The sequence below is a fragment of the Serratia sp. CY81684 genome, assembly GCF_052166595.1.
GTDB classification, from domain to species: domain Bacteria; phylum Pseudomonadota; class Gammaproteobacteria; order Enterobacterales; family Enterobacteriaceae; genus Serratia; species Serratia nematodiphila.
Window position 1 is genome coordinate 616,388 of the sequence record NZ_JBJNOO010000001.1, and the last position, 899,311, is coordinate 1,515,698.

The window sequence follows — 899,311 nt, forward strand, 5'->3', positions numbered from 1 at the left end:
CGGCTGGATCTGGGCATCGCCTTTGAGATGGCGCAGTCGGCGGAGGTGGAAGCGACGCCGTTGTTCAGTGAGACGCTGGAGCTGATGGTCGGCGCCGATCATCCCCTGGTGGCGCGGCGTCGGCCGCTGACGCTGGCGGAGTGGCGACATCTGCCGCTGGCCTTGCTGAGCGGCGACTTCGCCACGCGTCAGTTTATCGATCGCTACTGCACACAGTTGGGGTTTCGGCCGCTGGTGGCGGTGGAGGCCAATGCGCTGGGCGCTATCGTCGAGATCGTGCGGCGGGGGCAGCTCGCCACGCTGTTGCCGGCCGCCATTGCGCGCGAGAACCGGCAGTTGAAAAAAGTGGCGCTGGCCAACGCCATGCCGGCCCGGCAGGCGGTGTTGCTGCAGCGCCAAGGCGCTTACCGCAGCGCCGCCGCGCAGGCGTTTATCGCCGTATTGCAGCAACAGGGCGTTACGCCAACGCCCCCCAGCGCTGCGTCATCCCCAGCAGATGCACCAGCCCGAAGCCGAGGCAAATCAGCGAGCTGACGATGATAAAGCGTTGGCTGCGACCGGTGTCGCGCAGGGCGAAAGGGCCGGCGACGCCGCGCAGCAGGTAGATAAAGGTGATGATAAACAGCGCGGGCCGCAGCAGCGGCAGCGGCGCGATCAGCCCGGCGCCGGACAGTGCGTACAGCGCCCAAATAAACAGCACCAGCGCGATACCGGCGGTGACGACGGCAGGGAACTTTTTACCCGCTTCCGCCGCCTTAATGAAGCGATCGCCGGCGCCGCACAGCCGATAGCCGCGCGGCCCGGCGGCGATCACCCAAATATGCAGCAGGGCGGCGATGGCGCTCAGCGCAGCGCCGATCAGCAGCGCGGGGTTATAGAGGTGTGGCATGGTTCAGCATCCTTGTCCTAAATCAGTCTGGCATCAAGCTTAGACCAGAATGGGTAAGTCAGGCCCGGGGGAGCTCAACGGCCGACATTTGCAGCGTGTCTTCAGGCACCACGCGGGCCTGCGCATCGATAAATGCCAGCTGCACCGGCAGCCCGCTGTGTTTATCCACCAGTTGAACGTGGGGGGTGTCATGCAGAATATGCCGGTGGCCCCATGCCATCAGCGCAACCAGGATGGGCCCCAGGCTGCGTCCCTTGTCCGTCAAGACATATTCATGTCGCTCACGCTCGCCCGGCTCCCGGTAAGCGCGTTTGGCCAACAGTTCTTGTTCTACCATGGCATTCAGACGGTTGCTCAACGCCTGGCGCGAAGCGCCGATATTCTCGCGCAGCTCTTCAAAACGGCGAACGCCGTAGAATGATTCGCGCAGGATCAGCAACGTCCAGCGATCGCCAAGCAGGTCCGCGGCCTGCGCCAGCCCGCACAGGGCAAGAGAAACGGTAGGGAGATCGGGAGATTTTGACATGGGCATTTTCCTTCGCTAGTCTAAGTCTTGTTTTTAGACCTATCTATATTCAAGGAGAGTATAATGCCATTTGTTAATGTGCAAACGGTGAAAGGCATGCTGGATGAACGGCAAAAAAGCGAATTGCTGTCCCGCATTACCGATCTGTTGGTGGAGATAGAAGGGCGAGGCGATCCGGCGTTCAGACAGTCGGTTTGGGTCAGAATCGATGAACATGCGCCCGAACAATGGAGCCTGGGCGGTGTGCAGCCGACGGCGGCGATGATTGCCGCGAAGTTCCCGCCGCGTTAATTCAACTATGCCGCCTGCGAAAAGGATAGGATGCCGCAGGCGCTCAAAATGTCACCGAAACTTCCCGCGATCTCTGTACCCCGTTGTGGCATAATGCGCGCCAAATCACATTCCCTATGTATAAAGAGCGAGCGCTGTGTTAAGCACTAACAACATCACCATGCAGTTCGGCAGCAAGCCGTTGTTTGAAAACATCTCTGTCAAATTCGGCGGCGGCAACCGTTACGGCCTGATCGGCGCTAACGGCTGCGGCAAGTCCACCTTTATGAAAATCCTCGGCGGCGATCTGGCGCCGAGCGGCGGCAACGTGTTCCTCGATCCGAACGAGCGCCTGGGTAAACTGCGTCAGGATCAGTTCGCCTTCGAGCAGTACAGCGTGCTGGACACCGTGATCATGGGCCACACCGAACTGTGGGCGGTGAAGGAAGAGCGCGACCGCATCTACGCCATGGCGGAGATGAGCGAAGAAGACGGCTATAAAGTGGCCGATCTGGAAGTGGCCTACGGCGAAATGGACGGCTACAGCGCCGAAGCGCGCGCCGGCGAACTGTTGCTCGGCGTGGGTATTCCGGTGGAGCAGCACTACGGCCCGATGAGCGAAATCGCGCCGGGCTGGAAGCTGCGCGTGTTGCTGGCGCAGGCGCTGTTCTCCGATCCGGAAATCCTGCTGCTCGACGAACCGACCAACAACCTGGACATCGACACCATTCGCTGGCTGGAAAACGTGCTCAACGAGCGCAACAGCACCATGATCATCATTTCGCACGACCGTCACTTCCTGAACATGGTCTGCACCCACATGGCGGATCTGGACTACGGCGAACTGCGCGTTTATCCGGGCAACTACGACGAATACATGACCGCCGCCACCCAGGCGCGCGAGCGTCTGCTGGCGGACAACGCCAAGAAGAAGGCGCAGATCAGCGAGCTGCAATCGTTCGTCAGCCGCTTCAGCGCCAACGCCTCCAAATCCAAGCAGGCCACTTCCCGCGCCCGCCAGATCGACAAGATCCAACTGGAAGAGGTGAAAGCCTCCAGCCGCCAGAACCCGTTCATCCGCTTCGAGCAGGACAAGAAGCTGTTCCGTAACGCGCTGGAAGTGGAAGCGCTCACCAAGGGCTTCGACGAAGGCCCGCTGTTCAGCAAGCTGAACCTGATGGTGGAAGTGGGCGAGAAGGTCGCGGTGCTGGGCGCCAACGGCATCGGTAAAACCACCCTGCTGAAAACGCTGGTGGGCGACGCGCAGCCGGACAGCGGCACCGTCAAGTGGTCAGAAAACGCCCGTATCGGTTACTACGCGCAGGATCACGAATACGAGTTCGACGACACCCTGAGCGTGTTCGACTGGATGAGCCAGTGGAAGCAGGAAAAAGACGACGAGCAGGCGGTGCGCAGCGTGCTGGGCCGTCTGCTGTTCAGCCAGGACGACATCAAGAAGAAAGTGAAGGTGCTGTCCGGTGGTGAGAAGGGCCGCATGCTGTTCGGCAAGCTGATGATGCAGCGCCCGAATATTCTGGTGATGGACGAACCGACCAACCACCTGGATATGGAATCCATCGAATCGCTGAACATGGCGCTGGAGATGTACGAAGGCACGCTGATCTTCGTCTCCCACGACCGTGAGTTCGTCAGCTCGCTGGCGACGCGCATTCTGGAAATCACCCCGAACAAGGTGATCGACTTTACCGGCAACTACGAAGACTATCTGCGCAGCCAGGGTATCGTGTAACCCTCGCGGCAACGCATCAGGGCGGGAATTATCCCGCCCTTTTTTTATCCGTCATTCCCCTCCGCACACCTCGCAGTGCGGATCCTTCGGCAGCTTCATCTCGCGGAACTGCATGCTCATTGCATCGAACATCAACAGCTTGCCGCGCAGCGGCTGACCGTAGTCGGCCAGCAGCTTGATGGCTTCCATCGCCTGCAGAGTGCCGATGGTGCCGACCAGCGGCGCCATCACGCCCGCTTCGACGCAGGTGAGGGCGCTGTCGCCGAACAGCCGGCTCAGGCAGCGGTAGCAGGGCTCGCCCGGCTGATAGGTGAACACGCTGAGCTGGCCTTCCATGCGGATCGCCGCGCCGGAAACCAGCGGTTTGCGCTGCGCGTGGCACAGGCGGTTCAGCGCGTCGCGCGCCGCCACGTTGTCGGTGCAGTCCAGCACCAGATCGCAGGCGGCGATCTCTGCCGCGACCGCGTCATCTTCCAGACGGCCGTCGATGGCATCGATGCGGATATGCGGATTGATGGCGCTCAGCTCCTGCCTGGCGGAGCTGACTTTGCTCTGGCCGATGCGATCGTCGCGGTGCAGGATCTGGCGCTGCAGATTGGAGAGCGAGACGGTGTCGAAATCCACCAGCACCAGATGGCCGACGCCGGCCGCCGCCAGATAAGGCGCGGCGGCGCAGCCCAGCCCGCCCAGCCCGGCGATCAGCACGCGGGCGGCCTTCAGCTTCTCCTGGCCGTCGAAGTCAAAGCCGCGCAGCACGATCTGACGGTTGTAGCGCAGCGCTTCGGCGTCGGTCAATTCCGGCAGCATGCTCAGCTCCTCAGCAGGGCGTTGAACGGCTCGATCTCCACCGTTTCGCCTACCGCCACCGAACCGCGTTCGCGCTCCAGCACGATGAAACAGTTGCCCTGGCTGTAGGAGCTGAAGACGTGCGAGCCCTGGTGGCCGGTGGTGCTGACTTCCAGTTCGCCCGCTGCGTTGCTGCTGAACACGCCGCGCTGAAAATCGAGGCGGCCCGGCGATTTCTTCAGCGGCGTCAGCGCCCGCGCGCGCAGGCGCGGCGGCAGGCGCCAGTCGCTGTGGCCGGCCAGCTTCGCCAGCAGCGGTTGCACCAGCTGGTAGAAGGTCAGGGCGGCGGAAACCGGGTTGCCCGGCAGGCCGCAGAACCAGGCGTGGCCCAGTTTGCCGAAGGCGAACGGTTTGCCGGGTTTGATCGCCAGCTTCCAGAAGCTGACCTGCCCCAGTTCGTCGAGCATCTGTTTGGTGTAGTCGGCTTCGCCGACCGAGACGCCGCCGCTGCTGATCACCACGTCGGCCTGGCTGTCCGCTTGTTCGAAGGCGGCGCGCAGCGCATTGCGATCGTCGCGGATAATGCCGAGATCGAGCACTTCACAGCCCAGCTGCTCCAGCATCAGGCGCACTGCGAAACGATTGGTGTCGTAGATCTGGCCTGCCTGCAGCGGCTGGCCGACCGGCTGCAGTTCGTCGCCGGTGGAGAACACCGCCACCTTCAGCTTACGCATCACCTGCACTTCGGCGACCCCGAGCGAAGCCAGCAGCGGCAGCTGCGCGGCGCCCAGCCTCACGCCGGCCGGCAACACGCTGGCGCCTTGGCGAATGTCTTCACCCGCCAGACGGATATTCTGGCCGGCTTCTACCGGGGCGGTAAAACGCACGCCCTGGTCGCTCACTTCGGCCTGCTCCTGCATAACAACCGCTTCCGCCCCGGCCGGGATCGGCGCGCCGGTCATGATGCGCACGCAGCTGTTGGCCGGCCATTGGCCGTCGAACGGCGCGCCGGCGAAGGCTTTCCCGGCGACCGGCAATGGCGCCTTGGCCGCCAGATCGGCGAGGCGTACCGCATAGCCGTCCATCGCCGAGTTGGCGAACGGCGGCACGTCGAGCGGTGAGACCACCGGCGCGGCGGTGATGCGGCCGGCGGCGGCGGTCAGCGCGACGGATTCGGTTTGTTGCAGCGGTGCGATCTGCCCGAGCATTTTTTCCAGCGCTTGCTCCAGGGAGATGAGATCGGAAGTATGGCAATGATCCATAAGGGGAACTCCGTAATCAGGGTGCGCAATGATAGCGACAAAGTGCGGCTATTATGGCAGAGAACGCCGGGGGGGAGAACGGGTTATGCCCGCCATCTTTCGCACTGCGCCGGAAGCGCGAACGGGTATAAACTGCCTAAAACACAGGAGGATCATGATGCATAAACAGGTTATCGAGTTCTGGTTCGACGAGATCGAACCGGTGATGTGGTTCAAAAAGGACGATGATTTCGATCGTCTGCTGCATAGCCGCTTCGGCGAAATCTGGCGGGCGGCGGCGGCGGGGGAACTGGCGCACTGGCGCGACACCATCGAAGGGCGCCTGGCGGAGGTGATCGTGCTCGATCAGTTCAGCCGCAACCTGTTTCGCGGCACGCCGCAGTCGTTCGCCTGCGACGGCATGGCGCTGGTCCTGGCGCAGGAGGCGATCCGCAGCGGCGAGTGCGAACGGCTGAGCCGTGAGCAGCGCGGCTTCCTTTATCTGCCGTTCATGCATTCGGAATCGCCGCTGATCCACCAGCAGGCGCTGGTGTTATATACCGAGCTTAATAACGGCGACCAGCTGGAGTTCGAGCTACGGCATAAGGCGATCATCGATCGTTTCGGCCGCTACCCGCATCGCAACGCAATATTGGGGCGCATCAGCACGCCGGAAGAAGAGGCCTTTTTACGGCAGCCCGGCTCGGGTTTTTAATCGTCGGATCATCTGCGCCCGGCCGGGGAAAAAACAGCAGGCCGGGCGCCACAATAAGCGTGACTCAGCGCGAACGTTTATTTCATTACGCCATGCCGCTATTTCCTCTCGCGAAATTACCAATAATCCCAGCCGCACTGTCAGCGGTTTGCCGCTTTTTATAACCTGCTGTTTTTATTCCAATAAGCTATTTCAAGGTGCGAAATGGTCTAAGCGCGCTACGCTAAAAGCGGGACGTGGACGTTATGCTGTACTTCCACTGTAGGACTAAATAGAGTCGAAAAAGACTGAATAATAATGATACCGCGCTCAGCTTATTCGCTGCGCAACGGCGGGATTAACACAGGGTGTCAGGCAAATGAGCAAACCAGTGATTGCCATTCATGGCGGCGCGGGCGCAATTACCCGGGCGGCGCTGAGTGCGGAAAAAGAACGGCAGTATATCCAGGCGCTGTCCGAGATCGTGGCCGCCGGGCAGGCGGTACTGGCGCAGGGCGGCAGCGCGCTGGACGCGGTGACCGAAGCGGTGCGGCTGCTGGAGGAATGCCCGCTGTTCAACGCCGGCAAAGGCTCGGTGTTTACCCATCAGGGCACCCACGAACTGGACGCCTGCGTGATGGACGGCCGCACCTGCGACGCCGGCGCTGTCGCCGGCGTCAGCCATATCCGCAACCCGGTGCTGGCGGCGCGCGCGGTGCTGGAAAACAGTGAGCACGTGCTGTTTGCCGCCGAAGGCGCCGAGAAGTTTGCCGCCGCCCACGGCCTGGAAATGGTTACTCCCGACTTCTTCTTTACCCAGGAACGCTTTGATCAGTTGCACCGTGCCCAGGCGGAGCAGGGGCGGGTCTTGCTCGATCACGACGGCGCGGCGCAGGCCGGCGAACCGCTCGATCCCGATCGCAAATTCGGCACCGTCGGCGCGGTGGCACTGGATGCGCTGGGCAACCTTGCCGCCGCCACTTCCACCGGTGGCATGACCAACAAGCAGGCCGGGCGGGTAGGCGACACGCCGATCATCGGCGCCGGTTGCTATGCCAACAACGCCACGGTGGCGGTCTCCAGCACCGGCACCGGCGAAATCTTCATGCGCGGCGTGGCGGCCTATGACGTCTCCGCCCTGATCGAATACGGCGGCCTCAGCCTGCAAGAGGCCAGCGATCGGGTGGTGATGGAGAAGCTGCCGGCGCTGGGCGGCAGCGGCGGCATGATCGCCGTCGATCGCCACGGCAATATCGCGCTGCCGTTCAACAGCGAGGGGATGTACCGCGGTTTTGGCTATGTCGGCGATGCGCCGTCCGTCGGGATTTATCGCTAAGCGTTCACCGGGAGGGTGTATGACCGACGTTTCATTCCGGCCCGCCGGCGACGGGTTGTCATTGCCGCCGCAGCGTGTGCTGTCGGTGCGCGATCTGAGCATCAGTTTTCCTCAATCGGAAGGTGCCGTGGAAGCGGTGCGCAACCTGTCGTTCGAGCTCGATCGCGGCGAGACGCTGGCGATCGTCGGTGAGTCCGGCTCCGGCAAATCGGTGACTTCACTAGGGCTGATGCGGCTGGTGGAGCAGGGCGGCGGGCGCATCGTCGGCGGCGCCATGACGCTGCGCCGGCGCGACGGCGCGCTGCTCGATCTGGCGCGCGCCTCGCAGAGCACGCTGCGCACGGTGCGCGGCGCCGACATGGCGATGATCTTCCAGGAGCCGATGACCTCGCTCAACCCGGTGTTTCCGGTCGGCGAGCAGATCGCCGAATCGCTGCGTTTGCATCAGGGCATGGATCACCGCAGCGCGCGCCAGGAGGCGCTGCGCATGCTCGATCTGGTGCGTATTCCGGAGGCTAAAGAGGTGTTGGGGCGCTACCCGCACCAGCTTTCCGGCGGCATGCGCCAGCGGGTGATGATCGCCATGGCGCTCTCCTGCAAGCCGGCGCTGTTGATCGCCGATGAGCCCACCACCGCCCTCGACGTCACCATTCAGGCGCAGATCCTGCAGCTGATCCGCGTGCTGCAACAGGAGATGCAGATGGGGGTGATCTTCATCACTCACGACATGGGCGTGGTGGCGGAGATCGCTGACCGGGTGCTGGTGATGCGCCGCGGTGAGCAGGTGGAACAAAATCGGGTGCGAGAGCTGTTTGCCACGCCGCAGCAGGCCTATACCCGGGCGCTGTTGGCGGCGGTGCCGAAGCTGGGGGCGATGGCCGATCGGCCGCTGCCGGCAAAGTTTCCACTGCCGGGTGACGAGGGCGATGAAGCGCCGCAGGATACCGTGCCGCCAGGCGCCGCGCCGATCCTGCGGGTGGAGCATCTGGTCACGCGTTTTGATCTGCGCGGCGGGCTGTTCAATCGGGTCACTCGCCGGGTGCACGCGGTGGAAAACGTCAGTTTCGATCTTTACCCCGGCGAGACGCTGGGGCTGGTGGGCGAGTCCGGCTGCGGCAAGTCCACCACCGGGCGCTCTTTGCTGAAGCTGGTGGACAGCCAAAGCGGCACCATTACCTTCGCCGGGCGGCGAATCGATCGGTTGAAGGGATCGGCGCTGCAGCACCTGCGGCGCGATATTCAGTTCATTTTTCAAGATCCTTACGCCTCGCTCGATCCGCGCCTGACGGTCGGTTTCTCCATCATGGAGCCGCTGCTGGTGCACAACGTGATGCGCGGCCGCGAGGCGGAACGGCGGGTGGCCTGGCTGCTGGAACGCGTCGGCCTGTTGCCGGAACATGCGCGCTGCTACCCGCACGAATTTTCCGGCGGCCAGCGCCAGCGCATCTGTATCGCGCGCGCGCTGGCGCTGAACCCGAAAGTGGTGATCGCCGACGAGGCGGTCTCGGCGCTGGACGTGTCGATTCAGGCGCAGATCGTCAATCTGTTGCTCGATCTGCAGCGCGAATTCGGCATCGCTTTTTTGTTCATTTCGCACGACATGGCGGTGGTGGAGCGCATCAGCCACCGGGTGGCGGTGATGTATCTCGGGCAGATCGTCGAGATCGGCCCGCGGCAGGCGGTGTTCGACAATCCGCAGCATCCCTACACCCGCAAGCTGATGGCGGCGGTGCCGGTGGCCGATCCCGCTCATGCCCACAAACGGCAGCCGCTGCCGGCCGATGAGATCCCCAGCCCGGTGCGCGCGCTGGGCGATGAACCCGTTACCGCACCGCTGGTGCAGGTTGGCGCCGGGCACTTTGTCGCCCGCCACCCGATCGCCGGTGCTTTTTAAAGACCTCAGGAGAGACAAGCGACATGAAGCACACATTCAAACGCAATGCGCTGTTGGCCGCCGTACTGCTGGCGGCGGGAACCGGCCCGGTCTGGGCGGCGAAGGACGCGGTGATCGCCGTGGCCTCCAACTTCACCACCCTCGATCCTTACGACGCCAACGACACGCTGTCGCAGGCGGTGGCCAAGTCTTTCTATCAGGGGCTGTTCGGCTTTGATAAGGACATGAAGCTGGTGAACGTACTGGCGGACAGCTATGAGGTCAGCAAAGACGGCCTGACCTATACCGTCAAACTGCGCCAGGGCATTAAATTCCACGACGGCACCGCGTTCAACGCCGAGGCGGTGAAGGTCAACCTCGATCGCGCCAGCAACCCGGACAGCCACCTCAAGCGCTACAACCTGTTCAAGATGATCGACAAAACCGAGGCGGTGGACGCCAATACGGTGAAAATCGTGCTGAAGGCGCCGTTCTCGGCGTTCGTCAACAATCTGGCGCACCCGGCTGCGGCGATCATCTCGCCGGCGGCGCTGAAGCAATACGGCAAGGAGATCGGTTTCCATCCGGTCGGCACCGGGCCGTATCAGTTCGTGACCTGGAACCAGACTGATTTCGTCAAGGTGAAGAAGTTCGATGGCTACTGGCAACCGGGGCTGCCGAAGCTCGACAGCATCACCTGGCGCCCGGTGGTGGATAACAACACCCGCGCGGCGATGTTGCAGACCGGCGAGGCGACCTTCGCCTTCCCGATCCCTTACGAGCAGGCCAAGGTGCTGGAAGGCAACGCCAAGCTGGACGTGGTGGCCGCGCCGTCGATCCTGCAGCGTTACATCAGCATGAACGTCACCCAAAAGCCGTTCGATAACCCGAAGGTGCGTCAGGCGCTGAACTACGCCATCAACAAGGACGCGCTGATCAAGGTAGCGTTCGCCGGCTACGCGGTGCCGGCGGAAGGGCCGGTGCCGCCGGCGATCGACTTCGCCGCCCGCTATAAGCCGTGGCCGTACGATCCGGCCAAGGCGCGCGAGCTGCTGAAAGAGGCCGGCTACCCGAACGGCTTCACCACCACGCTGTGGTCGTCCCACAACCACAGCACCGCGCAGAAAGTGCTGCAGTTCACCCAACAGCAGCTGGCGCAGGTGGGGGTGAAAGTGACGGTGACGGCGATGGATGCCGGGCAGCGCGCGGCGCAGGTGGAGAGCGTCGGGGTGAAAGACACCGGCGTGCGGCTGTTCTACACCGGCTGGTCGGCCTCGACCGGGGAAGCCGACTGGGCGCTGTCGCCGCTGTTCTCCACCCAGGCGGCGCCGCCGAAGCAGTTCAACACCGCGTTCTACAGCAACCCGCAGGTGGACAAGGATCTGACCGACGCGCTGGCGACCACCGATCGCGCCGAGAAGCAGAAATTGTATCAGGACGCGCAGGATCGCATCTGGGCCGACGCGCCCTGGATCTTCCTGGCGACCGAACGTCTGTTGTCGGCCAACAGCAAACAGCTGAGCGGCTTCTACGTGATGCCGGATACCTCGTTCAACTTTGATAACGCCGATCTGAAATAAGGCGCCCATCCCCGCCCGTGGCCACGCGGCTGCGGGCGGGGGAAGGAATGAGATGCTCAATTATTTTCTGAAACGACTGCTGGGCCTGATCCCGACGCTGCTGATCGTGGCGGTGCTGGTGTTCCTGTTCGTCCACCTGCTGCCGGGCGATCCGGCGCGGCTGGCGGCGGGGCCGGAGGCCGACGAGGCGGTGGTGCAGCTGGTGCGCAAGGATTTGGGGCTGGATAAGCCGCTGCCGCAGCAGTTCGCGCACTTTTTCGTCAACGCGCTGCGGGGCGACTTCGGCATCTCGATGGTGTCCAAGCGCCCGGTGAGCGAAGAGATCGCCTCGCGCTTTCTGCCGACCTTCTGGCTGACCGTCACCAGCATGCTGTGGGCGGTGGCGTTCGGTCTGGCGATCGGCGTGGTGTCGGCGGTGTGGCGTAACCGTTGGCCGGATCATCTCGGCATGACGCTGGCGGTATCGGGGATCTCGTTCCCGGCCTTTGCGCTCGGCATGCTGCTGATGCAGGTGTTCTCGGTCGAGCTGGGGTGGCTGCCGACGGTGGGCGCCGACAGCTGGCGGCACTACATTCTGCCTTCGGTAACCCTGGGGGCGGCGGTGGCGGCGGTGATGGCGCGCTTCACCCGCGCTTCGTTCGTCGAGGTGCTGCAGGAGGACTACATGCGCACCGCCCGCGCCAAGGGCGTGCGGGAAAGCGTGGTGGTGATGAAACACGGCCTGCGCAACGCGATGATCCCGGTGGTGACCATGATGGGGCTGCAGTTCGGCTTCCTGCTCGGCGGTTCGATCGTGGTGGAGAAGGTGTTCAACTGGCCGGGGCTGGGGCGCTTGCTGGTGGACTCGGTGGAGATGCGCGATTACCCGGTGATCCAGGCCGAGGTGCTGCTGTTCTCGCTGGAGTTCATCCTGATCAACCTGCTGGTGGATATGCTGTACGCGGCGATCAACCCGGCGATTCGTTACCAATGAGGATGCGGCATGATTAAGCATTGGCGGCGTAACGCTGCACTGAAGGCGATGCCGCTTATCGACCCTGACGCGGTACGCACGCCGTGGGGCGAGTTTTGGCGGCGTTTTCGCCGCCAGCGGGCGGCGCTGGTCGCCGGTCTGTTGGTGCTGCTGCTGATCGCGGCGGCGCTGCTGGCGCCTTATCTGGCACCGTTCGATGCGGAAAACTATTTCGATTACGACCGGCTGAACGAAGGGCCTTCGCTGATGCACTGGCTGGGTGTCGATTCCCTCGGGCGCGATATCTTCAGCCGCATCCTCATGGGCACGCGCATTTCGCTGGCGGCCGGGGTGTTCTCAGTGCTGGCGGGCGGGGCGATCGGCACCTTGCTGGGGCTGCTGGCCGGCTACTATGAGGGCTGGTGGGATCGCCTTACCATGCGCGTCTGCGACGTGCTGTTCGCGTTTCCCGGCATTCTGCTGGCGATCGGCGTGGTGGCGATCATGGGCAGCGGCATGGCCAACGTGATCGTCGCGGTGGCGATCTTCAGCATTCCGGCCTTTGCTCGCCTGGTGCGCGGCAACACGCTGGTGCTGAAGCACCTGACCTATATCGAGTCGGCGCGCAGCATCGGCGCCTCGGACTGGACCATCATCCTGCGGCACATTCTGCCGGGTACGTTGTCGTCGATCGTAGTCTATTTCACCCTGCGCATCGGCACCTCGATCATCACCGCCGCCAGCCTGTCGTTTCTGGGCCTGGGCGCCCAGCCGCCGACGCCGGAGTGGGGGGCGATGCTCAACGAGGCGCGCGCCGATATGGTGATCGCGCCGCACGTGGCGATTTTCCCCAGCCTGGCGATATTCATCACCGTGCTGGCGTTCAACCTGTTGGGCGACGGATTGCGCGACGCGCTCGATCCGAAGCTGAAGGGGTGAGGGTATCGCTGAATTGGCATACCCCTGTTTCACGAGTACAATTGATGAAAATTTGAGCCGTGTATATTACAGGGATGAGGAATGGATATGGCAAATAACAATGTGACGAAAAAGACAGTCAACGTAACCATCGATCGCGATCTTTTCCAGCGCGCAAAATCCCTGGGCGTCAATGAGTCATCCGTATTGACAGACGCATTGAGCGTTCGTGTCAGGGACATTGAGATTCAACAGTGGCGCGAGCAAAATCGCGCGGCGTTAGAAGAACTTAATCGTATCACTGAAGAAAATGGTTTGTTGTCTGATGAATATCGGACATTTTGAATATGCAGTTTACCGTATATGACAATACGTATCCGGCATCAGCCTATCCCTACTTACTGGACGTTCAAAGCGATCTTATTGATGTCCTCTCGACCCGGTTAATGATCCCTCTTTATGCTTTATGCTTTGGATAACGTCAGGGTTAAAATTTCTGCACGTTTATGCCCGGAGATTGAGGTAAACGGCGAAAAGTTTCTCGTTATGACGCATGAGATGGCTGCCGTACGTATTTCACAGCTCGGGAAGGCCGTTGGTAATGCCAATGAGCACAGGAATCAAATTAAAGCTGCCATCGATTTTTTGATTGATGGCTTTTGAAGAAATCCGGGCGGTTTAACCGCCCGGATTTTTTTATCAGCGGAACAGGTGCTCGGCGTGGAAGCGCAGGTGATCTTCCACGAAGGTGGCGATGGTGAAGTAGCTGTGATCGTACCCCGGCTGAATGCGCAGCGTCAGCGGCCAGTCGCGCTGGCGCGCCAGTTCGGCCAGCCGCGCCGGCTGCAGCTGATCGGCCAGGAACTGGTCGTCGTCGCCCTGATCGATAAGGACCGGCATTTTCTCCGCGCCGCTGGCCAGCAGATGGCAGCTGTCGTACTGCAGCCACTGGCTCTCGTCGCTGCCCAGATAGGCGGTGAAGGCCTTGCGGCCCCACGGCACCTGGCACGGGTTGACGATCGGCGCGAAGGCCGATACCGAACGGAAGCGCTGCGGATTGCGAAACGCCATCATCAGCGCGCCGTGGCCGCCCATCGAGTGGCCGAAGATCGACTGACGATCGCTGACGCTGAAGTGCTGTTCGATCAGCGCCGGCAGTTCGGCGCTGATGTAGTCGTACATGCGGAAGTGACGATCCCACGGCGCCTGGGTGGCGTTCAGGTAGAACCCGGCGCCCTGGCCCAGATCGTAGCCTTCATCGTTCGGCACCTCGTCGCCGCGCGGGCTGGTGTCCGGCATCACCAGCACCAGGCCCAGCTCGGCGGCGATGCGCTGCGCGCCGGCTTTCAACGTGAAGTTCTCGTCGTTGCAGGTCAGCCCCGACAGCCAGTACAGCACCGGCGGCGGGTTATCATCGCGCGGCGGCGGCAGGTAGATGCTGAATGTCATGTTGCAATTCAGGCTCTGCGCCGCGTGGCGATAACGCTGTTGCCAGCCGCCGAACATGCGGTGCTCTTCGAGAAGTTCCAATGACAACGTCATCTCTGCCTCCTGGCTTATTGGTCGAAGTGGATAACGGTGCGGATCGATTTGCCTTCGTGCATCAAATCGAACGCTTCGTTGATCTGCTCCAGCCCCATGGTGTGGGTGATAAAGTCGTTCAGCGCGAACTCGCCGTTCAGATAACGCTCGACGATGCCCGGCAGCTGTGAACGGCCCTTGACGCCGCCGAACGCCGAACCGCGCCAGACGCGGCCGGTGACCAGCTGGAACGGACGGGTGGAGATCTCTTCACCGGCGCCCGCGACGCCGATGATCACCGACTCGCCCCAGCCCTTGTGGCAGCATTCCAGCGCGGAGCGCATCACGTTGACGTTGCCGATGCACTCGAAGGAGAAATCGACGCCGCCGTCGGTCAGCTCGACGATCACCTCCTGAATCGGTTTGTCATAGTCTTTCGGGTTGATCAGATCGGTGGCCCCCAGCTTGCGCGCCAGATCGAACTTGCTGGTGTTGATGTCGATGCCGATGATGCGGCCCGCGCCGGCCATCTGCGCGCCGATGATCGCCGACAGGCCGATGCCGCCCAGGCCGAAGATCGCCACGGTATCGCCCGGCTGCACCTTGGCGGTGTTGATCACCGCGCCCATGCCGGTGGTGACGCCGCAGCCCAGCAGGCACACCTCTTCCAGCGGCGCTTCCTTGTTGATTTTCGCCAGTGAAATCTCCGGCACCACGGTGTATTCGGAGAAGGTGGACGTGCCCATGTAGTGGAAGATCGGCTTGCCGTCCTTGAAGAAGCGGGTGGTGCCGTCCGGCATCAGCCCTTTACCCTGAGTGGCGCGGATCGCCTGGCACAGGTTGGTCTTGCCGGATTTACAGAATTTGCACTCGCCGCACTCCGGGGTGTAGAGCGGGATCACGTGGTCGCCGACCGCCACGCTGGTGACGCCTTCACCGACCGCTTCCACCACGCCGCCGCCCTCATGGCCGAGGATCGCCGGGAACACACCTTCCGGATCTTTGCCGGACAGGGTGTAGGCGTCGGTGTGACAAACGCCGGTGGCGACGATCCGCACCAGCACTTCGCCTTTTTGTGGTGGCATCAGATCGACTTCCTCAATCTTCAGCGGCTGGTTCGGGCCCCAGGCAACGGCGGCGCGGGTTTTGATCATCTCCATCATAGTCTCCTCAGTGGTTTTCTTTTAAATCAGGCGATATCGCTAACGTCTGATAAATCGTTGGGGGTGCTTTCATCAACAGCGGCGGTTTCCGTCTGTTCAATAATCAATTCTTTCAGCGCGCGCACGTTCGGCCCGAACGCGTCGCGGCGCCACAGCAGCCAGGTGGCGGTGTCGGCCACGTCCGGCGGCAGGGTGTGAACCCGGACCCGCTCATGGCCCGGCAGCAGGCTGAGCACCGAATGTGGGATCATCGCCAGCCCGGCGCCGCTGGCGACGCAGGCCAGCATGGCGTGATAGGACTGGATCTCCATGATCTGCCCCGGCCGCGCGCCTTCGCGCTTGAACCAGGCCTCCAGCCGCAGGCGGTAGGAGCAGCTGGCGCGAAAGGCGAACAGCGTCTCGCCGTTGGCGTCTTTGGCGCTGTGGATCGGCGCGTGATCGAGACAGGAGATCACCACCATATGTTCAGGATAGGCGATGCAGCCGTTCAGCTCGTCATAGGGCACCGGGCCGTCGACCAGCGCCGCCGCCAGCGTGCCGGCGCGCACCCGATCGGCGATTTCGCCGGAGGTGCCGGTGGTCAGCGACAGTGAAACCTGCGAGAAGCGCTGGTGATAAGCCGCCAGCAGCGAGGGCAGGCGGGTGGCGGCAGTGCTCTCCATCGAGCCGAGAGCGAAGTTGCCCGCCGGTTCGCCGGCATGGGTGATGCTCATCGCCTCGTCGCTCAGCGCCAGGATGCGATTGGCGTAGCACAGAAAGTTATGGCCCATCGGCGACAGGCGCAGGCGCTGTTTTTCGCGGATAAACAGATCGGCGCCCAGCTCCTGCTCGAGCTGGCGCAGCCGGGTGGTCAGATTCGACGGCACGCGGTGCAGCTGCTCGGCGGCGCGGGCGACCGAGCCGGTTTCCGCTACGCAGCAGAACATGCGAAGCTGGGTCAGATCCATAATGTTCTCGTTTCGTGATGAACTTGATTAGTATTATTCAGTTTTTGTGAGTTTAATACTGCGGCATGATACTGGCAACTTTCTTTTAACCTTTTGGATGCCGATATGGCTTTACGTATTGCCTTGAGCGGGTTTGCCGCGCTGATCGTGGCGATGGGCATCGGCCGCTTCGCTTTCACCCCTCAGGTGCCGCTGATGATCGCGGAACATCAGTTCAGCCTGACCGGTGCCGGGCTGGTGGCGGCGATCAACTATTTGGGCTACCTGTGCGGCGCCTACGACGCGATGCGCGCTACGCGCCACGTCGAGCGGCGCCTGTGGCTGGGCGTATGGGGCGCGATGGCGCTGACGCTGCTGTCGGCGTTGGCGCAGGATGAATGGACCCACGGCGCGCTGCGCTTCGTCATCGGCTGGGCCAGCGGCTGGGCGATGGTGCTGGTGGCGGCCTGGACCAACGAGCGGTTGGCGCACTACGGCCGGTCGGCGCTGAGCGCGGCGGTGTTCGCCGGGCCGGGCGCCGGCATCTTCCTCAGCGGCATGCTGGCGGTGGGCATCAACGCGCTGGGGCTGACGGCGGCGCAGGCCTGGCTGGTGTATGGCGGGCTGGCGCTGGTGCTGGTCGGGGGGATTAGCGCCTTTCTGCCGCGCAGCGGCGAGCTGCATCGCCCGGACGTGGCTCCGGAGCCGCTGCTGCTGACGCCGGCGCTCAAACGCCTGGTGTGGAGCTACAGCCTGGCCGGCTTCGGCTATATCCTGCCGGCGACCTTTTTGTCGCAGATGGCGGCGGCGCGTTTTCCCGACAGCCTGTTCGCACAGTTCGTCTGGCCGGTGTTCGGCGGTGCGGCGGTGCTGGGGATTGTCATCGGCATTCTGACCCGCCATCGGCTGACCACCCAGACCCGGCTGGCGATCACGCTGTGGATACAGGCGCTCGGCGTACTGAGCGCCGAAGTGGTGCCGGGCGTGGCCGGCCTGGCGCTCGGGGCGTTGCTGACCGGCGGCGGTTTCCTCTGCGTGGTGCAGCTTGCTCTTCAGCACGGGCGTGAGCTGGCGCCGCGTCATGCGCGTTACATGGCCGGATTGCTGACCACCGGTTATGCGATCGGCCAACTGGTCGGGCCGATGCTGTCGGCGCTGTCGACCGCCTTGACCCATCGGCTGGAGCCGGCGCTGTATGTGGCGGTGGCGGCGCTGTTGGCGGCCGGAGGGCTGGTGGTGAATACCCCGGCGCGGCGGTTGGCGCAAAAAACGGCGACTCGGTGATTAAAATCCATACAAAACGCATGGAAACCCGCAGCCGGCCTGATTGTGCTAAATGCGAATATTTCACCTGCGGATGAAGCACTATCGCTGGATAATCGCCGCGCTCTCATCTACAGTGGGGGCAAAATCTTGACCGGGTTCACGTTATCCACCACGAAAACTCTGCCGTCACGAGAGCAAGCAATTCGCCGGCCGCACGCCCTATCGGGCCGCCGGCGGGTTCCGTCCGCAGGAGAACAAATACATGACATCATTAAGTAAAGAAGCCGCGCTGGTGCATGCGGCACTGGAAGAGCGTGGTCTGGAGACACCGCTGCGCGGGGAAGTGCTGGATCGCGAAACGCGCAAGCGTCGCATCAAAGAGCACATGACCGAAATCATGCAGCTGCTGAATCTCGATCTGTCCGATGACAGCCTGGCGGAAACGCCGCATCGCATCGCCAAAATGTATGTCGACGAGATCTTCTCCGGGCTGGACTACGCCAACTTCCCGAAAATCACCGTCATCGAGAACAAGATGAAGGTGGATGAGATGGTGACGGTGCGCGATATCACGCTGACCAGCACCTGTGAACACCACTTCGTGACCATCGACGGCAAGGCTACCGTGGCCTATATCCCGAAAGACTCGGTGATCGGCCTGTCGAAGATCAACCGCATCGTGCAGTTCTTCTCCCAGCGTCCGCAGGTGCAAGAGCGCCTGACCCAGCAGATCTTGGTGGCGCTGCAGACCCTGCTCGGTACCAATAACGTGGCGGTATCGATCGATGCGGTCCATTATTGTGTCAAGGCGCGCGGTATCCGCGACGCGACCAGCGCCACCACCACTACCTCGCTGGGGGGGCTGTTCAAGTCCAGCCAGAATACCCGCCAGGAGTTCCTGCGTGCGGTGCGTCATCACCAGGGGTGATGGCGTTGCGGGGCGACCCGCAAGACGACAACAGGCGCCTGCGGGCGCCTTTTTCATGAGCGGAAGACAGCGATAAAAAATGAACAGTCATCCTCTGCCGCGCATTGCCACGCTGGACTGCGTGCGCGGCATCGCCATCCTCGGCATTTTATTGCTGAACATCAGCGCCTTCGGCTTGCCGAAGGCCGCCTACCTCAATCCGGCCTATCTGGGGATGCCGTCATCGCGCGATGCCTGGACCTGGGCGCTGCTGGATCTCTTCGCCCAGGCCAAGTTCCTGGCGATGTTCGCGCTGCTGTTCGGCGCCGGGCTGCAAATGCTGCTGCGGCGCGGCAAAAGCTGGATCCGCGCGCGGCTGTCGTGGCTGGTGCTGTTCGGCCTCGCGCACGCCATCTTCCTGTGGGACGGCGACATTCTGCTGGCCTACGGGCTGATCGGCCTGGTGTGCTGGCGCATGATCCGCGAGGCCAAAGAAACCTTCCAACTGCTGAAAACCGGCGTGGTGCTGTACCTGATCGGTGTGGCGGTGCTGCTGCTGCTCGGTTTTGTCTCGCACGGTGAGCCGGGCAGCTTCTGGCAGCCGGGCGTGGCGGAGTTGCAGTACGAGAAGTTTTGGAAGCTGCAGGGCGGTTTCGAAGCCTGGCGCAGCCGCGCCGATCTGCTCTCGTCCAGCCTGCTGGCCATCGGCGCGCAGTATGGCTGGGAGTTGGCGGGGCTGATGCTGTTCGGCGCCGGGCTGATGCGCAGCGGCTGGCTGCGCGGCAGTTATTCCTCCGGCTATTACCTGCGGCAGGCGGCGTGGCTGTTGCCGCTTTCGGTGCTGATCCAACTGCCGGCGGTGGCGCTGCAATGGCAGGTGCACTGGGACTATCGCTGGAGCGGTTTCCTGCTGCAGGTGCCGCGCGAGCTGGGCGCGCCGCTGCAGGCGATGGGCTATCTGGCGCTGTGTTACGGTTTCTGGCCCGCGCTGTCGCGCCTGCCCATCGCCCGCTGGCTGAGCCAGGTGGGGCGTATGGCGTTAAGCAACTACCTGCTGCAAACGCTGATCTGCACCACGCTGTTTTATCGCTTTGGCCTCTATGAGCAGTTTGACCGGCTGCAGCTGTTGGCGTTTGTGCCGCTGGTCTGGTTGGTCAACCTGGTCTTTTCCGCACTGTGGCTGCGTTACTTCGAACAGGGGCCGATGGAATGGCTGTGGCGCAAATTGACGCAGATGGCCGCCGGCGAAGCGGAATCCAAAGCGCTGAAGTGAGCGCCCGTCGGCAGGTTAAAAAAATGTATGTAAACGTTTTCTTTCCTGTGACGTAATTCACGCAGAGCAGCGGGCCAATCGGGGTAGGATAGCGCCACCGGCCACTACCCCGATTTCAGGATCCCGCATGCCTCCAGTTCATCCGATCACCATTCGCGACGTGGCGAAACGCGCCGGGGTCTCCGTGGCGACCGTCTCCCGCGTGCTGAACCACAGCGCGCTGACCAGCAAAGAGACACGCGAGCAGGTGCTGCAGGCGGTGGCGGATCTGGGCTATCGCCCCAATGCCAACGCGCAGGCGTTGGCGACCCAAAGCAGCGATACGTTGGGCGTGGTGGTGATGGACGTCTCCGATCCGTTCTTCGGCGCGCTGGTGAAAGCGGTAGACACGGTGGCGCAGAAACACCACAAGTATCTGCTGATCGGCAACAGCTATCATCAGGCGGACAAAGAGCGCCACGCGATCGAAGTGCTGATCCGCCAGCGCTGTAACGCCCTGATTGTTCACGCCAAAGCCCTGAGCGACGCCGAGCTGATCGGTTTTCTGGAGCAGGTGCCGGGCATGGTGCTGATCAACCGGATTATCCCCGGCTATGAGCCGCGCTGCGTCGGGCTGGATAACGTCTGCGGCGCAGAAATGGCGATGCGTCTTTTGCTGTCGCAGGGCCACCGGCGCATCGGCTATCTGGGCTCCAATCACCCGATCGAAGACGGGCCGCTGCGCCAGCAGGGCTATGCGCAGGCGATGGCCGCCGCCGGGCTGGCCACGCCCGACAACTGGCGTGCCTACGGTTCGCCGGATCTGCAGGGCGGCGAGGCGGCGATGGTCGAACTGCTGGGGCGCAACTTACAGCTGAGCGCGGTGTTCGCCTACAACGACGCCATGGCCGCCGGCGCTATGGCGGTGCTGAAAGAAAACGGTATCACGGTGCCGCAGCATTTCTCGCTGATCGGCTTCGACGACATCCCCATCGCGCGTTACACCAGCCCCAAACTCACCACGGTGCGCTACCCGATCGTCTCGATGGCCACGCTGGCGACCGAGCTGGCATTGCAGGGCGCAGCAGGCCTGGCGGAGCCGCAGGCCGCTCATCTGTTCATGCCGACGCTGGTGCGGCGCCATTCTGTCGCTCCCTGGCAAAGTGAGGCGACGGTCACTCTCTGACGATTTAATCTTGTGTAACCGTTTTCAATCTGTGAGAAAATTCACAGAATATTAACATCGCGCCGTCTATGCTCTAGGCGTTTTCCGGCGCAAAGGCCCTTGCCGCTGCAACCTTTATCTCGCGCTGACACAGCATTTCTCGGAAATAACAAGATCCACGGACGACAGGTGTTGAGTGGAAATCGCCAGGCCTGGGGTGTACGCACTGCCGGTGACCATTGGCTCAAAGACGAGTAATACCCTACACAGAACCGGAGACTGACAATGAATAAGAAGGTTTTCACCCTGGCCGCCATGGCCGCTGCCATGATGTTTGGCGCCGCAGCCCATGCTGATACCCGTATTGGCGTCACGATTTACAAATACGACGACAACTTCATGTCGGTGGTGCGCAAGGCGATCGAGAAAGACGCCAAGGCTTCACCGGACGTTACCCTGTTGATGAATGACTCGCAGAACGACCAGTCCAAGCAGAACGATCAGATCGACGTGCTGCTGGCCAAGGGCGTGAAAGCGCTGGCGATCAACCTGGTCGACCCGGCCGCGGCGCCGGTGGTTATCGATAAGGCGCGCGCAAACGATATCCCGGTGGTGTTCTACAACAAAGAACCTTCCCGCAAGGCGCTGGACAGCTATGACAAGGCATATTACGTCGGCACCGACTCCAAAGAATCCGGCGTGATCCAGGGCGAACTGATCGCCAAACACTGGCAAGCCAACCCGGCCTGGGATCTGAATAAAGACGGCCAGATCCAGTTCGTGCTGCTGAAGGGCGAGCCGGGCCACCCGGACGCCGAAGCGCGCACCACCTACGTGGTGAAAACGCTGAACGAAAAAGGCATCAAGACCCAGCAGCTGCAGATGGATACCGCGATGTGGGATACCGCGCAGGCGAAAGACAAGATGGATGCCTGGCTCTCCGGCCCGAACGCCAACAAGATCGAAGTGGTGATCGCCAACAACGACGCCATGGCGATGGGCGCGGTGGAAGCGCTGAAAGCGCACAACAAGACCAGTATTCCGGTGTTCGGCGTCGATGCGCTGCCTGAAGCGCTGGCGCTGGTGAAATCCGGCGCGATGGCGGGCACGGTGCTGAACGATGCCGACAACCAGGCGAAGGCCACCTTCGAGCTGGCGAAAAACCTGGCGGCGGGCAAGCCGGCCACCGAAGGCACCCAATATAAAATCGAAAATAAAGTCGTGCGTATTCCTTACGTCGGCGTAGATAAAGACAACCTGTCTCAGTTTGTTAAATAAGAATTGAGATCCCGCTAAGACCCCGCCTGCGGCGCCAACACCAGGGATACCGCCGGCGGGGATGTTTACGACTGCAAGATCGTTAAGCCAGGTGTATTTATGGCCGATAGCTCACGCGAATTTTTGCTGGAAATGACGGATATCTGTAAGTCATTTCCCGGCGTCAAAGCCTTGGACAATGTCAATTTACGCGTCCGTCCGCACTCGATTCACGCCCTGATGGGGGAGAACGGCGCGGGGAAATCGACGTTGTTGAAATGCCTGTTCGGCATTTACAAAAAAGACAGCGGCAGCATTGTATTTCAGGGCCGGGAAATCGATTTCAAGAGCTCGAAGGAAGCGCTGGAACACGGCGTTTCGATGGTGCATCAGGAGCTGAACCTGGTGCTGCAACGCACCGTGATGGACAACATGTGGCTGGGGCGCTACCCGACCAAAGGCCTGTTCGTCGATCAGGACAAGATGTTCAAAGACACTCAGGCGATCTTCGACGAGCTGGATATTGACATCAACCCGCGCGAAAAGGTGGGCAACCTGTCGGTGTCGCAGATGCAGATGATCGAGATCGCCAAGGCGTTTTCCTATGACGCCAAGATCGTCATCATGGATGAACCGACCTCTTCGTTGACGGAAAAAGAGGTCAATCACCTGTTCACCATCATCCGCAAGTTGAAAGAGCGCGGCTGCGGCATCGTCTATATCTCGCACAAGATGGAAGAGATCTTCCAGCTGTGCGATGAGATAACGGTGTTGCGCGACGGCCAGTGGATCGCCACCCAGCCGCTGGAAGGGCTGGATATGGACAAGATCATCGCCATGATGGTCGGCCGCTCGCTGAGCCAGCGTTTCCCCGACAGGCAGAACACGCCGGGTGAGGTGATCCTCGAGGTGAAGAACCTGACGTCGCTGCGCCAGCCTTCGATCCGCGATGTGTCCTTCGATCTGCACCAGGGCGAGATCCTCGGCATCGCCGGGCTGGTGGGCGCCAAACGCACCGATATCGTCGAGACGCTGTTCGGCATTCGCGAGAAGGTGGCGGGCACCATCAAGCTGCACGGCAAGGCGATCGACAACCACAGCGCCAACGAAGCGATCAACCACGGCTTTGCGCTGGTGACCGAAGAGCGGCGATCCACCGGGATTTACGCCTACCTCGACGTGGGTTTCAACTCGCTGATCTCCAATATCCGCAATTATAAAAACAAGCTCGGCCTGCTGGATAACGCGCGGATGAAGAGCGACACCCAGTGGGTGATCGACGCCATGCGGGTGAAAACGCCGGGGCATCACACCCATATCGGCTCGCTGTCCGGCGGCAATCAGCAGAAGGTGATCATCGGCCGCTGGCTGCTGACGCAGCCGGAGATCCTGATGCTGGATGAACCGACGCGCGGCATCGACGTGGGCGCCAAGTTCGAGATCTATCAGCTGATGACCGAGCTGGCGAAGAAGGGCAAGGGGATCATTATCGTCTCGTCTGAAATGCCGGAGCTGTTGGGGATCACCGACCGTATTTTGGTGATGAGCAATGGTCAGGTTGCGGGCATCGTTAATACCAAGCAGACCTCGCAGAATGAAATCTTACGTCTCGCCTCCCTGCACCTTTAAGGATCGGAATTATGAACGCGCTAAATAAAAAAACCTTATTTACCTATTTCAAGGAAGGCGGCATTTACGTGGTGTTGCTGGTGCTGTTGGCCATCATCATCATTCAGGACCCGACTTTCCTTAGCCTGATGAACCTGAGCAACATCCTGACGCAGTCTTCGGTGCGCATCATCATCGCGCTGGGCGTGGCGGGGCTGATCGTCACCCAGGGCACCGACCTGTCCGCCGGGCGGCAGGTGGGGTTGGCGGCTGTGGTGGCGGCCACGCTGCTGCAATCGATGGATAACGTCAACAAAGTGTTCCCGCACATGGAAACCTGGTCGATTCCCCTGGTCATCCTACTGGTATGTGCGGTCGGCGCGGTGATCGGCCTGGTTAACGGCCTGATTATCGCCTATCTCAACGTGACGCCGTTCATCACCACCTTGGGCACCATGATCATCGTCTACGGCATCAACTCGCTGTATTACGATTCGGTCGGCGCGTCGCCGGTCGCGGGCTTTGATCCGAAGTTTTCCACCTTTGCCCAAGGCTTCTTGCGCTTCGGCGATTTTAAGCTGTCGTATATTACCTTCTACGCGCTGATTGCCATCATTTTCGTCTGGATCCTGTGGACCAAGACCCGCTTCGGCAAGAACATCTTCGCCATCGGCGGCAACCCGGAAGCGGCCAAGGTCTCCGGCGTCAACGTGCCGCTGAACCTGATCATGATCTATGCGCTGTCCGGCGTGTTCTACGCCTTCGGCGGCCTGCTGGAAGCGGGGCGTATCGGCAGCGCCACCAATAACCTCGGCTTTATGTATGAGCTGGACGCCATCGCCGCCTGCGTGGTGGGGGGCGTCTCCTTCGCCGGCGGCGTGGGTACGGTGTGGGGCGTGGTGACCGGGGTGATCATCTTTACCGTCATCAACTACGGCCTGACCTATATCGGCATCAACCCGTACTGGCAGTACATCATCAAGGGCAGCATCATCATCTTCGCCGTGGCGCTGGACTCGTTGAAATACGCCAAGAAGAAGTAGAGCTACCGCAGCACAGACGACAAGGCCGGCAAAATATGCCGGCCTTTCTTTTTGGGGCATTACCCGTCAGGGCTGTTTGGCTTTCTGCTTCTCTTCTTTCAGCTTGTGCTCCAGCTCAACCAACTGTTCCGGCGAGACGGCGGGATAGCCCTGGGCGTCTTCCGGCACGGTGTGCATGGCGGAGATCGGGATCAGCGGGCCGAGGAAGCGCGGTTCACGCTTGAGGATGTACAGATCGGTCAGCGCGCCCAGGCGGGCGAAGATCTCGCGGGCGCGCACCGTCATCATGTCCTTCGGCGACGGCACCGCGTAACACTGCGCCTGAATGCCCATGTGCAGGGCGATGAACAGTGCGCGCTCGCAGTGGAAGCGCTGGGTGATGATGATGAAATCGTTGGTGTCGAACACCTTGCGGGTGCGCACGATGGAATCCAGGGTGCGGAAGCCGGCGTAGTCCAGCACGATATCGCTCGGCGCCACGCCGGCGGCGATCAGATCGCGCCGCATGGTCATCGGTTCGTTATAGCTTTGCTGGGCGTTGTCGCCGCTCAGCAGCAGGTATTTCACCTTGCCGCTGTTATAGGCGTTGATCGCTCCCTGAATGCGGTAACGGTAATACTGGTTGATCACGCCGGTGCGGTAATACTTGGCGGTGCCGAGCACCACGCCGACCTGGCGATGCGGCAATTCCTGCAGTTCGTCGTAGACGTAAGGCGCGGTTTTCCAACTGATCCAGCGATCGAGCGCAATAGCCGAACCCATCAACACCGCAATGATGATGAACAGGCTGATGATCAGGCGTTTCCACATGTTGTTGCCTTACGCGCGCCGGGCTGAAAAAGATGGATCAAGGCTACTTTACCTGACCGACCGACGCAAGACGCGAACCGCCTGAAGCACGCGCGCCGCCGCATTTTTCGGCGGTTTTGCCGCACAAAAAAGCCCGGCGGAGCCGGGCTGGGTCATTTCAGCTCACCATTCAGAACGAGGTGCGCTTGTAGCTGCGGTACTGCGGCCGCCAGAAGTTGTGCTCGATGGCTTTCGACAGCGCATCTTCGGAGGTGACGATCGCCACGCCCTGCAGCTGGGCGGCTTTACCCACTTCCATGGCGATGCACTTCGACACGCCCTGAATATCGTCGATATTCGGCAGCAGCGCGCCGTGGCCGTCGGTAGCCAGCGGCGAACAGTCCGCCAGTGCGCGGCTGGCGGCCATCAGCATGGCGTCGGTGACGCGAGTGGCGCCGGAGGCCAGCACGCCCAGACCGATCCCCGGGAAGATGTAGGAGTTATTGCACTGGGCGATCGGGTACAGCTGCTCTTTGTAGCTTACCGGCGCGAACGGGCTGCCGGTCGCCACCAGGGCGGCGCCGTCGGTCCAGTTGATGATGTCTTCCGGACGGGCTTCCACGCGCGAGGTCGGGTTGGACAGCGGCATCACGATAGGGCGTTCGCAGTGCTTGTGCATCTCGCGGATCAGCTCTTCGGTAAACAGCCCCGGCTGGCCGGACACGCCGATCAGAATGGTCGGCTTGGCGTTGCGCACCACGTCCAGCAGCGAGATGGCGTCGCTGGCGGTTTCCCAGCCGGCCAGGTTGTCGCTCTTCTGCACCAGCTTGCTCTGGAAATCGAGCAGGTTCGGCAGTTTGTCGGTCAGCAGGCCGAAACGGTCGACCATGAACACGCGGGCACGCGCTTCGTCTTCGCTCAACCCTTCGGACTTCATCTGCGCGATGATCTGCTCGGCGATGCCGCAGCCCGCGGAACCGGCGCCGAGGAAGGTGACGGTTTGATCGCGCAGCTGGCTGCCGGCGGCGCGGCTGGCGGCGATCAGGCTGCCGAGGGTGACCGCGGCGGTGCCCTGGATGTCGTCGTTAAAGCAGCAGATCTCGTCGCGGTAGCGGTTCAGCAGCGGGGTGGCGTTGTTCTGCGCGAAGTCTTCGAACTGCAGCAGGACGTTCGGCCAGCGGCGTTTGACCGCCTGAATAAACTCTTCGACGAAGGCGTGGTACTCCTCGCCGGAGATGCGTGGATGGCGCCAGCCCATGTACAGCGGATCGTTGAGGCGCTGCGGGTTGTTGGTGCCGACGTCCAGCACCACCGGTAGGGTGTAGGCCGGGCTGATGCCGCCGCAGGCGGTGTACAGCGACAGCTTGCCAATTGGAATCCCCATGCCGCCGATGCCCTGATCGCCCAGGCCGAGAATGCGTTCGCCGTCGGTGACCACGATCACCTTGACGTTCTGCTTGGTGGCGTTTTGCAGCATGTCATCGATGCGATCGCGGTTCGGGTAGGAGATGAACAGCCCGCGTGCGCGGCGGTAGATATCGGAGAAGTGCTCACAGGCCTCGCCGACGGTCGGGGTGTAGATGATCGGCATCATCTCGCTCAGGTGCGAGTCCAGCAGGCGGTAGAACAGGGTTTCGTTGGTGTCCTGGATGTTGCGCAGGTAGATGTGCTTATCGTTATCGTTCTTGAAATCCTGATACTGACGGTAGGCGCGTTCCACCTGTTCTTCGATGGTCTCCACCGCTTCCGGCAGCAGGCCGTGCAGGTTGAAGTGGCTACGTTCTTCCTCGGTGAAAGCGCTGCCTTTGTTCAGCAGCGGAAATTCCAGCAGAATCGGGCCGGCGTAAGGGATATAGAGCGGGCGTTTGCTTTCGTATTCTAGTTCCATCAGTTTTACTCTTCACGTATCAGATAACTTTATTGCCGACGATCCTAAGAGATAAAGAGAAGATGTACAGCATTTGTTGCCAGATGATGAACCAGGTTGGCGTAATTATCGACAATCAAATGATTTTTTAACTAAAGAAAGTGTCTCTGGCGGCGTCGGGGCATTGTATTTGGCGGGCGGGGCTGTTAACGGCGGAACCGGATGGCTCCGCCGTGGCGCGCTTAGAACGCGGTGCGGCTGACGTTCTGGCAGCCCAGTGCCGCCAGCGTGGCGCGGGTGGCGTCCCACTGGCTGAGGATCGCCTTCTGCGGCTCGGCCAACACGGCGCGGCGGATGTTCAGGCAGTCGCCGCCGGAGAGGTTCAGCAGGATCAGCGCGGCCTGCAGCGGCGGCAGGCTAGGATTGAAGGCGGCGTTTTCCGCATAGCGGCCGGCGTAGATGTTGCCGTCTGCCGTTTCCAGCGCCACGCCGCTGTGGGCGTTGCTGTACGGAGCATGGCTCTGATTGGCCGCCGCCAGCGCCGCCTGCGCCAGCGCATCGTCCAGCGCCAACCGGTGGCCGTGATCGACCTTGTCCATCAGCAGCGAAGCGATATCCAGATCTTTCGGGCCGAAGGCGTCCGGCAGATAGTCCGCCAGCGTGGCCGGCGCGCGGCCCGGCAGACGGATCTGCAGCTCGCCACCGCTGTTCAGTTCATTCATAAACTGGCGGCAATGGCCGCACGGCGTGTAGTTGACGGTGACCGAGGCCAGCGCCGGCTCGCCGCGCAGCCAGGCATGGGTAACCGCGCACTGCTCTGCATGCACGGTTTGCTGCAGCGGCGTGCCGCTGAACTCCATATTGGCGCCGAAATAGAGGTTGCCGCTTTGCCCGCGCGCGATGGCGCCGACGTGAAAGTGCGATATCGGGGTTAACGAGCAGGCCGCCGCCAGCGGCAGCAGCGCGAATGCCAGCGCATCATCGTCCAGCCCGCAGCCTGTGCGGATCGCCGCCGCTTGCTCGGCCTTGAACATCGCCGGAAAGGCTGGCGCGTCCAGATAGGGCCGCAGGGCGGATTGCAGTGTCGCGGGCAGTGCGCTGAAAGCGGTGTGAAAACGCGGATGCATAGAAAGTCTCTCTACGGGTTAACGGGATAACATTCTAGGCAGGCCAGAGACATTAAAGTGTGATTAATGTCTCTTAATTGATGAAATTAATGCAATGAAATACATAAATGCGAGATGTATCGCAAGTTTCACCCTGTTCAGCCGAACAGGCGCAGCAGCACCGGGAACAGGAACGGTGCCAGCAGCGAGGTGATGATGCCGCAGATCACCAACGCCAGCGAGCCGAAAGCGCCTTCCTGATAGTCCATCTCGGCGCAGCGTGCGGTGCCCAACGCGTGGGATGCCGTGCCCATCGCCAGGCCGCGCGCCGAGTGGGTGGTGATTTTCAACAGGTTGAACAGCGTATGGCCGAACACGGCGCCGAGGATACCGACGAAAATGACGCAGACTGCGCTGATCGCCGGAATGCCGCCGAGCGAGTCCGCGACGGCCATGGCGATCGGCGTAGTGACCGATTTCGGCAGGATAGAGGCGGCGATTTCCGGCGTGGCGCCCAGCCACAGGGCGATGGCGCCGCCGCTGATCATGGCGGTCAGGCTGCCGATGAAGCACACCGCGATAATCGACTTCCAGCGCGCGCGGATCTGGTGCAGCTGCTCATAGAGCGGGAAAGCCAGCGCGACGACCGCCGGCTGCAGCAGATCGTTGAGGATTTTGCTGCCCTGAAAGTAGCGTTCATAGGGAATACCGGTGAGCAGCAGCAGCGGGATGATCACCGCCATGGACACCAGCAGCGGGTTGAGCAGCGGCATATTCAGTTTGCGCGCCAGCCAGCGCGCGGCGAAATAGACCGCCAGCGTCAGCGGCAACGACCACCAGATTTCATGGATCATGAATTGCCCTCCGTGTCGTCGGGCTTGCCGGCAATGCGGCGCTCGCGATGAAAATAGTGTGAGGTATAGCCGACCACCACCAACACCATCAGCGTGCTGATGAGGCAAGAGATAACCAGCGGGCCCAGATGCGCGACGATCTGGTCGTAGTATTTCATCACCCCGACGCCGATCGGCACGAACAGCAGCACCATATAGCGGATCAGCAAATGGCAGCCGGGTTTGACCCATTTGGCCGGCATAATCTGGGTAGAGAGCAGGGCGAACAGCAGCAGCATGCCAATGATGCTGCCGGGAATGGCGAACGGCAGCAGCGCCGCCACCGCGTTGCCGACGAACAGACACAGGTAGATAAGGAGCAGGGCCCTCAGGTATTTCCAGCACAGTGTGAGCACGTTGGCCATTGTCTTTTCCCGTTTAACTGATGTATTCATCATACAATTAAACTGTGAGCCATGCCACAGATCGCACCATGAATTCTCGCTATGGGTGCTATGCCCGAGCGGCGGGTTGACAGCCCGTATAGGCCGCTGCCTGCGGGATCAGCGTACGTCTTCGGCGGCTGCCGCCGTGTGTTCTGCCAGCCGGTGGCCGAGGAAGAAAAACAGCAGGCTGAGCAGGGCGGCGGCGATCAGCATCACGAACATCAACGGCGGCGCGGCATAGCTGAGCAGCACCCCGCACAGCACCGGGTTGATGGCGCCGCCCAGCGCGCTGAGGTTTTGTACTCCATAGTAGCTGCCTTTCAGGTGCGGCGGCGCAATAAAGTCGATGAACATGTATTCCACCGGGATAACGATGATTTCACCGAGGGTAAACACCGCCATCGCCGCCAGCCACAGCCAGACCGCCTGGCCGGCCGCCATGAAACCGAGCAGCCCGACGATGAAAAACAGCGTGCCCAGCACCAGCCAGCGCAGCATGTTTTCCTGGCGCATGCCGCGGCTGAGCAGGTATTGCAGGGCGATGACGATGCCGGCGTTGACGATCATCACCAACCCAATGATTTTGTAGGCGAACTCGGCGCTGGAGACGGTGATCAGGTACTGCGACAGATAGCCGGTGAACTGACCGAACACCACGGCGCCCAGGGTGCTGCCGAGGGTGAAGTAGATAAGCCGCCGATCGTTTCGCAAGATGGTCAGTGTCTGACGGAAGTTGGGGAGTGCCGCCGGTGCGGCGGCGGTTGTTGTCGGGCGCTGTTCCCGGCCGCGCAAGCGCAGGCTTAGCGCCGTCACCGTCGCCAGCGCCAGGCCGCCTGACAGGTAGAACGGCAGCAGCGGACTCAGCCCGGCCACCAGAACGCCGAGCGCAGAGCCGATCGCCCAGCCGACGTTGACCAGCGTGTAGTTGATTGAGAAAGCCTTGATGCGCTGCTCGACCGGCAGCCAGTCGGCGAAGCAGGCCTTTATGGTGATGCTTAACACCGAATAACAGGTATGCAGGATCGCCAGCACCATGATCACACCGCCGGGGCGCGGGATCCAGGGAATGGCGAAGAAACTCAGCGCGAACAATAAAATCGACAGCAGGATCAGGCGGTTTTTGCTGAATTTGTCCACCAGATAGCCGCCGTACAGGCTGGCAAGGATGCCGAGGGTCAGGCTGACGCCCAGGATCACGCCCACGCTCTTCGGCAGCAGATGGAAATGTTCGGTGAGGTAGATGGTGATGAACGGCAGCGTAACGCCGCGGCCGATGGTCAACACCAGCGAACTGGCCAGCAGTACGTTGATCAGCGAGGGGAATCCCTTCATTTGAGGCCTGTTTATGCATACAGTTATTGGGCGATGCAGATAACATAGCGCATTTTGGCGGGGACGGAAGGGGAAAGCCGATAATTAGTTTAAAAACAGAGGCTGCGTCGGCAGCCTCGTCAAAAACAGCATTATTTACCGTGTTCGGCCTGCAGCGTGGCGAACCACGGCTGAACGAAATCGCTGCTGGTGCCCCAGCCGGGGATGATCTTCGCCAGCCCGGCGACGTTAACCGGCCCCGGCTGCGCCAGCAGCAGCGCCTGCGGAATGACCGCCGCTTTGAACTGATAGCTGTCCGGCGTGCTTTCCCCGGCGATCTTGTTGGCCACCAGGCGCAGGTTGACCGCGCCGATCAGCTTCGGATCCACCGCCACGCTGACCTGCCATGGGCTGCCGGCCTCGCGCATCAGCTGCAGATCCTGGTTGGAGATATCGATGCTGTACAGTTTGATTTCGGTGCGTCCGTTCTCTTTCAGCGCCTTGTAAGCGCCCTGGGTGAAAGCGTCCCAGGTGCCCCAGATGGCGTCAATCTTGCCTTTCGGGTATTTCGCCAGCACCGCACCCACTTTATTAGCGGTATCTCCCTGCACGTCGGATGAAACCGCGCCAATCGATTCCAGCTCGTGAATGCCCGGATGCTGTTTCAGCAACTGCTGGTAAGCGGCCTGGCGGCGCTCCATCGGCGGGAAGCCTGCCACCCAGAGTTTGATGATGTTGGCCTGGCCGTTGAAATCCTTCACCAACTGGCCGAACGAGGCGTTAGCCAGCGAAGCGTCGTCCTGCTGCGAGACGGTGACGCCGGGAACGCGGCCGCTGACGTCGGTATCGAAAGCCGCGACGGCGATGCCGGCCGCCGCGATGCGCTTGACCAGGTCGGTGAAATAGGGAGCCCGCCCCTGCGAGAGAATGATGCCGTCATATTTCTGGCTGATAGCCTGGTTGACGAAGTCCTGAAAACGCGCGTCGTCGCCGTTGCTGAGGAAGGTGTCCACCTTGAAGCCCAGCTTGCGCCCTTCCTGAATGGCGCCCGCCAAAAATTGCGTGGTGTTGTCGTCGGATCCGAGGTTGCGGATCACCGCGATGCGCACCGGCCCCTGATGTTGAGCGATGGCGGCCGGCACGGCGGCGTTTTCCGCCGCCTGCAGCGGCAGGGCAGCCAGCAGACTGAGGGCGAGCAGCGAAGTCTTGAGGTTTTTCATTATTATAGGCTCCAAAAAAGCAGGGAAACGATCCCGGTGAAGGTCTGTTATAGCAGTCTTTCTGTCTGGACGTCTATTTTGGGTTTCGGAGCATCATAGCCGGATGCGGCGGGCAGGGGAATCAGGGCGGTTATGACTTTTTCTTCATGCTTATAACGTGGGGATTGGGGCATAAAAAAAGGGCCGAGCAAGCTCGACCCTCGATGTTACGCGCTGGCGCGGTTACTTGACCTGCATGCCAGGCTGCGCGCCGCTGTCCGGGCTCAGCAGGAAGATCTCTTTCCCGCCTGGGCCCGCCGCCATCACCATGCCTTCTGACACGCCGAAGCGCATTTTACGCGGCGCCAGGTTGGCGACCATGATGGTCAGACGGCCTTCCAGCGCTTTCGGGTCCGGGTAAGCGGAGCGAATGCCGGAGAAGATTTGGCGCGATTCGCCGCCCAGATCCAGCTGCAGCTTCAGCAGCTTGTCGGAGCCCTCGACAAAGTCGGCGCTCTTGATCAGGGCGATACGCATGTCGACCTTGGCGAAGTCGTCGAAGGTGATGGTTTCCTGGATCGGATCGTCAGCCAGCGGGCCGGTCACCGGCTTGGCGGCGGCCATGTCTTCCTTCGAGGCGTTGACCATCTCGTTGACCTTGTCCAGATCGATGCGGTTGAACAGCGCTTTGAACGCGTTCACCTGATGGCCCAGCAGCGGCTGCGGGATCGCGTCCCAGCTAAGCTCGGCGTTGAGGAACGCTTCGGCGCGCTCGGTCAGCGAAGGCAGCACCGGCTTCAGGTAAGTCATCAGCACGCGGAACAGGTTGATGCCCATCGAGCAGATGGCCTGCAGATCGGCGTCGCGGCCTTCTTCCTTCGCCACTACCCACGGTGCCTGCTCATCCACATAACGGTTGGCCAGATCGGCCAGCGCCATGATCTCGCGGATCGCGCGGCTGAACTCGCGGCCGGCGTAGGCTTCGGCGATGCTCTGCGCCGCGTCGACGAAGGTCTGGTACAGCGCCGGATCGGCCAGGCTGTCGGCCAGCTTGCCGCCGAAGCGCTTGTTGATAAAGCCGGCGTTGCGTGACGCCAGGTTCACCACCTTGTTGACGATGTCGGCGTTCACGCGCTGCACGAAGTCTTCCAGATTGAGATCGATGTCATCAATGCGTGAAGAGAGCTTGGCGGCGTAGTAATAACGCAGGCAGTCGGCGTCCAGATGCTGCAGGTAGGTGCCGGCCTTGATGAAGGTGCCGCGCGATTTTGACATCTTGGCGCCGTTCACCGTCACGTAGCCGTGCACGAACAGGTTGGTCGGTTTGCGGAAGTTGCTGCCTTCCAGCATCGCCGGCCAGAACAGGCTGTGGAAGTAGACGATGTCCTTGCCGATAAAGTGATACAGCTCGGTGGTGGAGTCTTTGCGCCAGAACTCGTCGAAGTCCAGATCGCCGCGCTTGTCGCACAGGTTCTTGAAGGAACCCATGTAGCCGATCGGCGCGTCCAGCCAGACGTAGAAGTATTTGCCCGGCGCATCCGGGATTTCGAAGCCGAAGTAAGGCGCATCGCGGGAGATGTCCCACTGCTGCAGACCGGATTCGAACCACTCCTGCATCTTGTTTGCCACCTGCTCTTGCAGCGCGCCGGAGCGCGTCCACGCCTGCAGCATTTCGCTGAAGGCCGGCAGATCGAAGAAGAAGTGTTCGGAGTCGCGCATCACCGGCGTCGCGCCGGAAACCACGGACTTCGGATCGATCAGTTCCGTCGGGCTGTAGGTGGCGCCGCACACTTCGCAGTTGTCGCCGTACTGATCCGGTGATTTGCATTTCGGGCAGGTGCCTTTCACGAAACGGTCCGGCAGGAACATGCCTTTCTCCGGATCGTACAGCTGAGAAATGGTGCGGTTCTTGATAAAACCGTTTTCTTGCAGGCGGCTGTAAATCAGGGTGGACAGCTCACGGTTTTCATCGCTATGGGTCGAATGGTAGTTGTCATAGCTGATGCCAAAGCCGGCGAAATCCTGTTGGTGCTCCTGGCTCATCTCCGCGATCATTTCTTCCGGTTTGACGCCCAGTTGCTGCGCTTTCAGCATGATCGGCGTGCCGTGCGCGTCGTCCGCGCAGATGAAATGCACTTCGTGGCCGCGCATTCGTTGGTAACGCACCCAGATATCCGCCTGGATGTGCTCGAGCATGTGGCCGAGATGGATGGAACCATTTGCGTACGGTAGCGCGCACGTCACCAATAATTTTTTCGCGACTTGAGCCATAGTGAGAACTTGCTTTCTGTAATGAATAAAAGGGCCTTCGATGTTAACCGATCGCGCCCTTCGCTGCTAGGGCGGTTTCTTACAGGTTATACGCGCCAGCTACCGGGCAGTTCTGATATGCTTAGCCGGAAGCGACTCATTCAAAATCAAGGAGCCGGGATGAACGCAAAATCCCCTGAGCAGACCAACCCCGAAGTTCTGCGCGCCCTGGTGACCGGTGTACTGGCCGCCTTTGAACACCCGACGTTGAAAAACAACCTGACTGCGCTGAAGGCTATTCATCACTGCGCATTATTGGACGACGTACTGCATATCGAACTGACGATGCCGTTTGCCTGGCAGAGCGGTTTTGAAGCGCTGCAGGCGAGCGTCGGCCCTGAGCTGTTGCGCGTGACCGGCGCCGCCGCCATCGACTGGAAGCTGAAACACGATATCACGACGCTGAAACGCGCCAACGGTCAAGCCGGGATCAAAGGCGTGCGCAACATCATCGCCGTCAGCTCCGGCAAAGGCGGGGTGGGGAAATCCAGCACCGCCGTCAATCTGGCGCTGGCGCTGGCCGCCGAAGGCGCCAAGGTCGGCATTCTGGACGCCGACATTTACGGACCGTCGATCCCCAATATGCTGGGCACCGAACATGAGCGGCCGACTTCGCCGGACGGGCAGCACATGGCGCCGATTATGGCGCACGACCTGGCGACCAACTCCATCGGTTATCTGGTGACCGACGACAACGCCATGGTGTGGCGCGGCCCGATGGCCAGCAAGGCGCTGATGCAGCTGCTGCAGGATACGCTGTGGCCGGATCTGGATTACCTGGTGCTGGACATGCCGCCGGGCACCGGCGACATCCAGCTGACGCTGTCGCAGAACATTCCGGTGACCGGCGCGCTGGTGGTCACCACGCCGCAGGATATCGCCCTGCTGGATGCCGCCAAGGGCATCGTGATGTTCGAGAAAGTGCATGTGCCGGTGCTGGGCATCGTGGAAAACATGAGCGTGCACATCTGCAGTAACTGCGGCCACCATGAGCCGATCTTTGGCACCGGCGGCGCCGAGAAGCTGGTGCAGAAATATAACAGCCGTCTGCTGGGGCAGATGCCGCTGCATATCTCGCTGCGCGAAGATCTGGATCGCGGTACGCCGACGGTGATCAGCCGTCCGGAGAGCGAATTCGCCGACATGTATCGTCAACTGGCCGGCCGTGTGGCGGCGCAGATGTATTGGCAGGGCGAGGCGATCCCGACGGAGATTGCCTTCCGCGCGCTGTAATCAGCCTGCGGCAGTGAAAGAACCCGGCTTAAGCGCCGGGTTTTTTTATCGGATAGGGGTAGGCTTGTGCAGGTCGGCACGGGTATAAGGGCGTTCGATCTGCGCCAGCGTTTTGGCGATATGCTCCAGCAATCCCTGAGTGGGGGCCGGCTGCCGCTGCCCCATCAGCGCCAACGGCAAGGCCAGCGCGATGGCGAAGTGTGGCCAGGAGAGATGCGGGCGCGTTTTGCTCCGCTGCAACCGCAGGAACAGGGCGCTGGCCAGGTAGCCTAGAATCAGCCCGCTGATCACCTCGGATACCGAGTGCACGCGAATTTCCAGCCGCGAAACGCCGATGGCGAAAGGCAATATCCACCCGGTCAGCAAAGCGATGCTACGTACCGGGTGGGAAAATCGGCCGGTCAACGTCCAGAGCAGTGGCGGCCAGATGCTGGCCGCGAGGGCGGAATGACCGCTGAATCCGGTGAAATCATAGCGCTCGCTGCCGATGCCCCAGCCCATAAAGGCCAGTTTGGACAGGCAGACCACCCCGCCGGTGAACCCGAAGATCAGCGCCCACTGCCAACCCGCCGCGCGGGTGGCGGGAGACATGAGCAGCAATAAAAACAGAATTAGCGCGCAGGGCAGCAGCAACATGCTGTCGCCGAAAAAAGTCAGAAAATACCAATCCAGCACATCAATCTCCGATGAAAGGGGGGCGGGGAGCAAAAGTCAGCGCCGGGGAGTGTAACCCGTTACGGTGCGTTGCCCTAGCCGCGAGATTCTTAAAATGCCGCGTGCCCGTGGCGTGGCAGCCCGAATTCGCCCGCCGCCGCGCAATATACAGTGGCGCAATCCCCGGCGACTCCCTATAATTGTCGCGTTTTAGTTCCCCCCTTCACACTATGAAATCAGGTCTTTAATTTTATGACTGACAATCCGCATCAGTGCGTCATTATTGGTATAGCTGGCGCATCTGCCTCCGGAAAAAGCCTTATCGCCAGCACGTTGTACCGCGAACTCCGCGAGCAAGTCGGCGATGAGCACATCGGCGTTATTCCAGAAGACAGTTACTATAAAGACCAGACTCACCTGACCATGGAAGAACGGGTCAAAACCAACTATGACCACCCGAGCGCCATGGATCACAACCTGCTGTTCCAGCATCTGCAGATGCTGAAGGCCGGTAAGGCGATCGAGCTGCCGCTGTACAGTTACACCGAACATACGCGCAAGAAAGAAACCGTCCACCTGGAACCTAAAAAAGTGATCATTCTGGAAGGGATCTTGCTGCTGACGGATATCCGTTTGCGCCAGGAGATGAACTTCTCGATCTTCGTCGACACGCCGCTGGATATCTGCCTGATGCGCCGCATGAAGCGCGACGTCAACGAGCGCGGCCGCTCGATGGATTCGGTGATGGCGCAATACCAGAAGACCGTGCGCCCGATGTTCCTGCAGTTTATCGAACCTTCCAAACAATACGCCGATATCATCGTTCCGCGCGGCGGCAAAAACCGCATCGCGATCGATATTCTGAAAGCCAAAATCAGCCAATTCTTTGAATAATGCCGCTTAATGGCCGGAAATGCGCATTTCCGGCCGACGGCCAACTATTTGCACCCCGGCGTAGACCTTTCGCCCGTTGTGTGGCAATTTTTGTTTAGTTACGCGTTTTGATGGAGAAGAAACACATGAGACTGTGCGACCGCGATATAGAAGCCTGGCTGGATAGCGAGAAACTGGTGATTTCGCCGCGCCCGCCGCTCGAACGCATCAACGGGGCCACAGTAGATGTCCGTTTGGGCAATCAGTTCCGCGTGTTCCGCGGCCATACCGCGCCGTTTATCGATCTCAGCGGGCCGAAAGATGAAGTCAGCGCCGCGCTGGATCGCGTGATGAGCGACGAGATTGTCCTGCCGGAAGGCGAGGCGTTCTTCCTTCATCCCGGCGAACTGGCCCTGGCGGTGACGTTCGAATCCGTGACGCTGCCGAACGATCTCGTGGGTTGGCTCGACGGCCGTTCTTCTCTGGCGCGTCTGGGGCTGATGGTGCACGTGACCGCGCACCGGATCGATCCGGGCTGGCACGGGCGCATCGTGCTGGAGTTTTACAACTCCGGCAAGCTGCCGCTGGCGTTGCGGCCGGGGATGCTGATTGGCGCCTTGAGCTTTGAGCCGTTGTCCGGCCCGGCGGCCCGGCCATATAACAGCCGGCAGGACGCAAAATATCGCGATCAGCAGGGCGCAGTAGCCAGTCGAATCGACAAGGACTAACGGCGCGAGATGCACCGTCGGTGTGGCGCTGACAAGAGGGTGGCATGAGAAGATTACTGACGACATTGGCGATTTTACTGGTGGTCGTGGTGGCGGGAATGTCCGCGCTGGTACTGCTGGTCAATCCGAATGATTTTCGCGGTTACATGGTCAAAAAGGTCGAGCAGAAGAGCGGCTACCAGCTAACGCTTGAAGGCGACCTGCGTTGGCATATCTGGCCACAGCTCAGTATTTTGGCCGGGCGCATGACGCTGACCGCGCCGGGCGCCAAGGCGCCGGTGGTGAGCGCGGAAAACATGCGCCTTGACGTCAAACTGTTGCCGCTGCTGTCGCATCAGCTGTTTGTGAAACAGGTGATGTTGAAAAATGCCGTCATTCGCCTCACGCCCGACAGTGAAGAGCACTCGCAAGTGGACGCCCCGATTGCGCCGGCCGGCAGCGGCGCTGATGCGGCAGACACGGCCTGGAAGTTCGACATCGATAACTTGCGCGTCGTGGACAGCCTGCTGATTTGGCAGCGCGCCGACAACGCGCAAATCAATGTCCGGGACATCAATCTTACCCTGCAGCAAACGGAGAAACGGCAGGCTCAGCTGGACATTTCCAGCCGGGTCAACCGCGATCAGCGCGACCTGGCCTTCAGCATGGCGGCCGATATCGATCTGCAGCAGTTCCCGCACCAGATCGGCGCCAAGGTGACCCAGTTCAATTACCAATTGGTGGGAGCAGATATTCCGAACGGCGGTATTCAAGGCGAGGGGAATGCTCAGGTGGTCTATCAACAGACGCCGGCGCACATTGCCGTCACCCAGCTGAACGTCAGCGCCAACAACAGCCAGTTGACTGGCGATATCAGCGCCAGCCTGGGAGCGGTGCCCGGCTATGTGGTGAACCTGAATTCGGCTAATCTCGATCTCGACGCGCTTTCCGGTTGGCAATCCAGCACCAATACCGCCGAACAGCCCGCCGTGACCGCCGCGCCGGTGATCGCCAGCCAGGTCGACGATCGGCAGCAGAACCTGGAAGCGCTGCGCGATTTCAATGCACAGTTGAATCTGCAGGCGGCGCAGTTGACCTACCGCGGTATGAACGTTACCCAATTAGCCGTCGCGGCAGATAATCAACGCGGCCTGCTGACGCTGCATAAACTTGCCGGGCAATTGGCCGGCGGTGATTTCTCCTTGCCGGGATCGCTCGACGCACGCGGCAATAAACCGGTGATAAACGTGCAGCCGACCCTGAACCAGGTTGAGCTCGGCGCGGTGCTCAAAGCCTTCGAGATGCCGCAGATGCTGACCGGAAAATTCAGCATGAAAGGGGATTTGACCGGCGATCGTCTTTCTTCAGAGTCATTTGAGCACCGTTGGAGCGGTACGGCGCAGCTGGCGATGCAGGATGCGCAGCTGCACGGCCTGAACATTCAGCAATTGATCCAACAGGCGGTGGCGCGCAACGATAACAGCGTGCGCGGGCAAGACAGCTATCAGCGCTATACCGAAGTCAAAAGCGTCTCGGCGCGGGCCAGCCTGAGCCAAGGCACTGTCAAGCTCAGCAGCCTGACGGCGGATTCGCCGTTGCTGGCGCTGACCGGCGCCGGCAGTATCGATATGCCGGGAAAACAGTGCGATATGGCGCTTAATGTGCGCGTCACTGGCGGTTGGCAAGGGCGCGGCGAACTGATCGAGCAACTGCAAAAAACGCCGATCCCGCTGCGGGTCTATGGGCCCTGGCAACAGCTGAATTACCAACTGCAGGTCGATCAGGTGCTGCGTAAAACGCTGCACGATCGGGCCAAAGATGCGCTGAACAAATGGGCTGAAAAGAACAAGGATTCACGCGAGGGTCAGGATCTGAAAAAGCTGCTCGACAAGCTGTAATCCCTCCTGACGCGGGCCGTCTTGCGGCCCGCGTCAGTATCGACGTTTCCCGCGATAATTTCCCTCCGTTACCTTGATGAAGGTCATGAAGACTCGCGCTCAATTTGTGCAGAGTAAGGGCGCATTCTGCTATGACTATGCGCCTGAGCGCGAAAAAAATGACGAGTTGAGGAAACATGATAGAGCTTCTTATTGGCGCGGCGGTGGCGGCGGGTGTGGGCCGTTATATCATCAAAGGGTATTCCGCCACGGGCGTCTTGATGGTGGGAGGGCTGCTGTTGCTTGGCATCAGCGCCCTGATGGGGAAAACGCTGCTGCCGTCCGGCGCCGCATCTACCGGCTGGCGCGCGACCGATATGATCGAGTACGTCAAGATTTTGCTGATGAGCCGCGGCGGCGATCTGGGCATGATGATCATGATGCTGTGCGGTTTCGCCGCCTATATGACGCATATCGGCGCCAACGACGTGGTAGTCAAGCTGGCCTCGCGCCCATTGCAGATGATCAATTCGCCTTATCTGCTGATGGTGGCGGCCTATTTTGTCGCTTGCCTGATGTCATTGGCGGTCTCTTCCGCTACCGGGCTCGGCGTATTGCTGATGGCGACGCTGTTCCCATTGATGGTGAACGTTGGCATTAGCCGCGGCGCCGCGGCGGCCATTTGCGCTTCGCCGGCGGCGATTATCCTGGCGCCGACTTCCGGCGACGTGGTACTGGCAGCCAAGGCGGCGGAAATGCCGCTGGTGGACTTCGCGTTCAAAACCACGCTGCCTATCTCGATTGCCGCCATCGTCTGCATGGCCGTGGCGCACTTTTTCTGGCAGCGTTATCTCGATAAGAAGAGTGATGAACAGCACCACATCATGGACGTCAGTGAAATAAAAACGCATGCGCCGGGGTTCTACGCGATTTTGCCGTTTACGCCGATCCTCGGCGTGCTGATCTTCGACGGCAAATGGGGGCCGGAGCTGCACATTATTACCGTGCTGGTAGGGTGCATACTGTTGGCGGCAGCGATCGAGTTTGTGCGCAGCTTCAGCGCCAAACAGGTATTCAGCGGTCTGGAAGTGGCGTATCGCGGTATGGCGGACGCTTTCGCCAGCGTGGTGATGCTGTTGGTGGCCGCGGGTGTCTTCGCGCAAGGGTTGAGCACCGTCGGCTTTATCAGCGGCTTGATCGGGTTGGCGCAGTCGTTCGGTACCGGCGGTTTGATCATGATGCTGGTGTTGGTGGTGATCACCATGCTGGCGGCCATGACCACCGGCTCCGGCAATGCGCCGTTCTATGCGTTTGTCGAACTGATCCCGAAACTGGCGGCACAGATGGGCGTGAATCCTGCCTATCTGGTGATCCCGATGCTGCAGGCCTCGAATCTCGGCCGCACACTGTCGCCGGTCTCCGGCGTGGTGGTGGCGGTTTCCGGCATGGCGAAAATCTCGCCGTTTGATGTGGTGAAACGTACTTCAGTGCCGGTAATTGTCGGGTTGGTGGTGGTGATCGTGGCGACGGAGCTGCTGGTTCCCCAGTAAAAGGAAGGCCGGGCGATGCCCGGCCTCGATGTTAAACCTCGTACTCCTCCGGTGGAGGAGGCGGGGTGATCTTCACTTTCAGGATGCGGTGGCTGTTGACCTCCAATGGTTCGAACAGGTAGTCACCGATCTTGATCTGTTCGCCTTCTTGCGGCACACGCTGACTGTGTTCCATCAACAGCCCCGCCAGCGTGTGGTATTCGCGCTTGTCTTCCAGCGGCATCGGCAGGTACAACACCAGATCTTCCAGCGGCATATAGCCGTTGGCGATCCAGCTGCCGTCTTCGTTTTGCTGAATGTCGTGGCGTGCGTCCACCTCTTCGCCGGCCTCCGGCAGGTTGCCGGCGATGGTTTCCATCACGTCCGTCAGGGTGACGACGCCTTCGACCGAGCCGAACTCATCGACCACAAAGGCGAAGTGCGTCTGCGCCTGGCGGAATTGCTCCAGGGCGCTTAACAGCGTGAGCTGCTCCGGGAAGATCAACGGTTGGCGTATCAGCGCACGCAGATCCAGCGGCGCCTGCGCCAGTTGCTGTTTGAGGACGTCGATGGTGTGGATCACGCCCAGCGGTTCGTCGCTGGCGCTGCTTTCCACCACCACGATGCGCGTGTGCTGATTACGTTCCAGCAACTGCGTCAGCTTTTCCTGCGGATCGTTCAGCTCAAGGTATTCGACGTCGTGACGCGAGGTCATGATGCTACTGACCGTGCGCTGCGCCATGCCGAGTACGCGTTCGATCATGTGCCGCTCTTGCTGATTGAAGATCTCGCCGTTTTCGCTGTCGCTGTCCGCCAGCAGGTTGGCGGAATGGCTGTCGACCTCCGCTTCTTCATGTTTGCCGCTCAGCATGCGCAGCACCGCTTCGGCGGTGCGTTCACGTAGTGGCCGCACCTTCGACAGGAAGCGACGGCGGTTGAACTGCGCCAGCTGGTTCAGCGCCTCGATCATGACCGAGAAGCCGATCGCCGCGTAGAGGTAGCCTTTAGGAATGTGATAGCCGAAGCCCTCCGCCACCAGGCTAAAGCCAATCATCAGCAAGAAGCTCAGGCACAGGATAACGATAGTCGGGTGCGCGTTGACGAAGCGCGTCAGCGGTTTGCTGGCCAGCAGCATCAGACCGATGGCGATACAGACCGCGATCATCATCACCGCCAGGTGATCGACCATCCCCACCGCGGTGATCACCGAGTCGAGCGAGAAAACGGCGTCCAGCACCACGATCTGCGCCACGACCGGCCAGAAACGTGCGCCTTTGCGCGCGCCGTGCTGCTCTTCGTCCTTGCCTTCCAGCCGCTCATTGAGCTCCATGGTGGCTTTGAACAGCAGGAATATCCCGCCGACCAGCATGATCAGATCGCGGCCGCTGAAGGGGTGCTCCGCGACGATGAACATCGGTTTGGTCAGCGTCGCCAGCCACGAGATGGAGGCGAGCAGCGCCAGACGCATGACCAGCGCCAGCAACAAACCGACGACACGGGCCTTATCTCTTTGTTGTTTTGGTAATTTGTCCGCCAGAATGGCGATGAAGACAAGGTTGTCTATACCCAGCACGATTTCCAGCACGACCAAAGTGGCCAGGCCGGCCCAAATTGTTGGATCAGCGATCCATTCCATACGCCCAATTTCACCTGTAAGTTCTACGGCTTATGCCGCACGGGAATGATGGGCGTTGAGGCGGCAAAATTCAACTTTAATCGGGAGGATGTGGTTCAGAACAGGAGGATTGCCGTAAACATCGATCGGCGCCGAGCGGCCAAAGGAATCAAGGGCCTGGGGAGCAAATATCTACCGGGATGCCATACGCTCAGAAAAGAAACGCCTTATTAAATTTATTTAAATCAAAACATTAAAACAATTTTCTTTGGCTATGATTCTTATCGGTATGTGGCACGAGTAGTCTTATTCTGAAAACGGCTGACTGGGGGGATCTAAGGCTTGTATCACTTAGACATTAGTATAAGAATCTTAGTCATATAACGGCAGTAACTAACATTGTTTGGTTATAAAGGCACCGGTTTTTTTATTTTTTTGTGAACAGCATGACAGTTCAAACGAAGAATGAGTGCCGCTTTGCATAAAAATTGCCTGGCTCATGCAATGACGTGGGGGGATGCGTCATTAACAGTACGTTGGTAGCTGCAAGCCAAGGGCGGTAGCGTGCCCGATTGAATCCTCTTGTTCACGCTGCACAGATGAATGCAGCGCTACGATGAATTGGAATGAAAATGCAAACAAGACTTAAGGCAGTGATCCCTGTTGCGGGCTTGGGAACCCGTATGTTGCCGGCGACCAAGGCTATCCCTAAAGAAATGTTGCCCGTGGTCGATAAGCCCTTAATCCAGTACATTGTTGCTGAATGCGTGGCGGCGGGGATTAAAGATATCGTATTGGTCACGCATTCATCAAAGAATGCGATTGAAAACCATTTTGACACTTCGTTTGAGCTGGAGGCGATGCTTGAAGCGCGTGTGAAGCGCCAGCTCCTGGCTGAAGTGCAAAGCATTTGTCCGCCGGACGTTACCGTGATGCAGGTGCGTCAGGGACAGGCGAAAGGGTTGGGGCATGCGGTGCTGTGTGCCAAACCTATGGTAGGTGATTCTCCTTTCGTGGTGCTGCTTCCGGATGTTTTGCTGGATGATTCTACGGCGGATCTGCGCAAAGAAAATCTGGCTAAAATGATCCAACGTTTTGGCGATACGGGTTACAGCCAAATCATGGTTGAACCTGTTCCGGAACAAGATGTGTCCAAATACGGTGTGGTAGATTGCGCAGGCGCGACGATCGCAGCGGGAGAAAGCGCACCGATGACGGCGGTGGTTGAGAAGCCGGCTCGCGAGGATGCCCCTTCCAACCTGGCCGTCGTCGGCCGGTATGTGCTTGCCGCCGATATTTGGCCGCTACTTGAGAAAACCCCTCCCGGCGCGGGTGATGAGATTCAACTGACCGATGCGATTGCGATGCTGATGGATGAACAAACGGTGGAAGCGTTCCATATGAGCGGTAAGTCCCATGATTGCGGTGACAAGCTTGGCTATATGAAGGCGTTTGTGCAGTATGGGGTGCGTCACGGTTCCGAAGGCGAAAACTTCACCCGCTGGTTGAAGCAGACGTTGGGAAAGTAACAGGCTGTCGCCACTGCGGCTGAAAGCGATCACGAGATTGAATGAGGTCTACCATGACGAAGTTGAAAGCGGTTATTCCCGTTGCCGGATTGGGCATGCGTATGCTGCCGGCGACCAAAGCGATTCCGAAAGAGATGTTGCCAATCGTTGATAAACCGTTGATTCAATATATTGTCAACGAATGCGTCGCGGCGGGGATTAAAGAGATCATCCTGGTGACGCATTCGTCCAAGAATGCCATTGAAAACCATTTCGATACCTCATTCGAGCTGGAGGCGATGCTGGAGGCACGCGTGAAACGGCAACTGCTGGATGAGGTACAGTCGATAACGCCAAAAGGCGTGACGCTGATGCACATTCGCCAAGGGCAGCCAAAAGGACTGGGACATGCCGTTCTCTGCGCTAAACCGTTGGTCGGTGATTCTCCATTTGTCGTTCTGTTGCCGGACATCTTGCTGGATGACGCAAAGGCCGATTTGAAGAAAGACAACCTGTCACACATGATTGCGCGCTTTGAGCAGACCGGTCTTAGCCAGGTTTTGGTGCAAAAGGCAGACGAACACGTGCTGCATGATTATTCCGTGGTTGAGTGTGAGGCCAGCAATCTGAAACCTGGCGAAAGTGCCCGTATCACATCGATTATTGAAAAACCGGCACCGGAAACCAAGTTGGAATCCAACTACTCTGCGGTAGGGCGCTATGTCTTGTCCGCCGATATTTGGCCGCTGCTGGAGACCACGGAACCGGGAGCCTGGGGGCGTATTCAACTGACCGATGCGATTGCAGAATTGTTGAAACGCAAACCGGTTGAGGCGACAGAGCTGGTGGGTGAATCGTTCAACTGCGGTGAAAAACTGGGTTACCTTCGCGCTTTTGTCACTTATGGGTTGCGTCACCCAACCCAAGGCAAAGCTTTCCGTGAATGGGCTGAACAGCTGTCGCTTTGAGTAAAACTTCTCGCTTCTCTCGATGAGGGCCGTTGCCATCATGGCGGGAGAAGCTAGAATAGTTGTTGAATTTTGGGGAATTTCACTGTCCCATTTTTTATATTAGTATACATTTTACTGCGATTATCCGAGTTGCTATGGCGAGAGAGTTTTATGCGGTATAGCCGTGTGCTTATGACAAGTCGCTGTTATCAATAAAAATTAAAGCTTAAACTCGCCTCCGCACTGATTTTTACCGGTGCCGGGCATCCCAGTTTATTTATCCTGCTCATAATAGCTTTGCTCTTATCAACGGCAGATAAACGTTCTCGATAATTGCAAACAGAGCCCATGTTTTAAGACGGCGCAGCAAGCGACAGACGGTTTGATAAGGTTACAGAGACGCTGCCACGGTTGGCGCGCATAGTAGCTTTGCAGATACATTTACTTGAAAGTGATGATAATTTGATGGCAAAACGACAATTGAAAGTGATATCACTATTGATATCGATTAGCGTAATCAGTGGATGCACTGTGTTTCCTGGAACCCATTTATCGACCAGCGGAAAAGACGTCGTAAAACAAGAAGATGCTGACTTCGATATCGATAAACTGGTCAACATTTACCCTATGACACCGAAACTGTTGGACTCGATGCGTCCGACACAGGTGGTTGCTCAGTCGAATGCGCAGCTGGATGCCTCGTTGCGTACGTATGAGTACCGGATCGGGATCGGCGACGTCCTTAACGTTACCGTCTGGGATCACCCTGAGCTGACCACGCCTGCGGGGCAATACCGCAGCGCCAGCGACACAGGCAACTGGGTACACTCCGACGGCACGATCTTCTATCCTTATATCGGTAAGGTAAACGTGGTAGGTAAAACCGTTACCCAAATCCGCGATCAAATCGCCTCCCGTTTGGCTCAGTACATCGAAAGCCCGCAGGTTGACGTCAATATTGCCGCTTTCCGCTCGCAAAAAGCTTACGTGACGGGTGAAGTTACCAAATCCGGACAGCAGCCTATCACCAACGTACCTTTAACTGTGATGGATGCGATTAACGCCGCGGGCGGTCTGACTGAAAATGCCGACTGGCGCAACATCGTTCTTACGCACAACGGAAAAGAGCAGAGTCTGTCGCTGCAAAAACTGATGCAGAATGGCGATCTGACCCAAAACCGCCTGCTCTATCCGGGGGATATTCTGTATATTCCGCGCAACGACGATCTTAAAGTGTTTGTTATGGGTGAAGTTAAGACCCCTGCGACGCTTAAAATGGATCGTAGCGGCATGACGTTGACGGAAGCGTTGGGGAATTCTCAAGGGATAAGCCAGGCTGCGGCTGATGCGACCGGCGTGTTCGTTATCCGGCCATTGCACGGAACGCAGGGCGACAAGTTGGCTAATATTTATCAGCTCAATATGTCTGATGCGACAGCATTGGTGATGGGGGCTGAATTCCATCTGCAACCGTATGACATTGTTTACGTGACGGCAGCGCCAATCGCGCGTTGGAACCGTCTGATCGTTCAGTTGGCACCAACCATCGATAGCTTCAACAATCTCACGGAAGGCTCACTGCGTATCCGCAACTGGCCGTAGTAGGGGGGTAGCCATGTTTGATTCTATCTTGGTTGTCTGCGTAGGTAATATTTGCCGCTCCCCCACGGGGGAGCGTCTCTTGAAGCGGCATCTGCCGGAAAAAGAGATCGCTTCCGCAGGCATCGGCGCCTTGGTTGGCAAAACTGCGGACAAGAGCGCTATTTCCATTGCGGAAAAACATCAGCTGTCGTTAGAGGGCCATGAAGCCAGACAGTTGACGAAAGAAATGTGCCGGGAATATTCATTGATTCTGGTTATGGAGAAAGGGCATATCGATGCCGTTTGCCGTTTGGCTCCGGAGGTCAGAGGCAAAACCATGCTTTTCGCCCATTGGTTGGGACAGAAAGAAATTCCCGATCCCTACAGAAAGAGCGCTGAAGCGTTTGAGTTTGTTTACCGCCTTCTTGATGATGCAGCCCAAAAATGGGCCCAGGCATTAAATCGTTAACCAGAGATTACAATGACTGATAATACGAAACCAGGCTTATCAACAGCCAATAATCATGATGAGATTGATCTAAGTCGTTTGTTGGGAACTTTAATTGATCACCGTTGGCTAATCATCGGGATTACTGCGTTATTCTCTGTTGCCGGTATCATTTATTCACTGTTCGCGACTCCGATATATCAAGCTGACGCGATGGTTCAAGTTGAACAAAACGTCGGTAACTCGTTGGTCAACGACCTATCCCAAATGCTGCCGAACAGTCAACCGGGCTCTTCCACGGAGATCGAGCTGATAAAGTCACGCATGGTGACGGGCAAGACTGTCGATGATCTGAATCTTGAAACGGTGGTGCAGCAAAAATACTTCCCGATATTTGGTCGCGGCTGGGCCCGCTTGACGGGAACCGAACCTGCCAAAATTGCGTTGTCCCGCCTCAATGTGCCAGCCAACTCAGACGATCTTGAGCTGGAATTGACGGTGATCGACGCAAAGAATTATGTGTTGAGCAATAACGGCACCGAGATTATCAAAGGGAAAGTCGGTGCGCTGGAAAGTGGCCATGGAGTTTCCTTGCTGGTAAGCGATATTTCAGCGGAGCCAGGTACCGTATTTGAAGTCGCCAAGTTGGCGCGACTGGTTGCGACCAATAATCTGTTGGATGCATTGACCGTTGAAGACAAAGGCAAAGATACCGGCGTTTTGGCGTTGAGCTTGACCGGTGACGATCCGATATTAGTGCGAAACATTCTTGACAGCATCAGCAAAAATTATCTGTTGCAGAACGTTGAACGTAAATCGGAAGAGGCCGCTAGAAGCCTAGATTTCCTGAAAGAACAACTGCCGGAAGTTCGCAGTTCGCTGGATAGCGCCGAAGATAAGCTCAACCGTTTCCGTCAGGCGAATGACTCTGTCGATCTGTCACTTGAAGCGAAGTCTGTTCTTGATACGATTGTGGGGGTTGAGGCTCAACTGAATGAGCTAACGTTTAAAGAAGCGGAAATCTCCAAACTTTATACCAAAGAACACCCCGCTTATCGCGCACTGATGGAAAAACGCGCTACGCTGCAGCAAGAAAAAGACAAGCTGAACAAGCGTGTCAGCGTCATGCCGAAAACCCAGCAGGAAATTTTGCGCTTGACCCGTGATGTGCAGGCCGGGCAAGAGATTTACATGCAGTTGCTGAATAAACAGCAAGAGCTGGGGATTACTAAAGCGAGCACGGTTGGTAACGTGCGAATCGTGGATCCTGCCGTTACGCAGCCTCGTCCGGTTAAACCGCAAAAAACCATTATCGTACTGATAGTCACGTTGCTTGGTGGCTTGTTCTCGACGGGTTTTGTGCTGCTTAAAACCATGCTGCATCGTGGCATCGAAAGCCCGGAACAGCTGGAACAGCAAGGGATCAACGTTTACGCCAGTATTCCGCTGTCTGAATGGCAGCAAAAAAGCGACCGTGAAACCATGCTGTCCGGCAAGCGCAACAGCAACAGGAGTTACACCCTGCTTGCCGTGGGCAATCCGGCCGATCTGGCGATCGAAGCCGTCAGAAGCCTGCGTACCAGCCTGCATTTTGCCTCCTTGGAGGCCAAAAATAACGTTCTAATGATTTCGGGCGCCAGCCCAAGCATCGGTAAAACATTTGTCAGTATCAACTTGGCAGCCGTTATCGCTCAGGCGGGGCAACGTATTCTGGTCGTGGACGCCGATATGCGTAAAGGCTACGCCCACTCATTGTTAAACTGTGAATTGGGCGTAGGGCTGTCCGATGTATTGTCAGGACAGGCGACAGCGCAGCAAGCGGTCAAAAAGACCTCGATTGAGAATCTTAGCTTTATCTCGCGTGGCAAGATCCCACCGAACCCGTCAGAGCTGTTGATGCACAACCGCCTGACGGAATTCCTGGAATGGGCGGGCAAAGAGTATGACATCGTTCTGGTCGATACCCCGCCGATCCTGGCGGTGACGGATGCCGCGATTGTCGCACGCAATGTAGGCACTACCTTGTTGGTCGCGCGTTATGGCGTGAACTCGCTGAAAGAGATCGAAGTGAGTATTCGTCGCTTCGAGCAAAACGGTATGGAAATTAAAGGTATTATCCTTAACGCCGTAGAAAATAAATCGGGTAGCGCCTACGGCTACTACGCTTACGAGTATAAATAAATCCCCTTCTAAGTAAAAGCTCCTCGTAATGAGGAGCTTTCTGATTCATTCAAAGTAATTAGTAAAATCCAATTTCGGAGAGAATAAATGAGTAATCTTGCAATTATTCCGGCAAGGGGTGGGTCTAAGGGTATTCCCAAGAAAAATATTAAAGAAATTGCAGGTAAGCCATTAATTGCCTGGAGCATAGAGCAGGCACTAAATTCTTCGAGTATTGAGCGCGTTATTGTTTCAACAGATTGTGAGGATATTGCTGCTGTAGCCAGGGAATATGGCGCAGAAGTGCCGTTCATGCGCCCTGCTCATCTCGCGAACGATACCGCCGCGACGGAACCTGCACTTTTGCATACCCTGGAATGGTTGGCTGAACACGAGAATTACCATCCAGACTATACCGTCTTGCTGCAGGCAACCTCTCCCGTACGTAAAGATGATGCGATTGATTCTGCAATCAAAAAGATTATCGATAAAAAAGCCGATTCATTACTGAGTGTATGTGAGTTTTGGCATTTCCTGTGGGAAAACGAAGACAATCCGAAAGCTTATTACGATTATTTAAACCGTCCGCGTCGGCAAGATATTAAGCCTGAAAATATCAAACTCAAAGAAAACGGTTCTATTTACGTTACGAGAAGTGACATTCTCCTCAGCACCGGTAATCGTCTTGGCGGTAAAGTCATTGCGCATAAGATGTCTGAAGAGGAAAGCTTTGAAATTGACACCCTGCTGGATTGGGCGGTTGTTGAAGTAATTTTGAAAAATTGGAGTGGGAGATAATTCATGTTAATCCAGAAAAAGATATCTGATTTTTTAGTGTTTGAAACAGAATCAATCATTAAAGCATTAGAAAAAATCAACTCGAACAAAAAGCGAATCATTTTTGTTGTCACTGAAGACGGCAAGCTGTGCGGCTCTTTTTCTGACGGTGATTTCCGCCGCTGGATCACTAATGGTGATTTCGATCTGAGTCGCGAAATGTCAGAAGTCATGAACCAGAACGTCCGCTATAAAAAAGTGGACGCGCCACGTAACGAGATTGACTCACTGTTTACGAATGGCGTTGACGTATTGCCGCTGGTTGATGACTATCGGCGTCTGGTCGCTGTGGCGCTGCAAAGCGAAAAAGGCCTGACGATCGGCAAGCATACCATCACTGAAACTTCGCCGACTTACATTATTGCTGAAATTGGCAACAACCATAATGGCGATATCAAGTTGGCTAAGCATCTGGTTGACCTGGCGGTTGACGCGGGGGCCGATTGCGTTAAATTCCAAATGCGTGACCTGAGCTCGCTATATAAGGGCGGCAACGATAAAGACAAATCAGCCGATCTGGGCGCGCAGTACACGCTGGATTTGCTAAGAAAATTCCAGTTGAGCAATGAAGAACTGATCGAAGTGTTCGATTACTGCAAGGAGAAGGGGTTGACCCCGCTATGTACCCCTTGGGATCTGAAGAGCCTTGAAGTACTGGAAAACTACGGTATGGAAGGTTATAAGGTCGCTTCCGCCGACTTCACCAACCACGAAATGTTGGCCGCGCTGGCTGCTACAGGCAAACCGCTGATTTGTTCTACCGGCATGTGCAGCGAAGCGGAAATCAAAAGCTCGGTTGATTTTTTGAAATCCAAAGGCGCCGAGTTTGTGATTCTGCATTGCAACTCAACGTATCCGACGCCGTTTAAAGACGTCAACCTGGCCTATATCAAGCGTCTGCAGCAGGTAACGGGTTGCCTGGTGGGCTATTCCGGCCATGAGCGCGGTATTTCCGTGCCGATCGCCGTTACTGCCTTGGGCGCACGCGTGATCGAGAAACACTTCACCATCGACAAATCTATGGAAGGCAATGACCATAAAGTGTCTCTTTTACCACCTGAGTTCAAAGAGATGGTTGTGCGCATCCGCGAAGTTGAAGAGTCCATGGGCAATGCCGGCGAGCGAACTATCACCCAAGGGGAAATGATCAATCGCGAAACTCTGGCGAAGAGTTTGATTATCAATCGCGATCTGAAAAAAGGTGAAATCATTACCCGCGAGATGGTAGAGGTGAAGAGCCCGGGCCAGGGTCTGCAGCCTCTGTATCTGGAGCAATTGGTCGGCAAGAAAGCCAATCGTGACCACGAAAAAGGCGGTTACTTCTACGAGTCAGATCTGAATGATGTAGCGATAGAGGCTAAGGACTATGACTTCAATCGTCCGTTCGGCATTCCTGTGCGCTATCATGATTACGGCAAGCTGAAGAATAAATCCAACCTGGATTTCGTCGAATTCCACCTGAGCTATCAGGACATGGAGCTGGATTTGACCGAATTTTTCTCCGGCGCTGAAGATATCGGTTTTGCGGTACATAGCCCAGAGTTGTTCGCCAACGATCATATTTTGGACCTGGCAACCGATGATCCTGCTTATCTTGCCCATTCGATCAAACAGTTGCAGCGTGTCTGTGATGTGACTCGCGCATTAAAGCAGTATTTCCCGAAAACTGAGCGTCCGGTCATCGTGGTGAATGCGGGTGGTTTCAATACCACTGGTTTCTTGCCGAAAGAGTCGCGTCAGGCGATGTACGAACGTATTGGTGCCGCTTTGGGGGAGATCAATCAAGAAGGCGTTGAAATTATCATCCAAACGATGCCTCCATTCCCATGGCACTTTGGTGGCCAGAGCTACCACAACCTCTTTGTCGATCCGGAAGAGATTAAAGCGTTCTGTGAAAAATACGGCTATCGTATTTGCTATGACACGTCGCACTCCATGATGGCTTGCAATTATTACCAATGGGATCTTCATGACTTCACCCAGAAAGTCGGCCCTTATACCGCGCACATGCATATTGTTGATGCATTGGGTGTGGATGGTGAAGGGGTTCAGATCGGTAAAGGTGATGTGAACTTTGACGAGTTGGCGGATGATCTGCGCCGCTATGCGCCGGGCGCGCAATTTATTCCGGAAGTGTGGCAGGGGCACAAAAACCAAGGGGAAGGGTTCTGGCATGCGCTTAACTTCCTGGAAAAGTATCTGTAAATGAGTAAAGCCATTATGGGGGCTGCGGCTTTGTCGATAGGGGATATTCTCGGCAAAGTCATCGGCTTCATCATATTGCCTTATTTGACAGCACACCTTGGCGCGTCGGGGTACGGCGCGCTGACTCTGTATTTGTCCGTTATTCAGATCTTGATCATTTTCATTTCGTTCAGTGGTCAAGGTTTGTTGCCGGTCAAATATATGCAGGAGGGGGAAGGGAGCTCCCTGGTGTTCCGCAGAGATAACATCACCTTGGCTGTCGCGTCGAGCGTGCTATTGGTGGCTATATTCTACATAGTCACACTGGTCACCAAGATCTCAGTTTCTTTCAGTGATGGTTTTCTGGTTGTTTTAGCTTCTCTGGCACAAGCGCTGAACTTTATCAATTTATCGCATTTGCGCATTAGTCAGACCTATAAAGTTGCGGCTATCGGTCAATTTTTGCTTTCCGCATTCAATGTTTTGTTCACGATCGCCCTTTTTGAAATGATAGCGGCGACGCCAGGACAACGTTTGATAGCGATCGCGGCATCATTTTTCAGCATTCAGTTAGCCTATGAGTTCTTTGTCTACCGGAAGAGAGCGGTTAAACGCAGCGAGCTCGAGCCGTCGCGTAAACGTTATAAGGAAATCATTAGCTATGGAGTATCCTTATTACCGCATCACGGTAGTTATTGGATTAAGTCATCGGTAGATCGTTTCTTTATCGCTCATTACATGAGCACTGCTGTTGTGGGGGTTTATGGCTTGGCATTCCAGCTAACCTCCATCGTTATGCTTTTTTTTGGTGTAATCAATCAGGCGTTCCAGCCATTTATTTACCGCAAACTTAAAGCGAACGATTTTCGAGGCGTGGAGCTTATTCAATATGGATACACGGCTCTGGTTATTGTCTCATGTGTTATTTATTTCTTTATTCTGCCGTTTGCTTTTCCATATTTATTTAATGCTGAATTCAATAGCGCAATTTATTACTTCAACATACTTTTGCCTGGGACTGCATTTTTATCGATTTATTATATTTTTACGCACTCACTGTTTTACTATCGTAAAAATAAATTAATATCGATTATTACTATGGGCTCGATGATTACGCATTTGATTGGTATCTTTGTCATCACCATGACGGAAATAAAAGTTGAGTATTTCTGCCTGGTTTATGCAATTTCCAGTTTTTATGCATGTGCAGTGACTTTTTATTGTGGCAAGCGACAGATCAGCATTGAGAGGAAAAGATGCTAGCAAGTCTTAAACGATGGTTGCGAAACTTACGTAAGCAGCGTTATCGCTCAAAAGTTATCAGAGTGGCTGAAAGCTGCGGCCGCGATCCGAAAGTCAATTTTTTAACTGTGGTTAATAACAAAACCCGGCTTGGCAACAACTTCAACTCTAATGGCTTGACGGTGGTCGGCAAGGGCAGGGTTGTTATTGGTGATAATTTCCATTGTGGTTTCGGCTGTGTGCTAATTACAGAAAATCATAATCATCATGGAAACGCTATTCCCTACGATAATACTTATGTGCTGAAGGACACGCACATAGGAGATAATGTGTGGTTAGGAATCAATGTCATTGTTCTTCCTGGCGTCAGCATTGGTGAGGGGGCGATTATCCAAGCCGGCAGCGTGGTGGTTAAAAATATAGAGCCTTACGCTATAGCCGGTGGCCATCCTGCCAAACCCTTTTCGCAACGTGATGTTGCTCATTATCTGCAGCTTAAAGCTGAAGGCAAATTCCATTGAACGGCAACTAAACATTCATGCCCGTAGCTTAATCGGATATTAGAAATATGAGTAAGTACATTGCGTATATCGAGTCACCGCTTCAGGCTTTTAATCTCATTGAATATCTTGATGCGAATGGCATCATGCTCGATCTGCTGATTGTCAATAAACGCTCGGCCAATTCCGCGTTGAATCATGGTCAGATCGTGTATCTGCTGAAGATGATTAAGCATCGCTCCTTGAAAACCATTGATGCTGAGGGGAATTTGGGCAATGCTTTTTACATTAAGCGGCAATTGAAGAGCGCGACTTCAGTAGTGAGTGCGAAGGAAACTGTCACTTTGATTGCCGGTGAGTACCGCGCCAGGGTTTTTTGGACTTTGGCGCATAAGTACCCAAAAAGGGATGTAGTTCTACTGGATGACGGTACGGCAACGCTCAGAATTAAACGTTACAATAATGTCACTACTCGGAGCATCGTAAAGTCGGTTTTCCTTAAGTCACTTGGCATGATCAATAATGAGCGCGAAAAAATAACCTTTTTCTCTGTGTATGACATTGAAGGCAATGTTTCAAAACGCGATGTGGTCATTAAACACAGTTACCAAAACTTTAAGGCTAAACTGGCCAGCCTTCCTGATGGCAAGAACAGAGTCTTCATCATAGGCACGCCGCTTTTTGAGGCGGGGGTAACGTCTGTTGATGATATTGATTTGACGCTTAAAATGATAAGCGATTTAAAGTCAAACCAGACTGATGCCGAACTGGTTTATATTCCTCATCGCCGCGAACGTGAAGAGAAAATAGAGGAAATCAGAAAGCATGTAGAGGTTCGTCGCTTGGATTTTCCCTTTGAGGTTTATCCGATTGTGGCTGGGGAGAACGTCAGGTCTATAGCCGGTTTTTATTCATCATTGTATGATAATCTTGTGAAGATATACGATGAAAAAATAAAAATAACCGCTTATGTTCTCGATGAGAAAGTTTTGTCGCCAGAGTGGATCGGATTCGTCGGCGCAATTTATAAAAACTATGAGAGTTATGAAAACGCGGACATTACGCTGATTAAAAACAAGCTTTAACCTTATAAATTATATTTTGGTGATGGGAATGAGGATTGCTTTAATTAACACGCTTTATGCTCCTTATAAAATAGGTGGTGCTGAGGTATCAGTCCAACTATTGGCTGAAAGTTTGCAACGGGCCGGGCATGAGGTTGGTGTATTTTGTCTTCATGAACTTGATGAGGTAAAGTATGACACACTTAATGGTGTGCATATTACCTATTTACCTCTCAAGAATGTGTACTGGCCGTTCAAGGCATCAGCTGCAAGCAAATTAAAAAAAGCGGTGTGGCACCTACTCGATTCTTATAATCCATTTATGGCCCGAGCCATGCGCAACGAACTACGCAAGTTTTCTCCGGATGTGGTGCATACCAACAACCTCAGCGGGTTTTCCGTTGCTGCGTGGCGAGTGGCCAAGAAGCTGGGGGCGCGCGTGGTGCATACGACTCGCGATTATTATCTATTCCACCCCAATGGCACGTTGTTTAAACATGGCCAAAATATGGATGTACAGTCGCCTGCAGTGCGCATCACCTCTTATTTAAAGAAAAAAGCCAGTCAGCGCGTGGATGCTTTTGTTGGTATAAGTAAATATATTTCCGCCTTGCATCAGGGAAATGGATTTGCTCGCAACGCGGTGCATACGCATATCTACAATCCTGTCGCGGCGATAGACTACGTACCGACCGTCAGCGAAAAGGTCAGGATCGGTTTTGTCGGTCGTCTCACCGAAGACAAAGGGTTTGATGAGTTTTGTGCTCTGGCAAAACAGGCCAGCGGCGATCCTCAGGTTGCATTCTACGCCGCCGGCAGATTCAACGGTGACGCTTCTGGCGAGAAGTTGAAGGGGTTGGCGTTGGAAGCAGGCATTCATTTGCTTGGCTTTATCAAGATTGAAGAGTTTATGACGCAGATTGACGCCGTTGTTTTACCGACGCGGTGGAATGAACCCTTTGGGCGGACAGTTGCGGAATCAGCCATCTCTGGTAAGGTTGTGTATACGTCTTTCAATGGTGGAGTGGCTGAAATCGCCGCTTTTTACGATAACATTTTCGAGCTAAAAGATTTTTCTGTCGCTAGTGTGGTAAGCGTCGTTAGAGAAAATAACAATAAATCGCGTCGTTCGTTTTTTGAACTGGAAAAAATAACCGATGCCTATGAGAGTATGTATAGAGGATCATAATGAGAGTATCGACAAAGTCGCTGGTTGTTTTTCTTTTGCTGACGTACATGGCATTGCTCTCATTGAACGGCGTCGTGACCGTCGCTGCGTATATGTCGACCAGGGCACTTTTGTTATATAAAGACTTTTTTGCCATGGCAGTTCCAGTTTTCGTACTAATACTACTTTTTGCGCGTAATCCTACCGTATCAAAACAGTGTAGAAGCGTATTGGTCTTTTTCTTGTCAATGGTAGTCTTCTCGTTAGTTTATATTCTTTTTAGTATGATTGCCGGAAGATTTGATTTCTTCCGTTCTATAGTTCAGTTTCGCTTAGAGTTGCTTACATTCGGTTCTTTTTTCTTCGCGGCTGTTTTACTTCTTTTCGAATATAATGAACGTGTCGAAATTGTTAATAAAATCATCAAGTACTATATTTTCTTTGCCGTATTGAATGCGCTTTTTGCAGTCGCCGAGTCCAGCTTGGCAGGCCTGCTTTATGCGCTAATCGGTTTTGACCCAGGCCCACAGTTGACACAGTTTGGTAAAGAATATGGTCTTCTGCTGCGCACTATCCAAGGTCAATTACGTGCTTTTGGTTTGCTCACCGGGCCATTCAGCCTCAGTGAATATCTGTTCTTTGCACTGGTGTTATCGCCTTATGTAAGCGTAAAACATCGCAAAAAGTATATTCTTCTCACTATGGTAGGGATCGCATTTTCAACATCGAAAACGGCGATCATTATGGCGCTGCTTTATATCATGTTCCTGATGTTGAGACGCTTTTTCTCTCAACGTTTTAGCTTGAACTCAGTTACCATGGTAACGATGGTCTTGTCACTGTTCTTTTATATTACAACAACCAATTACAGTATTTATGAGATGATATTTCCGAAGGAGAATGCTTACGCGGAGAACAGCATTTTACTTCGTACAGTCAATATAGAGGCCGTGCGAGCTGACAGTGAATATTCGCCATTTATCGGTGCTGGGTATGCTGTGAATGGCAACGCAGTGATTGGTGATGATAATACGAACTCAATCCCGCTTGACAGTATGTATATCTACATGTTGTCGAATTACGGGAATGTCGGCATTATTATTCTTGTTATCGTTGCGTCGGTTATTCTTGGCATTCTTTATCAACGTACTCGTCTTGGCCTTAACCCCAGTATTTACCTATACTGGATGATCTCGCTATCGATGAACTTTGTTTATAATAATCCGTTGACAAACTATCCAGGCTACATATTCCCAATCATTATCTCAATCTTGTTATTGTCGATTAGAACGCCCGAGACGGGGGCCGTGAGTCGGTCAAAGAAGAATGCAGACTATATTCAATCGCTACATTGACGCGATATTATTTAAAGTTACGAGGTAATTAATGATCTATGTCAATGCGCGATTTTTAACGCAGGATTTGACAGGTGTTCAGCGGTTTGCTCAAGAAATATGTCTTGCGCTGAGTAAAATTAGGCATGATGTCATTTTTGTATCGCCACCTAATATTATTCATCACGATATCGCGTCGCAATTGAATGTTCAGGTAGTGGGTAAGAAAAGTGGCCACTTTTGGGAGCAGTTGGAGCTTCCTGCTTTTTTAAGGAAAAATAAAAGTCCGCTTCTCATTAACCTTTGTAACACGGCACCGATCTTTTATTGTAATAAAATTGTTACTCATCACGACATTATATATAAACGCTATCCGCAAAGTTACTCTGCAAAATTTCGTTTCGTTTATAATAATCTAGTCCCTCTGATGCTACGTCACAGTAAGGCGTTGATCACGGTTAGTGAGTTTTCTAAAAAAGAAATTAGCCAGGCGTTTGACTACCCATTAAACAATATTTACGTAATCTATAATGCGGTCTCTGAGCAGTTTAAACCCGCTGCGCCAGTATCCGATACAGAGCGCCCCTATTTATTGGCTGTTTCGTCTCCAAATTATCACAAAAACTTTCATGGTCTGATTGCCGCTTTCTCTAAAATGGCAAACAGCCAGGATGTAACACTGAAAATTATTGGAGCCGCCAATAAGAACTTCGCGGATGTGGGGTTTTCGACAAAAGAAGCTGCGGCGAACGATAACATACAGTTTTTGGGGCGAGTGAGCGATCAACAGCTTGTCGAACTCTATTCTCATGCTCGTGCCTTTGTGTTTCCTTCTTTATATGAAGGGTTTGGCATTCCTCCGTTAGAAGCACAGGCCTGTGGCTGCGCGGTAGTATCGTCCAATCGCGCTTCTTTGCCCGAGGTGTTGTTGCAGAGTGCATTGTACTTTGAGCCGGAGAATATCCCGGAAATGCAACAGGCACTGGAGCGGATTATACAGGATGAAGCGTTGCGCCAAACTTTAATCGCTGAGGGTTTTGAGAATGTCAAACGTTTCGATTGGATGCGTTCGGCTTCAGCGTTGAGCGAGATAATGACGAGAGCTATGCAATGAAAAAAAAAGTGCTGCATGTTGCCGAAACAGTGAAAGGTGGCGTCGCTACGGTAATTAGACAACTTGTACAGCAAAATGATGAATTTGATTTTTACTGTGTGTTGCCCGATAGCCAATACCGCGAGATCGGGGCTTTCCCTGATGAAAAAATGAAGGTGTTTTCGCGCTCCGGGAGAAATATCCCTTCATTTATCTCTTTGGCTATTAACTATATCCAGTTAGTGCGTAAAGAAAAACCGGATGTCATTCACGTCCACAGTACTTTTGCAGGGGTTGTTTGCCGGTTGTTAACGCCATTGGTAAGAATGACGTGCAAACCCAAAATTATTTATTGCCCACACGCTTTTTCTTTCCTGATGGACACATCAGAAAAGAGAAAAAAGGTCTATGCCAAGATAGAGAAAGTACTGCAAAAGAATACCGATGTGATCATCTGTACCAGCGAATATGAGAAAAGAACGGCACTGATGGCCGGAATGGATCCGGGTAATTTGACCGTGGTTTATAACGGCGTAGAGCCTCCTGTCGCGTTGCCCGATGAGACTAACCCTTATTATCAAGATAAAATCAATATATTGTTTGTTGGCCGCTTTGATTACCAAAAAGGATTTGATTTGGTTCAGCAGATTGCCGATAAACTGGATGACAGATTTTTAATCACGATCGTCGGCGGCAATGTGCATGCGAAAGAACAACCCGCGCCTCATGTCCGAATGGACTTTAAAGGCTGGTTGACGCCTTCAGCGATGGCTCCTTATTTCACTTATGCGGATGTGTTGTTGATGCCAAGCCGCTGGGAATCGTTCGGCCTTGTCGCCGTTGAGGCAGAGAGCTATGGGTTGCCTGTGGTCGCCAGCCGCTGCAGTTCATTGCCGGAGGTGGTGAATGAAGGTGTTACGGGCTATCTGTTTACGACCAATGCAGCTGATGAGGCCGCTGAAATACTGAGTACTCGCGACAAGCGCGATTGGGGTGCAATGAAAGCAGACTGTGTCGATTTCTACAATGCTAATTTCACTTCAGAAAAAATGGTATCCAATACCTACCGTCTTTACAGATAATCGATACATCCACGTTTTTTGGAATGAAAATAACTTTTTTTTCCTATTATATTTAATCGGTGAGAGTAAAAATGAGTAACCTTTATCCTGTTATTATGGCTGGGGGAACAGGAAGTCGCCTGTGGCCGCTTTCTCGTGAGTTATTTCCCAAACAGTTTTTAGCACTGTGCAACGAGTTTTCCATGTTGCAAACAACGGTCATGCGGCTTAAAGGGTTAGACATTATTGATCCTCTTGTTATATGTAACGAAGAGCATCGTTTTATCGTGGCTGAACAGCTACGACAAATAACGCGTTTGTCACATAATATTATTCTGGAGCCGGTAGGGCGTAATACCGCGCCGGCGATTGCGCTCGCCGCTTTGCAGGCCGTTTCCAGCGGTGACGATCCGCTGATGTTGGTATTGGCCGCGGATCACGTCATTCAGGACGAAGAGATTTTCCGCGACGCGGTGAATCAGGCTATTCCTTATGCTGAAGCGGGTAAACTGGCTACTTTCGGCATAGTACCGACGGGCCCGGAAACGGGCTATGGGTATATTCAAAAAGGTACCAGTATCGACGGTTCCAGTATTTGCGGCGTTTCACGGTTCGTTGAAAAACCTGATCTTGATACTGCGCAGCAGTATCTGACCAGCGGTGAATATCTCTGGAATAGCGGTATGTTCTTGTTCAAAGCCAGCCGTTACCTGGAAGAATTGGGTCGCTTCCGCCCAGATATTTTGGACGCGTGTAAGCTGTCGCTCGCGCATCTGACCCCCGATATGGACTTTATCCGCGTTGATCGAAACGCTTTCATCGCATGCCCGGATGAGTCTGTCGATTATGCCGTGATGGAACAGACTGCAGATGCTGTCGTCGTGCCTCTGGACGCGGGGTGGAATGACGTCGGATCATGGTCTGCGTTGTGGGAAATCAGCGAAAAAGACACAAAAGGGAACTCTACTTTCGGTGATGTTCTTGAGCATAACTGTTCAAATAACTACATTCGCGCGGAGCATAAATTGGTGGCCGCTGTTGGGGTGAACAATCTGGTTGTGGTTGAAACCAAAGACGCCGTGTTGATTGCCGATAAAGATAAAGTGCAAGACGTGAAGGAAATCGTCAATCAGCTGAAACGGCAAAAGCGCTCCGAAAGCAAACAGCACCGTGAGGTTTATCGTCCATGGGGCAAACATGATGCGATTGCGCAAGGCGATCGCTTCCAGGTTCGCCGCATTACCGTGAAGCCTGGTGAGAAATTGTCCTTGCAGATGCATCATCATCGCTCGGAACACTGGGTAGTGGTGTCAGGCACCGCCAAAGTGCATACCAATGGAAAAATGCAACTCATCAGTGAAAACGAATCCATTTATATCCCTCTTGGGGTTGAACATTCTCTCGAAAACCCGGGAAAAATCCCGTTGGATTTGATTGAGATTCAATCGGGTGCCTATTTGGGCGAGGACGATATCGTGCGAATCGGCGATTCCGCTCAGCATAATTAAGAATTTTGGTGCGGCGGATATTTGAGCCGCATCGCTGTATTTACATTTGGTAAGGATCTCAATATGTCTCAATCATTGACTTGTTTCAAAGCATACGACATTCGCGGGCAACTAGGTGAAGAACTGAACAGCGATATCGCCTATCGTGTCGGCCGTGCCTATGGAGAGTTTTTGCAACCTCAAAGCGTTGTCGTCGGGGGAGACATTCGTTTGACCAGCGAGGAACTAAAACTCGCGTTGGCTGAGGGGCTACGCGATGCTGGGGTTAATGTTCTGGATATTGGCGTCAGTGGGACTGAAGAAATCTATTTTGCCACTTTCCACTTAGGTCTCGATGGTGGCATCGAAGTGACGGCCAGCCATAATCCTATGAATTACAATGGAATGAAGCTGGTGCGCAGCCAAGCCAAGCCGATCAGCGGTGATACCGGTTTGCGCGATATTCAGCGCCTGGCGGAAAATAACAGCTTCGCTGCGGTTGATCCGGCCAAGCGCGGTAGCTACGAAAAAATATCGATTGAAAAAGAGTATGTGGATCATCTGCTGGGCTATGTGAATACGGCTAACTTCAAACAGTTGAAGCTGGTGGTCAACTCCGGTAACGGCGCGGCCGGTCACGTCATCGATGCTATCGAATCGCGTTTCAAGCAGCTTCAGGTGCCGGTTGAGTTTATCAAGGTTCATCACCAGCCTGACGGCAATTTCCCCAACGGGATCCCTAACCCGTTGCTGCCGGAATGTCGGGAAGATACGGCGCAAGCCGTGCGCCAGTATAAGGCGGATATGGGGATCGCGTTTGACGGTGATTTCGATCGCTGCTTCTTGTTCGATGAGAACGGTGGATTCATTGAAGGTTACTATATCGTTGGCCTGCTGGCCGAGGCGTTTCTGGAGAAAGACGGCGGGGCGAAAATCATCCATGACCCACGCTTGAGCTGGAACACCATTGATGTGGTCAAGCAGGCGGGCGGAGTGCCGGTGATGTCGAAAACTGGCCATGCATTCATTAAAGAACGTATGCGCCTGGAAGACGCCGTATACGGCGGCGAGATGAGTGCCCACCATTACTTCCGCGACTTTTCATATTGCGATAGCGGCATGATCCCATGGCTGTTGGTTGCTGAGTTGCTGTGCATTAAAAACAAGACGCTCGGGGAGTTGGTCGGGGATCGTATGATCGCGTATCCAGCATCGGGTGAAATTAATAGCAAACTGCAAAATCCAAAAGCCGCGATCGAAAGAGTATTAAATCGCTATCGGCCTACGGCGCTGGAATTTGACACGACCGATGGCATTAGTCTGGAATTTGCAGATTGGCGATTTAATTTACGCAGCTCGAATACTGAGCCGGTGGTGCGTTTGAACGTCGAGTCGCGAGCCAATCCTGCACTGATGCAGAAGAAAACAGAGGAAATACTGGCCTTGCTTCGAAGCTGATCTCTGGTTTTAAAGCTATATTCTAATGCTGGGTGGGCGGTATACGGCCCAGCATTGCGGAGTGATATAGGTACCAGAGAAAACTAACAAAAGGCATCTATACTATGATAGTTAATAGGCAGTTATCTATGAACGGTTTCCGTCGGGGTGTGTTGCATACTAATGCGTCTCTTACTTCAATGCTTCAGCGCTTCTCTGATATTTTCGTTATCTTTAGCGGATTGTACTTATCCTGCTTAATCTCCGGTGCCGCATTCAGCATGCAGCACTGGATTATGGTATTAATTTCGATCGTCATCTTCCAAATGATTGGTGGTATCACTGATTTTTATCGATCATGGCGTGGTGTGCGTGCGGGGCTGGAAATCCAGCTCATTTTGCAAAACTGGTCGTTGAGCCTGCTGTTGACGTCGGGCACGGTGGCGTTGATAAATGTGTTCAACAACGAATATTCCATTTATATCCAATGGTATCTGTTGGTGTGCTGCGGTTTGATCATTACGCGCAGCGTGATCCGGCTGCTCTTGGGATACATGCGCAATATTGGTTTCAATACCCGTAATGTGGCCATCATGGGGGCGATGCCCGTCGGCATTCGCCTGGCAGAGTCTTTGCGTGATGCTCACTGGATGGGATTTAAAGTGTTGGGCATTTACGACAATGATAATTCTCCATTGAATAGCAAGATTGAGCGCTGTGGCGACTTGTCTCAACTCGTCAGCGATGCAAAATGTGGGCGTATTGATCGGGTATATATCGCAATGTCGATGGAGCAGGAAAAATTGATCAAAGATACGATTGCGGATCTTTCTGATACGACCTGCTCAGTGATGCTGATTCCTGATATCTTTACGTTCAATATATTACAGTCGCGTTCTGAAGAAATTAATGGCGTCCCTGTCGTTTCATTGTTTGATACCCCGATGAGCGGGATTAATCAGGTGATTAAGCGTATTGAAGACATCATTCTGTCAATATTTATTCTGCTGTTCATATCTCCGGTTCTACTGCTGATCGCCGGTATGGTTAAGTTTACCTCTACCGGTCCGATCATCTTCAAACAAAGGCGTTATGGCATGGATGGTAAGGCTATCGAGGTATGGAAGTTCCGTTCGATGACCGTGATGGAAGATGGCGATAAAGTCGTTCAAGCGAAAAAAGGGGACTCGCGTTTAACACCGGTCGGCGCCTTCTTGCGGCGCACCTCGCTGGATGAACTGCCGCAGTTTGTCAATGTATTGAAAGGCGACATGTCGATCGTAGGTCCAAGGCCGCATGCCGTGGCACATAATGAGCAGTATAGAAAGTTGATCAACGGCTATATGCTGCGCCATAAAATGAAGCCAGGCATTACGGGATGGGCCCAAATCAACGGTTGGCGTGGCGAGACGGATACGTTGGAAAAAATGCAAAAGCGCGTTGAGTTCGATTTGGACTATATCCGTAACTGGAGCGTTTGGTTGGACATTAAAATCGTCTTCCTGACCATTTTCAAAGGATTCATTAATAAAGCGGCGTACTGAGGTTTTCTCCGAGCGTCGCGCCCGGGAAATGCGGATTTCCTGATCTCTGGGGTATTGAGACGATTCATTTTTCTTTTAAAACTGGAGGTCAGATGTTGACTAAATCAAGCCGTAAACGGATGCGTCGCCAGGGACCTGCCGCATCGCTGGCTCTCGCATTGCCGCTGATGTTCATCAGTGCGAATGCGTTGGCTTTCGAAGTCGGGGTGCATGCGCATTTTCGCTGGTATCCCAACGATCCGGATAAATATTTGGAGCTGATCAAGCGATACGGTTTCACGTCGTATCGTGCGGATTTTCCCTGGAGCGGGTTGGAACAGCAAAAAGGGCAGTATGTCATAACCGGCAATATGCAAAAGGCTGACCAAGCGTTTAACGATGCTCAGGCGAAATTCGGTCTGAATGGGTTATTAGTATTGGCGTACGGTAACAAGCTTTACGATCCATCGGGTTATCCAACCACCCCTGAGGCCATTCAGGCTTTCGCCAATTATGCGTATTGGACAGCGTCTAAATACAAGGGCAAGATCAAGTATTACGAGATCTGGAACGAATGGACGAATGCCACTGCAATTAAGCCAAAGCCGCGGACGCCTCCGCCGCCGGAAGTTTTCGTCGCGCTGGTGAAAGCAACGGCGGCTGCGGTGAGAAAAGCCGATCCCAACGCAATTGTCATTACGGGAACGGCTAACCCAACAGGCACTCGCGATCCTTCCTGGGTTGATAACATCGTTAAACTCGGCGTGTTGAATTACGTTGATGGCTTCTCTATCCACCCTTACTCGTATGGCAACGATAATTACGCTATACGGGCCCCTGAGGGGAACCTCGGCGTCGTGGATAAATTTGAGGCCCGGCTTGCAAAGGCAGCAGGTAAGACGGTGCCGATTTATATCACGGAAATTGGCGTGCCAACCTATGACGGTAAAGGCGGGTTATCAAAAGATGTGGCCGCGCAATATGTGGTGAAATATACCTTCCTGGCCAAATCGCGTCCCTTTATTAAGGGGGTATGGTGGTACGATTTGCTCGATGATGGCGACAACCCGAAAATCAACGAACATCGATTTGGGTTGCTGACGCGGAACGGCCAACCAAAGCCGTCGATGCTGGCTTTAAGTCAGGTGGCAGATGTTGCGCGATCCTATTCCGTCGAAAAATATCAAGTGCTGCCGGGCGGGAAAATCTCCATAGCCCTGAAAGGCAATAATCAGCATGCGATGCTTTTCTGGCAGGAAAAACCGGTGAGCCAACCTGCAAGCGGCATTTCTTCAAGCCTGCGCAGTTTTATGTCTGCTGAAGCTCCGCAAAACCAAAGTGCCACACCGCTCAAAGAGGTTCAGGGGAATACGGCCGCGCCCGATGGTGATGTACCGGTAATGATGCGCTCCAGTGCCCCTATAGCATCGCCTTGGTAGGCTATCGAGAGCGCCGTACGCGCCGTGAATAAAAAACCGCAAGCTTAATAAGCTTGCGGTTTTTTTTTATCCAGGATTAAGCGACGCGCTTCTTCATCACTCGCCGACATTGACGCCAATAAAAAGCCAGCCGGCATAGCCGGCTGGCATCAGTACACGTATTGCATTTCCCCTCGCGGCGCTGAATAAAAATCAGCTCGCTCGGTGATGGCGCTACGCTTATGCGTAGTGCAAAGTATCCACCAATTGCTGGTGATTCTGTCCGGTCAGGTATACCACGGTATCGTTGAGATCCAGCGCATGGTTATCGTTGTTGTCGATAATCACATAAGAGCTGGCAGTATTACCGCCACCGCTGAATACTACGGATGCCACACCCACTTTCGACGTCAGCGAGTTGCTGCTGTCCAGACCGAGAATGCCGCCCAGCAGGCCGATAACGCCGTTGGTCAAACCGCCCACCAGAGTCCCCAACAGCGCATCCAATGTGTCTGCGGAACGTGTGCCGTAGTCCGCAACCGCCGTGCCGCTGGCGTCATTGGAGATAGTCAGGCCGCCATGGTTAACATCGACAATCTTGTCTTTGAGGCTGCTAAAGTCCTTGATGGTCACACCCGCCTGCGTGTTACTCGCCTTGATGTCATAGGTGTTGGCACCTGCGCCACCGGTCAGCGTGGTGTTGCCAATCACGCCCAGGGTATCGGCAGCACTGGAACCTTCCAAGGTCATTTGGTAACCGTTCAGGCCCAACGCCGTCAACACTGGCGCCAACAGGTTGGTGGTAATGACGCTCAGCGGCAGAATGTTCAGCAACTGAACGATGATACCGTCACCGGTACCGCCATGGCTGGAGTCGAGATTCAGACCAGCGGTATTGGTGGACGCATTGATATCACGCACGTTGCTGAAACCGCTGCCCAGGGTCAGATCCAGCGCGTGATCACCGGTCACGTTGATGGTCTGAACCTGCGCATTGGTGCCAGCCAATGACAGAATGTTATCAAAGCTGCCAGTACCGCCTGAGGCCACGTTCACCGTGCTCAGCGCGGTACCCAACAGGGCGCTGCTGCTGCTGTTCAGGGTGATGGCACCGGCATTCACATTGGCGGAACTCACCGCATCGAAATTGATATTGAAGTGATCGGTAGCGTTCTGCACGAAGGTGAAGTTCAGCGTACTGGCGGAGGTCGCGTCCCCTTTCACTTCCAGCTGCGCGGCGTTGCCGCCGGCGGCGTTGATGACGTTGACGTTAGCCAAACCGGAGATCACAAATCCTTGCGTGCCCAGATTGGTGGCAGCTGCGTTCTGCGTAACCGTGCCGCCCGTGGTGCCTTCAACCGTGGATGTACCGTTGGTCAGGCCAAAGTCAAAGGTGTGGGTCGGTGTTGTGACGCTGGTGGTGGTCGGTGAACCGATCAGCGGAGTCGTAATCAGCGTACCAACAGACTTGCCGATATAGCCGGTCAGGTCGATCTTCTCGAAATTCGAGAAGTTATTGGCGTTGCTGGTCACAGTACTGGTGCGAACGCCCAGGGCGTTTTGATTGGTTACTACAGTTTTGGTGATGAAGTTGGCGGAGATGGAGTCCGTACCCGCGCCACCATCAGCCTTAACCGTGTTCGCGACGCTGTTCGCACCGCCCGAAACCCCGTTTCCTGCCCAGTGCAGGCTGTCGTTGCCGGCGCCAAGGTTAAACTGCGCCGTGCCGGCCGCAATGTTTGCCGTCGATGTGACGACTACGTCATCCGCACCCGAACTGGCATTCAGGATGACGTTGCCGTTATTGACGGTGATATCTACGCCTGGATTAACGCCGTTGTCAGACAGGTTGACCGTTGCTGCGCTGGTGCCGTTAATGGTCAGATTCGCCAGATGGTCGGCGAACTTCAGGTTCACGGTGCTGGCGGCATTGGCGTTCAGTTGCACATCCGTCAACACTGCCGTTTCGGCATTGCTAATTTGGTGAGATGCGCCGGTGTTGACGGTGCCCGTCGCGTTGCCGCCGGCGGCCGTTGCCGTCAGAGACGCAGCGGTTTTGTACAGCAGGCTGGTACCGATATCGTATTCGAAGCCATGCTGCTGAGTGACGGTGGCACTGTCAGTGGCGACGGAGTTGCGCAGGTCGTTGATAATGGCCTGGGTGATGGTCGTTTTGCTCCCCAGCGCACCATAGCTGGCTAATTGCGCAGCGGTGGCGGCGGTGCCATGCACCAGGGTAAAGATATGCTGAACAAAGTCATCGCCAGTCAATTGAGCGCCTTTCTTTTGCGACTCTGCGGAATTGATCAGGGTAGTGATGACTTGTGCATAAGTCTTACCGGCAAACAGTTCTTTGCTCCAGGTGTCCAGCCCGCTGGCATCGACGCCACGGCCCGGTATTGCCAGGAAGGCGGCTGCGACTTGTTCTTGATAGTTCAGGGCCGGCAGTTCACCCGGTTGCCACACGTGCGTCGCCGCTTGGAAGTGTTGTTGGGCCGTGGTATCGCCGGCGGCAACGGTGCCCTTCAGTGCTGCGATCACTTGAGCGACGACATCGCCGCGAGTCGAACCGCCACTCAGCAAGGCAAGATAGCTGCTGCTTTCGGCCGAGGTCGGTGCGCGTTCATAGCTATTTTGGAAGATGGCATTGATGAAATCGCTATCGCTTAACGTTTTCAGCGGGCTGTTGTTCACGAAGGTTTGTGCGACTGCTGCCAGCGTTTTGCCGCCCTGCGCCAATACGGTTCCCCAGTAGGTAATGCCGTCCTGAGTTTGCGTTAGGCCCACGACATGGAAAACACCCTGGACGTCAGCTGCGCCGGCCGACGATGCGGCGGTTGCAACTGGGAACAGGGTTTTTTCGACTTGGGCTTCGAAATTGCTCTGTGCAGTCAGCAGCGTTGAATCAAAACCGCTGTAGCTGAGTACGTCGTTAATCACCTTGGCGACGACGGACGCCGTGGTGGGGTTACCCGCTAAAAGATCGGCGAGCACGCTGCTGCTAGGGGCGCTGCCGTTCACTGCGGTGTATATTTTGGTTACGATCTGAGAAGCCGTCAGACCGTTCAGGCTTGCGGTGCCTGCAATGAATTTTTGCGCAACTTGTTCCAGAGAAAGTGCAGAAGTTTCAATTTTCTGCGAGTAGTAATCTAACGCCGCGGTGTCAATATTCTTTCCAGAGATTGCAAGGAAAAAAGCAGCCGCTTTTTGCTGTGCTACTAATGTGGCCATACGTTACCCCTTTGGATGTACCCATTTTCTACGGACATAAGAAAGATGTGACCGGCCCCCCATAGCCGTGCCAGGAAGAGGTTTGGTCAGATTTTTTAGTATTAAATCTTGTAAAAACAACGGCATATAAAAATGACATACTAATGCCAATTGTTGCTTTCACGATTTAATCAAAGGAGCTGATGAGATTTTTGTCAAGGTTATAGGATTTTTTTTATTTTTTTGATTTTTTCTTTTCTATAACCAATTGTGATCTCAATTAATCCTGCAGGTTTGCTGTGTGGAATTAATGTTCTTATGTCGAAGGTAATCACCTTTGTATTTTTAACGCTGGGGATTATTAGATTTCTAATGATTTAACTGGCGTGGCATCGGGAATGGCTACATTGATGCACGGCGAATGCGATGTGATGCCATATTCGTTTAGCCTTTGCTAACTTTTTGCTTTGTATTGTTTTTTTTTGTTCTTTTTGGCACATGTTTTTTTCATCTGCCAGCCTTGCTGGAATTACATATATGTATCTATAGTTAATGAAAAAGCATCTGCAGTCTTGAGCATGTTTGGGGCTTTTTTTGTGAGGTTAATCTCATAAATATCAATGCGGATTGGACTGACAGTGCACATGATGTAAGGGCAGAAAGTGAATCAATTTATACCGCGCAATGAAATTGCGGATGTTATACGGACTCGCAGTAAGGTTTTTTGGACCGTTGGCATATTTACCGCATTTATTAATTTATTAATGCTAGTTCCTTCTATCTATATGCTCCAGGTTTACGACCGGGTGCTTCCTTCTCGTAATGAAATCACGCTGTTGATGCTGACGCTGATCATGCTGGGCATGTTCGGCATGATGTCGCTGTTGGAATACGTGCGCAGCATGGTGGTGATCCGTATCGGCAGTCAGCTGGATATGCGTCTCAACACGCGAGTCTACACTGCGGCCTACGAGGCGAATCTGAAAAACGGTTCGTCTGACGCCGGCCAGATGCTGAGCGACTTGACCAATCTGCGCCAATTCCTTACCGGCAGCGCGCTGTTCGCTTTCTTTGATGCGCCGTGGTTTCCGATCTATCTGTTGGTGATATTCCTCTTTAACCCTTGGTTGGGGCTTTTCGCCTTGGTCGGTGCGCTGTTGCTGATCGCATTGGCGGTGATCAACGAAATGGTGTCGAAAAAGCCGCTGGCGGAGGCCAGCAAGCTGTCGATTATGTCCGGTACGCTGGCCAGCACCAATCTGCGAAATGCCGAGGTGATCGAGGCTTTGGGGATGTTGCCTAACCTGAAACGCCGGTGGTTCGGTCTGCACCAGCGGTTTTTGAACAGTCAGCGCATCGCCAGCGAACGCGCATCGCGGGTCACATCGATCACCAAGTTTGTGCGCATGTCGCTGCAATCGCTGGTGCTGGGGCTGGGGGGCTGGCTGGCGATCGATGGGCACATTACGCCCGGTATGATGATCGCCGGCTCCATTCTGATGGGGCGAACGCTGGCGCCGATTGAGCAGGTTATTAACGTCTGGAAGAGCTACAGCGCGGCGAAGCTTTCTTATGGCCGGTTGGTCAAGCTGCTGGAAACGCACCCGCAACGTGGTACCGGTATGTCCTTGCCGCGTCCGGAAGGGGTACTCGCAGTAGAAGGCGTCACCGCCACGCCGCCGGGCTCCAAAGGCGATGCGGTATTGCATAACGTGAGTTTTGCCATCCAGCCCGGTGACGTGCTGGGGATCATTGGCCCGAGTGCGTCGGGGAAATCGACGCTGGCGCGTTTGCTGGTCGGCATTTGGCCGGTCAGTGAAGGGATTGTTCGGTTGGATAATGCCGACATCTATCAGTGGAACAAGGATGAATTGGGGCCGTATATCGGCTATCTGCCGCAGGACATTGAGCTGTTTGCCGGGACTATCGCCGAGAATATCGCTCGCTTTAACGATATCGACTCAGAGAAAGTCATTGAAGCTGCTAAACTGGCCGGTGTGCACGAACTGATCCTGCGTTTCCCTAACGGCTACGATTCGGTGCTCGGCAACGGTGGCGCCGGGTTGTCCGGTGGACAGAAACAGCGTATCGGCCTGGCGCGCGCCTTGTACGGCGACCCTTCGCTGGTGGTATTGGATGAGCCTAACTCCAATTTGGATGATGCGGGCGAGAAAGCGTTGAACCAGGCCATTATGTTCCTCAAGCAACGTAATAAAACGGTGGTTCTGATTACCCATCGCACCAATTTGCTGTCGATGACCAGCAAGTTGTTGCTGTTGGTGAATGGCAACGTCAACGCGTTCGGCCCGACTCAACAAGTGCTTCAGGCGTTGGCCAATGCGCAAAAAGCGCAGACGCAACAGCCCCAGCAAGCGGTAAGGGCGGTAAATTCTGAGCCGGATGAAGGCAATATCCCAAAAACGCAAATTAATTAAGCCGTGAATTGCCTGATGGCTTTATTGCCGTCTGCAGTTTAAAGGAGTTGGTATGTCGACGCATATTGGCGAGCCGCAAGACTCGTATATTGAAGAGATCCCGCAGGATGAACGGCGGTTTACCCGGATGGGCTGGCTGGTAGTGGGAATTGGTCTGTTCGGATTTTTGCTCTGGGCAGCGTTCGCGCCTCTGGATAAAGGGGTGGCATCACCGGGATCGGTAACCGTTTCCGGCAACCGCAAAACGGTGCAGGCCCCGGCCAGCGGCATCATCAAGAATATCGCGGTGAAAGACGGCGACAAGGTGAAAGCCGGTGAGGTTCTGGTGCAATTGAGCCAGGTGCAGGCACAGGCTCAGGTTGATTCGCTGCGCGATCAGTACTACACCACGCTGGCCACCGAAGGGCGTTTACTGGCTGAACGCGATGGTCTGAGCAAGGTCACTTTTTCCCCTGTTTTCACCCAGGTTAAGGATCAGCCGCGCGTGGCCGAAATCATCGCGTTGCAAACGCAGCTGTTCGCCTCTCGCCGCCAGGGGCTGCAAAGTGAAATTGACGGTTATAAGCAGTCGATGGATGGGATCCGCTTCCAGTTGAAAGGCCTGCAGGATTCGCGCGCCAACAAGCAGATCCAACTTTCCAGCCTGCGTGAGCAGATGAACAGCATGAAGCAACTGGCGGCGGACGGTTATTTGCCGCGCAACCGTTATCTGGAAGTCCAGCGCCAGTTCGCTGAGGTGAACAGCAGCATCGATGAAACCATCGGGCGGATTGGTCAATTGCAAAAGCAGCTGCAGGAATCTCAGCAGCGTATCGATCAGCGCTTCGCCGACTATCAGCGCGAGGTCAGGACGCAACTGGCGCAAACCCAAATGGACGCCAGCGAGTTCCGCAACAAGCTGCAAATGGCCGACTTCGATCTGGGCAACACCGCCATCACCTCACCGGTGGATGGCACCGTGGTCGGATTGAATATTTTCACTCAGGGGGGCGTCGTGGGAGCGGGTGACCACCTGATGGACGTTGTACCCAGCCAGGCGACGCTGGTGGTGGATTCTCGCCTGAAAGTCGATTTGATCGACAAGGTGTACAACGGGTTGCCGGTGGATCTGATGTTTACCGCCTTCAACCAAAACAAAACCCCGAAAATTCCGGGGACGGTCACGTTGGTTTCCGCCGACCGCCTGGTCGACAAAGCCAATGGAGAACCTTACTACCAGATGCAGGTCACGGTCTCGCCGGAGGGCATGAAGATGCTCAGTGGCGAGGACATCAAGCCGGGGATGCCGGTCGAGGTGTTCGTGAAAACGGGCTCACGCTCGCTGCTGAGTTATCTGTTTAAACCTATTTTGGATCGCGCTCATACTTCATTAACCGAGGAATAATTTTGATTCAATCAAAACGACAGGCTGCCGGTCTGGTTATCGGCACCCTTTTGTTTGCGATATCTGCGCCGGTTTATTCGATAGGGATTTTAGACGCATATTCGCTGGCATTAGAAAAGGACCCGACCTACCGGGCGGCTATAAAAGAGAAAGAAGCGGGAGATGAGAACGAAAACATCGGCAGGGCGGGGCTGCTGCCGAAGGTATCGCTGAACTACCAGAATTCGCCGCGCAACTGGCAAACGCAGAAGTACCCGGCGAGTGACATTTTTGGAAATAGCCTTGGAGAGGCAACCAAGCGACAACAGTATCGCAGCCATTCCAGTTCGATCACGCTGACGCAGCCGCTATTCGACTATGAAGCGTACGCCCGCTACAAAGCCGGCGTGGCACAGACGATGATGTCGGACGAGCGCTATCGCGGCAAGTTGCTGGATCTCGCTGTTAGGGTGATTAACGCCTATGTTGAAGTCGCCTATTCCAAGGATCAAATCGCGTTGGCCGAAGCGCAAAAGGCGGCTTACAAGGAACAGCTGACCTTGAACGATCGCTTGATGAGCGCTGGTGAAGGTACCATTACCGACGTATCGGAAACCCAGGCGCGCTACAGCCTGGCCGAAGCGCAGGTAATTGAAGCGCGCGACGCGCTGGACGCCGCACAGCGCGAGCTGGAAGTGATTATCGGCATGCCGCTGAACCAACTGGATGAATTGCAGGTCTTGCGGCCGGGCAAGTTCAAGGTGGCACCGCTGATCCCGTCCAAGTTCGAAGATTGGCAGAAGATCGCGCTGGAGAACAACCCGGTGCTGGCCGCGTCGCGTCATGGCGTGGATGCCGCCAAGTATGATGTCGAAAGGAATCGTGCGGGCTTTATGCCGCAGGTGCAGCTGTATGCTTCGCATTCGGAAAACGACTCCAGCAGCGATAATACGGTTAACCAGAAATACCGTACCGACAGCATCGGCGTGCAGGTCAGTATGCCTATTTATTCCGGCGGCGGCGTTTCGGCGTCGACCCGGCAGGCGGCGGCGCGCTATGGCCAGGCGATGTATGAAATGGATGCACAGACGGGCACCACGCTCAACGATCTGCGCAAGCAATACAATTTGTGCATCAGCAGCCGCGCCAAGGTGGCGGCCTATGAGTTGGCGGTGCAATCAGCTACTACACAGGTGACGGCGACTCGGCAGAGCGTGCTGGCCGGGCAACGTGTCAACGTCGATGTGCTCAACGCCGAACAGCAGCTCTATAGCGCCCAACGCGATCTGGCCTCCGCCAAGTACGCCTACATCAAATCATGGATCACCTTGCTGAGCGATTCCGGTACGTTGGATGAAAAAGACGTTATGCGGGTCGCGCAGTATTTTTCCCGCAGTCGCTAATCCGGTTTTGCGACGAGGCAAGTATTTATCTGAAAGGGAGCAGCGTTAAGCTGCTCTTTTTGTTTTGTTGCGCTATGTTATCGGTCGGTGGCCGCGTGCCTGATTTTCGTTCGTTTGCCAGAGGGGCCGCTGTATCAACCGGTTGTATTAAATCGCTGCCTCCGGCGCAGTTAAGCTGCGTGATAACGCAGAGAGCGCGGCGAGAGAGAACGAACCGTTGCCGTTTATGGTGCTTTACGGTCGATGAGCCGTAAGCTCTTGATGACCGAAAAGGATGCGTGATTCTACGTTTTATTTAAAATAGGCCTATGGCTTTAGGCGGCTGTTTTTCTTGAGCGCGTTGGGCGCGAATGAGGGGTTTGTATGGCGGTTTTAGTTACTGGCGGAGCCGGTTACATCGGTTCACATACCGTTTTGATGCTGTTGGAGCGCGGTGAAGAGGTGGTGGTGTTGGACAATCTGTCGAACTCGTCAGCGGAGTCTTTACACCGCGTAGAGAAACTGACGGGAAAAGCCGCCGTGTTTTACCAAGGCGATGTTCAGGATGCTGAATGCCTGCATCGCATCTTTGAAGCGCACTCGATTACCGGTGTGATCCACTTCGCCGGTCTTAAGGCTGTAGGGGAATCTACGCGTAAACCGCTGGAATACTATCAGAATAATGTCACCGGAACGTTGGTGTTACTGGACGCTATGCGCCGCGCCGGCGTGTATGCGTTTATCTTTAGTTCGTCCGCTACCGTTTATGGTGCCCATTCACCGGTGCCTTATGTCGAGACGACACCGATCGGCGGCACGACAAGCCCTTATGGCACGTCTAAGCTGATGGTGGAGCAGATCCTGCAAGATGTCGCCAAGGCTGAGCCGCAATTTTCGATTATTGCCTTGCGCTACTTTAATCCGGTAGGTGCCCATGAGTCGGGGTTGATCGGTGAAGATCCTAACGGTATTCCCAATAACCTGTTGCCCTACATCTCGCAGGTGGCCATCGGCAAACTGGAAAAGCTGGGTATTTTCGGCGGGGATTATCCGACGACCGATGGGACGGGAGAGCGCGACTACATCCATGTCATGGATCTGGCCGAAGGCCACCTGAAAGCGATGGATCATCTGCCGACGCTCAGCGGATTTAAGGCCTATAACCTTGGGGCGGGTGTAGGGCACTCGGTACTGGCGATGGTTCAGGCATTCGAAAAAGCCTCGGGGGTCACGATCCCTTACCAAATATTACCGCGTCGCGAAGGCGATCTGCCTGCCTTCTGGGCGAACGCCGATCTGGCTCATCAGGAGCTGGGGTGGAAAGTTCGTCGGGGCCTTGATGATATGATGCGTGATACTTGGAACTGGCAGAAGAAAAATCCACATGGCTATCGCTAACCTTGAGTGATATGTCTTGGTAGTGATAAAAAGTTATGAAACGCTAATTAAAAGCGATGGGGGATGTAGAATTTGCAGCCCCTATCCCCATTTTTAAAAGGCCTGGACATGGCTCTCATTTTTTACCGAGAGCTTTATTGTTATTCACGTGAAGTATTTTTCGCTGTTTCACTATCTTGTTGTTTGAATGACAAGCAATGAATGTGACATGAGTCTTTTTTATTAACATCTTGTTGCCTGAGAACTATTTTTATCGAAATGTTACTATCTGAGTTTAATTACAGACTCGTGCGTTTGGCAGGTTATATAATGTGATGTGATAGTGCAATAGTTGTCGCTGCCTACAATAAAAATGAGGACTCAGCAACTCTCAATACACGTGTTGAGCATGAAGTTTATACCGGAAAAATAGTTATTCACAGAATGATGGGCCAAAGATCATTAGTCTGTAAAGAAAAATGACGAAAAGATAGAGAAGGTATTTGAATGTTCTAACTGGTAAACATGGCATAAGGATTGTCCATCCGCAGGTATTTTGCGATGCCGTATTTTTTTCACGGGGGGCGTACGAAAAGAAATGCTACCAAGACGCATTGGGTATTGATTTTGATTTTGCTCAGGATAATCACTTGCGCTCTTCAAAAGGCGTGCTGCGTGGTTTGCATTTTCAAAAGAAAATTCCCAGGGAAAGTGGGTCTGTATCATTCGAGGTGAGGCATTTGCTGTTGTAGCGGGTCTTCGTGAAGATTCACCTACCTATCTATGTTGCATGAGAGCAGGTTTTCCGAAGTAAACTCTGGCTCCTCCCGGTTTGGCGCATAGCCTCATTGAGCTCTCAGATTTTGCTGATTTCGCATATAAGTGCATGAGATATTATAATCATGATCATGGAGGGGGCTTGCTGTGAAACGAGCCTGAGGTGGGGATTGAATAGCGCTTGATGACCCAGCATTACCTGAAAAAGATAAGCATGGTAAACGTTTCGGTGAATTGAAATAAGTGATATTCAAAAGTCGGAAACGTACCCGTTTGCCTTTACAGAACAAAGACCATGAGAACATTGGTGAGTTCGAAGCCTTTAGAGACGGTTATGTTGAGGGGGCGAGGCGAGGCAGTAAAGGCAGAGTGGGCTGCTACTGCGATGCCTGGTACGAGATGATTGCAAAGACATTCATCCTGCCTGATGGTGTGCCCGTTAGTGTGTTCAATGAGCTGATTCAGTATTTCTGTAAGATGTGGGCTACTTTCCGAGCTCTACATGCTTAAACGTTTACCGACTCACATTTTATTATAATCATCAACTATATGTATTATATGAATATTTATTAAGCAATCACTTTAATGTCATGCTAAGAAGGCAGATAATCTGAGGGCCTTTTCGGACAGATGATGATACCATATGGGCCGAGTTTTTTTGCCGAATGTGCTTTGGGTGCCGTGCATTACACCTGGACAAAAAGTGTGGTTTAGCCTCTGTTAAGGCAGCCCGGCTTAAGCTTGAGGGGATATTGCGAGTAGTGCGATTCAGCTATTGGTTGCTGTGAGCCAAGGGCGGTAGCGTGTCTTGGTGAAGGCTATTTGTGTATCTTATTGATTTTAAATGAAAATACATTGGCTGCCTGTCTTCTTTTGGCATTCCTGACAGCTTGCTTTCTCGGATAACAACGTATGCCAGTCATAGGCGGCAGGTCTGATTCGCAATGATGTTATCAGCGATATGCGGGGTAGGATAGTTACTCACGCAGATAATGGAAAAATGTTAAGATATATTAATATCTATTAAGCTATTGGATTAGTAAAAATGAATGTTATTTCTAGTAAAATTGCAGGTGTCAAAACAATCCTCCCAAAAGTGTTCGGTGATGCACGGGGATTCTTTTTAGAAACATTCGAGAAAAAACGTTACCAGGAGATGCTCGATATTGACCTGGATTTTGTTCAGGATAATCATTCACGGTCTTCGAAAGGTGTGTTACGAGGCTTACACTTCCAGACGCAGAACCCTCAGGGGAAACTGGTCCGTGTTGTGCGCGGCGAGGTTTTTGACGTCGCTGTCGACATTCGTCCCGGCTCGCCGACATTTGGTCAGTGGGAAGGTGTCATTTTGTCTGAAGAAAACAAAACCCAGTTTTGGGTGCCGCCTGGTTTGGCGCACGGTTTTGTCGTTCTGTCAGATATCGCCGACTTTGAATATAAGTGTACGGACTATTACGATCCGTCTTCAGAAGGTTGTCTGATTTGGAATGATCCGACTGTCGGAATCGAATGGCCGATTGAGGCACCTCTGCTCTCTGAGAAAGATAAACTAGGAAAATACCTAATGGATCTTCAGCAAAGCAAATAATATTTTATTGCGCCGTGATTTGCGGCCATATAAATGTCACAGTGAGCAAATTTATCAGGTCATCATGATGAGAATTTTGATAGTGGGTAGTGCGGGGCAGGTTGGTAAAGAACTGGTTCTGCGAGCACCGAAAACGTGGGAAGTTTTAGCTCTGGATCGTCAAGCGCTTGATATCACTTGCATGGAGCAGGTAGAAAAAGTCGTTAATTCATTTATTCCTCATGTGATTATCAATGCCGCTGCCTACACTGCAGTTGATCGTGCAGAGATGGATAGCGATCAGGCCTACAAGATAAATCGTGACGGTGTTGCGAATCTAGCCCGTGCTGCTCAGATATTTAATTCAAAATTTTTACATATATCAACGGATTATGTTTTCCAAGGGGAGCAGGAAGCTGCCTATTGCGAACGGGATGAAACAGGACCTACGGGCGTTTACGGTGCCAGTAAGCTTGCCGGCGAAATGGCGGCTGCAGAGGCCTGCCCGAAACATATCATTTTGCGAACTGCCTGGGTATTTGGTACACATGGGGGCAATTTCGTGAAGACGATGATTCGTCTCGCACAGGATAGAACGGAGCTCAACGTTGTTGGCGACCAATTTGGTGGGCCAACCTATGCGGGTGATATTGCGGAGGCTTTATTACTCATCGCGGAGAAAGTTTGCGATAAGAATTTCTCTGCCTGGGGGGTCTATCACTTTACTGGCGCCCCCTATATCAATTGGGCGGGATTTGCTGACCAAATAATGCAACGGGCATATGCGTGCGGTATCACCTCTCATCTGACTAAAATCAATCCGATCCCCAGCAGTGATTACCCAACGCCGGCCAAAAGACCAGCTAATTCTATGCTCAACTGCGAGAAAATCCACGAAATCTTTGGCATCGTGCCAAGTGATTGGCAGGCAGCATTAAATGACATTGTCAGTTATGCTGCGAAGGAATGAGACAACGCTTGGGTAGCGAAGCGTTATAGATAAGAAAATTAAATAGGTTTTTTGATGCAAAATTCGTTTAGCTCATCACCGCGGGAGATTGCAGCGACTTTCTTTCGACACCGCAAGCTGATATTTAACCTGACGAAACGAGAAATTACTGGGCGCTATAAGGGGTCTCTATTTGGCATCTTATGGTCTTTCTTCAACCCTATCTTCATGCTCATTGTCTATACATTCGTTTTTAGTTTTATATTTAATGCACGCTGGAGTGTTGAAAGCACTTCAAAGGCTGAGTTTGCTCTAGTGTTGTTCGCTGGACTTATTGTGTTCAATTTTTTCAGTGAATGTGCGATTAAGGCACCTGGAACGATACTGTCTAACGTCAACTATGTTAAGAAGGTAATATTTCCTTTAGAGATATTACCGATCGTCAATGCAGCCTCTGCATTATTTCATGCTTGTATCAGCATCATTGTATGGCTGATTTTTTATCTTATAGAGGTTGGTTTACCACACCCGACGGTGTTGTTATTTCCAATATTTATTCTCCCCTTATTCGCCTTTGTGCTCGGGGTCGGTTGGTTATTGTCTGCATTAGGCGTTTTTTTGCGAGATGTCGGGCAAATGATCTCTATTTTTGTAACTGCTTTGATGTTTTTATCTCCTATATTTTATCCCATAACAGCAATTCCAGAGAAATATAGGCCGTTATTGAATGTTAATCCACTGGCTCCAGCGATTTCGCAGTTTAGAGAGATCTTTTATTGGGGTACAACTCCTTCATTGAGCGTGTACGTTAGCTATCTTATAGGATGTGCTGTATTCGCATGGTTTGGGTTCGTTGTTTTCCAAAAAACAAGAAAGGGATTTGCTGATGTCCTCTGATAACGTTGCCATAAGCATTCAGGACATAAAAAAATGTTTTTATGTTTACAATAACCCACATGATAGACTGAAGCAGTTCATTTTGCCAAGAATAAATAATATATTCGGGCGTGAAAAAAATAATTATTACAAAGAATTTTGGGCATTAAAAGGTGTCTCCTTTGAGGTTAATAAAGGGGAAACTGTTGGTTTGATTGGTAAAAATGGCAGCGGAAAATCGACATTATTACAAATCATTTGCGGTACCTTGACACCGACCAGCGGAGCAATAAGTACAAAAGGGCGTATTGCCGCTCTATTGGAACTCGGCTCAGGCTTTAACCCGGAGTTTACCGGGCTAGAGAATATTTATCTCAATGCGGCGATTTTGGGGCTTGGCAAGGAAGAAACCGAGAGTAAGTTAGATGCAATCGCTGCATTTGCTGATATCGGTGAATTTATCCATCAGCCGGTGAAAACCTACTCCAGCGGAATGGTGGTGCGATTGGCCTTTGCAGTTCAGGCACAGGTGGATCCAGATATCTTGATTGTCGATGAGGCGTTGGCTGTGGGGGATGCCAAGTTTCAGGCAAAATGTTTTGATCGTCTACGCCAGTTAAAAGACAACGGAACCAGCATTCTGTTGGTGACGCACTCTGGAGAACAAATTGTCACTCATTGCGATCGCGCTGTGTTATTGAACTCTGGTGAGAAACTGTATCAGGGAACGCCGAAGATTGCAGTCAATAAATACATGGATATTCTTTTTGGCAAGAGCCAGCCAAATGTGCAGAATGAAGTAGTAACCTCCTCGGTTGGAAACTCTGTTGAAACTCCGCCGGCTACGGAAGAAACGCTTAATTTCGAATGTGACAAGTTCAGCGATAAAAGCAATTATAATAAGAATGAATATCGTTGGGGGGATGGCGCAGCGGTTTGGCTTGATTACCAAGTTTGTGTTGGAGAACGATTGAATCCGACGACAATTTATTCCGCTGAAAAAGTAAAGATCAGATGCTCAATGCGTTTTGAGCGAGATGTCCATAACCCTATTATTGGTTTTGCCATTAAGACGAAAGAGGGTCAAACTGTTTATAATACAAACTCCCATCTTTTGAGTAATGAAAACACCTTGAAGCATGGGGCTGCTGGGAGCTATTCCGTTGTAGAGTTCGAATTCTCAAATAAGTTAGGTGCAGGAGATTATTTCATTTCTCTCGGCATTGCCTCAATGATGAGTAACGAAGTCATTCCACATGATCGAAGATATGATGTCATTCACTTTTTGGTGCCCTCCGTTGATTCTTTTTCGGGTATTGCAGATTTAGAGTTGAGTTTTGACATTAACCCACCTTCCGGTAGATAACTATGCTTTTAGATAAAAATATTTATGCTTTCCGTGAAAACACGGGCATTTGGGCAAAGCCAGATTATGCGGGTATCCCCTACAGTGATGGGGATACTCAGGAAAATTTGTTATTGAGCATTATACAAAATACCCAAGATCGCAGTGTATCTTCTGCGGAGCTCAAAGCTCAATGCACAGATTGGGTAACGACTTACCATTTTTCTAGTTTGCGTTCGAATCTGTTACGGCCGCTAAAATCCATCCTTCAGCCAGGTGCTAAGGTTTTGGAAGTCGGTGCAGGCTGCGGGGCCATCACGCGGTTTTTAGGCGAAATGGGGTGCGAGGTGGTCGCATTAGAGGGAAGCTTGCGACGTGCCGCGATTGCCAGAACCAGGACGGCTGGCTTGGACAATGTTACCGTAGTCAGCGAGCGATTTGATGATTTCGAGAGTAATGTGCTCTTTGATGTGATCACTTTGATTGGCGTGCTCGAGTATTCCAACCTGTTCAGTCAAGGTGAAGACAGCGCAGTAAGCATGCTTGAAAAAATCAAAAAGCGTCTTAAACCCGGCGGAAAGTTGATCATTGCGATAGAAAACCAGCTTGGCTTGAAATATTTCTCCGGTGCACGAGAAGATCACTTGGGCCAGGTGATGTATGGTATTGAAGGGCGTTATACGAAAGAACAGGCAGAAACTTTCGGACACCACGTTCTGAAGCAGAAACTCGTAAGTGTTGGTTTGCAGACGGTCGAAACGTTGTTGCCGTTCCCTGATTATAAACTCCCCGTTTCCATTGTGACATCTAGCGGCGCTAGCGATCCAAACTTTGATGCTTCTGTTTTTGCTGCGCAATCTGTGCGTGCTGATATGCAATTGCCGGAGAAGTTAAATTTTGTGCTCGAGCTGGCTTGGCCAATTGTTTTTAAAAACAATTTAGCTTGCGAACTCAGCAACTCTTTCTTGCTGGTGGCAAGTGACGAGTCGAGTGAGTTTATTGATAAGGACTTACTTGCTATTCATTATGGTAGCGAGCGTTACTCGCCGTTCTATAAGGAAACGGTATTCAACAAAGACGAGAACGGGGAAATTAAAGTCAAACGTCATTTGCTGAGTCCTGGTGGAGCGATTGAGAATGATTTTGTTGATTTTAAATTAGATGGTTTTGAAAAATATATAAAAGGCATTCCTCTACCCACAGAGTTCATCAAAATCGTGACGACACCTGGGTGGGATATTGAGCAAGTTGCTGGTTATTTTCGTTATTACATCGAGTGCCTGGAGATATGCTTAAAAGGAGAAGGAATACACTATGATGAATTTACCCAACACACGATGCTCCCGTCCACCTATTTAGATGCAATTCCTTCAAATATATTGATAGACGCCGATAGGCAGCCGCGCTATTTTGAACGCGAGTGGTTGGCGAAAAAAGGGATTACGGTGGGTAACCTGACATTCAGAGCGGCGTTATCGTTGCTTGGGAAAATATCCTCTTTCGCACCGCCTGCCAATGGACGTTCATTAACTCGAGGAGAGTTTATTAAGCAACTCTTCGAAGCTTTGGCATTCTCTGCAGATAGTTCGCTCTTCGAGCAATACTTGGTTCTTGAATCAGAACTGCAGGTTTTCTCATCAGGATCCGATAAGAATAAACTTGATACCTGGTATCCTGAGCATGTGTTGCCTGGCTTACATGCATTGGATGAAGTTGAGAGCAGGGAAGCTGAGCGTCTTGAAACAGAGTCGGCATTAAAAGATAAAAAACATGCTTATAATGAACTGTTGAAGTCTAAAGATTATGCTGAGAAATTAGCATTTGAACGAATGGATGAGATTGATAAACTCAAGCTGGAGTTAAGCAATATTAAGTCTAGTACCCTTTGGCGGATATCCAGACTATTCAGAGGCAAAAGGAATTGATATGAGCAGTGAGACGCTTCATTGGTCAATTGACTCTATGGTCAAAAGAGGCACGACGGTATTCAGCTACGGCTGGATATTTAGTGAAACTAAGAGTATTAAGCAGCTTGCATTACTCCAGGTTGATAAAAATGGTTTATTATCTAGCATTAACGTGGATTATGGGAAAAGTCGGGAGGATGTAGGCTCCTATTTTTCCGAATTCGAGCAAGCTGCTCATTCGGGATATATTGTTTATGGTTCATTCAGTGCTGCTGTCGCACAACATGGTTTAAAACTGCTTTGCACCTACGGAGACGGTACGACGGAAAGCATTGATGTTCCAGAAAGCCATTATATCCACGCAGGCAATGAAAATAACGAAACGACCATACATAAAAAAGTTGTTTTAAAGCAAATGCTTGTGCTCGTTAAACGTGCTTTGATGTTGCTTAAGGGCGGGAATATCTCCCTGCTTTATAATAAAATAAAGCGATATAAGCGTCACGAACCAACGACAGGGTTAAATGTCGCGAGTGATATTTCCAAAGTTTTAAGTCAGAAAGAGCGTGAGAAAGTTATCTTTTTCCTTGATCATGATCTGGGCGGAGGTGCTAATCATTATAGAAATCGACTGATACAAGACAAGATCAGTGATGGGTTTTCTGCATTGGTTCTTGCCTTCAATATCAGAACATTGTCTTACAAATTGATTGTCAAAAGCGAGTCGGTCGATAAAAATTATAAAATTCCGGATGAAGGGTTTGTTTTCGACCTCCTGAATTATCTGAAAGTTCAGGAGATCGTCTATAATACCGGTGTCTCATTTGTAAATCCTGAAACCATTCCGAGTTTCTTGCTCGATTTAAAGCTTAAAACTAATGCTACATTGACGACATTGGCTCACGATCTTTTCCCTATTTGCCCTTCGCATTTTCTAATTAATGACAAAGGAAAATATTGTGATATACCTGATCCTCAAGTTTGTCGCTCATGCTTAAAAAATAACACATACGGGTTTACAACATTATTTGAGTCCGGTGATATCAATGAGTGGCGCGATCAGTGGGGCGGGTTGATTATCGCTTCAGATAAGTTTATTACTTTTTCTCAAAATACGTTGGATATTTACCGACGTGTTTATCATCAAATACAGCCAGAAAAAACGGTGGTCGCTCCACATGTTGTGAGCTATCTGCCTCGAAAGGCAGAAGTTCAACAGAAAGAGAGATTACGCATTGGAGTCGTAGGGCAAATTGGGTACCACAAAGGGGCTGAGTTCGTTAAAGAGTTAGCCCTCGAAATAAAAAAAGCGGGTTGTCCGGTGGACATTGTGATTATCGGTGCTATTGAAGCCTCATGTCCATCAGATATTGTGACTCAGACAGGTCCTTATAAGCAGAGTGAATTGCCAGATTTACTTGAGGATAAAGGGGTGAATGTTATTTTATTCCCTTCTATCTGGCCTGAGACGTTTTCCTACGTCGTACAGGAAATGGTTGAACTTGGTTATCCCGTCGCTTGCTTTAATCTGGGAGCACCTGCTGAACGACTTAAGAATTATCCAAACGGTTTGATTTTGTCCTCAATGTCTGCTGGCAACGTCTTGCAAGAGTTGATAAAATTCCACCGAAAAATTTATACAATCCAGTGAGGCAGGTATGTCTGAGATTCATGTTTTTACTAGTGCAGCGTTTAACTATATTCCGAAAGTGAGAATGCTGTTTCAGTCTATTCGTAAATATCACCCTGAATGGACAATTCACCTCGCCTTGGCCGATGAGAAAAGGCCCGAAATTGATCTCAGCAATGAACCATTTGACGAAGTCGTCTCAGTTTCTGAATTAGACATCCCGGACTGGAAAGGTTGGGCATATTGCCACACCATCGTGGAACTCGCGACGGCGATTAAACCTTTTATGCTTGCTCGTTTGCTGCAACTGCCAGGCTGCAAAAAGGTGATCTATCTTGATCCTGATACGGTGATCTTTTCTCGTCTCGATGACATTTTGGAGGCATTGGACTCTGCGAATGTCGTGCTGACACCGCACCAGACAAAACCTGAAACGTCTCTATCCGCCGTGATGGATAATGAGATCTGCAGTCTGAAGCATGGCGTTTATAATCTGGGTTTCTGCGCGGTAGCAGCAACCGATGTTGGCCTCTCTTTTGCAAAATGGTGGGGAGAGCGCATTTATCATTTCTGCCGTGCAGATATTCCAAACGGCCTGTTCACCGACCAACGTTGGATCGATCTGGTTCCCGCCTTCTTCAACGACGTGGCGATCATGCGTTCCAGTCGCCACAACGTGGCCACCTGGAATTTAACAACCCGTGATTTTACCGTTGACGAAAAAGGAAATTATTTTGTTGATGGTGAACCGTTAGGCTTCTATCACTTCACAGGCTTCGACAGCGGCGCTCATCGAATCATGGCTTCTAAAAATGCCGGGGATAATTCTGATGTGCACAAACTGATTGATTGGTATGACGATCAGACGAAGAATCTTGCGCAGGATCCTTTGGCCAAAGTGGTCTGGGCTTATGGCCTGCATTCCGATGGCTCTGCCATTTCAAAGGCGCAGCGTCTGGTTTACCGTGAGCGTATTGATTTGCAAAAAGCTTTCCCTACGCCGTTTGATGCGAATACCTATAACCAGTGGTGGCTGCAGCAAGGTCCAAAAGAATACCCTGAGCTGTTCGATAATGGCAGTAAAGATGATGCATTGCGTCAGTTCAGCACGGTGCTTACTCCTGGATTCCGCGGCGGCAATGCAGAATTTGATAAAGATCGTTTTATTGGCATTGTTAAACGTTCGCTTTCCAACCCCCGCACTGGCGTCACAATGGGCAAGAAAGGATGGGAAGTATTAAAGAATGAAGGCATCAAAGGTATTAAACGCCGCTTTCTGAACTAAATTCGCCCTGTTGCTCGCTGTAGGCCCTGTACATAGCCATAGTTATGTACGGGGCTTTTTAACGTAGTTCATCTCTAAAATTAGCCTTGAGGTTTTAGAGATGAAATTTAGAACGGTGAATATCTTTAGCGCCTAGGTTAGTGGTGAACGATGAAATAATATTTCCAGCGTTTGGCCTAGTGTTAAAGCGTACTGCTTATGATGAAAAATGTGTTGGCAGATTTAGCTGTGTCAATGATTCATCTAGAACTCTTCAGGAAGTTTATTTTTCCCCTGACTGTACTTTAAACCTTGGTATGTTAAGTGAAAATAATTGCATCTCTTGTATTGTACCGACATGAATATCAATCTGTTCAGAAGACATTGGATTCTCTTCTGGCAGAGGAAAGTATTTCTAAACTGGTCATCGTTGACAATGGCAGTTATTGTGATTGGCTTATAAATTTTAATGAGCCAAAGCTCGAGATTATTCGAATGAAAGATAATGCGGGGTTTGGTGCTGGCCATAATGCTGTTTTTGAAAAATTTAAGAATCTCGCTGATTATTTTTTGATTTGCAATCCAGATATCGCCTTTGAGAAGGGAGAGGTAGATAAACTCTACCGATTCAGTCAATTGGAGGACCTTGGGTTGGCCATTCCTAAAATCGTCTATCCAGATGGACGGCTGCAGCATGGTTGTAAATTGTTACCTTCGCCTTATCAACTTTTTGCTCGTCGATTTGTTTCCCGTTTCTCACGTTCTTTAAATCAGCGGTATGAATTGCATTGCGCAGATTATACTAAGCCTTTCTTCGCGCCGTCTCTTTCCGGTTGTTTTATGTTGGTGAGCAATCAGGCAATTCAGGATGTCGGATGTTTTGATACTCGTTTTTTTCTGTATCTTGAGGATGTCGATCTTTCGCGTAGAATTTGTTTAAAGCATAAGACACGTTATTTTCCTGAGTCCTTGGTTGTTCACGAATCTCAGCGTCGCTCTTATCAAGATAAGCGTTTTCTTGTATACCATATCGTTTCTGCAATAAAGTACTTTAATAAATGGGGATGGTTCTTCGACAGAGATAAAGAATTCCTTAATCAGAGCTGCCTGAGTCAGTTGCCAAGAAAACAGGTTAATCAGTAAGTAAGAATAAAATTAATTACAATTTAACTATGGAATTTTCAAGATCAAGTCGTGAATGACTTTTGAGCTTGTATCTAAATGATTTGTCTTATTAAGGGCAAGATAGCGATGCAACCAATACAGCAAAAAACAAAAATTCAGAACGTTAAGTATCACTTTGATTCAATTGATATCCTCCGAGGCTTTGCCGCGATATCTGTCGTTGTTTATCATGTCATAGAGCATTTTAACTGGACCTCTTTCCCTAGCAATTGGCCGTGGCTGTGGTTTCGCTTTGGTTGGATGGGGGTTGATATGTTCTTCGTTATTTCCGGTTTTGTTATCGCTATGTCAGCCTTTAATCAACTGGATAGAAGCGGAAAAGATAAATTCTTTTTCCCTTTTATGAAGCGTCGTATCAATAGAATCATACCTCTTCATTATTTGACGCTGGCTGTTTTTGTTATTTTTATCTCTCCTTATCTTCTCTTTAATCATTTTGCAATAAACCTGACCTCTCATTTACTATTTATACATAACCTTAGTTATGACTTGCACGGCGCGATTAATGGGAGCAACTGGTCGCTCGGTGTTGAGATGCAATTTTATATACTTATTGCGCTCACCGCACATTGGTTAAAACATGTTAAATGGTGGGTGCTGTTACTCTGCTCGTTGGGCATTTCCTATGCATGGCGTTTGGCTGCAGTGTATCTTGTGGATATACAGCAACCACTTGGCATTTTCAAATTATTTGTCAGCGCAACTCAGCTTCCAGGTATGTTAGATGAATTCGCTGTGGGTATTTTACTTGCCAGGTTGCTCACGTCTGAATTTGGCCATAGATTGGTTTCCAACAGAACGTACTCTACAGTTTCTTTAATGTGTGCGGCAGTCGCACTCACGACAGGTGTAATGTATATATACCTGAAGTATGCATCTTTCTGGAACTATCCTTTGATGGTTATATTCTTCCGGACATTACTGGCGACGGCGTTCGGCATGATTGTGTTGACACTATGCTCACTTAAGATTACACCATTCCTAAAAAGAATATTGTATCCGCTTTACTATTGCGGAACGATCTCTTATGGCATCTATCTATGGCATCTACCGGTCTTGCTTTCCATCAAGAAATTGGATTGGTTAACCCATGGCCAATCACTTGCACTTGTATTGGTGTTAACGTTGCTAATGGCATCATTATCGTGGCACTTCTTTGAAAAACATTTCATCAAGAAGTAAGTTTCGGCATTGCACCGTGGTAGAACATTTAACCGTCTGACTAGAAGACAATTATGTGACCTATCGCACCAATCACTACCCACCCGGCTCAATCCTGAGTTAACATGTGTGCCACATCACAAAACCTGCTGGCCGACGTTGCCGGCAGGGTCATCCTCAGACAGGAGTTCCTAAATGTCCAAGCAACAAATCGGCGTTGTCGGCATGGCGGTAATGGGCCGCAACCTCGCGCTGAACATCGAGAGCCGTGGTTACACCGTTTCCATTTTCAACCGTTCTGGCGACAAAACTGACGAAGTGATCGCTGAGAACCCGGGCAAGAATCTGGCGCCGTATTACACCGTTGAAGAGTTTGTCGAATCACTGGAAAAACCGCGCCGCATCCTGCTGATGGTGAAAGCGGGTGAAGCAACGGATAAAACCATTGCCTCGCTGACTCCGCACCTGGACAAGGGCGACATCTTGATCGACGGCGGCAACACCTACTATCAGGACACCATCCGTCGTAACCGCGAACTGTCCGACCAGGGCTTCAACTTCATCGGCACCGGCGTTTCCGGCGGTGAAGAGGGCGCGTTGAAAGGGCCTTCCATCATGCCTGGTGGCCAGAAAGAAGCTTACGAGCTGGTGGCGCCAATCCTGGAGAAAATCGCTGCGGTTGCGGAAGGCGAGCCTTGCGTGACCTACATTGGCGCAGACGGTGCCGGCCACTATGTGAAGATGGTGCACAACGGCATCGAATACGGCGACATGCAGCTGATTGCCGAAGCCTATTCTCTGCTGAAACAGGCGCTGAATCTGAGCAACGAGCAACTGGCCGAAACCTTCGCCGAGTGGAACAAGGGCGAACTGAACAGCTACCTGATCGACATCACCAAAGACATCTTCACCAAGAAAGACGAAGAGGGTAAATACCTGGTCGATGTGATCCTGGACGAAGCCGCCAACAAAGGCACCGGCAAATGGACCAGCCAGAGCTCGCTGGATCTGGGCGAACCGCTGTCGCTGATCACCGAATCGGTATTCGCACGCTACCTGTCCTCGCTGAAAGATCAGCGCGTTGCTGCCTCTAAAGTGCTGACCGGCCCGAAAGTGGCGCCGTTCGCCGGCGACAAAGCTGAATTCATCGAGAAAGTGCGCCGCGCGCTGTATCTGGGCAAAATCGTGTCCTACGCGCAGGGCTTCTCTCAGCTGAAAGCCGCGTCTAAAGAAAACAACTGGGATCTGCACTACGGCGAAATCGCCAAGATCTTCCGCGCCGGTTGCATCATCCGCGCTCAGTTCCTGCAGAAGATCACCGACGCTTACGCGGCGGATGCCGATATCGCCAACCTGCTGCTGGCGCCATACTTCAAGCAAATCGCCGACGAATACCAGCAGGCGCTGCGTGACGTGGTGGCCTACGCCGTGCAGAACGGTATCCCTACGCCAACCTTCTCCGCTGCGATCGCTTACTACGACAGCTACCGTTCCGCGGTGCTGCCGGCGAACCTGATCCAGGCGCAGCGCGACTACTTCGGTGCGCACACCTATAAACGCATCGACAAGGAAGGCGTGTTCCATACCGAATGGATGGAATAAGCCCGCTCGTTGAGCGATAAAAAAAGCCGCCGAGGTTAACGCCCGGCGGCTTTTTTATTGCGTGCGAGTTAACGTCATGCTTTTTTCTGATGCCGCTCGCGCAGCCGGCCGATCACCGCGCTCAGATCCAGATCCTGGTCCTGCAGCAGCACCAGCAGGTGATAGATCAGGTCCGAAGCTTCGTTGGTCAGCTCTTCGCGATCGTTGACCGTGGCGGCCAGCGCGGTTTCCACGCCTTCCTCCCCGACCTTCTGCGCGATGCGCTTGGTGCCGCTGGCATACAGGCTGGCGGTGTACGAGCTGTCCGGGCTGGCGTGCTTGCGCTCCGCCAACAGCTGCTCCAGCTGATAGAGGAACGTCCAGTCGCTGGCGGCCGGGTGGAAGCAGCTGCTGTTGCCGAGGTGGCAGGTTGGGCCGATCGGGTTGGCCAATACCAGCAGCGTGTCGTTATCGCAGTCCGGCGTGATGCTAAGCACTTTGAGGAAGTGGCCGGAGCTTTCACCCTTGGTCCACAGGCGCTGCTTGGTGCGCGAGAAGAAGGTGACATTGCCGCTTTGCTCGGTGGTGGCCAGCGCTTCCGGCGTCATGTAACCCAGCATCAGCACTTCGCCGGAAACGGCGTGCTGCACGATGGCCGGCATCAGACCGTCGGTTTTCTCCCAGTCCAGCTGGTTTCTCTGTTGTTCTGTCAGCACACGCGAATCTCCACGCCTTGTTCGACCAGGAACCTTTTCAGTTCGCCGATATTGATGATTTGTTTGTGGAACACCGACGCCGCCAGCGCGCCGTCGACGTCCGCATCGCGGAACGCTTCCAGGAAGTGTTCCATGGTGCCCGCGCCGCCGGAGGCGATCAGCGGCACCTTGCAGACCTCGCGCACTCGGCGCAGTTGCTGCAGATCGTAACCGTTGCGCACGCCGTCCTGGTTCATCATGTTCAGCACGATCTCACCGGCGCCGCGGCGCTGCACTTCCTGCACCCAGTCGAGGGTTTCCCACTGGGTGATGCGGGTGCGGCTCTCGTCGCCGGTATATTGGTTGACGTGATACTTGCCGGTTTCACTGTCGAACCAGGTGTCGATGCCCACCACGATGCACTGCACGCCAAAGCGTTCAGCCAGGCGGCTAATCAGCTCAGGATCGGCCAGCGCCGGCGAGTTGATCGAAATCTTGTCGGCGCCGAAAGACAGGATCTGGCTGGCGTCCTCGGCGCTTTTAATGCCGCCGGCGACGCAGAACGGAATATCAATCACCTCCGCCACGCGCGACACCCAGCTTTTGTCCACCACCCGGCCATCGCTCGAGGCGGTGATATCGTAAAATACCAGCTCGTCCGCACCTTCTTGCGCATAGCGCTGCGCCAGCGGCACGATGTCGCCGATGATTTCGTGGTTGCGGAACTGCACGCCTTTCACCACTTGCCCGTCTTTAACATCCAGGCACGGGATTATCCGTTTTGCCAGCATGCGATCGCCTCCTCAACGCTAAATTTACCTTCCAGCAGGGCGCGCCCCACGATCACGCCGGCAACGCCGCTGCCGCGCAGCTGGGCGATGTCGTCCAGATTGCCTATGCCGCCCGAGGCCTGGAAGGCCACCTGCGGATAACGGCGGCTGATCTCCTGATACAGCGCCACGTTGGAACCGGCCAGCGTGCCGTCGCGCGAAATGTCGGTGCACAGCACGTGCTTGAGCCCGTAGGGCAGGAACTGTTCCACCACCTGTTCCAGCGTGGCGTCGGAGTCTTCTTGCCAGCCGCTGATGGCCACGCGCTTCACGCTCTGCGCGTCGATGCGCACGTCCAGCGCCAGCACCAGCGCGTCGGCGCCGTAGCGCTCGAACCAGCTTTGCACCAACTGCGGCTGTTTCACCGCGGTGGAGCCGATCACCACGCGCGTGGCGCCGGCTTCCAGCAGGGCGCTGACGTCTTGTTCGTTGCGGATGCCGCCGCCGACCTGCACCGGCACGTCAACCCCCGCCAGCAGCTTGCGCAGCAGCGGGATCTGGCGCGCCGCCGGATCCTTGGCGCCGGTCAAATCGACCAGATGCAGCACCTGGGCGCCCTGTTGTTGATAGTCCTGCAGGCGAAGCAGCGGATCGTTGCCGTAGTCGCGCTGCTGGCCGTAATCGCCCTGATGCAAACGCACCACGTTGCCGTCGATCAAATCCAAAGCCGGAATAATCATGCTGCCTACATCTCCAGAAAGTTTTTCAACAGTTGCGCGCCGGCCGCTCCAGAACGTTCTGGATGAAACTGCACGCCGAAGAAGTTGTCTTTTTGCACGGCGGCGGTGAAGGGCTCGCCGTAGTTCGCCTGGGCGATGGTACTGGGGCATATCGGCATCGCATAGCTGTGAACGAAATAGAAGTAGGCGCCGTCATCGATGCCGCGGAACAGATGGTGGCCCGCCTGCGCGGACACCTGGTTCCAGCCCATGTGCGGCAGCGGCAGGCCGAAGTCGGTCATCTGCTTCACCGGCGTATCGATGAGGCCGAGCGTGGTCACGCCGCCGTTCTCTTCGCTGCTGGCTGCCAGCAGCTGCATGCCGAGGCAAATGCCCAGCACCGGCTGCGTGCAGGCCCTGATCAGTTCGATCAAATCGCGCTCGCGCAGCTGATCCATCGCCGCCTGCGCAGTGCCGACGCCCGGCAGGAACAGCTTGTCGGCGCGCAGCACGATCTCCGGATCGCGGCTCACCTCCGGCTGATAACCCAGGCGCCGCACCGCGTAGGTGACGGAGGCCAGGTTGGCGCAGCCGGTATCCAAAATCACCACGTTCATCACAGCACTCCTTTCGAACTCGGCAGGGTATTGCCCTCGACGCGGATCGCCTGGCGCAGCGTGCGGCCAAACACTTTGAACAGGCTCTCGACCCGGTGGTGGTCGTTTTTGCCCTTGGTCTTCAGGTGCAGCGTGCAGCCCATGGTGTAAGAGAGCGAACGGAAGAAGTGCTCGACCATTTCGGTGCTGAGATCGCCGACGCGCTGATAGTTGAACTCGGCCTTGTACTCCAGGTGCGGGCGGCCGGAGATATCCAGCGCGCAGCGCGCCAGGCATTCGTCCATCGGCAGCACGAAGCCGAAGCGGGCGATGCCGCGCTTGTCGCCGAGCGCCTTGTTCAGCGCTTCACCCAACGCCAGGCCGGTGTCCTCTACCGTGTGGTGATCGTCGATATACAGGTCGCCTTTGACGTCGATCTCCATGCGGAAGCCGCCGTGGGTGGCGATCTGATCCAGCATGTGATCGAAGAAGCCGACGCCGGTTTTGATCTTGCTGCCGCCTTCGCGATCCAGCCAGACGTTGACGTCGATCTGCGTCTCTTTGGTCACGCGATTAACCCGCGCGTGACGGTCACGCAGGGTCAGCTGGCGCACGATCTCTTTCCAGCCCAGCACGCCGCGCTGGTAACGCAGCCCCTGGATGCCCATGTTTTCCGCCAGCTGCACATCGGTCGGCCGATCGCCGATCACGTAGCTGTGCGCGGTATCGAGCACGCCGGGTTCAAGGTAGCCTTTCACCAGTGCGGTTTTCGGCTTGCGGCAGTCGCAGTTGTCCGCCGGCAGGTGCGGGCAAATCAGCACGTCGGCGAACTGAATCCCCTGGGAGCTGAGGATCTGCATCATCAGGTTGTGCGGCGGATCGAAGGTCTCCTGCGGGAAACTGGCGGTGCCGAGCCCATCCTGATTGGTGATCATCACCAGCTGATATCCCGCCTGTTGCAGCGCCAGCAGGGAAGGGATCACGTCTGGCTCGAGCGCCAGCTTGTCCAGGCGGTCAACCTGGAAATCTTCCGGTGGCTCGGCGATCAGCGTGCCGTCACGATCGATAAAGAGGATTTTTTGGCTCACATTGGCTCCTGGCGAGTCTGGTTGGCGCCGGGCAGGGCGGACAAGGCGTCCACCACGCGTTGACATTCGTCGCGGGTGCCTATGGTGATGCGCAGGCAGCCGGACAACCCGGGCTGTTTGTTTTGGTCTCGTAAGATAATGCCCTGATCCCACAAGCTTTTAAACACATTACTTGAGGCGGTGAAGCGGGCCAGCAGGTAATTGCTGTCGCTGGCGAAAACCTGCTCGACGCAGGCGCATTTCTCCAGCTGTTGCTGCAGCCAGCTGCGGGTGGCTGCGATGTCGGTGACGCGCTGGCGCATGGTGCGGATACCTTCTTCGCTCAGCGCCTGCGCGGCGATATCCGCCACCGGCGTCGAGAGCGGGTAAGGGGCGATCACCTTCAGCAGCAGAGCAATCAGATCTTCATTGGCGAGCGTAAAGCCGCAGCGCAGTCCGGCCAGCGCAAAGGCCTTCGACAGCGTACGCAGAATAGCCAGGTGCGGGTAGTCGCTCAGCCAACCGGCCACCGAGGCCTGCGGGCAAAACTCGATATAGGCTTCGTCCACCGCGACGATCGCCTTACCTTTGGCCAGCTCCAGCAGACTGCGCAGAGAGTCCGGGTCGATCAGGTTGCCGGTCGGGTTGTTCGGGCTGCAGACGTAGATCAACTTCACGTTGTCCAGGCTGTCCGCGATGGCCGGCAGATCCAGCTGCCAGTCCTCTTTGGCGGCCACGGTGCGGCGCTCCACGCCAAAGGTTTCGGCGCTGACGGCGTACATGCCGTAGGTCGGCGGGCAGAACAGAATGGCGTCTTTGCCCGGCTCGCAGAAGGCGCGGATCAGCAGCTCGATGCCTTCATCGGCACCGCGGCTGACCAGCACCTGCTCTTTCTTCACCCCGGCGTAGGCGGCGTAGCGTTCGATCACCTGCGCCGGCTGGCACTCCGGATAGCGGTTGAAGGTTTGCGCGGTCAGCTGGAATTCCGGGGCGATCGGGTATTCGTTGGCGTTCAGCCATACGTCGCCCTTGCCGCCGAGGCGGCGCGCCGATTGATAAGGGGTCAGCTCGCGAACGTTGGCGCGCGCCAGTTTTTCGATGCTCATGCTTGCTCCTTCAGGGCGGCGACGCGCAGGGTCACGGCGTTCTTGTGGGCGATCAGCTGCTCGGCGGCAGCCAGCGTTTCGATGGTGGCGGCCAGGTTGCTGAAGCCCTGCGGCGTCAGCTCCTGCACCGTCATGCGTTTTTGAAAGTCGGCCAGGCCCAGGCTGGAGCAGGTGGCGGTGTAGCCGTAGGTCGGCAGCACGTGGTTGGTGCCGGAGGCGTAATCGCCGGCGGATTCCGGCGACCAGTCGCCGAGGAACACCGAACCGGCGCTGGTGATGCCGTCCACCAGTTCGCGCGCATTGCGGGTCTGAATAATCAGGTGCTCCGGGCCGTAGCGGTTGCTGATCGCCACGCACTCAGCCAGATCGCGCGCTACGATCAGGCGGCTGCTCGCCAGCGCCTGACGGGCGGTCTCGGCGCGCGGCAGCTCGGCCAGCTGGCTTTCCACCGCTTCGGCCACCGCCTGCGCCATTGCCGCGTCCGGCGTCAGCAGGATCACCTGCGAATCCGGGCCGTGTTCGGCCTGCGACAGCAGATCGGAAGCGACGAACGCCGGAGTGGCGCCGGCGTCGGCGATCACCAGCACCTCCGAAGGGCCGGCCGGCATGTCGATGGCCGCACCGTCGAGGCGCTGACTGACCTGCCGCTTGGCTTCGGTCACAAAGGCGTTGCCCGGCCCGAAGATCTTCGCCACGCGCGGCACGCTCTCGGTGCCGAACGCCAGGGCGGCGATCGCCTGCGCGCCCCCGACCTGAAACACTTCCTGCACGCCGCACAGCTGCGCCGCATACAGGATCTCATCGGCGATCGGCGGCGGCGAGCACAGCACCACCCGGCGGCAGCCGGCGATGCGAGCCGGCGTCGCCAGCATCAGCACGGTGGAGAACAGCGGCGCCGATCCGCCGGGAATATACAGGCCGACCGAGTCGATGGGGCGGGTCACCTGTTGGCAGCGCACGCCCGGCTGCGTTTCGACGTCCACCGGCGGCAGCCGCTGCGCGTTGTGGAAGGTTTCCACGTTGGCGACGGCCACCGCCATCGCCTGTTTGATGTCGTCGCCCAACCGCGCGGCGGCGGCGGCGATCTGCTCGGCGCTGACGCGCAGCGCCGAGACTTCCGCCTTGTCGAAACGGGCGCTGTAGTCGCGCAGCGCCCGATCGCCGTTGGCCTTCACGTTGTCGAGGATCTCGCTCACCGTGCGGGTGATGCTGTCGGAGGCGGCGATGGCCGGGCGCATCAGCAGCTCGGCCTGGCGTTCGGCGCTGCTGGTCGCCCAATCGATCGGCGTGTTGAAGGTCGACATGGCGTTACTCCATCATCTTTTCAATCGGCAGCACCAGAATCGAGCTGGCGCCGAGCGCTTTCAGTTTTTCCATGGTTTCCCAGAACAGGGTTTCGCTGCTCACCATGTGCATCGCCACGCGGTTCTGCGCACCGGCCAGCGGCAGAATGGTCGGGCGCTCGGCGCCCGGCAACAGCGCGACGATCTCGTCCAGTTTCTCGCTCGGCGCGTGCAGCATGATGTATTTGGATTCACGCGCCTGGATCACGCCCTGAATGCGGGTCATCAGGCGATCGATCAGCTGCTGTTTGGCTTCCGGCATTTCGCCGTCGCGCTGGATCAGGCAAGCCTTGGAGCGGTAGATCACTTCCACTTCGCGCAGGCCGTTGGCCTCCAGCGTTGCGCCGGTAGAGACCAGATCGCAGATGGCGTCGGCCAGACCGGCGCGCGGCGCCACTTCCACCGAGCCGTTCAGCAGGCAAGATTTGAAGCGCACGCCCTGCTTGTCGAGGTATTGCTTCAGCAGGTGCGGGTAAGAGGTGGCGATGCGGGCGTCCTGCAGGCTTTGCGGGCCGGTGTATTCGGCGTCGAGCGGGGTGGCCAGCGACAGGCGGCAGCCGCCGAAATCGAGGCGGCGCAGCGTGAAGTAACGCGGGTCTTCGCCCTGGGCGCGGCGGCTAAGCAGCTCTTCTTCCAGCACGTTTTCGCCGATGATGCCGAGATCGACCACGCCGTCCATCACCAGGCCCGGAATGTCGTCGTCGCGCACGCGCAGGATATCGATCGGCATATTTTCCGCGAAGGCGATCAGACGCTGCTGCTGCAGGTTGATCTTGATGCCGCAGCGCGCCAGCAGTTCCTGGGATTCATCGCTCAGGCGGCCCGACTTCTGCATTGCGATCCGTAAACGTGTCTTGTCCAGCATGGTAACCTCTGTTTAATCTGTAATTTTATGAATTTATTGTAAAAACTATTCTTTCTGTCTGTCCGGAGCCAAAAAAAAACCCTCGGAAGAAATCTTCCGAGGGCTCTCTCTTGCGTTCTGCGCGCCACTGGAAGATTAACAAACCGTCTTCCAGCACTCATCGCCTGAAAGACTAGTCAGGGTGATGGTGATGATGGTGGTTGAACTGAACGCGTGTCATGGTGTTTTTCTCTAATCAAAAGCCGGTAAAAACCGTATGCCAATTAAGCTAAACTATCCGCTGTCCACCGCGCAACCCTTTTTTAACGTCATAAATTTAATTTATTGAAACAGGTTAGGTTATTAGCCACAGACAGCTTTACCTGACCTTAAGCCGGGCAGATTGTATCGCCGTGCGCAGTGGCGTAGCCTTAGGGGTAGGGCGCTGCGATCTTCAGGAGAGGAAGAGGATGAAAAAGGTAGCCATTATTGGTTTGGGTTGGCTGGGCATGCCGTTGGCGCTGTCGCTGATGGGGCGCGGGTATGACGTGGTCGGTAGCAAAACCACGCCGGACGGCGTCGAGGCCGCGCGCATGAGCGGCATCGAATGCTACCAACTGGAACTGACGCCGGAGCTGGTGTGCGATCCGGACGATCTGGAATCGCTGCTGCGCGTGGATGCGTTGGTGGTCACGCTGCCCGCTCGCCGCACCGTCGAAGGCAGCGAAAACTATTTCAATGCGGTGCGCATGCTGGTGGACAGCGCGATGGCCTTTGGCGTGCCGCGGGTGATCTTCACCAGTTCCACCTCGGTGTACGGCGAAACCGCAGGCACGCTGCGCGAAGAGTCACCGTTGCGGCCTGTCTCGCCGTCAGGGCGGGTGTTGGCCGAGCTGGAACGTTGGCTGCATGAATTGCCGAACACCTCGGTGGACATTCTGCGCCTGGCGGGGCTGGTGGGCGCCGATCGTCACCCCGGCCGCTTCCTGGCGGGCAAGCTCGACGTGAAGGGCGGTTCGCAGGGGGTGAATCTGGTGCACCAGGACGACGTCATCGCCGCCATCCAGCTGTTGCTGAAGCTGCCGAAGGGCGGCCACGTGTACAACCTGTGCGCGCCGCGTCATCCGGCCAAGCGCGAATTTTATCCGGCGCTGGCCGAGCAGCTGCATCTGGAGCCGCCTCAGTTCGCCGACGAGGCGGAGCAGGATGAGCGGCTGGTGGACGGCAACCGCATCTGCAACGAGCTGGGTTTTGAGTATCAGTATCCCGATCCGACGCGTATGCCGGTCAGTTAAGGCAGCATACGTCGTTTAAAGCGGGAAAAGGTGGCTCGTCACAAAGTCGACGAACAGCCTGATTTTGACTGACAGGTGGCGGCCCGACGGCCAGAGGACATGAAAAACCATGTTCTCGCGGTCGTATTCATCCAGAACCGTCACCAGGCTGCCCTGTTCCAGCTGTCTGCGCACGGCGATTTCCGGCAAATAAGCGATGCCTAACCCTTGTTCCGCAAAGCACACCTGCGGATCGAGGGTATTTGTCACCATGCTGGCCGGCCGTTCGGGGAGCATATCCGTCTTGTCCCCCAGCGGCCAGATATCCAGTTTGCCGGTGCTGGGAAAGCGATAATGCAAACGGGCATGGCTTGTCAGATCCTCGGGCTTGCGCGGCATACCCGCTTGGCTGAAATAACCCGGCGCGCCAACGAAAACCTTGCGGCAGGTACCCAGCCGGCGGGCAACCAGCCGTGAGTCACTCGGGGTTCCGCTGCGGATAACGGCATCGAAACCTTCCTCAATCACGTCAACCAGCCGATCCGAATAATCAATATCCAGCTCGATCTCAGGATAGCGGCGCTTGAAGTCCCCCAGTTTTGGCATGAAGAGCGTGCCCAGCGACGGGAGGCTGATGCGCAGCTTGCCCTGAGGCGTTCCCCGCGTTTGCAACAGCTCGGCTTCCGCCTCTTTCACCTCACTCAAAATGCGTCGGCATCTTTCCAGGAACAGGGCCCCTTCCGGCGTCAGGTTGACCGTGCGGGTGGAACGGTGGAACAAACGCACGCTGAGCCGCTCCTCCAGCCGGGCGATGGTTTTGCTGACCGCCGACGCGGAGATCCCCAGCTGCTGCCCGGCCACCGTGAAACTGCGGCTTTCACTGACCCGGACGAAAACGTCGAGAGAACCCAGACTTTCCATAGGCTTCCATTCTATTAATGACATTTGTGTCATGAGTGTTATTCACTTTAGCCTATTTTTCTTTTATCAGCGAGTGGGCAGCATGATGCAACCGTCATCCGCAATGAGCGGAAACATCTTTGAATGGGGAGTGATTGATGAATCAAACGACGATATCTGCGCCTGCCGGGAGCATCGAGCGGTTGCCGCTGGGGGGCCTGCTGGCATTGGCAATGGCCGCTTTCATCACGCTGCTGACCGAGATCATGCCGGCGGGCGTGCTTTCTTCGATCGCGGGCGATTTGAACGTGTCTGAAAGCCTGGCGGGGCAATTCATCACCGCCTATGCGGTGGGCGCGTTGGTCGCCGCCATTCCGCTGACCGCATTGACGCAAGGCATGCGGCGCCGCCCCTTGCTGTTGAGCGCGATCTGCGGTTTTGCCATCGTCAACCTCGTCACGGCGCTGTCGCATGATTACCATGTCTCATTGGCGACGCGCTTCTTCGCCGGCGTTTTCGGCGGCATCGTTTGGTCTTTGCTGGCCGGTTACGCCGTGCGCATGTCACCGGCTCATCTTGGCGGCCGCGCTATTGCGATCTCCGGCGCCGGCGCCACCCTGGCGTTGGTGCTCGGCGTGCCGCTCGGCACGTTGCTTGGTCGAGCCATCGGTTGGCAAGGCGCCTTTGGCCTGATGACGTTGATGGCGCTGGCGCTCGTGGCGTGGATCGTCGCCATCGTGCCGGATTTCCCCGGCCAGGCTAAGGCGCATCGCCCGTCTCTGAGCGGCGTATTCTTGCAGTGCGGGATCCGCGCCGTGCTGTTCGTGGTGTTCACCTTCATCGTTGCCCACAACATTCTGTATATCTACCTGGAGCCCTTCCTCAAGCCGTCGGGGTTATCCGAGCGGGTCGATATCGTTCTGTTTATCTTCGGGCTGGGCGCGATTGCCGGATTAGGCATTGCCGGGATGCTGGTCGATCGGCGAGTCCAATCTCTTACGGTGACGAGTATCGTTATCTTTTCCTTCGCCGCCGTGCTGCTGGGGAGTGGGGGACGGACGGCCCCGATCGTCTATCTCTCCGTTGCATTGTGGGGCGTGGCTTTCGGCGGTTTCGCCACCCTCACGCAGACGGCATTGTCACGGCTTTCCGGCCGTGCGGCCGACGTTGCGCAGTCCATGTATACGACGGGCTGGAATATCGCCGTGGCGGCCGGTGGCGCGGTCGGCGGCATATTGCTCGACAAGGGCGGAGCGGCCTCTTTTGCCTGGGCCATCATCGGGTTCCTCGTCCTGTCTTTAACCGGCACGCTGTTTGCCATGAATCGGGCGCTGGCCTCTCAGCGATGAGGTGATTGGCGTGCGGCGCGCGCCAAATCCTCCAGCAGCGCGTTCAACGCCTCGTCGGGCTGGACGGGGCGGCTGACCAGGCTAAGCGTGGCGCGATAAGAGAGCGCCGTGCCGCCCAACTGCCGCAGCAGCCCCTGTTCCACCCAGCGCGCCGCGTAGTGGGTGGGCAGATAGCCAAGACAGGTACCGCTCAGCACCAGATGGGCGACGCTTTCCATATGGTGAGCCACCGCCGCCAAGTGAGGCGGCGCGATCGGGCACAGCTGCTGCGCCAGCAGGTAGCCGCGCTTGACCCAGCGCGCGTTTTCAATCTGCTCGCGCTCGGGTTCTTCCACCGCGAACAGCGGGTGATCCGTGCTGCAGTAGATCGCCTGTATTTCCTCCAGCCACGGCTGATAACGTAACTCCTCCAGCTGTTGGCCGAAGTAGCCGATGCCCAGATCGAGCTGCTGGTGCAGCAGCCCTTGCTCAATCTCGTTCGGCGAACAGATGCGGCACTGCAATTGCACGTCCTGATGGCGCCGCTGAAAGTGCTTGATGGCCTGGCTGAACGGATTGCCCGGCAGCGAAACCAGATTGTCCACCAGACCGATTTGCAGATCGCCGGTCAGCAGGCCGTTCAGCGACTGGCTGACCCGGGTGAAGTCGCGGGCGGCGTTGAACAGCGAACGGCAGGCGATCAGCATGCGTTCGCCCTTGGGCGTCAGCCGGAAGCCGGAGCGCCCGCGTTGGCACAGGCGAAAACCCAGTCGGGTTTCCAACGAGGCCAGATGGGTGCTGATGGTGGATTGGTTCATCAGCAGCGCTTCCTGCGCGGCGCTGACGCCCTGGGCTTCCGCTACCGCGACGAACACCCGCAGCAGTTTCAGATCGATATCGCTTAGGTTGGTGAGCATTCCCCCTCCGCAGAACGTCGGCCGGTTAACCCATTTTTAACATCGAAGAAATAGGTGCGGCGCTGAAGATATGGCCTTCCTTATGGCATGAAGTTGAAATAAAAATCAATACTTCAATAAGTTAGTTGCATCGCGTTTTCCGATGTTTACATGCAAAAGCGGGAATGGTAGCCGAGGTGGCCAACGGGGTAGCCTGCGAATGTTGCTCAAATGTTTCAATCCATCGCAGATAACGACAAGGAAACGCCATGCTGAACCAACCCCAAAGCGGTAACGATATGCCGCGCTTTGCCGGCCTCCCCACCATGATGCGCCTGCCCGCGGCAGAACAGGCGCGCGGTCTGGACGCCGCCTTTGTCGGCATTCCGCTCGATATCGGCACCTCCAACCGCAGCGGCACTCGCTATGGCCCGCGCCAGATCCGCCAGGAATCGGTGATGATCCGTCCTTACAACATGGGCAGCGGCTCTGCGCCGTTTGAACGGCTGCAGGTGGCCGATCTGGGGGATGTCGCCATCAACCCCTACAGCCTGGCGGACAGCGTGCAGCGCATCGAGGCGGCTTACCACGAGATCCTAGCGCACGGCTGCACGCCGTTGACGCTCGGCGGCGATCACACCCTGACGCTGCCGGTGCTGCGCGCCGTCGCCCGCCGCCATGGCCCGGTCGGGCTGATCCACGTCGATGCGCATTCCGATACCAACGAGGAGATGTTCGGCGAACAGCTGGCGCACGGCACCACCTTCCGCCGCGCGTTTGAGGAGGGGCTGCTGGCGCCGGAAAAGGTGGTGCAGATTGGCCTGCGCGGCAGTGGCTATGCGGCGGACGACTTCGACTGGTCACGCCGCCAGGGCTTTCGTGTGGTGCCGGCCGAGGCCTGCTGGCACCGGTCGCTGACGCCGCTGATGGCGGAGATCCGCGAACAGATGGGCGAAGCGCCGGTTTATCTCAGCTTTGATATCGACGGGCTGGATCCGGCCTTCGCACCGGGCACCGGCACGCCGGAGGTCGGCGGGCTGTCGGTTTGGCAAGGGCTGGAGATCGTGCGCGGCTGTCATGGGCTGAACCTGGTCGGCGGCGACGTGGTGGAGGTGTCGCCGCCTTACGATCGCTCCGGTAACACCGCGCTGCTGGCGGCCAACCTGCTGTTTGAAATGTTGTGCGTGCTGCCGGCCCGCTGAGGCCGGCGCACTGACTCTACCGGCGGAGCGGTTGCGTCGGGGCCCCTGATAACAATAACTACGGAGTGGAGGTACCCATGAATCTCGATCTGCTGGTCGTGGTGTTTTACTTTCTGGTGATAGGCGCGGTGGGGTGGATGGGCATTCGCCGCGCCAATTCCAAAGAGGCGTATCTGGTGGCCGGGCGCAACCTGGGGCCGGGGCTGTATCTGGGCACGCTGTCGGCGGTGGTGCTCGGCGGCGCGTCGACCATCGGCAGCGTCAAGCTCGGCTACACCTACGGCATCTCCGGCGTCTGGCTGTGCGGCGCGCTGGGGCTGGGCATTGTGGTGCTGAGTCTGGTGCTGGCCAAACCGCTGCTCAAACTGAAGCTGTATACCGTCAGCCAGGTGCTGTCGCGGCGCTATCACCCGGCGGCGCGGGTCACCAGCGGCGCGATCATGCTGGCGTATGACCTGATGGTAGCGGTGACCTCGATCATCGCCATCGGCAGCGTGATGCAGGTGATGTTCGGTCTGTCGTTCAGCGCGTCTATCCTGCTCGGCGGCGGGCTGGTGGTGCTGTATTCGACGCTGGGGGGCATGTGGTCGCTGACGCTGACCGACATCATTCAGTTCATCATCATGACCGTCGGCATGATGCTGGTGCTGATGCCGATGAGCATCGTCAAGGCCGGCGGCTGGGAGGCGTTCACCAGCCTGCTGCCCGCCGGTTACTACCAGCTGTCGTCGATCGGGCTGGACACCATTCTGGTGTTCTTCCTGATCTACTTCTTCGGCATTCTGATCGGCCAGGACATTTGGCAGCGGGTGTTCACCGCCCGCAGCGCCAACGTGGCGCGCTTCGCCGGGCTGGGGGCGGGCGTCTATTGCGTGCTGTACGGCGTGACCGGCGCACTGATCGGCATGGCCGGCAAGATCGTGCTGCCGTCGCTCAGCAACACCGACGGCGCCTTCGCCGCCATCGCGCAGGCGGTGTTGCCGGTCGGCGTCAGCGGGCTGGTGGCCGCCGCGGCGCTGGCGGCGCTGATGTCCACCGCCAGCGCCTGCCTGTTGGCGTCTTCAACCATCGTGCTGGAGGACGTGCTGCCGGCCATCCGCCGTAAACCTTCCGGCGGGCTGGCCGCCGGGCGCTTCACCACGCTTTTCATGGGCGCGGTCATGCTGGGGCTGGCGTTTGTGGTGCGCGACGTGCTGGCGGCGCTGACGCTGGCTTACAACCTGCTGGTGGGCGGCATGCTGATCCCGCTGGTGGGGGCGATCTTCTGGCCGCGCGCCACCAGCGTTGGGGCCATCGCCAGCATGCTGACCGGCAGCCTGTGTGTGGTGGGGCTGATGATCTGGCACGGCATCGACGCTAACAGCCCGATCTACGGCGGTCTGCTGGGCGGCGGCGTCGCCTTCGTGCTGGGCAGCCTGCTGAGCCGCCCGGCGCCGCAGCTGCAGGCTCAAACCGAGCGTTGAGACGACGAGGCTAATGACTGCGACGAGGTGGGATATGAACAATCGCAATGTGGCGCCACGTCCAAAAATTGAAGTGCGCTCGATAGACTATGTGCCCCGTCACGAGCGGCATGGCAAGGTTTGGCATCAGGCACCGTTTTGGTTTACCGGTAATTTCGTTTTGACGACGATGGTGGTCGGTTTCACCGGCCCGGCGTTGGGTTTGGGCGCGCTTTATTCGATGCTGGCCATTGCCGTCGGCGTGGGGTTCGGCACGTTTTTCATGGCGTGTCATGCCAATCAGGGGCCGCGCATGGGGCTACCGCAGATGATCCAGTCGCGGGCCCAATTCGGCCTGCGTGGCGCCGTCGTTCCCTTTGCCGCCGTGGTGTTTGTTTACATCGGTTTCAACGTGTTCAACGTTATTCTCGCGACCGATGCGATCAACACGGTGTTGCCGGGGCACCGTCTGCCCTGGTATGCGTTGCTGATCGCGGTGGCCGTACTGTTGGCGATCGTCGGCCACGATATGCTGCATGCGGTGCAGCGCTGGCTGACCTATGTGATGATGGCGGTGTTCGGCGTGCTGACGGTCAGCGCGGTGTTGTCGCTGCGGATGGACGCCGTTGTCGGCGCCGGGCATTTTTCGTGGGCGGCCTTTTTGATTCAGCTGTCGGCCGCCGCCGGCTATCAAATCAGCTACGCGGTGTACGTCTCCGACTATTCGCGCTATTTGCCGCATGAAACGCCGTCTGCCAACGTGATCTTTTGGACTTATCTGGGGGCGGCCGGATCGGCGCTTTGGCTGATGTCGCTGGGCGCGTTTCTGGCTTCAGCCTTACCGGCCCCCGATGCGATCGGCAGCGTACAGGCGGTGGGTAATGCCGTCTATCCTGGGTTTGGCACGTTGGCCGTGCTGATCGCCGTGCCCTCGCTGGTTGGTATCATGGCGGTCAACTGTTATGGCGCGATGCTGACCAGCCTCAGCGCGATTGACGCGTTCCGTAAAGTGACGCCAACGTTAAAATTACGCATGACCGGCATTGGCGTCGTCGCTATGACGGTGTTTGCGGTGGCGTTGGCCATCCCAGCGAGCTATCTCGCCAGCTTCAATACCTTCGTGCTGCTGATGCTGTATTTCCTGGTGCCCTGGACTGCGGTGAACCTGATGGACTTTTACGTGGTGCGCGGCGGGCATTACGCGATAGGTGAAATCTTCAACCCGGCGGGGATCTACGGCCGCTGGGGCGGCCCCGGTCTGACGGCCTACTCGATCGGCCTGCTGGCGATGGTGCCGTTCATGACGTTGGGCTTTTACACCGGTCCCTTTGCTGTTTTACTGGGCGGCGCGGATATCGCTTTTCTGATCGGCCTGCTGGTGGCCGGGAGCGTTTATGTCGTAATGTGCCGGAAGCTCGATCTCGAAGCCGAACGGCGGGTGGCGTTGCGCTGCGAGGGGTTATTGGAAGGAGAACAGGAGTGAAGGAAAAAATCAGCGTCGCATGCTGCCAGTTAGCGCTGCGGGTAGGGGAAGCAGAGCATAATCGGGCGCTGTCCGCTCAGGCGATCCGTCATGCGGCGCAGCGCGGCGCCAACGTCATCGTGTTGCCGGAGTTGGTGAACAGCGGCTATGTGTTGCGCGATAAGGCGGAGGCGTGGGCGTTGGCCGAGACCGAAGACGGGCCTAGCCTCAGCCTGTGGGGGGCCCTGGCGCGTGAGTTGGATGTGGCGATCGTCGCCGGTTTCTGCGAGCGGCTGCCCGATGGCGGGGTGGCCAACAGCGCGGCATTGATCGATGCGCAGGGCGTGAGGGCGATTTATCGCAAGGCCCACCTGTGGCATGAGGAGAGCACGATCTTTACCCCAGGCGATCGGCCGCCGCCGGTCGTCGAGACCCGCTTTGGCCGGTTGGCGGTGATGATCTGCTACGATCTTGAATTCCCCGAATGGGTGCGGCTGCCGGCGTTGGCCGGCGCTCAGCTGCTGTGCGCGCCGGTCAACTGGCCGCAGGCGCCGCGTCCGCAGGGCGAACGACCGGCGGAGATGGTGAAGGCGCAGGCCAACGCCGCCGTCAATCGGCTGTTCATCGCGGTGTGCGATCGCTATGAAACGGAGCGCGGCGTTGCGTGGATCGGCGGATCGGTGATCATTGACGCCGATGGCTACCCGTTGACGCAGAGCCTGACAGGCGAAGGCATGGTGCTGGCATCGATGGATATCGGCGCGGCCGATGACAAGCGCATCGGCCGCTACAATCATGTGCATCGCGATCGGCGGCCGCTGCTGTATTGAAGCGGCGGGGCAGTCGGCGGATCCGGCTGCCCCGCCGATCGTTTCTCCGGCGGGAAAATCCGCCGTTTTGGCGCTTACAGCCAGCCTGATTTCTTCAGCTTCTGATACAGGAAAATACAGCCGACGGCGGTCGCCCCCAGCGTGGCGTGATAGGCCCACGGGAATTTCAACTCCGGCATGTCGGCGAAGTTCATCCCGTACAGGCTGAAGATCACCGTCGGGATAGCCAAAATCGCCCCCCAACCCGCCAGCCGTTTCACCACTTCGTTCTGTTTGACCGTCACCAGCGCCAGATTGACGTGCATGGCGTTGGTCAGCATTTCGCGCATGTCGTCGATGTTGCTGACCACCTGATGCGCGTGATCCTGCACGTCGCGCACGTAGGCGCGCAGCTCTTTCGGGATCACCTCTTCGTGCAGACGGATCAGCTGGTTGCAGATTTCATCCATCGGCAGCGCGGCGTTGCGCAGCGCCAGCAGGTGGCGGCGCAGAGTATAGACGTTCTCGATCGCCGCCTGATCGAACTCCGACTGAAACATGTTGGCTTCGATGTTCTCGATGGTGCTCTCGAAGCGCGTTACCACGCTGCGGTAGTTATCCACCACGAAGTCCAACACCGAATAGAGGGCGAAGCCCGGCCCGCGGCACATCTGCTTGTGGTTCTCTTCCGCCTTGGCGCGGATCGGCGCGTAGCTGGGTGAGGCGCCGTGGCGCACCGTCACCAGAAAGTTTTTGCCGACGAAGAAGTGGGTTTCGCCGTATTCGATTTCGTCGTGCTCGCCCCACTGCGCGGTTTTCACCACGATGAACAGCGAGTCGCCGTAGGTCTCCAGCTTCGGCCGCTGGTGCGCACACAGCGCGTCTTCGATCGCCAAATCGTGCAGGCCGAACTCCTCCTGCACCTTGCGCATAAACGCCGGTTCCGGCTGCCGCAACCCCAGCCAGACGAAGGTGTCCGGTTGTTTGACCACCTCGCTGATATCGTCGATGGTCACTTCGCCCAGCCGTTGGCCGGCTTTGTACGCCACACAGTTCACCACCATGCTTTTGCTGTCCATCTGTCCATCCATCAATCAGTCAGGGTTTTGGTAAGAAAATAGCACTCATGTTCCACCGGATACTCTTTCAGCGTCATTTGCAGCTGATAGCCGAGCTTTTCGTAGAACGGTCGCGCCTGGAAGCTGAAGGTGTCGAGACGGGCGTAGCGGCAGCCGCGCGCCTGCGCCTCGTGCTCGGCGGCGCGCATCAGCCGGCAGCCGAGGCCGCTGCCGCGCTGGGTATCCGCCACCCACAGCCACTCGACGCTCAGCCAGTTGCCCCAGGTTTCGGCGGTCAGCCCGCCGATCACCGTGCCGGCCTCGTCGCGCGCATAGACGCTGAGCGGCTTGCGGTGGCTGGCGTCGATATGCGGCAGGTTGTAAGCGCGCAGGCCTTGCCTGATCGCATCGAGGGTATGTTCGTCAATCGCGTCGGTAACGGTAATGTCCATTTTTCCTCCTGGGTTATGGATTAACTTAAGCACACTGCGGCTAAAAGGCAACCCGTTGAAATGTAATGTAAACACCCATTACGACGGGCTGGGCTACACTAAACGGGTCATTTCATCTTCAGGAGGACGCCATGCCCCGATTGACTCTGCTGGCCGGTTTGCTGCTGTGCAGCGGCCTGCTGCACGCCGCGCCGACGGTCAGCCAATTGCAGGACGGCCTGGAACACCCATGGTCGCTGGCCTTCTTGCCGGCGGAACAAGGCCTGCTTATCACCGAACGGCCCGGCCGGCTGCGGCTGTGGCTGCAGGGCAAGGGCCTGTCGCCGCCGATCGCCGGCGTGCCGCAGGTCTACGCCGAGGGGCAGGGCGGCCTGCTGGAGGTGTTGCCGGCCCCCGACTTCAGCGCCAGTCGCCGGGTATATCTCAGCTTCGCCGAACCGGGCGAGGGCGGCAAAGCCGGCACGGCGGTCGGCTATGGCCGCCTGAGCGACGACGGCGCGCGGCTGGAAAACTTTAAGGTGATCTTCCGTCAGCAACCCAAGCTGTCGGTCGGCAATCACTTTGGCGGCAAGCTGGCGTTCGATCTGCAGGGCTACCTGTTTATCGCGCTGGGCGAAAACAACCAGCGGCCGACGGCGCAGGAGACTGACAAACTGCAGGGCAAGCTGGTGCGGCTGACCGCCGAGGGCGCGGTACCGCCGGACAACCCCTGGGTCGGCCAGGCAGGTAAACGCCCGGAGGTTTGGTCTTATGGCCACCGCAATCCGCAAGGGTTGGCGCTGAACCCGTGGAGCGGCGCGATCTGGGAACATGAACACGGTCCGCGCGGCGGCGATGAGCTCAATATCCCGCTGCCGGGTAAAAACTACGGCTGGCCGCTGGCCACCTATGGCATCAACTATTCCGGCCAGCCGATCCCGGAGGCCAAAGGAGAACGGGTGCCCGGCACCGAACAGCCGCTGCACTATTGGCGGGTTTCGCCCGGCCTCAGCGGCATGGCGTTTTATGACGGGCAGCGTTTCCCCGCCTGGCGGCACTCGCTGTTCATCGGCGCACTGGCGCAAAAGGCACTGATTCGCCTGACGCTGGAGGGGGACAAAGTGGTGGCGGAAGAGCGGCTGCTGGGCGATCGCGGCGAACGCATTCGCGAGGTGCGCAGCGGGCCGGACGGCTACCTGTATCTGCTGACGGACGAACGGGACGGCAAGCTGCTGAAGGTCGGGGCGTCGTAGCGCCCCGCATCGATTAGGTGAGCGCGCTCATTACGCCGCGCTGGTAGGCCGGGCGAGCGCGCAGTTGCTGATACCAGCGCTCCATGTTCGGTCGCGGGCGGCGGGCGATCGGCATTTCGAACCAGGCGTAGGCGAAGCTGCCGAGCGGGATATCGCCGAAGCCGAACGCGTCGCCGGAGAGGTAAGGCTGGTGCGCCAGCGTCTGTTCAATGACGTCGAAGTGTTTTTCCAGCGTGGCGATCGCCGCTTCGATTTTCGCCATGTCGCGCAACTCTGGCGCGGTGCGGATCAGGCCCCAAAAGACGATGGTGAAGGCCGGAACGATGGTCGAAGTGGTCCAGTCCATCCATTTCTCGGCGGCGGCGCGCGCCTGCAGATCTTGCGGATAGAACGTCGCGTCGCCGAATTTCGCCGCCAGGTAGCGCACGATGGTGTTGGACTCCCACAGCACGAAGTCATCGTCCTGCAGCAGCGGCACCAGGCCGTTCGGGTTCAGCGCGCGGTAACTCTCTTCGTTGACCTTGCCAAACGCCCCGCCGGCGTTGATGTGGGTATAGCTCAGCCCCAGTTCGGCGGCGCACCACAGCACCTTCCTGACGTTGTTCGAATTCTCACGACCCCAAATGGTCAGCATGGGATAACTCCGTTAGCGGATTAAAGACCCTTAATACCTACGCCACAATGCGCTTTTTGTCACACCGCAGGGCATTTTTTGTCTGCCGCTCAACGCTCCCAGCGGCACACTTCCCAGCCGTGCTCCGCCGCCAGCGCGCTCAGTTCGCTGTCGGGATTGATCACCGTGGCGCTGTCGACGAATTGCAGCATCGCCTTGTCGTTGAGAGAGTCGCTGTAGCCGTGGCTGTGCTCGAACTTCAGGTGCGGGTGCTGCGCCAGCCAGTGCTGCAGGCGGATCACCTTGCCCTGTTGATAGGTCATGGTGCCGTAGGTGTTGCCGGTGAAGCGGCCGTCGCTGATTTCCACGCCGATCGCCAGCGCATCGTCGGCGCCGAGCTGTTCGGCGATCGGCGCCACCAGGTGTTCGCCGGTGGCGGAGATCACCAGAATGCAGTCGCCGCGTTCGCGGTGCCACTGCAGGCGTTCACGGGCGGCGGGATAGACGCGCGGCAGGATGTCGCGCCGGATGTAACGCTGCACCCAGCCGGCCACGGTTTGCACGCTCAGGCCGGTTAGCGGCGCCAGCGTGGCCTGCATGTAGTCCTCCATCGACAGCTTGCCCTGATAATAGAGCTGCATCAGCTGCTGCTCCTGCAGTTCCAGCTCCGCCGGCGCGAACCCCTGGCCGACCAGCCAGCGGATCCACAGGCTGGCGCTGTCATCGTCAATCAGGGTTTCATCCAGGTCGAATAAGGCTAAATCCATCAGTATTTCTCCGGCAGGCAGGGTATGAGGTCGTTTACAGGATAGCGGATTGCGCACGTCGCCAGCCAGCGGCGTCGGCGAAATTGCGCAGAGCATAAGAAACATTGATGACGGTTTTGCGACAGTTTGTTGAACGTTTGCATAACTTAGAACGCAACAATATTGGCCGTCCCGGCAAGCGCGGTGGTAACTATGGGGCAAATGCAGCCACCCGCTGGGGAGGGTCAATGTTGATTATTCGCCTGTACGGCAGCCCGATCGTAATCGGGGAAGAAGAGGAACCGCATGATGACGCACCTGACGACGCTGAAGACGTTGCCGCTGCTGGATCTTTCGCAGCTTGACGGCGATGCGCGCCGGCGGCGCGCTTTTCTTGACGATTTGCGCGCGGCGGCGCGCGACGTCGGTTTCTTCTATCTGCGCGGTCACGGCGTGGATGGCGCGTTGAATGCGCGGTTGCAGCACGCCGCGCGACAATTTTTCGCCCTGCCGGAAGCCGACAAGCTGGCGGTGCAGATGGTGCATTCGCCGCACTTTCGCGGTTACAACCGGGCGGCGGCGGAACTCACGCGCGGGCAGCCTGACTGGCGCGAGCAGTTCGATATCGGCGCCGAACGCCCGGCGCTGACGCTGGCTGACGACACGCCGCGCTGGGCGCGTCTGCAGGGGCCAAACCAGTGGCCGGCGGCGCTGCCGGTGCTGAAACCGCTGCTGCTGGAGTGGCAACAGGCGATGACCGCCATGTCGCTGCGGCTGCTGCGCGCTTTCGCGTTGGCACTTTCGCTGCCGGAGCAGGCTTTCGATCGCTTATACGGCGAGAAGCCCAACGAGCACATCAAACTGATCCGCTACCCGGGGCGGGACGCCACCGCTAGCGCACAGGGCGTCGGCGCGCACAAGGACTCCGGTTTTCTCAGCTTCCTGCTGCAGGACGCGCAAAAAGGGCTGCAGGTGGAGGTCAGCGAGGGGCAATGGATAGACGCGCAGCCGCGTGAAGATACCTTCGTAGTGAACATCGGCGAGCTGCTGGAGCTGGCGACCAACGGCTATCTGCGTGCCACGGTGCACCGGGTGGAAACGCCGCCGGCGGGGAGTGACAGATTATCGATCGCGTTCTTCCTCGGCGCGCGTCTGGACGCGGTGGTGCCGCTGTATCAACTGCCGCCGCAGCTGGCGGCGCAGGCGCGCGGCCCGGCCAGCGATCCGCTCAACCCGCTGCTGCGCGATGTCGGTTACAACTACCTGAAAGGCCGCATCCGCTCTCACCCCGATGTGGCACACCGTTTTTATCAGGACGTCATCGGCCTCTGAACGCCGGGCGTAAAAAAGCCCGGCGCGTCGGCCGGGCTGATCGTGCGCTGATGCGGCGATTATTCCGCCAGCGCCTGCTGCAGATCGGCGATCAGATCTTCCACATCCTCAATCCCCACCGACAGGCGCACCAGCTGCGGCGTGATGCCGGTTGCCAGGCGCTGTTCCAGCGGAATGGAGGCGTGCGTCATGCTGAACGGCTGGCTGATCAGGCTTTCCACGCCGCCCAGGCTTTCCGCCAGGGTGAACAGGCGCGAACGCTGGATGACCCGGCGCGCATAGGCGTCGTCGCCTTTCAGCCGTACCGAGATCATGCCGCCGAAGCGCGTCATCTGGCGCGCCGCCAGCTCGTGCTGCGGGTGGCTCGGCAGACCGGGATAGTAGACGTTTTCCACCTGCGGCTGGCTCTCCAGCCACTGGGCGATGCGCAGCGCGCTGTCGCTGTGGCGCTGCATGCGCAGCGCCAGGGTGCGGATGCCGCGCAGCGTCAGGAAGCTGCTGAACGGATCGAGAATACCGCCGACCGCGTTTTGCAGGAAACCGAGCTGTTCCGCCAGCGCCGGGTTATCGCCCACCGCCGCGACGCCGGCCACTACGTCGGAGTGGCCGTTGAGGTATTTGGTGGCGGAGTGCACCACTACGTCAAAGCCCAGATCCAGCGGGCGTTGCAGATACGGCGAGGCGAAGGTGTTGTCCGCCACGCTGATGAGCCGGTGCTTTTTGGCGATCGCGGCGATGGCGCTCAGATCCGCCAGCTTAAGCAGCGGGTTGGTCGGCGTTTCCACCCAGATCATTTTGGTGTCCGGCTCGATCGCCTGTTCCAATCCGGCGAGATCCGCCGGCGCCACGTAGGTGACGCGCAGGCCGGCGGTGCGGCTGCGCACTTTTTCCAGCAGGCGATAGGTGCCACCGTACAGGTCGTCCACCGCGATCAGGTGGCTGTCTTTATCGAGCAGCTCCAGCACCGTGGAGCAGGCCGCCAGGCCGGAGGCGAAGGCGTAACCGCGGCTGCCGCCTTCCAGTTCGGCGATGGCGCTTTCCAGCGCGGTGCGCGTCGGGTTGGCGCTGCGGGAGTATTCATAGCCGGTATGTTCGCCCGGCGCCGGTTGGGCGTAGGTGGAGGTGGCGTAAATCGCCGGCATTACTGCGCCGGTCGCGTCCGGGGTGTAACCGGCGTGAACGGTCAACGTATCAAACTTGGCCATAATGGGTCCTTATTAACGTAATTTTTGGCGCCAGGCGTTAAGCACGTCTGTGCGGGTAATCAGGCCGAGGAAGCGCTCGCCGTCGAGCACCACCGCGACGTGGCCATGGTTGAAGGTGGCCTGTAATTCCTCGTAGCCGGCTTCCTTTTGCAGCGTATGAACCTGTTTGGTCATCGCGCTGCCGGCCGGCAGGCTGAAGTGGGCGGCGTCGGCCTGGACGGCGTTCAGCAGATCCCACTCATCGATCAAACCGACCACCCGATCGCCTTCCAGCACCGGTAGCTGCGAGATGTCGTACAGCCGCATGCGGGCGTGCACGATCGCCAACGTGTCGTCCGGCGCGGCGGAAACGGCGGCGCCCTCGTCGTGGCGGTAGGCGATCAGATCGCGCAGATCGCCGTGCTGTGGCTTGCTCAGCAGACCCTGCTCCAGCATCCAGTGGTCGTTATACATTTTAGACAGGTATTTGTTGCCGCTGTCGCAGACGAAGGTCACTACCCGCTTGGGTTCGGTCTGTGCGCGGCAGTAACGCAATGCGGCGGCCAGCAGGGTGCCGGTGGACGATCCCGCCAGTACGCCTTCCTTGCGCAGCAGCTCGCGCGCGGTGGTGAAGGCTTCGGCGTCGCCGATGCGGTAAGCATTGCGCACCTGGTCAAAGTCGCTGAGCGGCGGGACGAAGTCTTCGCCGATACCTTCCACCAGCCAACTGCCGGCTTCGCCGATATGGCCGTGGTCGAGATAGTCCGCCAGAATAGAGCCGGCAGGGTCAGCCAGCACGAATTCCGTCTGCGGCGAAACCTCGGCGAAATAGCGGCTCAGCCCGCCCAGCGTGCCGCCGGAACCGACGCCGACCACGATGGCGTCCACGTCATGCTCCATCTGCCGCCACAGTTCGGGCGCCGTGGTGGTGGTATGGGCCGCCGGGTTGGCCGGATTATTGAACTGGTCGATATAAAAAGCGCCGGGGATCTCTTCCGCCAGGCGTTTGGCGTAATCCTGGTAGTAAGCCGGATGCCCTTTGCCGACGTCCGAACGGGTCAGCAGCACTTCCACCCCCAGCGCGCGCAGGTGGAAGATCTTCTCGCGGCTCATCTTGTCCGGCACTACCAGCAGCAGCTTATAGCCTTTCAATGCCGCCACCAGCGCCAACCCCAGGCCGGTATTGCCGGCAGTGGCTTCGATGATGGTGCCGCCCGGCTGCAGTTTGCCATCGCGCTCGGCCTGCTCGATCATCGACAGCGCCACGCGGTCTTTGATCGAACCGCCGGGATTTTGGTTCTCCAGCTTGACGAACAGCCGGCATGGGCCGGTATCGAACTGGGTCAGTTCCAGCATCGGGGTATTGCCAATCATCTCGATGACGGAATGGGGGATCGCCATGACTCATCTCCAGGATTATTCGGTATAAAAGTCGTTGTGCGGATGATAGCGCTGAGGATAAGCGCTTTAAAAAGAACAAATAGCGGTTCTATATGCCATTATGGAATATATTAATCTTTTTTGGACGTATGGATGCGCAGATGTTTAGCGGTGCAGATGCTTGGCCGTGTAGCCGTGGGTAGATGCGAAAATGCGCGTCACGATGCTTTTTTGAACGATAAGTGCGTGCCTGCGTACAGTTATGTAAAAATGCTGAAAATTCACGCTAAACCCTGCAAAAATAAGATAAATCACATAAACTCACAGCAAGGGCATTTTCGGTGCGTTGCGTTACCCATTACGGGCGCCGCAGGGGGTTGCGGCCGGCACGCGCGCACCGGGCCACTCTCGCTGGTTGGCTTAAAACGTGAACATGTTTGAAAGTTAACGCTATTTCAATGGTTTTGAATGGACACTCTGGCGACGTCATGATGAAAAAAAACTTATCCACTTCCCTGAAAAAACTGACCTTCAGCGTAGGCATCCTGTTGCTGGCCGCCCCGGCCGTGCACGCGGCCGAGCCGCCGGCGCCGCCGCAGGTAGACGCCAAGGCCTTCATTCTGATGGATTACAACAGCGGTAAGGTGCTGACCGAAGGCAATGCCGATACGCGTCTCGATCCCGCCAGCCTGACCAAGATCATGTCCAGCTACGTGATCGGCCAGGCGATCAAGGCCGGCAAAATCAAGCCGGAAGACATGGTCACCGTCGGCAAAGACGCCTGGGCGCCCGGTAACCCGGCGCTGCGCGGCTCTTCGCTGATGTTCATCAAGCCGGGCGATCAGGTGCCGGTGCTGGAACTGAATAAAGGCATCGTGATCCAGTCCGGCAACGACGCCAGCATCGCGCTGGCGGACTACGTGGCGGGCAGCCAGGATTCGTTCGTCGGCCTGATGAACAACTACGCAAAATCTCTGGGGCTGCAGAATACCCACTTCCTGACGGTGCACGGTCTGGATGCGGAAGGGCAGTACAGCACCGCGCGCGACATGGCGCTGCTGAGCCAGGCGTTGATCCGCGACGTGCCGGACGAATACGCGCTGCATAAAGAGAAAGAGTTCACCTTTAACAAGATCCGCCAGATTAACCGCAACCGTCTGCTGTGGAGCAGCAACCTGAACGTCGACGGCATCAAGACCGGTTACACCAGCGGCGCCGGCCACAACCTGGTGGCGTCCGCCACCGACGGCTCGATGCGTCTGATCTCGGTGGTCTTAGGCGCGCCGAGCGATCGCGTGCGCTTTAGCGAAAGCGAAAAGCTGCTGACCTGGGGCTTCCGCTTCTATGAAACCGCGACGCCGATCAAGGCCGATAAGCCGTTCGTCACCCAGAAAGTGTGGTTCGGCGACGTCAGCGAAGTGCCGCTCGGCGTGGCGAAAGACGCCTCGGTCACCATTCCGAAAGGGCAGATGAAAAACCTGAAGGCCAGCTACAAGCTGACCCAACCGACGCTGGAAGCGCCGCTGGCGAAAAACCAGGTGGTCGGCACCATCGATTTCCAGCTGGACGGCAAAACCATCGAGCAGCACCCGCTGGTGGCGATGCAAGAGGTGAAAGAGGGCAACTTCTTCAGCCGCATCTGGGATATGGTGATGATGAAGCTGAGCCAGTGGTTCGGCGGGATCTTCGGCTGAATGCCCTGACACCGCTGCCGCATCGTCGCATGCGGTTCCTGAAAAAGCCGCAACCTTCCGTTGCGGCTTTTTCATTTTCAGCATCCGTGGCGTTTCAGAAATAGTCCACCAGCATGGTGGCGCCGCTGGAGAAGTCACCTTCCGCCAGGGTGACGGCGCTGTTTTTCACCGGCACCGCATCAAGCGTCGGCGGATTGGCGTAATCGATGTTCAGCGGCGTATTGATGGCGAAAGCCTTGCCGTTGGCCAGCAGTTTGATGCCCAGCCCATTGACGCTGCTGTTCAACACGCTGCTGTCAAAGGCCGCCGCGCTGCCCATGATCTTCATTTTCAGCTGGCGGCTGTTATCCAGAAACTCACACTTGATGCTGTAATCGATGCGTTGCATATAGCGATTACCGTCGATACGTTTGATGCCGACTTTGCCAAAGTCGATATCGATAGTGCGCCCGTCGTTGATCACGCAAGGCGGAGGCGCCACCACGGTGGCGGTGATACTGACCTTGGTGCCCTGGTCGGCGGCCTGGGGGGCGGCGCTGATCACACCCAGCGTAAACAGCAGAGCGCAACGCATTTTCCTCGTCATGTTCATTCTGGCTCCCGTCTCAAGGTGCGCTGAAGATCAGCGTGGCCGAGCCTGACATCGGACCGGTGGCGATGCCGGTGTAAGGCACATTGTTCTTCACTGGCACAAAGGTGACGGTGTCGTTGCCCAGCCCGTTGACGATGCGCGTTCTGAACGTATTGTTGGGTTTCACCACCGCGCCATTGTGCACCATGGCTACGCCGACATTAGGATTGGAGGTCTTGATGAAATCGCTGGAGAAGCCGCTGGCATCGCTGACCATGCGAACCAAAATGTCTTGTGTCGCGCTCTGATCGTCACACCGGTAGCTGAGCGCCTTGTCCTGTTTGATTTGGGCGTCGCTGGCGCTCTGCGTGAGAAAGTCCTGGCGGATCTGACCGAAGTCGACGTTAATCTGCTGGCCGTTGTTGATAGTGCAACTGGTGGTGACGAAGTAGGCGTCGTTGTCGGCGATCAGGCGCCACCGGTAAGGCCCACATTTTGGGCAACCTGACTGGTCATTTTTTTGTTCAAAGTTGATTTGGCCGATGACGTCGCCCTTGTTCACCTTGATATCCTGCGTCGGCGAACGGTTGAGCACGATGTAAACCCTGATGGAAATGCTGGCACTGTTTAGGCCGGTAATCGTCATCACCTGGATACCTGATTGGATCGGGGATAAGTAGTCGGTGCCGTTGATTGTCATACCGTTGGCAAGCGTACCGAAAATGGCAGTGTTCATCGTCAACGCCGGGCTGCCGGTGAGTAAAATATCTTTCCAGTTGGCGACGTCGTTTTTACAGGTCACCTGGCTGACGTTGACGATTTCATTTTTCCCGATGGACAATTCAGGGCCTATCTTTACCCTGACGTCGACCGGCGTCATTGAACCACCCTGACCAATGTTCCCGCCGTCGGAGGTTTTACAGGTAAATGCATTGGCGTTACCAATGAGGACGAAAAAAGATAATGCCAGGCAGTGTTGTAAAAATAGGATGGTTGTTTTTCTCACAATAATATCCCGATTATATAGTGTCATTTGGCTGGGTGCCGCCACGAAATAGGGCTAATTAGGCTGGCTGTGCCGGCGTTATTCCGTTAAATGAGAATAAGGCGCATCTATTCCTGGTATTTCCTTGTTGTCGGTTGGCAGTAGGGCGGTGGGGTACCACCTCAACGAGTTGTTGATGGAACCGTCCGTTACGAGCACTTCTTGTTTGGCGACGAGTTCCAACAGCAGTAGCCGGGCGCGGTAAACGCCGACGTTGACGGCGTTGGCCAGTTGCCGGGTAGACAACCACAGATGCTGAGGTGGCAGTCCGGTGTCGGGACATTGACGGGGCGACTGCGCGAATAATGTTTGCAGCAGATCGTGCTGCAATTGCCGTATTTCCTTTTGTTTTGGAGATAACGCTTCCATAGCACTTCCTCTGTATTTCGATTGCTGTATTCCTAAGAAAAAACAAAGTTTCACTGCCTACCAATAACGAGGTAAATCGCGAATCAAGAAAAATCCTATCTATTTATCAGGATTGAAAAAAAGGGGTTTCCCACTCCGTTTCTACCTGTTTGCAGGCTGGGAGAGTGTCACGCAGAAACCTAAAGTTTTGGTTTATTATATTCACAAAGAGCGGCTTTGCGATCTGATTAATTGTGAAACAGAGAAAAACAGGATATTGCACTATAAAAGTATTTTTTACGATCTATGAGCCTAAAAATAACACTAAATTAACTTTAATTAGGAAATAAATTGCGAATGTTCGTCTTGATCAAAAAAAGACTTTTTTTGCTGGTGGGCATTTGCCAGAATATTCACCGCCAGACAAGAAGGGCGGATTAGAAAGTATTGGTCTCTGCTTGTTGTGATTTCGTTTATTTTTATATGACGAATTCATTAATGGGTAGACCGCTGCAGACTTGCCGTTATCGACGTATCCATTGTCGGTTTCTTTGGTTTTGGCAGTTAACCAACCAGCAAGATGCTAAAGAATCAGGGCTGCGCATATATAAGCGCGAGCAGATTTCCTGTTGCTCTTTTTCTTGATTGGAATATGCATTTTTTCTTATAAGGAATATAGGTTCTATGAAACTTAACAAAATCATGATGGCTGCAGTGATTGCATTTGGCGCAAGTTCTTTTGCACAGGCAGCCGATCAGGGACACGGTAAAGTGACCTTCACGGGTTCTATTATTGATGCGCCATGCTCTATTGCACCCGAGTCGATCGATCAGACCGTAGATCTGGGCCAGGTTTCTAACGTGGCGTTGAAAAACGGCGGCAAATCCAACCCGCGTCCGTTTGAAATCAAGCTGGAGCAGTGTGATACCACTACGCTGAAAACCGTTAAAACCACCTTCAGCGGCATTGCGTCGTCAACCAACAAAGATCTGTTGGGTATCGCGGGGACCGCCAGCGGCGCTGGCGTAGCAATCACTTATGGCGGCCAGCCGATCAAACTGGGTCAGGCGACTGCGGCACAGACGCTGAATACTGGCAACAACAGCCTGAACTTCGCCGCTTACCTGCAGGGTGAAGGCGCTTCCGCAGCCATCGTTCCGGGCGATTTCACCGCCGTAGCCGACTTCACTCTGGCTTATCAGTAAGTGAGACCGCAGGCTTAATCAACCAGGCATGGGGCACGCCGCATGCCTGGTGACTCTCTGTGTCAAAGGAATGTCGCGATGTTTTTTTCAAGGAATCGGGCGGGTGCCGTTCTTTTGGCGTCGTTGGCGTTTGCGCCCGGCAGTGCAATTTCCGCCGCACAGGGGTGGGGCAAAGTCAGCATGCACGGCGCCATTATCGACACGGCCTGCGCCATTGCCGCCGGCAGCCGCGATCAGACAATCGATATGGACACGCTTCCTATCGGACAGATCATTCGTGACGGCCAGGGAATGACTAAACCTTTCAGTATTGAATTGGTTAATTGCATTTTGGAACGTCCGGAAAACAAGCCTGATTGGAAATTCTTTCAGGTCACGTTTGATGGTTTGGCGGAAGGCGCTTTGTTTGGCGTACAGGGCGATGCGCGCGGCATCGCATTGAAGATAAAAGACAGCCGCGGCAGGCCGGTTATTCCAGGGGAGCCGTTGCCGATGGAGGGAATAATACCGGGCAACCGAGTGCTGAATTATTCCATGACGTTAATGCCGAATCACCAGCCGTTGAAGGTGGGAGCGTATTTTTCCACAGTGCGTTTTAAGCTGGATTATTTTTGATTTTTTTTCGTACTGACGGTTAATTCGTTATTGAAAGGACTTTATTATGCTTTCACCGGCAGGGAAGTTATTTCGTCTTCAGGCCTTGGGGCTCTGTGTCGCCCTTTCTCTGGGAAATCCGATCGCGTTGGTTTATGCCGCCGACGTTATTCAATTCAATACTGACGTCTTGGACATCAACGATCGTAAAAATATCGATCTGAGCCAATTTACGCGCAGCGGCTACATCATGCCGGGCGTTTATACCATGGTGGTGCACGTCAATAAGAACGATCTGCCGGAACAGCCGGTGACGTTTATGGCGCCCGAGAACGATCCTAAAGGCAGCGAAGCCTGTCTTTCGCCGGAGTTGGTCAACCAACTGGGGCTGAAAGAAAAACTGTTAAGTACGCTGAACTGGACGCACGGCGGCCGTTGCCTTGACGCCTCCAGCCTGGCAGGGATGGAAGCCCGCGGCGATCTTGCCAGCTCCTCGCTGTACCTCAACATTCCTCAGGCCTATCTGGAATACAGCTCGGAAAACTGGGACCCGCCTTCGCGCTGGGATGACGGTATTCCCGGGCTGCTGTTTGACTATAACGTCAATGCTCAAACACAAAAACATCAGAAAGGCGGCAGCAGTTACAGCCTGAGCGGCAACGGCACCGGCGGCGCCAATCTGGGCGCCTGGCGTCTACGCGCCGACTGGCAGGCTAATCTCAGCCATCAGACCGGTTCTTCTCAGTCGACCGACAAACAGTTCGACTGGAGCCGCTATTACGCCTACCGGGCTATTCCGGCGCTGCGCTCGCGGCTGACGATGGGGGAGGATTATCTGAACTCCGACATTTTCGACAGCCTGCGCTTTACCGGCGTCAGTCTGCGATCCGACGACAGCATGTTGCCGCCCAACCTGCGCGGCTATGCGCCGGAAGTGACGGGCGTGGCGAAAACCAACGCCAAGGTGGTGGTCAGCCAACAGGGGCGCGTGCTGTATGAGACGCAGGTGGCGGCGGGGCCATTCCGCATTCAGGACATCAACGACGCGGTTTCCGGCGAGCTGGACGTACGCGTCGAAGAGCAAGACGGCAGCGTGCAGGCGTTCAAGATGAATACCGCCAACATCCCTTATCTGACGCGACCGGGTACGGTGCGTTACAAGCTGGCGACGGGCAAGCCGTCGGAGTGGGGGCATCACCTGCGCGGGCCGATGTTCGGCACCGGTGAGTTCTCCTGGGGCATCAGCAACGGCTGGTCGCTGTACGGCGGGGGCATCGCCGGCGGCGATTACAACGCGCTGTCGCTGGGGATCGGGCGCGATCTGATGGCGCTGGGGGCGTTGTCGTTCGATGCCACGCAGTCGCGTGCGCGCTTGCCGCAGGAGGGCGCTCTGACCGGTGGTTCGTACCGGTTGAGCTATTCGAAGAACTTCGACCAGTACGACAGCCAGATCACCTTCGCCGGCTACCGCTTCTCCCAGGAGGACTTCATGAGCATGGGGGACTACCTCGATGCGCGTTACGAAGGGGGACGCAGCGGCAAGAGCAAGGAGATGTACACCATCACCTTCAACAAACAGTTCCGCGATCTGGGGCTCAGCACCTATCTCAACTACAGCCACCAAACCTACTGGGATCGGGCGCCGAACGATCGTTACAACCTGATGGTATCGCGCTACTTCGATATCGGCGATTTCAAGAACGTCAGCGTATCGCTGTCGGCCTATCGCAACCGTTACAACGAGCGCAATGACGACGGGATGTACCTGTCGCTGTCGCTGCCCTGGGGCAGCGCCGGGACGCTCAGTTACAACATGACGCTCGATCGCGAAGAGAACGCCCATCGGGTCGGTTACTACAACCGGGTCGATGAACACAACAACTATCAGATCAGCGCCGGCGCAGCGCGCAGCGGGGCGACGGCCAGCGGCTATTACAGCCATCAGGGCGATATGGCGCAGATCAACGCCAACGCCAGCTACCAGGCCGGCCGTTACAGCGCTGTCGGCATCGGCGCGCAGGGCGGCCTGACGATGGCGGCGGAAGGGGCGGTGCTGCACCGGGTCAATACGCCGGGCGGCACGCGCTTGCTGCTGGATACCGAAGGCGTCGCCGGCGTGCCGGTGCGCGGCTACGGCAGTACGGTGCTGACCAACCGTTACGGCAAAGCGGTGGTGGCGGATGTAAACAGCTACTACCGCAATAAGGCCAGCATCGATCTCAATAGCCTGAGCGACAACGTCGAGGCGACGCGTTCCGTGGTGCAGGCCACGTTGACCGAGGGGGCCATCGGCTACCGCAAGTTCGAGGTGATTGCCGGAGAGAAGGCGATGGCGATCGTCAAACTGGCGGACGGCAGTGAGCCGCCGTTCGGCGCCACGGTGCTGAATGCCCGCAAACAGGAGACCGGCATCATCAATGACGGCGGCAGCGTTTACCTGTCCGGCCTCAACCCCGGCGAGCGCATGCGCGTGCATTGGAACGGCGCGGCGCAGTGTGAAATCCAGCTGCCGGCGCCGCTGCCGGCCGAAATGCTGATGAACACGCTGCTGCTGCCTTGCCGTCCTCTTGCCGGCAACAAGCCGGCGGCTGACGCCAACTGACTTACACCCGGCGGAGTGCGCTCCGCCGCTAAACCGCCGGGGCGGGATTGCCCGCCTTCGGCCGACTGGAACCGTGAAGACATGATGAATCTGACTATGACCAGAAAGACCGTTTCCCTTGTGGGCCCGCTCGCCGCCGCATTGACGCTCGGCGCGGTCGGCCTGCCCGCTCAGGCGGCTATCGCGCTGGATCGCACGCGCGTGATTTTCGACGGCGACCTGAAAACGGTCAGTCTCAACATCAGTAACCAGAACAAACAGTTGCCGTATTTGGCGCAGGGATGGATCGAAGACGATCGCGGCAACAAGATCCAAAGCCCCTTCACCGTGCTGCCGCCGGTGCAGCGGGTGGAGCCGGGCAAACCGAGCCAGGTGAAGATCCAGTCGCTGCCGGCGGCGCGTCAGCTGCCGCAGGACCGGGAGACGCTGTATTACTTCAACCTGCGGGAAATCCCGCCGCGCAGCAATAAGCCGAACACGCTGCAGATAGCGTTGCAGACCCGCATCAAAATGTTTTATCGCCCGGCGGCGCTCGCCCCGAAGAAGAACGCGGCGCCGTGGCAGGAGCAACTGACGCTGACCCGGCAGGGTGACAAGTATGTGGTGAACAACCCGACCCCTTATTACGTGACGATCGTTGAGGCGAGTGCCGGCAAGGGCGGCAAAGGGGCGGCCGGCTTTGAACCGTTGATGGTGGCGCCGAAGGCCAGCGCCCCGCTGAACGTGCCCGCCGCGAGCCTCGGCAACGCGCCGTCGCTGGCGTACATCAACGATTACGGCGGGCGGCCGCAGTTGAACTTCCGCTGCGCCGGCAGTGCCTGCCTGGTCGTGCCGGTCGCCAAATGACGAGCCGCGCGCAAGCAGGGAAGACCGAGTCATGAACACAGCGGAGTGAACGAATCATGCAACGAAAGATCCCCATGCTGTTGGGAAAGGCCTATGAACGTCATCAGCGACGCACTATCGGCCTGACGGTGTTGGCCGCGCTGATGGTGCCGCTGACGGCGGGCACGATGCTGATGCTGATGCCGCCGGCCCGCGCGGTGGACAACTGGGACGTGGAGGGGGCGAACGGCACGCTCCACGTCTACGGCGCGTTGACGGAAAGCGCCTGCAGCCTGGAAATGACCACCGCTCGTCAGGAAGTGTGGTTGGGTGAGACGGGAACGGCGCACTTCCAGCGCCCGGGCGATCGCGGCACGCCGGTGGCGTTCGAGCTGACGCTGAAAGACTGTCTGCGGGCGCCGGCGAGCAACCGCGACGCCTGGACCGGTGTGCTGGCCTGGAGCGGCAGCCAGCCTGCGGTGTCCGTGGCGTTTGCCGCGCCGACGGATGACGACGCGCCGGGGTTGGTCAGGGTTGCCGGCGTCACCGGGTTGGGGTTGCAGCTGGCGGATGCCAGCGGCCAGCCTGTGCGCCTCGGCGCGCGTAACAAACCGGTATTGCTGACGCCGGGACAAAACACCCTGACGTATACGGTGACGCCGGTGCGCACCCCGGCGACGCTGAGCGCCGGCGCTTACCGTGCGGCGATCGATTTCCGGCTTTACTACGACTAATACGCCGCTTGCGCCCGGTCGGCGCAAGCACAACCAAAGGGAGTGGCGTCATGCGCGCGACAGAGACGAACCGGCGCCGGAGCGCGCTGTTGGGGGCTGGCATGGTCATGGCGGCCGGCATAATGGCGCAGTCGGCGACTGCGGCGGAAAACATGCGCTTTCACGGCACGCTGGTGGCCGAGCCGTGCGTCATTCAGCCAGGGGATGAGGACATTCCGCTGGATTTCGGCACCATCGTCGACAAATACCTGTATCTGAACACCCGCTCCCACAGTCAAACCTTTGCGTTGCACCTGACCGAGTGCGATCTCAGCCTGGGCAATACGGTGGCTATCACGTTTACCGGCACCGAGAACGCCAAACTGCCCGGCCTGTTGGCATTGGATGCCGGCAGCCTGGCGTCGGGGATCGGCATCGGGCTGGAAGATAGCAGCGGCAAGGCGCTGCCGCTCAATCGCGCCAGCGATAAATTCCGCCTGAGTGCCGGCAACACCACGCTTACGCTGCAGGCCTATGTGCAAGGGGAACCGGAGGCTATCCAGACGAAGTCCATCGGCCGCGGCACCTTCATCGCGGTGGCCACTTTTACGTTGGAATACGAATAAGCGTCTACAAGGACAAGAAACGCAATGATGAGAAAGCACGTCAATCACGCCCTGCGCATGGGGCTGCTGTGCCTGTTGGCGTTGAGCGCCGCCGCTTGCCAAAGCCAAAAGTCGGGCAAGCCCGCCGTGAACACTAAAAATCAGGTTGTGCAACCTCCGTCAGAAGAGGCTTTGCGCAAGCAGCGTGAGGCCGAACAGCTGCAGCAGTGCCAGCAGCAACTGGGCGCATTGCGCGCGATCGACGAGAAACAGTATCAGCGCTATAAGCAGGCCTTCGACAGCCTGATGAGCGGCGCCTCGCAGTACGCCAGCCTGCGCGCCCGGGTAAACGGCGACACGCAGGAGACGGTGGATGCGCTGTATCGCTACAAGGTCAACTATCTGTGCGCCGGGGTGAATCAGGCGGTGTTGACCGGCTTGGCGGATCGTGGGGAGCAGATTAAATGAGGCTGCGCCTGCTGGGCTGCGTTGCTCTGCTGTTCACCGGCGTCGCGCTGGCGGACGACGGCGTGCCGGCGCTGCTGCAGTTTGCCGAGCAGTATCAACGGCAAAACATCGTGCCGACGAACGAAAAAGCGGCGCCGGCCGAACGCGAGTCGGGGCAAAAAAAGCGTGAACCCGCGAAGCGCCCGTCGGACAACAATAAGCCAGCCTCACCGGCCAAAGCTTTTACGCTGACCCAGGAATTATTGGCGCGTGACCAACAGCTGGCGCGCCAGCGAATGGAACTGACGATGTTGCGCCAGGAACTCGCCGCGCTACGGGCGGAGAAAGTGACGTCATCCGTCGCGACTTTGCCCGATTCGTCAACGCTGCAAAAGTGGATCGCCGGGTTGGGCGCCGCCTGGCGCGGTTCGCCCGATGCGCAGCGCGCCGAAGCGCTGCTGCGTCAGGCGACGCAGGAAACCGCCCAAAGCAGAGCGACGGCGGCGCAGGCCGAACGGCGCGTCACCGAACTTGAGTCTGCCGCGCAGGCATCGGCACAGACGCTTGCACAACGCCAACGCGAGCACCAGGAGGCGTTGCACGCTCTGCGCGCCGCGTTGGAAGAAAGCGAGCAGAAGCGGGCCGGTGAGCAGAAGGCGACTCAGCAGGCGCGCGAAGACCTGCTGGCGTTGCGTAAGCGGCTGCAATGGGAGATGACGCCGGAGCAGTTGAAGGATGATCGCAAGCGTCTGTCCTATGCGGCGGGCAGTGCGCTGGGGCGGGACATTCAGGGGGTAGTGGCGGAGCGTCAAAGTTGGGGCGTACCGGTGGATCGCGACAGCCTGTTGGCGGGTGTCATCGATAGCGTCTCGGGGCGTTTGCGGCTGCCGCCGGATGAACTGAATGCGCTGACGGCGCAGGCGGATGCCAACGCCGTAGCCGCGCGTGAGAAACGCGTTAACGAACAGCGGCGGCGTGATGAAGATTATCTGGCGCAGTTCAGTCAACAAAAGGGCGTAAAACAATCGGCGATGGGCTTTTGGTATCGGGTGGATTACGCCGGAGAGGGCGCGCTGGCGCCAACGGCGGTGGTCGATGTGGTCGTGAAGGAGAAATTGACCGACGGCACGGTGATCCAGGATATGGAACTGAGCGGCAAGGTGCTGTCGCAACCGTTGTCCGAGTATCCGCCGCTGTTTCGGGAGGCGATAAGCCACCTGCACAACCACGGATCGCTGACGATGGTCGTGCCGCCGGCGCTGGCCTACGGCGAAACCGGCTATCCGCCGAAAGTGCCACCCAACGCCACCATGATTTATGAATTACGCATCGACAACAGTCAGGCGCCGGCAAAGGGTGCTCAGGCGGTTAAATGGGAAACCGGAACGGCGGGGAGGCAGGGATGAACACGATGATAAAAATCGCGCTATTTGATGAAAACCGTTACTTCAGCGCCGGTTGGCAGGAGGCCCTGGCGCTGCATTTCAGCACTTACGGCAAGCGTACGCTGTTACTGGACGCGCAGCAGGTTCACGAAGCCGATCTGGTGTTCTGCTATTTTCCTCCCGGCGTGCAAAGCTGCTTTTGTCACTTCTTTGAGGCGCAGACCGCAGGGCGCAAAACGCTGTATTTCTCGTTGCGGACGCCGGAGGGGCGGCATAAACGCACCGTCGGCATCCGCTGCTCGCTGGAGGCCGGCGTCATTTACCACGATACGCCGCTGGTATCGGCATTGTATCAGGTGAGCGCCGAACTGGAGCGGCGCAGCAAATGGCCGAACCGGCCGGGTTGTGGCAGGAACTGCATATGCCAGCACCGTGGCCTGACGCTGCGCGAACAGGAGATCATGCGCTGTATGACGCGCGAGATGGGGGTGACGCAAATCGCCCGAATGCTGGACATCAGCGTGAAAACCGTCAGCAACCACAAGATGAGCGTGATGCGCAAAATGGGATTCCGGCGTAATGCCGAACTTTACGGTTGGCTGCGGCACAGCGCCCGTCCCGGGGCTGTGGGGCCTCGCGCGGGCATTCAGGTGGGCGTTGCGGCAGGAAAGGATCGCTATTGAAACGGCGCCGGCCAAGTCAGACCGGCCGGCGCCTTTAGTGCCTCGCCGTGGCGATCAGTTACAGGCCACGACCTTGATCGCCAGCCCGCCCTGTGAGGTTTCGCGGTATTTGGCGTTCATGTCTTTGCCGGTTTCGTACATGGTTTCGATCACCTTATCCAGACAAACCCGCGGCTCGCTGGTGCGGCGCATCGCCATGCGCGCGGCATTGACTGCCTTGACGGCGGAAATGGCGTTGCGTTCGATGCAGGGCACCTGTACCTGGCCGGCGAGCGGATCGCAGGTCAGCCCCAAATGGTGCTCCATGGCGATCTCTGCCGCGATGCATACCTGCGCCGGGCTGCCGCCCAGCAGCTCGGTCAACCCGGCCGCCGCCATCGAACAGGCGACGCCCACTTCTCCCTGACAGCCCACTTCGGCGCCGGAGATCGAGGCGTTCATCTTGTACAGCGCGCCAATCACGCCGGACGCCAGGAAGTAGCGGGTGTAGGAATTGGCGTTCACCGGGCGGATGAACTTGTCGTAGTAAGCCAGTACCGCAGGGATGATGCCGCAGGCGCCGTTGGTCGGCGCGGTGACCACGCGGCCACCGGCGGCGTTCTCTTCGTTAACCGCCAGCGCGAACATGTTGATCCAATCGACCACGTTCATCGGGTCGATATTGTTCTTGTCGCCGGTCACCAGAATGCGGCGCAGCGCGGCGGCGCGGCGCGGCACTTTCATCGGGCCGGGCAGCAAACCTTCGGTGTTGATGCCGCGTTCGATACCGGCGCTCATCACCTGCCAGACGTCGGCGAAGTGCGCGTCGATATCCGCCTTGCTGCGCAGCGCCAGCTCGTTCTGCATCACCAGGCCGGACAACGACAGCCCGGTCTCTTTGCAATGCTGCTGCAGATCGTGCGCCGATTTGAACGGGTAGGGCACCGGCGTTGCGCCCTCGGCGGACTGGCCGAAGTGCTCTTCGTCGACGATGAAACCGCCGCCGATCGAGTAATAGGTTTTGCTGTGCAGCAAGCGTTCACCGGCGAAGGCACGGATGCGCATGCCGTTTTCGTGCAGCGGTAGGTTGTCGCTGTGGAAGTTCATGCCGCCGTGCAGCGGGAAATCCACCTCGTGATGGCCGTTGGCCAGCGGCAGGCGGCCGCGCTGTTCGACGTCGCGGATAAAGCCCGGAATGCTGTCGATGTCCACGTCGTGCGGCAGGTTGCCGGCCAGGCCCATGATGATGGCGATGTCGGTGTGGTGGCCTTTACCGGTCAACGACAGCGAACCGTACACGTCGACCACCACGCGGGTAGTGTCCTGCAGCTGCTGGTGGGCGATCAGATCGTCGACGAACTGTTTGCCGGCCTTCATCGGGCCAACGGTGTGGGAGCTGGATGGTCCGATGCCAATTTTGAAAATATCGAAAACGCTGACCATGGTCTCGCCTCCTTCTTCAGGTTTCAGGCGGTGAATACGGGAAATGGGGGCAGTGCGGGAGGGCCGGCGCGCAGCGGCGCCGGCCGGACGTGATTAGCCGAGCAGGCTGAACACGATAGCAGAGATGGCGATCAGACCCATCACAACCACAAACACGTTGCTGATGTGGCCGCTGTACTTGCGCATGGCAGGCACTTTACGGATGGCGTACATCGGCATCAGGAACAGCAGCATGGCGATGATTGGGCCACCCAGGGTTTCGATCATGCCCAGGATGCTCGGGTTCAGGGTGGCGACGATCCAGGTGGTCACCAGCATGAAGATAGCGGTCATGCGGTTCAGCTTGGCGGTGCTGACGGTTTTGCCGCGGCTCTTCATCGACTTGGCGACCAGGCCGTTGAAGCCTTCACGGGCGCCCAGGTAGTGGCCCAGGAACGATTTGGTGATGGCGACGAAGGCGATAACCGGCGCGATGTACTCGATCATTGGGTTGTTAAAGTGGTTAGCCAGGTAAGACAGAATCGAGATGTTCTGCGCCTTGGCTTCCGCCAGGTTTTCCGGCGTCAGGCTCAGCACGCAGCTGAACACGAAGAACATCACGGTCAGCACCATCATGATGTGTGCGTAAGCCAGAATGCGGGAGCATTTCTTCTCGGCGTCTGCGCCGTACTCTTCGCGTTTGGCGACGGCGAAGGCGGAGATGATCGGCGAGTGGTTGAAGGAGAACACCATCACCGGGATCGCCAGCCACAGGGTCATGATCAGGCCGTGACCCATGCCGGTACCGCTGCCGGACAGCGACACGTTTTCGAAGATGGCGCCGGTCCAGTTAGGGATCAGATACACCGCCAGCAGCATCAGCACTGCGACGAACGGGAAGACCAGGATACTCATGGTTTTCACGATGGCCTGCTCACCGAAGCGCACGATGGTCATCAGGCCGACGATCAGGATCAGCGACAGGATGGCGCGCGGCGGCGACGTCATGCCCAACTGGTGGGTAATGAAGCTGTCGACGGTGTTGGTGATCGCCACGCTGTAAACCAACAGAATCGGGTAGATGGCGAAGAAGTACAGCAGGGTAATCAGCTTACCGGCGGTGATGCCGAAGTGCTCCTCCACCACGGCGGTGATGTCTTCACCGGGATTTTTGCCGGACAGAACGAAACGGCACAGACCGCGGTGGGCAAAGAAGGTCATCGGGAAAGCGATGATGGCCATGATGATCAGAGGAATCAAACCGCCGATGCCGGCGTTGATGGGCAAGAACAGGACGCCTGCGCCGATGGCGGTGCCGTACAGGCCCAACATCCACATGGTATCCGTTTTACGCCAGGTACTGCTGGAGCCCGAGGCCGCAGAGGCAATTGTGCCGGTCTGTGTAGTGTCCATAAATATCTCCGAAGTGAACACGAATTTAAAATTAAAAGGCAAAACTTAAGGTTAAACCGTCAAACGTCCTATTCAGGCAACGCTTGCGGTAAGAATCAGGTGTTGCTTGCGGGGATGTTTTGGCGTCCCCCTGGTTGTTTATTGCGTTCATTACCAAGGCACAGCGCCGGGTAATTCACTAAAGACTTTTCACCGTCGCGGACGATAAAAGTCGTTACCGCTGCCGACAGGTCTTTGCCTGTCGATTTTTGTTGGCGGCAAGATAACGATTTACAGTAGAAACAACCGTGATCCTGCTCTCAAATGCGCAATATGTGCAGTTCTAGGCTTTTTTATCGATTTTTCGCGCATTTGTTGCACATTTGTGTAAGATTTTGTGCTGAGAACGCTCTCATGAAAGTTTCTGCGATTATGCGGCTTGTACAATAATTAGCCGGATAAAGCGCTGTGCTCAGCAGCAAGCCGAGCAATATATTTTATGCGTGGTTTTGGATCTAGCGAAAAACCCGGATTAAGCAGTTTTAGTGATGTAGATCACATTATGTTTTTAAGGCAAATAACGTTTATCTTTTTGTTTTTATTTTGTTTTTGTTGAAAAGCACCGCTAGTAACGAAGGGAAATTACTTACGTGGTTAGCGGATAAAAATGCGTAACCATTCATCATATAAATAACAGATACCTAACAGGTATTGGCGAGATTTGCTGCAATCGCGTAAACCGCCGTTTATTTAAACTTCCTGGCCTTTGGCTCGATTTATCATATAAAAGCCATAAATAGCCGTTAATTCACCCAACCGACCGCGTGGTTAGCCTGCGAAAAAATAATCACGCGGGTGAGCTGTTGCATTTTATTAACCTGATGTTGCGTGCGGATAAGCGAAAAACGCGAATTGATTGCGCATTATTTGTTCATTTTTCGGCGGGGAAAGAGGGATATCGAAGCGGTGCGCCGTCGGTTATGACGGCGCTGAAGGCGGACTAATAGCGGATAGCGATGGCGTTATCGTTGAAGAACGCCATGAAGTCGGCGTCCGGCTGGCGATCGGTGATCACCCGATCGAACTGCGTCAGCGGGCCGATGCAGGCCGGTTTGGTTTTGCCGAACTTGCTGTGGTCTGCCACCAGGATCTTTTGCTGCGCCATCGCCATGGCGCGATGCTTCATCTCCAGCTCGTCGAAGTTGAAGCAGGTGGCGCCGTGCTGCAGGCTGAGGCCGGCGGCGGAGATAAAGGCGATGTTCGGGCAGATGTGATCGAGCTCGTTACGGCCGCCGACGCTGGAAAAGATGTAGTTGTTCGGCTTGAACTCGCCGCCGCACAGCACCACCTTGCAGTTCGGTTTGTCCTGCAGCGCCAGGAAGGTGTTCAGCGAATGACACACGGCGGTGAAAGCCAGCTCGTCGGCGATGGCGTCGATGATCGCCGGCGTGGTGGTGCCGCAGTCGAAAAACACCGTGTCGTTTTCATTGATCAGCGGCGCCGCCAGCAGGCCGATGCGCCGTTTCTCCGTGACCTGTTTGGCTTTTTGATCGGAAACGAAGTAGTTGGTCACGCCGTTGCTGCGCGGATCGGTCACCACATAGCCGCCGAGTAACACCACGGCCGCCGGTTCGGCGCTCAGATCGCGGCGAATGGTCATCTCCGAGACCCCCAGCAGCACGGCGGCTTCTTTCAGGTGGATCTTGTCAGCGCGTTTTAACGCCTGAACTAACCGGTTGATACGTTCTTCGCGCCGCGTTTCCATAGATCCGTCTTCCCACAGGTAGTAGAGATAAAAGGCGAGCCGGCATTTCCGGCGCTAAACAGAACGATGCGGGGCAATATCGGGCCGCATCAACCGCCCGTATTGTCCCGCATCGGAGTGTATTGGCTATGCCCCTCAGGGCATACCGACGATCAGTAGCTGCCCGCTGCCGCCTGAGCGCCGGAGACGATGGCGACGCCGGAGCTGGTGCCGATACGCGTGGCGCCGGCGTTGATCATCTTCTCGGCGGTGGCGCGATCGCGCACGGCGCCGGAAGCTTTCACGCCCATTTCGCTGCCCACGGTCTCGCGCATCAGTTTGACGTGCTCTTCCCGAGCGCCGCCGGTGCTGAAGCCGGTGGAGGTTTTCACGAAGGCGACATCGAGTTCGCGACACATTTCACAAACCTGGACGATCTGCGCATCGCTGAGCAGGCAGGTTTCCAATATTACCTTCAACGGGATCGCCGCGCAAACCTCGCGCACGGCGGCGATGTCGGCTTTCACTTCGTCCAGCAGGCCGCTCTTCAGCCAGCCGACGTTGATCACCATGTCGATCTCTTGCGCGCCGGCGGCGATCGCCGCTTTGGCTTCAAAGGCTTTGGCGACGGTCAGGCCGGCGCCCAGCGGGAAACCGATCACCGAGCAGACTTTCACCGTGCTTTCCTGCAGCAGCTGGGCCGCCAGCGGCACGTAGCCGGAGTTGACGCATACCGCATAGAAGTTGTGCTGCTGCGCTTCTTCGCACAGTTTGGCGATCTGCATTTCGGTGGCGTCCATGGCCAGCAGGGTGTGGTCAACATAGCTGGCGTAATCGATGTTTTCGGTGGTCATCGCGGTTCCTTAGTGAAGTTGAGAAAAGAGCATGGATAGGTAATGTGAAAATAATAACATTTCAATGTCGATAAACCTAGCGGGATTTGAAAAATGTCGACGAGATCATAGTTACTTCACTGTTATATGTATAACTTGGGGGAGGTTTGTTTGTTATTTAAATAACATTTTCAGTGGCCGCTCGCGGCCTGCGCGGGCGAAACGTCGAGGGAAAAAAGATGAAGATCAACATCGACCTGGCTCCTGAAGCTTTCGGGACGTATCGGCAGGAACTGTTCCGCAACGCGGATTTCGCGGTGAGCGCGCATCGCTGCGCAGAACGCGGGCCGATGCTGACGCTGGCAAACTGCCGTGGCGCGCTGACGGTTTTGCCGTATCAGGGCCTCGCGATCTGGGACGCCGAGTTTGACGGACATTCGCTGAAATCGGGCCGCCGCAGCGTGCGGGGCGCCGGAAGAAAGCGCGCTGACGACGCCGCGTTCTGTCCCGCCTGGCCGAGTCACGACGGCGCGCCGCTCCAGATGCAACGCGTGTGGCTGCAGCTGGCGGGCGATGAGCTGACGTTGCACGGTGAAGGCGAGCGGTTGGGCGGGCGTTGGCGCATCGGCCCGGCGCTGCGTCTGGCGGCCCAGAGCGCGCAGTTCGCTATAGAGATGAAGGTTACCAACCTGGCCGATCGGCCGCAGCCGCTGCGCTATGTGTGCCGCCTCAACTACGATTGCATTCCCGACGCGGTGTTCCGCCAGAACCTGCCGACGCCGGCGCTGTTGGGAGAGGCGCTCGGGCAGGAACTGCTGTGCTCCGACGATCTGACGCGCTACGTGGATCAGGCCGAGTTCTTTATGCTGGCGCCGCAAGGCCGCCGCTATGTGACGCGTTTTGCCACCGGGCAATTCAACTATGGCCTGCGGCGCATCGCTGTCCAGGGCAACAGGCGGCTGCTTGCTTTTATCCAGCCGGCAAACTGTCGGCCGAACGCGCCGGAAGGGGAGGCGGGAGTGATGCTGGGAGCGGGAAAAACGCGGGCATTTTGCGTGACCACCGGCGTGGTGTGAAAGCAGGGGCGGTAACGCCCCTGTCATGTTATGCGGTTATTCTTTCACCCAGCCGCGGCGAATGGCGAAGGCAAACAGGAAGCGATACAGGCGCGACAGCCTGTCGGCGATGACATCGCCGAACAGATTCCATACCAGCTGAGCGAACAGGCAGCCGACCAGGCCGAGCAGGAAACCGCCGACCATATCCAACGGCCAGTGCACGCCGAGGTAAACGCGTGACCAGGCGATGCCGACGGCGACAATCATCAGCAGCGCGCCGGACCAGACCCGGTGCCAGAACAGGAACGCCAGCGCAAAGGTAAAGATGGCGGTGCCGTGATCGCTGGGGAACGAACTGTCCGGCACGTGCGCCAGGAAGGTATAACCCACGCCGGCGACGAACGGGCGCTCATGCGGCAGCAGCGCGCCGATAGCGGAGGCGGCAAGCATGGCGAACAGCAGCGCGATCGTGGTTTTCGCCACCACTTCGCGCTGCGAAACCAGCTGGCTGCGCGGCCCCCACAGCCACAGGCCGACGATCAGCAGCGGCACGATAATGATAAGATCGCGCGCCAGAAAGGTGGCGAAATCGATCATCCATTCGGGAGATGCCGGGGTCGCATTGATCCAGGCGAAAAGAACATGGTTTAACTGCTCCATAACCGTTACCTCATCTTGCGGCGCCAATAGCCGCTAACTATCCAATAAATTGCCAACTGGCTTAACCAAACCCACCAACCTGCCCACAGGTTATGGGTAAGAAAATGTGCGCCGCGCATGATCTGACCAAAGCCCATCAACATGCCGAGCGCAATACCGCCGCACCAGCAGCACCAGGCCAGGCGCGGGCGCTGCGGATAAAACAGGAAAAACAACGCCATGACCGCGAAACCGCTCGAGGCGTGCCCGCCGGGGAAACAGCGACCGGGGCCCGGCAGCGCCGGTACCGCGCCGAACAACGGGAAGGACATCGCCTTGCCACCGTACTCGATCAGATCCCACGGACAGGAGTGCGCGCTGGTGGCCTTGAGAATGCCCACCACCAGCGGGCCGATGCCGAGAAGCAGCATGCTGACAATCAGGCGCGCGCTGCGGCGATAGATGCCCCAAAACAGCGTCAGCACCGCGCCCACGATCACTATCTGCTTCAACAGACGGTGATTGATCAGATCCAGCCAGTAATTGTTTTGCCACGGGAAATGCCCGCTGGCGGCATCGTACCAATAGTTGCTGATCGCCCAGTCCAGCTGTTCGTTGCGGGAGAGCCACAGGAACACCAAACCGCTGATCAGCAGGCCAAAAACTTGCCAACGGTAAAAGGATGTCGGCAGGGAGTAAAGGGCGGTTGTCTTAATTTGCTGTGCCGTTGAGGATTGATTTAATGACGATTCTGGATTCACGCGCAGGCTCGGTGACAGTATTGAATAGCGCCACTGTAATAATTCTGTCTTAAGAAAACCTTAGTCCGCCGGCAAGAAAACCCTATCCGACGCTACCGCCTTCGGCTAAGGTAATCGTTTGCTTTTTTTCGGAATGAGAGTGTGGTGATGAAGAATAAAGCGCGTGTCTTACTGTTGGCGGCCGCCGGTGCGGTCTTTTCTCCGCTGAGCTTTGGCCAACCTGCGGCCACTGGGCCGATCGTGGTGCAGGGCGCAATGCCGGTGGAAGCGGAACGTTTCGCCCAGCGGCTGGAGAACCCGCGTGAGGAGCAGATCGGCGGCTGGCGCTTTTGGCACGGCACCGTAGACGGCTACCCGGTGGTGGTGTCGGAGACTCTGAAGGGCATGTCCAATGCGGCGGCGGCCACGGCGATCGCCGCCACGCAGTTCCATCCGGTGGCGATCATCAACCAGGGCACTGCCGGCGGTCACGATCCGGCCCTTAAGGTGTATGACATCGTGCTGGGCAAATATTCGGTCAATCTTGGGGCGTTCAAAACGCCGGTCAAGGCGTTGGGGGAAGGCAGCGACTCGCGGCAGTGGCAGCCGATGGATCTGTTGGCTTCCAAGGGCAGCGCCGGTGAGGACCAAAAGGCGCACAGCCTGCGTCAGTTTCCCGCCGACCCCAAACTGCTGGCGATTGCGCAAAGCGTTAAGAGCGATTACCGACAGGGCAAAGTAGTGGATGGGGTGATCGGTTCGGCCGACGTGTGGAACAGCGAGCTGGATCGCATTCGCTATTTCCACGACAGCTACCGGACGTCGGTCGAAGAGATGGAGACCGCCTCCGCTGCGCAGATTGCCGCCGAGTTCAAGGTGCCGTTCGTCGGCATTCGCGTGTTGTCCAACAACATCACCAATCAGGGCAAATACGATCCGCAAACCGGGCTGGCGTGCCAGGATTACGTCTATCAGGTGGTGAAGGCCTATATCGCCCAACTGAAGACACACTGAGCCATTGCTCCAGATAATCGACGATACCAGGCGATTGTCACTATTTATCGCCTATTGTAAAGAAGATTAAACCTGTGGCGAGCTTGGCGGTAGTGTATTAGTTTATAGGCGGATTATTTAACAAAAAGTGTAGGGATAAACATGAACAAGGCATCCGTTGTATTTTCCGGCCTGCTGATGGCCGTTTCCGCCAGCGCCATGGCGGCTACCTCTGGCGATGACGCGGATATCAGCAAACAGCCGCTGGAAAAGGTCGCGCCTTACCCGAAAGCCGAGAAGGGCATGAACCGCCAGGTGATCTACCTGCCGAAGCAAGAGCACGAAGAGAACTATAAGGTAGAGCTGCTGATCGGCAAGACGCTGGAAGTGGACTGCAACCGCCATATGATTGGCGGCACCCTGGAGACCAAAACGTTGTCTGGCTGGGGCTACGACTACCTGGTGCTGGAGAAGCTGTCCGAACCTGCCTCGACCATGATGGCTTGCCCGGATAACACCAAGACCAAGAAATTCATCGCCGCCAACCTGGGCGACGCCGCGATGCAGCGTTACAACAGCCGCCTGCCGATCGTGGTGTATGCGCCGAAAGACGCGGAAGTGAAATACCGCATCTGGAAAGCGGAAGATACCGTAAGCCAGGCTGAGCAGAAATAACCGCCGCCTGACGCCGCTCCGCTAACCATCCCCGGTTGGCGGAGCCTTTCTCCTTCCTGTCTCCTTATCATTCCCGCATCGTTGACACTCGACTGATTGCTTTCGGACGTGGCTTTTAGCCGCGACCTGACAACGAAATACGCAAGTGAATACCTCTTCACAAGGGCGCTGGAAGCACGCCGCTGCACGGATGGGAGAGGATGCGTGCGTATAGAAATAGAGCAAAGAAATCTTTACTGAATTGTGATAATTTTGCCCATACCCTATTCCGGAGTGACACAGAAGATAAGGATATCCAATGCGTTATCGTTCGCTAACGCTCGACGAGCACCGTAACAACTGCACACCTGCCGAGTTGCGCAATGAGGGGGCGCCGGTGCCGGCTACGGAACCCTGCGAGTGGGCAGGCACCGTATGAAACTGATTCATTTCTCCTCTGAACACACGGCGCCGGAAAGCTTTTGCCGGATACTCAACCCGACAGCAGCGCGGCATGAGCTGGAACGGCATTATCTGTTCGGCGGCGCGGCTGGCATATCGATAAGCAGCCGGTATCCGATCACCCGCAATACTCAATCCGGTATTGGCGTCACCGGTTATCGTGAGGACGCGGCGGTGAAGCGCAGCGTGCTGGATGATATCAACCGGGGCGGCTTGCTGGCGATTGATGAGGGAATGGGCGCCTGGACGCCGACGAAATATGCCTTTTACGTCGATGCGGAAGGCCGGTTACAGCGCTATCCAGGCAGCTCTCTTCCCGCCTTTTATCCTACCGGGCGCGTGATAGCCCGCTATGAAGAAATGGTCAGCCGCTATGGCCACCGGGCAAAACCGACGGTCCTGCCGGCGAGGCAGAATACGACCCGCAATCCCCCTCTGCAACAAGCCATCGCGACCGCAGTGGCAACCGTTGCCGCCACGGTGCAGGCTATCCGTCCGATGACCAAGGCAGAACGCTGGCAAGAACGCCAGTATCTGATAGGGCGAGGCAACCGCAGCATTTATCCGGATGCGCGCATGGCGGCACAGCGCCTGGCGGAGAACAACGTTGCCGTCGAAAAGGCGAAACTGGCTGAGAATGTTTACAAGACCGCCGATTCACTAGGCGAACTACCAGGGGTACCAGAGGGCTGGAAAGATATCAGTAATAACGAACGAGCTTTAAATAGGCTTGGTCTGGACAGTAAAATGCTTTATGACAAACCAATGAATCCTGATTTTTTAGCCCGTGTTTATCAGCCAGACGAGAGTATCTTTGGTAAAGCGATGAGTCCGACGGTAGTGTTCCGCGGATCGCGTGCGCCCGAGTTTCCGGAGGGAATAAGCAAGGCTGCCCAGAAAGCGTTATTGAACGGCGATTTGTCAGGAATTAAAAACCTGAGCGATTGGACAAATAATGGTGCTCAGGGAATAGGGCTTAATTCTGAATACTACAAAAAAGCGGTCAATATCGGTAAAGCAATTAAAGGCGATGTTGGGATATCTGGCCATTCGCTGGGCGGGGGCATGGCGTCTGCGGCTTCTATGGCCAGCGGCAAACCGGCTTGGACGTTTAATGCTGCAGGCCTGAATGCGGGAACCGTAGAAAAATACGGCGGTTCGATAATAGGCAGCGCCGATAATATTCAGGCATATCGCGTAAAAGGGGAACTGTTGACCAAGCTGCAGGAGGTTGATTTGTGGGAGGATGCCAAAGACCTCAAATTTTATCCGCCTGCGGTGATGGCGAAAGAACGGCTGTCCATGTTGGCGCCTGACGCAGTGGGAGTAAAGCACACGCTTCCCGGTGGAACAGGCTCACTGCTGGACAAGCATGGTATAGACCAGGCGATACAGTGCATTGAAAATGAAAAAGACGATGACATTGCCACAATCAAGGGAAGAATATGAAAAAAATCATACTCATTATCACGATGGTAGTGTCTACGCTCATCATGCAGGGGTGCAAACGAGGTATGGATTTACAACCACAGGATTATTTTGACGGTCAGCAATTGGTCATTGCCAAAGCCATTTATGATGGTGATAGGCCACAGTTGGATAAACTGTTGCCATCAGTAAACAAAGAGATCTTAAATCGTCCAGCTAAGGAGGAAATGACCTTATTGTTCTGGGCAATAAACAATGCTATCTATGACAAAACCACACCTGAAAGGTTGAAAATTATCACTGATTTGGTAAAGGCTGGCGCAGATCCTTTACAGCCTCAACCCAACACGCCAGGTAGCCCAGCTGAATTTGTTATGAAAGCGGACAAAGGCGTCTGGATACAGGCTATGTTGGAAGGTGGCCTTTCTCCAAACGCTAGAGATAGGGTTCATAATCAACCTATCATATTTGAAAGTTTTGAAGCGAAGAATACCGAAACATTAAAGGTACTTATTGCCTACAAAGCTGATGTTAATATCAAAGGGGCTATGAACAGAACGCCATTAATTAATGCGTTGTATAATAGTTGCCCAGAACACATTGAGGTTCTTTTGGCTCATGGAGCTAACCCATTAGCCAAAGATGATTTTAATGATAGCTTCCTTTCTTTGATTTCTGCGGAGATAGATAAAGGGGATAAGAGCAATGCGTATATAAAAAAGCTAATTAAAATTAAAGAAAAAATAAAACAGGTGAATTAGTTCGCCTCGGCTCTCATGGGGGACAATGCTGGTCTTCTCCCGGTGCAGTAACATGACGTGATGGCATACAGGAAGATGATGGGATGAGCCACCAAAGAGCACCCAGCCGACAGCGACGAGAGAGCTGTTGTTAAGTGTCGTTTGTGACGCCATCTCTTTGAACAGTGGCGAACCCACAAGCAGCGTTTCTATGTTGAAACCTGCACATTGATGGGGATGCTGGCGTAAGCGACACCCCGAGGCAGGATGCTTTATGTCTGACGACGAGGCAGCGACAGCAGGTATGTGGGCTGTTTCAGGCAACAAAAAACCCGATTTTCTCATGACAATAATAAAATCAATAAGTTATATGTTTATCAAGAGGTTGATATAGTGATAAGGGGGGGTGAAGGGTGGTGAGTGCCAACCTGTGCCGCCATTTTGTCGCCACTTGGCATGGTTGCCAGCGGGTTGAATTGCAATGCAGTTTCGAGGTGTTCCGGGGCAAGGTGCGCATAACGCATTGTCATCTTAATGTCGTGGTGGCCGAGGATACGTTGTAACACAAGAATGTTACCTCCCGACATCATAAAGTGTGCCGCAAAGGTATGGCGTAGCACATGAGTTAGTTGGCCTTTGGGCAATTGAATGCTGGTGTTTTCGAGCGCGGCCATAAAGCGAAAATAGCATTCGCTGAATAAGCGATCATCGCCCCGCGTTATCAACTTCTTGTACAGCGCTTTACTGATCGGAACGCTGCGGTTCTTTTTACCTTTGGTACGGATGAAGGTGATCTTATGCGGTGTTATCTGTGACCGGGTAAGGTTTTCCGCTTCTCGCCACCGTGCGCCGGTGCTAAGACATACCTCTACCACAAGCGGCAGATCAGAATCACCTCTGCTGCATGCTGTTAACAGCTCTGTAATTTGTGCGTGGGTAAGCCACGCCATTTCCTTTTCTGCGACAGTGAACTTGCGCATGTTCTCTAGCGGATTGGGTTGGTTCCATTCGCCAAGCCGGACAAGCTCGCTGAACATACCGCTTAGGTAGCTTTGTTCAAGATTTACGGTGACTGGTTCTGCGCCGTTCTTCCACTTCTCGGAAAAGTAGACTTCACCGGACAGACGCTTATCACGGTAGTGCGCGAAGTCTTTTGCTGTAAAGGTAGTAGCAGGAGGATCGCCCAGTGCTTCAATCACAAGGCATAGTTTCTTGTAGGTATTTTCACCAGCTGTGAGGGATTGACCGTGCAGGTTGTACCAAAGTTTGGCGATCTCGCTCAACTTACGGCGATCTATTGCTTCGCCTAACCACGGCTTGTTATCCACCTGTTCCATGGTAAAGCGCTCAAAGGCGATAGCTTCACCTTTAGTTGCAAACTGCTTACGCACCCTACGACCGCTGCGGCCAGCGGGATAGCACTCACATAACCACTTACCGGATGATTGTTTACGAACTGCCACTATGACCCCCCCTCATAAAAATGAGGTGCATTTAACTGTATAAAAATACAGTGGTCAATGTTTGTTATAGCTATCTTAAACATTCCCAACCAGTAGATGGGGTGGCGCTATAAAGCTATTTATATCTTTTCACATTTAATCAATATCTTAGCTATGAACTTTAGTTCGTCAATAGCGCAATCAAACGAGTGTTTTTTATCAGAGATATTGACCTTGTTTCCGGGGATGCGAACCAGTTCACGGATGCTTATATTGTCGTCAATATCAATAAGCCACGTACCATCATAAATTTCTGTAAAACCGTGCGAAGCGATGTACTGAGTGTCACCATCAATAATCAAGACTGGCTTTGTGATGTCTGCGGGAAGAAAGGATTTATCTAATAGCAAAGTCTCGCCATCTTGCAGCTTTCTGTCTGTGAGTTCTTTGCTGGGAACTGCAACAGCATTTGGGGCTGTGACAACAGCTTGATCAAACATTTCACCATGACCATATGTTAACCAGCGTACAGATGCTCCCGTATCTAAGGCGCATTTCAAAACGTACTCCGCAGGAAAAGCATTACGGTTTTGTCTGTTCGCAAGGGCGCTAGCTGTGATGCCTAGGGCTTCACATAATGCCAGCTTAGTCTTGACTCCGTAGGCCATTACCATCCGTTCGATCGCAGACTTTGCATCTTGATTGAATTCCATAAAATCCCATTTTGCCAATATTTGTTTTGACATTGTCATTTTGTGGCATTAAATTCACTTCCAATTTGGAAGTTAGCAGCCTTATCACTGCTTACCACCCTTTACCACGACCCACCACAGGTCAACGGAGGATCTTGCACTATGCGTCCGAGTATTTCAATTGCGGTTCCTACGCCGCACGTAACAGTAGAAAAGTACTGTGAACTCACTGGGTTATCTAAAGAAACTGTATCTGACATGCTTGATGATGGGCGTTTGTCATCCTACCGTCACCGTCTGTCTAAGGATGGAAAACGTGAAAAAGTACTCATCAATATGGTGAAGCTAACACTAGATGCACTCTCGAAATGTGAATTTTCGGTTTCGGTTTGAGATACTGCCACCATCAAAAGGGGAGAGGAATGTTTGATTACGAGGTTTCAAAACATCCACATTTTGATATGGCCTGCCGCCAGTTCTCTGTGCGTCATAACTTGGTTACGCTTGGCGATAGCATTGGTATGAGGCCGCAGGTATTACGCAACAAACTGAACCCGGAGCAGCCGCACCAGCTCACTTGTGCGGAGTTATTGGCGCTTACTGATGCTACTGAAGACGCTGGCTTGCTCGATGCCTTGCTGGCACAAATCAACTGCATGCCGTCTGTACCGGTCAACGAAGCCAGCACCGGGAACATCTCTGCCTACGCGCTGCACGCTACTGCCGCAATCGGCAACGTTGCCGCCGCCGCCGTGCAGGGCGACCACAAAACGCCGGTACGCAAAAGCGCACTGCTTGAAAGCGTCAACACGGCGATCCGCCATTTGTCGCTGATCGGCTTGACCGTTCAGAACCGCATCCAATCCACCCCGGCTCTGGCCTCCACCGTTGACGTGATCAGCGGGCTGAGCGCTGTTGCTGGTTTAAGCTGAGGTGATCACCGTGGTTATTTCTATCGCTCCGCTGCTGAAACAACAAAGCCCATCGCGGCATTTTGAACACGGTTTTATTGAACTGCCGGGCGGCAAGCGCTGGCGCCCACGTCACGATCAGGCGGCCTTACTGCGTGGCCTGTCAACGGCTAAGCCTGTTTCACCGCTGCGCCGTTTGTTTTGCCGTTGATTGAGGCTGTCATGTTGTTGGCTACTGAAACACAAAAAGCGATCGGCATTAAGCGCATTTCACAGATTAAGCGTGAGCTGTTCCCTCATAAGCAGAATCAGGCGCAAGAGGCTTTTGATAAGTCGCCGGAACATATCCGCAGAACTGTTTGTTTTCATGCCGGGCTGAAAGAGCGGCATATAAAAATGAAGTTTGCAGAAATGAGTTATTCAGAGCGTAAACAAATCGTGTGGGCGCTGAATGACCTGATTGATTTATCAAAAACCTTACCGCGATTTATCAGTGATGATGATTGCGAATTAAACGTTAATTAACCGCATTGCGTAATTCTGGCGTTAACCCGCCGGGCATCGCTTTGTCTGAAATAAGGATTAAATATGTCGAATGTGATTTTTATGGGTTTAGACCCGGCAAAGCAAGGTAGCGATATTTCACAGGTGGCTGTGTTGCTTGACCACGCCCGCCTTGATGAGCGTAAGAATCAAGCCGATCTCGCCGCTGCTCGTCTGGTGCGTTTGGCTGCACATATCTCTAAGAACGGTTTAACGGCTATTGAAGCTGTTGAGCTGCTCCGCCAAGAGGCTGAAGCCATCGAGCATCAAGCACAGGAGCTGCACTAATGGCCGACTTGATGGACTACGAACAGGAGCGGCAGGCGCTGGTATTGGAGGCGCAGATTATCAATGCCCGTAAATCCTCTGCGCTGCCTTCTGCCTTTGTTTGCGAAGAATGTGACGCTCCGATTCCTGCCGCGCGCCGCGCAGCCGTTCCCGGCGTTGATACCTGCGTAAGCTGTCAGCAGATCCGCGAGACGCAAAGTCACCTTTACGCGGGGAAGGCATGACGGAGTTCTCTATTTTGTTCGGCCTGCTGGCGTTGCTGGCAGGTCATTTTATTGCGGCTGATTTGAGCGATTCAGAATTTGCACGCAGACCAGAAAACCAAAATTACGATTAAGGAAATAACATGGAAATTAAAATCGGCTCTGAGTTTGTTATCACCAGCGATAACCTGCAATTCATTCTTAATACGGTGAAGGTAGGGAAAACAGGAAAAAGCGAAGGTCAAGAGCGTTACGAGGCTATCGGCTATTACCCAACGATTAACCAGCTTGTGAACGGCCTTATTCATCACAGCGTCCGTAATTCCAGTGTTAATAGCATTGCATCATTGGGCGCGGAAATAGGTCGCATTGGCAACCTGTGCCAAGAGGCTTTTGCGGTATGTGAGGCTCGCAATGCAAATTGATAAGCGTTGCTTAGAAGATGGCACCATTAATCTGGTGTCTGTTTCTGGTGGTAAAGATAGCCTTGCTCAGTGGTTATTAGCTCGTGAGGCTGGCGCTGAAGTTCTGGTGGTATTCGCTGATACTGGTCACGAACACCCGCAAACTATGGAATATCTGGATTATCTCGAAAGCAAGTTAGGGCCGATTCGCCGTGTTAAGGCCGATTTCTCTGATCGCATAAAGGGCAAGAGAGAATTCATAGCTGAGCGTTGGCCTGTGACGCTGGTAACTGAGTGCGGGTATACTGAGGCACAAGCCGCCACAATTATCGAACTGGCGCTAAAAACACTTCACCCAACCGGTATTCCATTTCTTGACCTCTGCATGTGGAAAGGGCGCTTCCCTTCCACTAAAGCTCGCTTTTGCACTTTCGAGTTAAAGCATAACCCTATACGTGATCAGATTGTCGTTCCACTACTGGACGAATACGACGAAGTTATTAGTTGGCAAGGTGTTCGTGCAGAAGAATCTTCTGCGCGTGCTGCATTACCTGTTTGGGAAGCGGATGCGGACAATACCCGTGGCCTGAACATTTACCGCCCGATTCTTGAATGGAAACACGCTGATGTTTTTGCTATGGCGAAACGGCATGGCATCAAACCAAATCCATTGTACGAACAAGGGTGTAGCCGGGTTGGGTGTATGCCGTGTATTCACGCTCGTAAATCTGAGCTGGCCGAGATATTCAGCCGCTGGCCGGAGGAAGTTGCCCGTGTAGCGGAATGGGAAAAACTGGTGGCCGCATGTTCGCGCCGTGGCAATTCAACGTTCTTTCCATCGACGCAAGATCCTGCAAAGGCAGAACGCCGGATTGCATGCATTACAGTGGAGTCTCACGGAATTGAAACCTACCGCGATTGGGCTATGACTACACGCGGTGGCCGCCAGTTTGACCTTGTGGCCGCGATGAATGATCGCACAGCCTGCAGCAGTATTTACGCCGGTGTATGCGAGTGAATCAAACACTAACCGCCTACGTTTACCCATGGAACGAACCGCGCCCGGCAGTTGCCGGGCCGGTGAGACCGCTTACCCGTGAGGAACTCGCTCAGGGGCAAGCTGTTTTAACCAATATCCGCCGCCTGCCGCGCTTCCTCAGCGCCATGTTCCTGACGCGTTACACCAACTTGCTCAAGAGCAAAGGGCTGCACGACGCCAACAAATGGCTGGTATTCCAGTTCGATCGCCGCATCTGGCCGCGCCTGCAAACGGTGAGCGCCAAGAACGCGATGAACCTCGCCGCGTCAATGCGGTTTTCTGCTGAAGTCGATAACTACGCAGCTCTGCCCGGCATGGATGACAAAGAGTTACGCCGCCTTGCCGACCGGGTGGTCGGTCAACTTCTGCAGAATTACGAAGATTACTGCGATGAGTTTGTGGCGGAGAACGGCGGCGACAATACCGGGCTTTTCGAAGATGCCACCCAATCAGAATTTTATGGCCGCATTGCCGGTATGGCGCGCGCCTTCAACATCACCCCGATGCACTGGCGCAAATACCGCAAAGGCAAGCTGGATGCCCGGTCAGCTATTGCCAGTCTGTCACGGTTGGTTAATTCCGAGTGGTGGGAGCACCAGTTGAAAGCCCAGCGCACGCAATGGCGCGAGGCGTTGTTGATCGCCGTTGGCAATGTGAACCGTGGGGCGTCGTCCTACGCCAGTCGGCAGGCAATCCGCGATGTGAAAGCGCGCCGACAGTCCAATTTTGATTATCTGAACAGCCGCGAGCTTGAGAACGTCGAAACCGGCGAACGCTTCAGCCTCATCGACAAGGTGATGGCAAGCATCTCTAACCCGGAAATCCGTCGCAAGGAGTTAATGACGATGATTGCCGGTGTTGAGCAGGCCGCCGCTATCCGTGGCGATAAAGGGATGTTTATCACCCTCACCACCCCATCCAAATATCACCCGACGCGCGCCGTCGGCAAGAACAGTCCGAAAGTGCACTTTAATCACAAATGGGATGAAGAGGCGTACACGCCAAAAGACGGCCAGCGCTATCTTGTGAAGCTGTTTAGCAAGATCCGCACGGCGTTTAAAGATGCGGGCCTGCAGGTCTACGGCGTGCGCGTTGTCGAACCGCACCATGATGCGACACCGCACTGGCATATGATGCTGTTTACCTCCAAAGAACAGCGCCAGCAGGTGATCGACATCATGCGCCGTTATGCCATGGCTGAAGATGGCGACGAGCGCGGCGCAGCTAAAAACCGCTTTGACTGTAAGCACCTGAACAAAGGCGGTGCGGCGGGCTATATCGCTAAATATATTGCAAAAAACATCGACGGCTACGCGCTGGACGGTGAGCGCGATCATGAAACCGGCGAGCTGTTGACTGATACGGCCGCTGCCGTCACCGCGTGGGCGTCAACGTGGCGTATCCCTCAATTCCACTTTATCGGCCTGCCGTCGCGCGGCGCATGGCGCGAGTGCCGCAAGATCCGCTCTGTCAGTCTGGCCGATGAGTTTGACGAAACCGTTGAGGCTGTGCGCGCTGCTGCTGATGCAGGTGATTTTGCCGCTTATATTCTGGCGCAGGGTGGCCCTAACGTTGCCCGCGACGATCAGACCGTGCGTGTAGCTCGCCGGGTTGCCGACGAACGCAACGCCTATGACGAAGAAGTGCAGAAAATCGCGGGGGTTTTTGCCCCGCATATCGGCGCCGATCGCGTTTATGAAACCCGCACCACGCAATGGCGCATCGTCGCTAAAGCCGTTGCCGTTGAGCCTTTGACTTTGAAAAGCGCCTCCGGCGCGCCTCGGAGTCCTGTCAATAACTGTGGGTTGGTCGGCAGCGGTGGCGCCGAAAATGCGCAGGATGGGGTGCCTGTAGAGGCCGTGGCGGTGATGGAACATGCACCGGAAACCCAGATTGACTGGGATGACATGACCGTTGCACGGTCTGTTATGACGCGTTTACGGGCAAATGCCCCGCAGATAAACAGGCAGCAAAGAGGAATTGACCCATATAAGCGTATAGAGCCTGCTGCATCGGCCAGATTGACCACTGCCGAGCGCGATCGCGTATCCAAAATTTACTCAGAGCTGGCACTACACGGCATCGAGCCGACGCGCTGGGAACTTGAGGCACTGGCGCGCGGCGCTAAAGTCAAATTTGGTGATATTTCAATGCACTATCCGGTGGTTAGCGATTGGGCGGGCTTCCAATAATTTCTTGCGCAATTAAATCTGATAGGCATATACTGTATATGCATACAGTAATTAAGCATCGGAGGGAAAGGGTGCAAGCAGTGGATGAAGTGGTTGTTTTAGAAAGAATTGAACTCATCGCCCGTCTGGGGGTTTGTTATGAGAGCCAAGCGAAAGACAAAGACATTGCACTGATATGGATTTCAGAACTGGCGGGTGAGATGAAAACCAGCATTGCCCCTGAAAAAGCAGAAGTGATCAGGCAGCTTGCCGCGATCTCTTAATCCATAGGTGACGTATGAGACGAGATTTAAACTTAGCCGGGGCGTTTATGGAGGCACTGAACTTCAACGAGAACGGTAAGGGCCGCCGCATAAAGACCGTTGATTTCATTCACGCCGCAAACCGGCTCGGCACACACCTAACGCCTGAAGAGGCGAATTACTACATCAAGCACCAGTCCGGCCACGTTTTCAGGCAGATTGACGAGGGGCGTTATCAGCACAATACATACCTTTATCTGGGCTAAAAATTGTATTAGCTCAAACTTGAGCTGGCATTGTCACAGCACAGAGCTTAACCCAACAGGGCAGCTCTGTGCCAAAAGCGGACATTCCTAATTTCCTGTCAAATTATAAGTGCTGTAACTATATCAAGTTTGTATCTATATGCACGTATTGCTTGTTAGATGGAGTAACCTGTATTTGTTGCTTCAGTAAATTTAAGCTATACCTATAATGTATTGTAAATTGTGGAAAAAGAATGTAGTGTTATATATATTAAACTCAAATCGTAAAAAGGTCAGTGCTTAATTTCAGATATTTCCGCTGAATAAGTGTTAGCCAAAAAATAAGAGATCGATTATGGAAGAAACTTGGGCGTCCGGTTCATTAGAGTTGTTAAGGCATGCTGATTCGCACATTAAGCTAGAGACCGCTTTTGATAGCAGAATTGCTTTCATTAGCATTGATAACTCAGTTGAGATTTCCATCAGAACTTTTTTATCTCTTCCAGGAAAAATATCTGGCCTGAAAATTACACGAAAAGAAATTGACGAGGCTGGTAATAGTTTTCCAAAAATGGTTGATCTTCTTTTTAACAAAGCTCGTCCAAAACTGGCTGGTTTAGATGATGGTGATATCGAGCATTATCATCGTATCAGAAATCAGCTATATCATGATGGAACTGGCTTAGGCGTTGATCGCCGATACTTGGATGCTTATCGGCAAATAGCCGCCGTTCTACTAAATAATTTATTTGGTGTGAAAGCTGATCCCAAAAGCACAGAGGCCACGCTAGAAAACCTTATATTATTATTCAACGAAGTGGAGACATTAGTTCGAAAAAAATTCGAGAGTGCTGGTGTAGACGTTGGCCATACGTTCAAATGGGAAATGGCAATGCATAAGGGGGTGTTGGAAATGAAAGATATCGAGCAGCTTGTCGAATTACGCATGATTAGAAACTCCCAAGTACATTCTACAGCGGAGAATATCGATAAAAAGCGTATAGAATTGGGTGTCGAAATAGCTGAAAAGTTAATAAAAAAGCTAAATAAATATTGCGCCGGACAAGCCGGAGAATATGGCATTGGTTCGTAAGGAGACTCGGTGGAAGAAGGAATTATTAAAATAATCTGCCTAGCTACTTGGCTAGACCCAAAGATAGTTGTACCTGCTATAGGTGTGGTTCTCGCGTCCGTAATAGTTCCTATCTTGTTGCATTATTTAAAAGCAAGAAGAGAACGAGAGTATAAAATCCTAGAAATAAGGACGCAGGTATATACCGAGTACTTCAAGAAATATGAAGAAGCGGCTGCTAACGTTGGCGTTGATTATGAGGAATTTTCGAAGGTGACATTGCGTAATGCGTTCCGTAACCTGCTTGAATCAGAGAGTTCTCCTGATGCAATAATTAAATTCCAAGATGAAGTAAGTAAGTTTCCGTATCAGATCCAGGATTCTCATAGAAAGGCCACTGAAGAGACTACATCACTAAAAATACTTGGATCCGATAACCTATTTAAATTGACCTCTCAATTTGAACTGCTTAATCAAGAAATTCTAGAAATGTCTTCTGTGTGGATAGGTGAGATGCAGCATGCACTTACGACTCCAGACTTCGAGGCGCCAATTGCGAAGAAAATGAAAGAAAAGGGACAAAAGGCCAAGAGCCTCAAAGATGAAATCATTAATCAAATGCGTTCAGAGCTGAAGTTGGGCAAATGAACTAACAATCGCAAGCACAACGGCGGATTTTAACATTGCGGCTGCACCTCCATTATGAAGCCGCACCTGCTGCCAGCGTTAGTATCCGCTTACGCTCAGAGCGGACTGTCAGATTTGATTGTGCGCTGCTAGGGAATGTTGCCAGCTCAAGTCTAAGCTAATACAGCTAAATGCCCTATGCATGCATTATGTGCATGAATTTGCATGATGATCCGGTCTGAGTTTTACCCCCGAAGCGCAAGCTCTGGCGCGGATCGTGTTGGATCATGCATCTGCATGAAAAGCGACACACGAAGCGGGCAGGCGAGGCGGGGATAGCATTGCGCGCAGGCAGTGTTTAAGATCTTTCGAAATCGCCGCCAGCGTACAGCTACTGTTATTTATCATTGCTCCGGATGTTGTTGTTTATTTTTGAGGCTGAAGTAGCATGTGTGCTCTCAGGCTCCACATTTAACTCTTATCTGGAAGTTAGTTTGTGCCAGAAATTGATAACATTTAAATTAAAACAATAAATCAATGTTATAAATATCGTGCTAAGTTTCGCTCTTGCTTGTTATAGTGATTGCCTTGTGTTTAAATTCAATTTAATCGGAGTAACTAATGTTAGCAGTATCTAAAAACAATGGGGCTTTGTATGGGTAAATATCACAACGATCAACCGATACACGGTGGGATAAATGATCCTGACTTACTAAACAGACTTGACTTTGCAAATAATTTAGCAAATATACTATTGTTAAACTACGATGATGATTGTCTTACCGTATCTTTGGAGGGAGAGTGGGGATATGGAAAAACGTCAGTTATAAATCTTATTAAGGGGGCTTTGAATGAAAAAGATTCGTTCCCAATCATAATTGAATATAACCCTTGGTTAGCTGGTAAGCCTGAGTCTTTAATTCAGGATTTCTTACTTCAATTCTCTTCACGACTTAATCTTATAAATGGCTCTGCAGTGGCTTTAAATGCTGCTAAGGAAATAATAAAATACTCGAGCTTGTTCAATGTTGCAAAGCTTGTTCCAGGAGCAGAACCATGGGCATCTATAATAGGAAAGTCTCTCTCTAAAATTGGGAGTACTACTAAGAAGCTTGCTGAATTAGAAAACATTGATCTTTTGGGCAGAAAGAAAAAGGTTGAGGCATCTATAAAGAAAATTAAAAACCCGATAGTGGTAATTATCGATGATATCGATAGATTGACCCCATCTGAGACATTCCAGGTTTTGCGCCTTGTAAAAGCTGTGGCTGATTTTCCCGGAACTTCATTTCTTTTGGCATTTGATTCAAATTATCTTGTATCTGTATTGGATAAGAATGGTATTGTTAATACGTCGGAATATCTTAATAAGATAGTCCAACTACGAGTACCCCTTCCTGTAATTTCAGAAAGAAGTATGAACGAGCTTGCTAATTTGGAATTGGAGAGTCTGAGTGAAAAGAATTTAACAGATAGATTTGAATATGATCAAGAAAGACTAAGTTGGATTTATCACAATTACAGTAAGCATTTAATCAAGAACCCAAGGGAGCTGAAAAGATTTTTTAACCACTTAAGGTTTGTGTTAGGGCAGGTAGAGGGGCAGGTATGCTTCTCTGACCTTTTTGCATTATCAATAATTGCCACTAAGTTTAATTTAGTATATGAACATATTAAGAGCACGCCAGAGGCATATATAGGCAAGAGGATTTCAAATGACGGGCTTATGATGGATAAGCTACAAGAAGTAGTAGATTCATATAGGCAAGAGCGGAGTGAAAAGCTAAGTGGCTTAAGTGAAAAAGACAGGAAGTTAATTGAGGAGCTTCTTGGGGATATATTTCCTCTTCTGGCCTCTGGCGGCTATTCGCATTATGGTGTTTCTGATGCTGACTCTGCAGGGAGGGTATCAGTACCACAAAGGTTGCATGTTGCATTTCATTATAAAACCCCCACTGGATACGTGTCTGATCAAGATATAATTGATTTTATAAATGGAGATGTTGATAGGAGGGAATTTCTTATGTGGGTGAATTCTGAGGATGCTGATGATCGGTTCTTTGAAATGATGACAAATTATTCACGTATATGCAGGGATAAAAGTTTTGATATATTGACTTGTATTTATGATGAATATCTTTTTTCTGAAAAACTGATTTCTTCACTGGAGGCTAATTATGGGTTTATATCTAAAGATTTATACAGAAAAATGAATTGGCTTACAAATAAAATAATATCAGATTGTGATGAAAAATATACATTGTTGAGGGGGTTGATCGGTAGGGAGGAAAGTGCTCCCTTGGCTGCTGATGTTTTATTTAAAGTTCGAAGTCAACTGCATGGCGACAACTATGACAGTCCTTGGGCTACTGAAGAGCAGTTAGCTGAATTTGAGAAGGTCTATCAAGAAATGGCTGAAAAAGCCATATTTGATAAAAAATATATTGATAATCATCTTGAGGCGCACATATTTTTTGAGTTAAAAAGATCCTCAAGAGAGAGAGCGACTTACTTTGTTAACTCTATTTTGTGTGGTGGTGAAGATGGCATAATTAGAGTGGCGGAAATCATTGGGAATACGGGGCGTGACTCTACAAATGGTCCTTTTGTTCAAGTTGATGAAGATACTTTTGGCAGTGTGATTGATTTAGATGATCTTAGGAGAAGAGTCAAAGACATAGAGATTTCAAGCTATCCTATCCATATTCAAGCCACACTTAATAGTATTCTTGATGGACGAAAGTATTACCTTAGAGATGGGACGTTAGTAGAGGGATGGTATTAATAATCAACTAGTTAAAGTTAACGATCTGATTTATATCGGCCGCCAGTACTGGCGGCTTTTTTACTCGTTGGGCAACTCATACGATGCAAAACGGATAACTTCTTCACCTATCCACTCATTAACCTCCTTCATGCGCTCTTGCAGCGGCGTTAACTCGTTGCGCACAAACACCTGAGCGGCCTTTTTCACGTCCCCGAAACCGCCGGTATTGTTCGGGATAATTCCCATCATCTGCGGCGGTACGCGGTGTGCGCTTAGCAGATCGTCGCGGCTGGCATTCTTGATGTTAAAAAAGTCGTCCTTGGTGGCGACCTCGGATAGCGGCAAGATCTTAATGCCGTCCGGCTTGCCGTTCGGGGCGTACATGAACAGATTGCGGAAGTTCCCTAAGCCCTTTGTATCACGCATGGCTTGGCGCATTCTGTCAACGTCGCTGGTACTCTGCGCCGCGTCGGTCATATACAGGATGTAACCGGCGTGCGCCCCGTTCTGGTAATACTTACGGCGGAACAGCGTCGCCGCCTCGTTCAGCCAAGCGGAGTTAAGCGCGCTGAGGTATTCAGGCAGCCCATAAAGTTCTTGGTTAATATCCGGCTCAACCAGGTGAAAAACGCTGTCGGTCCTGAAACGGTGCGCCTCTTTCCAGTCTTGCACGAACCAGTAAGTGCCGCGATCCACGCCGCGCCGCGTGTACTTGGCCGGGGAGGATTTCAGCTGCAGCGGTGCGCCGAGCCGGTTTTGGCGCTCTTCTAAATAGGCGTTGCCGAACACCAGATAATCCAGCGCATAGCGGCTAAACTCCTGCTGACTTAACAGCCGGTGCGGGATGAACGTAGACGCCAAAATGTTGCGCTTAACGTACATCGGCGAGCTGTGATGCACGGCGGCGCGCACACTGCGTGCCAGCCCATCGAATGAGATCGGCGGCTCGTACCACTTGCCATTGGTCGTGCACTCGATGTAATCCAGAATTTCCCGCTTATCCAGCACAGCAGACGGCTCGCCAAAGGTAAACGCCTCAAAATCCTGCTTCTGCTCTGTTGCCGGGGCTGGTGCCGGGGGGATAAATGCCTTACGGCCTTTGCGCTTGCTCATCAGTAAAACTCCAAAATGTTCGGGCTGCTGTGGCCGCTGCCTGCGGTCAGCGGTTCGTTTAAGAGGGCGTGCATGATTGCCCACGCGACATCGGCGTGGCTGGCTTCTTCGCTGCGGCTGGCGGTGTAGGTGGAGCGCGCGCCGCTGGCGGTCATGGTTTTGCGGATCGCCATAAAGGCGGCGGTGATGTCGGTGTGGCTGGTGTCGTATTCCAGACAGCCGCGCCCGATGGTGTCTTTTGCCTTCAACACCATGGCGGTTTTGATTTCCGGCGTGTATTTGATTTCTCGCGCGGCCGGGAAGAACTCGCGCACCAGCTGGAAAACACCTTGGCCGACGGTGGTCGCATCGATGCCGATGTACTCCACGCAATATTTTTCGGTAAGGTCTTTAATCTTCTGGGCCTGAGCGGCAAAGTTCATGCCCTGCCACTGGTGGCGCTCAAGCACGCGGAACTTGCCCCCGGCCACCATTGGCGGCGCGATCACCGCGCACCCGGCGCTGTCGCCGCCGTTGGCTTCCGATGGATCGTAGCCGATCCACACCGGGCGATAGCCGAACGGCCGCACGGCGTAAGGGTTGAAGTCCTCCCATTCTTCCAGCGTATCGACCATGCAGCCTTGCAGCTCGGCGAATGGGAATACCGACGCGGTATCGTCCACGAATTCACACATCAGCAGGTTCTGATACTCTGCCGGGCTGTATTCGAGCGATAGCTGATCAAGGTCGAACAGGTTACAGCCGCCGGTCAGCGCATCCTCAACCGTGACAATCTGGCGCCATTGCCCATCGCCGCACAGCAAGCCTTTTGACAGGTGGCTGTGGCTGAGGTCGAGCTGAACGTGATCGGCTTTGCTGCGGCGCCCCTTGTTGAACAGTTCCCCCGACCAGAACGGATAAGCGGAGTGCGCCAGACTTGACGGCGTGGAAAAGTAGGTAGTGCGCCACCGCTTGTGCAGCGACATCCCGCTGGCGACTTTGCGCAGCTCCTGAAACTTCGGTATCCAGAAATACTCATCCAGATACAGATTGCCGGTGTAGCTCTGCGCGGTGCGCACGTTGGTGCCGAGGAACATCAGGCGGGCGCCGTTCGGCAGCACCATCGGATCGCCTTTCAGGTCAACCTCGACCAGCCGCGCAAAATCAATGATGTAATTGCGGAATACGTGCGCCTGCGCCTTACTGGCTGACAGGAAAATCTGATTGCGGCCGGTGGTCAGCGCATCGAGCAACGCCTCGCGGGCAAAGAAGAACGTGGCGCCGATCTGGCGCGATTTCAGGATGTTGCGGATACGGTGTTGCAGCCCGGCGCGATACCATCCCATCTGATACTCGAAGGTGGTTTCTGTGAAGATGCTTTGCAGCTTCTCCACGGCGGCCTCGCTGAACACGTTGCGCTCGGCGGGCTTGCGCTCGCCTTTGTTGCGGTTGGCGACGTTCGGGTTTAAGTCCGCCTCGTTGCCGGTCGCCGAATAGCGATTGACCCGCGCCAGCCGTTCAATCTGACGGCCTAACAGGTCGATTTCTTTGAAGTCTTTTCCCTCCTTGACGTCTTTCATGATGAGCTGAATCAACCGTGCTTCCATGCTTTGCTCAACGCGGGAAATGGGCGCGATGTCGTCCCATTTATCGCGCAGCTTCCAGCTCTGCACGGTCGGCCCCTTGAGGTTCAGCGTTTCCGCAATTTGGCGCACAGAGAAGCCCTGCCAGTAGAGCAAGGCAGCTTGGCGGCGCGGATCGCTGATGATGGTTGTTGCCGGTGTCGTATTCATGCCGCCAAGGCTACGAAAGCGCCGGGCAGCTCGCATTAAGCCCTTGTTGTGCCTCAGATCTTCCAACCGCAACGCGTTGAGACGCGCCGCTATTCCCCCGAAACTAGCCCCGAACCCAATCACCACAACCGGAGCCGTTTACATGGCAAAGAAAGTTACTAAGTTTTTCCGCATCGGCGTTGAAGGCGACACCGTTGACGGCCGCGAGATCGGCGCTGCGGATATTCAGCAGATGGCCGCGACCTACAGCCCGAAGGTGTATGGCGCCCGCATCAACATGGAGCACATCAAGGGGATTTTGCCGGATGGCTATTTTCGTCGTTACGGCGGCGTGGTTGAGCTGAAGGCCGAGAAAATCGACGAGCCGGACGAACCGCTGTTGCACGGCAAGTGGGCGCTGTATGCCAGTCTGGCCCCGACCGCCGATCTGGTGTCGATGGTCGGCGCTGGCCAAAAAGTGTTTACCTCGATGGAGATCCGCCGCGATTTCGCCAAGACCGGCAAGTCGTATCTTGTCGGGCTGGCCGTCACCGATGATCCGGCCAGCCTCGGCACTGACATGCTGGAGTTCAGCCGCCGCCACGAGAACGTCGAGTTCTCCGCGCCGCTGGAAGTCCATTTCGATTTTGAGCCGGTCGCTGACCCGGAAACCTCATTCTCTGCCCGCATCAAAGCGATGTTTAGCCGCAAGCAGGCCACCGACGATGTGCGCTTTGGCGAGATGGAAGGCGCGGTGATGACCGTAGCCGAGCAGTTGCAGGAAGCGGACACCCGCTTTACCGAGACAATCGCTGCACTGAGCGAGCAGGTTGCCGACCTTAAACAGCAGGTTGAAACCGGCAGCAACGCGTTCAGCGCGCTGAAAGCCCAGCTTTCCACCTCGGAAGATTTCAGCCAGCAGGCCCGCCCAGAGGCCACCGGCGGCAACAGCGCGCAAGACGTGCTGACCGACTGCTAAGGCAGTCACACCCGATAAAACTGAACAAAAACAGGAAGAAAAATGCGCAAGCAAACTCGTTTTAAATTTAATGCTTTTCTGTCTCGCCTCGCCGAACTGAATGGCGTAGCAACCGGCGATCTGGATAAAAAATTCAGCGTTGAGCCGTCCGTCACGCAAACCATCATGACCCGCGTACAGGATTCCTCAACGTTCCTGACCCGCATCAATATCGTGCCGGTTAAGGAAATGAAGGGAGAGAAAGTCGGTTTAGGTGTGAGCGGCTCCATCGCCAGCACCACCGACACCGCCGGCGGCGATGAACGCGAAACGGCCGACTTTGCCTCGCTGGATGCAGAAGGCTATTTCTGCCAGCAGGTGAATTACGATTTCCACATCCGCTACAACACCCTTGACCTGTGGGCCCGTTATCAGGATTTCCAGACCCGTTTACGCGATGCAATTGTTGAACGTCAGGCGCTTGACCGCATCATGATCGGCTTTAACGGTACGCACCGCGCCAAAACCTCCAACCGCGTTAAATTCCCGCTGTTGCAAGACATCGGGCCGGGCTGGTTGCAGAAGTACCGCGAGAATGCGCCGGGCAGCGTGATGAATAAAGTCGTGGCGGAGGACGGCAGCGTGGTGTCTGAAAAAGTCCGCGTGGGCGCCGGTGGCGATTACGCCAACCTCGACGCGCTGGTGATGGATGCCACCAATACCCTGATTGCACCGTGGTATCAGGAAGACCCGGAACTGGTGGTGATCTGCGGTCGCCAGCTGCTGGCCGACAAGTATTTCCCGCTCGTCAATCAGGAACAGCCCAACACCGAAGCGATGGCCGCCGATCTGATTATCAGCCAGAAGCGCATCGGCAATCTGCCCGCCGTGCGTGTGCCGTACTTCCCGGCGGATGCGCTGTTGATCACCCGCGTGGATAATCTGTCAATCTACTGGCAGGAGGACACGCACCGCCGCCATATGGTGGAAAACTCGAAGCGTGACCGCATCGAAAACTATGAATCCATCAATGAGGATTATGTGGTGGAGGATTACGCCTGCGGCTGTCTGGTGGAGAACATTAAGCTGTTACCGACGGAACCAAAAAAAGATGAAATCGCTGAGCTGGCCGAGGCCATTGTTAAGGCTGTCAAAGTAGCCGCCGCACCAACGGAGCCTACCGCTGATGCCGAGGTGAAAGCCCCGGAGGAAGCACCGGCAGACGACAAAGCGAAAGGCGGTAAATAACCATGACCAGCCCTGCCCGCCGTCACCTTATGCGCCAGTCAGCGGTCGAGGCCGCGCAGCGGGAGAATGACCCGCTGCGCCACGCCAACGGCTATGAACGGATGATGCTTAAACTCAATGAAGATAAGCGAAAGCTCAAACAGGTGCGCTCACAACAGCGTAAGGCCGAACTCAAGCGCCAACTGCTGCCGGACTATGCCCCCTGGGTTGCCGGTGTGCTGGCCGAAGGTCGCGGCGCGCAGGACGCCATTCTGATGACGGTCATGATCTGGCGTCTGGATGCCGGGGATATTCCCGGTGCGCTGGACATCGCCCGCTATGCGCTGCGCTACCAGCTGGCGCCGCCGGGCAATTTCGCGCGTTCCACGCCATACCTCATCGCAGAAGACGTCGCCGAGTCTGCCACCCGCGCCTTTGAGGCCGGGGAGCCGGTCAACATTGACCACCTCACGCAGACGATGGAACTCACCGACGCAGAAGACATGCCCGACCAAGTGCGAGCCAAGTTGCACAAAATCACCGGGTACGTCTTGCGCGCGGCGGGCAGGGCTGAACTGGCATTGAACCACCTTAAGCGTGCGCTGCAGTTGCATAACGGCTGCGGCGTGAAAAAGGACATTGAACGGCTGGAGCGGGCAATACGCACCGCCGCCAGCCGCTGACAGAACGCGCCCCGCGCCGGGCGGCACGACGGCCGCGACAGGTTTCACCTCGTCAACGCTGTCGTCCACCGCCCCCTAACTTTCTGAGGTCATATGAGCACCGTTGTGATCCAACGGCCACGCCCGGACGCGCCAGCACCGCGCCCGGAGGATGAGCCGATCGTTAAAAACGTCTTTTTCTGGCCGGACATTGACCCGGCGGACGTGCGCGACGTGATGCGCATTGAAGGCACCATCACCGCCCCGCGCCTGCGGCTGGCAATTAAAAGCGCGATCGCGGAGGTGAACGCCGAGCTGTTCACTTTCCGCCGCGACCAGATGGCCGACGGCTATCAGCGGCTTGAGGATGTGCCGGGCGAACAGCTCGACGGCGAAAGCGTGCGGGTGAGCGAATACCGCAATGCCGTTAGCGCGATGACCATGGCGACGCTCTCGGAGCAATACCGCAGTTTCGACACCACCGCCACCGGCGGCCGCAAGGCTGATGTGGTCGAAGCCTCGATCGGCGAGCTGTGGCGCAATGCCCGCAACGCGATCAGTAACGTGGCCGAGCGTAGCCACTGCATCATCGGGTTGCTCTGATGAGAGTCTACGCCCTGCAGGGCGACACCGTTGACGCGATTTGCTGGCGCTACTACGGGCGCACGCAGGGCGTGGTTGAGCAGGTCTATTCGCTAAATGAAGGGCTGGCCGCTGCCGGGGCGATTTTGCCCCACGGCCACCCGGTCGAGCTGCCGGACGTGACCGCCGCGCCGCAGCGTGAAACCGTCAATTTATGGGATTAGCAATGGAGAAAATTACGTCGTGGGTGGCCTATACCGTAGCGGCCTTTCTCGCTTGGATTGGCCGATACAGTCCACAGGACATCGCCTTTATGGTCGGCGCCGCCGTTGGCGTTGGGACGTTCCTCGTCAACTGGTACTACCGCCGCAAAAGCTACCAGCTGTTGAACAAGTTGGGCGTCAGCCGGAGGGTTTACGATGAACTCAATCGCTAAACGCTGCAGTGTGGCCGCCGTGCTGGCGTTGGCGGTGCTGTTGCCGCAATTCAGCGCGCTGCAGATCTCTGAGGCCGGGTTGCGCCTGCTGGCTGATTTCGAGGGCTGTCGTTTATCGCCGTACCAATGCCAAGCGGGCGTCTGGACAAACGGCATCGGCCACACGGCCGGGGTTAAGCCCGGTGCGGTTATCAGCGAGCGCCAAGCCGCCGTTAACCTCGTGGCCGACGTGTATCGTGTGGAGCGCGGCATAAGCCGATGTATGCCTGTCACGATGCCGCTGCCGGTTTATGACGCTGTAGTCAGCTTTGCCTTTAATGTTGGCGTCACGGCCGCCTGTGGCTCTACGCTGGCCGGTTTCATCAAGCGGCAGGACTGGCGCAACGCCTGCCACCAGTTGCCGCGCTGGGTGTTCGTCAACGGCGTCAAATCGCCGGGGCTGGAACGGCGTCGGGCGGCGGAGCTGGCCCACTGCCTGATCGGGGCCGCGCCATGAGCCGCGCGATCGGCTGGTTTCTGGTGCTGGCGCTGGTCGTCGCCGGTTGGATGAAATGGCAGGTTGTCACGTTGGGTGAACGGCTGGAAAGCGCCCGGCAGGAGAACGGCCGGATAGCGGCGGCGCTGACCGATACCCGCGCGGCGATCGACACGCTGCAGGCGGCGGCAGGTGTGCTGGCGCTAGAAGAGGAAAAGTTAAGGGGCGATCTCACCGCCGCGCACCGGCTGGCACTGACGCGCGAGCAGAAAATACAGAGGCTACTCAATGAAAATCAGCAATTACGCGATTGGTTTAACACTGCTTTGCCTGCTGACGTTGCCCGGCTGCACCAGCGCCCCGGCTTCACCGGCGCCGCGGATTATCTACGTTGGCTGTCCGAAAGTGAGTCCGTGCCAAATCCCGGCCAGCCGCCCGGCGACTAACGGCGATCTGAGCGCCGATATTCGCCAGCTTGAAAACGCCTTGGCGGCCTGCGCGGTGCAGGTCGAAACGATAAAACACTGTCAGGAACAACACGATGTTAAAACCGCAACAGCTCCGCGCTGAGCTGACACGCTGCCTGCCGTGGCTACAGCGCAACCCTGAAAACCTGCAAGTTCGGGTAGAGCGCGGCAATGTGGCCGCCACGCTTGCCGACTCGCTGTCCCATGAGTACCGCTATACGCTGAACCTGCTGTTTTTGGACTATACCGGCGATCTGGATTTAATCATGGTGCCGGTTCAGGCATGGCTACGGGAAAACCAGCCGGACATCATGGCAACGGAGGAAAAGCGCCGCACCGGGATCACCTTTGCGAGCGACTTTAACAACAACGGCTCTTACGATTTCAGCGTGTCACTGCAGCTGACCGAACGTGTAGTGGTCAGCGAACAGAACGGCGCACTACACGTTAAGCACCTGCCGGAGCCGCCGTTACCGGAGGACGTGACGCGGCCGATGCAGCTCTTTGTTCACGGCGAATTAGTGAGTGAATGGCATGAGCGAGCTTAACCCCTTTGACACCCGGCTGGCCGGGCTGATTGCCAAGCTGTCGCCGCAGTCGCGTAAGTCGCTGGCCGTTGCCGTGTCAAAGCGACTGCGCGCCGGTCAACAGCAACACATCAAACGCCAGCAGGCGCCGGACGGTACACCTTACGCGCCGCGCAAAATGCGGCTTCGCAGCAAAAAGCGCCTGCGCGATCGGGCGATGTTCTCCAAGCTGCGCACGGCCCGCTATCTGAAAGCCCTGGGCAACAGCGATGCGGCCGTGGTTGAGTTTGTCGGGCGTGTGAAACGCATGGTAAACGTTCACCATTACGGCCTGCGCGATCGGCCGACGCCGCACAGTGAGGCGGTAAAATATGAGGCCCGTCCGTTACTTGGGTATTCAATCAGCGACATTAAAGCTATAGAGGAAATAATTATTTACCACTTTCTTGATTTGAATTGATACCAAACCTATGTTCTTGTTCTCTACATTTAAATATGTGTTCATTTAGTTTTTTATGGTTGGTTATTCCCCAGATTAAGCATGCGGAAAAAATCAATATGGACATGAATATAACAAATGATATTTTTCTCATGTCATCCCAAGAGTTTATTGCATCAATTAACTCTTGGTTTTTTTTCTCATCCTTTAATGCAATGTATTCGCATGCTGCGCGATATGCATCATATGGATGTGTTTTAATGATTCTCGTGCAAGCACTAATGTTTAATGTTTTGTTTTCCTTGAATATCCCTGCAGGGATGATTACATCATTTGGGGAAACTAAAAGTGATGTGTCTTTATAGTTGAAGTTTGTATAACCCGATTTTGGGAAGCTACTTAATAGTGATATAGAGAATGCTATTATGATGATGATTATGGCAACTAAGAGGGCGGTATCATGAGGAGATGACTTGCTTTTTCCTACGGTTCCGAAGAAAGAGGTGAAGTAAAAATTCTTTTTTGAAATCTCGCCTGTAAGTAATCCATTAGATAATAATTTTGCATCCTTGGTGTTTGCAACTTTAACGCCATTTAATAACATGAACTTCTGAGTGTAGAATATCTCATCGTCAGCCCTGCCTAAGACTCCTTTTTTGAAGTTCAATCCGGCAATTCTCAATAGAATTCGGAATAGTGCGGAAATCCCACCGCAGCGCCAAATGATAATTGCAGCGCAAATTAATGAAAAGAAAAATCTGAATGTTTCTGGGAACGTCTGCTCTATTCCAAACATTATTCTCTCCTTAAAAAATCCGAAACGATATTAGCAAATTTTTAGCTTGTTGTGTCTTTAGCCTTCCAACCTCTCCTTATTGTCGCCGCCCGCGCCGGGCGGCATCCTTCCAGCATGAACAATCAACATGACATTTTGCGCCTACTGCGCAACCTGATCCGCATCGGCACAGTGAGCGCCGTTGACCTCGATAACGGCCTGTGCCGTGTCGAAACTGGCGGCAATCATACCTACTGGCTCAACTGGATAACCTGTCGCGCCGGGCGTACTCGCAGCTGGTCGGCGCCTTCCGTCGGTGAGCAGGTGCTGATCTTTGCGCTGGGTGGCGAACTCGATACCGCGTTTGTGCTGTGCGGCATTTTCTCTGACGACTTCCCGGCCCCGTCTGCGTCGGCGGATGCGCTGCATATCGCATTCCCTGATGGCGCGGTTATCGAGTACGAACCGGAAACCGGCGCGCTGAGCGTGTCAGGGATTAAAACCGCCGACGTGCAGGCGTCGGAGTCCATCACCGCCAGCACCAAAGTGGTGATCGTTACGGCTGACAAAATCACGCTCGATGCGCCGGAGGTGGTTTGCACCAACAAACTCACCACCGGCACGCTGGAAGTGGAAAAAGGCGGGGCGATGCGCGGGAACATCGAGCACAGCGGCGGCTCATTCTCGTCGAATGGCGTCGTTGTTGATTCGCACACCCACGGCGGCGTCCAGACCGGCGGCGGCCAAACGGGGAAACCAACATGAACAGCGCCAAATATATCGGCATGAACCGAGGCACCGGTCGCACGCTGACGGACATCGAGCATATTCGCCAGTCCGTGGCGGACATCCTGGTCACGCCGCAGGGTTCGCGCACGATGCGCCGGGCTTATGGCTCGTTGCTCTCTGAGCTGCTCGACCAGCCGCAGAACGACGCGCTGCGCCTGCAGATCATGGCCGCCTGTTACAGCGCGATTTTGGCGTGGGAGCCGCGCGTTAAGCTGACCGGCATCGCTTTTAATACTACCTATGACGGCAAGATGGTGATCGACATCACCGGCACCCGCGCCGATGCCCCCGGCGCGCTGTCGCTGTCTGTTCCTGTGAGCTGAAACCATGGCAACGATTGACCTTTCACAGCTGCCCGCGCCGATCGTCGTTGAGGTGCTGGATTATGAAGACATTTTGGCAGAGCGTAAGGCGACGCTGATTTCGCTTTACCCGGAGGAACAGCGGGAGGCCGTCGCGCGCACGCTGGCGCTGGAGTCGGAGCCGATCGTTAAGCTGTTGCAGGAAAACGCCTACCGCGAGGTGATTCTACGCCAGCGCGTCAACGATGCCGCGAAAGCGGTGATGCTGGCGTATTCCACCGGCGAAGACCTCGACCAGCTCGGCGCCAACTTCAATACGCCGCGACTGGTGATCGCCCCGGCGGATGAAAGTACTATCCCGCCGACACCGGCAATCATGGAAGCGGATGAAGATTACCGCCTGCGTCTGCAGGATGCTTTCGAAGGGATGAGCACGGCGGGATCGGCCGGTTCCTATCGTTTTCACGCCCGCTCGGCCGATGGCAGGGTGGCTGATGTGACGGCAATCAGCCCATCACCGGCTAACGTGACCGTCACCGTGTTGTCGCGGGACGGCGACGGCACCGCCAGCCCCGAGCTGCTGCAGGTTGTCCGCGACGCGCTGAATGATGAGGACGTGCGCCCGGTCGCCGATCGCGTCATCGTGCAAGCGGCCAAAATAACCCGCTATGGCATTGATGCCACGCTGTTTCTCTATCCCGGCCCGGAGGTTGCGCCGATCCTCACGGAGGCGAAACAACGTTTGCAAAATTATGTACTGACCATGCGCCGCTTAGGCCGCAGTATCCGGCGCTCCGGCATCATCGCCGCGCTGACTGTGGAAGGTGTTGAGCGTGTCGAAGTTGCTCAACCGGTCGCCGACATCGTGCTGGATAAAACGCAGGCGGGTTACTGCACCGGCGTGAACATCACCCCAGGGCGCGCCGATGACTAACCGCTTATTGCCTGTCGGCTCCTCACCGCTGGAAGTTGCCGCCGCTGCCGCGTGCGCCGAGCTGGAGTGCGTGCCGGTTCCCCTGCGTGACCTGTGGAACCCGAAAACCTGCCCGGTGCATCTATTGCCCTATCTGGCGTGGGCGTTCTCCGTTGATAGATGGGATGAGGCTTGGCCGGAGGACGTCAAGCGGGGCGTGGTATCCGCCGCGTTCTACATCCATCGGCACAAGGGCACTATAGGTGCCGTGCGCCGCGTTGTGGAGCCGCTCGGCTACCTGATTAACGTTATCGAATGGTTCCACACCGACGGCGCCGATCCGCCCGGCACCTTCCGGCTGGATATTGGCGTGCTGGAAACCGGCATTACCGAGGAAATGTATCAGGAAATGGAACGCCTGATCGCCGACGCCAAGCCCCTGAGCCGCCACCTGATCGGCCTCAACATTTTGCAAGACATCCCCGGCCGGATTTACACCGGCGCGGCCGCCATTGATGGCGATGTCATTACCGTTTACCCCGGATAAGAGAAAATCATGAGCAAATACAAAGCGATTGTTACCACCGCCGGGGCGGCCAAGATTGCCGCCGCCAGTGCGGGCGGAACGCAGTTGAAAATTGTCCGTATGGCCGTCGGCGACGGGAACGGCACGCTGCCGACACCTAACCCGGCCCAGACTAAGCTGGTCAACGAGAAATACCGCGCGGCGCTCAACGGGCTGACTATCGACAAAACGCTGAAAAATCACATTCTGGCCGAGATGATTATTCCGGCAAACGTCGGCGGCTTCTGGCTGCGTGAAATGGGCCTCTATGACGAGGCCGGGACGCTGATTGCCGTCAGCAATATGGCGGAGAGCTACAAGCCGAAGCTGGAAGAGGGCAGCGGCCGCACGCAGACGCTGCGCATGATCCTGATTGTCAGCAGCACCGAGGCGGTTCAGGTGATCGCCGGGGGCGACACCGTGCTGGCGACCAAGGATTTTGTGGCCGACGCGATCGCCGCGCATGAGAAAACCCGAAACCACCCGGACGCCAGCACCACGGCGAAAGGGCTGGTGCAGCTGAGTAGCGCGACGACCAGCACAGACGAAACGAAAGCCAGCACCCCGAAGGCGCTTAAAACTGTCAGCGATGCCAGCATGAAAAAGGCCGCCAATCTGTCCGACGTGGCCGACAAGGCCGCCGCGCGTGGCAATTTAGCACTGGGTACGGCCGCGACGAAAAACGTCGGGGTGGATGGCGGGCAGTTGATGGAGGTCGGCGCCTTTGGATTGGGAAGCGGCTCACGTCATCGAGAGGATGCTTATTGCAATCAGGGGGAAATCTATCGGGTTAATGGCTCATCAAAGAATGCACCGGGCGGCGATGTTTATGGCGTGCTGAGTTTACCTTGTGACGGCGGCCCGTCGGGTGCGTATATGGCGGTACAAAACAACGGAAACGCATTCTTTGGCCGTTCAAATATCGCGGAAAACGGTGTGACTTGGTTTCAGGCTTACACCACCAAATTTAAGCCGACTGCGGCAGACGTCGGGGCATGGAGCAAAACAGAAGCCGATGGCCGTTTTCTGATGCTTTCCGGCGGCACAGTAAAAAAACTGGCTATTAAGCCCGGCAACGCGGAAACAGAGGGTAGCACACTCAATATTGAGGGAAATCAGCATACGCCCTTAGTGATGAGCCGTCTTTCTGCTCAGGGCAATCTTTCTATCGGATTTCAAGTCGCTGGAAAGGCGTTAATGCGCCTTGGTTTTGGGGTTGATGACGAATTGCATTGGGGGACAGAAGCTAATCAGGCGTCGAATCCGCGCATTTATACGACGGCTAAGCCGCCTACAGCACAAGAAACCGGGGCGTTGACGGATGCGCAGGCCGTACAGAAATACGCGCTGCGCTCTATCAAAGTCAACGGTAAGCCGTTGAGCGGGGATGTCAATCTGTTGGCGGGGGATGTCAACGCATGGAACAAAACCGAAGCGGATGGCCGCTATGTAAAACAGAGCGGCGACACGATGAAAGGGGCATTAACTCTGCCGCGTATCGTATTCCCGAACGAAAATACCGCCAATGCTGATGATGACTTAAATCGCGAAAATGGCTTTACCGTTGAGTCATTGGTTGCCACTACCAATAAGGGCTATCCCGTACCGGGCGGCATGGGGGTGTTGTTTACCGGGAAAGTGAACGAGTTCCGCAATGTGCAATTTGCCGTAGGCTCCGGCGATATGGCGTTTTATTTGCGCTCGATGCGAAAAGACAACTCGGCTTCGCTCCGCTGGGCGCGAGTTTATACGACGGACTACAAACCGACGGCGGCTGACGTTGGCGCGCTGACGGATGCGCAAGCCGCGCAGAAATACGCGCTGCGCTCTATCAAGGTGAATGGTAAGCCACTGTCCGCCGATGTGAATTTGTTGGCCGGTGACGTTAACGCGTGGAATAAGACAGAAGCAGATGGCCGATATTTGGCTAAAACCGGCGGCAATATTACGGGCGGGATATCGTCAAACTCCTGGGTATCTGCTGCGGCGTTGACATCGGATTATCACGGCACCGGCGATAACACGAATAAAGCCCCGGAAGGCGCCGGAGCGTACAGCAATCAGCTTGGCACGCGCGCGCCTTTTTACCAGACTGATTTTCAGTGGGAAGCAAACAGCGGCGCGATTTATGTGCCACTGGTGAAAGGTAAATCGACGCGTAAGGGCAAGGGCTGGCCGACCGCAGTTAGCTACGGCTATTTGATGCCGGGCGAGAATATGCATGCTCATCCCGTTATTCATGCGCTTGGTGATGGAGTGGAAAGTATTTGGCAGTTTAATACCCAAACTGGCGGCATTATTAGTGGGAAAATGGGCGAGTTCGCGAGTCAGGCATGGGTTAACAATGGGTTGAATGGTCGGGTTGACTGGCCCTCCTTTAATCAGCATGTGGGCGCCAGAGCGACAATTGACTGGGTTAATCAGAACTTTATTCAAAATGTCAGATACAGCGCGGAAATGCATGTCGGCGCGACCGGGATTTATACCTATCACGATAATACCGTACTAACCGGTTTCAATAACAAAGACGGTGATTACTCTGCTGAGGAGCTGTTTTGGAGCTACATCCAAATTTATAAAAATGGTCAGTGGATCACAGTGGGACGATAACATGAAGAATATTAAAAACTTTCAGCTCGGCGAGCCAAAAACACCGGAGCAATTAAAATTACGCAATCAGCATAATGCCATGTTCCTTTTCTCTGACGATGGTCAGGAGTGGTATCACTGCCAGAAAGATTTTGCGGAAGATACGATAAAAGTTGTCTACGATGAAAAAGGGATTATCCGCAGCATTGCCGCCAACAACGATATTTCTACGTTGTGGCCTGTCGGGTTAAGCGTCGCGGAAGTGACAAATACAAGCGCCAATCGCCGGGCAGATATTTCAGGCGGTTGGGTATTTGATGGGAAAGCCATTGTCAAACGCAGTTATTCGCCTGACGAATATCAGGAACAAGCGAAAAAGGAACAGGTTGCCCGCATTGCGGCGGTGGCGCGGCATATCGCGCCATTACAGGATGCGGTTGATTTGGACATGGCGACCGAGGAAGAAAAAGCGCTGTTGGCGGACTGGAAAAAATACCGTGTGATGCTAAATCGTCTTGATATGACGTCGGCCCCGGAAATTGACTGGCCGGTGGCGCCCGGCGCCTAAGATAAACCCCGCGGCGATGCGGGGCTTTTATTGCAGTAGTTAACGGAAAATGGTCATGGCACCATGGTTGTTACAAAATTCGGCGCACCAATTAGGATGACGAACAGTAGTATGCTTCCTATCGTAATTGCTGTTGCGAGTTCATTCTTCATAGTGGCATTTCCCCTGTTATTTTGAAAGCGTGCCTACAAACTCCAATGTATCGCGGTATAACTGGAATTCATCGTTATCGGATGCTTTTTCCATTTCTGCGACTATTTGAGAAAGAATATTATCGGTGTTGACTATTCTTTTGCGAACAAGAAGATCAATGACACATCTGCCCAGAACCGTGCTCACCTTTTCTAAGTTCTGTGTTTCACTATCGGTAAGGTAATGAATACTCATAAGGCCTCCAATCAATGATTTTTCGGATGTGGCCGTTAATCCAGATGTCGTCTTTAGAGCAGGCATTCCCATCCTTAGTTTGGTTGAAAGAGCCCACCGAAGCGGGCAAAAATTTGTCTCTGGTGTATCAAGCGTTACAAAGGTTGTTATAAGGGATTGCGAACCCTGAATAACGCTTTTAGGTTAGGAATGTTCTGAAATCATGGCAAGTGATTACGAACGGTAAGGAACGAATTTAGGACAAATACTTAAAAAAATGCCCCACGGCGGGGCGAAATTTGGTGATGATAGCTACATGAACTACTGCATGCGACGACTAGAGGCATGTGTCGTCTATTGGCGACACTAATGCAGTTTGGCAGTATGAACAAGCAAAAAATGCTGAAGTGAGTAATCTTAGGAAAAGTGCCATTCGAAAGCTTGTGCTTTCGAACTGAGTCGTTAGCACTATGAAAAAGCCCGCAGTGATGCGGGCTTTGTGTTTGCGGCGTTCCCTGATGTTGCCGCCATTGACCTTCAGACCTTACCCCGCCGGGCTCTCCGGCGTCCAATTGATTGCGTAGATCAATGCAACGTTATTGATCGGCTCTAACGATCGTTTCCCCCCAAAATCTCCCGGCCTGTTGTCTGGTCGGCCTTCCAGCACCCACCGCGTGCGGCCCGGCGCGCCGGGCGTCATCATGCCTGCACCTACTCACCACCCGGAGCAAATTAATGGGCGATTATCATCACGGCGTGCGCGTCGTCGAAATCAACGACGGCACCCGCGTCATCTCTACCGTATCGACGGCAATCGTCGGCATGGTCTGCACGGCGGAGGATGCCGACGCGTCGGTTTTCCCGCTTGATACCCCGGTACTTATCACCGACGTGCTGGCCGCCTCCGGCAAGGCCGGTAAAAAAGGCACGCTGGCGGCGTCGCTGCGGGCGATCGCTGAACAGGCGAAGCCGGTCACGGTAGTTGTCCGCGTTGCCACCGGCAAAGACGCGGCGGAAACCACCTCCAACATCATCGGCGGGGCGAACGCGGAAGGCCGTTACACCGGCATGAAAGCACTGTTATCTGCACAGGCTGAGCTGGGGGTTAAGCCGCGCATCCTCGGCGTACCGGGGCTGGATAATCAGGAGGTCGCGACGGCGCTGGCCGGTATTTGCCAACAGTTGCGCGCGTTCGGCTATATCAGCGCCTACGGCTGCAAAACCGTGCAGGAGGCTACCAAGTATCGCGACAATTTCAGCCAGCGTGAGCTGATGCTGATCTGGCCGGATTTTGTCAGCTGGAACACCGCCGCCAACCAGAGCGACATCGCCTACGCCACCGCCCGCGCGTTGGGGCTGCGTGCCAAAATCGACACGGAAACGGGCTGGCATAAGACGCTTTCAAACGTCGGCGTTAACGGCGTGACCGGCATCACCGCCAGCGTGTTCTGGGATTTGCAGGCGCCCGGCACCGATGCCGACCTGCTAAACCAAGCGTGCGTCACCACCCTTATTCGTAAAGATGGCTTTAAATTCTGGGGTTCCCGTACCTGTTCCGATGATCCGTTGTTCATGTTCGAGAACTACACCCGCACCGCGCAGGTGCTGGCCGACACCATGGCCGAGGCGCATTTATGGGCCGTTGACCGCCCGGTGACGCCTACGCTGGTGCGCGACATGATTGACGGCATCAACGCGAAATTCCGCGAGCTGAAATCCGCCGGGCTGATTATCGACGGTAATTGCTGGTACGACGAAAGCGCCAACACTGTCGCAACCCTGAAGGCGGGAAAGCTGTTTATCGATTACGACTACACGCCGGTGCCACCGCTGGAAGATTTAACCCTGCGCCAGCGCATCACCGATCGCTATCTGGCGACGTTTGCGGCATCCGTGAACCGCTAAAGGAGACGTTAGAACATGGCACTGCCGAGAAAACTGAAATACCTGAACCTGTTTAACGACGGCTACAGCTACATGGGCGTGGTGTCCTCGCTGACGCTGCCGAAGCTCACCCGCAAGCTGGAGAAATACCGGGGCGGCGGCATGAACGGTGCGGCCTCCATCGATATGGGGCTGGACGATGACGCGCTGGCCGTTGAGTGGTCGATGGGCGGCATTGATGAGCTGGTGCTGAAACAGTGGGGCGCCGTTGATGCCGTGCCGCTGCGCTTTGCCGGTTCCTTCCAGCGTGACGACACCGGCGAGGTGTCCGCTGTGGAAGTGGTGATGCGTGGCCGCCACAAGGAAATCGATTTTGGCGAGTACAAGCAGGGCGAGGATACCGAAACCAAGGTATCCACCGAGTGTACTTACTTCAAGCTGACCGTTGACGGCAAAGAGCTGATCGAGGTCGATACCGTGAACATGGTCGAAAAGGTCAACGGCGTTGACCGGCTGGCCGAGCATCGCAAGGCGATCGGCCTGTAATTTTTGCGCCAGCCCGCCGGGCTGGCCCTTTTTCCCCTGATTTGAGAGAACATGATGAAAGACGCAAAAGAAAATACCGTTACCCTCGACACCCCGATCCAGCGCGGTGAAACCACCATCACCGATGTGCAGGTGATTAAACCGAACGCGAGCGCGCTGCGCGGCGTCGGGCTGGCGGCGATCGCCAATGCCGATGTTGACGCGCTGCTGGTTGTGCTGCCGCGTGTGACCGTGCCGAACCTGACCAAAGAAGAATGCGCGCGCCTTGAGCTGCCGGATTTGGTGGCGCTGGCCGGGAAAGTGGTCGGTTTTTTGTCGCCGAACTCGGCGGCGTAGTCCCCGACGCCCGGCTGGGCGTTGATGACCTGATGGCGGACATCGCGGTGATCTTCCACTGGCCGCCGTCTGAAATGGCCGGAATGACGCTCACGGAGCTGTTGAACTGGCGCCATTTGGCACTGCAACGCAGCGGAGTTAATCACGATGAGTAAAAGCCTGCAGCTACAGGTGCTGCTGAAAGCCGTAGACCAAGCCACCCGCCCGCTAAAGAGTATCCAACAGGCCAGTAAATCACTGGCCGGTGACATCAAAACCACGCAGCAAACCCTCAAGGCTCTGGACGCACAAAGCGCCCGGATTGAGGGATTTCGCAAGGGGCAGGGCCAGCTCGCTGTCACCGGCAAGGCACTGAAGAAAGCCAAGGAAGAGGCGGCCGCGTTGGCCGTCCAGTTCAAGGCGACAGAAAAGCCCACGGCGCAGCAAGCGCGCTTGCTGGAGGCGTCGAAGCGCGCCGCCGCCGAGCTGCAGACGAAATACAACGGCCTGCGCCAGTCGGTGCAGCGCCAGCGTGACGCGCTCAACGCTGACGGCATCGCTACCCGGAACCTGAGCGCTGAACAGCGCCGGTTGAAGGCCAGCGCCAGTGAAGCCACGACAGCGCTGGGCCGCCAGCGCGGCGAGCTGGAACGCCTGAGCAAGAAACAAGAGCAGGTTAACCGCGTCGGCGCGCGTTACCGGGCCGGGCAATCGGCAACTGCCGCTGTCCGTAATACCAGCGCGGCCGGGCTGGGTATCGCTACCGCCGGGCTGGTCGCTGAAGGGGCGTTTATTGCGCCGGGGGTGCAGTTCGACAGGCAGATGTCAGACACGCAAGCCACGTTAGGGCTGGCGAAAAATGACCAGCAACTGGCCTCTATTCGCCAGCAGGCGCGGGATATTGGCGCCACCACTGCGTTTTCGCCGACGGATGTCGCGCGCACGCAATCCGTCTTGGCGAAATCCGGCTTTAACGGCGATGCCATTCTGAAATCGACCGAATCGACGGTAAATCTGGCGCTGGCCTCAGATCTGGACATCGCCGACGCGGCCGACATCATCACCAACATGCAATCGGCGTTTAACATGCCGATAGACGAGATCCAGCGCGTCGCGGACGTGATGACTAAAGGTTTCACCAGCTCGAACAGCAACCTGATGGATTTTGGCGAGGCGATGAAGTACGTCGCGCCGATCGCCGAGGCGGCCGGGGCCAGTATCGAGGATACCACCGCCTTGCTGGGCGTGTTGGCCGATAACGGCATCAAGGGGTCTATGGCCGGTACGGCGACCAGTGCGATGTTTACGCGGTTACAGGCGCCCGTCGGGCAGGCGACTGATGCGTTGTCAGAATTGGGCGTAAAAACAAAGGACGGCAAAGGGAACATGCTGCCGATCGCGAACATCCTCAAGAAAATTAACGGCTCGTTTAAAACCAACAAGCTCGGCACCGCGCAGCAAGCCGAATACCTGAAAGTCATTTTCGGCGAAGAGGCGATGAAAGGCGCTATCAAGCTGATTGACGCCGCCGGTAACGGCAAGCTGAGCGAAAAACACAGCACCGTCACCCAGTCAAGAGGGGCTACGGCCCAGATTGCCCGAGTGAAGGTGGAGAACCTCGACGGCGACCTGAAAAACCTGTTTTCGGCGTGGGAAGATGTTCGCATTGAGGTGTTCGACGGCCAGAATTCAGCGCTGCGCAAACTCACGGTTTCCGCCACCGAATGGCTCACCAAGGCGGGGGCATGGGTGAAGGCCAATCCTGAGCTGGTCGGCACGCTGGTGAAGGTCACGGCGGGTGTCACGGCCCTGATCGGCGGCCTCGCCGCGCTGGGCCTTATCGCATGGCCGGTGATGGCCGGGGTCAACATGTTGACCGCCGGGGCCGGGCTGCTGGGAACGGTCTTTACCACCGTTGGCGCCGGGATTGCGGCCGCATTCAGTGTGATCACCCTGCCGGTGGTCGCGGCGGCGGCGGTGATTGCCGGTGTGGCATTGACTATCCGTAAATATTGGGAGCCTATCAGCGCCTTTTTAACGGGTATCGGCGAAGGCTTCAGCGCCGCTTTCGCGCCGATGCGCGCCGCGCTTGTCCCGCTGTCCGGCGCATTTACGCCGCTGCTGAGCATGGTGCGCAACGTCTGGCAGTGGTTCGGCAAGCTGATCGAGCCGGTGAAATCTTCACAGGCCGAACTCCAGACGGCCGCGCGCTATGGGCGCATGTTCGGTGAGTGGATCGCGGCCGGATTGAGCCTGCCGCTGCAGCTGTTGGGCGGATTGCCCGGCCTGCTGACCGGCATCTGGGGCGTTGCGAGCGGCATTGCGGAGCGTGCCGCCGCCGTCTGGGACACCATCGGCGAGTGTGTTAACGCGGCATGGCTGGCGCTGAGCGCCGCCACGGTTCAGGCATGGGATCGGCTGACCGGCTGGCTTAATGGCAAATGGGAGGGGCTGGTAAACGGGGCTAAAGCGCTGCCGGGGCAGTTCAAAGAAGCCGGGATGAACATGATTAACGGGGTCATTGACGGCATTAGCGAGCGTTGGCAGGTGCTGAAAGACAAGTTTTCCGGCCTCACGGATATGCTGCCGGACTGGATGAAGTTTGGCGACGAGGAGGCGGAGGTTAACCCGGCGATTTCATACAACCGCCCGGCGCCTGAGCTGATGCCGGGGCCGGGCTATGCGGGGGCATTCGACAAGGGCGGCATCATCCCGCGCGGCCAGTTCGGCATCGTCGGCGAGCGTGGCCCGGAGATTGTCAACGGCCCGGCCAATGTCACCGGTCGCCGGAAAACGGCGGCGCTGTCGGCGGCGATGTTATCGCTGTCAACGCCGGTGATGGCGTCGGCCCCGGCTGCCGCACCCACTACGGCGCCTGCCCCGATCACCATTCAGGTGTACGGCGCCCCCGGCCAAGACGCGGCATCTATTGCGCGCGAAGTCTCGCGCCAGCTTGAGGCCGAACGACGCAAACACGCGGCCGCCGCGCGCAGCCGCATGAACTACGAAGGGTAAAACCATGATGTTAACGCTGGGCCTGTTTGTTTTTATGCTGCAGACGCTGCCGTATCAGTCCATGAGCCGCAACGCGGAATATCGCTGGCCGAGCAACGCCCGCGTTGGCCTGCGCCCGGCGGCGCAATTTCTGGGGATGGATGAGGAAAAAATCACGCTGTCCGGGGTGCTGCTGCCGGAGATCACCGGCGGCCGCTGGTCACTGCTGACGCTGCAACTGATGGCCGAGCAGGGCCGGGCGTGGCCGCTGATTGAAGGCACCGGCACGATTTACGGCATGTTTGTGATCGAGTCGATTTCTGAAACGCACTCCGAGTTTTTTGCCGACGGCAGCCCGCGCCGCACAGAGTTCACGCTCAACCTGAAGCGGGTCGATGAATCCCTGTCGGCGATGTTTGGCGATCTGCGCCAGCAGGCCGGGGAGCTGTACGATAAAGCCGGAGAGATGTCCGGGAAGGCCGCCGATGCTATGGGAGGGTTGTTATCATGAAAAGCGGTGTAAGCTTGCCAGCCGGGGCGCGAGTTGCCCCGGATTTTTCGCTGTTGCTGCAGGATAACGACATCACGCAGAACATCCGCAAGCGGCTGATTTCTCTGTCGCTGACGGATAACCGGGGCTTTGAGGCCGACCAGCTCGACATCGAGCTGGACGACAGCGACGGACTGATGGCGATGCCTCAACGCAATGCGGTGCTGTCGCTGGCACTCGGCTGGCAAGGCTCGCCATTGACGCCAAAAGGCCAGTTTACGGTCGATGAGGTCGAACACCGGGGCGCGCCGGACACGCTGACTATTCGCGCGCGTAGTGCGGATTTTCGCGGCTCGCTGAACACCCGGCGCGATGAGTCCTACCACGACACCACTCTGGGCGACATTGCGCAGAAGGTGGCTGCGCGCAATAAGCTTAAAGCCTCGCTGGCCGCCGGTCTGGGCACCATCAAAATCAGCCATATTGACCAGACGCAGGAGACGGACGCGGCATTTATTACCCGGCTGGCAACGCTCAACGGCGCGGTGGCGGCGGTGAAAAATGGCGCTCTGCTGTTGTTGCGACCGGGGAACGGCGCCACGGTAGGCGGGAAGCCGTTGCCGGTGTATACCATCACCCGGCAGGATGGCGATCAGCACAGTTTCAACATTGCCGATCGGGATGCCTACACCGGCGTGACGGCGAGCTGGCTCAACACAAAACAGCCGAAGCCGAAGAAAGTGAAGCTGCAGCGCAAGCCAAAAGAGCAGCATTTGCGCGCGCTGCAACACCCGAAGGCGAAACCGGGCAGCAGCAAGAAATCGGGGAAACCGGCGGAGGCGGCGAAAGGCGATTATTTGGTGGGGGCTGACGATAACGTGTTTGCGATCACCAAAATTTACGCCACAAAGGCCGCCGCGATGCGGGCAGCACAGGCAAAGTGGGAAAAGCTTCAGCGCGGTGTGGCTGAGTTCTCACTGTCGCTCGCCATGGAGCGGGCCAGCATCACCCCAGAGACGCCGGTACGCGTCAGCGGGTTTAAAGCGGCGATCGATGCGCAAGACTGGATAGTGAGCAAAGTCACGCACAATCTCAGCAATAGCGGCTTTACGACGGCGCTGGAGTTTGAGGTTTTGCTGTCGGATGTGATTTATGAAGTCTCGTAATGTGAATTAATGTTTTGTAAATTCACTTAAAGGCAGTTTTGTTCTCGATCGGGCGGAGTATTATCGCGACAAATGAGAGATTGAGAAGGGAATATCAACATGATGCATTGCCCGCTTTGCCGAACTGCCGCCCATGCCCGCACAAGCCGCTATCTAAGTGAGAACACTAAAGAACGTTATCATCAATGCCAAAACATAAATTGCAGTTGTACTTTTGTGACGTTGGAATCTATTCAGCGGCAGATCGTATCACCGGGCAAAGTTGATATCGCTCCGCCACACCCAACCCGAAGCAATCAGGGAACACTTTGGATTTAACAAGAAGCCTGCGAAAGCAGGTTTTTTTTATGCCCGTAAAATGGCTGTCGCCACTTTGTCGCCACAGGGTAGTTATGTGTTTGTCGGGGTATTGTTTTATAAGGATATTTTTTCAAGGCAACAAAAAACCCGATAATCTTGAACCTAAAAGGCGGGATTATCGGGCTCCACAAAATGGGGACATCAAAGAAAAGCAGTGGCACTAATTCAGACTGCGGCCCCCAACGAAAGTTCTGGCCGGCGACAAAAAAATCAAAATATTTTTATCGCCGATCCATCTCTCCCGCTAATCGATCAGCCGAGTATGCCCGGCCATAGCACTACGATGAGTGAACCCGCCAGCGTTAACAGCACGTTAGCGATGGCGTAGGTGCCGGCGTAGCCCAGCGCCGGGATGTTGCTGCGTGCGGTGTCGCTGATGATCTCCATCGCCGGCGCGCAGGTGCGGGCGCCCATGATGGCGCCAAACAGCAGGGCGCGGTTCATGCGCAGCACGTAGGCGCCGAACAGGAAGCAGATAATCACCGGCACCAGGCTGACGATAAGCCCAGCGATCAACATCTGGCCGCCGACCGCGCCCAGGCTGTGGCCGATGCCGGCGCCGGCGCTCAGGCCCACGCCCGCCATAAACACCATCAGGCCGAACTCTTTCACCATGTTCAGAGCGCCCTGCGGAATGTAGCCGAAGGTCGGGTGGTTGGCGCGCAGGAAGCCGAGCATGATGCCGGACATCAGCAGGCCGGCGGCGTTGCCGATGCCGAACGAGAAGTTGCTGAACTGAATGGTGATCTGGCCGATCAGCAGGCCGATGATGAAGAAGGCGCAGAACGCCAGCAGATCGGTCACCTGGCTGTGAATCGAGATAAAGCCAATTTTCTCCGCCACGCTCTTCACCCGGCGCGCGTCGCCGCTCACCTGCAGCACGTCGCCTTTGTTGAGCACGATGCTGTCGTCGATCGGCATTTCGATCTGGCTGCGGATCACGCGGTTGAGGAAGCAGCCGTGGTCGGTCAGCTTCAGCTGGCTCAGGCGTTTGTTCACCGCGTTGCTGTTCTTCACTACGATCTCTTCGGTCACGATGCGCATGTCGAGCAGATCGCGGTCGAACACTTCCTTACCGTTGCGGAAACTCGGATCCAGCCGCGCGTGGGCGTCCGGATAACCGACCAGCGAGATCTCGTCGCCCACCTGCAGCACCGCGTCACCGTCCGGGTTGGCCAGAATGCCGTTGCGGCGGATGCGTTCAATGTAGCAGCCGGTCTGGCGGTAGATGCCCAGTTCGCGCAGGTTCTTGCCATCGGCCCAGGCCACCAGCTCGGGGCCGACGCGGTAGGCGCGGATCACCGGCAGGTAGACCTTGCGCTGGCTGTCGGTGTCCAGGCCGCGTTCGCGAGCGATTTGCTGGGCGGAGGTGGACAGATCCTGGTGCTGCAGTTTTGGCAGGTAGCGCGCGCCGAAAATCAGGCTGACCAGACCGATCAGGTAGGTGAGGGCATAGCCGAGGCTCAGATGATCCTGCGCCGCCAGCAGCGCCGGGCCGTTGACGATGGTGTTGCGCAGCGTATCGCCGGCGCCCACCAGCACCGGCGTCGAGGTCATCGAACCGGCCAGCATGCCGGCGGTCAGGCCGATGTCCCAATGGAACAGCTTGCCGAGGCCGATGGCGATCACCATGGCCGAACCGACCATCACCAACGCCAGCATCAGGTAATTCTTGCCGTCGCGGAAGAAAATCGAGAAAAAGTTAGGCCCGGCTTCCACCCCGACGCAGAAAATAAACAGCATGAAGCCGAGATTCAGCGCCTCGGTGTTAATGGCGAAGTGTTGCTGGCCGAGCAGCAGAGAAACCACCAAAACGCCAATGGAATTACCGAGTTGGACGGAGCCCAGACGGAGTTTACCGAGGCACAGCCCCAGTGCGAGTACCACGAACAGTAACAGAATGTAGTTACCGTTTAACAAACTAGCGACGTTTATGTTCACGGAGGATAACTTATTGTTTACCAGTAAGTGCTTGATATAGATAACTATAAGAGATAAATTCAGCCTTAAAACGACATCATAAATCACCACCAGCGTAAGGCGAAGCGAACCATCGTTCGGCGGCGTTCATTCTAGACGCTATGACCGATGACAGCCAGCACAGAAAGCTGATTTCCTGCGCCGCCGTGCGCATTTAACTCTCTTTTGACCAAGGAAAAAATTCGGTTCAGCGTCACCGCACGGGTGACCGGGCCGATTTCTATTGATGCGGTAATTGGGCGGGGGAGAATTCGCATGACGAGTTATAGATATTGGCTGGGCATTCTCAGCTGTTTTCTGTTGTTCAGCCTGGTGTTTCTCGGCCAGCAAACCGGCCTGTTCGGCAGCACGGATCATGAGCACCACGGTGAAACCGGCCTGCTGCTGTTTGTGATCCCCGGCGCGATCGCCAGCTATCTGTCGAGCCGCAAGCGGCTGCTGTGTCCGCTGCTGGGGGCGCTTTATGCCTTGCCGCTGTGCCTGCTGATCCGTCACTTCTGGTTGACGCCGTCCTATTCGTTCTGGCAGGAGCTGGCTTACGCCACCAGCGCGGTGTTCTGGTGCGTGTTCGGCGCGATGCTGATGCTGTTCGCCCTCGGTTTGTTGCACACGCTGCAGCAGCTGCATCGGCGGCAGCGGCAATAAAAAAAGGCGCATTAAGCGCCTTTTTGTCGTTCAAAAACTTACTGGAACAGGTTCAGGTGTTCTTTAGCGTAAGCTTCGAAATCGGTGCAGCCGCCGATGTGCTTCTCATCCAGGAAGATCTGCGGCACGGTTTCAACCGGTTTGCCGACGGTTTTTTCCAGATCGGCCTTGGTGATGCCTTCCGCGTGGATGTCAACGTAACGGAAGTTGAAATCGTCGCGTTCTTCAGTCAGTTTTTCCGCCAGTTCTTTAGCGCGGACACAATAAGGACAGCCAGGACGCCCGAAGATTACTGCAAACATGCAACGCTCCTTAATTGGATTTTCGATAAATTATTCGCGATTGCAACGACATCCCGTCACCGAAAAAGTCATTACCTGCGTCAGATGGCGCCTACTATGCCCGTTGAGGCGGTGAAAAAAAAGCAGGAATTACCTGTTAATCTGATTCATGTAACCAATTAGTCTGCCGGGGCTGTCGCCATCGGCGGGAATTCACTACACTGGGGGCAGACCTTCTGGAGAGGAAAAATATGCGTTCATTCGGTGACTTACCGCGCCCGGTGCTGGTGTTGGAAGGGCTGGGCATCGTGATGCTGGTGCTGGCCTACCTCAGCATTCACGGCCACCTGCAACTGCCGGGTTGGCTGGCGTCGCAGCAGGCGGCGGTCGGCATGATTTTCCTCGGCGTGGCGCTGATGGTGCCGGCGGCGGCGTTTCTGGTATGGCGCGTGGTGCAGGGCTTCGGGCCGCTGATGCGCGGCGGCTTGCCGCCGGAAAACGATCGCCGCAAACCGCAAGATGCAGACGCATCGAAAGATAATCAGGATCGCGATCCGCGCGCCTGAGCGCCGCGGCCGCTAACCCGCCTGCCGGGCAGGCGTTGGCTTTTGGGGTGACGAGTGAAAATTGCCATTCTTTCTCGCGACGGATCGCTCTATTCATGTAAGCGGCTGCGTGAAGCGGCGGAAGATCGCGGGCACAGTATCGATATCATCGATCCGCTCTCCTGCTATATGAACATCAATCCGGCGGCGCCGACCATTCACTATCGCGGCCGTCAGCTGGAACGTTACGATGCGGTGATCCCGCGCATCGGCTCTGCCATCACCTTTTACGGCACCGCGGTGCTGCGCCAATTCGAGCTGCTTGGCAGCTACCCCCTCAACGAATCCGTGGCCATTACCCGCGCCCGCGACAAGCTGCGTTCGCTACAACTGCTGGCCCGACAGGGTATCGATCTGCCGATCACCGGTTTCGCCCATTCACCAGACGATACCGGCGATCTGATCGAACTGGTCGGCGGCGCGCCGCTGGTGGTCAAGCTGGTGGAAGGCACGCAGGGCATCGGGGTGGTGCTGGCGGAAACTCGCCAGGCGGCGGAAAGCGTGATCGACGCCTTTCGCGGCCTGAACGCCCATATTCTGGTGCAGGAGTACGTGCGCGAAGCGCAGGGCCGCGACGTGCGCTGCCTGGTGGTGGGCGGCCGGGTGGTGGCCGCCATCGAGCGGCAGGCGAAGCCCGGCGAGTTTCGTTCCAACCTGCACCGCGGCGGCACCGCCCGCAAAGTGACCATCACCGCCAGGGAGCGGGCGGTTGCGGTCAAAGCGGCGAACACGCTGGGGCTGGACGTCGCCGGGGTGGATATCCTGCGCGCCGAGCGCGGCCCGCTGGTGATGGAGGTCAACGCCTCACCGGGGCTGGAAGGGGTGGAAACCACTACCGGGCTGGACATCGCCGGCATGATGATCGAATACATCGAGCAGCGCGGCCGGCCGGGGTTCCGCCTGAAATCCGGCGGCTGACGGTACGCGCGTTGCGCTTTTCCCGCCGAGCAATATCTTAATTAGTGAATTAAGCCGCATTGATCGTGGCGTATCGGGTGAATATTCCGTAAGCTATGCGCCTTTTCGCGTATTGAATATTGTGAGGCTGGTTATTATGGATTCACTCATTGTCCCCGATTTGGCGCTGTTGCGGCGCTGGCTGGATCAGTCGGGCATTTCTTTCTTTGAGTGCGATTCCTGCCAGGCGCTGCACCTGCCGCACATGCAGAACTTCGACGGCGTGTTCGACGCCAAGATCGATCTGGTGGACAACGTCATTCTGTTCTCCGCGCTGGCCGAGGTGAAACCGACCGCGCTGATACCGCTGGTGGCGGACCTGAGCCAGATCAACGCCAGCTCGCTGACCATCAAGGCGTTTGTCGACATTCAGGACGACAACCTGCCGAAGCTGATCGTCTGCCAGTCGCTGAGCGTGGCGGTCGGCATCACCTACGAGCAGTTCACCCACTTCATGCAGCAGGGTGAAGAGCAGGTCTCGATGGTGATCCTCGAGGCGCGGGCGAACGATCTGCTGTTTATGGGGGACGAAGAAGAGATCCCCGCTGGCGCCGTGCGTCAGCCGATGCTGCACTGATCCTCGCCATACCTTAAGCATGCCGTCGCTCCGGCGGCATGCTGCCGTGATTCCCCTCCGCAATAAAATATTCTGCACTTTGGCCTTTGCCGCCCGATCTTTCTCGGCTTTTACGCCGTTAATGCCGTATCACATAGAGAAAACTGCATAAAAAATCGATAAAAGGCGTTTTTTACCCTGGGGGCTGGCGGGTTGCGATGGCAGCGGCTATGCTGCTGATTCTGCAAAGGGCTTGCGATTTCCCTTGTGACCACGCGAGCAGGGCAGTGAAAAAGGCGCATGCAATCATATGCATAGCCATTCAGTTCGCGGTTGCAACGATTGCGCTCAATCAGGAAAGGTTTTGTATCGCTGCAGATACAAGTTCAATTCTATGATTTACCCTGTTTTGGAGGAAGTTACGGATGGTCACCCAACGTAAAAAGTGGTTATCGGGTGTGGTTGCCGGCCTGTTGATGGCCGCGTCCGTCAATGCGTCAGCCGAAGAGAAAACGCTGCACGTGTATAACTGGTCCGATTATATCGCGCCGGACACTTTGGCTAATTTCCAGAAAGAAACCGGCATCAAAGTGGTGTACGACGTCTTTGACTCCAACGAAGTGTTGGAAGGCAAACTGATGGCGGGCAGCACCGGTTATGATCTGGTGGTTCCTTCATCCAACTTCCTCGAACGCCAGTCGCAGGCCGGCATCTTCGAACCGCTCGACAAGAGCAAAATGCCCAACTACAAGAATCTCGATCCCGAGATGCTGAAGCTGGTTGCACACAACGACAAAGACAACAAATACGGCATCCCATACCTGATGGTGACCACCGGCATCGGCTATAACGTCGATAAGGTGAAGGCGGCATTGGGCAAAGACGCGCCTGTCGACAGTTGGGATCTGATCCTCAAGCCGGAAAACCTCGAGAAGCTGAAAAGCTGCGGCGTCTCCTTCCTCGATGCGCCGAGCGAGGTTTACGCCACCGTGCTGCACTACCTGGGCAAGGATCCCAACAGCACCAATGCGGCGGACTACACCGGCGCGGCCAACGATCTGCTGCTGAAACTGCGGCCGAACATTCGTTATTTCCACTCTTCTCAGTACATCAACGATCTGGCTAACGGTGATATCTGCGTGGCGATCGGCTGGTCCGGTGACGTGATGCAGGCGGCCAACCGCGCCAAAGAGGCGAAGAACGGCGTGAACGTGGCCTACGCGATCCCGAAAGAGGGAGCGCTGACCTACTTTGACATGTTCGCCATGCCGGCGGACGCCAAGAACAAAGACGCCGCGTACCAGTTCCTGAACTTCCTGATGAAACCTGACGTGATGGCGGGCATCAGCAACTATGTCTATTACGCCAATGCGGTGAAAGACTCCACGCCGCTGGTGAACGCCGAAGTGCGCGAGAACCCGAACGTCTATCCGCCGGCCGATCTGCGCGCCAAGCTGTTCACGCTCAACGTGCAGTCGCCGAAGCTGGACCGTGTCATTACCCGCGCATGGACTAAAGTTAAAAGCGGGAAGTGATGATGGGGGGGATCCCCCCATCGTCGGTAAACCGGCAGGCGGGCGCTCCCCGCCTGCATTGCCGTTTTGGGCCACGGCGCTCGCCGTGGTTTTGTGCCGCTTTACGCCGGAGAGCACCCCGATTGAACGACGCCATCCCTCGTCCTCAAGCCAAGTCGCAGAAGGTCTTCACCCCTCTGCTGGAAATCCGTAACCTCACCAAAACCTTCGACGGGCAGAATGCGGTCGAAGACGTCAGCCTCACCATCTACAAGGGCGAGATCTTTGCGTTGCTTGGCCCGTCCGGCTGCGGCAAGTCCACCTTGCTGCGCATGCTGGCCGGCTTTGAACAGCCGACGGAAGGGCAGATCGTGCTCGATGGGCAGGATATGTCGCATGTGCCGCCGTACCAGCGGCCGATCAACATGATGTTTCAGTCGTACGCGCTGTTCCCGCACATGACGGTAGAGCAGAATATCGCGTTCGGCCTGAAGCAGGACAAAATGCCGCGGGCGGAGATCGCCGAACGGGTGGCGGAAATGCTGGCGCTGGTGCACATGCAGGAGTACGCCAAACGCAAACCGCACCAGCTTTCCGGCGGCCAGCGGCAGCGGGTGGCATTGGCACGCAGCCTGGCCAAGCGGCCGAAGTTGCTGCTGCTGGATGAACCGATGGGCGCGCTGGACAAGAAGCTGCGCGATCGCATGCAGCTGGAAGTGACCGACATTCTCGAGCGCGTCGGCGTGACCTGCGTGATGGTGACGCACGATCAGGAGGAGGCGATGACCATGGCGGGGCGTATCGCCATCATGAACCGCGGCAAGTTCGTGCAGATCGGCGAGCCGGAAGAGATCTACGAGCATCCGAACAGCCGCTTCAGCGCCGAGTTTATCGGTTCGGTCAACGTCTTCGACTGCGTGCTGCAAGAGCGCCACGACGATGCGCTGATCCTGCAAAGCCCCGGGTTGCGCCATGCGATCAAGGTGGATCCGGACGCCTCGGTGGTGGACGGTGTGCCGATCCAGGTGGCGCTGCGGCCGGAAAAGATCCTGCTGTGCGAACGGGTGCCGGAAGACGGCTGCAACTTTGCGGTGGGGGAAGTGGCGCACATTTCCTACCTGGGCGATCTGTCTATCTACCACGTGAAGCTGCACAGCGGGCAGATTATCAGCGCCCAGCTGCAAAACGGCCATCGTTTCCGCAAGGGGATGCCCACCTGGGGCGATGAAGTGCGTCTGTGCTGGGAAACCGACAGCTGCGTCGTGTTGACGGTGTAGTGGAGCCGGTGAGGAGTAACCCGTATGACCCTGCTTTCTGAACGCGCGCCGGAACCGCCGGCCAAAGCGCCCGGCGCCCTCAGGGCGCTGTTCCATCGCCTGCTGATGGCCCATGGCCGCAAGCTGGTGATCGCGCTGCCGTATTTATGGCTGACGCTGCTGTTTATGCTGCCTTTCCTGATCGTGTTCAAGATCAGCCTGGCGGAGTTGGCGATGGCGGTGCCGCCCTACACCGAGCTGATGAGCTGGGTGGACGGCAAACTGAACATCGCGCTCAACTTCGCCAACTACCTGCAGCTCACCGACGATCCGCTGTATATCGACGCCTATCTGCAGTCGCTGCGCGTGGCGGCGGTCTCGACGCTGTGTTGCCTGATCATCGGCTATCCGCTGGCCTGGGCGGTGGCGCACAGCAAGGCGTCGACCCGCAACATTCTGCTGTTGCTGGTGATCCTGCCTTCCTGGACTTCGTTCCTGATCCGCGTCTACGCCTGGATGGGGATCCTGAAAAACAACGGCACGCTGAATAACTTTCTGATGTGGCTAGGGGTGATCGATCAACCGCTGGTGATCCTGCACACCAACCTGGCGGTGTATATCGGCATCGTTTATTCCTATCTGCCGTTTATGGTGCTGCCGATTTACACGGCGCTGATCCGGCTGGATTACTCGCTGGTGGAGGCGTCGCTGGATCTGGGCGCCCGGCCGCTGAAAACCTTCTTCAGCGTGATCGTGCCGCTGACGCGCGGCGGCATCATCGCCGGTTCGATGCTGGTGTTCATTCCGGCAGTGGGGGAGTTCGTGATCCCGGAACTGCTCGGCGGGCCGGACAGCATCATGATCGGCCGCGTGCTGTGGCAGGAGTTCTTCAATAACCGCGACTGGCCGGTGGCCTCGGCGGTCGCCACCATCATGCTGCTGTTGCTGATCGTGCCAATTTTGTGGTTCCACAAACACCAGAACAAGGAAATAGGGGGGCAGGAATGAACAACTTGCCGGTAGTGCGTTCACCGTGGCGCATCGCTATCCTGACGATCGGTTTTACCTTCCTGTATGCGCCGATGCTGATGCTGGTGATCTACTCCTTCAATAGCTCCAAGCTGGTGACGGTGTGGGCCGGCTGGTCCACGCGCTGGTATAGCGAACTGTTCCACGATTCGGCGATGATCAGCGCGGTGGGGCTCAGCCTGACCATCGCCGCCGCCTCCGCCACCGCCGCGGTGGTACTGGGAGCCATCGCCGCCGTGGTGATGGTGCGATTCGGCCGCTTTCGCGGTTCAACCGGCTTCGCGTTTATGCTGACCGCGCCGCTGGTGATGCCGGACGTGATCACCGGCCTGTCGCTGCTGCTGCTGTTCGTGGCGATGGGGCATGCCTTCGGCTGGCCGTCGGAACGTGGCATGTTCACCATCTGGCTGGCGCATGTCACCTTCTGTACCGCTTATGTGGCGGTGGTCATCAGCTCGCGTCTGCGCGAGGTGGATCGCTCGATTGAAGAGGCGGCAATGGATCTGGGGGCGCCGCCGCTGAAGGTGTTCTTCGTCATCACCTTGCCGATGATTGCGCCGGCGCTGATCTCCGGCTGGATGCTGGCGTTCACCCTGTCGCTGGATGACCTGGTGATCGCCAGCTTCGTCTCCGGCCCGGGCGCCACCACGCTGCCGATGCTGGTGTTCTCCAGCGTGCGCATGGGGGTGAACCCGGAAATTAACGCGTTGGCCAGCCTGATCCTGCTGGTGGTGGGCATCCTCGGCCTGATCGCCTGGTGGTTTATGGCGCGCTCGGAAAAACAACGATCGCGTGAATTGCAGCGGGCGGCCCGTAGCTGAATCGTAACAAACCTGCTATTTTTGCAATCAATAAGTATTGCAACTAACTACCTGACTTTACATGTGCCACCTGTATAGGTGGCGCGTCGTAGCGGAACACGGATATGTCAGACATGCTGAAAAGCGGGCAGGGAATGGGATCGACTTCGGATGCGCCGGTGCCGGTGATGGTGGCGGGCACCGCCATGGTGGCGATCAAGTGTATCAGCGTGGTGCTGCTGCTGGGTGAGCTGGGCGTCGACGGCGCGCAGGAGTTCGTCAACACCAGCGCGCAGGCGTGGGATTCCACCTTTATCTTTCTGGCCGGCCTGATGCTGCTGTGCCTGCAAATCAGCTGCGGCTTTGCGGTGATGCGCGGCCGCAATTGGGGGCGCTGGGGCTATGTGGTCTGCCAGTGCATCGTGGTGCTTTACCTGCTGCTGGCCACCATCGGCAGCGTCTTCCCCGAGGTGTTCACCGTGGAGGGGGAAACCAGCGGCCAAATCCTGCACGTTCTGATCCTGCAAAAGATCCCCGACGTGGTGATCCTGGCGTTGCTGTTCGTTCCTGCCGCCAGCCGCCGCTTCTTCACCGCGCGCAAGTGAGATTTTAGGCGCGCGGAGTGGTAAACTCTGCGCCCTTAATTCGTCATCCTGAACTTCACGGTAATCTTCATGCATTGCGCTTTGTATACGGCGGGCACCTGCCGTTCCTGTCAGTGGCTGGAAAAGCCCTATCCGCAGCAACTGGCCGACAAACAGCATCACCTGCAATCGCTGCTGGCCGGGCGCGACGTCGCGCAGTGGCTGCAGCCGGTGGCGGGGGAACTGAGCGCATTTCGCAATAAAGCCAAGATGGTGGTCAGCGGCAGCGTGGAGCGACCGCTGCTCGGCATGCTGCACCGCGACGGCACGCCGGTCGATCTGAGCGACTGCCCGCTGTACCCCGCCGGCTTTGCGCCGATGTTTGCTGTGCTGAAAAGCTTTATCGCCCGCGCCGGCCTGACGCCGTATAACGTGGCGCGCAAACGCGGCGAGCTGAAATACCTGCTGCTGACCGAAAGCACGCTCGACGGCGGCGTGATGCTGCGTTTCGTGCTGCGCTCGGAAACCAAACTGGCACAGCTGCGCGCCGCGCTGCCATGGCTGCAGCAGCAGCTGCCGCAGCTCAGGGTGATCTCCGCCAATATTCAACCGGTGCATATGGCGATCATGGAAGGGGAGCGCGAGATCGCGCTGACCGAACAGCAGGCGCTGGAGGAACAGTTCAATCAGGTGCCGCTGTTCATCCGCCCGCAAAGCTTCTTTCAGACCAACCCGCAGGTGGCCGCCGATCTGTATGCCACCGCCCGCGACTGGGTGCGCGCGCTGGGTATCGACAGCATGTGGGATCTGTTCTGCGGCGTCGGCGGTTTCGGCTTGCACTGCGCGCAGCCGCAGACGCGGTTGACCGGCATCGAAATCAGCGCGGAGGCGATCGCCTGCGCGCGCCAGTCGGCGCAGCGGTTAGGGTTGTTGCAGGTAGATTTTCAGGCGCTCGATTCCACCCGCTTCGCCACCGCCGAAGGCCAGGTGCCGCAGCTGGTGCTGGTCAATCCGCCGCGGCGCGGTATCGGTCAGGCGCTGTGCGACTATTTGAGCCGGATGGCGCCGGACTATATTCTTTATTCGAGCTGCAACGCCGAGAGCATGGCGAAAGATATCGAGATGTTGCCGGGGTATCGCATCGAACGGGTGCAGCTGTTCGACATGTTCCCGCATACCTCGCACTACGAAGTGCTGACGCTGCTGGTGCGGCGTTTATAAAACATAAGGCCCGGTTATCCGGGCCTTATTGCTTACTGCGGGAACCACTTGTCGTTGATGGCTTTGTAGGTGCCGTCGGCCTTGATGGCGTCCAGCGCGGCGTTCAGCTTGGCCAGCAGCGCCTGGTTGTCTGGGCGCACCGCGATGCCGAGACCGGTGCCGAAGTATTGCGCATCGGTGATGTGCTCGCCCACCGGCGCCAGCTGCGGGTTGGTTTTCAGCCATTCGTTCACCACGGCGGTGTCGCCGAACACGCCGTCGATGCGGCCGTTTTTCAGCTCCAGAATGGCGTTCTGGTAGCTGTCGTAAGAAACAGTGTTAATCTCCGGATGCTTGTCCTGCATGTATTTCTGGTGGGTGGTGCCGTTTTCCATGCCGAGCTTTTTGCCTTTCAGATCCGCCAGCGAGCTGAACTTGCCTTTTTGCGCGATCACGATCGCCGAGTTGGCGTAGTAAGGCTGGGTGAAAGCGACCTGTTTGCTGCGCTCCGGCGTGATATCCATACCGGAAATCACCGCATCGTATTTCTTGAATTTCAGCGCGGCGATCAGGCTGTCGAACGCCTGGTTGGTGAAGGTGCACTGCGCCTGCATTTGTTTGCACAGCGCGTTGGCCAGATCGATATCGAAGCCGACGATCTGGTTGTTGGCGTCGAGCGATTCGAACGGTGGGTAGGTGGCGGAGGCGGCGAAGCGGATGGTTTCGGCCGCGGTGGCGTTAAAGGTCATCCCGGCTAACATCGTCGCGGCAAGCAGCAGTTTTTTCATGCGTAGAGCTCCTGTCTGGATCCTGAAAGTGATTATTCGCTATCGTTTGTTTTTACTGGTAATCGCCAGAGGTTTTTGCGCGAATGCCTGTTGTTAACCCTGCCATTGAGTGAATTAAAATGCAATATAAATGATTAAGTATTGCCTTGAGGATAAAAAAAGCCCCGCACAATGGCGGGGCTCATGGGGGCGGCGGCCTCAGTTGCGACGCTCAAACGCCAGCGCGCGGCGCTCCACCAGGCGCATCAGCAGCGTCAGCAGGCCGTTGACGCACAGGTACACCAGGCCGGCGGCACCGAACACCATCACGTCGTAGGTGCGGCCGTACATCAGCTGGCTGTAGCCCATCACTTCCATCAGCGTGATGGTATAGGCCAGCGAGGTGCTTTTGAACACCAGCACCACTTCGTTGGAGTAAGACGACAGCGCGCGCTTGAAGGCGAACGGCAGCAGAATGCGCAGCGTCTGCCGGCGCGACATGCCAAGCGCTTCGCACGATTGCCACTGCCCGGCGGGAATGGCGCGCACCGCGCCGTAGAACAACTGCGTGGTGTAGGCCGCGCTGTTCAGAGCCAGCGCTATCATCGCACACAGCCAGGGCTGCGACAGCAGGTTCCACAGCCAAGGGTAGTCGCGGATCGCCGGGAACTGGCCGGGGCCGTAGTAGATCAGGAAGATCTGCACCAGCAGCGGCGTGCCGGTGAACAGCGTCACATAGGCCTTGACCAGCGGCGTCAGGATCGGCGTTTTCAGCGTCAGGATCACCGTCAGCAGCAGCGACAGCACCAGCGCGACGATCAGCGCGGCGACGGTCAGCGTCAGGCTGGTGTGCAACCCTTTGAGGATCTCCGGCAAATATTCAATCATCAGGCCGGCCCCCGCTCAAAGCGCGTGGCGCGCAGCTCAATGCGTTTGATGACGTATTGGCTGAACAGCGTCACCAGCAGGTAGATGGCCGCGGCGATCACATACCAGGTAAAAGGCTCCTGGGTGCGGGTAGCGATGCTCTTGGTTTGCAGCATCAGATCGTTCACGCTGATCAGCGACACCAGCGCGGTGTCTTTCAACAGCACCAGCCACTGATTGCCGAGGCCGGGCAGGGCGTGGCGCCACATCTGCGGCATGATCAGGCGAAAGAAGATCGCCGCCTTACTCAGTCCAAGCGCCTGACCGGATTCCCACTGCCCCTGCGGCACCGCTTTGAGCGCGCCGCGCAGCGTCTGCGAGGCGTAGGCGGAATAAAGCAGGGCCAGAGCGATCACCCCGCACAGGAACGGGCTGACTTCGAAATTGTCGATCGCCAACTGAATCGGCAGCTGGAACAGACCGAGGTTGAGGGTAAAGCCGTCGGAGAGCATCAGCAGCAGCTGCGACGAGCCGAAATAGATAAACAGCACCACCAGGATTTCCGGCAGGCCGCGCAACACGGTCACCCAGGCGGTGCCGAGCCAGCTGACCGCTTTCCAGCGGGACGATTCCCATACGGCGAACAGCATCGCCAGAATCAGCCCGAGGATCAGAGCGCAAACGGCAAGGCCGACGGTCATGCCGGCGGCGCTTGCTAAAGGTTGTAATTCATTCATTTGGGCGTATTACTGCTGGAACCATTTTTTGTAGATGGTTTCATAGGTCCCATCCTGCTTGATCTTGTCCAGAGCGGCGTTGAACTTGCCCTGCAGATCGGTGTTCTTCTGGCGCACCGCGATGCCAAGGCCGGTGCCGAAGTAGTCTTTGTCGGTCACTTTGGCGCCCACTGCCGCCAGCGCGTTATTCTGCTTCAGCCACTCGTTGACCACCGCGGTATCGCCGAACACGGCATCAACGCGGCCGTTCTTCAGATCCAAAATGGCGTTCTGGTAGCTGTCGTAAGGCACGGTGGTGATTTCCGGGTGCTTGTCGGTCAGGTATTTCTGGTGGGTGGTGCCGTTTTGCACGCCGACTTTCTTGCCTTTCAGCGCCGCCACGTCGGCGATTTTGCCTTTCTGCGCGATGAACAGCGCCGAGTTATCGTAGTAAGGCTTGGTGAACAGCACCTGCTTCTCACGCTCCGGCGTAATGTCCATACCCGCCATCACCGCATCGAAACGCTTGAACTTCAGGCTCGGGATCAGGCTGTCGAACGCCTGGTTGGTGAAGGTACATTCGGCCTGCATTTCTTTGCACAGCGCGTTGGCCAGATCGACATCAAAACCCTGAATCTTGTTGCCGGCGTCAATAAATTCAAACGGAGGATAGGAGGCTTCGGTAGCGAAACGGATGGTTTCGGCTGCGGAGGCGGAAACGCTGATGCCGGCCAGAACGGCGGCGATTATTAGTTTTTTCATCGCAAACTCCCCAAATTACAGCAAGTTAATTGTTAGTGTGATAAGTAATTGGCAAACTCGGTGGTCCGCGGCTGCGTGAAGTGGCTGCTGTCGCCTTGCTCCACTACGTGGCCGTTTTCCATGTACACCACGCGGCTGGCGGTTTTGCGCGCCACTTCCACTTCGTGGGTGACGATCACCTGCGTGATGCCGGTGCCGGCCAGTTCGCGAATGATGCTGACGATCTGGGCGGTAATTTCCGGATCCAGCGCTGCGGTCGGTTCATCGAACAGCAACACCTGCGGCTCCATCATCAGGGCGCGGGCGATCGCCACGCGCTGCTGCTGGCCACCGGAAAGGTGCAGCGGGAAGCGATCGGCGAAGTCGGTCAGGCGCAGACGCTTGAGCAGCTTGTCGGCGCGCTCCATCGCCTGAGCCTTGGTCAGACCCAGCACGCGGCAAGGTGCCTCGATCAGGTTCTGAACCACGGTGAGGTGAGGCCACAGGTTGTATTGCTGGAACACCATGCCGACGTTTTGGCGCAGTTCGCGAATGGCTTTCTCGCCCGGCGCCTGCCTGAAGTCGAATTGGTTGCCGGCGATCTGCAGTTGGCCCGAACGCGGCATTTCCAGCAGGTTCAGCACCCGCAGCAATGAACTTTTCCCGGCGCCGCTTGGGCCAAGCAGCACCAGGGTTTCCCCGGCTGGACATTCCAGCGTGATGTCAAACAGCGCCTGGTGAGCGCCGTAATAGCAATTGATACCGTTAAGTTGAATACTCATGCGCCAGAATTGAATAGACATTGATGCCGCAAATGTTAACTTCCGCAGAATACTTATGCAATCTTTGTGCGTTAAAATTTATGAGTGTGCGGCGGGACAGTAAAAGATTAGCACAAGATACCGCGACTCAAGCCGAGGGAGGGGATTTGTGGCGCAGGCTGTGAGATCGGTAGCGAAATTTTTTCTATTGGACGAAATTCGAGCGGTAGACGGGCGGCGGGATGACCGACGCGGCAAGCCCGCGTCGGTCGGGGGAAGCGGGTTACTGGTTTTCCAGCACCTGGCGTACGCTGCCGTTGGTGGCGTGCGCTGGAACATTCAGGTAGCGAATATCATCAACCACCCAGCAGGTGCCTTCGCGCACCATCAGCACTTCGTCCTGCCAGTTCACGGTGCTGTTGGCGTCTTTCTGGTAGCTCAGGTCAACGCGCAGCGGGATGTTCTTCGCATCGGTGTTAGGAATGGTCGAGGCGCTGGCGACGGATGCGCTGCTTGGCCCCTGCGCATTGCCGGAGAACAGATCGCCGGTAATCTGATGCTTGCCCGGGTTTTGAGCGGTGCTGACCAGATCCTGATACAGCACTTTGCTCAGATAAGGCTGCAGCTGCGCCAGGCGGTTGCTGTCCGGCAGGCCGGCGCCCTGCTGGATGCGCAGGTCATAGAACTTTTGCGCTACCGTATCCGGGCCGCCTTCCACACAGCTGCCGCTGCGGGTGCCGATATCCTTGTATGCCGGTTCCACCGTGGTACAGGCACTCAGCAACAGCGCTAAGGGTAAAACAGCCGCAATCGTTTTTGTTTTCATCTTATTACCTTATGTGAAAGTCTCTACCATGAAGACCGATAGCTTACAGTATAAATGCGTTTTTTGGCCTTGCATTCGTACTGCGTGCCATTGATTAAGCGAACATAATGCCAATCTTCTGGTCATAGATACGTTGAATTAATCAAACAAGGAGTTCTGATGCAGCTTTCAACTACCCCGACCCTGGAAGGGTTTACCATCACCGAATACTGCGGCGTCGTCACCGGCGAAGCGATCCTCGGCGCCAACATTTTTCGTGATTTCTTCGCCGGCGTGCGCGATATCGTCGGCGGCCGTTCGGGCGCTTACGAGAAAGAGCTGCGCAAGGCGCGCCTGATCGCGTTCGAAGAGCTGGAAGACCAGGCGAAAGAGCTGGGCGCCAACGCGGTGGTGGGTATTGATATCGATTATGAAACCGTTGGCAAAGACGGCAGCATGCTGATGGTGACCGTCAGCGGCACCGCGGTGAAAGTCAGCCGTTAACGCCATGCTTTCTTTTCGCCCCGGCCATTCCGCCGGGGCGACATCCTCTTGATTTATCCCACCTTGTGCTGCTCGACGATTGGGCGGTGTTCCTGCGGCTTCGTGGGCGCCGGCTCCTGGCGATGCGGCACAGGCTGAACGGACGTCTGATGGAGCTGCGGCGCCGGGGCCGCATGCGGCATGATACGCTCTTGCGGCACAGCCGCTGGGCGAACCACCGCCGAATGCAGCGTTGCGGCCGGCTCATGCACTGCCGGCTGTACGACGTGCGGTGCCGCCTGAACCTGTGGCCGCACGGTGGATTGATGCACTGGTGCGGCGGTCTGCAGCAAATGTGTCTGTAGCGGCGCTGAATGCACGGCCATCGGTTGCTGCGCGTGAGGCGCTGCCGGCGCGGCATGCGTGAACGTCGGCATGCTCATCGGTTGCTGCACATGGGGCGCGTTGACCGGTTGTTGCACGTGCGGGACGGCCGCTACCGGCTGCTGTACGTGAGGCGCCACCGGCTGAGTATGCGCAAAGTGCGGCATGGTCATCGGCGCGTGGGCCGCAGGCGCGACGCGCGGCTGTTGCAGCGCAGCGTTAGGCACCGGTTGGCTGAAACGCGGCGTTGGTGCGGCGGCGGTATTGTAGTTGTTCACCGTGCTGGTGGTGCTGCGATTCACATTGTTCACGTTGTTATATTGGTTGATGTTGGTGACGCGATTCACCACGGTGGTGGAATGCGACACGTAGGGCGCATTGCGGTAGACCACCGGCTGGCGCCGATCGTCCCAGCGCATATCCCAGTTGTGCCAGCCGCTGTTGTGCTGGTTGAGTAAAGAGGCCACCGCGATGCCGACGCCGAAGCTGATCACGCCGGCCGCCAGCATGTCGCCGCCGCTGTAGCCGGAAGGCTGATATTGATAGCTTGGATAAGCCTGGATCGGCGTGCCGTAGGCCTCCCAGGGATCGTAATGCGGAACGTAAATCGTATCCGGCTGGCTGGGCTCGATGACGATGGTTTCGCCCGGTGCCGCCACTACGCTCTGACGATAGGACTGCTGCTCAACATAACGTGTCGTCGGCGCTACGACGATGCGCTGCTGCGGGGTGTTTTTCAGCGTGCCCTGGCTGGCCGCCCGTTGACGCATCACCTGAATGGCGTTCATCACGTCGGTGGGATCGTTGAGGTAGGCGCTGCCCAGAGCGGTGGTCCAGGGGATGTTTTTCGCCATCTGATCGAGCACGTCGGGGAATTGCACCAGGCCGCGCACGCTGGGATCCCAGGGTTGCGCATCCACCGCCGAGCTGAGCGCCGCCGGTTGCAGCCCGCGGTTTTGCGCCAGCCAGGCATCCGCAGCGCTGATTTGGTCGGGATAGCCCGCGCCGGCCAACACCTGCGCCAGCAGCTTGTCGGGGAACAGCGCCACCGGGCTGACCAACTGGTACAGCTGATCGGCGCTCAGCGGCGCATAGGCCGGCGCACTGATACTCGCGGCGGGCGCGACCGAGGGCGGGGCGCTCCCGCCCATCGCGTCAGCGACTTTTTGCCGATCGCAGCCGCTGAGCGGCAGCATGGCGGCACAGAGCAACCAGGACAGATAGCGTGGCGTGAACATGTTCGACTCCGCTCTTTCAGCGCAGATGATACTTTGAGACTATCATGGGCGGGAAAGGCCGCCAGCCGGGAGCAACACTCGCTTGCACATCGGCGCTATCTGTCATTATTTCTCGATGAGCGTGATGATTGGATACAGGTCAATCGCGTCGCGTTACATCTTTCACGGACGTCAATCAGGAGGATAAGTGAAAATTTGGCCAGGGATCATCGCCGCCGCGCTGTTGGCGGGGTGCCAAAATCCGCAGCAGGACACGCTCGTCGATCGCGGCGCTTACCAGCTCGAGACGCTGCACCAGGCGCAGGGCGCCGATCAGCGCATTCGCTTTCTGGTGATGCACTATACGGCGGAAGATTTCCATTCATCGCTGAAAACGCTGACCGACGAACACGTCAGCGCGCACTACCTGTTGCCGGCGCACCCGCAGCGCGAACACGGCAAACCGACGGTGTACCGGTTGGTGCCGGAGGCGATGCGCGCCTGGCATGCCGGCGCCAGCGCCTGGCGCGGCCGCAGCAACCTCAACGACACCTCGATCGGCATCGAAATCGTCAACAAGGGTTTCACCCGCAGCATGCTGTTCACCCACTGGCAGCCTTATACGGCGGAGCAGATCGCCGTGCTGATCCCGCTGAGCCGCGACATTATCCAACGCTATGGCATCCAGCCGCAGGACGTGGTGGGGCACAGCGACATCGCGCCGCAGCGCAAGCAGGATCCCGGCCCGCTGTTCCCCTGGCGGCAACTGGCGCAGGCCGGCATCGGCGCCTGGCCGGATGAACGAGACGTGCAGCGTTTGCTGGCGGGGCGCGACAGGCAGGCGCCGGTGCCGATGGCATCGCTGCTCAATAAACTGGCGCGTTACGGCTACGCGATCGACCCGTCGTGGGATGCGCGGCAGCAGCGCAATGTGCTGGCGGCGTTTCAGATGCATTTCCGGCCCGACGATGTTCGCGGCGAGCCGGATGCAGAGAGTGAGGCGATTATCGATGCGCTGCTGGTGAAGTACGGCGCGTGGCGTTGATTACAGGCCGTGCAGTTTGCCGTGATCTTTCAGCCAGCGGGCGGTGCGCGCGATGCCTTCTTCCAGCGAGACGATCGGCTGATAGCCCAGCTCTTGCTGCGCGCGGGTGGTATCGAGCGTGAGGTCGAAGTGGAGTTTGGCGACGCCGTAGTGGGTCAACACCGGCTCCTTTTCGCTTTTGCTGCCCAGGCGCTCCATGCCGCGCGCCATCATGTCGAGCATCGGATAGGGGACGGAGCGGATGCGGCACTTCATGCCCAGATCGTCGATCAGCTGCTGCACCACGGTGCGCAGCGGGCGCGGCTGCTGGTTGGTGATGTTGTAGGCGCGGCCGGACGGCGTGTCTTCTTTTAGCGTCGCCAGCCACATGGCGTGCACCGCATTCTCCAGGTAAGTCATGTCCACCATCGCCGCGCCGCCGCGCGGCAGCAGCAGGTTGCCGTAGCGTTTGATCATCTGCAGCAGCCGCGGCAGCATCACCTTGTCGTGCGGCCCGAACAATCCCTGCGGGCGCAGAATGGTGAAATGGGTCTGCGGATTGGACAGCGCCAGTTGCTGGATCACCTGCTCGCCGGCGGCCTTGCTGCGCGCGAACTCATTGGCGTAGCGCTGCGGGCGGAAATCTTCGGTCACGTTGCGGTGATGGTGGTAATCGAAATAGATCGCCGGGGAAGAGATGTGAATGAACTGCGCTACGCCGTAGGCTGCCGCCCATTCACCAAGGCGGCGAGTGGCGCGGACGTTGGCCAGTTCGAAGGCTTCTTCGGTGCCCCAGGGCGAGGTAAAGCTGGAGCAGTGCCACAGCACGTCGACGTCCGCCAGCATCGCCTTGGCCTGCGAAGAGATCAGGTTGGTGAGATCGGCATGAATGAACTCCGCGCCCATTTTTTCCAGCAGGCCGCCCATCGCCTGGTTGCGACCGGTGGCGCGCACTTTGATGCCCTGGCGGCGCAGATATTCAACGGCGTTACGGCCTAACCCACTGGTGGCACCGGTGACCAATACCTTCATAACGGACTCTATTCTCACCCAAAATCGGAATACCGGCGGGCGCTTGCGGCGCTCCCAGCAAATAAGATGCCATTCTTCCGTGATTTCGTGCGCTATGCAATCGGAAAGCCCCGAAGCACAGCGGCAAACTGTGCGGTTGATCGACAAATGAGCGCCGTTCAGCGCTGTTGGCGGTCCAGGTTCTCGGCAAGCTCGGCGATGCGCTTCGCCATGCCGCGAAAAATAAACAGATGCGCGGGCATCATGGCGAACCAATACAGTAGCCCGCTGAAGCCGGCCGGGTGCCACCAGGCGCGCACGTCCAGCGTGCGGCGATCGCCGTGATCGGTGATGGTGAAGCTCAGCCGCCCCAGGCCGGGCGCCTTCATGCCGAACAGCAGCGCCAGCTGCCGCAGCGGCTTCAGGGTAATCACTTTCCAGCCGTCGATTTCGTCACCTAGCGCCAGGGCCACGCGCGCCGGGCGGCCATAGACCACGCCGTTGCCGATCATGTCGTCCATGCGGGCGCGGATCCGCCACAGGATATTGGCGTAGAAATAGCCTTCTTCGCCTCCCAGCTGCTGCACCGTTTGCCACAGGGCCTGGCTGGAGGCGGCGGTGTCCAGCGCGCAACCGGCCTGTTTCGGGTAATAGCCGTAGCCGGGGCGCCAGCGAGCCCGCGCCGCCGGATCGTAGCCCCAGTCGGCGGAATCGACCACCTCCAGTTCGCGCTGCAGCGTGACGGTGACCGCCTGATCGAAGGTGTGCAGACGTTGCGGGATCAGGGCCTGCAACGGTTTGCCGTCGGCGGGCAGATCGTGCTTCAGGCCCTGGATCAGCGCGCGCGCGATCGGCGTCGGCACCGAGGTGATCAGGCTGATGAACCACACTGAAATCAGCCGCGTCGGCAAGGGGATCGGGATCAGCCAGCGCCGTTTACCGCTGATGGCGATAAAGCGTTTGAACATATCCTGATAGCTGAGGTATTCCGGCCCGGCGACATCGAAGATGCGGTGTTCCTGCGCCGGGTGCGCCAGCAGATCGGCCAGATAAACCAGCAGGTTCTCCAGCGCCACCGGCGACGACTTCGAGCGCACCCAGCGCGGCGGCGTCAGCACCGGCAGGTTATAGACCATATCGCGCATCACTTCGAACGCCGCCGAGCCGGGGCCGACGATGATGCCGGCGCGCAGCTCGGTGACCGGCACGCCGCTCTGGCGCAAGATCTCGCCGGTCAGGCGGCGGGCCGCCAGGTGCGGCGAACTGTCGTCGTTCGGCTGCAGCGCGCCAAGGAAGATCACCTGCTTGACGCCGGCATTGCGCAGTGCGTCGCGCAGATTTTCCGCCGCCTGGCGTTCCTTTTCGATAAAGTCGTCGCCGTCGCCCATCGCGTGCACCAGATAGTACAGCGTATCTATCTCCCACAGCGCCGCGCTCAGGGTGTCCGGGCGGTACAGATCGGCATACAGGCAGTTGACCTGTGGCCAGTTCTGCTCCTGCAGCCACTCGATGCGCCGCGCGGCGGCGGTAATCTGGTGCCCTTGTTCGATCAGGTGCGGGATCAGGTTCTGGCCTATATAGCCACTGGCTCCAAGAACCAGTACGCGTTGGGGTGTCATCGAGCCGCCTTGTGCGGTGAAAGAGTCGCAGAACGACAGGATGCCAAATTCAGGGTTTAAATGCACTTTTTGTATGGGTATAAGCCGGTTGCATCCGCCGCGGCGCAGGTTCACACTACGCGCCCCTTATCGAACGAAGACCGGATGTCATGAAGCTCAATGTGATTTGTTATGCCCTGCTGGGCCTGGCGCTGATCGCCAGTTTGTTCTCGCCGCATCCGGTGTGGATGGGGTTGCTGCTGGCGAACCTGCTGACGTTTCTGATCTACGGCGGCGATAAGCTGGCGGCGCGCAAGGGATGGCGACGGGTGCCGGAGACGACGCTGTTGCTGTTCGGCGTGCTGGGCGGCTGGTTGGGCGCGCTGCTGGCGCAGCAGCTGTTTCGCCACAAGACCCAGAAGCAGCCGTTTAAAACCTGGTTCATCCTCAGCGTCGCGCTCAACCTGGCGGCGGTGCTGGGGCTGTGGTACTGGGTTTACGGCCGCTGGATCTTCTGATTACAGCAGCAGCGGCAGAGTCGCGCTGGCGGTGGTCTGCATCGCCTGAGCGTAGGCGGGATCGCGCTGAGTCAGTTCGGCGATCATCAACTCCACCAGCAGCATGGCGCCGACCTTGGCCGGCAGGGCGCCAGCGGTCAGCGGCCCTTCCGGTTTGGCCGCCACCAGCAGCGTATCCGCCATCTTGGCCAGCGGGCTGCGTTGGGTATTGCTGACGGCGATCACGCGTGCACCGCGTCCTTTGGCCAACGTCACCGCATGCAGCACGTCCTTGGTTGAGCCGGAGCTGGAGATGACGATCAGCAGATCCCGCTCACTCAGCGAGGCTGCATTCATCGCCGCCCGGTGCATGTCGCTGAACAGCTGCGCCGGTTTGCCGAGGCGCAACAGCTTGTAGTGCAGGAAGTCGCCGATGATGGCGCTGGCGGCGACGCCGTAAATCTGTACCGAAGCGCAACGTTGCAAGCTGTCCGCCGCCTGTTGCAGCGCCTGCGGATCCAACAGCGCGCCGGTATCCCGCAGCGCCTGTACGCTCTCTTCCACCAAATTTTCCGCCGCGCTTTGGCGCGTCGCCGCTTCCGGCTGGCTTTGTTGCAAGCTGAGGGCCAGCGCCATTTTAAATTCGGTATAGCCTTTGCAGCCGAGATGGCGGCACAGCCGCGTGACGCTGGCTTCGCTGGTGGCGCTTTCACGCGCCAGTTCGGTGATGGTCAGGTAAACGGCGCGGGAGGGCTCCGCAAGAAGATAGTTGCCGAGCTTTTGCAGCGTGGGGCTGTACCCCGCCAAATCCTGCCGCAGCCGCAATAACAAGTTGCCTGTATTCATCACGTTACCTTTCTGAGTATTCCCGTTTCTATTGTGGCGGAAAGACGCCGCGGCTCGCCAGTGAAATCGACGGATTGTGAAGCCGATCATCGTTATGAATAAATTTTTCATTAAAACTATTTTAATGTGGTAAAAATTTTCATCATAAAAATGATATCGGGGGAAAATTTATGTCAACACCAGAATTGCCGCGCTCCGGCGGCTGGTTCGAAAAAGCCCAGCTGTTCGGCAAGTCGTTCATGCTGCCGATCGCCGTGCTGCCGGCGGCCGGCCTGCTGTTGGGGATCGGCGGTGCGCTGTCCAATCCCAATACCGTCGAGGCGTATCCCTTCCTCGATGTCGGCTGGTTGCAAAGCATATTTACCGTGATGGCCAGTGCCGGTGCTATTGTGTTCGCCAACCTGGCGGTCTTGTTCGCGGTCGGCGTGGCGGTGGGGCTGGCCAAAAGCGACAAGGGCACGGCGGGGCTGGCTTCGCTGATCGCCTATCTGGTAATGAACGCTACCATCAATGCGCTGTTGAAAATCAACGGCACGCTGGCCACGCAGAACGCGGGCGCGGTGGGGCAGGGAACGATTCTCGGGATCCAGACGCTGGAGACCGGGGTGTTCGGCGGGGTGGTCATCGGTTTGGTGACCTGGTATCTGCATGGCCGCTACAACAAGATAGCGCTGCCGCCGTTCCTGGGTTTCTTCGGCGGCTCGCGCTTTGTGCCGATCGTCAGCTCGCTGGCGGCGATGGCGGTCGGTGCCCTGATGACGGTGGTGTGGCCGCATTTCCAACAGTTGATCTTCGGCATGGGCGGGCTGGTAGACGCCAGCGGCTATCTCGGTACCTTTATCTACGGTTTCGTATTGCGCATGCTCGGGCCGTTCGGCCTGCATCACATCTTCTATCTACCGTTTTGGACCACCGCGCTCGGCGGCAGCGAAGTGATCAACGGACAGCTGGTGGAAGGCACACAGCGCATTTTCTTCGCCCAGTTGGCCGACCCGAATACTCAGCAGTTCTATATCGGCACGGCGCGTTTCATGTCCGGCCGTTTTATCACCATGATGTTCGGCCTGGTCGGTGCCTGCCTGGCGATGTACCAGAGTGCGCGTCCCGAGAACCGCAAACGCGTCGGCGGACTGTTGCTGTCGGCGGCGCTGACTTCGTTTCTGACCGGCATCACCGAACCTATCGAATTCTCGTTCCTGTTTGTCGCGCCGGCGCTGTACGTGGTGCACGCGCTGTTCGACGGCCTGGCGTTCATGATCGCTCACATCCTGCATATCACCATCGGCCAGACGTTCTCCGGCGGCTTTATCGATTTCATGCTGTTCGGCGTGCTGCAGGGTGAAGCGAAAACCCACTGGATGTACGTCCCGCTGGCGGGGGTGCCTTGGTTCTTCCTGTACTACTTCACGTTCCGTTTCCTGATCCTGCGCTTCAACTTTAAAACGCCGGGGCGCGAGGCGGAAACCGCGCCGGAAGCGGTGATGACGGGCACCGAACGCTCGCAGCAGGTGCTGGCGGCGCTGGGCGGCAAAGAGAATATCGTCGAACTGGATTGTTGCGCCACGCGGTTGCGCGTGACGGTGAAACAGAGCCGGTTACTGGACGAAAGCGGGCTGAAGGCCAGCGGCGCACGGGCGGTTATCGTTCGCGGCAACGGTGTTCAGGTGATCTACGGCCCGCACGTCACCATCATTAAAAACGAAGTCGAGGAGTTGTTGGATTTATGACGCTTTCCATTTTGCAGCAGATTGAGGGGCGCCTGGTGGTGTCTTGCCAGGCGCTGGACGACGAGCCGCTGCACAGCGATTTTATCATGTCGCGCATGGCGTTGGCGGCCGAGCAAGGCGGCGCGGCGGCGATCCGCGCCAACGGCGTCGAAGACGTCAACGCTATTATGCGCACGGTGGCGCTGCCGGTCATCGGCATCATAAAGCGCGATTATGCGGGCAGCGACGTGTATATCACGCCGACCCTGCGCGAAATCGATGAGTTGATGGCGGCGGCGCCGCAGATGATCGCGCTGGACGCCACCGGCCACCCGCGGCCGGGGGAGTTGCAGCTGGCGGCGTTGGTCGCCGCGATCCGCGCCAGGTATCCCCGGCTGTTGCTGATGGCGGATATCGCCACCCTGGAGGAGGCGCAAGAGGCCGCCAGGTTGGGCTTCGACTGTGTGGGCACCACGCTGTACGGCTATACCGCCGAAAGCCGGGGCGCCCGACTGGCGGATAACGATTTCGGCTTTCTGCGTGCGGTGCTGGCGGCGGTATCGGTGCCGGTCATCGCTGAAGGCAATGTCGAAACGCCGGCGATGGCCGCGCGCTGCCTGAGGCTGGGGGCGCATGCGGTGGTGGTGGGGGGCGCCATTACCCGCCCGCAACAGATCACCCGCCGCTTTGTCGACGCCATCGGCGGGCGATAAGAGACTCCCGGCGCACCGGGAGGGGAAATCAGGCGTGCTGCTGAAGAAACTCCCGCCACAGTTCGACCACCCGCTGCAGATCCTGACGGCTGACGTCGAGGTGGGTCAGAATGCGCGTCAGCGGGCCGCTGCTGATCAGCACGCCGCGTTCGCGCATCCACGGACCGAGTTTGGCCGCCAGCGCCGGCGTTTGGCGCAGGTACAGCACGTTGGTCTGTGCACCGGGTTCGGCGATCTCCACGCCGATCTGCCGCAGCTGTTGCTCCAGCCAGGCCGCGTTGTCATGGTCTTCGCGCAGCCGCGCAACGTTATGCTCCAGCGCGTAGAGGCCGGCCGCCGCCAGGATGCCGGCCTGACGCAGCCCGCCGCCGGTCATCTTACGCCAGCGCAGCGCGCGCTGAATGAAGGCCTCGCTGCCGCACAGCAGCGATCCGACCGGCGCGCCCAACCCTTTCGACAGGCAAATGGTGAAGGTGTCGCAGTATTGCACGATCTCTTTCAGCGGCAGGTTCAGCGCCACGGCGGCGTTGAAGATGCGTGCGCCGTCGATATGCAGCGCCAGCTGGCGCTCGCGGGTAAACTGCCACGCCTGCTGCAGGTAGGCCTGCGGCAAGACTCTGCCGCTGATGGTGTTTTCCAGGCTCAGCAGCCGGGTGCGGGCGAAGTGGATGTCGTCGGGTTTGATGGCGGCGGCGAGCTTGTCCAGCGGCAGCGTGCCGTCGGCGTCGGCCTCGATTGGCTGCGGCTGAATGCTGCCCAGCACCGCTGCGCCGCCGGCTTCGTATTTGTAGTTGTGCGCCTGCTGGCCGACCAGGTATTCATCGCCGCGCTGGCAGTGGCTCAGCAGCGCCACCAGGTTGGCCTGGGTGCCGCTGGGCAGAAACAGCGCCGCTTCTTTGCCCGACAGACGCACCGCCTCAGCCTCCAGCGCGTTGACCGTCGGGTCATCGCCGTAGACGTCGTCGCCGACCTCTGCCTGAGCCATCGCCTGGCGCATGGCGGCGCTGGGGCGGGTAACGGTGTCGCTGCGTAGATCGATAAGCATAGGGTTCCTGGAATGTAAGGGAGAGGAAAAGGGTACATGGCATCATATACCCTTTATTTTATCGGGGCAGCTTGCTTAACGCAGCCAGTTGGTTTTCGCCAGTTCAACCACTTCGTCGCCGCGGCCGTTGATGATGGCGCGCAGCATGTACAGGCTGAAGCCTTTCGCCTGTTCGAACTTGATCTGCGGCGGCATCGCCAGCTCTTGCTTGGCGGTGACCACGTCCAGCAGCGCCGGGCCGGGATGCGCCAACATCTCCTGCAGCGCGCCGTCCAGATCGGAGGCTTTTTCCACGCGGATGCCCTTGATGCCGGCGGCGTTGGCGATCGCCGCGAAGTCCGGATTATGCAGGTCGGTGCCGTCGGTCAGGTAGCCGCCGGCCTTCATCTCCATCGCCACGAAACCCAGCACGCTGTTGTTGAACACCACGATTTTCACCGGCAGCTTGAGCTGCGCCAGCGACAGGAAATCCCCCATCAGCATGGTGAAGCCGCCGTCGCCGCACATGGCGATCACCTGTTTATCCGGCGCGGTGGCCTGAGCGCCGATCGCCTGCGGCATGGCGTTGGCCATCGAACCGTGGTTGAACGAACCGAGCAGGCGGCGCTTGCCGTTCATTTTCACGTAGCGGGCGGCCCATACCGTCGGCGTGCCGACGTCGCAGGTGAAGATGGCGTCGTCGCTGGCGTACTGGCTGAGCTGCTGCGCCAGATACTGCGGGTGGATCGGCTGGTCGTCGTTGGCGGTCGCCAGCCCGTCGAGATCCTTGCGCGCGTTGCGGTAATGCTCCAGCGCCTTGTCGAGGAACGCCCGGTCGCGCTTCGGCTCCAGCTGCGGCAGCAGGGCGGTGAGGGTGGTGTGGATATCGCCCACCAGCGCCATGTTGACCGGGCAGTGCGCGCCGATGCTGCCGGGGTTGATGTCGATCTGAATGATGTTGGCGTTGGTGGGGTAGAACGCGCGATAGGGGAACTGGGTGCCGAGCAGCACCAGCGTGTCGGCGTTCATCATCGCGTGATAACCGGAGGAGAAGCCGATTAGCCCGGTCATGCCGACGCTGTAGGGGTTATCCCATTCGATATGTTCTTTGCCGCGCAGCGCGTGCACCACCGGCGCCTGCAGCAGTTCGGCCAGCTTGACCACTTCATCGTGCGCGCCGGCGCAGCCGCTGCCGCACATCAGGGTGATGTTCTTCGCTTTGTTCAGCGTTTCCGCCAGCTTGTTCAGCTCGCTCATCGGCGGCTGCACCAGCGGCAGCGCCGGGGTATGCCAGGTCAGGGGCGCGTCTTCCGGCGCCATGCGCAGCGCCACGTCGCCCGGCAAGACGACCACCGAGACGCCGCGATTGAGGATCGCCTTGCGCATGGCGATCTCCAGCACGCGCGGCAGCTGTTCCGGGTTGGAAACCAGCTCGCAATAGTGGCTGCATTCGCGGAACAGCTCCTGCGGATGCGTTTCCTGGAAGTAGCCGCTGCCGATTTCGCTGGAAGGGATATGCGCGGCGATCGCCAGCACCGGCACATGGTTGCGGTGGCAGTCGAACAGGCCGTTGATCAGGTGCAGGTTGCCGGGGCCGCAGGAACCGGCGCACACCGCCAACTGGCCGGTAAGCTGGGCTTCGGCGCCGGCGGCGAAGGCGGCCACCTCTTCATGGCGGGTGCCCAGCCATTCGATGGTGCCCATGCGGTGCAGGCTGTCGCTAAGGCCGTTGAGCGAATCGCCGGTCACGCCCCAAATGCGTTTTACGCCGGCTTGATCCAGCGTTTTGGCGATCAGTGTGGCTACGGTTTGCTTCATGGTTCCCCCAAACAAGGTTTGAAAAACGATGTGGACTCGATCCGGTGAGTGGCAGCAGAACAACTGCAAGCATAGCTTACCGGCTGTGGACGAGATGCGGTCAGGAAGGGTAAAGAGCGTAGGACGGGGAAAAGTGTAACCGGGCTGGCCGCGGGGAGCTTGCCGATAAATGCCCCATCGCGGCGATGGGGCCAGGGATTACGCCAGCGTGACGTCGCCCTGCAGTTGGCAACTGCAGGCCAGCACATAGCCCTGCGCGATTTCTTCCGCGCTCAGCGTCATTGTGCTGGTGGTGGTGTAGTCGCCCTCGAGGATGCGGGTTTTGCACGAGCCGCACACCCCGGCGCGGCAGGCGGCGTTGACCGGCAGGGCATGGGCCTCCATCGCCGCCAGCAGCGTGCTGCCGACCGGTACGCGGAATTCGCGCAGCGGGCGCGCGGCGCGCAGCGTCAGCCCTTCGGTGGCGTCGGCCTGCGCCGCCGGCGTGTGGAATTGCTCTTTATGGAAACGCTCGGCCGGCACGCCGAGCCGGCGGCACAGCTGTTCCACCTGATCCATGTAGGGCGCAGGGCCGCAGGTCATCACCGTGCGTTCGGCGATATCCGGCGCCGCCTGCCGCAGCGTCTGTTCATCGATGCGGCCGCTGAGGTAGCCGGGCTGCAGATCCTGCTCGGCCATCAGCGTCAGGCGCAGCTGCGGATGAGCGGCGCACAGTGCGCGCCATTGATCGGCGAAAATCGTGTCGGCGGGCGTGCGCACGTTAACGATCGCGACGATATCGCAGGCCGGGCGGTTGGCGGTCAGCCAGCGGCACATCGAGACGATCGGCGTCACGCCGCAGCCGGCCGCCAGCATCAGATAACGATCGGCCGGGTGGCGCTCGCAGCTGAATTCGCCCTGCGCGTCGGACAGCCACAGCGTGTTGCCGGGCTTGACCTCTTGCGTCAGCCAGCGCGATCCGACGCCGTCCGGCAGGCAGCGCACGCTGATGCTGAGAAAGCGGCTCTGGCCAGGCGAGGAGGAGAGCGTATAGGCGCGCAGCGTCTCCTCGCTGTTGCGGATGCTGACCAGCGCAAACTGGCCGGCCTGGTAAGGATAGAAAACGTCGCAGATCAGGTTCAACGTCCAGACGTCGGCGGTTTCACGCTGGATGGAATGCACCTGCATGCGGTTCGGGCAAAGCGGAGTGGGTTGAGTCATCGGGGCACCTCAAAAAGCAAAGGGGCCGGCGCAGGCGGCCCCATAACGTAACGGCATCAGGCGAGCAGCGCGGTGATATCCTGCTCGACGGTAGTGATCGGGCGCAGGCCGAATTTCTCGTTGAGGATCGCCATCAGGTTGTCGGTCAGGAAGCCCGGCGCGGTCGGGCCGGTGACGATGTTTTTCACCCCCAGCGACAGCAGCGTCAGCAGAATGACGATCGCCTTCTGTTCAAACCACGACAGCACCAGACTGAGCGGCAGCTCGTTAACGCTGCAGCCGAGCGTGTCCGCCAGCTTGACCGCCAGCATGATGGCGGAGTAGGCGTCGTTGCACTGGCCGACGTCCAGCAGGCGCGGCAACCCCTCCAGCGTGCCGAAGTCCAGCTTGTTGAAACGGTACTTGCCGCAGGCCAGCGTCATGATCAGGCAGTCTTGCGGCACGCTGCGGGCGAAGTCGGTGAAGTAGCTGCGCTCGTCGCGGCTGCCGTCGCAGCCGCCGACCAGGAAGACGTGGCGCAGTTTTTTCTGCGACACCAGGTCGATGACCGTGTCGGCGGCGTTAAGCAACGTCTGGCGGCCGAAGCCGACGGTGATCAGGTGTTCGATCTCGGTGTAAGGGAAGCCGTTCATGCCCTGTGCCTGGCGGATCACGGCGCCGAAGTCGTCGCCTTCCAGATGGTTGACGCCCGGCCAGCCGACGATGCTGCGGGTCCAGATACGATCGCCGTAGTTGCCGACGTTAGGATCGATGATGCAGTTGGAGGTCATCACGATCGGGCCGGGGAATTTGGCGAATTCCGTCTGCTGGTTCTGCCAGCCGCTGCCGTAGTTGCCCACCAGGTGCTTGAATTTTTTCAGTTCCGGATAGCCGTGCGCCGGCAGCATTTCGCCGTGGGTGTAGACGTTGACGTTTTGCCCTTCGGTTTGTTCGAGCAGCATGCGCAGATCTTTCAGATCGTGGCCAGAAATCAGAATGGCTTTCCCGGCCACCGGGCGCACGTTGACCGCGCTGGGCTGCGGATCGCCGTAGGCCTGGGTTTCGCCGCGATCGAGGATCGCCATCACGTTGAAGTTCATCTTGCCGATGCCCATGGCGTTGTTCAGCAGGGTGTCGACGTCGCGCGGCCGGGTGCCGAGCCAGGCCATAAAGGCGTGGTAGTCGGCATAGAGTTGCGCGTCGAACTGGCCGAGCACGTGCGCGTGTTCCATATAGGCCGCCGCGCCTTTCAGGCCGTACAGGCACAGCAGGCGCAAACCGTGTATGTCGTCGCCGACCTCGGCCTTGTCGCTGTTGAGGGCAAACTGCGCCGCCTGTTGCAGCAGCGCAGGCATATCGTCGCCGGCCAGCTGCAGCGCCGCCATCGGGTGATCGACGCGCACACCGGCGTCCAGCAGCCGGCAACGGGCGGCCAGCGAGTCGCGCAGCAGCAGGGTTTCGCGCGCGTAGCCGATGATGCGCTGGGAATCGAAGTTAACGTTGGTCAGGGTGGCGAAGAAGGCGCGCGGGGCGAAGCTGTCGATTTCGTGGTCGACGATGCCCAGCGAACGCGCCTGCAGCGCCCAGGCGGAGAGGCCCTGCAGCGCCGCCACCAGCAGATCCTGCAGATCGGAGGTTTCCGCCGTTTTGCCGCACATGCCCTGAGCATACGCGCAGCCGTTGCCTGCCGGGGTTCGAATGGTTTGTTCACATTGCACACAGAACATAGTCGCTTCCTTTTATTTTTAAAGTTGCATTTATAATGCTTGTTTAAAAGCATAGATCGGCGATCGGGGTTGCAAAAGGCTTTTGTGCGACTACTGCGGGCAAGTTTGATTTAGCGCAATTTTGCCGTGCGGATGGGAATGATTACGCTTTGGGGGCCAGGCGGCCCCCAGGGGGAAAGGATCAGGAGAACAGGGCGATCAGCACCGGCGCCAGCAGGCTCAGCAGGAAGCCGTGCACGATAGCGGGCGGCACCATGTCCAGCCCGCCGCTGCGCTGCAGCACCGGCAGGGTGAAGTCCATCGAGGTGGCGCCGCACAGGCCGAGGGCGGTGGAGCGGCTGCGGCGCACCAGCGTCGGGATCAGCATGATCGCCACCAGCTCGCGCGCCAGATCGTTGAAGAACGCGGCGCTGCCCATCACCGGGCCGTAGGCGTCGGTGATCAGAATGCCGGACAGCGAGTACCAGCCGAAGCCGGAGGCCATCGCCAGCCCGGCCTTGACCGGCAACCCCAGCAGCTGAGCCGCCAGCGCGCCGCCGGCCAGCGACGCGACGGTCACCACCAATGCCACCAGCGTGCCGCGGCGGTTGAGCACGATCTGGCGCAGCGTCATGCCGCTGTTGCGCAGCTGAATGCCGACCAGCAACAGCAGGAAGATCAGCGCATATTCGCTGCCTTTATGGGCGAACTGCAGCCATTGCCACTGCGTCAGGCCGAGCAGGAAGCCGCCGAGCACCACGCCGCACAGCTTGAGCGACTCCAGCGCCATGTGCACGCGCGAAGGCAGCTTTTCCTGTTTATGGCTGCTGCGCCACGGCATGCGCCGCTCCAGCAGCGCCAGCAACAGCAGGTTGGCGCAGAGAATGCAGAAGAAGAACACTGCACTGTACTGGAAGATCAGCACCAGGTTGCTGCTGAGATCTTCCATGAATGCCAGGCTGATACCCATGAAAAACAGGATCACGTACACCATCCAGCTGAGCAGCCGGTTGATCAGCACCAGCAGCGGGCGATGGCGTAAGGGAATGAGGTAACCGACAATCAGCGGTAACAGAATAATCAACAGTCCTGAGTACATGGTGCAGCTTGTGTCCTTGAGTTTTGAAGCGCGCCGAACGCCGACGAGGAGCACACGCTAACCAAAAGCCCGGCCGGAGTAAAGCGGCAGATTTGACGTTGGCCGCTTGACCTGCAAGGGGTTTTTTGACCATGCTCTGTGAAGGTCACCTCATTGAAGAGGCGACGGCGCGCACGGGAGGCGGCGGATGTTCTTGGAGCGTATCGAAATTGTAGGTTTTCGCGGCATTAACCGGCTGTCGCTGATGCTGGACGACAACACGCTGTTGCTCGGCGAAAACGCCTGGGGTAAATCCAGCCTGCTGGATGCGCTGACGCTGCTGCTGGCGCCGGAGCAGAAACTGTATCGGTTTGAAGCGCACGACTTCCATTTCCCTCCCGGTGAGGAGGCGGCCAAAGAGCGCCACCTGCAGGTGGTGTTCACCTTCTGCGAAAAAGACATCGGCCATGCGCACCTGCCGCGCTATCGCCACCTGACGCCGCTGTGGGTCAAGGGCGAAGATGGCCTGAGCCGCATTCATTACCGCTGCGAGGGCGAGCTGGCCGACGACGGCACGGTGTGCACCTGGCGTGGTTTTCTCGACGCCGACGGCAACGCCTTTCAACTGCACCATATCGAACAACTGGCCCACGCCATTATCCGCATCCATCCGGTATTGCGCCTGCGCGACGCGCGCTTTATTCGTCGCCTGCGCCCCAGCAGCCTCGGCGATGAACGCAAACCCGATACCCAGGCGCTGGCGCAGCAGTTGGATCAGCTGACGCGCGAGCTGGTGCGCAATCCGCAGAAGTTGACCAACGGTGAGCTGCGTCAGGGGCTGGCGGCGATGCAGCAGCTGCTGGAGCACTATTTCGCTGAGCAGAGTTCACAGGTGACGCGGCCGCGCCGCCGCGGCGGTGAACCGGAGCAGGACGCCTGGCGCGCGCTGGACGGCATCAACCGCATGGTGGCCGAGCCGAACAGCCGCAGCATGCGCCTGATCCTGCTGGGGATGTTTTCCACCCTGCTGCAGGCCAAGGGTGACGTCAAGCTGGATCCCCATGCCCGGCCGCTGCTGCTGGTGGAGGACCCGGAAACTCGCCTGCATCCGATCATGCTGTCGGTGGCCTGGGGGCTGCTCAATCAGCTGCCGTTGCAGCGTATCACCACCACCAACTCCAGCGAACTGGTGTCGCTGGTGCCGGTGGAGCACGTCTGCCGGCTGGTGCGCGAGTCGGGGCGGGTTGCGACCTACCGTCTCGGGCCGCGCGGGCTGAGCGCCGAAGACGGGCGGCGCATCGCGTTTCACATCCGTTTCAACCGGCCGTCGTCGCTGTTTGCCCGCTGCTGGCTGCTGGTGGAAGGCGAGACCGAAGTGTGGCTGCTGAACGAGCTGGCGCGCCAGTGCGGCTACCATTTCGAGGCGGAAGGGGTGAGGGTCATCGAATTCGCCCAGTGCGGTCTGAAGCCGCTGCTGCGCTTCGCCCGCCGTATGGGTATCGAGTGGCATGCGCTGGTGGACGGCGACGAGGCGGGCAAAAAGTACGCCAATACCGTGCGCAGCCTGCTGGACAATCATGAAGACAACGAGCGCGATCGGCTGACCGCGCTGCCGGCGCCGGACATGGAGCACTTCATGTTCCGCGAAGGGTTTGGCCCGGTCTATCACCGAATGGCGTCGGTGCCGCTCAACGCGCAGATGCCGGTGCGCAAGGTGATCCTGAAAGCGGTTCACCACTCGTCGAAGCCGGATCTGGCGATTGAGGTCGCGATGCAGGCCGGCGAATGGGGCACGGACTCGGTGCCGCCGCTGCTGAAGAAAATGTTCTCACGGGTAATCTGGCTGGCGCGCGGCCGGGCGGACTGACGGCCCGCCGGGCGTTATCGGGCGCAGAAATGCGCCGCCAATCCCTGTTCCAGTTCGTCCAGCAACTGATAGCGGCGGCGATACTCGGCGCGCTTCTTGCTGGCAATCTCTTCGATCGGCTTGCGGGCGATGCGCTCGGGCAGCAGGAAATAGCCGCTGTCGAGCGGTTTGGCGCCCATCGACAGCCAGAACTGATCGTAATCGGCGTGCAGTTGGTCCTTCTTCTTACTCTGGTAACGCCAGTTTTGATAGATATGGGTGGCGTTGCCGACGGCTACGATCCGGCGGATGCCGAGATGCCGAGCCAGCGTGCAAACGCCTTCCAGCACCAGACGTTTAGGGAACAGACCGTGACACTCCTTGGTGGTGTGCTGGATCTCGGCGTGCGGCACCTCATGGTTCGCGCCCTGCAGGCCGCCGATGAACAGCGTCGGCTGCTGCTGATAATGCATCAGCGCAAAGGTGATTTCCGCCAGCATCACGCCGTTGGCGTTGCGCAGCAGCAGCGTGGCTTCCCCTTCCTTATTCAGTTTGTCGATCGCCGCCAGTTCCAGCGAGATCGGCGCTTCGTTTTTGCCCATCGCGCGGGCCAGCACGAAAGGCTGTGGGCCGAGGTGGCCGAGACGCATCTTCAGCGGCATGCGTTGCACGATGAGATCGTAATGATCGCGCAGGGCGAACAAGCATTCGATCTTGCTCATGTTGGCCGCCAGGTAGGGGCGATGCAGCTTGCACGGCAGGTTCGGCTGCGCGTTCAGGATCTCTTCCAGCAGCGGGTTGCTGGCCAGGGTGCTGAGCAGGCCGCTGGTGGTGCGCCAGTTGAGCAGCGAACGGCCGAGAAACTTCAGGCGAAACGAGGTTTTTTTCCAGGCGTTGCTTGGCGCCTTTTCGCCATTGATCAGCGCCGTCATCAGTTGCCAGCCGTTAAGCGGCCGGGGGGAGGCGAGTGGGTAGCTGAGCTGTGACATGATGAAATCCTTGGCTGTGTTGAATGGCGGTATTTCATCAAGGTTTCACTAAACGGGAGTTCAATGCTGAACTGTAACCAGGCGTGTCTCCACATTGTGTTGAGCTAAGGTTTAGTTATTCCCTACGTTGCATGCTAATTTAGCTCCGCCGCCGCAATGGGCGGTGGATATTCACAAGCACAGGCAGGTCCATTTTGACAGGGTTTAAAGAACATAAACGCCGCTGGATACTCGTTCTGGCGGTGATTGCGGCGCTTGCCGCGGCGGCCGTTTGGCACTTTCGCCATCCGGCGCCAACCGATTTCAAAACGGTGAAGGTCACCCAGCGCGATCTGCAGCAGAACGTGTTGGCGACCGGCCAGCTGGACGCGGTGCGCAAGGTTGACGTCGGCGCGCAGGTCAGCGGACAGTTGGAAAAACTGTATGTCGAGATCGGCGACAAGGTGAAAAAAGGCCAGTTGCTGGGGGTTATCGATCCGCAACAGGCGCAGAACAGCATCCGCGAAGGCGAGGCGACGCTGCGCGAGCTGCATGCGCAACTGTTGCAGGCGCAGGCGGAACAGCAGCTGGCGGCGGTCACGCTGCAGCGCAACCAGGCGCTGGCCAGGCTGCAGGCGGTGTCGCGTCAGGATTTGGATCAGGCGGCGACGCAGCTGGCGGTGAAGAAGGCGCAGGTGGGCACCATCAATGCGCAGATCGCGCGGAATCAGGCCAGCCTGGACACTGCCAAGATCAACCTGGCCTACACCCGCATCGAAGCGCCGATGGATGGCGACGTGGTGCAGATCACCACGCTGCAGGGCCAGACGGTGATCGCGGCGCAGCAGGCGCCGAACATTCTGACGCTGGCGGATCTCGGCACCATGCTGGTGAAGGCGCAGGTCTCGGAGGCCGACGTCATTAACCTCAAGCCGGGTCAGAAGGCCTGGTTCACGGTGCTGGGCGATCCGACCCGGCGCTTCGACGGCGTGCTGAAAGACATCCAGCCGACGCCGGAAAAAGTCAACAACGCCATCTTCTATTACGCGCGTTTCGAAGTGCCCAACCCGGAAAGGTTGCTGCGCTTGCAAATGACGGCGCAGGTGCATATTCAGCTGGCCGGCGTTCAGCAGGCGCTGGTGATCCCGCTGGCGGCGCTGGGCGATCAGATCGCCGACAATCGCTACCACGTCTCGGTGCTGAAACAGGGCAAGGAAGAGAAGCGTGAGGTGGCCATCGGCCTGCGCAACAATATCGATGTGCAGATCCTCAGCGGGCTTGAGGCGGGCGATGAGGTGATCGTCAGCCGCGGCGGCGTGGAGGCCGGCTGATGGCGGCGCTGTTGCAGCTGAACGGCATTCGCCGCAGCTACCGTTCCGGCGAGCAGACGGTGGAGGTGCTGAAGGGGATCAGCCTGAGCATCGATGCCGGTGAAATGGTGGCGATCATGGGGGCCTCCGGCTCCGGCAAATCGACGCTGATGAACATTCTTGGCTGCCTGGACAAGCCGAGCGCCGGCGTGTATCGGGTAGCCGGGCAAGATGTGGCGACGCTGAGCGACGATGCGCTGGCGCAGCTGCGGCGCGAGCATTTCGGCTTTATCTTTCAACGCTATCATCTGCTGCCGCACCTGAGCGCGGCGCACAACGTCGAGGTGCCGGCGGTGTATGCCGGGCTGGGCAAAGCGGCGCGGCGCGAACGGGCGGAGGCGCTGTTGCGGCGGTTGGGGCTGGGGGAGCGAGTCAACTATCGGCCGAGCCAGCTTTCCGGCGGCCAGCAGCAGCGCGTCAGTATCGCCCGCGCGTTGATGAACGGCGGGCAGGTGATCCTGGCGGATGAGCCGACCGGCGCGCTCGACAGCCATTCCGGCGAAGAGGTGATGGCGATCCTTAAACAGTTGTGCGCCCAGGGGCACACGGTGATCCTGGTGACTCACGATCCGGCGGTGGCGCGTCAGGCTGAACGGATCATCGAGATCCGCGACGGCGAGATTATCGCCGACTCGCGGCCGGCACCGCAGGAGAATGCGCAGGCCAAGCCGCTGGCACTGGCCGCCGCGGCGCCTTCCTGGCGGCAGATGGGCGGCCGTTTCCGCGAGGCGCTGATCATGGCCTGGCGCGCGATGGCGGCCAACAAGATGCGCACCGCGCTGACCATGCTCGGCATCATTATCGGCATCGCCTCGGTGGTGTCGATCCTGGTGATCGGCGACGCCGCCAAGCAGATGGTGCTGGCGGACATCAAATCCATCGGCACCAATACTGTCGATATCTATCCCGGCAAGGATTTCGGCGACGACGATCCGACCTACCGGCAATCGTTGAAATACGGCGATCTCGATGCGCTGCGCGAACAGCCTTACATCAGTGCGCTGTCGCCGAGCATCAGCAGCAGCATGCGGCTGCGCTTGGGCAACGTTGATGCGGCGGCCAACGTCAACGGCGTCAGCGAGCAGTTCTTCCGCGTGTACGGCATGAGCTTTACCCAGGGCGTCGGCATCGATCCGATGCAGGTACAGTCGCAGGCGCAGACGGTGGTGATTGACGCCAATACCCAACGGCGGCTGTTCCCGCACCAGAAGAACGTGGTGGGGGAAGTGATCCTGGTGGGCAACATGCCGGCGACGGTGGTCGGCGTGGCCAAGGAGAAGCAGTCGATGTTCGGCAGCAGCAAGACGCTGAACGTGTGGGTGCCGTACAGCACCATGGCCAACCGTCTGATGGGCAACAGCTATTTCGATTCGATCACCGTGCGCATCCGCGACGGTTACGACAGCAAGGAAGCGGAGCAGCAACTGTCGCGCCTGTTGACGCTGCGCCACGGCAAGAAGGACTTTTTCACCTATAACATGGACAGCCTGGTGCAAACCGCGGAGAAAACCACCCGCACGCTGCAGCTGTTCCTGACGCTGGTGGCGGTGATTTCGCTGGTGGTGGGCGGCATCGGCGTGATGAACATCATGCTGGTGTCGGTGACCGAGCGCACGCGCGAGATCGGCATCCGCATGGCGGTGGGCGCCCGTTCCGGCGACGTGTTGCAGCAGTTCTTGATCGAGGCGGTGTTGGTCTGCCTGGTGGGGGGCGCGCTGGGGATTACGCTGTCGTTCGCCATCGGCCTGGCGGTGCAGTTGGTATTGCCGGGCTGGCAGATCAGCTTCCCGCCGGCGGCGTTACTGAGCGCGTTCCTCTGTTCCACCGGTATCGGCGTGGTGTTCGGCTATCTGCCGGCGCGCAATGCCGCGCGGCTGAATCCGATCGATGCGCTGGCGCGCGAGTAAGTAAAAGGCATAAAAAATGCCAGTCACACGGCGGCTGGCATTTTTATCGCAGTCAGGGTCAATGCAGCGCGACGCTGCTGGAGGCGTTCAGGACAGCGCCTCGCTTTCCACCGGCACAATCAGACTGGCATGGTTCCCTTTTGGCCCTTGATGCACGTCGAAGCTGACCTGCTGGCCTGCCTTCAACGTTCTGTAACCATCCATCTTGATGGTGGAATAATGCGCGAAAATATCTTCGCCACCGCCGGCTGGGCAGATGAAGCCAAAGCCTTTGGCGTTGTTAAACCATTTAACAGTACCCGTCTCCATGCTTTTACATCCCTCGCAACGCTATTTTAAGTGAGATGAATAACTGAATTCGCACCCGCCGTGGGCGGGTAGCAGGGTGGACAAGGGGTGGTTAAAAGACCACCAGCCACGAATTTACACTCTAGAGCAAATGATCGGGGCGTCAAGGGATCGGCTTTTGTCGGCGGGGAGCAGTTCACCAAAGTTTGAAGCAGGTAACGCTATTGCCACGATTCAGTCACAATTGGCCCGTTTTTTTGCGCACGTTACAGTGCGGCGGGACGATGGCGAAGATGATAAAATAGTAACTATCCCCACTTTGAATAACCGAAACCTGTCCCCATATCAGAGGGCAGAGCAGAGAAGATGAGCAGCGATGGGCAATAACAACGACTGGCTAAATTTTGAACACTTAGCCGAAGAAAAACAAATCGATGCGGTAAAACCGCCGTCTATGTATAAAGTTATACTTAACAACGACGATTACACACCGATGGAATTTGTGATTGACGTTCTGCAAAAGTTCTTTTCTTATGATATTGAACGCGCAACGCAACTGATGCTCACGGTCCACTATCAAGGCAAGGCGATCTGTGGTGTTTTCACCGCCGAGGTGGCGGAAACCAAAGTCGTCCATGTGAACCGGTACGCAAGGGAGAACGAGCATCCGTTGCTTTGTACGCTGGAAAAAGCCTGAATAAGGCAATCTATTGGGGAGGTGCTTATGCTCAATCAAGAACTGGAACTCAGTCTCAACATGGCTTTCGCCAGGGCGCGTGAGCACAGACACGAGTTTATGACCGTGGAGCACCTGTTGCTGGCGTTGCTGAGCAACCCTGCCGCGCGAGAAGCGCTCGAGGCATGTACGGTGGATCTGGCCGCGTTGCGCCAGGAGCTGGAAGCCTTCATCGAACAAACCACACCGACGCTGCCCGCCGGCGAAGAAGAGCGCGACACTCAGCCGACGCTCAGCTTCCAGCGCGTGTTGCAGCGCGCGGTCTTCCATGTGCAATCTTCCGGCCGCAGCGAAGTGTCCGGCGCCAACGTGTTGGTGGCCATCTTCAGCGAGCAGGAGTCGCAGGCGGCCTATCTGCTGCGCAAGCACGACGTCAGCCGTCTCGACGTGGTGAACTTTATTTCACATGGCACGCGTAAAGACGAGCCGGGCCAAGCGCCGAATGCGGAAAACCCGGTGAACGAAGAGCAGTCCGGAGGGGAAGACCGTATGGAAAACTTCACCACCAACCTCAATCAGTTGGCCCGTGTGGGCGGCATCGATCCGCTGATCGGCCGCGATCGTGAGCTGGAGCGCGCGATTCAGGTGCTGTGCCGCCGTCGTAAAAACAACCCGCTGCTGGTCGGCGAATCCGGCGTGGGCAAGACCGCCATTGCCGAAGGCCTGGCCTGGCGTATCGTGCAGGGCGACGTGCCGGAAGTGATGGCGGATTGCACGCTGTATTCGCTGGATATCGGTTCACTGCTGGCCGGCACCAAATACCGCGGCGACTTCGAGAAGCGCTTCAAGGCGCTGCTCAAACAGCTGGAACAGGATCAGAACAGCATCCTGTTCATCGATGAAATTCACACCATCATCGGCGCCGGTGCGGCTTCCGGTGGGCAAGTGGATGCCGCCAACCTGATCAAACCGCTGCTGTCGAGCGGCAAGATCCGGGTGATCGGCTCGACCACCTACCAGGAGTTCAGCAACATCTTCGAAAAGGATCGCGCTTTGGCGCGCCGCTTCCAGAAGATCGATATCACCGAACCGACGGCGGAAGAGACCGTTCAGATCATCAACGGCCTGAAGGCCAAGTATGAAGCGCACCACGACGTGCGTTATACCGCCAAAGCGATCCGCGCCGCGGTGGAGCTGTCGGTGAAATACATCAACGATCGTCATCTGCCGGACAAGGCGATCGACGTGATCGACGAGGCGGGCGCCCGCAGCCGGTTGATGCCGGCCAGCAAGCGCAAGAAAACCGTCAACGTGGCCGATATCGAATCCGTGGTGGCGCGCATTGCGCGCATCCCGGAGAAAACCGTGTCGGCCAGCGATCGCGACGTGCTGAGAAATCTGGGCGATCGCTTGAAGATGCTGGTATTCGGCCAGGATCAGGCGATCGAGGCGCTGACCGAAGCGATCAAGATGAGCCGCGCCGGTCTGGGCCACGAGCGCAAGCCGGTCGGTTCCTTCCTGTTCGCCGGGCCGACCGGGGTCGGGAAAACCGAGGTCACCGTACAGTTGGCCAAGGCGATGGATATCGAGCTGCTGCGTTTCGACATGTCCGAGTACATGGAGCGGCATACCGTCAGCCGCCTGATCGGCGCGCCTCCGGGCTACGTCGGTTACGATCAGGGCGGGCTGCTGACCGATGCGGTGATCAAGCATCCGCATGCGGTGGTGCTGCTCGATGAGATCGAGAAGGCGCATCCGGACGTGTTCAACCTGCTGCTGCAGGTGATGGACAACGGTACGCTGACCGACAACAACGGCCGCAAGGCGGATTTCCGCAATGTGATCCTGGTGATGACCACCAACGCCGGGGTGCGGGAAACAGAACGCAAGTCGATCGGTCTGGTGCAGCAGGACAACAGCACCGACGCGATGGAGGAGATCAAGAAGGTGTTTACGCCGGAGTTCCGCAACCGTCTGGACAACATCATCTGGTTCAACCATCTGTCTACCGAGGTGATCCAGCAGGTGGTCGACAAGTTTATCGTCGAACTGCAGGCGCAGCTGGATGCGAAGGGCGTCTCGCTGGAAGTGAGCGACGAAGCGCGCGATTGGCTGTCGGTGAAGGGCTACGACCGTGCGATGGGCGCTCGTCCGATGGCGCGCGTCATGCAGGAAAACCTGAAGAAACCGCTGGCCAACGAGTTGCTGTTCGGCTCACTGGTGGACGGCGGTTCCGTGAAGGTCGAGCTGGACAAGGACAAGAAGCAGCTGACCTACCACTTCCTCAGCGCCGCCAAGCGCAAAGCGGACGAGGGCGCGGTGCACTAAGGCCGCCTTCAGGCAAAGAAAAAGCGATGCTTCGGCATCGCTTTTTTTATGGGTGAGATTCACCGTACAACAGAAACGAGTGAGCCCTCTCAGTTTACCTGCGCACCTGCAACCCGTTGTGTAACGTCGCTGCGGGGGTAAACGGAAAGGGCTCCCGAGGGATATTACATCCTCGATGCCGCCAGCGTGTGGCGCGCGGTGAGCCGATTAACGGCTACGGAAGACAATGCGGCCTTTGCTCAGGTCGTACGGGGTCAGCTCTACAGTGACTTTGTCGCCCGTCAGGATGCGGATATAGTTTTTACGCATTTTACCGGAGATGTGTGCGGTTACCACGTGCCCGTTTTCCAATTCAACGCGGAACATGGTGTTCGGCAGCGTATCAAGAACGGTGCCCTGCATTTCAATATTGTCTTCTTTGGCCATCGAATCCTCTAGGTCTAACTACCTTAGTTTTTAACCGGCAAGATAATGCCGAAAAACCCCCATTATGTAAAGATGTGTCGGTGAACATTGCACCGTTTCCACCAATTAGTTTGCTGGGCAGGGCGGTTCAACCGTCTGTGGGGATATGACTTGCGGCGCCCAGCACGCCGGTGCCAAAGGCCGCCGTTGAAGGGTGCTGAGCTGCTGCAAAAATTGACGGCGCGGAATTTCACGCGCGCCAAGGCGGGCAGTGTGAGCGTTCAGCACCTGGCAGTCAATCAATTCCCCGCCATAAGCGGCAAAATGGCGACAAAAGGCCATCAATGCGCATTTTGAGGCGTTGGTGACGCGGCTGAACATCGATTCGCCGCAGAACAACGCGCCCTGCGCCACGCCGTACATGCCGCCGACCAGTTGATCATCCTGCCATACCTCCACCGAGTGCGCGTAGCCGAGGCGATGAAGATGTTGATAGGCGCGCTGTACCTCCGGGCCGATCCAGGTGCCTTCATCCGGCCGGTGGGCGCAGGCGGCGATCACTGAGGCGAAGTCGTGATTAAGCGTGATGCGAAACGGATCGTGGCGCAGAAAGCGTTTCAGGCTGCGGTTGAGATGAAACTCGGCCGGGAACAGCACCGCACGCGGATCGGGTGACCACCACAGAATCGCTTCCCCCGGCGAGTACCAGGGGAAGATGCCGCGCTCGTAGGCTGCCAGCAGCCGTGGCGCCGTCAGGTCGCCGCCGATCGCCAGCAGGCCGTTGGGATCGCGCAGGGCGCCCTCAGGCGAGGGAAACGCCAGCGACTGAGGGGAAAGCTTAACGATGCGCATACAGGGTTTCTGCGTCCTCTACGGGCCGATTACGGCGCCAGGTTGCTGATACGGTTGCGAAAGCGGGCATAGCGGCCCTGCTGGCGCATTAGGGTGGCGTGATCGCCCTGTTCGACAATTTGGCCGTCATCCATTACGCAAATGCGATCGAGATGCTCCAGGCCGTACAGGCGGTGCGTCACCAGGATCAGCGTCTTGCCCTGACAATGCCGGCGCAGCAGCGCCAGGATCTGCTGCTCGGTCTCGGCGTCCAGCCCTTCGGTCGGTTCGTCAAGCAACAGCAGCGGGGCAGGGTGCAGCAGCGCGCGGGCGATGCCCAGCCGGCGCTGTTCGCCGCCGGACAGCTGCCGGCCGCCTTCCCCCAGCCAGGCGTTCAGCCCGCCGTCACTGTCCAGCAGTTTGCCCAGCCCCACCTGCTGCAACACCTCGCTCAGGCGAGCGTCGTCGGCATCCGGTGCGGCCAGCCGCAGGTTTTCCCGCAGCGTATCGCTGAAGATATGCACTCGCTGGCTGACGACCGTGGTCATTCGACGCAGCGTGGTTTCATCATAATCTTCCAGCGGTTCGCCGTTGAGCAGAATTTTTCCGCCGTCGGTGCGCCAGGCACGGGTCAGCAGCTGCAGCAGGGTGGACTTGCCGCAGCCGGTGCGGCCGAGCAAGGCGATGTGTTCGCCGGCCGCGACCTCGAGCGTGACGTCGCGCAGCACCGGCTGCGGCTGATCGGGGTAGGTGAAACTTAACTGCCGCAGGCTAAGCTGAGCCCGGTCGGCGGCGGCCGGGCCGACGGCCGGGAAGGAGACTTCCGGTTGGCGATCGATGATCTGTTTGACCCGCGTGGCGGAGGCGATCACCTGGCCGAGGTGCTGGAAGGCGCCGGCCACCGGCATCAGCGCTTCGAACGACGCCAGCGCGGCGAAGACAAACAGCACGATCAGCGCGCCGGGTTGGGTATCGCCGCCGATGCCGGCGGCGGTCAGCCACAGCAGCAGCGTCACCGTCAGCCCACTGGCGAGGATCATCAGCGCCTGCGCCTTGCCGCTCAGCGAGGTCTGCTGCCACTGGCGGCGTTGCCACAGCTGTTCGGTGGCGGTCAGCGTCTGGCGGAAGTCGTTGACGGCGCCGAACACCACCAGCTCCGCCTGCCCCTGCAGCCAGGCGGTCAGGTCGGTGCGGTATTGGCCGCGCAGGGCGGTGAGTTGCCCGCCGATCGGTTTGCCGGCGCGATAGAACACCGGCGGCACCAGCAGCAACAGCAGCAACAGTATGCCGCCCAGCGTCAGGGCGAGCGCAGGATCCAGCCAGCTCAGGCCGTAAGTGACCACCAGGATCACCACCGCCGCGCTGATAAGCGGCGAGATCACCCGCAGATAAAGGTGATCCAGCGTGTCCACGTCCGCCACCAGGCGGTTGAGCAGGTCGGCCTGGCGGAAACGGGCGATGCCGCCCGGCGTCAGCGGCAGGATCTTGCTGAAGGTGAACACCCGCAGGTGCGACAGCACGCGGAAGGTGGCGTCGTGGCTGACCACGCGCTCGGCGTAGCGCCCGGCGGTGCGGAAGATCGCCGCGCCGCGCACGCCGGCGGCCGGCAACATATAGTTGAAGGTCAGCAGGCCCGCCAATCCGGCCAGCGAAGAGGCGGCCAGGAACCAGCCGGAGAGCGCCAGCAGGCCGATGCTGGCCAGCAGGGTGACGATCGCCAACAGGATGCCCAGGCTAATCAGCAGGCTATGGCGGCGATACAACGCCAAAAACGGCAGCAAAACGCGCATGATTAAAGCTCCCCGCGGCGGTGGGCGATAAGAGTGGCGAACAGGCCCGGCTGGGCGCTGAGGGTGGCGTAATCGCCCTGCTGCACGATGCGCCCGTTATCCATCACCCAAATCTGATCGTAGTCTTCGGTATCTTCCAACTGGTGCGTCACCAGCAGGGTGGTTTGCTGATGCGAAGCGGCATTCAACGCCTGCATCACCCGTTGTTCGCTATGGGCATCGAGGCTGGCGGCCGGTTCATCCAGCAGCAGCAGGCGGCGCGGGCCGATCAGCGCCCGGGCGACCGCCACGCGCTGCGCCTGGCCGACCGACAGGCGGGCGGCGTTGTCGCCCACTTCGGTGTCGAGCCCCTGCGGCAGATACGGTAACAGTTCGCTGACGTAGGCGTGTTCCACCGCCTGCTGCAGCTGCGCTTCGTCGGCCTGCGGGCAGCCCAACAGGATATTGGCGCGCAAGGTTTGCGCCGGCAGGTGCGGGTTCTGCCCGACCCAGCTGAGCTGTTGACGCCAGTTTTCTGCGGACAGTTCACGCAGCTCGATGCCGTTGACGGTCAACGAGCCACGGTAGGGCAGGAAGCCGAGCAGCAGATTGAGCAGCGAGCTTTTACCGGCGCCGCTCAGCCCGACCAGCGCCACGCGCTGCCGCGGCTGCAGAGTGAAACTCAGCGGCCCGGCCAGCAGCACGCCGTTCGGCGACAGGATTTCCAACTCGTTCGCCTGTAGCGTCAGCGGTTGATCGGCGGGCAGCTGCCGCGTGCCGTTGCCCATCTGCTCGCCTTCGGCGCTGAGGAAGGTTTCCAGCGCTTCCGCCGCGCCGACCGCCTGCGCCTTGGCATGATAGAAGGTGCCGAGATCGCGCAGCGGTTGGAAGAACTCCGGCGCCAGAATCAGCACCAGAAAACCGGAAAACAGCGTTACGCCGAGGCCATAGCTGCCGAAGTTGAGTTCGCCGAGGTAAGAAAAGCCGAAGTACACCGCCACTACGGCGATGGAAATTGAGGCGAAGAACTCCAGCACGCCGGAGGAGAGGAAGGCCATGCGCAGCACTTCCATGGTGCGGCTGCGGAAGTCTTCGGAGGATTTGGCGATCTGTGCGGTTTCGGCCTGCGCGCGGTCGAACAGCCGCAGGGTGTCCAGGCCGCGCAGGCGGTCGAGGAAGTTGCCGCTCAATCGCGCCAGTGCCACGAAGTTGCGGCGGTTGGCGTCGGCGGCCCCCATACCGACCAGCGCCATGAACAGCGGGATCAGCGGCGCGGTCGCCAACAGAATCAAACCGGCGGCCCAATTGATCGGGAAAACGGCGAGCAGGATCAGCAGCGGGATGAAGACCGCCAGATACATCTGCGGCAGATAGCGCGAGTAATAGTCCTGCATATCCTCGATCTGCTCGACGATGATGCTGGCCCAACTGCCCGCCGGTTTGCCCTGGATCCAGGCCGGGCCGAGCTGCTGTAGCTTATCCAACACCTGCTGGCGCATGCGCTGACGGATCACCTGGCCACACAGGAAACCGACCCGCTCCCGCAGCCAGCTCAACAGCGCCCGCAATGCGAACGCGGCGGCCAGCCAGATAAACGAAGGGAGCAGCTGTTCGCGTGGGGTATGTTCGATGATCAGGGCGTGCAGCAGGCTGGCCAGCAGCCACGCCTGCGCCACGATCAGCAGGCCGCTGAACAGCCCCAACAGCATGGAAAGGCGCAGCCAACGCTGCGCCAACGAACTCTGGGTTTTAAGCCAACGGGTTAACTGTTGCTGTCTGGTTTTTTTCATCAGATATGCGTCTGCGTCGCCGGTGCCCGTTTGTTACAGGCTGGGTTAACGTACTGTTAAATAATAGTGTTTGGCGCAATCGGCGACAAACAAGCGAGGTCCCATGTTACCTCGTCACCCGGCAGACTGAAAATAATAAAGCGGCCAAATGTGGCTATAACAGACGCGGGAAGGAGAGTGCGGAGGGGGGAAACAAAAAAAGCGGCCCGAGAGCCGCTTTTTGCTGATGACGAGAAAGTCTTAGCAGACTTCTGCGCCGGCGATGCCGTCCAGGTAACGTTCTGCGTCCAGCGCCGCCATACAGCCGGTGCCGGCGGAAGTGATCGCCTGGCGGTAGACGTGATCCATCACGTCGCCTGCGGCGAAGACGCCGGGGATAGTGGTTTGGGTCGCATTGCCGTGAATGCCGGACTGTACCTTGATGTAGCCGTTTTCCAGCTCCAGCTGGCCGCCGAAGATGCCGGTGTTCGGGCTGTGGCCGATAGCGATGAACACGCCGGCCAGTTCCAGTTCACGGGTTTCGTTTTCCGCTTTGGTGCTGCGGATGCGCACGCCGGTCACGCCCATTTCATCGCCCAGCACTTCGTCCAACGTATGGTCGGTGTGCAACACGATGTTGCCGCTTTTCACTTTTTCCATCAGCCGGTCGATCAGGATCTTCTCCGAGCGGAAGCTGTCGCGACGGTGGATCAGGTGAACCTCGGCGGCGATGTTGGACAGGTACAGCGCTTCTTCAACGGCGGTGTTGCCGCCGCCGACCACCGCGACTTTCTGGTTGCGGTAGAAGAAACCGTCGCAGGTCGCGCAGGCGGAAACGCCTTTGCCCTTGAAGGCGTCTTCGGAAGGCAGGCCAAGGTAGCGGGCGGAGGCGCCGGTCGCGATGATCAGCGCGTCGCAGCTGTATTCGCCACTGTCGCCGAACAGGCGGAACGGACGCTGCTGCAGATCGACGCTGTTGATATGATCGAAGACAATTTCAGTCTGGAACTTCTCCGCGTGCTCGCGCATGCGCTCCATCAGCGCCGGGCCGGTCAGGCCATCGGCGTCGCCCGGCCAGTTTTCCACTTCGGTGGTGGTGGTCAGCTGGCCGCCTTGCTCCAGACCGGTGATCAGCACCGGATTCAGGTTGGCGCGCGCCGCGTAGACGGCGGCGGTGTAACCGGCCGGGCCGGAGCCCAGAATCAGTAATTTGCTATGTTTAGCCGTGCCCATGAATAACCTCTTTATTCCACAATGGCGGACAATGAAGCCGATTGTAGGGAAAATGGCGCAGTAAAAAAAGCGCCGGGCGACGTTGTTAACGATTTGTATGATAGTTGTCGCCTATTAATGCACCCGCTGTCGGCAAATCGTACGCCGAACGCAGAAATTTACCTTATCAAAGCCGCATTCGGCCGCTGAATCGCCAACCGCGCAAAAACGGCGCATTCTGCGACTTCAGCCGCTCCCCGCCGGGGTTTATCTGCCAGCGATTCATAACCAAAAATGGGATGCAGACTTTTCGTGACGGTACGTTGTTCTGATTTTGCTTCTTTTACTTTGACAATCCGCTGCGCATTTGCGAAAACATCATAGGAAGAAGAAATTATCCCCGTAACACCAGCAAATCGTACGTATTTGCGCCGCGAGGCGGCAATGCGCGATGGGTGTGCGGAGCAGAGCGCGCAAGCGTTTGCTGATTTTTTCTCGACCTAAACGTCGTTACCTGCATCGCGCGGAGTTGGACAGACAGGCTGCGCGGCGTGGAATGATGGTAGTGAAGAAGCATATGACAGGCATCGGGTCTTCGCTTGGAACGAACCCTTACACATTGACGTTGGCTAGGGTGTGGCAAGTGCACGGAAGAAAATAAGAGAGACAATAATAATGGCAGACAACAAGAAACGCCCGGGTAAAGATCTTGACCGTATCGACCGCAACATCCTGAATGAGCTGCAGAAGGATGGGCGTATTTCGAACGTCGAGCTTTCGAAGCGCGTGGGGTTATCCCCAACACCATGTTTGGAACGCGTGCGCCGTCTCGAGCGCCAGGGTTTCATTCATGGCTATACCGCATTGCTTAACCCGCATTATCTGGATGCGTCCCTGCTGGTTTTCGTGGAGATCACGCTGAACCGCGGCGCGCCGGATGTGTTTGAGCAATTCAACTCGGCAGTGCAGAAGCTTGAAGAGATTCAGGAGTGTCATCTGGTTTCCGGCGATTTCGACTACCTGTTGAAAACCCGCGTACCGGACATGTCGGCTTACCGCAAATTGCTGGGCGAAACCTTGCTGCGTTTGCCGGGGGTTAACGACACCCGTACCTACGTAGTGATGGAAGAAGTGAAACAGAGTAACCGTCTGGTTATCAAAACACGGTAAGGTGCAGGTGCAAAACCTGATTAAATTGGTTACACTCCTGTTTATTCATACAGTTTCGGCGCCGGGGCAGTTTCTCGGCGCTGTTGCTATGTCAGCTAACAGGAACCTGGAGAGCCTTTCTTGAGCCAGGAATATACAGAAGATAAAGAAGTTACCCTGAAAAGACTCAGCAGTGGCCGGCGTTTGCTGGAAGCTGTGCTTATCGTGGTAGCGATTTTTGCCGTTTACCTCATGGCTGCGTTGGTCAGTTTCAATCCGTCTGACCCAAGCTGGTCGCAGACCGCGTGGCATGAGCCGATTCACAATCTGGGCGGCGGTGTCGGGGCCTGGTTGGCCGATACGCTGTTCTTCACCTTCGGGGTGCTCGCCTACGCGATACCGCCGATCATGCTGGTCCTGTGCTGGGCGGCTTATCGCCAACGCAGCAACAGAGACTACATCGACTATTTCGCGCTTTCCCTGCGCCTGATCGGCACCCTGGCGTTAGTGCTCACCTCCTGCGGGCTGGCGGCGTTGAACGTCGACGATCTCTATTACTTCGCTTCCGGCGGCGTGATCGGCAGCCTGCTGAGCAACGCCATGTTGCCGTGGTTCAACGGCATCGGCGCTACGCTGGCGCTGCTGTGCGTATGGGCGGCGGGGTTGACGCTGTTTACCGGCTGGTCCTGGCTGGTGATCGCCGAGAAGATCGGCGGGGCGGTGCTGGGCGTCGCGACAGTGATGACCAATCGCTCACGTCGCGAAGAGCGTTATTTTGAGGATGACGAGCGTTACGTCGACGACGAGCCTGAGCAGGCAGGGAAGGGCGCCGCCACAGCGGTTGCCGCGACCGCCGCCGGAGCCGCGGCCGCCGATGACGACGTGCTGTTCTCCGCGCCTTCGGTCACCGAAAGCGCCAAAGCGGCGGCGGAATACGCCGCCGATCCGTTGCTCAGCGGCCTGCGCGCCGACGATGGCGAGCTTGAAGCAGAAGCCGCATCCATCGCGCCGGCGGCTTCGCCTGCACCGGCGGTGAAGGCAGAGATCCACGAGCCCGTTGCCGCGCCGATCGCCACACAGGCGCCGTCGGTGACGGTGGCGCCGGCCGCGCCGGCCTCTGTCAATCAGCACCCGGTGAGCGCCCCGGCGCAAGACGCTACGCCGCCGCTGTATTCCTTCGAGATCCCGGAGGAAACGCCCGCGCCTAAGGCGACGCGTCCTGTCGATCCTTATCAGGATGACGATGAGCCGCGTCTCGGCAACTGGCAAGAGCCGGCCGCGCCGCAGCCGCCGGTGCGTTCTCCCTTTGATTTTACCGCCGCACAGCGTGACAGCGTCGACATCGGCAGTTCGAGCGGTTTCAGCGCCACCGGCGCCAAACCGCAGCCGGATACGGCGGCAGCCGCTGCTGCTGCAGGTGCCGCGGCGGCGACCTTTATGCCGGCCTTCACGGCGACCAGCGACGACAATCCGCAGGTTAAGCAGGGCATCGGCCCTGAACTGCCGCGGCCGAATCCGGTGCGCATCCCGACCCGTCGCGAACTGGCTTCCTACGGCATCAAGCTGCCTTCGCAGCGTGCGGCTGAACAGGAACAGCGCCAGACAGAGGCGGAGCCTCAGCAGCCGGCGACGGTGAACCCGCAGGAAGCAGAGGCGCTACAGGAAGCCGCGCTGCGTCAGGCGTTTGCCGAGCAGCAAAGCCAGCGCTATGGCGAAAGCTACGCGCCTGAGCAACAAGATGACGAGAGCGCATTGCAGGAAGCCGAGCTGAGCAAGGCGTTTGCCGAGCAGCAGCACCAACGCTACGGCGAAGGCTATCAACAGGACGACGAAGAGGCGCAGCAAGAGGCCGCGCTGCGCCAGGCGTTCGCTGAGCAGCAGCAGGCGCGCTACGGCCAGCAAGCACCTGCTCCGCAGGCACCGGCCGCCAGCCCGATCGATACCCGCAATGCTTTCAGCTTCTCGCCGATGGCGGATCTGGTGGACGATGGCCCGAGCGAGCCGATGTTCACGCTGTCCCCGCAGCTTGAAGAGCGCATTGAACAGCAAAGCGAGCAAGAGGACGATGTGCCGTTCGGTCAGTTTGAGCCTGTGGCGCCTGCGGCTCAACCTCAGCAATCGCATCAGCCGCCTCAACAATACCAACAGCCGCAGCCGCAGCAATACCAGCAGCCGCAGCAACAGCAGTATCAACAGCCGTCGCAGCCGCAGCAACCGGCGCAGCAGCAGCCTCAGCAAGCTCAGGCCGAGCAACATCCGGCGATGGACAGCCTGATTCACCCGTTCCTGATGCGCAACGATCAGCCGCTGCAGAAGCCGACCACGCCGCTGCCGACGCTGGATCTGTTGACCGAAGCGCCGAAAGAGGTGGAGCCGGTCGATTCCTTCGCGCTGGAACAGAAGGCGCGCCTGGTGGAGGCCAGCCTGGCCGACTACCGCGTGAAAGCCGACGTGGTGGACATCCTGCCGGGGCCGGTCATCACCCGCTTCGAGCTGGATCTGGCGCCGGGCGTTAAAGCGGCGCGCATTTCCAACCTGTCGCGCGATCTGGCGCGCTCGCTGTCGACTTCGGCGGTGCGCGTGGTGGAAGTGATCCCCGGCAAGCCTTATGTCGGTCTGGAGCTGCCGAACGCCAAACGGCAAACGGTGTATCTGCGCGAAGTGCTGGATTGCCCGGCTTTCCGTGACAATCCGTCGCCGCTGTCCATCGTATTGGGTAAAGACATCTCCGGCGAACCGGTAGTGGCCGATCTGGGCAAAATGCCGCACTTGCTGGTCGCCGGTACCACAGGTTCCGGTAAGTCGGTCGGGGTCAACGCCATGATCCTGAGCATCTTGTATAAGGCCACGCCGAAAGAAGTGCGCTTTATCATGATCGACCCGAAAATGCTGGAGCTGTCGGTTTACGAAGGCATTCCACACCTGTTGACCGACGTGGTCACCGACATGAAAGACGCCGCCAACGCGCTGCGCTGGTGCGTGGGTGAAATGGAACGCCGCTACAAGCTGATGTCAGCTCTGGGCGTGCGTAACCTGGCTGGCTACAACGAGCGCGTCGATCAGGCCGAAGCGATGGGGCGTCCGATCCCGGATCCATTCTGGAAGCCGACCGACAGCATGGACATCACGCCACCGGTGCTGGAGAAAGAGCCGTACATCGTGGTGATGGTCGACGAATTCGCCGATCTGATCATGACGGTGGGCAAGAAGGTCGAAGAGTTGATCGCTCGCCTGGCGCAGAAAGCGCGTGCGGCGGGTATCCACCTGGTGCTGGCGACCCAGCGTCCGTCGGTGGATGTGATCACCGGCCTGATCAAGGCCAACATCCCGACGCGTATCGCCTTTACCGTGTCGAGCAAGATCGACTCTCGTACCATCCTCGATCAGGGGGGCGCCGAGTCCTTGCTGGGCATGGGTGATATGCTCTATCTGGCGCCGAACTCCTCGATCCCGGTGCGCGTACATGGCGCATTCGTGCGCGATCAGGAAGTGCACGCGGTGGTCAAGGATTGGAAAGCGCGCGAGCGGCCCCAATATAAAGAGGGCATTCTCAGCGGCGGTGAAGACGGCGAGGGCGGTGCCGGCGGCGGCATGGACGGCGACGAAGAGCTGGATCCGCTGTTTGACCAGGCGGTGGATTTCGTGGTGGATAAACGCCGCGCCTCCATCTCCGGCGTACAGCGCCAGTTCCGTATCGGCTACAACCGCGCGGCGCGCATCATCGAACAGATGGAGGCGCAGGGCATCGTCAGTGAGCAGGGGCATAACGGTAACCGCGAGGTGCTGGCGCCGCCGCGGCACGATTGATGGTCGTTTAGCCATTGCAATTCAATAAGAAAGGGCCGCTTAAGCGGCCCTTGTGCAAAGAAGCGTAAACCCGTTTCTTCTCGGAACATTGGCCTACCGGCCGATCGCCGGCTTCAGGTAAAGTAACGGGAGTAAAGGGTTGATTGACCCGCACGGCGTCGCCCTGCGGTTAACGCATTTCATAAGGTATCTGGAATAATGAAAAAACTGTTAGTTGCCTGCTGTCTGCTTTCGGGATTCGCTTCTACCTCCGTGCTGGCCGATGCCGCACAGGATCTGCAAAGTCGCCTGGCGAAGGTGAACAGTTTCCACGCCAGCTTCTCGCAAACCGTGACCAGCGCTGAAGGCGCCGCGGTGCAACAGGGTGAAGGCGAGCTGTGGGTGAAGCGGCCGAACCTGTTCAATTGGCACATGACCTCACCCGATGAGAGCGTGCTGGTCTCCGATGGCCAAACCCTGTGGTTTTACAACCCGTTCGTCGAGCAGGTGACGGCGACCTGGTTGAAGAACGCCACCGGCAATACGCCGTTTATGCTGATCACCCGCAATAATGCCAGCGACTGGAAACAGTACAACGTGAAGCAAAAGGGCGATGATTTCGAATTAACGCCAAAATCCGCCAGCGGCAACCTGAAGCAATTCGCCATCAGCGTGACCAACAGCGGCACCATCCGCAGCTTCGCCGCGGTGGAACAGGATGGCCAACGTAGTTCTTATACGCTGAAAAGCCAGCAGAACGTTGCCGCCGATCCGGCCAAATTCAAATTTACCCCGCCGAAGGGGGTGACGCTGGACGACCAGCGCCAGTGAGGTGCAAGTGAGTAATAATCTGTCGCTCGATTTTTCCCAGAACGAGTTCCAGCCGTTGGCCGCGCGCATGCGGCCGACCACGCTGGCGCAGTATATCGGCCAGCAACACCTGCTGGCCGCCGGCAAGCCGCTGCCGCGCGCCATTGAGGCCGGGCAACTGCACTCGATGATTTTATGGGGGCCGCCGGGTACCGGGAAGACGACGTTGGCAGAGCTGATCGGCCGTTATGGCCAGGCGGATGTCGAACGGATCTCCGCCGTGACCTCCGGCATCAAGGAGATCCGCGAAGCGATCGAGCGGGCGCGGCAAAACCGCGACGCCGGCCGCCGCACCATCCTGTTCGTCGACGAAGTGCACCGCTTTAACAAAAGCCAGCAGGACGCTTTCCTGCCGCACATCGAAGACGGCACCATCACCTTTATCGGCGCCACCACCGAAAACCCGTCGTTCGAACTGAACTCGGCGCTGCTGTCCCGCGCCCGCGTTTATCTGCTTAAGGCACTGACCGCCGAAGATATCGGCCAGGTGCTGGATCAGGCGATGAGCGACAAGGCGCGCGGCTTTGGCGATCAGAACGTCGAGCTGCCCGCGGAAACGCGTCGCCTGCTGTCGGAGTTGGTGGGCGGCGATGCGCGCCGGGCGTTGAACAGCCTGGAAATGATGGCGGACATGGCGGAGATCGACGCCAAAGGCGTGCGGGTGCTGACGCCGCAGCTGCTGAAAGAGGTGTCGGGCGAGCGCAGCGCGCGCTTCGACAACAAGGGCGACCGTTATTACGACCTGATTTCCGCGCTGCATAAATCGGTGCGCGGTTCGGCGCCGGACGCCGCGCTGTATTGGTATGCGCGCATCATTACCGCCGGCGGCGATCCGCTCTATGTGGCGCGCCGTCTGTTGGCGATCGCCTCTGAAGACGTGGGCAACGCCGATCCGCGCGGCATGCAGGTGGCGATCGCTGCCTGGGATTGCTTCACCCGCGTGGGGCCGGCGGAGGGCGAGCGCGCCATCGCGCAGGCGATCGTCTATCTGGCCTGCGCGCCGAAGAGCAACGCGGTTTACACCGCGTTCAAGGCCGCCATGCGCGACGCCAGGGAGCAGGCCGATTATGACGTACCTGAGCACTTGCGCAACGCGCCGACCAAGCTGATGAAGGAGATGGGGCTGGGGGCGGAGTACCGTTACGCCCACGACGAACCCAACGCCTACGCCGCCGGCGAGAACTACTTCCCGCCCGAAATGGCTCATACGCGCTACTACCAACCGACCTCGCGCGGGCTGGAAGGGAAAATCGGCGAAAAGTTGGCATGGCTGGCTGAGCAGGATCAAAATAGCCCGACAAAACGCTACCGCTAGCGTGGCCGTTGCGGTAAGGTTAGCGGGTATCACTCTTCTTTTATGCGGCTATAAATCAGCCGCATAGAACAACAACACTTCTTTCAATAACAACAAGCACAGGATTAGCATGCTCGATCCCAATCTGCTGCGTAATGAGCTAGACGCAGTCGCCGTCAAACTGGCTCGCCGAGGCTTTAAACTCGATCTGGATCTGCTGCGTTCGCAGGAAGAACGCCGCAAAGTTCTGCAGGTAGAAACTGAAACGCTGCAAGCGGAACGCAACTCCCGATCGAAATCCATCGGCGCGGCCAAAGCGCGTGGGGAAGACATCGAGCCGCTGCGTCGCGAAGTGAACGAGCTGGGTGACAAGCTGGATGCCGCCAAGGCGGCGCTGGATGCGCTGCAGAGCGAGATCCGAGATTACGCTCTGACGCTGCCTAACCTGCCGGACGACGCGGTGCCGGATGGTAAAGACGACAGCGAAAACCTGGAAGTCACCCGCTGGGGCGAACCGCGCCAGTACGACTTCGCGGTGCGCGATCACGTCGATCTGGGCGAAATGGCCGGCGGGCTGGATTTTGCCGCCGCGGTTAAGCTGACCGGTTCGCGTTTCGTGGTGATGAAAGGGCAAATCGCCCGCATGCACCGCGCGCTGTCCCAGTTCATGCTGGATCTGCACACCGAGCAGCACGGCTACCTGGAGGCCTACGTGCCTTACCTGGTCAACCACGCCACGCTGTACGGTACCGGCCAGCTGCCGAAGTTCGGCGAAGATCTGTTCCATACCCGCCCGCTGGAAGAAGAAGCCGACAGCAGCAACTACGCGCTGATCCCAACGGCGGAAGTGCCGCTGACCAACCTGGTGCGCGACGAGATCGTGGAAGAGGAATCTCTGCCGCTGAAGATGACCGCACACACGCCATGCTTCCGTGCGGAAGCCGGTTCTTACGGCCGCGACACCCGTGGTTTGATCCGCATGCACCAGTTCGACAAGGTTGAAATGGTGCAGATCGTTCGTCCGGAAGATTCGATGGATGCCCTGGAAGAGCTGACCGGCCACGCGGAAAAAGTGCTGCAGCTGCTGAACCTGCCTTACCGCAAGGTGCTGCTGTGCACCGGCGACATGGGCTTCGGCGCGTGCAAGACTTACGATCTGGAAGTGTGGCTGCCGGCGCAGAACACCTACCGCGAGATCTCGTCCTGCTCCAACATGTGGGACTTCCAGGCGCGTCGCATGCAGGCGCGCTGCCGCAGCAAGGCCGACAAGAAACCGCGTCTGGTTCACACGCTGAACGGCTCCGGCCTGGCGGTCGGCCGTACGCTGGTGGCGGTGCTGGAAAACTACCAGCAGGCCGACGGCCGCATTCAGGTGCCTGAGGTACTGCGTCCTTACATGGGCGGCCTGGAATATATCGGCTGAACAGCCAATCACTAGAAAAAAGCGCCTGCGGGCGCTTTTTTTATGTCGGAAATTCAGTCTGTCGCCAGCGCGTAGGCTTGTTTAATGTAGTCCGCCAGGTGCTTGCTTTTCACTTCGGCGGGCGAGTGGAGCTTGATGTGCCGCCGATACTGGCCGTTGCCCTCGAGCAGGTGATAACGATCTTCCAGGCGGTAGCCCTGGCCGAACTCTACCGTGACGTGGCTGCGGTAGGCGAAAACGCCGCAGAAAAATTGAGTATGCGAGAACATGATGCCGCCGTATTTGACCGATTCGGTGATGCCACTGCCGCTCGCCGCAGCGACCCGGCGCACCTGTTGTACGATCTCCAGCAGCTCGCCGTGCGTGCTGCCGATGTCCGCCAGCAAGGCCTCGACCGCCGCATTATTTGCCTGACTCATCTCGCTTCTCCGTCGTTAAATCCGCTCTGCGCTGAGCATAGCGCTTTTTCAGCCGCTTAGCCGGAAACAAATCGTGCGCTGGAATGATAAGAGGCAATTGACTTTTTTATCGCCAGTGGCATGATGCGCGCACTCTCATTGCGCGTTCGGTCACAATTTCACTATGTCCGCTTACTCCCGCCCGGTGCTCTTATTGCTCTGCGGCCTCTTGCTGCTCACGGTATCCATTGCCGTTTTGAATACGTTAGTGCCGCTTTGGTTAACCCATGCTCAGCTGTCGACCTGGCAAGTGGGTATGGTCAGCTCCTCTTATTTCAGCGGCAACCTGTTGGGCACGTTGGTAGCGGGCAAACTGATCCAGCGCGTTGGCTTCACCCGCAGCTACCATCTCTCCTGTTTGCTGTTCGCCGCCGCGACCGCCGGCATGGTGCTGTCGATCGATTTCTGGAGCTGGCTGGGCTGGCGCTTCTTCGCCGGCGTCGGTTGCGCCTGGATCTGGGTGATTGTGGAAAGCGCGCTGCTGCGCAGCGGTAATCTCAGCAACCGCGGCCAACTGCTGGCGGCCTATATGATTGTCTATTACCTCGGTACGGTGACCGGCCAATTGCTGTTGAGCATGACCTCGACCGAATTGCTGCACGTGGTGCCGTGGGTGACCGCCATCGTAATCAGCGCCATGCTGCCGATGCTGTTCGCGCGGGTCAACCGCCATGAAGACGAGCCGCAGCAGGCGGCGGTGTGGTCGATGCTGAGACGCCGCAGCGCGCGCCTCGGCATCAATGGCTGCATCATCTCCGGCATCGTGCTCGGTTCGCTGTACGGCCTGATGCCGCTGTACCTCTCTCATCAGGGCATGAGCGACGCCAACGTCGGCTACTGGATGGCGCTGCTGGTCAGCTCCGGCATCGTCGGCCAATGGCCGGTCGGGCGTCTGGCCGATCGTTACGGGCGTCTGCTGGTGCTGCGCATTCAGGTGTTCGTGGTGATTCTGGCCAGCGTGGCGATGCTTGGCAACTACGCCATGGCGCCTTCGCTGTTCATCCTCGGCTGCGCCGGCTTTACCCTGTATCCGGTGGCGATGTCCTGGGCCTGCGAGAAGGCAATGCCGCACGAACTGGTGGCGATGAACCAGGCGCTGCTGATGAGTTACACAATCGGCAGCCTGCTGGGCCCGTCGATGACGGCGCTGCTGATGCAAAACTACTCCGATCGCGTGCTGTTCGTGATGATCGCCGCCGTGGCGCTGGTTTACCTGCTGATGCTGCTGAAGAAGCAGAAACCGGATCACCATCACACGCCGTTCGCCGCCGCCTAAGCATAAAAAAACCGGCTATGAGCCGGTTTTTCTTTGGCGCTGCGCCAATCAGTAAATCACTTTGTGGCCGTAGCTTTCCAGGATGCCTTTGACGCGATCCATGGTCTTGGCCTTCGGCGGATGAACGCCGTCCAGCTTGTACTCTTCCCCCATCGCCACCCATTTGTGCTTGCCCAGTTCGTGGTAGGGCAGCAGCTCGATTTTCTCGATGTTGCTCATGTCTTTGGTAAACTCGCCCAACAGATGTGCCGACTTATCGTCGTCTGACCAACCCGGCACCACCACGTAGCGGATCCAGGTGCGCTGGTTGCGTTTCGCCAGGTAGCGGGCGAATTCCAGCGTGCGGTGGTTGGAAACGCCGACCAGATTCTGATGGATCTCGTCGTTCATCTGTTTCAGATCCAGCATCACCAGATCGGTGGTGTCCAGCAGCTCGTCGATCACCGGATCGTAGCGGCGCACGAAGCCGTTGGTATCCAGGCAGGTATTGATGCCTTCGGCATGGCAGGCACGGAACCAGTCGCGCACGAATTCAGCCTGCAGGATCGCCTCGCCGCCGGACGCGGTCACGCCGCCGCCAGAGGCATTCATGAAGTGGCGGTAGGCCACCGCGTCTTTCATCAGCTCTTCGACGGTCACTTCTTTGCCGCCGTGGGTATCCCAGGTGTCGCGGTTATGGCAATAGAGGCAGCGCATCAGGCAGCCCTGGAAGAAGACGATAAAGCGGATCCCTGGCCCGTCGACGGTGCCGCAGGATTCGAAGGAGTGGATGCGACCAGTTACTGACATTGCGGGGTTTTCTCCAATATTGACTGTCAAACGCAGTCTAAAAATAGGCGCGTGGCCGCCGGCCAGGTATCTGCGATGCAGTGGCGGGGTGAGCCCGCCACCGGGGGTAATGATGCCTGTCGGCCGGTCAGTTGCCGGATAACTGTTTTGCCGGCTATCCATTCAGTATAGATGTCCGGCAAAACAGACTCGTACAGAGTCAGGGGAGAGCGGTGGGAGAAAAGGGCCGGCAGAACCGGCCCTGACGTTGCTACCGGGCGGTTTCCCGCCCGGCTGGCGCATTACATCGTTTGAGTGAAGGTACGAGTAATGACGTCCTGCTGTTGCTCTTTGGTCAGCGAGTTGAAGCGCACGGCGTAACCGGAGACGCGGATGGTCAGCTGAGGGTATTTCTCAGGGTTTTCCATCGCGTCCAGCAGCATTTCGCGGTTCATTACGTTGACGTTCAGGTGCTGGCCGCCTTCGATGGAGGCTTCATGGTGGAAGTAACCATCCATCAGGCCCGCCAGGTTGGCTTTACGCACGTCGTCGTCTTTACCCAGCGCGTTAGGCACGATGGAGAAGGTGTAGGAGATCCCGTCTTTCGCGTAGGCAAACGGCAGTTTGGCTACCGAGGTCAGGGAGGCTACTGCGCCTTTCTGGTCGCGGCCGTGCATCGGGTTGGCACCTGGGCCGAATGGTGCACCGGCGCGGCGGCCATCCGGAGTGTTACCGGTTTTCTTACCGTACACCACGTTGGAGGTGATGGTCAGTACGGACTGGGTCGGTACCGCGTTGCGGTAGGTGCGCAGTTTCTGAATTTTCTTCATGAAACGCTCAACCAGGTCGCAGGCGATGTCATCGACGCGGGCGTCGTTGTTACCGAACTGCGGATACTCGCCTTCCACTTTGAAGTCGATAGCCAGGCCGTCTTCGTCGCGAATGGTGGTGACTTTCGCGTACTTGATGGCAGACAGGGAGTCGGCCGCCACGGACAGACCGGCGATGCCGCAAGCCATGGTGCGATAAACGTCACGGTCATGCAGCGCCATCAGCGCAGCTTCGTAGCTGTACTTGTCGTGCATGTAGTGAATGATGTTCAGCGCGGTCACGTACTGCTTGGCCAGCCAATCCATAAAGTGGTCCATGCGGGCCATGACTTTGTCATAGTCCAGCACTTCGTCCATCATCGGCGCTTCTTTCGGGCCGACCTGCATTTTCAGTTTTTCGTCAACGCCGCCGTTGATGGCGTACAGCATGGTTTTCGCCAGGTTGGCGCGGGCGCCGAAGAACTGCATTTGCTTACCGACGATCATCGGGCTGACGCAACAGGCGATGGCGTAGTCATCGTTGTTGAAGTCAGGACGCATCAGGTCGTCGTTTTCGTACTGTACGGAAGAGGTGTCGATGGACACTTTCGCCGCGAATTTCTTGAAGTTCAGCGGCAGCTTCTCAGACCACAGGATGGTCATGTTCGGCTCCGGAGACGGCCCCATGGTGTACAGGGTGTTCAGGAAGCGGAAGCTGTTTTTGGTGACCAGGGTACGGCCGTCGACGCCCATACCGGCCAGGGACTCAGTCGCCCAGATTGGGTCGCCGGAGAACAGTTCATCGTACTCAGGGGTACGCAGGAAGCGCACCATACGCAGTTTCATCACCAGGTGGTCGATCAGTTCCTGCGCTTGCTCTTCGGTCAGTTTGCCCGCCTTGATGTCGCGCTCGATGAACACGTCGAGGAAGGTGGACACGCGGCCGAAGGACATGGCGGCGCCGTTCTGGGATTTCACCGCGGCCAGGTAGCCGAAGTAGGTCCACTGCACCGCTTCTTGCGCGCTGGTGGCTGGGCCGGAGATGTCGTAACCGTATTTGGCGGCCATCTCTTTGATCTGAGCCAGAGCGCGATGCTGTTCAGCGATCTCTTCACGCAGCTGGATGGTCATTTCCAGATCTTCGCCGTTTTCCAGTTTTTCCTGCAGCGATTTGAACTGGTTCAGCTTGTCGGCCATCAGGAAGTCGATGCCGTACAGCGCCACGCGGCGGTAGTCGCCGATGATGCGGCCACGGCCGTAAGCGTCCGGCAGACCGGTCAGCACGCCGGATTTACGGCAGTTCAGGATGTCTTTGGTGTAAACGTCGAATACGCCCTGGTTGTGGGTTTTACGGTATTCGGTGAACACTTTTTTCAGCTGCGGATCCAGTTCGCGGCCGTACACTTTGCACGAACCTTCGACCATTTTGATGCCGCCGAACGGGATCAGCGCGCGTTTCAGAGGGGCGTCGGTCTGCAGACCCACGATGGTTTCCAGCTCTTTGGCGATGTAACCCGCGTCGTGAGAAACGATGGTTGAAGCAACGTTGGTGTCGAAATCAACCGGCGCATGAGTGCGGTTTTCCAGTTTGATCCCTTCCATAACCTTGTCCCACAAGGTGGTGGTGGCTTGAGTCGCGCCAGCCAGGAAGGATTCGTCACCCTCATAAGGCGTGTAGTTTTTCTGGATGAAGTCACGAACGTTGACTTCATTCTGCCAGTCACCCTTGCTGAAACCTTCCCAAGCGTTGGCTAATTTCTCGTTAAGTTCGGTCATTGTACACCTACCTTTGATTGTGGATTTCTAACTCTGCGCGCGGTTACTCACAGCTTAGTGCTGCTCGCGGCCCCCGCGCAGATAAATTACCCAGTAAGTCAACCCAACCAGCAGACCACCGCCGATGATGTTACCGAGGGTGACCGGAATCAGGTTGTCGATGATGAAGTTGCTTACTGTCAGATGAGCGAATTGCTCAGGTACCGCCCCTACGGCTTGCCAGAATTCCGGCGTGGCGAAGTGTTTGACCACGATGCCCATAGGGATCATAAACATGTTGGCGATGCTGTGCTCGAAGCCGCTGGCGACAAACATCCCGACCGGCAGCACCATGGCGAGCATCTTGTCGGTCAGGGTACGGCCGGAGTAGCTCATCCAGACCGCCAGGCAGACCATCAGGTTGGCCAGAATGCCGAGGCAGACGGCTTCGATGAAGGTGTGATGCAGCTTGTGGTCTGCGGTTTGCAGGACATTCAGGCCCCACTGGCCGTTGGCGACCATATACTCGCCGGAGAACCAGATCAGCGCCACGAAGAACAGCGCGCCGACCAGGTTGCCGAGATAAACGTTCAGCCAGTTGGCGCCCAGCTGGCCCCAGCTGATGCGGCCGCTGGCCTTGGCGATGACGATAAGCACGGTAGAGGTGAACAGGTCGGCGCCCGACACCACCACCAGCATTAACCCGAGAGAGAAGCAGATGCCGCCGACCAGTTTCGCCAGCCCGAAAGGCACGCCGGCGGTGCCGGTGGTCGCCGTGATGTAGAAGACGAAGGCGATGGAAATGAAGACACCGGCGGTGATCGCCAAATAAAACGTTTTCAGCGGATGTTTGGTGGCTTTATACACGCCGGCATCTTCAGCGATTTTCGCCGTTGCCGCAGGTAAAATCAGATCGAAGGGGCTGTCAGTTTTCAAACTAACTCTCGCTCTTAAGGGTTAAAACAACGCAATGAGATACTAGCAAAGCAGTATAGGGGAAAATTTGATTTGGATCATAAGGCGGGGAAGTAGAGCGGTAAAATGGCGTGTTTTTTGTGTGGTTTTTATGGTTAATTTATTGATTTTTAATCAAAAACAATTTTTTAATGTTTGCAAATTTTTTTGAATCCACCGAGTGGTCGGCGTGGAGTAAAGTTAAATTTTTAGGCGTTTTGTCGCCGCGCGGCGTTGAAAGTTTAATTATCGGTTAATTATTATTTCACCGTCCGGCAACAATTGACGGTTTATTTATTTTTATGGTCGTTTAACCACCTATTTCCCGGCGAAAAAATAAAACCGAATGCGTTGAAATAAACCGCAAAATTGAAAACGCCGCAACGGAGTGCGGCGTTTGGCAACAGGGGTACTCCCAAAGTGTCAGTATCCCCTGATGATGCTTAGGCCTTGGCCCAGTGGCGGCGTTTGGCCGCCTGCAGCTTCTCGTAAGCCGCCAGCAGCGCCTGATGGGCCGGCAGCGCCTTCAGATCGGCATCGACGGCGAACAGCCCGTTGAAGCGCTCTTCACCGCTGATGGCGGCGGAGGCGGCGTCGACCGCTTCCTGGCCGTACATCTTCACGAACGCGGTATAGTACTGCGCCGCTTCGCGTTCAGGCTCCTGCGCCAGCAGCAGCAGTGTTTGCAGGCAGCGGTAGTAGTTGCTGCGCGCCGGGCTCAGCACCGAGGCGTTGAAGTCCTGCGTCCATTCGGTCCAGATCAGCGCCTGATCCAGATCGCCGCCCGCCAGCGCCAGCATCGATTTCAGCTCGCCCACGCGCAGGGTATACCAGGCGTTGTCTTTGCCGCTGGCAATGCCCAGCAGTTCGCGTACGCGGGTGAAATCGTCCAGCCCTTCGTCGTCCAACTGCTCGATCAGCGCCAGGTATTCTTCCGGCTCCCACTCGCTGCCCGGCAGCGCCAGCAGCGTATCGCGCAGGTGCGCGCCCATGCTGTTGTTAGCCAGCAGCAGGTCTTCCGCCGGGTAGATATCGGACATGCCCGGCACGATGATGCGGCAAGCGTAGACGCCCAGGTGCTCGTAGTCGGCGATGTACACTTCCGCGTCTTCCTTGTCGAAGATGCTCATCAGGGTGGTGAACTCTTCCTGCGTGCTGCCGCTGAAGTTCCAGTCAACGAACGGATAGTCCGCGTCCTGCTTGAACAGATCCCAGGAGATCAGGCCGCTGGAGTCGATGAAGTGCGTTTCCAGGTTGGTGTGTTCCGCCACTTCTTCGTCATCGAAGGTCGGCGCGGTGAACACGTCGAGATCTTTCAGGCTGCGGCCCTGCAGCAGTTCGGTTACCGTGCGCTCCAGCGCCACGCCGAAGTCCGGATGCGCGCCGAATGAAGCGAAACAGGTGCCGTTGGTCGGGTTGAACAGCACCACGCAGATCACCGGGTAGTTGCCGCCCAGCGAGGCGTCATAGGAGAGGATCGGGAAACCTTCCTCTTCCAGCTTGGCGATAGCTTCCACCACGCCCGGGTAGCGGTTCAGCACCTCGTCCGGGATCGCCGGCAGGCTGATGGATTCGGCGATGATGCGGTTTTTCACATAGCGCTCGAACACTTCCGACAGGCCCTGCACGCGCGCTTCGTTGGCGGTGTTGCCGGCGGACATGCCGTTGGAAACATACAGGTTGCCGATGATATTCATCGGGATGTACACGGTTTGCTGGTCGGACTGACGGGTAAACGGCAGTGCACACACGCCGCGATCGGCGTTGCCGGACTGCAGATCGACCAGATCGCTGGCGCTCAGCTCTTGCTGCGGATCGTAGAAGGCGTGCAGACGTTCGTCGAGGATGCCGGCCGGCAGCGCGTCGTCTTCAGGGATCGGGAACCATTTCTCATTCGGATAGTGCACGAAGTCGCCTTCGGCGATCTGCTTGCCCAGATAGAAATCGGCGAAGAAGTAGTTGGTGGACAGGCGCTCGAAATATTCACCCAGCGCGGAGGCCAGCGCGGCTTTTTTGCTGGCGCCTTTGCCGTTGGTGAAGCACAGCGGGCAATCGCGATCGCGGATGTGCACCGACCACACGTGCGGCACCGGGTTCAGCCAGGAGGCTTCTTCGATGTTGAAACCGAGATCGCTCAGTTTCTGCTGGAAACGGGAGATGGAGTCTTCCAGGGCGGCGTCTTTACCGGGGATAAAAGTTTGCGTCATTGTCTTCACTTTTTGCGCGTACTAAAAACGCGCAATGATACGGGGTTTTACGCTGGAGCTCCACGTATTCCTAAAGCGGTGGCAAAGTCACAGTTTTTTTAAGGATAAAGGCCATAATTCAGCAAGTTATCTGTCACGGAGAAATCTAATGAAATCAGTGAAACTCAGCGCGTTAACCCTCTTGTTGACCGGCGTCAGCGCCTCGGCGCTGGCGCTGCCCAACATCACCCTGCTGGCGACCGGCGGCACTATCGCCGGCGGCGGCGATTCGGCGACGAAATCCAACTATACCGCGGGCAAACTGGGCGTCGAGGCGTTGGTCGAGGCGGTGCCGGCGCTGAAAGATATCGCCAACGTGCAGGGGGAACAGGTGGTGAACATCGGCTCGCAGGACATGAACGATCAGGTCTGGCTGACGCTGGCGAAGAAAATCGACGCCGACTGCGGCAAAACCGACGGCTTCGTCATCACCCACGGCACCGATACGCTGGAAGAGACGGCCTATTTCCTTGATTTGACGGTGAAATGCGACAAGCCGGTGGTGTTGGTGGGGGCGATGCGGCCGGCGACGGCGATGAGCGCCGACGGCCCGTTCAACCTGTATAACGCGGTGGTGACGGCGGCGGATCCGCAATCGGCCAACCGCGGGGTGCTGGTGGCGATGAACGACACTGTGCTGGACGCGCGTGACGTCACCAAGACCAATACCACCGCCGTGCAGACCTTCCAGTCGCCAAACTACGGCCCGCTGGGGTATATCCACAACGGCAAGATCGATTACCAGCGCTCGCCGCAGCGTAAGCATACCCGGGAGACGCCGTTCGACGTCAGCAAGCTGAACGAGCTGCCGAAGGTCGGCATCGTCTACAACTACGCCAACGCCTCCGATGCGCCGGCCAAGGCGCTGATCGCCGAAGGCTATCAGGGCATCGTCAGCGCCGGGGTCGGCAACGGCAACCTGTATAAAACCGTGTTCGACACCCTGGCGACGGCGGCGCACAACGGCGTGGCGGTGGTGCGTTCTTCGCGCGTGCCGACCGGCGCCACCACCGAGGATGCGGAAGTGGACGACGCCAAGTACGGCTTCGTGGCCGCCGGCACGCTGAATCCGCAAAAGGCGCGCATTCTGCTGCAGCTGGCGCTGACGCAAACCAAAGACGCGAAGCAGATCCAGCAGATGTTTAATCAGTACTGATCGTTTCCTCTCCTGCGGGGGCCATCCGGGCTCCCGCAGCCATCTTGGCTGAATACAGCATAAAACACCGCGTTAACCCGCTGAATTTCCCCATGTCACAGGGTTTTATCGTCCAAACAATCGCGACGGCCGCAGAGCCTGTCATCACCCGGCACGGCCGTTTGCCGCCGACGGGCGAATAAGCGTTGCAGCCATGGGGCGTGAGTGATAAAACCGATGGGTTGGTTAACGCGAGCGTTAACTTCGGGCGTCTTTTCGACAGGTCGCTTTTCTGCGGCGAACAGTGAATGTGGTGAGGGGAAATGACTCAGGTTTATAATTTTAGCTCTGGCCCGGCGATGCTGCCGGTGGAAGTGTTGCGTCGTGCGGAACAGGAACTGTGCAACTGGCACGGCCTGGGAACGTCTGTGATGGAGATCAGTCACCGCAGCAAAGAATTCATCGCCGTTGCCGAGCAGGCGGAACAGGATCTGCGCGATCTGCTGAAAGTCCCCTCCAACTATAAAGTGCTGTTTTGCCACGGCGGCGCCCGCGCGCAGTTCGCCGCGCTGCCGCTGAACCTGCTGGGCGACAAGGCCACCGCCGACTATATCGACGGCGGCTATTGGGCGCACAGTGCCATCAAGGAAGCGGAAAAGTATTGCGCCCCGAACGTCATAGACGTGAAAACCCGCATCGACGGCCTGAGCGGCATCACGCCGATGAAAGAGTGGCAACTGAGCAACGACGCGGCTTACGTGCACTATTGCCCGAATGAGACCATCGACGGCGTGGCCATCGATGAAACGCCGGACTTCGGCGACAAAGTGGTGATCGGCGATTACTCCTCGACTATCCTGTCCCGCCCGCTCGACGTCAGCCGTTTCGGCGTGATTTACGCCGGCGCGCAGAAAAATATCGGCCCTGCCGGCCTGACGCTGGTGATCGTGCGCGACGATCTGCTGGGCAAGGCGCGCAAAGAAGTGCCGTCTATCCTTGACTACACCGTGCTGGCCGAGAACGGCTCGATGTTCAATACCCCGCCGACCTTCGCCTGGTACTTGTCCGGGCTGGTGTTCAAATGGCTGAAAGAGCAGGGCGGCCTGGTGGAGATGCAAAAACGCAATCAGGCCAAGGCCGAGCTGCTGTACGCGACCATCGATAAATCTGACTTCTACCGCAGCCAGGTGGCGATCGCCAACCGTTCCTGGATGAACGTGCCGTTCCAGCTGGCCGATGCGGCGCTGGACAAGGTGTTCCTCAGCGAAGCCGAGGCTATCGGCCTGCAGGCGCTGAAAGGCCACCGGGTAGTTGGCGGCATGCGCGCTTCTATTTACAATGCCATGCCGCTGGCCGGCGTGCAGGCGCTGACCGACTTCATGGCCGACTTCGAACGTCGTCACGGTTGATTCCGGCAGCCCGCCAGGCGCGGGCGGCCTCAGGCTGTTGTCCTTTTGCATTAAAGCGGCTCCGGCATTATTCCGGAGCCGTTTCGTTTATCAGAATTGGAGAGTTTTGTTCACATGGTGGATTCCCTGACGTTACAACCGGTCGCCCTGGTCAATGGCACCGTCAACTTACCCGGCTCGAAGAGCGTTTCTAACCGCGCTCTGCTGCTGGCGGCGCTGGCGGAGGGAACGACCCGGCTGACCAACCTGCTGGACAGCGACGACGTGCGTCATATGCTGAATGCGCTGCAGGCGTTGGGTGTGAACTACCGGCTTTCCGCCGACCGCACCGTGTGTGAAGTGACCGGCGTGGCCGGGCCGTTGGTGGCCAACCAACCGCTGGAACTGTTCCTCGGCAATGCCGGCACCGCGATGCGTCCACTGGCGGCGGCGCTGTGCCTTGGTGAAGGCGACGTGGTGCTGACCGGGGAACCCCGCATGAAAGAACGCCCGATCGGCCATCTGGTGGACGCGTTGCGCCAGGGCGGGGCGCAGATTGATTACCTCGAACAGACCGATTACCCGCCAATTCGCCTGCGCGGCGGTTTCCAGGGCGGCGACGTCACCGTCGACGGCAGCGTCTCCAGCCAGTTCCTGACCGCGTTGCTGATGACCGCGCCCCTGGCGCCGCAGGATACGCAGATCCACATCAAGGGCGAGCTGGTTTCCAAGCCGTACATCGACATCACGCTGCATCTGATGCGCACCTTCGGCGTATCGGTGAGCCACGACAACTACCGGGTATTCCATATCCAGGGGCGCCAGACGTATATCGCGCCGGGCGATTACCTGGTTGAGGGCGACGCTTCTTCCGCCTCTTACTTCCTGGCGGCGGCGGCGATCAAGGGCGGCACCGTGCGCGTGACCGGCATCGGTCGCAAAAGCGTGCAGGGCGACACCAAGTTTGCCGACGTGCTGGAGAAAATGGGCGCGCGCATCACCTGGGGCGACGATTTCATCGAGTGCAGCCGCGGTGAACTGCGCGGCATCGACATGGACATGAACCACATTCCCGACGCGGCGATGACCATCGCCACCGCAGCGCTGTTCGCCGAGGGGCCGACCACCATCCGCAATATCTACAACTGGCGGGTGAAGGAGACCGACCGTCTGGCGGCGATGGCCACCGAGCTGCGTAAAGTGGGGGCGGAAGTGGACGAAGGCGAAGACTACATTCACGTCGTGCCGCCGGCCAAACTGCAGTTCGCCGAGATCGGCACCTACAACGATCACCGCATGGCAATGTGCTTCTCGCTGGTGGCGCTGTCGGATACGCCGGTCACCATTCTCGATCCGAAATGCACCGCGAAGACCTTCCCGGATTATTTCGAACAGCTGGCGCGCATCAGCCAGCCGGCGTAACCCGTCAAATCGTTTATTTTAAGGCCCCTTTGCGGGCCTTTATCGTTTTTAACCTTTGGCGACCGGCGTTTCTTCTATACTTTTTCGCGGTTATGCGCTTATTTTCAACAACCGGATAGTTCCAGGGTAACAGATCGCCGTAGGGCAGCGTATAATACGCCACCGTATTTGCCCCTGATTGGGCAGGTGACAGAGCTCACGGGCTTCGAGTCGAAGCACGCCGTGTCTCTGTGAGGTTTTCTACCTGAAGGAGAGAGAAATGACGGCTACAGCCCCGGTGATAACCGTTGATGGACCAAGTGGCGCGGGCAAAGGCACGCTGTGTAAAGCGTTGGCCGAGTCCCTTGGTTGGCGTTTGCTGGACTCCGGCGCGATCTATCGCGTGCTGGCGCTGGCGGCGTTGCATCATCAGGTGGATATCACTTCTGAGGAAGCGCTGGTTCCGCTGGCCGCACATCTCGATGTTCGCTTCGTTGCCCAGGACGGCAAGCTGCAGGTGATTTTGGAAGGTGAGGACGTCAGTAATGAGATCCGCACCGAAACCGTCGGCAACACCGCGTCGCAAGCGGCTGCGTTTCCGCGCGTGCGCGAGGCGTTGCTGCGCCGCCAGCGCGCATTCCGCGAGGCGCCCGGCCTGATTGCCGATGGCCGCGACATGGGCACGGTGGTGTTCCCTGACGCGCCGGTCAAGATTTTCCTCGACGCCAGCTCGGAGGAGCGCGCGCACCGCCGCATGCTGCAGTTGCAGGAGAAAGGCTTTAATGTTAACTTTGAACGTCTTTTAGCCGAGATAAAGGAACGGGACGACCGTGACCGTAATCGGCCTATCGCGCCTCTGGTGCCCGCTTCTGACGCCCTCGTGCTGGATTCTACCAGCATGTCGATCGAAGAAGTGATCCGGCAGGCGTTGACGTATGCACAGAAAGTGTTGGCGTTGCCGCAGCAATAAGCGCGGCGGCGCTATTGGCTTTTTGTCATATTTGTCATAGCGGTATCGCAATATATCGGGTAAAATTTTACCCCTGTAACCTTAAACCCTGTCGGCATGGAGCCAATGGCGGGGTATGTGAAACAACCCCATTCGGCGGGACGCTAAATGGACGTTAAACTAAAGAACCCTGAAGATTAACAACATGACTGAATCTTTCGCTCAACTCTTTGAAGAATCCTTAAAAGAAATCGAAACCCGCCCGGGTTCCATCGTTCGTGGCGTCGTTGTTGCTATCGACAAAGATATCGTACTGGTTGACGCCGGTCTGAAATCTGAGTCTGCCATCCCGGCTGAGCAATTCAAAAACGCCCAGGGCGAGCTGGAAATCCAGGTTGGTGACGAAGTTGACGTTGCTCTGGATGCTGTTGAAGACGGCTTCGGTGAAACCCTGCTGTCCCGTGAGAAAGCTAAGCGTCACGAAGCTTGGATCACGCTGGAAAAAGCCTACGAAGAAGCTGAGACTGTAACCGGTGTTATCAACGGCAAAGTGAAGGGTGGCTTCACCGTCGAGCTGAACGGCATCCGCGCGTTCCTGCCAGGTTCCCTGGTTGACGTGCGTCCGGTACGTGACACTCTGCACCTGGAAGGCAAAGAGCTTGAGTTCAAAGTCATCAAGCTGGATCAGAAGCGCAACAACGTTGTCGTTTCTCGCCGTGCGGTTATCGAATCCGAGAACAGCGCTGAGCGCGATCAACTGCTGGAAAACCTGCAGGAAGGCATGGAAGTTAAAGGTATCGTTAAGAACCTCACTGACTACGGTGCATTCGTTGATCTGGGCGGCGTAGACGGCCTGCTGCACATCACTGACATGGCTTGGAAACGCGTTAAGCACCCAAGCGAAATCGTCAATGTTGGCGATGAAATCACTGTTAAAGTGCTGAAGTTCGACCGCGAGCGTACTCGTGTATCCCTGGGCCTGAAACAGCTGGGCGAAGATCCATGGGTTGCTATCGCGAAACGTTACCCAGAAGGCACCAAGCTGACTGGCCGTGTAACCAACCTGACTGATTACGGCTGCTTCGTAGAAATCGAAGAAGGCGTTGAAGGTTTGGTACACGTTTCTGAAATGGATTGGACCAACAAAAACATCCATCCGTCCAAAGTTGTTAACGTGGGCGACGTAGTGGAAGTGATGGTTCTGGACATCGATGAAGAACGTCGTCGTATCTCCCTGGGCCTGAAGCAGTGCAAATCCAACCCATGGCAGCAGTTCGCAGAAACCCACAACAAGGGCGACCGCGTTGAAGGTAAAATCAAGTCTATCACTGACTTCGGTATCTTCATCGGCCTGGACGGCGGCATCGACGGCCTGGTTCACCTGTCTGACATCTCCTGGAACGTTGCAGGCGAAGAAGCAGTACGTGAATACAAGAAAGGCGACGAAATCGCTGCGGTTGTTCTGCAAGTTGACGCAGAGCGCGAGCGTATCTCCCTGGGCGTGAAGCAACTGGCTGAAGACCCGTTCAATAACTACCTGTCTATGAACAAGAAAGGTGCTATTGTTACTGGTAAAGTCACTGCAGTTGACGCCAAAGGTGCTACAGTTGAATTGGCAGGCGGCGTAGAAGGTTACCTGCGTGCATCTGAAGCCTCTCGCGACCGCATTGAAGATGCAACTCTGGTTCTGAACGTAGGTGACGAAGTTGAAGCTAAATTCACCGGCGTTGACCGTAAGAACCGCGTTGTAAGCCTGTCCGTACGTGCTAAGGACGAAGCTGACGAGAAAGACGCCATCGCAACTGTTAACAACAAACAGGAAGAAGGCAACTTCTCTAACGCAATGGCTGAAGCTTTCAAAGCGGCTAAAGGCGAGTAATGACGGGGGGCGGTCGCTGACCGCCCCAATACGGTAGTTTAGCTGCAAAGCTTGGAGGTACTATGACCAAGTCTGAACTTATTGAAAGACTTGCTGGCCAGCAATCTCATATTCCGGCGAAGGCCGTTGAGGATGCAGTGAAAGAGATGCTTGAGCACATGGCCGCTACGCTGGCCGAGGGCGAACGCATTGAGATCCGCGGATTCGGCAGTTTTTCTCTTCACTACCGTGCCCCGCGTGTAGGCCGCAACCCGAAAACCGGTGACAAAGTTGAGCTGGACGGCAAGTACGTTCCTCACTTCAAACCAGGCAAAGAGTTGCGTGACCGCGCCAATATCTATGGCTAGTCGCTGACTGATCATAGCGTTGTTGCTTGAAAAGAATATAAAACGGTGCCTGTAAGGCGCCGTTTTTTTTCGCCTGCAATTCTCCGCGATATGCTCGCGAGTTGCGTACTGCGCCGCATTGACGATGTGGCTCCTGCATAGATCTCTCTTATCCTGCCATGTTCAGCGCATCTTCGTTAAAGCCCGCTGGCGGCGACGTGTCGCCTGAATGATCCTGCTTGCTTGCCGTGACGCGTTTTTGCTCATGGCGGAGCCGATGGGAGAAAAGCGATCAAAATTTCGCTGGATCTGGCGATATTCGCCGTTATCTGCGGCATCCTGCCGCTGCTGATTTTACCGCAGTTGCCAGAACTATGGCTGCTGTGGCCGATGCTGTTTGTCGGCTGCTTGCTGTTGCGTGCGCGTTGGCCGTTCTGCCGCTATTTGGCCTGCCTGGGATTGGGATTCATATGGGCGGTTTTCAACGCCGGAAGTCTGCTTGGGCAAATGGAGCGCTTAACTCGCATGCCGGAAGTGACGGCGGTGGTGCTGGTGAGCAGTGTCGCGCTGGAGCCCGCCGCCAGTAAACAGACGCTGATGCGCATCGAGCGGGTCGACGGTCATTGGTTGGCGCCTGCGCTGGCGTTTACCACGACGTGGGCTCCCGAACGGCAGCGGCTGTGCGCCGGGCAGCGTTGGCAATTGAAACTGCGCCTGCGGCCGGTACATGGCAAGCTCAATGAAGGCGGATTTGACAGCCAACGTTGGGCGATCGCCCAGCGCCAGCCGTTGACGGGGCGGGTCAGGCAGGCTCGTTTGCTGGATGGCGATTGCGGGCTGCGCCAGCGCATCATCAGCCATGCGGAAACCAACATCGGTGAATTGCGTTACAAGGCGGTATTGCTGGCGCTGGCGTTTGGGGAACGAACCGCGCTGGAGCAGGCTTTGCGCACGCTGATGCTGAAAACCGGCATCGCTCACCTGATGGCCATTTCAGGGTTGCATGTGGCGATGGTCGCCATTTTGTTCTGGGCCGCGTTGCGAGCGCTGCAGTTTTTTCTGCCCGCCCATTTGGTTGGCTATCGCTTTCCATTGGTCGCAGGCTGGGTGGCGACGCTGATCTATGTTTGGTTGGTGGGCGCCCAACCGCCGGCGGTGCGTACCGCGTTGGCGATGACGCTGTGGATGCTGCTGCGCTTGCGCGGCGTTCATTGTTCTTCCTGGCAAGTGTGGCTGTGGTGTATCGGGCTGATTTTGCTGTGCGATCCGCTGGCGGTTTTGTCAGACAGTTTTTGGCTGTCGGTGCTGGCGGTGGGGTGTTTGATTTTTTGGTTTGAATGGGCACCGCTCAGCGAGCGATTTCGCTCGGCCTGGTATTGGGCGCCGGTACGCTGGCTGCATATTCAGCTGGGCATGACGTTGTTGCTGGTGCCGATGCAGGTCGCGCTGTTTTTAGGTCTGACGCTGACCTCGCTGCCTGCCAATCTTTGGGCTGTGCCCATCGTCTCATTGGTGACGGTGCCGTTGATTTTGCTGGCGGTGATCGGCGGCGTCTTCCCCTCGCTAAGTTACGGGCTTTGGTGGTTGGCTGATTTCACGTTGAGAGGGGTGTTTGTGCCGCTGCATTATCTGCAACGCGGTTGGGTGGATTTGGGGGCCGCCTCGCTGCTGGCCAGCATAGCGGGATGGCTTATCGTTATCTGCTGGCGCTTTCATTGGTGGTGGCGCTATGCGCCGGGGCTGGCGGCGGTGGCGATATGCTGCGTGTTGTGGCGTGGCAAAGCGCCGGACTATCGCTGGCGCGTCGATATGCTTGATGTCGGGCACGGGTTGGCGGTGGTTATCGAGCAAAACGGCAAGGGGATACTGTACGATACCGGCGATCGTTGGCCCACGGGCAGCGCCGCCGAACGGCATATCTTACCGATGTTGAACTGGCGGAATATTGAACTGGAGCAGATCATTATCAGCCATATTCACCTCGATCATATCGGCGGGCTGCCGGTGATGCGGCGGGCGTTTCCGCAGGCGACGGTGCGCAGCCCGATACGCGGGGAAGGGCACTTGCCCTGCATCGCCGGGGAGCGTTGGCGCTGGCAATCGCTGCAATTCGAGGTGCTGTGGCCACCGAAAACGCGCAAAAGGCCGGTCAATGACGACTCCTGCGTGATCCGCATCGACGATGGGCAATTCAGTTTGCTGCTCACCGGCGATGCGGAAAAGCAGGCGGAGGCGCAGCTGTTACGGTTGCGGCGCGATCGCTTGGCGGCTACGGTGTTGCAGGTGGGGCATCACGGCAGCAAGACGTCCTCGACGCCGCCGTTTCTGCGCGCGGTCAATCCCGAAGTGGCGCTGGCCTCCGCATCGCGTTACAACAAATGGCGATTGCCGGCGCGGAAAGTGGTCGCCAGATACCGGGCAAATGGCATCCAATGGCGCGATACGACGCGCTCCGGTCAGTTATCGGTACTTTTTTTCGACAACGATTGGCAAATTAAAGGCTTTCGCGAACAATTAATGCCCCGTTGGTACCATCAGCGGTTTGGCGTAGAGGGTGATAATGAGTAAAATAGGCCGCTATTTCTTCCGATGCTGGTATTTGCATGATGAATGATAAAGATCTCTCGACCTGGCAGACGTTCCGTCGACTCTGGCCGATGATCACTCCTTTTAAGACCGGGCTGATTGTGGCCGCCATTGCGTTGATTATGAACGCAGCGGGGGACACGCTGATGCTGTCTCTGCTTAAACCGCTATTGGACGATGGGTTTGGAAAAACCGACAGCAGCGTGCTGGTATGGATGCCGTTGGCGGTGATTGCGCTGATGTTGATGCGCGGCGTGACCAGTTTTGTTTCAAGCTACTGCATTTCCTGGGTTTCCGGCATGGTGGTGATGCAAATGCGCCGCCGCCTGTTTGGCCACATGATGAGAATGCCGGTGGCCTTCTTCGATCAGCAGTCCACCGGGACTTTGCTGTCGCGCATTACCTATGATTCCGAGCAGGTAGCTTCCTCCTCTTCCAGCGCGCTGGTGACCGTGGTGCGTGAAGGAGCCTCGATCATTGGCCTGTTCATCATGATGTTCTACTACAGCTGGCAGCTGTCGGTGATCCTGATTGTGCTGGCACCGATCGTCTCCATCGCCATTCGCCTGGTGTCCAAGCGTTTCCGCAACATCAGCAAGAACATGCAGAACACCATGGGGCAGGTGACCACCAGCGCCGAACAGATGCTGAAAGGCCATAAAGAAGTGCTGATCTTCGGCGGCCAGCAGGTGGAAACCGAGCGTTTTAACTCGGTGAGCAACCGCATGCGCCAACAGGGCATGAAACTGGTCTCCGCGTCTTCCATTTCCGATCCGATCATTCAGCTGATCGCTTCGCTGGCCCTGGCGTTCGTGCTGTTTGCCGCCAGCTTCCCAAGCGTGATGGAAACCCTGACCGCCGGCACCATTACCGTGGTGTTCTCGTCGATGATTGCGCTGATGCGTCCGCTGAAGTCGCTGACCAACGTCAATGCCCAGTTCCAACGCGGGATGGCGGCGTGCCAGACGCTGTTCTCCATTTTGGATATGGAACAGGAAAAAGATACCGGCACCCGCGAAGTGAAGCGCGCGAAAGGCGATATCGAATTCCGCAATGTCACCTTCTACTACCCGTCCAAGGAAACGCCGGCGCTGCGTGATATCAACCTGAACATCGCCGAAGGCAAGACCGTCGCGTTGGTGGGCCGTTCCGGTTCGGGGAAATCGACCATCGCCAACCTGTTGACGCGCTTCTACGATATTCAGGAAGGCGAAATCCTGATGGATGGCCACGATCTGCGTGAATATACCCTGGCCTCGCTGCGCAATCAGGTGGCCCTGGTTTCGCAAAACGTGCACCTGTTCAACGACACCATCGCCAACAACATCGCCTATGCGCGCGAGAGCGAATACAGCCGCGAGCAGATTGAGAAAGCGGCGGAAATGGCGTACGCGATGGACTTCATCAACAAGATGGAAAACGGTCTGGATACGGTGATCGGTGAAAACGGCGTGATGCTGTCCGGCGGCCAACGCCAGCGCATTGCCATCGCGCGTGCTTTGCTGCGCGATTGTCCGATCCTAATCCTGGATGAGGCGACGTCTGCGCTGGATACCGAATCCGAGCGTGCCATTCAGGCCGCGCTGGACGAGCTGCAGAAAGACCGCACTTCGCTGGTGATCGCACACCGTCTGTCGACCATTGAGAAGGCGGACGAGATCCTGGTGGTGGAGGACGGCCGCATCGTCGAACGCGGTGAACACGCCGAGTTGCTTGAGCGCCAGGGCGCCTATGCGCAGCTGCACCGCATGCAGTTTGGTCAATAATGATTGAGCGCATCTGGTCCGGCGGTTCGTTGCTTTATCTGGCGCTATTGCCGCTCTCGTGGCTTTATGGCTTGTTCAGTTGGCTGATCCGTCTCAGTTACCGCTGCGGCCTGCGTAAAAGTTGGCGTTCGCCGGTGCCGGTAGTGGTGGTGGGTAACCTCACCGCCGGCGGCAACGGCAAAACGCCGATGGTGATTTGGCTGGTGGAACACCTGCAACAACGGGGCTATCGCGTTGGCGTGGTGTCACGCGGTTACGGCGGCAAGTCGGCGGTTTATCCGCTGGTGCTCGGTCAGAATACGTCGACCCGCGAGGCGGGCGATGAGCCGGTGCTGATTTATCAACGTACCGGTGCGCCTGTGGCAATCGCGCCCAAGCGAGCCGAGGCGGTGCAGGCCCTGCTGCAACAACAGCCGCTGGATGTGATCATCACCGACGACGGCTTGCAGCACTACGCTTTACAGCGTGACTTCGAGCTGGTAGTCATCGACGGCGTGCGTCGTTTCGGCAACGGCTGGTGGTTGCCGGCTGGGCCGATGCGCGAGCGTGCCGCGCGGCTTGGCAGCGTCGATGCGCGCGTCGCCAATGGCGGCGTGGCGCAGGCCGGGGAAATTGCCATGCGCCTGCAGGCGCGTGATGCGGTGAACCTGCTGAGCGGTGAACGTCGCCCGGCGGCTGAGCTGCCGCGCGTGGTGGCGATGGCGGGCATCGGCCATCCGCCGCGTTTCTTCGCGACGTTGGAGAAGTTGAACGTCGAAGTCGTACAGGAAGTGGCGTTTGCCGATCATCAGGAATATCAGCAGGAACCGCTGGCGGCGTTGGTTAATGCAGATCAAACGCTGTTGATGACGGAGAAGGACGCGGTGAAGTGTCGCGCCTTTGCCCAGCCCAATTGGTGGTATCTACCGGTTGATGCGGTGCTACCGTCCGCTCAGGCTGAGCAACTGCTGCAGGATATCGAGTCCCTGCTGACTAAGTAATCTCAGGATGCCAGCGTGGCAAGCCCCAGGGCTTGCGCGCAGGCTTCCAGCGAACGCTGCTGGGTTTGCTGATACAGCGCCAGCTCGTCGATCACCTCACCGCCCAACGCTTGTTCAAACGCTGCCCGGCTGGAAGCGGCATTGTACTGCGCGTGGCGGCTATCACCCAGATTCGACTGGAAAATCCCCGCCGCGCTGACCGGCAGAAAATCTTCATATACCAGAGGTTGGAAGCGAACGTGTTCTTTCTCGATCAGTTGTTCCAGGGTGCTGTGCTTGTCCAGCGACTCTTTGGCCGCCAGGCCGCATTCGGTCGGGAAATAGCGGAACCAGGCCAGCTGTTGCTCACGCAGCGTGGCGTAATCATCCGGAAACGCCCGGAAGTTTTCCTCCAGCAGTTGATAGTAGCGCTCGGCATTCTTCTCGCTCGGCGGCGCCTGCAACGCATCGTTGGTCGCCTGCAGCAAACGGTCATAAAGTTCGCGTCCTTTAGGCGTTAGCGCCACGCCGCGTTGTTCGATCTCGCCGAAGCGCGCGGTATGGTGACCGGCGATGGCGTGGCCATCGTGCTCAACGAAATCGACGCTTTCTTCCAACGCTTTGAAGCTGGTTTGGCGCAGCAGGATCGCGCGGCGGCGGCGCGGCGGGCCCTCGATGACCGCTTTGGGCGTAATACCGCGGCCGGGCATCGCTTGCTGAACGCGATCGATATCCAGCGTACGTGGTGTCAGATGGTTGATATGCGGCCCTTTAAACGCCACCACGTCGGCGATCAGGCGATGCTGATCGTGCAGCTGCCGGTATTCTTCGGCGCTGACCGTCGCCTGGTTATGCCAGCGGAAGGTTTCCAGCGCTTGTTCGACAAATTCTTGCGCCTGCACTTCATTCAGCCCGCCTTGCGCTTCCTGCAGCGCCATCAGCTCCAGCGCGCGATCGGTAAAGATACGGCGGCGTGCCAGCAAGCGCTCGGCCAGCGCACGCAGCGCGGGATCTTCTATCAGTTCCAGGCGCAGCAGGGAGGTGAACACGCGGAAAGGACTGATCTGCAGCGCATCTTCGTGTATGGCGCGAAAAGCGGTGGAGTGCACCGGAACGCCCGCCACCGACAGGTCATAGTAACCGACCGGCGCCATGCCCATCACCCGGAACAGGCGGCGCAGGGTGGCCAGTTCGTCCGCCGTGCCGACCCGGATCGCGCCGTGGCGCTCCATGGCCAGGCGTTCGATCTCGCCGGTGATTTGCAGTTGATGAGCCAGTGCGGCATCTTCGCGTAGAACCTGCCGGTTGGTTTCCGCCACCAGCTCCAGCAGATCGCCGTACAGCGGTACCTCTTTTTGATACATGTCCGACATCGTGTGAGAGAATCTGGCGCGGATTTCATTAGGTGAAACGAACTGCTGGGCGGTCATGCGCATAGCTCCTTGATTCAGCATAATCTGAAAAATCGTGTTTTTAGCGGCAAAAGTGCTGGTGAAAAAGCCGTCTGCCTTGTTTTCCCCTCAAGTTTAGCCATCTGATTTGGGATTTGTTATAGCGGCGTCAAGCATATTAGAGTTTTATGCGTTAGCTCTCATTTGCAGCGCTCAGACGGGCAAATGATGCCCCGGTGAGGAGAGGAACGCGCTGGATCGGCTGCGGCGAGCGTTAAATTAAGTCATGTATATTCATGGGGATAAAAATAAATTCGGCGTAATGATGAATTTATTGCAATAAACCTCTTGTGCATTCACCATTTTTATGAGTAAATGCAAGTCGGCCTGTAATCCAGACCTATTTATGTTCGAGTTTAGAGTTAAGCAGTTCCTCCAAAAACGTTATCATCCGATTCCGCTTCAAAGACGAACCTTCTAAGTACCTCCCATAAGTAATGTTTCTGAAATGGCCGCAATTGCCTCTTATGGCAGGTTTTGTAAATATATTTAAAGGTAAAAGTAATGTCTAAGAAGACTGGTCAAGTTAAGTGGTTCAACGAAAGCAAAGGTTTTGGTTTCATTGAGCAGCACGACGGCGGCAAAGATGTATTCGTACACTTCTCCGCAATCATGACCGACGGTTTCAAGACCCTGGCTGAAGGCCAGCGCGTCGAGTACACCATCCAGGACAGCCCGCGCGGGCCGGCTGCCGCCAACGTAGTTGCTCTGTAAGAAGACAGGGAACGCGTATAAAGAGATCTTAATACAACCATGGTGACGCTTCAGCGCTGAGTCATGCGGAAGATATTAAGTTCAACAAGCCCGCCTTAGTGCGGGTTTTTTATTTTTTTGCTCACGAGAGGTTTGTTACGAAAAACTTTAGGATGGGCTGGTAGCGTCCAGACAATATAAAAAATGACGTTGTCAAGGATGCTCAAGTAAAAGGATATAAGTTATGTTTAAAAATACTGTGTTAAAAATGGGTCGTGTGAAATGGTTTAATCAGGCCGAAGGCTATGGTTTTATTTCACCGGTAGATGGCAGCGACGAAATCTATGTCAACCGCAACGCTATCGCCAACACCAAAAATAAGTCGTTGAACGAAGGTCAGAACGTTGAGTTCTCGATCTATCGCAGCTCGCATGGGCTGTCCGCGGCAGACGTTATCGCGTTCTGATCGCATCCTCCTTCCTCGCCAGTGCCGGTGTCGCCACCCGCAAGCACTGGCGAAGATAAATCCCGCGATATCCACTATTATCAGGCCATTGCCTACTCGCCATGGATATCAGGATGACCACCCCGACCATTTCCCTTACCGCCGCTCGCGCGCTGCACCTCGCCGCCCAGGGGCTGCTTTCTCCGCTTAAACGCCAGGCTCGGCCCGATGACGTCGTGAGCGCGATCCAGCGCATGGGGCTGTTACAAATCGATACCATTAGCGTCGTCGCCCGCAGCCCGTATCTGGTGCTGTTCAGCCGTTTGGGGGCCTATCAGCCGGAGTGGCTGGAGCAGGCGCTCGCCGGCCGCAAGTTGTTCGAGTATTGGGCGCACGAGGCCTGTTTCCTGCCGATCGAGGATTTTGGTCTGTTGCGGCATCGCATGCTGGCGCCGCATGATATGGGCTGGAAATACTCGGCCGACTGGGTGCAGCAGCACCAGGCGGCGATGGACAACCTGCTGCGGCATATCGAACAACAGGGGCCGGTGCGTTCCGCCGATTTCAGCGCCGAGAAGAAAGGCAACAGCGGGTGGTGGGACTGGAAACCGGAGAAACGGCACCTGGAGATCCTGTTTACCGCCGGCAAGCTGATGGTGGCCGAGCGTCGCAACTTCCACCGGGTTTACGATCTGACCGAAAGGCTGCTGCCGGCCTGGGACGATGCGCGTCATGCGCTGCCTGCGGAGCGGGCGCGCCGGCAGATGTTGCATCGCACCTGCCGCTATCTGGGCATTTTCCGCGCCGAGTGGTTGGCGGATTATTATCGGCTGAAACGCGTGGCGCCAAAAGCCTTGCTGGCAGAGCTGCAGGCGCAGGGGGAAATTTCGCCGGTGCAGGTAGAGGAGCTGGAAGGGCAGTTCTATGTGCATGAATCACTGGCGGAACTGCTGCCGCTGGCGGAGCAGGGCAAACTGAAATCGACGGTCACCAGCCTGCTGTCGCCTTTTGATCCGGTAGTGTGGGATCGCCGCCGGGCGCTCGAACTGTTCAACTTTGACTATCGGCTGGAGTGTTACACGCCGAAAGAAAAACGTCGCTATGGTTACTTCACGTTGCCGGTGCTGCATCGGGGCGAGCTGGTGGGGCGGATTGACGCCAAGGCGCACCGTCGCCAGGGCATCTTCGAGATCATCAGTTTCCATGCGGAGCCGCAGGTGCGCTTCGGTAAACAGCGAACGCAGGATATCCGGCAGGCCATCGCGCGCACGGCCAAATGGCACGGTGCGCAACGCGTCGCGCTGGGCGACATTCCGGCCGCGTTGGCCGCGGAATGGGGTGCCGGCTGGGAAGTGGGATAACGAGCGACGCCGTCGGTGGGGTAAAACGAAGTGAAGCGTCGCTCGTTACAAAGGGGCTCAGTGGCTGAAGTTAGCGAACAGAGCGATGATTTTATGCAGACGTTTGATCATGTATCACGGCTTTCTTTTGTGATTTGCGTCACAAAATTCTACGCCGGGATGCGCCGCAGTTCAAGCTGTCGCGCCGACGCAGTGAGGAAATATCGGCGGCTTGGCGCCGCCGATGATTAACCTGAGGCCGGGCGTTATGCTATCCTCACTGCCTTTCCCAGATGACCTATCCCCTAGCGGAGGATGCATGGACCACCGTTTACTCGAAATCGTTGCCTGCCCGGTATGCAACGGCAAACTCTATTTCAATAAAGAAAACCAGGAACTGGTGTGCAAAGCGGATGGGTTGGCTTACCCGCTGCGTGACGGCATTCCGGTGCTGTTGGAAAATGAAGCGCGTGCGCTGTCGCTGGATGAGAAGCACGCATGAGTTTTATCGCTATTATTCCCGCCCGCTACGCCTCAACCCGTTTGCCGGGCAAACCGCTGGCCGATATTCACGGCAAGCCGATGGTGGTGCATGTGATGGAGCGCGCCCGTGAGTCCGGCGCCAGCCGCGTCATTGTGGCGACCGATCATCCTGAAGTCGCCAAAGCGGTGGAAGCCGCCGGCGGCGAAGTGTGTATGACCAGCCCGGATCACCATTCCGGCACCGAGCGTCTGGCGGAAGTGATCGCGCACTACGGCTTTGCCGACGACCAGATCATCGTTAACGTGCAGGGCGACGAACCGCTGATCCCACCCGTTATCGTGCGGCAGGTGGCGGAAAACCTGGCGGGCAGCCAGGCCGGCATGGCGACGTTGGCGGTGCCGATCGAGAGCGCCGAAGAGGCTTTCAACCCCAATGCGGTGAAGGTGGTGATGGACGCGCAGGGCTACGCGCTCTATTTCTCACGCGCCACCATTCCGTGGGATCGCGAGCGTTTCGCCGCGTCGAAAGAGAGCATCGGTGACAGCCTGCTGCGTCATATCGGCATCTACGCATACCGCGCGGGCTTCGTGCGCCGCTACGTCAGCTGGGCGCCGAGCCAACTGGAGCAGATCGAGCTGTTGGAACAGCTGCGCGTGCTGTGGTACGGTGAAAAGATCCACGTGGCGGTCGCGAAAGCGATCCCGAGCGTGGGGGTCGATACGCCGGAAGACCTCCAGCGCGTGCGCGACAGCATTCAACCCTGAGCCTGATTTCGTCGGCGCGCCGCGCAACGCGCCGACGATGCAATACCCCCATTATTGATCCCCGTTTTGTTGATCTGCGTTGAAGAATTTTTCCGCTCGCCGTTCGATGATGTTACGCATCCCCCCTAATTAGCCTGAGGTGAATGCCTTATGGAGCAGTTACGCGCCGAACTGAGCATTGTGCTGGGTGAGTCCATCAGCCGGCTGGAGCGGGTGAGCGAACAGCCTTATGCGCATATGTATTCGCTGTACGATCGGCAGGGCAACGCGATCCCGCTGATGGCGAAAAGCTTTATCTGTCGGGGCATCGCCCAGCAGGAGGCGTACAAGCTGTCGATGCTGGCGCGCGACGGGGATATTCGCCTGCCTACGGTGTATGGCGTGGTGCGTACCCACCAGGCGCCGTATACGGAAATCCTGCTGATCGAGCGCCTGCGCGGCGTGTCGGCTGAGGCGCCGACGCGCTCGCCGGATCGCTGGAATATGCTGATGGAGCAGATCGTTGACGGGATATTGGCCTGGCACCGCATCGACAGCCACGGCAGCGTCGGCAGCGTTGACAGCACGCAGGAGAATGACTGGTTTTGCTGGTATCAACAGCGGGTCGAAGTGCTGTGGGCGACGGTGGTCAATCTCACCACCCCGCAGTTGACTATGGCGGATCGGCGTTTGCTGTACCGCACGCGCGAAGCGCTGACCCATTTCTTCGTCGGCTTCGATGATCCCTGTGTTCTGGTGCACGGTAACTTATCGCTGCGCAGCATGCTGAAAGATCCCAAAAGCGATCAACTGCTGGCGATGCTCAATCCCGGCGTAGTGCTGTGGGCGCCGCGCGAATACGATCTTTTCCGCCTCTGCGAGGCGGGCATGCCCAGCCAGCTGTTGTTCAGCTATCTGCAGCGGGCGCCTGTCGCCGATGCTTTCCTGGCGCGGCGCTGGCTATATGTGGTGTGGGAAGCGGTAGGGCGTTTGATCCATACCGGCAAGCTGGAGCGGCGGCCGTTCGACTATGCATCGCAACAGCTGCTGCCCTGGCTGGCCGGTTGAACGAGCTTTACTCTGCGCCGGCGCTATCTGCACCCTTCAGCCATTGCCACAGACTACCCAGCGTTTCATACCAGGCGCGCTCGGTATGGCCGAGGAACATTGACGACGGTGTGGCGCGATCCCAGATATTCAGCGGCGAGTCGATCGCCAACTGGTTGGCCGGCGCCGGGATCGGGTGCAGCCCCTTAGCCTTGAAGAAACGCATGGCGCGCGGCAGATGGTTGGCGGAGGTCACCAGAATGAACGGTTGCTCGCCGACCAATTTGGCGACCTGAGCGGCCTCTTGCTCGGTATCGCGCGGTTCCCCCAAGATCACCATATCACTGCGCGGCACGCCCAGGCTTTCGGCCACCAGCGCCGCAGTGGCGGCGTTGCTTTGCATGGGGCCGGCGGACGCGCCGGTGAACACCATCCTGGCGCCGGGATGTGCTAGGTAGAGCCGCACGCCTTCCGTCACGCGCGGCAGACTGTTGCCGAGCAGGTTTGAACTGGGCGCCCAATCGGGATTGTAGGTATAGCCCCCACCCAACACGACGATGTAGCTGACCGGATCGTTACCGCGATAAGTCTGGTATTCGGCTTCGATTGGCCGCAGCAGCCGGTCGGCCACCGGTTGCAGGCTGAAAAGCAGTAAAAACAGCCAGCTCAGCGTGAAAATCGTCTTACCGCTTTTTTGCCAGCGGGTGAACCACAGCAGCAGCAGCGCCAGCCCCATCAGCAGCATCAACAGCGGCAGTGGCATCAGCAGGGCGCCAAAGAACTTTTTCAGGTTGAACAGCATCGAAAATCAGATCCTTTTGGGTGAAAAAGCGGCATCCAGGTATAAACAGGCCGCAAGAAGATACATTCTAAGTCAGTCTGTGCCAAAATAGCAGGTTTGAATGGGCGTGCGCTTTGCCGCCGACAAGAATGAGATCAGCGGAGCCGTTGTCCATGCAGGATCGCAATTTTGACGATATTGCTGAAAAATTTGCGCGTAATATTTACGGCACCACGAAAGGAAAAATCCGCCAGGCGGTGGTTTGGCAGGATCTGACCGGGCTGCTGGCGCAGTTGCCGCAGCGGCCGCTGCGCATTCTCGACGCCGGGGGCGGTGAAGGCCATATGGCCTGCCAACTGGCAGAATTAGGACATCAGGTGTTGTTGTGCGATCTTTCTGGTGAGATGATCCAGCGCGCCGCGCAGCTGGCGGAGCAGAAAGGTGTGAGCCAGAACATGCAATTTGTACAAAGTTCTGCGCAGGATATCGCTCAACATTTGGAACAGCCGGTTGATCTGATATTGTTTCATGCAGTGCTTGAATGGATCGCCGAGCCCGAAGCGGCGCTGCAGGCGTTGTATGACTGCCTGACGCCGGGCGGCGCACTGTCGCTGATGTTCTTCAACGCCAACGGCCTCTTGATGCGCAACGTGGTGTTGGGTAATTTCCAACTGGTGGATCCCGAGGTCAGACGGCGCCGCAAGCGTTCGCTGTCGCCGCAATATCCGCACGATCCGCTATTGGTCTACGGTTGGTTGGAACAGCTGGGCATGCGCATCGGCGGCAAAACCGGCGTGCGGGTGTTCCACGACTATCTGCAGAGCAGACAGCTGCAAACACAAAAATTTGAAGAGTTACTGGCGCTTGAACAGCACTATTGCCGGCAGGAGCCGTACGTGAGTTTGGGGCGCTATATTCACGTCATGGCGCATAAACCAAACCTGAAGGACGAACTATGAGTGAATTTTCCCAGACAGTACCCGAACTGGTCGCCTGGGCACGGAAAAATGATTTCTCTATTTCGCTCCCTACGGAGCGTCTCGCATTTCTGCTCGCCATCGCCACCCTGAACGGCGAACGACTGGACGGCGAGATGAGCGAAGGTGAGCTGGTTGATGCATTTCGCCATGTCAGCAAGGGTTTTGAACAGACGCATGAAACGGTGGCGATGCGCGCCAACAATGCGATTAACGACATGGTGCGCCAGCGCCTGTTGAACCGTTTTACCAGCGAGTTGGCGGACGGCAACGCGATTTACCGCCTGACGCCGCTGGGTATCGGCATTACCGATTACTATATTCGCCAACGCGAATTCTCCACGCTGCGTCTGTCGATGCAGCTGTCGATCGTGGCGCAGGAACTCAAACGCGCCGCCGATGCCGCCGACGAGGGCGGCGACGATTTCCATTGGCACCGCAACGTGTTCGCGCCGTTGAAATATTCGGTGGCGGAAATCTTCGACAGCATCGACATGACCCAACGCGTGATGGACGAGCAGCAGCAGAGCGTGAAGAACGACATCGCGGCGCTGCTGAGCAAAGATTGGCGGGCGGCGATCTCCAGCTGCGAGATGCTGCTGTCGGAAACCTCGGGCACCCTGCGCGAGCTGCAGGATACGCTGGATGCGGCGGGCGATAAGCTGCAGGCCAACCTGCTGCGCATCCAGGACGCAACCCTCGGCAACGTGGAGCTGGGTTTCGTTGACAAGCTGGTGTTCGATCTGCAAAGCAAGCTGGATCGCATCATCAGCTGGGGTCAGCAGGCGATCGACCTGTGGATCGGCTACGATCGCCACGTGCATAAATTTATCCGTACCGCTATCGATATGGACAAAAACCGCGTGTTCGCCCAGCGCCTGCGCCAGTCGGTGCAAACCTATTTCGACCACCCGTGGGCGCTGACCCATGCCAATGCCGATCGTCTGCTGGACATGCGCGACGAAGAACTGGCGCTGCGCAGCGATGAAGTGACCGGGGAACTGCCGCCGGATCTGGAGTTCGAAGAGTTCAGCGAGATTCGCGAACAGCTGGCGGCGATGATCGAAGAGGCGCTGAAGGTGTACCAGGAACAGCAGATGCCGCTCAACCTTGCAGCGGTGATGCGCGATTATCTGGCGCAATATCCGCGTGCGCGTCATTTCGACGTGGCACGTTTAGTGGTCGACCAGGCAGTGCGCCTCGGTGTGGCTGAAGCAGATTTCTCAGGGTTGCCGGCGGAATGGCAGGCAATCAATGATTACGGAGCCAAGGTCCAGGCCCATGTCATCGACAAATATTGAACAAGTAATGCCAGTCAAGCTGGCCAAAGCGTTGTCCAACTCGCTGTTCCCGGCATTGGACAGCCAACTGCGCGCGGGTCGTCACATCGGTATCGATGAGCTGGACAACCACGCCTTTTTAATGGATTTCCAGGATGAGCTGGAAGAATTTTACAACCGTTACAGCGTCGAGCTGATTCGGGCGCCGGAAGGTTTCTTCTATTTGCGCCCGCGCTCCACCACGCTGATCCCGCGTTCGGTGCTGTCCGAGCTGGATATGATGGTGGGTAAGATCTTGTGCTACCTGTATCTCAGCCCCGAGCGCCTGGCGCACGAGGGCATTTTCAGCCATCAGGAGCTGTACGACGAGCTGCTGAGCCTGGCCGATGAGAACAAGCTGCTGAAGTTCGTCAACCAGCGCTCTACCGGTTCGGATCTCGATCGGCAGAAGCTGCACGAAAAGGTGCGCACCTCGCTGAACCGTCTGCGCCGCCTCGGCATGGTCTATTTCATGGGCAATGACAGCAGCAAGTTCCGCATTACCGAGGCGGTGTTCCGCTTCGGCGCCGACGTGCGCAGCGGCGACGATCCGCGTGAAGCGCAGCTGCGCATGATTCGCGACGGCGAGGCGATGCCGGTTGAAACCAGCCTGTCGCTGAACGATGAGAATGACGCTGAGGATCAGCAGGTTGATAACGCTCCTGACGGTGCAGAGGATGAACAGGAATGATTGAACGCGGTAAATTTCGCTCGTTGACGCTGGTTAACTGGAACGGCTTCTTCGCCCGCACCTTTGATCTGGATGAGCTGGTGACCACGCTGTCCGGCGGTAACGGGGCGGGGAAATCCACCACCATGGCGGCCTTCGTCACCGCACTGATCCCCGACCTGACGCTGTTGCACTTCCGTAACACCACCGAAGCGGGCGCCACCAGCGGTTCGCGCGACAAGGGCCTGCACGGCAAGCTGCGCGCCGGCGTATGTTACTCCACCCTTGACGTCGTCAATTCACGCCACCAGCGCGTGGTGGTTGGCGTGCGTCTGCAGCAGGTGGCAGGGCGCGACCGCAAGGTCGATATCAAACCGTTCACCATTCAGGGGTTGCCGACCGCGGTACAGCCGACTGAATTGCTGACCCAGACCGTGGGTGAGCGCCAGGCGCGCGTGCTGTCGCTGCAAGAGTTGAAAGAGCGCGTGGAAGAGATGGAGGGCGTGCAGTTCAAGCAGTTCAACTCCATCACCGATTACCACTCGCTGATGTTCGATCTGGGCGTGATCCCGAAACGCCTGCGTTCGTCCGCCGATCGCAGCAAGTTCTACCGTCTGATCGAAGCGTCGCTGTACGGCGGTATCTCCAGCGCCATCACCCGCTCGCTGCGTGATTACCTGCTGCCGGAAAACAGCGGCGTGCGCAAGGCGTTCCAGGACATGGAAGCGGCGCTGCGCGAAAACCGCATGACGCTGGAAGCGATCCGCGTCACCCAGTCAGATCGCGACCTGTTCAAGCATCTGATCTCCGAGGCCACCTCCTATGTGGCGGCGGACTATATGCGCCACGCCAACGAACGCCGCATCCATCTGGACGGCGCGCTGGCGCTGCGCAGCGATCTGTTGGGCAGCCGCAAGCAGCTGGCCGCCGAACAGTATCGCCATGTGGAAATGGCGCGCGAGCTGAGCGAACAGAGCGGTGCCGAATCCGATCTGGAAACCGATTACCAGGCCGCCAGCGACCACCTGAATCTGGTGCAGACGGCCATGCGTCAGCAGGAGAAGATCGAACGCTATGAAGCCGATCTGGAAGAGCTGACCTACCGTCTGGAAGAGCAGAACGAAGTGGTGGCCGAGGCGAGCGAGCAGCAGGCCGAAAACGAAGCGCGCGCCGAAGCGGCCGAGCTGGAAGTGGATGAGCTGAAGAGCCAGTTGGCCGACTACCAGCAGGCGCTCGATGTGCAGCAGACCCGCGCCATTCAGTACCAGCAGGCGCTGCAGGCGTTGGAGCGCGCACGCGCGCTGTGCCAACTGCCGGACCTGACCGCCGATAATGCCGAACAGTGGCTGGATACCTTCCAGGCCCGCGAGCAGGAGGCGACCGAAGCGCTGCTGATGCTGGAACAGAAGCTGAGCGTGGCCGACGCCGCGCACGGCCAGTTCGAGCAGGCCTATCAGCTGGTGGGTAAAATCGCCGGTCAGGTCAGCCGCAGCGAAGCCTGGCAGTGCGCGCGCGAATTGCTGCGCGACTGGCCTTCGCAGCAACACCTCGCCGAGCGCGTTCAGCCGCTGCGCCTGCGCCTGAGCGAACTGGAACAGCGCCTGCGCTCGCAGCAGGACGCCGAGCGCCTGCTGCAAGAATTTTGCAAACGCCATGGTCAGGAGTACCAGCCGGACGATCTCGACATGCTGCAGCAGGAGCTGGAAGAGCGCCTGGAAGCGCTGTCGCAGAACGTCAGCGAAGCCGGCGAACGCCGCATGGAGATGCGCCAGGAGCTGGAGCAGATCCAGCAGCGCATCCGTGAGCTGACGGCGCGCGCCCCGGTGTGGCTGGCGGCGCAGGACGCCCTGAGCCAGCTCAGCGATCAGAGCGGAGAGCCGCTGGAAAACAGCCAGCAGGTGACCGAATACATGCAGCAGCTGCTGGAGCGCGAGCGTGAAACCACCGTCGAGCGCGACGAGGTGGCGGCCCGCAAGCGCGAAGTAGAAGCGCAGATCGAACGTCTCAGCCAGCCGGGCGGCGCGGAAGATCAACGCCTGGTCACCTTGGCCGAACGTTTCGGCGGCGTGCTGCTGTCGGAAATTTACGATGACGTTACCATCGACGACGCGCCTTACTTCTCGGCGCTGTACGGCCCTTCGCGCCACGCCATCGTGGTGCCGGATCTGTCGCTGGTGCGCGAGATGCTGGAAGGGCTGGAAGATTGCCCGGAAGATCTCTACCTGATCGAAGGGGATCCGCAGTCGTTCGATGACAGCGTATTTGCCGTCGAAGAACAGGACAAAGCGGTGGTGGTGAAGATCGCCGATCGCCAGTGGCGTTATTCCCGCTACCCGGAAGTGCCGCTGTTCGGCCGCGCGGCGCGCGAAAACCGCCTGGAAGTGCTGCATGCCGAGCGTGAAACGCTGGCGGAACGTTATGCCACGCTGTCGTTCGACGTGCAGAAAACCCAGCGTTCGCATCAGGCCTTCAGCCGCTTTATCGGCACCCATCTGGCGGTGGCGTTCGACGCCGATCCGGAAGCGGAGATCCGCGGCCTGAACGCCCGTCGCGGCGAGATCGAGCGTGCGCTGAACAATCACGAAGCGCAGAATCAGCAGCAGCGTCAGCAGTACGATCAGGCCAAAGAGGGCATTTCCGCGCTCAACCGCCTGATGCCGCTGGTGTCGTTGCTGAACGATGAAACGCTGCAGGATCGCGTCGACGAGATCCGCGAAGAGCTGGAAGAAGCACAGGACGCCGCGCGCCACATTCAACAGCACGGGGTGTCGCTGACCAAACTGGAGCCGCTGCTGTCGGTGCTGCAGAGCGATCCGCAGCAGCATGAACAGCTGCAGCAGGACTACGCGCAGGCGCAAAGCGTGCAGCGTCAGGCCAAACAGCAGGCGTTCGCGTTGACAGAAGTGGTGCAGCGCCGCGCGCACTTCAGCTATACCGACTCCGCCGGCATGCAGAATGCCAACAACGATCTCAACGACAAGCTGCGCCAGCGTCTGGAACAGGCGGAAGCCGAACGCGCCCGCGCCCGTGAGCAGCTGCGTCAATATCAAACCCAGTTCACCCAATACAGCCAGGTGCTGGCCTCGCTGAAAAGCTCGTATGACGCCAAGCGCGACATGCTGAAAGAGCTGAGCCAGGAGCTGGTGGATATCGGCGTGCAGGCCGACGCCAACGCCGAAGCGCGCGCGCGTCAGCGCCGCGACGAGCTGCATGCGGCGCTGAGCAACAACCGCGCTCGCCGCAATCAGCTGGAGAAACAGCTGACCTTCTGCGAAGCCGAAATGGATGGCCTGCAGAAGAAACTGCGCAAGCTGGAACGCGACTACCATCAGCTGCGCGAGCAGGTGGTGACCGCCAAGGCGGGCTGGTGCGCGGTGATGCGTCTGGTGAAAGACAACGGCGTGGAACGCCGCCTGCATCGCCGCGAGCTGGCGTACATGGATGGCGACGAGCTGCGCTCGATGTCGGATAAGGCGCTCGGCGCGCTGCGTCTGGCGGTGGCGGACAACGAACACCTGCGCGACGTGCTGCGTCTGTCGGAAGATCCGAAGCGGCCGGAGCGTAAGATTCAGTTCTATATCGCGGTGTACCAACACCTGCGCGAGCGTATCCGCCAGGACATCATCCGTACCGACGATCCGGTCGAGGCCATCGAGCAGATGGAGATTGAGCTGGGCCGTCTGACCGAAGAACTGACCGCGCGCGAGCAGAAGCTGGCGATCAGTTCGAAAAGCGTGGCCAACATCATTCGCAAAACCATTCAGCGCGAGCAGAACCGCATTCGCATGCTGAACCAGGGGTTGCAGGCCGTTGCTTTCGGCCAGGTGAAGAGCGTCCGTCTGAACGTCAACGTGCGCGAAGCGCATGCCACTCTGCTGGACGTGCTCTCCGAGCAGCAGGAACAGCATCAGGATCTGTTCAACAGCAACCGCCTGACCTTCTCCGAAGCGCTGGCCAAGCTGTATCAGCGCCTGAATCCGCAGATCGACATGGGGCAGCGCACGCCACAGACCATTGGCGAGGAGTTGCTGGACTACCGCAACTATCTGGAAATGGAAGTTGAGGTGTACCGTGGTTCCGACGGCTGGCTGCGTGCGGAAAGCGGCGCGTTGTCTACCGGTGAAGCCATCGGTACCGGGATGTCAATCCTGGTGATGGTGGTGCAGAGCTGGGAAGAAGAGTCCCGCCGCCTGCGCGGTAAAGATATCTCGCCGTGTCGCCTGCTGTTCCTCGATGAAGCGGCGCGTCTGGATGCCAAGTCGATCGCCACGCTGTTCGAACTGTGCGATCGTCTGGAGATGCAGCTGATCATCGCGGCGCCGGAAAACATCAGTCCGGAGAAGGGCACCACCTATAAACTGGTGCGTAAGGTGTTCCAGAACCACGAGCATGTGCACGTGGTGGGGCTGCGCGGTTTCGCCGGCGAGCCGCCGGCGCTGGGCACTGCGCCGGTTGAGACGCCGTAACGCAGAAAAACGCCCTAAAAATCCGAAAATAGCCGCCGCAGGGTGGCTATTTTTTTGTGCGCGTGGATGATAGTCCTGCTTTTTTATCCGTTGAAAAGCGGTTAGTTTAATCACATAAACAGTTATTCGACGCCCGCAGGGCGAAACGGCCTTTCTGTTTGTATACTGAAACTATATGCAGTTTTTGACGTTTTTTTTTGTGAGCATACAGGGGGCAAGGGATGTTGCTTAAAAAGGGAAACTCTCTACGACGTTTGGCGCTGAGTGGCGCTATCGCCTGTAGTCTTGTGTCGTCGTTTTCCGCCTTGGCCACCGTAACGGCGTTACCGGTGGCAACAGCAGGCATGTCCGTTGCGCAGAGTCGTTCTGAACTGCTGGCCGCGTTGCCGCGCGGTATGGATCTGCACTACCTTTCCACGCTGGCGCCGCTGTATGCGGCGAATCATATGCAGCCGATGTGGCAGGATCGCGAGGCCGTTCAGCAATTTCAACAGCAGCTGGCCGAACTGGCGATGTCCGGCGTACAGCCGCAGTTCACCCAGTGGGTGAAGATGTTGACCGATCCGGCGCTCAGTGAAGCGGGCCGCGATGCGGTGTTGTCCGATGCGATGCTGGGCTATTTGCAGTTTGTATCCGCCATCGGCGCCAACGGCAACAACTGGCTGTACAGCAATATTCCTTACAAGCTTGGTTTGCCGCCCACGGCGGTGATCAATCAATGGCAGCTGGCGGTGCGCCAGGCGCGAACCCTGAGCTACGTGAATTCGCTTGCGCCGCAGCATCCGCAATACGCCAAGATGCATCAGGCGCTGCGTGACATGCTGGCGGACAACCGCCCCTGGCCGCAGGTGGGCAGTGGCCCGAGCCTGCGCCCAGGCCAAATGAGCAACGATATCCCGGCGCTGCGTGAGATCCTGACGCGCACCGGCATGCTGGCCGCCTCGGCGCCGGAAGCGGAGCCGGAACCGGCGGTGGTCTCGGCGAAGAGCAATGAACCCGACGACGGCGGGCTGACGGTAGACGAAGAGAAAAGCCGTGTGACGGTCAGTCCATCGGCGGCGCCGGTGACGGAGTTGACCGCGGAACAGACGCCGCCGCAGATCGGCAGCGTGGTGAGCGACAACCTCTATACCAACGAGCTGGTGGAGGGCGTCAAGCGTTTCCAGAAATGGCAGGGGTTGACAGCGGACGGCGTGATCGGCGTGCGCACCCGCGAGTGGCTCAACGTGTCACCGAAAACCCGCGCAGCGCTGTTGGCGCTGAATATCCAGCGCTTGCGCATCTTGCCGGGGCATGTCGGCACCGGCATTATGGTGAACATTCCCAACTACTCGCTGACCTACTATCAGAACGGCAACGAAGTGTTGTCCTCCCGCGTTATCGTCGGGCGGCCGAGCCGCAAGACGCCGTTGATGAGCAGCGCGTTGAACAACGTGGTGGTCAACCCGCCTTGGAACGTGCCGACTACGCTGGTGCGTGAGGATATTGTGCCGAAGGCGATGCGCGACGGTAACTATTTCCAGAAACACGGCTATACCGTGCTGTCAGGCTGGAGCAACGATGCGGAAGTGATCAACCCGGCGATGATCGACTGGAGCATGGTTTCTGCGCGCAACTTCCCGTATCGCGTCCGTCAGGCGCCGGGGGCCACCAACTCGCTGGGGCGTTTCAAGTTCAATATGCCGAGCTCGGATGCTATCTACCTGCACGATACCCCGAACCACAGCCTGTTCCAGAAAGACATCCGCGCGCTCAGCTCCGGCTGCGTGCGGGTGAACAAGGCTTCCGATTTGGCGAATATGCTGCTGCAGGATGCCGGCTGGAACAATAGCCGCGTTTCCTCCACGCTGAAAGAAGGCAATACCACTTATGTGAATATTCGCCAGCGTATTCCCGTAAAACTGTATTATCTGACCGCCTGGGTTTCGGATGATGGCCAACCGCAATTCCGTACAGATATTTACAATTATGATAATACGGTGAGATCGGGCGCACAAATTTTGGCTCAGGCCAAAAAATTAATGCAGTAAATGCAGTAATTATAAATAAATAACGGTCAGAATGTTTGGCTATACCGCAGGCCCTCGTAGCCGGGGGCCTGTAAACCTAGGCGTATCGCGGGTTGACTCAGCATACGCAGGCGGTTATGGTTCGGACAGTGCGCTGCTTTGTGCATTTATTTTGACATTCTTGCCGGGTTTAACAGAGTCATGGACAAAATTGATCATCATCGCCGTAAATGGCTGGCGCTAGGTGGCGTCGCTATGGGCATAGCGCTGCTTCCAGGGCAGGCATTTGCCAGTCTTTCCACCGCTCGACCGCGTATTTTAGTGCTGAATAACCTGAATACCGGTGAATCTATTAAAGCCGAGTTCTTTGACGGCAAAGGCTACAATAAAGAAGAGCTGGTTCGGCTAAATCATCTGTTCCGCGATTATCGCGCCAACAAGGTTAAATCGATCGATCCCAGCTTGTTTGATCACCTCTATCGCCTGCAGGGGCTGCTGGGTACCAGCAAGCCGGTGCAGCTGATCTCCGGTTACCGTTCCGTAGATACCAATAACGAATTGCGCGCGCACAGCCGTGGTGTGGCCAAGCACAGCTACCATACCAAGGGCCAGGCGATGGATTTCCATATTGAAGGTATCCAATTGAGTAATATCCGTAAAGCGGCGTTAAAAATGCGCGCCGGTGGTGTAGGATATTACCCACGTAGCAACTTCGTGCACATCGATACCGGCCCGGTTCGGAGCTGGTAATCGCGGTGCCCTCAGTGAATAACGCCGCTCCTTGCGGAGGCGGTGTTATTGTCGTTGGAGCCTTATGAAATACCATCTTATTCCCGTTACCGCCTTTAGCCAGAATTGCAGCCTGATCTGGTGTGAAAACACGCAGCAGGCGGCGTTGGTCGATCCCGGCGGCGAAGCGGAAAAAATCAAAGCGGAAGTGGCGAAACAGGGTGTGACAATCACGCAGATTTTGCTGACGCACGGCCATTTGGATCACGTCGGCGCGGCGGCTGAGCTGGCGGAACATTATCAGGTGCCGATTTACGGCCCGGATAAAGAGGACGCTTTTTGGCTGGATGGTTTGCCGGCGCAGAGCCGGATGTTCGGGCTGGAAGAGTGTGCGCCGCTGACCCCGACCCGTTGGTTGTCGGAAGGCGATGAGATGCAGGTGGGCGAGATGACGCTCAAGGTGTTGCATTGCCCTGGGCACACACCGGGCCACATCGTCTTTATCAATGAGCAGGCGCGTTTGGCGCTGGTGGGTGACGTGCTGTTTAACGGCGGCGTGGGGCGCAGCGACTTCCCGCGCGGTGATCATCAGGCGCTGATCGCCTCTATTCGCACCAAGCTGCTGCCATTGGGCGACGATATGCGCTTTATTCCCGGCCACGGCCCGATGTCGACCTTTGGCCACGAGCGCCAGACCAATCCGTTCCTGCGCGAAGAGCCGGCGGTGTGGTAACGATTATTTCCCGGCCGAAATAATCAAGGGCGCATAGAGCGCCCTTTTTTTATGACTTATGACCTGCGTCGATGCTTTTAGAGCACGGCGACGATGGCTTCACACAGCGGTGCCATGTTGTCCGGCGTCATGCCGGCCACGTTCACCCGGCCCGAGTTCACGGCGTATACGCCGAACTCTTCACGCAGACGCAGCACCTGTTCTTTGGTCAGGCCGCTGAATGAGAACATGCCGTTCTGCTGGATGATAAAGCTGAAGTCCTGTTGTGCGCCTTTCTCCTGCAGGGTGTTCACGAACAGCTGACGCATGCGGTGAATGCGCTGGCGCATGTCGGTCAGCTCCTGCTCCCACATCGCGCGCAGGGCGTCGTTGCCCAGAATGGTGGCGACAACGGCCGCGCCGTGCGACGGCGGGTTAGAGTAGTTGGCACGAATGGCCGCTTTCACCTGGCTGAAGGCGCGATCGGCGGTTTCGGCATCGGCAGCTACAAGGGTGCAAGCGCCGACGCGCTCATTGTACAGGCCGAAGTTTTTCGAGTAGGAGCTGGCGACGATCAGCTCTTGATGTTTGGCGGCGAAAATACGCAGGCCTTGCGCATCCTCTTCCAGACCGTTGGCGAAGCCCTGGTAGGCGAAGTCGAACAGCGGCAGCCAGCCATTGGCGGCGGAAAGCTCAGCCAGCAGTGCCCACTGTTCCGCCGTTGGATCGATACCGGTCGGGTTATGGCAGCAGCCGTGGAACAGCACGACATCACCGGCCTGAGCCTGTTTCAGGCTGTTCAGCAGGCCGTCAAAATCCAGCGCGTGGTTGGCTGCGTCGTAGTAGGCGTACTCCAGCACTTCCAGACCAACGGCGCTAAAGACGTTCTTGTGGTTCGGCCAGCTTGGGTTGCTGATCCAGATGCGTTTGGCGCTGGTCTGGTTGGCGATAAAGTCTGCCGCCACGCGCAGGCCGCCGGTGCCGCCTGGCGTCTGTGCGGTGCGCGCGCGACGATCGGTGACGATCGGGCTCTCTTGACCGAACAGCAGCTCTTGCGTGCAGCTGGCAAACGCCGGGATGCCTTCAATGCCGAGATAGTTTTTGGTGGTCTCGTTTTCCAGCAGATACTGTTCAGCTTTTTTTACGCTGGTCAGCACCGGGGTTTTGCCGGTTTCGTCTTTATAAACGCCAATGCCTAAATTGATTTTATTCGGGCGGGCGTCGGCGCGGAAAATGTCGGTCAGGCCCAGGATCGGGTCGGCGGGTGCGGCGGTGATTTTTTCAAACATGTCAGGTGCTTCCAAATCTCGGAGTTAAGCAGACAGAAGCATCAGGGTAGCGCCAGTTATCGGCTTTGCCAACCGTTTGCGATAAAAACACCGCGATCTTGTGAACGGGAAGGATTCGACAGAAAAAATGAGGGATAAGGGGAAATCTGCAGGATAAAACGTTACCGGCAGACACAAATAAAAACAGGGCCGAAGCCCTGTTTTTTTAACTTAGCCGACGGTGAACCGCCGTTAAGCGAGACAACTTAGAACTGGTATACCAGACCAACAGCTACGATATCGTCGGTAGCGGTGCCGGTTGCTTTGGTGAACTCGTTGTCATCCAGCAGGTTGATTTTGTAATCAACGTAGGTGGACATGTTCTTGTTGAAGTAATAGGTGGTACCAACAGAAACATATTTAACCAGATCCTGGTCAGAACCCACGCCTGGGACGTTCAGGTTTTTACCTTTAGATTGCAGGTAAGACACTTCTGGACGCAGACCGAAGTCGAACTGGTACTGAGCAGTCACTTCGAAGTTCTGAGTTTTGCTCGCGAAGCCGCCGCACTTGTCATCGGTAGCTGCACAGCCTGCACCGAAGTTACCGCCGCCGAACGGAGTCATGTTACGGGTTTCTGCGTACATCGCCGCCAGGTAAACGTTGTTGGCGTCGTATTTCGCACCCACGGTCCATGCGTCAGCCTTGTCGCCACGCTCGTTGGAACGCAGTTTTTGGTCGTCGGTACGGTTAGAAGACGCGTATGCAGCACCGAAGCTTACGCCTTCGCCGATGTCATAAGTAGAGGAGATGCCCCAGCCGTCGCCGTTTTGTTTCTTGACGTTACGGCCGTCGTTCTGGTTTTTGCCCTGGTACTGAACGGCGAAGTTCAGACCGTCAACCAGACCGAAGAAGTTGTTGTTACGATAGGTCGCAACGCCGTTGGTACGGCCGGTCATGAAGTTGTCGGAGTAGGTGTAGGTATCGCCACCGAACTCTGGCAGCATATCGGTCCAGCCTTCCACGTCGTACAGTACGCCGTAGTTACGGCCGTAGTCGAAGGAGCCGTAGTCAGCGAATTTCAGACCCGCGAAGCCCAGACGGGTTTTGGTGCCTTCGGTGCCCTGAGATTCGGAGTGGTTAGCCTGGACGTTGTATTCCCACTGGCCGTAACCGGTCAGTTGGTCAGTAATCTGAGTTTCACCTTTGAAGCCGAAACGAACATAGGTCTGATCGCCGTCATTACCTTTATCGTCGGAGAAGTAGTGCAGACCGTCAACTTTGCCGTACAGATCCAGCTTGTTGCCGTCTTTGTTGTAGATTTCAGCTGCGTTTGCTGCACCAGCAGCCAACAGAGCCGGGATAACCACTGCAAGAATGTTGCGCTTCATCATTATTACCCTCATTGGTGTTATTCGGACACCTTTGCCACTGCCGCCAATAATTCCTTGGGAACTATTGTTGATAGATTGGTGTCGTCCTGTGTCTGAACGCAGTGTTCCATTCACAGGCGGGTTAATCTAGGACGAAAATGATACCAATGTCGCAATGAGGTTGCAAAAGGAAAGTATGTGTAACTAAATGTAATTTTTCGGGAACTTTGTGACGTGCGTCAATATTAAAAAATGCGAAAGGCCAGCGAGGCTGGCCTTTGTTTTGTAACGAAATCGTTTAAAAAACGTGTGATCGTATAAATTAGAAGCTTGCGTTACGTGGGGTGCGTGGGAACGGGATCACATCGCGCACGTTTTGCACGCCGGTGACATAGGCGATTAAACGTTCAAAGCCCAGGCCGAAACCGGAGTGCGGCACGGTGCCGTAACGACGCAGATCGCGATACCACCAGTAGTCTTCCTTATTCAGGCCCATCTCTTCCAGACGCTGATCGAGCACGTCGAGACGTTCTTCACGCTGAGAGCCCCCGATGATTTCACCGATGCCCGGCGCCAGCACGTCCATGGCCGCGACGGTTTTGCCGTCTTCGTTCATGCGCATATAGAACGCTTTGATGTCTTTCGGGTAGTTTTTCACCACTACCGGCGCCTGGAAGTGTTTCTCCGCCAGATAACGCTCATGTTCGGAAGAGAGATCGATACCCCAGGAGACCGGGTTTTCGAAGGTTTGGCCAGAGGCCAGCAGGATCTCAATGGCGTCGGTGTAGTCTACCTGGGCGAAATCGGAAGAGACGAAGCGCTCCAGACGCGCGATAGCGTCTTTATCCACGCGCTCGGCGAAGAATTTCAGATCGTCTGCACGTTCATCCAGCACCGCCTGGAACACATACTTCAGCATGCTTTCGGCCAGGCCGGCGACATCGTCCAGCGTCGCGAAGGCCACTTCCGGCTCGATCATCCAGAATTCAGCCAGATGGCGGCTGGTGTTGGAGTTTTCAGCGCGGAAAGTTGGGCCGAAGGTGTATACCTTGGACAGCGCACAGGCGTAGGTTTCGCCGTTCAGCTGGCCGGAAACGGTGAGGAAGGCTTCCTTACCGAAGAAGTCTTCGCTGAAATCGACGGCGCCCTTGTCGGTGCGCGGCAGGTTTTCCAGATCCAGCGTGGACACGCGGAACATCTCGCCGGCGCCTTCGGTGTCGGAGGCGGTGATCAGCGGGGTAGATACCCAGAAATAGCCATTTTCATGGAAGAAGCGGTGGATCGCCTGCGCCAGGGTATGACGCACGCGCGCCACGGCGCCGATCAGGTTGGTGCGCGGGCGCAGGTGGGCCACTTCGCGCAGGTATTCGATGCTGTGACGTTTGGCCGCCATCGGGTAAGTATCCGGATCGTCGACCCAGCCGACCACTTTGATCGCGGTGGCCTGCAGCTCGAAGCTCTGGCCTTCGCCCGGTGAGGCGACGACCTTGCCGGTAACTTCAACCGAACAGCCGGTGGTCAGGTGCAGCACTTCATCTTGATAATTCGGCAGAGAATTATTAACGACGGCCTGTAACGGATCAAAGCAGGAACCGTCATAGACGGCCAGGAAGGAGATACCAGCTTTTGAATCTCTCCGGGTACGTACCCAGCCGCGTACGGTGACTTCACTGTCAACCGCAGCACGACCTTGCAGTACGTCGACTACAGGCACTACGCTCATAGATTTCTCTCTTTAATAATTTGGTTTAGAAATAGCTTACAACCCAAGAATATGGGGGTAATGGCTATGTTACTTGCCGCGGTGCAGAGCACAAGCAGAAATCATCGGATTGGCGCAACATTTATCGCGGCTGACTGAAAAGAGGGCGTTCGGGATAAAAACAAAAAAGCCGGCGCGTGAACCGGGCCGGCTTTCTCTCTTTATATAAAGAAGGCTCAGCTGGCTTTCTTCACCAGCGGCAGATCGAAGGCCTTGCGCAGAGCCCTGACGAACGCCTGGTCCTGGCAGATGGTCTTGCCGGGGCTGTCGGAGAGTTTGGCCACCGGCTTGCCTTTGCACTCGACCAGCTTGATCACGATATTTAACGGCTTAACGCCGGGAATATCGCAGGTCAGGCGCGTGCCGATGCCGAAGCCGAGATTAATGCGCTGATAGAAATGGCGATAGAGCGCCAGCGCTTTTTCCAGATCCAGATTGTCCGAGAACACCAGCGTTTTGCTCAGTGGGTCGATGCCCAGTTTCTGATAGTGGGCAATGGCCTTTTCACCCCACTCGACGGGATCGCCCGAATCGTGGCGAAGCCCCTGATAACGCTCGGCGAACTGCGGGCCGAAGTCGCGCAGGAAGGCATCCATGGTGATGCAGTCGGTGAGCGCGATGCCAAGCTGGTCCGGATATTCATCCAGCCAGGCCTGCAATGCGGCGCGCTGGCTGTTGGCCAGCACCGGGCTTATCTGCTGATGCGCCTGGAACCACTCATGCGCCTGCGTGCCGACCGGCGCCAGACCCAGCTGGTGCGCCAGATCGTAATTGCTGGTGCCCGACAGGTATGGGAATTCGGCCTGCAAGGTGCTGACGATGGCCTGTTGCACGCCCTGAGAGAAACGGCGGCGGGTGCCGAAGTCCATCAACTTGAAGCGCGAAAGATCCAGATCGCCCGCCAACGTCTTGAACTGCGCCAGCTTGGTTTGCAGATGCGCCACCGCCTGTTCCGGCGTCGCCAGCGGCGAGCGCCGGCGGTGCACCACTTCGCTGATCACCGCCAGCAATGGGACTTCCCACATGATCACTTCACGCCAGGGGCCGGCGATGCGGATTTGCAGCTTGCCGTCGCGGTTGTCGATGGTGACCTGCTGCGGATCGTAGCGGAACGTTCGCAGCCAGTTCAGGTAATCTTGACGGAAGAAGGGCAGGCCCGAAAGATAAGCGAATTCGGCGTCGGTTAGCGCCAGCCGGCTCATCAGCGCCACCTGCGCGCGGATCTCGTCGGCATATTCGCCCAGCAGTTCGTCGCCGCGGCAGCGGAATTCCGCCGCCACGCTGATCGCGGGATAGCGATGGAACACTGCTTGCTGCATATGAAGCTTATAAGCATCGGTATCAAGCAGTGATGTCAAAATCGGGGAAGCGTATTGAGTCATAGCGCGTTACAGCATCCTCGTCAGGCGCGTGTCCAAATCCGGATAATCATAAAAGTGGGGGTGGAGTATACCCGGATTATCCTGTTATTGAAGCTGCATCACACCATAAATCACCGAAGCGGGTCGAGGATTAAACGTGCCTTTATGGCAGCCGGATAGCGGCGGGGAGGAAAAAAAGCCAGATATGCCTGTAAGGTGAATGACTTAGCCTAATTAGTCATAAAAATTATAATGTTAATTATTTTAAACAGCAAATCAGATAAACCCGGCCAGGGTATGCACGCTGACCCGATCCTTGCCGTTCTTTTTGCAAAAATAGAGCGCTTCGTCCGCCTGCTTGATCGCCGCCTGCAGCGCGCTGAACGCGCTGACCGGCGCAATGCCGCAGCTGGTGGTGAAACGCACTTGCCGTCCGTCGGCCAGATTTAGCGTCAGGCCATGGGTGCGCGTGCGCAACTGTTCCATGATGTCCCGCGCATTGTCCAACGAACAACTGCCCAGCAGCACCGCAAACTCTTCACCGCCGTAGCGGCAGAAAATGTCGCTGGCGCGGAACGCGCGTTGCAGCAGATGGCCGAAGGCCACCAGCGCCCGGTCACCCACGTCGTGGCCGTAGCTGTCGTTGAGTTGTTTGAAATTGTCGATGTCGATCAGGCAAAAGGCCTGCGGGTAGCTGGCGTTGCCCAGCAGTTGACATTCAAGGAAGAATTTACGGCGGTTGTAGATATTGGTGAGCGGATCGAGGAAGGAAGAGGCCTCGAGCTCTTTAATCAGCAGTTGTTTCTCGCTCTCCAGCGAAACCTTGTCCAGCTGGTATTGCCTGAGCTGCTGAATGGCGTCGCTGATGGCGATCAATTCCTGGCTGTAGAAGGCGTCGTTGCGATCGATATTCATCTCACCGCGCGACAGCCGCACGATATTGTTGTGGGTCTTGGTCAGCCAGCGGTTGATGCTGGTGCAGAACACCAACGCCGGCAAAATGAACAGCAAAACCACCAGGCCGGCGAGTGCGATCATGCCGTAAATGGTCGTCTGGCTGTCGTAAATCTTGTGGCGCGAGGCGACGGTTTCCAGCTCGAAGCTGCGTTGATACAGCGCCTGCGAAAGCCCGCTCAGCTCGTCGACATAGCGCGAAATAAGCGCTGCGGGATAGGGTTTTTGGGTATTGATGGCGGTGTATAACCCATCGGTGATCTGCTTGAGACGTTCGGCCGACACTAGGGTGAGCAACTGATTGACGAGCTCGGTGGTTTGCACGTCGTCGTAGTTGATCTTCATGAAGATCAATCGGGTGCTCAGCGCGTTCAGCACGCCGGTTAGCTGAATGGACTTCAGATAGGCGTCTTTGCGAACGAGCTGGCTGACGTTGACGTCGATAATCTGATCGCTCAATTCCGTCAATGACATATTTAGCCGGTTATTGAGACGGATGGCCTCGAGAAACATAAAGGAGTCGGTATCCACCATCCGGGTATCGTAGGTGTAACGGTAATAACTCTTGCTGGTTTGCGAGATGTAATAGGCGCTGTTGATGTTGAACAGATTGGCGTTGGTGTTATTGACCTGCGAAAGCTGCAGGTTGTCATTATCCAGCAGCTGTTCCATCAAAGCGATCATCGACAGCGCGGCGATTTTTTGCCGCACCCCGAGCTGTTTGGCGACCTCATCGTCCAGATGTTCGCGGATCCGGGTGATTCTCTCACGCGCCACCCGATCGGCGGCCAAACATTGCGCACGGGTGATTTGCGGATCGATCAGGCTCAATCGTTTGAGGCGATGAGCCAGCAACGCAGCCTGAAAAGCTTCGGAAATTTCTTTGGCGCGATCAATTTTGTACAGGTTTAGCTGGTTGTCGCGGTAGTCGGTATGGGCTTCGAGCAGCTCATCGACGATGAACAGAGAGAAAGAAGTCATCAGGCACAGGGTGAAAAAATAGATTGCGTATTTAATCTTCATAATGCGAGCCATCCCTGAACCTGATTCGGCAATTATACCACCATGCCGCCGGTGTCGCCTCAACTATGCCGGCGCGCCGCGATGGCGGTTTTTTAGCATTAAATGCTGATTTTTATTTGGCCATTGGTCACCCGCACTGCCGCCTGCCGGGCGATTTATGATTTGCCTCTGATTTCTCTCTCCTGGTCGCCCTGCGGCTCTGGGCTTTTCGGCCAGCTGTGATACAGTTTATTCACAATTCAGGCTCACCGCGCGCCGCAGGGGAACATACCGGCTGCGGTACGAAAGAGAAGAGCGGCCTGGCACCTATAACTCACTGAGACGTTTAAGGGTTTTTATGACACAACAGCCACAGGCAAAATACCGCCACGATTATCGCGCGCCCGATTACACCACGACCGATATCGATTTGGACTTCAGTCTGGACGCGGAAACCACGCGCGTGACCGCCGTCAGTAAAATCAAACGTCAGGGTGCGGCCGGCGCACCGCTGGTGCTGGATGGCGAAGATTTGACGCTGGTGAGCATTCAGGTGGACGGCCAACCGTGGAGCGCCTACCGTCAGCAGGATAACCAGCTGATCATCGAAGAGTTGCCGGCACAATTCACTCTTACCATTGTCAACGATATTCACCCGGCGAAGAACACCGCGCTGGAAGGGCTGTACCTGTCCGGCGATGCGCTGTGCACGCAATGCGAAGCCGAAGGCTTCCACCACATTACTTATTACCAGGATCGCCCGGACGTGCTGGCGCGCTTTACCACCCGCATCGTGGCCGACAAGACGCGCTATCCGTTCCTGCTGTCGAACGGCAACCGCATCGGCCAGGGCGAATTGGCCGATGGCCGCCACTGGGTGCAATGGCAGGATCCGTTCCCGAAACCTTGCTACCTGTTCGCGCTGGTGGCGGGGGATTTCGACGTGCTGCGCGACAGCTTCACCACCCGTTCCGGCCGTAAGGTCGCACTGGAGCTGTTCGTCGATCGCGGCAACCTGGATCGCGCCGACTGGGCGATGACTTCGCTGAAGAACTCGATGAAGTGGGATGAGACCCGCTTCGGCCTGGAATATGATCTCGACATTTATATGATTGTGGCGGTCGATTTCTTCAATATGGGCGCGATGGAGAACAAAGGGTTAAATATCTTTAACTCCAAATATGTGCTGGCGAAGGCGGAAACCGCGACCGACAAGGATTACCTGAACATCGAAGCGGTGATCGGCCACGAATACTTCCACAACTGGACCGGTAACCGCGTGACCTGCCGCGACTGGTTCCAGCTCAGTCTGAAAGAGGGGCTGACGGTGTTCCGCGATCAGGAATTCAGTTCCGATCTGGGATCGCGTTCGGTCAACCGCATCGACAATGTGCGCGTGATGCGCGGCGCGCAGTTTGCCGAAGACGCCAGCCCGATGGCGCACGCCATCCGCCCGGACAAAGTCATCGAGATGAACAACTTCTACACCCTCACGGTGTATGAAAAGGGTTCCGAGGTGATCCGCATGATGCATACCCTGTTGGGGGAGGAGAACTTCCAGAAAGGGATGCAGCTCTATTTCGAACGCCACGACGGCAGCGCCGCTACCTGCGACGATTTCGTTCAGGCGATGGAGGATGCATCTAACGTCGATCTGTCGCGCTTCCGCCGTTGGTATAGCCAGTCCGGTACGCCGCTGTTGACGGTGCGCGACGAGTACGATGCGGAAACTCAGCAATATCGCCTGCATGTCAGCCAGAAAACCGCGCCGACCGCCGATCAGCCGGAGAAGTTGCCGCTGCATATTCCGCTGGATATCGAACTGTACGACAGCGAAGGCAATGTCATTCCATTGCAAAAAGGCGGCCTGCCGGTCAACAACGTGCTGAACGTCACCGAAGCGGAGCAGACCTTCGTGTTCGACGGCGTGGCGCACAAGCCGGTACCGTCGCTGCTGCGCGAATTCTCCGCGCCGGTGAAACTGGACTATCCGTACAGCGATCAGCAACTGACCTTCCTGATGCAGCACGCACGCAATGAATTTGCGCGTTGGGATGCGGCACAGAGCCTGCTCGCGACCTATATCAAGCTGAACGTGGCGCGGCACCAGCAGAAGCAGCCACTGTCGCTGCCGCTGCACGTGGCCGATGCGTTCCGTGCGGTGCTGCTGGACGAAAAACTGGATCCGGCGCTGGCGGCGCAGATCCTGACGCTGCCGTCGGAGAACGAAATCGCCGAGCTGTTCGCCACTATCGATCCGGAAGCGATCGCCGCGGTGCACGAAGCGATCGTACGCTGCCTGGCGCGGGAGTTGGCCGATGAGTGGCTGGCGGTGTATCACGCCAACAAGACCGACGGCTACCGCGTGGAGCATGCCGAGATCGCCAAGCGCGCCATGCGCAATGTGTGCTTGGGCTATCTGGCGTTCGGAGAAGATGTGGCGCTGGCGGACCAGCTGGTGAATGAACAGTATCGCCAGGCGGACAACATGACCGACGCGCTGGCGGCGCTGTCTGCTGCGGTCGCGGCCCAGCTGCCGTGCCGCGATGCGCTGCTGGCGGCGTTCGACGAGCGCTGGCATCAGGATGGCCTGGTGATGGACAAATGGTTCGTGCTGCAGGGCAGCAGCCCGGCGGCAGACGTGTTGAGCAAGGTGCGCGCGCTGTTGCATCACCGTTCGTTCAGCCTGAGTAACCCGAACCGCACCCGTTCGCTGATCGGCGGCTTCGCTTCCGGCAACCCGGCGGCGTTCCATGCCGCGGACGGCAGCGGCTATCAGTTCCTGGCGGAGATCCTGAGCGATCTCAACCAGCGCAACCCGCAGATCGCCGCGCGCCTGATTGAACCGCTGATTCGCCTGAAGCGTTACGACGCGGGCCGCCAGGCGCTGATGCGCAAGGCACTGGAACAGCTGAAAGGGTTGGAAAACCTGTCCGGCGATCTGTACGAGAAGATCAGCAAGGCGCTAGACGCCTGATCTTTTCGCGCTGATATAGATAAGGGACGGCCTGCGCCGTCCCTTTTTTTATCCGTTCAATTTGCCGCCTGGCGCGGGCTGGCCCCGATAACCGGCGGCGATAATACCCGTTCCAGCACTTCGGCCTCCAGCTCAGCCAGCCGGGCTGACCCCTTGCGGCGCGGCCGCGGCAGGTCGAGGGTGAGATCCAGCCCGATGCGTCCCTCTTCGATCAGGATGACCCGATCCGCCAGCGCGATGGCTTCGCTGACGTCGTGCGTGACCAGCAGTACGGTAAAACCGTGTTGTAGCCACAGCGTTTCTATCAGACCTTGCATCTCGATGCGCGTCAGGGCATCCAGCGCTCCGAGCGGTTCATCCAGCAGCAGCAGGCGGGGGCGGTGGATCAGCGCGCGCGCCAGGGCGACCCGCTGTTTTTGTCCGCCGGACAGCGCCGCCGGCCAATCGCGGGCGCGATCCGCCAAACCGACCGCTTCCAGGGCTTGCAACGCCGCGTCGCGCCACTGGCCGCGCAGCCCCAGACCCACATTGTCGATCACCGTTTTCCACGGCAACAGGCGCGCATCCTGAAACATCAACCGGGTATCCTCTTTAGCGGCGGCGAGCGGCGCGTTGCCGCTGAGCAGCGCGCCGCTGCTGGCCTGTTCCAGGCCGGCCAACAGGCGCAGCAGGGTGCTCTTGCCGCAGCCGCTGCGGCCAACCACCGCCACGAACTGCCCGGCGGAAATGCGCAGCTGAATATTGTCCAGCACCGTGCGGTTGCCGTAACGTTTGCCGATGGACTCCAGCGTCACCGGCGTGCCTTGCGCAAGGCGAGCGGGAAGGATCATAGCGCTTCTCCCTGTTTCAGTTGATAGGCCGGATGCCAGCGCAACCAGACGCGCTCCAGCAGCTGCGCACCCACGTCCGCCAGCTTGCCGAGCAGGGCGTACAGCACGATCGCCACCACCACCACGTCGGTTTGCAGAAATTCACGCGCGTTCATCGCCAGGTAGCCGATGCCCGAATTGGCCGAGATGGTTTCGGCGACGATCAGCGTCAGCCACATGAAGCCGAGAGCGAAACGCACGCCGACCATAATCGACGGCAGCGCGCCCGGCAGCACCACCTGTGTAAACAGGCGAAAACCGCTCAGGCCGTAGCTGCGGGCCATCTCCAACAGGCCGCGATCGATGTTTTTGATGCCGTGATAGGTATTGAGATAAATCGGGAACAGCGTACCGAGCGCCACCAGAAAGATCTTGGCGGATTCATCGATGCCGAACCACAGGATCACCAACGGGATCAGCGCCAGATGCGGCACGTTGCGGATCATTTGCACCGAGCTGTCCAGCAGGCGTTCGCCCCAGCGCGACAGCCCGGTAATAAAGCCGAGTATCAGTCCGATGCTGCCGCCGATGCCAAAGCCTAACAACGCGCGCTGGCTGCTGATGCTCAGGTGCTGCCACAGTTCGCCGCTTTGGCTCAGGCGCCAGAAGGCGGCCAGCACCGCACTCGGCGCCGGCAAAATGCGATTGGAGAGCCAGCCGGTTTCGACGGCGATTTGCCAGATGATCACCAGCGCCAACGGCAGCGCCCAGGGAGCCAGCCGATACAGGATGCGTTGTACGTTATTTGCCATCGGGGCGCTCCTCAGCTCTGCGATACTTTTTGCGGAACATAGATATTGGCCACCACTTCGCCCTGCGGACGCACCGGCTGAAGGCGAGCGGGCGCTTCCTCCTGCGCCAGATCGAGGTGCGGGAACAGGAGTTCGCCGACGCGGTAGGCCTCTTCCAGATGCGGATAGCCGGAGAGAATAAAGGTGTCGATGCCCAGATCGGCATATTCCTGCATGCGCGCCGCGACCGTCGGGCCATCGCCCACCAGCGCGGTGCCGGCGCCGCCGCGCACCAGGCCGATGCCGGCCCACAAGTTCGGGCTGATCTCCAGGTTATCCTTTTTGCCGCCGTGCAGCGCCGCCATGCGCCGTTGGCCGACGGAGTCGAAGCGCGCAAAGGCCTGCTGCGCGTTGGCGATGGTTTCCTCATCGAGGTGGGCGATCAGCCGGTCAGCGGCGCGCCAGGCTTCTTCGGTGGTTTCCCGCACGATGACGTGCAGCCGGATGCCGAAACGCACCTGGCGGCCTTTCGCCGCCGCTTTAGCGCGCACCTCTTCGATCTTCGCCTTAACCTGCGCCGGCGGCTCTCCCCAGGTGAGATACATTTCTACCTGCTCGGCGGCCAGATCCTGCGCGGCGGCGGAGGATCCGCCGAAATAGAGCGGCGGGCGTGGCTGTTGCACCGGCGGGAACAGCAGTTTGGCGCCTTTCACCTGAATATGCTTGCCGTGGAAATCGACGGTTTCCCCTTCCAGCACCCGGCGCCAGATGTGGGTGAACTCGGTTGAGGCTTCGTAGCGTTCTTCATGGCTAAGGTGCAGCCCCTCGGCCGCCAGCTCTTCCGGATCGCCGCCGGTGACCAGATTGAACAGGGCGCGCCCGTTGGACAGGCGATCCAGCGTCGCCGCCTGGCGCGCCGCCAGCGTAGGGGAGATGATGCCCGGCCGCAGCGCGACCAAAAATTTCAGCCGTTGGGTGACCGGGATCAGCGAGGCGGCCACCAGCCAGGAGTCTTCGCAGGAGCGGCCGGTGGGGATCAGCACGCCGCCGAATCCCAGCCGATCCGCCGCCTGGGCGATCTGCTGCAAGTAACCGTGATCGACGCTGCGAGCACCCTGTGCGCTGCCAAGATAGTGGCCGTCGCCGTGGGTGGGTAAAAACCAGAAAACGTGCAGGCTCATCGTCAATGCTCTCCCGTATTTATTGCGCGCTTGGGCGCCAGATGCGTTGCGAGATGTCGACCTTCACCGGCACCAGCCGGTTGGCGTAAAACAGGTCGGCGGTTTGCTGCTGTGCGGCGATGGTATGCGCATCGAGCGGTGTGATGGCGGTCGGCGGGCGGTGATCCAGATAGCTGGCGATCACCGGTTCCGGCAGCCCCATGGCGTTGGCCAGCAAGGTCACGCTTTGCGCCCGGTCGCTGCGGGTGAGCGCATCGGCCTGGGTCAGCACCGTCAGGACCTGGCTGATAAAGGCGCCGTTGGCTTCGACATAAGGGCGCGCCGCCAGATAGAAGGAGCCGGTCTGGTTCAGATCGGTGCCGTCGCCGAGCACCCGCACGCCGCCCTGCAGCAGCGCGGCGGAATAATAAGGATCCCAGATCGCCCAGGCATCGACGTTGCCCTGTTGGAATGCGGCGCGCGCATCGGCGGGCGTCAGATAGGCGGGCTGGATATCCGTAAATTTCAGTCCGGCTTTTTGCAGCGATCGCAGCAGCAGGTTATGTGAGCTGGATCCTTTCTGGAACGCGACCTTATGGCCTTTCAGATCGGCGACGGTTTTGATCGGGCTGTTTTCCGGTACCAGGATCACTTCCGCCTTCGGTTTGGGCGGCTCAACGCCGACATACAGCAGATCGGCCCCGGCGGCCTGCGCGAAGATCGGCGGAATATCGCCGGTGCTGCCCAGATCGATGCTGCCGACGTTCAAGGCCTCCAGCATTTGCGGGCCGGCGGGAAACTCGATCCAACTGATGCGGGTGGCGGGGAAACGTTCCTCCAGCAGCCGGTGGCTCTTCGCCAGCACCAGACTGACCGATCCTTTTTGGTAGCCGATGCGGAACTGCGCCGGATCCTGAGCGACGGCGGCGTTGGCCCAAACCAGCGACAGCAGGCCGGTGAAGGCGGCGGCGCTCAGCCAACGCCGCAAAGCGATGCGTTGTTTCATTCAGGCTCTCCTTTTCCAGGCGTTTCAGGCGGTTTGACGCGCCGCCAGTGGCGAGGCGACGCGCAGCGCCGGCGGTTTGCGGCGGCCAAGCGCCAGATAGAAACTGGCCAGTGCCTCTTCCAGCCGGGCGGCCACGGCGTCGGTGAGCGTGGCGCCTTCGTCGGTCAGCTGGATCTGGCTGTCGTCGGCGAACACGCCGTGCAGCACCTCTTGCGCTTTCAGCGCCGCCAGTACCGGTTTCAACGCATAGTCCACCGCCAGCATGTGGCCGATCGAACCACCGGTCGCCAGCGGCAACACCACCTTATGATCCAGAGCGCGTTCCGGCAGCAGATCCAGCAGGGTTTTCAGAGCGCCGGAGAACGACGCTTTATAAACCGGCGTGGAAATCAGCAGGCCGTCGGCCTGCGCCAGCTGTTCGGCAAACGCCTTGATCGCCGGACTGTTGAAGTTGGCGTACAGCAGATCTTCGGCGTCAAAGTCGTGCAGGGTATAGGCCGTCACTTCCACCCCTTGCTGCCGCAGCCAGTTCTGACTCAGCGAGAGCAGCGCGGCGGAACGTGATGGGATGCGTGGGCTACCGGCCAGTGATATAACGCGCATTGCCACTCCTTATAACTAAAAGTTAGGTTTAATTAGAAAATCAATGGGAAGTGTTTTAAACCTACCAGCAACCGGGCGCGTTTTTTAAATCTCATTTTTTGATTTGGATATGCGCAAAAGCGGATTAGCGCCGATTTGGCGGTGAAGAGAGAAAACGATTGCGTAAAAACGGCTTTTTTTGCCTTTAATCAATTCCAATTAGGCGGGGGATACCGGATAATACGCCCCCGGTTTGCAACCGGGAAATCAGGAGAGTCCATGTACTACCCCCTCATCAGGAAAGCGTTGTTTCAGCTCGATCCGGAGCGCGCGCACGAAGTGACCTTTCGTCAGCTCAGCCGTATTACCGGCACCCCATTAGCGTTTCTTGTCCGTCAGTCCGTGCCGACCAAACCGGTCAACTGCATGGGGCTATCGTTTAAAAACCCGCTGGGATTGGCCGCCGGTCTGGATAAAAACGGCGAATGTATCGATGCGTTCGGCGCGATGGGCTTCGGCCATGTGGAAGTCGGCACCGTGACGCCGCGTCCGCAACCGGGCAACGACAAGCCGCGCTTGTTCCGCGTGGTTGAGGCGGAAGGCCTGATTAACCGCATGGGGTTCAATAACCATGGCGTGGACAATCTGGTTGAAAACGTTAAGAAATCCCATTTCGGCGGCATTCTTGGGATCAATATTGGCAAGAATAAAGACACGCCGGTCGAGCAGGGCAAAGACGATTATTTGATCTGCATGGATAAAGTTTATCCGTATGCCGGATATATCGCGATTAACATCTCTTCACCGAATACGCCGGGGTTACGATCCTTACAGTATGGCGAAGCGCTGGACGATCTTTTGGCTGCGATTAAAAATAAGCAGCAGGAATTACATGCGCGTCATCACAAATATGTGCCGGTGGCGGTAAAGATCGCGCCGGATCTTTCAGAAGAAGAATTGATCCAAATTGCCGATAGCCTGGTGCGGCATAATATCGATGGCGTGATCGCCACCAATACCACGTTGGATCGAAAATTGATCCAGGGGTTGAATTACTGCGAACAAGCGGGCGGGTTAAGCGGGCGTCCGTTGCAATCGCGCAGCACCGAAGTGATCCGTCGTCTCTCCACCGAACTGCAGGGGCGCCTGCCGATTATCGGCGTAGGCGGCATCGATTCGCTGACGGCGGCGCGCGAAAAAATGGAGGCCGGCGCGAGCCTGCTGCAAATTTATTCCGGATTTATCTATCACGGCCCGCGTTTGATTAAAGATATCGTTACCCATATCTAATATTTTTCCTCTCATTTTATTCCGGGGGTTTATTTCTGCCCCCGGCTCGTCTATATTTTGTTCGTTAGCTTAAATATCGTTCGCGGAATTATCCGATGTTTAAGCGATTTCATCGGTGATAAAATCGCCTTTTAGGGTGAGTGCGGCGTTGGCATAGGCAGCGAGAAGGATACGAAATGAAGATAAAACCTGACGATAATTGGCGTTGGTATTTTGATGCCGAACACGATCGGCTAATGCTGGATTTAGCTAATGGTATGATCTTTCGTTCACGTTTCCCGGCCAAAATGTTAACGCCGGACGCCTTTGATGAATGTGCTTTTTGCGTGGATGACGCCGCCCTTTATTTCACCTATGAAGAACAGTGCAAGCAGGTCAAGCTTAGCCATGAACAGCGCGCCGAGCTGGTGCTGAATGCGCTGGTCGCCTATCGCTTCCTGAAACCGCTGATGCCAAAGAGCTGGCATTTCTCGCAGCAGCATTACCCGCTGCAGCCGAAAAACGGCGAGCTGGCGGCGGTGAAAGTGATGGAGAGCGGCGCGGAAGCGCGCTTGCTGGTGGTCGAGGCCGGGGATAACGCCAGCCTGTGCCTGCTGGCGCAAAATCAGCTGACGGTCGCCGGCCGTACCATGGTCTTGGGCGACGCCATCAAGGTGATGCACGATCGGCTGAAGCCCTGCGCACAGGATGAAAGCGCCGCCCCGGCTTACGACAGGGCGGTATAAGGCGGTTTACGCCAGGGTCAAATCACTTTTCGGGATGCAGCTGCAGCACAGGATGGTGCCGTTGTCGCCCAGCGCGCTTTTCTTCAGGGGCGCGACTTCACCGTTCAGCAACATAATGCGGCAACTGCCGCAAATCCCGGCGCGGCAGGAGTAAGGTACGCGGATGCCTTGCTGTTCCAACTGTTCGAGCAAGATCTGCTGGTTGTTGCCGGTAAACACCTTTCCTTCATATTCGATCGTGACGCTGTGCGCGCTGTCTTGCGGCGCCTGCACGCTCTCCACCACTTTGCCTGCGCCATAAGGGCGCGGCGGCTTGGTCGACAGCACTTCCACCGTATCGCCCACGCGGATGATGCCGCTGTTGCGGGCGATCATATTCTGGCCGAAATCGATATCGCCGTTGTCGGCGGAGCGGAATTTTTGCAGCGTGCTGAGCGGCTCGCCGCTCGGGTGCTTGCGGCCGCGCTCGGTGCTGACGGTGGTGAGCACGCAGCGGCTGCAGGGTTTCACCAGATCGAACATCACGTCGCCGACGCGGATCACCTGCCAGCCGTCCTCGGCCCAGGCGGTGGCGCCGCTCACCACCAGATTGGGGCGGAACTGCTCCAGCTTGATGCTGCCGGGGCAACGCTGCTGCAGATCGTTAAACGAAGCCTGGTTAATCAGCAGATAAGGATAGCCGTCGGCAAACGTCAGTGGGATTTCGGGGTGCTTCTTCACCCGGCGGGTCAGCTCCGGCCCCAGCCAGCGCAGCTGCACGTCGCGCTGGAAATAGCCGCTCAGCCAGCGGTTGATCTCATCTGGCGCGATCAGCGCGGTGAAATGGTTGCCCCACACCTCGGTCGGCTGCGGCGCGGCGGCGAAGTCGCTGAAGCGAATGGCGGCGCTTTCGCCGTCCGGCGCGGTCAGGAATAGCCCGTCCGGCAACAGCGCCGGCGTGAACAACACCATCTGCGGGTATTGGCGCGCGGTAATAAAGGTGCCGTCCGGCTCGGTGATCATAAAGTTGCGGTCGAAGGCCAGACCGCTGCTGCCGACCTGGGCGTAGGAAAGCTGCAGGCCGCGCAGTGATTTAACCGGATGGACGTAGAGTCTGGAAAGCGTGATCACCCTTATCTCCGTGCGATGATTAAATAGAAGGGAGCAACTTTATGACAAGCGGTGCGGATTAGCTATAATGCGCAACAATTTTCTTTTTGGTGATAAGTACGATATGAACTCTCTGTTTGCCAGCACGGCGCGTGGATTGGAAGAACTGTTAAAAAGCGAGCTGGAAGCGCTTGGCGCTCACGACTGCAAAGTGGTGCAGGGCGGGGTACATTTTCAGGGTGACGATCGTCTTCTGTACCAAAGCCTGCTGTGGAGCCGCCTGGCTTCGCGCATTCTGTTGCCGCTGAACGAATTCCGCGTGCACAGCGATCTGGATCTGTACCTCGGGGTGCAGGCGATCGACTGGCCGAGCATTTTTGGCGTGGATAAAACCTTTGCCGTGCATTTCAGCGGCGTGAACGAAGAGATCCGCAACAGCCAGTATGGCGCGCTGAAGGTGAAAGACGCCATCGTCGACAGCTTTACCCGTAAACTCGACCAACGCCCGACGGTCGCCAAGCAGCAGCCGGACATTCGCGTTAACGTCTTCCTGCAACGTGATATGGCTAGCGTGGCGCTCGATCTGAGCGGCGAAGGCCTGCACCAGCGCGGCTACCGCGATCTCACCGGCCAGGCGCCGCTGAAGGAAAACCTGGCGGCCGCCATCGTGTTGCGTTCCGGCTGGCAGCCGGGCACGCCGATGCTTGATCCGATGTGCGGCTCCGGCACGCTGTTGATCGAAGCGGCGATGATCGCCGCCGATCGCGCGCCGGGTCTGCACCGTCAACACTGGGGCTTCAGCGCCTGGAATGGCCACAACGCCGACCTGTGGCGTGAAGTCACCACCGAAGCGCAGGTGCGCGCGCGTCGCGGCCTGCAGGAAACCGCCTCTCGCTTCTTCGGCTCCGATATCGATCGCCGGGTGATTGAGATGGCGCGCGGCAACGCCCGCCGCGCCGGCGTCGCCGAGCTGATCACCTTCAACGTCGGCGACGTCGCGCGCTTGACCAACCCGCTGCCGGAAGGCCCGCACGGCACGGTGATCAGCAACCCGCCTTACGGCGAGCGTCTGGAAAGCGAACCGGCGCTGATCGCGCTGCACAACATGCTGGGGCGCGTGATGAAAAACGCCTTCGGCGGCTGGCAGCTTTCGCTGTTCAGTGCCTCGCCGGAGCTGTTGAGCTGCCTGCAGCTGCGCGCCGAGCGCCAGTTCAAGGCGAAGAACGGCCCGCTGGAGTGCGTGCAGAAAAACTATCAGCTGGCGGCAAGCCCGGCCGGTAGCGCCACCGGCGGCGTGCAGGTGGCGGAAGATTTCGCCAACCGTCTGCGCAAGAATTTGAAGAAGCTCGACAAGTGGGCGAAGCAACAAGGCATTGAATGCTACCGCCTGTACGACGCCGATCTGCCAGAATACAACGTCGCGGTGGACCGTTACGGCAGCAAGGTGGTGGTGCAGGAGTATGCGCCGCCGAAAACCGTCGATGCGCAGAAGGCGCGTCAGCGCCTGTTCGATGTGATCAACGCGACGCTGGCGGTGCTGGAATTGCCGTCGAATCAGCTGATCCTGAAAACCCGCGAGCGCCAGAAGGGCAAAAATCAGTACGAGAAACTGGCGCAGAAGGGCGAGTTCCTGCTGGTGGAAGAGTATAACGCCAAGCTGTGGGTCAACCTGACCGACTATCTCGATACCGGCCTGTTCCTCGATCACCGCATCGCGCGCCGTATGCTGGGCGAGATGAGCAATGGCAAGGACTTCCTCAACCTGTTCGCCTATACCGGCACCGCCAGCGTGCACGCCGGGCTGGGCGGCGCGCGCAGCACCACCACGGTGGACATGTCGCGCACCTACCTGGAATGGGCGGAGAAGAACCTGCGCGCCAACGGCCTGACCGGCCGTCAGCATCGGCTGATCCAGGCCGATTGCCTGTCTTGGCTGAGCAACGCCAATGAACAGTTCGACGTGATCTTCATCGATCCGCCGACGTTCTCCAACTCCAAGCGGATGGAGAACACCTTTGACGTGCAGCGCGATCATCTGGCGCTGATGAAAGATTTGAAACGGTTGCTGCGCCGCAACGGGACCATCATGTTCTCGAACAACAAGCGCGGTTTCCAAATGGATATGGCAGGGCTGAGCGCGTTGGGTCTGGAGGCGAAAGAGATCACCGCCAAGACGCTGTCGCAGGATTTTGCCCGTAACCGTCAGATCCACAACTGCTGGCTGGTGACTCACGCCGGCGAAGGAAAATAATTACTATGTCGTTAATCAGCATGTCCGGCGCCTGGCTCTCTTTCAGCGATGCGCCACTGTTAGACAACACCGAAATTCATATTGAAGACAACGAGCGCGTGTGTCTGGTCGGGCGCAACGGCGCCGGCAAATCCACGCTGCTGAAGATCCTCGGCAAAGAGATCCCGCTGGACGACGGCCGGGTGATCTACGAACAGGATCTGATCGTGGCGCGTCTGCAACAGGATCCGCCGCGCAATATCGGCGGCAGCGTGTTCGACTTTGTGGCGGAAGGCGTCGCGGAGCAGGCGGAACACCTGAAGGCCTATCACGCGATCTCTCACCTGGTGGAAAGCGACCCGAGCGAGAAAAACCTGGCGCGGATGGCGCAAATCATGGAGATCCTCGATCACCAGGGGCTGTGGCAGCTCGACAGCCGCATCAGCGAAGTGCTGCTGCAGCTGGGGCTGAACGGCGACGCCGAACTTTCCTCGCTGTCCGGCGGCTGGCTGCGCAAAGCGGCGCTGGGCCGCGCGCTGGTGAGCTCGCCGCGCGTGTTGTTGCTCGACGAACCGACCAACCACCTGGATATCGAAACCATCGACTGGCTGGAAGGTTTCCTGAAAGAGTTCGACGGCAGCATCGTCTTCATTTCGCACGACCGTTCGTTTATCCGCAACATGGCGACGCGCATCGTCGATCTGGATCGCGGCAAGCTGGTTTCCTGGCCGGGCAACTACGATCTCTATCTGCAGAGCAAAGAAGAAACGCTGCGGGTGGAAGAGCTGCAAAACGCCGAGTTCGACCGCAAGCTGGCGCAGGAAGAGGTCTGGATCCGTCAGGGCATCAAGGCGCGCCGCACCCGCAATGAAGGCCGCGTGCGCGCGCTGAAGGCGCTGCGCGTCGAGCGCTCGCAGCGCCGCGAAGTGATGGGCACCGCCAAGATGCAGGTGGAAGAGGCGACCCGCTCCGGCAAAATCGTGTTCGAGCTGGAAGACGTCAATTATCAGGTTGGCGAAAAGGTGCTGGTGCGCGGTTTCTCCGCCCAGGTGCAGCGCGGCGACAAGATTGCGCTGGTGGGGCCGAACGGCTGCGGCAAAACCACGCTGCTGAAACTGATGCTCGGTCAGCTGAAAGCCGACAGCGGCCGCGTGCACTGCGGCACCAAGCTGGAAGTGGCCTATTTCGACCAGCACCGCGCCGATCTCGATCCTGAGCGCACGGTGATGGACAACCTGGCGGAAGGCAAGCAGGAAGTGATGGTCAACGGCCGTCCTCGCCACGTATTGGGCTATCTGCAGGACTTCCTGTTCCACCCGAAACGCGCGATGACGCCGGTGAAGGCGCTGTCGGGCGGTGAGCGTAACCGCCTGCTGTTGGCTAAGCTGTTTCTGAAACCGAGCAATCTGCTGATCCTCGATGAACCAACCAACGATCTCGACGTCGAAACGCTGGAGCTGCTGGAAGAGCTGATTGACGGCTATCAGGGCACTGTGCTGCTGGTCAGCCATGATCGTCAGTTCGTTGACAACTCGGTGACCGAGTGCTGGATCTTCGAAGGCAACGGCGTGATCAATGCCTTCGTCGGCGGTTACTACGATGCGCATCATCAGCGCGCGACGGCGAAACCGATTCGTCAGGCGGCGCCGAGCGCGAGCAAACCGGCGGCGGAGAAAAAGGCCGAACAGCCGAAGAAAACGGCGGCCAAGCTGAGTTATAACCTGCTGCGTGAGCTGGAACAGTTGCCGCAGCGGCTCGAAAAGCTGGAAGCGGAAATCGAAGCGCTGCAGGCGCAGATGAGCGACGCCGACTTCTTCACGCGGCCGCATAGCGAAACGCAAGAAGTGCTGACGGCGCTGGCTGATGCCGAGCAAGCGCTGGAACAGGCTTTCGCCCGTTGGGAAGAGCTGGAAGCGATGAAAAACGGCTGACCGTTGCGATGCCGCCCGCGCGCTGCTGCGGGCGGCATCGACGTGCCGGTGAGCGACGTTATTTAGGAGGAATATGGTGTGTTCCCACAACAATCATCAGCAGCATAGTCATTCCGCACCCTCGGCGGCGCAGCAGGATAACCTGATGCTGTGTCCGCAGTGCGACATGCTGGTGGCGCTGCCGCCGCTGGCCTATGGCAGCAAAGCGGTATGCCCGCGCTGCAAAACCACGCTCAGCGCCCGCTGGGACGAGCCGCGCAAGCGGCCGATCGGTTACGCGCTCAGCGCCTTGTTCATGCTGGTGCTGGCCAACATTTTCCCGTTTATCAACATGCGCGTCGCCGGCCTCGGCAACGAAATCCGGCTGATCCAAATCCCGGAAGTGATGGTGGCAGAAGACTACGCCAGCATGGCCACCTTGTTTATGGTGTTCGTGCAGCTGATCCCGGCGTTTTGCATGGTGGCGATTATCCTGCTGTGCGCCAGAGTGCGCTTGCCGCTGGGGCTCAAAGAGTGGATGGCTCGGGTGCTGTTCCAGTTCAAGACCTGGTGCATGGTGGAAATTTTCCTCGCCGGGGTGCTGGTCAGCTTCGTCAAGCTGATGGCCTACGGCGATATCGGCATCGGCAGTAGCTTCGTGCCTTACTGCCTGTTCTGCCTGCTGCAGGTGCGCGCCTTCCAGTGCGTTGATCGGCGCTGGCTGTGGCAGGATATCGAACCGGCGCCGCGACTGCATCGCCCGCTGACGGTGGGGCGCACCGGCATGCGCCAGGGCGTGCGCTCTTGCGCGTGCTGCACGGCGATCCTGCCGGCCGATCAGGTGCGCTGTCCGCGCTGTCACACCAAGGGCTACGTGCGGCGTCGTCACAGCTTGCAGTGGACGCTGGCGCTGCTGGTGACCTCTGTCATGCTGTATATTCCGGCCAACCTGATGCCGATCATGGTGACCGAGGCGCTGGGCAACAAGATGAACTCCACCATCATGGCGGGGGTGATCCTGCTGTGGGGGGACGGCTCTTATCCGGTGGCGATGGTGATTTTCATCGCCAGTATCATGGTGCCGTCGCTGAAAATGTTGGCGATCGGCTGGCTGTGCTGGGATGCGAACGGCAGGAAGAAACCGCGCGCCGACAGCGAGCGTATGCATCTGATTTATGAAGTGGTTGAATTCGTTGGCCGTTGGTCAATGATCGACGTGTTTGTGATCGCCGTGCTGTCGGCGCTGGTGCGAATGGGGCAGTTGATGAGCATTTATCCCGCGACGGGCGCCGTGCTGTTCGCGCTGGTGGTAATCCTCACCATGTTCGCCGCCATGACATTTGATCCCCGGCTGACCTGGGATCGCGCAAGTGAAACAATCAACAAGGAGCCGCAAGGTGACGGAAAATAATCATAGCGTCGCAGACGTTGAGAAGATCAAACGCTGGTCGCCGGTGTGGATCATTCCCATCGTGACCGCGCTGATCGGCGCCTGGATCCTGTTTTACCACTTCAGCCATCAGGGGCCGGTGGTGACGCTGGTGACCTCGACGGCGGAAGGGCTGGAAGCGGGTAAAACCAAAATCAAAAGCCGCAGCGTTGACGTCGGCGTGGTGGAAACCGTCACGTTGAGCGATGACCTGAGCAAGGTGATGGTGCAGGCTCGCCTCAATTCCGGCATGGAAAAATTGCTGCGCCAGGATTCCGCTTTCTGGGTGGTGAAGCCGCAGATCGGCCGTGAAGGCGTCTCCGGGCTGGGCACGCTGCTCTCCGGCGCCTATATCGAACTGCAGCCGGGCAACAAAGGCAAAGACGGCAAAGACAACTATCAGCTGCTCGATGCGCCGCCGCTGGCTTCCCCGGATGCCAAAGGGTTGCGCATCGTGCTGGACAGCGAGAAATCAGGCCAGCTCAACGCCGGCGATCCGGTGCTGTTCCGCGGTTATCGCGTCGGGTCGGTGGAAACCAGCTACTTCGATCCTAAAGAGCGCGCTATGCGCTATCAGCTGTTCATCACCGCGCCTTACGATCAGTTGGTCACCACCAACGTGCGCTTCTGGAAAGACAGCGGCGTGGCGTTTGACATGTCGGCGCAGGGCATGCGGGTGGAGATGGGCTCGTTGACCACGCTGTTCAGCGGCGGGGTCAGTTTTGACGTGCCGGACGGTTGGGATCGCGGCGATCAGGCGAAAGAGAAGGCGGAATATCAGCTGTTCGACAACCAGCGCAGCACGCAGGATTCGCTGTATACCGTGCATAAGGATTACCTGCTGTTCTTCTCCGACTCGGTACGCGGCCTGCAGCCGGGCGCGCCGGTCGAGTTCCGCGGCATCCGTCTGGGTACGGTGGCGCAGGTGCCGTTCTATAAAGACGGCATGGCGCAGCGTCTGGATAACGATTACCGCATTCCGGTGCTGATCCGCATCGAGCCGGATCGCTTCCAGAAACAGCTGGGCGGCAACTTCGATATTGAAGGGCACCTGAAAGATGCGGAGTCTCGCGGCATGCGCGCCTCGATGAAGTCCGCCAACCTGCTGACCGGTTCTCTGTACATCGATCTCGACTTCTATCCGCAGGAAAAACCGTGGAAAGGGCCGCGCGAGCTGTTCGGTTATCCGCTGATGCCGACCACCAGCGGCGGTCTGGCGCAGATCCAGCAGAAATTGATGCAGACGTTGGATAAGATTAATTCGATGCCGATCAATCCGATGATCAACGAAGCGACCAAGACGCTGGCGGAAAGTCAGAAAACCATGAAGTCGACGCAGCAGACCATGAAGTCGCTGAACGACATCATCGCCAGCAAAGAGATGCAGGCGCTGCCGCAGGACATGCAGAAAACGCTGCTGGAGCTGAACCGCAGCATGAAAGGGCTCCAGCCTGGTTCACCGGCTTACAACAAGATGGTGGGCGACATGCAGCGCCTCGATCAGGTATTGCGTGAGCTGCAACCGGTGCTGCGCACCCTGAATGAGAAGAGCAACGCGCTGGTGTTTGAAGCCGCCGGCAGCACTGACCCTCAGCCTAAGAAGGCCACGAAATGATGAAATGGATCCCGGTAGCCCTGGCGCTGTTGCTCAGCGCCTGCAGCAGTTCGCCACAGAAGACTTACTATCAGTTGCCGGCGCTGGGTGCGCCTGCTGCGGCCAGCAGCAGCGGCGCTTCCACGCGCCAGCTGTGGCTGGAACACGTGAGCGTGGCGGATTATCTGGCGCAGAGCGGCGTGGTGTATCAGACCAACGACGTACAGTATGTGATAGCCCAGAACAACCTGTGGGCCAGCCCGCTCGACCAGCAGCTGCAGCAAACGTTGGTCACCAACCTGAGCAGCGCGCTGCCGGGTTGGGTGGTCTCTTCGCAGCCGATGAGCAGCGATCAGGATGTGCTGAACGTGACCATCAGCGGCTTCCACGGCCGTTTTGACGGCAAGGCGATCATTCGCGGCGAGTGGGTGCTGAATCGTCAGGGGCGCTTGATCAAACGGCCTTTCAGCCTGGAATTGAAACAGGGTGAAGACGGCTATGATGCCCTGGTGCGCACTCTGGCGCAGGGGTGGCAGCAGGAAGCCCAGGTTATCGCAGCACAGATGGGCGGCATTTAGTCATAATTTGGTCTAAAATCGTCTAATCCCTGTCGGCGTGAAAATCCGTTTTTTCTCGCTGACAGGGATTTCTATTTCATTTCAAACAGTTAACCCCTTTCCCAGCAGATCAGCCACTTAGCACTTTCCTCGGGCGTAGCTCACAAATATGACATTGGCGTGAATTTTGCGCATTGATCTTCTCTTCTTTTAGCGCTATTGATTACTCGTGGCTGCGCAAAAAGCAGCCATTGTTTTCTTTCCACCAGACCAAAATGAGGGAAACGAGGCATGAAGAGACAGAAACGCGATCGTCTGGAAAGGGCGCATTCGAGAGGGTATCAGGCAGGTATTTTAGGGCGTTCCAGGGAACATTGTCCCTACCAATCATCGGTGGACGCCCGGTCTCAATGGCTGGGAGGTTGGCGAGAAGCCATGGAAGACAGGGCTGTGACCGCTTAAGCGGCTCCCTGTCAAATAAAAGGAATAACCTCCGCCCTTGGCGGAGGTTTTTGTTTGTGCCGTTTACTCGTCCTGCCAGCGTTTCAGTAGAATACTCGCATTCACGCCGCCAAAGCCGAAGCCGTTTGATAAGGCGTAGGTCATATTCATCGATTCAGCCCGTTTCGCGACCAGGTGTAAACCTGCCGCCGCCGGATCGGGATTGTCCAGATTCAGCGTCGCGGGGGCGATCTGATCGCGCAGCGCCAAGGCGGTAAAGATGGTTTCCAGCCCCCCGGCGGCGCCGAGCAGGTGCCCGGTGGCGGATTTTGTCGAGGTTACCGCGATGCTCCCTGTCGTGCCAAACAGGTGTTTGATGGCATTGATTTCGCCTAGATCGCCCACAGGCGTTGAGGTCGCGTGTGCGTTTAAATGCTGGACCTCTTCTGGGGCGACGTTCGCCTGCTTCAACGCGATTTTCATCGCCCGATAAGCACCGTTGCCGTCTTCGGCACCGGAGGTCATGTGGTAGGCGTCGGCGCTGGTGCCATAACCGACGATTTCCGCGAGCGGTGTGGCACCGCGCGCCCGCGCGTGTTCCAGCGTTTCAATCACCAGCATGCCGGCACCTTCCCCCATGACAAATCCGTCCCGTGCACTGTCGAAAGGCCGGGAAGCCTGCCTTGCCAACTCGGCCGGTGCGGTGGACATAGCGCGCGCGGCGGCGAATCCGCCCAGGCTGACGGTGTCGATAGCGGCTTCGGTACCGCCGCACAGCGCGATATCGGCCTCATCATTGCGGATCAGACGCACAGCGTCGCCAATGGCTTGCACGCCGGCCGCACAGGCGGTGACCGGTGCGCCAATCGGGCCTTTGAAGTGATGCTTGATGGAAACATGGCCGGCCGCCAGATTGACCAGGAAAGAGGGGATGGTGAAGGGCGACAGGCGCTTGGCGCCGCGGTTGTCGGTGGTGCGTACCGCCTGGGCAATCGCCGGGAAGCCGCCAATGCCCGAGGCGATGACGGTGGCGGTGCGCTCTTGTTTTTCCTCCGTATCGGCTATCCAGCCGGCCTGACGAACGGCTTCATCCGCCGCCGCCATGGCAAACAGGATAAAGCGATCCATTTTCTTTTGGTCCTTGGGGGCGACGGCAGCGTCGGGGTTGAAGCCCGCTTCAGCATCCTGCGCCAGCGCCGGAACCTGACCTCCGACCTTGATCGGTAAATCTGCAACGATCTCGTCAGGCAAAGCCCGAATGCCGGACTCTCCTTTTAACAAACGTTGCCAGATGGTCTCCACGCCGCACCCTAACGGTGAAACGGCGCCCATGCCGGTAATAACGATACGACGATTGCTCATGACGACTCCTTGGTAAGTTCGGATAAATCGGCGAGGCGCCGTTGCCGCATCAGTGCGGCGCGTTGATGTATGCCTTCATTTGCCGCAGGCCCTGGTGCCAACGTAATAAACTGCGGCGGCACCTGCTGTTGGGTATCGACATTGACCAATTGGACCTGGATCGGCCGATCGGTGCGGCCGTCGACTAACAAGGCGCTAATGTCACCGTCGATCAAATGGCGATTGCCCCATTCTGAGAGAGCTGCCAGCACGGGGAGAAAATCGTTGCCGCGTTCGGTGAGCAGATACTGATAGCGAACCGGCCGCGTTTGATAACGTTGCTTATGCAGAATGCCGTGGGCTACCAAATCCTTCAGTCGCCGGGCCAGGAGAGTTGGTGACATCCCCAGACTTTGTTGGAATTCGTCGAATTTGGATAACCCCTGAAAGGCATCACGCAGGATCAGGATGCTCCACCATTCTCCGACACGATCTAATGAACGTGCGACGGGGCAAGGTGCATCGCTAAAGCGGGTTTTTTGCATATCGGCCCTTAGTTGGTACATTTATTGTAGTTACTTGGATGGCTATACTAGGTGATTTTAAGGGGCAAGAAAATAACCGGATGCAAAAAACGCTATCGTGTCGATAGCTGGCTGTGGGAGGGGGGCGCTCAAATTGGCCTGTGGCTTTGACCGTTTCGGGTAGGAAAAGGGTAGAGACGGGAGGGATAAATCGGTTCGGTAGCGGGCGATTAAAGGAGGTAGGTAGTCTTTAAACGATAAGAGAAAGAAATGCCATCACGCTGGGCGTGATGGCATGCGAAGAGCATTAGCACAGAAGACAATGGCCGCCCTCTCGTCTGCGTGATTAGAACGCTGTGGTATCCTTGAACAGACCCACTTTCAGATCGGTGGCGGTATAGATCACTTCGCCGTCAACCAGCACTTCGCCATCGGCGACGCCCATGATCAGCTTACGGGTGATGACGCGTTTGAAGTTAATACGGTAGGTCACTTTTTTCGCGGTTGGCAGCACCTGGCCGGTAAACTTGACTTCACCAACGCCCAGCGCGCGGCCTTTGCCTTCGCCACCCAGCCAACCGAGGTAGAAACCGACCAACTGCCACATCGCATCCAGGCCCAGACAGCCAGGCATGACCGGGTCGCCGATAAAGTGGCAACCGAAGAACCATAGGTCCGGATTAATATCCAGCTCCGCTTCCACATAACCTTTGTTGTGAGTCCCGCCGTCTTCGGTCATCTTGACCACGCGGTCCATCATCAACATGTTACCTGCCGGCAACGGTGGGCCACCGGCGCCGAACAGCTCGCCACGGCCGGATGCTTCGAGGTCTTCTTTCGTATAGGAATCGCGTTTATCTACCATGTTCTCAGTAAGCCTTATTTTAATGAAGGACGCAGGTTAGCTAACACGTGTACGCTGAACAAGTCCGATCAGCCGTGGTTGAACCAGTTGAGCCAGCGCAGCGGCCACGGACGACGGCGTTCCTGCAGGCTCACCTGCGCAATCCGTTCCTGAATGGCCGCCAACAAATTCGGCTGTTGTTCGTCAGAGTAGAGGCAACCTGTGAGCAAAGGCAAGGCTTCCGCCGCGCTCTCTACCGCCCACAGATGGAACTGCCCCTCGCGCACCGCGTCGACGATATCTTGACGCAGACACAGATGGCGCACGTTGGTCACGGGCAATACGACACCCTGCTTGCCCGTCAGGCCGCGGCGTACGCAAACCTCGAAGAAACCTTCGATCTTTTCGTTAACGCCACCTATCGGCTGTACGTTGCCGAATTGGTCGACGGAGCCGGTGACGGCGATCTGCTGGGTGATCGGTTGCTGTGACAGGGCGCTGACCAATGCGCATAGCTCAGCCAGCGAGGCGCTGTCACCGTCCACTTCACCATAAGATTGTTCAAAGACGATGGAAGCGGAGAAGGGCAGCTGCTGATCAAGATCCAGTTCGGCGATCAGAAACGCCTGCATGATCATCATGCCTTTAGCGTGCAGGTTGCCGCCCAGTTCGGCTTTGCGCTCGACGTCGGTGAACTCGCCGTCGCCGAGATGCACAACGCAACTGATCCGTGACGGTTCGCCAAAGCTGCGTGGATGACCGGGATAATCCAGGACTGACAGACCGTTGATCTGTCCGACCACTTCACCCTCGGTCTCAATCAGGATCTGACCCAACTCAATCTCATCCTGCATACGCTCGGCCAGATAGCTTTCGCGCCATTCTCGGGCATTTAACGCCGCCTCGAACGCTTTGGCCGTAATGCGATCTTCTTCGGCATACAGTGCGGCTTCGGATAGCTGCTGGCCAAGCCAAACCGGCGAGAGTGGCAGAATGCCCTGATCGCCACTGTAACGCACCGCCTGGACGATCAGCGGCGGCCAGGCGTCGTTCGCCAGCATCGGCAATTGCTGGTCGGCAATCACGCCGTTGACGTAACCGCACCACTGCGCCATATCATCAACTTCAGTCAGCTGCAGATCGTCTTCGAATTCACCGTAGATCGCTTGTTCACTCAGTTCCGGCTCGATATCGTGAAAATCGGCCAGGCCGTGACGGTCGCCGACTACAATCAGCCGCAGATCCAGCGGCATCGGTGGAATGGCTACCGGCAGCGGGCGGGTTTCGTCAGGCGAAACCCAGTGGAACTGGCGCTGGCCGATCATTTGCTTCAGCCGCAGCCACAGCAACGGCTGAGCAAGCAGCGCTCGCGCCGACAGAATCAGAATGCCGCCGTTGGCCTGGTGCACCAGACCCGGCTGCAGGGTAATGTCGCCATTGTGGATCCGTACGCAGCCAAACAGCTGTTCCGGTTCAATCCACTCCTGGAACAGACAAGCGCCGCCGGCGGCAAAAGGTTCATCGCCACGGCTGGCTGGCTCGACGCTGACCTTGCCATCCTGAATGACATAATGGCTGCCGCGGCATGCCGTATTTTTCGGCAGCAGTGGTTTGACGGCGTGAGCGATCAGTTCCAGATACTCTCGCGTTTCTTGCGCTTTCAACAGCATGAAACGCGGTGGCGATTGGGGGTGGCAAAATAGCGTCAGGGCATTTTCCAGCCGAGGCTGAATGGCGGAAAAGGGCACGGGTGCCAACTGAGCGGCGGTATCAAATATCGCCTGATAAGGCGTTACGTCCGGCAATAAAGATTGCCATTCAAGTCGGTTATTGGTCAAAGTGTTAGATGCAATCGTTAAAAAGGGAAAGGGCGATTATACAAGAATAACGGCGGCTTGATACATGTGGAGTGCCAGTTGGCATCAGGGAGTTTGACATCGCGCGGTGACTGTGCAAAAAACAGTCTAAAAGACGGTTTAATTGCCGGGGAAATTCGGCGCAAAGCTGTTATGCTTATTTGAAGTTACGCGGTCACTGAAGAGCTCAAGATGAAATATCAGCAACTGGAAAATTTGGAGAGCGGTTGGAAATGGAAGTACCTGGTGAAAAAGCATCGGGAAGGGGAACTCATTACCCGCTACATTGAAAACAGCGCTGCTCAGGAGGCGGTTAACGAGCTGCTGAAGCTGGAAAATGAGCCGGTAAAGGTACTTGCATGGATTGCCGCTCATATGAATCCGGAACTGGATAACCGGATGAAACAAACGATCCGCGCCCGCCGCAAACGTCATTTTAACGCAGAACATCAGCATACGCGTAAAAAATCTATCGATCTGGAGTTTTTGGTTTGGCAACGATTGGCTGCCCTGGCGCGCCGCCGTGGCGTTACGCTGTCGGAAACCGTCGTGCAGCTTATCGAAGACGCTGAACGCAAAGAAAAGTATGCGAACCAGATGTCGTCGTTGAAAGAAGACTTGAAGGCGATTCTTGGCAAAGATCCCAAGTAAGCGCGTGAGAACGTCTCTATGGCGCCAGGCATTGAATGTTCTGGCAACAAGAGGACGAAAAAAAACCCCGCATTGGCGGGGTTTTTTATTAGGCGAGTAAACTTAGCCCTGAGGCTGAGTTACAACGTCTTTGATACCTTTAACTTCGATCTCTACGCGACGATCTGGTGCCAGGCAAGCGATCTGAGCTTTGGTAGCGCGGCCAGATTTGTAGCCACAGGTGTTGCCTGTAACTGCATCTGCTTCACCCATACCACGTGCAGAGATTTTGTCTGACGGGATGCCTTTGGAGACCAGGTAGTCAACAACGCTCTGTGCGCGTTGTTCAGACAGTTTCTGGTTGTACTGGTCAGAACCAACGGCGTCGGTGTAACCCAGAACAACTACGGAGCCGTCTTTAGGATCCATGGAGCTCAGCTGGGTGTACAGCTGATCCAGAGCCTGCTGGCCTTCTGCTTTCAGAGTAGATTTGTTGAAGTTGAACAGCACGTCAGACTTCAGAGTGAAACGCTTGGTTTCAACAACTGGAGCTGGAGCCGGAGCTGGTGCTGGAGCAACTACGTCATCCTGACCGAAGCGGTAAGAAACGCCCAGGCTCAGCATGGTGTTGTCTGGACGTGCGCCAACGGTACCTGCGTCACCGATGTTGCTTACGAACTGGTAATCCAGGCGGGTAGCCCAGTTTTTGGTCAGTGCGTATTCAACACCAACAGCAGCCAGCGGAGAAACGCCGGTGTCGTGGTCGCTCAGACGCTGACCAGTACGGCCGTAGTTAGCTTTGGAGTCTGCACGCCATACCATACCACCCAGACGAGTGTAGATGTCCAGATCGTCAGCAATTGGGTAGCTCAGTTTAGCGGCCAGTTGAACGCCCTGCGCTTTGAAAGCACCGTTGTTCACGCTGCCTTTGTAAGGCATGCGGCCGAGCCAGTCATAGCCCAGCTCGAAGCCCAGGTATTGGTTTGCCTGGTAGCCCAGGAACGCGCCGGCACCCAGCTGATCTTTATGGGTTGGGCCGTTGCCGATACCGTTCTGGTAACCGTTGCCGTAGAAGCCAACGTCATGGTACTGGGACCAGCCCAGTTTAGCACCGGTGTACCAGGTGTTATCTTTTGGAGCGGCTTGCGCTACGGTAGCGAAACCTGCCAGTGCCACTGCTAATGCGATAGCTGTCTTTTTCATTTTGCGCCTCGTTATCATCCAAATAGGCAATGAGCTTTAAAGCTGTTTAAGCCCTTGGTTAAATTCCTTCGCCAAGGTTTAAGCCCTCGTTTGTTACTCGCCAGTTTTTCTGACGTTATAGAGCAACCTTGGCGATGTAAAGTCTACAACGTGGCGCGAAAGTTACAAGTGTGATGTGATAAGGCTCTAAAAAAAAACGCGGAATCGTACATATTTGCTAACATTCTTAGCCTAAAAAAGCGGCGATTCATCGAGCGTTTTTGCCTGCCAAACCGCAGCCGGACTCGCTTTTTGCCTTCCCCCACAAAGGTTCCGCTTAGGGGGTGCGAAAATGATGGGAAAAATCCTAAATTTACTTAATGATACAAAGAAGAGTGAATTTTTAGGGTGGAACAGTGTCCGTGAGTCGGGCTAATGTCACGTTGAGGGCGCATGATAAACCCATAGGCATTACCCAATTCTGCCGCACGTCTTAATTTTAGACGATCCTCCTCCGTTAGCTCGGGCAACCAGCCGAGAACCACGCTGTAATTTCCCGTTTGCAGCGCTTTTTCCATCGCCTCAACCGTATTCACCGGGCTGATCTGGCTCAATTGCACCATTTTATCTACAGGCAGACCGGATTGCTGCAGCCATTGCTTGCTTAATTTTTGCTGCGGCGTCAGCCACAGAAGCCAGCGAGACTGCTTGCCCAATTGCAGCAGCAGGGGCAACAGTAATTGAGCCACTGCGGGCTGGCACTCGTTGTAAACAAGTTCACTGATCAAGCCATTCTCTTTGCCGATATCCGTGTTCTTCGCAACATTGCGCGTTGTATAAGAGCCATGGCCGAAATGAGGTTGGTAGAGTGATTGAGTACGCATAAAGTTCCCGCCCGTCGTGTTACTGTATGTTTATACAGTATCCCTGATTTAGGATAAGATCAACCCAAATTTTCGTAATGGCTCGCATAATTGCGATCATTTTTTGTACCGACGGTTTTTGTGATTGGCAGGCGGGCGGATAGTGCGTATTTTTCTAATTAGTTGTTCACGTTACTTTTTTCATTGATGAGAGAAATAATACGGCCAGAACCTAAAAAGGAGGAACGCTATGAAAAGGATGTCGACGAGAAGAATCGCGCAGGCTAAAAATTGCTTTGCGGCGCTGGGCGCCATCACAACACGATCACAGTTTGGCGGCTATGGGCTGCTGGCTGAAGGGGTAATGTTTGCGGTGGTAGCTGAAGGTGAATTGTACTTGCGGGCTACGGCGAGCATGGAACCGGCCTTTCGTGCCCGGGGCATGGTCAATATGGTCTATTCCAAGCGCGGTGTGCCCATCACCTTGCGCTATTACTGGGTTGACGAGTCGCTGTGGCGGGAACGCAACGAGCTGGTAGGGCTGGCCTGGCAGGCGATCAGGGAAGCACGCCGGGAGCAGCGGCTCAAGGCTGGCGATCACGGCAGATTGAAGGCGTTGCCAAATATAGATGTCAACATGGAGCGCTTGCTATGGCGAGCGGGTATTCGCAATGCCTATGACCTGAGGCTGCATGGCGCTAAACGTAGCTATCTTCGCCTGCTGCAACAGCAGACCAATCTGGGTCTGCGCGTGCTGCTGTCGCTGGGCGGCGCGATAGCCGGTTATCATCAGGCGGCATTGCCGACCGAATTGCGTAACGAACTGGTGCGCTGGTTCGATCATACGATGGCTATGCGCCGCTATGGGCATGAGCCAGTAGTTCAGGGCCCATCAAGCGGGCCCTGAATAATTAGGTTGCCTTATTGATTTGGGTATGGAGTGCGGTGAGTTCCGGCAGCAGCTCGAGCATTAGCCCCACCTGCTGCAAGACCAACTGTTCTTTGCTTTCAGGTTCTGGAACGGCTGTGCGAATGCGCTCCGCCAGCTGTTCCAGCGCTTGCGCAATACGCTGGCTGTTCCGTTCTTCCTGATGCAAGGCGCCGTCCACGTAACACACGGCATCATTGAGCAGATCGAGTGTGGCAGGGGTATTCAACCGCTCGCGGTGCGCCCCCAACGCCGAGATATAACTCAGGAGAGTGTGGTTCAGGCAGAGCAGACGGAAGGCGGCTTCTTGCAACGCCTTGTCGGCCTTGGGATCGGCGGACATGTTGGAGATGACCGAAGCCAGTTCTGCATCGCTGTTGTGGGCATCTCGCCGCGCGATGCGGTAAGCGAGCCCGTTATCCTTACCCTGATGATATTGCACCAGAATGGCGTCCAGATAGCGACAGTTGGCATTCAGCGTTTTATCCACTATCGCCGGCAGTTGGCGGAACTTCCAGTCCGGCCAGATAAAGCTGACCGCCGCCCAGGCGATGGCGCAACCCAACAAGGTATCGTAAACGCGCGGGGCTGCTACTTCGAAACCTTCACCCAACAGGTTAAAGCACAGCAACACAAGCAGCGTAATGAACATCGTTGCATGGGCATACTGCACGGTGCGAAAAGCGAAGAACAGGACACCGGTGATGACGATCAACACCAGTTGTCCTTCCACGGAAGGCACGAAATAGAGGATTGGCAGGCCGATCAGGATACCGGCCAGAGTGCCGATGATGCGCAGCGCCAGGCGCCGGCGGGTTGCGTTGTAGTTCGGTTGGCAGACGAACAGGCTGGTCAACAGGATCCAGTAACCGTGTTGCATGCCGGTGAACTGGATGAAGGCGTAACCCACGCACAGCACTACCGACATGCGGATCGCATGGCGGAACAGGGCCGACTGCGGCGTCAAATGGCGGCTGATGCGCAGTCGGATGTCGCTCCAGCCGGTTAAGCGATCGTCGGCCAGGCTGTTCTCTTCCGCCTGCCCGCTGGCCAGCGTTTGCTCTGACTCGATATTGGCCAGCTGCGCATCGATCGCATGCAGGTTTTTCAGCAGGTGCGCCAGCGCTTTGGTTTGCTCTGAATTGCCCTGGGTTTCGGCTATGCGTGCCAAGGCCTCCTGAATGCGGCTGAAGGCTGGCTCAAAACGCGGGTTGTGCTGGTATTTTTGCCGCAGCAGGATCGATTGTGCCAGTTGGCGGCAGGCGCGCGCCTGCATGCTCAGCAAACGCTGGAAGCGGAATAAAATATCGCTGTGACGGAATTGCCGGCTGAGCGCGTGGTACTGAACATGGGAAGAGCTGGCGCGTTCGTGGATATCCTGCGCGACAAAATAGTAGTGCAAGGTGCGGCGGGTGCCGCGTTGGCCGCGATCGCCTTTCAGGCGCGTCAGCAGCGAGGCTTTGGTCTGGTTCAGCAACGCGACCAACGCGCTGTTGGCCATCGCGACATCCATCCATGGCAGGTCGGCGTCGCGTTCGGCGTCGGGATCGAACAGGTTGGCCTTGGCATCCAGATAGTTGGCCAGCTGCTCGTAGCAGCGCGCCAGGTTCTCTTGCAGCGGCCGGATAGGGAACAGCAGGTGGCCCGCCAGCGTCAGCAGGTTATACCACAGCGCGCCGATCACCAGCAGCAGCGGTTGCTGATACCAGGCATCGTACATGGCGGTGCCGAGCATGGTGTAAACCGCGATCAGCAGCGCGCCGAAGGCGATGGTGGCGTAACGTTGCCCTAAGGCGCCCAGCAGGATAAAACCGCAGGTTGAGGTGGTTAAGCCAAGGGCGAACAACCAGGGATAGGGAAACAGCAGCTCGATTGAAGCGGAGGCGACAAAGAAGCACACCAGCGTGATCAGCAGGTTGCGTAACCTGCCGGCCAGGCGGTCGTCCAAATCGGTCAGTGCCGCTGCCACCACGCCCAGCGTCAGCGGGATAGTCAGCTTGGGAATGCCCAGCCACCAGGGAACGGCGGTGGTGCCGATCAGCGCAATAAGAATGCGCAGGTGGTACAGCAGATTGCTGTTGTAGGTATAACGACGTACTGCGGGTGCAAAAGAGAGCACAAAAAACTCCTCAAACGGAGAAAAAATTAACGCTGATGATAGTGGCGGCGAGCATTCTCAATACGCGCTTGCTGAGCCATTTCTACCGAGACGACGCGGCGCCCCACCGGCCACAGCGCGATGGCGGCTATTTTGAAATTGGCGATACCGACCGGAATGCCGATGATTGAAACGCATTGCACGATACCGGCGGCGATGTGTGACAGGCACAGCCACCAGCCGAACAGCACCAGCCAGATAATGTTGAGCAGGGAGCCGCCGGCGGAGAGCAGCGCATTGCTTTTCTCCGGGTACAGTTCATCGACATGTATTGCCTCGTTGCCGAACGGCACCAGCGACAGCTTGGTGATTTCCCAGCAGGAGCGAGTGAGCGGCAGCGTGATGACCAGCAGCACGCTGAACACTGTCGCAATGAGCCAGCCTAGCGTGGTGAAGAAACCGCCCAACACAAAATTAAGAATATTCAGTACAGTACGCATAGACGTCATTCTGCTCTAATGATAGCCAAACCGCGATGCGGGCGTATTCACGATAAAAACGCAAAATCTATTCTACCCTTTTTTTAGCGCTAGAGTGCCACTGCTTATCGCAGGTAAACTGGCAGATATCCGTTATTTACTCTCAACATAGTCATGGCGCGACGATATGGAACTTAAAGCGACATCGCTGGGGAAACACCTGGCTCAGCACCCTTATAACCGCGTGCGGTTGCTGCACGCCGGCGTTGAGGTGAGCGGGGAAAAACATGAATACCTGATCCCCTTCAATCAACTGATTCAGGTCAGGTGCAAGCGCGGCATCGTCTGGGGCGAGCTGGAATTTGAATTGCCGGACGAAAAAGTGGTGCGGCTGCACGGTACCGAATGGCAGGAAACGCAGCGTTTTTATCACTATCTGCAGCAGGCGTGGCAGCACTGGAGCGCCGAAATGAGTGAGGTCAGCGCCGGCGTGCTGCAACAGCAGGTGGCGCAGATTCAGCGCATTGAGCAGCAAGATAAATGGTTCAAAAAGTCTGAGCTGGGCAAGCTGCAGCAGCAAATTCGTGAGGCTTTCTCCGCGCTGCCGATGCCGGTAGCGCGCCTGGATGAATTCGATAACTGCCGGGCCGATTACCATCTGTGTCTGCAATGGCTGCAGCAGGGGCAACGCAGCGTTGAACAACGCAACCGGCAGTGGACCGATCGCATGCTGGAGCAACATCACGACTTCTTCCAGACCGTCGAGAGCTCGCCGCTCAACGACGCCCAGAGCCGCGCGGTGGTCAATGGCGAGGATTCCGTGCTGGTGTTGGCCGGCGCCGGCAGCGGCAAAACGTCGGTGCTGGTGGCGCGCGCCGGCTGGCTGCTGCGCCGTCAGGAGGCGGAGCCGGGGCAAATCTTGCTGTTGGCGTTCGGCCGCCAGGCCGCCGGCGAGATGAACGACCGCATCACAGAACGTTTGGGCGATGTCGGTATTCAGGCCAAGACCTTCCATGCCTTGGCGCTGCAAATCATTCAACAAGGCAGCCGCAAAGCGCCGGCCATCAGCCGGTTGGAAACCGATGCCAAAGCGCGCAAAGCGCTACTGATTACCCATTGGCGCCAACAGTGCGCGGAGAAGAAAGCCCAGGCCAAGGGGTGGCGTCAATGGTTGACTGAGGAGCTGGAATGGGAAGTGCCGGAAGGCGACTTCTGGCAGGATAAACGCCTCGCGGATCGGCTGGCGGGCCGGCTCGAGCGATGGCTGGGGTTGATGCGCATGCACGGCGGCAGCCAGGCGGAAATGATTGAGCAGGCGGATGAAGACATCCGCGATCTGTTTTCGAAACGCATCCGGCTGATGGCGCCGCTGCTGAAAGCCTGGAAAAGCGCCTTGAAAGAGGAAGGGGCGGTGGACTTCTCCGGCCTGATCCATCAGGCAGTCAACATTCTCGACAAGGGGCGCTTCGTCAGCCCGTGGAAACATATTCTGGTCGACGAATTTCAGGATATCTCACCGCAGCGTGCGTTATTGCTGGCGGCATTGCGCCGACAGAACAAGCAGACCAGCCTGTTTGCGGTGGGGGATGACTGGCAGGCGATTTATCGCTTCAGTGGCGCAGAGTTGACGTTAACCACGGCTTTTGCCACCCACTTCGGCGAAGGGGCGCAGTGCGCGCTGGACACGACTTATCGCTTCAACGAACGTATCGGCGAGGTGGCCAACCGGTTCGTGCAGCAGAATCCGCACCAGCTGAAAAAACCGCTCAACAGCCTGAGCAAGGGCAATAAAAAGTCGGTGGCGATCCTGCCGCACGAGCAGTTGGAACCCTTACTGGACAAGCTGAGCGGCTACGCCAAGCCGGATGAACGCATCCTGGTGCTGGCGCGTTACCATCATCTGAAACCGGAAGCGTTGGCGAAAGCGGCCACCCGCTGGCCTAAACTGAATCTGGAGTTTATGACCATCCACGCCAGCAAGGGGCAGCAGGCGGAATACGTCATCATTGCCGGTTTGCATGAGGGGCGTGACGGTTTCCCCGCCGTGGCGCGCGAGTCGGTGTTGGAAGAGGTGCTACTGCCACGGCCGGAGGATTTCCCGGATGCCGAAGAACGCCGTCTGCTGTATGTCGCGTTAACTCGCGCTAAACATCAGGTATGGTTGTTGCAGGATCGTGAGCACCCTTCGGTATTCGTTGAACACCTGCAGGATCTTGGCGTACCGGTGCAGAAAAAACCGTAAGCTCGGGCCTGGCGGCAGCCAGGCCCTGAGGACTACTTCAGGCGGTCTTGCAGGTAGCGCTGATAGTCGGGGATAGCGATCTCCACCTCGCTTTTGAACAGCGGAGAGTCGATCAGAAAGTCCGCGGTCGAGCGGTTGGTGGCCACCGGAATATTCCACACGGTCGCCAGCCGTAGCAGCGCCTTCACGTCCGGATCGTGCGGCACCGCGTTCAACGGATCCCAGAAGAAGATCAGCATGTCTATCTTGCCTTCCGCAATCAGTGCGCCAACCTGCTGATCGCCGCCCATCGGGCCACTCAGCATGCTGGTGACGGGAATGCCGCTGGCGCGCTGTATCAGGTTGCCGGTCGTACCGGTGGCGTACAGCTGATGCTGCGACAGAATAGTCTTGTGGCTTTCTACCCACTCCAACAGGGCCTGTTTGCGGTGATCGTGCGCCACCAGCGCAATGTGTTTGCGCGCGGCGATAGTGCGGGTAGTCAATTCCATCTCGGTGTCCTTCGCTAATCAGGGGGATGTGCGACAGATTACTGAAACTGTTTTTCACTGCCTAGCGTTTGCGCCTGAAAATGCGAAGAAAAGGCGCCTTTGCGGGGAAAGACGCCGGGAGGGATCAGCGAATCGGTTGTTTATTGGCCCAGCGCAGGAAGCGCTTCTGTGTTTCCTTGTCGGCCTGTTGGAACCAGTATTGCAACATCTGTTCCGACACGTTTTCACCTTTCAACGTCACCGTCGGGGCATTCAGCGGTGCGCCGGCCAACGCGGGGGGTGAGGGATTGCCTGCGTTCGCCTGCACAAAGGTCGGAACGGAGGCTGGGCGGTTCTGGCGGTTGTAATCGGTCATCACCTTTTCCAAATCGGTATTGAAGGTGACGCTGTCGGGATGCAGCGCATCATGCCGGAATGGCAAGGCGTTGCCGTCTTTATCGACCACCAGATAATTTAACGTTCTGTCAAAGCGTTGCGCATCACGATCGTTCTCGATGCGCGGCAGTTCGATCGCCACTTGGCTGATCTTTTGCGTATTGAAGCTGGCAACCAGCGGCAGGGAGGTATAGGCCTGTGTATGCTGGCCGGAACGTACGGTTTTGGTCACTTTAAACAGCAACTGGTGCTGCCCGCCATCCAGTTCAAGGCTGTCGGCACCTTTTAACAACGAACCTGTCATTTTCTTGCCGTCGACCACCAGCAGGTCGATGTCCGGGGAGAGTTTCAGGGTCGTAGCCGCGGCAGGCATACTGATGCTGAGCAACGCCGCAACCACCAGACCAAATTTCATCATTATCTCCTTATAAAGTGACGTAGCTCTAAGTGTTGAACACGGCATAGGTTGTGTCAAAATTTTTCAATCGGGTATTTTGTTTACATTTTTACATATTTTATCGCGATTAGACATGACCGTGCGCAGCTGAACCGCGACAGCCTCTGACCATAAGATTGCGGTGAAGTTTCCTTCGCATTAGCGTTTAACCGAGCGAATGCCGATCGGTTACACTCGAAATGGAAAGTGACGCAGTGATAAACGGGAGTTGAAGATGCAAGATCAAGAGATTGTTGAGCTGTTGCAGCAGGTGAAAACCATCGCGCTGGTCGGCGCCAGCGATAACCCGTCGCGGCCCAGCTATGGTGTGATGGCATATCTGTTGGCACAAGGGTATCAGGTGATACCGGTCAGCCCAAAACTGGCGGGGCAGACGCTGCTGGGGCAGCAGGTTTACCCTACGCTGGCCGCTATCCCACAGCCGGTGGATATGGTTGACGTGTTTCGCAATTCGGAGGCGGCTTACGGCGTGGTGCAAGAGGCGATAGCGATCGGCGCCAGGGCGCTGTGGTTGCAGATAGGGGTGATCAACGATCAGGCGGCAGCGCTGGCGCAACAGGCTGGGCTGCGCGTGGTGATGGATCGCTGCCCAAAAATAGAAATCCCGCGTTTAGGGCTGGAGCGCTAAATAAAAAAAGGGCCTGGCGCGATGCCGGGCCCTCTCGGGGTTTCTCAGGTCTTGGCGCGGTCAATTGCGCAAACGTGGCGCCTGTAACTGGTGACGGATGGATTCCGCCAGTTCATCCAGCGATGGTTGCTCGGGATGTGCTTCCTGGGGCTCACCGTCCAGCTGCGCTTCCGCCAGATAGGTGTGCACCGGTTGGCCTTCCTCGTCTTCCATCACCACGTGGTACCAAGGGGCGGAACGCAATTCGTCGTTCGCCGCTATCTCGTCAGCTTTGGGTTGTTCTAAAGAGTATTCCGGATCGATATCGATAACGACCCCCAAATACCCCAGCAGTTTATGCCTAACCTGTTGTCCGATACCGAATTTGCTGGCAATCATGATGACCTCCTGAGAAACAATGCCTTGCTCATATATGGGGGCAAGGCAGCGCATTTCAAGTTACATCACCCGACAAGCGAAGCCTTTCAGATACAGCCCTTCAGGATACGTGGCGATCACCGGGTGATCGGCAGCCTGGCGGAACTGCTCTATAAATTGTACATCACGTCCGGCATCTACAGCGGCATCGGCCAAAATTTTCTGGAACAGGTCGGTCGGCATCAGGCCGGAGCAGGAGAAGCTGAGCAGAATGCCGCCTGGATTCAGCAACTGCAGCGCCAGCATGTTGATGTCTTTGTAGCCGCGGCAGGCGCTGGCCAGCTGATTCTTGTTCTCGACGAACTTAGGCGGATCCATGATGATCAGATCGAATTTTTCGCCTTGAGCGCGGTAGTTGCGCAGCAGCTGGAACACGTCATCGCGAACGAACTCCGCCTTGTTCAGGTCAAGCTTGTTGAGTTCGACGTTCTGTTTGGCGATGTCCAGCGCCGCCTGCGAGGTATCCACGCTGATCACCTGCGCGGAACCGCCCATCAGAGCGGAAACGGCGAAGGCGCCAGTGTAGGAGAAGCAGTTCAGCACTCGGCGGCCGGCAGAGTAGTTCCGCGCCGCCAGGCGGCTGTCGCGTTGGTCGAGGTAGAAACCGGTCTTGTGCCCTTGCTGAATGTCCACCAGCAGCTTCATGCCGTGCTCGGTAATAGGCAGGAGTTCCGGCGGCAGATCGCCCAGCACCGGACCCTGCGCCAGCGGCAGGCCTTCTTTTTTACGCACCGCAACGTCGGAGCGATCGTAAATCGAACATTCCGGGTAGCAATGCTGCAGGGCGGAAAGCAGGGCCGGGCGCTGGTATTCGGCACCGGCGGACAGCAGCTGCAGCACCAGGAAATTCTGGAAGCGATCGATAGTGATGCCCGGCAGGCCGTCGGACTCGCCGGCGATCAGGCGGTATCCGTCCAGACCGTCACGCTGCGCGACCCAATCACGCCAGCTTTGCGCTTGCTGCAGGCGGCGAATGAAGAAATCGATGTTAATCTCTTCATCCTGTTGGAAAGTCCAGACGCGTGCGCGGATCTGCGACGCGGGCGAATAGGCGCCGCGCGCCAGCCACTTGCCCTGGCTGTCGAGGATATCGATGGTTTCACCGGAGAGGGCTTTACCCTCAACACGTTGAACGGCGCCGGAGAACACCCAAGGGTGGCGACGGAGTAAGGACTTTTCACGTCCTTTGGCGAGATGTAAGCGCATGGTTAAACTACTTTTTATTCAATGGGTTAATTGGCGGGTTTGAAGAATTGCCAAAATAAGTTCGTCATCATAGCTGAATCTTACGGTGTTCACTACCGCGTTGGCTCGGATTGTATCGCGTTATCTCTGCTGACGTCACACCGAACAGAGAGAAAGTGCAGCCTTCAAACTGAAGAAATGACAGCTTAAATAGGTGTATTATAGCGAGGTAGAGATGAACGCACGTCGATTAGCGTGTGAAGGCGCCTCGTTACCTGTAGGCGCCGATATTCGTCTGAGGCATTATGCTTTATAGGAAATAAGGCTGAATAGTAATGTTTTATTTTAATTAAGAGTGTTGCTGATTGTTTTTAAGATATGAATTGAAGGGAGTGCACCAGTGAGGATTTTTTTGTTTTTAATTTTTTTTATGACGACTAACACAGTATTAGCTAACGAGTGGGTTTTTTATGGTGATGAAAACGCTATAAGTGATGGAGTATTAAAGATTTCGGTTCAGGCCGGGCATTATAAAATTTCATTTCCACCCACTGCTAACCCAAACTCAGGTGCTGTGTTGATTAACGGCGAGCGATTTTACGGTAACCGTTATTTTGGATTCGACGGCGAGCAAGCGGACAAAATGATTGATAGGTTATTAAAGGTAAAAAATGCTCGGGTTGAATATGATGATCGTTTTAAAACGAAAGTCGTTCGCAAGTTGGTTGATTTTTCTGATGTTACATCATCCCTCGATAATTTGAAAAAAAATCATTGACGCCTCTAATATAATCGTCAATGGAGCAGATGGCTTTACTCGAAATAGGAATAGCGCTGCCGCTTGGTTGTTCGACCGTAAGTGTAACAGCGACGGCGGGTCGACGGTGCGCTTTCTTGTGAGCAAGCAGAGCCCATCATTCAAGGGAGGTGATTTGTTAATTAATTGATTATTATCGTTTTGTTGTCGTGTTAATTGACTTCAGGCTGTCGTTTGCCTCACGGAGGAAAGCCTATCCTTCGGGTGACGGTTTGTAAGTTTTTTGTAAGTTTTTTGTGATTTTTAGGTTTTTTCGCATTGACAAAAATCTTAACTTAATCTGTTATTGAGCACCTGATGTTTATTGTTTAGATGTTAGGATTTTTCTTAAATGACTAAAGAAAGAAGCTTATCGTTTGATTTTTTGAAAGGGTTGCTTATCTTGCTCGTCATCGTGGGACATGTATTGCCTGGCAGTGCTGATGTTGGTTTACGTGGGGCAATATATTATTTCCATATGCCGCTTTTTCTAGGGGTGACGGGCTATTTTGTTCGGCGCTATTTTCTTGATGGCGGCGTAATTAGCGTGCTGAAAAAGTATCAGTGGCGAATGATAATTCCTTATGTGTTGGCGTTCGTTGTTTACAGTGTTTATTCTCTCTACTCCTCAGAAGAAGTAGGCTTAAAGCAACTCATCGGTCTATTTCTCTACCCCTACTATCATCTTTGGTATATCCCAGCAGTGATCATATTTGTGCTATATACTATGGTCATTTACAAGAGTAATTTCTTACTCGGTTTCTTTCTGTTCATTTCCGCCATATTGTCTATTGTCTGGTACTGTTACGCCGACACGCTGGAAAACCAATATGCCTGGCTGAAATTCATTGGTGATAAGCGTTTCTATTATTACTACTCCTTCTTTTTATTAGGCTTCCTGGTGGGGGATAAGAATTTTTACGGTAATCCGCTGGCATTGTTCGCTATCGCGTTGGCCGTAGGTATATTAGGGTATTATGAACCGAGCGGGGCACTGCTGGATGCCGCCTCATGGTTTGCATTTAATGCTGCGCTGTTGTTGTTGATGCTGAGTTTGTGTAAGCGCCTGAAGTTAAGAATTGAGGGCTTAGTGGTAAAAATGGGGCAGGTATCTCTGCCTATTTATCTTTGGCATGTGTTACCCATTTTGCTTGTCGGAGCAATGGTCGATAAGGATACGTCAGGTTTTTATCTCAGCGTAACGGCCATTATTTTCGCTCTGATCATCATATTTATCCGTTTGCGTGGCAAAAGCAGATTTATCGACTCTTTCTTTTACGGGGAAAGGGCCAACTGGCTATCCGCCGAAAAATAGAACGTCTGTCCCGGCCGAGGGGACTCGGCCGTCTGCTTTTTACGTAAGCCTCCATTAGACAAATTGTTGTCCTATGGCTCCCCGTCTCTTTATCTTTTGATTGAGTTTCTATACTCAATACATCCTTATTCTTTAGACAAGACAACAGGGGGGCGATTATGACACAAGTTTGCATTGCTGCGTATGTGTATGGCGTGGTGCAGGGGGTAGGGTTCCGCTATTCCACTCAGCGGCAGGCTGAGGCGTTGGGGGTGACCGGCTATGCGCGCAATCTCGATGACGGCAGCGTTCAGGTGGTGGCCTGCGGCACACAGGCGCAGGTGGATAAGCTGGTGGAGTGGTTGAAACAGGGCGGTCCGCGCAGCGCGCGCGTTGAACGCGTGCTGGTGGAGCCGCAGGGGGTGGCTGATTACGCCGGGTTTGGCATTCGCTATTGAATGCTCGCCTGCAGCTGCGCTGCAGGCTGTGCAGTCAGATGCATTTCACCGGCTTCGGCAACCCGGCTATCTTGGTGGCTTGTTTGGCCGGCCCTTTCGGGAACAGGCGATACAGGTAACGGCTATTGCCTTTTTCCTCACCGTATTTCTGTGCCATGGCCTTGACCAGCATGCGAATAGCCGGCGAAGTATTGAATTCCTGATAGAAGTCGCGCACGAAGCGCACCACTTCCCAGTGTGCTTCGGTGAGCACGATTTCTTCCTGCGCGGCCAGCAGCGGCGCCAGGCCCTCATGCCAGTCGGCGCTGTTTTTCAGATAGCCCTGCGCGTCAGTGTCGATAACCTGACCTTCAAACTCCAACATACTGCCTCGATAACGGATAATTCGGAACGGCCGCCAGTTTAGCAAATTTTTTCGGCCGCCAAAAACAAAGCCCCGCCGGAGCGGGGCCTGGAAGGCATGCGTAACGCGCGATCAGTTGCTGCGGGCGAAGCCCAGAATGCTCAACAGGCTGATGAACATGTTGTAGAGCGACACGTACAGGCTAACGGTGGCGCGAATGTAGTTGGTCTCGCCGCCGTGAATGATGTTGCTGGTTTCCCACAGGATCGCGCCGGCGGAGAACAGGATGAACAGCGCGCTGATAGCCAGGTGCAGAGCAGGGATCTGCAGGAACAGGTTGGCGATCACCGCCACCAGCAGCAACACAAAACCGGCCATCATCATGCCGGACAGGAACGACATGTCTTTACGGGTAGTCAGCACATACGCCGAGCAGCAGAAGAACACTGCGGCGGTGCCGCCCAGCGCCAGCATGATCAGATCGCCCGCGCCGGCGTTCAGGAACGAACTGAGGATCGGGCCGAGGGCGTATCCCATGAAACCGGTCAGCGCGAAAGCCGCCAGAATGCCCGCCGGGCTGTTGGCCAGTTTATGGGTCAGGAACATCAGGCCGTAGAAACCGACCAGCATCAGCAGCAAGCCTGGTGCAGGCAGACCCAACATTGTACTGGCGGTCGCGGTCAGGGCTGAGAAAGCCAGGGTCAGGGATAACAGGAAATAGGTGTTGCGCAGGACTTTATGCGTGCTGAGCAGCGAGTCGCGCGAAGAAGATGAGACGACAATGCGGTCCATAATGCTCTCTCTTATCAGGCCATCACAAAATAATCCCGATGATAGGCAGCGCAAGGGCTTGATTAAAGTTTGTTTACCAATCTTTACCCTTAGTTATCATTATGGCAACAGCGGGGTGGGTGTTCGTTTGATCGCCGCTTGCTTTGCCTGTGGCGATTTTTCGCGCGGTTGAACGCGTTCGGGCTTTACAAGCGAATAAGGTCTGTTTATAGTGCGCGTCGTTGCGGAGGGGTGGCCGAGTGGCTGAAGGCAACGGTCTTGAAAACCGTCGACGGGAAACCGTTCCAGAGTTCGAATCTCTGCTCCTCCGCCATACATTCTGACCCCGTGCTCTCTGAGCACGGGGTTTTTTGCTTTTGCGTGCGGATAAACCGGGGCGCTTTTGCAGGAAACGCGATCGGCTATTGATAAGGGCCATGCGTCGGTGAGATTATGCACCTATCAAGGCCGGCCGCTCGGATGCCTGCTGTTGCCAGGCGTTACCGCTGCGACAAGCAACGCCGCCTTATCAATTTCGCTTAATGCTCTTATGGAGACAGAGATGAACTGGTATCAAGTCGCCTTATGGACCATGATCTTTTTGAAGTCCGGCGCTTTCCTGGTGTTCGTATGGTGGTGGATGTTCAAACGCGCGACCAAACCTTATGTGCGCCCGCAAGACGTCGTGGTGGACGATAAGCCGTATGACGATAGCCTTACGATGGAAGAGGTGATGAAGAATCACGGCATCGTCCGGACTGAAAAACAGATCTGATCGTCGAATGTCTGCCCTGCTATAAACCCGAGCCGGTGCGTTCGGGTTTTTTATTCCTGCTATTTCTCTTTCTGCATTTTTCTCCCCCTAGCGTGATCAGCCCCTGTAGCGATTTATTAGAATGATTTATCTCTCGGTATATTAAAAAATATACCCCAAAGATGGCTTTGTATTTATAAAAAAAGATATATTCTAGTCTGGCACGTTTAACCTCATTGGTTGATGGATGAAATTAATGGAGGCTGTTTTTGATATGTATAGATATCCAAACGTAGTTGGCATCGCGTTTCTGTTCTACTCCTATATCGGTAGGCTAGATAATTTTTAAGGTGGAAATAAGCTAACCCTACGTGGGCGCTAAGAGGGCTAATTAAGAAATTTAAGATTTTTACCTGTGTATTTTTCTTTTTATTTTCAATGGTTTTTCGTTTTTATCCCACATCATACTTCATGCAGAAATGGGCATGCTCATTTAACCTGAGTAGCAAGCCTGCATACCAGGCCCACTCTTTTATGATGCGTCGCTTACCATCTATTGCCTGATTCATTTTTTTATTGTTATGAAAATTATTTGATTCGATGTTGCAATCTTTTTGCCTTTGGAATTAATATGTTCTGCATCTGGCGGTGAATGAGATTTTTCCCATTGCTGGATATATTTTCAAATACACTTGGATATATATAAACATATACCTTCAAATATAAACTTTGAGATGGCAGGATGCTGTCAATGCTCTGCTATTGTCTAAGCTTCGTTAGCCTCTGAACGGTTTAATGGTATAGGTCGTTTTATATATGCTCTTTCAGCGAAGAAAGTAATGGAGTTTATTATGATTAAGCAAGGTATCTCTTTGGCGGTATTGGCTGCCGCGTTAACTTCTGTGAGCGTAACGGCGGCAGATAATTCTGCCGGTGGCGTTATTTCGTTTAGCGGTGCCGTTACGGATACCACTTGTACCATCAACGGTGGAAAAAGCGCTGACTTTACCGTTGCGCTCAGCCCAATTTCCGTCACTGATGCGGGCACCGTCGTTGGGCCAATCACCAAAAACAAGAAATCTTTCTCGCTGACGTTTTCCGGTTGCACGCCGGCTGCGGGAACGGCCGGCACACCGTTGAAGATCTACTTCTCTTCGGCGAATAATATCTCTACCGACGGAAAATATCTGTTAAACAGCTCTGTTAATGAAAGCGACGCCGCCGTAGCAAAAAACGTCGGTTTCTCTTTGGCTGAGCCGGGTTCATCCACGCCGATTCCACTGAATGTGCCTTATCTCACCAAGATCAAAGGCGATAAAACGGCACCTGATGCAGAAACGCTGACGTTGGATGCCTACTACTACAAGACCAATGTGACTGCCGCGAAAGTAGGGGAATTGAGCTCCAACGTGACTTACACCATTTCTTACCTGTAATCGCAATTAAGCCAGGCCTGTGCCAGAGGCCTGGCTTCTGAGGTGACTATGAAACAATGCTTAATCTTTGTTGGGCTATTTTTCAGCAGCTTTTTCGCCGATGCCAATATTGTAATTAATGGAACGCGTGTTATTTATCCCGCAAAAAACAAAGATGTTATCGTTCAGTTGGTGAACAACGGTAACGATCCGGCGCTCGTGCAGGCATGGATTGATGACGGTGATATAAACTCGACGCCTGAGACGGCAAACGTACCGTTCTTGTTATCGCCACCGGTGGTGAAAGTGGCTGGAAATAATGGACAGCAATTGCGCATACAGAAAATGGGTGCCGCGCTTCCTGGCGATCGTGAGTCTGTATTTTATTTGAATGTGTTAGATATTCCACCCACGCCGGAGAATTTGCAGGGTGTCAATACGCTGCAGTTGGCCATAAAGTCGCGTATCAAGCTATTTTATCGTCCGGCAGGATTAAGCAGCAACGCTAATGCCATAACGGATTTTATTGAGTTACAGGCGGCAGGAGCGGGATTTAAGGTTATCAACAAAAGCCCTTATTTTTTTACGTTGGCCAATGTTGACCAGAAAGGCAAGAAAAACCTGTTGGTCGATTCAGTGATGGTCGCGCCATTTTCCAGCCTATTTGCCGCGACGAAGTCTGGAGTGAGCCGAAACGTCCCTTATACCCTGCTGTATATCGACGACCTGGGGGCTTATAAATCTAAAGCCATTACTGCCCGCTAACGTGAAGAATAGCAATGAAGCTTAAAATAAAATTGCTTTCGATACTGACCGTATCTGCATTCCTCTCGCCGAATAAAGCATCGGCAATGAAATTTGACACCTCTTTATTGGCAGGAGCATCCCGCGAGTCAGACCTGTCGCGCTTTTACCTCAACAATGATATGCCGGCGGGAACCCAGACTGTCGACGTTTATGTCAACCAAAGCTGGAAAGGCCGATTCTCGCTGCTGTTCGGCGAGCACCAAGGCGATATTCGCATTGCCGGTCGCGATGCTGCTTTATTGGGCATCGATCTGAGCTCATTGCCCGTCGTTGCGGATAACGACCGTATTCCCATTGATAAGTTGGTGCAAGGAGGGCGTTTCGATTTTGACGTGGCGACGCTTAGCCTGAAGTTGACGGTACCTCAGTCGCGAGTCATTCGCGCAGAAGCCGGCTATGTTGACGCCAAATTTTGGGATCGTGGCGTACCGGCGTTGTTGTTGGCTTATAACGCTACCTATTACCACGTGCAATCGTTGCAGGGCGATAAAGCGTCTGCTGATGATTTTTATACCGGCCTGGAGTCTGGGTTCAACCTGGCCGGCTGGCAATTCAGAGACAGCAGCAATTTCCGTAGCAGTTCGCGGCAAGGTAGCGATTGGCAAAATAATACTCGCTATGTGCAGCGTGGCTTCGCTGCCATCAAATCAAACTTGACCATGGGCGATTTTTACTCGCCGGGCGATTTGTTCGACTCTATCCGGGTACGGGGCGGCGCCTTAGCGTCTGACATCAATATGCGCCCCAATTCACAGCAGGGGTTTTCTCCGATAGTGCGGGGTGTCGCACAGAGCAACGCCTTGGTGAAAGTGCTACAAAATGGCAACCTGATCTATCAGGAGAACGTCCCGCCGGGCGCCTTTACGTTGGACAACATCTTGCCTACCGGTTCCGCGGGTGATCTGCTGGTGGTGGTCAAGGAAGCGAACGGGCGAGAGCAGTCCTTTACCGTGCCGTTTTCCGCCGTACCCAATATGTTGAAGCAGGGTGTCAGCAAGTACGGCCTGGTAGCCGGTAAAGTCAATCAGGCAAATACCGACTACTCTCCCGCTTTCGTTCAGGGCACGCTGCAGTATGGATTCAATAATCTGGTCACCGGTTATGCCGGCACGATCCTCAGTGAGGATTACCGCGCCTGGCTGCTCGGCAGTGGCTGGAACTTGCCGATCGGCGCAGTATCCGTCGATGTGACTCAAGCCTCGACGTCTTTGCAGGATCGCACAGAGGATGGGCAAAGTTTTCGCATTGCCTACAGCAAATTTCTGGATGCCACCGCGACCAACTTCACGCTGGCCGCTTATCGTTATTCGACGAAAGGCTATTACAGTTTCAACGATGCCATCTATACCCATCAAGGTTACCGAGAACGCGACAAACGCTTCCATGACTACTGGAACAGCCATGATGACGATGAGCTTGCACCGCTGGATTTGAATACCTGGGATGCCGTTCGCGCCGCTCGTCCGCGCAATACCTTCAATCTGAACCTTAATCAACGGCTCGGTGAGGGATGGGGAACGCTGTATTTTTCCGGCACCCAGCGTGACTACTGGTCGGATACGAATAAAAGCCGGGAATATCAACTGGGGTATTCAAACGCCTTTGAACGTATCAGTTATAACGTTTCCGCCAGTAGGGTAAGAAACTCCGATCGAAAAGAGGAGACGCGATTTTATCTTTCGCTGAGCGTGCCGCTGTCGATATTCGACAATAATGCCTATCTCAGCACCGGCTTGTCGGCTACCGATTCACATTATCAACAAAGCACGCTGAGCCTGAGCGGTAATGCGCTGGAATCGAACCGACTGAGTTATGCGCTTGCCGGCAGTAATCAAAGCGGTGGCAACAGCATGGCGAGTGTGAATGCAGCCTATCGCGCCAACGCGACGACCGTCGGCGGCTCCTACAGCGAATCCTCTGACTATCGACAATTGGGTATGAGCGCCCGCGGCAGCCTGGTGGCGATCCCTTGGCATTTGCTGGCGTCAAACGAAATGGGTAACACCATGATGGTGGTGGACGCGCCTAAAGCCAAAGGGCTGATGGTGAACGGCGACGAGAGCATCGTCACTAACGACGAGGGATTGGCTTTGGTGCCGTACGCGACGCCTTACCGGCAAAACTCCGTAACGTTGTCGGATTCCGGCAATAGCTCCGGGGCGGAGATCGTCGGCAATATCGCCAACAGCGTGCCTTATGCCGGCGCCGTCAACTATTTGAGATTCGAAACCGATCAGCGTCGGCCTTATACGCTTCGCGCCTTTAAGCGTGGCGATGTGCCCTTGCCATTTGGTGCGGAGGTGGCGGATCAAAGCGGACACGCCATTGGCTTCGTCGGGCAGGCCAGCGTCCTGTATCTGCGTGTGGAACAGCAACCCACGTCGCTGGAAGTCAGGCTGAATGACGGTATCTGCAAGATTGAACGCCCGCAAATCTCGATGGACAGCGCAGCCAACATTTGTCGATAAAAGGATAATTACACCATGCTCAGGATACTTGCACTGACGCTGTCCTTAGTGTTCAGCGGTTACAGTTACGCTTCATGTTACGGCAACGGCATCCAATATGCGCCGCCTATCTACGTCGACTTGTCAGATAAGCTCAGCGCCAAGACACCGGTCTGGGAAGGCAGTTTTTATACGCAATACAGCGGTTCATTTAGCTGTTCAACCTCGAGCAGCGAATTCGGCTATACCCGGATCCTGTCAACCGACAGCTCGAAAGCGACCATTCTGGGATTCAGCAATGGAAAGTATTGGGTGCGAGCAGAGATAATCAACGATGTCGCTAACAAGAAACTCAGTGGCTGGGGAACGCACAACGCCTCGGAACTGAATGAGCCGATGAATATTCGCTTCAGTCTGGTCAGCAAGACAGGCACATCGATCCCCGGCGATACCGTCAGCCTTAAGGACGTGATGTTCGTGACCGATCTGAGCGGAATGTCGTTGCTTGAGATCATTTTATGGCCGGCCAAGCAGTTGCTGAAAATTTTGACCTGGCTGCTCAACGGTTTCAACTGGCCTTACGATCAGCGCGACATGTACGGGCAGCCGATGACTATCAAATACGCACCTAAAATGACGACCTGCTCTTTCGACAACGCCGGCTTGGCGGTGAAACTGCCGACGCTGGGAGTGTCCCAGATAACTCAGGGCACGCAAAATGGGCTGACGCCTTTTACGCTCAATTTCAGCTGTCAGAGTCGACAAAGCGACGGGACGACCGATCGTGATATCAATATGTTTTTATCCAGCAATAACCTGCTGTCATCGGATAATTCAGTTTTGATTGACAAGAGTGCTGGGGCGGCGAGAGGTGTAGGTATTCGTCTGGTGAATGCTAAAAAACCGGATACGCCCGTTATGTTAGCGCTTTCCAACACGGTACAAGGCTCGGCGACATCATTATTTCATGTTGGCGTCGGTAATGCATTGGATGCGCAATTTTCCATCGGCATGGCGGCCTATTATTATCCTTACGACAAGGTTACCGTGAGCAGCGGGACGATTAACACATCGGCCACGCTTAATATTATATATAAATGAATCTTCTGTTATTTTTAATAATAAAAAACAGGTTGATACGAATAAGAAAAATCTTAACATGGTAATTGATGGCAAATATTATTATTTGAATAATATTGGTTTTTAATCAGGATCTCTATGTTGAGGATGAACTGTATGACGGAACAAATCCAGATCGGTGTTAAGGTGGAAAAGTCGCTAAAAGATGAGGTTGACGTAATTCTTCGCGGTTTGGATATTAAACCGACGACGGCGATAAATGGACTCTATCAATATATTTCGCAGCACGGTGAACTTCCTTTTGTCATATCAACCAGTGTGAAAACGCCGAAGGACATCGCCGGAGGGTTGTTCAAAAACCTCTTCTCCTTACAGAACACTCTTCGCGTATTTTTCGATAAAGTCCAATTAAAACAGGGTATAAGTAGGGGTGAGGTGCTGATCATTCTCGATATACTGCGCGATTTCGTCGTTGGATTCCGCCAGAATGCGCAATATCTAGGGATTTCGCCATTTGGCCAGCGTGTCGTCTGGAAGGATGCCGTATGCGCGGTAGAGGGTATTCATGAAATTTTAGATAATAATGTAAAATACAGTGAAGAAGGTGTTATGTATCTGGATGATTTTTATCTTTCATCGTTGTCCGGGTTGTTGAGCTCATTATGTACTTCTCTGAAGTAAGTTAACCAACACCGATTAACTCACATCGTTTCCATGGGCTGTCTAAAAAATGGCCCATGACGAATGGCAACGGAATGACTTTATGCAAGTGGCTATCTTTTCCGACGATTACTATTTATTTTATGGGATGTCGCAGCTTTTGATGCCTTTTGAGGGTATTGAGGTCATTAATCTCTATTCACCCGCCGGCGGCAGAGGGCACGCTGTTTATTGTCATGCGGATATGGTTATTGTTTCTTTTTCTTCTATCTGCCGGATCATGAATTTTTTGTCGCATATTATAGACAGACCTGACCATGCAATCGTGCTGACCGGTGTGGAAACGCCGCGCCTGTCGAATTTTAATTGTCTAAAAAAAAGCATCGGGTTGGTCGCGTTCACGGAGGCAATCACGTCGTATGTTGCAAGCGGCAAAGGGCAGCGTCTGTCGTCGAGAGAGATTTCGGTATTGGCCATGCTGTTGGCGGGTAAACCCAATACTCGTATTGCCAAAGCATTAGGCATTTCCGAGAAAACCGTCAGCCAACATAAAATGAATGCCATGCGTAAGCTGGAGATTGAACGTTTTCATCAGTTCATTTTGGCTGCGGATGAGCGAGTGTAATCGCAATCCCACAGGGGCGTTGGCCGCGGGGAGAGTGCCTGTTCATCCGTGCTCGTCCGGGCGCACGAAAATATGCGCGCCGGCGCCCTGTTGGCCCAAAATATCGTTTGGGTTGCGCAGCGGGCAGTCGGCGAGCGACAGGCAGCCGCAGCCGATGCAGCCGTCGAGATGGTCGCGCAGCATGGTCAGTCTTTGAATGCGCTCATCCAGCGTTTTGCGCCAGGCGGAGGACAACACGCCCCATTGCTCCGAGGTCAGCTTGCTGCCGGCGGGAAAGCGGCCCAGCGTGGCGCGGATCTCCTCCAGCGGAATGCCCGCGCTTTGCGCGATCTTGATCACCGCGATGTAGCGCAACACCACCGGCGTGTAGCGGCGCTGGTTGCCGGCGTTGCGCGTCGCCTGAATCAGCCCCTTGCTCTCGTAAAAGTGCAACGCGGATACCGCTACGCCGCTGCGCTTCGCCACTTCCCCAACGGTCAATAGCCGATAGGTGTTAATCGGTTCATTTCTTGCCATTCCACATTCCTCGGCTTGACCTCAGGTTAACCTGAGGTTTTATAGTGCAGCCAGCCGGGCTTGGCAACCGGCATCTTTCGTCACTTGCCTGCGCTGCGTCGGGGGAAGGGTGGCTTTGGCTGTAAAATCAGGAAGAAACCGTTACATGATGAAACGATACCTCATTATTGCCGCGCTGCTGGCGGCGCTCGCCGTCGCTGCGGTAGCGATGCGATCCACCGCGCGGCAAAGCGAAGGCGCGCCGGCCTATCCGCCGGTGAAAGTGGCACTGGCGCCCGCACTGCGTGAACAGGCGGCGCGCAGTTACGCCGGCGTAGGCGAGCTGGAGGCGGCCAGCCAGGTGGAAGTGGCGGCAGAGACCAGCGGCCGCATCACGCGCATCCTGTTCGAATCCGGCCAAACGGTACGGCAGGGGCAACTGCTGGTGCAGCTCAACGATGCGGTCGAGCAGGCTGAGCTGGTGCGCCTGCAGGCGCAGCTGCGCAATGCCGATCTGCTGCTGGGGCGCATGCGCAAGCTGATGAACCTCAACGCCACCGCGCGGCAGCAGTTGGACGATGCGCTGGCTGAACGGGATATGGCGCTCGGTGCGGTGCAGGAAACGCAGGCCAAAATCGCGCAAAAGGCGATCCGCGCGCCGTTCTCCGGCGTCATCGGCATTCGCCGCGTGCATGAAGGGCAATACCTCAACGCCGCCGAGGCGGTGGCCAACCTGGTGGATGCCGATACGCTGCGGGTCAATTTCTCGCTGGACGAACAAAGCAGCGCCGGGTTGGCGCTGAGCCAAGCGGTATCGGTGCAGGTCGGCGCCTATCCCGATCGCGCTTTCCCCGCCGCTATTACCGCTATCGACCCGATGATCGGCAAATCTCGCACCGTGCAGGTGCAGGCGACGTTGACTAACCGCCAGGGATTGCTGAAGGCCGGCATGTACGCCGGCATTCGCGTCACGCAGCAGCAGCGCGTGGCGGTGCTGACGGTGCCGGAAACGGCGCTGACCTATACGGCGTACGGCGATACCGTGTTCGTCGCGCAGCAGGGTGAAAAGGGCATGACGGTCAAGCGCGTCTCGGTCACCGTGGGCGAACGCAATGATGGGCGCGTCGAGATCGTCAGCGGCCTGCAGGAAGGCGACCGGGTGGTGACTTCGGGCCAGCTCAAGCTGAGCGACGGCATGGCGGCCGAGCCGGTAGCGCAGGATGCTCTGAACGCCGCCCAGGCCGGTTCCTGAGGAGAGACCGATGACATTTACCGATCTGTTCGTGCGCCGGCCGGTGCTGGCGCTGGTGGTCAGCACCTTGATTCTGCTGTTCGGCGCGCTGGCGCTCAGCAAACTGCCGATCCGCCAATACCCGCTGCTGGAAAACTCTACCATCACCATCAGCACCGACTATCCCGGCGCGTCGTCCGAGCTGATGCAGGGCTTTGTTACGCAGCCGATCGCCCAGGCGGTGTCCTCCGTCGAGGGCGTTGACTACCTTTCTTCCTCCTCGGTGCAGGGGCGCAGCGTGGTGACGGTGCGCATGGCGCTGAACCGCGACTCTACCCAGGCGCTGACCGAAGTGATGGCCAAGGTCAACCAGGTGCGCTATAAGCTGCCGGAGCAGGCTTACGATCCGGTGATTGAGCGTTCCGCCGGTGAAGCCACCGCCGTGGCCTATGTCGGTTTTTCCAGTAAAACGCTGTCCACGCCGGCGCTGAGCGAATACCTGACGCGGGTGGTGGAACCGATGTTCACCACCATCGACGGCGTCGCCAAGGTTGAAGTGTTCGGCGGGCAAAAAATGGCGATGCGCCTGTGGCTGGACAGCGATCGGCTGGCTGGCCGCGGTCTGACCGCTGCCGACGTGGCCGATGCGGTGCGGCGCAACAACTACCAGGCGGCACCGGGCAAGGTGAAAGGGCAGTATGTGGTTGCCAACGTGCGGGTGAATACCGATCTCACCAGCGTAGAGGAGTTTCGCAATCTGGTGGTGCGCAACGACGGCAACGGTCTGGTGCGCTTGAAAGACGTCGGCACCGTGGAGCTGGGCGCCGCAGCCACGGAAACCAGCGCCTTGATGGATGGTGAACCGGCGGTGTTCCTTGGCGTCTTCCCTACGCCGACCGGCAACCCGCTGGTGATCGTCGACGGCATTCGCCACCTGATGCCGGCGATCGACAAGATGCAGCCGCCGGGCGTGAAGATGGCGCTGGCGTTCGAGACCGCGCGCTTTATTCAGGCCTCGATCGATGAAGTGGTACATACCCTGCTCGAAGCGCTGGCGATCGTTGTGGCGGTGATCTACCTGTGTCTGGGATCGCTGCGCACCGTGCTGATCCCGGTGGTGACCATTCCCTTGTCGATTCTCGGCGCCGCCGGGCTGATGCTGGCCTTCGGCTTCAGCGTCAATTTGCTGACGCTGCTGGCGATGGTCCTGGCGATCGGTTTGGTGGTGGACGACGCCATCGTGGTGGTGGAGAACGTGCATCGCCATATCGAAGAGGGGAAAACGCCGCTGGCGGCGGCGATGATCGGCGCACGCGAGGTGGCCGGGCCGGTGATCGCCATGACCCTGACGCTGGCTGCGGTCTATGCGCCGATCGGCCTGATGGGCGGGCTGACCGGCGCGCTGTTTCGCGAATTCGCGCTGACGCTGGCCGGGGCGGTCGTGGTGTCCGGCGTGGTGGCGCTGACGCTGTCGCCGGTGATGAGTTCGCTCCTGCTGCCGGCCAAACAGAGCGAAGGGCGCGTGGCGCACGCCGCCGAGTGGTTCTTCGGCGGCCTGACGCGGCGCTATGCGCGCGCGCTGGATTTCTCGCTGCATCAACGTTGGCTGACCGGCACGCTGGCGTTGCTGGTGATGATCAGCCTGCCGCTATTGTACCTGATGCCGCAGCGCGAGCTGGCGCCGACCGAGGATCAGGCCATCGTACTGACCGCCATCAAGGCGCCGCAGCAGGCCAACCTGAACTATGTCGAACGCTTTGCCTACAAGCTGGACGAGGTTTACAACCGCATGCCGGAAACCGAAAGCCGCTGGATCATCAACGGCAGCGACGGCACGGCGTCCGGCATCGGCGGCATCAACCTGACGCTGTGGCAGGCGCGCCAGCGCTCGGCGTCGGCGGTGCAGGCCGATCTGCAACGGGCGGTGAACGATGTTGAAGGCACCAGCATTTTCGCCTTCCAGCTGCCCGCCTTGCCAGGCTCCACCGGGGGGCTGCCGGTGCAGATGGTGCTGCGTACGCCGCAGGACTACCCGCAGCTGTACCGCATCCTGGAGGAGGTGAAACAGAACGCCAGAAACAGCGGCCTGTTTATGGTGGTGGACAGCGATTTGGACTACAACAACCCGCTGGCGGAGGTGCACATCGATCGCGCCAAGGCCAACAGTCTGGGGATACGCATGAGCGACATCGGTGAATCGTTGGCGGTGTTGGTGGGAGAGAACTACCTCAACCGCTTCGGGATGGACGGGCGCGCTTATGACGTTATCCCGCAGAGCCTGCGCGAACAACGGCTGACGCCGCAGGCGCTGGCGCGGCAATATGTTCGCGCCCAGGACAATACGCTGGTGCCGCTCTCCACCGTGGTATCGGTGGCCGTTAAGGTCGAACCGAACAAGCTGACCCAGTTCAACCAGCAGAACGCCGCCACCCTGCAGGCGATTCCCGCGCCCGGCGTTTCGATGGGCGAAGCGGTGGCTTTCCTCGAACGGCAGGCCAATGCGCTGCCGGCCGAATTTAGCCACGACTGGCAGGGGGATTCGCGCCAATACACCCAGGAGGGCAGCGCGTTGGCGTTCGCGTTCCTGGCGGCGTTGGTGATCATTTACCTGGTGCTGGCGGCGCAGTACGAGAGCCTGAAAGATCCGCTGATTATCCTCATCACCGTGCCGCTGTCGATCTGCGGCGCCTTGCTGCCGCTGGCGCTGGGCTACGCCACGATGAATATCTATACCCAGGTCGGTCTGGTGACCCTGATCGGGCTCATCAGCAAGCACGGCATTCTGATGGTGGAGTTCGCCAACGAGCTGCAAATGCATCAGGGGCTGACGCGGCGCGCCGCAATTTTGCAGGCGGCGCAAATTCGTCTGCGGCCGGTGCTGATGACCACCGGGGCGATGGTGTTCGGTTTGATCCCGCTGCTGTTCGCCAGCGGCGCCGGGGCTGCCAGTCGCTTCGGCCTGGGGCTGGTGATCGTCTCCGGCATGCTGGTGGGCACGCTGTTTACCCTGTTTGTGTTGCCGACGGTGTATACGCTGTTGGCGCGCGATCACGCGGTAGCCTCACCTCGTCAGCGTGAGTTGGCCGCCGCGCAAAAGGCGCTGACGGAATAATCCGCCGGCGCCCGCGTGAAGAATAAACCCGCTTCGGCGGGTTTTTTCGTCAGTTTTTGCAGCCCATCAACTCCGGCAGAACGCCCGGTTTGCTCTTCAGCGAAGCCTGCACGTCGTCCGGCAGACCGGCCCAGATGATCAGGCCGGTGCGTTTCTCGATCTCGTCCACCGTCACGCGGAATTGGCAGAAATCGGCGCCCTTCGGCGTGTTCTGGTCGAACAGGAAGGCGGCATAGTGGTTCACCGCCGGGCTGTTGTTGATGAAAATCACCTTCCAGTAGGCGCTGGGGATGGTGTGCGCTTTCTGGGTGCCCGGCAGTTTGCCCATATCGCGCTCATACAGCGGCCCGGTCACGGTATAGACCGAGGAGATATCGGCGCGATCGATCAGCTTGCGTTCCTGATCTTCCAGCCGAGCCCAGGCGCCCTGGTTCAGATCGGACTTTTGCGGCGTGATGTTGGACAGGTAGTTCAACGATTCCCAGTCGGAAACGCCCGCCAGCGAGGCCAGCGGCGCCTGATGACCGCGATCGACCTTCAGTGCGGCGTTGGCGCCGGTGTAATCGGCGGGCGCCAGGGTGTCCGCCGGATTGAGCGCCGGATCGGTTTTCCAGTTGCGCGTCTTGCCGCTGGCCGGCGTGTCTTTGGTGATGTGATAGGCCACCCAGTTGGCGAACTTGGTGGTGCTGTTGTTGTTCAACGTATAAGCATGGCGCACGATAGACACGTTGCTGCTGCCGCCGGTCGGGCAGCCGACCGCGCAGTTGTCGATGGATTCGAGCGTGTCGGCCGACGCCTGCGCGGCGAACAGCAGGGCGGCCAAGGCCAACATCTTGTTGTTAAAGCGCATATTCATATCCTCAATAAGTTAAAAAATACTGTATATATTTACAGTGAATTAAACTTATCGCAGTGAAACGAATACAACAATGCAACATATGTGTGTTGTGAATGTGTCAGTCATGGTACAGCCAGGCCACACGTTAAATACGGCGGAAATAAAAACGGCGTCCAACAGACGCCGTTTCAAAGGGGGTTATTCCAGCAGGTCGTTGACCGTGCGGCGAACGTAGTGCGTCATCTGCGCCAGATCGCCCGGTGACACCGGGCCGCCGCCGGCGCGCACCACCTGCTGTTCGATCTGGGCGATTTCCTGTTCGACCTTGTTGGCGATCTGCACTTTGACTATCTTGTCCACCGAAGACAGCAGCACCTTCAAGACGACTTTCAGCGCGATGTTTTCGCAGAACGAGTCGTAGTGATGAACCGGCGGCGGCGGGGCCGGAGCCGGCTCGGGCGCGCGCGGAGCCAGAGCCTTGAAGCTGTCTACATTTTCAATAATAAGATCCATGTCTCTTATTAGCTCATCAAAATCTTTAGACACTGACTTATTCCCTTCGCTGTGCGCAAAAAACAGAACGCCCGTCCTCGGGCTGAAAGCGGATGAGCGACGGGCAGAACGAATTCGGGCCTGGCCTTCAGACGCTGAATGGCCGGGGGAGGGGCATTCTAACCTTGCGGCGGGTCGGCAACAAGATGGGGCCGTGCGAATGCGCGGCCCTTTGGATCACGAGGCTGGAGGGCGCTTAACTTTTCAGCTTGGCGGTGATTTTGGCCACGTGTTCGCCCTGATAACGGGCAATGGTCAGCTCTTCGTTGCTCGGCTGCCGCGAACCGTCGGCGCCGGCGATGGTGGTGGCGCCGTACGGGGTGCCGCCGCGCACCTGTGAAACGTCAAACAGCTCCTGCGTCGCATAGCCGATCGGCACGATGATGAAACCGTGGTGTGCCAGCGTGGTCCAGGTCGAACTGATGGTCTGTTCCTGGCCACCGCCGGTGCCGGTGGAGGAGAAGACGCTGCCTACCTTGCCGTACAGCGCGCCGGAAGCCCACAGGCCGCCGGTCTGATCGAGGAAGGTGCGCATTTGCCCGGCCATATTGCCGAAGCGGGTCGGCGTGCCGAAAATAATGCCGTCATAGTCCGCCAGCTCTTGCGGGGTGGCGACCGGCGCCTGCTGGTGTTGCTTGCCTCCGGCCTTGGCGAAGGCCTCCGGCGTCATGGTTTCCGGCACGCGCTTAATCGTCACGTCCACGTTATCGACCCGATTCGCCCCTTCGGCCACCGCCTGCGCCAGGCGTTCGATGTGGCCGTACATTGAGTAATAAAGCACCAACAGTTTCGTCATGTTTCGTACTCCCTCTCAGATGATCAACAAAAACCCCTGATAAGCATAGAAGCGAATGACGAACTTGGCGTTACGGCGTTACTTGATGCCGGCGATCGCCAGCAGGGCGCCAAAGGCGATCAGCAGCCCGCCAAAGGTACGATCGATGCCGCGGCGCAAACGCAAAAAGCGCGCATTGACGCCCGGCGCAGAAAATAGCAGCGCGACGGCGGCAAACCAGAAGATATGGACGGCGGCGATAAAAAGACCATAGCCGATTTGCACGCCGAGCGGGGTGTGCGGAGAAACCACCTGCATGAACAGGCTGACGACGAAGATGGTGGTTTTCGGGTTTAGCGCGTTGGTTAAAAAACCGGTTTTCAAGGCGGCGAAATCGCTGATGGCGGCCGGCGCTGTTGTGGGGGCTGCATCATGGTGCGCCGCGTTGCGCAGCAGCGTAACGCCGAGGTAGATCAGGTAGGCGGCGCCGATGGCTTTAAGCAGGTTAAACAACCAGGGCGACTGTTGAATCAACACGCCGACGCCAATCAGCGTATAGCTGACATGGATCAGCACACCGGCGCCGATGCCGCAGGCGGTCAAGACGCCGGCGCGGCGCGAAAGCAACAGGCTATTGCGCGAGACCATGGCGAAATCCGGCCCCGGGCTTATCACGGCGAGTAAAGTAATGGTGACGACAGCGATGAGTTCAGTCATAGTTATCCTTGCGGTGTTTATCAATAGAGTGACTGATTTATAAGAGTAATTTTTCTCGGTGACAAACGATGAATAGTGACAGTATCGGTGAGAAAAACTCACGCAAAACCGGCAGGCCGTTGCCGTTGGGCGGGCTGCGTTGCTTCGAGGCCGCCGCGCGGCTGGAAAGTTTTACGCAGGCGGCGCAGGGGCTGAATTTGACGCACGGCGCCGTCAGCCGGGCGGTGCGGGCGCTGGAAGAGGAACTGGGCGTGGCGTTGTTTGAGCGCCGCCATCGGCGGGTACTGCTCACGGCGGCGGGGCGCAAGCTGTTTCAGGCGACGCAGCAGGCCTTCGGCATTCTGGATCATACCGCGCTGGAACTGCGCCAGCAGGCGCTCGACGCGCCGCTGGTCTTGTCCTGTGAACCGACCTTGTTGATGCGTTGGCTGATCCCGCGTCTGCCGGCTTTTCAGCAGGCGCACCCGGATATCAACTTACAGCTGGTGGCCGGTGGCGGGCCGTTTTCGTTCCATGACGGCATTACGGCGGCGATCAGGCGCAATGACTTCGATTGGGGAAAGCAGGTGCATAGCCTGGCGCTGTTCAGTGAAAAGGTTGGGCCGGTGTGCCAACCCGAGGCGTTGGCAAGGATGACGATCGCCGAGGGCAGCCTGCGGAGTTTGCGGCCCGGCACTAAACTGCTGCATTCTGCCACCCGGCCGGATGCCTGGCGGCACTGGGCGCAGCAGCAGGGGATGGCGTTGGCAGGGCATTCGGAGCAGCGCTTTGATCATTTCTATTTCAGCCTGCAGGCGGCGGTCGCCGGTCTTGGCATCGCGATCGGCCCGTGGTTGCAAGTGCGGGACGATCTGGCCGCTGGTTTGTTGAGTGCGCCGTTCGGTTTTACGCCTGACGGCAGCGGCTATTACCTGCTGTCGCCACAGGCGATCGTGCCGGGCAGTGCGTTGGCCCGGCTGGCCGAGTGGCTAACGCTCACGGCAGACGCCTGAGTTTTTGCGCCAGACGCTGTTCCTGCCAGCGGCTGAAGGCATTGCGCAGCAGCAGAGTGCGCACCGCCCGCATGACCAGCGCGAGGCTCATGCCGCCGATCGCCCACAGCGACCAGAGATAGTGCGGGTGGGTAAACCAATTAATAGCGAACAACATTACGCCAATCACGGCGAAACGCACCGCCATGCTCAGCAGTTTGCCTTCTGCCGCGACCTGGCGACGAAGGCGCTGTTCGTCAGGCTCCTCCATTGTCTGTTGCGGCTGTGCGTTGAGATCGCGGACCTGCATGCCCAGCGCGGCGGCGATCGCGGTCAAGGTTTCCAGGCTGGCCTGTTCGCCGTTTTCAATTCGCTGTACGGTGCGGGTGCTGAGGCCGGCGATGGTCGCCAGCTGCTCCTGCGACCAGCCTTTTTCCAGACGTAACGGCCTGATGCGGTACTTTTGCATGATGCACTCCCGAGTTCGCTGTCACTGTCATCCAGTGTAGGAGGCGCGGGGTGGCGACGCCACGACAGCGGCACGACAGCGACACGACATCCGCCGCCGGCGCGGGCTGGCGGGCAGTCAGAAGGCGACGTTGCGGATAAAGCGCAGCGGGAGATCGCCGTGGTTGGCGTAAGCGTAACGTTGATCGCTGTTGAAGGTTTGCGCGGCGCCGGCGCTGAGCGTCAGCGTGCCTTGTTCCAGTTCCAACGTCAGGGTGCCGGCAATCACATAGATCATTTCACTCCAGCCTTCGGCGTCCGGCGCCGAGTTATAGCGCTCACCCGGCATCAGCGTCCATTCCCACAGCTCGGCCCGTTGGCGGGCCGGCACGCTGGCGGCGAACAGCGCCTGGCTGCCCGGCTGTGCGCCTTGCCAGGCCAACTCTCCCACCAGATGGCTGCCGCGCGCTTCCGGCGCCTGAATCAGATCGGTAAAGGAAATCGCCAGGGCGGCGGCGATCTTGTCGAGCACCGCCAGGCTGACGTTGCGATCGCCGGCCTCGATGCCCGCCAGCATGCGGCGGCTGACGCCGGAAAGTTCGGCCAGCGCCATCTGGCTCAGGCCCGCCTGTTGGCGGTAGCCGCGCAGATTGCTGCTCAGGTACTGCAGCACTTTGGGGGGATCGGTTTTCGCGTTATGCGCCGTATTGCTCATCGCCGGACTTTATCTCATACTGGCAGGATCTGTGCATTATATTGCACTCAGCAGGAAGGGCAAGCCGGTGTCAGCAGCAAAAAAATCCTTTATTTCCGCCGTGGTTCCGCAGATCAGGCTGCCGGAAGCGGTGTTGATTTTCATCACCATGATCTGGGGCGGCACCTTTTTGGCGGTGCACCACGCGATGCAAGTCAGCGGGCCGTTCTTTTTTGTCGGCCTGCGTTTCGCCACCGCCACGCTGGCGTTGACGCTGTTTTCGCTGCGCGTGCTGCGCGGCCTGACCCTGTATGAACTGAAGGCGGGCGTGCTGATCGGGCTGGCGATCATGTTCGGCTACAGCATGCAAACCGTCGGTCTGCAGACGATTAGCAGCAGCCAATCGGCGTTCATCACCGCCATGTACGTGCCGATCGTGCCGCTGCTGCAATGGCTGGTGCTGGGGCGCTTCCCCGGCATCATGTCGTGGATCGGTATTCTGCTGGCCTTTACCGGCCTGATGCTGCTGGCGGCGCCGAGCAGCACCGACATGACGCTGAGCCTCGGCGAAATGCTGACGCTGGCCGGCACGCTGGGCATGGCGGCAGAGATCATCCTGATCGGCGCTTTCGCCGGCAAGGTGAATATCCGCCGGGTGACCATAGTACAGCTGGCGACCGCCTCGCTGGCCTCGTTTTTGATGATGGCGCCGACCGGCGAGTCGCCGCCGCCGTATTCAGATTACCTGCTGTACAGCGCCATAGGGCTGGGGCTGGCCAGCGCGTTGATTCAGCTGACCATGAACTGGGCGCAGCGCAGCGTTTCACCCACGCGCGCTACGGTGATCTACGCCGGTGAACCGGTCTGGGCGGGCATCGTCGGGCGGCTCGCCGGTGAGCGTTTACCGGGCGTGGCGCTATTGGGGGGCGCGTTGATCGTGATCGGGGTGGTGGTCAGCGAGCTGCGCGTGCGGCGCAAGGATAAAGCGGCGGTGGCGACGGAAGCGGATTAGCGCAGAGGCGTAAAAAGAAAGGGGCGGAGAGATCCGCCCCTTTTTTGCATCACGCGGTTTTCTTCTTGCGCAGGAACACGTAAGACAGGCCGAGCACGATGAACCACAGCGGGGTGACGATCAGCGCCTGGCGGGTGTCTTCGCGCAGCGACAGCAGCACCAGCACGAACACGAAGAACGCCATGCACACCCAGCACATCAGTTTGCCGGCAGGCATTTTGTAGATCGATTTCTGGTGCAGCGCCGGGCGCCGTTTACGGTAGACCAGGTACGAACACAGGATGATGGTCCAGACGAACATGAACAGAATCGCCGATACGGTGGTCACCAGAGTGAAGACCGTCATCACGTTCGGGATCAGGTAAATCAGCACCACGCCGCCCAGCAGGCAGATACAGGAGAAGGTGAGGCCGTTGGCCGGCACCGCGCGCTTGGACAGGTTGGCGAACGATTTCGGCGCGTCGCCTTCCTGCGCCAGCCCGAACAGCATGCGGCTGGTGGAGAACACGCCGCTGTTGGCGGAGGAGGCGGCGGAGGTCAGCACCACGAAGTTGATTACGCTGGCCGCGGCCGGCAGGCCGATCAGCACGAACAGTTCAACGAACGGGCTCTTGTCAGGCACCACGGAGTTCCATGGCGTCACCGACATGATAACGATCAGGGCGAACACGTAGAACATGATGATGCGGATCGGAATCGAGTTGATGGCGCGCGGCAGCGACTTCTCCGGATCCTTGGTTTCCGCGGCGGTGGTGCCCACCAGTTCAATGCCGACGAAGGCGAATACCGCGATCTGGAAGCCGGCGAAGAAGCCGCTGATGCCTTTCGGGAACATACCGCCGTCATTCCACAGATGGGTGAATGAGGCCACGGTGCCGGTCGGCGACTGGAACTGCATGACGATCATCACCAGCCCGGCGACAATCAGCCCGACGATGGCGACGATTTTAATCATCGCAAACCAAAACTCCATTTCGCCGAACATCTTCACCGTCGCCAGATTAAGGCCGAGCAGCAACAGCACGCACAGCAGTGAAGCGATCCACTGGGAGAGTCCCGGGAACCAGAACTGGGCGTAGGCGGTGATCGCCACGACGTCGGCAATGCCGGTGACCACCCAGCAGAACCAGTAGGTCCAACCGGTGAAGAAACCGGCCCACGGGCCGAGCAGATCCGCGGCGAAATCGCTGAACGATTTGTACTCCAGGTTGGACAGCAGCAGCTCGCCCATGGCGCGCATCACGAAGAACAGCATAAAGCCGATGATCATGTACACGAAGATGATCGAGGGGCCGGCCAGGCTGATGGTTTTACCGGAACCCATAAACAGGCCGGTGCCGATGGCGCCGCCGATGGCGATCAGTTGAATATGTCGGTTAGTGAGGTTTCGCCGTAGATGATCTTCTGAAGCGGGCGTCGCATCAGTCGCTATTTTAGAGTGATCTACCATCTGATGATGTCCTGTTTTACCTGTCATTAGTGAAGTCGCGAGCTCTGAAGTGGCTCTTTTTTATACATTTATCCGGTTGGCCCGGCTTTAGTAAGGTAGTGCAATAACGCCACCTTTGTGCAACATGTTTACAACATTTATACGCGGGATAAAAGTCGATCACTCTTTACACGGAGGAGGCAAATCGGACGTTCAGGGAGCGGAAGATTACTCTTCAAAAGAGGGGATTAACAGACCTTATGCGGCTTATCTCGTTGATTAAACAAAGGGTTGCAAAATTCGCATGAGAAAAAGTAATGAGTGTAAGCGTTTGACAGCGCCGCCGACGAGGAGGACAATTTACCGCGTTGGGTCGTTAGCTCAGTCGGTAGAGCAGTTGACTCTTAATCAATGGGTCACAGGTTCGAACCCTGTACGACCCACCAACCAAATCAGCGTGTTACGCTCAGGCTTTTCTTCGTTTCTTCCCGCATTGCGCCGTTTTAAGCGCGCATTCTGCAAAAAAATTCGCATTTTTCGACTGATGTTCAGAAAGGTGATCTGGCGCAAACTGCAATGTTGCACCGGACTTTATACGGCAAGGAAGGCTGTGCGCTGGCGCAACGTCGGCGTCGGGGCGGGCCATTTGCCCAAGAATCTTTCAGGTCAGGAAACGGGGAATAAATGCGCAGCCGACATCAAAAGCAGCGCCCAGACGGCGGCCGAGAGCGCGGCGGTGGCATAGACGCGCCGCACCGGCAGTTGCAGCATGCCGGCCATCAGCGGCACGGTGTAACGCATCACCGCCAGAAAACGCGAGGCGAACAGCAGCGGTAGCCCGCGTTTTTGCAAGGCGTTTTGCGCTTTGCGCAGCGGAGCGTGAAAGCGCACCGGCAGCCGGCGGCCAAGATCTCGGCGGCATAGCAGAGCGCCGAAGTGGAAAGACAGGATCGAGCCCAACGCGGCGCCGAGGGCGATGGCCGCCCAAACTGCGCCGAAGGGCAGCGCGTGCTTGCCCGCCACGATGCCCATCAGCAGCGTCACCGAGGCGGGCGGCAGGGCGGAAGACACCACGATCACGGATTTTCCCAGCGCGAACAGGAAAATCAGCAGCAGCAACATCTCCGGTTCCGGACTGTATTTGGCGATAATGTGCGTCAATTCATCCATTTAACACCTGCGGGCGAGAGGGCTGAGTGCCAGTGTCCCATCCGCAGGTTCAATAAGGGTTAAATAACGCGCCGCTATCCGGCGATCTCCGCGTCTTGCTTGCTCACGTCGGTGCGCCGGTTTCTGAGCGCCCACAACAGCGTGGCGCACAGCAGCGAAAAGGCGGCCAGCACCAACGGCCCGGCATGCGGGCTGTGAAAACGCTGTTCCGCCTCGGTGCGGATCAGCGGGGCTAAAAAGCTGAATGCGGCGCCAAGCGTGGTGCAAAAACCGATGCCGGCCGCCAGCGCCGGGCCGGTCAGCACCTGGGCGGGAAACGTCCAGAAAATCGGCTGTACCGCCAGGAAACTCACTGCGCAACAGCTCAGGGCGACGATGGCGAGCAAAGGGCCGGCATAGGAAGAGACCACCAAACCCAGCGCTGCCGCGACCATGCAGCCGACGGCGATCGGTAATCGTCTGGCGGTTTTTCTGTCGGCATAGCGCGGCAGGAAATAGACGCCCAGCGCGGAGAACGCCCAGGGAATAGCGGCCACCAGCGAGGCCTTGAAGCCAAGATGGGTGCCCATCAGCGAGGCGACCTGCGACGGCAGGAAAAACATCAGGCCGTATACGCCGATCTGCAGGGTGCCGTAGATCAACGCCAGATGCCAAACTTTGCCGCTGCTCATCGCCGCTTTGACGCTGCTGGTTTCGGTCTGCTGCTGTTCATCGGCCAATTGTGCCACCAGCGCCGTGCGTTCTTCCTCGCTCAGAAAGCGCGCCTGCCGTGGATTATCGTCGAGATAGAAAAAGGCGAAGACGCCGAGGACGACGGCCGGCAATCCTTCCAGCACAAACATCCAGAACCAGCCGGGTTTACCCAACACGCCGTGCATCTCCAGCAATGCTCCCGATAGCGGTGAACCGAGCGTCAGCGCCGCCGGCACGCCGAGCACGAAAATGCCAATCACCGAGGCGCGCACCTTATTGGGAAAATAGATCGACGCCAGCAGCAGGATGCCGGGGTAAAAGCCGGCTTCGGCGATCCCCAGCAGAAACCGCAGGACGATAAATTGCTGTTCATTGGTCACCAGCCCGGTGCAGGCCGACAGCGCCCCCCACAGCGCGGTGGTGGCGCTGAGCCAGCGTTTGGCGCCCCAGCGGTTCATCAGCAGGTTGGCCGGGATGCCGAACAGCGCATAGGCGGCAAAAAATATCCCGGCGCCCAGGGCAAAGGCGGATTGCGACAGCGCGATATCGATGGCCATCGCGTCCTTGGCAAAGCCGACGTTAACCCTGTCGATAAAGGCGATGAAGTACATGGCGAACATCAAGGGCACCAGTCTGCGCCAGGTTTTGCGAATGGCGGCGTTGAGCGCAGGAGCGGCATAGGTGGCGTGATTCACTGGCGGTAACCTCTTTTCTGAGAATGACAAGCGTCGGTCATAAGGACCGTCCTGGCGCCGTTGCCCTCAACACGACGGTAACAGCGGACTTTTTTCGCAAACCCTAAAGGTCTAATGGTCAGGCCTTTTGGGGTGAAAAAATGCCGCGTATCGGGTCGGCAGATTGATGCAGACATCACCATGGTGAATGGTGTGTTGCTTTTTTGTTAATTGAAAGTTCACACAGGGCCAGGGCGCGTTCAAGCGCTTTGATCGAGATCTGTGTGCGCTATCACCGAATTGGCAACCCGGTGTTAGAGCTGGAGTGTGGCGCTTTCATCTCGCGAGGGAGGACGATAAGGTGAGGCACGGCAAAACAGAATGCAGGAGCGCAACATGCTGAAGGTCATCGCTGAAGATTTTATCCACCCGGAACACATTGACACCGTTATGCCGTGGTATCGCGAGCTGGTGGAGAAAACCCGTCAAGAGCCGCTGTGCATCAGCTATGAACTGTGCATCGACCAGCAGGATCCCGGGCATTTTATTTTTATCGAAAGCTGGCCGGATCGCGCCGCCCTGGATGTGCATTGTCAGACCGAGCATTTCACCCGGCTGGTGCCGCAGATCAATCACTATCAGCGCAAGCCTTGTACCTTCCTGTTTATGCAGGCATTTCCTGAAACAGGTGATAAATAGGCGAAAAAATCCCCGCAGGGGCGGGGTCAATGGCTTCTCATTACTATCTTGTTGTGTTTAAAAAATAGGCTGATAATGATTTTCATTCTCTAAGAATGCTCTTAAATAAATCAGCTTGGTGAATGATTCACTGCCTGCTTTTCGCTGGCGGTTTTAATGGCGCGCAACATACGGCGCCGTATCAACCCGCTCACCAGGCGAATCGCATACCAATAGGGGGTAAACCGCCGCCAGCTGGCGTCGTCGGGGCAGAAGATACGCGTTTCCGTCACCAGACGACAGCGCCCACCCTCGGAGGGGCTCACGACATAACCCAGCGCCAGTTTGGCGACGCCGGGCTGCGCGAAAGCCAGAAACCCCGCCCCGTCGGCGACCTGCGCCAGGCCGTATTCAGCCTGCCAAAATCGGCCGATCAGGCCATAGACCAACGCGCTCTCATCCTGCTCAAGCAGGCAAAAGTTATGCAGGCCAAACGGTGGCGGGCTGGGTTTATCGCGTGGCATCAGGCGCGCGGGCAATTCGCGTAGCGCTATCATGCTGCGGAAAAAACGATCGTGCCTGGGATCATAAGCGGCCACGGCCTCCAGGATCCGCGCCTGCGGTGCGGTGATGGCGATCGCATGCCGCTCCGAGAACTGGTATTGCCCAAGGTATTTATTCAGTAGCGTCATGCTTTGCATTCTCCCGCCATTCGCTTTGCAGCAGGGCGAAACCGAATTCGTCGCCCCATGCGCCTTTGAAAAACACGTTTTGCCGCCAACAGGCCTCACGGCGAAAGCCCAGCTTACTGAACAACGCGGCGGCGCGAAGATTACGCGCGTCTACCACCGCAGTAATGCGGTGTTTCGCCAGCGGCCCGAACAGCAGGGCGATGACGGCGCTTAGCGCCTCGCGCGCTTGTCCTTGCTGCTGATGAACCGGATCGAAGGTCACGCCCAGTTCAGCCTGACGCCCTTCATCGAAAAAATGCACCGCGACATCGCCCAGCAACGCGCCGTCTTCGCGGCGCTCGACCGCCAGTTGAAACCAGCTGTCGTCACGGTTGAATTCGAGCTGCCGTTGCTGTGCGAAAAAGGCCTGTGCCTCGGCGGCGCTGTAGTCGCTCCAGCTTTGATAGCGCGCCACGTCAGGATGGCTGCGATAGGCGGTAAAGTGGGGCAGATCGTCGGCGGTGAACGGGCGCAGGATCAGTCTGGGGGTCTGTAGAGGCAAATGGCGCATTGTTTTTCCTTATCAGCGCATTAGGGCTACCGGCAGTGTAGCCCAGCGCCGACAGACAGGCTGTGTAAAATGAGCGGTGGAGGACAAACGGGAAATGCCGGTTCAGGCGAACCGGCAGGGGCATTATCGGCGGGCGGCAGCCTGACGCAGGCGCTCGACCGGGCCTTGTTGAAAATCGAATGAGGGGGCTTCTTGCCGCGCCAGCCCCTGACGCACGATGGCCTTAACCGCCTGGCTGGCGGCAAGATCTTTTCCGGCGATCTGCTCGGCGATGCGCAACGCTTCTTCCCGGGCCGAACTTGCGCTGATGCGGGAAATGGCGCCGTGTGACAACGCTTCCTGTGCGCCGACGGTTCTGCCGGTCAGCAGCCAGTCGAGCGCGACATAGGGGGAAATACGCGCCGGCAAGCGCGCGCACCCGCCTTGTGCGGCGACTAACCCGAGCCCGGTTTCGGGGAAGCTGAAGCGTGCGTTCTGGCCGGCGACGATCAGATCGCACGCCAGGGCCAGCTCAAATCCGCCCCCGTACGCGATGCCGTCAACGGCGGCGATGATCACCTTGGCGATCTGTGCATGGATCAGCCCGCCAAACCCCTCCGGCGTGACGATGGGCAGTTCACCCTGATGAAAGGCGTTGATATCCATGCCGGCGGAAAAGACCGCCGGTTGACCGGCCAGGACGATCGCTCGCACTGAGTCATCGTTATCTGCCTGCCGCAGGTAGGTGCGGATCAGCTCGGCCATCTGCAGGTTGATGGCGTTCTTTTTTTCCGGCCGATTGAGGGTGATGACCGCAACCTGCGCGCCATAACGTTCGTAAAGCACCGGCGGTGATTCACTCATCGCTGGCCTCCCCGCGGAAAAAGATCAGCGTCAGCAGCAGGGCGATGGCGCCGAGCGGCAGCGAAAACAGCGGCAGGTAATAGGCCGGCAGCGCGTAGAGCGCCAGGCCGCCCAGCATGCCGCCCGCCGCAATGCCGGCGTACAGCACCGAGCTGTTGAGCGATACGGTCAGCGCGCCAAAGCGTTTCGATAGCGACAACAGGTGATGCTGGATCGGCACCAGATACATCCAGCCGGTGATACCCCAGACCAGAAAGATGGCCAGCACCCACCTGGGGGAAGTGACATAGAAGGCCAGCAGAAACAGGGACAGCGTCTGGATCGCCACGGAAAACAGCAGCACGAACTTGCTGCCGAGGGCATCGGTTAACGCGCCGGAGGCAAAATTGCCGATCACCGCGCCAATGCCGAATACCAGCAGCGCGAGGGGCAGGATCGCCTGCGGGCCGAACTGGGTGTTTTGCAGCAACACGCTGACGTAGCTATAGACGATGTGTTCCGAGCAAACGGCAAAAAAGGTGATCAGTAGCGTGGTCAGCACCGCCTTTTGCCGCAGCGGGGCGAGCCGCTCTTTCAGCGAATGCTTGCCCGGTGGCGCAATGGCCCGCAGCGCCAGCGACAGGCCCAGCAGCGCAATGGCCCCCAGCAGGGCGATGAACAGGAAGATTTCACGCCAGCCGATCAGTTTGGCAAGAAAGGTGCCGAACGGAATACCGAGCGCAATAGCCAACGTCATACCCCCATAGACGATGGAAATGGCCAGGCCGCGGCGTTTTTCCGCCACCAGCCCTACCGCAGCGGCGGCGGCCTGCGGCGTGTAACAGGCCGCCCCCAATGCCGCCAGCACTCTGCCGAACGAGATCTGCAGGTAGCTGGTGGCCCAGGCGCAGGCCAGGTTGCCGGCGATGAACAGCACCAGCGCCAACTGCAGGATATGCTTGCGGTTGACGTTGCCCAGCAGCCAGGCGGTGAGAGGGGCGAACAGCATATAAGCCAGCGCGAATACCGATATCAACTGCCCCGCTTGCGCGGGGCTGACGGCAAAGGTATCGGAAATGTCGCTGAGCACGCCGGCGACGATAAAGGCGTCGGTGCCGATGGCGAACGTGCCGGTCGCCATCAGACAGAGCGTGATCAGATGGCCGTTATAATCCGCTAACTTCATCCCGCCCTCCGCAGATCGTTCGCCGCCCAGACTCGTCCCAGCGCCGCCAGGAAGGTCTCCACGTCGGCATGGGAGTGCGCCGAGGTCGGCGTCACCCGCAGCCGCTCGCTGCCTGCGGGCACCGTCGGTGCATTGACCGGTTGCACGTAAATATCGTGTTCATCGAGCAGCACTTTACTGATGTGTTTGTTGCGGTGCGGATCGCCGACCAGCAGCGGCAGGATATGGCTGTCCGCCGACACCAGCGGGATGCCGGCGGCGCGCAGGCCGGTTTTCAGGTGATCGACGATCGCCAGCAGGTGTTTGCGTTGGGTGTCATGCTCGAGGTTGTATTTAAAACTGGCCAGCGCGGCGGCCACCACCGGCGCCGGCGACGAGGTGCTGAAGACGAATGCCGGGGCCCAACTGCGCACTGCCTCCACCACCGAGCGGGGCGCGGCGATATAGCCGCCCGCCGCACCGTAAGATTTGCCGAACCCGCCCTGAATAATGGTGATTTTATCCAGCAGGCCCAGTTGTTCGGCGTAGCCCAGCCCCCGTTCGCCATAGACGCCGGCGGAGTGGATCTCGTCGAGATAGGTCAGCGCCTGATACTGCTCCGCCAACGCCACGATCTGCGCCAGGGGGGCGAAGTCACCGTCCATGGAATACAGCGACTCGAAAGCGATTAGCTTTGGCCGCGCCGGATCGGCGGCCTGCAGCAGCTCGGCGAGGTGTGCCACATCGTTGTGGCGGAAGATTTTTTTCTCCGCTTTGCTGTAGCGGATACCGTAAATCATCGAAGCGTGATTCAACTCGTCGGAGAACACGATCAGATCGGGAATGGCGTCGCACAGGGTGGATAAGGTGGCGTCGTTGGCGCCGAAACCGGTGGTGAACAGCAGCGCCGACTCTTTGCCATAGGCGCTGGCCAGCAGCGTTTCCAGCTCGCTGTGGTAGACCGAGGTGCCGGAAATGCTGCGGGCGCCGCAGGTGCCCAGCCCGACCCGGTTAACCGCATCGGTGGTGGCCAGCAGCACTTTGGGGTGGTGGCTCATCGCCAGATAGTCGTTCGAGCACCAGACGTTGAGACGGCGCTCACCGTGATGGCCGTGGCTGGTGGCCCAGGGTTTGTCCTGCACGCCGCGTTCAAGGTTGAGGAACTCGCGAAAACGCCCCTGTTTTTTGGTTTCCGCCAGCTTTTCTTCAAGAATGTTCAGTACGCTCATCGTATGTTCCTTGTGTTAAACGGCTTTAAGGTTTAATGACAGCCCCTGACCGACGCCGACGCACATCGTCACCAATGCGTTGTTCGCCTGTTGGTCGCGTAATTCCAGCGCTGCCGACAGCACCAGGCGCGCGCCGGACATCCCCAGCGGATGACCGAGTGCGATGGCGCCGCCGTTCGGATTGACCCGCGCGTCGTTGGCGCCGATACGCCAGTGTTTCAGCGCCGCCAGAACCTGTGAGGCGAACGCTTCGTTAATCTCGATGATGTCGAAGTCGTTCAAGGTGAAGCCGCCGCGCTGCAGCAAGCGCTCGGTGGAGGCGATCGGCCCCAGCCCCATCAGCGCCGGTTCAACGCCGGCGGCCGCGCTGTCGCCGATCTCCGCCAGCGGTTGCCACCCCTGGCGCTTCACGTAGCGACCGGAAGCCAATAGCAGCGCGGCGGCGCCGTCGTTGATGCCGGAAGCGTTGCCTGCCGTGACCGAACCGCCGGCGGAGAACGCCGGTTTCAGCGCCTGTAGCTGTTGCAGCGTGCTGAGCCGGGGAAATTCATCCTGCGCGAATGTGCGGGTCGTTTTACGATCGGCCGGCACGTCCACGGGCGTGATTTCCCGCGCCAGCCGGCCGCTGTCGATCGCCCGGCGGGCCTTCTGCTGCGAGGCCAGCGCGAACAGGTCCTGTTCCTCGCGTGAGATATGTTGCCGTTGGGCTACGTTTTCCGCCGTGATGCCCAGCGGATCGCTGCCGTAGCGCTCCGCCAGCCGCGGGTTAACAAAGCGCCACCCCAGCGTGGTGTCGTACAGCTTCACGCCTTTGTCGAACGGCGTTTCGCCTTTGCTCAGCACATAGGGCGCGCGGCTCATGCTTTCCACACCGCCGGCCAGAATCAGTTCGCTGAGGCCGCTGCGGATTTTCGCCGCGGCGTAGATCACCGCATCCAACCCGGAGGCGCAAAGGCGGTTGAGGGTGATGGCAGGCACCGACGGATCCAACCCGGAAAGCAGCGCCGCCATGCGGGCGACGTTGCGGTTGTCTTCGCCGGACTGGTTGGCGCAGCCCAGGACCACTTCGTCCAGATCTGCTTCCGCCGCCGGATGGCGCTGCAGCAGGCTGCGAATAATCGTCGCCGCCATATCATCGGGGCGGGTATGCGCCAGGCTGCCGCCATAGGCGCCGATCGCCGTGCGCGTGCCGTCGATCAGATAAACGCCGTCATCTTTAATGCTCATCATGGATCCTTAAGGCGTGGTCGTCAGCGCCGGTTGCGCGGTGTGCAGAAGGGTGTAATGCGGCGCATAGCGCGCCGCGTGCAGCAGCTGCGCCAGATTGCTCAGCGTCGTCCTGACGTTTTTCTCCCCCAGCTTGCCGAGCCAGTCGAAAATGCCGCCGGCGTAGTTAACGCCCGCGACGGCGGCGACATCGATGTCTTCCCGGCTGCAGACGCCGCTTTCCACCATGATCACCGACTCATTGATCAGGCTGCTGAGGACGCGGGCGACGATAAGCGCCGGGGAGTCCTTGATAAATTCAACCTGCGGGATTGCCGTGTGCAGCAGGCGTAAAAACAGCGCCTTATTGGCAGCAGAAGCGTGGCGGCTGTGCGCCGCCACCAGATACGTGGTGTCGGCGTAGTTCAGGGCGACATCGACCACAAAGGCATCCGCTGCCGTCTGCTCGGCCAGTTGGCTCGCCGTGCGGCCATCGGTGATGCTGACGGTGAAAGCGTCATTGATCTGGACGGCCGCTCCCAGCCCCGGTAATGCCGGCCGTTGTTCCACGCGCAGCTGTGGCCACTGAAGCGCGGCTCGCTGCTGCAACAGGGTAAAAAAAGGGTGCTCGCCGTAAACGCGCAGCGTCTCGACGTCTGCATTGTTGGCGGCCGTCACCGGCGGGGCGGTTTCTTCGGCGGCAAAATAGGAGCGGCCGTTCTTTTTCCCCAACAGACCGGCATCGACCAGTGAACGCTGCAGATGACCAGGGGTATAGCGCGGGTCGTATTGCATGTCCTGCCAGATTTGCCGGCTGACCTGATAGTTGATGTCTTGGCCGATAAAATCGGTCAGCTCGAGCGGCCCCATGCGGAAGCGCCCGCCAGCCTTGAGGGCGCGGTCGATCTGCGCCGCGCGCGCCACATGTTCTTCCAACAGGCGGAACCCTTCCAGGTAGTAGGGGCGGGCCATGCGATTGACGATGAACCCCGGCGTGGCCTGGCAGACGACATCGCGTTTCCCCAACGCCGCCACCAGTTGGCGGCAGCGTTCCGTGGTGGCGTGCGCGGTAAAGTAGGCCGGAATGATTTCAATCAGCTTCATCAGCGGCGCGGGGTTGAAAAAATGCAAACCGATAAAGCGTTCGCTGTGCGTTACCGCAGTTGCCAGCTTGTTAAGCGACAGTGAGGAGGTATTGGTGGCGATCAGCGTGTCGGGCTTGACCACTGCGGCGATGGCCGCCAGCACCTCAAGTTTGGTTTGTTCTTGCTCGGCGATGGTTTCTATTACCAGCTCGCTGTCGGCGATGGCCTCAAACACGGAAGTGAACATCAGATTGGCCAGCACCGCGTCTTTATCCTGCAGCGCGATCTTGCCCTGTTCGACTTTCTTATTCAGGTCTTGCGCGATATATTCGCGAGCTTGATTGAGGGTATTGCCGTTGCGATTATAAAGCATCGTGGGAATGCCTTTTTGCGCGAAAAGATAAGCGATGCCTCTGCCCATCGTTCCCGCGCCGATAATCGCAGCCGATTGAATTGCCGCATTACTTTCTGCCATAGAAAATCCCCGTCACTGTATGCCATGCGAAATTCGCAAATGCTTATTATCTCTTTGGATTTACGGCGGCACTGGGTGCCTGTCTGGAAAGTAATTGGTGGTGTCCTGGCTGTCTAACGGTAGAAATGACAGGTTTACGTGTCGAGGAGAGTATGCTATTCGCGTAGTTTTCCTGTTCGGCGCAATAAAAAGGCTTATTTTTAGGGGAATAGCTGTTTTCGTTATAGCGTTGGTATTTTTTATTATATGAAACGGCTACTGGCGCCGGGCGGCGATATTCTATAGTGAATCTGACCTATCGATAAATCGGCATCGCTATCTGGAGAACCTGCGTTATGGATACCCGCACTCAACGGCTCATGGCGGAGGTGATTGGCAGCCTGGCCGATCGCGAATGCTTTCTGACGCAGCTGGGGCCCTGCGCCGAGGCGTTGGGATTTGATTATTTCTCCTACATCGTGTTTTCCTGTTATCCGGCCAGCAGCCCCAAGATGCTGATCGAAGGGAATATTTCAACGAACTATCTCGAGGATTATCGGCGGCAGCGGGTATATTTGCAGGATCCGGTTATTGAGCGTGCTCACCATTCCACGCTGCAGTTTCAGTGGGACGAAAGCTTTTATCATGAGCGGCCGACGCTTTGGCGGCGTATGGCGCAATTCGGCTTGTGCGCCGGTTGGTCGCAGTCGGTCAAGGATTGCTATGGCAGGTTGGGGATCCTGACGTTTGCCGGTAAAGCGCTACCTGAGCAAACGCCGCAAGCGCGTGCGGCAAATGAAACTTTTTTCCTTTGGCTGGCGCAAACCGCCCATAAAACGCTGCGGGAGGCCTTGATATCGGTGAATGATGACGCGATAAAAGATGTGTTGACGCTGCGCGAAAAAGACATTTTACGCTGGAGCAGCGAAGGGAAAACGGCGGAAGAGATCGCGTTGTTGATGGGGGTGAGCGAGCGCACGATCAATTTCCACATCGGCAACTCGATTAAAAAGCTTTCTGTCGCTAATAAGACCGCCGCTACCGCCAAAGCGGTTTATTTACAGCTAATTTAATCTCGAGTAATAAATAATTAATCGCCTATCCGTTATCGGTGTAATGTTTATATTTTGTTAAATTAAAAACTATCCTTGTCAGTATTTACCCCTCGATCACAAAAGCGTGATAAAGCGATTCACCGCGCCCGTGCGCGGCAGTATTCTGTTGGCACCCGGTTTACATAGAAAGGACGTGATATGTACAAGACTATTTTAGTGCCGATCGATATTGAAGAGGATCTGTTGACCGAGCATGCGCTGAAGCATGTGGAATATTTGGCGAAGATGTCCGGCGCTAAAGTGCATTTCTTCCATGCGCTGCCGGATGCCTCGGCTTTTGTTACTGCCTATTCGTTCGGCCTCAAGGAGTTTGAGAATCAGGCGGAGGTGAAGGCGGTGGATAGACTGAAGAAAATCATGTCGGAAATCGATCTGCCGTTGGATCGCCTCAATTACACCGTCAGCTTCGGTTCTGCACGCGATCAGGTGTTGGAACTGGCGGAAGAGATCGACGCCGATCTGATCATCATCGGTTCGCGTCGCCCGAGCGTGAAAACCTATCTGCTGGGGTCCAACGCCGCCGCTATCGTTCGCCATGCCAATATTTCGGTGATGGTGGTCAGATAATTCATCTTAAACTCACCGTTTTCGGGCACGTTCTGCGGTTACCGGCCGGCTGCAGAGCGTGCTTTGCGTTTTATTGCCATCCCAGTCTGAACTGCTACGATTTTAGCTGACGTTTTATGCCAACCGGGCCACCAGCCTTGCGCATATTTTTCATTTCAGCCAGAAGAGGGGCAGCTATGCCATTAGAAGTCGATGGGATTATCAGAGGCGATCGGGGCAGTGAACCGAGCCGTTGGCAACATGCTTCAACCAAACCGCTTATCACGCTAACCTGGCACCACACCATTCCCTGGAACTGTTTGCGTAATGTCTGGAATGGTTTGGTGGCGGGGCAGCATTGGAACGCGCTGGACGAGTTTATGAATCTGATCGGTGTGCCAAACCGCGCCGCGGTGCTCAAACAGATCCAGAATAAAAACCTGCAGGATCGCGATGGATTACACACTCTGGTGACCTGGCAAGGATGGAATATCGTCGAGGGGCCAGGTAATGAGTATCGCGCGCAGGGGGACGATCCCGGTGAAAACTTCGACGGTTGGTCGGGTAAGGGGATGAGCACTAATCAGCAAGCGACGCTGCAGCAGGTCAACGTGTTGTATCAGGTGATGGCGCCGCTGGGAAGCCGTGCGCTGGACGCCGCCAGACAGGCGCCGCCCATTACTGCGGAAGAAGCAGACGTCTTGCAACGGACGATTAAACAGACCCGCCCAACGTTGCGAGGAAAGGAACCGATCCGGTGGCAAGAAGACATGTGGCATCAGGTGCAGCCGGGCAAAGAGGCGAAACACTTTGCACGCTGGGACACCAAACCGGTATGGCGCAAGCGCCTGCACAGCGACATGGCTCAGGCTGGATAAGCCTCTCCCCGCGCCGGGTTGCCGGCGCGGGGCATAAATCCAGCGTTAATCGCACAGCGCCACTATTTCGTCGTACAACGCCTTGGGGATTTCCACGCCGTATTGCTCGCTTTGGCGCCGTTGCCGATAACGGCGTTCGCCGGGGATGCGGGCGCCTTGCGCCTGCATATCGGCAAACATCGCCTCCGCTCCGGCGAAATATTTCGCCTTATCCGCACCGAGAAAACGCTCGGGATCCAACGCGATGACCAGCTCACCACCGTAAGGCGACGAACCGGTGCCATCGTCATAGGCCAGCGATTCCTTGCTGGTCATATCGCCGATCAGCGGCCCTGCCAGCAATTCAACCATTGCCGCCAGCGCCGAGCCCTTATGCCCGCCGAAGGTCAGCATCGCGCCCTCCAACACGCTGGCGGCATCGGTGGACGGATTGCCTGCCTTATCAATGCCCCAGCCTTCAGGCAGCGGGGTGCCGGCGCGGCGGTGTAATTCGATTTCGCCGCGCGCTGCCGCGCTGGTGGCCATGTCGAACAAAAACGGCGGCCGATCCGGACGCGGCCAGCCGAAGGCGATGGGGTTGGTGCCGAAGAGCGGTCGCGAACCGCCGGCCGGCGTCACCCAGGCGTGGCTGGGCGTGCAGGCCAAGGCCACCAACCCCTGCTCGGTCAGCGGTTCGATATCGGCCCACAGCGCGGAGAAATGCACGCAGCGGTTGATCGCCAGCGCGGCGACACCGTTGGTGCGCACTTTCTCGATAAAGGCCGGCAGAGCGGTGCGGTAGGCCAGCAGGGAAAACGCACCGCCGGCGTCGGCGCGCAAGATGGCCGGCGCCTGGTCGAGCAATCTGGGAATCGCATCGGCAGAAACCTTGCCTGCCCGCAGCGATCGCACGCAGCCCAACAGCCGGTACAGCCCGTGAGAAGCGCAGCCATCGCGTTCGCCCTGGGTGACATTTTGCGCCACCGCCTCGGCATGCGCCTGATTGAAACCGTTGCTGCGCAGCGTACGCAACGCCAGTTGATAAGCCTGTTCCAGCGACAGCACATGCATGGATGTCATTTCGATCTCCTCCCTGGGTTCATTCTTCTTCATCGCCGATAAAATTGGCCTGGGGTAAACAGGTATAGGCGCCCCAGTAGTAAATCGCCAGCGCAATCACCGCCATGGTGAGGGTGTCCCATGGATGAGCAATAGCGCTGATGCCGCCGAAGCTGCTGAGGTAGGAAAGCCCGATCACCAGCACATAGAAGACGATCAGCCACAGCGAGGACCAAATTTGCTGCCTGAGGCTAACGGCGTGGGTCGGCACCTGATTCTTGAACAGGATGTAGATGAAGAACATCAGGATCTGCAAGCCGAGCAGCCAGGAGACGGTGTCCCAGCCGGACCAGAAGACGATCAGCGCCGAAATGATAAACGACAGCGGGCCGAGCACGCAGAAACCGCGGACCCGGAACGGACGCGGCATATCGGGCGCATTGCGCCGCAGCCCGGCGGCGGTGACCGGGGCGATGGCGTAGCTCAGCACCAGTGCGGCGGACACCACGCCGATCAGTTTTTCCCAGGATGGGAACGGCAGCGTCCAGAATACCGAGAGAGCGAAGGTCAGCCACAGCGCCGGGCGAGGAATACCTGACTCGCCATCCACCCGGGTGAACAGTTTGAAGAAGGTGCCGGCGCGCGCCCAACCGTAGATCACGCGGGGCGTGGCGTTCATATAGATATTGCCGGTGCCGCTCGGCGAAACGATCGCGTCGCTGACCACCAGAAACGCCAGCCATCCCATGCCCAGCGTGATGGCGATGTCGCGGAACGGCAGGGAGAACTGTTGGCTGATGCCGGCCCAGCCGCCGCTCAGCATCTCGCTGGGGATGCTGCCGAGAAACGCTATCTGCAGCAGCACATAGATGATGGTGGACAGCACCACCGACAGGATCAGCGCGATGGGAATGGTGCGCTGCGGCCGTTGCACCTCGCTGGCGACCGAAATGATCGGCGTCAGGCCGAGGTAGGCGAAGATGATGCCGCCGGCGGAAATGGCGGCCTCAACGCCGGCGGAACCGAAGGGAGCAAAGCCCTGGCTGTGCAGGTTTTCCGGTTTGAAAAAGCTGAACAACACCACGATCACCAACAGCGGCACCAGAAACTTCAGCACGCTGATCAGGTTATTGGATTTGGCGAAGGTTTTGACGCTGTAATAGTTGAGCGCGAAGAAAAAGCACAGCAGCGCCAGCTGCACCAGCCAGCCGATCGCGGTTGGATCGCCGGAACCCGGCTGACTGAGGAACGGGAACCAGGCGGCGGCGTACTGCCGGGCGGCGACGACTTCGATGGCGATCAGGCTGGAGAAGGCGATCAGCGTGATAAACCCCAGCAGATAACCCATCAGTTCGCCGTGCGAGAATACCGGATAGCGAATGATGCCGCCGGCGCGCGGCAGGGCGGCGCCCAGCTCGCAGTAGACGATGCCGAGCAGCAGCACCGCCAGGCCGCCGATCAGCCAGGAATAGATGCCGGCCGGGCCGGCGATGGAGGAGACATGGCTGGCGGCGAACAGCCAACCGGAGCCGAAGATGGCGCCCAGACCGATGAACGTCAGGTCGGTGAGCGTAAGCTGCTTCTTGAATTTGCCTTGGGTTGTCATGGTATTACCCTTTTGTTATTGAGTGGCAGGCAGATGCGGCCGGGCTAATGTTGGGCAGGTGAAACCAGGGGATCTCGGGTGTAAACGCCGTTAACCAGTCGCAGCAGGTTGAGCGGGTTGGCGTCCTGCAGCGCCGGCGGCAACAGCGCCGCAGGGGTGTTTTGCAAACAGACCGGCCGCAGGAAACGCTCGATGGCCAGCGTGCCTACCGAGGTGCCGCGTGCGTCGCTGGTCGCCGGGTAAGGGCCGCCGTGCACCATGGCGTCGCACACTTCCACCCCGGTCGGATACCCGTTGAACAGCACCCGACCGGCTTTGCGCGCCAACAGTGTCGTCAGCCCGGCGGCCACATCGAGATCGTCGTCGTCCGCCAGCAGCGTGGCGGTTAACTGGCCTTGCAATGCCGTTAGCGCCGCATGCAGCTGCGCTTCGTTATCCACCGCCACCAGGATGCTGACCGGGCCGAAGACCTCTTGTTGCAGCAGCGGGTCAGCCTGCAGCAACAGCGCCTCTTCCGCCTGATAAAGCTGCGGCGCCGCCCGAAGCGTGGGCGTTTCGCTCCGGCCTGCGAGACGCCGCATACCTGGATGGGCATCGAGGGCCGCCAGCCCGTGGCGATAGTGCTCCAGCGTGCCGGCATTCAGCATCGGCTGCGGCTCGGCGGCGTTAACCAGGGCGCTCATCGTTTCGGTTAACCGATCGAAGGCGGCGCCGCGCAGCGCGACGATCACGCCGGGCTTGGTGCAGAACTGACCGCAGCCGAGTGTGAAGGAAGAGACCAGTTCCTGCGCAATGTGCTGCCCGCGCCGCGCCAACGCCTTGGGCAGGATCACTACCGGATTGATGCTCGACATTTCTGCGAAGACCGGTATAGGTTGAGGGCGTTGCATCGCCAGATCGAAGAGCGCCCGGCCGCCTTGCAGCGAGCCGGTGAATCCCACGGCCTGAATCGCCGGATGTTGTACCAAATCGGCCCCCACGCGGTTGCCGAAGATCATGTTGAAGACGCCGGCGGGCATCCTTGTGCGTTCCCGAGCGCGCTCGATCGCCTGAGCGGTCAGCTCGGCGGTGATCATATGGCCGCTGTGCGCCTTGAACACGACCGGGCAGCCGGCGGCGAGCGCGGCGGCGGTATCACCGCCCGCGGTGGAAAACGCCAGCGGGAAGTTGCTGGCGCCGAAGACCGCCACCGGGCCGAGCGCCGTGCGGTATTGCCGCAGATCGGGGCGCGGCAGGGGGGAACGCTGCGGCAGCGCGCAGTCGATGCGCACGCCCTCGACGTCGCCGCGCCGCAGCAGCGTGGCGAACAGCCGCATCTGGCCGCTGGTTCTGGCGTGTTCGCCGCTCAACCGCGCAGGCGGCAAGGCCGTTTCCTGCATGGCGAAGGTGAAGAAAACATCATCTAATGCGTCTAACTCTTCGGCGATGGCGTCGAGAAAGTTCGCGCGTTGCTCTGCACTGAGCTGTGAATAGGGCGCAAAGGCTGCTGCGGCGGCTTCTGCGGCGGCGGCGGTTTCTGCCGCCGTGGCCTGGTGGAAGTGGTAGCCGGTTGGCTGACCGTCGTCGGCGCGCAGGCTACACAGCGACGCTTCCCCTTCGGCGCGGCGTTGGCCGCCGATAAATTGTTGGCCGCTGATGGCGGCGTAGCGATCGTTGGGCATCGGTTCCCCCGGTAGATAAAGCATGACGCCCGGCATGGCCGGGCGGTGAAGGCGTCACAGGCCGACGTTCGGCAGCGCAGGGCGGGTGGCCAGCGCTTTATCGATCACGGCGTTGATCTCGGTGAGCGTTTCTCCCTGCAGCGCCAGGCGCGGAGGGCGAGTGACAGCGCTGCCGCGGCCGACCCGCTGTTCGCAGAGTTTGATGCACTGCACCAGATCGGGGCGGGCATCGAGGTGCAGCAGCGGCATAAACCAGCTGTATAGCGCCAACGCTTCCTCATAGCGTTTTTCCTTCGCCAGCCGGAACAGGGTTTCCCCTTCGCGCGGGAAGGCATTGGACATGCCGGAGATCCAGCCTTGCGCGCCGACGGCGATGCTTTCCAGCACCACATCGTCCAATCCGGCGAACAGCACGAAGCGATCGCCGACTTCATTGCGCAGATCGATAAAGCGGCGGGTATCGCCCGACGAGTCTTTGAAGCACACGATGTTCTCGCAGTCGACCAGCGAGGTCAGAATGTCTGGCGTGACGTCATTTTTGTAAATGGGAGGGTTGTTGTAGACCATTATCGGCAGATCGGTCGCGCCAGCGACGCTGCGGAAGTGCGCGGCGGTTTCGTGCGGTTTGGCGGAGTAGACCAGCGCCGGCATCACCATAATTCCGTCGACGCCGGCCTTTTGCGCTTCACGCGCCATGTTCTGCGCGAAGGCGGTGGTGAACTCGGCGATGCCGGCGATCACCGGCACTTTACCCTCGGCGGCGTCTTTCGCCACTTCGATCACCGCCAGCTTTTCCTGCACTGTCATCGAGGTATTTTCACCGACGGTGCCGCACACCACCAGGCCGGAGACGCCGTCGCGCACCAGGTTTTTGATCACCGTATGGGTGGCGTCGAGATCCAGAGAGAAATCGTTGCGAAATTGGGTCGTCACCGCCGGGAATACGCCGCTCCAGCTTAGGGTTTTATGGCTCATCGTGTTTGTCCTGTCGTCCGAAAGTGTTAATGAAAAGTGAATCTTTGGTAAGGCTCACCGACAGATTGACCGGTATTGCGCAGGGAGGCTTGACGCTTTTCGCCGATTGCCGCGACGAAATTGGCACAATAGCGGCGGAAAGCGGGCGTGAAAAATCGGGCGTCGGTACGCCGTGAGAAGCGAGGGTTAACGGGGTAAATCAGCGCGTTAAGCGGAAAGCGTCAGGCGAAAATCGCGCGGCGTGGAGCCGGTCATCGCTTTGAACTGACGGCTGAAGGCGCTGTGATCGGTATAGCCGCACTGCAGCGCGATGTCCGTGATCGGCAGATCGCCGGCCAGGAGTTCCGTGGCCTTTTCCAGCCGCACTTTGTGGATCATCTGGCGCGGGGTGAGGTGGAAGATACGTTTGCAGTAGCGTTCGATCTGCGCCACCGATAACCCGGTAAGCGCCGTCAGCTCTTCAAGCGCGATCGGTCTGGCGTAGTGGCGGCGGATATGCACGTCGATCGCCGCCAGCCGCTGGTAGGCCGGGTGATTGGCTCTGGCCTCCTGCAGATCGTGAGAAATACCCGCCATACCGATGATTTTTCCCTGCGCGTCATACAGCGCCAGCTTTTGCGTCAGGCACCAGCCGGTTTCTCGGCCGTTGTACAGGTGCATTTCCAGCTGATCCTGGATCAGCACGCCGTGGCGCAATACCCGCAGATCCTGCTCGGTATAGCCTGATCCGAGCTGAGCGGGAAAAACGTCGGCGGAGGTTTTGCCCAGCAGCGGCGTGACGGTTTTGAAACCGCAGCGCCTGGCCAGCGTCAGGTTAGCCAGCAGGTAGCGAGCCTGGGCGTCTTTGATAAAGAACACCACGTTGGGGATCGCGTTCAGCAACGGCGCGATCAGCGCCAGCGTATTCAGCAAATCGCGCAGGTTGTTCGGGCGCTGCTGCGCCAGCCCGTCGCACAGGCGCGACAGATGTTCGACGGCAAAAACGTCCTCCTGCTCCGGCAGCCCCACAAGCGAAGGCGGCGAGAGAGAAACCGGAGGCGGGTAGTCTGAAGTGGATCGCATAACAGTCCCTTTTCGGTCGTTAGCCGGAAAAACAGGCGAGCCAGGTTGGCGCTTTCGCATCAATATTAACTTTTTTGTAACGAAGCAAGCGCTATTTCCGGCGGGCTGCCAAATATGCGGATTGCCGCATACTTTTGCCGGACGGTGTTTGGTGATTGCTTGAAAACTGCGGCGTTTCTCGCTACGCAAGGGTTTAGCATAAAAATAACGACATGATAAATAAGTCATTATTATGACAACCGTTAAACTCATACCCGCGACGCGTCAGGCCTGACGTTTGTCACTGTGCTGATTTCTTCATTCGCTGCGCCGAAACGCATCAAGCCGTCATGCTCACATTCGTTCAGGCTAATGCCATTGGTAACATCTCATTAACCCAGGAGACGCCGATGGCACTTTCTGCGCATATCACCGCTTTGCGGGCGATCGATTCTCATACCGGCGGAGAGCCGACCCGCCTGATCGTGGAAGGTTTTCCCGATCTCGGCGAGGGTAGCATGGCGGAACGGCGGGCGCGTTTCGCACAACATTATGACGATTGGCGCTGCGCGGTGATGCTCGAACCGCGTGGCAATGACGTGCTGGTGGGGGCGTTGCTGTGCCGCCCCTGCTCGCCACAGGCCACCGCCGGGGTGATCTTCTTTAACAACAGCGGCTATCTGGGCATGTGCGGGCACGGCACTATCGGGCTGATCGCTTCGCTGGCTCATCTGGGGCGCATTCACGCCGGGCGCCACCTGATCGAGACCCCGGTCGGCCCGGTAAGCGCCACACTGCATGATGACGGCAGCGTCACGGTGGAGAACGTGGCGGCTTATCGCTATCGCCGCCAGGTGCGGCTTGAGGTTGCCGGTCACGGGCCGGTGACGGGTGACATCGCCTGGGGGGGCAACTGGTTCTTCCTGATCGGCGAGTCACCGTTGCCCATCGATAAACACAATCTGGAGGCCTTGACCGCGTTCACCTGGGCGGTGCGGCAAACGTTGGAACAGGCGGGCATCCGCGGTGAAGACGGCGGTGCGATAGACCATATCGAACTGTTCGGTGACGATCCGCAGGCCGACAGCCGCAGCTTCGTGCTGTGCCCCGGCAAAGCCTATGACCGTTCTCCGTGCGGTACCGGCACCAGCGCCAAACTGGCGTGTCTGGCGGCGGACGGCAAACTGCCGCCGGACACGCAGTGGCGGCAGGCCAGCGTGATCGGCAGCGAATTCCAGGCCTATTATCGTTGGAACGGCGATCGCATTGCCCCCTTTATTCGCGGGCAGGCCTATGTGTGCGCCGATAGCCAACTGCTGCTCGACGAACGCGATCCCTTCGTCTGGGGGATACGCTGATGGGCGCCGAGCGGGGAGCCGATGTCATCGTGGTCGGTGCCGGTATCATCGGCGCCGCTTGCGCCTGGCGGCTGGCGCGGGAAGGGTATCGTGTCTCGGTCGTGGACGATCGCCGCGCCGGCGCCACCGCCGCCGGTATGGGGCATCTGGTTTGCATGGACGATAATCCTGCCGAGCTGGCGTTGAGCGCTTATTCGCTGCGGTTGTGGCGCGAAGTGACGGGGCGCATGCCGGAAGCCTGCGCCTGGCGTGGCTGCGGTACGCTGTGGTTGGCGGATCAAGCGGATGAAATGGCCATCGCCGAGCAAAAGCGGGAGCGGCTGGCGGAGCAGGGCGTGGCCGCGGAACTGCTGACGGCAGAGCAGATCGCCGTCATGGAGCCGATGCTGCGGCACGGCCTAGCCGGCGGACTGCGGGTGCCGGGCGACGGCATTCTGTATGCGCCGCTCGCGGCTAGCTGGCTGTTGGCCGACGGTGGTGCGGCAATTGACGTGGTGCATGGTGAAGCGACAGCGTTGGAAGAGGAAGCCGTGCGGCTGGCGGACGGCAGGCGTCTGGCCGCGCCGGTGGTGGTCCTGGCCTGCGGCCTTAGGGCCAATAGCCTATTACCACCGACTTTGCTGCACGCCAAGAAGGGCCAGCTGGCGATCACCGATCGCTACCCGCCGCGGGTGCGGCATCAACTGGTGGAGCTGGGGTATGGCGCCAGCGCGCATGCCAGTAACGGCACGTCGGTGGCTTTCAATGTGCAGGCGCGGCCCACCGGACAATGGCTGATCGGCTCTTCCCGCCAGTTCGACGCCGTCGATTCGGCGTTGGACATGCCGCTGTTGGCGGCAATGCTTACGCGTGCGCAGCATTTCTTGCCCGCACTGGCGCAGATGAACATCATTCGCTGCTGGACCGGGTTGCGCGCCGCCTCTGCCGACGGGCTGCCGCTGTTGGGCGTGCATCCGCGGCATTCCTGGCTGTGGCTGGCGCTGGGGCATGAGGGATTGGGCGTCACGACTGCGCTCGGCAGCGCTGCGCTGATTACTGCGCAGATTGGCCGGCAAACGCCGGAGATTGACGATTCCCCGTATTTGGCTGCGCGGGCGTTTGCCGCCGAGGAGTTGCCTGTATGAATGAAAGACAAAATACGATCGCGTTGAGCATCGATGGAGAACACCGGCGGGTGCCGGTTGGTCTCAGCGTTGCTGCGGCGCTCAGCCTGTGCGGCGACGATCGTTGTCGGTTATCTGTTTCACACCAACCGCGGGCTCCCTTTTGTGGCATGGGCGTTTGTCAGGAGTGCCGGGTGACCATTAACGGCCTGCGTCGCCTGGCGTGCCAAACGCTGTGCCAAGCCGGCATGCGCATAGAGAGGAACGATGATGAGTAACTTCAGTTGTGAGGTGCTGATCGTCGGTGCCGGGCCGGCCGGCATGGCGGCGGCGCTGGCCGCTGCGGAAAGTGGTGGCCAGGTGCGAATGATTGATGATAATCCGCATCCCGGCGGGCAAATCTGGCGCGACGGGATGCAGGTGGCTTTACCTGAAACGGCGAACCGCTATCGGCAGGCGGTGGCGGCGCGGGAAAATATTGCGCTGCAGTCTGGCTGCAAGCTGGTGGCGCAGTGTGGTGCTAACCGATTGGCATATGAAGACGCCGAGGGCTGCGGCGTGATTCGCTATCAAAAGCTGATTTTATGCAATGGCGCGCGTGAACTGTTGTTGCCGTTTCCCGGCTGGACGCTGCCGGGGGTGACCGGCGCCGGTGGTCTACAGGCGCAAATCAAGCAGGGGTTGGCGATCCGCGGCGAGCGAGTGGTGATCGCCGGCAGTGGTCCGCTGCTGTTGGCGGTGGCCGACAGCGTGAAACAGGCCGGTGGAGAGGTGGTCATGTTGGCGGAGCAGGCGCCGCTTTGGCGGTTGGCGGCGTTTGCCGGCGGCCTGTGGCGCTGGCCGGCCAAGCTGCGTCAGGCGTTTTCTCTGATGCCGCATTGTTACCGTGCCGGTAGCCGAGTGCAGGCGGCGTTGGGGCAAGAGCGCTTGGCGTCGGTGCGTGTCAATAACGGCGGGCGGGAAAGAACGATCGCCTGCGACAGGCTGGCCTGCGGTTTTGGTCTGGTGGCGAACATTGAGCTGGCGATGCTGCTGGGGTGTCGGATAGAGCATGACGCCGTAGCGGTGAATCATTGGCAGCAAACCAGCCAGGTGCAAATTTTTGCTGCCGGGGAGTGTACCGGCATCGGCGGCAGTGAATTGGCGCTCACTGAAGGCGCCATTGCAGGTTATGCCGCCACCGGGCAGCGGGAAAAGGCAGAGCGCCTGGCGGCGCAGCGGCGGCGGTGGCGGCGTTTCGCCACGGCGGCGGCAAGTGCCTTCGCACTCGATGATCGCTTGAATTCGCTAGCCAATCCGCAAACGTTACTGTGCCGCTGCGAAGACGTTACGTTGGAACAGGTACGCCATCAGCCGGATTGGAACACGGCTAAGATGAGCAGCCGCTGTGGTATGGGGGCATGCCAGGGTAAAGTCTGCGCAACGGCGGCGAGGCAGCTTTTGGGCTGGCCTTTACCGTCGCCGCGTGTGCCTTTAACGCCGGTCAGGACAGAAACGCTGGTTGCGCTGGGGCTGAACCGATGTGATGACGATGGTTGAATGGGTTAGCGGCATCTCGCCCCAGGCAAACGCCGCCACATTACCATTGCGGCCAATAGTAGGTTTTCTCCCGCCAGCCTTTGCCGTACATACAGGCTTCGATGGTGGCGTCTCGGGCGGACTGATTGCGATCGGTCTGCACTGTTTTAATCGACGGCTCCTTGTCGTAGCGGTATCCCGATGGACAGTCTTTCTTATTCTTCTCGCAAGGAATGTATTTGTTTTCGTAGCTGAACTCCACGTCCCGCACCACGTCCGGGGGGAAGCGATCGTATCCGCGGCTGCGGCATTCGGCATATTCGGCATTCCGGGTACTCTCAACCGCGCCAGGCCTTTCCCATTGGGTGCAGGCGGTCAACATCAATAACGGCAAAACAATCAAACAACGGCAATTCTTCATGGTGTCCCTAACTCTTTCTCTATCCTGAGGCTCGCAGCCTAGGAATGTTCCTAACTGACGAGGTAGGAAAGTGTAATAAACTGGCGGAACAATTGGAAATGATAATGGTTATTGTTTAGGTGTGATTGAGGAAGTGCCGCGTTGAGAGAGGATGTGGCGCATTGAGGGCAGTCTGTAAGGATCCGCGACCTCACGGCGAGGGCTGGACGATGTGGCATTGATTTTATTCATTCTCTTTATGCCGCAATGATCCGACCGCAATTGCATCGTTTTAATGAGGGAAATAATATGCAAGCTAAGCATTTTCTTATGCTGGTATGACTATTATTTTTATTTAGGATATTTACCCATGCCAAGGATTTAATGCTCAGTATTAATACCTTATTTTTTTATTTCTGTTTTTTTATTGGGGTTTTATTTTCAGGTTTTTTCTGGGGAAGACTTTTTAGTTACAGGGAATTCATTTGCATTTTAAATTTGGATTTTTTAAATTCATTTTAGAGGAAGGATAACCGTACGCGACAGAGTCAAAAAAGGAGTTTATTTTGTCTGGGATAAAGAAAACGCCTGAAAGTCATGACGGTTTACCTTCACCATCAGAGGATTATGATACTTTTAAGCACCTCTCCGATGTTGGCGCCGTGTTGGGATATGGGCGAACCCGCTTTTATCAGTGGTGCCGTGGGCGCGGATTTCTAACCCCGATGAACGTTCCGTCCCATGAAATGATCAGCCTGGGATATATGGTGGCGGTGTTATCAGAGACCGGTCATACCCGGGTTTATGTCACGCAGGATGGTTTCAGTTACGTCAGTGGTGCTTTTGCGGCAGATATCCAACGTGGCATGATCAAGTTTTAAATCTGCAAGAATCGCCTTTATTTCAATGGCTTTAATGCAGAATCTTCTTATCCCTGCAGGTTCGTGATCGGAGTGGGAAGTTATCCGATTTTTTCGTCTCTGCGGTATGAAGGCTACTGGAGACAGCTATTCTCTTGCTACGATGAGCATTATTTTCTTCAGGAGCCAAGGATGAAGCATTACGCCGCGTTGTTATTTGCCTCTGCACTGCTGACGGGGTGTGCGACTCAAGCCGTACCGCCGCAACAGGCTGAGTTGCCCCCCCCAAGCCGTCTGATGCTCTATCAGAATATCCCGGATACGCCTTACGCTACGGTGGTCGTGGTGCGCGACAGCGGAATGCTGGCGGGCAGCTGCCGCACTGGCGTCTATGTGAATGGGGAGTTTGCCGCTTCACTCGAGGCAAAAGAAAAAGCAGAGTTTCGCGTGCCGCCAGGCAATATTTCGGTCAGTATCGGGCAAGATATGATCGAGAACTCTCTATGTATTTGGCGTGAAACCAGCGGCAGCGTGCCGATGACGCTGCGCGCCGGTGAAAGCCGCTATCTGCGCATCGCCGGCGATCGGCAGCGAGGCTTCGTGTTGCAGGCAGGGCGGCCGTAACAGCCCAGGCAAGGGCGTTAACGCCCTTGCCACCATCCCCACAGCGTAATTAATAGCCACGCCGCCGCAATCCAGCACAGTACCGCCGCACCCAGCGCTAACGACAGCCGCAGGCTGTTAATCAGGAAATACAGCGAAATCAAATATACCAGGTAGGGCAATACCGCCCACATGCCGAAAATCAGCGTCGTTTTCAGTGCCGCAATTGAACGTTCGCTGCCGACAATGTAATGCGCAATCAGGGCGAAAGTGGGAAATAGCGGGACTAAACCGGCGATATAATAGTTGCGCGTTTTGGCCAACAGGCCGATTAGAACCACGACCAGCGCGCCGATCAGCGCTTTGACAAGGATGCCCATAACGGTCTCGGGTGTGGGGGAGAAAGTCAACACACTGCCCGAAAGCACGTGCAAGATCAATGGGGTGTGGCGTAGCGTGGTGAAAAGCAGACCCACAAGAAGTGCGGGTCTGGGGCGCAACGCTTACTGACGGTATGCGTGCTTGATTTGCTGAATGCTGTTCTTGAAGATTTCTGCCTGAGTCGGATCTTCAATCTGCGCGATGAAACGTTCCATGTTGATGATGACTTTCCCGGCGTCGGCCTGGCCGATCGATTTCAAGATCAGCGTCAGCGTAGCTTTGAGGCAGGCAACCTCGGTCGCCAAGATTTCCGGGTTTGCAGACGTAGTGAAATCAACGTTGCTCATTTTCTCTCCTGATTTTTTGAGGCCGTAGCCTGATACAAGCTGCTTTGGCGCACCGCGCGCGGGCTAAAAAGTAGCCCCGGGCGCGGCGGCGAATTTAACTGGGCGCGGAGTATAGCATAGCATGAGTCTGTCATCTGCACCGGGCTTGCTCAGGTCTCGCGGGTGGGCAACGTTCGCTCATTGCCTGTCTGAATCATCTACTCTCGGCAAGTTATTTCGAGGTGGTTAACAAGTATTTTTCCGGTACGTTATTGTTGAACAATCGGGGTTATTATAATTATTGGGGGCGGAGGCGCCGATTTTACCGGCGTTTGCCGGGAATAATAGTTTCGACCGAGGGTTGCCGGACCCACGTTGGCCGCAGATTTTGTTACGCCTTTAAATATCAAATGATTACAAACAGCCAACGGCCGTGTTAATATTATTCATGTCGTGATTGCTTACACAGATTTCTCCCTCGCGGCATGATTGTCGCGCTATCCTGTGTCAGACACAGCGCGACGAAATTATTTTCGTCGCCCGATCTTTTCCGACGTGACGATTTATCGGCGGCATAGACGGCTAAAATTGAAAAATCAGCTCTGCTCCGCAAAGTTATTCGGAAGTATGTATTAATCTGTGTTCATTCTTGTCTGAAAAACAAGTAATATCTCTGGCGAAAACAGAGGCCGATTGCGTTACTCCCTTTTTTTGGAGATTTTTCCTTGATTAGCGTTCTTCTTGTTGATGACCACGAACTGGTGCGCGCAGGGATACGACGCATTCTTGAAGATATCAAAGGTATAAAAGTTGTCGGTGAGGCTCAGTGCGGTGAAGACGCCGTAAAATGGTGCCGTGGCAACGCTGTCGATATCGTGCTGATGGACATGAATATGCCGGGCATTGGCGGGCTGGAAGCCACGCGCAAGATTGTGCGTTATGCACCCGACGTCAAAGTCATCATGTTGACCATCCATACTGAAAACCCTTTGCCCGCGAAGGTGATGCAGGCGGGTGCCGCCGGTTACCTGAGCAAGGGCGCCGCGCCGCAGGAAGTGATTAACGCCTTGCGTTCCGTGCATGCCGGGCAGCGCTATATCGCGTCTGATATCGCACAGCAGATGGCCCTGAGTCAGTTGGAACCGCAGGCTGAAACGCCGTTCAGCTGCTTGTCTGAACGCGAGTTACAGATCATGTTGATGATCACCAAAGGCAAAAAAGTGAATGAGATCTCGGAACAACTGAGTCTCAGCCCGAAAACGGTGAACAGCTACCGTTACCGCATGTTCAGCAAACTGAATATCAGCGGCGACGTCGAATTGACTCACCTGGCCATCCGACATGGATTGTTCAATGCGGAGACGTTGTTAAGCAGTGAATGACCGTTTTGATGCCAAAGCTTTCCTGAGTACCGTCACCAGCCAGCCCGGCGTCTACCGTATGTATGACGCCACGGGTACGGTGATCTACGTCGGTAAAGCCAAAGACCTGAAAAAGCGTCTCGCCAGCTATTTTCGGCAGCAGGTCAGCAGCCGTAAAACCGAGACGTTGGTTAAAAATATCGCGCAAATAGACGTAACGGTTACCCACACCGAAACAGAAGCGCTGCTGTTGGAACATAACTACATTAAATTGTACCAACCGCGATATAATGTTCTTTTGCGAGACGATAAATCTTATCCGCTGATTTTTCTCAGTGCGGATACCCATCCCCGTTTGGCGGTACATCGCGGCGCCAAACACGCCAAAGGCGAATATTTCGGGCCTTTCCCCAACTCTTACGCCGTGCGCGAGACGCTGGCGCTGCTGCAGAAACTGTTCCCAATCCGCCAGTGCGAAAACAGTGTGTATCGCAACCGTTCGCGTCCGTGCCTGCAGTATCAGATCGGCCGTTGTCTGGGGCCTTGTGTTGCCGGCCTGGTGAGCGAAGAAGAGTACCGGCAGCAGGTGGACTACGTGCGGCTGTTTCTTTCTGGCAAAGATCAGCAGGTATTGCACCAGCTGATTGAGCGTATGGAAGAAGCCAGCAAACTACTTAATTTCGAAGAGGCGGCGCGCATTCGCGATCAAATTCAGGCCGTGCGCCGCGTCACCGAACGGCAGTTCGTGTCGGGTGACAGCGACGATCTGGACGTGATCGGCGTGGCGTTCGATGCCGGTATGGCGTGCCTGCACGTGCTGTTCATCCGTCAGGGCAAGGTGCTGGGCAGCCGCAGCTATTTCCCTAAAGTGCCGGGCGGCACGGATATGGGCGAGGTGGTGCAGACCTTTGTCGGCCAGTTCTATCTGCAAGGCAGCCAGGCGCGTACGCTGCCCGGCGAGATCCTGCTGGATTTCAGCCTGCCGGAAAAAGACCTGCTTGCGGAATCGCTCTCCGAGTTGGCGGGGCGCAAGATCCAAATTCAAAGCAAACCGCGCGGCGATCGCGCCCGTTATCTGAAACTGGCGCGCACCAACGCGGCAACGGCGTTGACCACCAAGCTGTCGCAACAGTCGACGATCCATCAGCGGCTGGCGGAATTGGCCAAAGTGCTGAACCTGACGGAAATCAACCGTATGGAGTGCTTCGATATCAGCCATACCATGGGTGAGCAGACCGTGGCTTCGTGCGTGGTGTTCGACGGAAACGGCCCCGTGCGAGCGGAGTATCGGCGTTACAATATCAGCGGCATCACTCCTGGCGATGACTACGCGGCGATGACGCAGGTGCTGAAGCGCCGTTACGGCAAAGCGCTGGAAGAGAAAAAGATCCCGGATGTCATCTTCATCGACGGCGGTAAAGGGCAGCTCGGCATGGCGATCGACGTATTCAAATCGCTGAATGTTACCTGGGACAAGAATAAGCCGCTGCTGATCGGCATCGCCAAAGGCGCCGACCGCAAGGCAGGGTTAGAAACGTTGTTCTTTGTGCCGGAAGGTGAAGGGATTTCTCTGCCGCCGGATTCGCCGGCGCTGCATGTGATCCAACACATCCGCGACGATTCGCACAATCATGCCATTACCGGTCACCGGCAGAGAAGGGCGAAAGTCAGGAATACCAGCGCATTGGAGCTGATTGAAGGCGTAGGGCCGAAACGGCGCCAGGTGCTGTTGAAGTATATGGGCGGACTGCAACCTTTGTTGAACGCCAGCGTGGAGGAAATTGCAAAAGTGCCGGGTATTTCACAAGCATTGGCAGAAAAGATCTACAATGCATTGAAACACTGAGGGCAATGTAGCAACATACTCTTAATTTCCACTCTAGCCAGATAGTTACCGTAGCATTATGCAATTGAATATACCGACTTGGCTTACCCTGTTTCGCGTAGTTCTGATCCCATTCTTTGTGCTGGCGTTTTATCTGCCGTTCAACTGGGCTCCGATGGTTTGCGCCGTTATCTTTGTGTTTGCCGCCGTCACCGACTGGTTTGACGGCTTCCTGGCACGTCGCTGGAAACAAACGACGCGCTTCGGGGCGTTTTTGGATCCGGTCGCGGACAAAGTGATGGTGGCGGTGGCGCTGGTGCTGGTGGCTGAGCACTACCACAGCTGGTGGATCACGCTGCCGGCGGCCACCATGATCGCCCGTGAAATCATCATTTCGTCGCTGCGCGAGTGGATGGCGGAAATTGGCAAACGCAGCAGCGTGGCGGTGTCCTGGATCGGCAAAGTGAAAACCATGGCGCAGATGATGTCGCTGGTGGGCTTGCTGTGGCGGCCGGATCGTTCCGTAGAGTATGTGGCGATTGGCTTGTTGTATATCGCGGCGGTGCTGACTTTCTGGTCGATGTTCCAATATTTGAACGCGGCACGCAACGATTTGCTGGAACCGTGATCGATACGCTGCAAAAATCGGCAAACGATCGTGGTGTGCCAACAATTTTATTGACTCATCACGTCAGGTAAGTAGAATGCATCGCATCAGACGACAACGATGAATTGCCGAAAGATAGCAAAGAAATCAGTCAGTTCTGGTAATGCGGGAATAGCTCAGTTGGTAGAGCGCAACCTTGCCAAGGTTGAGGTCGCGAGTTCGAGCCTCGTTTCCCGCTCCAAAAATTAGCCTGTTGAATCTTCGTGATTCGGCAGGTAAGAAAAAGGGGCTTCGGCCCCTTTTTCGTTTTCTATTCCTTTGCCGTCCGGCGAAACCTTTCTTCATCTTCCTGCATCGACTATTGTCCCTATATCTCCTGCCATTTTCATACCGCAGGATGCCTCCTGAAAACAGGCACATTTGATTGGACATCGTGTCGATGCTCTGTGGGGTATTGATGCCGATCCATCGTGCGGCGTACAACCCGATGTGAGTCTCCAGCTCTGCAGTTGCGTTGGTCGTTCAGGGCGGCGGCATCGAAGATTGCGCGATGTCCCCATGATGATGCTTTGCCCGGTACCCCATGATCATAAGCAAATGAAAAGCCGGGGAGGGCACGGGTAAGCGATTCCTGTCGAGAAAAAAGATCCGATTTGCCCGTGAATCCCTGAGCCGATGCATATAAAATCAACATTCCGCTTGCCTTTCCGTTGGCATTGTGAACAGTGCGCCCACAAAATAAGCAGTTGAAAGCGTTAGAGAACTTTTTGCTATTTCGGGGGGTTGCCAAGGTGGGGGGTTTAGTCCATAATGCAGTCCATCGATTCGGCGGTAACGAAATAAATTACTTAAGAATCAGATGATTAAGATAAGCGATTTCAACATCGCGATTGAAAAGAACAAAACGAAGTGGGTGAATCGCCGGCTTTGGCCTGAAAAGGCAAACAGAATAAAGGCGCGTTAACAAAGCGGTTATGTAGCGGATTGCAAATCCGTCCAGTCCGGTTCGACTCCGGAACGCGCCTCCAACTTTCCCGAGCCCGGGTGGTGAAATCGGTAGACACAAGGGATTTAAAATCCCTCGGCTTATGGCTGTGCGGGTTCAAGTCCCGCCCCGGGTACCAGGGAACGAAAATACCGAATAATCAAAGCAATAAGTAGTAATGTCGTAACCGCCGAGAGGCGGTTTTTTTGTGCCTGAAAAACGCCAAGTGGCGATGAAATGGCGATGGGTTGGCGGTAAAGATATTGAGCCCGCATCGTGCGGGCTCTTTGCTATAGCGATAGGTTGAGCTGATCACGCCCAGAGTGGGACGTGGGGAAGGCGTCTTGCGGGATAAAGTCGGGCGGTAATTCTTCGCGCGGGCCGCGCTTTGTTACCAGCTTTTCAACGCTGTTTAGCGTCGTGAACGTGATACTGCATTCGAAATTCTGACACTGATGATATTGGCGTATCGTCATTTCACTGAGACGGCGACTGGTGCGGGTGCGGGCCATAGCACCGCAGATCGGGCAAACAAACATGATGGCCTCCCATGGCGGGAGTTGAACTCCCCGTTATTATGGCCGTCACATCTCACTTTCTGCAATCCATTCAGGTATTTTAGCCTCCAGTTCCAGCCGAGTGGTAAAGCCGTTCCCGTCGATCGAATGGCTCGCCCTGGCGATTATCCAATCCTGATTATCAATATCCGTTTTAAATCCCGATACCGTGCCGTGCTGCTCCGGGTATAAATCGGCGCGGCCGTAGGCCAGGGTAAGGGTAAATTCAGCGGCGCCGCGTTTCAGCTGCTGCCATTTTGCGGCCGCGGCACGTTTGGCGGCCGTTTCGTTATTGTAGGTTTTGCGCAGGACATAGACGTTACCGTCGGCCCCCTCGATGTAATCGCCCTCGCGGCTGCTGCTGCGCTGCACTTTCTTTTTCGCCGGCTTACGGGCCTTCACCGTGACCTTTTTCTTTTTCCCGAATTCCAAATCGAGCCAGTACGCACGCACGCCGGTATAGGCATCACGATCGGCAATGCGGAAGGCGTGACGATCACCGCTGCTGCGGGTGATGGCGAAGGAGGGCAGCGCCTTGCCGTTGGCGCTGACGCCGCCGCCAGGCAGGATAAACAGCAGACTGCCATTTTTCACCGTGGCAATGGCGCCCAGCATTTCGGCCATGCGCGTCAGGAATGACATATCGCTTTCTTGCGTCTGGTCGGCGTGGTCGATCTCCAGATCCATCAGTTGCTGCGAGATGATGGCCTTCAGGTTGTAGCGCCGGGCGATCGCTGACACCACCCGCTCTACGGTGACGTCATGCCAGGACACCTCGCGCTTGACGTTGAACTCATCGCGAAAATCAGCGCTGCGTGCGGTGATCGTCAGCGTGTCAGGCGGCCCGGCGTGCGCCACTTCATCAACGATAAAAATGCCTTTGTAAACCAGCGCTTCACCGTGCCAGCCCATCGAAGCGGACACCTCGGCGCCGCGCGGCGGCAGCTGCAGCTGGCCGTCAGTATCGTCCACGGTGATCGTCAGCTCGTCAGCCTCAAAGCCGCGGTTGTCGGTCATTTCCAGCGACAAGATGCGTTCATCCAGCGCGGTCAGCTCCTTGCCGCCAAGCATGACGCTGAACGCCGGCACGCGCGACAGCTCCGCCTGGTAATCGTTGAACGTGCTGGCACCGCTACCCAGCAGTGATTTGGCCTTGTCGATTGCGTCAGTAGTCAGTGCCATGGCTCCCCCTTTGGCGCTGATGGTTTCATGCGCGCGCGACGGGGAAAACCGCGCGTTGTTGTCGCCGGCGGATGACAACCACCGCCGCGTGTTGCGCCGGCGTTTTTCGGCGAATATCACCACGAACTCACAAGCATGATGGCGGTACAGTATGACCGACAATTTCTTCCATGGTGCGCGCGTTAAGGAAAACACCGACCTGCAGACCGCGATCAATGACGTTGACTCAACGGTTATTGGTCTGGTCGCGGTGGCGGATGATGCTGACGCAACCACTTTCCCGTTAGATACGCCGGTGCTGATCACGCGGGTAATCAGCGTACTCGGCAAAGCCGGTAAAACCGGTTCGCTCTATAAATCCCTGAAGGCCATTTCCGACCAGGTCAGCACCCGCGTGATTGTGGTGCGCGTGGCGGCGGCTGGCACTGAAGACGGCGCGAAAACCCAGTCGCAGCTGATTATCGGCGGTTCCCAGGCGGACGGCAGCTATACCGGCATGTTCGCGCTTTTGACCGCCGAGCAGAAAGTCGGCTACCGGCCGCGCATTCTTGGTGTGCCGATGTATGACACGCAGGAAGTGACCGCACAGTTGCGGGTGATTGCCAAGCAGCTGCGGGCGTTTTCCTACAGCTATTGCGACGGCTGCGAGACCATCGCCGAAGCAAAAACCTATCGCCAGCAGTTTGCCGAGCGTGAGGGCATGCTGATTTGGCCGAACTTCATCGCCTATAACCCGGTGAATGGTGAGAACGAAGAATTCCCGGCGGTGGCGTATGCGCTGGGGATGCGTGCGAAGATCGACAACGAGCAGGGCTGGCATAAGTCGCTGTCAAACGTGGCGGTTAGCAACGTGCTCGGCATCACCAAAGATGTGTTTTGGGCGCTGCAGGCGGAAGACTCCGACGCCAACGAGCTGAACGCCAACGAAGTCACCACGCTGATTAAGCGTGACGGCTTCCGATTCTGGGGCAACCGCACAACGGATAAGGACGAGTACATCTTCGAGGTGTACACCCGCACTGCGCAGATCCTGGCGGATACCATCGCGGAGGCGCAATTTACCACGGTAGACAGTCCGCTTACGCCGGCAAACGTCAAGGATGTGGTCAGCGGCATCAATGCCAAGCTGCAGGGGCTGGTCACTGCGGGTCGACTGATTGGCGCCGCGTGCTGGTTCGATATCGTCGATAACCCGACAACCAGCATCCGCCAGGGTAAGGCGGTAGTGCGTTACAACTACAGCCCGGTGCCGCCACTCGAAGATCTGACCATGATCCAGACCTTCACCGATCAATACTACGAAGCGGCCTTCGCGTCGCTGGGAGGGGCATAAGTGGCTATCCCTAAAAAGCTTCGGCTGTTCACGCTGTATGTGGACGGCACCAACCACATCGGCAAGATCCCCAGCGTCACCTTGCCAAAAGTCACCCGTAAGACGGAGGACTATCAGGGCGGCGGCATGCAAGGCGCCGTAGCGGTAGACCTCGGCCTTGACGGCGGCGCGCTTGATGCGTCGATGGTGGTCGGCGGCGTCGTTGAAGAGCTGATCCTCAAATATGGCGGCGATATTGACGAAATGCGCCTGCGCTTCGTCGGTGAAATCTACAGCGGTGGCACCAGTTCGCTGATGGAAGTGGAAATGCGCGGCCGCATCACCGAAATCGATCCGGGTGAGGCCAAGCAGGGCGATGACACCAACCACACCTACGCCATCAAGAACACCTACTACAAGCTGTCGGTTGATGATAAGGCGTTGCTGGAAATTGACCTGCTGAACTTCATCTACAAGCGCGACGGGAAAAACCTGTATCCCGATCGCATTGTGTCAGCCCTCGGCCTCGGCGGCTGATCGTTAACCCTTAACCTACTTTGAAGGCGGCACGCGTGGCCGCCTGGAGAACATGCACATGTCAGTAACGCTCACCACACCGATCAAGCGCAACGACAAAGAGATCACCATCGTCTCTATCACCGACACCATCAAGCAGGCCGGCTCGCTGCGTGGTCTGCGCCTGGTCGACGTGCTCAACTTCGACTATGACGCCGTTTCAACGCTGCTAACGCGTGTCACTGCGCCGGCACTGACCGCCGCCGAGATCGCCACGCTGGATACCGGTGACTTTGTGGCGTTCATTGAAGAGATGACGCCTTTTTTGACCAAAGCGGCGCCGTCCGTACCGAACGTGGCGGAGACGGGGAACAAGTAAGGGAACCGCTGTTTGTCAGCGTTGACGACCTCATCGCTGACATTGCTGTAGTTTTTCACTGGCCGCCCTCCGAGATGTACGGCATGGAGCTGCGCGAGCTGATGGCATGGCGCCAGCGCGCCGCCATCCGCAGCGGCAACCATGACGATGACGAGGATGACCATGGATCTTAGTATTCGCGTCGCGTTCAACGCGATCGACAAGCTCACCCGCCCGGTTAAAGCCGCTAGCAAAGCTGTTAGCGGCCTTTCTGACTCCCTCAAGAAAACGCAAAACGCCGTTAAAGACCTGGACAAGCAAGCCGCCAGCTTTGACCGCCTGCGATCGCAGGCCAACGACACGGCACAGAAGATTAACCGTGCGAAGCGCGAGTTTAACGGGCTGAATCAGACCGTTCGAGAGGGCGGGCAACTGACCGACGCCCAGGCCGCGCACCTGGAAAACCTGCGTGGCAAGCTCACCCGACTGACGCAAACCTACAGCCAGCAAACGGCCAAGCTGCGAGAAGCTTCCCAGGCGGTGCGGCAGCATGGCGTCAACCTGTCCGCCGGCAGCGGTGCGGTACAAAGCGCCATCCGGCGAACGGCACAATACAACCAGCAGCTTGAGCGGGAACGGCGACAACTGGCCGCCGTCACTCAGGCGCAAGCTGGCTACACCCGCGCCAAAGATGCCGCCGGCAAACTGCGCGGCGCTGGCATGGGAATGGTTGCCGGCGCATCGGTTGCTGGATATACCGGCGGCCGTTTCCTGGCGCCGGCCGTGGGGTTCGATGCCGAAATGTCGCGCGTACAGGCGCTGACGCGACTGGATAAAAGTTCGTCACAGCTGGCCGACCTGCGCGCCCAGGCGAAAAAGCTCGGCGCCGAAACGGCCTTTACCACCCGCGACGCCGCCAGCGGGCAGGCGTTTCTGGCGATGGCCGGCTTTACGCCGCAGGCGATTCAGGCCGCGTTACCTGGCGTGCTCAACATGGCGCTGGCCGGCGGGATGGATCTCGGTGAGTCCGCAGATATCAGTTCGAACATCCTTTCTCAGTTCCGCCTCGATCCGAAGGAGATGGATCGCGTCAGTGACGTGCTGACGGGGGCGTTCACCCGTACCAACACCGATCTGCAGAACATCGGCGAGGCGATGAAGTACGCCGGTACGGGGTTATCTAACCTTGGCGTCAGCGTTGAGCAAACGACGGCAATGATCGGCGTGATGGCGAACGTGGGCCTGCGCGGCAGTATTGCCGGTACTGGGTTGCAAACCACGTTCTCACGCCTGGCTGCGCCAACGAAAAAGGCCAACGACGCGCTGAAAGAGTTGGGCGTCACCGTGGCCGACTCCACCGGCAAGATGCGCCCGGCTGAGGACGTTCTCACTGACCTTTACAAATCGATCAAGAAATACGGTGCCACCGATCAGCTCTCGTTTTTCAAGGATATCGCGGGCGAGGAAGCCGCGAAGTCATTCCAGGCGCTGGTTTTATCTGCCGGCAGCGGTGAGTTGCAGAAGTTGCTGGCCGACCTGAAGAAATCGCAGGGTGAGGCGCTGAAGGCCGCCAAGGTGATGGCGGATAACCTCGGCGGCGACCTGAAGGAGCTGGACTCCGCCTGGGAAGGCTTCCGCATCCAGGTTGAAGAAACTGCAGACGGCCCGCTGCGCAAACTGACGCAGGGGCTGAGTGAAGCGATCAACGCCGCGAGCCAGTGGGTGAAAGAAAACCCGCGATTGGCGCAATCTATTCTGTTGACCGCCGGCGCCGTCACCGCCCTGGTGGCCGCGCTGGGGATCGCCAGCCTGGCGACCGGCTTGCTGATTGGGCCACTGGCTAAGCTGCGTTTGGGCTTCATGCTGCTGACTGGCGGGCGCGGTCTGATGGGAACCGTTAGCGCGCTACGGGGCTTCGTTGGCGCCGGCGGCAGCGCCATGGCGAGGGTTAGCGGCTGGTCGCGTGTGCTGGCTTCGCTCTCCGGTGGCTTCCGTGGGCTGCTTGGCTCGCTGGTGCCGCTGCGCAGCATGCTGATGGGCGTATTTATGGCGCCGTCGGCAGCGCTGGGTTCATTAGTGCGTGGTGTGATGGGGCTAGCGCTGCGGCTGACGGGCCTGTCAACGCTATGGGGCATTCTCACCGGTGCTATTTCAGCGCTGGGGGCGGCGCTGTCGTTCCTGCTCAGTCCGATCGGGTTGATTGGCGCCGCCTTTGTCGCGGCCGGCGTACTGATTTGGAAATATTGGGAGCCGATCAAGGCGTTCTTTGTCGGCTTTGGCGCCGGCGTCATGGCGGCGCTGGCGCCGCTGCGTGACGCATTTGCCCGTATCGCGCCGATCTTTGGCGTGATTGGTGATGCCCTAGGCCGCGTGTGGGACTGGTTCACCAAGCTGCTGGCACCGATGCAGACCAGCAAAGACACGCTGGACAAATGCGCCAGCGCCGGCGAGACGTTCGGGCGGGTGTTCGGCACTGCGCTGCAGGTGCTGCTGTACCCGCTGTCAAAGCTGATGGACGGCGTGGGCTGGTTGCTGGAGAAAATGGGCCTGATCCCGGATGGCATCGAGCAGGCCAGGCGCAAGGCTGAAGAGCTGCGCAATCAGCCCGCGATGTGGGAATGGGATCCGCAGCAGAAAAAAATGGTGAAGAAAGGTTGGAGCTGGGCCGGCCCTGGCCTGCCGACTGGCCCGGCAACGGTTGATCCGAAGTTGGGCGGCTCGCCACCCCCGGCACTGACCGGCGACACGGGCACGCTACGCCGCCTGAACGAGATCGCCGGCAATACCAAGGCGACCGCCGACAATACCAACGCCACAAAACGCATCGGGCCGGGGGATATCGTCTTCAAAAATCTGCCGCGCGCACTGGCACTGCGTGGGGCGTACCAGGAAGCGCGGGTGATGCCGCAACCGGTGCCGCGTGTGGCGGCCGCTGCCGGCGGCGGGGTGCTCTCGGTGCCGTCGGCGTCACAGCCTGCCGCGATGTCGCCCGTGTCCGCACCTGGCGGCGGTGGGCCCATCTTCCAGTTGGTCTTTAACGACGTCGGCCAGCGTTCGGATCAGGAGCTGGAAAGGATGGTGCGCAGCGCGGTGCGTGATGCAATGGCCAGCACAGTCAGGGGTAACCGCGGCTCATTCCGCGATCGAGATTAACGGGAGTCAAAATTATGATGATGGTATTCGGGATGTTCGTTTTTACGCTGCGCACGGCGCCTTATCAGCAGCTGCGCCATTCGCAGGACTGGCGTCACGTCAAGAACGATCGCATTAACCAGTCTGCCGGCTGGCAGTATATCGGGGCAGGGGATGACAGTATCACGCTTGACGGCGTGCTCTACCCGGAGATCACCGGCGGTAATCTGTCGCTGTCGAGCCTTGAGACCATCGGCTTTACCGGCCGGCCCTGGCCGCTGATCGAGGGGGATGGGCGAATTTACGGCATGTACGTGATGACGCGGTTAGAACGGGGTAAGTCGGAGTTTGACCGCTACGGCAACCCGAAAAAAATCGAGTTCTCTATCAGCCTTAGCCGTGTCGACAGCGATTTTCGCGAGAAGCTGCAAACGACGTCGGCGAGTGACGTGCTCGGTGAGCTGCGCACCAGCGCCAGCCAGGCGATCAACTCGGTGACAAAATCGGTAAACGGTCTGTTTGGGTGAGGTATAGCGCGATCTGACTGTACTCGATACCGTCAGATATAGACGGCGCCGGCTGTACTGCAGGAGATGAAAAAGCCCCGAAAGGGGCTTTTTTTATGCGGCGCGATACCAGCACATCAGCTTGATGTGGCTTTCTACAATGCTGAATTCCTTGCCGCCGCCGACCTCGGCAGACGTCAGTTCGATGCTGTGGCCGTGCTTACCAATGTCGACGGTGTGATTGTGCTTGCCGATCTCGACGGTGTGGCTATGGTTGCCGTTCTGACTTGTCTGGTTCCGTGTGCGGTGGCTGTCATTGTCTGAACCGACGATGTAATCGCCATCCCACGCCGGGCCGGGGGCGGCCATGCCACCCTGGTGCGCATGCTCGCCGCCTTCTGACGTCCATTTCGTACCGTGGTCAAACTCTGACGCCCATTTTGTGCCGTGGTCAAACTCGCCCACCTGGCCGCTGACGCCGTGGCTGTGCTTCGGCATATTTTCAACGCTCAGTGTTACCGTGTCCGAACCGCCGGCGGTCAGCACATCCGAGCCATCGGCCTTGCCGATGCGGATCGTTTTATTCTCGCCGGTATAGTGCCAGGTGGTGCCCGGCCATTTTTCATTAGGGTTCAGGTTCGTCGCAAAGAAGATACTGATCCCCGGCGGGTAAATGTCATCAAATGCCGCTTTGCTTTCCGCCAGCGCGTAGGCGTCGTCCGCCCGGTTCTTGACTTCGCGAAACTTCGTGTCGACGTACTCCACGGTTGCGATGATGACCGTAGGGTCGATCAGTAGCTGAACATCCTTTGTGCTGCTGACTGCCAGCTCGACACGGATCACTGAATTGCGCCCCGAGCCTTCGGCAAGATGCGATTTGTAGGTGTCCGGCAAGCTGCCTACGGCAACCAGCACGCCATCATCTGCATAAAGCCCGACCTCCCTGATCCAGAAGCCACCGAACTCCGGCGGAATTATCATTTCTGCGCTGATCACGTTGGCCGATTCGCTCACGATAGTCAGCGCGTTGAGCGCGGCACGGTATTGCTCGCCGATAAGCCCGGTCTGTTCTGGTGATGGCGTTGGTGTGGCGCCGGCGCCATCGCCCACGGCCATTGTGCTGATCGCCATAGGCTGACCGGTCTGCGCGGCCAGCGCCAGTTTGGCTGCGCCGGCATGGGTCAGGATGCTGAAGAATTCCGGCATGATCCCCCCTTACATGCCCAGCTTAGACAGGGCGACGGCGTCGCTGTCGTCTGCCGTATGCAAGAAAATAGCTTCGCGCAATGTGCCGTAGCACGGATTTACCTTGCCGCCGGTAAACGTACTGCCGACATAAATCGGCTGCGGGAATGACGTCAAATCAGCCAGCCGCCCCGTCGTCGACGTGCCCCTGGCCTTCAGCTCGCCCGCTTCGTAGCCGCGAATTTCGCCGCCGTCGACGTCAAACAGTGCGGCGGAGGGCACGTAATCTGCATACGGGGTTCTGACCGCGCCCATCGCGATGCCGTTCACACCCGAGCCATTCCAGGTGCTGTCGCGCGTGCCGTAGCGCCATGCCTCGATGTCTTTTTGCTGGTTGGTGATCTGCGTACGCAAATAGGCCATAGGCAACCCGGCGATGCTGATGCCCACCAGAATGCCCAGCGAATCAGCGCGATCGTTATCCGCCATGCGGCCGCTGATGGCATATTGTCCGCTGCGCTGCACGCGATGGTTTTTCTCTGATCGCAAATACGCGCCGCCGTTGCTGGAAATCTTGATGATCACGCCCGGCGCGTCGCCGCTGTCGTCATATAACACTTGCGCGCCGTCACCCTGCATCACGCTGATGTAGTCATCGTTCGCGAACAGGGAATACAGCTTGCTGACCTCCCTGTTCGCGTTCATCTTGACGCCGAACGCCGGGTTAATGGCGCTTTCGACCTTGCCGTAGATACCGTTGTCGAGTAACCAGGTAATGCGCGCCATACAGCCGGCCTCATCGGGGATCACTCCGCCATCGGCCAGCACGCGGGCCTTGTGCGCATTAAAAATAGCCTGGTCATCCAACACATAGGCCGACAATTTCAACGCCGGGCGGCCGCCGGTCGGGTACGGGACGCCGCTGTTAAAGCCGAGAGTCATGCTTTTTCTCCTGATAATGGGATGCGATCCAGCGTCATCCAGTTGTAAAGCGGGAAGGGCGCGCCGTTGCGCGTGATTTTCTTACTGACCATGGGCGATGAATCGCGCAGGCACGTCAGCGGGTAAGTTCGGCCGTTAGCGTGCTGCGTCTTGTTGTTGAAACCGACGAGCAGAAAATCATTGGCGGCCGGTGCTTTATCGCAGGTAATGCGCAAGGTTGTCCCGTCCACCACGTCAACGCTGAGGATTGCGGCAGATTTCAGCTCCAGCGAAAGCCCCTGATTTTTTACGTCGCCAATGAATGCGTTATCGATAACAAGCGGTGGATACGGCATTTTGCAGCGCGCTTCGATGACACTGCCTGTCACGGTGACCGATTCGATCGTCGTGTCCGTCCAGGTGCCTTTTTTCTCGTCATCGTACAGATGCCAGTGAACCGCCTGCGCCTGGTATTCGCCCTGCAACACTTTACCGGCGGCATTGATATGGCTGAGTGAACCATCGCTATACAGCCAGTTGAGCGGATATTTCGGCCCGTAGCAGATGGCGTTTGCATGCCGGCGCACGTATTCGCGCTGATCGACGGCAGAAATGGAATAGGGCTGCGTGATGACCTCTTCGCCGAGCGGGTTGCCTTCCTCGTCTACTGCCTGCGCTTTACTGTTAAGCCGGCTCCCGACCTGGCCGATCACGATCACAATCTCGTCGGTTTGCCCGGTGATCGCCTTGTAATCCGCTATCCGGCGCGGGAAATAGGTTTCTTCTTTCGCCAGATAATCACCGGGCAGCAGGTTGTCGCCGTTGTCGTTGTCGGTTTCGCCATGCTCAAACAGCAAGACGACGACCTTGCATTTTTTCCCGACCGCGTCAGCGATTTGTTTCGCGCGCGTCACCATGTCGATGCCGTTCTGATACGGCACGGTGCCGGGTGAGATGTTCGCGAATGACTGGCCGCCGGCGGCAGCCGGCGCGTGGAAAAATACCGGCCATGTCTGGCCGTTCTCTGCCAGCTTATCGAGCAGGGTATAGGTTCGCGGCAATGAATGGCCCTGTCGCCAGCCGGCGGCGGGGTATTGCAGATCGTTGGCCGTGTCGCGATCGTCGTCGGTAACGGCTTTGAGATTGCCGCCTTCGGGGCGGCCGTTCGCCAGCGCCAGCGCGTAGCCGCGATAGCGCGGGTCGTAATTCATGATGTTGATATTCGATCCGTTGTGGCTGTCAAAGGACGCCGCCAGCGACTGGCCGTCTTCAGTTGTGATATGCATCTCGCCGCCCGGCACCATTTCGCGCTTCGACTTGATGAACATCACCGCATAGCGCGGCGCGGACTCTCCCGCCGGCAGATAGCTGAACAGCACCGCATCGGGGCCGAGATTGTGGGCGGACACGACGGGGTGATCGTTCCATAAAAGCTGTTCGCCGATATGCAGGGCTAATTTTCCCTCCGCCGGCCGGATGTTGGCAGAAATATAATCCTGCACGGCAGTGGTGCCGAGGCCGGTCAGGATTAGCCCGGCGTCAGCGGCGCGCAGGCCATAGATGATCCTGGGGTCGGCATCTTTTGAAACCAGCAATGAGTGCCAGCCCTGAATGCGGCGGGTGATTTTTGTCGACAGCAGGCCGTCCAGGCGCTCCTGTAAAACATCGTCCATCCACGGCAGACGCCACGCGCCATTTTTTTCAATTAGGCCGTAGGAATCATCACCGTTTTCAGCTGCAAAGAAATAAGCCAGCCCTGGATAACGGTTGGTTTTATTCTTTGGCAAAATGCCCAATAAATAATCCTGAACGGCCGCTTCTAACCCGCCCAGCCATAAGCCGGATTGATTATCAAATGCGCCGTAGGTTTCATCCGGCCCGCCCTCGGCATTAAAAATGATGGGGTATTTATCGGAGTGATAACTTTTAATGGACTTGATCCTGTTTTCCAGTGTGCCGACAGTCAACATGGTTGATACCAGTTGCGTCAGGATCTCCGCGAGGTAGTTGCCTGAGGCCAGAAAACGCCCGGTTGGCGTGGCCAGACCGTTGATGTTCTGATATTCGTCCATCCAGTGTTTGTCATCAGTCGATCGGACGTTAAACAGGGCATCGGCGGGTAGCTTGCCATTATCAATATCGCGCTGGGCATCCGGCAGGGTTTTATACAGACCCTCGCCAAGGTTGATCGTTGCCATCAGTGAATCAAACAGGTTGCGCAAATACAGAGTACGGGCGGCTAACTGCCCGGCCTGAATATTTATCGCGCCACTTTCGCCACCCTTTACCCGGTCGCTGTCTTCGACCTGGTTAATGGCCTCCCATTTTGACTGCTCGTTTAATTTACTCATCGCTCGCGTTCCCGGTGTAGACATAATGGCCGCTGTGTTTAATTTTGCCGTCGTAATAAAGGGGGATATCTGGCGTTTTCCCTGCCGGATATACCGTCAATATTTCCCCCTGATAACTTGCTGCACCGATGTGGATCGTTCCTCGGGACGTCGCCGCAATATTGAGTTGACTCAGATGGCGACTGACCGGTGTGGCATCCGCAACCAGGCGATTTAATTCGGCAAGCGTCTTTTCGGTGATGCCCACCTCGTTGACGTCGACCTCAAGCCGAAAGGTGCCCGGCCTATCGCCGGTGTCGAACCATTCGGCAAAGGCGGCAGAAAATCCCATGCTCTCAATCACCCGCCGTACCGCGGCGCGGGTGCCCTTGCGGCGGTGCTGCCAGTAGGATTGCTGGATCGCCGCTATCTTTTTCTCTGCCGGCCAGTTCTTGTCCCAGCGGTCGACAGACAGCGCCCAGGCGAGATACGGCAATAACTCAATCGGGCAGGCCGTCGGCGTCCAGAGCGTGCGCAGCGCGACGGTGATCGCTGACAGCCGCGCAGTGACCGTTTCGGTGTGGCGCATCCAGGCGCCGGCGGACGGGGGAAGCAGGGTGTTATTCATCCGTCCCGCCGTTCTCTACCGTGTAGCCGATGTTGCGCGCAGCCTGCGTGTCGGAGATCTGCAAGTCAGTCGACGGCGAACGCAGTACCACACGCTGTACCCCCTGCACATGCAGTGAGGCGGAGATCGCCGACCTGGCGACGTCGCGTCCGATCTTCTTGTCGTTGTCGGCCAAAAAGCCACGCAGCGACGCCATGGCGGCGTTGATGATGGGTTCCGACTCCGGCCCCGGATACAGGAAAAGCTCCGCATCAATCGAATAGTCGACGATATCCGCGCTGCGAACCGTCACGCGGTCGCCCAGCGGTCTGACTTCTTCATCGTTAACCGCGGCCGTCACGGCGGCCTGCAGTTCGGGCGAGGCGGTGCCGTCGCCGTCGGTCGACAGGATGGCGATCACCACCTCCGCCGGTGCCGGGCTGGTTGCCCTGGCGTCGGCAACCTTGCCGCTGGCACTGCGGGCAAAATATTCATATGCCGCCGACGGGCCGGCCACGCTCATGCCCTCGAACGCGGATTGCGCGCGCAGGCGCAGGGCTTCGTCACTCTCCATCACCGCGTCGGACGTGTCCGTTTCCGGGGTGATCGTCAGGCGCTCGGTGTCGAGGTTGGCGGCCAGGTTGTCCAGGTCGGTGCCTTCGGCGTGACTCAGCATGCAGGCGGCGGCCCCCTCGTTGATTCGCCGGCGCAACAGCAACTCGCGGTAGGCCATCGCCTGGGCGATCACGTTGAGAGGTTCAGACTCCAGCGACAGGGCGGCGGCAACCGACGCCTGCTGGTCAGCAGGGAAGGCGGCGATCATCACTGCCTTGACGTCAACGAGGATCGTCTCGAAGTCGAGCGGCTCGATGATCTGCGGCGATGGCAGTTGCGACAGGTCAATCGTTGGCATCGTTGTGGCTCCTTAACTCAATCGTCCCGGCGCTTTTCTCCATGCTTTCCGTCAGCATGCCGGACATCTCGGCCGTGACGGCGCCAGTGGGTGAATAGCTGATGTTGATGGTGTCCAGCGCAAGGCGCGGCTCCCATGCCGCCAGCGCGATCACGGTCGCGCTCATGAGCTGCAGGCGGGTGACGTCGTTCTGCGGGCTATCGAGCAGATCGGGCACAAGCGAGCCGTAATTACGGCGCATGATGCGCGAACCGATGGGCGTCAGCAGAATGTCATTGGCTGACTGCCAGACGTGATCCGCATCGGTCAGCGTGCCGGTGCCGCTGTTATTCATGCCGCGGTACTTCTCGCTCATTGGGTGCCCTCCGTCCAGTCGCCACCGCGCTGCACGCCGCCGTGGCCGTGATTGTCGACCTTCACGCCGTTCGACACGAAGGCGCCGCCGGTGTGATTGAAATCACCGTGCATCTCGCCGCCTTCGCTGACGTCGAATTGCCGGGTCTTCAGCAGGTTGGTGCATTCGACGACGGGCGAATCCAGGATCACTTTGACCTCGGCCGTTAATTTGGCTGTTTTGATGCCGCTGACTTCCAGTGCGCCGGCGTCGGCGTCATAACGGAATTTGGCGCCGTCCGGGGCGGTGATCACCATCTCGTTACGCGAGCCGCCGGGGGCGGGGTGATCGTTGCTGTACAGGCTGCCGCCGATAATGGCCGTCTCCGGATTGCCGCCGATGCACAGCAGCCAGACCTGCTCACCGAGTGACGGCGGCATCCAGATGTTGAATGCGCCGGCGCGCTGCGCATTCCAGCGCAGCCAGGTGGTATCTAACCCGCCGGTGGCGACGCGCACGCGCTTGTTGTCTTCGTCGATCGCCGTGACCACGCCAACGCGGATCAGGTTTTCCAGCAGGCGAATAAGTTCGGCCGCGTCCACTATTTCACCCCCAGCGAGTCAATGACCGAACGGGCGATCGCCATGCGGTCGGCTTTGGTGATCCCCAGCACCTCACGGCGTGGGTAGGACGCCATCGCGCCGGACTTGTTTACCCTGTCACGCAGGCCGTACTGGTGCGTGCGCGCAATACGGCCCGCAACGCCGGTAAAACAGACTGTGGCGCCGCCGGCATCGGCGCGCGCCTTCAGGAAGCGCGCGGTACGCAACCGGCGAAACATCGGATCGGCCTTGGTGGTGTCCTTGCGCGTCTGGCTGAAGTTGATATCGAGGTAACGCTCGATATCCTCGCGATAGAAGGAGCGGACGGCGCCGCGGCCTTCATCGAAACCGGTCAGCATGCGGCCGCGGCTGCCCTTGGTTGCCCGCCAGTTTTTCAGGCGGCGGGTTTCGCCGTTCCAGATAAAGCCAATGCCGGCCTGCGAGCGCAGCACCTTGCGGCGGCGCTTCTCGAATTTTGAGCCGTCCGGGTTTTCCTGGCGTGCAATGCGCCGCGACTGGCTCTGGCGCAGCATGCGGCCGACCTCGCGCGCGGTGCGTATACGCCCGGCGGGGGACATGCCGCCGAGAATATTGGCGAACACCTGATCCAGTTCATGAAACAGCGCGGCATCGGTCATGGCACCAGCTCCCCGCCGCTCTCAGGATCGAACACGATTTGCCAGTCGCCGCCGTTGATGCGGGGCTTGTCTTCCGCAAGGTGCTGCGCGACGGGCTTGCCGTTCTCGATAGTGACCATCACGCGTTCCCATACCGGCACCTTCAGCAGAATGTCGGCGCTGTCGTCGCTCACGATATCGGCGTCAAACTCAATCTTTTTGTTGCTGTCCGGGTTCAGCAGCAGGTCGGGCTGGTTCTCCCAAATCCACGCCAGCAGCGGCAGCATGAGGTCATCCAGTTGACCGGAAAAGTCCATTGCCAGCACCTGGATCGGGTACACATACATGAACGAGCTTTCGCCGGTGGCCTGGATCTCGATATGGCCTTTTTCCACCCATACCGTGAACAGTTCAGGATTGGCCTTGCACCAATCGCAGGCCGCGATCAGCGCGTCGCGCAGCAGTTCGGCTTTTTTCACTTCATCCCCCTGGCAATACGCCGTAGTTCGAGTTCTCGTATGGCCGCCTTGTCGGCGTTGCAGGTGTCCAGCGCATCCAGCAGCCGATCCGCCCAGGGCGCCAGGCTGCCGTAAGTCATCGGTGACGGTGCTGCAGGCACATCAGTGTTTGCCGTCAGGCTGGCCGGCAAAGGCTCCTGAATAATCTGCGGCGCGGACTTCCGCGGCGCGTTTTTGCAGGCTGTCAGCGACAGCAGCAGGCACAGGAGTAACGGCACACGTTTCGCCGTCCAGCGCAGTCTTGATGGTTTCACGTCGTTGTTCTCCATTGGTGCCGCGCTTCTCGCTCAGCTTCTTCATTCCGGCCTCAATCTCGCCGACGTCGGCACGCAGGGCGCGCACTTCGGCCAGCACATCCCCGGTTTGCTCGACGGCGCGCTCGGCAATATCGCGGCGCTGTTCGGCCAGTTCCCGCTGATGCTTCTGCCATCCCATCCCAGCCAGTGCCGCCAGGAACAGTAGGATCAATACCGCGGCCGCTTTCATTCGGCGCCCCTGAGTGCCGGGTCAGACAGGCACCAGGCTTTGAACTCTTCCCGACGGTTAACCAGCCCTTGCAGGCGTTTGCCGCCGGAGTTCACAAAGTCGGTCAGGCGCTGGCATACGCCGGGCCAGTTGCCCGCCTGCGCATATTTCCACAGCGTGGTGCGCTGTTTTTTGCCCTGGCGATCGGTGAACCAACTGATACCGGCGCAACCCACGTTGAAACTGACGTCGCTCAGCGCCTCAAACACGAATTGCGGGGCGGCGGCGCCGTTAAAGTTGCTGTTGATACACTTTTCCGCGCGTACCAGGTCGTTTACCCAGCGCTCGGCGATCTCCGTTTCCGAGTACTGCCGCTCTTCGACGCGGGTCGTTGAGCCCATGCCGATGGTCAGCACGCCGGCGGGGCAGTAGTAGGGCGTCTTGCGGCAGTCCTCATACTTCGCCATTTTTAACTGTGCCGCCTGGCTGGTGCGCACCTTCTCGGGCCACAGGGCACCGGCCAGCGCCACAATGGCGGCCACGCTGCAGGCGATAACGCTTTTTCGTCTCACCGGTGGCCCCCTTTCAGCTCACTGATCAGCTCTTTCACATCCTGCCGGTTCTCGGCATCGCTGCGCACCGCGTCAACCAGCTGCGCCAGCAGGGCGTTGGTGGTCGCCTGGCTTCGCGCCACCCGGCGGCGGTGGATTTCGCCCAGCGCTGCGGCGATAAGGCCGATCACCAGCCCGCCGGTCGCCAGCCATTCGCGCTGCGTCATCATGCCGATGCCCATCAGCACGGTGGAATAGGAGTAGATCACCCAGCTCCAGAGGCGGTCGATTACGTCCATAGCTGCACCGTCTCCTGTTGGGTTGAACGTTCTATCTCCGGCAGCTCGACCACCTGGCCGGCGGTCAAAAATATCTGTTCGGCGATCCCCGGATTGGCGGCTAACACGATTTCGGTCACGCCTTGCGTGGTGCCATAGTGTCGCTGGCACAGCAGATCCAGCGTGTCGCCCTGCATTGCTTGCACCTTCACTAAAATGCCTCCGCAAAATTGCGTATTTCGTCGCGAATGTCGGCGATAGCCCAGCGGGCATCCCGCCACAGATCTGCCGCCTGCAACGTCAACCCGGCGGCGCGTTTCTCGCCGGCGTCGCCGGTGGTGTCGACGTCGCGATAGTTCTCGATCAGCAGCGCGCGGGTGATGCTGAATACCGCGCGGCGGTAGCGGTGGATCTTCACGCTCACGTCATTGATTTGACGGGCTGGCACGGTCTCCAGCGACGCGAAGCCGGCTTTCAACTGTTTTTCTTGCCAGCCCGTCAGCTGGTCGATCACATGGCCTGTCGCTTCAATCGCGGCCTGCTTTAAGCGGGTGGTGGTCACCGCGCCGGTGATGCGCATCTCAAGGCGCACGTCCTTGAGCGCAATCGCGGGCCAGAAGGGGCCGGCGGTGATGCTCTCGCCGCCATCGTCGGTATCTGGCACATCGTCAGCGGCGGGGGTGACGGTACGCCCGGCAACAAGGCTCATGGCCCAATCTCCTCAAAAGGTGGCGGTGAGCGGACGGGGAAAAGCACACGCGAAGCGCTGCAGATCTCCGCCCGCGCCGCCAGCGCACGGGGCGCAAGTCGTTTTATTCGGTGGCGTCCTGTTTGGCTTTCTTACCGGCGGCCTTGCCGGAGGGCTTATTAGCGGCCGATGGCTTACGCGCGGTGCTGCTGCGCTGCCGGCGCTGGGTGGCCGGTACAGTCGTTTTTGATGCTGCTGCAGCGTCGGTCGTTGTCGCGGTGCCGGCGGTGTCGGCATCGTTATCGCCTGCACCGTCGGTAGTCTGGCTGGCCTTCTTGACCTGGCGTGCCAGGCTCTCGATCGCTTTTTTCACGCCGGCGTTGGCGTCCAGTTTCAGCGCCTGGCGCAGCAGTTCCAGCGCCTTCGCCTGGGCGGCATCATCGCCACCGCGCAAGGCAAATCCGCGCACCTTGAACAGTTTGGCGAGCACGACGTCAGGCATATCCTTGCCATCGACGATTTGCGCGAGCTCGTCCAGCACCTGCAGGTGTGCGATCAAATCGGTACTCTCGTCGGCCTTGACCTGCACAAGAATGGGATCGCAAAGCTCTTCCACGAGGGCCGTCGCCGCCGTGCGGCGGAACTGGTCAGGCATCGCGAGGTTGTGCTCGATGACATAGCGGCCGATACGCACAGCGAGCGGATAATCGCCGGCGTCAATCGCCCAGATCATCAGGGTGACGATGACCTCGTCCTGCCTGCCGCTGTTGCCGTCGAGCGTGCCTTCGATCCAGCCGTCGTACTGTGGCAACAGCTGCTTTTTCAACTCCGCTTTCGCCTGGTCGGACTGCACGCGTCTGAGTGCACTCTGATCCATGCGCAGGCGGTGAAGAATTTGTTCATGCGCGGTGCGGGCGGCTTCTGTGAACTCCTCGGTCTTACCGTGGCGCTCCGCCATCACGCGCTGAAAATGTCGTTGTGCCGGTGTCAGCATTGTCCTGTCCCCGAAAGGGGGCGGGCAGGCGCCCGCCCGGGTGATTAACCGCCGTTTTCAGGCTTTGCGAAGGTGATGCCGTCGATAAAGGCGACGTTGCCGTAGTCCTCGACCACGAAGTCATCGTTAGATGACTGGTAGGTCGCGACGCGGTTGTACTCCGGCTCTTCCTTGATGGTTCGGCGCAGGCCGCCGCGCTGGTAGTAGATCGACAGGTTCTTAAACGGCGTGATCAGGATGCCGTTAACAGGGAAGAACGGCGCGATGAAGGTCGGCATGTTCCCGACGCGCTCCTGCGCCACAATCAGCTGACCGGCCAACATTTCGGTGTTCGGGTTGGTCTGGCTCATGGCGTTGATTGCCGGGAAATTGCTGGTCGTCAGCAGGTCACCGGCCAGGATCACCACGTTATCAGGGTTACGCTTGTGCCATTCGTCCATCAGGCTGTTTTTGGCGTCATATACCGCAGCCGATACGTTGCCGTAGGTGCCTTTGGTGATGATCTTGTTGTCTTCATCCCGCGAGGTGACCGTGATATTTGAAATAACGCGGTGTGGCGCTTCCTTACGGATTTTCTCAAGGAAGCCGATACCGCAGTCCTGCAGCAGCGGGTTGGCGGCACGGTTGGATGGATCGGCGTAGCTGGTGCCGTTGAAACCGATCATGATGCGGTCAAGTGACATCTGGCGCGCCATTGCGCTGCTGATCAGCGGCTGGAAGTTAGGTTGATGCGCCCAGGCGTCCAACTGTTCGTAGCTGATGCCGTAGTCGTAGTTGACCTTGCGGCACATGTAGTTGAGCGGTTCCATTTTGCTGTTATCGGCCGGGTTGCGGCGCGTGGTGGTGCTGTTGTTCACACCGGCCAGCGGGCCTTTGCTGCCGATCAGCACTTTCTGGCCGATCTGTTGGGTCACGCCGAAGACGTTAATCTTGCTCAGGAAAGAGTCGCTTTCCTGCGCAGCGGCTTCCAGCTTCTGCTGCACCGTCGGATCGACAGCGAATTTTGCCGCGACGGCGGCCGGCGATACGCGGTTTAGCTGGGCCTGCCGGCTGATGTACTGGTCGAACAGCTCGCGGGTAATGTTTTCCATGTTCGTTTCTCTTGTAGTGAATATCGGTCAGTCGCTGGCTTAGTAGTCAGCCAACTGCGCGTTGCCACCACCGCCAGCCGGCGGGCGACGGCTAAAGTTACCGTCCGTGGTTTCAACCTTCTGCTGCATCGCAGCCAGGTCAGCGGTCAACTTCGCGATGGCCTGCTTGTTGCTGGCGCTTTCCTGCGCGGTGGTGCTGAACTGGTCGGTTAAATCGGCCTGCGACTGCGCCACGGCCTCTACCGCCTGATGCACCTGGCTGAAGCGTTCATCGTCGGTTTTCTTGCCCTTGCCGAGGATGCCCATGACGCGGGAGAACCACTCGTTGCCGGTGGTTGAGCGCGACTGCTCTGCCTGCATCAACTCAGCTTCGAAAGCGGCGGTGAACATCGTCGGCTCGGCATCTGCCGTGTTGAACCGCATGATCTCCCCGCGCTTCTCTGCGGCGAATTTCAGCTTGTCAGTGCCCAGACTGGCCGGGGTGTCGGTCATCGCCAGGCCGACCAGGTACGGGCCGTTGGTCAGTGAAAACTTCGGATGGATCTCGACGCTGGAATAAATCTTCTTCCCGTCGTCGGTCATGGTCTTCATGCGTGCCGTGGGCTCGATCTCTGCGTACAACGCCGCTTCGCCAGTCAGCGGGCCGTCAGAAATGTCCTCGGCGGACAAGGCCATCACGTCACCCATGGCGCAGAAGGTGCTGTCCGGGAACGGGGAAAGGTAGTGCTCGATATTGACGCGGGCGCCATACACCGCCGGGTTATACGACGCCGCCATTGCATGGATCTGATCGCGGGTGACTTGACGGCCGTCGATAGTGACGCCTGAGGTCATAACGCGGAATTTCTTACGGGTGCTCGTTGTGCTTGCCATGTCTGCTTGCTCACGATTCTGTTGAGTTCCCGGTGATGATGGCAGGGCGTCCGGCCCTGTCTCAACGCGTTGTTGTTGTCGGAGAACGGCGACAGCCGGCACCGCGAGAAAGCCCGCGCGCGCGCGGGTTAACCTCCCCGGCAGGACATGGGGGAGACAATGACGGTTCAGGAAACATTCACGAGGCACCGCGCACGACAGCTTTACTGGCAGGGCTACCCGCCGGCGGAAATCGCGCGCCTGATGGGTATCAACCAGAACACGGTTTACGCCTGGAAGAAGCGCGACGAATGGGACGAAACGCCACCGATCCAGCGCGTTACCACCTCGATTGATGCGCGCCTGGTGCAACTGACCGGCAAGGACAAGAAGAGCGGCGGCGACTTCAAGGAAATCGACCTGCTGACGCGCCAGCTGAAGAAGCTGGACAACGGCACGCCGGCCACCCAGCCGAAAAAGAAGGTGCGCAAGAAGCAAAACTTCTTCTCTGAGTCGCAGATCGCGCAGCTGCGGCAGAACATCCTGGGGTCGCTGCACTGGCACCAGCAAGGCTGGTATGACAATCACTACCACCGCAACCGGATGATCCTGAAGAGTCGCCAAGTTGGGGCGACCTGGTATTTTGCGCGCGAGGCGCTGATCCGCGCGTTATCTGACGATGTGAAGTACAAGCACCAGCTCAACCAGATCTTTCTGTCGGCCAGCCGCCGGCAGGCGTATCAGTTCCGCAGCTTCATTCGTTCCGCCGCGGCGGAGGTCGACGTCGAGCTGAAAGGCGGCGACATGATCCAGCTGTTCAACGGCGCCGAGCTGCACTTCCTCGGCACGTCTGCAGCGACGGCGCAGTCCTACACCGGCAACCTGTTCTTTGACGAGTTTTTCTGGGTGGGCCAGTTCGCCAACCTGAAGAAGGTGGCCGGCGCCATGGCGACGCTGAAAGGGCTGACGCGTACCTACTTCTCCACGCCATCGGCGGAAAGCCATGAAGCCTACCCGTTCTGGACAGGGGAGGCGTTCAACAAGGGGCGCGCCAGCAGTAGCCGCGTGGAGTTCGACACGTCCTGGAAGACGCTGAACAGCGGGCTGATGTGCCCGGACAAGATCTGGCGCCAGATCGTCACGTTGCAGGACGCCATCGATCACGGCTGGGATTTGACCGATATCGATGAAATCCGCGACGAGAACAGCCCGGAGGAATACGACAACCTCTACGGCTGCCAGTTTATCCGCAACGGTGAATCGGCCTTTGACTACAACATGCTGCTGACCTGCGGCGCTGATGGTTATGACGACTGGCTCGACTGGAAACCCTACGCCATGCGACCGCTGGCCGATCGGCCTGTCTGGATTGGTTACGACCCGAACGGCGCCAGCGGGAAAGGTGACAGCGGGGCGATCTCCGTCAACGCCGTGCCGCTGGTCGCCGGCGGTAAGTTCCGCACCATTGAGACGCAGCGCATCCGCGGCATGGAGTTCGAGGCGCAGGCCAATCTGATCATTGGCATGCTGGATCGCTATAACGTGCAGCATATCGGCATTGACGGGCAGGGGATTGGTGAGGCGGTCTGGCAGTTGGTGAAGAAGAAGTTCCCGGCGGCGGTCTGCTACCAGTTCAACCCGGCCAGCAAGCGCATGCTGGTATTGAAGATGCAGCAGCTGGTTCGCGGCGGTCGCTGGGAGTTCGACCGCGGGGAGCGTGACCTGATCACGGCATTCAGCGCGGTGCGCAAAGTGGTAACGCCTGGCGGGGTTATCACCTATGACACCGACCGCAGCCGCGGCGTCAGCCATGGCGACCTTGCCTGGGCGACGATGCTGGCCATTATCAACGAGCCGCTGGGACAAGATGGCGGCAGCACAATGACGGTTATGGAGTATTAACGTGAGCAAACGAAAACCACCGCGGCCGCGTCAGCAGCCCGCCGCAGACACGCAGCTTGATCTGGCGACCGAGCTGCAAAAACTCCCTGGCCTGAGTACCTTCTCCTTCGACGGCCCCTGGCCGGTCAGCTCGTCCTATGACCTGCTCGACTCGATGTACTGCGCCGACAACGGCCGCTACTACGACACGCCGATCAGCTGGTACGGTCTGGCACGCCAGTTCGGCCACGCCAGCTGGCACCAGTCGGCACTGATATTCAAGCGTAACGTGCTGGCCGGTTGTTTCATCCCGCACAAGCTGCTGTCACGCCAGGCGTTCTCGGCCTTCGCCATGGATTGGGTGGTGTTCGGCAATGCTTACCTGGAGCTGCGCCGCAACGTGTTAGGCGGGCCGCTGGCACTGCACCACACGCTGGCGAAGTACACGCGCCGCGGCTCTGACCTGGATACTTATTGGTTTATCCAGGCGGGGCTTGATGATTATCAGTTTCCAACCGGCGCCGTCTGCCATGTGATCAACCCGGATATTCACCAGGAGATCTACGGCATGCCGGAATACTTCGCGGGACTGCTGTCCGCGAACCTTTCGCACTCGGCCGACACGTTCCGCAAGCTGTACTACGACAACGGCAGCCATGCCGGCTGCATCGTCTACGTCAACAGTGCCATCGCCGATCAGGAGAGCCTCGACAAGCTCAAGAAGACGCTGACCGACACGCGCCGCGGCGGGGCATTCAAAAACATCCTGCTGCACGCGCCTAACGGCGGTAAGGACTCGGTGCAGATCCTGCCATTCAGCCAGATCTCAGCCAAAGATGAATTCCTGGGCGTCAAGTCCGCCACGCGTGACGATATTCTCGCTGCGCACCGCGTGCCGCCGCAGCTGATGGGCGCCATGCCGGAAGGTAATGGCACCTTCGGCGATGTGGAGAAGGCGGCGCGGGTGTTCGCCATCAACGAGCTGACGCCCATCATGGAAGCCATGAAGCACGTCAACGACTGGATGGGGGAGGAAGTGATCCGCTTTAACCCGTATGCACTGCTCGATGTAGAGTAACCCCGGCGCTGCAGCACGGCCGCCACTGTCTATGGCGGCCATCCCCCAATAAGTAGCCCCATCACGCGCCACGCCTATCACTTCGAACCGTTTCCCACCGCCAGCCGCGCTATGCGGGCCGCTGGCGCGATATCGTCTGTTCATCACGCCCAGAGCAACATGACGGCGAGCGCCTCACAGCGGCCCATTCAGGCAACACATGACCCCCTTCCCATACCCCAAAGCGCGCGCTTGCTCCCCCGCCTCGCCTGCGCGCCTCACACCCTCTTTTTTGTGCAAGATCCAAAGTAGATCGAACCCGCGCCAGCACTGGCGCAGGTTCGCAATGGGGGAGATCGAATTATTGTGCAAAATTGTGCACGTTTTTGCATTGCAGATGACGCACTTTTGAGGCTCAACGGTTGAGCCTCGCGTCAGATGGAAAATCAGGCGTGTTTCATGCGCTCGTTGAGGGTTTCAACGATGAACGCATTGACTGAAACCTCATGCTCTGCCGCTGCCTGGTTCAGCCGTTCGCCGAACGATTCCGGGTAGCGCAAGGTGAACGTTTTGATTTTCTCCTGGCGCGCGTATGGTTCGATACCGGCAGCGCTGCAATCGTCCAGATATTCGAGCAAAGAGATCTCGCCCTCTTTTTTCAGCCCCTGGATGCTGTCGGAAACGAAATCGCAGTAACCGGACAGGCCGAGAAATTTACCGCGGAATGCGCCCAGCTCAGGAACAAAGCTGATTACCGCCGGTTGCCCGGCGATCTCCATGGTGTTTGGGGTTGCTGCTGCTGTCTTCGTCATGGCTTAACTCCTATGCTTTCCAGCCATTCGCGGAGGTTGACCACCGCGCCTTTGTCCGTGTCCGGCGATGGGTGGGGGCGGTGAAAGTTGGCGATGCTGCCATTAAGCAGGAACTTGCAACGTGAACCGCGGCCCTCTTTGACTTCGCCACCCAGCGCCTTTATCAGTGATTCCACATCTGACCATTTAATCCCGGAGAGAACAGGCGTTTTAAATATCTGTTCTAACGTGTTTTTTTGTCTCTTCCTTAACGCTGAAACTTGTTCTTTCATGTCGCAGTCCGTGAAGTCACTTTATGAAGTCATTTTGAGGGTTTAAGGATGTGAAGTCAAGTTGTGAAGTCACTCGCGCCGAAGGCTGAAAATATTACTCATCTTCCTTTTTGAGCGAATCAAAATACTCTCGCTCTGCCTTTTCTATCAGTTTTTGATGGTTCGGAAACTGTCTAAAGACACCGTTACCGCGGCTTTCCTGCTGATGCTCTTCGTGTTGTTGGCCGTTCCTTTCTTCCCAAGATGACTCCCGGTATTTCAACCACTGCCGGTAGTCACTTTCGCGCTCAGATTCGTCTTTATAGTCTCTTCCCATAATCAGCTCTCTTTCATGATTACTTTTTTCAAACGGTTGAGTAACAGCCCATGCCCCTTGCGGCGGAGTTCGTCAGCAATCTGGTGCGCCTCGCGTTGCCGGCGCTCCATTTCTTCTGGGCCCCAGAGCTTCTCCGTGCAGCAAATACACAACCCGACGTCGCCATAATGCAGGTCTACCTCTCGGAGTGGAGCGCAGCACCGCTCACCTTGGCAATATTCTTGTGGCTCCTGCTCTACCAGCTCACCCGCCGTGGTTAATGACAGAGTGCGATCACCGATTATTAACTTTGAACCACGCAGAAGAGCACGTGCGCCGGTTTCGTACTCGATGCCTTCGATTGTCAGTAACTTCATCAGTTTTTGGTCAACTACTGGCGGCGGCACCCTGTCGATGTGCGCTTTTACCATACTGCTTTTATCTTCTGCTGACGACTGGCGAATTTGCCGCAGTAGTTGACGCCGTTCTTTCGCGCTCATCCGTTCAAAATCGAGATTTTCTGGGGGTGCTGTCGTGGCAATTGCTTCGCCTTCGTTGGTCGGTTCTTGCTCAGGCGGACAGTTATTGCCACGAGTCCAAGGGGCGGCGGCTGCGCCGCCACCCTCAACGTCAACCCCCTGGCGCGCGGCTTCGCCACTCGCCGGTTTACGTTTGCGCTTCAGTGTCCAGGTGTCGGGGTGGGTGCAAATACGCGACGCCTCTCCGAGCATCGGTGACCAGACGCCGAAGATCTGAATACCGAGTTCGCCGTAATCGTTGGGCTTTTCCGCCTGGAGGTAGGCGGTGTGGACGATGTGATCGCTGCGCGGCGTCAATACGCCGCCTTGCTTCAAGATGTACGTTGCGATGCAGCCGGCATCGGCGGCATTCATCACGTCATCCATGGCTTTATCGCTCAGTCGCTGGGTTTTCTTGGCGTCGATACCCTGCCGATCAAGCTGGGTCGCCAGTCGGCGCAACTCGCGGTAAACCTGGCGCGACGGGATGCCGAAAAACTGAAATTGGTGCACGCGGTGCAGGCTGGCCCAGCCGAGAGCATGCTCGACCGTGTCGGCCATGCTTTTGCCGCTTTCGTGGTCGACCGGCGGTTCGCCGGTATCTTTGTTCGCCTTGCGCAATGGCTCGGCGTCCAGATTTTTACCGATATAGGTCGCGATGTAGCTGATTGGCGATCCCTTTTCCGCAGTGATCAGTTCGGTCTTGAAGCGCGGTGTTATGTCGTCGCCAAGCTCGGCGCGATCGTCGCGAATGGCGAACTCCTGCAGGATGCTGACAATGTCGTCGCGGTCATCTGGACGGCAAAAAACCATCATGTGCCAGTGGACGGTGCCGTCGTGATGCGGCTCGGCGACGCGAATACCGTACCAGCGCAGCCCCTGACGGTTCAGCTTTTTGCGGACGCTGGCAAAGAATCGGTTAACCAAATAATCGTTACTGTCACGAACAGTTTTCGTTGCCCATTTGGGGTTTAGCCGCCCGTCGATCATGGTGGCGTGAAAACGTGATGGGGTGGTGATCGTGCACCAGACCGCGCAATCGCCGCGCATTTCGGCAATATCCTGCATGCCTTTGACCGTGGTCATCATCTCTATGCGGCGGTGGCGTGGATTGCTGGGGCCGGCGTAATAGGCATCTTCAAGATCGATGGAAAAGCCGTCTTCGTTGGTCAGCTCGAAGGCTTTCAGAAATTCACGGGTGCGCCGGCGTTGCTCGCGGAAGTGTGTCAGCGCGTCGACGCTGATGTAGGCGGAATCCTGCTTACGTACCAGACCGGCGGCGCGCAACAGCTCTTCGCGCCAGCGGGAACGTAACGCCCACAAATTCGTAAACCACCAGTTCGCGCAGCACATTCTGGCGATGGCGCCGGGGATTTTGTCGTAAGGCGGTTCGCCGCGTCGGCGCAGATAAGGGTTCAGCGAATGCCAGCAGGGCGGCGTCACGTTGAAGCGTTCGGCCTCAGTACCCAAAGACACGTAAACGCGCAGGATTTGGTCAAGCGTAGTATCGCCGGAAAGATGGCGCGTGCTCTGCTGCTCGAGCAGGGTTTCAAAGTGGGCGGCGGTGAAGGTTGCGAGCAATTTTACTGCGCGCTTGTCCAGCTCAGGCAGACGCAGCAAATCGTCGAGTCGTTCACGACGGGCAACCAGCTGCAGGCCAAAGGTAAGCTGTTTGTCCTGCATTTTTTCGACGCGGGCAAGTATCGTCTTGACCGTCCGCAAAATGTAATTGCGGGAGAGTTTCTCACCGTTGCCTTTCTTGCTCTTACGAATGGCACTGATGCGCGCCAGCAGCGGCGAGCGAATAAAATCGGGCTGTGCCATCAGTGCGCCAAGTACAAGCTGAACCTTGCCTTCACCGCGGCGCTGTTCCGCCAAAATGGAAAGCTGCGAATCGCGATCACGCTCCTGATCCGCGGTGACCTCAATCCAACGTTGTCGGCGCCGTTGCGCGTCGGTGAGTTTCAGCTCTTTTTCAGCGTCTTCGGTGTACGGGTTGATACCCCGTTTCGGTGCATTCCAGGGATAGGGCCAATCAAAAGCAACTGCGCCGCGGCCCGGGTAGGGGCGCGGCGGGGATGGTTCGCGACGGCCTTTGGTGCTTTTAGTCATTCGCAAACACCGGCGTAAACGCTACTGCAAGCGGTGTGATCGTTCATGGCGGCGATCAGATCGAACTGCTGCCCGCCCCTGGTGGTTAGGGCCCAATCGCGATAAGTTTCGATGCCATGCGATTCAACTGTGATGCACTCGATTCGGCTTTCTGCCTTTTTCGGATCTTGAGTAGCGGGAAAGAAGGTGCTGTTCTGGCGGCGAGAGCAAGCGGCGACCAGCTTTTCCCATTGAGCAACGCGGGCTATCTCCTCCGGCCAGCGGGTAAAGATCTCGGCCAGCTCGGATTTGCGTGCGTGAATGCATGGCATGCAGCCGACGCGGCTACAGCCTTGTGTATACAGCGGATTCGGCTTGATGCCGTGGTGTTTGGCAATCGCGAAAACGTCGGCATGTTTCCAATCGAGAATTGGCCGATAAATATTTAGGCCCGGCGTTTTATCGGCGTCGGTTTCCCACGCGGGCAATCCCGCGCGTTGCGGTGATTCCTGCGCCCGAACCCCTTGCCAACTGATCACCTCGTCGTACTCGTCCAGCAAAGGCGCAACCAGCTGATCGCGGATCGGGATGTGCTTTAACTCGAATGTGCAGAAGCGGGCCATTGTGGACGGAAAGCGGCCCTTCCACATGCAAAGATCAAGGAATGGCACACCCGTTGGGTGAAGTGTTTCGAGCGCCAACGCGACGGTCTTTTTCGCGTCTTGTTCAGTTAGTCCGCATTCAGTAACTAGTGATACAGGCCAGTGCTCTGCAATAAACCGGCGTTTACCCTCGATGCGCGCAGTAAAGTCGGCTTTGACGCGGCGAATCGGCCCCAACTTGGATTCCAGATAATCCAGGTATTCCATTGTTAGCGGGTGTTCGTGGCCGGTATCGGCAAATGCGGGAATAATCTTGACGCCGGCAGCAAGCGCAAGCAGCCACTGCGCCAGGCTGTCTTTTCCACCGGAAATGCTGATCACGTTTATGGCGTCGGTAGCGAAGACGCGATCGTCGATCAGCGCCGTTCCGGCCGGATATGAGATAGCACGCGAAGGTATCAGCATTTGAATGGCCCCCGCTCGATGCTCAACATCACGTAACCCGGCGCCCATTCGGCCAGGTCGGTGATGTGGGTGATACGCACCCAGATGTGCTCGCCGGTAAACCCTTCCAGGTGGCCAAACTTTGTATAGCCGTTCAGACTCAGCAGATCGCCGACGGCAAAGTCACGGTCGTTAATACGGAATTCGGCTCTTTTCTCGCCACAGATGACGGCTGCGAGGTGTTCCGGGTGGATCTTCAGGTGGTGTTTTTTCACGATGCCGCCCTCATGGTCGCGATGATCTCGCCAGCGTCTGCACGGCTGGAAGCTTTGGCGCTGACAGAGCGGCGGGCAGTAATCGAGGTGATAGCGAAATCTGAGTACAGCGCTTTGGCTGCGTCCGTCTCGCTGTTCGAGGCCACGACGTGACGGCCCAGATTGGCGGCGATACGGAGCATGCGCGCCAGCTTGCTTTGCTGCTCGTTTGTAAAGCCGTCAGTGTGATAGCTGGTAAAGTTGGCTGATGCACTGGCTGGGATGTACGGCGGATCGCAATAAATCACGTCGCCGGCTTGGGCCATCCTGATCGCCTCGGGGAAGCTGCAGCACAGGAAAATGGCTTTCTTGGCCTGCGCCTTTTCCGCGAAGGTTCTGATCTCGTCTTCTGGGAAGTAGGGCGCTTTTCGATGACCAAACGGCACATTAAACTCGCCACGCAGGTTGTACCGGCAAACACCATTGAAGCCGTGGCGGTTCAGGTAAAGAAACTGCGCCGCACGGTAGATGAAATTGCTGTCACAGCGCAGATTGAAGTCAGCGCGCACGCCGTAATAGCCCTCCTGATCTGGGTGTGCGTTGAACAGATGGCGCGCTTCGCGGATCAGCACCTCGGGATGGTTTTTGGCGACGTTGTGGAAGTTGATCAGATCGCTGTTGATATCGCACAGCAGATAGCTGTCATAGTCGGTATTGAGAAAAACCGCGCCGGAGCCGACGAACGGCTCAATCAGGCGCTTACCTTCCGGCAGGTGCTGGCGCAGCGTGTCGATAATGCGGGCTTTGCTGCCGAGCCACTTCAGCGCCGTGCGGTTCATGCGTCACCGCCTGCAAAAACGACATCAGCTACAGCGAACCCCTTCAGTTCATTACCATCATAAATTGCTGCTATCACTTCAGGGGAAATCAGCGCATTGATGACGCCAATCATGCCGATGATATAGGTGCTGTCGCAGATACCTACCGTTGCCGCTGTCTTTTTGGCGAAATATTCAGAGCACTTAACGCGATTATCAACCAGAGCTGTGATCGCATCTGGGTCTACCTGAAATAACCCGTTAAGGATATCGACAGCTTTTTGTGCCGTTATTCCGTGCGATGCGCGGCGAACACCTCCGGCTGCCATTGCCTCAATCACGCCGAGAGTTGTCAGGCAGTCAGAAAGGGCGCGATGCGGCGTTCCTTCGATAATGACACCCTGCTGTTCGGCGGCGGCTGTCAGCTTTTGCCACTTGTACCCGCCACGGTCGCTTTTCTGGCCGTAAAACTCGGCGTACTCATGCATGGCACATACGATCTGTGGCATTACGCTAATTTTCGGCGTTACCTTCCAGATGCGATCTGTCTGTTCAAGCAAGCGGAGATCATATTCAGCATTGTAAATCGCAATCGTTTTTCCACTGATTAAGCTGCACAGCTGAGGGTTGACCTCCGGCCATGTTGGGGCATCTTTTACCATTTCATCAGTGATTCCATGGATTGCGGTAGCTTCTGCCGGAATAGGTTTTGATGGCTTGACCAGCGTGTTCAGCAGTACCTTGCCAGTGGCGTCAATTACGGCTATCTCGATGATCTCGGCTTTATCATCGAGGCCTGTGGTTTCTGTATCCAAAACCAGGCAATTTCTATTTAAACATTGCTGTGCTTGCTGTTGTGGTGTCATGGTATTTCTCCGATTCAATTAATCGTAATTACGTAATTCAGGTGGAACGGATGCCGCGCGATTAAAGGCGCGGCAGAATTTGCAATAACGGTAGGCAACCCAGCCAACCAACCCAAACGCGACAACCGCCCAAATGGCGGCGAGAGTGAAGCAGAAAGCCATCATTGAGGCTTCTCCACTTTGGGTGCGTCGGTAGACCGGCGGATATTGATCCAGTCCTTCAACGTGTTTAATACTTGGTCGCGGGTGAAGTTATCCGCAGCCAGTCGGTCAAGTTTGCTTTCCAACAGCTCAAGCAGTTGCAGCCGCTCAGAGCGGCGGGCATTCATAAACGCTTTGTGTAATTCGTCGTCTTGCATATCCCCCTCCTGATTTCTGGGTGTAAGAAACCCGCCACCATGAAGGCGGCATTATTTTTAACAACGCGGTTTAATTAATCGCAGTCAGTAATGTTTATTAATGACGGGATATCGCGATTTAACTTTTGTAGAAGTTTTATCCCTCGGAAGACGGCTCGCCTTTCTGCGTAACTCATTTCCTCGAACTTCATTTCGATGTGTTGAGCCGTTAGCTTTATGCGGCTATCAATATTACCTAATGTGCAAATGGCTTTTTTTTCACTCGCCATCAGCTTGTTATAAAAACAGGCAGTGTGATTTTTGTTTTTAGCGCGCGCCAGTAATGACTTGGCGTTATTGACGAAACGCTCACCGGATTTTATTTGCTCAACTGTCATGCTCATAAAAGCCTCACACTGTTGCCTATCTGGGAGCGCATCCCGTGACGCCAATCACCCACCGTTAAAGGTTGAGATGCGCTCTCAGATAGGGCCGGGTGTACCCGGCTAAGCTGAAATTTCAGGTTGCGGAATATCGCCGTTGTTGCAGCGCATGATCAAGTGATCGATAACGGCGGCGGCCGGGCCATCGCCAGCAGCCTCTGCCGTACTCAACAGGCCAGTCAGGCCGATGTACAGGCGGAAGGCGTAATCGTTCAGTGATACCTGGCGAACCTCTGGCGCCACAGCGGAAGCGCTGTGCAGATTGGTCGCTTTGGTGTGGTACTGCAGCAGCAGCGTGTCGATCAGAATGCGGTAAGGCTGTTTCATGCTGGTGTGTCCTCTGAAAATGTCGCCGGCTTTTTGCCGTAGCACTGCCAATACTTCGCGGCGTTCTCGATAACGATGCTCGCAGCAGGGTGGCCGGCATAGCGCGCGGCGTCTGCGATACGTCCGAGATTGAGCACAGCATTCGCCGATTCTCCGACCGCGCGCGCTGGTTTCATGTACTGCATGCGCTTGTCGTATTGAGCGATCACGGCGTTTGCTGCGTCGTAGAATGGGTTGCCGCTCATGCTGGCCTCTTACCGTTGATCATCTTGTCCACGGTGCGCATGGCTTCCGCCAGCGCGAAATCACGACCGAAGTAATCCCCGTTGCTAACCAGCTGGTAGGCCGTGCGATTCGTTTCGCTATGGCGCGGGCACTTCTGAATCGTGAACCCGCGATAAACGAAAGTATGTTTCGATAGCTGTATCAATGCTTTGTTTTGCGCGTCCATATTGGGATCTCAGCTGTTGTCGATGGCATCTTTCAACATGGCGACGAGATTGACCTCAACCTTGTCCTTTGCCTTATTTTTCGGGCGGATGATTATCCTTCCGTCACGAACCATACGGCGGCAGGTGGCCAACGGGATTTGAACCATTTCGGCATAGCGTTCGAGCGAGACGTAGCCGGTTGGTACAGATATGTTGATAGTTACGTTTCCCATACCGCGCCTCATTCAGCTGTGAATGACTCAAGCCCGCGAAGAAAGATCAGGCGCGCCATGCTTGAACTGGATCGGCTTTCGCGTGTGGCGATTGCCTCGAGTTCGGCGCGCTCATCCTCCGACAAGCGCATAGGAATTGGATTTTTTGCAGCAATCCCACGAGGCAAACGTGAGCGGGGCTCATGGAGTTCTTGTTTCATAGTGGTATATTGTGATCTGCTAAGTGTCTGTGAAAATCATTCTGGTACGAAAAAACGTACCAGTCAAGAGAAAAGAGATGAAAATAAGTATCGGAACTCGATTGAGAGAGGAACGAGAGCGCCTAGGATTTACACAAGTTGCCATGGGGGATCTTGGCGGCGTTAGAAAACAAACCCAGCTCAAGTACGAAAAAGGCGACAACAGTCCTGATGCTGAGTATCTGTTGGCATTGTCAAAATTTGGCTTAGATGTGCTGTATGTGGTTACTGGCGTTCGGTCTGCTGAATCCTTAACTAATGATGAGCAAGAACTACTTGGGCATTTCAGGGCGGCCCCACTGGCTGTTAAGGCGGCTGCACTCGCTGCTCTTACCGCTGGTAGCTCTGTTGCAGATTCCAAAGCAATAAGCGTAAGCGGTGGAAGCGGCCAAAGGATTGCTGGACGTGACTTTCATGAGTACAAGAATAAATAGTTCAGGAGGGACTCTATGGGGAGTGATTCTAAGGGTAGGCATAACAGGGTTGCTGGCAACGATTTCCATGAAGAGCGTATAACGGCAGAAAATTATATAGCTAGGGACTTTGTCAACATAACTGCCCCTGTTGTAGAAAAAGACACTCGGCCATTGGTTCCCGCTCAGCGTAAACAGCTCCACCAATTGATTCTCGCTGTAGCGGAAGCAGGGAATGAAGAAGGTTACGAGGTATGGCATCGAGTCCATGCAGAAATAGGCGTCAGAAGTGTAGAAGAAATGACTGTTAGTCAATATCAACCTGCTTATAGTTACCTTCAGGCACAATTGGATTTATGCCGAGAGAAATCCCAAAAGAATGAACTGATATCTGCATTGCTAAAAATCAGTGCCAACACAGATCGCTACAATGACCTTTTGCAGTATTGCCGAAAAAGTTTTGGTTCAAGCCACCTAAAAAACCTTCAGCGCATCGAACTTCAGCAAGCATTGTTGTGGCTGGATCAGGAACGCGGTATAAGCAACGAGGTTACCAAAAAAGTACCCGTGTTTGTGCAGTGGGGGCGTTTGGCTTGGGATAACCCTGGTTTCACGGCATTTTTATTTCTCTTAGGCTTTTCCGTCCCTGTGATTATCGACTTTATCATTCTTGGAATTTAGCTCATTGATTAAATGTGGAGATTACAATTTTGCCGAGAACAACTTCATATTTCACTGACTCCCAAAATTGTATTAGACGTAGAACCACTTCACATGAAAAATTTAGTTTCATTATTATTTATTGGTGAATAAATGAAAAAATTATTAGCAAAAATTATACCTTTGGCAATCCTCTCTTATGCTTCACACGTTTATGCACAAGACACACAGAACCCGACGGCTTCAGAATGCAGATCACTAAAAGATAACATCCAGCGCTTGCAATGCTATGACTTGATGTCTAAAAACGATGCATCCAAAGAAAAAGAACCCGAAGGCCTACAGTCAGGACTTCCGGATGGAGATGTTGGGGGATGGAAGATTGAGAAGATGCAGTCCCAAATCGATGATTCGTGGAATGTTTTTGTAAGTCTTGCATCAACCAATACGATCAGAACGCCGTATGGCGAATATTTAAACCCGTCTCTTTATGCTGTTTGTAGAGAAGCTAAAACAGAGCTTTTCGTAAGTTGGGGAGTATTCTTAGGCACAGACCAAGCAAGGATGATTCAGCGGATTGATGCGGATAAGGCCACTCAAAAAATGTATACAATTTCGACAGATAATAAATCTGTATTTTACCGCGGAAATGCAATTCCCACGATTAAGAAGCTAATGAATAGCAAGAAACTCTATCTCCAAATTGTACCGTATAGTGAAAATGCCATTGATGCCACTTTCGATCTTTCTGGCTTGTCAGAGGCTATAAAACCCCTCAGACATGCGTGCAAATGGTGACAAAACACATATGACAGTACGTAAACTGCCTTCGGGTAAATGGCTTTGTGAGTGTTACCCCTACGGTGCTTCTGGCAAGAGAATTCGGGTAACACGAGCGACGAAAGGTGAGGCGCTCTCGTATGAGCGCCGCATCATGAGTGATGCTCATGGCTCAAACATTGAGGCCAACACTCAAAAGCTATCTGATCTCGTCTCACGTTGGTACGAAATGCACGGCAAATCTCTCACTTCTGGAGAAGAGAGAAAGGCTAAGCTGGAGGCCATCTGTGAGCGTCTTGGTGATCCACTGGTCGACACATTCGATAAAAACATGTTTGCCATCTACCGCGAGCGTCGGTTGCGCGGTGATTGGAATCCGAAAGGGAAAAAACAGCTGAAAGAGGCCACAGTTAATCGGGAATATTCATACCTGCATGCTGTATTCTCTGAATTGAAACGTCTCGGAGAGTGGCAGGGGGATAACCCACTTGATGGCATTCGTCAATTCCGCGAAGGCGATCAGGAGCTGGCATTTTTATATGACGATGAGATTCAACGCCTACTTGATGCTTGTGACGAGTCTGCAAATAAAGATCTTGGTGCTGTGGTTCGCGTTTGCCTAGCGACTGGCGCGCGCTGGAGTGAGGCTCAAGATTTAAAGCAATCTCAGGTAATGCCCGGGCGCCTTACCTTTACCCAGACAAAAAGCAAGAAGAATAGAACCATTCCAATATCTGCCAAAGTGCAGGCATTACTACCCAGAAAGAGAGGCAATCTTTTCACCCCATGCTATGAGGCTTTCGGTTCCGCTCTGAAGCGTGCAGGCATTGAGCTTCCAGCAGGGCAGCGCACTCACGTTTTAAGACACACGTTCGCAAGTCATTTTATGATGCGCGGGGGTAATATTCTGGTGCTGCAGCAGATACTGGGACATAGCTCGATCACAATGACGATGAGATACGCGCATTTTGCGCCTGAGCACCTGGAGGCCGCGATTTCTCTCAATCCATTTGACAGCCTAGGAGCTGAGCGTTTGGAGGCTTAAAACAGTGGCGATAAAAATCGCATACGCACAACAAAGCTCAACTATGCCTAATCATCCTTATCTTTTAAATCATAAGGTTATGATTTTTAAAAGCCTTGGATAGTTTTTAAAATCCCTCGGCTTATGGCTGTGCGGGTTCAAGTCCCGCCCCGGGTACCAGGGAATAAAAATACCGAATAATCAAAGCAATAAGTAGTAATGTCGTAACCGCCGAGAGGCGGTTTTTTTGTTTCTGTAATTCGCATTACCCCCGCATTTCTTCCTGTCTTGTCATGCCTTATACCCATGGATTGTCATCCAGCTTGCAGGGAGCCCCGCAGGGCTCCGAAGTACAACTCATAAGAAACCGAACGCCGCAGCGAGGATCCAGCCGAAGACGCAGGAGACGCTGACGCCAATCAGGCCTGGCAGAATAAAGCTGTGGTTGATCACGAAGCGGCCGATGCGGGTGGTGCCGGAGCGATCGAACTGGATTGCCGCCAGATCGCTGGGGTAGGTTGGCAAAATGTAATAGCCGTAACAGGCCGGCGCTGAAGCGACGATATAGGCCGGGTTGACGCCGATCGCCAGCGCCACCGGCACCAGCGCCGCCAGCGCGGCAGCCTGCGAATTGACGAATTTCGACACCAGCAGCAGGATCAGCGCATAGGCCCAGGGGTACTCTTTCACCAGCACGCCCAGTGTGGCCTCGATCTGCGCCAGGTGCGCGCCGAACATGGTTTCCGCCATCCAGGCAACACCATACACCGCCACGATGGCGATCATGCCGGAACGGAACACCTCGTTTTTAGAGATAGACGCCGGGTTGGTGCGGGTGATGATAACGATCAGCGCCCCGGCCATCAGCATGCACATCTGGATCACCAGAACCATGGAGAGCGGCTTGCCGCCGAAGCTGGGCCGCAGGCCGGAAAAGGCCCCCAGCACCGCCACCAGGGCGATGGTGGCGAGGAAAATCCACATGGCGATCCAGTTGCTGCGCGGCAATACCCGGTCCAGCAGGGTAGCGGCGTCGCCGTAGACATAGCGATGGTTCTCCGGCACCGAGATGAACTTCTGGAACTCCGGGTCTTTGTCCAGGTCTTTGCCGCGGAACCAGCTGAAGATGCCGATCGCCAGAATGCCGCACAGCGTCGAAGGGATGGTGATAGACAGCAGATCGAGGAATTCCAGATGGCGGCCATTGAAGGTGTAGCTGCTGAGCATTGCCACCAATGACACCACCGCCACCGAGACCGGGCTGGCGATAATGCCCATCTGCGCGCCGATCGAACTGGCCGCCATCGGCCGTTCCGGGCGGATATTATTTTTGATCGCCACGTCATAGATGATCGGCAAGATGGTGTACACCACATGGCCGGTGCCGCACAGGATAGTGAGAATGCAGGTAACGAAGGGGGCGATGATCGAGACATAACGCGGGTTGCGCCGTAGCATCCGCTCGGCGATCTGCAGCATGACGTCCAACCCGCCTGAGGCCTGCAGGGTGGCGGAGGCCGCCACCACCGCGATGATCACCAGCATCACGTCTACCGGCGGTTTGCCGGGCTGCAGGTGAAAGCCAAACACCAGGATCATCAAACCGATACCGCCCAGTAACCCCAGCGCAATGCCGCCCTTACGCGCCCCATACAGCAGGCATGCCAATATAACCGCTAATTGCAGAAAGAAATCCATGATAGATACGCCTTAATAATGTTGAACTTAACTGCGTTCAGTTTCCGGCGGTGTTTACAGTAGAAAGTTGTTTTAAATCTAAAGGCGCTAAAAAATTGTGGTTATTAGCTCTAAAGAGTGATGACGGTCACGTTCAGAGGATCTGAAGAGCAGGCGGCTGACGACATCAGCACGAAAAAGCAAGTTAAGAGGTCAGACCTCTCCTATATAACCGGTTTACCACCAGAGGAGAGAGCAATGGATCCGACAAAAATGACCGGGCTGGCGTTATTACAGGCTGCGATGGCTGGCAAGATCCCACCGGCCTCGATCGCTGAAACCGTGCCCATGAAACCGGTCGCGGTGGAAGAGGGGTATATTCGCATCGCGGCGCGGGCCGACGGGCGCCATCTGAATCCACTGGGGGGCGTACATGGCGGTTTCGCCGCCACGGTTTTGGACTCGGTGACCGGTTGCGCGGTGCACAGTACGCTGGGCGCGGGGATTGGCTATGGCACCGTCGATCTGCAGGTTAAAATGTTGCGCCCTGTGCCGAAGGAAACTGATCTGATCGCTGAGGGGCGTCTGGTCTATGCGGCGAAGAACGTCGCTTTTGCTGAAGGCACGCTCAAAACGGCGGAAGGGAAGCTGCTGGCTTCGGCAACCGCCACTTGCTTTATTATTCGCCCCACCGAACAAGCACCGCAATAACCTGCTTTTTTATCGGGCTTCGGGTTATCAACCCGGAGCCGGATGCATTTATCTTCGGCTGCATACCTTGCTGCGCTACGATGGCAGGCGCGATACGCCATTGTGGTCTAGTATTCTTGGGTGAAAATTTATCGGGGTGATTATGCAGCCGTATAAAGAGGTTGAGTTTGATCATGAGCTTTGTCTGGCGATCGGCAAAGCCGTATTAGCCGTGGTTGCGCAGGGGGAAGAAACCAGCGCTCCGGCGGTGATGAACGCGATTGAGCGGTCGGTGGCGCAGGGGCTGAATGACGACGAAACCGCCATCGCCGACGACGCCCTGGATGTGATGGCTCGTCTCATCCACGGTTTCAGATTCATTAATCTCGCGGGTGAAGAGGATACTCCCCATGCATTGGTTGAATTTCAAGCGCTACAAGAGTGACGTTGCCAAACAGGCCGTGCCGCCGCATTTGAATGCGGCTGAGTTTGCGCGGCATTACGCCGACAAGCCGCAAGCCGATACGGAAGAGTACCTTTCGTTGAGCGGGGAGATGTGCTGGGATGCGGTGGTGCTTTGTGCTCACCGTTCAGGCGCGCTCAGCAAGGCGAAATACAAGCAGCTGTGGCTGACGGTGTTCGATAAGCAATATAAACATTTCGTCAGCCCTGATGATACCGAGATCCGCACCATGGCGGATATGCTGCGCGCGCCGCAGGGATGTTTTATCGGTATATTTTCCATGCGCGACGCGGTGGCGCCCCGATTGCTGCATGCCATGATCGGCACCGGTGCGGGATTTGCCGCGGGCAATAAAAATCTTTGCATCGGCGTGGGCGGCGCGGTCGGTTGGGAAAATCTCAATCTGGCGCGCGATCTGCGCTGGCAGCCGGAAGGCGGTTTTTTACGCCAGGGCGACAACGAAGTGCTGCGCATTTTTTATCGGCCTTTCCCCGCCTGAACCACCGGCCGCAGGCTTTTTAGGATAAAAAACCGCCGCCCGGCGGTTTTTTGTTGTTTACTTAAACCCGCCGTTGCGTATGAACTCGAGACCGGCGGTGGTGATCCGCGTTTGGTGCGGATCGATATCATAGTTGTTCTCGTCAATGTCGCTCATCACATAGGCTTGTATCAGCCCCTTGGTTTTAAGATAGGCGAAGGGATCGGCGAAGGCGTGCGGGCTGGTGGCGTCCTGCTTCCACAGTTCGTAGGTTTTTTCATCCAGCGTGCCGGGGTGATTGGCGGCCAGGCGGGTCAGGATCTGATTGTAGAACTCATAGTCGGTCATGATGCGGTCCTCTTTATCGCGAGCGACAGTCTCGGAAAATGGCGTAACGTCTATCAATCATAGCCGAAGTTTCCCACCGCCTGCGGCGGCGTCGGGTTAGCCGCGTTGGCTTTCAATCCAGTGAAACAGACGTGAAATGCTGAAGGTGATATCGCCAATGTTGAAAAGCGCGCCGAGCCACAGGGTCAGCATCACCAGGATGCCGATGATGATGGGAAGGTCCATTTTGCTCATGATCATGTTCTTCATCAATAAAGAGTGTGCGGCAAAGCGTACCACCAATCCTGATTGTCATAAAAATGCGCTGCGCATTATTTCTTTTGAAATCAAAGTAAAAAAGCCACCCAAACGGGTGGCTTTCAGTGGCGATCAGTCCAGCTTGGGGTGCTGGTCTATCAGGATCTGCTTTTTCTTTTCCAGCTCGGCGATCTGCGCGTTGATGTCCTCGACTTTCTGTTCGATGTTGTCGTAGGTCTCCTGCAGCAGTTCTTTCGCTTCGGTACGGTCAGAAGCGGCCGGCGTCGCGCCGCGCAGCGGCTTGTTGGCGGTCTCTTTCATGTACAGACCGGTGATAAGACCGATTACCGCCACAACCATCAGGTAGTAGGCCGGCATGTACAGGTTGCCGGTCGCTTCCACCAGCCAGGCAGCGGCGGTCGGTGTCGCACCGGCGATCAGTACCGAAATGTTGAACGAAATCGCCAGCGCGCTGTAGCGGATGTGCGTCGGGAACATTGCCGGCAGAATCGAGGCCATTACCCCGGTGAAGGAGTTGAGCAGCACCGCCAGCACCAGCAGACCGACGAAGATCAGGCCGATGACGTTGCTGTTGATCAAAATGAAGCACGGGATCGCCAGCGCCAACAGGCCGATGCTGCCGCCGATGATGAACGGCTTACGACCGATACGGTCGCTGGTCAGGCCGATCACCGGCTGTACGAACAGCATGCCGATCATGATGGCGATGATGATCAGAACGCCGTGATCCTCCGAGTAGTGCAGGTTATGCGACAGGTAACTCGGCATGTAGGTCAACAGCATGTAATAGGTCACGTTGGTGGAAATCACGATACCGACGCACACCAGCAAACTTTTCCAGTGTTTGGCCGCGATCTCTTTGAACGAGGTTTTCGGCGGATTTTCGATGGCGTTGCGATCCTCTTTCTCCATCTTATCCACGTGCTGCTGGAACGCCGGGGTTTCTTCCAGCGCATGGCGCAGATAGAGACCGATCAGGCCCAGCGGCGCGGCGATGAAGAACGGAATGCGCCAGCCCCAGTCGAGGAAGTTGGCTTCGCCGACGATGCTGGAGATCAGCACCACTACGCCTGCGCCCATCACAAAGCCGGCGATGGAGCCGAAATCCAGCCAGCTCCCCATAAACCCGCGTTTGCGGTCCGGCGAGTATTCGGCGACGAAGATCGCTGCGCCGGAATATTCACCGCCGACGGAGAAGCCCTGCGCCAGTTTGGCCAGCAGCAGCAGGATCGGCGCCCAGATGCCGATCGACGCATAGGACGGGATCAGGCCGATACAGAAGGTGCTGACCGCCATGATGATAATGGTGACCGAGAGAACTTTTTGCCGGCCGAACTTGTCGCCCATAGCGCCGAAGAACAGGCCGCCGAGCGGACGCACCAGGAAGGGCACGGAGAAGGTCGCCAGCGCGGCGATCATTTGCACGCCGGGAGAGGCGCCGGGGAAGAAGACCTGGCCAAGCGCATAGGCGACAAAGCCGTATACGCCGAAGTCGAACCACTCCATCGCGTTGCCCAGGGCCGCCGCGGTGATCGCCTTCTTGAGTTTGCTGTCATCGATGATGGTGATGTCGTTAATGTGCATCGGTTTATGTCGTTTTTTTCTTAACTTCATATAATCATCCCTTAATGAATTATTCGTTGTTCGTGAAAGCGTAATCTCCGTTCACTGTTGTTTTCGAGTTATCAAATCGGCTAATCGAATCGCGGTTCAAGACGATTCATTATCCACATTTAAGTTGGGATGTGGATCACAAAATATCGTCGTTTATGCCAATGTTATGTCATTTAGGTGACTAATTATTTTGCATCTATAGCTTAACGTTATATCTTGCGGCGATCAAATCCAGCAGTTTAACTTAAGTATTTGCACCGATTTGGTGCGAGAATAGTCTAATAATTGTGCTATTTGACGGTTTTTCGTCTGATTGACGATGTTTCAAGTATAGAGAGTACGGGAGATAAAACAGGAAAAATTGATGTGTTCGCCGCTAAAAAACGCCTGACCAACTGGCCAGGCAGTTTGGATTAGGGCGCCGACGAACCGCCGAACTCCAGATAGATTTTCGCCAGGTTCTGGTACTGCGCGAAGCGGTTTTCGTCTACCACCAGTTCCGCCTGACGGCGTTGCTCCTGAGCGTTTAGCCAGTCGGTAATGGTGACGGCGCCCTGCCGGTAGCGCACCTCGTTCAGCCGCTCCGATTTGCGCGCCAGCGCCAATGAGGCGCGCAACTGCGTCTCCTGCGCCAGCAGCTGCGTGCGCAGTGACAGCGCATTGTTCACATCGCCCATCGCTTTGTACAGCGCCTGCTTGAAGGCCAGAACTTGCTGTTCATAGTCGTTGCGGGCGATCTTGATCTCCACGCCCATTTGCCGCCACTGCAGGAACGGCAGCGTCAGGCTGGCGCTGAGGCTGCCCGTCGGGTTGCGCAGGAATTCCAGCAGCGCGCTGCTGCTGGCGCCCAGTGAACCGGTCAGGCTGAACGCGGGATAGTATTGCAGACGTTTTTCATCGACGTTGGCCAGGGCGGCGCGCAACCGCAGCTCTTGAGCGCTGAGATCCGGGCGACGGCTCAGGACGCTGGCGGGAATGCCGGTGTTGATCTGCGGCATCGCCGCCGTCGGCAGGCGTGCGGGCGCGATGGTGGCCTGGCCCGAAGGCGCACCCAGCAGCACCGCCTGTTCGTTCAGCGCCTGTTGGCGTTCGTGCTGCAACGCCAGCAGTCGGCTTTCCTGCGTCAGCAAGCTTTGCTCCGCGTTCACCACGTCCAGCGCCGAGATGCTGCCGGCCTGATAACGGGCGTTGGCCAGCCGTAGCGTCGTTTTGGCATAGGCGATGCTCGCCCGGCTGACGTCGATCTGCTGATTGAGGAAGCCGATGCGCCAGTAATTCGTGGCGGCGTCGGCCAGCAGCGTCAGGCGCGCCGTTTGCAGATCTTGCTCGGAAGCCTGGCTGGCCCACTCGGCGGCGTCGCGCTGGCGCGCCAGTTTACCCCACAGATCGACTTCATAGCTCGTAGAGAGCGACGCGTTGCTGGTTTTATTCCACGCGGAGGACTCGGACAGCGGGCGATTAATGCTGCTGCCTAATGAGGCGCTGACGCCGGGCGCGGTGCTGATGCCGACGCGTTCCGCCTCGAGCCGCGCGCGGTAGACGCGCAGCACGGCGGCGGCCAGATCGTTATTGCTCGCCATCACCTGTTGCAGCCAGCGATCGAGCTCAGGATCGTGGAAATCACGCCAGTCGAACGGCGTCGGCGTGGCGTTTTCGGCGGTGTGCTGCCACCCTGCAGGATAGTTGATCTGCGGCGCCCGGTAGTCGCTTTTCAGGGCGTTGCCGCAGCCGGCGGTGAGCAGGGCGGCGAGGCTTAACGCCAGGGGAGAGATAATTTTCATGGGTTACTCGCTGGCCAATGAAACGACCGGATCCATCCTTGCCGCTTTACGGGCGGGGAGATAACCGAAGATCATGCCGATTAAGGTTGAACAGAAAAACGCCGTCGCGGCGGCTTGCCAGGAATAGATGGCGGTGAACATGCCGCCCGCCAGCGTGGTGAACAGCGAACCGGCGGCGAACGACAGCGCGATGCCCAAAATGCCGCCGATCAGACAGACCAGCACCGCCTCGATCATGAACTGTTGCATGATGTCGCTGCGCCGCGCGCCGACCGCCATGCGCACGCCGATTTCGTGGGTGCGTTCGGTCACCGAGACCAGCATGATGTTCATCACGCCCAGGCTGCCGATCACCAGCGCGATGGACGCCACCATCAGGATCAGCAGGCTGAAAGTCATTGACGTGCGTTCGATGGACTTTCGGATTTTATCGAAGTTGTACAAACGGAAATCTTTTACGCCATGGCGTTGGGTCAACAGCTGTGTGATAGCGGTGACGGCCGATTCGCTGGCGACATTGTCCTTTAGCCGAACGGTGATGCCGCTGAGCGTCGGTTTGCCTACCATGCGATACATCACCGTGCTGTAGGGCATCCAAACAGTAATGCGATTGGGCGCGTAGTTGCGATTGCTTTTCGCCACACCGATCACCCGTGCCGGCACCGAGCCGAGAAACACGATCTGGCCGAGCGGCTCGACGCCGAAATCGCCGAACAGCGCCTGGCGCGCATTGTCGTCGATGATCACTTCCTGCAGCGCATTACGATCGTCGCGGAAAGTCACGCCTTGTAACAGCTCGACGCCGTTAACGCGGAAATAGTCGCGCCCGACGCCGGTGATCGAGGCGGTGGCGGATTTGCTGCGAAAACGGATGCTGTCGGAAGCGTCTACTTCCGGGCTGACGCTGTCGACGAAGCTTTGCTGCGCCAGCGCGTCGGCATCGGCCGGCACCAGGGTGCGGATGCTGTCGATGGCGTCGTCGAAGAAATCGCGGCCCGGATAGATGCTTACCACGTTAGTGCCGAGATCTTTGAGGTTTTCCAGCGTGCGCTGTTTGGCGCCTTCGCCCAGCGCCACTACCGTGACCACGGCGGCGATGCCGAAGATGATGCCGGTCATGGTCAGCGCGGTGCGCAGACGATGAGCGTTCATCGCTTTCAGCGCCATGTGCAGCGATTCGCGGGTGCGGTCGATTAGGCGTTGCCAGCCGCTTTGCCGGCTGCGGTTCGGCGGCGGCAACGATGGGCCGGACGCCGATTTGCGGCCGCTGTCAGCGATGATCTTGCCGTCTTGCAGTTCGATGACGCGCTGCGCATGTTGCGCCACTTTCATATCGTGGGTGACGATCACCACGGTATGGCCGCGCTGATTCAGCTCGCTCAGGATCGCCAGCACTTCCTGGCCGGATTGGGTGTCCAGCGCGCCGGTCGGTTCGTCTGCCAGGATAATTTCGCCGCCGTTGATCAGGGAGCGGGCGATGCTGACGCGCTGCTGCTGGCCGCCGGAAAGCTGGCCGGGCTTGTGGTCTTCGCGACCCTCCAGGCCTAACCGCGCCAGCAGTTGTGCCGCCCGCAGCCGCCGCTGATCGCGCCGGGCGTTGGCGTAGATGGCCGGAATTTCGACGTTGCCCAGCGCGCTGAGATCGGGCATCAGGTGGTAACGCTGGAAGATAAAGCCGATATGCTCGCGGCGCAGGCGGGCCAGTTCGTCCGGCGACAGGTGGGCGGCGTTCTGGCCGCTGATGTAGTAGTCGCCACGATCCGGCACGTCGAGGCAGCCCATGATGTTCATCAGCGTCGATTTGCCGGAACCCGAGGCGCCGATGATCGCCACCAGCTCGCCGGCGGCGATGGTCAAATCGATGTCTTTCAACACCGTCAGCGCCTGACCGCCGTTGGTGTAGGTTCGACTGATGCCTTTTAGCTCGATGATCGCGTTCACAGGAAGATGCCATCCTCAGCCGACTTGGCGACGGGCTGTGACAGCACCACGGTTTCACCGGCTTTCAGGCCGCTGAGGATCTGAATATCGACGTTGTTGGTGATGCCGGTGGTCACTTCGCGCGTTTCCAGCCGCTGATCCTGAGTCAGCACCTGCACCTGCTGCATTTTTCCTTCGGTTTTATGCACCGCCTGGATCGGCACCAGCAGGGTGTTCTTCGCGTCGCCGAGCAGTAAGGAAACCTGCGCGGTCATGGCAATGCGCAGGCGGTTCTCCGGGTTGGGTACGTCCAGCAGCGCGTTGTAATAGACCGAGGCGTTCGAGGTGCCGGAACCGGACGCGGAGCTGGTGCCGGCGAGCGAATCGTCTTTCATCACCGATTCCGGCGCCAGCTCGATGGTGCGCAGCGTGGCGTCGTACCGTTTATCCGGATCGGAGAAAATAGTGAAGTACGCCTTTTGCCCCGGTGAAATGCGGGTGATGTCGGCTTCGGAGATCTGCGCCTTGATGGTCATCATATCCAACCGCGCCAGCTTGACGATGGTCGGCGCGCTTTGGCTGGAGTTGACCGTTTGCCCCTGCTGCGTCACCACGGCGATGACGATGCCGTCCATCGGCGCAACCACGCGGGTATAGCCCAGATCGATTTTTTTCTTCTCGACTTCGATCTGCGATTGCACCAACTGCGCATTGAGCGCCTGCAGATCGGCGCGAGTGGTGGCGAGCGAGGCTTCGGCGGTTTCGAAGTCTTCCCGCGAACTGGCTTCGTCGTTCAGCATGCGGCGCTGGCGTTTGAAACGCGACTCCGCCTGTTTCAGCAAGGCCTGTTTGGCTAACATATTGGCTTTGACTACGTTCAGCGCCGCCTCGGCGTTGCGCAGATCGTTGCGCTGTTGCAGATCGTCGATGTCGGCGATCGGTTGCCCTTTGGTGATGCGATCGCCCAGCTTGACCTTCAGCGATTTGACTTCGCCGGAGACGCGGGCGCCGACGTTGACGCGTTCGATGGCATCCAGCCGCCCGGTGGCCAGCACGGCGTTTTCGATATCGCCCAGGCGGGCCGGCGCAGTAACGTAATCCTGCGGCGGCGGGCGTTGCCAAAAGATGGCCAGCGCGACGGCGACGGCGATGAAAACGATGGCGGCGATCAACGCCAGACGGCGGGAGGGGAGTTTCAGTGATGACATACCCAGGTTTTCCATAACGATAAAAGCGGCGGTTCCAGTCTGCCATCATGGCAGCGCCAGCTTGAACTGGCGCTAAACGTGAGGCGCTTTCCCGCTGGAAAGGGGATAGTAAAGGCTTTCCCGCTAAAGATCACGGTGAGTTATTATCCGCCAGGTGTGCAACCGGCTGCAGGGTGCGTTATACTGGCTAAAAAACCAGTATTCATTCATCAGCAGGATAATGCCACCGCCATGATGCCAAACCGCCTCGAGCCGGAACTCGACATTTATCAATACCCGGAGCACCTGCGCGCCTGCCTGGCGCCGTTGCCCAAAGGGCCGGGCGTGTATGTGTTTCACGGTCAAAGCGAGAGCCTGCCGCTTTACATCGGCAAAAGCGTCAACGTACGCAGCCGGGTGATGGCGCATTTTCGCGCGCAGGACGAGGCTAAAATGCTGCGCCAAACCCGACGCATCAGCTTTATCGAGACCGCCGGCGAACTGGGGGCGTTGCTGCTGGAGGCGCAGCTGATCAAGCAGCAACAGCCGCTGTTCAACAAACGCCTGCGGCGCTCGAAGCAGCTGTGTGCGCTGCGTTTGCAGGCGGGGAGCGTGACGATAGCGCATGCCAAAGAGATTGATTTCGCTGTCACGCCCGATCTCTATGGGCTGTTTGCCAATCGCCACGCCGCGCTGGAAAAGCTGCGCGCCATCGCCGACGAGCATCGTTTATGTTACGGCAAGCTGGGGATCGACAAGCTGCCGGCGGGGCGAGCCTGTTTCCGCTACAGCCTGCGCAAGTGCGCCGGCGCCTGCTGTGGCGTGGAGTCGGCGCAGGAACATGCGCTGCGGCTCAGCGCGGCGCTTGAACAGTTGCGCATCGCCTGTTGGCCGTTCGCCGGACGCGTGGCGCTGGAGGAGCAGGGCGAGGCGCTGCGGCAGTACCATGTTATCCACAATTGGTTTTATCTGGGATCGGTCAGCAGCCTGGCGCAGGCGAAGTTGCTGCAGAGCGCGGCCAGCCACTTTGACAGCGATGGCTACAAGATTCTGTGCAAGCCGCTCATCGGCGGCGATTACCGGATTATTGCGCTGCCTTAATGCCGGAACGCTATCGATTACCTAAGATTTATCCGTAAATGCATGACATTATGCTAAAAAAGCTTGAGTCCATAATGTTGTTATGGATAATGTCGCCCCGAAGCGAAGGAACGCGCTATTAACTCAGTTGGCAGAGTGATTGGTTTTATAATGGCTTGTTTTGGCTTGAAAATTGATAGACGCGGGTTCGAGTCCTGCATAGCGCGCCAGCTTTCTTTCCCTTCACCTCACCGCGTTTACCGTAAAGCGCACCCGGGTTGATTTGCACTATCGGCTCCTCGTTGGGATTTTCGGGTGTGCTTTACCGTAACCGCTGGCTTTCCTTCCTCTTTCTCTTTCGATCCTTTGCTAAACTGTAATCAGGCAGGCTTGCTGCCCGGCAACAGGAGGTCGATATGTCTCACTCCGAGCAACTGCAGGAGCTCTTGCAACGCGTCGCCGCCCTTGAGGCGAGAGAGAAAGCGCTGAGCGCCGCGTCCAACGCTTACCAGGCGATTATCACCACCATGTTGGGCAATATGGAGAAGACCGAGCGTGACCGGATCATCGCGATGATCGATCAGGCCCATGAAATCGCTTACGCCCGCGCCATTCAACGCAGCAACGAACCGCAAAAGCAGAAGATCAAACAGGCCGACGACGTCGCCCAGCGCATGTTCATGTTTGCGCAAGGCAAAGCCACTCAGCCGCGCTGAAGCCGAACTATAACAGTTGCCGCCATTAAGTTGGCTAACTGATCTACCCGGCAAAACTGTACTTGTGTTACTTTTAGCGGTGAGATTTGATGGCAATGCTGTTTCCAGCATAAGGTTGTAACGATGGACGCGATTAAAAGCATCTTGGTTAAAGAGATTGAACAGATCAATCGGCGCGAAGGGCGGGACGGCAAGCCGCGCTTCAACAGCGAATTCGCCCGCACTCACCGCTATCTGTGCCTTGCCATGTTCGCCGGTTACTTCGCGGTGATCGCCGTGATGTATCAGGTGCCGTACATGGGGATATATGCCTTCCTGGGCTTCACCGCTTTCGTGCTGTTCATGTTCGCCATGCTGCTGATCGAGATCCGGCCGGTGTACCGCTTCGAGGACATCGGGGTGCTGGATCTGCGAGTTTGCTACAACGGCGAATGGTACTTCACCCGCGCGCTGTCGCCTTATGCGGTGCAGCAGCTGCTGGATGAGCCGTCCATCGGCGCTGCGCTGAAACAGAAGATGCGAATCATCATCGGCAACAAGGGCGAAATCGACTTCTACGACGTGTACGACATGGCCTACGGAAAAAAGCCGCAGGATGAGCCGTCTCAGCTGGCGGCGGCGAACTGAAAGGTTTCCGGCCGGCGGCTTGTCGATTATACTCAGCGTTTGAACGCGAAGCAGAATGAGGACCAAGCGATGAGTGATGATATTTTCGATTTTGATATCGATGCCGAACTGGCGAAAGCCGAAGAAAAAGCGGCGCAGAAGGTAAAAGAGGTCCCCGAGTTCCTCGAAGACGAAGCGGACTGCGAAGGTTGCAAGATCTGATTGCCTGACCCATAAAAAAAACCGCCGTGGCGGTTTTTTTTTATGTCTGAGCGTCGCGCGGCGTCAATCCAGCACGAATCCCCAGATCAGGAACGCCGCCACCAGAATCAGGCAAAGCGCGGACACCGTCACCAGTATTTTCCCCAGAATGTCTTTTTCTTGTTCCTGCTGCGTCACGTTGAAATTATCCAATTAAAAGTCTATGGACCAAACCGGCGATGCCGAGATCGAGCGCCGCTACGCCCAGCGCCATGATCACTATCACCGAAAGAAATCGAGTCTTGCCGTTCACTTTCCTAATCCCTGTCGGCGCCGTTATATCAAAGGGATATAATTTGGCGGCGCCGTACTGCATACATCGTGATAGAGATTAAGAGCGTTCTTAAGGCCAGAAGTTCCCTCATCTGATAGGCCGGCGCCTGAGCGGCAGCGTTAGTCGGTCACGATCCGCACGCCTATCTTGCTGACTTGATTGCCTTCCATTTCGGCAATGGTCCAGGTCAGACCGTCCCATTCCACCTGGTCGCCGATCACCGGTTCACCGCCGATCAGCTGAATGACGAACTGCCCCAGCGTCTGCTGCTCATCCACGTCGTCTTGCAGATTGAGGCCATAGACCTGCGAGATATCGCTCAAACGGGCGTCGGACTGCAGGATAAAGTCGCCGAAGAAGCGTTCGTCGAGCGTCACGGCCGGCGCCTGGCTGAACAGCTTGCCGAGGATCGGCAGATCGTGCTCATGGCCAATAACGCACAGAATATCGTTCTCTCGCAGCCGGGTGCTGCCGCTCGGGTGCAGCAGCTCTTTGCCGCGGAACAGGGCGGCGATGCGGGTATTGGGCGGCATTTTCAGCTCGCGCAGCGCCGCGCCGACGCACCAGTTTTCCGCCGAAAGCTGATACACGAACTGTTCCCACTGGTTTTCCGGGTGCACGTCCAGCCCAACACGGGAGATCGGCGTCAGCGCCGGCGGCACGATCACCTTGGCTTTTTTGGCGGCAAACGACAGCGTGGTGCCCTGCAGCAGCAGGGAGACCAGCACCACGAAGAACGCCACGTTGAAGAACAGCTGGGCGTTGGGCAGCCCGGCCATCATCGGGAACACCGCCAGGATCACCGGCACCGCGCCGCGCAGGCCGACCCAGGAAATAAAGCCGCGCTCGCGCAGGGTAAAGCTGCGGAACGGCAGCAGGCCGATAAACACCGACAGCGGGCGGGCGAACAGGATCATCCACAGCGACAGCAGCAGGGCAGGGATGGCGATCGGCAGCAGTTCGTGCGGGTTGAGCAGCAGCCCGAGCACCAGGAACATGCCGATCTGGCTGAGCCAGGCGAGGCCATCGAAGGTTTGTACGATGCCGTGACGGTTGCGGATCGGCCGGTTGCCCAGCAGCAGGCCGCACAGATACACCGCCAGAATGCCGCTGCCGTCCAGCGCGGTGGTCAGCGCGAAAATAAGAATACCGCCGCTTACCGCCAGCAGCGGATAGAGGCCGTCCGCCAGTTTGATGTGGTTGATCAGCGTCAGCAGCAGCCAGCCGCCGCCCAGACCGAAGACGATGCCCATGCCGAACTGCTGCATCAGATGCAGCGGGAAGGCCCAGCTCAGTGCGGTTTCCCCGGCGGCGATCATCGCAATCAGCGTGATGGTGAGAAACACCGCCATCGGATCGTTGCTGCCGGATTCGATCTCCAGCGTGGCGCTGACGCGTTCGTTCAAACCTTTGCCCCCCAAAAGAGAGAAGACCGCGGCGGCGTCGGTGGAACCGATGATGGCGCCGATCAGCAGCCCCTGCAGCAGATCGAGATTGAACAGCCAGGCGGCGGCCATGCCGGTCAGGCCGGCGGTGATCACTACGCCGACGGTGGCGAGAGAGAGTGCCGGCCACAGGGCGACGCGGAAAGAGCTGACCCGGGTACGCATGCCGCCGTCGAGCAGGATCACCGCCAAAGCGAGGTTGCTGACCAGATAAGCGACCGGGTAATTGCTGAAGACGATGCCGCCGGGGCCATCGACGCCGGCCAGCATGCCGATCGCCAGGAAGATCACCAGGATCGGAATGCCGAGCCGGGAAGAAAATGAGCTGAGCAGAATGCTTGCCCCCACCAGCACGGCACCGATGACGAACAAACTGTTAATGGTGCTGGCATCCAAAATATTGCTCTCCTGAGGCTGGGGGATAGGGGGCACTGCGCGTGTTTCGATGATAACGTGTTTAGTGGGTAAAACGCCAAGGCTGATTGCGAAAACAATCGATCAATTATTGCCCGTTGGTGCGATTAAACTAAGAAAGTGAGGGGAAGAGGGGAAATTCTGCCTTTTATCCAACATTATCAGGCTGCTGTATTTCGGTTTTGGCAACAATGCCGGGTTTGCACGGTGGGAAAAACCATTAAGCCCGCGCAGGCAGGCTTAATGGTTTGCAGGCGCGGTAGGATTAATGATCGAGCGATTCCAGCGCCCGTTTGATCAGCTCGGTGGCCAGCTTGCTTTCCGCTTCAGAAATGCCGTCGAGATTGAAGTTGGAAAGCTCAGCGACCAAAACGCTGCGTTCTTTGCCGCTGATCGAAGCGTCCAGCGCGGACAGCAACCTGCCGAGGATCTTCAGCAGGGTGGCGTTTTCCGCTATGGCTTCTTGAGCCGGGGTGTTCTTATCGGTCATTCAAAATCCTCTCTGTCGTGACGGAAGGGAGATGCAGCTAACGCCATCGAATAAATTAAACGATCGCGCAGCCCTTCGGGGGTGTTGAGCCCAATCACTACCGTAAGGCAGGGATCCGGATTTCTACTTATGCATTGCAGTTATAACGGCTAGGTTATCTATGCAGCCGTATCACTTTGCCCTAACGGGCGACGCCAGGCTGAGCAATGTGTGCTCTGCATGGCAAGAGAGATGACGCAACCGATAGGTTGCGTCATCAAGTATAGCGACGGGGAGAAAATGTGGAGGCGGTGGAACCGCCTTCAGGAGATTTTTTCTTTTCGCAGACGGTTATTGAAACGAGGACGATCCAACAGGAAAGTAAGATGCAGGCGTTGTATCAGCGCATAGGCGATAACAGGGGCGATTAGGCCGAATAGCGTGCCGGCGATCGCTTGTGTTGGCCAATGGCTGATATGCATAAACTTGGTCAGTACGATGCGTAAGCCGCTGGCCGCGAGGATATGCATCAAATAGATGACCATGCTCAATTCGCCGAGTCGGCGCAGCCAGGAAAGATTCGTTTTGGCCAACAGAACCGACAGGTTGACGATGAAGAAGATGGCTTCAATCGCCAGTAACAGGGAGAAACTTCCGGTATCGGTATACAGCAGGCCTGAATAGCCGTGGAATCCCCACTGCAACGCGATAAACGCGATCAGGGAGGCCAGCAGCGAACCGAAACCCAGATTGGCGATGAGCGAAGCGTAGCGAATGGCAAAAACGCCCAGCAGGAAGAAGATCAAGAATCGGGTAATGTAATCAAAATGGAAGGCTTTGGTGAGGCTGTCTTGGTAGACATACAGCCCCGCGCTGATAACGATCAATACCGGCAGGAGATAGCGGTATGTTTCTTTGCTATACAGCAAGGTGGCCAAAACAAAGACCATGAACAAGGCATACAGGAACCAAAACTGCGCGCGCGGATGCGTAAACAGCGACAGGATATCGCCCAGGCTGGAAGGGTTATTGGTATAGCGCGACAACAGCACTTCCACCATGCCTTGCAGCAGCGACCAGATGACATAGGGATAAACGATGGTATCTATCTTACTGATCACAAAGCGTGTTTTTCCCTTCTTATCCAAGGACTGCGTAAAAAACAGACCCGAAAGGAAGAAAAACAGTGGCATATGAAAACTGTAGATAATGCTGTCTGTCAGTAGATAGGATGAACCGGAAAGCTGAATGCCTGCGCTGTATAGACCCCGATTGACGTGGCCAAAAACCACGAGAATGATGCCGATTCCCTTGGCATAATCGACCCATGCTTCTCTCATATGTGTACCTAGCCCAGAAAGTAACGCAACTGATTTATAAGTATGAATAATGAGCGTAACAGGCAGTTGCCGTTTTGCAATGAATCCCGGGGATTAGGATTAATATTAGGAAAATGCTCAGGGCAGCTATCGCTACGCCGAGGTAGTGAGGCATTTTATCATTGGTGAGGTTAATTTCTGGATGATAAATCATCATCCAGAAATGGGGTGGGAAGCCTAGTGCGGTTTGCCGGAGAACAGGAAGCGCAGCACCGGAATGCGCTTGTGCAGTTCATATAGCGCGAAGGCCAGGGAGAACACAAACAGCAGGCCCAGCAAGAATCCCAACAGGTTGTTGCCGATATACGGCGTCACGAAAGCGCCATATATCAGGGTCAACGGATGGTGCACCAGATATATAAACAGCGAGGCGTTGACCAGATAGGTGATGCGCGGCGAGTGATAATTCAGCAGGTTATGCCCGAAAGAGAACACGACGTTGGTCATCAGGATCCCCATTAGGGTTTTGATCACCACTTCCAGCTCGAACATATAGCTGCTGTGCGCCAACAGCTTTTGGTTCAGCATATATGCGATAAACAGCAGCAGCGAACCGAGCAGCGCCAGCGGCGAGCGGCGCAGAAAAATCTCCTTAAGCCACACATACTTAAACGCATAGGCACCGAGGAGGAAGAACGGCAGGTAGAACATCGTCTCCATCACCACGAAATTGAACAGGCCGTTGGATAATAGCTGCGGGGCGAAAATTAAAATAATGCGGTGCGCGGCCGAGTAGCATACCGCATAAATAAAGAAATACAGTGAGATGTTTCCTAATCCACGCATTCTGTTTATTAGCGTTGGAATATGTTCACGGGTTTGACGCTTGATTTTACGGAACAGATAAAAACAGGCGCAGGTTAACAATGACAGCGTCAATAAGAACCACAGATGAGAAACCAATTCCCAAACTGTTACATTTATTTTCTGATAGAGAGAAAATTCATCCCAGCCGTTTAATTTGTCGGTGAAATATTTCAGCATGAAAAACTGCGGCACCGTGATCAGCGGGATGGAGCTCAACAGCGGGATCGCCACCCGCTCCAGCCTGACCTTCAGCCACTGGTGGCGCTCGTAGCGCTCGTAAAGCATGTAGGAGAAGTAGCCGGATATCACGAAGAACACCTGCATGCGGAAGGCGTGGATGAAATCGTTCAGCACCGTGAGCGAGAAGGAGGGCGACACGCTGTTCACCGCCCAGGTGTGGCTGGAATAAATCAGGGAGAGGTGAAACGGGATGCCAAGCAACATCAAATAGGCTCTGATGGAATCGAGGAAAAACTCGCGCTGTTTGCTGCCTTTAGTCATAGATTACCGCTGATGATTTAATCGAGAGTTCATTAACACGCTTAATAAGTCGTCAAACGTTAAATTGTTATCCGGAACCCTACTATAGCCCCCCGCATTTTTCCATAGCGTCTTGTTGCGCGGCTTGCTACGCTGGTGTTCCATCAGCTGCTTAAACAATGAGCCGTAAACATGAACCATCCATTTATCATGTTGTCGGAAAGCTGAGTAATCCATTAATATGGATTTAAATGCTTTGAGCACACGAATAGGGGGGGATGTGCTAGTTAATATATTATCCGGACAACCACGCGCCGCGAGCGTTCGTTGGTTAGGTGCGACCGTATTGTTCACGCTGTTCAGTTCGCCGGCTTGGGCCTTTTCTATTGATGATGTCGCCAAGCAGGCGCAGGATCTGGCGGCGAAAGGTTTCGAAGCCCCGAAGAGCAACCTTCCTTCTCAGTTCCGCGAGATGAAGTTCGCAGACTATCAGCAGATTCAGTTCAATCACGATAAAGCCTATTGGAGCAAGCTGAAAACCCCTTTCAAGCTTGAGTTTTATCATCAGGGGATGTACTTCGATACGCCGGTGAAAATCAACGAAGTCACCTCCACCAGCGTAAAACAGATCAAGTACAGCCCGGATTATTTCAACTTCGGTTCGGTCAAACACGACCCTGAATCGGTGAAAAACCTCGGCTTTGCCGGTTTTAAGGTGCTTTATCCGATCAACAGCGCCGACAAAAACGATGAGATCATGAGCCTGCTGGGCGCGAGCTATTTCCGCGTGGTGGGTAAAGGACAGGTTTACGGGCTTTCCGCTCGCGGCCTGGCTATCGACACCGCTTTGCCGTCCGGCGAAGAGTTCCCGCGTTTCCGCGAATTCTGGGTTGAGCGTCCGAAGCAGGGCGACAAGCACCTGGTGATCTATGCGCTGCTGGATTCCCCGCGCGCCACCGGCGCTTACCGTTTCACGGTGATCCCGGGCCGCGACACCACCGTGGACGTCGAGTCTAAAGTGTTCCTGCGCGACAAGGTGGGCAAACTGGGCCTGGCGCCGCTGACCAGTATGTACCTGTTCGGGCCGAACCAGCCGTCGCCGACGCTGAACTACCGCCCGGCGTTGCACGATTCCAACGGTCTGTCTATCCACGCCGGCAACGGCGAGTGGATCTGGCGTCCGCTGAACAATCCTAAACACCTGTCCGTCAGCACCTATACCGTCGAGAATCCGAAAGGCTTCGGTCTGCTGCAGCGCGGCCGCAACTTCAAGGATTACGAAGATCTGGACGATCGCTACGATCTGCGCCCGAGCGCCTGGATCGAACCGAAGGGCGACTGGGGCAAAGGCAAGGTCGAACTGGTGGAGATCCCGACGGCGGATGAAACCAACGACAACATCGTCGCGTTCTGGACGCCGGATACCTTGCCGGAAGCCAAAAAGCCGCTGACGCTGAGCTACCGTTTGAACTTCACCCGCGATGAAGACAAACTGCATTCGCAAGATATCGCCTATGTGGCCCGTACCATGCGTTCGACCGGCGACGTGAAGCAGTCCAACCTGATCCGCGAGCCAGACGGCAGCGTGGCCTTCCTGGTTGACTTCGTTGGCCCGGTGCTGAAAGGGCTGGACGCCAATACGCCGGTCGCTTCTCAGATCAGCATCGGCGACAACGGTGAGATGGTAGAAAACAACGTCCGCTATAACCCAGTGACCAAAGGCTGGCGCCTGACGGTGCGTCTGAAAGTGAAAGACGACAAGAAGCCGGTAGAAATGCGTGCGGCGCTGGTCAATGGCGATAAGACTCTGTCGGAAACCTGGAGCTATCAGCTACCTGCCAATGAATAAGCCTACTCAACCCGCCCAGGATTATCTTGCGGCGCTGCCTCTGACCGCCGAGCGGTCGGAGGCGCTCAACCCTCAAACGGCGGATGACGCTCAGGCACTGGAGGCGCTCCATCGGCAGATGGGCGCCGCCGACGCCGACGTCAATAGCCTGTCGGCGGATGACGTGGCGCTGGCCTCGGTCAAACCGCGTATCGAAAACGCCTGGCCGGATGCGGTCAGCGATGAGGACTTCGATACCGACGCCGAAGGGCGCGCCATTCTGAAGGCGACGCCGCCGATCAAACGCACCACCATGTTCCCGGAAGCCTGGCGCACCAACCCGGTGGCGCGCTTCTGGGATTCTCTGCTGGGGCGGTCGCCGCACAATCGGCACGCCACCAAAGAGGAGGCCGAGGCCGAGAACCGCTGGCGTACCGTCGGCTCCATGCGCCGCTATGTGCTGCTGGTGCTGATGCTGGTGCAAACCGGCATCGCCACCTGGTACATGAAAACCATCTTGCCTTATCAGGGCTGGGCGCTGATCGATCCTATCGCCATGCTGGATCAGGATCTGATGCAGTCGGTGTTGCAGCTGCTGCCGTATGTGCTGCAAACCGGCATTCTGATCCTGTTCGCCGTGCTGTTCTGCTGGGTTTCGGCCGGTTTCTGGACCGCGCTGATGGGCTTCCTGCAGCTGCTGATCGGCAAAGACAAATACAGTATTTCCTCCACCATCAAGGGCGATGAGCCGATCAACCCGGCGCACCGCACTGCGCTGATCATGCCGATCTGCAACGAAGACGTCGAACGCGTGTTCGCCGGCCTGCGTGCGACCTATGAGTCCGTCGCCGCGACCGGTCAGCTGGAACACTTCGATATCTACGTGCTGAGCGACAGCTACGATCCGGACATCTGCGTGGCCGAGCAAAAGGCGTGGATGGAGCTGTGCCGCGATGTCGATGGCCACGGCCGCATCTTCTATCGCCGCCGCCGCCGCCGCGTCAAACGCAAGAGTGGCAACATCGACGACTTCTGCCGTCGCTGGGGCGGTGAGTACAGCTACATGGTGATCCTGGATGCCGACAGCGTGATGAGCGGCGAATGCCTCACCGGGCTGGTGCGCCTGATGGAAGCCAACCCGAACGCCGGCATCATCCAGTCGGCGCCGAAGGCGTCCGGCATGGATACCCTGTATGCGCGCGTGCAGCAGTTCGCCACCCGCGTTTACGGGCCGTTGTTCACCGCCGGCCTGCATTTCTGGCAGCTGGGCGAGTCGCACTACTGGGGGCACAACGCCATCATCCGCGTGAAGCCGTTTATCGAGCACTGTGCGCTGGCGCCGTTGCCGGGCGAGGGCTCTTTCGCCGGGTCTATCCTGTCGCACGACTTCGTTGAAGCGGCGTTGATGCGCCGCGCCGGCTGGGGCGTGTGGATCGCTTACGATCTGCCGGGCAGTTACGAAGAGCTGCCGCCAAACCTGCTGGACGAGCTGAAGCGCGACCGTCGCTGGTGTCACGGCAACCTGATGAACTTCCGCCTGTTCCTGGTGAAAGGCATGCACCCGGTGCACCGTGCGGTGTTCCTTACCGGTGTCATGTCCTACCTGTCGGCGCCGCTGTGGTTTATGTTCCTGGCGCTCTCCACCGCATTGCAGGTGGTGCATACGCTGATGGAGCCGCAATACTTTCTGCAGCCGCGGCAGCTGTTCCCGGTCTGGCCGCAGTGGCGGCCCGAGCTGGCGATAGCGCTGTTCTCCACCACGCTGGTGCTGCTGTTCCTGCCGAAGTTGCTCAGTATTGTGCTGATCTGGGCCAAGGGCGCGAAAGAGTACGGCGGGGCGTTCCGTCTGTTCATTTCGATGCTGATGGAAATGCTGTTCTCGGTGCTGTTGGCGCCGGTGCGCATGCTGTTCCATACCGTGTTCGTGGTGAGCGCCTTCCTCGGTTGGGAAGTGGTGTGGAATTCGCCGCAGCGTGACGACGACGACACGCCGTGGGGCGAAGCGTTCCGCCGCCATGGCTCGCAGATGTTGCTGGGCCTGGTGTGGGCCGGCGGCATGGCGTGGCTGGATCTGCGCTTCCTGTGGTGGTTGGCGCCGATCGTGTTCTCGCTGATCCTGTCGCCGTTTGTGTCGGTGTTGTCGAGCCGCGCAACGCTGGGCATGAAAAGCAAACGCGCCAAGCTGTTCCTGATCCCGGAAGAGTACAATCCGCCGCGTGAACTGTTGGCGACGGAAGAATATCTGCATCTCAACCGCAACCGCGCGCTGACCAACGGCTTTATGCATGCGGTGGTCAATCCATCCTTCAACGCGCTGGCGACGGCGTTGGCGACGGCGCGCCACCATCTGCGCGCGACGCTCGATCGCAATCGTGAGGAGCGGGTGAACGAAGCGCTGCAGTTGGGGCCTGAGAAGCTGGTGAAGGGCAAACGTCTGGAGCTGCTGAGCGATCCGGTCACGCTGGCTCGTTTGCATCAGCGCGTCTGGCTGTTGCCGGAAGGCGCCGCCTGGCGTGAGCATTATCAGCAGTTGCCGCACAACCCGCTGGCGCACCCTACGGGCCGGCGTTAATTGCTAATCGGCAACGCTCAGACGGGGAATGCGCATGGCGCATTCCCCGTTTTTTTTACCTTTTGCTTACGTGCGCCGGTACCGGTGGAGAAAGGGAACTGTGATAGACTGCGGCCGATGCGTTGTTCACTCGCGAAACAACCCCTTGCTCAGAGTCAATGTCGTGAAGCTCTCTTCCTATCTTCGGCTGGCCTGCGTGACGGCCGGTGTGATGACACTCACCGGCTGCGGCAGCATTATCAGCCGCACCGTGCCCGGTGCGGGGCATGGCCACCAGTACTATCCCGGCGTGCAGTGGGATCTGCGTGACACGCCCTGGCGCTACGTCACGGTGATAGATGTGCCGCTGTCGATGGTGGTGGACACCTTTATGCTGCCGTTTGATGCGCAGCATGGCCCCTACGAGTAATTTCGTTCAGCGGGTGGCGAACACCACCAGCTGATAGCCTTGCTGCCCGCAATGGAAAGGCGCCAGCGCCGTCATCCCCAACCCTTGCACGTGAGCGGCCAACGAATGCGGATTGTCGTCGTCGATAAACAACGCGCCCACGTCATAGTCATGGCAAGTATGCGCTTTGACCGCGGCGTAGAGGCGCTTCAGCACGCCTTTGCCGCGCCAGGCGGCGGCGAGGCAGACGGGGCCGTAGAGAAACACCCGCTGCTCACTCAGCGGCCGTCCGGCGAAGGATTGCGTGGCGAGCGTCACCAGCATCGCCTCCACCACCGGCGGGCGCGGTTGCACGTCGGCGGGCATCAGGCAAACAAACCCCGCCAGTTGGTTCTCCTGTTCGGCCACCCATATGCCGATGCCGCGGTTGATCGCCGCCAGCTGCGCCTCATTCATGCGCGATACGATAAATCCCTGCCGTTTTTGGCGCTCGTCGAGCGCTTCCGGCACGTTTTCCCCCTGTAGCTGCAAAATGGCGGGGTAGTCGGTAGGGCAGGCCCGGCGAATAATCATGCGGCCTCCTTGGCGATGAAAGCGTGGTGCGGGTTAACGTTCATCCCACTCATCGGCTGCGGCCTGGCCTTCTTCGGTATCCAGCGGCGGTTCGAGCTGAAAGTCGCCTTCCTCCCATTCGTACAGGGTGTTTTCATCTATCCACTCGGCGGTAATTTCCACCTCGTCGTAGTCACCGTCGAAGATCGCCTGCGCCGCCGCACCGCTGCGCAGCGTCAGACATTCTACCGCCTCTCCTTCTTCTTCGAAGAACTCCGCCTGCCACATCGTGTCGCCATCCTGCATCACGTACTTTTGCAGATTGAACTGCTGGGGCACCGGCGGTTCGTCACCGCTGCCGCCTTCGGCGGTGTCGATAAACTCTTCGCGTGCGGCCTCGATGGCTTCTTCCAGGGTTGCATACAGGCTCATGTTCGCCTCCGTTGACAATGAGAGTAAAGCGTCCGGCGCATTGCCGGTGCGGTGGGGGAAACGTCAAAACTAATTGTTGTCTCACTGGCGCAGGATGCAAATTTTTTTGTTGTCCGCTTTGCGACGATGGTTGTCCGCAAAGCGGGAGAAGAGGAGGCGATGGCGGGAAATAATGACGCGATCGTTCACTCTGGCGTCAGGAGAAGCCCATGTTAATCGACCCTTCAAGCAAATACCGACCTTTCCCGCCGGTGGCGTTGCCGGACCGCCAATGGCCTGCGCGTACGCTGCGGCAGGCACCGCGCTGGTGCTCCAGCGATCTGCGCGACGGTAACCAGGCGCTGGCGGAGCCGATGGATAACGCGCGCAAGCGCGAATTCTATCAATTGTTGTTGCAGTGTGGTTTCAAAGAGATCGAGGTGGCGTTCCCTTCGGCGTCGCAAACGGATTTCGACTTTGTACGCACGCTGATCGACGAGCGGCTGATCCCGGACGACGTCACGATCCAGGTGCTGACGCAGTCGCGTGACGATCTGATCGATCGCACCTTCGAGGCGCTGCAGGGGGCGCCGCGGGCTATCGTGCATCTGTATAACGCCACGGCGCCGATGTTTCGCGATATCGTGTTCCGCCAGGATAAGGCGGCGACCGTGGCGCTGGCGGTGAACGGCGCGCGGCGCATCCGCCGGCAGTGCGAGGCGCAGCCCGATACCGCCTGGTGCTTCGAATATTCGCCGGAAACCTTCTGTTTTACTGAGTTAGAGTTTGCGCTGGAGATCTGCGAAGCGGTGGCGGAGGTTTGGCAGCCGGGGCCGCAGCGGCCGATGATCATCAACCTGCCGGCGACGGTGGAAGTGAGCACGCCCAACGTGTATGCCGATCAGATCGAATGGTTCTGCCGTCACTTCAGCCGCCGCGCCGATGTGGCGATCAGCGTGCATCCGCATAACGATCGCGGCACCGGCGTGGCCTGTGCGGAGCTGGCCTTGCTGGCCGGCGCCGATCGGGTCGAAGGCTGCCTGTTCGGCAACGGAGAGCGCACCGGCAACGTCGATCTGGTCACGCTGGCGTTGAATCTCTATACCCAGGGCGTGGCGCCGGGTCTCGACTTCAGCCGCCTGAAGCAGGTGGTGGAGGTGGTGGAGCAGTGCAATCAGCTGCCGGTGCATCCTCGCCATCCTTATGCCGGCGAGTTGGTGTTTACCGCCTTCTCCGGTTCGCATCAGGATGCGATCAAGAAAGGTTTCGCCGCACAGCGGCAGCGGCAAGATGGCCGCTGGCAGGTGCCATACCTGCCGCTCGATCCCGCCGATGTCGGTTGCAGCTATGAGGCGGTGATCCGGGTCAACAGCCAGTCCGGCAAAAGCGGCGCCGCCTGGCTGTTGGAGCAGAATCATGGGCTGGCGTTGCCGCGTGGTTTGCAGATTGATTTCAGCCAGGTGGTGCAGCGCGCGACCGACGATAGCGGCAAAGAAATGAGCGGCGCGCAGCTGTGGCGCTTATTCCGCGATACTTACGGGCTGGTGGAGCAGCCGCGTTTGCAGCTGTTAAGCTACCAGACGGAAAGCCATGGGGTAGAGGCCTACAGCTTCAACGCGCGAGTTGCCTGCGAGGGAGAGCCGCTGCGCCTGCAGGGGGCCGGCAACGGTCTGCTGTCCAGCGCGGTGGATGCACTGCGTCAGCGCTTCGGCTTGCCGCTGGCGATCGAGGATTACCACGAGCATACGTTGGGGCATCAGAGCGATAGCCGAGCGGTGGCCTATATTCGCTGTACGCTGCCGCAAGGTGAGGCGACTTATGGCGTTGGCATCGACGTCGACTCCGCCAGCGCCTCGCTGCAGGCGCTGTTCAACGTCGCCGGGCGCTATCTGGCGCCAACGTCGGCGCAGTCCGGCTGAAATAGTCGCTGGGTGCTACTCCCAGCAGCCGGCGGAACATGGCGCTGAACGCGCTGGGGCTGTCATAGCCGAGATCCAGCGCCACTTCCAACACCGAGCGGCCGGTCGCCAGCGCGTTTAATGCCGCCAGCAAACGGGCGCGTCGCACCCAGTCGCTAAAATGTAGCCCGGTTTCTCGCAGGAAGCGTCGCGACAGGGTGCGTCCGCTGACGCTGAGATGAGCGGCAGCCTGTTCCAGCGTCCAGGGCTGCGCCAGCGTGGCCTGGATATGGCGGCACAGGGCGAGCAACGAGGCTTCGCGAGGTTCCGGCAGGTGCAGCGGCAGGATCGGCAGCATTCGCAACTCATCCAGAATCAGTTCCATCACGCGCTCATCGCGCCCGCCGCTGGGGTAGCCGGGCGCAATCTCCATCGCACAGATAATCAACTCGCGCAGCAGCGGGGAAACCTGCACTACCTGGCATTGGGCCGGCAAATCGGCGCGTGCCAACGGATCGACGAACAACGTCCTGGCCGCCACTTGGCCGGTGATACGCAAGCTGTGCACCACTTTCGCCGGCACCCAGACGCCGCGGCCGGGCGGCACCACCCAGCTGCCGAGCCGGGTCGTGACCTGCACCACGCCGCTCAGGCTGTGGATCAGCTGCGCGCAGTTATGGTAGTGGTCCGGCTCGCTGTCGCCGTGGCGATAATCCCTGGCTAATGGCCGGACAGGCCGATCGGGCGGCAGAACGTCGTGAAAAAACAGCATCGTAAGCAGGCTCCGCGCGGCAAAAGGGGGAGGACAGCATGCCATGCGTCGCTGTTTCACACCAGTCTGTGGCGCGGCACGGTAAAATGGTTTATAAAATTATATTATATAATTTTATAAACTGAAGGAGGGGCAATGGATATTGATGCGATGCGCAAGGCGGCGGCGCAGGCCGGTGCGATGCTGCGTACCCTGGGCAACGAAGATCGGCTGCTGCTGCTGTGCCGGCTCAGTCAGGGCGAGATGGCGGTGAGCGAACTGGCGCAGGCGCTGGATATCCGCCAGCCGACACTGTCCCAACAGCTTGGCGTGCTGCGCGAGGAGGGGTTGGTCTCCACCCGGCGAGCCGGCAAGCAGATTTACTATGCGGTGGCCGATGCCAAAGCGCTGGCGCTGCTCGCGACCCTGTATCAACTGTATTGCCCACAACCGGAGAACCGCGATGACCATTGACTGGCAGCACTTCACGCCGTATTCCGCGTTGGCGGGCGGGGCCATTATCGGCGGCGCGGTAGCGCTGCTGCTGTTGTTCAACGGCCGGATCGCCGGTATCAGTGGCATTACCGGCGGTTTATTGAGCGCGGGCGGCCGGGAGCGGGGCTGGCGCGCCGCATTTATTGGCGGGTTGCTGCTCTCCCCCTGGCTATATGCTGCCGCTGCGGCGTTGCCATCCGGTGAGATCTCGGTTGGCAACGGCTGGCTGGCGGCCGCAGGGCTGTTGGTGGGCTTGGGTACTCGATTGGGCAGCGGTTGCACCAGCGGGCACGGCGTGTGCGGCGTCGCGCGGTTGGCGCCGCGTTCACTGGCCGCCACGGCGTTGTTTATGCTGCTGGGCTTTATGACCGTGTGGCTGATGCGCCACACGTTGGGGGGGTGAAAATGCTTAAAACGCTGTTGGCGCTGCTGAGCGGCGTCATTTTCGGTCTGGGGTTAATTATTGCCGGCATGGCCAATCCGGCCAAGGTGTTGGCGTTTCTCAACGTTACCGGCCAGTGGGATCCCTCGTTGGCACTGGTGATGGCTGGGGCGATCGCGGTAGCGGCGCCGGCCTTCCTGTGGGCGCGGCGACGCGAACGGAGCCTGTTGGGGGAAACGCTGCAGATCCCGACCGCCGGGCGTGTGGATCGCCGTTTACTGGCGGGCAGCGCGCTGTTCGGCGTCGGCTGGGGCATCGCGGGTATTTGCCCTGGCCCAGCCTGGGTGTTGGCCGGGGCGGAGATAAGTCGGGTATGGCCGTTCCTGCTGGCGATGCTGGCGGGCATGGCGTTGTATGACGTTATTATGAGGCGGAGGCGTACATGTCGATAGCCAAAGCGGTGTTGCGCATTGCACGCCCGACCGATCGGTTGCAAGAGATTGCTACGCTGTATTGCCGCGGGCTGGGTTTCGAAAGGCTGGGCGAGTTTGTCGATCATCTGGGCTTTGACGGCATGATGATCGGGCATCCGCAGCATGCTTACCATCTGGAGTTTACGCAGCATCGTGGGGTGCAGGTTGGACAAGCGCCGACGCAGGATCACCTGCTGGTGTTTTATCTGCCGGATGAGAACGAATGGCGAGCCGCGTGTGAGCGGATGCGGGCGGCGGGGTTCTTGGCGGTCGCCGCCTATAACCCCTATTGGGATCGGGCGGGGCAAACCTTTGAAGATCCTGATGGCTACCGGGTGGTATTGCAACACCAGGCCTGGCAGGCATAAAAAAACCGGCGCATCGAGCGCCGGTTTGCGAGATAAAACGGGCTATCCGTCAGGCGCTGGTCGCCGGCTTTTGTGCGCTCTTGGACTGGGTATTTTCCAGCATGCGGCGAATCGGCACGATCAGCACGATAAGCACGGCGGCGCAGATCAGCAACGCGACTGAGCAGCGGGCGAACAGATCCGGCAGCATATCCAGTTGGTCGGCCTTGACGTGACCGCCGATCAGACCGGCCGCCAGGTTGCCCAGCGCACTGGCGCAGAACCACAGCCCCATCATCTGACCGCGCATTCTCTCCGGCGCCAGCAGCGTCATGGTGGCCAGCCCGATCGGGCTCAGGCACAGCTCACCCAGCGTCAGCATCAGGATACTGCCCACCAGCCACATCGGCGATACGCCGGTGCCGCCGTTGCTCAGCACATTCTGCGCGGCCAACATCATCAGGCCGAAACCGCCGGCGGCGCACAGGATACCGATCACGAACTTGGTGATGCTGCTCGGACGCACGTTATTGCGTGCCAGCGCAGGCCAGGCCCAGCTGAACACCGGCGCCAGCAGGATGATGAACAGGGCGTTGATCGACTGGAACCACACCGCCGGGATCTCGAAGCCGCCAATCATGCGATTGGTGTAATCGTTGGCGAACAGGTTGAACGAGGTCGGTTTTTGCTCAAACGCCGACCAGAAGAACGCAGCGGAGATCAGCAGGATGAAGCACACCAGCAGGCGTGCGCGCTCTTTGCGGCTCAGGCCGGCAAAGGCGAACAGATAGATGAAGTACAGGGTGACCGACGCAGCGATCACGTACACCAGCACGCTGGCCACTTCGACCGGATTGATGACGATGGTGCCCTGAGCGATCAGCACGATGACGGCCACCAGGATGACCGCCAGCGCCAGCAACCAGGCGCCGACGCCTTTTTTCTTCGCTACCGGGCTGTTCCAGGTGGAGTCCAGGCCCACTTCGCGGTCATAGCGTTTCATCGCCGGGACGGCGAACACCCGGAAGATCACCAGCGCCACCAGCATCCCGATACCGCCGATGCCGAAGCCCCAGTGCCAACCGTGTGACTTGATCAGCCAACCGGAGATCAGCGGAGCGATGAACGAGCCGATGTTGATGCCCATGTAGAACAGCGAGAAACCGCCATCGCGGCGCGCATCGCCTTTTTTGTACAGCGTGCCGACCATCACCGAGATACAGGTCTTGAACAGGCCGGAACCGAGCACGATGAACATCAGGCCGATGAAGAACAGGTTGGTGCCCATCACCGCGGACAGGGCGATCGACAGGTGGCCGAGCGCGATCAGGATCGAACCGTACCAGACGGCCTTGCGTTGGCCGAGCCAGTTGTCCGCCAGCCAGCCGCCCGGCAGTGCCGCCAGGTACATGCTGCCGGCGAAGATGCCGACGATCGCCGACGCGTTCTCGCGCGCGAGACCCAGACCGCCGTCGTACACGGTGGCGGCCATAAACAGGATCAGCAGCGGACGGATGCCGTAGAACGAGAAACGCTCCCACATTTCGGTGAAGAACAGAGAACCCAGCGGATAGGGATGGCCGAAGAAGGTCCGGCTTTCTGACTTATTGACAGAGGATTGCATAACGATTTCCCAATAAAAGGCGCTGCAAGGCTGCAGCCCGTACTGTGGTATGTATGTGTATTTAATAAAGGCGATCCGCCCAATGCGGATTACCCGACAAACACCGTGGCTGCAACGCTGATAAACCGTGGAAAGCGTGCTGACCTTTTCTTCACTTGGCCGATGTTTCACATCTGGCGTGATATTATTTAACCATTTGATAACTGGTCGTTGGTTTTGTCTAGTACCTGTATCCCATTTTTTAGACGAAAAGTCGACAAGCATCTCCTTTTCTGGTTTTTCTGTTGGTTGTGACAGGAATATGATTGACAGCGGGTTTTATGTGCTGAAAGTTATTTTTTTGTTGATAAACAAAATGTTGAGATAAGAAAGTTCTGGGTGGGACGAAAATTCGCCGGCCCGAAGGAGGCATTATTAAAAGTGGGGGAAATGCGCCGTTGATCCGGCCAACGGAGGAAGCTGGCGATAAATGCAGCTATTGCTCTTCCTGCAGCGTGTCTTCCCGCAAATAGCCCGGCCGCCGCCGCAGGCACCACCAGGAATAACCGGCGTTGAACAGCACCACTAAAGCGGTGACGGCGAAGACCGCGCGAAAACCGTAGCCGGCGGAGACCGCAGCGCCGAGCAGCGGACCGCTGACGTTGCCGACGTCGCGGAACGATTGGTTGTAGCTGAAGATTCGGCCGGCTACCTGATTGGTGCAGTTGTAAATCAACAGCGTCTGTACCGCCGGCAGCAGCGCGCCGTCGGCCGCCCCCAGCAGAAAACGCAGCACCCCGAGCTGCCACGGCGTTTGCACGAACGCCATCGGGATCAGCAGCAGCACCGAGACGATCAGCATAAACACCAGAATGCGCTCCGGGCCGATGCGATCGCCCAGCTTGCCCAACCGTGGGGCGCTCATCAACGCCGCGACGCCGGGCACCGAGGCAATCAGCCCGCTGATAAACGCCAGGTTATGGGTGGCGCCGGCCAGATCGCGCACATACAGCGTCAGGATCGGCGCAATCGAGCCGGTGGCGATCTGGATGATCATGGTGGTCACGAACAGGCTGAGCACCAGCTTCGGGTTCTTCAGCGAGGCGAACACCTGTTTTGCGTGCAACATGTCGCGCTTTTGCACCGGGGTGAATTGCTCTTTGACATACAGCAGCGTCAGCACGAAGCAGACGAACAGCACCGCGGCGGTGATATAAAACACCGGGCGCAGCCCGTAGAGGTCGGCCAGCAAACCGCCGATCAGCGGGCCGACCAGCGCGCCGCCGACGCCGCCGGTTGACAGGGTGCCCAGCGCCCAGCCGCTGCGGTTGCGCGGCACCTGGGTGGCGATCAGCGCGTTGGCGTTGGGGATGAACCCGCCGAGCAGCCCCAGCACCGCGCGCAGCGCGAGAAACTGCCAGACCGTTTGCGCCATGCCCATCAGCACCATGACGATCGCCATGCCCAGGGCGGAGCGCAGCAGCATCAGTTTACGGCCGCGTCGGTCGGCCAGGGCGCCCCAAAACGGCGCGGCGATAGCGGAAAACAGGAAGGTGATGCTGAACAGCAGACCGGACCACATGTTGAGCGCCTGATGGCCGGTTACGCCCAGCGTCTCTACGTACAGCGGAAGAAACGGCATCACCAGGCTGAAGGCGGCGCCGGTGAGAAAACACCCGACCCAGGCGACGAAAAGGTTGCGTTTCCAGTTAACGGGTTCTGCTGCCGAAGCCATAAATGTCCACTGCCGAAAGGTGACGCGTTTTGCCGGCGGCAAGGTGAAGGGGCAAAACGTGAAAGTTAGCCTGATAAGTATGCGCCGCCTGCGTGGCAACGGCAAACCAGAGGACGGAAATAGGGTGAAAAATGAAATAAAGTTTTAAAAATGGCGTTTAAACCTTATTCCGCGCTTAGCGCGCGGAATTTACAGCGTTTTATAAGCCGGCCAGCGCCTCGAAACCGGCGGCGGTGGTGGTCGCGCTAAAGTCGATGACCTCGTAGTGGGCCACGGCGTTGAACGGATCTTCGGCCAGGATGGCGTCCAGCTGCGCACGCTCAATGCCCTTGGCCAGGATCACGCCGCCGGTGCGGGGATTCTTGCGGCCGGAAGCGACGAAGGTGCCGTCCTGAAAATATTTCTTAAGCCAGGCGATGTGCCCGTCAAGGTGGCTGTCGACGTCGGCGATCGGGCGATGGTAGGTCAGGCTGACAATGTACATAGCGGCTCCTGGGGTGTCGGCAAAGGCATTACCATCCCACCCTCGCCGGCGATTCTCAAGAGGCACGTAATAAAAAAACCGCCGGCGGCGGGTTGGTTTTATCAGTAAAGCGAAGGCTCGCCTTCAGGACGGGTCTTGAAGCGGCGATGCAGCCACATGTATTGGTCCGGCGCCATCAGGATCTCTTTTTCCACCACTTTATTCATGAAGGCGGCGGCGTCGAGTTCATTATCCAGCGGGAAGTTTTCCACCGCCGGCTGCATGATCAGCTCATACCCTTTGCCGTCCGGCAGGCGACGCGGGGTGAACGGAATGATCGCCGGTTTACCCATTCGCACCAGCACATAGCTGCCGGTGGTGGTGGCGGCTTTGTCCACGGCGAACAGCGGCACGAAAACGCTGCTGCGCGGGCCGTAGTCGTGATCCGGCGCATACCAGATGATATCGCCCTGTTTCAGGGCACGGATCATGCCTTTGACGTCCTTGCGATCCAGCATTGACTTGTTGGAACGCATGCGCCCCCAGGTTTGCAGCCAGTCCATCAGCTTGTTGTCGTGCGGGCGGTAAACGCCGATGCCCGGGTTGTGAATGCCGAAGATACGCGCGCCCAGCTCCAGCGTCAAAAAGTGCAGGCCAATCAGCAGCACGCCCTGCTGGTTGTCGCGCGCTTTTTGGATATGCTCCAGGCCGCTGACCTTGAACCAGCGCTCGATGCGCCAGTTGGGCCAGAACCACGCCATGCCGGTTTCAAACAGCCCCATGCCGACCGATTCGAAATTCTTTACCACCAGCGCATCGCGTTCGGCCTGCGGCATGTCGGGAAAACAGAGCTCGAGGTTGCGTTGGGCGATAGCGACGCGCCGCTTGAGAAAGCGCATGGAAAATCGCCCAATCGAGGTGCCGAGCCAGTAGATGACGGGGTAAGGCAGCAACACCAGCAGATACAGCAAGCCGATGCCGACCCAGGTCAGCCAGTAGCGCGGGTGCAATAAGGAGCGATTGAAAGTAGGAACTTGAGTCATGGGTTCTCTGTTTGAATACGGTTGTTTAAGTGTAATGACAGCGTCATCGCACGGTCTGGCAGCCGGGTGAACTCGGCGGCAAGGTTCGTTTCTGCCGTTTGTTTGCGACTATTGTGGCATTTTTCTGGCGATCCGGGAAAACACAACGCATTAAAATCCCTTTTGGGGCGTTAAATATGCATCGAATGCCGAATTTTTCCACAATCTTTCCTGCCAAAGATAATGGCGATATTATTGTCGGTAATTATTTAGAGGGTAAATATGTTGGCATCATGGATCAGTGCGGGGCTGCTGGTGTTGGGTGCGGCGGTCGGCAGCGTCGGCGCACATCTGCAGATGAACGCGATATTGGCGCTTGCCGGCGTGATGATGGCGCTCGGTATGGTGGCTTCCGCGTTTACCGAAGGCGGCGGGCGCTGAACGGGGCGCTGCGCCAGGGCTGCGCGGCGGCGGTTTTTCGGGTATGATGTGCGCCGCGCGTGGGCCTGCTGGCTGCGCGCGGTAATCAGTCACCTCCCGAAAGACAGGAAAGTACACCATGCCAGTGTTACATAACCGAATTTCTAATGAGGAACTGAAGGCGCGCATGCTGGCGGAAACCGAGCCGCGCACCACAGTTTCTTTTTACAAATACTTCTCCATCGACGATCCCAAGGCGTTTCGCGACAGCCTGTACGTTCAGTTTGAAAAACTGAAGGTGTTTGGCCGCATCTACGTGGCGAAAGAGGGCATCAACGCGCAGATCAGCGTGCCGCAGCATAACTTCGATGCGTTCAAAGCCGCGCTGTTCGCCTCGCACCCGGCGCTGGATCAGGTACGCCTGAATATCGCGCTCGAAGACGATGGCAAATCCTTCTGGGTGCTGCGCCTCAAGGTGCGTGAGCGTATCGTGGCCGACGGCATCGATGACGAAAGTTTCGATCCGAGCAACGTCGGCGAGTATCTGCAGGCCGAGCGTGTCAATCAGATGATCGACGATCCGAATACGGTATTTGTCGATATGCGCAACCACTATGAGTACGAAGTCGGCCACTTCGAAAACGCCATCGAGGTGCCGTCGGATACCTTCCGCGATCAGCTGCCGATGGCGGTGGAGATGCTGCAGGACAGTAAAGACAAGAATATCGTCATGTACTGCACCGGCGGCATTCGCTGTGAAAAAGCCAGCGCCTATATGCTGCACAACGGTTTTAAAAACATCTACCACGTGGAAGGCGGGATCATCGAGTACACCCGCAAAGCGAAAGAACAGGGGTTGCCGCTGAAGTTTATCGGCAAAAACTTCGTGTTCGATGAGCGCATGGGCGAGCGCATATCCGACGATGTGATCGCCAACTGCCACCAGTGCGGCGCGCCGTGCGACACTCATACCAACTGCAAGAACGACGGCTGCCATCTGTTGTTCATTCAGTGCCCGAGCTGCGCCGCCAAGTTTGAAGGATGCTGCAGCGAGATTTGCCGCGAAGAGCTGAAGCTGCCGCGCGAAGAGCAGCGCGCGCGCCGTGCCGGCCGTGAAAATGGCGTCAAGATCTTCAATAAGTCGAAAGGCTTGCTGCAGACCACGATGCACATTCCGGCACCGGAAGAAGAAGGCCCAGCCCGCTGAGCCTGAGGAAATGAGAAGCCCGGCCGCCAAGCCGGGCTTTTTTTTATTTCTCGCGCACGCCTTCTACGGAGATGATCAGCTCAACGTCTTGCGACGCCGGGCCCAGATCGGTGGTGATGCCGAAATCTTTCAGCTTGATCTTGCCGTTGGCTTCAAAGCCGGCGCGGTAGCCGCCCCACGGATCGTTGCCCTGGCCAATCAGTTTGGCATCGAGCGTAACCGGTTTGGTGACGCCGTTCAGCGTCAGGTTGCCGACCACCGCATAACCGTCGCCGTTTTTCTTCACTTCGGTGGATTCAAATTTGGCCTGCTTGTTCTTCTCCACGTTGAGGAATTCGGCGCTGCGCAGGTGCTTGTCGCGCTCGGCATGGTTGGTGTCGACGCTGGCGGTATTGATGGTCACGTTGACCTTGTCCTTCGAAGGATCTTTTTCGTCGAAGGTGAAGCCGCCGTCGAAGTCTTTAAAGCTGCCGTACAGCCAGCTGTAGCCCAGATGCTGGATACGGAACTCGATAAAGGCGTGCTGGCCCTGTTTGTCGATCTTGTAGTCCGCCGCCAGTGCGGAACCGGCGCTCAGCAGCAGGGCGCCTGCGGTCAGGCCCAATACGGTCTTTTTCAACATAGCAATCTCCATAAATCCAAAGGTTAATCGGCGCTGCTACCCAGCATCCGTTTCAAAGTGACATCACGATCGATAAAGTGATGTTTAAGCGCGGCCAGCCCGTGCAGTACCGAGAGCACTACCACGGCCCAGGCCAGGTAAAGGTGTATGGCGCCGGCGGTATCGGCCTGTTCCGCCATGCCGGTCACGGTGGCGGGCACGTCGAACCAGCCGAAGACGCTGATCGGTTGACCGTCGGCGGTCGAGATCAGATAGCCGCTGATCAGAATGCCGAACAGCACGGCGTACAGCGCCAGATGCGCGAGGATGGCGCTGACGCGAGTGAGGCGGCCATAGCTGGCCAGAGGTTTGGGCGGCGGTGAGACAAAGCGCCAGATCACGCGGATCACCATCACGATGAACAGCAGCGTGCCGATGCTTTTGTGGATCTCCGGCGCCTGGTGGTACCAGACGTCGTAATAGCCCAGCGTGACCATCCACAGGCCGAGCGCGAACATGCCGTACACCGTCAACGCCACCAGCCAGTGGATCAACACTGACACATGGCCGAAACGATCGGCGGTATTTTTCCAGAGCATCCTGTTTCCTTCGATTACCGATTGGCTGGCTGCAATAATTAAACTTTAGGAAACATAAAATCAATAATAAATTTAACTATGTTACTTCTTAGAAATATTAGTCAGTGAATTTGTTTGAGATGTTCGGGAACCTTCAGATAAATCGTTGAAGATGATATTGTTTCTCTCGCCCGGTGATTGTGCTAGTTGTTGAAAATTAGGCTTATTATCTATTAATGTCAGCTTTTGTCATTTTACGTAAACCTCGCGTGAGTTGCCCAGTGAGATTATTTGTTGGCAAAGGTTATGCCTATTTTTTGCGGCGTAGAGCAGGGCGGAAAGATTAACGTTGTCGAACGGTTTCGCTAAATCCCCTGCGGTGCAGCGGCGGATTTTGCTACCATTAGCGCCAAGAGACGGCCCCATGAGGCCGGTTAACCCAGTGAAATAACAAGGAAACGTCATGGGCCGAACCCGCGTGACCGACAGCAGCCTGCGTCTGGCCGTCCTGCTGGCGATGTTGGTGATCATTCTGGCCGGGGTGAAAGCCGCCGCCGACATCGTGGTGCCGTTTTTGCTGGCGGTATTTCTCGCTATGGTGTTGAACCCGCTGGTGGCGATGCTGGAACGCAAGCGGGTGCCGCGTATCGTCGGGGTGACGCTGCTGCTGACGGCGGTGATCGTGGTCGTGATGCTGTTTATCGGCATGTTGGGCGCTTCGCTGAACGAATTCGCCCGCTCGCTGCCGCAGTACCGCGGCATGATGATCGAGAAGCTGCGCGAGCTGCAGCATTACGCCGATCGCTTCAATATCAGCCTCTCCAGCGAAGCGATGCTGCAGTATGTCGATCCCAGCGCGGCGATGAATCTGGTCACCCGCATGCTGGGGCACCTGTCTGGCGCCATGACCAACGTCTTCCTGCTGCTGATGACCGTGGTGTTTATGCTGTTCGAAGTGCAGCTGCTGCCTTACAAGCTGCAGCAGGCGCTGGATAAGCCGAACGAGGGGCTCGCCGCGATGCGGCGGGCGCTGGACGGCGTGACGCGCTATCTGGTGATTAAAACCATCATCAGCCTGGCCACCGGGGTGATCGTCTGGATCTTCCTGGCGGCGGTCGGCGTGCGTTTTGCCTTTATCTGGGGGCTGCTGGCGTTTCTGCTCAACTATATTCCCAATATCGGCTCGGTGTTGGCCGCCATTCCGCCGCTGATTCAGGCGCTGCTGTTCAACGGATTGGGGGATGCGCTGGTGGTGGCGGGCGGCTTTATCGCTGTCAACATGGTGATCGGCAATATCCTCGAGCCGCGCGTGATGGGGCGCGGGCTGGGGCTGTCGACGCTGGTGGTGTTCCTGTCGCTGATCTTCTGGGGCTGGCTGCTCGGCCCGGTGGGCATGTTGCTGTCGGTGCCGCTGACGATCGTGGCGCGCATCGCGCTGGAGACCACCGAGGGCGGCTATCGTCTGGCGGTTATTCTGGGGGACGGTCGCCCGCCGCGCCAGCCTCCGGCGGCGCCGGAGTGAGGAAGATTTTGCCGCTCACGCCGGGTTGTGCGGCATGCTGCAGCGCCGCTGCGTACTGATGCAAAGGATAAATCGCGGCGGGTGGGCGCAGCGCCAACTGGCCGCGCCGCAGCAGCTGGAACAACTGATAAAACGCCATCTGCCATTGCGCCGGCGCCGACTGTGCGTTCCATTTGCGCAGGTGGAACAGCGAAGCGCGCAGCTTTAACTCGTCCACCACGCGCCGCCAGTCTACCTGGCGGCCGCTCAGCAGGCCCAGCGCCACAAAATCGCCGCCGGAGCGCACCGCCCGCGCCAATTGCAATCCGTCTTCTCCACCGATGCAGTCGATGGCCGCACGGGCGCCAAAATTCGTCATTTCCACCAGCTGCGGCGCTTCGATAACGCGCCAGGCGCCGGCGGCCAGTAAAGCCTGGCGATGAGCGGCGTTGCGCACCACGACCGCCAGACGAATGCCGCGCAGCGCCGTCAGCTGCGCCAGCAGCAGGCTGACAGCGGAGCCGCCGCCGTTGAGCAGCAGTACGTCGCCGGCGTTGAGCGGCAGCCATTGCGTCAACAGCACCCAGCAGGTGAGCGGGTTGATATAGATTTGCGCTGCGCCAGCGTCGTCAATGTCGTCCGGCACCCAGATCACCCGATCCTCAGGCAGCGTGACGAAGGTTTGCCAACTGCCGTTACCCGCTACCGCCAGCGCGCGTCGGCCCGTTGAATGCCCATTCTGCGGATTGACGATGATGCCTACGCCTTCATATCCCGGCACCTGCGGCAGGGCGATGCGGTGCGCGTATTGGCCGTGGATCGGGATCAGATCGGAAGGGTTGATCGGGGCATAGCGCATCTGCAATAACCGCTGCCCGGGGCGCAGCAGCGGTCTGCTCATCTGCTGCAATTCCAGCACCTGGGTGGGATCGCCGAAGCGGCTGAAGCTCAATCGGGGAAATAACGGCGGCATGGCTTACATGACGAAGAAGAAATAGACATCCAACGCCAGCAGCACCAGCCACAGACAAAGGTACAGCACCAGATGCTCACGCACATTGTTGACGATAGCCGCCAGTATTCGGTTTAACATTTCAGCCGCCTGAAGAGAAGGACCCTTGATTATAGTCCTTTTCTCGGCGTCTTTTACAGCGCGCCGCGCGTGAGCGCTGGAAGAGCGGCGATAAAAAAGCCTGCGTTATCGCAGGCTTGATGTTATACCGCCAGCAGCGCCAGCGGCGTCGAATTGGTTGGCGTGCTCGGTGGGTAGAAATAGCGCAGCACGTTATACAGCGAGTAGAACTCCAGCCGGTTGCGCGCGTTGATCTTCTCCGTGATGTGACGCTTGTGCACGTACACCGTATGCGAGCTGATCTGCAGCTTTTTCGCGATGCGGTAGTTCGGCATCTCCGCCATCCAATATTTCATTACCGTCAGTTCTTGCGGGCTGAACAGGGAACGCTCTTCGCCGTCATCGGCCAGCGCCAGCGGATTTTCGCGCAGCGTGCGTAAGGTGAGCGGCAGAATGCTTTTATTGAACAGAAAGGCATTATCGGCAATGCGCATTGGCGCTTCGCTGTAAGGGTAAGGTGTATCGAGATAGATAAACAGCAAGGCGGACTGGCTGGCTTCCATAAATGCCTGCAGCTGTGCGTCCGCTTCGTTATAGCGGCATTGGTTGCTGAGGTTCACCAGAATGTGGCTCGGCTGAAAGCTGGCCAACAGCGATGTAGCGTATTCAATGCTGTGGCAGCACTTGATCGTCGTGATCCCACTATCAGCAAAGTAGCTGGCTATACCGACCCGGGTGAAGCAGCATTCGTCCACGACAAGTAGTTTCATGGTGACGTCCTTGTTGAAAGCCGATGGAGCATATCTTCTGTAAAATAGGACTTACACTGCAAGTGTTCAATTCGGAAATTCAAATGCTGAATGCAAGAAATTTCCGTCATCAGAGTTTTTACTTGGTATTTAAAAGAGTTAGCAGGTTAATAAATTGTAACCGGCAGATTTCGCTGTCCAGGGCGCGACGGGAACGTGGACAGCGAAATCCTTCGCTTAGCTGAATCGCTTCAGACCAAAGCTGGAGAGGTCAACCGGCGGCGCTTTGTCCTGCGCGAACAGCGCGGCGATCTCGCCCAGTGCGCTGGCGAACTTGAAGCCGTGGCCGCTCAATCCGCTGATGACCATCAGGCGATCGCAATCCGGCAGGGTATCGATAATAAAATCTTCGTCGGGGCTCATATCATAACTGCAGGCTTCGCCGTGTAAACATACGCCTACACCCGGCAAAAATTGCCGCAGGAAGGAGAAAACTTCCGTGCCGTCGCTGGCGTAGCTGCCGAAGGGTTTGCGCTGTTCGGGGGCATCCATCGGCTGGCCGCCGTCGTGTTTGCCCACTTTCAGGCCATCGTTATCCGCCGGGAAGCCGTAATAGTGCGTGCCGTCCTGCGCTTCGACGGTAAAGGCCGGGAAACGATTGTTCACGCTGTAGCGGCCGTCCGCCTGATGCCAGGAGAATACCTTGCGCAATGGCGCGATAGGCAGCTGCGGCAACAGCGCTTTAACCCAGGTGCCTGCGGTGACCACCGCTTTTTGCGCCGTGAAACGCCCTTCGCCGGTGACGATCTCAACGCCGCCATCAATGGGGTTCACCGCGCTGACCGGGCAGTTGAACAGCTGGCTGCAGCCGGCCTCTTTCGCCAGTTTGATCAGGCTGGCAACCGCCAGTTCGGAGCGCAGGAAGCCGGCGTCTGGCTCGAAGACGCCGACGTAACCTTCCGGCGCGCGGAATTCCGGCCAGCGTTGAGCGATCTGTTCGGCGCTGAGGGTTTGCGCGTTCAGGCGAAACTTTTGCGCGCTCTGCTGAGCATTGCGAATGAATTCGGAGTGCTGCGGCCCCAGGTTGAGTACGCCGCACGACTGGAACAGTTCTTCACCGGATTGCTGAATCAGCGCATTCCACAGCGCCTGTGCGCGCAGCACCAGCGGCACGTACTTTTCACCTTCGCCGTAAGCGTGACGAATGATGCGGGTATCGCCGTGATGGCTGCCGTTGCGATGTGGAGGAATGGCGCTGTCGATCATCAGCGCTTTCAAGCCGGCCCGGGTAGCGTAATACCCTGCCGCCGCGCCGACTGAACCGCTGCCCACCACGATCAAATCATATTCCACGTGCCCACCCTCTCTGATAGCAATTGCTTATCGCCCCATGATAAAAGGTTGGCGAGCGCAATGCACTGATTGAACGGTGAAAGGCAAAGAAAAAGGCGCCGGGAACGGTCACGGCGCCTTAGGGTTAGGGGACGATGAATCAATGTTTTCTGCGATCAAGATCCTGGTAATCCGTAGCTTCAATCTTGGCGATGCCGGCCTCTAAAATATTGATTAATTGACGGGCGACATCTGTAGTCAGCCAAAGCGTTCGGTCTACTTGGGCTTCTTCGGGCGTTTGGTCTAGTGAAGACAGGTAATGAAGGCGTATCATCATGGCGTCGTAAACGTCGACAGTACTGATATCCCAACCGACAAGCGGGTGCGTCTGAATTACTTCATCATTTCTGTCCATAAAGACCCCTTATTGAGTAGTAACTACCGTGAGTGACTAACGAGGATCAATGCGGCTCATCATCATGAGAGCAATTACAGTATACGCATCCGCTTTCATCGGTGGAGAGGGTTGTCACCGAAATTTGCAAAATAAATATTTATTTGAACAATTATTCTACAAATTTGTATGTGCAGCAGTGGATGAGCAGAGCGCAGGGCGTTATTCCGCGTCGGCAGGCGGCGATGCGCCATGCAGACATTTTTCCAGCTCTTCGGCCAAATGGGCGAAATGCTTTTGCGTTTCGGCATCGCGATTCTGGCTGTGCGATTCCAGCTTCAGGCTGTGGATCAGCCGTTGGTTGGCTTTGTCATCCAGGCTGAAGGCCAGATAAGAAAAAGCCACTTCCAGTACGTTCAAGCGCCTTTTCTGATCGGCTATCAGCGCCAGCAGTTCGCCAAACGTCATTGCGTCTTCGGATTTCACCTTGTCCGGGGCCATGCTAACTCCTTTGCGTTAAATACAGCGCTGAGGCGGATTTTGTTCCAGAGTAAGGGTAAGCGATGAATGGGCAGGGCGCCAGAAACAAAAAAGCCGGAGAGCGACCCCCGGCAAAAACAGCATTGCAGTGTTATTCTGCGCTAAACCATTCGTCTGCGCTTTCCCAGGTTTCCTGAAGGATTTCCTCGATCAGATCCCGGTCGGTTTTGGCGCCCCCCAGCACGGAGAGCCCGTTGGCGCCGGCATAACGTACGTGCACGACGGCGTCTGGAAACTGGCGGTTGACCCGCTTGCCCAGTTCACCGGTCAGCGCCTCAATGGCGCCCGCCGGCAGCGGCCGGGTTTTATCTATAGTGACTTCAACACGCATAATTGCCCCCGAAGCGATTTACTGTTTATTTATACAGTTAACCGAGTACGGGGGCAAGAGGGCGAAGCAAAAATATCAGTCTTTCAGCGACCAGTTCAGGGTTTCACCCGCCAGGAAGGGGATCACGGATTCATTGCCGAGGGCGATCTCTTCCGGCTGGGTGGTTGGCACGCGCTGCAGTTCGATGAAGTCTTCGTTGAGCGGCAGGCCATAGAAGCGCGGGCCGTTGAGCGAACAGAAGGCTTCAAAGTGTTCCAACGCGCCGAGTTGTTCGAACACGGCGGCGTAAGCCGGGATGGCATTCGGCGCGTTGAAGCAACCGGCGCAGCCACAGCTGGACTCTTTACGGTGCTTGAGGTGCGGCGCGGAGTCGGTGCCAAGGAAGAAGCGGTCCGAGCCGCTGGCCACCGCCTGACGCAGCGCCTCCTGGTGGACATTGCGCTTGAGGATCGGCAAGCAGAACAGGTGAGGGCGAATGCCACCGACCAGCATGTGGTTGCGATTGAACATCAGGTGCTGCGGCGTGATGGTGGCGCCGAGGAAACGATTGCCTGCCTGCACATATTGCGCCGCTTCCTTGGTGGTGATGTGCTCGAAGACGATCTTCAGCTCAGGGAAATGCTGGCGAATCGGTTCCATCACCTGTTCGATAAAGCGCGCCTCGCGGTCGAAGATATCGACGGCGGGATCGGTCACTTCGCCGTGGATCAGCAAAGGCATGCCGATTTTTTGCATCTGTTCGAACAGCGGGTAAATACCGGTCACGTCGCTGACGCCGTGGCTGGAGTTGGTGGTGGCGTTGGCCGGATACAGCTTGGCGGCAGTAAACACCCCTTGCTCGAAGCCGTTGACCAGTTCACTGGCCGCCAGGGAGTTGGTCAGGTAGCAGGTCATCAGCGGAGTGAAGTTGTGCCCCTGCGGGACCGCCGCCAGAATGCGATCGCGGTAGGCGCGCGCGGCGGCCACGGTCGTTACGGGCGGAACCAGGTTCGGCATCACGATCGCCCGGCCAAATACCTGACTGGTATAGGGCACCACCGTTTTCAGCATTTCATCGTCACGCAGGTGGATATGCCAGTCGTCTGGGCGGCGGATTTTCAGAACTTGAGGTTGTGCGGTCATCTAGCTAGGCTCCGGCGGTCAAATACGTCTAATGAAAAGCGAATAATGGGTTTATTCACGCCGGGGTGTAAGGATAAGCGGAAAGTGCCGCAGATGCATCTGTTTGTTGGCGACAAGTTGAAATCAATAGCGCGGCGGGCGCATAGTAACCGGGATTTCAACGATGCCGACGCCAATACCGTCGACCTTCATCAAGTGGAAAGGGAGAAAGCAATGGAAGTACGCGTTATCGCCACCCTGCAAGCGAAAGCGGGATTTGAAACCGCCGTCAGCGAAGCGGTGCACGACATTATCGAGCCGAGCCGCCAGGAGTTGGGCAACCTGCAATATGACTTGCATCGCGATCTGGAAAAGCCGGGTGTTTTCGTGTTCTTTGAGCGTTGGGCCAGCAGCGAAGCGCTGGATAAGCATAATGAGACGGCGCATTTTCAGCAGTTCGTCAGCCGGCTTGACGGCAAGTTGGATGTTCTGGACATCAAAAAACTGAAGAAGATCGCCTGAGTATTTTACAGGCAAGAAAAAACCCGCCGGTGGCGGGTTTTTTTAGGGTTGCAGATTAACTTATTCGTTAACCGGCTGCGGTTTGGTGGCCGGCGCGGTCGCCTGGCTCACCGCCGAATGGCCGCCTGCGGAGCCTTTGCCTTCAAAGTTGAAGGAAGGGCGCTGCCAGTCGCTGTGCTTGCGTTCTTCCGGCACATAGGCTGGTGCCGGCGCTTTGGTCATCGGCGCAGTGGCGATGTGTTTGTACAGCACGTTCTGCACGGCTTTCACCGGCGCCGGCTGCTGAGCAACCACTGGCGCAGGGGCTGTTTCCACCGGAGCGGCTTCCACGGCTGCCGCCGCAGGTGCAGCTTCTACCACTGGCGTTTCTTCCTCTGGCGTGGCTTCTACCGGCGCAGTTTCGACCACAGGCTCGTCCTCCACCGATTTAGCTTCAACCACAGGCTCTGCAGCAACGGTTTCAACTACCGGCTCGGCTTCCACTGCCGGGGCAGTCTCTTCCACTTTCGGCTCTTCAACCGCGGCTTCCGCCGGCGCCGGGGTTTCCTCGGCCGGGATAGCAACGACAGGCGCTACGGCTGCAGCTTCTTCCGTGACGGTGACGGCGGCAGTTTCAACGGCGGCTTCTGGTGCCGGTTCGTTGACGCTGGCCGCGGCCTGGGTTTCTTCCACGGCAACGTTGTGTTGTTCAACCGCTGCGGCGACAACCGGTGCCTGCTCTACGGCTTCGGTCTGCACTTCGGCTTCTTCAACCTGAGCGACCGGGTAGCTTACCCAGACTTTGCCCGATGCCATTTCCGGCGAAGCGAAGGCACCCGCCAGCGGCATTGGAGATTGCAGCGGGTAACGCTCATCGCGGTAACGACGGCGGCGCTGGCCGCTGACGCGCAGGTGACGCGGTGAACGACGGGAACGGCGCGGCATGCCTTCGCCGTTGCCGCGGTTTTCACCCTGGGCATCGTCTTCCGGCTGTGCGGCAACGGTTTCCGGCAGCAGCTTGACGCTGTCGTCGGCGGTCGGCTGCACGTCTTCGGCTTTCGCTACCGGCGCTTTCGGCGCCAACAGCTCTTCCGCTGCACGCTGCAGCTCTTCTTCGGCAGACAGGATACGCACTTTCTGCGTCAGCGTGCGGCGCTGACGGCGCTGCATGTTCTGCTGCTGACGTTCTTCCTGCTCTTCGTCGGTGCTCTCGACCGCTTCAACGCTTTCCAGCGCTTTCACTTCCTGCTGAGCCTGACGTTTCTCTTCCTGACGGCGACGCTGGCGTTCAGCGCGCTGCTCACGGCGTTGCTGCTGATCTTCGCGCGGCGCTTTAGCGCTTTCTTCCGTTGCGGTTTCCTCCGCTACCGGCGCGTTCTGCTGCTGGTTGCGGCGGTTACGGCGCTGCTCATCGCGGGATTCACGCGATTCACGGCCTTCACGGTTTTCACGCGGTTCACGGTTGTCGCGCTCGCGATTGTCACGGCCTTCACCGCGCTCTTTACGCTCGCCGCGTTCCGGACGATCGCCACGCTCACCGCGCTCTTTACGGCCGGTGCCTTGGCGGCGCTGACCGCGACGATCCTGACGACGGTTTTCACCGTTGCCTTCCGCTTTCGGCGTTTCGGCCGGTTTGGCTTCTTCGACGGCAGGTTGTTCTTCACCGGCGAACAGGCTCTTCAGACCACCGAACAGGCGGCCCAGGAAGCCCGGCTTGGCGGCGACCGGCGCTGCGGCTTTCGCCTTGGCGGCTGCTGCGACAGGTTTGGCCACGGCGACAGGCTCTTCAGCCGGCGGCGGCGCATCGGCGGACAGCGAGAAGGAGGCCAGGGCCGGTTGCTCCGGACGCTTGCGTTCCATCGGCGCATCTTCCAGCGGGCGCTCCATGTCTTCTTCGTGCAGCTTCGGCAGCAGGTAGCTGAGGGTGGAAGTCTCTTCGCCCTTGCGCACGCGCAGCACAGAGTAGTGTGGAGTTTGCATCTGATCGTTCGGCACGATGACGGCTTTCACGCCGCCCTGGCGTTTTTCGATCGCGCTGACGGATTCGCGCTTTTCGTTCAGCAGGTACGAAGCGACCTGAACCGGCACGATAGCGTGAACTTCTTTGGTGTTTTCCTTCAGCGCTTCTTCTTCGATCAGGCGCAGAATGGACAGCGCCAGCGATTCGTTGTCGCGAATGGTGCCGGTGCCGTTACAGCGTGGGCACACGTGGTGGCTGGACTCGCCCAGCGACGGGCTGAGGCGCTGACGCGACATTTCCAGCAGGCCGAAGCGGGAGATGCGGCCGATTTGGATGCGCGCGCGGTCTTGGCGCACGGCGTCACGCAGGCGGTTTTCCACTTCGCGCTGGTGGCGTACCGGCGTCATGTCGATGAAGTCGATGACGATCAGGCCGCCGAGGTCGCGCAGGCGCAGCTGGCGAGCGATCTCGTCCGCCGCTTCCAGGTTGGTGTTGAACGCCGTTTCTTCGATGTCGCCGCCGCGGGTTGCGCGCGCGGAGTTGATGTCGATGGCGGTCAGCGCTTCGGTGCTGTCGATGACGATCGAGCCGCCGGACGGCAGGCGCACTTCGCGCTGGAAGGCGGATTCGATCTGCGATTCGATCTGGTAGTGGCTGAACAGGGGAATTTCACCGCTGTACAGTTTGATTTTGCTGCTGAAATCCGGGCGACCCAGCGCAGCGATGTGCTCTTTGGCCAGATCGAGAATTTTCGGGTTGTCGATCAGGATTTCGCCGATGTCCGGGCGCAGGTAGTCGCGGAAGGCGCGCACGATAACGTTGCTTTCCTGGTGGATCAGGAACGGCGCAGGGCGGCCTTCGGCGGCTTTTTTAATCGCTTCCCAGTGCTTCAGACGGAAGGACAGATCCCACTGCAGCGCGTCGGCAGATTTGCCTACGCCCGCGGTGCGAACGATCAGACCCATGCCGTCCGGCAGCTGCAGCGAAGAGAGCGCTTCTTTCAGCTCGGTGCGATCGTCACCCTCAATGCGGCGAGAAATACCGCCGGCGCGCGGGTTGTTCGGCATCAACACCAGATAGCTGCCCGCCAGGCTGATGAAGGTGGTCAAGGCGGCGCCTTTGTTGCCACGTTCTTCTTTGTCTACCTGAACAATGACTTCCTGGCCTTCGCGCAGCACATCTTTGATGTTCGGGCGACCATGGGAAGAGTAATTGCTAGGGAAGTATTCGCGGGCGATTTCTTTAAGGGGGAGGAAACCATGTCGTTCTGCGCCGTAATCCACGAACGCTGCTTCAAGACTTGGTTCAATGCGGGTGATTTTGCCTTTGTAAATATTCGCTTTTTTCTGCTCATGACCCGGACTTTCGATATCCAAATCATACAGCCGCTGTCCATCTACGAGGGCAACACGCAACTCTTCCTGCTGAGTTGCGTTAATCAACATTCTTTTCATCTTAACTTACTCGTTATTTTTACATTATCGACAAAGCTGCGGGCAAAATAACCTCATGGCCGGAGTTAAACCGAAAGCCCCGTGTCTTCTCGCAAAGTCGTCAACCTCACGGTTGTCGCCTGCATAGGGGCGCATTATCTCGGTAAGCCTGCTTTTCTTTGTGAAAGACAGCACTTTTACTAGGGGAATAGCCTCTGATTTACGTCGACAGATCTGATTCCATTTGCCGGCCAAGCTGCAACCCGCAGCCCGCTAATTGTTTGATTTCGCATTACGTCTTACGCCATTGCTGCGTTTTTGCGCGATCAGACAAATTTTATAATTCCACCGTTTTCCCTGTTTAACGAGAATCAACGCGGAAAGTGACTGCATTATTCCACTGCTGATGCCGTTATAGCAAGGTGACTTTTCCTTAACTGCGGAAGAAATCGCAAACGTTCAAATCGGCTTGCTGCCTTATTGTCCGCTGGGGTTTCGCCCGCCGTCAGAGAGACAGTTAAGCACAGAAAAAGATGTGGCGCTATTCACGCGCTCTATTTAGAATCCCGCACCATGAAAACGAACAATCCAGCAGTACAATTCATCACGATTTCCGACGACGAAGCCGGTCAGAGAATCGACAACTTTCTGCTCGCTCGCCTGAAAGGCGTGCCGAAGAGCATGATTTATCGCATCGTGCGCAAAGGTGAGGTGCGGGTTAATAAAGGGCGCATCAAGGTCGAATACAAATTGGCGGCCGGCGACGTGGTGCGCGTGCCGCCGGTGCGCGTGGCCGAGCGCGAAGAGGCGCCGGTGTCGGCCAAGCTGGATAAGGTGGCGGCGCTGGCCGACTGCATTCTGTATGAAGATGACCACCTGCTGATCCTCAACAAGCCTTCCGGCACCGCGGTGCACGGCGGCAGCGGCCTGAGCTTCGGCGTGATTGAAGGGCTGCGGGCGCTGCGCCCGGAAGCCCGCTTCCTCGAGCTGGTGCACCGTTTGGATCGCGATACCTCCGGCGTGCTGTTGGTGGCCAAGAAGCGTTCCGCGCTGCGTTCGCTGCATGAGCAACTGCGGCTGAAGGGCATGCAGAAGGATTATCTGGCGCTGGTGCGCGGCCAGTGGCAATCGCACTGCAAGGCCGTACAGGCGCCGCTGCTGAAAAATATTCTGCAAAGCGGCGAACGTATCGTGCGCGTCAACAGCGAAGGCAAGCCTTCGGAAACCCGCTTCAAGGTAGAAGAGCGTTACGAATTCGCCACCCTGGTGAAGGCCAGCCCGATCACCGGGCGTACTCACCAGATCCGCGTGCACACTCTGCATGCCGGGCACCCGATCGCCTTTGACGATCGTTATGGCGACCGCGAGTTCGATCGTCAACTGGCGGGCACCGGCCTGAAGCGGCTGTTCCTGCACGCTGCGGCGCTGCGCTTTGAGCATCCGGCCACCGGTGAAACGATGCGCATCGAAGCGCCGATGGACGAAGAACTGCGTCACTGCCTGCAGGTGCTGCGCCGGCAGGCGGCCAAGTAATCTGCGTCACACCAGCGGGTTGATGCCTTCAGCCCGCAACATGTCCAACAGCGCGATCAACGGCAGGCCGATCAGGGCGTTCGGATCCCGGCCTTCCAGCCTGTCGAACAGCGCGATCCCCAATCCCTCGCTCTTGAAACTGCCTGCGCAGTTCAGCGGTTGCTCCAGACGCACATAGGCGGCTATCTCCGCTTCGCTTAGCGCGCGAAAATGCACGTGAAACGGCTCGCACAAGGCTTGCAGCTGCTTGCTGCGGCCGTTGTACAGCGCCAGGCCGGTATAGAAAGTCACGGCCTGGCCGCTGGCCTGCCGCAGCTGCGCGCGGGCGTTTTCCTCGGTATGGGGCTTGCCGGTGATGTTGCCATCGATCACGCAGACCTGATCGGAGCCGATGATCAGATGCTCGGGATAGGCGAGGGCCAACGCCTGAGCCTTCGCCGCCGCCAGGCGCAGCACCAGCGCTTCGGCGCTTTCGCCGGGCAAGGGGGTTTCATCCACCTCCGGCGCGGCGCAGTCGAACGGCAGCTGCAGCTTCTCCAGCAGCATTTTTCGATAGGGGGAGGTGGAGGCTAAAAGCAATCTCTGCATAATTTTTTTCGCAAACCGTAGCGTAAATGGGTACGGCATTTTAAACTGTCGGCCGCTGTGGAAGCGAATATTGGTGAAAGGAGCCGTTTTACGGCCTTTTTCTTTGACTCTATGTCGTTACAAAGTTAATATGCGCGCCCTATGCAAAAGGTAAAATTACCCTTGACCATTGATGCGGTACGTACCGCTCAGAAACGCCTGGACTATGCTGGTGTCTATGCGCCTGAGCAGGTTACTCGTGTTGCCGACTCCGTGGTCAGTGTGGACAGTGATGTCGAAGTGTCGTTGTCGTTCAATATCGACAATCAACGCCTCGCGGTGATAACAGGGCATGCGGACGTCACGGTAACGTTGATGTGCCAACGCTGTGGAGTCCCGTTCGAACATCAGGTTCACACAACATATTGTTTTAGCCCGGTCGTCAATGATGAGCAGGCTGAGGCATTACCGGAAGCGTACGAACCGATCGAAGTTGACGAGTTTGGCGAAGTCGATCTGTTGGCAATGATTGAAGACGAAATTATTCTTTCACTGCCTGTCGTTCCGGTACATGAATCTGAACACTGTGAAGTGTCCGAAGCGGACATGGTATTTGGCCAACTGCCTCCTGAGGCGGAGAAACCGAATCCGTTTGCCGTATTAGCCAGTTTAAAGCGTAAGTAATTGAGGAGTAAGGTCCATGGCCGTACAACAGAATAAACCAACCCGTTCCAAGCGTGGCATGCGTCGTTCTCACGATGCTCTGACCACGACTACTCTGTCTGTAGACAAAGTATCCGGTGAAACTCACCGTCGTCACCACATCACTGCCGACGGTTTCTACCGCGGTCGCAAGGTTATCGGCTAAGTAGCGATACCTTGACTCGTCTAACCCTGGCGTTAGATGCAATGGGCGGGGACTTCGGTCCCTGCGTCACAGTGCCTGCTTCGTTGCAGGCACTGGCCTCTAATTTACAGCTTCATCTCCTGCTGGTCGGCAATCCCGACGTCATCTCTCCCTTGCTTGCCCACGCCGATCCGGTTCTTCTGGAGCGTCTGCAAGTCGTGCCCGCCGAGTCCGTGATCGCCGGCGACGCCAAACCTTCACAAGCGATACGCGCCAGCCGCGGTACGTCGATGCGCATTGCGCTCGAACAGCTCAGCAGCGGCAACGCGCAGGGGTGCGTCAGCGCCGGCAATACCGGTGCGCTGATGGGATTGGCGAAGCTGTTGGTCAAGCCGCTGGAAGGCATCGAGCGCCCGGCGCTGATGACGGCGATCCCGAACCAGCAACGCAGCAAAACCGTGGTGCTGGATCTGGGCGCCAACGTTGAGTGCGACAGCACCATGCTGGTGCAGTTTGCCGTGATGGGCGCGGTGATGGCGGAAGAGGTGATCGGCATTGCGCAACCGCGGGTGGCGCTGCTGAATATTGGCGAAGAAGAGACCAAAGGCCTGGATAATATCCGCGAAGCGGCCGCTGTGCTAAAAAATACTCCGGCAATCAACTATATTGGTTACCTGGAAGGAAACGAACTGCTCACCGGCAAGACCGACGTGTTGGTTTGTGATGGCTTCGTGGGCAACGTCACCCTGAAAACCATGGAAGGGGTGGTCAGGGTGTTCTTATCGCTGCTGAAATCGTCCGGCGACGGAAACAAGCGAGCGTGGTGGCTGAAATTGTTGGGCCGTTGGTTGCAAAAACGGGTGGTTAAGCGGTTCGGCCACCTGAACCCCGACCAGTATAATGGCGCATGTCTGTTAGGATTGCGCAGCACCGTAGTCAAGAGCCACGGCGCTGCGAACCCTCACGCGTTTGCAGTCGCAATCGAACAGGCTGTGCAGGCGGTGCAGCGGCAAGTCCCGGAAAGGATTGCTGCGCGCCTTGAGGCTGTATTACCTAAGAGTGACTGATCGTACATGTATACAAAGATTCTCGGTACGGGGAGTTATTTGCCCGTACAAGTGCGCACCAATGCTGATTTGGAAAAAATGGTGGATACCTCTGACGAGTGGATCGTCACGCGTACCGGTATCCGCGAACGTCGCATCGCCGCCGCGGATGAAACCGTTGCGACGATGAGCTTCCAGGCCGCTGAAAAAGCGCTGGAAATGGCAGGTGTGGCTAAAGAAGACATCGGGCTGATCGTGGTGGCGACCACCACGAATACGCACGCGTTCCCGAGCGCGGCGTGCCTGGTGCAAGACATGCTGGGTATCAAAGACTGCGCGGCGTTCGATCTGGCTGCGGCCTGCGCCGGCTTTACTTACGCGCTCAGCGTGGCCGATCAGTACGTGAAAAACGGCGCGGTCAAACATGCGTTGGTGATCGGCGCAGATCTGTTGTCACGCACGCTGGATCCTGAAGATCGCGGCACCATCATCCTGTTTGGTGATGGCGCAGGGGCGGTGGTGCTGGGGGCTTCTGAAGAGCCGGGCATTCTGTCTACCCATCTGCATGCCGACGGCAGCTACGGCAACCTGCTGACGCTGCCATATAAGGATCGCCAGAATCAAGACAAGCCGGCCTATGTCACCATGGCGGGCAACGAAGTCTTCAAGGTTGCGGTCACCGAGCTGGCGCGCATCGTCGACGAGACGCTGCAGGCCAACAACATGGACCGCAGCGAGCTGGATTGGCTGGTGCCGCACCAGGCCAATCTGCGCATCATCAGCGCAACGGCGAAAAAACTGGGCATGGGGATGGACAAAGTGGTGGTGACGCTCGATCGTCACGGCAACACCTCTGCCGCCTCGGTGCCTTCCGCACTGGACGAAGCCGTGCGCGACGGGCGAATTCAGCGTGGTCAACTGGTGCTGTTGGAAGCCTTCGGCGGCGGCTTTACCTGGGGCTCGGCGCTGGTTCGTTTCTGATTTGGACAGGAAGAAAAAATGACGCAATTTGCTTTTGTTTTCCCGGGCCAGGGGTCGCAGACCGTTGGCATGCTGGCCGAGTTGGCCGCACAGTTCCCGATCGTCGAAGAAACCTTCGGCGAGGCCTCTTCCGCGCTGGGTTACGATCTGTGGCAGCTGGTGCAGCAAGGCCCGGCGGAAGAGCTGAATAAGACCTGGCAGACCCAACCGGCTCTGCTGGCGGCTTCCGTGGCGATTTTCCGCGTGTGGCAGCAGCAGGGCGGTAAAGCGCCTGCATTGATGGCGGGCCACAGCCTGGGCGAGTACTCGGCGCTGGTCTGCGCCGGCGTGCTGGACTTCAAGGCGGCGATCCGCCTGGTCGAGCTGCGCGGCAAGCTGATGCAGGAAGCGGTGCCGGAAGGCACCGGCGCTATGTACGCCATCATCGGCCTTGACAACGACGCGATCGCCAAGGCGTGCGAAGAGTCCGCGCAGGGACAGGTGGTTTCTCCGGTCAACTTCAACTCGCCGGGCCAGGTGGTTATCGCCGGCAATAAAGAAGCGGTTGAACGTGCAGGCGCCGCCTGTAAAGCGGCGGGCGCCAAACGTGCGCTGCCGCTGCCGGTAAGCGTGCCTTCGCACTGCGCGCTGATGAAACCGGCCGCCGACAAGCTGGCCGTGGCGCTGCAGGACATCACCTTCAACGAGCCTCAGGTGCCGGTGGTGAACAACGTCGACGTACGCACCGAAAACGATCCTGAAGCGATCCGCAGCGCGCTGGTGCGTCAGCTTTACAGCCCGGTGCGTTGGACCGAGAGCGTAGAATTTATCGCAGCACAGGGAGTGACGTCGCTGCTGGAAGTGGGGCCGGGCAAAGTGCTGACAGGTCTGACTAAACGTATTGTTGACACCCTGACGGCTGCGGCGGTGAACGACACCGCCAGCCTGTCGGCGGCGCTTGAACAATAAAGAGGAAAATGATGAGCTTCGAAGGTAAAATCGTTCTGGTCACCGGCGCGAGCCGCGGTATTGGCCGAGCCATTGCAGAAACGTTTGTAGCACGCGGCGCCAAAGTGATCGGCACCGCGACCAGCGAGAGCGGCGCTGAAGCGATCAGCGGCTACCTGGGCGCAAACGGCAAAGGGTTTATGTTGAACGTTGTTGATGCGCAATCTATCGACAGCGTGCTGGCATCGATTCGCGCTGAATTTGGCGAAATCGACATTTTAGTGAATAATGCCGGCATCACGCGTGATAACCTGCTGATGCGTATGAAGGATGATGAGTGGGAGGATATCCTCGACACCAACCTGACTTCCGTATTCCGCCTGTCAAAAGCGGTAATGCGCGCTATGATGAAAAAGCGGTTTGGCCGTATCATCACCATCGGTTCCGTTGTCGGTACCATGGGGAACGCAGGGCAGGCGAACTACGCGGCGGCTAAAGCCGGTCTGATTGGTTTTAGCAAATCTTTGGCACGTGAAGTTGCTTCTCGTGGCATTACGGTCAACGTCGTGGCACCTGGCTTTATTGAGACGGACATGACACGGGCGTTGACAGATGATCAACGCGCAGGCATTTTGTCATCAGTTCCAGCCAACCGGCTGGGCGATGCTAAAGAAATCGCCAGCGCTGTTGCATTTTTGGCCTCTGATGAGGCCGGCTATATCACCGGTGAAACGTTACATGTCAATGGCGGCATGTACATGATTTAAAAAATGTGAAAACCATTTGCGTTATTTGAGGCAAAAACCGCAAAATAGCGTAAAATCGTGGTTTGACCAGCCGGGATTTAGTTGCATCTTTTTCAGCATTTTATACACTACGAAAACCATCGCGAAAGCGAGTTTTGATAGGAAATTTAAGAGTATGAGCACTATCGAAGAACGCGTTAAGAAAATCATTGTTGAGCAACTGGGTGTTAAACAGGAAGAAGTTTTGAACAACGCTTCTTTCGTTGAAGATCTGGGCGCTGATTCTCTTGACACCGTTGAGCTGGTAATGGCACTGGAAGAAGAATTCGACACCGAGATTCCAGACGAAGAAGCTGAGAAGATCACTACTGTTCAGGCAGCTATTGATTTCATCAACGCTAGCCAGCAGTAAGAGAACATATCTAGGCGGTCGTTCGACCGCCTAAGTTTTTTCTATCCCTAGTGTCATATTTTTCCCTCCCTGGAGGACAAACGTGTCTAAGCGTCGAGTAGTTGTGACCGGACTGGGCATGTTGTCTCCTGTCGGCAATACGGTAGAGTCCACGTGGAACGCTCTTCTTGCCGGTCAGAGTGGCATCAGCCTGATCGACCATTTCGATACCACTGCCTATGCGACCAAGTTTGCTGGCCTGGTAAAGAATTTTAATTCTGAGGATTTCATCTCTCGCAAAGATGCGCGCAAGATGGACGCCTTTATCCAGTACGGTATCGCTGCCGGCATGCAAGCCATGCAGGATGCAGGTCTGGACATCACCGAGGCTAACGCCACCCGCATTGGAGCCGCGATCGGTTCCGGCATCGGCGGCCTGGGTTTGATTGAAGAAAACCACAGTTCACTGGTTAACGGTGGCCCACGGAAAATCAGTCCGTTCTTCGTGCCATCCACCATCGTGAATATGATTGCAGGCCACCTGACAATCATGTACGGCATGCGTGGCCCAAGCATTTCCATCGCCACCGCCTGTACTTCAGGTGTGCACAATATCGGCCATGCGGCGCGTATCATTGCCTACAATGATGCGGACGTGATGCTGGCCGGTGGGGCAGAGAAAGCCAGCACCCCATTGGGCGTCGGCGGCTTTGGCGCAGCGCGCGCCCTGTCCACCCGTAATGACAATCCGCAGGCGGCGAGCCGTCCGTGGGATAAAGACCGCGACGGCTTCGTGCTGGGCGACGGCGCCGGCATGATGGTGCTGGAAGAGTACGAACATGCGAAAAAACGCGGCGCGAAAATCTACGCCGAAGTGGTTGGTTTTGGGATGAGCAGCGATGCTTATCACATGACGTCGCCACCGGAAAACGGCGCAGGCGCTGCGCTGGCGATGGAAAATGCCCTGCTTGACGCCGGTGTGACCCCGTCACAAATCGGTTATATCAACGCACACGGCACCTCTACGCCGGCGGGCGACCAGGCGGAAGCGCAGGCGGTGAAATCCGTGTTCGGCGCCGATGCAGAGCGCGTGCTGGTGAGCTCGACCAAATCGATGACCGGCCACCTGTTGGGCGCGGCGGGCGCGATCGAGTCCATCTTCACCGTGCTGGCGCTGCGCGATCAGGCGGTACCGCCAACCATCAACCTGGATAACCCGGATGAAGGTTGCGATCTGGACTTCGTGCCTCACGAAGCGCGCCAGGTCAGCGATATGGAGTACACCCTGTGTAACTCCTTCGGCTTCGGCGGCACCAACGGCTCGCTGATCTTCCGCCGAGTGTAACTCGCGCTGTCGAACGCTGATGAAAGCCCGGTTTTTTAACCGGGCTTTTTTACGCCTGGCGTCCGGCCGTCAGCAGGGCTGCGTATTGCCTCGCCGCCTGCTATTCTGCGAGCGTAATGAAATAACCCGGCAACAGGAGGAAGCATGTACTGGATTAACGGACAACGCCACGACGCGCTGGCGCCGAGCGATCGCGGCCTGCAGTTCGGCGATGGCTGTTTTACGACTGCCCGGGTTATCGACGGTAAAATCGAGCTTTTGCCCTGGCATCTGGAGCGGCTGCAGCAAGCGGCGCAGAGGCTGATGCTGCCCGCCACCGATTGGGCGGCTTTCGAGCGCGAGATGGCGCTGGCGGCCGAATCAATTCCGCTCGGCGTGGTCAAAGCGATACTGACGCGCGGCAGCGGTGGGCGGGGTTACAGCCCGACCGGGTGCGAGAGCCCGACGCGCATTGTTGCCCGCAGCAGCTACCCTGCGCACTATTTGCAGTGGCGCGAGCAGGGCATTACGCTTGCGCTCAGCCCGGTGGCGCTGGCGCGCAATCCGCTGCTGGCGGGGTTGAAGCATTTGAACCGCCTGGAGCAGGTGCTGATCCGCGCGCATCTTGACCAGACGGGCGCCGACGAGGCGCTGGTGCTTGACACTGCCGGTATGCTGGTGGAATGCTGTGCGGCTAATTTGTTCTGGCGTAAGGGAAAAGCGGTATTTACCCCGGATCTGAGCCAGGCAGGCGTCGCGGGCCTGATGCGGCGGCGAGTGATCGCGCTGCTGGCGGGCTCGGAATACCGTCTGCACTGCGTCAGTGAACCGCTGGAGACGCTGGCCGATGCCGACGAAGTTCTGGTGAGCAATGCACTGATGCCGTTGCTGCCGGTAAACGCTGCACAATCATGGCGTTATGCTTCGCGCCAGCTGTATGATTTTTTGCGTCCACACTGTTAACCATGGCTGATTGATGAAGAAAAGAAAGCTGAAGGTCCTGTCTGTTATTGTTGTTCTGGCATTGGCGCTGCTGTTTTGGGGCTACCAGAAGATCGAACGCTTTGCCGATACGCCGCTTGCCATCCAGCAAGAGACCATCTTCAAACTGCCTGCCGGCACCGGCCGGGTAGCGCTCGAAGGGTTGCTGGTGCGCGATAAACTGGTGCGCAACGGCCGCTGGTTCCAGTGGCTGCTGAAACTGGAGCCGGAGCTGGCGGAGTTCAAGGCCGGTACCTACCGTTTCACGCCGGGCATGACGGTGCGCCAGATGCTGAAGCTGTTGGCCAGCGGCAAAGAGGCGCAGTTCACCGCGCGCTTTATCGAAGGCTCACGCCTGCGTGACTGGCAGCAGGTGTTGCAGCAGTCCAAATACCTGAAACACACCCTGGCGGGCAAGAGCGAAGCGGAGATCGCCGCTACGCTCGGCATTCCTGCGGGAGAAACCCCGGAAGGGCATTTGTACCCGGATACCTATCAGTATACCGCCGGCATGAGCGACATCGCGTTGCTCAAACGCGCGCACGTGCGCATGAACAAAGCGCTGCAGGCCGCCTGGGCCGGCCGCGACACCAGCCTGCCGTACAAAACGCCGGAGGAGCTGCTGACCATGGCTTCGATCGTCGAGAAAGAGACCGCGGTCCCGGAAGAGCGCAGCAAGGTGGCGTCGGTGTTCGTCAACCGCTTGCGCATCGGCATGCGTCTGCAGACCGATCCGACGGTGATCTACGGCATGGGCGAAAGCTATAATGGCAACATCACGCGCAAGGATCTGGAGACGCCGACGCCTTATAACACCTATGTGATCGCCGGCCTGCCTCCAACGCCGATCGCCATGCCGGGTGAGGCCTCGCTGCAGGCGGCCGCCAATCCGGCCAAAACGCCTTATCTCTATTTTGTCGCCGACGGCAAGGGTGGGCATACCTTCACCACCAATCTGGCGAGCCATAACCAGGCGGTGCGCGTGTACCGTCAGGCGTTAAAGGAAAAGAATGAAAAGTAAATTCGTTGTTATCGAAGGGCTGGAAGGCGCGGGTAAAACCACCGCGCGCGATACGGTGGTCAATGTACTGCGTGAACACGGCGTCAGCGATATCGTCTTCACCCGTGAACCCGGCGGCACGCCGCTGGCGGAGAAACTGCGCGATCTGTTCAAGCGCGGCATCGACGGCGAATTGCCGACCATCAAGGCCGAAGTATTGATGCTGTACGCCGCGCGCGTGCAGCTGGTGGAAACCGTGATTAAACCGGCTCTGGCGCGCGGCGCCTGGGTGGTGGGCGATCGCCACGATCTCTCTTCACAGGCTTACCAGGGCGGCGGCCGTGGCGTGGATCCACAGCTGATGGCCTCGCTACGCGACACCGTACTGGGCGATTTCCGCCCGGACCTGACGGTTTATCTCGATCTGCCGCCGCTGGTCGGCCTGCAACGCGCACAGGCGCGCGGCCAGCTGGATCGCATTGAACAGGAGGCGCTGCCGTTCTTCGAACGCACCCGCGCGCGCTATCTCGAGCTGGCGGCGCAGGATGAAACCATCGTCACCGTTGACGCTGCCCAGCCGCTGGAGCAGGTGACGGCGGCGATCCGCGACTGCGTCGGCCACTGGCTGCGGCAGCAGGAAGGCGCATAATGAACTGGTATCCGTGGCTGAATGGCCCTTATCGCCAGCTGATTGGGCAGTACGCCGAGGGCCGCGGCCATCATGCGCTGCTGCTGCACGCGGCGGCGGGCAACGGTGACGACGCGCTGGCCTACGGCCTGAGCCGTTGGTTGATCTGTCAGCAGCGCAACGGCGAAAAAAGCTGCGGCGAGTGTCACAGCTGTCGGCTGATGCTGGCGGGCAACCACCCGGATTATCACGTGCTGGCGCCGGAAAAGGGCAAGAGCAGCCTGGGCATCGAACCGATCCGCCAGGTGATTGAAACGCTGTATGCCCACGCGCAGCAGGGCGGCGCCAAGGTGATTTGGCTGCCGCAGGCGGAACAGCTGACCGAGGCGGCGGCCAACGCGCTGCTTAAAACGCTGGAAGAGCCGCCGGAGAAAACCTATTTCCTGCTGGGTTGCCGTGAGCCGTCGCGGCTGATGGCGACGCTGCGCAGCCGCTGCCTGTACTGGCATTTGGCCAGCCCGGATGAACAACTCAGCCTGCAGTGGCTGAGCCGGCAGGCGGCCGGCTCTCAGACGGACCGCCTCACGGCGCTGCGCCTGCACGACGGCGCGCCGCTGGCCGCCGAACAGCTGTTGCAGCCGCAGCAGTGGCAGCAGCGCAGCGCGCTGTGCGCCGCGTTGAGCGCCGCGCTGCCGCAGCGCGATATGCTGTCGATGTTGCCGGTGCTGAACCATGAAGACGTCGCTGAGCGCCTGCACTGGCTGTGCGCGCTGCTGGTGGACGCCATGAAGTGGCAGCAAGGCGCGCATCACTATGTATTGAATCAGGATCAGCAACCGCTGGTGCATCAGCTGGCCAGCCTGTTGAGCAGCGCCTCGCTGCAACAGATCGTGCAACAGTGGCTGAGCTGCCGCCATCAGTTGCTCAGCGTGGTGGGCGTCAACCGCGAGCTGCTGCTGACCGAACAGTTACTTCGCTGGGAACAGATGCTTGGCGCCGCCGGCTATTCCCACCCTCACTCGCTGTAAAGTTAAAGAGTTAAAAATTATGTTGTTAGTCGATTCTCATTGCCACCTTGACGGCCTGGATTATCAAACGCTGCACCAGAATGTGGACGATGCACTGGCCAAGGCCAAAGCTCGCGACGTCGGCTATGTGCTGGCGGTCGCCACCACGCTGCCGGGCTACCGCTCCATGACCGAATTGATCGGCCAGCGCGACGATGTGGCCTTCTCCTGCGGGGTGCATCCGCTCAACCTGGAAGAAGGCTATGATTACGCCGAGCTGCGCCGCCTGGCGGCGGCGGAGCAGGTGGTGGCGCTGGGGGAGACCGGGCTCGATTACTTCTACCAGAAGGATAACCTTGAGCTGCAGCAGGACTCTTTCCGCGAGCATATCCGCATCGGCCGGGATCTGAACAAGCCGGTGATCGTCCACACCCGCGACGCGCGCGCGGACACGCTGGCGATCCTGCGTGAAGAGAATGCACAGGACTGCGGCGGCGTGCTGCACTGCTTCACCGAAGATCTGGCCACGGCCGAAGCCTTGCTGGATCTGGGCTTCTACATCTCTTTCTCGGGCATCGTCACCTTCCGCAATGCCGAACAGCTGCGCGAAGTGGCACGTTACGTGCCGCTGGATCGCATTCTGGTGGAAACCGACTCGCCTTACCTGGCACCGGTGCCGCATCGCGGCAAAGAAAACCAACCCGCCTATGTGCGCGATGTGGCTGAATACATGGCGGTATTGAAGGGCGTTAGCCTGGAACAGCTGGCCGAAGCCACCACCGCCAACTTTTCACGCTTATTTCACCTCGATCTGTGATCTTTGACCTAGGCTATAGCTGTAGGTCATTGTCTGCGTAATTTTTTTTAAGCTCGTAATTAATCACTGAAACGGGTAAGGTTCCCTCCCGTTTCAAGGTGGTTGGTGCACGTTTTTTGTTCTCTTTTGCCAAAAAAACGCCGGTTTATGCAAAGTTGCCGCGGCTCGATCATCGAAACGTGATTGTCATCAAACATTGCGCAGGCTATTTATTTTACTCTGCGTAATAAATTCAAGGGGTGCTCAGACACCCTGAATTGCAGGGGTTTTTCTCCCCCCCTTGCAGCGCGACGTATCGCGACAAGAAGTAGCAAAGCATTATTACTCAGGAGCACACTCAACTATGTTCAAGAACGCATTTGCAAACCTGCAAAAAGTAGGTAAATCGCTCATGCTGCCGGTGTCCGTGTTGCCTATCGCAGGTATCCTGCTGGGCGTCGGCTCCGCCAACTTTAGCTGGCTACCTGCGGTAGTCTCCCACGTGATGGCGGAAGCGGGCGGTTCGGTCTTCGCCAACATGCCGCTGATTTTCGCCATCGGCGTCGCCTTGGGCTTCACCAACAACGACGGCGTTTCCGCGCTGGCGGCGGTAGTGGCCTACGGCATCATGGTGAAAACCATGGCGGTGGTTGCGCCGCTGGTGCTGCACCTGCCGGCTGAAGAGATTGCGGCCAAACACCTGGCGGATACCGGTGTGCTCGGGGGGATTATCTCCGGCGCCATCGCGGCCTATATGTTCAACCGCTTCTTCCGCATTCAACTGCCGGAATACCTGGGCTTCTTTGCCGGTAAGCGTTTCGTGCCGATCATTTCCGGTCTGGCGGCGATCGTTCTGGGCGTAGTGCTGTCCTTCATCTGGCCGCCGATCGGTACGGCTATCCAGACCTTCTCGCAGTGGGCGGCTTACCAGAACCCGGTTGTAGCCTTCGGTATTTACGGCGTGGTTGAGCGTGCTCTGGTGCCGTTCGGTCTGCACCACATCTGGAACGTACCGTTCCAGATGCAAATTGGTGAATTCACCAACGCGGCGGGCCAGGTGTTCCATGGCGACATCCCTCGTTACATGGCGGGTGACCCAACCGCGGGCAAACTGTCCGGCGGCTTCCTGTTCAAAATGTACGGTCTGCCTGCTGCGGCCATCGCCATCTGGCACTCGGCCAAGCCGGAAAACCGCGCGAAAGTCGGCGGCATCATGATCTCCGCCGCGCTGACCTCGTTCCTGACCGGTATCACCGAGCCGATCGAGTTCTCCTTCATGTTCGTCGCGCCGATCCTGTACGTGATCCACGCTATCCTGGCCGGCCTGGCGTTCCCAATCTGCATCCTGTTGGGCATGCGTGACGGTACCAGCTTCTCACACGGCCTGATCGACTTTATCGTACTGAGCGGCAACAGCAGCAAAATCTGGCTGTTCCCAATCGTCGGTATCGTCTACGGTCTGGTGTACTACACCATCTTCCGCGTGCTGATCGCCAAGCTGGATCTGAAAACGCCGGGCCGTGAAGACACCGCTGCCGAGCAGTCTGCGCAGGGCGGTTCCGAAATGTCCGCGGCGCTGGTTCAGGCCTTCGGCGGCAAAGAAAACATCACTAACCTGGATGCTTGCATCACCCGTCTGCGCGTCAGCGTGGCCGACGTGTCCAAAGTTGACCAGGCGGGCCTGAAGAAACTGGGCGCAGCCGGCGTAGTCGTCGCTGGCTCCGGCGTGCAGGCCATCTTCGGCACCAAGTCCGACAACCTGAAAACCGATATGGACGAATACATCCGTAATCACTGATTCAGGCAGGGGAGTTGCAAAGGGAGGCGAAAGCCTCCCTTTTTTATTGCCTGCCGTCAGGCGCCAAGGCGCTGTTCGAGCTCGGCGAGAGAAGGGAGGAACCAGACCTGTTCGCCGCGATTGGCTTCACGCACAAAATCTTGCAGCGCGTTGCTTTGTGCCAGCCAGGGAGTGATATCGCCCAGCAGCGTCACACGCAGGCGGTAGTTGATGAATTTCTGCAATACGGTGCCGGCCACGCCGCTCCTCAGTTGGAAGAAGGCGGCGTCGAGGCGGCTGATGGGGAGGGCAATCATCCCGGCCTCGTGTTCAAAGGCGGGCGCGATAAACAGGCTGACGTCATTTTCATCTTTCAGCATCGGCCCGGCTTCGGCGAATACCACCAGGCGCAGATCGTAGACTTGCTGCACGGCGTAGCTCATCGGCGCTCCGGGGCTCAGGGTTTGGCGTGCTGCTGCAGGTAGTGCTCGAACACCGCCAGCGTTTCGTCCGAGATATGGTGTTCAATCCCTTCGCTGTCCAGCTCGGCGGTTTCGTTCGGCACCCCGAGGCACATCAGCAGATCGACCACGATGCGGTGACGGCGGCGCACCTTCTGCGCCAGCTGTTCGCCTTCCTCGGTTAAAAACACCCCGCGATAAGGGCGCGACTCCACCAGCCCGGCGCTTTTGAGCCGCGCGATATTTTTGATCGCCGTCGGGTGAGACACGCCGAAGCGGCGCGCGATATCGGTGGTTCTGGCTTCGCGGGTGCTTTGCAGCAAATCGGCGATCAGCTCAACGTAATCTTCGATCAGCGCATTGGACTGCGCTTCGCGGGCGCGGCTAAAACGCAGGGCGTGCTCGGCCTCGTCCGGCATATCGGTCAGGGCGGGGCGTTCGGCGTTATCTGGCGCGCGGGTAACCATAGCGTGGGGCGTCCTGTAAGCATAAAAATGGCGTCTCCCGGCAATGCGGGGAGGGTTGCCCTAAGTTAGTCCAAATAGCACACATTATCAATTCGATGCCATGCATTGTGGTAGTTAGAAATATCTCTACACAAAGCCAATGAATTTCGCCTGTTGCATAAAGTGTAGCCGATGCTACATTGTCAGCATGACCGGTGGGAAAATAACCAGCAAAAGATTAAGGGTACTTCATGCGAGACGCGGCAACCCCCTCATCGTTAACCGAACGAACCAACATCGCGATTGGCGCCGCCCTTGCCGGACGCAAGCGCGGCGCCTTCACGCCGTTGCTGTTCGCCGGCCCGGCGGTGATTGCCTCTATCGCCTATATGGATCCCGGTAATTTCGCCACCAACATTCAGGCCGGGGCGAAGTACGGTTACAGCCTGCTATGGGTGGTGGTGATGGCCAACCTGATCGCCATGCTGTTTCAGGCGCTGTCGGCCAAACTGGGCATCGTCACCAACCGCAATCTGGCGGAGATGTGCCGCGACCAGTTCTCACGGCCGGTGGTGATCGGCATGTGGCTGCTCAGCGAAGTGGCGGCGATGGCCACCGATCTGGCGGAGTTTCTCGGCGGGGCGATCGCGCTGGCGCTGCTGTTCCACATGCCGCTGCTGGCGGGGATGGGGGTGACGGCGGTGATCACTTATGCGCTGTTGATGGTGGAAAAGAAAGGTTTCCGCCCGGTCGAGCTGATGATTGGCTGCCTGGTGGGCATCATCGCGCTGTGCTACCTGGTGGAGATGTTCATCGTGCCGGTGGACTGGCAGGCGGCCGGCCTCGGCATGGTGACGCCGCAGTTGCCGGATGCCCAGGCGCTGACCATCGCCGTCGGCATTATCGGCGCCACCGTGATGCCGCACGCCATTTTCCTGCACTCGGGATTGACTCAGCACCGCAGCCCCGCCAGCGACAACGGCGAGCGGCGCAAGCTGCTGCGTTTTTCCAATATTGAAGTGGTGATCGCGCTGGCGCTTGCCGGGCTGGTGAATATTGCGATGGTGATCATGGCCTCGAGCGCCTTCCACGCCGGTAACAGCGACGTGGCCGAAATCGGCACTGCCTACCATACGCTGACGCCACTGTTCGGCGCGGCGGCGGCCGGCATCTTCCTGGCTTCGCTGATCGCCTCCGGCATTTCCAGCTCGGTGGTGGGCACCATGGCCGGGCAGATGATCATGCAGGGCTTTGTCGGCTTCCGCATCCCGGTGTGGGTGCGCCGCCTGGTGACCATGGTGCCGGCGTTTATCGTGGTGGCGATGGGCGTCAACGCCACCGACGCGTTGGTCTACAGCCAGGTGGTGCTGAGCCTGGCGCTGCCGGCGCCGATGATCGCGCTGGTGATGTTCACCCGCCGCCGCGACATCATGGGCGAGTTCGCCAACGGCCGCTGGACCAGCCTGGCGGCGGTGGTCGGCACGGTGGTGATCGTGCTGCTCAACGTGGTGTTGCTGCTGCAGACTTTTGGCGTCGATATCCCTGGATTGGGGTGATCTTGCGGGCCGCGCGGGGCGCGGCCGCGTCGCTAAATTATAAATTCCCCACGCCGCCGTCCATTTGCAGCTCGGCACCAACCATAAAGGCCGACTCGTCCGCCGCCAGAAACACCGCCGCTTTGGCCAGCTCCAGCGCGCTGCCCATGCGGCCGATCGGCACCAGCGCGCGGATATCGTCGCGCAAGGCCCGCTCGTCCGCTTCCGCCAACCCCAGTTTACCCAATGCCGGGGTTTCGGTCGGTCCGGGGCTGAGGCTGTTGACGCGAATGCCGCGCGTGTGCAGCTCGCCGGAGAGCGTTCTGGCCAGCGATAACAAACCGGCTTTGCTGGCGGCGTAGGCGCTGCTCTGCGGCAGGCCGATATGGGCGCTGACCGAACCGCACAGGATCACCGAAGAAGGGTTGGCCAGCAGCGGCAGCAGCGCCTGGATCAGAAAGAACGGCCCCTTCAGGTTGATGTCCATCAGCCGCTGATAGCTTTGCTCATCCCACTCCTGCAGCGGGCGGTGCGTGACGTCGCCGGCGTTGATGTACAGCACGTCCAGCCGCGGCCACCGCTGCTCCAACTGCTGCGCCAGCGCGCGCTGCTGTGGGATGTCGCCGGCGTCGCTCAGCAGCAACAGCGCCTTGTCCGCCAATGCCTGGCCCGCCGCGTCCAGGGCGCGTTGGCTGCGGCCGGTGATCGCAACCAAAGCGCCCTCGGCGATGAACTGGCGGGCGGTTTCCAGCCCGATGCCGCTGGTGCCGCCGGTAATCAATGCGTATTTGCCTTGCAGTCGTGACATAACCGATTCCTCTTTAGCGTCTGTTGCGGCATTATTTGCGCTATAGTTCCTTTTGCATAGTAGGCACCTTTTGGATACTAAAGGACGAGGAGGGATGAAATGACGGCGCAAGCGCCCTTAGCGGCGGAAAATAATTTGGCGGCGTTGCCGACGGCGGGCGAACCCTGTCCGATGGTGGACTTTGTCAATCTGGTGTCGGGTAAATGGGCGATACCGATCTTGTACCGGCTGATCATGATCGACAGCCCGGTGCGATTCAGCGAGCTGCAGCGGGCGGTGGCGCCCATTGCGCAGAAAGAGCTGACGCGCCAGCTGCGGCTGTTCGAACAGCGCGGCCTGGTGACGCGGCAGGTGTTTCCCGAAGTGCCGCCGCGGGTAGAGTATCAGGTCACCGCGCTGGGCAAATCGCTGCGGCCAACGCTGGACTCGCTGGCCGAGTGGATGCGTCGGCATGCGCCGCAGCTGATCGGCGACTAGTCGCCGATGCCCGGCGGGTTGATGGTGGAACGCTCGACCTTTTCGTCGCCTTCGCCCCAGCGTTCCAGCACCTGCGCATATTCGCCGCTGACGATCGCGCCATTGATCGCGGCGTTGACGGCGTTCACCAGCCCGTTGCCTTTTTTGGTGGTGACCGCGACATAGGCCACGCTGGGGCCGATGCCGACCATTTTGGTTTTGCCGGTCAGCGCCGCCTTGTAGGCACCGGTGGAGTGGGGGCCGAAGAACGCATCGGCGCGCCCGGACTGAATGCTCAGGTTGGTGGCGGCGTCGTCGGTCACGTAGATCGGCTGTACCGGTGGCAGCCCGGCGGCGCGATTCTGCTTATCCCATCCCAGCAGAATGTTTTCCTGATTGGTGCCGGATCCGACGATGATCCGCAGACCGGCGACGTCCTGCGGCCGGTTGATCGCGGTGATGTGGCTGGTGGATTTGACGTAAAAGCCCAGCGTGTCCACTCGGTAAGTGGCGAAGTCGAATTTGGTTTTACGCTGTTTGGTGACGGCGATGTTGAAGATTGCCGCATCGTATTTGCCCGTGCTGATGCCCAGCGGCCAATCTTCCCAGGAGGTGGGCACCAGATTCAGCTCCAGTCCGAGGCTATCGGCCACCAGGCGGGCGATGTCCGGATCGCTGCCGATCAGCGTTTTATTGTCTTCGGCGAACAGCGCCAGCGGCGGGGAGTTCTCGAATGCCACCGCTACCGTCAGCTTGCCTGGCACCGCGAAGTGAAAGTTCGCCGGGATCAGCGCGATAGCGGCGGGATTCTTCTCTGCGTGTATCGGCTGTCGGTTAGCCTGCAGGTCGATACCGCCCGTCGTGGCCGCCTGCACGGCGGCGCTCAGCAACAGCGCGCACAGCGCCGAAATTCTCGGTAACATAACGCTCTCTATCCTTTGTTAATCATGGAGTTACTATTGGCGGCGGCGCGGGGCAAGTAAAGCAACAATAGTGAATAACCAAAGTGAAAAGATGCACAAGCGGGGGGCCGGGCTGCGCGAATCTGCAGCACTCGACGTGGAAAGTGCGCAATCAGGTTGAAAGCAGTAGAATTTGTCACTCATACTGCGTACAGCTAATTGTGTAAAACAAGGAACGCCAGATGGCCGAAGAAACGATTTTCAGTAAAATTATCCGCCGCGAAATCCCTGCTGATGTGGTTTACCAGGATGAACTGGTGACCGCTTTCCGTGACATCTCCCCCCAGGCGCCCACCCATGTGCTGATCGTTCCCAACGTGCTGATCCCAACCGTCAACGACGTGACCGTGGAGCACGAAGCCGCGCTGGGCCGCATGATCACCGCCGCGGCGAAAATCGCCGAACAGGAAGGCATCGCCGAGGACGGCTACCGCCTGATCGTCAACTGCAACCGCCACGCCGGTCAGGAGGTCTATCATATTCATATGCACCTGGTCGGTGGCCGCTCGCTGGGGCCGCTGCTGTCACGTTAAGCGAGGAAATCATGCGCGGTAAAAAAACTCTGCGTGGTCTGATGGCGTTGGCGCTGCCCGCCGCGTTGTTGATGGGATGCAGCTCACCGCCCGGCATCGCGGTCAACCAAGGGCAGACGGTGGTGATGGATCCCTCGGTGCTGACCGCCGGAATTCTGGCCGATACGCCCTCGATTTCGAACGCTTCCGGGCGGGTGATGGCAACCTCGGTGCTCAATAACAGTCAGCCGACGCCGGTCACCGTACATTACCGTTTCTATTGGTACGACGCGCAGGGGCTGGATATTCGCCCCTTCGAGAAACCGCGTGAGATCGTGGTGGCGCCCGACTCGGACGCCAAAATCTACTCGATTAACGGCAATCTGGACGCTAAAAGCGCGCGTCTGTATCTGTACCTGTAAGCGCTTGCCAGGTTTGGAGAAAAAGCATGAAAAAGTACGTCTTAGTGGCGCTGGCCGCATTAACCCTGAGCGGCTGTCTGTCGCGCCCGCCTGAGCCGGAACAACCGTTGCCGCCGGTCACCGTCGAGCCGGATCAGCCGACGCCGCCGGTGGAGCAGCCGCAGCCGCCAACTACCGAGCCGGTGCCGCAGCCGCCGAAAATCCAGCAGCTCGACTGGCTGGGCAGCGTTCAACCGCTGGTGGGGCAGATGTTGAAGGCCGATGGCGTCACGGCCGGCAGCGTGCTGCTGCTGGACAGCGTCAAGAACAACACCAACGGCTCGCTGCAGATGGGCAAAGCCACCGCGGCACTGTATAAGGCGTTGGCGTCGAACTCCACTTTCAGCGTGGTGCCGGAAGCGAAGCTGACCAGCGCCAGACAAACGCTGGGCCTGTCGGCGGATGACAGCTTCGGCTCGCGCAGTAAGGCGATTGGCCTGGCGCGCATCGTCGGCGCGCAGTACGTGCTGTACAGCGATGTCAGCGGCGACGTGAAGTCACCGGCGCTGGATATGCAGCTGATGCTGGTGCAAACCGGCGAGATCGTCTGGTCGGGCAATGGCGCCGTTAAACGCTGAGGCCGCGCTGCGACGATTGATGGAAACCAGACTGCCGGCGGTGAATACCGCCGGTTGTCATTTCAGCCCGGTGCAGGGGCTGACTGGCGAGAGCTGGCGCATCGACGGCTCGGGCGTCACGCTGCTGGCGCGGCAACATAGCGCGGAGAAACGCGCGCTGGGCGTGAGCAGGAGGCGGGAAGCGCAGGTTCTGCGTCGCTGTGCGCCGGGGCTGGGGCCACGGGTTTTCGCGCAGAATAATCAGTGGCTTATCCTTGAATGGCTTGAAGGTGACGTCGTCACAAATGCCGAATTTGACGCGCTGAATCAGCGCGGCGAGCTGGCGGCGATGGTGGCGACGCTGCATCGGCGGCCGCTCAGCGGTTACCGGCTGGATCTGCGGCGGCAATTCCTCCGCTACTGGCAGCAGCTGGATACGCGGCGTTTAACCCCCGCCTGGCTGCGCCTGCAGCGTCATTTTTTACGCAGCGCCTTGCCACGGCCGCTGCGCCTGGCGCCGCTGCACATGGATATCCATCCGGGCAATCTGCTCACCACGGGCGAAGAGCTGCGGCTGATCGACTGGGAGTATGCCGCCGACGGCGACATAGCGCTGGATATCGCCGCGCTGTTTCGCAGCAACGGCTGGTCGGGCGAACAGCAGCAGCGCTTTTTGCAGCACTACGCGTATCAGGGCTATCGCGACGTCGCCCGGTTGCAGGCGCAGGTGCGCCGTTGGCTGCCGTGGGTGGATTATCTGATGCTGCTGTGGTTTGAAGTGCGCTGGCAGCAGAGCGGCGACGTTGAATTTTTGCGCTGGGGCGCTGCGGTGCGCCGGCGATTCTGTTTATCATCATCCGAATTCTGAACGAACAAAATGAAGTGAGGTGCCCGTGGGCCCAGTAATGCTAGATGTCGCCGGCTACGAGCTGGATGCAGAAGAACGCGAGATTTTGAAACACCCGCTGGTTGGCGGATTGATCCTGTTTACCCGTAACTTCCACGATGCGGAGCAACTGCGTGAGCTGGTGCGCCAGATCCGCGCCGCCTCGCACGATCGGCTGGTGGTGGCGGTAGACCAAGAGGGCGGGCGCGTGCAGCGCTTCCGCGAGGGTTTCACCCGTTTGCCGGCGGCGCAGTCGTTCGCCGCGTTGCACGATGCGCAGGAAGGCGGCCGTCTGGCGCAGGAGGCCGGCTGGCTGATGGCGGCGGAGATGATCGCGCTGGATATCGACATCAGCTTCGCGCCGGTGCTGGACATCGGCCACGGCAGCGCGGCGATCGGCGAGCGTTCGTTCCACAGCGATCCGCCGCAGGCGCTGGCGATGGCGGAGCGCTTTATCCTCGGCATGCACAGCGCCGGCATGAAAACCACCGGCAAACACTTCCCGGGGCACGGCGCCGTCAGCGCCGATTCGCACAAGGAAACCCCGCGCGATCCGCGGCCGCTGGCGCAGATCCGCGAGCACGACATGGCGATCTTCCGCGAGCTGATCAACCGCCAGCTGCTGGACGCCGTCATGCCGGCCCACGTCATCTATACTGAAGCGGACCCGCGTCCGGCCAGCGGCTCGCCTTACTGGCTGCAGCAGATCCTGCGTCAGGAGCTGGGCTTCGACGGCGTGATCTTCTCCGACGATCTGTCGATGGAAGGCGCCGCCATCATGGGCAGCTACGCCGAGCGCGGCCAGGCGGCGCTGGATGCCGGATGCGACATGATCCTGGTGTGCAACAACCGCGCCGGTGCGGTCAGCGTGTTGGATAACCTGTCCCCGGTCAAAGCAGAGAAGGTGAAGCGGTTATATCATCGCGGTCAGTTCACCCGTCAGGAACTGCGCGACTCCGAGCGCTGGCAGCAGGCGCACAAAGCGCTCAGCGCGTTGAGCGAGCGTTGGGAGGAGCACAAGCAGCGTTCGCAAGGGTGAATCCAGGTGCCGCATCGCGGCGCAGAGCGGAAATGATGAGGGCCGCGCCCGCGGCCCTTGGCTTGTTGCGAGGATCCACATGATTATCTATTTGCACGGCTTCGATTCCACCAGTCCCGGCAATCATGAAAAGGTATTACAGCTGCAGTTTATCGATCCGGACGTGCGCTTTATCAGCTACAGCACGCTGCATCCGCGTCACGACATGCAGCATCTGTTGAAAGAGGTGGACAAGGCGGTGCAGCAGGGCGGCGATGCGCACCCGTTGATCTGCGGGGTTGGCCTCGGCGGCTTCTGGGCGGAGCGCATCGGCTTCCTGTGCGGCATTCGCCAGGCGATGTTCAATCCCAACCTGTACCCGGAAGAGCACATGCACGGCAAGATAGACCGGCCGGAAGAGTATCGCGATATTGCCACCAAGTGCGTGGAGGATTTCCGCGAGAAAAACCGCGATCGCTGTCTGGTGGTGCTGTCGCGCCACGACGAGGTGCTGGATAACCGGCGCAGCGCCGAATTGCTGCATCACTACTACGAGATCGTGTGGGATGAACAGCAGACGCACAAGTTCAAAAACATCTCTCCGCATCTGCAGCGGCTCAAGGCGTTCAAGGCGCTGGGTTAACAGTTTCATAACGCTGCCGCGAGCCGCGCGCCCCGTTTTTCACCGGCGGAAAGTGCGGCTTTTTTGTACGTCAAAGCAAGATTCTGTGTGGCAATCGGCAAAATTTAAAACTGTGACTCAGCGCTAACTATTTGAATCACAATCCCCAAAAAATCCCCGCGTCCAGCCTTTAACCAAAAAAATTTGATGTACGTCAATTTTGGTATGACCAAATAACCTCACATGCTATTCTGGCTGCAGAGAGCCGATTTATTTTAAGCGAACCCTATGTATTCTAAGGATATTATTTATTTACCCTGGGATAACAAATGGTTCACATTTAGGGGGTTATTTTGACAACGCCAAAGAAGAAAATCGTTATTGTTGGCGGCGGCGCCGGTGGTCTGGAGCTGGCGACCAGCCTGGGCCATAAACTTGGCCGCAAGAACAAAGCCGAGATCACGTTGGTTGATCGCAACCACAGCCATTTGTGGAAACCGCTGTTGCACGAAGTGGCGACCGGTTCCCTCGATGACGGCGTAGATGCGCTCAGCTACCTGGCGCACGCGCGCAATCACCATTTCAGCTTCCAGCTGGGGTCGTTGACCAACATCAACCGTGAGACGCAAACGCTGCAGCTGGCGCAGATCTGCGACGAGCAGGGCGGCGAGCTGGTGCCGGCGCGCGAATTGCCGTACGACATTCTGGTGATGGCGCTGGGCAGCACCTCGAACGATTTCGGTACGCCAGGCGTGAAAGAGCACTGCATCTTCCTGGATAACCCCCATCAGGCACGTCGTTTCCACAACGAAATGCTCAACCTGTTCCTGAAGTTCTCGGCGCAGCCGGGGCAAAAAGAGCGGGTCAACATCGCTATCGTCGGCGGCGGCGCCACCGGCGTTGAACTGTCCGCCGAACTGCACAACGCGGTGAAGCAGTTGCACAGCTACGGCTTTGAAGGCCTGGACAACAGCGCGCTCAACGTGACGCTGGTGGAAGCCGGCGAGCGCATCCTGCCGGCGCTGCCGCCGCGCATTTCCGCCGCCGCGCACCAGGAGCTGATCAAACTGGGCGTGCGCGTGCTGACCAACACCATGGTGACCAGCGCGGACGCCAAAGGCCTGAACACCAAGGGCGGCGAATTCATCGACGCCGATCTGATGGTGTGGGCGGCCGGCATCAAGGCGCCGGACTTTATGAAGGACATCGGCGGCCTGGAAACCAACCGCATCAACCAGCTGGTGGTAGAGCCGACGCTGCAGACCACGCGCGATCCGAACATCTTCGCCATCGGCGACTGCGCTTCCTGTCCGAAAGAGGGCGGCGGTTTCGTGCCGCCGCGCGCGCAGTCGGCGCACCAGATGGCCTCGCGTTGCGCCACCAATATTCTGGCGCTGATGAACGGCCAGACGCTGAAGCCTTACGTGTATAAAGATCACGGCTCGCTGGTGTCGCTGTCGCGCTTCAGCACCGTCGGCAGCCTGATGGGCAACCTGATGCGCGGTTCGATGATGGTGGAAGGGCGCATCGCGCGCTTCGTCTACATCTCGCTGTACCGCATGCATCAGGTAGCGTTGCATGGCTACATCAAAACCGGCCTGATGATGCTGGTGGGCGGCATTAACCGGGTGATCCGTCCGCGCCTGAAGATGCACTGATCCCGCCTTTGTCGACCAACCCGCGCCGGTTCGCCCGCGCGGGTTTTTTTATGGCGGCGCGAGGCGATCGGCGGCGGTTGCTTGATTCTTCTGCATAAGCCGTCGTTGGCATGGGTAAAATTCTTAAGATTCCTCCTAAACAACGGGAAAACGGCCGTTTTCCCGCATTTTTGGTCCCCTTGTCTTATTGCGGGCCTTCAGATCATTGTGCAGACTTTACCTCGTTTACAGACGGCGCGTCGCGCACGCCGTAAACCGGGATACCGCCAGCCGCCCATGCGCAAAATAATAAGCGCGGTGCCAGCCGGTAACAGACCCCGGAAAAAATGCGTGGTAACACTTTCAGGAGGTTTCCTGTGAACAAGTCAATGTTAGCCGGTGTTGGAATTGGTATCGCTGCCGCTCTGGGGATTGCCGCGGTAGCCAGCCTGGACGTCTTTTCTGCCGGTCCGCAATATGCGCAGGTGCTCGCCGCCACACCGATTAAAGAAACCATCAAAACGCCGCGTCAGGAATGCCGCAACGTCACCGTCACGCACCGTGCACCGGTGCAGGATGAAAACCGCATCGCCGGCTCTGTGCTGGGCGCAGTGGCGGGCGGCGTGATTGGCCACCAGTTCGGCGGCGGTCGCGGGCGCGACGTGGCGACCGTGGTCGGCGCGCTGGGCGGCGGCTACGCCGGCAACCAGGTGCAAGGGGCGATGCAGAACAACGACGTCACCACCAGCGTTCAGCAGCGTTGTAAAACGGTCTACGACAAGTCTCAGAAAATGCTGGGCTATGACGTGACCTACAAGATCGGCAATCAGCAGGGCAAGATACGCATGGATCACGATCCGGGCACGCAAATCCCGTTGGATAAAAACGGCCAGCTGGTGCTGAACAGAGCCTGATCGCCACATTCGAATTAAACCCGCGGGCAGTGTTAGTTCTGATCGTTTAACCCGGTTAAGCGAGCGGCGTTAACATTGACGCGGGTTTCTGTTTTCTGCCTGCCCAAAAGTTTGCGATCGTTCTAATGTCTGCGTGCGATATCGCTGGGCGAAACTTCAAAAAAGCCCCTGCGTTTGTTATATTATTGTGCAATTAAGCGGTGTTATCGGCGCCAATCGCCACACCGGCCAAACCCGAGTATTTCGTCTCGCAGAGATAACGACATGTTAGATTTTCGCTTTCCGACAGCGTTGCAAATGGTCCTTAGCGTCGCCGTAGCTGAGAAGCAGGGCATGCGTTCGACGAGCGCCACCCTCGCCGCCGCTCTGGAAGCCAACCCCAGCTTTATCCGCAAACTGATGGTGCCGCTGACCAAAGACGGCATCATCGTTTCCACCCTGGGCCGAAACGGCTCTATCCACCTCGGCCGCCCGGCGGAAGAGATCACCCTGCGGGACATCTATCTGGCGGTGATCGACGACAAGCGCATCTGGGCTTCCCGCCCTGAAGTGCCGGCTCGTTGCCTGGTGAGCGCCAACGCCTGCTGGTATTTCAAATCGGTGGTGAACGAGGCCGAGCAGGCTTCGCTCGCGGTGCTGGCGCGCCACACCGTGGCCGACTCGCTGGCCGAGCTGGAGCGTGGCGACAAGCGCGCCTGCGCGGAATACGCCGCCGAGCAAGAGGCTGAAGCCGCCGGTAAATAATGCCGGATGGAGCGCATAAAAAAGGTCGGGCATTGCCCGACCTTTTTGCATTTCAGGATGATGATTACGCCGTCTGCGGCTGCGCTTTGCGCGCCACCAGGCGCCGCAAGGTGACGTAGAACACCGGCGTCAGGAACAGCCCGAACAGGGTGACACCCAGCATGCCGGAGAACACCGTGATGCCGGTGACGCCGCGCACTTCGGCGCCGGCGCCATGGCCAAGGATCAGCGGGATGGTGCCGGCGATGAAGGCGATGGAGGTCATCACGATCGGCCGCAGCCGCAGGCGGCAGGCCTCCAGCGCCGCTTCGACGATGCCTTTGCCCTGCATTTCCAGTTCGCGGGCGAACTCGACGATCAGAATGGCGTTTTTGCAGGCCAGCCCCATCAGAACGACCAGCCCGACCTGCACAAACACGTTGTTGTCGCCGCCGGTCAGCCACACGCCGAACAGCGCCGACAGCATGGTCATCGGCACGATCAGGATCACCGCCAGCGGCAGCGTCCAGCTTTCGTACAGCGCCGCCAGCGCGAGGAACGCCAGCAGCACCGCCACCGGGAACACCACCAGCGCGGCGTTACCCTGGGTCGATTGCTGGTAACTCAGATCGGTCCACTGGATATTCATGCCGTTCGGCAACAGCTTGCCGGCCATCTGCGTCAGCGCGCCCATCGCCTGGGTAGAGGAGAGCACGCGCGGATCGGCGTCGCCGATCAGATCCGCTGCCGGGAAACCGTTGTAACGGATCACCGGATCCGGACCGTAGGTGGTGCCGATGCTGACCATACTGCCGATCGGCACCATTTCGCCCTTGTCGTTGCGGGTGCGCAGGTTGGCGATGTCTTCCACGCTGTCGCGGAATTGGCCGTCGGCCTGCGCCATCACCTTCCAGGTGCGGCCGTAACGGTTGAAGTCGTTAATGTAAGACGAACCGAGGTAGGTCTGCAGCGTGCTGAACAGCGCATTGAGCGGCACCCCCTGCGCCTTGGCCTTGTCGCGATCGATTTTGGCGTCCAGCTGCGGCACGTTGGCCTGATAGGAGGAGATCGGGAACCCCATTCCCGGCGTTTGCATAATGGCGCCGGACAGGGTGTTGATCGCCGTCTGCAGCGCGCCGTAACCCAGCCCGCCGCGATCCTGCACGTACAGCGAATAGCCGGAGCCCTGGCCGATGCCGAGGATCGGCGGCGGCATGATCGAGAAAGCGAAGCCTTCCTGGATCTGTGAAATGCGCGCGTTGATCTCGGCGTTGATCTGCGCTGCGGTGCGGGTACGGGTGCTCAACGACTCCAGCGCGAAGAACACCGTGCCGGTATTCGGCGTATTGGTGAACTGCAGCGCGTTCAGGCCGGGGAAGGCCACCGCATCGGTGACGCCGTCCACGCTCAGGCCGATGGCGCTCATCTTGCGGATCACCGCATCGGTGCGTTCCAGCGAGGCGCCTTCCGGCATCTTCACGCCGCCGATCAGGTACAGCTTGTCCTGCGTCGGGATAAACCCGCCGGGCACGGTCTTGAACATCACGCCGGCGGCGGCCAGCAGCAGCAGGTAGACGACGAACACTGCGCCGCGCCGGCCCAGCACGCGGGAGACGCCCTGTTGGTAGCGTTGCGAACCGCTGGCGAAGAAGCGGTTGAACGGCCGGAACAGCCAGCCGAACAGCCGGTCGATCAGGCGCGACGGCAGGTCTTTCGGCGCGCCGTGCGGCTTCAGCAAGCGCGCCGCCAGCGCCGGCGACAGGGTCAGCGAGTTGATGGCGGAGATCACCGTCGAGATGGCGATGGTGACGGCGAACTGTTTGTAGAACTGGCCGGTAACGCCGGAGAGGAACGCCATCGGCACGAACACCGCACACAGCACCACGGCGATGGCGATGATCGGGCCGGAGACCTCGCGCATCGCCTGGTGCGCCGCCGCCAGCGGCGACAGCCCCTCTTCGATATTACGCTCGACGTTTTCTACCACCACGATGGCGTCATCCACCACGATGCCGATCGCCAGCACCAGCCCGAACAGGCTGAGGGTGTTGAGCGAGAAGCCCAGCAGATACAGCGCGGCGAAGGTGCCGACCACGGAGATCGGCACCGCCAGCAGCGGAATGATCGAGGCGCGCCAGGTCTGCAGGAACAGAATGACCACCAGCACCACCAGGATCACCGCTTCCAGCAGGGTGTCCACCACCGCGCGGATCGAATCACGCACGAACACCGTCGGATCGTATGGCGACTTCCAGCTCATGCCGTCCGGGAAGCGGGTAGCCAGCTCGGCCATCTTGCCGCGCACCGCGTCCGACAGCTCGATGGCGTTGGCGCCCGGCGACTGGAAGATGCCGATGCCGACCGCATCCTTGTTATTGAGCTGGGCGCGCAGCGCGTAGCTGCCGGAGCCCATTTCGATGCGCGCCACGTCGCGCAGCCGCACGATCTCGCCGTTATCGCCGCTCTTGAGAATGATGTTGCCGAACTCTTCTTCGGTTTGCAGGCGCCCCTGGGCGTTGATCGACAGCAGATAGTCGCTGCGCGTCGGCATCGGCTCCGCGCCGAGCTGGCCGGCGGAGACCTGCACGTTCTGCTCCTGCATGGCGTTCACCACGTCGGAGGCGGTCAGCCCGCGCGCGGCGACCTTGTTCGGATCGAGCCAGATGCGCATCGCATATTCGCCGGCGCCGAAGATCTGCACCTGGCCGACGCCCGGCAGGCGGGCCAGCTCATCCTTGACCTTCAGGGTGGCGTAGTTGCGCAGGTACAGCGAGTCGTACTTGCCGGAAGGCGATACCAGATGCACCACCAGCGTCAGCGCCGGAGACTGTTTCTGGGTGGTGATGCCCTGGCGGCGCACGTCTTCCGGCAGGCGCGCTTCGGCCTGCGCCACGCGGTTTTGCACCTGCACCTGCGCCTGATCGGGATCGGTGCCCGGGCGGAAGGTGACGGTGGTCACCAGCACGCCGTCGGAACCGGCGACCGATTTCATGTACATCATGTTTTCGACGCCGTTGATCGCTTCTTCCAGCGGCGTGGCCACCGTTTCAGCGATCTCTTTCGGGTTGGCGCCCGGGTATTCTGCACGCACCTGCACGCTGGGCGGCACCACGTCCGGGTACTCGCTGATCGGCAGCAGCGGGATGGCTATCACCCCGGCGACAAAAATCAGTATCGACAGCACCGCGGCGAAGATCGGCCGGTCGATGAAAAAGCGGGAAAAGTCCATGGGTCAGAAGTCTCTGCTGGGAGCTTAGTTAAGCGTGGAGGCGATAGGGTTCATGGCAACGGCTTTCGCGTCGACCGGCATGCCCGGCATAAACACTTTCTGCATGCCGTCGACGATCACCCGATCGCCGTTTGCCAACCCTTTCTGCACGATGCGCAATCCTTCGGCCATGCGGCCCACGTCAATGTCGCGGCGCTGCGCCTTGCCGTCTTTATCGACGATGTAAACGAACTTGCGGTTCTGGTCGGTCATCACCGCTTTGTCGTCGATCAGCATGGCGTTGAACTCGGCGCTGCCGGGCATCTGTACCCGGGCGAACAGCCCCGGCGTGAAGCGGCGATCGCGGTTGTCGAGCAGGGCGCGCATGCGGATGGTGCCGGTCCCGGCGTTCAGTTGGTTATCGGTGAAGTCCACCAGCCCCTGATGCGGAGTGCCGTCTTCGCCTACCAGGCCGACTTTCACCGGCAGGCGGGCATCGTGCCGGCCTTGCTGCTGATAGCGCAGGAAGGTGGCTTCATCCACGTCGAAATAGACGTAGACCTTGTCGAGCGACACCAGCGTCGTCAGCACGCTGGCGCTGTCGCCGGCGGTGACCAGGTTGCCGGCGGTGATCATCGCGCGGCTGGCGCGCCCGTCAATCGGCGCGGTAACGCGGGTAAAGTCGAGATTCAGCTGCGCCATATCGAGCTGGGCTTGCGCCGCCAGCACGTTGCTTTGCGCCTGCGCGGCGGACGACCGACGCTGCTCCCACACTTCCTGAGAGATGGCCTGAGTGCCGATCAGTTTCTCGGTGCGCGAGGATTCGCTGCGCGCCAGGGCGGCCTGGTTGCGCGCCCGCACCAGCTCTGCCTGCGCCTGTTCGCGCGCGGCGCGGTAGGTGCGATCGTCGATGGTGAACAGCACCTGGCCTTTTTTCACCTCGTCGCCTTCGGTGTAGTTGACCCGCTCGATGTAACCAGAGACCCGTGGGCGCAGTTGCACGCTCTGCACCGCCTCGACCCGGCCGTTGAAGGCATCCCACTGGCTGATCGGCTTGACCACCACGCTGGCGGCGCTGACCACCGGCGGCGGCGGTGGGGCATTGTGCGCGACGCTGTTGTCGCATCCGGCGAGCAGGGCGGCCAACAGCGCCACCCCGGAGATCCGCTGGCCCAGAGCGACGGCGCGCGTGCGGCCGCCGGCGTTGAACGATGAGTTTGGTTGATTTGCCATTATTTTTATTCCGATAAGTAAGCGCGGTCAGGCCCCATACCCGGCCCTGTTCTCCGGGATTCGCCCCGCGCCGGCGTGCGGTGAGGGGGCGGCTGCGCCGTGCAGCGGCGCAACGTTAGGTTTTGAAACACATTGGTGTCACATTAATGTATCAATATCGGTTACATTAATTGGGTGGAGTATAGTGGCGGCTTTCCAGTAAATGCAATAATAAAAATTGCATTTAAAGCGAAACTGTTGCAACGTATGTGCATCGGGCAGAGGGTGACCCTGCCGAATGATGGGAGCATCTGCATGAACACTACGGGCTTTATTACCGATTTGAAGGCGTGGATCGACAACAATCTGGAAGAGAAACTGGATATCAACACCGTGGCTGACCGCGCGGGCTATTCCAAATGGCATCTGCAGCGCATGTTCAAACGCCAGACCGGCTACGCGCTGGGGGAGTATATCCGCATGCAAAAACTGAAAGTGTCGGCGGAGCGCCTGGCCAACAGCGGCGAGCCTATCGTCAGCGTGGCGATCTCGCTCGGCTTCGACTCACAGCAGTCGTTCAACCGCAGCTTCAAACGCCAATTCGGCCAAACGCCGGGCGACTGGCGCCGCGCGCTGGCGCAGCCGGCGTCAATGGGGCGCACGCACCACTGAGCGGTTGGGGTGTGGGGAGAAAAAAGCCTGAATTTGTGTTCGGGCTTTTTTGTATGGCGGTGAGGGAGGGATAGATTCGCTGCGCTCACCCTGCGGGCCGCCGTTGGCGGTCCAAAACGCAAACGTTTTGTCGAACCCTGTCGAGGGTTCTCACCCTCCCGGTCGGTGCGCTATGCATACAAAAAAGCCTGAACTTTCGCTCAGGCTTTCTCGTTAGAATATGGCGGTGAGGGAGGGATTCGAACCCTCGATACACTTTCGCGTATACACACTTTCCAGGCGTGCTCCTTCAGCCACTCGGACACCTCACCATATTTTTTTGTTGCGAAATCATCGCTGCAACGGGGCGCTACTATAGGGAGTGGGGCCGATCCGGTCAAGAATAATTTCTGTGTTTTTGTTCGTCCGCTCAAGCCGTGTTCACTTTGCTGAAAACTGCGGCGAACGGCAGGGCAGAAGTCATGAAAAGGTGGGAAAATCAGAAGTAAGGTTCGTGGATAACCGGTGGAAATGGGAATTACGGGCGCGGGCTGTGGGCTTGATTCGCTGCGCTCACCCTACGGGCCGCCGTTGGCGGTCCAAAACGCAGGCGTTTTGTCGAACCCTGTCGAGGCTTCTCGCCCCTCTCGGCGGTGCGCCATGCAAAAAAAAAAGCCTGGACGCGAATCCAGGCTTTCTCTTTGAATTTGGCGGTGAGAGAGGGGTTCGAACCCTCGATACACTTTCGCGTATACACACTTTCCAGGCGTGCTCCTTCAGCCACTCAGACACCTCACCGTTTTGTTGTCGAAAACGCTTTGCGCTGTCGACGGGCGCTAATGTAGGAGAATCTGATCTCAGCGTCAACCCTCTTATTTCATTCTCATGACTGTTTAGCCAAACTTGCAGCAATTTGCTGATTTACCGAACGATATTCCCACTCTTGGCCACCGGCGGGCAGGGCGGACTGCGTTCAAAACGCGTGAAAGATGATTGTTTGACCTTTTTCTGTACGGGTAGCTCAATATATCGCCAATGAGATCGGTCTATTTGCTGTTATATGCATTAATACTGGATTATTAGTCAAATGTGTCGCTAAATGGAATCATGTCGGCGCGGCGTTTTTGGCAAGGAACATCACGGCGCCGCGCAGATTGCCGGGAGACAGGCCGGCGATATCGCAGACAGGGACAGACTCATTACATAATAATGCAGTAGAGGTTCGTTTTGACTCCTTCAGATGCCATGCCGGCGCCGCAAGCGCGCCATGCCATTCCCCCCGGTGCGGGGGCGCTGTTCTTCATCCAGATCTTCGCCACGCTGGGCTTCGCCGTGCTTTACTCCACGCTGGTGCTGTACGCCACCAAGCGATTGGGCTTCAACGAAAGCAGCGCCAACGCCATGATGGGCGTGTTCGGCGCCTTCAACTATGGTCTGCACATGTTCGGCGGCTACCTCGGCGGCCGTTTCCTCAGCAACCGCAACCTGTTCGTGCTGGGCATGGTGCTGCAGGTGATCGGCTGCGCGCTGATTGCCGTCGCGGGCGTGTGGGGGCTGTACTGGGGGCTGGCGATGTTCCTGACCGGCAGCGGCCTTAACGTGACCTGCATTAATATGATGCTCACCCAGCGTTTCAAACCGGACGATGACCGGCGCGAATCGGCATTCCTGTGGAACTACGCCGGCATGAACCTCGGGTTCTTCGTTGGCTTTACCGTCGCCGGGTATTTCCAACTGACGGAAAACTATCGCGCGCTGTTCCTGTTCGCCACGCTGGGCAATGCGGCGGCGATCATCGTCGCCGTCTGCCGCTGGCGGATTCTGGCGGATCTCAATACGCCGCTGCACGATGCCAGCCGCAGCCAATACCGTTGGCGCATGCTGGTCGGGCTGGCGGTGCTGGTGGCGCTGGTGCCGATTATCCGCGTGATGCTGACCCACGCCGAGTTCAGCGGCCACTTCGTGATCGTGCTCGGCGCGCTGATCTTCCTGATGCTGTGCGTGGTGACGCTGCGCCACCATCCGCGCGATGAGCGCCGCAGAATGGCGGCCTATCTGATCCTGGCGCTGGGGTCGCTGGTGTTCTGGGCGCTGTATCAGCTGGCGCCGATGGGGCTGATGCTGTTCTCCGAGCACAACATCAACCTGAACGTTTACGGCATTCAGGTGGCGCCGCAGTGGATCCAGAACATCAACACGCTGGTGATCGTGGTGGGCGGCCCGCTGCTCGCCTGGTGGTTCAACCGCCTGCGCGCCCGCGGTTGCAACATCGACATTCCGCTGCAGTTCTCCGGCTCGCTGTTCTGCATCGGGCTGGGCATGCTGGTGCTGCCGCTGGGCATCAGCATGGCGGGCGGCGACGGGCTGGTGGCGTTCAAATGGATCGTCATCAGCTATGTGCTGCAAAGCGTCGGTGAATTGATGATCTCGCCGATCGGTTACGCGATGATCGGCAAGCTGGCGCCGCCGCGCTATCAGGGCGTGATGATGGGCTGCTGGATGATGGTGACCGGCGTCGCCTCGGTGCTGGCGGGCTACGTCTCCGGCCTGATGCCGGAAAACAGCGGCAGCACGCCGCTGCAAACCAATCCCGGCTACAGCGAAATCTTCAGCGCGCTGGGTTGGGGGGCGACGGGCGTCGGCGTGGCGATGCTGATTTTAATTCCGCTGTTGCGGCGCCTTATCCGGCGCGACGGTCCGTCTGCCGCCTGATTTTGCGAACATGCACAACAGCCCCACTGGTCGGGGCTGTTTTTATTTTGGGCTTTAACGCTTGCATCCGGCGGCGAATCGCGGAAGGCTGAAGGAAAACCAATAAAAACAAACCGGAGCCCGCAGTATGAACATCATCTATTACCACCCCTTGTTTAACGCCCAGGAATGGCTGACCGGCATCAAGCAACGCCTGCCGCAGGCCGAGATCCGCGAATGGCAGCGCGGCGACGAGCGGCCGGCGGATTACGCGCTGGTATGGCGCCCGCCGCACGAGATGTTAGCCAACCGCCGCGATCTGAAAGCGGTGTTCGCCCTCGGCGCCGGCGTCGACGCCATTCTCGATCAGGAGCGCAAACACCCCGGCACACTGCCCGCCGGCGTGCCGCTGCTGCGGCTGGAGGATACCGGCATGGCGCAGCAGATGCAGGAATATGCGCTGAGCTATGTGCTGCGCTATTTCCGCCGTTTCGACGAGTATCAGGCGTTGCAGCAGCGGCAGGAATGGCAGCCGCTCGATCCGCACTCGCTGGATGATTTCACTATCGGCATCCTAGGCGCCGGCGTGCTGGGGCAGAGCGTGGCGCGCAAGCTGACCGAGTTTGGCTTCAGCGTACGCTGCTGGAGCCGCAGCGCCAAACAGATCGACGGCGTGCAAAGCTTCGCCGGAGAGGCGCAGCGCGGCGCCTTTCTCGACGGCGTCAAACTGCTGATCAACCTGCTGCCCAATACGCCGGAGACCGTCGGCATTCTCAACCGCGAGCTGTTCGCGCAACTGCGGCCGGGCGCTTACCTCATCAACATCGCGCGCGGCGCGCATCTGGTGGAGGCCGATCTGCTGGCGGCGCTGGAGCAGGGGCAGCTGGCCGCCGCCACGCTGGACGTGTTCGCCCGCGAGCCGCTGCCGCAGGATCACCCGTTCTGGCGTCATCCGCGTGTCACCATTACCCCGCATATTGCTGCCATCACGTTGCCGCAGCAGGCGATGGATCAGATCGCCGCCAACATCCGCGCGCTGGAGGCGGGGCATGCCCCGGCCGGCGTGGTCGACAGGCAGCGGGGTTACTGAGCCTTCAGCCGCCGTTCGGTAACTGATAAGCTGTTATCGTCATCGCGCCTGCCCGTACCTTTGCGGGCGGGCCCTCTGGAAGGAGAAACAATGTACCCCGTTGATTTGCATATGCACACCGTCGCCAGCACCCACGCTTACAGCACGCTGCACGATTACATCGCCGAAGCCCAGCAGAAGGGCATCAAGCTGTTCGCCATCACCGATCACGGCCCGGACATGGCCGATGCGCCGCACTACTGGCACTTCATGAACATGCACGTGTGGCCGCGCCGGGTGAACGGCGTGGGCATCTTGCGCGGTATCGAAGCCAACATCAAAAACCTGCAGGGCGATATCGACTGCACCGGCCCGATGCTGACCGCCACCGACGTGATCATCGCCGGTTTCCATGAGCCGGTGTTTGCGCCGCAGGATAAAGCGTCCAATACTGAAGCGATGATCGCCGCGATGGCGCAGGGAGACGTGCATATCATCAGCCACCCCGGCAACCCGCGTTACCCGATCGACATTCCCGCCGTTGCGGCGGCGGCGGCCAAATACGAAGTGGCGCTGGAGCTGAATAACTCGTCGTTCACCCACTCCCGCAAGGGCAGCGAGGCCAACTGCCGGGCGATCGCCGCCGCGGTGCGCGACGCCGGCGGCTGGCTGGCGCTGGGTTCGGATTCGCACGTCGCTTTTTCACTGGGTAATTTCGAGCACTGCGAGCGCATCATCGAAGAGGTGGGCTTCCCGCAGGAGCGCATTCTCAACGTCAGCCCGCGCCGGTTGCTGGATTTTCTCGAGCGGCGCGGCAAGCCGGCGATTGCGGAATTGGCCGATTTGTGACATCGTCCCGGCAAAATTTTCCGTATTGTATAAGGCCTTATCATGAATGAGTTTTCCATTGTTTGCCGCGTGCTGGGTACGCTGTTCTACCGCCAGCCGCAGGATCCGCTGCTGGTGCCGCTGTTCGCGCTGATCAAAGAGGGCAAGCTGCAGCAGCACTGGCCGCTGGAGCAGGATGACCTGCTGAAGCGCCTGCAGCAGGGCTGCGACGTCAACCAGCTGGCGACCGACTTCAACGCGATGTTCGTCGGCAGCGAATGCAGCGTGTCGCCGTTCCGCTCCGACTACGTCGAAGGCGCCAGCGAAGCGGAAGTGCGCACCTTCCTGCAGCAGCGCGGCATGCCGCTGGCCGAGGCGCCGGCCGACCATTTCGGCCAGCTGCTGCTGGCGGCCTCCTGGCTGGAAGATCAGTCGCAGGAAGATGAAGCGCAGGCGCAGATCGCGCTGTTCGACGAGTTTCTGCTGCCGTGGTGCGGCCGCTTCCTCGGCAAAGTGGAAGCGCACGCCACCACCGGTTTCTACCGCACGCTGGCGCTGATGACCCGCGACGCCATCCAGGCGATGCGCGACGAGCTGGCGGAGTACGAGCAGGACGACGAAGCGGGCGACGAAGACGCGTAACGCCGCAGCCATCCAGGCGGGCCGCCCGGCCCGCCGATCCGCTAAACACAGGTTTGCATCCCCCAGACGTAAATTGACAAAAGATCCCCTAATCTGGCGGTTTACCGTCGGTTCGGCCGCGCCTGCGCGCCGCGCTTTTTCACGCAAGGGGGAGATGATGAAAAGTAACTGGATGCAGCAGATTCAAACGTTGATCGGGCAGAAGGCCGGCGCGATGGGCGGGGCGGAAGGCATCGGCAAGCTGCTGGCGCCCACGGCGCTGGGCGGTTTGGTCGGCGTGCTGTTGGCCAACAAATCCTCGCGCAAGCTGGTGGGCAAGTTCGGCAAGAATGCGCTGATTATCGGCGGCAGCGCGGCGGTGGGCGCGGTGCTGTGGAACAAGTATAAGCAGCGGGTGAAAGAGACCCATCAGGACGAACCGCAGTTCGGTTTGCAAACCACGCCGGTGGATCTGCGCGCCAAGCGTTTGGTGCAGGCGCTGGTGTTCGCCGCCAAGAGCGACGGCCATATCGATGCCGACGAGCAGCGCGCCATCGATCACAGCCTGTCGCAGCTGCAGGTGGGGGAAGAGGCGCAGGGCTGGGTGCAGGAAGCGCTCGATCAGCCGCTCAACCCGGAATTGATCGCCCGCAGCGTGCAAAATGAAGACGAGGCGCTGGAGGTTTACTACCTGAGCTGTCTGGTGATCGACGTCGATCACTTTATGGAGCGCGGCTACCTCGATGCGCTGGCGCAGGCGCTGAAGATCCCGGCGGACGTCAAGCAGGGCATCGAGAGCGACGTCAACGAGAAAAAGCGCGAGCTGGCGTAGCGCCGCTTGGCAAGCCGGGGGGAATCGTGTCACTCTTGCCGCAATCTATGTAAGCGGATGATTTAGCAATGATGACCCCACCGAAAGCGGAAAAACGCCCTTATCCCATCACCATCCACGGCGACACGCGCGTGGATGACTACTACTGGCTGCGCGACGACGAGCGCGCAGACCGCCAGGTGCTGGACTACCTGCAGGCGGAGAACGCCTACACCGATGCGATGCTGAAGCCGCAGCAGGCGCTGCGCGAAACCCTGTACGAAGAGATGGTGGCGCGTATTCCGCAGCAGGAACATTCGGTGCCTTACGTGCGCCACGGCTATCGCTATCAGACGCGCTACGAGCCGGGCAACGAATACGCGATTTATGTGCGCCAGCCGCAGGCCGAGAGCGAGCACTGGGAAGTGCTTATCGACGGCAACCAGCGCGCCGAGAACCACGAGTTTTATACCCTGGGCGGGCTGGACGTCAGCCCCGACAATCAGCGGCTGGGGGTAGCGGAAGATTTCCTGTCGCGCCGCCAGTATGACATTCGCTTCAAGAACCTGGCCGACGGCAGCTGGGCGGACGAAGTGTTGGAAAATACCTCCGGCAGCTTCGAGTGGGCTAACGACTCCTCGACGGTGTACTACGTGCGCAAGCACGCCAAGACGCTATTGCCGTATCAGGTCTATCGCCACGTGGTGGGCAGCGATCCGCGGCAGGATGAGCTGATTTACGAAGAGCTGGACGATACCTTTTACGTCGGGCTGGAGAAGACCACCTCCGAGCGTTTTATCCTGATCCACCTGAGCAGCACCACCACCTCGGAGATCCTGCTGCTGGACGCCGATCGTGCGGACGCCAAGCCGCAGCTGTTCGTGCCGCGCCGCAAGGATCACGAGTACGCCATCGATCACTATCACCAGCATTTCTACATCCGCTCCAACAAGGACGGCAAGAACTTCGGCCTGTACCAAAGCGAGCAGGCGGACGAAGCGCAGTGGCAGACGCTGATCGCTCCGCGCGCCGACGTGATGCTGGAAGGCTTCAGCCTGTTCCGCGACTGGCTGGTGGTGGAAGAGCGCAATGCCGGCCTGACGCTGCTGCGCCAGATCCACTGGCAGACGGGCGAAGAGAAACGCATCGCCTTCGACGATCCGACCTACACCACCTGGCTGGCGTATAACCCGGATCCGCAAACCGCGCTGCTGCGCTACGGCTATTCGTCGATGACCACCCCGACCACGCTGTACGAGCTGAACATGGACAGCGGTGAGCGGACGATGCTCAAACAGCAGGAAGTGAAGAACTTCACGCCGGAAAACTACCGCAGCGAGCGGGTGTGGGTGAAGGCGCGCGACGGCGTCGAGGTGCCGGTCTCGCTGGTGTATCGCCAGGACAGCTTCCAGCGCGGCGCCAACCCGCTGATGGTGTACGGCTACGGCTCTTACGGCAGCAGCATGGATCCGGCGTTCAGCGCCAGCCGCCTGAGCCTGCTGGATCGCGGTGTCGTGTTCGCGCTGGCGCACATTCGCGGCGGCGGCGAGCTGGGGCAGCTGTGGTATGAAGACGGCAAACTGTTCAACAAGCAGAACACCTTCAACGATTTTATCGACGTGACCGAAACGCTGATCGCCCAGGGGTACGGCGACGGCAAGCGGGTGTTCGCCATGGGCGGCAGCGCCGGCGGCCTGCTGATGGGCGCGGTGATCAACCAGGCGCCGCAGCTGTTCCACGGCGTGGTGGCGCAGGTGCCGTTCGTCGATGTGGTGACCACCATGCTGGACGAGTCGATCCCGCTGACCACCGGCGAATACGACGAGTGGGGCAACCCGAACGAGCAGGCCTATTACGACTACATCAAACAGTACAGCCCGTACGATCAGGTGAAGGCGCAGGCATACCCGCATCTGCTGGTGACCACCGGCCTGCACGATTCGCAGGTGCAGTATTGGGAGCCGGCCAAGTGGGTGGCCAAGCTGCGCGAGCTGAAAACCGACGATCGGCAGCTGCTGCTGTATACCGACATGGATGCCGGCCACGGCGGCAAATCCGGCCGTTTCAAGGCCTATGAGGATATTGCGCTGGAGTACGCCTTCATTCTGGCGCTGGCGGAGTAACGGCGAACAGCGGGCGGCCTGCGCCGCCCGCTGTGCTAGCCAATCAGATAGTATTTCAGCGTGTGTTTCATGTCCGGGCTCAGATCGTCGATGGATTTCAGCATCCAGCGCAGATAGCCGGGATCTTCCTGGGCGATGCGATCGATTTCCTGCCCGCGATACTTGCCGAATTTGAACTTCTTCAGCAGCACCGGCTGTTCGGTGATCTGCACCATTTGCTCCGGCGTCCAACCCGAATCCTTGATGATGCGTTGCAGCAGCGCGGCGGTGACGTAGCAGTCGTACAGCGCGCGGTGCGGGTACAGCGTGGCGTCTGCCGGCAGCTGCACGTCCAGGTTCAGCGCGTAGCGCAGATACTGGTTGCCGTACTTGATGTCCGGATACAGCGTGCGCGCCAGCTTGAGGGTGCAGATCCAGGCGCCGTTCATCTCCGGCAATACCCCGCGATCAAAGGCGGCGTTGTGCGCCACATAGTAGGGGCTGCCCTGATAGCGGCCGATCGCCACCGCAATGCGCGGTTTGCCTTCCACCATCTGTTCGGTGATGTGATGAATCGCCATCGCGTCGAGGCTGATAGGGCGATCCGGGCTGACCAGGTCGCTCATCGGATTGGTTAACTGGCCGTCGAGCAGATCGAGGGAGGCCACTTCCACCACGCCGCCGTCCAGCCCGCAGGTCTCGGTATCTATTACGCGTAACGTCATGCTTTCCTCCGCGTTGCCGTCAGGCTTCAGCTTAACCGGCACAGGCGGCCGTGCCAACCGTCGGAAGTCTTGCCGGCGATGATAAGACCAGGGGCGTCATCCGGCGCGGCAACCAAAAGCGCTCCCGTTTCATCCCAGATGGCGCTGCGGCCTGCCGGGATCCAGCCGCCGGTCGGCGCCGCATGGTTGGCCATCAGCGTGACCATGCCGTAACGCCGGGCATAGCCTGCCAGCGCGGCGCTGTCTTTCGCGTAACCGGCTTCAGATACCAGCACGCCGGCAGCATAAATCTGCGCGCCCGCCTGTGCGGCGGCGCTTGCGTGGCCGGGCTCCGAAGTATCGGCGCAGATGGCTAGCGCGATGCGTTGCTGCTGTATTTCCAGCAGCGAGCCGCCATCGCCGGGCAAGAACCGTTGCCGTTCCGCGCCGTGCAGATGCTGCTTGGTATAGGGCGTCAATGCGCCATTGGGATGAAAGATCAAGGCGGCGATATGCAGCGCCTGGCCGCTGCGTAAGGGCGCGCCGACGACGATCGTCATCTGATGCGATTGCGCCGCCGCAGCGAGCGGTTGCAGACGCGGATCGCCCAGCGTCAGCGCCAGTTCGGCAGCATCAGCCAGTTCATAGCCGCTGAGCGACAGTTCGGGAAACACCAGCAGCTGCACCTGCTGTTGGGCTGCCTGCGCGACAAATTCAAGGTGGCGTTCAAGGTTACAGGCGATATCGGCCGCAGCGGCGGGGTATTGGGCGGCGGCGAGGGTGAAGCAGGACATCGGCCATCTCTCCTGTGAGGCAATAAAAAACCCGCCTTGGCGGGTTTAATGACGGATGGAAGGACGCTTACTCACCAGACGGATGCGCTTTTTTGGCGCGTTTCTCCGCACGTTTCTCTGCTGGGGTTTTCAACGGCTTCTTCTTCGCATTTTTTTTGCTATCCATTCCCTTACTCATGATGGCCTCTCGTTACCTATGATTGGGTGGCTTGCTCAGCCATTAACCGCCTAAAGCCGGCAGGATGCAAGCGACAAAGTGCGAATTGCACTTAACCGGCTGTTTGCACGTGAAATTTTGTTTTTGGATGACCGGGTGATAAAAATAATTATTATGTTATAATATTACACTTTCAATGTTCGGAGAACGCAATGACTGTGATGGCATTACCGGATGCGCAGCAACTGCTGGCCATGCCGGATTCTGATTATATGAACTCGGTTCAACGGGCGTTTTTCCGTCAGCTGCTGCAGGATGAGCGGCAAAAGCTGCTGCTGCACATCGATGAGCTGAAAAAAGAGATCGATGGCGGCGAAGCGACGGGCGATGAGGCCGATAAGGCGGCGCGCGAAGAGGATCTGCGCCTGCTGTTCCGCCAGCTGGATCGCGAAAGCCGCCTGTTGCCGAAAATCGATGCGGCGCTGGCGCGCTTGCAGAACGGCGAATACGGCTACTGCCGGGAAACCGGCGAACCCATCGGGCTGGCGCGTCTGCTGCTGCGCCCGACGGCGGAACTGAGCATCGAGGCGAAAACCGCGCAGGAGATGCGCGAGCCGCATATGCGTAAAGGCGGGTAAGGTCTCAGCCGCCGAGCGTATCCACCAACAGATCGAGAAAGCGCCTGACGCGTGGTTCCAGCAGGCGCTTATTCGGATAGAGCGCCACAATCCTGACTTCTTCACCCGCCACGGCACGCAACACCTGCCGCAGACGGCCGGCGGCCAAGTCCTCCGCAATCATAAACTCCGGCAGATACGCGATGCCCAACCCGGACAGAGCGGCGTCGCGTAACGCTTCCCCACTGTCCAGCCGCAGGCGGCCGCGCACCGGGGCCTTGACCCATTCGCCGCGCTCGTCGCGCAGCCGCCAGGGCTGTTTTTGGTTGCGGCTGCTGAACAGCAGAGCCTCATGCCCGGCGAGCGACTCGACGGTAAGCGGTTCGCCACGGGCGGCGAGGTAGGCGGGGGAGGCGCACAGCAGGGCGCGATACCTGGCGAGGGTTCTGGACACCAGCCGGGTATCCGGCGCCGTGACGCCGATCCGCACCGCTAAATCAAATCCTTCTTCCACGATATCCGCCAGGCGATCGGAAAAACTGATCTCCACCTGCACCTCAGGCCAGGCGACGAGAAATTTCGGCACCAGCGGCAACAGGATCCGTCTGCCGAAGGCGGCGGGAGCGGTCAACCGCAGCACCCCGCGTGCGGTGCCTTTGTCGCCGGCCACGCTGGCCTCGGCGTCGTCGACCGAAGCGAGGATCTGCAGACCGCGCCGATAAAACTCTCGCCCCTCATCGGTCAGGCCAAGCGAACGCGTGGTGCGATGCAACAGCCGCACGCTCAGCCGCTGCTCCAGACGCGCGATGGCTTTGCCCGCCGCCGAGCGCGACAGCCCCATCGTCTGTCCGCCGGCGACAAAACTGCCGGCGTCGACGACGGCCATGAAAACCTGAATGTCATTGAGATTCGCCCGCAACATGCCGCCCCCCGAGATTCGATGATAAGATAATTAATTTAACATATTCAATGAATTAACTGCATATCCAATGTCGTTTCAGTGACGACGGCCATTCGCCAATCAAACGATTATAGTCGCCATGGAAACGATAAACGGTTGGAGAAGCAGCATGAAAAACGGCATCACGCACTACCATCACGGGGTCATTTGGGAAGAGGAGAATGGCGTGTCCCAAGGCATTCGCGTCAAAGACACCCTCTATATTTCGGGGCAGTTTTCCCATGATATGCAGGGTGAGTTTATCGGCGCGGGCGATATCGAACGGCAAACCCAACAGACGTTGGACAACCTGGATCGGGTATTGGCGGGATTCGGCGCCGAACGTTCGAACCTGGCGTATGTGGAGATCTACCTGACCGACGTACAGGCGCATTTTGAACCGTGCGTTGCGTTGTTCAAGCGCTATGTCGGCGATCACCGGCCCGCCGGTTCGCTGATCGGCGTCACCGGGCTGGCTTCGCCCGAGCAGTTGGTGGAGATCAGCGCGATCGCGCACCTCAACTGATCGGGCCTGTGGGCATTTTGCCGGCAGGTCGTTGTGATTTTGAGCAAACGCGCGCCGAGTTCCCGGCGCGCGTTCGAGTTTTCGGGTTTTACCGTTGACCTGCCGGGCGGCTTCCGCTTTGATGAAAGCATGACTCACAGAGAGACGGAAAGCGCCATGGAACAATTACGAGGTTTGTACCCGCCGTTAGCGGCATACGACAGCGGTTGGCTGGACACTGGGGATGGCCACCGGATCTACTGGGAGCTGAGCGGTAACCCGAACGGTAAACCGGCGATCTTCATTCACGGCGGGCCGGGCGGCGGCATCTCCCCGCACCATCGCCAGCTGTTCGATCCCGAACGCTACAAGGTGCTGCTGTTCGATCAGCGCGGCTGTGGCCGCTCCCGTCCGCATGCCAGCCTGGACAACAACACCACCTGGCATTTGGTGGCCGATATCGAACGGCTGCGGGAAATGGCCGGCGTCGAACAATGGTTGGTGTTCGGCGGTTCCTGGGGCTCCACGCTGGCGCTCGCCTATGCGCAGACCCACCCGGAGCGCGTCAGTGAAATGGTGCTGCGCGGCATCTTCACCCTGCGCAAGCAGGAGCTGCATTGGTATTACCAGGACGGCGCTTCGCGCTTCTTCCCGGAAAAATGGGAGCGCGTGCTGTCCATCCTCTCGGATGACGAGCGCAAAGACGTGATCGCCGCCTACCGGCAGCGGCTGACCTCGGCCGATCCGCAGGTGCAGCTTGAAGCGGCCAAACTTTGGAGCGTGTGGGAAGGGGAGACGGTCACGCTGCTGCCGAGCCGCGAATCCGCTTCGTTTGGCGAGGATGATTTCGCGCTGGCGTTCGCCCGCATTGAAAACCACTACTTCACCCATCTGGGGTTCCTGGAAAGCGACGACCAACTGCTGCGCAACGTGCCGCTGATCCGCCATATTCCGGCGGTGATCGTCCACGGCCGTTATGACATGGCCTGCCAGGTGCAGAATGCCTGGGACCTGGCCAAGGCCTGGCCGGAGGCGGAGCTGCATATCGTGGAAGGGGCGGGGCATTCGTATGATGAGCCGGGCATTTTGCACCAGCTGATGATCGCCACCGACCGGTTTGCCGGCAAGTGACGCAAAAAACCCGCCGTAACGGCGGGTTTTTCTATTTAGCCTTCGGCTCGTACGGCAGGCGCGAAAACTTGTGGGATTCCGCGCGGTAGTGCGCCACGCGCTCGCGAAAATAGTCGCGCAGCGCTTCCGGTTGCTCGCGCTCCACCACTTCCGGGATCACCGGCATGTTGTAGCGCTCTTTGTACGCCACGCCTGAGGCGGCGAGATCTACATTCACCCTGTCCATTTCCTCTTTGGACAGCTCGGCCAGATTGTAACCCACGCTATGCTCCTTACTTACTTTGCCGCATTGAATCTGCGCAGAAGGTAATCCACCCGGCGGCGCTTGGCAAGCCCATTACGCCGTTGCCGGGAGCGATATTTATCCGAGAGTAATGCAATCTATTTATTCTTTTAAATAAGAATGATTCGCTTTTTGATTAAAATAAAAGATGAAAATAATTATCATGTGAATTCTCAATGTGGGTTTGATATTTTAATTTATTGATATTTATGGTTTTTATAATTAATGTTTGCTTGGTGTGAATAATGTGTTTTTATTTTTACGGCAGCAAGGCATAATGCGCGAAAATTAAATTCATGACCTGCAAAATAAAAGGAATCATTATGCTGACGCAAGAAATGACTCAAAAGCTGAATGAGCAACTGAATCTGGAGTTCTACTCCGCCAACCTGTATCTGCAGATGAGCGCATGGTGCAGCGATAAAGGCTTTGAAGGCGCCGCCGCATTTCTTAAAGAGCATTCTCAGGAAGAGATGCAGCATATGCAACGTTTGTTCGACTATCTGAGCGACACCGGCTCTCTGCCGCTGCTGGGCACCATCGCCGCGCCGCCGGTGGCGTTTGAGTCGCTGGCGGACGTGTTCCAGCAGACCTACGAACACGAACAGCTGATCACTCGTCAGATCAACGAACTGGCGCACGCCGCCATGACTGCACACGATTACTCCACCTTCAACTTCCTGCAGTGGTACGTGGCGGAGCAGCATGAAGAAGAGAAACTGTTCAAATCCGTGCTGGACAAGCTGGCGCTGGTGGGCACCAGCGGCAAGGGCCTGTTCTTCATCGACAAAGATCTGAAGAAAATGGGCGCGATGGGCCAGGGCGGCAACGATCAGGCCTGATCTGCATCAGAACATCGAAAAAACCGCGCGCGGGCGAGCCTGATGCGCGGTTTTTTTTACCCTGCGTTTATCGCGGTTATGCGGCGATACGTGCTGCCGGATCGCAAAATGCCAGTGATGCGCTCGACTTGCCGCGGCGTGGTCGTTATGATTTACCGCGATACGCTACAGGGATGGTAGAGTCAAAACAGCGGGTTAGCCGATACAACCCGTTTTTCTGTTTACCCGTGGCGCAATCATTGCGGTGGGTTGGGGCCGCTGATACATCGCCTTGGCTGTGGCCTTAACCCTTATGACCCTCTTTATATTGTTAAGGGATACCACTGTGATCGGTAAAATTCGTTCCTCCTGTCGCCTGCTTTCCACCGTTTTCGTTCTGTTCGTTGGCCTGTCTTCGCAGCAAGCGCTGGCGCACGCCCACCTGAAAGTGGAAACGCCGAAGGCCGACGCCAGCGTCAGCCCGGCGCCGAAGGCGCTGACCCTCAGCTTCTCCGAAGGCATCGAACCAAACTTCAGCGGCGTGAAAATCACCGGCCCGGACAACGCCGTGGTGAAAACCGGCAAGCTGCAGCTCGATCCGAACAACAACACCCAGGTCAACGTGCCGATTGAAGGCGAGCTGAGCGCGGGCAAATACAACGTCAGCTGGCATGTGGTGTCGGTCGACGGGCATAAAACCAAAGGCCAGTACAGCTTCACCGTAAACTGATCGTGACTCTGGCGACCCTGTTCGTTCTGTGTCGCTTGGTGCACTTTGCGGCGGTGATGCTGATGTTCGGCATCAGTCTGTTCACCGCCTTATTGTCACCGCAGCGCCTCTCCCCGATCCTCTCCCGCGATGTGCGTCCGCTACTGCTTGCCGGCACCTGGATTGCCGGGCTTTCCGCCGTGGCGCTGCTGGCCATTCAGGCCGGGCAGATGGGCGACGGTTGGCAAGACGCCTGGCGGCTGGAGGTCTGGTGGGCGGTGCTCGGCACCACCTTCGGCGAAGTGTGGCGCTGGCATCTGGGCCTGTCGCTGCTGGCGATCCTGAGCCTGCTGCTGCCGGAACGGCCGCGCGCGCAGGCGTTGGCGCTGTGCTCGGCGCTGCTGCTGGTGAGCCTGGCGTTCATCGGCCACGCGGCGATGCATGAAGGCGCGTTGGGCGCGCTGCACCGCGCCAACCATGCGGTGCACCTGCTGGCCGCCGGTTACTGGTTCGGCAGCCTGGCGCCGCTGCTGGTTTGCCTGCGTTACCTGCCGCCGCCGCAGTGGCGCAGCGACGCCATTACCACGCTGATCCGTTTCTCGCGCTGGGGGCACCTGGCGGTGGCGGCGGTGATCGTCACCGGCATCGTCAACAGCCTGATCATTCTCGGCGGTTGGCCGCTCAACCTCGGCTCGCCTTATCAGCGCCTGTTGCTGATCAAAACCGCGCTGGTGGCGCTGATGGTGATGGTGGCGCTGGCCAATCGCTACGCCATCGTGCCGGCGATGAGCCGCGTACCGGCGCTGGCGCAGCGCGGTGTGGTGCTGGCCTGCTGGCTCGAAGTCGGGCTGGGGATGGCGGTGCTGCTGCTGGTCAGTTTATTTGCAACCTATGCGCCGGTATGACATTTCAGCTTGCCGCAACCGGCCAAGCTGCGGGAAAATCGGCGCGAATAGCAACCTTAAGGCCATCACATGAAATCGGTATTACTCGGCATTACGCTGCTGGCAACCGCGACCGGCGCGCTGGCGGCAGACAAACTGGTGAACATCACCAAACTGGAGTACGGCAAACAGTGGGCGTTCACCAAGGAAGAAGTGACGCTGCAGTGCCGCAGCGGCGGCGCGCTGTTCGTGCTGAATAACAGCACCCTGATGCAATATCCGCTCAACGACGTGGCGGAGCAGCAGGTGAAGAAGGGCCATCAGCGCGCGCAGCCGCTGGAGGTGATCCTGCTGGACGACCCTGCCGAACCGGGGAAAAAAATGAGCATGGCGCCGTTTATCGAGCGCGCCGAGAAGCTGTGCGCTGACTAACCGCTTGTTTGCCAACGCCTTGCCCAGCGTGCGCAGATTGATGCGCATTTGCCGCATAGTTATTTCGTCACGAAACTATCACGCAGCCGCCGGGCGGCTGGCAAAACTGGCGCGGTAGGCTACTCTTAAAGTGCACGGCTGAACAAGCCCTGCATTAAATGCCAACTTTTAGCGCACGGCTCTCTCCCAAGAGCCATTTCCCTAGACCGAATATAGGAATCGTATTCGGTCTTTTTTTGTGTGATTGATTTATAAGAAAATTCCACTTAAGACGCCAATAAAATTCTGGTTTCTCTTTCCAGTCGTAACACCTCAGCCCGATCTCCGGCTCCACACACCACCCGCACCTATCGCTAATTTAGCCGCACCAAAAGTCATTACGTCATTTATGGCGCTGATAAGCTCCGTTCATTGCTCCCATTATCGGTTTAACGAGAGTGGCATTATGCAGAATATCAAGGCATTAGGCGTTGTAAAAGGAAACCTGCGTTGAACGATCGGCTGAATCAGTTGAAGAGGGCGCTGCCCGGCTATCTCGAGGCGTGGCGTGAGGGGGCCTTACCCTCTGACTGGGGGCAGGTGGCTAACCCTGAAGTGGTTGCCGCCCTGTTGGCGGAGTGGGAGGCGCTCAGCGAGTTGGCGTCTCAGTTCGAAACCGCCACTGAAGCCCCCTCCGAACCGGCCGCCTTTTGGCAGGCGCGCGCCGAGCTGATGGCGCGGCGCAATCGTGAGCTTATGGCCCAACTGGCGACGCCAGTCCGTTTGCCCGGCGCACGGGTGGCCTTTTTTGGCTATGTGAAAACGGCCGTGATGGACGCCAGGCAGGTTAAGGCGGCGATTCGCGATGCCGGTTTTATCGTTGCGGGCGGCGCCCCCAACGAGAACACGGCTTAACGCGGTTTCTTCTCAAATTTCTCGGCAAAAAAGAACCGCAGCAATTTATGGGTCCACAGCAGGATGGCGCCAACCACCACCAGCGAGACGACGAAATGCGACAGATTTTTAGGCGCGGCGTAGCCGTGGGTAAAGGAGACCCCCGCGCCGCTGAGCAGCAGGGTGGCGATCCAGAAGCCGAGCAGCAGGCATAAGGTACGAAACAGTTTAAACATGGTTATCACCAAAAATACGGAAAGCGCCGACCGAACGGAGGGGCTCAGCCGGAGCTTTGATTAATTAAAACCGCTTAGCGCGAACAGGTATTGCCGCCTTTACTGCTATTGTTATTGCAGCTGCTGCCGCTGTTTTTGTTGCCGCCTTTCCCCATGCCGACGTTGCCGCCGCCTTTGCTGCCTTCCTTGAAGCAGCCGCCGTTGAGCGCGCCCACCGCCAGGCCGCCAAGGCCGCCCAGAGAGCCGGTGATCACGCCGTTAACGCAATCCGGCGAGGTGTGCTTGCCGTAGAATCCCTGATTGGATGACCCGCCTCCGTTCTTGTTGCCGCCGTTGTTGTTGACGCGGCCATTGCTGCTGCGGTTGTCGCCAAAGTTACCGGCGCCGGCGATCAGGTGAAAGTGTTTGGCATCGATCTCTTGCATAAAATTCCCTCTTTATCGATTCAGTTAGATTCAGTAAAGCTTGCGCAAGCCAGCTGTTTTTAACAGAAAAAATAGCGGGGGTAATTACCGGTTCGGATAAGAACAGGGGGTTTATTTTGCGATATTTTCCAGGCTGATAGAGCACAGAGGAATGATATTTGGGGCGTGTGGAACCGTAGCGCTATCTGTTCTCTTGGGCCGGTTAATTTGTTAGCATGGCGCCCCTGGATGACTATTGGTGCAGTACATTGAAAATTAAAGCGTTGTTATTTGTTGCGTTGGCCGCGCTGGCCGGCTGCAGCCAGGAGGGAACCTCGATGAATCAGCCCGCAAACGAGAAAGGCGGCCAAACGGAAGTGTTGCTGGTGAACAGCGCGCTGGTGGACTGCGTGGGCGTTGCCCCGATGAAGTGCATGCAGGTGCGCCGCTCCACGCAGCAGCCGTGGGAGTTGTTCTATACCGGCATCGAGGGTTTCACCTTCGAACCTGGCTATCAGTATCGGCTGAAAGTGCGCGTCACCCCGGTGGAGAACGTACCGGCCGATGCCTCATCGCTGCGTTACACGCTGATTGAGCAGCTGGAAAAGAACAAGGCGTAATGGATCTATCTCGTCACCACCAAATGGCGTTTCATTTGGTGGTGACGTTTTCAGGAAAGTTTGTCTTTTTTCTTTCTTTTGGAGGATTCGAAAGTGGCGAAGGCATGTGCAAGAGCAAACCCCAGCGCACAGTAGCGTAGAGGCCAATTCTCTTTAGCCCATGTTTCAGAGTCAGCAATAAACATCGTGTTGCCGTTGGCAAAAAGGGTAAATTGCCAGCAAAGGATTAAAAAGCATATCGTAACCAGAACGACATAACCCTTGGAACCCAGAGACGGTCTGAAGACGTATTTCACGGCCAGACAGGCCGCGGCAGCGAGAGTAGAAAAAATATAATATAAAGTCGGTTCCATCACTGTTCCTGGCTGCTTTTATAAATGGAATTAATGGTTGAGACATCTGCGCCACCTTCAAGCATCAAGCTGGCTCTTCCCATGTTCCTCCAACCGCGAATATAGTCTGTATTGATGTAACGAAATAATCGCCAGGCTTCGGGTTTCAGCGACAGTTTTAGTAAACCATAGCCTGATAACAGTAAGTCTACGCCACCTAACGCCATGTCTGCTGCGGAATGGGAATAGCCTAGCGTTGAAGCCGCAGAGCGGTACATCATTCGGCCTGGACCAATAGTATTCTTGCCAAATAACAGCGTATAACCGTTTTCGTAGACATTATTGATGCCATTGATTAAAAGTAACGTTCCTGGAATGGCACCGACGCCAGTCCAATCCAAGCCCACGCCGAGTAAAATTTGTGCTATTCCCGAGAGGAAGCCAACGCCGGCTAACACGTAGGTCACTACGGCGTCATGATTGACTTTCTTTCTCATTACGGCATAAGGCGTCACGGCGTCAGTTCGCAATAAGCGCTCTTGCTCAGAAAGCGATTGATATTCTTGCTTCATTTCTCTCATTGCAACATTCGCCGCTTCACCTACTTGTTGGCATTTTTGCAATTTATCATTCACAAAGCAGTGCATCTCATGTCTGAAGGCATTACCGACTGTCCGATCTTTTAAAAAGTCCCTATTAACGCGTTCTGATAGTTCTAAAAGCATACGTCCTTGTTGGCGAGCCATCGTTTGCGAGTAGGTATTTAAACGTTCTTTTAGTAACAGTGGATTATCCATTTTTCTTTGTTCCTCCCTGGATTTCGACCGAAAAACAGCCACACCATAACGCAACGCCAGAAGCTTGATCAACTTTCGCTGATTTGAAGAGGGAAAGCTTGAACTCGTTGAGGGGACGAGGCGTGGCGTGTGAAGACATCACGATGCGGAGTTGGGCAACCCTGAACCATCGACTTAACTGGTCTGTTCACTGCGCTTGTTTTCGCACTTTCTTAAGTATATCGAGAAAATCAGGTATATTGTCCTTCGGTTTTTAGCTACCAAGAAAAAATTACTATGATTATCAAACCTAAAATTCGTGGTTTTATCTGCACCACCGCTCACCCGGCAGGCTGTGAAGCCAACGTCCGTGAGCAAATCGCCTACGTTAAGTCACGCGGCGAACTGAAAAACGGGCCTAAAAAGGTGCTGGTCATTGGTGCATCCACCGGTTACGGTCTGGCCTCGCGCATCAATGCCGCTTTCGGCAGCGGTGCGGCCACCATCGGCGTATTTTTCGAGAAGCCTGGCAGCGAAGGCAAAACCGGTTCCGCCGGTTGGTACAACTCCGCCGGTTTCGACAAGGCAGCTAAAGAAGAAGGCCTGTACGCGAAAAGCATCAACGGCGACGCATTCTCCAACGAGTGCCGTCAGACCGTGATCGATCTGATCAAAAAAGACCTGGGTCAGGTTGACCTGGTGGTTTACTCGCTGGCTTCACCGGTGCGTAAGATGCCGGAAACCGGCGAAGTGGTGCGTTCCGCACTGAAGCCGATCGGCGAGCCATACAAATCCGTCGCGCTGGACACTAACAAAGACGTGCTGGTTGAAGCCGTGGTCGAGCCGGCCAACGAGCAAGAAATCGCCGACACCGTGAAGGTGATGGGCGGCCAGGACTGGCAGCTGTGGATGGACGCGCTGGACGAAGCGGGCGTGCTGGCGGATAACGCGCAGTCGGTCGCTTACTCCTACATCGGTACCGATCTGACCTGGCCAATTTACTGGCACGGTACGCTGGGCAAGGCGAAAGAAGATCTGGATCGCGCGGCGCACGCCATCAACCAGAAGCTGCAGGCCAAAGGCGGCGCGGCTTACGTTGCGGTGCTCAAGTCGGTAGTGACTCAGGCTTCCTCCGCCATTCCGGTGATGCCGCTGTATATCTCCATCGTGTTCAAAATCATGAAGGAGCAGGGCATTCACGAAGGCTGCATCGAGCAGATCCAGCGTTTGTTCGCCACCAAGCTGTACAGCGGTGCGGCGCCGGACACCGACGAGAAGCACCGTCTGCGTCTGGATGACTGGGAACTGCGCGACGAAGTGCAGGAAACCTGTCGTGAAATCTGGCAGCAGCTGAACGACAACAACATCAACGAACTGACCGATTACCAGGGCTACAAGGCGGAATTCCTGCGCCTGTTCGGCTTCGGTCTGCAGGGCGTTGACTATGACGCCGATCTGAGCGGCGAAGCCAATTTCGATGTGATCGAGCTGGTCTAAGCGCGTCGAGCGGTCAAACAAGGTCGGGTTAGCCCGGCCTTTTTTATTGCCTGCGAATTATCGGGTGGCTAAGCGAAAATGTTTATTTCGGGTTAACAGAGGAACCGGGTGGTTAACATCGGCAGTCGGATGGTGAAATAACGGCGGTTATTAAACTAAAGAAAGTCATTTTTTATTTACCCTTGCCGCCGGCTGCGGGTATTTTATTTCCTTTAAGGAGAAAGCTATGACATGGCGTTATTGTGCCACGGTATCGTTGTTTTTGTTGGGCGGCTGCAGCGCGATCCAGCCAACGTCGACGTCCCCGGACTGGTCTCAGCCTCAGCCGGCCACGCGGGAACAGCGGCAACGCATCATGGCGGGTGAGTCTGCCTCGTCGGTATTGCATGAAGGTAATATCGGTATTGGCGGTACGTTAGATGGGTCGAAAATATTCGATCGTTAAACCGCTAAATATATTCAGCCAAATTAATGCGCGCATTCTGCCGATATTGTCGGAGGGTTTACCTTTCCTGCGTTATTCTGCCGTGGCTTGACCATTCATTGCGTTAGCAGACAATTCGTTTTCCTTATAGGGAACCGCCGGTTTATTTCGGCGTAATCAAAGGAGTTGCCCATGACGAAGAACATGGCCGCGATCTTTCTCTTGCTGTTGCCGCCGCTAAGCCAAAGCGCCGGCGCAGCGCGCTACGACAGGCCGTGCGAAGGAGTGTCGCCGGTGCTGTTTCAAAAGCGCCTGAAAGCGCTGGCGCAGGATCTGCGTCAGGAAATGAGCGAGGAAGCGCCGCCGACAGAGCGCGATGCGGAAGAGCTGGCGCGGTTGGCGGAGTGCGCTATCGAGCCCGGCAAAGCGCCCGTCACCGGCGGGCAGCGCGTCTCCCGTTCAGAGGAAAAGCCGACGGCATCGCCGAACGGTTGCTGAGCCGGCGTGTACGCAGAGTCTAGCGATGTAATGTAAAAGGAGTCATTGATGAAAAGGATCGTGTTGGCCGGCGTGGCCTTGTGTTGTTCCAGCTTCGCGCAGGCGCGGGTGGATCTGGAATACCATGCGGCGGCGCCGAAGGACAGTAAGGTCACCGAGGAGTACCAGAAAAAGCGCGACGCATTGCGCCACAAGGTGTGGAATGTCGATAACCTGACGCTGGCCAACGAGCAGGCGATTGCACGCGAACAGCAGCGCGAAGCCGCTGAGACCGCCGAGCGGCAGCAGCGGAACCTGGAACAGCAGCAGAAAAAGCAGCGTTGCCTGCGCAGACACTCGAAAGATCCTCATCCCGAGGCGAAGTGTTACATGCACAACTTCTAACCTTTAACGTCCGGGCGCTTTCTGCGCCCGACGTCGTTTAGGCCGGGCGGCAATGCTCTTTCAGCATGGCGATCGCGTCCGGTTTCAGCTGATACAGATAGACCGGCCGGCCGGTGGCGCCGTACAGAATACGGGTGCCGAGGATACCGCTTTCCGCCAGATAGATGAGGTACTTGCGGCAGGACACCCGCGAAATGCCAATGGCGTTGGCCAGATTGTCGGTAGAGAATTCGCTGTCGTGCTGTTGCTCGATCCACTCGCACACCGTGCTCAGGGTGATGCTGGTCAGGCCCTTCGGCAGCTTTTTGCTCTCCTGGCCGCCGGGCTGGCGGCGCAACAGGCTGTCGACGTCGGCCTGCGAAAACTCGCGTTGCGCCAAGAGCTGTGACTGCTGCCGGTAGTGGCTCAGCGCCTCCTTGAAGCGGCTGAACTGGAACGGCTTGATCAGATAATCCACCACGCCGTAGTGCAGCGCTTTTTGCACCGTGTTCACGTCGCTGGCGGAGGAGATGATGATCACATCGGTCTTTTCGCCGAGCTCGCGCAGGCCGGGCAGCAGATCCAGCCCATTCTCCTGCTGCATGTAGATATCCAGCAACACCAGATCGATGCTGACGCTGGCGTCGGCCAGCAGGGCGCGCGCCTGGCTCAGGGTCGCGACCGTCGCCTGGCAGTGAAAACCGCCGACCTGGCTCAGGTAGTATTTGTTCAGCTCCGCCACCATCGGGTCGTCGTCGACAATCAGTACGTTAATCATGGGCTCTGCTCTTGGCCTGATAGGGAAGGTGCACGAAAAATTGGGTCAGCTCGCCCGGTTCGGATTCGAAATCGATGCTGCCGCCCAGTTTCTCCAGATGGCTGCGGATCAGCGCCAGGCCGATGCCGCGTCCCGTTCCCTTGGTGGAAAATCCGTGTTCGAAGATGCGCGCGCCGATCGCCGGATCGATGCCGGGGCCGTCGTCGCTGACGATACAGTGTAATTGATCGTCGTGATGATGGAAGCTCAGGCCGATCTCGTGGCCCTCAACGCCGTCGATGGCGTCGATGGCGTTTTCGATCAGGTTGCCGAGCACGCTGATCAGCACGTGGGTGGTTTCCGCATCGTCGGTTTCCGGCAGCAGGCTGTTTTCCTCGATGGTCAGTTCGATGCCGGCCTCGTGGGCGCGGCTGATCTTGCCGATGAAGAAGCCTGCCACCTCCGGCGAATGGATCTTGCGCAGCAGCGCGCCGATCTCTTCCTGGTAGTTGCTGGCGGTGTTGATGATGTAGTTTTCCAACTGCTGATAGGCCTTCATATGCAGCATGCCGAGTATCACATGCAGCTTGTTCATAAATTCGTGCGACTGCACCCGCAGGGCGTCGGCGTAGTGCGCCATGCCGCTCAGCCGCTGCAGCAGGCGGCTGATCTCGGTCTTATCGCGGAAGGTGGCGATGGCGCCGGTTACCTGGCCGTTGACGATCACCGGCACGGTATTGGTCAGCAGTTCGCTGCCGTTGAAGCTGATCTGCCGATCGCGCAGCGGTTCGCCGCTGGCCAGCACCTCCGCCAGATGCAGCTGCGCCGGCCAATGCTTGCTGGCGGCTTCCAGCAGCAGGTTTTCCACCGGCCCGCTCTGGCGCAGCAGGCGCTTGGCTTCGTCATTGACGATGGTGATGCGGGATTCATTATCGACCGCGATCACGCCTTCTTTAATCGATTGCAGCATGGCGTTGCGCTGTTCGAACAGGTTGGAGATTTCGTAAGGCTCGAAACCCAGCATGATGCGTTTGAGCGCAGAGACCAGGAAAAAGGTGCCCAGGCTGCCGACCAGGGCGGCGAAGGCGATGGTCCAATAGATGATCCATCGGCTTTCCGCCACCACCCGCTGCACTGTGTCCAGCGCGATGCCGAGCGCCACCACGCCGATTTGTTTTTTCTGATCGTCATACACCGGCACGAACACCCGCAGCGCCGGAGCCAGCGTGCCGCGGTTGATGGCGCTGTTGACGTTGCCTTGCAGCGCGGGCGCCAAATCGTCGCCGATAAAATGCTTGCCGATCAGCCAGGGTTTAGGGTGCGAATAGCGGATGCCCTGCATATCCACCACCACCACGAACAGCAGCTCGTTTTGATGGCGCACCTGCTCGGCGAAGCGCTGAATGGCGCCGCTGTGATCGCGCCGCTGCAGGCCGTCGATCACGGTGTTGGAGAGCGCCAGCGTGTTGGCGACGGCGATGGCTTTTTGCTGCAGCTGATCTTGCCCCTCGCGGCTCATCTGCACGAAAAACAGCGCGAACACCACCAGCAGCACCGAAGCGATGATGGCGGACACCATCAGCGTGATGGAGGTGCTCAGCTTGAGCGGCACCCGTTGTTTTGGCATGGCGGTTCTCCGAATGGCGATATCACGGCGTATTCTAGCGAGGAATGCGGCAAGCTGCAGTTACCGGCAGCAGGTTATAGCACGCTGCCGGGGGGCGGAGGGGTTATTTTAGTTACAAAAGCAGGTTACTGCTGGTGGTAGATCTCCAGCGCCTGTTGGCCGCTGGCGCCTTGATGGATGATCGCCATCAGGGCGCGCACCACCTGCGACGGATTACTGTGTTGATAGACGTTGCGGCCATAGACCATGCCGGAGGCGCCCTGGGCCATCAGCGCGGCGGATTTCTCCAGCACCGGGCCCAGCTCTCCCTTGCCGCCGCCGCGCACCAGCGTCGGGCAGCGCGCCGCTTCCACCACGCGGTGGAAATCTTCCACCCGATCGGTCGGATCGGCCTTGATGATGTCGGCGCCCAGCTCGCGCGCCAGCCGCACCAGCGGCACGATCTTCTCCACGTCACCCAGCGATCCGTAGGCGGCGCCCTGGCCGGCCGGGGCCATCACCAGCGGTTCGATCATCAGCGGCATGGCGTAGCGATCGCAGGCGTGGCGCAGGCGGCCGATGTTTTCTACGCACTGGCGGAAAATACCGGGTTCATCCGGGATCATATAGAGGTTGACCACCACCGCGGCGGCGTCCATTTGCAGCGCGGCCAGGATCGGCGCTTCCGGGTTGTGCAGCACCGCCCACATTTCGCGGTGGCGTGCGGCGTTATAGGCGTTGCCGACGTCGGTGCGCATCACCAGCGCCGGTTTTTCACGCTGCGGCGCGCGCTGCAGCAGATCCGCCTGCCCGTAGTTGACCTGAATCGCGTCGGGGCGCGCGGCGATCAGGTTACCCATCACCCGTTCGATATCTTCCAGCCCGATTAAAAAATCCGGTTCGTTGGCGATGCCGTGATCGATCGCCACATCCAGGCACTTGCCGTTGTTGAACAGGCGGTTCATCCGCACCTTACTGCTGAGCTGCATGTCAGGTCCTCCTGAGATAGGGATATGTCCATTATTGCCGAGTAAGGATGGTCGGGAAACGCGGAAACCGCAAACTGCGCGCCCGCTCGCAGTTTTTGCCGGCGCACGAAAGGGGAACGCTCGCGGGCGGCTTTCATTTCATTTGTTAGATCCGTGTCATGTTTTTGTTAATAAGCCATTCCAAAACGCATGTTTCGCTTGTTTGGGTTAAAAAGTTTCAATAGTCTAAATTATGAAATAAACATTTAAAAAAGCGGCTAAGACGCGGCTTGCTCCACCAGGGGTTTATTTCAATTGATTGTTTTTAATCTATTTTGAGATATCTATCACCATTTTGTTCACGGCCTTAATACGGCGATAACGCGGTAATTTCGCCGTATCAAAGGGATAACACCGACCATATTGTTGTTTGAATGTAAAAAATATTTTTCATTAGCTGTCAACCAACAGACCTCTTCATTCTAACGATTAAAGGGTAACGAACATGAAGCTGAAGAAATTGATCGCCGCCTCGGTACTGATGTGCATGCTGCCGGCCAGCGTGTTGGCGAAAGACATCAAGATCGGCGTTTCCATGGCTTACTTCGATGACAACTTCCTCACCATTCTGCGCCAGTCGATGCAAAGCAAAATGAAGGCCGACGGCAACGTCAGCGGCCAGTTCGAAGACGCCAAGGGCGACATCGCGCAGCAAATTCAACAAATCGAAAACTTCGTCAGCCAGGGCGTCGACGCCATCATCCTCAACCCGGTGGATACCCAGGGCGTCAAGCCGATGATCAAACTGGCCGAGAACGCCAAGATCCCGCTGGTGTTCGTCAACCGCAAGCCGGAAGTGACGCTCCCGGCCGGCATGGCCTACGTCGGCTCCGATTCCAAGCTGGCCGGCAAACTGCAGATGGAAGCGTTGGCCAAGCTGATGAACGGCAAGGGTAACGTGATGATCCTGATGGGGGAACTGTCGAATGAATCGACCCGCGACCGCACCCGCGGCGTGGAAGAGGTGGCGGCCAACTATCCCGGCATCAAGATTGTCGATAAGCAAACCGCCAAGTGGACGCGTAAAGATGCGGTGGATATCACCACTGACTGGGTGCTGACCGGCCAGCAGATCGACGCTATCGCTTCCAACAACGACGAAATGGCCATCGGCGCCATCCTGGCGCTCAAGCAGGCTAAAAAGTCCGGCGTGCGGGTGGCCGGCGTGGATGGCACGCCCGATGCGCTGGAATTCATCAGAAAAGGCGATCTGGCGCTGAGCGTGTTCCAGGACGCCAAAGGCCAGGGCGAGGGGGCGGTGCAGACCGCCGTTCAACTGGTGAAAGGCGAGAAAGTGGAGAGCAACGTGCTGATCCCTTACCAGCTGATCACCCAGGCCAATTACCAGCAATTCGCCGATAAAAACAAGAAATAAGCTTTGAAGCCCGCCGCGGGCGCCGGTGTGGGGCGAGCGCGGCGGAAAACGTGGGTCAGTGCGGAGGTAAGCGGTATGTACCCTTATGTTCTTGAGGCCGAAGGCATCAGCAAGCAGTTCCCCGGCGTCAAAGCGCTGGATAAGGTCTCGATTAAAATCAAACCCGGCAGCGTGCACGCGCTGATGGGGGAAAACGGCGCAGGCAAATCGACGCTGATGAAATGCCTGATCGGCATCTACCACCCGGATGAAGGCTCGATAAAAATCAAAGGCCGGCCGGTCACCTTCAGCGACACGCTGCAGGCGCTGCATTCGGGCATTTCCATGATCCACCAGGAGCTGAACCTGGTGCCTTATATGACGGTAGCGGAAAACATCTGGCTGGGGCGCGAGCCGGCGCGGTTGGGGTTCGTCAACCACGAGCAGCTGAACGAGAACACCCGCGAGCTGCTGGCGCGGCTGAACATCAAACTGCAGCCGGACACGCTGGTGGGCGAACTGAGCATCGCCAACCAGCAGATGGTGGAGATCGCCAAGGCGGTGTCCTACAACGCCGATGTATTGATCATGGACGAACCGACCTCGGCGCTGACCGAAGGTGAAGTGGTGCACCTGTTCGCCATCATCCGCGAACTGCGCGAGCAGGGCAAAGGCATCATCTATATCAGCCACAAGATGGACGAGATCTTCGCCATCACCGACGAAGTGAGCATTTTCCGCGACGGCACCTTCATCGCCTGCGACAAAACCGAAAATCTGACCAAGCAGTCGCTGATCACCATGATGGTGGGGCGTGAACTGACGCAGATGTTCCCCAAATTCAACAACAATATCGGCGAGGAAGTGCTGCGGGTGGCGGGGCTGCGCCGCAGCGGCTGGTTCCACGACGTGTCGTTCAGCGTCAAACGCGGCGAGATCCTCGGCGTCGCCGGGCTGGTGGGCGCCGGGCGCAGCGAAGTGATGGAAAGCCTGTTCGGCATGCACCCGGCGGACGGCGGCGAGATCTTTATCGAGGGCCAGGCGGTGAAGGTCGATTCCCCGGCGAAGGCGATCGAGAGCGGGCTGGCGTTTCTCACCGAAGACCGCAAAAAATCCGGCCTGTTTTTGGTGCTGTCGGTGGTCGAGAACATGAGCATCGTCAACCTGTCGGAATACATCGGCAAGAACGGTTTCGTCAGCCACGTGCAGATGGCCAAAGACTGCATGGATCAGATCAAAAAGCTCAACATCAAGACGCCGACCATGGATCAGATCATCAATAACCTCAGCGGCGGCAACCAACAGAAGGTGCTGATTGCGCGCTGGCTGCTGGCGCAGCCGAAAATCCTGATCCTCGACGAACCGACGCGCGGCATCGACGTGGGAGCCAAAGCGGAAATCTACCGCCTGATCAGCGAGCTGGCCAACCGCGGCGTCGCCATCATTCTGGTCTCCTCCGAGCTGCCGGAGATCCTCGGCATGAGCGACCGGGTGATGGTGATGCACGGCGGCCGCATCACCGGCATTTTGGACAAAGACGACGCGGACCAGGAAAAGATCCTGGCGCTGGCCTCAGAATAACGAAGGGTGAACATCATGAGTAACGTAAAGATTGAGAAGCCGCTCTCCGCCGATTCAACGAGCAAGGGAACGCTGTTCTCCGGGCTGAGCGGCAAAATGCCGAAGGATACCGGCATCTTCATCGTGATGCTCGGCATCGCGCTGGTCTTCGAAATCCTCGGCTGGTACATGCGCGATCAGTCGTTCCTGCTGAACCCGAACCGCCTGCTGCTGATCGTGCTGCAGGTGGCGATCATCGGCATCATCGCGGTGGGCGTCACCCAGGTGATCATCACCACCGGCATCGATCTCTCCTCCGGTTCGCTGATTGCGCTGACTGCGGTGGTGGCGGCCAGCCTGGCGCAGACCTCGGACAGCATTTCGCCGATGTACCCGGGGCTGCTCGATCTGCCGGCGGCGATCCCGATCGGCGCGGGGATTGGGGTGGGCATTGTCTGCGGCTTTATCAACGGCTTCCTGATCACCCGCACCGGCATTCCGCCGTTCATCGCCACGCTGGGGATGATGGTATCGGCGCGCGGTCTGGCGCAGTACTACACCAAGGGTAACCCGGTCAGCTTCCTGTCGGACGGCTTTACGTCAATCGGCCAGGGCGCGATGCCGGTGATCATCTTCCTGGTGATTGCAGTGATCTTCCATATCGCGCTCAAACACACCCGCTACGGCAAATACATCTACGCCATCGGCGGCAACATGACCTCGGCGCGGGTGTCCGGCATCAACGTCAACAAATATCTGGTGACGGTTTACACCATCGCCGGCGGGTTGGCGGGACTGGCGGGCGTGGTGCTGGCGGCGCGCGTCAGCAGCGGCCAGTCGAGCATGGGGATGTCGTACGAGCTGGACGCCATCGCCGCGGCGGTGATCGGCGGCAGTAGCCTGATGGGCGGCGTCGGGCGCATCACCGGCACGCTGATCGGCGCGGTGATCCTCGGCCTTATCAAAAGCGGCTTCACCTTTATCGGCGTCGATTCTTACATTCAGGACATCATCAAAGGCGTGATTATCGTCGCCGCCGTGTCGATCGACATGCGTCGCAACCGCAAGAAACACTGATTGCCGTGAATTGCCGCCGGCGCCAGGGTTGGCCGGCGGTGTTTTTTTACCGGGGGGCACATCATGAATTACCTGAAAGGGCTGTGGCTGGCGGTGGCGCTGTGTGCGTCCACCCCGGCATGGGCGCAAACCATCGGCGTATCGATGGCCTATTTCGACCAGAACTTCCTCACCATTATCCGCCAGGCGATCGACAAGGAGGCCAAGGCGCGCGGCATTACCGTGCAGTTCGAGGACGCGCGCGGCGACGTCGGCCGCCAGACCGACCAGGTGCAGAGTTTTATCAGCGCCGGGGTGGACGCGATTATCGTCGATCCGGTCAACTCGGCCAGCACGCCGGTAATGACCAAAATGGTGCAGGCCGCCGGCGTGCCGCTGGTGTACGTGAACCGCACGCCGGGCGACGCCAAACTGCCTCAGGGCGTGGTGTTCGTCGGCTCCGACGAGCGGGAGTCCGGCACGCTGCAGATGGAGGAACTGGCGCGGCTGGCCAACTATCAGGGCAACGTGGCGGTGATGATCGGCAACCTGACCGACGCCGGCGCGCTGCAGCGCACCAAAGACGTGGAGCAGGTGGTGGCCAAATACCCGAACATGAAGGTGGTGCAGAAGCAGAGCGCCAACTATTCACGCAGTGAAGGCATGGATCTGATGATGAACTGGCTGACCAACGGCGAAGCGATAGACATCGTCGCCGCCAACAACGACGAGATGGCGATCGGCGCGATCATGGCGCTGCAGCAGGCGGGCAAGGCGGACAAGAAAGTGCTGATCGGCGGCATCGACGCCACGCCGGACGGCCTCAAGGCGCTGGCCTCCGGCAAGATGCAGGTCACGGTGTTCCAGGACGCGATCGGCCAGGGCAAGGCCTCGGTCGAGGTGGCGCAGCGCATGATCAACGGCGAAAAGCTTGAGCCGTATTACTGGATCCCGTTCGAGCTGGTGACGCCGGCCAATCAGGAGAAATACGCGGCCAAACCGTGAGTTCGCCGTCGGATCCGCGTTGCCGGGGCGCTGCTTGCAGCGCCTTTTTTATTGCGCCAATTGCATGTCCGCTTGCGGCCAGCGCGGCGTCGAACCTTGCCTCACACTGAGGATCTTTACACAGCGTGAGGATGAGCGATGAACGCATTAAACGGCAAGGTGGCGGTGATCGGCGGCGCCAGTTCAGGGATCGGCAAAGCGGCGGCGCTGCTGTTCGCCCGGCAGGGGGCGGCGCTGGTGCTGGGCGCCCGGCGCGCGCCGCTGTTGGCCGAGCTGGTGGAGGACATTCGGCGCGAGGGCGGCCGGGCATTGGCGGTGGCGGGTGACGTACGCGACGAAGCCTTCGCCGAACGGCTGACGGCGACGGCGGTCGACGAATTCGGCGGCCTGGATATCGCCTTCAACAACGCCGGCACGTTGGGGCCGCTGGGGCCGTCGCTGGCGCTCAGCGCGTCAGAATGGCGCGAGGTGCTGGAAACTAACCTGTCCAGCGCCTATTACGGCGCCAGGCATCAAATTCCCGCCATGCTGGCGCGCGGCGCGGGCTCGGTGATCTTCACCTCCACGTTCGTCGGCCACACCGCGGCGTTTCCCGGCACGGCGGCCTATGCGGCCGGCAAATCGGGGCTGATCGGCCTGACGCAGGCGCTGGCGGTGGAGTTTGGCGGGCGCGGCATCCGGGTGAACGCGCTGCTGCCGGGAGGCACCGATACGGCGATGGGGCGGCAGATGAGCAATACCCCGGAAGCCTTGGCGCAGGTGGCCGACCTGCACGCACTGAAGCGGCTGGCGATGCCGGAGGAGATCGCGCAGGCGGCGCTGTATTTGGCGTCTGACGCTTCCTCGTTTGTCACCGGCACCGCGATGCTGGTGGACGGCGGCGTGTCCATCCAGCGCGGCTGAGGTTGGCATGGCCCGTGGCCTGGCGCCACGGGCATACGGGAGAGCGTTACCAGCCTTTGACGGCGTCGCCTTTGTAAATTTCGGCGGCGCTGGCCGCCACTTCGTCGGTCTGATAGGCCTTGACCAGATCTTTTACTTTCTCGCTGTCTTTGTTGTCGATGCGGCTGGCGAAGATGTTGACGTAAGGCGAGTTTTTGTCTTCGACAAACAGCCCGTCCTTGGCCGGCGACAGGCCAATCTGGCTGGAATAGTTGGTGTTGATGATCGCCAGCGTCACCTGTTGGTCGTCCAGCGCGCGCGGCAGCTGCGGTGCTTCAATCTCGACGATCTTCAGCTTTTTCGGGTTGCTGACGATATCCAGCGCGGTCGGCAGCAGGCCGACGCCGTCTTTGAGGGTAATCAGCCCCTGTTTTTGCAACAGCAACAGCGAGCGGCCCAGGTTGGTGGGATCGTTCGGCACCGCCACCTGCGCGCCGTTCGGCAGCTGGCTGAGCGCGGTTATCTTCTTCGAGTAGCCGGCGATTGGGTAGACGAAGGTGTTGCCCACCGCCGCCAGCTTGTAGCCGCGCTCCTGCATCTGCTTGTCCAGATACGGTTTGTGCTGGAAGGCGTTGACGTCCAGATCGCCGTTGTTCAGCGCTTCGTTCGGCAGCACGTAGTCGTTGAAGGTCACCACCTCCACGTCCAGATCGTATTTCTGCTTGGCGACCTTTTGCACCACCGCCCACAGCGACTGATCGATGCCGGCGCTGATGCCGACCTTGATGTGGTGATCGTCCTGTGCGGTCGGGCCGCAGGCGGTCAGCAGCAGCGTGCCGGCGGCGGCCAGCGCCAGGGTGAGGTTTTTCAGCGTAAATGTCATTTTCCCAGGGTCCTTGTCAACATTGCCTGCTAATTTTGGCTGGCAGAATAGTGGCAGTGACTGTAGGTAATCGCTGGGCTAAAACAAAATACTGATTCACTATGACTCATAGCGATTAGCTATGAGCGGCCGCCGCTCCGCGCGGTGCGGATTGTTTTGACGGCGAATCGGCGGGCTTATTATGATAGCCGTTGGCCCACAAGGGGCAGACTGGGTACTGAAACGAAGGAATAGACAATGCGATTGAACACTTGGAGCAAGGCGCTGCTGCCGCTGGTGGTGTTGGCCTGCGTCTCGGCGACTCAGGTTCGGGCGGCGGAAAGCGATACCGGGCCGATCCCCAAACAGCTGCTGGGTAACTGGCGCGTCAGCAAGATCGTGCCGACCCAGACCACCGGCTGCTGGGATCAACAGCAGGCGCAGAGCCTGATCGGCGGTAAAATCAGCTACAAAGCGGATGCGTTCAGCTGGAACGGCACGGCGCTGAAAAGCGAAGGGGCCACCGTCAGCACCGTAGAGGCGCAGGAGTTTGTCGAGGACAATGCCGGCAGCAGCTCCTATATCGATTTCCCGATGCTGGGCATCAGCACGCCGTCGGTCGAGCGCGTGGCCATTCAGCACGCGGATACCGTCATCAAAGGCATCACCGATCAGGGCACCGATGGGGTGCCCGGCGATAACGTGCTGGTGAAAGACGCCAACACGCTGATCCTGTCGCTGTGCAACGTCTGGTTTGAGGCGCAGCGCGAGAAATAATTTCTGCCTTCAGCCCCGGCGACGGGGCTTTCCCACCGCATCACCTCCCGCCACGAGCGCCATTTCTGAACTAAAATTAACCATAACGATATGACCCCGGCGTGATATCGGAGCCTCGGCTCAACCGAGTCCATGACAGGAGGCGCTATGTGTTACCACCATATTGTTATCGCCACCGATCTGAGCGATGACGGCAAACGGCTGGTCGAAAAGGGGGCGTTGCTGGCGGAGGCGCTGCAGGCCAAACTCTCGCTGATCTATGTGGACGTCCACTACGACACCTACCACGCGGCGATCGGCTTTTCGGAGCGCAGTTATGACGGCGTGCCGTTCGAAGAGAAGATCCGCAAAGAGCTGGAACCCACCACGCAAAACGTCAATTACCCGATCGCGGAAGTGATTATCGGGCGCGGCGGCTTCGTTGACGAACTGCGCACGGCGGTCGTGGACAAGAACATCGATCTGCTGGTGTTCGGCCATCACCACGATCTGTGGAGCAACCTGTTTTCTTCTACCCGCAACGCCATCAACCAGCTGAATATCGACGTGCTGGTGATCCCGATCCGCTCATAAACGCGGGCCACCGCCGGGCAATGATGGCGGTGGCCGCTGCGGCCTATTGCGTGAAGAAGTCGTTATACAACATGTACAGATGCGCCGCGCTCCAGGAGAAGTTCGGCGCGCCTTGCTGTTTGCCGGTGAGCGGGTTGTAGTTCTCGCGGATCGGCCCGTCGGCGACCAGGCCGTCGGCGTGGCGGAAGAAGGCCTGCGCCATCGCTACCGCGTCGTCGCGATAGCCGTAGCGTTCCATGCCCTTGAGGCCGAAATACAGCTGATCGACCCACACACGGCCGCGCCAGTAGATGTCCGCGCCGAACGCCGGGTTGGTCAGCGCCGCGGTGCCGAGCGGCACATAGGTATTGAACTCGCGCGGATCCTTCATCACCCTGACCACCGCATCGGCGTGCGGCTGGCTGGCGGCGCCGTTGAACAGCGGCGACCAGCCTTCCGGCCCTTTGCCGCGTTCGACGATCGGTTTGCCGGCGCAGCCGTTGGCCAACGGCCGGTTTTCGATGCGGATGTCGTAGAAGAAACCGCTCTGCTTATCGAACATGCAGGTGTTGATATAGGCCGCCAGCTTATCGGCTTTGGCGCGGAAGGACTCGGCCTCGGCGCCATGGCCCAGAATATCGGCCATCTCCGCCAGGTAGCGGTTGTCGCTGTACATATAGCTGGCCTGATCCACCGACTCCTGCAGCAGCGAGTAGCCGAGCAGCGTGCCGTCCGGCGCGCGGTTTTCGGCGAATTTCACCTGCCAGTCTTCGCGTTTGCCGCCCTGCGCCACGTAGCGCGCCAATTGATCCGGATCGATAAAGCCGAATACCGCCGCATCGTCACGGCCCGACTCCCAGGAGGCGGCGGTCTGCGCCGGGATCGCGATGCTGTCGTAATGCCCCTCGCGCACGATGCGATCGTAGTTGTCGAGGCCGGCCAGCGTTTGCTCGCGTTGCCCGCGTTTGACGGTAAACAGCATGCGCCCGTCGGGAGTATTGTGCGCTTTGTCGCGGGTGGCGCCGTACTCCGGCACGCCGTTGCCGTTGTGATCGCGGTTGCGCAGCCACCAGTCATGGTAAGCCACCAGCTTCGGATACATCTCAGCCAGCCAGCCCTTATCGCCGGTGACGCGATAGACCTCCATCACCGCCCAGGCCGCCAGGCTCGGCTTGGTGTTGCGTTCGTTCCAGTTGCCGCCGTCGCCGCCGCGCTCCGGGCTGGGGTTGTAGGCGATAAGGTCGGGCAGGAAACCGGCGTCCCACGGCCGCAAAGCGTCGCCCGGCCGGATCTGGTAGGCGAACACCGCGCGAATGTTGTCCTTGGCCACGTCCGGGTTGAAGTGCGCCATGGCGTAGGCCTGTTTCCAGGTGTCCCACGGCCAGGTCTGGTTGCCGGAGAACCAGCGCCCGGTGACCGACGGGGTGACCGAGTCGAACTTCATCGCCCCGGCGGCGCCGCGCCAGTTGCCGTTAAGCGTTTCTATCGCTTTGACCGCCACACGCGTTTGTTCCGCCGTGGCGTGCGGGTTGCGGAGCCCGGCGGCGAGATAGCGTTCCCAACGCTGGGCCGACGCGGCCATATAGCGCTGCGGGTGAGCGAGGATGTCGGCGATAGCTCGCTGTTCGCGCTGCGCCTCGTCGGCGGTGAGCAGGTGCGAATAGGTGGTGTACAGCGTGGTGGTGCCGGCGATGCGCACCGTGGCGCGGAAGCGGTGGCCGTCGACCGTGGTGCGCTGCGGCAGCGATTTATGGATCTGATACTCGGACTGGCCGGAGGTCATCAGCTGCGACGGCGCACGCACCTTGCCGAAGGTGACGCGCAGGCCGTCCGCCGTCGGCACAATGCGGCGCTTGTAGTCCGGAAACGCCTGTTCGAGGGTCGCCGGCGGCTGCGGTTTTTGCTCTTTGGCCGCGTAGCGCTCCAGCAATTCGCCATCCCACACCAGCTCCAGCGGCGCATCGGTGATAATTTGCGTCTCCAGCAGCGAGGTGCGCGCACTGGCGAAGCGCAGTGTCAGGTTGACGGTCACCCCCGGCGCGCTGAGCCGTTGCACCAGGGCGCCGGGCAGGCTGTAGGCCGTCATGGTGAAATGCACCGGCTTGCCGTTGCGATACACGCTGAGCCGATCGAAATTGTTGGCCATAAAGTTGATGTATTCTTCGGTCAGCAGCGCCGGGCCGGGGAAGCCGCCCATGCCTTCCGGGCCGCTTGGCAACAGGTGGCCGTGCCAGGCGCCGAGATCGAAGAACGGGTTGAAGCGTTGATGATCGTCGAAGTCATAGTCGAGCATAAAATGCGGCGCGCCGTGGCGATCGATAACGTTTGGGTAGCGTTCGGCCAGCGGGGCGTCGGGCGTTTTCGGCGCGCAGCCCGCCAGCGTCAACGCGAGGGTGAGGGCGGTGGCCAGCGGCGTCAGGGGAGTCATGTTCATCGTAGGGGCCTCAACGGTTACCAATAGAAATATTGCATCAGAAACACCGAGTTGCTGGCGCCGGTGCTGTCGTTGCGCATAAAGAATTTGCTGTCCAGCGCGGTGGCCAGCTTACCGCCGGCATATTCGTACCAGACGCCGAACTGGGCGTAGGAGGTGGCGGTATCTGCCGCGTGATCAAACCGGTGGCGGGCGTAGCTGTAGGCGGTGGAGAGGTACAGCCCTTTGGCGGTTTCCGTCATCGCGCTGAGCATCAGGCCCGATTCGCTGCCGGGATGGCCGCCGCTGTCGCCTTTGCCGGTGTGGTGCCAGACGCGGCCGGCCAGGTGTTTGCCGCGCAGCCCCAGCAGAAACAGCTGCCCCAGGCCGTCGGTCACCTCCAGGCCGTTCAGCAGCGTCAGATTGTCCTGCAGATCGTACTGGGTGTAGCCGTTGATCATCGCCCGGTAGGTGTATTTGTCGGAGTAGCGGTCGTATTTGCCGAAGTGCAGCAGCGCCTTGCTCTCGTCGATGCGGCTTTCCGGCGCCGCCGTCACGCTGTAGCGAAAGCGCCCGGTCAGGTTTTGCAGCTTGGCGGCGTAGCTGAGATCGCGGGTGTTGGGGATCACGTAGCCGTACTCCGGCGTGAAGTCGCCCCACCATTGCAGATCGTCGAGCGACGAGTCGTTGCGTACGCTGAGCATCATCTCGGTGCCGTCATCGGTGCGGTAACCGCCGTAGAAACGGTTCAGGCCCCCCTCGAAGCCGCCCCAGCCGTGTCCGGGCGTCCAGGCGTGGCCCTGGCTGTCCGCCTGCACGGTCCAGCCCTCGCCGTAAATCAGGCCGAACCAGTGGCCCTGTTTGATCTCGAGGCCGCCTTCGATGTAGGTGCCGTCGCTGTATTTATGTTGATGTTCGCCGTTCAAATAGACGCTGCCGCCGATGCCGAGCTCGCCGTAAAAGCGCAGGGCGGTCGCGGCGGTTTCGGGTAACGGCGGCGGCGGCAGCTGATTGCGCTCCGCCGGGGTAACGGGTTCCTGCGCCGCCCAGACCGGCGCGCTCAGTATCAGTAACAAGGGCAACAGGGCGTGATGATTTATTGATGTCATGGGGCATGTGCCTGGTGTTGGATGGATCGGCGCGTCAGTCGAACGGCGGCTCACGCAAGGTCGCTCCCGGTTCCCTGGGAGAAGAGATAAAGTCCGCCCGGTCGCGGGCGGTAAACGGCAGGTATATTAGTAAAATATTTAGTAAAAAATACGCTTTAATCAGTAAATCGTTAACTTGATCACAACGGGTGAAATGGGTATCTTTCGCTGCAGGCGCCCGGCAGTGGTTTGCAAGAGCGAGCGCTGGCCCGGTCTGGGAAGAGAGGGGCGGGCGGCACTGTACGTTGCGCCGCTATCCGATTAAGCTACCGTTTTTCGTCTGTGCATTGGGACTCTATGGCCACACTGAAGGAAATTGCTGAAGCCGCTAATGTGTCCGTCGCCACCGTTTCGCGCGTGTTGAATGACGACCCCACCCTGAGCGTGAAGGCGCAAACCCGCCAGAAGATCCTGGAAGCGGCGGAGCGCCTCGAATACAAGGTGGCGCCCTCCAAACGGCAAAGCGGGCAACGCCTGCATTTCGCCGCGCTGTTCACCTATACGCAGGGTGTGGAGATCAACGATCCCTATTACCTGGCGATGCGCTACGGCATCGAAACGCAGTGCGAAAAGCTGGGCGTGGCGCTGAGCGCCGGTTACGACTTTACCGGCGACAAGGCGCTGCCGGCGGCCGACGGCCTGCTGGTGATCGGCCGGCCACAGCCCGCGCTGTATGAGCAGCTCAGGCAGCAGGAAACGCCGGTGGTGTTTATCGACGGCGTGGTGGACGATGAGCGTTTCGACTGCGTCAATGTCGACCTGTACAAGATCAGCCGCAAGGTGATCGATTACTTCATCGGCCGTGGCTATCAGCGCATCGGCTTTATCGGCGGGCGCGACCATCCGGCCGGCATCGACCAGCGCGAGCAGGCGTTCGTCGAGTATGGCCGGCAGCAAAACGTGGTGCGGCCGCAGGATATCTACCACGGCGATTTCAGCAGCCAGTCGGGCTACCAGTGCGCCAAAGCGATGTTGCAGAGCAAGAATGGCTATCCGCCGGCGCTGCTGGTGGCGACCGATTCGATCGCCATCGGTGTGCTGCGCGCGCTGCATGAACACGGCATTCAGGTGCCGGGGCAGATCGCGTTAATCAGCGTCAACGACATTCCCACCGCCCGCTTTATTTTCCCCGCTTTGTCCACGGTGCGCATCCCTTCGGAAACCATGGGCGCACAGGCCGTCAACCTGCTGGCGGAGCGGCTGCGCGATGAGCGCGCCGTCCCGCTGTCGATCTTCGTTCCCAGCTCGCTGCAGCTGCGTGACACCACCGTCGCCTGACCGGCCCCCGCCTCGGCGGGGGCGTTGGCGCTCAAAATTAACGTCATGATAAAAAAAGGCATTTGAGATTTATTGTGATCCTGTCGTCATTTGGTAAATATCGGCTGTAATTTTTACTAAATATTTACTATCGTTTCCGCATTGCACAGGTGTCGGGAGACGTGACGTGAATAATTGGGAAAACATTGAAAAACAGTCGGAGCACCGGTTGGCGCCGCGCGCGAGCTTCTTCAGCTACGCGGACGCCGAGCAGGCGCTGAGCTTCGATCGCAACGCCAGCCGGCGTTTCCAGCTGCTGAGTGGCCGCTGGCGCTTTCGGTTCTTCGAGCACCCGGCGCAGGTGCCGGCGGCGTTTTACCGTGAGCCGATGAGCGACTGGGGCGATATGGCGGTGCCGGGCATGTGGCAGCTGGAAGGGCACGGCCACCTGCAGTATACCGATGAGGGCTTCCCGTTCCCGATCGACGTGCCTTACGTGCCGACCAACAACCCGACCGGCGCCTATCAGCGCCACTTTACGCTCGACGCCGGCTGGCGGGACCAGCAAGTGCTGATCAAATTCGACGGCGTGGAAACCTACTTCGAGGTGTACGTCAACGGCGACTATGTCGGCTTCAGCAAGGGCAGTCGGCTGTGCGCCGAATTCGACATCAGCCCCTATGTGCGGCAGGGCGAGAACCTGCTGTCGGTGCGGGTGATGCAGTGGGCCGATTCCACCTACATCGAAGATCAGGACATGTGGTGGATGGCCGGCATCTTCCGCGACGTTTATCTGATCGGCCAGAGCGCCACTCACCTTCACGACCTGACGCTGGTCACCACCTTCGATGAGCGCTATTGCGACGCGCAGTTGGCGATCGACGCCGAGCTGCGCCATCTCGGTGTGCAGGCCGCCGAGGGTTGCCGCCTGCAGGCGCAGCTGTTCGACGGCGATCGCTGCGTGGCGGAGCAGTGGCGCGACGATCTGCATATTGAGCGGGCTCTGAGCTGCCGTTTCGAACTGCCGGTCAGCCGCCCGCAACAGTGGAACGCGGAAAATCCCTATCTGTATCAGCTGTTGCTCAGCCTGTATGACGGCGCCGGCAACCTGCTGGGCGTGGTGCCGCAGCGGGTGGGCTTCCGCGAGATCGCGGTGCGCGGCGGGCTGATGTACGTCAACGGGCGTTACCTCAAACTGCACGGCGTCAACCGCCACGATCACGATCACCGTAAAGGGCGCGCCGTCGATATGGCGCGGGTGGAGCGCGACATCGTGCTGATGAAACAGCACAACATCAACTCGGTGCGCACCGCCCACTACCCCAATGATCCGCGTTTTTACGAGCTGTGCGATCTCTATGGCCTGTTTGTGATGGCGGAGACCGATCTGGAGAGCCACGGCTTTGCCAACGTTGGCGATCTGAGCCGCATTACCGACGATCCGCGCTGGGAGCAGGCTTACGTCGAGCGCATCGAGCGCCACGTGGCGGCGCAGAAAAACCACCCGTCGATCATCATCTGGTCGCTCGGCAACGAATCCGGCTACGGGTGCAACATTCGCGCCATGGCCCGGCGCTGCAAGGCGCTCGATCCGACCCGCCTCATCCACTACGAAGAAGACCGCGACGCCGAAGTGACCGACGTGATCAGCACCATGTATTCCCGCGTGGCGATGATGAACGCCTTCGGTGAATACCCGCACCCCAAACCGCGCATTCTGTGTGAATACGCCCACGCCATGGGCAACGGCCCCGGCGGGCTGTTCGAATATCAGTCGGTGTTCAACCGTCACGCCAGTTTGCAGGGGCACTATATCTGGGAATGGTGCGATCACGGTCTGCTGAGCCACGACGAGCAGGGGCGCGAGCGCTACCAGTACGGCGGCGATTACGGCGACTACCCGAACAACTACAACTTCTGCATGGACGGCCTGATCTACCCGGACCAGCGCCCCGGCCCCGGCCTGCGTGAATATCAGCAGGTGCTATGCCCGGTGGAAGTGACGGCGGAAGAAGGCGCAGGCGACGTGCTGCGGGTGAAAAACCGCTACTGGTTCAGCTCGCTGGCGGACATCACGCTGAAGGTCAGCGTCAAGACCGACGGCCGCCAGGTGGCGAGTTACGAATTCAAGCTGCCGCATCTGCAGCCGGGCGAGAGTGAAGACATGCACCTGCCGGTGCTGGCGCTGGGGCAGGGGGAAACGCTGATCGACGTGGCGGTGCATAAGGACAGCGCCACCCGCTATAGCGAGAGCGGCCAGCTGCTGGGGCGTTACCAGCATCTGCGCCAGGCGGCGAAGCGGCTACCGGCTCCACCGTTGGCCGATGCGCCGGCGCTGCAATGCCAAGAGGAAAATCATCAGCTGATCGTCAGCGGCGGCCGGTTCCAGCTGGCGTTCTCGCTGCTGAGCGGCGAATTGCTGTCGTGGCGGGTAGACGATGAAGAAATGGTGGGGCGCGCGCCGCGCATCACCTTCTTCAAACCGGTGATCGATAACCATAAACAGGAATATGAGGGGATTTGGCTGCCGTATCACTTCCCCATCATGCAACAGCATTTCCGCCGCCTCAGCCGACACTGGCAGGGGGAGGATCTGCTGATCGAGGTGCACAGCCTGATCGCGCCGCCGGTGTTCGACTTCGGCATGCGCTGTACCTATCGCTGGCGCATCTCCCCGCAGGGCTGTGTCAGCCTGGATCTGGCCGGCGATCCTTACGGCGATTTCCGGCAGGTGATCCCGAAAATCGGTCTCGATTTCGGCATCAGCCGCCGCTTCGAACAGGTGGAGTACTACGGCCGCGGGCCGGGCGAGAACTACCGCGACAGCTGCCGGGCCAACCTCATCGGCCACTACCGGCAGCGCGCCGACGCGCTGTTCGAACACTATCCGTTCCCGCAGGACAACGGCAACCGGCAGGACGTGCGCTGGCTGAGCCTGCAGGACGCGGCGGGCAAGGGGATCTTCATCCAGCCGCGGCGGCCGATCAACTTCAGTCTGTGGCCTTACAGCGCCGAGATGCTGCATCAGGCCCAGCACATCAACGAGCTGGAGCCTGACGATTGCCTGACGCTGAACCTGGACGATCAGGTGCTCGGTCTCGGCTCCAACTCCTGGGGCTCCGAGGTGCTGGATACCCACCGGGTCTATCTGGCGCCATTCAGTTACGGCTTCACGCTGGTGCCGTTCGACGGCCGGCAAACGGACGGCGCCACGCTCGCCGGTTATGACTTCGCGCCGGCCCCTCATCACCCGCAGTCTGCGGAGGAAAACGCATGATCATTCTCGAATCCCTGACGGAGTTTCAGCGCATTTATCACAGCGGCAAGAAATGGCTGCGCTGCATGGAGGCGATCGCCAATGTCGATCGCATCAGCCCGAACGTGTGCCATTCGATCGGCGACTCGCTGACCTATCGGCTGAGCGTCGGTGCTGGCCGGCAGCACGGCTGGCTGGAAGGCAACCGCCGCTACTTCGACGTGCACTACTACCTCGAGGGAGAGGAGATCGTCGAAGTCGCCGACAAACGGGCGCTGACGACGGTGGCGCCCTATCAGGACGAAACCGACCGCGAGTTTTTCAGCGGCGAAGGCGAGAGGCGCCGGGTTGGCAAAGGCAACGTGGTGATCTTTGAAAACCACCAGGCTCACCGCTTCAAAGAAAGCGGCAAGGTAAAAAAAGTCATTTTAAAAGTGACGGTGGAAGACAGCTATTTCATCAACAAATAGCGCGACCGCCGATCGATAACAACAAACCGAAGTTCCCTACACCATTCGGAGAATCTCTATGGCTGCGTCGAACAGAAACACCATCGGCAAGTTTGGCCTGCTGTCGATGACGTTTGCGGCAGTGTTCAGTTTCAACAACGTGATCAACAACAATATTCAGCTCGGCATCGCCTCGTCGCCGGTATTCCTGGTGGCGACGATCATTTACTTCATTCCCTTTTGCCTGATCATCGCCGAGTTCGTCTCGCTCAACCGCAACTCCGAGGCCGGCGTCTATGCCTGGGTCAAAAGTGCGCTCGGCGGGCGCTGGGCGTTTATCACCGCCTACACCTACTGGTTCGTGAATCTGTTTTTCTTCACCGCGCTGCTGCCGCGCGTCATCGCCTACGCTTCTTACGCGTTCTTGGGCTATGACTATGTGTTTACGCCGCTGACCACGGCGATCATCAGCATCTTCCTGTTCGCCTTCTCGACCTACATCTCCAACAGCGGCGCGAAACTGCTGGGGCCGATGACCTCCGTCACTTCGTCGCTGATGCTGCTGCTGACGTTTTCCTACATCATCCTGGCGGGCGCGGCGGTGCTGGGCGGCATCGAGCCGGCCGATCCGATCAACGTGCAGGCGATGACGCCGAACTTCAACTGGGCGTTCCTCGGCATTACCGCCTGGATCTTCCAGGCGGCGGGCGGGGCGGAATCCGTGGCGGTGTACGTGAACGATGTGAAAGGTGGCAGCCGCGCCTTCGTGAAGGTGATCATCGTTTCCGGGCTGTTCATCGGCGTGCTGTATTCGGTGTCATCGCTGCTGATTAACGTATTCGTGCACCGCACCGACCTGCATTTTACCGGCGGTACGGTACAGGTGTTCGAAGGCTTGTCGGCGCACTTTGGCCTGCCGACGGTGCTGATGAACCGCTTTGTCGGCATCGTCTCCTTCACCGCCATGTTCGGTTCGCTGCTGATGTGGACGGCGGCGCCGGTGAAAATTTTCTTCACCGAGATCCCGAAGGGCATTTTCGGCGAGAAAACCATCCGCCTGAACCGGCACGGCGTGCCGACGCGCGCCGCCTGGATCCAGTTCTTCATCGTTATCCCGCTGATGCTGATCCCGACGCTGGGCTCCAGCAGCGTGCAGGATTTGATGAATACGCTGATCAACATGACCGCCGCCGCCTCGATGCTGCCGCCGCTGTTCATCATGCTGGCCTACCTGAATCTGCGGCTGAAGTACGACCGGGTGGCGCGCGATTTCAAAATGGGCTCGCGCCTGCAGGGCATCGCCATCGTCAGCGTGCTGATCGCCATCTTCACCGTCGGCTTCTTCGCCTCGACGTTCCCGACCGGCGCCAGCATCATGACCATCGTGTTCTATAACGTCGGCGGGTTGGTGGTGTTCCTCGGCTACGCCTGGTGGAAGTACAACCGCTACTCAAAGACTCTGAATGCCGAGGCGCGCTACCACGAAGACATGCCGCTGGCGCGTCTCGCGCTGGAAGCGCAGGAGGGGGCGCCTGCCGGTCAACCCGCGCTGACCACGCCCGCATGCAATAAACCGCTGTAATTGCTCACCTCTCGACTCCGCGCCCCGGCGCGGAGTCTCGCCTTGCGAAAAAAATCTGCCTCTGCGTTTGCATAATACATAAGTGAATACTAATGTGTTTGTATGAACGAAAATGACATCTTCAAGGCGTTGGCCGATCCGACCCGCCGCTGCATCTTCGACAAACTCGCCGCCGGCAGCATGAACGCCAGCGCGCTGCGCGAAGGGCTGCACATCAGCCAGTCGGCAATGTCGCAACACCTGGCGGTGCTGCGCAATGCCGGGCTGGTGCGCGAGGCGAAGCAGGGGCGCTGCGTCAATTATCAGGTCGACCCGGACGGGCTGGCGCAGATTGCCCAGTGGCTGGCGAAGTACCGCGCCTGGTGGCCGGCGCGCATCGACGCGCTGCAAACTTTGCTGAAGGACATGGATCAATGAACAAACGGGCTGAGCCACCGCCGCACGATCGGCTGGTGTTGGAGTATGCGCTCGAGGCGCCGCCGGAAAAAGTGTGGCGGGCGCTCAGCATTCCCGAGCTGCGCGAGCAGTGGCTGCCGACGGGGGATCTGGCACAGGCCGAGCCGCTGGCCACCACGCCGGGCGAGGCGGTGAGCTACCGTCTGCGCGACGACCAACCGCCGTTCCTCGAAAGCGTGGTGACGCTGCAGATTGTGCCGGATGCCGGCGGCGGCAGCCTGTTGCGGATTATTCACCAGCTCGACGCCGCCAACGACGGCCCGACGACGATGATGCGCGCCGCCTGACGCGTTAAACACACTTCCCTTTGTTGCCAACCCAGGAGTTCACCGATGCGTGAGAAGATGATGCTCGTCCCGATGGTGGTGGAACAGACCAGCCGGGGAGAACGCTCCTTTGATATTTATTCGCGCCTGCTGCGCGATCGGATCGTGTTCCTCAACGGCGAAGTCAACGACGACGTGGCTGAAATGCTGTGCGCCCAGTTGCTGTTTCTGGAGGCGGAAAACCCGGAAAAACCGATCCACCTGTACATCAACTCGCCGGGCGGGGCGATCACCAGCGGGCTGGCGATTTACGACACCATGCAGTATATCCGCGCCCCGGTGCATACGCTGTGCATGGGCACCGCGCGCTCGATGGGCTCGTTCCTGCTGATGGCCGGCGAATCGGGGCACCGCATGGCGCTGCCTAATGCCAGCCTGCACGTGCACCAGCCGCTGGGCGGCTTTCAGGGGCAGGCCTCCGACATCTTGATCCACGCCGAAGAGATGAAGCGCACCAAAGACACGGTGATTCGGTTGTATGCCCAACATTGCGGCCTAAGTTATGAAGAGGTGGAGCGGGTGTTGGATCGCGATCGCTTTATGACCGCCGACGAAGCGGCGGCCTGGGGGCTGATCGATCGGGTGCTGCGGGCGCGCTAAAGGGCTCAGGAGTGCGTGGCGGATTGTAGCGTTTGCCAAACCCGTTCAAGTCCGAATTCGACCATCGCGAAATAGAGACTAAAATAGCGCTCCGCCATGATGAAGAACGAACTGTTGAGTTCGATCACCACATTATTGGTGGTGGTCAGCAGGCCGGATTTTTCCGCCGCCTGCAGGATGCGGTTCACGTGCGCGCGTGAGACGGAGCAGGACTTGGCGATTTTCGCCGAGGAGAGCAGCAGAAAGGGGGAGTCCTGTCGGATGCTTTCGATAAACAACATCAACAGCACCATGTGGCCGGCATCTTTGCTGATGAACAGCGCGGATTGCGGCACCAGGTCGATCAGGTAGACCTCCTTGAGCATCAGTTGCCCGTAGGCGGCGAAAAAAGTGGACAGAAAGTCGGGCGCCGCCAGCAGCGCCGCGATGGGCATCTGTGGCGCCAGCGCCTGATAAGGGCGCGCCATTGAGGCGATCAGCGCCTGGGTTTCCGCCAGCGCGTGCGGCGTAGGCTTATAGCGTAACTGGCGTTTGTCATGCTCGCAGGGTTTGACCTCCAGCCGGCGCCCGACCCGTAAAAAGAACAGAAAGGAATCCAGGGAATTCTCGCTGATCATATTCTTCCCTTTGAAAAAGGCTTTGATGTCTTTCAGCGCGGCGGCGTGCTGGTGGTAATAAATGGACAGGATGGTGGAGCAGATGATGAACCGGCTGTTCCTGAAAATGATTTTGTAAAACAGCGGATGCTTCTTGTAGGTCTCCCTCAATAATTCCCCGTGTTTGACGATGGCGGCGTGGAACGCCGGTGACTGCCTGATGATGTTGGCCTGTTTCTCCAGGTGAAACTGTAGCTGGAATCTGCTTAGACTCATTTTCCCTATTTCCTGTACTTAAAAAATGTGCTGCTTTTTATCGTTATGGGTTTGCTGTGTATGGCTTGACGATCTGTTGGCCCTGGTCGTTGATGAGAGTGGCCTGAACGGTGACCTGAGAAGGGAGTGTCGGCGCTGCAACGCCGTCCAGGTGATAATCTCGCGTGCTGAACGGCGCGGTCATCATGTCGCTTTCTTGCCGCACCGGGTAATCGCGCCTGTCGGCGTGCACGGCGATGCGCGCGAACGAGAGATAAAACGCCGATCGGTTTTGACAGCGCAGCAGATAACCGTCCGGCGATTTTTGCAGCGTGAATGAGACGGCCTCGGTCGCGTTCTCGGCTTTCCCCTGCAGCGCTCTGGGCCGGTAGAAGATCTTCATCTGCGTGTTCATCGCCAGCGTCACGCGCGACGCCAGCGGCGGCGTGGTCGGCGGGTTAGGCGGGATCTCATACAGGTTGAGCCAGAATACCGACTCCCGGTCGGCGGGCAGGTTAGCGCCGGCAAACAGGATCCGCAGCCCTTTCAGCGCCGAAGGCTGCAGGGCGAACACGCTGGGCAGGGTGACAAACGGCGCGCGGGACAGTTCGGGGGCGGCGTTGACGTCACCGTTATCGACCCAGGTTTGCGCCACGATCGGGTAGCCGTTGGTGTTGAGCAGCATCAGGGTTTTTTCCGTCTCGCCCTCATGAAAGATCACCCGCGTGGCGGAGGCGATGATGCCCGCCTGAGCGCCGATGGAAGCCAGCGCCAGCAGCAGGGCGCATCCCATAATCAGGCATCTCTTTCCCATCATTGCACCTTAACCCAAACGTAGGCCCTGGCGTCCACCTTGCCGGCGGTGACGGTTTGGCCAGGCAGCCGGGCGAGCGTGGCGGTGAGCTGGGTGGTGTAGTGGGTAAACCCCGCTGCGGTGCTGCCGCCGCCGCTGGCGCCGTTGAGCACCGGGTACCAGCCGGCGTCGTTGCCCTGCGGGCATTGCCCGGCGCTGCAGCGCGCCCAGCCGACAAAGTTCATCGGCGCGCCGTTGCCGGCGTTGGCGAGCGCGATGCCCACGCCGGTGGCGATGCTGCTGTCGGTGCCGTAGCCGCTGGAGAGCAGGTAGCTCACGCCGCCGTTGGCGCTGACCAGCCCGAGCTGCTGCGCCGCGACATAGCTTTCATACGGTACCTGCAGGCCGAGGGCGGTATTGTTGCTGCTGACGCCGGACACGGCGGCGTTGTCGCATTCGATATTGATAGTGAACTGCGCCTGAGAGGTTTGCCCGGCGGTCAGCTGGCTGACGGAGATGGTCGGCAGGATCACCAGCGGCGTGACGTTGCGCGCCACGCAGGTGGCGGTATAGGTCAATGAGGAGATCGGTGCGGTGCCCATGCCCATCGCGTTCCAGCGCCCGGTGCCCCAGGTGGCGTAGTTGGTGGCGGAATCGCTGCCGATAGGATCCGAAGCGATGCCGGGCCCCTGAAAGGTGACATAGCCGTTCGGCTGCGTGCAGGTATAGTTCGAATTGCCGGTGGTCGACGCCATGCCCACCAGCGGGTTGCCGGCGCTGTAGCCGCAGTAGTTGCTGGCGCCCGCGCCCGGCAGCGAGCTGATGCGGATCAGATCGGCGCGGATGGCGCTGAAGTCTTTCACCCGGATCTGGATTTTGTTGCCGACGGTGGCGTAGCGGGTAATCGGCGCCGACTGCCAGTAACGGGTAAAAACCTTGCCGGAATCCAGGTGGGTCAAACGGATGCCGACGTAAGGGAAGTAGGTGGCGTAATAGTTGGGGTTGCCGTCCTGGGCGCCCAGATCGTAATAGCCGCCGACGCGATCGTCGCCGTTGGTGGCGAAGACTTCATAAATTTGCCCGACATCGCCGGCATCGCATTCATACAGCACCTTGTTGGGATCGGGATAGCGGGTGCCGGAGGTCAGATCGAACACGCTGGTGCCGAGCGGCGTGCCGACGGGCTGCAGGTAAGTGCTGGTCAGGTTGACCCGGCCCAGCGCCGTGCCCACCCCGCAAGGATCGCAGCCGGAGTCGATCCAGGGGGCGACCCGCGTGCATTGCGCCAGCGCCGCGGGGGCGCCGAACAGCGACAGGGCGAACAGCGCCGGGGCGGCGACCAGATAAGAAATGTGTTTCATCGTCTCTCCTGAGATAAGTTAAACGGGCTAACGGCACGGGGCGCTGAGCCGCTGAATCGGGCTGTCTTCCGCGGCGGGCAGGCGATAATGCAGCGTGCACTGCTGGCCGGGCGCGCCGCCCCAGTTCAGCGTCAGTTCGCCGGCGCTCCGATCGCTGCGTAGGTACACCTGGTTGGCCTGGCCGACCATGCCCACGCTGTTGCCTGCCGCGTCAAGGACGTTGGCGCCCATCGGGATCGGTGCGTTATCGGGCCGCCGTGCGGTGATCAGCAGCGCCTGGCCGCGCACGGTGTTGAAGTGCAGGCGCACCGTGGCACCGGCATAAGGAGCCACGCGCCGCTGGCCGTCTTCCAGTTCCGCTTTGTCGTTCATGCCCTCGGGGTTCAGCGCGACGGTGTTGTAGTGATAGGGCACCAGCGCCGGCGCCAGCGCATAGCCGAAGCGATCGACGCGCGCGCCCTGGCCGTCCATCACCCGTGCGCCGCTGGCGCCGGGCGCTTCGATCAGGGCGAAGGTGTCGCCGACATACGGCCCTAATGTCACGCCGCCGCGGTGCGCCACCACCGCGCCCTGCAGCGACAGGGAGCCTTGTCGGTACTGGCGCGCGGTGGAGAACGAGCCGGTGACGTTGGCGTAAGGCAGGCGGGTTTGCAGGTTGCCGCCCCAGACGCTTTGTTGGCGATCGTCGTCGGTGGTGAAGTTCAGGCCGTAACTGACCGGCTGTTCGTCGCCGACGCTGCCCGACAGCGCAGCCTGATAGTTGCCGCCCTGACCCTGGCTGTGGTTGGCCAGCAGCGAGACGCTGGGGGCGGATGATGAGCGCCCGAGCGGGAAGCTCAGCGACAGGGCGGTGACGGTCTGCGCGTTCTGCGCCAGCGGTGCGCTGTAGACGTTATCCAGCGGCCCGTAGCCGCGGTAGTCGCCGTTGCTGTAGCCCAAGCTGCGGGTGCGGGTGACGGAGAGGTTAAGCGCCACGCCGTTGCCGAAGGTTTTCCCCCAGCCCAGCTGGAGCTGATTGTCGCGGCCGCGCTGATCGCGGTAGTCCTGAGTCGAGCCGGACATCGTCAGGCTGCCGAACGCGCCCATGCCCTGATTGACGGCCACCTCGAAACGCGAACGCTGGCGGTAGGAGTCGGACTGCCAGTTTTGGCCGGTAACGGCGGCGCGCCGCACGCCGAGCACGTCGCTGAGATCGCGGAAACCCTCAGTGGAGTAGCGGTAGCCGGCGATGGATAAGGTGGTGTCCGTCGGGCTGAAGGTTCGGCTGTAAGAGAGGTGCAGCATCCAGCCGGAGGCGCCGCCGTCCGGCAGGCTGGCGTGGGAATAGGTGGTATCCATGCCGAAGGCGCCCAGCCAGCTGCTGTACACGCCGCCCAGCATCATCGCCTGATAGCCGTCCGCCAGCTGATTGCCGAGGTTGAAGGTCAGGGCGTTGGTCAGGCCGTGCTGCCAGGTCACTTCGCTGAACAGATCGTTGTCGCCGACGTAGCGGGAACGGCCGACGATGGCGGAGTAGCGCGACTGGCCGGGGCGAATGGATTCCGGCACCGCGGCGAACGGCACGGTGAAGGTGCTGACGCTGCCGTCGGCTTCGGTCACCACCACGGTCAGATCGCCGGCGTAGTTGGTGGCGTACAGATCGTTGATGGCGAACGGTCCCGGCGCCACGGTGGTTTCGTACAGCGTGCTTTTACCCTGCAGCACCGTCACGCGCGCGTTGCTTTTCGCCACGCCGCGCACCACCGGCGCATAGCCGCGCTGTGAATCCGGCAGCATGCGATCGTCCGAGCTGAGCTGAATGCCGCGAAAGCCCAGGCCGGAGAAGAAGTGCCCGTCGGTAAAGCCTTCGCCCAACAGCATTTCGCTGCGCCAGGGCAGGATTGCGCGCTGCACGTAGCGGCGGCTGGTGTCCAGGTGACCGCCGAACTCCCGATCGTAACGGTAGCTGGACTGCTGGCGGTAGCGCCATAGCCCGAGGTTGAACCCGCCGTTCAGGTTGGCGTAGGTCGAATCGAGGTCGCGGGTTTGCCCCTGCCGGTAGCTGACGTGGTACTGGTTGAGGTTGTAATTGACAAAGACCATTGATTCGCCGCTGTCCAGGCTGGCGGGGTTGACGCTGCCGCGCGGCCGGCCGTTCAACAGCGCCTGCGGAATGCTGAGATCCAGCCGCAGCCGCGAAATGTCCGCGTTCACCATGATGTCCTTCAGATCCCGACCGGGCAGCAGGCATTCCGCTTCGGCGGCCGCCGGCGGATTTTTCAGCCCGAAGCGCGTCAGCTGCGGCCGATCGAAACAGGGCAGCACCTGTTTGCCTGCGCGCACGAAGCGAATTTGATCGCGCTCGAGAAACTGGCCGTTGAGGTACAGATCGATCTGATAGCTGCCGGGGGCGACGGCGTCCTGTTGGTTGAACTGGCTCAGGGCGCTGTTGCTCAGCACGCTGCCGCGCAGCAGCGCGGGATCGAAGGTGTAGCCGTCGGCGGCGGCGCAGCCCAACGGCAGCGCCAGCAGCGCGCAGCACCAGCGTGCGGGCAGCGGCGTCGCCTTGCGGACATCGAACATGAAAACCTCCCTGTCTGGTTTCAGCGCGCGACGTTCAGGGTGCGCGTGATTTCCACCCCGTAGTCATTGATGACGCGCAGCGCGACCTGCCGCACTTCCCCGTTCACCGGCCAATTGGCCTGTGAAAACGGCGGGATCAGATCCGCCTGCGGAATGGCGCTGCGCTTCGCGCCGCTCAGAATTACTGCCTGGCTGACGTTGGCGTAGTAGCCGGTCGGGTTGTCGACGCGCAGCGCGTTGCCGACCTGGCGCAGGCTAAGGCGATCGATGACGTGGTTGGCGTCGCCGGCCAGCCCGGCCGGGCGATAGAAAACCTTCAGCCGGTTGGTGACCACCAGCAGCAGTTTGTTCTTGTCGCTGTCCGTCTGACGCACCGCGGGGACCTGCAGGAAGTTGAGGTAGAACAGCGATTCGCGATCGCGCGCCAGTGGCTGGCCGACGAACGACAGCCGCACCATTTGCCCGCTGTGCGCATCCATGCGGAAGATTTGCGGCGAGGCGACAAAGGGCGCATCGGCGTTTTCCGGCGTGGACTGCGGGTTGTTGATGTCGAGCCAGATCTGCATCAGCGCCGGGGCGCCGTCATCGTTGGTGAACTGCAGCGTTTTCTCCCGCGCCTCGGCGGGGTAGATCACGCGGTTGCCGAGCAGCGTTACGCTGGCCAAGGCGTGGGTGGCGGCAAAACTCATCAGGCAAAGCGACAGGGCGGCCCATCGGCGGGCGGAACGGGATATCTGCGGCATAAACGTGAACCGATAAAGAAGCGAGTCATTCAGCGCCGTCCGCTAAGGAACGGCGCTGGCATCAACAGGTATGGCGCCTGACGCCGGCTTATTTGTAGCTAATGGCGAACTGGGCGGTGGCGATCACCGAACCGGCCGCCACACCGGTGTCTTCCGCGTAGTAGCGGGCCACCAGGTTTTGCGAGGTGGAGGTGGCGTCTTTCGCCAGCGTCATCGCCGACGTGGTGACGGTCGAACCGCTGGCGAACGACAGCGGCGTGGTGGCGTCGCTGTCCAGCAGTTGAATGGACACTTTGGCCGCATCGCCCGCGTTGCCCAGGTTGCCGTTGGTGGTCGGGTTGTTGCCCGCCAGCACGGTTTTGATCGCCGTATCGCTGGTGGCCGCCGCACAACCCGTGACGTTAACGGTAAAGGTGGTGTCGCCGGCGGTGGCGCCTTTGGTGGCGAGTTTGCTGGCGGCGACGGTCGGCAGCAACACGACCGGGTTGGATTGGTTGCCGTTAATATTCACCGAACAGGTTTGCGTGCTGACTTCGCCTTTGAATTGCACGGTATTGGACGAGGCGGCCGCACAGGCGCCGGAGAGAGCCAGCATGGATAATGCGACTAATTTAACATTCATGTGAAATACCCTTTAATTAACTTTAGAGAAAAGCTTTCCTGACAGTAATAAATTACTGACGTGCGTTTGTTGATTAATCATGTTGCGCAATTGTTTTTTAAACGCGTCGGCAAACATGGATTTTCATCCTAACAAACTAAGAATTTTCCCTATAGGTGTTTTCCGCATGGTAATAAGTTGGCGGTGCGGGTTGTTACATTTATTTTCATTTTTGCTTATATCATACAAAATGGAAAATAGATCTATATCATTGCGTTGCGTTTTTATTGGATCGTCGGTTTTTGTTTATGAAATAATTTGAAACATTCATGCCTTTTTTGCGTATTCATCAAAGTGCTGGCTGTTGCGTGATTATTTGAAAAACATGTTATCAAGTTGTTTTATATCGGTGTGCTTTGCAGGCGAATTACCCCAAAAAAGAGCAGCGACAAGCCGCCTGAGGTGTGGAAGCATACTTTCACGCTGATAAGGAGAATTAAAGTGAGAGTGATTTATATCGACGGTTCGCCGCTATGCCGTTTGGGGATGAAAACATTATTGGGAGAAGGAATGATAACCTTATCCTCGCCCAATATTAATATCATTAAAAATATAAGCCCTGCGCCTGATTTAATTATCATGGATTTTCCCCATGAAATTTACCGGTTCGAAGCGTATTTGCGATTTATTCACGCCTCACGTGCTGAATATGAAGGCGTCCGGATACTGTTCTTCGTCGATAAGACTTCGCCGCTGATCCTGGCATTTATCGCGGCGGCGCAGCCGGATGCGATTTTGCACAAACGGGAAGCGCTGCGGGTGGTGTGGGAAACCTGCGCGGCGCTAGTCCGCCGTGAAGAGGCGGGCGAACGGCGCGTGGTGAGCCGGCGGGCGGCGGCGATCACGCCTGGCGAGGCGGCGGTGCTGTGTGAAACGGCCCGTACGGAAGATATCCGCCTGACCGCGCGGCGGCTGAATTTGCACCCGAAAACCGTTTATTCGCACCTCAACAATGCCGGCAAGAAGTTCGGCATCCGTAATCGGGTGGAACTGCTGAAGATGATTGCGCTGCTGTAGCGCGCCGTTAACGGGCCTGGCCTACGGCCAGCCGCCATCGCGTAATCTCATCGGCGCCGGGCCCAGCGGCCAGCGTCAGGCTTTGCGGCGGCAGAGATTCGCCGGTCACGGCATCTACCACGCGCAGGGTGGCGGGGTGGCCGGTCACGCGGTCAACTACGCGCAGCGGCGGCCCGGCCAGCTCGGACAGATTCCATTTGTCGCCAATCTGAATCATCGCCATCACCAGCAGCCCGAGATCTTTTCCCTTCTCCGTCGGCAGATACTCGTAGCGATCGGGACGCGTCTGGTATTGCCGCTTTTCGATAAGGCCGTGGCTTTCCAGGGCCTTGAGGCGATCGGTCAGCGTATTGTTGGTGATGCCGGTCGATTGGCGCAAATCGTCATAGCGCGAGAGCCCCAGCAATAGATCGCGCATGAGGATCGCGCCCCAGCGATCGCCCAGTGCTGACAGCACGTGCGCCACCGAGCACGTCATGCCTTCAAACCCTTTTGCTTTCACGTTGCCTTACCTCCGCTTGCCGCCTGATTGCCGAGAATGTTATCGCCTCGGCTTGATAACTTCAATAATTGGAGTTATTACTCTTATTATTGGAGTTTTAGTTTAACAACGGCTAATGGCTTGAACGCCGGCCGAAAACCCCAGCCTTCACCGAGGAGATAACGTTATGCCACTGTGGCAGATTTACCACCCGGAGCCGGCCTTCAGCGCCGCCGATAAACGCGCGATCGCGCAGAAGGTCACCGCCCTGTATCAGGACTTTTTGCCGCGTTTCTACGTCAACGTCTTTTTCCACGCGCTGCCGCCAGGATCGGCGTATCTCGGCGGCGAAGCGGCCGATGATTTCGTGCGGGTGACCATCGACCATATCGCGCGCGCCATGGACAACGACGCGGAGCAGCAGCAATTCCTGGCGGCCTGCACCCGCATCCTGCAACCCTACATCGCCGCACGCGGGCTGCGCTGGGAGCTGCACGTGGACGAAACGCCGTTCTCGCTGTGGACGATAGACGGATTGAAACCGCCGGCGCCGGGGACGGCGGCGGGGGAGAAATGGCGCAGCGAGAATCGGCCTTCGGCGTGGGAGGGGTAGCGGCGTTTTCGGAATGCCCAATGCTTAAAGGCAGCGATGAGTGTCGGCTTTTATCTTCGCGTTCAAAGAGGGCGAGATTAAGCGTGGGGGGAGGAGAAATCGACGAAAGTCATAGATTACTTTTTACATCTGATATGAAGGCATTAACAATGGCGGATTTTTCATTCTCACGATAGATGAAAAAAAACTCAGTCACGTTATCGACATCGGGGATCGCTCTGTAGGTAATGTTAGGCAGCTTGATTGAGGATAGTGTAGAAGGAACGATAGCGATGCCCAGGCCAGAAGCCACCATGGCGAGCACGCTTAGTGTGCTGTCCAGCCGATAGGAAACCTGGACGTCTTCTTCAAGAATGGCTTTCAGGATACGGAGCTGACCATCGTCTCCGCTGTTTTCCGAGTAGATGATAAAGTCTCGTCCCGAGAGGTCTTCTTTTTTCAAGGTCTCTTTTTTCGCCAGATCGGAGTCTTCCTGAATCACGACGACCCAGTCAAACTTTTTAATGGGTATAAGGCCGAGCCCCGGTGGGATTTTGAGATCCAGATTGGGGCAGTAGCTGACGTCGATATTTCCGTTGACAATCTCATCGATTTGTTTCCAGTAAGACATCTCTTTGGCGCGGAAGTTAACGCCGGGATGCTCTGCTTTAAATCGATGAATATCGGCGGTGACTAATCCCGCCGCGACGGCATTGCCGACAAATCCGATGCGCACATTGCCATTCTCACCTTTCGCTGCTGCTTTGGTTTCGTCAAGCGCGCTTTTTATTTTTTCATAAATATCCGGCGCATTTTTTAAAAATATCTCTCCTACTTCGGTTAGTTCGACATTGCGGTTGGTGCGAATAAAAAGTGGTGCACCAATTTCTTCTTCCAGCGCTTTTATCTGCATGCTGAAAGCCGACTGTGTAACATGAATTCGCTTAGCCGCCTTGCCGAAATGTTTTTCTTCAACGAGAGCCAGGAATGCCTGGATATGGCGAAAATTCATGGATTAGATTCCTGCATCAGTCGTTCAAAAAAATGAATTGGATATATAGCGACCATGAAAATACCCTCTAATAGAACTCACGTTAAAGTGTAGATTATTTCTGGAATGCGGGTTAGTCAACAACACTCAGCATGTTGCTATCTGTTTCAAAGACCGAATATATGCATAGTGGAGGCGTTAAATGAATTCATTAGCCAGAATCGATGTTCATACTCACCTGGTCCCACCTTTTTGGGGCAGCGCGCTGCCCAGCCACGGCGGCGATCCATCCGGTTGGTCTCTGCCCAAATGGACGGCGGACGACCATCTGGGCTATATGGACAAACAGCAAATAGCGACCAGCGTCCTGTCGTTAACCGCGCCGAGCGTGGTTGGCTGGGAAGGCCAGGCGCGCCGCGATATGGCCAGAAAAGTCAATGAGTATACGGCGGATCTGGTGGCGAAATACCCTACGCGGTTTGGTAACTTCGCGACCGTGCCGTTGCCGGACGTTGAGGGGGCGGTGCTGGAAGTGGAGTATGCACTGGATATGCTGAAAGCCGATGGCGTGGTGTTATTAACCAACTATGAAGGGGTTTATTTAGGGGATAAAAAGTGGGCTCCGCTTTGGGCGGCGCTTAACCAACGCTCTGCCGTTGTTTTCATTCACCCTGGTCATCCCATCATGGATTTGCTGGATGGCGTTCCGGGCCCCATGGTTGATTATCCGTTTGATACTACCCGCAATGCCGTCCATATTGTGTTGAACGGCATTATGGACAATTATCCTAACGTGAAAATTATTCTTTCGCATGCCGGCGGATTCCTGCCTTATGCCGTTCTGCGCTTTACATTGCTGGCGGAATCGCTTAATCCAAATGGGCCTACAGCTCAGGAATTGAACGATAAATTTAAGCGTTTTTATTTTGATACCGCATTGTCTTCCGGCCCGAATGCACTCTCCAGCCTGCTGACCTTTGCGAATCATAATAATATTCTGTTCGGCAGCGATTATCCTTATGCGCCGGAGTCCGTCGCCGCTAAGTTTAATCATATTCTCGACACCGAGACAAACCTGACGGATGCGCAGAAAGCAAGTTTCAACCGGAATAACGGTCTGGCGCTTTTCCCTCGGTTAAATAAATAAAGGTTCCGCTGGGGCGATGCCGCATTGCTTTTAGCGCTGGCGGTTCCTTCCCGAAAATAAAAAATCCACGCCGAAGCGTGGATTTTTCCGTTTCCGGCAGCGGAGAGAAACGCTGCGGGGAAGGGGTTAGACGTTGAACAGGAAGTTCATCACGTCGCCGTCTTTGACGATGTAGTCTTTACCTTCGGAACGCATTTTGCCGGCTTCTTTGGCGCCTTGCTCACCCTTGTAGGTGATGAAGTCGTCAAAGGCGATGGTTTGCGCGCGGATAAAGCCTTTCTCGAAGTCGGTGTGGATCTTGCCGGCCGCCTGCGGGGCGGTGGCACCGACCGGGATGGTCCAGGCGCGCACTTCTTTCACGCCGGCGGTGAAGTAGGTTTGCAGGTTCAGCAGCTCGTAACCGGCGCGGATCACGCGGTTCAGGCCCGGCTCTTCCAGGCCCAGCTCGGCCATGAACTCGTCGCGCTCTTCGTCTTCCAGCTCGGCGATATCGGATTCCACAGCGGCGCACACGGCAACTACCACGGAGCCTTCGGCATCGGCGATTTTACGCACGGTGTCCAGGTACGGGTTGTTCTCGAAGCCGTCTTCGTTGACGTTGGCGATGTACATGGTCGGCTTCAGGGTCAGGAAGCTCAGGTATTTGATCGCCGCTTTGTCTTCCGCGGTCAGATCCAGCGCGCGCAGCATGCCGGCGTTTTCCAGGTGCGGCAGGCATTTCTCCAGCGCCGCCAGCTCGGCCTTGGCGTCTTTGTCGCCGCCTTTGGCTTTTTTCTGCACGCGGTGGATGGCGCGTTCGCAGGTGTCCAGGTCAGACAGCGCCAGCTCGGTGTTGATGACGTCGATATCTTCGGCCGGATCGACCTTGTTGTTGACGTGGATGATGTTGTCGTTCTCGAAGCAGCGCACCACGTGGCCGATGGCTTCGGTTTCGCGGATGTTGGTCAGGAACTGGTTGCCCAGGCCTTCACCTTTAGACGCGCCTTTCACCAGGCCGGCGATGTCGACGAATTCCATGGTGGTTGGCAGAATGCGCTGCGGCTTGACGATCTCGGCCAGCTTATCCAGACGCGGATCGGGCATCGGCACCACACCGGTGTTCGGTTCAATGGTGCAGAACGGGAAGTTGGCTGCTTCAATGCCCGCTTTGGTCAACGCGTTGAACAGGGTGGATTTGCCTACGTTAGGCAGGCCGACGATACCGCATTTGAATCCCATGTTGTAATCACCTTAAATATCTTAACTATCAGTTGGTTAGATTTAACCGACTGCATAAAGGGCAAAATAATGCCGCCATTATACACGTAATGGGCGTTTATCTCGATCAGACTTGCTTGGCCGGGGCGAACGCAGCGCGGACGGCCGGTTTTTATTTGAGATTTGGATCACATTTACCCATACTGGCCATTCCGATTAACCGACAGGAAACGCGCCGGATGTATTTCTTGCCTACGCCACCCTGAGCTGTGCCCGCCTGCAGTCTGCCGCCCCTTGCGGCTCCCCATACCCGCTACGCGGGGAGATGATGTCATCTGTCATAAGTGAATAATGTATGTTTAATCTGAGTAACGTCAGGATCGCGGACGTTAAAAATGAAGTCCTGGCGGGCTTTGTGGTGGCGGTTTCGATGATCCCCGAGGCGGTCGGCTTTTCGCTGGTCGCCGGTCTTTCGCCGATTGTCGGCTTGCATACCGCGTTTATTATCGGCCTGGTCACGGCGCTGTTCGGCGGCAAACCGGGCATGGTTTCCGGCGCCGCCGGCTCCATTGTGGTGGTGCTGATGAGCCTGGCGGCGCAGTACGGCATGGGTTACGTGCTGTGGGCCACGCTGTTTGCCGGGGCGATTCAAATCCTGATCGGCGCCTTCCGGCTGGGCAAGTTCATTCGTCTGGTGCCGCTGCCGGCGATCCACGGCTTCGTCAACGGCCTGGCGATCGTCATCATGCTGGCGCAGCTGAAGATGATCGCCGGGCAGGGGCCGCTGATGTACGGCCTGGTGGCGCTGGCGATTGCGGTGGTGGTGCTGTTCCCGCGCCTGACCAAAGCCATTCCGTCTTCGCTGGCGGCGCTGCTGGTGGTCTCGGCGTTGGCGATCGGCCTCAACCTGCACACGCTGCGGGTGGGCGATCTGGCGGACATTTCCGGCGCGATGCCGCACTTTAGTCTGCCGACGGCGCCGTTTACCCTGGAGATGGTGCGGGTGGTGCTGCCCTATGCGGTGGTGATCGCCCTGGTCGGTTTGATTGAATCGCTGCTGACCATGACGGTGCTGGATGAAATGGGCGGCAAGAAGGGCAACGGCAATCGCGAGAGTATCGCGCAGGGCGCCGGTAACGCGGTATGCGGCCTGTTCGGCTGCTTCGCCGGCTGCGCGATGATTGGCCAGTCGATCATCAACTTCACCTCGGGCGGGCGCGGGCGCATCTCCGGCACGGTGGGCGCTATCCTGCTGATTCTGTTCGTGGTCAGCCTGTCGCGCTATATCGGCCTGCTGCCGGTGGCGGCGCTGGCCGGGGTGATGCTGGTGGTGTGTTACAACACCTTCGAGTGGAGCTCGCTGCGCCGCTTGCGCCGCATGCCGAAAGCCGACGCGCTGGTAATGATCGTCGTCACGCTGATCACCATCTTTACCGATCTGGCGGTGGCGGTGATCAGCGGGGTGATTATCTCGGCGCTGGTGTTCGCCTGGCAGCAGGCGCGCATCCGCGTGCGCCAGCGGCAGGTGACGGGCGACGTGGCGGTGTATCAACTGGATGGCCCGCTGTTCTTCGGCTCCGCCGCGGCTTTCGCCGAGCTGTTCGATCCGCAGAACGATCCGCAGAGCGTGGTGCTGGATTTTGCCGGCACCCGGGTGATGGATTCCAGCGGCGTGGAGGCGATCGATAAGCTGACGGCGCGTTATCTGGCGGCGGGGAAAAGCATTCGTCTGCGCCACCTGAGCGCTGACTGTGTGCGCCTGCTCAAGCGCGCCGGGCCGTTCTGCAGCCATGAGCTGGACGATCCGCAGTATTACGTGGCGGAAGAGGGCTTCACCGCCGATGAGAGCCGGGTGGGCGAGGAAACCTTCAACCCGCGCGGCTAAAAGCAGGCAGCGGGCAGGGCGCCCGCTGCGGCAAGGATCAGGCCTGCGCCTTGAAGCTGTGCAGGCGCTGAACGGTTTTTTCCAGCCCGTCCTTCATCAGCATTTCGGTGCAGCGCAGCGACTCGTCGATCGCTTCGTCAATCATCTTCTGTTCGCTGGCCGGCGGTTTGCCGAGCACGAAGCCCACCACCTTGTTCTTGTCGCCCGGATGGCCGATACCGATGCGCAGGCGATAGAAGTTCGGGTTGTTGCCGAACTTGTTTTGGATGTCTTTCAGGCCGTTGTGGCCACCGTTGCCGCCGCCGAGCTTGATTTTGGCCACGCCGGGCGGCAGATCCAGCTCGTCGTGCGCCACCAGGATCTCGTTGGGTTCGATGCGGTAGAAGTTGGCCATCGCCAGCACCGCTTTGCCGCTCAGGTTCATGAAGGTGGTCGGCACCAGCAGGCGCACGTCGTTGCCCGCCAGGTTCAAACGGGCGGTGTAGCCGAAGAACTTGCTCTCTTCTTTTAACTGCTGATTGTGGCGCTGGGCCAGCAGATCGACGTACCAGGCGCCGGCGTTGTGGCGTGTCTGGGCGTATTCCGCGCCCGGGTTGGCCAGGCCGACTATCAATTTAATACTGCTCACTGGGAGATTCGCTATGATCAGGGTAATGGAAAGGGCCTTAGTCTACCTGTCGGGGCGATGAATGACAAAACCCGATCTCTGCCGTCACCCTGGGTAAGAAAGACGAATGATTCATTAGCTGAATAATTCAATTTGTCCGCTAATTTTCAGCGCTGTGTTAAGAAGTGTCAATAATTCTTTACCATTTGTGATCGCCTCCGCAATCCCCTTGCCGCAACAGGGACTATACTTAACTTATCAAAGTGGGTTAACAAGTTGCAGCGTTATCCCGGTTGGCACATGGCAATCATGGAGGTGGCATATGAAACGTAGAAGCGCGGACAGAGTGGGCAACTTTTTTATGGGGCTGGGGCTGGTCGTGATGATCGGCGGTGTCGGATACTCAATTATTGCTGAAGTATCCCAGTTCAATCTGCCGCAATTTTTCGCCCACGGCGCCATCATGAGCATCTTTGTCGGCGCGCTGTTGTGGCTGGTGGGCGCGCGTATCGGCGGCCGCGAACAGGTGGCGGATCGCTACTGGTGGGTAAAACACTTTGATAAACGGTGCCGCAACGATCAACATCGTTCGTCGCATTGATTAAAAAAGCAGAAGGGAAGCAAGAGCGGGGCAAGGGAACATCTGCCGTGCATTAAGGTTTGAGGTCATGTCGGACTACAAGTAGAAAACCCGTTGTTGCTCGCGCACCAACGGGTTTTTCTTTTTCTGCTGTCGGGCGCGCTATCTTTCCGGCGCAGTGGGCGCCGCACCGGAAAGACGACGAATTAATGCTCGAACATCGCAGAGATCGACTCTTCGTTGCTGATGCGGCGGATGGCTTCAGCCAGCATGCCGGACAGGGTCAGAGTGCGAACGTTTTTCAGTGCCTTGATTTCCGGCGACAGCGGAATGGTGTCGCAGACGATCACTTCATCAATCACCGAGTTCTTGATGTTGTCCACGGCGTTGCCGGAGAAGATCGGGTGCGTCGCGTAGGCGAATACGCGCTTGGCACCGCGTTCTTTCAACGCTTCAGCCGCTTTACACAAGGTGCCGCCGGTGTCGATCATGTCGTCGACCAGCACGCAGTCGCGGCCTGCCACGTCACCGATGATGTGCATCACCTGAGAAACGTTCGCGCGCGGGCGGCGTTTGTCGATGATGGCCATGTCGGTGTCGTTCAGCAGTTTGGCGATAGCGCGGGCGCGCACGACGCCGCCGATGTCCGGGGAAACCACGATCGGGTTTTCCAGGTTCTGCTGCAGCATGTCTTCCAGCAGGATCGGGCTGCCGAACACGTTGTCTACCGGTACGTCGAAGAAGCCTTGAATCTGCTCAGCATGCAGATCCACCGTCAGAACGCGGTCAACCCCTACGCTGGAGAGGAAATCGGCAACCACCTTGGCGGTGATTGGCACACGCGCGGAACGCACGCGGCGATCCTGGCGGGCATAGCCGAAGTAAGGGATAACGGCGGTAATACGACCTGCGGAGGCGCGACGCAGGGCGTCGACCATCACAACCAGTTCCATCAGGTTGTCGTTGGTCGGGGCACAGGTGGACTGGATGATGAAAATATCACCGCCGCGTACATTTTCGTTGATTTGCACGCTCACTTCGCCGTCGCTAAAACGACCTACAGCGGCGTCACCAAGGCTGGTGTACAAACGGTTGGCAATACGTTGTGCTAGTTCCGGGGTGGCGTTACCAGCAAAAAGCTTCATATCAGGCACGAGAAGAACCTCAGGCTTGCGTCCAGAGAAGATATTGTCATACGACATCGCCAAGGGGCAGTCGGCGACGCCGGCGCAATATACATACGGGTATGTAAAACTAAAATTGAGACCGCAGGCAGCGCAGGGATAACAGGGCCAGGTGTGCATGACCCTGCGCAGCGAAACGTTGAGCTACGACTCAAACCGCCCGGAACGAATGCGATGTAGTGGGGAGACGTTAACGCCGCGCGCTACAAAACCACACAACCACTCCGGGGCTTGATTTAACACCTGACGGGCGGCGATTTCTGTGTCGAATTCAGCAAACACACAAGCACCTGTGCCAGTCAGGCGTGACGGGGCGTATTCTAACAGCCATGAAAGAAGCTGTTCAACCTCGCGAAAACGTTTTCTTGCGATCGGTTCGCAATCATTTGCGTACGGCGCCTGCAACAGCTCACTTAAGGAGCGAACCGGGGTGTCTCTTTTCAATTCGGGGTCGCCGAAGATAAGCGGCGTCGGGATGCCGACGCCAGGATGCGCCACCAGATACCATTTTTCCTGCGGCTCGGCCGGCTGCAGGCGCTCGCCGATGCCTTCGGCGAAGGCGGCGTGGCCGCGCACGAACACCGGCACGTCGGCGCCAAGGCTGAGCCCCAGCTCTGCCAGTTGGCCGTCGTCAAGGCCGCAGCGCCACAGTTCGTTGAGCGCCACCAGCACGGTGGCGGCGTTGGAGGAGCCGCCGCCCAAACCGCCGCCCATCGGCAGGCGCTTATCGATGCTGATGTCGGCGCCGCGCGGTGCGGTCTGCAGACCCTGTTCATCACAATAGCGCTGCAGCAGGCGGGCGGCGCGCACGATCAGGTTCTGCTCGTCCGGCACGCCGTCGACCGGCGTCAGCAGGTTAATGCGATCGTCCTGGCGCGGGTCAATGGTCAGGGTGTCGCCGTAGTCCAAAAACTGGAACAGCGTCTGCAGCAGGTGATAGCCGTCTTCACGACGGCCGGTGATGTACAGAAACAGGTTGAGCTTCGCGGGGGAGGGCCACTGGCGGATCATTTGAGCGTCCAGTTATCCATTTTCAGTTTGATGCGTTGGTCGCCCTGCTGCAGCTCCAGACGGTTCGGCAGCGTCGGCTGCACCTCGGTGCTGTAGCTCTGGTAATCCACCTTCCAGGTTTGACCGCCTTGCTGGTAGGTCAGTTTGCTCAGGCGATATTGGTCATCAAGCGCAAAATCGCTGGCTTCGCCCGGCAGGCCGACCATCCACTGGCGCAGGTTGTTCAGCGGGATCGCCATCCCGGTCAGCTTGCGGATCATCTCTTCCGGGTTGTCGCTGACGTAGCGTTTGCCCTGGTTGTCGGTCAGCTGCACCACGTTTTTCTGTACGTTGAGATCCATTTCCGTGCTGCCCAGCGGGTTAGTCAGCAGCAGGCGGTAGCGCTCCGGCGAAAACTGCTGCCAGAAGAAACGGGCATAGACTTTTTTCTGATCAGACAAGTAGGCGAAGGAGCCGCGGGTCTGATAGGTGCTAAGCTGCTGCACCGCCTGCTCATGGGCGCGCCACTGCGGTGAGGTCGGGCTGGTGGCCGGGCCGGTTGGCTTGGTGGTGGTACAGGCGGCCAGCACCAGGCTGGCCAGCGGGATCAGACGGAGCAAACTAACTTTGCGTATTGGCATAACTTTTTCTTGTCCTTTTGTCCTTGCGGGCATGCGCGACGAAACCCGGATTCAGCGCTCACGCTAACGGGGCGGCGGCGGCGCGTCAATTTTTTGCTGCATCGCGTTGAATCTTGCCGTGTTTATCGGCGTAGTGCCAACGCGGTGCGCGCGTTGGGGTTGCCATTAAGCGTAACACAATCGCCTGAAGGCGGGGGAGGCGCTCCCGATAAGCGGTGCAGAGTTGCGCAAACGCCGCCGTTATGTGCGCCGAATAGCGTGCGCGTCTTCGCAAACTGCGCTAAAATTTAAACCATCAACCTACCCTTTGACTATTTATCCCGCTGTATTTATTACTTATTCATTAATTGCTGTCGTCTATGACAGCGATTGAACGGAAGATGCGGTTGTTACTTTTATTGATCCCGCGCATCAAGTAGAATGCCGCTCAACGAGAACCCGTACCAACAGAAGTATTACTCGAAGCAATGACCCTGCTGGCGTTAGGTATAAATCACAAAACCGCTCCGGTTTCTCTGCGTGAAAGGGTGACCTTCTCGCCAGAGTCCATCGATGAGGCGCTGACCAGCTTGCTCCAACAACCGTTGGTGCAGGGCGGCGTCGTGTTGTCCACCTGCAACCGCACCGAGCTGTATCTCAGCGTGGAGCAACAGGAGCACATGCACGAGCAGCTGGTCGCCTGGCTGTGCGCCTACCACAACCTGCGTCCGGAAGAGGTGAATAAAAGCCTCTACTGGCATCAAGGCAACGACGCGGTCAGCCATCTGATGCGGGTGGCCAGCGGGTTGGACTCGCTGGTGCTGGGTGAACCGCAGATCCTCGGCCAGGTGAAAAAGGCCTTCGCCGAGTCGCAACGCGGCCAGTCGCTGTCCGGCGAGCTGGAGCGCCTGTTCCAGAAATCCTTCTCCGTCGCCAAGCGCGTGCGCACCGAAACCGAAATCGGCGCCAGCGCAGTTTCCGTTGCTTTCGCCGCCTGTACGCTGGCGCGGCAGATTTTCGAATCGCTGGCCGATCTCAACGTCTTGCTGGTGGGCGCAGGTGAAACCATCGAGCTGGTGGCGCGCCACCTGCGCGAGCACAAAGTGCGGCATATGATCATCGCTAACCGCACCCGCGAGCGCGCGCAATTGCTGGCGGAGGAAGTCGGCGCGGAAGTGATCACCCTGCCGGAGATCGACGAACGCCTGGCGGACGCCGACATCATTATCAGTTCCACCGCCAGCCCGCTGCCGATCATCGGCAAGGGGATGGTGGAGCGGGCGCTGAAAGCGCGCCGCAACCAGCCGATGCTGCTGGTGGATATCGCCGTACCGCGCGATATCGAGCCGGAGGTCGGTAAACTGGCCAACGCTTATCTGTACAGCGTGGACGATCTGCACGCCATCATTCAAAGCAACCTGGCGCAGCGCAAAGCGGCGGCGGTGCAGGCGGAGTCGATCGTGCAGCAGGAAAGCACCAACTTCATGGCCTGGCTGCGTTCGCAGGGCGCGGTGGAAACCATCCGCGACTACCGTTCGCAGGCCGACCAGATCCGCGCAGAAATGGAGGCCAAAGCGCTGGCCGCCATCGCGCAGGGCGCCAACGTGGAGCAGGTTATTCACGAGCTGGCCCATAAACTGACCAATCGTCTTATTCATGCCCCCACCAAATCCCTCCAGCAGGCCGCCGGCGACGGCGACGTGGAGCGGTTGCAGTTATTACGCGACAGCCTCGGGCTGGATCAGCATTAGTTTTCTCTATTAACAGGGTTTATTACCACGCATGAAGCCTTCTATTGTTGCCAAACTGGAAGCGTTACAAGAGCGCCATGAAGAAGTGCAGGCGCTGCTCGGCGATGCCGGCGTCATCGCCGATCAAGACCGGTTCCGCGCGTTGTCGCGAGAATACGCGCAGCTGACCGACGTCAGCCGCTGCTTCCTGGAATGGCGTCAGGTGCAGGAGGATCTGGAAACGGCGGAAATGATGCTGGACGATCCGGAGATGCGCGAGATGGCGCAGGAAGAGCTGAAACAGGCGCGGGCGAGCAGCGAAGAGCTGGAACAGCAGCTGCAGGTGTTGCTGCTGCCGAAAGATCCGGATGATGAGCGCAGCTGCTTCCTCGAAGTGCGCGCCGGCACCGGCGGCGATGAGGCGGCGATCTTCGCCGGCGATCTGTTCCGCATGTACAGCCGTTACGCCGAAGGCCGCCGCTGGCGCGTCGAGGTGATGAGCGCCAACGAAGGCGAGCACGGCGGCTTCAAAGAAGTGATCGCCAAAGTTTCCGGCGACGGCGTGTACGGCCAGCTGAAGTTTGAATCCGGCGGCCACCGCGTGCAGCGCGTGCCGGAAACCGAATCCCAGGGGCGCATCCACACCTCCGCCTGCACCGTGGCGGTGATGCCGGAAGTGCCGGAAGCCGAGCTGCCGGACATCAACCCGAGCGATCTGAAAATCGACACCTTCCGCTCCTCCGGCGCCGGCGGTCAGCACGTTAACACCACCGATTCGGCGATCCGCATCACCCACCTGCCGACCGGCATCGTGGTGGAGTGCCAGGACGAACGTTCACAGCACAAAAACAAAGCCAAGGCGATGTCGGTGCTGGGCGCGCGCATTCGCGCCGCCGAGATGGCCAAGCGCCAGCAGGCCGAGGCGTCCACTCGCCGCAACCTGCTGGGTAGCGGCGATCGTTCCGACCGTAACCGCACCTACAACTTCCCGCAGGGGCGGGTGACCGACCACCGCATCAACCTGACGCTCTACCGTCTGGACGAGGTGATGGAAGGCAAACTGGACATGCTGATCCAGCCGATCGTGCAGGAGTATCAGGCCGATCAGCTGGCGGCGCTCTCCGCCGAGCAAGAGTGATGGATTATCAACACTGGCTGAAAGCCGCCGCCGCGCGTTTGACCCACAGCGACAGCGCCCGGCGCGACGCGGAAATCCTGTTGGGTTTCGTGACCGGCAAGGCCAGAACCTTCCTGATGGCGTTCGGGGAAACCCTGCTGACGCCGCCGCAGCAACAGCAGCTGGAGACGCTGCTGGCGCGCCGCGAACGCGGTGAGCCGGTGGCCTATCTGGTGGGCGAGCGCGAGTTTTGGTCGCTGCCGCTGTCGGTCTCGCCCGCGACGCTGATCCCGCGCCCGGATACCGAATGCCTGGTGGAGCTGGCGCTGGCGCGCCTGCCGCCGCAACCCTGCCACTTCCTCGATCTCGGCACCGGCACCGGCGCCATTGCGCTGGCGCTGGCCAGCGAGCGCCCGGATTGTTCGGCAGTCGGCGTCGATGTGCAGCCGGATGCGGTCGCGCTGGCGCAGCACAACGCGCACAAGCTGAAGATCGATAACGTCCGGTTCTTGCAGGGCAGCTGGTTTACGCCCGTCGCGGGGCAACGCTTCGCGCTGATCGCCAGCAATCCGCCCTATATCGACGCCGCCGATCCGCATTTGTCGCAGGGCGACGTGCGCTTCGAGCCGGGCAGTGCGCTGGTCGCCGCCGAGCATGGCTTGGCGGATCTGGCCGCCATCGTGCGCCAGGCGCCGCACTATCTGCAGCCGCAGGGCTGGCTGCTGTTGGAACATGGCTGGCAGCAGGGTGAGAGCGTGCGCGCGCTGCTGCAGGCCGCCGGATTTTCCGCTGTCGCCACCCACCGTGATTACGGCGACAACGACCGCGTGACGCTCGGCCAATGGCCGGGATAAGCGCCCCTCATAATAAAGACGCCCAGGCCATTTAAGGGAGCACCATGACTGCATACACCGCGTTGAAACATTTCCATTTGCTGACGGTCGCCATCAGTATTACCTTGTTTGTGCTGCGTTTCTTTTGGCAGTGGCGCCGTTCGCCGATCATGGGTCGCCGCTGGGTCAAGATAGCGCCGCACCTGAATGACACGCTGCTGTTCGTCAGCGGCATCGCGCTGGTGGTGACGTTCGGGTTTTATCCGCTGCTGGGTATGGACTCATGGCTGACCGAGAAGCTGTTTGGCGTTATTATCTATATCCTGCTTGGCTACGTCGCATTGGGCAAGAAGACCAAAAGTCAGCGGCTGCGAACCGTGGCGTTCGTGCTGGCGTTGGGCTGCCTGTACCTGATAATTAAACTTGCCACGACGAAAATACCGTTTCTGATGGGATACCTATGAGTAGCATTGCTGATTTTGAATTTAACACCTCGCCGCTGAGCGAAGGGGTGATCCTGGTGTCGCAGTCGGTGCGGCGCGATTTCCCGGCTGCCGACGTGGAGCGCAAGCTGCAACAGCTGGTGGACGAAGCGCGCGCGGTGGTGCCGACCGATATCACTCAGGAGCAGCAACTGGATGCGCTCATTGAACTGTTCTACAAGACCTGGGGATTCGGCGGCGCCAGCGGCGTGTACCGCCTGTCGGACGCCATCTGGCTGGACAAGGTGCTGGAGGGGCGGCAGGGCACGCCGGTTTCGCTCGGCACCATCTTCCTGCACATCGCCAACGCGCTGGATCTGCCGCTGCTGCCGGTGATTTTCCCCACTCAGCTGATCCTGCGCGCCGATTGGCTGGATGAAGAGCTGTGGTTGATCAACCCGCTGAACGGCGAAACCCTGAGCGAACACCAGCTGGAAGTGTGGATTAAGGGCAACCTGGGCTTGGGTGCCGAGCTGGAAGACGACGATCTCGACGAATCCGAGAACATCATGGTGGTGCGCAAGATGCTGGATACGCTGAAGGCCGCTCTGATGGAAGAAAAGCAGCTGGAAATGGCGCTGCGCACCAGTGAAACGGTGTTGTGCTTCGATCCGGAAGATCCGTACGAGATCCGCGACCGCGGGCTGATTTATGCCCAGCTGGAGTGCAACCATATCGCGATTTCCGATCTCAACTATTTTGTCGAGCAGTGTCCTGAAGACCCGGTCAGCGAAGTGATCAAAGTGCAGATCCATTCGATTGAGCCGAAACAGGTGACGCTGCATTAATTCAATGACTCCGTGCAGTTTGCAAGGCGACGGTTACAACCTTAACAAAGGCGAAAGCATGAAACAGAAAGTGGTTAGCATTGGCGACATCGACGTAGCAAACGATCTGCCGTTTGTGCTGTTTGGCGGTATGAACGTGCTGGAATCGCGCGACCTGGCGATGAGCATCTGCGAGCACTACGTCACCGTGACGCAAAAACTGGGCATTCCTTACGTATTCAAAGCCTCTTTCGACAAGGCCAACCGTTCTTCCATTCACTCGTACCGCGGTCCGGGCCTGGAAGAAGGGATGAAGATCTTCGAAGAGCTGAAAAAAACCTTCGGCGTGAAAATCATCACCGACGTGCACGAAGCGGCACAGGCGCAGCCGGTTTCTGAAGTGGTTGACGTGATCCAGCTGCCGGCCTTCCTGGCGCGTCAGACCGATCTGGTGGAAGCGATGGCGAAAACCGGCGCGGTGATCAACGTCAAGAAGCCGCAGTTCGTCAGCCCGGGGCAGATGGGCAACATCGTCGACAAGTTCAAAGAGGGCGGCAACGACCAGGTGATCCTGTGCGATCGCGGCAGCAACTTTGGCTATGACAACCTGGTGGTCGACATGCTGGGCATCAACGTGATGAAGAACGTGACTGGCGGCCATCCGGTGATCTTCGACGTGACCCACGCGCTGCAGACCCGCGATCCGTTCGGCGCCGCGTCCGGCGGCCGTCGCGCTCAGGTGGCCGAGCTGGCGCGTGCCGGCATGGCGGTTGGCCTGGCAGGGCTGTTCCTCGAAGCGCACCCGGATCCGAACAACGCCAAGTGCGACGGGCCGTCCGCGCTGCCGTTGGACAAGCTGGAACCGTTCCTGGCGCAGATGAAAGCCATCGACGACCTGGTGAAGAGCTTCCCGGAGCTGGATACCAGCAACTAAGCGCTCATCGCCAAAAAAAAAGCCCGACGCGTCGGGCTTTTTTACGTTTAGGCGCCGGTGGCCGCCAGCGCTTCCGGCAGCGTCGGGTAGAACTGCAAGCGGCCCTCGATCGGCTGCACCCGCGCGCGCGCCAGGGTTTTCAGCGGCTGGAACGGCACGTCGGTGATCACCAGCTTTTTATCCGCCGGCAGCACGTCGATAAAACGCCGCAGGGCGTTCAGGCCGCCGGCGTCGAGCACCGGCACCGCATCCCACTGCAGCACGATCGTCCGGTAATCCTCGCTGCGCGCCAGCAGTTCGCTAAAGATGCGCTCGGCGGCGGCGAAGAACAGCGGGCCATTCACTCGCAGCACCAGGCGGCCATCGTCGGCGCTCAGCTCGCTCAGCCGCGTCATGCGGGCGATACGGCGCATAAACAGTAGCGACGCCAGCACGATGCCCACGGTAATAGCGATCACCATGTCGAACAGCACCGTCAGCGACATGCACAGCAGCAGCACCAGAATGTCGTCCTTCGGCGCCCGGCGCAGCAGGTAAATCACTTTGTGCGCCTCGCTCATGTTCCAGGCGACCATCAACAGCAGCGCCGCCATCGCCGCCAGCGGCAGATAAGAGAGCCACGGCGCCAGAACCAGCAGCGCCAACAGCACCAGCAGTGCGTGGATGATGGCGGACACCGGCGAGGTGGCGCCGGCGCGCACGTTGGCGGCCGATCGGGCAATCGCAGCGGTCGCGGTGATGCCGCCGAAGAACGGCGCGATGATGTTGCCCGCACCCTGGCCGATTAATTCGCTGTTCGAGTTATGCTTCTTGCCGGTCATGCCGTCGAGCACCACCGCGCACAGCAACGACTCAATCGCGCCGAGCATTGCCATTGAAAATGCCGCCGGTAGCAGCGCGGAAACGGTTTGCCAACTCAGGGTGAACGGTTGCCCGCCGCCGCCCGGCAGATCCCAGGGCAGCAGCAGCTGCGGCAAGATAGGCGGAATGCCCTGACCGCTGCTGCCGTCGGCCAGCAGGTAGCTGAAGCGGGAGCCGATGGTCGCCACCGGGTGGTCAAACAGCGTCAGCAGCCCCATCAGCGCAGTGCCCGCCAGCAGCGCCGGCAGGTGGCCGGGCACCCGCAGGCCGAGCTTGGGCCAGAAGATCAAAATCAGCAGCGTCACGGCGCCGATCAGGGTATCGCCGAAATCCAGCGTCGGCAGCGCCTGCAGCAGGGCATACAGCTTGCCGACGTAATTTTCCGGCGTGTGCGTCAGCTGCAGGCCGAAGAAGTCCTTGATCTGCATGGTGGCGATGGTGATGGCGATGCCGGAGGTAAAGCCGAGCGTCACCGGCAGCGGAATGTACTCGATCAGCCGGCCAAAGCGCGCGAGCCCCATCAACAGCAGAAATACCCCGGAGATCAGCGTGGCGACCAGCAGGCCGGCCAGGCCGAACTGCTGCGAGACCGGATAGAGGATCACCACGAAGGCGGCGGTGGGGCCGGAGACGCTGTAGCGCGAACCGCCGCTGACGGCGATGACGATGCCGGCGATGGCGGCGGTATACAGACCATACTGCGGCGGCACGCCGCTGGCGATCGCCAACGCCATCGCCAGAGGAATGGCGATAATACCGACCGTCACCCCGGCGATAGCGTCTTTCAGCAACCGCGCCAGGTTATAAGGTTCCCGCCAGCAGGCGTCTATCAGCGCGCTGAAGGGGCGAATTTTGTTTATTTCATGCGTTTTCATCTACGGTGCGTACCAAATCTTCAAAAGTGAAAGGAATGGCGGGCCCGATGAGGTCCGTCTTGTCACGTGACAGATACCATACGCCTTTTGTTCAGCGGATTACCAGACCTGCATCAATTTGGCGCAGGAAATCAGAGAGTCGCCCTTTTGTTCGGCGCTAAATTTCGATAATAGAGAAGTCAGCCGCAGATTCTGCGGCTGACAAGAAAGGTGACAGTCAAGGTTTTAACGGTTATTGCAGGGCGGGCAGGGATAAGCCGAGAAAATGGGCTAAAGTGCTCACCAGCAGCTGGTGATCTTCCTTCTGCGGCGCGCCGGAAATGCTGATGCTGCCGACGCAGCCGAGGCCGGTCAGGGTGAGCGGGAAGGCGCCGCCGTGCACCGAATAGTCACGCACGCTCAGCCCGTAACGCTCCTCCAGCGACGTTTGCCGCTGCTGCAGGCGCAGGCCGATGGCGTAAGAGCTTTTGTGAAAATGGTTCACCAGATTGCGCTTGCGCCGCACCCAGTCGGCAATGTCCGGCGTTGCCCCCGGCATGGCGTAATAAAACAGCGTCTGCCCGGCAAGTTGGATCTCGATGGCGATGCTCAGGCCGCGCCGCTCGGCGGCGGTTTTCAGCGCCGCGCCCAGTTCCCAGGCGGTGGCGGCGTCAAAATGGGTAAAGGCCAGCGTCGCTTCCTGTTCGCTGAGCGCTTGCAGTTCATCGTCGATATTCATGCGGTTCTCCCCCGATAACACAACGCACAGAGTAGCCTGAAGCGGGCGTCGTGAGATAGACGGCTTGGCGATAAGATAGAACTGCTACTCTATTAATAGACTGTGTAAAATGGCCACCGCCGAAGCGGAGACGACAGGGATGCGTTATTCAACGTCTGCACATTACCCCCTGGCGATCCCGAGGAGCGCGCTGACTATTTATGACTTACATTGCGTCCATTTCTACCCTTTACAGCGACGCCTGCATCACCTACGCCACGCTGTCGATAAGCTATTTCCTTCTCAGCAAGAATGCCCCTTTTTCTTATCAATCCGCACTGTGGAAGCGCGTTGTTTTCGGCCTGCTGGCCGGGGTGGCGGTGCTGTATTTGAGCCAGGATCGGCTGGAGCTGACCGATAAGGTGCATTACAGCTTTGCGATGATCCCGATGATATTGGTGACGTTCTTCGGCGGCGGCGTCAGCGGGCTGGTGAGTTTTCTGTTCGCCATGATGCTGACCGGCGGTTTCACCGTCGATAACCTGTTCATCGCCTCGATCGTCGCGCCGCTGCTGTTGTCGCGCGTGTGGCTGAAAAAATCCCACCAGACGTTTTACCTGACGATCGGCATCATCGCGCTGTATCGCATCGCGGTGGTGTGGCTGCTGGTGGACATGAGCGGGCTGTGGCCGGATGTGTTGCTTTACCAGGCGGTTTCCGCGCTCTGTCTGGCGATTTGCTATCATGCGCTGAATTTCAAAGAGCGCCATATCTACGCCTATTTCGCGATGCGCGCGCGCGCCACCACCGACAGCCTGACCCACATCAACAACCGCGCCAGCGTCGATTATCAGCTGATGCTGCAGCGTGCCGAGCGCCGCCCGTGCGGGCTGATGATCCTCGATTTGGATAACTTCAAAAGCATCAACGATACCTACGGCCATCCGGCCGGTGACGTGCTGCTGGCCAGCGTCGGCCGGCTGCTGCAAAACAGCGTGCGCAATGAGGACTTCGTCGGGCGCTACGGTGGCGAGGAGTTTATGGTGATCACCGCCAGCTACGATCCGCAGGTCATCGGCGGGGTGGCGGAGCGCATTCGCAGCGCGGTTGAAAGCTCGACGTTCTTGCTGAATGCGCACGACGAAGCGCACATCACGCTGTCGATCGGCGTGTCGCTGTATCTGCCGGGCATGACGCTGGACAAGGCGATCGCCATGACCGACGAGGCCTTGTATGAGGCGAAGCGCAGCGGCAAAAACCGGGTGGTGACCAGCCGCGTGATGCAGCTGGCGCCGCTGGGCGCCGGATTCCCGCGCGAATAAGCCGCCCCCGCCGTCACGGCGGGGGCATTGGCTCAGACCGCCAGCGTGTGTTCGCGGAAGGCGTTCAGCAGCTCTTCGGTGAACGCCAGGCGTTTTTGGCGATCGGCCAGATCGAGCGTGAACTTCAGCTTGCTCGGGCCGTCCAGGCGGTAAACCTGCGGATTGCCCTGCAACAGGCCGATCAGATAACCCGGATCGACGCGGTTGTTGTCGCCGAACTCGATAAAGCCGCCGCGCTCGTTGCTCTCGATGCGTTTGATCCCCAGTTTCTGCGCGTGCAGGCGTAGCGCCGCGCACTGCAACAGATTGCGCGCCGCATCCGGCAGTTGACCGAAGCGGTCGATCAGCTCGACCTTCAGCTCGTCAAGCTCACCGTCGTTCTTCGCGCTGGCGATACGCTTATACAGCGACAGGCGGGTATTGACGTCGGGAATGAAATCTTCCGGCAGCAGCGCCGGCATGCGCAACTCTACCTCGGTCTGGTTGCTGGTGAGATCTTCCAGCGACGGTTCGCGGCCGTTTTTCAACGCGTCGACGGCGCTTTCCAGCAGCTCCATATAGAGCGAGAAGCCGACGGTGGTCATCTGGCCGCTCTGGTCTTCGCCCAGCAGTTCGCCGGCGCCGCGGATCTCCAGATCGTGAGTCGCCAGCGCGAAACCGGCACCGAGATCTTCCAGCGACGCGATGGCCTCGAGCCGTTTATGAGCGTCGGTGCCCATGGCTTTCGGGTTTGGCGTCAACAGATAGGCGTAAGCCTGATGGTGCGAACGCCCGACGCGGCCGCGCAGTTGGTGCAGCTGCGCCAGGCCGAAGCGATCGGCCCGCTCGATGATGATGGTGTTGGCGCTGGGGATATCGATGCCGGTTTCGATGATGGTCGTGCACACCAGCACGTTGAAGCGCTGGTGGTGGAAATCGTTCATCACCCGTTCCAGATCGCGTTCGCGCATCTGACCGTGACCGATGGCGATGCGCGCCTCCGGCACCAGCTCAGCCAGGCGTTGCGCCGCTTTCTCGATGTTTTCCACGTCGTTGTAGAGGTAGTAAACCTGGCCGCCGCGCAGCACTTCGCGCAGGATCGCCTCGCGCACCACCAGACTGTCGTATTCGCGCACGAAGGTCTTCACCGCCAGCCGGCGCGCCGGCGGAGTGGCGATGATCGACAGATCGCGCATGCCGCTCATCGCCATGTTCAGCGTACGCGGGATCGGCGTGGCGGTCAGCGTCAGGATATCGACGTCGGCGCGCATCGCTTTGATGCGTTCCTTGTGGCGCACGCCAAAGCGGTGTTCTTCATCGACGATCAGCAGCCCCAAATCCTTCCAGCGCAGATCGCTCTGCAGCAGTTTGTGCGTGCCGATGATGATGTCCACTTTGCCATCGGCCGCGTCGTCCAGCACCTGCTGCTGCTCTTTGGCGCTGCGGAAGCGCGACATCATCTCGATGCGGATCGGCCAGGTGGCGAAGCGATCGCGGAAGTTGTCGAAGTGCTGCTGCGCCAGCAGGGTGGTCGGCACCAGCACCGCCACCTGCTTGCCGTTTTCCACCGCCAGGAAGGCGGCGCGCATCGCCACTTCGGTTTTGCCGAAGCCGACGTCGCCGCACACCAGGCGGTCCATCGCCAGTGGCTGGCACATGTCGCTCAGCACCGCGTTTATCGCCTGTTCCTGGTCCGGCGTGGTTTCGAACGGGAAGGTCTGGCAGAACAGCTGGTACTGCTCGCGGTTATGCTTGAAGGCGAAACCGGCCTTGGCGGCGCGCTGGGCGTAGATATCCAGCAGCTCGGCCGCGACGTCGCGCACCCGTTCGGCCGCTTTTTGCCGCGCGCGTGTCCAGGCGTCGCCGCCCAGTTTGTGCAACGGAGCGTTTTCATCCGCGCCGCCGGCGTAGCGGCTGATCAGATGCAGCGAAGAAACCGGTACGTACAGCTTGTCCTCACCGGCGTAGGAGAGGATCAGGTATTCAGCCTTGATGCCGCCGGCTTCCAGCGTGGTCAGGCCGACATAGCGGCCAACGCCGTGCTCCAGGTGCACCACCGGCTGGCCGGGATGCAGCTCCGCCAGGTTGCGGATCAGGGTATCGGTGTTGATGGTGCGCCGGTTGTCCTGCCGGCGGCGGCTGACGCGTTCGCCGAGCAGATCGCTTTCGCAGATCAGTGCACGCTGGCGCAGGCCGTCGAGGAAGCCGTGTTCGGCGGCGCCGACCATCATGTAACGGCCCGCGGTTTCCGCCTGATCGAGACGCTGGATCAGCGCCGGCGCCAGCTTGATGCGGCCGAGCAGATCCTGCAGCGTTTCACGCCGCCCCTCGCTCTCGACGGAGAAAATCACGCTGCCGTCGAAGCCTTCGATAAAACGCCGCAGATTATCCAGCGGGGATTTATTCTGCGCCTGCACCGCCAGATCGGGCAGGGCATGGTAATCCAGATTGGTATTGCCGGCCTTGGCCGGCAGCTCATCGGTTTTCAGCGCGATGCGCGGCCAGGCTTTCAGCTCGCCGAACAGCGCGTCAACGCGCAGCCACAGCGTATCCGGCGCCAGCAGCGGGCGCATCGGATCGACGCGGCGGCTTTCGTAACGCTGGTTGACGTCCTGCCAGAAGCGCTCGGCGGCGCCCTCCAGATCGCCGGTATTGACGATCAGCGTATTGGCCGGCAGGTAGCTGAACAGCGACGGCAGCGGCTGGCTGAAGAACAGCGGCTGCCAGTATTCGATACCGGCGGGCCAGGCGCTTTTGCTGACCTGCTGATAGATGTGCTCGGCGTCGCGACGCACCTCAAACTGCTCGCGCCACTGGCTGCGGAACAGCTCGATGGCGTTCTTGTCGGTGGGGAACTCGTGGGCCGGCAACAGATTGATGGCCTCGACTTCGCTCAGCGTGCGCTGGGTATCGACGTCGAAGATGCGCAGGCTGTCGATTTCGTCATCGAAGAAGTCGATGCGGTAAGGCTCATCGCTGCCCATCGGGTAAAGATCGAGCAATGCGCCGCGGGTGGCGAATTCGCCATGCTCCATCACCTGATCGACACTGCGGTAACCGGCCTGTTCCAGCTGCGCGCGCAGCTTATCGCGCGACAGGCGCTGGCCTTTCTTCATCACCAGCGCGTGGCCGTGCAGGAATTCGTGCGGGCAGACGCGCTGCATCAGGGTGTTGACCGGCAGAATGATCACGCCGCGCGCCATGGTCGGCAGGTGATACAGGCTCGACAAACGATCCGAGATGATTTCCTGATGCGGCGAGAAGCTGTCGTACGGCAGGGTTTCCCAGTCGGACAGTGTGGTCACCATCTGATCGGTGAACTGCTGGATCTCGTCGCGCAGCCGCAGGGCGTTTTGCATATCCGGCGCGATCAGCATCACCGGGCCAGGGTGGCGCTCGACGATCTCGGCGCACTCCACGGCGCAGGCCGCGCCGGTCAGTTGCCCCAGCTGGCGCAGATCGCCCGCGCGATCGGGCAGAGAATAACGAGGGGATGAAGAACGGTTACGGCTATCGGAAGTGCTCATTCAGGTATCTTTAATCAATGTGTTAGAGGGCGTCCCGGCACGGATAACCCAGCGCTTTTATGCTGTTTATAGTAGCCCAGCGGCCGGCAAACTGACACAGCAAAAAGCGCTGTCCATCGCTTTTTTGCCGGTTATTTAACCGGTTAACGCCGTCGATTTTTTGCAGCGACGGGTAAATCTTGCGCTAATCCGCCGCCACCGCTCTCGTCTGCGCCACGCAATAAAAGGCCGTCGGGTGTTCCCTAAACGAGGGAGAGCCTTTATTATCCATGATCACTTTGCTTAAGCCACGGCTATCAAACGGATTTCATGTATCAACCTGTCGCGTTATTCATTGGCCTGCGCTACATGCGCGGGCGAGCCTCAGACCGCTTCGGGCGGTTTGTTTCCTGGCTTTCCACCATCGGCATTACGCTGGGGGTGATGGCGTTGGTCACCGTGCTGTCGGTGATGAACGGATTCGAAAAGGATCTGGAAAACAACATTCTCGGCCTGATGCCGCAGGCGTTGGTCACCAGTCCGCAAGGATCGGTCAACCCGCAGCAGCTGCCGGCCTCCGAGGTGCAGAAGCTGCAGGGCGTCACGCGCGTCGCGCCGCTGACCACCGGTGACGTAGTGCTGCAAAGCGCCCGCAGCGTGGCGGTCGGGGTGATGCTCGGCGTCAATCCCGACGAGGCCGATCCGCTGACCCCGTATCTGGTCAACGTCAAGCAACAGCAGCTGCAGCCGGGCCAGTACAACATCATCATCGGCGAACAGCTGGCGGGGCAACTTGGCGTCAAGCGCGGCGATTCGCTGCGCGTGATGGTGCCGAGCGCCAGCCAGTTTACGCCAATGGGCCGCATTCCCAGCCAGCGCCTGTTCACTCTCATCGGCACCTTCCACGCCAACAGCGAGGTGGACGGCTATCAGCTGCTGGTCAACCAACAGGACGCTTCGCGCCTGATGCGTTACCCGGCCGGCAACATCACCGGCTGGCGCCTGTTCCTGCAACAGCCGCTGACGGTCGATACCCTCAGCCAACAGGCGCTGCCGGCGGGCACCGTCTGGAAAGACTGGCGCGATCGCAAGGGCGAGCTGTTCCAGGCGGTGCGCATGGAGAAGAACATGATGGGGCTGCTGCTCAGCCTGATCGTGGCGGTGGCGGCGTTTAACATCATCACCTCGCTCGGCCTGCTGGTGATGGAGAAGCAGGGCGAAGTCGCCATTCTGCAGACTCAGGGGCTGACCCGCCGCCAGATCATGTCGGTATTTATGGTGCAGGGCGCCAGCGCCGGCATCATCGGTTCGCTGCTCGGCACGCTGCTCGGCGTGCTGCTGGCTACCAATCTGAACAATCTGATGCCGATCCTCGGCGCCTTGATCGACGGCGCTTCGCTGCCGGTGGCGGTCGATCCGCTGCAGGTGACGATCATCGCCGTGGTGGCGATGGCGGTTTCTCTGTTGTCCACGCTCTATCCTTCATGGCGCGCTGCCGCCGTACAACCCGCTGAGGCTTTACGTTATGAGTAACCATCTTTTGCTGCAGTGTGACAACCTGTGCAAGACCTATCAGGAAGGCAATCTGCACACCGACGTGCTGCGCAACGTCAGCTTTGCCATGCAGCAGGGCGAGATGATGGCGATCGTCGGCAGCTCGGGTTCCGGCAAGAGCACCCTGTTGCACCTGCTGGGCGGGCTGGACTCGCCGACCTCCGGCGAGGTGATCTTCAAGGGCGAATCGCTGAACGCCATGTCTTCGGCGGCCAAGGCCGAGCTGCGCAACCGCCAGCTGGGCTTCATCTATCAGTTCCACCATCTGTTGCCGGACTTCACCGCACTGGAAAACGCCGCCATGCCGCTCTTGATCGGCGGCGCCAAGCCGGCGCAGGCGCAGGAGAAGGCGCGGGAGATGCTGGCGGCGGTCGGGCTGGAAAAACGCAGCAAGCACCGCCCGTCCGAGCTCTCCGGCGGCGAACGTCAGCGCGTGGCGATCGCGCGCGCGTTGGTCAACAACCCGGCGTTGGTGCTGGCGGACGAACCGACCGGTAACCTGGATAAACGCACCGCGGACAGCATCTTCGATCTGCTGGGTGAGTTGAACGTGCGCCAGGGCACCGCTTTCCTGGTGGTGACGCACGATCTGCAGCTGGCCAAGCGCCTGAGCCGCCAGCTGGAAATGGCCGACGGCCACCTGCAGGCGCAGCTGACCCTGATGGGGGCCGAGTAATGGCGGGAGCCTCACTGTCCTTCCTGACGGCCCTGCGTTTCAGCCGCGGCCGTAAACGCGGCGGCATGGTGTCGCTGATCTCGGTCATCTCCACCATCGGCATTGCGCTGGGGGTGGCGGTGCTGATCGTCGGGCTGAGCGCGATGAACGGCTTTGAGCGCGAGCTGAAGAACCGCATTCTGGCGGTGGTGCCGCACGGCGAGCTTGAGCCGGTCAATCAGCCGTTCAGCGGCTGGCCGTCGATTCTGCAGCGGGTGGAAAAGGTGCCGGGTATCTTGGCCGCCGCGCCGTACATTAACTTTACCGGCCTGATGGAAAACGGCGCGCAGCTGCGCGCGGTGGAAGTCAAAGGCGTGGATCCGCAGCAGGAGAGCCGGCTGAGCGCGCTGCCGCAGTATGTGCAGGGCGACGCCTGGGCCAACTTCAAGCCCGGCGAGCAGCAGGTGATCCTCGGCAAGGGCGTGGCCGACGCGCTGGGCGTCAAGCAGGGCGCCTATGTCACGGTGATGATCCCCAACAGCGACCCGGAGATGAAGCTGCTGCAGCCGAAGCGCATTCGCCTGCATGTGACCGGCATTTTGCAGCTCAGCGGCCAGCTCGATCACAGCCTGGCGCTGGTGCCGCTGGCCGACGCGCAGCAGTATCTCGACATGGGTGACAGCGTCACGGGTATCGCGCTCAAGATGAACGACGTGTTCGCCGCCAACAAACTGGTGCGCGACGCCGGCGAAGTGACCAATTCTTATATCTACATCAAAAGCTGGATCGGCAAGTACGGCTACATGTACCGCGACATCCAGATGATCCGCGCCATCATGTATCTGGCGATGGTGCTGGTGATCGGCGTGGCCTGCTTCAATATCGTCTCCACGCTGGTGATGGCGGTGAAAGACAAAAGCGCCGACATCGCCGTGCTGCGCACCCTGGGTGCTAAAGACGGCTTTATTCGCGCCATCTTCATCTGGTACGGGCTGTTGGCCGGGCTGCTGGGCAGCCTGAGCGGCGTGGTGATCGGGGTGATCGCCTCGCTGCAGCTGACCAACATCATCCGCGGCATCGAGAAACTGGTCGGTCATTCCTTCCTGTCGGGCGATATCTACTTCATCGACTTCCTGCCTTCCGAGCTGCACTGGCTGGACGTGCTGATCGTACTGGCGACCGCCATCGTGCTGAGCCTGTTGGCCAGTTGGTATCCGGCGAGGCGCGCCAGCCGCATCGATCCGGCGCGGGTGCTGAGCGGACAATAACACCGACGGGGAGGCAGCGATGCCGCCCCGTTTTTTTAGCCTGGGGATGGGTTATGTACTACGGTTTCGATATGGGCGGCACCAAGATTGAGCTGGGGGTGTTCGACGGCAACCTGCAGCGCATTTGGCAAAAGCGGGTGCCGACGCCGCGTGAAGACTACCGGCAACTGCTGGCCACGCTGTGCGATCTGACCCTTGAGGCGGATGCGTTTTGCGGCCGGCGCGGCAGCGTCGGCATCGGCATACCGGGCCTGCCCAACGACGATGACGGCACGTTGTTTACCGCCAACGTGCCGGCGGCGATGGGGCGGCCGCTGCCGCGCGATCTGGCGGCGCTGATCGGGCGCGAGGTGCGCGTCGATAACGATGCCAACTGCTTTGCGCTGTCGGAAGCCTGGGACGACGAGTTCCGCCGCTACCCGACGGTGCTGGGCATCATCCTCGGCACCGGCGTGGGCGGCGGTCTGATCGTCGATGGCAAGACGGTGCCTGGGCGCAACTATATCGCCGGCGAGTTCGGCCATTTGCGCCTGCCGGTGGACGCGCTCGAGGTGCTGGGGCGTGATGTGCCTCGCGTTGCCTGCGGGTGCGGCCATCAGGGTTGCATTGAAAATTACATATCGGGCCGCGGTTTCGAATGGATGTACGCCCATTTCTATGGCCGGCGCTTGCCTGCCACCGAGATCATTGCGCATTATCAGGCGGGCGAGCCGCAGGCGGTGGCTCACGTCGACCGCTTTATGGACGTGCTGGCGATCTGCCTGGGTAACCTGCTGACGGTGCTGGATCCGCATCTGGTGGTGATCGGCGGCGGGCTGTCGAATTTCGACGCCATTTACCAGGCGTTGCCGCAGCGGCTGCCGGCGCACCTGTTGCGGGTGGCCCGGCTGCCGCGCATCGAGAAGGCGCGCTATGGCGACGCCGGCGGCGTGCGCGGCGCGGCGTTCCTCAATTTGGCGCGCCCAACGTAATGGGCGTTGAGGCCGGGCGTGAATGTAGGCAGCCCACCACGCCTCAACGTCCAGTAAGAAGGGTAAACAGGGAAAAGTAAGGAGAGAGTTAATGCACACTCGCCATCGGCTGTGTCAGTTTCGCAAGAGTAAGCATGTGCTGCATCAGCGCTTTCGTTCACGCATTTTTCACCGTGACACCATGGCGGCGGCCGAGCTGAAAAAGCCGTTTGTGGTGGTGTTGACCGGGGCCGGCATTTCGGCCGAGTCGGGCATTCGCACCTTCCGCGCCGCGGATGGGCTGTGGGAAGAGCACCGGGTGGAGGACGTCGCCACGCCGGAAGGTTTTCAGCGCGATCCGGCGCTGGTGCAGGCGTTTTACAACGAACGCCGCCGCCAGCTGCAGACGGAGGAGATCGCCCCGAACGCCGCGCACCGCGCGTTGGCGGATTTGGAAGAGTGGTTGGGGGACAACTTCCTGCTGGTCACGCAAAACATTGATAACCTGCATGAGCGCGCCGGCAGCAAGCGGGTGCTGCACATGCACGGCGAACTGCTGAAGGTGCGTTGCACCCAGTCGGGGCAGGTGTTCGAATGGCCCGGCGATCTCAGCGTTGACGATCGTTGCCATTGCTGCCAGTTCCCGGCGCCGCTGCGGCCGCACGTGGTGTGGTTCGGTGAGATGCCGCTGGGCATGGACGACATCTACCAGGCGCTGAGCAAGGCCGATTTCTTCGTCGCCATCGGCACCTCCGGCCATGTCTATCCGGCGGCCGGCTTCGTGCATGAGGCGCGGCTGGGCGGCGCTTACGCCATGGAGCTGAACCTGGAACCGAGCCAGGTAGAGAGCCAGTTCGATGAGAAACACTACGGTCTGGCCAGCGAAGTGGTGCCGCGTTTTGTGCACAAGTTCCTGGTGGGCAAGGTGGCGCGGGCCGACCAGCCCTGAGAAAGGCATCAGGGCGCAATGCGCCCTGATGGGATGGCGGGCGTATTAGCGCCCGGCTTTCAGCTTTTGGAAGTAGCTTTCGTACAGCGTGCTGGCGTCGCCGACGTCGTTTTGCCACTCGCCGTGCTCAATCACCGCCTTATCCGGGTAGAGCGACTTGTCGTTGGCGATCTCCGGCGACAGCAGCTTCTTCGCCGCCAGGTTCGGCGTCGGGTAACCGATGGTCTCCGCCACCTGCACCGCGATTTCCGGCCGCAGCAGGAAATCGATCAGCTTCAGCGCCCCTTCGACGTTGCGCGCGTTGGCCGGAATGGCCAGGCTGTCCATCCAGAAGATCCCGCCTTCCTTCGGCCAGACGATCTCCAGCGGCGTGCCGGCCTGGCGCGCCACAAAGGCCGAGCCGTTCCACACCATGCCGACGTTGACTTCCCCTTCCATAAACGGGTTTCCCGGGTTGTCGGAGTTGAAGGCCAGCACGTTCGGCATCAATTTCTGCAGTTCGTGGTAGGCGGCTTCGATCTCTTTCGGGTCAGTGGTGTTGCCGGAATAACCCAGCTTGAGCAGCGCCATCTGGAACACTTCACGCGCGTCGTCGGTCAGCAGCAGGCGGCCTTTGTACTGCGGTTGCCACAGATCGGCCCAGGAGGTGACGGTGGACGGATCCTGCGCGTCGCTGTTGACGCCGATGGCGGTAGCGCCCCAGATGTAAGGAATGGAATAGTCGTTGTTGGGATCGAACGGCTTGTTCAGCAGGGTGGGATCGAGATCCTTGAAGTGGCTGAGCTTGCTCTTGTCGATTTTTTGCAGCATGCCTTCCTTGCTCATCTTGGCGATGAAGTAGGTGGAAGGCACCACCAGATCGTACGCGCCGTCCTTGTAGGTCTTCAGCTTGGCGTACATGCTTTCGTTGGATTCATAGGTGGAATAGATCACCTTGATGCCGGTTTCTTTGGTGAACTGCTCCAGCAGCCCCGGCGGGACGTATTCAGTCCAGTTATAGAAGTACAGCGTTTTGCCGTCAGAGGCGTTTGCAGAGCAGAAACTCAGCGCCATCATCCCGGCTGCGAGCAGATGTGACCACTTTTTCATGCAGCGTATCCTTCAGCAGTAGTGAGCCGAACCCGTATGGGCTGCCGTTTTCGGCCGCGCCATACCCCAGAAAGGGGCCATTATAGGGGGCGGGGCGGGGTGGGTAAAGGCGGTTATCCCGCTGGCAAATCAAGGGGTTCAGCGCCTTAAAGCGCATCACAATTTGTGTGTCTCGCGCTGGACAGGCGGTGAAGCGCGTGCGAAACAATAATTTTGGCGAATAAACGAGGGCAGCGATGAATTTCAAACAGGTCTTCAGCCAGGCTGAGCTCAGCAAGACGGATCTGACGATTTTGCACTGCATTCTCGACAACCCGGACGCCTGCATCGACGACGGCATCCGTGCGGTGTCCGCACGCTGCTACAGTTCACCCTCGACGCTGGTGCGGCTGGCTAAAAAGCTGGGCTTTCGCGGCTATCTCGAACTGGTCTATTTCATCAAGTTCAACCTGACGATGGCGCCGGCCTACCAGGCGGAACGCGCTACGTCGGCGGCACCGCCGGCCCAGCAGGCGCAGTTTCTCGATCTGCTAGACAACGGCAAGATCCTGATCCACGGCAGCGGTTTTTCGCAGCTGGTGGCTCAATATATGTACAACAAGTTTATGACGCTGGGTGTAGACAGTTATCTGTCGCTGTGGCCGGATTTCGACATTCTTGACCGTGAGACGCGCTTTCGCTTCGACATGGTGATCGTGATTTCAAAGTCGGGCAACAGCGGCTCGGCGCTGAGCTGGAGCGAGGCGGTGAAGCGTAACCGCATTCTGCTGGCGGCCTTCTGCGGCGACGGCGGCAGCCCGCTGGCGCAGCAGGCCGACATGACCTTTCTGTTTGAGGACCGGCAAAAATACGATCACGATATCTACTATCCCAACCCGTTTTTCGGCCACTGTCTGTTGGGATTCGAGAATGTGATCACCGCCTGGTTTGAACGTCGCGGCCGCTGACGGCCGCACCGTTTAGCGCCAGTGCCCGGCATACGCGCGGTGGGCCTGCAGGTACTCCTCCACCAGCGTTTTCGCCAGCGAGTAGGAGTTGACCAGCGGGTGCACCATCAGCGCCTTGATGGCCAGTTGGCGGTTGCCGGTCAGGATCGCCGCCACCGCCAGCCGTTCGTACTCTTTCACCTGCGAAATCAGGTTTTTCTGGGTGTCGGGAATATCGCGCATTTTGACTGGCTGAATGCCGGCGCTGCTCAATTCGCAGCTGATTTCGATCACGTCATCCGGGTGCAGAAAATCGAGCGTGTCGCGGTTTTGCATCGACACCACCACGCGTTTTTGCCGGCCGCTGTTGACCGCCTCCAGAATGTCGATCGCCACCCCGGCATAGCCGCCGCTGTCCGGCTGCTCGATAAACTGTTGTAGCGTCAGCATCTCGCGCGTTTTCACCTTGCCCTGGTTGGACTCGCGCTGCATGTAGGAGTTTTCGCGCTGCAGATAATGGCTGAAATAGACAGAGAAGGCGTGTTCCAACTGGTGGGGGATGTCCAGCACGCCTAACTCTGACAGCATTTGGCGGTTGATCGCCGCGATTTGTTCGCCGCGGGTCTCGCCGCCCGCGACGATGGCGGCGATCGCCTGCTCACGATAGTAGTAATAATAGAGATACTCGTTGAGCATCAAATTGTCCGACAGCGCCACCAACTCCGGCGAGAAGTATTTCATGCAGGTATCACGATACAGGCGCGGATCCGCCAGCAACCGCTCCGTGACCGGTTCGCCGTTGACGCGCGCATTGCGGAACCAGGAAAGATGGTTGAGGCCGAAGCAGTCGACGCTCAGTTGGTCTTCGCGGCAGCCCAGCAGCTCGGCCAGTTCGCGGATAAACTCGCTGGGGGCGTCGCAGATGCCGTAGACCCGGCGCTGGAAGCCGGATTTGATGATCGCCTCGGTCACCATGCCGGAAGGATTGGTGAAGTTGAACAGGACCGCGTCCGGTGAGGAAACCTGTTCGATCATGCGGCAATAGTCGAGGATCGCCGGAATCGAACGCATTGCCATGGCGAAGCCGCCGGCGCCGGTAGTTTCTTGCCCGAGCAACTGGTGATTGAGCGCGATGCGCTCGTCATGGATGCGGCCTTCCTCGCCGCCGATGCGCAGGGTAGTGATGATGTAGTCGGCGCCTTGCAGCGCCTGGCGCGGATCGCTGCTGAGGCTGAAAGCAATGTCGCTGCGAATGCGCTGGAATACGCCCCGCGCGAGGGCGCCATAGATCGCCAGATGGCGCTCATCGGTATCCATAAACACCACTTCGGTAATGCCGATGCGATGGGCGTTATAGGCGATGGATTTGGCGAGGAACGGGGAACGCACGCCGCCGCCGCCGAGAACGGTTAATTTCATTCGATATCTCCCATTAATAAAGCGTTAGAGTGTCGCTAAATATTTTTCTACCTGATTTTTGACCTTGCCGACCGTGACGCCGTAAATTACCTGCACTTCACGGCGATTCTTCACTACGCCTTTGGCGCCGGTGCTTTTTAACGCGGCTTCATCCACCCGCGTCATATCCTTTAATTCCACCCGCAGTCGGGTAAAACAGTTATCGACGGAAATAATGTTTTCCTTGCCGCCCAGCGCGCGAATAATGATGCCGCTCGGCTCGTCCGGGGTATTTTTGCGGTTCCGGTAATCCTGTTTGGAATAGAGTCTGACGTCCTGATCATCTTCACGACCCGGCGTCTTCAGATTGAGCTTCAGCACCAGCGTTTTGAACACCAGGTAATACACCGCAAACTGCACCAGGCCGATGACCACGTACAGCGGCCAGCGGGTGAGGGAAACCGGCAGCGGCAGGTTATAGGCCAGGAACTCGACCAGCCCGCTGGCGCCCCAGGGGCGCACCTGCAACAGGTTGCAGACCACCTGCGACAGCGCGGTCAACACGGCGTGGATCACCCACAGCAGCGGAGAGATAAACAGGAAGGTGAACTCTATCGGCTCGGTGATGCCGACCAGGATCGAGGTGGTGATGGCCGGGATTAGAATCGCCTTGGCCAGCATTTTCTTTTCCGGCTTGGCGGTGTGATAGAAAGCCAATGCCGCGCCCGACAGGCCGAAGATGGTCACCATCCCTTGCTGCGAGAAGCGCAGCGCTTCGTTCATCAGCGGCGAGATGCTCGGGTCGCGCATATAGGCCAGGAAAATCGCCTGCGAGCCGGAGACGGTCTGGCCGTCCTGCACGATCGAACCGCCGATGCTGGTGAGCTGGAATGGCGACCAGATAAAGTGGTGCAGCCCGGTAGGGATCAGGAATTTCTCAAAGAAGCCGTAGACGAATACCCCGAGCGAGCCGGCGCTTTTCATAAAGCCGGTCAGCGCGATCAGGCCCTGTGAGATCGCCGGCCATAGGTAGCTGAAGGCGACGGCGTACAGCATGATGATCGGCGTCATGGCAATCAGCACCAGCTTGGCGCCGCCGTAGACCGAGAACACGCCGTTGAGTTCGACGTTGCACAGGCGGTTATGCACCCAGGCGATGGTGACGCCGAGGATAAGACCGAGGAAAATGCCCATATCCACCACGGTAAAACCCAGCAACTCCGTCTGCCCGGTGCCGTAATATTCGCCGTTGATCTTGGCCGCGACATGGCCGCTGAATTGCAGATAAGAGGCGTTGGCGCCGAGGAACATGATAAAGCACATCACGGCGACCAGCGCCGCTTCGCTTTTCTTGTCTTTGGCCAGACCGTAGGTAATGCCGATGCAGAAAATCAGCCCGAGGTTGCCGAATAATGGCCAGAAGGTATCGCCGATCATTTTACCGATAGAGAAGACGGCGGAATGTTCATTGATTAATGTGGCATTGGTGAGAATAGAACTGAGCGCCAGAATCAGACCGATTACCGGCAGGAAAAATATCGGCCCCATCATGGCTTTGGAGAAAAGCTGCAGCTTGCTTAAGATATTATCGATAATACCTTTCATGGCAGTTCCTTTTTATATTTTAATGGATGACGACGTTGCTGAATAAACTCCCTGGAAGCGAGAAAAAAATAAGGCACCTTGCCTGAGTTCAGTTATAGGGGGAAGTTTTCGCCGCTGCAATCGGCGGGGCGGAAATAGGCACCGATGGTCAGGGAGTGACAACCGGTGCCGGTTGTGAAGGGGATCACAACCGGGCGCCGCAGCGCCCGGCGGGAAGGGTTACTCGGCCTTGGGCGAGCGATCGCGCATCACCCACTGGCTGGCGATCACCAGCACCAGCGACAGCAGCAGCAAAATGGTGGCCAGCGCGTTGACCTCCGGTGAGACGCCGACTTTCACCATCGAGTAGATCTTCAGCGGCAAAATCTCGTAGCTCGGCCCGGTGACGAAGGAGGAGACCACCACGTCGTCCATCGACAGGGTGAAGCTCAGCAGCCAACCGGCCGCCACCGCCGGCATCGCCAGCGGCAGGATGATTTTGCGCAGGATGGTGAACTCGCTTGCGCCGAGATCGCGCGCGGCTTCCAGCATCTTCACGTCGAAGCCTTTCAGGCGCGCGTAGACGGTCACCACCACGAACGGCAGGCAGAAGGTGATGTGCGAGAACAGCAACGACCAGAAGCCGAGCGAAATGCCCAGCAGCATGAACAGCACCAGCAGCGAGATGGCCATCACGATATCCGGCGACATCATCACCACGAACAGCATGCCGCCGACAAACGGTTTGCCGCGGAAGCGGTAGCGGTACAGCGCCACCGCGGTCAGCGAGCCGATCAGCGTGGCGAAGGTGGCGGAGAGCACCGCCATGGTCAGCGAGTGGCCCGCGGCCTGCAGCAGGCTGTCGTTATTCAGCAGGGTGCTGTACCACTTGGTGGTAAATCCTTGCCAATTGATGGCGAAGCGCGAGGCGTTGAAGGAGTTGACGATCAGGATGACGATCGGGATATACAGATAGGCGTATACCAGCGTCATAAAGCCGCCGCGCAGCAGACGTCCGATCATGCCAGATCCTCCTTCTTGTTCAGCAGGCGTGCGGCCCGGTAATAAACCAGCAGCAACAGCCCCATCACCAGCGTCAGGCAGATGCTGGTGGCCGCGCCGAACGGCCAGTCGCGGATATTGAGGAACTGGCTTTTAATCACGTTGCCGATCAGCAGGTTTTTGGCGCCGCCCATCAGATCGGCGACGAAGAACAGCCCCATCGCCGGCAGCACCACCAGCAGGCAGCCGGCGATAATGCCCGGCATGGTCAGCGGCACGATGATGCGGATAAAGGTTTGCAGCTTGCTGGCGCCGAGGTCGCGCGCCGCCTCCAGGCAGGACTTATCGAGCTTTTCGATGCTGGAGTAGAGCGGCATCACCATAAACGGCAACAGGATATACACCAGGCCGAGGACGACCGCTTCCGAGGTGTACATGATGCGCAGCGGCTTGTCGATGACGCCGATCCACAGCAGCGCGTCGTTGAGATAGCCGCGGGTGCTGAGAAACAGCTTCAGGCCGTAGATGCGGATCAGCGAGTTGGTCCAGAAGGGCACGATCAGCAGAAACAGCAGCAGCGGCCGCACTTTCTGCGGCAACCGCGCCAGGATAAAGGCGAACGGATAGCCGATCGCCAGGCAGCACAGGGTGGCGATCAGCGCCATGTTCAGCGAGTGCAGCAGCACCTGGGCGTACAACGGATCGAACAAGCGCCGGTAGTTGTCCAGCGTGAACACCATCTGCACCAGGTTGGCGTCGTCGCGGGTCAGGAAGCTGGCGCCGATGATCATCAGGTTCGGCATGAACACGAACAGCAGCAGCCAGGCGACGACGCCGACGATCACCACATTCTGGAAGACTTTACGCGATTTCTTCATCGGCCAGCACCACCTCCCAGCTTTCAACCCAGGTTACCGCCATCTTCTGATTGAGCGAGTGATCGACGTCCGGATCGTCTTCGTTGAAGAACTCGCTGACCATCACCGTTTTGCCGCTCTCCAGCTCGACCACCGATTCCAGCGTCATGCCTTTGTAGTTGCGCTCGCGCACGTAGCCGATCAGCCCGTCGTGCTGCGCGCTGTCGTTCACTTCTTCCACCCGCAGATCCTCCGGGCGCAGCAGCACCTTCAGCTTTTGGCCCGGCTCTACCGGCAGATCGGCGTAGATGTCGCACTCGCGGCCTTCCACGTTGGCGCGCACCCGCTGCGGATCGAGGCGTTGCAGGACCACCGCGTCGAAGATGTTGATCTCGCCGATGAAGCTGGCGACGAACAGGTTCTTCGGCTCTTCGTAGATCTCACGCGGCGTGCCGTCTTGCTCGATGCGGCCTTCGCGCATCACCACGATGCGATCCGACATGGTGAGCGCTTCTTCCTGATCGTGGGTGACGAACACGAAGGTGATGCCCAGTTTGCGCTGCAGCGCTTTCAGTTCGTTCTGCATCTGCTTGCGCAGCTTGTAGTCCAGCGCCGACAGCGATTCGTCCAGCAGCAGCACCTTCGGCTTGTTGACCACCGCGCGGGCGATGGCCACGCGCTGCTGTTGGCCGCCGGAGAGCTGGCCCGGCCGCCGCTTGGCAAAGTCGTCCAGCTGCACCATGCGCAGCGCCTCTTCGACGCGCGGCGTCAGTTCCGCCGCCGGCACCTTTTGCATGCGCAGGCCGAAGGCGACGTTGTCGAACACCGACATGTGCGGAAACAGAGCGTAGCTTTGAAACACGGTGTTGACGTGGCGATGTTCGGCCGGAATGGCGGTGATGTCCTGGCCGTCGAGCACGATGCGGCCCACATCGGCGTCTTCCAGACCGGCGATCAGGCGCAGCACCGTGGTTTTGCCACAGCCGGAGGGGCCGAGAATGGTGAGGAATTCGCCGTGATTAATCGTCAGATCCAGATCGGCAATGATGGTTTTGCCATCGAACGCTTTGCTCAGGGCATGCAGTTCAACAAGGGGAGTCGGAGAGGATGTCTCAGTCATTTATCGTATTACTCTATCCCGTGGGCTAATGCAGATAGAACCGCAACTGGAAAAGACTGCCGGAGCTTGCGGGATACCCGCTGATCAAATGAAGCTCAAACCAGTTACGCCAATGGAAATTTTTCGAGCGCGCATGATAGACGCTGAATGCCGGAATTGAAAGCCGATCCGGCCCAGATGCCGCGTTTTTCATCATGATAGCGACAAATGACCCTGTGATGACAGCATTATTCCCCTCAGAAATCATCACAAAGATTAATGATATTGGCGAATTCTGGTTAAAAATGACCTGACGCAATATTTGATCCTGATCGGTTCCGCATAATGAAACGCGATATTCTGAGGGGCCGCTACCATGGACAAATTACTTGACCGCTTTTTCAACTACGTCTCTTTCGACACCCAGTCCAAAGCGAACGTAAAGCATGTGCCGAGCACCGACGGGCAGTTGAAGCTGGCGCGTGCGTTGCAGCAGGAAATGATCGCGCTCGGCTTCGAGCGGGTGTCGCTCAGCGAACACGGCTGCGTGATGGGCACCTGGCCGGGTAACGTCGCCTGGCCGGTGCCGGCGGTCGGTTTCATCGCCCATCTGGATACTTCGCCGGATTTCAGCGGTAAACACGTCAATCCGCAGATCGTCGAGAACTATCGCGGCGGCGACATTGCGCTCGGCATCGGTGATGAAGTGCTGTCGCCGGTGATGTTCCCGATCCTGCACCAGATGCTGGGGCAGACGCTGATCACCACCGACGGCAAAACGCTGCTGGGCGCCGACGACAAGGCGGGCATCGCCGAGATCCTCACCGCCATGGTGCGCCTGCGCGCGCGCAAGATCCCGCACGGCGACATCCGCGTGGCCTTCACTCCGGACGAGGAGGTGGGCAAGGGGGCGCAGCTGTTCGACGTGGCGGCCTTCAATGCGGAATGGGCCTACACGGTGGACGGCGGCGGCGTCGGCGAGCTGGAGTGCGAAAACTTCAACGCCGCCTCGGTGACGATCAAAATCCTCGGCAACAGCGTGCACCCCGGCAGCGCCAAGGGGGTGATGGTCAACGCGCTGTCGCTGGCGACCCGCATTCATCAGGCGCTGCCGGCGGACGAAGCGCCGGAGACCACCGAAGGCTACCAGGGCTTTTATCATCTCAGCAGCATCAAGGGCAGCGTAGAGCGCGCCGAAATGCACTATATCCTGCGCGACTTCGAGCGCGAAGGGTTCGAGGCGCGCAAGCGCAAGATGGTGGACATCGCTCGTGAGGTCGGCAAAGGCCTGCCGCGCGATTGCTATATCGAAGTCAGCATCGAAGACAGCTATTACAACATGCGCGAACAGGTGGCGGAGCACCCGCACGTGATCGCGCTGGCGCAGCAGGCGATGCGCGACTGCGACATCGAACCGGTGATGAAGCCGATCCGCGGCGGCACCGACGGCGCGCAGCTGTCGTTCCGCGGCCTGCCGTGCCCGAACCTGTTCACCGGCGGCTACAACTACCACGGCAAGCACGAGTTCGTGACGCTGGAAGGCATGGAGCAAGCGGTGGCGGTGATCATGCGCATCGCGGCGCTGGCCGCCGAGCGGGCGCGGTAAACACGCTTGCGATCGGCATAATCGCTTGCCGAAACAAGGTGTTGCTCATAGTGTGGAGGTACATTCCCCACGCATAAGGACCGCATGATGAGCACCGAATACCGTATCGCCAGCCCGCATTTGGCGCAGTTCGTTCAGGCGATTTGGCGCCAGGCCGGCAGCACGGCGCGTGAAGCCGAGCTGGTGGCCGACCATCTGGTGCAGGCCAATCTGGCCGGGCACGACTCGCACGGCGTCGGCATGATCCCCAGCTACATGGCGTCGTTGGCGCAGGGGCAATTGCAGCTCAATCAGCATGCCGAGGTGGTGCGCGACGCCGGCGCGGTGCTGACGCTCGACGGCGCGCGCGGCTTCGGCCAGGTGGTGGCCAGCGAAGCGATGGCGCTGGGCATTGAACGCGCCGGCAAGCTGGGCCTGGCGGCGGTGGCGCTGCACAACGCGCACCATATCGGCCGCATCGGCCATTGGGCGGAACAGTGCGCCCGCGCCGGTTTTATCTCGATTCACTTCGTCAACGTGGTAGGCGATCCGATGGTGGCGCCGTTCGGCGGCAGCGATCGCCGCTTCGGCACCAACCCGTTCTGCGCCATTTTCCCGCGGCCGGGCCGCACGCCGCTGCTGTTGGATTTCGCCACCAGCGGCATCGCCTTCGGCAAGACCCGGGTGGCTTATAACAAAGGCTTGTCGGTGGCGCCGGGCTATCTGATCGACGAACACGGGCAACCCACCACCGAACCGAAGGTGATGCACGAAGCGCCGTTCGGGTCACTGTTGCCGTTCGGCTTGCACAAAGGCTATGCGCTGGCGGCGATGTGCGAGATCCTCGGCGGCGCGCTCTCCGGCGGCCGCACCACCCACGACGCCACGCTGAAAGCCGACAGCGACGCCATCTTCAACTGCATGACGACCCTGATCCTCGATCCTCAGGCCTTCGACGCCCCGCAAATGCAGGCCGAGGCCGAAGCGTTTATCGGCTGGGTGAAGGCGTCGCCGCCGAGCGGCGAACAGCCGATCGCGGTGCCGGGAGAATGGGAAGAGGCCAACCGCGCGGCGCGGCTGGAGCAGGGCATATCGATAGACGCCAATACCTGGCGGCAGATTTGCGCGGCGGCGGAGCAGGCGGGCATGGCGAATGAAGCGCTGGCCGGTTTTCGCGCGCAGGCGCGGCAAGCATAAAAAAAGCCACCCGATAGGGTGGCTTGTTCGCGTACTCGCAATCAGTCGTTAAAGTACCAATAGCCGCTGTTGACCAGCGCGGTCAGCAGCGCCAGGAACGACGGATCGTCCACCGCGTCGCCGAGCAGGGCGGCATCGACGCTGAAGTGCTGGCACAGGGCGTCTGCGGCCTGCAGCTGGTCGGTGTCGATCAGCTCGCCGTTGACGAAGCAGCGATCGCCGACGCGCAGCACGCGCAACCCGCCCAGGCGCTGCAGCGCTTCACCCTGTTGCAGCAGTTCGTAGATTTCCCCGGCCTGATACGGCGGCTCCGGCGGCGCCAGATCCAGCTCGTGGCGCGACTGGGAGATGAACTCGCCGAACCAGTGCTGGAAGTGTTCCGGCTGTTGCACCAGATCCAGCATCATCTGCCGTAAGGCGTCCACTTCCTGCGGCAGGATCTCCGCCGGGTGTTCGCGCAGTTTAACGTCCGGATCGCCGTAGCGTTTGCTGCCGAGCTCGCGCGCCAGCACGTAGTCGGCGAAGCCGCTCACCAGCTCGCGGCCGTTCGGCGCGCGGAAGCCCACCGAGTAGTTGAGTGCGTTTTCCAGCGCGTAGCCTTCATGCGGGAAGCCCGGCGGAATATAGAGAATGTCGCCCGGCTCCATCTCTTCGTCGATGATGGCGTCGAACGGTTCGACCTGCAGCAGATCCGGGTGCGGGCAGTGCTGTTTCAGCGGCGTTTTTTCCCCGACGCGCCAGCGGCGGCGGCCGGTGCCCTGAATGATGAACACGTCGTACTGATCGAGGTGCGGGCCGACGCCGCCGCCCGGCACCGAGAAGGAGATCATCAGGTCATCCATCCGCCAGTCCGGCAGTTGGCGGAACGGGCGCATCAGCGCGGCGGAAGGCTCATGCCAGTGATCTACCGCCTGCACCAGCAGCGACCAGTTGTTTTCGCTCAGGTGGTCGAAGCTCTCGAAGGGGCCGTGCGCAACCTGCCAACGGCCGTCCTGGTGGCTGACCAGACGGCTGTCCACTTCGTTTTCCATCGCCAGCCCGGCCAGCTCATCCGGGGAGATCGGATCGATAAAGTTTTTGAAGCCGCGCTTCAGAATCACCGGACGCTTTTGCCAATAACGTTGCAAAAAATCGTTCCAGTCCAGGTCTAATTGATAATCCATGTTCTATTCCAGGATAGGGGAGTGAGCCTGAGTGCGATTATAACGGAAGTTTGGCCCCGTGGATCGGGGCCGCAGCGGCATAATTTACTCGTTGTGGTGGGTGTCGTGCTGGCGGGCGAAGGTGACCTGCATGCGCGCGCCGCCGAGCGGGCTGTCGCTGATGACGATTTCGCCGTCATATTGCTCGATGATCTCCGCCGCCACCGACAGGCCAAGGCCCTGGCCGGGGCGCAGGGTATCCACCCGCTGGCCGCGCTGGAAAATCAGCTGGCGCTTGCTTTCCGGGATGCCCGGGCCGTCGTCGTCGATAACGATGGTGAGGTTTTTCTCGGAGTGCAGCGAGGTGATCTCCACGAACTCCAGGCAGTATTTGCAGGCGTTTTCCAACACGTTGCCCATCACTTCCATAAAATCGTTCTTCTCGCCCATAAAGGTCACTTCCGGCGAGATGTCCAGCGTGATCACCACCCCTTTGCGCTGGTAAACCTTGTTCAGCGCCACCACCAGGCTGTCGAGCAGCGCCGGCACCGAGTGGATCTCGCGCGTCAACACCGTCTGGCCGGAGTTGATGCTGGCCCGGTGCAGGTAGTAACCGATCTGCTGCGAGATGCGCCCGATCTGATCCAGCATGATCGGCTCGGCTTCTTCGATGGTGGTTTGCTTGCCGCTGCGCAGCGAGCGCAGGGTGCTTTGCAGCACCGCCAGCGGCGTTTTCAGGCTGTGGGTCAGATCCGACAGGGTGGTGCGATATTTGGTGTAGCGCTGGCGCTCGTTGCGCACCAGAATGTTCAGATTGCGCACCAGCCCGCGCAGCTCGCTGGGCGGGTTCTCATCCAGCTGATCGCGCTCGCCGTTCTCCAGCTCGCCCACCTGATTGACCAGCGCCTTGATCGGCCGCAGGCTCCAGTAGGCCGCCAGCCACAGCAGCGGCACCACCAGCAGCAGGTTGGCCAACAGCACGTAGCTGAACCACTCCCACACCACGTCGGATCGCTGTAGCTCCTGCGGAATGCTGTCGACCACCACGATGGTCAGCGCCGGCAGGCGAGGCGTGGCGGCATAGGTGTTGACCGCCACCGAGTGGGTCAGCGCGTTCTGATCGGTATCGTCGTAATTCTTCAGCTGATCCTGCGCTTTGGGGTTGTCCCCCAGCACTTCGCTACTGACGCGGGTGTCGGTGTCGATTTCGTAGAAGCCGGACTCCTCCAGCCATTCCTTGTTGATCAGCTTCTCGAGCTCCGGCACCTTGCGCTGGCTCCACAGCAGGTTGCCTTTATCGTCGTAGATAAATACCAGCGTCGGGAAGTTGAGATCGAGATCGGGGGGAATGGCGATGGTGAGCTTGTTGTCTTTCCACTGCGCCAGGCTGAAGAACAGGTTGCTCTCGCCGCGCAGCAGACGGAAGGCGGTTTTGTCGAAGCTGACGATATAGCCGACGACCGCCACCAAACCGTAAGAGAGCGACAGCGCCAGGATCACCCCGGCGGTCGCCATCAGGAAGCGGGCACGCAGCGAAAACGGTTTTTTATTCTTGTTGAACATCATGTTCACTTCGCGTCAAAACGATAGCCCTGGCCACGTACCGTGGTGATCACTTCATGCGGGTATTCCGCCTGCACTTTCTTGCGCAAGCGGCCCATCAGCACGTCGATGGTGTGGCTTTCACGCAGTTCGGCGTCCGGGTAGAGCTGCAGCATCAACGAATCCTTGCTCACCACCTTGCCGGCGTTGCGGATCAGGGTCTCAATGATGGTGTATTCAAAGGCGGTCAGCTTGATCTGCCGATCGTTGACGCTCAGTTCGCGGCGCGACAGATCGATCTGGAACGGCGGCAGCACGATCACTTGCGAAGCCAGGCCGCTGTTGCGGCGCATCAGCGCCTGCATGCGGGCGATCACTTCTTCCAGGTGGAACGGCTTGGTGACATAGTCGTCGGCGCCGGCTTCCAGCACCGCCACTTTGTCCTGCCAGCTTTCGCGGGCGGTCAGCACCAGGATCGGCAGCTTGGTCTGATGGGCGCGCCAGCGGCGGATCAGGCTCAGGCCGTCTTCACCCGGCAGGCCGAGATCGACGATGGCGATATCCGGCGCGTGTTCCTGCAGGAAATAATCGGCTTCCTTGGCGTCTTCGGCCGCGTCGACCTGATGGCCCATCTCGCGCATCTGAACGGAAAGGTGGTGACGCAGCAAACCATTATCTTCAACAACCAGTACTCGCATGGCGAACTCCTGTGACTATGCGGGTGAACGTCCTGTCACCCACGCGATAAAAGGGAACACGCTCTGCGGCGTGTCAGGGAATAACGCGGCCACCTGAACCATTTTGACAAAAAGTGCTGAGGCTATGGTAGGTATAACCCGCCCGGCTCGCAAGAGAGCCGAAGCAATGTATTAAAATAAGCGTTATCAATTTGTTCGCCGACATTATCGACAAGCTCTGATAAACGTCGGATAAACAGCGGCGGGGCAACATTAAACGCAACTTAAACGCCCCAGGCATTGCCCGCGAAAGGGAAGTGTGAGCCGGGGCGCTTGATAAGCTTTAAAGGTACTAATAAGGTATTATTGAGGCAACGGTACATTTTCTCAGGAGCGACGGATGAAGCAGTTAACCCAGGCAGAACGCATAGCGGGCGCACTTTACGGACAGATGCTGGGCGACGCGCTCGGCATGCCTTCCGAGCTGTGGCCGCGCGAGCGGGTTAAGCGCCATTTCGGCTGGATAGACGGCTTTCTCGATGGGCCGGCGGAGAACACCGCCGCCTGTTACTTCAAGGCCGGGCAATATACCGACGATACCGCGATGGCGTTAGCGCTGGCCGATGCGCTGCGGGAAGCGGAAGGCGAGGTGGTGCCGGAACTGATCGCCCGCAACGTGATCCGCTGGGTGGACAGTTTTGACGCCTTCAACAAGAACATTCTCGGCCCCAGTTCCAAACTGGCGTTGAGCGAGCAGAAGGCGGGCACGCCGATCGCCGAGTTGGAAAACAACGGCATCACCAATGGCGCGGCGATGCGCATTTCGCCTTTGGGCTGCGTGCTGCCGTCCGCGCCGCTGGAGGATTTCTGCCAGCAGGTGTGGCTGGCCTCCAGCCCGACGCACAAATCCGACATCGCCGTCGCCGGTGCGGTGGCGATCGCCTGGGCCGTCGCGCGAGCGGTAGAGGGCGCGGACTGGGCCTCGATTCGTCTGGCGTTGCCGGGCGTGGCGGAGTATGCCCAGCGCCGGCAGGAGACGACGTTCAGCCCCTCGCTGGCGGCGCGCATCGAGTTGGCGTTTCAGGTGGTGGATGAGGCCGCCGATCCCGAGCAGGCCTCTGAGCGGATATATCAACTGATCGGCGCCGGGGTGAGCACCATCGAGTCGGTGCCGGCGGCGCTGGCGATGGTGCAGCTGGCGCAAACCGATCCTACCCGTTGCGCGGTGCTGTGCGCCAACCTGGGTGGCGATACTGACACCATCGGCGCGATGGCCACCGCTGTCTGCGGTGCGCTGCACGGTGCAGAAGCGATCGAACCCGGATTGCTGGCGGAGTTAAAACGGGTGAATCCGCTGGACGTTGAGGCGTATGCCCAGGCGTTCGTGCGTTTTCGCCGCCGCCGGCAGGGCGAGGCGTGAGCCGCCGCAAGGTGCAGCGGCTCAGCTTTCGCTGGTAAATTCGTACATGTCGCTGCGGCAGAAGCTTTCGCTGTATTCGACAGGCTTCTTGCGATGGTCGAACAGCGTCTGGCGCACGATCAGCAGCGGCATCGGTTCTGATAGCTGCAGCGTCCGGCGGATATCGTCGTCGGCCATCGCCGCGCTGACCTGGCTGCGCAGCGAGCCCATCTCCACATTATTGCGCCGGAAGTAATCGTAGAGCGAGATGCCAATCTCGTCGATGTTGGCAATCGCCGCCGCCACCACGTAGGACACCGCCACCGACATCGGCCGCCGATCGATAAAGTGAATGCGTTTGAGTTGGTAGATCGGCGCTCCAACCGCCAGCTGGAGCCTTTCCGCCAGTTCGGCGCTGGCCGGCACCCGCTCGCGGCTGATCCATTGCGTGTCCGGCTGACGCCCCTGTTGCGTCGCCTCGCGCGAGAACCCTTTGATGTCCGCTAAGGAATAGCGCAGCTTCGGCGCGGGCCGTTGCGGCTGGATGAAGGTGCCGTAGCCGCGTGAACGGCCAATGATGCCGTCTTGCTCAAGGCAGGCCAGCGCTTTGCGCACCGTGATGCGCGAGATGCCGAGCCGTTCGGTGAGCAGGCGCTCGCTGGGCAGGAAATCCCCCGCGCTCAGCAATCCTTGCTCGATAGCCTGGCGCACCGAGGCGTTAAAGCGCAGATACAACGGCATCGCGCCCGCGCTGGCCAGATCCTGCAGCAGTTTTTCCAGCAGACGCTGGTTGATCTCCTTGCTCATAGCTGACGGAAGTCCTGTAGCCGCAATGCGATGGCTTATTTAAGGAGATTTCGCCGGGCAGCGCAACCGCCGCCCGGTGATAACGAAGGGTGGGGATAGGGCACCCACAGGTTTATGGCTGGGATGGGTTATCGCCGGAGCGAATGTCCTTCACCTGCTCGGCGCTGACCGCCGGGGCGTTGTTACCCCAACTGGCGCGCACGAAGGTCGCGAGCTGTGCGACCTGCTCGTCGCTCAACCGCCAGCCGAAGTCCGGCATGGTCAGGCCGGTAGGCGCGCCGATGGTGACCGGCGTCCGTGAGCCGTGGAGGATGATGCTGATCAGCGATGAGGGATCTTCGCTCAGCAACGCCGGGTTGCGTGCCAGCTGCGGAAACGTGTTGCGATACCCCTGGCCGTCGCTGCGGTGGCAGGCAGCACAGTTGTCCAGGTAGGTTTGCGCGCCGGGCGTGTTGACCTTACCGTTGAACAGCGCCTGGGCGACGCCGTCGTTGCGCGACGGCGAAGGCTTCTCGTCACCGGCAGGCAGCGACTTCAGGTAGACTGCGATCGCTTTCAGATCGTCATCGCTCAGATGTTGCGTGCTGTCCTGTACCACCTCCACCATTGAACCGAAGGCGGCGAAACCTGGGGTATGGCCGGTTTTCAGGAAGCGAGTGATTGCCTGCGCACTCCAGTCCCCTAAGCCGCTGACGGCATCGGCGCGCAGGTTAGCGGCATGCCAGCCCTCCAGCGTCCCGCCGCTTAAATAGGCGGTATCGTTCTGGCTGAGCGCCTTTTCCTGGAAGCCGATGCCGCGCGGCGTGTGACATGTGCCGCAGTGACCCAATCCCTGAACCAGATAGGCGCCGCGATTCCACTCGGCGCTGCGCTGCGCATCCGGCTGATAAACACCGTCTTCGCGAAAGGCCAGATCCCACAACGCCAGCGGCCAACGCATGCTGAGCGGCCAGGGAATATCGCTTTCCCGATTCGGCTGCGTCACCGCGCTGACCTTTTGCGTGAAATACAAATAAAGATCGCGGATATCGTCATCGTTGATTTTGGCAAACGACGGGTAGGGCATGGCCGGATACAGCCGCCTGCCGTCGCGCGCGACGCCTTTGCGCAGCGCGTCGGCGAACTCGGGCAGGCTGTAGCCGCCGATGCCGGTTTGGCGATCGGGTGTGATGTTGGTGGAGTAAATAGCGCCGATCGGCGTGGTCATCTTCAGGCCGCCCGCGAAGGGGGCGCCGCCGGGCGCGGTGTGGCAGGCCGCGCAATCTCCTGCGCGCGCCAGATATTCACCGTGTTCTATCCGCGCGGTGGAAGGAGGGGCGTCGGCCGCCTTAACCGCACCAGCGGCGAGCAACAGCAGCACCGATAATGTGGGTGTAAATCCTTTCATCTTAAGCTCCTTGGGCTTCATGCCTGCACCAGCGGGCCAGGGTTTTTCAGGTATTGCTCGCGGATCGCTTCGGCGGAGTGATAAGCCAGTGCGCCGACGATGCCGGTCGGGTTATAGGCCAGGTTCTGCGGGAATGCACAGGCGCCGGTGACGAATACATTGGGCACATCCCAGCATTGCAGGTATTTGTTCACCACGCTGGTGGCGGGATTGTCGCCGATGATGGCTCCGCCGGTAGTGTGGGTGGATTGGTAGGGGCGCACGTCATAATGATCGCCGGTTTTTCTGACCGAGATCGCCATCTGCTTTGGTTGCATGGCGTTGGCGATGTCCGCCATTTTAGCGGTGATATGCTGGGTCATTTTGATCTCGTTCGCTTTCCAGTCGAAAGTCATACGCAGTAGAGGCTGACCGTAGGCGTCTTTATAGGTGGGATCCAAATCCAGATAGCAATCGCGGTATGGCATCACCGATCCTTCCGAACCGATGCTCATCGAGTGAGGATAGTTGTCGCGGATACCTTGTTTCCAGCAGCTGCCCCAGTTCGGCGTGCCTGGCGGCAGCATCATCTGCTGGATAGGCCGACCGCCGGTGCGGGTGGCGGAGATGTAGGCGCCGCCGATAAAACCGAGGTCGGCGTGGTCGAAGTTTTCCCCGTTAAGATCGTCGATCACCGTACCGGCGGCACCTGCGCCGATAAAGGGGTTGAAATGGGTATCGCGATCGTAAAACAGGGAGATGCCGCTGTTCATTTGATAGGCGTAGTTCTTGCCCACCACGCCGTCGCCAGTGACCGGATCATAGGGTTTTCCGATGCCGGAAAGCAGCAGCAGGCGAACATTATGGAGTTGGAAAGCGCTGAGGATCACCAGATCGGCGGGTTGTTCTACTTCACGTCCTTGCTCGTCGATGTAGGTGACGCCGGTGGCCTTTTTACCGCTGCTGTCCAGATTGACCCTGATCACCTGCGCCTGGGTGCGCAGCTCAAAGTTTTTACGCTGTGTCAGTACCGGCAGGATGGTCGACTGCGGCGAGGCCTTGGAGTACATGAAGCAGCCGAAACGTTCGCAGTAACCGCAGAAGTTACAGGGGCCAAGCTGCACGCCGTACGGGTTGGTATAGGGTTCGGAGCAGTTGGCGGCGGGGATAGCAAACGGATGGTAGCCTAGCGACTCGGCGGCTTTGCCAAACAGTGAGCCTGAGTAGAGCTGTTTGAGCGGTGGCGTCGGGTAGTCATTGCTGCGCGGCCCTTCGAACGGGTTGCCGCCCTTGATGATCTCACCCTGCAGATTACCGGCCTTGCCGGCGGTGCCGCACACCTTCTCGAATTTGTCGAAGTAAGGTTCCAGCTCCTGGTAGCTGAGGGGGTAGTCCTGCAGCGTCATGCCTTCCGGGATCCAGTTGGCGCCGTATTTTTCAGTGAGGGTGGTGTGCAGTTTGAGATCGGAAGGCAGGGCGCGCCAGTGCATGCCGTTCCAGTGCACGCCGGCTCCGCCGACGCCGTTACCCGGCAAAAAAGAGCCGAGCTGGCGATAGGGCACCGCGAAGTCCGCCGGCGTATGGCGCACGGTGACGGTTTCATGCGCCATTTCTTGCGCCAGCTTGAGGCGAATGCCGTAAGTCAGCTCATCGGCGATACGCGGATAAGCGAAGTCAGGGTAGGTATCGCGCCGTTCACCGCGTTCGAGCGCCAGCACCTGCAGACCGCTGTCGGTCAATTCCATTCCCATAATGGCGCCGGTCCAGCCAAAGCCGACGATCACCACATCTACCGGTGGTTTTTTTATTGTGCTCATGATTATGCATTCCTTTTGCTGGAGATACTGACCGGGTGAAGAGGATAGGGTTGGTTGGGGTTGTTGACCCAGTCGGCGAAGTCCGCGCGCGCACCGGGGAAGCCGATCAGTTTCCATGACGCCAGCGTTTGATTGCCACCGTGGATCGGATCGGCCAGATAACCCTCTTTGGTGTTTTGCAGCAGCTGTTCGAAGAACGCTTTACCCGGCAAGGTATCCGCATCGAGTTGGCCGCTTTCCAGCGCGGTCAACAGCCGTTCTTGCTCGCCATGAGACAGCTCGGCGAAAACTTTGCCGAACTGACGTTTACAGAGCGCATTGATCGCGAGGATGCCGTTGCGATAGGTCTCGCGCGGCGTCAGTTTGGACTGATAGCCCAACTCTGGCGCCGACGGCACGAACGGCGGATGCATGTACCACAGGCCGCCATGGCCGTAGGGCGTTTCCATTTGGCGATCGATGAATACCGGGACGCCCTGATCGACGGCGCCGGGGCCGTTCTCGTCGCTGGGGATCAGCCGATCGCAGGCCGCCAGCAAGAATCGCCACTCCTCGTTGTTGAAATAAACCGGAACGTAATTCGGCGAGATGCCCGCAGTCGGCGCCGCCTGGACGTTTACCATCATGAGACCGTTACCGGCGGCGGCTAACGGGATCAGCGCCAGCGTTTTTTTCAAAAATTCACGCCGGGGCGGCGTAGGGATGTGCTGTTGCGACATAATTCCACCTTGAACATGCTTCACAGTAAATGCCCGCGCAGGTTTTGCGTCGCTCTCCAGCGGCTGTAAACAGGCGGGATAAGGGAGAGAACGTCTATCACCATATATAGTTAGCAAGCTACTTGTATGGTAATTAAGTCTAAGATCGGGAAGTGTGAAGAAACAATAAATGATCTGTTTCAAAACATTTTTTATACATTTAAGTTGATCGGGATCAATTTGTTAACATTTGCGGTAAGCCGGCGAAATGCAATAAGGTCATGTTCCGCTTAAACAACATTGGGAGTGCCATGGAAAACTGCACCAACGCGCCGCATGCCCTGGAGGCGATCGCAGCGGCTTTCTCGCCAGGTCTGCAACAAGGCCAGACCCGACGTTCGGCGCTGCATCAGGCCCTGTTGCGGCTCATCACCGCCGGGGAGCTGCCTTGGCGGGCGAAGCTGCCGCCGAGCCGCGCGTTGGCGGCCCGGCTGGCGGTGGCGCGTGACACGGTGGAACAGACCTACGCGCGGCTGGAGGCGGAGGGGTTCATCAGCCGAACGGTGGGGCGCGGCAGCTTTGTGCGTTATCGCTGCGATACGCTGCTCGGCCGTGAACTGCTGGCGACGCAGGCAGGCCAGGAGGCGCGGCTGGCGGAACGCGAGTTAAGCGATCGCGGCCGGGCGTTGCTGGCGGTCAGCCATACGCCGCACACCAGCCGCCAGGCGTCGTTGACGCCCTCGCTGGCGGAGCTGCGGGCGTTTCCCATCGATTCGTGGCTGCAGTGGGAAAAGCAGGCGCTGCGGCGGCACGGCGAGCGGCTGTTGGGGTATGCCGATCCGCAGGGCTTGCCGGAGCTGCGTGCGGAGATCGCGCACTATTTGCAGCGGGAGCGGGGCGTCAAGGCGACGGCGGAGCAGGTGATCGTGGTCACCTGCTCTCAGCAGGCGCTGGCGCTGTGCACGCAGGTGCTGTTCGATCCCGGCGATGCGGTATTCGTCGAAGAGCCGGGTTACCAGGGGGCGAAAAAGCTGGTGCAGTCGGCGGGGCTGCAGGCGCGGCCGATCGGCATTGATGAACAAGGGCTGGACGTCGGGCAGCTGATGCAGGCTGCGGGCGGCGGGCGGGGCGTTTACATCACGCCGTCCCATCACTACCCGCTGGGGTACTCGCTGAGCCTTGAGCGGCGTCTGGCGCTGTTGCAGTGGGCCCAGCGTCGGCGGGCCTGGATCATCGAAGACGATTATGACGCCGAGTTCAACTACGATCGACAAACCAAGGCGGCGCTGCAGGGGCTGGACAGCGGCGGGCGCACGCTGTACATCGGCACCTTCAGCAAGACGCTGTTTCCGGGGCTGCGCATTGGCTTCATGATTGCGCCGCCGCAGCTGGTGCGGCCATTGGTCGCCGCCAGGCAGTTTCAGGACGGCTACACGTCGGCGCTGGCGCAGATGACGCTGTTCCACTGCCTGCACGAGGGCGGCTACGCCGAGCATCTGCGCAATATGCGCACGCTTTACAAGGCGCGGTTGGATGTGCTGTACGACGCGGTGCAACGCCATCTTGCGCCCTGGACGCGCCCGGCCTTGCCGCAGGGCGGGCTGCAGCTGGTTTGCCCGCTGGCGGATGCGGCGACGGAGCGGCTGCTGGTGGCGGCGGCGGCCGAACGGGGCATCCGGCTGTACGGCCTGGCGGACTTCTACACCGGCGCGCCGCAGCGCGGGGCGCTGGTGCTCGGTTTCTCGGCCTACACGCCGGACGAGATCGTGCGTTTTATCGCCACGCTGGCGCAGGTGTTCAACGCGCTGCCGCGGGAAAACGGCGGATAAAATTGGTCTGCCCGGCGTTTTGAATTGGTCCGTATTACGCCGTCGCTGCGCGGTGTATTCTGCCGCTATTCGGTTATTTCCCTAATGGAAATAATATCTTAACCCCGTGAGGCGCTATGAACCCATCAAATCGTGAAGTGACCATCCGCAGAATCAATGGCGACGACAGAGCGCAATGGCTGGCGTTGTGGCAGGGCTATCTCGACTTTTACCGCGCCGAGGTGGCGCCGCAGGTGACCGATCGCACCTTCGAACGCTTGGGGCAGGATGAACAGGTGTACGGGCTGGTGGCGGAGGATGCCGACGGCCGGCTGCTGGGGCTGATGAACCTGGTATTCCATCCGTCCACCTGGAGCGCGGTGGGCTATTGTTATATCGAAGATCTTTATGTGTCGCCGCAGGCGCGCGGCCATAAAGTGTCGGAAAAACTGTTCGAACAGGCGTATCGGCTGGCGGAGGCGCGCGGCAGCGATCGGGTCTATTGGATGACCCAGGAGTACAACGCGCCGGCGCGTTCGCTGTACGACAAAATCGGCAGAAGAAGCTCGTTTATCGTGTATACCCGTTAACCGCAGGAGGCGCATATGGCAATGAATCGTTATGGTCAGCCGATTGGCGAACCGATGCCGGATTGGCAGCCGGCTCGCCGCCCGGGCGGCGCAACGCTCGGCGGGCGTTTCTGTTCACTGGCGCCGCTCGATCCGCAGCGGGATTACGCCGCGCTGTATGACGCTTTCCAGCTGGCGCCGGACGGCCGCGACTGGACCTATCTGTCTATCGAACGGCCCGACACGCCGGCGGCGATGTTGCAGCACCTGGAGACGCTGCAGGCCAACCCGACGCTGGTCAATCTGACGGTGTTCGACGCCGCCAGCGACGCGCCGGTGGGGACGGTGGCGCTGATGCGCATCGACGAGGCCAACGGCGTGCTGGAGATCGGCCACGTCAGCTGGTCGCCGTTGATGAAACAGCGCTCCAGCGCCACCGAAGCCATCGCGCTGCTGCTGCGTTATGCCTTCGACACGCTGGGCTATCGCCGCTGCGAGTGGAAATGCGACAGCCATAACGCGCCATCGCGCCAGGCCGCGCTGCGCTTCGGCTTCCGCTACGAGGGCAACTTCCGCTTTGCGGTGATCGTCAAGGGGCGCAGCCGGGATACCGACTGGTTCGCCATCACCATTGACCGTTGGCCGGCGGTGCGGCAGGCGCTGGCGCGTTGGCTGAGTGCGGACAACTTCGATGCGCAGGGGCGGCAGATTGCCCGGCTGCAGGTGTTGCGCGGCGAATAATAAGCAAAAAGGCGGCCCGTGGGCCGCCTTGTCGTTGTGGGTCTAACGCGCTTACTTCAGTTCGTCGACCATGGTGGTGGCGCGGCCGATATAGTTGGCCGGGGTCATCGCCTTCAGACGGGTTTTCTCTTCTTCCGGCAGCGCCAGGCCATCGATGAACGCCTGCATGCCGGCGGCGTCCACGCGCTTGCCGCGGGTCAGCTCTTTCAATTTCTCGTAAGGCTTTTCGATGCCGTAGCGGCGCATCACGGTCTGGATCGGCTCGGCCAGCACTTCCCAGTTGTGATCCAGTTCGTCCAGCAGGTGCGCCTGGTTGACTTCCAGCTTGCTGATGCCCTTCAGGGTGGCCTGATAGGCGATCAGCGCGTAACCCAGGCCCACGCCCAGGTTACGCAGCACGGTGGAGTCGGTCAGGTCGCGCTGCCAGCGGGAAACCGGCAGTTTGCCCGCCAGGTGGCCCAGCACGGCGTTGGCCAGCCCCAGGTTGCCTTCGGAGTTTTCGAAGTCGATCGGGTTGACCTTGTGCGGCATGGTGGAAGAACCGATTTCGCCGGCGATGGTCTTCTGCTTGAAGTGGTTCAGGGCGATGTAGCCCCAGATGTCGCGGTCGAAGTCGATCAGAATGGTGTTGAAACGCGCTACGCAGTCGAACAGCTCGGCGATGTAGTCATGCGGTTCGATCTGGGTGGTGTACGGGTTCCAGGTGATGCCGAGCGAGGTGACGAACGCTTCGCTGAACTGATGCCAGTCCACTTCCGGGTAGGCGACGATGTGGGCGTTGTAGTTGCCGACCGCACCGTTGATTTTACCCATGATCTCCACGCGCTCCAGCTGGCGGTACTGGCGCTCCATGCGGTAAGCCACGTTGGCGAACTCTTTGCCGACGGTCGACGGGGTCGCCGGCTGGCCGTGGGTGCGCGACAGCAGTGGGATATCGCGGTATTCCTGCGCCAGCCCTTTCAGCGCGTCGATGATCTTGCGCCAGTAAGGCAGCACCACGTCCTGACGGGCGCTTTGCAGCATCAGCGCGTGCGACAGGTTGTTGATGTCTTCGGAGGTGCAGGCGAAGTGGATGAACTCGGACACCGCGTGCAGCGCAGGCACCGCCGCCACTTTTTCCTTCAGGAAATACTCGACCGCTTTCACGTCGTGGTTGGTGGTGCGCTCGATGGTTTTGATGCGCTGTGCGTCTTCTTCATTGAATTCAGCGACGATTTTGTCGAGGAAAGCGTTTGCGTCGGCGTCAAAAGCGGGAACTTCCTTGATTTCTGCGCAGGCGGCCAGTTTTTGCAGCCAACGTACTTCAACCTGTACGCGGAATTTCAGCAGACCGTATTCGCTGAAAATGGGGCGCAGTGCGCTGACTTTATCACCGTAGCGTCCATCAACGGGGGAAACGGCGGTCAGTGAGGATAATTCCATCGGTAGCAACTCCTGGGATCGATTAACAATGAGCAACGATATTTTGCGCCTGCTTGAACAGACGATTACGGGAAAACATTAACTGCAGGCGGCTGCCGCCGACCTGTTGCCACAGCACGGCGGCGCGAATGCCGGCCAGCAGCGTGGCGCGAACCTTGGCCTGCACCTGCGGATTCTGCAGGATGGCCGGCGAACCGGTCACCTGGATGCGCGGCCCGAGCGGGCTGACCACGTCGACGTAAATACCGGCCAGCGCGCTGATGATGGTGTCCGACTCAAGATCGAAGTGCGCCAGCTGGCGTTCGAGCTGGCCGAGGCGTTCGCCGAGCGTGTTCATCGCCTGTTTGTTGGCGTTGAGCTTGCGCTCCAGCACCATCAGGCTGATGGTGTAGCGGGTCAGTTCCGCGCCCGGCCCTTTGTTGTTGGCATTCAGCACGCCCATCAGGGTTTCGAGGCCGACCATCAAATTGCGTTCTTCGCCGCCGAACACCGCCAGCGTGGAGGGCGGATCCATTTGCAGCAGGCTTTTCAGCGAGGTCTGAAACGCTTCGCGGTTGCATTGCCCTTCATGGGCCAACTGCTGAACCAAACGCGCCGACTGGCTGATGCCCGCCATGGCCAGCGTGATGTCATAATAATTCTTCGCCACGATGACTCCTGTAAACGCGGTGAACGGTACATGGCTTACTGCATAAGGTTGTGTGTATCGCAGGGGTAACGGCGGCGGCCGCGAACGGTAACGATCGGGCGTGGCTGTAACAACGATGACAACGAATGCCGCGGATCATGCCACAAAATCGAGGGTAAACCCAGCGTCTAATACGTCTGCGGTGAGGCGGAGGCGCCGTGCGGCGCAGAACTGCGCAAATAGGCGACGAAAATCGCCGGCGCGGCGGCGCGAACTTATTGTTGCTGCGGCAAATAAAGTGCGGCGGCTGCATCTATACTGCCAACGTGAACCCTCAAATAAAGACCTTTATATGCACGTAAAAAACAAGCAGCCACTGCCGGCGGTGACGCTGGCGGCCATCGGCGTGGTGTACGGCGATATCGGCACCAGCCCGCTGTATACCCTGCGCGAATGCCTGACGGCGGAGGAGGGCATCACCCTGACGCCGGCTTCGATTTACGGCTTTTTATCGCTGATTTTCTGGCTGCTGACGCTGGTGGTGTCGATTAAATACATCTGTTTCGTGATGCGCGCCGACAACGACGGCGAGGGAGGCATTCTGACGCTGATGTCGCTGGCGATCCGCAAGCTGGATGCGCGCTGGGTGCCGGCGGCGGTGCTGATCGGGCTGGTGGGCGGCAGCTTCTTTTACGGCGATGGGGTGATCACCCCGGCCATTTCGGTGCTCTCGGCCATCGAGGGGCTGCAGATTATCGCCCCCGAGCTGGATAGCTTTATCGTACCGCTGTCGCTGCTGGTGCTGACCGCATTGTTCGCGATCCAAAAACGCGGCACCGGCAGCGTCGGCAAACTGTTCGCCCCGGCGATGGTTATCTGGTTCCTGACGCTGGCGCTGCTGGGCCTCGGCGGCATTTTGCATCACCCCGGCGTGCTGCGGGCGCTGAACCCTTACTGGGCGGTGAATTTCTTCCTCGAATACAAGGCCGTGTCGTTCTTTGCGCTGGGCATGGTGGTGCTGTCGGTCACCGGCGCCGAAGCGCTGTACGCCGATATGGGCCACTTCGGTAAAAAACCGATCCGTCTGGCGTGGTTTACGCTGGTGGCGCCGGCGCTGGTGTTGAACTACTTCGGCCAGGGGGCGCTGCTGCTGGCCAACCCGGCGGCGATCAATAACCCGTTCTTCCTGCTGGCGCCGACCTGGGCGCTGATCCCGCTGCTGGTGATCGCTACGCTGGCGACGGTGATCGCCTCGCAGGCGGTGATCTCCGGCGTGTTCTCGCTGACGCGGCAGGCGGTGCGGCTGGGCTACCTGCCGCCGATGCGTATCATCTATACCTCCGATCAGGAGTCCGGGCAGATCTACATTCCGGTGGTGAACTGGCTGCTGTTCGCGGCGGTGCTGATCGTGATCGTCAGCTTCAAACACTCCAGCAACCTGGCCTCGGCCTATGGCATCGTGGTAACCGGCACCATGCTGCTGTCGTCGATTCTGCTGAGCATCGTGGCGGTGAAAAACTGGGGCTGGCCGCGCTATCTGGGCGGGCTGATGCTGCTGGTCATGCTGTGCATCGACGTGCCGCTGTTCGGCGCCAACCTGATCAAGCTGGCGACCGGCGGCTGGTTGCCGGTGGCGCTCGGGCTAATCATTCTGCTGATCATGCTGACCTGGAAGACCGAGCGTTCGCGCCTGATCCGCCGATTGCGCGACAACCAGGAAGGGCTGAGCGCGCTGATCGAGTCGCTGGAGAAGGCGCCGCCGAAGCGGGTGCCGGGCACCGCGGTGTTTATGGAGCGCACGCCGCATGCGGTGCCGCTGGTGCTGTTGCATAACCTGAAGCACAACAAGGTGCTGCACGAGCGCGTGGTATTGCTGACCATCGTCACCACCGACATGCCGTACGTGCACAACGTGCAGCGGGTGGCGATCGAACAGCTGTCGGCGAGTTTCTGGCGGGTGGTGGCGAGCTACGGCTGGCGCGAGACGCCCAACGTGACGGACATTCTTTACCGCTGCGGGCTGGAGGGGATGAGCTTCACCATGAACGAGACCTCGTTCTTCATGTCGCGCGATACGCTGGTGCTGGGCAAACGGCCCTGGTATCTGCGCGTGCGCGGCAAGGTGTTCCAGCTGTTGCAGCGCAACGCGCTGCGGGCGCCGGATCTGTTCGAAATCCCGCCGAACCGGGTGATCGAGCTGGGAGCGCAGGTGGAATTTTGAATAAAAAAAACGCTGCGGTAAACGCAGCGTTTTTCTTTTGCCGGGCAGTTACGCCAGGCGCTGTTCGATGATGCCGCCGCCGAGGCAGATTTCGCCCTGGTAGAACACCGCCGACTGGCCGGGGGTGACGGCGGAGACCGGCTCGTCGAAACGCACTTCGATGCGTTCATCGTCGAGCGGGGTCACGGTGCAAGGGATATCTTGCTGGCGATAGCGGGTCTTCACCGTGCAGCGGAACGGGCCGCTCAGCGGCAGGCGATCCACCCAGTGCAGCTGCTGCGCGATAAGGCCTACGGACATCAGGCGCGGGTGATCGTGACCCTGCGCGACCACCAGCACGTTGTTGGCCACGTCTTTATCCACCACGTACCACGGATCTTCGCTGCTGTCTTTCAGGCCGCCGATGCCCAGCCCTTTGCGCTGACCCAGGGTGTGATACATCAGGCCCTGGTGTTCGCCGACGGTCTGGCCGTCAACGCTGACGATCGGGCCCGGCTGCGCCGGCAGGTAGCGGCCGAGGAAGTCGCGGAACTTGCGCTCGCCGATAAAGCAGATGCCGGTGGAGTCTTTCTTCTTGGCGGTGACCAGCTCCAGCTGCTCGGCGATGCGGCGCACCTCCGGCTTCTCCAGCTCGCCGACCGGGAACAAGCTCTGCGCCACCTGCTCGTGGCTCAGGGTGTAGAGGAAGTAGCTCTGGTCTTTGTTGCCGTCGACGCCGCGCAGCAGGCGGCTTTTGCCGTCCACGTCCTGGCGGCGCACGTAGTGGCCGGTGGCGATGAAATCTGCCCCCAGATCTTCGGCGGCGAACTCCAGGAAGGCTTTGAATTTGATCTCTTTATTGCACAGGATGTCCGGGTTCGGCGTGCGGCCGGCCTTGTACTCTTCCAGGAACAGCTCAAACACGTTGTCCCAGTATTCCGCCGCAAAGTTCACCGTGTGCAGTTCGATGCCCAGCTTGTCGCAGACCGCTTGCGCGTCGGCCAGATCGGTCGCGGCGGAGCAGTACTCTTCGTCGTCGTCTTCTTCCCAGTTCTTCATGAACAGCCCAGCGACCTGATAGCCCTGTTGCTGTAACAGATAGGCGGTAACGGAAGAGTCGACGCCGCCGGACATACCGACGATTACTTTTTTCTGGCTGTTGTCTGACATGGGGATCTCACGAACTTGAACACGAACCGTGCTGATAAAAACAAGCGCAGGATTTTACCACGTTGGCCGCGCCGGCGCACTGTTCATCTTGTGCTGCCCGGCGCGCTTAATGCGGCCAGGCGAAGCTGCCGACCAGCGACAGCGGGTAGCGCTCCGGCTGCTGATAGCTGCGAATGCTCTCCGCCACCAGCGCGGAACGCAGGTTTGGCGCCTGCAAAATCTCGTCGGCGCTCAGCCACAGGCAGCGATCGATGTCGCTGTCGTGCGGCTCGGTCGGCAGCGGCTGTTCCAGCTCGATAACGAAGCAAAAACGCAGAAACGGCGTGCGATCCGGCGCGATCCACTGGTGCAGGCGCAGGAACGCCTGCGGCGTGGCGCGGATGCCGGTCTCTTCCCACAGCTCGCGCTCGGCGGCCTGCACCAGCGTCTCGTCGGCCTCCAGATGGCCGGCCGGCTGATTCCACAGCGCTTTGCCGTTGATGGTTTCTTCGACAATTAAAAATTTGCCGGCGGCGTGCACCACGCAGGCGACGGTGACGTGCGGTTTGAACATGCGCTCTCCTTACAGCGGTTTGTCGATGCGCCGATAGATATCGTCCAGCTCGGCGATGCGGGTGCGGTAGCTTTTGAGCAGACAGGCGGTGTCACCGCCGCACCGCTGGCGTTTTGCCAGCCAGGCCTGCTGGCTGTCCTGCATCGCGCCGCGCGCGCCCATGGCGAACAGGCCGCGCAGAAATTGATATTTGGTGGCCATTTGCACGTCCAGATCGTTCAGCGTGCGGTCGGCGCAGATGGCGCGTTCATCGCTGCCTGCCGCCTTGGCGCAGTCGAAGCTGGCGGCAGGGGCGGCGAACGGGGCCGCCAGAGCGGCGAGCAGCAGCGCGATCGGAGTAGATTTCATGGCGCCTCCATCAGTTATCGGTCTACAGGGAATCGATGGTTTTCCATTCACCGGGCTGCAGTGAACCCAGCGAAAGATTACCCATACTGTAGCGAATCAGGCGCAGGGTAGGGAACCCGATATGCGCCGTCATGCGACGCACCTGGCGGTTTCGCCCTTCGAACAGGGTGATTTTCAACCAGCTGGTGGGGATGGATTTGCGTTCGCGGATCGGCGGGGTGCGCGGCCACAGCCACTGCGGCTCGGCCACCAACTCCACCCCGGCGGGCAGTGTCGGGCCGTCTTTCAGCGTGACGCCGCTGCGCAGCAGCGCCAGATCGCTCTCCTGCGGCGCCCCCTCGACCTGCACATAGTAAATTTTGCCGGTGCGCTTGCCCGGCTGGGTGAGCTGCGCCTGCAGCTGGCCGTCGTTGGTCAGCACCAGCAGCCCCTCACTGTCGCGATCCAGGCGCCCGGCGGCGTAAACGTCGGGGAAGGGGATGTACTCTTTCAGCGTGGCGCGGCCGGCTTCGTCGGTGAACTGCGGCAATACGTCGAAGGGCTTGTTGAATAACACAATGCGGCGCGGCCCCTTCGGCGCGGCGGGTTTGGCGGCATTCGGCTTGCTGAATCGTTTAACTTTGTGATTTCTAACAGAGAATTTTTTCATAACGGTTGAGATTACGGATGATAAGCGCATTATAACCGAATCCGTTTCGGATTGGCGCGGACCGAATATTCAAGTAGTATCTACACGCATCTTACAAAGCATTAACAAAATTGCGCTTGAAGGAGAGGTTGATGGAAAGCAAAGTAGTTGTTCCGGCAGAAGGTAAAAAAATCACGATTGACGCCCAGGGTAAACTGGTTGTTCCTCATAACCCGATCATTCCGTTCATCGAAGGCGACGGCATCGGCGTTGACGTGACTCCTGCCATGATCCACGTGGTTGATGCGGCCGTTAAAAAGGCTTACCACGGCGAACGTAAAATCTCCTGGATGGAAATCTACACCGGCGAAAAATCTACCCACGTTTACGGTAAAGACGTGTGGCTGCCGGACGAAACTCTGGACCTGATCCGCGACTACCGCGTCGCCATCAAAGGCCCTCTGACCACCCCGGTCGGCGGCGGCATCCGTTCTCTGAACGTGGCCCTGCGCCAGCAGCTGGACCTGTACGTGTGCCTGCGCCCGGTGCGTTACTACCAGGGCACCCCGAGCCCGGTGAAACAGCCTGAGCTGACCGACATGGTGATCTTCCGCGAAAACGCTGAAGACATCTACGCCGGCATCGAGTGGAAAGCCGGCTCCGCCGAAGCGGACAAAGTGATCAAATTCCTGCGCGACGAAATGGGCGTGAAGAAAATCCGCTTCCCAGAGCAGTGCGGTATCGGCGTGAAGCCATGCTCCGAAGAAGGGACCAAGCGTCTGGTGCGTGCGGCGATCGAATACGCCATCACCAACGACCGTGACTCCGTGACCCTGGTTCACAAAGGCAACATCATGAAGTTCACCGAAGGTGCCTTCAAGGATTGGGGCTATGAGCTGGCGCGCGAAGAGTTCGGCGGCGAGCTGATCGACGGCGGCCCATGGCTGAAGATCAAGAACCCGAACACCGGCAAAGAGATCGTGGTTAAAGACGTGATCGCCGACGCCTTCCTGCAGCAGATCCTGCTGCGCCCGGCGGAATACGACGTGATCGCCTGTATGAACCTGAACGGCGACTACATCTCCGACGCCCTGGCGGCCCAGGTCGGCGGCATCGGCATCGCGCCGGGCGCCAACATCGGCTCCGACTGCGCCCTGTTCGAAGCGACTCATGGCACCGCGCCGAAGTACGCCGGCCAGGACAAAGTGAACCCAGGCTCCATCATCCTGTCTGCAGAGATGATGCTGCGCCACATGGGCTGGTTCGAAGCGGCTGACCTGATCGTTAAAGGCATGGAAGGCGCCATCGCCGCCAAAACCGTGACCTACGACTTCGAACGCCTGATGGAAGGCGCTAAGCTGCTGAAATGTTCAGAGTTTGGCGACGCTATCGTTAAACACATGTAAGTGTGTTCAGCGCTTCAATGAGAGCGGGAGCCTTAGGGCTCCCGTTTTTTTTACGGTTCAAATATGTGTGAGGTGTCGGACAGGCTCACTGAGTGGCGTTAGCCGATTCACGCACCACCAGCACCGGGCAATTGGCGTGGCGGACGACGGCGGTGGCATTGGAGCCGAGGAGATAAGTGATCGCAGAAGGGCGGTTGGAACCCATCACGATAATCTCCGCGTTGAGCGCATCGGCGAGCTCCAGGATCTGATCTTTAGGATCGCCGACGGCAACGTGCGTGGTCACTCTATCTTCAGGCACGCTGAATTCTTTGGCCGCTTTTGCCAGCCCCTCGGTTGCTACCGCAATGATTTCGTCTTTGGTTTCTATCGCCGCCGTGGCGGCAAAGCCGAAAGCGGCATAGGTGGCGCGCGACGGGATCACCGCCAGGAAATGGACGTGGGAGTCTTCGAGCCTGGCGAGCGCGTTGACATGCGGGATGACCTGCTGTGTTAATTCCGGTTCGGTAATATCCACGGGAACCAAAATAGTTTTGTACATACTCCCTCCTTATCGTTTTCAAAAAACTCCACTTTTTGGATTATAGCTGCTTAACGCCGAGAAAACGGCGATCGGTATGGCAGAACCAAAGAAATTGACCGCCAACAGGAAAAGTATGCAGAAACCGTTGTTGTGGCAATTGATTAGAAGCGGCTGATTCTGGCCGTTAAAGGCATGTGACGGCGTAACAAGCTGGGTGTTCGTGAACATGGCATCCAGCGATCCGGTTTATCTCAGCATTGTGAGCCAAAAGACCGTGTTGAAATTTATGTGTAGTGCTTACAAAGGATGAGCGAAAACGTGTATGCCGCCGCTGTCTATTCATACGTTGTTCTATCAAAAATTGGTGCGTCACTGCTGGTGTAGTGACGGACTTCACAGCCCCTGGCGAAAGTTTTGAGGTCAGTAGCGATGTATATTGATCCTGTATAACGTATTGGCCGGGGCTCTTTGCGTGGCCCAGCCTCAACTGATTTCACTACTGAGAATTATCCATAAGGACAGGGATATGAAAATAACGCATTCAAGCTATAAAACTGGCGTTGCCACAGTATTGGCGGCGATGACCGCGCTGGCATTAGCGGGGTGCGCCAAGAGCACGGCCCCCAGCCAAACCGATCCGGTAAATAAAGAGGTTGACGATCTTTTCACCAACCTTGGCGACCCAAAGACGCCGGCACCGGGAAAAGAGAAAGAACACTATATCGCTCAGTTGCAGGCCGCGATTCAAAGCCATTTGAAAGATGCCGAAGCCTACTCAGGCAAGCGTTGCGCATTGAGCATCAAGCTGGCACCGGACGGTATGCTGATCAGCATTCGGGCTGAACAAGGGGAACCGGAACTTTGCCAGGCCGCGATCAAAGCAATCGCCAATGCGCGTCTGCCTAAGCCGCCAACGGCCGCGGTTTACGAAGCGGTCAAAAACAGCACGTTGGAATTTCGCCCGCAGTAAATATAAAGGGCGGCAACTGCGATGCTAGACAATTAAACCAAAGCCATAGGCCGTACTTTCATGCGGCCTGTGAGTATTGGGTTGGGCAATATTTCGTATAACGTTTCCTAATGCTGAAGCCAGTTTTTGCGCATTATTTCACGGTATATGTCGCCAGAGTTTACCGATACATCATCGCGCTCACGCGCTCGCTTCGGTCTTTAAAACCGTTGCTGCGCATCGTGACCACATAGTAGCGATAGTGATGTTTCTGTGCGTATTCGCGCACCAGATCTTCGGCGAACAGGCCGCTGAAGGTGACGGTGGTGACAAACGTCAGCCCTTTCACTTCGTAGGTGCCGATCTCTTGCGGGGTGCCGATATACGGCGGCGGGAACACGGTTTTGTGGAACTGGCAGCCGGCCAGCAGCAGGGTAAACAGCAGGGCGGCGGGTATTTGCGGTATGCTCATCGGGAAAAGCTTTCCTTCCTTGGCGTGTGTTTTAGTAACTCTATAATAGGATTACAAAATTCGGCGGGGATGTAAAAATTATCCCGCTTCGGTTGCCGTTTCGTTGAAGCGGTGTTGCCGCCCCCCCATCAGAATGAAGGGATAAACATGTTTGTTCGTCTTGCCACTGAAACCGATGTCGCAGCCCTGATAGCCCTCGACAGCGTCGCCGAACACGAACCGCAGCGCGCGGCGCAGATCCGCGCCTGGTGCGGGCAGGGGGATTGCTATCTTGCCGAGGAACAGGACGTGGTGATGGGCTATGGCGTATTGCACTATCACTTCTTCGGCTGTGGCTTTATCGAGATGCTGATGGTCGGCGAGCGCTATCGCCGCCGGGGCGTCGGGCAGGCGTTGATTACGGCATTGAAGTCCCATTGCCGACACCCGAAGCTGTTCACTTCCACCAATCGTTCCAACCTGCCGATGCAGCGGCTGCTGCTGAACGCCGGATTTGTCGCCAGCGGCCAGATTGACAATCTCGATGACGGCGATCCGGAGCAGGTCTTTTTTACCCCGCTGCGCTAATACAACCGGACATCGACCGCCTGCTGTTGCAGCCAGGTGCTGACGTAGCCATAAGCGGCATAGAAGGCCAGCAGCGCGAAGATCAGCACCGAAAGCGAGGCCAAAAATTTGACGTCGCCGTGCTTCGAAAGCTGGTAAGCGCAAGAGATAAAGGCCAGCAGGCACAGCAGGGTGAAGGCGATGGCCAGCGTGGCGTAGAAAATAAGCATAACGAAACCCGTTCTTCCTTGTGAGCCTGGCAAGGATACCACAGACAAAAAAAGGGGCCCAAACGGGCCCCTGCGTGATTCGCTGCGGGAGGTTTACTCCACCGCGTCGGGATGGTTTTTGCCTTCCTCGATAAATTCTTCGTCGATCTCTTCGATGTTCTCCTCGCTGTCGCGGCCGGACAGGATGTTCCAGCAGGCGATGAACAGCGCGGCGATCAAGGGGCCGATGACGAAGCCGTTGATGCCGTAGATCTCCATGCCACCCAGGGTGGAGATCAGGATCAGGTAGTCCGGCATTTTGGTGTCTTTGCCCACCAGCAGCGGGCGCAGGATGTTGTCCACCAGGCCGATCACCACCACGAAGAACACTACCAGGAAAATGGCTTTCCACAGCATGCCGGTGGCGAAGAAGTAGATCACCGCCGGCACCCAGATGATGGCGGAGCCCACGGCCGGGATGATCGACAGGAACGCCATCAGCGCGCCCCACAGCAGGCTGCCGTCGATGCCGGTAAAGTAAAACGCCAGCCCGCCGAGCGCGCCTTGCACCACGGCGACCACCACCGTGCCCTTGACGGTGGCGCGGGAAACGGCGGCGAACTTCACGAACAGGTGGTGTTTCACGTGCTGGGAGAGCGGCAGCGCTTCGAGCGCCAGGTTCACCAGATAGGGGCCGTCTTTCAGAAGGAAGAACAGCAGGTAGAGCATCACGCCGAAGCCGACGACGAAGTTGAAGGTGCCCTTGCCGATCAGGAACACGCTGCCCGCCAGATATTGCCCGCCCTTGAGCGCCACCTCGGAAAGCTGCTTTTGGATCTCGGCGGCGCTGTTGAGGTTATGCTCCGCCAGGAAGCGCTGCGCCCAGCCGGGCAGGTGGCGCATAAAGTCCGCCAGCATGGTCGGCAATTGGCTGTTGTTGGTCTGCAGCTTGGTGTAGATCACGTTGAATTCCATCGCCAGCGACGAGGCGATGATCGCCAACGGCGTGAACACGATCAGGCAAATCAGCGCCACCGTCAGCAGCGACACCACGCCGTTGCGTTCGCCGACGTACTGCTTCAACTTCTTTTTCACCGGATGGAAAATCACCGCCAGAATAACCGCCCACAGCACCGAGGAGTAATAAGGCCCCAGCACGTCGAGAAAAGCGGCGGTAACGATGAACAGGATCAGAATAAAGAATCCCTTGGAAATGCCTTTAGACATCATAGTCGTCCCTCAAAAGATGAATTTTCAGCATAGATGAACTGAATGAAAACAACACTATCATCACCGTTGCTTAACCGGTAGGGGATTTTTAGTGGCGTATTCCATAGGGTTATTAAGGGCAAGGCGGGCGCCGCACGGTGAACAGGCGGCGGCGTGAGAAAAGAAAGAGCGCCAAATAATTAACAAAATTTATCGATTGTGTTTCATTTTGTGAGCCGCGCTTGCCGCCTGCGCCAGGCTTTCCTAGTTTTTAGGAGGGCGGCCGTTCGCCCGATACCACGAAGGAGTAGGCAAATGACTGAACACAAACGACTTGCCGTTATCGAAAAGGTGCTGCTGATCGCTTTCGCCGGTGTGCTGGTTTATCTTGCCGCGACCGGCGCCTTGTCATTATCGGGTCTGGACCATCACTGGCCTTATCCTTCGCGCTGAGCGTGATTGATCTCACCACGCAGACCCGATAACGATAACTAGCGGCTGTACCCTACGACACTGGATCCCCAGAATAAATCGCCCGTCATTCGCCTCGTTCTTTGGCGCGCAGGGCGGTGACGCTCTCTCCGCCGACGCCCCAGTTGTCGGTGGCTACCTCGTCAATCACCACGAAAGTGGTGTGGCGTGGCTTATTCAGCACCTGCTCCAGCAGCGCGGTGGCTCCCTCGATCAGCATGCGCTTTTGCGCGGCGCTGACCCCTTCGTCGGTCACTTTAATGTTGACGTATGGCATGGCGTTTCTCCCCGGTTTCACCAGACGCCGGCGGTGGCGCCGCCGTCAACCGCGAGCGCCGCGCCGGTAACGAAATTGGCGTCGGTCAGATACAGCACCGCATCGACGATGTCCTGCGGCTGGCCGACGCGGCCGGTTGGCGCCAGTTGCCGCATCTGCGCCAGGCTCTGTTCATCATTTTGATGCATCGGCGTGGCGATGATGCCGGGCGCCACGGCGTTGACCATCACGTTGTACGGCGCTAACTCCAATGCCAGCTCGCGCACGGCGTGGTTAAGGCCGCCTTTAATCAGCACCGGCAGCAAAGCGGGCACTTTGCTGTTGGGCTGCATGGCGATCGACGCGGTGATGGCGACGATGTGGCCGGCGCCGCGTTGCTGCATATGCCGGGCGGCGGCCTGCGCCGGGTAGAAGAAGCCTTTCAGATTGGTTGCCACCATCGCGTCGACCTCCTCCGGCGTATAGTCGGCGATCGGCTTAGCGATAAATATGCCGGCGTTATTGATGAGAATATCTACCTGACCAAAAGCCTGTGTCGCCAGGCTGAACAACCGTTCGGCGGTTTCCGGCAGCGCGATGTCTCCCGGTGCCAGCAGCAGATTGGCCGGGCGGCCGAGTTTGTCCGCCGCCGCCTGCAGCCGTTCAAGCGAACGGGCGTTTGCGACAACCTGATAGCCGCGCGCCAGGTAGGCTTGCGCGATGGCGAAGCCCAAGCCGCTCGATGCGCCCGTGACGATGACCGTTTTTACTTTGCTCATTTTCTCTCCTCGACAGGATAGGGATTGATCGTACGTGAACGGTAATCCATACCTGATGATTGAAAAATGAGGGGGAAAGAACTTTAATTTATACCTTATGTAATGAATTGGCAGGGAGAGACATGCAACGCCATTTTGACGACGTTCAGGTGGGCAGCATCGAGCTGTTTTGCCTGACGGTAGAAACCGGCAGCTTCACCGCAGCGGCCAATGCCGCCGGGATAACCCCTGCGGCGGTCAGCCGCTCGGTCGCGCGCCTGGAGACGCGATTGCAGGCGAAGCTGTTTATCCGCACCACGCGCCAGATGCGTGTCACGGATGCCGGCCAGCGTTATTACCTGGAATGTCGCCGGGCGCTGAGCCAGCTGATGGAGGCCGAGGCGAGCATTTCCGGCGAACGGGACAAACCGGTGGGCACGCTTAGCATCAGCGCGCCGACGCTGTACGCGCATTTTAGGCTGTTGCCGCGTTTGCCCGAGTTTGCGCAACGCTATCCCGATCTCAAGCTGAATCTGCACGTCAGCAATCAGAATATCGATTTCTCCGAAGATAAATTCGACGTCGCCATTCGCGGCAGCGAGCTGAACGACTCCGGCCTGGCGGCGCGGCGTCTGGAGGAGGCTGAACTGATCGTGGTGGCGACGCCGGGCTATTTGCAGCGCCACCCTGCGCCGCTCACGCCGGCGGATCTGGCTCGGCACGATTGCATTCAGTATGCGTTGCCCAGCACCGGCAGAAAAACCGCCTGGACGTTTAAGGTTCAGGGCGAAAACAGCAACGTGGATACTGCCGGGCGCTGGCTTTGCCAGGAAGATTACCTCGCTACGCTGACGCTGGTGAAAAGCGGCGCTGGACTGATGCAGGTGTATCGCTTTACCGTCGAACAAGAGTTGAGCAGCGGGGCGCTGGTCGAGGTATTGAAAGATTACGCCGGCGCCTCGCGTCCCTTCATCCTGCTTTACCCCTATGCGCGCTTCGTCCCGCTCAAGGTACGGAAATTCATCGATTTCCTGACGCAAGCGTAGCCGCCAGCGCCAATACCGCTCCAGACACCGCCGCCGCCAGCACCAGCCACGCCGGGGCCGCCCAGCCGGCTGCGGCCACGATGGCGCTCAGCGCGACCGGGCCGATCACCTGGCCGAGGTAGTTTCCCTGCATCACCAGCCCGAGGCTCAGCGGCAGCAGCGTCGGTTCCGGCGTCGCCGCCGGCGTGGCGGCCAAAATGGTGGCGGGCAGTATGCCGGCGATGGCGCAGAACAGGAAACACAGCGGGATCAGCAGGCCGTTGGGCGTCATCGGCAGGAAAATGCCGACGCCGAAGACCCCGATCAACAGGCTGGTGGCGGCGAGCAGCGTTCTGGCGGGCAGCCCGCGCGAGAGCAGTACGCCGGCGGCGAGGTTGCCGATGATGTTGGCGGCAACCGCCGCCGCGCTGATGCCGCCGGCGGCCGCCAGTGACAGGCCGATGCGCTGCATCAGGAAGATCGGCAAAAAGGTCATTACCGAGAAAAACTGCAGGTTGTATGTGGTGAACATCAGCGCCAGCAACAGCGGCTGGCGCGCCCGCAGCATCGCGCCCAGCGCTTGCCGCAGCGGCAGAGACGGCGAGTGCGCGTCGGCGGCGCGGCGGGATGTGGTCAGCGGCAGCAGCAGGGCGGCCAGCAGCGTCAGCGCCGCACCGGCCTGCCAGCTCTGCTGCCAGTCGGCCAGATGCGGGCCGAAAAACAGCGAAATGGCGATGCCCGCCGGCATGAAGGTGCTCCAGATGCCAAAAACCAGGCTGCGCTGCGCCGGGGCGACGATGCGGTTCAGCACCGCCGGCGAGGCAACCACCACGATCACGAAGCCGAGGCCTTCGACAAAGCGGCTGACGATCAGCCCGCTGAAGTCGTGCCGCGTGGCGCCGGCGAAGCTGGCGGCGCTGATGATCAGCAGCCCGAACGCCAGCAGGCGCCGGTCGCCCCAGCGGCGCACCAGCAGCCCGGCGGCTATGCCGCCGAACACCCCGACGAAAGGAAACGCCGAGATGACCCAGCTTAGCGCCTCCAGCGAGCGGCCGAACTCGGCCTGCAGCGCCGGCAGCGCGATGGTGGCCTTGCCCACGTGCAGCGCCGCGGCGATGCCGGCGAACAGCACATTGATGACGGCCAGCCAGGGCGTGGCGGCGGGGAGAACGCGGTCGATAGCGTCCGGTTTAATCGCAGTCATAACACTCTCCAGTGGCGGTAACGCCCTCACTATGCGTCTGCGCTACGACAGAAGTCGTTCAAATGCTGCGCTGTCACGTGGGGAAATTATTCATTTCGAGCTTTATTTTGCGCGCCTCGTTGTTTGGTGCGCCAGCGTGCCGCCCGGCGTGGACGCGTGTCCCCCTGCAACGGTTTACTGTTCCGGCACGCAGCAGGCGTGTTGAATTCACTTTATAAGGAGCAGTGTATGTCAGAGATGATGAACGAGAGTAGGGCGCCGGCCATTGAATGGAGCTATGGCGGCCGGGGCGATGATATCAGCAGCAGCCTGAGCCTCGACACGGTTGAGGAACAGCCGCAGGGTTTCTTGATGACGGTCGATCGGCCGGTGCAGATCTTTACAGAGGCGCTGTCGCCGCTGATGGCCTTTGTCACGCTGCTGCGCCCGCTGTATGCCAAGACCAGCGCAGGCTTTCAGTATGTGCCGGTTTCCCACCCCTGGACCGACGTGCAGCGCCTGCCGGCCAGCGCCGGTTATCTGGGGGTGCAGGTCAACGCCGGGCTGTTCTTCCACGGGGCCAAACCGACGCACTATAAAGATCGCGACGGCCAGATGAAGCCTATCGACGGCGGTACTCTTTTGCAGAACATCACCGTGCTGCATCAGGTGGCCCAGCCGCAAGGCCCGGGCGAAGGCGGGATCTGAGGCTGAAACGTTATCACGGGGCCGGACGCGGCCCTTATCTCGCCTTGAAAACCGCCCTTGGCTTGGGTAAAAAGGGTTGTCTATTCAAGGAGAAGAGTATGTACAGCGACAACGAGAAAAAGTTTTATATCATCCTCAACCGCAATCACGAACCGGCCACGCTGTTTAACGCCTCTTGCCATCTGACGGCGGGCATCACCGATCTGATCGAGCAGCGCGAGTTTCACCACTATCCGAGCAGCCTCGACGGCGTCAGCGCCAATATGAGCCACTACCCGATCGTCATCCTGCAGGCTAAAAACAGCAGCCAGCTCAGCAACCTGATCCTCAAATGCAAGGAGGAGGGCGTGCTGTCCAACTTCTTCACCACCACCATGCTGTCGCACTCCGCCGAGCAGCAGATCGCCGACACCGCCAACACGCCTTACGAGCAGTTGGATTTCGTGGCGGTGGCGCTCTACGGCGACACTGAACAGCTTAAGCCGCTCACCAAGAAGTTCTCCGTCTACCGTTAATCGCGAACGGCATCACATCAGGGGCGGCAACGGCTATGATATTTTTCCATCAAATCGTTGATGGAGATGAACATGAGCGGCAAGAAAACCACCATGGCGGCCATCGCCAGAGAGGCGCGGGTCGGCATCGCCACCGTCGATCGGGTAATCAACCAACGCGCGTCGGTGCGGCCCGCCACCCAGCGCCGGGTGATTGAGGCGGCGAAAAAGTTGGGGTTCGCGTTGGAGAAGTCCCACTGCCTGTCGGCGGTGCTGGGCAGGCCGGAACGCCGCCTGAGAATGGGGTTCATCCTGCTGCGGCGCGAACACTCTTTCTATGCGCAACTGGCTGATGAACTGATGGCGCAAGCGGCGCCGTATCATGAGCCGGGTCAGCCGCCGCAGTTTATCTTTCACTCTCTCAATGCCATCGGCGACACCGCCGCCGCCATTAGCCAATTGAGCCGCCAGGTGGAAGCGATCGGCGTGTTGGCGCTGGATCACCCCCTGATCCACTATGCCGTAGAAGAAGCCGCCCAGGCGGGCATCAACGTTTTCGCGCTGCTGTCGGATTTATCGGTGCCCAGCCGCGCCGGCTACATCGGTCTGGATAATCAAAAAGCGGGCCGCACCGCCGGCTGGGCGGTGGATCGTCTGTGCCGGCGGCAGGGCGACGTCGGCGTGATCATCGGCGACAACCGTTTTACGTGTCAGGAGGCCTGCGAGATCGGTTTCCGCTCTTATCTGCGTGAGCAGATGAGCGGCCAGCGCGTGCTGGAGCCGGTGCGCAGCCATGAGGACGCGGAAACGGCGCGCCGGGTCACGCGTGAACTGCTGGCGAGCCACCCGGAGCTGGCGGCGCTTTACGCGCCGAGCGGCGGTGTGGAAGGCATTATTCAGGCGTTGCGAGAGAGCGGCCGGCAGCATGACATTACGCTGGTGTGCCACGGCCCGGTGCAGGGCGGTGAAATGGCGCTGCTCGACGGCACGGTGGATCTGCTGCTGTGCCACCGCATTCCCGAATTGGCCGCCACGATCGTCGAGACGTTACTCGCCGCCGATGAACAACCGGGATTACGCCACATCATTAATCGCTTCGATGTGATCACCAAAGAAAACCTCTGACGGCCGCTGAGTGGTGTTTGCCGAGGTCAGGGCGCAGCCAGGCGTCGCCTATATTTGATTAAAAACCATCAAATATTTTATCAAAAATAGCGCGATCTCTATCAAAAAATAAAATTTTCATTATTGATGGTTTTGGAATTTTTGTTTGATACTGCCGGCATTCCCTGCAAAAAAGGAGCCGTCGCCATGACTTTGCCTATCGCCAATGCGCCCTGCAGTTGGGGCGTGGATGATCCGAACAACCCCCATTTGCCGCCCTACGCCACGGTTCTGCAAGAAGCGTCGGCGGCCGGCTACCGCAGCATCGAGCTGGGGCCGTGGGGCTATCTGCCGACGCAGAGCGAGGCGCTGTGCGCCGCGCTGGAGCAGCAGCGCCTGTCGCTGGTGGCCGGCACGATTTTTGACGATCTGGTCAGCGAGGCGAACATTGAGCGCCTGCTGGATCTGACGCATCGGATTTGCCGCAACCTCTCGCGGGCGCCCAGGGCGGAGCCGAGCGAGGGCGATCGCGCCGCGCCGCCGTTCCTGGTGATTATCGATTTCGGCAATCCGCAACGCGCCAGATTCGCCGGGCGTTCAGATTTAGCGCCGCGTTTGTCGCAGGCGGAGTGGCAGAGGATGATCGGGCACATTACGCGCATCAGCGAACTGGCCTGGCGGGAATACGGTGTGCGGCCGGTGGTGCATCCGCACGCCGGCGGCTGCATCGAGTTCGCCGACGAAATCGACCGGTTGGCGGCGGACATTCCGCATCACACCGCCGGATTGTGCCTGGATACCGGCCATCTGTATTACGCCGGGCTGGATCCGGCTGCCTGGCTGAGCAAGCACTTTGATCGCCTCGATTATCTGCACTTCAAAGACGTCGATCCGCAGGTGTTTCGCGAGGTGCTGGCGCGCGGCGTCGATTTCTTCACCGCCTGCGCTGAGGGCGTCATGTGCCCGTTGGGCTGCGGGGCGATCGATTATCCGCAGCTGCGTGCGCTGTTGGCCGAGCGCGGATACCGGGGCTGGATCACTATCGAGCAGGAGCGCGATCCGCGCAATGTGCAGGGCAGCCTGCAGGACGTCACCGCCAGCTTGCGCTACTTGCGCGGCCTCGGCTTTTAATCAGGAGAAACACGATGATCAACGGCAGCAAACCTTTGGCGAGATCGTTGCGCTGGGGCATGGTCGGCGGCGGCGGTACCAGCCAGATCGGTTACATCCACCGTTCGGCGGCCTTGCGCGACGGCGCGTTTACTCTGTTGGCCGGCGCGTTCGACATTGACGCCGATCGCGGGCGTGATTTTGGCCGGAGTCTGGGCGTGGCGGCGGAGCGCTGTTATGCGGATTATGCCGAGATGTTCCGCGCCGAAGCCGCGCGGGCGGACGGCATCGAAGCGGTCTCGATCGCCACGCCGAACAACACCCATTACGCCATTTGCCGGGCGGCGCTGGAGGCGGGATTGCACGTGGTGTGCGAGAAGCCGCTGTGTTTCAGCGTTGAAGAGGCGCAGGCGCTGGCGGCGCTGTGCGAGCGGCAGCGCAAAGTCATCGGCGTGACCTACGGTTATGCCGGGCACCAGATGATTTTGCAGGCGCGGCAGATGATTGCCGATGGCCGGCTGGGGGAAGTTCGGCTGGTGAATATGCAGTTCGCTCACGGCTTTCACGCCGCGCCGGTGGAGCAGGATAATCCCAGCACTCGCTGGCGGGTCGATCCGCGCTTTGTCGGCCCCAGCTATGTGCTGGGCGATCTGGCGACCCACACGCTGTTCCTGGCGGAAACCATGGCGCCGCAGCTGAAGATCCGGCGGCTGATCTGCAGCCGGCAAAGCTTTGTGCCGTCGCGCGCGCCGTTGGAGGACAACGCCTATGTGCTGATGGAGTATCACAACGGCGCCATCGGCTCCGTGTGGGCTTCGGCGGTCAACTGCGGTTCGATGCACGGCCAAAAGGTGCGCATTGTCGGTGAAAAGGCCAGCCTGGAGTGGTGGGATGAACAACCCAATCAGCTGCGCTTCGAAGTGCAGGGCGAGCCGGTGCGGATCCTGGAGCGCGGCATGCCGTATCTCGCCGCGTCGGCGCTGGCGGACGATCGCATCGGCGGCGGCCATGCGGAGGGGCTGTTTGAAGCCTGGTCGAATCTCTACCGCCGCTTCGCGCTGGCGATGGACGCCACCGATCGGCGCGACGCGGCCTTCCTGGCCGACTTCTGGTACCCGGACGTGCAGGCCGGCGCGCTGGGCGTGAAGTGGGTGGCGCGCTGCGTGCAATCCGCCGAAACCGACGCCGGCTGGGTCGCCTTCGACTGAGCGAGCGATTCGCTCAGACGCTGGCCCCGTCGTAGCTGTGGATCTGTAACGCATCGAGCGCGACGTCAGGCACGCAGCGCAGGTTAACGGCGCACATCGCGGCGCCGTCCGGCGCAGTGCCGTAGGCGAAGGGCTGGGCGCCGCAGGTCCGGCAAAACTGATGGCGGATCTTGTGCTGATTGAAGGTATAGGTGCTGAGTTGATCTTCACCGCTGCGCAGCGTGAAGGCCGCGAGGGGAAAGAACGACAGTAACAGCCCCTTGCGGCGGCAGATCGAGCAGTTGCAGCTGAGGGCTTCGGTCGGCAGTTCGGCGTCTACGGAGAAGGTGACGGCGCCGCAGTGGCAGCTTCCCTGGAATGACATGGCGGTGATCCTGTGGCAGGAGGGCGGGTTTGCCCAGTATAGTGCAATTTATCGCCATTCGGCCGCACCGGGCGGGGTTTCCTTAATAAATGCGCGGTTTTCTGGTAGGTTAAGGTTTAACGTCATCAAAAGGAGATCGCGATGTTAGAACATTACTATCCGGCCAATATGGGCGCCGAACCGGTCACGGACGAACAGCACAAACGGCTGGTGGCGGTGCAGGCGGCGCTGGAACTGATCAAGGCCACGCTGTCGGATACCAACGACGGCAACGGCGTGGACTTCCAGCTGAAGGCGGCGGAGAAGCACATCGGCCCGATGGCCGACGCTATTCAGGAAGCCCTGAAGTAACGGTTCGCCGTCACGCCAACCGCCCGTATCGGGCGGTTTTTTTTGCGCCGATTACTGCGGTCTTTTACGACGCCAGCGGCTCAAGCCATCATCAGGTGCCCGTTCATATTCCGCTCTCGCGCCTTTGCTCGACGACGATTGCCAACCGCGCCGGAATAGGATTAAATGCGCACTGGCTGTATAAATAAACAGGTGTGCTGCGATGAGTCTGATGTTGAAGGGTGAAAAGATTGACCGTAACCGCTTTACCGGCGAAAAGATTGAAAACGGCAGCTTTATGCTGTGTGATTTTTCGGGCGCCGATCTGACCGGTACCGAGTTTATCGGCTGCCAGTTTTACGATCGCGACAGCCGACAGGGCGGCAATTTCAGCCGCGCGATCCTGAAAGACGCCAGCTTCAGAAGCTGCGATTTGTCGATGGCCGACTTCCGCCATGCCAGCGCGCTGGGGGTGGAGATCCGCGAATGCCGCGCGCAGGGCGCCGATTTTCGCGGCGCCAGCTTTATGAACATGATCACCAGCCGCACCTGGTTTTGCAGCGCCTATATCACCAAAAGCAACCTGAGCTATGCCAACTTCGCCAAGGTGGTGCTGGAGAAATGCGAGCTGTGGGAAAACCGTTGGCACGGCGCGCAGGTGCTCGGCGCCAGCTTCAGCGGCTCCGATCTGTCCGGCGGCGAATTCTCCGGTTTTGACTGGCGCGCCGCCGATGTCACCCAGTGCGATCTGAGCAACGCGGAACTGGGCGAGTTGGATTTGCGCACCACCGATCTGCAGGGCGTCAAAATGGACAGTCACCAGGCCGCGCAGCTGCTGGAGCGGCTGGGGATCGCGATCATCGGCTAAGGGAATGGCTAACGCGACGGTTGGCCAAATAAGCGCTTGAAGGCTTTCTCTGCGTCCACGGGAATGCGGCGTTGCATTACCGGGATAGTGAAGCGCGGATCCTGGGAGAGGTGGCGAGCCTGCTCGTTGAGCGGCACGACGGCGATCGCCAGATTGTCGTTAGCCTGCATGACGCCTTCCTGTTCGAACAGGGCGAACACCGGCGTGTCGCGCGCGTTACCCAATGAGCAAGCCGAAATCCAATAATCGCCGTCTTGGGCAAATTTGCACTGCGCCGCTTGCGGGCCAATCGCGCTGATTTGTTTGGCAATCAAGGCATTCGCGTTTTCCACATAGCTTGGCGGTGCCGGCTGGCAGCCTGCCAAACTGAGCGTCAGTGCAGCAAGCGTCAGTGTTCTTTTGCCCATCATAGCCATCCTTGAGGTCATTTCCTGTAAAGTAAAATAATTATCCTAACAACGATAATGCGCCAGTGTCGAGAACAGATTGATTTATTAAGCTTTTATTTCTATTTCATGACGATTAAGCGGTTTTCTTCAGTGTTTTAGCAGGGAGTAGTTTCGCGTGAAGGGAAGAGCAGAACGCGGAATCAGCGGCTGTTTGCGCGTTCATGATCGGCCCCGGCGCGGCGAATCCAATCGTTCGTTATTTTTCACCCCGAACGCCGCGCAGATAACCCTGAGCTGGCGGCAGATGCAGACGGTGCTTTGCGGTAATAAATTTATGAGGCAGATGAATATAATTTAAAATATATCTTGCTTAAATAATTTAGCTGTGTGTAAATAGCGTCATCGGTTTGTAGTACAGACCTTATGAAAGCAGTTTTAGTAAAGCAGTTCTCAGTATTAGCGATATCCCTCAGATACCTCTTCTTCCGCGAATTCTCTTCTCTAGTGCCCCATAAGTTTCCAATAAAAACAGACCTCTATCGCCCTATGGCGTCGCAAAAATATAAAGGAAATATCTCTATGTCCAATAAAATGACTGGTTTGGTAAAATGGTTTGATGCAGGTAAAGGCTTTGGCTTTATCACCCCGGCAGACGGCGGCAAAGATGTGTTCGTACACTTCTCCGCTATCCAGAGCAACGATTTCAAAACGCTGGATGAAGGCCAACAGGTTGAGTTCACTATCGAAAATGGCATGAAGGGGCCTTCTGCCGGCAACGTGGTCGCGTTATAATTTTCGGCCGAGGTGCAATTTCTTACGACAGCGATGATGGTTTAAGCCGGAGCAGTTAAGCAATGAAATCCTCAGCCTGAATAAACTCCGGGTTCGCCCGGAGTCTTTCTCGATACGTCATTAGCTCAGCAGGAAGAGCGGCAGCGAAATTATTCGTTGGCGGACTGGGGTTCGATTCCTCGATGACGTTCCAATAATTAATGATTATTGGCAACAGAAAAACAGATTGCCGCAGAATTAATAACGCCGCGTTTCAGTCTATTTTTCTGTTGTGAAAAAGTCGCGCTTAGGCTGCGTAATGTTGGAGTGTGGGATGGACGCTTACGCCATAACATGACAGCCGGGAAAGTCACCGGCACACGATTAATAGCCCCGGCCTTGGCCGGGGTTTTTTATGCCCGCGATCTTAACGCTGCGAGTCCAGCAGTTCGTTGTTTTTCACCACGTCCTGCGCTTTGAGGTAGCTCTCGATCAGCAACTGATAGGCCGGGAAGATTTTGGTGTAGACCTCGGCCCATTGCTGAGCGTCGGCGCGGTTCCAGCTGCCCTGCAGCTCCGAGGCCACGCCGGCGGTGTCGATCGGCACCACGCCGGCCTGCACCACACGCGCCAGGGTGATTTCCTGCGCCATTTTCGAGTAGGTGCCGGAGGCGTCGATCACCGCGAACACTTTATAGCCTTCGGCCACCGCACTGATGGACGGGAAGGCCATGCAGACGCTGGTGATGGTGCCGGCGATGATCAGGGTCTTGCGGCCGGTGGCCTTGACCGCCGCCACGAAGTCCGGGTTGTCCCAGGCGTTGATTTCCCCTTTACGGGCGACGTATTGCGCGTGCGGTGCATTCTGGTGAATTTCCGGGATCAGTGGGCCGTTGGGGCCCTGCGGCACCGAGGCGGTGGTGATCACCGGCAGTTTACTGAGGGTGGCGATGCTGGCCAGGGCGGCTGCGCGGGCGCGCAGTTCGGTCATCGGCATATCGGCGACGGTCTGGAACAGGCCGCTCTGGTGATCAATCAGGAGCATGACCGCGTCATTGGCATCAATAACAGGACGCTGGCCGTTGAAATTGGCTGGAGTGCTCATGGTGTTTTCCCTTTCTCGTCGTGAGGTCAGTGGGTATCTTCTTTGATTGATAAGGCTGAAACTCAGCACTTGCCTACAGTGTAGGGAGAAGAGAGAAATCCGGTAGAGTCTGAAGTCGGGATGCATCGTTCCATAAATGGAACGATTTTGACGCAGGCGAGCGGCCCGGCGCTGGGCTAAACTTAAGATGCATAAGAAACATGCGGCAAGGAGCGCCATCCTGTTTACGGATCTGACGAGGAGGGCCGCCATCATGGCTTACCGGCATATCGTTGTCGCCACGGATCTCAGCGAAGACGCCGAGTTCCTGCTGGGCAAGGGCGCCAGACTGGCCGCCGCGCTCAATGCCAAACTTTCCCTGATCTATATCGACATCCACCGCGCCGGCTATTACGTCGATCTGGGCGTGGGCGATTACAACTACACCGATCGCACCTTTTCGGAGCGGGTGAAGAATATGCTCAATGCGATCAAAGGGCAGTCGTCGTATCCGGTGGAAGAGGTGATCGTCAGCCGCGGCGCGTTGACGGAAGAGCTGAACCGGGTGGCGAAGGAAAAAGGGTTCGATCTGGTGATCTTCGGCCATCACCACGATGTCTGGAGCCGGCTGGTTTCTTCGGCGCGTCAGGCGATCAACGAGCTGAACGTCGATCTACTGGTGATCCCGATCGAGAAAAAATAGTCGCGGCCGCCGACGGGCGGCTGCTTTTTTCATTCGCATCGCTTATCTCTGAGCGGCCATAACCGTCTATCCGCAATAATCCCGCTTGCTGATAATCTGCCAGGAAAATAGTGACTGGCCGCAATTTTATTATCTCCATCAATATGTTGGCCAAAATCCGATAAAGATTAACCCAGCGCATTGAAATGACTCGTATACCTCCTTTTGGTTAATAAACCGCACGTTTTGACTGGCTCTCAGGGAGCCTGAGTCTTATCCTCGGAGCAATGAGATTTGTATGACTTATATAAATGCGTTTACATGGAGGAGGTCTCATGCGTTTTGACAATAAAGTCGTGGTTATCACCGGTGCGGGCAATGGCATGGGGGAAGCGGCGGCGCGGCGTTTCTCCGCCGAGGGCGCGATCGTGGTGCTGGCCGACTGGGCCAAGGATGCGGTGGACAAGGTCGCCGCTTCGCTGCCGAAGGGCCGGGCGATGGCGGTGCATATCGACGTTTCCGATCACGTCGCGGTTGAAAAAATGATGAACGAGGTGGTGGAAAAACTGGGCCGCATCGACGTCCTGCTGAACAACGCCGGCGTACACGTGGCGGGCAGCGTGCTGGAAACCAGCGTCGACGACTGGCGTCGCATCGCCGGGGTCGATATCGACGGCGTGGTGTTCTGCTCCAAATTCGCCTTGCCGCACCTGCTGAAGACCAGGGGCTGCATCGTCAATACCGCGTCAGTGTCCGGCCTGGGCGGTGACTGGGGCGCGGCCTATTACTGCGCGGCGAAAGGCGCGGTGGTCAACCTGACGCGCGCCATGGCGCTCGATCACGGCGGTGACGGCGTGCGCATCAACTCGGTCTGCCCGAGCCTGGTCAAAACCAACATGACCAACGGCTGGCCGCAGGAGATCCGCGATAAGTTCAATGAGCGCATCGCGTTAGGCCGTGCGGCGGAGCCGGAGGAAGTGGCGGCGGTGATGGCGTTCCTGGCCAGCGACGACGCCAGCTTTATCAATGGCGCCAATATTCCGGTCGATGGCGGGGCGACCGCCTCGGACGGCCAACCGAAGATCGTTTAAGCGTTAACGCACAGGCCCGGCCATCATGACCGGGCCTGCTGTTTTAGACGCCGATGCGGTCGCGCAGCGTGTAGTAGGCCGCGCCGATGGCGGTGAACGGGATCTGCAGGTTGCGTCCGCCGAAGAACGGCAGGTGCGGCAGCTTGGCGAAGGCGTCGAAGCGTTCGGCGTCGCCGCGCATCAGCTCGGCGATCAGCTTGCCCGCCAGATGGGTGCAGGTCACGCCGTGGCCGCTGTATCCCTGCATGTAGTACACGTTATTCTCCAGCCGACCGAACTGCGGCATGCGCGACAGCGTCAGCAGGAAGTTGCCGGTCCAACGATAGTCGATACGCACCCCTTTCAGCTGCGGGAAGGTCTTCAGCAGCTTTGGCCGGATCAGATTGTCGATGTCGTCCGGATCGCGCGCGCCGTACACCACGCCGCCGCCGTACAGCAGGCGATGATCGGCGGTGATGCGGTAGTAATCCAGCAGGTAATTGCAGTCTTCCACGCAGTAGTTCTGCGGGATCAGCGCCTGCGCGATCTCCGGCGCCAGCGGTTCGGTGGTCACCACCTGAGTGCCGCACGGCATGCTGCGTTTGGCCAGCCGCGGCTCCAGCTTATCGCCCAGGTAGGCGTTGCCGGCGACGATGACGAAGCGCGCCTTCACCTGGCCGTTGGCGGTGCTGATGAGCGCCGGTTCGCCGTGGCGGATGTTCGTCACCGCCGATTGCTCGAAGATGCGTCCGCCCTGCAGGCGAATCGCCTCGGCCTCGCCCAGCGCCAGATTGAGCGGATGGATGTGGCCGCCGCTGTGATCGAGCAGCGCGCCGACATAGCGATCGCTGGCGACCTCCTGGCGCACCCGGTCCGCATCGAGCAGCTCGAGCTGGGTATTGCCGTAGCGCTCCCAGTTGCGCTTTTGCTCGATCAGCGCATGGAACTGCTTGTTGTTCAGCGCGGCGAAGATGCCGCCGGGGCGGTAGTCGCAGTCGATGGCGTAGCGGCTGATGCGACTGCGAATGATCTCCGCGCCTTCAAACATCATGCTGCCGAGCAGGCGGGCGCTTTCCGCGCCGTAGCGCTCCTCGATCACATCAATGTCGCGGCTGTAAGAGTTGACCAACTGGCCGCCGTTGCGGCCGCTGGCGCCGAAACCGATGCGCGCCGCTTCCAGCACCACCACGTCGTAACCGGCTTCCACCAGGAACAGCGCGGAGGAGAGGCCGGTATAGCCGCCGCCGATCACGCAGACGTCGCACTCGAGAGATTCATTCAATTGCGGATAGGGCTGATGGGCGTTGGCCGTGGCCGCATAGTAGCTTTTTACGTGTTCAGTCATGATGTAAGCCCTTATTCCAGCGATATCCAGGTGGTTTTCAATTCGGTGAATTTGTCCAGCGCATGCAGCGATTTGTCGCGGCCGTTGCCGCTCTGCTTATAGCCGCCGAACGGCACGGTCATGTCGCCGTCGTTGTAGTTGTTGACGAACACCGTGCCGGCCTTCAGCTGGCGCGCCATGCGGTGCGCCCGTGCCAGATCGCGGGTCCAGACCGCGGCGCCGAGGCCGTAGTCGCTGTCGTTGGCCAGCTGCAGCGCCTGTTGCTCGTCGTCGAAGGCGGTCACCGCCAACACCGGGCCGAAGATTTCATCGCGCGCCACGCTCATGGCATTGTCCACCTGGGTGAGGATGGTCGGCCCCAGATAGCCGGCGTGGTCGCCCTGTGGATGGTCGCGCCCGTCGAGGAACAGTGCGGCGCCCTGGCTCAGCCCCCGCTCGATATAGCCGGCCACTTTCTCGCAGTGGCCGCTGTCGATCAGCGTGCCCATCACCGTGGCGGGATCGAGCGGGTCGCCGGGGATGAAGGCCGCCGCATGTTTGCGCAGCGCCTGCAGGAACGCTTGCTCAATGCTCGCTTCGACCAGCAGGCGAGTGCCGGCGATGCACACCTGCCCCTGATTATAGAAGATGCCGGCGGCGGCGCTGCGGGCGGCCTGATCCAGATCCGGGCAGTCGGCAAAGACGATGTTGGCGCTCTTGCCGCCGGCCTCCAGCCAGACGCGCTTCATGTTCGATTCGCCGGCGTAAATCATCAGCTGTTTCGCCACCAGGGTGGAGCCGGTAAAGGTGAGGGCATCGACGTCGCGGTGCAGCGCCAGCGCCTTGCCGGCGTCGTGGCCGTAGCCGGGCACCACGTTCAGCACGCCATCCGGCAGCCCGGCCTGTTGCGCCAGTTTGCCGAGCAGGATGGCGCTCAGCGGCGATTTTTCGGAGGGTTTGAGCACCACGCTGTTGCCGGCGGCCAGCGCCGGGCCGAGTTTCCAGCAGGCCAGCAGCAGCGGGAAGTTCCAGGGCACGATGGCGCCGACCACGCCGATCGGTTCGCGCTCGATCAGCGCCAGCGCATCGCGGCCGGTGGGGGCGATTTCGCCGTACACCTTATCGATCGCTTCGGCGTACCAGCGGATGCAGCGGATAGCGCCCGGCACGTCGTCGCGCAGGCTGTGGCGAATCGGTTTGCCGGTGTCCAGCGTTTCCAGCAGCGCCAGCTCTTCGTGATGCTGCTCTATCAGATCGGCGAAGCGCAGCAGCGTGGCTTTGCGTTGCGCCGGCGCGGCCTGCGCCCAGTCGCCGCGTTCAAAGGCGGCGCGCGCCGCGCTGACCGCCCGATCGATGTCGGCGGCTTCACCGCGCGCGACCTGCGCCAGCTCACGGCGGCCGGCGGGATCTTCCACGGCGAAACGCTTCCACGCGGCGGCCGGCTGGTAGCGGCCGTCGATAAACAGCTGGTGCTCAATCTTCAGGGCCTGCGCCCGTTGTTGCCAATACTGCAAATGGTGAAAGTTCATGCCTGGCTCCGTTGATCAGAATGTCGTCGGCGTATGGGCGCTGATAATCCGGCAAATGCGCGCCGACGTGTTGCTGAAGCTGTGGGGAATGCCGGTATTGATGGCGTAGCTCTGCCCGGCCAGCAGGTGATAGCTCTGGCCGTTGACCTGCAGCACCACTTCGCCCTCCAGCAGCGTGCCGATCTCTTCCCCTTGGTGTTTGATGCGCTCGCCGGTGGTGGTGCCCGGTTCGTAGGTCTCGATCATCATTGCCAGCGTGCGGTTCGGATCGCCGTTGTGGATCAGCTTCATCGAAACGCCCTGGCTGCCGATTTCGATCAGATCGTCACTGCCTATCACGATCTGCGGTTCTGCCGGTTTTTCCGGCTCGGCGAAAAACGCCGACAGCGACAGACCGTATACCGTCAGCAGCTTTTGCAGCGTGCTGATGGCCGGGCTGACCTTATCTTGCTCGATAGTACTGATGGCGCTGTGGGTTAACCCAGACAGTTCGGCGACCCGGCGCTGCGACAACCCCAATTGTTGACGGATCTGCGACAGACGTTTTCCCGGTGCCAAGCTGACGTCGCTCATGGGCGTTTTTCCTTTTGATAGTTCCGACAGGCGGTGATGAAACCATCAAACAACAGGCGCGACAGGGCGTACTCGTCGCTGTTCCACTCCGGGTGCCACTGCACGCCGAGCGCGAAGGGCTGATCGCGCACGCTGATTGCCTCCACCAGCCCGTCAGCGGCGTGCGCCTCGATGCGAACGCTCGCGCCCAGGGTTTTGGCGCCCTGGCCGTGCAGCGAGTTCACCCAGAATCTGTTGCAATCCGGTATCAGTTGCGAAAGCAGCCCCCCTTCCTGAACGATGACTTCATGGGCGGGGGCGTATTGCTGTTCCAGCGGCAGGTCGTGATCTTCACGATGCTCCAGCAGCTCGGGCAGTTCGTACAGGCGGCGATGCAGGGTGCCTTGGGTGGCGACCACCATCTCCTGCATGCCGCGGCAAATGGCGAAAAGGGGAATGCGCCTGTCGAACGCCTGGCGGAGCAGCGCCAGGCTCAACGCGTCTCGGCCAGGATCGGCGTCAGGCTCATCGCCGTTTTCACCATAAAGGTGCGGCTGCACATTACTGGGGCTGCCCGGCAGCAAAATGCCGTCGAGGCGCGGCAACAGTTCCGCCAGCATTTCCGGCTCCGCCAGCGCGTGCGGCAGGGCGATCGGCAAGCCGCCGGCGGTGATAACGGCATTCAGGTACTTTTCTTGCAAGGTCTGTGTGAGGTGCCCGTTTAACCTATACCTGCACATGACGACGCCGATGACTGGTCTGTTAAATATATTGTCCATGCTATCCCCTTGGTACGTTCGAAATTATGAACGATAAGCTTCTCCACCGCCGATTTCGTTCAATATTCTATAAATCTAGCAGTCGATTGGGCAATATTCAAACCAAAAGTAACACTTGCAAAACAAATTTGTTTCATCTACGTTTCATTTGTGGGCATTATATTGAACAAGACGGTCAATAAACATCGACGACAGCAAAACACAAACGGCGGGTGAACCATGCAGACCAACATCGTAGAAGTGGAAAACTTTGTTCAGCACAGTGAAGAGAGACGAAGTAGCGCGTTCCAGCGCGAAGTGAAGAAGTACCTGGAACGTTATCCGTTAACCCAACATGTCGACGTACTGCTGACCGATCTGAACGGCAGCTTCCGCGGCAAACGCATCCCGGTCGGCGGCCTGAACAAACTGGAGAAGGGCTGTTATTTCCCGGCGTCGGTATTTGCGATGGATATTCTCGGCAACGTCGTAGAAGAGGCCGGGCTGGGGCAGGAGTTGGGCGAGCCGGATCACGTGTGCGTGCCGGTGCCGGGCACGCTGACGCCGTCGGCGGCGGACCCGCAATATATCGCGCAGGTGCTGCTCACCATGCTGGATGAAGATGGCACTCCCTTTGACGTTGAACCGCGCAATGTGCTGAACCGAGTGTGGCAGCGTTTGCGTCAGCGCGGGCTTTCCCCCGTGGTAGCGGTAGAGTTGGAGTTCTATCTCATCGATCGTCAACGTGATGCGGAGGGCTATCTGCAGCCGCCTTGCGCGCCGGGAACCCAGGAGCGCAACACCCAAAGCCAGGTGTACTCCGTCGATAACCTGAACCATTTCGCCGATGTGCTGAGCGAAATCGACGAGCTGGCCCGTTTGCAGGGCATTCCGGCGGACGGCGCGGTGGCGGAGGCGTCGCCGGGGCAGTTCGAAGTCAACCTGCACCATACCGATGATGTGCTGCAGGCCTGCGACCATGCGCTGGCGCTGAAACGGTTGGTGCGCATGGTGGCCGAGAACCACAACATGCAGGCCACCTTTATGGCCAAGCCGTATGAGGAGCACGCCGGCAGCGGCATGCACGTGCACATCAGCATGCTGAATGCGCAAGGCGACAACGTGTTCGCCGATGACGACGGCGAAGATTCGGCGCTGCTGAAACAGGCGCTGGCGGGCATGATCGCCCTGATGCCGTCCTCGATGGCGCTGCTGGCGCCGAACGTCAACGCCTATCGCCGTTTCCAGCCCGGCATGTATGTGCCGACCCAGGCTTCCTGGGGGCATAACAACCGCACCGTGGCGCTGCGCATTCCCTGCGGCGATCGCGACAACCACCGCGTGGAGTATCGCGTGGCGGGCGCCGACGCCAACCCTTATCTGGTGATGGCGACCATTCTGGCCGGCATCGTCTACGGCCTGGAAACCGCATTGCCGCTGCCTGAGCCGGTGACCGGCAACGGGCTGGAGCAGGACGGGCTGCCGTTCCCGATCCGCCAGAGCGACGCGCTGTACGAGTTTGAGCATCAGCCGGTGCTCAATGCATTGCTGGGCGAACGCTTCAGCCATGTCTACCTGGCCTGCAAAACCGACGAGCTGGTGCAGTTCGAGCGCCTGATCACCGAAACCGAAATCGAGTGGATGCTGAAAAACGCCTGATCCCGCTCACCTAACGACTACCGCGCGCGTCCGGCGCATTTCATCGGCTCTCCTGTGGCCGGTGAGGCTGCGCGCTGCGGTAAAGAATTTCTTCTATCACGGCGTACAGGACGCCGACGAGGAAATAACCATGACTCAGTCATCCCCATGCGCAGGCGTTTGCCTGTGCCGCAGTGCCTACGGGCCGGTCGCCGGCCGCCCGACAGTGACCCCAAATCGTTTTTCCCGCCGCCTGAACAGCAGTTTCCCCGCGGCCTCTCTGAATGACGTTGCACGGTTGACAGCAGAGGACCAAAAGGGGAACTGCCATGACGATTAAAGCCATCGACAGCGGCCCGGCGGGCAAACCGCAACTGCGCAAATCCCTCAAGCTGTGGCAGGTGGTGATGATGGGCCTGGCCTATCTGACCCCGATGACAGTGTTCGACACCTTCGGCATTGTCTCCGGCCTCACCGACGGCCATGTGCCAACCTCCTATCTGCTGGCGCTGGCCGGCGTGCTGTTCACCGCCATCAGCTACGGCAAACTGGTGCGCCAGTTTCCTACCGCCGGCTCTGCCTACACCTATGCGCAGAAGGCGATCAACCCGCACGTCGGTTTTCTGGTGGGGTGGTCGTCGCTGCTGGATTATCTGTTCCTGCCGATGATCAACACGCTGCTGGCGAAGATTTACCTGACCGCGCTGTTCCCGGAAGTGCCGCCCTGGGTGTGGGTGGTGGGCTTCGTTATCCTGATCACCGCCATCAACCTGAAAAGCGTCAATCTGGTGGCCAACTTCAATACCCTGTTCGTGCTGGCGCAGGTGGCGATCATTCTGGTATTTATTTACCTGGTGGTGCGCGGCCTGCACAACGGCGAGGGGATGGGCACGGTGTGGAGCCTGCGGCCGTTCCTCAGCGAGAATGCCCACCTGCTGCCGATCATTACCGGCGCGACTATCCTGTGCTTCTCGTTCCTCGGTTTTGACGCGGTCACCACGCTGTGCGAGGAGACGCCCGACGCCGCCAAGGTTATTCCGCGCGCCATCTTCCTGACTGCGCTGTACGGCGGGGTGATCTTTATCAGCGTGTCGTTCTTCATTCAGCTGTTTTTCCCGACCATTCAACGCTTTCACCAACCCGACGCCGCGCTGCCGGAGATCGCGCTGTACGTCGGCGGCAAGCTGTTCCAGTCGATCTTCCTGTGCGTGACCTTTATCAACACGTTGGCCTCCGGCCTGGCGTCGCACGCCAGCGTGTCGCGCCTGCTGTATGTGATGGGGCGTGACAACGTGTTCCCGGAGAAATTCTTCGGCTATATCCACCCCAAATGGCGCACGCCGGCGCTGAACGTACTGATGGTCGGGCTGGTGGCGTTGTCGGCGCTGTCGTTCGATCTGGTGACCGCTACGGCGCTGATCAACTTTGGCGCGCTGGTGGCCTTTACCTTCGTTAACCTGTCGGTGATCAGCCACTTCTTTATTCGCGAAGGGCGCAACAAAAGCTGGAAGGATCGCTTCAACTTCCTGTTCCTGCCGCTGGTGGGGGCGTTGACGGTGGGGGTGCTGTGGCTGAACCTGGAGAAGAGCTCGCTGACCATGGGGCTTATCTGGGCGACGCTGGGTTTCGGCTATTTGGCCTGGCTGACCCGACGCTTTCGTCAGCCGCCGCCGCAGTTGGAGCGGCAACCGCAGCAATAAATTCACAGGCGGGAGTTTCCCGCCTTTCTTTTTGGCGCGTGCGGCAGTAGAGTGAAAAACCTGATAAAAAATAACCTATTGGACCTGCCTTATGCCCGCTTTGCCCTTGCGTACCCGCGCCACGCTGCTCGGTTTGTTGGCCATTGTGCTGTGGAGCAGCGTCGTCGGCCTGATCCGCAGCGTCAGCGAAGGGCTGGGGCCGATCGGCGGCGCGGCGATGATCTACAGCGTCAGCGCGGTGTTTTTGCTGGTGGCGCTCGGCGTGCCGAAATGGCGCAGCTTTCCGCGGCCTTATCTCATCGTCGGCAGCCTGCTGTTCGTCAGTTACGAGATCTGCCTGTCGCTGTCGCTCGGCTACGCCAATACCCGCCTGCAGGCGATAGAAGTGGGCATGATCAACTACCTGTGGCCCTGTTTCACCGTGCTGATGGCGTTGGCGCTTAACGGCCAAAGAGCGAAATGGTGGCTGCTGCCGGGGCTGCTGCTGTCGCTGTTCGGCATCGGTTGGATCATGAGCGGCGAGGGCGGCTGGTCGCCGGCGCAGATGCTGGCCAACGTGCGCAGCAACCCGCTCAGCTACGCGCTGGCCTTCAGCGGCGCGGTGATCTGGGCGCTGTATTGCAACCTGACCAAGAAGATTGCCCAGGGCAGCAACGGCGTGGTGCTGTTTATCGCGCTGACCGCGCTGGCGCTGTGGCTGAAGTACGCCTTCAGCGCGGAAAGCGGCATGCAGTTCAGCCTCGGCGTGACCGTAACGCTGCTGTGCGCCGGGGTAGCGATGGGGGCGGGGTATGCCGCCTGGAACGTCGGCATCTTGCACGGCAACATGACGCTGCTGGCCACCGTCTCCTATTTTACCCCGGTGCTGTCGGCGGTGTTCGCCGCGTTGGTGTTGCACACATCGCTGACCGTCAATTTCTGGCAGGGCGTGGCGATGGTCACTCTCGGTTCGCTGATCTGTTGGCGGGCAACTCGCGGAAATTAACGGAAATTATCCGCCATCGCCGCAATGTTGAACTAGAATTTAACTAGCCATGTTGCCTGAAGGAACGACGACGATGAGAAGCGACATTCAATTTATTCAGCAGCCTGAAATCGACGTGCATCATTATGAGCGCGGCGATACCGTGCGCCTGACTACGGCGAATTTGCGGCATGAATATCAGCTCGACGTTTATATTTTGCGTCGCGACGACAAGCTGATTTACGGCTCGGTCGTCGCGGCGGCGCCCAAGACCGATATTCCGGTCGCCAGTTGGGAGGTGAAAAACGGCGAAGAGGTGGCGTTCCGCCAGGAAAACATCGCCAAAGCGGTGCCGGCGGTGAACTGATTTTACGTTCCGCACTTTCTCCTGATGCTGATGAAGGCCGGCGCTGGCGCGTCGGCTTTTTCTTTTCCAGGGCGTGATCACGCCCTGATGTCATTTGGCTCAAAAACTGCGCTAAAAAACGCGGTGCATGACAAAAATCACAGCGAATGTGAATTTGCATGAAACATAATTTGACAAATGTGAACGCAATCGATTACCTATTCGCGAAATGCGTAACTGGATCACAGATTCTTACAGTCAGTGGTTTCTATAATGCGCGCGTCATCCGAGTTTCTGTGTGAAGACAACGCCAGGTGTCGGCAGACTCATTGTCATCTTTTCTAAACGGGCAGGAAATGGCCCTTTAAGCATGTGGTAATAAAATGAAAAAAATAGCTCTCGCAGCAGGTGTACTGCTCGCAGCGTCTTACAGTGCATCATCAATGGCTGATAGCAAAGACAGTCAATATGTCTCCGACTGGTGGCACCAGAGCGTTAACGTGGTGGGCAGCTACCACACCCGCTTCGGGCCGCAACTGAATAACGACGTGTATCTCGAATACGAAGCCTTCGCCAAGAAAGACTGGTTCGATTTCTACGGCTACGTTGACGTGCCGAAGTTCTTCGGCGTGGGCAACACCCCGGATCGCGGCATCTGGAACAAAGGTTCCCCGCTGTTTATGGAGATCGAACCACGTTTCTCCATCGACAAACTGACCGGCACCGATCTGAGCTTCGGTCCGTTCAAAGAGTGGTACTTCGCCAACAACTACATCTATGATCTGGGCCACAACGCCGACGGCCGTCAAAACACCTGGTACATGGGTCTGGGCACCGATATCGACACCGGTCTGCCGATGAGCCTGTCGATGAACATCTATGCCAAATACCAGTGGGAAAACTACCAGGCTGCCAACGAGAACAGCTGGGACGGTTACCGCTTCAAGGTGAAATACTTCGTGCCGCTGACCCAGGTGTGGGGCGGCAACCTGAGCTACATCGGCTTCACCAACTTCGACTTCGGCTCCGATCTGGGCAAGGACAGTGGTAACGCGATCAACGGCAAACAGGTGCGCACCAGCAACTCTATCGCCTCCAGCCATATTTTGGCGCTGAACTACGATCACTGGCACTATTCTTTCGTGGCGCGTTATTTCCATAACGGCGGCCAGTGGCAGGATGGCGCGGATATCGGCACCCCGCAGGGCCCGATCAAGTCTACCGGTTGGGGTTATTACCTCGTGGTCGGCTATAACTTCTGATTTTCCGTGCTATCAGAAACAGAAAACCCCGCCTGGCGGGGTTTTTTTTCGTCATCACTGGGCTTGTTCAACCGGGAGATGCTTCACCGGCATAAACAGTCTGCCTTTGATCACGTGACATTCATTATTTATCCAACTAATGATTTGTTCACGGCTGACGCCTTCCGACTGCGCGTACTGATGAAGATCGCCGTTAAAGTGCCGAGTGATGTATTCCATGAGGGTCATTTGCACGTCTTTTGCTCCTGAACGCCCACCCGTTGCCAGCCTGGCCACCGCGGGAGGTTGAGGTTTCTCAGACAGCGAATGTAAATTATCGGCAACGAAATCTCAACATAAAGCACCAGATTGGGGCGACAGCGGCGGGAAAAAGAATCCCGCACGGAGAGGCGGGAAATGTTCGCTATTATCATTATGGATGATAAGAATAAGATTTGAGGTGCGACGAAAAAGAGCACGCTAACTCTTTTTTGTTACCTTCCCACGCTAGCGTAAGGCTTATTTTTCTTCAAGAAAAATCGGGGGTAGATTTCGGAATTATCGAGGCGTTTTGCGTTAAAACAAGAGAGTGGCGCGAATGCCGTAAAACCGCACTGTCATCTCGGAGTTTTCCTTATACTTTGTCTGGAAAAGGCCAGCTATAGTCAACAGAGTCACCCACGCAGGAATACACAACATGAACAAACGTCGTACGACTCTCACGGTGTTGGCGCTGATTGCATCGCTGGGGTTGTCATCCGCCCCGGCCTTGGCCGACAAAGGTGGCAATGGTAACGGCAACGGAAACGGCCATGGCAACAGCGGCAATCACGGCAATAACGGTAACCATGGCAACAACGGTAACAACGGCAATCACGGCAACAAAGGCAATAAAGATAAAGGCGGCTATAGGAACGACGATAATCTGGTATCAGTCAGCCTCTCGCGCGACCGCGCCCGTTCGCTGGCGCACAACTATGGCCTGACCGGCTACAGCTCGCTGCCACCGGGCATCGCCAAAAATCTGGCGCGCGGTAAACCGCTGCCGCCGGGCATCGCCAAAAAAGTGGTGCCTTACTCGATGCTGCGTGAGTTGCCGCAGTACCCGGGTTATGAGTGGCGTATCGCCGGCGACGATCTGGTGCTGGTCGCACTCAGCACCGCGATTGTGGCCTCCGTGATCAATGGCGTTTTCGACTAACGTTTGTCGAGCGTTATCGGGCCTCGCTGCGGCGGGGCCTTTTTATTTGCCAGCGCGGGGCGGACGTGGTGAACTTTGGGCCTTACGTTTTCACTGCATCATTAGGGAGGCGCCATGTTCAGGGCGTTATTGATAGCGTGTTGCCTGACCAGTTTTCCGGTGTTGGCGGGCGGTGGCGCCGCTATCGGCGAGCTGGTGAACCAACGGCTGTCGTTGATGAAAGACGTGGCCGGTTACAAGGCGCAGCAGCATTTGCCGATCGAAGATCTGGCGCAGGAGGCGAAGGTGTTGGCCAACGCGCAGGCGGAGGCGGGGCGTTTGGGGCTGGAGCCGGCGTCGGTACGGCCTTTTATCACCGCGCAGATGGACGCCGCCAAGGCGATTCAGTACCGCTATCGCGCCGACTGGCTGGCGAACCCGGAAAGCGATTGGCAGCCGCGCCCGCTGGCGCAGGTGCGCCCGCAGATCGCGCAACTGAGCAGCCAGATATTGCAACGGTTGGCGGAACGGCTGCGTGCCGGCCCGCTCGGCGAGGCGGATCGGGCGGCGTTTATGGCGTCGGTGGATCAGGTGAATCTCAGCGACGCCGACAAACGGCGGCTGGCGGATGCGCTGCTGGCGGTCAAAACCGGCAGCGCACGCTGAGCGTCAGTCGCGGCCTACGGTGCTGCGTCGGAAGGTCAGCATCCGGCTGCGGTTGGCGATGAGATCCACGTTGTAACCGCGGAAATAGAGGCAAAAGCGTTTTAACCACGGGCCGTCCTGGCACTCCACCAGCATGCGGCCCTGGCCGAGCGGGCTGAGCGTGCCGGTCTGCGCCGCCGGGCCGACGCCGATATGCACCCGATTGCCGCGAATTTCAAAGGCGGTGCGATAGTGCGGGTGATACCACAGCCCCTGCACATGCTTCAGGCAGTCGCCGTTGGCCGTCACCGGCAGGAAACGGCGCGCCACATGCCCGACTTCGCCCTCGATCGCTTCACCGGTCCATTTCAATTTGATCGGCATATGGGCGGACAGCGACACCGCGTACCCATCCTCGCCCTGATACAGCGGCTCACCGCTGCCCAGATAGGCCAGATTGCCGTCTTTGACCTCCAGCCAGTGCGGCTCTGCCAGGGTGGCGTAGAGGCCGTCGGGGATCGCCGCGCTGCGCTGCGGCAGCGGTTCGCCCAGCAGCGTCGCCATCACCTGTAAGACCATGCCGAAGCTGTCGCAGTCTTCGCGGTTGGCCACCAGCGCGACGCCGGCCTGGCGGTCGGGCGCCAGCAGGAAATAGGTTTTGTAACCGGCGTGGGAACCGCCGTGGCCGAGCAAGCGGCGGCGGCCCAGCGGGGTTTGCGCCAGCCCCAGGCCATAGGCGCTGAGCTGGCCCTGATTAAGGCGGCGCGGTGCGCCGAGTTGCGCCAGCACGCCTTGGCCGGGACCCTCGTCGGCCAGCAGCGTCTGCAGCCAGCGGGTGAGGGCGTTGAGGCTGCCGGTCAGGCTGCCGGAGGCGGAAAGGTGCAGGCCGGCGCTGGCGTGTTGCCAGCCCTGCGGCGCATGCCAGTAACCCGGCACCAACCCCGGCACCACGTCGAACCAGCTTTCCGGCGCCCGCATTTGCACCTGCAGCGGCCGGGCGATGTGCTGTTGCACCAGTTGGTCGAAATCATACCCTTTGCTGCGCAGCGCGGCCTCCAGCAGCCGATAGCCGGTATTGCTGTAGGCGATCTCGCTGCCGGCTTCGTAGTTCAATTTCTCCAGCCCCTCGACGAACTGCATCACCGGCTGCGCCTCGCTGACGGCGTGCAGCGAGATGCCCAGCAGGCCGAGCGTCTCGCGCACGTCGGGCAGGCCGCCGGTCATGTCCAGCGCCTGGCCGACGGTAACGTCCGCCAACGCGGGCTGCAGGGCGGGGAGCAGTTCACCCAGGCGTTGCTCCAGCCGAATGGCGCGCTCGGTGGCGTTCAGCGCCAGCGCGGCGAAGATATGCTTGGTCACTGAGGCATAACGCACCACGCTGTCGGCGGTGAAGGGGGTGTTCTGCGCCAGATCGGCCAGGCCGGCGCAGGCGGTGGCGCGGCGTTGTTGGGCGTCAAACAGGGTGATGGCGCCGCCGGGTTCGCCATGCCGTTGCCAGCCGGCCAGCAGTTGTTCGGCCAAGGCGCCGGCAGCGCGCCAGTTTAACGGTGTTACAGACATAGGGCCTCCAGAGAGTGTTCGAAACGGGCCTACTCGGCCACACGCCGCCCGGCGCTGAGCGCGGGCTTTTGGGCTGATTGTGGCGCAGTGCGTTTTTCGTCGGCCGCCGTTTTGTGCGCTGTTTAGACCAGTTAGCGGGGAATCACGCGAAACTTTGATATAGCGCGCAGATTGCTGCTGGCGTTGCGGTTAGAGGCAGGAGAAAAACAGGCGCCCGGTGGCGCCTGTAAAGGGGGATCAATTCAGTCTGGTGGCACCGTCCAACAGGCTTTCAATTATCTGCTTGAGCAGGCGCTGCAGAGAGGCGGCGCGCTGGGGCTCGAACGCAAAAGGATACTGTTCGGACATGTAGTTGACCTGCGCCAGTTCGAGCTGGATCGCATGCTGTTGCTGCTGCGGTTGACCATAGGCGCGGGTGATATAACCGCCCTTGAAGCGGCCATTCAGCACGTGGGTGTACTGCCGTTGTTGCTCGCAGCAGGCGACCAGCCGATCGCTCAGCGCCTGGGCGCAGCTTTCACCGCCGTTGGTGCCGAGATTGAGATCCGGCAGCTGGCCGTCGAACAGCCGCGGGATCACCGAGGCGATCGAGTGCGCGTCGAACAGCAGCGCATAGCCGTGGCGCGCTTTGAGGCGCGCCAGTTCGTTCTGCAGCTGCTGATGATAAGGTTGCCAAATTTGCTGCAGGTAGAGGGCGCGTTCTTCATCCGTAGGCGCTTTGCCCGGCAGGAAGCTTGGGCGACCGTCGAACAGCACGTCGGGATACAGGCCGGTGGTGGCGGTGGTGTACAGCGGCTTGTCGTCCGCCGGGCGGTTCAAATCGATGACGAAGCGCGAATAGTTGCCGACCAGTACGCTGGCGCCCATCGCCCGGGCGAAGTCGTACAGCTGCGGAATGTGCCAGTCGGTATCGGGCAGCGGGCGAGCGTCGTCGGTCAGCCCGGCTTCGACCGCCGGCGTCAGTTGTGTGCCGGCGTGCGGGATGCTGATCAGCAGCGGCAGGCTGCCGGTCTGGAAGCTAAAAGGATCGCGAATGGTCATTGACGTACTTCTCCTCGGAAAATCACCGTACAGGGCAGCTGGCCGCCCAACCAATAAGCCAGTTCCGCCGGCCGCGACAGCGGCCAGTGAACGAAGTCCGCCACCTTGCCGGTTTCCAGCGTGCCGTGGCTGTGCTGCAGCCCCAGCGCTTTGGCGGCGTGGGTGGTGACGCCCGCGAGCGCTTCTTCCGGCGTCAGGCGGAACAGCGTGCAGGCCATGTTGATCATCAGGCGCAGCGACAGTGCCGGCGACGTGCCGGGGTTGGCGTCGCTGGCGATCGCCATCGCCACGTGGTGTTTGCGGAACAGCTCTACCGGCGGGCATTGGGTTTCACGCAGCAGGTAGTAAGCGCCCGGCAGCAGCACCGCCACGGTGCCGGCATCGCCCATGGCGCGGGCGTCTTGCTCGGTAGCGTATTCGAGATGGTCGGCGGAGAGCGCGTGATGGCGCGCCGCCAGCGTGCTGCCGCCGAGGGCGGAGAGCTGTTCGGCGTGCAGTTTGACCGGCAGACCGGCGGCTTCGGCGGCGGCGAAGACGCGCTCCACCTGCGCCGGTGAGAACGCCAGATGCTCGCAGAAGGCGTCGACCGCATCCGCCAGACCGGCGGCCGCCGCCTGCGGGATGATGGTGTCGCAGACCAGATTGATGTAGTCGTCGGCGCGGTTGGCGTATTCCGGCGGCAGCGCATGGGCCGCCAGACAGGTGGTTTTCACCTCGACCGGCAGCAGCTCGCCCAACTTGCGCGCCACCCGCAGCATTTTCAGTTCGCTCTCCGGGCTGAGGCCATAGCCGGATTTGATCTCCACGCAGGTGACGCCTTCCGCCAGCAGCGGCCGCAGGCGGAACAGCGCCTGCTCCAGCAGCAACGCTTCGTCGGCTTCGCGGGTGGCTTTCACGGTGGAGATGATGCCGCCGCCCTGCGCGGCGATGTCGGCGTAGCTTACGCCGTTCAGCCGCTGTTCGAACTCGCCGCTGCGATTGCCGCCGAACACCAGGTGCGTGTGGCAGTCAACAAAGCCGGGGGTGATGATGCCGCCGTCGAATTTCACCGTTTCGTCCGCGATAAGATCGGGCGGCAGCGCCGCATGTTCGCCAATCCAGACAATCTTGCCGTCGCGTACGGCGATCGCGCCGTCGGTCAGGGTGTGATATTTACCGTCGCGCATGGTGACGATATCGGCGCCGTGCCACAGGCTGTCACAGTGGATCTCAGACGTCATTGCTTTCCTCCGCCGGAGCCGCAGCTCCCACATGGTTGTATATACAATTAAAAACAACCTAACGCATTCACCGGGATGTCACAAGAGGCGGGCGAGATTTTGTTATCAGGATGTGATCGACAGCGGAGATGCGGGCGCAGGACGCGCCCGCCGGGGTTCAGACTTCGCTGGTGAAGCGGCCGAACAGCTGATAGCGGCTGCCGGGGTACAGCAACCGCGCCGAGGTCACCACGGTTTTGCCGGACCAGGTGCGGCGATGGATCAGCAGGCCGGGTTCGTGGTCCTCCAGCTGCAGCAGCTCGCGCTCGCGCCGGGTGGGGATCACCGCTTCGACGATGTGTTCGCCGGCGGTCAGCGGCGCGGCCTGCGTCAGGTAGGTGTAAGGGGTGACGCGGTCGAAATCCTGCTTCAGGTAATCCGGCGCCACCAGCGGGTTGACGCAGCGGTCTTCCACCTGCACCGGCACGTCGTTTTCGTAATGCACGATCTGGGAGTAGAACAACCGTTGGCCGGGCTGAATGCCCAGCGCCGTCGCTTCTTCCTCGCTGGCCGGGCGGGCATTCAGCTCGAGGATTTTACTGCTGTGGCGATGGCCGCGCGCGGCGATCTCATCGGCGATGTTGTGCACTTCCAGCAGTGCGGTATGCGCCTTGGCTTCGGCGACGAAGGTGCCGACGCCCTGCATGCGGATCAAAAAACCTTCGCTGGTCAGCTCGCGCAGCGCGCGGTTGATGGTCATGCGGCTGACGCCCAGTTCCGCCACCAGTTCACTTTCGGAGGGCACGCGCTGGTGCGGTTGCCAATGCCCCGCACGGATTTGATTCACGATCGCCTGTTTGACCCGTTGGTAGATCGGGGCGGGGGCATCGCTCATTGCAGCCGCCAGTTGTAACACGGTCTGTTGTTCAGCCACGACGTTAACCTCGTCAAATAAAAAAATAATAACACCAGTTTACTGTTGATGTCGGCGTATGTATATGTATATACAACTAGTGGCCGTCGCGCCAGAAACTTGCCTGCGGCCGCCAAAAAATTCCTGAATGCGCGCCATCGCCGCGCCTCATTCACCGTTACATCAACCGTGGAATACTGCCATGCCTGCTTATTTTGCCCCACGCGCTTTGCTCCCTGAGGGCTGGGCGCATAACGTCCGGCTGGACGTCGATGCGCAAGGTTATCTGACTCAAGTTACCGCCGACGCTGAACCGCAAGGCTGCACCCGGCTGCACGGCGACGCGGTGCCGGGCATGCCGAACCTGCACTCCCACGCTTTCCAGCGCGCGATGGCGGGGCTGGCGGAAGTGGCGGGCAACCCGCAGGACAGTTTCTGGACCTGGCGCGATCTGATGTACCGCCTGGTGCAGCGTCTGACGCCGGAGCAGGTGGAGGTGGTCGCCCGTCAACTGTATATCGAAATGCTCAAGGGCGGATACACCCAGGTGGCCGAATTCCACTACCTGCATCACGACGCCGACGGCAGGCCTTACGCCGATCGCGGTGAGATGACCGGCCGCCTCAGCGAGGCGGCGCATCAGGCCGGCATCGGCATGACGATGCTGCCGGTGCTGTACAGCTACGCCGGTTTCGGCGCGCAGCCGGCCCAGCCGGGGCAGAAACGTTTTATCCAGGACACTGAAAGCTATCTGCACCAGCAGCAGGTGATTGCCCGCCAGCTGGCGGATCGCCCGTTGCAGAATCAGGGGTTGTGCTTCCACTCGCTGCGTGCGGTGGAGCTGGGGCAGATGCAGCAGATTTTGGCCGCGTCGGATCGCACCTTGCCGGTGCATATTCATATCGCCGAGCAGCAAAAAGAGGTGAACGATTGCCTGGCGTGGAGCGGGCAGCGCCCGGTGGCCTGGCTGTATGACCATCTGCCGGTGGATCAGCGCTGGTGTCTGGTGCACGCCACCCATCTGGATCGCGACGAACTGGAAGCGCTGGCGCGCAGCCGCGCGGTGGCCGGCCTGTGTCTGACCACCGAAGCCAACCTCGGCGACGGTATTTTCCCCGGCGACGCGTACCTGCAGCAGCAGGGGCGCTGGGGCATCGGTTCCGACAGCCACGTTTCGCTCGACGTGGTGGAAGAGCTGCGCTGGTTTGAATACGGCCAGCGGCTGCGCGATCAGCGTCGCAATCGCCTGACGACGCCGGAACAGTCGGCGGTGGGCGATGTGCTGTACTCGCAGGCGCTGCAGGGCGGCGCGCAGGCATGCGGCGCGCCGATCGGTCGGCTGCAGAGCGGCTATCGCGCCGACTGGCTGGTGCTGGACGGCGACGATCCGTATCTGGCGGCGGCGCCGGACGCCTCGATCCTTAACCGCTGGCTGTTCGCCGGCGGCAAAGAGCAAATTCGCGACGTATTCGTCGGCGGCCGGCAGGTGATCGAGCAGGGACGGCACGTGCTGCAGCAGCAGAGCAGCGCCGAGTTCCTGCAGGTGCTGAAAACCTTTCAGCAGGAGGCGTAATGGGCCTGACCCGTTTTAACTTCGCCGCGCTGCCGGTCAGCCCGTGGCGCAACGGCGGTGGGGAAACCCGCGAAATCGTCAGCTGGCCGCCGGGCGCGCAGGATTTTGACTGGCGCGCCAGCATCGCCACCATCGCGCAGGACGGGCCGTTTTCCGCCTTTGCGGGCATCGATCGTTCGATCACCCTGCTGGAAGGCGACGGCGTGCGGCTGTTCAGCGCTGGGCATATCGACCATCAGTTGGCGCGCGTCGGGGAGCCGTTCGCGTTTTCCGGCGACGTGGCGCTGGAAGCGACGCTGCTGGGCGGCGCCAGTCAGGATTTCAACATCATGACGCGCCGCGGCCGGCAGGCGGCCGAGGTGCGGCGCAGCACGGCGCCCGTCACCCTGCTACCCAACCGGGCGGGCGTGCTGTATGTGCTGAGCGGGGTCTGGTCGCTGCCGGGGGGCGGCGAGCTGCGGGCGCGCGAGGGCGTCTGGTGGGCGGCGCAGGCGGTGAGCGGCGAGGTGAAGCCGCTGACGGCCGACGGCGCAATTCTGTGGGCGGACATCACAGCCTGCTAACGCGGAGTAGAGTCCTGCGCCTGGTTATGGGATTATTCACTTTTCCTCATTAATCATAAAGAAGGGCGCATGGCTTCGCTGAAAGACGTCGCAAAACTTGCCGGAGTCTCGTTGATGACGGTGTCCCGCGCCATCAATGAGCCCGGCAAGCTGCGGCCGGAAACCTATCGGCGCGTCAAACAGGCTATCGACCAGTTGGACTATGTGCCGGATCTGTCGGCGCGGCGTATTCGTGGTGACGGAAATCGCGTACAGACGCTCGGCGTGCTGGCGCTGGACACCGCCACGACGCCGTTCTCGGTGGACATGATCCTGTCGATTGAAAAAACCGCGCGCGAGCACGGCTGGAACAGCTTCGTCGTCAATCTGTTTGCCGACGACAACGCCGAACAGACCGTCGATCTGCTGCTGGCGCATCGCCCGGACGGCGTGATCTTCACCACCATGGGGCTGCGTCAGGTGGATGTGCCGGCCAAACTGTTGGACAAAAGGCTGGTGCTGGCCAACTGCGTCAGCCCGGCGCATGCGATCGCCAGCTACATTCCTGATGACGAGCAAGGCCAGTATGACGCGATGCGCACGCTGATCGCCAAAGGCTATCGTACGCCGCTGTGCATACATTTACCGGCGGATACGCTGGCGGCGGGGCTGCGCCGCCGCGGTCTGGAGCGCGCCTGGCGCGAAGCTGGGCGCGATGTTGAACAGCTGCGGCAGTATCATCTCGATCTGAGCGGCGGCGATCAAGGCTATCGCGACTGCGTCGCGCTGCTGGCGCGGCATTTCTCTGCCGGCCGGCGCGATTGCGATGTCGTGGTATGCGGGAACGATCGGATAGCCTTTCTGGTGTATCAGGTATTGCTGGCGCAAGGATGGCGGATACCGCAACAGGTGGCGGTGCTGGGCTACGACAACATGGTTGGCATCGGCGAGCTGTTCCTGCCTGCGTTGACGACGGTGCAATTGCCGCACTACGAGCTGGGCCGCCTTGCGGCGCTGCATGTGATCGAGCAGCGGGAACAGCGTGATACGGTGAAAGTGCCTTGCCCGCTGTTGGCGCGTGGTTCGCTGTAACCGCACCGGGTGCGTCGCTGCGCGCCCGGTGCTCATTCCCACTATCCCCAGATGCTAGCCAGCTGCCATCCTGTGATGGGCTCGAACTCTGCCCGTCCGCCCTCGGCAAACAGGCTGAGGCGGCGATCTCCCTCCGTCGGATAAATGCGGCTGGTCAGGCAGGCCAATCCCTGATTAACGAAAATCTCCAGCGATGAACGGTCGATAAAGATCCGCAGCGACAGGATGTCACCCTCCGGCAGCGGCACGCTGCGGCAGGTGCTCAGGGCGGGGTTTTCATGAAAACGTTCCAGTACCAGTCGGTGCGCCTGATTATCGACGAACAGCCGCGCTGCACTCCCAATGGCCAGCCCGTAACGCTCGGCGTCGTTGTCGGCCGGTCTCAATGTCAGAGTGAGTTCCTGCACATCGTTCGCCAGCGGCAAATGCTGATTGGTCAGCGTCTGCGCCAAAAACGAGTGCGACGCTCGGCGCAGCGCCGCCAGTTCACGCGCCGGGTTCATGCGGACGCTGCCGTCGGCGGCCAGCGTCAGCTCGCGCGGCAGGGTGAGGGCGCCGGCCCAACGGTGCGCTTTGCTGGGCATCGGTGATTCCCACATATCCATCCAGGCAAACAGCAGCCGACGGCCGTCGGCGGCGGTGAAGGTCTGCGGCGCATAGAAATCGTGGCCGGCATCCAGCTCGCAGAAGGGCTGGGTCACCCTGAAGTCGCCGTCCGGCCGCCAATGGCCGAGCAGATAGCCGCTCTGGAAGCGATTGCGGTAGCGGTAGCCCTGTGCCGCCAGGCCCTGCGGCGAAAACAGCAACAGGTGCTGTTCCCCCAGCGGGAAGAAATCCGGGCATTCCCACATATACCCTTGATGCGCCGTTTGCGCGCCGACCAGCACCCGATCGAAGCGCCAGGCGCGCAGGTCTGCAGAACGGTACAGGCGTACCTGGCCCAGGCCGTTTTCTTTAGCGCCGACCACCAGCCACCATTCGCCGTTCTCGCGCCAGACTTTCGGATCGCGGAAATGCTGAATGCCGTCCGCCGGGGCCAGCACCGGCCCGTGCTTGACGAAGCGTATGCCGTCTTCGCTGGTGGCCAGACATTGCACTTCCCGCACCTGGCTGTCGTCGCCGGGCTTGCCCAGCCACACGTGGCCGGTGTAAATCAGCGTCAGCACGCCGTTGTCATCCACGGCGCAGCCGGAAAAGCAACCGTCTTGGTCATAGGGCGCATCGGGTGCCAGGGCGATGGGCTGGTGCTGCCAGCGGATCAGATCGCGGCTGGTCGCGTGCCCCCAGTGCATGGGCCCCCAGTGTTCGCTATAGGGGTGATGCTGGAAGAAGGCATGATAGACGCCGTCAATACAGATCAGGCCGTTGGGATCGTTGATCCAGCCGGCGGGCGGCGCGAGATGGAACTGCGGGTAGTAATCGTCTCGGCGCTCTGCGCGCAGGGCCTCGACCGCATGGTCGGCTTGAGCTAAGGCAGTGTTCATTGGACAGACTCACTTGATTTAATGGCGGATGGAAAGGGCGCTGCCGTGGCGGAACGTTCGCCGCGCAGCAGGAAACAGGAAACAAGCGTCGTGGCGGCGACCGCGCAGCCCATCAGCAGATAGGTGTCGGCAAAGCCGATGCGGTCATAACCGTAGCCCGCCAGCGGCGACAGGAAGCTGGCCATCACCTGGGTGATGAACTGAAAGCCCACCAGGTACAGCGTGGAGGAGAGGCGGCTGTCGAAGCGGCTGGCGATGTATTTGAAGATAGCGATCAGCAGGATCGGCAACTCTACGGCGTGCAGCAGTTTCATGGCGGAGATCATCAAGGCGCCGCTGACCAAGCCGGAGCCGAACATGCGCAGCGCCATCACGCTGCCCGCCAGCAACAGCCCCTGCTTGGCGCCGATGCGGTTCACCAACAGCGGAGCCAGAAACATACCGCCGGCTTCGAGGAAGACCTGCAGCGAGTTGAGAAAACCGTACATCTCGTTGCCCTGTTCGCGTGACGCGAACTGTGAGGCGAAGTAGACCGAAAATTGCTGATCGAAAACGTTGTATACGCTGATGCCGAGCACAAACACCACCAACGCCCAGAAGCCCGGCATGCGCAGCAGCGCCAGCGCGTCCTGCAGCCGCAGGTTCTCCGGTTTGCCAAACGCCAGGCCGGCCATGGCGTTCGGCTTCAGCTCGCGCACCTGGCTGAGCAGCAACAGAAACACCACGGCGGCGGCGGAGGCCAGCCAGAAATTGATGTTCGGATCGATATTGAAGATAAAACCGGCCAGAAAGGTGGCGCTGGCCCAGCCGAGCGAGCCCCACATGCGGGCGCGGCCGAACTCGAAACCGCTGATGCGGCTGACGCGCTCGGTATAAGATTCCAGCGCGCCGATGCCGGCGAAGAAAGTGGCACCGATGAACAGCCCGCCGACCAACGCACCCAGCGGCAGGCTGCTCGCCAGCAGCGGGGCGTAAACGTAGATAAAGAACGGGCCGGTCAGCAGCAGCATCACGCCGAGAAACTGCAGCAGGTGCTTGCGCAGCCCAAGTTTGTCCTGAATAAACCCGTACAGCGGCTGTGCGCACAGCGCCACCAGCGAGATAGCGGAGAAGATCAGGCCGGTCTCGGCGCCTTTAAGACCGATCTTCTGATTCAGCCAGAGTGAGATCAGTGAAAAGCTGGAAGACCAGGTGAAGAAAAAGAAGAACAGCAGGCCGCTGAGCAGCACGTAATATTTTTTCGTTTCGCGGTTCATGGATAAGGTCCCGGTGAGTGAAATCAGCTTTATTGTTAACGTTAACTCGCGAAGGGATGAAGCTGTCCGATATCACACATGCGATGTTAATCACAAAAGTTAACGTTAACATTATTGATTTGTGATGTTTCTCACGCAGAGACGCGGATTAACGAGCGTGGTTACTCATCCTGCGGGGGGACATGAAACGGCGGCGATTGGCTGGCGGCCGCAAAACGGGCGATCAAGAAATCCAACAGCAGGCGCACGCGCGGCGGCTGATAGGGCGAGCGGCGAAACACGGCGTAGATCCCGGCTTCATGCGGGGTGAAGTCGGGAAGAATGACTTTCAGACGCCCGCTGCGGATATCGTCCGCCGCATCCCAGATGGTTTTACGCGCGATGCCGTGCCCCGCTAAAGCCCACTGGCGCGCCAGCGCGCCGTCATTGGTCTCCCAGGCGCTCTCCAGCGGCACCGTGTGGCTCCAGGCCTGGCCGTCCAGGGAGAAATGGAACGTATTCAGCGGGCCGGCTGCGGTCACCAGTACGATAAAACGATGGCCGGTGAGATCGGCCGGCGTGCGCGGCTCGCCATATTGCGCCAGATACGCCGGAGAGGCGCACAGCACGCGTCGGCTGGCGGCCAGGCGCCGCGCGATGAGCGTTTCTTCGCGCGGCGCGCCGAAACGAATGGCGATATCCAGATCGTCCTGCAGCAGGTTGGATAGGGAGTCCGACAGTGTCAGCGCGATCTGCAGCCGGGGGTGTTCGGCGCAAAATTCTTCAATCCACTGATTGAGAAGGTTGCGCCCGAAATCGGCGGAGGCCGAGAGGCGAAGTTTACCGCACACGCCGCTTTGGCTGGCCTGCAGAGCCGCCTCGCCGTCGGCAATCGCCTGCAACGCGAGGGTGCAGTGTTGCAGATAAATGCGCCCTTCTTCAGTGAGACGCAGGCGGCGAGTAGTGCGATCGAAGAGTTTACTGTGCAGCGCCGCTTCCAGCTTGAACAACCGCGCGCTGGCGGCGGCGGGGGAAAGGCCGAGTTTACGGCCGGCGGCAGAAAGGCTGCCCGATGCCGCCGCTTCGGCAAATAAACGCATGTCACCCAGTCTGTCCGTTGCCATTTTTATCAATCTGGATTTGAAAATAATTCAAATGGTAGGCCAATTATCAATCCGTATGCAAGGTGAGACGCTGGTGACTCTGCAATTGACCATGGGAGTTGTTGGTAATGAATGTTCACTCTGTTTCCACCGATAGCGATAATGCGCATGGCGCGCTGCCGCCGCTGAAAGCATTGCTGGCGCTGACGATGAGCAGCTTCATCGCGACCGCTAATGAGACTGTGCCGGCCGGCATGCTGCCGCAGATAGCCCGAGGCATGAGCATCAGCGAGGCGTGGGCGGGGCAAATGGTGACGTTGTGCGCGCTGGGCGCCGGGGCGGCGGCGATCCCGCTGACGTTGGCGCTGGGCGGGTGGCCGCGTCGCCGACTGCTGCTGTTGGCGATCGGCATCTTTTTGATCTGCAACGCGGTGACGGCGTTGTCACCCTGTTTTGGCGTGACGCTGGGGGCGCGCTTTTTGGTCGGCATCGCTACCGGGGTGACGTGGAGTCTGCTCGCGGGTTACGCGCGCCGCCTGGCCATCGTCTCATTGCAAGGGCGGGCGATGGCGATCGCCATGCTGGGGATCCCGCTGGCGTTGGCGTTGGGCGTACCGATGAGCGCCTGGCTTGGCGAACTGTTGGATTGGCGCTGGATTTTTGCCGTGCTGGCGAGCTTGAGCGCGTTGCTGCTAGTGTGGATCCGGCTGACGCTGCCCGAATTTTACGGTCGCCGAACGCCAGGCAATGCGCGTTTGCGCGAGGTTTTCTGTCTTCCCGGCGTGCGGCCTATCCTTGCCGTATTGGCGTGTTGGATCCTGGCTCATTACACGCTGTATACCTATCTTGCGCCCTATCTTGCCGCGCGCGGCCTGGCGGCCAGGGTGGATTTGGCGCTGTTGGCGTTCGGCATCGCCGCCGTTGCGGGCATTGCGCTGACCGGCTTATGGGTGGATCGCTGGCTGCGTGCGCTGGTGCTGTTCAGCCTGGCGGCCTTCGCGTTGGTGGCGCTGACGTTTGGCGTGAACGGTTTGCCCGCCGGGGCGGTTTACGTTGGCATGGCGGCATGGGGATTGAGTTTCGGCGGTGCGCCAACGCTGTTGCAGACATCACTGGCGGATGCAGCGGGCGAGCATGCCGATCTCGCCCAGTCGCTGCTGGTCACTTTCTTTAATCTGGCTTTTGCCGTCAGCGGCGCGTTGGGCGGAATTCTGCTGGCAAACGTCGGCGCTAACGCCATCCCGTGGATGGCTTTTGTCCTGTTGCTGGTGGGGTGGAGCATTGCCTGGGGCAGTGCAAAGCGCGGCTTCAGCGCCGAACGCCGCGCCGCGGCGCGCTGAGGGGGCGGCGTCGCCCCCTGTAGCGAGATTAACGTTCGTTCAGCGAACGCAGGTGATCGTCACGGCGCAGTGTCATCAGCGCAAACAGGCTGACCACCGACGTGGCGACCACGTAGTAGGCGGGAATATCGATATTGCCGGTCTGTTTGATGAGGCCGGTGATAATCAATCCGGCAGAGCCGGAAAACACCGCATTGGAAAGTGAGTAAGCCAGCCCCAAACCGGTATAACGCACCCGGGTCGGGAACATCTCCGCCAGCATCGCCGGGCCGGGACCGGCCAGCAGGCCGACCACGGCGCCGGCGATCAGCACCGCCAGCCCTTTGACCCACAGTGAACTTTGCGCATCCTGCAGCAGGTGCAGCAGCGGAAAGGTGAACAGGATCACCGCCGCCACCGCCGTCAGCATCACCGTTTTTCGTCCCAGCCTGTCGCTGATGATGCCCGCCGGCAGAATGGTCAGGGCGAAACCGACGTTGGCCAGCACCGTCGCCACCAGCGCCTGTTGGAAGGTGGCGTGCAGCGAGGTTTGCAAATAGGAAGGCATCACCACCAGGAAGGTATAGCCGGCGGCCGACCAACCCATCATGCGGCCGATGCCGATCAGAATGGTTTTCACCACGCCGCCCAGCTTCGCTTCCGGCGGTGGGGCGGCGTGTTCCGCACGTTGCTGCGCCTGGGTGAACGTGGGCGTTTCCTCGAGCTTGAGCCGCAGCCACAGCGCCACGGCGCCCATCGGCAGCGCCAGCAGGAAGGGAATACGCCAGCCCCAGTCATGCAACTGCTGTGCGCTGAGCAGCGCGGCCAGCAGCGCCACCAGTCCGGCCCCGGCCAGCAGGCCGAGCGCGACGGTCAGCGATTGCCAGGCGCCGAACAGCCCGCGCTTGCCCTTGGGAGCAAACTCGGTCATCAGCGATACCGCGCCGCCGAATTCGCCGCCGGCGAACAACCCCTGAAACATGCGCAGCAGCGTCAGCAGCAGCGGGGCGGCGACGCCGATCGAAGCGTAGGTCGGCATGACGCCGATCAGCGCGGTGGCCAGCGTCATCAGCAGCAGAACCGCAATCAGCGTCGGCCGGCGGCCGATGCGATCGCCGATGCGGCCGAAGATCACCGCGCCGATCGGTCGGCAGAAAAACGCCAGCGCAAAGGCGGCGTAGGTGAGGATCAGGCTGGTGATTTCATTTTCACCCTGCAGGGTGAAAAAATTGGCGGCGATAACGGTGGCCAGGAACCCGTATACGCCGAACTCATACCATTCGATAAAGTTGCCGACCGATCCGGCCAGCAACGCCTGACGCGAGCGGCGCGCGTCGAGAGTCTGTTGATTCATCCCCGTTCCCATACTTTTGAATTATTGTTCATCTGTTCTAAATTTATACGACAAAACAATCAATTGATTTCAGCGGGAACTGTGAGGCGCTCAGCGCATGCCGTCGATGCGCCACCATCCGGGGCACACATCGGCGAAAGCGTGCGATACCGGGCTCAGCTCCGGCAGATCGGCGTGGTCGAAGCTGCCGGTGGCCAGCGCCACCGTCGGTTCGTCGTCTACCGCTCCCAGCGTGCTGCCGCAGCGCGGGCAAAAGGCGCGGCTGGAGTAGAGGGAGGAGCGGTACAGCGCGGGCATGCCGCCAGGGCCGTTCCACTCGACGGCCTGACGCGGGAATTCGACCCAACACAGCGTTGGCGCGCCGGAGTGGCGGCGGCAAAAATCGCAGGAACAGCTGTGCGGGTTGCCTGGCAGGCCGTGTGCCTGAAAGCGAATATGCCCGCACAGGCAGCCGCCGCTATAGCGTGGATTTTGCATGATTTCTCCGTCATCAGCGCGGGGGAAACGATGAAAATCACTATAGCCATATCGCGAAAAAATAACAGGCCTCCACAGGGCGATTACCAGAGCAACGGCGCCGGCTCACGGCCATTTTCGGCGTAGTACAGCGACGGCAGAAACTGCGCCAAATAGCTGAACTCGTTGTAGCAGTGGCGCATCAGGTTAAATCCGATGTCGTCCGCCAGTTCGTCGTGGGCGTTGGCGCAGGCTTTACCCAGCAGGAAGCGGCTGCGCAGCACGCACCCATAGGGCGTATCACGTACCAGATGCAGCATCTCGCCGTCACAGGGATCGCCGTTGTCATCCAACGCCACCTGATCGCCGAAGCCGATGCGCGCGCAAACGGCGGCGGAGATTGCCTGCGCGTCGCGCGCCTGGCGCAGCGGCTGCGGCGCGAAGAAGTCCTCGGCGGCGTGAAACTTGAGGCGCGCCGCAACCGGCGGCAGCTCCGCCAGCCATTCGACTGCTTCGATGCTGGCGCCGACGTAGCTTTCCCCTTTTTTCCAGTGGCGATCCCAGCCGCGATGTTCGACGTGATCGTGCGGGTGCCACCAGTTGATGTGCTGGGTGTTCTCGAAGAAGGTGAACCACCAGTCCAGCATGCGCCCTTTACAACCGTGCAGATCGGTTCGAACCGCTACGGTGAGCAGGCCGTCGGCGCTGCGGCTCAGCCCCATTTCCAGCCGCAGCGGCTCGGGCCTGAGCAACTCGTTGATATCGTTGACGCCCCAGGGCGCCATCAGGGAAGGATGTGTCATAATGGGTTCCTGTTTTATTTTGGAAACGATATGTGTTTCCAAAATGAAGCTATGCCGTTATGCTGAGTCTGTCAACGCTTGTGAGGAACAATTATGGCGAACCCGAATGAAGAACCGCTGCGCGCTCGCGGCCGGCCGGCCACGCCGGAAACGGCGCTGCGCGCCGCGCTGACGCAGGCGACGCTGGCGCTGCTGCTCGACGGCGGATACGCCGCAGCAACGGTGGATGCGGTGGCGAAACGCGCCGGGGTAGCTAAAAAAACCCTGTATCGCTTTGCCGCCAATCGTGATGAGCTGGTGGCGCAGGCAGTGAGCGGCTGGACCGAGGCGTTTCAGCCGGCCTTCGCACAGGATGCCGGGCGGCGGGAGGCGGTTGCGCCGCTGTTGGAAACGGGACTGAAGGCGGTGGCGCAGCAGGTGCTGAGCGCCGAAGCAGTGGGCATGTTTCGGCTGCTGCAGAGCGATTTCCCGGGGCGTGAGGCGCTGCTGGACAGCTACCAGCGCAACGGCATTCAGCGCGGGCGAGCGACGGTGGCGGATTGGCTGCGGCGCCAGCAGCAATACGGCTGGTTGCTTGCGCGCGACTGGGCGCAAACCAGCGACCTGCTGCTGGCGATGACCATCGCCGAACCGCTGCGCCAGATGACGTTGGGGTTGCTGCCGCCGGGCAGCGCGATCGACGAACGCATCGCGGCGGCGGTGGCGCTGGTGATGCCGGGGCTGCTGCGCGGCGAAAACGCGGATTGCGCCGCATTGTGAGCCGCATTCATCTGTGGCATGTTAATTGTTCAATTTATGTCACTATTTGGCGATGCCCCCATGAATGCTGCTTACCCGTTCAAACAGGGCGATCTGTTCGCCTTGACCGTTTTTCTGGCCGTCGCCACCCATCGCAGCTTTCACGCGGCGGCGGTGGAGCTGGAGGTGACGCCGTCGGCGGTCAGCCACTCGATAAAAAACCTGGAACAGCGGCTTGGGGTGAGGCTGTTCAACCGCACCACGCGCAGCGTGGCGCCGACCGAAGCGGGTGAGCGTTTGGCGGCGCAGCTGCGCCCGGCGCTGTCGTCTATTTCGCAGGCGCTGCATGAAGTGGATGAATGGCGCGCCACGCCGAGCGGCACCGTACGCATCAACGCCAGCGAAGGGGCAGTCAGGCTGGTATTGCGTCCGTTGCTGGCCGATTTCCTGCGCGAGTACCCCCATATCCATCTGGACATCGTCTGCGACGGCAAGCTGAGCGATATCGTCGCCGAGGGGTTTGATGCCGGCATTCGGCTGGCGGAAGCCGTACCGCAGGACATGATCGCGATGCGCGTCAGCCCGCCCGTGCGTTTCGCCGCCATCGCCGCGCCCGGCTATTTCGCCGTCCATGGGCGCCCGGCGACGCCGCAGGATTTGCTGCGTCATAACTGCATCCGCTTTCGCTTCGACAGCGGCACGATTTACCGCTGGGAATTCGAACGTGATGGCGTGAGCGAGTCGATCGGCGTTACCGGCTCGCTGACGCTGACCGATCAGCCTCTGATGGTGGACGCCGCCATCGACGGTATCGGCATCGCTTTCGTTCCTGAACATTTGGCGCTGGAAGCGCTGCACGACGGGCGTCTGGAGCGCGCGCTGGACGCGTGGTGTCCGGCTTATCCGGGGCTGTGCCTCTACTACTCCGGCCATCGCCACGTGTCGGGCGCGCTGAAGGCGTTGATCGAGTATCTGCGCGCGGCGCAGTCCTGATGCGTTCGCGTTCTGCTTTTGGCTACGCCAATTAGTGAGCCGCCTTCATCTCCACAGTGAGGTTCGCCTGCATTGTTGCGGCGTGGAGCCTGCCTTACGCTCATGAGGAGACGCCGGGCAACCGCCGGGCGCCACCCTGCTGCGAGGAGTTGATGATGGAAAAGAAGATGAAAGCGGTGGTTATGACCGGCGCCAATCGGCCCTGGGAAATCAGACAGGTACCGATGCCCCGGGCGGAACCGGGGCAGGTCCTGGTCAAAGTGCACGCCTCGGGCATGTGTTATACCGACGTATGGGCGACGCAAGGATATGGCGGCGATATTTATCCGCAAACGCCCGGCCATGAAGTGGTGGGGGAAGTGGTTGAGGTGGGGGCCGGCGTGCATACGCGGCAGATTGGCGATCGCGTCGGCACCACCTGGGTGCAATCGGCCTGCGGACGCTGCCCGTACTGCCGCGAGAATCGGCCGCTAACCGGGCAAACGGCGATGAGCTGCCCGGCGCCGCGCACCACCGGTTTTGCCGCCCAGGGCGGCCACGCCGAGTATATCGCCATCGCCGCTGAAGGCACGGTGTTGCTGCCGGACGGGCTGTCTTACATCGACGCCGCGCCGATGATGTGTGCGGGGTATACCACCTGGAGCGGCTTGCGCGACGCGGCGCCGCTGCCGCATGAGACGGTGGCGGTGTTAGGCATTGGCGGGCTGGGGCACGTCGCGTTGCAACTGTCGAAAGCCTGCGGTTTCGATACCGTTGCCATCACCCATTCGTCGGACAAGCACGCGCTGGCGAAGCAACTGGGCGCCGATCGCATCGTCGCCTCCGGCCAGGCGCTGCGGGAGAACGGCGGCGCGGACATTCTGCTGGTGACCACCAATGACTTCGACTCCGCGCAGGAGGCGATGAGCGGCTTGCGGGTCGATGGCCGCGTGGTGCTGTGCGGGCTGGACTTCAGCAAACCGTTCGCGATCTCTTCGGAAGGGGTGCCGTTCCATATGATGCGTCAGCGGGTGATCGGATCGACCCACGGCGGGCAGCACTACCTGAGTGAGGTGCTGAACCTGGCGGCGAAAGGCAAAGTGAAGCCGATGGTCGAGACTTTCACGCTCGATCAAGCCACGGAGGCTTATGAGCGGCTTGCCTCTGGCAACATGCGTTTTCGCGGCGTTTTCGTGCCGTCGGCGACGTGAGAAAAGGGCCGAGGGTTCGGCCCTTGCAGACAGGTATGAAGGGCGCTGCGGCGCCCTGGTTGCTTTACAGCTTCGGCCCGGCCTTCACCAACTTTTCGCCCGCCGGGGTGACGGTATATTTGGCGAAGTTGTCGATAAAGCGCTGCGCCAGATCCTGCGCCTTCTCCTGCCACAGCGATTCGTCGGCGTAGGTTTTGCGCGGATCGAGGATCGACGGATCGACGCCCGGCAGTGCGGTCGGCACGTTCAGCCCGAAGATCGGCAGCGTGAAGGTCTCGGCCTGCTCAATGTCGCCATTCAAGATGGCGTCGATGATGCCGCGCGTATCTTTGATCGAGATGCGTTTGCCGCTGCCGTTCCAGCCGGTGTTCACCAGGTAAGCCTGGGCGCCGGCGGCCTCCATGCGCTTCACCAGCACTTCGGCGTACTGCGTCGGGTGCAGCGTCAGGAACGCGGCGCCGAAGCAGGCGGAGAAGGTCGGCGTCGGCGCGGTGATGCCGCGTTCGGTGCCGGCCAGCTTGGCGGTGAAGCCGGAGAGGAAGTGGTATTGGGTCTGCTCCGGCGTCAGGCGCGATACCGGCGGCAGCACGCCGAAGGCGTCGGCGGTCAGGAAGATGATTTTGCGCGCGTGGCCGGCTTTGGACACCGGCTTGACGATGTTCTCGATGTGATAAATCGGGTAAGAGACGCGGGTGTTCTCGGTTTTGCTGGCGTCGTCGAAGTCGATGCTGCCGTCGGCCAGCACGGTGACGTTTTCGAGCAGCGCATCGCGGCGGATCGCCTGATAGATTTCCGGCTCCGCCTGCGGCGACAGCTTGATGGTTTTGGCGTAGCAGCCGCCTTCGAAGTTGAACACGCCGTCGTCGTCCCAGCCGTGCTCGTCATCGCCGATCAGCTGACGCTTAGGATCGGTGGAGAGGGTGGTTTTGCCGGTGCCGGACAGGCCGAAGAATACCGCCACGTCGCCTTGCTCGCCGACGTTGGCCGAGCAGTGCATCGACGCGATGCCCTGCAGCGGCAGCAGATAGTTCATGATCGAGAACAGGCCTTTCTTCATTTCGCCGCCGTACCAGGTGCCGCCGATCAGCTGCATGCGCTCGCTCAGATTGAAGGCGACGAAGTTCTCCGAGTGCAGCCCTTGCTGCTGCCAGTCCGGGTTGGTGCATTTGGCGCCGTTCATCACCACGAAGTCCGGCTCGAAGTCAGCCAGCTCTTCGTCGCTCGGGCGGATAAACATGTTTTTCACGAAGTGCGCCTGCCAGGCCACCTCGGTGATGAAGCGCACTTTCAGACGCGTGTCGGCGTTGGCGCCGCAGAACGCGTCCACCACGAACAGACGCTTGCCGGAGAGCTGATTGCCCACCAGCGTCTTCAGATGCTGCCAGACTTCCGGCGAGAGCGGCTGGTTGTCGTTCTTGCCGGTGCCGTTGTCCGACCACCAGACGGTATCGCGCGTGGTGTCGTCGCGCACGATGTATTTGTCCTTCGGCGAACGGCCGGTAAATTCACCGGTCGCGACGTTGACCGCGCCCAGCTGGGTGAGGGTGCCGCGCTCCAGCGGCGGCAGGTCGGCGCGGGTCTCTTCGGCGAACAGCAATTCATAACTGGGGTTATAGACGATGTCGGCGGCCTGATGGATGCCGTAGCGAGCGAGGGTTTGTGGGGTAACAGCGCGTGAAGACATATTCTACTTCCTTATGAGTCATATTATGCCTCTTTCCCGTGCGGTGCCGCGCGCAGGATTGAGATTCGGATCAAGCTGACCGGATTCAGCTAATGCGTTTCCGGTTCTTTATTAATAAAACAGGGGGCTTTTTCGCCCTCCTATAGCATAGCAGCGAATTTAAGCCTGCTTACTTTAATTACAAAATGCTGACGATAATTAATTAAAACCAACCTTGGCGGAGGGTCACAATATTGAATTTCGCCGGCGTAATTTAGTTTTGCATTTTTATTTTTTATCATATTGTCAGGGCTGTCTACTGTTTTATTTCTTATTAGAAAAAGCGAAATCCACAATAGGATTTTTCGTAATCATTTGTTTTTACTTGGCTATGGCAGAGTTTTTGCGCCAGGTGAATCTAACCGTACTGTACGCTTGTCAGCAGGGTGAATAATGAAACAGATAAATGCAGAACTGGCCTGTGATAAAAATACGGCATCGTCCGAATCCTCAGGGTTAATTAATCAACTTCGTCAAATGGATATCGGCGCGGTACCGATCGCCTTGTTTATCACGATTTGCGCGATCGTAGCGATTTCCGCCTACGCCAACTTCCTGCCGAAGAATATGATCGGCGGCCTGGCGGTGATAATGACGCTGGGCTTTGCGCTGGCGCAGTTGGGAAAAAGTATTCCCGTGCTGCGCGATATCGGCGGGCCGGCCATTCTGTGTTTGATGGTGCCGTCGGTGCTGGTCTATTTCAATGTCTTCCAGCCTAACGTCATGGGCACCGTCCATCTGCTGATGAAAGACGCCAACCTGCTCTATTTCGTCATCGCCAGTCTGGTGGTCGGCAGCATTCTCGGCATGAACCGGGTGATCCTGATCCAGGGGATGATTCGCATGTTCGTGCCGCTGGTGGTGGGCACGATCACGGCGGTGATCACCGGGCTGCTGGTGGGCAAGCTGTTCGGCTTTACCTTCTATCACACCTTCTTCTTCATCATCGTGCCGATCATCGGCGGCGGCATCGGCGAGGGGATTTTACCGCTGTCGCTGGCCTATTCGGCGATCCTGGGCTCGACGCCGGACATCTATGTCGCGCAGCTGGCGCCGGCGGCGGTGCTGGGCAACATCTTCGCCATCGTGACCGCCGGGGTGCTGGCGCGCATCGGTATGCAGCGCAAGGCGCTGAGCGGCGACGGCATGCTGATCCGTTCGGCGCAGGAGAACGCGATGTTCGCCATCAAGGAGCAAGGCGGCAACGTCGATTTCCAACTGATGGGCGGCGGGCTGCTGGTGATCTGCGCCTTCTTTATCGTCGGCGGCCTGTTCGAACACATCGTGCATATTCCCGGCCCGGTGCTGATGATCCTGTTCGCGGTGCTGTGCAAGTACTGCCGGGTGATCCCGGCTTCGATGGAAACCGGCGCGCACAGTTTCTACAAGTTCGTCTCCACCGCGCTGGTGTGGCCGCTGATGATCGGTCTGGGCATGCTGTACGTGCCGCTGGAAAGCGTGGTGGCGGTGTTCTCGGTCGGTTATGTGGTGGTCTGCGGCTCGGTAGTGCTGTCGATGGGGCTGGTCAGTTTTCTGATTGCGCCTTACCTGAAGATGTTTCCGGTGGAAGCGGCGATTGTCACCTGTTGTCACAGTGGCCTGGGCGGCACCGGTGACGTGGCGATCCTGTCGGCGTCGAACCGCATGGGGCTGATGCCGTTCGCCCAAATCGCCACGCGCATCGGCGGCGCTTCCACGGTCATCGGCGCGACGCTGCTGCTTGGTTGGTTAGTCTGAGTCCAGAGTATCTTATGGATAACCGGGGTTGGATTGCCCCGGTTTTTTTATGCGTTTTTTTCGCTTATCGTGATAGTGCTGATTATTGCCTTGAAAATCATTCGTGTGGCGCAAATGCATAGCCGTACTTTATCTAAGAAAATTCTGTAATCGATGAAAATGTGTCTATTCTTTTCTCTTAAGGGATTATCGTTCTCATTCAGAGTGCCGAGGGAAGGCGCCATCGCATTACCGATATCCCCGTATTGATTCAACACCGGGCCGCTGCCGTTCAGGCAATCCGCCAGTTGGGGCATCCCCCCGATTGAATTGACGAATATGGAGATAAGGTTATGTCATCAAGCAATGCTTCCGTTAAGGCCGAAGGCGTATTAGCCCTGCTGGGCGCTTATAAACCCGATGAAGACGACACCATTACCGTGCTTCATCCGTCGAAAACGTTCGAAAACGCCGGCCTGGAGCTGGTGCGCGGCGATCGCAGTTGGCACGACAAGGGCGTGACCGACACGCCGGTCTCTTTGACCTACAGCTTCTGGGAAAAGGCGCCGGGCAACATGTCGAGCATGGGCATCAGCGGCTTCAGCAGCTTTAACGCCGAACAGCGCGAGCAGGCTAAACTGTCGCTGCAGTCATGGTCAGACGTGGCTAACATCACCTTCACCGAAACCAGCAACACCGCAGCCGCCAACATCAAATTCGGCCTGTTCGACTACAGCTCGCGCGGCTCCTATGCCTTCGCGTATAACCCGGACACCTCGCCTTCGGTCGCCGGGCAGACCTGGTATAACGCCAAGAACCACACCTTCGTCAACAACCAGATCCATGAAAACGAGTACGGTCGCCAGACCTTCACCCATGAAATCGGCCATGCGTTGGGGTTGCAGCACCCGGGCGACTATAACGCCGCACCGGGCGTCAGCATCACCTACGCTAAAGACGCGACCTACTTTGAGGACAGCCGCGCGCACAGCCTGATGAGCTATTTCAGCGAAAGCAACACCGGGCAGGACTTTAAAGGCGCGTACTCTTCCGGGCCGTTGCTCAACGACATCACGGCGATCCAGCATTTCTACGGCGCCAACATGACCACCCGCACCGGCGATACGGTTTACGGTTTCAATTCCAACACCGATCGCGACTTCCTCACCGCCACCGGCGCGCAGGACAAAATAATCTTCACCGCCTGGGACGCCGGCGGCAACGACACCTTCGATTTCTCCGGCTTTGGCCAGAATCAGCGCATCAACCTGAATGAAAAGGCGTTCTCGGACGTCGGCGGCCTGAAAGGCAACGTGTCTATCGCTGCAGGCGTAACGATTGAAAACGCCATCGGCGGGTCGGGTAACGATGTACTGGTGGGCAACGCCGCCGATAACGTGCTCAAGGGCGGCGCGGGCGATGACGTGCTGTACGGCGGTAAGGGGGCGGATCAGCTGTGGGGAGGCGCCGGCAAGGACACCTTCGTCTATTTCGCGGCGGAAGAGTCAACGGCGGCGGCGCCGGATTGGATCCGCGACTTCGTGCGCGGCGAGGACAAGATCGATCTGACGCTGTTCAACACCGGCAACGCCGACGGCATCCGCTTCGTCGATCAGTTCAGCGGCAAGGCGGGCGAGGCGACGCTGAGCTACGATGCGCAAAATCACGTCAGTGACGTGGCGATCAACCTGGGCGGCGCCTTTGACGGCAGCGATTTCCTGGTGAAAGTGGTGGGACAGCCGCTGGATGCGGGTGATTTCGTGCTGGCCTGATGCAGGCAACAAAAATAGGGCACTTTGGGCAAAAACCCGACAATTCCTATTAATTACGTCATATTAGCGTGACATAGTAGCGCGCAGAAGGCCGGGCTTGCATACCTCGGGCTTCTGTCGGATCGCCAACCTTCTTCGGTTGGCGATTCATTTTCCGCCTTTCAACATGTTGATGGCGGCGCCGAGCAGGATGCGCCGTTCGATATCGTTACTGTCCGCCAGCTGCCGCGCCAGATGTTTTTCCAGCGTTTCCACCGACAGCGCTTCGCCGCGATGACGCAGCTGCATCACGCCGTCGCCGATCAGGCGTGCGACCTCATCCCATACGGGTTTAATCTCCTGTTCCGAGAACGTCATGGTCTACCTCGGCTGGTTGATTTTTGCCCAATGTAGCAGCTGATCTGCGGCTTCGCTACCCGCCGCCTAAAACAGGAAGCATAAAAAACAAGCCATCAGTATTTCTTCTGGTTTTTACGCTCAATACTTGCGGTGTCGAAAAGCAGGAGAAAACATCATGAACTGGGTCGAAACCTTGGCGGAGTACTACCGCCTGAGCAGCACGGGTGAAACGCAGCATTGGCTGTGTCGCCGCTGGTTGCTTCAGGGGGAGGCGCGTTTGGCCTATTTGCGGGAGTTGCTGGAGCCGACCGCGCCACGGCGGCGGTGAACAGGGCGCCGGCGTTGCCGGCGTCATTTCGCGAGATCAACCGAAGGCGATCGCCGCCCAACGCAACAGCAGCAGCGCCAGGCAGATCAGCAGCAGCACCACCACCATTTTGCCGAGCTTGTTGCCCATGCGTTTTGTTGCCACGCTTCCCTCCCTTTTAGCTGAAATACCACCCGCCGGCGAGGAGGATGAGGAAAAGCGTCACTAACGCGACGCCGTTGAGTAAGTCGCTGAACGTATCGTCAGCATCGATGTCATTTTGCCGCATGTTACCGCCTGGCGGACGCCATTGGGTGAATAATGTTCACAGTATGCGCCCCGCAGCGCGACAGGCACAGCGAAGAACGGTAAAAACGCGTAAAGGTGGCGGTGGCGGAACGCGCAGTCGCGCCTGCGACGGATGCAGACGGCCGGCAATACGTTGTACTATCCTGTCTGCATTGAGGCATTTTTCCAAAAGGTATAATCATGGCGACGGCAATTCCACAGAAATACGAACACCTTGAGCGTTGGGCATTCGGCGATACCGAGCAGCAGGCCGATGAAGTGGTGCAATTGATCCTCAATGGCACCAAAACGGCCACCTGTTCCAACCTGGACGGCGAGGGGATCCCGCAGGCCGGCGATCGGTTCCTGGTGGTGGACGGCAAGGGGGAGCCGGTCTGCGCGGTCGAGCTGACCGCGGTGGAAATGAAAACTTACGATCAGGTCGATGAAGCGCACGCCTTTGCCGAAGGCGAGGGCGATCGCTCGCTGGCGCATTGGCGCAAAGAGCTGCAGCGCTTCTTCGAAGAGTACGATCTGTTCTCGCCGGACATGACGCTGGTGTTGATGAATTTCAAAGTCGTCGACAAATTCTAATCTTATGCGCGCCGTTCCCTACGAGTGCCAGTGGGCGAGCCCGGAGTTGGCCGCCGATCTGATAGCCGGCCGCGCGACGCTGGCGCAAGACGAAAATTGGGCGCACAGCGGCGCCCGCGATCGGGCAGAGTACATCGAGTGGGCCAACCACGTGTGCGGCATGGCCTGCCTGAAAATGGTGCTGGGCCATCGCGACGGCGAAACGCCGCCGCTGCTGGAACTGGCGCGCCGCAGCCTGCCCTACGGCGCCTATGTGCGCGAGGGTGAACGGATAAAGGGCCTGATTTACGCGCCGTTCGTCGAGTACGTGCGCGAGCAGTTCGCGCTGCAAGCGGAGGTGAAGGTGGGGCTGGAAGCTGCCGACGTGCCGGCGCTGCTTAGCGAATGCCGCTACTTTATCGCTTCGGTGCATCCCGCCATTCGCCGGCCGGAGAGCACGCCGCCGCACAGGGGCGGGCATCTGGTGCTGATCACCGCCGCCGATGCGCAAAGCGTGACCTTCCACAACCCTTCGGGCGACAGCCCGGCGACGCGCGAGCGGGTATGCCTGCCGCTCAGCCGCTTCGCCCCTTTCTTTGCCGGCCGCGGCATCGCCATCGCATAAAAAAACGCGCTGTTTCCGATGAAAACAGCGCGTCGTCAGCCGTTCTGATGCACTATCATGCCAGCCGCATCACCCAGGCGTCCGCCTGCCGATCGTAGTGTTGCTTGTACAGCAGCGACTGTTTGCCGTCGAGGATCGCCGGGATGCTGGTGTGTTCATCCCAGCCGTCCAGCTGCATGCACAGATCCGGATCGGACTTGCAGGGAATGCTCAGGGTGCCGGCACGGTCGGCGCCGGCGTGAAGATGCGCGTCATCGACCTCGAAGCTGCCAATTTTTACGACGGTTTTGCTCATGGGAACTCCTTGCTCAATGGTGTGGTAGGAGGTTAGACCAGTTTGGTCATCGGTAAGAGCATAGCCAAATGAGCAAAAAATGCCACATAAAAATTACATTTTGGAAACAATTTCCACGCCGGCAAAACACAACGCCTAGTACTCCACCACAAAACTGAGGTTGTCTTGATAGCTGCCAACCGCCACTTCCGTCTGCGCCGCATTGACCGCCGCCTTATACGGGATGCTTTGCGCCAGCCCGGTGCCGGCGCCGCTCTGTTTGTTGGTGCTATCCCAAACGGTCGTCGTGTTAGGCAAGTAAATCTGGTACTGCATGAAGTTGCTGGTGCCGCTTTTCATGCGCCGCCAACCGGTGACCGGGTTATTGCCGTTGGTGAAATAGGTGTTGTATCCCTCGGTTTTGGTGCAGGTCAAGGTGATGCTTTGATTGACGGGATTGAACTGCCCGACCAACGCCATGCTGCCGAAGTTGACGTTGGGCGCGGTGCCGATCAGGCAATCTTTGGTGATGGTGACGCTGACGCTGACCGTGCTGGGTTTGTCGACGCCGTCCCACCAAACGCACAGGCCGAGCACGCCCAGACCGCAAATATGGTAATTCCAGATCAGGTTGATGCTGTCGGTATAGGTTCCTGCGCGCACGTTGGCGCCGGCGGTGGTTTTGATATACAGCGGAAAGTTGACGTTGGAGGAAATCAGGATCAGCGACAGCAGGTTGAGCGAGCTGTAGTCGATGGTTTGGCCGATGCTGTAAGGATATTGGTAGTTGGCGTCGGGGTAGATCAGGTAAGCGATTTTATCGCCGGAACCGTCGGTGTTGGCAACCGCCATATTGTTGGTGGTGGAGGCGATTTTGACCGTGACGGTGTTTTGCGACAGCAAACTGAGCCCGAGCCCGGTGCAGTTGAGGCCGGCAGTGCCCTGGGCGTTGATCTGCCCGTTGTAGACCACGAAAGAGCTGCTCCCCGGTAAGGTGACGGTGCCGTTGGTGGTGGCGCAGTCGGCGAATGCGCGCTGACAGAGCAGCAGCGAGAGGGTTAGCAATAAGGCTTTCAATCCCCGAAACATAGTGACTCTCCGTCGTTGAATTAGCGGCAGACAACCGGGCCGACGCGCTGGATGCCCTGAGGCTTCGCCAGACTGAATTCCGCCTGACACGGCGGGCCGCCGTCGGCCGGGATCACGCTCAGGCGATTGTGTTGTTGCACCGGGTCGATATAGGTCATGCCGTCCCAACCGACATAGCTTTGCTGATTGCCGCCAACCACCGCCACCTGGCTGCCGTTGGCCAGCGGTTTGCCTTGCTCGTCAACCAGTTCGACGTCGGCGGCGGAGATGGGTTGGATGGGGAACTCAACCAGAAAACCGCTGTGATCGCGAATGGCGACGGTTTTTTCCACCGTCGGCAGCGCGACGTCGGCGGGCAGGCTAAGCGGATCAATCTGGAATTTCGCATGGTAGTAAGAGGTGACGGTCGGCACCAGTAAATAGCCCTGGGCATCGGTCTTGCCGATCGGCTGGTTCTCATAGCTCACCGGAATGTCGGCGTATCCTTGCGTGGACACCAGCGCAAAGGCATCGTTGATGGTGTTGGTGGCGTATACGCCGCCGTTCATCGCCACCAGCGAACCGCTGATTTCGCCCCAGTGGTTGGTTTCATCGCGGGTGCCGTATACGCCCGCTCGGGCTTCGAGTCTGCGGGTTCGCCAGGTCAGATCCGCCTGGCGGTAATCGCCGCCGCTCGGGTTATTGGCGTAGGCCAGATTCCAGCCGAAACCGCCATCGGTCGGCGCGGCGCGGCTGTAGCTGACGCGTTCGCTCCAGCGGTTGTTGTTGTCGCGCGCAGCGCTGAGGCTGGCCGTGCCCCAGCTGTCAAACGGAATGGAGAGCTGCAGTTGGGCGCTGTAACCGCTGCTGCCGATTTCCCGGTTGAGGGAGGCGTACAGGCTGCTGTTGCGCCAAAGCGACACACTGTAGGACAGGTTCACCAGGCGGGTCCGTTGAGCGATGGCGTCGCGAACGTCAAAATAACCGGCGCCGAGGCTGCCTAGCCGGCCCAGGCTGACGCTGCCGGTCAACTGATCGGTGCGACGGCTCAGACGGTAGTCGCTTTTATACACGGAAATGTCGCCAAAATCGGCGCTGCGCAGGATGCGTTGCGCGTTGAGGCTGAAACGTGGGTTGCTGTAGGTGTAGCCAAAGCTGCTTTGATCGCCGTGGTTGCCGGTGTAGCGATAGACGGGCTGAGGATCTGGCTGCTGCAACGGCCTGCCGGTCAGCGGGTCATAATAGGCGGGGGATGGTATCGGCTGGCCGCCGTTAAACGCGTCGTCGCCGGCCTGGCTGACGCTGTAGGACGCGTTGAGAACCCCCCATTGTCCGACGCGAATGTCGGCGCCGCCGCCGCCGACCGCCAACTCGGCTGCGCCTTCGGCGCGCCCTTCCAGGGTTAACCAATCAGTGACGCCGTAACGTAAACTGGCGCTGCCTACCCATTGCCCGTAATCGGCAGAATTCAACCCGTAGTTGCGTCGCAGCAAGCCGGTGGAAATGCTGAAATCGCTCATGCCGGTCTGCAGCAGGTTGCTGGCCACGTAGAACGGTACCGTGGTGCTGACCTGGCGGCCGAGGGCGTCGGTGGTGACGACGGTGGCCTGACCCGCGCCGTTAATGTAGGGCACGCTGTTGAGGGTAAACGGCCCGGGATTAATGTTGGTGGTGCTGTTTTTATAGCTGTTGATGTATAAATCGACGCTGCTGGGCAATGCCGCCTGGCCGGAAAACTGCGGCAACGGGTAGGTGATAAGATCCGGGCGCACCGCGAAATTGCGCGCCAATTGCAAGCCGCCGATGCGCACGGCGCTGCTCCAGGGGAGCGAGCCGGTGGTAAGGTCACCGGCGATCACACTCAGCATCCGTTGATCATCGTTGAAACGCCAGTAGCTGTCGTACCGAATATAGCGGCCGCCATCGTCGTTTGGCCCGCCGTTAAACCCGCTGCGGTAGATGCCGGTGTTGGCGACGACGCCGAACCCGTCGAACAGGCGCTGTTCGCTCCACGCCGACAGGTAGCCCGGCCGGCCATTGCCGTTGCTTTGGCTGGCGTAGATGTCGTAGTTGAACAGCAAACCGAGGCTGCTTTGCGCCGGCAAGCGCTGCAACGGTGAACGGGCGCCGATGGTTTGCTGTGGCAACCAGTCGTTGGGCACGTTGATCAGCAACTGCTGGCTCTCGCCGCTGTAGCTGACATCCACCTTCTCCAGCCGATCGACGGCGATTTCTTTCGCCTGTTTATCCGCTACCGGCAGCCCGGCGTCGAGCAGTTGTTGGGGTGTCATGTAGTAATGGCCGCCGCGGTAGTTGACCGGCACGACGTTGCCGGTTTGGCGCCCGTTGACGACCGGCTCCAGATACAGCGTGGTGTCCGGCATGCTGACGGCACTGGGCGGCGGCGGCAGATCGTCGCCGAGCGCAAACGGCAGCCAGCCGCCGGCCGCCATGCTCAGCATGGCAAACGCCAGCGGCTTAAGGCTGAAGCGCCGCGTCGATAGCCTCCCTGTCGGCTGCACCTGGGCCTCAATAAGACGGAATGGCTATGGGCTGTTTGTTGTCATTGACCGTGGCCATCAGCTTGCCGCTGCTGAAAGCGCCTGCGGGCGGCAAGGCGAAGCGCATCTGTGAACCGGGCAGCACGTATCCCATCAGGCCGGGATTCAGGCTGCGGCCTTGCAGCGTCACTTTCGAGATACGGGCATGCACTGCGCCTTGGTTTCGCACCTCCAGCCAGCGTTCGCTGCTTTGCTGCTGTAGACGATAGCTGAGCTGGGGTTGGCTGGCGGTCGCGTAATCGCGCGGTTTTTCGCTGTCCTGTTTGGTCCAAATGCCTTTGCCGCTGACGAACAGCGGCACCGAGTAGCGCATCTGGAATTTCAGCCCCATCTCCGCGCCGCCGGGAGCGGCGCTCGACGCTGGTTCTTTCACCGGCACTTCATCGACCAAAATGCGGTAGGCGCGCTCCTGTCCCGCCGCCGGGGCCGACTGTTTGATCAGGCGTATCAGTTGGCGTTTGCCTGGCGCGATCGACGCCACCGGCGGGCTGGCGATCACGTCGCTTTGGTTGCTGTAATCGTCTTTGCCGGCGGTTTGCTGCCAACCCAGCACGCGAATTTGCATATAGACCGGTTTGCTGTCGCGATTTTCCAGCCACAGCGCGGTGGCCTGCTGTTGATCTTCAATCACCGGATCGATCGGCCAAATGAGAATGGAAGCCGCGGCCAGGGCGTGCTGTTGGCTTGCCAGGAGCAAGGCTGCCGTTAACGGCAGTCGGAAGGGTATGCGCATAACTCAATCCTTATTGCAAAAAACTTAATAAGTGACCGTCAACAAGACCGTATCGCTGTAAACGCCACTGGTGGGCAGGGTACTGGTCGAAAACAGACGGGCGTAAACCTTGATTTCTTGCGTGCTGCCGGTGGCGGCGACGGTCTGCGCCGCGCCGCCGTTGGCGCCATCTCCCCAAAGGGTGGCGTAGTTGCTGTCTTGATAAAGTTGATACAGCAGCGTTTCCGACGTGACGGCATTTTGTAATTTTCTGCCGCCGGCGATGGATCCGGTCACGTGATTGCCGACGCCGAGGGCCAGCGTCACGCTCAGCCCCGGGTTGCAGCGAAACAGCACCGAACCGGCACCGCTGCTGGAGACGATGCTGACTGCGTTGCTCAGCGAGGACAACTGGCCGAAGTTCAGGATGCCGAAGGTGGTCACGTCACTGACGCCGCTGCCCAATACGCAGCCTTTTACCACGGTTGCATTGACGGTGAACGGCTGGCTTTTGGTCAAATCGTTGACGCCGGTATCGCTTTGGGCCGGGAAAAGCGGCAGGCAGAACAGCAAACCGCAAATGGAAGCGCGCATCGTCATTACCAATTGATCGTGACCTGTACCGTATCGGTGTAGCTGCCTGTCGGGGGTGTGGACTGCGCCGGGATCATGCCATAGACCGGCAGCCAGTTGTCCGTACCGTTGGCGGTTTGTGACACGCCCGTCAGATTATCCCAAATGGTGCTGTGGGCGGCGTTGGTGTACAGGTTGTAATTCACCCGTTGGCCTGCCGCGCTTTGCAGGTAGCGGGCAGCGGTATTGCCGCTTTGCCCGCCGCCAAGCAGAACGCTGTAGCTGGTGCCGTTGGTGCATTTCACCCGAATGGCGCCGGCGTTTTGCTGCCCGGCGACGCTGGTTGCGGTGCTGAGAAAATACAGCGTGCCGAAATTCAGCGTGCCGAAGCTGACGTTGCCACCTGAGCTGCTGCCGGCCTCACAGGCGCTGAGCAAGGTCGCGCTGACGCCGAGGGTCGCGGTTTTACTGTCGGCCTGCGCCAACAGACTGCACGCCCATAATCCGCAGCAGCAAAGCGCGCGCCGCACCGTTACCAGGTGACCGTCATCGTGACGGTGTCGTTATAGGTGTCCGCCGCCGGGGTAGATCCGGCCGCCGGTACGCGGCCATAGACGATCAGCGGAACGGCGGCGCCGGTGCCGGTGCCGGTCCGCGCGTTGGCGCCGCTGCCCCAGGCGGTGGTGCGTGCGGCATCCTGGTACAGGTTATAACTGATGAATGCGCCTGCCGTGCTGGCCATGCGGCGTTGGGTGCCTGAAGTGACGTGGAGCCCGTTGTCCAGCGCCACCGTGTAGTCTGTGCCGGTGGTGCAGGTCAATGACAGCGTACCGACCCCCCCTGCGCCGGTGGCGCTGGCGTCGATGATGTTGGCCAGTGAAGAGTAAGTGCCGAAGCTGATGGAGCCGAAGTCGTTGACGGAACCGCTGCTGTTGCCGCCTCCCACGACGCAACCGGCGCCGATGGTCAGCGTCACGCCTAACGTGCCTTGAATGGTGCCTGCTGCGTTAGCCGCGCCGTTGGCGCACAGCAGGGTTGCTACCGAGGTCAATGCCATCAGAGTTTTTTTCATCTTATATTCCTTGCCGTATGAGAGAAAGCCCGCAAAGACGCCACCCAGAGGTGGGTTGAACGTATTCATTTAGCTGCACTTTAATTAATAGAATAAGAATCGGAAATTGTCTTGATGAAAACGAGAAACTTTTTATTCTCATTCCCCGGCTGGCGGGGCTCGCAGGCGAGGCATACCGATAAAGTGAAATGATTAGAATAATAACGAACGGCGATGGGAATATTATTAGCGTTATTTTATCGCCGGGGAGTTTCATTCCCCAGCGCGGTATTGTTTACAGGTGGAAATCCAGTGCGCCATCCCGCACCAGCTCGCGCGGCAGGTTATTCTTGATACGGCTGCCAATGCGCTTGGCGATACCCAGAGGTTGCCCCTGATAGGTGACGATGCACTCGTCGCCCGCCGGTGGCTGCTCAGGGTAGAGATCGCGGCCGTGATACCACTCCTGGGCCAGTGCGGCGTCCAGCTCGAAATGCTGCTTGCCGCCGGCGCCCGCGAGGGCGATCGCCGCTTCGTGCTGCCAACGGAAACCTTTCGGGAAACGCTCCGCCAGCTTGAGACCGATGCGCGAGAAGCGCACCTTGCCGAACAGCGGCTCCAGCTCGGCCGGGAACAGCCAGATTTCCTTATCGCGCTCCCACAGCCGGCTGTCAGCGCCCCAGGTTAAGCCGGATGCGGCGGCGGCTTGGGCGACCAGCGCCGCCTCTTTGCCGGACAGTGGGCTGAACGGAAACTTACCGACTTTATAGGTCGGCTTCGCCAACGGCGCTACGGCGTGCTGTTTGCGCAGACGGGCGACGAAAAACCCTTCGCTGTCGTAAATCTGCGGGAAGACGTGCAGAAAACCTTCGGCGGTCAATGCCTTGTCAGCACCGGGAAACAGCTCGCCCAGCGGTTCGACGCTGACCGCGTCGCCGTAGGTGTCCAACAGCCAACGCACCACCTGCTGATTTTCCTGCGCATTGAGGGTACAGGTGGAGTAAACCATCACGCCGCCCGGCGCCAGCGCATGGAACGCGCTGTCGATCAGCTCGCGTTGGGTGGCGGCGATTTCGGCGACGCTGTCCGGCGACCAGTTGCTCATGGCGTCCGGATCCTTACGTACCACGCCTTCGCCGGAGCAGGGGGCATCGAGCAGAATGGCGTCGAAACTCTCCGGCAGCGCGGCGCCGAACACCCGGCCGTCGAAGTGGGTCAGCGCGGTGTTCTTCACGCCGCAGCGGCTGATATTGGCGTGCAGCACTTTCACCCGGCTGGCGGAGTATTCGTTGGCGACGATGCCGCCCTGGTTGCCCATCAACGCGGCGATCTGGGTGGTTTTGGATCCTGGCGCCGCCGCCACGTCCAGCACGCGATTCGGCGCCGCGTCGCCGGCGAACAGCGCGCTGACCGGCAACATCGAACTGGCCTCCTGAATGTAGAACAGACCGCTCAGGTGTTCGGCGGCGCTGCCTAATCGCAGCTCTTCATCGTCACGTTCGATCCAGAACCCTTCCGCGCACCAGGGAATGGGCTCCAGTCGCCAGTCGTAATCCCGCACCAGCGCCAGGAAGTCGGCGACGCTGATTTTCAGCGTGTTGACGCGCAGGCTGCGGCGCAACGGGCGCTGGCAGGCGGCGATAAAATCTTCCATCGCCAGCTCGGCGGGCATGATGGCGCGGGTGGCGTCGAGGAAAGCGGGGGGCAGAAAAACGGCGGTGGATTTGGCCACGGGGCGAACTCTCAGGGTGCAATAAAGACAAGGGCGAGAGTTTATCACAAAGCGGAAAAAAACAGGGCCCGACGTTGCCGGGCCCTGAGGTAAACGCGAAAGTTAATCGCGCGGAATGGCGGTGCCCCAGGTTTTCCAGTCCTTCGGCTCTTCCGGATTCAGCAGGAAGTGCTTGTTCGGCGTTGCTTTCGGCGCCAGCGGAATAGTCGGCGGGGTGGCGAAGGCGATACCGCCGCGGATGAACTGCTGGAAGGTGCCGCTCTTGATCACGCCGCCGGTCAGGCCGAACTGCAGGTTGTAACCCGACGCCAGCCAGAACACGCTGTTGTTGCGCACCAGATGCTGATACTTCTTGCTGATGCGCAGCGCGACGTGCACCCGGTCGGACATGGCGCCAAGGTAGAAACCGGTGATGGTGCCGACCTCCACGCCGCGGAACAGCACCGGCGTGCCGATCTGCAGCGAGCCGGTTTCGGCGGCGTCGAGCACCACGCTCAGGCCGTCCAGATAGCGCGAGTCGGTGATGCTGGCCTGCTGCAGCTCGAAGGTGCGCAGCTCGCGGCCGCGCCCCGGCTCCACGTTGATATAAGGTTGAAGCAGGGTATCGAGGTTGCTGACGCCGGCGGCGGAGATCTCCGGCGAGACGATCGAGAAGCGGCTGCCGAGACGCGCGAAGGTCTGCACGTATTCCGGATACAGCACAGCCTTGGCCAACACTTCGTTGCGCTCCGGCGCCAGCTGCAACGACTCTACCTGGCCGACGTCGATGCCGAGGTAGCGCAGCGGCATACCCGCCGACAGCTTGCTGGCGTCGTAGGTTTTCAGCGTGATTTGGCTGCCCACCGCGCGGGCGGCGGTTTCGCTGGCGTACAGCACGCGGTTGGCGCCCTTGTTCAGCGTCACGCCCTGTAGATTATCGAAGCTGATGGCACCTTTCAGCGCGCGGTTAAGCGGCGAAGCCTGCACCGTCAGCCCGCTGCCGTTGAGCTGCACCTTGGCGCCGCCTTCGGCCCAGAAGATGCTTTCGCGGGTGAGCAGCTTGCGGTATTCCGGGCTGATGTAGACGTCCACCTCAAACTCGTTGGCCTTCGGCCGAACGTTGACAATCTCGCCCACCTGGAATTTGCGATACAGCACTACCGAGCCGGCCTGCACGTCCGGCAGGCTGGTGGCGCTGAGGGTCAGGGTGGTGGCGGGGGCGTTGCCGACGATGCCTTCCTCGGCTTTTTCGCTGTTGGCGTACAGCGGGTATTGGCCGCCAGGTTCCCCCTTGCTGCCGGGAATAATGCGCACGCCGCCGTCTACCCACTCCTGGGCGCTGGCGCCAAGCACTTCCATGCCGTCGATGCCCAGCTTGACGTCGAGGCGGCTGTTGACCACGAATTTACTGTCTTTGTGCAGCAGGCCGCGGTACTGCGCGTCGATGGCGGCGGTGAATACCACGCCGCCGGCGGTCAGCGTGCGGCTCAGGATTTGGCCGACTTTCACGCCGTGCACCACCAGCGGCTGCCCGACGTCGATGCCGTAGCTTTGCGGCGCCGTCAGCGTGACGGTCAACACGCCCGGCTGTTGCAACAGCGTTTCGCTGCTGTCCAGCACGTTGAAGCGCTGCTGCGGCTCGCCTTCGCCCGGTACCAGCTCCAGCGTGGTGCCGGTCAGCAACTGGCTAAGCTTGGCGTCGTTGAGGCTGATGCGCGGGCTGCGCATCACGATGCGGGTGCCGCTGCGCATCAGATCGACCACCGAAGGATCGATGGTCAGTTCACCGACCACTTTGCTGTCCTGTTGCAACGTCAGCTTGGTCAGGGTGCCGACCTGCAGCCCCTGGTACATCAGCGGCGTGCGGTTTTCGCTCAGGCTGTTGCCGCTCGGCAGATCCAGCAGGATATTGACGCCGCGCTGGCTGTGGGCAAGATCAGGATACAGGGTATAGCTCTGATCGCCCTTGGCCTGCTGGCCATCGGCCGGAGAATCGAAGGCAATGGCACCGTTGACCAGCGCCGCCAGGCTCTCCATCTGCACCGTGGCACCGGACAGGCTGAAATCGCCCTTGAAGCCGGAAACGTTCCAGAAGCGGCTGTTGCTCTTCACCAGGTTGGCGAAGCGGCGGTCGATCAGCACGTCGATGGTTACGCCCTTGTTGCCTTCGCTGATGGTGTAGTCATACACCTTGCCGACCGGGATTTTACGGTAATAGACCAGCGAGCCGCTGTTGAGCGAGCCGAGATCGTCGGCGTGCAGGTGAATCATCAGCTCGCCGGTGTTCAGGCGGTACTTCGGCTGGGTATCGAGCGCGGTGAAGTGGGTTTGCTCCTTGCCGCTGCCGGGCATCATGCCGATATAGTTGCCGCCGACCAGCGCATCGAGCCCGGATACCCCGGCCAGCGAGGCCTTGGGCGTCACCAGCCAGAACTGGGTGCCTTCGCGCAGCGAGTCTTCCAGATCGCTTTTGATACTGGCTTCTACCACGATGCTGCGCAGATCTTTGCTCAGACTTATTTTTTGCACCGTGCCAACCTCAACGCCCTGGTAGCGCACCGGCGTGCGGCCGGCGACGATGCCCGCCGCCGATTGGAAATCGATGGTGACGGTGGTGCCGCGTTCCTGGACATTGTTATAGACCAGCCACCCGGCGATCAGCAGGGCGATGAACGGCAGTAACCAGAACGGTGAAATGCGGCGTTTGTTCTTGACCCGCGCTTCAGTCGGTGTAGTCGGCGTTTCCTGTTGCATGTGCATCCCAAATCAATCGGCTATCGAGCCACTCAACGGCAAGAATAGTCAAAATGACCGCCGAGCCAAAGTAAAACGCGGCCGGTCCCATAGTAAAAGATAACAGCTGGTCGCGGTTTACCAGCGACATCATCAAGGCGATAACGAACAGATCGAGCATCGACCAGCGGCCGATCCAGGTGACCAGACGCAGCAGACGAATGCGCGTCTTCAGGCTGTGCGAGGTTTTGAAGTGGATGCTCAGCAACAGCGTGATCAGCACGATCACCTTGGTAAAAGGCACCAGCACGCTGGCGATGAACACGATGGCGGCGATCGGCACGTTGCCGGAGGTGGCCAGTGAGACCACGCCGGAGAAGATGGTGTCTTCCATCCGCACGCCGTTGGCGTAAATGATGGAAATCGGCAGCAGGTTGGCCGGTATCAGCAGGATCATCGCCGCGATCAGCGCTGCCCAGGTTTTCTGCAGGCTGTAGGGTTGGCGGTGGCACATCGGCACATGGCAGCGCGGGCAGCGGCCGCGCGCGTCAGGGTAGCCGGTATAGTGGCAGGACAGGCAAATATGCAGCGCCGCCGGCGGGCCTTCCGGCTGTTCCTGCGGATAGTAACGCTCCCACAGCTGCTCCAGATTAGCGTGGATCAGCGTCAGGATGCTGAGCAGGGTGAGCGACAGGTAGGCGATCAGCGCGCTGCCCGCCTGGATGTCGGCGTAATCCTGCACCTTGATCGCCGCCACCGCCATGCCGATCAGATAAATGTCCAGCATCACCCACTCTTTGAGCCGCTCCAGCATCAGCAGCACCGGGCGCAGGTTCATGCCGAGCGCATGGCCGAAGCGCAGGTACAGCAGCGACAGCGCCAGCGTCAGCGGGGCGCCGATGGTGCAAAACGCCACCATGCTGGCGGTGAGCGGATCGCCCTGGCGGCTCATCTGCCAGATGCCCTCCAGCAAACTGGCGTCGATGCGCGTGCCGAGCAGGCGGATGCTGATCAGCGGTTCGGTGAAGGCGAACGGCATCAGCAGCAGCATGGTGATCGCCATGGCGGTCAGACGCGTCATCGACCAGTCGCGGCCGTGCACCACCTTGGCGTTGCAGCGCGGGCAATAAGCGGCCTGATTGCCGCTGAGCGGCGGCAGCATGAACAGCAGATCGCACTCGCAGCAGCGTTGGTGGCGCGCTTTGGAAAGGGGGGCGGTGATCGCGTGTATTTTCATTTTTGACAAGTAGCTGCCCTTGAGCCCGCCGGAACTGTCAGCGTAGCTGAAAAATAAACCGGCCGCGTCACCGGCGATCGGGCGCCGGACGGTAAAACGAGGTAAACCGGGATTCTGAGCGGCAAACATACCCCGAGCGACGGGGTTTTGTGAAGCAACAGATGATTAACCTTGTGGCTATACGCATTTAATGCTTATTTTATAGGGCCTAAGCTTTGGGCTTCTGGCCATCTTCACTGTTTCAATGGTTATCACATGACAAAAGAACAATTCTACGCGGAATTAAAACGTGATCTGAGCGCGTTGCTCGGCGGGGAGACCAACTTTATCGCGGCGCTGTCCAACGCCAGCGCCTTGCTCAACGAGCGTCTGGATGACGTGAACTGGGTCGGTTTCTATCTGATGGATGGCGCTCAGCTGGTGCTGGGGCCGTTCCAGGGCAAGATCGCCTGCGTGCGCATCCCGGTGGGCAAGGGCGTGTGCGGCACGGCGGTGGCGGAAAATCGCGTGCAGCGTGTCGGCGACGTGCATGCGTTCCCGGGCCATATCGCCTGCGATGCGGCCAGCAACGCGGAAATCGTGCTGCCGCTGGCGGTTGGCGGCCGAGCGATCGGCGTTTTGGACATCGATAGCACGGTTTATCAACGCTTCGACGAACGGGACGAAGCGGGCCTGAAAGCAGTGGTGGCGGGGCTTTGTGAGCAACTGGAGCAGTGCGACAGTGCGAAATATGTGACTGTGGCGGCAAGTTGATCGACGGTTAACGTGGCAATTACCGATGGCGTCATTATAATGACGCCTGTTCATGCCTGTGGCTTGTTGGCAATACCGTTGTAATCAGGAAATTTCATGGAAAATCAACCTAAGTTGAACTCTAGTAAAGAAGTCATTGCTTTTCTTGCCGAGCGTTTTCCGCTCTGCTTTAGCGCCGAAGGCGAAGCTCGTCCGCTGAAAATCGGTATTTTTCAGGATTTGGTAGAGCGCGTGCAGGGGGAAGAGAATCTCAGCAAAACGCAATTGCGTTCTGCCCTGCGCCTGTACACCTCAAGCTGGCGTTACCTGTACGGCGTTAAAGTCGGCGCGCAGCGCGTCGATCTGGACGGCAATCCGTGCGGTGAACTGGAACAGCAGCATGTCGATCATGCTCGCCAGCAGCTTGAAGAAGCCAAAGCGCGCGTTCAGGCACAGCGTGCCGAACAAAACGCCAAAAAACGTGAAGCCGCCGGTGAATCCGCCGATGCTGCGCCACGCCGTCCGCGTCCAGCCGGTAAAAAGCCCGCTGCACGTCGCGAAGGCGGAGCCGCGCCGGAAAACCGCAAGCCGCGCCCACAAACTCGCCCACAGCCCGCTCGCCAACCTCGTGCAGCCAAAGAGGAAAGCCAGCCGCGTTATGCGCCAGTCACGGATATCTCTAAACTGCAAATTGGCCAGGAAATCAAAGTCAGAGCAGGCAAGAGCGCGATGGATGCTACCGTACTCGAAATCGCTAAAGATGGCGTACGTGTGCAGCTCTCTTCCGGTCTGGCGATGATTGTGCGCGCAGAACACTTGCAGTTCTGATACGGAGGCCAACCCAGGCATGAACAAATTCGTCAGATTAACAGCGATTGCAGGGCTGCTGTGGGCGGGTGTCAGTTACGGCGCGGAAACAGCCAACATCCGCATCGGCCAACTGCCCCAACTGCAACAGGAACCCCAGCACGCTACGGTGAGTGAGCGCGTTACCTCGCGCTTCACTCGCTCTCATTACCGCCAGTTCGCCCTTGACGCGGAGTTTTCAGGCAAGATCTTCGATCGCTACCTGAACATGCTGGACTACAACCATAACGTATTGCTGGCTGCCGACGTGGCGCAGTTCGCCGGCAAACGCAATCAGGTTGGCGAAGAGCTGAAAACCGGCAAGCTGGACACCTTCTACGCGCTGTTCAATCTGGCGCAGAAACGCCGTTTCGAGCGTTATACCTATGCGTTGTCGTTGCTGGACAAACCGATGAACTTCACCGGCAACGGCACTATCGATCTCGACCGCAGCAAAGCGCCGTGGCCGAAAGACAAGGCCGAGCTGGATAGCCTGTGGGATGCGAAAGTCACCTATGACGAGCTGAACCTCAAGTTGACCGGCAAGACCGACAAAGAAATCCACGACACGCTGACCAAACGCTATCAGTTCGCCATCAAGCGCCTGACGCAAAGCAACAGCGAAGACGTCTTCCAGCTGGCGATGAATGCCTTTGCGCATGAAATCGATCCGCACACCAACTATCTGTCTCCGCGCAATACCGAGCAGTTCAACACCGAGATGAGCCTGTCGCTGGAAGGCATCGGCGCGGTGCTGCAGATGGATGATGACTACACCCTGATCAACTCGATGGTGCCGGGCGGCCCGGCGGCGAAGAGCAAGGCGATCACCGTAGGCGATCGCATCGTCGGCGTCGGCCAGGCCGGCAAACCGATGGTGGACGTGATCGGCTGGCGTCTGGACGACGTGGTGTCGCTGATCAAAGGGCCGAAGGGCAGCAAGGTGCGCCTGGAGATCCTGCCGGCCGGCAAGGGCACCAAAACCCGCGTGGTCACCTTGACCCGCGAGCGCATCCGCCTGGAAGACCGCGCGGTGAAAATGACCATCAAGACCGTCGGCAAAGAGAAGGTGGCGGTGTTCGACATCCCTGGCTTCTACGTCGGCTTGACCGATGACGTGAAAGTGCAGCTGCAGAAGATGGCCAAGCAGAACGTCAAGAGCGTGATCATCGATCTGCGCACCAACGGCGGCGGCGCGCTGACTGAAGCGGTGTCGCTGTCCGGCCTGTTCATTCCGAGCGGCCCGGTGGTGCAGGTGCGCGACAACAACGGCAAAGTGCGTGAAGACGCCGACACCGACGGCGTGACCTACTACAAAGGCCCGCTGGTGGTGCTGGTCGATCGTTTCAGCGCCTCCGCCTCCGAGATCTTCGCGGCGGCGATGCAGGATTACGGCCGCGCGCTGATCGTCGGCGAACCGACCTTCGGTAAAGGCACTGTGCAGCAGTACCGTTCGTTGAACCGCATCTACGACCAGATGCTGCGTCCTGAGTGGCCGGCGCTCGGTTCGGTGCAGTACACCATTCAGAAGTTCTACCGCGTCAACGGCGGCAGCACCCAGCGCAAGGGCGTGACGCCGGATATTCTGATGCCGACCGGCGTCGATCCGGCGGAAACCGGCGAAGCGTTTGAAGACAACGCCATGCCGTGGGACAGCATCAATGCGGCGACCTACAGCAAGACCGGCGATATGGCGCCGTTCGAGCCGGAACTGCTGAAAGATCACCAGCAGCGCATCGCGCAGAATCCGGAGTTCCAGTACATCGCGCAGGATATCGCGCATTACAAGGCGCTGAAGGATAAACGCAACATCGTGTCCCTCAATCTGGCGGTGCGCGAGAAAGAGAACCACGATGACGATGCGACCCGTCTGAAACGCATCAACGAGCGTCTGGAGCGCGCGGGTAAGAAGCCGCTGAAATCGCTCGACGATCTGCCGAAGGATTACCAGGAACCGGATCCGTACCTGGATGAAACCGTGCATATCGCGCTGGACCTGGCTCATCTGGAAAAGGATCAGCCTGCTCAGCAGCCGACGCCGGCTAAGTAAGGCCAAGGCTTTGCCTGTGAAAAACGCACCCTCGGGTGCGTTTTTTTATGGTTGCGGCAAGCCCGGCTTAAGCCGGTTTCTTGCGGTGACGCAGCCCGAGCTGAATGCAGGAAACCACCACCAGCAGACAGCCGAACAGCGACAGCAGCAGCGGGATCTCATGCCAGAACAGCCAGCCCCAGGCGATGTTGAACACGATGCCGATATAGCGCACCACCGAGACCACGATCAGGTTATCGGAAGAAAAGGCCTGGGTTAAGACGACCTGCCCCAATAGCGACACCAGGGCGATGGCGAGCAGAATGGCGAACTGATAGGCGTTGGGCCAAACGAACGCGTTCCACATCAGCGGCAGCGAGATCAGCGTTGCGATGAACAGGAAGTAGAACACGATCTCGTAGTTGTGGTGGCGCTTGCTGAGTTTGTTGACCGACAGATAGGCGATCGAGGCGAACACCGCGCTCATCACGCCGACCAGCGACGCCAGGGTATAGGCCGAGAAGTGCCACGGCCGCACCAGCAGTACGGCGCCGATGATGACCATCGCCAGCCAAAATGCGGTATTGGCGTTGACCCGTTCACGCAGCACCAGCAAGGAGAGCAAAATGGAGAAAAACGGCGACAGATAGGCCAGCATGCTGGCGTCGGCCAGCGTCAGATGGGCGATGCTGTAAAAATAACAAATGAGATACAGCCCGCCCATGGTGCCGCGCAACACCAGCAGCGGCCGGTCTACGCGGCTGAAGGCGATGCGGTGGCGGTACATCAGCAGCAGAACCAGCAGACAGCCGATGCTGCTGCGAAAAAACACGATTTCACCGGTGGGAATAGCGTCGGAGATGGTTTTAACCAGCGCGTTCATGACGCTGAAAATCAACGAGGCAAAAATGGCCAGTAACGCACCCTGATTCATGCTTGCCTCCGCCATTGTCGGTAAATGATGTCCGCCTGCTCGTCGCAGGTATCGTCCAGCAACGAAGGATGGCAATGCTCGGCGCCGATCCGGGTGACGAAGCGCTGCAGCGCCTGCTGAAAGCGGGCCAACAGACGCTGGGCGGCGGGCATCTCGACGTCAAGCCGCTGCGCCAGCAAGACCAGGACGCGCAGTTTGCGTACGTCCTCTTGCGGCACACGCGGCAGGCGCCAGCGCCCCTGGGCATCCTGGAAGACGCGGGCGACCCTGACGGCGGAAAAATCATAGTAGCGGCCCTGCGCGTCCGGCTCGGAATAGGGATCGACCAGCAGCGCGGTATAACGCGTAAACAGCGCATAGCATTGCTCCGTCGGCGCGAGCTGCGGGAATTGGTCAATCCAGCGGCGGCTCACCATGCGGGGCGGAACCGGGTAGTTGTCGTCATTCAAAAAGCGCAGCAGGTTAATGGCCTCGATGCCGAGCCGGTTGAGCAACTGCTGGTAATCCTGCGAGAGCGCCAGCATGTCGGCGATCGCCTCGGGACAGAGGGGGCCCTCGGGGTGGGTTTTATACAGGTACTGGATCGGCCCCTGCGGCTGGAATATCGCCTGCAGCGTGGTATCGGCCAGCGCCAACGGAGGATGAACATAATTGGTGATGCTGAAGCGCTCGGCGGCGAGCAGGCTGTCGCAGCGTTGGGCGTCAATGCCGTGACGCGCCAGCAGCGAGCAAAGCCAGTCGAGTTCGGCGCAGTCTGGCCTTGCGCCTGCGCCGGCCAGATAAATCCGCTGCTTGAACGCCTTGGTGTAGGCGCGGTAAGGCTGATCGGCGTTCTGGTACTTGGTATCGGCGTAGTAGCTCGACAGACTGATGACCTCGACGTGGGATTGTCCGGCGTCCTGCAGCAGGCTTTGCGCCATCAGGCCGGAGCCGATGGAGGGAGAGAGCAGGATCAGTGAGCGCAGTTGGGGCAACGCCGCCCATGGCACCTGTCGCAGCACGTCATGGTATTGATCGGCGGGGACGGCAAGGATCAGTCGGTGCCAGTCGCCGCCGACCAGTGACAGATCATCGTAATAGCGATCAATCGTCACCTGCGCATCGTCTTGGGTGCGCTGCGCCTTACCGGCGCCCGTCAGCCACAGGCTGGGCGTGTGCGCCAGATGTTGCTTCAGGCGGCGCCCTTTTTCGCTGGGGCGGTTGTACAGGCCGATGCGCGCATTGGCCGTGGCCTTGATGTCCGCAGCCAGTTGGATCGCCGCCGGGCCGGCGCCGAGGATCAGGGTGGGAAAGGCATTATTCATGGCGGTGGGGCTCCAAAATCAACAGATCGTACAGCGGGGTGGCGAGCGGTTTACCGCTGACGCGCCAGGGCGAGCCGGTGGCCTGGTGGTGGTAAGGGCAGTTGAAGATCGACTTGAGGCCGTTGCCATAGCGCACCAGCAATTTGCCGCACTGGGGCAGCAAAGGCTGCAGCGCCTTCAGCAAACCCTGCTTGTCCGCCACCAAAGAGGCGATGATGATGTGATCGATATCGTTGCGCGTCAGGCCGTTCAGCTTGTCGATGCAGGGCATCTGCTGCACCAGCCCCAGGTGGCGCGTGAGCCGGCGGGCAAAACGCTGGGCCGCCGGATCGCAATCGTAGCAAATGACGGTGGCGGAGAGCCTGGCGACCAGCGCCAGCGCCGTGGTGGGCAATGCGCCGCTGCCCACCAGCAGCACCCGTTCGCCGGGTTTAATGTCGGCGGCCGCGATCTCCAACTGCAGCGCGCGGTCGAAACTGTTCAGGTAGGCGTTGGTTTGCGCCGGTTCCCGGCACAGCGCCGAGACGCGATGTTTCTCGTAGTCGCACAACGCGGCGTTGGCTGTCGCCCGCAGTTGGGCGATCTGCGCCGTTATCAAACGGTCGTTTTCCAGTTTTCGACGGTAGGCCTGCAGCTGTGGTTCGTCGTTAAAGGCTTGCAGGCGGCTGAAGCGGCGTTCCAGCAGGGAAAAATGACGCCGATCTTGCCGGGCGGAGCGGTGTAGCTGGTGAATTTCCTGTTGCAAGCCGGCGAGTTGCGCCAGCATGTCCGCCTTGGTCAGAGTGTACATGGGGATTCTCCGTGTGCGTGTAACAGCTGTGTCGGCAGCAGATAGGGGTAGCCCTGCGGGCTGACGCCGTTTTCGATGCCGACGCCAAATACGCGAGACACCATCGGATGTCCCATCATCTGATGGGTATCGCCGTGGCAAACGACGCGTCCGTGCGCGAGCAGCGTGAGTGAGTGGCAATAGCGCAGCGCCAATCCCAGATCGTGGATCACCAACAGCGTGATGCAGCGGTGGCGCCGGCCGTAGTCGGCGATCTGATTGAGCACGCGCAGCTGGTGGTGGATATCCAGCGCGCTGGTGGGTTCGTCGAGCAAAATGATCTGCGGCTGAGAGACGAAGGCCTGAGCCAGCATCACCAACTGTCGCTGGCCGCCGCTGAGACGGTTGAAGGGGCGATCGGCGAGCGCGGAAATGCCGCATTCCATAAGCGCCTGCTCGACCGCATCGGCCTGGGCGGCGCTGACGCGCCAGCTCAACTGGCGTACCTTGCCCAGCAGCACCATGTCAAAAGCGGTCAATGCCGAATCGCAGCGATTAAGCTGCGGCACATAGGCGATACGGCTGGTTTTCGGATCGAAAGGGCGTTCGCGGTAAGCTATCTCGCCGCTGCATGGCACCATGCGGTTAATCGCTTTGAGCAGCGTCGATTTGCCGGCGCCGTTGGGGCCGATGATGCCGCCGAGCTGCGCCTCCGGCCAGCTCAATGAAACGTCTGCCAATAGCGAGCGGCGATGCAGCGAGACGCCGACGCGGGTGAGGGTCAGTTGAGTCATGGGCGTTTAACCTGTCGAGTGACGAAGTAAAACAGCACCGGTACGCCGATCAGGGCGATAACGATGCCGATGGGCACCACGCCGTTCGGCATCACCAGCTTGGCGACGATCGAGGCGCACAGCAGCAGCAGGCTGCCGCAGAGGGCGGAAATGCAGATCAGGTAGCGCTGATCCTCACCCACCAGAAAGCGGGCGAAATGCGGGGCGATCAGCCCGACGAACCCGATGGTGCCGACAAACGAGACCGAGGCGGCTGTCAGCAAGGTCGCCAGCAGAAAGGCCAGCTTGCGCAAGGCGCTGACATTGATGCCCAGCCCCTGGGCCTGCTCTTCGCCGGCGGACAGCGCCGTCAGCCGCCAGGCGAGCCGCAGACTGACGAACAGCGCGCACAGCAACACGACGCCGGTGATCGCCACGCCGTGCATATTGGCTTTGAGCAGGCTGCCAAACAGCCAAAAGACAATTTGCTGCATGGCTTCCGGCGAGGCCAGAAACAGCAGCAGCGATTGCAGCGACTGAAAGAAAAACAGCACCACGATGCCGCTCAACACCAATATTTGCGGCGTCATGCCGCGGCGTTGTCCCAGCAGATAGATAGGCACGCAGGCGAGCAACGCCATCAGCGAAGCCAGCAGCGGCGTGCCCAGCGCCAACGCGCCGCCCAGGCTGAAGCCGGTGAGGATCGCCAGCGCCGCGCCGAATCCCGCCGCGGCAGAGATCCCCAGCGTATAGGGGCTGGCGAGGGGATTGGCCAGCACGGTCTGCATCAGCAGGCCCGCCAGCGCCAGGCTGGCGCCGACCACCAGGGCGGTGAGCGTCATCGGCAAGCGAATCGACCAGAAAACCACCTGATGCAGCTCGTTGCCAGGCGCAGAGCCAGGCCAAAGCATCCGCACGATATCCGTGAGGCCAAGTTGCGCGGCGCCGACGGTGAGATCGATGGCGGTCGCCGTCAGCAGCGCGCCGAGCAGCGCCAGCGTCAATAGCCCGCGGCGCAGCCTGCGCCGTCGCAAAAACGCACGTCCTGTGTGGGCCACGGTTATTCTCCTTGCCAGCGTTGCAAGAAGACGCCGTCCGCCTCTATCGGCAAATATTGATGGTAGAACTGCGCCAGATTGCGCGCGGGATCAACATCGGCAAACGCGGCGGGATAGAGCGCTTTCGCCAGATACTGGACAAAAATAAAGTCGTAAATCGTGCGCGCGCCGCCATGATAAAGCGCGTAAAGCCGCTGATTTTTTATTGCCGGCAGCTGCGGCCATCCCGCCCGCCGGGCGTATTGCGTCAGGCGCGTCTGTAGGGGGGCTGCCTGCGTGCCGTAGCCCATCGGCACGGCGTTCGGCATGTTTTCCCAGTCGCCACCGGCGAGAAAAATCACCTCGGGCCGTTGGGTCAGGACATAGTCGGCGCGCAAGGGGGAAGGGCTGCCGACGACGCCGGCGGCGATATTGTCGGCGCCGGCCAACTGCAGCAGCGGCCCCCAGATCGAGGCGCCATAGCTGCTGCTGTATTCGCCGGGGCCCTTGTCTCCCAGTTCAATATAGGTGATCGGCGGCGGCAGCTGCGCCTGGCGGATGCGCCGCCGGGTATCTTCGAGGCTCTGGCGATATTCGTCGGCCAGCCGTTCCGCTCGCTCGGCGTGGCCCATCGCCTGGCCCATCAACCGGATGCTGGCGAGCTTGACTTCAACGCCCTGATTGAAGTCGACGACGATGTAAGGAATGTTGAGCCGTTGCAGCACCGGCAGGAAGTTGGCGAAGCCGTCGAGCTGCCACTTCGCCAGGATCAGCAGGTCTGGCCGCGTGGTCAGCAGGCGTTCAAAATCGAAGCTCTGGTTATAGAGCGAACCGACATCGACCAGTTGAGCGAGCCGTGGCAGCGCCGCCTGATAGCGCGCCCATTGGCTGGCGCGCAACGCCCAGTCGCTTTTGGAGAAGGCGACGACCTGTTGATAACTCTCCGGGCCGTTCACCGCCAGAAAATCTTCGTAGTAAAAGCCGATATAGGCGCGCTGTGCGGGGGCGGCTAGGATAACCTGACGTCCTTCAACGTCGGTGAGGTGAATTTCCGCGTGCGCGACCTGGCAGAAAAGCAGCCACGTCGCCAGCATCCAGACGATACGCGATAACATGATTGACATCCCTTTACGATTAATTGTGATGTTATAATGTAACAATTAATCGCGAGATTCAAACTTTCGTCGCCGCTGAATCAGGCGGGGCATGATGAAGCGCGCCGAGCGGATATTGGCCTATAAAGCGTGAGGATAACGTTTCTCGTTGTCATGGCGTGCGGGCAAAGAATTTTTTGTGAGAAATCCCTCCGCCTTGCGCAACAATCGTTTACAATTTGCCAAATCCCGGTCGCGCGTCGTTTTTGTAAAGTTTCGTATTTTTAGTAGGTTAATGGCGCGCGACTCTTGAAACTGTGACGAATGCCCATACGATCTAGGGTATCTTGGACAGCGTTTTGTTAACATTTATGAGGAAGTAAACATTTTATGATGCGTATAGCTCTGTTCCTGCTCACCAACCTGGCGGTGATGTTGGTTTTCGGGCTGGTGCTCAGCCTGACAGGAATCCAATCCAGTAGCGTTCAGGGCCTGATGATCATGGCCGGTCTGTTCGGCTTCGGCGGCGCTTTCGTGTCGTTGCTGATGTCCAAGTGGATGGCGCTGCGCTCCGTCGGCGGGGAAGTGATTGAACAACCGCGTAACGAAACCGAAAACTGGCTGCTGGAAACGGTACGCCGTCAGTCGCAGCAGGCGGGCATCGCCATGCCGCAGGTCGCTATCTACCACGCGCCGGACATCAACGCCTTCGCCACCGGCGCACGCCGCGACGCCTCGCTGGTCGCCGTCAGCACCGGCTTGCTGCAGAGCATGAGCCGTGACGAAGCGGAAGCGGTCATCGCGCACGAAATCAGCCACGTCGCCAACGGCGATATGGTGACCATGACCCTGATTCAGGGCATCGTGAACACCTTCGTGATCTTCATTTCGCGCCTCATTGCGCAGGTCGCTGCCGGTTTCCTCGGCAACCGCGACGGTGATGGTGAAGGGGAAGGCAACGGCAACCCGATGATTTACTTCGCGGTGTCGATGGTGCTGGAACTGGTGTTCGGCATCCTGGCGAGCATCATCACCATGTGGTTCTCGCGTCACCGCGAGTTCTATGCCGACGCCGGCTCCGCCAAACTGGTGGGCCGCGAGAAGATGATCGCCGCCTTGCAGCGTCTGAAAACCAGCTATGAACCGCAGGAAGCGGGCAGCATGATGGCGTTCTGCATTAATGGTAAATCCAAGTCGTTCAGCGAGCTGTTCATGTCGCACCCGCCGCTCGACAAGCGTATCGAAGCGCTGCGTACCGGCCAGTACCTGAAGTAATCGGCTGAATGAAATGAAAAACCCCGGCTTGCCGGGGTTTTTTTATGGCATGCCTGAACCGCTTTTTCAACGTCGACGGGGGTTAACGTGGTGCAAGAGCCCCCCGAAGTCCATAAAGCCCGCCTTCGAATAACGTCTGTCGGCCTCTCTGTGCGTTTACCGCCGCGGAGCGAGACGACCATGAAAGAGGGTAAGCCGCATCCTGGCTGAGTGACGACCGGCTGTTTGGCTTTGGAAGCGCATGTTATATGCTTTGGCGCAATGACATTTGTCCCTGAGGCCCTATGAAAATCAACCACCTTCCCTTGCTCAACGGTGATGAGCTACCGGCGCGCCTGGAGGAATTGACAGGCGGTATCGCCGATGCGGTTGCGGAACTGTTCAACCGGCATGATGACGATGCTGAACGGCCAGCGATTCGCTGGCATTCAGGCGATCTTCACCTCCCGGCATTTCTCCCCGACGAGCACGACAGCCACGATTACGATTACCTGATCGTGGACGGCGATATGATCGTGGAAGGATGCCTGGCGGTATCGCCGCAGTGCGAGGACGGCGGCATTGTTGTGCTGGGGCGGCTGCAGGCGGATACGCTGATTTGCTGGGGCGGACTGGTCGTGCGTGATGATGTCCGCATACGCCATGCCTATTGCAGCTCAGGAAACGACGGTGCGTTCGTGGTGGGGGGAGATCTGACCGCGCTCACCCTGGTAGAGACGGGGGAGTTTATCCATGTCCATGGCGATCTCGATGCGCGGTGTCTCGCTTCGTTGCAGAACTTCGTTCAGGTTGACGGAAACACGCGCTGCGATTGCCGCATCGACAGCGCTCAGGCCGAAGATCTGATCAAGCGCATGTTCGCCCCTGGCTTACTGAAGGGCTTCGAGGGGGTGGGTAACGACGGCCAACGCATTGTTGGCTGGTATCCGGATGACGACGCCTATTTAGCGTGTCTACGACAGGGCCGCAGCCCTTTGAGGAGCGGCGACTGACGCCAGGCCTGCATCGCACTCGACGTGGCCCGGCTCAGGCAGGCCACATCGAATTGGGGCCCGGCTCTTTCTATGCCCTCTATTTCACCTCGCGGCTGGGCTGCGCCGTTTGTGTCGTCGGTTGAGTGATGCGCAGGCTGCTGACCGCCGCCGCCAGGGTGGCGAACACCCCAGCCAGGATCAGTGAAGCGTGGGTGCCGGAGGCCGGGAACAGGTTGAACATCAGCGCCACCAGCGCGGCTCCCGAGGTTTGCCCCAGCAGGCGAGCGGTGCCCAGCATGCCGCTGGCGCCGCCGCTGCGGTTGCGCGGTGCGGCGGAGATGATGGTGTGGTTGTTGGGCGACTGGAACAGACCGAAACCGGCGCCGCACAGCACCATGCGCCAGATGATGTCCATATTCGACGGCGCCGCGGGCAGCAGCGCCAGCGAGAACAGCCCGAGCGCGAACACCGCCAGTCCAATGCAGCCCAGCAGGCCGGCGTGCACGCGCTCCACCAGCCGGCCGGCGATCGGCGCCATCACCACGATCGCCAGCGGCCACGGCGTCAGCAGCAGCCCGGTCGCCACTTCGTCGCGGCCCAACGCGCTTTGCAGGAAGAACGGCAGCGACACCATCGCCAGCATTTGCGCGGCGAACGAGCAGATTGAGGTGCCCATCGACAGGGCGAAGATCGGGATGCGCAGCAGATCGACCGGCAGCAACGGAAATTCCTGGCGCAGCTGGCGGCGCACGAACACCGCGCCAATCGCCAGCAGCGCGGCAATCTCGCTGAAGATCAGCGTCAGGCTCTGGCCCTGGGCGAAGCCGCTGATGGCGGTGATCAGCAGGCCGAAGGTCAGCGCATTCAGCACCGCGCTGGTGGGATCGAAGCGGCGGTTATCGCTTTTTTGGCCGTTGGCTGGCAGGAACTTCATCCCCAGCAGCAGCGCGACGATGCCGATCGGCAGGTTGATGGCGAACAGCCACTGCCAGGACGCGACCGACAGGATAGCGGCCGCCACCGTCGGCCCGGCCGCCGAGGAGCAGGCGACGATCAGCGAGTTGATGCCCATGCCGCGGCCGAGAAAACGCTGCGGGTAGATGATGCGGATCAGCGCGGTGTTGACGCTCATGATGGCGGCGGCGCCAAAGCCTTGCAATACGCGGGCGATGGTCAGCGTGAGCAGCGAGTCGGACAGGGCGCAAAACAGCGAGGTGATGCTGAACACCAGCAACCCGGCCTGATAGATGCGGCGATAGCCGACCAGATCGCCGAGCGAGGCCAGCGACAGCAGAGAGACGGTGATCGCCAACTGATAGGCGTTGACCACCCAAATGGAGCTGGCCGGGCTGGCGTTAAGATCGCGCGCGATGGTGGGCAGCGCCACGTTGGCTATCGCGCCGTCGAGCACCGATACGGTAATGCCGAGGGCGATGGCGAGGATCGCCCCATAGCGTTGCGGGACGGGGAGGCCGTCGGAACAAGGACGCATGTTGGTCTCAGCGGTATTTATTCAGGGGAGTATTATCATGCTAATCATATTCGCCCGTGATTGCATGCCCGTTGCCCGCTTAATTGTAAATAGCGGTGAGCGGGCCGGGGTTATCCATTTGGCTTCAATCGCTTAGCGTTCAGCCGCGTTGCGCGTTGCGATCTGTTCCGATTATACTGAAACCCTTGTTTAAATTTCCTGAAACAAAACCGTTAAGTAGGGCATTCACCATGGCTAACGCAGATTCAGACAAGCAACCGGATGCCGTCTCATCCGTGATGAAGGTGTTCGGCATTTTGCAGGCGCTTGGCGATGAGCGCGAGATTGGCATTACCGAACTTTCCCAGCGAGTGATGATGTCCAAAAGCACCGTCTACCGTTTTCTGCAAACCATGAAAGCGCTGGGCTACGTATCGCAGGAAGGCGAGACGGAAAAGTATGCGCTGACGCTCAAGCTGTTCGAACTGGGCGCCAAATCGTTGCAGAACGTCGATCTGATCCGCAGCGCCGACGTGCAGATGCGCGAACTGTCAAACCGCACCCGCGAAACCATCCACCTCGGCGCTCTGGATGAGGACGGCATTGTCTATATCCACAAGATCGACGCGATGTACAACCTGCGCATGTATTCGCGCATCGGTCGCCGCAACCCGCTGCACAGCACCGCCATCGGTAAAGTGCTGCTGGCCTGGCGCGATCGGGAGGAGGTGACGCAGATCCTGTCGCAGATTGAATTTACCCGCAGCACCGAGCATACGTTGGCCAGCGCCGCCGAACTGTTGCCGGTGCTGGATCGGGTTCGAGCGCAGGGATACGGCGAAGATGCCGAAGAGCAGGAGGCGGGGATCCGCTGCATCGCGGTGCCGGTATTCGACAGGTTCGGGGTGGCGATCGCCGGGCTGAGCATCTCTTTCCCGACGCTGCGCTTTTCCGACGCGGCGCGGGAGGAGTATGTGGCGTTGCTGCACGTCGCCGCCCGGCGCATTTCCGAGCAGCAGGGCTATCACGACTACCCGTTCTGACCGTCTTTTCGATGAGCAAGGCGCTGCCATGGCAGCGCCTTGTTGTTATTTCGCGCCCGGCGTCAGCCGCTGAGAAATCCGCTCCAGCACCAGCATCAGCAACAGCGTGGCCGCCACCAGGATCATGGTCAGCGTCGCGCCGTTGGCGATGCTGCCGCGATCGGTCAGGCTGAAGATCGTGACCGGCAGCGTCGCCCAGCTCGGCGGGTAGATCATCATGGTCGCGCCCAGCTCCCCCATCGACAGCGACAGGCTGAGTGCGAAGGCGGAGATCATGTAGGGGGCGATCATCGGCAGGGTGACGTGACGCAGGCGGAACAGCGGCGAAGCGCCCAGGCTGGCGGCGACGTTCTCGTAGTCGCCAGGTAGCCGGGTCAGCCCGGCCATCACGTTGCCGAAGGTAAAGGCGGAAATCAGCACGAAGTGGGCGGCGGGCACGATCAGGAAGGTGCCGTTCATCTGCAGCGGCCCCTGGCTGAACGCCACCAGCATCCCCAAACCGATAGAGACCGAAGGCACCGCGCTGGGAATGAAAAACAGCGTGCCCAGCAGCCGCTGGCCACGCCCCTGATGGTGGCGCAGCGCCAGCGCCGCCCAGGTGCCGCACAGCAGCGCGAACAGGCTGGCGCTGAAACCGATAGCCAGACTGGCGACCAGTGCGTCCCAGGAGGCGCCGCTGAACGCCTGGCGGAAGTGGTTGAGGGTGAAGCCGCTCGGCAGCACGCCGTTCCACTGTTCACTGAGGCTGGACATCAGGATCACCGCCAGCGGCAGGCAGAAGAACAGGGCGAACAGCGTGACCGCCAGCGTGCAGGTCAGGGTGCGGCTGGTGCGAGACCAAATCAACATCGTCAGTTCCTCAGCCCGGCGCGCGCCGCGGCGTAGCGGTAAAGGGAGAACAGCCCGAGCGACAGCGCGATATTCACCACGGCGATGGTGCAGGCGACGGCGTAATCCGCCTCCAGAATCGCTTTGGCGTAGACCATCATCGGCAGCGTGGTGACGCCCTTGGCGCCGATAAACAGCACGATGCCGAACTCATTGGTGGTCAACAGCAGGCACAGGCTGCCGCCGGCCAGCAAGGCCGGCAGCGCGGCCGGTAAAATCACCTGGCGCACCACGCGCCCCGGTCGGGCGCCGAGGATGCTGGCGGCCTCGAGCTGGCTGCGGTCGATCTGCGCCAGCGCCGCCATCAGCGGGCGCATCACCAGCGGCGTAAACACGGTGATTTCGGCCAGGATCACCCCCCAGATGGAGTAAAGAAAGTCCACCGGCGGCAGGGTGAAACCAAAGGTCGCCATCAGCGTGCCGTTGAGCAGGCCGGCGGAGCCGTAGATAAAGGTGAAGGCCAGCGTGATGAGGAAGGTCGGCATGGCGATAAAGGTATCGATCACCCGGGCGATCAGTCGGCTGCCGGGGAACGGCGTGAATACCAGCAGCAGCGACAGCAGGGTGCCGAGCACCAGGCAGCCCAGCGTCGCCAGCAGCGCAATCTGCAGCGTGTTGAGCAGAGCGCCGACAAAGCGGCGGGATTCGAACACCTGTTGCAGCGCGGCGGCGCTGAATAGCCCCTGATCGTCGGTAAACGCCTGTTTGACGATCAGCGCCAACGGGTAGAAAAACAGCGTCGCCAGCACCAGCAGCGGCAACAGGATCCACAGGCGGCGCGGCAAACGCAGCCGAAAGGACGGGCGAATAAGCGTAGAGTCGGTCATGTCAGTCCTCGATCAGTACCGCATCGTCGGGGGCGAAATAGAGCGGCACGCGCTCGCCGATCTGTGGCATCCGGCTGCGATGAGTGGTGACCACGCGCAGCGGATGGCCTTCCGCGTCGAACTGCAGGTGCGTCAACTCTCCCTGCCAATGAATATCATGCAGCGTGCCGATGATGCAGTTGCTGCGCTGGGCATCGGCATCGAGCGCAATGTGCTGTGGCCTGATGCACAGCAGCTTGTCGAAGCCGCGTTGTGCGCCGTAAGTGAAACAGCCGATCACTTTGCCGGCGCAGCTGACGGTGGTCATGCCTTGCTGCGCGGTAGTTTCCAGGGCGGTAGCCGGCAGCAGGTTGGCGCGGCCGAGGAACTCGGCGGCGAAGCGGTTCGTCGGATGATGGTACAGCGCGCGGGTTTCGCCGTGGGCGATGAGATGGCCGTCGCGCATGATGCCGATCTTGTCCGCCAGCGTCAGCGCTTCGCCCTGATCGTGGGTGACGTACAGGATGGTCAGATCCGGCAGCTCGCGGTGCAGGCGGGCGATCTCTTCCACCATGCTGTGGCGGATTTGCGCGTCCAGCGCCGACAGCGGCTCATCCAGCAGCAATACTTTGGGGCGCACCGCGATGGCGCGAGCGATCGCCACCCGCTGTTGCTGGCCGCCGGAAAGCTGGTTGGGATAGCGCTTGGCGTAGGCGGACATGCCGACGATGGCCAACGCCTCTTCGACGCGCTCGGCGGTCAGGCCGCGCGGCTTGCCCTGCGCGCGCAGGCCGAACGCCACATTGTCCTCGACGCGCATATGCGGAAACAGCGCGTAGTTCTGTACCACCATGCCCAAGCCGCGCTCATAGGGCGGCACGTCGGTGACATCGACGTCACCGATGGCAATACGCCCGGCGGAGGGCTGCACGAAGCCGGCGATCGCTCGCAGCACGGTGGTTTTACCCGAGCCGGAGGGGCCGATCAGCGCCAGCACTTCGCCGGGGGCGATGGTGAGCGTCAGGGGTTTCAGCACCTCGGTGCCGCGATACGACACGCTGACGCGGTCGAGCTGAATGCCCGACGGCCCGGCGATGTCGAGGCTGCTATCCCGCGCCTCGGCGCGGGAAGTGAGGGTAGAAGGCATGGTCAGCGTCATTCTGTCACCTTGTGCCAGCGGGAGATATCGGCGGACAGGCTGTTCACCACCTGGTTCCAGTCCGGCGCCCAGATCTCTACACCCTGCAGCGCGGCCTGCGACTGCCTGAAGTTATCGTCGGTCGGGGTGACATCCTTACGCACCGGCATGCCGTAGGAAATGGCGCTGACGCTGCTCTGCGCTTCCTTGCTCAGCAGGAAATCGATCAGTTTTTTGCCGTTGGCGCTTTGCGGCGCGCCTTGCACCAGGCCGATGTAGTAAGGCAGCACCAGCGTGCTGCGTTTGCCGTCCGGCCCGGCCGGCCAGAACACCTTCACGTTCGGGTTGCTGCGCATCTGCGCCAGGTTCATCTGCAGATCGCCGTTGGCTACCAGCAGCTCGCCCTTATTGACCAGCGCGGTCAGCTTGCCGGTGGAGGCCGAAGGGCCGACGTTGTTGCTTTGCAGCTTGCCGAGGTAGTCGAAACCGGCATCTTTGCTGCCGAAGCTGTGAAACGCCTGCAGCATCACTGCGGTGCCGTCACCCGCCTGGCCCGGCGTGGAGTACTGCAGCTTATTGCGGAACTGCGCGTCCAGCAGCTGTTGATAGCTGGCAGGCGCCTGCGGCAGCAGTTTGGCGTTATAGATGAAGCTCAGGTAGTTGTTCACAAGTGGCACGAACTGCGGCTGGGCGTCGGCGATCTGCGCCGCATCCTGCGGGGTGAAATCCTGCAGCAGTTTTTCCGCGGCGGCGCGCTGGATGAACGGCGGCAGCGTCACCAGCACGTCGGCCTGCGGGTTGCTGCGCTCCTTCGACAGGCGCTCCACGATGGCGCCGGAGCCGCCTTCGACGTACTGCACCTTGACGCCGGTCGCCTGGGTGAAGGCGTCGAACTGGGTTTGATACCAGCTGTGATCGCCGTCGTGCAGACCATCGGCGGAGTAGACGGTCACCACCGCATCGGCGGCCCAGGCCGGCGCGGCGCCGAGTGCGATGGCGGTCATCACGACCAGACGAGAAAATTTCATAGCTTCAGCCTCACTGTTGCGGGTTAATGCGAAACTGGTATACACCAGATATGCGGCCAAGCTAATCGGCAAATATGACAAACAAATGAAAGCGGCAAAATATATTTGCCTTAAAAGGGGGATCGAGCGTGGGTGAGGAAGGCGGGGCGGCGGGTGCCGGCCCCGTGATAATCGAGGTTAGAGCGTATCGACTTCGATGCGCAGGCTGTCGTGGCGCCAGTATTCAATATCGAAATCGAGGATGCGGCCGTGCTGATCGTAATTCAGTCGACGCAGCAGCAACGCGGGCAGGCCGACCATGGCACCGAGCGCGTTGGCGGCGCGGTAAGGCAGGGCGGTCGGGTAGAACGACAGGTGCATGTTGCTGTAAATCAAATCGTAATGCTGTTGATAAACCTCGGTCAGGCTGCCGTTGAGATCGTGACTGAGCAGTTCCGGCACCCGCTGCGGCAGGCAGTGGTTCTCGCAATAGCAGATGGCGCGGCCGTCTGCATAGCGCACGCGGCGCAGCAGATACACCTGATCGAACGGTTCGAGCGCCAGCGGCTGCATGACGTCGAGCGGCACCGTGGTTTTTTCGCCGGACAGCAGCGCGGTGCGCGGCGTGCGCCCTTGCTCCTGACAGAGACGGTGGAAGTTGGTGTTCTGCGTCGGATCCAGCCACAGCCGTTCCGGCGTGACGAACCAGCCGCGGCGATCGGCGCGGTAGATGGCGCCGGTGGCTTCCAATTGCGCCAGGCTTTCGCGAATGGTGACGCGGGTGGTGGAGAAGATGGCGCACAGCTCGCGCTCCGAAGGCAGCTTATCGCCGGCCTGCAGCGCGCCGCGGGTGATGCGCGCCTGGAGCTGATCCTTGATCTGCAGGTAGTGAGGCATATCGCCCTGATGTTCTTTCATTTCATCTCGCTATGGCATCGGCCCGACATTCCGGCACGCGCTTATTATACATAGCCAGATGAATTTTTTGTTTCACCGCGCTTTGTCGTTTGACCAGGGCAGGAATTTGCCGCCACAATGATCGCAATCTGGTATAGACCAATAGGTGAATAACATGTCCGATCGTAACTACCTGCTGTTGACCCCCGGCCCGTTGACCACGTCGAAAACGGTGAAAGAGGCGATGCTGTATGACAGCTGCACCTGGGATGAAGATTACAACCTCGGCGTGGTGCAGCGCATACGTCAACGGTTGGTGGCGCTGGCGACGCCGTCTGCCGGTTATACCTCGGTGCTGCTGCAAGGCAGCGGCAGCTTCGCGGTAGAGGGCGTGCTGGGCACGGTCATCGGCCCGCACGACAAGCTGCTGATCGTCAACAACGGCGCCTACGGGGCGCGGATGATCGAAATGGTGCGGCTGATGGATATCGACCACCATGCTTTCGACTGCGGTGAGGTGAATGAACCGGACGTGGCGGCGTTGGAGGCGGTGCTGAAAAGCGATGCGCGCATCAGCCATATCGCCATGGTGCACTGTGAAACCACCACCGGCATGCTCAATCCGCTGCAGAAGGTCGCCGGCCTGGCGGCGCGCAATGGCAAGACCTTTATCGTCGACGCCATGAGCAGCTTTGGCGGCATCCCGTTGGATGTGGACGCGCTGGGCATCGATTTTCTGATCAGCTCCGCCAACAAATGCATTCAGGGCGTGCCGGGCTTCGCGTTCGTCATCGCCCGCCGCAGCGAGCTGGAGAAATGCGCCGGCCGTTCACGCTCGCTGTCGCTGGATCTGTATGCTCAGTGGCGCTGTATGGAGGATCAGGCCGGCAAATGGCGCTTTACGTCGCCGACCCACACCGTGCTGGCCTTCGCGCAGGCGCTGAAAGAGCTGGAACAAGAGGGCGGCATTGCCGCGCGCCACCACCGCTATCAGACCAATCAGCGGCGGCTGGTGGCGGGTATGCGCGAGCTGGGTTTTGAGACCCTGCTGGACGATGCGCTGCACTCGCCGATCATCACCGCGTTCTATTCGCCAAAGGCCGACACATACCGCTTCGCCGAGTTTTATCAGCGTCTCAAGCAACAAGGCTTCGTGATTTATCCCGGTAAAGTGTCGCAGAGCGACTGCTTCCGTATCGGCAACATCGGCGAAATCTATCCGCAAGATATCGAACGTTTGCTGGCGGCCGTCGGGCAGGCGATGTACTGGAATCAATAAGGATTGACCATGAAACAGATCAACGCCGTAATCCTCGACTGGGCCGGCACCACGGTGGACTTCGGCTCCTTTGCGCCGACGCAGATTTTCGTCGAGGCGTTCAAGCAAACCTTCGATATCGACATCAGCTTGGCGGAGGCGCGCATTCCGATGGGGCTCGGCAAATGGCAGCACATCGAGGCACTGGGCAAGCTGCCGGCGGTCGATGCGCGCTGGCGGCAGAAGCTGGGACGCTCGATGAGCCATCAGGACATTGACGCGCTGTATCAGGCGTTTATGCCGCTGCAAATCGCTAAAGTGATCGACTTCGCCGATCCCATCGAGGGCGTGCCGCAGGCGATCGCCGCTCTGCGCGAACAGGGCATTAAAATCGGTTCCTGCTCCGGCTATCCGCGCGCGGTGATGGAGGTGCTGGTGCCCGCCGCCGCAGAGCGCGGCTACGCGCCGGATTATTGGGTCGCCACCGACGATCTTGCAGCCGGCGGCCGACCGGGGCCGTGGATGGCGTTGCAGAACGCGATCGCGCTGGGCATCGATGCGGTGGCGCATTGCGTGAAGGTGGATGACGCGGTGCCGGGCATTGCCGAAGGGCTGAACGCCGGGATGTGGAGCGTCGGGCTGGCGCTGTCCGGCAACGAGTTCGGCGCCACCTGGCAGGAATATCGCCAAATGCCGCAAGGGGAGATCGAGCGCCGTCGCACGGCCGCCGCCAATAAGCTGTACGCGGCGGGCGCGCACTATGTGATAGACACGCTGGCGCAATTGCCGGCAGCGATCGCTGATATCAACCGGCGGTTGGCGAGCGGCGAGCGGCCGTAACGACCGAACGCGGGGCGTAAAAAAACCGGGGATTATCCCCGGTTTTTTCGTTCTGAGACGGCGTTAGCGATGCGCTAATTCGACTTCGTCTTCGCTGTCCATCACGGCTTTGTCGGTTTGCTTCATCAGCTGGCTGGTGATGGTGCCCGCCGCCATGGAACCGTTGACGTTCAGCGCGGTACGGCCCATGTCGATCAGCGGTTCGACCGAGATCAGCAGCGCGACCAGCGTCACCGGCAGGCCCATCGCCGGCAGCACGATCAGCGCAGCGAAGGTGGCACCACCGCCCACGCCCGCCACGCCGGCGGAGCTGATGGTGACGATGCCGACCAGGGTGGCGATCCACACCGGATCCAGCGGGTTGATGCCGACGGTCGGCGCCACCATCACCGCCAGCATCGCCGGGTAGAGGCCCGCACAGCCGTTCTGGCCGATGGTGGCGCCGAACGATGCTGAGAAGCTGGCGATGGATTCCGGCACGCCCAGGCGACGGGTCTGCGCTTCCACGTTCAGCGGAATGCTGGCGGCGCTGGAGCGGCTGGTGAACGCGAAGGTGATCACCGGCCACACCTTGCGGAAGAACTTCATCGGGTTAACGCCGGTGAAGGCCAGCAGGACAGCGTGAACCACAAACATGATGGCCAGGCCGATGTACGAGGCCACCACGAAGCTGCCGAGCTTGACGATATCGTGAATGTTGGAACCGGCGACCACTTTGGTCATCAGCGCCAGCACGCCGTACGGCGTCAGCTTCATGACCAGACGCACCAGCTTCATCACCCAGGCCTGCAGGGTGTCGATAGCCACCAGCACGCGCTCGCCTTTCGGCTTGTCGTCTTTCAGCAGCTGCAACGCCGCCACGCCGAGGAAGGTGGCGAAAATCACCACGCTGATGATCGAGGTCGGGCTGGCGCCGGTCAGATCGGCGAACGGGTTTTTCGGGATGAACGACAGCACCATCTGCGGCACCGTCAGATCGGCCAGTTTACCCACGTAGTTGGTCTGGATCGCCGTCAGGCGCGCGCTTTCCTGCGCGCCCTGCACCAGGCCTTCGGCGGTCAGGCCGAACAGGTTGGTGACCAGCACGCCCACCAGCGCCGAGATCAGCGTAGTGAACAGCAGCGTGCCGATAGTGAGGACGCTGATTTTGCCCAGCGAAGAGGCGTTATGCAGCTTGGCCACCGCGCTCAGGATCGAGGCGAACACCAGCGGCATGACGATCATTTGCAGCAGTTGCACATAGCCGTTACCGACGATGTTGAACCAGCTGATGGATTCTTTCAGTACCGGGTTATCGGCGCCGTACACCAGCTGCAGGCCCAGACCGAACACCACGCCGACCACCAGGCCGACCAGCACTTTTTTCGCCAGGCTCCATTGCTTGTGGCGGGTTTGCGCCAGCAGCAAAAGGAGCGCGACAAATACCAGCACGTTAATCACGAGCGGAAGATTCATCCCCAATGTCTCCAATAATCTTTCTTATAAAAACGACTACGCATCACGTATGTCGCGATGTAAATATCGTAACAGTTTGCTGAGTGGCCTACTTATATCCAAATGGAATTTGATATAGCTTTTTGTGTGTTTTTGTTCGTTTTATATACATCAAGGTGATGTGTTAGGCGGTTTTTTGTGATCAGAGTCTGATATTTCTGATTTGCTCGACATAGGATTGCACCGGCAGGGTGAAATCACCTTGCCAGCAGATGGCAAACGCCACCAGGCACAGACACAGCACCCGCTCCAGCTGGTTGCCTTTTTGCGAGTTGAGCAGCGGCAGGCGAAAACGCCAGCGGCATGGCCACAACAGCGGCACGCCGGCGGGGGTGAGCATATCGGCCAACAGATGGCTGAAGTAGCCGATGATCATGGCGTGCAGCGCATCGGCCGGGATCGGCCAGCTGCGCGGTACGTCCAGTTGGAACAGCGCCATGCCGCCGGCGATCGCCAGCAGGCTGTGGGTGAAACCACGGTGGCCGAAGGCGCGGGCGATGGGCAGGGCAATCCAGCGCAGGCGCTGGCCCAGCACCGACTTGGGGTGATCGATGTCCGGCAGCAGCGAGGTCAGTAGCGCGGCGGGTATGATGTGCCACCAGTCGCCGGTAGCCAGCTCTGGCGTCACTTCCGCCTTCTTGGCGAAGATCGCGCAAGCGACAGAGAATATAAGGTGTCCTTCCGCGGTCATGCTGTTGCGATCCCGGCTGGTAAACTGTTAATTTATCCAGTATATGGGAAAATTCCCAGTAGTGGAAGCAGTTACCCTGTAACCAATTGTTTATTTTCCCCTGTTTTACAACGGCTTGTTACGGCAATGGGTAACAAATCATCGATTTTGACGGGCGAGGACAAAAAGCGGGCAATGGGGGGAGTGAAACGGAAAGCAACGAGCGCGGTTTTACGGCGTGCGGCGGGAGGAAGCGGCGGCCTTGAAGCGCGCTGCGTGGCAGTGACAACGCGCTGCGGGCCGTCGCTTTCCCTGCCATGCAGCATAATGAGAACGTCACGCCAATTCAATAAAATGAAACGGTGTTTCGTTTATTTTGCGGTGCGGATCCCTTTTATGCCGCAGAGCGGCAAACCCAGAGCGCCGGTGGCCGGCGCCGCAGAATCAGGCAAAGTGGGCAGGGGTGAGCTGTTCGAGGGTCTCCAACTGGTGATCCGCCAGCGCCCAGCGCGGGTCGTGGCGGTATTCGGCGGCCGGGATCACGATGGAACGCATGCGCGCGGCCTTGGTGGCGATCATGCCGTTAAAGGAGTCTTCCAGCGTGATGCAGCGCAGCGGATCGCTGCCCAGGCGTTCGGCGGCGATCAGGTAGACCTCCGGATGCGGTTTGCTGTACGGCAGGTATTCGGCGGAAACCAATTGATCGAAGTAGCCTTCAAGATCGAACATCTTCAGCACCTGCCGTTGCATGTGCAGCGGCGAGGCGGAGGCGAGACCGATGTTCAGTCCCTGGCTGCGGCACAGCTCCAGCGCCTGCTGAACGCCCGGCAGCAGCGGGCGCGTCTCGTGCACCAGCTCGATGGCGCGCTCGATAATCCGCGCCGACACCTCTTCAAGCGTAACCCCTTGCCACGGCATCGCCTGGTACCACATTTTCACCACCAGATCGATGCGCAGCCCCAGCGTGTCCGGCAGCTTGTGACGGTCGGACAGATCCAAGCCCAGCGCGCCGAAGATATCCAGCTCGGCCTGCAGCCACAGCGGTTCCGAGTCGATCAACAAGCCGTCCATATCAAAAATTGCGGTTTCAATGCGTTGCGAATAAGCCATTAGCGGTTAACTCCTGCCGGCGCGAGTGAATGTGCCCGACACTTTATCATCGCCGGTGACGAGACTAAAACCTTTGCCTGCGCGTGTGGCTTTTGCCAAAACGCAGGATATTCCACACCTCGCGCAATTTTAGCCACCAGCGCTGGTGTTGACGCTCGGAAACCTGTTGCAACATGCGCGCATAGTCCAGCACCAACCCCGGCGTCCAGGTCATGCTTTCACCGCGGCTGCGCAGAACTGCCAGCATCCACAGGTTGGGATCCAGCACCAGTAGCAGAAAACGGCGCCACAAATGTTTATCGCCCAGCACGCCTTCCAACGCGCTGTCGAGCGCGCCGATGACCGTGGTCGAGCAGTTGCGCCGGGTCAGATTGTAGGTGGCGTCCTGCCGATAACGCAGCCAGAATGCGCGCAGCGCCGCCGGGTTATAGCGGTAGAATTGAATTTTCTTGTCCGGTGGGCACCAGGCGGCGATCTCGCCCGCCAGGTCGGGCAGGAAACGCCCGTCGACGTTGTTCTGTTCGCCGGCGTGCAGCAACTGACGGAAATCCTGAACGGAATGGCTGATGTCGTTGAGTGGGTAGTGGCTGATATACACGTCCGGCGCGAGCGCCAGGGCGGCGTGACCGGTGGAGATATTGCCGCCGCCGTCGACCGCCGCGATGTATCGGTCGACGATGTAACGCCGGCGCGGATCTTTCGCCGCGCCAATCGGTGTCCAGACATACACCGTGAGCGGCGCAGTCTCATCCTCCGGGTGCGGTGGCTGCCGCGCGGGGTTCTGATTCAGAGAGAAGTTTGTCAGTCTGCGGGCGATACGTAATAAAGCCCAGCCGGAAAGCACCATCATCACGCCGAGGCAAAAGGGCACCGTCATCCGATGCGGCGCCGGCCAGCCGACAAAAATCATCAACGAAAGCAGGATCTCGCCGCCGCCCGCCAGCGCTACGGCTTTCCATCGATTGTGCTGAATCACCGTGGAGGAGGCGATGCGCACGGCGCCGTCAAGCAGCAGCGCGCTGCCAAACACCACGGTGGCGACGATGTTATCGTCTGCGGGCACGTCCAGCATTAAAAAGGCCATAAAGACAAAACCCAATCCTTTCAGCAGCACCGGCCTGCTGGCCGAAGAGCCGATCACCAGCGCGGCGGATATCGCCACCAGCCCCTCCAGCGCCAGGATGACCGCCAGCGCATCCAGCGCCAGCACCGACCGGCCATCCTGCAGTATGTCGAACAGCATCAGCGCCCCTGCGGCTATCCACAGCCAACCGAACAGCACCAGCAGGCGGCGCTGGCCGTGCAGCGCCTGCGCGCCCAGCAATAAGATAATCAGTCGAATCATGGCGGCCTCTGGCTAAACGGATAACGTTATCTCTTCAATGATAGTGCCCCGATGTCGTTAAGCAGTTGATTTCGGCGAATTCGGCTAAGCTTGTAGCACAGCGGGAATGAAGAAAACGGTGGGCGAGTTTCGCCAACTGCAGGTAGACTTAGCCGATTCGGTTACGTCGCTAACAAGGGGAACACATGACGTATCAACAGGCCGGGCGTATCGCCATTTTGAAACGCATTCTCGGATGGGTGGTTTTTATCCCGGCGTTGCTGTCGACGCTGATTTCCGTGCTGGGCTTTATCTATCAGCACAGTGAAAAAACCAAGGGCATCAACGCAGTGATGCTGGATTTTGTCCACGTGATGGTGGACATGGTGCGTTTCAATACGCCGTTCCTGAACCTTTTCTGGTACAACTCGCCGGTGCCGGACGTGGATAAAAGCCTGTTCAGCGGCGCCAATTTGATGTTCATCATCATCTATATATTGATCTTCGTCGGGCTGGCATTGCAGGCTTCCGGCGCGCGCATGTCGCGCCAGGTCAAGTTCATTCGCGAAGGACTGGAAGATCAGATGATCCTGGAGCAGGCCAAAGGCAGCGAAGGGCACACGCGTCAGCAACTGGAGGAACGCATCACGCTGCCGCACCACACCATTTTCCTGCAGTACTTTCCGCTGTACATCCTGCCGATCGTGATTGCGGTGATCGCCTGGTTCGTGATCCGCCTGTTGGGGCAGTTGGCCGGCGCGGCCTGAACCATGAACGGGGCGCCGCTCGGCGCCCCGGAACGTTATGACGCTTCCGGCTGCAACAGCGCCTCCACCGCACGTTGCGCAGCCACCAAATGCTGGCCGCCGAACAGGTTGCTGCGGTTGAGCAGGTAGTACAGCTGATACAGCGGCTGGCGCTCGATAAATCCGGCCCCCAGCGGCCACACGCTCTGATAGCCGTCGTAGATCTGCGGCGGCAGCTCCGGATACAGCGGCAGCATCGCCAAATCGCACTCTCGGTCGCCCCAGTAGCTGGCCGGATCGAACAGTATCGGCCCGTGGGCGGTCATCGCGCAGTTGCCCGGCCACAGGTTGCCGTGCAGCAGGGAAGGCTGCGGCTGGTGGTGCTGCAAGCGCAGATAGACCCGATCGACGATGTCGTCGATGTCGCCGAAGGTCATGCCTTTTTCCGCCGCCAGCTGCAGCTGCCAGCCGATGCGCTGCTCGGCGAAGAATTCCGACCAGCGGCGTTGCCAGGCGTTGGGTTGCGGGGTGGTGGTCAGATCGCTGTCGAAGTCGAGACCGAACTGCGGTTGCTCGCTCCACTGGTGCAAATGCGCCAGCTGTTGGCCCAGGCAGTAGGCGCCGTGAGCGTCGAGGGGTTTCAACTGCTGATACTCCAGCAGCAGGAAGCTGTAGTCGCGATCGCTGCCGACGCCGTACACTTCCGGCACCCGCACGCTTTTGCTGCGCGCCAGCAACGCCAGCTGATCGGCCTCGGCGGTGAATATCGGCAGTTGTTCACGGGCGTCGCATTTCACGAACACCTCGTTGTCACCGTAACTCACGCGCCACGCCGGGTGAATGTCGCCCCCGGGCAGTTCAATCCTTTCGCGTATCTCTGCGCTGCCAAGATGTTCACTTAACAGACGGCTAACGGCTTGCCACATGGTATGTCCCCCTCTGTGCTGCCTGATAATTCATTAGGTTAGCGTCTTTCCCGTGGTGAAAACACGACGCGGCGCACAGCCGGCGTCAAAGGCGGCGATTTTTTCAACGCCTCGCCAGCTCAAAGTATATACCCTATTGATTAATTTAAGCGCAATACCGGTTGCAACTTGATGACAACGGATAAGCGAGGGGGAGGAGAGGATGCGGCGGGGAGCACCGCCGCATCAGAGGGGCGTTTAACTGCCAATGGGGGCGTTTGGGTTACCCTGTAACGGACGCAATTTACTGTATAACAAGGCGATAACGAACAACGCGGCCTGTACGATGACGATGCAGGGGCCGGTGGCGCCGTCGATGTGGAAGCTGATCAGGGTGCCGAGCACGCAGGAGAACACCGACACCACCGTCGCCACCATCAGCATGCGGTCGAAGCGGCGGCACAGCATAAAGGCGATGATGCCGGGGGCGATCAGCATGGCGATCACCAGGATCACCCCCACGGCCTGCAGCGAGGCGACGATGGTCATCGCCAGCAGGCACAGTAATCCGTAGTGCAGCAGCTTGACGGGCAGGCCAATCACCCGCGCATGGTGCGGATCGAAGCAGTACAGCATGAAGTCTTTGCGCTTGAGCAGCACCACCGCCAGGGTGATGCCGGCGATCAGCAGGGTTTGCTTCAGTTCGCCGTCGGTAATGCCCAGCATGTTGCCGAACAGAATGTGGCTCAGGTGCTGGTCGGTATCGATGCGCGAGAACAGCACCAGGCCGAAGGCGAACATGCCGGAAAAGACGATGCCCATCACCGTGTCCTCTTTCACCCGGCTGTTCTCTTTCAGGTAGCCGGTGGCTACCGCGCAAAAAATGCCGGAGAGGAAGGCGCCGATCGCCAGCGGGATGCCGACCACGAACGCCACTACGATGCCGGGCAAGACGGCGTGCGAGATGGCGTCGCCCATCAGCGACCAGCCCTTGAGCACCAGATAGCAGGAGAGCACGGCACACACCACGCCGGTAACGATGGCTGCGACGATCGCCCGCTGCATGAACGGGTAGGCGAAGGGTTCGCTGAGCAGTTGATACAGGGTGTCCATCAGCGGCCTCCGGTTTGCGAATGTGCCACGCGGCGCCGGGATGCCAGCAGGCCGTGTTTCGGCGCGAAGAAGAACGCCGCCAGGAATACCAGCGTTTGCAGGGTGACGATCACCCCGCCGGTGGCGCCGTCGAGGAAGAAACTCAGGTAGGCGCCGATGCCGCTGGTCAATGCGCCGATGATGATGGCGATGATCACCAGCCGGCTGAATCGGTCGGTCAGCAGGTAGGCGGTGGCGCCCGGCGTGATCACCATGGCGATCACCAGAATGGCGCCGACGGTTTGCAGCGCGGCGACGGTGCAGGCGCTGAGCAGGGTGAAGAACAGGATCTTCAGCTTCAGCGGCGACAGGCCGATCGACACCGCGTGGCTTTCGTCGAAGAACACCGCCAGCAGATCTTTCCACACCAGGCACAGGATCAGCAGCGAAACGCCGATGATGATTTCCACCTGCAGCACGTCTTCGTCGGCGATGCCGAGGATATTGCCGAAGATGATCGACTGTACGTTGACCGAGGTGGGGTTGAGCGACACGATCAGCAGGCCGACGGCGAAGAAGGTGGAGAAGATAAAGCCGATGATGGCGTCTTCGCGCAGCCGGGTGATGTGGCGCACCAGCGTCATCGCCAGCGCCGCCAGCATGCCGGTGAAGAAGGCACCGGCGGCGTAGGGCAGGCCGAGGGCGTAGGCGCCGGCCACGCCGGGCACCACCGAGTGCGACAGCGCATCGCCCATCAGCGACCACCCTTTCAGCATCAGGTAGGCGGACAGGAACGCGCAGGCGGCGCCGACGATGGCGCTGACCCAGATGGCCTTCACCATGTAGTTGTAACTGAAAGGTTGCAGCAGAAGGTCCAGCATCAGGATTGTTTCTCCCTGGCCTGGCTGTTGGCCGGCGGATCGCTTTTGGTGTGGCCGTAGAACACCGCCGGGCGTTCATCGTCGGTCAACACCGTGACGGTGCGCGGATCGTTGTCGTCGTGCAGATCCGGGCCGGAAAGGTTGATATGGCGCAGCACGCCGCCGAACGCCTGCTCCAGGTTGCTCTGGGTGAAGGTGGTTTCGGTCGGGCCGGCGGCCAGCACCGTGCGGTTGATGAGGATCACCCGATCGCAAAACTCCGGCACGCTGCCGAGGTTGTGGGTGGAGACCAAAATGAGATGGCCCTCGTCGCGCAGCGCGCGCAGCAGCTCGATAATCGCATTCTCGGTTTTCACATCCACGCCGGTGAAAGGCTCATCCAGCAGCAGCACCGTGCCCTGTTGCGCCAGCGCGCGCGCCAGAAATACGCGCTTCTTCTGGCCGCCGGACAGCTCGCCGATCTGCCGGCCGCGCAGCTCGCTCAGGCCGACGCGCTCCAGCGCCTTGTCGACCCGCAACCTGTCCTCACGTGACGGAATGCGCAGGAAGTTCATCTTGCCGTAGCGGCCCATCATTACCACGTCCTCCACCAGCACCGGGAAGTTCCAGTCGACGTCTTCGGTCTGCGGCACGTAGGCGATCAGGTTTTTTTTCAGCGCGTCCGCCACCGGCTTGTCGCTCAGCGACACCTGGCCGGCGGTGGGCCTGACCAGGCCCATGATGCTTTTGAACAGCGTCGATTTGCCGCTGCCGTTGACGCCGACCAATGCGCAGATCGAACCGCCGCTCAGGGTAAAGCTGGCGTTGTGGATGGCGGTGTGCCCGTTGTTGTAGGTTACGGTGACGTCGTCCACGTTCAACTCAGGGCGGACAAACGGTTCATGGGTCATTGATCGAATCCTTTGGCGATGGTTTGCACGGTGGTGTTAAGCAGGTCGATGTAGGTCGGCACCGGGCCATCGCGGGTGGACAGCGAGTCCACGTACAGCACGCCGCCGTATTTGGCGCCGGTTTCTTTCGCCACCTGCCTGGCCGGCTTGTCGGAAATGGTGCTCTCGCTGAACACCACCGGAATATGGTGGGCGCGCACGGCGTCGATCACCCGGCGCACCTGCTGCGGCGAGCCTTGCTCATCGGCGTTGATCGGCCACAGATAAACCTCTTTCAACTGATAGTCCTGCGCCAGGTAGCTGAAGGCACCTTCACTGGTCACCAGCCAGCGCTGTGCGGCCGGAATGCGCGCCAGGCGTTCGCGCAGCGGGGCGTCCAGCGCGCCGATTTTCTCTGCGTAGGCCTTGGCGTTGCGGTTATAGGTTTCCGCATTGGCCGGATCGTGCTCCACCAGCGCCTTGCGGATATTCTCGATATACACCAGCGCGTTGCTTGGCGACATCCAGGCATGCGGGTTCGGGTTGCCGTTATAGGGCCCTTCGCGGATCGGCAGCGGGGTAATGCCTTCGGTGACTACCGCCGCCGGCACCTGTTTGATGTTTTCGAAGAAACGCTGGAACCAGCGCTCCAGGTTCATGCCGTTCCACAGGATCAGGTCGGCGTGCTGTGCCTTGACGATGTCGCGCGGAGTCGGTTGATAGTCGTGGATCTCGGCGCCCGGCTTGGTGATGGATTCCACCACGGCGGCGTCACCGGCCACGTTCTGGGCGATATCCTGAATGATGGTGAAGGTGGTCACCACGCGCAGCTTTTTTTCCGCCAGCGCGTTTTGGCTGACCAAGGCGGCGCCGAGCAGCAGGCAGGCGAGCATGAAAGGGCGTAACAATGCGGCAGAGCGGGAAGGGCGACTGCGACGAAAAGCGCAACTTATCAATGGCATGATGACGTCTCCTGGTTCAAATGAAAATGATTATCAATATCAATTGAAGCGAAGTCAAGCGCCACTTGCCCACCGCCGGCGGGGTATTTCTCCAACTGAAAAATAATACCGTCCGGGGAGTTATAGCATTTTATGTATCAGTATGTAACCGCTGAAGGTAGTCCTCACAGCTGCATATCGCCACCTCCGGCTGTTTTCCCAATGCCAACTGCCCGAACCCCTGCGCCAGGCGCAGTACATCCTCTTGATCCAGCACGGTTATGAACGCAAAACTGTTGCTGCCGAGTTCGTGGTGAACGCCATTTTCGTCTGTCACCGACGTGACAAAACCCTCGCGCGTCAATTGCCCGGTCAGCTTGGCCAGGTCGGTTAATCCCTCTTCCTGATAGCGAAAAGTCACCACAAAGCAGCTTGTTGCAGATTGACTCATAAATCACCTCTTGGTATATGGATAGCTTGAGATTAGCCCAAAAAATTACTGCAGGTGTCCTTACAAGTTGTATATGCTACGCAACTCATTGAAAGGAGTGAGGGATTCTGTGAAAACAAAAATAGGTTGCCTTACGGCAATTTTACTTTTGTCGGGGTGCGCCAAAGACCCGCAAACGGCAAGCAATATTTCAGGCAGTGGCACAACGCGCGGCGGTTGGTTAAAACCCCCTCCGCAGGCACCGGTAAACCGCACGGGCACCCCGGTTGCTTATAACGATTACATTCGTCAGGCGGCCAGCAACTATGGCGTTGACGAAACGCTGATTAAAGCGATTATTCAGGTGGAGTCCGGGTTTAACCCGAACGTGGTCAGCACCTCGAACGCAGTGGGATTGATGCAGCTTAAGGCTTCTACCGCCGGCCGCGACGCCTATCGCATGAAGGGACGAAGCGGGCAACCCAGCTCGCGTGAGCTGAAGGATCCGGCGGTCAATATTGATCTGGGAACGGCCTATATCAATATTCTTCAAAGCCAGCAGCTAGCCGGAATCAACAATCCACAGACTTTGCGTTACGCCACCATCGTTTCGTACGTGAACGGGGCGGGCGCCATGTTGCGCACCTTCTCTTCGGACAAGCGCGTGGCGGTCAATCGCATCAATCAGATGAGCCCGGATGAGTTTTATCAGCACATCCAGAAAAAGCACCCGGCACCGCAGGCGCCGCGCTATTTGTGGAAGGTGACCACCGCCTATCAGGCGATGTCGCAGTAGCCCTTCATCCTGTCGAATCGGCCGCAAAACGCGGCCGATTTGCTTTCCGTTGTCGCTTTAGAGCGCGACACACCTCTCATTTTTCGTTATTTCCTCACCGCTTATCGAAAAAACCGCACAAAAAGTTAAATTTACGTTAGCAGATAAATCTTTACGTTCATTCAATAAGTTACCGGTAACATTTTTGCTTTTGCGCGCATTCTGACCTTCAATAAATATACAAATAAGTAACAAATTATTTTAAAAACCCGTATCGATCGCAAGGTTGCGGTTAAATAGTTGTGACTATCTTTGGATGGAATGTGACATGTCGAATCATAAAACCAACAATTCGCGGCGCGATTTCTTGTTGAAATCGATGACCTTAATTCCTGCGGCGGTAATTGGTGGCAGCGGCGTTGGCGCGCTGACGGCACCGACACCGGCGGTCGCTGCCTCGAACAATTCAACGCAGAACGATTACCAACCGACCTTTTTCACCCCGGAAGAGTGGGCCTTCATCAAGGCCGCCGTCGCGCGCCTGATCCCGGCCGACGATCGCGGCCCCGGCGCGCTGGAAGCCGGCGTGCCGGAGTTTATCGATCGTCAGATGAACACACCGTACGCCACCGGCTCCATCTGGTACATGCAGGGGCCGTTCAACCCCGATGTGCCGAAGGAGATGGGCTATCAGCTGCCGCTGGTGCCCAAGCAGATCTACAATCTCGGCATCGCTGACGCCGACGCCTACAGCAAAAAAACCGCCGGCAAGCCCTTCGCCGAACTGGATGGCGCGCAGCAAGACGCCATGCTGCAAAAGTTCGAATCCGGCGAGGCGGAATTCCAGCAGTTGCCGTCGAAACTGTTCTTCTCCTATCTGCTGCAAAACACCCGTGAAGGTTTCTTCAGCGATCCGATCCATGGCGGTAACAAAGACATGGTTGGCTGGAAGCTGATTAATTTTCCGGGCGCGCGCGCCGATTTTATGGACTGGGTTGAGCGAGGGGAACGTTATCCCTTCCCACCGGTATCGATTCGTGGGGAGAGGGGCTAATCATGGCAACGGTAATGAAAAAAGTAGACGCGGTGATCGTCGGCTTCGGCTGGGTGGGCGCGATCATGGCCAAAGAGCTGACCGAGGCCGGCCTCAACGTGGTGGCGCTGGAGCGCGGCCCGATGCGCGACACCTATCCGGACGGTTCTTATCCGCAGGTGATCGACGAGCTGACCTATAACATCCGGCGCAAACTGTTCCAGGATCTGTCGAAAAGTACCGTCACCATTCGCCACAACAGCAGCCAGACTGCGGTGCCTTATCGCCAGCTGGCGGCGTTCCTGCCGGGTACCGGCGTCGGCGGCGCCGGCCTGCACTGGTCGGGCGTGCATTTTCGCGTCGATCCGATCGAACTGCGCATGCGCAGCCACTATGAAGAGCGCTACGGCAAAAACTTCATTCCGAAGGACATGACCATCCAGGACTTCGGCGTGACCTACGACGAGCTGGAACCGTTCTTCGATAAAGCGGAGAAAGTGTTCGGCACTTCCGGCACCGCCTGGACCATCAAGGGGCAGAAAGTGGCGCAGAAGGGCGGTAACCGCTTTGCGCCGGATCGCTCCAGCGACTTCCCGCTGCCGGCGCAGAAAAACACCTACTCCGCCCAGCTGTTCGAGAAAGCGGCGCTGGAGGTGGGTTACCACCCTTACAACCTGCCGTCCGCCAACACCTCGGACTCTTACACCAACCCGTACGGCGCGCAGATGGGTCCATGCAACTTCTGCGGTTTCTGCAGCGGCTACGCCTGCTACATGTATTCCAAAGCCTCGCCGAACGTCAACATCTTGCCGGCGCTGCGGATGGAGAAACGCTTCGAGCTGCGCACCAACGCCAACGTGCTGAAGGTCAACCTGACCGATGACAAGTCCCGCGCCACCGGCGTGAACTACGTCGATGCGCAGGGCCGCGAGATTGAACAGCCGGCCGATCTGGTGATCCTGGGCGCATTCCAGTTCCACAACGTGCACCTGATGCTGCTGTCCGGCATCGGCAAGCCTTACGATCCGGTGACCGGCGAAGGCGTGGTCGGGCGCAACTTCGCCTACCAGAACATGACCACCATCAAGGCGTTCTTCGATAAAGACGTGTTCACCAACCCGTTCATCGGCGCCGGCGGCAATGGCGTGGGCGTGGACGACTTCAACGCCGACAACTTCGATCATGCCAAAGAAGGCTTCGTCGGCGGTTCGCCGTTCTGGGTCAACCAGGCGGGCACCAAGCCGATCTCCGGCCTGCCGACCCCGCCGGGCACCCCGGCCTGGGGCAGCAAGTGGAAAGCGGCGGTGGCGGATGCCTACACCCATCACGTCTCGATGGACGCCCACGGCGCGCACCAGTCGTACCGCAACAACTATCTGGATCTCGATCCCAACTACAAGAACGTGTTCGGCCAGCCGCTGCTGCGCATGACGTTCGACTGGCAGGAGAACGACATCAAAATGGCGCAGTTCATGTACGACAAGATGGCGCCGATCGCCAAGGCGATGAACCCGAAACTGATCGCCGGCAGCCCGAAAAACGCCAACAGCCATTTCGATACCACCAGTTACCAGACCACCCACATGAACGGCGGCGCGGTGATGGGGGAAGATCCGAAGACCAGCGCGGTAAACCGTTATCTGCAGAGCTGGGACGTGCACAACGTGTTCTCGATCGGCGCATCGGCCTTCCCGCAGGGGCTGGGCTACAACCCGACCGGCACCGTGGCGGCGTTGGCTTACTGGTCTGCCCGCGCCATTCGCGAGCAGTATCTGAAAAACCCAGGCCCATTGGTGCAGGCATAAGGACGGCGAACGATGAAAGCATTTGTACCGGCACTGGTTCTCAGTGCAGTGAGTTTTTCCGTTTGGGCGCAGGACGCCACCGTCAGCAGCGAGCTTATCAAGCGCGGTGAATACCTGGCGCGCGCCGGGGACTGCGTGGCCTGCCATACCGACGGCAAGAGCGGCAAGACCTTCGCCGGCGGTCTGGCGATGGAGACGCCGATCGGCACCATCTACTCCACCAACATTACGCCGGACAAGAAAACCGGCATCGGCGATTACAGCTTCGAGGATTTCGACAACGCGGTGCGTAAGGGCGTAGCCAAAAACGGCAGCACGCTCTATCCGGCGATGCCGTACCCGTCGTTCGCGCTGGTGAAAGAGGACGACATGCGCGCCATGTATGCCTATTTCATGCACGGCGTGCAGCCGGTGGAGCAGGCCAACAAGGACTCCGACATCCCGTGGCCGCTGTCGATGCGCTGGCCGCTGAGCATCTGGCGCGGTATGTTCGCGCCGTCGCCGGCGGACTTCGTCGCCGACGCCAAGGCCGATCCGGTGATTGAGCGCGGCCGCTATCTGGTGGAAGGCCTGGGCCACTGCGGCGCCTGCCATACCCCGCGCAGCATCACCATGCAGGAAAAAGCGCTGAGCAACAGCGACAGCGACGACTACCTGTCCGGCAGCAACGCGCCGATCGACGGCTGGGTCGCTTCCAGCCTGCGCGGTGACCGTAAGGACGGCCTGGGCAGCTGGAGCGAAGCCGAACTGACCGAGTTCCTGAAAACCGGCCGCAACGACAAGGCGATCGTGTTTGGCGGCATGAGCGACGTGGTGGAACACAGCCTGCAATACCTGAGCGACGACGATCTGACCGCCATCGCACGCTACCTGAAATCGCTGCCGCCGAAAGACGGCAAGCAGCAGGCGGCGCCGGTCGAAGACAGCGTGGCCAAGGATCTGTGGCGTGGCGACGACAGCAAGCCAGGCGCGGCGTTGTATGTCGATAACTGCGCGGCCTGCCACCGCACCGATGGCGTGGGCTACAAGCGCGCCTTCCCGTCGCTGAAGGGCAATCCGGTGGTGCAGACCGAGGACGCGACCTCGCTGATCCACATCGTGCTGACCGGCAACACCACGCCGGCGGTGCAGGGTGCGGTATCCAACATCACCATGCCGCCGTTCGGCTGGCGTCTGAACGATCAGCAGGTGGCGGACGTGGTGAACTTCATCCGTTCCAGCTGGGGCAACAGCGCCAAGCCGGTGAGCGCCTCCGACGTGGCCGACGTGCGTAAAGACCGCTCGATGATCCGCGACGAGAAGGAGATGGGCAGCGCCGAGGTGCCGGACCATCCGGACGCGAAGAAGTAAACCGTTTAAGGGCTCCGCAAGGGGCCCTTAGTTTTTCTGCTGTCGCCTGCTTTTTCAGCAGATTGTGTTCGCAAATCGTTCATTCAGCCGATAAAACATAGACCCGCAGCGGATTTTTCATTATCCTTTGCCGTCCTTTCATCAGGCGTAAGTATGAAATATCGCTTTAATTCACTGATTATTATTAAAAAACTCGCGGAGAAGGATATCCCGTTAGGCGCAATCGTTGTCGCCGCAGATTAAGGTAGACTGTCTCATGAGTACGATTTCTCCCGATTCAGGCACGCTGACGGCCGCTCAGCCTGCCAAATGGAACAAAACCGACACCGTCTGGATGTTCGGTCTCTATGCGACTGCGGTGGGCGCCGGTACGTTGTTCTTGCCGATCAACGCCGGCCTGAACGGCCCGCTGGTGTTGCTGTTGATGGCGCTGTTCGCTTTCCCGCTGACCTATTTGCCGCACCGCGCGCTCAGCCGCTTCGTGCTTTCCGGTTCCAGCCGCGACGGCAACATTCACGATGTGGTGGTGGAACACTTCGGCGTGCTGGCCGGCAAAATCATCATGATGCTGTATCTGATGGCGTTCTTCCCGATCGTGCTGGTGTACAGCATTTCGATCACCAACGCGCTGGACAGCTTCCTGATCCATCAGTTCCACGTGGCCCCGCTGCCGCGCATCTGGCTGAGCCTGGCGGTGGTGGTGGTACTCAATCTGGTGCTGCTGCGCGGCAAAGACAGCATCGTGGCGGCGATGGGCATGCTGGTGTTCCCACTGCTGGTGTTCCTGATGGGCATTTCGCTCTATCTGATGCCGAGCTGGAATACCGCCAACTTCGTGCACGGCCTGGCCGCCACCCGCTTCGACACGCCGGGGTTGTGGCATTCGCTGTGGCTGGCCGTGCCGGTGATGGTGTTCTCCTTCAGCCATGCGCCGATCATCTCTTCCTTCGCCTCGACCCAGAAGAGCCTGTACGGCGACAAGGCGGAACGCCGCTGCGCGCGCATCATGCGCTATAGCTATGTGCTGATCTGCGTTACCGTGCTGTTCTTCGTGTTCAGCTGCGTGCTGAGCCTGTCTCATGAAGACATGCTGCAGGCGAAAGAGCAGAACATCACGGTGCTGACTACGCTGGCCAACAAGTTCTCCAACCCGCTGATCGCCTACCTTGGTCCGGTGATGGCGATGCTGGCGATGGCCAAATCCTATCTCGGCACTTCGCTGGGGGTGACGGAAGGGGCGACCAGCCTGATCGACGGCGTCACGCGCGCGGTCGGCAAGCCGCTCAGCTCGCGCATGACGCACCGCATCTCGGCGGTGTCGCTGTTCCTGCTCACCTGGGCGGCGACGGTGTGGAACCCCAGCGCGCTGCATATCATCGAAACCATCAGCGGCCCGCTGATTGCCGCCATCCTGTTCATTCTGCCGATGTACGCCGTGCGTGCGGTGCCGGCCATGCGCCAGTACCGCGCGGCGAGCAACGTATTCGTGCTGGTGATGGGCCTGATTGCGCTGTCGGCGCTGATCTACGGCCTGATGTGATCCCCTGGGCGCGCCGCTTCCGGCGCGCCTCTTATCCTTCCTTTACACATCCCTTTGCAATTAATCGCCGACATGCCGGGCGTTATCTTTGATAATGCAAGCCATTCTCATTAGTATTTTCTGAATGTATTCATGACTAAGGAGTTTTTCGTGCACCGTCGAATCACTTTGCCGGCGCTGGTTTGCGCCGCCTTGCTCGCCTCTCCGGCGATGGCCACCACTTATCCGCTGACGCTGACCGACACGTCCGGCCAGACGATCACCCTCCAGCAAGAGCCGAAACGCATCGTGGTGCAGGACGGGCGCGACATTCTCACGCTGGCGCTGCTCGATCGCGCCAATCCGTTCGGCCGGCTGGTGGCCTGGAATAACCTGCTGAAGAAAAGCGATGCGGCGACCTGGGATATCTTGCAGAGCAAATGGCCGGGGGCGAAAAACATCATCGATATGGGATTCAGCGATAAGGGTGAAGTGAACCTGGAGAGCGTGATCGCCAAGCGGCCCGATCTGATGATCGCCCAGCTGCGCTCCAAGCCTTCGCTGAGCCAAACCGGCGTGCTGGATAAGCTGAAGGCGCTGAACGTGCCGGTGCTGTTCATCGATACCATGCTCAAGCCGGTGGAGAACACGCCGAAAAGCGTGACGCTGCTGGGGGAAACCCTCAACCGCGAAAGCGAAGCCAAGCAATATACCGATTATTATCAGCAGCATTATCAGGCCATTCTGGCCAAAACGCAGGCGGTGGAGCCCAAACCGCGGGTGTTTTTCGAGGCCAAGGCTGGCCTGAATGGGCTGGAGTCCTGCTGCTTCACCCATGCGCACGTCGGCTGGGGGGCGCTGGTCGAGGCGGTCGGCGCGCGCAACATCGGCTCTGCGCTGTTGCCGGGCGCCACCGGCGACGTGGCGCTGGAAAAAGTGATCGCCATGAAACCGGACGCCTACATTGTTTCCGGCTCACAGTGGGCCAGCAAGACCAACGCCGCGGTGCCGTTCGGCTATGGCGTGACGCAGCAACAGGTGGATGAGGCTTTCAACCGCATGAAACAGCGCCCGGGCTTCGCGCAGGTGTCGGCGGTGAAAGAGGGGCGGTTCTACGGCATCTACCATAATTTCTACAACCATCCGTACAACATCGTGGGGCTGGAGTATCTGGCGAAGTTTATCTACCCGGCGCAGTTCCCGGATCTGGATCCGGCCAAGACCTACAGCGAGATCCTCAGCCGCTTTACCGAAGTGCCGGAAGGCAAGGGCATTTTGGGCGCGCAGGCGCCGATGGGGAAATAACGGCAACGGGCGCGACGATCGCGCCCGTTTTGTGTGATCAGGCGGCCGGCGTATAGGTGGAGATGATCTCCAGCACGCCGTTGATAATGAACTGTACCCCCATACACACCAGCAGGAAGCCCATCAGGCGCGAGATCGCCTCGATGCCGCTTTTCCCCACCAGGCGCATGATGGCGCCGGAGCTGAGCAGGCAGCCCCACAGGATCACCGCGACCGTCAGGAAGATGGCGACCGGCGCCACGGCCAGCACCCAGGGTTCAAAACCCAGCGTGTTCGCTTTGACGCTCGACGCCGAGCTGATGATCATCGCGATGGTGCCCGGCCCGGCGGTGCTCGGCATGGCCAACGGCACGAAGGCGATGTTGGCCGATGTCTTGTGGCGCAGCTCGTGCGACTTGCTCTCCACCTCCGGCGCCTCATCGGCGCTTTGTTGCGGGAACAGCATGCGGAAACCGATGAAGGCGACGATCAGGCCGCCGGCGATGCGCAGGCCAGGGATCGAAATACCGAAAGTGTTCATCACCACCTGCCCGGCGTAAAACGCCACCGTCATGATGCAGAACACATAAACCGAGGCCATCAGCGACTGCTGATTGCGCTCTTCGCGCGTCATATTACCGGACAAGCCGAGCAGCAACGCCACCGTGGTCAGCGGGTTGGCCAGCGGCAACAGCAGCACCAAACCCAGTCCGATGGCCTGGAATAACTGCAAAATACCCGTCATAAAGTAGACTCCCTGTGCAACGTTCAGGCCGCCAGGCGGCGGCCTACGAGCTAAACAGCCTAGCCTGCCGCGTGCCTGGCGGCAATGGGGATAGCTCGTAACGTTAATTAACCGTCGGCCGGCGTTTCATCATTGCCGTTGCACTCGCCGGCGAGCTCAGGTTCATCCTCACATCCCAACGGGGCGTCGTTGACCGCAATCGCCCGCGGCGCCGAACGCGCACCAAAATGCATCAGCCCCTATAACGTCGTTAATACCGCGCACCCATGATGAGCGCAGGCTGAAAAACGAGCGGCGCTCAGAAAAAATGCACAATTTTTGTGTTTTATGGCCTTTTTCGCCGCAATTGGCCGGTAAAGGCCGACGTTCAGCACCAATTGCTACACCCCGCAGGCTCAGCTGCCTACCATAGGCGCGCTTTAAAACGATAATGAGATTGATTATGCAAGACGAGTTGAAACTTTTACTGGGGAAAATCAGCGCATTCGCGCTTTCCGCCGCCTTCATGGCGGCATTGGTCGGCCTGGTGTTTATCGATGTGCACTGGTTGCATAACTTCGTGCATGAAACCTCGCTGACCGAAGCGGCGCAGGAACTGTTGCTGCTCGCCATCGCCGGCGGTTTTTTCGCCGCGGCCTGGCGGCAGGCGGAACGCCGCTCCGCCTGGATGCTGGTCGGCGGCTTCTTTCTCTGCATGCTGATCCGCGAGATGGACTTCGCTTTCGATGCGTTGTGGCACGGCGCCTGGGTGTGGTTCGCGCTGGCGGTCACCTTGGTCTGTCTATGCCATGCCGCCAGGCACATTGCGGCGACGGTGCGCGGCCTGGCCGATTTCGTGACGCATCCCGGCTACGGCATGATGTGCGCCGGTCTGCTGTGCATTCTGGTGTTTTCACGCCTGTTCGGCATGAGCGCGCTGTGGCAAACGCTGATGCTGGATGGTTACAACCGGGTGGTGAAAAACATGGTGGAAGAGGGCTGCGAACTGCTGGGCTACGGCCTGTGCCTGCTGGCCACCCTCAGCTACATGAAGACCGTTTTTGCGCCGAATGAAGCGAAAGTGTGAGGGCGGCGGCGCTTTATTTATCCGGAACAATTTTAGTGATACTATTCGCTTAGCCGAATGCGGCTGAGAAGGTATGCGTTCCATTCTGTATACCCAGTGAGGTTTCAATCTGGCAATTGTGGGCGAGATCTGAAACCTGGCTGACCAAACCCAAAATCCAATTTTCGTACTGCATGTGATCTGTCGTGTGGGTCACCACTGTAGATAAGGAATTATTAATGCCTGTTATTACTCTTCCTGACGGTAGTCAGCGTCATTTCGACCACCCCGTTTCCCCGATGGATGTCGCGCGCGATATCGGCCCTGGCCTGGCGAAAGCCTGTATCGCCGGTCGCGTCAACGGCGAGCTGGTTGATGCCGGCGATCTGATCGAATCGGATGCGCAGTTGGCCATCATCACCATCAAAGACGAAGACGGTCTGGAAATCATGCGCCACTCCTGCGCGCACCTGCTGGGTCATGCGATCAAGCAGCTGTGGCCGGATACCAAAATGGCGATCGGTCCTGTTATCGACAACGGTTTCTATTATGACGTGGATATCGACCGCACCCTGACGCAGGAAGACCTGGATCTGCTGGAAAAGCGGATGCACGAGTTGGCCGATAAGGATTACGACGTCATCAAGAAGAAGGTCAGCTGGCAAGAAGCCCGCGACACCTTCGCTGAGCGCGGCGAAATCTATAAAGTGGCGATCCTGGATGAGAACATCAGCCATGACGATCGTCCTGGCCTGTATCACCACGAAGAATACATCGACATGTGCCGCGGCCCGCACGTGCCGAACATGCGTTTCTGCCACCATTTCAAGCTGCAGAAAACCTCCGGCGCTTACTGGCGCGGTGACAGCAAAAACAAAATGCTGCAGCGTATCTACGGTACCGCCTGGGCAGACAAGAAGCAGCTGAACGCCTACCTGCAACGCCTGGAAGAAGCGGCCAAGCGCGATCACCGCAAGATCGGCAAACAGCTCGATCTGTATCACATGCAGGAAGAAGCGCCGGGCATGGTGTTCTGGCACAACGACGGTTGGACTATCTTCCGCGAGCTGGAAGCCTTCGTGCGCATGAAGCTCAAAGAGTACCAGTACCAGGAAGTGAAAGGTCCGTTCATGATGGACCGCGTGCTGTGGGAAAAAACCGGCCACTGGGAAAACTACAAAGACGCCATGTTCACCACCGCGTCGGAAAACCGCGAATACTGCATCAAGCCGATGAACTGCCCGGGTCACGTGCAGATCTTCAACCAGGGCCTGAAGTCGTACCGCGATTTGCCGCTGCGCATGGGCGAATTCGGCAGCTGCCACCGCAACGAGCCGTCGGGCTCCCTGCACGGCCTGATGCGCGTGCGCGGCTTCACGCAGGATGACGCCCACATCTTCTGTACCGAAGAGCAGGTGCGCGCCGAAGTGAACGAATGCATTCGCATGGTCTATGACGTGTACGGCACTTTCGGTTTCGACAAGATCGCCGTCAAGCTGTCGACTCGCCCGGAAAAACGCATCGGCACCGACGACATGTGGACCCGTGCGGAAGAAGACCTGGCCGCCGCGCTGACCGAGAACGGCATTCCGTTCGAGTACCAGCCGGGCGAGGGCGCCTTCTACGGACCGAAAATTGAATTTACCCTGCATGATTGTTTGGATCGCGCATGGCAATGTGGTACCGTGCAGCTCGATTTCTTCTTGCCGGGCCGTTTGGGCGCTTCGTATGTTGGCGAAAACAACGATCGCGTCGTGCCGGTAATGATTCACCGCGCCATTTTGGGCTCCATGGAACGCTTCATCGGTATCCTGACCGAAGAATACGCCGGGTTCTACCCGACCTGGATCGCTCCGGTGCAGGTGGTGGTGATGAATATCACCGACAGCCAGTCTGATTACGTCCAGCAATTGACCAAAAAACTGCAGGATGCAGGTATTCGCGTGAAAGCGGACTTGAGAAATGAGAAGATTGGCTTTAAAATTCGCGAACATACTTTACGTCGAGTCCCTTACATGTTGGTGTGCGGCGACAAAGAGGTCGAAGCCGGCAAAGTTGCCGTTCGTACCCGCCGTGGCAAAGACCTGGGAAGCCTGGACGTAAACGAAGTCGTAGACAAGCTGCTGAAAGAGATTCGCAGCCGTAGTCTTCATCAACTGGAGGAATAAAGTATTAAAGGCGGAAAACGAGTTCAACCGGCGCGTCCTAATCGCATTAACAGAGAAATTCGCGCGCAAGAAGTTCGCCTAACCGGCGTCGATGGCGAGCAGATTGGTATTGTCAGTCTGAATGAAGCTCTTGAAAAAGCTGAGGAAGCGGGCGTTGATTTAGTAGAAATCAGCCCAAATGCCGAACCGCCAGTTTGCCGAATCATGGATTACGGCAAATTCCTCTACGAGAAGAGCAAGTCGACGAAAGAACAGAAGAAGAAGCAAAAAGTTATTCAGGTCAAGGAAATCAAATTCCGTCCTGGCACCGATGATGGCGACTATCAGGTCAAACTACGCAACCTGATTCGCTTTCTGGAAGATGGCGATAAAGCCAAAATCACCCTGCGTTTCCGTGGGCGTGAGATGGCGCACCAGCAGATCGGTATGGAAGTGCTTAACCGCGTCCGTAAAGACCTGTGTGAAGATATGGATCTGGCAGTGGTCGAATCCTTCCCTACGAAGATCGAAGGCCGCCAGATGATTATGGTGCTCGCTCCTAAGAAGAAACAGTAAGGCTTACAAGTAATGGAACCCGCGCGGCGCTTGCGCTGTGTGGGTTTTATTCGCCCAACTGATTCGTTGTTTAACAATGCGAAGTGGATTTAATTAAAATGCCAAAGATTAAAACTGTACGTGGTGCAGCCAAGCGCTTCAAAAAAACCGGCAGCGGTGGTTTTAAGCGTAAACATGCCAACCTGCGTCATATTCTGACCAAAAAAGCAACCAAGCGTAAACGTCACCTGCGTCCGAAAGGCATGGTGTCTAAAAACGATCTGGTCTTGGTTACCGCGTGCCTGCCGTACGCATAAGCCATTTTTTTTGAATTTAGAATAAGACTTTAGGAGAGAGCATATGGCTCGCGTAAAACGTGGTGTAATTGCACGCGCACGTCACAAGAAAATCATGAAGCAGGCGAAAGGCTACTACGGTGCCCGTTCGCGCGTATATCGTGTTGCCTTCCAGGCAGTAATCAAAGCAGGTCAGTATGCTTACCGTGACCGTCGTCAACGTAAGCGTCAGTTCCGTCAGCTGTGGATTGCACGTATCAACGCAGCTGCTCGTCAGAACGGTCTGTCTTACAGCAAGTTCATCAACGGCCTGAAAAAAGCCTCGATTGAAATTGACCGTAAGATCCTGGCTGACATCGCAGTCTTCGACAAAGTGGCCTTCGGCGCACTGGTTGAGAAAGCGAAAGCAGCTCTGGCGTAAGTCAGTAGAAGAGGGAGCTTGCTCCCTCTTTTAATCTTTGTTTTCAGCGACAAATATTGACTTTTATTGCCCGCCGCTATATCACTGGTGGACAATTATCGACAAGGTACCGCAATCATGCACGCAGCTATTTTTCGTTTCTTTTTTTACTTTAGCGCCTGATTTCAGGAGGCTTTGCGCGTAAGAAAAGAAACGAAAAGTAGCGCCTAAGCCTCCCTCGTGGAGGCTTTTTTGTTTTTGGCCATCGCCTTGCCTTGCACATTGCTGCGGCGAGGGTGGCAGACACTCAGTCGGCCCTGTGCCGCGCAGGCGAGCCGGCCGGCCGGCAACGTATTGAAAAGTCTTTGAATAATGGTCAAAGGCGTGTTCGAATATAGATAACAATTACTTAGGGCCATCCCGGCCAGAGGAAGAGGAAAGCAATGCCACATCTCGCAGAGCTGGTTGCCAATGCCAAGGCAGCCGTAGAAGATGCCCAGGATGTTGCCGCGTTAGATTTGGTGCGCGTCGAATATTTTGGCAAGAAAGGTCATTTCACCTTGCAGATGCAGTCTCTGCGTGACGTACCGGCGGAAGACCGTCCGGCGGCCGGCGCGGTGATCAACCAGGCCAAGCAAGAAGTACAGGACGCCCTGAACGCGCGTAAGAACGCGCTGGAAAGCGCAGCGCTGAACGCGCGCCTGGCGGCTGAAACCATCGACGTTTCCCTGCCGGGCCGTCGCATGGAGAACGGCGGCCTGCATCCGGTGACCCGCACCATCGACCGTATCGAAACCTTCTTCGGCGAGTTGGGCTTTTCCGTTGCCACCGGCCCGGAGATTGAAGACGATTATCATAACTTCGACGCGCTGAACATTCCAGGGCATCACCCGGCGCGCGCCGACCACGATACCTTCTGGTTCGACGCCACACGCCTGCTGCGCACCCAGACTTCCGGCGTGCAGATCCGCACCATGAAGAACCAACAGCCGCCGATCCGTATCATTGCGCCGGGCCGCGTTTACCGTAACGACTACGATCAGACTCACACCCCGATGTTCCACCAGATGGAAGGGCTGATCGTCGATAAAGACATCAGCTTCACCAACCTGAAGGGCACGCTGCACGATTTCCTGAACAACTTCTTTGAAGAAGACCTGCAGGTCCGTTTCCGTCCGTCCTACTTCCCATTCACCGAGCCGTCCGCTGAAGTGGACGTGATGGGCAAGAACGGCAAGTGGCTGGAAGTGCTGGGCTGCGGCATGGTGCATCCGAACGTGCTGCGCAACGTCGGCATCGATCCGGAAGTTTACTCCGGCTTCGCCTTCGGCATGGGCATGGAGCGCCTGACGATGCTGCGTTACGGCGTCACCGACCTGCGCGCATTCTTCGAAAACGATCTGCGTTTCCTCAAACAGTTTAAGTAAGGCGGGAATATCACATGAAATTCAGTGAACTCTGGTTGCGCGAGTGGGTAAACCCGGCCATCAGCAGCGAAGCATTATCCGATCAAATCACCATGGCCGGCCTGGAAGTGGACGGCGTGGATCCGGTTGCCGGCGCGTTTAACGGCGTTGTGGTGGGTGAAGTGGTCGAGTGCGGTCAGCACCCGAACGCCGACAAACTGCGCGTCACTAAAGTTAACGTGGGCGGCGACCGCTTGCTCGACATCGTCTGCGGCGCGCCGAACTGCCGTACCGGCCTGAAAGTGGCGGTCGCCACCGTGGGCGCGGTGCTGCCGGGCGATTTCAAAATCAAAGCCGCCAAGCTGCGCGGCGAGCCTTCGGAAGGCATGCTGTGCTCGTTCTCCGAGCTGGGCATTTCCGACGATCATGACGGCATCATCGAGTTGCCGCTGGATGCGCCGATCGGCACCGACATCCGTGACTACCTGAAACTGAACGACAACACCATCGAGATCAGCGTTACCCCGAACCGCGCCGACTGCCTGGGTATCATCGGCGTTGCGCGCGACGTGGGCGTACTGAACCAGGTGGCGCTGACCGAGCCGGATATGAGCCCGGTGGCTGCCACCATCGACGCCACGCTGCCGATCCGCGTTGACGCGCCGCAGGCGTGCCCGCGTTATCTGGGCCGCGTGGTGAAAGGCATCGACGTCACCGCGCCAAGCCCGCTGTGGATGCGTGAAAAACTGCGTCGCTGCGGTATCCGCTCCATCGATGCGGTGGTTGACGTCACCAACTATGTGCTGCTGGAGCTTGGCCAGCCGATGCACGCTTTCGATCTGAGCCGCATCGACGGCGGCATCGTGGTGCGCATGGCGGAAGAAGGGGAAACCTTGACGCTGCTGGATGGCAACGAAGCCAAACTGAACGCCGACACCTTAGTGATCGCCGATCATCAAAAAGCGTTGGCGATGGGTGGCATCTTCGGTGGCGAGCATTCCGGCGTCAACGGGGAAACTCAGGACGTGCTGCTGGAATGCGCCTTCTTCAGCCCGCTGTCGATCACCGGCCGTGCGCGTCGTCACGGCCTGCACACCGACGCTTCTCACCGCTATGAGCGCGGTGTCGATCCGGCGCTGCAGTACAAAGCGATGGAACGCGCCACGCGCCTGCTGCTCGATATTTGCGGCGGTCAGGCCGGCCCGATTATCGACGTGACCCACGAGAACGAACTGCCGAAGCGCGCCACCATCACGCTGCGCCGCGAGAAACTGGATCGCCTGATCGGCCACGTGGTGCCAAGCGAGCAGGTCAGCGACATTCTGCGCCGCCTGGGTTGCCAGGTGACCGAGCAGGGCGACAGCTGGCAAGCGGTCGCGCCAAGCTGGCGTTTCGATATGGAGATCGAAGAGGATCTGGTGGAAGAAGTGGCGCGCGTTTACGGCTACGACAACATCCCGGATGTGCCGGTGCGCGCCGATCTGGTGATGACCCAGCATCGCGAAGCCGATCTGACGCTGAAGCGCGTGAAGACCATGCTGGTCGATCACGGTTATCAGGAAGCGATCACCTACAGCTTCGTCGATCCGAAGGTGCAGGCGCTGCTGCACCCGAATGAAGAAGCGCTGATCCTGCCAAGTCCGATTTCGGTAGAAATGTCGGGGATGCGCCTGTCGCTGTGGACCGGCCTGCTGTCTGCGGTGGTGTATAACCAGAACCGCCAGCAGACGCGTCTGCGCCTGTTCGAAAGCGGCCTGCGCTTTGTGCCTGATAGTGCGGCAGATCTGGGTATCCGTCAGGATGTCATGCTGGCGGGCGTGATCGCCGGTCATACGCACGATGAACATTGGGATCTGGCGCGCAAGCCCGTCGACTTCTATGATTTAAAAGGGGATCTGGAGTCCGTTCTCGAGCTGACCGGTAAATTATCCGAAATTCAGTTCCGGGCGGAAGCCAATCCGGCCCTGCATCCAGGGCAAAGTGCGGCGATTTATTTGCACGGCGAACGCGTAGGTTTCATCGGTGTGGTTCACCCGGAACTTGAACGTAAACTGGATCTTAACGGCCGCACCGTGGTGTTTGAACTGGAGTGGAACAAGCTTGCGAGCCGCGCCGTGCCTCAGGCGCGGGAGATTTCGCGCTTCCCGGCAAACCGCCGTGATATCGCCATTGTGGTGGCTGAAAACGTCCCCGCAGAAGATATTTTGGCCGAGTGTAAGAAAGTTGGCGCAAATCAGGTAGTTGGCGTAAACTTGTTTGACGTGTACCGTGGCAAGGGCGTGGCAGAAGGTGACAAGAGCCTGGCTATCAGTCTGGTATTGCAGGATACCGCTCGTACACTGGAAGAAGAGGAGATAGCCGCTACCGTTGCAAAATGCGTAGAGGCTCTAAAACAGCGATTCCAAGCATCCTTGAGGGATTGAACCTATGGCGCTTACTAAAGCTGAAATGTCAGAACACCTGTTTGAGAAGCTTGGGCTTAGCAAACGGGACGCCAAAGACCTGGTGGAACTGTTCTTTGAAGAGGTCCGTCGGGCTCTTGAGAATGGCGAACAGGTAAAACTGTCGGGTTTTGGCAACTTTGATCTGCGTGACAAGAACCAACGTCCGGGGCGTAACCCGAAGACCGGCGAAGACATTCCGATTACGGCGCGCCGTGTGGTGACCTTCCGTCCGGGGCAGAAGTTGAAAAGCCGGGTAGAAAACGCCAGCCCGAAAGGGTGAGTGACGTGACATCAAAAAAGGCCGCTTGCGCGGCCTTTTTCTTTTCTGAGACAAAATTCAGTTTATTCCTAATGGGCAATGCATGAATTAAAATTATTCATTAAATCACCTCGGCGAAAATTTATTTAATCTCAATTGCGGAGTATTCTTATATCTTATTTTTTGTAGTGAGTGGCCATATTTGTTGTTTCAATGACGGCCGTAATAATGGCCAGGGCCGTCGCCACGGTGGCCACCGCCCCCGTGCGGGCCCCAGCAGCAGGCGCTCAGGGTTGAGGCCAGGGCTACAACGGCCAGCAGCATACCGATACGTTTAATCATCTTATAATCCTCCGGTGGAAATCCATTTAACTATAATTGCCGCGCCGCTTGAGAGACGTCAGTTATTCGTTAAATCTTGTCAGTGGTTATGATAATTAAAGGTGGCGGCAAACAGTGTAGGGATTGTGTAAGGCCGTCGAAAACAATCTGAAAATAGGCATCGGTGAGATAGTCGTTAAATAAGCACGCTGATATAACCACTGCAGCAAGAAAATAGAGTGAGAAGGTGAAGTGAAAAAGATCCTGTTGCTGGTGTGTTTCCCGCTGTTGCTGCCTCTGGCGGCGAAGGCCGATGTCTCCGTCGATATCAACGTGCCGGGCGTTTCTCTGCATCTGGGGGATCAGGACCGTCGCGGCTACTACTGGGATGGCTACGACTGGCGTCCACCGCAGTGGTGGCATGCGCACCAGGGCCGCGGCCTGGGTGAGCGCAATGCGCGCGGTATGTACTGGGACGGCGGACGCTGGCAACCTTCGCCGCCGCGTGGCTATGAGCATCGTGGGCCGGAACGCAGCGGCAATCCATTCCACGGCGATCGCGATAGTGGCGACCACGACCGCCGTCATGACGATCGCGGTGACCATGACCGCCGCGATGGTGGCCGCGGCCAACCTTATCCACCGGGCAACGCCGGCCCGCATCGTTAATCCCTGAGTTTATCGGCGGCTGGTTTTGCCATCATTGTTGCGATGACGGGCAAGGCCAGCCGCTGCTTTCCTGAGCCACTATCCACGCAAGACTTCCCCTTGCGGCGTTAACCCCCTAATATTCGACTCAAACGTCAATTATCCGGCCACGACAGCGGCCGGCAGGGAACCGCCGCGCCATGCCAACCAGCCGTACCTTCACCTTACTGTTGCAACATCAACGCTACCGCGATAAACGCCAGCTCAGTCTGTTGGCGCTGGGCGTGGCGGTGGCGTTGCTGGTCAGCCTTTGCGCCGGCGACCAATGGATATGGCCGTCAGCGTGGTTCAGCGATCGAGCGCAACTGTTTGTTTGGCAACTGCGTTTGCCGCGCGCGCTGGCGGTGATGCTGGTCGGCGCCGCCCTGGCGGTGGCGGGCGCGGTGATGCAGGCGCTGTTTGAAAATCCTCTGGCGGAGCCCGGTCTGCTGGGCGTCGCTAACGGCGCCGGCGTAGCGCTGGTGCTGACGGTGTTGTTGGGGCACGGTTTGTTGCCGGTGGCGCTGATGAGCGCCGCCGCGATAGCCGGTGCGCTGGCGATGACCTTCTTGCTGCTGGGCTTCGCTCGCCGGCGACGTCTGACTAATGCACGGCTGTTGCTGGTCGGCGTGGCGCTGGGCATTGTGTGCAGCGCGCTGATGACCTGGGCGGTCTATTTCAGCACCAGCCTCGATCTACGGCAGCTGATGTACTGGATGATGGGCGGTTTCGGCGGCGTCGACTGGCGCCAAAAGTGGCTGGTGCTGGCGCTGCTGCCGGTGTTGCTGTGGCTGTGTGGCCAGGGCCGAGCGCTCAACCTGATGGCGCTGGGCGAGGTGCAGGCGCGCCAGCTCGGGCTGTCGCTGCATGTGTGGCGTAACCTGCTGGTGCTGGCGATCGGCTGGCTGGTTGGCGTCAGCGTGGCGCTCGCCGGGGTGATCGGCTTCGTTGGGCTGGTGATCCCGCATATTTTGCGGCTCACCGGCCTGACAGACCAGCGCTACCTGCTGCCGGCCTGCGCGCTGGCGGGGGCCGGGGTGTTGCTGGTGGCCGATGTGATCGCCCGCGTTGCGCTGCTGGCGGCCGAGCTGCCGATCGGCGTGGTGACAGCCACGCTGGGGGCGCCGCTATTTATCTGGTTACTGACCCGGACAAAAGGCGTAAGGTAGTTTTCTTCATTCACCTGCCATTAAAAAACCAAAGGATGACAACCGATGAGCAAGCCAATCGACAACCTGCCGTTACAAACCATCGAAAATCAGACGACCACGCTGGGTGCCTATCAGGGCAAGGTGCTGCTGGTGGTCAACGTGGCCTCGGAGTGCGGCCTGACCAAGCAGTACGAAGGGCTGGAAGCGCTGTACGAAACCCATCGCGAGCGGGGGCTGGAAGTGCTGGGGTTCCCGTCCAATGAATTCCTGGGCCAGGAGCCGGGCAGCAACGAAGAGATCCTGGCGTTTTGCCGCGGCACCTTCGGCGTGCAATTCCCAATGTTTGCCAAGATTGAGGTGAACGGCGAACACCGTCATCCGCTGTACCAAGCGTTGATTGCCGCACAGCCGGAGGCCGTCGCGCCGGAAGGCAGCGAGTTCCTGGCGCGGATGACCAGCAAAGGGCGTGCGCCGAAGCATCCCGGCGATATTCTGTGGAACTTTGAGAAATTCCTTATCGCGCGCGACGGCACGGTGATCCAGCGCTTCTCGCCTGACACCACACCTGAGGATCCGGCGCTGGTGGCGGCGGTGAAACAGGCGCTGGCAGGGTAATACGGATGCTGCAACTCGTTGAGGTTGGGGTGGCGGGGCGCCTGGCGCCTTTTTCGGCACAGATTGACGGCGGGTTGCAGGTTCACCTGATCGGCCCAAATGGCGCAGGGAAGAGTACCCTGCTGGCGCGGGTGGCGGGTATGCTGCCGGGGCGGGGCGAAGTCTGCCTGGACGGACGCGCGCTCTCCGATTATCCGGGGAGCGAGCTGGCGTGCCGACGCGGTTATCTCAGCCAGCAACAGCCGCCGGTGTCGCTGATGCCGGTGTTTCAGTATTTGGCGTTGCACCGGCCTGCCGGCGCGGCGCAAACCGAGGTGGAACACACCATCCTCTATCTGTGCCAGCGGTTGAAGCTGGTGGATAAACTGTCACGCATGCTGACACAGCTTTCCGGTGGAGAATGGCAACGGGTGCGGCTGGCGGCGGTATTGCTGCAGGTGTGGCCCAGCGTTAACCCGCACAGCCGATTGTTGTTGCTGGATGAACCAACCAATAGCCTGGATGTGGCGCAAAAGGTCGCGCTGGATCGCCTGCTGCGCGAATTCTGCCAAAGTGGGCGCAGCGCGCTGGTGTGCGCACACGATCTGAATCATACCCTGCAGCAGGCCGATCGGGTTTGGTTGCTGCACGCTGGGCAGTTGGTCGCGCAGGGCATCACCCGTGAGGTGATGGCACCCGCACTGTTGTCGCAGATCTATGAAGTGGATTTCCACCTGCAATGGGTGGGGAACCAGCGTTGGATCATGACCCGCACGGCTTAATTCGCCCTGGGGTATAAATATAAACGAAAACTAAACGTAGTGAATATAAATAGCCGGGTAATCATCGGCTATTATTGTGCTGCCTCTCATTTTCTCGTGAGTTTTCTTGAAAAACGCCAATGACGTGCTACGCTTGATTCGGCAAAAATAAAATAAGTAAATAATTATTAATAAATATAATTACCTGATTTACATAATAAATTTAAATTAATGATGACAGCGCCTATCCATCAGTTCTCTTACTGATGACAAGCCTCGTCTTAAGGTTTAGTTAAGCTTGCGGCCTTACATTGGCAGTTAATCCACGGAAACGATTCTTCTCTGGCGTTTAATATTCGTTAAACGAAAGGGATTTACAGTGTCATCAAAAGCAGCTCGATACGTTTGGGGTTAACTATGGATCAATTTTTGCCTTTCTCTCGTCCGGCCATCGGCGACGAAGAAATCGCCGCGGTAGAGAAAGTGTTGCGTTCCGGCTGGATCACCACCGGGCCGCAAAACCAGCAACTGGAAAATGACTTCTGTTCCACTTTCGGCTGTAAGCACGCCATCGCCGTCAGTTCCGCCACCGCGGGCATGCACATCACTTTGATGGCGCTGGGCGTGGGGCCCGGCGATGAAGTCATCACCCCTTCGCAAACCTGGGTTTCCACCCTCAACATGATCGAACTGCTGGGCGCTACGCCGGTAATGATCGACGTTGACCGTGAGACCTTGATGGTCAGCGCCGCCGATGTCGAGGCTGCCATCACCCCCAAAACCAAAGCGATTGTTCCGGTGCATTATGCCGGTGCTCCCCTGCAGATGGATGCGCTGCGCGCCGTGGCCGAACGCCACCGCTTACCGCTGATCGAAGACGCCGCCCACGCGGTCGGCACGCGCTACAACGGCGAATGGGTCGGCGCACGCGGCACGGCGATTTTCTCTTTCCATGCGATTAAAAACGTGACCTGCGCCGAAGGCGGTCTGATCGCCACCGATGACGATGCGCTGGCGGATCGCCTGCGTTGTCTGAAGTTCCATGGTCTGGCCGTCGATGCCTTCGATCGCCAGCAGCTAGGCCGCAAACCGCAGGCCGAAGTGGTGGAGCCGGGCTACAAGTACAACCTGTCCGACATTCACGCGGCGATCGCCGTGGTGCAGCTGTCGCGCTTCGCTGAGCTGAATGCACGGCGTAAGGCGCTGGCACAGCGCTACCTGAGCGCGTTGGAAGGCTCGCCGTTCCAACCGTTGGGCGTGCCGGATTATCCGCATGACCACGCCTGGCACCTGTTCATGGTCCGCGTCGATCCAGCGCGTTGCGGCATCGATCGCGACCAGCTGATGGAGCGCCTGAAAGAGGTTGGCGTCGGCACCGGGCTGCATTTCCGCGGCGCGCACACCCAGAAATTCTACCGTGAGCGTTATCCACAGCTTTCTTTGCCGAATACCGAATGGAACTCGGCGCGGCTGTGCACCTTACCGCTATTCCCTGATATGACCGACGCCGACGTGGATCGCGTGGTCAATGCCTTGTCTTCTGTTGTGGAGTCTTTACGTGTCTCGCGTTGAACCGATTAAAAAAGTGTCGGTAGTCATTCCGGTATACAACGAGCAGGAAAGCCTGCCGGCGTTGCTGGAGCGTACTACTGCCGCCTGTAAGCAGTTATCTCAACCTTATGAAATCATCCTCGTCGACGATGGCAGCAGCGACAACTCCGCTGACATGCTGACCGCGGCGGCGGAAAAGCCGGACAGCCACGTGATCGCCGTTTTGCTGAACCGCAACTACGGCCAGCACTCGGCGATCATGGCCGGTTTCAACCAGGTGACCGGCGATCTGGTGATTACGCTGGACGCCGATCTGCAGAACCCGCCGGAGGAGATCCCTCGTTTGGTCAGCGTGGCGGAAGAGGGCTATGACGTGGTGGGCACCGTGCGCGCCAACCGTCAGGACTCCTGGTTCCGCAAAAGCGCTTCGCGCGTGATCAACATGATGATTCAACGCGCCACCGGTAAATCGATGGGAGACTACGGCTGCATGCTGCGCGCCTACCGTCGTCATATCGTTGAGGCGATGCTGCACTGTCATGAGCGCAGCACCTTCATCCCGATCCTGGCGAATACCTTCGCCCGTCGCACGACCGAGATCGACGTACGCCATGCCGAACGCGAGTTTGGCGACTCCAAGTACAGCCTGATGAAGCTGATCAACCTGATGTATGACCTGATCACCTGCCTGACCACCACGCCGCTGCGTTTGCTCAGCGTGGTCGGCAGCATCGTGGCGCTGTCCGGGTTTGTGCTGGCGCTGGTGCTGATTGCACTGCGTCTGCTGCTCGGCCCTGAATGGGCCGCCGGCGGCGTGTTCACCCTTTTCGCCGTCCTGTTCACCTTTATCGGCGCCCAGTTTGTCGGCATGGGGCTGTTGGGTGAATACATCGGCCGTATCTATACCGACGTGCGTGCGCGTCCTCGCTATTTTGTTCAGAAAGTGGTCGGTGCACAGCATGACCACAATACTCAGGAAGAAGAATGATGAAAGCTATTGTATTTGCTTACCATGATATTGGCTGCGCAGGTCTGAAAGCGCTGACTGAGGCGGGTTATGACGTGCAGGCCGTGTTCACGCACACCGACGACCCTGGTGAGAACAACTTCTTCTCCTCTGTGGCCCGTTTGGGCGCCGAATTGGATCTGCCGGTCTATGCGCCGGAAGACGTAAATCACCCGCTGTGGGTTGACCGCATTCGCGCACTGCAGCCGGACGTGATCTTCTCGTTCTATTACCGCCACATGCTGAGCGACGAGATCTTGTCGCTGGCGCCGCAGGGCGGTTTCAACCTGCATGGTTCGCTGTTGCCGCGTTACCGCGGCCGCGCGCCGGTGAACTGGGCGCTGGTGAATGGCGAAACCGAAACCGGCGCCACGCTGCACAAAATGGTGAAACGCCCGGACGCCGGTGACATCGTCGGTCAGCAGAAAGTGACCATTGCCGACAGCGACACCGCGCTGACGCTGCACAAAAAAGTGCTGGAAGCCGCGCAGATCGTGTTGAAAGAGCAGCTGCCGAAACTGAAGAACGGCACCGCTACTTTCACCCGGCAGGATGAGTCTCAGGCCAGCTACTTCGGTCGCCGCACCCCGGCGGACGGTGAGATCCTGTGGCACAAATCCGCCAAAGAGATCAACAACCTGGTGCGCGCCGTCACCGAGCCGTACCCGGGTGCCTTCAGCCACCTCGGTCAGCGTAAGCTGATCGTCTGGCGCTCTCGCGTGCTGGACACCCAACACGATAAACAGCCGGGCACCGTGCTGAGCACCTCGCCGCTGGTCATCGCCTGTGGCGAAGGTGCGCTGGAGATCGTTGCCGGTCAGAACGACAGCGGTCTGTATGTGCAGGGCAGCCGCCTGGCGCAGGAAATGGGTATCGTCACCGACGTGCGTTTGGCCGCCAAGCCGAATGCCGTAATGAAACGCCGCACCCGCGTGCTGATCCTCGGGGTCAACGGCTTCATCGGCAACCACCTGACCGAGCGCCTGCTGCGCGATGACCGCTACGACATCTACGGTCTGGATATCGGTTCCGACGCCATCAGCCGCTTCCTCGACAACCCGCGTTTCCACTTTGTGGAAGGCGACATCAGCATCCACTCCGAGTGGATCGAGTATCACATCAAAAAATGCGACGTGGTGCTGCCGCTGGTGGCGATCGCGACGCCGATCGAATACACCCGTAACCCGCTGCGCGTGTTCGAGCTGGACTTCGAAGAGAACCTGAAGATCGTTCGCGACTGCGTGAAATACAACAAGCGCATCATCTTCCCGTCCACATCTGAAGTGTACGGCATGTGCGACGATAAAGAGTTCGACGAAGACCATTCGCGTCTGATCGTCGGGCCAATCAACAAGCAGCGCTGGATCTATTCGGTCTCCAAACAGCTGCTGGATCGGGTGATCTGGGCTTACGGCGCCAAAGAAGGCCTGAAGTTCACGCTGTTCCGTCCGTTCAACTGGATGGGGCCGCGCCTGGATAACCTGGACGCTGCGCGCATCGGCTCTTCCCGCGCCATCACCCAACTGATCCTCAACCTGGTGGAAGGTTCGCCGATCAAACTGATGGACGGCGGCGCGCAGAAACGTTGCTTCACCGACATCAACGACGGCATCGAAGCGCTGTTCCGCATCATCGAGAACCGCGACGGCCTGTGCGACGGCCAGATCGTCAACATCGGCAACCCGACCAACGAAGCGAGCATTCGCGAGCTGGCGGAAATGCTGCTGGAAAGCTTCAACAACCACCCGTTGCGCGATCGCTTCCCGCCGTTTGCCGGCTTCAAGGACGTAGAGAGCAGCAGCTACTACGGCAAAGGTTACCAGGACGTCGAGCACCGCACGCCGAGCATCAAAAACGCTCACCGCCTGCTGGGTTGGCAGCCGACCATTGAGATGAAGCAAACCGTCGCCGATACGCTGGACTACTTCCTGCGCACAACCGTTCAGGAAGGGAACGGTGCATGAAGAAAGTCGGTCTGCGGGTTGATGTAGATACCTTCAGCGGCACCCGTGAAGGGGTGCCGCAGTTGCTGGACCTGTTCGAAAAGTACGACATTCAGGCCAGCTTCTTCTTCAGCGTGGGACCGGACAACATGGGGCGCCATCTTTGGCGCCTTTTGCGTCCGAAATTTCTGTGGAAAATGCTGCGCTCGAACGCCGCTTCGCTGTACGGCCTGGATATTCTGCTGGCCGGCACCGCCTGGCCGGGGCGCAATATTTCGCGCGCGTTGGGGCCGCTGATGAAGCGCACCGCCGAAGCCGGCCATGAAGTCGGGCTGCACGCCTGGGATCACCAGGGCTGGCAGGCCAAGGTCGGCAAGTGGAGCGAGGCGCAATTGACCGAGCAGGTGCAATTGGGCGTCGACGCCCTGAGCGCCTGCACCGGCCAGCCGGTGAAATGCTCCGCCGTGGCGGGCTGGCGCGCTGATACGCGCGTGCTGGAGGTCAAGCAGCGCTTCGGCTTCCATTACAACAGCGATTGCCGCGGCACCCATCCGTTTCGTCCGGTGCTGAGCGACGGGCGTCACGGTACGGTGCAGATCCCGGTGACGTTGCCGACCTTCGATGAAGTGATTGGCAGCGAAGTCAGTATGGCCGACTTCAACGACTATATTCTGCGCGCCATCGAGAACGATCGCGGCGTGCCGGTGTACACCATTCACACCGAAGTGGAAGGCATGTCGCAGACGGCGATGTTCGAACAGTTATTGCAACGCGCACAGCGGCAGGGCATCGAATTCTGTCCGCTGAGCGCGCTGTTACCGCAAGATTTGGCGTCACTGCCGTTGGGCCGCATCAAGCGCGCTCCTTTCCCCGGCCGCGAAGGTTGGCTGGGCTGTCAAACCGATGTGAAGGACGTTACATGAAGGCGCTAAAAGGATCCTGGGCCATTCTGCTGGCCGTTTTTTTTGCTCTGGTTTACCTGATCCCGCTTAATGGCCGCCTGCTGTGGCAGCCGGACGAGACGCGTTATGCCGAGATCAGCCGTGAAATGCTGCAGCGCGGCGATTGGGTGGTGCCGCATCTGCTGGGGCTGCGCTATTTCGAGAAGCCGGTAGCGGGTTACTGGTTCAATAACATCAGCCAATGGCTGTTCGGGGAAAACAACTTTGCGGTGCGCTTCGGCTCGGTGTTCAGCACCGGCATGACCGCGCTGCTGGTGTTCGCGCTGGCGATGCTGATGTGGCGCAATGCGCGTCGCGCCAGCCTGGCGATGCTGATGTTCCTGTCGATGGTGCTGGTGTTCAGCATCGGCACTTACAGCGTGCTGGATCCGATGATTTCGCTGTGGCTGGCGGCGGCGATGGTCAGCTATTACCTGACGCTGAAAGCCACCTCGGTCAAGGGCAAGCTGGGCGCCTACGCCTTGCTGGGCCTGGCCTGCGGCATGGGCTTTATGACCAAGGGCTTCCTGGCGCTGGCGGTGCCGGTGATCGCGGTGATCCCGATCGTCATTCAGCAACGCCGCATCAAGGATCTGCTGTGCCATGGCCCGGTGGCGATCGTGACCGCTACGCTGCTCAGCCTGCCGTGGGCGCTGGCGATCGCGCAACGCGAACCCGATTTCTGGAATTATTTCTTCTGGGTCGAGCATATTCAGCGTTTCGCCGAAGATAATGCCCAACATAAGGCGCCGTTCTGGTATTACCTGCCGGTTCTGCTGGCGGCGGTGCTGCCTTGGCTGGCGCTGCTGCCCGGCGCGCTGCTCAAAGGTTGGCGCGAGCGCGTACAGCGTCCGGAGCTGTTCTTCCTGCTGAGCTGGGCGCTGATGCCGCTGATCTTCTTCAGCATCGCCAAAGGCAAGCTGCCGACCTACATTCTGCCGTGCATGGCGCCGCTGGCGCTGCTGATGACCGCCTATGCGGAAGACTATGCCGCCACGCTGCGCGCCAGGCTGTTCAAGGCCAACGCCTGGTTGAACGGCCTGTTCGGGCTGATTGGCATCGTGGCGCTGGTGGTGTTGAGCTCCGGTCTGCTGCCGAAAGCGCATCTGTTTACTCCCCAGGAGTGGCCGAAAGTGGTGCTCGGCCTGATCGCCTTCGGCGGCTGGCTGCTGTTCGCATTGGTTTCTGCGCGCGATAACGGCCGCCAATGGCGCTGGGCGGCGGCTTGCCCGGTGCTGCTGTGCCTGGTGATCGGTTACGCCATTCCGCAACAGGTGACCGATTCCAAACTGCCGCAAAACTTCGCCCGCGCCACGATGGCCGAACTGAGCGACAGCCGCTATGTGTTGAGCGACAGCGTCGGATTGGCGGCCGGCCTGGCCTGGGAACTGAAGCGCAGCGACGTCCTGATGTACAGCCAGAAAGGCGAGGTGGCCTATGGTCTGGAGTATCCGGACGCCAAGGGGCATCTGATCAGCGACGCCGACTTCCCGCAGTGGCTGGCACAGGCGCGCAAGCAGGGCAATGTGTCGCTGGTGTTGCAGCTGTCCCGCGGCGAAGCCCTGCCGCAGGAGCTGCCGGCCGCAGACAAGGTGGATCGCATGAACCGTCTGGTGCTGATGTGGTATAAACAGCAACCATGATCGGTTTTTTGTTGGTGATAGTGGTCAGTCTGCTCACCTGTGGTGGGCAGCTGTGCCAGAAACAGGCGGCGCACTGCTGGGAACGGGCGGACGAGGCGCGGCTGAAACAGACGCTGCGCTGGTTGGCGCTGGCGGTGTTGCTGTTGGGGCTGGGCATGGCGGTGTGGCTCAATGTGCTGCAACGCCTGCCGCTCAGCCTGGCTTACCCGATGCTCAGCCTGAACTTCGTGATGGTGACGCTGGCGGCGCGCTGGCTGTTTCATGAGCCGACAACCGTTCGCCACTGGTGCGGCGTGGCGTCGATTATGCTGGGGATCCTGCTGATGAGCGTGCATTCATGAGGGGCTATGCCTGGGGCGCCGCCAGCGTGTTGCTGGTGACGCTGGCGCAGTTGCTGATGAAGTGGGGCATGGTGCAAATCCCGCTGATGTCGTTCGCCGACGTCTCGTTGGCGCTGATCGGCGACTACTGGCTGCCGCTGCTGGCGGTGGGCGGTGGCATCTTCGGTTATGCGCTGTCGATGCTGTGTTGGTTCTTTGCGCTGCGCCATCTGCCGTTAAACCGCGCTTATCCTCTGCTGAGCGTCAGCTATGCGTTGGTTTACCTGGCGGCGGTGATCCTGCCGTGGTTTAACGAATCCGCTACGCTGCTGAAAACGTTGGGCACGCTGTTTATTCTGTTCGGCGTCTGGCTGATTAACAGCAAACCCGAGACAAAATCGCCGCAATAGCGCCAAAACCGGCGATCCCGCCATTATCTCCCTTATGGCGCTTGCCTTTTTCACCGTGCGGGAGATAAATTAACGCCAAATGGCGCTCTCCTTACGTGATGCCGGCTTTGCCTCGCAGGCGGTGTGGTGGTGTACCGGATGGCATAGGCGACGTGTTCAATGAAGGGATATTATGCGGATGCGTGTGTGGTTTTTATTAGCCAGTTTGATCCTCGCCGGGTGTAGCAGCCATGCGCCGCCGCCCAGCGGCCGCCTCGCGGACTCTATCGTGGTGGTGGCCCAGCTCAACGAACAGTTGCGCCAATGGTACGGCACGCCATACCGTTACGGCGGTCTGGATCGCGGCGGCGTAGATTGTTCCGGCTTTGTTTACCGCACGTTCCGCGATCGCTTCGACATGCAACTGCCGCGTTCGACCGAAGAACAAACCTCACTGGGCACCAAGGTTTCACGCGATGAGCTGATGCCGGGCGATCTGGTGTTTTTCAAAACCGGCGGCGGTGAGAACGGCCTGCACGTCGGCATTTACGATACCAACGACCAATTTATCCATGCGTCGACCAGCCGCGGGGTGATCCGCTCCTCGCTCGATAACGTCTACTGGAAGCGGGTGTACTGGCAGGCGCGACGCATTTAGCCTTAACCCGTTGATTTGGTGTATCATGGCGGCATCTCGTGTTTTGAACGGTGCCTGCCATGAACAGCCTGCGTTTACTGATCTCCGACTCCTACGATCCCTGGTTCAACCTGGCGGTGGAAGAGTGCATCTTCCGCGAAATGACCACGCAAAAAATTCTCTTCCTGTGGCGCAATGCCGAAACGGTGGTGATTGGCCAGTCGCAGAATCCCTGGAAAGAGTGCAATACCCGGCGTATGGAGCAGGACGGCATTCGGTTGGCGCGGCGCAGCAGCGGCGGCGGGGCGGTATTTCACGATCTGGGCAATACCTGCTTCACCTTTATGGCCGGCAAACCGGGCTACGACAAGAGCGTCTCGACCGACATCATTCTGCAAGCGCTGCGGCAGTTGGGCGTCACAGCCGGCGCGTCGGGGCGCAACGATCTGGTGATGGAAACCGCCGACGGGCCGCGCAAAATATCCGGCTCGGCCTATCGAGAAACGCAGGATCGCGGTTTCCACCATGGCACGCTGCTGCTGAATGCCGATCTGGAACGGTTGGCGGACTACCTTAACCCGGATCCCAAAAAGCTGCAGGCCAAGGGTATCACTTCGGTGCGTTCGCGCGTCGCCAACCTGGCGGAGTTTTTGCCGGGCATCAGCCATGAGCAGGTATGCGACGCTATCGTGCAGGCCTTCTTCGCCCATTATGGCGAAACGGCCGAGCCGGAGATCATTTCGCCGGATGTATTCCCCGATCTGCCCGATTTTGCCGCGCAGTTCGCCAAACAGAGCAGTTGGGAATGGAATTTTGGCAAGGCGCCGGCGTTCAGCCACTTGCTCAACGAGCGCTTTGTCTGGGGCGGCGTAGACCTGTTCTTCGATGTGGAGAAGGGGGCGATCGTTCGCGCGCAGGTATTCACCGACAGCCTGAATCCCGCCCCGCTGCAGCGGTTGGCGGAGATGCTGGTGGGCTGCGCGTATCGAAGCGAGCCCGTTGCCGCTTGCTGTGACCGGCTGATGGCGGACTATCCTCAGCAGGCGGCCGAATTAGCCGAGCTGCGGCAATGGCTGAGCGAAACGATCCGCTAGCGCAGGCCTGGTGATGAAGGGATGAGCGTGCTCATCCCTTTTTTTATCGCTGAAATCGACGTTTTGCATGGTGGTAGCGCAGATTTTCTGAAAATCAAGGTGGGCATTTTTTTACGTTTTCAATGCCGCGAATAACGGGCGGAATTGATGCGTTATTAAATTTAATCAGTCGTCGTTAACGGCAGGGAAAATTGGCGTTAAGAAGGAAAGATTATTTTACTTTATTTAGGATTTTTCTTAAATAAAACAAAGGAGATAAGTCAAATTTAGCCATAAATCCATTCAACTTAAGTCAAATACCTTTTCGCATAACGCGTTTGGCGGCTACTTTGGCATAAGTCCGGCTGCTTTTCTTTGCGCCTTTTACGATTGTCGTATAGCTTTAATCTATCAATTAAATGATATTTCATGGGTATTTACATTGATATTTCCGATTAATCCCAGAGGGATTGATCGATAAAATGTATTGATATACGATGATACGCTAGCCATTCATCCTGTGGCATTAAAATGAACATCCAACTCGAAGCTGACTTTATTAGTAGCTATGTTTTTCAACCTGTTTACTCAATGGAGGGCGGGCTGTTGGCGGTGGAAATGTTGAGCCGTTTCAACAGTCTCGACGGTGATTTAGCCATGCCGGCCGAAATTGGGATTAATTTATTGGCGCCTGAACAAAGGATTGAGTTATTTAATGAGCAACTGAAACTTGCGGAGCAGCATGCGGCTTGGTTTACCGATAACAACGTACAGTTGACCATCAATATCGAAGAAACCATCGTTGAGCTTATTCTTTCCGATTCGGCGTTGTGCCAAAGGATCGGGCAATATCCTTTTATTGCATTTGAAATGAGTGAGAGTTTTCCGAATCTTTCGGCCGGTAAGAACAACCCGAGCGTGCGGCGATTAAGCGAAATGTTTACGCTGTGGCTCGATGATTTCGGTTCCGGTAAGGCCACGTTGACCGCGTTGTACGATGGTTTGTTTGACTACGTAAAGATAGACAAACGTTTTTACTGGCAGCTGTTTACCCATCAGGGGTATGACGTGGTCATTGACTCGTTGTTAAAGAATATCAACCTGTTATGTAACGGCGTGATCGTCGGAGGAATAGAGAAAAAAGAGTATTTTAATAAACTCAGATACGCCGGTGTTTTAGGCCTGCAAGGTTTTTTATGGCCCAGCGTTGGTGTGGATAATCTGCAAGCTTTGCTGACGATGCCCAGCGAGTTCAATAATTAAGAAGTGATATAAAAAACTACACCCTATGAGGTAAATAATGCGCGGGGTGAGGTTAACGTGATTCCGCCGTCGTTATTCACCTCGTTTGGGGCTGATAATCGCGTTTGTCCGCCAGCGTTAAACCGCGTTCCCACCGTCAGGCGGAAGCGCCAAACTCCCTGCATCCGTCCTGACGGCAGGCGGATGCGTTCTCCCTGCATTCCTTCGGTGTTATTCCGCCCGTTCACGCTCTACACTACGCTGAAACGGAGGGCCTATGCCGCAGTTCGATAACGCTTACTACCAACAGTTACCTGGTTTCTACACCGCTCTGAATCCGACGCCGCTCAAGGATACGCGCCTGCTGTACCATAGCGAGCCGCTGGCGCGCGAGCTGGGGCTGGATGAAAGTTGGTTTACTCAGGATAAAACCCCGATTTGGGCGGGAGAAACGCTGCTGCCGGGCATGCAGCCGCTGGCGCAGGTGTACAGTGGCCACCAGTTCGGCGTGTGGGCCGGGCAACTGGGCGATGGCCGCGGCATTTTGCTGGGCGAACAGGTCATGGCGGACGGCAGCCACCGCGACTGGCACCTGAAGGGCGCCGGGCTGACGCCGTATTCACGCATGGGGGATGGCCGCGCGGTGCTGCGTTCGGTTGTCCGCGAGTTTCTGGCCTCTGAGGCGTTGCACCATCTGGGGATCCCCACCACGCGTGCGTTAACTATTGTCACCAGTCAACAACCGGTATATCGCGAGCAGCCGGAACGCGGCGCGATGCTGCTGCGGGTGGCGGAAAGCCATGTGCGCTTCGGCCACTTCGAACACTTTTACTACCGCAAACAGCCGGAGCAGGTGCGGCAGCTGGCGGATTTCGTCATTGCCCGTCACTGGCCGCAGCTGCAGGATCAGGCCGATCGTTACCAGCTGTGGTTTACCGACGTGGTGGAACGGACGGCGCGCCTGATCGCCCATTGGCAAACCGTCGGTTTCGCTCACGGCGTGATGAACACCGACAACATGTCGATTCTCGGTATCACCATCGATTACGGCCCTTACGGCTTCCTCGATGACTACCAGCCCGGCTATATCTGCAACCATTCCGACCACCAGGGGCGTTATGCCTATGACAATCAGCCGGCGGTGGCGCTGTGGAACCTGCATCGCCTGGCGCAAACCTTGTCTGGGCTAATGACCACTGAACAGCTGCAGCAGGCGCTGGCGGCGTATGAACCGGCGCTGATGCGCGCCTATGGCGAACAGATGCGCGCCAAACTCGGCTTCTTCACGCCGACGGCGCAGGATAATGACGTGCTCACCGGCCTGTTGAGCCTGATGGCGCAGGAAGGGCGGGACTATACCCGCACGTTCCGCCTGTTGAGCGAGACCGAACAGCAGCAGGCGCAGTCGCCGCTGCGCGACGAGTTTATTGACCGTGCGGCGTTCGATGCCTGGTATCAGCAGTATCGTCAGCGTTTGCAACAGGAGCAGGTGAGCGATGCGGATCGGCAACGGGCGATGAAGGCGGTGAACCCGCGCCTGATCCTGCGCAACTATCTGGCGCAGCAGGCGATTGAGGATGCGGAGAAAGACGACGTGGGCCGTTTGCGGCGGTTGCATCAGGCCCTGCTGCGGCCGTTCGACGAGGCGCCGGAGTATGACGATCTCGCCGCGCTGCCGCCGGACTGGGGCAAGCATCTGGAGATTTCCTGCTCCAGCTGAGATGAAAAAGGGCGCCTAATGGCGCCCTTGACGTTATTGACGCAGGTAGACCTGCGGCAGCGGCACTTCGGGATGATGCACCACGCTGAGATCGGCCTGATACCAGCGGGTGAGGATCTCCGTCTGCAGCACCTCCTGCGGCGTGCCGCTCGCCACCAGGCGCCCCTGATGCAACAGCAGGATCCGATCGGCATACAGCGCCGCCAGATTAAGATCGTGCAGCACGCAGCAGACGCCCAACGGCTGTTGGCGCGTCAGCGAGCGCAGCAGGCGCAGGGTGTGCTGCTGGTGGTACAGATCCAGCGCCGAGGTCGGCTCGTCGAGAAACAGCCAGGCGGGGGACGGTTGCGGTTGCCACAGCTGCGCCAACACCCGCGCTAGCTGCACCCGCTGCTGTTCGCCGCCGGAAAGCTGACGGTAGTCCCGCTGCGCCAGCGCCAGGCAGTCGGTTTGCGCCATTACCTGCTGGATCGCCTGATGCTGGTCGCGTTTGCCGTGCGGCGCCCGCCCCATGCTGACCACTTCTTCCACGCTGAAGGGAAACGCCAGATCGCTGTACTGGCGCATCACGGCCCGGACTTTGGCCAACTGTTGCGGCGCCCAGTGTTCCAGCGGGCGGTCAAGCAGCCGGCATTCGCCGCAGTCCGGCGTCAGATAGCCGGTCAGCAAGCGCAGCAGCGTCGATTTTCCGGCGCCGTTAGGGCCGATAATCGCCACCATTTCACCGCCGGCGAGGCTGAGCGAAACGTCGTTGATCAGGCGGCGCGCACCGAGGCTGTAACGCAGCTCTCGGGCCGTCAGGCAGGCGGCGTTATCCACCGGTTCGCTCCCGCTGGCGCATCACCAGCCACAAGAAGTAAGGACCGCCGATCAGGCTGGTCATCAACCCCACCGGCATTTCGGCCGGCGCCACCAGCGTGCGAGCCAGCGTATCGCTGACCAGCAACAGGCAGGCGCCGCCCAGCGCGGAGCAGGGCAGCAGCCAGCGGTGATCGCCGCCGAGGCGCATGCGCACCAGATGCGGCACCACCAGACCGACGAAGCCGATCACGCCGCTCATCGCCACCGCGGCGCCGATCAGCAGGGCGCTCAGCAACAGCAGCTGCAGCTTGGCGCGCTGGACGTTCACCCCGAGGTAGTGGGCCTCTTCATCCCCCAGCTGCAACAGGTTCAGCCGGCGCGCCTGCAGCAGCGTCAGCAGCGCCGTAGGCAAAATCAGCGAGGCGGAAACCGCCAGCGTCGGCCACTGCGACTGGCTGAGGCTGCCCATCATCCACAGCGAGAACTGGCGCAGCTGTTGATCGCTGCTGACGTAGGAGAGCACGCCGATGGCCGCCATGCACAGGGCGTTGATGGCGATGCCCGCCAGCAGCAGTCGCGACAGATTGCCGTGCCCGCTGCGGCTGATGCCGTAGATCAATAACGATACCAGCAGGCTGCCGAGGAACGCCGCCAGCATATGGCCGTACAGCGCGATCGTCACCGGCAACGCCAGCGGCATCACGATGAACAGCGCGACAAACAGCGCGCCGCCGCTGCTGATGCCCAGCAGGCTAGGATCCGCCAGCGGGTTGCGGAACAGCCCCTGCATCACGGCGCCGGACACCGCCAGCGCGCAGCCGATCACCACCGCCAGCAGCACGCGCGGCAGGCGGATATTCAGCCAGATGTGCCAGGCGGCGTCGCTGAACGGTTCGCGCCACAGGGTGCGAAACGACAGCGTCAGCGCGCCGAGATTAGCGGCGACCAGCGCCAGCAGCGTCAGCAGCACCAGCAGACCGATGATGGCCCACTGAGGCGAGGTGCGGCAGCGCATTACTTTTGCTCCGCCGCGTGGCGCAGCTTGGCCAGCGCCGCCGGCGTTTCCAGGCCGAAGCCCAGCAGCGCCATGTCATCGACGATCAGCACGCGCCGCTGTTTGCCCGCCGGCGTCAGCGCCAGGCCCGGCAGCGTCCACAGCTGCTGTTCGCCGCCGAGGGTGCGCACGCCGTCGGTGGTGACCAGCAACAGATCCGGCGCGCTGGCGATGACGCCTTCCTGCGACAGCGGACGGTAGCGGTCAAAGCCCTGCATGGCGTTTTTCAGGCCGGCGGCGGCGATCACCGCGTCGGCGGCGGTGTGTTGCCCGGCGGCCATCGGCGTAATGCCGCCGTGGCTCATCACAAACAACACCTTCACCGGCAGCGGAGTGGTATCGACCGCCGCCAGCTGCTGTTGATAGCGCTCGCTCAACTGCTTGCCTTGCTCAACGCGTTGCAACGCGGCGGCGATCGCGGCGATCTTCTGCGGCACCGCCTGCAGGGTGGTGTCGCCCGGTACGCTGACCACTTTGACGCCGCTGTCCGCCAGCTGTTTGAGCACCAGCGCCGGCTGTGCCAGCTCGGTCGTCAGCACCAGCGTCGGCTTCAGCGCCAGAATGCCTTCGGCGTTCAGCTGGCGCATATAGCCGACGTCCGGCAGCTTTTTCACCGCTTCCGGGTGCAGGCTGGTGCTATCGCGGGCGATCACTTCGTCGCCGGCGCCGAGCGCAAAGGCGATTTCCGTCACGTCGCCGCCGATCGAGACGATGCGCTGTGCCGCCGCGGCGGTGAGCGGCAGCGCCAGCGTCATCATCAGCGCCAGGCGGCGGATTAAGGAAGATTTCATGCGGCGATATCCTTGGCGGCGAGCGCAGCAACCTGTTCGCGCCATTGGGTTTGCTCAGGCTGGCCTTCGGTGCGTTGGCCATACAGTTGCGCGATCTGCGTGCCGTCTGCGGCGAACAGCTCCAGGCTGGTGACGATGCCGTCCTTGGTCGGTTTACGGGTGATCCAGCTTTCGGCGATGGCGTCTTCAATCAGGTGCAGCGTGAAGCGGCGGTTGAACACGTTGATCCAGCCTTCCTGCGGCATCAAACGTTCGATCTGGCCGGTGAAGATCTGCACGCAGCCGCGGTTGCCGACGAAGATCATGATCTCGTTTTGCTGCTGCTGCGCCGCTTCGAGCAGCTGCGACAGCGCGCTGTTGTCTACCTGATAGGCCAGATCGTGGCCGACGGCGCGGAAGGCCTGTTGGCGCGTGAGCTTATTGCGGCTCAGCAGCTGGAAGAACTGGTGAACGTCGGTCATCGCACGCCATTCAGCGTCGATTTTGGCATGATCCTGCGTCGTTTCATCCGAGGTGCTCGCCTCGGCGGGCTGCAGGGCCAGCGCCGGGTTTTCTTCGCTCAGATGGCGCTCCACCAGTGCCATCCAGGCCGGCAGATCGGTTTCTTCGGTGGTATAGACCTTGTGCAGCGCATCGCCCTGTTGGTCGAAGAACTGAATGCTGTGGCGCACGCCGCGCTTGTTGGTTTCGCTCATGGCGAAAACGCTGGTCCAGTGGTTGAGGAACAGGCGCAGATCCAGCTCGCGCGGGTTGAGGATCAGCCCGGCGTGGCCGTTTAGATGTTGGTTGCGGTAGCGGCCCATCTGCTCATGCACCGCATAGCTGTTACGGGTGATGGACTTGGTGACGCCCACTTGCTCGAGTTCGGTCAGCAACGTGCGGGCGTCGGCCTGCAGGCGGCGGGCGTCGTGGCCAACGCGGGCGTGCGTCAGTTCCGCTTCGCTGACGCCGAGGATCGCCGCCAGATCGCGGGCGTATTTGCCGGGGTGGTCGATTTTGGCCTGTTGGTAGCGTTCGTATAGGGTGTTGCTCATGCGGGATTCTCCTGCGCTGTAATGCGAACGGCGGACACACCGGGTATCCGCCTGATAGTCAAATGATCACCACTGGTAGCTGACCAGCAGTTTGGCGTTGCGGCCATCCTGCGGGACGCCCTGCGGCGAGTAATATTCTTTGTCGAAGGCGTTGCCCAACACCACGGTGGTGGTCATGCCCTGCAGACGATCGCGGCCCTTGTAGCTCAGATAGAAGTCGTTGACGCCATAGCCGCCTTGCTCCGGCGTCCCCGTTTGTACGCGAGTGGCGCGTTCCGCGAAGGTGGCGACCCAGCCGGCGGACAGACCGGTTTCGCCCAGCGGCACGTCCAGCGAACTGGTGACGGTATCCGGGCTGATGTCGGCCAGCCAATCGCCGCTTTTCGCGTTCAGCTCGCCATTGCGAGACTTGTCCTTGCCGCGTGTGCGGTTGTAGGCCAGATCCCAGTTAAACCACTTGGTCTGGTAGTTCAGCGAGGTGTCCCAACCCCAAATCTTGGCGCGAGAGATATTCGCTGAGGCGGTCTGCGTTCGAGTGACATACATGAAGATGTAGTCTTTGGCGTCGGTATCGAAGTAACTGGCCTTGAATTGCAGGCTGTCATCCGCCAGCAGCAGATCATCGAAGCGCAGGCCGAAACCGGCTTCGGTGGTGCTGGTGGTTTCCGGCCGCAGATTCGGGTTAGGCACCCAATAGTTGCCGGGGAAGTGGCGCGAATCGTTGTACATCTCGCCCATGGTCGGGGCGCGGAAGGCCTGGGAATAGGAGCCGAACAGCATCAGCCAGTCGGTCGGCGAGTAGCTCAGCGCGCCACGGGACGACCATTTGTCAGCCTTGACGTCTTCGTGGCCCTGGCTGCTGCCTTTATAATCGTCGTAGCGCGTGCCCGCCAGCACGGTGATCGGAATGTCGCGCAGCGTAATTTCATCCTGCAGCCAGCCGGAGGCGAAGTTGATCTTGGCTTGCGGGAAGCTGGTGGTGGCGCCTCCCGGCTGCTGTTTCTGTTCATAGACCTCGGAGCCGTAGGTCAGCAGGTGTGACGCAAAGCTGTCGGCGAACAGGCGCGTGCGATTTTCCAGCTTGCCGCCGTTGGTGGTCTGCTTGCGGAATTCGTCGGTCGCGCCGGCGTTGTGCGCATTGATTTTGACTTCCGAGGTGTACAGCTTGACGGTGGCGTCCAACCAATCCTGGCCGACCGGCTTGAGCTTATAGCTCAGAGCGGCGTCGCGCTGAATGGTGGAACGGTTGGTCATCGGGTTGCCGCTCGAGCTGTCCGGCGTCTGCGGGTTTTTCGGCTCTTGGGCGTCGTTGTTGTAATAACGCAGATCGCCGCTCAGCGACTGATTGTCGTCGATCTTCCAGGTGCCTTTGGCCAGCACGTTGCTGATGGTTTCGTCGTTAGGCGCATCGAAACCGTTGCCCTGACGCAGGTTGCCGACATCGCGGGTGCCGAACGACAGCAGGCCGTCGAGGTTATCGGTCTTGCCGTAAGCGCTGGCGCCCATGCCCAAACTGTGATCGCCGGTGCCGGCAGTGCCGTAGACGCGGAACCCGCTATCGCGGCCCGGCAGCAGCAGATCGGCGGCATCGACGGTCTCGTAAGCGATAACGCCGCCCAGCGCGCCGCTGCCATACAGCAGCGCAGAAGGGCCGCGCACGATTTCAATGCGTTTGACCAGCGCCGGATCGAGGAAGGTGCCGCCGATGTGGCCGGTATCGGTCCCCTGGCGAATGCCGTCGACCAGCGTCAGCACGCCGTTCTTGCCATAGCCGCGCATCGTCACATCCTGGCCGTTGCTGCGCCCGGTGCCGTTGACGGTGATGCCCGGCACGCGCCGCAGCATATCGGCGGCGGAGGTGGCGGTCTGGCTTTCCGGCGAATTGCCTTCGATGACCGTGACCATCATCGGCGCTTCAAAGCTGCTGCGTTGGTTGCCGGTGGCGACCACGGTCATGGTCTCGTCGGCGGCTTTGGCTTTTTTCGCCTGCGCCGCGTTGGAAGAAGATGTTGTGCTGGTGTTTTGTGCCAAGGCCACCGTAGGCAGAGCGCAGGCAATCGCCAGACTCAAAGCGGAAAAACGCAGCCGGGTGGAAAATGTCAGAGGCATGGTGCAACTCTCCGTATGTAATAAAACATATCAATAGATTTGCTGGCTGCCTGGATCAAACGATCGGGGTGGCTGGCGTTTGAGGATTCTGTGGTTATTTGGTCAGGATCAATTTCCCGGCTTTGGTCTGCCGCAGTTGATAGCGCTGGCCCTGATGGGTAATGAACGCGATGCCGTCGGCGCCGAGCAGCTGTGCGCTGTCGTAGCTGGGCGGCGCGTTTGCGCTGTGCTCGTTCGGGGCCGCGGCGGCGGGGGTTGGCGTGTTGGCAGTATCCATCATCATTGTGCTTAAAAAACAGACCATTAAATGGTAATTAATATCAAACTGAGAATCATTATCATGTGAAGGAAAGGTTACATCAAGGAAAATTTTCTTACCGATGGAACCTTTTTGTCGAACGGGCATCCGGCGGCGGGCCGAGCGCACTCGGCCCGTAAAAAAGGGGCGTTATTTCAGCAGGGTTTCGATGCGGTCAAACAGGCGTTCGGGTTTGGTGATCGGCGCAAAGCGCGTCACGCGCTGGCCGTCGGCGGTGAGCAGGAACTTGGTGAAGTTCCATTTGATGCGGTGGCTGCCGAGAATGCCGGGCGCCAGGCGTTTCAGCTCATTGAACAGCGGGTGGGCGCCGGGGCCGTTAACGTCGATCTTGCTGAACAGCGGGAAACTGACGCCGTAGTTGAGGCTGCAAAAATTGGCGATCTCCAGCGGGCTGCCCGGTTCCTGAGAACCAAACTGGTTGCAGGGGAAGCCGAGCACCATCAGGCCGCGCTCGCGATAGTATCGCCACAGATTTTCCAGCCCGCGGTATTGCGGGGTGAAGCCGCACTTGCTGGCGGTGTTGACCACCAGGTAAGCGCGCGCCGGGAAATCGCCCAGCGTTTTTTGCTCGCCCTGCAGCGTGACGCAGGGAATGGATAACAGAGAGTGAATCATGCCGGGGCTCCCAGTGCATTTCGGCGGGTGCTAAAGCGTTGCAATCAGTATAGATGAGCAGGGCGGGATGAATAAAGCCGGGGCAAGGCCCCGGCCTGTGCTGCGTCAGAAACGGCTATCGACCGCATCCGCCAGCATCGCCAGCAGCTGTTCGCTGTCGGACCAGCTCAGGCAAGGATCGGTGATCGACTGGCCATAGGTCAGCGGCTGGCCGGCGACGATCTTCTGCGTGCCTTCCACCAGGAAGCTTTCGGCCATCACGCCGGTGATGGCGGCGGAGCCGGCGCGGATCTGCTGGCAGACGTTGTCGGCCACTTCCAACTGGCGGCGGTGCATTTTCTGGCAGTTGCCGTGGCTGAAGTCGATCACCAGGTGCTCCGGCAGATCGAACTCGCGCAGGCTGTCACAGGCGGCGGCGATATCGCTGGCGTGGTAGTTCGGCGTCTTGCCGCCGCGCATGATGATGTGGCCGTACGGGTTGCCGCTGGTCTGGTAGATGGTCATCTGGCCATGTTTGTCCGGCGACAGGAACATGTGCCCGGCGCGCGCCGCGCGAATGGCGTCGATGGCGATGCGGGTATTGCCGTCGGTGCCGTTTTTGAAGCCGACCGGGCAGGAGAGCGCCGAGGCCATTTCACGGTGGATCTGGCTTTCGGTGGTGCGCGCGCCGATGGCGCCCCAGCTGATCAGGTCGGCGATATATTGGCCAACCACCATGTCCAGGAATTCGGTGGCGGTCGGCAGGCCGAGCTGGTTCACTTCCAGCAGCAGGCGGCGCGCCATTTCGATGCCGCGGTTCACCTGGAAGGTGCCGTCCAGCGCCGGATCGGAGATCAGGCCTTTCCAGCCGACGACGGTGCGCGGTTTTTCGAAATAGGTGCGCATCACGATCTCCAGGCGGTCCTGGTAACGTTCGCGCAGGGCGTTCAACCGGCCGGCGTAATCGACGGCGGCGTCGAGATCGTGAATGGAGCAGGGGCCGATCACCACCAGCAGGCGGCGGTCTTCGCCGGTGAGGATTTTTTCAATGCGTTTGCGTGACGCTGTCACGTTATCGGCGACGGCCGCCGAGATCGGCAGCTTGTCCGCCAACGCTTGCGGCGTGACGAGGCTGTCGATGCGCGCGGTCCGCAGTTCATCTGTTTTGTACATGTTGTTCCCTGGAAACTGTTCTTCTCTGCGGCAGGAGTGCCGGGAAGTGATGGCGATCACAATAACGCAAAAAGCGCTGAATTCAACCGTAGAGATTGCGTTCTGTTGATCAAAGCCGCGAAAAAAAGCACAAAAAAATCAGCTGCTGCTGAAATAAACGGCAGACGACGGGGCACAGCGGCCCCGTGAGGAAAAGATCAGAACATGCGGCGGCTCATGCCAAGGATGTCGAGGATTTTGGTGGAGATCTCTTCGACCGAATAGTTGGTGGTATTGAGGTAGCGGATCTGATTTTTGCGGAACAGCGCCTCGACCTCGGCGATCTCCATGCGGCACTGGCGCAATGAAGCGTAGCGGCTGTTTTCGCGCCGTTCTTCGCGGATCGCCGCCAGGCGCTCCGGATCGATGGTCAGGCCGAATAATTTATGCTGAAACGGTTTCAGCGAGGCCGGCAGGTGCAAATTGTCCATATCGTCGGCGATAAACGGATAGTTGGCGGCGCGGATGCCGAACTGCATCGCCAGATAGAGGCTGGTGGGGGTTTTGCCGCAGCGCGACACGCCGAGCAGGATCACCTGCGCCTGATCGAGGTTGCGCAGCGAAATGCCGTCGTCATGCGCCAGGGTATAGTCGATGGCGGCAATGCGCGCGTCGTACTTGCCGAGGTTGCTGGCGGTCAGGCCGTGGGTGCGGTTCGGCACTGGCGTCGGCTCCACCTCCAGCTCACCCTGCAGCGGGCCGACCAGCGCCTGCACGATATCCTGACAGAAGCCTTGGCTCTGAACGATCACGTCGCGCACTTCCGGCGAGATGATGGAGTAAAAAACCAACGGGCGCACGCCGGTTTCATTATAGATATCATCGATTTGTTGGCGAACTGCGCGTGCGCGCGCCTCGGTTTCGACAAACGGCAAGGTGTACGTGGTCGCCGTGACCGGGAACTGCGACAGCACCGCGTGCCCCAGCACTTCGGCGGTGATCGCCGTACCATCCGAAATATAAAAAACGCTTCTTTCCACCCGAGGCTCCTTACCTGAAAACGGTGTTCCTGCTGTCATCACTGCCAATATCATGGGCCGCAGACGATCCGTCGGTAAAGGGGCGAGAGAAAAAATTGTGACGACGGGGCGATAAACCGCCATGCGGCGGCGCAGGCGGAAAGCGCGATTAGCGGCTGTAAAAAGTGCGGCCCAGCGGCGCTTTTCCACCTGAAGCGCGAGTTTGCCGTTATTTTCACCAAAAACGATAGCGTTTGCGTGGTCATTAAAACAGAATTTTAAAAAGAGCGTAATTTGTTGAGAACTAAGCTTTTCGTGCGATTGGGAACGGTTCCCAGGCAAATCAGCCGGTTAGGACATTCTCTTAAAAACCACTTTCTTCAGTGGGTTGATCGATTCACCTTTCCATTTTCCCCGGATCAGTGTGCTAGTCTGATTCGGCTCCGTGTTAGCGGTGCCGTAAAGCAAGCGAATTAAATCCGTCTTTACCCTACTGATAGCAATAAGGATTGTCTCGATGTCCAACAATGGCCCAGACTTGCGTAATGTGCTTTGGTACAACCAGCTTGGCATGCACGACGTTGACCGTGTCGGCGGCAAAAATGCCTCCCTCGGTGAAATGATCACCAATCTTTCCGATTTGGGCGTGGCCGTGCCTAACGGTTTTGCCACCACCGCACAGGCGTTTAACGATTTCCTCGAACAAAGCGGTGTTAACCAGCGCATCTATCAGTTACTGGATCAGACTGACGTTGACGACGTTGCCCAACTGGCCAAGGCCGGCGCCCAGATCCGCCAATGGGTGATCGACACGCCGTTCCACGCCGAGTTCGAGCGTGAAATTCATCAGGCTTACCAACAGCTCGCCGACGGCGAACCGGAAGCTTCCTTTGCGGTGCGCTCCTCGGCCACGGCGGAAGACATGCCGGACGCCTCCTTTGCCGGTCAGCAGGAAACCTTCCTCAACGTGCAGGGCATCGACGCCGTAATGGTGGCGATCAAGCACGTGTTCGCGTCGCTGTTCAACGATCGCGCCATCTCTTATCGCGTGCACCAGGGCTACGATCACCGCGGCGTGGCGTTGTCGGCCGGCGTACAGCGCATGGTGCGCTCGGATCTGGCCTCCTCGGGCGTGATGTTCACCATCGACACCGAGTCCGGCTTTGATCAGGTGGTATTCATCACCTCCGCTTTCGGCTTGGGTGAAATGGTGGTGCAGGGCGCGGTGAACCCGGATGAGTTCTACGTGCACAAACCGACGCTGCAAAACGGCAAGCCGGCGATCGTGCGCCGCAACCTGGGTTCGAAAAAGATCCGCATGGTATACGCGCCGTCGCAGGATCACGGCAAGCAGGTGCGCATCGAAGACGTGCCGGAAGCGCAGCGCAGCCGTTTCTCGCTGACGGATGAAGAAGTGCAGGCGCTGGCGCAGCAGGCGATCCTGATTGAAAAACATTATGGCCGCCCGATGGATATCGAGTGGGCGAAAGACGGCCATACCGGCAAGCTGCTGATCGTGCAGGCGCGCCCGGAGACCGTACGTTCTAACGAGCAGACCATGGAACGCTACCAGCTGAACGGCACCAGCCCGGTGCTGGTGGAAGGCCGCGCCATCGGCCACCGCATCGGCGCCGGTCCGGTGAAAGTGATCCACGACATCAGCGAAATGGATCGCATCCAGCCGGGCGACGTGCTGGTGACCGACATGACCGACCCGGACTGGGAGCCGATCATGAAGAAGGCCGCCGCGATCGTCACCAACCGCGGCGGGCGCACCTGTCACGCGGCGATCATCGCCCGTGAGCTGGGCATTCCGGCGGTAGTGGGCTGTGGCCACGCCACCGACGTGTTGAAAGACGGCCAGAAAGTCACCGTCTCCTGCGCGGAAGGCGACACCGGCTTCGTTTACAGCGACATGCTGGACTTCAGCGTGCAGAGCTCCGAAGTGACCGAGCTGCCGGATCTGCCGCTGAAGATCATGATGAACGTCGGCAACCCGGATCGCGCTTTCGACTTCGCGCGTTTGCCGAACGAAGGCGTGGGCCTGGCTCGGTTGGAATTTATCATCAACCGCATGATCGGCGTGCACCCGCGCGCGCTGCTGGAGTTCGACCAGCAGACGCCGGCGCTGCAAAATGAAATTCGCGCGCTGATGCAGGGTTACGATCACCCGGTCGAGTTCTACGTCGGTCGCCTGACCGAAGGCATCGCGACGCTGGGCGCCGCCTTCTGGCCGAAGCGCGTGATCGTGCGTCTGTCCGACTTCAAATCCAACGAGTACGCCAACCTGGTGGGCGGCGACAAGTATGAACCGCACGAAGAGAACCCGATGTTGGGCTTCCGCGGCGCCGGCCGTTACGTGGCCGACAGTTTCCGCGATTGCTTCGCGCTGGAGTGCGAGGCGGTGAAACGCGTGCGTAACGATATGGGGCTGACCAACGTCGAAATCATGGTGCCATTCGTGCGCACCGTGGCGCAGGCGGAAGCGGTGGTGGCCGAGTTGGCGCGTCAGGGGCTGAAACGCGGCGAAAACGGGTTGAAAGTGATCATGATGTGCGAAATCCCGTCCAATGCGCTGTTGGCGGATCAGTTCCTCGAGCACTTCGACGGTTTCTCCATCGGCTCCAACGACATGACTCAGCTGGCGCTGGGGCTGGATCGCGATTCCGGCGTAGTGTCGGAACTGTTCGACGAGCGCAACGAGGCGGTGAAAGCGCTGCTGTCGATGGCGATTCAGGCGGCCAAGCGCCACGGCAAATACGTCGGCATCTGCGGCCAGGGCCCGTCTGACCATGAAGACTTTGCCGAGTGGCTGATGGAGCAGGGCATCGACAGCCTGTCGCTTAACCCGGACACTGTGGTGCAGACCTGGATCAATTTGTCGAAAAAGAAATAATGTCTCGGCCTCACTGAGGCATTAACGTCGGGCCGCAGTTAACGCTGCGGCCTTTTTATTTCCGAATGTAAATAACGGCGCGTAAAATAATCAATTCGACGAAAAAAGAATAAAAAAAAGCCCACCGTAGGAGATGGGCAAAGACTACACACAGCAATTCACATGTATGGCATTACATTGTTCAGAAAGGTTGCTTTAAAATCAGTGATTTGAAGCAATAGATGGCCATAATACTAGATTTTTGAACGCGGCTAGTCATTAAGAATCATCCTAATCGATAGCGGCATCACATTTTATTTGCGGGAGTCATCTCTTTTTTCCGTTTGCAACAAACAGGGATTTACATTGCACCTTTCATTCGCCGTACCGTAATCAATATAGGACGGCATTATATTGGGCGGAGATATTACTCGAATGAGGTAGGAATAATGACGGGCGTGAAAAGTTCCGCCCGACGGTGCGGGCGGAAGGGGGAATTAGCGTTTTTCCAGATCGTCGATGACTTGCTCCGGTGCGGAGGTCGGCTCCGGCGCTTCATCCATCCAGGCGGTCAGCAGGCGATAAGACACCGCCAACACCACCGGGCCGATGAACAGGCCGATCATGCCGAAGGCCAGCAAACCGCCGATAACGCCGGACAGGATCAGCAGCAGCGGCAGATCGGCGCCCATGCGGATCAGCACCGGGCGCAGCACGTTATCCAGCGTGGCCACCACGCAGCTCCAGACCAGCAGCACGGTGCCCCAGGTGGTGTCGCCGTGCCAGTACAGCCAGATGATGGCCGGCACCAGCACCAACAGCGGCCCCAATTGCGCCACACAGCAGATGAAGATCAGCATCGTCAGCAGGGTGGCGGCAGGAATGCCGCTTATCGCCAGACCGATGCCGCCCAGCACCGACTGCACCAGCGCCGTCACCACCACGCCCAGCGCGACCGCGCGAATTGCCTGGCCGCCCAGCAGCACCGCCGCATCGCCGCGCGCAGAACCGAGGCGCACCGCAAAGTGGCGGATACCCAGCGCCACCTGCTCGCCGCGTGCATACAACAAGGCGCTGAACAGCAGCATCAGCGCGCAGTGCAGCAGCAGACGGCCGATATGCGCCGCCTGCGCCACGAACCAGGTGGCGGTTTGGCCAAAGTACGGCTGCACCTTCGCCAGCAGCGCGGCGCCGCCGGCGTTAACCAGCGTGTGGTAGCTGGTATAGAGTTTGTCACCGATCATCGGTACGGACTGCAGCCAGGCGAGATCGGGAATATGCAGTTTGCCCGGCGAACTGGCCCAGGCGATCAGCGGCGCGCTGTTATCCACCACGCTGCTGATCAGCAGTGAGATAGGCAGAATGAACAGCAGGATCAGCAGCAGGGTCATGACCAGCACCGCCAGCGAACGGCGGCCCCACAGCAGCTTTTGCAGTTTGAGCAGCAGCGGCCAGGTGGCGATCACCACCATGCCCGCCCAGGCGAAGCCGAGAATAAACGGTTGGATCACCCAAAAACAGGCGACGATCATGATGGCGATAAACAGCACGCCGAAAATAATTCGCGGTAAGTCGTAACGCGATTGCGGGAGTGGCATCAGTGGGTTCTCATCCTGGTCAATTAAATCCCTGGCACCGGCGAATCGGGGTGCCTGTCGGTCGGTTTATCACCGCCGGGCGGCCGCCTGTGGCGGCGCTCGCAGGGCGGTAATAATGTGAATGCCTTCACTAAACGAGTATGTTAGTTTTTAGTGTCACTAAAAAATAGGGTGGGTCTGAATTAAAGGCCCGATTCAGCGTACATCAGCGCATAAAAAATAGACGGACAGGGTCAAAAAAGCGAATGATCCCACAGATTTCTCAGGCGCCCGGCCTCGTTCAACGGGTGCTCGACTTTTTGGAAGCACTGAAGCAAAACGGATTCAACGGCGATACCGCCACCAGCTATGCCGACCGGCTGACGATGGCCACCGACAACAGTATCTATCAGCTGCTGCCCGATGCGGTGGTGTTCCCCCGTTCCACCGCCGACGTGGCGCTGATCGCCCGTCTGGCCGGAGAAGAGCGCTTCAATACGCTGACCTTCAGCCCGCGCGGCGGCGGCACCGGCACCAACGGGCAGTCGCTCAACACCGGCATCGTGGTCGATATGTCGCGCCATATGAACCGCATTCTGGAGATCAACGTCGAACAGGGCTGGGTGAAAGTCGAAGCCGGGGTGATCAAGGACCAGTTGAATCAATACCTGCGGCCGTTCGGCTACTTCTTCTCGCCGGAACTGTCCACCAGCAACCGCGCCACGCTGGGGGGAATGATCAACACCGATGCCTCCGGTCAGGGCTCGCTGGTGTACGGCAAAACCTCCGATCACGTGTTGGGCCTGCGGGCGGTGCTGCTGGGCGGTGAGATGATCGATACCCGCGCCATGCCGACGGCGCTGGCGGAAACGATTGCTCTGGAAGAGACCGCCGAAGGGCGCATCTACCGCACGGTGCTCAACCGCTGCCGCGAGCAGCGCGCGCTGATCCTGGAGAAATTCCCCAAGCTCAACCGCTTCCTCACCGGTTACGATCTGCGCCATGTGCTGAGCGACGATCTGCAAACCTTCGATTTGACGCGTATTCTGACCGGCGCCGAGGGTACGCTGGCGTTTATCACCGAGGCGCGGCTGGACATCACGCCGCTGCCGAAAGTGCGCCGCCTGGTCAACGTGAAGTACGATTCCTTCGACTCGGCGCTGCGCAATGCGCCCTTTATGGTCGAGGCCAAGGCGCTGTCGGTGGAAACCATCGATTCCAAGGTGCTGAACCTGGCGCGTGAAGACATCGTTTGGCACTCGGTGAACGAACTGATCGCCGACGTGCCGGATAAAGAGATACTCGGGCTGAACATCGTCGAGTTCGCCGGCGACGATCGGGCGCTGATCGACGGCCAGATGGAAGCCCTGTGCCAACGGCTGGACGAATTGATCGCGCAGCGGCAGGGCGGCGTGATCGGGTACCAGATCTGCGGCGATCTGGCTGGCATCGAGCGCATTTACAACATGCGCAAGAAGGCGGTCGGGCTGCTGGGCAACGCCAAAGGGCGCGCCAAGCCGATTCCGTTCGCCGAGGACACCTGTGTGCCGCCGCAACATCTGGCGGACTATATCGTCGAATTTCGGCAACTGCTCGATGACCACAATCTGAGCTATGGCATGTTTGGCCACGTCGACGCCGGGGTGCTGCATGTGCGCCCGGCGCTCGACATGTGCGACCCGCAGCAGGAAGTGCTGATGAAGCAGATCTCCGATCGGGTGGTGGCGCTGACCGCCAAATACGGCGGCCTGCTGTGGGGGGAGCACGGCAAGGGGTTCCGCGCGGAATACAGCCCTGAATTCTTCGGGGAAACGCTGTATGAAGAGCTGCGCCGCATCAAGGCGGCGTTCGATCCGGATAACCGCCTGAACCCAGGCAAGATCTGTTCGCCGCTGGCGGTGGATGCGCCGATGATGCAGGTGGATGCGGTCAAACGCGGCACCTTCGATCGCCAGATCCCGGTCGAGGTGCGCACCTCGTTCCGCGGCGCGCTGGAGTGTAACGGCAACGGCCTGTGCTTCAACTTCGACGTGCGCAGCCCGATGTGCCCGTCGATGAAGATCAGCGGCAACCGCATTCATTCGCCGAAAGGGCGGGCGACGCTGGTGCGCGAGTGGCTGCGTCTGTTGGCCGAGCAGGGGGTCGATCCGCTGGTGCTGGAGAAACAGCTGCCGCAGCAGCGCCTCAGCTTGCGCGGCCTGATCGAGAAAACCCGCAACAGCTGGCACGCCGGCAAGGGTGAGTATGACTTCTCGCACGAAGTGAAAGAGGCGATGTCCGGCTGCCTGGCCTGTAAGGCCTGTTCAACCCAGTGTCCCATCAAGATTGACGTGCCGGGATTCCGTTCGCGCTTCCTGCAGCTTTATCACACCCGCTATTTGCGTCCGGTGAGCGACTACATGGTCGCCGGCGTGGAGAGCTATACCCCGTTGATGGCCCGCGCGCCGAAGGTGTTCAACTTCTTCTTCCGCCAGCCGTGGCTGCGGGAGATGAGCCGCAACGCCATCGGCATGGTCGATCTGCCGCTGTTGTCCAGCCCGACGCTGCGTCAGCAGCTGTCCGGCCACCGCGCGACCACGCTGACGCTGGAGCAGTTGGAAGGGCTGAGCGCCGAGCAGCGCGCAGAACACGTGTTGATCGTCCAGGATCCGTTCACCAGCTATTACGACGCCAAAGTGGTGGCGGACTTTGTCCGGCTGGTGGAGAAGCTCGGCTATAAACCGGTGCTGCTGCCGTTCTCGCCGAACGGCAAGGCGCAGCATGTGAAGGGCTTCCTGACGCGGTTCGCCCGCACCGCGCGCAAAACCGCCGATTTCCTCAACCGCGTGGCGCAGCTGGGCATGCCGCTGGTGGGCGTCGATCCGGCGCTGGTGCTGTGTTACCGCGACGAATACCGCGAGATCCTCGGCGCCGAGCGCGGCGATTTCCAGGTGCAGCTGGTGCATGAATGGCTGCAGCAGCGGATCGCGGATCGCGCCGAACAGCCGGCGACCGGCGAGCCCTGGTATCTGTTCGGCCACTGCACCGAAACCACCGCGCTGCCGGCCAGCGGCCAACAGTGGGCGGCGATCTTCGCCCGTTTCGGCGCCAAACTGGAGAACGTCAGCGTCGGCTGCTGCGGCATGGCGGGCACTTACGGCCATGAAGCCAGGAACCTGCAAAACTCGCTCGGCATTTATGAGCTATCATGGCATCCGACGCTACAGCGTTTGCCGCGGCAGCGCTGCCTGGCGACCGGCTATTCCTGCCGCAGCCAGGTGAAACGCATCGAGGGCAATGGCGTGCGCCACCCATTACAGGCACTTCTGGAGATGATTGAGTGAAATTGTGGAAACGTGAAACATCGCTGGAGCAGCTGAACCGCGCCGGCGACGGCTGCATGGTCAGCCATGTGGGCATCGAGTTTACCCAACTGGGCGAGGATTTCCTCGAGGCCACCATGCCGGTCGATGGCCGCACCCGGCAGCCGTTCGGGCTGTTGCACGGCGGGGCGTCGGTGGTGCTGGCGGAATCGATGGGATCGATGGCCGGCTACCTGTGCAGTGAGGGCGAGCAGAAAGTGGTGGGGCTGGAGATCAACGCCAACCACCTGCGCGCGGTGTTCGATGGTCAGGTGCGCGGGGTGTGCCGCGCACTGCACGTCGGCCGTCGCCATCAGGTGTGGCAAATCGAGATCTTCGACGCGCGCGATCGGTTGTGCTGCACCTCCCGTCTGACCACGGCGGTCATCGACTGATCCCCGCCGCTTTCCGCAGGCGATCGGCCTGCGGAGCCTTTCGTTTTACAGCTGAAACGGCACGCGTTTGACGAAGTCCTTCTGAAACGCGTTCGCCTTCTCCCAGGTGCCTTCCATCGCATATTTTTGGCAGATCAGCGTCAGCGTATGGCGGGCGAAGTGGTAGCTTTGCACCCGAAACAGCTGGCAACGCTGTGGGTTGTTGATCTCGACGATCAGCCGGTTGTGCAGCTTGCTGAGCGCGTGCAGGTAGCTGTCGTCGTCGCCGTTCTCCAGACACAAATTGGCCATGGTCAGGCTGACGCTGTTGTACCGCTTCAGGTGGTCGATATTGCATTCCGGGCGCCGTAGCGCCGCTTCGGCCATGTAAAAGTCCACCGTGGCGTCGCGCACGCTGAATTTGTAGTCATCAATCTTGCCCAGTAACCATGCGTTGATCGAAAGAGTCATTGGCTTCGCGCTCAAATTCAAATTGAATGATAATCATTATCATATAAACTGCCGCGTTGCCGATCAATCCCCGGCGTGGCGTTTTTTCATCGCGCGGGGTGTAAAAGGCCTCCGACGACCCAACTTGATGCTGAGCGACTAAACTTTAACCTGAGGGCGCGCGCTTGCGCTGCGCCACGAAATGCCGATAAACGCACATTTACGACAGACAGAATGCAGAAATAGGTATTTTCTATGAATGTTTAGATCGGCAACGTACCGCGGCGCTGTAACGCTGACGGGCCACCGGGGAGTGCGGTACGGTGATGCAGGATAAAGAACAAATTCATAGGGATAGCATGCACACCTTGCCGCCAGACGCCGCAAGCCGCCACGGGTGTCCCGCTGGCTTGCCGCACGCCGCAGCGAAAAACCGCGCTTGCGGCGGATACCCCCGCAAAACAAACGGTTGAAGTGATAATCGTTATCACTAACATATAAGCAACCCAGATTGGCTGTGGCCAAACACGAGTGTGAGGTAGACCCTATGCAAACGGAAAATGTCGGCACTTTTTCTCTGGATGAAAATGTCTGGCAAGGCATTTCGCTCAGCGACAGCGCCGTACGACAAATAACCAAACTGATGCAGCAGGATCCGCAGGTGAAAGGGCTGCAGCTAGGGGTGAAACAATCCGGCTGCGCCGGCTTTGCCTATGTGCTGGATCTGACCCGCGAACCCGCCGATGACGATCTGCTGTTTGAGCGCGACGGCGCCAAACTGTATGTGCCGCTGAAGGCCATGCCGTTCATCGATGGCACCACGGTAGATTACGTCCGCGAAGGGCTGAATCAGATATTCAAATTCAACAACCCTAAAGCTCAGCATGCCTGCGGGTGCGGCGAGAGCTTTGGCGTTTGAGCGATGCAATCAACATGACACGAAGCAATGTAGAAATGCCTAATGAAGTGCAGGCTTGGGTCAGCGAAGGTCGCTACAAAGAAGGTTTCTTCACCCAGCTGGCAACCGATGAGTTGGCCAAGGGCATCAACGAAGAGGTGGTGCGCGCCATCTCGGCCAAGCGCAACGAACCCGAGTGGATGCTGGAATTCCGCCTTGAGGCTTATCGCGCCTGGCTGCAGATGGAAGAGCCGCACTGGCTGAAGGCCAATTACGAACGCCTGAACTACCAGGACTACAGTTACTATTCGGCGCCGTCCTGCGGCAGCTGCGACGATGCATGCGGTTCGCAACCCGGCGCCGAGCAGCAACCGGGCGCGGCGACGGAAAAAGATTACCTGACCAGCGAAGTGGAGCTGGCGTTCAACCAGCTCGGCGTGCCGGTGCGCGAGGGCAGCGAGGTGGCGGTGGACGCCATCTTCGACTCGGTCTCGGTCGCCACCACCTACCGTGAAAAACTGGCGGAGAGCGGGGTGATCTTCTGTTCGTTCGGCGAAGCGATCCAGGAATATCCGGATCTGGTGCGTCAATACCTGGGGCGCGTGGTGCCGTCCAACGATAACTTCTTCGCTGCGCTGAACGCCGCGGTGGCCTCCGACGGCACCTTCGTCTATGTGCCGAAAGGGGTGCGCTGCCCGATGGAGCTGTCGACCTACTTCCGCATCAACGCCGCCAAAACCGGCCAGTTCGAGCGCACCATCCTGATCGCCGACGAAGGCAGCTACGTCAGCTATATCGAAGGCTGTTCCGCCCCGGTGCGCGACAGCTACCAGCTGCACGCGGCGGTGGTGGAAGTGATCCTGCATAAAGACGCCGAAGTGAAATACTCGACGGTGCAGAACTGGTTCTCCGGCGGCGAGAGCAAGGGCGGTATCCTCAACTTCGTCACCAAGCGCGCGCTGTGCGAAGGCGCCGGTTCGAAAATGTCCTGGACCCAGTCGGAAACCGGCTCGGCCATCACCTGGAAATACCCGAGCGTGATTTTGCAGGGCGACAACTCGATCGGCGAATTCTTCTCGGTGGCGCTGACCAGCGGCCATCAGCAGGCAGATACCGGCACCAAGATGATCCACATCGGCAAAAACACCAGGTCGACCATCATCGCCAAAGGCATCTCCGCCGGCCACAGCGAGAACACCTATCGCGGCCTGGTGAAAATCCTGCCGGGGGCGGAAAACGCCCGTAATTTTACCCAGTGCGACTCGATGCTGATCGGGCCGGACAGCGGTGCCCACACGTTCCCTTACGTTGAAGCGCGCAACAACAGCGCTCAGCTGGAGCACGAAGCCACTACCTCGAAGATCGGCGATGACCAGCTGTTCTACTGCCTGCAGCGCGGCATCAGCGAGGATGACGCCATTTCGATGATCGTCAACGGTTTCTGCAAGGACGTTTTCTCCGAGCTGCCGCTGGAGTTCGCCGTCGAGGCGCAAAAACTCCTGGCCATCAGCCTGGAACACAGCGTGGGTTAATCGCCGCATTTTTAGCGCCGTCGGCGCTATCTGAGGACACAGCATGTTAAGCATCAAGAATTTGAAAGTCAGCGTGGAAGGCAACGAGATCCTCAAGGGATTGGATCTGGAGATCAAACCGGGCGAAGTGCACGCCATCATGGGGCCGAACGGCTCGGGCAAGAGCACGCTGTCCGCCACGCTGGCCGGGCGTGAAGAGTACGAAGTGACCGAAGGGGAAGTCACCTTCAAGGGCAAGGATCTGCTGGAGTTGGATCCGGAAGATCGCGCGGGTGAAGGCGTGTTCCTGGCGTTCCAGTACCCGGTGGAGATCCCCGGCGTCAGCAACCACTTCTTCCTGCAGACGTCGGTCAATGCGGTGCGCAAATACCGCGAACAGGAGCCGCTGGATCGCTTTGACTTCGCCGATTTCATCGAAGAGAAGATCGCGCTGCTGGATATGCCGGCCGATCTGCTGACCCGTTCGGTCAACGTCGGTTTCTCCGGCGGCGAGAAAAAGCGCAACGACATTCTGCAGATGGCGGCGCTGGAGCCGGATCTGTGCATTCTCGATGAAACCGATTCGGGCCTGGACATCGATGCGCTCAAAATCGTCGCCAACGGCGTCAACTCGCTGCGGGACGGCAAGCGCGCCTTTATCATCGTCACCCACTATCAGCGCATTCTGGACTACATCCAGCCGGATTACGTACACGTGCTGTCCCAGGGGCGCATCGTCAAATCCGGCGATTTCTCGCTGGTGAAACAGTTGGAGGAGCAGGGCTATGGCTGGCTTACCGACCAACAGTAATTCAAACGCGCTGCAGCAGCTGTATCGCCTGTTCGAAGGGCGCGGCGGCGAGCGTTCGCCGCATGCGCTGGCGCACTGGCAGCAGGCGCTGCGCCTCGGCTGGCCGACGCGCAAGCATGAAAACTGGAAATACACGCCGCTGGAGAGCCTGCTGGAGCAGCAATTCCTCGAGCCGCAGCCCGCCCCGGTGAGCGCAGAGCAGCTCGAAGCGCTGGCGCTCGGCATCGATGCCTGTCGGCTGGTGTTTATCGATGGCCGCTACAGCGCCGCGCTGAGCGATGGCGACCTGGGCGACTACCAGTTCGAGCTGACCGCCTATGGCACGCCTCAGGCGCTGCCGGAGCCGATCCAGCCGGAGATTTTTCTGCACCTGACCGAAAGCCTGGCGCAGGAAACCAGCCTGATTCGCTTGCCGGCCGGCAAGATCCCTGCACGCCCGCTGTATCTGCTGCACATCAGCAGCGGACGCGGCGCCGCCGGGGAAGTGAACACCGTGCATCACCGCCATCATCTGGAGATCGGGCGCGGGGCTGAGGCGGAAGTGATCGAGCACTACGTCAGCCTGGGCGAGGCCGCACACTTCACCGGCGCGCGCCTGACCGCCAATGTGGCGGACAACGCCGGGCTATTGCACTGCAAGCTGGCGTTTGAGAGCCAGCCAAGCTACCACTTTGCTCACAACGATCTGGTTATCGGCCGCGACGCGCGGGTGAAAAGCGACAGCTTCCTGCTGGGGGCCGGCCTGACGCGGCACAACACCAGCGCGCAGTTGAACGGCGAAGGCGCCAATCTGGTGATCAACAGTCTGGTGCTGCCGGTGGGCAAAGAGATTTGCGACACCCGCACTTATCTGGAGCACAACAAGGGCTATTGCGAAAGCCGCCAGCTGCATAAAACCGTGGTCAGCGATCGCGGCAAGGCGGTGTTCAACGGCATGATCAAAGTGGCCAAGCACGCGATCAAAACCGACGGCCAGATGACTAACCATAACCTGCTGTTGGGCAAGGTGGCGGAAGTGGATACCAAGCCGCAGCTGGAGATCTACGCCGATGACGTCAAGTGCAGCCACGGCGCTACCGTGGGGCGCATCGATGAAGAGCAGCTGTTCTATCTGCAGTCGCGCGGCATCGACAAGCACGCGGCGCAGCAGATGATCATCTTCGCCTTCGCCGCCGAGCTGACCGAAGGCATCGCCAACGACACCATCCGGGAACGGGTGCTGGCGCGCATCGCCCAGCGCCTGCCGGGGGAGGCTGCATGAGTTATCCGATTGAACGCGTACGCGGCGATTTCCCGCTGCTGGCGCGTGAGGTGAACGGCCAACCGCTGGCCTATCTCGACAGCGCCGCCAGCGCGCAGAAACCGCAGGCGGTGATCGACCGCGAGCTGGAGTTCTACCGCCACGGGTATGCGGCGGTGCATCGCGGTATCCACACCCTGAGCGCCGAGGCGACTCAGCAGATGGAAGCGGTGCGGGAACAGGCGGCGCGCTTTATCAATGCTGCCTCGGCGGAAGAGATGGTGTTCGTCAAGGGCACCACCGAAGGCATCAATCTGGTGGCCAACAGCTTTGGCCGCCACCTGCTGCAGCCGGGCGATGCGATTCTCATCACCGAGATGGAGCACCACGCCAACATCGTGCCGTGGCAGATGCTGGCGCAGGAGCGCGGGTTGCAGCTGCGGGTGTGGCCGCTGCAGCCGGACGGTACGCTGGATCTGGCGCGGTTGCCAGAGCTGGTCGACGCGTCCTGTAAACTGCTGGCGCTGACCGAGGTCTCCAACGTGCTGGGCACCGTCAACCCGGTGCGTGAGATCATCGCCCGCGCCAGAACCCTGGCACCGGATCTGACGGTGCTGGTGGACGGCGCGCAGGCGGTGATGCACCAGCGCGTCGATGTCCAGGCGCTGGACTGCGATTTCTATGTGTTTTCCGGCCATAAGCTGTATGGCCCTTCCGGCATCGGCATGCTGTATGGCCGCCAGGCGTTGTTGCAGCAGATGCCGCCGTGGGAAGGGGGCGGCTCGATGATCCGGCAGGTCAGCCTGACGGCGGGCACCACCTTCGCCGATCCGCCGTGGCGCTTCGAGGCCGGTTCGCCGAACACCGCCGGCATCATGGGGCTGGGCGCGGCGTTTGATTACGTCGAAGCCTTGAGCCTGAATGCGATCCACGATTATGAACAGTCGCTGATGCATTACGCGCTCGAGGCGCTCAAGCAGGTGCCGACGCTGAAAATCTATGGTCCGGCGCATCGCGCCGGGGTGATCGCCTTCAATCTGGGAGAGCACCACGCCTATGACGTCGGCAGCTTCCTCGATCAGTACGGTATCGCCATTCGCACCGGCCATCACTGCGCGATGCCGCTGATGGCGTTTTATCAGGTGCCGAGCATGTGCCGTGCCTCGCTGGCGTTATATAATACCCGCGAAGAGGTGGACCGGCTGGTGGCCGGGCTGCAACGCATTCATCAGTTATTAGGTTAGGCCGGGGCGCGTCCCCGGCGGTACAAAAGGATCCCCATGGCGAATTTGCCGGACAAAGATAAATTGGTGCGTAATTTCTCCCGCTGTCTGAACTGGGAGGAGAAATACCTGTACGTGATTGAACTTGGCGCTAAATTGCCGCCGCTGGACGAGGCGGAGCGGCAGGCCGGCAACCTGATCTCCGGCTGTCAGAGCCAGGTGTGGATCGTGATGCGCCGCGATGAGCAGGGGCAGGTCGAGTTTCACGGCGACAGCGACGCGGCGATCGTCAAAGGGTTGCTGGCGGTGGTGTTCATTCTTTATCGCCAATTGACGCCGCAGCAGATCGTCGATCTCGATGTGCGGCCGTTTTTCACCGAGCTGGCGCTCAGCCAACATCTGACGCCTTCGCGCTCGCAGGGGCTGGAGGCGATGATCCGCGCCATTCGCAGTAAAGCGGCGCAGCTGGCCTGATCCATAACGCCTTCATCCTCAAGACTCATTGATACCTTTGCTTTGTCAATGAGTCTTTACAATTCACGATTTTCCTCCGGGCAACGCGCCCAATTCAGTGATATTTCAGCAGCTTAACTGTTGACGTTTCGTTGACAATCAATGACGGCGATTACGTTATAACGTGTTGATTTTTAGAGGACTTATTGCCTTTGATACCAGCGTTGCTAGTATTAATCAGGTATTGTCTGATTTACCCACCACCTGGCGCTCGTTAGCCTTGTGGGCGAACCGTCATAAAAAATATAGGGATGATAATGAAACGTGCGTTGAGTTTAATGGGCATGGTCTTCGCCACCGTATTGGCCGGCACGCAGGCCGCCAGTGCGACCGAGTACCCGCTGCCGCCGCCGGACAGCCGTCTGATCGGCGAAAACACCACTTATACCGTGCCAAACGACGGCCGCCCGCTGGAAGCCATCGCCGCTGACTACAAGATCGGCCTGCTGGGCATGCTGGAAGCCAACCCCGGCACGGATCCGTTCCTGCCCAAGCCGGGTACGGTGCTGACCATTCCGACCCAAATGCTGCTGCCTGACACCAAGCGTGAAGGGATCATCGTCAACCTGGCTGAGCTGCGCCTTTATTACTATCCGAAAGGCGAGAACAAAGTGATCGTCTATCCGATCGGCATCGGCCAGACCGGGATGCACACGCCGCTGGAGGTGACCTCCATCAGCCAGAAGATCCCTAACCCGACCTGGACGCCCACCGCCAACATCCGCAAGCGCTATCAATCCCAGGGCGTGACGCTGCCTGCGGTGGTGCCGGCCGGCCCTGAGAACCCGATGGGGCTGTTCGCCCTGCGTCTGGCGATGGGGCGCGGTGAATACCTGATCCACGGCACCAACGCCAACTTCGGTATCGGCATGCGCGTCAGCTCCGGCTGCATTCGCCTGCGTCCGACGGATATCGAGGCGCTGTTCAACATGGTGCCGCGCGGTACGCGGGTGCAAGTGATCAACGATCCGGTGAAGATTTCCGTTGAGCCGGACGGCAAACGCTATGTGGAAGTGCACCAACCGCTGTCGCGGGTGGAAAGCGACGATCCGCAGACCATGCCGATTGCGTTGTCTAAAGCGGAGAAAGCCTTTGCGGCCGATGGTCAGACCGATCGCGCCGTGTTCGATAGCGCGGTTGTACGCCGTTCTGGCATGCCGGTGCTGGTCAACGTAGGGGAGAGTCCGTCGGCGGTGAGTTTGACGCCTGCAGCGGCTCCTGCGGCGAATAAGAGCCCATTCAAGGCAGCGCCAATCAGTTCGGTGAACTAGGTTTGCAGGATTGAGCGGTCGAAGAGGGGTTCAGCGTGCTGAACCTCTTTTTTTTGCCTGCCGTGCAGGAAACCCCCTGGCTGACGAACAGACAAAAAAAACGGCGCACAATGTGCGCCGTTTTCAATAACCAAAGCTATCTTACTTTTTGTAAGCGTGAGCTTGGTTGTCCAGACGCTGGTTAGCGCGTGCTGCGTCGTCTTTAGCAGCTTGAACGTCAGAACGCATTGCGTTCACGTCGTTGCTCAGCTGATCAACTTTAGCGTTCAGAGTCTGAACGTCAGAAGACAGTTGATCGATTTTAGCGTTGCTAGAGCAGCCAGCCAGCAGAGTGGAACCCAGGATTACCGCGCCCAGTACCAGTTTAGTACGATTCATTATAACACCCTCTAGATTGAGTTAATCTCCATGTAGCGTTACAAGTATTACACAAACTTTTTTCGAAAGAGAATAATTTTTTAGTGTTGAGGTGCTTTATTTTGATCGTTCGCTCAAACTTGCATCTGGTTTTACAAATTAGTTAAAAAAACGAGGGAAAACAGCCGGCTTCCATGGGACTACTCCGATTCTTTATTAGCTAAATAATGAGCGGATCGCGGTTGCGTTTTGAGAAAAATAGTTTACTGCTGATAAAAAAAACGCCGCAAAGCGGCGTTTTGATCAAGACAATTATGTCACGTTTTATATTACAGCACGTGTACCGAGGCGGTGTTGGTGGTGCCGCTCGGCACCAGCGCGCCGGAAACCATCACCACGACGTCGCCTTTCTGCGCCAGGCCGCTGGCCAGGGCGGCTTCTTTACCGATGCGGTAGAAGTCGTCGGTGGAGGCGATTTCCTTGACCATCTGCGGGATGACGCCCTTGCTCAGCACCAGCTGATGCGCGGTAGTCTCATTGGTGGTCAGCGCCAGGATCACCGCGTTCGGGAAGTATTTACGCACGGATTTCGCCGACTTGCCGCCGCTGGTGGCGACCACGATCAGCGGCGCGTCGAGTTTCTCGGCGGTTTCAACCGCGCCGCGGCACACCGCTTCGGTGATGCGCAGCTTGCGACGATCGTTCAGGGTGTCGATACGGCTTGGCATCACGCGATCGGTACGCTCGCAGATGGTCGCCATGATGTTGACCGCTTCCAACGGGTATTTGCCCTTGGCGCTCTCGCCGGACAGCATGACGGCATCGGTGCCGTCCAGGATGGCGTTGGCAACGTCGCCGGCTTCCGCACGGGTAGGGCGTGGGTTTTTGATCATGGAATCGAGCATCTGGGTGGCGGTGATGACCACTTTACGCGCGCGGTTGCATTTCTCGATCATCATCTTCTGGGCGAAGATCACTTCTTCTACCGGGATCTCGACGCCCAGATCGCCACGGGCAACCATGATGCCGTCGGACGCTTCGAGGATTTCGTCGAAGTTGTTCAGGCCTTCCTGGTTTTCAATCTTGGAGATGATCTGGATCTGCTCGCCGCCGTGGGCTTTCAGGTGCTCGCGGATCTCCAGAACGTCGGAGCGTTTACGGATGAAGGACGCCGCCACGAAGTCGACGCCTTGCTCGCAGCCGAAGATCAGGTCGCGTTTGTCTTTCTCGGCCAGCGCAGGCAGCTGGATGGACACGCCCGGCAGGTTAACGCCTTTGTTCTCGCCCAGGTCGCCGTTGTTCAGCACCTTACAGATGACTTCGTTCTCGGTCACGTTGGTGACTTCCATGCCGATCAGGCCGTCGTCAACCAGCACGGTGTTGCCAATCTTCAGGTCGGCGGCGAAGCCGGCGTAGGTGACCGCCACGCGCTCGCTGTTGCCGATCACGCTCTGGTCAGTGGTGAAGGTGAAGGTTTGGCCGGCGACCAGCGAGGCGTCTTTGCCGCCTTCCAGTTTCATGGTGCGAATTTCCGGGCCTTTGGTATCCAGCAGGATGCCGGCGTTGATACCGGTTTTCGCCATCACGGCGCGCATGTTCTTGATGCGGTTGCCGTGCTCTTCATAGTCGCCGTGAGAGAAGTTGAGACGCATCACGTTCATGCCCGCATTGAGCAGGTTGGTCAGCATTTCTTCCGATTCGGTTTTTGGACCGATGGTACAAACAATTTTGGTCTTTTTCATGGCGGAGTTTTCTACAAGTTGTGATGGATAAAAAAACGAATTTGACCGGCGCGGTTTACGCCGGTAGGGAATTTGAGCCGTGCCTGGTGGTGAAAAACATAGTTAAGGATAGGTGACGACAGTTGAAGTGGGGCGGAAAAATTCAGCCCGCGCGGGGGCGCGGGGATGCTGCGCAACGGGGTAAGATCACATCGTGTTATTATTGCGTTTTCGCAGATCAAGGGCTGAAACCATTCAACTGATAGACGTTGCGCATTATAAAGGCTAAGCGGCGGGAAACAAAATAAAAAACCGCGGCGGTGCGGCGGATAGAGCAAAACGGGGCTAAATGTGGCGCAAATGCAACGCGTTGCGGGCCGCTTGTTGCGCAAATAACCTTGCTGTAAATGCAGGTTTAACGCGTTTGGTGAATTTCCAGCAGCATGCCGGCGCTCAGGCAGAAGCAGCCGCTGGCGACGTTGGCCGGCAGGGTCAGGCTCTCGCCAGCACGTACTATCCGGGTGTCGCCGCCGAGGGTGAACTCGAATTCGCCGGATATCACCCGGGTTTGCAGCGCGTGCGCGGGCTTTTGCAACTGGCCGAAGGCGCCGGCCTCGAAACGCACTTCCGCCGCCGGCGAACCGTCGCTCATCACGCCTTCACGGCGGGCAAGGCCATTGTCGAGCGGCAAAAAGGCGGTTTTGGCGGTGAAGGTGGTCATGTGGCGCTCCTGATGGCTGATGGCGGTAGTTCGGCGCAATCGACATGAAAAATCGAACGGTCGGGCAGAGACGATACAACGGGAAGTATAACGTGACAGGGAGAGATGAATCAGCAATATGGTGCGTCCGAGTGGACTCGAACCACCGACCCCCACCATGTCAAGGTGGTGCTCTAACCAACTGAGCTACGGACGCACTGCGCTGCTTCTGAAATTTGGTGCGTCCGAGTGGACTCGAACCACCGACCCCCACCATGTCAAGGTGGTGCTCTAACCAACTGAGCTACGGACGCACTGTACTGCTTCAGGAATTTGGTGCGTCCGAGTGGACTCGAACCACCGACCCCCACCATGTCAAGGTGGTGCTCTAACCAACTGAGCTACGGACGCATCTTTTCCTGCCTGTCATGGCTGACAGCGGGGACGAATATTAACGAGCTACCTGCGTGCTGGCAAGGGGAAAAGCGCAATTTTATTCGGTATTTCACGCGATTGCTGAGGTTGTGCGCAGTCCGGCGTTTTTTTCCGCAAACCGCAACCCGGCCGGGGAGGAAACCGGCCGGGAGCGGATTCAGCGCGTGGATCGCTGCAGGATAACGGCAGTCGGCTGTTTCTGCAGCCAGCGCATGCGCAGCGCCATCATGATGGCGGCGAAGGTCAGTCCGATGATAAAGCCGATCCAGAAACCGCTTGGCCCCATCGCCGGCACCAGCGCATCGGTTAACGCCAGCAGATAGCCGCTCGGCAGGCCCAACACCCAATAAGCGATAAAGGTGATGAAGAAGATCGCGCGGGTATCTTTATAACCGCGCAGCACGCCGCTGCCGATCACCTGGACCGAATCCGAGATCTGGTACAGCGCCGCCAGCAGCATCAACTGCGAGGCCATCGCCACCACCGCCGGGCTGTCGTTGTACAGCAGGGCGATCGGTTCGCGGAAAGTGGCGGTAAACAGCGCGGTGCAGACGGCCATGGTGATGCCGACGCCGATGGCGGAGTAAGCGGCGACGCGCGCGCCTTCGACCGAACCTTCCCCCAGACGATAACCGACGCGGATGGTAGCGCCGACGCCCAGCGACAGCGGCAGCACGAACATCAGCGCGCTGAAGTTAAGCGCGATCTGGTGGCCGGCGACCGCGACGATCCCCAGCGGCGAAACCAGCAGCGCCACCACCGCGAACAGCGTGACCTCGAAGAACAGCGCCAGCGCCACCGGCATGCCGATGCCGATCAGGCGCCTTAGCGCCGCCCAGTCCGGGCCGCCGAGATCGCCGGCCTGGCGTTTGATGTCGCGCTGCGACGGCGCGCGCTTCACGTACCAGCGCATCATCAGGAACATGATCCAGTAGACGCTGCCGGTGGCGACGCCGCAGCCGACGCCGCCGAGTTCCGGCATGCCGAACTTGCCGTAGATAAAGATGTAGTTGATCGGGATATTCACCAGCAGGCCGAGGAAGCCGATCACCATGCCGGGTTTGGTTTTGGACAGCCCCTCGCACTGGTTGCGCATCACCTGGAAGAACAGGTAACCCGGCGCCCCCCACATGATGGCGTGCAGATAGCCGACGGCTTTATCCGCCAACTGCGGATCGATGTTGTGCATCATGTCGATGACGAACTTGCAGTTATACAGCACGACGATCAGCAGCACGGAGACGCCGGAGGCCAGCCAGAAGCCCTGACGCACCTGATGGGCGATGCGATCGCGACGGCCGGCGCCGTTGAGCTGGGCGATAACCGGGGTCAGCGCCAGCAGCAGGCCGTGGCCGAACAGAATGGCCGGCAACCAGATCGAGGTGCCGACCGCCACCGCCGCCATGTCGGTGGCGCTGTAAGCGCCGGCCATGATGGTATCCACCACGCCCATGGCGGTTTGTGATATTTGCGCGATGATGACCGGGATAGCGAGAGCCAATAAACTACGCGCTTCAATTAAGTACTTCTGCACGCATACACCTTTTCTATTTATATATGTGGGAGGGAGGGCTGCCGCGAGAGGACAACAATTAAAATAGCGGAATTTTGTCAAAAAGATTGTACCTGCTCGGCGTCGTTAAGCAAACGCCGCAGATAAATAGTTATTAAATGCGCAGCCATTCTTTTTTTGCCGTCGCGGATTTGGTTTTCAGCGCCAACTGGGGCAAACTGCCGGTAGCGTTTTAACCTATTTAGCAAGAAGAGGCACATATGTTCACCGGTATCGTACAAGGCACCGCGCCGCTGGTCGCCATTGATGAGAAACCCAATTTCCGCACCCACGTGATCGAAATGCCTGCCGAGCTGCTGCCGGGGCTGGAGCTGGGCGCGTCGGTGGCCCATAACGGCTGCTGCCTGACCGTCACCGCGGTGGAAGGCAACCGCGTCAGCTTCGATTTGATCAAAGAAACGTTGCGCCTGACCAACCTCGGCGATCTGGCGCTGGGCGACATCGTCAATATCGAGCGCGCGGCGAAGTTCAATGACGAAATTGGCGGCCATTTGATGTCCGGCCATATTATCTGCACGGCGGAAGTGGCCAAGATTTATACCTCGGAAAATAACCGCCAGGTATGGCTGCGCATGCCGGATGCGGAATTGATGAAATATGTGCTGCACAAAGGTTTCATCGGCATCGACGGCATTAGCCTGACCATCGGCGAAGTGGTGAATAACCGTTTCTGCGTGCACCTGATCCCGGAAACGCTGGATCGCACCACGCTGGGTAAAAAACGCCTCGGCGACAAGGTGAACATCGAGATCGATCCGCAAACGCAGGCGGTGGTGGACACCGTCGAGCGCGTGCTGGCCAATCGGGAAGCGACATTGGCCGCGGCGATGGCGCCGGCGCACAAAGACTGACAGCGATTCTGGCGTGACCGCCGGCATCGAATCATAAGCAGAGAGGAGAAACGCGTGAAGTTTTATGGGAAAACGTTGTTGTTAACCGCGTTGCTGGCGCTGAGCGCTTGCAGCAGTTCGCCTGAGCAGGGCGCGGGCGCGCAAATGGCCGATGCGGACGATACCTGCGGCGCTTCGCAGTATCAAAATTTTGTCGGCAAACCGATGGCCTCGCTGGAAGGCGTGCGGATCGACGGCAAGGTGCGAGCCATTCCGTACAACTCTGCCGTCACCATGGATTTCAACCTGCGCCGCCTGAACTTCCTTGGCGACAGCGACGATAAAATTATTCGCGTTTATTGCGGTTAACCCGCAGGGTTCGAAAGAGCAAAAAAAAAAGCCCCGGCGATGAGGTTGCCGGGGCTTTTTTATCGGGAAAGCGTTCAGCGGGCGACGCGAATGCCGCCTTCAACGCCTTTCGGGCTGAACACCACCTGCCATAGCTGCAGATCGCGCGCCCGGAACGCGCCGGCGCAGGCGTTCAGGTAATAGCTGAACATCCGTTCGAAGCGTTCGGAATAGCGCTCGGCGAGCTGCGGCCACGCCTGTTTGAAGCGCTCGAACCAGGCCATCAGCGTGCGATCGTAGTCGGCGCCGATGTTGTGCCAGTCTTCCATCACGAAATGGCCTTCGCTGGCCTCGGCGATATGCCTCACGGAGGGCAGGCAACCGTTCGGGAAGATATATTTGTTGATCCAGGGATCGACGTTCATGTCGGTCTTGTTGGAGCCGATGGTGTGCAGCAGGAACAGGCCGTGCGGCGCCAGATTGCGCTCCACCACGTCGAAATAGGTGCGGTAGTTTTTCGGCCCGACGTGCTCGAACATGCCGACCGAGACAATGCGATCGAACTGCTGGTGCAGATCGCGGTAATCCTGCAACAGGATCTGCACATCCAGCCCGGCGCAGCGCGCCTGAGCCAGCTTCTGCTGTTCGGCGGAAATGGTCACGCCGACCACCGACACGCCGTAATTTTTCGCCGCATAGGCGGAAAGGCCGCCCCAGCCGCAGCCGATGTCCAGCAAACGCATGCCCGGCTGCAGCTGCAGTTTCTCGCAGATCATTCGCAGCTTGGCTTCCTGCGCTTCCTTCAGCGTGGTGGCGTCTTTCCAGTAGCCGCAGGAATACTGCATGTAAGGATCGAGCATCAGGGTAAACAGATCGTTGCCGAGATCGTAATGTTCTTTGCCGACGATCCAGGCGCGCTTTTTCGATTGCAGATTGGTCAGACGCGCGGCGGCGATACGCAGGGTATCTTTCAGGTGGTGGGGGAGTTTCTTCTCCAGCCCGGCGCTGACCACGCGCTGGAAGAACATATCCAGCCGCTCGCACTCCCACCAACCGTCCATATAGCTTTCGCCCAGGCCCAGGGATCCTTGCTGCAAAACGCGTTTAAAGAATTCGGGATTTTTAACCTGAATATCGAAAGGGCGCGATCCGTTGATTTCGATACCGGCCAGACCGAGCATTTCGTGCGCGATACGGTACCACTGGTTATCCTGGATGCTCAGATCTTCTATACACGATGAACTCATAGCTTCTCCATCACCTTCTTCTGACTGATGACCCGTTAGGAAACAGCTTAGACAATTTCTGCGGGTGCATACCTATACCAACGGGAAATAAGCCCGCGGCGTCTGATATCCGACTATGAACAGAGGAAATTTAAAGAAACGGCCCGACGCAAACGGCGCAGGATAAACGCCCCTTTAAAAAAAGAGTGTGACGCAAGGCGCGTACACAATAGCTGATTGAGATATAGAGATTATAAGGTGTTACTTTACAAGGTTGTTTTTGAGTATAGGCGTGCCGAGGCGTTGACTCAACTGTAAATCGCACTCGGCACGCATATTCTTTAAGTGATTATTAATCTTGGCAATTATGACGCTGAGTTAGCATGTTCCCGCTGTGCCTTTTGCTGCGCATCGGCCGCTTTTCCCCGCTGCAGGAAATAACCCAGCGCGGCCAGGACTACCGTAGATACCATCACCGTCACCGTCGCCAACAGCGGCTGGGCAATAAACGCCGACACCAGCATGCTTGCCACAAAACACAGCCCCAGTTGCAGCGTATTTTGCAGCGCGGCGGCTTTGCCGCTGCTTTCCGGGAACGGCATCAGCGCATTCGCCACCATGATCGGGTAGCCGGCGCCGTTGACCAGCGCCATCACGCAGAATGGGATCAGCAGCGTGGTCAGCGTCGGATTGGTCAGGGTCGCCACCAGATACAGCGCCACCATGCTGACACCATAAGCTACCAGCAGCCACGGCAGCAGAGTTTTGCCATTGATGCGCTTAAGCGCGGCGCGGCAGCCGTAGCCGCCCAGCAGGAAGGCCAGCGTTTGCGGCACATAGCTCAGACCGATGTCGCTCGGGCTATAGCCCATATCGCCGAGGATGAACGGCGAACCGGTCAGCCAGGCGAAGAAACCGGCCGAGCAGGCGGCGTACATAGCGACGTTGCCGCTGAACACCGGAGATTTCAACAGTTGCCAGAAGCTGACGCCGTTTTTCGGCGCGTCGGCGGCGGGGTGCGTTTTGGCGCGCTCTTTGAGCAGCAGCGTCGGCAGCAGCAGCAGCGCGGTGATCACCAACAGCGCGGCGAAGATCGCACGCCAGCTGGCGTGGTTCAGCAGCCAGGCGCCAAGCAGCGGCGCCAGCGCCGGTGACAGCGCCACCAGCGGCATGATGGTGGCGAACACGCGGTTGGCCTGGCCTTCGCGATAGCGGTCGACCACCAGCGCTTGCCAGATGGCGGTGGCGGAACAGACGCCGACGGCCTGAATAAAGCGCAGTATCCAGAGCTGCACGGCATTTTCTACCCACAGCATGCCCAGGCAGCCGAGCGCGAACAGCGTCAGGCCAATCAATAATACCGGTTTGCGGCCCAGCCGGTCGGAGAGGGGCCCCCACAGCAATTGCGCGAAGGCGAAGCCGGCCAGAAAGATGCTCAGGCTGGCGCTGACCGCGCCGGCGGAAATTTGCAGTTCCTCCCGCATGGCGCCGAAGGCGGGCAGGTACATATCGGTCGCCAGATAACCCAGCATGCTCAGGCCGGCGAGGTAGAACATAAAGCCAAAGGAATTTCGCATGGTATTTCTCGTTAATATTTTAGTGTCGCAGGTTTTTAGCGCCGGCCAGTGTATCCGGCTGGATCTCTGCTTGTGAAACGGTAATATTTGCAAAGTGCTGTTAAAAAAATTGAAGGCAAAGCGATGTGGTCTGAATATTCTCTTGAAGTTGTTGACGCGGTTGCGCGCACCGGTAGTTTCAGCGCGGCGGCGCAGGAGTTGCACCGGGTGCCGTCGGCGGTGAGCTATACCGTGCGGCAACTGGAACAATGGCTGGCGGTGCCGCTGTTTGAGCGGCGTCACCGTGATGTGGAGTTGACGCCGGCCGGCGCGCTGTTTATCAAGGATGCGCGAGTTGTTATCAAAAAAATGCTCGACACCCGCCGCCACTGTCAGCAGGTGGCCAACGGGTGGCGCGGCCAGCTGAATATCGCAGTCGACATCATCGTCAAACCCCAGCGCAGCCGCCAGCTGGTGCTGGATTTCTACCGCCATTTCCCCGATGTTGAACTGATGCTGCAACCCGAAGTGTTCAACGGCGTTTGGGATGCGTTGGTGGACGGCAGGGTGGACATGGCGATCGGCGCCACGCGCGCGGTGCCGGTCGGCGGCGGCTTTGCCTTCCGCGATATGGGCTACATGAACTGGCTGTGCGTAGTCAGCCCACAGCATCCGCTGGCGCAGTTGGCAGGGCCATTAAATGACGATCGGTTGAGGCCGTACCCTGCGCTTTGTCTGGAAGACACCTCGCGCAATCTGCCCAAGCGCGTCACCTGGACGCTGGATAACCAGCGGCGGCTGGTGGTGCCGGACTGGACATCGGCGCTCGACTGTCTGTGCGCCGGGCTGTGCGTCGGCATGATGCCGGCGCATCGGGCGCTGCCGCTGGTGCAGCGCGGTGAGCTGAAGGCGTTGCAGCTGCAGCAGCCGTTTCCCGCCAGCCCTTGCTGCCTGACCTGGCAGCAGGATAAACCGTCGCCGGCGATGAGTTGGCTGCTGGCGTATCTGGGCGATGGCGAGACGCTGAATCAGGAGTGGCTGAGCGAGGCGGCGCCGGAAGCCGTGCAGGCTTCCGGCTCAGGGGATTAGCGGCGGTAGTCGATGAACGGACCGTCGGCGACCGAACGGCGTTCCACCAGCTTCGGATGCACTTCGATCACCTGCGATTCTTCGCGCTTGCTGATGATGCGATCCAGCAGCATGGTGAAGGCCATTTCTCCCAGGCGCTCTTTAGGCTGGTGAATGGTGGTCAGCGCCGGGGTGAAGTAGCGGGCGTTGCGCACGTTGTCATAGCCGATCACGGAAATATCCTGCGGCACTCGCAGCCCCAGCTCGTCAGCGGCGCAGATGGCGCCCATCGCCATGATGTCACCGCCGCAAAATACCGCGGTCGGCCGCTGTTTTTGTGACAGGATTTGGTGCATCGCCTTGTAGCCGGATTCCGGCTCGAAGTCACCCTGGACGATCCACTCTTCGCGAATGTCGATATGCGCTTCCTGCAGCGCCTTCATAAAGCCCTGATGACGGCCGCCGCCGGTGTTGCGCGACAGCTGGCCCGGGATGGCGCCGATATCGCGGTGACCGCGCTCGATCAGGTAACGGCCGGCCAGATAGCCGCCTTCGAACGCGTTATCGATGATGGTGTCGGTGAAGTCGCCGCGCGCGGCGCCCCAGTCCATCACTACCATCGGGATATTACGGTAGTCCTCCAGCATGCCCAGCAGTTGATCCGGGTATTCGGAACACATGACCAGCAGGCCGTCGACGCGCTTTTGCGCCAGCATCGCCAGGTAGGCGCGCTGCTTGTCCAGATTGTTATGCGAGTTGCACAGGATCAGGGTGTAACCTTTGCTGTAGCAGCTGTTTTCCACCGCCTCGATCACTTCGGCAAAATAGGGCGCTTCGCTCGAGGTGGCCAGCAGGCCGATAGACTTGGTGTGATTGACTTTCAGGCTGCGCGCCACGGCGCTCGGCGAGTAGTGCAGCTCTTTGATCGCGGCCCACACGGCCGCTTTGGTCTCTTCGGCGACGAAACGAGTCTTATTGATGACGTGCGAAACGGTGGTGGTGGAAACGCCCGCGCGTTTGGCCACATCTTTAATCGTTGCCATGTAAGGAATGACTCCTGAACTCACATGTTTACAGCATGTAAGTGTGATGTTAATCGTTTGCCTACGTAGATCCTTCTCCAGAGAAGCGAAAACTGAGTTTTTAGTGTGTTGAAGTCTTCAGCGCTTAATCAGGAGGGGCATGGATGCCGGTACGCAGTTGTGAACTGCGAATTTTGTCGCATATTGAACAAAAGTGGAAGAGGTAATCGAGATTATAAACCGGGAAATGATAACAAGATTTTATCGGCGAACTGTGGGAAAATGATTTGACGTACTAATTGTGCGCCTTTTATCCTTAGGAAAGCCCATTTTAAAGGAGTTGTCATGGATACCGATCTGAAGATGTCTCTGTTCACTACCGTCGGCGCGTTGGCGATGATCATCGCTTTCAGCTTTGTCGCCGCGTTGAACTGATCTCCCGCCGGTTTTAAAAAAGGCGCAGCCTGGCTGCGCCTCGTCACTTCGGCAAGGCCTGCGTTTACGCCAGGTTTTCCGCCGCAAATTTCCAGTTGACCAACGCCCAGAAGTTTTCCAGGTATTTTGGACGCGCATTGCGGTAATCGATGTAATACGCGTGTTCCCACACGTCAACGGTCAGCAGCGGTTTATCTTCACCGGTCAGCGGAGTTGCCGCGTTGGAGGTGTTGACGATCGCCAGCGCGCCGTCCGGTTTTTTCACCAGCCAGGTCCAGCCGGCGCCGAAGTTTTTCACGGCGGCATCGGTGAACTGCTCTTTGAACGCAGCGAAAGAGCCGAAGGATTTGACGATCGCCGCCGCCAGTTCGCCCTGCGGTTCACCGCCGCCCTGTGGCGACAGGCAGTGCCAGTAGAAGGTGTGGTTCCACACCTGCGCGGCGTTGTTGAACACGCCGCCGTTGGAGGTCTTGATGATCTCTTCGAGCGATTTGCCCTCGAACTCGCTGCCTTTCACCAGGTTGTTCAGGTTAACCACGTAGGTATTGTGGTGTTTGCCGTAGTGGTATTCCAGGGTCTCGGCGGAGATGTGCGGCTCGAGCGCGTTTTTCTCATACGGTAATGCAGGTAATTCAAACGACATTGCTTCCTCCTTTACAGCGCCACTTTCTTCCCGCCCAGGCGGGAGCCAGATGGGCCGTTTTTTATTGTGGTCATTCAATCTTAACAATTTTCATCATAAAAAACAGGAGGAAAAGCGAGAAATGCGCGTGGGGGAGTGCGATGGGCGATAGCTTGAGCAGGCGGTTGCGACCGGGGCCGCAACCGCGCAGAACAGGGAATTAACGGATGGTTTTCGGCGTCACTACGCGGCGTGCGCCGATGTAATGGTTTTGCCAATAGTCGTTGTCGAGCTGGCTGATGCGGATCTCTTCGCCGGTGCGCGGCGACTGGATGAATTTGCCGTTGCCGAGATAGACGCCGACATGGTCCGCCACGCCGCGGTTGTTGATGCGGAAGAACACCAAATCGCCGCTTTCCAGTTCGCTTTTCTTGATCGGCGCCGCGTCGCGCAGGTGATACATTTCGTTGGCGGTGCGCGGCATCTTGATTTTCACCACGTCCTTATAGGCGTAATAGATAAGGCCGCTGCAGTCGAAGCCGGTGCGCGGCGAGCTGCCGCCCCAGCGGTAAGGCTTGCCCATCTGATCCATCAGCTTGGCCATCGCGGTCTGTTTGGCATGCTGGTAACGTTTTTTGTGCGCCGGGCTGAGTTTTAACGGCTTTTCTTCACGCGCCAGTTTGGCGGTGGCCATACCGGCGTCGCGGTGGCGGCCATAGCCTTTTTTATAGCCCTTTTTCGGCGGGGTGACTTTAATCTTGGCGGTTTTCTGCGCTTTGGCCTTGGGTTTGGCGCTGACGATCTTTTTCGCGCTTTTCTCGCTTTTGGCCTTGGCGGTCTTGGTTTTTTTCTCGGGGGCCGTCACTTTGGCTTTTTTGGCGGATTTATCCGCTTTCTTTTTTCTGCGGTCATCGGGCCGCGCTTCATTAGCATGGCTTTTACGCTGCTCGGCGGCAACGCGCGCCTGTGGCGCAGCGTGCGCCAAATTGAAGAAGAGCTGCGTAAACAGCAGCGCAAAGAGCGTAAGAATTAAACGCATGTCGACGTCACCAACCTTGGCCCCGAAACGGATATCGAAAGAGTTACAGTATTCCCGAACTTCACCATATAAAACAGCGAAGAACTCATAAATAATAATCCATATTGTGAGAAAACGTTAATGACATTTTTTTTGGTTTAAAATCAGCCTGTTGATGTATAAAAAAGCACCAGGCGACGGTGGCGGATATAATTAAGCCGCGCCGTCATCGCGGCGCAATATATTAGTGAAATGGTCGGATTAAAAATGTTATTCTCAACGTATGTTTTGACCGGAATGACGTGGCCGGTGAAACGCGATCGGCGGCGGGCGAATATCCTTGCAAAAGATGGCGTTTTCTTGCGACTGTTCCAGCCGCTACAATAGCCCGCGTGATGCATGTTGTAGCCATGAAATGTGGCTTGAGGAAGCAATAAATGACGACGACACTTGAAAAAATTCAGCACCAGATCGCTGAAAACCCGATTCTGCTCTACATGAAAGGTTCGCCAAAGCTGCCGAGCTGCGGCTTTTCCGCGCAGGCTGTGCAAGCGCTGTCCGCCTGCGGCGAGCGTTTCGCCTATGTGGACATTTTGCAGAACCCGGACATCCGCGCCGAGCTGCCAAAATACGCCAACTGGCCGACGTTCCCGCAGCTGTGGGTAGATGGTGAGCTGGTCGGCGGTTGCGATATCATCATCGAGATGTATCAGCGCGGCGAACTGCAGCAACTGATCAAAGAAACGGCAGAAAAGTATAAAGCGCAGGAAGACCAGCAGTCTTAATCGACGGGCTTGCGATTATCGCGTAACGGGCGGCGCCAGTGCAAACTGGGCCGCCTTTTTTGTTGGTTTTATTCGGCGAGATCGCCGGCGGGCAGCGGCCAGCCGCCGAGACGTTTCCAGCGGTTAACCAGCTCGCAAAACAGCAGGGCGGTTTGCTCGGTGTCGTACAGCGCGGAGTGTGCCTGGCTGCTGTCGAACGGCATGCCGGCGGCGATGCAGGCTTTGGCCAGCACAGTTTGCCCCAGCACCAGGCCGCTCAGCGCGGCGGTGTCGAAGGTGGCGAACGGATGGAACGGGTTGCGCTTCAGGCCGGCGCGTTCGGCCGCGGCCATCAAAAAGCTGTGATCGAAGTTGGCGTTGTGCGCCACGATAATGGCGCGATTGCAACCGCGATCCTTGAGCCCTTTGCGCACCGCTTTGAAAATGGCGTGCAGCGCGTCATATTCGCTGACCGCGCCGCGCAGCGGATTGTGCGGATCGATGCCGTTAAACGCCAGCGCTTCCGGCTGCAGGTTGGCGCCCTCGAAAGGCTCCACGTGGAAGTGCAGGGTTTCGTCCCGCTGCAGCCAGCCGTCCTCATCCATTTTCAGCGTGACGGCGGCGATCTCCAGCAACGCATCGGTATTGGCGTTGAAGCCGGCGGTTTCAACATCTATTACTACGGGATAAAACCCACGAAAACGACCACTCAGGGCGTTAAGATCACTTTTCTCGGCCATCAGTTTCTTATCTTCATCGAATGCAGCGCGCATTATGGCAAATTTTGCGCCCGGTTGCAGGCGCTATCGCGCGGAGAATCAGCAGGGCGCCAACGCGCCCTGAAGGGGAGGCTTAGTGGCCGAGGCCCTGACCGGCGTGTTTGTTTTCGATCAGCTCGATTTTGTAGCCGTCCGGATCTTCGACGAAGGCGATAACCGTGGTACCGCCTTTCACCGGGCCGGCTTCGCGGGTGACTTTGCCGCCGGCGCGACGGATGCTGTCGCAGGTGGCGGCAACGTCATCCACGCCCAGCGCCAGGTGGCCGAAGGCGGTGCCCATATCGTAGCTGTCGGTGCCCCAGTTATAGGTCAGTTCGATAACTGCGCCTTCGCTCTCTTCCGTATAGCCGACGAAAGCCAGGGAGTATTTGTACTCCGGGTTTTCGCTGGTGCGCAGCAGGCGCATGCCTAATACCTTGGTGTAGAAGTCGATGGCGCGTTGCAGGTCACCGACGCGGATCATGGTATGGAGTAAGCGCATAATTCCTCTGAATTGACTGTGCCGTGGCAGACGGCGGGTGGATTGAAGCACAAGCGAGTATAGCCTTGTCCCGCAAGGGAATTCAACGTGACGAACTGGTGACAATGTCACTTCGTGGTCTCGCGGCGAGGGTGTCTAAATATTGATCGAGCGTACCGATCGATACAGAGTAATTGATCTGCACAATCAATTATCTATTCCAGCGGCGATCGTGTAAAAATCGAACGACAATAAAGATCAACACCAGGGAACACCGGCCCGCCTCGTGCGGGCCTTTTTGCTTTGCGCGCGACGCATAAAAAACGGCCATGCGATTGCGTGGCCGTTGGGGTCAGGACAGGTTACTTCGCCAGAAACGGATAGTCGGTATAGCCTTCGGCGCCGCCGCCGTAGAAGGTTTCCGGCTTAGGTTCGTTCAGCGGGGCGTGCTGGCGGAAACGCTCTACCAGATCCGGGTTGGCGATGTAGCTGCGGCCGAAGGCCACCGCGTCGATGAAACCTTTTTCGATCAATGCTTCGGCTTTTTCGGCGGTGTAGGCGCCGGCACCGACGATCACCCCTTTAAAGTGGGCGCGCACCGAGTCGCGGAAGGCGTCGGAATACGGTTTGCCGCCGGCCCAGTCAGGTTCGGAGATGTGCAGGTAAGCGATATTGCGCTTATTCAGCTCTTCCACCAGATACAGCGCCGCTTCTTCCTGATCTTCGCCGTTGTCCAGCCCGTTGAACGGCCCCAGCGGCGAGATACGGATACCGATGTGTTCGGCACCCCATTCGGCGATGGTGGCGTCGACCACTTCCAGCGTCAGGCGGGTGCGATTCTCAATGCTGCCACCGTATTGATCGGTACGTTGGTTGGAAGCCGGTGACATGAACTGGTGCAGCAGATAGCCGTGGGCAGCATGCAGTTCGATGAAATCGAAACCGGCTTCGCGCGCGTTGGCGGTTGCCTGGCGGAAATCGTTGATGATGCCCGGGATCTCGCTGGTTTCCAGCGCGCGCGGCGTGGAGGTCGGCACGCGCACCCAGGCGCCGGTTTCATCACGCACGGTGGTGCGGGTTTCAGCGTTGATGGCCGAAGGCGCGACCGGTGCTTGCCCGCCTGGCTGCAGGCTGGCGTGGGAAATGCGGCCTACGTGCCACAGCTGCACGGCGATATGGCCGTTGTTGTCATGCACTGCCTGCGTGATGTTTTTCCATGCGGCGATCTGCTCCGGCGTATGCAACCCCGGCGCACCGGCGTAGCCTTTCGCCTGGAAGGAAACCTGGGTCGCTTCGGTCACGATCAGGCCGGCGCTGGCGCGCTGTGCGTAATATTCCGCCATCAGCGGCGTAGGAATATCGCCCGGCTCGATGCTGCGCAAACGCGTCAGCGGAGCCATAAACACGCGGTTGGGCAGGGTGATGGCGCCAACCTTCAGCGGAGAGAGCAATTTTTCAGTCTTCATAGTGCATCCTGTATTTAATAGACCGGTCGTCTAGTAATGGGCGATAAAAAACCATGAACTGCATTTTTTCAATAAAAATAAGTTGTTACCGTTACGGTTGCGGCGGGCGCAGCAGCAACTCGATGCTTTCCAGCGCGCTGGTCAACGGCGCCAGCGAGTGACGGATCTTGGCGCGCAGCGTGGCGCCGAGCCACAGTGAATACAGCGTTTCTGCGGTTGCCGCCGGGCTCATGGCTACCGACAGCGAGCCCTCGGCGATACCGCGCTCGATGGCCTCCTGAAGGTGGCCGATCACGCGAGCGGTGCCCGTTTCCAGCGCATGGCGCATCGGTTCCGACAGATCGCTCACCTCGGCGGAAAGCTTCACCGCCAGGCAGGCGTTGTGGCATTCGCTGCGGCAGTGGTAGCTGATAGCCTGGGCGTAATAGCCGAGCAGCTGGTGGCGGGCATCACCGCGCCTGTCGGCAAACAGCGCCTGCATTTCTGCATCATAATGCGCGAAATAGCGCTGCAGCATCGCTTCGCCGAAGGCTTCCTTCGAGCGAAAATAGTGGTAGAACGAGCCTTTCGGCACGCCCGCGGTGGCCAGCAGTTCACTCAGCCCCATGCCGGTAAAGCCCAGGCGCAGGCTGAGGGTTTCGCCGGTGGCGAGCAGATGTTCACGTGTATCCACGTTGCAATGCGTTGATTTGGTCATCATGGTGCCGAGCATAATAGACCGATTGGTCTAGGTCAATGGGAATAAAAAAACCGGCGCACAAAACGCCGGTTTGTCTGCAAACTATTGTGCCCCAGCGGCACGCGGAAGTTAAGCGCTACGCCGCGTTGCGGCAGCGTTGCAGGATATCCAACTGGGATTGATATTCGCGGGTTTGTACGTTCAGCATACCCAACAGGGTGTGGAACAGGTTGTCCTGCGAAACCTCGTCCTTTTCCGCCAGCGTATTCAGACACTGGCGATCGATGCCGAAATTGCGCTGATAGTCGGCCGACATCCACATCAGGAAAGGCACGTGCGTTTGCTGGCTCGGTGCGAAGACATAAGGCGTGCCGTGCAGATACATGCCGTTTTCCCCCAGCGATTCGCCATGATCGGACAAATAGACCAGCGCGGTATTGAAACGGTCGTCATACTGCCGCAGCAGCTTGATGGTGGCATCGAGCATCGCGTCGGTATACAGGATTGAGTTGTCGTAGGTGTTCACCAATTGTTCATGGCTGCAATCCTGGATCTGATTACTGTTGCAGGTCGGCGAAAACGCCTGGAGTTCTGGCGTGCTGCGGCGGTAGTAAGCCGGGCCGTGGCTGCCCATCTGGTGCAGCACGATCACGCCGTCGTCTTTCAGGCTATTGATGTAGTCGTTCAGCTTGTACAAAAGCACGTTGTCCATGCAAACCTCGCCGTCGCAGTCCTGCGGCGGTTTCAGCTTGGTCATGTCGATGTGCGGCACCCGGTCGCAGGCGCCTTTGCAGCCGCCGTCGTTATCGCGCCACAGCACATTGACGCCGGCATGCGCCAGCACGTCGAGCATGCCTTCCTGGTGCGTCGCCTGAGTCGCGTCGTACTCCTTGCGTGGCATGTTGGAGAACATGCAGGGCACGGAGATCGCCGTTTCGGTGCCGCAGGAGCTGGCGTTTTTGAAGTAGACCACGTTGTCCTGCTTCAGGCGCGGGTTGGTTTCGCGTTCATAGCCGCCGAGGGAGAAGTTTTCGGCGCGGGCGGTTTCGCCCACGACCAGGATCACCAGCGTTTTCTTGGCCTGCCTGGCGATCAGCGGCCCTTTACGCGCATCTTCGCCGATCTTGACCAGCGGCAGATTGCGGGTGAAGTAACGCTGTTCGGTAAACTTGATGGTGCCGGCCACGAAGTTGGACGGCGTCAACATCTTCACCACGCTTTTATTGTTGCGGATCAGCGAAGCGTAGTCTTTGTAGAACAGCGCGGCGACGATCAGGATCACCACCAACGACAGCATGACGTTGGCGGCGCGCAGTCCGACCATGTACCACCAGGGGCGAGTCTGGCGAATTTGGGTGAAGCAGACCGCCACCGCCGGCAGAATGCCGAGCAGCGTCAGCCACAATCCCATGCGCGGCGTCAGCAGCGCGGTCGCCTCCTGAGGGTTGGTTTCGAAGGCGTTTTGCATCATGTTGCCGTCGATCACCACACCATAGCTGAACATGAAATAGTTGGCTGCGGCGCTGCCGAGCAAGAAAAAGATGATCAGCGGCTTGCGCAGGTAGGGCACGGTCAACACGCTGAAGATGATATTCAACGCACAGAAGATCACCACCGGCATGCTGGCGGCGAAAATCACGCTGTGGGCGCTATCGAAGGTGATATACGACCAGGCGCGCTGCAGGAATAAGGCGTTCTGAAATAAAGTGAAGAACAGGGCGGCGGCGAGGGTAAAACCGAGGCTGTTGCACCGTAAGCGTTGACGTAACCACATTGCCAAATCGGGATCCTGAAAGTAGATAATGCCTTGAAATCTACCGGATGAAACTTAAGAAAACCTTAGAAACTCAGATTACTGGCGGCGGAGAATACGCGGAAAACGCCAGGCCGAGCGGCCTGGCGGCGGGGCGGTTTAGTAGGCGGCGGTGAATTGCGCGCGAATAAACTGAGGCTTTTCAATTTCATCAACGATAGCGACCGCCAGGTCTTCCACCGAAATGCTGGCCGGCGCTTCGCCGTTCATCAGCAGTTGCGTGGTGCCGAGGCGGAACTGGCCGGTGCGTTTGCCCGGCTCCAGCAGGGCGGCCGGCGAAAGATAGGTCCAGTCGAGTGCCGACTCGTTACGCAGTTTGTTGCGCAGATCGCGCACCGCCTGCGCGCCGGGGCGGATATTTTCCGGGAACTGCGGCGTATCCACCAGTTCAACGCCCGGCGCCACTTCCAGGCTGCCGGCTCCGCCGACCACCAACAGGCGTTTGACGCCGGCCTGCTCGACCGCGGTGAGGATCTGCTGGGCGCCGCGGGTGGTTTTCTCATACAGGTTGTCTTCGCCCCAGCCGGGGTTGTAGGCGCTGATCACCGCGTCCTGGCCGCGCAATTGTCCCGCCAGCCAAGCCGTATCGGCGACGTCGCCCAGTGCGACGGTCAGATTGGCGTGCTCCGGCAACTCTTTTTTCTGGCGCGCGATTGCCGTCACCTGAATACCGCGAGCCAGCGCTTCATCCACCACGCGGCGGCCAACAAAACCGGTTGCTCCAATAATGGCTACTTTCATCTGTATGCTCCTTCGGGGATAGGTTCAGTATCGTGAGGCAGACCGAGGTGCCTGCCGCGTGGTTTCTACTCTAGTCCTTAACAATAGCCGTGATTAGTGCCATATTCATGCTTTCTTGATTAAGTAAAACTTCATAATCGTGGATAAACTCAATCGAATGGCGGTATTCGCCACCGTGGTGGCGGAGGGCTCGCTGGCCGGTGCGGCACGGCGGCTGGGCATGACGCCGTCGGCGGTCAGCCAGCACATGCGCTCGCTGGAGAAGGCGCTTGGGGTGCCGTTGCTGCATCGTTCCACCCGCCGTCTGGCGCTGACCGAGGCGGGAGCGGCGTTCTATCCCGGCTGCGAGGCGATGCTGCAACAGGCGCTGCAGGCGGAGCAGCGGTTAGCGGAGCTGCGGGATACGCTGGTGGGGGAGCTGCGCATCGCCACCCCGGTCGGCATCGGCGGCCGTTCGTTGGCGGAGGCGTTGTCGCCGCTGTTGCAGGCGCATCCCAAGCTGACGCTGCGAGTGCTGGCGGACGATCGCATCGTCGATATGATAGAACAGCGGGTCGACATTGCGCTGCGGGCCAACCGGCAGCTGGCGGACGCCAATATGATTGCGCATCCGCTGACAGCGTGGCCGATGGTGCTGTGCGCCGCACCGCGTTACCTCAGCCAGCATGGGGTGCCGGAAAAACCGCAGGATTTGGTACAGCACCGCTGGATCTCCAGCGGCTACAGCGGGGCGTATCTGGATTTGCAGCACCAGTCCGGCCAGCAGGTCAAGCTGCGGCTGGCGGAAGGACAGATCGTCAGCGAGAGCATGAACGTGATGCGCGCCTTTACCCGCGCCGGGCTGGGCATTTCCGTTCAGCCGCTGTATGAAATTGGCGACGAACTGCAGCGCGGCGAGCTGTTGCTGCTGTTGCCGGAGTGGCGGCCGGCGGCGCTGCGACTGCACGCGCTGACGCTCGAACGCAATGTGCCGGAAAAAAGCCGCCAGGCGCTGCGCTATTTGCGCGACTATTTTCGCCGCAATGGCGAAAAGGGACTTGCCAGCGGCGGCGATGGCGTCTTCAATTAGCAAGAGAACGCAGGAGGAGCCCCGTGGCGCAGCAGCTTGAGTTTTTCGACATCCCCAGCCCCTGTCGCGGCATTTGTCAGGCCGACGATCGTGGATTCTGCCGTGGCTGCCTGCGCAGCCGCGAGGAGCGTTTCGGCTGGATGAACATGAGCGATGCGCAAAAGCGCGAGGTGCTGCGCCTGTGCCGCCAACGCTTCCTGCGGCTGCAACGCGCCAATAAAGCGCCCGACGAGCCGCTGCCGGAGCAGCCGTCGTTGTTTTAACCTTTCCTGATCTGCCGCACGTTCGTGTGGCTTACCGCTTCCCTGTGCCTCACCGGCTTGTGTATGCTGGCTGACAACTAATGTCATGAGGTTTTCGCAATGGTAGAACGTATTCGTCTCGCGCCGCAGGGGCCTGAATTTTCCCGCATGATTTGCGGTTACTGGCGGTTGATGGAGTGGGGCATGTCACCGCAGCAGCTGCTGACGTTCATCGAACAGCATGTCGAACTGGGCGTCACCACCGCCGATCACGCCGATATCTACGGTGGCTATGCCTGCGAACAGGCGTTCGGCGACGCGCTGCGTCTGAAGCCGGCGCTACGCCAGTCGCTGGAATTGGTGACCAAGTGCGGCATCGCCACCACCGCCAAGCCCGGTAACCCGATTGGGCATTACATCACCGACCGCGATCATATCGTGCAGAGTGCGGAACAGTCACTGCGCCATCTGCATACCGATTACCTCGATCTGCTGCTGATCCACCGCCCGGATCCGTTGATGGACGCTGACGACGTAGCCGAAGCCTTCGTTGCGTTGCACAAAAGCGGCAAGGTGCGCCATTTCGGCGTATCCAACTTTACGCCCGCGCAGTTCCAACTGCTGCAGTCGCGTCTGCCGTTCACGCTGGCGACCAACCAGGTGGAGATCTCGCCGATTCACCAACCGGCCATTCTCGACGGCACGCTCGACCAGTGCCAGCAACTGCGCATCAAGCCGATGGCCTGGTCCTGCCTAGGCGGCGGGCGTTTGTTCAACGACGCCGAGTTTCAGCCGCTGCGCGACGAGTTGCAGCGGGTGGCGCAAGAGATCGGCGCGGAGACCATCGAGCAGGTGGTGTACGCCTGGGTGATGCGCCTGCCGTCGTCGCCGTTGCCAATCATCGGCTCCGGCAAGATTGAGCGGGTGCGTTCGGCGCTGAAGGCGCAGAAACTGGTGCTGAGCCGCCAGCAGTGGTTCCGCATTCGCAAGGCGGCGCTGGGGTATGACGTGCCTTAAGGCGGGCAGAAAGAGGAAAGCCGGGCGGCGAAAGCGCCCGGCTTTTTTTATGCCGATCTTTAGGCCAACACCACCTGATCGGTGCTGATGTGATCGAGCGAGACGCCGATCAGCGTGACCTGGCTGTGGCCGAAGGCCAGCACCAGATCGTCGTTTTGCTGCGTGGCGTAGTCGCGGATATTGCCGCTGGCGCCTTCGGTGCCGATAAACACCAGTTTATCGCTGGCGTTGAAGCCATACAGCTGGTCGCGGCCGAAATCGCCGCTGAACAGGAAGGTGTTGCCGTTGCCGACGCCCTTCAGGATGTCATCGCCGCTGCCGCCGACGAAGGTCAGGTTGCCGCCGGCGTGGCCGATCAGCGTGTCGTTGCCGGCGTTGCCGAACAACCAGGCGTCGTGGCTGCGAGCCTGCAGGACGTCATCGCCGTCGCCGCCGGTGGTGGCGGCGGCATAGGCTTTGAGGCCTGAGTCTGATTTCAATCCGGCGGCGGTTACCTGATGATCCACTTCTTTGTTGAAGATAAGCCAGGAGGTTTCTTTGCTGCGCAGGGTGCTGATGTCGTCCGCCAGCGTAATGCCGCCCTTGGCGTCGCGCAGGTAAAGCGTGTTGCCGTCGTAGGCGACCTCGGTATTCTTCAACGCCTGCTGGGTATCGAAGATATTGTGGCCTTTGCCGCCGGCGATCAGGTTATAGCCGCCGGCGTCGCGGAAGATATCGTCGCCGTCGCGGCCCTCGAGATAATCGTTGCCTTTGCCGCCCTTGATCAAATCATTGCCGTCGCTGCCGATGATAAACGTCGGCCCGCTGTGCGTTTCCGCGTTGCGGTTCAGGTCTTCCACCCAGGTATTGCCGCGCGTCACGTTCGACAGGTTGGAGACGATGATGGTCGAGTCTTTGTCGGTCAGCGAATAAAACTCGGAGTTCAGCACCCGCATCAGGCCATCCTGATAGAAGAACGGCAGGTGGGATAGCCAGGTCGGAATGTTGAGAATGGAGAACGGCAACAGATTCCAGGCGTCCGACGCGTAGTGATCGTTGAAGTTGACGATATTGTTGGTGGCGGAGGTATGCGGCGCATCGTGAACGCCCAATGACGGTAGGGTCAGCGAGGTGCCGTCGAGCGCGCGAAACACCGGATCGTTCTCATAGCCGATGTTGATCACTTTGCCGCCGGTTTCGTACTGGGTCGGCGAGGCGAAGGCGACATAGTTGGACTGCGCGTAGAAGCTGCCCCAGTTGGCGTCGCTCTGCGCCGCCATGCTGTTGACCGCCAGCCCGCCGAGGCTGTGGCCGCTGACCACCACGTCCTCGCCGCTCAGCCCGTGGGCCTGCGCGAATTTCGCCACGTCCCCCAGCAAGTTGCCGAACGCCTTCAGCGTGTAGCCGTCGGCGTAGCCTTTCGGCCCGAACCCGGCCAGCAGATCGTTAATCACATCGCCGATGGTATCGCCGATCAACGACTCGCGCGGGCCGCTGGTGCCGCGAAATGAGATGCCAATGGCGGTGAGATTGCCTTCGCTGTCATATTTGCCCAGCACCTCGGCCTGCGCGGTGGTGTAACCGGCGGTCTCGCCGTAGTAGGTGCCGCGCGCATCGGTTTTGCCGGCGTAACCCAACTGCGTGGCATCGATCACTGACCAGCCGGCATTGTTCACTGCGTCCTGCGCGGCCTGTTCGGAGTCGGGGTTCCAGGGGAGACCGGGCAGGCCGCCCTGCGACTGGGTGCTGCCGATGAGCGCCGTGATCAGCGTCAGCGGCAGACCGAGCCCGAAACCGGTCTGGTGATAGCCTTCATCGAAGCCGTTATCGATATTGTGGTAAGCGTAGGTAGAGATGGCCAAGGCGTCGGAAAACAGCGCCTTTGACGCGTTTTCGTCCAGATCCTTATAGCTAAAGATGCCCATATCAGTTCCTTATGAAGTATGCCGCCTGGCCGGGAAGTGAACTCTCGCGCGTCGGCGGTGGAAACAGGGGAAACAACGTTAGCCGAACGACAGCTGGTCAGAGGACCAACATCGGTAGAATTATTATTGGTGCTAAATATTAGGCCCGCGAATCAAATTGGCGAGATTGTGCGTTGGTTAACAGTGCTGGCGTTGGCTCTCCTATACTGATAACTCGATATAGTCATTAAGGAGACTGATTGATGAAACGTTATTGGTATGCGGCGCTTGGCCTGATGGCCTGCGGGGCCGCTCAGGCAGCGACGGTCGACGTTGAGATGAATTTGGTGACCGGGCAGGGTATCGGTCAGGATATCGGCAAAGTGGCCATCAGCGAAACGCCTTACGGCTTACTGTTCACGCCGAGCCTGAAAGCCTTGCCGGCCGGGGTGCACGGTTTCCATGTGCATGAGAAAGGCAGCTGCGAGCCGGGCATGAAGGACGGCAAGGCGGTGGCGGCGCTGGCGGCTGGCGGGCATTTTGATCCGCAAAAAACCGGGAAACACCTCGGACCCTATGCCGACGGGCATCTGGGCGATTTGCCGGCCATCTATGTGACCGCCGACGGCATGGCGAACGATCCGGTGTTGGCGCCACGGCTGAAAAAAATCAGCGAAATTGAGGGCAAGGCGCTGATGGTGCACGCCGGCGGCGATAACCACTCGGATCATCCACAGCCGCTCGGCGGCGGCGGTGCGCGCTTCGCCTGCGGCGTGATCAAGTGATCACCCGCCGCTAACGGCCGGTGCGGCGGCGGGCTGGCCCATCGCCTGTTGCAATTGCTGCAGCGAGCAGTAGAGCCGCCAAATCAGGCCGGCCAGATCGCGCGCCGCCTGTTCCGGGTGGTGCGCCAGGGCGTTGCTCATGCGCAGCAATTCCTGCAGCGTGGCGTCCAGCGAACTGTGCTGCACGCCTTTCTCCGTCATGATGCCGCGCAGGCAGTGGATACAGACGTTGCGCACCGCCGACAGCGGATCTGAGCGGGTTTGCCAGTCGCGCAGTTGCCAGACGATATGGCTGCAGTTGAGCAGCACCACGCCCCAGCGCAGTAACCAGGTGCGCGCCTCCTGATCCTGACTTTGATTGAGCTGGCTGATGCGATGGTAGATCAGCGATTCGAACTGGCTTTCGCTCTGCTGCGGCCGTTTGCTCAACTGATCGATAAAGTCGCGCCGCAGCGCGCGGATAATGCGGCGGCTTTTGCGTTTGTCCGAGCTGGGGCGCAGGATCTGAAACGCCAGCCCGGCCAGCAGCACGCCGACGACTTTAGCGATGTTGTCATTGATAAAGGACTGGTAGTCATAGCTCGGCGGATTGCTGACGGTCAGAAACGAGCCCATAAAGACGATCAGCTGCCCCCAAAGCGCGGCATAAGGCGGGTTCTGCAGCTTGAGCATCTGCATGGTCACCAGGATCGGGAACAGGAAGGCGCAGAACACCCAGAAATCGTCAATCTGGATCATCAAACCGAATTTCACCACGAAGCAGGCGACCGAGAGCAGCAGCACCGCCTTGAGCAAGGTGCTGACGCTGTTGATCGGCGAAGGCGTGGAGGAGTAGAGCACGCAGCTGATGGCGGTGAGCGTCAGCGCCGCGCTGCCGGCGTCCCATTGCGTGTTGATCCAGTAGGCGCAGCCGATCACGATGCACAAAAAGGTGCGCAGGCCGTTGTAGGCGGCTTCATAGCTGTCGGTATGGCGCGCCAGCGAAGTGGCGCGCGGCGGTTGGAGATCGCTGACCGCCGTGGCGCTTTCCAACCGCCGCAGCCAGCGGCTGCAGCGCAGGTAAAGCCAACAGAAATCGCGCAACCGCAGCCAGAAGGCGCGATGGCGATAGTCCGCGGGATCGCTTGGCGCGATCTGCTGGAGCAGGCGCGCCAAGCGATATTTATCGGTGGCGGGATCGCGCAGCTCGTCCAGTAGTTGCGTCAGCACCGGCATCAGATTGGCGGGGCGATCCGGCCAGTTCAGCAGCATGCGGCGCAGGCTGGAGATGACGCTGGTAATGCGCAGCTGCTGGTGCAGCAGATAGTTGAGCAGGTTATTTTGCCGCCGCAGCCGGTAGTGGCTCCAGAATGCCTGAATGCGCAGCAGGTTCATGGTCAGAATCTGGCCGATGACCCCTTCGTGCGAGGTGCGCATCTGTGCGGTGACCTCCGGCTGCCACAGCATGGCGGCGTGCTCCAGCAGGCGCAGCTGCATGCGCCGCAGCGAAGTCAGCAAGGCTTCGCCGTCGGAGGTGCTGGGCAGGATCATCATCATCAGCCCGCCGCACAGAATGCCGGTGATCACTTCGCAAACCCGCGCTTGGGCGATATCGAAGATCTGCTGGGTATCGGTGACGTTGACCGTGCCGAAGGCGATGATGGCGGCGGTATAGCCCGCCAGCGCGAAGGCATAAGAGACGTTGTTTTGGTAATGGTTGGAGACGTAGGTGCACAACCCGATCCAGGCGGCGATGAACAGCGTAAACAGCCAGGGATCGTTCAGGCAGTGCCCGGCGATCGCCACCGAGGCGGCGGCGCCCACCAGGCTGCCGAAGATGCGGCCGATGCTTTTGCTGATCACGCCGCCGATGGTGGGGAAGCTCACCACCGCGGCGGAGGTAAGCGCCCAATAGGGTTCGTCGAGTTCGAGCACGAACGCCACCCACAGCGCCAGACACATCGCCAGCGAGTTGCGCAGCGCATAGCGCCATTGGCCGCCGGTCGCCTTACCCCAGGGGGTACGGCTCCACTCCAGAAAGGGCAGGTTCACACTTTAGTTCCGCTGATGAATCGAAATGGTGCAGGTGGTGCCGGCGACCAGCGTCAAATCGGCGGGCACGTTGAGCAATTTTATCCGCACCGGCACACGCTGAGCCAAACGCACCCAAGGCACATTAGGCTTAACGTCCATTAATAGATCGTTGCTGCTGTCGACGCTCTGATCGTAAATGGCGCGGCCGATACTCTCTACTTCTCCCTGCAGCGGGGTGTTGCCGTTATATAAGACAATATCGGCTTTATTGCCTTCTTTTATATGTTTCAGCTTGGTTTCTTCGAAATAACCGAGTACATAAAACGAATGGACATCCACCAGCGCGACCAAAGGCGTGCCGGCGTTGGCGTAGTTCCCGACCCGCGCCTGCAGATTGGTGATATAACCGTCGGTCGGCGCGTAAATTTTAGTTTTGCTCAAATTCCATTTGGCCTGTTCCAGGTTGGCCAGGGCGGCTTTATAGGCGGCCTTCATTGCTTGGGCGGCTAAATTGGACTCATCCAAATCTTCAGCGGAAATAACGTTGCGCGGCAAACCGCGGCGGCGGGCAGCCTCGTGGTCTGCTTTGGCCAGATCCGATTGCGCTTTTGCCACCGCGGCCTCGGCATTGTCCAGCGCGATCTGGTAGGGCACCGGGTCGAGGGTAAAAATCAGACTTCCCGCAGGTACGAACTGATTGTCATTCGCGCTTATTTTCTCTAATCTTCCAGAGACTTCAGGGGTGATATTGACGAGTTCGGCGCGCACTTTTCCATCACGGGTCCATGGGGATTGCATATAATAATTCCAGAGCCACCAACCGGCGCAGACGGCAATGGCGCAGACGATCACCGTAGAGAAGTATTTTAATGTTTTATGCTGCATGGGTTACCAACTCGCTAAAATCCATAAGGAACCGCTGACGGTCAGAACGAAAATGGACAGGTCCATCAACATGGGATGCCAGATTTCACCGGAATACATCCAGTCTCTCAGCAGTTGATGAATCAGCAGCCATAAGACCAGTCCTAGTAAAAAAGCTTTAAATATAGGTGGAAAATAAAGCGATGCCCCCAGGACCAAATCGGGTAAGGGGGATGAGGTGTGTAACCATGATGTATTCACATTAACAATCCCTAAGGGTGAATATGTTGAATATTTGCATAACGATTAAACGATAACGGCCGAAAATAGTGGCTATTTCCACAATATACATTATATACATTTGTGTTTTTAATGTGAGTTACCCAAAATAGTCTAAACTCTGGGAGGTAATGTTAGCATGCTAATTATAAGGAGGGGGAAGTGGAGTCAACATTAGGTTCAGATTTAGCACGATTAGTTCGTGTTTGGCGCGCGCTCATCGATCATCGGCTCAAGCCGTTGGAGCTGACCCAAACGCACTGGGTCACTTTGCACAATATCAATCGTTTGCCGCCGGAGCAGTCGCAAATCCAGTTGGCCAAGGCGATCGGTATCGAGCAACCGTCACTGGTTCGCACGCTGGACCAATTGGAGGAGAAGGGGCTGATCACGCGTCACACCTGTGCCAACGATCGCCGCGCGAAGCGCATCAAGCTGACCGAAGCGGCCGATCCGATCATCAGGGAAGTGGACAGCGTGATCACGTCGACACGCAGTGAGATTTTAAGCGGCATTACCGCCGACGAAGTGCATCTGTTGGTAGGGCTGATTGGCAAGTTAGAACAAAATATCACCGAACTGCAGAACAAATAATAATATTCTTATTTTCTACGATTACAGTTTCACAGCATCAGAAATAAAACCGGAGGCGATTGCCTCCGGTTTGCCGTTTGTCGCCGACTGACTTACAGCGGGGAAACGGTGATGGTGTCGCCCATGCGCGCCATGCGCACACGCTGGCCAGGGCTGAACTTGCTGTCGCCCGCTTTCTGTACCACCACGATGTTCTCTTTCTGGTCGGTCTTGATTTCCAGCTCGTAGCCGGAGGTACGACCGGCCACTTCACCGATGCTGTTACCTGCCGCGCCGCCGGCAATAGCGCCCGCCGCGGTAGCCAGCGTACGACCGGTGCCGCCGCCAACGGTGTTGCCCAACAGCCCGCCAATCACCGCGCCGCCGATCATCCCCATGGCGTTGGAGCCTTCGCCGCCCTGAATTTTAACCGGACGCACGGAAACCAGCGTCCCGTAGGTGACGGTCTGTACCTGCTTGGCCTGCGAGGACGAGTAGACATCGCCGGACATGGATTCATTGGCACAGCCGGCCAGCGTAACGGCGGCGACGGCGACGACGAGAAGACGCTTGATCATATAAAACTCCTGATGGTAGTAGTCCATAGCCTGGCAATGCTCACCAGGCAAGATTCAGTGAAAATGATAGACAAAGTATGGCTGAAAGTTGACACACCGCCATGCTTCATCGCTGCATGCAGCTTAACTTTTCTCTGTTCAACCAATAATAAACCGCGGTTTACCTTTATGACAGCCTTGGTGACATTCCGTCGCCTGTTATGGCACGGTTTAACACATAGCCCGTGCCACAGCGGCGCCAGAAGGCATCTGGCTCACGGTGCGTAAAAAAAGCATCATAATTCATGGCGTTAATCCGGCAATTCTGGTTTATTTGTCAGGACAAATTTTGCTTACCGCGCGGGTTAGAGGATGTTGCTATGAAGTCAGGCCGCTATATAGGCGTCATGTCCGGCACCAGTCTGGACGGAATCGATGTGGTATTGGCCGCGATCGACGATCGCATGGTGGCGCAGCAGGCCAGCTATAGCCATCCGATGCCGATGGCGTTGAAAAAAGAGATCCTGGGGATGTGCCAGGGGCAGCAAACTACGTTGGCCGCCGTCGGCCGGCTGGATGCGCAGTTGGGTACGCTGTTCGGCGAGGCGGTGCTCGGCCTGCTGAAGCAAACCGGCATCGACGCGGAGCAGGTCACCGCCATCGGTTGCCACGGCCAGACGGTGTGGCACGAGCCGGAAGGCGACGCGCGTTTCTCCATGCAGCTCGGCGATAACAACCGCATCGCCGCGCTGACCAATATCACCACCGTCGGCGATTTCCGCCGGCGCGACATGGCGTACGGCGGGCAGGGCGCCCCGCTGGTGCCGGCGTTTCATCAGGCGCTGCTGGGGCATCCCGTCGAGCGGCGCATGGTGCTAAACGTCGGCGGCATCGCCAACCTTTCTCTGCTGTTGCCCGGTACGGCGGTACGCGGTTTCGATACCGGGCCGGGCAACATGCTGATGGACGCCTGGGTGTGGCGCCACCGCGCGCAGCCTTACGATCAGGACGGCGGCTGGGCGATGCAGGGGCGAGTCTGCTTGCCGTTGTTGCAGCAGATGCTGGCGGATCCGTACTTCGCGCAGCCGGCGCCGAAAAGCACCGGCCGCGAGTATTTCAATATCGCTTGGCTGGAGCGGCAGCTGGCCGGATTGCCGGCGATGGCGCCGGTCGACGTTCAGGCCACGCTCACGGAACTGACCGCCGTCAGCATCAGCGAACAGGTGCAGCTGGCCGGCGGGTGCGAGCGTCTGTTGGTGTGCGGCGGCGGGGCGCGCAACACGCTGCTGATGGCGCGTTTGTCGGCGCTGCTGCCGGGCACGGAAGTTGGGCTGACCGACGATTTCGGCGTCAGCGGTGACGACATGGAGGCGTTGGCCTTTGCCTGGCTGGCCTTCCGTACGCTGTCCGGCCAGGCCGGCAACCTGCCTTCGGTAACCGGCGCCAGCCGTGAAACGGTGCTGGGTGGGATTTATCCGGTTTTGCCATTGGGGGGCAGTTAGCTCTGTTAGGATAGCCTGTGAAGGATTTTTCTAAGGAGCAACAGCATGAAAAAAGTCATTTTCGTCGCCGGCGCACTGGCGCTGTCCGGCTGCAGTTACATCCTGCCGCAGAGCAGCCAGACGATGCACTATCAGTGTGGCACTACGCCGCTGACGGTGGCGCTCGACGGCAAGGCGAGTGAAGTCAGCCTGCTGATGGATGGTGAGCAGCTGCATCTTAAGCAGGTGCTGGCGCTGACCGGCGCCAAATACAGCGACGGCAAATACACTTTTTGGTCGAAAGACCGTAACGCCTATCTTGAGCGCAACGGCAAGGTAGTCATGAGCGACTGCGTGTTGACGGAGTGAGGGTTGACGGCGGCGTCGGAGCGATTGAGTTCCTGACGCCGCAGGCGCAGAATGTAACGACGGATTTTTTCAGTTGGTCGATAACCCAGATGATTGAAAAGAATGAGTTTGATGTTGCGGACCTGCGCCGTGAATACACCCGGGGCGGCCTGCGCCGCAACGATCTGACCGCCAGCCCGCTCGAACTGTTCGAGCGTTGGTTGAAACAGGCCTGCGACGCGCGCCTGGCGGATCCCACCGCCATGTGCGTCGCGACCGTCGACGAACACGGCCAGCCTTATCAACGCATCGTGCTGCTGAAGCATTTCGATGAGCAGGGGCTGGTGTTCTACACCAACCTCGGCAGCCGCAAGGCGCAACAGCTGGCGCACAACCCGCATATCAGCCTGCTGTTCCCCTGGCACATGCTCGATCGCCAGGTGATTTTCCTCGGCCAGGCGGAGCGTCTGTCGACGCTCGACGTGCTGAAGTATTTCAACAGCCGGCCGAAGGACAGCCAGATCGGCGCCTGGGTCTCGCAGCAATCGTCGCGCATTTCCGCGCGCGGCGTGCTGGAAAGTAAATTCCTCGAGCTGAAGCAGAAGTTCCAGCAGGGCGAGGTGCCGTTGCCGAGTTTCTGGGGCGGATTCCGCGTGAAATTCGACTCCGTCGAGTTCTGGCAGGGTGGCGCCCATCGCCTGCATGACCGTTTCCTGTATCAGCGGGACGGGAATGACTGGAAAATTGACCGACTGGCACCCTGAAGGCGGAAAATCCTCTCTAAGCGCTGGTGCTGATGCCGCCGGCGCTTTATTCTATGCGCTACCCTGAATTTTTATTTCGCCACTGGGCGAAAGGCCGTGTACCGGCAAAGGTGCATTCGTTTATACATGGAGTCATTGATGGCAAGCAGCAACTTGATTAAACAACTGCAAGAGCGGGGCCTCGTTGCCCAGGTTACGGATGAGGAAGCGTTAGCGGAGCGACTGGCGCAAGGGCCAATTGCACTGTATTGCGGTTTCGATCCGACCGCTGACAGCTTGCATTTGGGCCATCTGGTTCCTCTGTTGTGCCTGAAGCGCTTCCAGCTGGCCGGCCACAAGCCGGTAGCGCTGGTGGGCGGCGCCACCGGCCTCATCGGCGATCCGAGCTTCAAAGCGGCGGAGCGCAAGCTGAACACCACCGATACGGTGAACGAGTGGGTGGAGAAGATCCGCAAACAGGTTTCCCCGTTCCTCGATTTCGACTGCGGCAGCAACAGCGCTATCGCGGCCAACAACTACGACTGGTTCGGCGGCATGAACGTGCTGACCTTCCTGCGTGATATCGGCAAGCACTTCTCCGTCAACCAGATGATTAACAAGGAAGCGGTTAAGCAGCGCCTGAATCGCGACGACTCCGGCATCTCCTTCACCGAGTTCTCCTACAACCTGCTGCAGGGCTTCGATTTCTCCGAACTGTACAACCGCCACCAGGTGGAGCTGCAGATCGGCGGTTCCGATCAGTGGGGCAACATCACCTCGGGTATCGATCTGACGCGTCGTCAGCATCAGAAGCAGGTGTTCGGCCTGACCGTGCCGTTGATCACCAAGGCAGACGGCACCAAGTTCGGTAAAACCGAAGGCGGCGCGGTCTGGCTGGCGCCGGAAAAAACCAGCCCGTACAAGTTCTACCAGTTCTGGATCAACACCGCAGATGCCGACGTTTACCGCTTCCTGAAGTTCTTCACCTTCATGAGCCTGGAAGACATCAACGCGCTGGAAGAAGAAGACAAGAACAGCGGCAAGGCGCCGCGCGCCCAGTACGTGCTGGCGGAAGAAGTGACCGGCATGGTGCACGGTGCGGAAGGCCTGGCGGCCGCCAAGCGCATCACCCAGAGCCTGTTCTCCGGCGCGCTGCACGACATGACCGAAGCGGACTTCGCCCAGCTGGCGCAGGACGGCATGCCGACCATCAAACTGGGCCGCGACGCCGATCTGCAGCAGGCGCTGGTGAATGCCGAGCTGGTACCGTCACGCGGCCAGGCGCGCACCATGATCGGCTCCAACGCGGTAACCATCAACGGCGAGAAGCAGTCCGATGCCGAATACCGCTTCAGCGATTCAGACCGTCTGTTCGGCCGCTACACGCTGCTGCGCCGCGGCAAAAAGCATTACTGCCTGGTGGATTGGCAGTAAACGTCAGTCAGTCTATATGACATGAAAAGCCCGGGGGAGCTCCCCCGGGCTTTTTTTATCGCATGGCGCGGATGACGATCAGGCAAACGCCTCCGGCAGCGAGTTTTCGGCCGCAACACCGTTCACGGTGACAGCGGGCGAGTGGTAGTGCAGAGAGACGGCAGCCAGATAGGGATCCTGATTGCCGATCGAGAAAACGACATCATCGGCGTCAAAGCTGTGATTATGATTGCTATCCACGATGACATAGAGCGATTTGTCCAACTTTAGCAATCCGACTTCCGCCAGGTTATTGGTGCTGGCGCCGTTCGTTATTTTCGCCAGTACCTGTGAGAACAGCGCTTGGGGATTGTCCGTCGCATTCAGGCCACTGAACGCATTTTGTAACTCAGTTTGGGTGGTGGCGCTGCCGTACAAGGTTGCGGTCTTGTCTCCTGTCTTGGAGAAAACCCATGGGTTGTCGGTTTCTCCCACGGAGATGACGCTGTTGGCATAGCCGGTATTGAGCGTGACCATATTGTCTATTTTGCTATCGGTAAAATGTAACGTACCGGCGCTATCCAACGTCGTGTTGCCCTTAACGTCGGCTTTATAGACGGTCAATCCGGTGCGGTCGACCGTTAACTGGTCGCCGGCAAGTTCGGCAATGACATGGGCGAAATCGTCTTTATTGGCCAGCGTGTTTAGCGTGTTGTAGAAAGCGCCGCCGCCGGTGCCGCCTTTTTCTGCGACGAGGAACAGCTTCATGTCGGAGTAATAACGGCGTTCATCGGTAAATTCGCTGCCTATGATGGTTTTCAGGTTATCACTAAAATCTGCGGCAACGGTCAGATTAAGCACCAGCGGCTTATCGCCTGTGTACATATAGCCGCTCAGCATCAACGTGCTAATCGAGTTGTCCCCGCCGCTCAGGGTCAACGTGCGATTTTGCACAATGTCGAGATTGCTGCCCATACGGATTTCGAGCGTTTCTTTATGGTTCGATGTAAAGCTGAAAGTACCCATATTGAGGTTGGTTACCGTATGGCTAGCCGTATCGGTAAAGAACAATTTAAAACTGTCGTCGCTATGTGCCGTATCGCTGATGTGGATACGGCTTTTCGCGGTCAAGTCGCCGCCGAGGGTAAACTGTCCGCTGCTGACGTTGAGCAGCGTTAAATCTCCGGAGTAGGCCGTAATTATCCCTCCAGCCAACCCCGTAGCGTTTTGCGAAGCATTGGGTTGCGCCATTTCGCCTTGTTTTAGCGAGTTGATGTTACCGTAAATCGGGTGGGAGACGGTGGCTTCTTGCGTGAACAACCCAAAGTCAAATACCTTGTTGCCTTCGGTAGCGACCCGCTGCCCGTTAAGATAAATCTCTCCGGTACCGCGATAGTGGGTCAAATCTACATAGTTGAAGTATAGGAACTGATTAACGTTATTTGTAATTTCAGCGTCATAGCCGCCGCCGGCGCTGGCCGTCAGGTGGACGACCTTGGTGAAAAAATTGGCTGAGACACTATAGTAAGATGTCTCGGGATCGCTATTAATCGCCGTCGCTTTGAAATCACTGCTGACCCTATTGCCGCTGTCGGCGGTGGCATTGCCTTGCCAGACAAGCTGATGCTTCCCGGCGGCCAGATTGATTTGCGCGGCTGCCGTCGTCATCTCGAGCCGGTCGGCGACGACGGTGCTGTTCTTAACGTTGGAAAAGTTAATCCCTTCGGGGGCGTTCAGCAGGTTGCCCTCGCTAAGAAAAAGGGTGACATTCAGGTTTCTCAGCGATTGAAGCATTGCTTCACTGGTGGCGAAGTCGCCCTGCAGCGTGACTTTTTGCAACGATTTGGCAAAGCTGAGATCGACCGCGGAGCCGATCTCGGCGTTAAGGGTGATCTCGCGCAGCTGGCTGATTTCCGCATGGCTTAACGCGTGTTGCTTACCGGTATTCAGGCTGCCGTTGAGGGCGCCGTCGGCATTCGACATCGTGACGTTGCCGCGGATCTGGTATCCCAGCTCGCTGCCAATTTTGTATTCGAGATTGACGAGTTGCTCGTGACTTGGGCTGACTCCACCCTCCAGCGGCGCTTCCCCGCTGCGGAACGCATGCAAAATATTCAGCGTCGCCTGCAGCGGATTATTGCCGGCTTTGAGCAAAATTGCCTGTTTTTGCAGTTCGCTCAGCGCCGGGCCGTAATACAGTTCGTGATAAATCCTGGCGAAGTCTGCGGCATCTTTGAAGGGGGGGGATTTAGCCAGAATGGTCAGCAGATCGAGCTCGGAGTTCCCCGCGGCGAGGAATTTGCTGTAACTGTCCAGTCCGGTTGATTCCAGCGTGGCCTTTTTCCCCAGTTGCAGAAAGAGCAGCGCCACGCTTTCCTGATAGTTGGCCGCAGCCATCTCACCCGCAGCGTAGACATGGGTAGCATTAAGAAAAGCCTGTTTGGCTGCGGCATGTGTTGTGTCGTTGCGAATATCGGCGATCAGACGCATGATGACATCGCCTCGAGTTTCGGTGTGATTATTCAACCCGGTGACATAATTGGCAAGCTCGCTTGCGCCAGCATCAACGCCGAAGGTATTTTTATAGACGGTTTTGACGAAGTCTTCATTACTTAACGTGGTCAACGCGCTACGCGTATCGACGAAACGGCCGGCGATATAGCTGGCGTCAGCTTTTCCTGTCGCCAGCACCTGGCTCCAATAATTGACGCCTTCCGCCACCGCGAGGCTGCCTACGATGTAAAACAGGGCTTGAATATCGGCTGCCGCTTCAGCATTCGCGGGATAGGGGGACAAAGCGGGGTGTAAGGTTGTATCAATAATATCAAACAAATGCTGTTGCTGTGCGACCGGTGCCGCAGTATCACCCATATAGCTCTTCACGCCGGCGATAAGATCCTTGGTAATCAGCCCCAGCGTTTTTCCTGCATTGGTTTGCGCGACCAGCGTGGCCAGCAAATCGGGTGTTGGATCGGCGCCTGTCGTATTTTTATAGATGTATTGAATTTTTTGCGACGTTGTCAGGCCGTCATAGCGATGATGCCCATCCTGAGACTGGATGAATTTTTCGGCCAGCTGATCTCTGCTGTACTGCCCCGATTCCAGCTGGCGGGCAAAGAAGTTTAATGCGGCGCTATCGGCTTTTTTACCGAGTGTGGCATAAAAAAGGATGGCTACATCCTGTTGTGACGATAATAAACTCATGTTAACCCCTGTGTTGACAAAAAATAAGCATCAACAAGTACAGTCCAAATCCACATGATTGCAATGCGGTTGAGCCTAAGGAAATTCTGTATTTTTCGCGAATGCGGCCGCCGTTTGAGGCGACCGCACCCGCAGAGAGTTAGACCAAACTTAGCTCTGTGACGGATGGGGTGGGAGTGCCGGCAAGATCAATAGTCGGCGCCCGATAATGAAGGTTTGCTGCAATCTCATAAATATCTTTATCTCCCAAGGAGAATACAATGTCCTCAGCGTCAAATTGCTTATTGTGATTATTATCAATGATAATGTATGCGTTGGTTGCCAACTTGAACACGCCTACGCTTTGCAGATTATTTTCACTGCCGCCATGGGTTATTTTTGATAGCGCCTGAGCAAATATATCTTGCGCCGTGCTGTCGTCTGCGACGGTTAATGAATCAAACAGGGTATTGATGTCGGCCATTTGCGTCAGGCTGCCATAAAGCACGATATTGCCGGATTTTTCGCTGTCGAACAGCCACTGTTGATCCCGAACACCAACGGTAAGCGTGTCGGTCGGCGTGAGAGTGTTAATCGTGACCATGCTGTCGATCGTGCTTTGTTCAAAGTTGATTTTGTTGTGGTGCGCGTATTGATTGGCCATCGCCAGTTTATTCAGCGTGGTATTGCCTTTGATAGTCAGGGTCTGAGTATTGGTGTACTGGATGTTGATCTGTTCGCCGGCCAGTGCGCCGATAATACCGCCATAGGCGCTCGGGTCGCTCAGTGCGGATAGCAGTTTATAAAACTCGCCGCCGCCGCTGCCGGCCTTATCCAGCTTCAGATCGGTTTCAACGCGCGGGATCCCTTCATTCATGGGATCGAAAATGGGTTCAATAACAATATGTTTCAAGCTGTCGCTAAAGTCAGCTTTTACCGTCACTTCCAGCTTTCCTATGCCGCTGATGTTGATCTTGGAAATATTGTTGCCGGCTCCTTCCAGCGCCACCGAGGCGAGTTTCGAACCATTGGCATACAGCCGCAGCTCTTCTTGCGGCCGTGCGCCAATGAAATGGCTGGCGAAACTGAGCGTTCCTGCGTCCAGGCGTTCGATGGCGCTATTTCCGATGCTTACCCCCCAAGGGCCAAATAACGTCGAGGGAGGCGTAACCGGCGCCAGTTCCAGGTGAAGCTTGCTTTGCGCACCGGCATCGCCGTTGATGGTGAGAAAAGGCAGCGTGTCGAAGACGGGAAGATTGATGATATGTACATTATCGGCGAAACCGGAAAGCGTAAGTCCTTGACTTCCCGTCCAGTAATAACCGTCACCACTTTTTACAGCATGGGGCGCCTGCTGTAAGTGGGTGACGTCTGTATAATGGTCGTTATAAATACTGGCCGTTTGATTGATTACGCCATAATCGAATACGTTGGCGCCTTCTGTCGCGATCAATTTGCCATCCAGATAAATGTTTCCGGTACCGCGATAACCTGCCAGATCGATCTGAGGAAAGAATTGGAACTGGTTAACATTGGTTTTGATTATTCCTTCAATACTGCCGCTTGCCGTTGTGGTCAGATAGATATCCTTTAAGATCAGGTTGGCGGAAATAACGCCATCCGCATCAAAATAGTTCTGTGCGGTGAACGTCGTGCTGACAATATTGGCGCTATGATTCACGCCATTGCCACTCAAAAATAGACTGGCACCACCGATGCCAAAAAGAATTTCCATTTTGGCATTGGCGAGATCGAACTTATCGGAAATCACCACCACATCCCGTTCGGTACCAAATGTAATCTTGTCTACCGTTTTGAAGTAAGGGTTATCATCCAGATTAAGCCGCAAAGCGAATCCCTTATTTTTTAGCGAGTTCAGGGCGGTGGTATCGGTTGGCGCACTCCCTTGCAAGGTCACCTCTTTCAACTGGGGCGAATGGCTAAAATCAACGGCGGCCGAGGCATTCACATTAAGAAAGACGTGCGTCAGAGCGGCCAATTCCTCAGGACTCAACGAATGCTGACTGCCGGTGTTCACCGAGCCGCTCAATATGCCGTCGGCGGAGAGCGACAATTCGGCGATAGGCGTGTAATTCAGCGGTTGAGCGATCTTGAGTTGATAGGCGGCGACATCCGTCGAATGAGGCTCACGAGCGCCGTCGAGTGGGAGCATCTCCTTGCAGAATGACACGATGCTGCTTTGGTATCGACCGTGGCCAGCATTCTGTAGCAAGGCCAGGGAGACGTCCTGGCTCAGATTTTCGTGATACAGCGAAGCGTAGATTTTTTCGTTGTTGTCAGCCCGCAGGAAGTGGCGGGCGCTGGCCAGTAGCTTAAACTGCTCGACGGAAGGTGTCCCGCTGGCGAGCGAACGGCCAAAGGTATCGAGAGCGGCCGCGTCGGCGAAGGCACCTGACTCACTTTGGCTATCAGCGCTTTTCTCAAGCTGTTTAGCTAAATAAGTCAAGGTATTGGCATCGGCCTTCTTTCCCCATTGAAGTTTCAGTAAGCTCATGAAATATATCCTCTGGATACGCTGAAGTGATAGTGAATGAATAGACAATTACAGTTCATAAGGGCCGAAATGCAATGTTAGGTCAGTCTGAGGATGGCCTGATTTTTCCGGCTGTCACTGCCTTGTCGGTCGGTTCTCGGCTTTTTTTGGATCGGACTTTTCGCTACAATATGCCGCCGTCGAAAGCATAAAAATTCCTCTCATTTCTTGTTTTTAACAGCGCCGGCATGACGTTTTCGCGTTGTGCACCCATTATCATTTCGCCGCGGGCTGATGCACACGGCATGGCGAGGTCAGTTGTTCCGATGAAAAACATTCTTTCTATCCAGTCGCACGTGGTGTTTGGTCACGCCGGCAACAGTGCGGCTGAATTTCCGATGCGCCGTATGGGCGCCAACGTCTGGCCGCTGAACACGGTACAGTTCTCCAACCATACGCAATACGGCCAGTGGACCGGCTGCGTCATGCCGGCCAATCACCTGACCGAGATCGCGCAGGGCATCGCCAATATCGATCAACTGAAGCGCTGTGATGCGGTGTTGAGTGGCTATATCGGTTCGCCGGAGCAGGGCGACCATATTCTGGAGATCGTGCGCCAGGTTAAGCAGGCGAACCCGAATGCCTGGTATTTCTGCGATCCGGTGATGGGACATCCGGAAAAAGGCTGCATCGTGGCGCCGGGCGTGGCCGAGTTTCACTGCCGCCAGGCGTTGCCGTGCAGCGACATGATGGCGCCGAACCTGCTGGAGTTGGAGATGCTGAGCCAGATGGCCGTCGCCAACGTGGCCGATGCGGTGCAGGCCGCCCGCGCGCTGATCGCCAAAGGGCCGCGGCTGGTGCTGGTCAAGCATCTGGCCCGGGCCGGCTATCACGCCGACTGTTTTGAAATGCTGCTGGTGACGGCGGAGGAGGCCTGGCACATCAGCCGGCCGCTGGTGGACTTCGGCGCGCGTCAACCGGTCGGCGTCGGCGATTTGACCAGTGGTCTGCTGCTGGTGGATCTGCTGAAGGGCGAGGCGCTGGATAAAGCGCTGGAGCACGTGACCGCCGCCGTGTATGAGGTGATGCTGACCACGCAGGCGATGGGCGAGTACGAACTGCAGGTAGTGGCGGCACAGGATCGGATCGTGCAACCGCGCAGCGAGTTCAAAGCGGTAAAACTGTAAGTGCAACGGGCCCCGGCGATAGCCACCGGGGCCGAATGTTTACTTCAATCCTTCGGCGTTCAGCGCCGCATCCACCGCCGGGCGCGCCGCAACGCGATCGAACCAGGCCGCCAGATGGGCGTGTTTGCGCACGTCGAACTGCAGGGCGAACGCCCAACGCAACACGGTGAACAGATAGGCGTCGGCCACGCTGAAACGGTTTCCCAACAGGAAGTGCTGCTTCGCCAGCACCGAATCCAGATAGCTGAACTGTTGCTCCAGCCTGGCGCGCGCGATGGTTTTGTATTCCTCGGGCGTTTTCGGGTTGAACAGCGGGCTGAATCCTTTGTGCAGCTCGGTGGCAATGTAGTTCAGCCATTCGATCGCGTGGTAGCGCGACAGGGTGCCCGCCGCCGGGATTAGGTTGCGATCCGGCACACGGTCCGCCAGATATTGCACGATCGCCACGCCTTCGGTCAGCAGGCTGCCGTCATCCAGCAGCAGCGCCGGGACCTGTCCCTTGGGGTTGATGGCGAGGTAATCGGCGCCGCTCTCGGTTTTCTTCTGCGCCAGATCGACCTTCTCCGCCGTAAAATCCAGCCCTGCCTCACGCAACACGATATGCGGGGACAGCGAACAGGCGCCGGCTTTATAGAACAGTTTCATCGGAAGCTCCTTGTTGATGACGAATGACGGGCATGCTTAACCTCTCATCGTAGTCCCATAGCACCAAAATTACAGCGGCTTAGCTAACAAATTTAACCGACGATCGCCTCGGCGGGTTGCAGCTGCGCCAGCGTCGCGGCGATCTGCTGCTGCAGCGCCGGTGGCGCCACTTGCATCGGCGAGCGCAGTTCGTTGGCGATCAGCCCCTGCTGGGCCAGCACCGTCTTGACCGGCGCCGGATTCGGGAAGCTGAACATCTGGTGGATCATCGGCAGCAGCTCGTAGAAGTTGCTGCGCGCCGCAGCCAGATCGCCGGCGGCGACCTGCTGCACCAGCTGGACGAAACGTTTCGGGTGAACATGCGCGGCGGCGGAGATGGCGCCGGTGCCACCGAGGCACAGCGTGGTGAGGATCAGATTGTCTTCCCCGGTCATCACATCGATTTCGCCATCGGCGATCAGCGCCATGGTGGTGTCAGGGTTGCCGCCGCAGTCCTTGATGGCGGTGATGCGCGGATGGCGTGCGAGCCGGCGCAGCGTGGCCAGCTCCATGGCGATGCCGGTGCGCTGCGGGATGTTGTACAGGATCACCGGAACGGTGGAGGCGTCGGCCAACTGGGTAAAATAGTCGATCAGGCCGCATTGCGAAGGGCGGATGTAGTAAGGCGCCGGGATCAGCACGCCGGCGATGTCGCGCAGCTGAATGGCCTGCTGCATCTGCAGCGTGGCGGCCATGTTATTGCCGGAAAGGCCCATCACCACCTGGCGTGCAGGCGCCACTTCCAATACGGCGTCGAGCACTGCCAGCTGTTCTTGTTTGCTCAGCGCGGCGGCTTCACCGGTGGAGCCGCAGACCACCAGACCATCGATGCCGGCGTCGAGCAGGTGCCGCGCCAGGCGTTGCACCGCCGGCAGGTCGACGGCGTCGTGATTGAAAGGGGTAACCATCGCCACCCAAATACCCGAAAATGAGGCCATAAAATATTCCTTCTGTGTGACCGACAGAGAAGCCAGATGAGAAAATTGAAGGCGGGGCGTTGCGTGCCATCCAGTCAGCTCATCTGACGGGACAGCGCGCCCCGGTCAAATGAGCGTCTGTTTCTTCGATGTAACCGCCGCCAAACCGCCAAGGGGCAACGCAGGCGTCATCAGAAAATCAGCGTTGCGTGGGTAGGCCATGGCAGTCTCGCGAAAAGGGGAAGTGGGGTGATAATGAATATTCTTCATCAGGCTGTCAATTTACAACAGATTGATAACATTGTTATTCATGATTCGCCGGTGAGGATGAGTTTGGCTAATAAATAAAAATCCCCGCCGCGGCGGGGAGGGTTGGCTCAGCGCGGCGGGCGGGAGCCGATGGTGGCAGACCAACTGAAAGTGTCGCTGCTTGGCCGGTAGCGGTTGGCTTTGCGTTCTGCACGCTCCGCCTTGGCGAGTTTCGCTCTGGCGGCCATGATGCGCGCCACCACTTCATCCTTGACCTTGTGCTGTTCGGCGTTGGTCAGCGGCCTGCCATGGCTTTTACGCGCCTTGTCCAATTCGGTTTTCACTTCCCGCTGTTCGCTTTCCGTCATCTCTTTCAACGTCAACTTTTTCATCTGTGCCGCCCGTTCGGTGAAGTTGACTTACAGTTTAGCGGCGTTATATGACCGAAAATGTTATGGGCATAACGAAAATGCCCCGTAGGCCGGCATTACACCTCCTCCAGCAGATCGTCGACAAAGCGCCGCATGCGTTCGGTGCGCTGTTCGGCCATCTGCCGCCCGGCGGCGGTCTGGAAGCCGTCTTGCAGCTTGAACAGTTTGGTTTCGAAGTGGTCGAGGCAGAAACGCTTGTCGTCGTATTGACGATGTTCGGCCCGCGGGTCGGCGGCGTCATACAGCGCGCTGCGCATGCGGCCGCCGATATAGAAGCAGCGCGCCACGCCGATAAGGCCGATAGCGTCGAGGCGATCGGCATCCTGCAGGATCTTCGCCTCCAGCGTTTGCGGCGGGATGCCGGCGGAAAAACTGTGCGCTTCAATGGCGTGAGCCACCGCCGCGATGTCCGCCGGCGCCCATTCCAGCCGGGCCAGCGTCAGCGTGGCTTGCTCTGCCGCCATGCGCGAGGCCAGATGGCGCTGCGGCGAATTCTTTTCCACCGCGACGGCGTCGTGCAGCAGCACCGCCGCGCAGAGAATGCGCCGGTCGCCGCCTTCCAGCTTGCTGATCCGACGGCAGTTCTTCCAGACCCGGTGCAGGTGCGCGACGTCATGCGAACCGTCGTCCGACTCGAGGGTGAGCGGCAGCAACGTTTGTGCCAGCGCCAGGTAGGGGGAAAACGGTTGTAACAGCTCTTGCGTCAGCGAGGGTAAAGACACGTTCAGCTCCTGTTGGGGGAAATCGGTCAATCAGCATAGCCGTGCCGGATGCCGGGAGGATGACAGTAAAACGGCTATTGTTTACTAAAGTGCAACCCACTATTGTCATAACTGCGGTTTTTGCAGCGAAACAAGCAACCTAGAATAGCCGAATTCCGCCGTCTCCGCCTGGTGAGAGCCTGTGTCCGCGGGGATGGCCGGAATATCCTCATCAGCCATGGGAGAAGAGACATGCCAACCCCTCTTGAAATAGTGCGCGCAACCTATGAAGGCAGCTCCGAAGAAAACGGCCGCAATCTGCTGGCGGCGCTGGCCCCCGATGCCGAGTGGACCGAAGCCGCCGGTTTCCCTTACGCCGGTACCTATATCGGCCCGGAGAACATCATCAAGAACGTGCATCAGCGCCTGGGCAGCGAATGGCAAGGTTACCGCGCCGACGTCGATCACTTTTACGACGCCGGCGACAACGTGATCGCTCAGGGTTTTTATCACGGCACCTACCGGGCCACCGGCAAATCCTTCAGCGCCTCTTTTGCGCATATTTATACGCTGCGCGCCGGCAAAATCGTGAAGTTCGTGCAGATCGTCGACAGTGCTAAAGTGTTGGAGGCGATGCAGCCTTAATCGCCGCTGCGCTTGCCGAATTTGCGGTCAAACTCGCGCCGGTAACCCCGGGCCTTGTTGCGATCGCGGATCCACAAATAGCCGCACACCAGCGCAACCGCTCCCGAGAAGGTGACGTTGCGCATATCCCGGTCATACCAAAACACCAACAGCGCATCCAGCGCCGCAATCAGCGCGATCCATTTGTACATATGGGATTGGCGCCGCGTGGCGGCGTTGAGTCGTTTTAACTGTCTGGCTTCGTCCAACACCGGTTTTTGCTGCATAGCGTTTCGTTATCGTCAGGCTGTTCACGCTAAATTAGCAGAATTTCCCTCACCGTCGCAAAGATTAACGCGCGGCGTCATGCGGTTTTCACCGCCCCTGGCGCGGCGCAGAAAATTTATGCGTGGGCGCTTGAATTGTTCATCGGGCGTGATAGGTTATTTATTCGTTATTTTTGGGTTTTTATTCATAATTCGCCGTGTCATCAAGCTGCAGCACTGGGCGGTTAACGTGATGGGTTCGACGCATGCGGCGGTTAACTTCGGCAGGAGGATGTGATGAACGATAAAACGGCACGCCCGCAGGATGTGGTTCAACAACAGCTTGACGCCTATAACGCCCGCGACATCGAGGCCTTTATGGCCTGCTGGGCGGACGACGCCCAGTATTACGAGCATCCAGACACGCTGCTGGCCAGCGGCAAGGCGGCGATCCGTGAACGGCATCTGGTGCGTTTCCAGGAGCCGAGTCTGTATGGCGAACGGATAAAACGCATGGCGGTAGGCAATATGGTGGTCGATCAGGAAGTGGTGACGCGCAATTTCCCGCAGGGGCGCGGCAAAATGGATGTCATCGCCATCTATGAAGTGGAACAGGGGCGGATCGCCAAAGCCTGGTTCAAGATCGGCCCCTGCGTGCCGGATGAGGGCGCGCTCTAGCCGCGCATTACTGCAACGCCATCACCGCCTCTATTTCCACAGACACCGCGGGTGAGAACAACGCGCTGACCGCCATCAGTGAACAGGCCGGCAGCGCGCCATCGAAATAGTCAAACAGCACCGGGCGCACGCCCGCCAGATCGGCGATGTCGGTCAGGAACACGCTGATTTTAATCAATGCCTTGAGGTTGACGCCTTCGCTGGCGGCAATGGTGGCCAGCTGTTCGAGGATCTCCTGCGTTTGCTCCGGCGCGCTCAATCCCTGAGCGTCGGTGGCGTAGGCCGTCAATCCGGAAACGTATAAGCGATCGCCGTGGCGCACCGCATGCACATAGGGGCCGCCCGGCGTCGGCAACTGCGGATAATTCGTGCGTTTTAATGATGTCATGGTCAAACCCCGCGCAAGACCGGTTAATAAAATCGACAAACTTGGTTAGGATACTGAAGAAACGGCGGCCAGGCGCCGCGCACCGATGATATTTGAGAGTATCATCCCTCTTTATTTTATACGTCGTCTTCACCCGAATGTGACAGTGCGGCGCAGCTCGGCCACAAGGACGCATGAGACGATGAACCCGATTTTTACTCCCTACCTGCAACGCTGGCAACTGGAACAGGATGGCAAAGCCTTCGAAACCCACAGCAGTCTGCTGATGCCGGTGCGTTACCGGGGCGAGGCCGCCATGCTGAAGATCGCCCGCGAGCAGGAGGAGCGCTTCGGTGGCCGGCTAATGTGCTGGTGGCGCGGGGAAGGCGCCGCGCTGGTGCTGGCGTGGCACGACGACGGCATTCTGCTGGAGCGCGCGCAGGGCGAAGGTTCGTTGGCGCAGCTGGTGCGTGATGGCGACGATGAGCAGGCCACGCAGATCCTGTGCCGGGCGATCGCCGCCTTGCATGCGCCGCGAGAGGCACCACTGCCCGAATTGATCCCGCTGCAGGAGTGGTTCAGCTCGCTGTGGCCGGCGGCGCAGGCGCACGGCGGCATGCTGCGCCTCAGCGCCACAACGGCGGCGGAATTGCTGAGCAGCCCGCGAGAAGAAAGCGTGCTGCACGGCGATATCCACCATGACAATGTGCTCGACTTTGGCGAACGCGGCTGGCTGGCGATCGACCCCAAGCGTTTGTACGGTGAACGGGGCTTCGATTACGCCAATATCTTCTGCAATCCCAACTACGGTATCGCCACCGATCCGGCCATTTTCCAGCGCCGCGTGGAACAGGTGTGCCGATTGGCCGGGTTGGATCGCCGGCGCTTGCTGCAATGGATCCTGGCCTGGTCGGGGCTCTCCGCCGCCTGGTTCATGGAAGACGGGCAGGCGGCTGACATTGACTTTCGCGTGGCCGAACTGGCGGCGCGCGCGTTGGATATCCCGTTGCCGGACGGCGATTCAGGGTTCATCCTGCCAGTAATCGAGCGAGGTTGAAGGGCGCTGCAGGTAGCGCACCTGCTCGCCGTCTGCGCTGCGCGCCATCGCCTGGTATTTGCCGGAATCCGGGTACATCACCAGCTCCGGCTGTTCGCGCGTGCTGACGGACAGGTACTTCAGCGGCGCATCGGAAGTGTTGATGATCTGGTGCGGGTATTCCGGGCCCGGCGGAATGAAGATGACATCCCCGCTGACGATCGGCAGCATTTCTCCTGCCACCCGCAGCGTACCGCTGCCTTCCAGAATGATGAACATTTCCTCCTGAGCGTAGTGAAAATGGTAGGGGCAGGAACGCATGCCCGGCGCCACACAATCGAAAGAGGCGCCCAGCTTGTCGGCGGCGGTGCCGGTGCCGAGACGGGCGCCGACGCTGTCATACAACGGCGGCCGCCGGTCATGTTTCATCTCTACCTGTTCGACATTGCGTATCAGGCGCTGAGCCAACAGCGCAGCTTTCTCAGTCATAAGCTTCCTTGGTGACGGCGTCACTTATTAGGTGAATTGACAGTCAGACGACAGAGAAAGTGAAGGCGCCACGGCGTCGCTTGTCAATGTAGACCGCCCGTTACGCCTCGGAGGTTCGCCGCGGCAGCGACAGCAGCAGATGGGCGATGGCGCCGCCGACAATGCCCCAGAAGGCCGAACCGATGCCCAGTAATGTGACGCCGGAGGCGGTGATGAGGAAGGCGATCAGCGCCGCGTCGCGCTGTTTCTCATCATGCAGCGCGCGCTGCAGGCTGCCGCCGATGGTGCCGAGCAGCGCCAGCCCGGCGATGGTGTGGATCAAGGCGACCGGCAACGCGCTGAACAGCAAGCCGATGGCGCCGCCGAACAACCCGGCCAATAAATAGAAGCCGCCGGCGGCCACCGCGCCCATATAGCGCCGCTGCGGATCGGGATGCACGTCCGGCCCCATGCAAATGGCGGCGGTAATGGCGGCGATGCACACCGAGAAACCGCCGAATGGCGCCAGCAGCAGCGCGGTCAGCGCCGTCCAGGCGATCAGCGGTGAGGTGGGGACACGGTAACCCGCCGCCTGCAGCGTAGCGATCCCGGGAGCGTTCTGTGAAGCCATGGTCACCACGAAGAAGGGCACGCCGATGCCGAGCAGCGTCGGCCAGCTGAAATGCGGCGCGATAAATTCCGGCACGGCGAACGCCGGCGTCTGTTGCGTCAGCTGGATATCGCCCTGCAGCGCGGCGATCGCCAGCCCAATCGCCAGCGTCAATACGATGGCGTAGCGCGGCAGGTAACGGCGGCTGAGCAGATAGGTCAGCCCCATACCGGCGCTGAGGAGGAAATTGAGCTGCAGCGAAGCGAAGGCGTCCAGCCCGAAACGCAGCAGGATCCCCGCCAGCATCGCGGCGGAAATCGCCTGCGGAATATAATCCATCAGGCGAGCGAACAGCCCGGTGACGCCGCAGAGCAGGATCAGACCGGAAGCGAAGATAAACACCCCGATCGCCTCGTTGATCGGCGTGCCGGGCAGGCTGGTGACCAGCAGCGCCGCGCCGGGCGTCGACCAGGCGGTGAGGATCGGGGTGCGATAGTAAAGCGACAGCCCGAGGGAAGTGACGCCCATTGCGATCCCAAGTGTGCTCAGCCAGCCGCCGATCTGCGCCGGCGTAGCGCCCGCGGCGGCGGCGGCCTGGAAAATGATGGCGGCAGAGCTGGTGTAACCGACCAGAACGGCGACAAAGCCGGCCATGACGGCGGGCAGGGTCAGATGACGCAGGGTGACGGCAGGGCGCATGAGCAGCTCCAATCGGTGGTTGTGCGTTATAACGCACGGCGAGAAATCAGCATAGCATCGTGCGCTATAGCGCACAAGCGGGTATAATCGGGCTCGACACGCAGAGGAGAACTGGATGCAGGAACTTGCCGGCCATTTGGCGCACACCCTTCGCACGCTGCGCGCACAGCGCGGCTGGAGCCTGACGCAGGCGGCGGAATACACCGGCGTCAGCAAGGCGATGCTCGGGCAGATCGAACGCGGCGAGTCCAGCCCGACGGTGGCGACGCTGTGGAAGATCGCCACCGGTTTCAACGTGGCGTTTTCCGCCTTTCTTGAGGCCTCACCCGCGCAGCAGCAGGCGACGTTGCACCGCTATGGCGATCTGCCGGTGTACGATCAGGACAACGCCGACATGCGCGTGGTGCCGCTGTTTCCCTACGATCGCCAGCTGGGTTTCGATATGTTCGTCATCGATCTCGCGCCGGGTGCGCTCAGCGAATCGTCGCCGCATGAGCCGGGCGTGATCGAGCATGTGATCGTGATCAGCGGCCGGTTGGAATTGGCGATAGACGGCGCGTGGCACAGCTTGGCGGCCGGCGAGGCGATGCGCTTTCAGGCCGATCGGCCGCATGCCTACCGCAACGCCGGTTCACAAACGGTGCGTATCCACGATCTGATCCACTATCCTCAATCCTGACTCAACGCGGCGGCCGTGGGCTTTGACTCCGCGCCGCCAAACGCCTACCTTGTTGAAAATGACTCTTATTTCACAGGCTGTCGCCCATGACGGGGCGGCGTTGCAGCCGACTCAAAAGGAGCTTGATTTTGCCGGTCACCAATCGACGTCAGTTCATTAAACTCAGTGCGCAAACCGCAGGAGCCGTATTCGCGATGACTTCATTACCCAACAGTATCCGCCTGGCGATGGCGGCGGAGGGCGGCGCGGCCGCCGGCGATGAATTCCTGTGGCTGGAAGAGCTGCAGGGTAAAAAAGCGCTGCAATGGGTGCAGCAGGAAAATCAGCGCACCGTGACACGTTTCGGTCAGGGCGAAGACTTTCAGCGCATTGAGCGCGAAGTCCTGGATATCCTCAATAAAGACACCCAGATCCCGTGGGTGAGCAAACGCGGCGAGTACTATTACAACTTCTGGCAGGATCAGGCCAACCCGCGTGGCCTGCTGCGGCGCACCACGCTGGACGAGTACCGCAAGGCCAAACCGGCCTGGGAGACGGTGCTGGATATCGATGCGTTGGGCAAAGCGGAGGGCAAGGATTGGGTTTATCAGGGCTCGCAACCGCTGGCGCCGGAATACCGTTATTGCCTGATGCAGCTGTCGCCGGACGGCGGTGACGCCACCGAAATCCGCGAATTCGATCTGGTTGCCAAACGTTTCGTCAAAGACGGTTTCAACGTGCCGGTGGCGAAAAGCCGGGTTTCCTGGGTCGATCGGGACACGCTGTTCATCGCCACCGACTTCGGCCCCGGCTCGATGACCCAGTCCGGCTATGCGCGCATCGCCAAACGCTGGCGGCGCGGCACGCCGCTGAGCGCCGCCGAAACGCTGTACGAAGCGCAGCCCGAGGACATGGCGGTCTTCGCCTATCACGATCGCACGCCGGGCTTTGAGCGCGATTTCGTCGGCCGCAGCCTGGACTTCTATCGCCGTGACTATTTCTTGCTGGCTCAGGATGGTCGGCAGAAAAAAATCGACATCCCGGCCGACGCCGAGCTGGACACGCATCGGGAATGGCTGCTGATCAAACCGAGCAGCGACTGGGAAGTGGGCGGCAAGCGTTATCCGTCCGGCGCGCTGCTGGCGGCCAACTTCGATGACTATCTGGCGGGCAAGCGCGAGCTGCAGCTGCTGTTTACCCCGACGGCGGAGCAGGCGCTGAGCGGCTACAGCGGCACCCGCGATCACCTGATCCTCAGCATCATGGATAACGTGGTCAACCGGCTGGAGGTGCTGACGCCGCAGGGCGGCAGCTGGCAGCGTCGTCCGCTGGGTAATCCAGGCGCCATCAGCACCCTTTCCGCCGGCGGCATCGACGAAGAGAGCAACGCCTATTTCCTGACCGTCAGCGGGTTCCTGCAGCCGACCTCGCTGTATATGGGCAATCTCGACGGCGGTGAGGCGACGTTGTTGAAACAGGCGCCGCAGGACTTTGACGCCGCCGGCTATCAGGCCAGCCAGCATTTCGCGCGCTCCAAGGACGGCACCCGCGTGCCGTATTTCCAGATCGCCGCCAAAGATCTCAAGCTGGACGGCAGCACGCCGACGCTGCTGTATGGCTACGGCGGGTTTGAAGTGCCGCTGTTGCCGGGCTATCTCGGCGGCAAGGCGCCGGCCTGGCTGGAGCGCGGCGGGGTGTACGTGGTGGCCAACATCCGCGGCGGCGGCGAATACGGCCCGGCCTGGCATCAGGCGGCGCTCAAGCAGAACCGCCATCGCGCCTATGAGGATTTCGCCGCCGTGGCCGAAGATCTCATCGCACGCAAGGTGACCTCGGCGCCGCATCTCGGCGCACGCGGCGGCAGCAACGGCGGCCTGCTGGTGGGCAATATGCTGACGCTGTATCCGCAGCTGTTCGGCTGCATCGTCTGCGAAGTGCCGCTGCTGGACATGCAGCGCTATACCCAGCTTTCCGCCGGCGCGTCGTGGATCGCCGAATACGGCGATCCGAGCAAGCCGGAGGAGTGGGCCTACATCAAGACCTTCTCGCCATACCACAACATTCAGGCGCAGACGGCCTACCCGCCGGTGCTGTTCTATACCGCGACCAGCGACGATCGGGTCAACCCGGCCCACGCCCGCAAAATGGCGGCGCGCATGCAGGCGATGGGGTATCAGCAGGCCTATTTCTATGAAAATACCGAAGGCGGGCACAGCGCCGCCGCCGACAAGCAGCAGGCGGCGTTCCACAGCGCACTGGTAAGCGAATTCATGTGGGCCAACCTGAGCGGCAAACCCAAGTCAGCGTAAGCCTTTTTCTTGCGGCATAAAAAAACACCGGGGCGTTAACCCCGGTGTTTTTATTTACGCTCAATCCGCCGGCGGTCAGCTAGCCGCAGTGGCTTCCTGCGCTTTCTGATTGGCGTCTTCGGTGGTGTCCAGCGTCATGCGGTACAGCTTCGGCGCGGTCAGCATCATCAGGATAGCGATGACGGCGGTGACGATGCCGATCTGCATAAACACATGGCTGTAGATGGCCAGCGAAGCGTGCGCGTCGTTGATGTCGCTTGGCACGGCGGTCAGACCGGCAACCTTACCGGCGATCAGCGCGGCGGCGGCGGTAGTCAGGAACCAGGAGCCCATGATGAAGCCCATCAGACGCTGTGGCACCAGCTGTGCCACCATCGCCAGACCCAGGCCGGAAATCATCAGCTCGCCGATGCTCTGCAGCGCGTAGCTCAGGATCAGCCAGTTGACCGACACGATGCCCTGTTCGTTGGCGAAGCTGGCACCCCATGGCAGCACCAGGAAGGCGCAGGAGCAGAGGATCATGCCGAAAGCGAACTTGTGCGGCATCGGCAGGCGATCGCCCATTTTGTTATACAGCGCGGCCAGAACCGGGCTGGCGAGCATGATCCAGAACGGGTTCAGCGCCTGATACTGCTCCGGCTCGAAGGCGACGCCGAAGATGCTGTGTTCCACGTTATGGATGGCGAAGAAGTTCAGCGAGGTTGGCATCTGGCTGTACAGCACGAAGAACACCACCGCTTCCAGCATCAGCAGGAAGGCGACGATCATCTTGCGGCGTGCGGCGCCGTGCAGGGCGAAGGTTTCCTTGGCGAACACCAGAACGATACCAGCGGAAACGAGGGCCAACGCCCAGCGCGCGATCACCTGGTTGTGCAGCAGCCAGCTGGACACGGCGATCAACGCCACGATGCCGACCAGCACCATCAGCAGCTTCGGCAGATGCAGCGGCTTGAAGTCAGGTCTGGAGCCGTTTTCCTTCACCCACTTGTGGCACATCATAAAGTTGACCAGGGTGATCAGCATGCCGACCACGCTCAGGGAGAACGCCACGCTCCAGCCGTATTTCGCCGCCAGCCACGGGGTGGCCAGCATGGAGAAGAAGGAACCGATGTTCACCGACATGTAGTACATGGTGAAAGCGCCGTCGATGCGCGGGTCATCTTTCTCATAGCAGGTGGACAGCAGGGAGGACGGGTTAGCCTTGAACAGGCCGCTGCCCACGGCGATGGTCGCCATGCCCATGTAAACCCAGAAGATGTCGTGGCCGGAGTAGGCCACCATGGCGTAACCGGCGGCCAGCACCAGTGCGCCGAGCACGATCACGCGTTTGGCGCCCAGCACCTTGTCGCCCAGCCAGCCGCCGATGGCGACGAAGCCGTATACCAGGGCGCTGAAAGAAGAGAACAGGGTGATGGAATCGGCTTCGCTCATGCCGAGCATCTTGACCAGATAAACCGCCATGATGCCCTGCAGGCCGTAATAGCCGAAACGCTCCCACAGTTCGATCGAGAAGATCAGGTAGAACGCTTTCGGCTGTTTGAACGCGTTAAGGCTAACGCTCTCCGGGTGTTGGTTGTTTGCTGTTGACACTGGTACCTCTGTTTTTTCGCAGCCCGTCTTTGGAGGACGGGAAAGTACAAAAGTTGATGCGGAACGGCATCCTTTTGCGTTGTTATAGGATGGGGACGGCGGTTAATGTTCACTATCTTTGTCAACGTGGCAAGCAGTTTGTCATATTCGGTTACATTTAACGCTCGCAGGATTATGCTGCGATGTTGCAAATGTTATGCAGTATTAACTTTCGGGTTTTAATGGTTTGCCGATTTTTTGTTTTGATTAAAAGCTATACGGATTTTAAACAGGGATATATTCTGCTGAATTGCTATTTTTTAGCGCATCAGTGTATGTGTGGTTGTTAATCCATTGGAATGTTGTGCATATGCGGCATTTTGTAAAATTATAGAAATTTAGGAAAACGGGGCTGGCATTTGTGAACGCCTTGTGATCCTGAAAGCGTGACGTTCACCGCAATTTTTGACTAATTTTTCGCTTGAAAATAACGCGGCACTGAGTTTTTCACTGAAAACCGTGATAACGCCGGGGTTACTGCTGCGCGATATCACATTTCCGATAAAAAAGAGGCGCTGGCGGGGGGAAGTGGCGGCGACGGGGGCGGTTTGCCGCACCCGTCAGATTCAGGATTCTGGATAAACTTTCTCTTTATACTCGCACAGGTCTTCGATGATGCAGGAGCCGCAGCGCGGTTTGCGCGCGATGCAGGTGTAGCGCCCGTGCAGGATCAGCCAGTGGTGGCAATCGACCTTGAATTCGGCGGGCACCACCTTCAACAGCTTCTCTTCCACCTGATCGACGTTCTTGCCCGGCGCGAAGTGGGTGCGGTTGCACACCCGGAAGATGTGGGTGTCCACGGCGATGGTCGCCCAGCCGAAGGCGGTATTGAGCACCACGTTGGCGGTCTTGCGGCCGACGCCCGGCAGCGCTTCCAGCGCGGCGCGATCTTCCGGCACTTCGCCGCCGTGCAGCTCCAGCAGCATACGGCAGGTTTTGATCACGTTTTCGGCCTTGCTGTTGAACAGGCCGATAGTCTTGATGTACTCCTTGACGCCATCAACCCCCAGCGCCAGCATGGCGGCGGGGGTGTTGGCGACCGGGTAAAGTCTGGCGGTCGCCTTGTTGACGCTCACGTCGGTGGCCTGCGCAGACAGCAGCACGGCAATCAGCAGTTCAAACGGCGTGGTGTACACCAGCTCGGTGGTCGGGTGCGGATTGTTGTCGCGCAGCCGGGTCAGAATTTCCAGTCGCTTCTGCTTGTTCATCAGGCCTTCTCAGCACGTCCTTGTTCCAGCAGCGGTTCCGCCGCCACGGCGCGGGCTTTGCGCGCCTTCATTTTTTCGTCGATCAGATATTTGACCGCCAGCAGCAGCCCCAGGCCGATAAAGGCGCCCGGCGGCAGCATCGCCAGCAGGAATGGGCTGTCGAAATGCACCACTTCGATGCGCAGCGACTTGGCCCAGCCGCCCAGCAGTTGGTCGGCGCCGTCGAACAGCGTACCGTTGCCCAGCAGTTCGCGCATCGAGCCCAGCGTCACCATCACGCCGGTGGCGCCAAGGCCGATGGCCATGCCGTCCAGCGCCGAGAGGCCGACCGGCTTCTTGGCGGCCACCGCTTCGGCGCGGCCGACCACGATGCAGTTGGTCACGATCAATGGAATAAAGATGCCGAGCGACTGATACAGGCCGAAGGCATAGGCGTTGATCAGCATCTGCACGATGCTCACCACCGCGGCGATGATCATCACGTAGATCGGAATACGCACTTCGCTCGGCACCCACCGGCGCACCGCGGAGATGGAGGCGTTGGTCAGCGTCAGCACCAGCGTGGTGGCCAACCCCAGGCCCAGCGCGTTGGTGACGGTGGAGGTCACCGCCAGCAACGGACACATGCCCAGCAACTGCACCAGGGCGGAGTTGTTTTTCCACAACCCCTGAACGATCAATTCTTTGGCTTCACTCATTCGGCGGCTCCACACGCAGGTAAGCTTTCAAGTTTAGGCGGCAGCGTTTCCATATACAACGCCGTGCGGCGCACCGCATTGACCACCGCCCGCGGGGTGATGGTCGCGCCGGTGAATTGGTCGAACATGCCGCCGTCTTTCTTCACCGCCCAGCGCTTATCGTCCGGGCCTTCGATTTTCTTGCCGCTGAAGAAGGAAATCCAGTCGGAAATGCGCAGTTCAATTTTGTCACCCAGCCCAGGCGTTTCGTGGTGTTCAATCACCCGGGTGCCGAGCACCGTGCCGTTGAAATCGGCGCCGACCAGCAGCTTGATGGCGCCGGAGTAGCCGTCCGGCGCGGTGGTTTCCAGCGCGGCAGCCGTCGGCTGCCCGTTTTTGCGCGCCAGGTACAAGCGGTGCGGCGCGCCGTCGCCCAGCGCCGGATCGCTGACCAGCAGGCATTCGTTCTGCATGATGTTGTCGTAGTTTTCCGGCGGCACCACCTGATCGAGCAGCGCTTTTTGCTGCAGCGCCGCCTGATGGGCAATGGTGGTTTTCGTCAGGGCGTAAACCACGGCGGTCAGGCCGGTGGTGACCGCCGCAAACACCGCCAGCGTGGTGCCGTGCTTTCTCATGGAATTCAGCATGGCGGCTCCTTAGCGATGGCCGTACACGCGCGGCTGCGTGTAGTGGTCGATTAACGGAACGGTGATGTTGGCGAGCAGCACGGCGAAGGCCACACCATCAGGGTAGCCGCCATAGACGCGGATCAGCCAGACCAGCACGCCGATCAGCGCGCCGTAGATTAAGCGGCCCTTCGGCGTGGTGGAGGCGCTGACCGGATCGGTGGCGATAAAGAACGCACCCAGCATGCTGGCGCCGGAGAACAGATGGATCAGCGGCGAAGCCTGATGCGCCGGATCGAGCCACCAGGCCAGACCGGAGCAGAAGGCGATGGCGGCCAACATGCTGAAAGGGATTTGCCAATGGATCAGGCGGCGCGCCAGCATAAACAGGCCGCCGGCCAGGAAACCGAGGTTGACCCACTGCCAGCCGATACCGGCCAGCGCGCCGCCGAACAGCGGCTGCTGCAACACCTGTTCCACGCTGTGGCCGCTGCGCAGGCCGGTTTTGAAACCGTCGAGCGGCGTGGCCTGGCTGATGCCGTCCACGCCCATCTGCAGTTCGTGCAGCGTCGCGCCCTGTGCGGTATGGCCGCTGAAAATCGCCAGCAGCGTGTCGTGGAGCGACAGCGCGGTGGCGCGCAGTTCATCCGGCGGCAGCCAGCTGGTCATCTGCACCGGGAAGGAGATCAGCAGCACTACGTAACCGACCATCGCCGGGTTGAACGGGTTCTGCCCGAGGCCGCCATACAGCTGTTTGGCGATAACGATGGCGAAGAAGGTGCCGATAACGATCATCCACCACGGCGCCAGCGGCGGCAGGCTGATGCCGAGCAGCAGCGCGGTCAGCAGGGCGGAGTTATCCGCCAGCCGGCTGCGCACCGGCAGCTTGCGCAGCCTGAGGATCGCGCCTTCTGCAGCCAGCGCGACGATCGCCGCCAGCGCCACCTGAATCAGCACGCCGTAGCCGAAAAACCAAATCTGCGCCGCAATGCCGGGAATGCACGCCAACATGACCCACAGCATAATGCGGCTGGTGCTTTGCTGGTTGTGGGTGAAAGGCGAGCTGGCGATGTGTAAGCCTTTGGCGGCTGTGGGTGATACCGGCCTGAACTTCATAGAGTAACGATACCTTCTGCGCCGCGCCTGCGGCAGTTTCGATGCGCCATACTGCGGGCGCGGCAAAAATGATAGCCGAGCATTCTACCTGATTCGATGCGAGGGTAATACGCCTTAATGATAGGGGTATTCGGCTTTCCGCACATCTGGCGATCGGGGTGGCGCGATTTGATTTTTTTTTGGCCGGGAAATGGGCTAACGTGAGGAATTGTCAGTGGAACTTGTGCCGCCATCGACCGCGGGAAATGGGGTAAACGTCTGAATGAGATATCATTTCTCTCCAGATTTCCGCACAAAATAACAACTTTCACATAATCCGTGTAGGTTACTATCGCGAACATTATTGAGTCAGTGAACCCATAATAATGACAAATGAAGACATTTTTTTTATTGAAGAGCTAATTGAGTGGGTGGAGATACATCTGGAGAAACGGCCAAACCTGGATGAAGTCGCGCGTATTTCGGGCTATTCCAAGTGGCACCTGCAGCGTAAATTCAAGCGTATTACCGGCATTCAACTCGCCACCTATATCCGTTCGCGCATCCTGACGCGCGCCGCGGTGGCGTTGCGCATTACTCGTCGCTCCATCATCGACATCTCCGATGAGCTGGGCTTCGACTCTCAACAGACCTTTACCCGCATGTTCAAGCAGCGCTTCGGCACCACCCCCAATCGCTACCGCTCGATGGAGCACTGGGACGTGAAAAACCTGATGCCGCGCTTTAACTTCGAAGCCAGCTACGGCGCCGGTTATTACCCGGAAGTGAAGCGGCTGACGCTGCCCGACATGCAGCTGGTCGGCTTCACGCGCCGGCTGGATTTCGCCTCCGAACAGGAGCTGGAGTACTCTTCCTGCATGGCGATGAAGGACGAGATTTTCAACGACTTCTTCAAGGGGCTGCACGTCGACTGTCGGCGGATTTACAGCATCTATTCCCCTCATGCCGGGGAGGGCGACGAGCTCTCATCCACGCTGGTGATGGCGGTTGATCCTGAACACAGAAAGGATATTCTTTCCAACCATCAGATAGACACCTTCCATTTGCCGAGCCGCGAGTTTATCTCTATCAACCATAAGGGGTCGGCGAAAGAGTGTTTGCAGTTTTTCGGTTACCTAATGTCGCATGTGATGCCGGGGTTGAAGGATAAAGTGCGCGGCAGTATGGAAATGGAGATCATTCAAACCAAAGAGTGGAATCCTGAATCCAAACTGCGTCAGATTGAAGTGGATTACACCTACCTGATTTCTATCGATTAAATGGCACCTGGCGTCAGCCAGGCGCCGCTATCATTATTTGTCTTCCGTTTCCGCCGCCAGCGATTCTCTGGCGGCTTTTTTGGCCTTGGCGCGGGCGATAGCCGCCGCGACCGCCGCCTTGCGCGGATCTTCTTCGGCTGCAGCCGGCGCCGGTTCCGTCGGTGCAGGGGCATCCGCCTGCTGCGCCGCTTTCTTGGCTTTTACGCGCGCCAGTGCCGCCGCGACCGCCGCCTTGCGCGGATCTTCTTCGGCGGCAGCCGGCGTCGTTTCCGCCGGCGCAGGGGCATCCGCCTGCTGCGCCGCTTTCTTGGCTTTTACGCGCGCCAGTGCCGCCGCGACTGCCGCCTTGCGCGGATCTTCTTCGGCTGCAGCCAGCGTCGTTTCCGCCGGCGCAGGGGCATCCGCCTGCTGCTCTGCCTTTTTGGCCTTCACGCGCGCCAGGGCGGCCGCAACGGCCGCTTTACGCGGATCGTCCTCTGTTGCCGCCGGGGCGGAGCTGTCTGCTGCCGGCGCCTCTTTGCGCGCTTTCACGCGGGCCAGCGCCGCGGCCACGGCGGCTTTACGCGCGTCGTCGCCAGCGGTCGCCGGTGGCGCTTCCGTTTCCACCTCGGCAGCCAGCTGGGCACGACGTTCGCGCGCCTGCGCTTTACGTGCTTCGCGGGCAGCGATCATCTCGCTGTTATCCGGCTGCTGGCCGTTGACCGGCGTAACCGCCGCTTCGGCATTCTTGCTGCGCACGCGCGCCAGCGCGGCCTGCACTGCGCCCTGATCGTCGTCGGTCAGTTTGACGGCGGCCTTTTTATGTCGCTCTTCACGCGCCAGTTTTTCACGCTCCAGACGCGCCAGCTTGGCCTCGTAACGCGCCTTGGCCTCGGCGGTGCGCGCCGCTTCCAGATCGATAGCCTTGATTTCGGCCTTTTCCTGCCGGTAGTACTGTACCAGCGGGATATTGCTGGGGCAGACGAACGCGCAGGCACCGCATTCGATGCAGTCGAACAGGTTATGGTTGCGCGCCTTGTCGTGCTCCTGCCCGCGGCTGAACCAGTACAGCTGTTGCGGCAGCAGCCCGGCAGGGCAAGCGTCTACGCACAGGCCGCAGCGGATGCAGGACTGCTCCGGTTCCTGCGGCGTCATTTCATCCACCGTCGGTGCCAGAATGCAGTTGCTGATCTTGACGATCGGCACGTTCAGCGCGGGCAGGGTGAAGCCCATCAGCGGGCCGCCCATGACCACCATCTGCTGCGCCTGCGGACGGAAACCGACGAAGTCGAGCAGGTGCTGCACCGGCGTGCCGATGCGAGCCCACAGATTGCCGGGGCGCTCGATCGCCTCGCCGGTCAGGGTCACTACGCGCTCAATCAGCGGTTCGCCGTCGACGATCGCTCGCTTGATGGCGAAGGCGGTGCCGACGTTTTGCATCAATACGCCGATAGCGGAGGAGTGCTTACCGTGCGGCACTTCCTTGCCGGTCAAAATTTTGGTCAGCTGCTTGGCGCCGCCGGACGGGTATTTGGTCGGGATGACGCGCAGCGCAATGCCGGGCTGGCCGCGCAACGCCTGTTTCAGCGCCGCGATTGCCTCCGGTTTATTGTCTTCGATGCCGATCAACGTGAGCTTGGGTTGCAGAATGTGTTGCAGGATCTGCGTGCCTTCAATGATCTGAGCGGCATGTTCCTGCATCAGACGGTCGTCGGCGGTAATGTAAGGCTCACACTCGGCGGCGTTGAGGATCAGCGTTTCCACGCCGCTCATGCCGCCTTGCAGTTTGCTGGCGGTCGGGAAACCTGCGCCGCCCAGGCCGGCGATACCGGCCTGATGAATACGTTGAATCAGTTCCGCGGCGGGCGATTGGCGATAGTCCGCCACCGGATCGCGCTCGCACCAGCGGTCTTCCCCATCTGCCTCAATAATCACGCACAGCTCCGTCAGCCCGGACGGGTGCGCGGTGATGTGCGGCGTAATGGCGCTGACGGTGCCCGAGGTCGGGGCGTGCACCGGCACGGTGCGGCCGCGGCCGACGGTCAGCGGCTGGCCTTTCAACACCCGATCGCCGGCGCTGACGCACAGCTCGCCTTCCGGCCCCAGATGCTGTTGCAGCGGAATGATAAAGGTCTTGGGCAGGGGCGCGACACGCAGCGGCGCACCGCTGGACTGCGTTTTCATTTCCGGTGGATGGATCCCGCCGTCGAAATCCCAGATCCGGTCTTTTTTAAAGGCGGCGAACAGATTAAGCATGTTGCTCCACGTGGATCACTTGCACCGGGATCGTCTTCATGTCCCACTTCCAGTTGGCGGTGGTGGTAGCGACCGGTCTCATTTCAATACAGTCGGTAGGGCAAGGGGCGACGCACAGATCGCAGCCAGTACAGAGGTCGGTGATGACGGTGTGCATGGCGCGGGTGGCGCCGACGATGGCGTCCACCGGGCAGGCCTGAATGCACTTGGTGCAGCCGATGCAGTTGGCCTCGTCGATATAGGCCACTTTACGCTCCGGCTCGGCGGCGGCTTCGCTGCCCAGCGGCTGCGGCTCGACGTTGAGCAGCTCCGCCAGTTTCAGCATCACCTGTTCGCCGCCTGGCGCGCATTTGTTGATCATCTCGCCGTTGGCCACCGCCTCGGCATAGGGGCGACAGCCGGGGTAGCCGCACTGGCCGCACTGGCTCTGCGGCAGGATCGCATCGACCTGCTCGGCGACCGGATCCTCTTCCACCTCAAAACGGCGCGCGGCGTAGCCCAGCACCAGTCCGAACAGCAGCCCGAGCGCGCTCAAAGCCGCGATAGCTATCCACAACGCAGTCATTAGAATTTCACCAGCCCGGTAAAGCCCATAAAGGCCAGCGACATCAGCCCGGCGGTGATCAGCGCGATCGAGGAGCCGCGGAACGGCGCCGGCACGTCGGCCACCGCCAGACGTTCGCGAATGGCGGCGAACAGCACCATCACCAGCGAGAAACCGGCGGCGGCGCTAAAGCCGTAAACGGCGGACTGCAGGAAGTTGTAGCCGAGGTTGACGTTAAGCAGCGCCACGCCCAGCACCGCACAGTTGGTGGTGATCAGCGGCAGGAAGATGCCCAGCAGGCGGTAGAGCGCCGGGCTGGTTTTGCGCACTACCATCTCGGTGAACTGCACGACGACGGCGATCACCAGAATGAAGGAGAGCGTGCGCAGGTACACCAGATCCAGCGGAACCAGAATAAAGGTGTTGATCACCCAGGCGCTGACGGAGGCCAGCGTCATGACGAAGGTGGTGGCCATTCCCATGCCGATGGCGCTTTCCAGCTTCTTGGAAACGCCGAGGAACGGGCACAGGCCAAGAAACTTCACCAGAACGAAGTTGTTCACCAGTACGGTGCCGACAAACAGGAGCAGGTATTCGGTCATTGCGATGCCTAAAAAAATAAAAGCCGCCTATTATCGGGAATCGGCGGCCGGACGACAACATATGAATCGCAGGGGTATTGCCTTTTTTGGTGAAAATTTACACAAAATACCCGATAAAACGTGCTGCAACCGCCTTTAACGTTCGGTAAAGGTGCCTTTGACCCGCTGCGAGCGCTTGATATAAGGCACCAGCAGCGCCGCCATCAGTAGCGGCCAGCCGAGGCTGCGCACCGCCACTTCGTCCGGCACCGGCGCGAAGGCGAAGGCTTTCACCGCCAGGATCACCGTGATCAGCAGCCACAGCAGGAACAGTTTAGGGAAGCGCTGCGACCGCTGGCAGAACAGAAACACCAGCCACAGGGTAAAGCCCCACATCAAGAGCGTGGTCAGCACCGAAAAGTACCATTGCAGGGTAAACGCCTGGGCGTTGGTCAACAGATAGTCGCGCGACTCGGGCATGAAGATCGCCATGGCGTACAGGAGCAGCATCAGGCTGGCGCTGAGCAGGGTAACGATCAGATAGGCCAGCGGGGCCAGCAACCAACCGCCGATACGAGAGTATTCAGCTTGAGACATAAAACGGCTTCCTGATTGAATCGGGGATCACAGGCGGCATAGCTTAGCGGGTAATATAGGCTTCGTCATCTCTATCAAGCGGATAGCTCGGCATTGCGGCGCCGGGCCGCACGTTTGGCTACTCCGGCCTTGCTTCGAATTAACATCTCATTTACTTCTTGTTCCATCCGGCCGCATGGTGTCAAATCGAAAGGGTCTGTCGTGAGCCTGCAAGAGGAAATCCCATGGCTGAAAAAATTCGTGTCGGGCTGGTCGGTTACGGCTACGCCGGTAAAACCTTTCATGCGCCGCTAATCGCCGGTACGCCGGGGCTGGAACTGGCCGCCGTTTCCAGCAGCGATGCCGGCAAAGTGCACGCCGACTGGCCGTCGATGACGGTCGTGGGGGATGCGCAAGCGCTGTTCGCCGATCCGGCCCTCGATCTGATCGTCATTCCTACCCCCAACGATACCCATTTCCCGCTGGCGCAACAGGCGCTGGCCGCCGGCAAGCACGTGGTGGTGGATAAACCGTTTACCGTGACGCTGTCACAAGCACAGGCGCTGCAACAGCAGGCGCAGCAGAGCGGTTTACTGCTGTCGGTGTTCCACAACCGTCGCTGGGACAGCGATTTCCTGACCCTCAAAGCGCTGCTGAACGACGGTTCGTTGGGCGAGGTGGTGTATTTCGAGTCGCATTTCGATCGCTACCGGCCACAGGTGCGCCAGCGCTGGCGCGAACAGGGCGGCGCCGGCAGCGGCATCTGGTTCGATTTGGGGCCGCATCTGCTCGATCAGGCGCTGCAACTCTTCGGCAAACCCGAGCGGCTGTTCGTCGATCTGGGTGAGCTGCGGCCGGGGGCACAGGCGGTGGACTATTTTCACGCGCTGCTGAGCTATGGCGATCGCCGCGTGGTGCTGCACGCCAGCATGCTGGCGGCGGCGGAGAGCCCGCGCTACGTCGTGCACGGCACCCGCGGCAGCTATGTCAAATACGGCCTCGATCCGCAGGAGGACCGGCTGAAGGCCGGCGAGCGCTTGCCGCAGGCCGATTGGGGCTATGACATGCGCGACGGCGTGGTGACGCTGTCACGTGACGATCTGCTGGCGGAACAACCGCTGCTCAACATTCCCGGCAATTATCCGGCTTATTACGCGGCGGTGCGCGACGCGATCACCGGCATAGGCGAAAACCCGGTGCCGGCCGCCGACGCCATCGCGGTGATGGCATTGATTGAACTGGGGCTGGAATCGGCCCGGCTGCAGCAGGCGCTGCCGGTGGTTTGATACCGCCCATTTCTCTGTGCCCGGCGCAACGTCGGGCCTTTTTACGACTTTACGTGCAAGGAAATTCGTTTCATGTCCTGGTTGCAGCGTTTGCGCATTGATAAATTTTTGCTGGTTCTGATTTTGGTGGTGATCGTCGCCTCGCTGTTCCCCTGCGAAGGCATCTGGAAAACCTTCTTTGAACACCTGACCACCGCCGCCATCGCGCTGCTGTTCTTTATGCACGGCGCCAAGCTGTCGCGCGAGGCGATCGTCGCCGGCATGAGCCACTGGAAGCTGCATCTGCTGGTGTTCCTCAGCACCTTTGCGCTGTTCCCGCTGCTCGGGCTGGCGATGAACCTGCTGGTGCCGGGCATCATGACGCCGACGGTCTATCTCGGCTTCCTCTATCTGTGCGCGCTGCCGGCCACGGTGCAGTCGGCCATCGCTTTTACCTCGGCGGCGGGCGGCAACGTGGCGGCGGCGATCTGTAGCGCCTCGGCGTCCAGCATTCTTGGCGTGTTCCTGTCGCCGCTGCTGGTGGGGGCGTTGATGCATACCCAGGGCGGCAATACCGACGTGCTGCACGCCATCGGTTCGATCATTCTGCAACTGATGGTGCCGTTCGTGATCGGCCACCTGGCGCGGCCGCTGATCGGCAAGTGGATCGACCGCCATCGCAAACTGATTAACCTGACCGACCGTTCGTCGATCCTGCTGGTGGTGTATACCGCGTTCAGTGCGGCGGTGGTGGAAGGGATTTGGCACCGTATCGACGGCTGGTCGCTGCTGACCATCCTGGTGATGTCGCTGGTGCTGCTGACGGTGGTGCTGGTGATCAACACCTACGCGGCGCGCTGGCTGGGCTTCAACACCGCCGATGAAATCACCATTGTGTTCTGCGGTTCGAAAAAGAGCCTGGCGAACGGCATCCCGATGGCCAACGTGCTGTTCCCGGCCGCGGCGGTGGGCGCCATGGTGCTGCCGCTGATGATTTTCCACCAGGTGCAACTGATGGTGTGCGCGGTGCTGGCGCAGCGCTATGCGCGTAAAACCGCCAAACAGCGGGCCGAGGCGGAGGCGCTGGCGGCCAAATAGGCCGCAGGCCGCTAGCGGTGGCTCAGCGCGTCGAGCAGAAAGTCGGCGCGCTCATCGGGTGAGGCGCGCGGCAGCTCTTGCAGCCGATAGCCATAACGGCGATAGATGGCCACCATCGCCCGATAGGTTTGCTCGGCTTCGGCGAAAGACTGTTTTCTCTCGCTGTCCTGCGCATAAATCGCTCGCCACGGCGGGGCGATGAACACCGTATCGGCATAGCGAAAGGCGTCGATCGCCGCCGTTAAGGGGGCGGGGATCGATAATCCGCACAGCGTCAGGTAACCGGCGATATCCGGCAGGCCGCGATCGAAGAACCAGCATGTTGCGCCCGTCGCTTCGCGCCATGAACGCAGTTCCCAATCGAGCATCCGCTCGGCGAAAGCCTGGCGATCGCCCCACGGCAGCGCATTGCCGCCAATACTCACCTGATCCTGAATAATCGCCCGGCCCGCCTCCTGCGAATGCGGGTAACCGCGGCGATGAAGAACGTCGATGAGCGTGCTTTTGCCCGAACCCGGGCCGCCGGTCAGCACGATACGGCGTAGTTTGTCAGACATACGGATCTCCTCTCTTGCAACAGAGTGATGGGGTGAAAACAGCGATAAAGACGAGCAGGCGGAAGAAAACGGGGGATGAGAAGAAGGCGCCGTTTGGCGCCTGGGGAGATTAGCCCTGAACTTTGGCGCGCAGCGCCTGTTTTTCCTGCTCGCTGAGGAAGGCCAGCTTCAGGCCGTTTTCCTGCGCGGTGCGGATTTCTGCCGGCGTCAGCCCGGCCTGCGGCGCGGCGACGCGGTATTCATGCTCGATCTCGATGCCCTGAACCGCCGGATCGTCGGTGTTGATCGACGCCAGCACGCCATGGCGCAGGAAGGTGGCCAGCGGATGCTGCGCCAGTGACGGCACGGTGCTGGTCTGGATGTTGGAGGTCAGGCAGGATTCGATGCCGATGCCGTGTTCCGCCAGGAAGTCCATCAGCGCCGGATCTTCAACCGCTTTTACCCCGTGGCCGATACGTTCGGCACCCAGCTCGCGGATCGCCTGCCAGATGCTTTCCGGGCCGGCGGCTTCGCCCGCGTGCACGGTGATGCGCAGGCCGGCGTCGCGCGCGCGGTTGAAGTGGTTGAGGAACAGGCTGCCGGGGAAGCCCAGCTCATCGCCCGCCAAATCCAATGCGGTAATGCCGTCGCGGTGCGCCAGCAATCCTTCCAGCTCCTGCAAACAGGCGGCCTCGCCAAAGGTGCGGCTCATGATGCCGATCAGGCGAATGTCGATGTCGCGATCGCGGCAGCCCGAGCGGATCCCGTCGATCACCGCTTCCACCACGCCGGCGACAGGCAGCTGATGCTTCATCGCCATGTAGTAAGGGGAAAAACGCAGCTCGGCGTAGTGCAGGCCGGCGTTGGCGGCGTCCTCGACGTTTTCGTAGGCCACCCGGCGGCAGGCGTCCAGATCGCCCAGCACCGCTACGCCCCAGTCCAGTTTCTGCAGGAAGCTGACCAGATCCGGTTCGGCGTGGGTGATCTGCACGTGCGGGCGCAGGCTCTCCAAATCGTTGGCCGGCAGGGTGAGGTTGAACTGGCGACCGAGGTCGAGAATGGTCTGCGCGCGGATGTTGCCGTCGAGATGGCGGTGAATGTCGGTAAGCGGTAGGCGGGGATCGATCATGCTGGGCACTCGCTAATTTATCGTAGGTAAAGTGCAGAACAGTATAAAAACAAATGAATGAAACTTGCCATCTCGTTGCATAAAAAAGTGACTTGCATCACAAATAATGCGAGGTGTATCGCATTATCGTCGTGAATCAGGCTTTCAACACGCTGACGCCCACCTGCTGCAACGGCGCGATCAGCGCGTCATCGGTAGCCCGCTCAACGATGATGGTGTGCGCCAGCGTAATATCGCCGATCGCATACTGCGAGGCGGCGTTAAGCTTGGCGGCGGAAGCCAGCACCACGGTTTCCGCCGCGCGGGCCGCCAGCGCGCGCTTGATGTAGGCCTCTTCCAGATCGCCGGTGCTCAGCCCCGCAGTGGGGTGCACGCCGGTCACGCCCATAAAATAGGTATCGGCGCGAATATGCGACATCGCTTCCACCGCGGCGGCGCCGACGCTGACGATCGAATGCTTGTACAACCGGCCGCCGATCAGGATCACCTCCACCGTGGGATGATCGGCCAGGCCCACGGCGACGCTGGGGCTGTGGGTGACGATGGTGGCGTTCAGGCTGAGCGGCAGCTGCCTGACCAGCTCGGCGGAGGTGGTGCCGCCGTCGATGATCACCACTTGGCCTGGGGCGATCAGCGCCGCCGCCGCTTTGGCGATCGCGCGTTTGGCGCCGGATTCCAACTGATTGCGTTCGGCGAAGCTGGCGATGGCGGATGAAACCGGCAGGGCGCCGCCGTGCACCCGCTGCAGCAACCCCTCGGCGTCCAGTTCGCGCAGATCGCGCCGGACAGTGTCTTCCGACAGCCCGAACAGCTCGCTGAGCTGCTTGGCCAACACCTGGCCGTCCTGAGCCAGTTTCTCCAGGATGATTTTCTTGCGCTGGCTGGTCAACATGGCCATTTTTCCCTCAAATTTGCATTGCACGAAATATCTTGATCATACACGAAACTGCACGATAGTATCAATTTCCTTCCTCTGGCGGAGTAAACCGATGATAGCCACCAAAGACCGAGTTCGCATTGTCGAAACCCGGGTGTTGTCCGATGACTGGTACCTGCTGAAAAAAACCACCTTTGATTTTCTGCGGCGCGACGGCGTCTGGCAGCGGCAAAGCCGTGAGACTTACGATCGCGGTGACGGCGCGGTGATTTTGCTGTTCAACCGGCAGGCGCAGACGGTGATCCTGACGCGCCAGTTCCGCTTTCCGGTGTTCGTCAACGGTCATGACGGCATGCTGATTGAGGCCGCCGCCGGGCTGCTGGACAACGCGTCGCCGGAGGCGCGCATCAGAGCCGAAGCGGAAGAGGAAACCGGCTATTTCGTGCAGAACGTGGAGAAAGTGTTTGAAGCCTACATGAGCCCAGGTTCGGTCACCGAGAAGCTGCACTTTTTCGTCGGTGAATATCAGGCGGGCGATCGCGTCAATGAGGGCGGTGGGGTGGCGGCGGAGGGCGAGGATCTGGAGGTGATCGAGCTGCCGCTGGCGCAGGCCCTGCAGGCGATTCGTCAGGGCGCGATCGTTGACGCCAAGACCATCATGCTGCTGCAGTTTGTCGCCTTGAACCGGACGTTGGAGGAAGAACGATGAAAGCACAACAAATCCTGATCGCCGGCCCCTATCGCAGCGGCACCGATGGCGATCCGCAGCGTATCGCCGCCAATCTGGCGCGCCTGGAACAGGCGGCGCTGGCGGTTTACCTGCGGGGACACGTGCCGGTGATCGGCGAGTGGCTGGCGCTGCCTTTGGCGGCGGCGGCAGGCTCCACTCAGGTTGGCGATGCGGTGAGCGAGGCGTTTCTTTACCCGGTGGCCCATCGGCTGATTGCGCAGTGTCAGGCGGTGTATCGCATCGAAGGGGCATCTGCGGGAGCCGATAACGACGTGCGGTTGGCTAACGAAAGGGGATTGACGGTCTATCGTCATCTGGAGGAAATTCCGTCTGTTCAGGCGTAACCGAGGAGCGGGCAGAGGCTCGCCCCCTCGCGTTATTTCTCGCCCAGCACCACCCTCAACCCGGCGATCAGCTTGTCCATGCCGGCCTCCAGCTTGCCGCGCGGGCAGCCGACGTTGAGACGCAGGAACCCGCGGCCTTCCTCGCCGTAGGTAAAGCCCGGCATGATCGCCACCTTTTCGCGCTCAATCAGCGCCTGCTGCAGCGCCCGATCGTCTACGGCCAGCGGCCGCAGATCGATCCAGGCCAGGTAGGTGGCCTGCGGCGGGCGCCAGCCCAGCGCGGGAAACGCCTGCTCCAGCCGTTCGGCGACGTAGCTCAGATTATCCTGCAGATAGTCGCGCAGGGCGTCCAGCCAGGGTTCGCCGTGGCGATAGGCAGCCACGTGCGCCGCCACCGCCAGCACCGCCGGCGAGGAGAGGCCGTCGCGGGATTTGAGCTGCTGGAAGTAGGCTTCGCGGCTGGCGTCATCGCTGATAAAGCCGTAGGCGCCGGTCAGCGCCGGGATATTGAAACTCTTGGAGCCGGAGGTCAGCAAGGCCCAGGCGCCGGTCGCCACCTGGCTCCACGGCATATGGCGGTGTTCCCCCCATGCCATATCCATGTGGATTTCGTCGCTGATGACGCGCACGTCGTGGCGCTCGCACAGTTCGGCCATCTGCTGCAACTCGTCGCGGCGCCACACTTTGCCGGTGGGATTATGCGGGCTGCACAGCAGCAGGATCTTGGTTTGCGGCCGCGCCAGCAACGCCTCAAGGTGCGCCATGTCGCAGCGCCAGTCGTCGCCGGCCTTGTGCAGCGGGCAGGCCAACAGCTGGCGTTGGTTGGCGAGGATCACCTTGTAGAAGGCGTCGTAGGCCGGGGTATGGGTCACCACATAGTCGCCCGGTACGGACCATTGGCGGATCAGCTGCGCCGCCATGTAGATAACGGAAGGGCCGTACACCGCCGTTGCGGTGTCGATGGCGACGTTGAAACGTTGCAGATACCAGTGGCGCAGCGCGCCGAGAAAATCCTCGTGCTGCCAGCGGCTGTAGCCCAGCACGCCGTGCTGCAGGCGTTGCTGCAACGCCTCGAGAATGCACGGTGCGGTGGCGAAATCCATATCGGAGATGGTGAACGGCAGCAGGTCGTCGCTGCCGAAACGATCGGCGATATAGTCCCACTGGGTGCACCAGGTGCCGTGGCGGTCGATCGGGGTGGAGAAATCAAACATGGGTGGCTCCCTGCAGCGCCGCGGCAGGTTGCGCCGTGACTATCAGTGAGTCTAATTCATCTTTCACCGATTGCACCTGCGGGCCGATCACCACCTGCAGATTATGGTCGTTGAGATGCACTACGCCGATGGCGCGGTTGGCCTTCAGCGCCGCGTCGTCCACCCGGCTCATGTCGTTGACCGACAGGCGCAGGCGGGTGATGCAGTTGTCCAGCGTGATAACGTTGCCCGGGCCGCCGAGGGCCGCCAGAATCGCCGGCACGTTGTAGCCGGATTTGCCCACCGCGCCGCTCGGCGCGCTTTGGCTGACGGCGCTGTCGCTCTCACGGCCCGGCGTTTTGATGTTAAAGCGCTGGATGGCGAAGCGGAAAATGGCGTAATAGCCGACGAACCAGACGGCGGCCACCACCGGCACCAGATACCACTTGGTGGCGGTGCCGTGCAGAATGCCGAACACCACGAAGTCGATGATGTTGCCGTCGGTGTTGCCGATGGTCACGCCCAGCAGCGCCATCACGGTAAAGCCCAACCCGGTGAGCAGCGCGTGGATCAGATACAGGAACGGCGCGACGAACAGGAACAAAAATTCGATCGGTTCGGTGGTGCCGCCGACCACGCAGGCCACCACGCCGGAAATCAACAGCCCTTTGATTTTGTGACGATTCTCCGGTTTAGCGCAGTGGTACATCGCCAGCGCCGCGCCCGGCAGGCCGCCGAGGAACGCCGGCATTTTACCCTGTGACAGGAAGCGGGTGGCGCTCTCGGCGAAGCCGGTGGTGGTCGGGCAGGAGAGCTGCGCCTGGAAGATGGTCAGGGCGCCGCTGACGCTGTGGCCGCACACCTCCATCGTACCGCCCGCCTCGGTAAAGCGGATCAGCGCCACCAGAATGTGCTGCAGGCCGAACGGCAGCAGCAAGCGTTCACCGGTGCCGAACAGCATCGGGCCAAAGGCGCCGGCGCTGTTGATCACCCAGCCTAGCCCGGTGATGCCGGCGGCGAACCACGGCCAGATCAGCGGGATCACCAGGCCGCACAGGCCCAGCACCACGGTGGTGACGATTGGCACGAAGCGCGTGCCGCCGAAAAACGCCAGCGCGTCCGGCAGGCGGATGGTGTGGAAGCGTTCATGCAGGCGATAGACGATGATGCCGACGATCACCGCGCCGAGGATGCCGGTATCGATCGACTGAATGCCGAGGATGTTCTGGATATTGTTGGCTTTCAGCACCAGCGGATCGCTGGTGGGCAGCACGCCGGCGGCGGTCAGGTAGAAGTTGGTGCCCAGATTCAGCACGGCGAAGCCGACGAAACCGGAGAACGCGGCGACGCCCTTGTTTTCGCGCGCCATGCCCAGCGGAATGGCGATGGCGAACATCACCGGCAGGAAGCTGAAGGCGAAGGAGCCTACCTTGCTCATCCAGGTGAAGATCAGCTGGAAGATCGGGTGGCCGATAAACGGCATCAGGGTGATCACGTCGCGGCTGCTCAGCGAGCTGCCGATCCCCAGCATGATGCCGCAGAAAGAGAGCAAGGCGACGGGCAACATGAACGTTTTGCCCAGGCTCTGGAAGAACTCCCAGAGGGTGATTTTGGGTTTGTTGGCTGCTGACATAACCGACTTCTCCTGGCGAAAAGACGAGCAAAAAGGGGACTGTTGATTAGGTAAAAAGAAGATAAAACGTTTTACCTAGCAAAAATGCGCCACCAATCACAAATCTGCCGCCCGGTTTTTGGCGACAATGCGGCAGGCAGTAAAACGTTTTACTGAGCTAACGGATTCGGTATACCCTTGATCATTACGGCGCGGGTTGCCCAGGAACGGGTTCGCAGAGACTATGAGCATCAAAAAAATCACCATCACCGATGTGGCGCAGCAGGCGGGCGTGTCGGTCACCACGGTTTCCCTGGTGTTGAGCGGCAAGGGGCGGATTTCGCCGACCACCGTCGAGAAGGTCAATCAGGCGATAGAGCAGCTGGGCTACGTGCGCAATCGTCAGGCGGCGACGCTGCGCGGCGGTGAATCCGGGGTGATCGGCCTCGTTCTGCGCGACATTTGCGAACCCTTCTATGCCGAAATGACCGCCGGGCTGAGCGAAGCGCTGGAGGCGCACGACAAACTGCTGTTTTTAACCCAGAGCGGGCGCGACGGCCAGGGCTTGCAGCGGGCGTTTGACGCGCTGCTGGCGCAGGGCGTCGACGGTATCGTGCTGGCCGGCGGCATTCGCGCGGCGGCTGGGTTGAAGGAGAAGGCGGCCGATCAGGGCGTGCCGCTGGTGTGCGTGGCGCGCTCCAGCGGTCTCGATGGGGTGGACGTGGTGCGGCCGGACAACATGCAGGCCGCCAAACTGGCCACCGAATTTTTGATCAAACGCGGCCACAGCCAAATCGCCTACCTTGGCGGCCAGAGCGACTCATTGACGCGTGCCGAGCGGTTGGGCGGCTTTTGCGCCACGCTGGTGCAGTACGGCCTGCCGTTTCGCAGTGAATGGATCGTCGAGTGCGATTGCCGGCAGCGTGAGGCGGCGCAAGCGGCGGAACAGCTGCTGCGCCACTACCCGAACATTACCGCTGTCGTCTGCCACAAGGCTTCGGTGGCGCTGGGCGCCTATTTTGGTCTGACGCGCAGCGGTCGCAGCATCGGCTCGGACGGGGTTGACGCTTACTACGGGCGGCAGGTGGCGCTGATCGGCTTCGGCGACGTGCCGGAGGCCGAGCTGACCGAGCCGCCGCTGACCTTCGTCTCCAGCTCGGCGCGGGAAGTGGGGCGCAGCGCCGCCGCACGCCTGCTGCAGCGCATCGGCGACGCCGACCTGTCGGCGCAGAACGTCATTCTGCCGCCGACGCTGATCCGGCGCGGCTCCGCCTAATCCCGCCGCAGTTCCTCTTCCGCCTCCCGGCGGATCCAGCCGATAAAGGTTTTCATCGCCGGCGTCAGATCCCGCGACTTCAAATGGGTCAGCCAATAGGCGCCAAGCGCGGCCTCGGCGGCGAACGGCCGCTGCAGCACGCCGGCGGCCAGTTCGCGGCGGAACATGCTGACCGGCGCCAGCGCCACACCGTCGCACTGGAGCGCGCCTTCCACCATCAGTCTTGACGAGTCGAACACCGGGCCGTTGATCCGCCACGGCGTCACCTGCGCAGCCGTGAACCAGCGCTCCCATTCATCCTTGCGGTAGGTGCGCATCAGCTGCTCGTGCTGCAGATCCTGCGGCGTGCGCAGGCGCGCGGCGACCGCCGGCGGGCAGAGCACCGTCAGCGGCGCGTCGAACAGCTTGATATTGCAGGTGGCGGGCCAGAGGCCTTCGCCGAAGCGGATGGCGAAATCCATGCCGTCGGCCGACAGATTGACCAGGTTGTTGTGGGTCAGCACCCGTAGATCGATAAACGGGTGCGCCGTGCGGAACGCCGCCAGCCTCGGCATCAGCCAGCCGACGGCGAAGGTGCCGACCACCGCCACCGTCAGCACCTCGTGGAAATGCCCGCCTTCGAACTGTTGCAGCACCGCCTCGATGCGGTCGAAGGCGTCGTTCAACACCGGCAGCAGCGCCTGGCCTTCTTCGGTCAGATCCAGGCCACGCGGCAGGCGGCGGAACAGCTGAATGCCCAGCTGTTCTTCCAGCATGCGTACCTGCTGGCTGACGGCGGCCTGGGTGACGCGCAGCTCCAGGCCGGCGCGGGTGAAGTTCAGGTGGCGGGCGGAGGATTCGAACGCCCGCAGGGCGTTGAGGGGAAGTCGATTGCGCATTGTCGATAGCCATAAGTTTTTCTTTATGCTGGCTGAAATTATTATCGCTTGTCAACCCGGCGGCAAAATCCGATATTTGGCGCGGCTGCTGAGAGCGTCGCGGCAGCCGTAAAGGAATGACATCATCAACCAGGGAAAGCGCCGTGCATAACGCCAATAAAAACTTTTGGCCGCGGCCGATGCCCTGCAACCTGAGAGCTTCTATCATGACGAAAATGAACCGCCTGGCGGCCGCGTTGATCGCCGCGCTGATCCTGCCGACCGCACAGGCCGCACAGCAGCAGGATATCGACGCCGTTATTCAGCCGCTGATGAAAAAATATGGCGTGCCGGGCATGGCGATCGCCGTGTCGGTTGACGGCAAACAGCAGATTTACCCGTATGGCGTGGCCTCGAAGCAGACCGGCAAACCGATCACCGAGCAGACGCTGTTCGAAGTGGGCTCGCTGAGCAAAACCTTCACCGCGACGCTGGCGGTCTATGCGCAGCAGCAGGGTAAGCTGTCGTTCAACGATCCGGCCAGCCGCTACCTGCCCGAGCTGCGCGGCAGCGCCTTCGACGGCGTCAGCCTGCTGAATCTGGCGACGCATACCTCCGGCCTACCGCTGTTCGTGCCGGACGACGTGACCGACAACGCCCAACTGATGGCCTACTACCGGGCCTGGCAGCCGAAACACCCGGCGGGCAGCTACCGCGTCTATTCCAATCTCGGTATCGGCATGCTGGGCATGATCGCCGCCAAAAGCCTCGACCAGCCGTTTATCCAGGCGATGGAACAGGGGATGTTGCCGGCGCTGGGCATGAGCCACACCTACGTTCAGGTGCCGGCGGCGCAGATGGCCAACTATGCGCAGGGTTACAACAAGGACGATAAGCCGGTGCGGGTCAATCCCGGCCCGCTGGACGCCGAGTCTTACGGCATCAAGTCCAACGCTCGCGATCTGATTCGCTATCTGGACGCCAACCTGCAGCAGGTGAAGGTCGCACAGCCGTGGCGCGACGCGCTGGCCGGGACGCACGTCGGCTATTATAAGGCGGGCGCGTTCACGCAGGATCTGATGTGGGAGAACTACCCGTATCCGGTGAAACTGTCGCGTTTGATCGAGGGCAACAACGCCGGGATGATCATGAACGGCACGCCGGCTACCGCCATCACGCCGCCGCAGCCGGAATTGCGCGCCGGCTGGTATAACAAAACCGGCTCTACCGGCGGTTTCTCCACCTACGCGGTGTTCATCCCGGCGAAGAATATCGCCGTGGTGATGCTGGCCAACAAATGGTTCCCGAACGACGATCGGGTCGAGGCGACTTATCGCATCATCCAGGCGCTGGAGAAGCGCTGACAATCAGGGGCGCCGGCGGGGCGCCCCTACCACCGATGCTGCCGTTCACGTTGCTCGCGCATGAAATCGATAAAGGCGCGCAGTTTGAGCGGCAGATGTCTGCCGGCGGGGAAGTAGATGAAAAATCCCGATGCTTCGCTGGCGTAACCCGGCAGCACTTCCACCAGTTGCCCCTGTGCCAGCTCCTGCAACACCGTGCCCTGAAAACGCTGTGCGATACCCAGCCCCGCCAACGCCGCATCCTTGATCAGCCTGTCTTCGTTAAAAATCAAACTGCCGCTGACGTCCAGCGCGCGTTCATCGTCGCCCAGGCTGAAATACCAGGGTTCCAGTTTGCCGCTGCCGGGAAAACGGTAGCGCAGGCAATGGTGCGCGAGCAGATCGTCCGGCGTGGCCGGTGCGCCGCAGCGCGCCAGATAGTCAGGCGAAGCGACCAGCACCCGGCGCTGGCCGTTATCGATCGGCACGGCGATCATGTCCTTTTGCAGCATGGCGTGCATGCGAATGCCGGCATCGAAACTGCCCAGCACCAGATCGGAAAAGCGGTCTTCGGTAAACAGCTCCAGCTGCACCTCGGGATAGCGCCGCTGAAACGCCGCCAGATGCGGCATCACCAGCAGCGAAGCGGCCAACTGCGGCAGCGTAATGCGCAGCAGGCCTGCCGGCTGTGCGCCCAGGGCGCGCACATCGTCCGCCGCCACATCGATCTGGCCCATGGCCGGCGATACCTTCTGATAGAACAACCGGCCTTCGTCGCTGAGGCGCACCGAGCGGCTGGTGCGGTGAAATAACCGCACTCCCAGCTGATTCTCCAGCGCCTGAATGTTTTGCGACACCGCCGGCGGCGTGACGCCCAGTTGGCTGGCCGCGCGGGTAAAGTTGCCCAGGCGTGCCACGGCTTCGAAATAGGGCAGCAGTTGCAGGAGTGAACTCATCTATCAATAACCTGTGCTTAATGATTCATTAAATTATGCCTTATTTTAATTTATGAAGAACGTTTTAGACTGATTTTTACTTTCCCTCAGAGAGATTAAAATCATGTCGGCAATACAACAGGCGTTAACAGAACGGATCGCGGCGATCGATCAACAGGCGATGGCCGAAGGGCGCATCGTCGGCAGCGTGGTGCTGGTGGCGCGGCGGGGTGAAATTTGCTACGCCGGTGCGGCCGGTTATGCCGATCGCGAAGCGCGGCAACCGATGCGGCGAGAAACGCAGTTTCGGCTGTCGTCGGTCTCCAAACCCTATACCACGCTGGCGGCGCTGCGTTTGATTGAGCAAGGCAAGCTGAGCCTGGACGATGCAGTCAGCGACTGGCTGCCGTGGTTTACCCCGGCGCTGGCCGATGGCCGCCGCCCGGCGATCCGCATTCGTCATTTGCTGAGCCATACCGCCGGGCTGGACTATCGGCTGAACCAACCGCCGGCGGGCGTTTACCATCAGTTGGGGATCCAGGACGGCGTGGAGCTGTCGACGCTGACGCTGGAGCAAAACCTGCGGCTGTTGGCGCAGGCGCCGTTGCTGTCGGCGCCGGGGGAGCGCTTCAATTATTCGCTGGCGATCGATGTGCTTGGCGCGGTGCTGGAGCGGGTGACGGGCATGTCGCTGCCGCAACTGTTTGTCGAATGGGTGGCGCAGCCGCTGGGGCTTGGCAACACCGCATTCCATGCGACGGACGCCGCGAACCTGGCGACGCCTTATTACAATACGCCGCAGGGGCCGCGGCGCATGCCGGAAGGCGTGCGGATCGCCTTGCCGGAAGGCATGGCGGGGGGAGAAGTGACGTTCTCGCCGGCGCGCGCGCTTAACGCCGGAGCCTATCCCTCCGGCGGCGCGGGCATGGTCGGTGATGCCGACGACGTGCTGCGGCTGGTGGAGGCGCTGCGCAGCGGCGGGCAGGGCATGTTGCAGCCGGATACGGTGGCGTTGCTGCGCAGTCCGCACGTCGGCGCCGAGGCGCAAACGCAAGGGCCGGGCTGGGGCTTCGGCTTTGGCGGCGCGCTGCTGGTGGATCCAGACGCCGCGCAGACGCCGCAGCATGCCGGTACCCTGACCTGGGGCGGCGTTTACGGCCACAGCTGGTTCTTTGATCCACAGGCGCAGCTGAGTGTGGTTGTCTTGAGCAATACCGCATTTGAGGGCATGTGCGGCCGCTACCCGCAGCAGATCCGCGATGCGGTGTATGCGGCGCTGCAGGGGTAAATAAAAAGGGCCCCGCAGGGGGCCCTTGTCAGGTTTTCAGGCGATTACTGCGCCGGTGCCGGAGCGGGTTCCGCTTCCTGCGCCGGTTCAGCGTCTTCCGCCGGGGCGCCCAGCATGGCGAACTGGCCGATGAACTCCTGCAGCGACATCTTGTTGCCGTTCAGGTCAACCTGATTGTCAGCGTAGTGGAACTTGCTCGCGATCACGCCGTCTTTCTGGGTGGTCAGCTTGAACATCTGACCCATGGCCGCCAGGCCCTGCACTTGCTGCTGCGCCAGTTTCTGCGCGTCTTCCGCATTATAACCCTGCAACAAGGCGGTCTTCGCGGTCACTTCGGTAGCCATCGCTTCCGGAATGGTCAGGTTGATATCCAGCTTTTTAACCGCCTGAGCGATCAGCTGATCCGGCGATTGTGCCGGGGAGGCGGCCTTGCTCGGATCGGTCATCGCCAGATCCAGCGTGAAGACGCTCTCACCCTTGCTGTTTTTCCAGCTCAGCGGGGCGATGCTGAGGCTCGGGTTGCCTTTCAGCAGCAGCGGCAGGTTCTTTTGCAGCATCTCGGAGGTCTGCTGTTCGTAGACGTCCGGATCCAGGTTCTCGCCCTGCTGCAGCAGCGCCATGGTTTGGCGGTTGTAGCTGTCGGAGAAGTCTTTCAGCGCCTTGCCGTCGACGTTGTCGATTTTCAGCGTCAGTTTACCGGCGCCGAAGTCGTTGCCCTGCACCTTGAGCGCGTCCATGGTGTAGTCGATCTGGCCGCCGATATTGCTGCTGCCTTGCTCGCCAAACTTGCTCACCAGATTGAAACCGTCCAACGCCACGGTATCTTTACCGTCGATCGTCAGTTTGAACTGCTTCAGCGTCATCGTCTGATCGCCGAGCTTCACGCCGAACTTGCTTTCGTTGCTGTTGCCTTTCAGGTTGAAGCCCTGGAAGGTGATCTGCTCGTTTTGGCCGAATTCATTCGGGCTGGCGAACACGATAGTGTCGCTATTGGCGTCCAGCGCGAATTTTTTCAGATCGCGGGACACATCGGCGTCAATGGTGGCGCCGCTGAATTTCAGCGAAGATTTATCCTTCTGGTAGTCCAGTGGGATAAAGTCGATGGTGGACGCGGTATCGCCGCTGTACGAGATGCGCGAATCGGCGGTAAACAGCGATTTGCCTTTGGTGGTTTCAAATAGGCCTTTCACCGCCGGGGTGTTTTCCAGCTCGGTATGCACCGACGCCATGCTCGGCAGCAGGTTGAATTTTTTCAGCTGCGCGAACGGGAACGGACCGTGATCGATGGTTTCCAGGAACGCCACTTCTTCACCGGCTTTCAGCGCCGCATTTTCACTGGTATCCGTGCCGTCGGAACGCAGCACATAACGCACTTTACTGCTGAACAGGCCGCGCTGGTAATTTTCATAGCTCAGCTTGACGCCGGCTTTCGGCAGGTAGGCTTTCAGTTGGCCGTTGGCGTTGTCGACGACTTCGCCCATGTGTTGCTCGATCTGTTTCCCGGTGTACCAGGATGCCCCGGTCCATGCTGCGCCAAGAACGACAATGACGCTGACAGCGACTAACGATTTTTTCATAGCTCTGTTTCATCCTTTTTTTCTTATCACCCTCCGTTGCATGGGAGGGGCAAATAGGGGCCGACAAAAAACGCCCGCAGGCGTTTAATTGTGGGGGTAGCTCTCGCTTTCAGCAAGCAATTTGCTGAAATTTATCAACGGTTAGGCCAGCTGGTTATAAACCCGGGCGATACGGCCGCTGCCGCTGACGTTGACCGGGGATTCGAACGCCCCGATAAAGCAGGATTCGCCCGGTTTGAGCGTCAGGCGTTGCCCGGATTTCTCCAGCGTCGCTTCGCCGGCGACGCAGAACACGATGGCGGCGCTTCGCTGTGCCAGCGCCTGTGGTGCGGCGGTCAAATCGTGCAGTGAGAAGGCGAAATCCTCCACCGGGATCGGGAAGAACAGCTCGTTGCCACGTTGCTCCGGTTGGGTCAGCAGGCCGGAAGCCGGTTGCGGGCGGAACTGCAGGTTGGCCAGCAGCTCGGGCACGTCGATGAATTTCGGCGTCAGGCCCGCGCGCAGCACGTTATCCGAGTTGGCCATCACCTCCAGCGCCACGCCTTTCAGGTAGGCGTGCGGCGTTTCGGCATACAGGAACATCGCCTCGCCCGGCGCGAGCTGCACCACGTTCAGCAGCAGCGGTGAGAACAGACCGCTGTCGTCCGGATAGAAGCCGGCGATGAAGCGCACGGTATCCCAGGGTTCCCCCTGCTGGTTGTTGAGCGCGGCTTTCAGCACGCCGAGCGCCAGCGATTTTTGTTCGCCGCTCATCGTCAACAGGCTGGCGAACAGGGTCGCGAGATGCGCGGTGTCCGGCTGTTGCAGGAAGGCGGCGATGTCGTGGTGCGCGCCGGCGATCGGTTGCAGCAGGGAAACGATATCGGCCAGTTCGCGAAAACCGTTCATCGCCAGGAACGGCGTCAGGGCGAACACCAGCTCGGGCTTGTGATTGGGATCTTTGTAGTTGCGTTCGGCGGCGCTCAGCGGGATGCCTGCGGCGTTCTCTTTCGCGAAGCCGACTTCGGCCGCCGCTTTGCTCGGGTGGACCTGGATCGACAGCGGCTGATCGGCGCACAGCACTTTAAACAGGAACGGCAACTCGCCAAAACGGCTGGCGACGTTGGCGCCCAGCTGTTTTGGCTGGTCTTCGTTGATCAGATCGCGCAGCGAACGCAGTTCACCGTCGGCGCCCGGCACGCGGGAAGGGCTCTTGGGATGGGCGCCCATCCACAGTTCGGCCATCGGCTGATTATCCGGGTTGGCGATGCCGTAAAGACGGGTCAGCGCATCGTGGCTGCCCCAGGCGTAATTCTGTACCGCGTTGGTCATTTTTTGCATGTCGATAAACGTCCTTAACGTCATTGTCGCACTGGATGACAATAACCTACTGATTTTATACGGTGAACTAAATCTGTGCCGACACCTATCCTACGCCCGCGTCGGCAGGAAAAATCATGGGCGCGATCAAAAAAACGCCGGATAACGTCGCGCCCGGCAACGGGGCCAAAGTATAGCGTGATAACGATCGGCGTCTCAATTGGCGCGCAGGCCTCAAGGCGACCCGGAAAACCCGCCGATCGATTATTCTTTGGCCCAGCGGAATTATTGCCGATAGCTTGGTCATTCTGCGTCATTATTTATTTTTTTAGCATGTCAAACTATGTCGGCTGAATTTATTTTTTACCGTCTGAGCCATTCCCTTAATTATTATTTTCGCGCTGCGCCGGGCAATCACACGCTGAGCTTAAACCTGCGCGGCAGACCCGTTTACCGTAACGGCCAACACGTCGATTTAACGAAACAAGAGGTCTGTTGCATGAAAAAACTGTTGTTGCTATTGGGGCTTTGCACCAGCGCCACCCAGGCGGCGGTGATTGTCGCCTATCCCTACGCGGCGCCACGCACCGTGGTGATCGCGCCGGCGCCGATCGTCGTTACACCCGCGCCGGTCGCGGCTGTGGCGCATCCGCTGGCACTCACCGCCGGTGCGGCGGCGACCGGGGCGTATCGGCATCATGAACGGCAGGACGCCTACGACGAGATCAATCATCTGCAGCAGCAACGGATCGATGAGCTCAATCATTTACAGGCGCAGCGCATCAATAATTTTAATTCGCGTCATCCGCGTTAATGGTTATCCAGATTTTTATTCTCCAGGCTCATTCCCGGCCGTTTATTTCACCGCGGGTTAACCGGCGGAAAATAACCGCGTCGTTAATGGGTAAAAGAGATGAAACGTGCTGTGAGATAACTCTCTTAATGCGAATAGTTATTATGTCACTATACTGGGAGTGCATGCCGACGGGGGGTAGCGCGTCGGCCTAACCCTACAATTTTAGGAATTATGCTAAGGAGATCGTGATGGCAGGCGTTCGTATCGAAAAAGACTCTATGGGCCCCATCGAAGTACCGGCCGACAAGCTGTGGGGCGCGCAAACCCAGCGTTCGTTGGCGCATTTCCGTATTTCCTCCGAAAAGATGCCGACCGCGCTGATCCATGCGCTGGCGTTGACCAAGCGCGCCGCCGCGCAGGTGAACGTGGATCTGGGGCTGCTGCCGGCCGATCGGGGCGCCGCCATCATCAACGCCGCCGACGAAGTGCTGGCGGACAGACATGCCGACCAGTTCCCGTTGTCAATCTGGCAAACCGGCTCCGGCACCCAGACCAACATGAACATGAACGAAGTGTTGGCCAACCGCGCCAGCGAGCTGCTGGGCGGCGTGCGCGGTGAAGAGCGCAAGGTGCACCCGAACGACGACGTCAATAAAAGTCAGAGCTCCAACGATGTGTTTCCCACCGCGATGCACGTGGCGGCGGTGATTGCGCTGCGCGAACACCTGATCCCCGAGCTGAAAGTGCTGCACAAGACGCTGAGCGACAAGGCCGAAGCCTACCGCGACATCGTCAAAATCGGCCGCACCCATCTGCAGGACGCCACGCCGCTGACCCTGGGGCAGGAGATATCCGGTTGGGCGGCGATGCTGGCGCACAATCTGAAACACATCGAGGACAGTATCCCGCACATTGCCGAGCTGGCGCTGGGCGGCACGGCGGTCGGCACCGGCCTGAACACCCATCCGGAGTACGCGGTGCGCGTCGCTAAAGCGCTGGCGGAATTGACCCATCAGCCGTTCGTCACGGCGCCGAACAAGTTCGAAGCGCTGGCGACCTGCGATGCGCTGGTGCAAGGGCATGGCGCGCTGAAAGGGCTGGCGGCTTCGCTGATGAAGATCGCCAACGACGTGCGTTGGCTGGCGTCCGGCCCGCGCTGCGGCATTGGTGAGATTTCGATCCCGGAGAACGAGCCGGGCAGCTCCATCATGCCGGGCAAGGTCAACCCGACCCAGTGCGAAGCGATGACCATGCTGTGCGCTCAGGTGCTGGGTAACGACGTGGCGGTGAACATTGGCGGCGCTTCCGGCAACTTCGAGTTGAACGTGTTCCGCCCGATGGTGATCCACAACTACCTGCAGTCGATTCGCCTGCTGGCCGACGGCATGCAGGGCTTTAACGAGCACTGCGCGGTGGGCATCGAACCGAACCGCGATCGCATCTCCCAATTGCTGAACGAATCGCTGATGCTGGTGACGGCGCTCAATACCCATATCGGTTATGACAAGGCGGCGGAAATCGCCAAGAAAGCGCACAAGGAAGGGCTGACGCTGAAAGCCGCGGCGCTGAAGCTCGGCTACCTGACCGAAGCGCAGTTCGACGAGTGGGTGCGGCCGGAAGCGATGGTCGGCAGCATGCAGAAATAATGACGTCATGCCTAAATGGGGCGCGGTTGCGCCCCGTCTTTTCAAGCCAACATCTCTAGCACCGATAACAGCGCCTGCGGCTCCGGCCGCTGGGTGTAATCGGCGTGCGCTTCGGCGTAGACAATACGGCCATCGCGGGCGATGACGAATCGCGCCGGCAGCGGCAGCGTCCAGCTGTCATCCTGGTTGAACTGCGCCAGATCGAGGCCGAGCCGCTGTTGATACAGGGCGATCAGCGCGTCCGGCAGGCGGTAACGCAGGCCGAACTGGGCCGCCAGACGGTTGCCTGCATCGCTGAGCAACGGAAAGGTGAGATCGTGATCGCGCGCGGCCTGGCGGCTATGCACCGCGCTCTGCGGCGAAACGGCCAACAGCTGTGCGCCGTACTGCGTGATGGCGGGCAATGCGGCCTGCAGCGCCTGCAGATCGAGCGTACAGTAAGGGCACCAGATCCCGCGATAGAAACTGACGACCAGCGGCCCTTTTGCCAACAGCGCCATGGAAGAGCATGGTCGGTTTTCGCTGTCCGATAGCGTAAAGCCGGGCGCGGCGTCGCCGACCTTCAGGGCGCGTTCGGCCATGCCCGACGCGATCTGCGCCTGGATAGCCTCACGCATCAGCGCGTGATCTTGCGCCGCGAGTTTGAACGGCAGTTGGTCGGCCTCGAATGCCGCTTTGAAGGCATCGAGTTTGTCTTGCAGTGTCATGCGTTCTCCTGACGGGAATGAGGGGGAGCGCTTATCTTGCCCATTCCAAAATGGCGCGTGTAGACTGCAATAAATGCTAACCGTTATTCCAACAAGGAATGCCATGGGTAAATTTGCCGATTACGAAACCTATGCCTGCGTTTACGAGAGCGGCTCCTTTACCGCGGCGGCGCGGCGGCTGCACGTGGGGCAGCCGGCGGTCTCAAAAGCGGTGGCGCGGCTGGAACAGCAGCTCGGCACGCGCCTGATGCTGCGCTCGACCCACGGCCTGCAGCCGACGGATGCGGGACAGCAGCTGTATCAACGCACCCGGCGTATCCTGAACGAGCTGGCGGAGACGGAAGCGCTGGTGCAGAGCGCCGGCGAGACCCTGAGCGGCCGGTTGCGGGTCGCTTCGGCGGCGGTGTTCGCCCGCATCGTTCCCTTGCCTGATTTGACGGCGTTTATGCGCGCCAATCCACGGTTGCACGTTGATCTGCTGCTGGATGACGGCAATCTCTCGCTGATTGAAGAGGGCATCGATATTGCCCTGTGTGTTGGCGAGTTGGAGGATTCCGGTTTTACCGCCCGCAAGCTGGGTGAGGTAAAGCAATGCGTGATCGGCACGCCCGGCTATTTTGCCGCTGCCGGTATGCCGCAGCGGCCGGAAGATCTGTTGCAGCACGAGATGGTGATTTACCATCGCCGTGGCGGCGGCGAGCAGTGGCGCTTCAGCCGCGGAGAAGAGCAGCGCGCGCTGCGGCTGCCGGGGCGCATGCGGGTCAACGCGGCGGAGTGCGTACGCGAGCTGGTGCTGGCGGGCTTTGGTGCGACCGTCGCCAGCGAAGGCCTGTTTCGCAGCGAGCTGCAAAGCGGGGCGGCGATCGCGGTATTAGCGGACTGGCAACTGCCGCCGCTGGCGCTGTGGGCGGTGTTCCCCGGCGGCCATTTCGTTTCGGCCAAGGCGCGGGCCTTTGCCGATTTTGTCCAAACCACGCTATGCAGGGAGCCGTGATATGTCGCGCGCACAACGTTTACTCGATCTGATGCAGCTGCTGCGCAACCACCGTTATCCGGTGGCGGGCCATGCGCTGGCGCAGACGCTGGGCATCAGCATGCGCACCCTGTACCGCGATATCGCCACGCTGCAGCAGCAGGGGGCGGAAATCGCCGGTGAGGCGGGCGTCGGCTATGTGCTGCGCCCCGGCTTTATGCTGCCGCCGCTGATGTTCTCGCCGGCGGAGACAGAAGCGCTGGTGCTGGGGATGCGCTGGGTCAGCCGCCGCGGCGACAGCCAACTGGCGAGCGCGGCGGGTCAGGCGCTGGCCAAGATCGCCGCGGTGCTGCCGCCGGCGCTGCGGGAGGAGCTGGAGGCCAATACGCTGCTTATCGCGCCGGTTCAGGCACCGCCGGTGGCGGATGAGATGCGGGTGCTGATCCGAGACACCATCCGCTGCGAGCGCAAACTGCATATCGACTACCTCGATCTGGCGGGGCAGCGCAGCGAACGCCTGCTGTGGCCCTTTGCGCTGGGTTTTTTCGATCAGTTTCAGATGTTGGTCGCCTGGTGCGAGCTGCGTCAGGCCTTTCGCCATTTTCGTCTCGATCGCATTCAGGCCGCCACGCCGCTTGAACAGCGCTATCCGCGTGGCCGGCGGCGGCTGTTGAAAGAGTGGCGCCTCAGCGAGGGCATTGCGGAGCAATAGCGGCACGCTGCTGCCATAAACTGTCAGTCGCGCGCCTTAGTCTGTGCCTATCGGGAACCGGCCGGTTCCCATCACCCAAAGGACAGACCGATGACCCTTCCCAGCATGACCCTGCTTTACGTCGACAACCCGCTCAACAGCGCCGCCTTTTATCAACGCCTGCTGGGGCAGGCGCCGGTGGAGCTTTCGCCCGGCTTTGCCCTGTTCGTGCTCAACAACGGCTTCAAGCTGGGGATGTGGGCCAAACAGGGGGTAAAACCCGCCGCCACGCTGACCGGCGGCGGCGGTGAACTGGGCTTTTTATGCCAGGATCCGCAAGAAGTGGAGGCGCGCTATAACCAGTGGCGTGAGCTTGGGCTGACTATCGAGCAAACGCCGACCGAGATGGAGTTCGGTTATACCTTCGTGGCGCGAGATCCGGACGGCCATCGCCTGCGGGTGTATGCCCTCAGCGAGTAGCGTCGTCGGTATACAGGTGCAGACGCGGCACCAGCAGCCGCAGCGGCCTGGCGTCGGGTTTGTAACGGTGTTTCACCGCCTCGGCGTCGTAGTTGAGCAGTTCGCCGATCTTCGGCACCGCGGCGCCGCTTTCAACCTGACACAGGGCGATCAGCGGCAGCGGGCAGGGGTGCTGCACCTGTTTTTGCTGCTGCTGATACCACACCCGGGCGATCGGCTGCACTTTTACCGGCCGTTTGATCTTCAGCGTCGCCTGCTGCGGCAGCCGGCTGACGTCGTCGATCTCACGGCTGACCAGGGCGGCCCACTGTTCACGGCTGTGCGGCGGCACCGCGCGGCCGGCTTTCAGGCTTTTCTCCAGCTGCGCCAGAATGTCGTCCCGCTTGACGTTTTTGATGATGTGCTTGTTGGCCCAGCCGAAGCGCACGGAGTCGGGATTGGTCAGGGCGGTGAGGGTGCGATAGGCGCTGAGGGTAATCAGCCCGTGCAGATGGGTGTGCACGAACTCGAAACGCTGCTCCGGCGCCAGGCCGGAATCGACGGTGATAATCTGCTCCAGTTCGCCCTTCAGGCGGTTGATCAGCGCCAGCTGCGTTTGCAGCGCCTGATACTCCGGTTGCTCCACCGCCAGACAGATGACGCCGGGCAGGCGCACGGCGGCCTTGCTGCTGACATTCTCCCGGTTGTGGTGAATGAACAGCCGCTGATAATGCTCCAGCGCCAGATCGCGCGCCGCTTGCCCCACATGCTGCTCGACCGCGATATGCGAAATGGCCTGATGTTCCTGGCCTTTTTCAACCTCCGGCAGGCTGAACACCCGCGCCGCCAGCAACCGCAGCGGGGCGATCTGCTGCTGCAACGCGCCGAGCGCCTGCTCCAGCTCGTTAAAGCAGGCGTTCATTCTGCCAATCACATCGTATCTGCTCATCGCACACTCCCATATTAGTTACAACATACTATAGAAGAGTGGCCGACTGGGGGCAACATCGGCAAACGAAGAGGGAGCGGCTTCACTGGCCACCCGGCTTGTCAGCGAAAAATACGCCAGAGGGCCTTCTACAGCAGGGCGCGAAATAGACTTTGCATTGGTAGGGGTTTGATTCATTGATGGATTTTTTCTGTTGGTTGATATTTTGTTTGATCCATTTTCCGTTTGCCGTTGTCCAATCGCTGGAACAAACAGAATGGCAGGACGCTATGAGCCCCTCGGGTTATCTTTTCTTCTGTCATTAACGGGTGCTTTAAACGGAGGTTTACTGTGGATATTAAACAGAAAGTCAAAAACATGACGCTGGAAGAGAAGATCGGGCAAAAAATCATGCTGGATTTTCGCTACTGGGATCAGAACGGTAGCAGCAATCAGGATATGACCGTTCCCGATGCAGCCATTGGCAAGCTGATCACCGATAACCACATCGGTGGGGTGATCCTGTTTGCCAATAATCTGAAAGACAAGCAGCAGATCAAAACGTTGACGGCCTGGTATGCCGCGCTGAAAACCCACGCGGGCGTTCGTTTGTTTATTGGCACGGATAACGAAGGCGGTAACGTTTTCCGGCTGCCGCGCGGCGACTACGCCTCATTCCCCGGCAATATGGCGCTGGCGGCGGCGATCGAGGGCGGTGCGGATAAACAGCTCGCCGTTGAACAGGGCAAACTGATGGCCCAGGATATGCGCGCGTTGCATATCAATACCAACTTTGCCCCGGTCGTGGACGTCAACACCAACCCGTTCAATCCGGTGATTAACGTTCGCGCCTTCAGCGATGATAAGAACACCGTTGCCCGCCTGGCGGAAAACATGGTGGCGGGCATGAAACAGCAGGGTCTGATCACCGCGTACAAACACTTCCCCGGCCATGGCAGCACCTCCACCGACTCGCATACCGGTTTGCCGCGCGTCGATCGTACGCGGGAAGAAGCTTTTGCCATTGATATCGCCCCTTATAAACAGGCCATCGATCGCTGCGCGGCGCCGGATATGGTGATGACTGCGCATATTCAGTACCCCGCACTGGATAACAGCCAGATTGACACCCGCAACGGTGAAAAAATCACGGTGCCGGCCACCATGTCGCGCGAAATCCAGACCCAGATCCTGCGCAATGAGCTGGGTTATGCCGGCGTAACGATTTCAGACGCGCTGGATATGGGCGCGATTGCCGAGCATTTCAGCCAGCAAGCGGCGGCTGAAAACGTCTTTACCGCCGGGGTGGATATTGCTCTGATGCCTGTCAGCATCGCCTCGCCGGCGCAGGCGAGCCTGCTGCCCGAGCTTATCCGCTACATTGCGCAGCGGGTGAAAACCGGGCATCTCAGCGAGGCCGATATTGATGCCTCTGTCGAGCGCATTTTGCGCCTCAAATTGCGCCATCACCTGATGGGCCATAGCGATAAACCCTGTTCCCACGACGTTTCGTCCTCCGCGCATCAGCTGGAGAAACGGATTGCCGATTGTTCCATTACCGTGGTTATCAACCGTCAATGTCTGCTGCCGTTAAAGGACAAAGCGCTGCGCTACTTTATTCTGACTCCGTGGGGTGAGCAGGCCAAAGGCATTGCGAACGTGATGGCGCAGGAGGGCTACCAGAACGTCGTGGCCGCGAAGGAAACGGAACTGAGCGACGCCCAGGTCAGGGAACATATTGCCGGCTGCGACGTGTTCTTGCTTGGAACCCTCTCAACCCGCTTTACGCCTGCCGAGCAGGATGGGGTTGTGACCTCCGCAACCGGGGCGGCTAATGATACCAGTCCTTATCCGGGCTGGCTGAAATACGCAGCCGAGCAGGGGAAAAAACGCGTTCACCTCTCATTGCGCGCGCCTTACGATATCGTGAACTATGCCGCAGACGTGGATGCGGCTGTCGCCACCTATTCTTACTACGGGTATGACAGCGGCGTATGGCGTGGCCCTTCGATGATATCGCTGGCGCAGGTGCTGACGGGGAAAATCAGACCGCACGGAAAACTACCGGTTAATACCTGGCATGACTACGATGAGGAAACCAATACGGGCAAGGTGGCGTTCCCTCGTGGGACGGGGCTGAGCTGGTAATGGGACAAGTACCGGCGTCGTCAGAAAGGGCGACGCCGGTCGCGGGATAGCGTTGATAAAGCGGGCGGTTTCTTGCTCTGCACGATACGACATGGGATAACCGTCACTCACGGAAGGAGAACATTTATGCCGACAGGCGCAACAAAACTAGGCGGATGGCTGTTGATGGCCGCCATGCTGGGCGTGAGCGGATGCGCCAAACCCCCTGAGCCGGAAAAGCCTCCGCAGCCTGTACCGCCGGCAACGCCGATGCGGGGCATCTGGCTGGCCACGGTCATTGGATTGGACTGGCCGCCGGCGGCCTCGCTGAAAGCGGAATCCATGCAAGAGCGGGTGCGTCTGCAGAAGCAGGGGCTGACGGACGCGCTGGACGACATGGTGAAAACCGGGATTAACACGGTGTATTTTCAGGTTAAACCGGACGGCACGGCCCTGTGGCGTTCTGACATCTTGCCCTGGTCGGAGGTATTGACCGGCACCGTGGGCCAGGATCCGGGTTATGATCCGCTGGCCTTTATGCTGACAGAAGCGCACCGACGCGGCATAAAAGTGCATGCCTGGCTGAACCCTTATCGGGTTTCCATGAATACCCGACAGCAAACGATTGATGCACTCAATCATACGCTGCAGTCGCCGCCGGCCAGCGTCTATGCGCTACATCCCGACTGGATACGCACCGCCAGCGATCGCTTCGTGCTCGATCCCGGCCTGCCCGAGGTGCGCAACTGGATCACCGGCGTGGTGGCTGAAGTCGTCAAAAACTACGATGTCGACGGCATTCAGTTTGACGATTATTTCTATTATGAAACGCCGCAATCGCCGCTGGATGATGAAAAGACGTATCGCGCATACGGCAAAGGGTTTGCAGACAAGGCCGACTGGCGAAGAGACAACACGCTGCAATTGATAAAACAGGTTTCCGCCACCGTCAAAGCACTGAAGCCCGCGGTCGCGTTTGGCGTCAGCCCGGCGGGCGTATGGCGAAACAAAGCGGACGATCCTGCCGGTTCGGCGACGCGGGCCGGCGCGCCGTCGTACGATACGGCCTATGCCGATACGCGCCAGTGGGTCAAACTGGGGCTGCTCGACTATATCGCGCCGCAGCTGTACTGGCCTTTCGATCGTGAAATTGTTCGCTACGACGTGCTGGCCAACTGGTGGGCCGAGGTGGTGAAAGACACGCCGGTTCGGCTCTATGCCGGGGTGGCGCTGTATAAAGTGGGCACGCCATCGGCCAGCGAGCCGGCCTGGACCGTCGACGGCGGCGTCCCCGAGCTGAAAAGGCAGTTGGATCTCAACGAGAGCCTGCCGGGGATGGGGGGAACCATCCTGTTCCGGCAACGTTATCTGACCGAGCCGCAAACGGACAAGGCGGTGGAGTACCTGCAAACTCGCTGGAAACCCGGTCAATAATCACGGGCTCTGGCATGACGAGCCGCGGCTAACCACCGCGGCTTTTTCCATTCACAGGCGCGCCGCTTCCGGCAGCCGTTTCAGGTAATGCACCACCAGCAGCGCCAGCAACAGCATCAGGCTGATAAACGCCGCCACGCCATTCCAGCCGAAGCTGTGCCAGAACACGCCGCCCAGGGTGCCGGCCACGCTGGAGCCGACGTAATAGCAGAACAGATACAGCGACGACGCCTGGCCTTTGGCGCGGCGCGCACGGCGGCCGATCCAACTGCTGGCCACCGAGTGGGCGGCGAAGAAACCGGCGGTGAACAGCATCATGCCGATAAAGATCGCCGGCACCTGCGGCAGCGCGGTAATCAGGATCCCGATCAGCATAATCACGATCGACGCCAGCAGCACCGGGCCACGCCCGAAGCGTGAGGTGAGCGCGCCGGCCTTGGGCGAACTGTAGGAGCCGGTGAGATACACCACCGACAGCAGGCCGACGATCGCTTGGCTCAGGTGATAAGGATCCGCCAGCAGGCGATAACCGATGTAGTTGAACAGGGTGACGAAACTGCCCATTAGCAGGAAACCTTCCGCGAACAGCAGCGGCAACCCTTTATCGTGCCAATGCAGTTTAAAGTTGATCAGCAGGGTGCGCGGGCGCAGCGAGCTGGCGCGGAAATGCCGCGAGGCGGGCAGGATGCGCCAGAACATGCAGGCGGCGGCGAGGGCGAACAGGCCGATGACGCCAAGCGATACGCGCCAGGAGAAGAAGTCGGTCAGCACCCCGGTCACCAGGCGGCCGCTCATGCCGCCGATCGAGTTGCCGCTGATATACAGCCCCATCGAGAAGGCGACGAAGCTGGGGTGGATCTCTTCACTGAGGTAGGTCATGCCGACCGCTGCGACACCGCTCAGCGACAGGCCGATCAATGCGCGCATCAGTAAAATGCCGTGCCAGCTGGTCATAAAGGCGCAAATCAGCGTGCAAACCGCCGCCAGCAGCAGCGCCACCACCATCACCGACTTGCGGCCGATGGCGTCGGACAACGGCCCGGTGAACATCAGGCCGATCGCCAGCAGGCCGGTGGAGACCGAGAGCGACAGGCTGCTTTCCGCCGGCGAGACACCGAAGTCTTGCGACAGCACCGGCAGGATCGGCTGCACGCAGTAGAGCAACGCGAAGGTCGCCAACCCGGCGGAAAACAGCGCCAGCGTTACGCGCATAAACTGCGGCGTGCCGCGTTCGATATAGGGGAGTTTGTTGTTGAGGGTGGAGCGTTTTACTTTTGGCGCAGCGGCCGCGTCATCGTTGGCGGCCAGCGTCGACGGCATCACGGCCGCAGAACGCACAGGGGTTGTCACAGCGTTTCCTTACCGAACTTCGGGGAGATAAACAGACATTTTGCAGATAACAAAATGATAGGGAGCGGCGATTTTTTTGTCTAATATATTAATAATTACAATTAAGACTTTTTAAATATGAATATCGAGTTGAGACACCTGCGTTACTTTATCGCCGTGGCGGAAGAACTGCATTTTGGCCGCGCCGCTGAACGGCTGCGTATCTCTCAGCCGCCGCTCAGCCAGCAAATTCAGGCGCTGGAAGAGATGGTCGGCGCGCGGCTGCTGGCGCGCAACAACCGCAACGTCAGTTTGACCCAGGCCGGGGAGATGTTCCTCAAAGAAGCCTATCAGGTGCTCGATCAGGTCGGGCGCGCGGCGGAAAAGGCGGCGCGCCTGGATCGCGGCGAACTGGGCGAAATGACCATCGGGTTTACCTCCTCCGCGCCCTTTATCGGCGTGGTGGCGCGCAGCCTGCGCGCCTTTCGCCAGCAGTCCCCGCAGGTGCACATCAAGATGCGCGAAATCAACACCAAACAGCAGATCGAACCGCTGCTGAACGGTGAGCTGGATCTGGGGGTGATGCGCAATACGCGGCTGCCGGAGGCGCTGCACTATCAGCTGCTGCTGCGTGAACCGCTGGTGGCGGTGGTGCCGGAAGGGCATCCGCTGGCGGAAACGCCCGGCGGCGCGCTGCGGTTTCAACATCTGGCGCGGGAGCCGTTCGTGTTCTTCTCGCGCGAAGTGGGCACCGCGCTGTACGACGAAATTCTGCTGTTGCTCGGCAAGGCCGGCATCACTCCGTATATCACCCAGGAAGTGGGGGAAGCGATGACTATCATCGGGCTGGTCTCCGCCGGGTTGGGAGTCTCGATTCTGCCGGCGTCTTTCGCCCGGGTGCGGGTGGACGGCGTGCGCTATTTGCCGCTGGCGGAGCCGGACGCCACCACCGAAGTGTGGCTGGTGCACCACCGCCGGCGGCCGTTGACCGCGGCGGCGCAGGCGCTGATGGCGTTGATGCTGAAATGACGTTGAGCTTGGGCAAATAAAAATCAATTCACGCTGAAATTGCGAGGAATTTGTGCAGCAAATCACATAACGAATCAAATAGTTGACGCTGTATGACAAAAGCCCCACCATAACCCCTAGTCTTTATTTAGAAGCGCGAAAAATAGTAGGAGCCGGTTTGTGATTGCGGTTGGGCAGCCTGGGCATATCGATCAAATCAAACAGACCAATGCGGGGGCGGTTTATCGGCTAATCGATCAACTGGGTCCGATTTCGCGCATCGAACTGTCAAAACGCGCGCAGCTGGCGCCCGCCAGCATCACCAAGATCGTGCGCGAACTGCTGGAAGCCCATCTGGTCAAGGAAACCGAGTACCAGGAGATCGGCAGCCGGGGCCGCCCGGCGGTGGGGCTGGTGCTGGACACCGAAGCCTGGCACTACCTGTCCGCCCGCATCAGCCGCGGCAGCATCACGCTGGCGCTGCGCGATCTCAGCAGCAAGCTGGTGGTGGAGGAGCAGCTGCCGCTGGCGGCCGAACATCCCGAACCGTTGCTGAAGCGCATCCTGACCGAAGTCGATCAGTTCTTTATCCGCCACCAAAGCAAGCTGGAACGGCTGACGGCGATCGCCATTACGCTGCCGGGCATGATCGATGTGCAGTCCGGCGTGGTGCACCGCATGCCGTTTTACGACGTGCTGGAGATGCCGCTCGGCCCGGCGCTGGAAACCCGCACCGGCCTGCCGGTTTACCTGCAGCACGACATCAGCGCCTGGACCATGGCCGAGGCGCTGTACGGCGCCTCGCGCGGCAGCCAGAACGTGATTCAGGTGGTGATCGACCACAACGTCGGCGCCGGGGTGATCACCGGCGGCCATGTGTTGCACGCCGGCAGCCACAGCGTGGTGGAGATCGGCCACACCCAGGTCGATCCCTACGGCAAACGCTGTTACTGCGGCAACCACGGCTGTCTCGAAACCGTGGCCAGCATTGAGAACATGCTGGAGATCGCCCAGCAGCGGCTGAGCGGCTCGATGAGCTCCAGCCTGCACGGCGCGCCGCTGACCGTCGAATCGCTGTGCGACGCCGCGCTGGCGGGCGATCAGCTGGCGCGGGACATTATTCTCGGCGTCGGCCACAGCGTGGGGCGCATTCTGGCTATCATGGTCAACCTGTTCAATCCCGAGAAGATCCTGGTGGGCTCGCCGCTCAACCGCGCGGCGGAGATCCTGCACCCGGCCATCGCCTCCTGCATTCGCCAACAGGCGCTGCCGGCCTACAGCGAGCAGGTCAAGGTCGAATCCACGCAGTTCTTCAATCAGGGCACCATGCCCGGCGCGGCGCTGGTGAAAGAGGCGCTGTATAACGGTTCATTGCTGGTGCAGCTGCTGCAAGGCTAACATCAGAACCTCTTATTAATTCCGCAAAAGATTGAGCTACCTCAAGCCCCTACGCGGCAGCATCCCCTAGAATTTTTCCGAAAGACTTCTTCGCCGCCGGTGCGGCGATACATTGTTAACGGGGCATTCTGGGGCATTTTATTCATGTTGAAGCGTTTATTTGTGACAGGCACGGATACCGACGTCGGTAAAACCGTGGTTTCCCGCGGGTTGATGCAGGCGCTGGCCGCCGAAGGCCGTTCGGTGGCCGGCTACAAGCCGATCGCCGCGCGCTGCCAGGAAACCAGCGAGGGCATCCGCAATAAAGACGCTTTGGTATTGCAGGCATCTTCAACCCTGCCGCTGTCCTACGAGGAGATCAATCCCATCACCTGCCTGGATGAGGTGTTTCATGCGCATGCGACCGAGGACATCAACTATGGCGTGATGAGCAGCGGTCTGCGGGATCTTTCGGCCAAAGCCGATACGGTGGTGGTGGAAGGCAGCGGCGGTTGGCGGGTGCTGATGAACGATCTGCGGCCTTACGCCGAGTGGGTGGTGCAGGAACAGCTGCCGGTGGTGCTGGTGGTGGGCATCAAGCTGGGCTGCGTCAGCCACGCGTTGCTGACCGCACAGTCGATTATCAACGACGGCCTGCCGTTGCTGGGCTGGGTCGCCAACCGCATCAACCCGGGGTTGGCGCACTATGCTGAAACCATCGCGGCGCTGCAGCAGCGCATTTCCGCGCCGCTGCTGGGTGAGATCCCGTATCTGCCGCGCGCGGAGCAGCGCGAACTGGCGCACTATCTCGACATCTCCACGCTGCTGCGCTAGCGCGCTCAGGCCAGCAAAGGGGCCAACAAACGGGCGGAGACAAACAGCCCCAGGCCGTACACCGTATGCACCAGCAGGCTGATGATGCGGCTACGCGTCGGATTGGGGGTGTTCGCCGCCGCCACGCCAAAGCCTAACGCCGGCTGCATCACGAAGAAGGGCGCTGCCAGGCTCAGCCAGCCGCTCAACAGCGCGACCAGCGGCGTCGGCGCGGCGTACCACGCGATGCCCGCCAGGCCGAGCGGGATAAAGGCGAAGGCGACGCCGATCGCGTAGTGCAGCAGCCATCCCATCGCTTTTTCTCCCCGCCGCACCGGCGCCGCCATGATCAGAGCGTGATAAAACCGGCCGTCGAACAGGCCGATAAACCAGCGGCCGACCAGCGCGTAGTTAAGGGGCGGGATGCCCAGCACGCGCTTTTGCACGATGGCCCACAGGTCGGTGCACAGCGTGGCGCCCACCCCGGTCAGCACAATCATCAGTAAAATTTCTGTCGTCATTTTCGTGTCCTTAAAGTCACTCATGGTGTAATGTGCGCACAGTGTGCAACTTAAAGTCGACTTCAAGTCAATGGAAAAAGAACTGGATATTGGCGAGGTGGCGCGTTTGAGTGGCATCGCGCCCTCGGCGCTGCGGCATTACGAGAAAAAGGGGCTGATCGCCTCGATAGGCCGCAACGGTTTACGTCGCCAATACGCCGCCGGCGTGCTGGATCAACTGAAGCTGATCGCCCTTGGGCGGCTGGCGGGATTCACGCTGGATGAGATCGCCTCGCTGTTTGACGAGCGGGGGCGCATCGCCCTCGATCGCCGGCTGCTGGCGGCGCGGATTGAAGAACTGGATCGCACCCTGCGGCGTCTGGGGCAGGTGCGCGCCGGTTTGCAGCACATGGTCGATTGCCCTGAACCGGAGCATCTGCAGTGCCCGCAGTTCAGGAAGCTGCTGCAGCAGGGGGAGTTTTAAGCCTCGCGTTTGGGCGGCGGCGCGGTGTGGTAGACCGATACCGGCCGCAGGCCGCGCGACACGGTGGTGGCGATCACGCAGGCCAGCAGAATGCCGGGCAGCAGCGCGTATTCGCCGGTCATTTCAAATACCATCAGCGCCGCCATGATCGGCGCATGGGTGGTGGCGGCCAGCAGGGTAGCCATGCCGGTCAGCGCCAGCAGCAGCGGCACCGCCGCATCCATGCCCGGCCACAGGCCAAACAGCTGGCCGATCATCGAACCGAGCGCGGCGCCGACGAACAGCGTCGGGGTGAAGACCCCGCCGGGCGCGCCCGACCCGCTGCTGGCGAGGATCGCCAACAGCTTGCATACCAGGATCGCCCCCAGCAGCAACACCCCCGGCGGCGCGATCAGCAGCGCCTGCACCACGCTGTAGCCATTGCCCCATACCTGCGGGAACAACAGCGAAAGCAGCCCAACGATCAGGCCGCCCAGCGCCAGCTGCAGCGGCGGCTTCAGGCGCAGCGATCGGAACGCGCGGCCGGTAGCGGTCATCAACCATAAAAACAGCGGCCCGCCGGCGCCGGCCACCACACCGACCAGCGCCATCAGCAGGTATTGCGTCGGCAAGGGGGCGGCGAGCGGCGTCACCAGGTAGAGCGGCGCCTGGCCGCCGTTGAGCAGGTTGGTCATCAGCAGGGCGCTGACCGCGGCGATCACCACCGGGCCGAGCGAGGCCAGCATCAGGGTGCCGAACAGGATCTCGGCGATAAACAGGCTGCCCGCCAGCGGCGCATGATAGGCGCTGGCCATCCCGGCGGCGGCGGCGCAGGCCACCCACAGTTTCCATTCTTTCTCGTGCGTAAAGCGCTGGGCAAACAGCGAGCCCACCAGCGCCGCCAGCAGGATCATCGCGCCTTCACGGCCGATGGCGCTGCCGCTCGACACCACCAGCAGCGACGCCAGACACTTCACCAGGCTGGCGCCGGTGTCCAGCTTGCCGTTGCCGGTCTCGATCGCTTCCATATAGTCGGTGGGCGCCGCCGGGCGCTGGTGGCGGTAGCGCTGGTGAACATACAGCAGCAGGCCCGCCGCCAGCCCGCCCAACGCCGGCGTCAGGGCGCGCCGCCAGCCGGGCAGCGCGGCGGCGGCGGCCACCAGGCTGCCGTCGGCATTGCCGAGCAACAGCCACTCGAGGCCAATCATCGAACGGTGGAACAGCCACACCGCCAGGGCGGCGGCGACGCCGATGAACACGGCGATAAACAGGCTGCGCAGCAGGGCGCGATAGTGGTGCAGGTGGACCAATCTTTTCATGCGTGGGCGGCGTCGTGAGAAAAATCAAAGGGTCATCAGCGCATTGTGCTTGGCGCTCCGGCCGATGACCAGTGAATCTTTATCAAACTGCGGCATGGGCGGGGCGGTCGGCGCCCCGGCGGGGGTTATTGCGGCGTCAGCACCCGGCGCGTGCGGCCGGAGCTGAGGTAGTCGGCGATATAATCCTGCGAGATTTCGCCGCTGTAGCGGCCGTCTTCATCGACGATCGGCATCCAGGACGTATTGTGCTCATACAGCTTCGACAGCACCACGCGCAGGTTCTCTTCCGCGCGGGCGGTGACGCGAAAGCGGTGCAGGCTATCGGCGCATACCCCCGGCGCACCGCGCGCCTCGCGGCGTTTGACGTAACCCAGCGGTTTGCCGTCGGCGTCTACTACCGTCACCGAACGGGCGTCGATATCGTCCATCAACCCGAATGCCTCTGTCAGCGGCGTTTCCCGGCGCACCGTCACCGTCTCTTGTTGGTCTGCCACGTCTCCGGCCTGCACCAGCAGCAGGCGCTTCAGCGTGCGATCCTGGCCGACAAAGGAGGCGACGAAGTCGTTCGCCGGGCGCGCCAGCAACTCATCGGCGCTGGCGTTCTGCACGATCTTGCCCTGGCGGAACACCGCGATGCGATCGCCGAGCTTCAGCGCTTCGTCGATGTCGTGGCTGACCAGCATCACGGTCTTCTTCAGCTGACGCTGCATGTCGAGAAACTCGTTCTGGATGGTTTCGCGGTTGATCGGATCCACCGCGCCGAAGGGTTCATCCATCAGCAGCACCGGTGGATCGGCCGCCAGCGCGCGGATCACGCCGATGCGCTGCTGCTGTCCGCCGGACATCTCTTTCGGGTAGCGGTGCAAAAAGCGCTTGGGATCCAGCGCCACCATGCTCATCAGCTCCTCGGCGCGATCGTGGCAGCGTTTTTTGTCCCAGCCCAGCATGCGCGGCACCACGGTGATGTTCTCCTCGATGGTCATGTTGGGGAACAGGCCGATCTGCTGGATGACGTAGCCGATTTTGCGGCGCAGGCTGACGGTATCCAGCGCGCTGGTGTCTTCGCCGTTGATCAGAATGGTGCCGCCGGTGGGTTCGATCAGGCGGTTGATCATCTTCAGCGTGGTGGTTTTGCCGCAGCCGGAAGGGCCGAGCAGCACGCAGATTTCGCCTTCCGGCACGTCCAGATTGATGTTGTCGACGGCGTTGAACGGCGTGCCGTTCTTTTGCATGAACTGTTTGGTCAGATTTTCCAATTTAATCATGAGCGGATCCCCTTGGGCGTGAGCGCAATTTGCAAGCGGTGCAATAACCAATCGAGGACGATCGCCAGCAGGCTGATCATCACGGCGCCGGTAATCAACTGGCGAATGTCGCTGCTGCTGATGCCGTTGAGCAGCAGCAGGCCGAGGCCGCCGGCGCCGATCACGGCGGCTATCGCCATTACGCCGATATTCATCACCACGGCGGTACGAATGCCGCCGAAAATCACCGGCAGCGCTACCGGGATCTCCACCCAGCGCAGGCGTTGCCAGAACGTCATGCCGATGCCGCGGCCGGCTTCGCGCAGCCCGCCGGGCAGGTTGTCGAGCGCGGTGTGGGTGTTGCGCACGATCGGCAGCAGCGAATAGAGGAACACCGCGGTGATCGCCGGCACGTAGCCGATGCCGTGGCCGATTAAGGAAAACAGCGGGATCATCAGCCCGAACAGGGCGATGGAGGGCACGGTCAGCACCAGCGTGGCCAGGCTCAGCACCGGCGTCGCCAGCCATTTGTGGCGGACGATCAGCACGCCGAGCGGCACGCCGATCAGGATCGCCAGGCCGACGGCGATGCCGACCAGCAGCAGGTGTTCCAGCGTCAATCCGGCGATATAGGCCCAGTTTTGCCAGGCGTAAAGTAAGGTATTCATCATGCCTCCTAAATCAGGCCGCGCTGCTTGAGGAACGCGTCGGCGACCTGTTGCGGCGTCTGGTAGTCGATATCCACTCTGGCGTTAAGCTCGGTGATCACCTGATTGTTGAACTGTTTCGACAGCGTGTTCAGCGCCGCTTCCAGCCCCGGCGTGTTTTGCAACACGTCGGCGCGCACCACCGGCGTGACTGCATAGCTCGGGAAATAGCCTTTGTCGTCTTCCAGCACCTGCAGATCGAAGCCTTTCACCCGGCCATCGGTGGTGTATACCAGCCCGGCGTCGACGAAGCCGTCGCGGATGGCGTTGTAGACCAGGCCGGGATCCATCTGGCGGATTTGCGGGCGATCCAGCGGCATGTCGTACAGCGCCTGCATCGGCTTCAGGCCGTCCGAGCGGCCGGCAAATTCCAGATCCAGCCCCAGCAGCCAGTTGTGTTTCGGGTCGGTTTTACGCACCTGTTCCACTTTGGCCACCAGCTGCGACATCGTGCGGATCTGCTCTTTTTCCGCGCGCCGGCGCTGCATGGCGAAGGCGTAGGTGTTGTTCATGTCCGCCGGCTGCAGCCACACCAGGCCGAGTTTGGCGTCGAGCTTTTTCACCGTGTCGTAGGTTTCCTGCGGCGACATGCGCTTATTGATGTGGTTAAAGATGATCAGCGAGGTGCCGGTGTATTCCCAGGTCATGTCGATCTGCTTGTTGATCATCGCGTTGCGGGTGATCACCGTAGCCAGATTGGTCTTGGGTTCGACCTGAAAACCTTTGGCCCGCAGGTATTGCACGGTGATCGCCGACAGAATGCGCTGTTCGGTAAAGTTCTTGCTCGCCAGCGTCAGCGGGGCGGCCCAGGCGGCCCCGCCGGTCATCAGCAAGGAGAACAGCAGCGCGTGGCGGAGTCGTTGTAACCATCGAGTCATCGCGTTTCTCCCATCAGGATGCGGTGTGCGGGCTGAGCCGGCGGCCGAGACCGGCCAGCGCCAGATCGAGCAGCAGGGCGATCAGCGCGGTGGCGGCGGCGCCGAGGATCAGCGTCGGGAAGTCGTTCAGGTAGATGCCGGGGAAGATCAGCTCGCCATAGCTGCTGGCACCGATCAAAAAAGCCAGCGGCGCGGTGCCGACGTTAATCGCCATCGCGATGCGCACCCCGGCGAAGATCACCGGCAGGGCGTTGGGCAGTTCGACCTGGCGCAGCCGCTGCCCGGCGGTCATGCCAATACCGTTGGCGGCCTCGACCAGCGCCGGCGGCACCGAACGCAGGCCGGCATAGGTATTGCGCACGATAGGCAGCAGCGAGGCGAGGAACAACGCCACCACCGCCGGCCGGTCGCCGATGCCGATGATCACCATCGCCAATGCCAACACTGCCAGCGGCGGCAGGGTGTTGCCGACGTTAAAGATCTGCATCACGTGCTCCGCCCAGCGGCGGGCGAAAGGGCGGCTCAGCAGGATACCGCTGGGAATGCCGACCAGCAGCGACAGCAGCATCGAACACACCACCAGGAACATGTGCTGCTGACCGAGGTAAATCAAATCTTCCCGGCGCGACTTGAGGGTTTCCCAACCGATGCCGTAAACCAGCAGCGCGATGACGGCGATAAACAGCAGGCTCCCGAGGAGCAGGCGCCGGTATGGCGCTGACTTGTGCATGATGTTGCGTCCTCCGTTGCGCGGAGCGGCCGATGAGACGGCGCATTCCGCTCTGATTGTTACCCACGGCCCGGCGGGCGTGGCGGTACAAAACGGGCGTTTCGCATGAGGTTAGCGACATTGAGCGAAGGGTGTGTTCGGCATAGTGTGCTGAACGGTGGCTCAATACGTGAGTTAATCAGTATAAGATACTGATATTTAAACTAGAGAAAGCACGAAGCCCAATGACCCCGGCTAGGGAAGGTATAGCACCCTGTCGTTGGCCATGCCAAGTTTTATGAACAAAATCAGTTGATTGAGATTACGCGGATCGGCGCCTCAGCCCGCGTCAGCGCTGGGATGAGGGGAAAGTGAAAAAAATCCGCAGCAAAACGTTACGCCGTAACAATCAGTCCAAATGGTGCGATTCGCCGCCGGCAAAGACAGGATGTGAGGGCGGATAGACTTGGCGCAGGCGCTTGCTGATATACTCAGGGAAAATAAAAACGCCAGGAAACCTGCATAACGCCATGACAAATAACGTTTCACCCGCACCCATCGCCCACCGCCCATTGATTCTGATCGCCTGCATGCTGGCGATGTTCATGTCGGCGATCGAAGCCACCATCGTCGCCACTGCCATGCCGACCATCATCGGCGATCTCGGCGGCTTCTCGCTGCTGGGCTGGGTGTTCGCGGTCTATTTGCTGGCGCAGGCGATCACCATCCCCATCTACGGGCGGCTGGCCGATCTCTACGGCCGCAAGCGGGTGTTCTTCTTCGGCGCTACGCTGTTCCTGCTGGGATCGGTGCTGTGCGGCTTCGCCCCCGACATGTATTGGCTGATCGGCTTCCGCTTATTGCAGGGATTGGGCGCCGGCGCCATCATGCCGATCGCGTCCACCATCATCGGCGACATCTACAGCGCCACCGAGCGGCCGAAGGTGATGGGTTACCTGTCGAGCGTGTGGGGCGTATCGGCGATCATCGGCCCGCTGCTGGGCGCGTTTATCGTGCAACACCTGCCGTGGGCGCTGGTGTTCTGGGTCAACCTGCCGATCGGCCTGTTGGCGATGTTCTTCCTCTGGCGCTATCTGCCGGCGCATCAGCAACTGCGGCGGCACGCGCTGGATCTGGCGGGCACCGCCTGGCTGACGCTGTTCGTTTCGGCGCTGCTGCTGGCGCTGTTGCAGATGGAAAGTCTCGGATGGTGGGTGGCGCCGCTGCTGGCGCTGGCGGCGGCGTCGCTGGCGTTGCTGATCCGCCAGGAGCGGCGCGCGGTTGAGCCGCTGTTCCCGCTGGCGCTGTGGCAAAGCCGGGTGATCGTCGCCGGTAACATCGGCGGGCTGGTGATCGGCGCGGCGATGATGGGCATCAGCGCCTTTCTGCCCACCTTCATTCAGGGCGTGATGGGGGGCTCACCGCTGGAGGCGGGCACCACGCTGGCGTTGATGTCGATCGGCTGGCCGCTGGCCAGCACGCTGAGCGGCCGTTTGATGCTGATGACTTCGTATCGCGCCACGGCGCTGTTGGGCGCGCTGCTGCTGGTGGCGGGCGGCCTGATCCTGCTGATGCTGCAGCCGAACGGCGGTCTGCTGTGGGGCCGGGTGGCGGCGTTTATGGTCGGCGCCGGCATGGGATTGTGCAACACGACGTTTTTAGTGTCGGTGCAGAACGCCGCGCATTACAGCATTCGCGGCATTGCCACCGCCTGTACGGTGTTTACCCGCATGGTGGGCTCGGCCATCGGCACCGCGATTTTGGGCGCCACGCTGAACCTCAACCTGCAGTGGCGTTTGCCGGAGATTGACGATCCGGTGCAGCGGCTGATGGATCCGGCGGTGCGGCAGAGCATGGGGAACGAAGCGCTGGCGCAGCTTATCCAGCAGGTGGCGGCTTCGCTGCATTGGGTGTTCCTGGTATCGGCGTTGGTGTCGTTGCTGGCGCTGGCGGCGGCGATGCTGATCCCGGCGCGTTGTCGGCCGCAAGGCGAAGAGGAAGAGGCGGAGCAGGCGTAAAGGAAAAGGAAAGGGCGCGGCTATTGCGCGCCCTGGGTAGCCGATGCGGCTTACTGCGCGTTGGAGGTGTCCTGGCTGGTGCCGGTCTGCGCCGCGTCACCACTATCGTCGCCGTTGTTCAGGCGGGTATAAACGATCTTCTGGGTGTCGTTTTCGCAGTGGCCGACCACCTGGCCGCCTGCTTGATCGGCCTGATCGTTAGGCACGATCTCCAGTTTGAAGCCGGACTCCGGAACGCCGTTATTGACGATTTTTTGCGAAATGTCCGCTTTCACGCTTTCACAGGAGGCCAGAGCCGCCAATGGGGCGCCGGCCAGCAAAACAGCGGTTAATATCAGCGTTTTCTTCATCACGTCATCCTTTTAGACAATGAACTTCCTGTAACAGGATAGCAGCAACGGCGGCCGGGTTTCACGCTTGCCCGCCCGCCGCAGGCGGATTAAGGATTAATCCGACGCCCGGTCTGGCGATCCAGACATTTACGGGTGTCCGGTTCCCAGTACGCGTTGACGTTGTTGCTGTCGTTGCAGCGGTCTTCGTCATCTGCCGCGCGATCGGCCTTGTCGAACTCTTTCTCGACGCGAGTGTTGACCTTGTGGCGCAGGGATTTGGTATCATTCCACTGCTCTTTGCTTTGGCGCGCTTCTTCGGTGCTCATCGCGCCGCTGCCTTTGCCATCGACGGTGACGCAGGTGCTGCCCTGCGTGCAGGTAGCGGCCAGCGCCGGCGCCTGCCAGGCGCCCATAACGGCCAGCATGGCGACCGGCAGCATCCCGCGCAGCAGTCGTTGGGTCGAAAATGTTTTCATCGTTTCATCCTTATGAGTGAGTGCGCCTGATGATGGCGACACTGGCGTTACCTCGCCCGCAGGCGTGGTGATAAATATACCACCGCGCTCCTGGAATTCACCAGCCAAGCGCCGATTCGTTTACTTTACCGAGAGAAAACTGCGACCGATGTTAAAAACCACGCTGTTGTTTTTCGCCACCGCCCTGGCTGAAATTATCGGCTGTTTCCTGCCTTACCTGTGGCTGAAGAAGCAGGGCAGTGCCTGGCTGCTGCTGCCGGCGGCATTAAGCCTGATGCTGTTTGTCTGGCTGTTGACGCTGCATCCGGCGGCCAGCGGGCGGGTCTATGCGGCCTATGGCGGTGTGTATGTGGCGACGGCGCTGCTGTGGCTGCGGGTGGTGGACGGGGTGAAGCTGTCTGCGCTGGATTGGGTCGGCGCCGGCGTGGCGCTGGCGGGCATGCTGATTATCGTTTCCGGCTGGCGCGCGGCCTGAGGAAACGCGGCGGGAGTCGCCTCCCGCCGTCGCGGCTCAGGCGCCGCGGTGGATGTTCAGCCCGGCGAAGGACTGGCTGACCGGCATCATTTCCAGCGTGTTGATGTTGACGCGCGCCGGCAACGTCGCGACCCAGAATACCGACTCGGCGATGTCTTCCGGCGTCAGCGCATCGGCGCCTTCGTAGGTTTTGTTGACCTTGCCGTCATCGCCCTTGAAGCGCACGTTGGAGAACTCGGTGCCGCCCACCAGGCCCGGTTCGATATCGGTCACGCGGATGCGCGTGCCGTGCAGATCGGCGCGCAGGCCCAGGCTGAACTGTTTGACGAATGCCTTGGTGGCGCCGTACACGTTGCCGCCGGCGTAAGGCCAGTTGGCGGCGGTGGAGCCGATGTTGATCACGTGGCCGACGTTGCGCTCGACCATGGCCGGCAACAGCGCGCGCGTCATGTTCACCAGCCCTTTGGCGTTGGTGTCGATCATGGTTTCCCAGTCATCGGCGTTGGCCTTGTGCGCCGGCTCCAGCCCCAGCGCCAGCCCGGCGTTGTTCACCAGCACGTCGATCTGGCGCAGCTCGGCCGGCAGTGCTTCGATCGCCTGTTGAATGGCGGCGCGGTTGCGCACGTCGAGCCGCACGATGTGCAGCGCTTGGCCGAGTTCTTCCTGCAGCTCTTCAAGACGCTCAAGGCGGCGCCCGGCGGCGATCACCCGATGGCCTTCACGGATAAAACGGCGCGCGATCGCCTCGCCGAAACCGGAGGTGGCGCCGGTAACAAAAATAATCATGTTGCTGTTCCTCAACTGTTTTTACCCTACATGCCTCTATCATTAGCACAAACCCGCAGGCAGTGGCAGGGGTTATCATGGCGGAAAGCAAAAAAGATGACACCGGGCCGGCGGCCCGATGCTGACTAGCGCTGAGGCGGCAGGTGATACACCACGGCGTCATACTTGATGCGCTCGCAACGGCCGGCCAGCACGCCGCCCAGCGACTCGACGAGGCGGCGGCTGGCGGTATTCTGCTCGGCCACCGGGTAGAGAAAGTGCGGCGGCTGAAAGCGCTCGCTGGCCCAGCGCGCGATGCCCTGCACGATTTCGCGGCCGTAGCCCTGGCCATGCAGGCTCTCTTTAACCCAGATGCCCAGCTCCGGGGTGTGGCTGCGCAGATTATGCGCGCCGCCGACGCCGACGAACTGCCGGTCTTCGCGCCGACGGGCGACGAAGATCACTTCTTCGCCTTCGCGCATCAGCGGCAGCCAGCTTTGCCAGACGTTGGCGAAGTCTTCCGGCGACGCTTCCGGTTCAAAGGTCATAAAGCGCGTCAGAGTGGGGGTGATCGCCTGGTAAACATCGTCGGCGTCTGCTGCGATAAAGGGGGCAATCAACAAACGGTCGGTGTCAACGCGGCACTGAGAAAGGTCATTATGATTCATCTTATTCCCTCGCTTTTCAGGCCAGAATGGCAAAAAAATCCGCGCCCATAAGTTGGGGCGGATCGTCGATATTACGCGCATTGGCGTCAGAAGCGACTTATTTTTCGCCGCTGCGGCGGCGCGGAGGAACGGCTTTATGTGACGGCGTCACGTTGATGAGAAAGACGGCGGGCACGGTTAACCGCGCCCGCCGCTGCGGATCAGAACTTCACCGAACCTTGCAGATAAATCGTGCGCGGCTGGCCGATATACAGACCCTTGTTGTTGTCGTCATAGGCGCGGGTGAAATACTCGTGGTTGAACAGGTTTTTCACGCCGACGCCCAGATTCAGGCCGGCCATTTCCGGGCCGAAATCATAGGCGGCGCGCACGCCCCACAGCATGTAGCCGGGAATGCGGCCGGTGCTGCCGTCGGCGCTTTCCGCCACGGTGTTGGCGTTGTCGGCGAACTGGCTGGACTGGAACTCGCCGTTAAGGTTAAACGCCCAGTTGCCTGGCGTGTAGTCCAGCCCCAGCGTGCCTTTATGCTTCGGCGAGAACGGCACCTGGTTGCCCTTGTAGCCGCCGTCTTCGCGGATGGTGGCGTTGACGTAGGCGTAGCTGGCGTAGGCGGTCAGGTCGTCCAGTTTCGGCGTCAGCTGCGACAGATCGTAACGCAGGCTGCCTTCCAGCCCGGTGTGGCGGGTTTTGCCGCGCGCGGTCACGCTGTCGGTCACCTGGTTGGAGTCGTACTGGTTGTTGAAGTTGATCAGGAACAGCCCGATTTCGCCGGTCAGCGCATCGCCGGCGTAGCGGGTGCCCAGCTCCCAGGTGCGCGCCTTCTCCGGTTCAATTTTGCCGCTGTCGACCGCTTTGCCCATCTGGCTGTACTGCACGGTGCCGAAGGAGCCTTCGGTGTTGGCGTACAGGTTCCAGTATTCGTTCAGGTGATACATCACGTTCAACGCCGGCAGCGGCGCGTTATAGCTGACGTCGAGGCGGTTATTCTTGATGTAGTTGTTCTGGTACGACTTGATGTATTCGTAACGCATGCCCGGCGTGAGGGTCCAGTCGCCGATGTCGATGCGATCGTCGATATAGAAGGCGTGCGCCTCGGTGCCGGACTGGGTGTCGCGATCGTACGGGCTGGCGGTGGACGGCAGCCTGCCGGTGCTGGCTTTGCTGGTGTAGCGCAGTTCGTGGGTGGATTCGCTGACGTAGCGGTAGCCGACGCCGACCTCATGCGCCGAGTCGCCCCAGCGGAAGATCTGGCTGTAGCGCGGTTCCACGCCGCGCACCCAGTATTCGCGCGGCGACAGCGTCAGGTTTTTACCCTGATCCAGATAGCCGCTGCGCAGGGTGTAGGTGTAGAAACTCTGCACGTCGAACTTGTGCTGCCGATCCGGCTGATACTGGTAGCCGAAGTTCGCCAACTGGCGGCGGCCCCAGAACTTGTCGTACGGGCGCGTCGACTGGAACGGGTTGGCGTTGTAGTCCGCCCGGCTCAGGCCGCCCGGCATTTCAGCTTCGCCTTCGTAGTATTGCAGCAGGCTGTTGAAGGTGTGCACCTCGTTCGGCGCGTAACGGCTTTTTAGCATCACGTCGTCGATTTTGGTCGCGCTGTGCTCGCGCCAGTCGCTGCCGCGGGTGCCGGAGTAGAGCAGCGCCGCGCCGAAGCCGTTATCGGCGGTGCCGCCGATCATCAGGTTGCCGGTGCCTTTCGGGTGATCCTGGCGCGAGGTCGGGCTGAGCTGCCCCTGCATGCCAGCCGTCATGCCGAAGGTTTTCGGGATGGCACGGGTGACGAAGTTGACCACGCCGCCGACGCTCTGCGGCCCATAGCGCACGGCGCCGCCGCCGCGCACCACGTCAATCGCGTCCATATTGCCGAGCGAGACCGGCGCCAGCGACAGCTGCGGCTGGCCGTAAGGGGCGAAGGGCACCGGGATGCCGTCCATCAGCACGGTGGAGCGGCTGGCGAGGCGCGGGTTGAGGCCACGAATGCCGAAGTTCAGCGCCATATCATGGCTGCCGGTGCCATTGTTCTCCGGCGCCACCACGCCCGGCACGCGGTTCAACGCTTCGCGCACGGTGGTGGTGCCGGTTTTGGCGAAGTCTTCGCGGCGCACCACGTCGCGCGCGCCGGGGTGTTCGAACACGTCGATCTGGCGGCCTTCCGCCAGCCAGTCACCGACTACGGTGATGTCTTCTTCCTTCTGCGGCTGCGGCAGTGTGGCCAGCGTGTAACCGTTGTTGCCGAGCGCTTTAGCCTGCAGGCCGCTGCCCGCCAGCAGGGCGTTCAGGCCGTCGTCGACACCGTAGCTGCCGTTCAGGCCCGGCGAGCGTTTGCCGGCGGTCAGCGTGCCGTCTACCGAGAGTGCGATGCCGGCGCGAGCGGCGAAAGCGTTCAGCGCCCCGTCCAGTTCACCGGCCGGAATGTGATAGGTGGCCGCGGCGCTGGCGGCGCTCACCGTCAGCGGTGCGGCGAAGGCCAGACCAATGGCCATGGCCAGCGGCGTGGCCCGTTTTCCCCAAAGCGAAGCCGGAGCGACCTTTCCCCAAGCGTTGTTCATACCTTCTCCTGAATCATTTTTTATTTATTGCTGCAGTGTTTTCCTGGGAGTCGGATGAGCGAAGCAAAAGGGACAATCAAGAATGCGATTTTTTATCATTTTTATTTAAAAAGATTCAGGCGGGGACGATTTGCAGCCAATAGCGGGTAAAGCTCTGCAGACGAACCGGCAGCGTCTGGCTGAGCAGGGCGAGGGCGCGATCGGTATCGTTGAGCGGGAAACTGCCGCTGACGCGCAGGCCGGCGACGGCCGGATCGCAGCTCAGGTGGCCGCGCCGGTAGCGCGCCAGTTCGGCGATCGCCCGCTCCAGTCGCCACTGGCTGACGCTCAGCACGCCGCGCAGCCAGCCGTCCTCTTGCGCAGCCGATTGCTTGTCGCCGAAGGCCGTGGCGCTGAAGCTAATCTGTTCGCCGGCATTCACCCGGCGCGTTTGCCGCGCGTCCTGCGCCAGCTGCGCTTCAACCGCATGCTCCAGCACCGTCAGGCGCGTCTCGCCAGCGCTCTCACGCACCAAAAAGCGGGTGCCGAGCGCGCGCATCGCCCCCTGCGGGCTTTGCACCCACAGCGGCCGGGGGTCGCGTCCGGTAATCAGGCTGATTTCCCCGGCGTGCAAGCGGATCAGCCGTTGACGATCGTCGTAATGTACGTCCACCGCGCTGGCGGTGTTCAGCACCAGCTGGGTGCCGTCGCTTAACACAATGGGTTTGATCTCGCCGGTGGCGGTGCGGTAGTCGGCGCGTAGCTCCCGGCCGAACGGCGACTGGTAAAGGAAGCCGCCGCCGCCCACGCCGAGCAACAGCAGCAGGCTTTTCAGCAGGGTGCGGCGATCGATCGCCGCCTGGCGGCCGGCGCGATCGAGCGCACGGTAGCTGAATTTGCCCGGCACGCCCTGTAGCTGGCTCTGCAGCGCTTCGACGCGCTGCCAGGCCCAGCGGTGATCGTCATGCTGCTGGTGCCAGGCTTGCCACTGTTGGCGCTGGCGTTCGGTGACGTGCTCGTCGCACAGCAGCGCATACCAGTGTGCGGCCATTTTCAGCGCCTGGCGCTGCTCGGGGGTGATGGCGTTGCTCATGAATAAACGTCGTTTTCGAGGCTGAACAGCAGGCAATGCTCGGTGGCTTTGGCCATGTATTTTTTAACCGAACTGACCGAAACGCCGAGGCGCGCGGCGATGTCCGCATAGCCCAGGCCTTCGAGCTGCGACAACAGAAAGGCCTGTTTTATCTTCGGCCCCAGGCCGTCGAGCATGGCGTCGATCTGCTGCAGGCTTTCCAGCAGGCTCTGGCGCTGCTCCGGCGACGGGGCGTAGCCTTCCGGGATCAGCGCCAGCATCTCAAGATAAGCGCGCTCCAGCGTTCTGCGGCGGAACAGATCGACCATCACCCGCTTGGCGACGGTGACCAAAAAGTCTTTCGGTTCGCGCAGGGTTGCCGCGGCGTCGCTTCTCAGCAGGCGCATAAAGGTGTCCTGCGCCACATCGTCCGCATCGAACGCGCAGCCCAGCCGCCGGTGCAGCCATCCCTGCAACCAGGCATGATGGGTGGCGTAAAGGCGCGACAGCGCGGCGTGCGGGGCAGAAGCGGTGGCGGACATGATTTTCGCATTGCTGGTCAAAAAGATGCGCGGATGATAATTGAGAATGGTTATCGTTTCAAGTTTGACCGTTGTCCTTAGGCCGAGATTCAACCCCCCGGCGTGGTGTTGAAATAAGCCGTGCGCCGTGAAGATATTCGTTTGCTCATTCAAGGTGCAGCGACGCGATGTTATTTTGGCAGGCAAACGGTTGCTATTTATCCGCCGTCGAAGACTGAGCGTGGGTCTTATTCTCTTTCGCCGGCCTATGCTTTCAGGTTAATTACCAATCAATTGTTTTTATTTAAAAATGTATTTTATCGCCGCCTGTTGGCATGCGGCTTGCTATGCTTAAGCCGGTCTTGGCGTTTGGGCAAAAAAGCCTTGTTTCATCGGCGCAGGTTATTTCGCGGGTGAGCTTGGCCGGTCGTCACAAGGAAGAAAATAATGGCACTGCAATTCACCACGGCTATTCGGGGCAATTTTTTTGATATCGCAGCCTGTGTGGAGGCGCCGCAACAGCTTGAGGAACGCCTGCGGCATGTTCCCGACGGTTTGCTGCTGCTGAACGACGGCGTCATCGTCTGGTTCGGCAACTGGCAGCAGGGCGAGGCGCTGCTGCCGCCGGGCTTCACGGTCACGGAGTATCGCGACAAGCTGATCGTGCCGGGATTTATCGATACCCACATCCACTACCCGCAAACCGAAATGATTGGCGCCTATGGCGACCAGCTGCTGGACTGGTTAAACAATTACACCTTTCCGACCGAAAGCCGTTATGACTGTGAGCAGCACGCCGATGCGATGTCGGCCTTCTTTTTGCAGCAGTTGCTGAGTAACGGCACCACCACCGCGCTGGTGTTCGGCACCGTGCATCCACAGTCGGTCGATGCGCTGTTCAGCCAGGCGGCAGCGCTGAACATGCGCCTGATCGCCGGCAAGGTGATGATGGATCGCCATGCGCCGGAGGCGCTGCTGGAAACGCCGGCGCAGAGTTACCGCCAGACGCGCGAGCTGATTGAACGCTGGCACGGCAAAGGCCGCCTCGGTTACGCCATTACGCCGCGCTTTGCGCCTACCAGTACGCCGGCGCTGCTGGCGCAGGTGCAGCGGCTGCGCGAAGAGTATCCCGACGTTTGGCTGCAGACGCACCTGAGCGAGAACCCGCAGGAAGTGGCCTGGGTAAAAGCGCTGTTTCCGCAGCACCGCAGCTATCTGGATGTTTACCACCGTTATGGCATGACCGGCGATAAAAGCGTGTTCGCTCACTGCCTGCACCTGGAGGAGCAGGAGTGGGACTGCCTGTGCGATACCCGCTCGGCGATCGCCTTTTGCCCCACCTCCAACCTGTTTCTCGGCAGCGGGCTGTTTGACCTGCAGCAGGCCTGGCGCAAGCGGGTGAAGCTCGGCATCGGCACCGACGTGGGGGCCGGCACCACCTTCAATATGCTGCGCACGTTAGGCGAGGCGTACAAGGTCGGCCAGCTGCAGCATTACCGGCTCTCCGCCGTAGAAGCGTTCTATCATGCCACCCTGGGCGGCGCCCGCGCGCTGGCGCTGGACGACAAAATCGGCAACTTCAACGTCGGTAAAGAGGCGGATTTCGTGGTGCTCGATCCGGCGGTCACGCCGCTGCAGCAGTTGCGTCATGCCAACAGCGCCACGCTGATGGAGCAAGGATTTGTGCTGATGACCCTGGGGGACGACCGCAATATTTATTGCACCTATGTGGACGGTAAGGTGGTTTATCAAAGTTAAATATTAGAGTGTTTGAAAGGGAATGTAATTCAGATGCATCAATTATATGATGCATCTGAGGAGGTTAAAGTTTCGAGAATATAGAGCCGCTGTTTGTTGTAAATATGCGGTCATAAAGCATTGACGCATAATTATCTGTCATGCCTGCTATGAAGTCACATACAATTCTTTCCCTCGGTAGGCCGCGACAACTCTCGATTCTGTCCAAATATTTTTGAGGGAGGAGTTCTTTTGTGTTTTCATTTACTGCATCGAATAGTTCTGAAACTATTTTCCCTCCTTTGAATTCCATTGTTCTTATTTCATGTTTTTTTATTACTTTTTTGTATGTGAGGTTTTTTAATTCATTTATTTCAAACTTTATACTCTCATCAACAAAAGCATTCAAATCAATCAAAGGTTCTTGGAAAACATTTCTTTGTGTTATTTTAACATTGTCTATAAACTTGTGAACTAACTTGCTTATTATTCCTTTTCTTCGAGGGTGATTACCTGAGAACAGATCGTTTTCAAACTTTTCATACTCCTTGAGGTTGGTACTTGCAACCCAACTCCTAAAGTCTTCAACTCCTATGATTTCTAATGCAATGGCATCTTCTAAATCATGAACAGCATATGCTATGTCATCAGATAACTCCATGATGCTGCAATCAAATGACTTATAAATTGTTTTTTTATTCTCATTTGGAGACTTGCTTTCCTTTGCCTTTGTAAATTCTATTCTATCTTCCTTGGTTAGTATATCGAGAATCCATTCCAATTCATCTTTCTCCGTATCTAAAATACATTTTGGTGGTTTCTCTGTATATCCTATGGCCGCTTTTAAATCGCTATATCTACATGGGTATTTGACCAGTCCTAAAAGTGTTCTTCGCGTTAAGTTAAGGCCATTATTCAGAGATGCCTCACCAAGATGAGTACAGATTCTCAAAGTTTGCCCATTTCCTTCGAATCCACCAAAATCTCGCATTTTGGCTGCTAAGGATATTTCTCCTTTATGGCCAAAGGGTGGATGTCCGATATCATGGGCTAAACCTAAAGCTTCTATTAAATTCATATTTGGTATGAATTCTTTAAAGGTTCTATGACTCCTGTATTTGTCATTTAAATGGGCCACTATGCCGCTGCCAATCTGAGCCACCTCTAATGAGTGGGTTAGGCGCGTTCTATAAAAATCGCTTTCGCCAACACCAAGAACTTGGGTTTTACCTTGAAGGCGTCTAAAGGATGCTGAGTGTATGACTCTCGCTCTATCCCTTGCGAAATCATGCCAGTCTGACTGTGGTTTTTCTTTTCTGTCTAGCCAAGTGCTCATGTATTAAATCCTATTCCATGTTGATTAATTATACTGAAATCATTGCCATTTAAATAATATGACGTGTGCTTTTAATGTTGATGGAACAATCGTGAGTTATATAACAAAAAAACAAATCTCATTTCAATGTGAGAATTAGAGCTTCATCATATAGTAAATTACCTTAATCGAATTTCTATTCTCGTCCATTCACCTAACGATGTAATTCATTGTGAGCTACTACTTCATTTGACGCACTAATGTAATGAGCTTCGTTACCATAGACTAACTTCTAATCACTTGTTTTTGCTCAAACTGCCAACTGCGCCTAAGCTAGGTGATGACTCAGAGGGAGCCATTCCCCGAGACCTTATTCCGTGAACATGGAGGAGTTTCGATTTGATGCGTTTATCCACATTGGTGCTGGCGATCGGCATGGCGCTGGGCTCGCAGGCACAGGCAGCAGAAACCCAACCTCACGCCGACCATAGCGCGCTGCCCAGCGGCCAGGCGAAGGAGGCTACCGTGACCGGTGAAGCCAATCAGCACGACAAGCAAAAGACCCAAAACCCGTTCTTCTATCAAAGCCGTCTGCCGTTCCAGGCGCCGCCGTTCAACCTGATCAAGGAGAGCGACTACGCGCCGGCGATCGCAGCGGGCATCAAGCAAAAGCGGGAAGAGGTGGAGAAGATCGCCAACAACCCGGCCAAGCCCAACTTTAAAAATACCTTCGTGGCGCTGGAGCAGGCCGGTTCGCTGCTGACGCGGGTGATGAACGTGTTCGGCGCCATGACCTCGGCCAACACCAGCGACGCGCTGCAGAAGCTGGATGAAGAGACCTCGCCGAAGCTGGCGGCGTTGAACGACGACATCATGCTCAACGGCAAATTGTTCGCGCGCATCAAGGCCATTTATCAGGATCGCGATGCGCTGAAGCTGGATCCGGAATCGCGCCGGCTGGTGGAAGTGACCTACAAGAACTTCGAGCTGGCGGGCGCCAACCTGTCGGACGCCGACAAGGCCAAGCTGAAAGCGCTGAACCAGGAAGCGGCGACGCTGAGCACCCAGTTCACCAACAAACTGCTGGCGGCGAGCAAAAACGGCGCGCTGGCGATAACCGACCCGGCGAAGCTGGACGGTCTGTCCGAAGGCGAACTGGCCGCGGCAGCGCAGGCGGCCGCCGAACGCAAGCTGGAGAAACAGTGGCTGCTGGTGCTGCAGAACACCACGCAACAGCCGTTGCTGCAGAGCCTGAAAGATCGCGACACCCGCAAAGCGCTGTTCGACGCCTCCTGGACGCGTGCGGAGAAGGGCGACGGCAACGATACCCGTCAGACCATTTCCCGTCTGGCCAAGGTACGCGCCGAGCAGGCCAAACTGCTGGGCTACCCGAACTACGCCGCCTGGAAGCTGCAGAACCAGATGGCCAAGACGCCGGATGCCGCGCTGAGCTTTATGCGCAACATCGTGCCGGCGGCCACCGCGCGCGCCGAGCGTGAAGCCAAAGACATACAGGCGGTGATCGATCAGCAGAAAGGCGACTTCAAGGTGCAGGCCTGGGACTGGCAGTTCTACGCCGAACAGGTGCGCAAGGCCAAGTACGATCTGGACGAATCGCAGATCAAACCTTACTTCGAGCTGAACAATGTGCTGAACAACGGCGTGTTCTACGCCGCCAACCTGCTGTACGGCATCAGCTTCAAAGAGCGCAAGGACATCCCGGTCTATCAGCCGGACGTCAAGGTGTATGAAGTGTTCGACAAGGACGGCAAATCGCTGGCGCTGTTCTATACCGATTACTTTAAGCGCGACAACAAGGGCGGCGGCGCCTGGATGAGCAACTTCGTCGATCAGTCGAAGCTCAACGGCACCAGGCCGGTGATCTACAACGTCGCCAACTTCACCAAACCGGCGCCGGGGCAGCCGGCGCTGCTGTCGTATGACGACGTGATCACCATGTTCCACGAGTTCGGCCACGCGCTGCACGGCATGTTCGCCGATCAGGAATACCCGAGCCTGTCGGGCACCAACACCGCGCGCGACTTCGTCGAATTCCCGTCGCAGTTCAACGAGCACTGGGTCAGCGATCCGAAAGTGTTCAGCCATTTCGCCAAGCACTACCAGACCGGCGAGGCGATGCCGCAGGAACTGGTCGACAAGATCAAGAAGGCCGACAAGTTCAACAAGGGCTACAGCATGACCGAGTTGCTGTCCGCCGCGCTGCTGGACATGCACTGGCATATGCTGACCGCCGATCAGCCGCAGCAGGACGTGGACAAGTTCGAGGCCGAGTCGCTGCAAAAAGACAAGGTGGATCTCAGCTATGTGCCGCCGCGCTACCGTTCCAGCTACTTCCAGCACATCTGGGGTAACGGCTACGCCGCGGGCTACTATGCCTATCTGTGGACGGAAATGCTGGCGGACGACGCCTTCCAGTGGTTCACCGAACACGGGGGCCTGACCGCCGAAAACGGCCAGCGCTTCCGCGACATGATCCTGTCGCGCGGCAACAGCCAGGATCTGGAGAAGCTGTACATCGACTGGCGCGGCAAAGAGCCGAGCATCGAGCCGATGCTGATCAACCGCGGGCTGAAGGACGAGTAAGTTCGGCCATTCCCGGTAAGCAAACAAAAGGGCGCGTTATGCGCCCTTCGTCTTTTTGGCTTGGCCGACAGTCAGCGGTTCACCACCTTGGCCGGCAGGGCCACCACCAGCAGCGAGCTGAGCAGCAGGCAGCCGGCGAAGGCCCAGAGCGCGCCGCCGCTCTTGCCGGTCAGATCCAGCGCCAGCCCCATCAGCGAATTGCTCACCAGCCCGGCGATGTTGGCCAGCGAGCAGGCCAGCGCGAAGCCGGTCGCCGCCGCCGTGCCTCGCAGGAAGGTGGCCGGCAGGCTGAAGAACACCGGCACCGCGCCGATGATTGCCGCCTGGGCGATGGAGAACAGCAGCACCGTGGCCAGCGCATTGTGGGTGAAGAAGGTGCTGCCGGCCATCGCCAACGCGCCGACGATAAACGGCACGATGATGTGCCAGCGCCGTTCGCGCAGCCGGTCCGAACTGCTGCCGATCAGCAGCATGCCGAGCAGGGCGGCGACGCTGGGGATCGCCGTCAGGTAGCCGATGGTGGTGATGTCGGTGACGCCGGCGGTTTTGATGAAGGTCGGCATCCAAAAGCCCATGGCGTAGGCGCTGAGCAGAATGGCGAAGTCGATGCCGCCGAGCATCCACACCTTCAGGTTGAAGAAGCCGTCGCGGAAGCTGTGCTTGCCGTGACCGGCTTCGGCGTCGTCGCGCGCCAGATCGTCGGCAATGCGCTGTTTTTCCTCGGGCGTTAGCCACTTGGCCTGCTGATAAGTGTTAGGCAACAGCCAGAAGGTCAGCACGCCCAACAGCACGCTGGGAATGCCCTCCAGCAGAAACAGCCACTGCCAGCCGTGCAGCCCGTGGCGCATGTCGAAATGGCCCATGATCCAGCCGGAGAGCGGCCCGCCGATCACGCTGGAGAGCGGTAGGCCGATCATGAACAGCGCGATGATGCGGCCACGGCGATAGGTCGGGAACCACAGCGTCAGGTAAAAGAGCACGCCGGGCAGGAAACCGGCCTCCGCCACGCCGAGCAGAAAGCGGATGACGTAGAACTGCGTCGGCGTGGTGACGAACATGGTGGCGGTGGACAGCAGCCCCCAGGTGATCATGATGCGGGCGATCCACATCTTGGCACCGACGCGCTGCAGGATCAGGTTGCTCGGCACCTCGAACAGAATATAGCCGACGAAGAACAGCCCGGCGCCCAGGCCGAAGGCCGCTTCGCTCAGCTGCAGCGCGTCGGCCATCTGCAGCTTGGCCAGCCCGACGTTGATGCGATCGAGGTAGGCCGCCAGATAACACAGGCAAAGAAACGGGATCAGTTTCCAGGTGATTTTGCGGTACAGCAGCAGCGATTCTGCGTCCGCTTTCCCCGCCAGCGGGGTGTCGACAATGGCCATGATGTTGTCTCCAGGTGGTGCGTGTTGGCCTCCGCAGGAGGCGCCTGTTGTGTTTGCGTTGCATGGACGCCGCCCTGTTTCGGGCGGTCGCCTGAGGCGCTGTCTGCGCCTTCGTTATTGTCGTTGCAGGTGAATCGTTGATTCATAACCGGTTCAGATAGTCGAGCGCCTCCCGTTTGTGCACCACGTCGCCGTATTTGCTGTCGATGTCGAACAGGTTGGCTTCGTGCGGGCCGGGGTGACGATCGCCGACGCACTCGCGCACCACCATGGCGCGAAAGCCGTGCTGCACCGCGTCCACCGCGCTGGCTCGGATGCAGCCGCTGGTGGAGCAGCCGATCATCAGCAGCGTGTCGATCCCTTGCGCCACCAGCAGCGGCGCCAGCGCGGTGCCGAAGAAGGCGCTGGCGTATTGCTTGCTCAGCACCACCTCATCGCCCAGCGGCGCCACCGGCGGGCAGAACGCCGCCAGCGGGTTGCCTGCCACCATGTCCTTCATCACCGGCGCTTTCTTGACCCACAGGCCGCCATCGGCAAAATGGCCTGCATGATAGCGGATATGGGTGTGGATCACCGGAATTCCCGTTCGGCGCGCGCAGGCCAGCAGCTCGCGGCTTTCCTCGACTGCGCTTACTACGCCCGGCGCGAACAGCGGCGCGCCTTCGGTGGTGTAGGCCTGCATAAAGTCGATCGCCAGCAGCGCCGGGCGCCGGCCGAAGCCGATGCGCTGGCCCCAGACGCCGCGATAGTTGTCGCTGAGGGTGTCGTTCATTCTGCCTCCTCAATAGGCGCCGGACAGCAGGGCGCCGGCGCCGGGGACGATCGGCTCCAGCTCCAGCGCGGTCAGCATCGCGTAAGTGGTGGCGATGGCGGCGGTGATCACCGGTTTGCCGGTTTGGGCCTCCACCGTCGGGACGGCCGGCAGCGAAGGCATCTGCACGCAGGCGGACAGCACGATAGCATCGACCTCGCGTAAATCCATCTCGGCGACGATCCCCGGCAGCCTGGCCGGATCGTGCCTGCCGACTTCGAGGTTGTCCGGGATCTCCAGCGCGCGCCATACCTTGACCTCGATGCCTTCGTGCTGGATGTAGTCCACCACCAGCTGGGTCAGCGGTTTCATGTAGGGCGCCACCAGCGCGATGCGTTTGGCGCCGATCACCTTCAGGCCGTTGACCAGCGCGCCGGCGCTGCTGATAACCGGCGCGGCGGCCTGATTGTCTTTCGTCACCTGCGCCAGCCGGGCCTGCGATTCGCGGTGGTAGCCCAGCCCCATCGCCATGATGGCCACCAGGCAGGCGTAGCCGAGCACGTCGACCCGCGCGTCGGACAGCTCCAGCGCGCAGCGATCGGACTCGGCGTCCATCGCCGCCAATTCTTCTTTATTGACGTGTTTCATGCGCATGCGGCTGGAGTGAAAGGTGAAACGCTCCGGGCGTATCAGCTGGCGCGCGCCCAGCATCGCCGGGATCTCGGTTTCCATCGTGGTGTTGGAGCTGGGCACGATCTGGCCGATGCGGTAGTGGTTGCTCATGTCGGTGTTCCTCAGTTAATCCAGAAAATCGCCCAGGGCGCGGAAGAAGCCGTCGAAATCGTCCCACGGGATCATGTGTCCGGCGTTCTCGACCTCGACGATGGCGATCTCCGGCTGCAGCGCGCGGATCTCCGCCCGATCTTCGGGCTGAATGACGCCGCCTTTGCCCGCGGCCATCAGCAGCGTCGGCATGGTCAGCTGCGGGTAGTCGCGGTGGCTGTCCACCTGATGAAAATCGTCGTAGGCGCGTTGGATCGCCGGCTCGTAGCAGGTATGCAGCCATTCGGCGCGCAGCTGGCGCTGTTCTTCGCTCCAGGTTGGGCAAAAGGCGCGCATCTGCTCGGCGCTCATGCCCGGCTGCGACTGCCGGATGGAGTCGGCGTACCACGGCCATTGGCCGGGATAGGCGCGGCGGCCGGGACCGGAAACCGGCGGATCGACCAGCACCAGCCGCCGCACGCCGGCGGGCCGCAAAGCGGCGGCGCGCAGGGCGAAGCGGGCGCCCATCGAATGGCCGAGCAGGGCGTAACTGTCTAGGTTCAGCGCGGCGGCGAAGGCGCTGACGTCCTGTGCGCAGGTCTCTGCGTCATAAGCCAGTTCCGGGCCGCTGGACGACAAACCGCGGCCGCGCACGTCGAGCACGTAGACGTCGTATTTTTCCCCCAGCCGCTTGGCGACGAAGCCCCAGGTGATCGCCGGGCTGGTGATGCCGGGCACCAGGATCAGCGCCGGGCCGTGGCCGCCGTAGCGCAGATAGTGTTGGCGAATGTCGTTGGCGTGAGCGTGGGCGCCGTAGAGGAAGGTGCTCATGCGGCGTTCTCCGATTTCAGCGCTTGCGCGTACAGGTCATAGCCGTAAACCCAGGCCGGATCTTCCTGGGTGCGCAGGAAGGTGTTGGCGTTGGACACCGCCTGCACCCTGGAGGCGCGCTCCTTGCGGTTGGCTTCATACAGCTGGAAGGCGGTGCGGTAGTCGCCGAGGCCGGTTTCCTGCAGGCAGCGGGTCAGCATGGCGGCGTCTTCGATCGCCATCGCCGCGCCCTGCGCCATGTGCGGCTTCATCGGGTGGCAGGCATCGCCGAGCAGCACCAGACGGCCTTCGCTCCACAACGGCAGCGGTTTGCGGTTCAGCAATGGCCATTTGGTGACCTGTTCGCTGGATTCGATCAGCGCCTGCACGATCGGATGGTAGCCGGCGAAGGTCTCGAACATCTCTTCGCGGCTGCTGTCGATGAAGCTGCCCTGGAAATCCCAAGCCGGGTGCGGCACGCCGCTGACGTAGTAATATTCGTCGCGCCGTTGGGTGGTGTAGTAGACCATCAGATGGCGATCCGCCGACCACCACTTCACGCAGTCTTCGAACGTCAGGTTGTATTTCGCCAGCTTCTCGCCGCGGATCAGCGCGCGGTGGGCCACCCAGCCGCTGTAGGTCGGCGCTTCGGCGCCCAGCAGATGCTCGCGGATGCGCGAGTTGATGCCGTCGGCGCCGATCACGATATCAGCGTGGGCCGAGGTGCCATCGACGAAGTTCAGCACCACCTCGTCACCGCGATCTTCAATCTTGCTCAGGCATTTGCCGAAGTGCAGGGTGCCGGGCTGCAGCGCGGAGAGCTGCAACGCCTGCAAATCGCCGCGGTGCACCGTCACATAGGCGGCGCCGTACTCCCGGCGGGCGAAGGCGCCCAGTTCGATGCGCGACAGGTAGTCGCCGCTTTCGGCGTCGCGGCTGAACCAGAAATCGGGATGAGACGCCATCTGCTCCAACCGTTGCTCAATACCGAGACGGCGGAAAATCTTCAGCACGTTCGGCCCCATGTGAATGCCGGCGCCGAGGCGCGAGAACGCCGGGCTCTGCTCATACAGATCGACGGTAAAGCCGGCTTTTTGCAGCAGCCCGGCGGCGGCGGCGCCCCCCAGCCCGGCGCCGACGACGGCGATGCGTGGTTGTTTGCTCATCATGTTTCCCCTGTCTGTTGGCTTTTTTCAGCGTAGGCCCAACGCGTGGTTGGACGATTGATTTATAGTGTATGCACTAGATAACGCAAAGTTGCAAAAGTGTTAAATCAGATCTTGCTCACGCTAATTGACAGCGTATTACTGTTAAACTCATGTTAATCACAGGATTGATAAGGCATGAAATAGGACTTTCTTATGATGGCCATCTGTGGCTTGCTTTCTATTCCTTTTTTGACTTAGATAAAATGAGCGTGTTCACTTTAAATTGATTAAAAAATAACCGTCGCCTTGCGGGCGTCGGATACCCTTGACGAGACAGGAGACAGGCCATGGCGGTCAATGAAACCCAGTTGGTACAGCTGTTCGAGCAGGTGCTTACGCTGTCGAAGGTCGATGCTTCGCAGAGCGTGGCGATTTTGAAAAGCCATTATTCCGATGCGCGCACGGTGCGCGCCGCGACCGACGCGGCGCTGCGGCTGGGCGCCAGGGTGTATGCCGTCGAACTGCCGGCGTTCAACCATCCGCGGGCGATGGGCAACGACATGACCGCCTATTGCGGCGATACCGCGCTGACCGGCAACCTGGCGGCGCAGCGTGCGCTGGAGGCCGCCGACCTGATCGTCGATACCATGATGCTGCTGCATTCGCCGGAGCAGGAACAGATCCTGAAAACCGGCACCCGCATCCTGCTGGCGGTGGAGCCGCCGGAGGTGCTGGCGCGCATGTTGCCCAACGCGGAGGACAAAGCGCGGGTGCTGGCCGCCGCCGCCGTGCTGGAGCAGGCGAAGCTGATGCAGGTGACCTCCGCCGCCGGCAGCGATTTCCGCGCGCCGCTCGGGCAATATCCGACGGTGACCGAGTACGGCTATGCCGATGAGCCGGGGCGCTGGGATCACTGGCCGAGCGGTTTCCTGTTCACCTGGCCGAATGAGGAGCAGGCGGAGGGCGTGTTGGTGCTGGAGGTTGGCGATATCTTGCTGCCGTTCAAAAGCTATGCGCGCGAACGCATCACGCTGGAGATCGAACAAGGGTTCGTCACCCGCATTCACGGCGGTTTTGAGGCGGAATACCTGCGCGAATACATGAAATACTTCGACGATCCGGAAGTGTACGGCATCTCGCACATCGGCTGGGGCCTGCAGCCTCGCGCCCAGTGGACGGCGATGGGCCTGCACGACAAGAACGACGGCATGTGCATGGACGCGCGCGCGTTCTACGGCAACTTCCTGTTCTCCACCGGGCCGAATACCGAAGTGGGCGGCACGCGCAAAACGCCTTGCCATATGGACATCGCGCTGCGCCGCTGCGACATTCGTCTCGATGGGCAAACGGTGGTGGCGGACGGGGAAGTGGTGGCGCCGGAGGCGTCGCGCGTGCGCCGGGCGTAATCGTTGCTGCCAACGGCGGGGGTTTGTACTATTCTCGTGGATTCCATAGATGGTGAGAGTAACGCAATGACGCCCCCCGAATACCCGTCAGCCGTGAGCGGCCAACCCGAAAATTATCATTTTACCGAGCAAGTCGGGCACCTGCTGCGCAAGGTTTATCAGCGCCACGTGGCGATTTTCCAGCAAAACGTCGGCGATTCGCAGCTGACGGCGGTGCAGTTCATCACCCTGTGCGCGGTGCGCGATATGGGGCCGAGCTCGCTGACCGAGCTGGTGCAGGTGACGGCGGTGGATCAAGCCACCATCCGTGGCATCGTCGAGCGGCTGAAGGCGCGCGATCTGATCACGGTGACGCCGGATCCGGTGGATCGGCGCAAGGTGGTGGTCGGCCTGACCGACGCCGGCGGCGCGCTGCTGGCGGAAACGGTGCCGCAGGCGGCGAAAATCACAGAATTGACGTTCGGCACGCTGAACCCGGCCGAACGGATAGCGCTGATATTCCTGCTGAATAAAATGCTGGAAGACCCTGCCACCGGCTGATTCGCCCACGCAACGTCGTTGCCTGGTGGTCGGTGGCGAGAGGCCAGCCCATAAGACCATCAAGTGCAGGCGGAGACGCAAACAATGGCGATATCTGAAGTGCAATCGCCCAGGGAAGGCGCGAAAACCACGCTGACGGAGCATCCGCTGATGCTGTCGGTGAACGGCGAACAGCTTCATGCGCAGGTGATGGCGGATACGCCGCTCTTGCTGGTACTGCGCAACGATCTGGCGCTCAACGGCCCAAAATACGGCTGCGGCCTGGGCGAATGCGGCGCGTGCACCGTGCTGATCGACGGCGTGGCGGCGCGCTCCTGCGTGATCCCGGCCCTCGGCGTGTCCGGCCGGGCGATCGTGACCCTGGAAGGTCTCGGCACTCGCCAGCGCCCGCATCCGGTGCAGCGCGCCTTTATCGAAGAGCAGGCGGCGCAATGCGGCTACTGTCTCAATGGCATGATCATGACCACCAAAGCCCTGTTGGATCGCAATCCCGCCCCGAGTGAGGCGGAGATCCGTCAGGCGCTGTCCGGCAATCTGTGCCGCTGCGGCACCCATCTTGAAATCTTGCGTGCGGTTCAGCGCGCCATCATTCTCTGCCGCGATGAGGACGCCCACGATCATGACTGATTCCCGTACCCCATCGCCGAGCCAGGCCGAATTGCTGCAGCGCGACGGCGTTCTGTTGATCGTCGACAGCGTGCAACCGCCGCCGGGGCTGGTGCCCAAGGGGCAAAAACCGGTGCTGAAGCCCAAGGAGCAAGGGTTGTTTATCGCCCTGTGCGGCAGCGGTGAAATCTATGCCTTTAACGGCCATGTCGATCTCGGCACCGGCGTGCGCACCGCGCTCGGGCAGATCGTCGCCGAAGAGCTGTACCTGCGCATGGATCAGGTGCAAATGGTGTTGGGCGATACCGAGCGCGCGCCGAATCAGGGCGCCACCATCGCCAGCGCCACGCTGCAGATCGCCGCCGTGCCGCTGCGCAACGCCGCCGCCGAAGCGCGCCGTTGGCTGCTGCGCCAGGCGGCGCAGCGCTTCGATGCGCCGGTGGAACAACTGACGCTGGAGGAGGGCGTGATCCGCAGCCCGCAGGGGCAGGCGCTCAGCTACGCCGAATTGGTGGCCGGCGGTCATGTCGAACTGTCGATTTCCGGCGACGCGCCGCTGAAACCGCAGGCGGAGTATCGCCTGGTGGGCACCAGCGCCGCGCGCGTCGATATTCCGGCCAAGGCGACCGGCGAAACCACTTACGTACACGATATGCGGTTGCCGAATATGCTGCACGGCCGGGTAGTGCGGCCGCCCTATGCCGGGTATGACAGCGGCGAATTTGTCGGCACCAGCCTGCTGGCGGTGGATGAAACCTCGATCGCGCATATTCCCGGCATCGTCAAACTGGTGGTGATCGGCGATTTCATCGGCATTGTCGCCGAGCGCGAAGAGCAGGCGGTCAAGGCGGCGCAGGCGCTGCAGGTCAGTTGGAAAGACTGGCGGCGCAATTTGCCGCAGATGACCGACGTGGCGCAGGCGCTGCGCGACAACCCGCATTCGACCCGAGTGGTGCACGATACCGGCGACGTGGACGCGGCGCTGGCGGCGGCCGACAGGCGTTTCACCCGCAGCTATCTGTGGCCGTATCAGCTTCATGCCTCGATTGGCCCTTCCTGCGCGCTGGCGGACTACCGGCCGGAGCGTCTGCAGGTCTGGTCAGGCAGCCAGAACCCGCACCTGCTGCGCGCCGATCTGGCCTGGCTGCTGGAGTACCCGGAAGCGCAGATCGAGATCGTTCGCATGGAAGCGGCCGGCTGCTATGGCCGCAATTGCGCCGATGACGTCTGCGCCGACGCGGCGCTGCTGTCGCGGGCGGTGGGCAGGCCGGTGCGGGTGCAGCTGACCCGCGAGCAAGAGCATGTGTGGGAACCGAAGGGCACGGCGCAACTGATGGAGGTGGACGGCGGGCTGGACGCCGCCGGGCACCCGGTCGCCTACGATTTTCGCACCTATTATCCTTCCAACGGCGCGCCGACGCTGGCGCTGCTGCTGACCGGCCGTGTCGAGCCGCTGCCGGTGGCCTATGAAATGGGCGATCGCACCTCGGTGCCGCCTTATGAGTATCCGTCGCTGCGCGTCAGCATCGAGGACATGGCGCCGATCGTGCGCGCCTCCTGGATGCGCGGCGTTTCCGCCTTGCCCAACACCTTCGCCCACGAGTCTTATATCGATGAGCTGGCCCACGCCGCCGGCGTCGATCCGCTGGAGTATCGGCTGCGCTACATCAATGATGAACGCGCCAGTGAACTGATGCGCAGCACCGCAGAACGCGCCGGCTGGACGCCGCATACCGAACCGATGCAGACCCCGGCGGAAGACGGCGTGCTGCGCGGGCGCGGCTTTGCCTATGCCCGTTACATCCACAGCAAGTTTCCCGGCTTTGGCGCGGCCTGGGCCGCCTGGGTGGCCGACGTGGCGATCGACAAAGCCAGCGGCGAAGTGGCGGTGACGCGCATCGTGGTCGGCCACGACGCGGGCATGATGGTTAACCCGGACGGCGTGCGCCACCAAATTCACGGCAATGTATTGCAATCGACCAGCCGGGTATTGAAAGAGCGCGTGACCTTTGAGGAATCGACGGTCTCCGCCAAAGAATGGGGAGCCTACCCGATCCTGACCTTCCCGGAGGTGCCGGAGGTGGACGTGGTGATGATGCCGCGCCCTTACGATCCGCCGCTGGGCGCCGGGGAGTCGGCGTCGGTGCCCAGCGCGGCGGCCATCGCCAACGCGGTGTTCGACGCCACCGGCATTCGTTTTCGCGAGCTGCCGATCACCTCGGACAAGCTGCGTGAGGCGCTGAATGGGCCGGATGCCGAACGGCAGGCCGCGCCGCCCAAGAAAAAGAAGCGCGGCAAATGGTGGTTCGGCGGCGCGGCGGGGCTGTTCGGCGCCGTGCTGGGCATCGCCGGCAGCGCCTTGCCGTGGCGGGCGGAGATCGCGCCGGTGGCGACGCCCGGCGCCGGCACCTGGTCGGCCGCCACGCTGGAGCGCGGCCGTCAGCTGGCCGCCGCCGGAGACTGCGCGGTTTGCCATACCGCATCGGAAGGGGCGACCAACGCCGGCGGGCTGGCGATGGCGACGCCGTTCGGCACGCTCTACAGCACCAATATTACCCCGGACGTGGCAACCGGCATCGGCAACTGGTCGTTTACTGCGTTCGATCGGGCGATGCGCCAGGGTATCTCCCGCGACGGCCGCCACCTCTATCCGGCATTTCCTTACACCGCCTTCAGCAAAATGACCGACGGCGACATGCAGGCGCTGTACGCTTATCTGATGTCGCAACCGGCGGTGCGCCAGAGCAACCCGGCCAATCAGATGCGTTTCCCGTTTAACCTGCGGCCGCTGATGGCCGGCTGGAACGCGCTGTTCCTGCGCCAGGGGGAATATCAACCCGATCCGCAACAAAGCGCGCAATGGAACCGCGGCGCTTATCTGGTCAACGGGCTTGGCCATTGCGCCGCCTGCCATTCGCCGCGCAACCTGCTGGGGGCGGAAAAGGGCGGCGCGGCTTTCCTGGCGGGGGGGATGGTGGACGGGTGGGAAGCGCCGGCGCTGAATCAATTGGCCAACGCGGACAAACCCTGGACCGAGGAACAGCTGTTTCAGTATTTCCGCAGCGGGCATTCCGTCGAGCACGGCGTGGCGGCCGGGCCGATGGGGCCGGTGGTGAGCGAGCTGGCGACGTTGCCGCAGAGCGATCTGCGGGCGATGGCCAATTATGTGATGTCGCTGAGCGCCAAATCGACGCTGAACGTGGAACCGCAGGCGCAGTTGGCGGCTCGCGCATTGCCGGCGGTGGGGCAACTTGCCGGTGAGCGGTTGTTTCAGGGCGCTTGCCAGGCCTGCCACAGCGCCGCCGCCGGCGGGCCGCAGCTGTTCGGCGTCAGCCCGGATCTGGCCAACAACACCAACATCTTCAGCGATCGCCCCGATAACCTGATCAAGGTGATCCTGCAAGGGATCCCCAAACCGGCCACCGCCGAATTGGGCTTTATGCCGGGCTTTAAGGACAGTTTTTCCGATCGGCAGGTGACGGCGCTGGTGAATTATTTACGCCAACGCTATGCCGGCGACAAACCGGCCTGGCGCGACGTGGAGGCGCAGGTTGCGCGGCTGCGCGCAGAGCCGGGCACGCACTGAGCCGCCTCAGGCATGGCGCAGGAACGCCACCAGCCGCTGCGCCGGCAGCGGCAACTGCGCCGGGTCACGCACCGCGATCGACAGGCGCCGGGTCGCCCAATCGTCCGTCAGCGGCAGTGCGCTGTGCCGAATTTCCGGCTGGCGTTGTGCGCTCTCTTCCGGCACCACCGCCAGCCCGGCGCCGCGCAGCACCATGCGGCAGATGGCGTCGAAATGAGCGGCACGCGCCCGCAATCGCATCGGGCCGCCGCTGCGTATCGCCAATTGCTCAAGATGTTGTTGCAGCGCGCTCTCTTCCGGCAGGCCGATGAAATCAAAAGGCAGGGCGTCCGCAAAGCTGACCTGCCGGCGGCCACTGAGCGCATGCCCCGGCGGCAGTGCCAGCACCAGACGATCCTGGCGAAAAGGGTAACTTGTCAGCCCGCGCAGATCGGCGTGGTCCGCGACGATGCCGATATCCGCCGCTCGTTCGGCGATCGCCTGCGCGATGGCCGGGCTGGGCAGCTCTTCCAGCGCGATATCGGTGTGCGGGTGCAGCATCAGAAAATCCGCCAACAGCTCCGGCAAAAAGGCGTCGGCGGCGACGGTATTGGCGACGATGCGCAGCTGGCTACGCTGGCCCGGCGCGAACTCGGCCATATCACCGCGCAGCCGGTCGCGCTGCTGCAATAGCACTCGCGCGTGATGCAACAGGCGCTCACCGGCGGGCGTCGCCTGGACGCCGCGCGGATTGCGCGTCAGCAGCCCTACGCCGGCCTGTTGCTCCAGCCCGCGCATGCGGGCGCTGGCGGCGGCCAGCGACAGCCCGACGCGCTCGGCGCCGGCGGTGATGCTGCCGGTCTCGAGCACCGCCGCCAACAGCCGCAGATCGATAAAGTCAAAATGCATGCGTTTTCCCTCTGTCTTTGCCGCAGGCAGGCTCTGTCATTGCCGCATTGTGCCGCGGCGCGGCGCTGGCCACAATCGAGCCGTTGATTCGCCATAAGGATAGACGCATGTCGCTGACGTTACTCGAAATTGTCGCCCTGACGGGCATTTTTACGCTGGCCGGCACGATCAAAGGGGCGATCGGTCTGGGGTTGCCGACGGTGTCGATGGGGTTGCTCAGCCTGATGATGCCGCCGGGGCAGGCCGCCGCGCTGCTGCTGTTGCCCTCGCTGATCACCAACCTGTGGCAACTGCTGTGCGGGCCGACGCTGTGGGCGCTGTGGCGGCGGCTCTGGCCGATGATGCTGTGCGTCACGCTGGGCACATTGTTGAGCGCGGGGGCGCTCACTGCCGGCGACGGCCGCCTGGCGCCGCTGGCGCTGGGCATGTGTCTGATCGGCTATGCGCTGCTGGGATTCACCCGTTTTGATTGGCGCATTTCCGCCGTGGCAGAGCCTTGGCTGGGGCCGCTGTGCGGCCTGGTGACCGGTACGCTGACCGGCGCCACCGGGGTGTTCGTCATTCCGGCGGTGCCTTACCTGAATGCGTTGGGCCTGGCGCGCGATGAGCTGGTGCAGGCGCTGGGGCTGTCGTTCACCGTCTCGACGCTGGCGCTGGCCGCCGGATTAGCCTGGCAGCAGGCGCTGCCCGGCACGCTGCTCGGCGTTTCCTTGCTGTCGCTGTTGCCGGCGTTGGCCGGCATGTGGCTGGGCGGGATCGTGCGCCGTCATTGTCGCCCGCAGCTGTTTCGCCGCCTTTTCTTTATTGGGTTATTAATCTTGGGCGTTGAGATTATTTGGCGATTCAATTAATTGAATCGATAGCATCTGCGTGTAATTAGGTTCGGTATATTATTCTGGGTTTTATTTTAATATGATGGGTTGCAATGTTTAGAACACACTTTTCTTATTGGTTTTTTCATGAAATACAGGATGGTTATGGATTGTTATTAGTGTGTTTTACTTTTGCCATTACAGCTATTTTTAATGACTGTAAAACCAGTAAACCCATAGGAGAGTATTTATGAAGGAAATTTTAAGTAGCCAATTCGATGCGGTGTCGGGTGGATGGCAGGATCGCGATGGGAGTGGAAAAAGATCGTCTGATAACGGAGGGGCTGGCTCTTCAGGCCGTGGTGGAAATAACGGCGGCGATCGTGGGCCTCAGTCATTTTTGTCAAAAAATAGCCCGTATGGCAGCGGTTCCGGCGCTAGTGGGTTTTGGGGGAATGGTAATTCAATGGCTGCAGGAAATGGTTACGGCGGCAATGGTACTGGGCCGAGAGAGGCCAGAGAGTTCGGAACCAAACGCTAATTAACAGTTGCAATCCCAGCACAGAAGTAACATTCTGTGCTTTTATGGGGTATATGATGAATAAATATGTTGTTTTTATAAAGAGCGATGCGTCAAGGGTGTTGAGAAAGGAAGTGGTTACACGAGAAATAATTAAGGAGATGAGGCGGAAGGGGTTCAGAAAGCATCATGTTGAAGTAGAGGCTGAGAACGAAACCGATGCCATTAACAAACTAAATAAGAACAGCAATGACTATTTGGACTCATTGAGAAATTTTTCCGGTGATTTATGGTTCTGTTCTATTTGTGTTATCGCTATGGCGCTAGTCTATTTTTTGAGTTAAACCATAATCCAGCATTGAATCATTCAAGTTTCCCATACTATATTTTCGTGGTGATTTAAATGAGCCATCAGGCATTGGGTATCGATTTATCAAAGACAGAAAAGTCATCCGTTCCAAGTATTCTGCATTTTATATGGATTGGTGACTTAAATGAAGTAAATACTCATTATATCGACATATGGAAAAAAACAAATAAAGATAAGCAGATATTCTTTTGGTATGACAGAGACGCTTCACTGTGTCATTTACTAAACAATGCCATACGCGATTTCGTCAACGCAAAAAAAACTAAAAATAAAGTTAAGGCTGAATTGAAAATAAAAAATCACGCCTTTAATTATATATACCCAAAAATAAAGGCAGGTTTTTCTTTTGATGAGCTGGTTATCGAATTCTTAATAAAAAATGAAATTCCTTATCAGAAACCACCAGAAGCGATTGAAGACTCATGGTTTGGCAACAGAGGTTTTATAAAAAAGTGCATAGCGGAGCTTTTTTGCAATGGTTTCGATGATTTTATGAAGTATTATTATTATGAGATTATACTAAGGAATAACATTGCCAGTGCAAGTGATATTGCCAGACTTTTAATTATCTATCTGCATGGTGGCACTTATATAGATGTTGATACGCTTCCATACATTGATAACATATATCATAAACTAAATAAACATATAGAAAAAGAGGGCGTTGTCGAGAACGACTCGCTTCTGTTATTTAAGACCCTATGTCTTCTAAAAAAGATAAATTCAGAAGAGGCACTGCCTGAAGCCGTGTTCAGCTGCGATGAAAATGAGTTAGGCGTAGATGCTGTTGAATTTAAAAAAATAAAAAGGCTTATCGAACTGGATCTCTCTGAGTTTTCCCTGGATATGATATTGCCATTGGGTGAAACATACGTTCATAAAAATTTATTGGCGCTAGGATCACTCAGAAGATTTAAAGGTGTTTATTTTAATAATTTCATGTCCTCTCACAAAAAATCCAAGGCGGTAAGAATCATCCTTAGAACAATGAAAAAAAGATACCGTTTTTTAGAAAAAAACAATTGCATATTTAACTGTTATATTGATGATGGATCAAGGTGTTATCTGACCAGAATCTTACCATGGAGGACCGAGTTAATAACAAGGGACTATTGTGTGACCCCGGTCTTAACTGGGCCGGGTTTAATTGTTGAGGTTTTATTGGGGTTGGCTTATGAGGTCTTCAATATTGGATATCTGATTGAGCCATCCAGCATTGCGGAATATATGCAAAACCCTGACTTTGGAATTGCATTGTTTCAGCACAACATAGATACACCTGATGGCGCCTATTCCACGTGGCGCAAATAAGAAGAGTGGCTTGAAATGCAGAGCTGACCTTCTGCTTGTTTTATTGTCAATACAATAGCCTGTGAATTTGAATGTTAGCTATCAATAAGGGACGCTGATCATGTTTCGCCAGGAAGCGATCGATAATCAGAAAATGAAATGGCGTGGCCGGGCGCTCCTCCTTCCCGGCATTCCCTTTTGGCTCACGGCAGGGCTCTGCCTGTTTTTCCTCATTGCTTTTCTCACCTTTACCATCGCCGGCACCTATACCCGGCGGGTCAACGTGACCGGTGAGATCAGCACTTATCCGCGGGCCGCCAATGTCTATTCCGCCGTCCAGGGGATAGTGGTCAAACAATTCGTCACCGAAGGGCAGGTCATTGCCGTTGGTGCCCCCATTTACCAGATCGACGTCAGCAAGAGTACCCGTAGCGGTGTGCTCAGCGACAACCAACGCCGGGATATCGATGGCCAGCTGGCGCGCATTGCGCAAATCATTAACCGACTGGAAAGCAGCAAGCAGGCCACGCTTATCATGCTGGAACAACAGAAGGCGCAATACACCGCGGCATTCACCCGCTCCACCGATATCCTCAAACGCGCCCAGGAAGGGATACGCATCATGAAGGAAAACATGGAGAACTACCGGCACTATCAGACCCAGGGGCTGATCAATAAGGATCAGCTCACCAATCAGGTGGCACTGTATTACCAGCAGCAGAACAACCTGCTGGGCCTGTCCGGCCAGAACGAACAGAATGCGTTGCAGATCACCGCGCTGGAGAGTCAGATCCATATCCAGGCTGCCGAATTCGACAACCAGATCTACCAGATGGAGCTGCAGCGCTATGAGCTGCAAAAGGAGCGGCAAAACATCGATGCCACTGGCGATATTATCGTTCGCGCGCTGGCCGGCGGCCGCATCGATTCGCTGAGCGTCACGGTTGGCCAGATGGTCAACATTGGCGACAGTCTGCTGCAGATTATTCCGCAAAACATCGATCGCTATGCCCTGGTACTGTGGGTGCCCAACGACGCCATCCCCTACATTGCCGCCGGCGATAAGGTCAATGTGCGCTATGACGCCTTTCCGGCGGAGAAGTTCGGCCAGTTCGCCGGCACAGTGTCCGTCATCTCCAAAGCCCCGGCCTCACCGCAGGAAATGCTGACCTACCAGGGGGCGCCCAAAGCGGCGCTGACCGCCGCCGTGCCTTACTACAAAGTGATCGTTATCCCGGAAAAACAATCCATTGCTTACGATGGTAAACGTCTGAGCCTGGAAAACGGCATGAAAGCGCAAAGCACTCTGTTTCTGGAAAAAAGGAAGATGTATCAATGGATGCTGTCGCCGTTCTACGACATGAAACACAGTGCGACGGGGCCGGTCAATGAGTAGGAGCACATTCAAACAGCGGGTCAGCCAACTGGATCTGCGGCTGCGCCATCGGGTTCCGATGGTGCACCAGACCGAGTCGTCGGAATGCGGGCTGGCCTGTCTGGCGATGATCTGCGGTTACTACGGCAAAAACATCGACCTGATCGCGCTGCGCCGGCAGTTCAATCTGTCATCCCGCGGTGCCACACTGGTTGGACTGACCGGTATCGCCCAGCAACTGGGGTTGAGCACCCGTCCCCTGTCTCTGGAGCTGGACGAACTCAACGCGCTGAAACTGCCCTGCATTCTGCACTGGGAATTCAACCATTTCGTGGTGCTGGTCAGCGTCAAAGGCCACCGCGCGGTGCTGCACGATCCGGCGCGTGGGCGCCGGGCCGTTAGCCTGACGGAACTGTCGCACAGTTTCACCGGCGTAGCGCTTGAGGCCTGGCCCGGCAGCGAATTCACCGCCGACAGCGTCCGCCATCGTATTCATCTTCGCACGCTGATCGGCAGCGTGCATGGCCTCAAGGGGGCGCTCGGCAAAATCTTTTGCCTGTCTCTGGTGTTCGAAACCATCAACCTGGTGATGCCCATCGGCACGCAGCTGGTGATGGATCACGCCATTCCTGCCGGAGATCGCGGGTTACTGTCGCTCATCTGCGCCGGATTGATGCTGTTTATCTTGTTGCGGGCTGCCATCGGCATGGTGCGGGCATGGTCAGGGTTGGTCATGGCGACGCTTATCAACGTGCAGTGGCAGTCCGGGTTGTTCACCCATCTGCTGCGCCTGCCACTCGGTTACTTTGAACGGCGTAAGCTGGGTGACATTCAATCACGCTTCGGTTCACTGGATACGCTGCGCAGCACTTTCACCACCAGTATCGTCGGCGCCATCATGGACGGCATCATGGTGATCGGTGTTTTGGTGATGATGGTGCTGTATGGCGGCTGGCTGACCTGGGTAGTGCTCAGTTTCACTGCGCTTTATGTGTTGATGCGGCTGCTGACCTATGGATATTACCGTCAGCTGTCCGAGGAGGCGCTGGTGAGAGAGGCGCGGGCCGGCTCGTATTTTATGGAAACGCTGTACGGTATCGCTACCGTCAAAATGCAGGGTATGGCAGAACGCCGCATCGCCCACTGGCTCAATCTTGAAATCGACACCATCAACACGGGTATCCGCGTCACCCGAATGGACATGCTGTTTGGCGGGATCAACACCTTCATAGCGGCGTGCGACCAGATCGTCATTCTGTGGCTGGGAACCAGCCTGGTGATCGATAACCAGATGACCCTCGGCATGTTCGTGGCGTTCGGCGCCTTTCGGGGCCAGTTCTCCGACCGCATCGGGTCGCTGACGGAATTTTTGCTGCAGCTGCGCATGATGAGCCTGCACAACGAACGCATTGCCGATATCGCCCTGCATCCGCGGGAGGCGTGTAAACCCGATCACCCTTACACGGCGGGGCTGCAACCTTTGGGATTGACGACCCATGCCCTGAGCTATCGTTACGACAGCCAGTCACCGGCTATCTTTGATGGCCTGGACATCAGCGTTGTGCCGGGCGAAAGCGTGGCCATCGTGGGCCCGTCCGGCGCCGGCAAAACCACGTTGATGAAGGTGTTGTGCGGACTGTTTACCCCGGATTCAGGGCGGGTTGAGGTGAACGGTGTCGATATCCGCCAGCTCGGCATCAACAACTACCACAAAATGATTGCCTGCGTGATGCAGGACGACAAACTGTTCTCCGGCTCGATCCGGGAAAATATTTGCGGGTTTGCGGACGAGGTGGACGATGCCTGGATGCAAGCCTGTGCCCGTGCCAGCTATCTGCATGACGTGATTTTACGCATGCCTATGGGATATGAAACACTGATTGGCGAGTTGGGGGAAGGATTGTCCGGCGGGCAAAAACAACGGCTATTCATAGCCCGGGCAATCTACAAAAAACCGGCTATTTTGTTTCTGGATGAGGCCACCAGCGCGCTGGATAAGGAGAGCGAAGCTGTGGTGAATCAGGCCATCAAGAGACTCAATATCACTAAGCTGATCATTGCCCACCGTGAAACGACCATTGCGTCGGCAGATCGGGTTATACATTTGGGATAAGAGGTGATATCACCCGCGGCACCGGCCATTTACACTGTTTCCCCCTAAAAACCCAATAAATGGCGATGGGGCAAGGCTATTTTTGCTGTCCGCTTCGGCTTTCAATTTACGGCGCGGCGCATTGCGCGATATTCTGGTTTTCTGATGGGCTGACGGCGGATGAGGGAACCATGACAGACAGCCAGGCGTTTGAACAACAAAGCCTCGACAATCTGCTGAGCTATTGGCGGCGCCATCGCCGTCTGCCGGGCGCGCGCTATCCGGCCGGTCCGACCGACACCCTGTGCGACGTGCCGGGCGTCAGCGTCGGGCATCACACGCTGGCCGACGGCGAATGCCAGACCGGCGTTACCGCCATCGTGCCACCGGGCGATCTGTTTAACCAGCCGTTGCCGTGCGGCAGCGCGGTGCTCAACGGCTTCGCCAAGCCGCTGGGGCTGGTGCAGCTGAACGAGCTGGGGGTGCTGCAAACGCCGATCCTGCTGAGCAATACCTTCGCGGTCGGCACGCTGTTCAACGCCATGGTGCGGCGCAGCTGTCTGCGTTACCCGCAGATCGGCCGCGGCAGCGCCACCATTAACCCCCTGGTGCTGGAGTGCAACGACGGCTACCTCAACGATATTCAGGCGATGGCGGTGCGTGAGGAGCACGTCTTCAGCGCGTTGGATAACCATTCCACCCGCTTTGCGCGCGGCAGCGTCGGCGCCGGGCGCGGCATGAGCAGCTTCGGCTTGAAGGGCGGTATCGGCACTGCCTCGCGCTATTGCCCAGGGCTTGGCACCACGCTTGGCGTGCTGGTGCTGGCCAACTTCGGCACCCTCGACTCGTTGACGCTGAGCGGCGTGCGCGTTGGCCAGGCGCTGGGCAAACTGTTGGCGGATCCGCCGCCGCAGGTGGACGCCGGTTCGGTCATTATCATCATCGCCTGCGATCGGGCGCTGGACAGCCGCCAGCTGAACCGCATCGCCCGTCGAGCGGGCGCCGGTTTGGGGCGGGTAGGCAGCCATTGGGGGCACGGCTCCGGCGATATCGCGCTGGCGTTTTCCACCCGGTTACTGGGGGCGACGTTGCCGGACGAGCGGCTGGAGCCGCTGTTTGCGGCCGCCGCGGATGCCACCGAATACGCGGTATTGGATGCCTTGCTGAGCGCGGAAGGCGTCAGCGGTTTCCAGCAGCACGACCGTATGGCGTTGGGCCCGCTGCTCGATCGGCTGGCGGAAAATTAAATAACGGGAGTGTGATGTGAAAGTCTTTATCTCTGCGGATATTGAGGGTATTGCCGGCGTGATGCGGCCGGAGCAGTGCAACCCGGCCCATGCTGACTATGCGGCGGCGCGCGAGCTGATGGAGCAGGAGGTCAACGCCGCCATCGACGGCGCTTTTGCCGGCGGCGCCACCGAGGTGACGGTGGCCGACAGCCACGCGATGATGCAGAACCTGCGCGCCGATCGCATCGATGCGCGGGCGCGCCTGGTGCAGGGCAAACCGCGCGGGCTATCGATGGTGGAAGGGCTGCAGCATCAACGTTACGACGGCCTGATGTTTATCGGTTATCACAGCGCCGCCGGCGAACGCGGCGTGCTGGCGCATACCATCAATGGCCGGGCCTTTTACCGCGTCAGCCTGAACGGCGAGGTGGTAGGCGAAAGCGATCTGTATGCGGCGGCGGCGGCCGAGTTGAACGTCCCGCTGTGGCTGGTGAGCGGTGACGACGAGCTGCAACGCTGGATCGCTGAACGTTATCCGCAATCTGGCTATGTTTGCGTGAAACGCGCCATCTCGCAAACCGCCGCCGAATCGCTCAGCCCTCAGCGGGCGCGGGCGGAGATCCGCGAGCGGGCGATGCAGCAGGTGCGCCAGGGCGCCAGACTGCCGGTGGAGCGCCGCTTCATGCCACCTTACCGGCTGACGCTGATGGCGGCCAAACCGGTGCTGGCGGATCTGTTCAGCCTGGTGCCCGGCGTGCAGCGCCAGGACGCGCTCACCGTGGCCTTCGACAGCGACAACATGGCGGCGCAAATCCGCCTGCTCAGCGTCTTCTCCTCTCTGGCGACGACGCAGAGCTGACTCCCGGTGCGGGTTCCCGCCCGCACCGCACGATTCTCCAACAGAAAATCCCTTATCAAGATTAGGCCTGCTGAATAATAGGCTACGCTAATTATTGCTCTGTTGCGCTATGTCACCTGACCGGCGCGGCAAGCCATTCCCATAACAAGAGTTGTTTCGCCGAAGGCAGTGACGCCTTCGGTTTTTTTGGAGTCATGAGCAATGAGCATATCCCAAGTTCCGCTTTCGCGGCGGCGGTTTATCGTCGGCGCCGGGGCGTTGGTGATCGGCGCCTATCTGCCGTCCACCGGCGCGCTGGCGCGCTCGAACGCCCCGGCCGCCTCCGGCACGGCGGCGTTAGACGCCAACGCCTTCGTTCAGATCGGCGCCGACGGCGTCGTCACCGTCATCAGTAAACACACCGAAGTGGGCCAGGGGGTCTATACCGGCATGGCGACGCTGGTCGCCGAAGAGCTTGATGCCGACTGGGCGCAGGTGCGGGTCGTGGCCGCGCCGGTGGATACCGCCGTCTACAAAAACCTGGCCTTCGGATTCCAGGGGACCGGCGGTTCCAGCTCGGTGGCCAATGCCTATGAGCAAATGCGGCGCATGGGCGCCATGGCGCGCGCGCTGCTGGTGCAGGCCGCCGCGCAGAGCTGGAAAACCTCGGCGCAGGAAATCACCGTGCAGGCGGGCAAGATCCGCCATGCCGCCAGCGGGCGAGAAGCGGGCTTCGGCGAATTCGCCGCGCTGGCCGCCACGCTGCCGCCGCCCGATCCCGCCAGCCTGACGCTGAAGGATCCGGCCAATTTCACCCTGATCGGCAAAACGCGCGGTTTGCACCGCGTCGATTCGCTGGCGAAAACCAACGGCAGCGCGCAGTTCTCGCAGGATATCCACGAGCCGGACATGCTGACCGTCACCATCAAGAAACCGCCGCGTTTCGGCGGCAAAGTGGCGACCTTCGACGCCGAGCGGGCGCTGGCGGTGCCGGGCGTGGTGGCGGTGAAACAGGTTGCCACCGGCGTGGCGGTTTACGCCAAAAACACCTGGGCGGCGATCCAGGGGCGGGAACGGCTGAGGGTCACCTGGGACGATGCGCAGGCCGAACGGCGCAACACCGAGGAAATCTACGCCGAGTTCCGCCAGGTGGCGCAGAAAACCGGCGTGGTGGCGAAGAGCCACGGCAAGCCGGACGAGGTGTTCGATAAGGCCGACAAGGTGATCGAGGCTGAATACACCTTCCCGTACGTCGCCCACGCGCCGATGGAGCCGCTGGATGGCTATCTGTTCTGGGACGGCGAGAGCGTTAAGGCGCGCTACGGCTGCCAAATCCAGACGCTTGACCATAAGCAGCTGTGCGATCTGTTCGAGCTGCCGCCGGAGAAGGTGCAGATTGAAACCATTCTGGCGGGCGGCAGCTTCGGCCGGCGCATCGATTTAGGCAACCCGACGCTGGGGCCGGATCTGGCGGCCGACATGGCGGCGGCGGCCAAGGGCATCGGCCCCGGCCACGGCGTGAAGGTGGTATGGACGCGCGAGGACGACATCCGCAACGGCTGGTATCGCCCGATGATCCTGCACCGCCTGCGCGGCGCCATTCGCGGCGGCAAGGTGGTGGGCTGGACCGATACCGTGGTCGGCCACTCCTGGACGCGCCACAGCGCGATGGATGCGCTGGTGGTCAACGGGCTCGATCAAATGATGGTCGAGGGCGCCAGCGAGGTGTCATACACCTTCGAAGCCTTCCGCTGCGATGCGCACATCGTGCCCGGCAAGGTGCCGACCACCTCGCTGCGGTCGGTCGCCAGCACCCACACCGGCCACGCGGTGGAGAGCTTTATCGATCAGCTGTTGCAGGAAACCGGGCAGGATCCGGTCGAAGGGCGGCTGGCGCTGATGGGCGATGCGCCGCGCGCGGCGGGCGTGCTGCGGGCGGTGGCCAAAGCCGCCGGCTGGCAGGGCGCCAAGGTGGTGGACGGGCGCGCGCGCGGCGTGGGCGTCGCCAAGGCGTTCGATACCTATGTGGCGCAGGTGGCCGAGGTGTCGATCGGCGAAGGCGGTATCCCGAAAGTGCATAAAGTGTGGTGTGCGGTGGATTGCGGCGTGGCGGTGAACCCCGACGTGATCCGCGCGCAGATCGAGGGCGGCATCGGTTACGGCCTCAGCATGGCGCTATACGGCAATATCACGCTGAAAGACGGCGTGGTCGAACAGTCTAATTTCAATAACTTCCGCCCGCTGCGCATCGATGAGATGCCGGAGATCGAGGTGATCATCGTGCCCTCGACCGAGAAACCGACCGGCGTGGGCGAGCTGGGGGTGCCGACCATCGCCCCGGCGGTCGGCAATGCGCTGGCGCTGCTTGGGCGGCCGCGCACCTCGCTGAGCCTGCCGCTGCATAATCCCACTGCGAATCCGGCGTCTGACAAGGAGAGAACCTGATGATTCATTTAACCGTAAACGATCAGCCGCTGACCTTTGAGGGCGATCCGCACATGCCGCTGCTGTGGTTTCTGCGTGACGAAGCCGGCCTGACCGGCACCAAGTTCGGCTGCGGCATCGCCATGTGCGGCGCCTGTACCGTGCATCTGGACGGCGTGCCGGTGCGTTCGTGCATGACGCCGGTCTCCGCCGCCGTCGGCAAGAAAATCACCACCATCGAAGCCGTGGGCGCCACGCCGGAAGGCAAGGCGGTGCAGGAAGCCTGGCTTGATCTGGACGTGGTGCAGTGCGGTTACTGCCAGTCCGGCCAGATCATGAGCGCCAGCGCGCTGCTGGCGCAAAGCAAGGATCCGAGCGATGCGGACATTGACGCGGCGATGGGCGGCAACGTCTGCCGCTGCGCCACCTATGTGCGCATTCGCGCCGCCATCCACCAGGCCGCCAAGGCGTTGGGTTAGGGAGAGATGCGATGAGCAATGCCTTGAAAGGGCTGTTATGGCTGATTATCGCCGTGGTGGTGTTGGCGGGAGGATACGCGCTGTACACGCTGCTGCGGCCCACCGGCGCTGAGCCGGCGGCGCCGATCGCCGGGGCGCCGGCCGGCATGACCGACAAACTGGCGCGCGGCGAGTACCTGGCGCGCGCCGCCGACTGTGTGGCGTGCCATACCGCGCCGGGCGGCGCGCCTTATGCGGGTGGCTTCGCCTTCAAATTGCCGTTCGGCACCATTTACGGCACCAATATTACCGCCGACAAGGAGACCGGCATCGGCAACTGGAGCGACGATCAGTTTGTGCGCGCGGTGCGTGAGGGCATCGGCCCGCAGGGCAACCTGTATCCGGCGATGCCTTATACCTCGTACACCGGGCTGAGCCGCGACGACGTGCTGGCGATCAAGGATTATCTGTTCAGCCTGCCGCCGGTGAAACAGGCCAACCCGCAAAACGATCTGTCGTTCCCGTTCAACCAGCGTTGGGGCATGAAATTCTGGAACCTGGCGTTCTTTAACGAGCAGCGTTTTACGCCGGATCTCAACAAGGACGAACAGTGGAATCGTGGCGCCTATCTGGCGACGGCGCTGGGCCACTGCGGCGAGTGCCACACGCCGCGCAATCTGGGGTTTGGTCTTAACCAGAGCAAGCACCTGAGCGGTGAAGTGGTGCAGGGCTGGTTCGCTGCCAACATCACGCCGGACAAACAGACCGGCATCGGCGGTTGGAGCGACCAGCAGCTGTCGCAATATCTGGCTACCGGCCATGCGCCGGGGCGCAGCAGCGCCGCCGGCCCGATGGCGGAGGCGGTGGAAAACAGCCTGCAGTTCCTGACGCCGGAAGATAATCTGGCGCTGGTGAAATACCTGCGCGACATCGAGCCTATCGCCGGCGACGGCGCGGCGGCGGTGAACCTGCAGCCGAAGGGCGCGGGGGCTTCCACGCCGATCCTGCCGGGCGGGCAAGACAGTTCGCTTGGGCGCCGGGTGTTCGCCAACGACTGCAGCGGTTGCCACCAGTGGAACGGGCCGGGCCGCCAGAGCGAGTACGCATCGCTGGTCGGCAGCACGGCGGTGAACGATCCGCAGGGGCGCAGCGTGGTGCAGGCCATCCTGAAGGGGACGAGCATCAGCGTCGGCGAGCGGCATGAGATGATGCCGGCGTTCGGCAGCGCCTATTCCGACGAGGAAGTGGCGGCGGTCGCCAACTTCGTGGTCGGCCATTTCGGCGACAAGCAGGGCAAAGTCACCGCCAAACAGGTGGCGGAGCAGCGTAAGCAGTAGCGAAAAGGCGCGCGGGCCGGATTAGCCTGCGCGCTTCTCGACCAGAAAGTCCAGCAGCGCCCTGACCTTGGAAGACATGTGCTCACGGGAGGGAATGTACAGATAGAAGCCGGGGAAGGGCTGCGACCAGGCCTGCAGTATCCGCACTAACTCACCGCGTTCCACCATCGCTTTCACGGCGAAATCAAAGTGCTGAATAATGCCGACGTGCTGTAATGCGGCGCGGATCATGCCGTCGTCGTCGTTGGTGATCACGCTGCCTTTCGGTTCGACGGAAAAGGTATGGCGCGCGTGCCGCTCGACGGTGGAAAACTCCCATTGATAAATGGCGCCGCTGGTTGCGTGGCGAAAAGCGATGCAGTTGTGGTTGACCAGATCCGCCGGCGTGGCGGGCGTGCCGTAACGGCTGAGGTACTGCGGCGTGGCCACCGCCGCCAGCGCCACCTGTGGCGTGATGGGGATCGCCACCATATGCTCGGCGAGGCTTTCACCCAGCCGAATGCCGGCGTCGTAACCTTCGGAAATGATGCTGGCCATGCCGTCGTCCATCACCAGTTCAAGCTTCAGCCTGGGGTAGCGCATCAGGAATTCGCCGATATGCGGTTCGATAAAGTGCTTGGCGGCCGTGCGCGAAGTGTTTATCCGCAGCAGCCCCGCCGGTTCATGGCGGCTCTCTTCCAACGTGCCGACGGCGTGCTCGATCGTGCTGAGGGCGGGCGTCAGGGCTTCCAGCAGGCGTTGCCCTTCCTCGGTGAGCGACATATCGCGGGTGGTGCGGTAGAGCAGCTTGACGTTCAGCTGTTTTTCCAACGCCTTCAGGTTTTGCGACAGCGCGGCGCGGGAAACGCCCATTTGGGCCGCCGCTTTGGTAAAGCTGCGGTGCTGCGCGATATGCGCGAACCACGCCAGTGAAGGAAGCAGGGAAGGATCCATCGAGATGCCCGCATTGTAAATTACAGCTTAACACTGTAGTCCATTCTCTGGGCTTATCAAAGAACAATACGGCGTATAAAGTGAGCGTTATCCCAGCGGAAGCGATGCCGAGCGCGTTTCCCGAGCCAGCAACCCTGTGAGGAACTCATGATGAAAACGGTCAAAATCAAACGTCAGTATTGGGACATCGCGGCGGATATCCACTTCCCGCCGGATTTCGACGAGCGGAAAAAGTACCCGGCGATCATCAGCGCCCATCCAATTGGCAGCTGTAAAGAGCAGACCTCGGGCACTGTCTATGGGGTGGCGCTGGCGAAAGCCGGCTTTGTGGTCATCGCGTTCGACGCCAGCTTCCAGGGCGAGAGCGGCGGCGAACCGCGCTTTATCGAAGATCCCGCTCAGCGCGTGGAAGATTTTCGCGTCGTGACCGATTATCTGGTGACGCTGGACTACGTTGACGACCAGCGTATCGGCGTGCTCGGCATCTGCGGCGGCGGCGGTTACGCCATCAATGCTTCGATGACCGAGCGGCGCATCAAAGCGGTGGCGACCATTACCGGTGCCAACTATGGCCGGGTGATGCGCGAGGGCGTGTTGGCCAATGGCGATCCTGTGGCTTTCCTGGAGGATATTGCCCGGCAGCGCACCGCAGAGGCGCGCGGCGCGGCGTTGCGTGTGGATGTGGGCCTGTACCCGAGCGTTGAGGCGGCGCAACAAGACGGTGCCGATATCGATCTGCGCGAGGCGACGGAATACTACCGTACGGCGCGCGGCGAGAAGCCGAACGGCGTAAACAAAACGCTGTATTCCCATAACGCGGTAGCCGTGGGCTGGGACGCGTTCCACCTGGCGGAAGTGCTGCTGACCCAGCCGCTGTTGGTGATTGTCGGCAGCAAACCCGGCCTGTTCGGCGCGCTGCGCGACGGCTATGAGATTGTGCGCCGCGCCAAGTCGCAGCACAAAGAGCTGGTGGTGGTAGAAGGCTGGTCACATTACGATCTCTACGACAAACCGGAGCCGGTAGCTCAGGCGCTGGAGAAGCTGGTACCGTTCTTTAAAGCGACGCTGTAAGCGGCGGGCCGGAGGCGAGGGAGTTTCTCCCTCGCCGTGGCGTCAGCGGCTGCGCCGCGACATCACCCGTTTGTCTTTCGGCCGATCCCGCCAGTCCTCAACCTGATTGTTGAAGTTATCCGCCAGCAGGTAGGCCGGGGTTTTCGCCAGCCAGTCGGACAACGAAATATCCTGATAAATGCCGTTGTCCATCACGATCAAGACCTTCAAATCCTCATCGCCGATATTCTCGATGTAATGGCCGAAGCCCTGCGGCACGTAACCGACGTCCGAAGGGGCGTACTCTTCCGTCTGCGCGTGGCCGTGCGAGCTGAACACCGTCATTCGGCCTTTGCCGGAAATATAGTATTGCCATTCGTTGGCATTGGGGTGCCAGTGCAATTCCCGGATCGCGCCGGGTTTCACGATCTCGATGATGCCGGTCATGGTGGTGGAGATGGGGAATTCTTTCGACGACACCAAATGGACGCTGCCGGCGTCATTTTCAAAGAACGGCTTTTGCTTCATTAATTCATAACGGTGGGTCAGCGGGGCATTATTTAATCCGCCGTCGTTTTTCGGCAATGGCAATGTGGGCGGAACGGCGCCGCCGACAATATAAGCTTCACCCTGTTTGGCCTTGGAAAATACCGCCGCCGGCATGTTGACGCTTTTTTCCAATACCTCTTTCGGCATATGCGCCACCCAATCGGTGATGCTGAAGGTGCCGAATTCGGAGAAATGGCCGTTATCGAACGCCAAAATAAAATGCGCGCCATCCGCCAACGCCTGAATGGAATGGCCGTAACCTTTTGGGAAATACCAGACGTCGCCGGGCCCGAAATCCGCCACTTCGCATTTGCCCTCGGGATCGAGAATGGTGATGCGCGCATGGCCCTCCAGCATAAACGCCCATTCGGCGGCGATGGCATGCCAGTGCAGTTCGCGCACGCCGCCCGGCTCCAGCGTCATGTCGACGCCGGCCACGCCCTCGGAGATCGGAAACTGCTCGACGGTGGCTTCGCGCGCCCAGCCGCTGGGCAGGCTGCGTTTTTTGCTGTCGGTGAATTTGTATTTATAGAGATGCTGGGCATCGGCAGGTGGCTGGTAGCTGCTGGGGGGCACGATATTGCGATGGTCGTCGGCAGCGGCATTTTTGGCGATGCCGCCGATCATGCCGGCGGCGGCCGCACTGACGGCGGAGACTTTCAATATATCACGACGCGATAGCATAGCATTTTCTCCAATATAAAACCGTGCGCCTGCAGAGGCAGGCGACAGGGAAGGCGCGATCGCCATTGAAATGGTTTTTGTCATCGGCGGGATTTTGCTGTGACCCTTAAATCCTAGCGGCTGGCGTTTATTAGGTAGGCGCTTATTTGTTTGCGTTTGTTACTAAGTGAGTGCAGGTTTAATTAATTAAACGGAAGTTGAATAGTCATTGGATGGAATTAATTTTAGTCGCCGGCTAATTTAAATAAATAATAAACGAACGTCATTTTTTATTGGCCGTTCGGGCTATTTTTATGACTGCCCCACGGTCTCCAACACCAGTTGCCGAAAGCGCTCGACGATCGGCGAGGCCGGACTGCGCCGCAGCGCCAGGTAAAGCGGGGCGCTGAGCTGCGCTTCTTCGGCGAGAGTGCGGTAGACGATACCGTCGCCGCCCAGCCGCCGCATGGAACCGGGCACGATGGACACCCCCAATCCGGCGCCGACCAGGCTGAGGGTGGCCGGCAGGCGCGGCGCTTCCTGCACGATGCGCGGGCTGAAGCCGGCACGGTGGCAGGCGGCCAGAATGGCGTCGTACAGCCCCTGGCCGGCCGGGCGGCGATAGAGAATAAACGCCTCGTGGGCCAGTTCGGCCAACGGCAGCGGCTGCTGCGTTTCTTGCGCCAGCCGATGGCCCAGCGGCAGGGCGACGATCATCGGCTCGCTGAGCACCGGCTCGACGCTCAGGCCGGGAATGCCGTTGGCCGGCGAGCGCACGAAGGCGGCGTCGAGGCGCTGTTCCAGCAACGCCTCCATCAGTTCGCCGCTGCCGGCTTCTTCCAACTGAGTCGTGATGCCCGGCAGGATGTCGCGGTAGCGGCGCAGCAGGTTGGGCACGAACGGGTGCAGCGCGGCGGAACTGGTGAAACCGATAGCGATGTGGCCCTGCTCGCCGCGGGCGGCGCGCTGCACCGCTTCCCGCAGGCGTTCGGCGCGCGCCAGCAGGGCGCGGGCTTCTTCGAACAGCACACCGCCCGCTTCGGTGACGCGCACGCCGCGCGGCAATCGTTGTAACAACTTCACGCCCAATTCGTCTTCCAACCCCTGCAACAGGCGGGTCAGCGGCGGCTGCTGGATAAACAGCCGCTCGGCGGCGCGGGTGATGTTGCCTTCTTCCACCACGGTGACGAACGCCCGCAGGCGACGCAGTTCAATCATAACCATACCTCAAAGGTATCTTTCGTTGTTCCGGAATGCATTAGACATCATGGCACGGCGGCGCGCATGATACCAGACATCAAAACAAGCGATGTGGAACGGCAATGTCATGTCAGATATCAATACGATAAAACCGCACCCGGCGGCAGCGCCGGGCAACGCGGCGCTGTTTTTGGGCTTTCTGTGGCTGGGGTTGATCGGCTTCGGCGGCGTGCTGCCGATGGCGCGCAGCATGTTGGTGGAGCGCCGTCGCTGGCTGAGCGGCGAACAATTCACCGAGCTGCTCGGGCTGTGTCAGTTCCTGCCCGGCGGCAACGTGATCAACCTGTCGGTGGCGGTGGGCATGGAGTTTCGCGGGCTGCGCGGCGCGCTGTGCGCCTTGCTGGGTCTCATCAGTGCGCCGACGGCGATTGTGGTGGGGCTGGGCGTGGTGTACGCCCGCTTCCAAAACGATCCTCATGTGCAGCATGTGTTCGCCGGTCTGGCCGCCGCCGCCGCCGGGTTGCTGCTCTCTACCGGGATTAAGATGCTGCTGCCGCTGCGCGGCAAGTGGGCGGCGCTGGCGATTGTGGCGCTGGCATTGATCGCCATTGCCTGGCTGCGCCTGCCGCTGCTGCCGACCATGCTGGTGCTGGCACCGCTGAGCATTCTGCTGATGTGGCGGTGGCCGTCATGAGCGGGGTGTTGATGGCGTTGGCGCTGATCTTTACCGAGCTCTCTCTGCTGGCGTTCGGCGGCGGCATGACCATTCTGCCGGAGATGCAGCGGCAGGTGGTGGAAGTGCATCAGTGGATGAGCGCCCAGGAGTTCAGCGCGCTGTTCGCCATGGCGCAGGCCGCGCCGGGGCCGAACATGATGATCGTGCCGCTGGTCGGTTGGCACGTCGCCGGTTGGGCGGGGCTGCTGGTGTCTTCGGTCGCCAAGTTCGGGCCGTCTTCCATCGTTACGCTATTGGTGATGGGGGCCTGGCGGCGCTTTAAGGATCGCCCGTGGCGCCGCATCGTGCAGGCCGGGCTGGTGCCGCTGACCGTGGGGCTGGTGGTGGCCAGCGGCCTTTTGATCGCCGAGGCTTCCGCGCCCAATTGGCGGCTGACGGCGATCGTGGCGCTGGCGACGGGCTTGAGCATGAGCAAGCGCCTCCATCCGCTGTGGGTGCTGGCCGGTGGCGCGCTGCTTGGCTTGCTGTTCGCCTGAAGGATTAGCGCGGGATCAGCACAAAGCGCGAAGGGCCGTTGCGGTCGATCAGCTCATAGCGCTTCGGCGCGGCCAGGGCCAGAAACGCCACCATGCTCCCTTCGGCGTCGGTCAGCGTCATGCCGTCCGGCGTCGGCCGCCAGGCGACCGGCAGCGCGTGCAGCGCCAGCGGCTGCAGGCATTCGGCTGAGGCGCTGAAGCGGAAGGCGTTGGTATTGGCTACCGCTTCGTCGCTCAGCTGCACCTCGCAGACGGTTTTACCGTCGCCGATGGCGGCGAGCTGCCAGTCGCCCTTCAGCGCGGCGGGTTCCAGCAACGGCAGTGAACTGCCCAGGGCACTGCTGCACAATACGCTCATAACGACTCCTGTCAGGCTGGCGCGGCGCAAGGCGCGCATAAGGAAATGGGTTGGCATCGGGTCACTCCTTTCGGCTGTCCGTTCACACCTTAGCACGTTCCCGGCAGGATGATGAGGCAAGGATTAGGTTTTTTAATCCTCGATAATTCTGATCTAACCGGCGATAACATGCCAAAAAAGACGAGTCATTAGCCCGCCGATACGCTTATCTTTCTCATTAATACTGCGCTAATACAAATCGTTATGATTATTTCCTCCTTAACGCCCGGCGCGGTGATGCGCGGCGACGTGGGCTCGCGCCGTCGGGGTTAATTACTATACTGGTCAATCCTAAACCTTGGCTTAGATTAGAACGACTGATGAATAGTCTTACAAAGCGAGTGGATTTCTACTGTGTAAAAGGAGAATGCAATGAGCAGTCGCCACAACGACATTTTGCAAGATGACGATGAGTTCACCAGCCTGGCCGCCACATCCCCCAACGATCACAACTATCAGTTTTACTATCACCAGCCCGGCAGCCCCTATGACGGATTGGGCTACGGCGCGCTGTTCACGCTGGACAACGCTAACCTGTACAGCAACCAGCGCGGCGGGGCAGCCATCAACAACCTGGGTAAAATCCGCGATAACTTCAGCTTCGATCGCGCCGCCGATCAGCTGACGCGGCCGGGCCTGACGCACAACGGCGATCAGGTGTATCACCAGCCGGTGGCGCTGACCTATTCCTTCCTGACGCAGAGCGCGCTGAACCGCATCGGCCAGACCGGCGACGGTGACAAGGGGCTGCAGCCGCTGACTCAGGCGGCGCAGGCTCAGGCGCTGAAATCGATGCAGGCCTGGGCCGACGTGGCGAACGTGACCTTTACCGAGGCGGCGTCCACCGATATCAACCACCGTGCGGACATCACCTTCGCGTACTTCACCCAGCGCGCCGACGGCAGCACCGCCGCCGGCAGCGGCCCGAATGCCATCAACGCGTACGCCTATTACCCGCCGAGTTCCAAAGCGGGCAGCGATAACGCCTTCGCCGGCACGGTGTGGTTCAACAAAAACTTCGCCACCCATAAGGCGCCGGTTAGCGGCGACTTCAGCAGCCAGACCTTCACCCACGAGCTGGGGCATGCTCTGGGGCTGGCGCACCCGGGATCTTATGACGCGTCGCTGGGCAACCCGAGCTACCAGAACGATGCCGCCTATTATCAGGATTCGTTGCAATACTCGATCATGAGCTATTTCAACGCCGGTTACACCGGCGCCGACACCAAAGGGGTGTACGGCTATGGCCCGATGGTGGATGACATCGCCGCGATCCAAAAATTGTACGGCGCCAACATGAGCACCCGCACCGGCGACACGGTGTACGGCTTCAACTCCAACACCGGGCGCGATTTCCTGACCGCCACGGCGGACAACGGCAAACCGGTCAACTTCGCGGTGTGGGACGCCGGCGGCAACGACACGCTGGACTTCTCCGGCTACAGCCAGCAGCAGATGATCAACCTGAACGACGGCGCGTTCTCCAGCGTCGGCGGCGGCACGCAGAACGTCGCCATCGCGCGCGGGGCGATCATCGAGAACGCCATCGGCGGCAGCGGGCGCGATGTGATCATCGGCAACGATCAGGACAACCTGCTGGCGGGCAACGCCGGCTCCGATATCCTGTACGGCGGTCTGGGGGCGGATCATCTGTGGGGCGGCAAAGACGCTAATAACTTCACCGACTATTTCGTCTATCTCAACGCCAAAGAGTCGACGTTGGCGGCGTTCGACGTGATTGAAGACTTCGAGCACGGCATCGACAAGATCGATCTCTCCGGCCTGCGCTTCAACAACAGCCTGAGCGAGCTGCGCTTTATCGACAGCGGCAGCGCCTTCAGCGGCCAGAAAGGCGAGATCCAGCTCAACTTCGACGCCTTCAACGGCACCACCGATCTGTTGATGAACACCCAGAGCAACAGCTACGCCGCCGACTTCAAGATCCACGTGGTCGGGCAGGTGGAGCAGAGCGATATTCTGTTTGCCTGAGGGCGAGGAAGGAAAAGAGAAAAGGGCCGAACGGCCCTTTTTTTACGACTGGGCCGCTGCGCTTTCCACCGTGAAGTCGCCGGTGGCCACTTCGCCGGCGCGGCGGTAGTGGGCCACGATCACGCCGCCGGGCGAGACCACCGATTGGGCCAGCGTAAAGGCCGCCGGCGCGGCGTTTTCATCGAACAGCCGCTTGCCTGCGCCGAGCAGCACCGGGTAGGTAAGCAGGCGCAGTTCGTCCACCAGATCGTTGGCCAGCAGCTGTTGCATCAGCGTGCTGCTGCCCTGCACCAGCAGCACCGGCCCCTGAGCGCGCTTCAGCTCGCGCAGCCGGGCGATGATGTCCCGCCCTAGCCACTGGCTGTTCTCCCACGCCAGCGTCTCGCCGTGGTGGGTGGCGACGTACTTGGTGGCCTGATTGAACACGCGGGCGATATCGGCGGAAAACGGGTCGGCCTCGTCGGTGATCTGCGGCCAGTAGCCGGCGAAGATATCGTAGGTGCGCCGCCCGAGCAGCAGATCGAATGGCGCTGAGAAAAGATCGCTCATCGTTTCCGCGACGGCGTCATCCCAGTAGGGGGCGGTCCAGCCGCCGAAGCGAAAGCCGCCGCTGCGGTCTTCGTCCTGCCCGCCCGGCGCCTGTATCACGCCGTCGAGGCTGATGAAGGCGCTGGCAATAATCTGTCGCATGGCTGTCTCCTGCAGTTGAGTGCCAGCTGAAAGTTTAGCCGCCGTGCGGCAGCCGCGCCAACCGGCCGCTCAGGGTTGCAGCGCCTTGAGCAGCGCCTGATGGAAACGCTCCGGCTCCTCCATCTGCGGCGCGTGGCCGAGCCCAGCGAACTCGATCAGCGTGGCGTGCCGGATCAGTTTCGCCGCCTGTTTGCCTAACACATCATAATGCCCGATTTTGGCCTTGACTGCCGGCGGGGCGATATCGCTGCCGATGGCGGTGGTGTCGGCGGTGCCGATCATCAGCGTGGTGGGCGTTTGCAGATCCTTGAACTCGTAATACACCGGCTGGGTGAAGATCATGTCGTAGATCAGCGCCGAGTTCCACGCCACCAGGCGATGGCCCGGCCCGTTGTTCAGCCCGGCCAGCATGTCCACCCAGCGATCGTACTCCGGCTTCCAGCGGCCGCCGTAGTAGGTGCGCTGCTCATAGTTGCGGATGCTCTCAGCGGAGGTGTTCAGCTCGCGCGCGAACCATTGATCGATGCTGCGCCACGGCACGCCTTTCGCCTTCCAGTCCTCAAGGCCGATCGGGTTGACCATCACCAGCCGTTCCACCGCCTGCGGGTACATCAGGCTGTAGCGCGTGGCCAGCATGCCGCCGGTGGAGTGGCCGATGACGATGGCCTTGCTGATGTTCAGGTTCTGCAGCAGGCCGTGGGTATTTTGCGCCAGCTGCTGGAAGCTGTACTGGTAATGCGCCGGCTTGGTGGAGGAACAAAAGCCGATCTGATCCGGCGCGATCACGCGATAACCGGCCTTGCTCAGCGCCTTGATGGTGTCCTGCCAGGTGGCGGCGCAGAAGTTTTTACCGTGCAGCAACAGCGCGGTGCGGCCGTTGGCGGCGCCTTCCGGCGGCACGTCCATATAGCCCATTTTTAACGGCTGCCCCTGTGAGGTGAAGCTGAACTGCTGCAACGGGTAGGGGTAGTGAAAGCCCTGCAGCTCCGGGCCGAACGTCGGCGTTTCGGCGGCGCCGGCGGCGAACGCGGCCAGCGCGGCGCACAGCAGCGCGCTACGGGTGAATCTCAGCATCCTGATCTCCTGAAAAACGGACGAAAGCCGAGTATAGCCATAATCGGCGCGGCGGCGCGCCAGTGGATTCAGATAATTCTGTAATATGACGGTTTGATTCCCGGCCAGATTCCGGCACCGCTCTTTTGCACAGTGAACGCGGTCACGCCGCGCAACATTCGCCGTATCTGATGGTTTTATTTCAAGGCTAAGTTATGCGATGCTTAAGCA

General features: G+C 58.9%; 870 protein-coding genes, 11 tRNA genes, 2 other RNA genes, 2 pseudogenes and 2 other annotated features (1 of these 887 only partly in view). Of the genes and pseudogenes, 475 read left to right on the forward strand and 410 right to left on the reverse strand.

Annotated features, from left to right (window positions below; translation table 11 throughout):
* On the forward strand, positions 1-534 hold the 3' portion of the coding sequence (gene cynR, locus ACJ8QF_RS03075; protein WP_154870610.1) for a transcriptional regulator CynR. The gene continues 417 nt to the left of window position 1, outside the view; only the last 534 of its 951 coding nucleotides appear in the window; its start codon lies off the left edge, out of view; the stop codon is at positions 532-534.
* Here the strand turns inward: cynR and ACJ8QF_RS03080 are convergent.
* On the reverse strand, positions 458-889 hold the full coding sequence (locus ACJ8QF_RS03080) for a hypothetical protein (protein WP_442537248.1): 432 nt from the start codon (positions 887-889) through the stop codon (positions 458-460). The two genes, cynR and ACJ8QF_RS03080, sit on opposite strands and share 77 nt — an antisense overlap.
* A 58-nt stretch (positions 890-947) precedes the next feature.
* Entirely contained in the window at positions 948-1,415 is a 468-nt protein-coding gene (locus ACJ8QF_RS03085) for a winged helix-turn-helix transcriptional regulator (protein WP_442537249.1), read from the reverse strand.
* A gap of 63 nt (positions 1,416-1,478) precedes the next feature.
* Between ACJ8QF_RS03085 and ACJ8QF_RS03090 the strand changes: the two genes are divergently transcribed.
* Both ACJ8QF_RS03090 and ACJ8QF_RS03095 read left to right on the forward strand, forming a co-directional pair.
* A complete protein-coding gene (locus tag ACJ8QF_RS03090; protein ID WP_004939015.1) occupies positions 1,479-1,706 on the forward strand; it encodes a tautomerase family protein in 228 nt (75 codons plus the stop codon).
* 136 nt (positions 1,707-1,842) lie between these two features.
* Positions 1,843-3,435, forward strand: a complete 1,593-nt coding sequence (locus ACJ8QF_RS03095) for an ABC-F family ATPase (RefSeq protein ID WP_048322591.1) — start codon at positions 1,843-1,845, stop codon at positions 3,433-3,435.
* 51 nt (positions 3,436-3,486) lie between these two features.
* Here ACJ8QF_RS03095 and moeB read toward each other — a convergent pair whose 3' ends face one another.
* Together moeB and moeA are read right to left on the reverse strand one after the other, a co-directional pair.
* The gene (gene moeB / locus ACJ8QF_RS03100; protein WP_004939002.1) at positions 3,487-4,242 is read right to left on the reverse strand and encodes a molybdopterin-synthase adenylyltransferase MoeB; all 756 of its coding nucleotides are present in this window, start codon (positions 4,240-4,242) and stop codon (positions 3,487-3,489) included.
* 2 nt (positions 4,243-4,244) lie between these two features.
* Positions 4,245-5,483, reverse strand: a complete 1,239-nt coding sequence (gene moeA, locus ACJ8QF_RS03105; RefSeq protein ID WP_275095622.1) for a molybdopterin molybdotransferase MoeA — start codon at positions 5,481-5,483, stop codon at positions 4,245-4,247.
* Positions 5,484-5,640: 157 nt separating this feature from the next.
* Here moeA and ACJ8QF_RS03110 point away from each other — a divergent pair, with 157 nt between their 5' ends.
* The 8 genes and pseudogenes from ACJ8QF_RS03110 to ACJ8QF_RS03145 all read left to right on the forward strand — a co-directional run bounded on the left by ACJ8QF_RS03110 (position 5,641) and on the right by ACJ8QF_RS03145 (position 13,478).
* Positions 5,641-6,177, forward strand: coding sequence for a DUF924 family protein (locus ACJ8QF_RS03110; protein WP_004938999.1), 537 nt, complete (start codon positions 5,641-5,643; stop codon positions 6,175-6,177).
* Positions 6,178-6,535: 358 nt separating this feature from the next.
* Entirely contained in the window at positions 6,536-7,492 is a 957-nt protein-coding gene (locus ACJ8QF_RS03115) for an isoaspartyl peptidase/L-asparaginase family protein (RefSeq protein ID WP_004938998.1), read from the forward strand.
* A 19-nt stretch (positions 7,493-7,511) separates the two neighbouring features.
* Positions 7,512-9,386, forward strand: coding sequence for a dipeptide ABC transporter ATP-binding protein (locus tag ACJ8QF_RS03120; RefSeq protein ID WP_442537250.1), 1,875 nt, complete (start codon positions 7,512-7,514; stop codon positions 9,384-9,386).
* A gap of 23 nt (positions 9,387-9,409) precedes the next feature.
* On the forward strand, positions 9,410-10,945 hold the full coding sequence (gene gsiB, locus ACJ8QF_RS03125) for a glutathione ABC transporter substrate-binding protein GsiB (RefSeq protein ID WP_004938996.1): 1,536 nt from the start codon (positions 9,410-9,412) through the stop codon (positions 10,943-10,945).
* 52 nt (positions 10,946-10,997) lie between these two features.
* Entirely contained in the window at positions 10,998-11,918 is a 921-nt protein-coding gene (gsiC, locus tag ACJ8QF_RS03130) for a glutathione ABC transporter permease GsiC (protein WP_197752884.1), read from the forward strand.
* A 9-nt stretch (positions 11,919-11,927) separates the two neighbouring features.
* Positions 11,928-12,836, forward strand: a complete 909-nt coding sequence (gene gsiD / locus ACJ8QF_RS03135) for a glutathione ABC transporter permease GsiD (protein ID WP_004938994.1) — start codon at positions 11,928-11,930, stop codon at positions 12,834-12,836.
* Between the two features lie 81 nt (positions 12,837-12,917).
* Positions 12,918-13,160: a type II toxin-antitoxin system CcdA family antitoxin gene (locus tag ACJ8QF_RS03140; protein ID WP_080116084.1), complete on the forward strand. Its 243-nt coding sequence runs from the start codon at positions 12,918-12,920 to the stop codon at positions 13,158-13,160.
* Between the two features lie 2 nt (positions 13,161-13,162).
* Positions 13,163-13,478, forward strand: a pseudogene (locus ACJ8QF_RS03145) (CcdB family protein).
* 36 nt (positions 13,479-13,514) lie between these two features.
* Here the strand turns inward: ACJ8QF_RS03145 and fghA are convergent.
* From fghA to ptrR, 3 genes are read right to left on the reverse strand one after another with little or no spacing between them, the layout of a single operon-like run.
* A complete protein-coding gene (gene fghA / locus ACJ8QF_RS03150) occupies positions 13,515-14,357 on the reverse strand; it encodes an S-formylglutathione hydrolase (protein ID WP_015377214.1) in 843 nt (280 codons plus the stop codon).
* Positions 14,358-14,371: 14 nt separating this feature from the next.
* Positions 14,372-15,496 (reverse strand): S-(hydroxymethyl)glutathione dehydrogenase/class III alcohol dehydrogenase, encoded by a 1,125-nt coding sequence (locus ACJ8QF_RS03155; RefSeq protein WP_004938977.1) that lies wholly within the window; start codon positions 15,494-15,496, stop codon positions 14,372-14,374.
* 29 nt (positions 15,497-15,525) lie between these two features.
* Complete coding sequence (gene ptrR, locus ACJ8QF_RS03160) at positions 15,526-16,446, reverse strand: putrescine utilization regulator PtrR (RefSeq protein ID WP_004938975.1); 921 nt, start codon at positions 16,444-16,446, stop codon at positions 15,526-15,528.
* Positions 16,447-16,551: 105 nt separating this feature from the next.
* Here ptrR and ACJ8QF_RS03165 point away from each other — a divergent pair, with 105 nt between their 5' ends.
* The 7 genes from ACJ8QF_RS03165 (at position 16,552) to mglC (ending at position 24,923) form a co-directional block, all read left to right on the forward strand.
* The gene (locus ACJ8QF_RS03165; protein ID WP_342578359.1) at positions 16,552-17,709 is read left to right on the forward strand and encodes a YbfB/YjiJ family MFS transporter; all 1,158 of its coding nucleotides are present in this window, start codon (positions 16,552-16,554) and stop codon (positions 17,707-17,709) included.
* 244 nt (positions 17,710-17,953) lie between these two features.
* Complete coding sequence (gene folE, locus ACJ8QF_RS03170) at positions 17,954-18,619, forward strand: GTP cyclohydrolase I FolE (RefSeq protein ID WP_004938969.1); 666 nt, start codon at positions 17,954-17,956, stop codon at positions 18,617-18,619.
* A 79-nt stretch (positions 18,620-18,698) separates the two neighbouring features.
* Positions 18,699-19,871 carry a DUF418 domain-containing protein YeiB gene (gene yeiB / locus ACJ8QF_RS03175; protein ID WP_342578362.1) on the forward strand — a complete coding sequence of 391 codons (1,173 nt, stop codon included), beginning with the start codon at positions 18,699-18,701 and terminating at the stop codon, positions 19,869-19,871.
* A 127-nt stretch (positions 19,872-19,998) separates the two neighbouring features.
* The gene (gene galS / locus ACJ8QF_RS03180) at positions 19,999-21,036 is read left to right on the forward strand and encodes an HTH-type transcriptional regulator GalS (protein ID WP_004938964.1); all 1,038 of its coding nucleotides are present in this window, start codon (positions 19,999-20,001) and stop codon (positions 21,034-21,036) included.
* Positions 21,037-21,300: 264 nt separating this feature from the next.
* A complete protein-coding gene (mglB, locus tag ACJ8QF_RS03185; RefSeq protein ID WP_004938962.1) occupies positions 21,301-22,293 on the forward strand; it encodes a galactose/glucose ABC transporter substrate-binding protein MglB in 993 nt (330 codons plus the stop codon).
* Between the two features lie 99 nt (positions 22,294-22,392).
* Positions 22,393-23,901, forward strand: coding sequence for a galactose/methyl galactoside ABC transporter ATP-binding protein MglA (gene mglA, locus ACJ8QF_RS03190; protein ID WP_004938959.1), 1,509 nt, complete (start codon positions 22,393-22,395; stop codon positions 23,899-23,901).
* A gap of 11 nt (positions 23,902-23,912) precedes the next feature.
* A complete protein-coding gene (gene mglC / locus ACJ8QF_RS03195; protein ID WP_004938953.1) occupies positions 23,913-24,923 on the forward strand; it encodes a galactose/methyl galactoside ABC transporter permease MglC in 1,011 nt (336 codons plus the stop codon).
* A gap of 66 nt (positions 24,924-24,989) precedes the next feature.
* Here the strand turns inward: mglC and sanA are convergent, their stop codons facing one another.
* The 8 genes from sanA to metG all read right to left on the reverse strand — a co-directional run bounded on the left by sanA (position 24,990) and on the right by metG (position 34,745).
* Positions 24,990-25,733, reverse strand: coding sequence for an outer membrane permeability protein SanA (sanA, locus tag ACJ8QF_RS03200; RefSeq protein WP_004938948.1), 744 nt, complete (start codon positions 25,731-25,733; stop codon positions 24,990-24,992).
* Between the two features lie 169 nt (positions 25,734-25,902).
* Complete coding sequence (locus tag ACJ8QF_RS03205; RefSeq protein WP_004938945.1) at positions 25,903-27,600, reverse strand: NAD-dependent malic enzyme; 1,698 nt, start codon at positions 27,598-27,600, stop codon at positions 25,903-25,905.
* A gap of 221 nt (positions 27,601-27,821) precedes the next feature.
* Positions 27,822-28,706: a cytidine deaminase gene (cdd, locus tag ACJ8QF_RS03210; protein ID WP_442537251.1), complete on the reverse strand. Its 885-nt coding sequence runs from the start codon at positions 28,704-28,706 to the stop codon at positions 27,822-27,824.
* Positions 28,707-28,843: 137 nt separating this feature from the next.
* Complete coding sequence (locus ACJ8QF_RS03215; RefSeq protein WP_004938941.1) at positions 28,844-29,539, reverse strand: CidB/LrgB family autolysis modulator; 696 nt, start codon at positions 29,537-29,539, stop codon at positions 28,844-28,846.
* Complete coding sequence (locus tag ACJ8QF_RS03220; protein ID WP_004938939.1) at positions 29,536-29,943, reverse strand: CidA/LrgA family protein; 408 nt, start codon at positions 29,941-29,943, stop codon at positions 29,536-29,538. The genes ACJ8QF_RS03215 and ACJ8QF_RS03220 overlap by 4 nt, the downstream gene beginning before the upstream one ends.
* 138 nt (positions 29,944-30,081) lie before the next feature.
* Entirely contained in the window at positions 30,082-31,296 is a 1,215-nt protein-coding gene (locus tag ACJ8QF_RS03225) for an MFS transporter (RefSeq protein WP_442537252.1), read from the reverse strand.
* 131 nt (positions 31,297-31,427) lie between these two features.
* Positions 31,428-32,495 (reverse strand): sugar ABC transporter substrate-binding protein, encoded by a 1,068-nt coding sequence (locus ACJ8QF_RS03230; RefSeq protein WP_442537253.1) that lies wholly within the window; start codon positions 32,493-32,495, stop codon positions 31,428-31,430.
* Between the two features lie 222 nt (positions 32,496-32,717).
* Complete coding sequence (gene metG / locus ACJ8QF_RS03235; protein ID WP_442537254.1) at positions 32,718-34,745, reverse strand: methionine--tRNA ligase; 2,028 nt, start codon at positions 34,743-34,745, stop codon at positions 32,718-32,720.
* A gap of 159 nt (positions 34,746-34,904) precedes the next feature.
* On the opposite strand from metG, the gene apbC reads away from it, so the two are divergent.
* The gene (gene apbC / locus ACJ8QF_RS03240; RefSeq protein ID WP_442537255.1) at positions 34,905-36,017 is read left to right on the forward strand and encodes an iron-sulfur cluster carrier protein ApbC; all 1,113 of its coding nucleotides are present in this window, start codon (positions 34,905-34,907) and stop codon (positions 36,015-36,017) included.
* Positions 36,018-36,062: 45 nt separating this feature from the next.
* Here apbC and ACJ8QF_RS03245 read toward each other — a convergent pair whose 3' ends face one another.
* Positions 36,063-36,692, reverse strand: coding sequence for a phosphatase PAP2 family protein (locus ACJ8QF_RS03245; protein ID WP_049187364.1), 630 nt, complete (start codon positions 36,690-36,692; stop codon positions 36,063-36,065).
* Positions 36,693-36,923: 231 nt separating this feature from the next.
* Between ACJ8QF_RS03245 and udk the strand changes: the two genes are divergently transcribed.
* The 4 genes from udk to dcuC all read left to right on the forward strand — a co-directional run bounded on the left by udk (position 36,924) and on the right by dcuC (position 41,678).
* The gene (gene udk / locus ACJ8QF_RS03250; RefSeq protein WP_004938922.1) at positions 36,924-37,565 is read left to right on the forward strand and encodes a uridine kinase; all 642 of its coding nucleotides are present in this window, start codon (positions 36,924-36,926) and stop codon (positions 37,563-37,565) included.
* A gap of 125 nt (positions 37,566-37,690) precedes the next feature.
* Entirely contained in the window at positions 37,691-38,272 is a 582-nt protein-coding gene (gene dcd, locus ACJ8QF_RS03255; RefSeq protein WP_004938917.1) for a dCTP deaminase, read from the forward strand.
* 44 nt (positions 38,273-38,316) lie between these two features.
* The gene (asmA, locus tag ACJ8QF_RS03260) at positions 38,317-40,149 is read left to right on the forward strand and encodes an outer membrane assembly protein AsmA (protein WP_033633707.1); all 1,833 of its coding nucleotides are present in this window, start codon (positions 38,317-38,319) and stop codon (positions 40,147-40,149) included.
* A 176-nt stretch (positions 40,150-40,325) separates the two neighbouring features.
* A complete protein-coding gene (gene dcuC, locus ACJ8QF_RS03265) occupies positions 40,326-41,678 on the forward strand; it encodes an anaerobic C4-dicarboxylate transporter DcuC (protein ID WP_015377222.1) in 1,353 nt (450 codons plus the stop codon).
* A gap of 31 nt (positions 41,679-41,709) precedes the next feature.
* Here dcuC and ACJ8QF_RS03270 read toward each other — a convergent pair whose 3' ends face one another.
* Complete coding sequence (locus ACJ8QF_RS03270) at positions 41,710-43,293, reverse strand: TerC family protein (RefSeq protein WP_442537256.1); 1,584 nt, start codon at positions 43,291-43,293, stop codon at positions 41,710-41,712.
* A 611-nt stretch (positions 43,294-43,904) separates the two neighbouring features.
* Here ACJ8QF_RS03270 and galU (ACJ8QF_RS03275) point away from each other — a divergent pair.
* The 18 genes from galU (ACJ8QF_RS03275) (at position 43,905) to ACJ8QF_RS03360 (ending at position 66,288) form a co-directional block, all read left to right on the forward strand.
* Positions 43,905-44,801, forward strand: a complete 897-nt coding sequence (galU, locus tag ACJ8QF_RS03275) for a UTP--glucose-1-phosphate uridylyltransferase GalU (protein ID WP_154870908.1) — start codon at positions 43,905-43,907, stop codon at positions 44,799-44,801.
* Between the two features lie 53 nt (positions 44,802-44,854).
* Positions 44,855-45,748, forward strand: coding sequence for a UTP--glucose-1-phosphate uridylyltransferase GalU (galU, locus tag ACJ8QF_RS03280; RefSeq protein WP_049187369.1), 894 nt, complete (start codon positions 44,855-44,857; stop codon positions 45,746-45,748).
* 447 nt (positions 45,749-46,195) lie between these two features.
* Positions 46,196-47,332: a polysaccharide export protein gene (locus tag ACJ8QF_RS03285; RefSeq protein WP_275095629.1), complete on the forward strand. Its 1,137-nt coding sequence runs from the start codon at positions 46,196-46,198 to the stop codon at positions 47,330-47,332.
* A 13-nt stretch (positions 47,333-47,345) separates the two neighbouring features.
* A complete protein-coding gene (locus ACJ8QF_RS03290) occupies positions 47,346-47,780 on the forward strand; it encodes an arsenate reductase/protein-tyrosine-phosphatase family protein (RefSeq protein WP_016928433.1) in 435 nt (144 codons plus the stop codon).
* 12 nt (positions 47,781-47,792) lie between these two features.
* Positions 47,793-49,940, forward strand: a complete 2,148-nt coding sequence (gene wzc / locus ACJ8QF_RS03295; protein ID WP_275095630.1) for a tyrosine-protein kinase Wzc — start codon at positions 47,793-47,795, stop codon at positions 49,938-49,940.
* Between the two features lie 87 nt (positions 49,941-50,027).
* On the forward strand, positions 50,028-50,717 hold the full coding sequence (locus tag ACJ8QF_RS03300) for an acylneuraminate cytidylyltransferase family protein (RefSeq protein WP_275095631.1): 690 nt from the start codon (positions 50,028-50,030) through the stop codon (positions 50,715-50,717).
* Positions 50,718-50,720: 3 nt separating this feature from the next.
* On the forward strand, positions 50,721-52,961 hold the full coding sequence (locus tag ACJ8QF_RS03305; protein ID WP_442537257.1) for an N-acetylneuraminate synthase family protein: 2,241 nt from the start codon (positions 50,721-50,723) through the stop codon (positions 52,959-52,961).
* On the forward strand, positions 52,962-54,203 hold the full coding sequence (locus ACJ8QF_RS03310) for an oligosaccharide flippase family protein (RefSeq protein WP_089184394.1): 1,242 nt from the start codon (positions 52,962-52,964) through the stop codon (positions 54,201-54,203).
* Complete coding sequence (locus ACJ8QF_RS03315) at positions 54,197-54,703, forward strand: acyltransferase (protein WP_071525944.1); 507 nt, start codon at positions 54,197-54,199, stop codon at positions 54,701-54,703. Before ACJ8QF_RS03310 ends, ACJ8QF_RS03315 begins: the two co-directional genes overlap by 7 nt.
* Positions 54,704-54,750: 47 nt before the next feature.
* Positions 54,751-55,767: a polysialyltransferase family glycosyltransferase gene (locus ACJ8QF_RS03320; RefSeq protein ID WP_280630749.1), complete on the forward strand. Its 1,017-nt coding sequence runs from the start codon at positions 54,751-54,753 to the stop codon at positions 55,765-55,767.
* A gap of 28 nt (positions 55,768-55,795) precedes the next feature.
* Positions 55,796-56,935 carry a glycosyltransferase family 4 protein gene (locus ACJ8QF_RS03325; RefSeq protein ID WP_280630748.1) on the forward strand — a complete coding sequence of 380 codons (1,140 nt, stop codon included), beginning with the start codon at positions 55,796-55,798 and terminating at the stop codon, positions 56,933-56,935.
* Complete coding sequence (locus ACJ8QF_RS03330) at positions 56,935-58,269, forward strand: O-antigen ligase family protein (protein WP_275095636.1); 1,335 nt, start codon at positions 56,935-56,937, stop codon at positions 58,267-58,269. The genes ACJ8QF_RS03325 and ACJ8QF_RS03330 overlap by 1 nt, the downstream gene beginning before the upstream one ends.
* A gap of 31 nt (positions 58,270-58,300) precedes the next feature.
* Complete coding sequence (locus ACJ8QF_RS03335) at positions 58,301-59,362, forward strand: glycosyltransferase family 4 protein (RefSeq protein ID WP_275095637.1); 1,062 nt, start codon at positions 58,301-58,303, stop codon at positions 59,360-59,362.
* Positions 59,359-60,423: a glycosyltransferase family 4 protein gene (locus ACJ8QF_RS03340; protein WP_275095638.1), complete on the forward strand. Its 1,065-nt coding sequence runs from the start codon at positions 59,359-59,361 to the stop codon at positions 60,421-60,423. Before ACJ8QF_RS03335 ends, ACJ8QF_RS03340 begins: the two co-directional genes overlap by 4 nt.
* A 71-nt stretch (positions 60,424-60,494) precedes the next feature.
* A complete protein-coding gene (locus ACJ8QF_RS03345) occupies positions 60,495-61,910 on the forward strand; it encodes a mannose-1-phosphate guanylyltransferase/mannose-6-phosphate isomerase (RefSeq protein WP_028127955.1) in 1,416 nt (471 codons plus the stop codon).
* A gap of 63 nt (positions 61,911-61,973) precedes the next feature.
* Complete coding sequence (cpsG, locus tag ACJ8QF_RS03350; protein WP_275095639.1) at positions 61,974-63,347, forward strand: phosphomannomutase CpsG; 1,374 nt, start codon at positions 61,974-61,976, stop codon at positions 63,345-63,347.
* Positions 63,348-63,475: 128 nt separating this feature from the next.
* Positions 63,476-64,870 carry an undecaprenyl-phosphate glucose phosphotransferase gene (wcaJ, locus tag ACJ8QF_RS03355; RefSeq protein WP_049299854.1) on the forward strand — a complete coding sequence of 465 codons (1,395 nt, stop codon included), beginning with the start codon at positions 63,476-63,478 and terminating at the stop codon, positions 64,868-64,870.
* A 92-nt stretch (positions 64,871-64,962) separates the two neighbouring features.
* Complete coding sequence (locus ACJ8QF_RS03360; protein ID WP_050487525.1) at positions 64,963-66,288, forward strand: cellulase family glycosylhydrolase; 1,326 nt, start codon at positions 64,963-64,965, stop codon at positions 66,286-66,288.
* A gap of 219 nt (positions 66,289-66,507) precedes the next feature.
* Here ACJ8QF_RS03360 and ACJ8QF_RS03365 read toward each other — a convergent pair whose 3' ends face one another.
* Positions 66,508-69,498: a DUF4214 domain-containing protein gene (locus ACJ8QF_RS03365; RefSeq protein ID WP_442537258.1), complete on the reverse strand. Its 2,991-nt coding sequence runs from the start codon at positions 69,496-69,498 to the stop codon at positions 66,508-66,510.
* A 641-nt stretch (positions 69,499-70,139) separates the two neighbouring features.
* Between ACJ8QF_RS03365 and ACJ8QF_RS03370 the strand changes: the two genes are divergently transcribed.
* The 15 genes from ACJ8QF_RS03370 (at position 70,140) to gndA (ending at position 90,297) form a co-directional block, all read left to right on the forward strand.
* Complete coding sequence (locus ACJ8QF_RS03370; RefSeq protein ID WP_031299834.1) at positions 70,140-71,912, forward strand: type I secretion system permease/ATPase; 1,773 nt, start codon at positions 70,140-70,142, stop codon at positions 71,910-71,912.
* A 52-nt stretch (positions 71,913-71,964) separates the two neighbouring features.
* Positions 71,965-73,296: an HlyD family type I secretion periplasmic adaptor subunit gene (locus ACJ8QF_RS03375; RefSeq protein WP_076740417.1), complete on the forward strand. Its 1,332-nt coding sequence runs from the start codon at positions 71,965-71,967 to the stop codon at positions 73,294-73,296.
* Positions 73,297-73,298: 2 nt separating this feature from the next.
* Positions 73,299-74,678, forward strand: a complete 1,380-nt coding sequence (locus ACJ8QF_RS03380) for a TolC family outer membrane protein (RefSeq protein ID WP_049187388.1) — start codon at positions 73,299-73,301, stop codon at positions 74,676-74,678.
* A gap of 363 nt (positions 74,679-75,041) precedes the next feature.
* Positions 75,042-76,055 carry a UDP-glucose 4-epimerase GalE gene (gene galE / locus ACJ8QF_RS03385; RefSeq protein WP_275095641.1) on the forward strand — a complete coding sequence of 338 codons (1,014 nt, stop codon included), beginning with the start codon at positions 75,042-75,044 and terminating at the stop codon, positions 76,053-76,055.
* A gap of 482 nt (positions 76,056-76,537) precedes the next feature.
* Complete coding sequence (locus ACJ8QF_RS03390; protein WP_338097194.1) at positions 76,538-76,786, forward strand: dTDP-4-dehydrorhamnose 3,5-epimerase family protein; 249 nt, start codon at positions 76,538-76,540, stop codon at positions 76,784-76,786.
* Positions 76,787-77,856: 1,070 nt separating this feature from the next.
* Positions 77,857-78,399, forward strand: coding sequence for a dTDP-4-dehydrorhamnose 3,5-epimerase (gene rfbC / locus ACJ8QF_RS03395; protein WP_265261194.1), 543 nt, complete (start codon positions 77,857-77,859; stop codon positions 78,397-78,399).
* A gap of 64 nt (positions 78,400-78,463) precedes the next feature.
* A complete protein-coding gene (gene rfbD / locus ACJ8QF_RS03400) occupies positions 78,464-79,348 on the forward strand; it encodes a dTDP-4-dehydrorhamnose reductase (protein ID WP_265261193.1) in 885 nt (294 codons plus the stop codon).
* Positions 79,349-79,402: 54 nt separating this feature from the next.
* Entirely contained in the window at positions 79,403-80,224 is an 822-nt protein-coding gene (locus ACJ8QF_RS03405; protein WP_265261192.1) for an ABC transporter permease, read from the forward strand.
* Positions 80,214-81,569 (forward strand): ABC transporter ATP-binding protein, encoded by a 1,356-nt coding sequence (locus ACJ8QF_RS03410; protein ID WP_265261191.1) that lies wholly within the window; start codon positions 80,214-80,216, stop codon positions 81,567-81,569. Before ACJ8QF_RS03405 ends, ACJ8QF_RS03410 begins: the two co-directional genes overlap by 11 nt.
* Before the next feature lie 2 nt (positions 81,570-81,571).
* Positions 81,572-83,473, forward strand: coding sequence for a class I SAM-dependent methyltransferase (locus ACJ8QF_RS03415; protein WP_275095642.1), 1,902 nt, complete (start codon positions 81,572-81,574; stop codon positions 83,471-83,473).
* A 1-nt stretch (position 83,474) separates the two neighbouring features.
* Positions 83,475-85,106, forward strand: coding sequence for a glycosyltransferase (locus tag ACJ8QF_RS03420; protein ID WP_275095643.1), 1,632 nt, complete (start codon positions 83,475-83,477; stop codon positions 85,104-85,106).
* Between the two features lie 7 nt (positions 85,107-85,113).
* A complete protein-coding gene (locus ACJ8QF_RS03425) occupies positions 85,114-86,370 on the forward strand; it encodes a glycosyltransferase (RefSeq protein ID WP_049191332.1) in 1,257 nt (418 codons plus the stop codon).
* A 303-nt stretch (positions 86,371-86,673) separates the two neighbouring features.
* Positions 86,674-87,492 carry a glycosyltransferase gene (locus ACJ8QF_RS03430; RefSeq protein WP_275095644.1) on the forward strand — a complete coding sequence of 273 codons (819 nt, stop codon included), beginning with the start codon at positions 86,674-86,676 and terminating at the stop codon, positions 87,490-87,492.
* A 108-nt stretch (positions 87,493-87,600) separates the two neighbouring features.
* A complete protein-coding gene (locus ACJ8QF_RS03435; RefSeq protein WP_442537259.1) occupies positions 87,601-88,716 on the forward strand; it encodes an acyltransferase family protein in 1,116 nt (371 codons plus the stop codon).
* Between the two features lie 174 nt (positions 88,717-88,890).
* Positions 88,891-90,297, forward strand: coding sequence for an NADP-dependent phosphogluconate dehydrogenase (gene gndA, locus ACJ8QF_RS03440; RefSeq protein ID WP_442537260.1), 1,407 nt, complete (start codon positions 88,891-88,893; stop codon positions 90,295-90,297).
* Positions 90,298-90,371: 74 nt separating this feature from the next.
* On the opposite strand, the gene hisIE is transcribed toward gndA, so the two are convergent.
* From hisIE to hisL, 9 genes are all read right to left on the reverse strand, one after another.
* Positions 90,372-90,992 carry a bifunctional phosphoribosyl-AMP cyclohydrolase/phosphoribosyl-ATP diphosphatase HisIE gene (gene hisIE / locus ACJ8QF_RS03445; RefSeq protein WP_049187401.1) on the reverse strand — a complete coding sequence of 207 codons (621 nt, stop codon included), beginning with the start codon at positions 90,990-90,992 and terminating at the stop codon, positions 90,372-90,374.
* A complete protein-coding gene (gene hisF / locus ACJ8QF_RS03450) occupies positions 90,986-91,762 on the reverse strand; it encodes an imidazole glycerol phosphate synthase subunit HisF (protein WP_033633500.1) in 777 nt (258 codons plus the stop codon). The genes hisIE and hisF overlap by 7 nt, the downstream gene beginning before the upstream one ends.
* On the reverse strand, positions 91,744-92,481 hold the full coding sequence (gene hisA / locus ACJ8QF_RS03455; RefSeq protein WP_265261185.1) for a 1-(5-phosphoribosyl)-5-[(5-phosphoribosylamino)methylideneamino]imidazole-4-carboxamide isomerase: 738 nt from the start codon (positions 92,479-92,481) through the stop codon (positions 91,744-91,746). Before hisA ends, hisF begins: the two co-directional genes overlap by 19 nt.
* Positions 92,482-92,486: 5 nt before the next feature.
* Positions 92,487-93,077, reverse strand: coding sequence for an imidazole glycerol phosphate synthase subunit HisH (gene hisH, locus ACJ8QF_RS03460; protein ID WP_004938803.1), 591 nt, complete (start codon positions 93,075-93,077; stop codon positions 92,487-92,489).
* Entirely contained in the window at positions 93,077-94,144 is a 1,068-nt protein-coding gene (hisB, locus tag ACJ8QF_RS03465; RefSeq protein WP_015377254.1) for a bifunctional histidinol-phosphatase/imidazoleglycerol-phosphate dehydratase HisB, read from the reverse strand. The genes hisH and hisB overlap by 1 nt, the downstream gene beginning before the upstream one ends.
* On the reverse strand, positions 94,141-95,229 hold the full coding sequence (gene hisC, locus ACJ8QF_RS03470) for a histidinol-phosphate transaminase (protein WP_015377255.1): 1,089 nt from the start codon (positions 95,227-95,229) through the stop codon (positions 94,141-94,143). Before hisC ends, hisB begins: the two co-directional genes overlap by 4 nt.
* Complete coding sequence (hisD, locus tag ACJ8QF_RS03475) at positions 95,226-96,533, reverse strand: histidinol dehydrogenase (RefSeq protein WP_004938796.1); 1,308 nt, start codon at positions 96,531-96,533, stop codon at positions 95,226-95,228. Before hisD ends, hisC begins: the two co-directional genes overlap by 4 nt.
* 4 nt (positions 96,534-96,537) lie before the next feature.
* Positions 96,538-97,437 (reverse strand): ATP phosphoribosyltransferase, encoded by a 900-nt coding sequence (hisG, locus tag ACJ8QF_RS03480; protein WP_004938793.1) that lies wholly within the window; start codon positions 97,435-97,437, stop codon positions 96,538-96,540.
* A gap of 70 nt (positions 97,438-97,507) precedes the next feature.
* Positions 97,508-97,634 (reverse strand) — a sequence feature (His leader region).
* Positions 97,610-97,657 carry a his operon leader peptide gene (gene hisL, locus ACJ8QF_RS03485; RefSeq protein WP_100396937.1) on the reverse strand — a complete coding sequence of 16 codons (48 nt, stop codon included), beginning with the start codon at positions 97,655-97,657 and terminating at the stop codon, positions 97,610-97,612. Its footprint overlaps the feature before it by 25 nt.
* Before the next feature lie 229 nt (positions 97,658-97,886).
* On the opposite strand from hisL, the gene ACJ8QF_RS03490 reads away from it, so the two are divergent.
* Positions 97,887-98,711 carry an SDR family oxidoreductase gene (locus tag ACJ8QF_RS03490; RefSeq protein WP_442537261.1) on the forward strand — a complete coding sequence of 275 codons (825 nt, stop codon included), beginning with the start codon at positions 97,887-97,889 and terminating at the stop codon, positions 98,709-98,711.
* 15 nt (positions 98,712-98,726) lie between these two features.
* On the opposite strand, the gene ACJ8QF_RS03495 is transcribed toward ACJ8QF_RS03490, so the two are convergent.
* The gene (locus ACJ8QF_RS03495) at positions 98,727-99,611 is read right to left on the reverse strand and encodes a LysR family transcriptional regulator (RefSeq protein WP_442518524.1); all 885 of its coding nucleotides are present in this window, start codon (positions 99,609-99,611) and stop codon (positions 98,727-98,729) included.
* Positions 99,612-99,748: 137 nt separating this feature from the next.
* Here ACJ8QF_RS03495 and ACJ8QF_RS03500 point away from each other — a divergent pair, with 137 nt between their 5' ends.
* Positions 99,749-100,939 (forward strand): MFS transporter, encoded by a 1,191-nt coding sequence (locus ACJ8QF_RS03500; protein ID WP_442537262.1) that lies wholly within the window; start codon positions 99,749-99,751, stop codon positions 100,937-100,939.
* Here ACJ8QF_RS03500 and ACJ8QF_RS03505 read toward each other — a convergent pair.
* A complete protein-coding gene (locus tag ACJ8QF_RS03505; protein ID WP_131164453.1) occupies positions 100,930-101,835 on the reverse strand; it encodes a LysR family transcriptional regulator in 906 nt (301 codons plus the stop codon). The two genes, ACJ8QF_RS03500 and ACJ8QF_RS03505, sit on opposite strands and share 10 nt — an antisense overlap.
* Positions 101,836-102,083: 248 nt before the next feature.
* On the opposite strand from ACJ8QF_RS03505, the gene speB reads away from it, so the two are divergent.
* The 4 genes from speB (at position 102,084) to ACJ8QF_RS03525 (ending at position 106,750) form a co-directional block, all read left to right on the forward strand.
* Complete coding sequence (speB, locus tag ACJ8QF_RS03510) at positions 102,084-103,016, forward strand: agmatinase (RefSeq protein ID WP_275095649.1); 933 nt, start codon at positions 102,084-102,086, stop codon at positions 103,014-103,016.
* A gap of 77 nt (positions 103,017-103,093) precedes the next feature.
* Positions 103,094-104,479 (forward strand): sodium:solute symporter, encoded by a 1,386-nt coding sequence (locus ACJ8QF_RS03515; RefSeq protein ID WP_275095650.1) that lies wholly within the window; start codon positions 103,094-103,096, stop codon positions 104,477-104,479.
* A 34-nt stretch (positions 104,480-104,513) separates the two neighbouring features.
* A complete protein-coding gene (locus tag ACJ8QF_RS03520) occupies positions 104,514-105,941 on the forward strand; it encodes a purine-cytosine permease family protein (RefSeq protein ID WP_442537263.1) in 1,428 nt (475 codons plus the stop codon).
* Positions 105,938-106,750 (forward strand): nitrilase family protein, encoded by an 813-nt coding sequence (locus ACJ8QF_RS03525; RefSeq protein WP_442537264.1) that lies wholly within the window; start codon positions 105,938-105,940, stop codon positions 106,748-106,750. The genes ACJ8QF_RS03520 and ACJ8QF_RS03525 overlap by 4 nt, the downstream gene beginning before the upstream one ends.
* Positions 106,751-106,824: 74 nt before the next feature.
* Here ACJ8QF_RS03525 and ACJ8QF_RS03530 read toward each other — a convergent pair whose 3' ends face one another.
* Positions 106,825-107,808: a magnesium and cobalt transport protein CorA gene (locus ACJ8QF_RS03530; protein ID WP_015377262.1), complete on the reverse strand. Its 984-nt coding sequence runs from the start codon at positions 107,806-107,808 to the stop codon at positions 106,825-106,827.
* An 11-nt stretch (positions 107,809-107,819) separates the two neighbouring features.
* Positions 107,820-108,239, reverse strand: coding sequence for a GNAT family N-acetyltransferase (locus tag ACJ8QF_RS03535; protein WP_442537265.1), 420 nt, complete (start codon positions 108,237-108,239; stop codon positions 107,820-107,822).
* A gap of 131 nt (positions 108,240-108,370) precedes the next feature.
* Between ACJ8QF_RS03535 and ACJ8QF_RS03540 the strand changes: the two genes are divergently transcribed.
* Complete coding sequence (locus ACJ8QF_RS03540) at positions 108,371-109,471, forward strand: PQQ-dependent sugar dehydrogenase (protein ID WP_442537266.1); 1,101 nt, start codon at positions 108,371-108,373, stop codon at positions 109,469-109,471.
* A 13-nt stretch (positions 109,472-109,484) separates the two neighbouring features.
* On the opposite strand, the gene ACJ8QF_RS03545 is transcribed toward ACJ8QF_RS03540, so the two are convergent.
* The gene (locus tag ACJ8QF_RS03545) at positions 109,485-110,105 is read right to left on the reverse strand and encodes a glutathione S-transferase family protein (RefSeq protein WP_004938761.1); all 621 of its coding nucleotides are present in this window, start codon (positions 110,103-110,105) and stop codon (positions 109,485-109,487) included.
* A gap of 89 nt (positions 110,106-110,194) precedes the next feature.
* Positions 110,195-110,851 carry an HAD family hydrolase gene (locus tag ACJ8QF_RS03550; protein ID WP_004938759.1) on the reverse strand — a complete coding sequence of 219 codons (657 nt, stop codon included), beginning with the start codon at positions 110,849-110,851 and terminating at the stop codon, positions 110,195-110,197.
* Positions 110,852-110,958: 107 nt separating this feature from the next.
* On the opposite strand from ACJ8QF_RS03550, the gene ACJ8QF_RS03555 reads away from it, so the two are divergent.
* Positions 110,959-111,195 carry a hypothetical protein gene (locus ACJ8QF_RS03555; protein WP_171402702.1) on the forward strand — a complete coding sequence of 79 codons (237 nt, stop codon included), beginning with the start codon at positions 110,959-110,961 and terminating at the stop codon, positions 111,193-111,195.
* On the forward strand, positions 111,140-112,162 hold the full coding sequence (locus ACJ8QF_RS03560) for an isopenicillin N synthase family dioxygenase (RefSeq protein ID WP_442537414.1): 1,023 nt from the start codon (positions 111,140-111,142) through the stop codon (positions 112,160-112,162). Before ACJ8QF_RS03555 ends, ACJ8QF_RS03560 begins: the two co-directional genes overlap by 56 nt.
* 59 nt (positions 112,163-112,221) lie before the next feature.
* On the opposite strand, the gene ACJ8QF_RS03565 is transcribed toward ACJ8QF_RS03560, so the two are convergent.
* Together ACJ8QF_RS03565 and ACJ8QF_RS03570 are read right to left on the reverse strand one after the other, a co-directional pair.
* Positions 112,222-113,367, reverse strand: a complete 1,146-nt coding sequence (locus tag ACJ8QF_RS03565) for a trans-sulfuration enzyme family protein (RefSeq protein ID WP_004938751.1) — start codon at positions 113,365-113,367, stop codon at positions 112,222-112,224.
* Between the two features lie 12 nt (positions 113,368-113,379).
* Positions 113,380-114,747 (reverse strand): pyridoxal-phosphate dependent enzyme, encoded by a 1,368-nt coding sequence (locus ACJ8QF_RS03570; protein WP_049187417.1) that lies wholly within the window; start codon positions 114,745-114,747, stop codon positions 113,380-113,382.
* A 467-nt stretch (positions 114,748-115,214) separates the two neighbouring features.
* Between ACJ8QF_RS03570 and ACJ8QF_RS03575 the strand changes: the two genes are divergently transcribed.
* The gene (locus tag ACJ8QF_RS03575; protein ID WP_049187419.1) at positions 115,215-116,420 is read left to right on the forward strand and encodes a serine hydrolase; all 1,206 of its coding nucleotides are present in this window, start codon (positions 115,215-115,217) and stop codon (positions 116,418-116,420) included.
* A gap of 94 nt (positions 116,421-116,514) precedes the next feature.
* Here ACJ8QF_RS03575 and ACJ8QF_RS03580 read toward each other — a convergent pair whose 3' ends face one another.
* From ACJ8QF_RS03580 to ACJ8QF_RS03590, 3 genes are all read right to left on the reverse strand, one after another.
* Positions 116,515-117,006, reverse strand: coding sequence for a fimbrial protein (locus ACJ8QF_RS03580; RefSeq protein WP_239664290.1), 492 nt, complete (start codon positions 117,004-117,006; stop codon positions 116,515-116,517).
* Between the two features lie 19 nt (positions 117,007-117,025).
* Positions 117,026-117,832 (reverse strand): fimbrial protein, encoded by an 807-nt coding sequence (locus tag ACJ8QF_RS03585; RefSeq protein WP_442537415.1) that lies wholly within the window; start codon positions 117,830-117,832, stop codon positions 117,026-117,028.
* Between the two features lie 243 nt (positions 117,833-118,075).
* Entirely contained in the window at positions 118,076-118,405 is a 330-nt protein-coding gene (locus ACJ8QF_RS03590) for a hypothetical protein (protein WP_049187424.1), read from the reverse strand.
* A gap of 663 nt (positions 118,406-119,068) precedes the next feature.
* Between ACJ8QF_RS03590 and ACJ8QF_RS03595 the strand changes: the two genes are divergently transcribed.
* From ACJ8QF_RS03595 to ACJ8QF_RS03635, 9 genes are all read left to right on the forward strand, one after another.
* Positions 119,069-119,590 carry a fimbrial protein gene (locus tag ACJ8QF_RS03595; RefSeq protein WP_004938731.1) on the forward strand — a complete coding sequence of 174 codons (522 nt, stop codon included), beginning with the start codon at positions 119,069-119,071 and terminating at the stop codon, positions 119,588-119,590.
* A 78-nt stretch (positions 119,591-119,668) separates the two neighbouring features.
* On the forward strand, positions 119,669-120,205 hold the full coding sequence (locus ACJ8QF_RS03600; RefSeq protein WP_004938729.1) for a fimbrial protein: 537 nt from the start codon (positions 119,669-119,671) through the stop codon (positions 120,203-120,205).
* Positions 120,206-120,251: 46 nt separating this feature from the next.
* A complete protein-coding gene (locus ACJ8QF_RS03605) occupies positions 120,252-122,786 on the forward strand; it encodes an outer membrane usher protein (protein WP_280630726.1) in 2,535 nt (844 codons plus the stop codon).
* A gap of 81 nt (positions 122,787-122,867) precedes the next feature.
* Positions 122,868-123,632 carry a fimbria/pilus periplasmic chaperone gene (locus ACJ8QF_RS03610; RefSeq protein ID WP_442537267.1) on the forward strand — a complete coding sequence of 255 codons (765 nt, stop codon included), beginning with the start codon at positions 122,868-122,870 and terminating at the stop codon, positions 123,630-123,632.
* Between the two features lie 74 nt (positions 123,633-123,706).
* Positions 123,707-124,345 (forward strand): fimbrial protein, encoded by a 639-nt coding sequence (locus ACJ8QF_RS03615; protein ID WP_004938721.1) that lies wholly within the window; start codon positions 123,707-123,709, stop codon positions 124,343-124,345.
* A 50-nt stretch (positions 124,346-124,395) separates the two neighbouring features.
* The gene (locus ACJ8QF_RS03620) at positions 124,396-124,950 is read left to right on the forward strand and encodes a fimbrial protein (RefSeq protein WP_442537268.1); all 555 of its coding nucleotides are present in this window, start codon (positions 124,396-124,398) and stop codon (positions 124,948-124,950) included.
* Between the two features lie 24 nt (positions 124,951-124,974).
* Positions 124,975-125,397, forward strand: a complete 423-nt coding sequence (locus ACJ8QF_RS03625; RefSeq protein WP_033645816.1) for a hypothetical protein — start codon at positions 124,975-124,977, stop codon at positions 125,395-125,397.
* Positions 125,394-126,782, forward strand: coding sequence for an FKBP-type peptidyl-prolyl cis-trans isomerase N-terminal domain-containing protein (locus ACJ8QF_RS03630; RefSeq protein WP_049187431.1), 1,389 nt, complete (start codon positions 125,394-125,396; stop codon positions 126,780-126,782). Before ACJ8QF_RS03625 ends, ACJ8QF_RS03630 begins: the two co-directional genes overlap by 4 nt.
* Positions 126,779-127,444, forward strand: coding sequence for a helix-turn-helix domain-containing protein (locus ACJ8QF_RS03635; protein WP_049187433.1), 666 nt, complete (start codon positions 126,779-126,781; stop codon positions 127,442-127,444). The genes ACJ8QF_RS03630 and ACJ8QF_RS03635 overlap by 4 nt, the downstream gene beginning before the upstream one ends.
* Positions 127,445-127,498: 54 nt before the next feature.
* Here the strand turns inward: ACJ8QF_RS03635 and ACJ8QF_RS03640 are convergent, their stop codons facing one another.
* The 4 genes from ACJ8QF_RS03640 to deoC all read right to left on the reverse strand — a co-directional run bounded on the left by ACJ8QF_RS03640 (position 127,499) and on the right by deoC (position 132,835).
* Positions 127,499-128,866 (reverse strand): L-serine ammonia-lyase, encoded by a 1,368-nt coding sequence (locus tag ACJ8QF_RS03640; protein ID WP_004938700.1) that lies wholly within the window; start codon positions 128,864-128,866, stop codon positions 127,499-127,501.
* Between the two features lie 93 nt (positions 128,867-128,959).
* Entirely contained in the window at positions 128,960-130,258 is a 1,299-nt protein-coding gene (locus ACJ8QF_RS03645) for an HAAAP family serine/threonine permease (RefSeq protein ID WP_004938697.1), read from the reverse strand.
* 979 nt (positions 130,259-131,237) lie between these two features.
* Positions 131,238-132,002, reverse strand: coding sequence for a DNA-binding transcriptional repressor DeoR (deoR, locus tag ACJ8QF_RS03650; protein ID WP_004938695.1), 765 nt, complete (start codon positions 132,000-132,002; stop codon positions 131,238-131,240).
* 152 nt (positions 132,003-132,154) lie between these two features.
* A complete protein-coding gene (gene deoC, locus ACJ8QF_RS03655; RefSeq protein ID WP_004938693.1) occupies positions 132,155-132,835 on the reverse strand; it encodes a deoxyribose-phosphate aldolase in 681 nt (226 codons plus the stop codon).
* Positions 132,836-133,053: 218 nt separating this feature from the next.
* Here deoC and ACJ8QF_RS03660 point away from each other — a divergent pair, with 218 nt between their 5' ends.
* A complete protein-coding gene (locus ACJ8QF_RS03660; protein ID WP_015377284.1) occupies positions 133,054-133,890 on the forward strand; it encodes a hypothetical protein in 837 nt (278 codons plus the stop codon).
* A 36-nt stretch (positions 133,891-133,926) separates the two neighbouring features.
* Here the strand turns inward: ACJ8QF_RS03660 and ybjG are convergent, their stop codons facing one another.
* Together ybjG and ACJ8QF_RS03670 are read right to left on the reverse strand one after the other, a co-directional pair.
* A complete protein-coding gene (gene ybjG, locus ACJ8QF_RS03665) occupies positions 133,927-134,532 on the reverse strand; it encodes an undecaprenyl-diphosphate phosphatase (protein WP_004938690.1) in 606 nt (201 codons plus the stop codon).
* A 5-nt stretch (positions 134,533-134,537) separates the two neighbouring features.
* A complete protein-coding gene (locus tag ACJ8QF_RS03670) occupies positions 134,538-135,272 on the reverse strand; it encodes a phosphatase PAP2 family protein (RefSeq protein WP_033633475.1) in 735 nt (244 codons plus the stop codon).
* A 147-nt stretch (positions 135,273-135,419) separates the two neighbouring features.
* On the opposite strand from ACJ8QF_RS03670, the gene ACJ8QF_RS03675 reads away from it, so the two are divergent.
* The 4 genes from ACJ8QF_RS03675 to ACJ8QF_RS03690 all read left to right on the forward strand — a co-directional run bounded on the left by ACJ8QF_RS03675 (position 135,420) and on the right by ACJ8QF_RS03690 (position 139,549).
* Positions 135,420-136,265 (forward strand): 5'-methylthioadenosine/S-adenosylhomocysteine nucleosidase, encoded by an 846-nt coding sequence (locus ACJ8QF_RS03675; RefSeq protein WP_049187436.1) that lies wholly within the window; start codon positions 135,420-135,422, stop codon positions 136,263-136,265.
* 141 nt (positions 136,266-136,406) lie between these two features.
* Positions 136,407-136,919 (forward strand): serine protease inhibitor ecotin, encoded by a 513-nt coding sequence (eco, locus tag ACJ8QF_RS03680; protein ID WP_004938683.1) that lies wholly within the window; start codon positions 136,407-136,409, stop codon positions 136,917-136,919.
* Between the two features lie 414 nt (positions 136,920-137,333).
* Positions 137,334-138,809 carry a phospholipase gene (locus tag ACJ8QF_RS03685; RefSeq protein WP_154870659.1) on the forward strand — a complete coding sequence of 492 codons (1,476 nt, stop codon included), beginning with the start codon at positions 137,334-137,336 and terminating at the stop codon, positions 138,807-138,809.
* Positions 138,806-139,549, forward strand: coding sequence for an ankyrin repeat domain-containing protein (locus tag ACJ8QF_RS03690; protein WP_154870660.1), 744 nt, complete (start codon positions 138,806-138,808; stop codon positions 139,547-139,549). The genes ACJ8QF_RS03685 and ACJ8QF_RS03690 overlap by 4 nt, the downstream gene beginning before the upstream one ends.
* 356 nt (positions 139,550-139,905) lie before the next feature.
* Here ACJ8QF_RS03690 and ACJ8QF_RS03695 read toward each other — a convergent pair whose 3' ends face one another.
* The gene (locus ACJ8QF_RS03695; RefSeq protein WP_442537269.1) at positions 139,906-140,991 is read right to left on the reverse strand and encodes a phage integrase; all 1,086 of its coding nucleotides are present in this window, start codon (positions 140,989-140,991) and stop codon (positions 139,906-139,908) included.
* A 119-nt stretch (positions 140,992-141,110) separates the two neighbouring features.
* A complete protein-coding gene (locus tag ACJ8QF_RS03700) occupies positions 141,111-141,683 on the reverse strand; it encodes a phage repressor protein CI (RefSeq protein ID WP_442537270.1) in 573 nt (190 codons plus the stop codon).
* A 141-nt stretch (positions 141,684-141,824) separates the two neighbouring features.
* On the opposite strand from ACJ8QF_RS03700, the gene ACJ8QF_RS03705 reads away from it, so the two are divergent.
* The 14 genes from ACJ8QF_RS03705 (at position 141,825) to ACJ8QF_RS03770 (ending at position 152,213) form a co-directional block, all read left to right on the forward strand.
* Entirely contained in the window at positions 141,825-142,055 is a 231-nt protein-coding gene (locus tag ACJ8QF_RS03705) for a regulator (RefSeq protein WP_413714359.1), read from the forward strand.
* A gap of 29 nt (positions 142,056-142,084) precedes the next feature.
* Entirely contained in the window at positions 142,085-142,594 is a 510-nt protein-coding gene (locus ACJ8QF_RS03710; RefSeq protein ID WP_055312640.1) for a phage regulatory CII family protein, read from the forward strand.
* Between the two features lie 10 nt (positions 142,595-142,604).
* Positions 142,605-142,784 (forward strand): phage filamentation protein Fil family protein, encoded by a 180-nt coding sequence (locus tag ACJ8QF_RS03715; RefSeq protein WP_048322123.1) that lies wholly within the window; start codon positions 142,605-142,607, stop codon positions 142,782-142,784.
* Between the two features lie 11 nt (positions 142,785-142,795).
* Entirely contained in the window at positions 142,796-143,098 is a 303-nt protein-coding gene (locus ACJ8QF_RS03720) for a hypothetical protein (RefSeq protein WP_043148063.1), read from the forward strand.
* A 63-nt stretch (positions 143,099-143,161) separates the two neighbouring features.
* Positions 143,162-143,404 (forward strand): DUF2732 family protein, encoded by a 243-nt coding sequence (locus ACJ8QF_RS03725; RefSeq protein WP_023447523.1) that lies wholly within the window; start codon positions 143,162-143,164, stop codon positions 143,402-143,404.
* Positions 143,404-143,628, forward strand: a complete 225-nt coding sequence (locus ACJ8QF_RS03730) for a TraR/DksA C4-type zinc finger protein (RefSeq protein ID WP_015379132.1) — start codon at positions 143,404-143,406, stop codon at positions 143,626-143,628. The genes ACJ8QF_RS03725 and ACJ8QF_RS03730 overlap by 1 nt, the downstream gene beginning before the upstream one ends.
* 122 nt (positions 143,629-143,750) lie before the next feature.
* Positions 143,751-144,032 carry a DUF5405 family protein gene (locus tag ACJ8QF_RS03735; RefSeq protein ID WP_089185059.1) on the forward strand — a complete coding sequence of 94 codons (282 nt, stop codon included), beginning with the start codon at positions 143,751-143,753 and terminating at the stop codon, positions 144,030-144,032.
* On the forward strand, positions 144,022-145,029 hold the full coding sequence (locus ACJ8QF_RS03740; protein WP_442537271.1) for a phosphoadenosine phosphosulfate reductase domain-containing protein: 1,008 nt from the start codon (positions 144,022-144,024) through the stop codon (positions 145,027-145,029). The genes ACJ8QF_RS03735 and ACJ8QF_RS03740 overlap by 11 nt, the downstream gene beginning before the upstream one ends.
* Complete coding sequence (locus ACJ8QF_RS03745) at positions 145,026-147,242, forward strand: replication endonuclease (RefSeq protein ID WP_442537272.1); 2,217 nt, start codon at positions 145,026-145,028, stop codon at positions 147,240-147,242. Before ACJ8QF_RS03740 ends, ACJ8QF_RS03745 begins: the two co-directional genes overlap by 4 nt.
* An 80-nt stretch (positions 147,243-147,322) precedes the next feature.
* Positions 147,323-147,505, forward strand: coding sequence for a hypothetical protein (locus tag ACJ8QF_RS03750; RefSeq protein ID WP_102780101.1), 183 nt, complete (start codon positions 147,323-147,325; stop codon positions 147,503-147,505).
* 47 nt (positions 147,506-147,552) lie between these two features.
* A complete protein-coding gene (locus ACJ8QF_RS03755; RefSeq protein WP_442537273.1) occupies positions 147,553-147,750 on the forward strand; it encodes a hypothetical protein in 198 nt (65 codons plus the stop codon).
* 334 nt (positions 147,751-148,084) lie between these two features.
* Positions 148,085-148,822, forward strand: coding sequence for a hypothetical protein (locus ACJ8QF_RS03760; protein ID WP_442537274.1), 738 nt, complete (start codon positions 148,085-148,087; stop codon positions 148,820-148,822).
* A 9-nt stretch (positions 148,823-148,831) separates the two neighbouring features.
* Positions 148,832-149,449: a hypothetical protein gene (locus ACJ8QF_RS03765; protein ID WP_442537275.1), complete on the forward strand. Its 618-nt coding sequence runs from the start codon at positions 148,832-148,834 to the stop codon at positions 149,447-149,449.
* A gap of 634 nt (positions 149,450-150,083) precedes the next feature.
* Positions 150,084-152,213: a KAP family P-loop NTPase fold protein gene (locus ACJ8QF_RS03770; protein ID WP_060418743.1), complete on the forward strand. Its 2,130-nt coding sequence runs from the start codon at positions 150,084-150,086 to the stop codon at positions 152,211-152,213.
* A 60-nt stretch (positions 152,214-152,273) separates the two neighbouring features.
* On the opposite strand, the gene ACJ8QF_RS03775 is transcribed toward ACJ8QF_RS03770, so the two are convergent.
* Together ACJ8QF_RS03775 and ACJ8QF_RS03780 are read right to left on the reverse strand one after the other, a co-directional pair.
* Positions 152,274-153,308, reverse strand: a complete 1,035-nt coding sequence (locus ACJ8QF_RS03775) for a phage portal protein (RefSeq protein ID WP_060418379.1) — start codon at positions 153,306-153,308, stop codon at positions 152,274-152,276.
* A complete protein-coding gene (locus tag ACJ8QF_RS03780) occupies positions 153,308-155,080 on the reverse strand; it encodes a terminase ATPase subunit family protein (RefSeq protein WP_120027049.1) in 1,773 nt (590 codons plus the stop codon). The genes ACJ8QF_RS03775 and ACJ8QF_RS03780 overlap by 1 nt, the downstream gene beginning before the upstream one ends.
* 142 nt (positions 155,081-155,222) lie before the next feature.
* On the opposite strand from ACJ8QF_RS03780, the gene ACJ8QF_RS03785 reads away from it, so the two are divergent.
* The 11 genes from ACJ8QF_RS03785 to ACJ8QF_RS03835 all read left to right on the forward strand — a co-directional run bounded on the left by ACJ8QF_RS03785 (position 155,223) and on the right by ACJ8QF_RS03835 (position 160,853).
* Positions 155,223-156,038: a GPO family capsid scaffolding protein gene (locus ACJ8QF_RS03785; RefSeq protein ID WP_033644563.1), complete on the forward strand. Its 816-nt coding sequence runs from the start codon at positions 155,223-155,225 to the stop codon at positions 156,036-156,038.
* Positions 156,039-156,080: 42 nt separating this feature from the next.
* Positions 156,081-157,265: a phage major capsid protein, P2 family gene (locus tag ACJ8QF_RS03790; protein ID WP_060418380.1), complete on the forward strand. Its 1,185-nt coding sequence runs from the start codon at positions 156,081-156,083 to the stop codon at positions 157,263-157,265.
* A 2-nt stretch (positions 157,266-157,267) separates the two neighbouring features.
* The gene (locus ACJ8QF_RS03795; protein ID WP_060418381.1) at positions 157,268-157,927 is read left to right on the forward strand and encodes a terminase endonuclease subunit; all 660 of its coding nucleotides are present in this window, start codon (positions 157,268-157,270) and stop codon (positions 157,925-157,927) included.
* Between the two features lie 93 nt (positions 157,928-158,020).
* Positions 158,021-158,509 carry a head completion/stabilization protein gene (locus ACJ8QF_RS03800; RefSeq protein ID WP_033639340.1) on the forward strand — a complete coding sequence of 163 codons (489 nt, stop codon included), beginning with the start codon at positions 158,021-158,023 and terminating at the stop codon, positions 158,507-158,509.
* Entirely contained in the window at positions 158,509-158,712 is a 204-nt protein-coding gene (locus tag ACJ8QF_RS03805) for a tail protein X (protein WP_015379118.1), read from the forward strand. Before ACJ8QF_RS03800 ends, ACJ8QF_RS03805 begins: the two co-directional genes overlap by 1 nt.
* 2 nt (positions 158,713-158,714) lie before the next feature.
* Complete coding sequence (locus ACJ8QF_RS03810; protein ID WP_015379117.1) at positions 158,715-158,924, forward strand: HP1 family phage holin; 210 nt, start codon at positions 158,715-158,717, stop codon at positions 158,922-158,924.
* A complete protein-coding gene (locus ACJ8QF_RS03815; RefSeq protein WP_442537276.1) occupies positions 158,908-159,420 on the forward strand; it encodes a lysozyme in 513 nt (170 codons plus the stop codon). Before ACJ8QF_RS03810 ends, ACJ8QF_RS03815 begins: the two co-directional genes overlap by 17 nt.
* The gene (lysB, locus tag ACJ8QF_RS03820) at positions 159,417-159,845 is read left to right on the forward strand and encodes an Rz-like lysis system protein LysB (RefSeq protein ID WP_060418384.1); all 429 of its coding nucleotides are present in this window, start codon (positions 159,417-159,419) and stop codon (positions 159,843-159,845) included. Before ACJ8QF_RS03815 ends, lysB begins: the two co-directional genes overlap by 4 nt.
* A complete protein-coding gene (lysC, locus tag ACJ8QF_RS03825) occupies positions 159,739-159,969 on the forward strand; it encodes an Rz1-like lysis system protein LysC (RefSeq protein WP_230201375.1) in 231 nt (76 codons plus the stop codon). Before lysB ends, lysC (ACJ8QF_RS03825) begins: the two co-directional genes overlap by 107 nt.
* Positions 159,941-160,414: a phage tail protein gene (locus tag ACJ8QF_RS03830; RefSeq protein ID WP_442537277.1), complete on the forward strand. Its 474-nt coding sequence runs from the start codon at positions 159,941-159,943 to the stop codon at positions 160,412-160,414. The genes lysC (ACJ8QF_RS03825) and ACJ8QF_RS03830 overlap by 29 nt, the downstream gene beginning before the upstream one ends.
* A complete protein-coding gene (locus tag ACJ8QF_RS03835; RefSeq protein ID WP_442537278.1) occupies positions 160,401-160,853 on the forward strand; it encodes a phage virion morphogenesis protein in 453 nt (150 codons plus the stop codon). The genes ACJ8QF_RS03830 and ACJ8QF_RS03835 overlap by 14 nt, the downstream gene beginning before the upstream one ends.
* Here the strand turns inward: ACJ8QF_RS03835 and ACJ8QF_RS03840 are convergent.
* Positions 160,825-161,628 carry a hypothetical protein gene (locus ACJ8QF_RS03840; RefSeq protein WP_442537279.1) on the reverse strand — a complete coding sequence of 268 codons (804 nt, stop codon included), beginning with the start codon at positions 161,626-161,628 and terminating at the stop codon, positions 160,825-160,827. The two genes, ACJ8QF_RS03835 and ACJ8QF_RS03840, sit on opposite strands and share 29 nt — an antisense overlap.
* 114 nt (positions 161,629-161,742) lie before the next feature.
* Between ACJ8QF_RS03840 and ACJ8QF_RS03845 the strand changes: the two genes are divergently transcribed.
* Genes ACJ8QF_RS03845 through ACJ8QF_RS03870 form a run of 6 tightly spaced genes read left to right on the forward strand, consistent with a single transcriptional unit; the run spans position 161,743 to position 167,333 of the window.
* On the forward strand, positions 161,743-162,372 hold the full coding sequence (locus ACJ8QF_RS03845) for a phage baseplate assembly protein V (RefSeq protein WP_143778493.1): 630 nt from the start codon (positions 161,743-161,745) through the stop codon (positions 162,370-162,372).
* Entirely contained in the window at positions 162,369-162,719 is a 351-nt protein-coding gene (locus tag ACJ8QF_RS03850; protein ID WP_442537280.1) for a GPW/gp25 family protein, read from the forward strand. Before ACJ8QF_RS03845 ends, ACJ8QF_RS03850 begins: the two co-directional genes overlap by 4 nt.
* A 4-nt stretch (positions 162,720-162,723) precedes the next feature.
* Positions 162,724-163,632 carry a baseplate assembly protein gene (locus ACJ8QF_RS03855; protein ID WP_442537281.1) on the forward strand — a complete coding sequence of 303 codons (909 nt, stop codon included), beginning with the start codon at positions 162,724-162,726 and terminating at the stop codon, positions 163,630-163,632.
* Positions 163,625-164,158, forward strand: coding sequence for a phage tail protein I (locus ACJ8QF_RS03860; RefSeq protein WP_060460916.1), 534 nt, complete (start codon positions 163,625-163,627; stop codon positions 164,156-164,158). Before ACJ8QF_RS03855 ends, ACJ8QF_RS03860 begins: the two co-directional genes overlap by 8 nt.
* A 9-nt stretch (positions 164,159-164,167) precedes the next feature.
* Positions 164,168-166,786: a phage tail-collar fiber domain-containing protein gene (locus tag ACJ8QF_RS03865; protein WP_442537282.1), complete on the forward strand. Its 2,619-nt coding sequence runs from the start codon at positions 164,168-164,170 to the stop codon at positions 166,784-166,786.
* A gap of 1 nt (position 166,787) precedes the next feature.
* Entirely contained in the window at positions 166,788-167,333 is a 546-nt protein-coding gene (locus tag ACJ8QF_RS03870; RefSeq protein WP_442537283.1) for a tail fiber assembly protein, read from the forward strand.
* A gap of 168 nt (positions 167,334-167,501) precedes the next feature.
* Here ACJ8QF_RS03870 and ACJ8QF_RS03875 read toward each other — a convergent pair whose 3' ends face one another.
* A complete protein-coding gene (locus tag ACJ8QF_RS03875) occupies positions 167,502-167,720 on the reverse strand; it encodes a biofilm development regulator YmgB/AriR family protein (RefSeq protein WP_346421383.1) in 219 nt (72 codons plus the stop codon).
* Between the two features lie 714 nt (positions 167,721-168,434).
* Between ACJ8QF_RS03875 and ACJ8QF_RS03880 the strand changes: the two genes are divergently transcribed.
* The 8 genes from ACJ8QF_RS03880 (at position 168,435) to ACJ8QF_RS03915 (ending at position 175,412) form a co-directional block, all read left to right on the forward strand.
* Positions 168,435-169,604, forward strand: a complete 1,170-nt coding sequence (locus tag ACJ8QF_RS03880) for a phage tail sheath protein (RefSeq protein WP_442537284.1) — start codon at positions 168,435-168,437, stop codon at positions 169,602-169,604.
* A 15-nt stretch (positions 169,605-169,619) separates the two neighbouring features.
* Positions 169,620-170,129: a phage major tail tube protein gene (locus ACJ8QF_RS03885; protein ID WP_442522430.1), complete on the forward strand. Its 510-nt coding sequence runs from the start codon at positions 169,620-169,622 to the stop codon at positions 170,127-170,129.
* A 54-nt stretch (positions 170,130-170,183) separates the two neighbouring features.
* Positions 170,184-170,465, forward strand: coding sequence for a phage tail assembly protein (locus tag ACJ8QF_RS03890; RefSeq protein ID WP_260515692.1), 282 nt, complete (start codon positions 170,184-170,186; stop codon positions 170,463-170,465).
* Positions 170,466-170,497: 32 nt separating this feature from the next.
* Complete coding sequence (locus tag ACJ8QF_RS03895) at positions 170,498-170,620, forward strand: GpE family phage tail protein (RefSeq protein ID WP_023456045.1); 123 nt, start codon at positions 170,498-170,500, stop codon at positions 170,618-170,620.
* The gene (locus ACJ8QF_RS03900) at positions 170,613-173,459 is read left to right on the forward strand and encodes a phage tail tape measure protein (protein WP_442537285.1); all 2,847 of its coding nucleotides are present in this window, start codon (positions 170,613-170,615) and stop codon (positions 173,457-173,459) included. Before ACJ8QF_RS03895 ends, ACJ8QF_RS03900 begins: the two co-directional genes overlap by 8 nt.
* 4 nt (positions 173,460-173,463) lie before the next feature.
* Positions 173,464-173,949, forward strand: a complete 486-nt coding sequence (locus ACJ8QF_RS03905) for a phage tail protein (protein WP_442537286.1) — start codon at positions 173,464-173,466, stop codon at positions 173,947-173,949.
* A complete protein-coding gene (locus tag ACJ8QF_RS03910) occupies positions 173,946-175,094 on the forward strand; it encodes a phage late control D family protein (protein WP_442537287.1) in 1,149 nt (382 codons plus the stop codon). The genes ACJ8QF_RS03905 and ACJ8QF_RS03910 overlap by 4 nt, the downstream gene beginning before the upstream one ends.
* Before the next feature lie 99 nt (positions 175,095-175,193).
* Positions 175,194-175,412, forward strand: coding sequence for a DNA-binding transcriptional regulator (locus tag ACJ8QF_RS03915; RefSeq protein WP_072265518.1), 219 nt, complete (start codon positions 175,194-175,196; stop codon positions 175,410-175,412).
* 294 nt (positions 175,413-175,706) lie between these two features.
* On the opposite strand, the gene ACJ8QF_RS03920 is transcribed toward ACJ8QF_RS03915, so the two are convergent.
* Entirely contained in the window at positions 175,707-177,395 is a 1,689-nt protein-coding gene (locus tag ACJ8QF_RS03920; RefSeq protein ID WP_004938680.1) for an aspartate:alanine antiporter, read from the reverse strand.
* Positions 177,396-177,689: 294 nt separating this feature from the next.
* On the opposite strand from ACJ8QF_RS03920, the gene ACJ8QF_RS03925 reads away from it, so the two are divergent.
* Positions 177,690-178,079, forward strand: a complete 390-nt coding sequence (locus ACJ8QF_RS03925; protein WP_004938679.1) for an inner membrane protein YbjM — start codon at positions 177,690-177,692, stop codon at positions 178,077-178,079.
* Positions 178,080-178,117: 38 nt separating this feature from the next.
* On the opposite strand, the gene ACJ8QF_RS03930 is transcribed toward ACJ8QF_RS03925, so the two are convergent.
* A complete protein-coding gene (locus tag ACJ8QF_RS03930) occupies positions 178,118-178,381 on the reverse strand; it encodes a GrxA family glutaredoxin (protein ID WP_004938676.1) in 264 nt (87 codons plus the stop codon).
* 230 nt (positions 178,382-178,611) lie between these two features.
* Between ACJ8QF_RS03930 and ACJ8QF_RS03935 the strand changes: the two genes are divergently transcribed.
* From ACJ8QF_RS03935 to rlmC, 9 genes are all read left to right on the forward strand, one after another.
* Complete coding sequence (locus ACJ8QF_RS03935) at positions 178,612-178,926, forward strand: YbjC family protein (RefSeq protein ID WP_015377290.1); 315 nt, start codon at positions 178,612-178,614, stop codon at positions 178,924-178,926.
* Positions 178,927-178,980: 54 nt separating this feature from the next.
* The gene (gene rimK, locus ACJ8QF_RS03940) at positions 178,981-179,883 is read left to right on the forward strand and encodes a 30S ribosomal protein S6--L-glutamate ligase (protein WP_325959799.1); all 903 of its coding nucleotides are present in this window, start codon (positions 178,981-178,983) and stop codon (positions 179,881-179,883) included.
* Positions 179,884-180,019: 136 nt separating this feature from the next.
* On the forward strand, positions 180,020-180,499 hold the full coding sequence (locus tag ACJ8QF_RS03945) for a YbjN domain-containing protein (protein ID WP_004938666.1): 480 nt from the start codon (positions 180,020-180,022) through the stop codon (positions 180,497-180,499).
* Between the two features lie 404 nt (positions 180,500-180,903).
* Positions 180,904-182,013 carry a spermidine/putrescine ABC transporter substrate-binding protein PotF gene (gene potF, locus ACJ8QF_RS03950; RefSeq protein ID WP_015377292.1) on the forward strand — a complete coding sequence of 370 codons (1,110 nt, stop codon included), beginning with the start codon at positions 180,904-180,906 and terminating at the stop codon, positions 182,011-182,013.
* Between the two features lie 122 nt (positions 182,014-182,135).
* Positions 182,136-183,269: a putrescine ABC transporter ATP-binding subunit PotG gene (potG, locus tag ACJ8QF_RS03955; RefSeq protein WP_049187444.1), complete on the forward strand. Its 1,134-nt coding sequence runs from the start codon at positions 182,136-182,138 to the stop codon at positions 183,267-183,269.
* Between the two features lie 24 nt (positions 183,270-183,293).
* Complete coding sequence (gene potH, locus ACJ8QF_RS03960; protein ID WP_015377293.1) at positions 183,294-184,256, forward strand: putrescine ABC transporter permease PotH; 963 nt, start codon at positions 183,294-183,296, stop codon at positions 184,254-184,256.
* Positions 184,253-185,098, forward strand: a complete 846-nt coding sequence (gene potI, locus ACJ8QF_RS03965; protein WP_060444275.1) for a putrescine ABC transporter permease PotI — start codon at positions 184,253-184,255, stop codon at positions 185,096-185,098. The genes potH and potI overlap by 4 nt, the downstream gene beginning before the upstream one ends.
* Positions 185,099-185,202: 104 nt before the next feature.
* Positions 185,203-185,682, forward strand: a complete 480-nt coding sequence (locus ACJ8QF_RS03970; protein ID WP_015377294.1) for a YbjO family protein — start codon at positions 185,203-185,205, stop codon at positions 185,680-185,682.
* Between the two features lie 69 nt (positions 185,683-185,751).
* Positions 185,752-186,882: a 23S rRNA (uracil(747)-C(5))-methyltransferase RlmC gene (rlmC, locus tag ACJ8QF_RS03975; RefSeq protein WP_048322684.1), complete on the forward strand. Its 1,131-nt coding sequence runs from the start codon at positions 185,752-185,754 to the stop codon at positions 186,880-186,882.
* A 32-nt stretch (positions 186,883-186,914) separates the two neighbouring features.
* Here the strand turns inward: rlmC and artJ (ACJ8QF_RS03980) are convergent, their stop codons facing one another.
* From artJ (ACJ8QF_RS03980) to ACJ8QF_RS04005, 6 genes are all read right to left on the reverse strand, one after another.
* Entirely contained in the window at positions 186,915-187,649 is a 735-nt protein-coding gene (artJ, locus tag ACJ8QF_RS03980; protein ID WP_015377297.1) for an arginine ABC transporter substrate-binding protein, read from the reverse strand.
* A gap of 198 nt (positions 187,650-187,847) precedes the next feature.
* Positions 187,848-188,516 carry an arginine ABC transporter permease ArtM gene (artM, locus tag ACJ8QF_RS03985; protein WP_015377298.1) on the reverse strand — a complete coding sequence of 223 codons (669 nt, stop codon included), beginning with the start codon at positions 188,514-188,516 and terminating at the stop codon, positions 187,848-187,850.
* Positions 188,516-189,232, reverse strand: coding sequence for an arginine ABC transporter permease ArtQ (gene artQ / locus ACJ8QF_RS03990; RefSeq protein WP_004928413.1), 717 nt, complete (start codon positions 189,230-189,232; stop codon positions 188,516-188,518). The genes artM and artQ overlap by 1 nt, the downstream gene beginning before the upstream one ends.
* Positions 189,233-189,241: 9 nt before the next feature.
* Positions 189,242-189,973, reverse strand: coding sequence for an arginine ABC transporter substrate-binding protein (gene artJ, locus ACJ8QF_RS03995; RefSeq protein WP_131164435.1), 732 nt, complete (start codon positions 189,971-189,973; stop codon positions 189,242-189,244).
* 32 nt (positions 189,974-190,005) lie between these two features.
* Positions 190,006-190,734, reverse strand: a complete 729-nt coding sequence (gene artP / locus ACJ8QF_RS04000) for an arginine ABC transporter ATP-binding protein ArtP (RefSeq protein WP_004928406.1) — start codon at positions 190,732-190,734, stop codon at positions 190,006-190,008.
* A gap of 262 nt (positions 190,735-190,996) precedes the next feature.
* Positions 190,997-191,539: a lipoprotein gene (locus ACJ8QF_RS04005; protein WP_015377301.1), complete on the reverse strand. Its 543-nt coding sequence runs from the start codon at positions 191,537-191,539 to the stop codon at positions 190,997-190,999.
* Between the two features lie 159 nt (positions 191,540-191,698).
* On the opposite strand from ACJ8QF_RS04005, the gene ACJ8QF_RS04010 reads away from it, so the two are divergent.
* A complete protein-coding gene (locus ACJ8QF_RS04010) occupies positions 191,699-192,022 on the forward strand; it encodes a heavy metal-binding domain-containing protein (RefSeq protein ID WP_004928400.1) in 324 nt (107 codons plus the stop codon).
* A gap of 53 nt (positions 192,023-192,075) precedes the next feature.
* Here the strand turns inward: ACJ8QF_RS04010 and ACJ8QF_RS04015 are convergent, their stop codons facing one another.
* Positions 192,076-193,623: a DUF3300 domain-containing protein gene (locus ACJ8QF_RS04015; protein ID WP_004928398.1), complete on the reverse strand. Its 1,548-nt coding sequence runs from the start codon at positions 193,621-193,623 to the stop codon at positions 192,076-192,078.
* A 187-nt stretch (positions 193,624-193,810) separates the two neighbouring features.
* Here ACJ8QF_RS04015 and ACJ8QF_RS04020 point away from each other — a divergent pair, with 187 nt between their 5' ends.
* On the forward strand, positions 193,811-194,647 hold the full coding sequence (locus tag ACJ8QF_RS04020) for an N-acetylmuramoyl-L-alanine amidase (protein ID WP_154870691.1): 837 nt from the start codon (positions 193,811-193,813) through the stop codon (positions 194,645-194,647).
* Here ACJ8QF_RS04020 and ACJ8QF_RS04025 read toward each other — a convergent pair whose 3' ends face one another.
* Positions 194,648-195,658 (reverse strand): NAD-dependent epimerase/dehydratase family protein, encoded by a 1,011-nt coding sequence (locus tag ACJ8QF_RS04025; RefSeq protein WP_442537288.1) that lies wholly within the window; start codon positions 195,656-195,658, stop codon positions 194,648-194,650.
* A 158-nt stretch (positions 195,659-195,816) separates the two neighbouring features.
* Positions 195,817-197,256: a DUF2867 domain-containing protein gene (locus ACJ8QF_RS04030; RefSeq protein ID WP_197752833.1), complete on the reverse strand. Its 1,440-nt coding sequence runs from the start codon at positions 197,254-197,256 to the stop codon at positions 195,817-195,819.
* Positions 197,257-197,405: 149 nt separating this feature from the next.
* On the opposite strand from ACJ8QF_RS04030, the gene ACJ8QF_RS04035 reads away from it, so the two are divergent.
* Positions 197,406-197,753, forward strand: coding sequence for a DUF1294 domain-containing protein (locus ACJ8QF_RS04035; RefSeq protein ID WP_197752832.1), 348 nt, complete (start codon positions 197,406-197,408; stop codon positions 197,751-197,753).
* On the opposite strand, the gene ACJ8QF_RS04040 is transcribed toward ACJ8QF_RS04035, so the two are convergent.
* Positions 197,754-198,581 (reverse strand): MurR/RpiR family transcriptional regulator, encoded by an 828-nt coding sequence (locus tag ACJ8QF_RS04040; protein ID WP_028127982.1) that lies wholly within the window; start codon positions 198,579-198,581, stop codon positions 197,754-197,756. It lies immediately after the preceding gene.
* A gap of 167 nt (positions 198,582-198,748) precedes the next feature.
* On the opposite strand from ACJ8QF_RS04040, the gene ACJ8QF_RS04045 reads away from it, so the two are divergent.
* Positions 198,749-200,305: a PTS transporter subunit EIIC gene (locus tag ACJ8QF_RS04045; protein WP_325959769.1), complete on the forward strand. Its 1,557-nt coding sequence runs from the start codon at positions 198,749-198,751 to the stop codon at positions 200,303-200,305.
* Positions 200,302-200,997, forward strand: coding sequence for an N-acetylmannosamine-6-phosphate 2-epimerase (locus ACJ8QF_RS04050; RefSeq protein ID WP_004928379.1), 696 nt, complete (start codon positions 200,302-200,304; stop codon positions 200,995-200,997). The genes ACJ8QF_RS04045 and ACJ8QF_RS04050 overlap by 4 nt, the downstream gene beginning before the upstream one ends.
* A 28-nt stretch (positions 200,998-201,025) precedes the next feature.
* Here the strand turns inward: ACJ8QF_RS04050 and ltaE are convergent, their stop codons facing one another.
* The 5 genes from ltaE to ACJ8QF_RS04075 all read right to left on the reverse strand — a co-directional run bounded on the left by ltaE (position 201,026) and on the right by ACJ8QF_RS04075 (position 207,823).
* A complete protein-coding gene (gene ltaE, locus ACJ8QF_RS04055; RefSeq protein ID WP_286094016.1) occupies positions 201,026-202,042 on the reverse strand; it encodes a low-specificity L-threonine aldolase in 1,017 nt (338 codons plus the stop codon).
* A gap of 75 nt (positions 202,043-202,117) precedes the next feature.
* Complete coding sequence (poxB, locus tag ACJ8QF_RS04060) at positions 202,118-203,839, reverse strand: ubiquinone-dependent pyruvate dehydrogenase (protein ID WP_033633465.1); 1,722 nt, start codon at positions 203,837-203,839, stop codon at positions 202,118-202,120.
* 198 nt (positions 203,840-204,037) lie between these two features.
* Positions 204,038-205,039: an NADH oxidoreductase gene (gene hcr, locus ACJ8QF_RS04065; RefSeq protein WP_076740377.1), complete on the reverse strand. Its 1,002-nt coding sequence runs from the start codon at positions 205,037-205,039 to the stop codon at positions 204,038-204,040.
* A gap of 56 nt (positions 205,040-205,095) precedes the next feature.
* Positions 205,096-206,745 carry a hydroxylamine reductase gene (gene hcp, locus ACJ8QF_RS04070; protein WP_442537289.1) on the reverse strand — a complete coding sequence of 550 codons (1,650 nt, stop codon included), beginning with the start codon at positions 206,743-206,745 and terminating at the stop codon, positions 205,096-205,098.
* Between the two features lie 181 nt (positions 206,746-206,926).
* Positions 206,927-207,823, reverse strand: a complete 897-nt coding sequence (locus tag ACJ8QF_RS04075) for a lysine exporter LysO family protein (RefSeq protein ID WP_004928363.1) — start codon at positions 207,821-207,823, stop codon at positions 206,927-206,929.
* A 187-nt stretch (positions 207,824-208,010) separates the two neighbouring features.
* Between ACJ8QF_RS04075 and ACJ8QF_RS04080 the strand changes: the two genes are divergently transcribed.
* Positions 208,011-209,669: an ATP-dependent endonuclease gene (locus tag ACJ8QF_RS04080; protein WP_004928362.1), complete on the forward strand. Its 1,659-nt coding sequence runs from the start codon at positions 208,011-208,013 to the stop codon at positions 209,667-209,669.
* A gap of 14 nt (positions 209,670-209,683) precedes the next feature.
* Here ACJ8QF_RS04080 and ACJ8QF_RS04085 read toward each other — a convergent pair whose 3' ends face one another.
* Positions 209,684-210,637, reverse strand: a complete 954-nt coding sequence (locus ACJ8QF_RS04085; protein ID WP_004928358.1) for a VirK/YbjX family protein — start codon at positions 210,635-210,637, stop codon at positions 209,684-209,686.
* Positions 210,638-210,831: 194 nt separating this feature from the next.
* On the opposite strand from ACJ8QF_RS04085, the gene macA reads away from it, so the two are divergent.
* Positions 210,832-211,947: a macrolide transporter subunit MacA gene (gene macA, locus ACJ8QF_RS04090; protein WP_442537290.1), complete on the forward strand. Its 1,116-nt coding sequence runs from the start codon at positions 210,832-210,834 to the stop codon at positions 211,945-211,947.
* A complete protein-coding gene (gene macB / locus ACJ8QF_RS04095; protein ID WP_048322702.1) occupies positions 211,947-213,893 on the forward strand; it encodes a macrolide ABC transporter ATP-binding protein/permease MacB in 1,947 nt (648 codons plus the stop codon). Before macA ends, macB begins: the two co-directional genes overlap by 1 nt.
* Positions 213,894-213,980: 87 nt before the next feature.
* Here the strand turns inward: macB and cspD are convergent, their stop codons facing one another.
* Positions 213,981-214,202 carry a cold shock-like protein CspD gene (gene cspD, locus ACJ8QF_RS04100; protein WP_004928349.1) on the reverse strand — a complete coding sequence of 74 codons (222 nt, stop codon included), beginning with the start codon at positions 214,200-214,202 and terminating at the stop codon, positions 213,981-213,983.
* Between the two features lie 355 nt (positions 214,203-214,557).
* Here cspD and clpS point away from each other — a divergent pair, with 355 nt between their 5' ends.
* Together clpS and clpA are read left to right on the forward strand one after the other, a co-directional pair.
* On the forward strand, positions 214,558-214,878 hold the full coding sequence (gene clpS / locus ACJ8QF_RS04105; RefSeq protein ID WP_004928347.1) for an ATP-dependent Clp protease adapter ClpS: 321 nt from the start codon (positions 214,558-214,560) through the stop codon (positions 214,876-214,878).
* A gap of 27 nt (positions 214,879-214,905) precedes the next feature.
* Complete coding sequence (clpA, locus tag ACJ8QF_RS04110) at positions 214,906-217,185, forward strand: ATP-dependent Clp protease ATP-binding subunit ClpA (RefSeq protein ID WP_004928343.1); 2,280 nt, start codon at positions 214,906-214,908, stop codon at positions 217,183-217,185.
* A 207-nt stretch (positions 217,186-217,392) separates the two neighbouring features.
* Here clpA and infA read toward each other — a convergent pair whose 3' ends face one another.
* From infA to trxB, 5 genes are all read right to left on the reverse strand, one after another.
* On the reverse strand, positions 217,393-217,611 hold the full coding sequence (gene infA, locus ACJ8QF_RS04115; protein WP_002211347.1) for a translation initiation factor IF-1: 219 nt from the start codon (positions 217,609-217,611) through the stop codon (positions 217,393-217,395).
* A gap of 105 nt (positions 217,612-217,716) precedes the next feature.
* Complete coding sequence (gene aat, locus ACJ8QF_RS04120) at positions 217,717-218,442, reverse strand: leucyl/phenylalanyl-tRNA--protein transferase (protein WP_286094019.1); 726 nt, start codon at positions 218,440-218,442, stop codon at positions 217,717-217,719.
* Between the two features lie 29 nt (positions 218,443-218,471).
* Positions 218,472-220,211, reverse strand: a complete 1,740-nt coding sequence (gene cydC, locus ACJ8QF_RS04125; protein ID WP_442537291.1) for a heme ABC transporter ATP-binding protein/permease CydC — start codon at positions 220,209-220,211, stop codon at positions 218,472-218,474.
* A gap of 2 nt (positions 220,212-220,213) precedes the next feature.
* Positions 220,214-221,980, reverse strand: a complete 1,767-nt coding sequence (gene cydD, locus ACJ8QF_RS04130; protein ID WP_442537292.1) for a heme ABC transporter permease/ATP-binding protein CydD — start codon at positions 221,978-221,980, stop codon at positions 220,214-220,216.
* A 240-nt stretch (positions 221,981-222,220) separates the two neighbouring features.
* A complete protein-coding gene (gene trxB / locus ACJ8QF_RS04135) occupies positions 222,221-223,192 on the reverse strand; it encodes a thioredoxin-disulfide reductase (RefSeq protein ID WP_016928331.1) in 972 nt (323 codons plus the stop codon).
* A gap of 654 nt (positions 223,193-223,846) precedes the next feature.
* Between trxB and lrp the strand changes: the two genes are divergently transcribed.
* From lrp to serS, 5 genes are all read left to right on the forward strand, one after another.
* Positions 223,847-224,341: a leucine-responsive transcriptional regulator Lrp gene (gene lrp / locus ACJ8QF_RS04140; RefSeq protein ID WP_004928318.1), complete on the forward strand. Its 495-nt coding sequence runs from the start codon at positions 223,847-223,849 to the stop codon at positions 224,339-224,341.
* A 120-nt stretch (positions 224,342-224,461) separates the two neighbouring features.
* Positions 224,462-228,127: a DNA translocase FtsK 4TM domain-containing protein gene (locus ACJ8QF_RS04145; RefSeq protein WP_442537293.1), complete on the forward strand. Its 3,666-nt coding sequence runs from the start codon at positions 224,462-224,464 to the stop codon at positions 228,125-228,127.
* A gap of 198 nt (positions 228,128-228,325) precedes the next feature.
* Positions 228,326-228,937, forward strand: coding sequence for an outer membrane lipoprotein chaperone LolA (lolA, locus tag ACJ8QF_RS04150; RefSeq protein ID WP_004928303.1), 612 nt, complete (start codon positions 228,326-228,328; stop codon positions 228,935-228,937).
* 67 nt (positions 228,938-229,004) lie between these two features.
* Positions 229,005-230,291, forward strand: coding sequence for a replication-associated recombination protein A (locus ACJ8QF_RS04155; RefSeq protein WP_049187632.1), 1,287 nt, complete (start codon positions 229,005-229,007; stop codon positions 230,289-230,291).
* 109 nt (positions 230,292-230,400) lie between these two features.
* On the forward strand, positions 230,401-231,693 hold the full coding sequence (gene serS, locus ACJ8QF_RS04160) for a serine--tRNA ligase (protein ID WP_004928296.1): 1,293 nt from the start codon (positions 230,401-230,403) through the stop codon (positions 231,691-231,693).
* 53 nt (positions 231,694-231,746) lie between these two features.
* Here the strand turns inward: serS and ACJ8QF_RS04165 are convergent, their stop codons facing one another.
* Positions 231,747-232,112, reverse strand: a complete 366-nt coding sequence (locus ACJ8QF_RS04165) for a DUF1801 domain-containing protein (protein ID WP_442537294.1) — start codon at positions 232,110-232,112, stop codon at positions 231,747-231,749.
* Positions 232,113-232,275: 163 nt separating this feature from the next.
* Between ACJ8QF_RS04165 and ACJ8QF_RS04170 the strand changes: the two genes are divergently transcribed.
* Positions 232,276-233,427: an MFS transporter gene (locus ACJ8QF_RS04170; protein ID WP_342139260.1), complete on the forward strand. Its 1,152-nt coding sequence runs from the start codon at positions 232,276-232,278 to the stop codon at positions 233,425-233,427.
* A gap of 48 nt (positions 233,428-233,475) precedes the next feature.
* Here the strand turns inward: ACJ8QF_RS04170 and pflA are convergent, their stop codons facing one another.
* The 4 genes from pflA to ycaO all read right to left on the reverse strand — a co-directional run bounded on the left by pflA (position 233,476) and on the right by ycaO (position 239,920).
* Positions 233,476-234,216 (reverse strand): pyruvate formate lyase 1-activating protein, encoded by a 741-nt coding sequence (pflA, locus tag ACJ8QF_RS04175; RefSeq protein WP_442537295.1) that lies wholly within the window; start codon positions 234,214-234,216, stop codon positions 233,476-233,478.
* A gap of 281 nt (positions 234,217-234,497) precedes the next feature.
* A complete protein-coding gene (gene pflB / locus ACJ8QF_RS04180; protein WP_004928286.1) occupies positions 234,498-236,780 on the reverse strand; it encodes a formate C-acetyltransferase in 2,283 nt (760 codons plus the stop codon).
* Between the two features lie 54 nt (positions 236,781-236,834).
* Positions 236,835-237,695, reverse strand: a complete 861-nt coding sequence (focA, locus tag ACJ8QF_RS04185; protein ID WP_004928284.1) for a formate transporter FocA — start codon at positions 237,693-237,695, stop codon at positions 236,835-236,837.
* Between the two features lie 461 nt (positions 237,696-238,156).
* Positions 238,157-239,920, reverse strand: a complete 1,764-nt coding sequence (gene ycaO, locus ACJ8QF_RS04190) for a 30S ribosomal protein S12 methylthiotransferase accessory factor YcaO (RefSeq protein WP_131164419.1) — start codon at positions 239,918-239,920, stop codon at positions 238,157-238,159.
* Between the two features lie 148 nt (positions 239,921-240,068).
* Here ycaO and ansB point away from each other — a divergent pair, with 148 nt between their 5' ends.
* The 9 genes from ansB to lpxK all read left to right on the forward strand — a co-directional run bounded on the left by ansB (position 240,069) and on the right by lpxK (position 252,369).
* Positions 240,069-241,115, forward strand: coding sequence for an L-asparaginase 2 (gene ansB, locus ACJ8QF_RS04195; protein WP_197752821.1), 1,047 nt, complete (start codon positions 240,069-240,071; stop codon positions 241,113-241,115).
* A gap of 302 nt (positions 241,116-241,417) precedes the next feature.
* Positions 241,418-242,503, forward strand: a complete 1,086-nt coding sequence (serC, locus tag ACJ8QF_RS04200; RefSeq protein ID WP_004928275.1) for a 3-phosphoserine/phosphohydroxythreonine transaminase — start codon at positions 241,418-241,420, stop codon at positions 242,501-242,503.
* Between the two features lie 114 nt (positions 242,504-242,617).
* Positions 242,618-243,904, forward strand: a complete 1,287-nt coding sequence (aroA, locus tag ACJ8QF_RS04205) for a 3-phosphoshikimate 1-carboxyvinyltransferase (RefSeq protein WP_016928320.1) — start codon at positions 242,618-242,620, stop codon at positions 243,902-243,904.
* Positions 243,905-244,163: 259 nt separating this feature from the next.
* Positions 244,164-244,853, forward strand: coding sequence for a (d)CMP kinase (cmk, locus tag ACJ8QF_RS04210; RefSeq protein ID WP_004928270.1), 690 nt, complete (start codon positions 244,164-244,166; stop codon positions 244,851-244,853).
* Between the two features lie 184 nt (positions 244,854-245,037).
* Complete coding sequence (gene rpsA, locus ACJ8QF_RS04215; protein WP_004928267.1) at positions 245,038-246,711, forward strand: 30S ribosomal protein S1; 1,674 nt, start codon at positions 245,038-245,040, stop codon at positions 246,709-246,711.
* Between the two features lie 62 nt (positions 246,712-246,773).
* Entirely contained in the window at positions 246,774-247,058 is a 285-nt protein-coding gene (gene ihfB / locus ACJ8QF_RS04220; protein WP_004928264.1) for an integration host factor subunit beta, read from the forward strand.
* A gap of 276 nt (positions 247,059-247,334) precedes the next feature.
* Positions 247,335-249,605 (forward strand): ComEC family protein, encoded by a 2,271-nt coding sequence (locus ACJ8QF_RS04225; protein ID WP_442537416.1) that lies wholly within the window; start codon positions 247,335-247,337, stop codon positions 249,603-249,605.
* 35 nt (positions 249,606-249,640) lie between these two features.
* Positions 249,641-251,389 carry a lipid A ABC transporter ATP-binding protein/permease MsbA gene (gene msbA / locus ACJ8QF_RS04230; protein ID WP_033642563.1) on the forward strand — a complete coding sequence of 583 codons (1,749 nt, stop codon included), beginning with the start codon at positions 249,641-249,643 and terminating at the stop codon, positions 251,387-251,389.
* Entirely contained in the window at positions 251,389-252,369 is a 981-nt protein-coding gene (gene lpxK, locus ACJ8QF_RS04235) for a tetraacyldisaccharide 4'-kinase (RefSeq protein WP_015377330.1), read from the forward strand. Before msbA ends, lpxK begins: the two co-directional genes overlap by 1 nt.
* 2 nt (positions 252,370-252,371) lie before the next feature.
* On the opposite strand, the gene hglS is transcribed toward lpxK, so the two are convergent.
* The gene (gene hglS, locus ACJ8QF_RS04240; RefSeq protein ID WP_442537296.1) at positions 252,372-253,778 is read right to left on the reverse strand and encodes a 2-oxoadipate dioxygenase/decarboxylase HglS; all 1,407 of its coding nucleotides are present in this window, start codon (positions 253,776-253,778) and stop codon (positions 252,372-252,374) included.
* Positions 253,779-254,303: 525 nt separating this feature from the next.
* Here hglS and cspE (ACJ8QF_RS04245) point away from each other — a divergent pair.
* From cspE (ACJ8QF_RS04245) to ACJ8QF_RS04270, 6 genes are all read left to right on the forward strand, one after another.
* Positions 254,304-254,513, forward strand: coding sequence for a transcription antiterminator/RNA stability regulator CspE (gene cspE / locus ACJ8QF_RS04245; protein ID WP_004928244.1), 210 nt, complete (start codon positions 254,304-254,306; stop codon positions 254,511-254,513).
* 223 nt (positions 254,514-254,736) lie between these two features.
* Positions 254,737-254,958 (forward strand): cold-shock protein, encoded by a 222-nt coding sequence (locus ACJ8QF_RS04250; protein ID WP_004928241.1) that lies wholly within the window; start codon positions 254,737-254,739, stop codon positions 254,956-254,958.
* A 113-nt stretch (positions 254,959-255,071) separates the two neighbouring features.
* The gene (locus tag ACJ8QF_RS04255) at positions 255,072-256,298 is read left to right on the forward strand and encodes a winged helix-turn-helix domain-containing protein (RefSeq protein ID WP_442537297.1); all 1,227 of its coding nucleotides are present in this window, start codon (positions 255,072-255,074) and stop codon (positions 256,296-256,298) included.
* Between the two features lie 298 nt (positions 256,299-256,596).
* Positions 256,597-256,779, forward strand: a complete 183-nt coding sequence (locus ACJ8QF_RS04260) for a Trm112 family protein (RefSeq protein ID WP_004928237.1) — start codon at positions 256,597-256,599, stop codon at positions 256,777-256,779.
* Entirely contained in the window at positions 256,776-257,525 is a 750-nt protein-coding gene (gene kdsB / locus ACJ8QF_RS04265) for a 3-deoxy-manno-octulosonate cytidylyltransferase (protein ID WP_004928235.1), read from the forward strand. Before ACJ8QF_RS04260 ends, kdsB begins: the two co-directional genes overlap by 4 nt.
* Positions 257,526-257,675: 150 nt before the next feature.
* Positions 257,676-258,572 (forward strand): YcbJ family phosphotransferase, encoded by an 897-nt coding sequence (locus ACJ8QF_RS04270; RefSeq protein WP_004928233.1) that lies wholly within the window; start codon positions 257,676-257,678, stop codon positions 258,570-258,572.
* A gap of 7 nt (positions 258,573-258,579) precedes the next feature.
* Here ACJ8QF_RS04270 and elyC read toward each other — a convergent pair whose 3' ends face one another.
* Complete coding sequence (gene elyC, locus ACJ8QF_RS04275) at positions 258,580-259,353, reverse strand: envelope biogenesis factor ElyC (protein ID WP_015377333.1); 774 nt, start codon at positions 259,351-259,353, stop codon at positions 258,580-258,582.
* Positions 259,354-259,505: 152 nt separating this feature from the next.
* Here elyC and cmoM point away from each other — a divergent pair, with 152 nt between their 5' ends.
* The 7 genes from cmoM (at position 259,506) to ACJ8QF_RS04310 (ending at position 270,235) form a co-directional block, all read left to right on the forward strand.
* On the forward strand, positions 259,506-260,291 hold the full coding sequence (cmoM, locus tag ACJ8QF_RS04280; protein WP_015377334.1) for a tRNA uridine 5-oxyacetic acid(34) methyltransferase CmoM: 786 nt from the start codon (positions 259,506-259,508) through the stop codon (positions 260,289-260,291).
* Positions 260,288-261,610 carry a chromosome partition protein MukF gene (gene mukF, locus ACJ8QF_RS04285; RefSeq protein ID WP_015377335.1) on the forward strand — a complete coding sequence of 441 codons (1,323 nt, stop codon included), beginning with the start codon at positions 260,288-260,290 and terminating at the stop codon, positions 261,608-261,610. Before cmoM ends, mukF begins: the two co-directional genes overlap by 4 nt.
* The gene (mukE, locus tag ACJ8QF_RS04290) at positions 261,591-262,319 is read left to right on the forward strand and encodes a chromosome partition protein MukE (RefSeq protein WP_004928226.1); all 729 of its coding nucleotides are present in this window, start codon (positions 261,591-261,593) and stop codon (positions 262,317-262,319) included. Before mukF ends, mukE begins: the two co-directional genes overlap by 20 nt.
* Complete coding sequence (mukB, locus tag ACJ8QF_RS04295; protein WP_004928222.1) at positions 262,316-266,764, forward strand: chromosome partition protein MukB; 4,449 nt, start codon at positions 262,316-262,318, stop codon at positions 266,762-266,764. The genes mukE and mukB overlap by 4 nt, the downstream gene beginning before the upstream one ends.
* A 221-nt stretch (positions 266,765-266,985) precedes the next feature.
* Positions 266,986-268,794: a L,D-transpeptidase gene (ldtD, locus tag ACJ8QF_RS04300; RefSeq protein ID WP_028127364.1), complete on the forward strand. Its 1,809-nt coding sequence runs from the start codon at positions 266,986-266,988 to the stop codon at positions 268,792-268,794.
* Positions 268,795-268,974: 180 nt separating this feature from the next.
* Positions 268,975-269,523, forward strand: a complete 549-nt coding sequence (locus ACJ8QF_RS04305; RefSeq protein ID WP_275095674.1) for a YcbK family protein — start codon at positions 268,975-268,977, stop codon at positions 269,521-269,523.
* 64 nt (positions 269,524-269,587) lie between these two features.
* The gene (locus ACJ8QF_RS04310) at positions 269,588-270,235 is read left to right on the forward strand and encodes an MBL fold metallo-hydrolase (protein ID WP_015377338.1); all 648 of its coding nucleotides are present in this window, start codon (positions 269,588-269,590) and stop codon (positions 270,233-270,235) included.
* A 77-nt stretch (positions 270,236-270,312) separates the two neighbouring features.
* Here the strand turns inward: ACJ8QF_RS04310 and ACJ8QF_RS04315 are convergent, their stop codons facing one another.
* The 5 genes from ACJ8QF_RS04315 to ACJ8QF_RS04335 all read right to left on the reverse strand — a co-directional run bounded on the left by ACJ8QF_RS04315 (position 270,313) and on the right by ACJ8QF_RS04335 (position 277,955).
* Positions 270,313-271,503 carry an amino acid aminotransferase gene (locus ACJ8QF_RS04315; RefSeq protein ID WP_275095675.1) on the reverse strand — a complete coding sequence of 397 codons (1,191 nt, stop codon included), beginning with the start codon at positions 271,501-271,503 and terminating at the stop codon, positions 270,313-270,315.
* Positions 271,504-271,748: 245 nt separating this feature from the next.
* The gene (gene ompC, locus ACJ8QF_RS04320) at positions 271,749-272,876 is read right to left on the reverse strand and encodes a porin OmpC (RefSeq protein WP_274543117.1); all 1,128 of its coding nucleotides are present in this window, start codon (positions 272,874-272,876) and stop codon (positions 271,749-271,751) included.
* A 301-nt stretch (positions 272,877-273,177) separates the two neighbouring features.
* Complete coding sequence (gene asnS, locus ACJ8QF_RS04325; protein ID WP_004928205.1) at positions 273,178-274,578, reverse strand: asparagine--tRNA ligase; 1,401 nt, start codon at positions 274,576-274,578, stop codon at positions 273,178-273,180.
* A gap of 215 nt (positions 274,579-274,793) precedes the next feature.
* The gene (pncB, locus tag ACJ8QF_RS04330) at positions 274,794-275,999 is read right to left on the reverse strand and encodes a nicotinate phosphoribosyltransferase (protein WP_004928202.1); all 1,206 of its coding nucleotides are present in this window, start codon (positions 275,997-275,999) and stop codon (positions 274,794-274,796) included.
* Between the two features lie 255 nt (positions 276,000-276,254).
* Positions 276,255-277,955, reverse strand: a complete 1,701-nt coding sequence (locus tag ACJ8QF_RS04335) for a GGDEF domain-containing protein (RefSeq protein WP_004928198.1) — start codon at positions 277,953-277,955, stop codon at positions 276,255-276,257.
* Positions 277,956-278,292: 337 nt separating this feature from the next.
* Between ACJ8QF_RS04335 and pepN the strand changes: the two genes are divergently transcribed.
* Complete coding sequence (gene pepN / locus ACJ8QF_RS04340) at positions 278,293-280,911, forward strand: aminopeptidase N (RefSeq protein ID WP_275095677.1); 2,619 nt, start codon at positions 278,293-278,295, stop codon at positions 280,909-280,911.
* Between the two features lie 56 nt (positions 280,912-280,967).
* Here the strand turns inward: pepN and ssuB are convergent, their stop codons facing one another.
* Genes ssuB through ssuE form a run of 5 tightly spaced genes read right to left on the reverse strand, consistent with a single transcriptional unit; the run spans position 280,968 to position 285,280 of the window.
* Positions 280,968-281,741, reverse strand: a complete 774-nt coding sequence (gene ssuB, locus ACJ8QF_RS04345) for an aliphatic sulfonates ABC transporter ATP-binding protein (protein ID WP_275095678.1) — start codon at positions 281,739-281,741, stop codon at positions 280,968-280,970.
* Positions 281,738-282,532, reverse strand: coding sequence for an aliphatic sulfonate ABC transporter permease SsuC (gene ssuC, locus ACJ8QF_RS04350; RefSeq protein ID WP_049187509.1), 795 nt, complete (start codon positions 282,530-282,532; stop codon positions 281,738-281,740). Before ssuC ends, ssuB begins: the two co-directional genes overlap by 4 nt.
* Positions 282,533-282,543: 11 nt before the next feature.
* Entirely contained in the window at positions 282,544-283,692 is a 1,149-nt protein-coding gene (gene ssuD, locus ACJ8QF_RS04355; protein ID WP_275095679.1) for an FMNH2-dependent alkanesulfonate monooxygenase, read from the reverse strand.
* 19 nt (positions 283,693-283,711) lie between these two features.
* Positions 283,712-284,677 carry a sulfonate ABC transporter substrate-binding protein gene (locus tag ACJ8QF_RS04360; protein WP_015377347.1) on the reverse strand — a complete coding sequence of 322 codons (966 nt, stop codon included), beginning with the start codon at positions 284,675-284,677 and terminating at the stop codon, positions 283,712-283,714.
* Positions 284,678-284,701: 24 nt separating this feature from the next.
* Entirely contained in the window at positions 284,702-285,280 is a 579-nt protein-coding gene (gene ssuE, locus ACJ8QF_RS04365) for an NADPH-dependent FMN reductase (protein ID WP_004928176.1), read from the reverse strand.
* A 258-nt stretch (positions 285,281-285,538) separates the two neighbouring features.
* On the opposite strand from ssuE, the gene pyrD reads away from it, so the two are divergent.
* Positions 285,539-286,549 (forward strand): quinone-dependent dihydroorotate dehydrogenase, encoded by a 1,011-nt coding sequence (gene pyrD, locus ACJ8QF_RS04370; RefSeq protein ID WP_015377348.1) that lies wholly within the window; start codon positions 285,539-285,541, stop codon positions 286,547-286,549.
* A 176-nt stretch (positions 286,550-286,725) separates the two neighbouring features.
* Positions 286,726-287,274 (forward strand): cell division protein ZapC, encoded by a 549-nt coding sequence (locus ACJ8QF_RS04375; RefSeq protein WP_004928171.1) that lies wholly within the window; start codon positions 286,726-286,728, stop codon positions 287,272-287,274.
* A gap of 6 nt (positions 287,275-287,280) precedes the next feature.
* Here the strand turns inward: ACJ8QF_RS04375 and ACJ8QF_RS04380 are convergent, their stop codons facing one another.
* Positions 287,281-288,384: a YcbX family protein gene (locus tag ACJ8QF_RS04380; RefSeq protein ID WP_275095680.1), complete on the reverse strand. Its 1,104-nt coding sequence runs from the start codon at positions 288,382-288,384 to the stop codon at positions 287,281-287,283.
* A 103-nt stretch (positions 288,385-288,487) separates the two neighbouring features.
* Between ACJ8QF_RS04380 and rlmKL the strand changes: the two genes are divergently transcribed.
* The 6 genes from rlmKL (at position 288,488) to rmf (ending at position 296,545) form a co-directional block, all read left to right on the forward strand.
* Complete coding sequence (gene rlmKL, locus ACJ8QF_RS04385) at positions 288,488-290,614, forward strand: bifunctional 23S rRNA (guanine(2069)-N(7))-methyltransferase RlmK/23S rRNA (guanine(2445)-N(2))-methyltransferase RlmL (RefSeq protein ID WP_275095681.1); 2,127 nt, start codon at positions 288,488-288,490, stop codon at positions 290,612-290,614.
* Positions 290,615-290,619: 5 nt separating this feature from the next.
* Entirely contained in the window at positions 290,620-292,524 is a 1,905-nt protein-coding gene (locus ACJ8QF_RS04390) for an ABC transporter ATP-binding protein (RefSeq protein ID WP_442537298.1), read from the forward strand.
* Positions 292,525-292,597: 73 nt separating this feature from the next.
* Positions 292,598-293,914 carry a membrane integrity-associated transporter subunit PqiA gene (pqiA, locus tag ACJ8QF_RS04395; RefSeq protein ID WP_015377352.1) on the forward strand — a complete coding sequence of 439 codons (1,317 nt, stop codon included), beginning with the start codon at positions 292,598-292,600 and terminating at the stop codon, positions 293,912-293,914.
* Complete coding sequence (pqiB, locus tag ACJ8QF_RS04400) at positions 293,901-295,547, forward strand: intermembrane transport protein PqiB (protein ID WP_049187516.1); 1,647 nt, start codon at positions 293,901-293,903, stop codon at positions 295,545-295,547. The genes pqiA and pqiB overlap by 14 nt, the downstream gene beginning before the upstream one ends.
* Positions 295,544-296,104, forward strand: coding sequence for a membrane integrity-associated transporter subunit PqiC (gene pqiC, locus ACJ8QF_RS04405; RefSeq protein ID WP_049208045.1), 561 nt, complete (start codon positions 295,544-295,546; stop codon positions 296,102-296,104). The genes pqiB and pqiC overlap by 4 nt, the downstream gene beginning before the upstream one ends.
* Positions 296,105-296,374: 270 nt before the next feature.
* Complete coding sequence (gene rmf / locus ACJ8QF_RS04410) at positions 296,375-296,545, forward strand: ribosome modulation factor (protein WP_004928150.1); 171 nt, start codon at positions 296,375-296,377, stop codon at positions 296,543-296,545.
* A gap of 63 nt (positions 296,546-296,608) precedes the next feature.
* On the opposite strand, the gene fabF (ACJ8QF_RS04415) is transcribed toward rmf, so the two are convergent.
* The 4 genes from fabF (ACJ8QF_RS04415) to ACJ8QF_RS04430 all read right to left on the reverse strand — a co-directional run bounded on the left by fabF (ACJ8QF_RS04415) (position 296,609) and on the right by ACJ8QF_RS04430 (position 301,071).
* Positions 296,609-297,886 carry a beta-ketoacyl-ACP synthase II gene (gene fabF, locus ACJ8QF_RS04415; RefSeq protein ID WP_004928148.1) on the reverse strand — a complete coding sequence of 426 codons (1,278 nt, stop codon included), beginning with the start codon at positions 297,884-297,886 and terminating at the stop codon, positions 296,609-296,611.
* Positions 297,883-298,410: a winged helix-turn-helix transcriptional regulator gene (locus tag ACJ8QF_RS04420; protein ID WP_033645457.1), complete on the reverse strand. Its 528-nt coding sequence runs from the start codon at positions 298,408-298,410 to the stop codon at positions 297,883-297,885. Before ACJ8QF_RS04420 ends, fabF (ACJ8QF_RS04415) begins: the two co-directional genes overlap by 4 nt.
* Before the next feature lie 325 nt (positions 298,411-298,735).
* Positions 298,736-299,254 carry a bifunctional 3-hydroxydecanoyl-ACP dehydratase/trans-2-decenoyl-ACP isomerase gene (fabA, locus tag ACJ8QF_RS04425; protein WP_004928144.1) on the reverse strand — a complete coding sequence of 173 codons (519 nt, stop codon included), beginning with the start codon at positions 299,252-299,254 and terminating at the stop codon, positions 298,736-298,738.
* Between the two features lie 68 nt (positions 299,255-299,322).
* A complete protein-coding gene (locus ACJ8QF_RS04430; RefSeq protein ID WP_033633428.1) occupies positions 299,323-301,071 on the reverse strand; it encodes an AAA family ATPase in 1,749 nt (582 codons plus the stop codon).
* Positions 301,072-301,281: 210 nt separating this feature from the next.
* Here ACJ8QF_RS04430 and matP point away from each other — a divergent pair, with 210 nt between their 5' ends.
* Complete coding sequence (matP, locus tag ACJ8QF_RS04435) at positions 301,282-301,740, forward strand: macrodomain Ter protein MatP (RefSeq protein ID WP_004928138.1); 459 nt, start codon at positions 301,282-301,284, stop codon at positions 301,738-301,740.
* Between the two features lie 102 nt (positions 301,741-301,842).
* Here the strand turns inward: matP and ompA are convergent, their stop codons facing one another.
* Positions 301,843-302,922, reverse strand: coding sequence for a porin OmpA (ompA, locus tag ACJ8QF_RS04440; protein WP_004928134.1), 1,080 nt, complete (start codon positions 302,920-302,922; stop codon positions 301,843-301,845).
* Positions 302,923-303,278: 356 nt separating this feature from the next.
* Positions 303,279-303,785, reverse strand: coding sequence for an SOS-induced cell division inhibitor SulA (gene sulA / locus ACJ8QF_RS04445; RefSeq protein ID WP_442537299.1), 507 nt, complete (start codon positions 303,783-303,785; stop codon positions 303,279-303,281).
* Positions 303,786-304,014: 229 nt separating this feature from the next.
* Here sulA and ACJ8QF_RS04450 point away from each other — a divergent pair, with 229 nt between their 5' ends.
* Positions 304,015-304,671, forward strand: a complete 657-nt coding sequence (locus tag ACJ8QF_RS04450) for a TfoX/Sxy family DNA transformation protein (protein WP_171453721.1) — start codon at positions 304,015-304,017, stop codon at positions 304,669-304,671.
* Between the two features lie 4 nt (positions 304,672-304,675).
* On the opposite strand, the gene yccS is transcribed toward ACJ8QF_RS04450, so the two are convergent.
* Both yccS and ACJ8QF_RS04460 read right to left on the reverse strand, forming a co-directional pair.
* Positions 304,676-306,811, reverse strand: coding sequence for a YccS family putative transporter (gene yccS / locus ACJ8QF_RS04455; RefSeq protein WP_197752813.1), 2,136 nt, complete (start codon positions 306,809-306,811; stop codon positions 304,676-304,678).
* Positions 306,812-306,837: 26 nt separating this feature from the next.
* Positions 306,838-307,290: a YccF domain-containing protein gene (locus tag ACJ8QF_RS04460; protein ID WP_004928120.1), complete on the reverse strand. Its 453-nt coding sequence runs from the start codon at positions 307,288-307,290 to the stop codon at positions 306,838-306,840.
* 166 nt (positions 307,291-307,456) lie between these two features.
* Here ACJ8QF_RS04460 and helD point away from each other — a divergent pair, with 166 nt between their 5' ends.
* Positions 307,457-309,511: a DNA helicase IV gene (gene helD, locus ACJ8QF_RS04465; protein WP_280630695.1), complete on the forward strand. Its 2,055-nt coding sequence runs from the start codon at positions 307,457-307,459 to the stop codon at positions 309,509-309,511.
* Positions 309,512-309,543: 32 nt separating this feature from the next.
* Here helD and ACJ8QF_RS04470 read toward each other — a convergent pair whose 3' ends face one another.
* On the reverse strand, positions 309,544-310,002 hold the full coding sequence (locus ACJ8QF_RS04470) for a methylglyoxal synthase (protein WP_004928114.1): 459 nt from the start codon (positions 310,000-310,002) through the stop codon (positions 309,544-309,546).
* 124 nt (positions 310,003-310,126) lie between these two features.
* Positions 310,127-310,792: a DUF2057 family protein gene (locus ACJ8QF_RS04475; RefSeq protein ID WP_121976526.1), complete on the reverse strand. Its 666-nt coding sequence runs from the start codon at positions 310,790-310,792 to the stop codon at positions 310,127-310,129.
* Positions 310,793-311,048: 256 nt separating this feature from the next.
* Between ACJ8QF_RS04475 and ACJ8QF_RS04480 the strand changes: the two genes are divergently transcribed.
* Complete coding sequence (locus ACJ8QF_RS04480; protein WP_280630694.1) at positions 311,049-311,462, forward strand: CoA-binding protein; 414 nt, start codon at positions 311,049-311,051, stop codon at positions 311,460-311,462.
* A 60-nt stretch (positions 311,463-311,522) separates the two neighbouring features.
* Here ACJ8QF_RS04480 and hspQ read toward each other — a convergent pair whose 3' ends face one another.
* Both hspQ and rlmI read right to left on the reverse strand, forming a co-directional pair.
* A complete protein-coding gene (gene hspQ / locus ACJ8QF_RS04485; RefSeq protein ID WP_004928104.1) occupies positions 311,523-311,840 on the reverse strand; it encodes a heat shock protein HspQ in 318 nt (105 codons plus the stop codon).
* 60 nt (positions 311,841-311,900) lie between these two features.
* Positions 311,901-313,085: a 23S rRNA (cytosine(1962)-C(5))-methyltransferase RlmI gene (gene rlmI / locus ACJ8QF_RS04490; protein WP_280630693.1), complete on the reverse strand. Its 1,185-nt coding sequence runs from the start codon at positions 313,083-313,085 to the stop codon at positions 311,901-311,903.
* A gap of 379 nt (positions 313,086-313,464) precedes the next feature.
* Between rlmI and ACJ8QF_RS04495 the strand changes: the two genes are divergently transcribed.
* The 3 genes from ACJ8QF_RS04495 (at position 313,465) to yccX (ending at position 315,612) form a co-directional block, all read left to right on the forward strand.
* Positions 313,465-313,842 carry a hypothetical protein gene (locus tag ACJ8QF_RS04495; RefSeq protein ID WP_280630692.1) on the forward strand — a complete coding sequence of 126 codons (378 nt, stop codon included), beginning with the start codon at positions 313,465-313,467 and terminating at the stop codon, positions 313,840-313,842.
* Positions 313,843-314,212: 370 nt separating this feature from the next.
* Positions 314,213-315,175, forward strand: coding sequence for an acyltransferase family protein (locus tag ACJ8QF_RS04500; RefSeq protein ID WP_280630691.1), 963 nt, complete (start codon positions 314,213-314,215; stop codon positions 315,173-315,175).
* A gap of 158 nt (positions 315,176-315,333) precedes the next feature.
* Complete coding sequence (yccX, locus tag ACJ8QF_RS04505) at positions 315,334-315,612, forward strand: acylphosphatase (protein WP_004928098.1); 279 nt, start codon at positions 315,334-315,336, stop codon at positions 315,610-315,612.
* A 34-nt stretch (positions 315,613-315,646) separates the two neighbouring features.
* Here yccX and tusE read toward each other — a convergent pair whose 3' ends face one another.
* Positions 315,647-315,976 (reverse strand): sulfurtransferase TusE, encoded by a 330-nt coding sequence (tusE, locus tag ACJ8QF_RS04510; protein WP_004928095.1) that lies wholly within the window; start codon positions 315,974-315,976, stop codon positions 315,647-315,649.
* Between the two features lie 111 nt (positions 315,977-316,087).
* A complete protein-coding gene (gene yccA, locus ACJ8QF_RS04515) occupies positions 316,088-316,747 on the reverse strand; it encodes an FtsH protease modulator YccA (RefSeq protein ID WP_280630690.1) in 660 nt (219 codons plus the stop codon).
* A 225-nt stretch (positions 316,748-316,972) separates the two neighbouring features.
* Between yccA and ACJ8QF_RS04520 the strand changes: the two genes are divergently transcribed.
* The 8 genes from ACJ8QF_RS04520 (at position 316,973) to ACJ8QF_RS04555 (ending at position 324,514) form a co-directional block, all read left to right on the forward strand.
* Positions 316,973-317,060: transfer RNA gene (locus tag ACJ8QF_RS04520), tRNA-Ser, on the forward strand.
* Between the two features lie 228 nt (positions 317,061-317,288).
* Positions 317,289-317,501, forward strand: a complete 213-nt coding sequence (locus ACJ8QF_RS04525; protein ID WP_275095689.1) for a hypothetical protein — start codon at positions 317,289-317,291, stop codon at positions 317,499-317,501.
* Between the two features lie 818 nt (positions 317,502-318,319).
* Positions 318,320-318,916, forward strand: a complete 597-nt coding sequence (locus ACJ8QF_RS04530; RefSeq protein ID WP_422067152.1) for a fimbrial protein — start codon at positions 318,320-318,322, stop codon at positions 318,914-318,916.
* Positions 318,917-318,964: 48 nt separating this feature from the next.
* Entirely contained in the window at positions 318,965-319,660 is a 696-nt protein-coding gene (locus tag ACJ8QF_RS04535) for a fimbrial biogenesis chaperone (protein WP_275095691.1), read from the forward strand.
* Positions 319,661-319,674: 14 nt separating this feature from the next.
* Complete coding sequence (locus tag ACJ8QF_RS04540; RefSeq protein ID WP_442537300.1) at positions 319,675-322,170, forward strand: fimbria/pilus outer membrane usher protein; 2,496 nt, start codon at positions 319,675-319,677, stop codon at positions 322,168-322,170.
* 15 nt (positions 322,171-322,185) lie between these two features.
* Positions 322,186-323,250, forward strand: coding sequence for a fimbrial protein (locus ACJ8QF_RS04545; protein ID WP_275095693.1), 1,065 nt, complete (start codon positions 322,186-322,188; stop codon positions 323,248-323,250).
* Positions 323,251-323,385: 135 nt separating this feature from the next.
* Positions 323,386-323,910 (forward strand): hypothetical protein, encoded by a 525-nt coding sequence (locus ACJ8QF_RS04550; protein ID WP_346593311.1) that lies wholly within the window; start codon positions 323,386-323,388, stop codon positions 323,908-323,910.
* An 82-nt stretch (positions 323,911-323,992) separates the two neighbouring features.
* Positions 323,993-324,514 (forward strand): helix-turn-helix domain-containing protein, encoded by a 522-nt coding sequence (locus tag ACJ8QF_RS04555; protein ID WP_275095695.1) that lies wholly within the window; start codon positions 323,993-323,995, stop codon positions 324,512-324,514.
* Between the two features lie 42 nt (positions 324,515-324,556).
* Here ACJ8QF_RS04555 and soxR read toward each other — a convergent pair whose 3' ends face one another.
* Positions 324,557-325,030, reverse strand: coding sequence for a redox-sensitive transcriptional activator SoxR (soxR, locus tag ACJ8QF_RS04560; RefSeq protein ID WP_004928063.1), 474 nt, complete (start codon positions 325,028-325,030; stop codon positions 324,557-324,559).
* A 145-nt stretch (positions 325,031-325,175) separates the two neighbouring features.
* Between soxR and ACJ8QF_RS04565 the strand changes: the two genes are divergently transcribed.
* Together ACJ8QF_RS04565 and ACJ8QF_RS04570 are read left to right on the forward strand one after the other, a co-directional pair.
* Positions 325,176-326,261, forward strand: a complete 1,086-nt coding sequence (locus tag ACJ8QF_RS04565; protein ID WP_442537301.1) for an efflux RND transporter periplasmic adaptor subunit — start codon at positions 325,176-325,178, stop codon at positions 326,259-326,261.
* Between the two features lie 10 nt (positions 326,262-326,271).
* Positions 326,272-329,352, forward strand: a complete 3,081-nt coding sequence (locus ACJ8QF_RS04570; RefSeq protein ID WP_442537302.1) for a MexW/MexI family multidrug efflux RND transporter permease subunit — start codon at positions 326,272-326,274, stop codon at positions 329,350-329,352.
* A 49-nt stretch (positions 329,353-329,401) separates the two neighbouring features.
* Here ACJ8QF_RS04570 and ACJ8QF_RS04575 read toward each other — a convergent pair whose 3' ends face one another.
* The 4 genes from ACJ8QF_RS04575 to ACJ8QF_RS04590 all read right to left on the reverse strand — a co-directional run bounded on the left by ACJ8QF_RS04575 (position 329,402) and on the right by ACJ8QF_RS04590 (position 332,234).
* The gene (locus ACJ8QF_RS04575) at positions 329,402-330,202 is read right to left on the reverse strand and encodes a DNA/RNA non-specific endonuclease (RefSeq protein ID WP_015377376.1); all 801 of its coding nucleotides are present in this window, start codon (positions 330,200-330,202) and stop codon (positions 329,402-329,404) included.
* 186 nt (positions 330,203-330,388) lie between these two features.
* Complete coding sequence (locus ACJ8QF_RS04580; RefSeq protein ID WP_004928047.1) at positions 330,389-330,703, reverse strand: hypothetical protein; 315 nt, start codon at positions 330,701-330,703, stop codon at positions 330,389-330,391.
* A 235-nt stretch (positions 330,704-330,938) separates the two neighbouring features.
* A complete protein-coding gene (gene wrbA / locus ACJ8QF_RS04585) occupies positions 330,939-331,538 on the reverse strand; it encodes an NAD(P)H:quinone oxidoreductase (RefSeq protein WP_004928045.1) in 600 nt (199 codons plus the stop codon).
* A 78-nt stretch (positions 331,539-331,616) separates the two neighbouring features.
* The gene (locus ACJ8QF_RS04590) at positions 331,617-332,234 is read right to left on the reverse strand and encodes a LysE family translocator (RefSeq protein ID WP_442537303.1); all 618 of its coding nucleotides are present in this window, start codon (positions 332,232-332,234) and stop codon (positions 331,617-331,619) included.
* A gap of 68 nt (positions 332,235-332,302) precedes the next feature.
* On the opposite strand from ACJ8QF_RS04590, the gene ACJ8QF_RS04595 reads away from it, so the two are divergent.
* Complete coding sequence (locus ACJ8QF_RS04595; RefSeq protein WP_088381451.1) at positions 332,303-333,226, forward strand: LysR family transcriptional regulator; 924 nt, start codon at positions 332,303-332,305, stop codon at positions 333,224-333,226.
* On the opposite strand, the gene ACJ8QF_RS04600 is transcribed toward ACJ8QF_RS04595, so the two are convergent.
* Positions 333,210-333,674, reverse strand: a complete 465-nt coding sequence (locus ACJ8QF_RS04600) for a helix-turn-helix domain-containing protein (protein WP_197752804.1) — start codon at positions 333,672-333,674, stop codon at positions 333,210-333,212. The genes ACJ8QF_RS04595 and ACJ8QF_RS04600 overlap by 17 nt on opposite strands.
* 117 nt (positions 333,675-333,791) lie before the next feature.
* Positions 333,792-334,367 carry a helix-turn-helix domain-containing protein gene (locus tag ACJ8QF_RS04605; protein WP_004928032.1) on the reverse strand — a complete coding sequence of 192 codons (576 nt, stop codon included), beginning with the start codon at positions 334,365-334,367 and terminating at the stop codon, positions 333,792-333,794.
* A gap of 67 nt (positions 334,368-334,434) precedes the next feature.
* Here ACJ8QF_RS04605 and ACJ8QF_RS04610 point away from each other — a divergent pair, with 67 nt between their 5' ends.
* On the forward strand, positions 334,435-335,358 hold the full coding sequence (locus ACJ8QF_RS04610) for a DMT family transporter (protein ID WP_004928030.1): 924 nt from the start codon (positions 334,435-334,437) through the stop codon (positions 335,356-335,358).
* 49 nt (positions 335,359-335,407) lie between these two features.
* On the opposite strand, the gene cycA is transcribed toward ACJ8QF_RS04610, so the two are convergent.
* A complete protein-coding gene (gene cycA / locus ACJ8QF_RS04615) occupies positions 335,408-336,808 on the reverse strand; it encodes a D-serine/D-alanine/glycine transporter (protein WP_197752802.1) in 1,401 nt (466 codons plus the stop codon).
* A 349-nt stretch (positions 336,809-337,157) separates the two neighbouring features.
* Here cycA and ACJ8QF_RS04620 point away from each other — a divergent pair.
* A tRNA-Lys gene (locus tag ACJ8QF_RS04620) sits at positions 337,158-337,233 on the forward strand.
* A gap of 220 nt (positions 337,234-337,453) precedes the next feature.
* Here the strand turns inward: ACJ8QF_RS04620 and ACJ8QF_RS04625 are convergent.
* Positions 337,454-337,957, reverse strand: coding sequence for a DedA family protein (locus ACJ8QF_RS04625; protein WP_280630685.1), 504 nt, complete (start codon positions 337,955-337,957; stop codon positions 337,454-337,456).
* A 74-nt stretch (positions 337,958-338,031) separates the two neighbouring features.
* A complete protein-coding gene (locus tag ACJ8QF_RS04630) occupies positions 338,032-339,270 on the reverse strand; it encodes an MFS transporter (RefSeq protein WP_393925164.1) in 1,239 nt (412 codons plus the stop codon).
* A gap of 450 nt (positions 339,271-339,720) precedes the next feature.
* Here ACJ8QF_RS04630 and ACJ8QF_RS04635 point away from each other — a divergent pair, with 450 nt between their 5' ends.
* On the forward strand, positions 339,721-340,023 hold the full coding sequence (locus tag ACJ8QF_RS04635; RefSeq protein ID WP_015377386.1) for a putative quinol monooxygenase: 303 nt from the start codon (positions 339,721-339,723) through the stop codon (positions 340,021-340,023).
* Between the two features lie 110 nt (positions 340,024-340,133).
* On the opposite strand, the gene ACJ8QF_RS04640 is transcribed toward ACJ8QF_RS04635, so the two are convergent.
* The 7 genes from ACJ8QF_RS04640 to ACJ8QF_RS04670 form a co-directional block, all read right to left on the reverse strand.
* Positions 340,134-340,694, reverse strand: coding sequence for a hypothetical protein (locus tag ACJ8QF_RS04640; RefSeq protein ID WP_280630684.1), 561 nt, complete (start codon positions 340,692-340,694; stop codon positions 340,134-340,136).
* The gene (locus tag ACJ8QF_RS04645; RefSeq protein WP_280630683.1) at positions 340,678-341,244 is read right to left on the reverse strand and encodes a GNAT family N-acetyltransferase; all 567 of its coding nucleotides are present in this window, start codon (positions 341,242-341,244) and stop codon (positions 340,678-340,680) included. The genes ACJ8QF_RS04640 and ACJ8QF_RS04645 overlap by 17 nt, the downstream gene beginning before the upstream one ends.
* A gap of 123 nt (positions 341,245-341,367) precedes the next feature.
* On the reverse strand, positions 341,368-342,087 hold the full coding sequence (locus ACJ8QF_RS04650) for an enoyl-CoA hydratase-related protein (protein ID WP_004928009.1): 720 nt from the start codon (positions 342,085-342,087) through the stop codon (positions 341,368-341,370).
* Positions 342,080-343,252 carry an MFS transporter gene (locus ACJ8QF_RS04655; protein ID WP_442518489.1) on the reverse strand — a complete coding sequence of 391 codons (1,173 nt, stop codon included), beginning with the start codon at positions 343,250-343,252 and terminating at the stop codon, positions 342,080-342,082. Before ACJ8QF_RS04655 ends, ACJ8QF_RS04650 begins: the two co-directional genes overlap by 8 nt.
* On the reverse strand, positions 343,249-344,460 hold the full coding sequence (hemA, locus tag ACJ8QF_RS04660; protein WP_015377390.1) for a 5-aminolevulinate synthase: 1,212 nt from the start codon (positions 344,458-344,460) through the stop codon (positions 343,249-343,251). The genes ACJ8QF_RS04655 and hemA (ACJ8QF_RS04660) overlap by 4 nt, the downstream gene beginning before the upstream one ends.
* A 15-nt stretch (positions 344,461-344,475) precedes the next feature.
* Positions 344,476-345,687: an acetyl-CoA C-acyltransferase gene (locus ACJ8QF_RS04665; protein WP_442518488.1), complete on the reverse strand. Its 1,212-nt coding sequence runs from the start codon at positions 345,685-345,687 to the stop codon at positions 344,476-344,478.
* Positions 345,688-345,696: 9 nt separating this feature from the next.
* Positions 345,697-347,226: a 3-hydroxyacyl-CoA dehydrogenase NAD-binding domain-containing protein gene (locus ACJ8QF_RS04670; RefSeq protein ID WP_442537304.1), complete on the reverse strand. Its 1,530-nt coding sequence runs from the start codon at positions 347,224-347,226 to the stop codon at positions 345,697-345,699.
* 335 nt (positions 347,227-347,561) lie between these two features.
* Between ACJ8QF_RS04670 and ACJ8QF_RS04675 the strand changes: the two genes are divergently transcribed.
* The 3 genes from ACJ8QF_RS04675 to ACJ8QF_RS04685 all read left to right on the forward strand — a co-directional run bounded on the left by ACJ8QF_RS04675 (position 347,562) and on the right by ACJ8QF_RS04685 (position 349,744).
* Positions 347,562-348,278, forward strand: a complete 717-nt coding sequence (locus ACJ8QF_RS04675; RefSeq protein ID WP_004927994.1) for a LuxR family transcriptional regulator — start codon at positions 347,562-347,564, stop codon at positions 348,276-348,278.
* 180 nt (positions 348,279-348,458) lie between these two features.
* Positions 348,459-348,887: a universal stress protein gene (locus tag ACJ8QF_RS04680; protein WP_004927993.1), complete on the forward strand. Its 429-nt coding sequence runs from the start codon at positions 348,459-348,461 to the stop codon at positions 348,885-348,887.
* 176 nt (positions 348,888-349,063) lie between these two features.
* On the forward strand, positions 349,064-349,744 hold the full coding sequence (locus ACJ8QF_RS04685; RefSeq protein WP_004927990.1) for a hypothetical protein: 681 nt from the start codon (positions 349,064-349,066) through the stop codon (positions 349,742-349,744).
* A 45-nt stretch (positions 349,745-349,789) separates the two neighbouring features.
* On the opposite strand, the gene ACJ8QF_RS04690 is transcribed toward ACJ8QF_RS04685, so the two are convergent.
* Genes ACJ8QF_RS04690 through ACJ8QF_RS04705 form a run of 4 tightly spaced genes read right to left on the reverse strand, consistent with a single transcriptional unit; the run spans position 349,790 to position 355,024 of the window.
* The gene (locus ACJ8QF_RS04690) at positions 349,790-350,803 is read right to left on the reverse strand and encodes an Ldh family oxidoreductase (RefSeq protein ID WP_442537305.1); all 1,014 of its coding nucleotides are present in this window, start codon (positions 350,801-350,803) and stop codon (positions 349,790-349,792) included.
* Positions 350,804-350,822: 19 nt separating this feature from the next.
* Complete coding sequence (locus tag ACJ8QF_RS04695; RefSeq protein WP_442537306.1) at positions 350,823-352,388, reverse strand: APC family permease; 1,566 nt, start codon at positions 352,386-352,388, stop codon at positions 350,823-350,825.
* A 44-nt stretch (positions 352,389-352,432) separates the two neighbouring features.
* Positions 352,433-354,049: an aldehyde dehydrogenase (NADP(+)) gene (locus ACJ8QF_RS04700; RefSeq protein ID WP_442537307.1), complete on the reverse strand. Its 1,617-nt coding sequence runs from the start codon at positions 354,047-354,049 to the stop codon at positions 352,433-352,435.
* 54 nt (positions 354,050-354,103) lie between these two features.
* Positions 354,104-355,024 (reverse strand): dihydrodipicolinate synthase family protein, encoded by a 921-nt coding sequence (locus ACJ8QF_RS04705; protein WP_004927979.1) that lies wholly within the window; start codon positions 355,022-355,024, stop codon positions 354,104-354,106.
* 29 nt (positions 355,025-355,053) lie between these two features.
* Between ACJ8QF_RS04705 and ACJ8QF_RS04710 the strand changes: the two genes are divergently transcribed.
* Positions 355,054-355,200: a hypothetical protein gene (locus ACJ8QF_RS04710; protein WP_154612852.1), complete on the forward strand. Its 147-nt coding sequence runs from the start codon at positions 355,054-355,056 to the stop codon at positions 355,198-355,200.
* Positions 355,201-355,231: 31 nt separating this feature from the next.
* On the opposite strand, the gene ACJ8QF_RS04715 is transcribed toward ACJ8QF_RS04710, so the two are convergent.
* A complete protein-coding gene (locus tag ACJ8QF_RS04715) occupies positions 355,232-356,086 on the reverse strand; it encodes an AraC family transcriptional regulator (protein WP_031300114.1) in 855 nt (284 codons plus the stop codon).
* 389 nt (positions 356,087-356,475) lie between these two features.
* Between ACJ8QF_RS04715 and ACJ8QF_RS04720 the strand changes: the two genes are divergently transcribed.
* Genes ACJ8QF_RS04720 through ACJ8QF_RS04735 form a run of 4 tightly spaced genes read left to right on the forward strand, consistent with a single transcriptional unit; the run spans position 356,476 to position 360,065 of the window.
* Positions 356,476-357,423: a 4-hydroxyproline epimerase gene (locus ACJ8QF_RS04720; RefSeq protein WP_015377398.1), complete on the forward strand. Its 948-nt coding sequence runs from the start codon at positions 356,476-356,478 to the stop codon at positions 357,421-357,423.
* Positions 357,423-358,547: an NAD(P)/FAD-dependent oxidoreductase gene (locus ACJ8QF_RS04725; RefSeq protein ID WP_442537308.1), complete on the forward strand. Its 1,125-nt coding sequence runs from the start codon at positions 357,423-357,425 to the stop codon at positions 358,545-358,547. Before ACJ8QF_RS04720 ends, ACJ8QF_RS04725 begins: the two co-directional genes overlap by 1 nt.
* Complete coding sequence (locus ACJ8QF_RS04730) at positions 358,544-358,804, forward strand: (2Fe-2S)-binding protein (protein WP_004927966.1); 261 nt, start codon at positions 358,544-358,546, stop codon at positions 358,802-358,804. Before ACJ8QF_RS04725 ends, ACJ8QF_RS04730 begins: the two co-directional genes overlap by 4 nt.
* On the forward strand, positions 358,797-360,065 hold the full coding sequence (locus ACJ8QF_RS04735; RefSeq protein ID WP_442537309.1) for an FAD-dependent oxidoreductase: 1,269 nt from the start codon (positions 358,797-358,799) through the stop codon (positions 360,063-360,065). Before ACJ8QF_RS04730 ends, ACJ8QF_RS04735 begins: the two co-directional genes overlap by 8 nt.
* Positions 360,066-360,105: 40 nt before the next feature.
* Here the strand turns inward: ACJ8QF_RS04735 and ACJ8QF_RS04740 are convergent, their stop codons facing one another.
* Positions 360,106-360,465 carry a hypothetical protein gene (locus ACJ8QF_RS04740; protein ID WP_004927961.1) on the reverse strand — a complete coding sequence of 120 codons (360 nt, stop codon included), beginning with the start codon at positions 360,463-360,465 and terminating at the stop codon, positions 360,106-360,108.
* A 545-nt stretch (positions 360,466-361,010) separates the two neighbouring features.
* On the opposite strand from ACJ8QF_RS04740, the gene ACJ8QF_RS04745 reads away from it, so the two are divergent.
* Together ACJ8QF_RS04745 and ACJ8QF_RS04750 are read left to right on the forward strand one after the other, a co-directional pair.
* Positions 361,011-361,325, forward strand: a complete 315-nt coding sequence (locus ACJ8QF_RS04745; protein WP_033633390.1) for a hypothetical protein — start codon at positions 361,011-361,013, stop codon at positions 361,323-361,325.
* A 171-nt stretch (positions 361,326-361,496) separates the two neighbouring features.
* A complete protein-coding gene (locus ACJ8QF_RS04750; protein WP_028128013.1) occupies positions 361,497-361,928 on the forward strand; it encodes a hypothetical protein in 432 nt (143 codons plus the stop codon).
* A 17-nt stretch (positions 361,929-361,945) separates the two neighbouring features.
* Here the strand turns inward: ACJ8QF_RS04750 and ACJ8QF_RS04755 are convergent, their stop codons facing one another.
* Positions 361,946-362,287 carry a GlpM family protein gene (locus ACJ8QF_RS04755; RefSeq protein ID WP_004927953.1) on the reverse strand — a complete coding sequence of 114 codons (342 nt, stop codon included), beginning with the start codon at positions 362,285-362,287 and terminating at the stop codon, positions 361,946-361,948.
* 123 nt (positions 362,288-362,410) lie between these two features.
* Complete coding sequence (locus ACJ8QF_RS04760; protein WP_004927950.1) at positions 362,411-362,635, reverse strand: DUF2594 family protein; 225 nt, start codon at positions 362,633-362,635, stop codon at positions 362,411-362,413.
* Between the two features lie 704 nt (positions 362,636-363,339).
* Between ACJ8QF_RS04760 and uvrY the strand changes: the two genes are divergently transcribed.
* The 6 genes from uvrY to ACJ8QF_RS04790 all read left to right on the forward strand — a co-directional run bounded on the left by uvrY (position 363,340) and on the right by ACJ8QF_RS04790 (position 367,531).
* On the forward strand, positions 363,340-363,996 hold the full coding sequence (uvrY, locus tag ACJ8QF_RS04765; RefSeq protein WP_004927947.1) for a UvrY/SirA/GacA family response regulator transcription factor: 657 nt from the start codon (positions 363,340-363,342) through the stop codon (positions 363,994-363,996).
* Positions 363,989-365,821, forward strand: coding sequence for an excinuclease ABC subunit UvrC (uvrC, locus tag ACJ8QF_RS04770; RefSeq protein WP_004927940.1), 1,833 nt, complete (start codon positions 363,989-363,991; stop codon positions 365,819-365,821). The genes uvrY and uvrC overlap by 8 nt, the downstream gene beginning before the upstream one ends.
* A 58-nt stretch (positions 365,822-365,879) precedes the next feature.
* Complete coding sequence (pgsA, locus tag ACJ8QF_RS04775) at positions 365,880-366,428, forward strand: CDP-diacylglycerol--glycerol-3-phosphate 3-phosphatidyltransferase (RefSeq protein WP_004927937.1); 549 nt, start codon at positions 365,880-365,882, stop codon at positions 366,426-366,428.
* Positions 366,429-366,572: 144 nt separating this feature from the next.
* Positions 366,573-366,648, forward strand: a tRNA-Gly gene (locus ACJ8QF_RS04780).
* Between the two features lie 713 nt (positions 366,649-367,361).
* Positions 367,362-367,435 (forward strand) — tRNA-Cys (locus ACJ8QF_RS04785).
* Between the two features lie 10 nt (positions 367,436-367,445).
* Positions 367,446-367,531 (forward strand) — tRNA-Leu (locus ACJ8QF_RS04790).
* A 151-nt stretch (positions 367,532-367,682) separates the two neighbouring features.
* On the opposite strand, the gene ACJ8QF_RS04795 is transcribed toward ACJ8QF_RS04790, so the two are convergent.
* Positions 367,683-367,931 carry an ogr/Delta-like zinc finger family protein gene (locus tag ACJ8QF_RS04795; RefSeq protein ID WP_442537310.1) on the reverse strand — a complete coding sequence of 83 codons (249 nt, stop codon included), beginning with the start codon at positions 367,929-367,931 and terminating at the stop codon, positions 367,683-367,685.
* Positions 367,932-367,976: 45 nt separating this feature from the next.
* Complete coding sequence (locus ACJ8QF_RS04800; RefSeq protein ID WP_442537311.1) at positions 367,977-369,131, reverse strand: phage late control D family protein; 1,155 nt, start codon at positions 369,129-369,131, stop codon at positions 367,977-367,979.
* Positions 369,132-369,282: 151 nt separating this feature from the next.
* On the opposite strand from ACJ8QF_RS04800, the gene ACJ8QF_RS04805 reads away from it, so the two are divergent.
* The 6 genes from ACJ8QF_RS04805 to ACJ8QF_RS04830 are packed head-to-tail and all read left to right on the forward strand — an operon-like array spanning position 369,283 to position 374,976.
* On the forward strand, positions 369,283-370,464 hold the full coding sequence (locus tag ACJ8QF_RS04805) for a phage tail sheath subtilisin-like domain-containing protein (RefSeq protein WP_442537312.1): 1,182 nt from the start codon (positions 369,283-369,285) through the stop codon (positions 370,462-370,464).
* Entirely contained in the window at positions 370,465-370,980 is a 516-nt protein-coding gene (locus ACJ8QF_RS04810) for a phage major tail tube protein (protein ID WP_048233361.1), read from the forward strand.
* Between the two features lie 58 nt (positions 370,981-371,038).
* A complete protein-coding gene (locus tag ACJ8QF_RS04815) occupies positions 371,039-371,338 on the forward strand; it encodes a tail protein (protein WP_048233363.1) in 300 nt (99 codons plus the stop codon).
* 8 nt (positions 371,339-371,346) lie between these two features.
* The gene (locus ACJ8QF_RS04820) at positions 371,347-371,511 is read left to right on the forward strand and encodes a GpE family phage tail protein (protein WP_072055827.1); all 165 of its coding nucleotides are present in this window, start codon (positions 371,347-371,349) and stop codon (positions 371,509-371,511) included.
* Complete coding sequence (locus ACJ8QF_RS04825) at positions 371,501-374,470, forward strand: phage tail tape measure protein (protein ID WP_442537313.1); 2,970 nt, start codon at positions 371,501-371,503, stop codon at positions 374,468-374,470. The genes ACJ8QF_RS04820 and ACJ8QF_RS04825 overlap by 11 nt, the downstream gene beginning before the upstream one ends.
* Before the next feature lie 14 nt (positions 374,471-374,484).
* Positions 374,485-374,976, forward strand: a complete 492-nt coding sequence (locus ACJ8QF_RS04830) for a phage tail protein (protein ID WP_188239911.1) — start codon at positions 374,485-374,487, stop codon at positions 374,974-374,976.
* Positions 374,977-375,069: 93 nt separating this feature from the next.
* On the opposite strand, the gene ACJ8QF_RS04835 is transcribed toward ACJ8QF_RS04830, so the two are convergent.
* The 18 genes from ACJ8QF_RS04835 to ACJ8QF_RS04920 form a co-directional block, all read right to left on the reverse strand.
* Positions 375,070-376,161, reverse strand: coding sequence for a phage tail-collar fiber domain-containing protein (locus ACJ8QF_RS04835; protein ID WP_442537314.1), 1,092 nt, complete (start codon positions 376,159-376,161; stop codon positions 375,070-375,072).
* A gap of 9 nt (positions 376,162-376,170) precedes the next feature.
* Complete coding sequence (locus tag ACJ8QF_RS04840; protein WP_442537315.1) at positions 376,171-377,082, reverse strand: hypothetical protein; 912 nt, start codon at positions 377,080-377,082, stop codon at positions 376,171-376,173.
* Entirely contained in the window at positions 377,079-379,412 is a 2,334-nt protein-coding gene (locus tag ACJ8QF_RS04845; protein ID WP_442537316.1) for a hypothetical protein, read from the reverse strand. The genes ACJ8QF_RS04840 and ACJ8QF_RS04845 overlap by 4 nt, the downstream gene beginning before the upstream one ends.
* Entirely contained in the window at positions 379,405-380,019 is a 615-nt protein-coding gene (locus ACJ8QF_RS04850; protein WP_442537317.1) for a phage tail protein I, read from the reverse strand. Before ACJ8QF_RS04850 ends, ACJ8QF_RS04845 begins: the two co-directional genes overlap by 8 nt.
* Positions 380,012-380,911, reverse strand: a complete 900-nt coding sequence (locus tag ACJ8QF_RS04855) for a baseplate assembly protein (protein ID WP_442537318.1) — start codon at positions 380,909-380,911, stop codon at positions 380,012-380,014. The genes ACJ8QF_RS04850 and ACJ8QF_RS04855 overlap by 8 nt, the downstream gene beginning before the upstream one ends.
* Positions 380,898-381,266: a GPW/gp25 family protein gene (locus ACJ8QF_RS04860; protein ID WP_046687319.1), complete on the reverse strand. Its 369-nt coding sequence runs from the start codon at positions 381,264-381,266 to the stop codon at positions 380,898-380,900. The genes ACJ8QF_RS04855 and ACJ8QF_RS04860 overlap by 14 nt, the downstream gene beginning before the upstream one ends.
* The gene (locus tag ACJ8QF_RS04865) at positions 381,263-381,847 is read right to left on the reverse strand and encodes a phage baseplate assembly protein V (protein WP_442537319.1); all 585 of its coding nucleotides are present in this window, start codon (positions 381,845-381,847) and stop codon (positions 381,263-381,265) included. The genes ACJ8QF_RS04860 and ACJ8QF_RS04865 overlap by 4 nt, the downstream gene beginning before the upstream one ends.
* Positions 381,847-382,485: a phage virion morphogenesis protein gene (locus tag ACJ8QF_RS04870; RefSeq protein WP_442537320.1), complete on the reverse strand. Its 639-nt coding sequence runs from the start codon at positions 382,483-382,485 to the stop codon at positions 381,847-381,849. Before ACJ8QF_RS04870 ends, ACJ8QF_RS04865 begins: the two co-directional genes overlap by 1 nt.
* Complete coding sequence (locus ACJ8QF_RS04875) at positions 382,482-382,943, reverse strand: phage tail protein (protein ID WP_110593059.1); 462 nt, start codon at positions 382,941-382,943, stop codon at positions 382,482-382,484. The genes ACJ8QF_RS04870 and ACJ8QF_RS04875 overlap by 4 nt, the downstream gene beginning before the upstream one ends.
* Positions 382,940-383,200 (reverse strand): Rz1-like lysis system protein LysC, encoded by a 261-nt coding sequence (gene lysC / locus ACJ8QF_RS04880; protein ID WP_419722835.1) that lies wholly within the window; start codon positions 383,198-383,200, stop codon positions 382,940-382,942. The genes ACJ8QF_RS04875 and lysC (ACJ8QF_RS04880) overlap by 4 nt, the downstream gene beginning before the upstream one ends.
* The gene (locus ACJ8QF_RS04885) at positions 383,085-383,468 is read right to left on the reverse strand and encodes a DUF2570 domain-containing protein (protein ID WP_060436612.1); all 384 of its coding nucleotides are present in this window, start codon (positions 383,466-383,468) and stop codon (positions 383,085-383,087) included. Before ACJ8QF_RS04885 ends, lysC (ACJ8QF_RS04880) begins: the two co-directional genes overlap by 116 nt.
* On the reverse strand, positions 383,465-384,019 hold the full coding sequence (locus ACJ8QF_RS04890; RefSeq protein WP_442537321.1) for a lysozyme: 555 nt from the start codon (positions 384,017-384,019) through the stop codon (positions 383,465-383,467). Before ACJ8QF_RS04890 ends, ACJ8QF_RS04885 begins: the two co-directional genes overlap by 4 nt.
* Positions 384,016-384,297: a hypothetical protein gene (locus ACJ8QF_RS04895; RefSeq protein WP_049300589.1), complete on the reverse strand. Its 282-nt coding sequence runs from the start codon at positions 384,295-384,297 to the stop codon at positions 384,016-384,018. The genes ACJ8QF_RS04890 and ACJ8QF_RS04895 overlap by 4 nt, the downstream gene beginning before the upstream one ends.
* Positions 384,288-384,488, reverse strand: coding sequence for a tail protein X (locus tag ACJ8QF_RS04900; protein WP_033640714.1), 201 nt, complete (start codon positions 384,486-384,488; stop codon positions 384,288-384,290). Before ACJ8QF_RS04900 ends, ACJ8QF_RS04895 begins: the two co-directional genes overlap by 10 nt.
* Positions 384,488-384,985: a head completion/stabilization protein gene (locus ACJ8QF_RS04905; RefSeq protein WP_442537322.1), complete on the reverse strand. Its 498-nt coding sequence runs from the start codon at positions 384,983-384,985 to the stop codon at positions 384,488-384,490. Before ACJ8QF_RS04905 ends, ACJ8QF_RS04900 begins: the two co-directional genes overlap by 1 nt.
* A 103-nt stretch (positions 384,986-385,088) precedes the next feature.
* Positions 385,089-385,958 (reverse strand): phage terminase small subunit, encoded by an 870-nt coding sequence (gene gpM, locus ACJ8QF_RS04910; protein WP_442537323.1) that lies wholly within the window; start codon positions 385,956-385,958, stop codon positions 385,089-385,091.
* Positions 385,959-386,002: 44 nt separating this feature from the next.
* Positions 386,003-387,049 (reverse strand): phage major capsid protein, P2 family, encoded by a 1,047-nt coding sequence (locus ACJ8QF_RS04915; protein ID WP_337046566.1) that lies wholly within the window; start codon positions 387,047-387,049, stop codon positions 386,003-386,005.
* 39 nt (positions 387,050-387,088) lie between these two features.
* Complete coding sequence (locus ACJ8QF_RS04920) at positions 387,089-387,922, reverse strand: GPO family capsid scaffolding protein (RefSeq protein ID WP_442537324.1); 834 nt, start codon at positions 387,920-387,922, stop codon at positions 387,089-387,091.
* Positions 387,923-388,081: 159 nt separating this feature from the next.
* Between ACJ8QF_RS04920 and ACJ8QF_RS04925 the strand changes: the two genes are divergently transcribed.
* Both ACJ8QF_RS04925 and ACJ8QF_RS04930 read left to right on the forward strand, forming a co-directional pair.
* A complete protein-coding gene (locus ACJ8QF_RS04925; RefSeq protein ID WP_442537325.1) occupies positions 388,082-389,803 on the forward strand; it encodes a terminase large subunit domain-containing protein in 1,722 nt (573 codons plus the stop codon).
* 1 nt (position 389,804) lies between these two features.
* A complete protein-coding gene (locus ACJ8QF_RS04930; RefSeq protein ID WP_188239898.1) occupies positions 389,805-390,860 on the forward strand; it encodes a phage portal protein in 1,056 nt (351 codons plus the stop codon).
* Between the two features lie 425 nt (positions 390,861-391,285).
* Here ACJ8QF_RS04930 and ACJ8QF_RS04935 read toward each other — a convergent pair whose 3' ends face one another.
* The 14 genes from ACJ8QF_RS04935 to ACJ8QF_RS05000 all read right to left on the reverse strand — a co-directional run bounded on the left by ACJ8QF_RS04935 (position 391,286) and on the right by ACJ8QF_RS05000 (position 399,583).
* The gene (locus tag ACJ8QF_RS04935) at positions 391,286-391,651 is read right to left on the reverse strand and encodes a type II toxin-antitoxin system HicB family antitoxin (protein ID WP_442537326.1); all 366 of its coding nucleotides are present in this window, start codon (positions 391,649-391,651) and stop codon (positions 391,286-391,288) included.
* A complete protein-coding gene (locus tag ACJ8QF_RS04940) occupies positions 391,648-391,923 on the reverse strand; it encodes a type II toxin-antitoxin system HicA family toxin (protein WP_049197967.1) in 276 nt (91 codons plus the stop codon). The genes ACJ8QF_RS04935 and ACJ8QF_RS04940 overlap by 4 nt, the downstream gene beginning before the upstream one ends.
* A 94-nt stretch (positions 391,924-392,017) precedes the next feature.
* Positions 392,018-392,239, reverse strand: coding sequence for a hypothetical protein (locus tag ACJ8QF_RS04945; protein ID WP_142815485.1), 222 nt, complete (start codon positions 392,237-392,239; stop codon positions 392,018-392,020).
* A gap of 2 nt (positions 392,240-392,241) precedes the next feature.
* The gene (locus ACJ8QF_RS04950; protein ID WP_442537327.1) at positions 392,242-394,848 is read right to left on the reverse strand and encodes a replication endonuclease; all 2,607 of its coding nucleotides are present in this window, start codon (positions 394,846-394,848) and stop codon (positions 392,242-392,244) included.
* Entirely contained in the window at positions 394,845-395,894 is a 1,050-nt protein-coding gene (locus tag ACJ8QF_RS04955; protein WP_442537328.1) for a phosphoadenosine phosphosulfate reductase domain-containing protein, read from the reverse strand. The genes ACJ8QF_RS04950 and ACJ8QF_RS04955 overlap by 4 nt, the downstream gene beginning before the upstream one ends.
* The gene (locus ACJ8QF_RS04960) at positions 395,888-396,148 is read right to left on the reverse strand and encodes a DUF3850 domain-containing protein (RefSeq protein WP_332108281.1); all 261 of its coding nucleotides are present in this window, start codon (positions 396,146-396,148) and stop codon (positions 395,888-395,890) included. The genes ACJ8QF_RS04955 and ACJ8QF_RS04960 overlap by 7 nt, the downstream gene beginning before the upstream one ends.
* On the reverse strand, positions 396,145-396,966 hold the full coding sequence (locus ACJ8QF_RS04965; RefSeq protein ID WP_442537329.1) for a Dam family site-specific DNA-(adenine-N6)-methyltransferase: 822 nt from the start codon (positions 396,964-396,966) through the stop codon (positions 396,145-396,147). The genes ACJ8QF_RS04960 and ACJ8QF_RS04965 overlap by 4 nt, the downstream gene beginning before the upstream one ends.
* The gene (locus ACJ8QF_RS04970) at positions 396,963-397,811 is read right to left on the reverse strand and encodes a 3'-5' exonuclease (protein WP_072009671.1); all 849 of its coding nucleotides are present in this window, start codon (positions 397,809-397,811) and stop codon (positions 396,963-396,965) included. The genes ACJ8QF_RS04965 and ACJ8QF_RS04970 overlap by 4 nt, the downstream gene beginning before the upstream one ends.
* A gap of 161 nt (positions 397,812-397,972) precedes the next feature.
* Entirely contained in the window at positions 397,973-398,170 is a 198-nt protein-coding gene (locus ACJ8QF_RS04975; RefSeq protein ID WP_060447356.1) for a hypothetical protein, read from the reverse strand.
* A 74-nt stretch (positions 398,171-398,244) separates the two neighbouring features.
* Positions 398,245-398,553, reverse strand: coding sequence for a hypothetical protein (locus tag ACJ8QF_RS04980; RefSeq protein WP_060447354.1), 309 nt, complete (start codon positions 398,551-398,553; stop codon positions 398,245-398,247).
* Positions 398,554-398,655: 102 nt separating this feature from the next.
* Positions 398,656-398,919 (reverse strand): hypothetical protein, encoded by a 264-nt coding sequence (locus ACJ8QF_RS04985; RefSeq protein ID WP_060447352.1) that lies wholly within the window; start codon positions 398,917-398,919, stop codon positions 398,656-398,658.
* Positions 398,916-399,164 carry a hypothetical protein gene (locus ACJ8QF_RS04990; protein ID WP_149505972.1) on the reverse strand — a complete coding sequence of 83 codons (249 nt, stop codon included), beginning with the start codon at positions 399,162-399,164 and terminating at the stop codon, positions 398,916-398,918. The genes ACJ8QF_RS04985 and ACJ8QF_RS04990 overlap by 4 nt, the downstream gene beginning before the upstream one ends.
* Entirely contained in the window at positions 399,161-399,370 is a 210-nt protein-coding gene (locus ACJ8QF_RS04995; protein ID WP_060436647.1) for a DUF4761 family protein, read from the reverse strand. The genes ACJ8QF_RS04990 and ACJ8QF_RS04995 overlap by 4 nt, the downstream gene beginning before the upstream one ends.
* Positions 399,371-399,379: 9 nt before the next feature.
* Entirely contained in the window at positions 399,380-399,583 is a 204-nt protein-coding gene (locus ACJ8QF_RS05000; protein ID WP_060436649.1) for a hypothetical protein, read from the reverse strand.
* Positions 399,584-399,860: 277 nt separating this feature from the next.
* Between ACJ8QF_RS05000 and ACJ8QF_RS05005 the strand changes: the two genes are divergently transcribed.
* The 4 genes from ACJ8QF_RS05005 to ACJ8QF_RS05020 all read left to right on the forward strand — a co-directional run bounded on the left by ACJ8QF_RS05005 (position 399,861) and on the right by ACJ8QF_RS05020 (position 402,720).
* Complete coding sequence (locus ACJ8QF_RS05005) at positions 399,861-400,256, forward strand: helix-turn-helix domain-containing protein (protein WP_442537330.1); 396 nt, start codon at positions 399,861-399,863, stop codon at positions 400,254-400,256.
* Between the two features lie 15 nt (positions 400,257-400,271).
* On the forward strand, positions 400,272-400,916 hold the full coding sequence (locus tag ACJ8QF_RS05010; protein WP_442537331.1) for a hypothetical protein: 645 nt from the start codon (positions 400,272-400,274) through the stop codon (positions 400,914-400,916).
* A gap of 132 nt (positions 400,917-401,048) precedes the next feature.
* Entirely contained in the window at positions 401,049-401,693 is a 645-nt protein-coding gene (locus tag ACJ8QF_RS05015) for a type VI secretion system-associated protein TagO (protein ID WP_197816575.1), read from the forward strand.
* Between the two features lie 10 nt (positions 401,694-401,703).
* Positions 401,704-402,720, forward strand: coding sequence for a phage integrase (locus ACJ8QF_RS05020; RefSeq protein WP_149505968.1), 1,017 nt, complete (start codon positions 401,704-401,706; stop codon positions 402,718-402,720).
* Between the two features lie 336 nt (positions 402,721-403,056).
* Here ACJ8QF_RS05020 and ACJ8QF_RS05025 read toward each other — a convergent pair whose 3' ends face one another.
* Positions 403,057-404,397: an anaerobic C4-dicarboxylate transporter gene (locus tag ACJ8QF_RS05025; RefSeq protein ID WP_004927934.1), complete on the reverse strand. Its 1,341-nt coding sequence runs from the start codon at positions 404,395-404,397 to the stop codon at positions 403,057-403,059.
* A 237-nt stretch (positions 404,398-404,634) separates the two neighbouring features.
* Here ACJ8QF_RS05025 and ACJ8QF_RS05030 point away from each other — a divergent pair, with 237 nt between their 5' ends.
* The 3 genes from ACJ8QF_RS05030 to ACJ8QF_RS05040 all read left to right on the forward strand — a co-directional run bounded on the left by ACJ8QF_RS05030 (position 404,635) and on the right by ACJ8QF_RS05040 (position 406,028).
* Positions 404,635-405,087, forward strand: coding sequence for a PaaI family thioesterase (locus ACJ8QF_RS05030; RefSeq protein ID WP_004927931.1), 453 nt, complete (start codon positions 404,635-404,637; stop codon positions 405,085-405,087).
* Between the two features lie 142 nt (positions 405,088-405,229).
* Positions 405,230-405,511 (forward strand): hypothetical protein, encoded by a 282-nt coding sequence (locus tag ACJ8QF_RS05035; protein WP_325962016.1) that lies wholly within the window; start codon positions 405,230-405,232, stop codon positions 405,509-405,511.
* Entirely contained in the window at positions 405,477-406,028 is a 552-nt protein-coding gene (locus ACJ8QF_RS05040; protein ID WP_325962015.1) for a hypothetical protein, read from the forward strand. The genes ACJ8QF_RS05035 and ACJ8QF_RS05040 overlap by 35 nt, the downstream gene beginning before the upstream one ends.
* Before the next feature lie 57 nt (positions 406,029-406,085).
* Here ACJ8QF_RS05040 and ACJ8QF_RS05045 read toward each other — a convergent pair whose 3' ends face one another.
* The 6 genes from ACJ8QF_RS05045 to ACJ8QF_RS05070 form a co-directional block, all read right to left on the reverse strand.
* A complete protein-coding gene (locus tag ACJ8QF_RS05045) occupies positions 406,086-406,355 on the reverse strand; it encodes a hypothetical protein (protein ID WP_033633383.1) in 270 nt (89 codons plus the stop codon).
* A 96-nt stretch (positions 406,356-406,451) separates the two neighbouring features.
* Positions 406,452-406,589: a hypothetical protein gene (locus ACJ8QF_RS05050; protein WP_162138956.1), complete on the reverse strand. Its 138-nt coding sequence runs from the start codon at positions 406,587-406,589 to the stop codon at positions 406,452-406,454.
* Positions 406,590-406,724: 135 nt separating this feature from the next.
* A complete protein-coding gene (gene proP, locus ACJ8QF_RS05055; protein ID WP_004927916.1) occupies positions 406,725-408,227 on the reverse strand; it encodes a glycine betaine/L-proline transporter ProP in 1,503 nt (500 codons plus the stop codon).
* 413 nt (positions 408,228-408,640) lie between these two features.
* Positions 408,641-410,008: a TolC family protein gene (locus ACJ8QF_RS05060; RefSeq protein WP_325962013.1), complete on the reverse strand. Its 1,368-nt coding sequence runs from the start codon at positions 410,006-410,008 to the stop codon at positions 408,641-408,643.
* Between the two features lie 3 nt (positions 410,009-410,011).
* The gene (locus ACJ8QF_RS05065; protein ID WP_131164379.1) at positions 410,012-411,949 is read right to left on the reverse strand and encodes a MacB family efflux pump subunit; all 1,938 of its coding nucleotides are present in this window, start codon (positions 411,947-411,949) and stop codon (positions 410,012-410,014) included.
* Positions 411,946-413,151, reverse strand: coding sequence for an efflux RND transporter periplasmic adaptor subunit (locus tag ACJ8QF_RS05070; protein ID WP_325962012.1), 1,206 nt, complete (start codon positions 413,149-413,151; stop codon positions 411,946-411,948). Before ACJ8QF_RS05070 ends, ACJ8QF_RS05065 begins: the two co-directional genes overlap by 4 nt.
* Positions 413,152-413,367: 216 nt before the next feature.
* Between ACJ8QF_RS05070 and cho the strand changes: the two genes are divergently transcribed.
* The 5 genes from cho to ACJ8QF_RS05095 all read left to right on the forward strand — a co-directional run bounded on the left by cho (position 413,368) and on the right by ACJ8QF_RS05095 (position 415,739).
* On the forward strand, positions 413,368-414,216 hold the full coding sequence (gene cho / locus ACJ8QF_RS05075; RefSeq protein WP_325962011.1) for an excinuclease Cho: 849 nt from the start codon (positions 413,368-413,370) through the stop codon (positions 414,214-414,216).
* A gap of 112 nt (positions 414,217-414,328) precedes the next feature.
* A tRNA-OTHER gene (locus tag ACJ8QF_RS05080) sits at positions 414,329-414,425 on the forward strand.
* A gap of 186 nt (positions 414,426-414,611) precedes the next feature.
* Positions 414,612-414,911, forward strand: coding sequence for a sigma-S stabilization anti-adapter protein IraP (locus ACJ8QF_RS05085; RefSeq protein ID WP_286094038.1), 300 nt, complete (start codon positions 414,612-414,614; stop codon positions 414,909-414,911).
* Between the two features lie 123 nt (positions 414,912-415,034).
* Complete coding sequence (locus tag ACJ8QF_RS05090) at positions 415,035-415,538, forward strand: YlaC family protein (RefSeq protein ID WP_004927898.1); 504 nt, start codon at positions 415,035-415,037, stop codon at positions 415,536-415,538.
* Positions 415,539-415,607: 69 nt separating this feature from the next.
* On the forward strand, positions 415,608-415,739 hold the full coding sequence (locus tag ACJ8QF_RS05095) for a hypothetical protein (RefSeq protein WP_015377413.1): 132 nt from the start codon (positions 415,608-415,610) through the stop codon (positions 415,737-415,739).
* 63 nt (positions 415,740-415,802) lie between these two features.
* On the opposite strand, the gene ACJ8QF_RS05100 is transcribed toward ACJ8QF_RS05095, so the two are convergent.
* From ACJ8QF_RS05100 to mdoC, 5 genes are all read right to left on the reverse strand, one after another.
* Complete coding sequence (locus ACJ8QF_RS05100) at positions 415,803-415,931, reverse strand: hypothetical protein (protein WP_016928228.1); 129 nt, start codon at positions 415,929-415,931, stop codon at positions 415,803-415,805.
* Between the two features lie 240 nt (positions 415,932-416,171).
* On the reverse strand, positions 416,172-417,893 hold the full coding sequence (locus ACJ8QF_RS05105) for a potassium/proton antiporter (protein ID WP_131164377.1): 1,722 nt from the start codon (positions 417,891-417,893) through the stop codon (positions 416,172-416,174).
* A 283-nt stretch (positions 417,894-418,176) separates the two neighbouring features.
* Positions 418,177-418,401 carry a hypothetical protein gene (locus tag ACJ8QF_RS05110; protein ID WP_004927891.1) on the reverse strand — a complete coding sequence of 75 codons (225 nt, stop codon included), beginning with the start codon at positions 418,399-418,401 and terminating at the stop codon, positions 418,177-418,179.
* Between the two features lie 302 nt (positions 418,402-418,703).
* A complete protein-coding gene (locus tag ACJ8QF_RS05115) occupies positions 418,704-419,720 on the reverse strand; it encodes an acyltransferase family protein (RefSeq protein ID WP_033645448.1) in 1,017 nt (338 codons plus the stop codon).
* A gap of 216 nt (positions 419,721-419,936) precedes the next feature.
* Positions 419,937-421,067 carry a glucans biosynthesis protein MdoC gene (gene mdoC, locus ACJ8QF_RS05120; RefSeq protein ID WP_131164376.1) on the reverse strand — a complete coding sequence of 377 codons (1,131 nt, stop codon included), beginning with the start codon at positions 421,065-421,067 and terminating at the stop codon, positions 419,937-419,939.
* Between the two features lie 259 nt (positions 421,068-421,326).
* On the opposite strand from mdoC, the gene mdoG reads away from it, so the two are divergent.
* The 3 genes from mdoG to ACJ8QF_RS05135 all read left to right on the forward strand — a co-directional run bounded on the left by mdoG (position 421,327) and on the right by ACJ8QF_RS05135 (position 425,855).
* Positions 421,327-422,895 (forward strand): glucans biosynthesis protein MdoG, encoded by a 1,569-nt coding sequence (gene mdoG, locus ACJ8QF_RS05125; protein WP_004927882.1) that lies wholly within the window; start codon positions 421,327-421,329, stop codon positions 422,893-422,895.
* On the forward strand, positions 422,888-425,446 hold the full coding sequence (mdoH, locus tag ACJ8QF_RS05130; RefSeq protein WP_442537332.1) for a glucans biosynthesis glucosyltransferase MdoH: 2,559 nt from the start codon (positions 422,888-422,890) through the stop codon (positions 425,444-425,446). The genes mdoG and mdoH overlap by 8 nt, the downstream gene beginning before the upstream one ends.
* A gap of 163 nt (positions 425,447-425,609) precedes the next feature.
* Entirely contained in the window at positions 425,610-425,855 is a 246-nt protein-coding gene (locus ACJ8QF_RS05135) for a YceK/YidQ family lipoprotein (protein WP_004927875.1), read from the forward strand.
* A gap of 6 nt (positions 425,856-425,861) precedes the next feature.
* Here the strand turns inward: ACJ8QF_RS05135 and ACJ8QF_RS05140 are convergent, their stop codons facing one another.
* Together ACJ8QF_RS05140 and ACJ8QF_RS05145 are read right to left on the reverse strand one after the other, a co-directional pair.
* Complete coding sequence (locus ACJ8QF_RS05140; protein ID WP_265261625.1) at positions 425,862-426,407, reverse strand: GNAT family N-acetyltransferase; 546 nt, start codon at positions 426,405-426,407, stop codon at positions 425,862-425,864.
* A 33-nt stretch (positions 426,408-426,440) separates the two neighbouring features.
* On the reverse strand, positions 426,441-426,818 hold the full coding sequence (locus ACJ8QF_RS05145; RefSeq protein ID WP_004927872.1) for a MysB family protein: 378 nt from the start codon (positions 426,816-426,818) through the stop codon (positions 426,441-426,443).
* Positions 426,819-427,027: 209 nt separating this feature from the next.
* On the opposite strand from ACJ8QF_RS05145, the gene leuA reads away from it, so the two are divergent.
* A complete protein-coding gene (leuA, locus tag ACJ8QF_RS05150; protein ID WP_166445018.1) occupies positions 427,028-428,716 on the forward strand; it encodes a 2-isopropylmalate synthase in 1,689 nt (562 codons plus the stop codon).
* Here leuA and ACJ8QF_RS05155 read toward each other — a convergent pair.
* The gene (locus ACJ8QF_RS05155; RefSeq protein WP_033633370.1) at positions 428,667-429,467 is read right to left on the reverse strand and encodes an AraC family transcriptional regulator; all 801 of its coding nucleotides are present in this window, start codon (positions 429,465-429,467) and stop codon (positions 428,667-428,669) included. The genes leuA and ACJ8QF_RS05155 overlap by 50 nt on opposite strands.
* Positions 429,468-429,602: 135 nt before the next feature.
* Between ACJ8QF_RS05155 and ACJ8QF_RS05160 the strand changes: the two genes are divergently transcribed.
* Genes ACJ8QF_RS05160 through ACJ8QF_RS05175 form a run of 4 tightly spaced genes read left to right on the forward strand, consistent with a single transcriptional unit; the run spans position 429,603 to position 431,164 of the window.
* Entirely contained in the window at positions 429,603-429,920 is a 318-nt protein-coding gene (locus tag ACJ8QF_RS05160; RefSeq protein WP_004927863.1) for an ArsR/SmtB family transcription factor, read from the forward strand.
* On the forward strand, positions 429,910-430,344 hold the full coding sequence (locus ACJ8QF_RS05165) for a YeeE/YedE family protein (RefSeq protein WP_004927858.1): 435 nt from the start codon (positions 429,910-429,912) through the stop codon (positions 430,342-430,344). Before ACJ8QF_RS05160 ends, ACJ8QF_RS05165 begins: the two co-directional genes overlap by 11 nt.
* Before the next feature lie 2 nt (positions 430,345-430,346).
* Positions 430,347-430,775 (forward strand): DUF6691 family protein, encoded by a 429-nt coding sequence (locus tag ACJ8QF_RS05170; RefSeq protein WP_442537333.1) that lies wholly within the window; start codon positions 430,347-430,349, stop codon positions 430,773-430,775.
* Positions 430,766-431,164 carry a VOC family protein gene (locus tag ACJ8QF_RS05175; RefSeq protein ID WP_131164371.1) on the forward strand — a complete coding sequence of 133 codons (399 nt, stop codon included), beginning with the start codon at positions 430,766-430,768 and terminating at the stop codon, positions 431,162-431,164. The genes ACJ8QF_RS05170 and ACJ8QF_RS05175 overlap by 10 nt, the downstream gene beginning before the upstream one ends.
* Positions 431,165-431,213: 49 nt before the next feature.
* On the opposite strand, the gene ACJ8QF_RS05180 is transcribed toward ACJ8QF_RS05175, so the two are convergent.
* The 4 genes from ACJ8QF_RS05180 to ACJ8QF_RS05195 all read right to left on the reverse strand — a co-directional run bounded on the left by ACJ8QF_RS05180 (position 431,214) and on the right by ACJ8QF_RS05195 (position 435,987).
* A complete protein-coding gene (locus ACJ8QF_RS05180) occupies positions 431,214-432,767 on the reverse strand; it encodes a peptide MFS transporter (protein ID WP_049189152.1) in 1,554 nt (517 codons plus the stop codon).
* A gap of 475 nt (positions 432,768-433,242) precedes the next feature.
* Positions 433,243-434,481, reverse strand: a complete 1,239-nt coding sequence (gene mdtG, locus ACJ8QF_RS05185; RefSeq protein ID WP_004927846.1) for a multidrug efflux MFS transporter MdtG — start codon at positions 434,479-434,481, stop codon at positions 433,243-433,245.
* 199 nt (positions 434,482-434,680) lie between these two features.
* Positions 434,681-434,965 carry a YciI family protein gene (locus ACJ8QF_RS05190; protein WP_004927842.1) on the reverse strand — a complete coding sequence of 95 codons (285 nt, stop codon included), beginning with the start codon at positions 434,963-434,965 and terminating at the stop codon, positions 434,681-434,683.
* A 101-nt stretch (positions 434,966-435,066) separates the two neighbouring features.
* Entirely contained in the window at positions 435,067-435,987 is a 921-nt protein-coding gene (locus ACJ8QF_RS05195) for a Kdo(2)-lipid IV(A) acyltransferase (protein WP_015377426.1), read from the reverse strand.
* A gap of 261 nt (positions 435,988-436,248) precedes the next feature.
* Between ACJ8QF_RS05195 and ACJ8QF_RS05200 the strand changes: the two genes are divergently transcribed.
* Together ACJ8QF_RS05200 and trhO are read left to right on the forward strand one after the other, a co-directional pair.
* Complete coding sequence (locus ACJ8QF_RS05200) at positions 436,249-436,407, forward strand: hypothetical protein (protein WP_015377427.1); 159 nt, start codon at positions 436,249-436,251, stop codon at positions 436,405-436,407.
* A gap of 118 nt (positions 436,408-436,525) precedes the next feature.
* Positions 436,526-437,593 (forward strand): oxygen-dependent tRNA uridine(34) hydroxylase TrhO, encoded by a 1,068-nt coding sequence (trhO, locus tag ACJ8QF_RS05205; RefSeq protein WP_015377428.1) that lies wholly within the window; start codon positions 436,526-436,528, stop codon positions 437,591-437,593.
* A gap of 43 nt (positions 437,594-437,636) precedes the next feature.
* Here trhO and ACJ8QF_RS05210 read toward each other — a convergent pair whose 3' ends face one another.
* Both ACJ8QF_RS05210 and ACJ8QF_RS05215 read right to left on the reverse strand, forming a co-directional pair.
* Positions 437,637-438,215, reverse strand: coding sequence for a YceI family protein (locus tag ACJ8QF_RS05210; RefSeq protein WP_015377429.1), 579 nt, complete (start codon positions 438,213-438,215; stop codon positions 437,637-437,639).
* A gap of 23 nt (positions 438,216-438,238) precedes the next feature.
* Complete coding sequence (locus ACJ8QF_RS05215; RefSeq protein WP_004927830.1) at positions 438,239-438,793, reverse strand: cytochrome b; 555 nt, start codon at positions 438,791-438,793, stop codon at positions 438,239-438,241.
* A gap of 442 nt (positions 438,794-439,235) precedes the next feature.
* Here ACJ8QF_RS05215 and ACJ8QF_RS05220 point away from each other — a divergent pair, with 442 nt between their 5' ends.
* A complete protein-coding gene (locus tag ACJ8QF_RS05220) occupies positions 439,236-440,294 on the forward strand; it encodes an AI-2E family transporter (protein WP_021504908.1) in 1,059 nt (352 codons plus the stop codon).
* On the opposite strand, the gene ACJ8QF_RS05225 is transcribed toward ACJ8QF_RS05220, so the two are convergent.
* From ACJ8QF_RS05225 to pyrC, 8 genes are all read right to left on the reverse strand, one after another.
* On the reverse strand, positions 440,242-441,246 hold the full coding sequence (locus ACJ8QF_RS05225) for a zinc-dependent alcohol dehydrogenase family protein (protein WP_273874631.1): 1,005 nt from the start codon (positions 441,244-441,246) through the stop codon (positions 440,242-440,244). The two genes, ACJ8QF_RS05220 and ACJ8QF_RS05225, sit on opposite strands and share 53 nt — an antisense overlap.
* A 3-nt stretch (positions 441,247-441,249) precedes the next feature.
* Positions 441,250-441,366 carry a DUF2770 family protein gene (locus tag ACJ8QF_RS05230; RefSeq protein WP_004927822.1) on the reverse strand — a complete coding sequence of 39 codons (117 nt, stop codon included), beginning with the start codon at positions 441,364-441,366 and terminating at the stop codon, positions 441,250-441,252.
* 122 nt (positions 441,367-441,488) lie between these two features.
* The gene (locus ACJ8QF_RS05235) at positions 441,489-442,115 is read right to left on the reverse strand and encodes a LuxR C-terminal-related transcriptional regulator (RefSeq protein WP_049189150.1); all 627 of its coding nucleotides are present in this window, start codon (positions 442,113-442,115) and stop codon (positions 441,489-441,491) included.
* 216 nt (positions 442,116-442,331) lie between these two features.
* Positions 442,332-443,447 carry an N-methyl-L-tryptophan oxidase gene (gene solA / locus ACJ8QF_RS05240; protein ID WP_049189149.1) on the reverse strand — a complete coding sequence of 372 codons (1,116 nt, stop codon included), beginning with the start codon at positions 443,445-443,447 and terminating at the stop codon, positions 442,332-442,334.
* A 139-nt stretch (positions 443,448-443,586) separates the two neighbouring features.
* A complete protein-coding gene (gene bssS / locus ACJ8QF_RS05245) occupies positions 443,587-443,841 on the reverse strand; it encodes a biofilm formation regulator BssS (protein WP_004927812.1) in 255 nt (84 codons plus the stop codon).
* A gap of 201 nt (positions 443,842-444,042) precedes the next feature.
* Entirely contained in the window at positions 444,043-444,321 is a 279-nt protein-coding gene (locus tag ACJ8QF_RS05250) for a hypothetical protein (protein ID WP_004927809.1), read from the reverse strand.
* Positions 444,322-444,451: 130 nt separating this feature from the next.
* A complete protein-coding gene (gene dinI, locus ACJ8QF_RS05255; protein ID WP_015377444.1) occupies positions 444,452-444,691 on the reverse strand; it encodes a DNA damage-inducible protein I in 240 nt (79 codons plus the stop codon).
* Between the two features lie 75 nt (positions 444,692-444,766).
* The gene (gene pyrC, locus ACJ8QF_RS05260; protein WP_004927803.1) at positions 444,767-445,813 is read right to left on the reverse strand and encodes a dihydroorotase; all 1,047 of its coding nucleotides are present in this window, start codon (positions 445,811-445,813) and stop codon (positions 444,767-444,769) included.
* Between the two features lie 213 nt (positions 445,814-446,026).
* On the opposite strand from pyrC, the gene ACJ8QF_RS05265 reads away from it, so the two are divergent.
* Positions 446,027-446,314, forward strand: a complete 288-nt coding sequence (locus ACJ8QF_RS05265; RefSeq protein ID WP_049189148.1) for a putative quinol monooxygenase — start codon at positions 446,027-446,029, stop codon at positions 446,312-446,314.
* Positions 446,315-446,374: 60 nt separating this feature from the next.
* On the opposite strand, the gene rne is transcribed toward ACJ8QF_RS05265, so the two are convergent.
* Positions 446,375-449,707 carry a ribonuclease E gene (rne, locus tag ACJ8QF_RS05270; protein WP_075201142.1) on the reverse strand — a complete coding sequence of 1,111 codons (3,333 nt, stop codon included), beginning with the start codon at positions 449,705-449,707 and terminating at the stop codon, positions 446,375-446,377.
* A 552-nt stretch (positions 449,708-450,259) separates the two neighbouring features.
* Here rne and rluC point away from each other — a divergent pair.
* Complete coding sequence (gene rluC / locus ACJ8QF_RS05275; protein ID WP_004927787.1) at positions 450,260-451,219, forward strand: 23S rRNA pseudouridine(955/2504/2580) synthase RluC; 960 nt, start codon at positions 450,260-450,262, stop codon at positions 451,217-451,219.
* A 6-nt stretch (positions 451,220-451,225) separates the two neighbouring features.
* Here rluC and ACJ8QF_RS05280 read toward each other — a convergent pair whose 3' ends face one another.
* Positions 451,226-451,807 (reverse strand): Maf family protein, encoded by a 582-nt coding sequence (locus ACJ8QF_RS05280; protein WP_004927784.1) that lies wholly within the window; start codon positions 451,805-451,807, stop codon positions 451,226-451,228.
* A 141-nt stretch (positions 451,808-451,948) separates the two neighbouring features.
* Between ACJ8QF_RS05280 and yceD the strand changes: the two genes are divergently transcribed.
* The 14 genes from yceD (at position 451,949) to ptsG (ending at position 464,258) form a co-directional block, all read left to right on the forward strand.
* Positions 451,949-452,470 carry a 23S rRNA accumulation protein YceD gene (yceD, locus tag ACJ8QF_RS05285; protein WP_004927780.1) on the forward strand — a complete coding sequence of 174 codons (522 nt, stop codon included), beginning with the start codon at positions 451,949-451,951 and terminating at the stop codon, positions 452,468-452,470.
* Positions 452,471-452,486: 16 nt separating this feature from the next.
* Entirely contained in the window at positions 452,487-452,654 is a 168-nt protein-coding gene (gene rpmF, locus ACJ8QF_RS05290) for a 50S ribosomal protein L32 (protein WP_004927778.1), read from the forward strand.
* Between the two features lie 11 nt (positions 452,655-452,665).
* Positions 452,666-453,700, forward strand: a complete 1,035-nt coding sequence (gene plsX / locus ACJ8QF_RS05295; protein WP_004928717.1) for a phosphate acyltransferase PlsX — start codon at positions 452,666-452,668, stop codon at positions 453,698-453,700.
* A 6-nt stretch (positions 453,701-453,706) separates the two neighbouring features.
* Positions 453,707-454,660 carry a beta-ketoacyl-ACP synthase III gene (locus tag ACJ8QF_RS05300; RefSeq protein WP_004928723.1) on the forward strand — a complete coding sequence of 318 codons (954 nt, stop codon included), beginning with the start codon at positions 453,707-453,709 and terminating at the stop codon, positions 454,658-454,660.
* A gap of 18 nt (positions 454,661-454,678) precedes the next feature.
* Positions 454,679-455,608 carry an ACP S-malonyltransferase gene (fabD, locus tag ACJ8QF_RS05305; RefSeq protein ID WP_004928725.1) on the forward strand — a complete coding sequence of 310 codons (930 nt, stop codon included), beginning with the start codon at positions 454,679-454,681 and terminating at the stop codon, positions 455,606-455,608.
* Between the two features lie 11 nt (positions 455,609-455,619).
* Positions 455,620-456,354, forward strand: coding sequence for a 3-oxoacyl-ACP reductase FabG (fabG, locus tag ACJ8QF_RS05310; RefSeq protein WP_004928729.1), 735 nt, complete (start codon positions 455,620-455,622; stop codon positions 456,352-456,354).
* 154 nt (positions 456,355-456,508) lie between these two features.
* Complete coding sequence (gene acpP / locus ACJ8QF_RS05315; protein WP_004719003.1) at positions 456,509-456,745, forward strand: acyl carrier protein; 237 nt, start codon at positions 456,509-456,511, stop codon at positions 456,743-456,745.
* Between the two features lie 82 nt (positions 456,746-456,827).
* Positions 456,828-458,069 carry a beta-ketoacyl-ACP synthase II gene (gene fabF / locus ACJ8QF_RS05320; RefSeq protein WP_004928734.1) on the forward strand — a complete coding sequence of 414 codons (1,242 nt, stop codon included), beginning with the start codon at positions 456,828-456,830 and terminating at the stop codon, positions 458,067-458,069.
* A gap of 144 nt (positions 458,070-458,213) precedes the next feature.
* Positions 458,214-459,011: an aminodeoxychorismate lyase gene (gene pabC, locus ACJ8QF_RS05325; protein WP_325962008.1), complete on the forward strand. Its 798-nt coding sequence runs from the start codon at positions 458,214-458,216 to the stop codon at positions 459,009-459,011.
* A gap of 13 nt (positions 459,012-459,024) precedes the next feature.
* Positions 459,025-460,050, forward strand: a complete 1,026-nt coding sequence (mltG, locus tag ACJ8QF_RS05330; protein ID WP_049189145.1) for an endolytic transglycosylase MltG — start codon at positions 459,025-459,027, stop codon at positions 460,048-460,050.
* Positions 460,040-460,678, forward strand: coding sequence for a dTMP kinase (gene tmk, locus ACJ8QF_RS05335; RefSeq protein ID WP_004928744.1), 639 nt, complete (start codon positions 460,040-460,042; stop codon positions 460,676-460,678). Before mltG ends, tmk begins: the two co-directional genes overlap by 11 nt.
* Positions 460,678-461,685, forward strand: a complete 1,008-nt coding sequence (gene holB, locus ACJ8QF_RS05340) for a DNA polymerase III subunit delta' (protein ID WP_164095223.1) — start codon at positions 460,678-460,680, stop codon at positions 461,683-461,685. Before tmk ends, holB begins: the two co-directional genes overlap by 1 nt.
* 19 nt (positions 461,686-461,704) lie before the next feature.
* Entirely contained in the window at positions 461,705-462,481 is a 777-nt protein-coding gene (locus ACJ8QF_RS05345) for a metal-dependent hydrolase (protein ID WP_063919200.1), read from the forward strand.
* 343 nt (positions 462,482-462,824) lie between these two features.
* Complete coding sequence (gene ptsG / locus ACJ8QF_RS05350) at positions 462,825-464,258, forward strand: PTS glucose transporter subunit IIBC (RefSeq protein WP_015377458.1); 1,434 nt, start codon at positions 462,825-462,827, stop codon at positions 464,256-464,258.
* Between the two features lie 56 nt (positions 464,259-464,314).
* On the opposite strand, the gene ACJ8QF_RS05355 is transcribed toward ptsG, so the two are convergent.
* Complete coding sequence (locus ACJ8QF_RS05355) at positions 464,315-464,680, reverse strand: DUF4180 domain-containing protein (protein WP_442537334.1); 366 nt, start codon at positions 464,678-464,680, stop codon at positions 464,315-464,317.
* 14 nt (positions 464,681-464,694) lie between these two features.
* Positions 464,695-465,165, reverse strand: coding sequence for a manganese-binding transcriptional regulator MntR (gene mntR, locus ACJ8QF_RS05360; RefSeq protein ID WP_442537335.1), 471 nt, complete (start codon positions 465,163-465,165; stop codon positions 464,695-464,697).
* A 230-nt stretch (positions 465,166-465,395) separates the two neighbouring features.
* On the opposite strand from mntR, the gene ACJ8QF_RS05365 reads away from it, so the two are divergent.
* Positions 465,396-466,700: an Nramp family divalent metal transporter gene (locus ACJ8QF_RS05365; protein WP_442537336.1), complete on the forward strand. Its 1,305-nt coding sequence runs from the start codon at positions 465,396-465,398 to the stop codon at positions 466,698-466,700.
* Positions 466,701-466,737: 37 nt separating this feature from the next.
* Here ACJ8QF_RS05365 and ACJ8QF_RS05370 read toward each other — a convergent pair whose 3' ends face one another.
* Positions 466,738-467,487 (reverse strand): SDR family oxidoreductase, encoded by a 750-nt coding sequence (locus ACJ8QF_RS05370; RefSeq protein WP_442537337.1) that lies wholly within the window; start codon positions 467,485-467,487, stop codon positions 466,738-466,740.
* Between the two features lie 99 nt (positions 467,488-467,586).
* On the opposite strand from ACJ8QF_RS05370, the gene ACJ8QF_RS05375 reads away from it, so the two are divergent.
* A complete protein-coding gene (locus ACJ8QF_RS05375; RefSeq protein WP_442537338.1) occupies positions 467,587-467,964 on the forward strand; it encodes a winged helix-turn-helix transcriptional regulator in 378 nt (125 codons plus the stop codon).
* On the opposite strand, the gene ACJ8QF_RS05380 is transcribed toward ACJ8QF_RS05375, so the two are convergent.
* Positions 467,961-468,866: a transporter substrate-binding domain-containing protein gene (locus ACJ8QF_RS05380; protein WP_160125366.1), complete on the reverse strand. Its 906-nt coding sequence runs from the start codon at positions 468,864-468,866 to the stop codon at positions 467,961-467,963. The genes ACJ8QF_RS05375 and ACJ8QF_RS05380 overlap by 4 nt on opposite strands.
* A gap of 221 nt (positions 468,867-469,087) precedes the next feature.
* On the opposite strand from ACJ8QF_RS05380, the gene hinT reads away from it, so the two are divergent.
* The 9 genes from hinT (at position 469,088) to ACJ8QF_RS05425 (ending at position 476,256) form a co-directional block, all read left to right on the forward strand.
* Positions 469,088-469,438, forward strand: coding sequence for a purine nucleoside phosphoramidase (hinT, locus tag ACJ8QF_RS05385; protein WP_004928776.1), 351 nt, complete (start codon positions 469,088-469,090; stop codon positions 469,436-469,438).
* Between the two features lie 11 nt (positions 469,439-469,449).
* On the forward strand, positions 469,450-469,839 hold the full coding sequence (locus ACJ8QF_RS05390) for a YcfL family protein (RefSeq protein ID WP_015377465.1): 390 nt from the start codon (positions 469,450-469,452) through the stop codon (positions 469,837-469,839).
* A gap of 26 nt (positions 469,840-469,865) precedes the next feature.
* Positions 469,866-470,456, forward strand: coding sequence for a penicillin-binding protein activator LpoB (lpoB, locus tag ACJ8QF_RS05395; RefSeq protein ID WP_021504924.1), 591 nt, complete (start codon positions 469,866-469,868; stop codon positions 470,454-470,456).
* Positions 470,437-471,303, forward strand: a complete 867-nt coding sequence (thiK, locus tag ACJ8QF_RS05400) for a thiamine kinase (RefSeq protein ID WP_442537339.1) — start codon at positions 470,437-470,439, stop codon at positions 471,301-471,303. Before lpoB ends, thiK begins: the two co-directional genes overlap by 20 nt.
* Before the next feature lie 37 nt (positions 471,304-471,340).
* Positions 471,341-472,360 (forward strand): beta-N-acetylhexosaminidase, encoded by a 1,020-nt coding sequence (nagZ, locus tag ACJ8QF_RS05405; protein WP_286094040.1) that lies wholly within the window; start codon positions 471,341-471,343, stop codon positions 472,358-472,360.
* Between the two features lie 79 nt (positions 472,361-472,439).
* The gene (ycfP, locus tag ACJ8QF_RS05410) at positions 472,440-472,982 is read left to right on the forward strand and encodes an alpha/beta hydrolase YcfP (RefSeq protein ID WP_015377468.1); all 543 of its coding nucleotides are present in this window, start codon (positions 472,440-472,442) and stop codon (positions 472,980-472,982) included.
* Between the two features lie 332 nt (positions 472,983-473,314).
* Positions 473,315-474,619: an NAD(P)/FAD-dependent oxidoreductase gene (locus tag ACJ8QF_RS05415; RefSeq protein ID WP_004928794.1), complete on the forward strand. Its 1,305-nt coding sequence runs from the start codon at positions 473,315-473,317 to the stop codon at positions 474,617-474,619.
* Positions 474,620-474,975: 356 nt separating this feature from the next.
* Positions 474,976-475,512: a glycine zipper 2TM domain-containing protein gene (locus tag ACJ8QF_RS05420; protein WP_004928798.1), complete on the forward strand. Its 537-nt coding sequence runs from the start codon at positions 474,976-474,978 to the stop codon at positions 475,510-475,512.
* Positions 475,513-475,776: 264 nt separating this feature from the next.
* Complete coding sequence (locus ACJ8QF_RS05425) at positions 475,777-476,256, forward strand: RrF2 family transcriptional regulator (RefSeq protein ID WP_015377469.1); 480 nt, start codon at positions 475,777-475,779, stop codon at positions 476,254-476,256.
* A 64-nt stretch (positions 476,257-476,320) separates the two neighbouring features.
* Here the strand turns inward: ACJ8QF_RS05425 and sdeB are convergent, their stop codons facing one another.
* Together sdeB and sdeA are read right to left on the reverse strand one after the other, a co-directional pair.
* Positions 476,321-479,464: a multidrug efflux RND transporter permease subunit SdeB gene (gene sdeB / locus ACJ8QF_RS05430; protein WP_442537340.1), complete on the reverse strand. Its 3,144-nt coding sequence runs from the start codon at positions 479,462-479,464 to the stop codon at positions 476,321-476,323.
* Positions 479,465-479,488: 24 nt separating this feature from the next.
* Positions 479,489-480,676, reverse strand: coding sequence for a multidrug efflux RND transporter periplasmic adaptor subunit SdeA (sdeA, locus tag ACJ8QF_RS05435; protein ID WP_442537341.1), 1,188 nt, complete (start codon positions 480,674-480,676; stop codon positions 479,489-479,491).
* A 294-nt stretch (positions 480,677-480,970) separates the two neighbouring features.
* Between sdeA and ACJ8QF_RS05440 the strand changes: the two genes are divergently transcribed.
* The gene (locus ACJ8QF_RS05440; RefSeq protein ID WP_004928813.1) at positions 480,971-481,327 is read left to right on the forward strand and encodes a helix-turn-helix domain-containing protein; all 357 of its coding nucleotides are present in this window, start codon (positions 480,971-480,973) and stop codon (positions 481,325-481,327) included.
* Between the two features lie 54 nt (positions 481,328-481,381).
* Here ACJ8QF_RS05440 and ACJ8QF_RS05445 read toward each other — a convergent pair.
* From ACJ8QF_RS05445 to ACJ8QF_RS05455, 3 genes are all read right to left on the reverse strand, one after another.
* Positions 481,382-481,501, reverse strand: a non-coding RNA gene (locus ACJ8QF_RS05445) — RtT sRNA.
* A 47-nt stretch (positions 481,502-481,548) separates the two neighbouring features.
* Positions 481,549-481,638, reverse strand: a tRNA-Ser gene (locus ACJ8QF_RS05450).
* A gap of 376 nt (positions 481,639-482,014) precedes the next feature.
* A tRNA-Ser gene (locus tag ACJ8QF_RS05455) sits at positions 482,015-482,104 on the reverse strand.
* A gap of 447 nt (positions 482,105-482,551) precedes the next feature.
* On the opposite strand from ACJ8QF_RS05455, the gene ACJ8QF_RS05460 reads away from it, so the two are divergent.
* The 6 genes from ACJ8QF_RS05460 (at position 482,552) to ACJ8QF_RS05485 (ending at position 489,449) form a co-directional block, all read left to right on the forward strand.
* Positions 482,552-484,018: a peptide MFS transporter gene (locus ACJ8QF_RS05460; protein WP_049202801.1), complete on the forward strand. Its 1,467-nt coding sequence runs from the start codon at positions 482,552-482,554 to the stop codon at positions 484,016-484,018.
* A gap of 127 nt (positions 484,019-484,145) precedes the next feature.
* The gene (gene ghrA / locus ACJ8QF_RS05465) at positions 484,146-485,087 is read left to right on the forward strand and encodes a glyoxylate/hydroxypyruvate reductase GhrA (RefSeq protein ID WP_021505290.1); all 942 of its coding nucleotides are present in this window, start codon (positions 484,146-484,148) and stop codon (positions 485,085-485,087) included.
* A gap of 90 nt (positions 485,088-485,177) precedes the next feature.
* On the forward strand, positions 485,178-485,915 hold the full coding sequence (locus tag ACJ8QF_RS05470; RefSeq protein ID WP_004928821.1) for a phosphatase: 738 nt from the start codon (positions 485,178-485,180) through the stop codon (positions 485,913-485,915).
* Positions 485,916-485,957: 42 nt separating this feature from the next.
* Positions 485,958-486,536, forward strand: a complete 579-nt coding sequence (locus ACJ8QF_RS05475; RefSeq protein ID WP_015377474.1) for a TorD/DmsD family molecular chaperone — start codon at positions 485,958-485,960, stop codon at positions 486,534-486,536.
* A 157-nt stretch (positions 486,537-486,693) separates the two neighbouring features.
* Complete coding sequence (locus tag ACJ8QF_RS05480) at positions 486,694-487,347, forward strand: tellurite resistance TerB family protein (RefSeq protein ID WP_033645518.1); 654 nt, start codon at positions 486,694-486,696, stop codon at positions 487,345-487,347.
* 68 nt (positions 487,348-487,415) lie between these two features.
* Positions 487,416-489,449 (forward strand): S9 family peptidase, encoded by a 2,034-nt coding sequence (locus ACJ8QF_RS05485; protein WP_131164347.1) that lies wholly within the window; start codon positions 487,416-487,418, stop codon positions 489,447-489,449.
* Between the two features lie 35 nt (positions 489,450-489,484).
* Here ACJ8QF_RS05485 and exoX read toward each other — a convergent pair whose 3' ends face one another.
* Positions 489,485-490,153 carry an exodeoxyribonuclease X gene (gene exoX, locus ACJ8QF_RS05490; RefSeq protein ID WP_004928833.1) on the reverse strand — a complete coding sequence of 223 codons (669 nt, stop codon included), beginning with the start codon at positions 490,151-490,153 and terminating at the stop codon, positions 489,485-489,487.
* Positions 490,154-490,179: 26 nt separating this feature from the next.
* Positions 490,180-490,926 (reverse strand): carbon-nitrogen hydrolase family protein, encoded by a 747-nt coding sequence (locus ACJ8QF_RS05495; protein WP_131164346.1) that lies wholly within the window; start codon positions 490,924-490,926, stop codon positions 490,180-490,182.
* A gap of 369 nt (positions 490,927-491,295) precedes the next feature.
* On the opposite strand from ACJ8QF_RS05495, the gene dksA reads away from it, so the two are divergent.
* Positions 491,296-491,721: an RNA polymerase-binding protein DksA gene (gene dksA / locus ACJ8QF_RS05500; RefSeq protein ID WP_004928840.1), complete on the forward strand. Its 426-nt coding sequence runs from the start codon at positions 491,296-491,298 to the stop codon at positions 491,719-491,721.
* Positions 491,722-491,725: 4 nt separating this feature from the next.
* Here dksA and ACJ8QF_RS05505 read toward each other — a convergent pair whose 3' ends face one another.
* On the reverse strand, positions 491,726-492,622 hold the full coding sequence (locus tag ACJ8QF_RS05505) for a LysR family transcriptional regulator (RefSeq protein WP_131164345.1): 897 nt from the start codon (positions 492,620-492,622) through the stop codon (positions 491,726-491,728).
* Positions 492,623-492,770: 148 nt separating this feature from the next.
* On the opposite strand from ACJ8QF_RS05505, the gene ACJ8QF_RS05510 reads away from it, so the two are divergent.
* Complete coding sequence (locus tag ACJ8QF_RS05510) at positions 492,771-493,166, forward strand: RidA family protein (protein ID WP_004928846.1); 396 nt, start codon at positions 492,771-492,773, stop codon at positions 493,164-493,166.
* 156 nt (positions 493,167-493,322) lie between these two features.
* Positions 493,323-494,276: a prolyl aminopeptidase gene (gene pip / locus ACJ8QF_RS05515; RefSeq protein WP_131164344.1), complete on the forward strand. Its 954-nt coding sequence runs from the start codon at positions 493,323-493,325 to the stop codon at positions 494,274-494,276.
* A 31-nt stretch (positions 494,277-494,307) separates the two neighbouring features.
* On the opposite strand, the gene ACJ8QF_RS05520 is transcribed toward pip, so the two are convergent.
* Positions 494,308-494,538: a DNA polymerase III subunit theta gene (locus ACJ8QF_RS05520; protein WP_016928156.1), complete on the reverse strand. Its 231-nt coding sequence runs from the start codon at positions 494,536-494,538 to the stop codon at positions 494,308-494,310.
* A gap of 344 nt (positions 494,539-494,882) precedes the next feature.
* On the opposite strand from ACJ8QF_RS05520, the gene ftnA reads away from it, so the two are divergent.
* The 5 genes from ftnA to ACJ8QF_RS05545 all read left to right on the forward strand — a co-directional run bounded on the left by ftnA (position 494,883) and on the right by ACJ8QF_RS05545 (position 498,299).
* Positions 494,883-495,401, forward strand: coding sequence for a non-heme ferritin (gene ftnA, locus ACJ8QF_RS05525; protein WP_015377481.1), 519 nt, complete (start codon positions 494,883-494,885; stop codon positions 495,399-495,401).
* 292 nt (positions 495,402-495,693) lie between these two features.
* Entirely contained in the window at positions 495,694-496,110 is a 417-nt protein-coding gene (gene yobA / locus ACJ8QF_RS05530) for a CopC domain-containing protein YobA (RefSeq protein WP_046686875.1), read from the forward strand.
* A 2-nt stretch (positions 496,111-496,112) separates the two neighbouring features.
* Entirely contained in the window at positions 496,113-496,994 is an 882-nt protein-coding gene (copD, locus tag ACJ8QF_RS05535) for a copper homeostasis membrane protein CopD (protein WP_131164343.1), read from the forward strand.
* A 69-nt stretch (positions 496,995-497,063) separates the two neighbouring features.
* A complete protein-coding gene (locus tag ACJ8QF_RS05540) occupies positions 497,064-497,405 on the forward strand; it encodes a YebY family protein (RefSeq protein ID WP_033633333.1) in 342 nt (113 codons plus the stop codon).
* Positions 497,406-497,894: 489 nt separating this feature from the next.
* The gene (locus ACJ8QF_RS05545) at positions 497,895-498,299 is read left to right on the forward strand and encodes a hypothetical protein (protein ID WP_049188179.1); all 405 of its coding nucleotides are present in this window, start codon (positions 497,895-497,897) and stop codon (positions 498,297-498,299) included.
* Here the strand turns inward: ACJ8QF_RS05545 and ACJ8QF_RS05550 are convergent.
* Both ACJ8QF_RS05550 and ACJ8QF_RS05555 read right to left on the reverse strand, forming a co-directional pair.
* A complete protein-coding gene (locus tag ACJ8QF_RS05550; protein WP_004940942.1) occupies positions 498,296-498,514 on the reverse strand; it encodes a hypothetical protein in 219 nt (72 codons plus the stop codon). The genes ACJ8QF_RS05545 and ACJ8QF_RS05550 overlap by 4 nt on opposite strands.
* A gap of 74 nt (positions 498,515-498,588) precedes the next feature.
* Positions 498,589-498,939 carry a hypothetical protein gene (locus tag ACJ8QF_RS05555; protein ID WP_004940946.1) on the reverse strand — a complete coding sequence of 117 codons (351 nt, stop codon included), beginning with the start codon at positions 498,937-498,939 and terminating at the stop codon, positions 498,589-498,591.
* Between the two features lie 248 nt (positions 498,940-499,187).
* On the opposite strand from ACJ8QF_RS05555, the gene ACJ8QF_RS05560 reads away from it, so the two are divergent.
* A complete protein-coding gene (locus ACJ8QF_RS05560) occupies positions 499,188-499,538 on the forward strand; it encodes a DUF4377 domain-containing protein (RefSeq protein ID WP_442537342.1) in 351 nt (116 codons plus the stop codon).
* A gap of 50 nt (positions 499,539-499,588) precedes the next feature.
* Here ACJ8QF_RS05560 and ACJ8QF_RS05565 read toward each other — a convergent pair whose 3' ends face one another.
* Both ACJ8QF_RS05565 and ACJ8QF_RS05570 read right to left on the reverse strand, forming a co-directional pair.
* Complete coding sequence (locus ACJ8QF_RS05565) at positions 499,589-499,891, reverse strand: hypothetical protein (RefSeq protein WP_042784229.1); 303 nt, start codon at positions 499,889-499,891, stop codon at positions 499,589-499,591.
* On the reverse strand, positions 499,891-500,667 hold the full coding sequence (locus ACJ8QF_RS05570; RefSeq protein WP_053089782.1) for a DUF4225 domain-containing protein: 777 nt from the start codon (positions 500,665-500,667) through the stop codon (positions 499,891-499,893). Before ACJ8QF_RS05570 ends, ACJ8QF_RS05565 begins: the two co-directional genes overlap by 1 nt.
* Positions 500,668-500,943: 276 nt before the next feature.
* Here ACJ8QF_RS05570 and fabV point away from each other — a divergent pair, with 276 nt between their 5' ends.
* The 3 genes from fabV to ACJ8QF_RS05585 all read left to right on the forward strand — a co-directional run bounded on the left by fabV (position 500,944) and on the right by ACJ8QF_RS05585 (position 503,449).
* Positions 500,944-502,143, forward strand: coding sequence for an enoyl-ACP reductase FabV (gene fabV / locus ACJ8QF_RS05575; protein ID WP_004940952.1), 1,200 nt, complete (start codon positions 500,944-500,946; stop codon positions 502,141-502,143).
* Positions 502,144-502,759: 616 nt separating this feature from the next.
* Positions 502,760-503,065 carry a hypothetical protein gene (locus tag ACJ8QF_RS05580; protein WP_004940954.1) on the forward strand — a complete coding sequence of 102 codons (306 nt, stop codon included), beginning with the start codon at positions 502,760-502,762 and terminating at the stop codon, positions 503,063-503,065.
* 48 nt (positions 503,066-503,113) lie between these two features.
* Positions 503,114-503,449 (forward strand): hypothetical protein, encoded by a 336-nt coding sequence (locus tag ACJ8QF_RS05585; protein ID WP_004940957.1) that lies wholly within the window; start codon positions 503,114-503,116, stop codon positions 503,447-503,449.
* 37 nt (positions 503,450-503,486) lie between these two features.
* On the opposite strand, the gene dcuR is transcribed toward ACJ8QF_RS05585, so the two are convergent.
* The 3 genes from dcuR to ACJ8QF_RS05600 form a co-directional block, all read right to left on the reverse strand.
* Positions 503,487-504,206 carry a two-component system response regulator DcuR gene (gene dcuR, locus ACJ8QF_RS05590; RefSeq protein ID WP_004940959.1) on the reverse strand — a complete coding sequence of 240 codons (720 nt, stop codon included), beginning with the start codon at positions 504,204-504,206 and terminating at the stop codon, positions 503,487-503,489.
* Complete coding sequence (locus tag ACJ8QF_RS05595; RefSeq protein ID WP_004940962.1) at positions 504,199-505,812, reverse strand: sensor histidine kinase; 1,614 nt, start codon at positions 505,810-505,812, stop codon at positions 504,199-504,201. Before ACJ8QF_RS05595 ends, dcuR begins: the two co-directional genes overlap by 8 nt.
* A gap of 125 nt (positions 505,813-505,937) precedes the next feature.
* Positions 505,938-506,780 (reverse strand): class I fructose-bisphosphate aldolase, encoded by an 843-nt coding sequence (locus ACJ8QF_RS05600; RefSeq protein ID WP_015377543.1) that lies wholly within the window; start codon positions 506,778-506,780, stop codon positions 505,938-505,940.
* Positions 506,781-507,264: 484 nt separating this feature from the next.
* Between ACJ8QF_RS05600 and ACJ8QF_RS05605 the strand changes: the two genes are divergently transcribed.
* The 5 genes from ACJ8QF_RS05605 to ACJ8QF_RS05625 all read left to right on the forward strand — a co-directional run bounded on the left by ACJ8QF_RS05605 (position 507,265) and on the right by ACJ8QF_RS05625 (position 512,697).
* Positions 507,265-508,194: a sugar ABC transporter substrate-binding protein gene (locus tag ACJ8QF_RS05605; RefSeq protein WP_015377544.1), complete on the forward strand. Its 930-nt coding sequence runs from the start codon at positions 507,265-507,267 to the stop codon at positions 508,192-508,194.
* A gap of 75 nt (positions 508,195-508,269) precedes the next feature.
* Positions 508,270-509,754, forward strand: coding sequence for a sugar ABC transporter ATP-binding protein (locus tag ACJ8QF_RS05610; RefSeq protein ID WP_004940975.1), 1,485 nt, complete (start codon positions 508,270-508,272; stop codon positions 509,752-509,754).
* Between the two features lie 15 nt (positions 509,755-509,769).
* Entirely contained in the window at positions 509,770-510,810 is a 1,041-nt protein-coding gene (locus tag ACJ8QF_RS05615) for an ABC transporter permease (RefSeq protein WP_004940978.1), read from the forward strand.
* Positions 510,811-510,873: 63 nt separating this feature from the next.
* A complete protein-coding gene (locus tag ACJ8QF_RS05620) occupies positions 510,874-511,794 on the forward strand; it encodes a sugar ABC transporter substrate-binding protein (protein ID WP_004940980.1) in 921 nt (306 codons plus the stop codon).
* A gap of 138 nt (positions 511,795-511,932) precedes the next feature.
* Positions 511,933-512,697 carry an SDR family oxidoreductase gene (locus tag ACJ8QF_RS05625; RefSeq protein ID WP_004940984.1) on the forward strand — a complete coding sequence of 255 codons (765 nt, stop codon included), beginning with the start codon at positions 511,933-511,935 and terminating at the stop codon, positions 512,695-512,697.
* A gap of 46 nt (positions 512,698-512,743) precedes the next feature.
* On the opposite strand, the gene metQ is transcribed toward ACJ8QF_RS05625, so the two are convergent.
* The gene (gene metQ, locus ACJ8QF_RS05630) at positions 512,744-513,559 is read right to left on the reverse strand and encodes a methionine ABC transporter substrate-binding lipoprotein MetQ (RefSeq protein ID WP_325962000.1); all 816 of its coding nucleotides are present in this window, start codon (positions 513,557-513,559) and stop codon (positions 512,744-512,746) included.
* 237 nt (positions 513,560-513,796) lie between these two features.
* Here metQ and ACJ8QF_RS05635 point away from each other — a divergent pair, with 237 nt between their 5' ends.
* The gene (locus tag ACJ8QF_RS05635; RefSeq protein ID WP_004940990.1) at positions 513,797-514,315 is read left to right on the forward strand and encodes a hypothetical protein; all 519 of its coding nucleotides are present in this window, start codon (positions 513,797-513,799) and stop codon (positions 514,313-514,315) included.
* A 147-nt stretch (positions 514,316-514,462) separates the two neighbouring features.
* On the forward strand, positions 514,463-514,888 hold the full coding sequence (locus tag ACJ8QF_RS05640) for a universal stress protein (RefSeq protein ID WP_015377548.1): 426 nt from the start codon (positions 514,463-514,465) through the stop codon (positions 514,886-514,888).
* Positions 514,889-514,931: 43 nt separating this feature from the next.
* Here the strand turns inward: ACJ8QF_RS05640 and ygjK are convergent, their stop codons facing one another.
* Positions 514,932-517,301 (reverse strand): alpha-glucosidase, encoded by a 2,370-nt coding sequence (gene ygjK / locus ACJ8QF_RS05645; protein WP_442537343.1) that lies wholly within the window; start codon positions 517,299-517,301, stop codon positions 514,932-514,934.
* Positions 517,302-517,318: 17 nt separating this feature from the next.
* Positions 517,319-518,389 carry a protein YgjJ gene (gene ygjJ / locus ACJ8QF_RS05650; RefSeq protein WP_050561938.1) on the reverse strand — a complete coding sequence of 357 codons (1,071 nt, stop codon included), beginning with the start codon at positions 518,387-518,389 and terminating at the stop codon, positions 517,319-517,321.
* A gap of 336 nt (positions 518,390-518,725) precedes the next feature.
* Between ygjJ and ebgR the strand changes: the two genes are divergently transcribed.
* The 7 genes from ebgR (at position 518,726) to ACJ8QF_RS05685 (ending at position 526,354) form a co-directional block, all read left to right on the forward strand.
* The gene (gene ebgR, locus ACJ8QF_RS05655; RefSeq protein ID WP_442537344.1) at positions 518,726-519,706 is read left to right on the forward strand and encodes a transcriptional regulator EbgR; all 981 of its coding nucleotides are present in this window, start codon (positions 518,726-518,728) and stop codon (positions 519,704-519,706) included.
* A gap of 166 nt (positions 519,707-519,872) precedes the next feature.
* Entirely contained in the window at positions 519,873-522,962 is a 3,090-nt protein-coding gene (ebgA, locus tag ACJ8QF_RS05660; protein WP_442537345.1) for a beta-galactosidase subunit alpha, read from the forward strand.
* On the forward strand, positions 522,959-523,411 hold the full coding sequence (locus ACJ8QF_RS05665; RefSeq protein ID WP_015377553.1) for a beta-galactosidase subunit beta: 453 nt from the start codon (positions 522,959-522,961) through the stop codon (positions 523,409-523,411). The genes ebgA and ACJ8QF_RS05665 overlap by 4 nt, the downstream gene beginning before the upstream one ends.
* A 58-nt stretch (positions 523,412-523,469) precedes the next feature.
* Positions 523,470-524,972, forward strand: coding sequence for an amino acid permease (locus ACJ8QF_RS05670; protein ID WP_015377554.1), 1,503 nt, complete (start codon positions 523,470-523,472; stop codon positions 524,970-524,972).
* Positions 524,973-525,074: 102 nt separating this feature from the next.
* Positions 525,075-525,389, forward strand: a complete 315-nt coding sequence (locus ACJ8QF_RS05675) for an ArsR/SmtB family transcription factor (protein ID WP_049188197.1) — start codon at positions 525,075-525,077, stop codon at positions 525,387-525,389.
* Positions 525,386-525,715, forward strand: a complete 330-nt coding sequence (locus ACJ8QF_RS05680; RefSeq protein WP_049188199.1) for an SRPBCC family protein — start codon at positions 525,386-525,388, stop codon at positions 525,713-525,715. The genes ACJ8QF_RS05675 and ACJ8QF_RS05680 overlap by 4 nt, the downstream gene beginning before the upstream one ends.
* 45 nt (positions 525,716-525,760) lie before the next feature.
* On the forward strand, positions 525,761-526,354 hold the full coding sequence (locus tag ACJ8QF_RS05685) for an ATP-dependent Clp protease proteolytic subunit (RefSeq protein ID WP_154870810.1): 594 nt from the start codon (positions 525,761-525,763) through the stop codon (positions 526,352-526,354).
* Positions 526,355-526,359: 5 nt separating this feature from the next.
* On the opposite strand, the gene ACJ8QF_RS05690 is transcribed toward ACJ8QF_RS05685, so the two are convergent.
* The 6 genes from ACJ8QF_RS05690 to ACJ8QF_RS05715 form a co-directional block, all read right to left on the reverse strand.
* Positions 526,360-527,226: a hypothetical protein gene (locus ACJ8QF_RS05690; RefSeq protein ID WP_015377557.1), complete on the reverse strand. Its 867-nt coding sequence runs from the start codon at positions 527,224-527,226 to the stop codon at positions 526,360-526,362.
* Positions 527,227-527,269: 43 nt separating this feature from the next.
* Positions 527,270-528,022, reverse strand: a complete 753-nt coding sequence (locus ACJ8QF_RS05695; protein ID WP_261803153.1) for a fimbrial biogenesis chaperone — start codon at positions 528,020-528,022, stop codon at positions 527,270-527,272.
* Positions 528,019-529,359 (reverse strand): fimbrial protein, encoded by a 1,341-nt coding sequence (locus ACJ8QF_RS05700; RefSeq protein ID WP_197752727.1) that lies wholly within the window; start codon positions 529,357-529,359, stop codon positions 528,019-528,021. Before ACJ8QF_RS05700 ends, ACJ8QF_RS05695 begins: the two co-directional genes overlap by 4 nt.
* A gap of 27 nt (positions 529,360-529,386) precedes the next feature.
* On the reverse strand, positions 529,387-531,921 hold the full coding sequence (locus ACJ8QF_RS05705; protein ID WP_442537346.1) for a fimbria/pilus outer membrane usher protein: 2,535 nt from the start codon (positions 531,919-531,921) through the stop codon (positions 529,387-529,389).
* Between the two features lie 20 nt (positions 531,922-531,941).
* Positions 531,942-532,664: a fimbrial biogenesis chaperone gene (locus ACJ8QF_RS05710; protein ID WP_004941024.1), complete on the reverse strand. Its 723-nt coding sequence runs from the start codon at positions 532,662-532,664 to the stop codon at positions 531,942-531,944.
* Positions 532,665-532,752: 88 nt separating this feature from the next.
* Positions 532,753-533,286 carry a fimbrial protein gene (locus ACJ8QF_RS05715; RefSeq protein ID WP_015377562.1) on the reverse strand — a complete coding sequence of 178 codons (534 nt, stop codon included), beginning with the start codon at positions 533,284-533,286 and terminating at the stop codon, positions 532,753-532,755.
* 486 nt (positions 533,287-533,772) lie between these two features.
* On the opposite strand from ACJ8QF_RS05715, the gene ACJ8QF_RS05720 reads away from it, so the two are divergent.
* Positions 533,773-534,342 (forward strand): helix-turn-helix transcriptional regulator, encoded by a 570-nt coding sequence (locus ACJ8QF_RS05720; protein ID WP_239664303.1) that lies wholly within the window; start codon positions 533,773-533,775, stop codon positions 534,340-534,342.
* Positions 534,343-534,349: 7 nt separating this feature from the next.
* On the opposite strand, the gene ACJ8QF_RS05725 is transcribed toward ACJ8QF_RS05720, so the two are convergent.
* On the reverse strand, positions 534,350-534,844 hold the full coding sequence (locus ACJ8QF_RS05725; RefSeq protein WP_049188207.1) for a winged helix-turn-helix transcriptional regulator: 495 nt from the start codon (positions 534,842-534,844) through the stop codon (positions 534,350-534,352).
* Positions 534,845-535,010: 166 nt separating this feature from the next.
* Between ACJ8QF_RS05725 and ACJ8QF_RS05730 the strand changes: the two genes are divergently transcribed.
* Positions 535,011-535,436 carry a tautomerase family protein gene (locus ACJ8QF_RS05730; protein WP_004941035.1) on the forward strand — a complete coding sequence of 142 codons (426 nt, stop codon included), beginning with the start codon at positions 535,011-535,013 and terminating at the stop codon, positions 535,434-535,436.
* 109 nt (positions 535,437-535,545) lie between these two features.
* Here the strand turns inward: ACJ8QF_RS05730 and ACJ8QF_RS05735 are convergent, their stop codons facing one another.
* Complete coding sequence (locus ACJ8QF_RS05735; RefSeq protein ID WP_004941038.1) at positions 535,546-536,427, reverse strand: LysR family transcriptional regulator; 882 nt, start codon at positions 536,425-536,427, stop codon at positions 535,546-535,548.
* Positions 536,428-536,608: 181 nt separating this feature from the next.
* Between ACJ8QF_RS05735 and ACJ8QF_RS05740 the strand changes: the two genes are divergently transcribed.
* A complete protein-coding gene (locus ACJ8QF_RS05740) occupies positions 536,609-537,553 on the forward strand; it encodes an amidohydrolase family protein (RefSeq protein ID WP_049188208.1) in 945 nt (314 codons plus the stop codon).
* A gap of 126 nt (positions 537,554-537,679) precedes the next feature.
* Here the strand turns inward: ACJ8QF_RS05740 and ychF are convergent, their stop codons facing one another.
* Positions 537,680-538,771, reverse strand: coding sequence for a redox-regulated ATPase YchF (ychF, locus tag ACJ8QF_RS05745; protein ID WP_004941048.1), 1,092 nt, complete (start codon positions 538,769-538,771; stop codon positions 537,680-537,682).
* A 334-nt stretch (positions 538,772-539,105) separates the two neighbouring features.
* Between ychF and ACJ8QF_RS05750 the strand changes: the two genes are divergently transcribed.
* On the forward strand, positions 539,106-540,635 hold the full coding sequence (locus ACJ8QF_RS05750; RefSeq protein ID WP_342579176.1) for a SulP family inorganic anion transporter: 1,530 nt from the start codon (positions 539,106-539,108) through the stop codon (positions 540,633-540,635).
* 37 nt (positions 540,636-540,672) lie between these two features.
* Here the strand turns inward: ACJ8QF_RS05750 and pth are convergent, their stop codons facing one another.
* Entirely contained in the window at positions 540,673-541,263 is a 591-nt protein-coding gene (gene pth, locus ACJ8QF_RS05755; RefSeq protein ID WP_004941053.1) for an aminoacyl-tRNA hydrolase, read from the reverse strand.
* Positions 541,264-541,564: 301 nt separating this feature from the next.
* Here pth and ychH point away from each other — a divergent pair, with 301 nt between their 5' ends.
* Positions 541,565-541,843 carry a stress-induced protein YchH gene (ychH, locus tag ACJ8QF_RS05760; protein WP_004941056.1) on the forward strand — a complete coding sequence of 93 codons (279 nt, stop codon included), beginning with the start codon at positions 541,565-541,567 and terminating at the stop codon, positions 541,841-541,843.
* Between the two features lie 185 nt (positions 541,844-542,028).
* On the opposite strand, the gene prs is transcribed toward ychH, so the two are convergent.
* The 3 genes from prs to lolB form a co-directional block, all read right to left on the reverse strand.
* Positions 542,029-542,976: a ribose-phosphate diphosphokinase gene (prs, locus tag ACJ8QF_RS05765; protein ID WP_004941061.1), complete on the reverse strand. Its 948-nt coding sequence runs from the start codon at positions 542,974-542,976 to the stop codon at positions 542,029-542,031.
* Positions 542,977-543,150: 174 nt separating this feature from the next.
* Positions 543,151-544,017 carry a 4-(cytidine 5'-diphospho)-2-C-methyl-D-erythritol kinase gene (gene ispE / locus ACJ8QF_RS05770; RefSeq protein WP_275095761.1) on the reverse strand — a complete coding sequence of 289 codons (867 nt, stop codon included), beginning with the start codon at positions 544,015-544,017 and terminating at the stop codon, positions 543,151-543,153.
* On the reverse strand, positions 544,014-544,637 hold the full coding sequence (gene lolB, locus ACJ8QF_RS05775; RefSeq protein ID WP_004941069.1) for a lipoprotein insertase outer membrane protein LolB: 624 nt from the start codon (positions 544,635-544,637) through the stop codon (positions 544,014-544,016). Before lolB ends, ispE begins: the two co-directional genes overlap by 4 nt.
* Positions 544,638-545,104: 467 nt before the next feature.
* On the opposite strand from lolB, the gene hemA (ACJ8QF_RS05780) reads away from it, so the two are divergent.
* The 6 genes from hemA (ACJ8QF_RS05780) to kdsA are packed head-to-tail and all read left to right on the forward strand — an operon-like array spanning position 545,105 to position 550,479.
* Positions 545,105-546,367 carry a glutamyl-tRNA reductase gene (hemA, locus tag ACJ8QF_RS05780; protein ID WP_442537347.1) on the forward strand — a complete coding sequence of 421 codons (1,263 nt, stop codon included), beginning with the start codon at positions 545,105-545,107 and terminating at the stop codon, positions 546,365-546,367.
* A 31-nt stretch (positions 546,368-546,398) separates the two neighbouring features.
* Positions 546,399-547,484, forward strand: coding sequence for a peptide chain release factor 1 (prfA, locus tag ACJ8QF_RS05785; RefSeq protein ID WP_442537348.1), 1,086 nt, complete (start codon positions 546,399-546,401; stop codon positions 547,482-547,484).
* Entirely contained in the window at positions 547,484-548,317 is an 834-nt protein-coding gene (gene prmC / locus ACJ8QF_RS05790; RefSeq protein WP_325961995.1) for a peptide chain release factor N(5)-glutamine methyltransferase, read from the forward strand. The genes prfA and prmC overlap by 1 nt, the downstream gene beginning before the upstream one ends.
* Positions 548,318-548,361: 44 nt before the next feature.
* Positions 548,362-548,760 (forward strand): SirB2 family protein, encoded by a 399-nt coding sequence (locus tag ACJ8QF_RS05795; protein ID WP_004941079.1) that lies wholly within the window; start codon positions 548,362-548,364, stop codon positions 548,758-548,760.
* Complete coding sequence (sirB1, locus tag ACJ8QF_RS05800; RefSeq protein ID WP_004941083.1) at positions 548,757-549,566, forward strand: invasion regulator SirB1; 810 nt, start codon at positions 548,757-548,759, stop codon at positions 549,564-549,566. The genes ACJ8QF_RS05795 and sirB1 overlap by 4 nt, the downstream gene beginning before the upstream one ends.
* Before the next feature lie 58 nt (positions 549,567-549,624).
* Positions 549,625-550,479, forward strand: coding sequence for a 3-deoxy-8-phosphooctulonate synthase (gene kdsA / locus ACJ8QF_RS05805; protein WP_004941087.1), 855 nt, complete (start codon positions 549,625-549,627; stop codon positions 550,477-550,479).
* Between the two features lie 47 nt (positions 550,480-550,526).
* Here kdsA and dauA read toward each other — a convergent pair whose 3' ends face one another.
* Entirely contained in the window at positions 550,527-552,215 is a 1,689-nt protein-coding gene (gene dauA, locus ACJ8QF_RS05810) for a C4-dicarboxylic acid transporter DauA (protein WP_049188215.1), read from the reverse strand.
* 232 nt (positions 552,216-552,447) lie between these two features.
* Positions 552,448-552,933, reverse strand: a complete 486-nt coding sequence (locus ACJ8QF_RS05815; RefSeq protein ID WP_004941092.1) for a heme-degrading domain-containing protein — start codon at positions 552,931-552,933, stop codon at positions 552,448-552,450.
* A gap of 200 nt (positions 552,934-553,133) precedes the next feature.
* Between ACJ8QF_RS05815 and ACJ8QF_RS05820 the strand changes: the two genes are divergently transcribed.
* Entirely contained in the window at positions 553,134-554,234 is a 1,101-nt protein-coding gene (locus tag ACJ8QF_RS05820) for a GGDEF domain-containing protein (protein WP_004941095.1), read from the forward strand.
* A gap of 32 nt (positions 554,235-554,266) precedes the next feature.
* Here the strand turns inward: ACJ8QF_RS05820 and mfd are convergent, their stop codons facing one another.
* Positions 554,267-557,740: a transcription-repair coupling factor gene (gene mfd, locus ACJ8QF_RS05825; protein WP_280630644.1), complete on the reverse strand. Its 3,474-nt coding sequence runs from the start codon at positions 557,738-557,740 to the stop codon at positions 554,267-554,269.
* A 309-nt stretch (positions 557,741-558,049) separates the two neighbouring features.
* Here mfd and lolC point away from each other — a divergent pair, with 309 nt between their 5' ends.
* The 5 genes from lolC (at position 558,050) to cobB (ending at position 563,095) form a co-directional block, all read left to right on the forward strand.
* Complete coding sequence (lolC, locus tag ACJ8QF_RS05830) at positions 558,050-559,252, forward strand: lipoprotein-releasing ABC transporter permease subunit LolC (RefSeq protein ID WP_004941116.1); 1,203 nt, start codon at positions 558,050-558,052, stop codon at positions 559,250-559,252.
* The gene (gene lolD, locus ACJ8QF_RS05835) at positions 559,245-559,949 is read left to right on the forward strand and encodes a lipoprotein-releasing ABC transporter ATP-binding protein LolD (protein ID WP_004941120.1); all 705 of its coding nucleotides are present in this window, start codon (positions 559,245-559,247) and stop codon (positions 559,947-559,949) included. The genes lolC and lolD overlap by 8 nt, the downstream gene beginning before the upstream one ends.
* Positions 559,949-561,196, forward strand: a complete 1,248-nt coding sequence (gene lolE / locus ACJ8QF_RS05840) for a lipoprotein-releasing ABC transporter permease subunit LolE (RefSeq protein WP_015377581.1) — start codon at positions 559,949-559,951, stop codon at positions 561,194-561,196. Before lolD ends, lolE begins: the two co-directional genes overlap by 1 nt.
* Before the next feature lie 53 nt (positions 561,197-561,249).
* Positions 561,250-562,167 carry an N-acetylglucosamine kinase gene (gene nagK, locus ACJ8QF_RS05845; RefSeq protein ID WP_004941127.1) on the forward strand — a complete coding sequence of 306 codons (918 nt, stop codon included), beginning with the start codon at positions 561,250-561,252 and terminating at the stop codon, positions 562,165-562,167.
* A 91-nt stretch (positions 562,168-562,258) separates the two neighbouring features.
* A complete protein-coding gene (gene cobB / locus ACJ8QF_RS05850; protein WP_004941131.1) occupies positions 562,259-563,095 on the forward strand; it encodes a Sir2 family NAD+-dependent deacetylase in 837 nt (278 codons plus the stop codon).
* A 45-nt stretch (positions 563,096-563,140) separates the two neighbouring features.
* Here the strand turns inward: cobB and potD are convergent, their stop codons facing one another.
* Both potD and ACJ8QF_RS05860 read right to left on the reverse strand, forming a co-directional pair.
* Positions 563,141-564,184, reverse strand: coding sequence for a spermidine/putrescine ABC transporter substrate-binding protein PotD (gene potD / locus ACJ8QF_RS05855; RefSeq protein WP_015377584.1), 1,044 nt, complete (start codon positions 564,182-564,184; stop codon positions 563,141-563,143).
* Positions 564,114-564,431 (reverse strand): hypothetical protein, encoded by a 318-nt coding sequence (locus ACJ8QF_RS05860; protein WP_131164325.1) that lies wholly within the window; start codon positions 564,429-564,431, stop codon positions 564,114-564,116. The genes potD and ACJ8QF_RS05860 overlap by 71 nt, the downstream gene beginning before the upstream one ends.
* On the opposite strand from ACJ8QF_RS05860, the gene ACJ8QF_RS05865 reads away from it, so the two are divergent.
* Positions 564,421-565,131 carry a MurR/RpiR family transcriptional regulator gene (locus ACJ8QF_RS05865; RefSeq protein ID WP_004941137.1) on the forward strand — a complete coding sequence of 237 codons (711 nt, stop codon included), beginning with the start codon at positions 564,421-564,423 and terminating at the stop codon, positions 565,129-565,131. The genes ACJ8QF_RS05860 and ACJ8QF_RS05865 overlap by 11 nt on opposite strands.
* Before the next feature lie 12 nt (positions 565,132-565,143).
* Here ACJ8QF_RS05865 and ACJ8QF_RS05870 read toward each other — a convergent pair whose 3' ends face one another.
* The 6 genes from ACJ8QF_RS05870 to ACJ8QF_RS05895 all read right to left on the reverse strand — a co-directional run bounded on the left by ACJ8QF_RS05870 (position 565,144) and on the right by ACJ8QF_RS05895 (position 571,369).
* Positions 565,144-566,529 (reverse strand): family 4 glycosyl hydrolase, encoded by a 1,386-nt coding sequence (locus ACJ8QF_RS05870; RefSeq protein WP_442537349.1) that lies wholly within the window; start codon positions 566,527-566,529, stop codon positions 565,144-565,146.
* A gap of 24 nt (positions 566,530-566,553) precedes the next feature.
* Positions 566,554-568,113, reverse strand: a complete 1,560-nt coding sequence (locus ACJ8QF_RS05875) for a PTS transporter subunit EIIC (RefSeq protein ID WP_004941144.1) — start codon at positions 568,111-568,113, stop codon at positions 566,554-566,556.
* A gap of 219 nt (positions 568,114-568,332) precedes the next feature.
* Positions 568,333-569,115 (reverse strand): spermidine/putrescine ABC transporter permease PotC, encoded by a 783-nt coding sequence (potC, locus tag ACJ8QF_RS05880; RefSeq protein ID WP_442537350.1) that lies wholly within the window; start codon positions 569,113-569,115, stop codon positions 568,333-568,335.
* On the reverse strand, positions 569,112-569,972 hold the full coding sequence (gene potB, locus ACJ8QF_RS05885) for a spermidine/putrescine ABC transporter permease PotB (protein ID WP_004941149.1): 861 nt from the start codon (positions 569,970-569,972) through the stop codon (positions 569,112-569,114). Before potB ends, potC begins: the two co-directional genes overlap by 4 nt.
* On the reverse strand, positions 569,956-571,071 hold the full coding sequence (potA, locus tag ACJ8QF_RS05890) for a spermidine/putrescine ABC transporter ATP-binding protein PotA (RefSeq protein ID WP_004941151.1): 1,116 nt from the start codon (positions 571,069-571,071) through the stop codon (positions 569,956-569,958). Before potA ends, potB begins: the two co-directional genes overlap by 17 nt.
* 25 nt (positions 571,072-571,096) lie before the next feature.
* Positions 571,097-571,369, reverse strand: coding sequence for a hypothetical protein (locus tag ACJ8QF_RS05895; RefSeq protein ID WP_126180994.1), 273 nt, complete (start codon positions 571,367-571,369; stop codon positions 571,097-571,099).
* Between the two features lie 57 nt (positions 571,370-571,426).
* Between ACJ8QF_RS05895 and pepT the strand changes: the two genes are divergently transcribed.
* Positions 571,427-572,656 (forward strand): peptidase T, encoded by a 1,230-nt coding sequence (gene pepT / locus ACJ8QF_RS05900; RefSeq protein ID WP_004941154.1) that lies wholly within the window; start codon positions 571,427-571,429, stop codon positions 572,654-572,656.
* Positions 572,657-572,743: 87 nt separating this feature from the next.
* Positions 572,744-573,832 carry a malate/lactate/ureidoglycolate dehydrogenase gene (locus tag ACJ8QF_RS05905; RefSeq protein ID WP_442537351.1) on the forward strand — a complete coding sequence of 363 codons (1,089 nt, stop codon included), beginning with the start codon at positions 572,744-572,746 and terminating at the stop codon, positions 573,830-573,832.
* Positions 573,833-573,873: 41 nt separating this feature from the next.
* Here the strand turns inward: ACJ8QF_RS05905 and ACJ8QF_RS05910 are convergent, their stop codons facing one another.
* The 3 genes from ACJ8QF_RS05910 to phoP all read right to left on the reverse strand — a co-directional run bounded on the left by ACJ8QF_RS05910 (position 573,874) and on the right by phoP (position 577,214).
* On the reverse strand, positions 573,874-574,995 hold the full coding sequence (locus ACJ8QF_RS05910) for a ribosomal protein uL16 3-hydroxylase (protein WP_004941161.1): 1,122 nt from the start codon (positions 574,993-574,995) through the stop codon (positions 573,874-573,876).
* An 84-nt stretch (positions 574,996-575,079) separates the two neighbouring features.
* Complete coding sequence (phoQ, locus tag ACJ8QF_RS05915) at positions 575,080-576,537, reverse strand: two-component system sensor histidine kinase PhoQ (protein WP_004941164.1); 1,458 nt, start codon at positions 576,535-576,537, stop codon at positions 575,080-575,082.
* Positions 576,538-576,542: 5 nt separating this feature from the next.
* Positions 576,543-577,214, reverse strand: a complete 672-nt coding sequence (gene phoP / locus ACJ8QF_RS05920) for a two-component system response regulator PhoP (protein WP_025302513.1) — start codon at positions 577,212-577,214, stop codon at positions 576,543-576,545.
* A gap of 379 nt (positions 577,215-577,593) precedes the next feature.
* Between phoP and ACJ8QF_RS05925 the strand changes: the two genes are divergently transcribed.
* The gene (locus tag ACJ8QF_RS05925) at positions 577,594-578,613 is read left to right on the forward strand and encodes an ADP-ribosylglycohydrolase family protein (RefSeq protein WP_033645924.1); all 1,020 of its coding nucleotides are present in this window, start codon (positions 577,594-577,596) and stop codon (positions 578,611-578,613) included.
* A 21-nt stretch (positions 578,614-578,634) separates the two neighbouring features.
* Here the strand turns inward: ACJ8QF_RS05925 and ACJ8QF_RS05930 are convergent, their stop codons facing one another.
* The 4 genes from ACJ8QF_RS05930 to ACJ8QF_RS05945 form a co-directional block, all read right to left on the reverse strand.
* Complete coding sequence (locus ACJ8QF_RS05930; protein ID WP_442537352.1) at positions 578,635-579,399, reverse strand: GntR family transcriptional regulator; 765 nt, start codon at positions 579,397-579,399, stop codon at positions 578,635-578,637.
* Between the two features lie 112 nt (positions 579,400-579,511).
* Positions 579,512-580,786, reverse strand: a complete 1,275-nt coding sequence (locus ACJ8QF_RS05935) for a c-type cytochrome (protein WP_131164323.1) — start codon at positions 580,784-580,786, stop codon at positions 579,512-579,514.
* A gap of 17 nt (positions 580,787-580,803) precedes the next feature.
* Positions 580,804-582,582 (reverse strand): GMC family oxidoreductase, encoded by a 1,779-nt coding sequence (locus ACJ8QF_RS05940; protein WP_442537353.1) that lies wholly within the window; start codon positions 582,580-582,582, stop codon positions 580,804-580,806.
* A gap of 2 nt (positions 582,583-582,584) precedes the next feature.
* The gene (locus ACJ8QF_RS05945; RefSeq protein ID WP_442537354.1) at positions 582,585-583,301 is read right to left on the reverse strand and encodes a gluconate 2-dehydrogenase subunit 3 family protein; all 717 of its coding nucleotides are present in this window, start codon (positions 583,299-583,301) and stop codon (positions 582,585-582,587) included.
* Between the two features lie 290 nt (positions 583,302-583,591).
* Between ACJ8QF_RS05945 and pdxR the strand changes: the two genes are divergently transcribed.
* The 3 genes from pdxR (at position 583,592) to ACJ8QF_RS05960 (ending at position 586,398) form a co-directional block, all read left to right on the forward strand.
* Positions 583,592-585,109 (forward strand): MocR-like pyridoxine biosynthesis transcription factor PdxR, encoded by a 1,518-nt coding sequence (gene pdxR / locus ACJ8QF_RS05950; protein ID WP_442537355.1) that lies wholly within the window; start codon positions 583,592-583,594, stop codon positions 585,107-585,109.
* Positions 585,110-585,225: 116 nt separating this feature from the next.
* Positions 585,226-585,678: a GNAT family N-acetyltransferase gene (locus ACJ8QF_RS05955; protein WP_015377605.1), complete on the forward strand. Its 453-nt coding sequence runs from the start codon at positions 585,226-585,228 to the stop codon at positions 585,676-585,678.
* Positions 585,679-585,693: 15 nt separating this feature from the next.
* Complete coding sequence (locus tag ACJ8QF_RS05960; protein WP_033633284.1) at positions 585,694-586,398, forward strand: GNAT family N-acetyltransferase; 705 nt, start codon at positions 585,694-585,696, stop codon at positions 586,396-586,398.
* 51 nt (positions 586,399-586,449) lie between these two features.
* Here the strand turns inward: ACJ8QF_RS05960 and purB are convergent, their stop codons facing one another.
* A complete protein-coding gene (purB, locus tag ACJ8QF_RS05965; protein WP_004941193.1) occupies positions 586,450-587,820 on the reverse strand; it encodes an adenylosuccinate lyase in 1,371 nt (456 codons plus the stop codon).
* 22 nt (positions 587,821-587,842) lie between these two features.
* Positions 587,843-588,469, reverse strand: coding sequence for a high frequency lysogenization protein HflD (gene hflD / locus ACJ8QF_RS05970; RefSeq protein WP_004941196.1), 627 nt, complete (start codon positions 588,467-588,469; stop codon positions 587,843-587,845).
* Positions 588,470-588,800: 331 nt separating this feature from the next.
* Here hflD and kup point away from each other — a divergent pair, with 331 nt between their 5' ends.
* The gene (gene kup, locus ACJ8QF_RS05975) at positions 588,801-590,669 is read left to right on the forward strand and encodes a low affinity potassium transporter Kup (protein ID WP_015377607.1); all 1,869 of its coding nucleotides are present in this window, start codon (positions 588,801-588,803) and stop codon (positions 590,667-590,669) included.
* A 48-nt stretch (positions 590,670-590,717) separates the two neighbouring features.
* On the opposite strand, the gene mnmA is transcribed toward kup, so the two are convergent.
* The 4 genes from mnmA to rluE all read right to left on the reverse strand — a co-directional run bounded on the left by mnmA (position 590,718) and on the right by rluE (position 593,368).
* The gene (gene mnmA, locus ACJ8QF_RS05980; protein ID WP_015377608.1) at positions 590,718-591,818 is read right to left on the reverse strand and encodes a tRNA 2-thiouridine(34) synthase MnmA; all 1,101 of its coding nucleotides are present in this window, start codon (positions 591,816-591,818) and stop codon (positions 590,718-590,720) included.
* A gap of 106 nt (positions 591,819-591,924) precedes the next feature.
* Positions 591,925-592,371, reverse strand: a complete 447-nt coding sequence (locus tag ACJ8QF_RS05985) for an NUDIX hydrolase (protein WP_004941205.1) — start codon at positions 592,369-592,371, stop codon at positions 591,925-591,927.
* A 9-nt stretch (positions 592,372-592,380) separates the two neighbouring features.
* Entirely contained in the window at positions 592,381-592,719 is a 339-nt protein-coding gene (locus tag ACJ8QF_RS05990) for a lysozyme inhibitor LprI family protein (protein WP_004941208.1), read from the reverse strand.
* Positions 592,720-592,741: 22 nt separating this feature from the next.
* The gene (rluE, locus tag ACJ8QF_RS05995) at positions 592,742-593,368 is read right to left on the reverse strand and encodes a 23S rRNA pseudouridine(2457) synthase RluE (RefSeq protein ID WP_049188239.1); all 627 of its coding nucleotides are present in this window, start codon (positions 593,366-593,368) and stop codon (positions 592,742-592,744) included.
* A 131-nt stretch (positions 593,369-593,499) separates the two neighbouring features.
* On the opposite strand from rluE, the gene icd reads away from it, so the two are divergent.
* Positions 593,500-594,753 carry an NADP-dependent isocitrate dehydrogenase gene (gene icd, locus ACJ8QF_RS06000; RefSeq protein WP_004941215.1) on the forward strand — a complete coding sequence of 418 codons (1,254 nt, stop codon included), beginning with the start codon at positions 593,500-593,502 and terminating at the stop codon, positions 594,751-594,753.
* 85 nt (positions 594,754-594,838) lie between these two features.
* On the opposite strand, the gene uspF is transcribed toward icd, so the two are convergent.
* Positions 594,839-595,294 carry a universal stress protein UspF gene (gene uspF, locus ACJ8QF_RS06005; protein WP_004941216.1) on the reverse strand — a complete coding sequence of 152 codons (456 nt, stop codon included), beginning with the start codon at positions 595,292-595,294 and terminating at the stop codon, positions 594,839-594,841.
* A 508-nt stretch (positions 595,295-595,802) separates the two neighbouring features.
* Here uspF and tolA point away from each other — a divergent pair.
* The gene (gene tolA / locus ACJ8QF_RS06010; protein ID WP_442537356.1) at positions 595,803-596,246 is read left to right on the forward strand and encodes a cell envelope integrity protein TolA; all 444 of its coding nucleotides are present in this window, start codon (positions 595,803-595,805) and stop codon (positions 596,244-596,246) included.
* Positions 596,247-596,406: 160 nt separating this feature from the next.
* Here tolA and ACJ8QF_RS06015 read toward each other — a convergent pair whose 3' ends face one another.
* The gene (locus tag ACJ8QF_RS06015; RefSeq protein ID WP_004941220.1) at positions 596,407-596,697 is read right to left on the reverse strand and encodes a hypothetical protein; all 291 of its coding nucleotides are present in this window, start codon (positions 596,695-596,697) and stop codon (positions 596,407-596,409) included.
* Positions 596,698-596,844: 147 nt separating this feature from the next.
* Here ACJ8QF_RS06015 and ACJ8QF_RS06020 point away from each other — a divergent pair, with 147 nt between their 5' ends.
* The gene (locus ACJ8QF_RS06020; RefSeq protein ID WP_280630639.1) at positions 596,845-597,264 is read left to right on the forward strand and encodes a GNAT family N-acetyltransferase; all 420 of its coding nucleotides are present in this window, start codon (positions 596,845-596,847) and stop codon (positions 597,262-597,264) included.
* Here ACJ8QF_RS06020 and ACJ8QF_RS06025 read toward each other — a convergent pair.
* Both ACJ8QF_RS06025 and ACJ8QF_RS06030 read right to left on the reverse strand, forming a co-directional pair.
* Positions 597,261-597,473, reverse strand: coding sequence for a hypothetical protein (locus ACJ8QF_RS06025; RefSeq protein WP_004941224.1), 213 nt, complete (start codon positions 597,471-597,473; stop codon positions 597,261-597,263). The two genes, ACJ8QF_RS06020 and ACJ8QF_RS06025, sit on opposite strands and share 4 nt — an antisense overlap.
* A gap of 93 nt (positions 597,474-597,566) precedes the next feature.
* Positions 597,567-598,682 (reverse strand): AI-2E family transporter, encoded by a 1,116-nt coding sequence (locus tag ACJ8QF_RS06030; RefSeq protein WP_033640590.1) that lies wholly within the window; start codon positions 598,680-598,682, stop codon positions 597,567-597,569.
* Positions 598,683-598,976: 294 nt separating this feature from the next.
* On the opposite strand from ACJ8QF_RS06030, the gene ACJ8QF_RS06035 reads away from it, so the two are divergent.
* On the forward strand, positions 598,977-599,114 hold the full coding sequence (locus tag ACJ8QF_RS06035; protein ID WP_004941229.1) for a hypothetical protein: 138 nt from the start codon (positions 598,977-598,979) through the stop codon (positions 599,112-599,114).
* 85 nt (positions 599,115-599,199) lie between these two features.
* On the opposite strand, the gene ACJ8QF_RS06040 is transcribed toward ACJ8QF_RS06035, so the two are convergent.
* Complete coding sequence (locus tag ACJ8QF_RS06040) at positions 599,200-599,409, reverse strand: tautomerase family protein (RefSeq protein ID WP_004941231.1); 210 nt, start codon at positions 599,407-599,409, stop codon at positions 599,200-599,202.
* A gap of 17 nt (positions 599,410-599,426) precedes the next feature.
* The gene (locus ACJ8QF_RS06045; RefSeq protein WP_442537357.1) at positions 599,427-600,167 is read right to left on the reverse strand and encodes an SDR family NAD(P)-dependent oxidoreductase; all 741 of its coding nucleotides are present in this window, start codon (positions 600,165-600,167) and stop codon (positions 599,427-599,429) included.
* A 122-nt stretch (positions 600,168-600,289) separates the two neighbouring features.
* Here ACJ8QF_RS06045 and ACJ8QF_RS06050 point away from each other — a divergent pair, with 122 nt between their 5' ends.
* Positions 600,290-601,192, forward strand: coding sequence for a LysR family transcriptional regulator (locus ACJ8QF_RS06050; protein WP_004941236.1), 903 nt, complete (start codon positions 600,290-600,292; stop codon positions 601,190-601,192).
* Here ACJ8QF_RS06050 and ACJ8QF_RS06055 read toward each other — a convergent pair.
* A complete protein-coding gene (locus ACJ8QF_RS06055; protein ID WP_164044750.1) occupies positions 601,167-602,375 on the reverse strand; it encodes an MFS transporter in 1,209 nt (402 codons plus the stop codon). The genes ACJ8QF_RS06050 and ACJ8QF_RS06055 overlap by 26 nt on opposite strands.
* A 228-nt stretch (positions 602,376-602,603) precedes the next feature.
* On the opposite strand from ACJ8QF_RS06055, the gene ACJ8QF_RS06060 reads away from it, so the two are divergent.
* The 5 genes from ACJ8QF_RS06060 (at position 602,604) to ACJ8QF_RS06080 (ending at position 606,978) form a co-directional block, all read left to right on the forward strand.
* Entirely contained in the window at positions 602,604-603,062 is a 459-nt protein-coding gene (locus ACJ8QF_RS06060; protein ID WP_280630637.1) for a hypothetical protein, read from the forward strand.
* Positions 603,063-603,160: 98 nt separating this feature from the next.
* Complete coding sequence (locus ACJ8QF_RS06065) at positions 603,161-603,577, forward strand: DUF2000 domain-containing protein (RefSeq protein ID WP_004941246.1); 417 nt, start codon at positions 603,161-603,163, stop codon at positions 603,575-603,577.
* A 72-nt stretch (positions 603,578-603,649) separates the two neighbouring features.
* The gene (locus tag ACJ8QF_RS06070; RefSeq protein ID WP_049186078.1) at positions 603,650-604,681 is read left to right on the forward strand and encodes a LacI family DNA-binding transcriptional regulator; all 1,032 of its coding nucleotides are present in this window, start codon (positions 603,650-603,652) and stop codon (positions 604,679-604,681) included.
* A gap of 186 nt (positions 604,682-604,867) precedes the next feature.
* Positions 604,868-605,791 (forward strand): TIM barrel protein, encoded by a 924-nt coding sequence (locus ACJ8QF_RS06075; protein ID WP_049186076.1) that lies wholly within the window; start codon positions 604,868-604,870, stop codon positions 605,789-605,791.
* Positions 605,792-605,805: 14 nt separating this feature from the next.
* Positions 605,806-606,978, forward strand: coding sequence for a Gfo/Idh/MocA family protein (locus ACJ8QF_RS06080; protein WP_049186072.1), 1,173 nt, complete (start codon positions 605,806-605,808; stop codon positions 606,976-606,978).
* Positions 606,979-606,991: 13 nt separating this feature from the next.
* On the opposite strand, the gene ACJ8QF_RS06085 is transcribed toward ACJ8QF_RS06080, so the two are convergent.
* Positions 606,992-607,342: a GFA family protein gene (locus ACJ8QF_RS06085; protein ID WP_265261323.1), complete on the reverse strand. Its 351-nt coding sequence runs from the start codon at positions 607,340-607,342 to the stop codon at positions 606,992-606,994.
* Positions 607,343-607,483: 141 nt separating this feature from the next.
* Here ACJ8QF_RS06085 and ACJ8QF_RS06090 point away from each other — a divergent pair, with 141 nt between their 5' ends.
* The gene (locus ACJ8QF_RS06090) at positions 607,484-607,693 is read left to right on the forward strand and encodes a hypothetical protein (protein WP_004941260.1); all 210 of its coding nucleotides are present in this window, start codon (positions 607,484-607,486) and stop codon (positions 607,691-607,693) included.
* A gap of 202 nt (positions 607,694-607,895) precedes the next feature.
* Entirely contained in the window at positions 607,896-608,540 is a 645-nt protein-coding gene (locus ACJ8QF_RS06095; RefSeq protein ID WP_015377630.1) for a Qnr family pentapeptide repeat protein, read from the forward strand.
* Positions 608,541-608,548: 8 nt separating this feature from the next.
* Here the strand turns inward: ACJ8QF_RS06095 and ACJ8QF_RS06100 are convergent, their stop codons facing one another.
* Positions 608,549-608,947, reverse strand: a complete 399-nt coding sequence (locus ACJ8QF_RS06100) for a hypothetical protein (protein WP_265261349.1) — start codon at positions 608,945-608,947, stop codon at positions 608,549-608,551.
* A gap of 561 nt (positions 608,948-609,508) precedes the next feature.
* Between ACJ8QF_RS06100 and cspE (ACJ8QF_RS06105) the strand changes: the two genes are divergently transcribed.
* Both cspE (ACJ8QF_RS06105) and ACJ8QF_RS06110 read left to right on the forward strand, forming a co-directional pair.
* On the forward strand, positions 609,509-609,721 hold the full coding sequence (cspE, locus tag ACJ8QF_RS06105; RefSeq protein WP_004941268.1) for a transcription antiterminator/RNA stability regulator CspE: 213 nt from the start codon (positions 609,509-609,511) through the stop codon (positions 609,719-609,721).
* Positions 609,722-609,835: 114 nt separating this feature from the next.
* Positions 609,836-609,914: pseudogene (locus ACJ8QF_RS06110) on the forward strand.
* A gap of 213 nt (positions 609,915-610,127) precedes the next feature.
* Here ACJ8QF_RS06110 and ACJ8QF_RS06115 read toward each other — a convergent pair.
* Positions 610,128-610,805: an isochorismatase family protein gene (locus tag ACJ8QF_RS06115; RefSeq protein WP_016928046.1), complete on the reverse strand. Its 678-nt coding sequence runs from the start codon at positions 610,803-610,805 to the stop codon at positions 610,128-610,130.
* A gap of 253 nt (positions 610,806-611,058) precedes the next feature.
* Between ACJ8QF_RS06115 and ACJ8QF_RS06120 the strand changes: the two genes are divergently transcribed.
* Both ACJ8QF_RS06120 and ACJ8QF_RS06125 read left to right on the forward strand, forming a co-directional pair.
* Entirely contained in the window at positions 611,059-611,487 is a 429-nt protein-coding gene (locus ACJ8QF_RS06120) for a universal stress protein (protein WP_021505530.1), read from the forward strand.
* 314 nt (positions 611,488-611,801) lie between these two features.
* A complete protein-coding gene (locus ACJ8QF_RS06125; protein WP_131164307.1) occupies positions 611,802-612,557 on the forward strand; it encodes an SDR family NAD(P)-dependent oxidoreductase in 756 nt (251 codons plus the stop codon).
* A gap of 43 nt (positions 612,558-612,600) precedes the next feature.
* On the opposite strand, the gene ACJ8QF_RS06130 is transcribed toward ACJ8QF_RS06125, so the two are convergent.
* Genes ACJ8QF_RS06130 through puuD form a run of 4 tightly spaced genes read right to left on the reverse strand, consistent with a single transcriptional unit; the run spans position 612,601 to position 616,720 of the window.
* Positions 612,601-613,881: an NAD(P)/FAD-dependent oxidoreductase gene (locus ACJ8QF_RS06130; RefSeq protein WP_004941279.1), complete on the reverse strand. Its 1,281-nt coding sequence runs from the start codon at positions 613,879-613,881 to the stop codon at positions 612,601-612,603.
* An 11-nt stretch (positions 613,882-613,892) separates the two neighbouring features.
* The gene (puuC, locus tag ACJ8QF_RS06135; RefSeq protein ID WP_265261322.1) at positions 613,893-615,389 is read right to left on the reverse strand and encodes an aldehyde dehydrogenase PuuC; all 1,497 of its coding nucleotides are present in this window, start codon (positions 615,387-615,389) and stop codon (positions 613,893-613,895) included.
* Between the two features lie 15 nt (positions 615,390-615,404).
* Complete coding sequence (puuR, locus tag ACJ8QF_RS06140; protein WP_033638246.1) at positions 615,405-615,962, reverse strand: HTH-type transcriptional regulator PuuR; 558 nt, start codon at positions 615,960-615,962, stop codon at positions 615,405-615,407.
* Entirely contained in the window at positions 615,959-616,720 is a 762-nt protein-coding gene (gene puuD / locus ACJ8QF_RS06145; protein WP_004941285.1) for a gamma-glutamyl-gamma-aminobutyrate hydrolase, read from the reverse strand. Before puuD ends, puuR begins: the two co-directional genes overlap by 4 nt.
* 219 nt (positions 616,721-616,939) lie before the next feature.
* Between puuD and ACJ8QF_RS06150 the strand changes: the two genes are divergently transcribed.
* The 5 genes from ACJ8QF_RS06150 (at position 616,940) to ACJ8QF_RS06170 (ending at position 622,609) form a co-directional block, all read left to right on the forward strand.
* Positions 616,940-618,358, forward strand: a complete 1,419-nt coding sequence (locus tag ACJ8QF_RS06150; protein WP_015377637.1) for a glutamine synthetase family protein — start codon at positions 616,940-616,942, stop codon at positions 618,356-618,358.
* A 308-nt stretch (positions 618,359-618,666) separates the two neighbouring features.
* Positions 618,667-620,037 carry an APC family permease gene (locus tag ACJ8QF_RS06155; protein ID WP_004941289.1) on the forward strand — a complete coding sequence of 457 codons (1,371 nt, stop codon included), beginning with the start codon at positions 618,667-618,669 and terminating at the stop codon, positions 620,035-620,037.
* Positions 620,038-620,128: 91 nt separating this feature from the next.
* The gene (gene yddG / locus ACJ8QF_RS06160) at positions 620,129-621,022 is read left to right on the forward strand and encodes an aromatic amino acid DMT transporter YddG (protein WP_004941291.1); all 894 of its coding nucleotides are present in this window, start codon (positions 620,129-620,131) and stop codon (positions 621,020-621,022) included.
* Positions 621,023-621,095: 73 nt separating this feature from the next.
* Positions 621,096-621,368 carry a hypothetical protein gene (locus tag ACJ8QF_RS06165; protein WP_004941292.1) on the forward strand — a complete coding sequence of 91 codons (273 nt, stop codon included), beginning with the start codon at positions 621,096-621,098 and terminating at the stop codon, positions 621,366-621,368.
* Positions 621,369-621,730: 362 nt separating this feature from the next.
* Positions 621,731-622,609 (forward strand): nucleoside-specific channel-forming protein Tsx, encoded by an 879-nt coding sequence (locus ACJ8QF_RS06170; RefSeq protein ID WP_154870842.1) that lies wholly within the window; start codon positions 621,731-621,733, stop codon positions 622,607-622,609.
* Positions 622,610-622,663: 54 nt separating this feature from the next.
* On the opposite strand, the gene ACJ8QF_RS06175 is transcribed toward ACJ8QF_RS06170, so the two are convergent.
* Entirely contained in the window at positions 622,664-622,843 is a 180-nt protein-coding gene (locus tag ACJ8QF_RS06175) for a hypothetical protein (RefSeq protein ID WP_031300509.1), read from the reverse strand.
* 442 nt (positions 622,844-623,285) lie between these two features.
* Here ACJ8QF_RS06175 and ACJ8QF_RS06180 point away from each other — a divergent pair, with 442 nt between their 5' ends.
* Together ACJ8QF_RS06180 and ACJ8QF_RS06185 are read left to right on the forward strand one after the other, a co-directional pair.
* A complete protein-coding gene (locus tag ACJ8QF_RS06180; protein WP_004941297.1) occupies positions 623,286-623,789 on the forward strand; it encodes an anti-virulence regulator CigR family protein in 504 nt (167 codons plus the stop codon).
* 114 nt (positions 623,790-623,903) lie between these two features.
* Positions 623,904-624,434: a chorismate mutase gene (locus ACJ8QF_RS06185; protein WP_154870843.1), complete on the forward strand. Its 531-nt coding sequence runs from the start codon at positions 623,904-623,906 to the stop codon at positions 624,432-624,434.
* Between the two features lie 3 nt (positions 624,435-624,437).
* Here the strand turns inward: ACJ8QF_RS06185 and ACJ8QF_RS06190 are convergent, their stop codons facing one another.
* The 4 genes from ACJ8QF_RS06190 to hutC all read right to left on the reverse strand — a co-directional run bounded on the left by ACJ8QF_RS06190 (position 624,438) and on the right by hutC (position 629,147).
* Positions 624,438-625,973 carry a serine hydrolase domain-containing protein gene (locus ACJ8QF_RS06190; RefSeq protein ID WP_154870844.1) on the reverse strand — a complete coding sequence of 512 codons (1,536 nt, stop codon included), beginning with the start codon at positions 625,971-625,973 and terminating at the stop codon, positions 624,438-624,440.
* Positions 625,974-626,210: 237 nt separating this feature from the next.
* Positions 626,211-627,014 carry an N-formylglutamate deformylase gene (gene hutG, locus ACJ8QF_RS06195; RefSeq protein ID WP_154870845.1) on the reverse strand — a complete coding sequence of 268 codons (804 nt, stop codon included), beginning with the start codon at positions 627,012-627,014 and terminating at the stop codon, positions 626,211-626,213.
* Positions 627,011-628,234, reverse strand: coding sequence for an imidazolonepropionase (gene hutI / locus ACJ8QF_RS06200; protein WP_004941304.1), 1,224 nt, complete (start codon positions 628,232-628,234; stop codon positions 627,011-627,013). The genes hutG and hutI overlap by 4 nt, the downstream gene beginning before the upstream one ends.
* Before the next feature lie 157 nt (positions 628,235-628,391).
* The gene (gene hutC, locus ACJ8QF_RS06205; protein ID WP_049186048.1) at positions 628,392-629,147 is read right to left on the reverse strand and encodes a histidine utilization repressor; all 756 of its coding nucleotides are present in this window, start codon (positions 629,145-629,147) and stop codon (positions 628,392-628,394) included.
* Positions 629,148-629,328: 181 nt separating this feature from the next.
* Here hutC and ACJ8QF_RS06210 point away from each other — a divergent pair, with 181 nt between their 5' ends.
* From ACJ8QF_RS06210 to ACJ8QF_RS06220, 3 genes are all read left to right on the forward strand, one after another.
* On the forward strand, positions 629,329-630,699 hold the full coding sequence (locus tag ACJ8QF_RS06210) for a formimidoylglutamate deiminase (protein WP_442537358.1): 1,371 nt from the start codon (positions 629,329-629,331) through the stop codon (positions 630,697-630,699).
* Positions 630,699-631,262, forward strand: a complete 564-nt coding sequence (locus ACJ8QF_RS06215) for a HutD/Ves family protein (protein WP_021505521.1) — start codon at positions 630,699-630,701, stop codon at positions 631,260-631,262. The genes ACJ8QF_RS06210 and ACJ8QF_RS06215 overlap by 1 nt, the downstream gene beginning before the upstream one ends.
* A 69-nt stretch (positions 631,263-631,331) precedes the next feature.
* Positions 631,332-632,333, forward strand: a complete 1,002-nt coding sequence (locus ACJ8QF_RS06220; RefSeq protein WP_004941312.1) for a LacI family DNA-binding transcriptional regulator — start codon at positions 631,332-631,334, stop codon at positions 632,331-632,333.
* Positions 632,334-632,374: 41 nt separating this feature from the next.
* Here ACJ8QF_RS06220 and ACJ8QF_RS06225 read toward each other — a convergent pair whose 3' ends face one another.
* The 3 genes from ACJ8QF_RS06225 to ACJ8QF_RS06235 all read right to left on the reverse strand — a co-directional run bounded on the left by ACJ8QF_RS06225 (position 632,375) and on the right by ACJ8QF_RS06235 (position 636,176).
* Positions 632,375-633,817, reverse strand: a complete 1,443-nt coding sequence (locus tag ACJ8QF_RS06225) for a glycoside hydrolase family 32 protein (protein ID WP_442537359.1) — start codon at positions 633,815-633,817, stop codon at positions 632,375-632,377.
* Positions 633,814-635,073 carry an MFS transporter gene (locus tag ACJ8QF_RS06230; protein WP_048323090.1) on the reverse strand — a complete coding sequence of 420 codons (1,260 nt, stop codon included), beginning with the start codon at positions 635,071-635,073 and terminating at the stop codon, positions 633,814-633,816. The genes ACJ8QF_RS06225 and ACJ8QF_RS06230 overlap by 4 nt, the downstream gene beginning before the upstream one ends.
* Positions 635,074-635,234: 161 nt before the next feature.
* On the reverse strand, positions 635,235-636,176 hold the full coding sequence (locus tag ACJ8QF_RS06235; protein WP_033645932.1) for a LysR family transcriptional regulator: 942 nt from the start codon (positions 636,174-636,176) through the stop codon (positions 635,235-635,237).
* Positions 636,177-636,283: 107 nt separating this feature from the next.
* Here ACJ8QF_RS06235 and ACJ8QF_RS06240 point away from each other — a divergent pair, with 107 nt between their 5' ends.
* Positions 636,284-637,495 (forward strand): MFS transporter, encoded by a 1,212-nt coding sequence (locus tag ACJ8QF_RS06240; RefSeq protein WP_325961974.1) that lies wholly within the window; start codon positions 636,284-636,286, stop codon positions 637,493-637,495.
* Between the two features lie 28 nt (positions 637,496-637,523).
* On the opposite strand, the gene ACJ8QF_RS06245 is transcribed toward ACJ8QF_RS06240, so the two are convergent.
* The 3 genes from ACJ8QF_RS06245 to ACJ8QF_RS06255 form a co-directional block, all read right to left on the reverse strand.
* A complete protein-coding gene (locus ACJ8QF_RS06245) occupies positions 637,524-638,828 on the reverse strand; it encodes an MFS transporter (protein ID WP_049186031.1) in 1,305 nt (434 codons plus the stop codon).
* A gap of 90 nt (positions 638,829-638,918) precedes the next feature.
* A complete protein-coding gene (locus ACJ8QF_RS06250) occupies positions 638,919-639,305 on the reverse strand; it encodes a GFA family protein (protein WP_082997698.1) in 387 nt (128 codons plus the stop codon).
* 83 nt (positions 639,306-639,388) lie between these two features.
* Positions 639,389-640,087, reverse strand: coding sequence for a DAPG hydrolase family protein (locus tag ACJ8QF_RS06255; RefSeq protein WP_442537360.1), 699 nt, complete (start codon positions 640,085-640,087; stop codon positions 639,389-639,391).
* Positions 640,088-640,180: 93 nt separating this feature from the next.
* Between ACJ8QF_RS06255 and ACJ8QF_RS06260 the strand changes: the two genes are divergently transcribed.
* From ACJ8QF_RS06260 to ACJ8QF_RS06270, 3 genes are all read left to right on the forward strand, one after another.
* Entirely contained in the window at positions 640,181-640,846 is a 666-nt protein-coding gene (locus tag ACJ8QF_RS06260; RefSeq protein WP_015377653.1) for a TetR/AcrR family transcriptional regulator, read from the forward strand.
* A 60-nt stretch (positions 640,847-640,906) separates the two neighbouring features.
* Positions 640,907-641,818 carry a LysR family transcriptional regulator gene (locus tag ACJ8QF_RS06265; RefSeq protein WP_004941330.1) on the forward strand — a complete coding sequence of 304 codons (912 nt, stop codon included), beginning with the start codon at positions 640,907-640,909 and terminating at the stop codon, positions 641,816-641,818.
* A 155-nt stretch (positions 641,819-641,973) separates the two neighbouring features.
* Positions 641,974-643,008 carry an alcohol dehydrogenase catalytic domain-containing protein gene (locus ACJ8QF_RS06270; protein ID WP_442537361.1) on the forward strand — a complete coding sequence of 345 codons (1,035 nt, stop codon included), beginning with the start codon at positions 641,974-641,976 and terminating at the stop codon, positions 643,006-643,008.
* Between the two features lie 64 nt (positions 643,009-643,072).
* Here ACJ8QF_RS06270 and pckA read toward each other — a convergent pair whose 3' ends face one another.
* Positions 643,073-644,692, reverse strand: a complete 1,620-nt coding sequence (gene pckA / locus ACJ8QF_RS06275; RefSeq protein WP_015377656.1) for a phosphoenolpyruvate carboxykinase (ATP) — start codon at positions 644,690-644,692, stop codon at positions 643,073-643,075.
* Between the two features lie 432 nt (positions 644,693-645,124).
* Between pckA and ACJ8QF_RS06280 the strand changes: the two genes are divergently transcribed.
* Positions 645,125-646,468, forward strand: a complete 1,344-nt coding sequence (locus tag ACJ8QF_RS06280; RefSeq protein ID WP_088381508.1) for a 2-hydroxycarboxylate transporter family protein — start codon at positions 645,125-645,127, stop codon at positions 646,466-646,468.
* Between the two features lie 332 nt (positions 646,469-646,800).
* Positions 646,801-648,219, forward strand: coding sequence for a serralysin family metalloprotease (locus ACJ8QF_RS06285; protein WP_442537362.1), 1,419 nt, complete (start codon positions 646,801-646,803; stop codon positions 648,217-648,219).
* 147 nt (positions 648,220-648,366) lie between these two features.
* Here the strand turns inward: ACJ8QF_RS06285 and ACJ8QF_RS06290 are convergent, their stop codons facing one another.
* Positions 648,367-648,576, reverse strand: a complete 210-nt coding sequence (locus ACJ8QF_RS06290; RefSeq protein WP_004931526.1) for a hypothetical protein — start codon at positions 648,574-648,576, stop codon at positions 648,367-648,369.
* A gap of 157 nt (positions 648,577-648,733) precedes the next feature.
* Here ACJ8QF_RS06290 and ACJ8QF_RS06295 point away from each other — a divergent pair, with 157 nt between their 5' ends.
* A complete protein-coding gene (locus ACJ8QF_RS06295) occupies positions 648,734-648,886 on the forward strand; it encodes a hypothetical protein (RefSeq protein ID WP_171453862.1) in 153 nt (50 codons plus the stop codon).
* Positions 648,887-648,922: 36 nt separating this feature from the next.
* Here ACJ8QF_RS06295 and yniD read toward each other — a convergent pair whose 3' ends face one another.
* On the reverse strand, positions 648,923-649,015 hold the full coding sequence (gene yniD, locus ACJ8QF_RS06300; RefSeq protein ID WP_021505513.1) for a small membrane protein YniD: 93 nt from the start codon (positions 649,013-649,015) through the stop codon (positions 648,923-648,925).
* A 339-nt stretch (positions 649,016-649,354) separates the two neighbouring features.
* On the opposite strand from yniD, the gene ACJ8QF_RS06305 reads away from it, so the two are divergent.
* Both ACJ8QF_RS06305 and ACJ8QF_RS06310 read left to right on the forward strand, forming a co-directional pair.
* Positions 649,355-649,747, forward strand: a complete 393-nt coding sequence (locus ACJ8QF_RS06305) for an ASCH domain-containing protein (RefSeq protein ID WP_033638276.1) — start codon at positions 649,355-649,357, stop codon at positions 649,745-649,747.
* Between the two features lie 4 nt (positions 649,748-649,751).
* Positions 649,752-650,351, forward strand: a complete 600-nt coding sequence (locus ACJ8QF_RS06310; RefSeq protein WP_033645636.1) for a C39 family peptidase — start codon at positions 649,752-649,754, stop codon at positions 650,349-650,351.
* A 55-nt stretch (positions 650,352-650,406) separates the two neighbouring features.
* On the opposite strand, the gene ACJ8QF_RS06315 is transcribed toward ACJ8QF_RS06310, so the two are convergent.
* The 10 genes from ACJ8QF_RS06315 to yebS all read right to left on the reverse strand — a co-directional run bounded on the left by ACJ8QF_RS06315 (position 650,407) and on the right by yebS (position 662,271).
* On the reverse strand, positions 650,407-650,646 hold the full coding sequence (locus ACJ8QF_RS06315) for a DUF1480 family protein (protein ID WP_004931517.1): 240 nt from the start codon (positions 650,644-650,646) through the stop codon (positions 650,407-650,409).
* Positions 650,647-650,781: 135 nt separating this feature from the next.
* Positions 650,782-651,714, reverse strand: coding sequence for a Csu type fimbrial protein (locus tag ACJ8QF_RS06320; protein ID WP_004931514.1), 933 nt, complete (start codon positions 651,712-651,714; stop codon positions 650,782-650,784).
* A 20-nt stretch (positions 651,715-651,734) separates the two neighbouring features.
* Positions 651,735-654,155 (reverse strand): fimbria/pilus outer membrane usher protein, encoded by a 2,421-nt coding sequence (locus ACJ8QF_RS06325; protein ID WP_004931512.1) that lies wholly within the window; start codon positions 654,153-654,155, stop codon positions 651,735-651,737.
* Between the two features lie 67 nt (positions 654,156-654,222).
* The gene (locus ACJ8QF_RS06330; protein WP_004931510.1) at positions 654,223-654,987 is read right to left on the reverse strand and encodes a fimbrial biogenesis chaperone; all 765 of its coding nucleotides are present in this window, start codon (positions 654,985-654,987) and stop codon (positions 654,223-654,225) included.
* Between the two features lie 24 nt (positions 654,988-655,011).
* Entirely contained in the window at positions 655,012-655,560 is a 549-nt protein-coding gene (locus tag ACJ8QF_RS06335) for a Csu type fimbrial protein (RefSeq protein WP_086016682.1), read from the reverse strand.
* A gap of 5 nt (positions 655,561-655,565) precedes the next feature.
* A complete protein-coding gene (locus tag ACJ8QF_RS06340) occupies positions 655,566-656,069 on the reverse strand; it encodes a Csu type fimbrial protein (protein ID WP_033633239.1) in 504 nt (167 codons plus the stop codon).
* A 2-nt stretch (positions 656,070-656,071) separates the two neighbouring features.
* The gene (locus ACJ8QF_RS06345) at positions 656,072-656,611 is read right to left on the reverse strand and encodes a Csu type fimbrial protein (RefSeq protein WP_004931505.1); all 540 of its coding nucleotides are present in this window, start codon (positions 656,609-656,611) and stop codon (positions 656,072-656,074) included.
* Between the two features lie 274 nt (positions 656,612-656,885).
* Positions 656,886-658,322, reverse strand: coding sequence for a 16S rRNA (cytosine(1407)-C(5))-methyltransferase RsmF (gene rsmF, locus ACJ8QF_RS06350; protein ID WP_442537363.1), 1,437 nt, complete (start codon positions 658,320-658,322; stop codon positions 656,886-656,888).
* A 102-nt stretch (positions 658,323-658,424) separates the two neighbouring features.
* Complete coding sequence (locus tag ACJ8QF_RS06355) at positions 658,425-661,055, reverse strand: PqiB family protein (RefSeq protein ID WP_049186330.1); 2,631 nt, start codon at positions 661,053-661,055, stop codon at positions 658,425-658,427.
* Entirely contained in the window at positions 661,024-662,271 is a 1,248-nt protein-coding gene (gene yebS / locus ACJ8QF_RS06360) for a membrane integrity lipid transport subunit YebS (protein WP_049186332.1), read from the reverse strand. Before yebS ends, ACJ8QF_RS06355 begins: the two co-directional genes overlap by 32 nt.
* A 255-nt stretch (positions 662,272-662,526) precedes the next feature.
* On the opposite strand from yebS, the gene ACJ8QF_RS06365 reads away from it, so the two are divergent.
* The 3 genes from ACJ8QF_RS06365 (at position 662,527) to prc (ending at position 665,899) form a co-directional block, all read left to right on the forward strand.
* Positions 662,527-663,024: a GAF domain-containing protein gene (locus ACJ8QF_RS06365; protein WP_033633237.1), complete on the forward strand. Its 498-nt coding sequence runs from the start codon at positions 662,527-662,529 to the stop codon at positions 663,022-663,024.
* Between the two features lie 96 nt (positions 663,025-663,120).
* Positions 663,121-663,831 (forward strand): RNA chaperone ProQ, encoded by a 711-nt coding sequence (gene proQ / locus ACJ8QF_RS06370; protein ID WP_004931497.1) that lies wholly within the window; start codon positions 663,121-663,123, stop codon positions 663,829-663,831.
* 19 nt (positions 663,832-663,850) lie between these two features.
* Complete coding sequence (gene prc, locus ACJ8QF_RS06375) at positions 663,851-665,899, forward strand: carboxy terminal-processing peptidase (RefSeq protein WP_015377670.1); 2,049 nt, start codon at positions 663,851-663,853, stop codon at positions 665,897-665,899.
* A gap of 67 nt (positions 665,900-665,966) precedes the next feature.
* Here prc and ACJ8QF_RS06380 read toward each other — a convergent pair whose 3' ends face one another.
* From ACJ8QF_RS06380 to ACJ8QF_RS06405, 6 genes are read right to left on the reverse strand one after another with little or no spacing between them, the layout of a single operon-like run.
* A complete protein-coding gene (locus tag ACJ8QF_RS06380) occupies positions 665,967-666,812 on the reverse strand; it encodes a DMT family transporter (RefSeq protein WP_004931494.1) in 846 nt (281 codons plus the stop codon).
* Complete coding sequence (locus ACJ8QF_RS06385) at positions 666,809-668,116, reverse strand: opine metallophore biosynthesis dehydrogenase (protein WP_131164289.1); 1,308 nt, start codon at positions 668,114-668,116, stop codon at positions 666,809-666,811. The genes ACJ8QF_RS06380 and ACJ8QF_RS06385 overlap by 4 nt, the downstream gene beginning before the upstream one ends.
* Positions 668,109-668,906 carry a nicotianamine synthase family protein gene (locus ACJ8QF_RS06390; protein WP_131164288.1) on the reverse strand — a complete coding sequence of 266 codons (798 nt, stop codon included), beginning with the start codon at positions 668,904-668,906 and terminating at the stop codon, positions 668,109-668,111. The genes ACJ8QF_RS06385 and ACJ8QF_RS06390 overlap by 8 nt, the downstream gene beginning before the upstream one ends.
* Complete coding sequence (locus ACJ8QF_RS06395) at positions 668,894-669,679, reverse strand: ABC transporter ATP-binding protein (protein ID WP_060559574.1); 786 nt, start codon at positions 669,677-669,679, stop codon at positions 668,894-668,896. The genes ACJ8QF_RS06390 and ACJ8QF_RS06395 overlap by 13 nt, the downstream gene beginning before the upstream one ends.
* A complete protein-coding gene (locus ACJ8QF_RS06400) occupies positions 669,676-670,716 on the reverse strand; it encodes a FecCD family ABC transporter permease (RefSeq protein WP_280630609.1) in 1,041 nt (346 codons plus the stop codon). The genes ACJ8QF_RS06395 and ACJ8QF_RS06400 overlap by 4 nt, the downstream gene beginning before the upstream one ends.
* A gap of 2 nt (positions 670,717-670,718) precedes the next feature.
* Positions 670,719-671,810: an ABC transporter substrate-binding protein gene (locus ACJ8QF_RS06405; RefSeq protein WP_197752679.1), complete on the reverse strand. Its 1,092-nt coding sequence runs from the start codon at positions 671,808-671,810 to the stop codon at positions 670,719-670,721.
* A gap of 369 nt (positions 671,811-672,179) precedes the next feature.
* Here ACJ8QF_RS06405 and htpX point away from each other — a divergent pair, with 369 nt between their 5' ends.
* Positions 672,180-673,064 carry a protease HtpX gene (htpX, locus tag ACJ8QF_RS06410; protein ID WP_004931482.1) on the forward strand — a complete coding sequence of 295 codons (885 nt, stop codon included), beginning with the start codon at positions 672,180-672,182 and terminating at the stop codon, positions 673,062-673,064.
* A gap of 284 nt (positions 673,065-673,348) precedes the next feature.
* Positions 673,349-674,056: a hypothetical protein gene (locus tag ACJ8QF_RS06415; RefSeq protein WP_442537364.1), complete on the forward strand. Its 708-nt coding sequence runs from the start codon at positions 673,349-673,351 to the stop codon at positions 674,054-674,056.
* Between the two features lie 79 nt (positions 674,057-674,135).
* On the opposite strand, the gene ACJ8QF_RS06420 is transcribed toward ACJ8QF_RS06415, so the two are convergent.
* Complete coding sequence (locus ACJ8QF_RS06420; RefSeq protein ID WP_015377676.1) at positions 674,136-675,530, reverse strand: MFS transporter; 1,395 nt, start codon at positions 675,528-675,530, stop codon at positions 674,136-674,138.
* 230 nt (positions 675,531-675,760) lie between these two features.
* Between ACJ8QF_RS06420 and kdgR the strand changes: the two genes are divergently transcribed.
* The gene (gene kdgR / locus ACJ8QF_RS06425; protein ID WP_004931477.1) at positions 675,761-676,552 is read left to right on the forward strand and encodes a DNA-binding transcriptional regulator KdgR; all 792 of its coding nucleotides are present in this window, start codon (positions 675,761-675,763) and stop codon (positions 676,550-676,552) included.
* A 45-nt stretch (positions 676,553-676,597) separates the two neighbouring features.
* On the opposite strand, the gene ACJ8QF_RS06430 is transcribed toward kdgR, so the two are convergent.
* The 5 genes from ACJ8QF_RS06430 to phnR form a co-directional block, all read right to left on the reverse strand.
* Complete coding sequence (locus ACJ8QF_RS06430; RefSeq protein ID WP_044031369.1) at positions 676,598-677,401, reverse strand: ABC transporter permease; 804 nt, start codon at positions 677,399-677,401, stop codon at positions 676,598-676,600.
* 2 nt (positions 677,402-677,403) lie between these two features.
* Entirely contained in the window at positions 677,404-678,267 is an 864-nt protein-coding gene (gene phnU / locus ACJ8QF_RS06435; RefSeq protein WP_049239995.1) for a 2-aminoethylphosphonate ABC transporter permease subunit, read from the reverse strand.
* Position 678,268: 1 nt separating this feature from the next.
* Positions 678,269-679,399 carry a 2-aminoethylphosphonate ABC transport system ATP-binding subunit PhnT gene (gene phnT, locus ACJ8QF_RS06440; protein WP_394854528.1) on the reverse strand — a complete coding sequence of 377 codons (1,131 nt, stop codon included), beginning with the start codon at positions 679,397-679,399 and terminating at the stop codon, positions 678,269-678,271.
* A gap of 2 nt (positions 679,400-679,401) precedes the next feature.
* The gene (locus ACJ8QF_RS06445; protein ID WP_103686759.1) at positions 679,402-680,412 is read right to left on the reverse strand and encodes a 2-aminoethylphosphonate ABC transporter substrate-binding protein; all 1,011 of its coding nucleotides are present in this window, start codon (positions 680,410-680,412) and stop codon (positions 679,402-679,404) included.
* Positions 680,413-680,589: 177 nt separating this feature from the next.
* On the reverse strand, positions 680,590-681,309 hold the full coding sequence (gene phnR / locus ACJ8QF_RS06450) for a phosphonate utilization transcriptional regulator PhnR (RefSeq protein WP_004931465.1): 720 nt from the start codon (positions 681,307-681,309) through the stop codon (positions 680,590-680,592).
* A 154-nt stretch (positions 681,310-681,463) separates the two neighbouring features.
* On the opposite strand from phnR, the gene phnW reads away from it, so the two are divergent.
* Positions 681,464-682,567 carry a 2-aminoethylphosphonate--pyruvate transaminase gene (gene phnW, locus ACJ8QF_RS06455; protein ID WP_442537365.1) on the forward strand — a complete coding sequence of 368 codons (1,104 nt, stop codon included), beginning with the start codon at positions 681,464-681,466 and terminating at the stop codon, positions 682,565-682,567.
* A gap of 9 nt (positions 682,568-682,576) precedes the next feature.
* Complete coding sequence (phnX, locus tag ACJ8QF_RS06460) at positions 682,577-683,386, forward strand: phosphonoacetaldehyde hydrolase (RefSeq protein ID WP_280630605.1); 810 nt, start codon at positions 682,577-682,579, stop codon at positions 683,384-683,386.
* Positions 683,387-683,449: 63 nt separating this feature from the next.
* On the opposite strand, the gene ACJ8QF_RS06465 is transcribed toward phnX, so the two are convergent.
* The 4 genes from ACJ8QF_RS06465 to ACJ8QF_RS06480 all read right to left on the reverse strand — a co-directional run bounded on the left by ACJ8QF_RS06465 (position 683,450) and on the right by ACJ8QF_RS06480 (position 688,005).
* Entirely contained in the window at positions 683,450-684,841 is a 1,392-nt protein-coding gene (locus ACJ8QF_RS06465) for an L-cystine transporter (RefSeq protein WP_060559577.1), read from the reverse strand.
* A gap of 181 nt (positions 684,842-685,022) precedes the next feature.
* The gene (locus ACJ8QF_RS06470) at positions 685,023-685,571 is read right to left on the reverse strand and encodes a metal-dependent hydrolase (RefSeq protein ID WP_004931456.1); all 549 of its coding nucleotides are present in this window, start codon (positions 685,569-685,571) and stop codon (positions 685,023-685,025) included.
* A 423-nt stretch (positions 685,572-685,994) separates the two neighbouring features.
* Positions 685,995-686,660, reverse strand: coding sequence for a hexitol phosphatase HxpB (hxpB, locus tag ACJ8QF_RS06475; protein WP_048323136.1), 666 nt, complete (start codon positions 686,658-686,660; stop codon positions 685,995-685,997).
* A gap of 64 nt (positions 686,661-686,724) precedes the next feature.
* Positions 686,725-688,005, reverse strand: coding sequence for an HdeD family acid-resistance protein (locus ACJ8QF_RS06480; protein WP_442537366.1), 1,281 nt, complete (start codon positions 688,003-688,005; stop codon positions 686,725-686,727).
* A gap of 185 nt (positions 688,006-688,190) precedes the next feature.
* On the opposite strand from ACJ8QF_RS06480, the gene ACJ8QF_RS06485 reads away from it, so the two are divergent.
* Positions 688,191-688,751, forward strand: a complete 561-nt coding sequence (locus ACJ8QF_RS06485) for a YniB family protein (RefSeq protein WP_004931453.1) — start codon at positions 688,191-688,193, stop codon at positions 688,749-688,751.
* A gap of 35 nt (positions 688,752-688,786) precedes the next feature.
* On the opposite strand, the gene ACJ8QF_RS06490 is transcribed toward ACJ8QF_RS06485, so the two are convergent.
* The 6 genes from ACJ8QF_RS06490 to ghoS form a co-directional block, all read right to left on the reverse strand.
* Positions 688,787-689,656 carry a fructosamine kinase family protein gene (locus tag ACJ8QF_RS06490; protein ID WP_004931452.1) on the reverse strand — a complete coding sequence of 290 codons (870 nt, stop codon included), beginning with the start codon at positions 689,654-689,656 and terminating at the stop codon, positions 688,787-688,789.
* A gap of 237 nt (positions 689,657-689,893) precedes the next feature.
* Positions 689,894-690,748: a metal ABC transporter permease gene (locus ACJ8QF_RS06495; protein WP_076740287.1), complete on the reverse strand. Its 855-nt coding sequence runs from the start codon at positions 690,746-690,748 to the stop codon at positions 689,894-689,896.
* Positions 690,748-691,608, reverse strand: a complete 861-nt coding sequence (yfeC, locus tag ACJ8QF_RS06500; RefSeq protein WP_015377686.1) for an iron/manganese ABC transporter permease subunit YfeC — start codon at positions 691,606-691,608, stop codon at positions 690,748-690,750. Before yfeC ends, ACJ8QF_RS06495 begins: the two co-directional genes overlap by 1 nt.
* Positions 691,608-692,498, reverse strand: coding sequence for a manganese/iron ABC transporter ATP-binding protein (locus ACJ8QF_RS06505; protein WP_004931446.1), 891 nt, complete (start codon positions 692,496-692,498; stop codon positions 691,608-691,610). Before ACJ8QF_RS06505 ends, yfeC begins: the two co-directional genes overlap by 1 nt.
* Positions 692,495-693,439: a metal ABC transporter substrate-binding protein gene (locus tag ACJ8QF_RS06510; protein ID WP_031300483.1), complete on the reverse strand. Its 945-nt coding sequence runs from the start codon at positions 693,437-693,439 to the stop codon at positions 692,495-692,497. The genes ACJ8QF_RS06505 and ACJ8QF_RS06510 overlap by 4 nt, the downstream gene beginning before the upstream one ends.
* Positions 693,440-693,569: 130 nt before the next feature.
* On the reverse strand, positions 693,570-693,869 hold the full coding sequence (gene ghoS / locus ACJ8QF_RS06515; RefSeq protein ID WP_015377688.1) for a type V toxin-antitoxin system endoribonuclease antitoxin GhoS: 300 nt from the start codon (positions 693,867-693,869) through the stop codon (positions 693,570-693,572).
* A gap of 109 nt (positions 693,870-693,978) precedes the next feature.
* Between ghoS and ACJ8QF_RS06520 the strand changes: the two genes are divergently transcribed.
* From ACJ8QF_RS06520 to ACJ8QF_RS06545, 6 genes are all read left to right on the forward strand, one after another.
* The gene (locus tag ACJ8QF_RS06520; protein ID WP_004931439.1) at positions 693,979-694,644 is read left to right on the forward strand and encodes a transglycosylase SLT domain-containing protein; all 666 of its coding nucleotides are present in this window, start codon (positions 693,979-693,981) and stop codon (positions 694,642-694,644) included.
* A 307-nt stretch (positions 694,645-694,951) separates the two neighbouring features.
* Positions 694,952-695,677 (forward strand): gluconate 2-dehydrogenase subunit 3 family protein, encoded by a 726-nt coding sequence (locus ACJ8QF_RS06525; protein ID WP_442537367.1) that lies wholly within the window; start codon positions 694,952-694,954, stop codon positions 695,675-695,677.
* A 2-nt stretch (positions 695,678-695,679) separates the two neighbouring features.
* Positions 695,680-697,461: a GMC family oxidoreductase gene (locus tag ACJ8QF_RS06530; RefSeq protein WP_074054384.1), complete on the forward strand. Its 1,782-nt coding sequence runs from the start codon at positions 695,680-695,682 to the stop codon at positions 697,459-697,461.
* Positions 697,462-697,473: 12 nt separating this feature from the next.
* Positions 697,474-698,811: a c-type cytochrome gene (locus ACJ8QF_RS06535; protein ID WP_074054383.1), complete on the forward strand. Its 1,338-nt coding sequence runs from the start codon at positions 697,474-697,476 to the stop codon at positions 698,809-698,811.
* Between the two features lie 256 nt (positions 698,812-699,067).
* The gene (locus ACJ8QF_RS06540) at positions 699,068-700,351 is read left to right on the forward strand and encodes an HAAAP family serine/threonine permease (RefSeq protein ID WP_171453889.1); all 1,284 of its coding nucleotides are present in this window, start codon (positions 699,068-699,070) and stop codon (positions 700,349-700,351) included.
* Positions 700,352-700,501: 150 nt separating this feature from the next.
* Positions 700,502-701,635 (forward strand): ABC transporter substrate-binding protein, encoded by a 1,134-nt coding sequence (locus ACJ8QF_RS06545; RefSeq protein ID WP_049186298.1) that lies wholly within the window; start codon positions 700,502-700,504, stop codon positions 701,633-701,635.
* Positions 701,636-701,672: 37 nt separating this feature from the next.
* Here ACJ8QF_RS06545 and ACJ8QF_RS06550 read toward each other — a convergent pair whose 3' ends face one another.
* Positions 701,673-702,359: a MarC family NAAT transporter gene (locus tag ACJ8QF_RS06550; protein ID WP_004931428.1), complete on the reverse strand. Its 687-nt coding sequence runs from the start codon at positions 702,357-702,359 to the stop codon at positions 701,673-701,675.
* Between the two features lie 442 nt (positions 702,360-702,801).
* Between ACJ8QF_RS06550 and ACJ8QF_RS06555 the strand changes: the two genes are divergently transcribed.
* From ACJ8QF_RS06555 to ihfA, 9 genes are all read left to right on the forward strand, one after another.
* On the forward strand, positions 702,802-703,425 hold the full coding sequence (locus tag ACJ8QF_RS06555) for a hypothetical protein (protein ID WP_048323154.1): 624 nt from the start codon (positions 702,802-702,804) through the stop codon (positions 703,423-703,425).
* Between the two features lie 218 nt (positions 703,426-703,643).
* Positions 703,644-705,572 carry a threonine--tRNA ligase gene (thrS, locus tag ACJ8QF_RS06560; RefSeq protein ID WP_004931421.1) on the forward strand — a complete coding sequence of 643 codons (1,929 nt, stop codon included), beginning with the start codon at positions 703,644-703,646 and terminating at the stop codon, positions 705,570-705,572.
* Positions 705,573-705,575: 3 nt separating this feature from the next.
* A complete protein-coding gene (gene infC, locus ACJ8QF_RS06565) occupies positions 705,576-706,127 on the forward strand; it encodes a translation initiation factor IF-3 (RefSeq protein ID WP_048233542.1) in 552 nt (183 codons plus the stop codon).
* 98 nt (positions 706,128-706,225) lie between these two features.
* Positions 706,226-706,423, forward strand: a complete 198-nt coding sequence (gene rpmI / locus ACJ8QF_RS06570; RefSeq protein ID WP_004931418.1) for a 50S ribosomal protein L35 — start codon at positions 706,226-706,228, stop codon at positions 706,421-706,423.
* 43 nt (positions 706,424-706,466) lie between these two features.
* Positions 706,467-706,823: a 50S ribosomal protein L20 gene (rplT, locus tag ACJ8QF_RS06575; RefSeq protein ID WP_004931417.1), complete on the forward strand. Its 357-nt coding sequence runs from the start codon at positions 706,467-706,469 to the stop codon at positions 706,821-706,823.
* Positions 706,824-706,936: 113 nt separating this feature from the next.
* Positions 706,937-707,059, forward strand: a sequence feature (Phe leader region).
* Positions 706,941-706,985 carry a pheST operon leader peptide PheM gene (pheM, locus tag ACJ8QF_RS06580; RefSeq protein WP_121626058.1) on the forward strand — a complete coding sequence of 15 codons (45 nt, stop codon included), beginning with the start codon at positions 706,941-706,943 and terminating at the stop codon, positions 706,983-706,985. Its footprint overlaps the feature before it by 45 nt.
* Positions 707,060-707,245: 186 nt before the next feature.
* Positions 707,246-708,229 carry a phenylalanine--tRNA ligase subunit alpha gene (pheS, locus tag ACJ8QF_RS06585; RefSeq protein ID WP_004931416.1) on the forward strand — a complete coding sequence of 328 codons (984 nt, stop codon included), beginning with the start codon at positions 707,246-707,248 and terminating at the stop codon, positions 708,227-708,229.
* Between the two features lie 14 nt (positions 708,230-708,243).
* Complete coding sequence (gene pheT / locus ACJ8QF_RS06590) at positions 708,244-710,631, forward strand: phenylalanine--tRNA ligase subunit beta (protein WP_442537368.1); 2,388 nt, start codon at positions 708,244-708,246, stop codon at positions 710,629-710,631.
* A 4-nt stretch (positions 710,632-710,635) separates the two neighbouring features.
* Entirely contained in the window at positions 710,636-710,932 is a 297-nt protein-coding gene (gene ihfA, locus ACJ8QF_RS06595; protein ID WP_004931414.1) for an integration host factor subunit alpha, read from the forward strand.
* 189 nt (positions 710,933-711,121) lie between these two features.
* On the opposite strand, the gene ACJ8QF_RS06600 is transcribed toward ihfA, so the two are convergent.
* Positions 711,122-711,253, reverse strand: a complete 132-nt coding sequence (locus ACJ8QF_RS06600; protein WP_442537369.1) for a hypothetical protein — start codon at positions 711,251-711,253, stop codon at positions 711,122-711,124.
* A gap of 231 nt (positions 711,254-711,484) precedes the next feature.
* Here ACJ8QF_RS06600 and ACJ8QF_RS06605 point away from each other — a divergent pair, with 231 nt between their 5' ends.
* From ACJ8QF_RS06605 to ACJ8QF_RS06675, 15 genes are all read left to right on the forward strand, one after another.
* Complete coding sequence (locus ACJ8QF_RS06605; RefSeq protein ID WP_015377699.1) at positions 711,485-711,901, forward strand: DUF2502 domain-containing protein; 417 nt, start codon at positions 711,485-711,487, stop codon at positions 711,899-711,901.
* Positions 711,902-712,080: 179 nt separating this feature from the next.
* A complete protein-coding gene (btuC, locus tag ACJ8QF_RS06610; RefSeq protein WP_004931412.1) occupies positions 712,081-713,088 on the forward strand; it encodes a vitamin B12 ABC transporter permease BtuC in 1,008 nt (335 codons plus the stop codon).
* A 45-nt stretch (positions 713,089-713,133) separates the two neighbouring features.
* A complete protein-coding gene (locus tag ACJ8QF_RS06615; protein ID WP_325961921.1) occupies positions 713,134-713,685 on the forward strand; it encodes a glutathione peroxidase in 552 nt (183 codons plus the stop codon).
* A gap of 5 nt (positions 713,686-713,690) precedes the next feature.
* Positions 713,691-714,446 (forward strand): vitamin B12 ABC transporter ATP-binding protein BtuD, encoded by a 756-nt coding sequence (gene btuD / locus ACJ8QF_RS06620; RefSeq protein WP_442537370.1) that lies wholly within the window; start codon positions 713,691-713,693, stop codon positions 714,444-714,446.
* 396 nt (positions 714,447-714,842) lie between these two features.
* The gene (gene arnB, locus ACJ8QF_RS06625) at positions 714,843-715,997 is read left to right on the forward strand and encodes a UDP-4-amino-4-deoxy-L-arabinose aminotransferase (RefSeq protein ID WP_442537371.1); all 1,155 of its coding nucleotides are present in this window, start codon (positions 714,843-714,845) and stop codon (positions 715,995-715,997) included.
* Complete coding sequence (arnC, locus tag ACJ8QF_RS06630; protein WP_015377702.1) at positions 715,984-716,964, forward strand: undecaprenyl-phosphate 4-deoxy-4-formamido-L-arabinose transferase; 981 nt, start codon at positions 715,984-715,986, stop codon at positions 716,962-716,964. Before arnB ends, arnC begins: the two co-directional genes overlap by 14 nt.
* Entirely contained in the window at positions 716,964-718,946 is a 1,983-nt protein-coding gene (gene arnA / locus ACJ8QF_RS06635) for a bifunctional UDP-4-amino-4-deoxy-L-arabinose formyltransferase/UDP-glucuronic acid oxidase ArnA (protein ID WP_031300477.1), read from the forward strand. The genes arnC and arnA overlap by 1 nt, the downstream gene beginning before the upstream one ends.
* Positions 718,943-719,848: a 4-deoxy-4-formamido-L-arabinose-phosphoundecaprenol deformylase gene (gene arnD, locus ACJ8QF_RS06640; protein ID WP_004931406.1), complete on the forward strand. Its 906-nt coding sequence runs from the start codon at positions 718,943-718,945 to the stop codon at positions 719,846-719,848. Before arnA ends, arnD begins: the two co-directional genes overlap by 4 nt.
* Complete coding sequence (gene arnT, locus ACJ8QF_RS06645; RefSeq protein WP_442537372.1) at positions 719,845-721,509, forward strand: lipid IV(A) 4-amino-4-deoxy-L-arabinosyltransferase; 1,665 nt, start codon at positions 719,845-719,847, stop codon at positions 721,507-721,509. The genes arnD and arnT overlap by 4 nt, the downstream gene beginning before the upstream one ends.
* On the forward strand, positions 721,506-721,850 hold the full coding sequence (gene arnE / locus ACJ8QF_RS06650) for a 4-amino-4-deoxy-L-arabinose-phosphoundecaprenol flippase subunit ArnE (RefSeq protein ID WP_004931404.1): 345 nt from the start codon (positions 721,506-721,508) through the stop codon (positions 721,848-721,850). Before arnT ends, arnE begins: the two co-directional genes overlap by 4 nt.
* Positions 721,847-722,239 carry a 4-amino-4-deoxy-L-arabinose-phosphoundecaprenol flippase subunit ArnF gene (gene arnF, locus ACJ8QF_RS06655; RefSeq protein WP_004931403.1) on the forward strand — a complete coding sequence of 131 codons (393 nt, stop codon included), beginning with the start codon at positions 721,847-721,849 and terminating at the stop codon, positions 722,237-722,239. The genes arnE and arnF overlap by 4 nt, the downstream gene beginning before the upstream one ends.
* Before the next feature lie 172 nt (positions 722,240-722,411).
* Positions 722,412-722,876: an NlpC/P60 family protein gene (locus ACJ8QF_RS06660; protein WP_016927954.1), complete on the forward strand. Its 465-nt coding sequence runs from the start codon at positions 722,412-722,414 to the stop codon at positions 722,874-722,876.
* A 59-nt stretch (positions 722,877-722,935) separates the two neighbouring features.
* Complete coding sequence (locus ACJ8QF_RS06665) at positions 722,936-723,949, forward strand: lipoate--protein ligase A (RefSeq protein WP_004931401.1); 1,014 nt, start codon at positions 722,936-722,938, stop codon at positions 723,947-723,949.
* Positions 723,950-724,459: 510 nt separating this feature from the next.
* A complete protein-coding gene (locus tag ACJ8QF_RS06670; protein WP_004931399.1) occupies positions 724,460-725,191 on the forward strand; it encodes an EAL domain-containing protein in 732 nt (243 codons plus the stop codon).
* 256 nt (positions 725,192-725,447) lie between these two features.
* A complete protein-coding gene (locus tag ACJ8QF_RS06675; RefSeq protein WP_442537373.1) occupies positions 725,448-726,890 on the forward strand; it encodes a protein adenylyltransferase SelO in 1,443 nt (480 codons plus the stop codon).
* A gap of 33 nt (positions 726,891-726,923) precedes the next feature.
* Here ACJ8QF_RS06675 and ACJ8QF_RS06680 read toward each other — a convergent pair whose 3' ends face one another.
* From ACJ8QF_RS06680 to ppsR, 9 genes are all read right to left on the reverse strand, one after another.
* Positions 726,924-727,709, reverse strand: coding sequence for a heme ABC transporter ATP-binding protein (locus ACJ8QF_RS06680; protein WP_325961919.1), 786 nt, complete (start codon positions 727,707-727,709; stop codon positions 726,924-726,926).
* Entirely contained in the window at positions 727,702-728,706 is a 1,005-nt protein-coding gene (locus ACJ8QF_RS06685) for a FecCD family ABC transporter permease (protein WP_004931394.1), read from the reverse strand. The genes ACJ8QF_RS06680 and ACJ8QF_RS06685 overlap by 8 nt, the downstream gene beginning before the upstream one ends.
* Positions 728,706-729,536, reverse strand: a complete 831-nt coding sequence (locus tag ACJ8QF_RS06690; RefSeq protein WP_160125420.1) for a heme/hemin ABC transporter substrate-binding protein — start codon at positions 729,534-729,536, stop codon at positions 728,706-728,708. The genes ACJ8QF_RS06685 and ACJ8QF_RS06690 overlap by 1 nt, the downstream gene beginning before the upstream one ends.
* Positions 729,533-730,570, reverse strand: a complete 1,038-nt coding sequence (locus ACJ8QF_RS06695; protein WP_442537374.1) for a hemin-degrading factor — start codon at positions 730,568-730,570, stop codon at positions 729,533-729,535. The genes ACJ8QF_RS06690 and ACJ8QF_RS06695 overlap by 4 nt, the downstream gene beginning before the upstream one ends.
* Positions 730,571-730,636: 66 nt before the next feature.
* Positions 730,637-732,679, reverse strand: coding sequence for a TonB-dependent hemoglobin/transferrin/lactoferrin family receptor (locus ACJ8QF_RS06700; protein WP_004931386.1), 2,043 nt, complete (start codon positions 732,677-732,679; stop codon positions 730,637-730,639).
* A gap of 94 nt (positions 732,680-732,773) precedes the next feature.
* A complete protein-coding gene (hemP, locus tag ACJ8QF_RS06705; RefSeq protein WP_004931384.1) occupies positions 732,774-732,956 on the reverse strand; it encodes a hemin uptake protein HemP in 183 nt (60 codons plus the stop codon).
* A 171-nt stretch (positions 732,957-733,127) separates the two neighbouring features.
* On the reverse strand, positions 733,128-733,613 hold the full coding sequence (locus ACJ8QF_RS06710; RefSeq protein WP_048323189.1) for a glutathione peroxidase: 486 nt from the start codon (positions 733,611-733,613) through the stop codon (positions 733,128-733,130).
* Between the two features lie 105 nt (positions 733,614-733,718).
* Positions 733,719-734,765: a 3-deoxy-7-phosphoheptulonate synthase gene (locus ACJ8QF_RS06715; protein ID WP_049186319.1), complete on the reverse strand. Its 1,047-nt coding sequence runs from the start codon at positions 734,763-734,765 to the stop codon at positions 733,719-733,721.
* A 197-nt stretch (positions 734,766-734,962) separates the two neighbouring features.
* Positions 734,963-735,823: a posphoenolpyruvate synthetase regulatory kinase/phosphorylase PpsR gene (gene ppsR / locus ACJ8QF_RS06720; protein ID WP_049239973.1), complete on the reverse strand. Its 861-nt coding sequence runs from the start codon at positions 735,821-735,823 to the stop codon at positions 734,963-734,965.
* 457 nt (positions 735,824-736,280) lie between these two features.
* Between ppsR and ppsA the strand changes: the two genes are divergently transcribed.
* Positions 736,281-738,659, forward strand: coding sequence for a phosphoenolpyruvate synthase (gene ppsA, locus ACJ8QF_RS06725; protein WP_004931376.1), 2,379 nt, complete (start codon positions 736,281-736,283; stop codon positions 738,657-738,659).
* Positions 738,660-738,768: 109 nt separating this feature from the next.
* Here the strand turns inward: ppsA and rprA are convergent.
* Positions 738,769-738,878, reverse strand: an RNA gene (rprA, locus tag ACJ8QF_RS06730) — antisense sRNA RprA.
* Positions 738,879-739,135: 257 nt separating this feature from the next.
* Positions 739,136-740,236, reverse strand: coding sequence for an AI-2E family transporter YdiK (ydiK, locus tag ACJ8QF_RS06735; RefSeq protein ID WP_442537375.1), 1,101 nt, complete (start codon positions 740,234-740,236; stop codon positions 739,136-739,138).
* A gap of 245 nt (positions 740,237-740,481) precedes the next feature.
* Here ydiK and ydiJ point away from each other — a divergent pair, with 245 nt between their 5' ends.
* Both ydiJ and menI read left to right on the forward strand, forming a co-directional pair.
* The gene (ydiJ, locus tag ACJ8QF_RS06740) at positions 740,482-743,538 is read left to right on the forward strand and encodes a D-2-hydroxyglutarate dehydrogenase YdiJ (RefSeq protein ID WP_442537376.1); all 3,057 of its coding nucleotides are present in this window, start codon (positions 740,482-740,484) and stop codon (positions 743,536-743,538) included.
* Positions 743,535-743,951 (forward strand): 1,4-dihydroxy-2-naphthoyl-CoA hydrolase, encoded by a 417-nt coding sequence (gene menI / locus ACJ8QF_RS06745; RefSeq protein ID WP_016927938.1) that lies wholly within the window; start codon positions 743,535-743,537, stop codon positions 743,949-743,951. Before ydiJ ends, menI begins: the two co-directional genes overlap by 4 nt.
* Positions 743,952-743,996: 45 nt before the next feature.
* Here menI and ACJ8QF_RS06750 read toward each other — a convergent pair whose 3' ends face one another.
* Positions 743,997-744,401 (reverse strand): hypothetical protein, encoded by a 405-nt coding sequence (locus ACJ8QF_RS06750; RefSeq protein WP_004931369.1) that lies wholly within the window; start codon positions 744,399-744,401, stop codon positions 743,997-743,999.
* A 526-nt stretch (positions 744,402-744,927) separates the two neighbouring features.
* Between ACJ8QF_RS06750 and sufA the strand changes: the two genes are divergently transcribed.
* The 7 genes from sufA (at position 744,928) to ACJ8QF_RS06785 (ending at position 751,847) form a co-directional block, all read left to right on the forward strand.
* A complete protein-coding gene (gene sufA, locus ACJ8QF_RS06755) occupies positions 744,928-745,299 on the forward strand; it encodes a Fe-S cluster assembly scaffold SufA (RefSeq protein ID WP_004931368.1) in 372 nt (123 codons plus the stop codon).
* Positions 745,300-745,313: 14 nt separating this feature from the next.
* Positions 745,314-746,810 (forward strand): Fe-S cluster assembly protein SufB, encoded by a 1,497-nt coding sequence (sufB, locus tag ACJ8QF_RS06760; RefSeq protein ID WP_004931367.1) that lies wholly within the window; start codon positions 745,314-745,316, stop codon positions 746,808-746,810.
* Positions 746,811-746,853: 43 nt separating this feature from the next.
* On the forward strand, positions 746,854-747,600 hold the full coding sequence (gene sufC, locus ACJ8QF_RS06765) for a Fe-S cluster assembly ATPase SufC (protein WP_016927936.1): 747 nt from the start codon (positions 746,854-746,856) through the stop codon (positions 747,598-747,600).
* Positions 747,575-748,861 carry a Fe-S cluster assembly protein SufD gene (sufD, locus tag ACJ8QF_RS06770; protein WP_049186324.1) on the forward strand — a complete coding sequence of 429 codons (1,287 nt, stop codon included), beginning with the start codon at positions 747,575-747,577 and terminating at the stop codon, positions 748,859-748,861. The genes sufC and sufD overlap by 26 nt, the downstream gene beginning before the upstream one ends.
* Positions 748,858-750,084 (forward strand): cysteine desulfurase SufS, encoded by a 1,227-nt coding sequence (gene sufS, locus ACJ8QF_RS06775; RefSeq protein WP_004931359.1) that lies wholly within the window; start codon positions 748,858-748,860, stop codon positions 750,082-750,084. Before sufD ends, sufS begins: the two co-directional genes overlap by 4 nt.
* A 36-nt stretch (positions 750,085-750,120) precedes the next feature.
* Positions 750,121-750,537, forward strand: coding sequence for a cysteine desulfuration protein SufE (gene sufE / locus ACJ8QF_RS06780; protein ID WP_004931358.1), 417 nt, complete (start codon positions 750,121-750,123; stop codon positions 750,535-750,537).
* Positions 750,538-750,833: 296 nt separating this feature from the next.
* Positions 750,834-751,847 (forward strand): L,D-transpeptidase family protein, encoded by a 1,014-nt coding sequence (locus ACJ8QF_RS06785; protein WP_004931356.1) that lies wholly within the window; start codon positions 750,834-750,836, stop codon positions 751,845-751,847.
* Between the two features lie 141 nt (positions 751,848-751,988).
* On the opposite strand, the gene ACJ8QF_RS06790 is transcribed toward ACJ8QF_RS06785, so the two are convergent.
* The 7 genes from ACJ8QF_RS06790 to ACJ8QF_RS06820 all read right to left on the reverse strand — a co-directional run bounded on the left by ACJ8QF_RS06790 (position 751,989) and on the right by ACJ8QF_RS06820 (position 756,594).
* A complete protein-coding gene (locus ACJ8QF_RS06790) occupies positions 751,989-752,225 on the reverse strand; it encodes a major outer membrane lipoprotein (protein WP_004931354.1) in 237 nt (78 codons plus the stop codon).
* Between the two features lie 308 nt (positions 752,226-752,533).
* A complete protein-coding gene (gene pykF / locus ACJ8QF_RS06795) occupies positions 752,534-753,946 on the reverse strand; it encodes a pyruvate kinase PykF (RefSeq protein WP_004931353.1) in 1,413 nt (470 codons plus the stop codon).
* A 394-nt stretch (positions 753,947-754,340) separates the two neighbouring features.
* The gene (locus ACJ8QF_RS06800) at positions 754,341-754,646 is read right to left on the reverse strand and encodes a hypothetical protein (RefSeq protein ID WP_004931351.1); all 306 of its coding nucleotides are present in this window, start codon (positions 754,644-754,646) and stop codon (positions 754,341-754,343) included.
* Positions 754,647-754,765: 119 nt separating this feature from the next.
* Positions 754,766-754,842: transfer RNA gene (locus ACJ8QF_RS06805), tRNA-Val, on the reverse strand.
* A 20-nt stretch (positions 754,843-754,862) separates the two neighbouring features.
* Positions 754,863-754,939, reverse strand: a tRNA-Val gene (locus tag ACJ8QF_RS06810).
* Positions 754,940-754,959: 20 nt separating this feature from the next.
* A tRNA-Val gene (locus ACJ8QF_RS06815) sits at positions 754,960-755,036 on the reverse strand.
* A gap of 181 nt (positions 755,037-755,217) precedes the next feature.
* A complete protein-coding gene (locus ACJ8QF_RS06820; protein WP_033633189.1) occupies positions 755,218-756,594 on the reverse strand; it encodes an MATE family efflux transporter in 1,377 nt (458 codons plus the stop codon).
* A gap of 239 nt (positions 756,595-756,833) precedes the next feature.
* Here ACJ8QF_RS06820 and ACJ8QF_RS06825 point away from each other — a divergent pair, with 239 nt between their 5' ends.
* Both ACJ8QF_RS06825 and ACJ8QF_RS06830 read left to right on the forward strand, forming a co-directional pair.
* Positions 756,834-757,484, forward strand: coding sequence for a riboflavin synthase (locus tag ACJ8QF_RS06825; RefSeq protein ID WP_004931347.1), 651 nt, complete (start codon positions 756,834-756,836; stop codon positions 757,482-757,484).
* Positions 757,485-757,538: 54 nt separating this feature from the next.
* Positions 757,539-757,832, forward strand: coding sequence for an I78 family peptidase inhibitor (locus ACJ8QF_RS06830; RefSeq protein WP_154870490.1), 294 nt, complete (start codon positions 757,539-757,541; stop codon positions 757,830-757,832).
* A 74-nt stretch (positions 757,833-757,906) separates the two neighbouring features.
* Here ACJ8QF_RS06830 and cfa read toward each other — a convergent pair whose 3' ends face one another.
* Positions 757,907-759,058, reverse strand: a complete 1,152-nt coding sequence (cfa, locus tag ACJ8QF_RS06835; protein ID WP_442537377.1) for a cyclopropane fatty acyl phospholipid synthase — start codon at positions 759,056-759,058, stop codon at positions 757,907-757,909.
* Between the two features lie 344 nt (positions 759,059-759,402).
* The gene (punC, locus tag ACJ8QF_RS06840; RefSeq protein ID WP_044031342.1) at positions 759,403-760,614 is read right to left on the reverse strand and encodes a purine nucleoside transporter PunC; all 1,212 of its coding nucleotides are present in this window, start codon (positions 760,612-760,614) and stop codon (positions 759,403-759,405) included.
* A gap of 123 nt (positions 760,615-760,737) precedes the next feature.
* On the opposite strand from punC, the gene punR reads away from it, so the two are divergent.
* A complete protein-coding gene (punR, locus tag ACJ8QF_RS06845) occupies positions 760,738-761,682 on the forward strand; it encodes a DNA-binding transcriptional activator PunR (protein ID WP_004931338.1) in 945 nt (314 codons plus the stop codon).
* Here the strand turns inward: punR and purR are convergent.
* The gene (gene purR / locus ACJ8QF_RS06850) at positions 761,679-762,704 is read right to left on the reverse strand and encodes an HTH-type transcriptional repressor PurR (RefSeq protein ID WP_004931336.1); all 1,026 of its coding nucleotides are present in this window, start codon (positions 762,702-762,704) and stop codon (positions 761,679-761,681) included. The genes punR and purR overlap by 4 nt on opposite strands.
* Before the next feature lie 324 nt (positions 762,705-763,028).
* Between purR and cydH the strand changes: the two genes are divergently transcribed.
* Positions 763,029-763,118, forward strand: a complete 90-nt coding sequence (cydH, locus tag ACJ8QF_RS06855) for a cytochrome bd-I oxidase subunit CydH (RefSeq protein WP_004931335.1) — start codon at positions 763,029-763,031, stop codon at positions 763,116-763,118.
* A gap of 64 nt (positions 763,119-763,182) precedes the next feature.
* Here the strand turns inward: cydH and sodB are convergent, their stop codons facing one another.
* Both sodB and ACJ8QF_RS06865 read right to left on the reverse strand, forming a co-directional pair.
* Positions 763,183-763,761: a superoxide dismutase [Fe] gene (gene sodB / locus ACJ8QF_RS06860; RefSeq protein ID WP_021505464.1), complete on the reverse strand. Its 579-nt coding sequence runs from the start codon at positions 763,759-763,761 to the stop codon at positions 763,183-763,185.
* A gap of 199 nt (positions 763,762-763,960) precedes the next feature.
* Entirely contained in the window at positions 763,961-764,779 is an 819-nt protein-coding gene (locus ACJ8QF_RS06865) for a C40 family peptidase (RefSeq protein ID WP_442537378.1), read from the reverse strand.
* Between the two features lie 416 nt (positions 764,780-765,195).
* On the opposite strand from ACJ8QF_RS06865, the gene ACJ8QF_RS06870 reads away from it, so the two are divergent.
* Positions 765,196-765,543 (forward strand): Grx4 family monothiol glutaredoxin, encoded by a 348-nt coding sequence (locus tag ACJ8QF_RS06870; protein ID WP_004931329.1) that lies wholly within the window; start codon positions 765,196-765,198, stop codon positions 765,541-765,543.
* Positions 765,544-765,611: 68 nt separating this feature from the next.
* On the opposite strand, the gene rnt is transcribed toward ACJ8QF_RS06870, so the two are convergent.
* The 6 genes from rnt to ACJ8QF_RS06900 form a co-directional block, all read right to left on the reverse strand.
* Positions 765,612-766,295 (reverse strand): ribonuclease T, encoded by a 684-nt coding sequence (gene rnt, locus ACJ8QF_RS06875; RefSeq protein ID WP_016927925.1) that lies wholly within the window; start codon positions 766,293-766,295, stop codon positions 765,612-765,614.
* A 79-nt stretch (positions 766,296-766,374) separates the two neighbouring features.
* On the reverse strand, positions 766,375-766,782 hold the full coding sequence (gene gloA, locus ACJ8QF_RS06880; RefSeq protein ID WP_004931325.1) for a lactoylglutathione lyase: 408 nt from the start codon (positions 766,780-766,782) through the stop codon (positions 766,375-766,377).
* Positions 766,783-767,123: 341 nt separating this feature from the next.
* A complete protein-coding gene (locus tag ACJ8QF_RS06885; RefSeq protein WP_004931322.1) occupies positions 767,124-768,227 on the reverse strand; it encodes an alkene reductase in 1,104 nt (367 codons plus the stop codon).
* 91 nt (positions 768,228-768,318) lie between these two features.
* The gene (locus ACJ8QF_RS06890; RefSeq protein ID WP_021505463.1) at positions 768,319-768,939 is read right to left on the reverse strand and encodes a TetR/AcrR family transcriptional regulator; all 621 of its coding nucleotides are present in this window, start codon (positions 768,937-768,939) and stop codon (positions 768,319-768,321) included.
* A 103-nt stretch (positions 768,940-769,042) separates the two neighbouring features.
* A complete protein-coding gene (gene eptA, locus ACJ8QF_RS06895; RefSeq protein WP_275095868.1) occupies positions 769,043-770,680 on the reverse strand; it encodes a phosphoethanolamine transferase EptA in 1,638 nt (545 codons plus the stop codon).
* A gap of 138 nt (positions 770,681-770,818) precedes the next feature.
* The gene (locus ACJ8QF_RS06900) at positions 770,819-771,460 is read right to left on the reverse strand and encodes an NAD(P)-dependent oxidoreductase (RefSeq protein ID WP_004931317.1); all 642 of its coding nucleotides are present in this window, start codon (positions 771,458-771,460) and stop codon (positions 770,819-770,821) included.
* Positions 771,461-771,599: 139 nt separating this feature from the next.
* Here ACJ8QF_RS06900 and ACJ8QF_RS06905 point away from each other — a divergent pair, with 139 nt between their 5' ends.
* The 3 genes from ACJ8QF_RS06905 to ACJ8QF_RS06915 all read left to right on the forward strand — a co-directional run bounded on the left by ACJ8QF_RS06905 (position 771,600) and on the right by ACJ8QF_RS06915 (position 773,788).
* Complete coding sequence (locus ACJ8QF_RS06905) at positions 771,600-772,529, forward strand: LysR substrate-binding domain-containing protein (RefSeq protein ID WP_442537379.1); 930 nt, start codon at positions 771,600-771,602, stop codon at positions 772,527-772,529.
* Positions 772,530-772,552: 23 nt separating this feature from the next.
* On the forward strand, positions 772,553-772,792 hold the full coding sequence (locus tag ACJ8QF_RS06910) for a DUF1289 domain-containing protein (protein WP_015377731.1): 240 nt from the start codon (positions 772,553-772,555) through the stop codon (positions 772,790-772,792).
* A gap of 99 nt (positions 772,793-772,891) precedes the next feature.
* Entirely contained in the window at positions 772,892-773,788 is an 897-nt protein-coding gene (locus ACJ8QF_RS06915; protein ID WP_004931312.1) for an aldo/keto reductase, read from the forward strand.
* 59 nt (positions 773,789-773,847) lie between these two features.
* Here the strand turns inward: ACJ8QF_RS06915 and ACJ8QF_RS06920 are convergent, their stop codons facing one another.
* Positions 773,848-775,692 (reverse strand): polyurethane esterase, encoded by a 1,845-nt coding sequence (locus tag ACJ8QF_RS06920; protein ID WP_265261498.1) that lies wholly within the window; start codon positions 775,690-775,692, stop codon positions 773,848-773,850.
* Positions 775,693-775,934: 242 nt separating this feature from the next.
* Here ACJ8QF_RS06920 and sodC point away from each other — a divergent pair, with 242 nt between their 5' ends.
* Positions 775,935-776,456: a superoxide dismutase family protein gene (gene sodC / locus ACJ8QF_RS06925; protein ID WP_015377733.1), complete on the forward strand. Its 522-nt coding sequence runs from the start codon at positions 775,935-775,937 to the stop codon at positions 776,454-776,456.
* On the opposite strand, the gene ACJ8QF_RS06930 is transcribed toward sodC, so the two are convergent.
* From ACJ8QF_RS06930 to ACJ8QF_RS06940, 3 genes are read right to left on the reverse strand one after another with little or no spacing between them, the layout of a single operon-like run.
* Positions 776,457-778,487, reverse strand: a complete 2,031-nt coding sequence (locus tag ACJ8QF_RS06930) for an FUSC family protein (RefSeq protein WP_265261497.1) — start codon at positions 778,485-778,487, stop codon at positions 776,457-776,459.
* 3 nt (positions 778,488-778,490) lie between these two features.
* Complete coding sequence (locus ACJ8QF_RS06935) at positions 778,491-779,354, reverse strand: efflux RND transporter periplasmic adaptor subunit (RefSeq protein ID WP_004931305.1); 864 nt, start codon at positions 779,352-779,354, stop codon at positions 778,491-778,493.
* Between the two features lie 3 nt (positions 779,355-779,357).
* On the reverse strand, positions 779,358-779,594 hold the full coding sequence (locus ACJ8QF_RS06940; protein WP_004931303.1) for a DUF1656 domain-containing protein: 237 nt from the start codon (positions 779,592-779,594) through the stop codon (positions 779,358-779,360).
* Positions 779,595-779,774: 180 nt separating this feature from the next.
* On the opposite strand from ACJ8QF_RS06940, the gene slyA reads away from it, so the two are divergent.
* Entirely contained in the window at positions 779,775-780,206 is a 432-nt protein-coding gene (gene slyA / locus ACJ8QF_RS06945) for a transcriptional regulator SlyA (protein WP_004931301.1), read from the forward strand.
* Between the two features lie 92 nt (positions 780,207-780,298).
* Here slyA and ACJ8QF_RS06950 read toward each other — a convergent pair whose 3' ends face one another.
* Positions 780,299-780,763, reverse strand: coding sequence for a glycine zipper 2TM domain-containing protein (locus ACJ8QF_RS06950; RefSeq protein WP_004931299.1), 465 nt, complete (start codon positions 780,761-780,763; stop codon positions 780,299-780,301).
* Between the two features lie 359 nt (positions 780,764-781,122).
* On the opposite strand from ACJ8QF_RS06950, the gene anmK reads away from it, so the two are divergent.
* From anmK to tyrS, 4 genes are all read left to right on the forward strand, one after another.
* Entirely contained in the window at positions 781,123-782,244 is a 1,122-nt protein-coding gene (anmK, locus tag ACJ8QF_RS06955; protein WP_275095873.1) for an anhydro-N-acetylmuramic acid kinase, read from the forward strand.
* A gap of 45 nt (positions 782,245-782,289) precedes the next feature.
* Entirely contained in the window at positions 782,290-782,592 is a 303-nt protein-coding gene (locus ACJ8QF_RS06960) for an MliC family protein (protein WP_004931294.1), read from the forward strand.
* Positions 782,593-782,681: 89 nt separating this feature from the next.
* Positions 782,682-783,335 carry a pyridoxamine 5'-phosphate oxidase gene (pdxH, locus tag ACJ8QF_RS06965; protein WP_004931292.1) on the forward strand — a complete coding sequence of 218 codons (654 nt, stop codon included), beginning with the start codon at positions 782,682-782,684 and terminating at the stop codon, positions 783,333-783,335.
* A 138-nt stretch (positions 783,336-783,473) separates the two neighbouring features.
* Complete coding sequence (gene tyrS, locus ACJ8QF_RS06970; protein WP_442537380.1) at positions 783,474-784,748, forward strand: tyrosine--tRNA ligase; 1,275 nt, start codon at positions 783,474-783,476, stop codon at positions 784,746-784,748.
* A gap of 78 nt (positions 784,749-784,826) precedes the next feature.
* On the opposite strand, the gene ACJ8QF_RS06975 is transcribed toward tyrS, so the two are convergent.
* Positions 784,827-787,931 (reverse strand): DUF4214 domain-containing protein, encoded by a 3,105-nt coding sequence (locus ACJ8QF_RS06975; RefSeq protein WP_442537381.1) that lies wholly within the window; start codon positions 787,929-787,931, stop codon positions 784,827-784,829.
* Positions 787,932-788,070: 139 nt separating this feature from the next.
* Positions 788,071-790,425, reverse strand: a complete 2,355-nt coding sequence (locus tag ACJ8QF_RS06980; RefSeq protein WP_442537382.1) for a hypothetical protein — start codon at positions 790,423-790,425, stop codon at positions 788,071-788,073.
* Between the two features lie 305 nt (positions 790,426-790,730).
* Between ACJ8QF_RS06980 and pdxY the strand changes: the two genes are divergently transcribed.
* A complete protein-coding gene (gene pdxY, locus ACJ8QF_RS06985) occupies positions 790,731-791,591 on the forward strand; it encodes a pyridoxal kinase PdxY (RefSeq protein ID WP_176326231.1) in 861 nt (286 codons plus the stop codon).
* Between the two features lie 39 nt (positions 791,592-791,630).
* On the opposite strand, the gene gstA is transcribed toward pdxY, so the two are convergent.
* From gstA to ACJ8QF_RS07005, 4 genes are all read right to left on the reverse strand, one after another.
* Positions 791,631-792,236, reverse strand: coding sequence for a glutathione transferase GstA (gene gstA / locus ACJ8QF_RS06990; RefSeq protein WP_004938367.1), 606 nt, complete (start codon positions 792,234-792,236; stop codon positions 791,631-791,633).
* A 92-nt stretch (positions 792,237-792,328) separates the two neighbouring features.
* Complete coding sequence (dapA, locus tag ACJ8QF_RS06995; protein ID WP_442537383.1) at positions 792,329-793,213, reverse strand: 4-hydroxy-tetrahydrodipicolinate synthase; 885 nt, start codon at positions 793,211-793,213, stop codon at positions 792,329-792,331.
* Between the two features lie 356 nt (positions 793,214-793,569).
* A complete protein-coding gene (locus ACJ8QF_RS07000; RefSeq protein ID WP_322194177.1) occupies positions 793,570-793,833 on the reverse strand; it encodes a DUF3811 domain-containing protein in 264 nt (87 codons plus the stop codon).
* A 95-nt stretch (positions 793,834-793,928) separates the two neighbouring features.
* On the reverse strand, positions 793,929-794,624 hold the full coding sequence (locus tag ACJ8QF_RS07005) for an HD domain-containing protein (protein ID WP_442537384.1): 696 nt from the start codon (positions 794,622-794,624) through the stop codon (positions 793,929-793,931).
* A gap of 201 nt (positions 794,625-794,825) precedes the next feature.
* Between ACJ8QF_RS07005 and ACJ8QF_RS07010 the strand changes: the two genes are divergently transcribed.
* Positions 794,826-795,218 carry a nuclear transport factor 2 family protein gene (locus ACJ8QF_RS07010; RefSeq protein ID WP_004938379.1) on the forward strand — a complete coding sequence of 131 codons (393 nt, stop codon included), beginning with the start codon at positions 794,826-794,828 and terminating at the stop codon, positions 795,216-795,218.
* On the opposite strand, the gene ACJ8QF_RS07015 is transcribed toward ACJ8QF_RS07010, so the two are convergent.
* Positions 795,215-795,484: a hypothetical protein gene (locus tag ACJ8QF_RS07015; RefSeq protein ID WP_004938382.1), complete on the reverse strand. Its 270-nt coding sequence runs from the start codon at positions 795,482-795,484 to the stop codon at positions 795,215-795,217. The two genes, ACJ8QF_RS07010 and ACJ8QF_RS07015, sit on opposite strands and share 4 nt — an antisense overlap.
* A 276-nt stretch (positions 795,485-795,760) precedes the next feature.
* On the opposite strand from ACJ8QF_RS07015, the gene ACJ8QF_RS07020 reads away from it, so the two are divergent.
* Positions 795,761-796,141 carry a nuclear transport factor 2 family protein gene (locus ACJ8QF_RS07020; protein ID WP_015377744.1) on the forward strand — a complete coding sequence of 127 codons (381 nt, stop codon included), beginning with the start codon at positions 795,761-795,763 and terminating at the stop codon, positions 796,139-796,141.
* Between the two features lie 7 nt (positions 796,142-796,148).
* Here the strand turns inward: ACJ8QF_RS07020 and ACJ8QF_RS07025 are convergent, their stop codons facing one another.
* Positions 796,149-796,529, reverse strand: coding sequence for a RidA family protein (locus tag ACJ8QF_RS07025; protein ID WP_154870483.1), 381 nt, complete (start codon positions 796,527-796,529; stop codon positions 796,149-796,151).
* Positions 796,530-796,719: 190 nt separating this feature from the next.
* Here ACJ8QF_RS07025 and ACJ8QF_RS07030 point away from each other — a divergent pair, with 190 nt between their 5' ends.
* Positions 796,720-797,565 carry an aminoglycoside phosphotransferase family protein gene (locus tag ACJ8QF_RS07030; RefSeq protein WP_370456260.1) on the forward strand — a complete coding sequence of 282 codons (846 nt, stop codon included), beginning with the start codon at positions 796,720-796,722 and terminating at the stop codon, positions 797,563-797,565.
* Here the strand turns inward: ACJ8QF_RS07030 and ACJ8QF_RS07035 are convergent.
* Together ACJ8QF_RS07035 and ACJ8QF_RS07040 are read right to left on the reverse strand one after the other, a co-directional pair.
* On the reverse strand, positions 797,530-798,033 hold the full coding sequence (locus ACJ8QF_RS07035; RefSeq protein ID WP_004938395.1) for a cupin domain-containing protein: 504 nt from the start codon (positions 798,031-798,033) through the stop codon (positions 797,530-797,532). The genes ACJ8QF_RS07030 and ACJ8QF_RS07035 overlap by 36 nt on opposite strands.
* Positions 798,034-798,133: 100 nt before the next feature.
* Positions 798,134-799,321, reverse strand: a complete 1,188-nt coding sequence (locus tag ACJ8QF_RS07040) for a benzoate/H(+) symporter BenE family transporter (RefSeq protein ID WP_004938398.1) — start codon at positions 799,319-799,321, stop codon at positions 798,134-798,136.
* A gap of 115 nt (positions 799,322-799,436) precedes the next feature.
* Here ACJ8QF_RS07040 and ACJ8QF_RS07045 point away from each other — a divergent pair, with 115 nt between their 5' ends.
* The gene (locus ACJ8QF_RS07045; protein WP_015377747.1) at positions 799,437-800,000 is read left to right on the forward strand and encodes a helix-turn-helix domain-containing protein; all 564 of its coding nucleotides are present in this window, start codon (positions 799,437-799,439) and stop codon (positions 799,998-800,000) included.
* A 194-nt stretch (positions 800,001-800,194) separates the two neighbouring features.
* Complete coding sequence (locus ACJ8QF_RS07050; RefSeq protein ID WP_280630585.1) at positions 800,195-802,288, forward strand: prolyl oligopeptidase family serine peptidase; 2,094 nt, start codon at positions 800,195-800,197, stop codon at positions 802,286-802,288.
* A gap of 75 nt (positions 802,289-802,363) precedes the next feature.
* Here ACJ8QF_RS07050 and dtpA read toward each other — a convergent pair whose 3' ends face one another.
* The 5 genes from dtpA to rsxD form a co-directional block, all read right to left on the reverse strand.
* Positions 802,364-803,878 (reverse strand): dipeptide/tripeptide permease DtpA, encoded by a 1,515-nt coding sequence (dtpA, locus tag ACJ8QF_RS07055; protein WP_442537385.1) that lies wholly within the window; start codon positions 803,876-803,878, stop codon positions 802,364-802,366.
* A 605-nt stretch (positions 803,879-804,483) separates the two neighbouring features.
* Positions 804,484-805,125 (reverse strand): endonuclease III, encoded by a 642-nt coding sequence (gene nth, locus ACJ8QF_RS07060; RefSeq protein WP_004938407.1) that lies wholly within the window; start codon positions 805,123-805,125, stop codon positions 804,484-804,486.
* Positions 805,125-805,823, reverse strand: a complete 699-nt coding sequence (locus ACJ8QF_RS07065) for an electron transport complex subunit E (protein WP_004938409.1) — start codon at positions 805,821-805,823, stop codon at positions 805,125-805,127. The genes nth and ACJ8QF_RS07065 overlap by 1 nt, the downstream gene beginning before the upstream one ends.
* The gene (gene rsxG, locus ACJ8QF_RS07070; protein WP_004938412.1) at positions 805,820-806,449 is read right to left on the reverse strand and encodes an electron transport complex subunit RsxG; all 630 of its coding nucleotides are present in this window, start codon (positions 806,447-806,449) and stop codon (positions 805,820-805,822) included. The genes ACJ8QF_RS07065 and rsxG overlap by 4 nt, the downstream gene beginning before the upstream one ends.
* 9 nt (positions 806,450-806,458) lie before the next feature.
* Complete coding sequence (gene rsxD / locus ACJ8QF_RS07075) at positions 806,459-807,544, reverse strand: electron transport complex subunit RsxD (protein ID WP_261125386.1); 1,086 nt, start codon at positions 807,542-807,544, stop codon at positions 806,459-806,461.
* 365 nt (positions 807,545-807,909) lie between these two features.
* Here rsxD and ACJ8QF_RS07080 point away from each other — a divergent pair, with 365 nt between their 5' ends.
* Positions 807,910-808,803 (forward strand): helix-turn-helix domain-containing protein, encoded by an 894-nt coding sequence (locus ACJ8QF_RS07080; protein WP_004938420.1) that lies wholly within the window; start codon positions 807,910-807,912, stop codon positions 808,801-808,803.
* Between the two features lie 33 nt (positions 808,804-808,836).
* Here the strand turns inward: ACJ8QF_RS07080 and rsxC are convergent, their stop codons facing one another.
* The 4 genes from rsxC to ACJ8QF_RS07100 form a co-directional block, all read right to left on the reverse strand.
* Entirely contained in the window at positions 808,837-811,038 is a 2,202-nt protein-coding gene (gene rsxC / locus ACJ8QF_RS07085) for an electron transport complex subunit RsxC (protein ID WP_131164257.1), read from the reverse strand.
* Positions 811,031-811,603, reverse strand: coding sequence for an electron transport complex subunit RsxB (rsxB, locus tag ACJ8QF_RS07090; RefSeq protein ID WP_004938428.1), 573 nt, complete (start codon positions 811,601-811,603; stop codon positions 811,031-811,033). Before rsxB ends, rsxC begins: the two co-directional genes overlap by 8 nt.
* Positions 811,603-812,184, reverse strand: coding sequence for an electron transport complex subunit RsxA (gene rsxA / locus ACJ8QF_RS07095; protein WP_004938443.1), 582 nt, complete (start codon positions 812,182-812,184; stop codon positions 811,603-811,605). The genes rsxB and rsxA overlap by 1 nt, the downstream gene beginning before the upstream one ends.
* A 135-nt stretch (positions 812,185-812,319) precedes the next feature.
* Positions 812,320-812,760, reverse strand: coding sequence for a DUF2569 domain-containing protein (locus ACJ8QF_RS07100; RefSeq protein WP_004938446.1), 441 nt, complete (start codon positions 812,758-812,760; stop codon positions 812,320-812,322).
* A 224-nt stretch (positions 812,761-812,984) separates the two neighbouring features.
* Here ACJ8QF_RS07100 and ACJ8QF_RS07105 point away from each other — a divergent pair, with 224 nt between their 5' ends.
* Both ACJ8QF_RS07105 and ACJ8QF_RS07110 read left to right on the forward strand, forming a co-directional pair.
* A complete protein-coding gene (locus ACJ8QF_RS07105) occupies positions 812,985-814,025 on the forward strand; it encodes an oxidoreductase (RefSeq protein WP_004938449.1) in 1,041 nt (346 codons plus the stop codon).
* Between the two features lie 72 nt (positions 814,026-814,097).
* Positions 814,098-815,102 carry a bile acid:sodium symporter family protein gene (locus ACJ8QF_RS07110; protein WP_004938453.1) on the forward strand — a complete coding sequence of 335 codons (1,005 nt, stop codon included), beginning with the start codon at positions 814,098-814,100 and terminating at the stop codon, positions 815,100-815,102.
* 11 nt (positions 815,103-815,113) lie between these two features.
* On the opposite strand, the gene ACJ8QF_RS07115 is transcribed toward ACJ8QF_RS07110, so the two are convergent.
* The 3 genes from ACJ8QF_RS07115 to ACJ8QF_RS07125 all read right to left on the reverse strand — a co-directional run bounded on the left by ACJ8QF_RS07115 (position 815,114) and on the right by ACJ8QF_RS07125 (position 817,659).
* Positions 815,114-815,659 (reverse strand): AAA family ATPase, encoded by a 546-nt coding sequence (locus ACJ8QF_RS07115; protein WP_004938455.1) that lies wholly within the window; start codon positions 815,657-815,659, stop codon positions 815,114-815,116.
* Positions 815,660-815,768: 109 nt separating this feature from the next.
* Positions 815,769-816,767: an adenosine deaminase gene (add, locus tag ACJ8QF_RS07120; protein ID WP_004938457.1), complete on the reverse strand. Its 999-nt coding sequence runs from the start codon at positions 816,765-816,767 to the stop codon at positions 815,769-815,771.
* Positions 816,768-816,903: 136 nt separating this feature from the next.
* On the reverse strand, positions 816,904-817,659 hold the full coding sequence (locus ACJ8QF_RS07125) for a DeoR/GlpR family DNA-binding transcription regulator (protein WP_442537386.1): 756 nt from the start codon (positions 817,657-817,659) through the stop codon (positions 816,904-816,906).
* 97 nt (positions 817,660-817,756) lie between these two features.
* On the opposite strand from ACJ8QF_RS07125, the gene ACJ8QF_RS07130 reads away from it, so the two are divergent.
* Together ACJ8QF_RS07130 and ACJ8QF_RS07135 are read left to right on the forward strand one after the other, a co-directional pair.
* The gene (locus tag ACJ8QF_RS07130) at positions 817,757-818,353 is read left to right on the forward strand and encodes an NUDIX domain-containing protein (RefSeq protein WP_015377759.1); all 597 of its coding nucleotides are present in this window, start codon (positions 817,757-817,759) and stop codon (positions 818,351-818,353) included.
* Positions 818,350-818,718 carry an NUDIX hydrolase gene (locus tag ACJ8QF_RS07135; protein WP_261125391.1) on the forward strand — a complete coding sequence of 123 codons (369 nt, stop codon included), beginning with the start codon at positions 818,350-818,352 and terminating at the stop codon, positions 818,716-818,718. Before ACJ8QF_RS07130 ends, ACJ8QF_RS07135 begins: the two co-directional genes overlap by 4 nt.
* Before the next feature lie 32 nt (positions 818,719-818,750).
* Here the strand turns inward: ACJ8QF_RS07135 and ACJ8QF_RS07140 are convergent, their stop codons facing one another.
* Positions 818,751-819,932: a MalY/PatB family protein gene (locus ACJ8QF_RS07140; protein ID WP_442537387.1), complete on the reverse strand. Its 1,182-nt coding sequence runs from the start codon at positions 819,930-819,932 to the stop codon at positions 818,751-818,753.
* Positions 819,925-821,544 (reverse strand): maltose/glucose-specific PTS transporter subunit IIBC, encoded by a 1,620-nt coding sequence (gene malX, locus ACJ8QF_RS07145; protein ID WP_442537388.1) that lies wholly within the window; start codon positions 821,542-821,544, stop codon positions 819,925-819,927. The genes ACJ8QF_RS07140 and malX overlap by 8 nt, the downstream gene beginning before the upstream one ends.
* 223 nt (positions 821,545-821,767) lie before the next feature.
* On the opposite strand from malX, the gene ACJ8QF_RS07150 reads away from it, so the two are divergent.
* Positions 821,768-822,799 carry a Mal regulon transcriptional regulator MalI gene (locus ACJ8QF_RS07150; protein ID WP_442537389.1) on the forward strand — a complete coding sequence of 344 codons (1,032 nt, stop codon included), beginning with the start codon at positions 821,768-821,770 and terminating at the stop codon, positions 822,797-822,799.
* Here ACJ8QF_RS07150 and ACJ8QF_RS07155 read toward each other — a convergent pair.
* Entirely contained in the window at positions 822,796-823,677 is an 882-nt protein-coding gene (locus ACJ8QF_RS07155; RefSeq protein ID WP_004938477.1) for a LysR family transcriptional regulator, read from the reverse strand. The genes ACJ8QF_RS07150 and ACJ8QF_RS07155 overlap by 4 nt on opposite strands.
* Positions 823,678-823,883: 206 nt before the next feature.
* Between ACJ8QF_RS07155 and blaSRT the strand changes: the two genes are divergently transcribed.
* Positions 823,884-825,020, forward strand: coding sequence for an SRT/SST family class C beta-lactamase (gene blaSRT / locus ACJ8QF_RS07160; RefSeq protein ID WP_031300463.1), 1,137 nt, complete (start codon positions 823,884-823,886; stop codon positions 825,018-825,020).
* 26 nt (positions 825,021-825,046) lie between these two features.
* Here the strand turns inward: blaSRT and ACJ8QF_RS07165 are convergent, their stop codons facing one another.
* Positions 825,047-825,955: a LysR family transcriptional regulator gene (locus ACJ8QF_RS07165; RefSeq protein WP_021505436.1), complete on the reverse strand. Its 909-nt coding sequence runs from the start codon at positions 825,953-825,955 to the stop codon at positions 825,047-825,049.
* Positions 825,956-826,058: 103 nt separating this feature from the next.
* Between ACJ8QF_RS07165 and ACJ8QF_RS07170 the strand changes: the two genes are divergently transcribed.
* A complete protein-coding gene (locus ACJ8QF_RS07170; RefSeq protein WP_442537390.1) occupies positions 826,059-827,222 on the forward strand; it encodes a serine hydrolase domain-containing protein in 1,164 nt (387 codons plus the stop codon).
* Positions 827,223-827,266: 44 nt separating this feature from the next.
* On the opposite strand, the gene ACJ8QF_RS07175 is transcribed toward ACJ8QF_RS07170, so the two are convergent.
* A complete protein-coding gene (locus ACJ8QF_RS07175) occupies positions 827,267-828,799 on the reverse strand; it encodes a YdgA family protein (RefSeq protein ID WP_049188123.1) in 1,533 nt (510 codons plus the stop codon).
* Between the two features lie 141 nt (positions 828,800-828,940).
* Positions 828,941-830,119: a mannose-6-phosphate isomerase gene (gene manA / locus ACJ8QF_RS07180; RefSeq protein ID WP_004938492.1), complete on the reverse strand. Its 1,179-nt coding sequence runs from the start codon at positions 830,117-830,119 to the stop codon at positions 828,941-828,943.
* 478 nt (positions 830,120-830,597) lie between these two features.
* Here manA and ACJ8QF_RS07185 point away from each other — a divergent pair, with 478 nt between their 5' ends.
* Positions 830,598-830,912 carry a hypothetical protein gene (locus ACJ8QF_RS07185; protein WP_049188168.1) on the forward strand — a complete coding sequence of 105 codons (315 nt, stop codon included), beginning with the start codon at positions 830,598-830,600 and terminating at the stop codon, positions 830,910-830,912.
* 230 nt (positions 830,913-831,142) lie between these two features.
* Positions 831,143-832,540, forward strand: a complete 1,398-nt coding sequence (gene fumC / locus ACJ8QF_RS07190) for a class II fumarate hydratase (RefSeq protein WP_442537391.1) — start codon at positions 831,143-831,145, stop codon at positions 832,538-832,540.
* 41 nt (positions 832,541-832,581) lie between these two features.
* On the opposite strand, the gene ACJ8QF_RS07195 is transcribed toward fumC, so the two are convergent.
* Positions 832,582-833,247, reverse strand: a complete 666-nt coding sequence (locus ACJ8QF_RS07195; protein ID WP_442537392.1) for a peroxiredoxin-like family protein — start codon at positions 833,245-833,247, stop codon at positions 832,582-832,584.
* 103 nt (positions 833,248-833,350) lie between these two features.
* Between ACJ8QF_RS07195 and ACJ8QF_RS07200 the strand changes: the two genes are divergently transcribed.
* The 3 genes from ACJ8QF_RS07200 (at position 833,351) to ACJ8QF_RS07210 (ending at position 835,391) form a co-directional block, all read left to right on the forward strand.
* The gene (locus ACJ8QF_RS07200; RefSeq protein ID WP_004938503.1) at positions 833,351-834,241 is read left to right on the forward strand and encodes a LysR family transcriptional regulator; all 891 of its coding nucleotides are present in this window, start codon (positions 833,351-833,353) and stop codon (positions 834,239-834,241) included.
* Position 834,242: 1 nt separating this feature from the next.
* Positions 834,243-834,932 (forward strand): helix-turn-helix transcriptional regulator, encoded by a 690-nt coding sequence (locus tag ACJ8QF_RS07205; protein WP_442537393.1) that lies wholly within the window; start codon positions 834,243-834,245, stop codon positions 834,930-834,932.
* A gap of 90 nt (positions 834,933-835,022) precedes the next feature.
* Complete coding sequence (locus ACJ8QF_RS07210; RefSeq protein WP_004938508.1) at positions 835,023-835,391, forward strand: VOC family protein; 369 nt, start codon at positions 835,023-835,025, stop codon at positions 835,389-835,391.
* Here the strand turns inward: ACJ8QF_RS07210 and tus are convergent.
* A complete protein-coding gene (tus, locus tag ACJ8QF_RS07215; RefSeq protein ID WP_015377774.1) occupies positions 835,381-836,319 on the reverse strand; it encodes a DNA replication terminus site-binding protein in 939 nt (312 codons plus the stop codon). The two genes, ACJ8QF_RS07210 and tus, sit on opposite strands and share 11 nt — an antisense overlap.
* 330 nt (positions 836,320-836,649) lie before the next feature.
* Here tus and ACJ8QF_RS07220 point away from each other — a divergent pair, with 330 nt between their 5' ends.
* Both ACJ8QF_RS07220 and ACJ8QF_RS07225 read left to right on the forward strand, forming a co-directional pair.
* Entirely contained in the window at positions 836,650-838,446 is a 1,797-nt protein-coding gene (locus ACJ8QF_RS07220; protein WP_442537394.1) for a glycoside hydrolase family 3 protein, read from the forward strand.
* 126 nt (positions 838,447-838,572) lie between these two features.
* Entirely contained in the window at positions 838,573-839,859 is a 1,287-nt protein-coding gene (locus ACJ8QF_RS07225) for a glycoside hydrolase family 10 protein (RefSeq protein WP_442537395.1), read from the forward strand.
* Between the two features lie 51 nt (positions 839,860-839,910).
* Here ACJ8QF_RS07225 and ACJ8QF_RS07230 read toward each other — a convergent pair whose 3' ends face one another.
* The gene (locus ACJ8QF_RS07230; RefSeq protein ID WP_031300458.1) at positions 839,911-841,179 is read right to left on the reverse strand and encodes an MFS transporter; all 1,269 of its coding nucleotides are present in this window, start codon (positions 841,177-841,179) and stop codon (positions 839,911-839,913) included.
* A gap of 147 nt (positions 841,180-841,326) precedes the next feature.
* Between ACJ8QF_RS07230 and ACJ8QF_RS07235 the strand changes: the two genes are divergently transcribed.
* From ACJ8QF_RS07235 to bioD, 3 genes are all read left to right on the forward strand, one after another.
* Positions 841,327-842,217, forward strand: coding sequence for a LysR family transcriptional regulator (locus ACJ8QF_RS07235; RefSeq protein WP_049298953.1), 891 nt, complete (start codon positions 841,327-841,329; stop codon positions 842,215-842,217).
* A 159-nt stretch (positions 842,218-842,376) separates the two neighbouring features.
* Entirely contained in the window at positions 842,377-843,594 is a 1,218-nt protein-coding gene (mlc, locus tag ACJ8QF_RS07240; protein WP_004938526.1) for a sugar metabolism global transcriptional regulator Mlc, read from the forward strand.
* A 144-nt stretch (positions 843,595-843,738) separates the two neighbouring features.
* Positions 843,739-844,407: a dethiobiotin synthase gene (gene bioD / locus ACJ8QF_RS07245; RefSeq protein WP_004938529.1), complete on the forward strand. Its 669-nt coding sequence runs from the start codon at positions 843,739-843,741 to the stop codon at positions 844,405-844,407.
* Positions 844,408-844,412: 5 nt separating this feature from the next.
* On the opposite strand, the gene ACJ8QF_RS07250 is transcribed toward bioD, so the two are convergent.
* On the reverse strand, positions 844,413-844,907 hold the full coding sequence (locus ACJ8QF_RS07250; protein ID WP_442537396.1) for a DUF2938 family protein: 495 nt from the start codon (positions 844,905-844,907) through the stop codon (positions 844,413-844,415).
* A gap of 70 nt (positions 844,908-844,977) precedes the next feature.
* On the opposite strand from ACJ8QF_RS07250, the gene ACJ8QF_RS07255 reads away from it, so the two are divergent.
* Positions 844,978-845,370, forward strand: a complete 393-nt coding sequence (locus tag ACJ8QF_RS07255) for a helix-turn-helix domain-containing protein (RefSeq protein WP_049241177.1) — start codon at positions 844,978-844,980, stop codon at positions 845,368-845,370.
* On the opposite strand, the gene clcB is transcribed toward ACJ8QF_RS07255, so the two are convergent.
* The 5 genes from clcB to ACJ8QF_RS07280 all read right to left on the reverse strand — a co-directional run bounded on the left by clcB (position 845,367) and on the right by ACJ8QF_RS07280 (position 850,227).
* Complete coding sequence (gene clcB, locus ACJ8QF_RS07260) at positions 845,367-846,668, reverse strand: voltage-gated ClC-type chloride channel ClcB (protein ID WP_033633138.1); 1,302 nt, start codon at positions 846,666-846,668, stop codon at positions 845,367-845,369. The genes ACJ8QF_RS07255 and clcB overlap by 4 nt on opposite strands.
* A gap of 125 nt (positions 846,669-846,793) precedes the next feature.
* Entirely contained in the window at positions 846,794-847,933 is a 1,140-nt protein-coding gene (osmV, locus tag ACJ8QF_RS07265) for an osmoprotectant ABC transporter ATP-binding protein OsmV (RefSeq protein WP_021505258.1), read from the reverse strand.
* Positions 847,930-848,580 (reverse strand): osmoprotectant ABC transporter permease OsmW, encoded by a 651-nt coding sequence (gene osmW, locus ACJ8QF_RS07270; protein ID WP_004938544.1) that lies wholly within the window; start codon positions 848,578-848,580, stop codon positions 847,930-847,932. The genes osmV and osmW overlap by 4 nt, the downstream gene beginning before the upstream one ends.
* 8 nt (positions 848,581-848,588) lie before the next feature.
* Positions 848,589-849,446, reverse strand: a complete 858-nt coding sequence (locus tag ACJ8QF_RS07275; RefSeq protein ID WP_442537417.1) for a glycine betaine ABC transporter substrate-binding protein — start codon at positions 849,444-849,446, stop codon at positions 848,589-848,591.
* Between the two features lie 64 nt (positions 849,447-849,510).
* The gene (locus ACJ8QF_RS07280) at positions 849,511-850,227 is read right to left on the reverse strand and encodes an ABC transporter permease (RefSeq protein ID WP_004938551.1); all 717 of its coding nucleotides are present in this window, start codon (positions 850,225-850,227) and stop codon (positions 849,511-849,513) included.
* Positions 850,228-850,736: 509 nt separating this feature from the next.
* On the opposite strand from ACJ8QF_RS07280, the gene ACJ8QF_RS07285 reads away from it, so the two are divergent.
* Complete coding sequence (locus ACJ8QF_RS07285; RefSeq protein ID WP_442537397.1) at positions 850,737-852,224, forward strand: MDR family MFS transporter; 1,488 nt, start codon at positions 850,737-850,739, stop codon at positions 852,222-852,224.
* A gap of 50 nt (positions 852,225-852,274) precedes the next feature.
* Here the strand turns inward: ACJ8QF_RS07285 and ACJ8QF_RS07290 are convergent, their stop codons facing one another.
* Together ACJ8QF_RS07290 and ACJ8QF_RS07295 are read right to left on the reverse strand one after the other, a co-directional pair.
* On the reverse strand, positions 852,275-852,574 hold the full coding sequence (locus tag ACJ8QF_RS07290) for a DUF1161 domain-containing protein (RefSeq protein WP_004938557.1): 300 nt from the start codon (positions 852,572-852,574) through the stop codon (positions 852,275-852,277).
* An 89-nt stretch (positions 852,575-852,663) separates the two neighbouring features.
* Entirely contained in the window at positions 852,664-853,032 is a 369-nt protein-coding gene (locus ACJ8QF_RS07295) for a DUF1283 family protein (protein ID WP_004938560.1), read from the reverse strand.
* 148 nt (positions 853,033-853,180) lie between these two features.
* On the opposite strand from ACJ8QF_RS07295, the gene ACJ8QF_RS07300 reads away from it, so the two are divergent.
* Entirely contained in the window at positions 853,181-853,507 is a 327-nt protein-coding gene (locus tag ACJ8QF_RS07300) for a YnfA family protein (protein ID WP_004938563.1), read from the forward strand.
* A 36-nt stretch (positions 853,508-853,543) separates the two neighbouring features.
* Here the strand turns inward: ACJ8QF_RS07300 and ydfG are convergent, their stop codons facing one another.
* From ydfG to fecI, 5 genes are all read right to left on the reverse strand, one after another.
* Positions 853,544-854,293: a bifunctional NADP-dependent 3-hydroxy acid dehydrogenase/3-hydroxypropionate dehydrogenase YdfG gene (gene ydfG, locus ACJ8QF_RS07305; protein WP_004938567.1), complete on the reverse strand. Its 750-nt coding sequence runs from the start codon at positions 854,291-854,293 to the stop codon at positions 853,544-853,546.
* A 125-nt stretch (positions 854,294-854,418) separates the two neighbouring features.
* A complete protein-coding gene (locus ACJ8QF_RS07310; protein WP_442537398.1) occupies positions 854,419-854,940 on the reverse strand; it encodes a GNAT family N-acetyltransferase in 522 nt (173 codons plus the stop codon).
* Positions 854,941-855,140: 200 nt separating this feature from the next.
* Positions 855,141-857,492, reverse strand: coding sequence for a TonB-dependent Fe(3+) dicitrate receptor FecA (gene fecA / locus ACJ8QF_RS07315; protein WP_442537399.1), 2,352 nt, complete (start codon positions 857,490-857,492; stop codon positions 855,141-855,143).
* A 115-nt stretch (positions 857,493-857,607) separates the two neighbouring features.
* Positions 857,608-858,564 carry a ferric citrate uptake sigma factor regulator FecR gene (gene fecR, locus ACJ8QF_RS07320; RefSeq protein WP_442537400.1) on the reverse strand — a complete coding sequence of 319 codons (957 nt, stop codon included), beginning with the start codon at positions 858,562-858,564 and terminating at the stop codon, positions 857,608-857,610.
* Positions 858,561-859,085: a ferric citrate uptake sigma factor FecI gene (gene fecI, locus ACJ8QF_RS07325; RefSeq protein WP_442537401.1), complete on the reverse strand. Its 525-nt coding sequence runs from the start codon at positions 859,083-859,085 to the stop codon at positions 858,561-858,563. Before fecI ends, fecR begins: the two co-directional genes overlap by 4 nt.
* A gap of 426 nt (positions 859,086-859,511) precedes the next feature.
* Here fecI and guaD point away from each other — a divergent pair, with 426 nt between their 5' ends.
* Positions 859,512-860,822, forward strand: coding sequence for a guanine deaminase (guaD, locus tag ACJ8QF_RS07330; RefSeq protein ID WP_442537402.1), 1,311 nt, complete (start codon positions 859,512-859,514; stop codon positions 860,820-860,822).
* Positions 860,823-860,886: 64 nt separating this feature from the next.
* Here the strand turns inward: guaD and ACJ8QF_RS07335 are convergent, their stop codons facing one another.
* Entirely contained in the window at positions 860,887-862,137 is a 1,251-nt protein-coding gene (locus ACJ8QF_RS07335) for an anti-phage deoxyguanosine triphosphatase (protein WP_442537403.1), read from the reverse strand.
* 381 nt (positions 862,138-862,518) lie between these two features.
* Between ACJ8QF_RS07335 and dcp the strand changes: the two genes are divergently transcribed.
* Complete coding sequence (dcp, locus tag ACJ8QF_RS07340) at positions 862,519-864,720, forward strand: peptidyl-dipeptidase Dcp (protein ID WP_049188144.1); 2,202 nt, start codon at positions 862,519-862,521, stop codon at positions 864,718-864,720.
* Positions 864,721-864,791: 71 nt separating this feature from the next.
* On the opposite strand, the gene ACJ8QF_RS07345 is transcribed toward dcp, so the two are convergent.
* The 5 genes from ACJ8QF_RS07345 to ACJ8QF_RS07365 all read right to left on the reverse strand — a co-directional run bounded on the left by ACJ8QF_RS07345 (position 864,792) and on the right by ACJ8QF_RS07365 (position 869,594).
* On the reverse strand, positions 864,792-866,102 hold the full coding sequence (locus ACJ8QF_RS07345; protein ID WP_442537404.1) for an MFS transporter: 1,311 nt from the start codon (positions 866,100-866,102) through the stop codon (positions 864,792-864,794).
* Between the two features lie 142 nt (positions 866,103-866,244).
* Positions 866,245-866,874, reverse strand: coding sequence for an N-carbamoylsarcosine amidohydrolase (locus ACJ8QF_RS07350; protein WP_171403579.1), 630 nt, complete (start codon positions 866,872-866,874; stop codon positions 866,245-866,247).
* A gap of 9 nt (positions 866,875-866,883) precedes the next feature.
* Complete coding sequence (locus tag ACJ8QF_RS07355) at positions 866,884-867,636, reverse strand: maleate cis-trans isomerase family protein (RefSeq protein ID WP_015377793.1); 753 nt, start codon at positions 867,634-867,636, stop codon at positions 866,884-866,886.
* Positions 867,637-867,651: 15 nt separating this feature from the next.
* Positions 867,652-868,446, reverse strand: coding sequence for an alpha/beta fold hydrolase (locus ACJ8QF_RS07360; RefSeq protein ID WP_442537405.1), 795 nt, complete (start codon positions 868,444-868,446; stop codon positions 867,652-867,654).
* Positions 868,443-869,594 carry an FAD-dependent monooxygenase gene (locus ACJ8QF_RS07365; protein WP_033645813.1) on the reverse strand — a complete coding sequence of 384 codons (1,152 nt, stop codon included), beginning with the start codon at positions 869,592-869,594 and terminating at the stop codon, positions 868,443-868,445. The genes ACJ8QF_RS07360 and ACJ8QF_RS07365 overlap by 4 nt, the downstream gene beginning before the upstream one ends.
* A gap of 326 nt (positions 869,595-869,920) precedes the next feature.
* Between ACJ8QF_RS07365 and ACJ8QF_RS07370 the strand changes: the two genes are divergently transcribed.
* The 4 genes from ACJ8QF_RS07370 to ACJ8QF_RS07385 all read left to right on the forward strand — a co-directional run bounded on the left by ACJ8QF_RS07370 (position 869,921) and on the right by ACJ8QF_RS07385 (position 875,711).
* On the forward strand, positions 869,921-870,979 hold the full coding sequence (locus tag ACJ8QF_RS07370) for a 2,5-dihydroxypyridine 5,6-dioxygenase (RefSeq protein ID WP_015377796.1): 1,059 nt from the start codon (positions 869,921-869,923) through the stop codon (positions 870,977-870,979).
* Between the two features lie 66 nt (positions 870,980-871,045).
* Positions 871,046-871,519, forward strand: coding sequence for a MarR family winged helix-turn-helix transcriptional regulator (locus ACJ8QF_RS07375; protein WP_004938613.1), 474 nt, complete (start codon positions 871,046-871,048; stop codon positions 871,517-871,519).
* An 84-nt stretch (positions 871,520-871,603) separates the two neighbouring features.
* A complete protein-coding gene (locus ACJ8QF_RS07380; protein WP_004938615.1) occupies positions 871,604-872,146 on the forward strand; it encodes a (2Fe-2S)-binding protein in 543 nt (180 codons plus the stop codon).
* Positions 872,139-875,711, forward strand: coding sequence for a molybdopterin cofactor-binding domain-containing protein (locus ACJ8QF_RS07385; protein WP_442537406.1), 3,573 nt, complete (start codon positions 872,139-872,141; stop codon positions 875,709-875,711). Before ACJ8QF_RS07380 ends, ACJ8QF_RS07385 begins: the two co-directional genes overlap by 8 nt.
* A gap of 6 nt (positions 875,712-875,717) precedes the next feature.
* Here the strand turns inward: ACJ8QF_RS07385 and ACJ8QF_RS07390 are convergent, their stop codons facing one another.
* Positions 875,718-876,599 (reverse strand): LysR family transcriptional regulator, encoded by an 882-nt coding sequence (locus tag ACJ8QF_RS07390; RefSeq protein ID WP_197752644.1) that lies wholly within the window; start codon positions 876,597-876,599, stop codon positions 875,718-875,720.
* A 107-nt stretch (positions 876,600-876,706) separates the two neighbouring features.
* On the opposite strand from ACJ8QF_RS07390, the gene ACJ8QF_RS07395 reads away from it, so the two are divergent.
* The 11 genes from ACJ8QF_RS07395 to ACJ8QF_RS07445 all read left to right on the forward strand — a co-directional run bounded on the left by ACJ8QF_RS07395 (position 876,707) and on the right by ACJ8QF_RS07445 (position 889,344).
* Positions 876,707-877,450: a sulfite exporter TauE/SafE family protein gene (locus ACJ8QF_RS07395; protein WP_049188150.1), complete on the forward strand. Its 744-nt coding sequence runs from the start codon at positions 876,707-876,709 to the stop codon at positions 877,448-877,450.
* A 211-nt stretch (positions 877,451-877,661) separates the two neighbouring features.
* Positions 877,662-877,952 (forward strand): hypothetical protein, encoded by a 291-nt coding sequence (locus tag ACJ8QF_RS07400; protein ID WP_160312411.1) that lies wholly within the window; start codon positions 877,662-877,664, stop codon positions 877,950-877,952.
* Positions 877,953-878,008: 56 nt separating this feature from the next.
* A complete protein-coding gene (locus ACJ8QF_RS07405; RefSeq protein ID WP_033645898.1) occupies positions 878,009-878,275 on the forward strand; it encodes a hypothetical protein in 267 nt (88 codons plus the stop codon).
* A gap of 59 nt (positions 878,276-878,334) precedes the next feature.
* Entirely contained in the window at positions 878,335-879,612 is a 1,278-nt protein-coding gene (locus ACJ8QF_RS07410) for a TcdA/TcdB catalytic glycosyltransferase domain-containing protein (RefSeq protein ID WP_442537407.1), read from the forward strand.
* Positions 879,613-879,712: 100 nt separating this feature from the next.
* Positions 879,713-880,987, forward strand: coding sequence for an HlyD family secretion protein (locus tag ACJ8QF_RS07415; protein ID WP_442537408.1), 1,275 nt, complete (start codon positions 879,713-879,715; stop codon positions 880,985-880,987).
* On the forward strand, positions 880,980-883,079 hold the full coding sequence (locus ACJ8QF_RS07420) for a peptidase domain-containing ABC transporter (RefSeq protein ID WP_265261550.1): 2,100 nt from the start codon (positions 880,980-880,982) through the stop codon (positions 883,077-883,079). Before ACJ8QF_RS07415 ends, ACJ8QF_RS07420 begins: the two co-directional genes overlap by 8 nt.
* Positions 883,080-883,249: 170 nt before the next feature.
* Positions 883,250-884,305 (forward strand): P1 family peptidase, encoded by a 1,056-nt coding sequence (locus ACJ8QF_RS07425; protein WP_004940769.1) that lies wholly within the window; start codon positions 883,250-883,252, stop codon positions 884,303-884,305.
* A gap of 16 nt (positions 884,306-884,321) precedes the next feature.
* The gene (locus tag ACJ8QF_RS07430) at positions 884,322-885,146 is read left to right on the forward strand and encodes a M55 family metallopeptidase (RefSeq protein WP_004940768.1); all 825 of its coding nucleotides are present in this window, start codon (positions 884,322-884,324) and stop codon (positions 885,144-885,146) included.
* A 201-nt stretch (positions 885,147-885,347) separates the two neighbouring features.
* Positions 885,348-887,570: a xanthine dehydrogenase family protein molybdopterin-binding subunit gene (locus ACJ8QF_RS07435; RefSeq protein WP_154870446.1), complete on the forward strand. Its 2,223-nt coding sequence runs from the start codon at positions 885,348-885,350 to the stop codon at positions 887,568-887,570.
* Entirely contained in the window at positions 887,570-888,028 is a 459-nt protein-coding gene (locus ACJ8QF_RS07440) for a (2Fe-2S)-binding protein (RefSeq protein ID WP_004940763.1), read from the forward strand. The genes ACJ8QF_RS07435 and ACJ8QF_RS07440 overlap by 1 nt, the downstream gene beginning before the upstream one ends.
* Before the next feature lie 11 nt (positions 888,029-888,039).
* The gene (locus ACJ8QF_RS07445; protein WP_280631629.1) at positions 888,040-889,344 is read left to right on the forward strand and encodes a c-type cytochrome; all 1,305 of its coding nucleotides are present in this window, start codon (positions 888,040-888,042) and stop codon (positions 889,342-889,344) included.
* Between the two features lie 21 nt (positions 889,345-889,365).
* On the opposite strand, the gene ACJ8QF_RS07450 is transcribed toward ACJ8QF_RS07445, so the two are convergent.
* Complete coding sequence (locus ACJ8QF_RS07450) at positions 889,366-890,277, reverse strand: LysR family transcriptional regulator (RefSeq protein WP_004940760.1); 912 nt, start codon at positions 890,275-890,277, stop codon at positions 889,366-889,368.
* Between the two features lie 150 nt (positions 890,278-890,427).
* Here ACJ8QF_RS07450 and ACJ8QF_RS07455 point away from each other — a divergent pair, with 150 nt between their 5' ends.
* Positions 890,428-891,348 (forward strand): alpha/beta hydrolase, encoded by a 921-nt coding sequence (locus ACJ8QF_RS07455; RefSeq protein WP_131164236.1) that lies wholly within the window; start codon positions 890,428-890,430, stop codon positions 891,346-891,348.
* Positions 891,349-891,390: 42 nt separating this feature from the next.
* Here ACJ8QF_RS07455 and ACJ8QF_RS07460 read toward each other — a convergent pair whose 3' ends face one another.
* Both ACJ8QF_RS07460 and ACJ8QF_RS07465 read right to left on the reverse strand, forming a co-directional pair.
* On the reverse strand, positions 891,391-892,560 hold the full coding sequence (locus tag ACJ8QF_RS07460; RefSeq protein ID WP_131164235.1) for a cupin domain-containing protein: 1,170 nt from the start codon (positions 892,558-892,560) through the stop codon (positions 891,391-891,393).
* A 291-nt stretch (positions 892,561-892,851) separates the two neighbouring features.
* A complete protein-coding gene (locus tag ACJ8QF_RS07465; RefSeq protein ID WP_280631628.1) occupies positions 892,852-893,763 on the reverse strand; it encodes a LysR family transcriptional regulator in 912 nt (303 codons plus the stop codon).
* Between the two features lie 103 nt (positions 893,764-893,866).
* On the opposite strand from ACJ8QF_RS07465, the gene ACJ8QF_RS07470 reads away from it, so the two are divergent.
* Complete coding sequence (locus ACJ8QF_RS07470) at positions 893,867-894,433, forward strand: chromate transporter (RefSeq protein ID WP_015377810.1); 567 nt, start codon at positions 893,867-893,869, stop codon at positions 894,431-894,433.
* Complete coding sequence (locus ACJ8QF_RS07475) at positions 894,430-894,951, forward strand: chromate transporter (RefSeq protein ID WP_280631627.1); 522 nt, start codon at positions 894,430-894,432, stop codon at positions 894,949-894,951. The genes ACJ8QF_RS07470 and ACJ8QF_RS07475 overlap by 4 nt, the downstream gene beginning before the upstream one ends.
* 4 nt (positions 894,952-894,955) lie before the next feature.
* Here ACJ8QF_RS07475 and ACJ8QF_RS07480 read toward each other — a convergent pair whose 3' ends face one another.
* A complete protein-coding gene (locus tag ACJ8QF_RS07480) occupies positions 894,956-895,309 on the reverse strand; it encodes an AprI/Inh family metalloprotease inhibitor (RefSeq protein WP_280631626.1) in 354 nt (117 codons plus the stop codon).
* A 411-nt stretch (positions 895,310-895,720) separates the two neighbouring features.
* Between ACJ8QF_RS07480 and ACJ8QF_RS07485 the strand changes: the two genes are divergently transcribed.
* Complete coding sequence (locus tag ACJ8QF_RS07485; protein ID WP_176326208.1) at positions 895,721-897,337, forward strand: serralysin family metalloprotease; 1,617 nt, start codon at positions 895,721-895,723, stop codon at positions 897,335-897,337.
* 42 nt (positions 897,338-897,379) lie between these two features.
* Here the strand turns inward: ACJ8QF_RS07485 and ACJ8QF_RS07490 are convergent, their stop codons facing one another.
* Together ACJ8QF_RS07490 and ACJ8QF_RS07495 are read right to left on the reverse strand one after the other, a co-directional pair.
* Entirely contained in the window at positions 897,380-898,027 is a 648-nt protein-coding gene (locus ACJ8QF_RS07490) for a dihydrofolate reductase family protein (protein ID WP_442537409.1), read from the reverse strand.
* Between the two features lie 69 nt (positions 898,028-898,096).
* Positions 898,097-899,101, reverse strand: coding sequence for an alpha/beta fold hydrolase (locus ACJ8QF_RS07495; RefSeq protein ID WP_442537410.1), 1,005 nt, complete (start codon positions 899,099-899,101; stop codon positions 898,097-898,099).
* Between the last annotated feature and the right edge of the window lie 210 nt (positions 899,102-899,311).

What these genes read in the sequence shown, in the direction of transcription:
- ACJ8QF_RS03840 (WP_442537279.1), bottom strand. Translation starts at nt 161,628, where the DNA reads ATGTTTGGAATAGAGCAGACGTTCCCAGAAACATTCAGATTTTTCTTT.
- ACJ8QF_RS04360 (WP_015377347.1), bottom strand. Translation starts at nt 284,677, where the DNA reads ATGAAACAACGCATCGCTTTGCGGCGTTGGCTGAGCGCCGCCGCCTTC.
- leuA (WP_166445018.1), top strand. Translation starts at nt 427,028, where the DNA reads ATGTTAATCGACCCTTCAAGCAAATACCGACCTTTCCCGCCGGTGGCG.
- ACJ8QF_RS05555 (WP_004940946.1), bottom strand. Translation starts at nt 498,939, where the DNA reads ATGCAAGAGATCGATGCCAAACACTTTCACCTGATCGCCGGCGCCGGT.
- ACJ8QF_RS07225 (WP_442537395.1), top strand. Translation starts at nt 838,573, where the DNA reads ATGCCGACAGGCGCAACAAAACTAGGCGGATGGCTGTTGATGGCCGCC.
- ACJ8QF_RS05110 (WP_004927891.1), bottom strand. Translation starts at nt 418,401, where the DNA reads ATGACCGATAAGAACACCCCGGCTCAAGAAGCCATAGCGGAAAACGCC.
- ydiK (WP_442537375.1), bottom strand. Translation starts at nt 740,236, where the DNA reads ATGCCACTCCCGCAATCGCGTTACGACTTACCGCGAATTATTTTCGGC.
- ACJ8QF_RS06290 (WP_004931526.1), bottom strand. Translation starts at nt 648,576, where the DNA reads ATGACGTTCTCGGAACAGGAGATTAAACCCGTATGGGATGAGGTCGCA.
- ghrA (WP_021505290.1), top strand. Translation starts at nt 484,146, where the DNA reads ATGAACATCATCTATTACCACCCCTTGTTTAACGCCCAGGAATGGCTG.
- pckA (WP_015377656.1), bottom strand. Translation starts at nt 644,692, where the DNA reads ATGTCTTCACGCGCTGTTACCCCACAAACCCTCGCTCGCTACGGCATC.
- moeA (WP_275095622.1), bottom strand. Translation starts at nt 5,483, where the DNA reads ATGGATCATTGCCATACTTCCGATCTCATCTCCCTGGAGCAAGCGCTG.
- ACJ8QF_RS05625 (WP_004940984.1), top strand. Translation starts at nt 511,933, where the DNA reads ATGAACGCATTAAACGGCAAGGTGGCGGTGATCGGCGGCGCCAGTTCA.
- ACJ8QF_RS03860 (WP_060460916.1), top strand. Translation starts at nt 163,625, where the DNA reads ATGACTAACCGCTTATTGCCTGTCGGCTCCTCACCGCTGGAAGTTGCC.
- ACJ8QF_RS03085 (WP_442537249.1), bottom strand. Translation starts at nt 1,415, where the DNA reads ATGTCAAAATCTCCCGATCTCCCTACCGTTTCTCTTGCCCTGTGCGGG.
- rlmC (WP_048322684.1), top strand. Translation starts at nt 185,752, where the DNA reads ATGCATTGCGCTTTGTATACGGCGGGCACCTGCCGTTCCTGTCAGTGG.
- ACJ8QF_RS03775 (WP_060418379.1), bottom strand. Translation starts at nt 153,308, where the DNA reads ATGAGCAAGCGCAAAGGCCGTAAGGCATTTATCCCCCCGGCACCAGCC.
- pflB (WP_004928286.1), bottom strand. Translation starts at nt 236,780, where the DNA reads ATGACCGAACTTAACGAGAAATTAGCCAACGCTTGGGAAGGTTTCAGC.
- ACJ8QF_RS06865 (WP_442537378.1), bottom strand. Translation starts at nt 764,779, where the DNA reads ATGCGTTTAATTCTTACGCTCTTTGCGCTGCTGTTTACGCAGCTCTTC.
- ACJ8QF_RS04850 (WP_442537317.1), bottom strand. Translation starts at nt 380,019, where the DNA reads ATGAATAACACCCTGCTTCCCCCGTCCGCCGGCGCCTGGATGCGCCAC.
- ACJ8QF_RS03635 (WP_049187433.1), top strand. Translation starts at nt 126,779, where the DNA reads ATGAACACGATGATAAAAATCGCGCTATTTGATGAAAACCGTTACTTC.
- pabC (WP_325962008.1), top strand. Translation starts at nt 458,214, where the DNA reads ATGTACTGGATTAACGGACAACGCCACGACGCGCTGGCGCCGAGCGAT.
- ACJ8QF_RS06670 (WP_004931399.1), top strand. Translation starts at nt 724,460, where the DNA reads ATGAACATCCAACTCGAAGCTGACTTTATTAGTAGCTATGTTTTTCAA.
- ACJ8QF_RS06015 (WP_004941220.1), bottom strand. Translation starts at nt 596,697, where the DNA reads ATGAGCATACCGCAAATACCCGCCGCCCTGCTGTTTACCCTGCTGCTG.
- ACJ8QF_RS06065 (WP_004941246.1), top strand. Translation starts at nt 603,161, where the DNA reads ATGTACAGCGACAACGAGAAAAAGTTTTATATCATCCTCAACCGCAAT.
- ACJ8QF_RS03090 (WP_004939015.1), top strand. Translation starts at nt 1,479, where the DNA reads ATGCCATTTGTTAATGTGCAAACGGTGAAAGGCATGCTGGATGAACGG.
- hcp (WP_442537289.1), bottom strand. Translation starts at nt 206,745, where the DNA reads ATGTTCTGTGTGCAATGTGAACAAACCATTCGAACCCCGGCAGGCAAC.
- ACJ8QF_RS03155 (WP_004938977.1), bottom strand. Translation starts at nt 15,496, where the DNA reads ATGGAGATGATCAAAACCCGCGCCGCCGTTGCCTGGGGCCCGAACCAG.
- ssuC (WP_049187509.1), bottom strand. Translation starts at nt 282,532, where the DNA reads ATGGCAAATAACGTACAACGCATCCTGTATCGGCTGGCTCCCTGGGCG.
- ACJ8QF_RS04625 (WP_280630685.1), bottom strand. Translation starts at nt 337,957, where the DNA reads ATGGATGAATTGACGCACATTATCGCCAAATACAGTCCGGAACCGGAG.
- eco (WP_004938683.1), top strand. Translation starts at nt 136,407, where the DNA reads ATGAACAAGGCATCCGTTGTATTTTCCGGCCTGCTGATGGCCGTTTCC.
- ACJ8QF_RS04015 (WP_004928398.1), bottom strand. Translation starts at nt 193,623, where the DNA reads ATGTTCACGCCACGCTATCTGTCCTGGTTGCTCTGTGCCGCCATGCTG.
- soxR (WP_004928063.1), bottom strand. Translation starts at nt 325,030, where the DNA reads ATGGCAAGAAATGAACCGATTAACACCTATCGGCTATTGACCGTTGGG.
- ACJ8QF_RS04795 (WP_442537310.1), bottom strand. Translation starts at nt 367,931, where the DNA reads ATGTTTGTTTGCCCGATCTGCGGTGCTATGGCCCGCACCCGCACCAGT.
- ACJ8QF_RS07210 (WP_004938508.1), top strand. Translation starts at nt 835,023, where the DNA reads ATGACCCTTCCCAGCATGACCCTGCTTTACGTCGACAACCCGCTCAAC.
- ACJ8QF_RS05425 (WP_015377469.1), top strand. Translation starts at nt 475,777, where the DNA reads ATGTTAGATTTTCGCTTTCCGACAGCGTTGCAAATGGTCCTTAGCGTC.
- pyrC (WP_004927803.1), bottom strand. Translation starts at nt 445,813, where the DNA reads ATGACCGCACAACCTCAAGTTCTGAAAATCCGCCGCCCAGACGACTGG.
- guaD (WP_442537402.1), top strand. Translation starts at nt 859,512, where the DNA reads ATGGCACTGCAATTCACCACGGCTATTCGGGGCAATTTTTTTGATATC.
- ACJ8QF_RS03325 (WP_280630748.1), top strand. Translation starts at nt 55,796, where the DNA reads ATGAGGATTGCTTTAATTAACACGCTTTATGCTCCTTATAAAATAGGT.
- ACJ8QF_RS06320 (WP_004931514.1), bottom strand. Translation starts at nt 651,714, where the DNA reads ATGTTTCGGGGATTGAAAGCCTTATTGCTAACCCTCTCGCTGCTGCTC.
- ACJ8QF_RS05815 (WP_004941092.1), bottom strand. Translation starts at nt 552,933, where the DNA reads ATGAATATCGACGATGAACTGCAAGCGCTCAGCGAACAGGAAGCGACG.
- ACJ8QF_RS07400 (WP_160312411.1), top strand. Translation starts at nt 877,662, where the DNA reads ATGAAGGAAATTTTAAGTAGCCAATTCGATGCGGTGTCGGGTGGATGG.
- ACJ8QF_RS06240 (WP_325961974.1), top strand. Translation starts at nt 636,284, where the DNA reads ATGAATGTTCACTCTGTTTCCACCGATAGCGATAATGCGCATGGCGCG.
- ACJ8QF_RS03340 (WP_275095638.1), top strand. Translation starts at nt 59,359, where the DNA reads ATGAAAAAAAAAGTGCTGCATGTTGCCGAAACAGTGAAAGGTGGCGTC.
- galS (WP_004938964.1), top strand. Translation starts at nt 19,999, where the DNA reads ATGCCTCCAGTTCATCCGATCACCATTCGCGACGTGGCGAAACGCGCC.
- ACJ8QF_RS04870 (WP_442537320.1), bottom strand. Translation starts at nt 382,485, where the DNA reads ATGACCGATGCCGCGCTGTTTCATGAACTGGATCAGGTGTTCGCCAAT.
- ACJ8QF_RS03330 (WP_275095636.1), top strand. Translation starts at nt 56,935, where the DNA reads ATGAGAGTATCGACAAAGTCGCTGGTTGTTTTTCTTTTGCTGACGTAC.
- rnt (WP_016927925.1), bottom strand. Translation starts at nt 766,295, where the DNA reads ATGCGCGCTGCATTCGATGAAGATAAGAAACTGATGGCCGAGAAAAGT.
- gndA (WP_442537260.1), top strand. Translation starts at nt 88,891, where the DNA reads ATGTCCAAGCAACAAATCGGCGTTGTCGGCATGGCGGTAATGGGCCGC.
- punR (WP_004931338.1), top strand. Translation starts at nt 760,738, where the DNA reads ATGTGGTCTGAATATTCTCTTGAAGTTGTTGACGCGGTTGCGCGCACC.
- ACJ8QF_RS03405 (WP_265261192.1), top strand. Translation starts at nt 79,403, where the DNA reads ATGCAAAATTCGTTTAGCTCATCACCGCGGGAGATTGCAGCGACTTTC.
- cycA (WP_197752802.1), bottom strand. Translation starts at nt 336,808, where the DNA reads ATGGTAGATCACTCTAAAATAGCGACTGATGCGACGCCCGCTTCAGAA.
- ACJ8QF_RS04905 (WP_442537322.1), bottom strand. Translation starts at nt 384,985, where the DNA reads ATGAGCCTTGTTGCCGGGCGTACCGTCACCCCCGCCGCTGACGATGTG.
- ACJ8QF_RS04805 (WP_442537312.1), top strand. Translation starts at nt 369,283, where the DNA reads ATGACCGACAATTTCTTCCATGGTGCGCGCGTTAAGGAAAACACCGAC.
- phnU (WP_049239995.1), bottom strand. Translation starts at nt 678,267, where the DNA reads ATGACCGACTCTACGCTTATTCGCCCGTCCTTTCGGCTGCGTTTGCCG.
- ACJ8QF_RS04010 (WP_004928400.1), top strand. Translation starts at nt 191,699, where the DNA reads ATGCAGCTTTCAACTACCCCGACCCTGGAAGGGTTTACCATCACCGAA.
- ACJ8QF_RS03895 (WP_023456045.1), top strand. Translation starts at nt 170,498, where the DNA reads ATGGCGGACATCGCGGTGATCTTCCACTGGCCGCCGTCTGAAATGGCC.
- ACJ8QF_RS06255 (WP_442537360.1), bottom strand. Translation starts at nt 640,087, where the DNA reads ATGACACATCCTTCCCTGATGGCGCCCTGGGGCGTCAACGATATCAAC.
- arnF (WP_004931403.1), top strand. Translation starts at nt 721,847, where the DNA reads ATGAGGGGCTATGCCTGGGGCGCCGCCAGCGTGTTGCTGGTGACGCTG.
- hglS (WP_442537296.1), bottom strand. Translation starts at nt 253,778, where the DNA reads ATGACCGCCCAGCAGTTCGTTTCACCTAATGAAATCCGCGCCAGATTC.
- holB (WP_164095223.1), top strand. Translation starts at nt 460,678, where the DNA reads ATGAACTGGTATCCGTGGCTGAATGGCCCTTATCGCCAGCTGATTGGG.
- ACJ8QF_RS04860 (WP_046687319.1), bottom strand. Translation starts at nt 381,266, where the DNA reads ATGAGCGAGAAGTACCGCGGCATGAATAACAGCGGCACCGGCACGCTG.
- fumC (WP_442537391.1), top strand. Translation starts at nt 831,143, where the DNA reads ATGGCAGGCGTTCGTATCGAAAAAGACTCTATGGGCCCCATCGAAGTA.
- phoQ (WP_004941164.1), bottom strand. Translation starts at nt 576,537, where the DNA reads ATGTTCAACAAGAATAAAAAACCGTTTTCGCTGCGTGCCCGCTTCCTG.
- ACJ8QF_RS04935 (WP_442537326.1), bottom strand. Translation starts at nt 391,651, where the DNA reads ATGACGAAGACAGCAGCAGCAACCCCAAACACCATGGAGATCGCCGGG.
- ACJ8QF_RS06210 (WP_442537358.1), top strand. Translation starts at nt 629,329, where the DNA reads ATGCCTGCTTATTTTGCCCCACGCGCTTTGCTCCCTGAGGGCTGGGCG.
- ACJ8QF_RS06395 (WP_060559574.1), bottom strand. Translation starts at nt 669,679, where the DNA reads ATGACTCAACTGACCCTCACCCGCGTCGGCGTCTCGCTGCATCGCCGC.
- phoP (WP_025302513.1), bottom strand. Translation starts at nt 577,214, where the DNA reads ATGCGAGTACTGGTTGTTGAAGATAATGGTTTGCTGCGTCACCACCTT.
- prmC (WP_325961995.1), top strand. Translation starts at nt 547,484, where the DNA reads ATGGATTATCAACACTGGCTGAAAGCCGCCGCCGCGCGTTTGACCCAC.
- ACJ8QF_RS05670 (WP_015377554.1), top strand. Translation starts at nt 523,470, where the DNA reads ATGGCTGCGTCGAACAGAAACACCATCGGCAAGTTTGGCCTGCTGTCG.
- ydfG (WP_004938567.1), bottom strand. Translation starts at nt 854,293, where the DNA reads ATGATTATTTTTGTTACCGGCGCCACCTCCGGTTTCGGCGAGGCGATC.
- ACJ8QF_RS06405 (WP_197752679.1), bottom strand. Translation starts at nt 671,810, where the DNA reads ATGTTATCGCGTATCGTCTGGATGCTGGCGACGTGGCTGCTTTTCTGC.
- ACJ8QF_RS05960 (WP_033633284.1), top strand. Translation starts at nt 585,694, where the DNA reads ATGGCAATGAATCGTTATGGTCAGCCGATTGGCGAACCGATGCCGGAT.
- ACJ8QF_RS04470 (WP_004928114.1), bottom strand. Translation starts at nt 310,002, where the DNA reads ATGGAATTGACTACCCGCACTATCGCCGCGCGCAAACACATTGCGCTG.
- artJ (WP_131164435.1), bottom strand. Translation starts at nt 189,973, where the DNA reads ATGAAAAAACTAATAATCGCCGCCGTTCTGGCCGGCATCAGCGTTTCC.
- ACJ8QF_RS04665 (WP_442518488.1), bottom strand. Translation starts at nt 345,687, where the DNA reads ATGAGCATTAAAGATGACGGCGTTTATCTGATCGACGGCACGCGCACG.
- mltG (WP_049189145.1), top strand. Translation starts at nt 459,025, where the DNA reads ATGAAGAAAAGAAAGCTGAAGGTCCTGTCTGTTATTGTTGTTCTGGCA.
- ACJ8QF_RS03115 (WP_004938998.1), top strand. Translation starts at nt 6,536, where the DNA reads ATGAGCAAACCAGTGATTGCCATTCATGGCGGCGCGGGCGCAATTACC.
- ACJ8QF_RS03505 (WP_131164453.1), bottom strand. Translation starts at nt 101,835, where the DNA reads ATGCTCACCAACCTAAGCGATATCGATCTGAAACTGCTGCGGGTGTTC.
- ACJ8QF_RS04075 (WP_004928363.1), bottom strand. Translation starts at nt 207,823, where the DNA reads ATGTACTCAGGACTGTTGATTATTCTGTTACCGCTGATTGTCGGTTAC.
- ACJ8QF_RS05910 (WP_004941161.1), bottom strand. Translation starts at nt 574,995, where the DNA reads ATGGATTATCAATTAGACCTGGACTGGAACGATTTTTTGCAACGTTAT.
- ACJ8QF_RS06150 (WP_015377637.1), top strand. Translation starts at nt 616,940, where the DNA reads ATGCAGACCAACATCGTAGAAGTGGAAAACTTTGTTCAGCACAGTGAA.
- ygjJ (WP_050561938.1), bottom strand. Translation starts at nt 518,389, where the DNA reads ATGACATCAATAAATCATCACGCCCTGTTGCCCTTGTTACTGATACTG.
- add (WP_004938457.1), bottom strand. Translation starts at nt 816,767, where the DNA reads ATGATCGATCCCCGCCTACCGCTTACCGACATTCACCGCCATCTCGAC.
- yddG (WP_004941291.1), top strand. Translation starts at nt 620,129, where the DNA reads ATGCCCGCTTTGCCCTTGCGTACCCGCGCCACGCTGCTCGGTTTGTTG.
- ACJ8QF_RS05865 (WP_004941137.1), top strand. Translation starts at nt 564,421, where the DNA reads ATGAATTTCAAACAGGTCTTCAGCCAGGCTGAGCTCAGCAAGACGGAT.
- ACJ8QF_RS07105 (WP_004938449.1), top strand. Translation starts at nt 812,985, where the DNA reads ATGGCTGAAAAAATTCGTGTCGGGCTGGTCGGTTACGGCTACGCCGGT.
- ACJ8QF_RS06170 (WP_154870842.1), top strand. Translation starts at nt 621,731, where the DNA reads ATGAAAAAAATAGCTCTCGCAGCAGGTGTACTGCTCGCAGCGTCTTAC.
- ACJ8QF_RS04715 (WP_031300114.1), bottom strand. Translation starts at nt 356,086, where the DNA reads ATGCGATCCACTTCAGACTACCCGCCTCCGGTTTCTCTCTCGCCGCCT.
- cydC (WP_442537291.1), bottom strand. Translation starts at nt 220,211, where the DNA reads ATGCGCGTTTTGCTGCCGTTTTTGGCGTTGTATCGCCGCCATAGCCTG.
- dauA (WP_049188215.1), bottom strand. Translation starts at nt 552,215, where the DNA reads ATGAAAACGCATGAAATAAACAAAATTCGCCCCTTCAGCGCGCTGATA.
- ACJ8QF_RS05955 (WP_015377605.1), top strand. Translation starts at nt 585,226, where the DNA reads ATGAACCCATCAAATCGTGAAGTGACCATCCGCAGAATCAATGGCGAC.
- ACJ8QF_RS04925 (WP_442537325.1), top strand. Translation starts at nt 388,082, where the DNA reads ATGACGGTTCAGGAAACATTCACGAGGCACCGCGCACGACAGCTTTAC.
- cho (WP_325962011.1), top strand. Translation starts at nt 413,368, where the DNA reads ATGATGCCAAACCGCCTCGAGCCGGAACTCGACATTTATCAATACCCG.
- ACJ8QF_RS03905 (WP_442537286.1), top strand. Translation starts at nt 173,464, where the DNA reads ATGATGTTAACGCTGGGCCTGTTTGTTTTTATGCTGCAGACGCTGCCG.
- ACJ8QF_RS03375 (WP_076740417.1), top strand. Translation starts at nt 71,965, where the DNA reads ATGTCGACGCATATTGGCGAGCCGCAAGACTCGTATATTGAAGAGATC.
- btuC (WP_004931412.1), top strand. Translation starts at nt 712,081, where the DNA reads ATGCCAACCAGCCGTACCTTCACCTTACTGTTGCAACATCAACGCTAC.
- ACJ8QF_RS04080 (WP_004928362.1), top strand. Translation starts at nt 208,011, where the DNA reads ATGTTCTTGGAGCGTATCGAAATTGTAGGTTTTCGCGGCATTAACCGG.
- ACJ8QF_RS03640 (WP_004938700.1), bottom strand. Translation starts at nt 128,866, where the DNA reads ATGGTCAGCGTTTTCGATATTTTCAAAATTGGCATCGGACCATCCAGC.
- ACJ8QF_RS05870 (WP_442537349.1), bottom strand. Translation starts at nt 566,529, where the DNA reads ATGAAATTAACCGTTCTCGGCGGCGGCGGCGTGCGTTCCCCGTTCCTC.
- rfbC (WP_265261194.1), top strand. Translation starts at nt 77,857, where the DNA reads ATGAATGTTATTTCTAGTAAAATTGCAGGTGTCAAAACAATCCTCCCA.
- lysB (WP_060418384.1), top strand. Translation starts at nt 159,417, where the DNA reads ATGAGCCGCGCGATCGGCTGGTTTCTGGTGCTGGCGCTGGTCGTCGCC.
- ACJ8QF_RS07370 (WP_015377796.1), top strand. Translation starts at nt 869,921, where the DNA reads ATGGCGGTCAATGAAACCCAGTTGGTACAGCTGTTCGAGCAGGTGCTT.
- ACJ8QF_RS05370 (WP_442537337.1), bottom strand. Translation starts at nt 467,487, where the DNA reads ATGTCACGACTGCAAGGCAAATACGCATTGATTACCGGCGGCACCAGC.
- ACJ8QF_RS05345 (WP_063919200.1), top strand. Translation starts at nt 461,705, where the DNA reads ATGTTGTTAGTCGATTCTCATTGCCACCTTGACGGCCTGGATTATCAA.
- ACJ8QF_RS05905 (WP_442537351.1), top strand. Translation starts at nt 572,744, where the DNA reads ATGAGCACCGAATACCGTATCGCCAGCCCGCATTTGGCGCAGTTCGTT.
- tolA (WP_442537356.1), top strand. Translation starts at nt 595,803, where the DNA reads ATGAAAATAACGCATTCAAGCTATAAAACTGGCGTTGCCACAGTATTG.
- mdtG (WP_004927846.1), bottom strand. Translation starts at nt 434,481, where the DNA reads ATGGCTTCGGCAGCAGAACCCGTTAACTGGAAACGCAACCTTTTCGTC.
- ACJ8QF_RS05000 (WP_060436649.1), bottom strand. Translation starts at nt 399,583, where the DNA reads ATGGGAAACGTAACTATCAACATATCTGTACCAACCGGCTACGTCTCG.
- potH (WP_015377293.1), top strand. Translation starts at nt 183,294, where the DNA reads ATGACCCTGCTTTCTGAACGCGCGCCGGAACCGCCGGCCAAAGCGCCC.
- fecR (WP_442537400.1), bottom strand. Translation starts at nt 858,564, where the DNA reads ATGAGCAACGCCATCACCCCCGAGCAGCGCCAGGCGCTGAAAATGGCC.
- ACJ8QF_RS03730 (WP_015379132.1), top strand. Translation starts at nt 143,404, where the DNA reads ATGGCCGACTTGATGGACTACGAACAGGAGCGGCAGGCGCTGGTATTG.
- hutG (WP_154870845.1), bottom strand. Translation starts at nt 627,014, where the DNA reads ATGACCATTCGCGATCCTTTTAGCTTCCAGACCGGCAGCCTGCCGCTG.
- ACJ8QF_RS04270 (WP_004928233.1), top strand. Translation starts at nt 257,676, where the DNA reads ATGGAGCAGTTACGCGCCGAACTGAGCATTGTGCTGGGTGAGTCCATC.
- ACJ8QF_RS03780 (WP_120027049.1), bottom strand. Translation starts at nt 155,080, where the DNA reads ATGAATACGACACCGGCAACAACCATCATCAGCGATCCGCGCCGCCAA.
- ACJ8QF_RS06550 (WP_004931428.1), bottom strand. Translation starts at nt 702,359, where the DNA reads ATGACGGGTATTTTGCAGTTATTCCAGGCCATCGGACTGGGTTTGGTG.
- ACJ8QF_RS07390 (WP_197752644.1), bottom strand. Translation starts at nt 876,599, where the DNA reads ATGCATTTTGACTTTATCGATCTGCGGCTGTTGGCGGCGGTGCTCGAG.
- apbC (WP_442537255.1), top strand. Translation starts at nt 34,905, where the DNA reads ATGAACGCAAAATCCCCTGAGCAGACCAACCCCGAAGTTCTGCGCGCC.
- ACJ8QF_RS06870 (WP_004931329.1), top strand. Translation starts at nt 765,196, where the DNA reads ATGACGACGACACTTGAAAAAATTCAGCACCAGATCGCTGAAAACCCG.
- msbA (WP_033642563.1), top strand. Translation starts at nt 249,641, where the DNA reads ATGATGAATGATAAAGATCTCTCGACCTGGCAGACGTTCCGTCGACTC.
- cfa (WP_442537377.1), bottom strand. Translation starts at nt 759,058, where the DNA reads ATGAGTTCATCGTGTATAGAAGATCTGAGCATCCAGGATAACCAGTGG.
- ACJ8QF_RS03220 (WP_004938939.1), bottom strand. Translation starts at nt 29,943, where the DNA reads ATGGCCAACGTGCTCACACTGTGCTGGAAATACCTGAGGGCCCTGCTC.
- ACJ8QF_RS04155 (WP_049187632.1), top strand. Translation starts at nt 229,005, where the DNA reads ATGCGGCCGACCACGCTGGCGCAGTATATCGGCCAGCAACACCTGCTG.
- metG (WP_442537254.1), bottom strand. Translation starts at nt 34,745, where the DNA reads ATGGCTCAAGTCGCGAAAAAATTATTGGTGACGTGCGCGCTACCGTAC.
- ACJ8QF_RS04045 (WP_325959769.1), top strand. Translation starts at nt 198,749, where the DNA reads ATGTCAACACCAGAATTGCCGCGCTCCGGCGGCTGGTTCGAAAAAGCC.
- ACJ8QF_RS04250 (WP_004928241.1), top strand. Translation starts at nt 254,737, where the DNA reads ATGTTTAAAAATACTGTGTTAAAAATGGGTCGTGTGAAATGGTTTAAT.
- ACJ8QF_RS07235 (WP_049298953.1), top strand. Translation starts at nt 841,327, where the DNA reads ATGAATATCGAGTTGAGACACCTGCGTTACTTTATCGCCGTGGCGGAA.
- ACJ8QF_RS07285 (WP_442537397.1), top strand. Translation starts at nt 850,737, where the DNA reads ATGACAAATAACGTTTCACCCGCACCCATCGCCCACCGCCCATTGATT.
- ychH (WP_004941056.1), top strand. Translation starts at nt 541,565, where the DNA reads ATGAAACGTAGAAGCGCGGACAGAGTGGGCAACTTTTTTATGGGGCTG.
- clcB (WP_033633138.1), bottom strand. Translation starts at nt 846,668, where the DNA reads ATGAAAAGATTGGTCCACCTGCACCACTATCGCGCCCTGCTGCGCAGC.
- ACJ8QF_RS07450 (WP_004940760.1), bottom strand. Translation starts at nt 890,277, where the DNA reads ATGGATCCTTCCCTGCTTCCTTCACTGGCGTGGTTCGCGCATATCGCG.
- ACJ8QF_RS04750 (WP_028128013.1), top strand. Translation starts at nt 361,497, where the DNA reads ATGAAGCATTACGCCGCGTTGTTATTTGCCTCTGCACTGCTGACGGGG.
- fecI (WP_442537401.1), bottom strand. Translation starts at nt 859,085, where the DNA reads ATGTCCGCCACCGCTTCTGCCCCGCACGCCGCGCTGTCGCGCCTTTAC.
- ACJ8QF_RS03805 (WP_015379118.1), top strand. Translation starts at nt 158,509, where the DNA reads ATGAGAGTCTACGCCCTGCAGGGCGACACCGTTGACGCGATTTGCTGG.
- mdoH (WP_442537332.1), top strand. Translation starts at nt 422,888, where the DNA reads ATGAATAAGCCTACTCAACCCGCCCAGGATTATCTTGCGGCGCTGCCT.
- ghoS (WP_015377688.1), bottom strand. Translation starts at nt 693,869, where the DNA reads ATGAGTCAATCTGCAACAAGCTGCTTTGTGGTGACTTTTCGCTATCAG.
- ACJ8QF_RS06535 (WP_074054383.1), top strand. Translation starts at nt 697,474, where the DNA reads ATGAAAGCATTTGTACCGGCACTGGTTCTCAGTGCAGTGAGTTTTTCC.
- ACJ8QF_RS06675 (WP_442537373.1), top strand. Translation starts at nt 725,448, where the DNA reads ATGCCGCAGTTCGATAACGCTTACTACCAACAGTTACCTGGTTTCTAC.
- ACJ8QF_RS07495 (WP_442537410.1), bottom strand. Translation starts at nt 899,101, where the DNA reads ATGCTGAGATTCACCCGTAGCGCGCTGCTGTGCGCCGCGCTGGCCGCG.
- ACJ8QF_RS04835 (WP_442537314.1), bottom strand. Translation starts at nt 376,161, where the DNA reads ATGCCGGAATTCTTCAGCATCCTGACCCATGCCGGCGCAGCCAAACTG.
- ACJ8QF_RS03225 (WP_442537252.1), bottom strand. Translation starts at nt 31,296, where the DNA reads ATGAAGGGATTCCCCTCGCTGATCAACGTACTGCTGGCCAGTTCGCTG.
- trhO (WP_015377428.1), top strand. Translation starts at nt 436,526, where the DNA reads ATGCCAGTGTTACATAACCGAATTTCTAATGAGGAACTGAAGGCGCGC.
- pip (WP_131164344.1), top strand. Translation starts at nt 493,323, where the DNA reads ATGGAACAATTACGAGGTTTGTACCCGCCGTTAGCGGCATACGACAGC.
- ACJ8QF_RS06660 (WP_016927954.1), top strand. Translation starts at nt 722,412, where the DNA reads ATGCGGATGCGTGTGTGGTTTTTATTAGCCAGTTTGATCCTCGCCGGG.
- hemA (WP_015377390.1), bottom strand. Translation starts at nt 344,460, where the DNA reads ATGAGCGTACTGAACATTCTTGAAGAAAAGCTGGCGGAAACCAAAAAA.
- ACJ8QF_RS06980 (WP_442537382.1), bottom strand. Translation starts at nt 790,425, where the DNA reads ATGAGCTTACTGAAACTTCAATGGGGAAAGAAGGCCGATGCCAATACC.
- rpsA (WP_004928267.1), top strand. Translation starts at nt 245,038, where the DNA reads ATGACTGAATCTTTCGCTCAACTCTTTGAAGAATCCTTAAAAGAAATC.
- ACJ8QF_RS05015 (WP_197816575.1), top strand. Translation starts at nt 401,049, where the DNA reads ATGAAAAAATTATTAGCAAAAATTATACCTTTGGCAATCCTCTCTTAT.
- ACJ8QF_RS07255 (WP_049241177.1), top strand. Translation starts at nt 844,978, where the DNA reads ATGGAAAAAGAACTGGATATTGGCGAGGTGGCGCGTTTGAGTGGCATC.
- cspE (WP_004928244.1), top strand. Translation starts at nt 254,304, where the DNA reads ATGTCTAAGAAGACTGGTCAAGTTAAGTGGTTCAACGAAAGCAAAGGT.
- ACJ8QF_RS03835 (WP_442537278.1), top strand. Translation starts at nt 160,401, where the DNA reads ATGAGCGAGCTTAACCCCTTTGACACCCGGCTGGCCGGGCTGATTGCC.
- ACJ8QF_RS03555 (WP_171402702.1), top strand. Translation starts at nt 110,959, where the DNA reads ATGACGGTTTTGCGACAGTTTGTTGAACGTTTGCATAACTTAGAACGC.
- ACJ8QF_RS06040 (WP_004941231.1), bottom strand. Translation starts at nt 599,409, where the DNA reads ATGCCATACGTCAACATTAAAGTGACCGACGAAGGGGTCAGCGCCGCG.
- ACJ8QF_RS07050 (WP_280630585.1), top strand. Translation starts at nt 800,195, where the DNA reads ATGACTTCATTACCCAACAGTATCCGCCTGGCGATGGCGGCGGAGGGC.
- ACJ8QF_RS07345 (WP_442537404.1), bottom strand. Translation starts at nt 866,102, where the DNA reads ATGGCCATTGTCGACACCCCGCTGGCGGGGAAAGCGGACGCAGAATCG.
- ACJ8QF_RS06800 (WP_004931351.1), bottom strand. Translation starts at nt 754,646, where the DNA reads ATGACCACCTTCACCGCCAAAACCGCCTTTTTGCCGCTCGACAATGGC.
- dcp (WP_049188144.1), top strand. Translation starts at nt 862,519, where the DNA reads ATGCGTTTATCCACATTGGTGCTGGCGATCGGCATGGCGCTGGGCTCG.
- manA (WP_004938492.1), bottom strand. Translation starts at nt 830,119, where the DNA reads ATGCAAAAAATGACCAACGCGGTACAGAATTACGCCTGGGGCAGCCAC.
- artM (WP_015377298.1), bottom strand. Translation starts at nt 188,516, where the DNA reads ATGATTGAATATTTGCCGGAGATCCTCAAAGGGTTGCACACCAGCCTG.
- ssuB (WP_275095678.1), bottom strand. Translation starts at nt 281,741, where the DNA reads ATGATCCTTCCCGCTCGCCTTGCGCAAGGCACGCCGGTGACGCTGGAG.
- fabG (WP_004928729.1), top strand. Translation starts at nt 455,620, where the DNA reads ATGAGCTTCGAAGGTAAAATCGTTCTGGTCACCGGCGCGAGCCGCGGT.
- ACJ8QF_RS03120 (WP_442537250.1), top strand. Translation starts at nt 7,512, where the DNA reads ATGACCGACGTTTCATTCCGGCCCGCCGGCGACGGGTTGTCATTGCCG.
- ACJ8QF_RS05470 (WP_004928821.1), top strand. Translation starts at nt 485,178, where the DNA reads ATGTACCCCGTTGATTTGCATATGCACACCGTCGCCAGCACCCACGCT.
- ACJ8QF_RS06525 (WP_442537367.1), top strand. Translation starts at nt 694,952, where the DNA reads ATGTCGAATCATAAAACCAACAATTCGCGGCGCGATTTCTTGTTGAAA.
- purB (WP_004941193.1), bottom strand. Translation starts at nt 587,820, where the DNA reads ATGGAATTATCCTCACTGACCGCCGTTTCCCCCGTTGATGGACGCTAC.
- kdgR (WP_004931477.1), top strand. Translation starts at nt 675,761, where the DNA reads ATGGCTAACGCAGATTCAGACAAGCAACCGGATGCCGTCTCATCCGTG.
- ACJ8QF_RS06035 (WP_004941229.1), top strand. Translation starts at nt 598,977, where the DNA reads ATGACTGAACACAAACGACTTGCCGTTATCGAAAAGGTGCTGCTGATC.
- ACJ8QF_RS04720 (WP_015377398.1), top strand. Translation starts at nt 356,476, where the DNA reads ATGGCACTTTCTGCGCATATCACCGCTTTGCGGGCGATCGATTCTCAT.
- tyrS (WP_442537380.1), top strand. Translation starts at nt 783,474, where the DNA reads ATGGCAAGCAGCAACTTGATTAAACAACTGCAAGAGCGGGGCCTCGTT.
- ACJ8QF_RS05025 (WP_004927934.1), bottom strand. Translation starts at nt 404,397, where the DNA reads ATGGATTTCTTTCTGCAATTAGCGGTTATATTGGCATGCCTGCTGTAT.
- ACJ8QF_RS04815 (WP_048233363.1), top strand. Translation starts at nt 371,039, where the DNA reads ATGTCAGTAACGCTCACCACACCGATCAAGCGCAACGACAAAGAGATC.
- ACJ8QF_RS05985 (WP_004941205.1), bottom strand. Translation starts at nt 592,371, where the DNA reads ATGTTCAAACCGCACGTCACCGTCGCCTGCGTGGTGCACGCCGCCGGC.
- ACJ8QF_RS04565 (WP_442537301.1), top strand. Translation starts at nt 325,176, where the DNA reads ATGATGAAACGATACCTCATTATTGCCGCGCTGCTGGCGGCGCTCGCC.
- sufC (WP_016927936.1), top strand. Translation starts at nt 746,854, where the DNA reads ATGTTAAGCATCAAGAATTTGAAAGTCAGCGTGGAAGGCAACGAGATC.
- ACJ8QF_RS05040 (WP_325962015.1), top strand. Translation starts at nt 405,477, where the DNA reads ATGCATTGGTTGAATTTCAAGCGCTACAAGAGTGACGTTGCCAAACAG.
- ACJ8QF_RS05635 (WP_004940990.1), top strand. Translation starts at nt 513,797, where the DNA reads ATGCGATTGAACACTTGGAGCAAGGCGCTGCTGCCGCTGGTGGTGTTG.
- ACJ8QF_RS05265 (WP_049189148.1), top strand. Translation starts at nt 446,027, where the DNA reads ATGGAAGTACGCGTTATCGCCACCCTGCAAGCGAAAGCGGGATTTGAA.
- ompA (WP_004928134.1), bottom strand. Translation starts at nt 302,922, where the DNA reads ATGAAAAAGACAGCTATCGCATTAGCAGTGGCACTGGCAGGTTTCGCT.
- ACJ8QF_RS06280 (WP_088381508.1), top strand. Translation starts at nt 645,125, where the DNA reads ATGAAACAGATAAATGCAGAACTGGCCTGTGATAAAAATACGGCATCG.
- ACJ8QF_RS04740 (WP_004927961.1), bottom strand. Translation starts at nt 360,465, where the DNA reads ATGAAGAATTGCCGTTGTTTGATTGTTTTGCCGTTATTGATGTTGACC.
- ACJ8QF_RS06230 (WP_048323090.1), bottom strand. Translation starts at nt 635,073, where the DNA reads ATGAACCGCGAAACGAAAAAATATTACGTGCTGCTCAGCGGCCTGCTG.
- ACJ8QF_RS04600 (WP_197752804.1), bottom strand. Translation starts at nt 333,674, where the DNA reads ATGCAAAAGTACCGCATCAGGCCGTTACGTCTGGAAAAAGGCTGGTCG.
- ACJ8QF_RS07100 (WP_004938446.1), bottom strand. Translation starts at nt 812,760, where the DNA reads ATGTCTCAAGCTGAATACTCTCGTATCGGCGGTTGGTTGCTGGCCCCG.
- yeiB (WP_342578362.1), top strand. Translation starts at nt 18,699, where the DNA reads ATGAACAGTCATCCTCTGCCGCGCATTGCCACGCTGGACTGCGTGCGC.
- yebS (WP_049186332.1), bottom strand. Translation starts at nt 662,271, where the DNA reads ATGAAAATACACGCGATCACCGCCCCCCTTTCCAAAGCGCGCCACCAA.
- ihfB (WP_004928264.1), top strand. Translation starts at nt 246,774, where the DNA reads ATGACCAAGTCTGAACTTATTGAAAGACTTGCTGGCCAGCAATCTCAT.
- htpX (WP_004931482.1), top strand. Translation starts at nt 672,180, where the DNA reads ATGATGCGTATAGCTCTGTTCCTGCTCACCAACCTGGCGGTGATGTTG.
- ACJ8QF_RS07115 (WP_004938455.1), bottom strand. Translation starts at nt 815,659, where the DNA reads ATGTCTGACAAACTACGCCGTATCGTGCTGACCGGCGGCCCGGGTTCG.
- macB (WP_048322702.1), top strand. Translation starts at nt 211,947, where the DNA reads ATGGCGGCGCTGTTGCAGCTGAACGGCATTCGCCGCAGCTACCGTTCC.
- ACJ8QF_RS07280 (WP_004938551.1), bottom strand. Translation starts at nt 850,227, where the DNA reads ATGCACAAGTCAGCGCCATACCGGCGCCTGCTCCTCGGGAGCCTGCTG.
- ACJ8QF_RS03420 (WP_275095643.1), top strand. Translation starts at nt 83,475, where the DNA reads ATGAGCAGTGAGACGCTTCATTGGTCAATTGACTCTATGGTCAAAAGA.
- ACJ8QF_RS06190 (WP_154870844.1), bottom strand. Translation starts at nt 625,973, where the DNA reads ATGTCTGTAACACCGTTAAACTGGCGCGCTGCCGGCGCCTTGGCCGAA.
- ppsR (WP_049239973.1), bottom strand. Translation starts at nt 735,823, where the DNA reads ATGACAGCAGGAACACCGTTTTCAGGTAAGGAGCCTCGGGTGGAAAGA.
- ACJ8QF_RS03345 (WP_028127955.1), top strand. Translation starts at nt 60,495, where the DNA reads ATGAGTAACCTTTATCCTGTTATTATGGCTGGGGGAACAGGAAGTCGC.
- ACJ8QF_RS04760 (WP_004927950.1), bottom strand. Translation starts at nt 362,635, where the DNA reads ATGAGCAACGTTGATTTCACTACGTCTGCAAACCCGGAAATCTTGGCG.
- rfbD (WP_265261193.1), top strand. Translation starts at nt 78,464, where the DNA reads ATGATGAGAATTTTGATAGTGGGTAGTGCGGGGCAGGTTGGTAAAGAA.
- ACJ8QF_RS03625 (WP_033645816.1), top strand. Translation starts at nt 124,975, where the DNA reads ATGATGAGAAAGCACGTCAATCACGCCCTGCGCATGGGGCTGCTGTGC.
- hisH (WP_004938803.1), bottom strand. Translation starts at nt 93,077, where the DNA reads ATGAACGTGGTGATTTTGGATACCGGCTGCGCCAACCTGGCCTCCGTC.
- fabF (WP_004928148.1), bottom strand. Translation starts at nt 297,886, where the DNA reads ATGAGCAATCGTCGTATCGTTATTACCGGCATGGGCGCCGTTTCACCG.
- ACJ8QF_RS05390 (WP_015377465.1), top strand. Translation starts at nt 469,450, where the DNA reads ATGCGCGGTAAAAAAACTCTGCGTGGTCTGATGGCGTTGGCGCTGCCC.
- ACJ8QF_RS04165 (WP_442537294.1), bottom strand. Translation starts at nt 232,112, where the DNA reads ATGAGTCAGGCAAATAATGCGGCGGTCGAGGCCTTGCTGGCGGACATC.
- bioD (WP_004938529.1), top strand. Translation starts at nt 843,739, where the DNA reads ATGTTGAAGCGTTTATTTGTGACAGGCACGGATACCGACGTCGGTAAA.
- ACJ8QF_RS06700 (WP_004931386.1), bottom strand. Translation starts at nt 732,679, where the DNA reads ATGCCTCTGACATTTTCCACCCGGCTGCGTTTTTCCGCTTTGAGTCTG.
- ACJ8QF_RS07415 (WP_442537408.1), top strand. Translation starts at nt 879,713, where the DNA reads ATGTTTCGCCAGGAAGCGATCGATAATCAGAAAATGAAATGGCGTGGC.
- ACJ8QF_RS05475 (WP_015377474.1), top strand. Translation starts at nt 485,958, where the DNA reads ATGAATGAGTTTTCCATTGTTTGCCGCGTGCTGGGTACGCTGTTCTAC.
- ACJ8QF_RS05045 (WP_033633383.1), bottom strand. Translation starts at nt 406,355, where the DNA reads ATGACCGACTATGAGTTCTACAATCAGATCCTGACCCGCCTGGCCGCC.
- ACJ8QF_RS06310 (WP_033645636.1), top strand. Translation starts at nt 649,752, where the DNA reads ATGCGCGCCGTTCCCTACGAGTGCCAGTGGGCGAGCCCGGAGTTGGCC.
- arnA (WP_031300477.1), top strand. Translation starts at nt 716,964, where the DNA reads ATGAAAGCTATTGTATTTGCTTACCATGATATTGGCTGCGCAGGTCTG.
- ACJ8QF_RS06415 (WP_442537364.1), top strand. Translation starts at nt 673,349, where the DNA reads ATGAAAATCAACCACCTTCCCTTGCTCAACGGTGATGAGCTACCGGCG.
- ACJ8QF_RS07485 (WP_176326208.1), top strand. Translation starts at nt 895,721, where the DNA reads ATGAGCAGTCGCCACAACGACATTTTGCAAGATGACGATGAGTTCACC.
- btuD (WP_442537370.1), top strand. Translation starts at nt 713,691, where the DNA reads ATGCTGCAACTCGTTGAGGTTGGGGTGGCGGGGCGCCTGGCGCCTTTT.
- asnS (WP_004928205.1), bottom strand. Translation starts at nt 274,578, where the DNA reads ATGAGCGTAGTGCCTGTAGTCGACGTACTGCAAGGTCGTGCTGCGGTT.
- ACJ8QF_RS06790 (WP_004931354.1), bottom strand. Translation starts at nt 752,225, where the DNA reads ATGAATCGTACTAAACTGGTACTGGGCGCGGTAATCCTGGGTTCCACT.
- ACJ8QF_RS07130 (WP_015377759.1), top strand. Translation starts at nt 817,757, where the DNA reads ATGATAGCCACCAAAGACCGAGTTCGCATTGTCGAAACCCGGGTGTTG.
- ACJ8QF_RS03165 (WP_342578359.1), top strand. Translation starts at nt 16,552, where the DNA reads ATGGCTTTACGTATTGCCTTGAGCGGGTTTGCCGCGCTGATCGTGGCG.
- ACJ8QF_RS06295 (WP_171453862.1), top strand. Translation starts at nt 648,734, where the DNA reads ATGAACTGGGTCGAAACCTTGGCGGAGTACTACCGCCTGAGCAGCACG.
- ACJ8QF_RS06180 (WP_004941297.1), top strand. Translation starts at nt 623,286, where the DNA reads ATGAACAAACGTCGTACGACTCTCACGGTGTTGGCGCTGATTGCATCG.
- pqiA (WP_015377352.1), top strand. Translation starts at nt 292,598, where the DNA reads ATGGTGTGTTCCCACAACAATCATCAGCAGCATAGTCATTCCGCACCC.
- ACJ8QF_RS07360 (WP_442537405.1), bottom strand. Translation starts at nt 868,446, where the DNA reads ATGAGCACCTTCCTCTACGGCGCCCACGCTCACGCCAACGACATTCGC.
- cobB (WP_004941131.1), top strand. Translation starts at nt 562,259, where the DNA reads ATGCACACTCGCCATCGGCTGTGTCAGTTTCGCAAGAGTAAGCATGTG.
- prc (WP_015377670.1), top strand. Translation starts at nt 663,851, where the DNA reads ATGAACAAATTCGTCAGATTAACAGCGATTGCAGGGCTGCTGTGGGCG.
- ACJ8QF_RS05195 (WP_015377426.1), bottom strand. Translation starts at nt 435,987, where the DNA reads ATGACTCAAGTTCCTACTTTCAATCGCTCCTTATTGCACCCGCGCTAC.
- ompC (WP_274543117.1), bottom strand. Translation starts at nt 272,876, where the DNA reads ATGATGAAGCGCAACATTCTTGCAGTGGTTATCCCGGCTCTGTTGGCT.
- ACJ8QF_RS03570 (WP_049187417.1), bottom strand. Translation starts at nt 114,747, where the DNA reads ATGGCGATCCCCCATTCCGTCATCGAGATGATTGGCAATACCCCGATG.
- ACJ8QF_RS05730 (WP_004941035.1), top strand. Translation starts at nt 535,011, where the DNA reads ATGCCACTGTGGCAGATTTACCACCCGGAGCCGGCCTTCAGCGCCGCC.
- ACJ8QF_RS03300 (WP_275095631.1), top strand. Translation starts at nt 50,028, where the DNA reads ATGAGTAATCTTGCAATTATTCCGGCAAGGGGTGGGTCTAAGGGTATT.
- ACJ8QF_RS05210 (WP_015377429.1), bottom strand. Translation starts at nt 438,215, where the DNA reads ATGTTGAAAAAGACCGTATTGGGCCTGACCGCAGGCGCCCTGCTGCTG.
- infA (WP_002211347.1), bottom strand. Translation starts at nt 217,611, where the DNA reads ATGGCCAAAGAAGACAATATTGAAATGCAGGGCACCGTTCTTGATACG.
- pflA (WP_442537295.1), bottom strand. Translation starts at nt 234,216, where the DNA reads ATGTCAGTAACTGGTCGCATCCACTCCTTCGAATCCTGCGGCACCGTC.
- cmk (WP_004928270.1), top strand. Translation starts at nt 244,164, where the DNA reads ATGACGGCTACAGCCCCGGTGATAACCGTTGATGGACCAAGTGGCGCG.
- cspD (WP_004928349.1), bottom strand. Translation starts at nt 214,202, where the DNA reads ATGGAGACGGGTACTGTTAAATGGTTTAACAACGCCAAAGGCTTTGGC.
- rlmI (WP_280630693.1), bottom strand. Translation starts at nt 313,085, where the DNA reads ATGCGCTTACATCTCGCCAAAGGACGTGAAAAGTCCTTACTCCGTCGC.
- ACJ8QF_RS04980 (WP_060447354.1), bottom strand. Translation starts at nt 398,553, where the DNA reads ATGAGCATGACAGTTGAGCAAATAAAATCCGGTGAGCGTTTCGTCAAT.
- ACJ8QF_RS03580 (WP_239664290.1), bottom strand. Translation starts at nt 117,006, where the DNA reads ATGACGAGGAAAATGCGTTGCGCTCTGCTGTTTACGCTGGGTGTGATC.
- ACJ8QF_RS06330 (WP_004931510.1), bottom strand. Translation starts at nt 654,987, where the DNA reads ATGCGCATACCCTTCCGACTGCCGTTAACGGCAGCCTTGCTCCTGGCA.
- ACJ8QF_RS03600 (WP_004938729.1), top strand. Translation starts at nt 119,669, where the DNA reads ATGTTTTTTTCAAGGAATCGGGCGGGTGCCGTTCTTTTGGCGTCGTTG.
- ACJ8QF_RS04480 (WP_280630694.1), top strand. Translation starts at nt 311,049, where the DNA reads ATGCAAGATCAAGAGATTGTTGAGCTGTTGCAGCAGGTGAAAACCATC.
- ACJ8QF_RS05685 (WP_154870810.1), top strand. Translation starts at nt 525,761, where the DNA reads ATGCGTGAGAAGATGATGCTCGTCCCGATGGTGGTGGAACAGACCAGC.
- ACJ8QF_RS03910 (WP_442537287.1), top strand. Translation starts at nt 173,946, where the DNA reads ATGAAAAGCGGTGTAAGCTTGCCAGCCGGGGCGCGAGTTGCCCCGGAT.
- artJ (WP_015377297.1), bottom strand. Translation starts at nt 187,649, where the DNA reads ATGAAAAAACTGCTGCTTGCCGCGACGATGTTAGCCGGGATGACCTTT.
- ACJ8QF_RS07020 (WP_015377744.1), top strand. Translation starts at nt 795,761, where the DNA reads ATGAACGATAAAACGGCACGCCCGCAGGATGTGGTTCAACAACAGCTT.
- ACJ8QF_RS06335 (WP_086016682.1), bottom strand. Translation starts at nt 655,560, where the DNA reads ATGCGCGCTTCCATTTGCGGTTTGCTGTTCTGCCTGCCGCTTTTCCCG.
- hinT (WP_004928776.1), top strand. Translation starts at nt 469,088, where the DNA reads ATGGCCGAAGAAACGATTTTCAGTAAAATTATCCGCCGCGAAATCCCT.
- ACJ8QF_RS03545 (WP_004938761.1), bottom strand. Translation starts at nt 110,105, where the DNA reads ATGCTGACCATTTGGGGTCGTGAGAATTCGAACAACGTCAGGAAGGTG.
- ACJ8QF_RS06345 (WP_004931505.1), bottom strand. Translation starts at nt 656,611, where the DNA reads ATGAAAAAAACTCTGATGGCATTGACCTCGGTAGCAACCCTGCTGTGC.
- ACJ8QF_RS03770 (WP_060418743.1), top strand. Translation starts at nt 150,084, where the DNA reads ATGGGTAAATATCACAACGATCAACCGATACACGGTGGGATAAATGAT.
- ACJ8QF_RS03290 (WP_016928433.1), top strand. Translation starts at nt 47,346, where the DNA reads ATGTTTGATTCTATCTTGGTTGTCTGCGTAGGTAATATTTGCCGCTCC.
- ACJ8QF_RS05230 (WP_004927822.1), bottom strand. Translation starts at nt 441,366, where the DNA reads ATGTTAAACCGAATACTGGCGGCTATCGTCAACAATGTGCGTGAGCAT.
- ACJ8QF_RS05095 (WP_015377413.1), top strand. Translation starts at nt 415,608, where the DNA reads ATGAGTGATGATATTTTCGATTTTGATATCGATGCCGAACTGGCGAAA.
- fabD (WP_004928725.1), top strand. Translation starts at nt 454,679, where the DNA reads ATGACGCAATTTGCTTTTGTTTTCCCGGGCCAGGGGTCGCAGACCGTT.
- ACJ8QF_RS04305 (WP_275095674.1), top strand. Translation starts at nt 268,975, where the DNA reads ATGGACAAAATTGATCATCATCGCCGTAAATGGCTGGCGCTAGGTGGC.
- pheT (WP_442537368.1), top strand. Translation starts at nt 708,244, where the DNA reads ATGAAATTCAGTGAACTCTGGTTGCGCGAGTGGGTAAACCCGGCCATC.
- ACJ8QF_RS06235 (WP_033645932.1), bottom strand. Translation starts at nt 636,176, where the DNA reads ATGGCAACGGACAGACTGGGTGACATGCGTTTATTTGCCGAAGCGGCG.
- metQ (WP_325962000.1), bottom strand. Translation starts at nt 513,559, where the DNA reads ATGACATTTACGCTGAAAAACCTCACCCTGGCGCTGGCCGCCGCCGGC.
- cydH (WP_004931335.1), top strand. Translation starts at nt 763,029, where the DNA reads ATGGATACCGATCTGAAGATGTCTCTGTTCACTACCGTCGGCGCGTTG.
- ACJ8QF_RS05565 (WP_042784229.1), bottom strand. Translation starts at nt 499,891, where the DNA reads ATGGAACCGACTTTATATTATATTTTTTCTACTCTCGCTGCCGCGGCC.
- ACJ8QF_RS03900 (WP_442537285.1), top strand. Translation starts at nt 170,613, where the DNA reads ATGAGTAAAAGCCTGCAGCTACAGGTGCTGCTGAAAGCCGTAGACCAA.
- sufD (WP_049186324.1), top strand. Translation starts at nt 747,575, where the DNA reads ATGGCTGGCTTACCGACCAACAGTAATTCAAACGCGCTGCAGCAGCTG.
- ACJ8QF_RS07445 (WP_280631629.1), top strand. Translation starts at nt 888,040, where the DNA reads ATGAGCAATGCCTTGAAAGGGCTGTTATGGCTGATTATCGCCGTGGTG.
- ftnA (WP_015377481.1), top strand. Translation starts at nt 494,883, where the DNA reads ATGCTGACGCAAGAAATGACTCAAAAGCTGAATGAGCAACTGAATCTG.
- hisA (WP_265261185.1), bottom strand. Translation starts at nt 92,481, where the DNA reads ATGATTATTCCGGCTTTGGATTTGATCGACGGCAACGTGGTGCGTTTG.
- ACJ8QF_RS06540 (WP_171453889.1), top strand. Translation starts at nt 699,068, where the DNA reads ATGAGTACGATTTCTCCCGATTCAGGCACGCTGACGGCCGCTCAGCCT.
- ACJ8QF_RS03365 (WP_442537258.1), bottom strand. Translation starts at nt 69,498, where the DNA reads ATGGCCACATTAGTAGCACAGCAAAAAGCGGCTGCTTTTTTCCTTGCA.
- puuC (WP_265261322.1), bottom strand. Translation starts at nt 615,389, where the DNA reads ATGAACTTTCACCATTTGCAGTATTGGCAACAACGGGCGCAGGCCCTG.
- potA (WP_004941151.1), bottom strand. Translation starts at nt 571,071, where the DNA reads ATGACTGAGACATCCTCTCCGACTCCCCTTGTTGAACTGCATGCCCTG.
- ACJ8QF_RS05935 (WP_131164323.1), bottom strand. Translation starts at nt 580,786, where the DNA reads ATGAAAGGATTTACACCCACATTATCGGTGCTGCTGTTGCTCGCCGCT.
- ACJ8QF_RS05820 (WP_004941095.1), top strand. Translation starts at nt 553,134, where the DNA reads ATGACTTACATTGCGTCCATTTCTACCCTTTACAGCGACGCCTGCATC.
- ACJ8QF_RS04580 (WP_004928047.1), bottom strand. Translation starts at nt 330,703, where the DNA reads ATGGATCTTATTATTGAAAATGTAGACAGCTTCAAGGCTCTGGCTCCG.
- aat (WP_286094019.1), bottom strand. Translation starts at nt 218,442, where the DNA reads ATGCGCATCGTTAAGCTTTCCCCTCAGTCGCTGGCGTTTCCCTCGCCT.
- mglB (WP_004938962.1), top strand. Translation starts at nt 21,301, where the DNA reads ATGAATAAGAAGGTTTTCACCCTGGCCGCCATGGCCGCTGCCATGATG.
- rplT (WP_004931417.1), top strand. Translation starts at nt 706,467, where the DNA reads ATGGCTCGCGTAAAACGTGGTGTAATTGCACGCGCACGTCACAAGAAA.
- ACJ8QF_RS05145 (WP_004927872.1), bottom strand. Translation starts at nt 426,818, where the DNA reads ATGAGCCTGTATGCAACCCTGGAAGAAGCCATCGAGGCCGCACGCGAA.
- ACJ8QF_RS03725 (WP_023447523.1), top strand. Translation starts at nt 143,162, where the DNA reads ATGTCGAATGTGATTTTTATGGGTTTAGACCCGGCAAAGCAAGGTAGC.
- ACJ8QF_RS06750 (WP_004931369.1), bottom strand. Translation starts at nt 744,401, where the DNA reads ATGACTCTTTCGATCAACGCATGGTTACTGGGCAAGATTGATGACTAC.
- ltaE (WP_286094016.1), bottom strand. Translation starts at nt 202,042, where the DNA reads ATGCTTATCGATCTACGCAGCGACACCGTTACCCGCCCCAGCGCCGCC.
- ACJ8QF_RS03550 (WP_004938759.1), bottom strand. Translation starts at nt 110,851, where the DNA reads ATGGATTTAGCCTTATTCGACCTGGATGAAACCCTGATTGACGATGAC.
- ACJ8QF_RS03800 (WP_033639340.1), top strand. Translation starts at nt 158,021, where the DNA reads ATGAGCACCGTTGTGATCCAACGGCCACGCCCGGACGCGCCAGCACCG.
- lolE (WP_015377581.1), top strand. Translation starts at nt 559,949, where the DNA reads ATGGCGGGAGCCTCACTGTCCTTCCTGACGGCCCTGCGTTTCAGCCGC.
- rsxC (WP_131164257.1), bottom strand. Translation starts at nt 811,038, where the DNA reads ATGCTTAATCTGTTCGCCGCCTTTAAAAAAGACCGGATCTGGGATTTC.
- ACJ8QF_RS05990 (WP_004941208.1), bottom strand. Translation starts at nt 592,719, where the DNA reads ATGAAATCTACTCCGATCGCGCTGCTGCTCGCCGCTCTGGCGGCCCCG.
- phnX (WP_280630605.1), top strand. Translation starts at nt 682,577, where the DNA reads ATGAAACAGATCAACGCCGTAATCCTCGACTGGGCCGGCACCACGGTG.
- tmk (WP_004928744.1), top strand. Translation starts at nt 460,040, where the DNA reads ATGAAAAGTAAATTCGTTGTTATCGAAGGGCTGGAAGGCGCGGGTAAA.
- ACJ8QF_RS04845 (WP_442537316.1), bottom strand. Translation starts at nt 379,412, where the DNA reads ATGAGTAAATTAAACGAGCAGTCAAAATGGGAGGCCATTAACCAGGTC.
- ACJ8QF_RS06825 (WP_004931347.1), top strand. Translation starts at nt 756,834, where the DNA reads ATGTTCACCGGTATCGTACAAGGCACCGCGCCGCTGGTCGCCATTGAT.
- rpmI (WP_004931418.1), top strand. Translation starts at nt 706,226, where the DNA reads ATGCCAAAGATTAAAACTGTACGTGGTGCAGCCAAGCGCTTCAAAAAA.
- purR (WP_004931336.1), bottom strand. Translation starts at nt 762,704, where the DNA reads ATGGCAACGATTAAAGATGTGGCCAAACGCGCGGGCGTTTCCACCACC.
- rluE (WP_049188239.1), bottom strand. Translation starts at nt 593,368, where the DNA reads ATGAAAAAATTCTCTGTTAGAAATCACAAAGTTAAACGATTCAGCAAG.
- ACJ8QF_RS07135 (WP_261125391.1), top strand. Translation starts at nt 818,350, where the DNA reads ATGAAAGCACAACAAATCCTGATCGCCGGCCCCTATCGCAGCGGCACC.
- potI (WP_060444275.1), top strand. Translation starts at nt 184,253, where the DNA reads ATGAACAACTTGCCGGTAGTGCGTTCACCGTGGCGCATCGCTATCCTG.
- ACJ8QF_RS06900 (WP_004931317.1), bottom strand. Translation starts at nt 771,460, where the DNA reads ATGAAAGTAGCCATTATTGGAGCAACCGGTTTTGTTGGCCGCCGCGTG.
- sdeA (WP_442537341.1), bottom strand. Translation starts at nt 480,676, where the DNA reads ATGGCAAATCAACCAAACTCATCGTTCAACGCCGGCGGCCGCACGCGC.
- gsiC (WP_197752884.1), top strand. Translation starts at nt 10,998, where the DNA reads ATGCTCAATTATTTTCTGAAACGACTGCTGGGCCTGATCCCGACGCTG.
- rsxG (WP_004938412.1), bottom strand. Translation starts at nt 806,449, where the DNA reads ATGCTGAATTCCATGAGAAAGCACGGCACCACGCTGGCGGTGTTTGCG.
- ACJ8QF_RS04920 (WP_442537324.1), bottom strand. Translation starts at nt 387,922, where the DNA reads ATGGCAAGCACAACGAGCACCCGTAAGAAATTCCGCGTTATGACCTCA.
- ACJ8QF_RS03080 (WP_442537248.1), bottom strand. Translation starts at nt 889, where the DNA reads ATGCCACACCTCTATAACCCCGCGCTGCTGATCGGCGCTGCGCTGAGC.
- ACJ8QF_RS04685 (WP_004927990.1), top strand. Translation starts at nt 349,064, where the DNA reads ATGCCATTAGAAGTCGATGGGATTATCAGAGGCGATCGGGGCAGTGAA.
- ACJ8QF_RS03845 (WP_143778493.1), top strand. Translation starts at nt 161,743, where the DNA reads ATGAACAATCAACATGACATTTTGCGCCTACTGCGCAACCTGATCCGC.
- ACJ8QF_RS03700 (WP_442537270.1), bottom strand. Translation starts at nt 141,683, where the DNA reads ATGGAATTCAATCAAGATGCAAAGTCTGCGATCGAACGGATGGTAATG.
- ACJ8QF_RS04655 (WP_442518489.1), bottom strand. Translation starts at nt 343,252, where the DNA reads ATGAAGTTAGCGGATTATAACGGCCATCTGATCACGCTCTGTCTGATG.
- helD (WP_280630695.1), top strand. Translation starts at nt 307,457, where the DNA reads ATGGAACTTAAAGCGACATCGCTGGGGAAACACCTGGCTCAGCACCCT.
- ACJ8QF_RS07425 (WP_004940769.1), top strand. Translation starts at nt 883,250, where the DNA reads ATGACAGACAGCCAGGCGTTTGAACAACAAAGCCTCGACAATCTGCTG.
- ACJ8QF_RS05605 (WP_015377544.1), top strand. Translation starts at nt 507,265, where the DNA reads ATGAAGCTGAAGAAATTGATCGCCGCCTCGGTACTGATGTGCATGCTG.
- ACJ8QF_RS04025 (WP_442537288.1), bottom strand. Translation starts at nt 195,658, where the DNA reads ATGAAGGTATTGGTCACCGGTGCCACCAGTGGGTTAGGCCGTAACGCC.
- ansB (WP_197752821.1), top strand. Translation starts at nt 240,069, where the DNA reads ATGAAATCAGTGAAACTCAGCGCGTTAACCCTCTTGTTGACCGGCGTC.
- ACJ8QF_RS04035 (WP_197752832.1), top strand. Translation starts at nt 197,406, where the DNA reads ATGAAGCTCAATGTGATTTGTTATGCCCTGCTGGGCCTGGCGCTGATC.
- ihfA (WP_004931414.1), top strand. Translation starts at nt 710,636, where the DNA reads ATGGCGCTTACTAAAGCTGAAATGTCAGAACACCTGTTTGAGAAGCTT.
- ACJ8QF_RS06615 (WP_325961921.1), top strand. Translation starts at nt 713,134, where the DNA reads ATGAGCAAGCCAATCGACAACCTGCCGTTACAAACCATCGAAAATCAG.
- ACJ8QF_RS06165 (WP_004941292.1), top strand. Translation starts at nt 621,096, where the DNA reads ATGAGAAGCGACATTCAATTTATTCAGCAGCCTGAAATCGACGTGCAT.
- ACJ8QF_RS04310 (WP_015377338.1), top strand. Translation starts at nt 269,588, where the DNA reads ATGAAATACCATCTTATTCCCGTTACCGCCTTTAGCCAGAATTGCAGC.
- ACJ8QF_RS06185 (WP_154870843.1), top strand. Translation starts at nt 623,904, where the DNA reads ATGTTCAGGGCGTTATTGATAGCGTGTTGCCTGACCAGTTTTCCGGTG.
- ACJ8QF_RS05250 (WP_004927809.1), bottom strand. Translation starts at nt 444,321, where the DNA reads ATGGCCCCGGACAAGGTGAAATCCGAAGACGCAATGACGTTTGGCGAA.
- fabV (WP_004940952.1), top strand. Translation starts at nt 500,944, where the DNA reads ATGATTATCAAACCTAAAATTCGTGGTTTTATCTGCACCACCGCTCAC.
- ACJ8QF_RS03935 (WP_015377290.1), top strand. Translation starts at nt 178,612, where the DNA reads ATGCGTTCATTCGGTGACTTACCGCGCCCGGTGCTGGTGTTGGAAGGG.
- ACJ8QF_RS06960 (WP_004931294.1), top strand. Translation starts at nt 782,290, where the DNA reads ATGAAAAAAGTCATTTTCGTCGCCGGCGCACTGGCGCTGTCCGGCTGC.
- ACJ8QF_RS06385 (WP_131164289.1), bottom strand. Translation starts at nt 668,116, where the DNA reads ATGAATAATGCCTTTCCCACCCTGATCCTCGGCGCCGGCCCGGCGGCG.
- ACJ8QF_RS04940 (WP_049197967.1), bottom strand. Translation starts at nt 391,923, where the DNA reads ATGAAAGAACAAGTTTCAGCGTTAAGGAAGAGACAAAAAAACACGTTA.
- ACJ8QF_RS05485 (WP_131164347.1), top strand. Translation starts at nt 487,416, where the DNA reads ATGATGACCCCACCGAAAGCGGAAAAACGCCCTTATCCCATCACCATC.
- arnT (WP_442537372.1), top strand. Translation starts at nt 719,845, where the DNA reads ATGAAGGCGCTAAAAGGATCCTGGGCCATTCTGCTGGCCGTTTTTTTT.
- rsxD (WP_261125386.1), bottom strand. Translation starts at nt 807,544, where the DNA reads ATGAAGTTCAGGCCGGTATCACCCACAGCCGCCAAAGGCTTACACATC.
- ACJ8QF_RS05795 (WP_004941079.1), top strand. Translation starts at nt 548,362, where the DNA reads ATGACTGCATACACCGCGTTGAAACATTTCCATTTGCTGACGGTCGCC.
- ACJ8QF_RS03310 (WP_089184394.1), top strand. Translation starts at nt 52,962, where the DNA reads ATGAGTAAAGCCATTATGGGGGCTGCGGCTTTGTCGATAGGGGATATT.
- ACJ8QF_RS03560 (WP_442537414.1), top strand. Translation starts at nt 111,140, where the DNA reads ATGACGCACCTGACGACGCTGAAGACGTTGCCGCTGCTGGATCTTTCG.
- ACJ8QF_RS05735 (WP_004941038.1), bottom strand. Translation starts at nt 536,427, where the DNA reads ATGAATTTTCGCCATATCCAGGCATTCCTGGCTCTCGTTGAAGAAAAA.
- ACJ8QF_RS04630 (WP_393925164.1), bottom strand. Translation starts at nt 339,270, where the DNA reads ATGTTCGCCATGTACTTCATCGCCTTTATCGACAGGGTTAACGTCGGC.
- aroA (WP_016928320.1), top strand. Translation starts at nt 242,618, where the DNA reads ATGGTGGATTCCCTGACGTTACAACCGGTCGCCCTGGTCAATGGCACC.
- ACJ8QF_RS06260 (WP_015377653.1), top strand. Translation starts at nt 640,181, where the DNA reads ATGGCGAACCCGAATGAAGAACCGCTGCGCGCTCGCGGCCGGCCGGCC.
- lrp (WP_004928318.1), top strand. Translation starts at nt 223,847, where the DNA reads ATGGCAGACAACAAGAAACGCCCGGGTAAAGATCTTGACCGTATCGAC.
- ACJ8QF_RS04675 (WP_004927994.1), top strand. Translation starts at nt 347,562, where the DNA reads ATGGATACCCGCACTCAACGGCTCATGGCGGAGGTGATTGGCAGCCTG.
- ACJ8QF_RS05510 (WP_004928846.1), top strand. Translation starts at nt 492,771, where the DNA reads ATGAAAAACGGCATCACGCACTACCATCACGGGGTCATTTGGGAAGAG.
- bssS (WP_004927812.1), bottom strand. Translation starts at nt 443,841, where the DNA reads ATGGACAGAAATGATGAAGTAATTCAGACGCACCCGCTTGTCGGTTGG.
- pykF (WP_004931353.1), bottom strand. Translation starts at nt 753,946, where the DNA reads ATGAAAAAGACCAAAATTGTTTGTACCATCGGTCCAAAAACCGAATCG.
- ACJ8QF_RS07440 (WP_004940763.1), top strand. Translation starts at nt 887,570, where the DNA reads ATGATTCATTTAACCGTAAACGATCAGCCGCTGACCTTTGAGGGCGAT.
- ACJ8QF_RS04640 (WP_280630684.1), bottom strand. Translation starts at nt 340,694, where the DNA reads ATGACGCTACTGAATAAATACCTTGGGCAATACCAGTTCTCGGAGCGG.
- ACJ8QF_RS04375 (WP_004928171.1), top strand. Translation starts at nt 286,726, where the DNA reads ATGAAGATAAAACCTGACGATAATTGGCGTTGGTATTTTGATGCCGAA.
- ACJ8QF_RS04690 (WP_442537305.1), bottom strand. Translation starts at nt 350,803, where the DNA reads ATGACATCCATGCATGTGCTGTCGCTGGAACAGGCTTATCAACTGGCG.
- hisD (WP_004938796.1), bottom strand. Translation starts at nt 96,533, where the DNA reads ATGTCGACCTTCAACACGCCGATCGATTGGGCGACCAGCAGCGCCGAA.
- ACJ8QF_RS03410 (WP_265261191.1), top strand. Translation starts at nt 80,214, where the DNA reads ATGTCCTCTGATAACGTTGCCATAAGCATTCAGGACATAAAAAAATGT.
- ACJ8QF_RS07065 (WP_004938409.1), bottom strand. Translation starts at nt 805,823, where the DNA reads ATGAGTGAAGCCAAAGAATTGATCGTTCAGGGGTTGTGGAAAAACAAC.
- ACJ8QF_RS03110 (WP_004938999.1), top strand. Translation starts at nt 5,641, where the DNA reads ATGCATAAACAGGTTATCGAGTTCTGGTTCGACGAGATCGAACCGGTG.
- ACJ8QF_RS03880 (WP_442537284.1), top strand. Translation starts at nt 168,435, where the DNA reads ATGGGCGATTATCATCACGGCGTGCGCGTCGTCGAAATCAACGACGGC.
- rsxB (WP_004938428.1), bottom strand. Translation starts at nt 811,603, where the DNA reads ATGACTGCGTTGTGGATAGCTATCGCGGCTTTGAGCGCGCTCGGGCTG.
- ACJ8QF_RS07155 (WP_004938477.1), bottom strand. Translation starts at nt 823,677, where the DNA reads ATGCGCAATCGACTTCCCCTCAACGCCCTGCGGGCGTTCGAATCCTCC.
- ACJ8QF_RS07040 (WP_004938398.1), bottom strand. Translation starts at nt 799,321, where the DNA reads ATGCGCCCTGCCGTCACCCTGCGTCATCTGACCCTGCCCGCCGTCATG.
- ACJ8QF_RS06120 (WP_021505530.1), top strand. Translation starts at nt 611,059, where the DNA reads ATGGCTTACCGGCATATCGTTGTCGCCACGGATCTCAGCGAAGACGCC.
- ACJ8QF_RS04840 (WP_442537315.1), bottom strand. Translation starts at nt 377,082, where the DNA reads ATGACTCTCGGCTTTAACAGCGGCGTCCCGTACCCGACCGGCGGCCGC.
- ACJ8QF_RS06270 (WP_442537361.1), top strand. Translation starts at nt 641,974, where the DNA reads ATGGAAAAGAAGATGAAAGCGGTGGTTATGACCGGCGCCAATCGGCCC.
- ACJ8QF_RS04460 (WP_004928120.1), bottom strand. Translation starts at nt 307,290, where the DNA reads ATGCGTACTGTACTGAATATTCTTAATTTTGTGTTGGGCGGTTTCTTC.
- dksA (WP_004928840.1), top strand. Translation starts at nt 491,296, where the DNA reads ATGACTGTGATGGCATTACCGGATGCGCAGCAACTGCTGGCCATGCCG.
- ACJ8QF_RS06470 (WP_004931456.1), bottom strand. Translation starts at nt 685,571, where the DNA reads ATGACCGCGGAAGGACACCTTATATTCTCTGTCGCTTGCGCGATCTTC.
- mfd (WP_280630644.1), bottom strand. Translation starts at nt 557,740, where the DNA reads ATGAGCACTTCCGATAGCCGTAACCGTTCTTCATCCCCTCGTTATTCT.
- ACJ8QF_RS04535 (WP_275095691.1), top strand. Translation starts at nt 318,965, where the DNA reads ATGAAACAATGCTTAATCTTTGTTGGGCTATTTTTCAGCAGCTTTTTC.
- ACJ8QF_RS03870 (WP_442537283.1), top strand. Translation starts at nt 166,788, where the DNA reads ATGAAGAATATTAAAAACTTTCAGCTCGGCGAGCCAAAAACACCGGAG.
- ACJ8QF_RS06215 (WP_021505521.1), top strand. Translation starts at nt 630,699, where the DNA reads ATGGGCCTGACCCGTTTTAACTTCGCCGCGCTGCCGGTCAGCCCGTGG.
- pgsA (WP_004927937.1), top strand. Translation starts at nt 365,880, where the DNA reads ATGCAATTGAATATACCGACTTGGCTTACCCTGTTTCGCGTAGTTCTG.
- ACJ8QF_RS07465 (WP_280631628.1), bottom strand. Translation starts at nt 893,763, where the DNA reads ATGGTTATGATTGAACTGCGTCGCCTGCGGGCGTTCGTCACCGTGGTG.
- ACJ8QF_RS04950 (WP_442537327.1), bottom strand. Translation starts at nt 394,848, where the DNA reads ATGACTAAAAGCACCAAAGGCCGTCGCGAACCATCCCCGCCGCGCCCC.
- ACJ8QF_RS06465 (WP_060559577.1), bottom strand. Translation starts at nt 684,841, where the DNA reads ATGAATCTTCCGCTCGTGATTAACGTGCTGGTATTTGTCGCGCTCCTT.
- lolA (WP_004928303.1), top strand. Translation starts at nt 228,326, where the DNA reads ATGAAAAAACTGTTAGTTGCCTGCTGTCTGCTTTCGGGATTCGCTTCT.
- ACJ8QF_RS05085 (WP_286094038.1), top strand. Translation starts at nt 414,612, where the DNA reads ATGTCTCACTCCGAGCAACTGCAGGAGCTCTTGCAACGCGTCGCCGCC.
- ACJ8QF_RS07355 (WP_015377793.1), bottom strand. Translation starts at nt 867,636, where the DNA reads ATGAGCAACCACTACCGCATCGGCCAGATCGTGCCCAGCTCCAACACC.
- ldtD (WP_028127364.1), top strand. Translation starts at nt 266,986, where the DNA reads ATGTTGCTTAAAAAGGGAAACTCTCTACGACGTTTGGCGCTGAGTGGC.
- ACJ8QF_RS06050 (WP_004941236.1), top strand. Translation starts at nt 600,290, where the DNA reads ATGCAACGCCATTTTGACGACGTTCAGGTGGGCAGCATCGAGCTGTTT.
- ACJ8QF_RS07290 (WP_004938557.1), bottom strand. Translation starts at nt 852,574, where the DNA reads ATGAAGAAAACGCTGATATTAACCGCTGTTTTGCTGGCCGGCGCCCCA.
- ACJ8QF_RS07150 (WP_442537389.1), top strand. Translation starts at nt 821,768, where the DNA reads ATGAGCATCAAAAAAATCACCATCACCGATGTGGCGCAGCAGGCGGGC.
- ycaO (WP_131164419.1), bottom strand. Translation starts at nt 239,920, where the DNA reads ATGACGCAAACTTTTATCCCCGGTAAAGACGCCGCCCTGGAAGACTCC.
- ACJ8QF_RS05300 (WP_004928723.1), top strand. Translation starts at nt 453,707, where the DNA reads ATGTATACAAAGATTCTCGGTACGGGGAGTTATTTGCCCGTACAAGTG.
- thiK (WP_442537339.1), top strand. Translation starts at nt 470,437, where the DNA reads ATGGCGCCGTTAAACGCTGAGGCCGCGCTGCGACGATTGATGGAAACC.
- ACJ8QF_RS06085 (WP_265261323.1), bottom strand. Translation starts at nt 607,342, where the DNA reads ATGTCATTCCAGGGAAGCTGCCACTGCGGCGCCGTCACCTTCTCCGTA.
- ACJ8QF_RS07480 (WP_280631626.1), bottom strand. Translation starts at nt 895,309, where the DNA reads ATGAGCGTATTGTGCAGCAGTGCCCTGGGCAGTTCACTGCCGTTGCTG.
- ACJ8QF_RS03865 (WP_442537282.1), top strand. Translation starts at nt 164,168, where the DNA reads ATGAGCAAATACAAAGCGATTGTTACCACCGCCGGGGCGGCCAAGATT.
- ACJ8QF_RS04575 (WP_015377376.1), bottom strand. Translation starts at nt 330,202, where the DNA reads ATGCGCTTTAACAACAAGATGTTGGCCTTGGCCGCCCTGCTGTTCGCC.
- ACJ8QF_RS04420 (WP_033645457.1), bottom strand. Translation starts at nt 298,410, where the DNA reads ATGCAAAAAACCCGCTTTAGCGATGCACCTTGCCCCGTCGCACGTTCA.
- ACJ8QF_RS04725 (WP_442537308.1), top strand. Translation starts at nt 357,423, where the DNA reads ATGGGCGCCGAGCGGGGAGCCGATGTCATCGTGGTCGGTGCCGGTATC.
- ACJ8QF_RS04645 (WP_280630683.1), bottom strand. Translation starts at nt 341,244, where the DNA reads ATGCGCCATTTGCCTCTACAGACCCCCAGACTGATCCTGCGCCCGTTC.
- clpS (WP_004928347.1), top strand. Translation starts at nt 214,558, where the DNA reads ATGGGCAATAACAACGACTGGCTAAATTTTGAACACTTAGCCGAAGAA.
- arnD (WP_004931406.1), top strand. Translation starts at nt 718,943, where the DNA reads ATGAAGAAAGTCGGTCTGCGGGTTGATGTAGATACCTTCAGCGGCACC.
- poxB (WP_033633465.1), bottom strand. Translation starts at nt 203,839, where the DNA reads ATGAAGCAAACCGTAGCCACACTGATCGCCAAAACGCTGGATCAAGCC.
- hemA (WP_442537347.1), top strand. Translation starts at nt 545,105, where the DNA reads ATGACCCTGCTGGCGTTAGGTATAAATCACAAAACCGCTCCGGTTTCT.
- ACJ8QF_RS03305 (WP_442537257.1), top strand. Translation starts at nt 50,721, where the DNA reads ATGTTAATCCAGAAAAAGATATCTGATTTTTTAGTGTTTGAAACAGAA.
- ACJ8QF_RS05705 (WP_442537346.1), bottom strand. Translation starts at nt 531,921, where the DNA reads ATGTTCGATGTCCGCAAGGCGACGCCGCTGCCCGCACGCTGGTGCTGC.
- ACJ8QF_RS06380 (WP_004931494.1), bottom strand. Translation starts at nt 666,812, where the DNA reads ATGAATCAGGGTGCGTTACTGGCCATTTTTGCCTCGTTGATTTTCAGC.
- ACJ8QF_RS05220 (WP_021504908.1), top strand. Translation starts at nt 439,236, where the DNA reads ATGGGCCGAACCCGCGTGACCGACAGCAGCCTGCGTCTGGCCGTCCTG.
- ACJ8QF_RS05070 (WP_325962012.1), bottom strand. Translation starts at nt 413,151, where the DNA reads ATGGAAAACCTGGGTATGTCATCACTGAAACTCCCCTCCCGCCGTCTG.
- ACJ8QF_RS05005 (WP_442537330.1), top strand. Translation starts at nt 399,861, where the DNA reads ATGAAAATAAGTATCGGAACTCGATTGAGAGAGGAACGAGAGCGCCTA.
- ACJ8QF_RS07250 (WP_442537396.1), bottom strand. Translation starts at nt 844,907, where the DNA reads ATGACGACAGAAATTTTACTGATGATTGTGCTGACCGGGGTGGGCGCC.
- ACJ8QF_RS05140 (WP_265261625.1), bottom strand. Translation starts at nt 426,407, where the DNA reads ATGATTATTCGCCGGGCCTGCCCTACCGACTACCCCGCCATTTTGCAG.
- rsxA (WP_004938443.1), bottom strand. Translation starts at nt 812,184, where the DNA reads ATGACCGAATACCTGCTCCTGTTTGTCGGCACCGTACTGGTGAACAAC.
- ACJ8QF_RS07080 (WP_004938420.1), top strand. Translation starts at nt 807,910, where the DNA reads ATGACAAATGAAGACATTTTTTTTATTGAAGAGCTAATTGAGTGGGTG.
- lpxK (WP_015377330.1), top strand. Translation starts at nt 251,389, where the DNA reads ATGATTGAGCGCATCTGGTCCGGCGGTTCGTTGCTTTATCTGGCGCTA.
- ACJ8QF_RS07110 (WP_004938453.1), top strand. Translation starts at nt 814,098, where the DNA reads ATGTCCTGGTTGCAGCGTTTGCGCATTGATAAATTTTTGCTGGTTCTG.
- ACJ8QF_RS04735 (WP_442537309.1), top strand. Translation starts at nt 358,797, where the DNA reads ATGAGTAACTTCAGTTGTGAGGTGCTGATCGTCGGTGCCGGGCCGGCC.
- ACJ8QF_RS03660 (WP_015377284.1), top strand. Translation starts at nt 133,054, where the DNA reads ATGAAGATCAACATCGACCTGGCTCCTGAAGCTTTCGGGACGTATCGG.
- ACJ8QF_RS07000 (WP_322194177.1), bottom strand. Translation starts at nt 793,833, where the DNA reads ATGAAAAAGTTGACGTTGAAAGAGATGACGGAAAGCGAACAGCGGGAA.
- ACJ8QF_RS03785 (WP_033644563.1), top strand. Translation starts at nt 155,223, where the DNA reads ATGGCAAAGAAAGTTACTAAGTTTTTCCGCATCGGCGTTGAAGGCGAC.
- ACJ8QF_RS03285 (WP_275095629.1), top strand. Translation starts at nt 46,196, where the DNA reads ATGGCAAAACGACAATTGAAAGTGATATCACTATTGATATCGATTAGC.
- artQ (WP_004928413.1), bottom strand. Translation starts at nt 189,232, where the DNA reads ATGAATGAATTACAACCTTTAGCAAGCGCCGCCGGCATGACCGTCGGC.
- ssuD (WP_275095679.1), bottom strand. Translation starts at nt 283,692, where the DNA reads ATGAGCCTGCACGTTTTCTGGTTTTTACCCACCCACGGCGACGGCCAC.
- fecA (WP_442537399.1), bottom strand. Translation starts at nt 857,492, where the DNA reads ATGAACAACGCTTGGGGAAAGGTCGCTCCGGCTTCGCTTTGGGGAAAA.
- matP (WP_004928138.1), top strand. Translation starts at nt 301,282, where the DNA reads ATGAAATATCAGCAACTGGAAAATTTGGAGAGCGGTTGGAAATGGAAG.
- anmK (WP_275095873.1), top strand. Translation starts at nt 781,123, where the DNA reads ATGAAGTCAGGCCGCTATATAGGCGTCATGTCCGGCACCAGTCTGGAC.
- ACJ8QF_RS07140 (WP_442537387.1), bottom strand. Translation starts at nt 819,932, where the DNA reads ATGTTTGATTTCTCCACCCCGATCGACCGCCACGGCACCTGGTGCACC.
- ydiJ (WP_442537376.1), top strand. Translation starts at nt 740,482, where the DNA reads ATGATCCCACAGATTTCTCAGGCGCCCGGCCTCGTTCAACGGGTGCTC.
- ACJ8QF_RS03925 (WP_004938679.1), top strand. Translation starts at nt 177,690, where the DNA reads ATGACGAGTTATAGATATTGGCTGGGCATTCTCAGCTGTTTTCTGTTG.
- ACJ8QF_RS07295 (WP_004938560.1), bottom strand. Translation starts at nt 853,032, where the DNA reads ATGAAAACATTTTCGACCCAACGACTGCTGCGCGGGATGCTGCCGGTC.
- gloA (WP_004931325.1), bottom strand. Translation starts at nt 766,782, where the DNA reads ATGCGCTTACTCCATACCATGATCCGCGTCGGTGACCTGCAACGCGCC.
- ACJ8QF_RS04985 (WP_060447352.1), bottom strand. Translation starts at nt 398,919, where the DNA reads ATGAAACAGCCTTACCGCATTCTGATCGACACGCTGCTGCTGCAGTAC.
- ACJ8QF_RS05690 (WP_015377557.1), bottom strand. Translation starts at nt 527,226, where the DNA reads ATGAGTCTAAGCAGATTCCAGCTACAGTTTCACCTGGAGAAACAGGCC.
- ACJ8QF_RS07470 (WP_015377810.1), top strand. Translation starts at nt 893,867, where the DNA reads ATGTCAGATATCAATACGATAAAACCGCACCCGGCGGCAGCGCCGGGC.
- ssuE (WP_004928176.1), bottom strand. Translation starts at nt 285,280, where the DNA reads ATGCGCGTTATATCACTGGCCGGTAGCCCACGCATCCCATCACGTTCC.
- cspE (WP_004941268.1), top strand. Translation starts at nt 609,509, where the DNA reads ATGTCCAATAAAATGACTGGTTTGGTAAAATGGTTTGATGCAGGTAAA.
- ACJ8QF_RS06890 (WP_021505463.1), bottom strand. Translation starts at nt 768,939, where the DNA reads ATGCTCGGCACCATGATGACCAAATCAACGCATTGCAACGTGGATACA.
- ACJ8QF_RS03890 (WP_260515692.1), top strand. Translation starts at nt 170,184, where the DNA reads ATGAAAGACGCAAAAGAAAATACCGTTACCCTCGACACCCCGATCCAG.
- ACJ8QF_RS03645 (WP_004938697.1), bottom strand. Translation starts at nt 130,258, where the DNA reads ATGGACACTACACAGACCGGCACAATTGCCTCTGCGGCCTCGGGCTCC.
- mukB (WP_004928222.1), top strand. Translation starts at nt 262,316, where the DNA reads ATGATTGAACGCGGTAAATTTCGCTCGTTGACGCTGGTTAACTGGAAC.
- osmW (WP_004938544.1), bottom strand. Translation starts at nt 848,580, where the DNA reads ATGAATACCTTACTTTACGCCTGGCAAAACTGGGCCTATATCGCCGGA.
- ACJ8QF_RS07185 (WP_049188168.1), top strand. Translation starts at nt 830,598, where the DNA reads ATGAAAAAACTGTTGTTGCTATTGGGGCTTTGCACCAGCGCCACCCAG.
- ychF (WP_004941048.1), bottom strand. Translation starts at nt 538,771, where the DNA reads ATGGGATTCAAATGCGGTATCGTCGGCCTGCCTAACGTAGGCAAATCC.
- ACJ8QF_RS07015 (WP_004938382.1), bottom strand. Translation starts at nt 795,484, where the DNA reads ATGCAGCAAAAACCGGTGTTGGACGAAGCCAGACAGTTAAAACGACTC.
- ACJ8QF_RS03500 (WP_442537262.1), top strand. Translation starts at nt 99,749, where the DNA reads ATGAATCAAACGACGATATCTGCGCCTGCCGGGAGCATCGAGCGGTTG.
- ACJ8QF_RS04390 (WP_442537298.1), top strand. Translation starts at nt 290,620, where the DNA reads ATGTCGTTAATCAGCATGTCCGGCGCCTGGCTCTCTTTCAGCGATGCG.
- ACJ8QF_RS06920 (WP_265261498.1), bottom strand. Translation starts at nt 775,692, where the DNA reads ATGGGCATCTTTAGCTATAAGGATCTGGACGAAAACGCGTCAAAGGCG.
- ACJ8QF_RS05440 (WP_004928813.1), top strand. Translation starts at nt 480,971, where the DNA reads ATGAACACTACGGGCTTTATTACCGATTTGAAGGCGTGGATCGACAAC.
- gsiD (WP_004938994.1), top strand. Translation starts at nt 11,928, where the DNA reads ATGATTAAGCATTGGCGGCGTAACGCTGCACTGAAGGCGATGCCGCTT.
- ACJ8QF_RS06100 (WP_265261349.1), bottom strand. Translation starts at nt 608,947, where the DNA reads ATGGGCAAAAGAACACTGACGCTTGCTGCACTGACGCTCAGTTTGGCA.
- ACJ8QF_RS04605 (WP_004928032.1), bottom strand. Translation starts at nt 334,367, where the DNA reads ATGAGCAATACGGCGCATAACGCGAAAACCGATCCCCCCAAAGTGCTG.
- kup (WP_015377607.1), top strand. Translation starts at nt 588,801, where the DNA reads ATGCACGTAAAAAACAAGCAGCCACTGCCGGCGGTGACGCTGGCGGCC.
- sufE (WP_004931358.1), top strand. Translation starts at nt 750,121, where the DNA reads ATGGCGAATTTGCCGGACAAAGATAAATTGGTGCGTAATTTCTCCCGC.
- ACJ8QF_RS03425 (WP_049191332.1), top strand. Translation starts at nt 85,114, where the DNA reads ATGTCTGAGATTCATGTTTTTACTAGTGCAGCGTTTAACTATATTCCG.
- icd (WP_004941215.1), top strand. Translation starts at nt 593,500, where the DNA reads ATGGAAAGCAAAGTAGTTGTTCCGGCAGAAGGTAAAAAAATCACGATT.
- ACJ8QF_RS03435 (WP_442537259.1), top strand. Translation starts at nt 87,601, where the DNA reads ATGCAACCAATACAGCAAAAAACAAAAATTCAGAACGTTAAGTATCAC.
- mglC (WP_004938953.1), top strand. Translation starts at nt 23,913, where the DNA reads ATGAACGCGCTAAATAAAAAAACCTTATTTACCTATTTCAAGGAAGGC.
- ACJ8QF_RS06305 (WP_033638276.1), top strand. Translation starts at nt 649,355, where the DNA reads ATGGCGACGGCAATTCCACAGAAATACGAACACCTTGAGCGTTGGGCA.
- ACJ8QF_RS04995 (WP_060436647.1), bottom strand. Translation starts at nt 399,370, where the DNA reads ATGGACGCGCAAAACAAAGCATTGATACAGCTATCGAAACATACTTTC.
- ACJ8QF_RS04975 (WP_060447356.1), bottom strand. Translation starts at nt 398,170, where the DNA reads ATGCAAGACGACGAATTACACAAAGCGTTTATGAATGCCCGCCGCTCT.
- ACJ8QF_RS04730 (WP_004927966.1), top strand. Translation starts at nt 358,544, where the DNA reads ATGAATGAAAGACAAAATACGATCGCGTTGAGCATCGATGGAGAACAC.
- ACJ8QF_RS05740 (WP_049188208.1), top strand. Translation starts at nt 536,609, where the DNA reads ATGAATTCATTAGCCAGAATCGATGTTCATACTCACCTGGTCCCACCT.
- udk (WP_004938922.1), top strand. Translation starts at nt 36,924, where the DNA reads ATGACTGACAATCCGCATCAGTGCGTCATTATTGGTATAGCTGGCGCA.
- rpmF (WP_004927778.1), top strand. Translation starts at nt 452,487, where the DNA reads ATGGCCGTACAACAGAATAAACCAACCCGTTCCAAGCGTGGCATGCGT.
- ppsA (WP_004931376.1), top strand. Translation starts at nt 736,281, where the DNA reads ATGTCCAACAATGGCCCAGACTTGCGTAATGTGCTTTGGTACAACCAG.
- ACJ8QF_RS06710 (WP_048323189.1), bottom strand. Translation starts at nt 733,613, where the DNA reads ATGATTCACTCTCTGTTATCCATTCCCTGCGTCACGCTGCAGGGCGAG.
- ACJ8QF_RS07350 (WP_171403579.1), bottom strand. Translation starts at nt 866,874, where the DNA reads ATGAACGACACCCTCAGCGACAACTATCGCGGCGTCTGGGGCCAGCGC.
- hspQ (WP_004928104.1), bottom strand. Translation starts at nt 311,840, where the DNA reads ATGATTGCCAGCAAATTCGGTATCGGACAACAGGTTAGGCATAAACTG.
- ACJ8QF_RS03415 (WP_275095642.1), top strand. Translation starts at nt 81,572, where the DNA reads ATGCTTTTAGATAAAAATATTTATGCTTTCCGTGAAAACACGGGCATT.
- ACJ8QF_RS03520 (WP_442537263.1), top strand. Translation starts at nt 104,514, where the DNA reads ATGAACAATCGCAATGTGGCGCCACGTCCAAAAATTGAAGTGCGCTCG.
- ACJ8QF_RS03830 (WP_442537277.1), top strand. Translation starts at nt 159,941, where the DNA reads ATGTTAAAACCGCAACAGCTCCGCGCTGAGCTGACACGCTGCCTGCCG.
- mglA (WP_004938959.1), top strand. Translation starts at nt 22,393, where the DNA reads ATGGCCGATAGCTCACGCGAATTTTTGCTGGAAATGACGGATATCTGT.
- ACJ8QF_RS03315 (WP_071525944.1), top strand. Translation starts at nt 54,197, where the DNA reads ATGCTAGCAAGTCTTAAACGATGGTTGCGAAACTTACGTAAGCAGCGT.
- ACJ8QF_RS05875 (WP_004941144.1), bottom strand. Translation starts at nt 568,113, where the DNA reads ATGAAAGGTATTATCGATAATATCTTAAGCAAGCTGCAGCTTTTCTCC.
- speB (WP_275095649.1), top strand. Translation starts at nt 102,084, where the DNA reads ATGCTGAACCAACCCCAAAGCGGTAACGATATGCCGCGCTTTGCCGGC.
- pheS (WP_004931416.1), top strand. Translation starts at nt 707,246, where the DNA reads ATGCCACATCTCGCAGAGCTGGTTGCCAATGCCAAGGCAGCCGTAGAA.
- trxB (WP_016928331.1), bottom strand. Translation starts at nt 223,192, where the DNA reads ATGGGCACGGCTAAACATAGCAAATTACTGATTCTGGGCTCCGGCCCG.
- serS (WP_004928296.1), top strand. Translation starts at nt 230,401, where the DNA reads ATGCTCGATCCCAATCTGCTGCGTAATGAGCTAGACGCAGTCGCCGTC.
- ACJ8QF_RS07405 (WP_033645898.1), top strand. Translation starts at nt 878,009, where the DNA reads ATGAATAAATATGTTGTTTTTATAAAGAGCGATGCGTCAAGGGTGTTG.
- ACJ8QF_RS05945 (WP_442537354.1), bottom strand. Translation starts at nt 583,301, where the DNA reads ATGTCGCAACAGCACATCCCTACGCCGCCCCGGCGTGAATTTTTGAAA.
- ACJ8QF_RS06695 (WP_442537374.1), bottom strand. Translation starts at nt 730,570, where the DNA reads ATGAGCAACACCCTATACGAACGCTACCAACAGGCCAAAATCGACCAC.
- cpsG (WP_275095639.1), top strand. Translation starts at nt 61,974, where the DNA reads ATGTCTCAATCATTGACTTGTTTCAAAGCATACGACATTCGCGGGCAA.
- ACJ8QF_RS04710 (WP_154612852.1), top strand. Translation starts at nt 355,054, where the DNA reads ATGAAAAGTGAATCTTTGGTAAGGCTCACCGACAGATTGACCGGTATT.
- ACJ8QF_RS05675 (WP_049188197.1), top strand. Translation starts at nt 525,075, where the DNA reads ATGAACGAAAATGACATCTTCAAGGCGTTGGCCGATCCGACCCGCCGC.
- ACJ8QF_RS06975 (WP_442537381.1), bottom strand. Translation starts at nt 787,931, where the DNA reads ATGAGTTTATTATCGTCACAACAGGATGTAGCCATCCTTTTTTATGCC.
- ACJ8QF_RS03360 (WP_050487525.1), top strand. Translation starts at nt 64,963, where the DNA reads ATGTTGACTAAATCAAGCCGTAAACGGATGCGTCGCCAGGGACCTGCC.
- ACJ8QF_RS03755 (WP_442537273.1), top strand. Translation starts at nt 147,553, where the DNA reads ATGGAGGCACTGAACTTCAACGAGAACGGTAAGGGCCGCCGCATAAAG.
- blaSRT (WP_031300463.1), top strand. Translation starts at nt 823,884, where the DNA reads ATGACGAAAATGAACCGCCTGGCGGCCGCGTTGATCGCCGCGCTGATC.
- gsiB (WP_004938996.1), top strand. Translation starts at nt 9,410, where the DNA reads ATGAAGCACACATTCAAACGCAATGCGCTGTTGGCCGCCGTACTGCTG.
- ACJ8QF_RS07300 (WP_004938563.1), top strand. Translation starts at nt 853,181, where the DNA reads ATGTTAAAAACCACGCTGTTGTTTTTCGCCACCGCCCTGGCTGAAATT.
- ACJ8QF_RS05165 (WP_004927858.1), top strand. Translation starts at nt 429,910, where the DNA reads ATGACCATTGACTGGCAGCACTTCACGCCGTATTCCGCGTTGGCGGGC.
- fghA (WP_015377214.1), bottom strand. Translation starts at nt 14,357, where the DNA reads ATGACGTTGTCATTGGAACTTCTCGAAGAGCACCGCATGTTCGGCGGC.
- dapA (WP_442537383.1), bottom strand. Translation starts at nt 793,213, where the DNA reads ATGGCCTCATTTTCGGGTATTTGGGTGGCGATGGTTACCCCTTTCAAT.
- osmV (WP_021505258.1), bottom strand. Translation starts at nt 847,933, where the DNA reads ATGATTAAATTGGAAAATCTGACCAAACAGTTCATGCAAAAGAACGGC.
- kdsA (WP_004941087.1), top strand. Translation starts at nt 549,625, where the DNA reads ATGAAACAGAAAGTGGTTAGCATTGGCGACATCGACGTAGCAAACGAT.
- galU (WP_154870908.1), top strand. Translation starts at nt 43,905, where the DNA reads ATGCAAACAAGACTTAAGGCAGTGATCCCTGTTGCGGGCTTGGGAACC.
- dcuC (WP_015377222.1), top strand. Translation starts at nt 40,326, where the DNA reads ATGATAGAGCTTCTTATTGGCGCGGCGGTGGCGGCGGGTGTGGGCCGT.
- mdoC (WP_131164376.1), bottom strand. Translation starts at nt 421,067, where the DNA reads ATGACTAAAGGCAGCAAACAGCGCGAGTTTTTCCTCGATTCCATCAGA.
- ACJ8QF_RS04635 (WP_015377386.1), top strand. Translation starts at nt 339,721, where the DNA reads ATGCTGAAGGTCATCGCTGAAGATTTTATCCACCCGGAACACATTGAC.
- ACJ8QF_RS06430 (WP_044031369.1), bottom strand. Translation starts at nt 677,401, where the DNA reads ATGTTGATTTGGTCTCGCACCAGCCGCACCCTGACCTGCACGCTGGCG.
- ACJ8QF_RS06715 (WP_049186319.1), bottom strand. Translation starts at nt 734,765, where the DNA reads ATGTACAAAACAGATGAACTGCGGACCGCGCGCATCGACAGCCTCGTC.
- ACJ8QF_RS06390 (WP_131164288.1), bottom strand. Translation starts at nt 668,906, where the DNA reads ATGTACACTCTGACCAAGGCGGACATGCTGGCGCAACTCGCCGGCTTG.
- ACJ8QF_RS06265 (WP_004941330.1), top strand. Translation starts at nt 640,907, where the DNA reads ATGAATGCTGCTTACCCGTTCAAACAGGGCGATCTGTTCGCCTTGACC.
- cdd (WP_442537251.1), bottom strand. Translation starts at nt 28,706, where the DNA reads ATGCATCCGCGTTTTCACACCGCTTTCAGCGCACTGCCCGCGACACTG.
- ACJ8QF_RS05035 (WP_325962016.1), top strand. Translation starts at nt 405,230, where the DNA reads ATGCAGCCGTATAAAGAGGTTGAGTTTGATCATGAGCTTTGTCTGGCG.
- ACJ8QF_RS07010 (WP_004938379.1), top strand. Translation starts at nt 794,826, where the DNA reads ATGCCAACCCCTCTTGAAATAGTGCGCGCAACCTATGAAGGCAGCTCC.
- ACJ8QF_RS05200 (WP_015377427.1), top strand. Translation starts at nt 436,249, where the DNA reads ATGTTGGCATCATGGATCAGTGCGGGGCTGCTGGTGTTGGGTGCGGCG.
- ACJ8QF_RS03855 (WP_442537281.1), top strand. Translation starts at nt 162,724, where the DNA reads ATGGCAACGATTGACCTTTCACAGCTGCCCGCGCCGATCGTCGTTGAG.
- ACJ8QF_RS05020 (WP_149505968.1), top strand. Translation starts at nt 401,704, where the DNA reads ATGACAGTACGTAAACTGCCTTCGGGTAAATGGCTTTGTGAGTGTTAC.
- ACJ8QF_RS06480 (WP_442537366.1), bottom strand. Translation starts at nt 688,005, where the DNA reads ATGATTCGACTGATTATCTTATTGCTGGGCGCGCAGGCGCTGCACGGC.
- ACJ8QF_RS06935 (WP_004931305.1), bottom strand. Translation starts at nt 779,354, where the DNA reads ATGCAGCATAAAACATTAAAATACTTCTCTACGGTGATCGTCTGCGCC.
- ACJ8QF_RS05665 (WP_015377553.1), top strand. Translation starts at nt 522,959, where the DNA reads ATGATCATTCTCGAATCCCTGACGGAGTTTCAGCGCATTTATCACAGC.
- cydD (WP_442537292.1), bottom strand. Translation starts at nt 221,980, where the DNA reads ATGAAAAAAACCAGACAGCAACAGTTAACCCGTTGGCTTAAAACCCAG.
- ACJ8QF_RS07375 (WP_004938613.1), top strand. Translation starts at nt 871,046, where the DNA reads ATGACGCCCCCCGAATACCCGTCAGCCGTGAGCGGCCAACCCGAAAAT.
- ACJ8QF_RS05610 (WP_004940975.1), top strand. Translation starts at nt 508,270, where the DNA reads ATGTACCCTTATGTTCTTGAGGCCGAAGGCATCAGCAAGCAGTTCCCC.
- ACJ8QF_RS06555 (WP_048323154.1), top strand. Translation starts at nt 702,802, where the DNA reads ATGCAAGACGAGTTGAAACTTTTACTGGGGAAAATCAGCGCATTCGCG.
- ACJ8QF_RS07200 (WP_004938503.1), top strand. Translation starts at nt 833,351, where the DNA reads ATGGGTAAATTTGCCGATTACGAAACCTATGCCTGCGTTTACGAGAGC.
- ACJ8QF_RS03590 (WP_049187424.1), bottom strand. Translation starts at nt 118,405, where the DNA reads ATGGAAGCGTTATCTCCAAAACAAAAGGAAATACGGCAATTGCAGCAC.
- ACJ8QF_RS05715 (WP_015377562.1), bottom strand. Translation starts at nt 533,286, where the DNA reads ATGAATGTTAAATTAGTCGCATTATCCATGCTGGCTCTCTCCGGCGCC.
- ACJ8QF_RS06115 (WP_016928046.1), bottom strand. Translation starts at nt 610,805, where the DNA reads ATGAGCACTCCAGCCAATTTCAACGGCCAGCGTCCTGTTATTGATGCC.
- ACJ8QF_RS04555 (WP_275095695.1), top strand. Translation starts at nt 323,993, where the DNA reads ATGCAAGTGGCTATCTTTTCCGACGATTACTATTTATTTTATGGGATG.
- ACJ8QF_RS07175 (WP_049188123.1), bottom strand. Translation starts at nt 828,799, where the DNA reads ATGAAAAAATCGTTAGTCGCTGTCAGCGTCATTGTCGTTCTTGGCGCA.
- ACJ8QF_RS05680 (WP_049188199.1), top strand. Translation starts at nt 525,386, where the DNA reads ATGAACAAACGGGCTGAGCCACCGCCGCACGATCGGCTGGTGTTGGAG.
- ACJ8QF_RS07365 (WP_033645813.1), bottom strand. Translation starts at nt 869,594, where the DNA reads ATGATGAGCAAACAACCACGCATCGCCGTCGTCGGCGCCGGGCTGGGG.
- ACJ8QF_RS04650 (WP_004928009.1), bottom strand. Translation starts at nt 342,087, where the DNA reads ATGAGTGAATCACCGCCGGTGCTTTACGAACGTTATGGCGCGCAGGTT.
- ACJ8QF_RS06530 (WP_074054384.1), top strand. Translation starts at nt 695,680, where the DNA reads ATGGCAACGGTAATGAAAAAAGTAGACGCGGTGATCGTCGGCTTCGGC.
- ACJ8QF_RS06915 (WP_004931312.1), top strand. Translation starts at nt 772,892, where the DNA reads ATGGTAGAACGTATTCGTCTCGCGCCGCAGGGGCCTGAATTTTCCCGC.
- ptsG (WP_015377458.1), top strand. Translation starts at nt 462,825, where the DNA reads ATGTTCAAGAACGCATTTGCAAACCTGCAAAAAGTAGGTAAATCGCTC.
- ACJ8QF_RS06155 (WP_004941289.1), top strand. Translation starts at nt 618,667, where the DNA reads ATGACGATTAAAGCCATCGACAGCGGCCCGGCGGGCAAACCGCAACTG.
- ACJ8QF_RS05480 (WP_033645518.1), top strand. Translation starts at nt 486,694, where the DNA reads ATGAAAAGTAACTGGATGCAGCAGATTCAAACGTTGATCGGGCAGAAG.
- eptA (WP_275095868.1), bottom strand. Translation starts at nt 770,680, where the DNA reads ATGTGGTTACGTCAACGCTTACGGTGCAACAGCCTCGGTTTTACCCTC.
- ACJ8QF_RS04050 (WP_004928379.1), top strand. Translation starts at nt 200,302, where the DNA reads ATGACGCTTTCCATTTTGCAGCAGATTGAGGGGCGCCTGGTGGTGTCT.
- ACJ8QF_RS05925 (WP_033645924.1), top strand. Translation starts at nt 577,594, where the DNA reads ATGAAGCAGTTAACCCAGGCAGAACGCATAGCGGGCGCACTTTACGGA.
- uspF (WP_004941216.1), bottom strand. Translation starts at nt 595,294, where the DNA reads ATGTACAAAACTATTTTGGTTCCCGTGGATATTACCGAACCGGAATTA.
- lolB (WP_004941069.1), bottom strand. Translation starts at nt 544,637, where the DNA reads ATGCCAATACGCAAAGTTAGTTTGCTCCGTCTGATCCCGCTGGCCAGC.
- hutI (WP_004941304.1), bottom strand. Translation starts at nt 628,234, where the DNA reads ATGACGTCTGAGATCCACTGTGACAGCCTGTGGCACGGCGCCGATATC.
- ACJ8QF_RS06285 (WP_442537362.1), top strand. Translation starts at nt 646,801, where the DNA reads ATGTCATCAAGCAATGCTTCCGTTAAGGCCGAAGGCGTATTAGCCCTG.
- ACJ8QF_RS05580 (WP_004940954.1), top strand. Translation starts at nt 502,760, where the DNA reads ATGACGAAGAACATGGCCGCGATCTTTCTCTTGCTGTTGCCGCCGCTA.
- ACJ8QF_RS07460 (WP_131164235.1), bottom strand. Translation starts at nt 892,560, where the DNA reads ATGCTATCGCGTCGTGATATATTGAAAGTCTCCGCCGTCAGTGCGGCC.
- ybjG (WP_004938690.1), bottom strand. Translation starts at nt 134,532, where the DNA reads ATGGAGCAGTTAAACCATGTTCTTTTCGCCTGGATCAATGCGACCCCG.
- ACJ8QF_RS07170 (WP_442537390.1), top strand. Translation starts at nt 826,059, where the DNA reads ATGTCGGCAATACAACAGGCGTTAACAGAACGGATCGCGGCGATCGAT.
- ACJ8QF_RS05940 (WP_442537353.1), bottom strand. Translation starts at nt 582,582, where the DNA reads ATGAGCACAATAAAAAAACCACCGGTAGATGTGGTGATCGTCGGCTTT.
- ACJ8QF_RS07435 (WP_154870446.1), top strand. Translation starts at nt 885,348, where the DNA reads ATGAGCATATCCCAAGTTCCGCTTTCGCGGCGGCGGTTTATCGTCGGC.
- galU (WP_049187369.1), top strand. Translation starts at nt 44,855, where the DNA reads ATGACGAAGTTGAAAGCGGTTATTCCCGTTGCCGGATTGGGCATGCGT.
- ACJ8QF_RS03335 (WP_275095637.1), top strand. Translation starts at nt 58,301, where the DNA reads ATGATCTATGTCAATGCGCGATTTTTAACGCAGGATTTGACAGGTGTT.
- mntR (WP_442537335.1), bottom strand. Translation starts at nt 465,165, where the DNA reads ATGGTTACCCGCGCGCCAGATAACGCCGAACGCCCCGCCCTGACCGAT.
- ACJ8QF_RS03215 (WP_004938941.1), bottom strand. Translation starts at nt 29,539, where the DNA reads ATGATCCATGAAATCTGGTGGTCGTTGCCGCTGACGCTGGCGGTCTAT.
- ACJ8QF_RS04885 (WP_060436612.1), bottom strand. Translation starts at nt 383,468, where the DNA reads ATGAAAGCGGCCGCGGTATTGATCCTACTGTTCCTGGCGGCACTGGCT.
- ACJ8QF_RS03720 (WP_043148063.1), top strand. Translation starts at nt 142,796, where the DNA reads ATGTTGTTGGCTACTGAAACACAAAAAGCGATCGGCATTAAGCGCATT.
- lolC (WP_004941116.1), top strand. Translation starts at nt 558,050, where the DNA reads ATGTATCAACCTGTCGCGTTATTCATTGGCCTGCGCTACATGCGCGGG.
- deoR (WP_004938695.1), bottom strand. Translation starts at nt 132,002, where the DNA reads ATGGAAACGCGGCGCGAAGAACGTATCAACCGGTTAGTTCAGGCGTTA.
- wzc (WP_275095630.1), top strand. Translation starts at nt 47,793, where the DNA reads ATGACTGATAATACGAAACCAGGCTTATCAACAGCCAATAATCATGAT.
- ACJ8QF_RS06445 (WP_103686759.1), bottom strand. Translation starts at nt 680,412, where the DNA reads ATGAAATTTTCTCGTCTGGTCGTGATGACCGCCATCGCACTCGGCGCC.
- ACJ8QF_RS05365 (WP_442537336.1), top strand. Translation starts at nt 465,396, where the DNA reads ATGCGAGACGCGGCAACCCCCTCATCGTTAACCGAACGAACCAACATC.
- wrbA (WP_004928045.1), bottom strand. Translation starts at nt 331,538, where the DNA reads ATGACGAAACTGTTGGTGCTTTATTACTCAATGTACGGCCACATCGAA.
- yccX (WP_004928098.1), top strand. Translation starts at nt 315,334, where the DNA reads ATGACACAAGTTTGCATTGCTGCGTATGTGTATGGCGTGGTGCAGGGG.
- ACJ8QF_RS06885 (WP_004931322.1), bottom strand. Translation starts at nt 768,227, where the DNA reads ATGAAGACTGAAAAATTGCTCTCTCCGCTGAAGGTTGGCGCCATCACC.
- ACJ8QF_RS06510 (WP_031300483.1), bottom strand. Translation starts at nt 693,439, where the DNA reads ATGCCATTGATAAGTTGCGCTTTTCGTCGCAGTCGCCCTTCCCGCTCT.
- ACJ8QF_RS06225 (WP_442537359.1), bottom strand. Translation starts at nt 633,817, where the DNA reads ATGAACACTGCCTTAGCTCAAGCCGACCATGCGGTCGAGGCCCTGCGC.
- ACJ8QF_RS05155 (WP_033633370.1), bottom strand. Translation starts at nt 429,467, where the DNA reads ATGCTGTTTTTTCACGACGTTCTGCCGCCCGATCGGCCTGTCCGGCCA.
- ACJ8QF_RS03710 (WP_055312640.1), top strand. Translation starts at nt 142,085, where the DNA reads ATGTTTGATTACGAGGTTTCAAAACATCCACATTTTGATATGGCCTGC.
- ACJ8QF_RS05540 (WP_033633333.1), top strand. Translation starts at nt 497,064, where the DNA reads ATGAAATCGGTATTACTCGGCATTACGCTGCTGGCAACCGCGACCGGC.
- ACJ8QF_RS04705 (WP_004927979.1), bottom strand. Translation starts at nt 355,024, where the DNA reads ATGAGCCATAAAACCCTAAGCTGGAGCGGCGTATTCCCGGCGGTGACG.
- ACJ8QF_RS07335 (WP_442537403.1), bottom strand. Translation starts at nt 862,137, where the DNA reads ATGAGCACTTGGCTAGACAGAAAAGAAAAACCACAGTCAGACTGGCAT.
- ACJ8QF_RS07475 (WP_280631627.1), top strand. Translation starts at nt 894,430, where the DNA reads ATGAGCGGGGTGTTGATGGCGTTGGCGCTGATCTTTACCGAGCTCTCT.
- ACJ8QF_RS06095 (WP_015377630.1), top strand. Translation starts at nt 607,896, where the DNA reads ATGAGTCTGATGTTGAAGGGTGAAAAGATTGACCGTAACCGCTTTACC.
- ACJ8QF_RS06070 (WP_049186078.1), top strand. Translation starts at nt 603,650, where the DNA reads ATGAGCGGCAAGAAAACCACCATGGCGGCCATCGCCAGAGAGGCGCGG.
- ACJ8QF_RS05620 (WP_004940980.1), top strand. Translation starts at nt 510,874, where the DNA reads ATGAATTACCTGAAAGGGCTGTGGCTGGCGGTGGCGCTGTGTGCGTCC.
- mnmA (WP_015377608.1), bottom strand. Translation starts at nt 591,818, where the DNA reads ATGTCAGACAACAGCCAGAAAAAAGTAATCGTCGGTATGTCCGGCGGC.
- rne (WP_075201142.1), bottom strand. Translation starts at nt 449,707, where the DNA reads ATGAAAAGAATGTTGATTAACGCAACTCAGCAGGAAGAGTTGCGTGTT.
- mukE (WP_004928226.1), top strand. Translation starts at nt 261,591, where the DNA reads ATGTCATCGACAAATATTGAACAAGTAATGCCAGTCAAGCTGGCCAAA.
- ACJ8QF_RS06950 (WP_004931299.1), bottom strand. Translation starts at nt 780,763, where the DNA reads ATGATCAAGCGTCTTCTCGTCGTCGCCGTCGCCGCCGTTACGCTGGCC.
- ACJ8QF_RS06785 (WP_004931356.1), top strand. Translation starts at nt 750,834, where the DNA reads ATGAAACGTGCGTTGAGTTTAATGGGCATGGTCTTCGCCACCGTATTG.
- tus (WP_015377774.1), bottom strand. Translation starts at nt 836,319, where the DNA reads ATGAGCAGATACGATGTGATTGGCAGAATGAACGCCTGCTTTAACGAG.
- ACJ8QF_RS06665 (WP_004931401.1), top strand. Translation starts at nt 722,936, where the DNA reads ATGAACAGCCTGCGTTTACTGATCTCCGACTCCTACGATCCCTGGTTC.
- pepN (WP_275095677.1), top strand. Translation starts at nt 278,293, where the DNA reads ATGACACAACAGCCACAGGCAAAATACCGCCACGATTATCGCGCGCCC.
- ACJ8QF_RS03540 (WP_442537266.1), top strand. Translation starts at nt 108,371, where the DNA reads ATGCCCCGATTGACTCTGCTGGCCGGTTTGCTGCTGTGCAGCGGCCTG.
- ACJ8QF_RS07230 (WP_031300458.1), bottom strand. Translation starts at nt 841,179, where the DNA reads ATGCCGTCGACGCTGGCCGCCAACGATGACGCGGCCGCTGCGCCAAAA.
- arnE (WP_004931404.1), top strand. Translation starts at nt 721,506, where the DNA reads ATGATCGGTTTTTTGTTGGTGATAGTGGTCAGTCTGCTCACCTGTGGT.
- ACJ8QF_RS03930 (WP_004938676.1), bottom strand. Translation starts at nt 178,381, where the DNA reads ATGTTTGCAGTAATCTTCGGGCGTCCTGGCTGTCCTTATTGTGTCCGC.
- kdsB (WP_004928235.1), top strand. Translation starts at nt 256,776, where the DNA reads ATGAGTTTTATCGCTATTATTCCCGCCCGCTACGCCTCAACCCGTTTG.
- phnR (WP_004931465.1), bottom strand. Translation starts at nt 681,309, where the DNA reads ATGAAAGAACATCAGGGCGATATGCCTCACTACCTGCAGATCAAGGAT.
- ACJ8QF_RS03690 (WP_154870660.1), top strand. Translation starts at nt 138,806, where the DNA reads ATGAAAAAAATCATACTCATTATCACGATGGTAGTGTCTACGCTCATC.
- ACJ8QF_RS05050 (WP_162138956.1), bottom strand. Translation starts at nt 406,589, where the DNA reads ATGAGCAAAATGGACCTTCCCATCATCATCGGCATCCTGGTGATGCTG.
- ACJ8QF_RS06315 (WP_004931517.1), bottom strand. Translation starts at nt 650,646, where the DNA reads ATGAGCAAAACCGTCGTAAAAATTGGCAGCTTCGAGGTCGATGACGCG.
- ACJ8QF_RS06090 (WP_004941260.1), top strand. Translation starts at nt 607,484, where the DNA reads ATGTTAGAACATTACTATCCGGCCAATATGGGCGCCGAACCGGTCACG.
- ACJ8QF_RS03515 (WP_275095650.1), top strand. Translation starts at nt 103,094, where the DNA reads ATGAATCTCGATCTGCTGGTCGTGGTGTTTTACTTTCTGGTGATAGGC.
- ACJ8QF_RS05115 (WP_033645448.1), bottom strand. Translation starts at nt 419,720, where the DNA reads ATGAGAGAAGCATGGGTCGATTATGCCAAGGGAATCGGCATCATTCTC.
- ACJ8QF_RS03790 (WP_060418380.1), top strand. Translation starts at nt 156,081, where the DNA reads ATGCGCAAGCAAACTCGTTTTAAATTTAATGCTTTTCTGTCTCGCCTC.
- ACJ8QF_RS03595 (WP_004938731.1), top strand. Translation starts at nt 119,069, where the DNA reads ATGAAACTTAACAAAATCATGATGGCTGCAGTGATTGCATTTGGCGCA.
- ACJ8QF_RS04695 (WP_442537306.1), bottom strand. Translation starts at nt 352,388, where the DNA reads ATGACAACCCAAGGCAAATTCAAGAAGCAGCTTACGCTCACCGACCTG.
- ACJ8QF_RS03945 (WP_004938666.1), top strand. Translation starts at nt 180,020, where the DNA reads ATGGATTCACTCATTGTCCCCGATTTGGCGCTGTTGCGGCGCTGGCTG.
- ACJ8QF_RS05030 (WP_004927931.1), top strand. Translation starts at nt 404,635, where the DNA reads ATGGATCCGACAAAAATGACCGGGCTGGCGTTATTACAGGCTGCGATG.
- ACJ8QF_RS05190 (WP_004927842.1), bottom strand. Translation starts at nt 434,965, where the DNA reads ATGTACATTGTCAGCCTGACCTACCATCGCCCGATCGCCGACGTCGAC.
- proQ (WP_004931497.1), top strand. Translation starts at nt 663,121, where the DNA reads ATGGAAAATCAACCTAAGTTGAACTCTAGTAAAGAAGTCATTGCTTTT.
- potF (WP_015377292.1), top strand. Translation starts at nt 180,904, where the DNA reads ATGGTCACCCAACGTAAAAAGTGGTTATCGGGTGTGGTTGCCGGCCTG.
- ACJ8QF_RS03675 (WP_049187436.1), top strand. Translation starts at nt 135,420, where the DNA reads ATGAAGAATAAAGCGCGTGTCTTACTGTTGGCGGCCGCCGGTGCGGTC.
- ACJ8QF_RS06485 (WP_004931453.1), top strand. Translation starts at nt 688,191, where the DNA reads ATGACGTATCAACAGGCCGGGCGTATCGCCATTTTGAAACGCATTCTC.
- hxpB (WP_048323136.1), bottom strand. Translation starts at nt 686,660, where the DNA reads ATGGCTTATTCGCAACGCATTGAAACCGCAATTTTTGATATGGACGGC.
- ACJ8QF_RS03850 (WP_442537280.1), top strand. Translation starts at nt 162,369, where the DNA reads ATGAACAGCGCCAAATATATCGGCATGAACCGAGGCACCGGTCGCACG.
- hisC (WP_015377255.1), bottom strand. Translation starts at nt 95,229, where the DNA reads ATGAGCATCGAAAAACTGGCGCGCGCCAACGTTCGCGAGCTGACCCCT.
- prfA (WP_442537348.1), top strand. Translation starts at nt 546,399, where the DNA reads ATGAAGCCTTCTATTGTTGCCAAACTGGAAGCGTTACAAGAGCGCCAT.
- puuR (WP_033638246.1), bottom strand. Translation starts at nt 615,962, where the DNA reads ATGAGCGACGTCAGCTTGGCACCGGGAAAACGTCTGTCGCAGATCCGT.
- sufB (WP_004931367.1), top strand. Translation starts at nt 745,314, where the DNA reads ATGACACGAAGCAATGTAGAAATGCCTAATGAAGTGCAGGCTTGGGTC.
- ACJ8QF_RS03685 (WP_154870659.1), top strand. Translation starts at nt 137,334, where the DNA reads ATGAAACTGATTCATTTCTCCTCTGAACACACGGCGCCGGAAAGCTTT.
- ACJ8QF_RS04970 (WP_072009671.1), bottom strand. Translation starts at nt 397,811, where the DNA reads ATGACACCACAACAGCAAGCACAGCAATGTTTAAATAGAAATTGCCTG.
- ACJ8QF_RS04085 (WP_004928358.1), bottom strand. Translation starts at nt 210,637, where the DNA reads ATGTCACAGCTCAGCTACCCACTCGCCTCCCCCCGGCCGCTTAACGGC.
- ACJ8QF_RS06325 (WP_004931512.1), bottom strand. Translation starts at nt 654,155, where the DNA reads ATGCTGAGCATGGCGGCCGGCGGCTGGCTGCCGTTTGCGCTCGGCGAC.
- ACJ8QF_RS04545 (WP_275095693.1), top strand. Translation starts at nt 322,186, where the DNA reads ATGCTCAGGATACTTGCACTGACGCTGTCCTTAGTGTTCAGCGGTTAC.
- ACJ8QF_RS04005 (WP_015377301.1), bottom strand. Translation starts at nt 191,539, where the DNA reads ATGAAAACAAAAACGATTGCGGCTGTTTTACCCTTAGCGCTGTTGCTG.
- ACJ8QF_RS04315 (WP_275095675.1), bottom strand. Translation starts at nt 271,503, where the DNA reads ATGTTTGAAAAAATCACCGCCGCACCCGCCGACCCGATCCTGGGCCTG.
- ACJ8QF_RS06685 (WP_004931394.1), bottom strand. Translation starts at nt 728,706, where the DNA reads ATGCGCTGCCGCACCTCGCCTCAGTGGGCCATCATCGGTCTGCTGGTG.
- ACJ8QF_RS03970 (WP_015377294.1), top strand. Translation starts at nt 185,203, where the DNA reads ATGTCAGACATGCTGAAAAGCGGGCAGGGAATGGGATCGACTTCGGAT.
- moeB (WP_004939002.1), bottom strand. Translation starts at nt 4,242, where the DNA reads ATGCTGCCGGAATTGACCGACGCCGAAGCGCTGCGCTACAACCGTCAG.
- ACJ8QF_RS07420 (WP_265261550.1), top strand. Translation starts at nt 880,980, where the DNA reads ATGAGTAGGAGCACATTCAAACAGCGGGTCAGCCAACTGGATCTGCGG.
- ACJ8QF_RS06045 (WP_442537357.1), bottom strand. Translation starts at nt 600,167, where the DNA reads ATGAGCAAAGTAAAAACGGTCATCGTCACGGGCGCATCGAGCGGCTTG.
- ACJ8QF_RS04700 (WP_442537307.1), bottom strand. Translation starts at nt 354,049, where the DNA reads ATGCCCAACGATCGCTACGCCGCCATCAGCGGCCAACAATTTATCGGC.
- ACJ8QF_RS07025 (WP_154870483.1), bottom strand. Translation starts at nt 796,529, where the DNA reads ATGACATCATTAAAACGCACGAATTATCCGCAGTTGCCGACGCCGGGC.
- ACJ8QF_RS03815 (WP_442537276.1), top strand. Translation starts at nt 158,908, where the DNA reads ATGAACTCAATCGCTAAACGCTGCAGTGTGGCCGCCGTGCTGGCGTTG.
- rmf (WP_004928150.1), top strand. Translation starts at nt 296,375, where the DNA reads ATGAAGAGACAGAAACGCGATCGTCTGGAAAGGGCGCATTCGAGAGGG.
- ACJ8QF_RS03615 (WP_004938721.1), top strand. Translation starts at nt 123,707, where the DNA reads ATGCTGTTGGGAAAGGCCTATGAACGTCATCAGCGACGCACTATCGGC.
- phnW (WP_442537365.1), top strand. Translation starts at nt 681,464, where the DNA reads ATGTCCGATCGTAACTACCTGCTGTTGACCCCCGGCCCGTTGACCACG.
- gpM (WP_442537323.1), bottom strand. Translation starts at nt 385,958, where the DNA reads ATGCTGACACCGGCACAACGACATTTTCAGCGCGTGATGGCGGAGCGC.
- ACJ8QF_RS04830 (WP_188239911.1), top strand. Translation starts at nt 374,485, where the DNA reads ATGATGATGGTATTCGGGATGTTCGTTTTTACGCTGCGCACGGCGCCT.
- asmA (WP_033633707.1), top strand. Translation starts at nt 38,317, where the DNA reads ATGAGAAGATTACTGACGACATTGGCGATTTTACTGGTGGTCGTGGTG.
- nagK (WP_004941127.1), top strand. Translation starts at nt 561,250, where the DNA reads ATGTACTACGGTTTCGATATGGGCGGCACCAAGATTGAGCTGGGGGTG.
- ACJ8QF_RS04500 (WP_280630691.1), top strand. Translation starts at nt 314,213, where the DNA reads ATGACTAAAGAAAGAAGCTTATCGTTTGATTTTTTGAAAGGGTTGCTT.
- ACJ8QF_RS04550 (WP_346593311.1), top strand. Translation starts at nt 323,386, where the DNA reads ATGACGGAACAAATCCAGATCGGTGTTAAGGTGGAAAAGTCGCTAAAA.
- ACJ8QF_RS04945 (WP_142815485.1), bottom strand. Translation starts at nt 392,239, where the DNA reads ATGGGAAGAGACTATAAAGACGAATCTGAGCGCGAAAGTGACTACCGG.
- ACJ8QF_RS05160 (WP_004927863.1), top strand. Translation starts at nt 429,603, where the DNA reads ATGGATATTGATGCGATGCGCAAGGCGGCGGCGCAGGCCGGTGCGATG.
- ACJ8QF_RS05550 (WP_004940942.1), bottom strand. Translation starts at nt 498,514, where the DNA reads ATGTTTAAACTGTTTCGTACCTTATGCCTGCTGCTCGGCTTCTGGATC.
- ACJ8QF_RS05585 (WP_004940957.1), top strand. Translation starts at nt 503,114, where the DNA reads ATGAAAAGGATCGTGTTGGCCGGCGTGGCCTTGTGTTGTTCCAGCTTC.
- ACJ8QF_RS03495 (WP_442518524.1), bottom strand. Translation starts at nt 99,611, where the DNA reads ATGGAAAGTCTGGGTTCTCTCGACGTTTTCGTCCGGGTCAGTGAAAGC.
- ACJ8QF_RS04170 (WP_342139260.1), top strand. Translation starts at nt 232,276, where the DNA reads ATGTCCGCTTACTCCCGCCCGGTGCTCTTATTGCTCTGCGGCCTCTTG.
- ACJ8QF_RS03620 (WP_442537268.1), top strand. Translation starts at nt 124,396, where the DNA reads ATGCGCGCGACAGAGACGAACCGGCGCCGGAGCGCGCTGTTGGGGGCT.
- ACJ8QF_RS06030 (WP_033640590.1), bottom strand. Translation starts at nt 598,682, where the DNA reads ATGATGTCTAAAGGCATTTCCAAGGGATTCTTTATTCTGATCCTGTTC.
- ACJ8QF_RS04670 (WP_442537304.1), bottom strand. Translation starts at nt 347,226, where the DNA reads ATGGCAGAAAGTAATGCGGCAATTCAATCGGCTGCGATTATCGGCGCG.
- arnB (WP_442537371.1), top strand. Translation starts at nt 714,843, where the DNA reads ATGGATCAATTTTTGCCTTTCTCTCGTCCGGCCATCGGCGACGAAGAA.
- ACJ8QF_RS04595 (WP_088381451.1), top strand. Translation starts at nt 332,303, where the DNA reads ATGAATAGTGACAGTATCGGTGAGAAAAACTCACGCAAAACCGGCAGG.
- yccA (WP_280630690.1), bottom strand. Translation starts at nt 316,747, where the DNA reads ATGGACCGCATTGTCGTCTCATCTTCTTCGCGCGACTCGCTGCTCAGC.
- wcaJ (WP_049299854.1), top strand. Translation starts at nt 63,476, where the DNA reads ATGAACGGTTTCCGTCGGGGTGTGTTGCATACTAATGCGTCTCTTACT.
- ACJ8QF_RS05615 (WP_004940978.1), top strand. Translation starts at nt 509,770, where the DNA reads ATGAGTAACGTAAAGATTGAGAAGCCGCTCTCCGCCGATTCAACGAGC.
- thrS (WP_004931421.1), top strand. Translation starts at nt 703,644, where the DNA reads ATGCCTGTTATTACTCTTCCTGACGGTAGTCAGCGTCATTTCGACCAC.
- ACJ8QF_RS05640 (WP_015377548.1), top strand. Translation starts at nt 514,463, where the DNA reads ATGTGTTACCACCATATTGTTATCGCCACCGATCTGAGCGATGACGGC.
- sirB1 (WP_004941083.1), top strand. Translation starts at nt 548,757, where the DNA reads ATGAGTAGCATTGCTGATTTTGAATTTAACACCTCGCCGCTGAGCGAA.
- lpoB (WP_021504924.1), top strand. Translation starts at nt 469,866, where the DNA reads ATGAAAAAGTACGTCTTAGTGGCGCTGGCCGCATTAACCCTGAGCGGC.
- sodB (WP_021505464.1), bottom strand. Translation starts at nt 763,761, where the DNA reads ATGTCGTTTGAATTACCTGCATTACCGTATGAGAAAAACGCGCTCGAG.
- ACJ8QF_RS05710 (WP_004941024.1), bottom strand. Translation starts at nt 532,664, where the DNA reads ATGCCGCAGATATCCCGTTCCGCCCGCCGATGGGCCGCCCTGTCGCTT.
- ACJ8QF_RS06420 (WP_015377676.1), bottom strand. Translation starts at nt 675,530, where the DNA reads ATGCGTCCTTGTTCCGACGGCCTCCCCGTCCCGCAACGCTATGGGGCG.
- hisG (WP_004938793.1), bottom strand. Translation starts at nt 97,437, where the DNA reads ATGCTGGACAAGACACGTTTACGGATCGCAATGCAGAAGTCGGGCCGC.
- nagZ (WP_286094040.1), top strand. Translation starts at nt 471,341, where the DNA reads ATGCTAGATGTCGCCGGCTACGAGCTGGATGCAGAAGAACGCGAGATT.
- puuD (WP_004941285.1), bottom strand. Translation starts at nt 616,720, where the DNA reads ATGGACAATATATTTAACAGACCAGTCATCGGCGTCGTCATGTGCAGG.
- serC (WP_004928275.1), top strand. Translation starts at nt 241,418, where the DNA reads ATGACTCAGGTTTATAATTTTAGCTCTGGCCCGGCGATGCTGCCGGTG.
- ACJ8QF_RS04895 (WP_049300589.1), bottom strand. Translation starts at nt 384,297, where the DNA reads ATGGACGTAATCGACCGCCTCTGGAGCTGGGTGATCTACTCCTATTCC.
- ebgR (WP_442537344.1), top strand. Translation starts at nt 518,726, where the DNA reads ATGGCCACACTGAAGGAAATTGCTGAAGCCGCTAATGTGTCCGTCGCC.
- sodC (WP_015377733.1), top strand. Translation starts at nt 775,935, where the DNA reads ATGAAACGTTATTGGTATGCGGCGCTTGGCCTGATGGCCTGCGGGGCC.
- ACJ8QF_RS03320 (WP_280630749.1), top strand. Translation starts at nt 54,751, where the DNA reads ATGAGTAAGTACATTGCGTATATCGAGTCACCGCTTCAGGCTTTTAAT.
- ACJ8QF_RS05600 (WP_015377543.1), bottom strand. Translation starts at nt 506,780, where the DNA reads ATGCAGCTCAGCAGTAAGGTGCGGATGAACCGCCTGTTCAACAACGGC.
- pdxR (WP_442537355.1), top strand. Translation starts at nt 583,592, where the DNA reads ATGGAAAACTGCACCAACGCGCCGCATGCCCTGGAGGCGATCGCAGCG.
- ACJ8QF_RS07165 (WP_021505436.1), bottom strand. Translation starts at nt 825,955, where the DNA reads ATGAGTTCACTCCTGCAACTGCTGCCCTATTTCGAAGCCGTGGCACGC.
- clpA (WP_004928343.1), top strand. Translation starts at nt 214,906, where the DNA reads ATGCTCAATCAAGAACTGGAACTCAGTCTCAACATGGCTTTCGCCAGG.
- ACJ8QF_RS04260 (WP_004928237.1), top strand. Translation starts at nt 256,597, where the DNA reads ATGGACCACCGTTTACTCGAAATCGTTGCCTGCCCGGTATGCAACGGC.
- ACJ8QF_RS07045 (WP_015377747.1), top strand. Translation starts at nt 799,437, where the DNA reads ATGCAGGAACTTGCCGGCCATTTGGCGCACACCCTTCGCACGCTGCGC.
- ACJ8QF_RS06060 (WP_280630637.1), top strand. Translation starts at nt 602,604, where the DNA reads ATGTCAGAGATGATGAACGAGAGTAGGGCGCCGGCCATTGAATGGAGC.
- pdxY (WP_176326231.1), top strand. Translation starts at nt 790,731, where the DNA reads ATGAAAAACATTCTTTCTATCCAGTCGCACGTGGTGTTTGGTCACGCC.
- hemP (WP_004931384.1), bottom strand. Translation starts at nt 732,956, where the DNA reads ATGGATACTGCCAACACGCCAACCCCCGCCGCCGCGGCCCCGAACGAG.
- ACJ8QF_RS05280 (WP_004927784.1), bottom strand. Translation starts at nt 451,807, where the DNA reads ATGCAGAGATTGCTTTTAGCCTCCACCTCCCCCTATCGAAAAATGCTG.
- ACJ8QF_RS06080 (WP_049186072.1), top strand. Translation starts at nt 605,806, where the DNA reads ATGATCAACGGCAGCAAACCTTTGGCGAGATCGTTGCGCTGGGGCATG.
- pyrD (WP_015377348.1), top strand. Translation starts at nt 285,539, where the DNA reads ATGTACTACCCCCTCATCAGGAAAGCGTTGTTTCAGCTCGATCCGGAG.
- deoC (WP_004938693.1), bottom strand. Translation starts at nt 132,835, where the DNA reads ATGACCACCGAAAACATCGATTACGCCAGCTATGTTGACCACACCCTG.
- ACJ8QF_RS03875 (WP_346421383.1), bottom strand. Translation starts at nt 167,720, where the DNA reads ATGAGTATTCATTACCTTACCGATAGTGAAACACAGAACTTAGAAAAG.
- ACJ8QF_RS04530 (WP_422067152.1), top strand. Translation starts at nt 318,320, where the DNA reads ATGGAGTTTATTATGATTAAGCAAGGTATCTCTTTGGCGGTATTGGCT.
- ACJ8QF_RS07395 (WP_049188150.1), top strand. Translation starts at nt 876,707, where the DNA reads ATGTCGCTGACGTTACTCGAAATTGTCGCCCTGACGGGCATTTTTACG.
- ACJ8QF_RS06355 (WP_049186330.1), bottom strand. Translation starts at nt 661,055, where the DNA reads ATGCAACAGGAAACGCCGACTACACCGACTGAAGCGCGGGTCAAGAAC.
- mukF (WP_015377335.1), top strand. Translation starts at nt 260,288, where the DNA reads ATGAGTGAATTTTCCCAGACAGTACCCGAACTGGTCGCCTGGGCACGG.
- pepT (WP_004941154.1), top strand. Translation starts at nt 571,427, where the DNA reads ATGGACAAATTACTTGACCGCTTTTTCAACTACGTCTCTTTCGACACC.
- ACJ8QF_RS04570 (WP_442537302.1), top strand. Translation starts at nt 326,272, where the DNA reads ATGACATTTACCGATCTGTTCGTGCGCCGGCCGGTGCTGGCGCTGGTG.
- ACJ8QF_RS03795 (WP_060418381.1), top strand. Translation starts at nt 157,268, where the DNA reads ATGACCAGCCCTGCCCGCCGTCACCTTATGCGCCAGTCAGCGGTCGAG.
- ACJ8QF_RS03885 (WP_442522430.1), top strand. Translation starts at nt 169,620, where the DNA reads ATGGCACTGCCGAGAAAACTGAAATACCTGAACCTGTTTAACGACGGC.
- dcd (WP_004938917.1), top strand. Translation starts at nt 37,691, where the DNA reads ATGAGACTGTGCGACCGCGATATAGAAGCCTGGCTGGATAGCGAGAAA.
- pncB (WP_004928202.1), bottom strand. Translation starts at nt 275,999, where the DNA reads ATGACTCAATACGCTTCCCCGATTTTGACATCACTGCTTGATACCGAT.
- ACJ8QF_RS05090 (WP_004927898.1), top strand. Translation starts at nt 415,035, where the DNA reads ATGGACGCGATTAAAAGCATCTTGGTTAAAGAGATTGAACAGATCAAT.
- potB (WP_004941149.1), bottom strand. Translation starts at nt 569,972, where the DNA reads ATGAAGAAATCGCGTAAAGTCTTCCAGAATGTGGTGATCGTCGGCGTC.
- sanA (WP_004938948.1), bottom strand. Translation starts at nt 25,733, where the DNA reads ATGTGGAAACGCCTGATCATCAGCCTGTTCATCATCATTGCGGTGTTG.
- ACJ8QF_RS03740 (WP_442537271.1), top strand. Translation starts at nt 144,022, where the DNA reads ATGCAAATTGATAAGCGTTGCTTAGAAGATGGCACCATTAATCTGGTG.
- rlmKL (WP_275095681.1), top strand. Translation starts at nt 288,488, where the DNA reads ATGAACTCTCTGTTTGCCAGCACGGCGCGTGGATTGGAAGAACTGTTA.
- ACJ8QF_RS04030 (WP_197752833.1), bottom strand. Translation starts at nt 197,256, where the DNA reads ATGACACCCCAACGCGTACTGGTTCTTGGAGCCAGTGGCTATATAGGC.
- proP (WP_004927916.1), bottom strand. Translation starts at nt 408,227, where the DNA reads ATGAAGTTAAGAAAAAAACGACATAAACCGATGCACATTAACGACATC.
- ACJ8QF_RS03205 (WP_004938945.1), bottom strand. Translation starts at nt 27,600, where the DNA reads ATGGAACTAGAATACGAAAGCAAACGCCCGCTCTATATCCCTTACGCC.
- ACJ8QF_RS07125 (WP_442537386.1), bottom strand. Translation starts at nt 817,659, where the DNA reads ATGTTGACCAGCCAGCGCAAGAAAATCATCCTGGAGAAACTGGCTCAG.
- ACJ8QF_RS04990 (WP_149505972.1), bottom strand. Translation starts at nt 399,164, where the DNA reads ATGAGCGGCAACCCATTCTACGACGCAGCAAACGCCGTGATCGCTCAA.
- yobA (WP_046686875.1), top strand. Translation starts at nt 495,694, where the DNA reads ATGACCCTCTTTATATTGTTAAGGGATACCACTGTGATCGGTAAAATT.
- ACJ8QF_RS07385 (WP_442537406.1), top strand. Translation starts at nt 872,139, where the DNA reads ATGACTGATTCCCGTACCCCATCGCCGAGCCAGGCCGAATTGCTGCAG.
- ACJ8QF_RS05570 (WP_053089782.1), bottom strand. Translation starts at nt 500,667, where the DNA reads ATGGATAATCCACTGTTACTAAAAGAACGTTTAAATACCTACTCGCAA.
- dinI (WP_015377444.1), bottom strand. Translation starts at nt 444,691, where the DNA reads ATGCGTGTTGAAGTCACTATAGATAAAACCCGGCCGCTGCCGGCGGGC.
- ACJ8QF_RS04825 (WP_442537313.1), top strand. Translation starts at nt 371,501, where the DNA reads ATGGATCTTAGTATTCGCGTCGCGTTCAACGCGATCGACAAGCTCACC.
- ycfP (WP_015377468.1), top strand. Translation starts at nt 472,440, where the DNA reads ATGATTATCTATTTGCACGGCTTCGATTCCACCAGTCCCGGCAATCAT.
- ACJ8QF_RS03760 (WP_442537274.1), top strand. Translation starts at nt 148,085, where the DNA reads ATGGAAGAAACTTGGGCGTCCGGTTCATTAGAGTTGTTAAGGCATGCT.
- lolD (WP_004941120.1), top strand. Translation starts at nt 559,245, where the DNA reads ATGAGTAACCATCTTTTGCTGCAGTGTGACAACCTGTGCAAGACCTAT.
- ACJ8QF_RS04525 (WP_275095689.1), top strand. Translation starts at nt 317,289, where the DNA reads ATGAACTGGTATCAAGTCGCCTTATGGACCATGATCTTTTTGAAGTCC.
- ACJ8QF_RS06130 (WP_004941279.1), bottom strand. Translation starts at nt 613,881, where the DNA reads ATGACTGAACACGTAAAAAGCTACTATGCGGCCACGGCCAACGCCCAT.
- ACJ8QF_RS05375 (WP_442537338.1), top strand. Translation starts at nt 467,587, where the DNA reads ATGACGGCGCAAGCGCCCTTAGCGGCGGAAAATAATTTGGCGGCGTTG.
- ACJ8QF_RS03490 (WP_442537261.1), top strand. Translation starts at nt 97,887, where the DNA reads ATGAAAAAGGTAGCCATTATTGGTTTGGGTTGGCTGGGCATGCCGTTG.
- ACJ8QF_RS03270 (WP_442537256.1), bottom strand. Translation starts at nt 43,293, where the DNA reads ATGGAATGGATCGCTGATCCAACAATTTGGGCCGGCCTGGCCACTTTG.
- ACJ8QF_RS03735 (WP_089185059.1), top strand. Translation starts at nt 143,751, where the DNA reads ATGGAAATTAAAATCGGCTCTGAGTTTGTTATCACCAGCGATAACCTG.
- ACJ8QF_RS06025 (WP_004941224.1), bottom strand. Translation starts at nt 597,473, where the DNA reads ATGCTTATTTTCTACGCCACGCTGGCCATCGCCTTCACCCTGCTGTGC.
- ACJ8QF_RS05750 (WP_342579176.1), top strand. Translation starts at nt 539,106, where the DNA reads ATGTTTAATCTGAGTAACGTCAGGATCGCGGACGTTAAAAATGAAGTC.
- ACJ8QF_RS06505 (WP_004931446.1), bottom strand. Translation starts at nt 692,498, where the DNA reads ATGACCCATGAACCGTTTGTCCGCCCTGAGTTGAACGTGGACGACGTC.
- punC (WP_044031342.1), bottom strand. Translation starts at nt 760,614, where the DNA reads ATGCGAAATTCCTTTGGCTTTATGTTCTACCTCGCCGGCCTGAGCATG.
- ACJ8QF_RS03565 (WP_004938751.1), bottom strand. Translation starts at nt 113,367, where the DNA reads ATGGCCAAGTTTGATACGTTGACCGTTCACGCCGGTTACACCCCGGAC.
- ACJ8QF_RS05930 (WP_442537352.1), bottom strand. Translation starts at nt 579,399, where the DNA reads ATGAGCAAGGAGATCAACCAGCGTCTGCTGGAAAAACTGCTGCAGGAT.
- ACJ8QF_RS06365 (WP_033633237.1), top strand. Translation starts at nt 662,527, where the DNA reads ATGACAAAAGAACAATTCTACGCGGAATTAAAACGTGATCTGAGCGCG.
- ACJ8QF_RS04855 (WP_442537318.1), bottom strand. Translation starts at nt 380,911, where the DNA reads ATGCCAACGATTGACCTGTCGCAACTGCCATCGCCGCAGATCATCGAG.
- pdxH (WP_004931292.1), top strand. Translation starts at nt 782,682, where the DNA reads ATGATTGAAAAGAATGAGTTTGATGTTGCGGACCTGCGCCGTGAATAC.
- ACJ8QF_RS04915 (WP_337046566.1), bottom strand. Translation starts at nt 387,049, where the DNA reads ATGGAAAACATTACCCGCGAGCTGTTCGACCAGTACATCAGCCGGCAG.
- galE (WP_275095641.1), top strand. Translation starts at nt 75,042, where the DNA reads ATGGCGGTTTTAGTTACTGGCGGAGCCGGTTACATCGGTTCACATACC.
- ACJ8QF_RS03705 (WP_413714359.1), top strand. Translation starts at nt 141,825, where the DNA reads ATGCGTCCGAGTATTTCAATTGCGGTTCCTACGCCGCACGTAACAGTA.
- ACJ8QF_RS04590 (WP_442537303.1), bottom strand. Translation starts at nt 332,234, where the DNA reads ATGACTGAACTCATCGCTGTCGTCACCATTACTTTACTCGCCGTGATA.
- ACJ8QF_RS05700 (WP_197752727.1), bottom strand. Translation starts at nt 529,359, where the DNA reads ATGAAACACATTTCTTATCTGGTCGCCGCCCCGGCGCTGTTCGCCCTG.
- ACJ8QF_RS07380 (WP_004938615.1), top strand. Translation starts at nt 871,604, where the DNA reads ATGGCGATATCTGAAGTGCAATCGCCCAGGGAAGGCGCGAAAACCACG.
- ACJ8QF_RS05060 (WP_325962013.1), bottom strand. Translation starts at nt 410,008, where the DNA reads ATGAAAATTATCTCTCCCCTGGCGTTAAGCCTCGCCGCCCTGCTCACC.
- ACJ8QF_RS06490 (WP_004931452.1), bottom strand. Translation starts at nt 689,656, where the DNA reads ATGTGGCAAGCCGTTAGCCGTCTGTTAAGTGAACATCTTGGCAGCGCA.
- folE (WP_004938969.1), top strand. Translation starts at nt 17,954, where the DNA reads ATGACATCATTAAGTAAAGAAGCCGCGCTGGTGCATGCGGCACTGGAA.
- ACJ8QF_RS04965 (WP_442537329.1), bottom strand. Translation starts at nt 396,966, where the DNA reads ATGAACCGCACGGCGCTGAAGTGGCTCGGCAGCAAAGCCCGCATTATC.
- ptrR (WP_004938975.1), bottom strand. Translation starts at nt 16,446, where the DNA reads ATGGATCTGACCCAGCTTCGCATGTTCTGCTGCGTAGCGGAAACCGGC.
- ACJ8QF_RS05235 (WP_049189150.1), bottom strand. Translation starts at nt 442,115, where the DNA reads ATGAAACTACTTGTCGTGGACGAATGCTGCTTCACCCGGGTCGGTATA.
- ACJ8QF_RS04255 (WP_442537297.1), top strand. Translation starts at nt 255,072, where the DNA reads ATGACCACCCCGACCATTTCCCTTACCGCCGCTCGCGCGCTGCACCTC.
- ACJ8QF_RS03915 (WP_072265518.1), top strand. Translation starts at nt 175,194, where the DNA reads ATGATGCATTGCCCGCTTTGCCGAACTGCCGCCCATGCCCGCACAAGC.
- ACJ8QF_RS05380 (WP_160125366.1), bottom strand. Translation starts at nt 468,866, where the DNA reads ATGTTACCGAGAATTTCGGCGCTGTGCGCGCTGTTGCTGAGCGCCGCC.
- ACJ8QF_RS06245 (WP_049186031.1), bottom strand. Translation starts at nt 638,828, where the DNA reads ATGAATCAACAGACTCTCGACGCGCGCCGCTCGCGTCAGGCGTTGCTG.
- ACJ8QF_RS04475 (WP_121976526.1), bottom strand. Translation starts at nt 310,792, where the DNA reads ATGAAATTTGGTCTGGTGGTTGCGGCGTTGCTCAGCATCAGTATGCCT.
- ACJ8QF_RS03575 (WP_049187419.1), top strand. Translation starts at nt 115,215, where the DNA reads ATGATGAAAAAAAACTTATCCACTTCCCTGAAAAAACTGACCTTCAGC.
- fabA (WP_004928144.1), bottom strand. Translation starts at nt 299,254, where the DNA reads ATGGTAGATAAACGCGATTCCTATACGAAAGAAGACCTCGAAGCATCC.
- potD (WP_015377584.1), bottom strand. Translation starts at nt 564,184, where the DNA reads ATGAAAAAGTGGTCACATCTGCTCGCAGCCGGGATGATGGCGCTGAGT.
- yfeC (WP_015377686.1), bottom strand. Translation starts at nt 691,608, where the DNA reads ATGCTGGACCTTCTGCTGCAACCTTTCAGTTACAACTACATGGTGAAG.
- ACJ8QF_RS04450 (WP_171453721.1), top strand. Translation starts at nt 304,015, where the DNA reads ATGAAAAGGATGTCGACGAGAAGAATCGCGCAGGCTAAAAATTGCTTT.
- exoX (WP_004928833.1), bottom strand. Translation starts at nt 490,153, where the DNA reads ATGACGTTACGCGTAATAGATACCGAGACCTGCGGGCTGGACGGCGGC.
- yceD (WP_004927780.1), top strand. Translation starts at nt 451,949, where the DNA reads ATGCAAAAGGTAAAATTACCCTTGACCATTGATGCGGTACGTACCGCT.
- pqiC (WP_049208045.1), top strand. Translation starts at nt 295,544, where the DNA reads ATGATGAAATGGATCCCGGTAGCCCTGGCGCTGTTGCTCAGCGCCTGC.
- ACJ8QF_RS03630 (WP_049187431.1), top strand. Translation starts at nt 125,394, where the DNA reads ATGAGGCTGCGCCTGCTGGGCTGCGTTGCTCTGCTGTTCACCGGCGTC.
- dcuR (WP_004940959.1), bottom strand. Translation starts at nt 504,206, where the DNA reads ATGATTAACGTACTGATTGTCGACGACGACCCGATGGTGGCGGAGCTG.
- ACJ8QF_RS04955 (WP_442537328.1), bottom strand. Translation starts at nt 395,894, where the DNA reads ATGCTGATACCTTCGCGTGCTATCTCATATCCGGCCGGAACGGCGCTG.
- artP (WP_004928406.1), bottom strand. Translation starts at nt 190,734, where the DNA reads ATGAGTATTCAACTTAACGGTATCAATTGCTATTACGGCGCTCACCAG.
- ACJ8QF_RS07275 (WP_442537417.1), bottom strand. Translation starts at nt 849,446, where the DNA reads ATGACCGGCGGGGCCGCCTGGGCCGCCCCGCTGACGCTGGCGAGCAAG.
- malX (WP_442537388.1), bottom strand. Translation starts at nt 821,544, where the DNA reads ATGTCAGCAGCCAACAAACCCAAAATCACCCTCTGGGAGTTCTTCCAG.
- ACJ8QF_RS06020 (WP_280630639.1), top strand. Translation starts at nt 596,845, where the DNA reads ATGTTTGTTCGTCTTGCCACTGAAACCGATGTCGCAGCCCTGATAGCC.
- rluC (WP_004927787.1), top strand. Translation starts at nt 450,260, where the DNA reads ATGAAAACGAACAATCCAGCAGTACAATTCATCACGATTTCCGACGAC.
- sufA (WP_004931368.1), top strand. Translation starts at nt 744,928, where the DNA reads ATGCAAACGGAAAATGTCGGCACTTTTTCTCTGGATGAAAATGTCTGG.
- ACJ8QF_RS07455 (WP_131164236.1), top strand. Translation starts at nt 890,428, where the DNA reads ATGAAAACGGTCAAAATCAAACGTCAGTATTGGGACATCGCGGCGGAT.
- elyC (WP_015377333.1), bottom strand. Translation starts at nt 259,353, where the DNA reads ATGCTGTTCAACCTGAAAAAGTTCTTTGGCGCCCTGCTGATGCCACTG.
- ACJ8QF_RS05595 (WP_004940962.1), bottom strand. Translation starts at nt 505,812, where the DNA reads ATGCCAAAACAACGGGTGCCGCTCAAGCTGAGCACCTCCATCACGCTG.
- ACJ8QF_RS05355 (WP_442537334.1), bottom strand. Translation starts at nt 464,680, where the DNA reads ATGAGCTACGCCGTGCAGCAAGTCTACGATCTGCGCCTGGTGGTATTC.
- ACJ8QF_RS04755 (WP_004927953.1), bottom strand. Translation starts at nt 362,287, where the DNA reads ATGGGCATCCTTGTCAAAGCGCTGATCGGCGCGCTGGTCGTGGTTCTA.
- sdeB (WP_442537340.1), bottom strand. Translation starts at nt 479,464, where the DNA reads ATGGACTTTTCCCGCTTTTTCATCGACCGGCCGATCTTCGCCGCGGTG.
- ACJ8QF_RS06220 (WP_004941312.1), top strand. Translation starts at nt 631,332, where the DNA reads ATGGCTTCGCTGAAAGACGTCGCAAAACTTGCCGGAGTCTCGTTGATG.
- sulA (WP_442537299.1), bottom strand. Translation starts at nt 303,785, where the DNA reads ATGCGTACTCAATCACTCTACCAACCTCATTTCGGCCATGGCTCTTAT.
- ACJ8QF_RS05175 (WP_131164371.1), top strand. Translation starts at nt 430,766, where the DNA reads ATGTCGATAGCCAAAGCGGTGTTGCGCATTGCACGCCCGACCGATCGG.
- acpP (WP_004719003.1), top strand. Translation starts at nt 456,509, where the DNA reads ATGAGCACTATCGAAGAACGCGTTAAGAAAATCATTGTTGAGCAACTG.
- ACJ8QF_RS07195 (WP_442537392.1), bottom strand. Translation starts at nt 833,247, where the DNA reads ATGACACTGCAAGACAAACTCGATGCCTTCAAAGCGGCATTCGAGGCC.
- ACJ8QF_RS06600 (WP_442537369.1), bottom strand. Translation starts at nt 711,253, where the DNA reads ATGATTAAACGTATCGGTATGCTGCTGGCCGTTGTAGCCCTGGCCTCA.
- sufS (WP_004931359.1), top strand. Translation starts at nt 748,858, where the DNA reads ATGAGTTATCCGATTGAACGCGTACGCGGCGATTTCCCGCTGCTGGCG.
- ACJ8QF_RS05460 (WP_049202801.1), top strand. Translation starts at nt 482,552, where the DNA reads ATGCCGGCGCCGCAAGCGCGCCATGCCATTCCCCCCGGTGCGGGGGCG.
- hisF (WP_033633500.1), bottom strand. Translation starts at nt 91,762, where the DNA reads ATGCTGGCAAAACGGATAATCCCGTGCCTGGATGTTAAAGACGGGCAA.
- ACJ8QF_RS04335 (WP_004928198.1), bottom strand. Translation starts at nt 277,955, where the DNA reads ATGAAGATTAAATACGCAATCTATTTTTTCACCCTGTGCCTGATGACT.
- potC (WP_442537350.1), bottom strand. Translation starts at nt 569,115, where the DNA reads ATGATCGGACGTCTGCTGCGCGGCGGCTTTATGACGCTGGTATACGCC.
- tusE (WP_004928095.1), bottom strand. Translation starts at nt 315,976, where the DNA reads ATGTTGGAGTTTGAAGGTCAGGTTATCGACACTGACGCGCAGGGCTAT.
- ACJ8QF_RS05495 (WP_131164346.1), bottom strand. Translation starts at nt 490,926, where the DNA reads ATGTCCTGCTTCACCCTCGCCGCCGCCCAATACCCCGCCGCTGCGGCC.
- ACJ8QF_RS07410 (WP_442537407.1), top strand. Translation starts at nt 878,335, where the DNA reads ATGAGCCATCAGGCATTGGGTATCGATTTATCAAAGACAGAAAAGTCA.
- gstA (WP_004938367.1), bottom strand. Translation starts at nt 792,236, where the DNA reads ATGAAACTGTTCTATAAAGCCGGCGCCTGTTCGCTGTCCCCGCATATC.
- ACJ8QF_RS07310 (WP_442537398.1), bottom strand. Translation starts at nt 854,940, where the DNA reads ATGAATCATAATGACCTTTCTCAGTGCCGCGTTGACACCGACCGTTTG.
- ACJ8QF_RS03605 (WP_280630726.1), top strand. Translation starts at nt 120,252, where the DNA reads ATGCTTTCACCGGCAGGGAAGTTATTTCGTCTTCAGGCCTTGGGGCTC.
- ACJ8QF_RS05180 (WP_049189152.1), bottom strand. Translation starts at nt 432,767, where the DNA reads ATGCAATCCTCTGTCAATAAGTCAGAAAGCCGGACCTTCTTCGGCCAT.
- yniD (WP_021505513.1), bottom strand. Translation starts at nt 649,015, where the DNA reads ATGGGCAACAAGCTCGGCAAAATGGTGGTGGTGCTGCTGCTGATCTGC.
- ACJ8QF_RS03230 (WP_442537253.1), bottom strand. Translation starts at nt 32,495, where the DNA reads ATGAAAAACCTCAAGACTTCGCTGCTCGCCCTCAGTCTGCTGGCTGCC.
- ACJ8QF_RS05225 (WP_273874631.1), bottom strand. Translation starts at nt 441,246, where the DNA reads ATGCCGCCGTTATTTCCCCGATTGAGCTTCAGCCGCTTCGGCGATCCC.
- ACJ8QF_RS04540 (WP_442537300.1), top strand. Translation starts at nt 319,675, where the DNA reads ATGAAGCTTAAAATAAAATTGCTTTCGATACTGACCGTATCTGCATTC.
- ACJ8QF_RS04800 (WP_442537311.1), bottom strand. Translation starts at nt 369,131, where the DNA reads ATGGCACTGACTACTGACGCAATCGACAAGGCCAAATCACTGCTGGGT.
- ACJ8QF_RS03530 (WP_015377262.1), bottom strand. Translation starts at nt 107,808, where the DNA reads ATGGACAGCAAAAGCATGGTGGTGAACTGTGTGGCGTACAAAGCCGGC.
- ACJ8QF_RS05505 (WP_131164345.1), bottom strand. Translation starts at nt 492,622, where the DNA reads ATGTTGCGGGCGAATCTCAATGACATTCAGGTTTTCATGGCCGTCGTC.
- ACJ8QF_RS04680 (WP_004927993.1), top strand. Translation starts at nt 348,459, where the DNA reads ATGTACAAGACTATTTTAGTGCCGATCGATATTGAAGAGGATCTGTTG.
- ACJ8QF_RS06690 (WP_160125420.1), bottom strand. Translation starts at nt 729,536, where the DNA reads ATGAAATCTTCCTTAATCCGCCGCCTGGCGCTGATGATGACGCTGGCG.
- ACJ8QF_RS05010 (WP_442537331.1), top strand. Translation starts at nt 400,272, where the DNA reads ATGGGGAGTGATTCTAAGGGTAGGCATAACAGGGTTGCTGGCAACGAT.
- ACJ8QF_RS05695 (WP_261803153.1), bottom strand. Translation starts at nt 528,022, where the DNA reads ATGATGGGAAAGAGATGCCTGATTATGGGATGCGCCCTGCTGCTGGCG.
- ACJ8QF_RS06055 (WP_164044750.1), bottom strand. Translation starts at nt 602,375, where the DNA reads ATGACTGCGATTAAACCGGACGCTATCGACCGCGTTCTCCCCGCCGCC.
- ACJ8QF_RS06495 (WP_076740287.1), bottom strand. Translation starts at nt 690,748, where the DNA reads ATGGACACCCTGTATCAACTGCTCAGCGAACCCTTCGCCTACCCGTTC.
- nth (WP_004938407.1), bottom strand. Translation starts at nt 805,125, where the DNA reads ATGAACAAGCAGAAGCGACTGGAAATTCTGACCCGGCTGCGCGACAAC.
- ACJ8QF_RS06250 (WP_082997698.1), bottom strand. Translation starts at nt 639,305, where the DNA reads ATGCAAAATCCACGCTATAGCGGCGGCTGCCTGTGCGGGCATATTCGC.
- ACJ8QF_RS06075 (WP_049186076.1), top strand. Translation starts at nt 604,868, where the DNA reads ATGACTTTGCCTATCGCCAATGCGCCCTGCAGTTGGGGCGTGGATGAT.
- cmoM (WP_015377334.1), top strand. Translation starts at nt 259,506, where the DNA reads ATGCAGGATCGCAATTTTGACGATATTGCTGAAAAATTTGCGCGTAAT.
- ACJ8QF_RS03140 (WP_080116084.1), top strand. Translation starts at nt 12,918, where the DNA reads ATGGATATGGCAAATAACAATGTGACGAAAAAGACAGTCAACGTAACC.
- ygjK (WP_442537343.1), bottom strand. Translation starts at nt 517,301, where the DNA reads ATGAACATGACTCCCCTGACGCCGCTGGCCACCGCCCTCACCCTCGCG.
- ispE (WP_275095761.1), bottom strand. Translation starts at nt 544,017, where the DNA reads ATGATCCGCCAGTGGCCCTCCCCCGCGAAGCTCAACCTGTTTCTGTAC.
- ACJ8QF_RS05215 (WP_004927830.1), bottom strand. Translation starts at nt 438,793, where the DNA reads ATGCTCTGGAAAAATACCGCCGATCGTTTCGGCCATGTGTCAGTGTTG.
- ACJ8QF_RS03610 (WP_442537267.1), top strand. Translation starts at nt 122,868, where the DNA reads ATGATGAATCTGACTATGACCAGAAAGACCGTTTCCCTTGTGGGCCCG.
- hcr (WP_076740377.1), bottom strand. Translation starts at nt 205,039, where the DNA reads ATGACTCAACCCACTCCGCTTTGCCCGAACCGCATGCAGGTGCATTCC.
- ACJ8QF_RS07205 (WP_442537393.1), top strand. Translation starts at nt 834,243, where the DNA reads ATGTCGCGCGCACAACGTTTACTCGATCTGATGCAGCTGCTGCGCAAC.
- ACJ8QF_RS05170 (WP_442537333.1), top strand. Translation starts at nt 430,347, where the DNA reads ATGCTTAAAACGCTGTTGGCGCTGCTGAGCGGCGTCATTTTCGGTCTG.
- ACJ8QF_RS03535 (WP_442537265.1), bottom strand. Translation starts at nt 108,239, where the DNA reads ATGGACATTACCGTTACCGACGCGATTGACGAACATACCCTCGATGCG.
- ACJ8QF_RS07490 (WP_442537409.1), bottom strand. Translation starts at nt 898,027, where the DNA reads ATGCGACAGATTATTGCCAGCGCCTTCATCAGCCTCGACGGCGTGATA.
- ACJ8QF_RS07035 (WP_004938395.1), bottom strand. Translation starts at nt 798,033, where the DNA reads ATGACTGAGAAAGCTGCGCTGTTGGCTCAGCGCCTGATACGCAATGTC.
- ACJ8QF_RS06125 (WP_131164307.1), top strand. Translation starts at nt 611,802, where the DNA reads ATGCGTTTTGACAATAAAGTCGTGGTTATCACCGGTGCGGGCAATGGC.
- ACJ8QF_RS03810 (WP_015379117.1), top strand. Translation starts at nt 158,715, where the DNA reads ATGGAGAAAATTACGTCGTGGGTGGCCTATACCGTAGCGGCCTTTCTC.